General features: G+C 63.8%; 887 protein-coding genes, 7 tRNA genes, 1 other RNA gene, 3 pseudogenes and 2 riboswitches (2 of these 900 cut by a window edge). Of the genes and pseudogenes, 446 read left to right on the forward strand and 452 right to left on the reverse strand.

Annotated elements, in window-relative coordinates; translation table 11 throughout:
- A protein-coding gene (locus tag QFZ88_RS11810; protein ID WP_024922909.1) for an ABC transporter transmembrane domain-containing protein crosses the window boundary here: on the forward strand, positions 1–431 show its final stretch. The gene continues 1369 nt to the left of window position 1, outside the view; the window shows 431 of its 1800 coding nt (coding positions 1370–1800); the start codon falls outside the window, past its left edge; the stop codon is at positions 429–431.
- 26 nt (positions 432–457) lie between these two features.
- On the opposite strand, the gene QFZ88_RS11815 is transcribed toward QFZ88_RS11810, so the two are convergent.
- The 4 genes from QFZ88_RS11815 to QFZ88_RS11830 all read right to left on the reverse strand — a co-directional run bounded on the left by QFZ88_RS11815 (position 458) and on the right by QFZ88_RS11830 (position 4663).
- The gene (locus tag QFZ88_RS11815; protein WP_024922910.1) at positions 458–1606 is read right to left on the reverse strand and encodes an amidohydrolase; all 1149 of its coding nucleotides are present in this window, start codon (positions 1604–1606) and stop codon (positions 458–460) included.
- Positions 1607–1712: 106 nt separating this feature from the next.
- On the reverse strand, positions 1713–2396 hold the full coding sequence (locus QFZ88_RS11820; protein WP_024922911.1) for a nitroreductase family protein: 684 nt from the start codon (positions 2394–2396) through the stop codon (positions 1713–1715).
- A 76-nt stretch (positions 2397–2472) separates the two neighbouring features.
- Positions 2473–3135, reverse strand: a complete 663-nt coding sequence (locus QFZ88_RS11825) for a GntR family transcriptional regulator (protein ID WP_024922912.1) — start codon at positions 3133–3135, stop codon at positions 2473–2475.
- A 40-nt stretch (positions 3136–3175) separates the two neighbouring features.
- On the reverse strand, positions 3176–4663 hold the full coding sequence (locus tag QFZ88_RS11830; protein WP_024922913.1) for a carboxypeptidase M32: 1488 nt from the start codon (positions 4661–4663) through the stop codon (positions 3176–3178).
- 135 nt (positions 4664–4798) lie between these two features.
- Between QFZ88_RS11830 and QFZ88_RS11835 the strand changes: the two genes are divergently transcribed.
- The gene (locus tag QFZ88_RS11835; RefSeq protein ID WP_024922914.1) at positions 4799–5152 is read left to right on the forward strand and encodes a DUF1304 domain-containing protein; all 354 of its coding nucleotides are present in this window, start codon (positions 4799–4801) and stop codon (positions 5150–5152) included.
- Between the two features lie 56 nt (positions 5153–5208).
- Here the strand turns inward: QFZ88_RS11835 and QFZ88_RS11840 are convergent, their stop codons facing one another.
- From QFZ88_RS11840 to glmM, 3 genes are all read right to left on the reverse strand, one after another.
- On the reverse strand, positions 5209–5604 hold the full coding sequence (locus tag QFZ88_RS11840) for a hypothetical protein (protein ID WP_024922915.1): 396 nt from the start codon (positions 5602–5604) through the stop codon (positions 5209–5211).
- 299 nt (positions 5605–5903) lie between these two features.
- Positions 5904–6737, reverse strand: a complete 834-nt coding sequence (locus QFZ88_RS11845; protein ID WP_024922916.1) for an outer membrane protein — start codon at positions 6735–6737, stop codon at positions 5904–5906.
- A gap of 218 nt (positions 6738–6955) precedes the next feature.
- Complete coding sequence (gene glmM / locus QFZ88_RS11850; protein WP_024922917.1) at positions 6956–8308, reverse strand: phosphoglucosamine mutase; 1353 nt, start codon at positions 8306–8308, stop codon at positions 6956–6958.
- Between the two features lie 254 nt (positions 8309–8562).
- Between glmM and QFZ88_RS11855 the strand changes: the two genes are divergently transcribed.
- Positions 8563–9399 carry a hypothetical protein gene (locus QFZ88_RS11855; protein WP_024922918.1) on the forward strand — a complete coding sequence of 279 codons (837 nt, stop codon included), beginning with the start codon at positions 8563–8565 and terminating at the stop codon, positions 9397–9399.
- A gap of 79 nt (positions 9400–9478) precedes the next feature.
- On the opposite strand, the gene QFZ88_RS11860 is transcribed toward QFZ88_RS11855, so the two are convergent.
- From QFZ88_RS11860 to ybgC, 10 genes are all read right to left on the reverse strand, one after another.
- Complete coding sequence (locus QFZ88_RS11860; protein WP_024922919.1) at positions 9479–11050, reverse strand: cation:proton antiporter; 1572 nt, start codon at positions 11048–11050, stop codon at positions 9479–9481.
- Positions 11051–11298: 248 nt separating this feature from the next.
- On the reverse strand, positions 11299–13233 hold the full coding sequence (gene ftsH, locus QFZ88_RS11865; RefSeq protein ID WP_024922920.1) for an ATP-dependent zinc metalloprotease FtsH: 1935 nt from the start codon (positions 13231–13233) through the stop codon (positions 11299–11301).
- A 102-nt stretch (positions 13234–13335) separates the two neighbouring features.
- Entirely contained in the window at positions 13336–14637 is a 1302-nt protein-coding gene (gene tilS / locus QFZ88_RS11870) for a tRNA lysidine(34) synthetase TilS (RefSeq protein ID WP_307417441.1), read from the reverse strand.
- Between the two features lie 65 nt (positions 14638–14702).
- Entirely contained in the window at positions 14703–15794 is a 1092-nt protein-coding gene (gene ybgF, locus QFZ88_RS11875; protein ID WP_024922922.1) for a tol-pal system protein YbgF, read from the reverse strand.
- A 222-nt stretch (positions 15795–16016) separates the two neighbouring features.
- A complete protein-coding gene (gene pal, locus QFZ88_RS11880) occupies positions 16017–16520 on the reverse strand; it encodes a peptidoglycan-associated lipoprotein Pal (protein WP_024922923.1) in 504 nt (167 codons plus the stop codon).
- 322 nt (positions 16521–16842) lie between these two features.
- Complete coding sequence (gene tolB / locus QFZ88_RS11885; RefSeq protein WP_024922924.1) at positions 16843–18159, reverse strand: Tol-Pal system beta propeller repeat protein TolB; 1317 nt, start codon at positions 18157–18159, stop codon at positions 16843–16845.
- A 34-nt stretch (positions 18160–18193) separates the two neighbouring features.
- On the reverse strand, positions 18194–19345 hold the full coding sequence (locus QFZ88_RS11890; RefSeq protein WP_024922925.1) for a cell envelope integrity protein TolA: 1152 nt from the start codon (positions 19343–19345) through the stop codon (positions 18194–18196).
- 2 nt (positions 19346–19347) lie between these two features.
- Entirely contained in the window at positions 19348–19806 is a 459-nt protein-coding gene (tolR, locus tag QFZ88_RS11895) for a protein TolR (protein WP_024922926.1), read from the reverse strand.
- An 11-nt stretch (positions 19807–19817) separates the two neighbouring features.
- On the reverse strand, positions 19818–20531 hold the full coding sequence (gene tolQ / locus QFZ88_RS11900) for a protein TolQ (protein WP_024922927.1): 714 nt from the start codon (positions 20529–20531) through the stop codon (positions 19818–19820).
- 280 nt (positions 20532–20811) lie between these two features.
- Positions 20812–21279, reverse strand: a complete 468-nt coding sequence (ybgC, locus tag QFZ88_RS11905) for a tol-pal system-associated acyl-CoA thioesterase (RefSeq protein ID WP_024922928.1) — start codon at positions 21277–21279, stop codon at positions 20812–20814.
- Positions 21280–21482: 203 nt separating this feature from the next.
- Here ybgC and QFZ88_RS11910 point away from each other — a divergent pair, with 203 nt between their 5' ends.
- Entirely contained in the window at positions 21483–22547 is a 1065-nt protein-coding gene (locus QFZ88_RS11910) for a hypothetical protein (protein WP_137900875.1), read from the forward strand.
- Positions 22548–22630: 83 nt separating this feature from the next.
- Entirely contained in the window at positions 22631–23224 is a 594-nt protein-coding gene (locus QFZ88_RS11915; protein WP_137900874.1) for a hypothetical protein, read from the forward strand.
- Positions 23225–23235: 11 nt separating this feature from the next.
- Here QFZ88_RS11915 and ruvB read toward each other — a convergent pair whose 3' ends face one another.
- The 6 genes from ruvB to QFZ88_RS11945 all read right to left on the reverse strand — a co-directional run bounded on the left by ruvB (position 23236) and on the right by QFZ88_RS11945 (position 26822).
- A complete protein-coding gene (gene ruvB / locus QFZ88_RS11920; protein ID WP_024922932.1) occupies positions 23236–24276 on the reverse strand; it encodes a Holliday junction branch migration DNA helicase RuvB in 1041 nt (346 codons plus the stop codon).
- A 43-nt stretch (positions 24277–24319) separates the two neighbouring features.
- Positions 24320–24940 (reverse strand): Holliday junction branch migration protein RuvA, encoded by a 621-nt coding sequence (gene ruvA, locus QFZ88_RS11925; RefSeq protein WP_024922933.1) that lies wholly within the window; start codon positions 24938–24940, stop codon positions 24320–24322.
- Positions 24937–25365: a type II toxin-antitoxin system VapC family toxin gene (locus tag QFZ88_RS11930; RefSeq protein WP_024922934.1), complete on the reverse strand. Its 429-nt coding sequence runs from the start codon at positions 25363–25365 to the stop codon at positions 24937–24939. The genes ruvA and QFZ88_RS11930 overlap by 4 nt, the downstream gene beginning before the upstream one ends.
- Positions 25365–25607, reverse strand: a complete 243-nt coding sequence (locus QFZ88_RS11935) for an AbrB/MazE/SpoVT family DNA-binding domain-containing protein (protein ID WP_024922935.1) — start codon at positions 25605–25607, stop codon at positions 25365–25367. The genes QFZ88_RS11930 and QFZ88_RS11935 overlap by 1 nt, the downstream gene beginning before the upstream one ends.
- Before the next feature lie 78 nt (positions 25608–25685).
- A complete protein-coding gene (gene ruvC, locus QFZ88_RS11940; RefSeq protein WP_024922936.1) occupies positions 25686–26195 on the reverse strand; it encodes a crossover junction endodeoxyribonuclease RuvC in 510 nt (169 codons plus the stop codon).
- 96 nt (positions 26196–26291) lie between these two features.
- The gene (locus tag QFZ88_RS11945; RefSeq protein WP_024922937.1) at positions 26292–26822 is read right to left on the reverse strand and encodes a DUF1465 family protein; all 531 of its coding nucleotides are present in this window, start codon (positions 26820–26822) and stop codon (positions 26292–26294) included.
- 560 nt (positions 26823–27382) lie between these two features.
- On the opposite strand from QFZ88_RS11945, the gene QFZ88_RS11950 reads away from it, so the two are divergent.
- Both QFZ88_RS11950 and QFZ88_RS11955 read left to right on the forward strand, forming a co-directional pair.
- Positions 27383–27760 carry a hypothetical protein gene (locus QFZ88_RS11950; protein WP_024922938.1) on the forward strand — a complete coding sequence of 126 codons (378 nt, stop codon included), beginning with the start codon at positions 27383–27385 and terminating at the stop codon, positions 27758–27760.
- A 26-nt stretch (positions 27761–27786) separates the two neighbouring features.
- Positions 27787–28338 carry a DUF2269 family protein gene (locus QFZ88_RS11955; RefSeq protein WP_024922939.1) on the forward strand — a complete coding sequence of 184 codons (552 nt, stop codon included), beginning with the start codon at positions 27787–27789 and terminating at the stop codon, positions 28336–28338.
- A 25-nt stretch (positions 28339–28363) separates the two neighbouring features.
- On the opposite strand, the gene QFZ88_RS11960 is transcribed toward QFZ88_RS11955, so the two are convergent.
- The 3 genes from QFZ88_RS11960 to QFZ88_RS11970 form a co-directional block, all read right to left on the reverse strand.
- Positions 28364–30004 carry an acyl-CoA synthetase gene (locus QFZ88_RS11960; RefSeq protein ID WP_024922940.1) on the reverse strand — a complete coding sequence of 547 codons (1641 nt, stop codon included), beginning with the start codon at positions 30002–30004 and terminating at the stop codon, positions 28364–28366.
- 62 nt (positions 30005–30066) lie between these two features.
- Entirely contained in the window at positions 30067–30834 is a 768-nt protein-coding gene (locus QFZ88_RS11965) for a sulfite exporter TauE/SafE family protein (RefSeq protein WP_024922941.1), read from the reverse strand.
- Positions 30835–30941: 107 nt separating this feature from the next.
- The gene (locus tag QFZ88_RS11970; RefSeq protein WP_024922942.1) at positions 30942–31667 is read right to left on the reverse strand and encodes a class I SAM-dependent methyltransferase; all 726 of its coding nucleotides are present in this window, start codon (positions 31665–31667) and stop codon (positions 30942–30944) included.
- A gap of 139 nt (positions 31668–31806) precedes the next feature.
- Here QFZ88_RS11970 and QFZ88_RS11975 point away from each other — a divergent pair, with 139 nt between their 5' ends.
- The 11 genes from QFZ88_RS11975 to serA all read left to right on the forward strand — a co-directional run bounded on the left by QFZ88_RS11975 (position 31807) and on the right by serA (position 42847).
- Entirely contained in the window at positions 31807–32268 is a 462-nt protein-coding gene (locus tag QFZ88_RS11975) for a GNAT family N-acetyltransferase (protein ID WP_024922943.1), read from the forward strand.
- Positions 32269–32365: 97 nt separating this feature from the next.
- Positions 32366–33013, forward strand: a complete 648-nt coding sequence (locus tag QFZ88_RS11980) for a thiamine phosphate synthase (RefSeq protein WP_024922944.1) — start codon at positions 32366–32368, stop codon at positions 33011–33013.
- 344 nt (positions 33014–33357) lie between these two features.
- Complete coding sequence (locus tag QFZ88_RS11985; protein WP_051504826.1) at positions 33358–34326, forward strand: tetratricopeptide repeat protein; 969 nt, start codon at positions 33358–33360, stop codon at positions 34324–34326.
- Positions 34327–34433: 107 nt separating this feature from the next.
- Positions 34434–35000, forward strand: coding sequence for an elongation factor P (gene efp / locus QFZ88_RS11990; RefSeq protein ID WP_024922946.1), 567 nt, complete (start codon positions 34434–34436; stop codon positions 34998–35000).
- 53 nt (positions 35001–35053) lie between these two features.
- The gene (locus QFZ88_RS11995) at positions 35054–35854 is read left to right on the forward strand and encodes an inositol monophosphatase family protein (RefSeq protein WP_024922947.1); all 801 of its coding nucleotides are present in this window, start codon (positions 35054–35056) and stop codon (positions 35852–35854) included.
- Positions 35855–35956: 102 nt separating this feature from the next.
- Entirely contained in the window at positions 35957–36649 is a 693-nt protein-coding gene (locus tag QFZ88_RS12000) for a PAQR family membrane homeostasis protein TrhA (protein WP_024922948.1), read from the forward strand.
- 91 nt (positions 36650–36740) lie between these two features.
- Positions 36741–37760, forward strand: coding sequence for a MotA/TolQ/ExbB proton channel family protein (locus QFZ88_RS12005; RefSeq protein WP_024922949.1), 1020 nt, complete (start codon positions 36741–36743; stop codon positions 37758–37760).
- A 1-nt stretch (position 37761) separates the two neighbouring features.
- Positions 37762–38793 carry a peptidoglycan -binding protein gene (locus QFZ88_RS12010; RefSeq protein ID WP_024922950.1) on the forward strand — a complete coding sequence of 344 codons (1032 nt, stop codon included), beginning with the start codon at positions 37762–37764 and terminating at the stop codon, positions 38791–38793.
- A gap of 146 nt (positions 38794–38939) precedes the next feature.
- Entirely contained in the window at positions 38940–39803 is an 864-nt protein-coding gene (locus tag QFZ88_RS12015; RefSeq protein WP_024922951.1) for an outer membrane protein, read from the forward strand.
- A 198-nt stretch (positions 39804–40001) separates the two neighbouring features.
- Positions 40002–41177, forward strand: a complete 1176-nt coding sequence (locus QFZ88_RS12020) for a phosphoserine transaminase (RefSeq protein ID WP_024922952.1) — start codon at positions 40002–40004, stop codon at positions 41175–41177.
- Positions 41178–41245: 68 nt separating this feature from the next.
- Positions 41246–42847, forward strand: a complete 1602-nt coding sequence (gene serA / locus QFZ88_RS12025) for a phosphoglycerate dehydrogenase (protein WP_024922953.1) — start codon at positions 41246–41248, stop codon at positions 42845–42847.
- 82 nt (positions 42848–42929) lie between these two features.
- Here serA and QFZ88_RS12030 read toward each other — a convergent pair whose 3' ends face one another.
- The 3 genes from QFZ88_RS12030 to QFZ88_RS12040 form a co-directional block, all read right to left on the reverse strand.
- Entirely contained in the window at positions 42930–43547 is a 618-nt protein-coding gene (locus QFZ88_RS12030) for a ParB-like protein (protein ID WP_024922954.1), read from the reverse strand.
- 3 nt (positions 43548–43550) lie between these two features.
- A complete protein-coding gene (locus QFZ88_RS12035) occupies positions 43551–45266 on the reverse strand; it encodes a SulP family inorganic anion transporter (RefSeq protein WP_036254084.1) in 1716 nt (571 codons plus the stop codon).
- 137 nt (positions 45267–45403) lie between these two features.
- Complete coding sequence (locus QFZ88_RS12040) at positions 45404–46294, reverse strand: DMT family transporter (protein WP_024922956.1); 891 nt, start codon at positions 46292–46294, stop codon at positions 45404–45406.
- Positions 46295–46505: 211 nt separating this feature from the next.
- On the opposite strand from QFZ88_RS12040, the gene QFZ88_RS12045 reads away from it, so the two are divergent.
- Together QFZ88_RS12045 and QFZ88_RS12050 are read left to right on the forward strand one after the other, a co-directional pair.
- Complete coding sequence (locus tag QFZ88_RS12045; protein ID WP_024922957.1) at positions 46506–47795, forward strand: adenylosuccinate synthase; 1290 nt, start codon at positions 46506–46508, stop codon at positions 47793–47795.
- Positions 47796–47869: 74 nt separating this feature from the next.
- The gene (locus QFZ88_RS12050; protein WP_024922958.1) at positions 47870–49669 is read left to right on the forward strand and encodes a hypothetical protein; all 1800 of its coding nucleotides are present in this window, start codon (positions 47870–47872) and stop codon (positions 49667–49669) included.
- 49 nt (positions 49670–49718) lie between these two features.
- Here the strand turns inward: QFZ88_RS12050 and QFZ88_RS12055 are convergent, their stop codons facing one another.
- From QFZ88_RS12055 to QFZ88_RS12070, 4 genes are all read right to left on the reverse strand, one after another.
- Positions 49719–50684 (reverse strand): DUF2865 domain-containing protein, encoded by a 966-nt coding sequence (locus tag QFZ88_RS12055; RefSeq protein ID WP_081766826.1) that lies wholly within the window; start codon positions 50682–50684, stop codon positions 49719–49721.
- A 182-nt stretch (positions 50685–50866) separates the two neighbouring features.
- Complete coding sequence (locus tag QFZ88_RS12060) at positions 50867–51178, reverse strand: hypothetical protein (protein WP_024922960.1); 312 nt, start codon at positions 51176–51178, stop codon at positions 50867–50869.
- 146 nt (positions 51179–51324) lie between these two features.
- Complete coding sequence (locus QFZ88_RS12065; protein WP_024922961.1) at positions 51325–53139, reverse strand: ABC-F family ATP-binding cassette domain-containing protein; 1815 nt, start codon at positions 53137–53139, stop codon at positions 51325–51327.
- 15 nt (positions 53140–53154) lie between these two features.
- Positions 53155–53802 carry a thiamine diphosphokinase gene (locus QFZ88_RS12070; protein ID WP_024922962.1) on the reverse strand — a complete coding sequence of 216 codons (648 nt, stop codon included), beginning with the start codon at positions 53800–53802 and terminating at the stop codon, positions 53155–53157.
- A 120-nt stretch (positions 53803–53922) separates the two neighbouring features.
- Positions 53923–54037: riboswitch (TPP riboswitch) on the forward strand.
- A gap of 39 nt (positions 54038–54076) precedes the next feature.
- Between QFZ88_RS12070 and thiB the strand changes: the two genes are divergently transcribed.
- The 4 genes from thiB (at position 54077) to QFZ88_RS12090 (ending at position 59229) form a co-directional block, all read left to right on the forward strand.
- Complete coding sequence (thiB, locus tag QFZ88_RS12075; protein WP_024922963.1) at positions 54077–55078, forward strand: thiamine ABC transporter substrate binding subunit; 1002 nt, start codon at positions 54077–54079, stop codon at positions 55076–55078.
- Positions 55054–56727, forward strand: a complete 1674-nt coding sequence (gene thiP, locus QFZ88_RS12080) for a thiamine/thiamine pyrophosphate ABC transporter permease (RefSeq protein ID WP_051504817.1) — start codon at positions 55054–55056, stop codon at positions 56725–56727. Before thiB ends, thiP begins: the two co-directional genes overlap by 25 nt.
- Entirely contained in the window at positions 56724–57467 is a 744-nt protein-coding gene (thiQ, locus tag QFZ88_RS12085; RefSeq protein WP_036254056.1) for a thiamine ABC transporter ATP-binding protein, read from the forward strand. The genes thiP and thiQ overlap by 4 nt, the downstream gene beginning before the upstream one ends.
- A gap of 292 nt (positions 57468–57759) precedes the next feature.
- Positions 57760–59229: a M48 family metalloprotease gene (locus QFZ88_RS12090; RefSeq protein WP_024922966.1), complete on the forward strand. Its 1470-nt coding sequence runs from the start codon at positions 57760–57762 to the stop codon at positions 59227–59229.
- Positions 59230–59291: 62 nt separating this feature from the next.
- Here QFZ88_RS12090 and QFZ88_RS12095 read toward each other — a convergent pair whose 3' ends face one another.
- Entirely contained in the window at positions 59292–59678 is a 387-nt protein-coding gene (locus tag QFZ88_RS12095; protein WP_244431195.1) for a MarR family winged helix-turn-helix transcriptional regulator, read from the reverse strand.
- Between the two features lie 164 nt (positions 59679–59842).
- On the opposite strand from QFZ88_RS12095, the gene QFZ88_RS12100 reads away from it, so the two are divergent.
- Positions 59843–60250, forward strand: a complete 408-nt coding sequence (locus QFZ88_RS12100) for a hypothetical protein (RefSeq protein ID WP_024922968.1) — start codon at positions 59843–59845, stop codon at positions 60248–60250.
- A gap of 28 nt (positions 60251–60278) precedes the next feature.
- On the opposite strand, the gene QFZ88_RS12105 is transcribed toward QFZ88_RS12100, so the two are convergent.
- Positions 60279–61136, reverse strand: a complete 858-nt coding sequence (locus QFZ88_RS12105) for an RNA polymerase factor sigma-32 (RefSeq protein WP_024922969.1) — start codon at positions 61134–61136, stop codon at positions 60279–60281.
- 291 nt (positions 61137–61427) lie between these two features.
- Here QFZ88_RS12105 and QFZ88_RS12110 point away from each other — a divergent pair, with 291 nt between their 5' ends.
- The 4 genes from QFZ88_RS12110 (at position 61428) to msrB (QFZ88_RS12125) (ending at position 64348) form a co-directional block, all read left to right on the forward strand.
- The gene (locus tag QFZ88_RS12110; RefSeq protein ID WP_024922970.1) at positions 61428–62201 is read left to right on the forward strand and encodes an amino acid ABC transporter substrate-binding protein; all 774 of its coding nucleotides are present in this window, start codon (positions 61428–61430) and stop codon (positions 62199–62201) included.
- Positions 62202–62336: 135 nt separating this feature from the next.
- Positions 62337–63017 (forward strand): amino acid ABC transporter permease, encoded by a 681-nt coding sequence (locus tag QFZ88_RS12115; protein ID WP_024922971.1) that lies wholly within the window; start codon positions 62337–62339, stop codon positions 63015–63017.
- Entirely contained in the window at positions 63014–63784 is a 771-nt protein-coding gene (locus QFZ88_RS12120; protein WP_024922972.1) for an amino acid ABC transporter ATP-binding protein, read from the forward strand. The genes QFZ88_RS12115 and QFZ88_RS12120 overlap by 4 nt, the downstream gene beginning before the upstream one ends.
- 162 nt (positions 63785–63946) lie before the next feature.
- A complete protein-coding gene (gene msrB, locus QFZ88_RS12125; RefSeq protein WP_024922973.1) occupies positions 63947–64348 on the forward strand; it encodes a peptide-methionine (R)-S-oxide reductase MsrB in 402 nt (133 codons plus the stop codon).
- Between the two features lie 182 nt (positions 64349–64530).
- Here msrB (QFZ88_RS12125) and QFZ88_RS12130 read toward each other — a convergent pair whose 3' ends face one another.
- The 9 genes from QFZ88_RS12130 to QFZ88_RS12170 all read right to left on the reverse strand — a co-directional run bounded on the left by QFZ88_RS12130 (position 64531) and on the right by QFZ88_RS12170 (position 75273).
- Positions 64531–64974: a hypothetical protein gene (locus tag QFZ88_RS12130; RefSeq protein ID WP_024922974.1), complete on the reverse strand. Its 444-nt coding sequence runs from the start codon at positions 64972–64974 to the stop codon at positions 64531–64533.
- Positions 64975–65042: 68 nt separating this feature from the next.
- A complete protein-coding gene (locus QFZ88_RS12135) occupies positions 65043–65303 on the reverse strand; it encodes a DUF2312 domain-containing protein (protein WP_024922975.1) in 261 nt (86 codons plus the stop codon).
- A 124-nt stretch (positions 65304–65427) separates the two neighbouring features.
- Positions 65428–68886, reverse strand: a complete 3459-nt coding sequence (pyc, locus tag QFZ88_RS12140) for a pyruvate carboxylase (protein WP_024922976.1) — start codon at positions 68884–68886, stop codon at positions 65428–65430.
- A gap of 290 nt (positions 68887–69176) precedes the next feature.
- Positions 69177–70292: a branched-chain amino acid ABC transporter substrate-binding protein gene (locus QFZ88_RS12145; protein ID WP_024922977.1), complete on the reverse strand. Its 1116-nt coding sequence runs from the start codon at positions 70290–70292 to the stop codon at positions 69177–69179.
- Positions 70293–70429: 137 nt separating this feature from the next.
- Positions 70430–70777, reverse strand: coding sequence for a DUF6867 family protein (locus QFZ88_RS12150; RefSeq protein WP_024922978.1), 348 nt, complete (start codon positions 70775–70777; stop codon positions 70430–70432).
- An 18-nt stretch (positions 70778–70795) separates the two neighbouring features.
- Positions 70796–71524, reverse strand: coding sequence for an ABC transporter ATP-binding protein (locus tag QFZ88_RS12155; protein WP_024922979.1), 729 nt, complete (start codon positions 71522–71524; stop codon positions 70796–70798).
- Complete coding sequence (locus QFZ88_RS12160) at positions 71524–72975, reverse strand: ATP-binding cassette domain-containing protein (RefSeq protein ID WP_024922980.1); 1452 nt, start codon at positions 72973–72975, stop codon at positions 71524–71526. The genes QFZ88_RS12155 and QFZ88_RS12160 overlap by 1 nt, the downstream gene beginning before the upstream one ends.
- Positions 72975–74366 carry a high-affinity branched-chain amino acid ABC transporter permease LivM gene (gene livM / locus QFZ88_RS12165; RefSeq protein WP_024922981.1) on the reverse strand — a complete coding sequence of 464 codons (1392 nt, stop codon included), beginning with the start codon at positions 74364–74366 and terminating at the stop codon, positions 72975–72977. Before livM ends, QFZ88_RS12160 begins: the two co-directional genes overlap by 1 nt.
- 4 nt (positions 74367–74370) lie before the next feature.
- Complete coding sequence (locus QFZ88_RS12170; RefSeq protein WP_024922982.1) at positions 74371–75273, reverse strand: branched-chain amino acid ABC transporter permease; 903 nt, start codon at positions 75271–75273, stop codon at positions 74371–74373.
- Positions 75274–76088: 815 nt separating this feature from the next.
- On the opposite strand from QFZ88_RS12170, the gene QFZ88_RS12175 reads away from it, so the two are divergent.
- Positions 76089–76760: a GntR family transcriptional regulator gene (locus tag QFZ88_RS12175; protein ID WP_024922983.1), complete on the forward strand. Its 672-nt coding sequence runs from the start codon at positions 76089–76091 to the stop codon at positions 76758–76760.
- 23 nt (positions 76761–76783) lie between these two features.
- Here the strand turns inward: QFZ88_RS12175 and QFZ88_RS12180 are convergent, their stop codons facing one another.
- Both QFZ88_RS12180 and QFZ88_RS12185 read right to left on the reverse strand, forming a co-directional pair.
- Positions 76784–77101, reverse strand: a complete 318-nt coding sequence (locus tag QFZ88_RS12180) for a hypothetical protein (RefSeq protein WP_024922984.1) — start codon at positions 77099–77101, stop codon at positions 76784–76786.
- A gap of 208 nt (positions 77102–77309) precedes the next feature.
- A complete protein-coding gene (locus tag QFZ88_RS12185) occupies positions 77310–77900 on the reverse strand; it encodes a hypothetical protein (protein WP_024922985.1) in 591 nt (196 codons plus the stop codon).
- Positions 77901–77977: 77 nt separating this feature from the next.
- Between QFZ88_RS12185 and QFZ88_RS12190 the strand changes: the two genes are divergently transcribed.
- Both QFZ88_RS12190 and QFZ88_RS12195 read left to right on the forward strand, forming a co-directional pair.
- Positions 77978–78523: a DUF2975 domain-containing protein gene (locus QFZ88_RS12190; protein ID WP_024922986.1), complete on the forward strand. Its 546-nt coding sequence runs from the start codon at positions 77978–77980 to the stop codon at positions 78521–78523.
- Positions 78523–78750 carry a helix-turn-helix domain-containing protein gene (locus QFZ88_RS12195; RefSeq protein ID WP_024922987.1) on the forward strand — a complete coding sequence of 76 codons (228 nt, stop codon included), beginning with the start codon at positions 78523–78525 and terminating at the stop codon, positions 78748–78750. The genes QFZ88_RS12190 and QFZ88_RS12195 overlap by 1 nt, the downstream gene beginning before the upstream one ends.
- A gap of 47 nt (positions 78751–78797) precedes the next feature.
- On the opposite strand, the gene QFZ88_RS12200 is transcribed toward QFZ88_RS12195, so the two are convergent.
- Entirely contained in the window at positions 78798–80294 is a 1497-nt protein-coding gene (locus QFZ88_RS12200; RefSeq protein ID WP_024922988.1) for a CoA-acylating methylmalonate-semialdehyde dehydrogenase, read from the reverse strand.
- Between the two features lie 184 nt (positions 80295–80478).
- Here QFZ88_RS12200 and QFZ88_RS12205 point away from each other — a divergent pair, with 184 nt between their 5' ends.
- The 3 genes from QFZ88_RS12205 (at position 80479) to QFZ88_RS12215 (ending at position 82917) form a co-directional block, all read left to right on the forward strand.
- Entirely contained in the window at positions 80479–81360 is an 882-nt protein-coding gene (locus QFZ88_RS12205; protein ID WP_024922989.1) for a LysR family transcriptional regulator, read from the forward strand.
- 524 nt (positions 81361–81884) lie between these two features.
- Positions 81885–82517: a hypothetical protein gene (locus tag QFZ88_RS12210; RefSeq protein WP_036254053.1), complete on the forward strand. Its 633-nt coding sequence runs from the start codon at positions 81885–81887 to the stop codon at positions 82515–82517.
- Positions 82518–82524: 7 nt separating this feature from the next.
- Positions 82525–82917, forward strand: a complete 393-nt coding sequence (locus QFZ88_RS12215) for a VOC family protein (RefSeq protein ID WP_024922991.1) — start codon at positions 82525–82527, stop codon at positions 82915–82917.
- Between the two features lie 41 nt (positions 82918–82958).
- Here QFZ88_RS12215 and QFZ88_RS12220 read toward each other — a convergent pair whose 3' ends face one another.
- The 14 genes from QFZ88_RS12220 to obgE form a co-directional block, all read right to left on the reverse strand.
- The gene (locus QFZ88_RS12220) at positions 82959–84212 is read right to left on the reverse strand and encodes a D-amino acid dehydrogenase (protein ID WP_024922992.1); all 1254 of its coding nucleotides are present in this window, start codon (positions 84210–84212) and stop codon (positions 82959–82961) included.
- 22 nt (positions 84213–84234) lie between these two features.
- A complete protein-coding gene (locus QFZ88_RS12225; protein WP_244431196.1) occupies positions 84235–84762 on the reverse strand; it encodes a GreA/GreB family elongation factor in 528 nt (175 codons plus the stop codon).
- Between the two features lie 14 nt (positions 84763–84776).
- On the reverse strand, positions 84777–85193 hold the full coding sequence (gene rnk, locus QFZ88_RS12230) for a nucleoside diphosphate kinase regulator (protein ID WP_024922994.1): 417 nt from the start codon (positions 85191–85193) through the stop codon (positions 84777–84779).
- A gap of 282 nt (positions 85194–85475) precedes the next feature.
- A complete protein-coding gene (gene alr / locus QFZ88_RS12235; protein WP_307417460.1) occupies positions 85476–86639 on the reverse strand; it encodes an alanine racemase in 1164 nt (387 codons plus the stop codon).
- Between the two features lie 40 nt (positions 86640–86679).
- Entirely contained in the window at positions 86680–87201 is a 522-nt protein-coding gene (locus QFZ88_RS12240; RefSeq protein ID WP_024922996.1) for an RNA pyrophosphohydrolase, read from the reverse strand.
- Between the two features lie 2 nt (positions 87202–87203).
- Entirely contained in the window at positions 87204–88391 is a 1188-nt protein-coding gene (locus tag QFZ88_RS12245) for a divergent polysaccharide deacetylase family protein (protein WP_024922997.1), read from the reverse strand.
- A gap of 151 nt (positions 88392–88542) precedes the next feature.
- Positions 88543–89874 carry a S41 family peptidase gene (locus QFZ88_RS12250; protein ID WP_024922998.1) on the reverse strand — a complete coding sequence of 444 codons (1332 nt, stop codon included), beginning with the start codon at positions 89872–89874 and terminating at the stop codon, positions 88543–88545.
- Position 89875: 1 nt separating this feature from the next.
- Positions 89876–91189 carry a murein hydrolase activator EnvC family protein gene (locus tag QFZ88_RS12255; RefSeq protein ID WP_024922999.1) on the reverse strand — a complete coding sequence of 438 codons (1314 nt, stop codon included), beginning with the start codon at positions 91187–91189 and terminating at the stop codon, positions 89876–89878.
- 111 nt (positions 91190–91300) lie between these two features.
- Positions 91301–91783, reverse strand: a complete 483-nt coding sequence (gene rlmH / locus QFZ88_RS12260; RefSeq protein WP_024923000.1) for a 23S rRNA (pseudouridine(1915)-N(3))-methyltransferase RlmH — start codon at positions 91781–91783, stop codon at positions 91301–91303.
- Positions 91784–91807: 24 nt separating this feature from the next.
- Positions 91808–92185 (reverse strand): ribosome silencing factor, encoded by a 378-nt coding sequence (rsfS, locus tag QFZ88_RS12265; RefSeq protein ID WP_024923001.1) that lies wholly within the window; start codon positions 92183–92185, stop codon positions 91808–91810.
- A 187-nt stretch (positions 92186–92372) separates the two neighbouring features.
- On the reverse strand, positions 92373–92960 hold the full coding sequence (locus QFZ88_RS12270) for a nicotinate-nucleotide adenylyltransferase (protein WP_024923002.1): 588 nt from the start codon (positions 92958–92960) through the stop codon (positions 92373–92375).
- A 160-nt stretch (positions 92961–93120) separates the two neighbouring features.
- Positions 93121–94407, reverse strand: a complete 1287-nt coding sequence (locus QFZ88_RS12275; protein WP_024923003.1) for a glutamate-5-semialdehyde dehydrogenase — start codon at positions 94405–94407, stop codon at positions 93121–93123.
- Between the two features lie 3 nt (positions 94408–94410).
- The gene (gene proB / locus QFZ88_RS12280) at positions 94411–95550 is read right to left on the reverse strand and encodes a glutamate 5-kinase (protein WP_024923004.1); all 1140 of its coding nucleotides are present in this window, start codon (positions 95548–95550) and stop codon (positions 94411–94413) included.
- A 2-nt stretch (positions 95551–95552) separates the two neighbouring features.
- Positions 95553–96584, reverse strand: a complete 1032-nt coding sequence (gene obgE / locus QFZ88_RS12285) for a GTPase ObgE (RefSeq protein WP_024923005.1) — start codon at positions 96582–96584, stop codon at positions 95553–95555.
- Positions 96585–96703: 119 nt separating this feature from the next.
- Between obgE and QFZ88_RS12290 the strand changes: the two genes are divergently transcribed.
- Positions 96704–97573 carry an endonuclease/exonuclease/phosphatase family protein gene (locus QFZ88_RS12290; protein WP_024923006.1) on the forward strand — a complete coding sequence of 290 codons (870 nt, stop codon included), beginning with the start codon at positions 96704–96706 and terminating at the stop codon, positions 97571–97573.
- Between the two features lie 16 nt (positions 97574–97589).
- On the opposite strand, the gene QFZ88_RS12295 is transcribed toward QFZ88_RS12290, so the two are convergent.
- From QFZ88_RS12295 to rplU, 3 genes and pseudogenes are all read right to left on the reverse strand, one after another.
- Positions 97590–98177: a GNAT family N-acetyltransferase gene (locus QFZ88_RS12295; protein ID WP_024923007.1), complete on the reverse strand. Its 588-nt coding sequence runs from the start codon at positions 98175–98177 to the stop codon at positions 97590–97592.
- Positions 98178–98298: 121 nt separating this feature from the next.
- Positions 98299–98568: a 50S ribosomal protein L27 gene (gene rpmA / locus QFZ88_RS12300; protein WP_024923008.1), complete on the reverse strand. Its 270-nt coding sequence runs from the start codon at positions 98566–98568 to the stop codon at positions 98299–98301.
- A gap of 103 nt (positions 98569–98671) precedes the next feature.
- A pseudogene (gene rplU / locus QFZ88_RS12305) lies at positions 98672–99106 on the reverse strand (50S ribosomal protein L21); the annotation flags it as partial.
- 268 nt (positions 99107–99374) lie between these two features.
- Between rplU and QFZ88_RS12310 the strand changes: the two are divergent.
- Positions 99375–99464 (forward strand) — tRNA-Ser (locus QFZ88_RS12310).
- A 480-nt stretch (positions 99465–99944) separates the two neighbouring features.
- Positions 99945–101099: a GGDEF domain-containing protein gene (locus QFZ88_RS12315; protein WP_024923010.1), complete on the forward strand. Its 1155-nt coding sequence runs from the start codon at positions 99945–99947 to the stop codon at positions 101097–101099.
- A 116-nt stretch (positions 101100–101215) separates the two neighbouring features.
- On the opposite strand, the gene QFZ88_RS12320 is transcribed toward QFZ88_RS12315, so the two are convergent.
- Together QFZ88_RS12320 and QFZ88_RS12325 are read right to left on the reverse strand one after the other, a co-directional pair.
- Positions 101216–102061, reverse strand: coding sequence for a fumarylacetoacetate hydrolase family protein (locus tag QFZ88_RS12320; protein ID WP_024923011.1), 846 nt, complete (start codon positions 102059–102061; stop codon positions 101216–101218).
- Positions 102062–102087: 26 nt separating this feature from the next.
- Complete coding sequence (locus QFZ88_RS12325; RefSeq protein WP_024923012.1) at positions 102088–102819, reverse strand: SDR family oxidoreductase; 732 nt, start codon at positions 102817–102819, stop codon at positions 102088–102090.
- Between the two features lie 347 nt (positions 102820–103166).
- Here QFZ88_RS12325 and QFZ88_RS12330 point away from each other — a divergent pair, with 347 nt between their 5' ends.
- Entirely contained in the window at positions 103167–104003 is an 837-nt protein-coding gene (locus QFZ88_RS12330; protein WP_024923013.1) for an amidohydrolase family protein, read from the forward strand.
- 120 nt (positions 104004–104123) lie between these two features.
- Here QFZ88_RS12330 and QFZ88_RS12335 read toward each other — a convergent pair whose 3' ends face one another.
- From QFZ88_RS12335 to QFZ88_RS12360, 6 genes are all read right to left on the reverse strand, one after another.
- A complete protein-coding gene (locus QFZ88_RS12335; protein ID WP_024923014.1) occupies positions 104124–104531 on the reverse strand; it encodes a F0F1 ATP synthase subunit epsilon in 408 nt (135 codons plus the stop codon).
- 99 nt (positions 104532–104630) lie between these two features.
- The gene (atpD, locus tag QFZ88_RS12340) at positions 104631–106223 is read right to left on the reverse strand and encodes a F0F1 ATP synthase subunit beta (RefSeq protein WP_024923015.1); all 1593 of its coding nucleotides are present in this window, start codon (positions 106221–106223) and stop codon (positions 104631–104633) included.
- Positions 106224–106296: 73 nt separating this feature from the next.
- Positions 106297–107178 (reverse strand): F0F1 ATP synthase subunit gamma, encoded by an 882-nt coding sequence (locus QFZ88_RS12345; RefSeq protein WP_024923016.1) that lies wholly within the window; start codon positions 107176–107178, stop codon positions 106297–106299.
- Between the two features lie 30 nt (positions 107179–107208).
- The gene (gene atpA, locus QFZ88_RS12350; protein ID WP_024923017.1) at positions 107209–108738 is read right to left on the reverse strand and encodes a F0F1 ATP synthase subunit alpha; all 1530 of its coding nucleotides are present in this window, start codon (positions 108736–108738) and stop codon (positions 107209–107211) included.
- Entirely contained in the window at positions 108738–109298 is a 561-nt protein-coding gene (locus tag QFZ88_RS12355) for a F0F1 ATP synthase subunit delta (protein ID WP_024923018.1), read from the reverse strand. The genes atpA and QFZ88_RS12355 overlap by 1 nt, the downstream gene beginning before the upstream one ends.
- A gap of 246 nt (positions 109299–109544) precedes the next feature.
- Positions 109545–109940 (reverse strand): DUF4345 family protein, encoded by a 396-nt coding sequence (locus QFZ88_RS12360; RefSeq protein ID WP_024923019.1) that lies wholly within the window; start codon positions 109938–109940, stop codon positions 109545–109547.
- Between the two features lie 152 nt (positions 109941–110092).
- Here QFZ88_RS12360 and QFZ88_RS12365 point away from each other — a divergent pair, with 152 nt between their 5' ends.
- Genes QFZ88_RS12365 through QFZ88_RS12375 form a run of 3 tightly spaced genes read left to right on the forward strand, consistent with a single transcriptional unit; the run spans position 110093 to position 111859 of the window.
- Positions 110093–110827 carry an NAD-dependent epimerase/dehydratase family protein gene (locus QFZ88_RS12365; RefSeq protein ID WP_024923020.1) on the forward strand — a complete coding sequence of 245 codons (735 nt, stop codon included), beginning with the start codon at positions 110093–110095 and terminating at the stop codon, positions 110825–110827.
- Positions 110824–111366: a cupin domain-containing protein gene (locus QFZ88_RS12370; protein WP_024923021.1), complete on the forward strand. Its 543-nt coding sequence runs from the start codon at positions 110824–110826 to the stop codon at positions 111364–111366. Before QFZ88_RS12365 ends, QFZ88_RS12370 begins: the two co-directional genes overlap by 4 nt.
- A complete protein-coding gene (locus tag QFZ88_RS12375; protein WP_051504818.1) occupies positions 111350–111859 on the forward strand; it encodes a MarR family winged helix-turn-helix transcriptional regulator in 510 nt (169 codons plus the stop codon). Before QFZ88_RS12370 ends, QFZ88_RS12375 begins: the two co-directional genes overlap by 17 nt.
- A gap of 37 nt (positions 111860–111896) precedes the next feature.
- On the opposite strand, the gene QFZ88_RS12380 is transcribed toward QFZ88_RS12375, so the two are convergent.
- The 6 genes from QFZ88_RS12380 to QFZ88_RS12405 form a co-directional block, all read right to left on the reverse strand.
- The gene (locus QFZ88_RS12380) at positions 111897–112364 is read right to left on the reverse strand and encodes an SRPBCC family protein (protein ID WP_081766838.1); all 468 of its coding nucleotides are present in this window, start codon (positions 112362–112364) and stop codon (positions 111897–111899) included.
- A 2-nt stretch (positions 112365–112366) separates the two neighbouring features.
- Complete coding sequence (locus QFZ88_RS12385; protein WP_024923024.1) at positions 112367–112699, reverse strand: ArsR/SmtB family transcription factor; 333 nt, start codon at positions 112697–112699, stop codon at positions 112367–112369.
- 9 nt (positions 112700–112708) lie between these two features.
- Complete coding sequence (locus QFZ88_RS12390) at positions 112709–113401, reverse strand: glutathione S-transferase family protein (protein ID WP_024923025.1); 693 nt, start codon at positions 113399–113401, stop codon at positions 112709–112711.
- Positions 113402–113538: 137 nt separating this feature from the next.
- The gene (locus QFZ88_RS12395; RefSeq protein ID WP_024923026.1) at positions 113539–114045 is read right to left on the reverse strand and encodes a GNAT family N-acetyltransferase; all 507 of its coding nucleotides are present in this window, start codon (positions 114043–114045) and stop codon (positions 113539–113541) included.
- Positions 114046–114105: 60 nt separating this feature from the next.
- Positions 114106–114801 carry an aspartate/glutamate racemase family protein gene (locus tag QFZ88_RS12400; RefSeq protein WP_024923027.1) on the reverse strand — a complete coding sequence of 232 codons (696 nt, stop codon included), beginning with the start codon at positions 114799–114801 and terminating at the stop codon, positions 114106–114108.
- 11 nt (positions 114802–114812) lie between these two features.
- The gene (locus tag QFZ88_RS12405; RefSeq protein WP_024923028.1) at positions 114813–116996 is read right to left on the reverse strand and encodes a primosomal protein N'; all 2184 of its coding nucleotides are present in this window, start codon (positions 116994–116996) and stop codon (positions 114813–114815) included.
- 90 nt (positions 116997–117086) lie between these two features.
- On the opposite strand from QFZ88_RS12405, the gene fsa reads away from it, so the two are divergent.
- The gene (gene fsa / locus QFZ88_RS12410; protein ID WP_024923029.1) at positions 117087–117740 is read left to right on the forward strand and encodes a fructose-6-phosphate aldolase; all 654 of its coding nucleotides are present in this window, start codon (positions 117087–117089) and stop codon (positions 117738–117740) included.
- Between the two features lie 72 nt (positions 117741–117812).
- Here fsa and QFZ88_RS12415 read toward each other — a convergent pair whose 3' ends face one another.
- Positions 117813–118250: an Lrp/AsnC family transcriptional regulator gene (locus tag QFZ88_RS12415; RefSeq protein WP_024923030.1), complete on the reverse strand. Its 438-nt coding sequence runs from the start codon at positions 118248–118250 to the stop codon at positions 117813–117815.
- Between the two features lie 133 nt (positions 118251–118383).
- Here QFZ88_RS12415 and QFZ88_RS12420 point away from each other — a divergent pair, with 133 nt between their 5' ends.
- Positions 118384–119283, forward strand: a complete 900-nt coding sequence (locus QFZ88_RS12420; RefSeq protein ID WP_024923031.1) for a DMT family transporter — start codon at positions 118384–118386, stop codon at positions 119281–119283.
- Positions 119284–119288: 5 nt separating this feature from the next.
- Here QFZ88_RS12420 and QFZ88_RS12425 read toward each other — a convergent pair whose 3' ends face one another.
- From QFZ88_RS12425 to leuS, 3 genes are read right to left on the reverse strand one after another with little or no spacing between them, the layout of a single operon-like run.
- Complete coding sequence (locus QFZ88_RS12425; protein ID WP_024923032.1) at positions 119289–120416, reverse strand: AAA family ATPase; 1128 nt, start codon at positions 120414–120416, stop codon at positions 119289–119291.
- Between the two features lie 43 nt (positions 120417–120459).
- Entirely contained in the window at positions 120460–121035 is a 576-nt protein-coding gene (lptE, locus tag QFZ88_RS12430) for an LPS assembly lipoprotein LptE (RefSeq protein WP_024923033.1), read from the reverse strand.
- On the reverse strand, positions 121022–123661 hold the full coding sequence (leuS, locus tag QFZ88_RS12435) for a leucine--tRNA ligase (RefSeq protein ID WP_024923034.1): 2640 nt from the start codon (positions 123659–123661) through the stop codon (positions 121022–121024). The genes lptE and leuS overlap by 14 nt, the downstream gene beginning before the upstream one ends.
- 153 nt (positions 123662–123814) lie before the next feature.
- On the opposite strand from leuS, the gene QFZ88_RS12440 reads away from it, so the two are divergent.
- The 3 genes from QFZ88_RS12440 (at position 123815) to QFZ88_RS12450 (ending at position 125214) form a co-directional block, all read left to right on the forward strand.
- Positions 123815–124477 (forward strand): YggS family pyridoxal phosphate-dependent enzyme, encoded by a 663-nt coding sequence (locus tag QFZ88_RS12440; protein ID WP_024923035.1) that lies wholly within the window; start codon positions 123815–123817, stop codon positions 124475–124477.
- Between the two features lie 69 nt (positions 124478–124546).
- Positions 124547–124801 carry a type II toxin-antitoxin system Phd/YefM family antitoxin gene (locus tag QFZ88_RS12445; RefSeq protein ID WP_024923036.1) on the forward strand — a complete coding sequence of 85 codons (255 nt, stop codon included), beginning with the start codon at positions 124547–124549 and terminating at the stop codon, positions 124799–124801.
- 11 nt (positions 124802–124812) lie between these two features.
- Positions 124813–125214: a type II toxin-antitoxin system VapC family toxin gene (locus QFZ88_RS12450; protein WP_024923037.1), complete on the forward strand. Its 402-nt coding sequence runs from the start codon at positions 124813–124815 to the stop codon at positions 125212–125214.
- Between the two features lie 65 nt (positions 125215–125279).
- On the opposite strand, the gene QFZ88_RS12455 is transcribed toward QFZ88_RS12450, so the two are convergent.
- Positions 125280–126386 carry a branched-chain amino acid ABC transporter substrate-binding protein gene (locus tag QFZ88_RS12455; protein WP_024923038.1) on the reverse strand — a complete coding sequence of 369 codons (1107 nt, stop codon included), beginning with the start codon at positions 126384–126386 and terminating at the stop codon, positions 125280–125282.
- A gap of 128 nt (positions 126387–126514) precedes the next feature.
- Positions 126515–126787, reverse strand: a complete 273-nt coding sequence (locus tag QFZ88_RS12460) for an usg protein (protein ID WP_024923039.1) — start codon at positions 126785–126787, stop codon at positions 126515–126517.
- A gap of 291 nt (positions 126788–127078) precedes the next feature.
- Between QFZ88_RS12460 and acs the strand changes: the two genes are divergently transcribed.
- On the forward strand, positions 127079–129034 hold the full coding sequence (acs, locus tag QFZ88_RS12465) for an acetate--CoA ligase (RefSeq protein WP_024923040.1): 1956 nt from the start codon (positions 127079–127081) through the stop codon (positions 129032–129034).
- A gap of 10 nt (positions 129035–129044) precedes the next feature.
- On the opposite strand, the gene QFZ88_RS12470 is transcribed toward acs, so the two are convergent.
- The gene (locus QFZ88_RS12470) at positions 129045–129911 is read right to left on the reverse strand and encodes a LysR substrate-binding domain-containing protein (RefSeq protein WP_024923041.1); all 867 of its coding nucleotides are present in this window, start codon (positions 129909–129911) and stop codon (positions 129045–129047) included.
- A gap of 88 nt (positions 129912–129999) precedes the next feature.
- On the opposite strand from QFZ88_RS12470, the gene QFZ88_RS12475 reads away from it, so the two are divergent.
- A complete protein-coding gene (locus QFZ88_RS12475) occupies positions 130000–130575 on the forward strand; it encodes a DUF4865 family protein (RefSeq protein ID WP_024923042.1) in 576 nt (191 codons plus the stop codon).
- Positions 130576–130865: 290 nt separating this feature from the next.
- Here QFZ88_RS12475 and QFZ88_RS12480 read toward each other — a convergent pair whose 3' ends face one another.
- The gene (locus tag QFZ88_RS12480; RefSeq protein WP_307417479.1) at positions 130866–132182 is read right to left on the reverse strand and encodes a TadE/TadG family type IV pilus assembly protein; all 1317 of its coding nucleotides are present in this window, start codon (positions 132180–132182) and stop codon (positions 130866–130868) included.
- Between the two features lie 324 nt (positions 132183–132506).
- On the reverse strand, positions 132507–132728 hold the full coding sequence (locus QFZ88_RS12485) for a DUF1674 domain-containing protein (RefSeq protein ID WP_024923044.1): 222 nt from the start codon (positions 132726–132728) through the stop codon (positions 132507–132509).
- 96 nt (positions 132729–132824) lie between these two features.
- Between QFZ88_RS12485 and htpX the strand changes: the two genes are divergently transcribed.
- The 3 genes from htpX to QFZ88_RS12500 all read left to right on the forward strand — a co-directional run bounded on the left by htpX (position 132825) and on the right by QFZ88_RS12500 (position 137152).
- Positions 132825–133880: a zinc metalloprotease HtpX gene (gene htpX, locus QFZ88_RS12490; protein ID WP_024923045.1), complete on the forward strand. Its 1056-nt coding sequence runs from the start codon at positions 132825–132827 to the stop codon at positions 133878–133880.
- The gene (locus QFZ88_RS12495) at positions 133877–135265 is read left to right on the forward strand and encodes an RsmB/NOP family class I SAM-dependent RNA methyltransferase (protein WP_244431199.1); all 1389 of its coding nucleotides are present in this window, start codon (positions 133877–133879) and stop codon (positions 135263–135265) included. Before htpX ends, QFZ88_RS12495 begins: the two co-directional genes overlap by 4 nt.
- Positions 135266–135427: 162 nt before the next feature.
- A complete protein-coding gene (locus QFZ88_RS12500; RefSeq protein ID WP_024923047.1) occupies positions 135428–137152 on the forward strand; it encodes a heparinase II/III family protein in 1725 nt (574 codons plus the stop codon).
- 19 nt (positions 137153–137171) lie between these two features.
- On the opposite strand, the gene QFZ88_RS12505 is transcribed toward QFZ88_RS12500, so the two are convergent.
- On the reverse strand, positions 137172–137795 hold the full coding sequence (locus tag QFZ88_RS12505) for a DUF2239 family protein (protein WP_024923048.1): 624 nt from the start codon (positions 137793–137795) through the stop codon (positions 137172–137174).
- 120 nt (positions 137796–137915) lie between these two features.
- Between QFZ88_RS12505 and QFZ88_RS12510 the strand changes: the two genes are divergently transcribed.
- Together QFZ88_RS12510 and purH are read left to right on the forward strand one after the other, a co-directional pair.
- Positions 137916–138245: a GIY-YIG nuclease family protein gene (locus tag QFZ88_RS12510; RefSeq protein ID WP_024923049.1), complete on the forward strand. Its 330-nt coding sequence runs from the start codon at positions 137916–137918 to the stop codon at positions 138243–138245.
- 104 nt (positions 138246–138349) lie between these two features.
- Complete coding sequence (gene purH / locus QFZ88_RS12515; RefSeq protein WP_024923050.1) at positions 138350–139966, forward strand: bifunctional phosphoribosylaminoimidazolecarboxamide formyltransferase/IMP cyclohydrolase; 1617 nt, start codon at positions 138350–138352, stop codon at positions 139964–139966.
- A gap of 140 nt (positions 139967–140106) precedes the next feature.
- Here the strand turns inward: purH and QFZ88_RS12520 are convergent, their stop codons facing one another.
- Entirely contained in the window at positions 140107–141492 is a 1386-nt protein-coding gene (locus QFZ88_RS12520; protein ID WP_024923051.1) for an MFS transporter, read from the reverse strand.
- A gap of 200 nt (positions 141493–141692) precedes the next feature.
- On the opposite strand from QFZ88_RS12520, the gene QFZ88_RS12525 reads away from it, so the two are divergent.
- Both QFZ88_RS12525 and QFZ88_RS12530 read left to right on the forward strand, forming a co-directional pair.
- Positions 141693–142643 (forward strand): transglutaminase-like domain-containing protein, encoded by a 951-nt coding sequence (locus tag QFZ88_RS12525; protein WP_024923052.1) that lies wholly within the window; start codon positions 141693–141695, stop codon positions 142641–142643.
- 17 nt (positions 142644–142660) lie between these two features.
- Positions 142661–143497, forward strand: a complete 837-nt coding sequence (locus QFZ88_RS12530) for an AraC family transcriptional regulator (RefSeq protein WP_024923053.1) — start codon at positions 142661–142663, stop codon at positions 143495–143497.
- Here QFZ88_RS12530 and QFZ88_RS12535 read toward each other — a convergent pair.
- Both QFZ88_RS12535 and QFZ88_RS12540 read right to left on the reverse strand, forming a co-directional pair.
- On the reverse strand, positions 143490–144374 hold the full coding sequence (locus QFZ88_RS12535) for an NAD(P)-dependent oxidoreductase (RefSeq protein WP_024923054.1): 885 nt from the start codon (positions 144372–144374) through the stop codon (positions 143490–143492). The genes QFZ88_RS12530 and QFZ88_RS12535 overlap by 8 nt on opposite strands.
- Before the next feature lie 30 nt (positions 144375–144404).
- Entirely contained in the window at positions 144405–145001 is a 597-nt protein-coding gene (locus QFZ88_RS12540; RefSeq protein WP_024923055.1) for a LysE family translocator, read from the reverse strand.
- 98 nt (positions 145002–145099) lie between these two features.
- Between QFZ88_RS12540 and QFZ88_RS12545 the strand changes: the two genes are divergently transcribed.
- Positions 145100–145969 (forward strand): LysR family transcriptional regulator, encoded by an 870-nt coding sequence (locus tag QFZ88_RS12545; RefSeq protein ID WP_024923056.1) that lies wholly within the window; start codon positions 145100–145102, stop codon positions 145967–145969.
- Positions 145970–146049: 80 nt separating this feature from the next.
- Here QFZ88_RS12545 and QFZ88_RS12550 read toward each other — a convergent pair whose 3' ends face one another.
- Positions 146050–150846 (reverse strand): NAD-glutamate dehydrogenase, encoded by a 4797-nt coding sequence (locus QFZ88_RS12550; protein ID WP_024923057.1) that lies wholly within the window; start codon positions 150844–150846, stop codon positions 146050–146052.
- Positions 150847–150986: 140 nt separating this feature from the next.
- Here QFZ88_RS12550 and QFZ88_RS12555 point away from each other — a divergent pair, with 140 nt between their 5' ends.
- Entirely contained in the window at positions 150987–151550 is a 564-nt protein-coding gene (locus QFZ88_RS12555) for a peroxidase-related enzyme (protein WP_024923058.1), read from the forward strand.
- Between the two features lie 139 nt (positions 151551–151689).
- Here QFZ88_RS12555 and QFZ88_RS12560 read toward each other — a convergent pair whose 3' ends face one another.
- Positions 151690–152304 (reverse strand): LysE family translocator, encoded by a 615-nt coding sequence (locus QFZ88_RS12560; RefSeq protein ID WP_024923059.1) that lies wholly within the window; start codon positions 152302–152304, stop codon positions 151690–151692.
- 569 nt (positions 152305–152873) lie between these two features.
- Between QFZ88_RS12560 and QFZ88_RS12565 the strand changes: the two genes are divergently transcribed.
- The gene (locus tag QFZ88_RS12565) at positions 152874–153491 is read left to right on the forward strand and encodes a DUF1062 domain-containing protein (RefSeq protein WP_024923060.1); all 618 of its coding nucleotides are present in this window, start codon (positions 152874–152876) and stop codon (positions 153489–153491) included.
- 61 nt (positions 153492–153552) lie between these two features.
- Here the strand turns inward: QFZ88_RS12565 and typA are convergent, their stop codons facing one another.
- Positions 153553–155376, reverse strand: a complete 1824-nt coding sequence (gene typA / locus QFZ88_RS12570; protein ID WP_024923061.1) for a translational GTPase TypA — start codon at positions 155374–155376, stop codon at positions 153553–153555.
- A 211-nt stretch (positions 155377–155587) separates the two neighbouring features.
- Here typA and QFZ88_RS12575 point away from each other — a divergent pair, with 211 nt between their 5' ends.
- Positions 155588–155863 carry a hypothetical protein gene (locus tag QFZ88_RS12575; RefSeq protein WP_024923062.1) on the forward strand — a complete coding sequence of 92 codons (276 nt, stop codon included), beginning with the start codon at positions 155588–155590 and terminating at the stop codon, positions 155861–155863.
- 9 nt (positions 155864–155872) lie between these two features.
- Here QFZ88_RS12575 and QFZ88_RS12580 read toward each other — a convergent pair whose 3' ends face one another.
- A complete protein-coding gene (locus QFZ88_RS12580) occupies positions 155873–157450 on the reverse strand; it encodes an alkaline phosphatase D family protein (protein WP_024923063.1) in 1578 nt (525 codons plus the stop codon).
- 109 nt (positions 157451–157559) lie between these two features.
- Complete coding sequence (locus tag QFZ88_RS12585) at positions 157560–158843, reverse strand: MFS transporter (RefSeq protein WP_024923064.1); 1284 nt, start codon at positions 158841–158843, stop codon at positions 157560–157562.
- Positions 158844–158914: 71 nt separating this feature from the next.
- Between QFZ88_RS12585 and QFZ88_RS12590 the strand changes: the two genes are divergently transcribed.
- On the forward strand, positions 158915–159529 hold the full coding sequence (locus QFZ88_RS12590) for a TetR/AcrR family transcriptional regulator (protein WP_024923065.1): 615 nt from the start codon (positions 158915–158917) through the stop codon (positions 159527–159529).
- 34 nt (positions 159530–159563) lie between these two features.
- Here QFZ88_RS12590 and QFZ88_RS12595 read toward each other — a convergent pair whose 3' ends face one another.
- From QFZ88_RS12595 to QFZ88_RS12620, 6 genes are all read right to left on the reverse strand, one after another.
- Positions 159564–161618 carry a M3 family metallopeptidase gene (locus QFZ88_RS12595; protein WP_024923066.1) on the reverse strand — a complete coding sequence of 685 codons (2055 nt, stop codon included), beginning with the start codon at positions 161616–161618 and terminating at the stop codon, positions 159564–159566.
- Between the two features lie 116 nt (positions 161619–161734).
- Positions 161735–162151: a DUF4440 domain-containing protein gene (locus tag QFZ88_RS12600; RefSeq protein WP_024923067.1), complete on the reverse strand. Its 417-nt coding sequence runs from the start codon at positions 162149–162151 to the stop codon at positions 161735–161737.
- A 59-nt stretch (positions 162152–162210) separates the two neighbouring features.
- Entirely contained in the window at positions 162211–162855 is a 645-nt protein-coding gene (locus QFZ88_RS12605) for a carbonic anhydrase (protein ID WP_024923068.1), read from the reverse strand.
- Between the two features lie 151 nt (positions 162856–163006).
- Positions 163007–163783 (reverse strand): DUF429 domain-containing protein, encoded by a 777-nt coding sequence (locus QFZ88_RS12610; RefSeq protein WP_275040858.1) that lies wholly within the window; start codon positions 163781–163783, stop codon positions 163007–163009.
- Positions 163780–164664 (reverse strand): pyridoxal kinase PdxY, encoded by an 885-nt coding sequence (gene pdxY / locus QFZ88_RS12615; protein ID WP_024923070.1) that lies wholly within the window; start codon positions 164662–164664, stop codon positions 163780–163782. The genes QFZ88_RS12610 and pdxY overlap by 4 nt, the downstream gene beginning before the upstream one ends.
- Before the next feature lie 7 nt (positions 164665–164671).
- The gene (locus QFZ88_RS12620) at positions 164672–164902 is read right to left on the reverse strand and encodes a hypothetical protein (protein ID WP_024923071.1); all 231 of its coding nucleotides are present in this window, start codon (positions 164900–164902) and stop codon (positions 164672–164674) included.
- Positions 164903–165073: 171 nt separating this feature from the next.
- Between QFZ88_RS12620 and QFZ88_RS12625 the strand changes: the two genes are divergently transcribed.
- The 5 genes from QFZ88_RS12625 to ppa all read left to right on the forward strand — a co-directional run bounded on the left by QFZ88_RS12625 (position 165074) and on the right by ppa (position 168606).
- Positions 165074–165706: a LemA family protein gene (locus QFZ88_RS12625; protein ID WP_024923072.1), complete on the forward strand. Its 633-nt coding sequence runs from the start codon at positions 165074–165076 to the stop codon at positions 165704–165706.
- A 42-nt stretch (positions 165707–165748) separates the two neighbouring features.
- Positions 165749–166615, forward strand: a complete 867-nt coding sequence (locus QFZ88_RS12630) for a TPM domain-containing protein (protein ID WP_024923073.1) — start codon at positions 165749–165751, stop codon at positions 166613–166615.
- Between the two features lie 2 nt (positions 166616–166617).
- A complete protein-coding gene (locus tag QFZ88_RS12635) occupies positions 166618–167256 on the forward strand; it encodes a TPM domain-containing protein (RefSeq protein WP_024923074.1) in 639 nt (212 codons plus the stop codon).
- Between the two features lie 96 nt (positions 167257–167352).
- Positions 167353–167859 carry a GNAT family N-acetyltransferase gene (locus tag QFZ88_RS12640; protein ID WP_024923075.1) on the forward strand — a complete coding sequence of 169 codons (507 nt, stop codon included), beginning with the start codon at positions 167353–167355 and terminating at the stop codon, positions 167857–167859.
- Positions 167860–168066: 207 nt separating this feature from the next.
- Entirely contained in the window at positions 168067–168606 is a 540-nt protein-coding gene (ppa, locus tag QFZ88_RS12645) for an inorganic diphosphatase (RefSeq protein ID WP_024923076.1), read from the forward strand.
- A gap of 51 nt (positions 168607–168657) precedes the next feature.
- Here the strand turns inward: ppa and QFZ88_RS12650 are convergent, their stop codons facing one another.
- From QFZ88_RS12650 to QFZ88_RS12660, 3 genes are read right to left on the reverse strand one after another with little or no spacing between them, the layout of a single operon-like run.
- Positions 168658–169251, reverse strand: a complete 594-nt coding sequence (locus QFZ88_RS12650; RefSeq protein ID WP_024923077.1) for a hypothetical protein — start codon at positions 169249–169251, stop codon at positions 168658–168660.
- 52 nt (positions 169252–169303) lie between these two features.
- Positions 169304–169618: a DUF167 family protein gene (locus QFZ88_RS12655; protein WP_024923078.1), complete on the reverse strand. Its 315-nt coding sequence runs from the start codon at positions 169616–169618 to the stop codon at positions 169304–169306.
- An 8-nt stretch (positions 169619–169626) separates the two neighbouring features.
- Positions 169627–169917 (reverse strand): YggT family protein, encoded by a 291-nt coding sequence (locus QFZ88_RS12660; RefSeq protein WP_024923079.1) that lies wholly within the window; start codon positions 169915–169917, stop codon positions 169627–169629.
- A 250-nt stretch (positions 169918–170167) separates the two neighbouring features.
- Here QFZ88_RS12660 and QFZ88_RS12665 point away from each other — a divergent pair.
- A tRNA-Ala gene (locus QFZ88_RS12665) sits at positions 170168–170243 on the forward strand.
- Between the two features lie 28 nt (positions 170244–170271).
- Complete coding sequence (locus QFZ88_RS12670; RefSeq protein WP_307417494.1) at positions 170272–170904, forward strand: hypothetical protein; 633 nt, start codon at positions 170272–170274, stop codon at positions 170902–170904.
- Positions 170905–171192: 288 nt separating this feature from the next.
- Here the strand turns inward: QFZ88_RS12670 and QFZ88_RS12675 are convergent, their stop codons facing one another.
- Together QFZ88_RS12675 and QFZ88_RS12680 are read right to left on the reverse strand one after the other, a co-directional pair.
- Positions 171193–172353 (reverse strand): glycosyltransferase family 87 protein, encoded by a 1161-nt coding sequence (locus tag QFZ88_RS12675; protein ID WP_137900376.1) that lies wholly within the window; start codon positions 172351–172353, stop codon positions 171193–171195.
- Positions 172354–172562: 209 nt separating this feature from the next.
- On the reverse strand, positions 172563–172745 hold the full coding sequence (locus QFZ88_RS12680) for a hypothetical protein (protein WP_024923082.1): 183 nt from the start codon (positions 172743–172745) through the stop codon (positions 172563–172565).
- A gap of 80 nt (positions 172746–172825) precedes the next feature.
- Here QFZ88_RS12680 and QFZ88_RS12685 point away from each other — a divergent pair, with 80 nt between their 5' ends.
- Entirely contained in the window at positions 172826–173635 is an 810-nt protein-coding gene (locus tag QFZ88_RS12685; RefSeq protein WP_024923083.1) for an FkbM family methyltransferase, read from the forward strand.
- A gap of 484 nt (positions 173636–174119) precedes the next feature.
- Here the strand turns inward: QFZ88_RS12685 and QFZ88_RS12690 are convergent, their stop codons facing one another.
- Positions 174120–176189 carry a 3-hydroxyacyl-CoA dehydrogenase NAD-binding domain-containing protein gene (locus tag QFZ88_RS12690; protein ID WP_024923084.1) on the reverse strand — a complete coding sequence of 690 codons (2070 nt, stop codon included), beginning with the start codon at positions 176187–176189 and terminating at the stop codon, positions 174120–174122.
- Between the two features lie 160 nt (positions 176190–176349).
- Between QFZ88_RS12690 and QFZ88_RS12695 the strand changes: the two genes are divergently transcribed.
- From QFZ88_RS12695 to QFZ88_RS12705, 3 genes are all read left to right on the forward strand, one after another.
- Positions 176350–176925, forward strand: coding sequence for a TetR/AcrR family transcriptional regulator (locus QFZ88_RS12695; RefSeq protein WP_024923085.1), 576 nt, complete (start codon positions 176350–176352; stop codon positions 176923–176925).
- A 76-nt stretch (positions 176926–177001) separates the two neighbouring features.
- On the forward strand, positions 177002–178102 hold the full coding sequence (locus QFZ88_RS12700; protein WP_024923086.1) for an aminotransferase class I/II-fold pyridoxal phosphate-dependent enzyme: 1101 nt from the start codon (positions 177002–177004) through the stop codon (positions 178100–178102).
- 129 nt (positions 178103–178231) lie between these two features.
- Positions 178232–179473 carry an MFS transporter gene (locus QFZ88_RS12705; RefSeq protein WP_024923087.1) on the forward strand — a complete coding sequence of 414 codons (1242 nt, stop codon included), beginning with the start codon at positions 178232–178234 and terminating at the stop codon, positions 179471–179473.
- 13 nt (positions 179474–179486) lie between these two features.
- On the opposite strand, the gene QFZ88_RS12710 is transcribed toward QFZ88_RS12705, so the two are convergent.
- The 6 genes from QFZ88_RS12710 to hemC form a co-directional block, all read right to left on the reverse strand.
- Entirely contained in the window at positions 179487–180221 is a 735-nt protein-coding gene (locus QFZ88_RS12710) for a glutamine amidotransferase (protein WP_024923088.1), read from the reverse strand.
- Positions 180218–180700 (reverse strand): TerB family tellurite resistance protein, encoded by a 483-nt coding sequence (locus tag QFZ88_RS12715; RefSeq protein ID WP_024923089.1) that lies wholly within the window; start codon positions 180698–180700, stop codon positions 180218–180220. The genes QFZ88_RS12710 and QFZ88_RS12715 overlap by 4 nt, the downstream gene beginning before the upstream one ends.
- Before the next feature lie 45 nt (positions 180701–180745).
- Positions 180746–182299: a heme biosynthesis protein HemY gene (locus QFZ88_RS12720; protein WP_024923090.1), complete on the reverse strand. Its 1554-nt coding sequence runs from the start codon at positions 182297–182299 to the stop codon at positions 180746–180748.
- 4 nt (positions 182300–182303) lie between these two features.
- Positions 182304–183665, reverse strand: a complete 1362-nt coding sequence (locus QFZ88_RS12725) for a COG4223 family protein (protein ID WP_024923091.1) — start codon at positions 183663–183665, stop codon at positions 182304–182306.
- A 97-nt stretch (positions 183666–183762) separates the two neighbouring features.
- A complete protein-coding gene (locus QFZ88_RS12730; RefSeq protein ID WP_024923092.1) occupies positions 183763–184479 on the reverse strand; it encodes a uroporphyrinogen-III synthase in 717 nt (238 codons plus the stop codon).
- Between the two features lie 31 nt (positions 184480–184510).
- The gene (gene hemC, locus QFZ88_RS12735; protein ID WP_024923093.1) at positions 184511–185437 is read right to left on the reverse strand and encodes a hydroxymethylbilane synthase; all 927 of its coding nucleotides are present in this window, start codon (positions 185435–185437) and stop codon (positions 184511–184513) included.
- A 109-nt stretch (positions 185438–185546) separates the two neighbouring features.
- Between hemC and tsaD the strand changes: the two genes are divergently transcribed.
- Genes tsaD through QFZ88_RS12765 form a run of 6 tightly spaced genes read left to right on the forward strand, consistent with a single transcriptional unit; the run spans position 185547 to position 189500 of the window.
- A complete protein-coding gene (gene tsaD, locus QFZ88_RS12740) occupies positions 185547–186632 on the forward strand; it encodes a tRNA (adenosine(37)-N6)-threonylcarbamoyltransferase complex transferase subunit TsaD (protein WP_024923094.1) in 1086 nt (361 codons plus the stop codon).
- Complete coding sequence (locus tag QFZ88_RS12745; protein WP_024923095.1) at positions 186629–187627, forward strand: NAD(P)H-dependent glycerol-3-phosphate dehydrogenase; 999 nt, start codon at positions 186629–186631, stop codon at positions 187625–187627. The genes tsaD and QFZ88_RS12745 overlap by 4 nt, the downstream gene beginning before the upstream one ends.
- Before the next feature lie 15 nt (positions 187628–187642).
- Positions 187643–187939: a YciI-like protein gene (locus tag QFZ88_RS12750; protein WP_024923096.1), complete on the forward strand. Its 297-nt coding sequence runs from the start codon at positions 187643–187645 to the stop codon at positions 187937–187939.
- A gap of 20 nt (positions 187940–187959) precedes the next feature.
- Positions 187960–188385, forward strand: coding sequence for an EVE domain-containing protein (locus QFZ88_RS12755; protein ID WP_024923097.1), 426 nt, complete (start codon positions 187960–187962; stop codon positions 188383–188385).
- The gene (locus tag QFZ88_RS12760) at positions 188340–189035 is read left to right on the forward strand and encodes a class I SAM-dependent methyltransferase (RefSeq protein ID WP_171020914.1); all 696 of its coding nucleotides are present in this window, start codon (positions 188340–188342) and stop codon (positions 189033–189035) included. The genes QFZ88_RS12755 and QFZ88_RS12760 overlap by 46 nt, the downstream gene beginning before the upstream one ends.
- Positions 189036–189083: 48 nt before the next feature.
- Positions 189084–189500: a DUF1761 domain-containing protein gene (locus QFZ88_RS12765; protein WP_024923099.1), complete on the forward strand. Its 417-nt coding sequence runs from the start codon at positions 189084–189086 to the stop codon at positions 189498–189500.
- Between the two features lie 27 nt (positions 189501–189527).
- On the opposite strand, the gene QFZ88_RS12770 is transcribed toward QFZ88_RS12765, so the two are convergent.
- The gene (locus QFZ88_RS12770; RefSeq protein WP_024923100.1) at positions 189528–190478 is read right to left on the reverse strand and encodes a LysR substrate-binding domain-containing protein; all 951 of its coding nucleotides are present in this window, start codon (positions 190476–190478) and stop codon (positions 189528–189530) included.
- A 135-nt stretch (positions 190479–190613) separates the two neighbouring features.
- Between QFZ88_RS12770 and QFZ88_RS12775 the strand changes: the two genes are divergently transcribed.
- Positions 190614–190862: a hypothetical protein gene (locus tag QFZ88_RS12775; protein WP_024923101.1), complete on the forward strand. Its 249-nt coding sequence runs from the start codon at positions 190614–190616 to the stop codon at positions 190860–190862.
- A 67-nt stretch (positions 190863–190929) separates the two neighbouring features.
- Here QFZ88_RS12775 and QFZ88_RS12780 read toward each other — a convergent pair whose 3' ends face one another.
- Entirely contained in the window at positions 190930–191445 is a 516-nt protein-coding gene (locus QFZ88_RS12780) for a L,D-transpeptidase family protein (protein ID WP_024923102.1), read from the reverse strand.
- A 175-nt stretch (positions 191446–191620) separates the two neighbouring features.
- On the opposite strand from QFZ88_RS12780, the gene QFZ88_RS12785 reads away from it, so the two are divergent.
- From QFZ88_RS12785 to QFZ88_RS12795, 3 genes are all read left to right on the forward strand, one after another.
- Positions 191621–192304, forward strand: coding sequence for a response regulator transcription factor (locus tag QFZ88_RS12785; protein WP_024923103.1), 684 nt, complete (start codon positions 191621–191623; stop codon positions 192302–192304).
- 294 nt (positions 192305–192598) lie between these two features.
- On the forward strand, positions 192599–193054 hold the full coding sequence (locus tag QFZ88_RS12790; RefSeq protein ID WP_024923104.1) for a cyclic nucleotide-binding domain-containing protein: 456 nt from the start codon (positions 192599–192601) through the stop codon (positions 193052–193054).
- A gap of 11 nt (positions 193055–193065) precedes the next feature.
- Positions 193066–193590 (forward strand): GNAT family N-acetyltransferase, encoded by a 525-nt coding sequence (locus QFZ88_RS12795; protein ID WP_024923105.1) that lies wholly within the window; start codon positions 193066–193068, stop codon positions 193588–193590.
- On the opposite strand, the gene QFZ88_RS12800 is transcribed toward QFZ88_RS12795, so the two are convergent.
- The 6 genes from QFZ88_RS12800 to tesB all read right to left on the reverse strand — a co-directional run bounded on the left by QFZ88_RS12800 (position 193580) and on the right by tesB (position 201111).
- Positions 193580–194383, reverse strand: coding sequence for an exodeoxyribonuclease III (locus tag QFZ88_RS12800; protein ID WP_024923106.1), 804 nt, complete (start codon positions 194381–194383; stop codon positions 193580–193582). The two genes, QFZ88_RS12795 and QFZ88_RS12800, sit on opposite strands and share 11 nt — an antisense overlap.
- Positions 194384–194576: 193 nt before the next feature.
- On the reverse strand, positions 194577–195266 hold the full coding sequence (locus tag QFZ88_RS12805; protein WP_024923107.1) for an outer membrane lipoprotein carrier protein LolA: 690 nt from the start codon (positions 195264–195266) through the stop codon (positions 194577–194579).
- Between the two features lie 74 nt (positions 195267–195340).
- A complete protein-coding gene (locus tag QFZ88_RS12810) occupies positions 195341–198073 on the reverse strand; it encodes a DNA translocase FtsK (protein WP_024923108.1) in 2733 nt (910 codons plus the stop codon).
- Between the two features lie 234 nt (positions 198074–198307).
- Positions 198308–199648, reverse strand: a complete 1341-nt coding sequence (locus tag QFZ88_RS12815) for an ammonium transporter (protein WP_024923109.1) — start codon at positions 199646–199648, stop codon at positions 198308–198310.
- 29 nt (positions 199649–199677) lie between these two features.
- Positions 199678–200016, reverse strand: a complete 339-nt coding sequence (locus QFZ88_RS12820; RefSeq protein WP_024923110.1) for a P-II family nitrogen regulator — start codon at positions 200014–200016, stop codon at positions 199678–199680.
- A gap of 219 nt (positions 200017–200235) precedes the next feature.
- On the reverse strand, positions 200236–201111 hold the full coding sequence (tesB, locus tag QFZ88_RS12825) for an acyl-CoA thioesterase II (RefSeq protein WP_024923111.1): 876 nt from the start codon (positions 201109–201111) through the stop codon (positions 200236–200238).
- A gap of 108 nt (positions 201112–201219) precedes the next feature.
- Between tesB and QFZ88_RS12830 the strand changes: the two genes are divergently transcribed.
- Positions 201220–202485 carry a ubiquinone biosynthesis hydroxylase gene (locus tag QFZ88_RS12830; RefSeq protein WP_024923112.1) on the forward strand — a complete coding sequence of 422 codons (1266 nt, stop codon included), beginning with the start codon at positions 201220–201222 and terminating at the stop codon, positions 202483–202485.
- A gap of 129 nt (positions 202486–202614) precedes the next feature.
- Positions 202615–203097, forward strand: coding sequence for a YbaK/EbsC family protein (locus tag QFZ88_RS12835; RefSeq protein ID WP_024923113.1), 483 nt, complete (start codon positions 202615–202617; stop codon positions 203095–203097).
- Positions 203098–203106: 9 nt separating this feature from the next.
- Here the strand turns inward: QFZ88_RS12835 and QFZ88_RS12840 are convergent, their stop codons facing one another.
- Positions 203107–203463 (reverse strand): YciI family protein, encoded by a 357-nt coding sequence (locus QFZ88_RS12840; protein ID WP_024923114.1) that lies wholly within the window; start codon positions 203461–203463, stop codon positions 203107–203109.
- Between the two features lie 199 nt (positions 203464–203662).
- Between QFZ88_RS12840 and QFZ88_RS12845 the strand changes: the two genes are divergently transcribed.
- Positions 203663–204088 carry an OsmC family protein gene (locus tag QFZ88_RS12845; protein WP_024923115.1) on the forward strand — a complete coding sequence of 142 codons (426 nt, stop codon included), beginning with the start codon at positions 203663–203665 and terminating at the stop codon, positions 204086–204088.
- Positions 204089–204214: 126 nt separating this feature from the next.
- Here the strand turns inward: QFZ88_RS12845 and QFZ88_RS12850 are convergent, their stop codons facing one another.
- The 10 genes from QFZ88_RS12850 to QFZ88_RS12895 form a co-directional block, all read right to left on the reverse strand.
- Positions 204215–205318 carry an NAD(P)-binding domain-containing protein gene (locus QFZ88_RS12850; RefSeq protein ID WP_024923116.1) on the reverse strand — a complete coding sequence of 368 codons (1104 nt, stop codon included), beginning with the start codon at positions 205316–205318 and terminating at the stop codon, positions 204215–204217.
- A gap of 2 nt (positions 205319–205320) precedes the next feature.
- Entirely contained in the window at positions 205321–205965 is a 645-nt protein-coding gene (locus QFZ88_RS12855) for a YceH family protein (RefSeq protein ID WP_024923117.1), read from the reverse strand.
- A 7-nt stretch (positions 205966–205972) separates the two neighbouring features.
- Positions 205973–206464 (reverse strand): hypothetical protein, encoded by a 492-nt coding sequence (locus QFZ88_RS12860; RefSeq protein ID WP_137900369.1) that lies wholly within the window; start codon positions 206462–206464, stop codon positions 205973–205975.
- Between the two features lie 47 nt (positions 206465–206511).
- Complete coding sequence (locus QFZ88_RS12865) at positions 206512–207291, reverse strand: succinate dehydrogenase iron-sulfur subunit (RefSeq protein ID WP_024923119.1); 780 nt, start codon at positions 207289–207291, stop codon at positions 206512–206514.
- Positions 207291–207725 (reverse strand): DUF3052 family protein, encoded by a 435-nt coding sequence (locus tag QFZ88_RS12870; RefSeq protein WP_024923120.1) that lies wholly within the window; start codon positions 207723–207725, stop codon positions 207291–207293. Before QFZ88_RS12870 ends, QFZ88_RS12865 begins: the two co-directional genes overlap by 1 nt.
- Before the next feature lies 1 nt (position 207726).
- Positions 207727–208044: a hypothetical protein gene (locus tag QFZ88_RS12875; protein WP_024923121.1), complete on the reverse strand. Its 318-nt coding sequence runs from the start codon at positions 208042–208044 to the stop codon at positions 207727–207729.
- Between the two features lie 4 nt (positions 208045–208048).
- Positions 208049–209887 carry a succinate dehydrogenase flavoprotein subunit gene (gene sdhA, locus QFZ88_RS12880; protein WP_024923122.1) on the reverse strand — a complete coding sequence of 613 codons (1839 nt, stop codon included), beginning with the start codon at positions 209885–209887 and terminating at the stop codon, positions 208049–208051.
- Between the two features lie 4 nt (positions 209888–209891).
- Positions 209892–210287, reverse strand: a complete 396-nt coding sequence (sdhD, locus tag QFZ88_RS12885; protein ID WP_024923123.1) for a succinate dehydrogenase, hydrophobic membrane anchor protein — start codon at positions 210285–210287, stop codon at positions 209892–209894.
- Between the two features lie 3 nt (positions 210288–210290).
- Positions 210291–210695: a succinate dehydrogenase, cytochrome b556 subunit gene (gene sdhC, locus QFZ88_RS12890; protein ID WP_024923124.1), complete on the reverse strand. Its 405-nt coding sequence runs from the start codon at positions 210693–210695 to the stop codon at positions 210291–210293.
- Positions 210696–210930: 235 nt separating this feature from the next.
- Positions 210931–211335 (reverse strand): hypothetical protein, encoded by a 405-nt coding sequence (locus QFZ88_RS12895; RefSeq protein WP_024923125.1) that lies wholly within the window; start codon positions 211333–211335, stop codon positions 210931–210933.
- Between the two features lie 175 nt (positions 211336–211510).
- On the opposite strand from QFZ88_RS12895, the gene QFZ88_RS12900 reads away from it, so the two are divergent.
- On the forward strand, positions 211511–211873 hold the full coding sequence (locus QFZ88_RS12900) for a hypothetical protein (protein ID WP_024923126.1): 363 nt from the start codon (positions 211511–211513) through the stop codon (positions 211871–211873).
- Here QFZ88_RS12900 and QFZ88_RS12905 read toward each other — a convergent pair.
- From QFZ88_RS12905 to QFZ88_RS12915, 3 genes are all read right to left on the reverse strand, one after another.
- Positions 211857–213080 carry a GGDEF domain-containing protein gene (locus QFZ88_RS12905; protein WP_024923127.1) on the reverse strand — a complete coding sequence of 408 codons (1224 nt, stop codon included), beginning with the start codon at positions 213078–213080 and terminating at the stop codon, positions 211857–211859. The genes QFZ88_RS12900 and QFZ88_RS12905 overlap by 17 nt on opposite strands.
- A gap of 118 nt (positions 213081–213198) precedes the next feature.
- Positions 213199–214395: a GGDEF domain-containing protein gene (locus QFZ88_RS12910; RefSeq protein ID WP_024923128.1), complete on the reverse strand. Its 1197-nt coding sequence runs from the start codon at positions 214393–214395 to the stop codon at positions 213199–213201.
- A gap of 111 nt (positions 214396–214506) precedes the next feature.
- A complete protein-coding gene (locus QFZ88_RS12915; protein ID WP_024923129.1) occupies positions 214507–214908 on the reverse strand; it encodes an ACT domain-containing protein in 402 nt (133 codons plus the stop codon).
- A 202-nt stretch (positions 214909–215110) separates the two neighbouring features.
- Between QFZ88_RS12915 and QFZ88_RS12920 the strand changes: the two genes are divergently transcribed.
- From QFZ88_RS12920 to QFZ88_RS12930, 3 genes are all read left to right on the forward strand, one after another.
- Entirely contained in the window at positions 215111–215539 is a 429-nt protein-coding gene (locus QFZ88_RS12920) for a DoxX family protein (RefSeq protein ID WP_024923130.1), read from the forward strand.
- Between the two features lie 104 nt (positions 215540–215643).
- On the forward strand, positions 215644–215958 hold the full coding sequence (locus QFZ88_RS12925; RefSeq protein WP_024923131.1) for a YMGG-like glycine zipper-containing protein: 315 nt from the start codon (positions 215644–215646) through the stop codon (positions 215956–215958).
- A 164-nt stretch (positions 215959–216122) separates the two neighbouring features.
- Positions 216123–217025, forward strand: a complete 903-nt coding sequence (locus tag QFZ88_RS12930; RefSeq protein WP_024923132.1) for a bestrophin family protein — start codon at positions 216123–216125, stop codon at positions 217023–217025.
- A 27-nt stretch (positions 217026–217052) separates the two neighbouring features.
- Here QFZ88_RS12930 and QFZ88_RS12935 read toward each other — a convergent pair whose 3' ends face one another.
- The gene (locus QFZ88_RS12935; protein WP_024923133.1) at positions 217053–219581 is read right to left on the reverse strand and encodes a putative bifunctional diguanylate cyclase/phosphodiesterase; all 2529 of its coding nucleotides are present in this window, start codon (positions 219579–219581) and stop codon (positions 217053–217055) included.
- A gap of 270 nt (positions 219582–219851) precedes the next feature.
- The gene (locus QFZ88_RS12940) at positions 219852–220745 is read right to left on the reverse strand and encodes a LysR family transcriptional regulator (RefSeq protein ID WP_024923134.1); all 894 of its coding nucleotides are present in this window, start codon (positions 220743–220745) and stop codon (positions 219852–219854) included.
- A 99-nt stretch (positions 220746–220844) separates the two neighbouring features.
- Between QFZ88_RS12940 and QFZ88_RS12945 the strand changes: the two genes are divergently transcribed.
- Entirely contained in the window at positions 220845–221255 is a 411-nt protein-coding gene (locus tag QFZ88_RS12945) for a cupin domain-containing protein (protein WP_024927546.1), read from the forward strand.
- Positions 221256–221313: 58 nt separating this feature from the next.
- Here QFZ88_RS12945 and rpsP read toward each other — a convergent pair whose 3' ends face one another.
- From rpsP to ffh, 3 genes are read right to left on the reverse strand one after another with little or no spacing between them, the layout of a single operon-like run.
- On the reverse strand, positions 221314–221703 hold the full coding sequence (gene rpsP, locus QFZ88_RS12950) for a 30S ribosomal protein S16 (protein ID WP_024923136.1): 390 nt from the start codon (positions 221701–221703) through the stop codon (positions 221314–221316).
- A gap of 49 nt (positions 221704–221752) precedes the next feature.
- Positions 221753–222079, reverse strand: a complete 327-nt coding sequence (locus QFZ88_RS12955) for a chorismate mutase (RefSeq protein ID WP_024923137.1) — start codon at positions 222077–222079, stop codon at positions 221753–221755.
- A gap of 7 nt (positions 222080–222086) precedes the next feature.
- A complete protein-coding gene (gene ffh, locus QFZ88_RS12960) occupies positions 222087–223682 on the reverse strand; it encodes a signal recognition particle protein (RefSeq protein WP_024923138.1) in 1596 nt (531 codons plus the stop codon).
- Positions 223683–223999: 317 nt separating this feature from the next.
- On the opposite strand from ffh, the gene QFZ88_RS12965 reads away from it, so the two are divergent.
- Complete coding sequence (locus QFZ88_RS12965; protein ID WP_024923139.1) at positions 224000–224698, forward strand: DUF2270 domain-containing protein; 699 nt, start codon at positions 224000–224002, stop codon at positions 224696–224698.
- 8 nt (positions 224699–224706) lie between these two features.
- Here QFZ88_RS12965 and QFZ88_RS12970 read toward each other — a convergent pair whose 3' ends face one another.
- Positions 224707–225657 carry a CPBP family intramembrane glutamic endopeptidase gene (locus QFZ88_RS12970; RefSeq protein ID WP_024923140.1) on the reverse strand — a complete coding sequence of 317 codons (951 nt, stop codon included), beginning with the start codon at positions 225655–225657 and terminating at the stop codon, positions 224707–224709.
- 259 nt (positions 225658–225916) lie between these two features.
- Here QFZ88_RS12970 and QFZ88_RS12975 point away from each other — a divergent pair, with 259 nt between their 5' ends.
- On the forward strand, positions 225917–226732 hold the full coding sequence (locus QFZ88_RS12975; protein WP_024923141.1) for a lytic murein transglycosylase: 816 nt from the start codon (positions 225917–225919) through the stop codon (positions 226730–226732).
- A gap of 81 nt (positions 226733–226813) precedes the next feature.
- Here the strand turns inward: QFZ88_RS12975 and QFZ88_RS12980 are convergent, their stop codons facing one another.
- From QFZ88_RS12980 to QFZ88_RS12990, 3 genes are all read right to left on the reverse strand, one after another.
- Entirely contained in the window at positions 226814–227122 is a 309-nt protein-coding gene (locus tag QFZ88_RS12980; RefSeq protein WP_036255028.1) for a hypothetical protein, read from the reverse strand.
- A gap of 199 nt (positions 227123–227321) precedes the next feature.
- Positions 227322–227846 (reverse strand): hypothetical protein, encoded by a 525-nt coding sequence (locus tag QFZ88_RS12985; protein ID WP_024923143.1) that lies wholly within the window; start codon positions 227844–227846, stop codon positions 227322–227324.
- A gap of 2 nt (positions 227847–227848) precedes the next feature.
- Positions 227849–229069 carry an argininosuccinate synthase gene (locus tag QFZ88_RS12990; RefSeq protein ID WP_024923144.1) on the reverse strand — a complete coding sequence of 407 codons (1221 nt, stop codon included), beginning with the start codon at positions 229067–229069 and terminating at the stop codon, positions 227849–227851.
- 297 nt (positions 229070–229366) lie between these two features.
- Between QFZ88_RS12990 and QFZ88_RS12995 the strand changes: the two genes are divergently transcribed.
- Positions 229367–231451: a putative bifunctional diguanylate cyclase/phosphodiesterase gene (locus QFZ88_RS12995; protein ID WP_024923145.1), complete on the forward strand. Its 2085-nt coding sequence runs from the start codon at positions 229367–229369 to the stop codon at positions 231449–231451.
- Positions 231452–231526: 75 nt separating this feature from the next.
- Positions 231527–232168, forward strand: a complete 642-nt coding sequence (locus QFZ88_RS13000; protein WP_024923146.1) for a LysE family translocator — start codon at positions 231527–231529, stop codon at positions 232166–232168.
- Here the strand turns inward: QFZ88_RS13000 and QFZ88_RS13005 are convergent.
- The 5 genes from QFZ88_RS13005 to QFZ88_RS13025 all read right to left on the reverse strand — a co-directional run bounded on the left by QFZ88_RS13005 (position 232140) and on the right by QFZ88_RS13025 (position 235597).
- Positions 232140–232622, reverse strand: a complete 483-nt coding sequence (locus tag QFZ88_RS13005; RefSeq protein WP_024923147.1) for a hypothetical protein — start codon at positions 232620–232622, stop codon at positions 232140–232142. The two genes, QFZ88_RS13000 and QFZ88_RS13005, sit on opposite strands and share 29 nt — an antisense overlap.
- Positions 232619–233851, reverse strand: a complete 1233-nt coding sequence (gene rlmN, locus QFZ88_RS13010; protein WP_024923148.1) for a 23S rRNA (adenine(2503)-C(2))-methyltransferase RlmN — start codon at positions 233849–233851, stop codon at positions 232619–232621. The genes QFZ88_RS13005 and rlmN overlap by 4 nt, the downstream gene beginning before the upstream one ends.
- A gap of 210 nt (positions 233852–234061) precedes the next feature.
- The gene (locus tag QFZ88_RS13015; RefSeq protein ID WP_024923149.1) at positions 234062–234565 is read right to left on the reverse strand and encodes an invasion associated locus B family protein; all 504 of its coding nucleotides are present in this window, start codon (positions 234563–234565) and stop codon (positions 234062–234064) included.
- A 265-nt stretch (positions 234566–234830) separates the two neighbouring features.
- Positions 234831–235193 (reverse strand): YkvA family protein, encoded by a 363-nt coding sequence (locus tag QFZ88_RS13020; protein ID WP_024923150.1) that lies wholly within the window; start codon positions 235191–235193, stop codon positions 234831–234833.
- 107 nt (positions 235194–235300) lie between these two features.
- Entirely contained in the window at positions 235301–235597 is a 297-nt protein-coding gene (locus QFZ88_RS13025; RefSeq protein WP_024923151.1) for a 4a-hydroxytetrahydrobiopterin dehydratase, read from the reverse strand.
- Positions 235598–235652: 55 nt separating this feature from the next.
- Between QFZ88_RS13025 and QFZ88_RS13030 the strand changes: the two genes are divergently transcribed.
- A complete protein-coding gene (locus QFZ88_RS13030) occupies positions 235653–236171 on the forward strand; it encodes a low molecular weight protein-tyrosine-phosphatase (protein ID WP_024923152.1) in 519 nt (172 codons plus the stop codon).
- On the opposite strand, the gene thpR is transcribed toward QFZ88_RS13030, so the two are convergent.
- Positions 236075–236671 carry an RNA 2',3'-cyclic phosphodiesterase gene (gene thpR / locus QFZ88_RS13035; RefSeq protein WP_024923153.1) on the reverse strand — a complete coding sequence of 199 codons (597 nt, stop codon included), beginning with the start codon at positions 236669–236671 and terminating at the stop codon, positions 236075–236077. The genes QFZ88_RS13030 and thpR overlap by 97 nt on opposite strands.
- Before the next feature lie 116 nt (positions 236672–236787).
- Positions 236788–237426, reverse strand: a complete 639-nt coding sequence (locus QFZ88_RS13040; protein WP_024923154.1) for an arylesterase — start codon at positions 237424–237426, stop codon at positions 236788–236790.
- A gap of 63 nt (positions 237427–237489) precedes the next feature.
- Between QFZ88_RS13040 and QFZ88_RS13045 the strand changes: the two genes are divergently transcribed.
- The 4 genes from QFZ88_RS13045 (at position 237490) to QFZ88_RS13060 (ending at position 242466) form a co-directional block, all read left to right on the forward strand.
- The gene (locus QFZ88_RS13045; RefSeq protein WP_065998129.1) at positions 237490–238188 is read left to right on the forward strand and encodes an ABC transporter ATP-binding protein; all 699 of its coding nucleotides are present in this window, start codon (positions 237490–237492) and stop codon (positions 238186–238188) included.
- Between the two features lie 10 nt (positions 238189–238198).
- Positions 238199–240769, forward strand: a complete 2571-nt coding sequence (locus tag QFZ88_RS13050) for an ABC transporter permease (RefSeq protein WP_036254987.1) — start codon at positions 238199–238201, stop codon at positions 240767–240769.
- Between the two features lie 239 nt (positions 240770–241008).
- The gene (locus tag QFZ88_RS13055; RefSeq protein WP_024923157.1) at positions 241009–241788 is read left to right on the forward strand and encodes a Bax inhibitor-1/YccA family protein; all 780 of its coding nucleotides are present in this window, start codon (positions 241009–241011) and stop codon (positions 241786–241788) included.
- Positions 241789–241896: 108 nt separating this feature from the next.
- Positions 241897–242466 carry a GNAT family N-acetyltransferase gene (locus QFZ88_RS13060; protein ID WP_024923158.1) on the forward strand — a complete coding sequence of 190 codons (570 nt, stop codon included), beginning with the start codon at positions 241897–241899 and terminating at the stop codon, positions 242464–242466.
- Between the two features lie 34 nt (positions 242467–242500).
- Here the strand turns inward: QFZ88_RS13060 and QFZ88_RS13065 are convergent, their stop codons facing one another.
- The 3 genes from QFZ88_RS13065 to acnA form a co-directional block, all read right to left on the reverse strand.
- Entirely contained in the window at positions 242501–242887 is a 387-nt protein-coding gene (locus tag QFZ88_RS13065; protein ID WP_024923159.1) for a DUF2794 domain-containing protein, read from the reverse strand.
- A gap of 436 nt (positions 242888–243323) precedes the next feature.
- Positions 243324–244091, reverse strand: coding sequence for a DUF1223 domain-containing protein (locus QFZ88_RS13070; protein ID WP_024923160.1), 768 nt, complete (start codon positions 244089–244091; stop codon positions 243324–243326).
- Between the two features lie 184 nt (positions 244092–244275).
- Positions 244276–246966 (reverse strand): aconitate hydratase AcnA, encoded by a 2691-nt coding sequence (gene acnA / locus QFZ88_RS13075; RefSeq protein ID WP_024923161.1) that lies wholly within the window; start codon positions 246964–246966, stop codon positions 244276–244278.
- 288 nt (positions 246967–247254) lie between these two features.
- Between acnA and ccmA the strand changes: the two genes are divergently transcribed.
- From ccmA to QFZ88_RS13100, 5 genes are all read left to right on the forward strand, one after another.
- Positions 247255–247863: a heme ABC exporter ATP-binding protein CcmA gene (ccmA, locus tag QFZ88_RS13080; RefSeq protein WP_024923162.1), complete on the forward strand. Its 609-nt coding sequence runs from the start codon at positions 247255–247257 to the stop codon at positions 247861–247863.
- On the forward strand, positions 247863–248528 hold the full coding sequence (ccmB, locus tag QFZ88_RS13085; RefSeq protein ID WP_024923163.1) for a heme exporter protein CcmB: 666 nt from the start codon (positions 247863–247865) through the stop codon (positions 248526–248528). Before ccmA ends, ccmB begins: the two co-directional genes overlap by 1 nt.
- 119 nt (positions 248529–248647) lie before the next feature.
- Positions 248648–248815, forward strand: coding sequence for a heme exporter protein CcmD (gene ccmD / locus QFZ88_RS13090; protein WP_024923164.1), 168 nt, complete (start codon positions 248648–248650; stop codon positions 248813–248815).
- A 58-nt stretch (positions 248816–248873) separates the two neighbouring features.
- Positions 248874–249407 (forward strand): DsbE family thiol:disulfide interchange protein, encoded by a 534-nt coding sequence (locus QFZ88_RS13095; RefSeq protein ID WP_137900400.1) that lies wholly within the window; start codon positions 248874–248876, stop codon positions 249405–249407.
- A gap of 246 nt (positions 249408–249653) precedes the next feature.
- Positions 249654–250544, forward strand: a complete 891-nt coding sequence (locus tag QFZ88_RS13100) for a bile acid:sodium symporter family protein (protein ID WP_024923166.1) — start codon at positions 249654–249656, stop codon at positions 250542–250544.
- 97 nt (positions 250545–250641) lie between these two features.
- Here the strand turns inward: QFZ88_RS13100 and QFZ88_RS13105 are convergent, their stop codons facing one another.
- The 5 genes from QFZ88_RS13105 to dapF all read right to left on the reverse strand — a co-directional run bounded on the left by QFZ88_RS13105 (position 250642) and on the right by dapF (position 255729).
- The gene (locus tag QFZ88_RS13105; protein ID WP_162835307.1) at positions 250642–250806 is read right to left on the reverse strand and encodes a hypothetical protein; all 165 of its coding nucleotides are present in this window, start codon (positions 250804–250806) and stop codon (positions 250642–250644) included.
- A gap of 162 nt (positions 250807–250968) precedes the next feature.
- On the reverse strand, positions 250969–251622 hold the full coding sequence (locus QFZ88_RS13110) for a septation protein A (protein WP_024923167.1): 654 nt from the start codon (positions 251620–251622) through the stop codon (positions 250969–250971).
- Between the two features lie 30 nt (positions 251623–251652).
- A complete protein-coding gene (ftsY, locus tag QFZ88_RS13115; protein WP_024923168.1) occupies positions 251653–253533 on the reverse strand; it encodes a signal recognition particle-docking protein FtsY in 1881 nt (626 codons plus the stop codon).
- Positions 253534–253546: 13 nt separating this feature from the next.
- On the reverse strand, positions 253547–254848 hold the full coding sequence (gene mtaB / locus QFZ88_RS13120) for a tRNA (N(6)-L-threonylcarbamoyladenosine(37)-C(2))-methylthiotransferase MtaB (RefSeq protein ID WP_024923169.1): 1302 nt from the start codon (positions 254846–254848) through the stop codon (positions 253547–253549).
- Positions 254848–255729 (reverse strand): diaminopimelate epimerase, encoded by an 882-nt coding sequence (gene dapF / locus QFZ88_RS13125; protein ID WP_024923170.1) that lies wholly within the window; start codon positions 255727–255729, stop codon positions 254848–254850. Before dapF ends, mtaB begins: the two co-directional genes overlap by 1 nt.
- Positions 255730–256009: 280 nt before the next feature.
- Between dapF and QFZ88_RS13130 the strand changes: the two genes are divergently transcribed.
- Positions 256010–256549: an AprI/Inh family metalloprotease inhibitor gene (locus QFZ88_RS13130; RefSeq protein WP_024923171.1), complete on the forward strand. Its 540-nt coding sequence runs from the start codon at positions 256010–256012 to the stop codon at positions 256547–256549.
- A 40-nt stretch (positions 256550–256589) separates the two neighbouring features.
- Complete coding sequence (gene zapE, locus QFZ88_RS13135) at positions 256590–257783, forward strand: cell division protein ZapE (RefSeq protein ID WP_024923172.1); 1194 nt, start codon at positions 256590–256592, stop codon at positions 257781–257783.
- Between the two features lie 29 nt (positions 257784–257812).
- Here the strand turns inward: zapE and QFZ88_RS13140 are convergent, their stop codons facing one another.
- Positions 257813–259228, reverse strand: coding sequence for a phospholipase D-like domain-containing protein (locus tag QFZ88_RS13140; RefSeq protein ID WP_024923173.1), 1416 nt, complete (start codon positions 259226–259228; stop codon positions 257813–257815).
- Between the two features lie 444 nt (positions 259229–259672).
- On the opposite strand from QFZ88_RS13140, the gene mdh reads away from it, so the two are divergent.
- The 12 genes from mdh to lpdA (QFZ88_RS13200) all read left to right on the forward strand — a co-directional run bounded on the left by mdh (position 259673) and on the right by lpdA (QFZ88_RS13200) (position 271982).
- On the forward strand, positions 259673–260641 hold the full coding sequence (mdh, locus tag QFZ88_RS13145) for a malate dehydrogenase (RefSeq protein ID WP_024923174.1): 969 nt from the start codon (positions 259673–259675) through the stop codon (positions 260639–260641).
- A gap of 15 nt (positions 260642–260656) precedes the next feature.
- Positions 260657–261853 (forward strand): ADP-forming succinate--CoA ligase subunit beta, encoded by a 1197-nt coding sequence (sucC, locus tag QFZ88_RS13150; RefSeq protein ID WP_024923175.1) that lies wholly within the window; start codon positions 260657–260659, stop codon positions 261851–261853.
- 25 nt (positions 261854–261878) lie between these two features.
- Positions 261879–262376 (forward strand): DUF1579 family protein, encoded by a 498-nt coding sequence (locus QFZ88_RS13155; protein WP_024923176.1) that lies wholly within the window; start codon positions 261879–261881, stop codon positions 262374–262376.
- 11 nt (positions 262377–262387) lie between these two features.
- Positions 262388–263290 (forward strand): succinate--CoA ligase subunit alpha, encoded by a 903-nt coding sequence (sucD, locus tag QFZ88_RS13160; protein WP_024923177.1) that lies wholly within the window; start codon positions 262388–262390, stop codon positions 263288–263290.
- Between the two features lie 104 nt (positions 263291–263394).
- Positions 263395–266382, forward strand: coding sequence for a 2-oxoglutarate dehydrogenase E1 component (locus tag QFZ88_RS13165; protein WP_024923178.1), 2988 nt, complete (start codon positions 263395–263397; stop codon positions 266380–266382).
- A 45-nt stretch (positions 266383–266427) separates the two neighbouring features.
- A complete protein-coding gene (gene odhB / locus QFZ88_RS13170; protein WP_024923179.1) occupies positions 266428–267654 on the forward strand; it encodes a 2-oxoglutarate dehydrogenase complex dihydrolipoyllysine-residue succinyltransferase in 1227 nt (408 codons plus the stop codon).
- A 133-nt stretch (positions 267655–267787) separates the two neighbouring features.
- Entirely contained in the window at positions 267788–268192 is a 405-nt protein-coding gene (locus tag QFZ88_RS13175) for an MAPEG family protein (protein WP_024923180.1), read from the forward strand.
- Between the two features lie 28 nt (positions 268193–268220).
- Complete coding sequence (locus tag QFZ88_RS13180) at positions 268221–268634, forward strand: MAPEG family protein (RefSeq protein ID WP_024923181.1); 414 nt, start codon at positions 268221–268223, stop codon at positions 268632–268634.
- A gap of 36 nt (positions 268635–268670) precedes the next feature.
- Positions 268671–269306: a LysE family translocator gene (locus tag QFZ88_RS13185; RefSeq protein WP_024923182.1), complete on the forward strand. Its 636-nt coding sequence runs from the start codon at positions 268671–268673 to the stop codon at positions 269304–269306.
- Between the two features lie 7 nt (positions 269307–269313).
- Positions 269314–269799, forward strand: a complete 486-nt coding sequence (locus QFZ88_RS13190; RefSeq protein ID WP_024923183.1) for a hypothetical protein — start codon at positions 269314–269316, stop codon at positions 269797–269799.
- The gene (locus tag QFZ88_RS13195) at positions 269796–270551 is read left to right on the forward strand and encodes an SDR family oxidoreductase (protein WP_024923184.1); all 756 of its coding nucleotides are present in this window, start codon (positions 269796–269798) and stop codon (positions 270549–270551) included. Before QFZ88_RS13190 ends, QFZ88_RS13195 begins: the two co-directional genes overlap by 4 nt.
- A gap of 24 nt (positions 270552–270575) precedes the next feature.
- Entirely contained in the window at positions 270576–271982 is a 1407-nt protein-coding gene (gene lpdA / locus QFZ88_RS13200) for a dihydrolipoyl dehydrogenase (RefSeq protein ID WP_024923185.1), read from the forward strand.
- A gap of 84 nt (positions 271983–272066) precedes the next feature.
- On the opposite strand, the gene QFZ88_RS13205 is transcribed toward lpdA (QFZ88_RS13200), so the two are convergent.
- The gene (locus QFZ88_RS13205) at positions 272067–272354 is read right to left on the reverse strand and encodes a hypothetical protein (protein WP_024923186.1); all 288 of its coding nucleotides are present in this window, start codon (positions 272352–272354) and stop codon (positions 272067–272069) included.
- A 315-nt stretch (positions 272355–272669) separates the two neighbouring features.
- Here QFZ88_RS13205 and QFZ88_RS13210 point away from each other — a divergent pair, with 315 nt between their 5' ends.
- A complete protein-coding gene (locus tag QFZ88_RS13210; RefSeq protein WP_024923187.1) occupies positions 272670–273137 on the forward strand; it encodes a DUF2867 domain-containing protein in 468 nt (155 codons plus the stop codon).
- A 7-nt stretch (positions 273138–273144) separates the two neighbouring features.
- Here QFZ88_RS13210 and QFZ88_RS13215 read toward each other — a convergent pair whose 3' ends face one another.
- Both QFZ88_RS13215 and QFZ88_RS13220 read right to left on the reverse strand, forming a co-directional pair.
- Positions 273145–274212, reverse strand: a complete 1068-nt coding sequence (locus QFZ88_RS13215; RefSeq protein ID WP_024923188.1) for a TraB/GumN family protein — start codon at positions 274210–274212, stop codon at positions 273145–273147.
- Positions 274213–274293: 81 nt separating this feature from the next.
- Positions 274294–275232, reverse strand: coding sequence for a tyrosine recombinase XerC (locus QFZ88_RS13220; RefSeq protein ID WP_024923189.1), 939 nt, complete (start codon positions 275230–275232; stop codon positions 274294–274296).
- 69 nt (positions 275233–275301) lie between these two features.
- Here QFZ88_RS13220 and rimM point away from each other — a divergent pair, with 69 nt between their 5' ends.
- Together rimM and trmD are read left to right on the forward strand one after the other, a co-directional pair.
- A complete protein-coding gene (rimM, locus tag QFZ88_RS13225) occupies positions 275302–275922 on the forward strand; it encodes a ribosome maturation factor RimM (protein WP_024923190.1) in 621 nt (206 codons plus the stop codon).
- Entirely contained in the window at positions 275919–276608 is a 690-nt protein-coding gene (gene trmD / locus QFZ88_RS13230) for a tRNA (guanosine(37)-N1)-methyltransferase TrmD (RefSeq protein ID WP_024923191.1), read from the forward strand. The genes rimM and trmD overlap by 4 nt, the downstream gene beginning before the upstream one ends.
- A gap of 6 nt (positions 276609–276614) precedes the next feature.
- On the opposite strand, the gene QFZ88_RS13235 is transcribed toward trmD, so the two are convergent.
- Positions 276615–277367, reverse strand: a complete 753-nt coding sequence (locus QFZ88_RS13235) for a sulfite exporter TauE/SafE family protein (RefSeq protein WP_024923192.1) — start codon at positions 277365–277367, stop codon at positions 276615–276617.
- Positions 277368–277583: 216 nt separating this feature from the next.
- Positions 277584–278483 (reverse strand): alpha/beta fold hydrolase, encoded by a 900-nt coding sequence (locus tag QFZ88_RS13240; RefSeq protein WP_024923193.1) that lies wholly within the window; start codon positions 278481–278483, stop codon positions 277584–277586.
- 289 nt (positions 278484–278772) lie between these two features.
- On the opposite strand from QFZ88_RS13240, the gene rplS reads away from it, so the two are divergent.
- The 5 genes from rplS to QFZ88_RS13265 all read left to right on the forward strand — a co-directional run bounded on the left by rplS (position 278773) and on the right by QFZ88_RS13265 (position 282586).
- Positions 278773–279300, forward strand: a complete 528-nt coding sequence (gene rplS, locus QFZ88_RS13245; protein WP_024923194.1) for a 50S ribosomal protein L19 — start codon at positions 278773–278775, stop codon at positions 279298–279300.
- Between the two features lie 123 nt (positions 279301–279423).
- Entirely contained in the window at positions 279424–280290 is an 867-nt protein-coding gene (locus QFZ88_RS13250) for a DUF3800 domain-containing protein (RefSeq protein WP_081766829.1), read from the forward strand.
- A 409-nt stretch (positions 280291–280699) separates the two neighbouring features.
- Positions 280700–281119, forward strand: coding sequence for an organic hydroperoxide resistance protein (locus tag QFZ88_RS13255; RefSeq protein WP_024923195.1), 420 nt, complete (start codon positions 280700–280702; stop codon positions 281117–281119).
- 2 nt (positions 281120–281121) lie between these two features.
- Positions 281122–281613, forward strand: coding sequence for a MarR family winged helix-turn-helix transcriptional regulator (locus QFZ88_RS13260; RefSeq protein ID WP_024923196.1), 492 nt, complete (start codon positions 281122–281124; stop codon positions 281611–281613).
- 175 nt (positions 281614–281788) lie between these two features.
- Positions 281789–282586 carry a transporter substrate-binding domain-containing protein gene (locus tag QFZ88_RS13265; RefSeq protein WP_024923197.1) on the forward strand — a complete coding sequence of 266 codons (798 nt, stop codon included), beginning with the start codon at positions 281789–281791 and terminating at the stop codon, positions 282584–282586.
- Positions 282587–282625: 39 nt separating this feature from the next.
- Here the strand turns inward: QFZ88_RS13265 and QFZ88_RS13270 are convergent, their stop codons facing one another.
- Positions 282626–283018: a YybH family protein gene (locus QFZ88_RS13270; RefSeq protein ID WP_036254985.1), complete on the reverse strand. Its 393-nt coding sequence runs from the start codon at positions 283016–283018 to the stop codon at positions 282626–282628.
- A gap of 64 nt (positions 283019–283082) precedes the next feature.
- On the opposite strand from QFZ88_RS13270, the gene QFZ88_RS13275 reads away from it, so the two are divergent.
- From QFZ88_RS13275 to QFZ88_RS13285, 3 genes are all read left to right on the forward strand, one after another.
- Complete coding sequence (locus tag QFZ88_RS13275; RefSeq protein WP_024923199.1) at positions 283083–283445, forward strand: winged helix-turn-helix transcriptional regulator; 363 nt, start codon at positions 283083–283085, stop codon at positions 283443–283445.
- Positions 283442–284263 carry an amino acid ABC transporter permease gene (locus QFZ88_RS13280; protein WP_161773062.1) on the forward strand — a complete coding sequence of 274 codons (822 nt, stop codon included), beginning with the start codon at positions 283442–283444 and terminating at the stop codon, positions 284261–284263. Before QFZ88_RS13275 ends, QFZ88_RS13280 begins: the two co-directional genes overlap by 4 nt.
- A gap of 119 nt (positions 284264–284382) precedes the next feature.
- A complete protein-coding gene (locus QFZ88_RS13285; protein ID WP_024923201.1) occupies positions 284383–285018 on the forward strand; it encodes a class I SAM-dependent DNA methyltransferase in 636 nt (211 codons plus the stop codon).
- A 22-nt stretch (positions 285019–285040) separates the two neighbouring features.
- Here the strand turns inward: QFZ88_RS13285 and QFZ88_RS13290 are convergent, their stop codons facing one another.
- Positions 285041–285658: a DUF1287 domain-containing protein gene (locus QFZ88_RS13290; RefSeq protein ID WP_024923202.1), complete on the reverse strand. Its 618-nt coding sequence runs from the start codon at positions 285656–285658 to the stop codon at positions 285041–285043.
- Between the two features lie 294 nt (positions 285659–285952).
- On the opposite strand from QFZ88_RS13290, the gene leuC reads away from it, so the two are divergent.
- Positions 285953–287362, forward strand: coding sequence for a 3-isopropylmalate dehydratase large subunit (leuC, locus tag QFZ88_RS13295; RefSeq protein ID WP_024923203.1), 1410 nt, complete (start codon positions 285953–285955; stop codon positions 287360–287362).
- 1257 nt (positions 287363–288619) lie between these two features.
- Here leuC and QFZ88_RS13300 read toward each other — a convergent pair.
- The 3 genes from QFZ88_RS13300 to QFZ88_RS13310 all read right to left on the reverse strand — a co-directional run bounded on the left by QFZ88_RS13300 (position 288620) and on the right by QFZ88_RS13310 (position 290025).
- Positions 288620–288847: a hypothetical protein gene (locus QFZ88_RS13300; RefSeq protein ID WP_137900344.1), complete on the reverse strand. Its 228-nt coding sequence runs from the start codon at positions 288845–288847 to the stop codon at positions 288620–288622.
- On the reverse strand, positions 288844–289101 hold the full coding sequence (locus QFZ88_RS13305; protein ID WP_024923205.1) for a hypothetical protein: 258 nt from the start codon (positions 289099–289101) through the stop codon (positions 288844–288846). The genes QFZ88_RS13300 and QFZ88_RS13305 overlap by 4 nt, the downstream gene beginning before the upstream one ends.
- 108 nt (positions 289102–289209) lie before the next feature.
- Positions 289210–290025 (reverse strand): S24 family peptidase, encoded by an 816-nt coding sequence (locus QFZ88_RS13310; RefSeq protein ID WP_137900345.1) that lies wholly within the window; start codon positions 290023–290025, stop codon positions 289210–289212.
- Positions 290026–290129: 104 nt separating this feature from the next.
- Here QFZ88_RS13310 and QFZ88_RS13315 point away from each other — a divergent pair, with 104 nt between their 5' ends.
- The 17 genes from QFZ88_RS13315 to QFZ88_RS13395 all read left to right on the forward strand — a co-directional run bounded on the left by QFZ88_RS13315 (position 290130) and on the right by QFZ88_RS13395 (position 299292).
- Positions 290130–290420 carry a helix-turn-helix domain-containing protein gene (locus QFZ88_RS13315; protein WP_036254983.1) on the forward strand — a complete coding sequence of 97 codons (291 nt, stop codon included), beginning with the start codon at positions 290130–290132 and terminating at the stop codon, positions 290418–290420.
- Positions 290421–290422: 2 nt separating this feature from the next.
- Positions 290423–290584, forward strand: coding sequence for a hypothetical protein (locus QFZ88_RS13320; RefSeq protein ID WP_161773061.1), 162 nt, complete (start codon positions 290423–290425; stop codon positions 290582–290584).
- Entirely contained in the window at positions 290581–290895 is a 315-nt protein-coding gene (locus tag QFZ88_RS13325) for a helix-turn-helix domain-containing protein (RefSeq protein WP_161773060.1), read from the forward strand. The genes QFZ88_RS13320 and QFZ88_RS13325 overlap by 4 nt, the downstream gene beginning before the upstream one ends.
- Positions 290892–291302 carry a helix-turn-helix domain-containing protein gene (locus QFZ88_RS13330; RefSeq protein ID WP_024923208.1) on the forward strand — a complete coding sequence of 137 codons (411 nt, stop codon included), beginning with the start codon at positions 290892–290894 and terminating at the stop codon, positions 291300–291302. Before QFZ88_RS13325 ends, QFZ88_RS13330 begins: the two co-directional genes overlap by 4 nt.
- Complete coding sequence (locus tag QFZ88_RS13335) at positions 291295–292155, forward strand: ParB/RepB/Spo0J family partition protein (protein ID WP_024923209.1); 861 nt, start codon at positions 291295–291297, stop codon at positions 292153–292155. Before QFZ88_RS13330 ends, QFZ88_RS13335 begins: the two co-directional genes overlap by 8 nt.
- Before the next feature lie 7 nt (positions 292156–292162).
- A complete protein-coding gene (locus QFZ88_RS13340) occupies positions 292163–292402 on the forward strand; it encodes a hypothetical protein (protein ID WP_024923210.1) in 240 nt (79 codons plus the stop codon).
- On the forward strand, positions 292392–292859 hold the full coding sequence (locus QFZ88_RS13345; RefSeq protein WP_024923211.1) for a hypothetical protein: 468 nt from the start codon (positions 292392–292394) through the stop codon (positions 292857–292859). The genes QFZ88_RS13340 and QFZ88_RS13345 overlap by 11 nt, the downstream gene beginning before the upstream one ends.
- On the forward strand, positions 292856–294820 hold the full coding sequence (locus QFZ88_RS13350) for a transposase domain-containing protein (protein WP_024923212.1): 1965 nt from the start codon (positions 292856–292858) through the stop codon (positions 294818–294820). The genes QFZ88_RS13345 and QFZ88_RS13350 overlap by 4 nt, the downstream gene beginning before the upstream one ends.
- Positions 294821–294887: 67 nt before the next feature.
- Positions 294888–295904: an AAA family ATPase gene (locus QFZ88_RS13355; protein WP_024923213.1), complete on the forward strand. Its 1017-nt coding sequence runs from the start codon at positions 294888–294890 to the stop codon at positions 295902–295904.
- A 2-nt stretch (positions 295905–295906) separates the two neighbouring features.
- On the forward strand, positions 295907–296230 hold the full coding sequence (locus QFZ88_RS13360; RefSeq protein ID WP_036254981.1) for a hypothetical protein: 324 nt from the start codon (positions 295907–295909) through the stop codon (positions 296228–296230).
- Entirely contained in the window at positions 296227–296553 is a 327-nt protein-coding gene (locus QFZ88_RS13365) for a hypothetical protein (protein ID WP_024923215.1), read from the forward strand. The genes QFZ88_RS13360 and QFZ88_RS13365 overlap by 4 nt, the downstream gene beginning before the upstream one ends.
- Entirely contained in the window at positions 296534–297187 is a 654-nt protein-coding gene (locus QFZ88_RS13370) for a DUF3164 family protein (protein ID WP_024923216.1), read from the forward strand. The genes QFZ88_RS13365 and QFZ88_RS13370 overlap by 20 nt, the downstream gene beginning before the upstream one ends.
- 11 nt (positions 297188–297198) lie before the next feature.
- Positions 297199–297540: a hypothetical protein gene (locus QFZ88_RS13375; RefSeq protein WP_024923217.1), complete on the forward strand. Its 342-nt coding sequence runs from the start codon at positions 297199–297201 to the stop codon at positions 297538–297540.
- A 3-nt stretch (positions 297541–297543) separates the two neighbouring features.
- Positions 297544–298224 carry a DUF7168 domain-containing protein gene (locus tag QFZ88_RS13380; protein ID WP_024923218.1) on the forward strand — a complete coding sequence of 227 codons (681 nt, stop codon included), beginning with the start codon at positions 297544–297546 and terminating at the stop codon, positions 298222–298224.
- Positions 298221–298430: a hypothetical protein gene (locus QFZ88_RS13385; RefSeq protein ID WP_024923219.1), complete on the forward strand. Its 210-nt coding sequence runs from the start codon at positions 298221–298223 to the stop codon at positions 298428–298430. Before QFZ88_RS13380 ends, QFZ88_RS13385 begins: the two co-directional genes overlap by 4 nt.
- Positions 298427–299056: a regulatory protein GemA gene (locus QFZ88_RS13390; protein WP_024923220.1), complete on the forward strand. Its 630-nt coding sequence runs from the start codon at positions 298427–298429 to the stop codon at positions 299054–299056. The genes QFZ88_RS13385 and QFZ88_RS13390 overlap by 4 nt, the downstream gene beginning before the upstream one ends.
- Positions 299053–299292 carry a hypothetical protein gene (locus QFZ88_RS13395; RefSeq protein WP_024927833.1) on the forward strand — a complete coding sequence of 80 codons (240 nt, stop codon included), beginning with the start codon at positions 299053–299055 and terminating at the stop codon, positions 299290–299292. The genes QFZ88_RS13390 and QFZ88_RS13395 overlap by 4 nt, the downstream gene beginning before the upstream one ends.
- 15 nt (positions 299293–299307) lie before the next feature.
- On the opposite strand, the gene QFZ88_RS13400 is transcribed toward QFZ88_RS13395, so the two are convergent.
- A complete protein-coding gene (locus QFZ88_RS13400; protein ID WP_024923222.1) occupies positions 299308–299625 on the reverse strand; it encodes a hypothetical protein in 318 nt (105 codons plus the stop codon).
- 74 nt (positions 299626–299699) lie between these two features.
- Between QFZ88_RS13400 and QFZ88_RS13405 the strand changes: the two genes are divergently transcribed.
- The 34 genes from QFZ88_RS13405 to QFZ88_RS13570 all read left to right on the forward strand — a co-directional run bounded on the left by QFZ88_RS13405 (position 299700) and on the right by QFZ88_RS13570 (position 325176).
- Positions 299700–300071 (forward strand): hypothetical protein, encoded by a 372-nt coding sequence (locus tag QFZ88_RS13405; protein WP_024923223.1) that lies wholly within the window; start codon positions 299700–299702, stop codon positions 300069–300071.
- 105 nt (positions 300072–300176) lie between these two features.
- Positions 300177–300929, forward strand: a complete 753-nt coding sequence (locus QFZ88_RS13410; RefSeq protein WP_024923224.1) for a glycoside hydrolase family 108 protein — start codon at positions 300177–300179, stop codon at positions 300927–300929.
- A complete protein-coding gene (locus QFZ88_RS13415) occupies positions 300929–301459 on the forward strand; it encodes a hypothetical protein (RefSeq protein ID WP_024923225.1) in 531 nt (176 codons plus the stop codon). Before QFZ88_RS13410 ends, QFZ88_RS13415 begins: the two co-directional genes overlap by 1 nt.
- Complete coding sequence (locus tag QFZ88_RS13420) at positions 301456–301680, forward strand: TraR/DksA C4-type zinc finger protein (protein ID WP_024923226.1); 225 nt, start codon at positions 301456–301458, stop codon at positions 301678–301680. Before QFZ88_RS13415 ends, QFZ88_RS13420 begins: the two co-directional genes overlap by 4 nt.
- Positions 301677–302039 carry a DUF2730 family protein gene (locus tag QFZ88_RS13425; RefSeq protein WP_024923227.1) on the forward strand — a complete coding sequence of 121 codons (363 nt, stop codon included), beginning with the start codon at positions 301677–301679 and terminating at the stop codon, positions 302037–302039. The genes QFZ88_RS13420 and QFZ88_RS13425 overlap by 4 nt, the downstream gene beginning before the upstream one ends.
- The gene (locus tag QFZ88_RS13430) at positions 302036–302350 is read left to right on the forward strand and encodes a hypothetical protein (protein WP_024923228.1); all 315 of its coding nucleotides are present in this window, start codon (positions 302036–302038) and stop codon (positions 302348–302350) included. The genes QFZ88_RS13425 and QFZ88_RS13430 overlap by 4 nt, the downstream gene beginning before the upstream one ends.
- A complete protein-coding gene (locus tag QFZ88_RS13435) occupies positions 302350–302940 on the forward strand; it encodes a phage protein Gp27 family protein (protein WP_024923229.1) in 591 nt (196 codons plus the stop codon). Before QFZ88_RS13430 ends, QFZ88_RS13435 begins: the two co-directional genes overlap by 1 nt.
- Positions 302937–304595, forward strand: a complete 1659-nt coding sequence (locus QFZ88_RS13440) for a hypothetical protein (RefSeq protein WP_024923230.1) — start codon at positions 302937–302939, stop codon at positions 304593–304595. Before QFZ88_RS13435 ends, QFZ88_RS13440 begins: the two co-directional genes overlap by 4 nt.
- Positions 304592–306184 carry a DUF935 domain-containing protein gene (locus QFZ88_RS13445; protein WP_244431186.1) on the forward strand — a complete coding sequence of 531 codons (1593 nt, stop codon included), beginning with the start codon at positions 304592–304594 and terminating at the stop codon, positions 306182–306184. The genes QFZ88_RS13440 and QFZ88_RS13445 overlap by 4 nt, the downstream gene beginning before the upstream one ends.
- 122 nt (positions 306185–306306) lie before the next feature.
- On the forward strand, positions 306307–307437 hold the full coding sequence (locus tag QFZ88_RS13450; protein WP_024923232.1) for a phage minor head protein: 1131 nt from the start codon (positions 306307–306309) through the stop codon (positions 307435–307437).
- A 100-nt stretch (positions 307438–307537) separates the two neighbouring features.
- A complete protein-coding gene (locus QFZ88_RS13455) occupies positions 307538–308035 on the forward strand; it encodes a phage virion morphogenesis protein (RefSeq protein ID WP_024923233.1) in 498 nt (165 codons plus the stop codon).
- Between the two features lie 68 nt (positions 308036–308103).
- A complete protein-coding gene (locus QFZ88_RS13460) occupies positions 308104–309159 on the forward strand; it encodes a phage protease (RefSeq protein ID WP_036254980.1) in 1056 nt (351 codons plus the stop codon).
- A complete protein-coding gene (locus QFZ88_RS13465; RefSeq protein ID WP_024923235.1) occupies positions 309159–309569 on the forward strand; it encodes a hypothetical protein in 411 nt (136 codons plus the stop codon). Before QFZ88_RS13460 ends, QFZ88_RS13465 begins: the two co-directional genes overlap by 1 nt.
- Positions 309570–309578: 9 nt before the next feature.
- Positions 309579–310475, forward strand: a complete 897-nt coding sequence (locus tag QFZ88_RS13470; protein ID WP_024923236.1) for a Mu-like prophage major head subunit gpT family protein — start codon at positions 309579–309581, stop codon at positions 310473–310475.
- A 135-nt stretch (positions 310476–310610) separates the two neighbouring features.
- Positions 310611–311072 (forward strand): HI1506-related protein, encoded by a 462-nt coding sequence (locus QFZ88_RS13475; protein ID WP_024923237.1) that lies wholly within the window; start codon positions 310611–310613, stop codon positions 311070–311072.
- Positions 311069–311206, forward strand: coding sequence for a hypothetical protein (locus QFZ88_RS13480; RefSeq protein WP_161773059.1), 138 nt, complete (start codon positions 311069–311071; stop codon positions 311204–311206). Before QFZ88_RS13475 ends, QFZ88_RS13480 begins: the two co-directional genes overlap by 4 nt.
- Positions 311191–311634: a gp436 family protein gene (locus tag QFZ88_RS13485; RefSeq protein WP_244431185.1), complete on the forward strand. Its 444-nt coding sequence runs from the start codon at positions 311191–311193 to the stop codon at positions 311632–311634. The genes QFZ88_RS13480 and QFZ88_RS13485 overlap by 16 nt, the downstream gene beginning before the upstream one ends.
- Positions 311635–311636: 2 nt before the next feature.
- Positions 311637–312221 carry a hypothetical protein gene (locus tag QFZ88_RS13490; RefSeq protein ID WP_024923239.1) on the forward strand — a complete coding sequence of 195 codons (585 nt, stop codon included), beginning with the start codon at positions 311637–311639 and terminating at the stop codon, positions 312219–312221.
- A gap of 11 nt (positions 312222–312232) precedes the next feature.
- Positions 312233–312472, forward strand: coding sequence for a DUF2635 domain-containing protein (locus QFZ88_RS13495; RefSeq protein ID WP_024923240.1), 240 nt, complete (start codon positions 312233–312235; stop codon positions 312470–312472).
- The gene (locus QFZ88_RS13500) at positions 312469–313971 is read left to right on the forward strand and encodes a phage tail protein (RefSeq protein WP_244431184.1); all 1503 of its coding nucleotides are present in this window, start codon (positions 312469–312471) and stop codon (positions 313969–313971) included. Before QFZ88_RS13495 ends, QFZ88_RS13500 begins: the two co-directional genes overlap by 4 nt.
- 13 nt (positions 313972–313984) lie before the next feature.
- The gene (locus QFZ88_RS13505) at positions 313985–314344 is read left to right on the forward strand and encodes a phage tail tube protein (protein ID WP_024923242.1); all 360 of its coding nucleotides are present in this window, start codon (positions 313985–313987) and stop codon (positions 314342–314344) included.
- Entirely contained in the window at positions 314341–314823 is a 483-nt protein-coding gene (locus QFZ88_RS13510) for a hypothetical protein (RefSeq protein ID WP_024923243.1), read from the forward strand. The genes QFZ88_RS13505 and QFZ88_RS13510 overlap by 4 nt, the downstream gene beginning before the upstream one ends.
- Positions 314820–314951 (forward strand): hypothetical protein, encoded by a 132-nt coding sequence (locus QFZ88_RS13515; protein ID WP_275040856.1) that lies wholly within the window; start codon positions 314820–314822, stop codon positions 314949–314951. Before QFZ88_RS13510 ends, QFZ88_RS13515 begins: the two co-directional genes overlap by 4 nt.
- A gap of 3 nt (positions 314952–314954) precedes the next feature.
- Positions 314955–317381, forward strand: a complete 2427-nt coding sequence (locus QFZ88_RS13520; protein WP_137900348.1) for a phage tail tape measure protein — start codon at positions 314955–314957, stop codon at positions 317379–317381.
- Positions 317378–318628, forward strand: a complete 1251-nt coding sequence (locus tag QFZ88_RS13525; RefSeq protein ID WP_024923245.1) for a DNA circularization N-terminal domain-containing protein — start codon at positions 317378–317380, stop codon at positions 318626–318628. Before QFZ88_RS13520 ends, QFZ88_RS13525 begins: the two co-directional genes overlap by 4 nt.
- The gene (locus QFZ88_RS13530) at positions 318625–319821 is read left to right on the forward strand and encodes a phage baseplate assembly protein (protein ID WP_024923246.1); all 1197 of its coding nucleotides are present in this window, start codon (positions 318625–318627) and stop codon (positions 319819–319821) included. The genes QFZ88_RS13525 and QFZ88_RS13530 overlap by 4 nt, the downstream gene beginning before the upstream one ends.
- On the forward strand, positions 319821–320213 hold the full coding sequence (locus tag QFZ88_RS13535) for a phage baseplate assembly protein (protein ID WP_024923247.1): 393 nt from the start codon (positions 319821–319823) through the stop codon (positions 320211–320213). The genes QFZ88_RS13530 and QFZ88_RS13535 overlap by 1 nt, the downstream gene beginning before the upstream one ends.
- A gap of 20 nt (positions 320214–320233) precedes the next feature.
- Positions 320234–320479 (forward strand): PAAR domain-containing protein, encoded by a 246-nt coding sequence (locus tag QFZ88_RS13540; RefSeq protein ID WP_244431183.1) that lies wholly within the window; start codon positions 320234–320236, stop codon positions 320477–320479.
- Positions 320480–320547: 68 nt separating this feature from the next.
- A complete protein-coding gene (locus QFZ88_RS13545; RefSeq protein WP_024923249.1) occupies positions 320548–321000 on the forward strand; it encodes a phage GP46 family protein in 453 nt (150 codons plus the stop codon).
- A 131-nt stretch (positions 321001–321131) separates the two neighbouring features.
- On the forward strand, positions 321132–322142 hold the full coding sequence (locus tag QFZ88_RS13550; protein ID WP_244431182.1) for a baseplate J/gp47 family protein: 1011 nt from the start codon (positions 321132–321134) through the stop codon (positions 322140–322142).
- Positions 322139–322726: a YmfQ family protein gene (locus tag QFZ88_RS13555; RefSeq protein ID WP_024923251.1), complete on the forward strand. Its 588-nt coding sequence runs from the start codon at positions 322139–322141 to the stop codon at positions 322724–322726. The genes QFZ88_RS13550 and QFZ88_RS13555 overlap by 4 nt, the downstream gene beginning before the upstream one ends.
- 9 nt (positions 322727–322735) lie before the next feature.
- Complete coding sequence (locus tag QFZ88_RS13560) at positions 322736–323722, forward strand: hypothetical protein (protein ID WP_024923252.1); 987 nt, start codon at positions 322736–322738, stop codon at positions 323720–323722.
- Positions 323723–323733: 11 nt separating this feature from the next.
- Positions 323734–324228, forward strand: a complete 495-nt coding sequence (locus QFZ88_RS13565) for a DUF4376 domain-containing protein (protein ID WP_024923253.1) — start codon at positions 323734–323736, stop codon at positions 324226–324228.
- Between the two features lie 141 nt (positions 324229–324369).
- Positions 324370–325176 carry a DNA adenine methylase gene (locus QFZ88_RS13570; protein WP_024923254.1) on the forward strand — a complete coding sequence of 269 codons (807 nt, stop codon included), beginning with the start codon at positions 324370–324372 and terminating at the stop codon, positions 325174–325176.
- Between the two features lie 1243 nt (positions 325177–326419).
- On the opposite strand, the gene QFZ88_RS13575 is transcribed toward QFZ88_RS13570, so the two are convergent.
- The 3 genes from QFZ88_RS13575 to QFZ88_RS13585 all read right to left on the reverse strand — a co-directional run bounded on the left by QFZ88_RS13575 (position 326420) and on the right by QFZ88_RS13585 (position 328969).
- Positions 326420–327454: an aspartate-semialdehyde dehydrogenase gene (locus tag QFZ88_RS13575; RefSeq protein WP_024923255.1), complete on the reverse strand. Its 1035-nt coding sequence runs from the start codon at positions 327452–327454 to the stop codon at positions 326420–326422.
- 114 nt (positions 327455–327568) lie between these two features.
- Entirely contained in the window at positions 327569–327703 is a 135-nt protein-coding gene (locus QFZ88_RS13580; RefSeq protein WP_275040855.1) for a hypothetical protein, read from the reverse strand.
- Positions 327704–327799: 96 nt separating this feature from the next.
- A complete protein-coding gene (locus tag QFZ88_RS13585; protein ID WP_024923256.1) occupies positions 327800–328969 on the reverse strand; it encodes an NAD(P)/FAD-dependent oxidoreductase in 1170 nt (389 codons plus the stop codon).
- A gap of 97 nt (positions 328970–329066) precedes the next feature.
- Here QFZ88_RS13585 and QFZ88_RS13590 point away from each other — a divergent pair, with 97 nt between their 5' ends.
- Entirely contained in the window at positions 329067–329948 is an 882-nt protein-coding gene (locus tag QFZ88_RS13590) for an HpcH/HpaI aldolase/citrate lyase family protein (RefSeq protein ID WP_024923257.1), read from the forward strand.
- 33 nt (positions 329949–329981) lie between these two features.
- Positions 329982–330191 carry a DUF1737 domain-containing protein gene (locus QFZ88_RS13595; RefSeq protein WP_024923258.1) on the forward strand — a complete coding sequence of 70 codons (210 nt, stop codon included), beginning with the start codon at positions 329982–329984 and terminating at the stop codon, positions 330189–330191.
- Positions 330192–330223: 32 nt separating this feature from the next.
- Here the strand turns inward: QFZ88_RS13595 and QFZ88_RS13600 are convergent, their stop codons facing one another.
- The gene (locus QFZ88_RS13600; RefSeq protein WP_024923259.1) at positions 330224–330646 is read right to left on the reverse strand and encodes a metallopeptidase family protein; all 423 of its coding nucleotides are present in this window, start codon (positions 330644–330646) and stop codon (positions 330224–330226) included.
- 180 nt (positions 330647–330826) lie between these two features.
- Here QFZ88_RS13600 and QFZ88_RS13605 point away from each other — a divergent pair, with 180 nt between their 5' ends.
- From QFZ88_RS13605 to QFZ88_RS13615, 3 genes are read left to right on the forward strand one after another with little or no spacing between them, the layout of a single operon-like run.
- Complete coding sequence (locus tag QFZ88_RS13605; RefSeq protein ID WP_024923260.1) at positions 330827–331846, forward strand: ImuA family protein; 1020 nt, start codon at positions 330827–330829, stop codon at positions 331844–331846.
- Positions 331797–333266 carry a DNA polymerase Y family protein gene (locus tag QFZ88_RS13610; protein ID WP_024923261.1) on the forward strand — a complete coding sequence of 490 codons (1470 nt, stop codon included), beginning with the start codon at positions 331797–331799 and terminating at the stop codon, positions 333264–333266. The genes QFZ88_RS13605 and QFZ88_RS13610 overlap by 50 nt, the downstream gene beginning before the upstream one ends.
- Complete coding sequence (locus tag QFZ88_RS13615; RefSeq protein WP_024923262.1) at positions 333263–336661, forward strand: error-prone DNA polymerase; 3399 nt, start codon at positions 333263–333265, stop codon at positions 336659–336661. Before QFZ88_RS13610 ends, QFZ88_RS13615 begins: the two co-directional genes overlap by 4 nt.
- A 66-nt stretch (positions 336662–336727) precedes the next feature.
- On the opposite strand, the gene QFZ88_RS13620 is transcribed toward QFZ88_RS13615, so the two are convergent.
- From QFZ88_RS13620 to QFZ88_RS13635, 4 genes are all read right to left on the reverse strand, one after another.
- Positions 336728–336934, reverse strand: coding sequence for a Trm112 family protein (locus QFZ88_RS13620; RefSeq protein ID WP_024923263.1), 207 nt, complete (start codon positions 336932–336934; stop codon positions 336728–336730).
- Between the two features lie 22 nt (positions 336935–336956).
- Positions 336957–337628 carry an LON peptidase substrate-binding domain-containing protein gene (locus QFZ88_RS13625; protein WP_024923264.1) on the reverse strand — a complete coding sequence of 224 codons (672 nt, stop codon included), beginning with the start codon at positions 337626–337628 and terminating at the stop codon, positions 336957–336959.
- 92 nt (positions 337629–337720) lie between these two features.
- Complete coding sequence (gene trxA, locus QFZ88_RS13630) at positions 337721–338695, reverse strand: thioredoxin (protein WP_024923265.1); 975 nt, start codon at positions 338693–338695, stop codon at positions 337721–337723.
- A 71-nt stretch (positions 338696–338766) separates the two neighbouring features.
- Positions 338767–339264 (reverse strand): prolyl-tRNA synthetase associated domain-containing protein, encoded by a 498-nt coding sequence (locus QFZ88_RS13635; protein WP_024923266.1) that lies wholly within the window; start codon positions 339262–339264, stop codon positions 338767–338769.
- 226 nt (positions 339265–339490) lie between these two features.
- Between QFZ88_RS13635 and QFZ88_RS13640 the strand changes: the two genes are divergently transcribed.
- Positions 339491–339565, forward strand: a tRNA-Gly gene (locus QFZ88_RS13640).
- Between the two features lie 63 nt (positions 339566–339628).
- On the opposite strand, the gene QFZ88_RS13645 is transcribed toward QFZ88_RS13640, so the two are convergent.
- Positions 339629–340057: an Lrp/AsnC family transcriptional regulator gene (locus QFZ88_RS13645; protein WP_024923267.1), complete on the reverse strand. Its 429-nt coding sequence runs from the start codon at positions 340055–340057 to the stop codon at positions 339629–339631.
- A 124-nt stretch (positions 340058–340181) separates the two neighbouring features.
- Between QFZ88_RS13645 and QFZ88_RS13650 the strand changes: the two genes are divergently transcribed.
- On the forward strand, positions 340182–341285 hold the full coding sequence (locus QFZ88_RS13650) for a saccharopine dehydrogenase family protein (RefSeq protein WP_024923268.1): 1104 nt from the start codon (positions 340182–340184) through the stop codon (positions 341283–341285).
- A 106-nt stretch (positions 341286–341391) separates the two neighbouring features.
- Here the strand turns inward: QFZ88_RS13650 and lpdA (QFZ88_RS13655) are convergent, their stop codons facing one another.
- The 4 genes from lpdA (QFZ88_RS13655) to QFZ88_RS13670 all read right to left on the reverse strand — a co-directional run bounded on the left by lpdA (QFZ88_RS13655) (position 341392) and on the right by QFZ88_RS13670 (position 346418).
- Complete coding sequence (lpdA, locus tag QFZ88_RS13655; protein ID WP_024923269.1) at positions 341392–342789, reverse strand: dihydrolipoyl dehydrogenase; 1398 nt, start codon at positions 342787–342789, stop codon at positions 341392–341394.
- 64 nt (positions 342790–342853) lie between these two features.
- Complete coding sequence (locus QFZ88_RS13660; protein ID WP_024923270.1) at positions 342854–344167, reverse strand: dihydrolipoamide acetyltransferase family protein; 1314 nt, start codon at positions 344165–344167, stop codon at positions 342854–342856.
- Between the two features lies 1 nt (position 344168).
- The gene (locus QFZ88_RS13665) at positions 344169–345182 is read right to left on the reverse strand and encodes an alpha-ketoacid dehydrogenase subunit beta (RefSeq protein WP_024923271.1); all 1014 of its coding nucleotides are present in this window, start codon (positions 345180–345182) and stop codon (positions 344169–344171) included.
- 3 nt (positions 345183–345185) lie between these two features.
- Positions 345186–346418, reverse strand: coding sequence for a 3-methyl-2-oxobutanoate dehydrogenase (2-methylpropanoyl-transferring) subunit alpha (locus tag QFZ88_RS13670; RefSeq protein ID WP_024923272.1), 1233 nt, complete (start codon positions 346416–346418; stop codon positions 345186–345188).
- A 253-nt stretch (positions 346419–346671) separates the two neighbouring features.
- Between QFZ88_RS13670 and holA the strand changes: the two genes are divergently transcribed.
- Positions 346672–347724: a DNA polymerase III subunit delta gene (holA, locus tag QFZ88_RS13675; RefSeq protein WP_024923273.1), complete on the forward strand. Its 1053-nt coding sequence runs from the start codon at positions 346672–346674 to the stop codon at positions 347722–347724.
- Positions 347725–347835: 111 nt separating this feature from the next.
- Here holA and QFZ88_RS13680 read toward each other — a convergent pair whose 3' ends face one another.
- The 5 genes from QFZ88_RS13680 to mnmE form a co-directional block, all read right to left on the reverse strand.
- Entirely contained in the window at positions 347836–348720 is an 885-nt protein-coding gene (locus QFZ88_RS13680) for a ParB/RepB/Spo0J family partition protein (RefSeq protein WP_024923274.1), read from the reverse strand.
- 37 nt (positions 348721–348757) lie between these two features.
- Positions 348758–349546, reverse strand: coding sequence for a ParA family protein (locus tag QFZ88_RS13685; RefSeq protein ID WP_024923275.1), 789 nt, complete (start codon positions 349544–349546; stop codon positions 348758–348760).
- A 44-nt stretch (positions 349547–349590) separates the two neighbouring features.
- Complete coding sequence (gene rsmG / locus QFZ88_RS13690) at positions 349591–350220, reverse strand: 16S rRNA (guanine(527)-N(7))-methyltransferase RsmG (RefSeq protein ID WP_024923276.1); 630 nt, start codon at positions 350218–350220, stop codon at positions 349591–349593.
- Positions 350217–352088, reverse strand: coding sequence for a tRNA uridine-5-carboxymethylaminomethyl(34) synthesis enzyme MnmG (mnmG, locus tag QFZ88_RS13695; protein WP_024923277.1), 1872 nt, complete (start codon positions 352086–352088; stop codon positions 350217–350219). Before mnmG ends, rsmG begins: the two co-directional genes overlap by 4 nt.
- Before the next feature lie 159 nt (positions 352089–352247).
- Positions 352248–353576 (reverse strand): tRNA uridine-5-carboxymethylaminomethyl(34) synthesis GTPase MnmE, encoded by a 1329-nt coding sequence (gene mnmE, locus QFZ88_RS13700; protein ID WP_024923278.1) that lies wholly within the window; start codon positions 353574–353576, stop codon positions 352248–352250.
- Between the two features lie 76 nt (positions 353577–353652).
- On the opposite strand from mnmE, the gene QFZ88_RS13705 reads away from it, so the two are divergent.
- Complete coding sequence (locus tag QFZ88_RS13705) at positions 353653–355650, forward strand: thioredoxin domain-containing protein (RefSeq protein WP_210270986.1); 1998 nt, start codon at positions 353653–353655, stop codon at positions 355648–355650.
- 184 nt (positions 355651–355834) lie between these two features.
- On the opposite strand, the gene rho is transcribed toward QFZ88_RS13705, so the two are convergent.
- From rho to hemE, 3 genes are all read right to left on the reverse strand, one after another.
- On the reverse strand, positions 355835–357100 hold the full coding sequence (rho, locus tag QFZ88_RS13710) for a transcription termination factor Rho (RefSeq protein ID WP_024923280.1): 1266 nt from the start codon (positions 357098–357100) through the stop codon (positions 355835–355837).
- Positions 357101–357464: 364 nt separating this feature from the next.
- Positions 357465–358001 (reverse strand): protoporphyrinogen oxidase HemJ, encoded by a 537-nt coding sequence (hemJ, locus tag QFZ88_RS13715; protein WP_024923281.1) that lies wholly within the window; start codon positions 357999–358001, stop codon positions 357465–357467.
- Positions 357998–359026 (reverse strand): uroporphyrinogen decarboxylase, encoded by a 1029-nt coding sequence (hemE, locus tag QFZ88_RS13720; protein ID WP_024923282.1) that lies wholly within the window; start codon positions 359024–359026, stop codon positions 357998–358000. Before hemE ends, hemJ begins: the two co-directional genes overlap by 4 nt.
- Positions 359027–359424: 398 nt before the next feature.
- On the opposite strand from hemE, the gene QFZ88_RS13725 reads away from it, so the two are divergent.
- The 5 genes from QFZ88_RS13725 (at position 359425) to dnaQ (ending at position 363174) form a co-directional block, all read left to right on the forward strand.
- Entirely contained in the window at positions 359425–360249 is an 825-nt protein-coding gene (locus tag QFZ88_RS13725; protein ID WP_024923283.1) for a pyruvate, water dikinase regulatory protein, read from the forward strand.
- Between the two features lie 84 nt (positions 360250–360333).
- Entirely contained in the window at positions 360334–360933 is a 600-nt protein-coding gene (locus QFZ88_RS13730; RefSeq protein ID WP_024923284.1) for a Maf-like protein, read from the forward strand.
- The gene (locus tag QFZ88_RS13735) at positions 360926–361765 is read left to right on the forward strand and encodes a shikimate dehydrogenase (RefSeq protein ID WP_024923285.1); all 840 of its coding nucleotides are present in this window, start codon (positions 360926–360928) and stop codon (positions 361763–361765) included. The genes QFZ88_RS13730 and QFZ88_RS13735 overlap by 8 nt, the downstream gene beginning before the upstream one ends.
- The gene (gene coaE / locus QFZ88_RS13740) at positions 361762–362367 is read left to right on the forward strand and encodes a dephospho-CoA kinase (protein WP_024923286.1); all 606 of its coding nucleotides are present in this window, start codon (positions 361762–361764) and stop codon (positions 362365–362367) included. Before QFZ88_RS13735 ends, coaE begins: the two co-directional genes overlap by 4 nt.
- Before the next feature lie 96 nt (positions 362368–362463).
- Entirely contained in the window at positions 362464–363174 is a 711-nt protein-coding gene (gene dnaQ, locus QFZ88_RS13745) for a DNA polymerase III subunit epsilon (RefSeq protein WP_024923287.1), read from the forward strand.
- Positions 363175–363252: 78 nt separating this feature from the next.
- Here the strand turns inward: dnaQ and secB are convergent, their stop codons facing one another.
- The gene (gene secB, locus QFZ88_RS13750) at positions 363253–363741 is read right to left on the reverse strand and encodes a protein-export chaperone SecB (RefSeq protein WP_024923288.1); all 489 of its coding nucleotides are present in this window, start codon (positions 363739–363741) and stop codon (positions 363253–363255) included.
- A gap of 107 nt (positions 363742–363848) precedes the next feature.
- A complete protein-coding gene (locus QFZ88_RS13755) occupies positions 363849–364331 on the reverse strand; it encodes an FxsA family protein (protein WP_024923289.1) in 483 nt (160 codons plus the stop codon).
- A 199-nt stretch (positions 364332–364530) separates the two neighbouring features.
- Between QFZ88_RS13755 and QFZ88_RS13760 the strand changes: the two genes are divergently transcribed.
- Genes QFZ88_RS13760 through QFZ88_RS13775 form a run of 4 tightly spaced genes read left to right on the forward strand, consistent with a single transcriptional unit; the run spans position 364531 to position 367252 of the window.
- Positions 364531–365241 carry a Tim44/TimA family putative adaptor protein gene (locus QFZ88_RS13760; protein WP_024923290.1) on the forward strand — a complete coding sequence of 237 codons (711 nt, stop codon included), beginning with the start codon at positions 364531–364533 and terminating at the stop codon, positions 365239–365241.
- 15 nt (positions 365242–365256) lie between these two features.
- Positions 365257–366363 (forward strand): murein transglycosylase A, encoded by a 1107-nt coding sequence (locus QFZ88_RS13765; protein WP_024923291.1) that lies wholly within the window; start codon positions 365257–365259, stop codon positions 366361–366363.
- Positions 366360–366890 carry a Smr/MutS family protein gene (locus QFZ88_RS13770; protein ID WP_024923292.1) on the forward strand — a complete coding sequence of 177 codons (531 nt, stop codon included), beginning with the start codon at positions 366360–366362 and terminating at the stop codon, positions 366888–366890. Before QFZ88_RS13765 ends, QFZ88_RS13770 begins: the two co-directional genes overlap by 4 nt.
- Positions 366887–367252 carry a helix-turn-helix domain-containing protein gene (locus QFZ88_RS13775; protein ID WP_024923293.1) on the forward strand — a complete coding sequence of 122 codons (366 nt, stop codon included), beginning with the start codon at positions 366887–366889 and terminating at the stop codon, positions 367250–367252. The genes QFZ88_RS13770 and QFZ88_RS13775 overlap by 4 nt, the downstream gene beginning before the upstream one ends.
- A gap of 34 nt (positions 367253–367286) precedes the next feature.
- Here QFZ88_RS13775 and QFZ88_RS13780 read toward each other — a convergent pair whose 3' ends face one another.
- The 4 genes from QFZ88_RS13780 to QFZ88_RS13795 all read right to left on the reverse strand — a co-directional run bounded on the left by QFZ88_RS13780 (position 367287) and on the right by QFZ88_RS13795 (position 371954).
- Positions 367287–368879 carry a peptide chain release factor 3 gene (locus QFZ88_RS13780; RefSeq protein ID WP_024923294.1) on the reverse strand — a complete coding sequence of 531 codons (1593 nt, stop codon included), beginning with the start codon at positions 368877–368879 and terminating at the stop codon, positions 367287–367289.
- Between the two features lie 174 nt (positions 368880–369053).
- Positions 369054–369968 (reverse strand): hypothetical protein, encoded by a 915-nt coding sequence (locus QFZ88_RS13785; protein WP_024923295.1) that lies wholly within the window; start codon positions 369966–369968, stop codon positions 369054–369056.
- 13 nt (positions 369969–369981) lie between these two features.
- A complete protein-coding gene (locus tag QFZ88_RS13790; RefSeq protein ID WP_024923296.1) occupies positions 369982–370779 on the reverse strand; it encodes a MerR family transcriptional regulator in 798 nt (265 codons plus the stop codon).
- A 68-nt stretch (positions 370780–370847) separates the two neighbouring features.
- Complete coding sequence (locus tag QFZ88_RS13795; protein ID WP_024923297.1) at positions 370848–371954, reverse strand: DNA alkylation repair protein; 1107 nt, start codon at positions 371952–371954, stop codon at positions 370848–370850.
- A 169-nt stretch (positions 371955–372123) separates the two neighbouring features.
- Here QFZ88_RS13795 and QFZ88_RS13800 point away from each other — a divergent pair, with 169 nt between their 5' ends.
- From QFZ88_RS13800 to QFZ88_RS13810, 3 genes are all read left to right on the forward strand, one after another.
- Positions 372124–372435 carry an ArsR/SmtB family transcription factor gene (locus QFZ88_RS13800; protein WP_024923298.1) on the forward strand — a complete coding sequence of 104 codons (312 nt, stop codon included), beginning with the start codon at positions 372124–372126 and terminating at the stop codon, positions 372433–372435.
- The gene (locus tag QFZ88_RS13805) at positions 372432–372911 is read left to right on the forward strand and encodes an SRPBCC family protein (protein WP_024923299.1); all 480 of its coding nucleotides are present in this window, start codon (positions 372432–372434) and stop codon (positions 372909–372911) included. Before QFZ88_RS13800 ends, QFZ88_RS13805 begins: the two co-directional genes overlap by 4 nt.
- Positions 372912–373152: 241 nt before the next feature.
- Positions 373153–373542: an SRPBCC domain-containing protein gene (locus QFZ88_RS13810; RefSeq protein ID WP_024923300.1), complete on the forward strand. Its 390-nt coding sequence runs from the start codon at positions 373153–373155 to the stop codon at positions 373540–373542.
- An 85-nt stretch (positions 373543–373627) separates the two neighbouring features.
- Here the strand turns inward: QFZ88_RS13810 and QFZ88_RS13815 are convergent, their stop codons facing one another.
- Together QFZ88_RS13815 and QFZ88_RS13820 are read right to left on the reverse strand one after the other, a co-directional pair.
- A complete protein-coding gene (locus tag QFZ88_RS13815) occupies positions 373628–374431 on the reverse strand; it encodes a class II glutamine amidotransferase (RefSeq protein WP_024923301.1) in 804 nt (267 codons plus the stop codon).
- Between the two features lie 55 nt (positions 374432–374486).
- Complete coding sequence (locus QFZ88_RS13820; protein ID WP_024923302.1) at positions 374487–374708, reverse strand: DUF6356 family protein; 222 nt, start codon at positions 374706–374708, stop codon at positions 374487–374489.
- A 100-nt stretch (positions 374709–374808) separates the two neighbouring features.
- Here QFZ88_RS13820 and QFZ88_RS13825 point away from each other — a divergent pair, with 100 nt between their 5' ends.
- From QFZ88_RS13825 to QFZ88_RS13870, 10 genes are all read left to right on the forward strand, one after another.
- The gene (locus tag QFZ88_RS13825; protein ID WP_024923303.1) at positions 374809–375279 is read left to right on the forward strand and encodes an Lrp/AsnC family transcriptional regulator; all 471 of its coding nucleotides are present in this window, start codon (positions 374809–374811) and stop codon (positions 375277–375279) included.
- An 87-nt stretch (positions 375280–375366) separates the two neighbouring features.
- Complete coding sequence (locus QFZ88_RS13830; protein ID WP_024923304.1) at positions 375367–375909, forward strand: Chromate resistance protein ChrB; 543 nt, start codon at positions 375367–375369, stop codon at positions 375907–375909.
- 1 nt (position 375910) lies between these two features.
- Positions 375911–377137 carry an MFS transporter gene (locus QFZ88_RS13835; protein WP_024923305.1) on the forward strand — a complete coding sequence of 409 codons (1227 nt, stop codon included), beginning with the start codon at positions 375911–375913 and terminating at the stop codon, positions 377135–377137.
- A gap of 107 nt (positions 377138–377244) precedes the next feature.
- The gene (gene dut, locus QFZ88_RS13840; RefSeq protein WP_024923306.1) at positions 377245–377730 is read left to right on the forward strand and encodes a dUTP diphosphatase; all 486 of its coding nucleotides are present in this window, start codon (positions 377245–377247) and stop codon (positions 377728–377730) included.
- A complete protein-coding gene (locus QFZ88_RS13845; protein WP_024923307.1) occupies positions 377730–378389 on the forward strand; it encodes an HAD family hydrolase in 660 nt (219 codons plus the stop codon). Before dut ends, QFZ88_RS13845 begins: the two co-directional genes overlap by 1 nt.
- 153 nt (positions 378390–378542) lie before the next feature.
- Positions 378543–379349, forward strand: a complete 807-nt coding sequence (locus QFZ88_RS13850) for an isocitrate lyase/PEP mutase family protein (protein ID WP_024923308.1) — start codon at positions 378543–378545, stop codon at positions 379347–379349.
- Between the two features lie 155 nt (positions 379350–379504).
- Entirely contained in the window at positions 379505–379882 is a 378-nt protein-coding gene (locus tag QFZ88_RS13855; RefSeq protein ID WP_024923309.1) for a hypothetical protein, read from the forward strand.
- 190 nt (positions 379883–380072) lie between these two features.
- Positions 380073–380390, forward strand: a complete 318-nt coding sequence (locus tag QFZ88_RS13860) for a hypothetical protein (RefSeq protein WP_139116523.1) — start codon at positions 380073–380075, stop codon at positions 380388–380390.
- A 103-nt stretch (positions 380391–380493) separates the two neighbouring features.
- Positions 380494–381486: an adenosine kinase gene (locus tag QFZ88_RS13865; RefSeq protein ID WP_024923311.1), complete on the forward strand. Its 993-nt coding sequence runs from the start codon at positions 380494–380496 to the stop codon at positions 381484–381486.
- Between the two features lie 89 nt (positions 381487–381575).
- Positions 381576–382157 (forward strand): histidine phosphatase family protein, encoded by a 582-nt coding sequence (locus QFZ88_RS13870; protein WP_024923312.1) that lies wholly within the window; start codon positions 381576–381578, stop codon positions 382155–382157.
- Here the strand turns inward: QFZ88_RS13870 and QFZ88_RS13875 are convergent.
- A complete protein-coding gene (locus QFZ88_RS13875) occupies positions 382148–383122 on the reverse strand; it encodes a LysR family transcriptional regulator (RefSeq protein WP_024923313.1) in 975 nt (324 codons plus the stop codon). The two genes, QFZ88_RS13870 and QFZ88_RS13875, sit on opposite strands and share 10 nt — an antisense overlap.
- Before the next feature lie 146 nt (positions 383123–383268).
- Between QFZ88_RS13875 and QFZ88_RS13880 the strand changes: the two genes are divergently transcribed.
- The gene (locus tag QFZ88_RS13880) at positions 383269–384822 is read left to right on the forward strand and encodes an MFS transporter (RefSeq protein ID WP_036255012.1); all 1554 of its coding nucleotides are present in this window, start codon (positions 383269–383271) and stop codon (positions 384820–384822) included.
- A gap of 21 nt (positions 384823–384843) precedes the next feature.
- On the opposite strand, the gene QFZ88_RS13885 is transcribed toward QFZ88_RS13880, so the two are convergent.
- Entirely contained in the window at positions 384844–386073 is a 1230-nt protein-coding gene (locus QFZ88_RS13885; RefSeq protein ID WP_051504810.1) for a cytochrome-c peroxidase, read from the reverse strand.
- Between the two features lie 275 nt (positions 386074–386348).
- Between QFZ88_RS13885 and QFZ88_RS13890 the strand changes: the two genes are divergently transcribed.
- Positions 386349–387893 carry an acid phosphatase gene (locus QFZ88_RS13890; protein WP_024923316.1) on the forward strand — a complete coding sequence of 515 codons (1545 nt, stop codon included), beginning with the start codon at positions 386349–386351 and terminating at the stop codon, positions 387891–387893.
- A gap of 144 nt (positions 387894–388037) precedes the next feature.
- On the opposite strand, the gene QFZ88_RS13895 is transcribed toward QFZ88_RS13890, so the two are convergent.
- Positions 388038–390323, reverse strand: a complete 2286-nt coding sequence (locus QFZ88_RS13895; protein WP_024923317.1) for an NADP-dependent malic enzyme — start codon at positions 390321–390323, stop codon at positions 388038–388040.
- 154 nt (positions 390324–390477) lie between these two features.
- Between QFZ88_RS13895 and mutS the strand changes: the two genes are divergently transcribed.
- A complete protein-coding gene (mutS, locus tag QFZ88_RS13900; protein WP_051504809.1) occupies positions 390478–393189 on the forward strand; it encodes a DNA mismatch repair protein MutS in 2712 nt (903 codons plus the stop codon).
- A 45-nt stretch (positions 393190–393234) separates the two neighbouring features.
- On the opposite strand, the gene QFZ88_RS13905 is transcribed toward mutS, so the two are convergent.
- A complete protein-coding gene (locus tag QFZ88_RS13905) occupies positions 393235–393702 on the reverse strand; it encodes an Lrp/AsnC family transcriptional regulator (RefSeq protein WP_204367404.1) in 468 nt (155 codons plus the stop codon).
- Positions 393703–393815: 113 nt separating this feature from the next.
- Between QFZ88_RS13905 and QFZ88_RS13910 the strand changes: the two genes are divergently transcribed.
- Positions 393816–394418, forward strand: coding sequence for a LysE family translocator (locus QFZ88_RS13910; RefSeq protein WP_244431181.1), 603 nt, complete (start codon positions 393816–393818; stop codon positions 394416–394418).
- Here the strand turns inward: QFZ88_RS13910 and QFZ88_RS13915 are convergent.
- Positions 394402–395352 carry a LysR family transcriptional regulator gene (locus QFZ88_RS13915; RefSeq protein WP_024923321.1) on the reverse strand — a complete coding sequence of 317 codons (951 nt, stop codon included), beginning with the start codon at positions 395350–395352 and terminating at the stop codon, positions 394402–394404. The genes QFZ88_RS13910 and QFZ88_RS13915 overlap by 17 nt on opposite strands.
- A gap of 108 nt (positions 395353–395460) precedes the next feature.
- On the opposite strand from QFZ88_RS13915, the gene QFZ88_RS13920 reads away from it, so the two are divergent.
- The 6 genes from QFZ88_RS13920 (at position 395461) to QFZ88_RS13945 (ending at position 402551) form a co-directional block, all read left to right on the forward strand.
- Positions 395461–396402: an aldo/keto reductase gene (locus tag QFZ88_RS13920; RefSeq protein WP_036254975.1), complete on the forward strand. Its 942-nt coding sequence runs from the start codon at positions 395461–395463 to the stop codon at positions 396400–396402.
- A 92-nt stretch (positions 396403–396494) separates the two neighbouring features.
- Complete coding sequence (locus QFZ88_RS13925; protein WP_024923322.1) at positions 396495–397532, forward strand: MerR family transcriptional regulator; 1038 nt, start codon at positions 396495–396497, stop codon at positions 397530–397532.
- A gap of 112 nt (positions 397533–397644) precedes the next feature.
- A complete protein-coding gene (locus QFZ88_RS13930) occupies positions 397645–398790 on the forward strand; it encodes an alpha-hydroxy acid oxidase (RefSeq protein WP_024923323.1) in 1146 nt (381 codons plus the stop codon).
- A 168-nt stretch (positions 398791–398958) separates the two neighbouring features.
- On the forward strand, positions 398959–401430 hold the full coding sequence (locus QFZ88_RS13935; protein ID WP_024923324.1) for an EAL domain-containing protein: 2472 nt from the start codon (positions 398959–398961) through the stop codon (positions 401428–401430).
- A gap of 98 nt (positions 401431–401528) precedes the next feature.
- On the forward strand, positions 401529–401993 hold the full coding sequence (locus QFZ88_RS13940; protein WP_024923325.1) for a DUF1348 family protein: 465 nt from the start codon (positions 401529–401531) through the stop codon (positions 401991–401993).
- Positions 401994–402551, forward strand: a complete 558-nt coding sequence (locus QFZ88_RS13945; protein ID WP_024923326.1) for a TetR/AcrR family transcriptional regulator — start codon at positions 401994–401996, stop codon at positions 402549–402551. It abuts the gene before it with no gap.
- Positions 402552–402570: 19 nt separating this feature from the next.
- Here the strand turns inward: QFZ88_RS13945 and QFZ88_RS13950 are convergent, their stop codons facing one another.
- From QFZ88_RS13950 to cueR, 4 genes are all read right to left on the reverse strand, one after another.
- On the reverse strand, positions 402571–403518 hold the full coding sequence (locus QFZ88_RS13950; RefSeq protein ID WP_024923327.1) for an NAD(P)/FAD-dependent oxidoreductase: 948 nt from the start codon (positions 403516–403518) through the stop codon (positions 402571–402573).
- Entirely contained in the window at positions 403508–403966 is a 459-nt protein-coding gene (locus QFZ88_RS13955; RefSeq protein WP_024923328.1) for an Rrf2 family transcriptional regulator, read from the reverse strand. The genes QFZ88_RS13950 and QFZ88_RS13955 overlap by 11 nt, the downstream gene beginning before the upstream one ends.
- A 142-nt stretch (positions 403967–404108) precedes the next feature.
- The gene (locus tag QFZ88_RS13960) at positions 404109–404609 is read right to left on the reverse strand and encodes an MmcB family DNA repair protein (RefSeq protein WP_024923329.1); all 501 of its coding nucleotides are present in this window, start codon (positions 404607–404609) and stop codon (positions 404109–404111) included.
- 40 nt (positions 404610–404649) lie between these two features.
- Positions 404650–405051 carry a Cu(I)-responsive transcriptional regulator gene (gene cueR, locus QFZ88_RS13965; RefSeq protein WP_024923330.1) on the reverse strand — a complete coding sequence of 134 codons (402 nt, stop codon included), beginning with the start codon at positions 405049–405051 and terminating at the stop codon, positions 404650–404652.
- Positions 405052–405286: 235 nt separating this feature from the next.
- On the opposite strand from cueR, the gene QFZ88_RS13970 reads away from it, so the two are divergent.
- Positions 405287–405901, forward strand: coding sequence for a L,D-transpeptidase (locus tag QFZ88_RS13970; protein ID WP_024923331.1), 615 nt, complete (start codon positions 405287–405289; stop codon positions 405899–405901).
- Positions 405902–406096: 195 nt separating this feature from the next.
- On the opposite strand, the gene QFZ88_RS13975 is transcribed toward QFZ88_RS13970, so the two are convergent.
- The 4 genes from QFZ88_RS13975 to QFZ88_RS13990 form a co-directional block, all read right to left on the reverse strand.
- Positions 406097–406672, reverse strand: coding sequence for a NifU family protein (locus tag QFZ88_RS13975; RefSeq protein ID WP_024923332.1), 576 nt, complete (start codon positions 406670–406672; stop codon positions 406097–406099).
- Between the two features lie 110 nt (positions 406673–406782).
- Positions 406783–407274 (reverse strand): universal stress protein, encoded by a 492-nt coding sequence (locus QFZ88_RS13980; RefSeq protein WP_024923333.1) that lies wholly within the window; start codon positions 407272–407274, stop codon positions 406783–406785.
- 179 nt (positions 407275–407453) lie between these two features.
- Positions 407454–408527: a tryptophan--tRNA ligase gene (trpS, locus tag QFZ88_RS13985; RefSeq protein WP_024923334.1), complete on the reverse strand. Its 1074-nt coding sequence runs from the start codon at positions 408525–408527 to the stop codon at positions 407454–407456.
- A 155-nt stretch (positions 408528–408682) separates the two neighbouring features.
- Positions 408683–409882 carry an acyltransferase family protein gene (locus QFZ88_RS13990; RefSeq protein ID WP_024923335.1) on the reverse strand — a complete coding sequence of 400 codons (1200 nt, stop codon included), beginning with the start codon at positions 409880–409882 and terminating at the stop codon, positions 408683–408685.
- Between the two features lie 218 nt (positions 409883–410100).
- Between QFZ88_RS13990 and QFZ88_RS13995 the strand changes: the two genes are divergently transcribed.
- From QFZ88_RS13995 to QFZ88_RS14005, 3 genes are all read left to right on the forward strand, one after another.
- Complete coding sequence (locus tag QFZ88_RS13995) at positions 410101–410793, forward strand: RNA polymerase sigma factor (RefSeq protein ID WP_024923336.1); 693 nt, start codon at positions 410101–410103, stop codon at positions 410791–410793.
- 104 nt (positions 410794–410897) lie between these two features.
- Positions 410898–411422 (forward strand): DUF4142 domain-containing protein, encoded by a 525-nt coding sequence (locus QFZ88_RS14000; RefSeq protein ID WP_024923337.1) that lies wholly within the window; start codon positions 410898–410900, stop codon positions 411420–411422.
- An 8-nt stretch (positions 411423–411430) separates the two neighbouring features.
- On the forward strand, positions 411431–411751 hold the full coding sequence (locus QFZ88_RS14005) for a cupredoxin domain-containing protein (protein WP_024923338.1): 321 nt from the start codon (positions 411431–411433) through the stop codon (positions 411749–411751).
- Between the two features lie 66 nt (positions 411752–411817).
- Here QFZ88_RS14005 and murJ read toward each other — a convergent pair whose 3' ends face one another.
- Together murJ and QFZ88_RS14015 are read right to left on the reverse strand one after the other, a co-directional pair.
- Positions 411818–413416 (reverse strand): murein biosynthesis integral membrane protein MurJ, encoded by a 1599-nt coding sequence (gene murJ, locus QFZ88_RS14010; protein WP_024923339.1) that lies wholly within the window; start codon positions 413414–413416, stop codon positions 411818–411820.
- 57 nt (positions 413417–413473) lie between these two features.
- Complete coding sequence (locus QFZ88_RS14015; RefSeq protein WP_024923340.1) at positions 413474–416272, reverse strand: [protein-PII] uridylyltransferase; 2799 nt, start codon at positions 416270–416272, stop codon at positions 413474–413476.
- Between the two features lie 161 nt (positions 416273–416433).
- Between QFZ88_RS14015 and QFZ88_RS14020 the strand changes: the two genes are divergently transcribed.
- On the forward strand, positions 416434–418953 hold the full coding sequence (locus QFZ88_RS14020; protein ID WP_024923341.1) for a heavy metal translocating P-type ATPase: 2520 nt from the start codon (positions 416434–416436) through the stop codon (positions 418951–418953).
- Positions 418954–419237: 284 nt separating this feature from the next.
- Here the strand turns inward: QFZ88_RS14020 and nhaA are convergent, their stop codons facing one another.
- From nhaA to QFZ88_RS14070, 10 genes are all read right to left on the reverse strand, one after another.
- The gene (gene nhaA / locus QFZ88_RS14025; protein ID WP_024923342.1) at positions 419238–420431 is read right to left on the reverse strand and encodes a Na+/H+ antiporter NhaA; all 1194 of its coding nucleotides are present in this window, start codon (positions 420429–420431) and stop codon (positions 419238–419240) included.
- A gap of 119 nt (positions 420432–420550) precedes the next feature.
- Positions 420551–421114 carry an ActR/PrrA/RegA family redox response regulator transcription factor gene (locus QFZ88_RS14030; protein ID WP_024923343.1) on the reverse strand — a complete coding sequence of 188 codons (564 nt, stop codon included), beginning with the start codon at positions 421112–421114 and terminating at the stop codon, positions 420551–420553.
- A gap of 104 nt (positions 421115–421218) precedes the next feature.
- Positions 421219–422547 (reverse strand): ActS/PrrB/RegB family redox-sensitive histidine kinase, encoded by a 1329-nt coding sequence (locus QFZ88_RS14035; protein WP_024923344.1) that lies wholly within the window; start codon positions 422545–422547, stop codon positions 421219–421221.
- 49 nt (positions 422548–422596) lie between these two features.
- The gene (gene hrpB, locus QFZ88_RS14040; RefSeq protein WP_024923345.1) at positions 422597–425053 is read right to left on the reverse strand and encodes an ATP-dependent helicase HrpB; all 2457 of its coding nucleotides are present in this window, start codon (positions 425051–425053) and stop codon (positions 422597–422599) included.
- Positions 425054–425139: 86 nt separating this feature from the next.
- Complete coding sequence (locus tag QFZ88_RS14045) at positions 425140–425967, reverse strand: dipeptide ABC transporter ATP-binding protein (protein WP_024923346.1); 828 nt, start codon at positions 425965–425967, stop codon at positions 425140–425142.
- Positions 425964–426815, reverse strand: coding sequence for an ABC transporter ATP-binding protein (locus QFZ88_RS14050; protein WP_024923347.1), 852 nt, complete (start codon positions 426813–426815; stop codon positions 425964–425966). Before QFZ88_RS14050 ends, QFZ88_RS14045 begins: the two co-directional genes overlap by 4 nt.
- A gap of 1 nt (position 426816) precedes the next feature.
- Positions 426817–427734 carry an ABC transporter permease subunit gene (locus QFZ88_RS14055; RefSeq protein ID WP_024923348.1) on the reverse strand — a complete coding sequence of 306 codons (918 nt, stop codon included), beginning with the start codon at positions 427732–427734 and terminating at the stop codon, positions 426817–426819.
- A gap of 1 nt (position 427735) precedes the next feature.
- Positions 427736–428743, reverse strand: coding sequence for an ABC transporter permease subunit (locus tag QFZ88_RS14060; RefSeq protein ID WP_024923349.1), 1008 nt, complete (start codon positions 428741–428743; stop codon positions 427736–427738).
- 65 nt (positions 428744–428808) lie between these two features.
- The gene (locus QFZ88_RS14065) at positions 428809–430401 is read right to left on the reverse strand and encodes an ABC transporter substrate-binding protein (protein ID WP_024923350.1); all 1593 of its coding nucleotides are present in this window, start codon (positions 430399–430401) and stop codon (positions 428809–428811) included.
- Between the two features lie 155 nt (positions 430402–430556).
- Positions 430557–431516: a hypothetical protein gene (locus QFZ88_RS14070; protein WP_024923351.1), complete on the reverse strand. Its 960-nt coding sequence runs from the start codon at positions 431514–431516 to the stop codon at positions 430557–430559.
- Between the two features lie 61 nt (positions 431517–431577).
- Between QFZ88_RS14070 and QFZ88_RS14075 the strand changes: the two genes are divergently transcribed.
- Complete coding sequence (locus QFZ88_RS14075) at positions 431578–433281, forward strand: long-chain fatty acid--CoA ligase (protein ID WP_024923352.1); 1704 nt, start codon at positions 431578–431580, stop codon at positions 433279–433281.
- 134 nt (positions 433282–433415) lie between these two features.
- Positions 433416–433760 carry a hypothetical protein gene (locus QFZ88_RS14080; protein WP_024923353.1) on the forward strand — a complete coding sequence of 115 codons (345 nt, stop codon included), beginning with the start codon at positions 433416–433418 and terminating at the stop codon, positions 433758–433760.
- Positions 433761–433831: 71 nt separating this feature from the next.
- Here QFZ88_RS14080 and QFZ88_RS14085 read toward each other — a convergent pair whose 3' ends face one another.
- From QFZ88_RS14085 to QFZ88_RS14115, 7 genes are all read right to left on the reverse strand, one after another.
- On the reverse strand, positions 433832–434773 hold the full coding sequence (locus tag QFZ88_RS14085; RefSeq protein ID WP_024923354.1) for a 2-hydroxyacid dehydrogenase: 942 nt from the start codon (positions 434771–434773) through the stop codon (positions 433832–433834).
- 48 nt (positions 434774–434821) lie between these two features.
- A complete protein-coding gene (locus QFZ88_RS14090) occupies positions 434822–436453 on the reverse strand; it encodes an ABC transporter ATP-binding protein (protein ID WP_024923355.1) in 1632 nt (543 codons plus the stop codon).
- A complete protein-coding gene (locus QFZ88_RS14095; protein WP_024923356.1) occupies positions 436450–437598 on the reverse strand; it encodes an ABC transporter permease in 1149 nt (382 codons plus the stop codon). The genes QFZ88_RS14090 and QFZ88_RS14095 overlap by 4 nt, the downstream gene beginning before the upstream one ends.
- Positions 437595–438698, reverse strand: coding sequence for a microcin C ABC transporter permease YejB (locus QFZ88_RS14100; protein WP_024923357.1), 1104 nt, complete (start codon positions 438696–438698; stop codon positions 437595–437597). The genes QFZ88_RS14095 and QFZ88_RS14100 overlap by 4 nt, the downstream gene beginning before the upstream one ends.
- Before the next feature lie 45 nt (positions 438699–438743).
- A complete protein-coding gene (locus tag QFZ88_RS14105; RefSeq protein ID WP_024923358.1) occupies positions 438744–440609 on the reverse strand; it encodes an extracellular solute-binding protein in 1866 nt (621 codons plus the stop codon).
- Positions 440609–442495, reverse strand: a complete 1887-nt coding sequence (locus QFZ88_RS14110) for an extracellular solute-binding protein (protein ID WP_024923359.1) — start codon at positions 442493–442495, stop codon at positions 440609–440611. The genes QFZ88_RS14105 and QFZ88_RS14110 overlap by 1 nt, the downstream gene beginning before the upstream one ends.
- 153 nt (positions 442496–442648) lie before the next feature.
- Positions 442649–443275 (reverse strand): c-type cytochrome, encoded by a 627-nt coding sequence (locus QFZ88_RS14115; protein WP_024923360.1) that lies wholly within the window; start codon positions 443273–443275, stop codon positions 442649–442651.
- Between the two features lie 189 nt (positions 443276–443464).
- Between QFZ88_RS14115 and QFZ88_RS14120 the strand changes: the two genes are divergently transcribed.
- A complete protein-coding gene (locus QFZ88_RS14120; protein ID WP_024923361.1) occupies positions 443465–444193 on the forward strand; it encodes a 3-deoxy-manno-octulosonate cytidylyltransferase in 729 nt (242 codons plus the stop codon).
- 10 nt (positions 444194–444203) lie between these two features.
- Positions 444204–445070, forward strand: coding sequence for a prephenate dehydratase (locus QFZ88_RS14125; RefSeq protein ID WP_024923362.1), 867 nt, complete (start codon positions 444204–444206; stop codon positions 445068–445070).
- A 10-nt stretch (positions 445071–445080) separates the two neighbouring features.
- On the opposite strand, the gene QFZ88_RS14130 is transcribed toward QFZ88_RS14125, so the two are convergent.
- From QFZ88_RS14130 to QFZ88_RS14140, 3 genes are all read right to left on the reverse strand, one after another.
- Positions 445081–445482 carry a RidA family protein gene (locus tag QFZ88_RS14130; RefSeq protein ID WP_024923363.1) on the reverse strand — a complete coding sequence of 134 codons (402 nt, stop codon included), beginning with the start codon at positions 445480–445482 and terminating at the stop codon, positions 445081–445083.
- Between the two features lie 170 nt (positions 445483–445652).
- On the reverse strand, positions 445653–446597 hold the full coding sequence (gene nudC / locus QFZ88_RS14135) for an NAD(+) diphosphatase (protein WP_024923364.1): 945 nt from the start codon (positions 446595–446597) through the stop codon (positions 445653–445655).
- A 45-nt stretch (positions 446598–446642) separates the two neighbouring features.
- Positions 446643–447062, reverse strand: coding sequence for an HIT domain-containing protein (locus tag QFZ88_RS14140; RefSeq protein ID WP_024923365.1), 420 nt, complete (start codon positions 447060–447062; stop codon positions 446643–446645).
- Between the two features lie 135 nt (positions 447063–447197).
- On the opposite strand from QFZ88_RS14140, the gene ffs reads away from it, so the two are divergent.
- The 6 genes from ffs (at position 447198) to QFZ88_RS14170 (ending at position 452685) form a co-directional block, all read left to right on the forward strand.
- Positions 447198–447294: signal recognition particle sRNA small type (ffs, locus tag QFZ88_RS14145), an RNA gene on the forward strand.
- A 107-nt stretch (positions 447295–447401) separates the two neighbouring features.
- Positions 447402–449216, forward strand: coding sequence for a DNA polymerase III subunit gamma/tau (locus QFZ88_RS14150; protein ID WP_024923366.1), 1815 nt, complete (start codon positions 447402–447404; stop codon positions 449214–449216).
- Between the two features lie 13 nt (positions 449217–449229).
- On the forward strand, positions 449230–449553 hold the full coding sequence (locus tag QFZ88_RS14155; RefSeq protein ID WP_024923367.1) for a YbaB/EbfC family nucleoid-associated protein: 324 nt from the start codon (positions 449230–449232) through the stop codon (positions 449551–449553).
- A 266-nt stretch (positions 449554–449819) separates the two neighbouring features.
- A complete protein-coding gene (locus QFZ88_RS14160; RefSeq protein ID WP_036255001.1) occupies positions 449820–450677 on the forward strand; it encodes a cell wall hydrolase in 858 nt (285 codons plus the stop codon).
- Between the two features lie 114 nt (positions 450678–450791).
- A complete protein-coding gene (gene recR / locus QFZ88_RS14165; RefSeq protein WP_036254971.1) occupies positions 450792–451397 on the forward strand; it encodes a recombination mediator RecR in 606 nt (201 codons plus the stop codon).
- A 25-nt stretch (positions 451398–451422) separates the two neighbouring features.
- Positions 451423–452685 (forward strand): lytic murein transglycosylase, encoded by a 1263-nt coding sequence (locus QFZ88_RS14170; RefSeq protein WP_024923368.1) that lies wholly within the window; start codon positions 451423–451425, stop codon positions 452683–452685.
- A gap of 16 nt (positions 452686–452701) precedes the next feature.
- On the opposite strand, the gene QFZ88_RS14175 is transcribed toward QFZ88_RS14170, so the two are convergent.
- Entirely contained in the window at positions 452702–453703 is a 1002-nt protein-coding gene (locus QFZ88_RS14175; RefSeq protein WP_024923369.1) for an LLM class flavin-dependent oxidoreductase, read from the reverse strand.
- 301 nt (positions 453704–454004) lie between these two features.
- Between QFZ88_RS14175 and QFZ88_RS14180 the strand changes: the two genes are divergently transcribed.
- A complete protein-coding gene (locus QFZ88_RS14180) occupies positions 454005–454433 on the forward strand; it encodes a DUF6481 family protein (RefSeq protein ID WP_024923370.1) in 429 nt (142 codons plus the stop codon).
- Positions 454434–454530: 97 nt separating this feature from the next.
- Here the strand turns inward: QFZ88_RS14180 and QFZ88_RS14185 are convergent, their stop codons facing one another.
- Both QFZ88_RS14185 and QFZ88_RS14190 read right to left on the reverse strand, forming a co-directional pair.
- Positions 454531–455694 carry an NAD(P)/FAD-dependent oxidoreductase gene (locus QFZ88_RS14185; RefSeq protein WP_024923371.1) on the reverse strand — a complete coding sequence of 388 codons (1164 nt, stop codon included), beginning with the start codon at positions 455692–455694 and terminating at the stop codon, positions 454531–454533.
- 190 nt (positions 455695–455884) lie between these two features.
- Positions 455885–456493, reverse strand: coding sequence for a helix-turn-helix domain-containing protein (locus QFZ88_RS14190; RefSeq protein ID WP_024923372.1), 609 nt, complete (start codon positions 456491–456493; stop codon positions 455885–455887).
- Positions 456494–456697: 204 nt separating this feature from the next.
- Here QFZ88_RS14190 and QFZ88_RS14195 point away from each other — a divergent pair, with 204 nt between their 5' ends.
- The 4 genes from QFZ88_RS14195 (at position 456698) to QFZ88_RS14210 (ending at position 465773) form a co-directional block, all read left to right on the forward strand.
- Positions 456698–457522 (forward strand): creatininase family protein, encoded by an 825-nt coding sequence (locus QFZ88_RS14195; protein WP_024923373.1) that lies wholly within the window; start codon positions 456698–456700, stop codon positions 457520–457522.
- Positions 457523–457609: 87 nt separating this feature from the next.
- Entirely contained in the window at positions 457610–459232 is a 1623-nt protein-coding gene (locus QFZ88_RS14200; protein ID WP_024923374.1) for an ABC transporter substrate-binding protein, read from the forward strand.
- Between the two features lie 308 nt (positions 459233–459540).
- Positions 459541–461316 (forward strand): adenylate/guanylate cyclase domain-containing protein, encoded by a 1776-nt coding sequence (locus tag QFZ88_RS14205; RefSeq protein WP_024923375.1) that lies wholly within the window; start codon positions 459541–459543, stop codon positions 461314–461316.
- Between the two features lie 131 nt (positions 461317–461447).
- Complete coding sequence (locus tag QFZ88_RS14210; RefSeq protein WP_024923376.1) at positions 461448–465773, forward strand: cytochrome P450; 4326 nt, start codon at positions 461448–461450, stop codon at positions 465771–465773.
- A 50-nt stretch (positions 465774–465823) separates the two neighbouring features.
- Here QFZ88_RS14210 and QFZ88_RS14215 read toward each other — a convergent pair whose 3' ends face one another.
- The 4 genes from QFZ88_RS14215 to QFZ88_RS14230 all read right to left on the reverse strand — a co-directional run bounded on the left by QFZ88_RS14215 (position 465824) and on the right by QFZ88_RS14230 (position 467658).
- The gene (locus QFZ88_RS14215; protein WP_024923377.1) at positions 465824–466504 is read right to left on the reverse strand and encodes a Crp/Fnr family transcriptional regulator; all 681 of its coding nucleotides are present in this window, start codon (positions 466502–466504) and stop codon (positions 465824–465826) included.
- 163 nt (positions 466505–466667) lie between these two features.
- A complete protein-coding gene (locus QFZ88_RS14220) occupies positions 466668–466934 on the reverse strand; it encodes a response regulator transcription factor (protein ID WP_024923378.1) in 267 nt (88 codons plus the stop codon).
- Between the two features lie 150 nt (positions 466935–467084).
- The gene (gene sugE / locus QFZ88_RS14225) at positions 467085–467399 is read right to left on the reverse strand and encodes a quaternary ammonium compound efflux SMR transporter SugE (protein WP_024923379.1); all 315 of its coding nucleotides are present in this window, start codon (positions 467397–467399) and stop codon (positions 467085–467087) included.
- A 133-nt stretch (positions 467400–467532) separates the two neighbouring features.
- The gene (locus QFZ88_RS14230) at positions 467533–467658 is read right to left on the reverse strand and encodes a hypothetical protein (protein ID WP_137900324.1); all 126 of its coding nucleotides are present in this window, start codon (positions 467656–467658) and stop codon (positions 467533–467535) included.
- A gap of 150 nt (positions 467659–467808) precedes the next feature.
- Here QFZ88_RS14230 and QFZ88_RS14235 point away from each other — a divergent pair, with 150 nt between their 5' ends.
- A complete protein-coding gene (locus QFZ88_RS14235; protein WP_024923380.1) occupies positions 467809–468219 on the forward strand; it encodes a GFA family protein in 411 nt (136 codons plus the stop codon).
- A gap of 12 nt (positions 468220–468231) precedes the next feature.
- On the opposite strand, the gene QFZ88_RS14240 is transcribed toward QFZ88_RS14235, so the two are convergent.
- Entirely contained in the window at positions 468232–469497 is a 1266-nt protein-coding gene (locus QFZ88_RS14240) for a DNA recombination protein RmuC (protein WP_024923381.1), read from the reverse strand.
- A gap of 102 nt (positions 469498–469599) precedes the next feature.
- On the opposite strand from QFZ88_RS14240, the gene def reads away from it, so the two are divergent.
- Genes def through truA form a run of 4 tightly spaced genes read left to right on the forward strand, consistent with a single transcriptional unit; the run spans position 469600 to position 472345 of the window.
- Positions 469600–470130 carry a peptide deformylase gene (gene def / locus QFZ88_RS14245; protein WP_024923382.1) on the forward strand — a complete coding sequence of 177 codons (531 nt, stop codon included), beginning with the start codon at positions 469600–469602 and terminating at the stop codon, positions 470128–470130.
- Between the two features lie 8 nt (positions 470131–470138).
- On the forward strand, positions 470139–471074 hold the full coding sequence (gene fmt, locus QFZ88_RS14250) for a methionyl-tRNA formyltransferase (RefSeq protein WP_024923383.1): 936 nt from the start codon (positions 470139–470141) through the stop codon (positions 471072–471074).
- On the forward strand, positions 471071–471580 hold the full coding sequence (locus QFZ88_RS14255) for a GNAT family N-acetyltransferase (RefSeq protein ID WP_024923384.1): 510 nt from the start codon (positions 471071–471073) through the stop codon (positions 471578–471580). Before fmt ends, QFZ88_RS14255 begins: the two co-directional genes overlap by 4 nt.
- Positions 471581–471589: 9 nt before the next feature.
- Complete coding sequence (truA, locus tag QFZ88_RS14260; RefSeq protein ID WP_024923385.1) at positions 471590–472345, forward strand: tRNA pseudouridine(38-40) synthase TruA; 756 nt, start codon at positions 471590–471592, stop codon at positions 472343–472345.
- A gap of 26 nt (positions 472346–472371) precedes the next feature.
- Here truA and QFZ88_RS14265 read toward each other — a convergent pair whose 3' ends face one another.
- Positions 472372–472953 carry an Lrp/AsnC family transcriptional regulator gene (locus tag QFZ88_RS14265; RefSeq protein WP_024923386.1) on the reverse strand — a complete coding sequence of 194 codons (582 nt, stop codon included), beginning with the start codon at positions 472951–472953 and terminating at the stop codon, positions 472372–472374.
- Positions 472954–473001: 48 nt separating this feature from the next.
- Between QFZ88_RS14265 and QFZ88_RS14270 the strand changes: the two genes are divergently transcribed.
- Complete coding sequence (locus tag QFZ88_RS14270; protein ID WP_024923387.1) at positions 473002–474198, forward strand: MFS transporter; 1197 nt, start codon at positions 473002–473004, stop codon at positions 474196–474198.
- Here QFZ88_RS14270 and QFZ88_RS14275 read toward each other — a convergent pair.
- Entirely contained in the window at positions 474195–474791 is a 597-nt protein-coding gene (locus QFZ88_RS14275) for a hypothetical protein (RefSeq protein WP_024923388.1), read from the reverse strand. The two genes, QFZ88_RS14270 and QFZ88_RS14275, sit on opposite strands and share 4 nt — an antisense overlap.
- Before the next feature lie 12 nt (positions 474792–474803).
- The gene (gene dapE / locus QFZ88_RS14280) at positions 474804–475991 is read right to left on the reverse strand and encodes a succinyl-diaminopimelate desuccinylase (RefSeq protein ID WP_024923389.1); all 1188 of its coding nucleotides are present in this window, start codon (positions 475989–475991) and stop codon (positions 474804–474806) included.
- A gap of 140 nt (positions 475992–476131) precedes the next feature.
- Between dapE and QFZ88_RS14285 the strand changes: the two genes are divergently transcribed.
- Positions 476132–477151, forward strand: coding sequence for a 2-dehydropantoate 2-reductase (locus tag QFZ88_RS14285; RefSeq protein ID WP_024923390.1), 1020 nt, complete (start codon positions 476132–476134; stop codon positions 477149–477151).
- A gap of 30 nt (positions 477152–477181) precedes the next feature.
- Here the strand turns inward: QFZ88_RS14285 and QFZ88_RS14290 are convergent, their stop codons facing one another.
- The 3 genes from QFZ88_RS14290 to dapD all read right to left on the reverse strand — a co-directional run bounded on the left by QFZ88_RS14290 (position 477182) and on the right by dapD (position 479804).
- Positions 477182–478351: a GGDEF domain-containing protein gene (locus tag QFZ88_RS14290; protein WP_024923391.1), complete on the reverse strand. Its 1170-nt coding sequence runs from the start codon at positions 478349–478351 to the stop codon at positions 477182–477184.
- A 121-nt stretch (positions 478352–478472) separates the two neighbouring features.
- Positions 478473–478844: a DUF805 domain-containing protein gene (locus tag QFZ88_RS14295; protein ID WP_024923392.1), complete on the reverse strand. Its 372-nt coding sequence runs from the start codon at positions 478842–478844 to the stop codon at positions 478473–478475.
- A gap of 105 nt (positions 478845–478949) precedes the next feature.
- Positions 478950–479804, reverse strand: a complete 855-nt coding sequence (dapD, locus tag QFZ88_RS14300; RefSeq protein WP_024923393.1) for a 2,3,4,5-tetrahydropyridine-2,6-dicarboxylate N-succinyltransferase — start codon at positions 479802–479804, stop codon at positions 478950–478952.
- 138 nt (positions 479805–479942) lie between these two features.
- Here dapD and QFZ88_RS14305 point away from each other — a divergent pair, with 138 nt between their 5' ends.
- On the forward strand, positions 479943–480782 hold the full coding sequence (locus QFZ88_RS14305; protein WP_024923394.1) for an LOG family protein: 840 nt from the start codon (positions 479943–479945) through the stop codon (positions 480780–480782).
- Here the strand turns inward: QFZ88_RS14305 and QFZ88_RS14310 are convergent.
- A complete protein-coding gene (locus QFZ88_RS14310) occupies positions 480770–481651 on the reverse strand; it encodes a DUF817 domain-containing protein (RefSeq protein ID WP_024923395.1) in 882 nt (293 codons plus the stop codon). The genes QFZ88_RS14305 and QFZ88_RS14310 overlap by 13 nt on opposite strands.
- Complete coding sequence (locus QFZ88_RS14315; protein ID WP_024923396.1) at positions 481648–482355, reverse strand: pyrimidine 5'-nucleotidase; 708 nt, start codon at positions 482353–482355, stop codon at positions 481648–481650. The genes QFZ88_RS14310 and QFZ88_RS14315 overlap by 4 nt, the downstream gene beginning before the upstream one ends.
- A 163-nt stretch (positions 482356–482518) precedes the next feature.
- Here QFZ88_RS14315 and QFZ88_RS14320 point away from each other — a divergent pair, with 163 nt between their 5' ends.
- Positions 482519–483274 carry a GGDEF domain-containing protein gene (locus tag QFZ88_RS14320; protein ID WP_024923397.1) on the forward strand — a complete coding sequence of 252 codons (756 nt, stop codon included), beginning with the start codon at positions 482519–482521 and terminating at the stop codon, positions 483272–483274.
- 41 nt (positions 483275–483315) lie between these two features.
- Here the strand turns inward: QFZ88_RS14320 and QFZ88_RS14325 are convergent, their stop codons facing one another.
- On the reverse strand, positions 483316–483477 hold the full coding sequence (locus tag QFZ88_RS14325) for a hypothetical protein (protein WP_162835305.1): 162 nt from the start codon (positions 483475–483477) through the stop codon (positions 483316–483318).
- Between the two features lie 128 nt (positions 483478–483605).
- On the opposite strand from QFZ88_RS14325, the gene QFZ88_RS14330 reads away from it, so the two are divergent.
- Positions 483606–484070 carry a MarR family winged helix-turn-helix transcriptional regulator gene (locus QFZ88_RS14330; RefSeq protein WP_210270989.1) on the forward strand — a complete coding sequence of 155 codons (465 nt, stop codon included), beginning with the start codon at positions 483606–483608 and terminating at the stop codon, positions 484068–484070.
- A 53-nt stretch (positions 484071–484123) separates the two neighbouring features.
- Here the strand turns inward: QFZ88_RS14330 and phhA are convergent, their stop codons facing one another.
- Positions 484124–484957 carry a phenylalanine 4-monooxygenase gene (gene phhA / locus QFZ88_RS14335; RefSeq protein ID WP_024923399.1) on the reverse strand — a complete coding sequence of 278 codons (834 nt, stop codon included), beginning with the start codon at positions 484955–484957 and terminating at the stop codon, positions 484124–484126.
- A 135-nt stretch (positions 484958–485092) separates the two neighbouring features.
- Here phhA and QFZ88_RS14340 point away from each other — a divergent pair, with 135 nt between their 5' ends.
- Positions 485093–485569, forward strand: a complete 477-nt coding sequence (locus QFZ88_RS14340; RefSeq protein ID WP_024923400.1) for an Lrp/AsnC family transcriptional regulator — start codon at positions 485093–485095, stop codon at positions 485567–485569.
- A gap of 14 nt (positions 485570–485583) precedes the next feature.
- On the opposite strand, the gene argB is transcribed toward QFZ88_RS14340, so the two are convergent.
- Positions 485584–486477, reverse strand: a complete 894-nt coding sequence (argB, locus tag QFZ88_RS14345) for an acetylglutamate kinase (RefSeq protein WP_024923401.1) — start codon at positions 486475–486477, stop codon at positions 485584–485586.
- Positions 486478–486629: 152 nt separating this feature from the next.
- On the opposite strand from argB, the gene QFZ88_RS14350 reads away from it, so the two are divergent.
- Entirely contained in the window at positions 486630–487253 is a 624-nt protein-coding gene (locus QFZ88_RS14350; RefSeq protein WP_024923402.1) for a methyltransferase domain-containing protein, read from the forward strand.
- 3 nt (positions 487254–487256) lie between these two features.
- Here QFZ88_RS14350 and QFZ88_RS14355 read toward each other — a convergent pair whose 3' ends face one another.
- A complete protein-coding gene (locus QFZ88_RS14355) occupies positions 487257–488753 on the reverse strand; it encodes an amidase (protein ID WP_024923403.1) in 1497 nt (498 codons plus the stop codon).
- 118 nt (positions 488754–488871) lie between these two features.
- Here QFZ88_RS14355 and QFZ88_RS14360 point away from each other — a divergent pair, with 118 nt between their 5' ends.
- From QFZ88_RS14360 to msrB (QFZ88_RS14375), 4 genes are all read left to right on the forward strand, one after another.
- Positions 488872–489411, forward strand: coding sequence for a sigma-70 family RNA polymerase sigma factor (locus QFZ88_RS14360; protein WP_024923404.1), 540 nt, complete (start codon positions 488872–488874; stop codon positions 489409–489411).
- Positions 489408–490127 (forward strand): anti-sigma factor, encoded by a 720-nt coding sequence (locus QFZ88_RS14365; protein ID WP_024923405.1) that lies wholly within the window; start codon positions 489408–489410, stop codon positions 490125–490127. The genes QFZ88_RS14360 and QFZ88_RS14365 overlap by 4 nt, the downstream gene beginning before the upstream one ends.
- 111 nt (positions 490128–490238) lie before the next feature.
- Positions 490239–490796, forward strand: a complete 558-nt coding sequence (locus QFZ88_RS14370; RefSeq protein WP_065998127.1) for a fasciclin domain-containing protein — start codon at positions 490239–490241, stop codon at positions 490794–490796.
- A 167-nt stretch (positions 490797–490963) separates the two neighbouring features.
- A complete protein-coding gene (msrB, locus tag QFZ88_RS14375) occupies positions 490964–491464 on the forward strand; it encodes a peptide-methionine (R)-S-oxide reductase MsrB (RefSeq protein WP_024923407.1) in 501 nt (166 codons plus the stop codon).
- A 21-nt stretch (positions 491465–491485) separates the two neighbouring features.
- On the opposite strand, the gene QFZ88_RS14380 is transcribed toward msrB (QFZ88_RS14375), so the two are convergent.
- Both QFZ88_RS14380 and QFZ88_RS14385 read right to left on the reverse strand, forming a co-directional pair.
- Entirely contained in the window at positions 491486–493066 is a 1581-nt protein-coding gene (locus QFZ88_RS14380; RefSeq protein WP_024923408.1) for a DHA2 family efflux MFS transporter permease subunit, read from the reverse strand.
- A gap of 14 nt (positions 493067–493080) precedes the next feature.
- Positions 493081–494259 carry an HlyD family secretion protein gene (locus tag QFZ88_RS14385; protein ID WP_024923409.1) on the reverse strand — a complete coding sequence of 393 codons (1179 nt, stop codon included), beginning with the start codon at positions 494257–494259 and terminating at the stop codon, positions 493081–493083.
- Between the two features lie 119 nt (positions 494260–494378).
- On the opposite strand from QFZ88_RS14385, the gene QFZ88_RS14390 reads away from it, so the two are divergent.
- Complete coding sequence (locus QFZ88_RS14390) at positions 494379–495095, forward strand: TetR/AcrR family transcriptional regulator (RefSeq protein WP_024923410.1); 717 nt, start codon at positions 494379–494381, stop codon at positions 495093–495095.
- Between the two features lie 4 nt (positions 495096–495099).
- On the opposite strand, the gene yihA is transcribed toward QFZ88_RS14390, so the two are convergent.
- The 5 genes from yihA to rpmH all read right to left on the reverse strand — a co-directional run bounded on the left by yihA (position 495100) and on the right by rpmH (position 498839).
- A complete protein-coding gene (gene yihA, locus QFZ88_RS14395) occupies positions 495100–495759 on the reverse strand; it encodes a ribosome biogenesis GTP-binding protein YihA/YsxC (RefSeq protein WP_081766834.1) in 660 nt (219 codons plus the stop codon).
- Positions 495756–496394: a CatB-related O-acetyltransferase gene (locus QFZ88_RS14400; protein ID WP_024923412.1), complete on the reverse strand. Its 639-nt coding sequence runs from the start codon at positions 496392–496394 to the stop codon at positions 495756–495758. Before QFZ88_RS14400 ends, yihA begins: the two co-directional genes overlap by 4 nt.
- Before the next feature lie 113 nt (positions 496395–496507).
- Complete coding sequence (yidC, locus tag QFZ88_RS14405; RefSeq protein ID WP_024923413.1) at positions 496508–498316, reverse strand: membrane protein insertase YidC; 1809 nt, start codon at positions 498314–498316, stop codon at positions 496508–496510.
- Positions 498317–498337: 21 nt separating this feature from the next.
- Positions 498338–498670, reverse strand: coding sequence for a ribonuclease P protein component (gene rnpA / locus QFZ88_RS14410; protein ID WP_036254965.1), 333 nt, complete (start codon positions 498668–498670; stop codon positions 498338–498340).
- A 34-nt stretch (positions 498671–498704) separates the two neighbouring features.
- Positions 498705–498839: a 50S ribosomal protein L34 gene (rpmH, locus tag QFZ88_RS14415; RefSeq protein ID WP_008833937.1), complete on the reverse strand. Its 135-nt coding sequence runs from the start codon at positions 498837–498839 to the stop codon at positions 498705–498707.
- 262 nt (positions 498840–499101) lie between these two features.
- Between rpmH and QFZ88_RS14420 the strand changes: the two genes are divergently transcribed.
- Together QFZ88_RS14420 and QFZ88_RS14425 are read left to right on the forward strand one after the other, a co-directional pair.
- Positions 499102–500601: a sensor histidine kinase gene (locus QFZ88_RS14420; protein ID WP_024923415.1), complete on the forward strand. Its 1500-nt coding sequence runs from the start codon at positions 499102–499104 to the stop codon at positions 500599–500601.
- A gap of 145 nt (positions 500602–500746) precedes the next feature.
- Positions 500747–500823, forward strand: a tRNA-Arg gene (locus QFZ88_RS14425).
- A gap of 355 nt (positions 500824–501178) precedes the next feature.
- On the opposite strand, the gene QFZ88_RS14430 is transcribed toward QFZ88_RS14425, so the two are convergent.
- From QFZ88_RS14430 to QFZ88_RS14465, 8 genes are all read right to left on the reverse strand, one after another.
- The gene (locus tag QFZ88_RS14430; RefSeq protein ID WP_024923416.1) at positions 501179–502438 is read right to left on the reverse strand and encodes an NAD(P)/FAD-dependent oxidoreductase; all 1260 of its coding nucleotides are present in this window, start codon (positions 502436–502438) and stop codon (positions 501179–501181) included.
- Positions 502439–502542: 104 nt separating this feature from the next.
- Positions 502543–504033 carry a M81 family metallopeptidase gene (locus QFZ88_RS14435; protein WP_024923417.1) on the reverse strand — a complete coding sequence of 497 codons (1491 nt, stop codon included), beginning with the start codon at positions 504031–504033 and terminating at the stop codon, positions 502543–502545.
- Between the two features lie 148 nt (positions 504034–504181).
- Positions 504182–505543: a serine hydrolase domain-containing protein gene (locus QFZ88_RS14440; protein WP_024923418.1), complete on the reverse strand. Its 1362-nt coding sequence runs from the start codon at positions 505541–505543 to the stop codon at positions 504182–504184.
- Positions 505544–505554: 11 nt separating this feature from the next.
- Positions 505555–506544, reverse strand: a complete 990-nt coding sequence (locus QFZ88_RS14445; protein WP_024923419.1) for an ABC transporter ATP-binding protein — start codon at positions 506542–506544, stop codon at positions 505555–505557.
- Positions 506541–507494: an ABC transporter ATP-binding protein gene (locus QFZ88_RS14450; protein ID WP_024923420.1), complete on the reverse strand. Its 954-nt coding sequence runs from the start codon at positions 507492–507494 to the stop codon at positions 506541–506543. Before QFZ88_RS14450 ends, QFZ88_RS14445 begins: the two co-directional genes overlap by 4 nt.
- A gap of 2 nt (positions 507495–507496) precedes the next feature.
- Positions 507497–508348, reverse strand: a complete 852-nt coding sequence (locus QFZ88_RS14455) for an ABC transporter permease (RefSeq protein WP_036254962.1) — start codon at positions 508346–508348, stop codon at positions 507497–507499.
- The gene (locus QFZ88_RS14460) at positions 508345–509271 is read right to left on the reverse strand and encodes an ABC transporter permease (protein WP_024923422.1); all 927 of its coding nucleotides are present in this window, start codon (positions 509269–509271) and stop codon (positions 508345–508347) included. The genes QFZ88_RS14455 and QFZ88_RS14460 overlap by 4 nt, the downstream gene beginning before the upstream one ends.
- A gap of 22 nt (positions 509272–509293) precedes the next feature.
- Complete coding sequence (locus QFZ88_RS14465; RefSeq protein WP_024927544.1) at positions 509294–510883, reverse strand: ABC transporter substrate-binding protein; 1590 nt, start codon at positions 510881–510883, stop codon at positions 509294–509296.
- Between the two features lie 323 nt (positions 510884–511206).
- Between QFZ88_RS14465 and QFZ88_RS14470 the strand changes: the two genes are divergently transcribed.
- The 9 genes from QFZ88_RS14470 (at position 511207) to QFZ88_RS14510 (ending at position 522060) form a co-directional block, all read left to right on the forward strand.
- Entirely contained in the window at positions 511207–512028 is an 822-nt protein-coding gene (locus QFZ88_RS14470; RefSeq protein WP_244437901.1) for a MurR/RpiR family transcriptional regulator, read from the forward strand.
- A gap of 366 nt (positions 512029–512394) precedes the next feature.
- Positions 512395–513264, forward strand: coding sequence for a MurR/RpiR family transcriptional regulator (locus tag QFZ88_RS14475; RefSeq protein WP_024927188.1), 870 nt, complete (start codon positions 512395–512397; stop codon positions 513262–513264).
- Positions 513265–513321: 57 nt separating this feature from the next.
- Positions 513322–514893, forward strand: a complete 1572-nt coding sequence (locus QFZ88_RS14480; protein WP_024927259.1) for an ABC transporter substrate-binding protein — start codon at positions 513322–513324, stop codon at positions 514891–514893.
- A 65-nt stretch (positions 514894–514958) separates the two neighbouring features.
- The gene (locus tag QFZ88_RS14485) at positions 514959–516329 is read left to right on the forward strand and encodes a serine hydrolase domain-containing protein (RefSeq protein ID WP_024924413.1); all 1371 of its coding nucleotides are present in this window, start codon (positions 514959–514961) and stop codon (positions 516327–516329) included.
- A gap of 572 nt (positions 516330–516901) precedes the next feature.
- On the forward strand, positions 516902–518428 hold the full coding sequence (locus QFZ88_RS14490) for an ABC transporter substrate-binding protein (protein WP_024924412.1): 1527 nt from the start codon (positions 516902–516904) through the stop codon (positions 518426–518428).
- A 77-nt stretch (positions 518429–518505) separates the two neighbouring features.
- Positions 518506–519447, forward strand: coding sequence for an ABC transporter permease (locus tag QFZ88_RS14495; RefSeq protein ID WP_024924411.1), 942 nt, complete (start codon positions 518506–518508; stop codon positions 519445–519447).
- On the forward strand, positions 519447–520325 hold the full coding sequence (locus QFZ88_RS14500; protein ID WP_024924410.1) for an ABC transporter permease: 879 nt from the start codon (positions 519447–519449) through the stop codon (positions 520323–520325). The genes QFZ88_RS14495 and QFZ88_RS14500 overlap by 1 nt, the downstream gene beginning before the upstream one ends.
- Before the next feature lies 1 nt (position 520326).
- Complete coding sequence (locus QFZ88_RS14505; RefSeq protein ID WP_024924409.1) at positions 520327–521535, forward strand: amidohydrolase/deacetylase family metallohydrolase; 1209 nt, start codon at positions 520327–520329, stop codon at positions 521533–521535.
- An 87-nt stretch (positions 521536–521622) separates the two neighbouring features.
- Entirely contained in the window at positions 521623–522060 is a 438-nt protein-coding gene (locus QFZ88_RS14510; RefSeq protein WP_051504808.1) for a RidA family protein, read from the forward strand.
- A 6-nt stretch (positions 522061–522066) separates the two neighbouring features.
- Here QFZ88_RS14510 and QFZ88_RS14515 read toward each other — a convergent pair whose 3' ends face one another.
- Positions 522067–522891: an IclR family transcriptional regulator gene (locus QFZ88_RS14515; protein WP_024924407.1), complete on the reverse strand. Its 825-nt coding sequence runs from the start codon at positions 522889–522891 to the stop codon at positions 522067–522069.
- Between the two features lie 98 nt (positions 522892–522989).
- Here QFZ88_RS14515 and QFZ88_RS14520 point away from each other — a divergent pair, with 98 nt between their 5' ends.
- Both QFZ88_RS14520 and QFZ88_RS14525 read left to right on the forward strand, forming a co-directional pair.
- Positions 522990–524186: an aminotransferase class V-fold PLP-dependent enzyme gene (locus tag QFZ88_RS14520; RefSeq protein WP_024924406.1), complete on the forward strand. Its 1197-nt coding sequence runs from the start codon at positions 522990–522992 to the stop codon at positions 524184–524186.
- Between the two features lie 32 nt (positions 524187–524218).
- Positions 524219–526051, forward strand: coding sequence for an ABC transporter ATP-binding protein (locus tag QFZ88_RS14525; RefSeq protein WP_024924405.1), 1833 nt, complete (start codon positions 524219–524221; stop codon positions 526049–526051).
- Positions 526052–526293: 242 nt separating this feature from the next.
- Here the strand turns inward: QFZ88_RS14525 and QFZ88_RS14530 are convergent, their stop codons facing one another.
- Positions 526294–526953, reverse strand: a complete 660-nt coding sequence (locus QFZ88_RS14530; protein WP_024924404.1) for a response regulator — start codon at positions 526951–526953, stop codon at positions 526294–526296.
- Positions 526954–527073: 120 nt separating this feature from the next.
- Between QFZ88_RS14530 and QFZ88_RS14535 the strand changes: the two genes are divergently transcribed.
- Positions 527074–528846 carry a hybrid sensor histidine kinase/response regulator gene (locus tag QFZ88_RS14535; protein ID WP_024924403.1) on the forward strand — a complete coding sequence of 591 codons (1773 nt, stop codon included), beginning with the start codon at positions 527074–527076 and terminating at the stop codon, positions 528844–528846.
- Positions 528847–529025: 179 nt separating this feature from the next.
- Positions 529026–529517, forward strand: coding sequence for a GNAT family N-acetyltransferase (locus QFZ88_RS14540; protein ID WP_024924402.1), 492 nt, complete (start codon positions 529026–529028; stop codon positions 529515–529517).
- Between the two features lie 100 nt (positions 529518–529617).
- Here QFZ88_RS14540 and QFZ88_RS14545 read toward each other — a convergent pair whose 3' ends face one another.
- The gene (locus tag QFZ88_RS14545) at positions 529618–530907 is read right to left on the reverse strand and encodes an NCS2 family permease (protein WP_024924401.1); all 1290 of its coding nucleotides are present in this window, start codon (positions 530905–530907) and stop codon (positions 529618–529620) included.
- Positions 530908–531378: 471 nt separating this feature from the next.
- Positions 531379–531804, reverse strand: coding sequence for a MerR family transcriptional regulator (locus QFZ88_RS14550; RefSeq protein WP_024924400.1), 426 nt, complete (start codon positions 531802–531804; stop codon positions 531379–531381).
- 67 nt (positions 531805–531871) lie between these two features.
- On the opposite strand from QFZ88_RS14550, the gene QFZ88_RS14555 reads away from it, so the two are divergent.
- A complete protein-coding gene (locus tag QFZ88_RS14555) occupies positions 531872–534211 on the forward strand; it encodes a heavy metal translocating P-type ATPase (protein WP_024924399.1) in 2340 nt (779 codons plus the stop codon).
- A 60-nt stretch (positions 534212–534271) separates the two neighbouring features.
- Here the strand turns inward: QFZ88_RS14555 and QFZ88_RS14560 are convergent, their stop codons facing one another.
- Both QFZ88_RS14560 and gstA read right to left on the reverse strand, forming a co-directional pair.
- Positions 534272–534946 (reverse strand): glutathione S-transferase family protein, encoded by a 675-nt coding sequence (locus tag QFZ88_RS14560; RefSeq protein ID WP_024924398.1) that lies wholly within the window; start codon positions 534944–534946, stop codon positions 534272–534274.
- Between the two features lie 11 nt (positions 534947–534957).
- The gene (gene gstA, locus QFZ88_RS14565) at positions 534958–535584 is read right to left on the reverse strand and encodes a glutathione transferase GstA (RefSeq protein WP_024924397.1); all 627 of its coding nucleotides are present in this window, start codon (positions 535582–535584) and stop codon (positions 534958–534960) included.
- A 145-nt stretch (positions 535585–535729) separates the two neighbouring features.
- Here gstA and QFZ88_RS14570 point away from each other — a divergent pair, with 145 nt between their 5' ends.
- Positions 535730–536644, forward strand: coding sequence for a LysR family transcriptional regulator (locus QFZ88_RS14570; protein WP_024924396.1), 915 nt, complete (start codon positions 535730–535732; stop codon positions 536642–536644).
- Here the strand turns inward: QFZ88_RS14570 and QFZ88_RS14575 are convergent.
- Positions 536641–537996 (reverse strand): glutamine synthetase family protein, encoded by a 1356-nt coding sequence (locus tag QFZ88_RS14575; RefSeq protein WP_024924395.1) that lies wholly within the window; start codon positions 537994–537996, stop codon positions 536641–536643. The genes QFZ88_RS14570 and QFZ88_RS14575 overlap by 4 nt on opposite strands.
- Before the next feature lie 158 nt (positions 537997–538154).
- On the opposite strand from QFZ88_RS14575, the gene rpe reads away from it, so the two are divergent.
- A complete protein-coding gene (rpe, locus tag QFZ88_RS14580) occupies positions 538155–538832 on the forward strand; it encodes a ribulose-phosphate 3-epimerase (protein ID WP_024924394.1) in 678 nt (225 codons plus the stop codon).
- A gap of 29 nt (positions 538833–538861) precedes the next feature.
- Here rpe and nagA read toward each other — a convergent pair whose 3' ends face one another.
- Genes nagA through QFZ88_RS14600 form a run of 4 tightly spaced genes read right to left on the reverse strand, consistent with a single transcriptional unit; the run spans position 538862 to position 542710 of the window.
- On the reverse strand, positions 538862–540019 hold the full coding sequence (nagA, locus tag QFZ88_RS14585) for an N-acetylglucosamine-6-phosphate deacetylase (protein ID WP_024924393.1): 1158 nt from the start codon (positions 540017–540019) through the stop codon (positions 538862–538864).
- Positions 540016–541047, reverse strand: coding sequence for an SIS domain-containing protein (locus tag QFZ88_RS14590; RefSeq protein ID WP_024924392.1), 1032 nt, complete (start codon positions 541045–541047; stop codon positions 540016–540018). Before QFZ88_RS14590 ends, nagA begins: the two co-directional genes overlap by 4 nt.
- Complete coding sequence (locus tag QFZ88_RS14595) at positions 541044–541832, reverse strand: GntR family transcriptional regulator (RefSeq protein ID WP_024924391.1); 789 nt, start codon at positions 541830–541832, stop codon at positions 541044–541046. The genes QFZ88_RS14590 and QFZ88_RS14595 overlap by 4 nt, the downstream gene beginning before the upstream one ends.
- A complete protein-coding gene (locus QFZ88_RS14600) occupies positions 541829–542710 on the reverse strand; it encodes an N-acetylglucosamine kinase (RefSeq protein ID WP_024924390.1) in 882 nt (293 codons plus the stop codon). Before QFZ88_RS14600 ends, QFZ88_RS14595 begins: the two co-directional genes overlap by 4 nt.
- 199 nt (positions 542711–542909) lie before the next feature.
- Between QFZ88_RS14600 and QFZ88_RS14605 the strand changes: the two genes are divergently transcribed.
- The 6 genes from QFZ88_RS14605 (at position 542910) to QFZ88_RS14630 (ending at position 549266) form a co-directional block, all read left to right on the forward strand.
- Positions 542910–543848, forward strand: coding sequence for an N-acetylmuramic acid 6-phosphate etherase (locus QFZ88_RS14605; RefSeq protein ID WP_024924389.1), 939 nt, complete (start codon positions 542910–542912; stop codon positions 543846–543848).
- Positions 543849–543872: 24 nt separating this feature from the next.
- On the forward strand, positions 543873–545132 hold the full coding sequence (locus QFZ88_RS14610) for an ABC transporter substrate-binding protein (protein WP_024924388.1): 1260 nt from the start codon (positions 543873–543875) through the stop codon (positions 545130–545132).
- A 231-nt stretch (positions 545133–545363) separates the two neighbouring features.
- Positions 545364–546287 (forward strand): carbohydrate ABC transporter permease, encoded by a 924-nt coding sequence (locus tag QFZ88_RS14615; protein WP_024924387.1) that lies wholly within the window; start codon positions 545364–545366, stop codon positions 546285–546287.
- Between the two features lie 10 nt (positions 546288–546297).
- Complete coding sequence (locus QFZ88_RS14620) at positions 546298–547137, forward strand: carbohydrate ABC transporter permease (protein WP_024924386.1); 840 nt, start codon at positions 546298–546300, stop codon at positions 547135–547137.
- Positions 547138–547185: 48 nt separating this feature from the next.
- Complete coding sequence (locus QFZ88_RS14625; RefSeq protein ID WP_024924385.1) at positions 547186–548247, forward strand: Gfo/Idh/MocA family protein; 1062 nt, start codon at positions 547186–547188, stop codon at positions 548245–548247.
- A gap of 20 nt (positions 548248–548267) precedes the next feature.
- The gene (locus QFZ88_RS14630; RefSeq protein WP_024924384.1) at positions 548268–549266 is read left to right on the forward strand and encodes an ABC transporter ATP-binding protein; all 999 of its coding nucleotides are present in this window, start codon (positions 548268–548270) and stop codon (positions 549264–549266) included.
- A 56-nt stretch (positions 549267–549322) separates the two neighbouring features.
- Here QFZ88_RS14630 and QFZ88_RS14635 read toward each other — a convergent pair whose 3' ends face one another.
- On the reverse strand, positions 549323–550150 hold the full coding sequence (locus QFZ88_RS14635; RefSeq protein WP_024924383.1) for a ferredoxin--NADP reductase: 828 nt from the start codon (positions 550148–550150) through the stop codon (positions 549323–549325).
- Between the two features lie 199 nt (positions 550151–550349).
- Between QFZ88_RS14635 and QFZ88_RS14640 the strand changes: the two genes are divergently transcribed.
- Together QFZ88_RS14640 and QFZ88_RS14645 are read left to right on the forward strand one after the other, a co-directional pair.
- Positions 550350–552422 (forward strand): hydantoinase/oxoprolinase family protein, encoded by a 2073-nt coding sequence (locus tag QFZ88_RS14640; protein WP_024924382.1) that lies wholly within the window; start codon positions 550350–550352, stop codon positions 552420–552422.
- Positions 552419–554113 carry a hydantoinase B/oxoprolinase family protein gene (locus tag QFZ88_RS14645; RefSeq protein ID WP_036255305.1) on the forward strand — a complete coding sequence of 565 codons (1695 nt, stop codon included), beginning with the start codon at positions 552419–552421 and terminating at the stop codon, positions 554111–554113. The genes QFZ88_RS14640 and QFZ88_RS14645 overlap by 4 nt, the downstream gene beginning before the upstream one ends.
- 69 nt (positions 554114–554182) lie before the next feature.
- Here the strand turns inward: QFZ88_RS14645 and QFZ88_RS14650 are convergent, their stop codons facing one another.
- From QFZ88_RS14650 to QFZ88_RS14675, 6 genes are read right to left on the reverse strand one after another with little or no spacing between them, the layout of a single operon-like run.
- Complete coding sequence (locus tag QFZ88_RS14650) at positions 554183–554641, reverse strand: MarR family winged helix-turn-helix transcriptional regulator (protein WP_024924380.1); 459 nt, start codon at positions 554639–554641, stop codon at positions 554183–554185.
- Positions 554638–555222 carry an amino acid synthesis family protein gene (locus QFZ88_RS14655; RefSeq protein WP_024924379.1) on the reverse strand — a complete coding sequence of 195 codons (585 nt, stop codon included), beginning with the start codon at positions 555220–555222 and terminating at the stop codon, positions 554638–554640. The genes QFZ88_RS14650 and QFZ88_RS14655 overlap by 4 nt, the downstream gene beginning before the upstream one ends.
- Complete coding sequence (locus QFZ88_RS14660; RefSeq protein WP_024924378.1) at positions 555215–556123, reverse strand: UPF0280 family protein; 909 nt, start codon at positions 556121–556123, stop codon at positions 555215–555217. The genes QFZ88_RS14655 and QFZ88_RS14660 overlap by 8 nt, the downstream gene beginning before the upstream one ends.
- Positions 556120–557655, reverse strand: coding sequence for a 6-hydroxynicotinate reductase (locus QFZ88_RS14665; protein ID WP_024924377.1), 1536 nt, complete (start codon positions 557653–557655; stop codon positions 556120–556122). Before QFZ88_RS14665 ends, QFZ88_RS14660 begins: the two co-directional genes overlap by 4 nt.
- Complete coding sequence (locus QFZ88_RS14670) at positions 557652–560426, reverse strand: molybdopterin-dependent oxidoreductase (protein WP_024924376.1); 2775 nt, start codon at positions 560424–560426, stop codon at positions 557652–557654. Before QFZ88_RS14670 ends, QFZ88_RS14665 begins: the two co-directional genes overlap by 4 nt.
- Complete coding sequence (locus QFZ88_RS14675) at positions 560423–561283, reverse strand: FAD binding domain-containing protein (RefSeq protein WP_024924375.1); 861 nt, start codon at positions 561281–561283, stop codon at positions 560423–560425. Before QFZ88_RS14675 ends, QFZ88_RS14670 begins: the two co-directional genes overlap by 4 nt.
- A 238-nt stretch (positions 561284–561521) precedes the next feature.
- On the opposite strand from QFZ88_RS14675, the gene pncA reads away from it, so the two are divergent.
- From pncA to QFZ88_RS14690, 3 genes are all read left to right on the forward strand, one after another.
- Positions 561522–562121 carry a bifunctional nicotinamidase/pyrazinamidase gene (gene pncA, locus QFZ88_RS14680; protein ID WP_024924373.1) on the forward strand — a complete coding sequence of 200 codons (600 nt, stop codon included), beginning with the start codon at positions 561522–561524 and terminating at the stop codon, positions 562119–562121.
- A gap of 70 nt (positions 562122–562191) precedes the next feature.
- Complete coding sequence (locus tag QFZ88_RS14685) at positions 562192–563592, forward strand: sodium:proton antiporter (RefSeq protein ID WP_036255310.1); 1401 nt, start codon at positions 562192–562194, stop codon at positions 563590–563592.
- Positions 563593–563677: 85 nt separating this feature from the next.
- On the forward strand, positions 563678–564310 hold the full coding sequence (locus tag QFZ88_RS14690) for an HAD family hydrolase (RefSeq protein WP_024924371.1): 633 nt from the start codon (positions 563678–563680) through the stop codon (positions 564308–564310).
- Positions 564311–564319: 9 nt separating this feature from the next.
- Here the strand turns inward: QFZ88_RS14690 and QFZ88_RS14695 are convergent, their stop codons facing one another.
- From QFZ88_RS14695 to QFZ88_RS14720, 6 genes are all read right to left on the reverse strand, one after another.
- Entirely contained in the window at positions 564320–565087 is a 768-nt protein-coding gene (locus tag QFZ88_RS14695) for a class II aldolase and adducin N-terminal domain-containing protein (protein WP_024924370.1), read from the reverse strand.
- Positions 565088–565169: 82 nt separating this feature from the next.
- The gene (locus QFZ88_RS14700; RefSeq protein ID WP_024924369.1) at positions 565170–565610 is read right to left on the reverse strand and encodes a DUF3995 domain-containing protein; all 441 of its coding nucleotides are present in this window, start codon (positions 565608–565610) and stop codon (positions 565170–565172) included.
- Positions 565611–565666: 56 nt separating this feature from the next.
- Positions 565667–566269 carry a glutathione S-transferase family protein gene (locus QFZ88_RS14705; RefSeq protein WP_024924368.1) on the reverse strand — a complete coding sequence of 201 codons (603 nt, stop codon included), beginning with the start codon at positions 566267–566269 and terminating at the stop codon, positions 565667–565669.
- A 59-nt stretch (positions 566270–566328) separates the two neighbouring features.
- The gene (locus QFZ88_RS14710; RefSeq protein WP_024924367.1) at positions 566329–566922 is read right to left on the reverse strand and encodes a hypothetical protein; all 594 of its coding nucleotides are present in this window, start codon (positions 566920–566922) and stop codon (positions 566329–566331) included.
- 41 nt (positions 566923–566963) lie between these two features.
- Entirely contained in the window at positions 566964–567320 is a 357-nt protein-coding gene (locus QFZ88_RS14715; RefSeq protein WP_024924366.1) for a GFA family protein, read from the reverse strand.
- Positions 567321–567362: 42 nt separating this feature from the next.
- Complete coding sequence (locus QFZ88_RS14720) at positions 567363–567620, reverse strand: DUF1272 domain-containing protein (RefSeq protein ID WP_024924365.1); 258 nt, start codon at positions 567618–567620, stop codon at positions 567363–567365.
- A gap of 254 nt (positions 567621–567874) precedes the next feature.
- Between QFZ88_RS14720 and QFZ88_RS14725 the strand changes: the two genes are divergently transcribed.
- The 3 genes from QFZ88_RS14725 (at position 567875) to QFZ88_RS14735 (ending at position 570146) form a co-directional block, all read left to right on the forward strand.
- Positions 567875–568129, forward strand: coding sequence for an acyl carrier protein (locus QFZ88_RS14725; protein WP_024924364.1), 255 nt, complete (start codon positions 567875–567877; stop codon positions 568127–568129).
- A gap of 11 nt (positions 568130–568140) precedes the next feature.
- Complete coding sequence (locus QFZ88_RS14730) at positions 568141–569349, forward strand: beta-ketoacyl-[acyl-carrier-protein] synthase family protein (protein WP_024924363.1); 1209 nt, start codon at positions 568141–568143, stop codon at positions 569347–569349.
- Between the two features lie 92 nt (positions 569350–569441).
- A complete protein-coding gene (locus tag QFZ88_RS14735; protein ID WP_024924362.1) occupies positions 569442–570146 on the forward strand; it encodes a glutathione S-transferase N-terminal domain-containing protein in 705 nt (234 codons plus the stop codon).
- A gap of 23 nt (positions 570147–570169) precedes the next feature.
- Here QFZ88_RS14735 and QFZ88_RS14740 read toward each other — a convergent pair whose 3' ends face one another.
- The 4 genes from QFZ88_RS14740 to QFZ88_RS14755 all read right to left on the reverse strand — a co-directional run bounded on the left by QFZ88_RS14740 (position 570170) and on the right by QFZ88_RS14755 (position 572764).
- The gene (locus QFZ88_RS14740) at positions 570170–570787 is read right to left on the reverse strand and encodes a nucleoside triphosphate hydrolase (protein WP_024924361.1); all 618 of its coding nucleotides are present in this window, start codon (positions 570785–570787) and stop codon (positions 570170–570172) included.
- A 76-nt stretch (positions 570788–570863) separates the two neighbouring features.
- Positions 570864–571964 carry a hypothetical protein gene (locus tag QFZ88_RS14745; protein WP_024924360.1) on the reverse strand — a complete coding sequence of 367 codons (1101 nt, stop codon included), beginning with the start codon at positions 571962–571964 and terminating at the stop codon, positions 570864–570866.
- 165 nt (positions 571965–572129) lie between these two features.
- Positions 572130–572205: transfer RNA gene (locus tag QFZ88_RS14750), tRNA-Ala, on the reverse strand.
- A 175-nt stretch (positions 572206–572380) separates the two neighbouring features.
- On the reverse strand, positions 572381–572764 hold the full coding sequence (locus QFZ88_RS14755) for a TIGR02300 family protein (protein WP_024924359.1): 384 nt from the start codon (positions 572762–572764) through the stop codon (positions 572381–572383).
- 202 nt (positions 572765–572966) lie between these two features.
- Here QFZ88_RS14755 and aroA point away from each other — a divergent pair, with 202 nt between their 5' ends.
- Both aroA and QFZ88_RS14765 read left to right on the forward strand, forming a co-directional pair.
- The gene (gene aroA / locus QFZ88_RS14760; RefSeq protein ID WP_024924358.1) at positions 572967–574319 is read left to right on the forward strand and encodes a 3-phosphoshikimate 1-carboxyvinyltransferase; all 1353 of its coding nucleotides are present in this window, start codon (positions 572967–572969) and stop codon (positions 574317–574319) included.
- Between the two features lie 1180 nt (positions 574320–575499).
- Positions 575500–575715, forward strand: a complete 216-nt coding sequence (locus tag QFZ88_RS14765) for a hypothetical protein (protein ID WP_024927534.1) — start codon at positions 575500–575502, stop codon at positions 575713–575715.
- 148 nt (positions 575716–575863) lie between these two features.
- Here QFZ88_RS14765 and QFZ88_RS14770 read toward each other — a convergent pair whose 3' ends face one another.
- Positions 575864–576349, reverse strand: coding sequence for a hypothetical protein (locus QFZ88_RS14770; RefSeq protein WP_307418136.1), 486 nt, complete (start codon positions 576347–576349; stop codon positions 575864–575866).
- On the opposite strand from QFZ88_RS14770, the gene cmk reads away from it, so the two are divergent.
- The 3 genes from cmk to QFZ88_RS14785 all read left to right on the forward strand — a co-directional run bounded on the left by cmk (position 576348) and on the right by QFZ88_RS14785 (position 579455).
- Complete coding sequence (gene cmk / locus QFZ88_RS14775) at positions 576348–576998, forward strand: (d)CMP kinase (RefSeq protein WP_024924356.1); 651 nt, start codon at positions 576348–576350, stop codon at positions 576996–576998. The genes QFZ88_RS14770 and cmk overlap by 2 nt on opposite strands.
- Positions 576999–577191: 193 nt before the next feature.
- Positions 577192–578892 carry a 30S ribosomal protein S1 gene (gene rpsA, locus QFZ88_RS14780; RefSeq protein ID WP_024924355.1) on the forward strand — a complete coding sequence of 567 codons (1701 nt, stop codon included), beginning with the start codon at positions 577192–577194 and terminating at the stop codon, positions 578890–578892.
- 182 nt (positions 578893–579074) lie between these two features.
- The gene (locus tag QFZ88_RS14785; protein WP_024924354.1) at positions 579075–579455 is read left to right on the forward strand and encodes a VOC family protein; all 381 of its coding nucleotides are present in this window, start codon (positions 579075–579077) and stop codon (positions 579453–579455) included.
- A 38-nt stretch (positions 579456–579493) separates the two neighbouring features.
- Here the strand turns inward: QFZ88_RS14785 and QFZ88_RS14790 are convergent, their stop codons facing one another.
- The 4 genes from QFZ88_RS14790 to QFZ88_RS14805 are packed head-to-tail and all read right to left on the reverse strand — an operon-like array spanning position 579494 to position 583355.
- The gene (locus tag QFZ88_RS14790; RefSeq protein ID WP_024924353.1) at positions 579494–580201 is read right to left on the reverse strand and encodes an SDR family NAD(P)-dependent oxidoreductase; all 708 of its coding nucleotides are present in this window, start codon (positions 580199–580201) and stop codon (positions 579494–579496) included.
- Positions 580202–580258: 57 nt separating this feature from the next.
- Positions 580259–581842: a 5-guanidino-2-oxopentanoate decarboxylase gene (locus QFZ88_RS14795; RefSeq protein WP_024924352.1), complete on the reverse strand. Its 1584-nt coding sequence runs from the start codon at positions 581840–581842 to the stop codon at positions 580259–580261.
- Positions 581839–582486 carry a TetR family transcriptional regulator C-terminal domain-containing protein gene (locus tag QFZ88_RS14800; RefSeq protein WP_024924351.1) on the reverse strand — a complete coding sequence of 216 codons (648 nt, stop codon included), beginning with the start codon at positions 582484–582486 and terminating at the stop codon, positions 581839–581841. The genes QFZ88_RS14795 and QFZ88_RS14800 overlap by 4 nt, the downstream gene beginning before the upstream one ends.
- The gene (locus QFZ88_RS14805) at positions 582483–583355 is read right to left on the reverse strand and encodes a dimethylarginine dimethylaminohydrolase family protein (RefSeq protein ID WP_024924350.1); all 873 of its coding nucleotides are present in this window, start codon (positions 583353–583355) and stop codon (positions 582483–582485) included. Before QFZ88_RS14805 ends, QFZ88_RS14800 begins: the two co-directional genes overlap by 4 nt.
- 190 nt (positions 583356–583545) lie before the next feature.
- Between QFZ88_RS14805 and QFZ88_RS14810 the strand changes: the two genes are divergently transcribed.
- From QFZ88_RS14810 to QFZ88_RS14840, 7 genes are all read left to right on the forward strand, one after another.
- On the forward strand, positions 583546–584382 hold the full coding sequence (locus QFZ88_RS14810) for an ABC transporter ATP-binding protein (RefSeq protein WP_051504871.1): 837 nt from the start codon (positions 583546–583548) through the stop codon (positions 584380–584382).
- Positions 584383–584459: 77 nt separating this feature from the next.
- Entirely contained in the window at positions 584460–585257 is a 798-nt protein-coding gene (locus tag QFZ88_RS14815; protein ID WP_024924348.1) for a transporter substrate-binding domain-containing protein, read from the forward strand.
- Between the two features lie 173 nt (positions 585258–585430).
- Complete coding sequence (locus QFZ88_RS14820; protein WP_081766876.1) at positions 585431–586180, forward strand: ABC transporter permease; 750 nt, start codon at positions 585431–585433, stop codon at positions 586178–586180.
- Positions 586180–586983, forward strand: coding sequence for an ABC transporter permease (locus QFZ88_RS14825; protein WP_024924346.1), 804 nt, complete (start codon positions 586180–586182; stop codon positions 586981–586983). The genes QFZ88_RS14820 and QFZ88_RS14825 overlap by 1 nt, the downstream gene beginning before the upstream one ends.
- Positions 586984–587107: 124 nt before the next feature.
- On the forward strand, positions 587108–588109 hold the full coding sequence (locus tag QFZ88_RS14830) for an Ldh family oxidoreductase (protein WP_024924345.1): 1002 nt from the start codon (positions 587108–587110) through the stop codon (positions 588107–588109).
- 130 nt (positions 588110–588239) lie between these two features.
- Positions 588240–589214 (forward strand): complex I NDUFA9 subunit family protein, encoded by a 975-nt coding sequence (locus QFZ88_RS14835; RefSeq protein ID WP_024924344.1) that lies wholly within the window; start codon positions 588240–588242, stop codon positions 589212–589214.
- A 100-nt stretch (positions 589215–589314) separates the two neighbouring features.
- Positions 589315–590010, forward strand: coding sequence for an alpha/beta fold hydrolase (locus tag QFZ88_RS14840; protein ID WP_024924343.1), 696 nt, complete (start codon positions 589315–589317; stop codon positions 590008–590010).
- Positions 590011–590075: 65 nt separating this feature from the next.
- On the opposite strand, the gene QFZ88_RS14845 is transcribed toward QFZ88_RS14840, so the two are convergent.
- Positions 590076–591101, reverse strand: a complete 1026-nt coding sequence (locus QFZ88_RS14845; protein ID WP_307418142.1) for an undecaprenyl-diphosphate phosphatase — start codon at positions 591099–591101, stop codon at positions 590076–590078.
- 162 nt (positions 591102–591263) lie between these two features.
- Between QFZ88_RS14845 and QFZ88_RS14850 the strand changes: the two genes are divergently transcribed.
- The 12 genes from QFZ88_RS14850 to QFZ88_RS14905 all read left to right on the forward strand — a co-directional run bounded on the left by QFZ88_RS14850 (position 591264) and on the right by QFZ88_RS14905 (position 603311).
- Positions 591264–591956: a glutathione S-transferase family protein gene (locus tag QFZ88_RS14850; protein ID WP_024924341.1), complete on the forward strand. Its 693-nt coding sequence runs from the start codon at positions 591264–591266 to the stop codon at positions 591954–591956.
- Positions 591937–593103, forward strand: coding sequence for a tRNA epoxyqueuosine(34) reductase QueG (gene queG / locus QFZ88_RS14855; protein WP_024924340.1), 1167 nt, complete (start codon positions 591937–591939; stop codon positions 593101–593103). Before QFZ88_RS14850 ends, queG begins: the two co-directional genes overlap by 20 nt.
- A complete protein-coding gene (locus tag QFZ88_RS14860; RefSeq protein WP_024924339.1) occupies positions 593100–594005 on the forward strand; it encodes an SDR family oxidoreductase in 906 nt (301 codons plus the stop codon). The genes queG and QFZ88_RS14860 overlap by 4 nt, the downstream gene beginning before the upstream one ends.
- Positions 594006–594094: 89 nt before the next feature.
- Positions 594095–595186 (forward strand): penicillin-insensitive murein endopeptidase, encoded by a 1092-nt coding sequence (mepA, locus tag QFZ88_RS14865; protein WP_051504870.1) that lies wholly within the window; start codon positions 594095–594097, stop codon positions 595184–595186.
- A 179-nt stretch (positions 595187–595365) separates the two neighbouring features.
- Positions 595366–596382, forward strand: a complete 1017-nt coding sequence (locus QFZ88_RS14870) for a glucokinase (RefSeq protein WP_036253363.1) — start codon at positions 595366–595368, stop codon at positions 596380–596382.
- A gap of 119 nt (positions 596383–596501) precedes the next feature.
- Positions 596502–598355 (forward strand): ABC transporter ATP-binding protein, encoded by a 1854-nt coding sequence (locus QFZ88_RS14875; RefSeq protein ID WP_024924336.1) that lies wholly within the window; start codon positions 596502–596504, stop codon positions 598353–598355.
- Positions 598352–599173, forward strand: a complete 822-nt coding sequence (gene dapB / locus QFZ88_RS14880; protein ID WP_024924335.1) for a 4-hydroxy-tetrahydrodipicolinate reductase — start codon at positions 598352–598354, stop codon at positions 599171–599173. Before QFZ88_RS14875 ends, dapB begins: the two co-directional genes overlap by 4 nt.
- Positions 599174–599197: 24 nt before the next feature.
- On the forward strand, positions 599198–599818 hold the full coding sequence (locus QFZ88_RS14885; protein WP_024924334.1) for a 2,3-bisphosphoglycerate-dependent phosphoglycerate mutase: 621 nt from the start codon (positions 599198–599200) through the stop codon (positions 599816–599818).
- A gap of 105 nt (positions 599819–599923) precedes the next feature.
- Positions 599924–600008, forward strand: a tRNA-Leu gene (locus QFZ88_RS14890).
- A gap of 475 nt (positions 600009–600483) precedes the next feature.
- The gene (locus tag QFZ88_RS14895) at positions 600484–600846 is read left to right on the forward strand and encodes a septal ring lytic transglycosylase RlpA family protein (protein WP_036253366.1); all 363 of its coding nucleotides are present in this window, start codon (positions 600484–600486) and stop codon (positions 600844–600846) included.
- A 314-nt stretch (positions 600847–601160) separates the two neighbouring features.
- Positions 601161–602438: a polyhydroxyalkanoate depolymerase gene (locus QFZ88_RS14900; protein WP_024924332.1), complete on the forward strand. Its 1278-nt coding sequence runs from the start codon at positions 601161–601163 to the stop codon at positions 602436–602438.
- Between the two features lie 249 nt (positions 602439–602687).
- The gene (locus QFZ88_RS14905) at positions 602688–603311 is read left to right on the forward strand and encodes a transglutaminase-like cysteine peptidase (protein ID WP_024924331.1); all 624 of its coding nucleotides are present in this window, start codon (positions 602688–602690) and stop codon (positions 603309–603311) included.
- Positions 603312–603498: 187 nt separating this feature from the next.
- Here QFZ88_RS14905 and QFZ88_RS14910 read toward each other — a convergent pair whose 3' ends face one another.
- The 3 genes from QFZ88_RS14910 to gshB all read right to left on the reverse strand — a co-directional run bounded on the left by QFZ88_RS14910 (position 603499) and on the right by gshB (position 606549).
- Positions 603499–605031: a YifB family Mg chelatase-like AAA ATPase gene (locus QFZ88_RS14910; RefSeq protein ID WP_024924330.1), complete on the reverse strand. Its 1533-nt coding sequence runs from the start codon at positions 605029–605031 to the stop codon at positions 603499–603501.
- 172 nt (positions 605032–605203) lie between these two features.
- Positions 605204–605614: a GFA family protein gene (locus tag QFZ88_RS14915; protein WP_024924329.1), complete on the reverse strand. Its 411-nt coding sequence runs from the start codon at positions 605612–605614 to the stop codon at positions 605204–605206.
- The gene (gene gshB, locus QFZ88_RS14920) at positions 605611–606549 is read right to left on the reverse strand and encodes a glutathione synthase (protein WP_024924328.1); all 939 of its coding nucleotides are present in this window, start codon (positions 606547–606549) and stop codon (positions 605611–605613) included. The genes QFZ88_RS14915 and gshB overlap by 4 nt, the downstream gene beginning before the upstream one ends.
- 101 nt (positions 606550–606650) lie before the next feature.
- On the opposite strand from gshB, the gene QFZ88_RS14925 reads away from it, so the two are divergent.
- Together QFZ88_RS14925 and QFZ88_RS14930 are read left to right on the forward strand one after the other, a co-directional pair.
- Complete coding sequence (locus QFZ88_RS14925) at positions 606651–607973, forward strand: glycosyltransferase family 2 protein (protein WP_244440140.1); 1323 nt, start codon at positions 606651–606653, stop codon at positions 607971–607973.
- A gap of 3 nt (positions 607974–607976) precedes the next feature.
- Complete coding sequence (locus tag QFZ88_RS14930; protein ID WP_024927533.1) at positions 607977–608381, forward strand: GtrA family protein; 405 nt, start codon at positions 607977–607979, stop codon at positions 608379–608381.
- Here the strand turns inward: QFZ88_RS14930 and QFZ88_RS14935 are convergent.
- On the reverse strand, positions 608333–609019 hold the full coding sequence (locus QFZ88_RS14935; protein ID WP_024924326.1) for a class I SAM-dependent methyltransferase: 687 nt from the start codon (positions 609017–609019) through the stop codon (positions 608333–608335). The two genes, QFZ88_RS14930 and QFZ88_RS14935, sit on opposite strands and share 49 nt — an antisense overlap.
- 99 nt (positions 609020–609118) lie before the next feature.
- Between QFZ88_RS14935 and QFZ88_RS14940 the strand changes: the two genes are divergently transcribed.
- The 13 genes from QFZ88_RS14940 (at position 609119) to QFZ88_RS15000 (ending at position 623731) form a co-directional block, all read left to right on the forward strand.
- A complete protein-coding gene (locus tag QFZ88_RS14940) occupies positions 609119–611014 on the forward strand; it encodes a hypothetical protein (protein WP_024927809.1) in 1896 nt (631 codons plus the stop codon).
- Between the two features lie 122 nt (positions 611015–611136).
- Positions 611137–612486, forward strand: a complete 1350-nt coding sequence (locus QFZ88_RS14945; protein WP_065998124.1) for a putative bifunctional diguanylate cyclase/phosphodiesterase — start codon at positions 611137–611139, stop codon at positions 612484–612486.
- A 206-nt stretch (positions 612487–612692) separates the two neighbouring features.
- Positions 612693–613460, forward strand: coding sequence for an SDR family NAD(P)-dependent oxidoreductase (locus QFZ88_RS14950; RefSeq protein ID WP_024924323.1), 768 nt, complete (start codon positions 612693–612695; stop codon positions 613458–613460).
- On the forward strand, positions 613457–614401 hold the full coding sequence (locus QFZ88_RS14955) for a 2-dehydro-3-deoxygalactonokinase (protein ID WP_024924322.1): 945 nt from the start codon (positions 613457–613459) through the stop codon (positions 614399–614401). The genes QFZ88_RS14950 and QFZ88_RS14955 overlap by 4 nt, the downstream gene beginning before the upstream one ends.
- Complete coding sequence (locus QFZ88_RS14960; protein WP_024924321.1) at positions 614398–615036, forward strand: 2-dehydro-3-deoxy-6-phosphogalactonate aldolase; 639 nt, start codon at positions 614398–614400, stop codon at positions 615034–615036. The genes QFZ88_RS14955 and QFZ88_RS14960 overlap by 4 nt, the downstream gene beginning before the upstream one ends.
- Positions 615036–615908 (forward strand): SMP-30/gluconolactonase/LRE family protein, encoded by an 873-nt coding sequence (locus QFZ88_RS14965; RefSeq protein ID WP_024924320.1) that lies wholly within the window; start codon positions 615036–615038, stop codon positions 615906–615908. The genes QFZ88_RS14960 and QFZ88_RS14965 overlap by 1 nt, the downstream gene beginning before the upstream one ends.
- Positions 615909–616006: 98 nt before the next feature.
- A complete protein-coding gene (locus QFZ88_RS14970; RefSeq protein WP_024924319.1) occupies positions 616007–617059 on the forward strand; it encodes a hypothetical protein in 1053 nt (350 codons plus the stop codon).
- 71 nt (positions 617060–617130) lie between these two features.
- Positions 617131–618339: a 3-oxoadipyl-CoA thiolase gene (gene pcaF / locus QFZ88_RS14975; RefSeq protein WP_024924318.1), complete on the forward strand. Its 1209-nt coding sequence runs from the start codon at positions 617131–617133 to the stop codon at positions 618337–618339.
- Positions 618340–618508: 169 nt separating this feature from the next.
- Positions 618509–620152 (forward strand): ABC transporter substrate-binding protein, encoded by a 1644-nt coding sequence (locus tag QFZ88_RS14980; protein ID WP_024924317.1) that lies wholly within the window; start codon positions 618509–618511, stop codon positions 620150–620152.
- Positions 620153–620230: 78 nt separating this feature from the next.
- The gene (locus tag QFZ88_RS14985) at positions 620231–621235 is read left to right on the forward strand and encodes an ABC transporter permease (protein ID WP_373426406.1); all 1005 of its coding nucleotides are present in this window, start codon (positions 620231–620233) and stop codon (positions 621233–621235) included.
- On the forward strand, positions 621232–622155 hold the full coding sequence (nikC, locus tag QFZ88_RS14990; RefSeq protein WP_024924315.1) for a nickel transporter permease: 924 nt from the start codon (positions 621232–621234) through the stop codon (positions 622153–622155). Before QFZ88_RS14985 ends, nikC begins: the two co-directional genes overlap by 4 nt.
- Entirely contained in the window at positions 622152–622985 is an 834-nt protein-coding gene (locus tag QFZ88_RS14995) for an ABC transporter ATP-binding protein (RefSeq protein ID WP_024924314.1), read from the forward strand. Before nikC ends, QFZ88_RS14995 begins: the two co-directional genes overlap by 4 nt.
- Positions 622982–623731 carry an ABC transporter ATP-binding protein gene (locus QFZ88_RS15000; protein ID WP_024924313.1) on the forward strand — a complete coding sequence of 250 codons (750 nt, stop codon included), beginning with the start codon at positions 622982–622984 and terminating at the stop codon, positions 623729–623731. The genes QFZ88_RS14995 and QFZ88_RS15000 overlap by 4 nt, the downstream gene beginning before the upstream one ends.
- A 36-nt stretch (positions 623732–623767) precedes the next feature.
- Here QFZ88_RS15000 and QFZ88_RS15005 read toward each other — a convergent pair whose 3' ends face one another.
- The 3 genes from QFZ88_RS15005 to QFZ88_RS15015 are packed head-to-tail and all read right to left on the reverse strand — an operon-like array spanning position 623768 to position 629047.
- The gene (locus QFZ88_RS15005; RefSeq protein ID WP_024924312.1) at positions 623768–626830 is read right to left on the reverse strand and encodes an efflux RND transporter permease subunit; all 3063 of its coding nucleotides are present in this window, start codon (positions 626828–626830) and stop codon (positions 623768–623770) included.
- Between the two features lie 10 nt (positions 626831–626840).
- Entirely contained in the window at positions 626841–627905 is a 1065-nt protein-coding gene (locus tag QFZ88_RS15010; protein ID WP_024924311.1) for an efflux RND transporter periplasmic adaptor subunit, read from the reverse strand.
- On the reverse strand, positions 627902–629047 hold the full coding sequence (locus tag QFZ88_RS15015) for an efflux RND transporter periplasmic adaptor subunit (protein WP_081766880.1): 1146 nt from the start codon (positions 629045–629047) through the stop codon (positions 627902–627904). Before QFZ88_RS15015 ends, QFZ88_RS15010 begins: the two co-directional genes overlap by 4 nt.
- A 255-nt stretch (positions 629048–629302) precedes the next feature.
- Between QFZ88_RS15015 and QFZ88_RS15020 the strand changes: the two genes are divergently transcribed.
- The gene (locus tag QFZ88_RS15020) at positions 629303–630577 is read left to right on the forward strand and encodes a 4-aminobutyrate--2-oxoglutarate transaminase (protein ID WP_024924309.1); all 1275 of its coding nucleotides are present in this window, start codon (positions 629303–629305) and stop codon (positions 630575–630577) included.
- A gap of 97 nt (positions 630578–630674) precedes the next feature.
- Here QFZ88_RS15020 and QFZ88_RS15025 read toward each other — a convergent pair whose 3' ends face one another.
- Complete coding sequence (locus tag QFZ88_RS15025) at positions 630675–631301, reverse strand: TetR/AcrR family transcriptional regulator (RefSeq protein ID WP_307418159.1); 627 nt, start codon at positions 631299–631301, stop codon at positions 630675–630677.
- 67 nt (positions 631302–631368) lie between these two features.
- On the opposite strand from QFZ88_RS15025, the gene QFZ88_RS15030 reads away from it, so the two are divergent.
- Positions 631369–631899: a DinB family protein gene (locus QFZ88_RS15030; protein ID WP_024924307.1), complete on the forward strand. Its 531-nt coding sequence runs from the start codon at positions 631369–631371 to the stop codon at positions 631897–631899.
- A 51-nt stretch (positions 631900–631950) separates the two neighbouring features.
- On the opposite strand, the gene QFZ88_RS15035 is transcribed toward QFZ88_RS15030, so the two are convergent.
- Complete coding sequence (locus tag QFZ88_RS15035) at positions 631951–633195, reverse strand: NAD(P)/FAD-dependent oxidoreductase (RefSeq protein WP_024924306.1); 1245 nt, start codon at positions 633193–633195, stop codon at positions 631951–631953.
- A gap of 471 nt (positions 633196–633666) precedes the next feature.
- Here QFZ88_RS15035 and QFZ88_RS15040 point away from each other — a divergent pair, with 471 nt between their 5' ends.
- The 6 genes from QFZ88_RS15040 (at position 633667) to QFZ88_RS15065 (ending at position 639642) form a co-directional block, all read left to right on the forward strand.
- Positions 633667–634971, forward strand: coding sequence for an imelysin family protein (locus tag QFZ88_RS15040; RefSeq protein ID WP_162835304.1), 1305 nt, complete (start codon positions 633667–633669; stop codon positions 634969–634971).
- An 88-nt stretch (positions 634972–635059) separates the two neighbouring features.
- Positions 635060–635371, forward strand: coding sequence for a (2Fe-2S)-binding protein (locus QFZ88_RS15045; protein WP_081766875.1), 312 nt, complete (start codon positions 635060–635062; stop codon positions 635369–635371).
- Positions 635337–635822: a bacterioferritin gene (gene bfr, locus QFZ88_RS15050; RefSeq protein WP_024924303.1), complete on the forward strand. Its 486-nt coding sequence runs from the start codon at positions 635337–635339 to the stop codon at positions 635820–635822. Before QFZ88_RS15045 ends, bfr begins: the two co-directional genes overlap by 35 nt.
- Positions 635823–635833: 11 nt before the next feature.
- Positions 635834–637453, forward strand: a complete 1620-nt coding sequence (locus QFZ88_RS15055; protein WP_024924302.1) for a di-heme oxidoredictase family protein — start codon at positions 635834–635836, stop codon at positions 637451–637453.
- Positions 637453–638532 carry an imelysin family protein gene (locus QFZ88_RS15060; RefSeq protein ID WP_024924301.1) on the forward strand — a complete coding sequence of 360 codons (1080 nt, stop codon included), beginning with the start codon at positions 637453–637455 and terminating at the stop codon, positions 638530–638532. The genes QFZ88_RS15055 and QFZ88_RS15060 overlap by 1 nt, the downstream gene beginning before the upstream one ends.
- Before the next feature lie 9 nt (positions 638533–638541).
- Positions 638542–639642: a DUF1513 domain-containing protein gene (locus QFZ88_RS15065; RefSeq protein WP_024924300.1), complete on the forward strand. Its 1101-nt coding sequence runs from the start codon at positions 638542–638544 to the stop codon at positions 639640–639642.
- A 111-nt stretch (positions 639643–639753) separates the two neighbouring features.
- Here the strand turns inward: QFZ88_RS15065 and iolB are convergent, their stop codons facing one another.
- From iolB to QFZ88_RS15095, 6 genes are all read right to left on the reverse strand, one after another.
- Positions 639754–640566 carry a 5-deoxy-glucuronate isomerase gene (gene iolB, locus QFZ88_RS15070; protein WP_024924299.1) on the reverse strand — a complete coding sequence of 271 codons (813 nt, stop codon included), beginning with the start codon at positions 640564–640566 and terminating at the stop codon, positions 639754–639756.
- A gap of 14 nt (positions 640567–640580) precedes the next feature.
- Positions 640581–640796, reverse strand: a complete 216-nt coding sequence (locus QFZ88_RS15075; protein WP_024924298.1) for a hypothetical protein — start codon at positions 640794–640796, stop codon at positions 640581–640583.
- Positions 640797–640917: 121 nt separating this feature from the next.
- Positions 640918–641835 carry a myo-inosose-2 dehydratase gene (gene iolE, locus QFZ88_RS15080; RefSeq protein WP_024924297.1) on the reverse strand — a complete coding sequence of 306 codons (918 nt, stop codon included), beginning with the start codon at positions 641833–641835 and terminating at the stop codon, positions 640918–640920.
- Between the two features lie 37 nt (positions 641836–641872).
- On the reverse strand, positions 641873–643723 hold the full coding sequence (iolD, locus tag QFZ88_RS15085) for a 3D-(3,5/4)-trihydroxycyclohexane-1,2-dione acylhydrolase (decyclizing) (protein WP_024924296.1): 1851 nt from the start codon (positions 643721–643723) through the stop codon (positions 641873–641875).
- Between the two features lie 21 nt (positions 643724–643744).
- Complete coding sequence (iolC, locus tag QFZ88_RS15090) at positions 643745–645676, reverse strand: bifunctional 5-dehydro-2-deoxygluconokinase/5-dehydro-2-deoxyphosphogluconate aldolase (protein ID WP_024924295.1); 1932 nt, start codon at positions 645674–645676, stop codon at positions 643745–643747.
- A gap of 127 nt (positions 645677–645803) precedes the next feature.
- Positions 645804–646619, reverse strand: a complete 816-nt coding sequence (locus tag QFZ88_RS15095; RefSeq protein ID WP_036253373.1) for a MurR/RpiR family transcriptional regulator — start codon at positions 646617–646619, stop codon at positions 645804–645806.
- A 144-nt stretch (positions 646620–646763) separates the two neighbouring features.
- On the opposite strand from QFZ88_RS15095, the gene QFZ88_RS15100 reads away from it, so the two are divergent.
- Complete coding sequence (locus QFZ88_RS15100; RefSeq protein ID WP_024924294.1) at positions 646764–647873, forward strand: Gfo/Idh/MocA family protein; 1110 nt, start codon at positions 646764–646766, stop codon at positions 647871–647873.
- Between the two features lie 60 nt (positions 647874–647933).
- Here the strand turns inward: QFZ88_RS15100 and QFZ88_RS15105 are convergent, their stop codons facing one another.
- From QFZ88_RS15105 to hslV, 10 genes are all read right to left on the reverse strand, one after another.
- Positions 647934–649025, reverse strand: coding sequence for a 3-deoxy-7-phosphoheptulonate synthase (locus QFZ88_RS15105; RefSeq protein WP_024924293.1), 1092 nt, complete (start codon positions 649023–649025; stop codon positions 647934–647936).
- A gap of 319 nt (positions 649026–649344) precedes the next feature.
- On the reverse strand, positions 649345–650175 hold the full coding sequence (locus QFZ88_RS15110) for a TIM barrel protein (RefSeq protein WP_024924292.1): 831 nt from the start codon (positions 650173–650175) through the stop codon (positions 649345–649347).
- 10 nt (positions 650176–650185) lie between these two features.
- Positions 650186–651184 (reverse strand): inositol 2-dehydrogenase, encoded by a 999-nt coding sequence (iolG, locus tag QFZ88_RS15115; protein WP_024924291.1) that lies wholly within the window; start codon positions 651182–651184, stop codon positions 650186–650188.
- Positions 651185–651352: 168 nt separating this feature from the next.
- The gene (locus QFZ88_RS15120; protein WP_024924290.1) at positions 651353–652264 is read right to left on the reverse strand and encodes an arginase family protein; all 912 of its coding nucleotides are present in this window, start codon (positions 652262–652264) and stop codon (positions 651353–651355) included.
- A 132-nt stretch (positions 652265–652396) separates the two neighbouring features.
- On the reverse strand, positions 652397–653359 hold the full coding sequence (locus tag QFZ88_RS15125; RefSeq protein ID WP_024924289.1) for a DUF1402 family protein: 963 nt from the start codon (positions 653357–653359) through the stop codon (positions 652397–652399).
- A 227-nt stretch (positions 653360–653586) separates the two neighbouring features.
- Positions 653587–654894: an ATP-dependent protease ATPase subunit HslU gene (hslU, locus tag QFZ88_RS15130; protein ID WP_024924288.1), complete on the reverse strand. Its 1308-nt coding sequence runs from the start codon at positions 654892–654894 to the stop codon at positions 653587–653589.
- A gap of 13 nt (positions 654895–654907) precedes the next feature.
- The gene (locus QFZ88_RS15135) at positions 654908–656062 is read right to left on the reverse strand and encodes a hypothetical protein (RefSeq protein ID WP_024924287.1); all 1155 of its coding nucleotides are present in this window, start codon (positions 656060–656062) and stop codon (positions 654908–654910) included.
- Positions 656063–656078: 16 nt separating this feature from the next.
- A complete protein-coding gene (locus tag QFZ88_RS15140; RefSeq protein ID WP_024924286.1) occupies positions 656079–656678 on the reverse strand; it encodes a DUF2585 domain-containing protein in 600 nt (199 codons plus the stop codon).
- On the reverse strand, positions 656675–657205 hold the full coding sequence (locus tag QFZ88_RS15145; RefSeq protein WP_024924285.1) for a GNAT family N-acetyltransferase: 531 nt from the start codon (positions 657203–657205) through the stop codon (positions 656675–656677). The genes QFZ88_RS15140 and QFZ88_RS15145 overlap by 4 nt, the downstream gene beginning before the upstream one ends.
- A gap of 15 nt (positions 657206–657220) precedes the next feature.
- A complete protein-coding gene (gene hslV / locus QFZ88_RS15150) occupies positions 657221–657772 on the reverse strand; it encodes an ATP-dependent protease subunit HslV (RefSeq protein WP_024924284.1) in 552 nt (183 codons plus the stop codon).
- A gap of 203 nt (positions 657773–657975) precedes the next feature.
- On the opposite strand from hslV, the gene hisB reads away from it, so the two are divergent.
- Genes hisB through coaA form a run of 9 tightly spaced genes read left to right on the forward strand, consistent with a single transcriptional unit; the run spans position 657976 to position 663709 of the window.
- Positions 657976–658575 carry an imidazoleglycerol-phosphate dehydratase HisB gene (gene hisB, locus QFZ88_RS15155; protein WP_024924283.1) on the forward strand — a complete coding sequence of 200 codons (600 nt, stop codon included), beginning with the start codon at positions 657976–657978 and terminating at the stop codon, positions 658573–658575.
- Between the two features lie 2 nt (positions 658576–658577).
- The gene (locus tag QFZ88_RS15160) at positions 658578–659066 is read left to right on the forward strand and encodes a DUF2628 domain-containing protein (RefSeq protein ID WP_024924282.1); all 489 of its coding nucleotides are present in this window, start codon (positions 658578–658580) and stop codon (positions 659064–659066) included.
- A 1-nt stretch (position 659067) separates the two neighbouring features.
- Entirely contained in the window at positions 659068–659718 is a 651-nt protein-coding gene (gene hisH / locus QFZ88_RS15165; RefSeq protein WP_024924281.1) for an imidazole glycerol phosphate synthase subunit HisH, read from the forward strand.
- Between the two features lie 10 nt (positions 659719–659728).
- Complete coding sequence (locus tag QFZ88_RS15170; protein WP_024924280.1) at positions 659729–660019, forward strand: DUF1330 domain-containing protein; 291 nt, start codon at positions 659729–659731, stop codon at positions 660017–660019.
- Positions 660020–660766, forward strand: coding sequence for a 1-(5-phosphoribosyl)-5-[(5-phosphoribosylamino)methylideneamino]imidazole-4-carboxamide isomerase (hisA, locus tag QFZ88_RS15175; protein WP_024924279.1), 747 nt, complete (start codon positions 660020–660022; stop codon positions 660764–660766). It abuts the gene before it with no gap.
- Complete coding sequence (locus QFZ88_RS15180; protein ID WP_024924278.1) at positions 660763–661599, forward strand: arginase family protein; 837 nt, start codon at positions 660763–660765, stop codon at positions 661597–661599. Before hisA ends, QFZ88_RS15180 begins: the two co-directional genes overlap by 4 nt.
- Positions 661596–662390 carry an imidazole glycerol phosphate synthase subunit HisF gene (gene hisF, locus QFZ88_RS15185; RefSeq protein WP_024924277.1) on the forward strand — a complete coding sequence of 265 codons (795 nt, stop codon included), beginning with the start codon at positions 661596–661598 and terminating at the stop codon, positions 662388–662390. Before QFZ88_RS15180 ends, hisF begins: the two co-directional genes overlap by 4 nt.
- A 9-nt stretch (positions 662391–662399) precedes the next feature.
- Positions 662400–662726: a phosphoribosyl-ATP diphosphatase gene (locus QFZ88_RS15190; RefSeq protein WP_024924276.1), complete on the forward strand. Its 327-nt coding sequence runs from the start codon at positions 662400–662402 to the stop codon at positions 662724–662726.
- 23 nt (positions 662727–662749) lie between these two features.
- The gene (gene coaA / locus QFZ88_RS15195; protein WP_036253378.1) at positions 662750–663709 is read left to right on the forward strand and encodes a type I pantothenate kinase; all 960 of its coding nucleotides are present in this window, start codon (positions 662750–662752) and stop codon (positions 663707–663709) included.
- A gap of 29 nt (positions 663710–663738) precedes the next feature.
- Here coaA and QFZ88_RS15200 read toward each other — a convergent pair whose 3' ends face one another.
- The 5 genes from QFZ88_RS15200 to QFZ88_RS15220 form a co-directional block, all read right to left on the reverse strand.
- Complete coding sequence (locus QFZ88_RS15200) at positions 663739–664887, reverse strand: glycosyltransferase family 87 protein (protein WP_024924274.1); 1149 nt, start codon at positions 664885–664887, stop codon at positions 663739–663741.
- Between the two features lie 84 nt (positions 664888–664971).
- Positions 664972–665586 (reverse strand): alpha-ketoglutarate-dependent dioxygenase AlkB family protein, encoded by a 615-nt coding sequence (locus QFZ88_RS15205; protein ID WP_024924273.1) that lies wholly within the window; start codon positions 665584–665586, stop codon positions 664972–664974.
- A gap of 110 nt (positions 665587–665696) precedes the next feature.
- Entirely contained in the window at positions 665697–666167 is a 471-nt protein-coding gene (lysM, locus tag QFZ88_RS15210) for a peptidoglycan-binding protein LysM (protein ID WP_024924272.1), read from the reverse strand.
- Positions 666168–666251: 84 nt separating this feature from the next.
- A complete protein-coding gene (gene arfB / locus QFZ88_RS15215) occupies positions 666252–666689 on the reverse strand; it encodes an alternative ribosome rescue aminoacyl-tRNA hydrolase ArfB (RefSeq protein ID WP_024924271.1) in 438 nt (145 codons plus the stop codon).
- Between the two features lie 82 nt (positions 666690–666771).
- Positions 666772–668382, reverse strand: coding sequence for a phosphoenolpyruvate carboxykinase (locus QFZ88_RS15220; protein WP_024924270.1), 1611 nt, complete (start codon positions 668380–668382; stop codon positions 666772–666774).
- A 358-nt stretch (positions 668383–668740) separates the two neighbouring features.
- Here QFZ88_RS15220 and QFZ88_RS15225 point away from each other — a divergent pair, with 358 nt between their 5' ends.
- The 15 genes from QFZ88_RS15225 (at position 668741) to QFZ88_RS15295 (ending at position 688338) form a co-directional block, all read left to right on the forward strand.
- On the forward strand, positions 668741–669442 hold the full coding sequence (locus tag QFZ88_RS15225) for a response regulator transcription factor (RefSeq protein WP_137900309.1): 702 nt from the start codon (positions 668741–668743) through the stop codon (positions 669440–669442).
- A 16-nt stretch (positions 669443–669458) separates the two neighbouring features.
- Positions 669459–671243: a sensor histidine kinase gene (locus QFZ88_RS15230; protein ID WP_024924268.1), complete on the forward strand. Its 1785-nt coding sequence runs from the start codon at positions 669459–669461 to the stop codon at positions 671241–671243.
- A gap of 23 nt (positions 671244–671266) precedes the next feature.
- Positions 671267–671722 (forward strand): HPr kinase/phosphorylase, encoded by a 456-nt coding sequence (locus tag QFZ88_RS15235; protein ID WP_036253415.1) that lies wholly within the window; start codon positions 671267–671269, stop codon positions 671720–671722.
- Between the two features lie 164 nt (positions 671723–671886).
- Positions 671887–672288, forward strand: coding sequence for a PTS sugar transporter subunit IIA (locus QFZ88_RS15240; RefSeq protein WP_024924266.1), 402 nt, complete (start codon positions 671887–671889; stop codon positions 672286–672288).
- Positions 672285–672581 carry an HPr family phosphocarrier protein gene (locus tag QFZ88_RS15245; protein WP_024924265.1) on the forward strand — a complete coding sequence of 99 codons (297 nt, stop codon included), beginning with the start codon at positions 672285–672287 and terminating at the stop codon, positions 672579–672581. Before QFZ88_RS15240 ends, QFZ88_RS15245 begins: the two co-directional genes overlap by 4 nt.
- 5 nt (positions 672582–672586) lie before the next feature.
- The gene (locus QFZ88_RS15250; protein ID WP_244431253.1) at positions 672587–673411 is read left to right on the forward strand and encodes a glutamate racemase; all 825 of its coding nucleotides are present in this window, start codon (positions 672587–672589) and stop codon (positions 673409–673411) included.
- A gap of 147 nt (positions 673412–673558) precedes the next feature.
- The gene (gene ahcY, locus QFZ88_RS15255) at positions 673559–674959 is read left to right on the forward strand and encodes an adenosylhomocysteinase (RefSeq protein ID WP_024924263.1); all 1401 of its coding nucleotides are present in this window, start codon (positions 673559–673561) and stop codon (positions 674957–674959) included.
- 295 nt (positions 674960–675254) lie between these two features.
- Positions 675255–677816: a sensor histidine kinase gene (locus tag QFZ88_RS15260; RefSeq protein ID WP_024924262.1), complete on the forward strand. Its 2562-nt coding sequence runs from the start codon at positions 675255–675257 to the stop codon at positions 677814–677816.
- Positions 677813–679321: a tRNA (adenosine(37)-N6)-threonylcarbamoyltransferase complex ATPase subunit type 1 TsaE gene (gene tsaE, locus QFZ88_RS15265; RefSeq protein ID WP_024924261.1), complete on the forward strand. Its 1509-nt coding sequence runs from the start codon at positions 677813–677815 to the stop codon at positions 679319–679321. Before QFZ88_RS15260 ends, tsaE begins: the two co-directional genes overlap by 4 nt.
- A complete protein-coding gene (locus QFZ88_RS15270; RefSeq protein ID WP_024924260.1) occupies positions 679318–680052 on the forward strand; it encodes a nucleotidyltransferase family protein in 735 nt (244 codons plus the stop codon). The genes tsaE and QFZ88_RS15270 overlap by 4 nt, the downstream gene beginning before the upstream one ends.
- A complete protein-coding gene (gene addB, locus QFZ88_RS15275) occupies positions 680049–683177 on the forward strand; it encodes a double-strand break repair protein AddB (protein WP_024924259.1) in 3129 nt (1042 codons plus the stop codon). The genes QFZ88_RS15270 and addB overlap by 4 nt, the downstream gene beginning before the upstream one ends.
- Complete coding sequence (addA, locus tag QFZ88_RS15280; protein WP_024924258.1) at positions 683174–686692, forward strand: double-strand break repair helicase AddA; 3519 nt, start codon at positions 683174–683176, stop codon at positions 686690–686692. The genes addB and addA overlap by 4 nt, the downstream gene beginning before the upstream one ends.
- 74 nt (positions 686693–686766) lie before the next feature.
- Positions 686767–687090, forward strand: coding sequence for a thioredoxin (gene trxA / locus QFZ88_RS15285; RefSeq protein WP_024924257.1), 324 nt, complete (start codon positions 686767–686769; stop codon positions 687088–687090).
- 130 nt (positions 687091–687220) lie between these two features.
- Entirely contained in the window at positions 687221–687502 is a 282-nt protein-coding gene (locus tag QFZ88_RS15290) for a cupin domain-containing protein (protein WP_024924256.1), read from the forward strand.
- Between the two features lie 59 nt (positions 687503–687561).
- Positions 687562–688338 (forward strand): sulfite exporter TauE/SafE family protein, encoded by a 777-nt coding sequence (locus tag QFZ88_RS15295; protein WP_024924255.1) that lies wholly within the window; start codon positions 687562–687564, stop codon positions 688336–688338.
- A gap of 12 nt (positions 688339–688350) precedes the next feature.
- On the opposite strand, the gene QFZ88_RS15300 is transcribed toward QFZ88_RS15295, so the two are convergent.
- From QFZ88_RS15300 to QFZ88_RS15330, 7 genes are all read right to left on the reverse strand, one after another.
- A complete protein-coding gene (locus QFZ88_RS15300) occupies positions 688351–689682 on the reverse strand; it encodes a bifunctional folylpolyglutamate synthase/dihydrofolate synthase (RefSeq protein ID WP_024924254.1) in 1332 nt (443 codons plus the stop codon).
- A 41-nt stretch (positions 689683–689723) separates the two neighbouring features.
- Entirely contained in the window at positions 689724–690647 is a 924-nt protein-coding gene (gene accD, locus QFZ88_RS15305; RefSeq protein ID WP_024924253.1) for an acetyl-CoA carboxylase, carboxyltransferase subunit beta, read from the reverse strand.
- Positions 690648–690694: 47 nt separating this feature from the next.
- The gene (gene trpA / locus QFZ88_RS15310; RefSeq protein WP_024924252.1) at positions 690695–691534 is read right to left on the reverse strand and encodes a tryptophan synthase subunit alpha; all 840 of its coding nucleotides are present in this window, start codon (positions 691532–691534) and stop codon (positions 690695–690697) included.
- Positions 691535–691628: 94 nt separating this feature from the next.
- Positions 691629–691874: a hypothetical protein gene (locus tag QFZ88_RS15315; protein ID WP_024924251.1), complete on the reverse strand. Its 246-nt coding sequence runs from the start codon at positions 691872–691874 to the stop codon at positions 691629–691631.
- On the reverse strand, positions 691871–692710 hold the full coding sequence (locus QFZ88_RS15320; RefSeq protein WP_024924250.1) for a glycosyltransferase family 2 protein: 840 nt from the start codon (positions 692708–692710) through the stop codon (positions 691871–691873). Before QFZ88_RS15320 ends, QFZ88_RS15315 begins: the two co-directional genes overlap by 4 nt.
- 1 nt (position 692711) lies before the next feature.
- The gene (gene trpB / locus QFZ88_RS15325; protein WP_024924249.1) at positions 692712–693962 is read right to left on the reverse strand and encodes a tryptophan synthase subunit beta; all 1251 of its coding nucleotides are present in this window, start codon (positions 693960–693962) and stop codon (positions 692712–692714) included.
- Between the two features lie 27 nt (positions 693963–693989).
- A complete protein-coding gene (locus QFZ88_RS15330) occupies positions 693990–694649 on the reverse strand; it encodes a phosphoribosylanthranilate isomerase (protein WP_024924248.1) in 660 nt (219 codons plus the stop codon).
- Positions 694650–694753: 104 nt separating this feature from the next.
- On the opposite strand from QFZ88_RS15330, the gene QFZ88_RS15335 reads away from it, so the two are divergent.
- Entirely contained in the window at positions 694754–694972 is a 219-nt protein-coding gene (locus tag QFZ88_RS15335) for a hypothetical protein (RefSeq protein WP_024924247.1), read from the forward strand.
- Between the two features lie 136 nt (positions 694973–695108).
- Here the strand turns inward: QFZ88_RS15335 and QFZ88_RS15340 are convergent, their stop codons facing one another.
- The 6 genes from QFZ88_RS15340 to QFZ88_RS15365 form a co-directional block, all read right to left on the reverse strand.
- On the reverse strand, positions 695109–695384 hold the full coding sequence (locus QFZ88_RS15340) for a GCG_CRPN prefix-to-repeats domain-containing protein (protein ID WP_081766879.1): 276 nt from the start codon (positions 695382–695384) through the stop codon (positions 695109–695111).
- Positions 695385–695502: 118 nt separating this feature from the next.
- Positions 695503–695679: a hypothetical protein gene (locus tag QFZ88_RS15345; protein ID WP_161773087.1), complete on the reverse strand. Its 177-nt coding sequence runs from the start codon at positions 695677–695679 to the stop codon at positions 695503–695505.
- Between the two features lie 171 nt (positions 695680–695850).
- A complete protein-coding gene (locus tag QFZ88_RS15350) occupies positions 695851–696609 on the reverse strand; it encodes a M48 family metallopeptidase (RefSeq protein WP_024924245.1) in 759 nt (252 codons plus the stop codon).
- 94 nt (positions 696610–696703) lie between these two features.
- Positions 696704–697168 carry a DUF2852 domain-containing protein gene (locus tag QFZ88_RS15355; RefSeq protein WP_024924244.1) on the reverse strand — a complete coding sequence of 155 codons (465 nt, stop codon included), beginning with the start codon at positions 697166–697168 and terminating at the stop codon, positions 696704–696706.
- A gap of 190 nt (positions 697169–697358) precedes the next feature.
- The gene (locus QFZ88_RS15360; protein WP_024924243.1) at positions 697359–698522 is read right to left on the reverse strand and encodes a benzoate/H(+) symporter BenE family transporter; all 1164 of its coding nucleotides are present in this window, start codon (positions 698520–698522) and stop codon (positions 697359–697361) included.
- On the reverse strand, positions 698522–699292 hold the full coding sequence (locus QFZ88_RS15365) for an alpha/beta hydrolase (protein WP_024924242.1): 771 nt from the start codon (positions 699290–699292) through the stop codon (positions 698522–698524). The genes QFZ88_RS15360 and QFZ88_RS15365 overlap by 1 nt, the downstream gene beginning before the upstream one ends.
- 229 nt (positions 699293–699521) lie before the next feature.
- Here QFZ88_RS15365 and infC point away from each other — a divergent pair, with 229 nt between their 5' ends.
- The 10 genes from infC (at position 699522) to QFZ88_RS15415 (ending at position 708537) form a co-directional block, all read left to right on the forward strand.
- Entirely contained in the window at positions 699522–700058 is a 537-nt protein-coding gene (gene infC, locus QFZ88_RS15370; RefSeq protein ID WP_081766874.1) for a translation initiation factor IF-3, read from the forward strand.
- Positions 700059–700187: 129 nt separating this feature from the next.
- Positions 700188–700829 (forward strand): methyltransferase family protein, encoded by a 642-nt coding sequence (locus tag QFZ88_RS15375; RefSeq protein ID WP_024924240.1) that lies wholly within the window; start codon positions 700188–700190, stop codon positions 700827–700829.
- Positions 700830–700999: 170 nt separating this feature from the next.
- Complete coding sequence (gene rpmI, locus QFZ88_RS15380) at positions 701000–701203, forward strand: 50S ribosomal protein L35 (protein ID WP_024924239.1); 204 nt, start codon at positions 701000–701002, stop codon at positions 701201–701203.
- 33 nt (positions 701204–701236) lie between these two features.
- Positions 701237–701638 carry a 50S ribosomal protein L20 gene (gene rplT, locus QFZ88_RS15385; protein ID WP_024924238.1) on the forward strand — a complete coding sequence of 134 codons (402 nt, stop codon included), beginning with the start codon at positions 701237–701239 and terminating at the stop codon, positions 701636–701638.
- Positions 701639–701749: 111 nt separating this feature from the next.
- Positions 701750–702889 carry a phenylalanine--tRNA ligase subunit alpha gene (gene pheS / locus QFZ88_RS15390; RefSeq protein ID WP_081766873.1) on the forward strand — a complete coding sequence of 380 codons (1140 nt, stop codon included), beginning with the start codon at positions 701750–701752 and terminating at the stop codon, positions 702887–702889.
- The gene (locus QFZ88_RS15395; RefSeq protein WP_024924236.1) at positions 702886–703317 is read left to right on the forward strand and encodes an ASCH domain-containing protein; all 432 of its coding nucleotides are present in this window, start codon (positions 702886–702888) and stop codon (positions 703315–703317) included. Before pheS ends, QFZ88_RS15395 begins: the two co-directional genes overlap by 4 nt.
- Positions 703314–705719: a phenylalanine--tRNA ligase subunit beta gene (gene pheT, locus QFZ88_RS15400; protein WP_024924235.1), complete on the forward strand. Its 2406-nt coding sequence runs from the start codon at positions 703314–703316 to the stop codon at positions 705717–705719. The genes QFZ88_RS15395 and pheT overlap by 4 nt, the downstream gene beginning before the upstream one ends.
- A 14-nt stretch (positions 705720–705733) precedes the next feature.
- Positions 705734–706576, forward strand: coding sequence for an aldo/keto reductase (locus tag QFZ88_RS15405; protein WP_024924234.1), 843 nt, complete (start codon positions 705734–705736; stop codon positions 706574–706576).
- Positions 706577–706820: 244 nt separating this feature from the next.
- Entirely contained in the window at positions 706821–707828 is a 1008-nt protein-coding gene (locus tag QFZ88_RS15410; protein ID WP_024924233.1) for a Tim44 domain-containing protein, read from the forward strand.
- 106 nt (positions 707829–707934) lie between these two features.
- On the forward strand, positions 707935–708537 hold the full coding sequence (locus QFZ88_RS15415; RefSeq protein WP_024924232.1) for a nucleotidyltransferase family protein: 603 nt from the start codon (positions 707935–707937) through the stop codon (positions 708535–708537).
- A 68-nt stretch (positions 708538–708605) separates the two neighbouring features.
- On the opposite strand, the gene QFZ88_RS15420 is transcribed toward QFZ88_RS15415, so the two are convergent.
- Positions 708606–709601, reverse strand: coding sequence for an aldo/keto reductase (locus QFZ88_RS15420; RefSeq protein ID WP_024924231.1), 996 nt, complete (start codon positions 709599–709601; stop codon positions 708606–708608).
- Between the two features lie 96 nt (positions 709602–709697).
- Between QFZ88_RS15420 and QFZ88_RS15425 the strand changes: the two genes are divergently transcribed.
- The 5 genes from QFZ88_RS15425 to QFZ88_RS15445 all read left to right on the forward strand — a co-directional run bounded on the left by QFZ88_RS15425 (position 709698) and on the right by QFZ88_RS15445 (position 714688).
- Positions 709698–710588 (forward strand): LysR family transcriptional regulator, encoded by an 891-nt coding sequence (locus tag QFZ88_RS15425; RefSeq protein ID WP_024924230.1) that lies wholly within the window; start codon positions 709698–709700, stop codon positions 710586–710588.
- Between the two features lie 44 nt (positions 710589–710632).
- Complete coding sequence (locus tag QFZ88_RS15430; RefSeq protein ID WP_024924229.1) at positions 710633–711220, forward strand: cytochrome b; 588 nt, start codon at positions 710633–710635, stop codon at positions 711218–711220.
- Positions 711221–711292: 72 nt separating this feature from the next.
- Positions 711293–711874, forward strand: a complete 582-nt coding sequence (locus tag QFZ88_RS15435) for a YceI family protein (RefSeq protein WP_024924228.1) — start codon at positions 711293–711295, stop codon at positions 711872–711874.
- Positions 711875–711974: 100 nt separating this feature from the next.
- Positions 711975–712961 carry a Gfo/Idh/MocA family protein gene (locus QFZ88_RS15440; protein ID WP_024924227.1) on the forward strand — a complete coding sequence of 329 codons (987 nt, stop codon included), beginning with the start codon at positions 711975–711977 and terminating at the stop codon, positions 712959–712961.
- A gap of 68 nt (positions 712962–713029) precedes the next feature.
- Positions 713030–714688, forward strand: coding sequence for an FAD-binding dehydrogenase (locus QFZ88_RS15445; RefSeq protein WP_024924226.1), 1659 nt, complete (start codon positions 713030–713032; stop codon positions 714686–714688).
- A 33-nt stretch (positions 714689–714721) separates the two neighbouring features.
- Here the strand turns inward: QFZ88_RS15445 and QFZ88_RS15450 are convergent, their stop codons facing one another.
- On the reverse strand, positions 714722–715156 hold the full coding sequence (locus QFZ88_RS15450; protein ID WP_024924225.1) for an Lrp/AsnC family transcriptional regulator: 435 nt from the start codon (positions 715154–715156) through the stop codon (positions 714722–714724).
- A gap of 127 nt (positions 715157–715283) precedes the next feature.
- Between QFZ88_RS15450 and QFZ88_RS15455 the strand changes: the two genes are divergently transcribed.
- The 3 genes from QFZ88_RS15455 (at position 715284) to QFZ88_RS15465 (ending at position 721135) form a co-directional block, all read left to right on the forward strand.
- Positions 715284–718343: an aminotransferase class III-fold pyridoxal phosphate-dependent enzyme gene (locus QFZ88_RS15455; RefSeq protein ID WP_307418188.1), complete on the forward strand. Its 3060-nt coding sequence runs from the start codon at positions 715284–715286 to the stop codon at positions 718341–718343.
- Between the two features lie 132 nt (positions 718344–718475).
- On the forward strand, positions 718476–719492 hold the full coding sequence (locus QFZ88_RS15460; RefSeq protein WP_024924223.1) for an amino acid ABC transporter substrate-binding protein: 1017 nt from the start codon (positions 718476–718478) through the stop codon (positions 719490–719492).
- A gap of 233 nt (positions 719493–719725) precedes the next feature.
- Positions 719726–721135: an MATE family efflux transporter gene (locus QFZ88_RS15465; protein WP_024924222.1), complete on the forward strand. Its 1410-nt coding sequence runs from the start codon at positions 719726–719728 to the stop codon at positions 721133–721135.
- 16 nt (positions 721136–721151) lie between these two features.
- Here QFZ88_RS15465 and QFZ88_RS15470 read toward each other — a convergent pair whose 3' ends face one another.
- From QFZ88_RS15470 to speB, 5 genes are all read right to left on the reverse strand, one after another.
- The gene (locus tag QFZ88_RS15470) at positions 721152–721946 is read right to left on the reverse strand and encodes an ABC transporter permease (protein ID WP_024924221.1); all 795 of its coding nucleotides are present in this window, start codon (positions 721944–721946) and stop codon (positions 721152–721154) included.
- Complete coding sequence (locus tag QFZ88_RS15475; protein ID WP_024924220.1) at positions 721943–722797, reverse strand: ABC transporter permease; 855 nt, start codon at positions 722795–722797, stop codon at positions 721943–721945. The genes QFZ88_RS15470 and QFZ88_RS15475 overlap by 4 nt, the downstream gene beginning before the upstream one ends.
- On the reverse strand, positions 722794–723831 hold the full coding sequence (locus tag QFZ88_RS15480; RefSeq protein WP_024924219.1) for an ABC transporter ATP-binding protein: 1038 nt from the start codon (positions 723829–723831) through the stop codon (positions 722794–722796). Before QFZ88_RS15480 ends, QFZ88_RS15475 begins: the two co-directional genes overlap by 4 nt.
- A 185-nt stretch (positions 723832–724016) precedes the next feature.
- The gene (locus QFZ88_RS15485) at positions 724017–725105 is read right to left on the reverse strand and encodes an ABC transporter substrate-binding protein (RefSeq protein WP_036253386.1); all 1089 of its coding nucleotides are present in this window, start codon (positions 725103–725105) and stop codon (positions 724017–724019) included.
- A gap of 77 nt (positions 725106–725182) precedes the next feature.
- Positions 725183–726235, reverse strand: coding sequence for an agmatinase (speB, locus tag QFZ88_RS15490; RefSeq protein ID WP_024924217.1), 1053 nt, complete (start codon positions 726233–726235; stop codon positions 725183–725185).
- 177 nt (positions 726236–726412) lie between these two features.
- Between speB and gcvA (QFZ88_RS15495) the strand changes: the two genes are divergently transcribed.
- The 8 genes from gcvA (QFZ88_RS15495) (at position 726413) to QFZ88_RS15530 (ending at position 735017) form a co-directional block, all read left to right on the forward strand.
- Entirely contained in the window at positions 726413–727393 is a 981-nt protein-coding gene (gcvA, locus tag QFZ88_RS15495; protein WP_024924216.1) for a transcriptional regulator GcvA, read from the forward strand.
- Positions 727394–727541: 148 nt separating this feature from the next.
- Complete coding sequence (gene pncB / locus QFZ88_RS15500; RefSeq protein WP_024924215.1) at positions 727542–728846, forward strand: nicotinate phosphoribosyltransferase; 1305 nt, start codon at positions 727542–727544, stop codon at positions 728844–728846.
- Between the two features lie 30 nt (positions 728847–728876).
- A complete protein-coding gene (locus tag QFZ88_RS15505; RefSeq protein WP_024924214.1) occupies positions 728877–730271 on the forward strand; it encodes a hypothetical protein in 1395 nt (464 codons plus the stop codon).
- A gap of 131 nt (positions 730272–730402) precedes the next feature.
- Complete coding sequence (locus tag QFZ88_RS15510; protein ID WP_024924213.1) at positions 730403–731707, forward strand: ABC transporter substrate-binding protein; 1305 nt, start codon at positions 730403–730405, stop codon at positions 731705–731707.
- A 44-nt stretch (positions 731708–731751) separates the two neighbouring features.
- Positions 731752–732633 carry a branched-chain amino acid ABC transporter permease gene (locus QFZ88_RS15515; RefSeq protein ID WP_024924212.1) on the forward strand — a complete coding sequence of 294 codons (882 nt, stop codon included), beginning with the start codon at positions 731752–731754 and terminating at the stop codon, positions 732631–732633.
- Positions 732630–733592: a branched-chain amino acid ABC transporter permease gene (locus QFZ88_RS15520; protein WP_024924211.1), complete on the forward strand. Its 963-nt coding sequence runs from the start codon at positions 732630–732632 to the stop codon at positions 733590–733592. Before QFZ88_RS15515 ends, QFZ88_RS15520 begins: the two co-directional genes overlap by 4 nt.
- Positions 733589–734317 (forward strand): ABC transporter ATP-binding protein, encoded by a 729-nt coding sequence (locus QFZ88_RS15525; RefSeq protein ID WP_024924210.1) that lies wholly within the window; start codon positions 733589–733591, stop codon positions 734315–734317. Before QFZ88_RS15520 ends, QFZ88_RS15525 begins: the two co-directional genes overlap by 4 nt.
- Positions 734310–735017 carry an ABC transporter ATP-binding protein gene (locus tag QFZ88_RS15530; RefSeq protein WP_024924209.1) on the forward strand — a complete coding sequence of 236 codons (708 nt, stop codon included), beginning with the start codon at positions 734310–734312 and terminating at the stop codon, positions 735015–735017. Before QFZ88_RS15525 ends, QFZ88_RS15530 begins: the two co-directional genes overlap by 8 nt.
- A gap of 12 nt (positions 735018–735029) precedes the next feature.
- Here the strand turns inward: QFZ88_RS15530 and QFZ88_RS15535 are convergent, their stop codons facing one another.
- On the reverse strand, positions 735030–735212 hold the full coding sequence (locus tag QFZ88_RS15535) for a hypothetical protein (protein WP_024924208.1): 183 nt from the start codon (positions 735210–735212) through the stop codon (positions 735030–735032).
- Between the two features lie 118 nt (positions 735213–735330).
- Here QFZ88_RS15535 and gcvA (QFZ88_RS15540) point away from each other — a divergent pair, with 118 nt between their 5' ends.
- Positions 735331–736242 (forward strand): transcriptional regulator GcvA, encoded by a 912-nt coding sequence (gcvA, locus tag QFZ88_RS15540; protein ID WP_024924207.1) that lies wholly within the window; start codon positions 735331–735333, stop codon positions 736240–736242.
- A gap of 36 nt (positions 736243–736278) precedes the next feature.
- On the opposite strand, the gene QFZ88_RS15545 is transcribed toward gcvA (QFZ88_RS15540), so the two are convergent.
- The 7 genes from QFZ88_RS15545 to QFZ88_RS15570 form a co-directional block, all read right to left on the reverse strand.
- On the reverse strand, positions 736279–736971 hold the full coding sequence (locus tag QFZ88_RS15545) for a response regulator (protein ID WP_024924206.1): 693 nt from the start codon (positions 736969–736971) through the stop codon (positions 736279–736281).
- Positions 736968–739664, reverse strand: a complete 2697-nt coding sequence (locus tag QFZ88_RS15550) for a sensor histidine kinase (RefSeq protein ID WP_179654214.1) — start codon at positions 739662–739664, stop codon at positions 736968–736970. Before QFZ88_RS15550 ends, QFZ88_RS15545 begins: the two co-directional genes overlap by 4 nt.
- 9 nt (positions 739665–739673) lie before the next feature.
- Positions 739674–740243 (reverse strand): potassium-transporting ATPase subunit KdpC, encoded by a 570-nt coding sequence (gene kdpC, locus QFZ88_RS15555; RefSeq protein ID WP_024924204.1) that lies wholly within the window; start codon positions 740241–740243, stop codon positions 739674–739676.
- Positions 740244–740245: 2 nt separating this feature from the next.
- The gene (gene kdpB / locus QFZ88_RS15560; RefSeq protein WP_024924203.1) at positions 740246–742285 is read right to left on the reverse strand and encodes a potassium-transporting ATPase subunit KdpB; all 2040 of its coding nucleotides are present in this window, start codon (positions 742283–742285) and stop codon (positions 740246–740248) included.
- A 12-nt stretch (positions 742286–742297) separates the two neighbouring features.
- Positions 742298–744007 carry a potassium-transporting ATPase subunit KdpA gene (gene kdpA, locus QFZ88_RS15565; protein ID WP_024924202.1) on the reverse strand — a complete coding sequence of 570 codons (1710 nt, stop codon included), beginning with the start codon at positions 744005–744007 and terminating at the stop codon, positions 742298–742300.
- A 24-nt stretch (positions 744008–744031) separates the two neighbouring features.
- Positions 744032–744118, reverse strand: coding sequence for a K(+)-transporting ATPase subunit F (gene kdpF, locus QFZ88_RS29530; RefSeq protein WP_065998122.1), 87 nt, complete (start codon positions 744116–744118; stop codon positions 744032–744034).
- Positions 744119–744314: 196 nt separating this feature from the next.
- On the reverse strand, positions 744315–745097 hold the full coding sequence (locus QFZ88_RS15570) for a DeoR/GlpR family DNA-binding transcription regulator (RefSeq protein ID WP_024924201.1): 783 nt from the start codon (positions 745095–745097) through the stop codon (positions 744315–744317).
- 227 nt (positions 745098–745324) lie between these two features.
- Here QFZ88_RS15570 and QFZ88_RS15575 point away from each other — a divergent pair, with 227 nt between their 5' ends.
- The 3 genes from QFZ88_RS15575 (at position 745325) to QFZ88_RS15585 (ending at position 749428) form a co-directional block, all read left to right on the forward strand.
- Entirely contained in the window at positions 745325–746215 is an 891-nt protein-coding gene (locus tag QFZ88_RS15575) for a choline kinase family protein (protein WP_024924200.1), read from the forward strand.
- Positions 746212–748665 carry a GcvT family protein gene (locus QFZ88_RS15580; protein WP_024924199.1) on the forward strand — a complete coding sequence of 818 codons (2454 nt, stop codon included), beginning with the start codon at positions 746212–746214 and terminating at the stop codon, positions 748663–748665. Before QFZ88_RS15575 ends, QFZ88_RS15580 begins: the two co-directional genes overlap by 4 nt.
- A gap of 133 nt (positions 748666–748798) precedes the next feature.
- On the forward strand, positions 748799–749428 hold the full coding sequence (locus QFZ88_RS15585; protein ID WP_024924198.1) for a CDGSH iron-sulfur domain-containing protein: 630 nt from the start codon (positions 748799–748801) through the stop codon (positions 749426–749428).
- A gap of 12 nt (positions 749429–749440) precedes the next feature.
- Here QFZ88_RS15585 and QFZ88_RS15590 read toward each other — a convergent pair whose 3' ends face one another.
- Complete coding sequence (locus tag QFZ88_RS15590; RefSeq protein ID WP_024924197.1) at positions 749441–750361, reverse strand: DMT family transporter; 921 nt, start codon at positions 750359–750361, stop codon at positions 749441–749443.
- A gap of 144 nt (positions 750362–750505) precedes the next feature.
- Positions 750506–751141, reverse strand: coding sequence for a methyltransferase family protein (locus tag QFZ88_RS15595; protein ID WP_024924196.1), 636 nt, complete (start codon positions 751139–751141; stop codon positions 750506–750508).
- Between the two features lie 212 nt (positions 751142–751353).
- Here QFZ88_RS15595 and QFZ88_RS15600 point away from each other — a divergent pair, with 212 nt between their 5' ends.
- Complete coding sequence (locus QFZ88_RS15600; RefSeq protein WP_024924195.1) at positions 751354–752046, forward strand: response regulator; 693 nt, start codon at positions 751354–751356, stop codon at positions 752044–752046.
- Entirely contained in the window at positions 752043–753206 is a 1164-nt protein-coding gene (locus QFZ88_RS15605) for a sensor histidine kinase (protein WP_024924194.1), read from the forward strand. The genes QFZ88_RS15600 and QFZ88_RS15605 overlap by 4 nt, the downstream gene beginning before the upstream one ends.
- Positions 753207–753253: 47 nt before the next feature.
- On the opposite strand, the gene QFZ88_RS15610 is transcribed toward QFZ88_RS15605, so the two are convergent.
- The 3 genes from QFZ88_RS15610 to ilvD form a co-directional block, all read right to left on the reverse strand.
- On the reverse strand, positions 753254–753523 hold the full coding sequence (locus tag QFZ88_RS15610) for a hypothetical protein (protein ID WP_024924193.1): 270 nt from the start codon (positions 753521–753523) through the stop codon (positions 753254–753256).
- Between the two features lie 91 nt (positions 753524–753614).
- The gene (locus QFZ88_RS15615) at positions 753615–754907 is read right to left on the reverse strand and encodes an amidohydrolase family protein (protein WP_024924192.1); all 1293 of its coding nucleotides are present in this window, start codon (positions 754905–754907) and stop codon (positions 753615–753617) included.
- A 9-nt stretch (positions 754908–754916) separates the two neighbouring features.
- Positions 754917–756752 (reverse strand): dihydroxy-acid dehydratase, encoded by a 1836-nt coding sequence (ilvD, locus tag QFZ88_RS15620; protein ID WP_024924191.1) that lies wholly within the window; start codon positions 756750–756752, stop codon positions 754917–754919.
- On the opposite strand from ilvD, the gene QFZ88_RS15625 reads away from it, so the two are divergent.
- Positions 756751–757491 (forward strand): VOC family protein, encoded by a 741-nt coding sequence (locus QFZ88_RS15625; RefSeq protein WP_307418194.1) that lies wholly within the window; start codon positions 756751–756753, stop codon positions 757489–757491. The two genes, ilvD and QFZ88_RS15625, sit on opposite strands and share 2 nt — an antisense overlap.
- A 79-nt stretch (positions 757492–757570) precedes the next feature.
- Here the strand turns inward: QFZ88_RS15625 and QFZ88_RS15630 are convergent, their stop codons facing one another.
- Positions 757571–760642 carry an efflux RND transporter permease subunit gene (locus QFZ88_RS15630; RefSeq protein WP_024924189.1) on the reverse strand — a complete coding sequence of 1024 codons (3072 nt, stop codon included), beginning with the start codon at positions 760640–760642 and terminating at the stop codon, positions 757571–757573.
- Entirely contained in the window at positions 760639–761856 is a 1218-nt protein-coding gene (locus QFZ88_RS15635) for an efflux RND transporter periplasmic adaptor subunit (protein ID WP_024924188.1), read from the reverse strand. The genes QFZ88_RS15630 and QFZ88_RS15635 overlap by 4 nt, the downstream gene beginning before the upstream one ends.
- Positions 761857–762008: 152 nt before the next feature.
- On the opposite strand from QFZ88_RS15635, the gene QFZ88_RS15640 reads away from it, so the two are divergent.
- On the forward strand, positions 762009–762578 hold the full coding sequence (locus tag QFZ88_RS15640; protein ID WP_024924187.1) for a TetR/AcrR family transcriptional regulator: 570 nt from the start codon (positions 762009–762011) through the stop codon (positions 762576–762578).
- A 20-nt stretch (positions 762579–762598) separates the two neighbouring features.
- Here the strand turns inward: QFZ88_RS15640 and QFZ88_RS15645 are convergent, their stop codons facing one another.
- Positions 762599–763987 (reverse strand): sensor histidine kinase, encoded by a 1389-nt coding sequence (locus tag QFZ88_RS15645; protein WP_024924186.1) that lies wholly within the window; start codon positions 763985–763987, stop codon positions 762599–762601.
- Positions 763984–764658 (reverse strand): response regulator transcription factor, encoded by a 675-nt coding sequence (locus QFZ88_RS15650; RefSeq protein WP_024924185.1) that lies wholly within the window; start codon positions 764656–764658, stop codon positions 763984–763986. Before QFZ88_RS15650 ends, QFZ88_RS15645 begins: the two co-directional genes overlap by 4 nt.
- 24 nt (positions 764659–764682) lie before the next feature.
- Between QFZ88_RS15650 and QFZ88_RS15655 the strand changes: the two genes are divergently transcribed.
- Genes QFZ88_RS15655 through QFZ88_RS15665 form a run of 3 tightly spaced genes read left to right on the forward strand, consistent with a single transcriptional unit; the run spans position 764683 to position 767048 of the window.
- Complete coding sequence (locus QFZ88_RS15655) at positions 764683–765462, forward strand: class I SAM-dependent methyltransferase (protein WP_244431248.1); 780 nt, start codon at positions 764683–764685, stop codon at positions 765460–765462.
- A complete protein-coding gene (locus QFZ88_RS15660; protein WP_024924183.1) occupies positions 765459–766076 on the forward strand; it encodes a DedA family protein in 618 nt (205 codons plus the stop codon). The genes QFZ88_RS15655 and QFZ88_RS15660 overlap by 4 nt, the downstream gene beginning before the upstream one ends.
- 60 nt (positions 766077–766136) lie before the next feature.
- Positions 766137–767048 carry a LysR substrate-binding domain-containing protein gene (locus QFZ88_RS15665; RefSeq protein WP_024924182.1) on the forward strand — a complete coding sequence of 304 codons (912 nt, stop codon included), beginning with the start codon at positions 766137–766139 and terminating at the stop codon, positions 767046–767048.
- A 48-nt stretch (positions 767049–767096) separates the two neighbouring features.
- On the opposite strand, the gene QFZ88_RS15670 is transcribed toward QFZ88_RS15665, so the two are convergent.
- Positions 767097–767561, reverse strand: a complete 465-nt coding sequence (locus tag QFZ88_RS15670; RefSeq protein WP_024924181.1) for a helix-turn-helix domain-containing protein — start codon at positions 767559–767561, stop codon at positions 767097–767099.
- Between the two features lie 74 nt (positions 767562–767635).
- Between QFZ88_RS15670 and QFZ88_RS15675 the strand changes: the two genes are divergently transcribed.
- The 6 genes from QFZ88_RS15675 to QFZ88_RS15700 all read left to right on the forward strand — a co-directional run bounded on the left by QFZ88_RS15675 (position 767636) and on the right by QFZ88_RS15700 (position 774198).
- Positions 767636–768481: a class I SAM-dependent methyltransferase gene (locus QFZ88_RS15675; RefSeq protein ID WP_024924180.1), complete on the forward strand. Its 846-nt coding sequence runs from the start codon at positions 767636–767638 to the stop codon at positions 768479–768481.
- Positions 768482–768630: 149 nt separating this feature from the next.
- Positions 768631–769791 carry an ABC transporter substrate-binding protein gene (locus QFZ88_RS15680; RefSeq protein WP_024924179.1) on the forward strand — a complete coding sequence of 387 codons (1161 nt, stop codon included), beginning with the start codon at positions 768631–768633 and terminating at the stop codon, positions 769789–769791.
- A gap of 181 nt (positions 769792–769972) precedes the next feature.
- Complete coding sequence (locus tag QFZ88_RS15685) at positions 769973–770971, forward strand: ABC transporter ATP-binding protein (RefSeq protein WP_024924178.1); 999 nt, start codon at positions 769973–769975, stop codon at positions 770969–770971.
- A complete protein-coding gene (locus QFZ88_RS15690) occupies positions 770968–771942 on the forward strand; it encodes an ABC transporter permease (protein ID WP_024924177.1) in 975 nt (324 codons plus the stop codon). The genes QFZ88_RS15685 and QFZ88_RS15690 overlap by 4 nt, the downstream gene beginning before the upstream one ends.
- Positions 771932–772747 (forward strand): ABC transporter permease, encoded by an 816-nt coding sequence (locus QFZ88_RS15695; RefSeq protein ID WP_024924176.1) that lies wholly within the window; start codon positions 771932–771934, stop codon positions 772745–772747. The genes QFZ88_RS15690 and QFZ88_RS15695 overlap by 11 nt, the downstream gene beginning before the upstream one ends.
- Before the next feature lie 23 nt (positions 772748–772770).
- Entirely contained in the window at positions 772771–774198 is a 1428-nt protein-coding gene (locus tag QFZ88_RS15700) for a gamma-aminobutyraldehyde dehydrogenase (RefSeq protein ID WP_024924175.1), read from the forward strand.
- A 40-nt stretch (positions 774199–774238) separates the two neighbouring features.
- Here the strand turns inward: QFZ88_RS15700 and QFZ88_RS15705 are convergent, their stop codons facing one another.
- The 15 genes from QFZ88_RS15705 to QFZ88_RS15775 all read right to left on the reverse strand — a co-directional run bounded on the left by QFZ88_RS15705 (position 774239) and on the right by QFZ88_RS15775 (position 787067).
- Positions 774239–774553 (reverse strand): hypothetical protein, encoded by a 315-nt coding sequence (locus QFZ88_RS15705; protein ID WP_024924174.1) that lies wholly within the window; start codon positions 774551–774553, stop codon positions 774239–774241.
- A 99-nt stretch (positions 774554–774652) separates the two neighbouring features.
- Positions 774653–775015: a nuclear transport factor 2 family protein gene (locus QFZ88_RS15710; RefSeq protein ID WP_024924173.1), complete on the reverse strand. Its 363-nt coding sequence runs from the start codon at positions 775013–775015 to the stop codon at positions 774653–774655.
- 80 nt (positions 775016–775095) lie between these two features.
- Positions 775096–775569 (reverse strand): carboxymuconolactone decarboxylase family protein, encoded by a 474-nt coding sequence (locus tag QFZ88_RS15715; RefSeq protein WP_024924172.1) that lies wholly within the window; start codon positions 775567–775569, stop codon positions 775096–775098.
- A 106-nt stretch (positions 775570–775675) separates the two neighbouring features.
- Entirely contained in the window at positions 775676–777229 is a 1554-nt protein-coding gene (locus QFZ88_RS15720) for an alpha/beta fold hydrolase (RefSeq protein WP_024924171.1), read from the reverse strand.
- Positions 777230–777445: 216 nt separating this feature from the next.
- Positions 777446–777949, reverse strand: coding sequence for a hypothetical protein (locus QFZ88_RS15725; RefSeq protein ID WP_024924170.1), 504 nt, complete (start codon positions 777947–777949; stop codon positions 777446–777448).
- Positions 777950–777964: 15 nt separating this feature from the next.
- Positions 777965–778489, reverse strand: a complete 525-nt coding sequence (locus tag QFZ88_RS15730; RefSeq protein ID WP_024924169.1) for a hypothetical protein — start codon at positions 778487–778489, stop codon at positions 777965–777967.
- On the reverse strand, positions 778456–778851 hold the full coding sequence (locus QFZ88_RS15735) for a hypothetical protein (protein WP_024924168.1): 396 nt from the start codon (positions 778849–778851) through the stop codon (positions 778456–778458). Before QFZ88_RS15735 ends, QFZ88_RS15730 begins: the two co-directional genes overlap by 34 nt.
- A gap of 22 nt (positions 778852–778873) precedes the next feature.
- Positions 778874–779347 carry a hypothetical protein gene (locus tag QFZ88_RS15740; RefSeq protein ID WP_024924167.1) on the reverse strand — a complete coding sequence of 158 codons (474 nt, stop codon included), beginning with the start codon at positions 779345–779347 and terminating at the stop codon, positions 778874–778876.
- Positions 779348–779746: 399 nt separating this feature from the next.
- Positions 779747–780010 (reverse strand): formate dehydrogenase subunit delta, encoded by a 264-nt coding sequence (locus QFZ88_RS15745; RefSeq protein WP_024924166.1) that lies wholly within the window; start codon positions 780008–780010, stop codon positions 779747–779749.
- A complete protein-coding gene (gene fdhD / locus QFZ88_RS15750) occupies positions 780000–780827 on the reverse strand; it encodes a formate dehydrogenase accessory sulfurtransferase FdhD (RefSeq protein WP_024924165.1) in 828 nt (275 codons plus the stop codon). The genes QFZ88_RS15745 and fdhD overlap by 11 nt, the downstream gene beginning before the upstream one ends.
- A complete protein-coding gene (locus QFZ88_RS15755; protein WP_024924164.1) occupies positions 780824–781069 on the reverse strand; it encodes a hypothetical protein in 246 nt (81 codons plus the stop codon). The genes fdhD and QFZ88_RS15755 overlap by 4 nt, the downstream gene beginning before the upstream one ends.
- An 8-nt stretch (positions 781070–781077) precedes the next feature.
- Entirely contained in the window at positions 781078–783990 is a 2913-nt protein-coding gene (gene fdhF, locus QFZ88_RS15760) for a formate dehydrogenase subunit alpha (RefSeq protein ID WP_024924163.1), read from the reverse strand.
- A 10-nt stretch (positions 783991–784000) separates the two neighbouring features.
- Entirely contained in the window at positions 784001–785557 is a 1557-nt protein-coding gene (locus tag QFZ88_RS15765; protein WP_024924162.1) for a formate dehydrogenase beta subunit, read from the reverse strand.
- Positions 785554–786033 carry a formate dehydrogenase subunit gamma gene (locus QFZ88_RS15770; protein ID WP_024924161.1) on the reverse strand — a complete coding sequence of 160 codons (480 nt, stop codon included), beginning with the start codon at positions 786031–786033 and terminating at the stop codon, positions 785554–785556. The genes QFZ88_RS15765 and QFZ88_RS15770 overlap by 4 nt, the downstream gene beginning before the upstream one ends.
- A 104-nt stretch (positions 786034–786137) precedes the next feature.
- A complete protein-coding gene (locus QFZ88_RS15775; protein ID WP_024924160.1) occupies positions 786138–787067 on the reverse strand; it encodes a LysR family transcriptional regulator in 930 nt (309 codons plus the stop codon).
- A gap of 113 nt (positions 787068–787180) precedes the next feature.
- On the opposite strand from QFZ88_RS15775, the gene QFZ88_RS15780 reads away from it, so the two are divergent.
- Entirely contained in the window at positions 787181–788359 is a 1179-nt protein-coding gene (locus QFZ88_RS15780) for an Mrp/NBP35 family ATP-binding protein (RefSeq protein ID WP_024924159.1), read from the forward strand.
- A 269-nt stretch (positions 788360–788628) separates the two neighbouring features.
- Here the strand turns inward: QFZ88_RS15780 and QFZ88_RS15785 are convergent, their stop codons facing one another.
- Positions 788629–789195 carry an NADPH-dependent FMN reductase gene (locus QFZ88_RS15785; protein ID WP_024924158.1) on the reverse strand — a complete coding sequence of 189 codons (567 nt, stop codon included), beginning with the start codon at positions 789193–789195 and terminating at the stop codon, positions 788629–788631.
- 124 nt (positions 789196–789319) lie between these two features.
- Complete coding sequence (betI, locus tag QFZ88_RS15790) at positions 789320–789994, reverse strand: transcriptional regulator BetI (RefSeq protein WP_024924157.1); 675 nt, start codon at positions 789992–789994, stop codon at positions 789320–789322.
- Between the two features lie 116 nt (positions 789995–790110).
- Here betI and choX point away from each other — a divergent pair, with 116 nt between their 5' ends.
- From choX to QFZ88_RS15805, 3 genes are all read left to right on the forward strand, one after another.
- The gene (choX, locus tag QFZ88_RS15795) at positions 790111–791040 is read left to right on the forward strand and encodes a choline ABC transporter substrate-binding protein (protein WP_024924156.1); all 930 of its coding nucleotides are present in this window, start codon (positions 790111–790113) and stop codon (positions 791038–791040) included.
- 3 nt (positions 791041–791043) lie between these two features.
- Entirely contained in the window at positions 791044–792069 is a 1026-nt protein-coding gene (locus tag QFZ88_RS15800; protein WP_051504867.1) for an alcohol dehydrogenase catalytic domain-containing protein, read from the forward strand.
- Positions 792070–792303: 234 nt separating this feature from the next.
- Complete coding sequence (locus QFZ88_RS15805) at positions 792304–793926, forward strand: ABC-F family ATP-binding cassette domain-containing protein (RefSeq protein ID WP_024924154.1); 1623 nt, start codon at positions 792304–792306, stop codon at positions 793924–793926.
- 60 nt (positions 793927–793986) lie between these two features.
- Here QFZ88_RS15805 and QFZ88_RS15810 read toward each other — a convergent pair whose 3' ends face one another.
- The gene (locus tag QFZ88_RS15810; RefSeq protein ID WP_024924153.1) at positions 793987–794379 is read right to left on the reverse strand and encodes an MAPEG family protein; all 393 of its coding nucleotides are present in this window, start codon (positions 794377–794379) and stop codon (positions 793987–793989) included.
- A 101-nt stretch (positions 794380–794480) separates the two neighbouring features.
- Here QFZ88_RS15810 and QFZ88_RS15815 point away from each other — a divergent pair, with 101 nt between their 5' ends.
- Complete coding sequence (locus tag QFZ88_RS15815) at positions 794481–794897, forward strand: winged helix-turn-helix transcriptional regulator (protein ID WP_244431245.1); 417 nt, start codon at positions 794481–794483, stop codon at positions 794895–794897.
- Positions 794898–794919: 22 nt separating this feature from the next.
- Here the strand turns inward: QFZ88_RS15815 and QFZ88_RS15820 are convergent, their stop codons facing one another.
- Positions 794920–796386, reverse strand: a complete 1467-nt coding sequence (locus tag QFZ88_RS15820) for an MFS transporter (protein WP_024924152.1) — start codon at positions 796384–796386, stop codon at positions 794920–794922.
- Between the two features lie 128 nt (positions 796387–796514).
- On the opposite strand from QFZ88_RS15820, the gene QFZ88_RS15825 reads away from it, so the two are divergent.
- Entirely contained in the window at positions 796515–797129 is a 615-nt protein-coding gene (locus QFZ88_RS15825) for a TetR/AcrR family transcriptional regulator (RefSeq protein WP_024924151.1), read from the forward strand.
- A gap of 182 nt (positions 797130–797311) precedes the next feature.
- Complete coding sequence (locus tag QFZ88_RS15830) at positions 797312–798103, forward strand: DUF899 domain-containing protein (RefSeq protein WP_036253396.1); 792 nt, start codon at positions 797312–797314, stop codon at positions 798101–798103.
- Positions 798104–798231: 128 nt separating this feature from the next.
- Here QFZ88_RS15830 and QFZ88_RS15835 read toward each other — a convergent pair whose 3' ends face one another.
- Positions 798232–799248, reverse strand: a complete 1017-nt coding sequence (locus QFZ88_RS15835) for a helix-turn-helix domain-containing protein (protein WP_065998151.1) — start codon at positions 799246–799248, stop codon at positions 798232–798234.
- Positions 799249–799398: 150 nt separating this feature from the next.
- Here QFZ88_RS15835 and QFZ88_RS15840 point away from each other — a divergent pair, with 150 nt between their 5' ends.
- Positions 799399–800460: an alpha/beta hydrolase family protein gene (locus QFZ88_RS15840; RefSeq protein WP_024924148.1), complete on the forward strand. Its 1062-nt coding sequence runs from the start codon at positions 799399–799401 to the stop codon at positions 800458–800460.
- A gap of 222 nt (positions 800461–800682) precedes the next feature.
- Here QFZ88_RS15840 and QFZ88_RS15845 read toward each other — a convergent pair whose 3' ends face one another.
- Together QFZ88_RS15845 and QFZ88_RS15850 are read right to left on the reverse strand one after the other, a co-directional pair.
- Positions 800683–801150 (reverse strand): hypothetical protein, encoded by a 468-nt coding sequence (locus tag QFZ88_RS15845; protein WP_139116521.1) that lies wholly within the window; start codon positions 801148–801150, stop codon positions 800683–800685.
- A gap of 271 nt (positions 801151–801421) precedes the next feature.
- A complete protein-coding gene (locus tag QFZ88_RS15850; RefSeq protein ID WP_161773086.1) occupies positions 801422–804223 on the reverse strand; it encodes an autotransporter serine protease in 2802 nt (933 codons plus the stop codon).
- Here QFZ88_RS15850 and QFZ88_RS15855 point away from each other — a divergent pair.
- Positions 804213–804533: a hypothetical protein gene (locus QFZ88_RS15855; protein WP_161773085.1), complete on the forward strand. Its 321-nt coding sequence runs from the start codon at positions 804213–804215 to the stop codon at positions 804531–804533. The two genes, QFZ88_RS15850 and QFZ88_RS15855, sit on opposite strands and share 11 nt — an antisense overlap.
- Here the strand turns inward: QFZ88_RS15855 and QFZ88_RS15860 are convergent.
- The 3 genes from QFZ88_RS15860 to QFZ88_RS15870 form a co-directional block, all read right to left on the reverse strand.
- On the reverse strand, positions 804508–804999 hold the full coding sequence (locus tag QFZ88_RS15860; protein ID WP_024924145.1) for an SRPBCC family protein: 492 nt from the start codon (positions 804997–804999) through the stop codon (positions 804508–804510). The genes QFZ88_RS15855 and QFZ88_RS15860 overlap by 26 nt on opposite strands.
- A complete protein-coding gene (locus tag QFZ88_RS15865) occupies positions 804996–805370 on the reverse strand; it encodes an ArsR/SmtB family transcription factor (protein ID WP_244431243.1) in 375 nt (124 codons plus the stop codon). The genes QFZ88_RS15860 and QFZ88_RS15865 overlap by 4 nt, the downstream gene beginning before the upstream one ends.
- A 154-nt stretch (positions 805371–805524) precedes the next feature.
- Entirely contained in the window at positions 805525–806091 is a 567-nt protein-coding gene (locus QFZ88_RS15870) for a manganese efflux pump MntP family protein (protein WP_024924143.1), read from the reverse strand.
- A gap of 80 nt (positions 806092–806171) precedes the next feature.
- A riboswitch (yybP-ykoY riboswitch) is annotated at positions 806172–806260 on the reverse strand.
- A 333-nt stretch (positions 806261–806593) separates the two neighbouring features.
- Between QFZ88_RS15870 and QFZ88_RS15875 the strand changes: the two genes are divergently transcribed.
- Positions 806594–807550, forward strand: coding sequence for a DUF535 family protein (locus QFZ88_RS15875; protein WP_024924142.1), 957 nt, complete (start codon positions 806594–806596; stop codon positions 807548–807550).
- 118 nt (positions 807551–807668) lie between these two features.
- Positions 807669–808277: a nucleotidyltransferase domain-containing protein gene (locus QFZ88_RS15880; RefSeq protein WP_024924141.1), complete on the forward strand. Its 609-nt coding sequence runs from the start codon at positions 807669–807671 to the stop codon at positions 808275–808277.
- Between the two features lie 2 nt (positions 808278–808279).
- Here QFZ88_RS15880 and QFZ88_RS15885 read toward each other — a convergent pair whose 3' ends face one another.
- Positions 808280–808735: an SRPBCC family protein gene (locus QFZ88_RS15885; protein ID WP_024924140.1), complete on the reverse strand. Its 456-nt coding sequence runs from the start codon at positions 808733–808735 to the stop codon at positions 808280–808282.
- 177 nt (positions 808736–808912) lie between these two features.
- Between QFZ88_RS15885 and QFZ88_RS15890 the strand changes: the two genes are divergently transcribed.
- On the forward strand, positions 808913–810718 hold the full coding sequence (locus QFZ88_RS15890) for an IlvD/Edd family dehydratase (protein WP_024924139.1): 1806 nt from the start codon (positions 808913–808915) through the stop codon (positions 810716–810718).
- A gap of 90 nt (positions 810719–810808) precedes the next feature.
- Here QFZ88_RS15890 and QFZ88_RS15895 read toward each other — a convergent pair whose 3' ends face one another.
- Positions 810809–812665, reverse strand: a complete 1857-nt coding sequence (locus QFZ88_RS15895) for a sensor domain-containing diguanylate cyclase (protein WP_024927531.1) — start codon at positions 812663–812665, stop codon at positions 810809–810811.
- Positions 812666–813165: 500 nt separating this feature from the next.
- On the reverse strand, positions 813166–813585 hold the full coding sequence (locus QFZ88_RS15900) for a GFA family protein (RefSeq protein WP_024924137.1): 420 nt from the start codon (positions 813583–813585) through the stop codon (positions 813166–813168).
- 285 nt (positions 813586–813870) lie between these two features.
- Between QFZ88_RS15900 and QFZ88_RS15905 the strand changes: the two genes are divergently transcribed.
- Positions 813871–815340, forward strand: a complete 1470-nt coding sequence (locus QFZ88_RS15905; protein WP_024924136.1) for an MATE family efflux transporter — start codon at positions 813871–813873, stop codon at positions 815338–815340.
- Positions 815341–815685: 345 nt separating this feature from the next.
- A complete protein-coding gene (chrA, locus tag QFZ88_RS15910; RefSeq protein WP_024924135.1) occupies positions 815686–816891 on the forward strand; it encodes a chromate efflux transporter in 1206 nt (401 codons plus the stop codon).
- A 243-nt stretch (positions 816892–817134) separates the two neighbouring features.
- Here chrA and QFZ88_RS15915 read toward each other — a convergent pair whose 3' ends face one another.
- Entirely contained in the window at positions 817135–817737 is a 603-nt protein-coding gene (locus QFZ88_RS15915; protein WP_024924134.1) for a dimethylsulfonioproprionate lyase family protein, read from the reverse strand.
- A gap of 396 nt (positions 817738–818133) precedes the next feature.
- Complete coding sequence (locus QFZ88_RS15920; RefSeq protein WP_024924133.1) at positions 818134–819723, reverse strand: trimethylamine methyltransferase family protein; 1590 nt, start codon at positions 819721–819723, stop codon at positions 818134–818136.
- A 255-nt stretch (positions 819724–819978) separates the two neighbouring features.
- On the opposite strand from QFZ88_RS15920, the gene QFZ88_RS15925 reads away from it, so the two are divergent.
- Entirely contained in the window at positions 819979–821079 is a 1101-nt protein-coding gene (locus tag QFZ88_RS15925; RefSeq protein WP_024924132.1) for a DUF3471 domain-containing protein, read from the forward strand.
- Positions 821080–821608: 529 nt separating this feature from the next.
- Here the strand turns inward: QFZ88_RS15925 and QFZ88_RS15930 are convergent.
- Positions 821609–823099, reverse strand: coding sequence for a PLP-dependent aminotransferase family protein (locus QFZ88_RS15930; RefSeq protein ID WP_024924131.1), 1491 nt, complete (start codon positions 823097–823099; stop codon positions 821609–821611).
- Positions 823100–823739: 640 nt separating this feature from the next.
- Here QFZ88_RS15930 and pgi point away from each other — a divergent pair.
- A complete protein-coding gene (gene pgi, locus QFZ88_RS15935) occupies positions 823740–825383 on the forward strand; it encodes a glucose-6-phosphate isomerase (protein WP_024922347.1) in 1644 nt (547 codons plus the stop codon).
- 6 nt (positions 825384–825389) lie between these two features.
- On the forward strand, positions 825390–826100 hold the full coding sequence (locus QFZ88_RS15940; RefSeq protein ID WP_024922348.1) for an HAD family hydrolase: 711 nt from the start codon (positions 825390–825392) through the stop codon (positions 826098–826100).
- A gap of 149 nt (positions 826101–826249) precedes the next feature.
- On the opposite strand, the gene QFZ88_RS15945 is transcribed toward QFZ88_RS15940, so the two are convergent.
- A complete protein-coding gene (locus QFZ88_RS15945; RefSeq protein ID WP_036257056.1) occupies positions 826250–827095 on the reverse strand; it encodes a hypothetical protein in 846 nt (281 codons plus the stop codon).
- A gap of 747 nt (positions 827096–827842) precedes the next feature.
- On the opposite strand from QFZ88_RS15945, the gene QFZ88_RS15950 reads away from it, so the two are divergent.
- The 3 genes from QFZ88_RS15950 (at position 827843) to zwf (ending at position 830740) form a co-directional block, all read left to right on the forward strand.
- Entirely contained in the window at positions 827843–828133 is a 291-nt protein-coding gene (locus QFZ88_RS15950) for a hypothetical protein (RefSeq protein WP_024922350.1), read from the forward strand.
- A 194-nt stretch (positions 828134–828327) separates the two neighbouring features.
- Positions 828328–829341 (forward strand): phosphogluconate dehydrogenase (NAD(+)-dependent, decarboxylating), encoded by a 1014-nt coding sequence (gnd, locus tag QFZ88_RS15955; RefSeq protein WP_024922351.1) that lies wholly within the window; start codon positions 828328–828330, stop codon positions 829339–829341.
- 13 nt (positions 829342–829354) lie between these two features.
- The gene (gene zwf / locus QFZ88_RS15960; RefSeq protein ID WP_024922352.1) at positions 829355–830740 is read left to right on the forward strand and encodes a glucose-6-phosphate dehydrogenase; all 1386 of its coding nucleotides are present in this window, start codon (positions 829355–829357) and stop codon (positions 830738–830740) included.
- Positions 830741–831257: 517 nt separating this feature from the next.
- Here zwf and QFZ88_RS15965 read toward each other — a convergent pair.
- Positions 831258–832004 carry a class I SAM-dependent methyltransferase gene (locus QFZ88_RS15965; RefSeq protein ID WP_024922353.1) on the reverse strand — a complete coding sequence of 249 codons (747 nt, stop codon included), beginning with the start codon at positions 832002–832004 and terminating at the stop codon, positions 831258–831260.
- A 24-nt stretch (positions 832005–832028) separates the two neighbouring features.
- Entirely contained in the window at positions 832029–832922 is an 894-nt protein-coding gene (locus QFZ88_RS15970; RefSeq protein WP_024922354.1) for a DMT family transporter, read from the reverse strand.
- 265 nt (positions 832923–833187) lie between these two features.
- On the opposite strand from QFZ88_RS15970, the gene QFZ88_RS15975 reads away from it, so the two are divergent.
- Together QFZ88_RS15975 and QFZ88_RS15980 are read left to right on the forward strand one after the other, a co-directional pair.
- Positions 833188–834390, forward strand: coding sequence for a GGDEF domain-containing protein (locus QFZ88_RS15975; protein WP_024922355.1), 1203 nt, complete (start codon positions 833188–833190; stop codon positions 834388–834390).
- Positions 834391–834994: 604 nt separating this feature from the next.
- Positions 834995–835071: transfer RNA gene (locus QFZ88_RS15980), tRNA-Arg, on the forward strand.
- 146 nt (positions 835072–835217) lie between these two features.
- On the opposite strand, the gene hisI is transcribed toward QFZ88_RS15980, so the two are convergent.
- The 4 genes from hisI to QFZ88_RS16000 form a co-directional block, all read right to left on the reverse strand.
- Positions 835218–835676: a phosphoribosyl-AMP cyclohydrolase gene (gene hisI / locus QFZ88_RS15985; RefSeq protein WP_024922509.1), complete on the reverse strand. Its 459-nt coding sequence runs from the start codon at positions 835674–835676 to the stop codon at positions 835218–835220.
- Positions 835677–835771: 95 nt separating this feature from the next.
- On the reverse strand, positions 835772–836125 hold the full coding sequence (locus QFZ88_RS15990) for a hypothetical protein (protein WP_036257115.1): 354 nt from the start codon (positions 836123–836125) through the stop codon (positions 835772–835774).
- 268 nt (positions 836126–836393) lie between these two features.
- Entirely contained in the window at positions 836394–837740 is a 1347-nt protein-coding gene (locus tag QFZ88_RS15995; RefSeq protein WP_024922511.1) for a dihydrolipoyl dehydrogenase family protein, read from the reverse strand.
- Positions 837741–837840: 100 nt separating this feature from the next.
- The gene (locus QFZ88_RS16000) at positions 837841–838284 is read right to left on the reverse strand and encodes a MerR family transcriptional regulator (protein ID WP_024922512.1); all 444 of its coding nucleotides are present in this window, start codon (positions 838282–838284) and stop codon (positions 837841–837843) included.
- Positions 838285–838362: 78 nt separating this feature from the next.
- On the opposite strand from QFZ88_RS16000, the gene QFZ88_RS16005 reads away from it, so the two are divergent.
- The 7 genes and pseudogenes from QFZ88_RS16005 (at position 838363) to QFZ88_RS16035 (ending at position 842569) form a co-directional block, all read left to right on the forward strand.
- Complete coding sequence (locus tag QFZ88_RS16005; RefSeq protein WP_024922513.1) at positions 838363–838755, forward strand: mercuric transporter MerT family protein; 393 nt, start codon at positions 838363–838365, stop codon at positions 838753–838755.
- 29 nt (positions 838756–838784) lie between these two features.
- Positions 838785–839084 carry a heavy-metal-associated domain-containing protein gene (locus QFZ88_RS16010; RefSeq protein WP_024922514.1) on the forward strand — a complete coding sequence of 100 codons (300 nt, stop codon included), beginning with the start codon at positions 838785–838787 and terminating at the stop codon, positions 839082–839084.
- Positions 839050–839349, forward strand: a complete 300-nt coding sequence (merF, locus tag QFZ88_RS16015) for a mercury resistance system transport protein MerF (protein ID WP_051512209.1) — start codon at positions 839050–839052, stop codon at positions 839347–839349. Before QFZ88_RS16010 ends, merF begins: the two co-directional genes overlap by 35 nt.
- Positions 839346–840779, forward strand: a complete 1434-nt coding sequence (merA, locus tag QFZ88_RS16020) for a mercury(II) reductase (RefSeq protein ID WP_024922515.1) — start codon at positions 839346–839348, stop codon at positions 840777–840779. The genes merF and merA overlap by 4 nt, the downstream gene beginning before the upstream one ends.
- A 33-nt stretch (positions 840780–840812) precedes the next feature.
- On the forward strand, positions 840813–841631 hold the full coding sequence (locus QFZ88_RS16025) for an alkylmercury lyase family protein (RefSeq protein WP_024922516.1): 819 nt from the start codon (positions 840813–840815) through the stop codon (positions 841629–841631).
- Positions 841632–841639: 8 nt separating this feature from the next.
- Positions 841640–841807, forward strand: a pseudogene (locus QFZ88_RS16030) (LysR family transcriptional regulator); the annotation flags it as partial.
- Between the two features lie 63 nt (positions 841808–841870).
- Positions 841871–842569, forward strand: coding sequence for a LysR family substrate-binding domain-containing protein (locus QFZ88_RS16035; RefSeq protein ID WP_244431161.1), 699 nt, complete (start codon positions 841871–841873; stop codon positions 842567–842569).
- Here QFZ88_RS16035 and QFZ88_RS16040 read toward each other — a convergent pair.
- Genes QFZ88_RS16040 through trbB form a run of 11 tightly spaced genes read right to left on the reverse strand, consistent with a single transcriptional unit; the run spans position 842541 to position 852391 of the window.
- Positions 842541–842804: a DUF2274 domain-containing protein gene (locus QFZ88_RS16040; RefSeq protein WP_024922518.1), complete on the reverse strand. Its 264-nt coding sequence runs from the start codon at positions 842802–842804 to the stop codon at positions 842541–842543. The two genes, QFZ88_RS16035 and QFZ88_RS16040, sit on opposite strands and share 29 nt — an antisense overlap.
- Position 842805: 1 nt before the next feature.
- Positions 842806–844062 carry a TrbI/VirB10 family protein gene (locus tag QFZ88_RS16045; protein ID WP_024922519.1) on the reverse strand — a complete coding sequence of 419 codons (1257 nt, stop codon included), beginning with the start codon at positions 844060–844062 and terminating at the stop codon, positions 842806–842808.
- A complete protein-coding gene (gene trbG, locus QFZ88_RS16050; RefSeq protein WP_024922520.1) occupies positions 844059–845126 on the reverse strand; it encodes a P-type conjugative transfer protein TrbG in 1068 nt (355 codons plus the stop codon). The genes QFZ88_RS16045 and trbG overlap by 4 nt, the downstream gene beginning before the upstream one ends.
- The gene (gene trbF, locus QFZ88_RS16055; protein ID WP_024922521.1) at positions 845123–845806 is read right to left on the reverse strand and encodes a conjugal transfer protein TrbF; all 684 of its coding nucleotides are present in this window, start codon (positions 845804–845806) and stop codon (positions 845123–845125) included. Before trbF ends, trbG begins: the two co-directional genes overlap by 4 nt.
- Before the next feature lie 2 nt (positions 845807–845808).
- Positions 845809–847155, reverse strand: a complete 1347-nt coding sequence (gene trbL, locus QFZ88_RS16060) for a P-type conjugative transfer protein TrbL (protein WP_307418219.1) — start codon at positions 847153–847155, stop codon at positions 845809–845811.
- A gap of 1 nt (position 847156) precedes the next feature.
- Positions 847157–847576: a putative entry exclusion protein TrbK-alt gene (gene trbK-alt, locus QFZ88_RS16065; protein WP_024922523.1), complete on the reverse strand. Its 420-nt coding sequence runs from the start codon at positions 847574–847576 to the stop codon at positions 847157–847159.
- 10 nt (positions 847577–847586) lie between these two features.
- Positions 847587–848345: a P-type conjugative transfer protein TrbJ gene (gene trbJ / locus QFZ88_RS16070; protein WP_024922524.1), complete on the reverse strand. Its 759-nt coding sequence runs from the start codon at positions 848343–848345 to the stop codon at positions 847587–847589.
- Positions 848342–850780, reverse strand: coding sequence for a conjugal transfer protein TrbE (gene trbE / locus QFZ88_RS16075; protein WP_024922525.1), 2439 nt, complete (start codon positions 850778–850780; stop codon positions 848342–848344). The genes trbJ and trbE overlap by 4 nt, the downstream gene beginning before the upstream one ends.
- A gap of 14 nt (positions 850781–850794) precedes the next feature.
- On the reverse strand, positions 850795–851076 hold the full coding sequence (locus QFZ88_RS16080) for a VirB3 family type IV secretion system protein (RefSeq protein ID WP_024922526.1): 282 nt from the start codon (positions 851074–851076) through the stop codon (positions 850795–850797).
- On the reverse strand, positions 851076–851408 hold the full coding sequence (locus QFZ88_RS16085) for a TrbC/VirB2 family protein (RefSeq protein WP_024922527.1): 333 nt from the start codon (positions 851406–851408) through the stop codon (positions 851076–851078). The genes QFZ88_RS16080 and QFZ88_RS16085 overlap by 1 nt, the downstream gene beginning before the upstream one ends.
- Positions 851405–852391: a P-type conjugative transfer ATPase TrbB gene (gene trbB / locus QFZ88_RS16090; protein WP_024922528.1), complete on the reverse strand. Its 987-nt coding sequence runs from the start codon at positions 852389–852391 to the stop codon at positions 851405–851407. The genes QFZ88_RS16085 and trbB overlap by 4 nt, the downstream gene beginning before the upstream one ends.
- A gap of 283 nt (positions 852392–852674) precedes the next feature.
- Here trbB and QFZ88_RS16095 point away from each other — a divergent pair.
- The 6 genes and pseudogenes from QFZ88_RS16095 to arsH all read left to right on the forward strand — a co-directional run.
- Positions 852675–853034, forward strand: a pseudogene (locus QFZ88_RS16095) (SRPBCC domain-containing protein); the annotation flags it as partial.
- Between the two features lie 330 nt (positions 853035–853364).
- Positions 853365–853727, forward strand: coding sequence for an ArsR/SmtB family transcription factor (locus tag QFZ88_RS16100; protein WP_024922529.1), 363 nt, complete (start codon positions 853365–853367; stop codon positions 853725–853727).
- On the forward strand, positions 853720–854262 hold the full coding sequence (locus QFZ88_RS16105; RefSeq protein ID WP_024922530.1) for an arsenate reductase ArsC: 543 nt from the start codon (positions 853720–853722) through the stop codon (positions 854260–854262). The genes QFZ88_RS16100 and QFZ88_RS16105 overlap by 8 nt, the downstream gene beginning before the upstream one ends.
- Positions 854263–854270: 8 nt before the next feature.
- Positions 854271–854696, forward strand: a complete 426-nt coding sequence (gene arsC / locus QFZ88_RS16110) for an arsenate reductase (glutaredoxin) (protein ID WP_024922531.1) — start codon at positions 854271–854273, stop codon at positions 854694–854696.
- Positions 854697–854704: 8 nt separating this feature from the next.
- Entirely contained in the window at positions 854705–855760 is a 1056-nt protein-coding gene (arsB, locus tag QFZ88_RS16115) for an ACR3 family arsenite efflux transporter (protein ID WP_024922532.1), read from the forward strand.
- Positions 855757–856473, forward strand: a complete 717-nt coding sequence (arsH, locus tag QFZ88_RS16120; protein ID WP_024922533.1) for an arsenical resistance protein ArsH — start codon at positions 855757–855759, stop codon at positions 856471–856473. Before arsB ends, arsH begins: the two co-directional genes overlap by 4 nt.
- Positions 856474–856558: 85 nt before the next feature.
- On the opposite strand, the gene QFZ88_RS16125 is transcribed toward arsH, so the two are convergent.
- The 15 genes from QFZ88_RS16125 to QFZ88_RS16195 all read right to left on the reverse strand — a co-directional run bounded on the left by QFZ88_RS16125 (position 856559) and on the right by QFZ88_RS16195 (position 867235).
- A complete protein-coding gene (locus QFZ88_RS16125) occupies positions 856559–856987 on the reverse strand; it encodes a ribbon-helix-helix protein, CopG family (RefSeq protein WP_024922534.1) in 429 nt (142 codons plus the stop codon).
- A gap of 7 nt (positions 856988–856994) precedes the next feature.
- Positions 856995–858980 (reverse strand): conjugal transfer protein TraG, encoded by a 1986-nt coding sequence (locus QFZ88_RS16130; RefSeq protein ID WP_024922535.1) that lies wholly within the window; start codon positions 858978–858980, stop codon positions 856995–856997.
- A 24-nt stretch (positions 858981–859004) separates the two neighbouring features.
- Positions 859005–860744 (reverse strand): relaxase/mobilization nuclease domain-containing protein, encoded by a 1740-nt coding sequence (locus QFZ88_RS16135; protein ID WP_024922536.1) that lies wholly within the window; start codon positions 860742–860744, stop codon positions 859005–859007.
- Positions 860745–860988: 244 nt separating this feature from the next.
- Positions 860989–861696, reverse strand: coding sequence for a lytic transglycosylase domain-containing protein (locus tag QFZ88_RS16140; RefSeq protein WP_204367397.1), 708 nt, complete (start codon positions 861694–861696; stop codon positions 860989–860991).
- A 69-nt stretch (positions 861697–861765) separates the two neighbouring features.
- Positions 861766–862113 (reverse strand): DUF736 domain-containing protein, encoded by a 348-nt coding sequence (locus QFZ88_RS16145; protein ID WP_024922538.1) that lies wholly within the window; start codon positions 862111–862113, stop codon positions 861766–861768.
- Positions 862114–862181: 68 nt separating this feature from the next.
- A complete protein-coding gene (locus QFZ88_RS16150) occupies positions 862182–862727 on the reverse strand; it encodes a S26 family signal peptidase (RefSeq protein WP_024922539.1) in 546 nt (181 codons plus the stop codon).
- Positions 862724–863245 (reverse strand): DUF2840 domain-containing protein, encoded by a 522-nt coding sequence (locus tag QFZ88_RS16155; RefSeq protein WP_024922540.1) that lies wholly within the window; start codon positions 863243–863245, stop codon positions 862724–862726. Before QFZ88_RS16155 ends, QFZ88_RS16150 begins: the two co-directional genes overlap by 4 nt.
- Complete coding sequence (locus QFZ88_RS16160; RefSeq protein ID WP_024922541.1) at positions 863242–863496, reverse strand: hypothetical protein; 255 nt, start codon at positions 863494–863496, stop codon at positions 863242–863244. Before QFZ88_RS16160 ends, QFZ88_RS16155 begins: the two co-directional genes overlap by 4 nt.
- Positions 863493–864131: a ParA family partition ATPase gene (gene parA, locus QFZ88_RS16165; protein ID WP_024922542.1), complete on the reverse strand. Its 639-nt coding sequence runs from the start codon at positions 864129–864131 to the stop codon at positions 863493–863495. Before parA ends, QFZ88_RS16160 begins: the two co-directional genes overlap by 4 nt.
- On the reverse strand, positions 864128–865285 hold the full coding sequence (locus tag QFZ88_RS16170; RefSeq protein ID WP_024922543.1) for a replication initiator protein A: 1158 nt from the start codon (positions 865283–865285) through the stop codon (positions 864128–864130). The genes parA and QFZ88_RS16170 overlap by 4 nt, the downstream gene beginning before the upstream one ends.
- An 18-nt stretch (positions 865286–865303) precedes the next feature.
- Positions 865304–865585, reverse strand: a complete 282-nt coding sequence (locus QFZ88_RS16175; RefSeq protein WP_006022608.1) for a helix-turn-helix transcriptional regulator — start codon at positions 865583–865585, stop codon at positions 865304–865306.
- A gap of 139 nt (positions 865586–865724) precedes the next feature.
- On the reverse strand, positions 865725–866300 hold the full coding sequence (locus QFZ88_RS16180; RefSeq protein WP_024922544.1) for a DUF2285 domain-containing protein: 576 nt from the start codon (positions 866298–866300) through the stop codon (positions 865725–865727).
- Positions 866191–866499: a transcriptional regulator domain-containing protein gene (locus QFZ88_RS16185; protein WP_081766815.1), complete on the reverse strand. Its 309-nt coding sequence runs from the start codon at positions 866497–866499 to the stop codon at positions 866191–866193. Before QFZ88_RS16185 ends, QFZ88_RS16180 begins: the two co-directional genes overlap by 110 nt.
- 113 nt (positions 866500–866612) lie before the next feature.
- Positions 866613–866879, reverse strand: coding sequence for a DNA -binding domain-containing protein (locus QFZ88_RS16190; protein WP_024922545.1), 267 nt, complete (start codon positions 866877–866879; stop codon positions 866613–866615).
- A gap of 101 nt (positions 866880–866980) precedes the next feature.
- Positions 866981–867235 carry an XRE family transcriptional regulator gene (locus tag QFZ88_RS16195; RefSeq protein WP_024922546.1) on the reverse strand — a complete coding sequence of 85 codons (255 nt, stop codon included), beginning with the start codon at positions 867233–867235 and terminating at the stop codon, positions 866981–866983.
- A gap of 155 nt (positions 867236–867390) precedes the next feature.
- On the opposite strand from QFZ88_RS16195, the gene QFZ88_RS16200 reads away from it, so the two are divergent.
- Positions 867391–867609 (forward strand): helix-turn-helix domain-containing protein, encoded by a 219-nt coding sequence (locus QFZ88_RS16200; protein WP_024343470.1) that lies wholly within the window; start codon positions 867391–867393, stop codon positions 867607–867609.
- A gap of 199 nt (positions 867610–867808) precedes the next feature.
- Here the strand turns inward: QFZ88_RS16200 and QFZ88_RS16205 are convergent, their stop codons facing one another.
- From QFZ88_RS16205 to QFZ88_RS16235, 7 genes are all read right to left on the reverse strand, one after another.
- Positions 867809–868855 carry an IS110 family transposase gene (locus QFZ88_RS16205; RefSeq protein ID WP_024922547.1) on the reverse strand — a complete coding sequence of 349 codons (1047 nt, stop codon included), beginning with the start codon at positions 868853–868855 and terminating at the stop codon, positions 867809–867811.
- Positions 868856–868929: 74 nt separating this feature from the next.
- A complete protein-coding gene (locus QFZ88_RS16210; RefSeq protein WP_024922548.1) occupies positions 868930–869586 on the reverse strand; it encodes a cation transporter in 657 nt (218 codons plus the stop codon).
- A gap of 23 nt (positions 869587–869609) precedes the next feature.
- Positions 869610–870482 (reverse strand): undecaprenyl-diphosphatase UppP, encoded by an 873-nt coding sequence (gene uppP / locus QFZ88_RS16215; protein WP_024343496.1) that lies wholly within the window; start codon positions 870480–870482, stop codon positions 869610–869612.
- Positions 870483–870600: 118 nt separating this feature from the next.
- Entirely contained in the window at positions 870601–871335 is a 735-nt protein-coding gene (locus QFZ88_RS16220) for a cytochrome c biogenesis CcdA family protein (RefSeq protein ID WP_024343497.1), read from the reverse strand.
- Positions 871336–871337: 2 nt separating this feature from the next.
- On the reverse strand, positions 871338–871862 hold the full coding sequence (lspA, locus tag QFZ88_RS16225; protein WP_044411231.1) for a signal peptidase II: 525 nt from the start codon (positions 871860–871862) through the stop codon (positions 871338–871340).
- Positions 871863–871943: 81 nt separating this feature from the next.
- Positions 871944–874997: a heavy metal translocating P-type ATPase gene (locus QFZ88_RS16230; protein ID WP_097142796.1), complete on the reverse strand. Its 3054-nt coding sequence runs from the start codon at positions 874995–874997 to the stop codon at positions 871944–871946.
- 129 nt (positions 874998–875126) lie between these two features.
- Positions 875127–875675 carry an MAPEG family protein gene (locus QFZ88_RS16235; protein WP_024338471.1) on the reverse strand — a complete coding sequence of 183 codons (549 nt, stop codon included), beginning with the start codon at positions 875673–875675 and terminating at the stop codon, positions 875127–875129.
- A gap of 236 nt (positions 875676–875911) precedes the next feature.
- Between QFZ88_RS16235 and QFZ88_RS16240 the strand changes: the two genes are divergently transcribed.
- Positions 875912–877957, forward strand: a complete 2046-nt coding sequence (locus tag QFZ88_RS16240) for an NAD(+) synthase (RefSeq protein ID WP_024922550.1) — start codon at positions 875912–875914, stop codon at positions 877955–877957.
- A 114-nt stretch (positions 877958–878071) separates the two neighbouring features.
- A complete protein-coding gene (locus tag QFZ88_RS16245; RefSeq protein ID WP_024338473.1) occupies positions 878072–878485 on the forward strand; it encodes a MerR family transcriptional regulator in 414 nt (137 codons plus the stop codon).
- Positions 878486–878707: 222 nt separating this feature from the next.
- Here QFZ88_RS16245 and QFZ88_RS16250 read toward each other — a convergent pair whose 3' ends face one another.
- The 6 genes from QFZ88_RS16250 to QFZ88_RS16275 form a co-directional block, all read right to left on the reverse strand.
- The gene (locus QFZ88_RS16250; RefSeq protein ID WP_024922551.1) at positions 878708–879037 is read right to left on the reverse strand and encodes a DUF736 domain-containing protein; all 330 of its coding nucleotides are present in this window, start codon (positions 879035–879037) and stop codon (positions 878708–878710) included.
- A 597-nt stretch (positions 879038–879634) separates the two neighbouring features.
- Positions 879635–880072: a hypothetical protein gene (locus QFZ88_RS16255; RefSeq protein WP_024922552.1), complete on the reverse strand. Its 438-nt coding sequence runs from the start codon at positions 880070–880072 to the stop codon at positions 879635–879637.
- Positions 880073–880214: 142 nt separating this feature from the next.
- Positions 880215–880382, reverse strand: coding sequence for a hypothetical protein (locus tag QFZ88_RS16260; RefSeq protein ID WP_162835316.1), 168 nt, complete (start codon positions 880380–880382; stop codon positions 880215–880217).
- 719 nt (positions 880383–881101) lie between these two features.
- Positions 881102–882025, reverse strand: a complete 924-nt coding sequence (locus QFZ88_RS16265) for a DUF2493 domain-containing protein (protein WP_024922554.1) — start codon at positions 882023–882025, stop codon at positions 881102–881104.
- Positions 882026–882336: 311 nt separating this feature from the next.
- A complete protein-coding gene (locus QFZ88_RS16270; protein WP_024922555.1) occupies positions 882337–883374 on the reverse strand; it encodes a DUF7146 domain-containing protein in 1038 nt (345 codons plus the stop codon).
- Positions 883374–887687 (reverse strand): strawberry notch family protein, encoded by a 4314-nt coding sequence (locus QFZ88_RS16275; protein WP_024922556.1) that lies wholly within the window; start codon positions 887685–887687, stop codon positions 883374–883376. The genes QFZ88_RS16270 and QFZ88_RS16275 overlap by 1 nt, the downstream gene beginning before the upstream one ends.
- Positions 887688–887928: 241 nt before the next feature.
- Between QFZ88_RS16275 and QFZ88_RS16280 the strand changes: the two genes are divergently transcribed.
- A complete protein-coding gene (locus tag QFZ88_RS16280; protein WP_024922557.1) occupies positions 887929–888288 on the forward strand; it encodes a hypothetical protein in 360 nt (119 codons plus the stop codon).
- Between the two features lie 3 nt (positions 888289–888291).
- On the opposite strand, the gene QFZ88_RS16285 is transcribed toward QFZ88_RS16280, so the two are convergent.
- Together QFZ88_RS16285 and QFZ88_RS16290 are read right to left on the reverse strand one after the other, a co-directional pair.
- Positions 888292–888522 (reverse strand): DUF6117 family protein, encoded by a 231-nt coding sequence (locus QFZ88_RS16285; protein ID WP_024922558.1) that lies wholly within the window; start codon positions 888520–888522, stop codon positions 888292–888294.
- Positions 888519–888851: the 3' portion of a hypothetical protein gene (locus tag QFZ88_RS16290; protein ID WP_024922559.1), read on the reverse strand. It continues 81 nt past the right edge of the window; the window shows 333 of its 414 coding nt (coding positions 82–414); the start codon falls outside the window, past its right edge; the stop codon is at positions 888519–888521. The genes QFZ88_RS16285 and QFZ88_RS16290 overlap by 4 nt, the downstream gene beginning before the upstream one ends.

Here is an 888851-nt window from a genome sequence, read left to right on the forward strand (position 1 = left end):
TCGAGGCGGCGGCCAAGGCGGCACTCGCCGATGAATTCATCCTCAAATTACAGAATGGCTACGACACGCCTGTCGGCGAACGCGGCGTCACCCTTTCCGGCGGGCAACGCCAGCGCATGGCGATCGCCCGCGCCATCCTACGCGACGCGCCGATCCTGCTGCTGGACGAGGCGACCTCGGCACTCGACGCCGAAAGCGAGACCCTGGTGCAGGAGGCGCTCGAACACCTGATGCGCGGCCGTACCACGCTGGTCATCGCCCACCGGCTGGCGACGGTGCTGAAGGCCGATCGCATCCTCGTCATGGACAATGGCCGCATCGTCGAGGAAGGCACCCACAAGAGCCTTGTCGCCAAGGGCGGCATCTACGCCAAGCTCGCCAAGCTGCAATTCGAGACGGGCGCCAGCGCTTTTATGGGTGCGGCGGAGTAACGTATAAGCCGCAGCCACGCATCCGCCTATCCCAGCAGATTGCGCGCGGTGCGCATGAAAACCCTGGTGCCGATCGGAATAAGATCGTCGGGGAAATCGTAATCGGGATTGTGCAGTGCCGGATGCCGTTCGCCGGCGCCCAGGAAAAGCATCGCCGAAGGGGCGCTGCGCCCGAAGATGCCGAAATCCTCCGAAGCCCGCATCGGCAGGCTCTCCTCGCTGTGTTTGACGCCCTCCTGGTCGAGCGCGGTACGCAGATGCTCGACCGCCGAAGGCGCATTCATGCTGGCGACGAAGATCTCGTGATAATCGACCTTGAACGTCAGCCCCTGCTCGCCGGCAATACGACCAGCAAGCGCCTCGGCCGCGGCGCATAGCCCCGCCATGCGCTCGTCGAGCCGCGTACGCAAGGTCGCCCACACTTCCGCACGGCCCGGCGCGACACCGAACACAGCCTCGCCCATCGCGGCATGGGTAACGGTGACCATGCCGAAATCGTCGTCGGTGAAAGCGCCGCCGCCGAGCTTCGCCAGCGCCGGCATCAGTTGGCTCACCGCCAGCATCGGCGAAGTCCCGGTTTCCGGCATGGACGAGTGCGCCGTCTTGCCTTCCAGCACGATGCGCATGCCGCGCGAGGCGCAATTGACGACGCCCGCTTTCAGCCTGACCTCGCCAAACGGGATGCCTGGCAAATTGTGCAGCGAGAACGAGAAATCCGGCGCGATCTCGCCGAAACGCCGATCGGCCACCACGCCGGCGGCACCATCGCCAGTCTCCTCCGCCGGCTGGAACATCAGCACCGCACGCCCCTTTGCCGGGCGCTTGCGCCCGAACTGCCGGCCAAGTGCGGCCAGAATGGTGGTGTGCCCGTCATGGCCGCACATATGCGACTTGCCTGGAACCAGCGAGGAATGCGGCACGCCCGACAATTCCTCGATCGGCAGCGCGTCGAGTTCGGACCGGAACAGCACGGTCGGGCCGGGTCTGCCACTGTCGTAGATCACGGCGACACCGTGACCGCCAAGACCGGTCAGCACCTCGTCCGGCTTGGTGTCGTCGAGGAAGGTCACCACCGCGCGAGCGGTCGCTTCCTCCTCGTTGGAGATTTCCGGATATTGATGCAGCCGGCGCCGCCAGGCCGTGAGTTCGATGAGGTCCTGGTTGGTCAGGGACAATGCGGCCTCCACATCCGGTTGATGGGCCGCAAGCATGCAGCCCAAAACCGCCGGCGGGAAGATGCAGCGGCCGGAAAACGACCTTCCAGCCGCGAAGCGCCGAGGCTCAGATGAATGTCGCGATTTCCGACAGCGGCTTCTTCTCGATCGCGTGGGTCGGGATGGTGGCTCCCTCTTTCGGGTAGCCGACGACCATCAGGATATAGGGCTTGTCGTGCGGGTCGCGGCCACAGATCTCGTTCAGGAAGCTCATCGGGTTCGGCGTATGGGTCAGCGCGACAAGTCCGGCGCGATGAATGGCAGTGATCAGGAAACCGGTGGCGATCGAGACCGATTCCGGCACGTAGTAGTTCTTGCGCATGACACCGTCGGCGGAGCGGCTGCGACGCTCGCCGAAGATGCAGATCAGCCAGGGCGCCTCTTCCAGGAACGGCTTGTCGGCATCGGTGCCGAGCGGCGCCAGCGCAGCCAGCCACTCCTCGCCGGCCCTGCCCTCGTAGAAAGCCTTCTCCTCTATCTCGGCTGCTTCGCGAATGCGCTTCTTGATCGAAGCGTCGCTGATGACCGCGAAATGCCAGGGCTGGTGGTTGGCGCCGTTGGGCGCGGTACCCGCCGCCAGGATGCAGGTTTCGATGATGTCGCGCGGCACCGGCCGGGTCGAAAACTCCCGCACCGTGTGGCGGGCGCGCAGTTCCGCGTAGAAGGCTTCGGCGTTGGCGCGCATGGTTTCGAGCGGAAGCTCGCGATAGTCAGGCAAGGGGATCGGCTGGTAGCTGGCGGTCGGCTTCATCGAACGGGCTCCTCACATTGTCCAACAATATTGTCCAACAATCATGAAAAGTGCAAGCTGCCTTGCGGAGAACCGCTCAGGCCGGCGCGAAATGATCGTCGGACAGTCTCTGGATCAATGTCCGCGAGGCGGCGACATGGTCCCGCATCGCGGCTTCGGCCGCCCGCATGTCTTCGGCAAGTATCGCTTCGACGATGCGGCGGTGCTCGACATTGCTGGCGAAGACATCCTGCCGGTCGACCAGCATGCGGAACTGCAGCCAGTAGAGCGAATTGGACAGCCTGGTCAGGGTCTCGGCCAGCACGGGATTGTCCGCAGTCTCCGAGAACAATCCGTGGAAACGGTTGTTGGCATCGGAGAAGGCGGCCATGTCGTTGCCGTCGACGGCGTGGTTCATCTCTTCCTGCAGCACAAGCAGCTTGCCCGGGTCGGCACGCAGAGCCGGCAAGGCGAGGCCGACAGCCAGCACCTCCAGCGCGCCGCGCACGGCGAACAGATTGTTGACCTCCTTGCGTGACAACCGGCGGACCGTGACGCCGCGATGCGGCTCGAAAGCAAGCAATCCATCCGCCGTCAACCGCTGGAAAGCCTCGCGCACCGAGGTGCGCGACACGCCATACCGAGAGGCAAGCTCGACCTCGGTCAGCCGCTGCCCCGGCACGAGATGGCCTCCCCGCACCGCCTGCGCGATGGCGGAGGCAACCTGCTGTGCTGTCGAGGATGTGTCGCGATCGGTCACGAAAGACGGCCCGGTCCTGTCCCTGTCGGTCGAGACCCTATCACGACTTGCCGTAGCGCTGCTTCAGATGCGCGATGAAATGCGCAGCGTTGAGTTTTTCGCCGGTGGCGCGCTCCAAAAGTTCAGGCGTCGAATAGCGCGAGCCTTGCGACCAGATACGGTCGCGGCGCCAGCCGTTGACGGCACCAAAATCGCCACGGGCGATCTCTTCGTTGGCCGCCGGATGCTCCCCGGTCAGCGCCGCCCATTGCTGGGCGGCCATCATGGCGCCGAGCGTATAGGACGGGAAATAGCCAAACGCGGCAGACGGCCAGTGCACGTCCTGCATCGGCCCGTCGGCCGCGTTGTCGATGGTGGAAAGGCCGAGATAGTCGCGCATCTTGGCGTCCCAGGCTTCCGGCAGGTCGGCGACTTCGAGCCGGCCGGAGACCAAGTCCTGCTCCAGTTCGAAGCGCAAGATGACATGCAGCGGATAGGTGACTTCGTCGGCGTCGACACGGATCAGGCCGCGCTCGACCTTGTGCACATGCGGCAGAAGATCATCCAGCGTCCAGGCCTCGCCCAGATGCTTCTCGACCACTGGCAGCGCCCAGCGCCAGAACGCCGGATTGCGGCCAAGCTGCTTTTCGACGAACAGGCTCTGGCTTTCGTGCACGGCCATGCCGCGCGCCTTGCCGAGCGGCCAATGCGGCCATTGCTTGGGCAGGTTCTGCTCGTAAAGCGCATGACCGGTCTCGTGCAGGACGCCCATCAGCGCCGACAGGAAATCGGACGTCTTGTAGCGCGTGGTGATGCGCACGTCGGTCGGCACGCCACCGCAGAACGGGTGATGCGAGACCGAAAGCGAGCCGTGGTCGAGATCGAAGCCGACCGCCGCCATCATCGCTAGACCCAGTTCGCGCTGTCTGTCGACCGGGTAGACACCGCCAAGCGGCTTCAGCGGCCGCTTGGCCAGCCGTTCGGCCTGCACCGCCAGCGCTTCCGGCACGAAGTCCTTCAGGAAGGTCTTGAGCTCGGCGAAGACGGGAGCGATGTCCGCGGCGCGATTGCCGGGATCGTATTGTTCCATCAGCGCATCATAGGGTGAAAGCCCCAGCACGCCGGCGCGCAAGCCCGCTTCCTCGCGCACCAGCGAAACGATGTTCTCGAGCGCCGGCCGGAACCCGGCCCAGTCATTTTTCGCGCGCAGTTCGCGCCACAGCTGTTCCGAACGCAGCCGCGCGGCCGTCTGCCGCTCGACGAATTCCGTCGGCAGGCAGGTGAGATTGACGTATTGGCGCTCGAACTCGCGCAGGGCCGCCTGCTGGTCGGCATCCAGCGCCTCCGCCTTGGCCGCCGCAATCCAGTCCGCCGCTTCCGGCGCCGTCGCCTGGCGATGATAGAGCCCGGCTAGAGTAGCCATCGCCTCGGCCCGTTTCTCGCCACCGCCAACAGCCATGTGGGTGGCCTCGTCGGCGCCCAGAATAGCTTGCGCGTGTTCCAGCGCTTCCAGTTTGTGGCCGAGTTCGTCAAGCTTCTTGAAGGACATTGCTTTCACCAGGGATCGGTTCGGGGTTGGCGCGAACAGACATCAAGGAGCAGGCCGTTGCAAGCCTGCGCGGCCCCTTGCGCAACGCTTTCGCCTGCGGGAACATGAAAGCGCTTTGGACCCGAGGGGGAGACAATGATTGCCAACGTGCTTGTCGGCCTGGTCGCGCTGATTCACGCCTATATCGTCTACCTGGAGATGGTGTTGTGGGACACGCCGCGAGGCCACAAGGCCTTTGGCCTGACCCCGGAATTCGCCACTGCGTCGAAGGTGCTTGCCGCCAACCAGGGCCTCTACAACGGGTTCCTTGCCGCCGGTCTGGTCTGGGGGCTTTATCTCGGCGGCGCCGGCTTCCAGGTCAAAACCTTCTTTCTCATCTGTATTGTCGTCGCGGGTCTCTATGGCGCGGCAACAGCGAATCGGAAAATCCTCTACATCCAGGCCCTTCCAGCCGCGTTGGCGCTCGCTGCGCTCTGGCTGGGCTGGTGAACGCAAACGCCTCCGGGCGGACTCGGAGGCGTAGACAATTGCCATGAAAGCCGGCGCTAGCCGTTCGGATAGCTGCCGCCGTCCGAGCCGTCGCCCATATTGATGTTCTGGCCAGTATCGTTCAGCAGGCTGGTGTTGAGATCGTCGACTTGCTGCAGCACCTGCCGATAACCGGTGCGCGAAGCGCCATGGCGAATCTGGTTGGCCCAGGCCGTCAGCTTGTGAGCTTCGGCCGATGAGATCAAATTGCCTTGCTTGGCGTCGGCGATGCCCTGCTCGACACCTTGGAGCTGGTTGAGAGCGGCGCGCAGATGCGAGCCGTCGAACGAAGTGTCCATGGCTACCGGCTCATCCAGTGCGCCCTTGTGATGCTTGGCCGCATAGGCGCCGGTCAAAGGCACCGCGGCGAGCACGGTGGCGAAGATGATGGTCCTGGACTTGATACGACGCATGGTCGCTTCTCCCTGGTATCGGGAAGCGGCTCAATCCTCCCGCTTCCTGTTGATCGGCCGTCCGGTGTCGTCGTGTCGCGCTGCACCCCGAGCGCCGGCGGTACCCGGCCCGCATCAGGGAAATGAAGGCGGAGCGCAGGCGTTCCAGCGCCTGTCGCGAACGTGACCAACCGTGAAGTAAAGCGAGCTTGGCGTGATCGAAGCGTGATCGGTTCGTGATCGAGCGGCATTGATTTGGTGCTCCAAAAATGAAACCGCCCGGCAATGCCGGGCGGTTCCTGAACGTCTCGAGCAGGGATTTATTTGGTGTAGACCGGCTCCGGCTCCGGCACATAGACCGGCGGAGGCGGCGCGCAATCCGACCTGCCGAACTGGTAGCGCAGACCGGCGCGCACTTCGTGCGAGTTGATGCCGGTGTCGAAGCCCGGGCCGCCACCGACCTTGTAGCCGAACATCGGGCCGCCATTGATGTGGCTGAAACGGTAGCCGACATCGAGCTTGGCATTGTCGGTCAGGCAGTAGGAGGCACCTGCCATGAGGGCGTAAGCGAAGCGCCAGCTGCTTTTCCCTTCATGCTCGAACTCGCCGTCCGGATCCTTGTTGATCAGGCTGTTCCACTTGAGGTTCGCGCCGCCGATACCGGCGCCGACATAAGGGGTGATGCCGTGCCAGGTGCCGATGTCGACATAGGCGTTGGCCAACAGCAACAGCGCCGAATAAGAGCTGGTGTCGCTCGATGTACAGGGCAGGCCGGTGCCGCAGAAGCCAGAGGTGCTGCCGTTGAACTTGGTCTTCGACCAGTAATCGAGCGTCACGTCGGTGCGGAAGTATTTGGTCACCTGGTAGCCGACGCCGCCGCCGATCGAGAAGCCGCCCTTCAATTCGTGGCTGTCGAAATGGCCAACAATGCCGGGTGCGCCATAGAGGATGTAGTCGGCGCCGCGCATGGTGGACTTGCGATAGCCGAGGTCGCCGCGGATATACCAGCCGCCATAATCGGCTTCTTCATAAACGGGCGCGGCAGGCTGCGGAGCCTCCACCACCGGCGGCTCCGGCAAATCCGCCGCCAACGCCGGCATGGCGAGACCGGACAGCAGGCCTGCGAGGACTGCCCCTCTTCCGAAATTGAACATCCTTGTCACCCTTGAGACGTCGGAGCACGGAACGTGCCCGAATGCGATTGACCTCGGGTGTGGATAATGAATTGCAAAGGTTAAGACGCGTTTAACCGTGCTGATTAACTATGAATCTCTAAGATTGCTTGCGCTTAGACATCGAGCTCTTAGGCACACAACAAAAAGCCCGCCAGAGGCGGGCGTTTCAAAGGAGCGTCTGAAGTTGCGGTGAAGATTTACGCGGCGCTGCGTGCTTGCGAGATCACGCCAACGATGTCGTTGACGACGTCTTCGACCAGCTTGGGGTCGTCGCCTTCGGCCATGACGCGGATGAGCGGCTCGGTGCCGGAGGGGCGAATGACCAGTCGGCCCTTCTTGCCGAGCCGGTTCTGCGCTTCCTCGATCGCGGCCTTGACCGGTGCTTCCTCGAGCGGCTTGCCGCCGGAGAAGCGCACATTCTTGAGCAATTGCGGCACCGGCTCGAATTTCTTGAGCAGTTCGCTGACCGGGCGGTTCTGACGCTTGACGCAAGCCAGCACTTGCAGGGCCGAGACCAGGCCGTCGCCCGTGGTCGAAAAATCGGAAAGGACGATGTGGCCGGACTGTTCGCCGCCGACATTGAGGCCATGCGCGCGCATATGTTCGACCACGTGACGGTCGCCCACCTTGGTACGGTGCAGCTGCAGCTTCATACCGGTCAGGAAGCGTTCGAGGCCGAGGTTGGACATCACCGTGGAAACCACGCCGCCGCCTGCCAGGCGGCCATTCTGGTGCCAGGACTCCGCGATCAGCGCCATGATCTGGTCGCCATCCACGACCACGCCGTTCTCGTCGACGATCACGACCCGGTCGGCGTCGCCGTCCAGCGCGATACCGATGTCGGCGCGTACTTCGTGCACCTTCTTCTGCAGGTCGGCCGGATGGGTGGAACCGCAGTCCTTGTTGATGTTGAAGCCATTCGGATCGACATTGATGGCGACGACGTCGGCGCCAAGTTCCCAAAGCGCGGCCGGCGCCACCTTGTAGGCGGCACCGTTGGCGCAGTCGACAACGATGCGCAGACCCGACAGCGACATGGCGCGCGGCAGCGTCCGTTTGGCGAATTCGATGTAGCGGTCATGCACGCCATCGACACGCTTGGCGCGACCGAGGCTGTCGGAATCCGCCAGCGCCATCTCGACATCCTCGTCGAGCATCGCCTCGATGCGCTCCTCGATCTCGTCGGAAAGCTTGTAGCCGTCCGGGCCGAACAGCTTGATGCCGTTGTCATAGTAAGGGTTGTGCGAGGCCGAGATCATGACGCCGATGTCGGCGCGCAACGAGCGGACCAGCATGGCGACCGCCGGTGTCGGGATCGGGCCGAGCAGGAAGACGTCCATGCCGGCGGCGCAAAGGCCGGCGACCAGGGCGTTCTCGATCATGTAGCCGGAGAGACGTGTATCCTTGCCCAGCACGACGCGATGGCGGTGACTGCCACGTTGGAACGAGAGACCGGCGGCCATGCCGACTTTCATCGCGATTTCGGCCGTCATGGGAAACTTGTTGGCGCGACCGCGAATACCATCAGTCCCGAAATAACGTCCCGACATTTACTTTTGATCCCTGCCTGCCTGTCTGCCCGAAGGCAGCTAATGCCACATCTGCCCCACGCCAGGCCATCACATTGTGTTATCTTGTGTCACGATTGTTAGAAATTCGTTGTCCCGCCAAAAATGTGACATACTGGTCACAATGCTCGCCGATAGTGCGGGAGGAAATGCGGCTGCCGACACTGGCGTAACCATCGGTTGCGCGCTATTGCTCGCATGGGATTGATTGTGAGTGGCACAACGGAGAGAACGCTATGCTCATCGATCGTATTGCAACTTTGACGGGCCTTGCCGTCGTGACGTTGTTCCTGGCTCAGCCAGCCAGCGCCCTCACGATGGCCGAATGTAGCACCAAGTATAACGCCGCCAAGGATGCCGGCACGCTGTCGGGCCAGACGTGGAACCAGTTCCGCAAGGCTCAGTGCGGCACCGACGCCAGCGCGACGGCGACGCCTGCGGCCACGCAGGACACCACCAAGCCGGCGAAGAAAGCCAAGACAGCCGCCGCCGACTCGGCCGGCCAGGGCCTGACGGCCAAGGAATGCTCGGCTAAGTATCAGGCTGCCAAGGCTGCCGGTACCCTCAACGGCATGAAGTGGAACGACTTCCGCAAGACCCAGTGCGCCGCTGGCGCCGCTGCGGCAGCGACCGACACCATGAAGCCGGCTGCGAAGACCACCGCGAAGCCTGCCGATACCGCCGCTGCTGGCGGCAAGGGCCTCAGCATGGCCGAATGCTCGACCAAGTACCAGGCAGCCAAGAGCGGCGGTACGCTGGGCAGCCAGAAGTGGAACGACTTCCGCAAGGCCAATTGCGGCGCCGGCGCTGCCGACGACGAATCCGTGCCGAACCCGCAGGAAGCCAACTACACCAACGAGCCGGAAACCCCGACCGCGAAGGCTCCGAGCGGCGTGAAGTTCCCGACCGCCGTCTCGCCGAAATATTCGTCGGAGACTGCCGGCAAGGCTCGCATGCACACCTGCCTTGACCAGTATTATGCCGCCAAGGACGCCAATGCGCTCGGCGGCTTGAAGTGGATCCAGAAGGGCGGCGGCTATTACAGCCTCTGCAATGCCAAGCTGAAGGGCTGATCGCCCCAAAGCGAGGCTGGCAAAGCCCGACAAATCGAACCCGCGGATTCCGGTCCGCGGGTTTTTCTTTTGACCGAGCTCAGGCCGGTTCGCTTCGCCCGACGGCACTGAGTTCCGCCCAATCGAATTCTTCCTCCAGGACATGGTAAGCATCGTCGCCGATAACGAAGCTTCGCCTCAGTTCGATTGCACGGGCGCGGGCAGCCGAGATCGCCTGTAGCCGCAAGGCACCGCCCGGCAGACCGACGGTCTGGCGCGGCTGCATACCAACCTCGCAAAGTTCTATGACGGCGCCGTACTCCTTGCGCAACAATTTGGCTGCGAGGCTGTCTTCTTCTCCGATCGAGGCGACCGCTGCCCGGTAGGCCTCGATGCGCCCATGCAGCACTTCCTGGCCGACGGGATCGTTGTCGGACAGGCCGAGCCATAGGATCAGCGGCTTCAACGTCAGCCCCTGCAGCACCAGCGTTCCGAAGACGACGGCAAACGCGGTGAAGAGAATGAGATCGCGATGCGGAAAAGGCGAACTGTCGCGCAGCACCTCAGGAATGGAGAACGCCGCAGCGAGCGTGACGATGCCGCGCATGCCCGCCCAGGAAACGACAATGCCACCCTCGCGCGTCGGTCGCGCCATTGGCCTTGGCGGGTTGAAGCCGTAGCGTTCGATACGCCAGCGGATCAGTTTGTTGTAGCTCATCACCCAGGCAAAACGCGTCAGGATGACGACGGCAAGAATGGTCGCGGCGAACAACACATAGTTGCTGCGCATGTCAGGTGTCAGCTGCTTCCAGATCGGGCCGAGCTGCATGCCGATCAACACGAAAGCCATTGCATTGAGAATGAAGACGGCTGCTTCCCAGACAGCATAGACCGGCACGCGCAGCCTCGCCGGCATGTGCGGCCCACGCGAATTGGCGATGGTCATGGCATACACGACGATGGTCAGAATGCCGGACAGGCCAATCGCCTCGGCGGCAATCCAGACGCCGAAGGTGGTGGCGAACTGAACGATGATCGAGGTCGGAAAATCGCGGGTACTTGTGAACGGCATCAGCACACGCGCCAGGAGATATCCGGCCACCACACTTCCGAAGACTGTCAGCAGAAAAACCGGCGTGCCACTCGACACCGAAAGCCCGCCCGCCAGCACCGCCATGATGGCGAGCTTGTAGAGAAGCAGGGCGCTGGCATCGTTGAGCAGGCTCTCGCCCTCGAGGATCTTCAGGAGGCGATGCGGCAGCTTGACCTGCCGCATGACGGCGGTTGCCGCGGCCGCATCGGGTGGCGCCACGATGGCGCCGAGCGCAACGGCGACAGGCCAGGACATTCCGGGTACCAGCCAGCGCGCGGCGAGAGCGACGGTGAGCGTCGTCAAGCCCACCGCCACGAGTACGAGACCGGCGACCGGCAACCAGTTGTCGCGCAAGTCCCGCAACGACGTGTCGTAGGCGGAATCGACCAGCACCGGCGCGACGAAAAGGGTCAGCGCCAGATGGGGATCAAGCGTCCATTGTGGGCTGTTCGGCAGAAACGGGATCAGAACGCCGCCGATGGCCAGGAACGTGGGATAGGGCGCACCAACGCGCCGCGCCAGCGTCGAGAGCAATGCCGCTCCGAGCAGGAGAACGATGATCCACTGGAATGTCTGCATGGAGTTGCCACGCCGGATAGAGTTCGTTCGTGCGAATTTCCGACAATCACGGCCGGCGCACGCGCGGGTTCGCCAGCGACAATAACGACGATGTCAGGACCCGTCTCCTGCCTTCGACGCCCGACGATTTTCGGCGTTTCTTCTCTGGCCACGTTTCCCCTGGTCACCACAAACCATCGGGAACCTACAAAAAGAAAACGCCGCGAACAGGTCGCGGCGTTTTCATGTTGGATAGGGACCGGTGCCGATTAGCTCGAAGGCTGCGGCTCCATGCCACCTTCAGCCTCGGGGCCCTTCTTGCGGCGACCACCCGTACCGGCCTTCGGCACGGCGGAGCCACGCGAAGTCGGGGTATCGTCGCCGAGATCGCGCGACGGCTTCTGGCCGGCGATCAGCTGCTTGATCTCCTCGCCCGACAGCGTCTCGTATTCGAGCAGGCCTTCGGCCAGCGCGATCCAGTCCTTCTTCTTCTTGGTCAGGATCGTTCTGGCGGTCGAATAGGCCTCGTCGATCAGGCGGCGCACTTCGGCGTCGATGATCTGCGCGGTCTCTTCCGAGACGTTCTGCGTGCGCGCCACCGAATGGCCGAGGAAGACCTCTTCCTGGTTTTCGCCGTAGGCGACGTGGCCGAGCTTGTCGGAGAAGCCCCAGCGCGTCACCATGGCGCGCGCCAGCTTGGTCGCCTGCTCGATGTCCGAAGAGGCGCCGGAGGTGATGTTCTCCTTGCCGAACTTGAACTCTTCCGCCACGCGGCCACCCATCATGATGGCCAGGCGCGAGATCATGTATTTGTAGCTCATCGAGTAGCGGTCGCCTTCCGGCAGCTGCATGACCATGCCGAGCGCGCGTCCGCGCGGAATGATGGTCGCCTTGTGCAGCGGGTCGGCGGCCGGCACGTTGAGCGCCAAGATGGCATGGCCGGACTCGTGATAGGCGGTCAGCTCCTTCTCGGCCTGGGTCATAGCCGAGGAGCGGCGCTCGGCGCCCATCATGATCTTGTCCTTGGCATCCTCGAACTCCTGCATGGTGACGAGACGCTTGTTGCGCCGCGCCGCCATCAAGGCGGATTCGTTGACGAGGTTCATCAGGTCGGCGCCCGAGAAGCCGGGGGTGCCGCGCGCGACCGTCTTCAGGTCGACATTCGGCGCCAGCGGTACGTTGCGGACATGGACCTTGAGGATCTTCTCGCGGCCGACGATATCCGGGTTCGGAACCACGACCTGACGGTCGAAGCGGCCCGGACGCAGCAGCGCCGGGTCGAGAACGTCGGGACGGTTGGTGGCGGCGATCAGGATGATCGACTCGTTGGCCTCGAAGCCGTCCATCTCGACCAGCAGCTGGTTCAGCGTTTGCTCGCGCTCGTCATTGCCGCCGCCGAGACCGGCGCCGCGGTGACGACCGACGGCATCGATTTCGTCGATGAAGATGATGCAGGGCGCATTCTTCTTGGCCTGCTCGAACATGTCGCGGACACGGCTCGCGCCGACGCCGACGAACATTTCGACGAAGTCGGAACCCGAAATGGTGAAGAACGGCACATTGGCTTCACCAGCGACCGAGCGGGCCAGAAGCGTCTTGCCAGTGCCGGGAGGGCCGACGAGCAGCACGCCGCGCGGGATCTTGCCGCCCAGGCGCTGGAACTTCTGCGGATCGCGCAGGAACTCCACGATCTCCTCGAGGTCCTGCTTGGCCTCGTCCACGCCGGCGACATCCTGGAAGGTGACGCGGCCATGCGCTTCGGTGAGAAGCTTGGCTTTGGACTTGCCGAAGCCCATGGCACGGCCAGAGCCGGACTGCATCTGGCGCATGAAGAAAATCCACACGCCGAGGATCAGGATCATCGGCAGCCACGAGATCAGGTAACCGAACAAGGTGTTGGAACCGTCGGTCTCGGGACGAGCGTTGATGACGACGTTCTTTTCCTCAAGCCGCGAGACCAGAGACTGGTCGCCGGGTGAGTAGGTCTGGAAGCCTGCTGCGCTGTCGGCATAGGTGCCGCTGATACGGTCGCCGGCGATCGTCACCGTCTTGACGCGGCCGGACGCTACATCCTGCAGGAACTGCGAATAGGGAACGTCGGTCGACGCGCCACGCGTCTGCGGCGTCTGGAAGAGATTGAAAAGAGCGATGAGCAGGACCGCTATGATCGCCCAGAGCGCCAGGTTGCGATAGTTCGGATTCATCGATTGTCCCGTTGGCGCCCGATCATGGGCGCTGATCTTTGAAGTGTTGCGCTTAACATAGGGAGAGCGCACCCCCTTGCCAAGCATAACAACATGGCTCGGTTAAGCATTCGCCGTCGCTTTCGCGCCACGACGGACGACCAATGGTGGCTCTCCAACGACCGCCCCGCCGATGAGCTTCGCCACCGCCCGAGCAAGGCCAAGATCGAAGCCCGGCAGGAAACGGGCGAAAGGTGAGGCAATGGGCAACGCTGCTCCAACCGTTGGTTTTCCGGCCTCCCCGACAAGTCCAAGGCACGTGCCGTCCCGCCAAAGTGCGGGTTCTGTAGCCAACGCCGCGTAAAACAAGCTTGAAGGCGTCCCCGACACCGTTTCATCGGCGAAGGTTTTTGCAGCCATTTGGCCGAATGGCGCGATCACGCAATCCCTTGCGGCGTCGTTGAAAGTGATGCGGTATCGGCCATCCCAAACCGTGTCGGACACGGCGGGCATGTCAGTGGGCAGGCCTCGCGTTTCGCGGCGCAGAAAGATGCCCGAGCGGCGACTGTCGGCTACCGTCCGCGACAATGTAGCGCGATGTCCCAAACCCTTGAGACGATGGAAAAGCACGGTCGCGCGCTCCTCGTCCGGCAGGAACGAGATGCCTCCGACGACGGCCAACAAAACCCGCAGCGCGTAGATGGAGGCCGCTGGATCATCTGTGTTCGCGAAGACCGGGTCTAGGCGGATCAGGCCACGGGTCGGGCGGCTCGCGTGGACATCGATCAATCTGGCCGCGCGGCGGCCGAGATATTCCCGCTCAGCCGCGGCCTTTCCGGCGATTGCGAAGAGTTCGTCGAAGCGCCGGCCGTCGCTACCGAGAGCGGTGCGCAGGCGAGGACGCTCGAACCGGCCGTCGACATTGGTCGGATCGTCGATCCAGCCAAGGCCGCGCGCGCGCAACAGGGTGCGCAGCGCATCGCGCCGCTCTGCCAGAAGCGGGCGAAGGATCCAAATATCTCCGTCGAAAAGCGTTGCCGGGGCCATGCCGGCAAGGCCACGCCCCTGATCCCGCGCCTGCCTCATCAGGACGGTTTCAGCCTGGTCGTCCGCGGTATGGCCGGTCAACACCATCCCAAGGCCGGCATGCCGCGCGGCGTCGGCAAGCAGCCGATAGCGGGCCTCGCGCGCCGCCGCGGGCAATCCGGTCGAGGGTTTGGCTCCCTCCCAGACGACGATGCGATGAGCAATACCGAGCCTGGCACACAAACGGGCGACCTCTTGCGCTTCCGCGATGGAATCCGGGCGCAGCCCATGATCCACCGTGACGGCGAGCAGCCGGGCCGACGGGACGGAACGGTCGAGGTGATCTTTCAGGAGAACCAGAAGCGCGGTCGAATCACTGCCGCCCGAAACGGCGGCCACGGCGCCCTGGCCGAAGTCGATATGCGAGAAAAGCGGATGTTCAGAAAGCGGCCCGATATGCGCCATCAGCACGAGGCGAGCGCCCGCTCCTGCTTGACGCGTTCCTTGAGCGCGCTGGTGGCATCGGGATAACGCTTGCCGATTTCGGCGAAGGTGGCGCAAGCGACGTCGCGCTGCTTGAGACCCATCAGGGAGATGCCGAGCTTCAGCATCATGTCAGGCGCCTTCTTGGACTTCGAATAGTCCTTGCTCGCGCCAAGGAAAACTTCGGCGGCGTCGCGATATTTCTGCTGGCCGAGCAGAGCCTCGCCCAGCCAATAGTGGGCGTCGGCAGCTTTCGCATCGGTCGGGAAACGTTCGATATGCTGGCGAAACCCCTGTTCGGCGGTGTTGTAGTCCCCGGACAGGATGAACTGATAGGAGTTGCGGTAGAGCTCCTCCGGGCTGTTGGTGCTCGGCAAGGATGCGACAACTGCACCGCCCGAAGGCGCCTGGGATGTCGCCGGAGCGCTCGGGATGTCGGCCGGCGGCTGTGCGGTCACCACATTGCCGTTCTTGTCGACGGTAATGGTCCCGAACGACTTGGACTGCTGACCCGGGACGAGCTTCCCCGGATCGCCATTTCCCGAATCGATGATCAGGTCGCCGACCTGATCCCCGGAAGAAGCCTGGTCGGCCGGCTGCGGTTGGGCAGCGGTCTGTGACGTTCCTGCGGCATGGGTGCCGGCGGTCGCCGGCACCTTGGGTGTTGTTGCAGCGGGCGCCTGCGCCACGCTGCTGTTGCCGGTAGCGGCATCGGACTTCTTGTGCGAGGCGCCGCCACCCTGCTCGATCTGCTGAAAGCGGAACTCGTTGTCTTCCTGTGATTTGCGCAGTTGCTCCTGCAGCTGCAGGATTTGGAAGTTCAGCTCCTCGATCTTGCCGTTCATCTGCCGGATCTGGTCTTCCAGCCCTACGGTGCCGCCAGCCTGCGCAAGCTGGACGTCGTCGGACTTCTTCGACTGTCCGCCAAAGACACCCGGCAGATTGATGCTGGGCAGTTTGAACGAAAAGCCGTCCTCGGTGGTGCGCACCGGTCCGGCCGCCCAGGCGGGTGCGACGACACTCGCTGTGAGAAGAACGGCAAGCGTCCCGCTCAGGATTGTTCTGAAATGCATTGGTCTCTCGCCATCAAGGTCAAACGGTTCAATGCCCGGAAGCCGATCATCGCCTTGGAGACGGTAGACCGACCCGAACGCATCCGCTTTTAGCAGGGCGCGAGACTTCGGCCAAATTTTGTTTCGGCCAGATGTCCAAGAAACAAAAGGTTGCAAAAAAGGCGGCCGAAGCCGCCTTTTCGATGATCTGCAATTGGCTGGCCGGCCGAAGCCGACGGCCTATCAGGAGCCGGCGCCCGACAGGGTGGTGACGGCGCGGCGGTTCTGCGACCAGCAGGAGATGTCGTCGCAGACGGCGACCGGACGTTCCTTGCCGTAGGAAATGGTCTTCAGGCGCTTGGCTGCGACACCCTTGCCGATCAGGAAGTCGCGGGCGGCAGCGGCACGGCGGGCGCCGAGCGCCAGATTGTATTCGCGGGTACCGCGCTCGTCGGCATGGCCTTCGACGACGATCGCGTACTGACCATACTTGTTCAGCCACTGCGCCTGGCGGCCAAGTGTCTGCTGGGCGTCGGCGCGGATCGACGAGGAGTCGGTGTCGAAGAAGATGCGGTCGCCGATATTGACGGTGAAGTCCTGTGCGGAGCCGGGGGTCGCGGCGCCACCACCGAGACCGAGATCGGCAGCGCTGTTCGGGGTCTTCTTCGAGGCGCAGCCTGCAATCGCCAGCGAGGCGACCAGCGCGATCATGACCGGGTTCGTGGTAAGCTTTGCGATACGGCGCATGCCGCCTCTCCTTCGCATTCGAGTGATTTCATTGATCTGCCAGTAACCACGTTTGGGTTAACCGGCGCTCAAGAAACACGGTTAAAATTCGGTTGCGGTCGCCGTCCGCGACCGTTGCCAAGGCGATAGGCCAGAATGACCAGCACGCCGGGGCACGCTCGACGCTACACTTGCACTCCGTATGCCAACCTCCCGGAAGCCCCGGGATTGGCCGGCTTCGGCCACTAGCGGGGAGGCTCTAGTCCGAAATGCGGCCAAAACGCGGCCAAGTCATGAAAAAGGGGCCGTGAGGCCCCTTTCTACGGCATTTCGAGAATGCGTGCTACTCGAGCAGCGGCGACCAGGCCGGATCGGAAGCGAAGCCTGCCGTCGGGATCGGCTGCTCGTTGCGGCCGGTCAGGTCAATCGAATAGAGCTTCGGCCCACCACCACCGGCGCTGTCGCGGAAGAACATCAGGACACGGCCGTTCGGCGCCCAGGTCGGGCCTTCCTGCTGGAAGCCGGAGGACAGGATACGTTCGCCCGAGCCGTCTGTCTTCATCACGCCGATCTGGAATTCGCCGCCCGCCTGCTTGGTGAAGGCGATCAGGTCGCCGCGCGGCGACCATACCGGCGTCGAATAGGTGCCGTCGCCGAACGAGATACGGGTCTGGCCGGAGCCATCCGCGCCCATGACATAAATCTGGGCCCGACCGCCACGGTCGGAGGTGAAGACGACCTTCGATCCGTCGGGCGAATAGGAAGGCGACGTGTCGATGGAGGTCGAGTTGGTCAGTCTGGTCGTCGAACGGCTGCGCAGGTCCATCGCGTAGATGTTGGAATTGCCGTCGTCGCGCAGAAGGCTCATCACCACCTTCTGGCCATCCGGCGAAAAGCGCGGCGCAAAGGTCATGCCGGGGAAATTGCCGACCAGTTCGCGCTGCCCGGTCTCAAGCTGCAGCAGATAGACCTTAGGCTGCCCGCTCTCATAGGACATGTAGGTGATTTCCTGCCGGTTCGGCGAGAAACGCGGCGTCAGCACGATCGAGGAACCGTTGGACAGGTAGCGTGCATTGGCGCCGTCCTGATCCATGATCGCAAGCCGCTTCTTGCGTGCGTTCTTGGCGCCGGTTTCGTCGATATAGACGACACGGGTGTCGAAATAGCCCTTCTCGCCGGTCAGGCGCTCATAGATGGCATCGGCAATGATGTGGGCGACGCGACGCTGGTTGGCATCGTTGGCGAAGAACTGCTCGCCCGACAGCTGCTGGCCGGCAAAGGTATCCCAAAGGCGGTATTCGGCGCGGACGCGGCCGTCGGCTTCCTTGCTGACGCGGCCGGTGACGAGGGCCTGCGCGTTGATGACCTTCCAGTCTTCGAAGCGCGGCGTCTGGTCCGGACTGGAGACCTTCTCGATGAAAGCACCCTTGTCGATCGGCGCGAACAGGCCCGAGCGCTTCAGATCCGCCGAGATGATGTTCGAAATCTCGGTGCCCAAACCGCTGGTCGACTGGAAGTCGGTGATGGCGATCGGCAAAGGCTCAACATTGCCCTTGTTGACGTCGATCTCCACCCGCGCGTGGGCGGGCAGCATCGCCAGTCCACCCATGCCGGTGGCCATGGCGCCGATCAGAAAAAGAGTCTTGAGAAGATGCTTCATCGAGAATTCCTGTTTCATATCCGGGCGTTAGACGTTACATGCCCATGTCGCCTGGGTTGAAAGTGACTTGAATTTCGGACCAAATGTCCTGCTTGCCTGCTGGAAGTGTCAGCCCCGCCTGATCGCATTTCTGGATCGCGCGCACCGCGCTTTCATCGTACGAACGATTGCCGCTGGAAGTCTGGATCGTCGGGCGGCCATCCAGCTTGCCCGATTGATCCACATTGAACCGAATGATTGCGACCAGGTTCCCGGCGTCTTGTGCGCCGACAGGAATGGTCCAGCAGCCGCTAAGCTGCTCGCGCAGAGCGCCCATCTCGCTGTTGCTCAGCTTTTGGCCATTGTTCCTGTCGCCGCCGAGCGATGACTGCTGAGTGGACCGTTTTGCGCCGCCACCGGAAGGTTTTTGCTTGTTGAGAAGAGCGGAAACCTTATCGTTGAAGGCCTCATCCTCCGATTTTTGACGCGACGATGCTTCCTTGACCGACTTGTCCGATTTCTTGCGATCCGGCGCCTTGGCGGTCTCGGCCTGAGCTGGTTCGGGGCGCGGCTTCGCTTCAGGCGCCGGCGCCGAATTGGGCAAGGCAACCGCTTCGGTCGGCTGCGTAGCGATCGCTTCGGCCACAGCATCCGGCTTTGCCGGCTCGGGTTTGGCCTCCGCCGGCTTCTGTTCGGCTGGCTTTGGCGCAGGCTCAGGCTCCTTCACCGGCAGCGGCTTGGGATCAGGCTGCTTGACGGGATCAGGCTTCACATCCTGTTTCGGCTGCTCCGCCGGCGCGACCTCCGTTGCAGGCGTCGGCTTAGGCTCTTCCTTCGGCTTCGGTGCGTCTTCCGGTTTCGGCTTTTCCGTCGGCGTAGGCGCCTTGGGTGCCGACTCCGTATTCTCGACCGGCTTTGGCTTTGGCGCGGGCGTCGCCGGATTGTCGGTATCGACCGTGTTCTCGCCAATCTTCTGGGCATTGGCGACGATATCGGGCCGCTCAGTCGGCTTCGGTGCCGGCTTGTCGCGTGGCGTCGCTTTCTTGTCGCCCTGTAGCGACTGCGCGACATCCTCCACGGGAACGATATCGACGGGGAACGACTCCACATCCAATGGCTGGAAGCCAGGCGGAGCCCGCAGCGTGAACAGGCCGAAACCGATCACGACGGCATGCAAAATCGCCGATGTGGTGAGGCCGGCCTTCAAGGCTACTTTTCCTGTTCCTGCAACGTGACCAGGCCGAGGTTCTTGTAGCCGGCCGCCGAGATGCGGGCCATGACCTTCATGACCGTGCCATAGTCGGCAGCCTTGTCGCCGCGGATGAAGATGCGTTCCTCGTAACCCGTCTTGGCGATCGCCTCGAGCTTCGGCACCACTTCTTCGAGCGGAATCTCGGTTTCCTGCAGATGGATCTGGCCGGCCTGATTGACCGAAACGGTGATCGGCTGGGTTTCGGCATTCATCGGCTTGGCCTGCGTTTCCGGCAGGTCGATCGGCACGCCGACGGTCAGAAGCGGCGCCGCCACCATGAAGATGATGAGCAGCACCAGCATGACGTCGACGAACGGCGTCACGTTGATTTCCGACATCAGGCCGTGATGGCGGCCGCGCCGTCTGTGGCCTCGACCGCCGCGTCCTGAACCGCCTGAGCTGACTGACATTCCCATCGTGTTGTTCCTCAGGCGGCCTTCTGGGCCACTTTCTCATCGATTTGGCGCGACAGTATGGCGGAGAACTCGTCCGCGAAGCCCTCCATGCGCACGCCGATCTTGCCGGCATCGGATGACAGCTTGTTATAGGCGATGACCGCGGGAATGGCCGCCAGCAGGCCGATGGCGGTGGCGAGAAGCGCCTCGGCGATACCGGGCGCAACCACGGCGAGATTGGTCGATTTCGAGCCGGCGATGGCCTGGAACGAGGTCATGATGCCGACCACCGTGCCGAACAGGCCGATGAAGGGAGCCGCCGAGCCGATCGTGGCGAGGAAGCCGAGCCGACCTTCGAGGCGCTCCATCTCCCGGGTCAGCGCCAGATCCATCGCCTTATCGATGCGCGTCTGCAGCGCCAGCGGCGACTTCGCACCCTTTTCGAAGCTCTTCTTCCACTCGCGCATCGCGGCCACGAAGATGGCGCCCATTCCAACCGTCTTGCGGTCGGCAAGGTTGCGGTAGAGTTCCTCAAGCGATTGCCCAGACCAGAACACCTGCTCGAAGCGGTTCAACGCAACGCGGATGCGCGCGTAGGAAATCAGCTTGTCGATGACGATGGCCCAGGTCCAGACCGAGGCGCCGAGCAGGCCAAGCATGACCAGCTTGACCACCCAGCCGGCCTGCATGAACAGGCCCCAGATCGACAAATGCGCGCCCGGATCGGCGAGTGCGATGTTTTCCATGGTTCGTTCCTTAAGAATTCCGGGCCCGGCTCGCCGCTAGCCCCTGGCGCTCTACCTCTTGTGGTCCGTTCGCGCGAAGCTTCCGGAAATGCCCAAAAGGCGCCTTTCGCGGCCTTTTCACGACAAATATTGGTGAAACGAAGGCATGGGCGCCTCCAATGCTCACCAATGTCTTCATGAACCGTTATGGTTAAGGAGAGGTTAGGAATCGCGGCGTTGTGCGCTGCAACAAGCAGGCTGCCGCTCAACGCGCATCACAATTGCTTGAAGCTGGCGTCTATCAGCCCTTGGGCATGAATGCCGCGACCCATTCCTTGGGAAACCGGCGCGGGCGGCCATTCTCGCCGATGATCGCGGCCTCTACCCTGGCATCGACCAGAACCTCGTCGCCGCGCTTCAATTGCTGCACCATGAAGATGCGCGCGCCGGAAATCTCGTCGGCGCGGGTGTCGACGGTCAAAATGTCGTCGATGCGGGCCGGCGAGCGGAAGTCGATCTCCATGCGGCGCACCACCCAGACGATTTTCTCGCCATGCTTGCCTTCGGCGAGCTCTGTATGGTGCACACCCGCCAGCCTGAGGAAATCCGAACGCCCACGCTCCAGGAACTCCAGGTAGCGGGCGTGATAGACGACGCCGGAAAAATCGGTGTCGGCATAATAGACCCGCGCCATCAGGCGATGGCCGAATTCCGTCAACGCGCCTGAAATGCCGCTGAGCAGGGCATTTTGGTTGTCATCGACAGACATGGCGTCTCCGTTTCGGGCTTGAGAATTGCTCGCCGCATTCCGATGGCAGCAATGGTCAGAGCATTCAAGGCCTGGAGGCCGACAGCACTCGCCTTCGGCATCTCCCAGAAATGGCCGCGTCTCCGAGAATTCGACACCCGTCAGTTGATTTTAGGAATATTATCCTATATCATCATTTCCCGATATTTGACGGCGAGGACCCGATGACCAACATTCCCAATGAAGAGGCCGAAATCCGAAAAATCAAATCCAGCCTTACCGACATCGATGTCGACATCAAGCTCCTGAGGCTTCGCCGAAAGGCCGGGTTTAATCCTAACCAGCCGCGCGTCCCCAGTGGAAATCCGGATGGCGGACAATGGTCGGATGACGGTTTTTCGGGCGGCGGCCAATCAGGATCCGACACACCAAGAGGGATTGCAAAAAATCCGGCAACGGTCGCGCCGCAGGGTCGCGACGTAGCGACCGCTCGCGTTGCAACGCGCGTCGGCCCACGTCATTCCCCGGACCGTCCTCAAGTTCGCTACACCGTTACGTTGCCTGGGCAGAGAAGATTTGGCTTCCAGACAGACGGCAAGATACAGACCGTCTTCAACGGCTCCAATCGTCCGATCAGCAGAACGATCTGGACACCGAATGGTCCAATGCCTCTCCCGACCGTGCAACGCGTCAGCGCAATCGGAACGCGAGACACCGCCAATCTCCAAACCAGCCTCAAAACCGCACAAGAAACCTTTGAGGCCGCGCGGCAGCTTTACAATTATCTCTCCGCTACCGCCTCGGAAGGCTTGCGAGCCTGCCTTGCCTTCACGGCCAAGGAATTCCGCCCAGGCGGAGAGATTGTCCCGCATTTGAACTATGTCGGCACATTGACGCGCGCAGAAACCGCAACTGTTTGCACCAAACTCGACCTTGTTCAACGGCTTTCAAATGAAGCATTTGCCGAAGCCAAGCGTGCTGGACCGTATCCTAACGCTGCGGTTTTCGGCACAGCCGTTCATGCCCGGTTGCGCCAGAAGATTCTCACCCATGGAGGGCCCACTCTTAAAGCAGAGTTCTCTCTCTTGAAGAAGGTTGAGGAGGAACCATTGGATTTCAGCGCGATTCGCGTAGATGTCATCGAGAATCGGGGGGAAGGCCCAATATGCGTTTATGATCTGAAAACTGGAAAAAGAGGTTTGAGTGGCCCGCGCACAGCAGAATTCGCAATAAGATTACTGAAGCATGGCCGCCCAATTATCGTCATTGAAGTGAGGCCCAACGAATGACCGCCTCCCAAATGATTAGGCGTCACCTTGTGCCGCTCCTCAAGCGACATTCCGACGTAGAGTTGATTGGACGCTGGCTTGTGATGAAACCCATCAGACATCTGCTTCGCGGCATTGTTATTTTAAGTTGGGATCATGACAGCTACTTTGTCCCGCAATGGGCTGTGACCCACTTCTGCGAGCCGATAGGGCGCTTTCCATTGAATTGGGGAGATCGCATAGACCGGGACACGCCCGGGCTATTCAGGTGGGCCGACCCGGAAACCCCTGCCCAATTCATGGCGCAGATCGAACGGGATATTCTCCCCCTCTTTCGCAGTATGGAAACCCTCGATGACATGGTCGCATATCTGGCGACGAAGCCGCTAAAGTATAGGGACTTCGAAATCGACGAATTGCGCGGTGTCTCGCTCCATGCCGCGCGTGGTGACCTTGAGGCGGCTCGCGCCAAACTGGACGATCTTCGAAACGGCCGCTCGCTTTGGTGTATCCCGGGCTTCGCCGAAGCGGAAATAGCCTCGGTTGTCGAACCACTTGGCCCCTTGCTGGACAGAGGCGACCGGGCCGGCATTGCGCGCCAACTCGCGGCCTGGGAAACAATGCGCATCGCCAAGTTGCCGAAAGGGTTTGCCCGCATCTGGGAGCCAACGCCGTTCCCGGTGGAACAGGTTACATAGGCGCGGACGCCTTAATCCTCTTCCTGGAAGAGATTGATCTGCTGCTGGTTCAATTCGCGCGGCACTTCTAGGCCGAGATGTTTCCAGGCATTGGCTGTCAGCACGCGCCCACGTGGTGTGCGCATGATGAAGCCCTGCTGGATCAGGTAAGGCTCGATGATGTCCTCGATGGCATCGCGCGGCTCGGAAAGCCCGGCCGCGATCGTCTCGATGCCGACCGGCCCGCCGCCGAAATTCATGGCGATCATGGACAGATAGCGCCGGTCGAGCTGATCGAGGCCGAGTGCATCCACCTCCAGCCTGGACAGCGCATCGTCGGCGACCTTGCGCGACACGGTCTCAGCGCCGGCAACGGAAGCGAAATCGCGCACACGACGCAAAAGGCGTCCCGCGATGCGCGGCGTGCCACGAGCGCGCCGCGCAATCTCCACGGCCCCGTCATCGCCAATCGGCATGCCGAGAATGCGCGCGCCGCGCCGCACGATCAGCTCCAGTTCATCGACCGTGTAGAAATTCAGCCGCACCGGAATGCCGAAACGGTCGCGCAGCGGGTTGGTAATGAGTCCAAGCCGCGTGGTGGCGGCCACCAGCGTGAAGCGGGCAAGGTCGATCTTGACCGAGCGCGCCGCCGGCCCCTCGCCAATGATCAGGTCGAGCTGGAAATCCTCCATCGCCGGGTAGAGGATTTCTTCCACGGCCGGGCTCAGCCGATGGATTTCGTCGATGAAGAGAACGTCGCGGTCTTCCAGATTGGTGAGCAGCGCGGCGAGATCTCCAGCCTTCGCAATGACCGGGCCCGAGGTCGAGCGGAAATTGACCCCCATCTCGCGCGCCATGATTTGCGCCAGCGTCGTCTTGCCCAACCCCGGCGGACCGACGAACAGGACGTGATCGAGCGCGTCGCCGCGCCCCTTGGCCGCTTCAATGAAGACCTTCAGGTTGGCGCGTGCCGCTGCCTGGCCGACAAAATCGTCCAGCACCTGAGGACGCAACGTCTGGTCGGCATCCTCGCCGCGCTTTTCGGAAGAGATGAGACGGGGGGCGGTGGTCATGCCCCTCTCCTCGCATAGCGTCCGGGCCTGAACAAGCGGTGCGTCACCGCGCCAGCTCCTTCAGCCCAAACCGGATCAGCTTGGCGGAATCGGCACCATCGCCGGCGCTCTTCAGAGCCGCGGCCACAGCATTGGCGGCAACGTCGCGCGAATAGCCGAGATTGGTCAGCGCCGAGACAGCATCGGCGACCGGAGCGGCCGCCACGCCTTCGCCCAACTCCTGCTTCAGCCCGATCGTGCCGGAAGCTTCACCGGCAAAGGCCGGCGCCTTGGTCTTCAATTCGGTGACGATGCGCTCGGCCACCTTCTTGCCGACCCCCGGTGCCCGCGACACCATGGCGATGTCGCGCAGCGTGATCGCATTGGCGAGATCGGATGGCGACAGCGTCGACAGGATGGCCAGCGCAACCTTGGCGCCGACACCCTGGACATTGCTCATCAGCAGACGGAACCATTCGCGCTCCAGCGCGGTCTGGAAACCATAGAGGCGGATCATGTCCTCGCGCACATAGGTTTCGATATGAAGCACGACCGCTTCGCCAGGCCCCGGCAGCGCCGACAGCGTGCGTGCCGAACAATAGGCGACGTAACCCACGCCATGCACGTCGACGAGGCAATGATCCTCCTCGATCTCGTCCAGCGTGCCTTTCAACTTGCCGATCATCTGTTGCTCCCCATTGGATGGGTTTCTGGAGAGACGATCCGCAGCAGCGGGAAGTAGGCCCGATAGCGGTCCTGGTCGCGGGTTAGAAGCGAATACCCGCGTATGGCTGCATGCGCGCCGATATAGAAATCCGGCAAGGGCGAGCGTTTCGCCCCACCGCCGCGGCGATAAGCCAGAAATGCATGACCAGCAGCGAATGCAGCCTCCCAGGGCAAATCTTCCCTGAGGAAGCGCGACGGCGACAGCGCCGTTTCCAGCGCTGCTTCGCTCGCAAAGCCGGCTGCCATCTCGGCATAGACGACCTGGTTGACGATGATGGGACCCTCCGACCGAAGCCGCTCAATCGTATGGATCGACCAGTCCTCCCATGAACTGCCCGCGTCGAAGAGATCGATCAGGACGTTGGTATCGACGAGCGTCGCCATCAATCTCTCAGGAGTTTGAAGAATTCGTCCCCGGTCATCCCCCCGAGATCCATCGTCCCCTTGTGACGACGGATATGAGCCATGAACTCGGCAACCTCTCGCTCGACGTCGGTCGCCGAAACAGGGCGCATAAGCGCGCTACCGTCCTGCAGATTGAACTCGACCTCGGTCCCCGCGACAATGCCGAGTTTCCGGCGAATGTTCTTCGGGATCGTGACCTGGCCCTTTTCCGTAACGCGCATTGTAATACCTCTACAGTATTACCTAGCGACAGAATGAGAACAAGTCAAGAACAAAGTCGTTCGGGTGACTGTTGTGGCCTATCCGGCCATAGCCATGCGATAGGCCATGCTCTGCCGGTGATGCGCATGGCAGATGGCGATTGCCAGAGCGTCGGCGGCATCGTCCGTGTCGAAGGCCGCCTTGGGCAAAAGCACCTTCACCATCATGTGGATCTGCTTCTTGTCGCCATGGCCGACGCCGATCACCGCCTTCTTGACGGCGTTGGGCGCATATTCGGCCACCACCAGCCCGGCGCGGGCCGGCACCAGCATGGCGATGCCGCGCGCCTGGCCGAGCTTCAGCGTCGCCGACGCATCCTTGTTGACGAAGGTCTGTTCGACAGCTGCCTCATGCGGCATCGCCCGATGCAGCACCTCGGCCAGCCCGTCATGCAGCTGGCACAGCCGTGCCGCCAAAGCTGCCTTGTCGTCGGAGCGCACGGTTCCTGCAGCGACGAAGCGCAGCGAATTGCCAAGGCTTTCCACGATGCCCCAGCCGGTGCGCCGAAGCCCCGGGTCGATGCCGATGATGCGAATCGTTTCCCCCATGCGCGAAGTCTACCTTTCGCGCAGAGCGATGCCAGCAAAATGTGAACAAACCAGAAACGCAAGTGCGACAGGACGACGACCTGGGGAAGTCCCGGCTCAGCCGCCCGCAAAAGCCGTCTTGAGCAGAGTGATCTGGTCGGAAACCGGGTTGGAACGGCGGTTGGCCGGCTGCGGCGGCAACGTGGCGCCGCCATAGATCTCTTCGTCCATGCGGCGCACCAGCGACTGCAGGCGCAGCGAGCGGTTGACGAGATCGAGGAAGTCGTCGGGCAGTTCGCTCCAGCCCGCGGCTTCGCTATGGGCGGACGCTGTATCCAGCCGAACCTTGGATTTTTCCGACGCAACCTGGTCACGCGTCATCTCGCCGGAATTGGCCGCGCGCTGCAGGAGGAGCCACGAAGCGATCTGCATCAGCCTTGTCGTCAGCCGCATCGATTCAGCTGCGTAAAGCGTCGCGCCGAGCCGCGAAAGCTTCTTCGCTTCAAGCCGGCCCTTGCCGTCGAGATACTCGGCCGTGCGCTCGACCAGCCCCATGCCCTCGTCATAGAGCGGCTTGAACGACTGCGAGAAAACCCTTCGCTCGGCCAGCTTGATCGTGTTCGCGCTTTCCTTAGAAGGCTCGCTCATTTCCTGGTTCCGTATTCGCATTCTTCCGGCCGAATCGGCGTCATGCCGCCGGTTTCCAAGCCTATATGACAGTGGCTAAGAAAATGCGCCCGGACTTCGCGCAAGGCAAGCACATGTTTAACAAACGGTTAACGACAGCTTCTCGTCTATCGACCCACCTGTTTGCCAGATAAAAAAAGAGCCGCGATGAGGCGGCTCTCAGGAGTTTAACAGGGAGGCGTCAAACAAAGTGGCTCCAACCACTCGGTAAGAATCCAGATCACTGGATATGCATAGTAAACGCTCGTAAAGCTTAATGAACCCTTAACAAGGGGTGAAATTTTTTAAGGGACGACTGCCGAGTGTGCCGTATCAGCACAGCATCGAGGTGCTTGAGATGCCTGGCGCCACCTGAAAAAGTCGCGAGACCTTGTTCTCATCTTCGAACCGGTTCACCGCTTTCAAGTCGGCCTTGGAGACTGGCCACAACTCGATCCGGGATGAAAGCTGGCATCTCGCGCGTTTACTCACTCGATCGTGACCGCAACGACGGTCGCGCTGAACCGGAAGTGGGAACTTCAATGCAAGGCGTGGCCAGGAACTTCTTCGTGCTTGCCATCATCTATGCGCTGTGCGGCATGGCATTGGGCCTGCAGATGGCGATCAGCCAGGATCACACCGAGATGCCCGTCCATGCGCATGCGCTGGTGGCGGGATGGCTGACATCGGCGGTCTTCGCGTTTTTCTACCACCTGTTCCCCGCCGCCGGGCAAACGAGGCTGGCCAATATCCATTTCTGGCTGACAGCGGTGAGCGGAGCGGGCCTGATGGTGACGCTCTATCTCCTGCTGGCGGGAAAAACCGCGATCGAGCCGCTGGTCGGCATGTTCTCGATCCTCTTTTATGCCGGCATGCTTCTGTTCGCCGTCATTGCCTGGCCCGTCATCCGCAAAACCTGATCCGCCATGCCTGGAGACAGAGACCGATGGACTGGTACCCGATCGTAAAACTGTTGCATGTCGTTGCCGCCACGATCTGGGTCGGCGGCGGCTTCACCATGATCCTTGTGGGGACGCTCGCCGATCGCGCCAACGATCAGGAAACGTTGATGGCCCTGCTCAAGGCCACGGCGAAGCTCGGCAAGCTGTTGTTCATGCCGTCATCGCTGGCGACATTGGTCTCCGGCTTGATCATGACGTCGGTGTGGACCGGCTTTTCGGAGCTGTGGGTGATCATCGGGTTATGCGGCTACGCCGCTGCCTTCGTCACCGGCACCTTCGTCCTCAAGCCTTGGACCCAGAAAATCGCCGCTATGCTCGCCCGCGACGGGATCACCCCCGCGGCGGTCGCGCTCGGGCGACGCACCCTGCGCTTTGGCAAGTTCGACTACATCGTCATGGCCATCGTGGTGGCCGACATGGTCCTCAAGCCAACCCTTCACAACACCGGGGAACTGACCGCCATGGCGGTGCTGATGATCGGCGGCGCTGTCGTGATCTTCGCAAGGCGGGAAACCGCTGGCACGGCCGCCGCCTGACCAGCTTCCGACGACGGGGCCGGCCTCAGCCGGCTTTGGCCATTTCCCGCAGCCGGAATTTCTGGATCTTGCCGGTCGAGGTCTTGGGAATCTCGTCGAAGATGATGGCTTTCGGCACCTTGAAGCGGGCAAGCAGGCCCCGGCAGTGTTCGATGATCTCGGCTTCCGTCGCGGTTCTGCCTGGCTTCAGCTCGACATAGGCCACCGGCACCTCGCCCCATTTGTCGTCGGCACGGGCAACCACACCGCAGGAAGCCACGGCGGGATGCTTGTAGAGCGCGTCCTCGACCTCGATCGATGAAATGTTCTCGCCGCCGGAAATGATGATGTCCTTGGAGCGGTCCTTCAACTGGATGTAGCCGTCGGGATGCATGACCCCAAGGTCACCGGAGTGAAACCAGCCACCGGCGAAAGCTTCATCAGTCGCCTTCCGGTTTTTCAGATAGCCCTTCATGACGATGTTGCCGCGAAACATCACCTCGCCGATGGTTTCGCCGTCGGCGGGTGTCTTTTCCATGGTGGCGGGGTCCATTACGGTCAGGCCCTCCAGCGCCGCGTAACGCACGCCCTGGCGCGCCTTCCTGGCGGTGCGGTTCGCCTTGTCCAGCATGTCCCATTCGCCGTGCCATTCGTTGACGACGGCCGGACCATAAGTCTCGGTCAGGCCATAGAGATGGGTGACCGCGAAACCGGCATCGGCCATGCCGGACAACACCGCTTCCGGAGGCGGCGCGGCCGCCGTATTGAAGGTGACGGTCTGCGGAAAATCGCGCTTGTCCTCGTCCCTGGCATTGATCAGCGACGCCATGACGATGGGCGCGCCGCACAGATGAGTCACGCCATGGTCGGCGATGGCATCATACATCGCCTTGGCGCGCACCCAGCGCAGACAGACATGCGTTCCGGCCTGCACCGCCAGTGTCCAGGGAAAGCACCAGCCATTGCAGTGGAACATCGGCAGCGTCCACAGGTAAACCGCGTGCTTGCCCATGCCGGCATGGATCGTATTGGCATAGGCCATCAGGGCCGCACCCCGGTGATGGTAGACGACGCCCTTGGGATTGCCGGTGGTGCCGGACGTATAGTTCAGCGAAATCGCGTCCCATTCGTCGTCAGGCATCGACCAGGAAAAATCCTCGTCGCCGCTTGCGACGAAATCCTCGTAATCGAGCGAACCGATGCGCTCGCCCTTGGGATATGGCGCATCGTCCGCGTAATCGGGATCGTCATAGTCGATGACCAGCGGCTTCACCTTGGCCAGCGCCAGTGCTTCCTTCACCACGCCGGAAAACTCGCGGTCGACGATCAGCACCTTGGTCTCGGCATGGTCGAGCTGGAAGGCGACGATCGCCGCATCGAGGCGGGTGTTGAGCGAATGCAGCACCGCCTTCACCATCGGCACGCCGAAATGCGCCTCCAGCATGGGCGGGGTGTTCGACAGCATCACCGTCACCGTGTCGCTCTTGCCGATGCCGTGCTTCGCCAGCGCCCATGCCAGTTTCAGCGAGCGGCGCCAGAAATCCCGATAGGTGATGCGCTGATTGCCATGGATGATTGCTAGATGGTCGGGATAGGTCTTTGCCGCCCGTTCCAGGAACGACAGCGGGGTCAACGGCTGGTGATTGGCGGGATTTTTGTCGAGATCCAGCGCGTAGGGGTTTGTCATCCCGCCCTCCGAAACGAGTTATTTCCAGCACTTCAAGCACAGCTGGCGAACGGCGTCATCCTCTACAGAAGGCTGACCACGCCGTCCCACAACAGCTTGACCGCAACCAGCGCGATAGTCCCGTAGGTGAAGGGGTAGAACACCTCGGGCCGCATGCGCTTGACCAGCCATGCGCCGGCCAGCGTCGACAGCGGCGCCAGCGGCATCAGCACCCCTGCGGCGGCAAGATTGGCGGCGTCGAACTGGCCGAGCGCGAAATAAGGAATGAGCTTGATCGCGTTGATGATGGCGAAAAACACCACGCCTGTGGCGGTCAGCACTTTCGGGTCCATGCGAAGCGGCATCGTATAGACCTGGAAGGGCGGCCCGCCGACATGGGCGACGAAGCTGGTGAAGCCGGCAATGGTGCCCCAGAATGCTGCCTGGATCTTGTTGGGTTGCGTGGCGTGCGTGCTGCCGTGCCGATAGGTGAGATAGAGCCATCGCCCGACGAAGACGATGGTGACGGCGCCGACGATGAAACGCACCATATCGGCGGTCACGAACGCTGCTGTCGCCCAGCCTATGCCGATGCCGACCAGAGCGCCCGGCAGCATGTCGACGAGCGTCGTCTTGTTCTGCTGGCCACGCCAGGTCCACAAAGAGACGATGTCCATCACGACCAGGATCGGCAGCAGGATCGCCGCCGCCTGCACGGGAGACATCGCCAGCGCCATCAGCGGAACGCCGATCAGGCCAAAGCCGCCCACCCCACCCTTGGTGAGACCCACCAGGATGACCGCAGGCACGGCAACGGCGTAGAACCAGGGATCGGTGAGCAGAGCGGACATGCCGGGAGGGACTTGAGGAGGCGACAGCCCTTACCTAGAGCATTTCGCGGTTTGGTTGAACCGATATTCGCGCGACCGGCCTGGCCTCACCAGAATGGACCACCATTTCAGCGGCTGGCCGAAACAAGCAGGAACATCGGCCGTTCCAGTTCCTCCGCGAGTTCCGGTTTCGCCGCGATCTGCTCGGGCGTCGGACAGAATTCCTCGACATGGTTCAGGGTGAAGCCGGCGGCGATGAGCGCGTTCAAGGTGGTGCCGATCGTGCGGTGATATTTGACGACCCCCTCGGACAGCCAATCGGTGGTACGCGGCCCCTCGATGAAATAGCAGTCGATGGGCCAGGTCCTTTTTCCCTCGGCATCGATAGACCAGCCGGGCTTGGATGGCGCCATGAGGACGGGATGCTCCGTCGAAAAGACGAGCCGCCCGCCAGGTGCCAACGCCTGATGGATCGCAGAAAACAGCCTCCCGACGTCGTTGACGTAGTGGAGCGCCAATGACGAATAGGCGAGGTCATAGGCCGCGGCTGGCAGGTTCAGTTCCTCCAGATCCGCGCGGCGGTATTCGATCGCCATGTCCGAACTCGCGACGGCGCGTTCCAGCATCTTCTGCGAAACATCGAACCCCAGCACGCTCGCGGCGCCCTGCTCCCACGCCCAACGGCAGAACCAGCCGAAACCGCAGCCCAGATCGACGATCCGGCGACCTTTGACCTCGGGCAGCATCGCCCGCAACGCCGGCCATTCGGGAGCGCCGGCCAGCCCTTCGACCGAGCGGACGAGACTGCTGTATCCGGCGAAAAACTCCGGCCGGTCGTAGATGTTCTGTGCCATGGTGATTGCCTTTCACCGCAACCATAAAGCCGCCACGCCGGCCTGCCAACACCGGACGGGAACTGCCCCATTCCTCACCAGACTTGCAGGCATGCAATCACCCGCCTATTGCGGACTCGAAAGACAGTGGAGACACCGCATGACTGGCGAGATTGCCTTCCGCCGGGCGAAACAGGCCGATGTCTCCACGATCGTCGCCATGCTTGCGGACGATCCGTTGGGCAGCGGCAGGGAAAACATCAGCGAGCCGCTGGCCGAGGGCTATTTCAAGGCATTCGCGGCGATCGATGCCGATCCGAACCAGTTGCTGGCCGTCATGACCGAGGACGGGCGCACCGTCGGCACGCTGCAACTCACCTTCATCGCCGGCCTGTCCCGGCAAGGCGCACTACGCGGCCAGATCGAGGCAGTGCGGGTGATCTGGGATCGTCAGGGCCAGCGGCTTGGCCAGAAGCTGATCGAATGGGCGGTTGAGCAATGTAGAAAGCGCGGATGCCGCGTCGTGCAACTGACCACGGACCGCAGCCGGCACGACGCCCACCGCTTCTACGAACGTCTCGGCTTCAAGCAATCCCATCTGGGTTACAAGATCGATCTCTGATCGACGGCTTGCGCGCCTGTTCAACAACGCCGCATTCGTCTATGCCGCAATGCAACCATCTTCGCCTCGCATAGGCGGAACCGGAACCGATATCGCCATGACCGAAACAACGCCACCCAACCGCTGCCGCATCGTGCTCATTCCACCGGCGGGCACAGCCGCCGAACGTGTCGTTGCCGCGTTCGCAAGCGGTGACATCGCCTCGCTGATCCTGCCGCAGGACGACAGGGACGAGGCAACGTTCCAGGCTTATGCGGAAAAGATCGTCCCTGCTGCACAGGCAGTCGGCATCGCCGTGGTGATTGCCGGCGACAGCCGCATCGCCGGACGGGTCAAGGCCGATGGCCTGCATGTCGAAGCCAGCAAGGCGGAACTGGCGGACGCCGTGGAACGCTTGCAAGAGCGGATGATGGTGGGCACCGGTGGCGCCAAGACACGTGACGACGCGCTGGAACTGGGCGAGGTGCGCCCCGACTACATCTTCTTCGGCCGCTTCGGCTACGACAACAAGCCCGAGCCGCACCCCCGCAATCTCTCGCTCGGCCAATGGTGGGCGGAAATGATCGAGATCCCCTGCATCGTCATGGCCGGGTCCGACATTGGTTCGGTGGAAGCCGTGGCGGCCACCGGTGCGGAATTCGTTGCCTTGTCCGCGGCGATCTTCGCCGACGGTGTCGAGCCGGCCACGGCTGTGGCCGAAGCCAACACGTTGCTCGACAAGACCGCACCGCATTTCGAGGGTTGAAGATGCAGCCGCGCCGCCTCTTCGCAGCCGCCTTTGTGGCGCTCGGTGTAGCGGTCCCCGCGGCCGTAGCGGCCGAAACCGCACAGCCGCCGAAGCCGGACGCCGTGACGCCTACCCCCCAGACGCAGGCAACGGAACCGGCGTCCGCCGCAACCACTCCAGCGCAGGGGTCACCAGCGGAAACGAGCCTGCAGCCGAACCAGCCAAATGCCTCGGTCTCTGAGCCATCGACGCCCACGCCGGTAGCGCCCGGCCAGCCTGCGCCCGGCGAAAAGCCGGAGGCGCAACCGTCCGAACCGTCAAAGCCGGCGGGCATCGCACCGGGGCAACCCGCTCCGCCCGCCGTGCGGCCGGAACTACCTAAGCCCGATCAATCAACGACGGCGGCAAAGAAGGGCGACCGTCCCATCGCCAACACCTTGCCTCAACCGGCAACGACCGCCGAACCGAAGCCGCTCGACATCGACCCGATGCGTTTCGGTGGCAAGAAGCCGGACCTCGCCTACGGCGCCTACCAGCGTGGGCTCTACAAGACCGCCTACAATCTGGCGATCGAACGCGCCAACCAGGGCGATGCCGCCGCGGAAACGCTGGTCGCGGAAATCCTTTCGCGTGGGCTTGGCATGCCGGTCAACGGTGCGGAAGCCGCGAAATGGTATCAGCGCGCCGCCGAACAAGGCGTCTCGGAAGCTCAGTTCCAATACGCGTTGATCCTTCTCGATGGTCGCTTTGCCAAGAAGGACGACAAGGAGGCGCAGGCGCTGCTGCAAGCGTCGGCGGAAACCGGCAACCCGCTGGCGCAGTTCAACCTCGCGCAGCTTCTCGTCCAGCGCGAACCCGGCGAAAACGGGCTTGCCAAGGCTGTGCCTTATTATGAGAAGGCTTCGGACAGCGGCCTTGCCGACGCGCAATACGCCATGGCCCAGATCTACGCCAATGGCGCCGCTGGCAAGAAGCAGGACGATGCCGAAGCAAGACGGCTTCTGGTCTTGGCGGCCCGGCAGAACTACGACACCGCGCAGCTCGACCTCGGCCAGTGGCTGGTCGACGGGCGCGGCGGCAAGCGTGACCTCAAATCGGGCTTCAACTGGATGAAGCGCGCTGCCGAAGGCGGCAACGTCGCCGCGCAAAACCGGCTGGCGAAACTCTATGAAGGCGGCATTGGTGTCGACCCGGACCTGGTCACCGCCGCCGCTTGGTACATCGTCGCGCGCCGCGCCGGGCTGATCGACCAGCAAATGGAAGACTTCATGCAGGGCCTGGACGACGATCAGACCAAGCAGGCGTTGCAGAAAGCCAATCGGCTGCGCTAGCGAACGAAAACCCGGCTTTCGCCGCGTCTCTTGCCTCTTTCGGCAAATTATGGTCTTGGAGGCGCCGAAATCGCCCATCGGCGAACCTCTTTTCCGGATCAACCATAATGGCCAAGATCAACGGCAACGAAATCCGTCCCGGCTACGTCATTGAGCATGACGGCGGCCTCTGGGTGGCAGTGAAGACCAACACGGTGAAGCCCGGCAAGGGCGGCGCCTACAACCAGGTCGAGCTGAAAAACCTCATCAATGGCACCAAGCTCAACGAGCGTTTCCGCGCGGCGGAAACCGTGGAGCGCATTCGCCTCGACCTGAAGGATTTTTCCTTCCTCTACGAGCAGGGCGAGGCGCTGGTGTTCATGGACACCGAGAGCTACGAGCAACTCGAATTGCCGAAGGATTTCGTCGGCGACCGTGCCGCCTTCCTGCAGGACGGGATGATGGTCACCGTCCAGCTCTACGAGGACAGGCCTATCGGCATCGAACTGCCCGACCAGGTGACCCTGACCATCACCGAGGCTGATCCCGTAGTAAAAGGCCAGACGGCGGCGTCTTCCTACAAGCCGGCGGTGCTCGAGAATGGCGTCCGCGTTCTGGTGCCGCCGTTCATAGCTTCAGGCGAACGCATTATCGTCGACACCAACGAGATCACCTACGTCCGCCGCGCGGACTGATATCGGGTCCGACGTCTTCTACGTCGCCCTTCTACTTTCAAGGACCATCCAGCATGGCGCGTTCCGCACTTCTCAACGTCATGGTTCAGGCCGCGATGAAAGCTGGCCGCTCGCTGTCGCGCGACTTCGGCGAAGTGCAGAACCTGCAGGTCTCGATGAAGGGGCCGGGCGACTATGTCAGCCAGGCCGACCGCAAGGCGGAAGACATCATCTTCACCGAACTGTCCAAGGCGAGACCCGGCTACGCCTTTCTCATGGAAGAGCGCGGCACTGTCGGCGGTGACGACGATCAGCATCGCTGGCTCGTCGATCCGCTGGACGGCACCACCAACTTCCTGCACGGCATTCCGATCTTTTCGGTCTCCATTGCTCTCGAGCGTCAGGGCCAGATCGTCGCCGGCGTCATCTACAACCCGGCCATGGACGAGCTCTACACGGCCGAACGCGGCGGCGGCGCCTTCATGAACGATCGCCGCTTGCGTGTCGCCGCGCGCACCAAGCTGTCGGACACCGTGATCGGCTGCGGCGTCCCGCATCTCGGCCGCGGCCACCACGGCAATTTCCTCGTCGAACTGCGTAACGTCATGGCCGAAGTGTCGGGCATCCGCAGGCTCGGCTCCGCCGCGCTCGACCTCGCCTATGTCGCGGCCGGCCGCATGGACGGCTTCTGGGAAGGCGGCCTTTCGCCCTGGGACATTGCTGCCGGCCTCCTGATGGTCCGCGAGGCGGGTGGCTACGTGTCCGACGCGAAAGGCGGCCAGGACATGCTGGAGCAAGGCACGGTCGTGGCCGGCAACGAAACGATCCATCGCGCGCTGCTGGCAACCGTCAAGAAGCCGCTGCAAACGCGCTGAAGCCGTGCGACGGCGCGCTGAAGCGCCGCAGCCACGAAACCGTTACACGAACTTGAAATACTGGCTGGCGACCGCCCAGATAGGGCGGATGCAGGTTCGATGATGAGCGATAGACAGCCAGAAACCGCTTTCAACATTCCGTTCGTCGGACGGTGGCACTATTCACGTGCCGAGATGATCGCGGACGGCATCGTTCATGCCGTTGGCATCGTTCTGGCCATCGCTGCCGGTTCGGCGATGCTGACGCTCGCCGCCTCGCGCGCCGCGCCCGGCGAATATGTCGCCGCGGCTTTTTATGTTGTGGCGTTGCTGACGGTGCTTTCCGTGTCGATGGCCTATAATCTGTGGCCGGTCACCTCGCGCGTCAAATGGGTGCTGCGCCGCTTCGACCATTCCGCGATCTATCTGCTGATCGCTGCAAGCTATACGCCCTTCCTAGCCCAGCTTCAGAACGCAACCCTTGCCGGCTCGATGCTGGTCCTTATCTGGACGGCCGCGCTCGCCGGAATGGCCATCAAGGTTTTCCTCCCCGGCCGCTATGACAGGCTGGCCATTGTCTTTTATCTCGCCATCGGCTGGAGCGGCGTGGTTCTCATGCAACCGCTGATCGAGGCATTGCCGTCGACTACCATCGCGCTGCTGCTGGCGGGTGGTATCGTCTATTCGCTCGGCGTGGTTTTCTTCGCCTGGAAGGGGCTGCGTTTTCACAACGCGCTCTGGCACGGTTTCGTCGTGACGGGCGCCGGCCTGCATTTCGCGGCCATGCTGGACAGCCTTGTCATCAACCGACTTTGACATCCGACGTGTCGCGCCTTCCAATTTCGTCACATTTCCGTTTAGAGTCGCCACGATCCAATTCCACGGCGACATCGGAAACGGGGCCGGAATGACCTTTCTTAAATCCATCACCTCGGGGCGGCGCTCGGACGTCTTGAGCTACGACCCGCACAAGCTTTCCAGCCCACAGGTGTTCGTGCTGACTATGGTGGTGTTTCTTGCCATCGTCGCCTTCATCGCCATCGTCCTGTCACGGCAGATTTCGACCGCCTTCACCACCAATCCCGGCCTTAACGGGCTGATCGTCGGCGTGCTTGTGGTCGGTATCCTGCTTGCCTTCGCGCAGGTCGGCAGGCTGTTTCGCGAAGTACGCTGGGTCAATTCCTTCCGCGCGGGCTCGGAGACCACGGAGCCTGTCCTGCTCGCCCCGATGAAGGCCATGCTCGGCCGTTCGTCGTCGCTCGCCTTTTCGACCAGTTCGATGCGCACCATGCTCGATTCGATCGGCACCCGCCTCGACGAAAGCCGCGATACGTCCCGCTATCTGGTTGGACTGCTGGTCTTTCTCGGCCTGCTCGGCACATTCTGGGGCCTCCTGCACACAATCGGCTCGATCAGCGAGACGATCCAGTCGCTGGATCCCGGTTCGGGCGACGCAGCAGCCGTGCTCGACGCATTGAAGCAGGGACTGTCGGCGCCGCTTGCCGGCATGGGCACCGCGTTTTCATCTTCCCTGTTCGGCCTGTCGGGCTCCCTGGTGCTGGGTTTCCTCGACCTCCAGGCCGGACGCGCGCAAAACCGCTTCTACACGGAGCTGGAAAACTGGCTGTCGACGGTGACCGACCTTTCCTCCGACATCGTCGGTCCGGATGCGCGCGCCGAGTCCACCGACGAACTCCGCGTGCTGTCGGAGCGCCTGCGCAGCCTGCAGGAGAGCGATGGCTCCAACCCGCGCGTCGCCACCGCCATGGCCAATCTTGCCGACGGCATCTCTGGTCTCGTCAAGAACATGCGTTCCGAACAGCAGATCATGCGGGACTGGGTCGAAGCGCAATCGGACGAACAAAAGGCCATGCGCGCCACGCTGGACAAGATCGCCCAGGCGCTGAAGAGCCGGGAGCCGAGCTAAAGTGGCGCTGGCAAGGGGGCGACGCAGCTATCGCCATATCGACTACTGGCCAGGGTTCGTTGACGCGCTGTCGACGCTGCTGCTCGCCATCATGTTCCTGCTCTCGGTTTTCGTGCTGGCGCAGTTTCTGCTCAGTCGCGAGATTTCCGGCAAGGACGCGGTGCTGAACCGCCTCAACTCGCAGATCAACGAACTGACGCAGCTTCTGGCCCTGGAAAAGGGCAATACCCAGGACGCGCAGGATTCGCTTGCCAATCTGCAGGCCTCGCTGACAGCCGCCGAAGCGGAAAAAAGCCGGCTGCAGCAGCTTTTGGCCACCGGCTCCGGCGCGGGTGACGCCGCCAACCAGCGAGCCAGCCAGCTGGCAGGTGAACTTGATACGGAAAAGCAGGTCAGCCAGCGCGCGCTGAGCCAGGTGGAACTGCTCAACCAGCAGATCGCCGCCCTGCGCAAACAGATCGCTGCGCTTGAGGATGCGCTCAATGCATCCGAGCAGCGCGACCGCGAATCCAACACCAAGATCGCCGACCTCGGTCGCCGCCTCAACGTGGCGCTGGCGCAGCGGGTGCAGGAACTCAATCGCTATCGTTCGGATTTCTTCGGCCGTTTGCGCGAGATTCTGTCCGACCGCGACAATATCCGCATCGTTGGCGACCGGTTCGTCTTCCAGTCGGAAGTGCTGTTCCCAACGGGCTCCGAAGAGATCAACGATGCCGGCAAGGTAGAGATGAAGAAGCTGGCCGACGCGATCATCGAGCTGCAGAAGGAGATCCCGCCGGAAATCAATTGGGTACTCCGGGTTGACGGGCACACCGACAACAAGCCGCTTTCCGGAACGGGCCGCTTCAAGGACAATTGGGAATTGTCGTCGGCGCGTTCGACGGCGGTGGTCAAGTTCCTGATTGCCAATGGCGTCCCGGCCAACCGACTGGTTGCGGCGGGCTTCGGCGAATACCAGCCACTCGATACCGGCGACAGCGACGATGCGCGCAGCAAAAACCGCCGCATCGAACTGAAACTCACCGAACGCTGACGTTAAGGCTTTCCGCAGGCCAGCAAAATCAATGCGGTAACGCTTCGTTATCCTTAACCGCGACTTAACCACTATGGTTAAGAATGCTCCCAGATGGCGACCGCCCTCGCATTTGCGGCCGGCGACAGTTTCGGGAGCTTGGGTCCATGCAATTCAAACTACGCATCGTGCTGGCGCTGGCCGCCGCCGTGCTTCTGCCGCAGGCTTCGGCTCTCGCCGCCGACTACGATCCGCCGATCTATGTCGACCAGGCGCCGGAATATCAGCCCGTCGAAGTGGGCTCCGGCTGGTATCTGCGCGGCGACATTGGTTACGCCTTCTCCGACCCGTTCAAGCGGGAACAGGGTTTCACCGATACGTCGAACTACGAATACAGCTCGCACGAATTCACCGGCACGGTCGGCGTCGGCTATCATTTGACGGACTATCTGCGCACCGAACTCAACTTCGGCATCCTGCCGGGCAACAAGTTCAGCGACACCGTCCTCGTCGCCAATGCGTGCCGCGGCCACACCAATGTCATCGTCGGAACCAATCCCATCGTCATCCAGCCAGTTGCCGCCACCCAGGATTGCAACGTCGGTAACTTCGGCTCCAACAAAGCCTACACCGCGATGGCGAACGCCTATGTCGATCTCGGCACCTATGTCGGCTTGACCCCCTATATCGGCGGCGGCCTTGGCATCGCCTATACCAAATATTCCAAGTCGATCGGCAAGAAGGATTGCAAGGAAGTCTCTCCCAATTCCAGTGGCGCTGGCGGTTTTGCCTGCGATGACCCGGCCGGGTACGATGGCCAGGTTGAATCAGAGGCGAAATTCAACTTCGCCTATTCGCTCGGCGCCGGTCTCTCCTACCAGATGACCAAGAACGTATCGCTCGATCTCGGCTACGAATATTTCGCCATACCGGGCGCCACCTACGTCGCTTATGACCGCGGCCAGTTCAACACCCACAAGGGCCTCGACTACCATCAGGTCAAGCTCGGCTTCCGCTACGATCTCTGGTAGAGACAACAGCGACGGCAAGATTTGGACGGCGGGCCTTGTGCTCGCCGTTTTCGTTTGCGGCCCGCCGCATCGGCGCCAACGAATGTTCCCGTAGCGACTTTAACTTTCCTCTTGACGCCGCAGGCGCCGAGGAATATCGCCATCCGTGGGCCACCCCTCCCCAACGAGGGGCCAGCTATCTGGAAGGATAGAACCACGATGACGATCGTCACCAAGCCCGGACTCCGTCCGGCAAACCCCAATTTCTCTTCAGGTCCCTGCGCAAAACGTCCCGGCTGGTCGGTCGAGACGTTGAAGAATGCTGCCCTTGGTCGCTCGCACCGCGCCAAGATTGGCAAGACCAAGCTCGAACAGGCCATCGCGCTGACCCGCGAAATTCTCCAGGTTCCGGCCGACTACCGCATCGGCATCGTTCCGGCTTCCGATACTGGCGCCGTCGAAATGGCGCTATGGTCGCTGCTCGGCGAACGCGGTGTCGACATGGTCGCCTGGGAATCGTTCGGCACCGGCTGGATCACCGACGTGGTCAAGCAGCTCAGGCTCGAAGACGTGCGCAGGTTCGAAGCTCCCTATGGCGAGCTCCCCGACCTCGCCAAGGTCGATTTCGACCGCGACGTCGTCTTCACCTGGAACGGCACGACCTCAGGCGTGCGCGTCGCCAATGGCGATTTCATCCCGGCCGACCGCAAGGGCCTGACCATCTGCGACGCCACCTCGGCCGCTTTCGCGCAGCGTCTCGACTTCCAAAAGCTCGATGTCGTTACCTTCTCCTGGCAGAAGGCGCTGGGCGGCGAAGGCGCGCACGGCATGCTGATCTTGAGCCCCCGCGCCGTCGAACGCCTGGAGACCTATAAGCCGGCCTGGCCGTTGCCCAAGATCTTCCGCCTGACTTCCGGCGGCAAGCTGATCGAAGGCATCTTCAAGGGTGAGACAATCAACACACCGTCGATGCTGTGCGTGGAAGATTATCTCGATGCGCTGAACTGGGCGAAGGCTCTCGGCGGCCTCGATGCGCTCATTGCCCGCGCCGACGCCAACTTCGCGGCTATCGACACCTTCGTGAACAGGTCCGGTTGGCTCGGCCATCTGGCCATCGCGCCGGAAACGCGTTCCAACACCTCGGTCTGCCTGTCGATCGTCGACCCTGAGGTGGCAAGCCTCGACAAGGACGGCCAGGCAGCATTCGCCAAGGGCATCGCGTCGGCGCTCGACAACGAAGGGGTGGCCTTCGACATCGGCCATTATCGCGATGCCCCTCCCGGACTTCGCATCTGGGCTGGAGCCACGGTCGAAACGGCCGATCTGGTTGCGCTGATGCCGTGGCTCGACTGGGCCTTCGCCAATCAGAAAGCCGCGCTCAAGGCCGCTGCCTGACCAGACCCGCGGCGGCCTCCGGGCCGCCCTTTCCCCGAACAGTTTGATCACTCTTCAAGGAGGCAGCAATGGCGCCCCGCGTTCTCGTTTCCGACAAACTCTCCACCACCGCCGTCCAGATCTTCAAGGATCGTGGCGTCGAGGTCGACTACCTACCCGACCTCGGCAAGGACAAGGAAAAACTCCTCGAGGTCATCGGCCAGTATGATGGCCTCGCCATCCGTTCGGCCACCAAGGTCACCGAGAAGCTGATCAATGCAGCGACCAATCTGAAGGTCGTCGGCCGCGCCGGCATCGGCGTCGACAATGTCGATATTCCCGCCGCCTCGCGGCGCGGTATCATCGTCATGAACACGCCTTTCGGCAACTCGATCACCACCGCCGAACACGCCATCGCGCTGATGTTCGCGGTCGCCCGCCAGATCCCCGAAGCCAACGCCTCGACCCATGCCGGCAAATGGGAAAAGAACCGCTTCATGGGCGTCGAGATTACCGGCAAGACGCTCGGCCTGATCGGCTGCGGCAATATCGGCTCGATCGTCGCCACCCGCGCCGTCGGCCTCAAGATGCATGTCGTCGCCTTCGACCCGTTCCTGTCCGAACACCGCGCCGAGGAACTGGGCGTCGAGAAGGTCGAACTGGATGAGCTGCTCACCCGTGCCGACTTCATCACGCTGCACACGCCGCTGACCGACAAGACCCGCAACATCATCAATGCCGAGGCCATCGCCAAGATGAAGACCGGCGTGCGCATCATCAACTGCGCGCGCGGCGGTCTGGTCGTGGAAAAGGACCTGATCGCCGCGCTGAAGAGCGGCAAGGTGGCCGGTGCCGGGATCGATGTGTTCGAGGTCGAGCCAGCTGAAAGCAATGAACTCTTCGACATGGAGAACGTCGTCTGCACCCCGCATCTCGGCGCATCGACCTCGGAAGCGCAGGAGAACGTCGCCTTGCAGGTCGCCGAACAGATGGCCGACTATCTGGTCAAGGGCGCGGTTACCAACGCCATCAACATGCCTTCAATCACGGCCGAGGAAGCGCCGCGCCTGAAGCCCTTCGTCAAGCTGGCGGAAGTGCTCGGCGCCTTTGTCGGACAGGTCACCGAAGACCCGATCACCGAGGTTGAAATCCTCTTCGACGGCTCGACCGCGCAGATGAACACCAAGGCGCTGATCAGCGCTGCCCTGGCCGGGCTGATCCGGCCGCAGGTTGCCGACGTCAACATGGTGTCGGCTCCGATCATGGTGAAGGAACGCGGCATCATCGTCGCCGAGGTCAAGCGCGACAAATCGGGCGTCTTCGACGGCTATATCAAGCTCACGGTGAGGACCGAGCACATGACACGCTCGATCGCCGGCACCTGCTTCTCCGACGGCAAGCCGCGCTTCATCCAGATCAAGGGCATCAATCTCGACGCGGAAGTCGGCCAGCACATGCTCTACACCACCAATGCCGACGCGCCGGGCATCATCGGCCTGCTGGGCACCCTCTGCGGCGAGAACGGCGTCAACATCGCCAACTTCCAGCTCGGCCGCAACCGGCCGGGCGGCGATGCCATCGCCCTGCTCTATCTCGACGCGCCGTTCCCCGAACCCGTGCTGGCCAAATTGCGCGCCCACCAGTCGATCGACTCGGCCAAGCGCCTGCAGTTCGACGTCAATCCGGCCTGATGGCATTCGCGCAGCAACTGAAAGGGCGCAGGCAAAATCCCGCGCCCTTTCAGTTTGCGGTGCTTTTGCTGGCGTCAAACACTCAATCGTCGGGGCCGCTCCAGCCTGGCAGGTGGCTCGCGGATTTGTCCTGCGACAACGTGGTGGCCTTCTTGGCCGCCTTGTCGAAGCTGTCGGCCAGTTGGCCGGCATCGATGCGCCGGCGGAAGAAATCCGCCCAGAGGAATTCCGCGAAGGGCGTTGTATCCTTGGCATAACCACCGGCTCGGCGCACCGCACCGGCCAGGCTGCGGTAAGGATCGTCGACCAGCTTGTCGACGGATTTCGGCAGATCTTCGTACGTGCGCCGCCGTCCCGACGCATCGAATGGATGCATCCAGGCGCGGTTGTCCAGGAAGGTCAGGAATTCTTCCTTGGTGAGTTGCGACAAGTCAGCCAGCACGCTGATCAGCACCTTTTCCATGCCCTCCTCGTGCAAGGCGCGGGCGAGATGGTGATGGTCGACGACGAAGGGCCGTCCCTTGGGGCCGATCACCGCCGGGATGAAATGCGCCCCGAGGAAATCGTCCTTCTTGTTCGCCGGCAATGCGCGCAGTTCCTTGCGTTTGAGCGCGACCTCACGCAGGCCGACCGTCATTTGCGTGGGGCGCAATTCATCGACGGAAACCGGATGCAAAACAGGTACGATGTTCCGTGGCATGGTTCATCCTTTCGAGGTTGAAGCGGGCGGCATAGGGTCCCGCCGGGTCGTCTCGCTGGTGGCGATGGCTGTTATGGCATTGTCGACACTGCGGAAAATGGCATTCGGCCCCAGCATCTCAACGATGCCGAAACGCTCCAGCGCCTTCTGGGCCCGCACAGTTTCCAGCCGGGCGATCCGGAAAGAGATGCCGGCATTCCGGCAATGCTCGATCACCCCGCGAAGGGCTTGCGCGGCCGTGAAGTCGATGTCGATGACGCTGCTTGCCTCGAAGACGACATGCTTCAGGGTGCCGGTGCTGGCATCGATCATGGCCCGGAATTCCTGGCCGAACCCTGCCGCGTTGACGAAGGAAAGCGGCGCCTGGAACGCAACCACCAGCACGCCCGGCACACGTTCGCCTCGTGGATCCCCGCTTGGCGGCCACCAGATGGAGGTGCCGGGCACCTTTTCGAACTCGATGGCGGCCGCCTGGGTCATGCCCCAAAGGCCGTGCAGCAGCGAAAGCCCGATGCCGATCGCCACGCCAACTTCGATCGGGAGGGCGACGATGGCAATGGCAGTGATCATGATCAGCGCGAATTCCAGCGGCGCTTGCCGCAACGTACCGAAGAACGTCTGCCAGCGCAGGATGCGCATCGCCACGAAGAACAGGATGCCGGCAAGCGCGGCTTGCGGCACACTGGCAAGCAGGCTTTTCCCGAACAGCACGAGCAAGAGGACGATTGCCGCCGCGAACAGACAGGTGAGCTGCGAACGCCCGCCCGTTTCGCTGACGATGGCCGTGCGCGGCGGGCTGGAATTGACCGGAAAGGCACCGGCCAACCCGGACAGCAGGCTTGCCGCCCCGACGCCGACGAAATCGCGGTTCACGTCCGGAGGCGTGCCGGACTCCCCGGCAAACGACCGCGTGGTAGCGGCCGTCTGCACCATGACGATGATCGCCACCAGCAAAGCCAGCGGCACCAGCGTGCGCATGTCGTCGAACGTCACCTGCGGCAGGCCGAGACCCGGCAGGCCGGCCGGCAAGTTGCCCAGAACTGCGACGCCGCGACCGGTCAGGCCGAGCGCCGTCACGGCGAGCGTAGCCACCGCCAGCGCAATCAACGCGCCGGGAATGCGCGGGCTTATGCGCTCGCATCCCGTGACGATCGCGAACACCCCAACGCCGAGCGCCAGGCTCCAGAAATTGACCTGGCCGAGATCGGCCCTGACAGCGGCGAGGCGCTGAAAAACGTTGCCGCTGCCCGACGGCAGACCGAGCAACTCCGGCAGCTGCGAGACCAGGATGTGGATGGCAATGCCGGCAAGAAAGCCGGCCATGACCGGCACCGACAGGAGATCCGCGATCCATCCCAATCTAAGCAGCCCGCCGGCCAGCACGATCGCGCCCACCATCAGCGCAAGCAGCGCGGCCATCGCCACATAATGGGGTGAGCCGGATGTGGCGATCAGCGCAAGGCCGCCGGCGAGGATTGGCGTGATGGTGGAATCCGCCCCCACCGACAAATGCCGGCTCGCGCCGAACACGGCAAAGGCAAACACGGCGGCGATGAAGGCGAAGAACCCGACTTCGGGAGAGAAATCGCCGAGCCGCGCCGTCGCCATCTGCTCGGGGATGGCAATGGCGGCGAGCGTCAGTCCGGCGAACAGGTCGCCGCTGAGGTCGCGGCCGCTCCAGCCCTGCAGACCACGAAGAAACAGAGCCGGTCTCGCCATCGGCTTCCCGACCCGATCTCCGGTTCCCTCCAGCATGTCCGGCATCCCTTGTCGGGAGGTTTCTCAGCGCATCAACCTAGGCCATATCCCGCAAAGGACAAGCGGCAAGATGGCCTCGACTGCTTCGCCGGCGTCGTTCAGGCGATCGAGCGGCGGCTGCCATGCTCGGCAAGCCATATGCCGCCGAAAACCAGTGCCAGGGCGATTGCGTGATAGATGTGGAAATCCTCGCCAAGAAGCACGATCGACAGGAGCGTGCCGAAGATGGGCACGAGGTTGATGAACAGGCCCGCACGATTGGCGCCGATCATCTCGATGCCGCGGATATAGGCCACTTGCGACACCACTGAGGCACCAATGGCCGTGTAGAGCGTGATTGCCCAACCGCGAGAATCCGGAAAAACCGCGACGCTGCTGGCCACCTCCCAAACGAAGAAGGGTACAGAGGTGACCAAAGCGGCGATTGATAGTGCAAGCATCAGGCTTTGCCACTGGAGAGCAGGCTTCAACCGAAGCCCGACCGAATAGCCGCTGTAGAGAATGACGGCGACCAGCATGATCGCGTCGCCAAAGTTGAGATTGAGGCGCATGAGCCCAGCCAGGTCGCCATGGCTGGCGGTGATGACGACGCCGACAACCGTCAGAGCTACGCCCAATGCCTGCGCCCACCCCACCCAGAGCCTAAAGAAGATGAAATTGGCCACGATGATGAGGATCGGCATGCTGGCCTGTTCGATCGAGACATTGATGGCGGTGGTGTAGTTGAGCGCCGCGTAGAAGATGACGTTGAACAGCGAGAACCCGCAGGCACCAAGCAGCAGGATCAGGAGCAGGTGGCGACGGATCACCGGCCAATCCTCGACAAATGCCCGCCCGCCGATTGGCAACAGCACAGCCACGGCGATCGCCCAGCGAAAAAACACCAGCGTCATCGGCGTGACATGGCCGACCGCCAGCTTGCCCGCCACGGCATTGCCGCCCCACAACAGCGTGGTCATCAGAAGCAGGGCATAGGCTTTTCGATGCAATCGGCGATCCCCCGGAACAATGCCGAAAAGCGACGACTTCCGACCTATGGCGCGCGGTGGCCCAAGTAAATGATGCAAATGCCCAAAATCTTGTGCCTACGAACGGCTTTCGCGGCAAAGAAAGGGTCGCGCAACGAAAGGCATGAGGCTATATGGGCCTGTCGTGGCGGGCTTTGCAGCCCGCTTTTGGTGTGCAGCAAGGGATAGTGATATGGCCAATGTGGTGGTCGTCGGCTCACAGTGGGGCGACGAAGGCAAAGGCAAGATCGTCGACTGGCTGGCGGATCGCGCCGATGTGGTCGTGCGCTTCCATGGCGGCCATAATGCGGGCCACACACTGGTCATCGACGGTGTCAGCTACAAGCTGGCGTTGCTGCCCTCCGGCCTCGTCCAGGGAAAATTCTCGGTCATCGGCAACGGCGTCGTTGTCGACCCTCATCACTTTGTCCAGGAAATGGAAAAGCTGCGGGCCCAGGGCGTGACCGTCACCCCGGAAATCCTGCGCATCGCCGACAACGCACCGCTGATTCTGTCGCTGCATCGCGAACTGGACGGTATCCGCGAAGATGCGAATTCGGCGCTGAAGATCGGCACGACCCGCCGCGGCATCGGCCCGGCCTATGAAGACAAGGTTGGCCGCCGCGCCATCCGCCTCGTCGACCTCGCCGAGCCGGAAACGCTGATGCTCAAGATCGAGCGGCTTCTGGCGCACCACAATGCGCTGCGTCGCGGCCTTGGGCTGAACGAGATCGAGGCGACGACGATCCATGAGGAACTCACCTCCATCGCCGACCAGATCCTGCCTTTCATGGACCAGGTCTGGCGGGTGCTTGAGGAAAAGCGCAAGGCCGGCGCCCGCATCCTGTTCGAAGGCGCGCAGGGCGCGCTGCTCGACAACGACCACGGCACCTATCCCTTCGTCACCTCGTCCAACACGGTGGCCGGCCAGGCCGCCGCAGGTTCCGGCCTCGGCCCGACGGCGATCGGCTATGTGCTGGGCATCACCAAGGCTTATACGACGCGCGTCGGCGAGGGACCGTTCCCCTGCGAGCTCGACGACGAAGTCGGTCGGCATCTGGCCACGGTGGGACGCGAAGTCGGCGTCAACACCGGTCGTCCGCGCCGCTGTGGCTGGTTCGACGCGGTACTGGTGCGCCAGACCGTCAAGACTTCCGGAATCACCGGCATCGCTCTGACGAAGCTCGATGTACTTGACGGACTGAAGGAATTGAAAGTCTGCGTCGGCTATGAGCTGGACGGCAAACGAATTGACTACTTGCCCGCCTCAATGCGGGCACAAGCAGCAGTTAAGCCCATCTATGAAACACTTGAAGGATGGTCGCAAACAACGGCCGGGGCGCGCAGCTGGGCCGAATTGCCGGCACAAGCAGTGAAATATGTGCGGTATATCGAGGAATTGATCGGCGCGCCGGTGGCGCTCCTCTCCACCAGTCCGGAACGGGACGACACCATACTTGTGACCGATCCGTTTCAAGATTAATTGTCAAAGGCCTAGCGGGCCGGCTGATTTGCTCAAGGCCCGCTCTGGAAGCGAACGACAGGTTCGATTGAAGCATGGCAGATTTCGTTGCGGTTCTGAAAAAAACGCTCGACGGCCTCGGCGAGACGACGCCGGAGGTACGCGCGAAAGTCTATGACAAGGCGCGCGCCACCATCGAGAGTAAGCTGGCCGCAATCAATCCGCCGCCGCCGGCTGCCGTGGCCGATCGCCAGCGGCGCGCGCTGGAAGATGCGATAGCCTCCATCGAGAAGGAGTATGCAAGGCCGCCGGCCGCGCCAGCCCCCGCTCTCGATCCCCTGGCCGAGCTTGAGAACATCTTCTCCTCGATCGACCGCAACCGGAACCAGCCGACGCATGCCCGGCCGGCGACCAAGACCGAATCCGGTTGGCCGCCGTCGCAAACCGAGGCGAAGCCCCAGCCTGCCGCACCCGCCCGCGCCGAAGAGCGCCCGACACAGCCTTCCTGGCAGAGGCCTACGGCGGAAACACGCGCCCCGGAATCCAGGCCTCAGCAAAACACTGTGCCGCCGGCACCGCCCGCGAGACAAGAACCCTCCGCGCCCGGCCCCAAGCCGGCCCTCGAACCCGTTTGGCCCAAGCCGAAGACGGAGACCAAGCCGGTCTTCGATTTCGGCAAGACATCGTCGGCCACGCCACCGCCAGCCTTCGCCCCGGAAACACCCCGCAATGTCGGGCGCGACGATAGGGGTTCGGATTTCGCGGCATCGTCGGGCGAAGACGAGACTACAGACGAAACCTTCGGCGAGATCGACGAACCGGAACGCAAGCGCAGCTTCGGACGCATCATCGCGGCCGTCGTCGCGCTCGCTGTCCTGGGCGGCGGCGGTTACGGCGTCTGGCTGAACAAGGACGCCTTCAAGGGCATGTTTGGTCTGAACAAGACCGAGACTGCGGCCGACAAGCCCGCCCCTGCGGCGCCGGCGAAACCAAACGCACCCGCGCAACCAGCCACGGCAGCCAACACCCCAGCGCCAGCTCCAGCGCCGGAAAGCAGCGAGCCGCAGAAATTCACGCAGCGACTGCAGGCCGACGGCAAGGAAACCGATCCTGGCCGGGCCGGCGGAGCAGCCACCGTTGGCGAAGGTACGTCCGTCGTCGCGCTGACCACGCCGTCGCCGACCACACCGCCGGTCAGCACGCAACCACAGCCGGCCCAGGCGCAACAGCCGACGCCTCCGGCCGCGACGCCGGGTGCCAATCCCGCGGCCCCCGCTACAACGACGCCGGCCGCGCAAGGCACCGCGGCGCCAAGCACGCCACCCGCGCCGCAAGCCATTCCGGTTGGCCAGAAGGCTATCTACTACGAAGAACGCACCAGCGCGGCCGAAGGCTCGGCCCAGCCGGGCAATATCGTCTGGTCGCTCGTGCAGGAATCGCCTGGCGGCGATGCGCCGCCCGAGCCGGCGATCCGTGCCGAGGTGACCATCCCCGGCAAGGACGTGCAGCTGCGCATGACCATCCGCCGCAATGCCGACCAGACCTTGCCGGCCAGCCATATCATCGAGATGATCTTCCTGACCCCGCAGGGTTTCGAAGGCGGCGGCATCGAAAATGTTCTGCGCATCGCGATGAAAACGTCCGAGCAGGAGGCCGGCAGCCCGCTGATCGGCGTTCCCGCCAAGATCGCCGACGGCTATTTCCTGGTCGCGCTCAACGATACCAAGGCCGACCAGGACGCCAATTTGACCCTCCTGCGTAATCAGGAATGGATCGACATCCCCGTCGTCTACAAATCCGGCCGCCGTGCCTTGCTGACGATGGAAAAGGGGCTGCCGGGCGAAAAGATCTTCGACGAGGCGATGAAGGCCTGGCAGGCGAAGACCTCGGGATAATCGAAACAGCGTGCCGACGGCCGCTGCGCCGGCCCAAAGGCGAGGTCCGTCACGGGTCCGGCAAAAAAGCCGGACCGACGCTGCGGACCGATTTGCCGGCGGGTGCCGGCTGTTCCATCAAAGCCATGGGCTCAAGCGTCTTGATGGGCTCCACCGAAGCGGTGATCGGCAGCTGCCGCTCCGGCTTCTCCGTCGGCAGCGGAATGATCGCGTTGGCCATATTGGCGGGCGTAACCGTCCGCGCCCGCATCTCGTTGACCCTGCTGTAGTAGCGGCGGAGATCGCAACTCTTGAAGGCCGGATCGTCCCGATAACGGAACGCTGTCTGCAAATCCTTGTAGGGCTTGCGCTCGGCGACAGAGATCATCTCCTCCGTTTCCAGTCTGGGGTCGGTCAACGCAAAAACCTCCATGCCCTGGTCGTCGCAAATAAAGCGGCACTGGTCGACGGTTTCCTGAAGTTCCACATCCTTGGCGAATTGCGATTTCGGGGCAGGGAAGAAATAGCCGTCTGAAGGCCGCACGCAGTAGAGCATGGAGGCACCACCGATCGACATCGGACCAGACGCTTCACGCACGCGTTCGCGCCGTTCGGGCGCGCAGCCAAGTGCCGCGTACCGCGCTTGCAGGACGGAGACGCTACGCCGGCCGCCGCTCGCCACCATTTGCCTCAGCACGTCTTCGCGCATGCGCGCGAGATCGGCGCAGGGGTTGAAAAATCCGCCGGTGCTCTTGGACGAGCATTGCCGCCGCCGTTCCAACGCCTGGATGGCCACAAGCTGCCGCCGAAGTTGCGCCGACTCCGGGCTGGAGCCGCCTACACCGCTGCTGCGGATCTGGCGTGCCAGCGACGCGCACTCATCTGCCAATGCCACGGAAGTCGGCACGGTGACGAATGCGAGGAGCGCGACCACAATGGATGCAAACCACCGTCCTCTGGCAGATCTATTGGAGTTGGAAAAAAGCAAGCGGCCAGATCGCGTACCGCTGTTCACGCCAGTTTCAAGAATTCGCATTCGTGATTACGCCTTGATACAAGCTGCTCTTCCAACTTGTATCAGGCTATACCGACGTCACAGGATTATGAAAGAGCTTCATAATATACTGAAAAACGTGGTTACACGTCAGACCGGATACGAACACCAATCGTTAAGCATGAGCAGCGGCTGGTGCTGGAACCCAAGGCGGGAAAGTCGGCCTAGATACCAGAACCATGGAGTTCTTCTTCGCTGCCTTCCCAGGGCGTGGGCATGTCGGCCACGGTGCTGGCGGCGGCATTGGCGCTTGGCAGGGCCATCCAGCATTTGAGCTCCGGATCGGCATATTCGATCATATGGCCCGGATAGGAATCATTGGCGCGCCAGCCTTCCATTCCGTACTGGTCCGCCCGCGCCCAAAAGGCGACATCCACTTCAGCAGGGCCCTGCTCCGATGACCTGACCGTGACGAGGATGCGGCTGCCATCCCTGGGCGCGCTCGACATATGACGCCATCCGGTCGATTCCTTCATGAGCCATTTCCTCCATCGATCGAACGCAGTGCATCGGCAACCCGACACGCCAAGCGTAGCACGATCAGCCCCATAGAAATCAATGCCGGATTGGATGAAAAGAACGGGAGACCGACCGTAGTCCCACCGCCGGGCCTAGCGACGGCTCAGCCTTCCAGCTCCTCGCGCAGCATCTCCAGCTCGAGCCATTCTTCCTCGAGCGCAGCCAGCGTCACACGCTCCTTGTCGAGAGCGGCGATGGTTTTCTGGAACCCGGTCGGGTCGCGCTCATAATAGGCTGGATCGGCGATGTTGTTCTCGAGCCTCGCGATCGAAGCCGTCACCGCCTCGATCTTCTTCGGCAGGCTTTCCAGGGCGAACTTCTGCTTGAAGGAGAGTTTTTTCGCCGGCTCTTTCGAGACCTCGGCGCGCGGCTTTTCGGCAGCCGGGTCGGCAGCAGACTTGTTGCGCGCCTTGCGGTCCTCCAGCTTGGTGCCGCCGCGCTGGGCCAGCATGTCCGAATAACCACCAGCATATTCGACCCAGCGGCCGCCACCGTCCGGCGCGATGATGCTGGTCACGGTACGATCGAGGAAATCGCGATCGTGGCTGACCAGGATGACAGTGCCGGCGAAACCCGCCACCAGCTCCTGCAGCAGCTCCAGCGTCTCCATGTCGAGATCGTTGGTCGGCTCGTCCAGCACCAGAAGATTGGCGGGCCGCGCCAACACGCGGGCGAGAAGCAGCCGCGCCCGTTCGCCGCCGGAAAGCTCGCGCACCGGCGTGCGCGCCTGTTCCGGCTTGAACAGAAAGTCCTTCATATAGGACACGACATGGCGCTGTTCGCCGTTGATGACGAGGTTCTCGCCGCGCCCGTCGGTCAGGTAATGCGCCAATGTTTCATCCGGGCTGACGGCCTCGCGCTTCTGGTCGAGCGTGGCGATCTCCAGATTGACACCCAGCCGCACCGAACCGGCATCGGGCGCGAGTTCTCCGGTCAGCATTTTCAGGAGCGTGGTCTTGCCCGCGCCATTGGGGCCGACGAGACCGACGCGATCACCGCGCTGGATGCGGGTCGAGAACCCTTTCACGACGGTAAGGTCGCCGAAGCTCTTGTCGATATTCTTGGCCTCGATCACCAGCTTGCCGGATTCGGCGGCGTCGCTCGCCACCAGTGTCGCCGTGCCTTCGGCGCCGCGATGGCTGCGGAAGCGCTGGCGCATCGTTTGCAACTCGCCAAGGCGCCGCATATTGCGCTTGCGGCGCGCCGTCACGCCATAACGCAGCCAGTGTTCCTCGCGCACGATTTGTCGGCCGAGCTTATGTTGGTCGCGCTCTTCCTCCTCGAGCACTTGGTCGCGCCATTCCTCGAAGTGCGCAAAGCCTTTGTCCAGGCGGCGTGTCTGGCCGCGATCGAGCCAGACTGTCGCGCGCGATACGCGCTGCAGGAAACGCCGGTCGTGGGAAATGACGATCAGCGCCGACGACGTGCGCGCCAGCTCTTCTTCCAGCCATTCGATGACGGCGAGGTCGAGATGGTTGGTGGGTTCATCGAGCAAAAGGATATCCGGCTCCGGCGCCATTACGCGGGCCAATGCCGCGCGGCGCGCCTCGCCGCCGGAGAGATCGGCGGGCCGTTCCTCGCCGGTGAGACCCAGATGCTCCATCAGATAGGTGGCGCGATGCGGGTCGTCGGCCGGGCCGAGCCCTGCTTCGACATAAGCGCGCACGGTAGCAAAACCGTCCATGTCGGGCATTTGCGGTAGGTAGCGTATGGTGGCGCTCGGCTGCCGGAACAGCTCGCCGTCCTGCGGTTCGATCATGCCGGCGGCGATCTTGAGCAGCGTCGACTTGCCCGAACCATTGCGGCCAACCAGCGCGATCTTGTCGCCGGGGGCGGCGACGAGTTCCGCACCGTCGAGCAGCGGCGTACCGCCAAACGTCAGTTTGATGCCGGTAAGATTAAGAAGCGGCGGGGCCATGTCTGCTTTCGGCTCTCAGGTTTCAGGCAAGGGGAACGGATGGGCAAGCAACAACGCCCGGCCACTGCCAAACGAGATTTCGAGCTCGCCTTTCACCGCGTTGGAGATGGTCAGGGACGAACCGAAGGCCATTTCGATATCGTTCAGCGGCCATTTCGCACCCTTGATGGTAAGGCCGGTGAGTTCCGAAAAGCCGAGCACCGAAAACAGCGTATCGTCGGCATAGTCGAACCTGGCGGCATGGCCAGGCAGCAACGGAACGCCTTCCTGTGCGCCGCTGGTCAAAAGCACGTCGATGCCTTCCTCGGCCAGCCTTACCGCCAGCGCCAGATGGAGAAAGGCGTGGTCGGCCCGGGCGCCGCCGAATGCGCCGACCAGGATCAGTTTCGTGGCACCGCTTTGCCGGGCAATCGCCACGGCGAGCTCGCCGTCGGTCTTGTCCTTCTCGGCCGGAAATCGTTCCTGCGGCACCTTGGCCAGATGCGGCGGCAGGTTGGCCGGTGCGGAATCGAAATCCCCCACCCAAAGTTCCGGCAGCAACCCCAGCATATCCGCATGACGAATACCGGAATCCGCAGCGATCACGCGCGTACCGGCAGTCTGGATATCGAGCCGTGGCGTACGAACGAGCTCGCCGCCGAGCAAAAGGGTGAAAGTGCTCATGGGCGTCGCCCTTACCAGCCCCCATGCGGAAACGGAAGTCCATGCCAGCGCCCGCGCGACGTTCGATCCGCCCCGGCAAACTAAGGCTTGCACCCCGCGCAGGCCCGCTCTATGTCTTTTGCCGCTCTAACGGGGTGCCGGGTCGCGGTTTTCGCGGAACGGCTGAGAGGCGCTAAGCCAACCCGCTGAACCTGATCCGGCTTGTACCGGCGGAGGGATTAGACGCTTAGCCAAAGGCGCCAACTCTCCTGTCACACGAATGAAGGAGGCGTCGATGCGCAAAATTCTGTCAGTCCTGATCCCGGCTCTCACCCTTGCTGCCGCCACACTGCCGGCCGCGGCCAAGGACAAGCTGACTATCTACACCTATGAGAGCTTCACCGCCGAATGGGGGCCAGGCCCGCAGGTGAAGAAGGCTTTCGAGGAAGAGTGTGGCTGCGAAGTCGATTTCGTCTCGGTTGCCGACGGCGTCGCCCTGCTCAACCGCGTCAAGCTGGAAGGTGCCGCGACCAAGGCCGACATCGTGCTTGGTCTCGACACCAATCTGACGGCCGACGCCAAGGCGAGCGGGCTGTTCGTCCCACACGGCACGATCGCAACGGTCGACGTGCCGGGCGGCTGGGCCGACGATACATTCGCGCCTTACGACTACGGCTATTTCGCCGTCGTCTATGACACCGAGAAGTTGAAGACGCCGCCGGCCAGCCTCAAGGAATTGGTCGAGGGCGATGCTTCGCAGAAAATCGCCATCCAGGACCCGCGCACCTCGACGCCGGGCCTCGGCTTGCTGTTGTGGGTAAAGGCCGTCTATGGCGACAAGGCGCCGGAGGCCTGGGCCAAGTTGAAGGGTCGCGTGCTCACGGTCACGCCGGGATGGAGCGAAGCCTACGGCCTGTTCACCAAGGGCGAAGCGCCGATGGTGCTTTCCTACACCACCTCGCCGGCCTACCACATGGTTGCCGAAAAGACCGACCGCTATCAGGCCGCTTCCTTCTCCGAAGGCCACTATCTGCAGATCGAAGTCGCCGGCATCACCACCACTGGCGCCAAGAACCCGCTGTCCCAGAAATTCATGGCCTTCATGACCGGCCCGAAGTTCCAGGACGTCGTTCCCGAAACCAATTGGATGTTCCCGGCCGGCAAGATGGACAAGCCTCTCAACCCGGCCTTCGACAAGCTGGTGAAGCCGGCCAAGACCTTGATCTTCAGCCCAGAAGAGGTTGCCAAGAACCGCAAGGCCTGGGTGGATGAATGGCTGTCCGTGATGAGCAAGTGAGGGCCACCATCATCCAGCCTCGCCAGGACGGAAGGCCTGCTGCCTTGCGCGATACGCGCGTTGTTGCCGGTGTCGTGGCACTCACCTTCATCACGCTGCTGATTGGAGGCGCCTTCTTAGGCCTCGTTGCCGAGGGCGCCGGCAATCTCTCCGGTGCCGCTTCGGCGTTCGATTCCTATCTTTTCCGCGTCGTGCGCTTCACAATATGGCAAGCGCTTTTGTCGACGCTTTTGTCGGTGGTTCCAGCGCTTTTCGTTGCAAGAGCGCTGTCGCGCCACCCGGCCTTTTTCGGACGCGGCCTCATCCTGCAGCTGTTTGCCGTACCGCTGGCCTTGCCGGCCATTGTCGCGGCGCTCGGCGTGCTGGCCCTCTATGGCCGCGCGGGCTATTTCGCTGGTCCGCTGACGGAAATGGGCGGGCAAGACTGGCCCGGCATCTACGGTCTTTCCGGCATTCTTGTCGCGCATGTCTTCTTCAACCTGCCATTGGCGACGCGCCTCTTCGTGGAGGCGCTGCAGACCATACCCACCGACCAGTGGCGGTTGGCCAGCCAGCTCGGTATGGGTGCGCGACCGGCCTTCCGGCTGATCGAATGGCCCGCGCTGAGCCGGGCCATGCCGGCCGTCGCCGGCCTGGTCTTCATGCTTTGCATCACATCTTTCACCATCGTCCTGCTGCTCGGCGGCGGCCCGCGCGCCACCACGCTGGAAGTGGCGATCTATCAGGCGCTGCGTTTCGACTTCGATCCGGCACGAGCGGTCGCGCTGACACTCTTGCAGATCGTCCTGACCTTCGTGGTGATGACATTGCTGGCCCGACTGGGAGCCAACACCGTCGGCGACGCCAATCTCTCGGTAGCGCCGCGGCGTTATCTGTCGATCGGCCTCGGAGAGGCCACGCTGAATTTTGTGATGATTGCAGCGGCATTGCTGTTCGTGGCCGGCCCGATGGCGGCGATCGTCGCCGCCGGTCTGGCGGCCGACCTTTCGCGCCTAGTTGGCGAAAACACCGTCCAACAGGCAGCGTTGACCAGCATCGTGCTGGCTTTCCTCTCGGCCCTGCTTTCGGTGGTTTTGTCCTTCTCGCTGGTTGCCGCGCGACGGGCCCTGGCCGGTCGCCGCAAGACCGGGCGCAGCTCCTTGCTTGAATACGCCGCCGATACCGGCGCCGGCTTCGTCCTGGTGGTCCCGCCCATCGTCATCGGCGCCGGCTGGTTTCTTCTCCTACGCCACGTCGGTGATTCCCTGGCTGTGGCGCCGCTCATGGTCGTCACCGTCAACGCGATCATGGCGATGCCTTTCGCTATTCGCGCGCTTCGTCCAGCCTATGATGCGACGAGCGAACGGCATGAGCGTCTTTGCGCGCAGCTGGGCATAACCGGTTGGAACCGGCTGCGACTGATCGACGGACCGGTGCTCAGGCGCCCGCTGGCCACCGCCTTCGCTTTTGCCATGGCGCTGTCGCTGGGCGATCTTGGCGTGATTGCCCTGTTCGGCTCGGATTCGCTCCAGACGCTGCCTTATCTTCTGCTTGCCCGCATGGGCAGCTACCGTACCGCCGACGCGGCAGGACTGGCGCTGCTGCTCGGCCTGGTCTGCTTCGTCCTGGTGCTCCTGGCCCACCGGCTCGGAAAGGAACGTGCCATATGATTGCCGAGGTTCTGGCTCGCAGCGGCGTTTCCGTGCGTCTGGATGAGACGACATTCGACTATGACGGGATGAAGCTCGACTTCGACCTCACCTTCGCTGCCGGTGAGATCACCGCCGTGATGGGCCCCAGCGGCTCGGGAAAATCGACATTGCTCAATCTCGTCGCCGGCTTCGAGGTGCCACTCACCGGTCGTGTGCTGATTGGAGGAGACGATTACACCAACGCATCTCCGTCGGAACGGCCGGTTTCGATGGTGTTCCAGGAAAACAATCTCTTCGCGCATCTCGACGTCGCTCAGAATGTCGGGCTTGGGCGATCGCCTTCGCTCACCCTCGACAAGGCTGACCATTCGACCGTCGCCGACGCGCTTGCCCGCACCGGTCTCGGCGGCAAGGAAAGGCGCCTGCCGCGCGAATTGTCGGGCGGCGAACGCCAGCGTGTCGCGCTGGCGCGCGCACTGGTGCGCGATCGCCCGGTTCTTCTGCTCGACGAGCCTTTCGCTTCTCTCGGACCAGCCCTGCGCGAGGAAATGCTGGATCTGGTTGCCGCCGTGCATGCCGAGCGGCCCATGACCATCCTGTTCGTCACCCATCAGCCGGAAGACGCGCGTCGCATCGCCAGGAACGTCGTTTTTCTGGAGGACGGCAGCGTCACGGCTTCCGGCACCGCCGCCGACTTCTTTTCCGCCGACGGACCGGCCGCCTTCCAACGTTATGCCGGCTCCAATGCCGGCAGATGAGCCGGCTTGGGAACGCGGTGGCCAATCCGAACAAGTCGTATTACACTCAAGATAGGAAAATTGTCGGGTGTTCTGTCGCGGAAATCTGGAACGCTTTTCGCGACTCGGGCATTTGTCTTGCCTGGAAGCCGACATAATTTGCGGTCAAACCGATTTGGGGGCGCGGCCGTCCTTGCTTGCCAATGTTTCTTGTGTGTGGCTAGGTTCACATACAACTGGTCAGGCTTAGATACCGATTGCCCCTGCGAGACGAGAGGAAGCCGACCTGCCGACCGGCCTGAAAATGATTGGCATGAAGAACCCGGCGCGCCTGTTCGCGCTGGCGGGGCTTGTGTTTGCGCTCGCCTCTTGCCAGTCGATCATGCCGAATTCCGTCGAGGAATCCGGCTTCCAACCGTCTAACAAGCCCGTCACCGTCGACAATGCCCAGGCCAACAGCCGCCTGGCGGATCTGGCCAAGGCGCAACACCCGCGCATCCTGGCCACCTATGGCGGCGAGTACTCCGACCCGAAGCTTGAGCGCATGGTGGCAAAAATCGTCGGCAGGCTGACTGTGGTCTCCGCCAACCCGACGCAGACCTATCGCATCACCATCCTCAACTCGCCCAACGTTAATGCCTTCGCACTGCCGGGCGGCTACCTCTACATCACGCGCGGCCTGCTTGCGCTTGCCAACGATTCCTCCGAACTTGCCGCGGTGATCGCGCACGAGATGGGACACGTGACGGCCAACCACGGCCTGCAACGGCAGCAGCTCGAGGCCGAGGAAGGTCTCGCCACCAAGGTTGTCTCCGACGTGCTCGGAGACAATGCGACGGCCAAGGCGGCGCTGATCCGCGGCAAGCTTAGGCTCGCCCAGTTCTCGCGCAACCAGGAGCTGGAAGCCGATGCCATCGGCATCAAGTCGGTGGGCGAAGCCGGCTACGACCCCTATGCGGCCGGCCGCTTCCTGCAGTCGATGTCCTCCTATGCCGGCTTCCGCTCCGTCAGCGGCGCCACCGACGCCAGCCTCGACTTCCTTGCCACTCACCCCAATACGCCGCAGCGCATCGATCTGGCGCAGCGTCACGCGCGCATGTTCGGTCCGCCCGGTTTCGGCACGCGCGATCGCGATTCCTATCTCGCCGGCATCGACGGGTTGCTCTACGGCGACACGCCGGAAGAAGGATATGTGCGTGGCAGCACCTTCCTGCACCCGAAACTCGGCGTCTCCTTCGCCGTGCCGGAAGGTTTCGTCATCGATAATTCCGCTGCGGCCGTTACCGCAACCGGGCCCGGCGACATAGCCGTTCGTTTCGACGGCGTGACGATCGACAAGGGTCTGTCCCTGCCTGACTACATCCGCAGCGGCTGGGTAGCGGGCCTCGACAGTGCCAGCGTCAGTCAACAGACGATCAACGGCAACGAGGCGGCCGTCGCCAAGGCGCACGCCGACGGCTGGCAGTTCGATATCGTGGTGATCCGCGCCAACGGCCAGGTTTACCGGCTGCTCACCGCCGCTCCGGCGGCCAGCGGCTCCCTCGAAACGGTCGCGCGCTCGGTGAGCGGCAGCTTCCGTGTCCTGAGCGCCGCGGAAAAGGCGGCGCTGAAGCCCCTGCGTATCCGCATTGTCACCGTGCAGGCGGGTCAGACCCTCGGCACCCTGTCGGCCCAGATGGTCGGCGTCGACCGCAAGCTCGACCTGTTCCGTGTGCTGAATGCCATGGGGCCCGGCGCCACTGTTTCGGCCGGCGACAAGGTCAAGATCGTCACCGACAGATAGGCCGGTCGCACTGCTTCTCCGGCCGGTGCCGACGCATCAAGGGTGCGCCCGGCAATCCGCGATCATCCGCCGTCCGGTTTGCCCTCGACATTGGAACGCAGCCGCGAAAAGACCGACCGCACCTTGTCGAGATCGTCCTGATCGAGCCCGGCGCGCAGTTGTCGGTCGAACGCCATCGCTGTTTCCCTAAGCTTGAGGAACAACGCCTCGCCGCTCGGCGTCAACTCGACCAGATGTATGCGGCGGTTTGCGGGATCGCGTCGACGAACCAGCAGCCCGTTCGCTTCCATGGCATTGAGGTGGTGGGTCAGCGTCGCATCCTGGATACCGACCGACTGCGCCAGCTCGCGCTGGTTTCCCGCTCCGCGCAACTTCACCGAGATCAGCACCGACCACACCGGCAAGGATCCGCCGCCGGCGATCAGCGCGTCATCGAAGGCGCGGCGCACGATCTTTGCGGTTTGGGCGAGGTCGAGGCCGATTGGCTGAACGGATGGATCGAACATTCATCGAGACTAGCACGGAAACCGATCACGTCTAATATATTGACATCTAATCATTAGATATCTACCTATAAACGCAACTTGGTGATTATCGTCGAAGAGGTGTCGAAATGCAGATCGTCTTCATGCTCGCGCTCGCCCTGCATGTGATGTCCGGCGTGTTCTGGGCCGGCTCCACCTTCGTGCTGTCGCGCATTGGCGACGGGCGCACGGCGATCGCCCTATTCGGACCGCAAATGGGGGCCGCCACTGCCGCCGTCCTGTCGGGCGCGGTTCTCTGGCACCTCTTTCATGGCAGCTATTTTGGCGCGCAGGAAAAGGTTCTTGCCGTCGGTGCTGTCGCGGCACTGATCGCGGCCGGGGTCCAGGGTGCATTGGTGGGCCGCGCCCGCCGTAACCTGGCCGCTGGCCGCGAGGCCGAGGCCGCGATCGCCGGACAGGCCATACGCGGCGAACGCCTCGCAGCAGGCCTGCTAGCGATCACCGTCATCGCCATGGCGATCGCGCGGGTGGTCTGAAATCTGGAAATCCAGTCTTGCCGACGTCTTAGGCCGCCAGGAACTCAGGGTTCTGCTTTACGAGAGCGACCTTGAGTTTCTCCATCGCACGGACCTCGATTTGCCGGACCCGCTCCTTGGAAATACCAAGCGTCGTGCCGAGCTCTTCCAGCGTCGCGCTGTCGTCGCCCAGCCGACGTTCCTCTATGATGCGCAACTCGCGGGCATTGAGCGCCCCAAGCGCCTGCTTGAGCCAGGCTGAACGGCGCTCGACATCGATCGCGTCGCTGACCACTTCGTCGGGCAACGGTTCGTCGGAAACCAGGAAATCCATACGCTCCGCGCCATTGCCATCGTCGGCCAACGGCATGTTGAGCGAACTGTCGGGTGCCGACAGCCGCGCATCCATCACGGCAACGTCGTTCTCCGACACACCAAGCGCCGTCGAAACCTGCAGATATAGCGCGCGATTGGACAGCGGCTCGGCCCCTGTCGCGAGCCGAGCGCGCAGACGCCGTAGATTGAAGAACAGTGCCTTCTGCGCCGAACTTGTGCCGCCGCGCACAATCGACCAATTGCGCAGGATGTAATCCTGCATCGAGGCGCGAACCCACCAGGTCGCATAGGTGGAGAAACGCACATCACGCTCGGGATCGAAGCGCGCCGCTGCTTCCAAGAGGCCGATATGGCCTTCCTGGATAAGGTCCGACACCGGCAACCCGAAATAGCGGAACTTGGCGGCCATCGCGATGACCAGCCGCATATGGGCGATGACGATCTGGTTCAGCGCATATTGGTCGTGAGCATCTTTCCAGCGCAGCGCCAGTTCATGCTCCGTATCCCGTTCCAGATAGGGAGCGGCCATCGCCGCCCGGACCATGATACGCCCTGCCCTGTCTTCAATCATTGTGATTTCCCCGTCTGCCCGTTGTGAGCCTGGCCGGGCGGACCGGTCGGCTTTGCGTCTGGAAGCGTGCACCAACGTGCCATGCCAGCAATGGTTCCCGAGAGCCTATGCCGCGACGAAACCGGCGCTCCTGCACGTCATCGGCATCCTCGGCTATGCTGGAAAAAAATTCTACACCATACCATACTTTGAAATTTCATTCCTTATTTCGGGACTAAGCTTCTGCCAAATTCCTCCACCTCTCGACAGGCCAGCCCGTGTCGCTGGCCGGAACTACAGGATCACAAAAAGATGAAATGGCTGAAATCGCTGCTCCTGGCTGGAACCCTGCAAGTTCTGGCCGTCACCGCTGGCCACGCCGGGGCTGACCTTGACCACATCAAGCAGACGGGCGTCTTCAAGATCGGCACCGAAGGCACCTACGCGCCTTTCACCTATCACGACGCCTCGGGCGCACTCGTCGGCTTCGACGTCGAGATCGGCCGCGAGATCGCGAAGCGCCTGGGCGTGAAGGCCGAATTCCTCGAAGGCAAATGGGACGGCCTGATCGCCGGCATCGACGCCAAGCGTTATGACGCCGTCATCAACCAGGTTGGCATCACCGAGGCACGCAAGGCGAAGTACGATTTCTCCGATCCCTACATCGCCTCGAAGGCGGTGCTCATCGTTCGCGATGACAATGCCGACATCAAGGACTTTGCCGACCTGAAGGGCAAGAAGTCTGCGCAGTCGCTCACCTCGAATTTCGGCAAGCTCGCCGAGAAGAACGGCGCCGAGCTCGTCGGCACCGACGGCTTCGATCAGTCGATCCAGCTCGTGCTGAACGGTCGTGCCGCAGCCACCATCAACGACAGCCTGTCCTTCTATGATTTCAAGAAGCACAAGCCGGACGCCAAGGTGAAGATCGTGGCGCAGGAAGCCAATGCCGACTATTCCGGCGTCATCGTGCGCAAGGGCGACGCCGATCTGGTGGCGGCGATCAACAAGGCGCTGACCGAGATCAAGGCGGACGGCACCTACAAGAAGATCTCCGAAACCTATTTCGGGCAGGACGTTTCCAAGTAAGACATCCTCCGCGCCGGACAGGCAGTCCGGTTCGTTCAGACATGGCGGCGTGCCGATGATGCGGCACGCCGCTTTTGTGTTTTCCGCGACCGTCTATGATGGCGGCACAAAGATCAGCCGAAGGGAGACCCGTTCGTGCCGTACTGGCTGCAATTGATGCTGGATTCGCTTGGTCCCCTTCTGTGGGCGGGGCTTATCTTCACCATACCGCTCACCCTCCTGTCCTTCGTCCTGGGATTGGCTGTCGGCCTCGGCGCCGCCCTCGCGCGCCTTTTCGGACCGTGGCCGCTGGTGGCGATCGTTCGTTTTTATGTCTGGATCATTCGCGGCACGCCGCTGCTGGTTCAGCTCTTCCTCATTTTCTACGGCCTGCCCAGTCTGGGCATCGTGCTCGATGCCTTCCCGGCGGCCTTGATCGGCTTCACGCTCAACATCGGCGCCTATTCCTCCGAGATCATCCGCGCCGTCATCGGCTCGGTACCGCGCGGGCAATGGGAGGCGGCCTATTCCATCGGCATGAGCTGGAGCCAGGCAATGCGCCGCACCATCCTGCCCCAGGCCGGACGGGTGGCCGTGCCGCCGCTGTCGAACACCTTCATCTCGCTGGTCAAGGACACCTCGCTTGCCGCGGCAATCACCGTGCCGGAACTGTTTCAGTCGGCGCAGCGCATCGTTGCCGTCACCTATGAGCCGCTGATCCTTTATGTCGAGGCGGCCCTTATCTATCTCGCGATGAGTTCGGTCCTGTCGGCGCTGCAGGTGCGGCTCGAAGCGCGGCTCGGCCGCTATGGCGGTTTCCTGGAGGCACGGTCGTGATCGAACTTTCCAACCTCGAAAAGCGCTTCGGCGACAATGTCGTCCTGAAGGACATCAACGTCGCCATGTCCGAAGGCAGCGTCACCGCTCTGGTTGGCCCTTCGGGCGGCGGCAAGTCGACACTGCTGCGCTGCATCAACCTGCTTGAAATCCCGACCTCCGGGACCGTGCGCATCGGTGACGAGGCGCTCTCCTTCCGCCCGGGCGTCAAAGTGGCAACCCGGGATATCCAGAGGCTCCGGCGTCAGACCGGAATGGTGTTCCAGAACTTCCAGCTGTTTCCGCATTGCACGGCGATCGGCAATGTCATGGAAGGGCTGGTCACCGTGCTGAAATGGCCCGCCGACAAGGCACGGGCACGGGCGCTTTCGCTGCTGGAGAAAGTCGGCATGGCGCACAAGGCCGACGCCTGGCCAGCGACGCTTTCCGGCGGCCAGCAGCAGCGTGTCGCCATCGCCCGTGCCCTGGCGCCGTCGCCGCGCGTGCTTCTGTGCGACGAGCCGACGTCGGCGCTCGATCCGGAACTTGCCCAGGAAGTCGTCGACGTCCTTGGCCAGCTGGCCGTCGAGGGCACCACCATGGTCATGGCGACGCACGATCTGCGCCTCGCCTCGAAAGTAGCGCGCGAAGTGGTTTTCCTGGAGGCGGGCGTAGTCGTCGAGAAGGGGCCGGTCGATACGGTATTCCGCAACCCGCAGCATCAGCGCACAAAACGCTTCATCGCGACGCTGAGACAGGAACAGGAAGAGGCCGGCAGCGGGATCTGACCGTTTGGAGCCGTATCAGCGGTATCCGCCTGTCTCGCCAGCACCTGTCCGTATCGAGATATACGTCGAGGCTGTCGGCTGTGCAGACGCGTAACAAATGCCTATGTTTGGACGAACACCCGTTGCGACGAAAAACAAGCCGCAAAGGCAAGGAGATCATCCATGGACACCCGAACATTCCCGGTCACCCGCACTGACGCCGAATGGCGCGCGAAGCTGACGCCCGAGCAATATCAGGTCATGCGCCATCACGGCACGGAGCGGCCAGGCAGCTGCGCCCTGCTCTATGAGAAGCGCGCCGGCGCTTTCCACTGCGTCGGCTGCGACAGCCCGCTCTTCGAAGCCAAACTGAAATTCGAAAGCGGCACCGGCTGGCCGAGCTTCAACGACCCCGTTCCCGGTTCCGTCGAAACCACCGTCGACCGCAGCTACGGCATGGTGCGCACCGAGGTCCATTGCGCCACCTGCGGCAGTCATCTCGGTCATGTCTTCGAGGACGGTCCACCGCCGACGGGCCTGCGCTACTGCATCAACGGTGTCGCGCTGAATTTCAAACCGGCCTGACGAAGGAAGCGATCCGCTTTCAGCAGACCGCCATCACACGGCAAACCAGGACAGACAGATCTGTGGCCGGTTCAAGCCACCGTAACAAGAACAAGCCAGATGGCTGCGGCAAATTGATGAGCCACGGCGGCGAGACCGGAAGAACCCCATGGGAGGCCTGTCTTCAGCCGGGCGCGACATCCTCAAGCATCTTCGTTCAGCGCCTCCGCCACCGCCTGCTCGAAACGGCCGGCCTCGGTAACCAGCCAGTCAGCCATGGCCGGCCAATTGTCTTCGGCAAAGCAGTTCACCCGCCAGATGGCGTTGATGCCGAAGCCTTGCGCTGTTTGCTCCGGCCGCTGCTTGAGCCGCTCTTCGATCGTCGCGCGGTGGGGAGCGAGCCTGGTTTCGGTGTCGACCGCACCCAGCTTCTCGTTGCGCCCGAAGAAGACGCCGACGAGGTTCTGCTCGGGCGCGACATACATGGTGATGACAAGACTGACCGGCGGTAGGCCCCGCTGCCAGAACCAGGGCCCGTGTCGAGATCGCCTCGGGCGCTCTTCGGGATGTCGTTCCTCGAACAGCGCCCAGAAGGCGCGATGGCGGAATTCTCTCGCCCTGCGCGCACCGAAGTCGAATTCGCTCATCGAATTGACCCGCCGAACCTGGTGCGTCCCTCGGCCCTATGGCGAGGGACGCGCCTTAGAAAATGACGTCACACCATGCCGAGCGCGGCTTTGTAGAGATCGAGGATCGTTTCCTCTTCCTGCCGCTCCGCCTGATCCTGCTTGCGCAGGCGCACCAGCGCACGGATCGCCTTGGTGTCGAAGCCTGTGCCCTTGGCTTCCGCGTAGACGTCCTTGATATCGTCCGCGATCGTCTTCTTCTCTTCCTCGAGCCGCTCGATGCGCTCGATGAGTGCCCGCAACTGGCCGGCGGCTACAGTCTGGCTGGTTTCGGTGATTTCATCGGCCATCTTGGTCTCCATTGGTTACCGCGGCCACGACTCGCAGAGCCGTGACCGGTTTTTCGCCGGGTTCGATGCCCGACCGGCCTTGGCAGGTCAAGGTCTGATTGTCAGCAATGCTCCTGGCGCAGCGTCAGCCGAACACCACCAGGAGATCCTTGGCATCGATCTGGTCTCCGGTTCTGACCAGCACTTCCGCGATCACCCCGTCGCGCTCGGCATGCAGCGCCGTCTCCATCTTCATCGCCTCGATGGAAAGCAGCACGTCGCCGGCCTTGACCGCCTGCCCGCCGGAAACGGCGAGTGTCGAGACCACGCCCGGCATTGGCGCCCCGACATGAGCCTCGTTGCCAGGCTCCGCCTTGCGGCGTGCCTTGCCGTTCGAGGCGCCATGGGCGCGGTCCGGAACCTTGACGCGACGCGGCTGGCCGTTGAGTTCGAAGAACACGGTGACCATGCCCTTCTCGTCGACCTCGCCGACAGCCAGGCAGCGGATGACCAGCGTCTTGCCCTTTTCGATGTCGACGAAAACCTCGTCTTCCGGCTTCATGCCGTAGAAATAGGTTGGCGTCGGCAACACGCTGACGGGACCATAGGTTTCCTGGGCGGCGGCGAAATCGGAGAACACCTTCGGATACATCAGCCAGGAAGCGAACTCGCTTTCCGATAGTTTGCGGCCGAGCTTGTCCTCGATCTCCTTGCGGTTTTTCTTCAGGTCCGCCGCCTTGAGCAACGAACCCGGTCGCACGGTGATCGGTTGGTCGCCCTTCAGCGCCTTCTTCTGGAGAGCCTGCGGCCAGCCGCCGGGCGACTGGCCGAGATCGCCGCGCAGCATCGACACGACCGAATCCGGGAAGGCGATATCCTTGGCCGGGTTCTCGACATCGGCAACCGTCAGATCCTGGCTCACCATCATCAGCGCCATGTCGCCGACGACCTTGGACGACGGCGTCACCTTGACGATGTCGCCGAACATCAGGTTCACGTCGTGATAGGCCTGCGCGACCTCGTGCCAGCGTGTCTCCAGGCCGAGCGAGCGGGCCTGTTCCTTGAGATTGGTGAACTGGCCGCCTGGCATCTCGTGCAGATAGACTTCCGACGCCGGCCCCTTCAGGTCGCTTTCAAAGGCGGCATATTGATTGCGCACCGCCTCCCAGTAGAACGAAATCTTGCGGATCCACTTCGGATCGAGACCAGGTTCGCGATCGGTGCCCTTCAACGCTTCGACGATGGAACCGAGACAAGGCTGCGAGGTGTTGCCGGAGAAGGCGTCCATGGCCGCGTCGATGGCATCGACACCGGCCCCCACCGCCGCCAGAACCGTCGCGGCCGAGAGGCCGGATGTGTCATGCGTGTGGAAATGGATCGGCAGATCGGTCGCCTCGCGCAGTGCCTTGAACAGCACCTGCGCCGCGGCGGGCTTCAAGAGGCCGGCCATGTCCTTGACCGCGATGATATGGGCGCCCGCCGCTTCCAGCTCCTTGGCCAGCCCGACATAGTAGTTGAGGCTGTATTTGGCCCGGTTCGGGTCGAGGATGTCGCCCGTGTAGCACATCGCCGCTTCGATCAGCTTGCCTTCGGCGCCGACCGCGTCCATGGCGACACGCATGTTCTCGACCCAGTTCAGGCAGTCGAAAACACGGAAAAGGTCGATACCGCCTTCCGCGGCCTGCTTGACGAAGTGCTGCACGACATTGTCGGGATAGTTGGTGTAGCCGACGCCGTTGGCGCCGCGCAGCAACATCTGCAGCAGGATGTTCGGCGCTCTCTCGCGCACCAGGGACAGCCGCTCCCAGGGATCTTCGGTCAGGAAGCGCATGGCCACGTCGAAAGTGGCGCCGCCCCAGCACTCCAGCGACAGCAGTTGCGGCAATGCGCGCGCATAGGTGCCGGCGACGCGGGTGATGTCATGCGTGCGCATGCGCGTGGCGAGAAGCGACTGATGTCCGTCGCGCATCGTCGTGTCGGTGACGAGCACTTCCTTCTGCGCGCGCATCCACTTGGCGAAGCCTTCGGGGCCGAGCTTGTCGAGCTTCTGCTTCGAACCGTCGGGGATCGGCGCCGTGAACCAGGGAATGACCGGCGCGGCGGCATCCGGATTGGGCTTTGGCCGGCCGCGCGTCTCGGGATGGCCGTTCACGGTGACGTCGGCCAGATAGTTGAGCAGCTTGGTGGCTCGGTCCTGACGCTTGACCTGTGCGAACAGCTCCGGCGTCGAGTCGATGAACTTGGTCGTGTAGGAATTGTCGGCGAAGCTCGGATGATTGATGATCGCTTCGAGGAAGGTGAGATTGGTCGCCACGCCGCGGATGCGGAACTCGCGCAACGCGCGGTTCATGCGCGAGATCGCCTCGCCTGACGTAGGCGCCCAGGCGGTCACCTTCTCGAGCAGCGGATCGTAGAAACGGGTGATGACGGCGCCCGAATAGGCGGTGCCGCCATCGAGGCGAATACCGAAGCCGGTGGCGCCGCGATATGCGGTGATGCGGCCATAGTCCGGAATGAAGTTCTGCTCGGGATCTTCCGTGGTGATACGGCATTGCAGCGCGTGGCCGTTGAGCCTGATGTCTTTTTGCGCCGGAACACCCGAGCCCAGCGTGCCGATGGCGAAGCCGTCGAGGATGTGGATCTGCGCCTTGACGATGTCGATGCCGGTCACCTGTTCGGTGACGGTGTGCTCAACCTGGATGCGCGGATTGACCTCGATGAAGTAGAACTTGCCGGTATCGGCGTCCTGCAGGAATTCGACCGTACCCGCGCCGACATAACTGGTCTCGCCGGCGATCTTCAGCGCATAGCCGCAGAGTTCCTGCCGTAGCTCGCTGCTGAGATAAGGCGCCGGTGCACGCTCCACGACCTTCTGGTTGCGGCGCTGGATGGAACAGTCGCGTTCGAACAGATGAACCGCGTTGCCATGTGTATCGCCCAGCACCTGCACCTCGACATGGCGGGCGCGCTCGATAAGCTTTTCGAGATAGACTTCATCCTTGCCGAAAGCCGCCTTGGCCTCGCGCTTGCCTTCCATCACCTCGCGGGCCAGATCAGCCTCCGAACGGATGGCGCGCATGCCGCGCCCGCCGCCGCCCCAGGATGCCTTCAGCATCACGGGATAGCCGACCTGCGCGGCGAGCTTCTTCACCGTCTCCATGTCGTCGGGCAGGGGATCGGTAGCCGGCACCACGGGCACGCCGACCTCGACGGCAAGATTGCGGGCTGCCACCTTGTTGCCGAGCCGTCGCATCGTTTCCGGCTTCGGGCCGATGAAGGTGATGCCGTTTTCCGCGCAGGCATCGGCGAATTCCGGGCTTTCCGAGAGCAGGCCGTAGCCGGGGTGGATGGCATCAGCGCCGGACAGTTTGGCGACGCGGATCACTTCGTCGATCGACAGATAGCTTTCGATCGGTCCCATATCTTTCGTCAGCCATGGGCCGCGCCCGACCTGATAGCTCTCGTCGGCCTTGAAACGGTGCAGCGAATATTTGTCCTCCTCGGCCCAGATCGCCACCGTTTTGAGGCCCAGCTCGTTGGCCGCGCGAAACACGCGGATGGCGATCTCGGAACGATTGGCGACAAGGATCTTCGTGATTGCCAAGGGGGAATGCTCCAGCCAACGAGGGAAGAAAGGCGGGCGCATGATTAGCGTGAAAATGCTGCGGTGCAACCAAAATAAGCAGCCGATATCGACTGAACACGGATCAGGCAGTTGGGGTGCCGGGATTCACTAAGCCCACCGGAAATTCCGCGACGGCATGCGGCAAGGAACGGCGAAATAATCATCCGCCGGCAGCCAGCCGTCGGACGCCTTTATCGATGAACCCGAACCGGAAAAAGAAAATGCCCGGCGCATGGCGCCGGGCATCGTTGTAGCAAGTGGTCAGCTGTTTACTGCTGGAACCAGGAATACTTGCCGTCGTCCTTCTTCTTCCACTCGTACATGACGTAGCCGGGAAGCTTGGGATCGCCCTTTTCGTCATAGGAGAGCTCGCCGAGAACGGTCTTGAACGGACCCTTCTCGTGCATCGCCTTGGCGACTTCCTTGGGATCGTTCGACTTTGCGGCGGCGGCAGCCTGCGCGATCACCTGGGTGGCCGCATAGGAGTAGAGCGTATAGGCTTCCGGCTCGAAGCCCTGGGCGCGGAACTTGGCAACCAGTTCCTTGTTGCCCGGGTTGAGGCGCGGGTCCGGACCGAAGGTGTTGAGCGTGCCGGCAACCGCGTCGCCTGCGATGGCGGCGAGTTCGTCGGTGACGATGCCGTCGCCCGACATCAGCTTGGCCTTCAGGCCCTGGTCAGCCGACTGACGAATGATCAGGCCGGCTTCCGTGTGCAGGCCGCCCCAGTAGATCAGGGTCACACCGGCTTCCTTCATCTTGGCGATGAGAGCGGAGAAGTCCTTGTCGCCGACATTCACGCCTTCATACATGACATCCTTGACGCCAGCGGCATTCATGGCCTTCTTGGTTTCGTCAGCGAGGCCCTGACCATAGGGCGTCTTGTCATGGATGACGGCAACCTTGGCGTCCTTGAAGTTCTTGGCGATGTAATTGCCGGCAATGCTGCCCTGCTGGTCATCGCGGCCGCAGGTGCGGAACACGTTCCACAGACCGCGTTCGGTGAACTTCGGGTTGGTGGCCGCAGGCGTTACTTCAACGATACCGTTTTCGGCATAGACTTCGGAAGCCGGGATCGAGACGCCCGAGTTGAAGTGACCGACCACGAACTTGACGCCGTCGGCGACAAACTTGTTGGCCACGGAGATGCCCTGCTTCGGATCGGAGACGTCGTCGCCGACCGACAGCTTGATCTGTTCGCCATTGACGCCACCGGCGGCATTGATGTCGGCAACAGCCGCCTCGGCACCCTTCTGCAACTGCGCGCCAAAGGCGGCGTTGGGGCCGGTGATGGGGCCAGCGACGCCGATCAGCAAGTCAGCCCACGCGTTACCGCTGAACGCGACCAGCGCGGTCAGGGCAACGGCGGACAAAAGTGATTTTTTCATTGAAACGCTCCCATTTACCGGGTGGGCGATGATGATGTTTTCATGCGATGCCCACCCCGATCGCAGAAAACGTACTTTGCCCCTTTTTGGGGCCTTGTCACGCCGATTCTTCCCCGAAACGGCGTTAATCATGAACATCAACCTTTAGGCTTCCAACTCAACGGAGAAGCTCTTTCGTAGAGCCAGTTGTACTGTGTAACCATTTGGTTGGTGCGTGTGTATTGATAGCCGAGGAAGGCCAGAACCATCAGCACGATCGTGTCGACGATGTAATATTGCAGCGTGAACATCGTGCCCTCGAACAGCGCGTGATGGATGAAGCGCACGCCGATCCCAAGGCCCAGGATGTAGAAAAAGAGCATGAGCTTGGTGCGCCATGTCTGGGCGCAGGCCTTGCCGGTCATCCAGGCAGCCCAGCCGCCGAGGAGACAAGTGACGAAGAAGAACTGCCAGATGGAGGCTTCTTCATAAATAATACCTTGCATGATGAAGACCCCTTGAGCTCAGTGATGTCCGCCTTCGAGATAGGCGGCGCGCACTTCCGGATTGGCGAGAAGCTCCTTGCCGGTGCCGCTCATCGTGACATTGCCGTTGACCATGACGTAGCCGCGCGTGGCGAGCTTCAGCGCGCCGAAAGCGTTCTGTTCGACAAGGAACACGGTGAGACCCTGCGTGCGGTTGAGCTCGCGGATGGCGTCGAAGATCTGCTTGACGATCAGCGGCGCGAGGCCCAGCGACGGCTCGTCGAGCAGGAGCAGTTTCGGCCGCGCCATCAGCGCGCGCCCGATCGACAGCATCTGCTGTTCGCCACCGGAAAGCGTACCGCCACGCTGGCTGATGCGTTCCTTGAGCCGCGGGAACAACTGGAACACCTTCTCGACATCCTCGGCGTAGTGTTTGAGGTTGTCGAGGCCGGCGCCCATCTGCAGGTTTTCCATCACGGTCATGCGCGGGAAGATACGGCGTCCTTCCGGCGACTGCGCGATGCGAAGTCTGGCGATCTCGTGCGTCGGCATTTCAGTGATGTCGGTGCCGGCGAAAGTGATGGACCCCGTGCGCGCACGCGGCGCGCCGAAAATGGTCATCATCAGCGTCGACTTGCCGGCGCCGTTGGCGCCGATCAGCGCAACGATCTCGCCTTGGTTGACACTGACATTGACGCCGTTGAGCGCCCGAATGTTCCCATAATAAGTGTGGACGCCCTTGATATCGAGCAGCGGTGCACCAGCCATTATTTACGCCCTCCGCGCTTGCCTGCCGCGGGCTTTGCCGGCGCCGACGTGTGGCTTGTCGCAACCTTGCCAGCGTCGACGCGACGCGAGAACTCGGTTTCCTTCCCCTTTGCAAGCAGCTTGGCCTGACTGATCCACTCTTCGCGCGCAATGCGCCCGTCGAAGGCCAGATAGGCCTCGGCGGCTACGACATCCGCCTTCTTCCACGCCGCGATCTGATCGAAGTGGTAGATACCGTGATCGTTCAGCTTCTTCTCGTTGACCGAGCCGATGCCCTTGATGCGGGTGAGATTGTCCGCCTTGCCGCCACGCGGGGCGTCCAGTCGATTGGAAATGCCGGCTGTCGCTTTGGCCGCGCCGCCGGCTGTCTTGCTCGCCGCCGGCTTCGTCGAAGCCGCTTTTCGCGTGGCAGGTTTCCGCGCCGCGGCACTTGCTATCTGTGCCTCGACCAGCGCTGCCTTGGAAGCCCCCTTCGAAACGGTCACCCTCTCGCCGTCGTTGTGGTCGATCGTGTCGCTGATCGGGCCGGCGAGCATCGAGGCAGAGGTGCTGGGGCCGTGCGCAACATCCGGATGGCCATCCAGTCGCTCGAGGACGTTCTCGTCACCGACGTCGGTGAGCACTGTTTCCACTTCCTCGTCGTCGACGCCGAGATAGGCGGCGATGACCCTGGGATCGGACCGGACATGGGCCGGATCGCCATCGGAAATCTTGCGGCCGTATTCCAGGACGACGATGTGGTCGGAAATCTGCATGACCACCGACATGTCGTGCTCGATCAGCAGGATCGAGGTGCCCGTATTGTTCTTGATGTCCATCAGGAGTTCGTTGAGCGCCAGCGATTCCTTCGGATTGAGACCGGCTGCCGGCTCATCGAGACAGAGCAATTCCGGGCCCGTGCACATCGCTCGCGCGATCTCGAGCCGGCGCTGCGCGCCATAAGGAAGGTCGCCGGCCGGATCGTCGGCGCGATCCATCAGGTCGGCCTTCTCCAGCCAATGTTTGGCCAGTTCGACGGATTCAGCTGATGCCTTGCGATAACCGCCGAGCCCCACCAGGCCCATGATCGTGTAGCCGGAGGCCTTCATCAGCTTGTTGTGCTGCGCCACCAGGAGATTTTCCAGAAGCGTCATGCCCGAGAACAGGCGGATGTTCTGGAAGGTACGAGCCACCTTGGCCTTGGCGGTGATCTGGAAGTCGGGCATCCGCTCCAAGAGGAACTCCGAACCGCTCTCGCCGGTGAAGCGGATCATGCCTTCGGACGGCTTGTAGAAGCCGGTGATGCAATTGAACACCGTGGTCTTGCCGGCCCCGTTCGGGCCGATCAGCGCGGTAATCTCGCCGCGCCTGGCCTCGAAGGACAGGTCGCCGATGGCGACAAGTCCGCCGAACTTCATCGACAGGTGTTCGACTTGGAGAAGTGTCTTGTTCATGGGAGGGCTCGCGTTCATCAGCCGTGTCCTTCCTTGGTGAAGGAGCCTGAAACCGCTTTTCGTTCTCTCAGGAACGCTGTCGGTTCTCGACTGCCGACGAAGCCGCGTGGCTTCCACAACATGACGATGACCATGGCCATGCCGAACAGGAGCATACGGTAGAGCTCAGGCGTGAAGTCCGGCCCGAACAAAACCTTGAGGAAGTCCAGTTCACGCAGGATTTCGGTGCCGCCGATCATGACCGCCGCGGCGACCGCAATGCCGCTCAGCGAGCCCATGCCGCCCAGAACGACGATCGCCAGGATGATCGCCGATTCGATGAAGACGAAGGATTCCGGCGAGACGAATCCCTGGCGCGCCGCGAAGAACGCGCCGGCAAAGCCGCCGAACATGGCGCCCGTTGCAAAGGCGGTCAGCTTGGTGGTGGTGGTGTTGATGCCGAGCGAGCGGCAGGCGATCTCATCTTCGCGCAGGGCTTCCCAGGCGCGCCCCACCGGCATGCGCCTGAGCCGGATGGTGACGAAGGCGGTGAACAGCGCCAGTGCCAGGATGAGGTAGTAGAGGAAGATTTTGTAGTAGGCACCCGACTGGGCAATGCCCAGCACCTTGGAGATGTAGTTCGGGTCCGAGACGTTGAAGGTAAACAGGCCGAAGAACGACACTTTCGGAATGCCGGAAACGCCGGCGGAGCCGTTGGTGATGTCACGCCAGTTGATCAGCACCAGACGAATGATCTCACCGAAGGCAAGCGTCACGATGGCCAGATAGTCGCCGCGCAGACGCAGCACCGGGAAACCCAACAGCACACCCCAGAAGGCCGCCATGATCCCGGCTGCGGGCAGCAGGATCCAGAAAGACAGGCCGAAATGCGTGCCGAGCAGCGCGTAGGCGTAAGCGCCGACCGCGTAGAAGGCGACATAACCGAGGTCGAGCAGGCCGGCCAGGCCGACGACGATGTTCAGGCCCCAGGCCAGCATCACATAGATCAGGATCTGGATGCCGAAATTGTCCACCCATTTCAGCGATCCCTGGAAACCGACCAGCAGAACCACCACGACGGGATAGATCAGCAGAACGCCGATGCCGATGGAGTTGAAATTACGGCGAATGAAGCCCGGCTCGGCAACGGCCGCCGGCGCCTTGGCCTTTTCGGCCTTGGCGCGCTCCATGGCCGGCTGGACAAAGCCGACATAGAGGAAGCGCCCTAGTGCGGTGGCGAAGACCACGGCGGCGAGCAGCCCCCAACGCTGCAGCAGCACCAGTTCGTTGCGGATGTTCTGGTCGGTCCTCAGACCGATGAACAAAACGAACAGGCCAAACGCGACGAGGCCGGCATAGATCGCCTCGCGGAAGGCGCGAGCGAGCGGGTTCGCGACTTCGTCGCGAGTGTTGGACACGGTAACGGCCATGGACTCAGACCTTTTCGACTTCAGGCCGGCCGAGGATGCCGGAAGGCAGGAAGATCAGCACGATCGCCAGGATGGAGAAGGCGGCGACGTCCTTGTAATCGATGGAGAAATAGGCGGACCACATACTCTCGATGAAGCCGATGAGCAGGCCGCCGAGCACGGCACCGGGAAGCGAGCCGATGCCGCCGAGAACCGCAGCCGTGAAGGCTTTCACGCCCGGCACGAAGCCGTCGGAGAAGGACACGACGCCGTAATACATCAGGAACAGCGTGCCTGCGACAGCAGCCAGCGAGGCGCCCATGATGAAGGTGATCGAGATGGTGCGGTCGACGTCGACGCCGAGCAGCGCGGCCATCTTCCGATCTTGCTCGCAGGCGCGCTGAGCGCGGCCAAGTGCGGTGCGATTGACCAGATACCAGAACAGCGCCAGCAGCGCCGCGGTAACCACAACGATGATGATCTGCTTCAGCGAGATCGAGATGCCGGCAACGTTGTAGACTTCCGACACCATCGGCGGGATCGGCTTGTTGCGCGGGCCCTGGGTGACCTGCACGAAATTCGACAGGCCGATCGACATGCCGATGGCGGTGATCAGCGGAGCGAGGCGGAACGAGCCGCGCAGCGGGCGATAGGCGACCTTTTCGATCGTCCAGTTGTAGAGGCTGGTGAGCAGCATCGCCACGACCATCATCACCAGAAGGGCGATGACGACCGGCACGGAGCCGAAGGCCGCGCCCAGGATCAGAAAGACGATCAGGGCGGTGAACGCACCGACCATGAAAATGTCACCATGGGCGAAGTTGATCATGCCGATGATGCCGTAGACCATCGTGTAGCCGATCGCGATGAGCCCATAGATGGACCCGAGTGTCAGCCCGTTTACAAGCTGCTGGACGAAGTACTGCATATTACGGAGGCTCCCCTGAAACGTCGCCGGCCCGGACGCGTTTCTTCTCGTATTTCCCCTGGTCCCAAGACTTCAAACCTGGATTGCAATGGCGAATTATTCATCGCCCGGCGCGTGTTTTCAACGTGCCTTGCGATTGCCATTTTATCGTTGCCCGGTTCGTGGACTACTGCGGACCGTATCATTGGCACAAAGCAATGTCTTTGACGATTCCGAATTATTTTGCACCCCTTTTCGAAACTTTCGTCTTCAAAATCGGTTGATTAGACAGATTGTTGCACATTGGCGCCTAATCGTTTTTCCTCCTTCTTCACCGGCGAAACTGTTCCGGCCCCATACTTAACGATCAAACCGTTGCACGCGGTCTGTATATCGGCCCGGCGCGGATTCGCCGGCATGCGACACGTCCCTTGCCGCAACGCCGACCAGCCACGACTGGACGCGCCCGGTGCCATTGAACCGGCTTGCCTGTAGAAATTTAGAAGAAAAGACGGAGCTCTACCGGAGCTGCGCTTGCACAGCGTGGCATCGCCGATCGGACGCCCGGACATGACGCCCGTCGTCCTCAACATGCGCCCGCCGTCGCAAGAGGAGCGTTGTGCGGCCCCAGGCACATCGACCCGCCAGCGATACCGCATCGCCCAGCCGTCACCGCACAAACCAGTCGCGACGATCCTGCCCCAAGCACTGGCGATAACCCCTCCCACAAGGTTTTCCCCATCTGATATATCACTGATATATCTTGACGAAATTCCTTCTGTCAATTGGTTTGTCGGCTTGATATATCAAAAATATATCAATCGGATGATGCAGCCTTGAACACCGTCGAGCTTGAAACCGAGCGCGCTGAAACCGCTGAATCGGTCAGCGCGAAAGCCTATCACGCGCTCGAAAAAATGATCGTCACGCTCGAATTGGCACCCAGCAGTCTCACCACCGAACGGGCGCTCATCGAAAAATTGTCGCTCGGTCGCACCCCTGTCCGAGAGGCGATCCAGCGCCTTGCCTGGGAGGGGCTCATTTCTGTTCGCCCCCGCGCTGGTCTCGAAATCGCCCCCCTCCATGCGGGCGACTGGCTGAAAGTACTCGACGCGCGACGTGGCATCGAAATCATCCTCGCGCGCTCGGTCGCGCGTTTCGCCACGCCGGACATCGCCGCCCGTCTGCAAGCGACGGCGTTGGCCATGCATGACGCGGTCGTCACCAACGACGTCATCGGCTACCTCGAAGCAGACAAATCGCTCGATGAGGTGATGGCGGCGGCTACCGACAATCAATATGCTGCCAGGCTCGTCGCCCCCCTGCAGACGCACAGCCGTCGCTTCTGGTTCCGCTTCCAGAGCGGCACCGGCCTTGCCGAAGCCGCCGGCAATCATGTCACCTTGATCCGCGCCATCCTGGAACGAGACGAAGACGCCGCCGCCGCCGAAGCGGACCGGCTCATGGCGCTGCTTCGCCTGCACGCTCAGGCCGCCGCGATGCGGTGAATTCGTTCCGCCGCAGTGGCGGATCAGGCAGCGCGCCCTTTGCTGGCGACCGGAACCGTATTCTCCCAGCCATCGCCAGCCGCCACGATGCAGCTTCGGCCAGCAACATCGGTCACCAGCATCGTCCAGGTGCCGCTCGTCGACACATAGATCTCGACAATGACCGCTTGTCCGGCAAGACCATAGCCAGTCTGCCGCTCCTGGAAGAGCTGGCCAAGCCGGGTCACGACAAGATCGTGCGGTCCGCAGGCAACCTGAGCCTGCGCCGGAGCACTCGGCAGCGCCAGCAAGACGCCAACCAAGCCCATTCTGATCCATCGAAACGTGAAATAGCGTGCCATAAGGCACCTCCTTTGCCTGCGCATGCCGGCAAGGAGAGGCATATGGGCCGCCTCAGTGTGCCGGTACGCTCCAGGCCTGGTTCGACGACTTCATCGCGTCGCTCCTTCTGGTTTCCGGTTCATGCCCCGAGCTATCGCTGGGGCTCTATGAATCGATATGGGTAGGCGCCGTTGCGGAAACAAGCATCGGCCTAAGAAAGCGCCGAGATCATCCGCCCCGACACGCCGGCAACATTGCAATGGCCGCATCGCCCAGCAGTTTGCGCAGATCGATCGACGTCGTCAGGGGAAAGAACTTTTCGCCGGGCTTGCTGCGCATGTGAATGGCGGCAATCAGCGGCCCGTTGCCGACGGCACCGGCCCGGCAGCCGCCCTTGATTGTCACTGTAATGCTACCTTTGCCGTCACTGCGCCCGGTCGCGCGGAAGGCGCGCGCCTTTGCCAGGCCCGCCGAAAGCCTCTCGACATCGGCCCTGGCGATACGTGCCTGCTGGATATGTTCGAAGGTTGGGCTGGCGACGACACCTGGCGTTGCGTCGCCATCGACGATCTCAAGCGGCACCACCTCGTGCACCGGTCCATAAGGCGCCGGCGCTTCCAGCGAAAAGTCCAGCACGACATCGGCGTTGCGCAGTTTCAGGGCGGCCGGCATCACCGCGGCAACGCTGAGCACCGCGGGATCGGCCGCAAGTGGGTCCATGGTAGCCAGTCTGACCAGTGCCGATGGCGTGATGGATGCGCAGCCGGCCGCCAAAAGCGCGGCAACCAATGCGCTGACACGAAATACATGTTTGATCATGAGGGGAATCCATATTTGACAGCCAATAATTATTGTTTTACGATAATAAATGCAACCGATAAAAGAAGGACCATGAAATGGCGGAACGAGAACGGGCCCGCCGGCTGAGCCGGCAGCTGGAATATCTGGTCGCGGCGATCGTCGTGATCGTCCTCGGCGTCGTGGCCGTTGGGCTGGGATGGGCGCTTATGGAACCGGAACGGATTGGCCCGTTCGCCGCGCAGCAATACGGCTTTGCCACTCCTGCCCACAGCTCCGACATCTCGACATGGCTGCTGGTGGCGATCTTCCTGGTTCAGACCGTTCCGATGGTCGCGGGCCTGCTGGGACTATGGGCAGCCCTCCGCGATATCGGCCGCCGCGAGACGATTGGCATTGAAGCCGCGCGCTGGCTACGGCGGGCCGGCATCGCCTTTTTCATCAATGCACTCGTCATGCTGGTCTCGCGTCCGGTCGTCTCGCTCGTTTTGTCGATCGACATGCCGCCCGGCCAGCGCTTCCTCTCCATCGGCTTCGGGACGCCCGAATTGTTCACCTTGCTGGTATCCGGCGTGCTGGTGATGTGCGGGCATCTGATGACGGTCGCCGCCGAAATCGAAGACGAGAACAGGCGGTTCGTCTGATGCCGATCATCGTCAATCTCGACGTCATGCTGGCGCGCCGCAAGGTGCGCTCCAAGGAACTCGCCGCCAAGATCGGCATCACCGAGCAGAACCTGTCGCTGCTGAAATCCGGCAAGGTGAAGGGCGTGCGCTTCCCGACACTGGCGCGCATCTGCGCCGAACTCGACTGCCAGCCGGGGGATTTGCTCGAATATCGGCCAGGGGCCGAGGAAGAGGATGATGCATAAAAAACGGGCGCCGATGGCGCCCGTTTCATTTTCGAGATTGGCTGTCGTCAATTCATCGTGGGAATGACGAACTCGGCACCATCCTTGACGCCCGACGGCCAGCGCGAGGTGACCGTCTTGGTCTTGGTGTAGAAGCGGAACGCGTCCGGGCCGTGCTGGTTGAGATCGCCGAAGGACGACGCCTTCCAACCACCGAAGGTGTAATAGGCGATCGGCACCGGGATCGGCACGTTGATGCCGATCATGCCGACCTGCACGCGGCTGGCGAAATCGCGCGCCGCATCGCCGTCGCGGGTGAAGATGGCGACGCCATTGCCCATCTCATGGTCGTTGGCGAGCTTGATCGCGTCCTCGTAGCGCGGGGCGCGCACCACCGAAAGCACCGGCCCGAAGATCTCTTCCTGATAGATGCGCATGTCCGGCGTCACATTGTCGAACAGGCAGCCACCCATATAGTAGCCGTTCTCGTAGCCCTGCATCTTGAAGCCGCGACCGTCGACGACGAGCTTGGCGCCTTCCTTGACGCCGATGTCGACGTAACCCTTGATGCGCTCCAGCGCCTGCGCGGTCACCACCGGGCCGAAATCGGCCGACGAATCGGTCGACGGACCGACCTTGAGGCTCTCGACGCGCGGGATCAGCTTTTCCATCAGCCGGTTCGCGGTATCGTTGCCGACCGGAACCGCAACCGAGATCGCCATGCAGCGCTCGCCAGCCGAACCGTAGCCGGCGCCGATCAGCGCATCGACCGTCTGGTCCATGTCGGCATCGGGCATGATGATCATGTGGTTCTTGGCGCCGCCGAAGCACTGCACGCGCTTTCCGGCCGCGCAGCCGCGCGAGTAGATGTATTGCGCGATCGGCGTCGAGCCGACGAAGCCGATGGCCTTGATGTCCGGATCGTCGAGGATGGCGTCGACCACTTCCTTATCGCCGTTGACGACGTTGAGAACGCCCTCCGGCAGGCCGGCCTCGATGAACAGCTCGGCGATGCGCAGCGGCACGCCCGGATCGCGCTCGGAAGGCTTCAGGATGAAAGCGTTGCCGCAGGCGATCGCGGGGGCGATCTTCCAGAGCGGGATCATCGCCGGGAAATTGAACGGGGTGATGCCGGCGACGACACCGAGCGGCTGCCGCATCGAATAGACGTCGATGCCGGGGCCGGCGCCGTCGGTGAACTCGCCCTTCATCATATGCGGCGCGCCGATGCAGACCTCGACCACTTCGAGGCCGCGCTGGATGTCGCCCTTGGCGTCGGCGATGGTCTTGCCGTGCTCACGCGCCAGGATTTCGGCCAGCGAGTCATATTCGCGGTTGGCGAGTTCCAGGAACTTCATCAGCACGCGCACGCGGCGCTGCGGATTGACCGCCGCCCACTTTATCTGTGCCGCCTTGGCGTTTTCGACAGCGGCGCGCAGCTCCGACTTGGAGGCCAGCGCGACCGTGCCGCGCACCGAGCCGTCCATCGGCTGCATCACGTCCTGCTTGCGTCCGCTCGTACCGGCGACGCGCTTGCCACCGACGAAATGACCGTATTCGATCATGGTTCTCTCCCTGGATTTTGATGAGGCCATTGTCTGCCTTTGAGGATCGGAACGCAACGCGAGGGAAATCGCAGCCGTTGTGCAAGGATTAAATACCGAACTGGACAGAAGCATCAAACAGCGCAAAGATGCCGATGGTTCGTTTCGTCCGGAATACAGGCAAGCCCACCCGCCCGGAGGCATCATGAATTGGGATGACGTGCGTATCTTCCTGGCCGTGGCCCGCTCGGGCCAGATCCTGGGCGCCGCAAAACGCCTCGAGTTGAACCATGCCACGGTCTCGCGGCGCATCGCCGCGCTCGAAGAGGCCTTGCGGACCAAACTGTTTCGCCGGCTTACCACCGGTTCCGAGCTGACGCCGGCCGGAGAACGCTTCCTCGACATTGCCGAGCGCATGGAAGCGGAGATGATCGCCGCGCGCTCGACGGTGGCCGGCGAAGGCGACGACATTTCCGGCACCGTGCGCATCGGCGCGCCCGACGGCTTCGGCGTCGCCTATCTCGCGCCGCGGCTTGGCGCGCTGACCGCACTGCATCGCGAACTCACGATCCAACTCGTGCCGGTGCCGCGCTCCTTCTCGCTGTCGCGCCGAGAGGCCGACATCGCGATCACCGTCGAACGGCCGACCGAGGGGCGACTGGTTGCCGGCAAGCTGGTCGATTACACGCTCGGCCTCTATGCCTCGCGCGCCTATGCCGAAAAGCACGGCCTGCCGGCGAGCAAGGCCGAACTGCAGCAACATCCGTTGATCGGCTATGTGCCTGACCTCATCGTCAGCCAGTCGCTCGACTACGCGGCCGAGTTCAGTCCGGACTGGCATTCCACTTTCGCCATCTCCTCGGCGCTCGGCCAGGCGGAGGCGGTACGGTCCGGTGCTGGCGTCGGCATCCTGCATACTTTCGTCGCCCGCTCAATGCCGGAACTGGTCCCCGTGGAAGCAGCCACCCCGATCCGCCGCGCCTACTGGCTGGTCTATCATGAAAGTGTCCGCCAGCTGCGGCGCATTCAGGTCGTCGCCGCCTTCATTGCCGGGCTCGTTGAAAAGGACCGCGCCCTGTTTTTGTAAGCCACACTTCTTCATCGCCACGCTGCGGAAAATCCGCCCTGGCCATTGTCAAAGAACACTCCCGTTGCGGGAGAAGTCGGGAAGCGGGGCGCCGGGTCGGTGCCTCACACTATTCTAATGCTGGCGCCTTCCGGGCGCCCCGCCGGTGTTCTTGCCCCGGACCGACCTCGCACGTCATTCGCGACGGCAGACTTCGGGCCTCAAAGCCGCCATTCGCGGCGGCCGGGTTTTTCCAGGGCCCGGACTTAGGGCTCGTCACCAGACAACGCCACCGTTAGCGCTGCCAGTCCGGCACCGACGTCCTCCCTGATACCCGGTGCGCACCAGGTTCCCGTTGAGGACGGCTTTCAGGCGCAAGGATGCCGCAGGCCAGGAAGGGTGTGGAAAGAATTGCCGGGAAATTTAATGCGCGATCGGATAGTCAATTGAAATAAAAGGATGATTTCTTTCCTCAAGGGCTTGTCGAAGAAGACCGCCCCCTGTTTCTTTAGCTTGGCCGCACATTTCGTGCTTGGGGAAACAAAGTGTTGTCACGACCCTATGTCGAATTGCTGCGCCAGGCCCGCCGCGCTGCGCGACGGCCTGACGAGGCGGAGGATCTCCTGCAGACGGTGCTGCTTTCGGCGATCGAAGCCGGTCGTGCCGATCTTTCCTGCCCCGACAACCGCAAATGGCTGCAAGGCGCGCTGCGCAAGCGCGCGGCATTCGATGCCCGCGCCGCCGTCCGCCGGCGCCATCGCGAAACCCGCTGGCAGGCCGAGCCCATGGCATCGGTCGCGCGCGAGGACATGCCGAGGGCTTTCGTCGTCGCACTGCCCTCGGCGCTCAAAACCACCGCGCTCCTGGCGCTCACCGGCCATACACGGCAGGAAATCGCCTGGCTGCTGCGCCTGTCGGACCCTGCCTTGCGGCAGCGCATCGCCGAGATCAGGCGGCGCTGGCGCGACGCCGGTGGAAATCAGCTCGAAGAATTATCCGGTCTCGACGGCACGCTTCATTTCGGCCGCATCCGCCGCGCGCTGCTCGGGCCGGCGCGCCGCGATGGCGTGCTGCTCGCCAGCCACGATCCCGACGGTCATCTTTTTTTGGTGAGCCTTCCCTCACAAATCGGGATGGCGCGGCAACAGTGCGAACGCAAACCCTCAAACCAGGAGTAGACATCCCGTGTTTCGCAACAGAAAACTTGGCACCATCTGCTATTTCGTTTCCGACATCGGCCGCACCGAAGCGTTCTATCGCGACGTTCTCGGCCTCGAAGTCCAGAACATGGGCGACGACGGCGACGGCCACGATTGGCTGACGGCGCAGACCGCCAACGGCATCGAGCTGATCTTCTTCCAGAAGGAATCGCGACCCGGCAATTCGCCGATCATCGTCTTCGAAATCGCCGAAGGCGGCATCGACGACGTCGTCGCCGGACTGGCAGCCAAAGGCGCCACCATCGTCACGCCAGTGAGCCACGCCCCCGGGGGATGGTCGGCCGAAATCGCCGACCCGGACGGCCACCAGATCTCGATGTATCAGTCGGAAGAGCAGCCGCGTTCGCTGAAGAAATAGCGACGGAGGGGCGGTGCGCCGAAACTGCTTCGGCGCACGCCTCAGGCGTAGCGCGACATATTGAGTTCGCTGACGTCGATGTCAGGCTTCTTGCCTGAAATGACGTCGGCGAGCACCCGTCCCGAGCCGCAGGCCATGGTCCAGCCCAGCGTGCCGTGGCCGGTGGACAGGAAGAGATTGTCGAAACGGGTCTTGCCGATGATCGGCGGACCGTCCGGCGTCATTGGCCTGAGCCCGCACCAGAAGCTCGCCTTCGAGACATCGCCGCCGCGCGGGAACAGATCGGTGACGGAATGTTCCAGCGTTGCCCGCCGGGCGGGCCGCAGCGCCAGATCGTAGCCGGAAATCTCGGCGGTGCCGCCGACGCGGATACGGTCGCCGAGGCGGGTGATCGCCACCTTGTAGGTCTCGTCCATGACGGTCGATTCCGGTGCGCCGGCAGCGTCGCTGATCGGCACGGTGATCGAATAGCCCTTGATCGGAAAGACGGGAATCGAAAGGCCAAGCGGCTTCAGCATGATCGGCGAATAGCTGCCCAGCGCGCAGACATAGGCGTCCGCCGTCAAAAGCCCCTCGCTGGTATCGACGCCGGCGATTCGGCCGCCCTCGGTGGCGATGCCCTTGATCGTGGTGTTGAAGCGGAAGCGCACACCGCGCTTGGCGGCATGTTCGGCCAGCCGTTCGGTGAACATCTTGCAGTCGCCTGTTTCGTCACCGGGCAGGCGCAGACCGCCGACGAACTTGCCCTTGACGTTGCCCAATGCCGGCTCGGCGCCGATGCAGCCGGCCGGATCGAGCACTTCATAAGGCACGCCGAACTGCTTCAGCACCTCGATGTCGCCGGCGGTGCCGTCGAGCTGCTTCTGGGTGCGGAACAATTGCAAGGTGCCCTGGGCGCGGTCGTCATACTGGATGCCGATTTCGGCGCGCAGGGCCTTGAGACAATCGCGGCTGTATTCGGCGATCGGCACCATGCGCGCCTTGTTCACGGCGTAGCGCGCCTCGGTGCAGTTGCGCAGCATCTTGAGCACCCAGGAAATCATCGCCGGATCGACCTTCGGCCGGATCACCAGCGGCCCGAAATGCATCAGCAGCCACTTGATCGCCTTGATCGGTACGCCGGGACCGGCCCAGGGCGACGAATAACCCGGCGACACTTCGCCCGCATTGCCGAAGCTGGTTTCCAGCGCCGGCCCGCTTTGGCGGTCCACCACCGTCACCTCATGGCCGGCTTCCGCCAGATAATGGGCGGCCGTCACACCGATGACGCCGCTGCCAAGCACCAGAATTCTCATAGTCCCGCTCCTAGTCGCCCTGTCACGCCGCCGTTGGGCCATCCGGGTCGTCCTTGCCCTCTGTCTGCCGCATTTCCGCAACCGCGCCAAGAGGTGGCACAACGCTATTGGCACTGTAGACCAGCCGCAGTCGCGGTCGGCTGGGCCGGGCAACACTCGCACGAAGCGCCGCTTCCGGCTGGAACAGCACCTTCACCACCCGGATCTGCTCGGTTTCGCCTTCCGCCCGCTCGACCAGGGTAGTTTCGCCTTCCGTCATGCCAAGCAGCGACAGGCCCCATGGCGTCGTCATCGACAGGCTGCCGCCGACAACGCCGCGCGCCTCGTTCTGGATCACCGTGCGCGTCTCGGCCGCCTTGCCGTCGACGCGGAAAGTGACGCGGCTGTTGATCGTCACCACATCCGGATCGACGGAACCGATGAGCACCACGCTGGCGTTGGCGAGCTTCTTTTCCAGCACGGCGGCCAGCGGATCGCCCAGCGCGCGTTTCCGCTCCAGCAGCGTTTCCAGTATGGCGAAATCCTTGGTGGTCAGGCGGCAAGTTGTCATGGCCATCTCCCGCATCACAACCGCTCCGCCGGCGGCGGCTCGACGGCGACGATGTCGAGCGCCATTTCGCGGCCATCGCGGGTCGCCCAGTGCACGCGGTGGCCAACCTGCGCGCCGATCAGCGCCGTACCGAGCGGGGTGAGTATCGAGATGCGTTGCGCGGCGATGTCGGCTTCGGCGGGATAGACCAGTGTCATGTGTTGCTCGGCGCCGTCGCCGTTCCGCGCTCTGACGGTGGAGCCCATACGCACCACATTGTCGGGCATCGCGCCGGCGGCGGCCACCGTTGCGCGATCCATTTCGGAAAGCAGTTCTTCCGCGGTGTCGGGCAAACGGTCGAGCGATGCCCGCGCCAGTCCGGTCAGGCGACCGTGGTCGGTCGCGGTCACCAGGATGGTGTCAGGTGGACGAACCTTGATTGATCTTTGCATGGTAAACCTCTCATGTTGGATGGGCGCATCGAGGCGATGCGCGGCTGACCGCACGCATATGGCGGCCTCAAATCGAACCGACGCGCACTTTCACGCCTTCGGCTCGAAACTCAGATGTCGTGTTGAAATGCGCCCCGGTACGGACGGACGCGCAAAGGCGTCCGCGCCGGGGCTACGCTCCCGCGATGGGGCAGATCCTGAAACAGGTCCGGTTATGGGCAACGGTGCTCATGCGGCGAGCCTTGCCGACACAGGCTGGCTTGTCAAGCATGGCAAAGCCGCTCAGCCGCCGATGTAGCGCCGGTGGAAGCGATGGCCGAGGCTGGTCAGCACCTCGTAGCCGATCGTACCGGCGACATCGGCCACCGTGTCGAGCGGATGCGACGGACCGATCAGCTCGACCAGATCGCCCTCCTTCAGGCGTCCGTCCGGCAGCGCCGAAATATCGAGGATGATCGAATCCATCGAGACCCGGCCGATGAAGGGCAGTTCGACACCGTCGAAGAAGGCGGCGGCAGACGTGCGGCGATGCCAGCCATAGCCGAGCGCGATCGTCGCCATCGCGAGCGGGCCGGTTGCGTGAAAAGTGTGGCCATAACCGACGCCGGTTCCTGCATCGATTTGCCGGGTCTGGATCACCTTGGCTTCCAGTGTCACCACCGGCAGCATCGGGTTCTTGTGCCCCGGCGTCGGATTGATGCCGTAGAGCGCGGCGCCCGGCCTGGCCAGATCGTGATGATAGGGCTTGCCGAGGAAAATGCCGGAAGAGTTGGCGAAGGAGACCGGGGCCGGCGGCAGCATCTTGCGCAGCCGCTCGAACTCCAGCCGCTCGGCTTCGTTGGCGTCGCGTTCCGGCTCGTCGGCACAGGCGAGATGGCTCATCACCAGCCTGACATCGATGCCGTCGAAACGCGATGGGTCGGCCGCAAGCGCCTCCACCTCGACCGGCGCCATGCCGAGCCGCGACATGCCGCTATCCACCTGGACGGCAGCGAGCAATGTCAGGCCTTTTCGCTGCGCCAGCTTCCGCCACGCGGCAAGCTGCCCGCTGCTGTTGATGACGGGGATCAGCGCCGCATCGAGCGCCTCTTCCTCCGATCCGGGCAGCAGGCCGTGCAGCACGAAGATCGTCGGCTCGGACCCGAGGCCGGCGCGCAGCACGATGCCTTCCCAAAGATGCGCGACGAAGAAGGTGTCGCAGTCTTCCTTGCGAAGGGCTTTCGCCACCTCCACCGCGCCCAGGCCATAGCCGTCGGCCTTGACGACGCCGGCACAGGCGACGCCGTCGAGCCGCGCCTTGAGGCGCCGGTAGTTTTCGCGAATGGCGGAAAGATCGATGGTGAGGATAGCGCCGGCCGCCGCTTCATCGGGCTGGGCGGGCGCATGGATTGTCGATTTGGTCAATTCGGGTGGTCTGGCTCCGGCAATGCTGGCGGCATCGATCATCTTCGACCCCGTGCGGCAATACGATTGGCTTCCTGAACGCTTATGCCACCAGATGCCGGAAGGCCGCAACGACCTCTTCATAGACCTTGCGCTTGAACGGCACGATCAGGCCAGGCAGGTCCTGCATCGGGCGCCAGCCCCATTCGTCGAACTCGGCCTCATGCCCGCCGGGCGGCGGATTGATCTTGATCTCGCTTTCCTCGCCACGGAAGCGAAATGCGAACCATCTCTGCGTCTGGCCGCGATAGCGCCCTTTGAAGGCGATGCCGACCAGGTCGCGCGGCAGATCGTAATTGATCCAGTCTGGCGCTTCGGCGAGGAGATCGAGGTTTTTCATGCCCGTCTCCTCATAGATCTCGCGTTTCGCGGCCGCGAGCGGCTCCTCGCCCTTGTCGATACCGCCTTGCGGCATCTGCCAGAGCTGCGTGGTACCCGCGAATTCGCTGTCCGGCTCGGCGATACGATGGCCGACCCAGACCAGGCCCTGCGCGTTCAGCACCATCACGCCGACGCAGGGGCGATAGGGCAGCGTTTCGGGATCGACCGGTTTCTTGTTTGCCATGCTCATTTCCGCTCGGGATCGTTCGCCACGGCCGAGATCGGTACGATCTCGATGCCACGTTTCTTGGCCTCGTTGACCCAGGACGCGACCGCGTCGATCGTCACATTGAAGGCGGACCCGGTGCCGATGGCGTAACCCTTCGAGCGTGCCGTCGCTTCAAGCTGGTCGAGTTTTTTCAGGATCGCGCCACGGTCCTGTATCGCATCGATGGCGGTATCGGCGACCGCGAGCGGCACCCCGTCCTTCAGCGCCAGATCGGGCGCGACGCTGCGCGCCGACGAGCCGTCGTCGAGATAGCCGATGCCGCGTTTGCCCAGTTCCGCCATGATCGGGCCGAAGGCCTCGGTGTCGGTGGCGAAACGCGCGCCCATATAGTTCATGACCGCCGTGTAGTTCGTGGTTCGCGACAGAACCCAGCGCAGGTTTTTGAGGTTCTCGTCCGGCGTGGCGTCGACGGTCAGCGTGTTGCGACCGGGGTTCACATTCGGATAGTCGAACGGCTCCAACGGCACCTGCATGACGACTTCATGTCCGCGCCGGCGCGCCTCCTGCATCCAGCGACCGATACTGTTGCCCTGCGAGGCGAAGGCCAGGGTCACTTCTCCAGGCAATTTGGCGATCGCCGACTGCGTGCCGGTCTGCGACACGGCAAGCCCGCCGATGACGATGGCGACACGGGCGCCGCGAGCCCCGGACCATGGCCGCGCGTAGACGTCGAACGGGCGCCGGCCATCGGCCGAGCGGATCGGCAGCGGCCCGGTCTCGCTGTCTTCGATCAATGCCTTGTCCGGCAGATGTGCGACCGAAAGGTTCTGGCCGACGGCGGAGGCATCCTGAATGACGATGCCGGCCTGGCCGCCGGATTCGACCGGCTGCACGCGAATGATCTTGGGGCCTTCGGCGGAAGTGGCCGGACGGGACGAGGCAGGCTTGGCCGGATTGGCGGGCGTTGCCTGCGCTACTTTCCCGGTCTCGGCCGGCGCGTCCGGTTTCGGCGCGGGCGTGGCGACAACCTCCGGCTTGCGGAACGGCTTCTCGCCAAAAGCAATCATCGCCGAAGCCCCGAGCACCGCCAGGACAGCCAGGGCAGCGGCGATCTGGCCGCCACTGAACCGGCTTGCCGCACGCGGCGCGCGCGGCCCGGCCGATTGGCCAAGCGGTCGTTCGATCTCCTTGGTGAATTCAGCCAAGCCGCCAACCCCTGCGCGCCTGCACAGGCCCCCGAATCAAACTGCCGGAACCTTGCGGTTCCGGCAGCATCGCATTGCTTCAATCGGTCGACCAGCGCTGTGTTGCGCCAGCCGGACGGTGACAGCCCGAGCCTTCGCTCCGGGCCGGTCCTTACTGGTTCATCACCGCCTTGTCCGGGTTCGGCGGGAAGGACGGATCGGTCTTCTCGCCACGCAGCAGCTGCTCGGCGAAGATGAGCTGCAGATCGTTCTTCGGATCCGGCGGCACATAGGCTGCCGAGCCCGAGCCCTGCGAGCTTTCCTCGGCGCCCTTGATGTGGCCCTTCAGGTCCGATTCGCCACGGGTCAGGTCGCGGCCCTGCAATTCCGCCGGCACCGGCTGATCGACCTTGACATCGGGCGTGATGCCCTTGCCCTGGATCGACTTGCCCGACGGCGTGTAATAGAGCGCCGTCGTCAAGCGCAGCGCGCCATTTTCGCCAAGCGGAATGATGGTCTGCACCGAGCCCTTGCCGAAGGACTGCGTGCCCACCACCGTGGCGCGCTTCAGATCCTGCAAGGCACCGGCGACGATCTCCGAGGCGCTCGCCGAACCGCCATTGACGAGGACCACCAGCGGCTTGCCGTCGATCTCGTCGTTCGACTTGGTCTTGGCGTCGAAGCGGGTCACGTCCTTCGGATCGCGGCCGCGCGTCGAGACGATTTCGCCACGCTTCAGGAAGGCGTCGGAAACCGAAACCGCCTGATCGAGCAGACCGCCCGGATTGAGCCGCAGGTCGAGCACATAGCCTTTCAGCTTGTCCTTCGGAATCTGCTTCTTGATCTCGGCGATGGCGTTCTCGAGATCGTCATAGGTCTTCTCGGTGAACGAGGTGATCTTCATGTAGCCGACATCGTTCTCGACCCGGAACTTCACCGCCTTGACCTTGATGATGTCGCGCACCACCGTGATGTCGAGCGGCTTGTCGGCGCCCTGGCGCAGGATCGTCAGCTTGATCGGCGTGTTGACCGCGCCGCGCATCTTCTCGACCGCGTCGTTCAGCGTCAGGCCGCGCACCTCTTGGCCGTCGATCTTAGCGATATAGTCGCCGGCAAGCACGCCGGCCTTGGCGGCCGGTGTGTCGTCGATCGGAGTGATCACCTTGACGAGATCGTTCTCCATCGTCACTTCGATGCCGAGACCGCCGAACTCGCCCTTGGTCTGCACGCGCATGTCCTGCGCCTGATCGGCGTTCATGTAGGACGAGTGCGGATCGAGCGACGACAGCATGCCGTTGATGGCGTTCTCCACCAGCGACTTGTCATCCGGAGGCGTCACATACTGGGCGCGCACACGCTCGAAGATATCGCCGAAGATGGCGAGCTGCTTGTAGGTCTCCGAGCCCGCCGCGTTCGCCGCTGTGCTGGGTACGCCATAAACCAGGCTCATGGCTGACGCGCCCATCAGCGCGCCGGCGAACAAGAGCGACACTTTCCGCATCATTTCACGTCCTTCCAGAGAATCGATCCGCCCACCATGGGTTAGGATCGACAGGTTTTCCATCCTTGCGGAACTCGATGTAGAGTTCCGGCGTGGCATTTCCATTCTGCGCTGCAGACGTGCTCGCCACCCGGGCTTCGCCCATGGTGCCAATCGGTTCGCCCGAGAGCACGGCCTGGCCAGCCGCTACGTTCAATTTGCTCATTCCCGCCAACACGACATGATAGCCGTCGCCGGCGTTCAGGATCAAGAGTTGGCCATACGAGCGAAACGGCCCCGCATAAAGAACGCTTCCATCCGCCGGTGCGGTGACGATGGCTCCCGATTGTGTCGCAACCATGTCGCCTTGCATGATGCCGCCGCTGCCGTCCTCGCCTCCGAACCGGCGTCGCATTTTGCCGGTAACCGGCAGGGCAACCTGCCCTTGCATCGCCGAAAACGGCGATACCGATGCCAGGCGATTGGCTTCCGGAACCGGGGTTGCGGCAGCGACTGCATCGGCGTTCGCCTTGTCGATCGCATCCTGCTTTGCCTTTTCCGCGGCTTTGCGTGTCTTGTCCGCCTCGGCGTCGAGCGAGGCGATCAGGTCCTTGAGGCTGGAGGCCTTGGCCGCCAGTTCCCGCGCCCGCTTCTGCTCGTCCGCCTGAGCCGTTTCGGTATCGGCCTGAAGCTTCTCCTTGGTCTGCAGCAACAGGTTGAGTCGCTGCTTCTCGGCGAGCTGATCCGTGACCGCGGCGGCGAGGCGCGCCCGCTCGGCCTCGATCGAAGCCGTCACCTTGGAAAGTTCCGCCAGTTCGGCCATCACCACGTCGGCGCGGTGCCGCAGTTCCGGCACGACGGCGCCAAGCAGGATGGCGCTGCGCACCGAGGACAGCGCATCCTCCGGCTGGACCAGGATCGCCGGCGGCGGATTGAGGCCCATGCGTTGCAGCGCGCCCAGCACCTCGGCCAGCACGTCGCGGCGCGAAGCCAGCGATTCGCGCAGCTTTTTTTCCTGGTCCTTGAAGCCACCCAGCCTGGTGCCGATCTCCTCGATGTCCTGGCTGAGCTTCTGCTCGGTCTTGGCCGACTGGATAAGGGCCGCGGTAATCGACGCGGAATCCTTCTTCACCGTGGCGATATCGGCGGCGAGCTTGCCAAGCCGCTCGCCCGACAGGGTGATCTCCTTGGATACCCGCTCATATTCCGCCCGGTTCTGGTCCGCGTCGGGCGGCGTTTCGGGGGTGTTTTGTGCGTGAGCCGAAGACGACATGACGAACGCAGCTGCAATGAAGCAACCGCGCATGATGCCCGATCTCGACTTTTCACGCTCTACCATGGAAGCCCGACTGTATTCGCGGCTTCGTTAACGAACCATCAACCATAATTATTCGCTCACCCACCTTCTGGGCTTCTCGAACCGCAATGGGGCGAAAATCGGATCAGCGCTCTAGGAGCGATGGTAAGGATGGCCGGCAAGGATCGTGGCGGCGCGGTAGAGCTGTTCGCCCAGCATGACCCGCACGAGCTGGTGCGGCCAGGTCATGGCGCTCAACGACACGACAAGATCGGCCTGATCGCGCAGCGACTGGTCGTGGCCGTCGGCGCCGCCGATCGCAATCACCAGCGCGCGACGCCCGCCGTCGCGGAACAGGCCGAGACGGCCGGCGAATTCCTCGGACGAAAAGGTGCGGCCCCGCTCATCCAGCAACACCAGCGCGCCGCCGGGCTGAAGCTGCGTCTGCAGGCGCTGGCCTTCCTCGCGCCGGCGCTCGCTGGCCGTCTGGCCGCGGCTTTCGGCGATTTCGGTGACGCCGGAAAACTCGAGGCCGATCGCGGCTCCGCTTTTGGCAAAACGGTCGAAATAGCGAGCGGCCAATTCTCTTTCGGGGCCGGCTTTCATCCGGCCCACGGCATGTACGATGATCTTCATCCCTGCCTCGCGGAGCCTAACGGCTCAGTGGAGGGTCTCTTCCTCGAGATCGGGTGCCAACCACATCTTTTCAAGATTGTAGAAGTCACGAACCTCTGGACGGAAGACGTGCACGATCACATCGCCGGAATCGATCAGCACCCAATCGGCGCTGGCCAGACCCTCGACGCGCGCGTCGCCCAAGCCGGCGTCCTTCAGCGCTTTGAGGAGATGGTCGGCAACCGCCGTCACATGACGGTTCGAGCGGCCCGACGCGATGACCATATAGTCGCCGAGGCTCGATTTTCCCTGGATGTCGATGGGGACGATGTTTTCGGCCTTGGAGTCTTCCAGACTGGCAAGGACTGTCTTGATGGCGCGGGCCGAGGCGTCGATGCCGCCTATCCCGGCCGCCGAAGGCACGATGTCGGCCTTCTTCCGCAGTGCTGTTCTCAGTGTCTTTCCTTTCACGAGAAGAACAACCAAATCACCGGCAACGCAGGTGACACCACTTAGATAGGCAGAGTCGCATTGCACTTTCAAGACAAACGCTTCGCGTTAACGCGGACACGCCCGCAGGGCGTCATCAACCCGCAGGCAAAGCGGAGGACTATTTCTTTGCCGCCTGCCTGATCTCGGTCGAAGACAAGAGCGAACGCGGGCCATGGATGAAGGTCCAGGCCGGCGCCCTCATGCGCGCCAGGATCGGCGCATCGCCCTCGTCGACGCGGGCGTAGTCGAAGGTCTTGGCGACGACCGAGGACAGGAAGGACAGCGTCGAACCCGGCCTGTCGATGACGGCGATCGGAAAGGTCATCACGATCTGGCGCCAGCGTTGCCAGCGATGGAAATCGCGCAACGAATCCGCTCCCATGATCCAGACGAAGTCGATGCCCGGGTTCTTGGCCCGCACCAGCGCCAGCGTGTCGGCCGTATAGCGGATATGGTGGCTTGCCTCGAAGGCAGTCACCTTGATGCGGGGGTTCTGCGCAATCTTTTCCGAAAGCCTGATGCGTTCGGCAAGCGGCGCCAGTTCGCGCGTGCTTTTCAGGGGATTGCCGGGCGTGACGATCCACCAGAGCTGGTCGAGCGCCAGGCGCCTGAGAGCGATCTCTGCCACCAGCGCATGCCCGGCATGGGCGGGATTGAACGAGCCGCCGAACAGACCGATCTGCATGCCTTTCTCGGCATAGGGCATCCGCAGATATCGGGAGGCGACCGCCTCGCCCTTACCCACATGGGAAGCGTCGATCCGTGAAGCGGAGCCGGCCTGAGGCGCGTCGGAAATCAGTTTTACCCCCAAACCAAGCTCGCGGCACCCGCCACTCTCCCCAAACAAGGGAGAGCAACAATCTCCTTCACGGCCGCACCTGCCCGTTGCCGCGCACCCGGTACTTGAACGATGTCAGCTGTTCGACGCCAACCGGCCCGCGCGCATGCATCTTGCCGGTCGCGATGCCGATCTCGGCGCCCATGCCGAATTCGCCGCCATCGGCGAACTGGGTCGAGGCGTTGTGCAGGAGGATCGCCGAGTCGATCTCGTTGAAGAACCGTTCGACGACGGCCACGTCCTCGGCGACGATCGCCTCGGTGTGATGCGAGGAGAAGGTTTCGATATGCTCGATGGCGCCATCGACACCGTCGACCAGCTTCACCGCGATGATGGCGTCGAGATATTCCGTCACCCAGTCGGCATCCGTGGCGGGTTTGGCATCGCCAAAGGCCTTCAGCACATCGGCTTCGGCATGGATTTCGCAGCCGGCTACGCGCAGGGCCTCCAAAATGGGAATGAGATGCGTACCAGCGACCGCCCTGTCGACCAGCAGCGTCTCGGCGGCGCCGCAGATGCCGGTGCGGCGCATCTTGGCGTTGACGGCGATGGCCACCGCCATGTCGAGCTTTGCCGACTTGTCGATGTAGAGATGGCAGATGCCTTCCAGATGCGCGAACACCGGGACGCGCGCTTCCGTCTGCACACGCTCGACCAGGCTGCGGCCGCCGCGCGGGATGATGACGTCGAGATTGCCGGAAAGCCCCTTCAGCATCTCGCCGACGGCGGCGCGATCCGTGGTCGGCACCAGCTGGATCGCATCCTCGGGCAGATTGGCGGCCTTCAGCCCTTCCACCAGGCAGGCATGAATGGCGGAAGAGGAATTGATGGAATCCGAGCCGCCGCGCAGGATGACCGGATTGCCGGCCTTCAGGCACAAGGCGCCGGCATCGGCGGTGACATTCGGGCGGCTTTCGTAGATCACGCCGATGACGCCGAGCGGCGTACGCACGCGTTCGATGTGCAGGCCGTTCGGCCTGTCCCATTCCGCGATCACGTCGCCAACCGGGTCTTTGAGTGCCGCGATCTCGCGGATGCCGTCGCTGATCGCCTTGATGCGCGCCGAAGTGAGTTTCAGCCTGTCCATCAGCGAAGGCGAAAGGCCTGCTTCTTCGCCGTTCTTCATATCAATTGCGTTGGCGGCGACGATCGCCGCCTCGTTGCGCATAATCGCATCGGCCATCGCAAGCAGCGCGGCATTCTTGCGGTCGCTGGAAGCGATGGCGAGTGGTCGGGCCGCCGCGCGCGCCTTGCGGCCGAGTTCGGCCATCAGCGTGACCGTATTGGCTACCGACCCTTCATGCAGCTTCAGCATGGCTCATTCTCCGCTGTCGGCACCGGCATGGCTCACCACGAGATCGTCGCGATGGATCATCGCCGAACGCGCCTCGTAGCCCAGCACCGCCTCGATCTCGGCTGTCTTGAGGCCGGCGATTCTTACGGCATCGGCCGCATCATAGGCAACCAGCCCGCGGGCAATCTCGCGCCCCTCGGGCGAGAGGATAGCGACGGTGTCGCCGCGCGCGAAATTGCCGCTGACCAGCTTCACACCCGCCGGCAGCAACGATTTGCCGGATATCAGCGCCCCGACGGCGCCGGCATCGACGGTGAGCCGGCCGGCCGGCTCGAGCTGGCCGGCGATCCAGGTCTTGTAGCCTTTCACCGGCGTCGGGCTCGGCTTGAAGAAAGTCGCCCGTTCGCCACGTTCGATCGCCATCAGCGGCGACAGCCTGGTACCCGCCGTGATGATCATCGCCGTGCCGGCGGCATTGGCGATCTTGCCGGCGTCCAGCTTGGTGCGCATTCCGCCGCGCGACAATTCGGAGGCGGCGGCACCGGCCATCGCCTCGATGTCGGGCGTGATGCGCTCGACCACTGGAATGAAGGCGGCATTGGGATCGCGCGCCGGAGGCGCCGTATAGAGCCCGTCAATGTCGGAGAGCAGCACGAGGAGATCGGCGCCCATCATCGTCGCCACCCGCGCCGCCAGCCGGTCATTGTCGCCGTAGCGGATTTCGGACGTCGCCACCGTATCGTTCTCGTTGATGACCGGCACCGCCTTCATCTTCAGCAGCGTCGAGATGGTCGCCCGCGCATTGAGATAACGACGGCGCTCTTCCGTATCGCCGAGCGTCAGCAGGATCTGGCCGGACTTCAGGCCGTGGCCGCCAAGCGCGTCCGACCATGCGCCGGCAAGCGCGATCTGCCCGACGGCGGCGGCGGCCTGGCTTTCCTCCAGCTTGAGCGCCCGCTTGCCCAGTCCCAGAATGGTGCGGCCGAGCGCGATCGCACCCGAGGACACGACGAGAACCTCCGCTCCGCCGGCGGCCAGCGTGCCGACATCCTGCGCCAATGAGGCCAGCCACTCGCGTTTCAAACCGGTCGTGCGGTCGACCAGCAACGCCGAGCCGATCTTCACCGTGATGCGGCGATATTTCTTCAGGGACTGCGCGGACATGACTAGCGTTCCCAGCGCGTATCGACCTTTGCCGGCACGGCGTCGCGTGCCTCGGCCACCACGGCCATCAGTGCGCGCAGCACTGCTTCCACGCCTTCGCCGGTCACCGCCGACAACAAGAGCGGCGCGCGGCCGGCGGCACGTTTCAGCGAGGCCGTCTTCTTCTTGCGTTCGTCGGCGTCGAGAATATCGATCTGCGACAGCGCGACGATCTCGGTCTTTTCCGCGAGCCCGTGGCCATAGGCCACCAACTCGCCCCGCACGGTCTTGTAGGCCTTGCCGGGGTTTTCCTCCTGCGCGGAGACGAGATGCAGCAGCACACGCGTGCGCTCGACATGGCCGAGGAAGCGGTCGCCGATGCCGACGCCTTCATGGGCGCCTTCGATGAGGCCCGGAATGTCGGCGATGACGAATTCACGCGCATCGACGCGGGCAACGCCGAGGCCCGGATGCAGCGTGGTGAAAGGATAGTCGGCGATCTTCGGCTTGGCCGCGGTCACCGCAGCCAGGAAAGTCGACTTGCCGGCATTGGGCAACCCCACCAGCCCGGCATCGGCGATCAATTTGAGCCGCAACCAGATCCACATTTCCTCGCCCGGCAGGCCGGGATTGGCGCGACGCGGCGCCTGGTTGGTCGATGTCTTGAAATGCTGGTTGCCGAAACCGCCATTGCCGCCAGCTGCCAGCCGGAAGCGCTGGCCGATCTGGGTCAGGTCGCAGATCAGCGTCTCGTTGTCCTCGGCATAGACCTGGGTGCCCACCGGCACTTTCAGCACTATGTCGGCGCCCTTGGCCCCGGTCATGTTGCGGCCCATGCCGTGCGTGCCGGTCTTGGCCTTGAAATGCTGCTGGTAGCGATAGTCGATCAGCGTGTTCAGCCCATCGACCACTTCCAGCCAGACATCGCCGCCGCGGCCGCCGTCGCCGCCATCCGGCCCGCCGAACTCGATGAACTTCTCGCGCCGGAAAGACACGGAACCAGCGCCACCGTCACCGGAGCGAATGTAGACCTTGGCTTGATCGAGGAATTTCATCGGACGACGCGATTTCTGCTGCTATGGAACTTCATGAACCTGTCTGCTCTAAACTATGGCGAAGCCTAGAGCGAGAGCGGAGCGGGTCGTTTTTGCGGCCCGGCGCGGGAGAGTTTGTCATGCGGGTAGTGACCTACAACATTCAATACGGCATCGGCCTCGACGGCCGCTATGACCTCGCCCGCATCGTCGATGCGGTTCGTGGCGCCGATGTCATCGCGCTGCAGGAGGTCACGCGCAACAATCCCAAGAATGGCGGACACGACATGGTGGCCGCGATCATGGAAGCGCTGCCCGACTATTTCGCCGTCTACGGTTCCAACTTCGAGGCCAATGCCGGCTCCGCCGTCATCGGCGGGCGTGCCCGCACCGTCACGTTCCAGCTTGGCAACATGGTGTTGTCCAAGACGCCGATCCATCTGTCGCGCAACCTGCTTCTGCCGCGCGGCCGCTCCATCGGCGCGATGAACTTCCAGCGCGGCGCGCTGGAAGCGCTGATCGAAACGCCACTCGGCTTCGTGCGTTTTTATTCCACCCATCTCGATCATCGCAATCCGCTCGAACGCGCCCGGCAGGTTCGCTTCCTGCGCGAACGTTTGTTGAACCATGCGCTCGAAGGCGGCGCCCTCAGCGGTCTCGGCGAAATCGGCCTGCCGGAGCCGCCCTGTCCCGAGGCCTACGTGGTTATGGGCGACTTCAACATGCTTCCCGGTTCGCCCGAATATGTCGAACTTGCCGGCCTGCCCGATCACGAATTCGGCCTGCCCTTGAGCGTCGACCTCGCCGTCGACGCCGCCGCCCGGCTCGGCTCCAGCGGCGCCGACCTCGTCACCTGGGTCGATCCGGACAGACCAAAGGACGAAAGCCGGCACAAGCGCATCGACTACATCTTCACCAGTGCGTCGCTGGCCGGTTCCCTGAAGCGGCTTTGGGTCGACCGCGAAGCCGAAGGCTCCGACCATCTGCCGGTCTGGCTCGAAGTGAACTGACCTATGCCGACCGAGGTTACAGCCGCACCCAGGTCCTCAGGCTCGTCCAGGTCTTGCGGTCGAGCCGGTAGCGCTCGACGGGCACCTGGCCGGCAACGATGGAATTCAGCATGCCCTGCCCGGCATACTGGAAACCGCACTTGTGGATGACCCTGCGCGACGCCGGATTGATGACCCTGGTCGACGCATGCAGAACCTGGATGGTGGTGCGGGTGAAGGCGAGATCGACCAGCGCATGCGCGGCTTCCGTCGCATAGCCGCGCTTCCAGTAGGGCTCGCCGATCCAGTAACCCAGCTCCAGGCCGCGGTCGGTGCCGTTCAATCCGGCGCAGCCGATGAAGGCCCCGGTCTCGGCCAAAGTCAGCGCGAAAACGATGCCGCCGCGCGGTGCGCGCGCCATGGCGAGGAAGGCGCGGGCCTCGTCGATGCCATAGGGATGCGGCATGCGGGCCAGCATTTCGGCGACGTGGCGATTGTCGGCAAGCGTGACCAGCTGCTCGATGTCCGCCTCGCACGGCGCCCGCATCGCCAGGTGCTCGGTGCGCAGCACCGGGCAGTCGATCGTGAAGCCTCCGTCGTCCGTGTAGTCCGCTTCGGCAACCATAGAAAAGTCCTCCAGGCATAAGAAAAAGGGGAGATGGTCACCCATCTCCCCTGATCCATTTCCTGGCTTGGCCAGACACCGGTTCCCGAGATGGGGCGCCGGTGTCGTGGTGCGGAACCGGCTACTCCGCTGCTTTAAGGGTCGGGTTCACCGACACGTAGGTTCGGCCATTGGCTTTTTTGGCGAAGGCGACGGAGCCCTGTTCCAGCGCAAAGAGGGTATGGTCCTTGCCCATGCCTACATTGACGCCGGCATGCCACTTGGTGCCACGTTGACGAATAATAATGTTGCCGGCGAGCACGGCTTCGCCGCCGAACTTCTTCACGCCAAGGCGCTTGGATTCCGAATCGCGACCGTTGCGCGACGAACCGCCAGCTTTCTTGTGTGCCATTTCATTGCTCCTTTGCGCCGCGAAGGCGCCTCAAAATCCTTATGAACGCGTTCGCGTTCCGTTTCAAGCCTGCTTGGGCGACACCAGCCGCCCGGCAGTCTTACTCGGCGGCGGCCTCGGCCTTGGCCTTCTTCGGCGCAGCCTTCTCCTTCTTGGGAGCGGCTTCCGCTGCGACTTCAGCCTTCACCTCGGCCTTGGCGGCCGCCTTCTTCGAAGGCTTGGCGCCACCGACCAGAATCTCGGAGATGCGCACGGTGGTCTGAAGCTGGCGGTGGCCGATCTTGCGGCGCGAATTCTGCCGGCGGCGCTTCTTGAAAGCGATGACGGTGCGGTTCTTGCCCTGCTCGACGACTTCGGCGGTAACCACCGCGCCGTCGACGAACGGAGCGCCGATCACGACATTCTCGCCTTCGCCATGCGCCAGAACCTGGCCGATTTCGACGACGTCGCCGACATTGGCCTCGAGCTTCTCGATCTTGAGCACATCGTTGGCGGCAACGCGATACTGCTTGCCGCCCGTTTTGATGACTGCGAACATTTTTTGCCTTTCGCTGTTCGGTCGGCCTTTATGAACCAAACGATCCTCTCGGGATCAGGCGGTTCGGCCGTCTTTTTGTCAGTCTGCGGGTTTAAAAAACAAGCGGCGCGGAGAATCCCCCACGCCGAATGCGCGTCGTCCCTAACCGAAGGTTCGGCGTGAGTCAAGCAAAGGCCGGAAAAGCCGGCATAAAAGCCTGAGAAGGGCCTTGTGTCCCGGCCAAGCAGCCGTTATCTAGTGCGCCGCGCCGACAGGCCGACCACGCTGCGGAGAAGTGGCTGAGTGGTTGAAAGCACCGCACTCGAAATGCGGCATACTCGCAAGGGTATCGGGGGTTCGAATCCCTCCTTCTCCGCCATCTGGTTCTTTTGGACCGATCCGCTCCCCACAGCACGATATTGCCGCCGATCACCACGGCGCCATCAAATGGCCTGACACCGCCCAGGGCTTTGAAGTCCGGCCACACAGCAGGGTTGTCGAGCGCGCCTTCGGGTGGGCGACCCGACGGCGGCGCCTCGTGCGTGGCTGTGAGGAGCGCATGGACTGCTCCGACGCCATTATCCACGTCGCTCACGGGAGCCTCCTCCTCAGACGGGTCGCTCACCAACAGGCGTTCTCAAACGAACTCCGGGCGGTTGAAGCCGATTCAAGTCACGAAATCTCCAAACGGAATGTAACCGGGCGTTCAGCATGTCGCTAAATCCACTTTCAATGCTTCTCGCCTAGAACGACAGCAGTTTGCATGAAGAGCATGGTTTAGACAGAGGAATATTGAAATTCCACTTGCTCAAAACCTGCCGGGGCCGCCAGAAGGCGAAGGCAATGGTTAAGTACAGCTATGAGTTATGAAGGCGTCGTCGCGCTGCTGAATCCTGCGATGTCGGCAATATATTGCGCATCTTTAGTCGTGCTTTGGCGACATCAACGCCACCTCACCTATATCGTAATCTTCGCTCTTTCATATGCGATCAGGGGCCTCTGCTTCGGCGTCCTCTATTTCGCGTTTACCCAGGAAGCGCTGGTGCTCCGGCTCGTCGCCAACTCGTTTGTCCTTTTGGCTATGATGTTGCTGTACGTCGCGCTGTCCCGCCGAGATAAACAGCGGCCTCGATATGGCATCCTGTTCGCCATCGGCGCGATGTCGCTGGCGGCACTCTATTTCTACATGTTCGTGGAACCGAACTTGCCGGCGCGAGCTTTCATTCTCAATTGGGGGCTGGCGGCGGTCTGCCTGCTGATGCTGGGCGATGTCGGGAGACGTCCCCGCCGCACGCCGGTTGAACAATTGTTTTTCGGGCTCGTCGCCCTTGCTTGCCTGGGTTTCCTGCTTCGTCCCTTCACCTTCCACATTCCCGGTATCGCCGCCGATGAAATCGAAGCCACATACTGGCTGATCGTGTCGATCTCGGATGCTCTCATCTGTGCGACCTTGGGAGTGGGGATTTTCGCGATCATCGCCGTCGACATAATGGACGGTATGAAGACCGAGGCACAGACTGATGCCTTGTCAGGATTGCTCAATCGCAGGGGTTTTGATGCGCGCGCACACGATGCGCTTGCGCGGCAACCGGCCGACGCACGGGCAGCCCTGATCCTGAGCGATCTCGATAATTTCAAGGCGATCAACGATCGCTTCGGGCATAGCGGTGGCGACAGGATCATCCAGACCTTCTCCAGAATCCTCAAGGAGAAAGCCCCGGATGACGCCATCATCGCCCGTCATGGCGGGGAGGAATTCGTGGTCTTGCTTCCATCGGGACAGGCGGCCAATGCCCACAACTTCGCCGAGACTGTTCGGTCCATCTTCAAGGAAGGAACGCTGAATATGCTCTCGGGCGAATTTAGCCCAACAGCGAGCTTCGGGATCGCAGTTGCAAGCGAGGGCGAGAACCTCTCAGGATTGATGATCCGTGCCGACCGCGCACTTTACCAGGCAAAGAGCGAAGGGCGCGATTGCGTCCGGGAAAGCCGGCCAGGCGGCACGACGAGGTAAGGGCTAACGACCGACGCATCCGCCCCGAGACGCCTATCGGATCGCTTCAGTAATGCCGTGAGCCGGCGGGCGGTACTGCGCCGCCTGCCCAGCCCATGGCATTTCAGGCGTCGATGTCAGGCGTCTGCCCTGAAGGTCTGGCGCTGGCTGCCAAGGCCTTCGATGCCGAGTTCGACCACGTCGCCGGCCTTGAGGTAGCGCGGCGGCTTCATGCCCATGCCGACGCCGGGCGGCGTGCCGGTGGAGATGATGTCGCCGGGATGCAGGCTCATGAACTGCGACAGATAGGAGACCAGGAAGGCGACGCCATAGACCATCGTCCGGGTCGAGCCGTTCTGCATGGTTTCGCCATTGACCTTCAGCCACATTTTGAGGTCCTGCGGGTCCTTGACCTCGTCCTTGGTCACCAGCCAGGGCCCGGTCGGGCCGAACGTGTCGCAGCTCTTGCCCTTGGTCCATTGGCCGGACCGCTCGGTCTGGAAAGCGCGCTCCGAAACGTCGTGCGCCACGCAGTAGCCGGCGACATGGTCGAGCGCCTCGGCCTCCGTGACATATTTGGCGGTCTTGCCGATGACGACGGCCAGTTCCACCTCCCAATCGGTCTTTAGCGAACCGCGCGGGATCAGAACATCGTCATCCGGGCCGACGATGGCCGAGCTCGCCTTCATGAAGACCACCGGCTCGGGCGGCACCTGCAGGCCGGACTCGGCCGCATGGTCGGCATAGTTGAGGCCGATGCAGATGAACTTGCCGGTGCCGGCGACGCAGGGGCCGAGGCGCGGTTTGCCGGACACCGCCGGCAATGCCTTCGGGTCGAGCCTGGCCAGCGCCGTGAGCGATGCCGGGTCCAGCACCTTGCCGGCGATGTCGGCGACATGGCCCGACAGGTCGCGGAGCGTGCCGTCTCCATCGACAAGGCCGGGCTTCTCGGCGCCGACGGCGCCATAGCGAACGAGTTTCATGCAAATCCTCCAGTTCGTTCCAGTCGTCAGATCGACCAGCCGCCGTCGATGGCGTAGGCTTGGCCGGTCGTGTAGGTGGCGCCGGCCAGATGCACGGCGAGCGCGGCGATCTCCTCCGGCGTGCCGAGCCGGCCCATCGGCTGGCGGGCGATGAAGGCGGCCCGCGCGGCCTCATAGTCGCCCTGCGCGCGCATGCGGCTCTCCAGCGAAGGGCTTTCCACGGTGCCCGGACAGATGGCGTTGCAGCGAATGCCCCTGGAGACGAAGTCAGCGGCGATCGATTTGGTCAGCCCGATCACCGCCGCCTTGGTCACGCCATAGGCGAAGCGGTTGGGCACGCCCTTGATGCTGGACGCCACCGACGACATGTTGATGATCGAACCGTCGCCGCGTTCCAACATGCCCGGCAGCACCGCCTGGATGGTGCGCACCATGGCCTTCACATTGAGATTGAAGGCGAAGTCGAGATCGCCATCCTTCATCTCCAGCACCGAGCCGGAATGGACGAAGCCGGCGCAGTTGAACAAAACGTCGACACGGCCGATTTCGGCGAAAGCGCTGGCCACCGCGCCGTCGTCGAGCACATCGAGCCGGCGGGCGGTAATGCCCTTGGTCTTGGCCAGTTCGGCAAGCAGGGCCTCGTTGATATCCGTCGCAACCACGCGTGCGCCAGCTTCAACCAAGGCGAGCGCACTTGCCCGCCCGATGCCTTGCGCGGCCGCCGTCACCACCGCGACCTTGCCGTCGAGAGTACCCATGAACCGTCTTCCTCCTCCACGCCGGCGCCTTTGGCGCTTCGGCCGCCTCACTCACCGTCCCGGCGCCACCATCCGCGATCCGCAAGATGGACGCCGCGGCCGCCTCCTGGCCGTTCCGTCCGCATCCCTCGCCATGATGATCGCACGCACGGATAGTGCAGCCGATAGGGCCGGTCCTTGAGGGCCGACCGGCCGTACCTTACGGAAAGGCCATTGTCTTGGCCACCTCGTCTTGACGCCGGCATTGCAAAAAAGCTTCCCGGCAAGAAGCATTTCCTTCCCGTCCGATTGATGCTCTCATGGACAAAATGGGAGGCATGCCTTCCGCCGTTTCGAGGGAAGCAGCCATGATCGTCGACACCCATCTGCATCTGATCGACAGGCGGGCGCTGCGCTATCCCTGGCTGACCGGTGCACCAGCACTCAACCGGGATTTTTCGCATGCGGACTATGCGGTCGAAGCGCGCCGCGCCGGCATCGAGACGGCCATGCATATGGAGGTCGATGTCGATCCCGCCGACATCGAAGCCGAGACGGCCTATGTGAAGGCACTGGCGTCGGACAGGGAAAGCCTGGTCAGCGGCGCCATCGTTTCCTGTCGGCCGGAACTGGCGAGCTTTCCTGCCTATCTGGAGCGTGTGCGCGCCGATCCCTTCGTGAAGGGCTTTCGCCGTGTCCTGCATGTCGTGCCGGACGATGTCTCGGAAGGCGCGCTGTTTCGCGAGAATATCCGCAAGATCGGCGGCAGCGGTCTTACTTTCGACCTCTGCGTACAGCCGCATCAGATCCCGAAAGCGATCGCGCTCGCCGACCTCGCCCCGGATGTCCGCTTCGTGCTCGACCATTGCGGCGTGCCGGACATCAGGGGCAAGGCCGATCATCCCTGGCGCGCGCATGTCGCCGAGATCGCCCGCCGGCCGAATGTGATCGCCAAGATCTCCGGCATCGTCGCCTATGCCGATCCGTCGAGCTGGACGGTCGCCACCTTGCGCCCCTATGTCGAACACGTCATCGCCAGTTTCGGCTGGGATCGCGTGGTCTGGGGCAGCGACTGGCCGGTCTGCACCCTTGGCGGCGGCCTTTCGACATGGGTAGCAGCAACGCACGCTTTGCTCGAAGGCTGTAGCGAGGACGAACGCAGCCGGCTTCTGTCGGCGAATGCGAGACGGTTCTGGAATCTGTAGCGGCCGGGTATTTCCCACCCTGGCGGGAGACACTCCAACCCGCCCGAAACTGCGAAACACGGGCCAAAAAACAAAAAAGCCGGGCTGAGACCCGGCTTTTCGTTCTTTGATGCAGGCCGCTCAGGCCGGCAGGATGGCGCCTTCCAGCGTGGTCAGCTGGTGCAGGAACTGCTCTGCCTTGGTGCGCGATGCATCGTCCTTGGCGTCGTTCATGTCCTCGCGCGCTTCCTGGATGCGGCGAGCGATGTCGGCGCGGTCGATGTCCTTCACGGCCACCGCCGATTCGGCCAGCAGCGTGCAGCCCGAGGGCAGGATGTCGGCGAAACCGCCGAATACCACGTAGCGCTGTTCCTGGCCGCCGGCGGTCTTCACCGTCACGACACCCGGCTTGATGGTGGTCATGACCGGCGCGTGCTGCGCCATCACGGTCATCTCGCCTTCCGCACCCGGAATGACGACGGACTCGACCTGTTCCGAGACCAGCAGGCGCTCGGGCGAGACCAGTTCGAATTTGAAAGCTTCAGCCATGTCGTTCTAGCGAACAGCGAATAGTGATTAGCGAATAGATTTCGCCACTGGCCATCACATCTTCCTTATTCGCTACTCCCTATTCGCTTTTCGCTCCGATCAAGCCGCTTCGGCGGCCAGACGCTGGGCCTTCTCGACCGCCTCGTCGATGTTGCCGACCATGTAGAAGGCGGCTTCCGGCAGGTGGTCGTAGTCGCCGTTGCAAAGGCCCTTGAAGCCCTTGATGGTGTCGGCGAGGTCGACCAGCTTGCCCGGCGCACCGGTGAACACTTCGGCGACGAAGAACGGCTGCGACAAGAAGCGCTCGATCTTGCGGGCGCGCGCCACCGTCTGCTTGTCCTCTTCCGAAAGCTCGTCCATGCCCAGGATGGCGATGATGTCCTGCAGCGACTTGTAGCGCTGGAGGATCGACTGCACCTGGCGGGCGACCTGGTAGTGCTCGTCGCCGACGATCAGCGGGTCGAGCATGCGCGAGGTCGAGTCGAGCGGATCGACGGCCGGGTAGATACCCTTTTCCGAGATGGCGCGGTTCAACACGGTCGTCGCGTCAAGGTGGGCGAACGAGGTTGCCGGCGCCGGGTCGGTCAAGTCGTCGGCGGGCACGTAGATGGCCTGCACCGAGGTGATCGAACCCTTGGTCGTGGTGGTGATGCGTTCCTGCAGCGCGCCCATGTCGGTGGCGAGCGTCGGCTGATAACCCACGGCCGAAGGAATACGGCCGAGCAGAGCCGACACTTCCGAACCCGCCTGGGTGAAGCGGAAGATGTTGTCGACGAAGAACAGCACGTCCTGGCCCTGGTCGCGGAAATATTCAGCGACCGTCAGACCGGTCAGAGCGACGCGGGCGCGGGCTCCCGGCGGCTCGTTCATCTGGCCGTAAACCAGCGCTGCCTTCGAGCCCTGGCCGCCGCCCTTCTTGTTGACGCCCGACTCGATGAACTCGTGATAGAGATCGTTGCCTTCGCGGGTGCGCTCGCCGACGCCGGCGAACACCGAATAACCGCCATGCGCCTTGGCGACGTTGTTGATCAGTTCCTGGATCAGAACGGTCTTGCCGACGCCAGCGCCGCCGAACAGGCCGATCTTGCCGCCGCGGGCGTAAGGTGCCAGCAGGTCGAGAACCTTGATGCCGGTGACGAGGATCTGTGCCTCGGTCGACTGATCGACATAGGCCGGGGCCGGCTGGTGGATGGCGCGGATTTCAACGCCGTCGACCGGACCGGCTTCGTCAACCGGCTCGCCGATGACGTTGATGATGCGGCCGAGCATGCCCGGACCGACCGGAACCGAAATCGGCGCGCCGGTGTCGTAGACGGCCTGTCCGCGAACCAGACCTTCCGAGGTGTCCATGGCGATGCAGCGCACGGTGTTTTCGCCGAGGTGCTGGGCGACTTCGAGAACCAGGCGGTTGCCGACGTTCTCGGTCTCCAGCGCGTTCAGGATCGCCGGCAGGTGATCTTCGAACTGCACGTCGACGACGGCGCCGATGACCTGACGGACCTTGCCGGCGGCACCGACCGGCTTCTTGACCGGAGCCGGCGCCTTGACGCTTGCCACGGCCTTGGCCGGAGCTGCCGCCTTGGCGGGAGCCGCTGCCTTCTTAGCCGGAGCGGCCTTTGCCGCCGCCGGCGCCTTGGGAGCGGCCGCGGCCTTGGCCGGTGCTTCCTTCTTCGGGGTCGCTGCTTTCGCCATCGTCTTTACCCTTTTTCGTCCGTTTGGTTACCGCGTGATCCGTGCGAAGGCGGCGTGCCTTCGCGGTTCACGCTTAGAGCGCTTCGGCGCCCGAAATGATTTCGATCAGTTCCTTGGTGATCTGCGCCTGGCGCTGGCGGTTATACGTGATCGACAGCCTGTTGATCATGTCGCCTGCGTTGCGCGTCGCACTGTCCATTGCGCTCATCTTGGCGCCCATCTCGCCGGCCGCGTTTTCAAGCAGCGCCCGGAAGATCTGCACCGCGATGTTGCGCGGGATGAGGTCGGAGAGGATTTCGCCCGGCTCCGGCTCGTATTCATAGACGGCGGCGCCGTTCGCGGCCTCGCCCGAAGACTGAGCGGAAGCGGCGGGAATGATCTGCTGCGCGGTCGGAACCTGGCTGATCACCGACTTGAACTGCGAATAGAACAGCGTGCAGACGTCGAACTGGCCGTCATTGAACAGGCCGATCACCTTCTTGGCGATCCCGTCGGCGTTGACGAAGCCCAGCGTGCGCACTTCGCGCAGGTCGACGCGGTCGAGGATTTGCCCGGCGAAGTCGCGACGCAGGATATCGTAGCCCTTCTTGCCGACGCAGATGATCTTCACCTGCTTGCCATTGGCGAGCAGCCGGCGGATGTGGTCGCGCGCCAGTCGGGCGATCTGCGAGTTGAAGCCGCCGCACAGGCCGCGCTCGGCCGTGCAGACGACGAGCAGATGCACGTCGTCCTTGCCGGTGCCGGTCATCAGCGCAGGAGCGTCGCCGCCACCGCCGACCGCCTGGGTGATGTTGGCCAGCACCGCGCCCATCCGCTCGGAATAGGGACGCGCCGCTTCCGCGGCCTCCTGGGCACGACGCAGCTTCGCCGCGGCGACCATCTGCATCGCCTTGGTGATTTTCTGCGTCGCCTTGACGGAGGCGATGCGGTTACGAAGGTCTTTTAGTGAAGCCATGCTCCGAACCCGGTCCCGTCTTCCGCCGCTTTACGCGAAGGTCTTGGCGAAGTTGTCGATTTCGGCCTTGAGCTTGCCGCGCAGATCGTCCGACAGCGCCTTCTCCTTGCGGATCGCATCGAGAATGGCCTTGCCGGCCGTGCGCATATGGGTGAGCAGGCCCTGCTCGAACTTGCTGACCTGGTTCAGCGCCAGCTTGTCGAGATAGCCGTTCACGCCGGCGAAGATCACCGCGACCTGCTCTTCGGTCTTGAGCGGCGAGAACTGCGGCTGCTTGAGGAGTTCCGTCAGACGCGAACCGCGGTTCAACAGGCGCTGCGTGGCGGCGTCGAGATCCGAGCCGAACTGAGCGAAGGCCGCCATTTCACGATACTGGGCGAGCTCGCCCTTGATCGAGCCGGCAACCTGCTTCATCGCCTTGATCTGCGCCGACGAACCGACGCGCGACACCGACAGACCGACGTTCACGGCCGGACGGATGCCCTGGAAGAACAGATTGGTCTCGAGGAAGATCTGGCCGTCGGTGATCGAGATCACGTTGGTCGGGATGTAGGCCGAGACGTCGTTGGCCTGCGTCTCGATGACCGGCAGCGCGGTCAGCGAACCGTTGCCCATGTCGTCGTTGAGCTTGGCGGCGCGCTCGAGCAGGCGCGAGTGCAGGTAGAAGACGTCGCCCGGATAGGCTTCGCGGCCCGGAGGACGGCGCAGCAGCAGCGACATCTGGCGGTAGGCGACGGCCTGCTTGGACAGATCGTCATAACCGATCAGCGCGTGCTGGCCGTTGTCGCGGAAATATTCGCCCATGGTGCAGGCGGTGAACGGCGCCAGGAACTGCATCGGAGCCGGGTCCGAAGCGGTGGCGGCGACGATGATCGAGTAGTCGAGCGCGCCGCGCTCTTCCAGAACCTTGACGAACTGCGCGACGGTCGAGCGCTTCTGGCCGACAGCGACGTAGACGCAGAACAGCTTCTCCGATTCAGGGCCGGTCTCGTGCACCGACTTCTGGTTCAGCATGGTGTCGAGAATGATGGCTGTCTTGCCGGTCTGACGGTCACCGATGACCAGCTCGCGCTGGCCGCGACCGACCGGGATGAGCGCGTCGATGGCCTTGAGGCCGGTCGACATCGGCTCGTGCACCGACTTGCGCGGAATGATGCCGGGGGCCTTGACGTCGACGCGCATACGCTTGTCGGCCTTGATCGGGCCCTTGCCGTCGATCGGGTTGCCGAGGGCGTCGACGACGCGGCCGAGCAGGCCCGGACCGACCGGAACGTCCACGATGGCGCCGGTGCGCTTGACGGTGTCGCCTTCCTTGATGTCGCGGTCGGCACCGAAGATGACGACGCCGACATTGTCGGCTTCGAGGTTGAGCGCCATGCCGCGGATGCCGCCGGGGAACTCGACCATTTCGCCCGCCTGGACGTTGTCGAGACCGTAGACGCGGGCGATACCGTCACCCACCGACAGAACCTGACCGACTTCGGAAACTTCGGCTTCCTTGCCGAAATTCTTGATCTGGTCTTTCAGAATTGCGGAAATTTCCGCGGCGCGGATGTCCATCAGCCGACCTCTTTCAGTGCAAGCTTGAGCGAATTGAGTTTGGTTTTGAGCGACGTATCGATCTGGCGCGAGCCCATCTTCACGACCATGCCGCCGAGCAGCGAGGGATCGACCGTAACGGCGATCGTCACATCCTTGCCCGCGACGCTTTTCAGCGCGGCCTTGAGTTCGGTTTCCTGGGCGGAAGTCAGCGCATGCGCCGACGTAACCTCGGCCGCCACTTCGCCGCGGTGTTCGGCGGCGATACGGCGGAACGCCTTGATCATGCCAGGCACTGCGAACAGGCGGCGGTTGCCGGCCACGACACGCAGGAAGTCACCGGCGAGACCGCCGATCTTGGCCTTGTCGACGATGGCGGAAATGGCACGGACCTGCTCCTCGGTCGAGAAGACCGGGCTGCCGATGAGGCGCGTCAGGTCGGCACTGCCGGCAAGCATCGCGTCGAAGCTGTTAAGGTCGGCCTCGACCTTGGCAACGGATTTCGCTTCGAGCGCGAGCTCGAAAAGCGATGACGCGTAGCGTTCAGCGACAGCGGAGATTGGCGAGGACGTTTGGGCCACGGACCGTCTTTTCTCTTGTCTGACAGGCCGCAGATTGTTGGCGCGAGCGAAAACTCTGGCTAAATCTTTGACCTTACTAAATTTTTCCAAGCCAAGGGACGTGGCTTCCGCTGTTCCCCGGCCGAAAGTCGGTTGCCGTCTAGCACAGGCTTTTCAGGACCGCAATGCGTCCACGGACACGCTTTCAAGGCACTTTTGTCGCATCCAGCGGTCGAGTTCAATGGGCGCGGCCGGATTCGGCGCGATTCAGGGCAAAAAGCCGAAGGCGAAGGCGAGCGGCATTGCCGCCAGCACGATCTCCACCACGACCGCCGCCCAGTTGTAGGGCGTGTTGGCTCCGTCGGACATCATGGCGAGGATTCTTCCGAAGGCGGTGAACAGCCAGGAGAAGCCGAGCGCCATGTAGAGCAGCGGCTGGGCAAGCAGGATCGCGCACAGCCCGACGCCCAGGTAGAAACCGGCCATGCGGGCGCGCCCCTCGGCGATCGCCTCGGGTTTCTCCGGCTTGGGCTGGAGCCGCAGGAGCTTGAAGCAGAGGCCGGGCGCGAAGAACAGCGCCAGACCCAGGACGAGCGTGACGGCCGCGCTCGACCAGGCGAGCCATTCACCGTGGCTGGTCGGCCATGGAAACGAAAATGCCATTTGCTCGGATCCCCTCGAAAGCGTGCGCCGCATTGAAGATCATCGCCTTGGGAAGTCAAGCACGGCCGGCGCCTGGCCGGCAGCGCACGGTGCCCGATTGACTTATTATCAGCACACTGATATCAGTGCTTTGATACATGAAGGAGAGCGAGATGGCTCATCGGATTTTCGTCGCTGGCGCCACCGGGGCGATTGGACGCCGCCTCGTGCCGCTTTTGATCGAGGCAGGCCATACGGTCTGGGGCACGACCCGCTCCGCTTCCAAGGCGACGGAACTGCAGAGCGCCGGCGCCAATCCGGTGATCGTCGACGTGTTCGATGCAGCGGCCCTGTCGGCGGCGATGCTTGCCGCCCGCCCGACCATCGTCGTCCACCAGTTGACCGACCTGCCGCAAGGCCTCGACCCGGCGCGGATGGCCACCGCGATCGCCGGCAACGCCCGCATCCGCGACGAGGGCACCCGCAATCTGATCGAGGCGGCGAGAAAAGCCGACGTGAAGCGGCTGATCGCGCAGAGCATCGCCTGGGCCTATGCGCCCGGGCCACTGCCGCACGGCGAACAGGACCCGCTCGACGCCGGCGCTGAAGGTCCACGCGCCATAAGCGTGAACGGCGTCATCGCGCTGGAACGCCAGGTTCTTGGCGCACCCGGCATGGACGGCATCGTGCTGCGATACGGCCAGCTCTACGGCCCCGGCACCGGGGCGGACGCGCCGAAACCAGGCGCGTCGGTGCATGTCGACGCCGCAGCCCATGCCGCCCTGCTTGCCGTCGAGCGCGGCACGGCCGGCGCCTACAACATCGCCGAACCGAACGAGCAGGTGTCCACCGACAAGGCCGTCGCCGAGCTCGGCTGGCGTGCCGGTTTCAGGAGGGCCCGGGCATGAGCAGCCAGGGTTTCGAAGCCGAGATCTTCAGCGGCCGGCGCAAGCGGTACTATCTCGGCGGCCTGACCGCCGCCGCGGCGATCGGCGCCAGCATCGCCGGTTTCCATGCGCTGGCGACATCGCCGCGCCCGGCAACAATCCATATGGCCGAAAGCGCCTCGCCTGTCAGCGCGTCCGGCCGGCCGGTCACCGAGATCAAGCCGATTTCCTGCACGCCGCTGCCCGACATTACCGGCAAGGCCGTCACCATGGCGATCGTCAACTTCCCGCCCGACGCCTACACGCCGCGCCATCGCCATCCCGGCAATGTCACTGCCTTCGTGCTCAAGGGCACGCTCAAGTCACAGCTCGCCGGCGAGCCGCCAATGACCTACACCGAGGGGCAGAGCTGGTTCGAGCCGACCGGGGCGATCCACCTCTATGCCGAGAACGCCAGCAAGACCGAGCCGGCATCGCTGCTCGCCATGTTCATCGCCGACGAGAATTGCGGCCCCTTGACGATCCCGATGCCCGACGGACACGATGGCCACGCCAGTTAAGCAGGGGGACGGCATCATAACCAGGACAAAGCCCGAGAAACCGATACCGCGTGCCGGCGAGGGCAAGCGTGGCGAGGATGGCTATTTCGGCTATCTGCTGCGCCAGGCCGCGGGTGCCTATCGCTACCGCATGGAGGCAGCCCTGGTCGATCTCGGCATCACCCAGCCGCAATTCGCGGTGATGGCGATGCTGGGCGCCTATCCCGGCCTCTCCAATGCCGATCTGGCGCGCACCGCGCTTTTGACGCCGCAGACGCTCAGCGTCATCATCGCCAATCTCGAAAAGGCCGGATTGATCGTCAAGCGCCGCCACGCCGCCAACGAACGCATCCGCCAGCTCGAATTGAGCGAAAAGGGCAAAACCATCTATGCCGAGGCGCGCGACCGCGTGCGTCTCCTGGAAGCCGACCTCGCCGCCGGCTATTCGCAGGACGAGCAGAAGATCGTCCGCCGCTGGCTCGCCGCCGTCACCGCCGGCACCCGGGACGGCTAGCCGTCATCGGCGGTCGATTTCGGCGACGCCGTGCTGTTCAATGCACGCTGGCGACATCCATGGCGATGATATCGACCAGCCGGTCCAGACCGTCGCCGGTACCGGCAATGCGCTGGCGCATCGAGGCCGCATCGCCGAGATAGGCCATCTGCTCGGTGAACACCATGCGGGTGCCGGCGCCCTCCGCCATCAGCTCGACGGTGGCCAGCGAGGCCGAGACGCGCTCGCCCGCGGACGTCATGTCGAAGGCATAGATGATGCGCCGGGCCGGCACGATATCGAGATAATGGGCGAGGAAGGTTTGTTCCTGTCCGTTGGTCATGCGCCAGCGTTTGGCCTCGACGCCGCCGATCTGGAAATCGAAGCGCTCCTCCAGCACCGTCCAGTCGGGGTGACAGCCGGTCCAGCGCTCCTTCAGCGCCGGCTCGGAAAAGAAGCGGAAGGCGTGTTTCGGACTTGCCGCCAACATGCGCTCGACGACGAAGGTCTTGTGTTCGATAGCCATGATCATTCCTCTTCGGGCATATCGGCGATGGCTTGGACGAGCCGGTCGAAGGCCGCATTAAGCGCGGTCTCGCGCGCCTGCACCCAGTCGTTGACGGCCAGGAACGCATCCCGCCGCATGCTATAGGTGCGGGTGCGGCCGGCCTTGCGCGACGCCACGATGCCGCCCTCCTCCAGCACTTTCAGGTGTTTCACCGCCGACGGCAGGCGCATGTTGGTTGGTCGCGCCAGTTCTTTCACCGTGGCCGGCCCGCGCGCCAGCTGTTCGATCATGCCGCGCCGGCCGGGATCGGCGAGCGCCAGGAAGATGCGGTCGAGAGTTTGGGCTTGCTGCATCGCACCACCTCAGGCGAAAGCGGAGCCGTTCGCGAAACGCTCCGGCATCACTTCGCGATAGGGGAACATCGAGAAGAACGGCCGCGCTTCCTCGAGCGTTCTCTTGATCGAAGGCCGTGCCAGCAGGCGCTCGAAATAGGCGCGCAGATGATGCTGGTCGGGCGCGAATGGATGGACCATCGAGCCGAAGAACAGGCCGGGCGTCGCGGCGCAATCGGCAATGGTGAAATCGTCGCCGGTCGCCCATGTCTTGTCGGCCATCTGGCCGTCGATCATCGCATAGGCGGTGTCGAGCGCGCGATGCGCGTCGGCAACGCCGATGGCATCGTTGCCGCCGGCTGGGCGCAGCCGGTCGGTGACGATCTTCTGCATCGGCACGCCGACATAAAGGTCGAAGAAGCGATCCCACAGGCGGGCGTCCAGCCGCTGCTCCTCGTTGCGGGGCAGCATCGGCAGCGAACCGGGGTAATGCTGCTGGACATATTCGATGATGATGCTGGTTTCCGGCACCACGCGGTTGCGGGCGCCATCGTGCAGCACCGGGATCTTGCCCACCGGCCAGCGAGCCAGATGGTCCGCCGTCGAGCCGGCTTCCATCAGGTCAACCGTCTCGGAACGGAAGTCGACAGCGTTCTCATAGAAGGCGATCAGCACCTTGTGGCAGAACGAGGCGAGCGGATGGATGTAGAGCGTCAGCGACATGAGCAAATCCAGATAGTTTCCTTCCAAAGAAACTATCTGGATGACCTTCCAGTCGCAATCAAAAGTTTCCATGCAAGGAAACTGTCCTGACAAACCTTGCCACTAGGCGTTGTGGACAGAACCGATGAGGAACGGGTTCACAAGGCTCTGGTCAGCCGGTGTAACACGTGGACTTTGGAACCGATCTGTCGTGGTTCAAAACTCTTCTCGATCACAAATCCCTCGCGTTCCCAGAAGGCCCGACCGCGCGCATTTTCATCCAGCACCGCGACCGGCATCCGCTTGCACTTCCGCAACCGCGCCTCGTTGACGAGGCACTCCAGGAACTGCCGACCAACACCTTGCGAACGGACGCCGGGATCGATGAGCAGGAGCCCGATATAGGCATCGGGTTTTTCCGGATAGCCGAAAGACATGTCGGCAATGCCAATGATTCCGCCGTCCGCCCTGGCGCACGCGGATTTCAACGAATCGCCGGGATCGCAGCCGGGCGCACGGTCTTCGAAGAAGGCGCCGGCTGTCGACGCATCGGCAAGCTGCCCGCTCTCGAACATCACATAGTCGGCCGCCCGCTCGAAAAATGCCGCCACCGCATCGACGTGCCGTTCACGCGAGAGTGGATGAAAGTCGAGTTCGGTTTTCATGGACAATGGCGGCTCGCGAAATCAGCCCAATGATCGAAAAACGGGCAGGTCAAAGCTTTTTCAACCCAGCGCGAACTCCACCGCCGCTTCGGCGTGGATCCTGGTCGTGTCGAACACCGGTAGGTCAAAATCGTCCTGGCCGATCAGCATGGTGATTTCGGTGCAACCCATGATGACGCTGTCGATCTCGTTGGCCTGCCGCATCTTCGCGACCTCGGCGATATAGGCCGTCTTCGATGCCTTGCTCACCACGCCACGGCACAGTTCCTCATAGATGACGCGGTGGACCATGGCGCGGCCTTCCGCGTCGGGAACGACCGGGGCCATGCCGTGCCTGCGCGCCAGCCTGCCCTTGTAGAAATCCTGTTCCATGGTGAAGGCGGTGGCGAGCAGCGCCGGCTTCGTCGCCCCGGCCCGCTTCATCGTACCGGCCGTGGCATCCGCGATATGGATGAGCGGGATGGAAACGGCGGCCTGCACCTCGTCCGCCATGCGGTGCATGGTGTTGGTGCAGATCAGAAGGCCTTCCGCTCCGGCGCCCTCCAGTCGGCGCGCGACATCGGCAAGCAGCCTGGCGGCGGCATCCCAATCGCCGGCGCTCTGATGCGCCGCGATGGCGGCGAAATCGAATGAGTAGAGCAAAAGCTCGGCCGAATGCAGCCCACCAAGCCGTTCCCGCACGATCTCGTTGAGCAGGCGATAGTAGATCGCCGTCGATTCCCAGCTCATGCCGCCGATCAGGCCAAGCGTCTTCATGGACGTCCTCCTCAAAGGAAACTCTGCGGGTCGATGTCGACGCTCACCCGCACCGAGCCGCGCAGCTTTGGCCCGTCGGCCAGCATGCGGCGCACGAAGCCCTGAATGTCCGAACGCTTCTCGCCATGGATCAAAAGACGGAACCGGTGGCGGCCGCCGACCAGCGCCAGCGGCGCTTCGGCGGGACCCAGCACGAAGATATCCGACGCCTCGGGCACCGCGCGACGCAGGCCGCGCGCATGCGCCTCCGCTTCCTGCCGGGTCTCCGCGCTGACGATGATGCCGGCCAGCCGGCCGAAGGGCGGCAGCGCGGCACGTTCGCGCTCGGCGATCTCGCGCTCGTAGAAGGCAGCGGCATCGCCCGAAACGATCGCCTTCATCACCGGGTGGTCCGGTTGATAGGTCTGCAAAAGGCCGAGGCTCTTCTTGCCGGTGCGCCCGGCGCGGCCGGTGACCTGCGACAAGAGCTGGAACGTGCGCTCGGCGGCGCGCGGGTCGCCATTGGCGAGGCCGAGATCGGCATCGACGACGCCGACCAGCGTCATGTTCGGGAAATTGTGACCCTTGGCGACGAGTTGCGTGCCGATGACGATATCGGCGTCGCCGTTGGCGATCGCCTCAAGTTCGAGCCGCAGCCGCCGCACGCCCCCGACGAGGTCGGAGGAGAGCACGATGGTCCGCGCTTCCGGAAAGGTTGCCACCACCTCTTCGGCGATGCGCTCCACGCCCGGCCCGCATGCCACCAGATGGTCGAACGTGCCGCATTCCGGGCAGGCGTCAGGCCGTTTCTCGTTGTGCCCGCAATGATGACAGACGAGCTGTCCGCGGAACCGGTGTTCGACCAGCCAGGACGAGCAGACCGGACAGCCGAAACGGTGACCGCAGACCCGGCACAGCGTCAGCGGCGCATAACCGCGCCGGTTGAGGAACAGCAGCGACTGCTCGCCCTTTTCCAGGGTCTTGCCCATCTCCGCCACGAGCAGCGGCGACAGGAAGCCGCCGCGCGGCGGCGGCGCGCGGCGCATGTCGATCGAGCGCAAGGTGGGCAGCGCCGCCTCCGCGAAGCGCGTCGGCAGGTCGACCCGGCCATAACGGCCCTGATTGGCATTGACCTGGCTTTCCACCGAAGGCGTGGCGGAAGCCAGCACGACCGGGAACGCGCCGATATGGCCGCGCACCACCGCCATGTCGCGCGCATTGTAGAAGACACGGTCCTCCTGCTTGTAGGCCGGGTCGTGTTCTTCGTCGACGACGATCAGGCCAAGCTCCTTGAACGGCAGGAACAATGCCGAGCGCGCGCCGGCCACCACCCGCACCGTACCTTCCGCCACCTGCCGCCACACCCGTTCGCGGGTCTTTGGCGCGAGGTCGGAATGCCATTCCGCCGGCTTGGCGCCGAAGCGCGACTGGAAGCGTTCCAGGAAGGCATGGGTGAGCGCGATTTCCGGCAGCAGGATGAGCACCTGCCTGCCCTTGTCGAGCGCCGCCGCCACCGCCTCGAAATAGACCTCCGTCTTGCCCGAGCCGGTGACGCCGTCCAGCAGGGTGACGCCGAAGGCCCCGGCCGATGCGCTGGCGTGCAGCGTTTCCGCCGCCGCGGCCTGGTCCGGCGTCAGTTCCGACCGGGCATAGGTCGGGTCCGGCGGCGCCACGACGGGCCGTGGCGGGATCATCACCGTCTCGAACGCGCCTTGTGCCTTCAGCCCGTCGATGACGGTCGAGGAAACGCCGGCCGCGTGCGCGAGGCCCGACCGGGTCCAGGCCAGCCCGCCATCGGCGGTTTCCAGCACCCGCGCCCGCGCCGCCGTCATCCGGTCGGGCGCGATCGCGGTGCGCTGCAGCCCTTCGATCCACGGCTCGGGGTCGAAAGCTTCCGGCGCACGCAACAGCATGCGCGCGACAAGGCCCGGCGGCGTCAGCGTGTATTGCGCGATCCAGTCGACGAAGCGTCGCATGTCGTGGTCGATCGGCGGGCAATCGAAGACGTGGTCGATGGGTCTCAGCTTCTTCGCCTCGACCCGTTCGACCGCCCCGTCCCAGACGACACCCGCCACCAGCCTCGGTCCCAGCGGCACGCGCACGATGGAACCCGGCACCACCAGCATGCCTTCGGGCACGGCATAGGTATAGGCGCGTTCGGCGGGCATCGGCACCAGCACCGGTGCGGCCGTCATGAAGGGCGAATCTTCTTTCATCAGGCGTGACCTTGCCCCGACTTTGGTCTAGAGCAAAGGGCGGCGCCAAACCCCGGGCGAACTGCCTTATTCCTTCCCAAGGAGATCACCATGAAATTCTTCGTCGACACTGCTGATGTAAAAGAGATCCAGGAACTCAACGCGCTTGGTTTGCTGGACGGCGTCACCACCAACCCGTCGCTGATCCTGAAATCCGGCGGCAAGATCGACGAAGTCACCAAGCAGATCTGCGACATCGTCGAAGGCCCGGTTTCGGCCGAAGTCACCGCCACCGACTACGACGGAATGATGAAGGAAGCCAAGGTGCTCGCCAAGATCGCCGACAATGTCTGCATCAAGGTGCCGCTGACGCTTGACGGCCTCAAGGCCTGCCGCGCCATCCGCGCCGAGGGCCGCATGGTCAATGTCACGCTCTGCTTCTCGGCCAACCAGGCGCTGCTCGCCGCCAAGGCCGGCGCCACCTTCATCTCGCCCTTCATCGGCCGTCTCGACGACATGGGCTTTGACGGCATGGAGGTGATCGCCGAGATCCGCCAGGTCTATGACAATTACGGCTTCGACACCGAGATCCTGGCCGCGTCGATCCGCACGCCCGACCACGTCAAGCGCGCCGCATTGATCGGCGCCGACGTCGCCACCATCCCGCCGGCGACGCTGAAGGCATTGGTCAAGCATCCGCTCACCGACAAGGGCCTCGAGCAGTTCCTCGCCGACTGGGCAAAGACCGGCCAGAAGATCAGCTGATTTCGACAAGCCGTCGAATGAAGACCGAAACCGGCGCCCTCGCGGCGCCGGTTTTTTCATGCCCGAAAATGCTCAGGAAAATGGCGGCAGCCGTCGCTTCACCGGCTGCGCCTTGACGATGGCGCTGCTGGTCTCGGCCTTGTCGGTGATCTTGTCGAGGATCTGGTCAAGGTCGCTGATCGAACGGATAAGCAGCCGCGCGACGAAACAGTCGTCGCCCGTCACCTTGTCGCATTCGGTGAACTCGGGAATCTCCTCGATCAGCTTCTGCACCGCGTGCAGCCTGCCAGGCAGCGGCTTGATGCGCACGATCGCCTGCAGCGTATAGCCGAGCGCGGCGGGATCGATATCCACCGTGAAAGCGCGGATGACACCGCGCTCCTCCAGCCGCCGCAACCGTTCCGACGCACTCGGCGAAGACAGGTTCACGCGGCTCGCCAGTTCCTTCAGCGAAATGCGCGCATCGTCGACCAGGATTTCGACAATGCGTCGGTCAAGATCGTCCAGCATCACACATCCTTAGGATTCTGTGTTTGAGCACCTTACAGAATTAGGCATCGCTCCGCAAACACCTTATCCAAAGCATGGTTTTCGATCCGACCCGGGCTTACAAAAGCGGCCTGTCGGGAAGAAGGGTCGCGAGATGTCAGAGAAGACGCGTGGTACGGTCGAAATGACCGCCGCAATGATGATTTCGGGAACGATAGGACTGTTCGTGGTCCTGTCGGGCCAGCCGGTCATGGACGTGGTCTTCTGGCGCTGCGCCTTCGGCGCCGTCACGCTGCTGATCGTCTGCGCCGCGCTCGGCCTGTTCAGGCCGGATGTGATCTCGCGCCGCCAGTTCGCCTATGCGGTCGTCGGCGGCGTCGCCATCGTTTCCAACTGGCTGCTGCTCTTCGCCGCATTCCCGCGCGCCTCGATTTCGATCGCCACCGCGGTCTACAACACGCAGCCCTTCATGCTGGTGGCTTTGGGCGCATTTTTGTTCGGCGAACGGCTCACCATCGCCAAGCTGACCTGGCTGGCCATTGCCTTTGCCGGAATGCTGCTGATCGTCCAGGCAAAATCGAATGCCGGCCATGTCGGCTCGAACTATCTGGCCGGCATCCTTTTGGCGCTGGGCGCAGCGTTCTTTTATGCGATTGCCGCGATCGTCGCCAAGAAGCTGAAGGGCGTGCCTCCGCATCTCATCGCGCTGATCCAGGTCACGGTCGGCATTCTCATGCTCGCCCCCTTCGCCAATTTGACGGCATTGCCGACGGATTGGCGCAGCTGGGCGCTGCTCGCCGCCATCGGCGTCATCCACACAGGGCTGATGTACATCCTGCTCTACGGCGCCATCCAGAAGCTGCCGACCAACCTCGTCGGGGCATTGTCCTTCATCTACCCGGTCGTCGCCATCGCCGCCGATTTCCTGGCCTTCGGTCAGCGCCTGCAGCCGCTGCAGCTGGTCGGCGCCGCCGCCATCCTCATCGCCGCCGCCGGCATGACGCTGGGATGGAACCTTGTAAGGCCCCGCGTCGCGGTGCCCAGCGCGCGGTAAGGCTGTCAGTCCTCGTCCGACAGCCGGCCGGTGATGCCGAGGCCCTCGATCGCGGTTGCGCCGTCGATCCGCACCATGGCGAGCGCCTGGGCTCCGGTGCGATCCGTGATCAGCGCGGCCAGTTCCTGCGAATGGGTCACCACCCACAGCTGGGTGCGCTCCGCCGCCTTGGCGATCATATCGGCCAGCGCCGGCAGCATGCGCGGATGCAGGCTCGCTTCCGGCTCATTGAGCGCGATCAGCCCCGGCAGGCGATAGGACATCAGCGCACCGGCCAGCGCCAGGAAGCGCATCTGCCCGTCGGACAGTTCTTCCGGCCGAAACAGGCGCTGCGGAAACTCCGGCAACTTCAGGCCGAAGGTTGCCGCCTCTCCCGGTTCGGGAACATCCAGTTCCGCGCCGAGCGCATCGGCCACGGCCCGATCGAGATCGACCGTGTCCTGCCGGATATGGGCCAGCGTCGCGAACACCGCGGCCAGGTTGCCGCCATCCTCATCGAGCATCGTCGAGGTAATCGCGAGAGACGGTTTCCTGGCCGGAGAATCGCGGTCGGTGCGGAAACCATGATAAAAACGCCAGCCGGCAACAGCGGCGCGCAGATCGCCGGCTTCCGGATAACGGCCCGAGGCACCCAGCATCGCCAGCGCTGTCTCCGAGTTGAGCAGACGCACCGGATATTCGACACGCCGTCCGTCGCCGTCGCGGGCAAAGGCGGCCGGGCCTTTGCGTGTCATCATCTCGACCGGTCGACGACCGGCTTCCACGGACAATTTTTCTTCCTTGACCTGCGGCTCGAAGGCAAAGCCGGCTGAAACAGGCGGCGGCAGGCCGATCTCAACCTGATAGGAGAACTTCGCGGCCGTCTCGTCATTCTCGAGCTCGGCGCCGAGGATCACGCGCGCCGGTTGCGCCAGGCGGCGCCCGCCCGACCAAAGCGCCGATTGCATGCCGCCTTCGCGTGCGATCTCGTAGGCAAGCGAGCCCTGGCCCGCGGCTTTGATCAATTGCAGCGCACGATAGAGATTGGATTTGCCAACGCCGTTTTCACCGACGAACAGCCCGACCTGGCCGAATTCCAGCCGGATCGACTTCAACGAACGATAACCCTCGGCGACCAGTCCGGTCAGGCGCATGATGCGACGCTCCGGCGACCCCCTGGCATCGCGGCCCGCAGCTCTATTTGGCGCCTTGTTTTGCCAGATCCTGCGCCAGCGCCAGATGCAGCAGCTCGGCCAGTTCGCGGGCCGCGCGATTCTCGGCATCAATCTGCGCGCGATAGGACGCGAATTCCTGGCTCGGCTTGTCGAAAGATGACGAAATCGAGCGCGAACCCGTCGATACGGACTTGCCGGTCTTGGCGTCGGTGAGCGTATAGGATGCGCTCATAATGACGGTACCGGCAGTCGGCTGATCCTGGTCGGTGGCGACCTGAACGCTCGCCGACGCGATCACCGATTCGGTCACGTTGAGCGTCAGCGAATAGGCGGGCGCGGCCGTCCGTTCGGAACCGCCGGTGAGCCCGAAGATCAGGTTGTTGCGCACCTGCTGCGCGTAGCGCGAAGACACGGGCTTGACCGCGATCGAGGCCAGTTCCTCGCGCGCGCCGACCGTCGAACCCGGCGACAGCGGCGCCTTCGAATAAAGCGGCCGCACCTGGCAGGCCGAAACCAGAGCCATGCCGGCAAGCAGGCCGAACAGAGCAAAGCGGCGCAGAAGCGCCGCGCCTGTCTTGTGATTGTCAGGCAACGACATTGACGATCCTCTGGGGCACGACGATCACCTTGCGCGGCGCCTTGCCCTCGAGCGCCTTCTGAACGAAGTCCAAGGCCATGGTGGCCTGTTCGACGGCAGCTTGGTCCGCGTCGCGGGCGATTGTCAAATCACCGCGTTTCTTGCCGTTGATCTGCACCGGATAGACGACTTCATTGTCGACCACCAGCGCCGGATCAAAGGTTGGCCAAGGCTGATTCGCAATGAACCCCTTGCCGCCGAGCGCCGACCAGCACTCTTCCGCCAGGTGCGGCATCATCGGCGCGATCATCACCACCAGCATCTCGATCGACTGGCGCAGCGCCTGCGCGCTCGCCGCATCGGCCTTGCCCTCTGCAAGCGCCGCCGCCGGCGTCTGGATCGCATTGACCAGTTCGTAGAGCCGGGCGACAGCCTTGTTGAAGGACAGGCGCTCGATGTCCTCGCCAACGGCCTTGACGATCTTGTGGGCGGCCTTCGAGATAGCGCCAGCTTCGCCGTCGACCGCGGTCCTGGGTTCGACGCCAGCCAGTTGCGGCGCGGTTTCGGAAACCAGTCTCCACACACGCTGCACGAAACGATGCGCGCCCTCGACGCCGGCTTCCGTCCAGATCACATCGCGTTCGGGCGGCGAATCCGACAGCACGAACCAGCGTGCCGTATCGGCGCCATAGCTCGCCAGAATATCGTCGGGATCGACGACGTTCTTCTTGGACTTCGACATCTTCTCGATCGGGCCGATCTCGACCGGGCTGCCATCCGACAGCAGCGAAGCGCGGCGCGCGCCATCGATGTCCTCGATCTTGACCTCGACCGGCTGCACCCAGCGAGCGCTGGGGCCGCTGCCGGCGCGGTAGGTCTCGTGCACCACCATGCCCTGGGTGAACATGCCCTCGAACGGCTCCTTCACCTCGTTGAGATGGCCGGTGACGGTCATGGCGCGGGTGAAGAAGCGCGAATAGAGCAGATGCAGGATCGCGTGCTCGATGCCGCCGATATACTGGTTGACCGGCAGCCAGCCTTGCCTGCCGTCGACATGGGCGAGCGTCGTCGGCGCCTTCTCGTTCCACGGGTCGGTGAAACGGGCGAAATACCACGACGAATCGACAAATGTGTCCATCGTGTCGGTATCGCGCCTGGCCGGCTTGCCGCATTGCGGGCAATTGGCGTGCTTCCAGGTCGGATGATGGTCGAGCGGATTGCCCGGCTTGTCGAAGGTGACGTCCGTCGGCAATTCCACCGGCAGGTCCTTGGCCGGCACCGGCACGGCGCCGCAGGCCTCGCAGTGGATGACCGGGATCGGGCAGCCCCAGTAGCGCTGGCGCGAGATCAGCCAGTCGCGCAGGCGGAACTGCACCTTGCGCTCGCCCTGCGGGCGATTGCCGATGGTGACGCCGGACAGCCTTGTCGCGACTTCGTCGAAGGCCTCCTTGAACCGCATGCCGTTGAGGAAGCGCGAATTGATCATCGCGCCATCGTCGACAAAGGCCTCTTCGGTGACCTGGAAACCCTGCGGATCGGCGCCGTCCGGCAGCACCACCGGGACAACCGGCAGACCGTATTTGTTAGCGAAGTCGAGGTCGCGCTGATCGTGCCCCGGGCAGCCGAAAATGGCGCCGGTGCCATAGTCCATCAGAACGAAATTGGCGACATAGACCGGCAGCGTCCAGTTCTCGTCGAACGGGTGGACGACGCGCAGGCCGGTGTCGAAACCTCTCTTCTCGGCTGTCTCAAGCGCGGCCGCCGAAGTGCCCATGTGGCGCACCTCCTCGATGAAGGCGGCGAGGTCGGGATTGTCGGCGGCGGCCTTCTTTGCCAGGGGATGATCGGCGGCGATCGCCACGAAGGAGGCGCCGAAGATGGTATCGGGCCGCGTCGTGTAGACCTCGAGTTCGCTCTCGCCGGCTGGCGGATTGGCCAGTGCCCAGCGAATCAGCATGCCTTCGGAGCGGCCGATCCAGTTGGCCTGCATGACGCGGACTTTCTCCGGCCACTTGTCCAGCGTGTCCAGGCTGTCCAGCAGGTCCTGGCTCATCGAGGTGATCTTGAAGAACCACTGCGTCAGGTCGCGCTGCTCGACCGGCGCGCCCGAGCGCCAGCCACGGCCGTCGATGACCTGCTCGTTGGCGAGCACGGTCATGTCTTCCGGATCCCAGTTGACCTTGGCCGACTTGCGCTCGACCAGGCCGGCGCGCCAGAAGTCCAGGAACATCTTCTGCTGGTGCTTGTAGTAGCTCGGGTCGCAGGTCGCGAGTTCGCGCGCCCAGTCGAGCGACAGGCCCATCGTCTTCAGCTGGGCCTTCATGGTGGCGATGTTGGCGTAGGTCCAGTCGCGCGGGTTGACCTTGTTGTCGCGCGCGGCGTTCTCGGCCGGCAGGCCGAAGGCGTCCCAGCCCATCGGATGCAGCACGTTGTAGCCCATGGCGCGGCGCCAGCGCGCCACCACGTCGCCCATCGTGTAGTTGCGCACATGGCCCATATGGATGCGTCCCGACGGATAGGGGAACATCTCGAGCACATAGTATTTCGGCCGCGGATCGTCGTTCTTCGTCTCGAAGAGCTTGGCCTCGTCCCATGCCGTCTGCCACTTGGGCTCTGCAGCGCGGGGGTTGTATCGTTCGGTTGCCATGGCCGGTTTTTCACTTACAAAGCATGCGGGAAACCGCCGGCTGATCCGGTGGTTCAAGGACATGGTCCGGGTCTTCACCATGCTTTCGGGAACCCGTCAACCATATGGGCCGCAACGCCCGGCAAAAACAGCAGGATCAGGACGGGATGCCACATGAGTGACGCGGTTCAGCAACTCGAGGCGGTCAACGCCAGGATCGCGACAGCCGAGCGCGAAGCGAACCGGACGGCCACGACGGTGACACTGGTCGCCGTCTCCAAGACCTTCGAGGCCGACGCCATCCGCCCGGTGCTTGCCGCCGGCCAGCGCGTCTTCGGCGAAAACCGCGTCCAGGAAGCGCAAGGCAAATGGCCGGCGTTGCGCGAGCAATTCCCCGGCGTCGAGCTCCACCTGATCGGCCCGCTGCAATCGAACAAGGCCAAGGAGGCGGTTGCCCTCTTCGACTGTATCGAAACCGTCGACCGCGAAAAGATCGCCGCGGAACTGGCGAAGGAAATTGCCCGCCAGGGCAAGGCGCCAAAACTCTATGTGCAGGTCAACACCGGCTCGGAACCGCAGAAGGCCGGCATCGAGCCCAAGGACGCCGTCGCCTTCGTCGAACGCTGCCGCGGCGTGCACGGCCTCGCCATCGAGGGGCTGATGTGCATTCCGCCGGCCGATGAGAACCCCGGCCCGCATTTCGCGCTGCTGGAAAAGCTCGCCCGCCAGGCCGGCGTCGAAAAACTGTCGATGGGCATGTCCGGCGACTACGAGCTGGCCGTGGCCTTTGGCGCCACCTCGGTGCGTGTCGGCTCGGCCATTTTCGGGACACGCTAGTCGCGACCCTTGATTGGATTTGGGGCAAGGCGCATATTACAAGCTAGCCAAGCTAGCTAGGTGATGTTTATGAACTGGCATCTTCAGGACGCGAAGAACAATCTATCGAAACTGGTGCAGCGGGCTCGCGAAGAGGGTCCGCAGACTATCACCCTGCGCGGCAAGCCCGCGGCGGTCGTTCTCTCTGCTGAAGAATATGAAGCGCTTTCCGCGAAGAAGCCATCGCTTGCGGAATTCCTGCTCACCGGCCCGGTGTGGGACGACGATTTCGTCGAGGAGGTCAATCGGCGCGACAAAACGCCATCGCGCGACATCGATTTCTGATCGGCAGCCATATGTTTCTTCTCGACACTAATGTGGTTTCGGCCGCTCGCAAGCGCCAACCGGCAGTGACGAAATGGCTAGCCGATCGGGAGCGCGGAGATCTGTCTCTGAGCGTCGTCACACTTGGCGAAATTGCGCGCGGCATTCACATGAAGCAGCGCCACGATCCGACGACGGCTAACCACCTCGCCGTATGGCTGCAAATGCTCAGACACGACTATGGCAATCGAATTCTTGGTATTGACGAACGTATCGCCATCGAATGGGGAAGGATCGCCGCACTACGCACGCGAGGAGTTCCCGACGGCCTGATCGCGGCGACAGCGGCAGTCCACGGATTGACGATCGTGACCCGCAATGTCGCCGACTTCGAAGATACCGGCCTCGCCATAGTCAATCCTTGGGCGGATTGAGTGGCCATCGGATCAAAAGAAAAGGCCGGGAAACTCCCGGCCTTCTTGTTTTTATGCCGCGAACCTTACTCGGCCGCGACGATCTTGCCGTTGTCCCACTTGAACAGCGAGAAGCTCGGGCTGGTCAGGTCGCCGGTCTCGCCATAGGTCAATTTGCCGATGGCGGTCGGGATCGCCTCGCCGCCCTTCAGCGCCTTTGCCACGGCAGCCGCATCGTCGGCCTTGCCGGCCTTTTCGATGCCGGCCTTCAGCACCTGGACGGCGGCATAGGCGTTGAGCGTGAAGGCTTCCGCCGGAATGTTCTTTTCCTTCAGAACGGCGACGGCTTCGGCCGAATCCGGGTTCTTCAGCGCGTCGGTGGCGTTGGTGAAGAGCGTGCCGGCGGCGGCCTGGTTGCCGATCGCCCAGTATTCGGTGTTGGACAGGCCTTCGCCGCCGATGATCAGCGCCTTGACGCCGGCGTCGGCGAGCTGACGGGCGAGCAGGCCGCCTTCAGGGTGATAGCCGCCGAAATAGATCACCTCGGCGCCGTCGGACTTCAGGCGCGTGACCAGCGCCGAAAGATCCTTCTCGCCCGGTGTCAGCGAATTGTGGCTGACTTCCTTGACGCCGCCGGCATTGATCGCCTTCTTGAAGGCGTCGGCCAGACCCTTGCCGTAGGTGCCCTTGTCATCGACGATGGCGACCTTCTTGTCCTTCAGGTTCTTCACCACATAGGCAGCGGCCACTTCCGCCTGCTGGTCGTCGCGGCCGCAGGTGCGCAGCACGTTGGTCAGGCCGCGGGCGGTCAGGCCGGGCGCGGTGGCGGTCGGCGTCACCATCAGAACGCCGTTCTCGGCGAACACGTCCGAGGCCGGAATGGCCACGCCCGACGTGACCGGACCGACAACGAACTTCACGCTTTCACCAACCAGCTGGTTGGCGGCGGAAACGCCCTGCTTCGGATCGCCGGCATCGTCGGCCAGCTTCAGCACGACCTTTTCGCCGAGGATGCCGCCGTTCTTGTTGATGGTGTCGACGGCCGCCTGGGCGCCGTTCTTGACCTGGTCGCCATAGGCGGCGACCGGGCCGGTCAGCGGCGCAACGAGGCCGAACACGATATCTGCCCGGGCGGTCGACGCGAAAGCCATAAGGGCGGCAAAGGCAACGCCCGCGAACATCTTGGTTTTCATAAGCTCTTCCTCGAAAAATGGAGTAGGAGCCCGCACATGAAACGTTCGCGGCCGCAAGGCCAATCAGCCAGTCACGGAATTCGATTGACCGGCGCCGACCTCGGTTTCAATTGGTCCGGTCCCGTCGGCTAGTGCAGAACGATCTCGCCGTCGACCTTGCGCCATTCATTGGCCGAAATCAGCGTCTTGTGCGTGAAGCAGATCGAATGCAGCGGCCCTTCCAGCTTCTGTTTCCAGAACTCGATGAAGCCGAACAGCGCCGGGAATTTCGGCGCGATGTCGTAGTCTTGCCAGACATAGGTCTGCAGCAAATGCGGATGATCGGGGAAATGATAGAGGATGCGGGCGGTCGTCAGACCGTAGCCTTTGAGGAGAAGTTCCAGTTCGGGATGGTCGCGCATGGTTGTGCTCGCAAGCTGGTCTTGCAGTTCCTCCTGTAAAGACTGTGCGCTTCGAATGTTAACCACGTCTTTATAACGTTCGGCGCGGCATTTCGGTTCACCGCACTTGGCGCAGTATGAGCATTTTCACGCAAATTTGCTCCAGATGCCCGGCCGTTCGGGGCAGGTATCGCACAAACCCAATGTCTAATATTGCCGCAGCCCCCGAACTGGTAATAAATGCCGGCGATTTCGCGGCTGCCAGCCGTGTTGCCGCCATCGCGCGGCCGATCTCAGGAGGAAGACCAAGACATGTCCGAGGCGAAGGTCCATCGCGTTCAGCCGGCGTGGAAGAAGAATGCGCTGATCGACAACGACACCTATCTCAAATGGTATGCCGACAGCGTGAAGAACCCGGACAAGTTCTGGGGCAAGCACGGCAAGCGCATCGACTGGTTCAAGCCCTACACCAAGGTCAAGAACACCTCGTTCGACGGCAAGGTCTCGATCAAATGGTTCGAGGACGGTCTGACCAACGTCTCCTACAACTGCATCGACCGCCACCTGAAGAAGCGCGGCGACCAGGTGGCGATCATCTGGGAGGGCGACAATCCTTACGACGACAAGAAGATCACCTATAGCGAGCTGCACGAGCATGTCTGCCGGCTCGCCAATGTGATGAAGAAGCACGGCGTCAAGAAGGGCGACCGTGTCACCATCTACATGCCGATGATCCCGGAAGCGGCCTATGCGATGCTGGCCTGCACCCGGCTGGGCGCCGTCCACTCGGTCGTCTTCGGCGGCTTCTCGCCGGACGCACTGGCCGGCCGCATCGTCGACGCCGCCTCGACCTTCGTCATCACCGCCGACGAAGGCCTGCGCGGCGGCAAGACCATTCCGCTGAAGGAGAACACCGACAAGGCGGTGGAGATCGCCGCCAAGCAGAAGATGACCGTGAAGTCGGTGGTCGTGGTGCGTCGCACCGGCGGCAAGATCGGCTGGGTCGAGGGCCGCGACCTCTGGTATCATGACGAAGTCCGGACCGTTAAGGCCGAGTGCAAGCCCGAGAAGATGAAGGCGGAAGACCCGCTGTTCATCCTCTACACCTCGGGCTCGACCGGCAAGCCCAAGGGTGTGCTGCACACCACCGGCGGCTATCTCGTCTACGCCTCGATGACCCACCAATATGTCTTCGACTATCACGACGGCGATATTTACTGGTGCACGGCCGATGTCGGCTGGGTGACTGGCCACAGCTACATTCTCTACGGTCCGCTCGCCAACGGCGCCACCACGCTGATGTTCGAGGGCGTGCCCAACTACCCGAGCGTCTCGCGCTTCTGGGAAGTGGTCGACAAGCACCAGGTCAACATCTTCTACACCGCCCCAACCGCCATCCGCGCGCTGATGGGTGCCGGCGAGGCGCCGGTGAAGAAGACCTCGCGCAAGAGCCTGCGCGTGCTGGGCTCGGTCGGCGAGCCGATCAACCCAGAAGCCTGGGAATGGTATTTCAACGTCGTCGGCGAGAAGAAGGTGCCGATCGTCGACACCTGGTGGCAGACCGAAACCGGCGGCATCCTGATCACGCCGCTGCCCGGCGCCACCGATCTCAAGGCCGGCTCGGCGACGCGTCCCTTCTTCGGCGTGAAGCCTGAACTGGTCGACAATGACGGCAAGGTGCTGGAAGGGGCTGCCGACGGCAATCTCTGCATCACCGACTCTTGGCCGGGCCAGATGCGCACCGTCTATGGCGACCATGAGCGCTTCATCCAGACCTACTTCTCTACCTACAAGGGCAAGTACTTCACCGGTGACGGCTGCCGCCGCGATGCCGATGGCTATTACTGGATCACCGGCCGCGTCGACGACGTCATCAATGTGTCGGGCCACCGCATGGGCACGGCCGAAGTGGAATCCGCGCTCGTCGCCCACGACAAGGTCTCCGAGGCCGCCGTCGTCGGCTACCCGCACGACATCAAGGGCCAGGGCATCTACTCCTATGTCACGCTGATGGCCGGCGTGGTGCCGACGGAGGATCTGCGCAAGGAACTTGTCGCGCATGTGCGCAAGGAGATCGGTGCCATCGCCTCGCCCGACAAGATCCAGTTCGCGCCCGGCCTGCCGAAGACGCGGTCCGGCAAGATCATGCGCCGCATCCTGCGCAAGATCGCCGAGGACGATTTCGGCGCGCTCGGCGACACCTCGACGCTGGCCGACCCGGCCGTGGTCGACGACCTCGTCGCGAACCGCCAGAACAAGAAGGCCTGAGCGGAAATCCCTATCTCGCCGCCGCGCCCCTGAAGGCGGCGGCGAGGACTTTCAGCACGTCGCGGGCTTCGCGCCGCGCCGGTCGCGCCATCAGCACCACATCCTGCGCCGGTAGCCGCGGCAGGCCGAACGCTTCGCCGACCTCGATGGCGCCGGTCGGCGCCACGCGATGCGCCAGCGTGGCCACGGCAAGCCCGGCGCTAACCGCCGCGCCGAGCGCCAGAACCCCGCCGCCGACAAACGCTTCCGTCCACGGCAGGCCGGCCTCGTCCAGCGCGTCGATGGCCAATGTACGGATACCACAGGGTGCGGCCAGCGTTGCGAGCCGAAGCGGCTCGCCCGGGCGATACGCGAAGGACGGGGCCGCGAACCAGCCAAACGGCTCGCGAAACAGCGTCTCGCCGTCGGCGCCTTCCTCGCCGCGCCGTGCAATCGCCGCGTCCAGTTCGCCCTGGCCATAGCGGGCGATCACATCGCGCGATGACGACACCCTCACCTCCACCACCAGCGTCGGATCGTAGGCGTTCAGCCTTGCAAGCAATGTCGGCAGCTCCGCTCCGGCGACATGATCGCTGATGCCAAGCGTCAGCCGGCTGGGCGGCGCGGTTCGGACACCGGCCAGCGCGCGCTGATGGGCATCGAGCAGGTTGCGGGCGGCGGGAAGGAAGCGCTCGCCGTCTCCGGACAAGGCGACATGGCGCGGCGTTCGTTCCAAAAGGCGATGGCCGAGCAGGCCCTCCAGCCGCTTCAGCTTCAGGCTGACCGTCGCCTGCGCGGTATCCAGCGCTTCGGCCGCCCGGGTGAAACTGCCGAGATCGGCGACAAGCACGAACGCCCGCACCGTGTCGATATCGAGGATCTTCGCCGGATTATTCATTTCCAATTCTTATGGCAGATATATGTATACATACATTTTCACAATGACTCAGTGATGGCAAGTTGCTGCCGAGACAAGGAGCACCGCCATGCTGATGAAACAATACATCCACCGTCTGCCGGCCGATTACGACATGGGCAGGATTGTCGAGCGCGCGACGAAGCTCGGACCCGACTGGGACGACACACCCGGCCTCGGCTTCAAGGCCTTCATTGCGCAGCGGCGTGGCGAAAACGGCGCGCTCAACAACGCCTATTCCTCGCTCTATCTGTGGCTGGACGACGAAGCGGCGGTGGATTTCATCACCGGCGAGCGTTTCCGCAAGGTGATCGACGGCTTCGGCCGCCCCGCCATCGAGACGTGGCTGCCGCTGGATATCCATATCGGCTCTTCCGGCATTGCGCGCTCGGTCTACCGCGAGGATATCCTGCTCGACGCCGATACCGATTTTTCGGCGCTGCGCCGCCGCGAGGGCGAACGCAACACGGCGGCCGTCAAGCAGCCGGGCAGCTTCGCCGCCATCACCGCGATCGATCTGGCCAGCTGGCGGCTGTCGCGTTTCCTGCTTTCGGCGGAGGCAGCGCGCCAGCCGGAACGTGGCGCGGCCTATGACGTCCTGCATTTCGCCAAGCCCGGTATGCCGGCGCTTGTCGCGGCGGCCTAAAAACTGTTGCAGCCGTGCACTTGCGCTTCGCCGCGAAACACCCCACCTTGGCGAAGTGTTCAACGAACTGAAAGGAGGTGATCCGATGTCGAGTGATTTCGTTTTCCAGAGCGTGATCCCGGCGGATCGCCTTCACGGAGAGCAGCCTCTCCGCTGAAGCGCGTGACGCGCGGCGCACGGTCCGAAGGGATCGTGGCCACGAGCCGCGCCTGGACGAAAGCCACGGAAGGCCGCCCATCGAAAGATGTGGCGGCCTTTTCCGTTTCGGGCGAAGTGGCTTGGCCGGCCGGCTATTTCGTCAGCGCCAGCCTCTGCATGTTGGAGGCGATCGTCGTGAAGGCCTTTTCCAGCTCCGTCCCCGTCGATGCCTGATAGAAATGCCTCAGCCCGCCGGTATCGGGACTGGCGCAGCTTTGCAGCGTCCCCTTCGCGTTCACCTCTGTCAGGTCGAAGCCGATCGTGAAGATCTCGATGCCTTGCGCCTTCATCTTCGTGCACAGCGTCGTCGCGGCATTCCGCGTCGCAGGTTTGCCGTAGTCGTTGTAGACGGCGTCGGGAGAGTCAACGTCGAAATAGGAGAGGTTGAACTCGCCGTCGGTCATCAGGATCGCATATTTGGAAACCTTGGTGGTGTCGAAAGGCTCCGGCTGCTGCGACTGAGCCAAGGCGCCGGCCCATTTCGGCGACAGCATGTACCAGCCCCATTGGATGCCGATATGGCCCGCCGTGCCGCCGGATGCGGCAAAGGAAGCAATCCTTGACTTCAGTGCCGCCGCGTCCGCCGTCAGCGGCATCATCGCTGCTTCCGGACAATCCCTGGTGCCATAGCCGCGATTGCCTTGCGAGACGAACTCGGCCAGCAGATAATCACGATTGACCATGGACGCCTGCGGCCCGTCGTCGGTATATTGGTAGGCACCCTTGCGTTCGGTGGCGCAACCGTTCGGGTTGTACGAGCTCCCGGGAGGCCGGGGCTCGTTGCTGCCGGGCGCTTGTCCACGATCGTTCGCCGTCGGTTCCACGAAAACGGAACTTGCCGCCAGCGTGCTGCCGACATTGACCGAATTCGCATAAGGCACGACCGCCACCCGCACACGCGGGCGATTGGGATTCTGATCCTTGAAGATGATGTCGACGGCCTTCGCGGCCGCGGTCCTCAGCGCGCCGATCTTGTCGTTTTCTTTCATCGAGCCGGTCACGTCGAGGATCATCGCCACCTCGATCTGCCTGAACGAATAGGCCGCCGCACTTGTCTGTGAAACCCGGCGCGTCTTCTCGAGACCGAACACCGGGAAGAACAGCGGCACGTCGACATGCGCGGCGACCTCGACCGTATAGGCCGAGCGGTTCAGCGTCACCCTGTCGAGCACGATCTTGCCAGATGGCAGAGCACCGCCGCCGCCGCTGTTGGCATCAAGGAACGCCTTCACCGATGCGCTCGCTTGCTGCTCGGTGACGTTTCCAAGGGTGAGATCGCGTGTCGTCGAAGTAACCGCCGCATCGACGGCGGCGCCGAGCGCGGATTTGGCATTCATCAATTGCGCGGTGCCGACGCCGAAGCCCACCGCCAGCACCAAGACCGCGATGACGACCCCGGCCACAACCATGAAATTGCCGCTTCGGTTGTCACCGAAACGGCGGACCAATTGTCTGAACTCGATGAAACGCAACATTGCCCTTCCCGTCCCGCCGGCGGATCGCCCGATCCGTCCGCGCAGGATTCCCGCTTGATCGTCGGCATTTGCCAGAGGACCGGTGGCGGCTTGGTAAATTTCGGACTTTTCGCGACGCCAAAAATGGAAGAGGGGTGAATGCCGGGTAAAGTTTTTCGCGCAACCCGTAACTATCGACCGGTCGCCTGGCGCATTCGCGCCGACAACACCCTGTCCGGGCGCCATCGCGGATCGGGGAACCGGGACGCGAGAGGCCGTTCAGAAATCGCTGGTCAGGCCTTTCACTTCCCAATCGCCGTAGCGGTTGGGATCGTTGCCGCCACGGCCGCCGAATTCCTTGGGCAAGGCCGCCTCGGCCTGCCGGTAGGCCGAGCGCCGCGCTTCCGCCTCGGCCAGCGCCCGCCGCGCTGCCGGCGTCAGCGCCTTGTCCTGGTCGGTTTGCCCCGAAGTCTCGTTCGGCTTGCGGTTTTCGTCCGGCATGCGATCTTTCCGATGGATTGAAACGGGTTGGCCTTCTTCCCATCATATAGTGGAACCAGGGCAAGGGATCGACCCTTCCAGGCGATGGAGAAACATTTGAACACGATGCGCACAGCCATGCTTCTCGCCGCGATGACGGCGCTGTTCATGGGTGTCGGCTATCTGATCGGCGGTTCCGGCGGCATGATGATCGCGCTGATCATCGCCGCGGGCACCAATCTGTTCAGCTATTGGAATGCCGACAAGATGGTGCTGTCGATGAACCACGCCGTCGAGGTCGACGAGCGCAGCGCTCCGGAATTCTACGCCATCGTGAAGAGCCTCGCCGCCAATGCCGGCCTGCCGATGCCGCGCGTCTATCTGATCGACACAGATCAACCCAACGCGTTTGCCACCGGCCGCAATCCGCAGAATGCCGCCGTCGCCGCCTCGACGGGGCTGTTGCAGCGCCTGTCGCATGAAGAGGTCGCCGCCGTCATGGCGCACGAGCTTGCCCATGTGCAGCACCGCGACACGCTGACCATGACCATCGTTGCAACCTTTGCCGGCGCCATTTCCATGCTCGGCAACTTCGCCTTCTTCTTCGGCGGCAGCCGGGAGAACAACAACCCGCTTGGTTTCGTCGGCGTGCTGGTGGCGATGATCGTCGCGCCCTTCGCCGCCATGATCGTGCAGATGGCGGTCAGCCGCACCCGCGAATACGAGGCCGACCGGCGCGGCGCCGAAATCTGCGGCCACCCGCTGTGGCTCGCTTCTGCCCTTGACAAGATCGCTCGCGGAGCCGAACGCATCCGCAACGACGATGCCGAACGCAATCCGGCGACCGCGCATCTGTTCATCATCAACCCGCTTTCCGGCGAGCGCATGGATAATCTTTTCTCCACCCACCCGAATACGGAAAACCGCATTGCCGCGCTGCAGGCGATGGCGGCTCAGATGGGCCCGGCCGGAAACGCGCAGACGAACGGCCGCGACTACGGCCGCGAAGCAACACAGCAGGCAGCACCGCCGTCTCCCCGGCATCCGCAGGCCGATACGACTGGCCCATGGGGCAGCGCTGACGGCGCCGGCCCGCGTGCTGACGAGCCCGAGCAGCCGCAACCCAATCCGTGGGGTCGCAACCCGACCGGGCCGAAGGGCCCGTGGTCGTGAGGCAGGACGGCAGGGCTGCCCGCAAGCCGACGTCGCACCGCCAGGACGACACGCCCGAAGCACCCGGCCTTACCGCGCGCAAGGCGGCGGCGCGGCTGCTGGCTGCCGTGATCGACGCGCATACGCCGCTCGACGGGCTGACCGACAACGAACATGGCCACCCGCAATACCGCGCGCTCGACGGGCGCGACCGCGCGCTGGTGCGCGCCATTCTGGTGACGGCGCTGCGCCATCGCATGACCATTGCGGGCCTGCTCGCGCGCCGGCTGGAAAAACCCTTGCCCGCCAACGCCACCACGCTGTCGCACATCCTGCATGTGGCAGCCGCACAGGTGCTGTTCCTCGATGTGCCCGACAGCGCCGCCGTCGATCTCGCCGTCACCCACGCCAAGGCCGATCCGCGCACCGCGCGTTTTTCCGGCCTCGTCAACGGCGTGCTGAGAACACTGGTACGCGCCAAGAATGCCGAGCTTCCAAAGGTGCTTGCCGCCACCGACGACGCCCCGGCCTGGTTCGCGGAACGCTTGCGCGCCGCCTATGGCTCCGAAGCCGCGCGGACGATCCTCGCCGCGCACCGGCTCGAGGCGCCGGTCGATTTCACGGTGAAAGCCGATCCGACGCTCTGGGCTGAACGGCTCGGCGGCATCGTCCTGCCGACCGGAACGGTGCGCGTGGAAAAGCTGCCCGCGCCGGTGCCCGAACTGCCCGGCTTCGCTGAAGGCGCCTGGTGGGTGCAGGACGCCGCCGCTGCCCTGCCGGCCAGGCTTTTCGGCGATATTGCCGGCAAACGCGTTGCCGACCTATGTGCTGCCCCCGGCGGCAAGACCGCGCAGCTCGTGTTGGCGGGCGCCAGGGTGACGGCAGTCGACGCGTCGAAAAACAGGCTGGTCCGGCTCGGCCAGAATCTCGACCGGCTCGGCATGAAGGCCGAGATCGTCCAATCCGACTTGCTCGCCTTCGCGCCGGCAGAGCTTTTCGATGCCGTTCTGCTCGACGCGCCCTGCTCGTCGACCGGCACCGTGCGCCGTCATCCCGACGTGCCCTGGACCAAGACGCCGGCCGATATCCAGAAGCTGGCCGACCTGCAGCGCCGGCTGCTCGAACGCGCGGTGACGCTGGTGCGTCCCGGCGGCCGCATTGTCTTTTCCAACTGTTCGCTCGACCCCATCGAGGGCGAGGATCTTCATCGCGCCTTCCTGGCGGAAGTGGCGGATGTCGACGACGACCCGATTCGGGCCGACGAGGCCGACGACGCCGAGGGCATCGCCGCCTTCGTCACGCCGCAAGGCACGCTGCGCACCACGCCGGCGGGCTTCGACCTTGGCAATCCAGCTCTTTCCGGTCTCGACGGCTTTTTTGCCGCACGGCTGCGCCGGAAGCCCTGAAAGCCCGCATCCGCACCGTTCCCGGTGCGGAAAAACGGCCCGATACCTCCAAAAAAGGTATGGCCCAGCCCTGATCTGTGGGCTTCCGGTGGAATTCGCTTTCAAGGATATTGCTGAATCCTATAATTCAGCCGGGCGGACGGGACAAATCGAGGAGGTTTTTTGGCACTCGCTGCCGACGACACGACGCGTCTGTGGACGCTCGTCGCGAAGGAGGTTTGGCGCAAGGCGCGCCGACGCCTGCGCGCCGGGCCTGTCTATCGCTGGCGTTATTCGGGACGTACGCCCGAACGCGTGCTGATCGCGCCGCCTGACTTGAGGCTGGCCGACCCGCAGATCGCGCTCGAGATCTATTATGGACGTTTCCCGCTCTCCGGCCATCTGGTCGAGACCGGCGGCCAGTCGCCGTTCCAGCTCGACGTCGCCCACAATGGCTGGCAGCGATCGCTGCACGGCTTCCGCTGGCTGCGCCATATGCGCGCCGCCGGCACGGAGCTTGCCGCCGCCAATGCCCGCGCGCTTGCTTCCGACTGGATCGCCGCGCATGGCAACCGCATTGCCGGCATCGCCTGGGAGCCGGGCACCACGGCCAAGCGCATCATCGCCTGGCAGCAGCATTCTTCCGTAGTGCTGCAGGGCGCCGAGTTCCCCTTCTACCGCGCTTTCTTGAAATCGCTCGCCGTCCAGATCCGCTACCTGCGTTCGGTGACACGCGAGATGCCGGACGGCAAGGACAGGCTGCGCGCCCGCGTCGCGCTCGCCTTCGCGGCGCTGTCGCTGCCGGCGCCGGCCTCGGCGCTGCGCGCGGCGACACGCAATCTCGGCGAGGAACTCGACCGGCAGATCCTGCCCGACGGCGGCCATATCTCGCGCAATCCGTTGGCCGTGCTGGAGCTGCTTGCCGACCTTCTGCCGCTGCGCCAGACTTATGCCAACCAGGCCGAGACACCGCCCGCGGCCTTGATCGGCGCCATCGACCGCATGCTGCCGGCGCTGCGTTTCTTCCGCCACCATGACGGCAGCCTCGCCCGTTTCAACGGCATGGGCGCCACCATCCAGGACCGCATCGCCGCCATCCTGCGCCATGACGACACCGCCGGCCAGCCGCTGCTGCATGCACCCTATTCCGGCTATGAGCGGCTGGCCATGGGCGACGTCACCGTCATCGCCGACACCGGCGCCCCGCCACCGCTCGACGTTTCCAATTCCGCCCATGCCGGCTGCCTGTCCTTCGAACTGTCGTCCGGCCGCCAGCACTACATCGTCAATGCCGGCGTCGACACCTATGGCGCCGCCGAATTCCGGCCGCTGGCGCGCGCCACCGCCGCCCATTCCACGGCAACCCTCAACGACACATCGTCGGCGCGCTTTGCCCTGTCGCTGCGTGTCGGCGGCCTGCCGGGTTCGCCTTTGCTCGGCGGTCCACGCAACGTTTCCAGCCAGCGCCTCGACGACGGTGGCCGGCAAGGCTTCGTCGCCCGCCACGATGGCTACGCGCAGCGTTTCGGCATTGTACACGAGCGCGAGCTGATCCTGTCGGCGAATGGCAATGTGCTGACCGGCCGTGACCGCTTCCTGCGCTCCAGCGGCGGGGCGATCCGCAATGACGGCCGCGACGACGTCGCCATCCGCTTCCACATCCACCCCGACACTAGCCTGTTCCGCGATGAACACGACCGGCTGGTGCTGGCCGCCGAGGGCGGCGACATCTGGGTGTTCACCTCACCGGAAATCCAGCCCGAGGTCGAGGAATCGATCTTCTTCGCCGGTATCGCCGGTCCGCGCCGCAGCCGCCAGATCGTCCTGCATTTCAACGCGTCGGCCTTGGCCGAAGCGCATTGGCAGTTCGTCCGCACCGGCCCGGCCGGTTTCGCCGCCCGAAGCTGACGGCTCCGCCGGCAGCCTTTCACAGACCCCGCGCGAAGCCGGCGAGTTTCAGCGCATGGGTCCTGATATCGACCGGCCAGCCCGCTGTTTTCGCCTCGAAACCTTCGCCGTCTCCGGCAAACAACGCCCGCATGGCTTCCTCGAAACCCGGCAGGTTTCCGGCCATTGCTGAGAGGAACCGGTAGGCAACCTCCTGGCGGGAGCGTCGGACGCTCTCGCCGCCATCGGCGCGGCGCGCGGCGTCGACCAGCCGGCGCAGCACCTGCGAGGCGCCGCCCGGCTGCGCTGCCAACCATTCCCATTGCCGCGGCAGCAGCGTCACCTCGCGCGCCACCACGCCGAGTTTCGGCCGACCCCGGCCACGCGTGCCGGCCTCGCTCGCTTGCGTCGTGGATGGCGGCTCGGTTCCGGTCGGTGGGGTTGGCGGAAACCGTTCGGCCAACCGGGACATAATTTCGGCATCCGAACCGCGCAGATCGAGATCGACGACGGACCCGGTCGAATCGTCGAACACGAGCACCGGCACATCCGCTGGCGCATTGCCAAACGCCCTGATCGCCAGGGCCACCTCGACAAGCGGTCCACTGGCGACGATGCGGTCGCCCTGGAAGGCGGTGCTGGCTCCGGTCAAGGACAGGGACATGAAGAGGCTCCTTTGCAGTCGCCTTCTTGCCCTGTCGCGGACGCCCTGTCAATTATTACCCGGGTATAATTGACAAAACCGTTTATGGCTCCTACATGCCGGCCGGGAAAGGTTCGGATCATGACGAGCATCGACAGGAAAGCCGCCATCGCGGCCTACAAGAAACGCGCGGCCCCGGCGGGCATCTATGCATTGACCTGCGCGAAGGCGGGCAGGCGCTGGGTCGGCCATGCGCCGGACCTCGACGCCATGCCGAACCGGCTGTGGTTCACGCTGCGGCTGGGCAGTCACCGCTCGGCAGACCTTCAGGCTACCTACAACCAGTTCGGCCAGGACGTTATCGCCATCGAAATCGTCGAACGCTTCGAGGACGACGCCCGACCGGAAGGTGCTGCGCTGAAGGAGCGCCTCGCCTTCTGGCGCGACAGGATCGGCGCGCAGCCGGCCTGAGTTTTCCGCCACGAACATTTTGCGGCGCCGACTGCGTTTGATTTTGGCCCCCCTTGTGCTACGGCCCGGACGATCCTCATCAGCCCGCAGAAAGGCCGCCCGCCATGGCCGTCGCCGCCAAGAACATTCCCGCGCCGGACCTCGTCCCCGTCCGCCGCGCGCTGCTCTCCGTTTCCGACAAGACCGGCCTCATTGATTTCGCGGCGGCCCTTGCCAAGGCGGGTGTCGAACTGATCTCCACCGGCGGCACCGCCAAGTCGATCGCCGCAGCCGGCATTGCCGTGCGCGATGTCTCCGAACTCACCGGCTTTCCCGAGATCATGGACGGCCGCGTCAAGACCCTGCACCCCTCGGTGCACGGCGCCTTGCTCGGCGTGCGCGACGATCCCGAACATGCGGCCGCCATGCGCGAGCACGGCATCGAACCTATCGACCTCGTCGTGGTTAATCTCTACCCGTTCGAGGAAGTGCGCGCTTCCGGCGCCGCTTATACGGCGGTGGTCGAGAACATCGATATCGGCGGCCCGGCCATGGTACGCGCCTCGGCCAAGAACCACGCTTATGTCGCCATCGTCACCGAACCGGAAGACTATGCCGCCGTGCTGGAAACGCTCGCCGCCAATGGCGGCGCGCTGCCGCTCGATTTCCGCAAGCGGCTGGCGGCCAAGGCCTTCGCCCGCACCGCCGCCTATGATGCGGCGATTTCCGGTTGGTTCGCCGAGGAGCTGAAGATCGAGCAGCCGAGCTGGCGCGCCTTCGGCGGCCGGCTGCACTCGGTCATGCGTTATGGCGAGAACCCGCACCAGTCGGCCGGTTTCTACGTCAACGGCGACAAACGCCCCGGTGTCGCCACCGCGCGCCAGCTACAGGGCAAGCAGCTCTCCTACAACAACATCAACGACACCGACGCGGCCTATGAACTGGTCGGCGAGTTCGACCCGGCGCGCACGGCGGCGGTTGCCATCATCAAGCACGCCAATCCGTGCGGCGTTGCCGAAGGCGCGTCGCTGAGGGAAGCCTATCTCAAGGCACTGGCCTGCGATCCGGTCTCGGCCTTCGGCGGCATCGTGGCACTGAACCGCCTGCTCGACGCCGAGGCGGCGGAAGAGATCGTCAAGACCTTCACCGAGGTCATCATCGCTCCAGAAGCCTCCGAGGCGGCCGCCGCCATCGTCGCCGCCAAGAAGAACCTGCGTCTGCTGGTCACCGGCGGCCTGCCAGACCCGCGCCAGGCGGGCATCATGGTGAAGTCCGTCGCCGGCGGCCTGCTGGTGCAGGGCCGCGACAATGCCGTGGTCGACGACCTCGACCTCAAGGTGGTGACAAGGCGCGCGCCGACCGAAGCCGAAATGGCCGACCTGAAATTCGCCTTCCGCATCGCCAAGCATGTGAAGTCGAATGCCATCGTCTATGCCAAGGACCGCGCCACCGTCGGCGTCGGCGCCGGCCAGATGAGCCGCGTCGATTCCTCGCGCATCGCCGCCCGCAAGGCGCTCGATGCCGCTGAAGCCGCGGGTCATGCCGAGCCGCTGACCAGGGGTTCGGTCGTTGCCTCCGACGCTTTCTTCCCCTTCGCCGACGGCCTGCTCGCCGCCGTCGAGGCTGGCGCGACGGCCGTCATCCAGCCGGGCGGCTCGATGCGCGACGAGGATGTCATCAAGGCAGCCGACGAGCACGGCATCGCCATGGTCTTCACCGGGATCAGGCACTTCAGGCATTAGTGCCTTTCCTTCTCCCCGTTGACGGGGAGAAGGTGGCCCGAAGGGCCGGATGAGGGGCGGCACTCAATCTCGCGAGTTGCCTCTCGCCTGTCGGCCTGCGCCGATATCCTCGTCCTGCAAACGGGGGAGGAAGAAGACGGCTACTCGTGTTCCGTCTTGTCCGCCGGGTAGGGCGTGCCGGCCAGGATCGCCATGCCGCCGACCAGGAACAGGATGATCATCGCCATGCCGAGGCGCGGCGAGCCGGTCGTCGCCGTTACGGTTGCGATCAGGAATGGCGCCAGGAAGCTGGTTGCCCGGCCGGCCAGCGCATAGATGCCGAAATAACGGCCGGATTCTTCGGCCGTGACGCTGCGCGCCATATAGGAGCGTGACGACGCCTGCACTGGGCCGAAGGCCAGGCCGATCAGCAGGCCGTAGGCGATATAGGCCTTCTCGGCCGGCGTGCCGAACAGCTTGTGCGGGTCGGCCTCGGCCGCCGTGAACTGCAGCCAGCCGAACAGCGTGTAGCCCGGCCCCGTCGAGATGATGCCGATGGTGGCGATGCACAAAAGCACCAGCGCGATCATCACCACCACTTTCGAGCCGAGCGCGGTGTCGAGACGTGCCGCCACCCAGCAGCCGAGGATGGCGACGACGTTCAGGATGATGCCGAAGATGCCGATCTCGGTGATCGACCAGCCGAACATCGCGGCCGCGAAGGCACCGCCGAGCGAAAGCAGCGCGTTGACGCCGTCCTGGTAGATCATGCGGGCGACGAGGAAACGGAAGATGCCGGCGCGCTTGCGCACCTCGGCGAGCGTCGACTTCAGTTCCGTCAGCCCGCGCCGCACCGCCGGCCCCACCGGCACGCCCTTCACCGCGTCCGGCGTGAAGAAGAACATCGGCAGGATGAAGATAAGATACCACAGCGCCGAAAGCGGCCCGGTGGCGCGCGCGTCCTCGCCGAGCTTCGGATCGAGGCCGAACAGCGGGTCGAGACCGGCGATGGTCTTGCCGGTTTCCGGCGACCCGGCCAGCATCGTCACCACGAAGATCAGCGCCACCATGCCGCCGAGATAGCCGAGCCCCCAGGCGACGTTGGAGATCTTGCCGATCTCGCTCTTCGGCACCAGGCGCGGCATCATGGAATCGTTGAACACCGTCGAGAACTCCGCCGCCACCGAGGCGAGCGAGAAGAACAGCACGATCAGGAACAGGTTCGAGCCCGGCGCGGCGAACCACAGCATCGACAGGCTGATGATCTTGATCGTCGCGAAGAAGGCGATCCACGGTTTGCGCGGGCCCGTCTGGTCGGCGATCGAGCCGAGGATCGGCGACAGGATGGCGATCACCAAGCCGGCCGCGGCGAGGCCGTAGCCCCACACCGCCTGGCCCATGGCGGGGTCGGCCGACAGGCGCGAGACGAAATAGGGGCCGAAGATGAAGGTGGTGACCACGGTGAAGAAGGGCTGCGCCGCCCAGTCGAAGAACATCCAGCCCCAGATGCCGCGCCCGGAGGCGCGCTGCATGGTCACGTCGCTCATCTGTCCTCCAGCCGCTCGGTCCCGTTCGCGGTGTGCCCATGTCTGCACGTTTTTGCCGGCACTGCAAAGGCCCGATGCCGGTTCGCGGCCATGACCCTGCGCGAGGTCGTCGCGTGCCGGCTGCTGCAAACGCGATCAAGCGCGGCGGCGAGTCCTGCGGCAGAACAGAGCGATAGCCGTTTCGAACTCGGGAGACCGCCATGGACACCCTCAATGCCGCACGCACGCACCCCGCTCACGCCCGCCTTGCCCACAAATGCCCCGAAGCCGTCCTCGACTATTATGCGCGGCAATCCGCCTTCAGCACGCCCGGCCGCCACGCCGCACTGTTCGACGCCTTGCCGTCCGACCCCGCCGACATAGCGCGCATCGTCCAGGGCCTGCTGATCTACGAACACGTCACCGAGCCGTTCTACGGCTGCCCGATCACCACCGAGCGCCGCGCCGAGAGCCATATCCGCCCGGTCGAGGCCATTGTCGACCGGCTGTTGGCGCTTGATGGCCAGCCCCTGTCGGTCGCCCGTCCGCCCGAGCGGCGGCTGGTCGGCATCTGTCGGCATTTCATGCTGCTCGCCGTCGCCATCTTCCGCCACCACGGCATCCCAGCACGCGGCAGGGGCGGTTTCGGCGCTTATTTCAACCCCGGGAAATATGAAGACCATTGGGTCTGCGAATACTGGAAGGCGGATGAAGGCCGCTGGGCACTGCTGGACGCCCAGTTCGACGCCATCTTCATACGCAACCTCGCCATCGGCCATGGCATCCATGACGTGCCGCGCGACCGCTTCCTGACGGCGCCCGACGCCTGGCGGTTATGCCGCGCCGGCGCGCTGGACCCGGAGCTGTTCGGCATCGAGTTCTCGCAGATGCGCGGCCTCTGGTTCATCGCCGGCAACATGACGCGCGATCTCGCCACCCTGAACGGCTGCGAAATCCTGCCATGGGACGTATGGGGCGCGCAGCCGGCCATCGATGCCCGGCTTTCGAACGATCAACTCGTCTTCTTCGACGAGGTCGCCCGGCTGACCGCCAATCCGGACGCGAATTTTGATGCGATGCGCCGCCGTTTCGCCGATGATGCCGGGCTCGCGCTGCCGCGATCCGTCTTCAACGCCTTGCGCCAGCGACAGGAGCAGGTTTTCGAGGTCTGAAAGGCGGACCGTCGCGGATGCGGACACCGGTCGAAAAGGCGATCTGGTTCATCGAAAGCCACTTCGCCGAAGATGTCACGCTCGATGCCGTGGCCAGGGTCTGCGGCCTTTCGCGGTTCCAGATGTCGCGCCTGTTCTCTCACGCCACCGGGAAAAGCGTCAGCGCCTATCTGCGCGGACGGCGGCTGAGCGAAGCCGCCCGCGCGCTGGCCGCCGGCGCTCCTGACATCCTCGCCGTCGCGCTGCAGGCCGGTTACGGTTCGCATGAAGCCTTCTCACGCGCCTTTCGCGATCAATTCGGCCTGACGCCGGCCGAAATCCGCACGCGCGGCGATCTCAATGGCATCGCCCTGGTCGAGCCCTTGCGCGAGGACCCCAAGGTCAGCGTCAGCCTGCCGCCGCCGCGCATCGAGACGCCCGGCCCGTTGCTGATAGCCGGCCTCGGTCGCCGTTTCGCGAGTGATGATTTCGCCGGCATACCGGCGCTGTGGCAGGAATTCACGCCGCATCTCGGCGCGATCCCGGGCCAGAAGGGCAAGGCCACTTACGGGCTGGTCACCGGTGTCGGCGCCGGCGACGGCTATTTTTATCTGGCCGGTGTCGAAATGCGGACCCTCGCCGATCTCGATGGCACCTTCACCGGCATCAGGCTGCCGGCGCAGCGTTGGGCCGCCTTTCGGCATGCCGGGCACGTCACCACCATCGCCGCCACCATTCACGCGGTCTTTACGCAGGCCCTGCCGGCGGCCGGACTGATACCGGGAGACATGCCCGACCTGATCGAACGTTATGGCGAAGGTTTCGACCCCGTCACCGGCGCCGGCGGCTTCGAAATCTGGGTTCCGGTCAGGTAGCCCGCGCCGCCGCCGTGCGCTGTTCAAGCGCGCGGATAACGGCGGCCATGTCTTCCTGGCCCAGTCCCATCGCTTCCGTTTCGCCATAGAGCGCGTGGCAAACATCGAGCAGCGGCGAAGCCACCTTGGCCGTGCGCGCCGCTTCAGTGATCAGCCGGTTGTTCTTGAACACGTCGGTGATCGCCGCCTGCACGGAGAAATCTCCGCTAAGGAGCTTGGCCGCCTTGATGCGGGAGACGTCGCTCGCCATCGGCCCGGCATTAAGCACGGCGACCAGCCGTTCGAGATCCAGCCCGTGCCGCTCGGCGAAATGCACGGACTCGGCAAGGCCCGTCACCATGGTGATCAGGAATATATTAACCGCGAGCTTCATCAAGAGCGCATTGGGCACCACCCCGCATGGCACCATGTCGCGACACATCGGCTGGAGCAGCGGCCGGACAGTCTCGACCACCTCCGGCGCGCCGGCCAGCATCGCCACCAGTTGCCCGGCCTCCGCCGGCTTGCGCGAGCCGGAAACCGGCGCTTCGACATAGGTACCGCCGGCGGCCTCGATGTCGGCGCCGAGCCGGCGCGAATAGTCGGCCGAGGTCGTGCCCATATGCACGATGGTGCGGCCGCCGACATGCGTTGTGAAATCCGCTGAGCCGCGCCCCAGCACGGCATCCATGGCCGCTTCCGTCGCCAGCATCAGGATAACGATGCGTGTAACCGCGAAAACCTCGGCGGCATCGGCCGCCACTTTTGCGCCCGCCGCGCGCAGCGGCTCGCAACGCTCGGCCGAGCGGTTCCAGACCGTCAGCGGCTTTCCCGCGCGCGCCAGATTGAGCGCCATCGGCTGGCCCATGACGCCGAGACCGATAAAGCCGATGTCCATAACCTCTCCCCGGTTGCGCATGGTCCGGACTCAAAGCCACATCGGCAGGATCGACAGCGCAAGCAGAACGCCCAGCGCCATGTTGACGACACGCCATTGGCGCTCGGTCCTCAGCACCCGGGCCATCAGCAAACCGGCCGCGCACCACACCGACAGTGAAAGCGCCGCCGCCAGACCAAAGGCCAGTGCCAGCAGCACGCCGAGCGCGGCTGGGCTGCTCGCCAGCGCCGCAAAGGAGGCGGCGGCGCCCAGCGTCATCGCCCAGGCTTTCGGATTGCACCACAACAGCCAGGCGCCACCCAGAAGGCTGGTCGGTTTTGCTAGGTCTTTGTCGAGGCGCGGCGCACCCGAAGTCGCCACTTTGCCAGCAAGCCACAAAAGATAGGCCGAGCCGATCGCCTTCATGGCCAGTTGCAGCGACGGCATTGCTTCCAGAACACCGGCAAGTCCGGCAGCGGCGGCCGCCGCCATGCTGGCCAGCCCGGCGGCGATGCCCACCATCAGCGGCATCGAACGGCGGAAACCGAAATGGGCGCCGGACGCCGTCGCCAGCGTCGTAGCGCCGCCCGGCGACCCGGTCGAAATCAGGGCGAAGACGGCGAGCGGCAGAATGGTCTCGGGCGACATGCGGTTTGTCCGTTGAAACGGCACCATTGCTACCGTGCCGCCTGCCATTAGAAAATCGCATGTTGATTATAATTGGCATTAGCAATCATAATGCTGCGATGACCCGTAACCTCGACATCGCCCTGCTCAGAACCTTCCTCGCCGTTGCCGACCGCGCCTCGATGACCGCCGCCGGCAATGCCCTGCATCTGACGCAGAGCGCGGTCAGCCAGCAGGTCGCCCGTCTGGAACAGGCCTTCGGCAAGCCGCTGTTTTTCCGCGACCGGCGCGGGCTGCGCCTCACCCCGGCGGGAGAGCGCCTGTTGGGCAAGGCACGGCGCCTGCTCAGCCTCAACGACGAGATATGGGCGGATATGACGACGCGCCGCGTCGAGGGCCCGGTGCGGCTCGGCGTGCCGTTCGACCTCGCCGGCGCCTTCATCGCGCCCATCCTGAAATCCTATGCGCAGGCCTTTCCGCAGGTCGAGATATCGCTGGTCTGCGCCTCTTCGCCCGATCTCGCTCGCGCGCTCGCCAATGGCGAGATCGACCTTGCCCTCGTCGAGGAGCCGGTCGGCGCTTCCACGGGCGAATGCCTTGTTGTCGAGCGGCTGGTCTGGGTCGGCGCCAAGGGCGGCCAGGCGTATCTGAAGACGCCGCTGCCGGTATCGATGGTCGCGGAAACCTGCGCCTTCCGGCCGGCCGTGCTGGCCGCGCTGCGCGACCAGGGCCGGGAATGGCGCACCGTGTTCGAGAACGGCAGCATCGATGCCACCACGGCCACCGTAACCACCGATCTGGCGGTGACCACCTGGCTCGCCTTCACCGTGCCGCAGCATCTCGACATCCTGCCGGTCGAGGCCGGCCTGCCGCCGCTGCCTTCCTTCGCCATCAATTTGCGCATGCCCGAGCGCGACGCCGCCCCGGCAACGGCAGAGCTTGCTCGCCACATCCGCGAAGGGCTCGCCCGCACCCGGCTGGCGGCGTAGGCGCAACCGCTAGCCCGGAATGAAGATTGCGTGCGGCGGTGACATTCAGCTCACCGCCGCCACAGAATCGACGTTGCTACCTACGCCCCGATCAGGTCGCTCATCAGCCCGGACGCCACCGACAGCCTGGACACCGTGATCTCGCCGCCCTCGGTCAGCGCCTGCAGCCGCTCGCGCACGCGGCTGATGCGTTCGCCGCCGGCTTCCAGCCAGGTCGCGACGGGATCGGCCGCCGTGCCATGCTGGGTCAGCGCCGTCACCGCGATGCCGCGCCTGGCCGCGCCGATCGTGTCGGTGGCCCGCGAAAGCGCCAGCTGGTCGTAATAGTCCGGCGGTGTCACCGAACGCGCCGCTTCCTCAATGCGCGGAATGCGGAACGCCTCGCTGACGGCGAAGAACGCCTTGGCGGCCGCGACGATGTCGGCATTGGCCAGCCGCGCGGTGAGCGCGATGTCGGGGATCAGTTCGGCGACATCGGCCAGCGCCAACCGATCCGCCAGACGGTCCGGCGTGCCAACCTTGAACAGCCCGTGCCGCTTCTCCTCCAGCCGCTCGCGCGAGAAATCCGACAGCAGCGAGGCAAGCTTCGGCTCCAGTGCCTTGCGCGCTTCCTGCAGTTCGGCGATGCGCTGACCAAGCGGCGCCGACCCGGTATCGTTCTTCAGATACCAGCCGGCGGTCACGTAAATAAGCCGGCTTACGACCTGGTAGAGATCGATCTGCACCTGGCCGTCGATCTTGTTGTCCAGCGCGTCGATCTCGCGATAGAGCGCCGACAATCCGAAGCCGGCGCGGATCACCGCGAAGGTGCGCACCACGTCGGCGGCGCTGCGGCCGGTTGCCTCCATCAGCCGGTTGGTGAAGGAAGGCCCGCCGCGATTGACCAGATCGTTTGCGACGACGCGGGCGATGATTTCGCGGCGCAGCCTGTGGCCATGGATTTCGGCCGCGAACTTCCTGGCCATGCGGTCCGGGAAATATCCCATCAGATCGGCGTCGAACTGCTGATCGTCCGGCACGTCGGAAGCAACGATATCGGAGAACAGCACGATCTTGGCATAGGCGAGCAGCACGCCGAGCTCGGCCCTGGTCAGCGGTTCGCCGCGCGCCTCGCGGTCGGCCAGCGCGGCCGGCGAAGGCAGCGTCTCGACCGCGCGGTCGAGCAGGCCGCGCGCCTCGAGCGCCGCCATGAAGCGGCCTTGATGGGCGATGTCAGCCAGGCCGCGCTTGCGGGCCAGCGAAAGCGCCAGCGTCTGCTCGTAATTGTTGGCCAGCACCAGCCCGCTGACCTCGTCGGTCATCTCGGCCAAGAGCTTGTTGCGCGCCGGCCGCGCCAGCGAACCCTTGCGCATGGCCGAGGCCAGCGCGATCTTGATGTTGACCTCGACGTCCGAGCAATTGACGCCGCCGGAATTGTCGATGGCGTCGGAATTGTTGCGGCCGCCGGCGAGACCAAACTCGATGCGGGCGCGCTGGGTGACGCCGAGATTGGCGCCCTCGCCGATCACCTTGGCGCGCACGTCGATCGCGTTGACGCGGATCGGATCGTTGGCGCGGTCGCCCGCGTCCTGGTTGGTCTCGCTCGACGCCTTCACATAGGTGCCGATGCCGCCGAACCACAGAAGATCGACCGGCGCCTTGAGGATGGCGGTCATGATCTCGGCCGGCGTCGCGGTCGTCTTGGCGAGCCCGATCGCGGCGGCGGCGTCCGCCGGCAGCGTGATCGATTTCTGGTTGCGCGAGACGACGATGCCGCCCGCCGACAGCTTCGACTTGTCATAATCCTGCCAACTCGAGCGCGGCAGGTCGAACATGCGCTTGCGCTCAGCGAAGGAGGCGGCCATGTCCGGTTCCGGATCGATGAAGATGTCGCGATGATCGAAGGCGGCGATCAGCTTGGTCTGCTCCGACAAAAGCATGCCGTTGCCGAACACGTCGCCCGACATGTCGCCGACGCCCACCACGGTGAAAGGCGAGGTCTGGATGTCGCGGTTGATCTCGCGGAAATGCCGCTTCACCGCTTCCCAGGCGCCCTTGGCGGTGATGCCCATCTTCTTGTGGTCATAACCGGCCGAGCCGCCGGAAGCGAAGGCATCGTCCAGCCAGAAGCCATGCTTTTCCGAAATCGCGTTGGCGGTGTCGGAGAAGGTCGCCGTGCCCTTGTCGGCGGCGACGACGAAATAAGGATCGTCCTTGTCGTGCCGGATCACGTCGACCGGCGGGATGACACTGTCGACGCCGATATTGTCGGTGATCGACAGCAGGCTGGAGACGAAGTTGATATAGGCCTGCCGGCCCGCCTCGAACCACAGGTCGCGCTGGCTGGCCGGCGGCAGGCGCTTCGGGAAGAAGCCGCCCTTGGCGCCCACCGGCACGATGACGGCGTTCTTCACCTGCTGCGCCTTGACCAGGCCGAGCACCTCGGTGCGATAGTCCTGCGCCCGGTCCGACCAGCGCAGGCCGCCGCGCGCCACCGGGCCGAAGCGCAGGTGCACGCCTTCCACCTCGGAACCGTAGACGAAGATTTCGCGCCATGGCCGCGGCTCCGGCAGACCTTCGACGGCGCGCGACTCGAGCTTGATCGCCAGCGACTGGCCGCGCTCCTTCTTAGCCGGGACGAAGTGGTTGGTCCGCAGCGAGGATTCGATCAGGTTGAGATAGCGGCGGATGATGGTGTCGTCGTCGATGTTGGGAACGTCTTCCAGCGCATCCTTGATCTTGGCCTTGAGGTGTTTCGCCGTCGTTACGCCCTCGCCGGTAGCGGCCGGCCCCAGCCGGGCGACGAACAGCGCATGCAGGCCGCGCGCGATGTCGGGATAGCGGTTGAGCGCGGCCGCGATGAAATCCTGGCTCTGCGGAATGCCCGCCTGCTGCAGGTAGCGGCCATAGGCGCGCAGCACCAGAACCTCGTGCGACCACAGGCCGGCGGTCTGGGCGAGCCCGTTATAGCCGTCATTGTCGATGTCGCCGCGCCACACCGCCAGGAACGCGTCCTCGAACAGGCCGCCGCCATCGGCAAGATCGATCGGCCGGCCATAGGCATTTTCCAGTTCCATGTCGTGGATGAAGACGCGGTCGCCATTCTCGCCCACCTCGAAGGTGCGTTCGCTGATGACGCGGAAGCCGATGTTCTCCAGAACCGGCACGCGCCTGGACAGCGCCACCGGGCTGCCGTGATGATAGATCTTCAGCGAAGCCTGTTCCGGCGCCTGGCCGGCGTCGCGGTAATAGTCGATGGCGATCGGGTTTTCGGCGTTGATCCTGGCGATGCGCGCCGCGTCCACCAGCGCCACGGCGGGCGAGAACGAATCGCGATAGCTTTCCGGGAAGCGCGCGGCGATCGCCTTCAATGCCGGATCGTTGCCGCCGGCCTCGGCGGCTTCGGCCAGCGCATCTTCCCAGGTCCGCACGATGTCGCGGATCGCCGCCTCGACCGTCTCCTGCTCGACCTTCGGCGTCTTGCCGCCGGACCGGCCGATGATGAAATGGACACGCGCCAGCCCGCCTTCAGGGAAAGCCGGATAGTAAGCCGACAAACGACCGTCGAAAACCGTCTTCAGATAGGCGCCCACCTTCTCGCGTACAACGCTGTCGTAACGATCGCGTGGCACGAAAACGAGGATGGAGACGAAGCGGTCGAATTGATCGGCGCGCACCAGCGCACGCACGCGCGGCCGCTCGATCAGGCCGAGGATCGCCTCGGCATGCTTGCGCAGGATCGGCACCGGCACCTGGAACAGCTCGTCGCGCGGATAACTCTCCAGCACATTGATCAGGGCCTTGCCGGAATGGTCGTCCGGATTGAGGCCGGATTTGGCGATCACCGTTTCCGCCTTGGAGCGCAGATAGGGGATCTTCATCACCGAGCGCGTATAGGCGGTGGAAGTGAACAGGCCCACGATGCGCAGTTCGCCCGCCAGCTTGCCGTTCTTGTCGTAGGTCTTGACCCCGACATAGTCGAGATAGATGCGCCGGTGCACCACCGACTTGGCGTTGGCCTTGGTGACGATCAGCGGCTCCGGCCCGTGCAGGAAGGCACGGATTTCCGGCGTCGTCGTCACCGCTTCGGTGCCGCGCCGCAGCACCAGCACGTCGGGATCGGCAAGGATGCCCAGCCCCGGCTTGTCGGCGCGCTCCAGCGTGCCGCTCTTCTCGCCGCCGGAATAGGTGAACTCGCGCATACCGAGGAAGGTGAAATTGTCGTCGCGCAGCCATTCGAGGAAGGCGATGCCTTCGGCCACGTGTTTCTTGTCGAGCGGCACCGGCGCATAGCGGAATTCCGAGATCGCCTGGTCGAGCCTGGCCAGCATCGGTTTCCAGTCGGTAACGGCGGCGCGCACTTGCGCCAGCATCTTCGTCAACCGCGCGCCAAGTGCCGCGGCGGTCTCTTCGCCGAGCCGACCAATATGGACATGCACGACGCTGACCTTGTCGAGCCCGGCGTCTTCCTTGACCAGGCTGCCGTCGCCGACGATCTCGGCGACGCCGGTCTTGGAATGCCTGACCGCGATGACCGGATGGGTGACCAGCGTCGGCTCGCCGGCCGTCTCGGTGATCTCGCCAAGGATCGAATCGAACAGGAACGGCATGTTGTCGTTGACGACGGTGATGACCGTCACCGGCCGGCCCTGCCGCGACACGCCGGAAGCCGCATCGACGGCAACGATGCTCTCGCCCTTCTTGTGGCGGGCAACCGCTTTTTCTGCGAGTTCGGCGGCTCGGGCGAGGTCGGCCGCCTCATAGGCGGCAACGTCTTCGGAGGGCGCTCTTGCCAGGAGAAAATCCGCGAGCCGTCCCGGCTTTTGACCTTCCTTCGTCGCACCTCCCTTCGCCATTGTCGATTTTTTCGGCTTGGACGCGGACTTCAGGCTGGCCATGATGCGATTTTCCTCCGCCATAGGCTGCATTGCTACTATCGTAGCAGATGAACGCCTTTTGGCGACAAAGGTTTGACGGCTGCCTAAGAAAAATGCCGTCTGCACAATAAATTTGCAGCTCGCATCCGGGAGAGAATGCCATGGCCGAAAAGATCACCGCGCTGGATTTGCCGCAAGCCGAACTCAGCGAAGCCACGCAGGCCTATTTCGCCAAATGCGAGGAAAAACTCGGCCTCGTGCCCAATGTGCTGAAGGCCTACGCCTTCGACGAGAAGAAGCTGCGCGCCTTCACCGACACCTATAACGATCTGATGCTGGGCGATTCCGGCCTCACCAAGCTCGAACGCGAGATGATCGCGGTCGTCGTCTCATCGATCAACCACTGCTATTATTGCCTGACCGCGCATGGCGCGGCGGTGCGGCAATTGTCGGGCGATCCGGCCTTCGGCGAGATGATGGTGATGAATTTCCGCGCCGCCGATCTGTCGGACAAGCAGCGCGCCATGCTGGAATTCGCGGTCAAGCTGACCGAGCAGCCGGCAAAGATCGTCGAGGCCGACCGCGAAACATTGCGCAAGGCCGGCTTCTCGAACCGCGACATCTGGGACATCGCCTCGACCGCCGCCTTCTTCAACATGTCGAACCGCGTCGCCGCTGCCATCGATATGCGCCCGAACGACGAATATCACGCGATGGCGCGGTAGCGCTCTTCACCCCGTGAACAGGAAAAGATGCCGGCGGGCAGATGAGGGGCGGAGCTAACTTTCGAAAGGCAGGCGCAGCCCCTCATCCGACCCTTCGGGCCACCTTCTCCCCGTGAACGGGGAGAAGGTAGAAAGAAATTCAGCTGCGCGCCGCGATCGCCGCCGCCGCCCCGGCCATGGTGCCGGCCGAGATACGGTTGGCGATCTTCATGGCGCGCTGGCTTTTCAGGAGCCTACGTGCCTGCGCGGCCGCCAGCACCCAGGCGAGATCGATGGCGATCAGCACCACCGCCATGGTTGCGGTCAGCTCCATCCAGCCGACGACGCTCACCGAGGCGAGATCGATGATAGTCGGCAGGAGCGCCAGGTAGAACATCATGATCTTGGGGTTGCCGAGCGTCACCGCCATGCCGGCCATGAAGAGTTTCGCCGGCGAATCATCCTTCGGCAGCGAACCGCCGGTGGTGTCGACCGGCGCCGTCCACATCTTCCAGGCAAGATAGGCGAGATAGGCGACACCAAGCCATTTCACCGCAACGAAGGCGAGGTGGAAGGTCTGCGCCACCATGGCCAGGCCGAAGACGGCGAAGGAAAGCCAGATCGCCTCGCCGATCCACATGGCGGCCAGGAACGGGAACACATCGCGAAAGCCCTTCGAGATCACCCTTGCCACCAATGCCGCGATCGACGGCCCCGGCGAACCGGCCGCAACCAGCAAAGCACCGGCGAAGATGAGAAGCGAGGTAAAGGTCATGACGGGCTCCAAACCGACCATTGTCGTCTGGAGAATAGGCGGATCGACACCGGACGCAAGCAAACGACGTTCCGCTGTCGATTGAAAACCGGCCTGGCGGGTCCGGCCGCCAGAATCCCGCACCGCGACGGCGTGTCGGCGTTCCGGCATGGTTTCCCGACTTCCCCCCAAAAAAGGGGGCGTTCTTTGACAATGAGCCAGATTGCGAAAGCAGGCGTGGCAACGAATAGATTTGGCTACACGACAGCTGGCGGCGTCAAACGTGCGCTTGATCTCGCCCATGCCACCCGCTAGGAACGCGCATCTTCATCAGCCTCAGGCTACCGACTTTGCCATCGTAATCACCGGTCTCGTCAGCTCTCCCTGAACTCGCATGGCAGCGCGCGAGCGTTGCCGTTTTTGATTGCGTTCGTTCCTGTGGCGGTTCGAGACCGGTTTGGCCAGCGCCCCGGCGCCAGAGCCGCAGGCACGTCGCCTGATCTCCACACGAACGCCATTCCGCGCCTCCGCTCGAGGCACCTCGCTCATCGTCGCTCGGACGGACTTCCCAACGGGAAGGACCAACCGGCATGTCGTTCACGCTCCGCGTTCGATGGACCCTTATTGCAGATCGTTTCCCCGAGCCCTGGCGCGCCTGCGCACGCTGTGGTGCCCAGCGGCCGTTCCGTTGCAGCGGCAAATTCCGGCTGAATGCCAATGGCAGGCGCCTCGACGCCTGGCTCGTCTACAAATGCTCGGCCTGCGACGACACCTGGAACCACACGTTGTTCGAGCGCCGCAACGCGCACGACATCGACGTCGATCTGCTTTCGGCACTGGAAAGCAACGATCCCAAGCTGGCGCGGCGTTGTGCATTCGATGTCATCGCCCTGCGCCGCAACACGTCGCGGGTCGAGGAGTTCGCGAACGTCGCCGTCCGCAAGGAGCGCCTTGACGGATCGGGGCATGCGCCGACGCGGCTGGAGATTGTGCTGGCCGCCCCCGATCCCGTCTCCCTGCGGCTGGATCGCCTGTTGGCGACGGAACTCGGCCTGTCGCGCAGCCGCATGGCCGCCTTGGCCGACCGGGCAAGGATCAGGACGACCGGCAAGCTCAACCGGGCGGTGCGCGACGGGTTGCTTGTCGAGATCGAGTTGGATGGAGACAGCGCGGCGGAGGCGATCCTGCGCAATGCGCTACCGGAATGATGACGTCGATCCGGCGGTGAAAATGAAAAGGGCGGGGAAATCCCCGCCCTTTCTGAAAGCATCAGGCCGCGCTGACCTTCGACTTCTCGAAGCGCTTGCGCTCGTTCGGGTCGAGATAGAGCTTGCGCAGGCGAATGGTCTTCGGCGTCACCTCGACCAGCTCGTCGTCCTGGATCCAGGCCAGCGCGCGCTCCAGCGTCATGCGGATCGGCGGCGTCAGCTTGACCGCTTCATCCTTGCCGGCGGCGCGGATGTTGGTCAGCTTCTTGCCCTTCAGCACATTGACCTCGAGGTCGTTGTCTCTGGAGTGGATGCCGATGATCATGCCCTGATAGACCTTGACGCCGGCGTCGATGACCATCGGGCCGCGGTCTTCCAGGTTCCACATCGCATAGGCCACGGCTTCGCCCTGCTCGTTGGAGATCAGAACGCCGTTGGTGCGGCCGGGCAGTTCGCCCTTGTAGGGCTGGTAGGAGTGGAACAGACGGTTCATCACCGCAGTGCCGCGCGTGTCGGTCAGAAGTTCGGACTGGTAGCCGATCAGGCCGCGCGTCGGCGCATGGAACACCAGGCGCTGGCGGTTGCCGCCCGAAGGACGCAGTTCGACCATTTCGGCCTTACGCTCCGACATCTTCTGCACAACGACGCCGGCATGCTCCTCATCGACGTCGATGACGACCTCTTCGACCGGCTCCAGCAACTCGCCGTTCTCGTCCTTCTGCATAACGACGCGCGGACGCGACACGGCAAGCTCGAAACCTTCGCGGCGCATCGTCTCGATCAGCACGGCAAGCTGCAATTCGCCGCGGCCCGACACGTAGAACGAATCCTTGTCGGCCGATTCCTCGATCTTGAGCGCGACGTTGCCTTCCGCTTCCTTCATCAGGCGGTCGCGGATGACGCGGCTGGTGACCTTGTCGCCCTCGGTGCCGGCCAGCGGCGAATCGTTGACGATGAAGGACATGGTGACGGTCGGCGGATCGATCGGCTGGGCGTGCAGCGGCTCGGTCACGGCCGGGTCGCAGAAAGTGTCGGCGACGGTGCCCTTCGACAGGCCGGCGATGGCGACGATGTCGCCTGCCTGCGCTTCTTCGATCGGCTGGCGCTCGAGGCCCCGGAAGGCCAGGATCTTGGAGACGCGGCCGTTTTCCAGAAGCGAGCCGTCATGGTGCAGCACCTTGACTGCCTGATTCGGCTTCAGCGTGCCGGAGTGGATGCGGCCGGTGATGATGCGGCCGAGGAACGGGTTGGCCTCGAGGATGGTGCCGATCATGCGGAACGGGCCGGGGTGAACCGTCGGCGCCGGCACATGCTTGAGCACGAGGTCGAACAGCGGCGCCAGGCCCTGGTCCTTCGGGCCTTCCGGGTTCTCGGAGACCCAGCCATCGCGGCCCGAACCGTAGAGGATCGGGAAATCGAGCTGTTCGTCGGTGGCGTCGAGCGCCGCGAACAGGTCGAACACCTCGTTGATGACTTCCTGGTGGCGGCCATCCGGGCGGTCGATCTTGTTGATGACGACGATCGGCTTCAACCCGACCTTGAGCGCCTTGCCGACGACGAACTTGGTCTGCGGCATCGGGCCTTCGGCGGCGTCGACCAGAACGATGGCCGAATCCACCATCGACAGGATGCGCTCGACCTCACCGCCGAAGTCGGCGTGGCCGGGAGTGTCGACGATGTTGATGCGGGTGTCCTTCCAGTCGACCGAAGTCGCCTTGGCCAGGATGGTGATGCCGCGTTCCTTTTCGAGATCGTTCGAATCCATCGCGCGTTCGGCGACGCGCTGGTTCTCGCGGAACGAGCCGGATTGCTTGAGAAGCTGGTCGACCAGCGTGGTCTTGCCATGGTCGACGTGCGCGATGATCGCGATATTGCGGATGTTCATGCTGGGTCTCGGAGGTTGCACAGGCAGCATGCCCGGATAATCAAATCGAGACGCCGCCTTTTTCGGTTGCGCGGCTCATACAGGTTTTTTCGCATTTGCGAAAGGGGCGGCGTGCGGGCAATTCGTTGGTCACCTTTTGTTAAGTGGCGCGGGCGTAGAATTTCATTAACCAAAGGCGGAACCTTTTCCGCAGTCGAGCATTCGGGCGTCCATGATACGTGCACTCAACCGCTTCGGCATGATCTTCGCATCGGCAACGACGGTAGCGCTTCTGGCGCTGGGCGTCGCTTGGTCGGCCGCCACGCCGGCCGACAAGCCGATCGCGGCGGTTGTCACCCAGGCTGAGCGGATGTTCCCCGATGCGCCGGATGGCGTCGACCCGGTCGTCACCGGGCCGGTCAGCGCGGCTTTCAAGCAGCGCCAGGCCGATGTGGGTTGCGACAAGGCAGCCTGGCCGAACGTGCCCGCCGCCTGTTTCGAACATTAAACCCCGCGACTACACCGCGCGCACTGGATCGAGCGTCGTCTTGTAGAGCTCGTTGTCGTCGCGATCCATCAGCCTGACGGTGAGCTGCTCCGTGCCGCCGTCGATATCGACCAGTCCGAAGAATTGCAGGCCGGCCGAGGGCGGCAGGTTCTGGCCCTGCTCGACACTTGGCGCCTTCACGAACTTCACTTCGGGGCCGAAGGTCATGTCGAGATCGTTGGGACCGAATGTGCCGGAATGGATCGGCCCCGAGACGAATTCCCAGAACGGATTGAAATCCTGGAATTGCGCCTTGTCGGGGTTGTAGAGATGGGCGGCCGTGTAGTGCACGTCGGCCGTCAACCAGACCGTGTTGGTGATGCCAGCATTCTTGATGAAGCGCAAAAGGTCGGCAAATTCCAGCTCGCGGCCCTTGGCCGAACCGTTGTCGCCATTGGCGACCGCCTCCGAGCCCTTCTTGTTGGCCGCGTCGTCCCACACCACCAGACCGATCGGCATGTCGGCGGCGATCACTTTCCAGGTCGCCTTCGAATTGGCCAGCTCGCGCTTCAGCCACCTTGTCTGCTGCTCGCCCAGCATGCGCGCCAGCGGGGTGAGTTCCGTCTCCATATTGGGACCGTTGGCGCCACGATAGGAGCGCATGTCGAGGAAAAACACGTCGAGCAGCGGGCCATAGGCGATCTTGCGGTAGACGCGGCCGGGCTCGGCTGGGGTGAAGCGGATCGGCGTCATCTCGTGGAAGGCGCGCCCGGCGCGGGCGGAAAGCACGGAGACGGACTTTTCCTTGTAGCGGTCATCGGCGGTCAGGTTCTTGGAGCTCGACCAGTTGTTGACCACCTCATGGTCATCCCATTGGAAAAAGGTGGGCAGCGCGGCGTTCATCGCCAACAGGTTCTTGTCGAGCAGGTTGTACTTCCACTGCGCGCGGTATTCTTCCAGTGTTTCGGCCACCTTGCGCTTTTCGTCAACGAGAACGACGTTCTTCCACTTGGTACCGTCCTTGAGGCCGACCTCGTCCTTCATAACGCCGTCGGCATAGATGGTGTCGCCCGAATGCAGGAAGAAGTCGGGCATGTGCTTGGCAATCGTGGCATAGGTCTTCATGCCGACCTCATCGATGCCCCAGCCCTGGCCGGCGGTATCGCCGGACCAGGCGAAGCGCACCGAGCGGCGCGACATCGGCGCGGTGCGGAAGCGGCCGACCACCGGCTCGGAGACGGCGTTGACGTCGTTCAGATCGGCAATCGTCATGCGGTAGAAGATGTCCTGATCGGAGGCGAGATCGGTGAGCAGGCGCTTCACCGCATAATCGCTGTCGGGCAGTGCGGTGAGCGGCGCCAGCCTTTCCGCGTTGGCGAAGCTCTCCGTCGTCGCCACTTCGAACATCACGCGTGAGGGCCGGTCGGCGCGGGTCCAGACCATGCCCGAGGCGGAATCGACATCGCCGGACTGGACGCCATGCGTGACGACGGGCCGCGTATTCGCCCGCGAATAATAGGGCATCGCCAAACCGGAGAAGCCGACCAGACCCGCTGCCCCCGTCGAGGCGAGGAAGACACGACGGCTGATTTGGACGGGCGAGTTCATGGCTGTCTCCTTGGCTGTGAACGCAAGCCAAGGTCGGCGGCCAATGTTTCAGCAGCATTTCGGAGACGTGAAACTTTCTTGACGGCCCACAGCCAGCGGGCCGCCTCGATCAGGCCGGTTGTTCTTCCGGCTGGGATATCGGGCGATTGGTGTTGATCAGCAGCGACAGGCAGGCGGCGATGATGCCGGTCATGCCGGCGATGACGAAGGCGAGCTCGTAGCTGCCCTGAAATTCGCGCATCGCTCCGCCGAAGAAAGCGGCCGTCGCGGCACCGACCTGATGGCCGGCGACGATCCAGCCGAACACCAGCGGCCCCTTGCCATCGCCAAAGGCCTCGTTCGAGAGACGCAGCGTCGGCGGCACGGTGGCGATCCAGTCCAGCCCATAGAAGATGGCGAAGATGATCAGGGCCGTTGCCGAGAAGCCCGAATAGGGCAGGTAGATCAGCGACAGGCCGCGAATGGCGTAATAGACGCCGAGCAGCTTGCGCGGGTCGAAACGGTCGGTCAGCCAACCCGACAATGTCGTGCCGATCAGGTCGAAGATGCCCATCATCGACAAAAGGCCGGCGGCCTGGATCTCGTTGATGCCCATGTCGGCGCAAAATGCGATCAGATGCGTGCCGACCAGGCCGTTGGTGGTGAAGCCGCAGATGAAGAAGGTGGCGAACAGATACCAGAACACACGCGTTCTGGCTGCCTCACGCAGCGTTCCCAGTGTATGGGAGATGAAGTTGCCGGCAGCGGCGGGTGGCGTCGGCGGCACATCGTCGGGCTCGGCGCCGAAGCGCACCTGGCCGATCGTCGACGGCCGTTCCGGCACCAGCAGCCAGACCAGCGGCACGAGTGCCGCGGTGGCAATGGCAATGACAAGCGCCACCGGCTTCCAGCCGCCGGATTGCGCAAGCCAAGCCAGGAAAGGCAGGAACACCAAAAGGCCGGTGGCGCTGGAGGCCGACATCAGGCCCATGACCAGGCCGCGATTGGTCTTGAACCAGCGGTTGACGATGGTGGCACCAAGCACCGTGGCAACGGCACCGGACCCGACACCGGAAAAGACGCCCCAGGTGGCGATGAGTTGCCACGACTGCGTCATGAACAGGGAAAGTCCGGTCGAGGCGGACATCACCACCAGCGAGGCGATCACCGTCTTGCGCAGGCCGATGCGCTCCATCAAGGCGGCGGCGAAGGGACCGGTAAGCCCGTAGAGGAAGATGCCGATGGCGGCGGCCAGCGACACCACGTCGCGGCGCCAGCCGAAGTCCTTTTCGAGCGGCAGCATCATCACCGAAGGCGCGGAACGCAGGCCTGCCGCGATCAGCAAGGACAGGAAGATGACGGCAACGACAACGAAGGCGTAGCGCTGGCCAAACGGGCGGGACTGAGCTATCATGTTACTGACCGGTACGTTGCAATTGGTTTCTGTGTACGTACCGGTCGGTAACATGTCAATCGGAATGCATCATGCCTGCTGACAAAAATTTTGATCCAAGCGTTTCACAGGAGACCGTTGCGCTGCCGCCGGCGGCCGAGAAGATCCTCGACGTGGCGCGCGACCTGTTCTATCGCGAGGGTATCCGGGCGATCGGCGTCGACGAGATCGTGAAGAAGGCGGGCGTCACCAAGCCGAGCCTCTACCGCTCCTTTTCATCCAAGGATGAATTGGCTGCATCTTATCTCAGGAAGTACGATCTTGAATTCTGGAAACGGTTCGACGAGGCCGTCGCCGCCCATCCCGGCGACCCGCGCGCACAGATCATCGCCTTTCTGACACGTGTCGGCAAACGGTCGCAGAAGCTTGGTTATCGCGGTTGCGGCATGACCAACGCCGCCGTCGAATATCCGGAGCCCGGCCACCCGGCGCGCGTGGTCAGCGAGGAAAACAAGCGCGAACTGCGCCGCCGCTTGCGCGAAATGGCCCAAGGCATGGGCGCGGCCGACCCCGATATGCTGGGCGACGGCCTGCTGCTCCTGATCGAGGGCGCCTATATCTCCAGCCAGATCTTCGGTCCCGGCGGGCCTTCGCAGTCGGTGGCCAAACACGCAGACTGGCTGATCGGCGCCAGCCTGAAGGGCTAGCACCTTGTTCTCTCCGCGGGAGATGGCAGCGGAATTACACCAGGCCGCGCTTGGCCATCATCGCATCTGCCGTCGGCATCTTGCCGCGAAAAGCGGTGTAGAGCTCTTCCGGATCTTTTGAGCCGCCAGCCGCATAGATGTTCTCGCGCAGTTTCTTCGCCAGCGCCGGGTTGAACGGATCGCCGGTTTCCTCGAAAGCTGAAAAGGCGTCAGCGTCCAGCACCTCGGACCACATGTAGGAATAGTAGCCGGCGGAATAACCATCGCCGGCGAAGACATGGCTGAAATGCGGGGTGCGATGGCGCATGGCGATCGTCTCCGGCATGGTGAGCTTCTCCAGCGTTTCCGCCTCGAAACGCAGCGGCTCGGCCGGCGCCTCGGAGCGCGCGTGATAGGCCATGTCGATCAGCGCCGAGGCGGTGAATTCCACCGTGGCGAAGCCCGCGCCGAAAGTGCGCGCCGCGAGCATCTTGTCCAGGAGTTCCTTGGGCATCGGCTTGCCGGTTTTCACGTGCAGTGCGTGTTTTTCCAGAACGGCCGGAACCGTCAGCCAATGCTCGTAGAGCTGCGACGGCAGTTCGACGAAATCGCGGCTGACCGAGGTGCCCGCCACCGACGGCCAGGTGACATTGGTCAGCATGCCGTGCAGCGCGTGGCCGAATTCATGGAAAAGCGTCTTCGCCTCGTCCACTGAAAGCAGCGCCGCCTCGCCGGCCGGCGGCTTGGCGAAATTCATGATGTTATAGATGATCGGCGTGGAACCCTTGCCCAGGCTGTAGCCCGACTGCAGCGCGCTCATCCAGGCGCCGGAACGCTTGGAAGGCCGCGCGAAATAATCCGCCAGGAACAGCGCCCGCTCGGATCCATCGGCATTCTTCACCACGAAGACGCGCGCGTCGGGATGCCAGCCGGCGATGCCCTTCTTCTCTTCAAAAGTGATACCGAACAGTCTGGTCGCCACGTCGAAACAAGCGGCAATGATGCGCTCGAGCTGCAGATAGGGTTTCAGCTCGGCCTCGTCGAAGGCAAATTTTTCGGCACGCAGCTTCTCCTGATAGAAGCGCCAGTCCCATGCTGCGAGCTGTTCGTTGCTGCCGGCGGCCGTCGCCAGCCGCTGCAGCTCCTTCTGGTCGGCCGCTGCCTTCTCCAGTGCCTTCTCCCAGACCGGGTCGAGCAGATCGTGCACGGCCTTCGGCGTCTTGGCCATGGTTTCGTCGAGCTTCAGCGCCGCATAGGACGCATAGCCGAGCAGCCTGGCTTTTTCGGTACGCAGCCTCAGCGTGTCGCGCACGACGGCGGTGTTGTCGCTGGCGCCGCCATTCTGGCCGCGCTGGGTGAACGCGCGCCAGGCCGCCTCGCGCAGGTCGCGACGCTCGGAGAAGGTGGTGAAGGGTTCGTAGATCGACCGCGACAGCGTCACCGCATAGCGGCCCTTCTGGCCGCGCGTCTCGGCGGCTTCCGCCATCGCGCTTTTCAGGAATTCCGGAACGCCGGTCAGATCGGCTTCGTCAAGGAACAGCGCCCAATCGCGTTCGTCGGCCAGCACGTTCTGCCCAAAGCTGGTGCCGAGCGAGGAAAGCTCCTCATTGATAGCGGCGAGCCGCTTCTTGCCGGCAGCATCGAGCTTGGCGCCGGACCGCACGAACCCCTTCCAAGTCTTCTCCAGCACGCGCAGCGTCTCGGCATCGAGCTTGAGGGTGGCGCGCCGCTGATAAAGATCGTCAATCCGCGCGAACAGCTTCTCGTTCATCGAGATGGCCGAGAAATGCCGCGACATCTTCGGCGCGACCGCGCGTTCCAGGGCCTGGATCGCGTCGTTTGTATGCGCGCCTGCCCGGCACCAGAAGATCGACGAGACGCGATCAAGTGCTTCGCCGCCGAGCTCCAGCGCCTGCAGCGTGTTTTCGATAGTTGCCGGCGCCGGATTGGCGGCGATCGCCTCGATCTCCGCTTCATGCGCCTTCAGCGCCGCATCGAAAACGGCATCGAAATCTCCGTCGCGAATCCTGGCGAAATCGGGAAGACCGAGCGGCCCGTTCCAGGAAGTCAGCGGATGCAGGGCGAGGTCGAGGCTTGGGACTGCGGTCATGGAGAGGCTTTCGCTGGATTGCGGAGGCGGGTGTTGTCTTCCGATGTAGGCCGCCGGTGCCGCCCATGCAACGGCAGGCCGCAACTGCACCGCATCGCAGGCAGGCGACGCCCCTCTCAATAACCGCTGCAACTTTCCGCGATGGTTTCCTGCGACGACGCGGTGATGCGGCTGCCGGACAAGGCGAAACTTTCGCGTGTCAGAAGATCGTTGCCGGGAAAATCGTAGCAGACGATGACCGTCACCAAACCGGTCTCGGCTTTTTCGATGCGGTGGCGAATGGTGGCACCAGCCACCGCGCCGCGCCATTCGTCCATCGAAGCGATGAATTCGGGCTTCGTCTGCTCGACGCCGATATCGTGCAGGCGGATGCGCGCGTCGTCGGAGAGCAGTTCGGCAAGGCTGGTACGATCGGCGGTAAGCAGCGCCGAATACCAGCGGTCGATAAGCGCCGCCTCGTCGGCACGCGCCGAGACGAGCATCAGGCCCAAAAGCGTCGCAGTGGAGAATTCCCGCCAGCCAACGACAGACATCGCGCGGCCCTCCCACATGCAACCTAGGCCTGCAAGGCAAGGATGGGAAGTGCGATTGGTCAGCCGATATCGGGCTTCTCGAAGTCGCCGGTCTCCTTGTTCATCACCCACAACTCGCCCGTGGAGATGTCGAACCAGGCGCCATGCAGCGCAATTCGGCCCTTGCCTTCGAGAATGCTGACACAAGGAAAAGTGCGCAGATTGGCGATCGAGTAGCGGATCGAGATACGCTCCAATGCCGTCTGGCGCTCGGTGGTCGTCATCATGGTCGAGGCCGATACCGCCTCGGCCGCGGGTGCGATCAGGCTCATCCATTTGCCAATGAAATCACCCGGCGACAGCGGCGCCGACGTGGTGTCCAGCGCCGAGCGGATGCCGCCGCAGCGCCCGTGGCCCATCACGACGATGTTCTTCACCTTGAGGCTCTGCACGGCGAATTCCAGCGCGGCGGACGTCGAATGATATTCGCCGTCTGGCGCATAGGGCGGCACGAGATTGGCGACGTTGCGCAGGACGAACAGCTCGCCGGGGCCGGCGTTGAAGATCACTTCCGGCGCCGCGCGCGAATCGCAGCAGGCCACGATCATCGTTTCCGGCGCCTGCCCTTCGCGCGCCAGCGATTTGTAATGACCGCTTTCGGCGACGTAGCGACCATTGATGAAGCTGCGATAACCGGCGAGGAGATGTTCTGGGAGATGCGGCATCTGGCGGCGGGGACCTTTCCAGGCTGAACGGCAGCGGCTCTGTTCCACTGTGCAACGCACTAACGGCAAAACCACGCCACGATCAATGCGAAATCGTTCATGGCTGAATGGCGCGAGCCATGCGCGCGCATGGCTCGCCGTGCCGCATCGCTCAGACGCGGATCGCCACCGGAATGCCCTTGCCGTCGACCAGCGGCGGATTGGGATAGCAGGCCGCCTCGCCCCGCGCGATTCGCCCGGCAATCGCCAACATCGCGGCGGCATCAAGGAAATCGTCGGCGGCAGCGCCCTTCGGCGGCGGCTGATCGAGGAAGGCTCGATCATAACCGTGACGGGCAAGCAGCGTGCGGCGCTCGTCCATGCCGGCTGCGTTGACTGCGCCTTTTATCTTCTTCGGCAGCGCCATCGCCTTTCCGCCATTGAGGCGCCAGAACGCCACTTCGGGATGCGATTCGAACACCCGGCCGCGCAGTTGCGGCCGGGACGCCAGCAGCGTGTCGATTTCGCGGATCTTGGCGAAGATGCCAAAGGCCTGGATTGAAACGCCGCGTGGCGGATCGGACGTTGCCATTGCCACCGCGCTGGCCCGCCGATGCGCCTCGTGCCAGGCCTCCACCGTGGTGAAAGCGGCGGTATCGGCATAGACCGCTGCCCGCGATGGAATGGAAAAGACGCTGGACTGCCGCTCTCCGAGCAGAGGCCGCACCAGCATTTCCGGCCCGCGACCGCCCTTTCCGGAGACATCCGGCAGGCCGATCGGCATGTCGACCGCGACGATCGCATCGGCGGGCAAGGCCGCGAGCAGATCGACGAAACTGGTGTGGACGCTGACGGCTGGCGCCCCGGCTGGCGTGCGTCGCACCATGATCCAGCCGGCCTTGCAGCCATCGACCCCGGCCAGCGTCAGCGTGGCCGTGCCGCCTGTCACGCGCGGCGATCCCGCCCCGGATGGGTCAGGTGGCGCATCTGCACCATGGCCATCGGATGCGACAGGCTCTGCGCATCGGTTTCGAGTTGCAATTCGTCGCCACCACGCTTGGCGGTGCGCGCCAGGATCTCGTAGACAGCGGCGGTGGTCGACTGCAACGCCTTGGCCGGCGGCTGGCCGGCGAGCGTGCGCGCCAGATAGATGGCGCCGGTCAAATCGCCGAGGCCATTGGGCGGCCGGTCGATCAGCCGATGCTCGGCCAGCAGTACCTGACTGGCGTCGAGCAGCAGATTGCCGGTGCTGCCGGCCATCATCGCCGGCGCCGACGTCACCAGCATGGTCGCCGGTCCCGCGTGCAGTGCCGCGGCCACGGTCGATTTGAGGTCGGGCAGTTCGGCGCCGGCCATCCAAGCCAGCTCAAAGCGATTGGGCGTGGCGATGTCGGCCAGCGGCATCAGCCGGTCGCGCAAGGCTGCAGCCGTGGCCTCCGGCACATAGAGCCCGCCGGAATCGCCCATCACCGGGTCGCAGACATAAAGCGCCGACGGGTTCCTGGCCTTGACCGCACCGACCAGCTCGGCCACGGCATCGGCCTGGCTCGCCTCGCCCAGATAGCCCGACAGCACCGCGCCGACCTCGCCGAGCCATGGCGCGCGCGCCAGATCGGCCATCAGTGCCGCGAACTGTTCCGCAGGCGGAACGATCCTTGTGGCGCGGCCATGACCGGGATGCCAGGGCAGGATCACCGTAGGCACGGCCCAAACCGGAAAGCCAAGAGTTTCCAGCGCAAAGACGGCGGCGCGATTGCCCACCGAGCCGCGCGCGACATGGCTGGACACGACGATGACGGCGCGGGGCGCCTCGGCCTGATTGGTGTTCATGCTGATCCTATATGTGGCGGGCCAGGTAATAGACGACGGCGATCATCATGGCGACAGCCAGGATGAGCCCAAGCGTGCGGCCGATGCGTGTGCCCCAATATTCGATCGGGTCATCGACATCGGGGCGCTCACCGGAGTGCCGATCGGAAGGCAGGCCGCCCGGCTCCGTCTCGCGCGCGATGCGGTCGAGGATGCGGCGCGATTCATGCTCGCTGTCCCTGTCGGCAGTCCCTGCCATGTCGATCCCTCGTTTGAGACGATTCTAGACCGATCCGTGCGCCGGTTACAGGGCCTCCTTCACGGCTGGGCTAAGCCAACGGACTTCAGTGGCGCCACATCGACCAAGAGGCGTTTTCTTGGCCGATCTTTATGGTATTGCTTGACTATTCGAGCCAATGAGGGACCGCTCATGCACGCCCAGCGCCTGTCCACCCTTCCCCGCAGCCTTCCCGCCTTCCTTTTGATGGCGGTTCTGCTGCCCTTCCTGTCCGCCTGTGGCTACAACACCATCCCGACGGCGGAAGAAAATGCCAAGGCCGCCTGGAGCGAGGTGCTGAACCAGTATCAGCGCCGCGCCGACCTGATCCCCAATCTGGTCGAGACGGTCAAGGGTTATGCCGCGCATGAGAAGGACACGCTCGACGCCGTCGTCGAGGCGCGCTCCAAGGCCACGCAAGTGACGGTGACGCCGGAAACGCTGAAGGACCCGGAAGCCTTCAAGAAATTCCAGGACAGCCAGTCGGGCCTGACCAGCGCGCTGTCGCGCCTGCTTGCCATCACCGAAAACTATCCCGACCTGAAGGCCAATCAGAACTTCATCGCCCTGCAGGCCCAGCTCGAAGGCACGGAAAACCGCATCGCCGTCGCCCGCCGCGACTACATCCAGGCGGTCAAGGACTACAATCTGACGCTGAAGACCTTCCCTTCGGTTCTGTGGGCCACCTTCTGGTTCCGCGGCAACGAGCCGTTCCAGAACTTCACCATCAGCGACGACAAGATGCAGACGCCGAAGGTGGACTTCGGCACCAAGCAGGGCGGCTAGGCGCCGCCCTCATCCAGGATCGGCCGCGCCGTGCCCTCGATCATGACCTCCAGCCGCCAGCCGGTGCCGTTCCGGACCCGGTATCGCGTCGCGTTGACCGCGGTTGTTGCCGCCATCCTGGGCTTGTTCCTCGCCTTCGGAGCTTTCGCCGATGACCTGCCGGCGCTGACGGGGCGCGTTGTCGACAATGCCGGCATGATCGATGCGGCGACGAAGGCAGCGCTGACCCAGAAACTGGCGGATTTCGAGAAGAAGGGCTCCGACCAGATCGTCGTCGTCACCGTCGACAGCCTCGGCGGCGAAGAAATCGAACCCTACGCCAACCGGCTTTTCAGGACCTGGAAACTCGGCCAGGCCAGCGACAACAATGGCGCACTGCTGCTCGTCGCCAAGAATGACCGCAAGATGCGCATCGAAGTCGGCTATGGGCTCGAAGGCACGCTGACCGACCTGCACACCAAGCTGATCATCGAGAACGACATGGTTCCGGCCTTCCGCGCCGGCGATTTCTCGGGCGGCATCTCGAAGGCTGTCGACGACATGATCATGGTTCTGGAGGGCAACCCGGAGGAACTGGAAGCGCGCGGCAAACGCCACCAGCAATCCACCCTCGACGGCATCGATCCCGATCAGATCATCTTCTTCCTATTCGTCACCATCTGGGTGGTACTGTTCTTCGGCGGCTTCGCCATGGCGATCCTGCCGCCGATCTTCGGCACCAAGATCGGCCCCGGCCGCTATCGCTGGCTGGGCATGACCTTCGACACCAACAGGTCGTCATCCGGCGGCGGTGGCGGCGGCGGTTGGTCCTCCGGTGGCGGTGGTGGTGGGGGCTGGTCGTCGGGTGGTGGCGGGTTTTCGGGCGGCGGCGGCTCATCCGGCGGCGGCGGTTCTTCGGGGAGCTGGTGACCATGGCGACACGACCGCTCACCCATGCCGACCATGAACGCATCGCCGATGCGATCCGCGACGCCGAGACGAAGACCGGCGGCGAAATCTACTGCGTCGTGGCGCGCTCGAGCGAGGGCTATTTCTTCCAGGCGGCCTTCACCGCCACGCTGGCCCTGTTCGCCGTCAGCATCGCCTTCGCCTATGTTCTCGAAGCCTTGTGGGTCAGCATACGCCTGCCGCATTTCCTCATCGCGCAGGCGGTGGCGGCGATCAGCCTGTCCATCGTTTTGTGGCTGGCGCCACGCCTGCGCATCCATTTCGTGCCACGCCGGCAGCGCTACAAGGCGGCCCATGCCAATGCTGTGAAGCAGTTCCTGGCACGCAACGTCCATCGCACCGCCACCCGCACCGGCGTTCTGATCTTCGTCTCGATCGCCGAACGCTACGCGGAAGTGGTGGCCGACAGCGGCATCGACGCCCGTGTCGGGCAGCACGTGTGGGACGGTGTCGTGCGTGACCTGACCGCGCATGCCGGCGACGACCGCCTCGCCGACGGGTTCGTTCACGCGACCGGCGTGGTCGGCGCCGTGCTGGCCGAGCATTTCCCGGTCACGCCGGACGACGTCAACGAGCTCGACGACCACCTCGTCGAAATCTAACCGACCCTACCCATATCGGCCGACGAAGCTTTCGTATGTGCGAAAGCAGCAAGGAGTCTTTGCAAGCCTTGCGCCTCGGTCTATGGTTAACAAATCATGAACACGTTGACCATCGACATCCGCAGGGCCGAGCCGCAAGACGCAGCGGCGATAGCCGATGTGCATCTCGAAGCGTGGCGCGGTGCCTATAGCGGCATCATCCCGCACAAGACGCTGACGGGCATGATCAACCGCCGCGGCACAGACTGGTGGGCGAACGCGATTCGCCGCGCCGCGACCGTTCTGGTGGTCGAGATCGGCGGCGTTATCGCCGGCTACGCGACGGTCGGCCGCAACCGCGCCCGCGAACTGCATCAGCAGGGCGAAATCTACGAGCTCTACCTGCGGCCTGAATATCAGGGCATCGGCATCGGCCGGCGGCTGTTTTCCGCCGCCCGCCGCAAGCTTGCCGACCACGGCCTCAAGGGCATGGTCGTATGGGCACTGGAAGACAACCAGAACGCGCTGGCCTTTTACGCCGGCGAAGGCGGACGCGACGTCGCCGAGGGCGTCGAAGTGTTCGAGCAGAAGGCGCTGAAGAAGGTCGCTTTCGTCTGGGATTGAGATGCGGGGCCCGCAAACCGCGGCTTCGACTTCTTCTCCCGTCATTCCCGCATTGCACAAAACCGCTTCGCCCGCTATCGGTGCGCGCGATTGCGGCGACCCGTGCCTTCGAGGTGCGTGACAGACGTCGCAAGCCGTTTCATTCTGCGTGTCGCAGCCCGGAACCGCTTCGGCTTTCGGGCTCATGCGCCAAAGAGAGGATAGCCCATGCGCATCGAAGCCATATCGATCGGCAAGAACCCGCCGGAAGACGTCAACGTCATCATCGAAGTGGCGGTCGGCGGCGAGCCGATCAAATACGAAATGGACAAGGAAGCCGGCACGCTGTTCGTCGACCGCTTCCTGTATACGCCGATGCGCTATCCCGGCAATTACGGCTTCGTGCCGCACACCCTGTCGGGCGACGGTGACCCGATCGACGTGCTGGTCTGCAACACGCGCGAACTGGTGCCGGGCTGCGTCATCAATGTGCGCCCGATCGGCGTCCTGATCATGGAAGACAATGCCGGCCAGGACGAGAAGGTGATCGCGGTGCCGTCGCCGCACATTACCAAGCGCTACGAAAACGTCTTCAACCACACGGACCTGCCTGAGATCACGCTCAAGCAGATCGAGCACTTCTTCGAACACTACAAGGATCTCGAGCCCGGCAAATGGGTGAAGATCGGCGGCTGGCACGACTCAGCCTATGCCAAGAAGATGATCGTCGAGGCGATTGAACGCGCCAAGACGCACAAGGCTGGCTAACAAGTCCGACTAAGCGGAAAGATCACGGGCGGTCGTTGCGGCCGCCCGTTTTCAATTGTCCACCCGCCCGAACGGCGGCACCTCTCCGATCGCGATGCGCTTGTCTTTCCCGCACACGAAAGCGCGCGCCTTTTCGTCGGCAATCTTGCGGGCGTCGTCATTGGCGCCGGCATTGCCTGTCGCCAGCACCAGGCCGACGGTACAGCCTTCGCGCCCCTCTATCTGGGCCACCTTGGCCACCACCAGCACATCCACCTGCTTGGCAGCATCCTCGCCGCTGGTATTGACCGAACGGCGATGGATGGCGGCGAAGGGGATGGAAACATTGCCGGTCGTTTCGACCCGCCATTCCACCTTCGATCCGGAGCTGTTGAAACCGGCGAAACTCTCCCAGGTAGAGGTCATGTCTTCAGGAGGAAAACCGAAGAAGACGGATTCGCGCGCATCACCGTATGAAAGCAGGACCGGGTAGCCGAGATAACCCGAGCAGGAGAGATCGGCCCAATCGCCGTCATTCTCGCCGGCCTGTGCGTAGGTCAGGCAATCCTTTTCAGGAACGAGGTCGGTATAGACGCTGGTGACCTGCCCCGCCGAGGCACAGCTGCAGAAACCGGCAAGGACAAGCATCGCAAAAACAATCCGCATGACGGCCTCCGGCTAATGGATTGCGGACAATAACGCCAAACGCCGCCAGCGACTATGGCGCGCCGAGGTCCGACGCACGCCGTGCGAGTTCAGCCGGATCGCCTGTTATGCGCAGCGTCTTCAGTCGAGCGGTGCCGCCGGCGACGACCGTCACCGACGACGACGGAACGCCGAGAGCCTTGGCCACGAGCTTCTCCAGGGCACTGTTGGCCGCGCCCTTTTCCGGCACGGCGCGTACGCGCGCCTTGACATGGCAACGACCGTCCGCCGCCATTTCCACGCCTTCCAGCGCATCCGCCGCCGATTTCGGCGTCAGCCGCACGATGAGATCGATGCCGTCGGCGCGCCGCCGGAAGGGCTCCGCCATCGCAGCGCTCAGACGAGCGCGGGATAGATGGTGGTGAGAATGAATTGGCGCAGGAAGAACAGGATCAAAAGCAGGATGATCGGCGAAATGTCGATGCCGCCGAGATCGGGCATAACGCGGCGGATGGGCCGCAGCGCCGGTTCCGTCAGCCGGTAAAGCGCGTTGCCGATAGTGCCAACGAACTGATTGCGCGGGTTGACGACGTTGAACGCGTAAAGCCACGAGAAGATGGCCGAGGCGATGATGATCCACCAATAGAGGTCAAGCGCCAGAATGACGGTTTGAATGAGGGCGGTCATGCAGGTCTCCGAGTGTTGCCGACATGTAGCCATTACACGCGGATGCGGCAAGAGCCGGGCGAACCGAGAGCGAAACCCGACATCAGACGGAGGCTTATTCGGCTCGGGGTCGGAATGACAGGACCGGAATGAACCAACGCCGGAGCATCTGGCGTTCGCAAACTGGCAACGCCGGCTGGACCGGCTCCGCCATCCAAAAGCTCGCTTGACAGTGAAGCGCCTCGCCTCATAAATGCGCCATCCGCTGGACGGGGCTGTAGCTCAGCTGGGAGAGCGCGTCGTTCGCAATGACGAGGTCAGGGGTTCGATCCCCCTCAGCTCCACCAACGGCGGATAATTTGACTTTGATTCCCCTTGATCTTTTGGACCGCGCTCAAAGCGGCAGATGAATTTTCGCATTCGCTCAGAATGAGGAATCGTCCGCTCGCGATGACGCTTCTGAGAATTCTGGCCGGCGGATATTTTTTCGCGCGTTGTGATCGCGGAAAAATCTTGGCGTATTGCGCAGAAAAGCATAGCCCCGGCTCCGGCTGGGGTTTTCGTTTGAGCTTTAGCACCTCCGGTCGGGCCAATCAGATCTCGGCTTGCTTGCGTACAATTCAGAAACAAAATTCTACACGCTGGAAAAACTGGAGAAATGAGCTCGTGTCACAACGTTTGTGGCCTAGTCCTCAAATCAAAGGAATTTCCATGAAGACCGTGACATTTGTTGCCTCTGTCGTTTTCGCCGGCTTCCTCTCGACTGCCGCGTTTGCAGCGAGCAAGCCCGCAGCAAGCACGACAACCGCTCCCGCCGCAGCAAGCACGGCAACGGCTCCCGCCGCAGCGAGCACGACCGTCAAGAAGACGACCCCGACGAAGTCTCCGGAGAAGACGGCCATTTCCAAGCAGTGCTCGGTACTCGCCGACGCCAAGGGCCTTCACGGCAAGGACCGCGAGAAATTCCGGGCGGAATGCAAGAAGAATGGTGGCAAGGCGCCAAAGTAAGCTGAACATGGTTCGATCCGATAGCCCCCGCGTCAGCGGGGGTTTTCATTTCGACTAACATTCCGAAGTTTTTTGACTCGCTCGCACCAACACGAACGAGCATGAAGCAAAAAACTATTCGCGACGAATAGCGAGCGAGGCCAGCATGCGGGCCTTGGCGTCAGTCGGGCCTGGCTTCACGATCATAACGGCCTGATGGGCCGCAAAGTTAACCGTGACTGGCTCGCATAGCGAGATCAATGAAATCGGGAGTGAGGGGAGGCTTCCGGGCCTCCCTCCCATCCCCGTCTAAATACGCTTTCCAATGGACAATTTGAGCGTCGCGACTTTCTGCAAAAGGCAAAATAGCAATGGTACGGAAATGAGGGTGACCATCATGGGTTTGAACCATGGGTTCAGCGCCGCATGCAGGTCTGCGTCAATTCCGGTCCACCCGCAGAGGAACAGCATCGAGCCGAGGGCAGTGGGGACATATGACGTTGGCTCGCGGGTTTTGAGATAGGCAACCGCAAGGCCCAGCGGAACAGCCACCATCACATATGTGTTGGACTCAACGCGCGGGTTGAAAACCGTCATGTAGTAGGCTGCGATCAGGAAGATCACAAAGCGGTGCAACGGTTCATTTTCGCGGTCAAGTCGAAATACGGCGCCAAGCACAATCGCCGCCACCGATAGCCTGACTATCATTGCGGCCGGACCGGTGATCGAAATGCCGGCAGCAGCCAATATCCCCGTAAAATCGGCGGCCTCGAACGCCTCCCGCGCGCTGTTGGAACTCATCGAAGTGAGGAGCTGGAAGAACTCCAGATGCTGAGCATTGACGTACTCTGCAGGCGCGAAGGCATAGGGTACTGCGAGCATCAACGCGACCGCACCAACAATCCACGGAATAAGGCGCGGTCTCAGTGCGGCGATAAGGAGGATGACGACAATCGCGGTTGGTTTGGCGGTTAGCGCGGCGAATGACCAAAGCAGCGTCTGCCATCGTTTGTTGTCCAGCGCCGACATGGTTAGAAACCAGCAGGCAGCAGTGAGCAGAATTGTCGATTGCCCGTTGCGAACAGCTCCCAGGGAAAGCGGCAGAGCCAGGAACAAGCCGAGCGAGACAATCCAGCCGTCCTTTTCCGGGTCGAGCTTTTTTGCCTGCGTAAAGACAGCTGCCGTCAACAAGCCAACGCCAAGCACACGCCAGAGCAGGCCACCAACAGTTGGACCAAGTTCGTAAAACGGCAGGTAGAGGGCAGCAAAGGCCGGGGCATAGAGATACCCCATGGCTCGTTTCAAATCGTAGAGAGGCTGATGTTCAAAGAACATCTGCGATCCAAAATCGTAAGCGACAAGAACTGAGCGAACCTGCGGCTTCAGCGCACACAAAACCAGCACCGTCGCAATAGCGAGCGCGCAAAGAATGAGGCCGCTGCGCTCATAGAGCGACTTCAGAAAACGCACGACTTCCCCCTCGAGAAGACCACAAACCCGGTCCTCCCTTAGCACATACCGGGTTAAATGAATGGCAAACAATCTTGCCTCGGCAATTCTCAATGCGTCCAGGCAGCTCGGAATTGGCCCGGTAAGAAGGGCCCTTGGGAAGGGGACCACAACGCGCGAGGAACTCAGCGGTTCAGGTCGTTAGGAGCGTCCACGGCGCTTGTCTCAATCTACGTAAACAGTCGCTCCTGTGACGGCGTCCGCCAAAAGCGGCACCCCATCATCGACATGAAATTTCGCTGTCCCTCGCTTTTCAGCAAGACTTCCCGGGTGGCTTTCACGGCGCCGTGCCGGTCCCGTTTAGGATCGATATCATCCAGATGCCGCCCAGCGCCCGCGAAGATGCGGCTCATCGTGGCTTCCTTCCGATATTCTTGCAGTTCGCGAAATCGCGCTCTATCCAAGGAGCAGCGATTGCTTGGGGAGCACGGGCATGCGGCTCACGGAGTTCTTCTACCTGCTGGGCCTGAAGCCGAGCGCGCGGGTCTACGGCCATTCGACCGAGACCGTTCATCTCGAAAAGGACGGCGAGGTCAAATTCGCGTTGTGGCGAAATCCCCGATTCAACGGATTTGAAATTCTACAATCGGAAATCGACGAGCTGCGCACCTTCATTTCCGACGGTGACGTGGCCATCGATATCGGCGCCCATTGTGGGGACACCGCGCTTCCCATGGCACTCGCCTGCGGTCCGAACGGATTTGTTCTTGCCTTCGAGCCAAACCCGTTCGTGTTCTCGATCCTTGCCAGCAACGCCATCCTGAACCCGGGCAAATACAACATCGTCGCCTTCCCTTATGCCGTCACGAACCAGGACGAAGCCTTGGTGTTCAAATACAACGGCCCGGACTTCCCCAATGGCGGCGACAAGCACGGTTCGTCCGTCTGGAAGCACGGCAGCACCTACTCCCTACCTGTCGAAGGCAGGAGGATCGGCCCGATGATACGTGCTCGCTTGGGCGAAAAGGTCTCGAAACTCCGCTACATCAAGACGGATATCGAAGGTCACGACCTTTCCGCGCTCAAATCGATCGAGGATCTGGTCGATGAAGCGCGCCCCCGCGTCAAATCCGAGGTCAATGTTCACAACACCCCGGAGGAGCGCCGTGCTTTGTACCGCTTCTTCGCGGAAAAGGGCTACGCCGTACACCTAGTGGAGCAGAGCACGCTGTTCGGGCGCAAACTTGCCGAGAACGATATGGCGAGCATCCGGCACTTTGATATCTTCGCGGTGCCAGAATAGCTTCGAGCCTTCCGAAGCTGCCTGCTCGGGCTTTGCGAGGGTATCGGGTTGGCTAAGCCTGCGGAAACATCCGCGCTCGGTTCGGGCACTGATAGTCAAGCCATTCCGAAACATCACCGCCTGCTAATAAGTACAATAGCGAGCCCAGCGCCAGGCGCTATTGTCGGGCCGCTCTATCCATGCGGAGCTATTTCGTACGAGGAGCGGCCCGCCTGCAGGCATCAGCCTACAAAAGTAGCAGGCGGGCTTCCATTTTCCGGACGCTGCGTAGAAACGCCATCGGTCCACGGCTGTCCTTTTGGTTGAATTGCTGGGTGTCTTGCGTGAGGTTACGCTAATTCTGCCGGCGTCCTACAACCGGCCTGTCCCGACCGCCGGACCATCCTACCCCCAACCCCGCGGGTGTTCGGCGGCCGGGCTGTGAGCCATCGCCAATAGCGAACCGTCGTTGGCAGGCCTCAGTCCACCAACGGAAATCCTTCCATCACGCTTCAGCGGCCATCGCCTTCAACCGTTCGGACGGCTTGAAGACATCCTTGCCGGTATGGTCGTGCCAATAGCTCAGGCGTCCGGCGATCGTCGCCAGACCCTTCTGCCGGGCCCAGAACATCGGCCCGCCCTTGCCGAGCGGAAAGCCGTAGCCGTTCACCCAGACGAGATCGATATCGGATTCGCGCGCGGCAATGCCTTCCTCGAGAATGCGCATGCCCTCATTGATCAGCGGGTAGAGCGTGCGCTCTATGATTTCTTCGGCCGTAATCGCGCGCGGCGCGACGCCAATGCGTTTGGCCTCTTCGGCGATATGCGCCGCGAGTTCCGGATCGGGCTGCGCGGTGCGGCCATCGGCGTAGAGATAGAAGCCCCGACCGGTCTTCTGGCCGAAACGGCCCTGCTCGCAGAGCCAGTCGGCGATCAAGGCCGTCTTGCCCAGGGCCTTGCGGTTGCGCCAGCCTATGTCCAGTCCGGCAAGATCGACCATCTGGAACGGTCCCATCGGCCAGCCGAAATCGGTGAAGGCCTTGTCGACCTCCGCTGGGCTGGCACCTTCGAGGAGCAGGGCCTCGATCTCCGTGCCGCGTGCCGCCAGCATGCGGTTGCCGACGAAGCCGTGACAGACGCCGACCACGACCGGCACCTTGCCGATCGAACGGGCGAGCGACAGCAGCGTGACCAGCACGTCCGGCGCCGTTTCCGCGCCCCGCACGATCTCCAAGAGCTTCATGACATTGGCCGGCGAGAAGAAATGCATGCCGGCAAAATCCTGTGGCTTTGAGACGGCGCCGGCCAGCGCGTTGACGTCGAGATAGGAGGTGTTGGTGGCGATGATGGTGCCCGGCTTCACGGACTTGTCGATGGCCGCCAACACCTCTTTCTTGACCGTCATCTCCTCGAACACCGCCTCGATCACCAGATCGCAATCCGCCAGCGCCGCATAGTCGGTCGTGCCCGAAAGCAGTGCCAGACGCGCCGTCTTGTCGGTCTCGCTGAGCGAACCGCGCGAGACGGAGATCGCGTAATTCTTCGCCATCCGCTCCAGACCGCGTTGCAGTGCCTCGGTTGCCGCTTCGACCAAGGTCACGGCGATGCCGCCATTGGCAAACGCCATCGCGATGCCACCGCCCATTGTGCCGGCGCCGATGATGCCGACACGGCGGATCGGCCGCGGCTTGATCGTCTTGTCGATGCCAACCACCTTGGCGGCCTCGCGTTCGGCGAAGAACAGATGCCGTTGCGCGCGCGACTGTTCGGATCCCACCAGTTCGATGAAAAGGGCGCGCTCGCGCGCCAGCGCCTCGTCAAAAGGCAAAAGCACGGCGTTGCGCACCGCCTGCGCGCAAGCGACCGGCGCCTGCAATCCCCTGGCCTTTGCCGTCACGCCCTTGATGCGCGCCTCAAGCTCATCCCGATCGACACTTTCGAGCTTGTCGCGCCGGTTGCGCACGGCGATGAACGGGCCGCCCTCCGCCGCCTTGACCGCCGCGAAGGCGGCGGCATCGGCAACCAGGTCGACACCGGCAAGGCTGTCGACAAGACCAGCCTCCAGGGCCTCCGCGGCGACAATCGGCATGCCGGAGGTGATCATATCCAATGCCTTGAACGGTCCAACCAGCGCCGGCAGGCGAACGGTGCCGCCAGCCCCGGGCAACAGGCCGAGCTTCACTTCGGGCAGGCCGAGCCGGGCCGTCTCGTCGGCGACCCGAAAATGGCAGCCGAGCGCCAGTTCCAGCCCACCACCCAATGCCGTGCCATGAATGGCGGCGACGGTCGGCTTTTCGATCGTCTCCAGCAGCGCGATCAACGCTCCCAGGTCCGGATCCTGCATCGGCTTGCCGAATTCGGCGATGTCGGCGCCGGCAACGAAAGTGCGTCCTGCGCAAGCGATCACGATGGCGGCCGTCGCCTGGTCGTCGCGCAACCGGGTGAGCGCATCATGGAGAGGACTGCGCACGGAAAACGACAGCGCATTCACCGGCGGATTGTCGATGGTGACGATGGCGACGCCGCCGCGATGCGCGACGCTGACCTTGGCCTCGGGTGTCTTGATGTCGGTCATCGGTTGGCCTCTTCGAACAAGGCGCTCAAGCCAGACGTCGCGGCCTCGGGCGCCGATCATATTTACAAACCAGCTGGCCGGTAATAAAACACGGTGCATGCCTCGTCAACGACCAGACACCGTCCACGCAGGGAAGGCCCCGGTCGGTCGGCCGCCAACCATGCCGGCGCCACGTGCCACCATTCTCGGCGCCGCCGCGAAACTGTTCGCCGCCAATGGCTTCGATGGCACCTCGTTGAACGACGTCGCCCAAGCCGTTGGCGTCACCAAGGCGGCCGTCTACCACTACTTCCCCACCAAGAAGGACATCTTCGACGAGATGGTCGTCGACCTGCTGGAGCGGCAATATCTCGCCGTCGGCGCGGCGATTACGGCAGCTCCGGAACCGGACGAAAAGCTCAAGGCCTTCATGCAGACGCAGGCGATTTTCTTCGAAACCAACTACGCCGCCTTCGTCGTCATGCTGCACGGTTTCGGCGGCGTCGAGAGAAATCACTGGACCGACGAGCAACTGGCTTTGCGGGATCGCTTCGAGAAATTGCTGCGTTCCCTGTTGGCCGACGGCAAGGCTGCGGGAACCTTTGCGATTGACGATGTCGCCATCGCGGCACGTGCCGTGCTTTCGCTGATGAACTGGATGGTGCGCTGGTTCCGGCCTGAAGGCGAGGTTCGCGCCGAAGACTTCGCCCTGCAATATCATTCGCTTATCGTCTCGGGCCTGCAGCCGAGAAAGTAGGCTGGATCGACCTGTCGGGATTGTCTGGCCTCATCCTTGTCCCTTACGCTGCACGACAAAGGGTGGAGGCTTGCCGATGAACTACGCACGCATGGTGATCGAGAAGGAAGCGCCGGAGGAATACGGCTACGACCGCATCCGCTACAATCTTTCGGAAAGTTCGATTGCCGACCAGAAGCTTTCCGACATCGGGATCGCCTTGCTGGACCTCACTCTGTTCTACGGCGAACATCGCGGCGACCGTGCGCTGAGGGAACTGATCGCGGCCCAGGACCGGGGCCTGTCGCCTGACGACGTGCTGGTTACAGCCGGTGCCGCCGGCGCGCTTTTCATCATCGCCACGTCGCTTCTGTCGGAACGCGATCATCTGGTCGTGGTGCGGCCGAACTACGCGACCAACATCGAAACGCCAAAGGCGATCGGCTGCGCCATCACCTATATCGATCTCGCCTTCGATACCGGCTTCGCCATCGATGTCGACCGTATCGCGGTGGCGATGACGCCACGGACGCGCTACATCAGCATCACCTGCCCGCATAACCCGACCGGCACGATGATGAGCCGCGCGGACCTCGACCGGCTGATCGCATTGGCGGAAGAGAAAGGCTGCTATCTTCTGGTCGACGAGACCTATCGCGATCTCAGCTACGGCACCAAATTGCCGACGGCCGCCTCGCTCAGCAAGCGGGCGATCAGCGTCTCGTCGCTGTCGAAGGCCTTCGGTATTCCCGGAATCCGCATCGGCTGGCTGATCACCCGCGATGTTGCCTTGCAGGAGAAATTCCTGTCGGCCAAGGAGCAGATCGGCATCTGCGGCAGTGTCATCGACGAGGCGATCGCCCGCGCGATGCTGGAACGGCGCGATAGTTTCCTGGCCGGGCTGCTGCCGGAAATGGCGGCCCGTCGCGGCATCGTGCAGAACTGGATCGACAAGGAACCGCTGGTCGACTGGGTGCCGCCTTCCGGCGGTGTCGTCGGCTTTCCGCGCATCGACGTCGCGCCCAATTTCGACCTCGACGGCTTCTACACCCGGCTTCTGGAGAAACATGGCACCTATGTGGGGCCTGGCCATTGGTTCGAAATGCCGAAAACCTTTTTCCGCGTCGGGTTCGGCTGGCCGACCGCCGAACAATTGCGTGGCGGTCTTGCCGCCATATCTGCGGCGCTGCGCGACTGACGCGCGGCGAAGACAGGGCGAAATTCCACACCCGCGGTGCGGAAATCTGCGCTATAGCTCGGCGACCGGACCAGCGCCCATCGTGGAAGAGCCCCGCCGGCCTGTGCAACTGCTATGGGGCCGACATCCATGAAGACCGACAGATCACCGTCTCCGGAACGACGTTACGCAGCGTTCCGGCACGCGCCGTTCCGCAACTATTGGGCCGCGCGCTTCCTCACCACCTTCGCCGCCCAGATCGTTTCGGTGGCGGTCGGCTGGCAGATCTATGACCTGACACGCGACCCGTTCGACCTTGGCTTGGTCGGCATCGTGCAGTTCTTGCCCTCGCTGCTCCTGGTGCTGGTCACCGGTGTCGTCGCCGACCGCTTCGGGCGGCGCAGGATCATGGCGCTGGCGATCGTGATGGAAGCGGCCTGCGCGGCGACACTACTTTTGTTGACCTGGCACGGCCTGGGTTCGCCGCTGCCGATCTTTTCCGTGCTCGTCCCGTTCGGCATTGCCCGCGCCTTTTTCGGCCCGGCCTCGGCCTCGCTCTTCGCCAATCTGGTGCCGCCGCAGGACTTCGCCAACGCGATTGCCTGGAATTCATCGGCCTGGCAGACCGCCACCATCGTCGGTCCCGTCGCCGGCGGCCTGCTCTATGGGCTGTCGGCAGAGGCCGCTTATGGCTGCGCCGCATTGTTGATGCTGCTGGCAGTCGTATTGATTCTCGCCATTCCAAAACCGGCGCAGCGCGGCGAGACGGACAAGCCCAGCCTCGAAACCCTGTTTGCCGGCTTCCGCTACATCTGGGGCGAAAAGGTCGTCCTGGGAGCGATATCGCTTGACCTGTTCGCCGTGCTTCTTTCAGGCGCATCGGCTTTGCTGCCGGTCTATGCGCGCGACATCCTCGATCTCGGCCCATGGGGCCTTGGCCTGTTGCGCTCGGCGCCGGGCGTCGGCGCCATCTGCGTTGCCGTGTGGTTGGCCGGCCATCCGATCCGCGACCATGCCGGTGCCGTCATGCTCATCTTCGTGGCGCTGTTTGGCGCCGTTACCGCTCTGTTCGGCCTGTCGGTCACCACATGGCTGTCGATCGTCGCGCTTGCTCTTTTGGGCGCTACCGACATGGTCAGCGTCTATATCCGTGAAACCCTGATCCAGTTGTGGACTCCGGACGACGTCCGTGGGCGGGTCAATGCCGTCAACCAGGTATTTGTCGGCGCCTCCAACGAAGTGGGCGAATTCCGCGCCGGCACCATGGCGGCGATCGTCGGTACGGTCCCGGCGGTGGTTGTTGGCGGCATCGGCGCGATCGCCGTCGCCGGCCTATGGGCGCTGATCTTTCCCAATCTGCGCAAGGTCCGCCGGCTGGATGCCCGGGAGTAACCGGCCCGCCGCGTCAGCCCGCAGCCGGTCGGCCAAAGATCGTGGCCAGGAATTCGGCAAGCCAGCGTTTCAGATGCATGTCCCAGACCAACCGGCCGCCGAGATGATCGCGGCCGGGCTGCGCGCCGGGTAGCTCGAAACGATGCGCGCCATGCACCACCCAGCGCTGCATCATCATCCGGGTCAGTTCGCCGTGGAACTGGATGCCCCAGGCATTGTCGCCATAACGGAAGGCCTGGTTCGGATAGGTATCCGCGGTCGCCAGCAGCGTGGCGTCCTTCGGCAGTGAAAACCCCTCGCGGTGGAATTGATAGACCATGTCAGGCCAATGCATCAGCTTGCGGCCCTCTTCCGTGGCGCGAAGCGGGTACCAGCCGATCTCGACCAGCCCTTCGCCATGACCTTCGACATGACCGCCGAGATGATTGACCAGCATCTGCGCGCCGAGACAGATGCCGAGCAGCGGCTTGCCCTCCTTGAGCGGCACCGCCAGCCAGTCCGTCTCGCGCCGCACGAACTCCTCGTGATGGTCGTTCGCGCTCATTGGCCCGCCAAAAACCACCACGCCAGCGTGATGGGCGAGCGTTTCGGGAAGCTGGTCGCCAAGCGGCGGCCGGCGTATGTCGAGATCGTAACCCGCTTCGATCAGCATATGCCCGACACGGCCGGAACTGGACGTCTCCTGATGCAGGACGATCAGGATCCGGGGACGTTTTCCAGCTGCCGTGAACGGATGGACCCGGTTCATTCGTCGCCGGTCTTGCTCTCACTGCCAGGAGCCTTGGCCGCGGCTGCGCGCTTCGCCGCCACCCGGTCCACGCGCTCGACATCGAGGAGCTCGGCAACGCGCCAGACGGTGTTGTCCTCCAGCTCGTGAAGCTCGCCATCGGCGTAAACGATATCCCACATCAACCCGATGAAGGCTTTGCGCGCTTCAGGATCGAGATGACGCTTCAGCACGCTGGTGAAGGCGTAGAGGTCGATCGCTTCGTTGTCGGCCTTCTCGCCGGCATCGGCGAGGTCCTCCAGTTCCCGACCGCGAACCGCATAGGTTTCGCCGAGAATTGTCTTGAAGCGCTCCCACTCGACATCCTGCCTGACGCCGTCGGCGTTCATGACATGGTAGAGCAGGGCCGCGGCCGCGATATGCGGGTCATCTTCCCCAGCATGGGCACGGCTGCCGCCGGAGGGCAGGTCTTTCAGGAATGACAGAACGCGTTCGAACATCGGGACTAATTTGGCTCCTTCGCGGTCGCGATCAAGACACTGCCTTCAAAACAACCGGAAGCGGCGCGGCGTGTCCGTCCCGTCCTCGGGCTCGACACCGGGATCGTCCGGCAAGCGGGGAGGGTCCGTTTCACCCTTGGCCGTCTTGACCGGGCGGTCGCCCGCACCATCGACCTTCTCAGTCGCTGCCGTGGAGACCGTGACCGCCTCCGCATCGACCACGATGGCATCGTCGTCCTCGCGTTCCGGGGCGGCCAGAACGGGCGCCGCAATCTCTGGCGCGGGACGGTGCGCCTCGATCAAGCGGCCGGCGCGTTCCACCGGACCGCGCCATTCGAACGCATCCAGTCGCCCGGTAACAGGCGAGACCGGAGCCCAGCGATCGGTGCTGACGCCGTCGGCCACCCATGCCGCGTCGTGCGGCGCGCGAACGGCCTGGGACAGCAATTGCCGCACCTTGCCCTGGTTGCCGGTATCGGCCTCCTCGATGTCGGCAAGCAGCAGATAAGCGCCTTCACTGGGCTGCATCCGGGTCGCGGCTTCCGCTTCCTGGCGGGCAAGCGCGAAATCCTGAGCGTCGAGCGCGGCACGCGCGACCGCCAGCGACGATTCGACGTGATTCTTCCTCATCTCCTGCAGCTTGCGGGCCCTGCCCAGACGATCGAGCACTGCATCGCCGGGCCGCGCGCGAACATAAAGGTCCGCCACGTCGGGATGCGGCTCGGCGCGCCATGCCGCCTCCAGGACCTTCGAGCCCTTGCGCAGGTCGTTCTGCTTGAACAGCACCTTGGCCGCAACGAGCGCAGCCGGCGCGAAGTCCGGCAACAGGCGATTGGCGTCCAGCGCGGCCGCCTTAGCGCCGGTCGGGTCGCTGTCCATCAACGCCCCGGCCTTTGCCGTCAGAAGCACGCCACGCCGGCGGTTGGCGGCATCGCGCTCGATCTGCCGGGTCGATTTCTGGGCGTCGGCTAGCTTCAAGGCGCCATCCCAATCGCCGCGCGCGGCCAGTTCTTCCATCGTTGCCTCGGCGGCCCAGGCAAGCTGGGGCGCCGTGGAAGCAGCACGGCCGGCATAGTGCCGGGCTGCATTGCGATCGCCCAGCCGCTCTGCCTCCAGATACAGTCCGCGCAGGCCAAGCAGCCGCATCTCGGGATCGTCGAGCATGGCCTCGAATTTCTGACGGGCACCCTCGTGATCGCCTTCCAGCAGCGAAGCCTGTGCATCGAGCAGGTTGACCAGCGGTTCCTGATCGGAGCGGATCAGCTTGGCCGCCTCCTTGGTCTTGCGCCGCGCCAACGCGCCGTCACCCGCGCCAGCCGCGATCATGCCGGTCGACAGCGCCTGATAACCCCGGTCGCGACGGCGGACCCGGAAGTGCCGGGCGATCGCATAGGGACTGTTCCAGATCGACTTCAGCAGCCACCAAACGATCATCACCGCGGCAACGACCGCCACGACGGCAACCGCGGCCACCATCAGGCTGACCTTGTATTGATAGCCGCTGAAGGTGACGACCATCTCGCCAGGGCGATCGGCTAGCCAAGCGAAGCCCAATCCAAGCGCGAAGACGATGGCAAGATAGAAGAGGATGCGGATCATCGGATCATCCCTTCATCGCGCCGGACACCAGGGCATCGACCGCCGCCTCGGCATCAAGCCGCGACTTGAGCTTGCCGGCAAAGTCGGCGCCGGCGGCCTTGGCCGGCTCGGGCAGCGTGTCATATTCGGCGAGCGCCTTGGCGTAGTCGCCCTGGGTTACCGCCACTTCCAGACGCGCGACGGTTTCCGGTGCGCCCTTGCCTTCGACGGCACCGATCGGGCGTACCTTGACCAGCGATTCGGCACTGCTGACAAGCCGCTGGAAGATGCCCTGATTGGGATCGACCGGCGTGGCCGCGGCAATCATCGCATTGGCGGCATCGCTCATGCCGGCGGCGAGATCGACCCGCGTCGAGACGCCTTTTTCGGCATAGGGCCGCAACACCGCTATTTGCGGTGCATCCGGGCGGACAGCGGCGAAGGTATCGAGCTCGGCCGTGAACGGCGCCCCCCTGTCGAGCGCCGCCTTCAACGCGGAAGCAGCGATCGCCAGCGCGATCTTGGGTTGCGAGGCCTGCGCGTCCACCTTGCCTGACAACTGCGATGCAAGCTGCTCCAGCGCAACCACGCGACCGTCCAGCGTTCCGGCCGCCTGATCGGCCGATTTGATCAGACTATCGAGAGCATCGAGCTTTTCGGTTACCGGTCCAAGATCGACGGTTGTAGTTGGGGCCTTGCTCAGCCCGGCCAATGCGGTTTCCAGTTGCGCGATCTTGTCCGAAAGCGCCGCAACCTTGCTGTCGTCGCCATTGCCGGCCTGCGGAACAGCCTTCAGCGCGGCGACGTCAGCCTTGACCTGATCGAGCGCGGCCGAAAGCCGCGCCACCACGTCGCCATCGGCATTGGATTTGAGGCCGGCGACCTCGCTTTTCAGGGTCGCGATATCGCCGGCGCTGGCGCCGGACGATCCCGGCGCCCCGAGCAGGCCGGCGAATTGCAGGCCGCCTGCGCCAACCAGAGCTATGGCACCGCCGATCAGGCCGGCAGCGAGAAGCCCGATACCGCCGCGCTTGGTTTCCGCCGGCTGGCTATTCGACCTCGAGCCGTCGGAGTTGGCCTCTTTCACCTGGGCCGCGGCAGCCGGTTCCGGCTGCGGGCGGGCCGATTGTTCGGCGAAATCGTAGTCGAAGCTCTTATGCTGCTGCGCGGCACTTTCAGGCGCGGACGTCTCGGCGGACGAATCGCTCCGGCCTGCCTGGACGCTTTCCCGCGATTCGGCGCCCACCGGTTCCGATATCGTCGCCCGGTCCTTTGCCTTGTCGCCGCCATCCGCCGCGGTCACGCGCGAGACGTCAGCGGGATCGAGATCGATCGTCACCGGCTCATGCCGGCTTCTCGAATGTCGCGTCTTCGGCGTCTTGACCATACTTGGGCTCCGCAGGGTTATCGGGACGGCAAGGAAGGCTCAAAAAAGGTCTACCACACCTCCAAGCTGTGAAAAGGGGCGGCGTGATGGCGCAGTATCAATCTGCGGGATCGAGCAGCGCCAGCAAGGCGTCCTCATTTGGCTCGCCAGCCACCACCAGCCGTCCGGGCGCAACGGGACCGAACGAGCTCGCGACGCGCTCCGACAGCACAAGGATCCGCGTTTCGTCGAAATACCGTGCCAGTTCGGGCCGCCGCGCCAGTTCCGAAAAAGCCTGCGCGGCCTTGGCCGAATAAAGCAGCACCGCGTCCGCCGGCCGCCCGGCCAGCCGTTTCATGACGACGACGCCGGCTTGGTGGATGGCAAGCGTGTCATAGATCTCAAGCGGCACCACATTGACGTTTTTCGCCGACAGCCCTGTCTCGAAGGCCGAGAACCGCACATGACCGCACAGATAGACGACCGTTTTGCCGGCCAGCGAGGGAGCGATCCTGTCAGCCAACGCTTCGGCATCGCCTTGCCCAATCTCCGCAACCGACAGCCCGGCTGAACGCGCCGCATCGGCGGTTTTCGGCCCGACGACGTGGCAGGGAAGGCCGGCCAGCCGCTGGATCAGTTCGGCGGACGCATGACGGATGGCGTTGGAGCTGGTCACTGCCGCCGCCGCTATATCGGCCGGGAGAGACTGGATATCGATATCGAGCGCCTTCGTCTCCGACAGCGGGATCAGGATTGGCTCCAGACCCAGTTTTCGAAGACGGGCCGCTGTCCGGCTGGCGCCGGGCTGCGGTCGCGTGACCACGACGCGAACCATTCAATGGGTTCCTGAGCCGGCGCGCATCGGATCAGCTCCAGCCCTCGAAGAACTCGGCGCCGGCCCGCGCCCTGACGTCGGCGCCGGCCTCCGCTCCGATCAGGGCCGCGTCAGCGGCAAGACCTTCGCGTGCGACCTCGCATATGTCGGTGCCGTCGGGCGTCAGGATCAGGCCTGAGAAGACCAACCTCTCCCCATCGACAGTCGCATAGCCGGCGATCGGCGTTCGGCAGGAACCGTCAAGCGCCGCCAGGAAAGCCCGTTCGCAGGCCAGCGCCTGACCGGTCGGCACATCGTGAATGGGGGCGAGCAAGGCACCGGTTTGTTGATCGCCGATACGGCTTTCGATGCAGATCGCGCCTTGCCCGGGCGCCGGCGGAAATGCCTCCAGCGACATGAGATCGGTGACCAGATGCTCCAGGCCGAGTCGCTTGAGCCCGGCTAGGGCAAGGATGGTTCCGTCGGCGACGCCCTCGTCCAGCTTGCGGAGCCTGGTCTGCACATTGCCCCGGAACAGCACGACGTCGAGATCGGGGCGCATGCGGCGGATCAGTGCCTGGCGGCGCAGCGACGACGAGCCGACCTTCGCTCCTGCGGGCAGGTCGGCGATCCGCGCCGCCTTGCGGCTGATGAAGGCCTCGCGTGCATCCTCGCGCGGCAGAAACGCCGAAAGCTCAAGCCCATCCGGCAGCGCCGTCGGCATGTCCTTGGAGGAATGCACGGCGATGTCGATGCGGCCGTCGAGCAGCGCCTCCTCGATCTCCTTCGTGAAAAGGCCCTTGCCGCCGGCTTCCGAAAGCGGTCGGTCTTGGACGCGGTCGCCACTGGTCGTGATGACGACAATCTCGAACGCCGCCTCCGGCAGGCCATGGGCAGCCACGAGCCGCGCCCGTGTTTCATGTGCCTGCGCCAGCGCCAGAAGGCTGCCTCGCGTTCCGATCTTCAAGGTTGTTTGCATCAAGCGCGGTCCGTGATAACCCCGGCTCGGAGCCCAAAGCTCCAGATATCCGGCTCTCTCCTAACGGGGAAGTCGCGCATGGGCAATCATCGAGGTTTGCGGCGAATTGATCCGCGTTCTGGGCATAGAGACGAGCTGCGACGAAACAGCGGCCAGCGTCGTGGCGCTGGACGGCGCTTCCGCGCCCGATATCCTGTCCAATGTCGTGCTCAGCCAGATCGCCGAACATGCGGCTTTCGGTGGTGTCGTACCCGAGATCGCGGCGCGCGCCCATGTCGAGGCGCTGGACGGCATTGTTGCCGCGGCACTTGCCGATTCGGGCGTGAAGCTCGATGAGATCGACGCGATTGCCGCAACCGCCGGTCCCGGCCTCGTCGGCGGGCTGATCGTCGGCCTGATGACGGCCAAGGCGATCGCCGCCGCCGCCGACAAACCTTTGCTGGCCATCAATCATCTGGAAGGCCACGCCCTGACCGCGCGGCTCACCGACGGGCTGGCCTTCCCCTATCTGCTGCTGCTGGTCTCCGGCGGTCACACCCAGATCGTGCGCGTGGCCGGCGTCGGCGACTATCAGCGCTGGGCCACCACCATCGACGATGCGCTGGGCGAAGCTTTCGACAAGACCGCGAAAATGCTCGGCCTGCCCTATCCCGGCGGTCCCAATGTCGAAAAGGCGGCCGCGAAGGGAGACCCGACGCGTTTCGCCTTTCCAAGGCCGATGAAGGGCGCCGCCCAGCCCGACTTTTCGTTCTCCGGGCTCAAGACCGCGGTGCGCCAGGCCGCACAGGCGATCGCGCCGCTGACCGACCAGGATGTCGCCGACATCTGCGCCTCTTTCCAGACGGCCGTCGCCGATGCCCTGGCCGACCGCGTCTCGCGCGCCCTTGGCCGCTTCCGGACCGAGTTTCCGGATCAGCACGAGCCGGCCCTGGTTGTCGCGGGTGGCGTGGCAGCCAACCGCGTCATCAAGGCGACGCTCGAGCGGCTTTGCACCACGGCCGGCTTCCGTTTCGTGGCACCACCGCTGAAACTCTGCACTGACAACGCCGCGATGATCGCCTGGGCCGGCATAGAGCGCCTGCGCGCCGGGCTCGATGAGGAAAACGCTTTCGATTTCGTGCCACGTTCACGCTGGCCGCTCGATACGGTCTCGGTGCCCGTGGTGGGCTCGGGCAGACGGGGAGCCAAGGCATGAGCGAGGCATTGCCAGGCGGCCGGCGCATAGCGGTGCTGGGCGGCGGTGCCTGGGGCACGGCATTGGCGCAGGCCATGCTGCGAGCCTGCCATAGCGTGACGCTTTGGGCGCGCGACGCCGAGATGGCCGACGCCATTCGCAAACGCGCGAACCCGCGCTATCTGCCGGGCATCGTCCTCGACGCCGGCATCGAGGCGACTTCCTCTCTGGCAGAGGCTCTTAAGGGAGCAGACTGCGTTCTGGCGGTGACACCGGCACAGTCCCTGCGCCAGGTTCTCAACGAGGCGAAACCATATCTCGCCCCCGCCATACCCGTCGTGTTGTGCGCCAAGGGCATCGAACGCAACAGCGGTGCCCTGCTCTCCACGATCGCAGGCGAAATCCTGCCCGGCACGCCAATCGCCGCCCTGTCCGGACCGAGCTTCGCCACCGACGTCGCCAAGGGTCTGCCCACCGCCGTCGTGGTCGCGGCGCGGGAGGAGAGCCTGGCAGCGGAGCTTGCCGCCCTCTTCTCGGCCCGCAACCTGCGCTGTTATTCCAGTGACGACCTCGTCGGCGTCGAGATCGGCGGCGCGTTGAAGAACGTCTTCGCGCTCGCCGCTGGCGCCGTTGCCGGCGCCGGACTGGGCGCCAGTGCGCAGGCGGCGATGGTCACGCGCGGCTTCGTCGAATTGCGGCGTATCGGCGCTGCCTTCGGAGCAAAGCCGGAGACGCTGATGGGGCTGTCGGGCCTGGGCGACCTGATGCTGACCTGTTCCTCGGCCCAGTCACGCAATTTCGCCTATGGGCTGGCATTGGGTCGTGGTGAGGCGCTTGCCGGCCGGCCGCTGGCCGAAGGCGTGCCGACGGCGGCGATTGCCGCCAGGCTGGCCGCCGAGCAGGGCATCGATGCTCCAATCATTTCCGCCGTGGCCGCCATCCTGGAGGGCGCGATCACCATCGGTGAAGCGGTCTCCATGCTGATGACGCGGCCCCTGAAAACCGAAAACGACTGAGGAAGCGAGCCAAACATGCTGTTTGCACTGATCTGCAAGGACAAACCCGGCCACCTCCAGGTGCGCCTCGATGCGCGGCCGGACCATGTCGCCTTTCTCAACGGGCTGAATGCCGACAAGAAACTGGCCTTTGCCGGTCCGTTCCTCGATGCCGACGGCAAGCCCAATGGCAGCATGGTCGTGATCGAGGCCACCGATCTTGCCGGTGCCGAGGCGCTGGCGGCGGCAGACCCCTATGCCAAGGCGGGCCTGTTCGAGAAAGTCGAGATCAAACCCTGGACCTGGGTGTTCAACAAACCCGCCGAAGCCTGATACCGCCGCAGAGGATCACCATGAACTACTGGCTCTTCAAATCCGAACCGTTCAAGTTCTCCTTCGACATGCTGAAGGAAAAGGGCAAGGCCGGCACCCAGTGGGACGGCGTGCGCAATTATGCCGCGCGCAACAACATGAAGGCCATGCAGATCGGCGACCTCGGCTTCTTCTATCACTCCAATGACGGGCTCAACATCGTCGGCATCGCGGAAGTCTGTGCGCTGGCGCATCACGACACCACCACCGACGATCCACGCTGGGAGTGTGTCGACATCCGCGCCGTCCGCGATGTGCCCACGCCGCCGACGCTGGCAGACATCAAGGCCAACCCGAAGCTGTCGGAAATGGCGCTGGTCAGGCTCGGCCGCCTGTCGGTGCAGCCGGTCACGCCCGAGGAGTGGAAGGAAGTCTGTCGCATGGGCGGTCTCAACCCCGCGCCGTGACACTGACGCCCGAAACCGCCGAACGCTTCATCCTCGACAACACGGCGTTGATGACGCCGCCGCATGTGCCGGAAATCCGGCTTCATCTCGCCGATGAGGCGCATGATCTGTGGCGACGTACCGAAGAGGAATTGGCCGAGATCGGCCTGCCGCCACCCTTCTGGGCCTTTGCCTGGGCCGGCGGGCAGGGGCTGGCTCGTTACATCCTGGATCATCCAGAAAGCGTGCGCGGCCGCCGCGTATTTGATTTCGCCTCCGGCTCCGGTCTGGTGGCGATAGCGGCGATGAAGGCCGGCGCGTCGGCCGTCGAAGCGGCCGACATCGACCCGTTCTGCGATACCGCTATCCGCCTGAATGCCGCCGCCAATGGTGTCGACGTCACATTCACCGCCTCCGATCGCGTCGGATCGGATGAAGGATGGGACGTCATCCTTGCCGGCGACGTCTTTTACGAAAAACCCTTTGCCGGCCGCCTGCTACCCTGGTTTTCCGCGCTGAAATCGCGTGGCGCCGACATCCTGATCGGCGACCCCGGCCGCGCCTATCTGCCGAAGACCGGCCTGGAGCGGCTGGCAGCCTACGAAGTGCCGGTCACCCGGGCTCTGGAAGATGCCGAGGTCAAGCGCACCACGGTCTGGCGCTTCGCTTGACGCGACCTCCGAACAAGCGTTCCATGCGGGTCAATGGAGGGGGACACCATGGATTTTTCTGCCGTAAACTGGCTTGCAATCATCGCGGCCGCCGTTCTGGGCTGGCTGTTCGGCGCGGTATGGTACACCGCGCTGAGCAAACCGTGGCTCAAGGCAGTGCGGATTGACCCCACGACGATGCGCAATTCGGTGATGCCGTTCGTGATCGGCTTTGTCGGCCTGGTCGTCATGGCCTTCGTCCTGTCCTTGGTCATTCCCGGCATGACCGGAGGAGAACCGAGTGTCGTTGCCGGGATCGTGCTGGGGTTCGTGCTGTGGCTCGGCTTCGTTGCCACCACGCTTACCGTCAACCACCGCTATCAGGGTTTCGGCTGGGCGCTGACGGCCATCGATTCAGGCCATTGGCTGGGCGCGATGCTGATCATGGGCGCTGTCATAGGCTGGTTCGGCGCGCCCGCTTCGTAGCACCTGTCCGGCTGCCGACACTTCCGATCAGAAATCGTCCCAGCTTCGCTGCGTGACATCCATCTGCGGCGCATGTGCCTCCGCGAGCAGCCAGTTCTTGAAGGCGATGATGCGCGCATCCTGCGCCGAACCCTCGGGATAGATCAGGAAGTAGGCAAATTCGGGCGGCACCTTGATGCTGAGCTCGAACGGCCTGACCAGCCGCCCTTCCGACAGGTCGTTGGCGACCATGGCAAAATCGGCGAGCGCCACCACATTGCCGCCCGCCGCGGCTGCGATGGCGTCGGTCGACGTCGTCATCACCACCGTACGACTGTCATCGAAATCCTCGATGCCGGCCGCCGCCATCCACATGCGCCAGTTCGGCCAGGTGATGCCCTGGCGGGACCACTCGATGTGAACCAGCGTATGTTTGAGCAGGTCGCGGGGTTCGTCGAGCGGCGGTCCGGAACGCAGCAGTCCCGGGCTGCAAACTGGAATGATGACGTTTTCGAACAATCTGTCGGCGCACAAGCCCGGATATTTGCCGGTGCCGAAACGGATGCCGATATCGACGTCGTCGCGGTCGAAATCGCGCGGCTCGTAGGTGATATCGAAACGCAGTTCGATGTCGGGATGGAGCTTGCGGAAGCCGTCGACACGGCGCAACAGCCAGCGTGTTGCGAATTCCGCGCTGGCGGTCACCTTCAATAGCGCCCCGCCGCGCGCAAGCTTCTTGGCCCGGGTCACCGCGCGGTTGAGTGTCTCTAGCGCGTCCGCGGACGCGTCCACCAGCGCCATCCCCGCCTCGGTCAGGCGTATGGTGCGGCTGGTGCGGGTGAACAGCACCAGACCAAGCTGGTCCTCGATTTCCTTGATCTGGTAGCTGACCGCCGCCGGCGTCAGGCCAAGTTCGTCGGCGGCGCGGGTAAAATTGAGATGCCGGCCGGCCGCTTCCAGCGTCCGCAGCGCACGGGTCCCAGGCAGCAGACGGGACATGGCTATCTTCAAGCGCTCCTTGATGATCAGCCAAGAACTACTCGTTTCCCCCTTTCATTTCAATGCGAGATACTGACCCCAATCGAAAATCTCCAAGCTTGGCTTGAAGCCAGGCCGCCTTGAAAGAACTCCCTCATGTCCGCCATTGTTTTGAAATCCGAAGTCGCGCGCCCAAACCGCATCCGCCCGCTGCTCGACTGGCTGCGCCATGCCCGTATTGCCATCAACCTGCCGCCGCAGGATTCCGGATATCTGTCGGATGCGCATTTGCGTGACATCGGCCTGCGACGCACCGACATTGCCCGCAGCGTATCGGACGCGCCGCAGCGGCTCGGCCTGCTCGATCTCGGCTGGCAGCCACCCCGTTCCAACAAGCACCGGTAATCCAGCCGACTCGTCGCTCTATTCCGCTTCCGCCGGGATCATCGCCCGGCAGAAGCAGAATCCTGACCTAGCGCACCACCTTCATCACCGTGCGAGCTGACAACAGCGGCAACAGCCGCGCCATGGTTTGCGCGGAGACGGCGACGCAGCCTTGCGTCGGCGTATAGCCCGGACGCGCCAGATGGAAGAAGATGGCGCTGCCGCGCCCGCGCCGGCGTGGCGCGATGTTCCAGTCGAGCACCAGGCACGCGTCGTAGAGCCGGTCGTCGCGCTTCATGCGCTCGTGGCTGGCGCCGTAGGGGATCGTCACCGGCCGGTTGTAGTTGCGGTCATCCGGCACCTCGCACCAGCCGAGATCCGGTCCGATCGTCGCCATTGCAAGGCGCGTGCGTCGCGCCTTGGCGAAATGGTCGTTACGGAAATAACCGGAGCGGATGCGCATCGAAGCAAGCGGCGTGGCGCCGTCGCCCTCCCGCTTGTTCGACGAAATCCCGCCACTACCCAGAGCACAGGGAAACACCAGGCTGCCGGCCTGCAGCAGGCCCTTGGTTCCGTCGCCAGGCCGCGCACGCACGACCAATATGCGAAGACCTGTTGGTTGCGCCTTGTTCGCCCCATTGCGCACAAGGTTTTTCGGATATGATAGAACCATGGAACAAATTACCGTGATCGGCTGTTGTAGCCGACAGCTTCCGCATAAACGGTCGTCGGTCAACGGCGTCCTAACATTTTGTGATTTTGAAACAACGGATTGATCCATGACTTCACGCACCATCCTGGTTGTCGACGATGACGAAGACCTGCGCGGCACGCTGGCCGAGCAATTGTCGCTCTACGAGGAATTCGACGTGCTTCAGGAGACGACCGCGGCCAAGGGCATCGCCACCGCCCGCGCCGGCATGATCGACCTGCTCATCATGGACGTCGGTTTGCCGGATATGGACGGTCGCGAGGCGGTGAAGTTGCTGCGCAAGGGCGGCTATAAGGCGCCGATCATCATGCTGACCGGCCATGACACCGATTCCGACACGATCCTGGGGTTGGAAGCCGGCGCCAACGATTATGTGACCAAGCCTTTCCGCTTCGCCGTGCTGCTTGCCCGCATCCGCGCCCAGCTGCGCCAGCACGAGCAGAGCGAAGACGCCACCTTCTCGGTCGGCCCCTACACATTCAAGCCCAGCCAGAAGCTTTTGATCGACCAGCGCGGCAGCAAGGTGCGGCTCACCGAAAAAGAGGCATCGATCATCAAATACCTCTATCGGGCCGAGCAGAAGGTGGTGACCCGCGACGTGCTTCTGGAAGAAGTGTGGGGCTACAATTCTGGCGTCACCACGCACACACTGGAAACCCACGTCTATCGCCTGCGCCAGAAGATCGAGCACGATCCGTCGAACGCGGCGATCCTCGTCACCGAAAGCGGCGGCTACAAGCTGGTGCCCTGAACAGCTTCCGCGCGCCCGCGCGGACTTAACTTCGCTGTTTCCCGGATTCGATTTCTTCAGCGCCGCACCGCGGCGCCGTGCTTTGGCCGCAAAAGCGGAGCGTGCCAGCCTCGTGGCTCGGCGCGGTGACGGTTGCCGCGCGCTTGACCACTCTTTTCGTCGCCCGCTGCCCTCACCGATGAGATTCTGTTAAAGGCTCTATATTATTGGTCAATTAATTGTATTTGGCCGAAGGCGATTCAGGGCGGGGTCGCAAAACGGAGGGAACGACCTGTCGGTCCGGGGACATAGCTGATGGCGCTGGATGACGACATACGCATCCTCTCCACCGTGCGGCTCTTCGAGGGCTTCACGGCGGAACAGTTGCGCCTGCTCGCTTTCGGCGCGGAGACGACTTCGTTGCCGGCGGAGAGAAAGCTCTATCGCGAGGATGACGAGGCCGATTCGGCCTATGTCGTCATCAGCGGCTCCATCGCCCTCTACCGCGAAGCCGAGGGCACCCGCATCATCATCGGCACGGCTGGCCCCGGTGCGATCCTGGGCGAACTGGCACTGATTGCCGACACCCGGCGGCTGACCAGCGCATCGGCAGCGGCCGATTCGCAGGTTCTTCGCCTCAACCGCAAGATGTTTCGACGCATCCTCGAAGAATACCCCGATATCGCCGTTCACCTGCATCAACGCATCACCGACGAACTTCAGGCGCTGATCGAACGCATCGAAGCGCTGGCACCGCGCTTCGCTGGCTGAGGCATTCCGACATGGACGCGACCTTCACACTCGTCCGTGCCAGGGAGGATGACCTCCCTTTCATCATGGCGACGGAACGGCTTGACGGTTACGACAGGCTGGTCGGCCGTTGGGACGAGCGGCGCCATCGAGAGGCGATGGTAGATGGCAGCCACGCCTATTTCGTCGGCTACGAAGGCGAGGCGCCCGCCGGCTTTTCCATTTTGCGCTTCTGGAACGCGATCGAACGCGTAACCCTGGTTCGCCGCCTGGCGGTCGTCAGTCCGGGACAAGGCCAGGGACGACGCTTGCTGAATGCCGTTGTTTCACGCGCCTTCATGGAAACCGAACTCCATCGCCTCGTCATCAGTCTGTTCCCGGAAAACCTGCGCGCCCGCCGCATGTACGAAGCGGTCGGTTTCCAGGCCGAAGGGGTCGCGCGCGGCAACGCCTTCTTCGGCGGGCAATTTCACGATGAACTGGTGATGGCGTTGCTGAGACCCGAATGGGAAGCCCGGCAGGCACTGGCCGCGTCGGCTGACACGATCAGAGGCTGAACCGCGCGATCACCGGGACATGATCCGACGGCCGCTCCCAGCCGCGAGCGGTACGCAGGATCTCATAACCTTCGAACGCCGGCACCAGGTTGTTCGACGACCAGATATGGTCGAGCCGGCGGCCGCGATTGGAGATTTCCCAATCGGCCGCCCGATAGCTCCACCAGGTATAGAGCTTCTCATCGACCGGCACATTGAGACGCATCAGGTCGGCCCAGGCACCTGCCTTGCGCATGGCCTCGAAACTCTCCGTCTCGACTGGCGTGTGACTGACCACATTGAGCAGTTGCTTGTGCGACCAGACGTCGTGTTCGAGCGGCGCGATGTTGAGGTCGCCGACCAGGATTGAGCCTGCCCCGTCGGGCTGGTCGGCGCGCACGTCGTGCATTTCCTGGACGAAACCGAGCTTGTGCTTGAACTTCGGATTGATCGCGGGATCGGGTTCGTCGCCGCCGGCCGGCACGTAAAAATTATGAAGCAGGATCGCCTTGTCGCCGGCCTTGAAACGCACCGAGATGTGCCGGCTGTCCTCGATCTCGCAGAAGCGGCGCTTTTCCACGATTTCGATCGGCCGCCGCGATACGGTGGCAACGCCGTGATAGCCTTTCTGCCCATGGATGGCGATGTGCTCGTAGCCGAGCTTGCGGAAGGCCGCCGCCGGGAAAAGATCATCCGGACATTTGGTTTCCTGAAGGCACAGAATGTCGGGATTCCGTTCAGCGATCAGCTGCTCGACCAGCGGCATGCGCAGCCGCACCGAGTTGATGTTCCAGGTTGCCAGCGTAAAGGCCATTCGCGTGTTCCGAACCCGTGCCCGTTAAGCCGGCGGGCTCAAGCGAAGGCATCATCGACAGAAAGATTGGGGCGGAACCTGCCAGCCTCAGGCTGCAAAGACAAGCCGGAGGGTAGCGCAACACGACTGCGTTGCACATTTCCACAGAAGTCGTCGAGGAACCGGCAACTGCGGAAGCGTTGCCTAAACTGCCTCAGCGCATACCCTTGTTGACGTTGAGTTCGCGATTGGCGGTGTAGTCGATCTTGAACGTGTCGGGCGCGAAGCTGACGCCCTCCTTGGTGTTGAATATCATCACCGTGGTGTCCTTGCCCTGCGCGTCGGTGATCGTCCATTGGCGCAGTTCATAGGTCTTCGGATCGAACATCATGGTGATGGTCGAATTGCCGAACACCTGCTTGTCCGACAACTTGATGGTGATGAGGTCTTCCTCTTCCTTGACGCTCTTCACGCGGTCGCCCGACAGGTCGATCCTGTCTTCAAGCAAAAGCTTCAGCGGCGTCTTCGACAGAGGATAGAGATCGGAAGTCTGGAGCTTCTTGTTGAGCAGCACGACCGACTGACCGTCGGAGATCACCTTGAAATTGTTGGCGCCGTCATAGTTGAAACGGATCTTGCCCGGACGCTCGAGGAAGAACTTGCCGCCGGTCTGCTCGCCTTTCGGCCCGAACTGCACGAACTCACCCGTCATCGACTTTACCGACGAGAAATGATCGGCGATCTTCTGCGCCGCAGGCGGCACGCTGGCCTGGGCAGCCGCGACGGGCAGGAAGCCCGGCACGACGTTGACGGCAGCGGCACCGGTCACCATCAGGCCGAGCCCAAGCAGGCGCCGCCGCGTCATGGTCAGGCCGATGGTCGCTCCGAAAAGGTCGTCTTTCATGCAGCTCGCTCTTGTCTGGTTGTTCCGGACAGGTGGTGAACCCTCAGTTGGGCTTTAGTTTGACCGTCCCCGCCTCAGAGCTTGTCGTCTTCCGTCGGCACCAGAATCTCGCGCTTGCCGGCGTGGTTGGCCGCACCGACGATGCCTTCCTTCTCCATCCGCTCGATGATCGAGGCAGCGCGGTTGTAGCCGATGCCGAGGCGCCGCTGGATGTAGCTGGTCGAGGCCTTGCCGTCGCGCAGCACCACCGCGACCGCCTGGTCGTAAGGGTCGTCGGACTCGTCGAAATTGCCACCGCCGCCGCCTGAGCCGCCGCGGCCTGACGGTTCATCACCATCCTCCTCGTCGTCCTCGGTGATCGCGTCGAGATATTCAGGCACGCCCTGCAATTTCAGGTGCTGCACCACCTTCTCGACCTCGTCGTCGGCGACGAACGGGCCGTGCACGCGCTGGATGCGGCCGCCGCCGGCCATGTAGAGCATGTCGCCCATGCCGAGCAGTTGTTCGGCGCCCTGCTCGCCAAGGATGGTGCGGCTGTCGATCTTCGACGTCACCTGGAAGGAGATACGGGTCGGGAAGTTGGCCTTGATCGTGCCGGTGATGACGTCGACCGACGGGCGCTGCGTCGCCATGATGACGTGGATGCCGGCCGCGCGCGCCATCTGGGCGAGGCGCTGGACGGCGCCCTCGATATCCTTGCCGGCCACCATCATCAGGTCGGCCATCTCGTCGATGATGACGACGATGTAAGGCATCGGCTCGAGGTCGAGATTCTCGGTTTCGTAGATCGCCTCGCCGGTCTGGCGATCGAAGCCGGTCTGCACCGTACGCGAGATCTTCTCGCCCTTCTTCTCGGCCTGCGCCACGCGCTGATTGAAGCCGTCGATGTTGCGCACGCCGACCTTGGACATCTTGCGGTAGCGGTCTTCCATCTCCCGCACCGTCCATTTCAGCGCCACCACTGCCTTCTTCGGGTCGGTGACGACGGGCGTGAGGAGATGCGGAATGCCGTCATAGACCGACAATTCGAGCATCTTCGGATCGATCATGATGAGGCGGCATTCTTCCGGCCTCAGCCGGTAGAGCAGCGACAGGATCATGGTGTTGATGGCGACCGACTTGCCGGAACCGGTGGTACCGGCCACCAGCACGTGCGGCATCTTGGCGATGTCGACGATGACCGGCTCGCCATTGATCGTCTTGCCGAGCGCCAGCGCCAGCTTGGCCTTGCTCTCCTCGAAATCGCGGCTGGCCAGGATTTCGCGCAGGTAGACCATTTCGCGCTTGGCGTTGGGCAGTTCGATGCCGATGGCGTTGCGGCCGGGCACGACGGCGACACGGGCGGCGATCGCGCTCATCGAGCGGGCGATGTCGTCGGCCAAGCCGATGACCCGGCTGGATTTGATGCCGGGCGCCGGCTCCAGTTCGTAGAGGGTGACGACGGGGCCGGGCCGCACATGGATGATCTCGCCCTTGACGCCGAAATCCTCGAGAACGCCTTCGAGCAGTCGCGCATTCTGTTCCAGCGCATCCTTGGACAGGCTGGCGTCGCGCACCACGCTCTTTGGTTCCGACAGGAAATGCAGCGACGGCATTTCGAAACTGTTGGCGGCAATCAGCGAAGTCTGTGCCTCGCGCTGCACGCGCGCGCCCTGGGTGGGCCGGGGCGCCGGCGCCTCGACACGGGTCGCGGCATCGGAACGGAAGTTGCGGACCTGCGTGCTGGCCCCGGCCGGCGCCGCGGCGCGCGGGGCGGCCACGGGCAGGCTCTGCGGATAATCGTCCTCGTCGCGCTCGAAATCGGCGCCGTCGAAACCGTCATTGTCGTAATCGTCCGCATGGGCGGAGCCGCCGGCCACGGGATCGACCGCGACATGGCGATCGTTGACCATCGCCGCGAAGAACTTCGGCTCGACACGGGCGCGGCCGGTCGTGCTCATATGGGCTTCGGCGAGTTCCGCCGATTCGACACGGTCGGCGGCGCGGCGCCACGCGCTTTCGCGCGCCGGCATTTCCGCGAAATCGAATTCCTCTTCCTCCTGGCGCCGCTTGGCGGCGGCGCGGCGATGCATCCAGGCGCGGAACGACAGCCACCAATGGGTGATGGCGCCGAGCGCCAGCAATCCGCCATTGTCGTCGTCGTCCTCCTCGTTCTCGAAAAGGATCGAGTCGCGATCTTCCTCCGCCTTGCGGCGCTTCGGCTCCTGCTCCTCAATGACCGCAAAGCCGTTGCTGCGCGCGATCAGCCCCGAACCATAAGCAAACAGCCAAAGCGTCGGCGCGACCAGCAGGATGGCAATGACGCTGGCGGCGACACCGGTCGGATAACCGCCCAGGAAAAGACCGGGCACCTTCAGCACCATGTCGCCGAAGACGCCACCGAGACCGCTCGGCAGCGGCCAGGTCTTGGGCGGCACCACGCAACCCGCCATGCCGGCGGCAAGCAGCGAGAAACCGAACCAGGACACGCCGCGGCGCGGCAGCTTGTCGACGCCGCGGGCCGAAAACAGCAGGAAACCCCAGATGATCGCCGGCACCACCGCGGCAACCGCCGACAGGCCGAAGAACTGGGTCGCCAGATCCGAGAACACCGCGCCAGGATAGCCCATCGCATTGGTGACGTGATTGTCGGTGGCATGCGAGAACGAAGGATCGGCAACGTTCCAGGTAGCCAGCGCGGCCACGCCGAAAGCGACGAAGGCGAACAGCGCCCCACCGACGAGCCGGCCGGCCTGCCGCCGCAGGAACGCCTGGAACCCGTGCCCGGTATTGGTCAGCGCGAGCGGTGCCGATGCCCCTGAACGCATGCATTTCCCCGTCAGTCATTGCCTGGGCCGGAAGCAGCGCGCACTCCGGCAGATTCGAAGACCAGACTATCGGGGGGAAGGTTAAGGCAGCATTAACCATGGCGATTTTGCGTGCCAGTCGGCGCGCAAAAAAGGGCCCGGATTGCTCCGGGCCCAAGCGCGTGAGTGCGTTCGCAGCGGCTCACGACGGGATCTTTTCTTCTTCGTAGTGCGTATCCCGCAGGCGGGCGCCGGCTACTGCACGACTTCGCCGTGCAGGGTCACGTCCAGCCCCTCGACCTCCTCCTGCTTGCTCGGACGCAGTCCGACCAGAGCCTTGACCACATGGAGGATCACGAAGCTGACGACCGCGGTCCAGAGAATGGTGAAACCGATGCCGTAGAGCTGCTTGGCAACCGAAGCATCCTTGCCGAGCGCGTTGATGGCCGGGTCGGCGAAGACACCGGTCAGCAGCGCACCGATGATGCCGCCGATGCCGTGCACGCCGAAAGCATCGAGCGAATCGTCGTAGCCGAGCGCATGCTTGAGCTTCACCGCGGCGAAGTAGCAGACGATGCCCGCCACGATGCCGATGATGAAGGCGCCCGTGGGATTGACGAAGCCCGATGCCGGCGTCACCGCGACAAGACCGGCGACGGCGCCCGAGATGATACCCAGCACCGAGGGCTTCTTGGCGACAAGCCATTCCGTGAACATCCAGGCAAGGCCGGCGGCGGCGGTGGCAACCTGCGTGTTCATCATCGCAGCGCCGGCCAGGCCGTCGGCCGCGAGTTCGGAACCCGCATTGAAGCCGAACCAGCCGACCCACAGCAGCGAGGCGCCGATCACCGCGTAGACGAGATTATAGGGCGCCATGTTGACGGTTCCGTAGCCCTCGCGCTTGCCGAGCACCAGGGCGCAGACCAGGCCGGCGACGCCGGCATTGATGTGGACGACCGTACCGCCCGCGAAGTCCAGCACGCCGGCCGAACCGAGGAACCCACCGCCCCAGACCCAATGGGCGATCGGCGCATAAACGAAGATCAGCCACAGACCGCTGAACAGAAGCAGCGCCGAGAACTTCATGCGCTCGGCGAAGGCGCCGGCGATCAGCGCTGGCGTGATGATGGCAAACGTCATCTGGAACATCGAGAAGACGAATTCCGGGATGTTGGAGACACCCGGCAGCCACAGCGTCGAGACCGTGATGCCCTTGTGCATCACCTTCGAAAAGCCGCCGATGAAGCTGTTCCACGAACCGCCGTCGGAAAAGGCCAGCGAATAGCCGACGACGAACCACAACACCGTGACAAGGCAGCAGATCGCGAAGCTTTGCATGATGGTGGCAAGCACGTTCTTCTTGCGCACCATGCCGCCATAGAACAGGGCGAGGCCTGGAATGGTCATCATCAGGACCAGGGCCGTCGAGGTCAGCATCCACGCCGTGTTGCCGGTGTCCAGGGTTGGCGTCGGCGCGGCCGCAGCCGGTGCCGGGGTGGCGGTTTGGGCATAGGCGGCGAGGGTGCCCAGCAGCCCGACGAGAGCAGTCAGCGGCGCGACGCGCCCTGCCGTCTTCAGCTTGGGAAGAATATTCATCGATATCTCCATGGAGGTGCGTGACCCGCTCACAGCGCGTCGGTGTCTGTTTCGCCGGTGCGGATGCGCACGGCCTGGTCGATGCCGAAGACGAAGACCTTGCCGTCGCCGATCTGGCCGGTTTTGGCGGCGCTTGTTATCGCCTCGACCGCCCTGTCGACGAGGTCGGTCGCAACGGCGACCTCGACCTTGATCTTTGGAAGGAAGGAGACGGCATATTCCGCCCCGCGATAGATTTCCGTGTGCCCCTTCTGACGCCCGTAGCCTTTGACTTCGGTGACGGTCAGGCCCTGGATGCCGACGGCGGTGAGCGCCTCGCGCACCTCGTCCAGCTTGAACGGCTTGATGATAGCCATCACGATCTTCATCAGGATTCGCCCTTTGTTCGTTGCGGTCCCCGCGTTCCACGCGACATCGCCGGCCTCGACATGGGTCGGCGATGCCCATGGCAATTCAAGCTCCGTGCCAAATGCCGAAACGACAAGCTAAGCCATTGAAGATAAAAGATTGTCGAGCGGAGGGGCGCCGGCCGCTGTACAGAGGCCACCCATCAATTGCCCATCAATTGAGCAAATTGATAAAAATGCCTATTCTGTAGGCGACCGCTTGAGGCGGATCAGGCCTTCCTGCGCCACCGAGGCGATCAGCGTGCCGTCCCGGGCAAACAGCGAGCCGCGCGTGAAGCCGCGCGCACCCTGGGTCGAGGGACTGTCCTGTGTGTAGAGGATCCAGTCGTCGAGCGGATGGCTGCGATGGAACCACATCGAATGATCGAGGCTGGCTGCCTGGATATCACGGTCGAAGATGGCCCGGCCATGGGCAAAGGTGGATGTGTCGAGAAGCGTCATGTCCGACAGATAGGCGAGCACCGCGGCCTGCATCGCGCGGTCGTTCGGCACCGGCCCGGTCGTGCGGATCCAGATATTCTGCTTTGGCTCCAGCCGTTCCCGGCTGGTGTAGTGCTTGAGCATGATCGGCCGCATTTCGATCGGCCGTTCGCGTTGCCAGTAGCGCTTGATCCCCTCGGGCACCGCTTCGCCGAACTTCTCCAACAGGTCGCGCTGCGTCATCAGCGTGTCGGGCTCGGGAATGCCATGCGGCATTGGAACCTGGTGCTCGAGCCCGCCTTCGTCGAGCTGGAACGACGCTTCGAGCGAAAAGATGGCATGGCCATGCTGGACGGCGACGACGCGCCGCGTGGTGAAGGAGGAACCGTCGCGAATGCGGTCAACCTCGTAGACGATCGGCAGTTTTGTGTCGCCAGGCCGCATGAAATAGCCGTGCAGGGAGTGGACGTGCCGATCGGCGTCGACGGTGCGCTGCGCGGCAACCAGCGCCTGCGCGATCGTCTGGCCGCCGAACACGCGCTGCCAGTCGGTTTGCGGGCTGCGACCACGGAACAGATTGTCTTCCAGCTTTTCCAGGTCGAGAATGCCGAGAAGCTCATTCATGGCTTGCGTCATGCGTTCGATCCTTGCCACGACTATAGGGCGGTTTCGGACAGCAACGGCGGCCAGTCAAGGCTTATGCGGGTGCGGCCCGATACCGGCGGGCAGGAAAGGTGGCAGGACATGGCGTCGAAACGCGAATCGGAAGCGTCTCAGAACACGCGGCTCGACGTACTGATCGCCGGCGCCGGTTATGTCGGATTGGCCGCGGCCGTCTCGCTGAAACAGGCGCGCCCGGCTCTGCGGGTCGCGATCGTCGATGCGGCGCCTGCTGGCGTATGGCAGAAGGACGGCCGCGCCTCGGCGATCGCCGCCGCCGCCTCGCGCATGCTCGACCAACTCGGCGTCTGGGCCGAGATCGCGCCAGGAGCCCAAGCAATCACCGAGATGATCGTGACGGATTCGCGCACCGCCGATCCCGTGCGGCCGGTCTTCCTGACGTTCGACGGCGAGATCGCCCCGGGCGAGCCGTTCGCCCATATGGTCGCCAATCGCGACCTTAATGGCGCGCTGCGTCGCCAGGCGGACAAGCTGGGCATCGACCTGATCGAGGGCGTGGCCGTGCAATCCTTCGATGCCGGCGGGGGCGGCCTTACCGTCCACTTGGCCGATGGCGCGGCGCTGCGCGCCCGCTTGCTGGTTGCCGCCGACGGCGTCAACTCGAAGCTGCGCGACATGGCCGGCATCAAGACGGTGAAGTGGGAGTACGGCCAGTCCGGCATTGTCTGCACGGTGGCGCATGAACGACCCCACAACGGCCGCGCCGAAGAGCATTTCCTGCCGGCCGGGCCTTTCGCCACCTTGCCGCTGAAACCGGACAAGGATGGCACCAACCGTTCGTCCATCGTCTGGACCGAGCGCACCGACGATGCCCGCAAACTGGTCGAGGGCGACGATCTGGTCTTCGAGATGGAGCTGGAGCAACGCTTCGGCCTGAAGCTCGGCGAAATCCGCGCTGTCGACAAGCCGCGCGCCTGGCCACTCGGCCTGACGCTTGCCCGCGACTTCGTGGCGCCGCGCATAGCGCTGGCGGGCGATGCGGCGCATGGCATCCACCCGATCGCCGGGCAGGGTTTGAACCTCGGCTTCAAGGATGTCGCCGCGCTTGCGGAGGTCATCGTCGAGGCGGATCGGCTCGGCCAGGACATCGGCGCGCTTGATGTGCTCGAACGCTACCAGCAGTGGCGCCGCTTCGACACCATGCAGATGGGCGTCACCACCGATGTTCTGAACCGGCTGTTCTCCAACGACATCGCGCCGCTGCGCGCCGTGCGCGACATCGGGCTCGGTATCGTCGAGCGCATGCCGAGGCTGAAGGAGTTCTTCATCCGCCAGGCATCGGGTCTTGGCGGCGATACGCCCCGACTGCTCAAGGGCGAGGCAATATAACTACGCTTCCTCGCGCCATTGGCGCCGGTCCCGGGCCGGTCGAAAGAGGACCAATCGATAGTACACCGGCTGTCCGGCAGGGTTGCCAACTTGGTTGCCTGCCAGGTCTGGCAACCTTATGGTCGCGCCATGAGCCTTGAATCCGTTCGCGCCTTCTTCGCCGCCAAAGCCCCGGACATCGAAGTCATCGTCACCGAGGCAAGCTCGGCGACTGTAGCCCTTGCCGCTCAAGCACATGGCGTCGAACCGGACCAGATCGCCAAAACGATCTGCCTCAGGGTCGGCGATACGGCCATGCTGGTCGTTGCCGCCGGCACGGCGCGGCTCGACAACCGCAAGTTCAAGGACCGGTTCGGCGGCAAGGCACGCATGCTGGAGGCCGAAGAGGTCGTCGCCCTCACCAGCCATCCGGTCGGCGGCGTCTGCGCCTTCGGCCTGCCGACACCGCTGCCGGTCTATTGCGATGTCTCGCTGAAAGCCTTCGACGAGGTGGTGCCGGCCGCCGGCGCCACCAATGCCGCGGTACGGCTCAATCCCGACCGCATGGCGGCGCTCGTCGGTGCCGAATGGGTCGATGTTTGCCAGGCACCGGCACCCGCGATCCAGGGCTGACCGCGCCGGTCAGGGCACCGGAATGTCGTAGATCGCACGCACCTCCACCATGCCCATCGCCGCCAGCGGGATGTCGGCTGCAATGGCGAGTGCCTCGTCGAGATCGCGCGCCTCGATCATCACGAAGCCGAGCAGCTGTTCCTTGGTTTCGGCGAACGGACCGTCGGTCACCAGCGTCTTGCCCTTGCGCTTGCGCACCACCTTGGCCGTCTTCACCGATTGCAGCGCCTGCGCCATGACCAGATGGCCGCTCTTTTCCAGTGCCACGTCATAAGCGAGCGAGTCGGCGTCGAGCGTTCTGCCCGCCTCGGCTGAAAGCGCATGCAACGCCGATTCCTCGTGATAGACTAGACAGATATATTGCATCGTTGTCTCCCTGTTGCAGCCCGCATGGCCCGCGCCTGCGTAGCGCCGTCCGCAGGACGGTTTGGCGGCAACAAAGCCGACATTTTTGCACGGCGATTTTTTCGTCCACCGATCCCATCGCCCCGCGAAGGATGTTGTGGCCTTGTCAGGCTGCGGCGCTATAGTCGGCCTCTTGCAACCACCCAGCCAGGAGAAAACCATGGACCGCACTGCAAAAGCCGTCTGGAAAGGCAATCTGAAGGAGGGTGGCGGCACCATCGACACCCAGAGCGGCGCGCTCAAGGCCACGCCCTATTCGTTCAAGACGCGTTTCGAGGATGAAAGCGGCAGGTCCGGCACCAATCCCGAGGAACTGATCGCGGCTGCCCATGCCGGCTGTTACGCCATGCAGCTTTCGCATTTCCTCGCCGAAAACGGCACGCCGGCGGCGAAGCTGGAAGCCAGCGCCGCGGTTAAGCTCACCCCCGGCACCGGCATCACCGAGAGCAACATCACGCTTGTCGGCGACGTTCCCGGCATCGATGCCGCAAAATTCCAGGAGCTGGCCGCCAAGGCCAAGGCCGAATGCCCGGTCTCGCGCGCGCTTGGCGCGATCAAGATTTCGTTGGACGCCAAACTGGCCTGATCGCGGGGACCAGGCCGCGTCGCCATCCAGGCTGCGCGGCCTTCTGCACCGCAGCCGATTGCGGCCTGCCGGTACCGGTCTTGCGGAACATCAGGACCATCACCGCCGCCGCCAGTATGATCTCGCTCAGATCAAACCGAGATGGGCTGCAAGCTCTCGGGCCGCGGCACCGCCGGCCCTGTTCGCTCCGATGGTGGAGGCCGACGGGCCGTAGCCGACCAGATGGATGCGAGGGTCCTTCTTCACCTCTGTCGCCAGCCGTCCGGTCATGACGATACCGCCATTGTCCTCGCGCAGCTGCAGCGGCGCCAGATGATCGAGCGAGCTGCGGAACCCCGTCGCCCACAAGATGACGTCGGCCTTCTGCATCGAACCGTCCGGCCACAGCACGCCATCTTCGGTGATCTCGCTGAACATCGGCAAGCGTTTCAACACACCGCGCTCCCTGGCGGCACGCAAAGCCGGCGTGAGCGGGATGCCGGTGACGGAAACCACCGACCCCGGAACCAGTCCGCGCCTGACCCTGTCCTCGACCATGGCGACGGCCGCGCGGCCGTCTTCCTGCACGAAGGGCGTGTCCCGGAAGCGCGGTTCGTGGCGGGTCACCCATGTCGTGCCCGCCACCTTGGAAATCTCGTCCAGATGCTGCAGCGCCGAAATCCCACCGCCCACGACGATCACATGCTGTCCCGCGAATTCGTCCGGGGTGCGATAGTCGTGTGAGTGAAGTTGCCGGCCCGTGAACTGCGCCGCGCCGGGATAATCGGGAATGACGGGCGTCTCCCAGGTTCCCGTGGCATTGATGATACCGCGCGCCGAGAACATCTCGCGGTCCGTCTCGATCCGCAGCCGTCCGGACCGCTCGCAGACGACCTTGACGGTGACGGGGCGATAGACCGGCAGCTCGAACTTGCGTTCATAGGCGGCAAAATATTCGGGCACCGCCACGGATGCCCTGGCTTCGCCGCTGGAGGTGTCGACGGCTTCGGAAAACTGCATGCCGGGCAGATCGTGCAGGCGATTGACGGTGCTGAGCGTCAGAGACGGCCAGCGGTGCTGCCAGGCACCACCTGGTGTCGGATTCCTGTCCAGCACGAGGAACTGCCGCCCGACGGCGAGGCCCAGCCTGCCGAGATGATAGGCCGACGACAGGCCCGCCTGGCCCGCGCCGATGACGACGATGTCGACCTTGAAGATTGTGTTTGTCGAAGCGGCCTGCTGCTCGGCCACGCTTATGCGCCTACGGCATCGAGCCGCGCCTTGAGCGCCGCCACGTCCTCTTCAAGCGTACGCACGCGTTCTTCCAGTTCACTCAGGGCCGAACCGGCAGGCGCGGCGGCACGCGCGGCCGGAGCCGGAATCGACGACACATCGACATCGCCCGAAAGCAGATGCGCGAAACGATCCTCGCGCTGACCCGGCGCACGGCCGATCTCCTTCACCAGCGGTGGGCGCCGGCCGACCAGCATGTCGAGTTCGGTTTGTACCGCTTCGGCCGAACCGAAATTGGCCATGCGATCAGTGCGGGTCTGCAATTCGTTGAGCGTCTGCGGCCCGCGCAGAAGCAGCATGGCGACCAGCGCGCTTTGCGGGGTCGTCAGGCTGAATTTTCGTGAAGCCATCTGCTCGTAGCGGTCGGCGCGCGATGCCATCATCCGCCGCGCCAGCCCCTTCTCCTCAAGCGACTTCAAGGTTCGGCTGATGTCGACCGGCTCCAATGCCATCACCGGTTCGCGCGAGGTCTTCTGGTTGGTCGCGGATTGCAGCGCGTTCAACGTCAGCGGATAGACGTCTGGCGTCAGAAGCTGCTTTTCCATCAGGCATCCGAGTACGCGGACTTCGAGAGCGTTGAGGTGAGGGAAGTCTTCACTGGACATTGGCGATTTACTCTATCGTGCAGACTATTTCTTCAACCCGCTCGTTCAAACGGTCAAGCTTGACGGGAGCGATCAGTTTCTCGGCAGCACGCACGCCAATCGTCTTCACATCCGGAAGGTTTCGGCTTGCGATCACATAGAACTGCCATTGCAGGGGGTCTCGATGATCCGCGTTTTCATCCGCAATGGTATGTAGTGACAACACATACATATGTGCGTTGCGGCCAGGTGAAGGGACCCATGTGTCGCCATCGACCCAAAACCCTGTGCGTGGTGCAATATCCCAGGACGCCTTTGAAAGCCGTGACTTCGACCAAGTCTGCAAAAGCGCGCTCTGCTTGACCTCCAGCTTTATGCTACCGCGCTCGAAATCATGTCCCGCATAGTCCGACGAACACCATTTCCAAGTGGGAAGTGCTGCGGCTACGATCGCTTCAACGATGACGGATCGGTAGACATTTGTAACAAGTGGTTTGCCAAAAATGGCTTCCGAGGCCAAAGCGACGACTTCGGCACTCGTTGACGGTCTGGGTTTTGCGCTCCCCGTCAGACCCTTCTCTCCACCATCATCTTCTTGATCTCGGCGATCGCCTTGGCCGGGTTAAGACCCTTCGGGCAAGTCTGCGCGCAGTTCATGATGGTGTGGCAGCGGTACAGACGGAACGGATCCTCGAGATTGTCGAGGCGTTCACCCTTGGCTTCGTCCCGGGAATCGATCAGCCAGCGATAGGCCTGCAGCAGCGTCGCGGGACCGAGATAGCGGTCGCCGTTCCACCAATAGCTCGGGCACGAGGTCGAGCAGCAGGCGCACAGGATGCACTCATAAAGCCCGTCAAGCTTCTGGCGGTCCTCATGGCTCTGCAGCCATTCCTTCGCCGGCTCCGGCGACACGGTCTTCAGCCAGGGCTCGATCGAGCGGTGCTGCGCGTAGAAATTGGTGAGGTCGGGCACGAGGTCCTTCACCACCGGCATGTGCGGCAGCGGGTAGACTTTCACGGCGCCGGAAATGTCGTCGCAGCCCTTGGTGCAAGCCAGCGTGTTGGATCCGTCGATGTTCATAGCGCAGGAGCCGCAGATGCCTTCGCGGCAGGAACGGCGCAAAGTCAGCGTCGGGTCGATCTTGTTCTTGATGTAGAGCAGCGCATCCAGAACCATCGGCCCGCAATCGTCCATGTCGACGAAATAGGTGTCGATGCTGGGGTTCTCGCCATCGTCCGGTGACCAGCGGTAGATGCGGTATTCGCGCAGGTTCGTGGCGCCTTCCGGCTTCGGCCAGGTCTTGCCCTCTTTGACCTGCGAATTCTTGGGGAGTGCGAGTTCGACCATTACCTGCGGTCCTTTCGGATGACGAGCTTCAGCCCGGACCAGATTTCATCGATTGCCGCGACCTTGACGTCGACCAGGTCGAGCTTGAGCGCCTCAGTGCGCACCACGTCCTCGGTCACGTCGGTCGGCACTTTGGATGCCTTTTTCGGCCATGACACCCAGATCATGCCGTCGCGCTTGATCGCGGCCTGCAGACGAACGAGACCGTCCTCGATCTCGCCGCGCTGCCTGGTGAAAGCGTGGACGACATCATGGCCGGTATCGGCCTCGATCTCCGCCCAGGCCGCGAAGCGCTTCACCGAGGCGAAGCGGACCGCATCGGCAAGCCACGCCAACTGCTCCGGCAAGGCCAGGAAGGCGGCATTCATGCCGTCCTTCAAGCCCAGCTTCGCCGCAAGCGGCGTGCCGGAGTATCCTGCGGCCGCCAGCGCCATTCTATTTCTCCGCGTGAACGTAGACGGCGTTCACAAAGCCCGTGCAACGACCATGCACGCGCACTTCAAATGCTTTGCCAACTTTTTGCTTCAGCTCGCCACCGACTGGGGGCTTTGCTAGGCATCTGATGTGCCCGACGTTCTTCGAGTAAAAATCTCTACTTGACGATTGGGCAGTCGCGGCATCTTTCCAAACGGGTATGTCGTTCACCATCTTCGCGGTTTTGCTGGAATTGTCATAGATATAGACCGTCTCAGCTGACGCCACTTGCGTCGCCAAGCCAACCAAAACCACCGAAGCGATCAGACCCTTTATCATCCTCTCAGTACACCCTGGCCTTCGGCGCGATCTTCGCCGGGTCGATGCCGCCCTTGTCGACCGGCAACTGGGTTTCGGTGTGCACGCCGCGATAGGTCAGCGTCACCTTGCCGTCCTCGCTCACCTTGGCCAGCGTGTGCTTGCGCCAGTTGGCGTCGTCGCGCGCCGAGAAGTCCTCGCGGGCGTGGGCGCCACGGCTCTCCTTGCGCGCCTCGGCGCCATAGACGGTGGCGATGGCGTTGGCCATCAGGTTTTCCAGCTCCAGCGTTTCCACCAGATCCGAATTCCAGATCATCGAGCGGTCGAAGACCTTGATGTCCTTCAGTTCGCCCCAGATCGCGGAGATGCGCTTGCAGCCCTGTTCCAGCGATTCTTGGGTGCGGAACACGGCTGCGTCTTCCTGCATGGCGCGCTGCATCTTGTCGCGCAGCACCGCCGTCGGCGTGCTGCCATTGGCATGACGCAGACGGTCGAAACGGTCCATGATCTTTTCGAGCGAACGCGGATTGGCCGACGGCACGGACGAGGTGCGGTCCACCACCTGGCCGGCACGGATCGCCGCGGCGCGGCCGAACACGACCAGGTCGATCAGCGAGTTGGAGCCGAGGCGGTTGGCGCCGTGCACCGAGGCGCAGCCGGCCTCGCCGACGGCCATCAGGCCGGGCGAAACGCGGTCCGGGCTCTTGGCGGTCGGGTTCAGAACCTCGCCCCAATAATTGGTCGGCACGCCGCCCATATTGTAGTGCACGGTGGGCAAAACCGGGATCGGCTCGCGCGTCACGTCGACGCCGGCGAAGATTTTCGCCGATTCCGAAATGCCGGGCAGGCGTTCATGCAGCACGGCCGGGTCGAGATGGTCGAGATGCAGGAAGATGTGGTCCTTCAGCTTGCCGACGCCGCGGCCCTCGCGGATTTCCATCGTCATGCAGCGCGAGACGACGTCACGCGAGGCCAGATCCTTGGCCGACGGTGCGTAGCGCTCCATGAAGCGCTCGCCTTCCGAATTGACCAGATAACCGCCCTCGCCGCGCGCGCCTTCGGTGATCAGGCAGCCGGCGCCATAGATGCCGGTCGGATGGAACTGCACGAACTCCATGTCCTGCAGCGGCAGCCCGGCGCGGGCGGCCATGCCGCCGCCGTCACCCGTGCAGGTATGCGCCGAGGTGGCCGACAGATAGGCGCGGCCGTAACCGCCGGTCGCCAGCACCACCATCTTGGCCGAGAAACGGTGAATGGTGCCGTCGTCGAGGTTCCAGGCAACGACGCCCGTGCAGGTGCCGTCGTCGTCCATGATCAGGTCGAGCGCGAAATACTCGATGAAGAACTGCGCGTTGTTCTTCAGCGACTGGCCGTAGAGCGTGTGCAGGATGGCGTGGCCGGTACGGTCGGCCGCGGCACAGGTGCGCTGCACGGGCGGACCGTCGCCGAAATTCATCATGTGGCCGCCGAACGGGCGCTGGTAGATCTTGCCTTCCTCGGTGCGCGAGAACGGCACGCCATAGTGCTCGAGCTCGTAGACCGCGGCCGGCGCTTCGCGCACCATATATTCCATGGCGTCGACGTCGCCGAGCCAGTCGGAGCCCTTGACGGTGTCGTAGAGGTGCCACTGCCAGCTGTCGGGACCCATGTTCTGCAGCGATGCGGCAATGCCGCCCTGCGCCGCCACGGTGTGCGAACGGGTCGGGAAGACCTTGGTGATGCAGGCGGTGCGCAGCCCCTGCTCGGCCATGCCGAGCGTGGCGCGCAGGCCAGCGCCGCCGGCGCCGACGATCACCACGTCGAACTTGTGGTCCACATAGGTATAGGCGGAAGCTGCGCTGCCGCTTTTTGCGTCCTTGGCCAAAACGTCAGCCTCCGAATGCCAGCTTGAGCAGGGCGAAGATCGAGGCCACGCCGACCGCTATGGTGAAGAATGTGTTGAGGATCAAAAGCACCAGCTTGCCGCCCTCGCCGTGGACGTAGTCCTCGATGATGACCTGCATGCCGAGCCGCATGTGATAGAGCCCCGAAACCAGGACCAGGATCATCGCCAGCGCAACCAGCGGATGGGCCAGCGCGGCGCGGACCTCGGCGTATCCCGCGCCATTGATGGCGATGAGAAACCCGACGAAGAACAGAAGCAGCGGAATGTTGGCGATGGCCGTCAGCCGCTGGCGCCAGAAATGCATCGTGCCTTCGCGGGCTGAGCCCAGGCCGCGCACCTTGCCGAGCGGCGTGCGCATGTCGGAACGGTTGGCGCTCATCGTTCAGCCTCCCCGGACCATAAGGCCGACGACCCAGACGAGGATCGTCAGCACGACCGAAACGGCCAGCGTCGCCCAGGCGATCTTGGAGGCGGTGTGCTTCTCCAGCCCGACCCCGGTGTCCCAGATCAGGTGGCGGATGCCGCCCGCCATGTGGTGCATCAGCGCCCAGGTGTATCCAAACAACACCAGACGGCCGAACCAGGAGCCGAAGATTCCATTGACGAAATCGAAATAGGACTGCGGGCCGGCGGCCGCGGTCAGCCACCATGCGACCAGAAGCGTACCGAAATACAGCGCGCCACCGGTGATGCGGTGCACGATCGACATCGTCATGGTGATCGCCGGCCGATAGATGGTCAGATGCGGCGAAAGCGGTCTGTCTCGGGTGGCTGGTGAGTGGCTCATGGCTCCCCCGTTCGGCACTCTTTTCGGCAATGCAAACGCGGCATCGACGATGCGGAATGCGACTATGGACTGCCGGGTTCTAAAACGCTTTTTGCACCGCGTCAAAGCCAGAAAATCGTTTCGGAAAAGTCATTTAGTATGACGAATAAGCGCACCCGAGCCTTCAACCGATTGAACTTCTCGGCCCAGGGAAACCCTTCCCTTCGGCTGGCCCATCGGAAGTGAGCGCCAAGGATCAGCGCGTGCAGGGGATCGGCGTTGCATTGCCTTTCATGACCAGCACCTCGCGGCCGTCGATCACGATTGCGTCATGGGCAGCGCCGAATCGGCTGTTCTGCCCCGCCGGCGAAGCCGGCAGCTCCTCGCTGATGCCGTCCGGGCCGAGCACACGGATCGCCGTACCGACATTCTCGATCGTCATCATGCCGCCGTCGGCGCAATTGTAGGTGGCCGTGCGCGGCTGCGGCGTATCCTTCGCCACCAGTGTCGCCTTGGGCTGGCTGACTGCCGCAGAGGATGACGACTGCACCTTCGGGGTACCGCTGTTCATGCCGGGATGACCCGGTTCCGAGACACAGGCCGAGAGCGCGAAAAGCGCGATGAAAGCGGGCACAATTCGGGAAATCTGGCCTAGCGCCATGCGAATCCTCCAGGCGGCCAAACTAGTCGCGGTGGTCTCGATAGATCAAGCCATGACATTAACCATGTTAAGCAATGCCGCGCTTCGAAGCGCGGCAGCCTCTTAACAAAGGTTAAGAAAAGGTTAATTGTGCGATTCGTTGAAGCTCAGCTCGCCTCTCGAAGGAGGATGCATCATGCGTTCGAATTCCGCCGGATGGCGCATTGTCGGCCTTATGCTTGCCGCAACGGTGCTCGGCCAAGCGACGCCGGCATCGGCCTGGTCCAGCAACCGCGATCATGTCTATGCCGACTCGTTCGGCAACCTCGTCATCGACGGTGCTGCCGGCTACAAGCGGATTCTCGTCGGCGAAGGCGCGATGGCCAGGAAGATGGCCGACTATACGTCTGCCGGCCAGCCCAAGGTCAGATATCTCGATCGCTCCGGCTATTCCTCGGACGAACGCGACTGTTATCGGCCGCCGGCCTTCGTCAAGGGCCGCACCTATATGTACGGCCTGGCCGACGGCGAAATGCCGGAGATCAGTCCCTGCCGTTGAAGCCGTTGCCGGCTGGCTTGCCATTGGGCTTCGGCACCATGGCGATCGGCCCTGCCGCAACCCTAACCTGGTCGCGCCCGCTCTTCTTGGCGCCGTAGAGCGCTTCGTCGGCCCGGTTCATCAGATCGGCGAATGCCTCGCCGGGCCGAAGCTCGGCAACGCCGAAGCTTGCCGTGCAGCGATAGGTCTGCGGCAATCCCTTGATGCTCAGGGCGCTGAAAGCGCTGCGGGCTCCCTCCGCGAACAGGCGCGCCGTCGCCAGATTGGTGCCGGGGAGCATCACCGCGAATTCCTCACCGCCCAACCGCGCGGCAAGGTGGCTCTGTCCGGCCGCGTCGCGCAGGAATGAGGCGAAGATCTCGATGACGCGATCGCCATAGGCATGGCCGAAATTGTCGTTGACCAGCTTGAAATGATCGAGATCGGCGATCACGAGCGACACCGGCAACCCCTGCCGCGCCGCCTCGCGCAGCGCCACTTCGGCATGACGCTTGAAACCGCCGCGGTTGAGCAGTCCCGACAGCGTATCGGTCTCCGACTTCGATGTTGCCTCGGCAAGCACGTCCCGCACCAGGATGACCAGCAGCAACAGCGCGATGGCCATGGCAAAGACCGTGCCCAGCGACTGCGAGACCATGGCGTAGTTGGTTTGCAGATAGGCCTGGGGATCGGCGCCCCAGCCACCCAGCGCATGAGCGATCAGCGGCTTCGATGCAAACTGCAACGCACTGGCCGCGAGCACCGCCATCAGGAAAATATCGAGCTTGTCGCGCCGCTGCTTGGATGACCAGACGATCCAGAGGCCAATCAGCTGCATGGCGGCATAAGGAAACTGGTAGGCCATCATGCGGGGGAAGGATTGCCTGGGCAGGTCCTGCACGAAATAGACGATGACCGAGGTTGCCACCAGAAAGACGGTCATGAACCGCCATGGCGGATCGATGCCATATTTGTGCGCGAGCCCGATGTTAAAGATCAGCGTCGCGGCAAGGAAGACGGCAAAGGCGGCGACGACCGGCGGCGTTGCATAGTTGAACGCCGGAATGGAAAACTCCACCACGAAATAGGCCATGCCGACGGCATAGCCGAGTGCCAGCCAGCGAGCGGCGACGCGGCGCGTGTCGTAGGCGGCAATGGTCATGAAGGCCGCGGCCAGCAGGCCGGCCACGAACAGGTTGATCGCGAGGATAAAATTCGCACCGCTCATCGTGACAAATCTATCCGCAGCCTCAGGTCCGGTCGCAACGGTTACGTCAATTTAGCAAGAGCTGAATGTAGGGCTCCGAAGCGAACAACAGGTTAATCCAGCACTTGTCGCGCCATCGTCAGCCCGCGGCGGGCAAATCCCCCAACGGGGTTGGCGACGGTCTCTGGAAGGAGAGCCGGACGCTGTTGCGGCCATTCTGCTTGGCTTTGTACAGCGCTTCGTCGGCGCGCTCCGTCAGGGGAGCGAGTTCCTCGTCGCCAAAGCGCCCCGCCACGCCGAAACTGGCGGTCAACATGGTGCCGGTGGGCACCCCTTCCGGCACTTCCGAAGAGAAGGCGGTGCGCACCGTTTCGGCGAACAAGCGCCCGGCGACAAGATCGGCGGAAGGCAACAGCACGGCGAACTCCTCACCGCCGACGCGGCCGACGGCAGCGCGTGGCCCGGCCACCGCCTGCAGGCGCGCGGCGAAATTTGCAATCACGCGGTCGCCGACGGCATGGCCGAAGCGGTCATTGACGGCCTTGAAGTGATCGAGGTCGGCCAGCACCAGCGTCGCCGGCTCATTCAAGCGGGCGCAGCGCTCCAGCATCAAGGCGGCCCTCTGCTCGAAACCCCGACGGTTGAGCAGCTTCGAAAGCGGATCGGTCTCGGACTCAGCCTCCAGCTCCTTGATCGTATCCAAGGCAACGGCCGTGAGCAGCGTCAGCGCGATCAGCAGCGAGAACACCATTACCGAAAGGCTGGTGGTGAGCCAGTAGGACGAGGTTATCGGCGGCGATTGACCCGCATTGACGCTGTCGAACATGGCCACCGCGAGAGGGCGAACGAAAAAATCCGCCGCCCGCAGACCGGCGACCAGGACGATCATCCGGTCGATCACCGAACGCCGTTTGGCCTGGCGCAAACGCATCAAGGCGACCACGCACATGGCGCCGAGCCCGTAATTCACCGCGAAGACCCGCGCCGGGAAACTGGGCTGCGCGAAGAAGAACCACAGCAGGCAGCCCATGCCTGCCGCGACGCAAAGCAGGAGTTGCACGACGGGAACCTTGAGCCCCTGCCGCAGGATGATCGCCGCCGCCAGAAGAAACAGGGCGCCGAAGAACAGCGTGTTGGCGACGATCTTGGATGCAATCGGCCCAAGACCGAAGTCGAAGGATTGCAGCGTGAAACCGATGGCAACGGCGAGATAGCAGAGGCAAAGCTGCAGAACATAGGTGTTCTCGCGCCGGAATGACCACAGCACGAAGAAGGCCGTCGACAGCACCATCGACAGCACGGGATTGAGAAGAGAAATGAAAAGGCTCTGATTCACCGCCCGGTGCCCGACATCCCAGCCCTGCAAGGCTAGAACGAAGCGGCAAACAACGGGTTAAGCGACGGACCACAAAGGCGGCTTAATGACGGAAGAGGCGGCTTGGCGCCGTCAGCCGGTCGCCGCCAGCTCCTCCAGGATGCGCATTGCATCGTCGGCGCGATCGGCGGGCACGAAAAGATGGTCGTGATGGAATGCCGAAACCGGGTTCACGCCCATGCCGGCCGCCGCCAGGCGCGGCAGGATCGCGGCCAGGAAGCCGACCGCCCCCAGCGACGAATGAATGGACAAGGTGATCATCCGGCATGGGAATGTGCCAGCCAGGCCGGCGCCCCGCGCCGCGTCCTCTGAAAGGATGCAGGTCCAGCCTTCGTCTTCCCGAAACACCATGAGGGGCTGCACGCCGCCAGGCAATTCGTCGGCCAGGGGAATGGTCACGAAAACAAAACTATCGGGTTGCAGGATCGGCCGCATCGACCTCAGTAATGTCGTCAGATCCGTTTCGCCTGTCATGGCTGCGGCCCGCCGCTGGTCATCGGTTTTCTCCAAAGGTGAACCTATCGTTGGCCTGATGCGCAAACTCACCAGGTCACAAGCGGTTTTGCCCAGTATGAGCGGCGACCCTCGGCAAAAACGCAAGGGGCTTGTAGGATCGCCCGCCCGCCGACCGTCCTAGGAGCACTCTTTGTAAGTTTCAACAACCGGAGGGATTTCCATGGCTAACATTTCGCACACCGCAAACCCGCACATCGGCACCACGTCGCCCCGCATGGTTTGGGCCGGCCGCATCCTGAGCGGCCTCGTGATCTTGTTCATGATCTTCGATGGCGTCATCAAGCTGCCGCCGCTGGATGTCGTTCCGCAGTCGATGGCCCAGCTTGGCTGGCCGACCGACGTCGGCACGGCACGGCTTCTCGGCATCATCAGCCTTGCCGCCGCCGCCCTGTATGCCTGGCCGCGCACCGCCTTTCTCGGCGCCATCCTGCTGACCGCCTATTTCGGCGGCGCCATCGCAACCCATGTCAGGATCGGCAACCCGCTGTTCTCGCACACTTTCTTTGGCGTCTATCTGGGCATCATCATGTGGGGCGGCCTATGGTTTCGCGATGCCCGGCTGCGCGCTTTGCTGCCGTTTTCTCGTTGACGTCGGATATACAAACCCTGCCCGACTGCTCGATTTCGGATCGAATCGAATGCCAGCGCGTTAGGATCAGGCGGGGCGGCATACCGCGCCCGAGAGGAACGATCATGAAGAACGTCCTGATCCTGATGGCGATGCTCGTGCCGCTCGCCGCATGTTCGCAAACGGAGCGCGGCGCTGCGATCGGTGGCCTTGGCGGCGCTGCTGTTGGCGCTGCCGTCGCCGGCAATCCGGTCAAGGGCGCGGTCGTCGGCGGTGCCGTCGGCGCGGTTGCCGGCGCGCTGATCGGCAATGCGAACGAGCCGGGCAAGTGCCGCTATCGCGACCGCGACGGCCGCGTCTATGTCGCCAGCTGTCCCGACCGCGGCGGCTATTACAGTCAGGGCGACCCGGACTATCGCGACCGGCCCGGCGGCTACTAGCAGAAAGGCCGCCGCGCTGGACCCGCCGAGCCGGCGAAAACCCGTATACGCAAATAGGTCGGTCGCGACGCAATGTGTCGTGACCGACTGTTGTCTCCGGCGCCGAGGCGCTCTATGCCCGATCCGCCGGCTTGGCCGGTCGCGTTCGAGTAGCGGGGGCCATTATGATCGTGCGGCCGAAACCAGGGCTGTTGCAGCTCTTCTTCATCATGCGCGGTTCGATCGTACCGCGCATCCTGCCGCAGATTCTCGGCTTCGCCGCCTTTGCCGCCGCGGTGGTCGCGCTGGTGCGGCATTTCAACATCGAGCTCAGCGGCTTCACCATCGCGCCTTTCGGTCTGCTCGGCGTGACGCTGTCGATCTATCTGGGCTTCCGCAACAACGCCGCCTATGACCGCTGGTGGGAGGCCCGCAAATTATGGGGCCAGCTGGTCTACGACATCCGCAATCTTTCGCGCGCGGCAACCGGACTGATTGCGAACCGATCGGACCATCGCGCCCTGCTGATGGACTCCCTGGCCTTCTGCCACCTGCTGCGCGGACAGCTGCGCAAGGTGGACAGCCTGAACGAAGCGCGCGCGTTCATCGGCGATGCTGTCGACGACGTCGCTTTCACCAATCGCGCCGACGAAATGGTTAGGCGCATGGGCAAGCGCGCCGCCACGCTGCGCGAAAACGGCACGTTGGACAGCATCGGTTACCGCATTCTCGACGAGCGGCTATCGGCGATCGCCGCCATGCAGGCCGGTTGCGAGCGCATCGCCGGCACGCCCTTGCCCTTCGCCTATACGCTCCTGCTGCACAGGACAGCCTATGTCGTCTGCCTGCTGCTGCCTTTCGGCCTGGCCACCAGCGCCGGTTGGGTGACGCCGCTTTTCACCGCGCTCATCGCCTACACTTTCTTCGGGCTCGACGCGCTTTCGGAAGAACTGGAGGATCCGTTCGGCACGGAGGCCAACGACCTGGCGCTCGACGCTCTCTGTCGAGTTTGCGAGATCTCGGTGTATGAGGCGCTCGGCGAACCGCCACCGGCAATGCTGGCGGCGGAGAACTTCTTCTATTCGTAGGCCGTCGCGGCGACCGAGCCGCCTTTGCTACGCGACCTTGCTCTCGCCGTTGCGGTAGGTTTCGATGATCCGCGCCGCGCCAACGCTGTCGACGGGCGGGCTGAACAGGAAGCCCTGGATCTCGCCGCAGCGTTCTTGCCGCAGCAGTTCGAGTTGTGCGCCGGTCTCGACGCCTTCGGCTGTCGTGTCGATGCCGAGATTGGCGCCAAGGCCGATGATGGCGCGCACGATCGCCATGGATTCGCGACTGGAGCCGATGTCGCGCACGAATGAGCGGTCGATCTTCAGCCGGCTGAACGGGAAGCGCCTGAGATAGCTCATGCTGGAATAGCCGGTGCCGAAATCGTCGAGCGCCACGCGCACGCCGATTTCCCTCAGTTGCTGCAGCAAAGCGAGATTGGCGCCGGTATCGGCAAGCAGGACCGATTCCGTGATCTCGATTTCCAGCCGGGACGGATCCAGACCCGACATATCGATCGCGACGCGGATCGTCTCGGCGAACTGCCCCTGGCGGAATTGGACCGCGGAGGCATTGACGGCGATGATGAGGTCGTCAGGCCAGGAAGCCGCGCGCCGGCAGGCCTCGTCCAGCACCCAGCGACCGATCGCTTCGATCATGCCGGTTTCCTCGGCAAGCGGAATGAACTCCGCCGGCGACACCATGCCCCGCCTTGGATTGCGCCAGCGCACCAGCGCCTCGAAGCCGCGCAAGCCACCGCTGCGCAGCGATATGATCGGCTGGTAATGCAGCTCAAGTTCACGGTCGAAATCGGCGGAGCGCAGCTCGAGCTCCAGCGCGCGACGTTCGCGCATTTCGACATCCATCTCCGGCTCAAAGAAATGGAACGCGCCCTTGCCGTCGCGCTTGGACCGATAAAGCGCCAGATCGGCACATTTGAGCAAGGCTCCGGCTTCGCGCGCGTCGACAGGCGCCATCGCCGCGCCGAGGCTCGCACCGATCGAAAGCCTGTGTCCCTCGTAACCATGCGGTTCGGAGATTGTTTGGATGATGCGCCTGGCCAGCGTTTCGACATCGTTGCGGCCCAGCGCACCGCGCAGCAGCACGGCGAATTCGTCGCCCCCCAGCCGCGCGACCAGATCGGTCCGGCGCAACAGCCTGCGGATGCGCGCGGCCGTCTCGATCAGCAGCGAATCGCCCGCGGCGTGGCCAAGTGTGTCGTTCACGGCCTTGAAGTCGTCGAGGTCGATCAGGACGAGTGTGAATGGCTGGTGGCCCGCGACGGCGGTCGCCACCGCATCCTCGATCTCCTGCGAGAATGTCGTGCGATTGCCGACGCCGGTCAGCGGATCGTGGTGGGCCAGGAACGAGACGCGTTCCTCGGCGCGTTTGCGTTCGGTGATGTCGACGATGGTCGACAGCATCGCCGGCTGTCCACCGACGGTAATGGCGCGAGCATATTCGACGACGTCGAGATCGGCGCCGGTGGCGGTGCGATGGCGGACAAACCGCTCGCCGGAAACCGCCGGCCGATCGGCTGTGCCGGGCACCAGTTTGCCGATGCTCAGCGCCAGGAACTCGGCCCGGCTGCGGCCGTAGAGATTGAGCGCCGCGGCATTGACGTTGAGAAAGGCGCCGCCGTCGGCGCGCCGCACATACATCGGCACCGGGTTGTCGTCGAACAGCGAGCGGAACAGCATCTCGCGATTGCGGATTTCGCGGATGTCGGTCAGCGTTACCGCCAGAAGTCCTTCGGTCTCCGCCACACCGACCTGCAGCGAAATAGCCTCTCCGTCGAGCTCATATTCGAGTTCGAGCGAAGGCGCGGCGACGCCATGCGCACGCGCCTCGCCACATCGATCGAGCAAGTCCGTCAGCCTCTGGGCGGCACACGTTTCCGACAAAAGATGGTAGCGCATGGCTTCCGCGGAAACACCGAGCAGCCGCGCGGCGGCATCGTTCATGCTGAGGATCTGATAGTCGCGCGCTTCGCCGCTGGCCGTTTCCAGCGCGCTCAGCGCCATGATGCCTTCGTCGGTGGAGTTGATCAGCAATCTGGCAAGGTCGACCTGCGCTTTGCGCGGCCGTGCGAAGATAAGGAAATATTCGCCCGGCCAGCGGCAGGACAGCGGCAGCGCCAGCACCTCGACCGTCGACACCATGCCGTCGACGATCGAACGGCAAAGCGTCAACCGTGGCTTCGCCGCCAGACGCGAGAGATCGATGGCACCGGCAACGGCCCGCTGCAGGGCAAACGGCAGCGCGGAAAGCGAGACGGCGGGTTCGGCAAGCCCGGCAAGAGCGCCGAAGCGCGGCCCGGCGCGCAGAATGAACCCTTCGCGATCCGCCGCAATCCGCACCACCGCCATCTCGTCGGCGAAACGACCGACGCTGCCCAAGGCCAGTTCTTCGTAGGGCGGCAGGGCGCCGTCGACACAGGCCGCCTGCCAGCGCCGCAGCACCAGCCTGACGTCGTCGAATTCCGTTTCGACCCTGGTCGATGCCCGCGTTGGCGAGAACCCGTCGGGCTCGACCGGGTCACGCAGCGATCCTGCTCCCCCATTCAGCCCGTTTGCCCGCACCACCGTCAGCATCATTTGAGCCCGCCACCATCGCAACGACCAAAGGTCCGGCGGTGCCGGACTCCCAGTCGATGTCGGATCGATCTTTCAGCACATGCCGAACCGGATTCGGCGCAATGGCCCGGCATCATGCCCGCGCGAACGGTCGTGGTCCGCGCGCCATCGAAACCACGTTAGCGGCGACTAACTTACTCGTTGCTTAAGCCGAATGTCATATAGCCGTCATAGTCTGGTGGAGACGAAGCCTCGGCCAGCGCTGAGCCTTTCGACGCGACCGGACGGACCTCAACCCATGAGGATCGGCCGTACGAGATTGAGATGGCGGAAGGTGAAATCGAAGAAACTGCCGATGCGCGGTGTCTGGCGCAGATCGGCTCGCGTGAGAAGATACCAGCCGCGCGTGAGGTCCTGCACGGGTGGAAGAACCTGAACGAGCTCCTCTTCCATGTCTGCAATGGCGGTGGGTAGCGGCGCGACGCCGACGCCCGATTTCACTGCGTGCAGCACCCCAAGCACGCTGTTGTTGCGCGCAATGACCTTGGCGCCGGGTGCGACAGCCGATAGCCATTTCGCCGCGCGATGGTTGACGAGCATCCCATCGAAACCGACAAGCGCGTGATGGCCGAGGTCGTCAACCCGTTCCGGCCGGCCGTGATGTTGAAGATAGCTTTTGCTGGCATAGACCGCCCATATCGAATCGGCGATCTTTCGGCCGACCAGCGTTTCGTCATCCGGCTCACCTGAGCGAAGCGCCACATCGGCTTCACCCTTTCCGAGATCGAGATAGCGGTCGCTCATCACGAATTCGATCTTCAATCCCGGGTGCTTCTCGTGAAAAAGATCGAGATATGGCGACCCAACGAGGCGCGATACCAGCGGCTCGGGACAGGTCAGGCGAATGACCCCGACAAGTTCGTTCCCGTGAGCGTGGATCTGGTTCTGGAGAACCGCGACTTCAGCCTCGACGCGCTCGGCTGTGGGAAGCAGCGCCTCGCCAAGGGCGGTCAACCTGTAGCCCGTCGGATGCCGAACGACGAGCGCAAAGCCGGCCCGACGTTCGAGCTCGACGAGCCGCCGATGAACCGTGGACTGGTTGACGCTGAGCGTCCGTGCCGCCGCCAGCGTGCTGCCCTCGCGCGCGACGGCAAGCAGATAGCGCAGGTCGTTCCAGTCGAACATCCTCAACTTATGCGCTTCTGCACGGCCGCTCTGCAAGCTTGCGGCTGCCGGAGCGGCCGGTCCCGCGTTAGCCTTCATTCAGCAACGATGGAGGAGGCGATGCACAAGACAATGGCCACCAGGGATGCCATCGCGGGCATGACCGTCGGTATCACCACCTCGGCGCAACTGTCGGGCGCCGCGAAGCTCTCGGTCGTACACCGCGAGAAAACGACCGGTATGCCGATGGAGGAAATGCAGGAAATACGGGTCCTGCTGGCCAGGCTCGATCCAGGCGATTGCACACCCCGTCACAGCCACCGGCACCCCGTGACGGTCTACATGCTGGAAGGCACGTTCACGCTGGAGCTCGATGGACGGACGCCAGTGGAGGTGAAGGCTGGCGAAGTCTTTGTCGAGCCACCGCACATAGCCATGACCGGCCGCAATCTAAGCGCGGGTACGCCGGCGCGGATGGCGATTTTCTATGTCAGCAAGCCTGATACCCCGTTCGCCGACCCCGTGGCTTGATAAATGCAAAACGGCGGGCCTCTCGACCCGCCGTTTGCCTGCGCCAGATTGGCGAAATTTACTCGGCGCTCGTCTCGGCCGGAGCAGCGGCGCTGGCCGCGGCAGCAGCAGCCGCTTCCTGGGCCTTCTGCAGAAGAGCGGCGCGTTCCTGCGCCTTCTTGCCCGGCTCCGCCTTGTTCGGGTTCGAGCGAGCTTCGCGCTTGGCGATGCCAGCCTCGTCGAAGAAGCGCAGCACGCGGTCGGTCGGCTGCGCGCCGTTGCTCAGCCAATGCTTGGCGCGGTCGGCGTCGACCTTGACGCGCTCGCCGTCCTTCGGCAGCAGCGGGTTCCAGGCGCCGATCGCTTCGATGAAGCGGCCGTCACGCGGCGAGCGCGCATCGGCAACGACGATGTGGTAGTAAGGACGCTTCTTCGAGCCCGCACGGGCCAGTCTGATTTTCAGTGACATTTTATTTCTCCTAAAGCTCTGTTTCTCGTTGGTCGGGTTACGGCCGGGTTCAGCCGGTTTTGCTTGCGCCGTTTTCCGCTGCGATCTGCTCGTGATGGCGGATCACTTCGCGGATGACGAAGTTCAGGAATTTTTCTGCGAAATCGGGGTCGAGATGCGCTTCCTTGGCGAGGCGACGCAGCCGCTCGATCTGCTCGGTCTCGCGCTTGGGGTCTGCCGGCGGCAGGCCGTGCGTGGCCTTCAGCACGCCGACCGCCTTGGTGCAGCGGAAACGTTCGGCCAGCATATGGACCAACGCCGCATCGATATTATCGATCGAGGCGCGGTAGCCGGCGAGCTGGGTCCGGGCGTCGTCCATGGTCACGTCGTCGCTCATCCCTGCCTCACTTCTTCTTGGCCGAACCGGGCAATCCGCCCGGACCGCCCAGACCCGGCAGCTTCAGCCCGCCCGGCAGGCCGGGCAATCCGCCGCCGCCGAGGCCCGGCAAACCACCGGGAAGGCCCTTGGGCAGCCCGCCGCCGAGGCCGGCCGCCTCCGCCTGCTTCTTCAGCGCTTCGAGCTGCTTGGGATCCATCTTGGACAGGTCCGGCATACCGCCCATGCCGGGCATCATGCCGCCAAGGCCCATCTTGTTGGCAAGGCCGCCCATCAGGCCGCGCATCATGCCACCGCCTTTGCCCTTGCCGCCCATCGCCTTCATCATGTCGGCCATGCCGCGATGCATCTTGAGCAGCTTGTTGATTTCGGCGGCATCGGTACCGGAGCCGGCGGCGATGCGCTTCTTGCGCGAGTGTTTCAGAACGTCGGGATTGGCGCGCTCGGCCTTGGTCATCGACGAGATGATGGCGAGCTGGCGGCCGAACATCTTGTCGTCCATGCCGGCCGCGGCCATCTGGTCCTTCATCTTGCCCATGCCGGGCATCATGCCCATGATGCCGCCCATGCCGCCCATCTTCTGCATCTGGCCAAGCTGGTCGGCGAGATCGTTCAGGTCGAACTTGCCCGACTGCATCTTCTTGGCCATCGCCGCGGCTTTTTCCGCGTCGATGTTCTCGGCGGCCTTTTCGACCAGCGAAACGATGTCGCCCATGCCGAGGATGCGGTCGGCGATGCGCTTGGGATGGAATTCCTCCAGCCCGTCCATCTTTTCGCCGGTGCCGATGAGCTTGATCGGCTTGCCGGTGACGGCGCGCATGGAGAGTGCCGCACCGCCACGGCCGTCGCCGTCCATACGGGTCAGCACCAAACCGGTGATGCCGACGCGATCGTCGAAATTCTTGGCGAGATTGACGGCGTCCTGGCCGGTCAGCGAGTCGGCGACGAGCAGGATTTCGTGAGGGGTCGACGCCTTCTTGATGTCGGCCATTTCGACCATCAGCGGCTCGTCGATATGCGTGCGGCCGGCGGTGTCGAGGATGACGATGTCATGGCCGCCAAGCTTGGCCGCCTGCACGGCGCGTTTGGCGATGTCGACCGGCGTCTGGCCAGCGATGATCGGCAGCGTCGCCACCTTGGTCTGCTCGCCGAGCTGGCGCAGCTGTTCCTGCGCGGCCGGGCGGCGCGTGTCGAGCGAAGCCATGAGCACTTTTTTGCCCTGGCGCTCGGTCAGCCGCTTGGCGATCTTGGCCGAAGTGGTCGTCTTGCCCGAACCCTGCAGGCCGACCATCATGATGACGACCGGCGCCGGCGCATTGAGGTCGACGGCAACGCCCTCGGCGCCCAGCATCTCGACCAGCTCGTCATGGACGATCTTGACGACCATCTGGCCGGGCTTGATCGACTTCAGCACCGCCGCGCCAACGGCCTTTTCGCGCACCTTGTCGGTGAACGAGCGCACCACTTCAAGCGCGACGTCGGCTTCGAGCAGCGCACGGCGCACTTCGCGCAGCGCTGCCGAGACGTCGGCCTCCGACAGCGCGCCGCGGCCGGTGAGGCCGTTCAGAATTGAGCCAAGTCGCTCTTGCAGCGATTCGAACATGCTACTTCCTTCGATCCCGAGTGGTCAGACCCGAGAAGTAATGCGCCCGCCCCGATCATCCAAGCAAAGCCGGAGCGCGATGGCCCAAAACCAAAAAGCACCCGGGGGCGCGCTGCGCTGCCGGGTGTTGGCCTCCGGGATCGGTCTGGAGCGCATCTTGCGGCGCTCGCCACGTCCCGGTCGGCTTTCGCGAAGATGGTCGTCGCGGAAGTTGTGGGCCTTTGACAGCAAAAACCGCCGGGAGTCAAGGCAAACGGGGATGTTCGGCGGCTACGGCGCTCTATCTTTCTACCCTGAGGAGCGAGGAGGAGACCGCCATGACCCACGATACAACCCCGATACCGGTACCGTCGTTGCCGGAAACCCGCTCGGAAGCGGTCACCGCCGCCGTCCACTATTATCGCGCCGAGATCGCCCGCATGGCGGGATGGCGCGAGCGCATCGATCACACCACCAATTGGGCGATCACCGTCGTTGCCGCGCTGTTGTCGGTCTCGCTGTCGACCGCCACGGCCCATCACGGCGTGCTGCTGTTCGCCATGCTTCTGGTCTATCTTCTTTTGATGATCGAAGCGCGTCGCTATCGCTTCTTCGACGTCTATCGGTACCGGGTGCGGCAGTTCGAACGCCACTATTTCGCCCAGGCCTTCTCGCCGGTGCCCGATGCTTCCGCGAACTGGCAGCAGATTCTCGGCCAGAACCTGCGCGAGCCGCGCTTCTTCATCTCGACCGGCGATGCGTTGTCGCGACGCCTGCGCCGCAACTACATCTGGATGTTCCTGATCCTGCTCGCGGCATGGGTGCTGAAGATTTCGACGCCGAAACTGCAGCATGAGGGAAACAGCCTCGGCATTTCCCAATCGTTCCAGGACGTGGTGACCAACGCCAATCTCGGCCCGATCCCGGGCCTGTTCGTGCTTGCGGCGGTGACCGCGTTCTTCCTCTGGCTGCTTTACGCCTGCCTGCGAACGCAGGACGACACCGGCGAAAGCGGCTTCGGCGAAGTGCACGTCTAGGCCAGAACCTATTTTCCGATGCCGTGGTCGGGCCCAACCCTGAGCGGCGAACGTGGATGGAGCAGCAGCACCGCGGTGAGCAGGCTAGAGACGATGCCGATGCCGGCGATCAGCACGGCATCGAGCCCGGCCCAGCTCGCATCCTCCAGCGATCTTGCCTCCAACAGGGCAAACCCGCCCAGGCTCTTCTGGTGCGAAATCAGCAGGAAGCCGAACAGATTGTTGCCGAGATGCGCGCCAAAGGCGGCACCGAGATTGCCCGTCACATAAACCAGCATCATCAGAACAGCGGCGAAGGCACCGATCGAAATGAGGCCGGCGGCATTCATCGCCGGCGTCGCGCCGGCACCCCAGTGCAGGGCGGTGAAAACGAGCGTCGGCAGCAGCGCCCAAATCAACGGGCTGCGGAACCTCTTGGCCAGTCCGCGCGGCAGGTAGGCGCGAAACAGCAGTTCTTCCGAGGATGTCTGGATGAATGCCAACAGCGCAATGGGCACCAGCGCCAGCAGCCAGGAAACCAACGCGATCGACCCACGCCAGATACCGGGGTTGATCAGATAGAGCAGGATCTCGGACAGGAGGGAGGTCACGACGACGGCGGCGAGCCCTTTCAAGAAACCAGACCGCGAAATGCGGCGGCTGGTGCCGAAGAGAGCGGAGAGCGGTTCGCCATGGACCCATCGCATAACCAGCCACGCGCCGGCCCAGATGCCGGAGAACGTGCCAAGCGAAATGAGTATTCCGGCGGGCGATGCCAAGAACGCCGCCGGGTCCTCCCCCTCGGGCAGCACGGAAAGCGGCGGCATTTCGAGCAGGTGCATGCCGAGATAGATCGCGACGAAGGTCGAAAGCCCCCAGAACAAAAGGATGATGACCGTGCCGAGCACGAGCCGCGGCAGCGTCGTCTTTCCGTTCGGGCCCGAGCGGTAGGCTTCGAAGGCAGCGGGATCGATGGCCATAAGGCCTCCTTTTGGTGTGTCCGAAAGCTAGGCGCAGGAGCTTAGGATTAGGTTTCGAAGGTTCGCGCGCGCCCTGAAATCCGTTTCCCAATGAACACAACCGCCGGCGAAATATGCCGGAGGGTCAAAAAACGCTTGATCGACGGCGGGTTCTAGCCTCTTAGCCGGATATGGCGGAGTTGCGCGAATAGCGGTGACAAGCCGGTTTTTCGCTGTAAATTCGCGCAGACGAGGTGATTCAGGCAACCAGGAGACGAGAATGGCATTGCTTGCCAAGGGGAAGGTTTTTGCGGCCACGGTTCTGGCTGTTGTAGCAGCGGCGACCGGAGCCCAGGCTGCCGGCAAATGCGGCAAGGATGGCAGCGGCTTCGCGGCCTGGGTCGAAGCCTACAAGTCCGACGCGGCGCGCCGCGGCATCGATACCGGCCCGCTGGCCGGCATAAAATACGACACCGGCGTCATCCGCATCGACCGCAGCCAGCACAAAGCGTTCTCCGGTTCGGTCGAACAATTCCTGGCGCGCCGGGCGCCCGCTTCCTACGTCTCCAAGGCCAAGGGCTACATGAAGTCGCAGGCGGGCCTGCTCAAGCGCATCGAAGACCGTTACGGCGTCCAGCCGGAAGTCGTGCTCGCCATCTGGGGCATGGAAACCGGCTTTGGCGCCAATTCGGGCAACAAGAGCGTGTTCGGCCCGCTGGCGACGCTGGCCTATGACTGCCGCCGCTCGGCCTTCTTCACCAACGAACTCGATTCGGCGCTGGAAATTGCCCAGAAGGGCTATATCGCCGCCAGCCAGATGAAGGGCGCCGGTTTCGGCGAACTCGGCCAGACGCAGTTCCTGCCATCCAAATATCTGCAATACGCCGTCGACTTCGATGGCGACGGCCGCCGCGACCTGATCCATTCGCGCGCTGACGTGCTGGCCTCGACCGCCAACTTCCTGAAAGGCCATGGCTGGGTCGCCGGCGGCGGCTATGGCCCCGGCGAGGTGAATTTCCGTGTCTGGAACGACTGGAACCGCGCGTCCGTCTACCAGAAAGGCCTGGCGGAATTCGCAAGGCGGATCGCCAACTAAGTAGCCACGCGATTCAAGCGAGGGCCTTGTTTCCAAGCAGGCCCTTGCTTGAACCTCTACATTTTCGGGGCGGTGCCGACCTTAGCGCCCCTTTATGACCTTCCAGACCTCGCTATGCCGGTTTTCCTGAAGGCGGTTGATGTCGGAATAGGTGATACGTCCGCTCGCCATGGCTTTGACCAGGCGTTGGCAGAAAACCGCGGGCGCGCGCTCCTTCGACACGCCCATGAAGGTTCTGAATTCTTCCTTCGCGGACAGCGGAAAGACAGCATAACTCTTCATACACTGGTCCATGCCGGCCTTGATGTCCGGTTTGTCGCCCGCAAGAGAAATCTGGCAGGCTGACAGAACAGCGATTGCCGCCAACAATGGGCGAAACTTCTTTCGCAATGGATAGTCCCCCTCGTCTGAATAATAGTCCAATCTGGAAAAGCGTAGAAACGCCGGGTCAAAAGGAATGTCCCCATTGCGTTTGTCAATGCGAAGAATCCGGCGATCCAGAAGCCGAAGCGCCCGTGTATTGCACTACATACCCAAACGAGTTGTTGAGTTTACCCCTCACGGACAATCCGGTGCGCGAAAGCAGTTCCTACTGGACTTCGATCTTGTAGGAGCATCCCGCCAGCACCTTGCCGGGATGCGTCTCGACGGTTGAGACATTGAGGCTGATACGCGTGGCGAAGGTGACGCCTTCGGCGCTCTCGGTTTTGTCCGATACCACTTTCTCGCCAAGGAATTTCTGCGGGCTGGAAATCAGCGGCTGAATGCCGAGCTTCTTTGCAACGTCCGCAGCCACCACGCCGTCCAGCACGGCCATCGGCCCGCTGGACGTAAAGACGATGCTTTTCGCCTGCGCGCCAAAGACCGCGACCGGTTTTTCCAGTTCGTATTGCGCCAGGAAGGGATTGTTGCTGTCGACCTTGCGCCAGCCGAGCTTTTCGGCGGCACCTGCTTCTCCGGTCAGCCAGAAAGCGAAACCATTATAGGCCGGCACATCGGCCCGGCATTCAATCAGGGCCGGAAGATCGAGGCTGCCGGGGTCGAATTCCTGTGCGACGGCTGGCTCCGCGGCAAGCAGAGCCAGACCGGTCAGGCACAGAGCGGTGCCGCGCACGTTCAGCGGCGGTTTCTGGCCGCCAATGTACGCAGGCGCAGCGCGTTGAGCTTGATGAAGCCGGCGGCGTCCTTCTGGTCGTAAGCGCCCTGGTCGTCCTCGAAGGTGACCAGCTTGTCCGAATAGAGCGACTTCGCGCTCTCGCGGCCGATGACCATGACGTTGCCTTTGTAGAGCTTGAGCGTCACTTCGCCCTCGACGTCCTTCTGGCTGAGGTCGATTGCCGCCTGCAGCATCTGGCGCTCGGGCGAGAACCAGAAGCCGTAATAGATCAGCTCGGCATAGCGCGGCATCAGCTCGTCCTTGAGGTGCGCGGCACCCCGGTCGAGCGTGATCGACTCGATGGCGCGGTGCGCCTGAAGCAGGATCGTGCCACCGGGGGTCTCGTAGACGCCGCGGCTCTTCATGCCGACGAAGCGGTTCTCGACCAGGTCGAGACGGCCGATGCCGTTGTCGCGGCCGTAGTCGTTGAGCTTGGCAAGCAGGGTCGCCGGCGACAGGCGCTCGCCATTGATCGAGACGGCATCGCCCTTTTCGAAGCCGATCTTGATGACGGTAGCCTTGTCGGGCGCGGCCTCGGGCGAAATGGTGCGCATGTGCACGTATTCGGGCGCCTCGACCGCCGGATCTTCCAGCACCTTGCCCTCGGAGGACGAGTGCAGAAGGTTGGCGTCGACCGAGAACGGCGCCTCGCCCTTCTTGTCCTTGGCGACCGGGATCTGGTGCTTCTCGGCGAAGTCGAGCAGATCGGTGCGGCTCTTGAACGACCAGTCGCGCCACGGTGCGATGATCTTGATGTCGGGATTCAGCGCATAGGCCGACAGTTCGAAGCGGACCTGGTCGTTGCCCTTGCCGGTGGCGCCGTGGGCAATCGCGTCGGCGCCGGTCTTCTTGGCGATCTCGACGAGATGCTTGGAGATCAGCGGACGGGCGATCGAGGTGCCGAGCAGGTAGACGCCTTCATAGACGGCGTTGGCGCGGAACATCGGGAAGACGAAGTCGCGGACGAACTCCTCGCGCACGTCCTCGATGAAGATCTCCTTGATGCCGAGCATCTCGGCCTTCTTGCGCGCCGGTTCCAGCTCCTCGCCCTGGCCGAGGTCGGCGGTGAAGGTGACGACCTCTGCATTGAGCTCGGTCTGCAGCCACTTCAGGATGATCGATGTGTCGAGGCCGCCGGAATAGGCGAGCACAACCTTCTTGACGTCTTTCCACTTGGTCATCTTGGAGGGTAACCTTCTTGCGCTTGGCCAGAACCGCATTTTTGCGGCAGCACTATTAGTGCGGTTCCGATCCGGGGGGAAGCGGCCAGGCACGCCAAAATGCATGGCGTTGGCGACGTTCAGCCCAGGCACCCGCCACCCGGTCGAAAGGTTTCATTGACTGTACTTGCGCAAGTGCGAGGCCGATTCAGTCGCGCGGCGCCGCAAACTCCACCGGGTTAAGTCTGCCTTCACGATTCAACCGGTAATTGACCCGGGCTTTCCTGATCGCCTCCCATCCAAGGTCCTCTGATCCAGATGCGCGTCATCTCCTGCATCGCCACGGAACATAATCTGTGGCTCGTCCTGCTCGCCGCTTTCCTGTGCGTCACCGGCTGTTGGGTCACCTCCGGCCTTTTCCAGCGCACCAGGAAAACCGATGGCATCCAGGCCAAGGGTTGGCTGGTTTTGACGGCGGTTGCCGCCGGCTCGTCGATCTGGTGCACGCATTTTGTCGCCATGCTGGCCTATGATCCCGGCGCGCCGATCTTCTTCGAACCGCTTCTGACTATGGCCTCGCTGATCATCGCCATCATCGGCACCGGGCTCGGCTTCGCCTGCGCAACCAGTGGTGGCCGCTACATGGCGCCTGTCGGCGGCGCCATCGTCGGCCTGGCGATCTCTGCGATGCACTATACCGGCATGGCCGCCTATCACGTTGCCGGTATCGTCGAGTGGGACAGCGCCTATGTCACCGCTTCCGTTCTGATCGCAATCGCCTTCGGCGCAGTGGCGCTGGCACAGTGGGTGCGCGGACAAAGCCGCAATGCACTCTTCATTGGAACCGGCGTTCTGGTTCTGGCGATCGTCGGCCTGCACTTCACCGGCATGGCCGCGGTTTCGGTGACACCGATGTCCTTCGTCACCGGTGGCACCAATCCCAGCGTCCTCGAAGCGATGGCCGTTTCCGTGGCGATCGTCGGCTTGCTGATCGCCGGCACCGGCGCCGTCAGCTACCTCATCGACGAGCGCATGCGCTTCGAGAATTACGAGCGCTTGCAGCAGCTCGCTCTCAACGATGCGCTGACCGGCCTGCCCAACCGCACCAGCTTCACCGACTATCTGGTCAACGAAATCGAGCGGGCCGCCGAAACCGACGACACCAAGGTCGCGGTGATCGGCATCGATCTCGACCGCTTCAAGGAAATCAACGATCTGCGTGGCCACGCAGCCGGCGACCATGCGCTGAAGACGGTGGCGCGCCGCCTGGCGCGCCTGTTGAAGGACGGCGAATTCACGGCGCGCCTCGGTGGCGACGAATTCGCGGCCATCAAGCGTTTCACCGAGCAAAGCGACCTGCTCGACTTCGTGGCGCGACTGGAAAAGGCGCTGTTTCAGCCGCTGCGTTTCGACGATTTCGAGATCGTTACCGGCGCCAGCATCGGCGTCGCCGTCTACCCGCTCGATGGCGAAGACAGCGAACGACTGGTGAGCAATGCCGACCTTGCCATGTACCGCGCCAAGGCGGACGTGCAGCAGGCGGTCTGCTTCTACGAATCGGCCATGGACGAGGCGGCCCGCGACCGGCGCGCGCTCGCCAACGATCTGCGCCATGCCATCGACCGCGGCGATCTGGCGCTCCACTACCAGTTGCAGGCTTCCGTGCTGACCGGCGAAGTGACCGGCTACGAAGCGCTTCTGCGTTGGCGCCATCCCGAGCGTGGCATGATCCCTCCGTCGGAATTCATCCCGATCGCCGAGGAAAACGGCTCGATCCAGGCCATCGGCGAGTGGGTCTTGCGCACCGCATGCCGGCAGGCAGCGGGCTGGCACAACGGACACAAGGTCGCCGTCAACCTGTCGCCCAAGCAGCTGTCGCACAGCAACCTGCCGAAGCTGATCCACGAAATCCTGCTGGAGACCGGCCTGCCGGCGCGCCGGCTTGAGCTGGAACTGACGGAATCCGCCATCATCGCCGACAAGGCGCGAACCCTGCATGCGCTGCGCCAGATCAGGGCACTGGGGGTTACGATTGCCATCGACGATTTCGGCACCGGCTATTCCTCGCTCGACACGCTGCGTTCCTTCCCGTTCGACAAGATCAAGCTCGACCGCTCCTTCATGGGCGACATCGAACAAAGCCCGCAGGCGAAGGCCATCGTGCGCGCCGTGCTGGCTCTCGGGCGCAGCCTCGAGATCCCGGTGCTCGCCGAAGGCGTCGAGACAAAAATCCAGCTTTCCATCCTGCAACAGGAAGGCTGCAACGAAGCGCAAGGTTTTCTGCTTGGCCGGCCTCAGCCGCTCGGCAAGATCATCGAAGCCAACTTTGGCCCGGAAATCGTCGAGGACGCTATGGAAACCACCGTCTCCGTGCGCCCGCCTTTGAAACGCCTGGGTCGATAGCCCCAGGCAACTGTCTCTGGAGCGGTACAAGCTTATCGGCTATGGCTCGGCTTGCCTGCTGCTGGGAGCCTTTCCATGTCCTTTGTTCCGGACAACACCACGCTGATCCAATTCGCCATCGCCACCTTCATCCTGGCGATTACGCCCGGACCGGACATGACCCTGTTCGTCAGCCGTACGCTGAGCCAGGGCCGCGCCGCCGGCTTCGCCTCGATGGCCGGCGCATTGTCGGGCACATTGATCCACACATCGCTGGTTGTGGTCGGCGTTTCGGCGCTGATCGTCGCCTCGCCGATGGCCTTCTTCGTTTTGAAGATCTTCGGCGCCGGCTATCTGGTCTTTCTCGCCTGGCAGGCGGTCACCAGGGGCTCGGCCTTTTCGCCGGAAAAGAAGGCTGGGCCGCAGATTTCACTTGCCCGCGCCTGGGCGGCGGGACTTGGCGTCAACCTGCTCAACCCGAAGATCATCCTGTTCTTCATGACCTTCCTGCCGCAATTCGTCTCAGCGCACGATCCCAACGCGCCGGGCAAGCTGTTCTTCCTCGGCGCGATGTTCGTGGTGCTGTCCATTCCGGTGACCGCGCCGATGGTGTTCGCGGCGGAGAAATTCTCGGCGGCGATGAAGGCCAGCCCGCGCGTCACGCGCGTGGTGGACTATCTGTTTGCCGGGGTATTTTCGGCCTTCGCGCTCAAGATCCTGACGGCCCAGGCGAAGTAGGCGGATTGTCGTCCCGCCACCAGCTTGCCGCCCACCGTCCCGCGCAAAACCAGTAGACAATGCCGCCGACCATTCCGGCGCCAATCAGCGCCAGAATGACGCGCGTACCGGTGATCATGAAATCCGGATCGCCGGACTGGCGCGAAAAGCCGATAATGGCCGCGGCAACCACGCCGCCGCCCAGCGCATAAAACAGCCAGTCACGGCGGGCGAGCACTTCCGACAACAGGATGAGCAGCGCCGACGGCGCAAAGGCGAAATAGCCTATGAACAAGGAAAGCAGCGGTATGGTCACCACCAATGGGCCGTTCGCCATCAAACGGGTTTCCTCAGCCGTGAAGCCGGCCGAGCCGAGAAACAGCACATTGATGAAGGCACTCGCCGCCAGCGCGGCAATCGCATAGCCGAACAGGATGACGAGGCAACGGACGAAATAGGCCGCGAAGCGGCTCACTCGCCGTGCCCTGCGATCATCATCGCCTCAAGCGCCAGGCGCTCGGATTTCTTCATCCGCTCCGATTCCGACTTCAGCTGGCCGCAAGCGGCCAGGATATCGCGCCCGCGCGGCGTGCGGATCGGCGAGGCATAGCCGGCATTGTTGATGAAGTCGGCGAACTTCTCGATCGTCTCCCAGTCCGAGCACTGGTAGTTGGTGCCGGGCCAGGGATTGAACGGGATCAGGTTGATCTTGGCCGGGATGCCCTTGAGCAGCTGCACCAGCGCCTTGGCATCTTCCGGACTGTCGTTGACGTCCTTCAGCATCACATATTCGAAGGTGATGCGGCGCGCATTGGAAAGACCCGGATATTTGCGGCAGGCGTCGATCAGCTCTTTCAGCGGGTACTTCTTATTGATCGGCACCAGGAGATCGCGCAAATCGTCGTTGGAGGCATGTAGCGAAATGGCCAGCATCACGCCAATCTCCTCGCCGGTGCGGAAGATTTCGGGCACGACGCCGGAGGTGGACAGCGTGATGCGGCGCTTGGACAAAGCCAGCCCATCGCCATCGGATGCAATGAGCAGCGCCTGCTTCACCGCCTCGAAATTGTAGAGCGGCTCGCCCATGCCCATCATGACGATGTTCGAGACCTTGCGGCCCTCGGCCGGCACGATGGCGCCGGCCGGCGTGTCGCGGTCGGGGAAGTCGCCCAGCCGGTCACGAGCGGTCATCAGCTGCGTCAGGATTTCTTCCGCCGTCAGGTTGCGCACCAGCTTCTGCGTGCCGGTATGGCAGAACGAGCAGGTCAGCGTGCAGCCAACCTGACTGGAAATGCACAGCGTGCCGCGCCCTTCCTCGGGGATATAGACCGTCTCGATTTCCACCGGACGGCCGGCGCCGCGCGGTGGGAAACGGAACAGCCATTTGCGGGTGCCGTCGGAAGAAATCTGCTCCTCGACGATCTCGGGCCGCGTGATGGCGAAATGCTGGTCGAGAGCGGTGCGCAGATCCTTCGAGATGTTGAACATCTGCGAGAATTCGGAAACGCCGCGCACATAAAGCCAATGCCAGAGCTGCTGCACGCGCATCTTGGCCTGCTTTTCCGGCACGATGCCGGCGGCGACCAGCGCCTCGGCCATTTCGGCGCGGCCAAGGCCGATCAGCGACGCCTTCTGGGTCGTGCCGGCGCGGGCGGCGAGAGCGGCACGCGTGTTGCCATCGGTGATGTCGAGCGAAAGGGTCATAGCGATCTGGCGTGGACTGTTACGATTTCGGCTAGATAGGGTTCAGGCCGCACATATCACAGCTGCGACATGGCGTCACGATGGTGTCGCATCCAGCATGGCGACAGCCCGTCGAAAACGACCTGTCAGGCCGATCGTTCCCGTTTTTGTCGAAAAACAAAAGCCGGGCGCGTGGCCCGGCCTGTCGTCGGCATGTCTGGAAAGCCGCGCCTACTTGCAGGTGGCGATCGACTGCAGCGCCGCCGAAATGCCCTTCAGCGAAAAGACGTAGGACGTCGGATTGCCGCGACCGGATTTGGCGGTGACCTTCATGTCCTTGCCGGTCTTCATGGCTGCGATCAGCACCGGTTCCTCGGCAGCGTTCTCCACCCAGGCCGACTTGCCCTTGGTGAACATCGAGAACGACTTGTTGTCGATGGTGACGACAGCCTTCGAATTCTGCTGGAACGCATAGCCGGCGATGAACTGCGGCTCGTAGGAAACCTGCTGACCCGGACGCTGGCTGACGAAGAAGAACATGTCGCCGTGGTCGAGCGTCGGCGGCTGCTTGTCGGTCGGCACGGTCAGGACGTAGCAGACCTTGCCGCTCGCAGCCTTGTAGCTGTAGGTGCCCCAGGCATTGTGCTGGCCAATCTTGGTCGCCTGCTGGGCGAGCGCCGGCACCGCCGTGGCAAACAGGGCCAGACCGGTGGCAATAGCAATCAATCCGCGCATTTTCTTTCCTGTATTCCAAACTATGCGGGTGCCAGGCAGGACCCCGCCCGCCGTTTCGCTTTAGTTTGATTTAATCTGGGTTACCAAAGGGTGAACTTTCCGAGGAAAAGAACGCCGCCTTCAGAAACCGTTGCCTATTCCGGGCCCTAGCCGCCTTGCGACAGGGGCCCGCACCCCATGGCAGACATGGAGAGCACGAAAACGGCAAGAATTTGACTGGAGGAAATGGCGCCCGTCATGTCGGGCGCCAGGCGCGACGGTGTCGTCAGTCGTGCTCAGCGATGGCGTCGCGCGCGGCCTGGCGATGCGCCGGCGTGATGTGGGAGCTCACGGCCGTGATCGCCGCCGTCAAAACGGCGATGTCGTCGGTGAAGCCGATACCGGCGACAAAATCGGGAATGGCGTCGATCGGCAGCACGAAATAGGCCAGTGCGCCAAACAGGATCGCCTTGACCTTGACCGGCGTTTCCTTGTCGAGCGCGCAATAATAGGCAGCGACCACGTCCTCCATGAACGGGATCTGTCGTGCCGCCTTCTTGGCCGTGCGCCAGAATTTCGCGCGAACGCTCCTTTCCTGGGCTGGGCCATCGCCCGGGCCGAAGAATTCGTAGCTGCCGTCGCGCACCATCCTGGAGCCCCCGAAACAACGAGGCACCGACTTGGCCTCGGCCGAGATGTGGGAAGTACCGAACCCGCCTGCAAGATGCCGCCCCGCCAAGCGGTACGACCGCCCAATCAGTTGCCGGCGATGCGGTCCATCTTCTTGGCCAGTTCGAAGTCGAGCGCGGTCAGCCCGTCGGCGTCATGCGTGTTCAGCGTGACGTTCACGGTCTTGTAGACATTCGACCAGTCGGGGTGATGGTCCATTTTCTCGGCGGCCAGCGCCGTCCGCATCATGAAGGCGAAGGCTTCCGAAAAGTTCTTGAAATCGAAGGTGCGGGAAATCGACTTGCCGTCAGCGGCAAGAGCCCAGCCGTCCAGTCCGGCCAGCAACGCGGCAACGGCCTCCCGGCTCAATTTTTCTCTCGTCATGTCCTGCTTCCGTGCTATCGCGATTGGGATTGTTGGCAAGATAGCGTGGCAGCCGATGCGCGTGGAACCCCCAAAATCGATCCTGTTTGTTTGCCTCGGCAACATCTGCCGTTCTCCGCTGGCCGAAGGCGTCTTCGGGCACGTCCTGGCGACGCGCGGCATGGACCAGGCCTTCCGGCTCGATTCGGCGGGAACAGGCGGCTGGCATGCCGGCTCGGCGCCGGACCCGCGCTCGGTCGACATTGCCGCGCATCATGGCATCGACATTTCCGGCCAGAAGGCGCGCAAGGTGACGCCTGACGATTTCGACCGCTTCGATCTGATCTTCGGCATGGACCGGTCGAATGTCGCCGACCTGAAGGCCGCGGCTCCATCGTCCGCACAGGACCGCATCCACCTTTTCCTGGAATTCGCCGGCAACCGCGGCAGCGAGGTGCCGGATCCCTATTATGGCGGGTCCGAAGGCTTCGCCTCGGTCTACCGCATGATTCGCGAGGCGTCGGAAACCATCGCGACCCGGTTGGAGGGACGGGCGTCCGCATCCAGCAGCGGCCAGGCCTCTTCCACGACATAGGGGCCGCCGCCGACCGAATCGCGCGACGACATCAGCACGAAACGGCCGACACGGAAGGGCATGGCGGCGAAGTTACCGCGCGCCGAGAGATAGTGGGCGACCTCCAGCGGGCTGGAATTGCGCAGCCGCGCGAGCGTGACATGCGGCGTGAACTTGCGCGGATCGGTCGGCACGCCGAGACGCTGGCAGATGCGTTCGATCTCCGCCTGCAGCGCATTGAGGTCGGGCGAGGGCGCGACGCCGGCCCATACCGCATGCGGCTTCTTCTGTCCGAAAGCGCCGACACCCGACAGCGTCAGCGAAAACGAGGGGCGGTGGACACGGTCCAGCGCATTGGCGACCTCGTCGGCGACATGGCCTTCGACATCGCCGATGAAGCGCAACGTCAGATGGTAATTCTCGACATCGATCCAGCGGGCGCCGGGCAGGCCGCCCCTGAGCAGGGAGAGTGAGAGAGCAGCATCACGCGGAATTTCGAGGGCGGTGAAAAGACGCGGCATGGTAAGCCTCCTGTCCTCGAATCGATCTCTCACCTACAGCGAATCACTGAAAAGCGGCGGGAGCAAGAGGTTTATTTTGGGCGCCGCGCCCATTTCCGTCGATCCGCGCAGCCGGCTCAGGATTTTCCGGCCGTGGCCTGAATGGCCTTTTCGACCGTCGGCAGGATACGCTCGACGATGACATCGATGCCTTTGGCATTGGGGTGCATGCCGTCGGGAAGCTGCAAGGCAGGGTTGCCGGCAACGCCGTCGAGAAAGAACGGATAGAGCGGCACTTCGTATTTCTGGGCGAGCCTCGGATAGAGCGTACCGAACGCCTCGCCATAGGCGTGGCCGAGATTGGGAGCAGCAACCATGCCGGCGAGCAGCACCGGGATTTTGCGCTCCTTCAGTCGCGTCAGCATCTTGTCCAGATTGTCCTCGACCAGCTGCGGGTCGATGCCGCGCAGCATGTCGTTGGCGCCGAGTTCAAGAATGACCAGCCTGGTCCCGTCCGGCACCGACCAGTCGAGCCGCGCCAGTCCGCCGCTCGACGTGTCGCCGGAAACGCCGGCATTGGCGACGGCGACATCATATCCCTTGGCGCGCAAGGCGGCCTGGAGCCTGTCGGTGAACCCTTCGCCGGGCGCCAGGCCGAAGCCCGCGGTCAGGCTGTCGCCGAAGCCGACGATCTGGACTTGTTCGGCCCGGGCGGCTGAAATCGGCATAAGCGCCATGAAAAATGCGACAAAGACGGCGAGATGTTTGAAAGCCATGCGGCAAGCCCCATATCACCGGGACAGTCCCGCCCCGTTTTCTCCATATAGGACAGTTTCGCTTTGACTGAAGCCGTCATCCAGCTGAAGGACGTTTCACTGACCCTTGGCGAGGGCGCCTCGTCGGTGCATGTGCTGAAGGGGATCAGCCTCGATGTCGCGGCGGGAGAAGCCACCGGCATAGTCGGACCGTCCGGCTCGGGCAAGTCCACTTTGCTGATGGTGCTGGCCGGTCTGGAGCGGGTCGACGCCGGCAGCGTGCGCATAGCCGGCGAATTGCTGAACGGCAAAAGCGAGGATCAGATTGCTTCGTTTCGGGGCCGGAACATTGGCATCGTCTTCCAGTCCTTCCACCTCATTCCCAACATGACGGCGCTGGAAAATGTCGCCGTGCCGCTGGAACTTGCCGGCGCCGCCGATCCATTTGGCGTTGCCGCGCGCGAACTGGCGGCGGTCGGTCTTGCGGATCGCGTTACTCACTATCCCGGCGAGCTTTCGGGCGGCGAACAGCAGCGCGTGGCGATCGCCCGTGCGCTGGCGCCGTCGCCGCGCATCCTCATCGCCGATGAGCCGACCGGCAATCTCGATCAGGCGACGGGAAAACAGGTTGCCGACCTGCTTTTCGCCAAGGCTGTGGAACGCGCCATGACGCTGGTGCTGGTCACGCACGATCCCGCGCTCGCGGCCCGCTGCACGCGCCAGATCGCGATGCGCTCGGGCCGGATCGAGGCAGGCGCGATCCTCGCCAGGATCCCGGCTTGAGACCGCGCGGATGAACGGCGCCTCGGTTCCCAATCCTCTGGCACGAACGCTTGCCCTGGCGGTTCGTTTTTCCTTGCGCGAAATGCGCGGCGGCCTGTCCGGCTTCCTGATTTTCATCGCCTGCATCGCCCTCGGCGTCGCGGCGATCGGCGGTGTCAATTCAGTGGCGCGATCGATTTCAGACGGCGTCGCCACCCAGGGCCAGACGCTGCTTGGCGGCGATATCCGTTTCCAGCTCAACCAGCGCGACGCGACCGCGGCCGAGCGCAGCTTCCTGGACGGGCTTGGCACTGTTTCGGAAAGCTCCGGCATGCGCTCCATGGCGCGCCTGATGGACGGCTCCGACCAGGCTCTTGTCGAGGCCAAGGCTGTCGACCAGACCTATCCGCTCTATGGCACGCTCCAGACCGAACCGGCGCTGCCGCGCGAGGCTCTATTTTCGGAGAATTCGGGCGCATTCGGCGCTGTCGCGCCGGACATCCTGTTCGAACGGCTGCATCTGAAGCCCGGCGACCGCCTGAAGCTCGGCAACGCCACGTTCGAACTGCGGGCGATGCTGACCAGCGAGCCGGATGCGGTGTCCGATGGCTTCGGTTTCGCGCCGCGCCTGCTGATTTCCAAGGAAGGACTGGCAGCCTCCGGCCTCGTGCAGCCGGGCAGTCTGGTCGAGAACGCCTACAAAATCCGTTTGCCCGCTCGGGCCAGCGAGGCCGACATCGAGGCCATCCGCCAGCAGGCGACCGACAAGTTCCCCGAGGCGGGCTGGTCGATCCGCAATCGAACCAACGCCGCACCGGCTTTGTCGTCCAACATCGAACGTTTCTCGCAGTTCCTGACGCTGGTCGGGCTCACCGCGCTGGTGGTCGGCGGCGTCGGCGTCGCCAACGCCGTGCGCGCCTATCTCGACGGCAAGCGTTCGGTGATCGCCACCTTCAAGAGCCTCGGAGCCTCGGGCGGCTTCGTCTTCACGGTCTATCTCGTGCAGATCCTGATGATTTCCGGGCTGGGCATTCTGCTCGGCCTGCTGCTCGGCGCGGCCATGCCGTTCGCGGCGAGCGCCGCGCTGCAATCGCTCATTCCCGTACCGGCCGAAGGCGGGTTTTATCCCGGCGCGCTGACCCTTGCCGCGCTGTTTGGCGTCATGGTGACGCTCGTCTTCGCATTGCTGCCGCTCGGTCGCGCCCGCGACATTCCAGCCACCGCGCTGTTTCGCGAGATGGGGTTTGAAAGCCGCGGCTTGCCGCGCTTGCCTTATGTCGCGGCTGCACTGCTCATTGCCGCGGTGCTTGCCGGTCTGGCGGTGCTGCTGGCCCACGATCGTCGCATCGCCGCCATCTTCGTCGGCGCGACCATATTTTCATTTCTCGTGCTGAGGCTGGTGAGCGCGCTCGTCCAGCTTGTCGCCAGGAGAAGCCCGCGCGTCCGCTCCACCGCGCTGCGGCTGGCGGTCGGCAACATTCACCGTCCCGGCGCCCTGACGCCATCCGTCGTGTTGTCGCTGGGACTTGGCCTGACGCTACTGGTCACGCTCGCGCTGATCGATGGAAATCTCAGGCGGCAGATCGGCGGCAGCCTGCCCGAGCGCGCGCCGAATTTCTTCTTCGTCGATATCCAGGCGGCCGATGTCGACGCCTTCTCCGCTCTGGTCGCCAGGGAAGCGCCGCAGGGAACGCTGGCCAGGGTGCCGATGCTGCGCGGCCGCGTGATGGCGCTGAACGGCGTCGCCGTCGACAAGATCGCCGTACGGCCTGAAGGCGCCTGGGTGCTGCGCGGCGACCGCGGCATCACCTATGCAACGACCATGCCCGAAAACGCCACGCTGTCGGCCGGAAACTGGTGGCCGGCCGACTATCAGGGCGAACCGCTGGTGTCCTTCTCGGCCGAGGAAGCGCATGCGCTCGACCTGAAGATCGGCGATACCGTCACCGTCAATGTGCTGGGCCGCAACATCACCGCCAGGATCGCCAATTTCCGCCAGGTGCAGTGGGAGACCATGGGCATTAATTTCGTCATGGTGTTTACGCCCAACACCTTCGCCGGCGCGCCACATTCCTGGCTGGCGACGCTGACGGAAAAGACCGCGACCACGGCCGACGACGCCCGGGTGCTCAACGCGGTAACCCGCGCTTACCCGGCGGTGACGAGCGTGCGGGTCAAGGATGCGCTCGAGATCGTCAATCGGCTGGTCGGCCAGATCGGCACCGCTATCCGTGCCGCCGCCGGTGTGGCACTCGTCTCGTCCGTGCTCGTGCTGGCCGGCGCACTGGCCGCCGGCAACCGGGCACGCATCCACGACGCGGTCGTGTTGAAGACGCTGGGCGCCACGCGCCGCACCCTGATTGCCGCCTTCTCGCTCGAATACATGCTGATCGGCCTCGCCACCGCTGTCTTTGCCTTGTTCGCGGGCGGTATTGCTGCCTGGTTCGTGGTGTCGCGGGTCATGACATTGCCGTGGCAGTTTCAGCCCGAAGTGGCCATCGGCACCATTCTGCTTTCACTCGTCGTCACCGTCGGCATCGGGCTCCTGGGCACCTGGCGGGTGCTGGGCCACAAAGCCGCACCTGTACTGCGTACGTTATGAGCCATGCAAAAATCACGCTGTTTCGGACGATTTTCGGTTAATTCACGGTAAGAAATCGCCAGAAACGGCGCATTTTTCGCCTCTTGGCCCCTTCACGAAGCGTTGCAGGCCGTCACGGTCTTGTTCTTGCCTTCAAGAACCCTCATATTTCGGGCAGGCATGCTGGAGCCCCGCCAGCGGCGCCTGGGCTCCGTTTCGGGAGCCTGACACCCGACGGGGCAGAGCAACAGAGGAATCCCATGTCTGACTTCCGCAACTATCAAACGCGTAGCGTGCCGGCTGGAACCCGTGCCGACGCCGGCATTGATGAAGGCCTGCGCGCTTACATGCTCAAGGTCTATAATTTGATGGGCCTTGGCCTGCTGATCACCGGCATTGCCGCGGTCGGCACCGTCATGCTGGCCACCACCAACAATCCGGCCGCAGCCGTCGCCACGCTGCCGAATGGCGATATGCTGACCTCGTTCGGTTACGCGATCTTCGCCTCGCCGCTGCGCTGGGTGGTCATGCTTGCCCCGCTCGCCGCCGTGTTCTTCCTGTCGTTCCGCGTCCAGTCGATGAGCGTCTCGGCCGCGCAGACCACCTTCTGGGTCTATGCCGGCCTGGTTGGCCTGTCGCTGTCGTCGATCTTCCTCGTCTACACGTCGGCGTCGATCTCGCAGACCTTCTTCGCCACCGCAGCCGCCTTCGGCGCGCTGTCGCTGTACGGCTACACCACCAAGCGTGACCTGACCGCGATGGGCTCGTTCCTGATCATGGGCGTGTTCGGCATCCTGATCGCCATGGTCATCAACATCTTCCTGCAGTCGTCGGCGCTGTCCTTCGCCATCTCGGCGATCGGCGTGCTGGTGTTCGCCGGCCTCACCGCCTACGACACCCAGAAGATCAAGGAGATGTATTACGAGAACGACGATACGCTCGTCGCTGGTCGCAAGGCGATCATGGGCGCGCTGACGCTGTATCTCGACTTCATCAACATGTTCATGTTCCTGCTGCAGTTCATGGGCGACCGCCGCTAAGGCGACACCCTGGACCAGCGAAATCGAGGGGGCGGCCCAACGGCCGCCCCTTTTCTTTTGCGCCTGTTTTTGCTCTCATCTGAGGCAGCAATGATTGGTGCATAAAAAATGAGCAGTTTGACAATACGCGATGCGGAACCCGCCGATCTCGACCGAATCACAGAGATTTATGCGGACGCCGTCGCCAACGGCACGGCCTCCTATGAGCTTTCGCCACCCGGTCGGGACGAGATGGGAGACCGGTATGCGGCATTGAAGGCCAGTGGCTTTCCCTATCTGGTCGCCACTGATTCGGATGGAATCGTGCTCGGTTATGCCTATGCAGGCGCCTTCCGCGCGCGGCCGGCCTACCGTTTCATCGTCGAGGATTCGGTCTATGTCGCTCCCGAAGCCAAAGGCCAGGGCGTCGGGCGGCAGTTGATGGAACAGCTGATCGAAGCGACGCGGGCGCTGGGTTTCCGCCAGATCGTCGCGGTGATCGGCGACGGCAGTCCCGACAGCGCTTCGGTGAAGCTGCACGAGAGGCTCGGCTTCACCCATTCGGGACGCCTCGTCGGCTCGGGCTACAAGCACGGCCGCTGGCTGGACACCGTGTTCATGCAGCTGGAACTGAATGGCGGCGCTTCAATCCCGCCGGACCCGGCCTCCTGGCCGGAGCGCAAGTTCGGGCAAGGCTAAAGCAGCGGTCCCGACCGCTCAAAATCGAGGCTTCTCAAGCCTTTACCAGCTTCAGCCCGGTGTCGAAGATGCCGAGAACGCGGGCCAGTTCATGGCCGCGCTTGAGGATACGCCCGCCGGCGGCGATGACCGCGAAAGCGCCCTGCCGGCGCGCCAGTTTCGGGTCCTTGACGATCTGGAACAGCGGCACTTCCGAGGCCCGGCGATAGACGGAAAACACCGCCCGGTCGGTGAGATGGTCGATGGCATAGTCGCGCCATTCGTTGGCGGCGACCATTCGCCCATAGAGTCGAAGAATAAGATCGAGCTCACGCCGCTCGAAGGCAACCGGCAGGTCGAGACGCTCGCGTCGTGCCTCATGCAGCGGGATCAGTATTGCGGATGCGTCCCCATCCTCCGTCCCGCCACCGCGTTCCATCATGCCTTTATCCTCAGGCGGAATCGTTTGCTGGCAACAGGGTCGCGCTTTCGGCCGTCAATTGCAAGGGTGCAGGCGAATCCCTACCCACGCTGTTGATCGAGGACGCGTCCACTCACGTTTGCAAACGACGTGTTGGAAATGGTGATTCACCGCCACATTCTCGCCGTCTTTTATCCGCGTTGTCGCCCCAATATCCGACGAACCTGCGATCGTTGCCTGAGACGGTTCGGTCCGGCACCGGCTCGTAAACCCCAAGCCCCCCGCCCACGGGTCAGCGTCGGATCGAACCAACCTCTGCCTGCAGGCGAAACAAGAGCGACAATTTTTGAAAAGAGCCACCGGCGTCGGACACAGCCTGACGTCGGTTTTTTGTTGTCCTCGCACGGTCGACAACCCCGGCAACCCGCCGGCGGCTCATCCGGGATGATTTAAGAGATCAAAGCGACGGCCGGCGGATAAAAGCCGCGCCGATGATCGGGCCGAGCAGGCCGTCGCGGCTGACCGCCTGCAAAAGCACCGCGGAACCGGCAGCCTTGCTGATTTCGCTGGCCGGCAGGTCATAGCGTTGCGACTTGCCATACCACATGCCGGCTGTCTGCACGTCGGACACCGCATTCCAATAGATCATCCGGCGGCCGTCATTCTCGCCCTTGCCGACATTCACCACCTGCGGTGGATTGAAATAGACGATGACGACATGCGCCTTGCCGGGAACCCCGCCTGCATCGCTCGGAGCGTCGCCCGCCTCGATGGCGACGCCGTCCGGGGTGCTGGAAACCTTGATGTCGACCTGCATGCCCCTGCCCGCCTTGCTGAGGCGGTTGAGCGTGCCGCTGATCGCCTCGCGGCTGGCCCCGTTGACGTCGGCACGGCCGTTGATGACGGCCTGCGGCGTGTAGACGGAGCGGCCGTTGAAGGCGCGCATATAGCCATATTGGCGCTCGGTGTTCTCCTTGCGCGCAAAGGAATCCTGCCAGCCGAGATAATCCCAGTAGTCGACATGATAGGCGAGCGCGATCACGTCGCCTTTCGCAGCGATTTCAGCAAGATAGCGGTCGGCCGGCGGGCAGGATTTGTTGCCCTGGCTGGTAAACAGTTCGATGACGCCGAGTGGACGCGCCGAATCGGCCGCCAGGGCCGCGCCAGCAAACATCGAAACCGCCAGCCCGGCCGCAGCCAGCAGCAGTGGTTTTCGAGAAGACATCGTCTGGGTCCCGCCGGCATGGCCGGCATCTATTCATCGTTGCCAGAACATCTGCCAGAAGCGGCAGTCAACGGGAAGTCACGTTGCGGTGAAATTTTGTCACCAGCAGAACGTCGATACCTCAAAAGAAAGAGCCGCCGGAACTTTCGTCCCGGCGGCTCGTCATTCATCGCTCCAACAGCGTTTATGCCGCCAGATCGCGCAGCACATATTGCAGGATGCCGCCGTTCTTGAAGTAGTCCAGCTCATCCAGCGTATCGATGCGGCACAGGATCGGAACGTTCTTCACCGTGCCGTCGCCATAGGTGACCTTGGCCACCATCTTCTGGCGCGGCTTGATCGCTTCCAGACCGTCGATCTCGACCAGTTCGTCGCCCTTCAGGTTGAGCGAGGCCCAGGACGTGCCTTCCTCGAAGGTGAAGGGGATGACGCCCATGCCGACCAGGTTCGAGCGATGGATGCGCTCGAACGACTGAGCGATGACCGCGCGGACACCCAGGAGATTGGTGCCCTTGGCCGCCCAGTCGCGCGACGAGCCGTTGCCGTATTCGACGCCGGCGAAGATGACCAGCGGCACGTTTTCCCTGCGATATTCCATAGCGGCGTCGTAGATCGACATCTCTTCCTTCGACGGATAGTGGATGGTGTAGCCACCTTCCTTGCCGTTCTCGCCCAGCATGTGGTTGCGGATGCGGATGTTGGCGAAGGTGCCGCGCATCATCACCTCATGGTTGCCACGGCGCGTGCCGTACTGGTTGAAGTCGGCAACGCCCACCCCATGGTCGGTCAGGTACTTGCCGGCCGGCGAAGCGGCCTTGATCGAACCCGCCGGCGAGATGTGGTCGGTGGTGATCTTGTCGCCGAACAGGCCGAGCACCCGCGCGCCCTTGATATCGCGGATCTGGCCGGGCTTGGCACCCATGCCGGCGAAGTAGGGCGGGTTCTGCACATAGGTCGAATCGTCGTCCCAGGCGTAGGTCTGGCCGCTCGGCGCCTGCACCTTCTGCCAGTTCTCGTCGCCCTTGAACACGTCGGCATATTTGCGGGCGAACAGCTCGCGGGTGACGTTCTTCTCGATGAACTCCTGGATCTCGGCCGAGGTCGGCCAGATGTCCTTGAGATAGACCGGCTTGCCGTTCTTGTCCTCGCCGAGCGGCTCCTTGGTAAGATCCTTGGTCACCGTGCCGGCCAGCGCGTGCGCAACCACCAGCGGCGGCGAAGCGAGATAGTTCGCCTGCACGTCGGGCGACACACGACCTTCGAAATTGCGGTTGCCGGAAAGCACGGCGGCCGCGATCAGGCCCTTGTCGTTGATGGTCTTGGAGATCGGACCCGGCAGCGGGCCGGAATTGCCGATGCAGGTGGTGCAGCCGAAGCCGACCAGGTTGAAGCCGATCTGGTCGAGTTCCTTCTGCAGGCCGGACTTCTCCAGATACTCGGCCACAACCTGCGAGCCGGGCGCCAGCGAGGTCTTGACCCACGGCTTCTGCTTGAGGCCGAGCCGGTTGGCGTTGCGGGCGAGCAGGCCCGCGCCGATCAGCACCGACGGGTTGGAGGTGTTGGTGCACGACGTGATGGCCGCGATGACGACATCGCCATGGCCGAGATCGTGCGACGTGCCCTCGACGGCATAACGCTTGGAAATCTCGACGGCCTTCTTGTACTCGGTCTCCATCGCCTTGGCGAAGCCGGCCGGGATATCCTCCAGCGCGACACGGCCTTCGGGGCGCTTCGGGCCGGCCATGGACGGCACGACGGAGCCAAGATCGAGCTCCAGCGTGTCGGTGAACACCGGATCGGCCGAAGAATTGTCGCGCCACATGCCCTGCGCCTTCGAATAGGCCTCGACCAGTGCAATGCGGTTTTCGGCGCGGCCGGACATGGTGAGGTAGCGCAGCGTTTCCGAATCGACCGGGAAGAAGCCGCAGGTCGCGCCATATTCCGGCGCCATGTTGCCGATCGTCGCGCGGTCGGCCAGCGTCATGTTGGACAGGCCGGGGCCGAAGAACTCGACGAACTTGCCGACCACGCCCTTCTTGCGCAGCATCTGGGTGACGGTCAGCACCAGGTCGGTGGCGGTGACGCCTTCCTTGAGCTTGCCGGTGAGCTTGAAGCCGATGACTTCCGGCAGAAGCATGGAGACCGGCTGGCCGAGCATGGCGGCTTCAGCCTCGATGCCGCCGACGCCCCAGCCCAGAACGCCGAGACCGTTGATCATGGTCGTGTGCGAATCGGTGCCGACGCAGGTGTCCGGATAAGCCGTCGTCTCGCCGTCCTCGTCATTGGTCCAAACGACCTGGCCGAGATATTCGAGGTTGACCTGGTGGCAGATGCCGGTGCCGGGCGGCACGACGCGGAAGTTGCGGAATGCCTGCTGGCCCCATTTCAGGAACTTGTAGCGCTCTTCGTTGCGCTCATATTCGAGCTCGACATTGCGGGCAAAGGCCATCGGCGTGCCGAACTCGTCGACGATCACCGAGTGGTCGATGACGAGGTCGACCGGCACCAGCGGGTTGATCTTCTGCGGATCGCCGCCGAGCGAGGCGAGGCCGTCACGCATGGCGGCGAGGTCGACCACGGCCGGAACGCCGGTGAAATCCTGCATCAGCACGCGGGCCGGACGGTAGGCGATCTCGACGCCGGCGGTGCCCTTGTCGGCCAGCCAGGCGGCTACGGCCTGGATGGCTTCCTTGGTGACGGAGCGACCGTCTTCGTTGCGCAACAGGTTCTCAAGCAGAACCTTCATCGAATAGGGCAGGCGGGAAACGCCGGCGAGGCCGTTCTTCTCGGCCTCGGTCAGGTCGTAATAGACATAGTCGGCCCCACCCGCGGTCAGGGTGCGGCGGCAATTGAAACTGTCGATTGATTTGGACACGTGCGTTCCATCCTTGTCTGTTCAGCCTGAAAGGGAACGGACTCCGATGGGCATGCTTATCACGCGCAAAGGTGCGGGTACGGCCATTTCCGCTGTCCGCTCCCAAGCAACCCGAGCCGTTCAAGGCGGCGCGTGCGCTGGTTCGGCGCAAATTCATTTGCCTTCCCCGACCGCTGGGGTTGGTAAGGGTGCATATAGAGAAATTCCTGGAATAGTTCTAGAGACGGAATTGGCATTTTTGCTGCGGCGCAATGCGCCAGCGCTCAGACTTTCGGCGAAGGGAAAATGATGCGGCTGATCGCCGAGAATCTCAGCGGGGAGCGCGGCGGCGAGCCAGTTTTCGAAGGTATCGGCTTCTCGGTGACGGACGGCGAGAGCCTGGTCGTGACGGGGCCGAACGGATCGGGCAAATCGACGTTGCTGCGCGTTGTCGCCGGTTTCCTGCCCGCCGCGGAGGGCCAGGTGCGAATCGCCGAAGGCGGCGAGGAATTTCCGACCGTCGCTTCCGCCTGCCACTATCTCGGCCACCAGAACGCGATGAAGACGGCGCTGACGGTGACGGAGAACCTCGTCTTCTGGCGGCAATTCTCGGGCGAGGGCCGGTTCGACGTCTCCGGCGCTCTCGACGAAGTCGGGCTCGGTGGCATCGGCCACCTGCCGTTCGGCTATCTCTCCACCGGCCAGCGCCGGCGCGCCGCCATCGCCAAGCTTCTGGTCTCGCATCGTCCGGTCTGGCTGCTGGACGAGCCGACCGCTGGCCTCGACAAGGCTTCCGAGGAACGCTTCGCCGCCCTGATGCGGCGGCATTGCGCGACAGGCGGCATCGTCGTCGCGGCGACGCATCTGCCGCTCGGACTTGGAAATGCGAAGACGCTGGAGATGGGGGCGCAAATCTGATGCTCGCCTTTTATCTGCGCGACCTCAAACTTGGCGTCCGTGCCGGCGGCGGCGCGCTCACCGGCGTCATCTTCTTCCTGGCCGTCATTGCCACCATTCCCTTCGGCGTCGGGCCGGATCTCAACCTGCTCGCCCGCATCGGCCCGGCGATCCTGTGGATCGGCGCGCTGCTCGCCTCGCTGCTCGGCCTCGACCGCCTGTTCCAGGCCGAGCGCGAGGACGGTTCGCTCGACCTGCTTGTTCTTAATGGCGACCGCCAGATGCTGGCGCTCACCGTGTTCGTCAAATGCCTGGCCCACTGGACGGTCAGCGTGTTGCCGCTGGTGGTCGCTGCCCCCTTGCTCGGCCTGTTCATGAACATGTCGCCCGCCGGCATCGGCGCCACCGCGCTGACACTGCTGGTCGGCACGCCGGCCATCACATTCATCGGCGCGGCCGGCGCGGCGGTGGCGGTGGCTCTGCCGCGCGGCGGGCTGCTGATTTCAGTACTGGTGTTGCCGCTGACCATCCCCGTGCTGATCTTCGGCGTCTCGGCCAGCTACGGCGCGGTCAACGATCCGGCACCTTTTTTTCAACCTTTCCTCATTCTCGCCGCGCTGACGTTGTTTCTGGCAGTCGTCGGGCCTTTGGCTGCAGCACTGGCGCTGCGCCACAGCGGCGACTGAACGGCCTGCGGGTGCGGCGCGACGGCAGATTGTGCATCCGATGGGCGAGGGTTAAGGGTAGGCATGGTCACGAACGGCTATAAAAGCGGGCTTGCCAGCCATTGTACGCGAGGCAAGGCATGAGTGCGCACGCGCTTTATGTTGCCGCCGCCTATGGCATCACCGCCATCGCCCTGGCCGGGCTGATCGGCTGGATCCTGCTCGACCAGCAGGCGCGCAAGCGCGAATTGGCCGAACTGGAAGCGGCCGGCGTCCGCCGCCGCTCCGACAAGATGGCCAAACCATGAGGGTGGTACCGCTGTGAGCGACCAGATCCAGGCGCCGGCGCGTCGTTTCCGTCCGATAATGCTTCTTCCGTTGGCCATTTTCCTGGCCCTGGCCGGACTGTTCCTGTCCCAGCTGCTTTCCGGCCGCGACGTTGCCGCGATCCCTTCCGCGCTGATTGGTCAGGACGCGCCGGAAACCAAGCTGCCGCCACTGGAGGGCAGCAACCTGCCGGGGCTGGATTCGGACCAGTTCGAAGGCAAGGTGACAGTGCTCAACGTTTTCGCTTCGTGGTGCGTGCCATGCCGTGAAGAGCACCCGGTGCTGATGGGCCTCGCCCAGGACAAACGCTACGCGATGGCGGCGCTCAACTACAAGGACAAGCCGGAGAACGCCCGCCGCTTCTTCGGCGAACTGGGCAACCCGTTCCAGGCCATTGGCATTGACCCGGCCGGCCGTGCGGCCATCAACTGGGGCGTCTACGGCGTGCCGGAAACCTTCCTGATCGACAAGAGCGGCAAGATCACCTTCAAATATGTCGGCCCGCTGACACCGCAAACCGCGAAGGCGCTGCTTTTGCCAGAAATCGAAAAAGCACTGGCCGCCGACGAATAGTCGCCTGGACTTGGCTTGACCTTTGGTAAGCCGCACCCGGCCCGCGTCGGATAGGCAAATACCCCCGTTTTCGACTACCTTTCCTCCAAGGCTGCCCGGAGGACGCCACAACGGCGCGCGCGGCCTGGCGCATGACCCCGAAAATCGGATCGGTTTTCGGAAAACAGCGTGCGCCGACACTAGGGGTTGGAGCGTCCCTGACGCGTCCAAGAAGGACGCGCGGCGCTCTAAAGAGGGGGGACTTCGATGCAGGACAACTCCGCGCTGATTATCTTTCTGCCGCTGGCGCTCGGCATCATCATGCTGGGCCTCGGCCTGTCGCTGACGATCCAGGATTTCCGCAACGTATTGCAAAAACCGAAAGCGGTGGTTGTCGCTCTGATCTGCCAGACGCTGATCCTGCCGCTCGCCTGCCTCGGTCTCGTTTATGTGTTCAAGCTGGAACCGGCTCTGGCGGTGGGCATGATGCTCCTGGCCGCCAGCCCCGGTGGCACCTCGGCCAACCTCTACAGTCACCTCGCCGACGGCGACGTGGCGCTCAACATCACCCTGACCGCGATCAACTCGGCCCTGTCGATCCTCACGCTGCCGCTGATCGTCAATTGGTCGCTCGGCCATTTCATGTCCGGCGATCAGGCGATCCCGCTGCAATTCGCGAAGGTCGTGCAGGTGTTCGTCATCGTGCTCGGACCGGTGCTGATCGGCATGTGGCTGCGCAGCCGTTTCCCGGCTTTCGCCGCCCGCATGGCGCAGCCGGTGAAGATCCTGTCGATGCTGTTCCTGTTCGCCGTGGTCGTGGTGGCGCTGGTCCAGGAGTGGGAGACGGCGCTGATTTGGGCCCCGATTGTCGGCATGGCGGCACTCGCCTTCAACCTGGTCAGCCTGGCGGTCGGCTATTGCGTGCCGCGCGCCGCAGGCATCGACCGGCGGCAGGCGACCGCCATCGGCATGGAGATCGGCATCCACAATGGCACGCTGGCGATCGCCATCGCGCTCAGCCCGCTCCTGCTCAACAACGCAACGATGGCGGTGCCGGCGGCGATCTACGGGGTCATCGCCTTCATCACCGCGGCGATTTTCGGCTACTGGCTGAAACGGACACACGCAGCGCCCGTTGCGCAAAAGGCGTCCCGATAAGCAAAGAACCCGAAAGCCGGCCGGCTTTCGGGCTCCAATAGTTTCCGCTGCCGAACGCGCCTGGAGTTCATCCTCGGCGCGGCTGGCGATGGACGGCTTAGCCGTAGATCTGCTTGCGGACGTTGTAGAGCATCTCGGCGCGGTTGCCGTTGAAGTCGGCGAGGTCGCGGTCGGTCAGGCCCTGGATTTCGCTGACGAGCAGGTTGTAGCGCTTGCGCTTGGCCATGCTGTCGCGGGCACGGGAAACGAGGTCGAGGATCATGGCGAAATTCCTTCGCTTAAGGCCGCATTGGCGCGGCGGTTAGTCCTCCCTTTATTCGATACGCAACATGACATAGTTGGTGTGCATTGCAAAACAAGATGTTGCAATGCAGCATTGCGCCTCGCGCATGGCCGGTTAATGCCGAATTAATCGGTTGAAAGGCTATTTTTCGGCCCGTTCCTCGACCGAATGCCGCATGATCAGCGGCATCTGAACGGCAGTGAACAGGACCGTTATGGGCAGCGTCGCCCACACCTTGAAGGCCACCCAGAAGTCGGTCGAGAAGTTGCGCCAGACCACTTCGTTGACCACGGCGAGGAACAGGAAGAACACACCCCAGCGCAGGGTGAGCTTGCGCCAGCCTTCGGCATCGAGGCGGAAGGCGGAATCGAAGACATAGCCGAGCAGGGATTTGCCGAAGGCGAGCCCACCCAGAAGCACGACGCCGAACAGCGCATTGACGATGGTCGGCTTCATCTTGATGAAGACGTCGTCCTGCAGATAGAGCGTCAAGGCGCCGAAGACCAACACCACGCCGCCGGAAACCAGCGGCATGATCGGCAATGTGCGCACCAGTGCCCAGGAAACCACAAGCGCGATGACCGTCGTGATCATGAACAGGCCGGTGGCGATGAAGATCGGGCCGCCGAAATCGGTCAGGATGGGGAATTTCTGCGCCAGCCATTCGCCGCGTGTGTTGGCGAAGAAGAACACCATCAAAGGCCCAAGTTCCAACACCAGCTTGAGAACCGGATTGATGGCTTCCTTGCGCTTTTGCGGGTCGGCGGGATCGCGTTCGAGAATTGGGTTGCTCATGGCTTCCTGATTGTGCAGCAGCCGGGGTGGTTATGCCACCCCGGCGATCGCCTTGGCGAAATCGCCGGCGGAGAAAGGTTCGAGGTCGTCGACCTGTTCGCCGACGCCGATGAAATAGACCGGCAGCTTATGTTTGGCCGCGATTGCGACCAAAATACCGCCGCGCGCCGTGCCGTCCAGCTTCGTCATCACCAGACCGTTGACGCCGGCGACATTGCGGAAGATCTCGACCTGATTGAGCGCGTTCTGGCCGGTGGTGGCATCCACCGTCTGCAACACGGTGTGCGGCGCTTCCGGATCCAGCTTGCCGAGCACGCGCACGATCTTTTCCAGTTCCGCCATCAGTTCGGTCTTGTTCTGCAAGCGGCCGGCAGTGTCGATGATCAGAACGTCGGAGCCGGCCTCCTTGGCCTTCTCGAACGCATCATAGGCAAGGCCGGCGGCATCGGCACCGAGCTTGGTGGCGATGACCGGCGATTTGGTACGTTCACCCCAGATTTTGAGCTGTTCGATTGCAGCGGCACGGAAGGTATCGCCAGCGGCCAGCATCACCGAAAGCCCGCCATCGGTGAGCTTGGCGGCGAGCTTGCCGATGGTGGTGGTCTTGCCGGTGCCATTGACGCCGACCACCAGGATGACATGCGGCTTGTGCGACAGGTCGAGTTCCAGCGGCTTCGCCACCGGCCCGAGCACCTTTTCCACCTCGGCCGCCATCACCGCGCGCACTTCCGTGTCGGACACATCCTTGCCGTAGCGGCTGGCGGCGAGCGAATCGGTGACGCGCAACGCCGTCTCGACGCCGAGATCGGCGCGGATCAGCACGTCTTCCAAATCCTGCAGCGTTTCGTCGTCCAGCTTCCGCTTGGTGAAGACACCGGCGATGTTGCCGGTGAGTTCGCGCGACGAGCGTGAGAGCCCTTCGCGCATACGCTGGAACCATGAGCGCTTCGGCGCCGGTTCGGGTGCCTTTTCGGCCTCGGCCTTCTGCTCGACCTTCTTCGCGACGGTAACCTTGCCGGTGGCGGAACGCGCCGCCGGTTCTGTTTGGGCAACCGGCGAAGCGACAGCTTCCTTCTCCCCGCTCGCGGGGAGAAGGTCCGGCAGGGGATGAGGGGCGGTGCCAGCATCCGAAGTGCTTGGCTCTATTGGCGCTTCAGCCTCGGGCAGCAGATGCTGCCCCTCACCCTTACCCTCTCCCCGTTCACGGGGAGAGGGGGGCGCCAAAGTTGGCTCTAGCTGTTCGACTTCCCGCGCGGACGCTTCCTCGACCTGCAGTGCCTCGGGCTGCTTTTCCGGCGCCGGTTGTTCAGGCTCCGCGACAAATTGCTCTTCCGCCTCAGCCGAGGCCGTTTCCGCCTCGGCAACGGCCTCAACTTCCGGCTCAGCCTTCAGCTCAACCTTAAGCTCCGGTTCCACGGCCTCGACAGCTACCGGTTCCGGCTCGGCGATCGCCTCGACCTGTTCAGGCTCCACTTGCGCGGCGACGCTTTCTTCAGGCGCCGGTTCGGGTTCAGGCTCGACGGGCCTTGCCGCAACAATTTCCTCGACGGGCGCAGGTTCGACGACGACCGGCCGATCGATCTCGACATGTGGCTCTGCCGCCTGATCCTCGACGGGCGCTTCCGGTTCGGCGACAACCTCGGCTTGTTCCGCTTCCGGGGCCTTGGCTTCGGCCGGCGCGGCCGGTTCCGCCTTTTCAGCCTCGGGCGCCTGCTCCAACTCGGCGGCTGGCGCGGCCTCAACCTGCTCTTCGCGCTTCAGGAAATCAGGAACTTCCTGCTCGGCGGCCGGCTTCAACGCCTCCAGCGCGTCGAAATTCAATGGCGGCAGCGGCGCGGTCTCGTCGACCTTCTCCTCCACCACTTCCTTCTTGCCGAAGGAAAAGACTTTCTTGATGAACCCGAATGCCATGCGTTCGCTCGTTTCAGGCCGCGCGCGCGGTCAGTGGCGCGGCTTCCAGCCTGGCGCCGTCATGGCCGGTGACCATGGCCTCGATGATCTCGCCGGGTTGGCCGGCGGCAATCGCCGCCAGGGTGAACCCTTCGGTGCGGCCAAGGCCCTCGCGCTCGATGAGGATGGATTGCGTCGTCCCGGAAAGCCCGGCCAGATGCCGGGTATAGGCAGCCTCGCCGGCCGCCCGCAGCCTGGCCGCTCGGCTCTTCACCACCTCGCGCCGCACTGGCGGCATGCGTGCCGCCGGCGTGCCTTCGCGCGGGCTGAACGGGAAGACGTGCAGATGGGTGAGGCCGCATTCCTCGACGATCTTCAGCGAGTTTTCGAACATCTCGTCCGTCTCGGTCGGAAAACCGGCGATGATGTCGGCGCCGAAAACGATGCCGGGCCTGAGTTTGCGCACATCCTCGCAGAACCGGATCGACTGGTCGCGCAGATGCCGCCGCTTCATGCGCTTCAGGATCATGTCGTCGCCCGACTGCAGCGACAAATGCAGGTGCGGCATCAACCGGTGTTCGGTGGCGACGGCTTCCAGAAGGTCCTCGTCGGCCTCGATCGAATCGATAGACGACAACCTCAGCCGCTTCACGTCCGGCACCTGACGTAGGATGGTTTTCACCAGCTTGCCCAATCGCGGCGCGCCCGGCAGGTCGGCGCCGTAGCTGGTCATGTCGACGCCGGAAAGCACGATCTCGGCATAGCCGTTGCCGGCCAGGCGCTTGATCTGCTCGACCACGGCGCCCATTGGCACCGAGCGCGAATTGCCGCGACCGTAGGGGATGATGCAGAAGGTGCAGCGGTGGTCGCAGCCGTTCTGCACCTGCACGAAGGCGCGCGCGCGGCCCTCGATGGCATCGACCATATGCGAGGCCGTTTCCTTCACCGACATGATGTCGTTGACGCGCGCCTTCTCGAAATCGTTGACGCCGAAATCCGGCAGGGCGCGGTAATTATGCGCCTTGAGCTTTTCCTCGTTGCCGAGCACGAGGTCGACCTCGCTCATCGCCGAGAAATCCTGCGGCTTGGTCTGGGCGGCGCAGCCGGTAACGATGATACGGGCTTCCGGGTGCTCACGGCGCGCCTTGCGGATCGACTGCTTGGCCTGCCGTACTGCCTCGCCGGTGACGGCGCAGGTATTGAAGATGATGGCGCCGCCCTTCAGCGCGCCGAGGCCGGCGCTTTCGGCTTCGCGGCGCATCACCTCGGATTCATAGGTGTTGAGCCGGCAGCCGAAGGTGACGACCTCGATCCCACTGGCAGACGTTGCGGACATCAGGCGGCGCTCTCGGTGTCGCGCGCCCAGGTGCCGGTGGCCGGGTCGAAGCTGCCGGAAAATTCCCATTCGGCCGGACCGGTCAGGATGACGTGATCGTCGTCGCGCCACTCGACAGTGAGCTTGCCGCCGGGAGCTGTCAGTTCGACGCTGCGGCCGGTGCGCTTGGTGCGCGCGCCAGCGACCGCAGCCGCGCAGGCGGCCGAACCGCAAGCCCTGGTCAGGCCGGCGCCGCGTTCCCAGGTGCGGATGATCATGCTGTCCGGCGACGTCACCTGGGCAATGGTGATGTTGGCGCGCTCCGGAAACATCGGATGGTTTTCCAGCATCGGGCCGAATCGCTCGAGCTCATAGCTCCAGACGTCACGGTCGACCCAGAAGATGGCATGCGGATTGCCCATCGAGACCACAGAAGGCGAATGCAGCACCGGCGCGTCGATCGGGCCGATCTGCAACTCGATCATGCGGGTGTCGCGAAATTCTTCCGCCAGCGGGATTTCCTGCCAGCCGAAACGCGGCATGCCCATGTCGACGGAAATCGACCCGTCCTGATGCTGCTTGGCGTTCAGGATGCCGGCGACCGTCTCGAAGGTGAAGACCGTCTCGCCGGTTTCGGCGGCCAGTGCCTGCACCACGCAGCGCATGCCGTTGCCGCAGGCCTGCGCTGACGACCCGTCGGAATTCAGAATGTCGACGAAATAGGCGGTGCCCGGCGTCCTGGCGTCGTGGATGGCCATGATCTGGTCGAAACGCGTCGCCGGATCGGCGTTCAGCGCAAGCGCTGCGGCAGCGCTCACCCGCTCTGCACGGCCACGCATATCGGCAACGATGATCTCGTTGCCGATGCCGTTCATCTTGGCGAAGGGGGCCGCGCCAGCCATTGCGTTCCGCGTTTCCGTGTCTGTTTGGCGCTATATGGCGGAAACAGCCGGAAATTACCAGTGCGGCAAAGGATTGGCGCTGTCAGGCGATGCGAAGATGCGAGGCCGGACAGGCGCCTGTCGCACCGCCGCCCCACCACATCCACCTGCGATAAAATTGCAACAGACGCCGGCGCAAACCCTATTTTAACCATATCGGGTTGAAATTCTGCCGTCTTCGCCGTTTTGGTGGGGCGTGCATTTCGTTGGACGGCGCCCGTAGCGGGCCGCGGAGGTTGCCATGATTCTTTCGAGATCCGGTCTCGTAGCCGTATCCCTTGCCGCGCTCCTTGCCAGCGGCTGTACCAGCACGCGTTTTGGCTCGGAAGATTCAAAGCCCGCACCGCTCGAGCCGCAGCCTTCGGGCACCGTGTCCTCCAGCCAGTTGCCGCCTCCGGCCGCTCCGGCTGCGACGGACGCCTCCAAGTTCCCGACCGCGCCGGGTGGCACCCAGGTCGCTTCGCTGCCGCCAGGCGGCGGCCAGCCTCCGGCCAACGCGCCTGACCTCACCGCCTCGGCCATCGCCGGCGTGTGGAGCGCCTCGGTCGCCGGCCAGAGCTGCAAGGTGGCGACACCGCAGACCAAATTCGGCCAGGGTTATCGCGCCGGCCCGCTGCGCTGCCCGCCGCCCATCGACAACGTCAAGTCGTGGAACGTCGCCGGCAAGCAGTTGACCCTCTTCGATCAGGACGGCGGCACGCTGGCCAGGCTCTATTCCTCCAGCCCGACCAAGTTCGACGGCCAGACCTCGAATGGCCAGCCGATCTCGCTTTCCAGATAGGATAGGCGTTCTTCCAATCCCTATCCGGTGACCAGACCCCATGCATGTGCGTGACGGCCTCCAGACCCATGTGACCGTCAGGCAGCGCTACGATCATCTGGTCGAAACCGGCGCCGTGTCGCGCGACCCGGCGCAGGAGCGCATCGTCGGGCGGCTCGACCGCCTCGTCGACGAGATCGCCGACAAGCGGCTGGCGCAAAAATCCAGTGCGCTGGGCTGGCTGTTCGCCAAGCGGCCCCGCGCACCGACGGCCGTGAAAGGCCTTTACGTCCACGGCGGCGTCGGCCGTGGCAAGACGATGCTGATGGACATCTTCTTTGAGCTTCTGCCGGTCAGGCGCAAGCGGCGCGTCCATTTCAACGACTTCATGGCGGACGTGCAGGACCGCATCCAGAAGCACCGGCAGGCCCGCAAGGAAGGCACCGTCAAGGAAGACGACCCGATCCCGCCGGTGGCCAAAGCGCTGGCCGAAGAATCGTGGGTGCTGTGCTTTGACGAGTTCAGCGTCACCGACATCGCCGACGCCATGATCCTGTCCAGGCTGTTTTCGGCGCTGTTCGCCAACGGCGTCGTGCTGATCGCCACCTCCAATGTCGCGCCGCGAGACCTCTACCGCGATGGCTTGAACCGCCAGCTTTTCCTGCCCTTCATCGCGATCCTCGAACGGCATGCCGATGTGGTGACGCTGGATTCCGATACGGACTACCGGCTGGAAAAGCTTTCGCGCATGCCGGTCTATATGACCCCGCTGGAAGCCGACACCGACCGTCGGATGGATGATACCTGGCATGCCGTCACCCACGGCCATGTCGCGGCACCCCTGGACATTCCGATCAAGGGCCGGCACGTCGCGGTTCCCCGCGCGGTGGGCGCCAATGCCCGCTTCACCTTCGCGGAACTGTGCGACGCGCCGCTCGGCGCACGCGACTATCTGGCGATCGCGCAACGGTTCGACACGATCTTCATCGACCATGTGCCGATGCTCGACCAGACCCGCCGCAACCCGACCAAGCGTTTCATCCTCCTGGTGGACACGCTTTACGATACGAAAAAGCGCGTGGTGATGAGCGCGGAGGCCTCGCCGGAAAAGCTTTATGCCGGTCGTGCCGGCGTCACCGAAGCCTTCGAATTCGACCGCACCGCCTCGCGGCTGATCGAGATGCAGAGCAAGGATTGGCTGGACGACTGGAAGGACCGGCACGCCTTGCAGCCCGCACCGTCCGCTCTCTCCTAGCGCGCCAACCCGGGGCAGATAGGCGGATTTTACAAGATCGGTCCGACGATCGCGAAGGCGTTGAACCAGATGCGCCGCGGGATCGACCACGCCTTTACCCCGGCCGGATCGACCGGTGTCGAGTCCGCCAGATAGGCCATCTGCCGTTCGCGGATTTTGCCGGTCAGCACCCTGTCGGTGAACAGGATGTCGTTTTCGAAATTCAGGTCGAAGCTGCGGATATCCATGTTGGACGAGCCGAGAAAGGCCGTCTCGCCGTCGATGGTCAGCGTCTTGGAATGCAGCAGGCCGCCATTATATTCCGCGATCCTGACGCCGGCGGCGACCAGACGTGGATAGTACGAACGGCTGGCATTCCGGACAAAACCGGAATCGTTGCGACGCGGCAGGATCAGCGTCACCGCCACGCCGGATTGCGCGGCACTCGTCAGCGCCTCGCACACCGTTTCGCCCGGCACGAAATAGGGCGTCGAGACGATCAGTTCGCTGCGGGCCTCGTAGATGAGGCGCGAAAACAATTGCGCGGTGACGCCATGTTTGACGTTCGGCCCGGTGCCCACCGTTTGGGCGACGAAGCCGCCGGGCATGGGTTTGACGACCCTGTCGAAATGCATCAGCTCGTTGGGGCGGTCGCTCAGCCAGTCTTGCGCGAACAGAAGGTGCATCTGGTGCACGACCGGTCCTTCGAAGCGGACCATGACATCCACCCATGGCGCGAAGTTCGGCTTCACGCGAAATTCAGCGTCGGCGCAGTTCTGGCTTCCGCAATGCAGGATCCTGTCGTCGATCACGGTGATCTTGCGGTGATTGCGCAGATCGAGGCGACGCTGGAACATGGTCTTCAGCGGATTGCCGAGCGGCAACGCGACCGTGGTTTCGACGCCGGCGGCCTGCAGCCAGGCGCAGGTCTCGCTCTCGATGAAGGCGCGCGATCCGACCGCATCGACCATGGCCTTGCAGCGCACGCCGCGTTTGGCTGCCCTGATCAGCGCGTCCGCTACCGCGCGTCCCGTGCCGTCATCGAGCCAGATGTAATAAAGGACGCAGATGTTTTCCCTGGCATTGTCGAAGTCCTCGATCATGCGCGCCCTGGCACCGGCAGGACTGTCCAGGAGTTCGCCCTTGTTGCCCTCGGTCGCACCGAAACCGTTGATTGAAGTGGCAAAGCCGCTGGCGACGCCGAAGCGGCCAAGGTCCGGCCTCTCTCCGCTGGCAATCACGAACGACCGGGTTGCCGTTTCGGCGGCGGTGTGGGCGGCGCGGGCGGGACCGCGGAAATTGACCTCGCCGACGAAGAAATAGAGCAACAGGCCGAAAGCGGGCACGACCAGCAAAACCAGGATCCACGCCACTCGTGTCGTCGGCAGCATGTCCGAGCGCGCCAACACGCGCAATGTCACGGCCAAAAAGAGCAAAAGATGCAGTGCGGTGAGGAACATCGCCATGGCGCATTCATGGCAGGAAGCGCGATACCCCGCCAGTAGAGGCAAGCGACCCGGCCCGCGATCCTATGTTGGTGTCGGATCGGGCGCGCCACGATCCCGCAAAACGCTTCATTTTCTCGCAAAGCCCTCGAGCCGCGACGCGTCGACCGGCTCGTCGAACACCTCCTCGGCAACCTCAGCGAACAGGGCGTCATCACCCGGCAACATTCTTCTGATTTCTATGCCTATCTCGTGGCGATCCTTCGAACCGGGTTCGTAAACTTTGACGTTTACGTAAATCCCAGACAATCTAACCGATTGAAATATTTAGCTCCAAAATAATCGTTTGAACTTTTCCCACGGCGGGTCTATTGGGTGCGGCGAAATTTCGCGGGTTCCCGACCCTAACGGCCTCTCCTCCGACGCCGCAATGGCGCCGTCCAAGACAAGGGAATTGATCCTCACATGGCACGCAACAAGATAGCGCTCATCGGCTCTGGCATGATCGGCGGCACGCTCGCCCATCTGATCGGCCTCAAGGAACTCGGCGACGTCGTCCTGTTCGATATCGCCGAGGGCATCCCGCAGGGCAAGGGCCTGGATATCGCCGAATCCTCGCCCGTCGACGGCTTCGACGCCCGTTATGTCGGCGTCAACGACTATGCCGGCATCGAAGGCGCTGACGTCTGCATCGTCACCGCCGGCGTGCCGCGCAAGCCCGGCATGAGCCGTGACGATCTGCTCGGCATCAACCTCAAGGTGATGGAACAGGTCGGCGCCGGCATCAAGAAATATGCCCCCAACGCTTTCGTCATCTGCATCACCAACCCGCTCGACGCCATGGTCTGGGCGCTGCAGAAGTTCTCGGGCCTGCCGAAGAGCCACGTGGTCGGCATGGCCGGCGTGCTCGACTCGGCCCGCTTCCGCTACTTCCTCGCCGAGGAATTCAAGGTTTCCGTCGAGGACGTCAGCGCCATGACGCTCGGCGGCCACGGCGACGACATGGTGCCGATGGTGCGTTATTCCACCGTTGCCGGCGTGCCGCTGCCCGACCTCATCAAGATGGGCTGGACCAGCCAGGAGAAGCTCGACGCCATCGTCGAGCGCACCCGCAAGGGTGGCGGCGAGATCGTCGGCCTGCTCAAGACCGGCTCGGCCTATTATGCGCCGGCCGCCTCGGCGGTCGCCATGGCCGAGAGCTACCTGAAGGACAAGAAGCGCGTCCTGCCCTGCGCCGCCCACCTCAACGGCCAGTACGGCATCAAGGACACCTATGTCGGCGTGCCGGTGGTGATCGGTGCCGGCGGCGTCGAGCGCATCCTCGAGCTCGACTTCAACAAGACCGAAGAGAAGATGTTCGAGAGGTCGGTCGAGGCCGTGAAGGGCCTGTGCGAAGCCTGCGTGGCGATCGCGCCGCAACTTGGCCAGAAGTAAGCGAGGAACGTTCCGATGAACATCCACGAATATCAGGCCAAGCAGGTTCTGAAGGGTTTCGGAGCGCCGGTCGCCGAGGGCGTGCCGGTGTTCCAGGCGGCGGATGCCGAGGCTGCCGCCAAGCGCCTGCCCGGGCCGCTTTATGTGGTGAAGAGCCAGATCCATGCCGGCGGTCGCGGCAAGGGCAAGTTCAAGGAACTGTCCGCCGACGCCAAGGGCGGCGTGCGTCTCGCCAAGTCGATCGCCGAGGTTGTCACCAACGTCAACGAGATGCTCGGCCACACTCTGGTGACCAAGCAGACCGGCCCCGCCGGCAAGCAGGTCAACCGCCTCTATATCGAGGACGGCGCCGACATCGACCGCGAGCTCTATCTGTCGATCCTGGTCGACCGCTCGGTCGGCCGCGTCGCCTTCGTCGTTTCGACCGAAGGCGGCATGGACATCGAGACCGTTGCCCACGACACGCCGGAGAAGATCATCACGGTTGCGATCGATCCGGAGGCCGGCGTTACCGCTGCCGACGTCGCCAAGCTCAACGCTGCGCTGAAGCTTTCGGGCGACGCGGCCAAGGACGGCGAAACGCTGTTCCCGATCCTCTACAAGGCCTTCGTCGAGAAGGACATGAGCCTGCTCGAGGTCAACCCGCTGATCGTCATGAAAAGCGGCCGCCTGCGCGTGCTCGACGCCAAGGTGTCGTTCGACAACAACGCTTTGTTCCGCCACGCCGACATCGTCGAGCTGCGCGACACCAGCGAAGAGGACGAGAAGGAAATCGAGGCGTCGAAATACGACCTCGCCTATGTTGCGCTCGACGGCAATATCGGCTGCATGGTCAACGGCGCCGGCCTCGCCATGGCCACGATGGACATCATCAAGCTCTACGGTGCCGAGCCCGCCAACTTCCTCGACGTCGGCGGCGGCGCTTCGAAGGAAAAGGTCACGGCCGCCTTCAAGATCATCACCAAGGACCCGGCGGTCGAGGGCATCCTCATCAACATCTTCGGCGGCATCATGAAATGCGATGTCATCGCCGAGGGCGTCATCGCCGCGGTCAAGGAAGTCGGCCTGAAAGTGCCGCTGGTGGTGCGCCTGGAAGGCACCAATGCCGAGCTGGGCAAGAAGATCATCAACGAGAGCGGCCTGAACGTCACCTCGGCCGACGATCTCGACGATGCGGCAAAGAAGATCGTCGCCGCGGTCAAGAAGGGCTGAGCGCGGCGTTAAAGCGGCTTTGACCATGAACACGGCGTCTTCCCCAACCCTGTCACCCGACCACCAGCGCCTCCAGGCGCTGGTTGGCGCGTGGCATGGCGAGGAGGAGATTTCGGCCACGCAATGGGCGCCAGCCGGTTCGGCAACCGCCGAGGTTACCGCGCAAGCCGAGTTCGGCGGCCTGTTCGTGATGCAGCGCTATCGCCAGGCTCGCGACGGCAAGACGTCCTTCGCTTCGCACAACATCTTCGGCGTCGACCAGCCGAACGCCACCTGCACCATGCACCAGTTCGATACGATGGGCTTCGTGCCGGCTGAGCCGGCAACCGGAACCTGGGGCGACACCGGACTGGCTTTGGTGAAAAGCTCGCCGCGCGGCGCCGCGCGGACAACCTATCGCTTCGATACTCCCGACAGCTACCGCATGCGCCTCGAATTCAAGGCCGCCGGCAGCGACATCTGGCAAGACATGGTGAACGGCGTCTACCGGCGCGTTTCGCCTTCCTCCATCACCCTCTCGTAAAAAGGTTGGGCATGTCCATTCTCGTCGACAAGAACACCAAAGTCCTGGTCCAGGGCCTGACCGGCAAGACCGGCACCTTCCACACCGAGCAGGCGCTGGCCTATTACGGCACGCAGATGGTCGGCGGCATCCACCCCAAGAAGGGTGGCGAGACCTGGACCGGCGCCAAGGGCGAGGCCTTGCCGATCTTCGCGTCGGTCGCCGAAGGCAAGGAGAGGACCGGCGCCACCGCCTCGGTCGTCTATGTGCCGCCGGCGGGCGCGGCCGAAGCCATCATCGAGGCCATCGAGGCCGAGATCCCGTTCATCGTCTGCATCACCGAGGGCATCCCGGTGATGGACATGGTGCGCGTCAAGGCGCGCCTGGAAAAGTCGAAGTCGCGGCTGCTCGGCCCGAACTGCCCCGGCATCCTGACGCCTGAGCAGTGCAAGATCGGCATCATGCCCGGCAACATCTTCAAGAAGGGTTCGGTGGGCGTTGTTTCGCGCTCGGGAACGCTTACCTATGAGGCGGTGTTCCAGACCACCAATGTCGGCCTCGGCCAGACCACCGCGGTCGGCATCGGCGGCGACCCGGTCAAGGGCACCGAGTTCATCGACGTGCTGGAGATGTTCCTCGCCGACGACGAGACCAAGTCGATCATCATGATCGGCGAGATCGGCGGCTCGGCCGAGGAAGACGCCGCGCAGTTCCTCAAGGACGAGGCCAAGCGCGGCCGCAAGAAGCCGATGGCCGGTTTCATCGCCGGCCGCACGGCGCCCGCTGGCCGCACCATGGGTCACGCCGGCGCGGTGATCTCGGGCGGCAAGGGCGGCGCGGAAGACAAGATCGCCGCGATGGAATCCGCGGGCATCCGCGTATCGCCATCGCCGGCGCGTCTCGGCACGACGCTGGTCGAGGCGATCAAGGGTTAGGCAATGGGCAGTCGGCAATAGGCAGTCGGTTCATTTTCCGATTGCCGACTGCCGAAGACCGACTACCGAAATCAGGAGACGGAGCCGACGCTCCGAGACAACAGATGGCACGACAAGATCAGGCCAACGACCAGTTTTCCCTCACCTCGTTCCTTTATGGCGGCAACGCCGACTATATCGACGCGCTTTATGCCGCCTATGAGGACAATCCCGCCTCGGTCGATCCGCAGTGGCAGGAATTCTTCGCCGCGCTGAAGGACGATGCGTCCGATGTGCGCAGGAACGCCAAGGGCGCATCCTGGGCGCGGCCGTCCTGGCCGCTGACCGCCAATGGCGAACTGGTTTCGGCGCTCGACGGCAATTGGGGCCTGGTCGAAAAGACGATCGAGAAGAAGGTCAAGGAAAAGGCCGTCGCCAACGGCGTCGCCATCTCCGAGGCCGATGTCCATCAGCAGACGCGCGATTCCGTGCGCGCCATCATGATGATCCGCGCCTTCCGCATGCGCGGCCATCTGCACGCCAATCTCGATCCGCTCGGCATCGCCAACCCGCTCGAGGACTACAACGAGCTGTCGCCGCAGAATTACGGCTTCACCGAAGCCGACTACGACCGGCCGATCTTCCTCGACAATGTTCTGGGCCTCGAATTCGGCACCATCCGGCAGATGCTGGAAATCCTCACCCGCACCTATTGTTCGACGCTCGGCGTCGAGTTCATGCATATCTCCGATCCCGAGGAGAAGGCGTGGATCCAGGAGCGCATCGAGGGCACCGACAAGGAAATCTCCTTCACCGCCGAAGGCAAGAAGGCCATTCTGCAGAAGTTGATCGAGGCCGAAGGCTTCGAGCAGTTCCTCGACGTGAAGTACAAGGGCACCAAGCGTTTCGGTCTCGATGGCGGCGAATCGCTGATCCCGGCGCTGGAGCAGATCTTGAAGCGCGGCGGCGCGCTTGGCCTCAAGGAGGTCGTGCTCGGCATGGCCCATCGCGGCCGCCTCAACGTGCTCTCCCAGGTGATGGCCAAGCCGCATCGCGCCATCTTCCATGAGTTCAAGGGCGGCTCCTACGCACCCGACGACGTCGAGGGCTCGGGCGACGTGAAGTACCATCTCGGCGCTTCGTCGGACCGCGAGTTCGACGGCAACAAGGTGCACCTGTCGCTGACCGCCAACCCCTCGCATCTGGAAATCGTCGACCCGGTGGTGATGGGCAAGGCCCGCGCCAAGCAGGACCAGATGGCTGGCCGCGAGCGCGGCGAGATCGTCTCGCTGTCGGAGCGCGCCAAGGTGATGCCGCTGCTGCTGCATGGCGACGCCGCTTTCGCCGGCCAGGGCGTGATCGCTGAAATCCTCGGCCTGTCGGGCCTGCGCGGCCACCGCGTCGCCGGTACGCTGCACTTCATCATCAACAACCAGATCGGCTTCACCACGAACCCGCGCTTCTCGCGCTCGTCGCCTTACCCGTCCGACGTCGCCAAGATGATCGAGGCGCCGATCTTCCACGTCAACGGCGACGATCCGGAAGCGGTGGTGTTCGCCGCCAAGGTGGCGACCGAATTCCGCATGAAGTTCCACAAGCCGGTGGTCGTGGACATGTTCTGCTATCGCCGCTTCGGCCACAACGAAGGCGACGAACCGGCCTTCACGCAGCCGATCATGTACCGCAAGATCCGCACGCAGAAGACCGCCGTGCAGCTTTATGCCGACCGCCTGATCGCCGAAGGCCATATGTCTCAGGCCGATTTCGACAAGATGAAGGCCGACTGGCGCGCGCATCTGGAAACCGAATGGGAAGTCGGCCAGGCCTACAAGCCGAACAAGGCCGACTGGCTCGACGGCGCCTGGTCCGGCCTGCGCTCGGCCGACCAGCAGGACGAGCTGCGCCGCGGCAAGACCGCGGTGCCGGTGAAGACCCTGAAGGAAATCGGCAAGAAGCTGACCGAAGTGCCGAAGGACTTCGAGGCGCACAAGACCATCGCGCGCTTCCTGGAAAACCGCCGCCAGGCGATCGAAACCGGCGAAGGCATCGACTGGTCGACGGCCGAGGCGCTGGCTTTCGGCGCGATCCTGCTCGACGGCAACCCGATCCGCCTGTCCGGCCAGGATTCCGAACGCGGCACCTTCTCGCAGCGCCACTCGGTGCTCTACGACCAGCGCGACGAGACCCGCTACATTCCGCTGAACAATCTGTCGGCCGCGCAGGCCGGCTACGAGGTCATCAACTCGATGCTCTCGGAAGAGGCGGTGCTGGGCTTCGAATATGGCTATTCGCTGGCCGAGCCCAAGGCGCTGACCTTGTGGGAAGCGCAGTTCGGCGACTTCGCCAACGGCGCCCAGGTGGTGTTCGACCAGTTCATCTCGTCGGGCGAGCGCAAGTGGCTGCGCATGTCGGGCCTCGTCTGCCTCCTGCCGCACGGCTATGAAGGCCAGGGCCCCGAGCATTCCTCGGCGCGCCTCGAGCGCTTCCTGCAGCTCTGCGCCGAAGACAACATGCAGGTCGCCAACTGCACCACGCCGGCCAACTACTTCCACATCCTGCGCCGGCAGCTGAAGCGTGACTTCCGCAAGCCGCTGATCCTGATGACGCCGAAGTCGCTGCTGCGCCACAAGCGCGCCGTATCGACCATCGCCGATCTGTCGGGCGAAAGCTCGTTCCATCGCCTGTTGTGGGACGATGCGCAGCTTTTGCCCAACCAGACGATCAAGCTGGTCAAGGATTCCAAGATCCGCCGCGTGGTGCTGTGCACCGGCAAGGTCTATTACGACCTCTACGAGGAACGCGAGAAGCGCGGCATCGACGACATCTACCTGTTGCGCGTCGAGCAGCTCTATCCGTTCCCGGCCAAGGCACTGATCACCGAGCTTTCGCGCTTCCGCAACGCCGAGATGGTGTGGTGCCAGGAAGAGCCCAAGAACATGGGCGCCTGGTCGTTCATCGACCCGTATCTGGAATGGGTGCTCGCCCATATCGACGCCAAGCATCAGCGCGTTCGCTACACCGGCCGCCCGGCCGCCGCTTCGCCGGCCACCGGCCTGATGTCGAAGCATCTGGCGCAGCTCGCCGCATTCCTCGAAGACGCGCTCGGCGGCTGAGCCGGGCTTGATAACTGAACCGAACCGAAAACAACGGACAGGCACATGGCTACCGAAATCAAAGTCCCGACACTCGGCGAGTCCGTCACCGAAGCCACGATCGGCAAGTGGTTCAAGAAGGTTGGCGACGCCATCGCCGCCGACGAACCGCTGGTCGAGCTGGAAACCGACAAGGTGACGGTGGAAGTGCCGGCTCCGGCCGCGGGCACGCTGGCCGAGATCATCGTCAAGGAAGGTGAGACCGTCGGCGTCGGCGCCCTGCTCGGCTCGATTTCGGCCGGTGCGGGTGCCCCCGCCGCCAAGCCGGCAGCCGTCGCCCAGGCGTCCGCGCCGACCGCCGCTTCGACTGTCAAGGAAGCCGTTGCCCAGACCGCCATGCCGCCGGCACCGAGCGCCGCCAAATTGCTCGCCGAAAGCAACATCGCGGTCGACCAGGTTGCGGGTTCCGGCAAGCGCGGCCAGGTGCTGAAGGGCGACGTGCTTGACGCCATTGCCAAGGGCGTTTCCGCCCCGGCCGCGGCGCCCGCCGCCGCCCCGGTTGCCGTGCGCGCACCGTCCAATGCCGACGACGCCTCGCGCGAAGAGCGCGTGCGCATGACCAAGCTGCGCCAGACCATTGCGCGCCGCCTGAAGGAAGCGCAGTCGACCGCCGCCATGCTCACCACCTTCAACGAGGTGGACATGAAGGCGGTGATGGACCTGCGCAGCAAATACAAGGACGTCTTCGAGAAGAAGCACGGCGTGAAGCTCGGCTTCATGGGCTTCTTCACCAAGGCGGTGACCCATGCGCTGAAGGAAATCCCGGCCGTCAACGCCGAGATCGACGGCACCGACATCATCTACAAGAACTTCGCCCATGTCGGCGTCGCCGTCGGCACCGAGAAGGGCCTGGTGGTTCCGGTCGTCCGCAATGCCGACCAGATGTCGATCGCCGAGATCGAAAAGGAAATCGGCCGCCTTGGCCTCGCCGCGCGCGATGGCAAGCTGTCGGTCGCCGACATGCAGGGCGGCACCTTCACCATCTCCAATGGCGGCGTCTACGGGTCGCTGATGTCGACCCCGATCCTCAACGCGCCGCAGTCGGGCATTCTCGGCATGCACAAGATCCAGGACCGTCCGGTCGTGGTCGGCGGACAGATCGTCATCCGCCCGATGATGTATCTGGCGCTCTCCTACGACCACCGCATCGTCGACGGCAAGGAAGCCGTCACCTTCCTGGTACGGGTCAAGGAAAGCCTCGAGGATCCGGAGCGGCTCGTTCTGGATCTCTAAGGCCCCGCTTCCATTTGCTGCGCGGAGAAGATTATTCTCCCTGGCCGGTCGAAACGACCGGCCGGCAAACGACTTTCGCTTGTAACTGATCATGGCGAGGCGCTCCGCGTCTCGCATCAGGGGGACAAGGAATATGGAAGCTGTTGCAGCATCGACTGAAGTCTGGGTTCTTGGCTGGAGCGCCGCGCTCCTGCTCGTACAGGTCATCGCCCAGGCTTCCACCATCGGCGATCTCGGCCCGAAATACCTGTTCAGCGCCCGCGACGAAAACCGCGTCTCGAAAAACGTTTTGGCCGGGCGCCTTCTGCGTGCCTTGCGCAACCTGCTCGAGACCTATCCGGCCTTCATCGCCCTGGTGCTGGCGCTTGCCCTCACCGGCAAGACCGGCGGCATCGCCGCCACCGGCGCGGTGGTGTGGATCGTGGCGCGCGTGCTCTACCTCATTGCTTATGCGGCGGGCATACCTGTCGTTCGCACAGTGATCTGGACCGCCTCCATCGTCGGCCTGGCGATGATGCTGGTCAGGCTGCTCGGCTGACACGGCAAGGGAATTGATCGGGGAAATAATGGAAGCAGCGGCGGCGTCGGTTGAGATTTTGGTCCTGGGCCTGAGCGTTGCGTTCCTGATCGCCCATATCCTGGCACAGGCGCTGGCGCTCGATCTTTCCGGCGATATCAGCGTCAGATATCTGCTCGGCCCGCGCGATCAGGGGCGCCAGACCAACAGCGTGCTGGCGGGACGGCTGACGCGCGCGCTCGGCAACCTGCTCGAAACCTATCCCGCCTTCATCGCGCTGGCGCTGGCGCTAGCCGTCACCGGCAAGACCGGCGGGCTTGGCGCCACCGGCGCATGGCTGTGGTTTGCCGCCAGGATCGTGTATCTCGGTCTCTATGCGGCGGGCGTTCCGGTCCTGCGCACCATCGTATGGTTCGTCTCCCTCCTCGGTCTCGTCTTGATGCTGGTCAGGTTGATGGCTTAGGACTGGGCAGGGCTGCGACGGGCAGGATATCGATCGATGCACTACGTCTATGAATTCCTCGGCCTGATGGCCGTCTTCTCGGTCCTGGTGGTCTCGCCCGGCGCCGATTTCCTGCTCGTCGTGCGGCAAAGCCTGGTGCACGGCCGGCGCACGGCCATTGTCACCAGCTTCGGCATCGGCGCCTCGCTGCTGTTCCACATCGGCTACACCATCCTCGGCATCGGCATCATCGTCGCCAAATCGCTGTTCCTGTTCGGTCTGCTGAAATGGGCGGGTGCGGCCTATCTCGTCTATCTCGGCTGGAAGTCGCTGCGCGCCGACACCTTCGAAATGCCGGACACGGCCGAGGCGACGACGCCGGCCGCGCCGCCTTCGGCATTGCGCTGCTTCCTGCTCGGCTTCGCCACCAATGCGTTGAACCCGAAGCCGGTGCTGTTCTTCCTGTCGCTGTTCACCGCGCTCGTCAGCCACGACACGCCGGCCACGGTGCAGGCGGTCTACGGTCTCTTGATGGCGGCAACGCTGATCCTGTGGTTCGTCGCGGTCTCGTCCTTTTTCACGGTTGCCTCCGTCAGGGCGCGTTTCCTTGCCTGGGGCCGCTGGTTCAACCGCGTCACCGGCGTCATCTTCATTGGCCTTGGCATACGCCTGGCCACGCAGCAGGCGAGCTGAGCGCCGCATGTCGAGGCTGTCGGTCCTGATCCAATCCCTGGCTCTGCTCGGCGCCTCGCCAGCACTGGCGGCGTGCCCGATCGAACTCGCCGTCTATGGCGAGCGCGAGCAGGCGGCGGAGATCGATTTCAGGCCGACCATGGGCTCGGCCACGACCACCAACACCTTCAAGATGGTGGTCGGCAAGGATGTGATGCTGGATGGCGTCGTCTTGTGGAGCGGCGATGCCGCCCGCCCACATGGCTCACTCATGCACCAATGCCCCGAAGGCGACGTCACCGGCGGGGAACTCGCGGCCTGCACCGTCTGGGAAGGCGTGATCTATACGGCCGACGCCAAGGGCGCGGTCGACCTTCTGCCCAATGAGCGCAAGGACGCGCCGGCCACGCTGATCTTCCCCGATCTCGCCGGACAGCTCGGCCGCTCAGCCATCCACGATAAATTGCCCAAACTGCCTTGGGATGTCTTTGCGCTGAAAGGCTGCCAGGAATGACCGCGCCCGGAAAAACCCTGCTCGTCACCGGCGGCAGCCGTGGCATCGGCGCCGCAGTGTGCCGGCTGGCGGCCGGAGCGGGCTACCGCGTCGCGATAAACTACGCCTCCAACCAGGAGGCAGCCGAAACGCTGGTCGCCGAGATCAAGGCCGGAGGCGGCGAAGCCTTCGCCGTCAAGGGCGATGTCGGCGACGAGGCCAACGTGCTCTCCATGTTCGAAACCGTCGACAAGCGCTTTGGATCGCTCGACGCCTTCGTCAACAATGCCGGCGTGGTCGATGCCAAGGCGCGTGTCGACGAACTGAGCGCCGCGCGCCTGGAACGCATGATGCGCATCAACGTCATCGGCTCGATCCTCTGTGCCCGCGAGGCGGTCAGACGCATGTCGACGCTGCGCGGCGGCAAGGGCGGCTCCATCGTCAACCTCTCGTCCGCCGCCGCGTTGCTGGGCTCGCCCGGCGAATATGTCGACTATGCCGCCTCCAAGGGCGCCATCGACACCTTCACCCTCGGCCTGGCCCGCGAGGTCGCCAATGAAGGCGTGCGCGTCAACGCCGTCCGGCCGGGCATCATCGACACCGAAATCCATGCCTCCGGCGGTCAGCCGGGACGCGTCGCGGCAATCCGCGACAGCGTACCGATGAAACGCGAGGGCAAGGCGGAAGAAGTCGCCCATGCCGTGCTCTGGCTTTTGTCGGACGAGGCATCATATACGACGGGCTCGATTGTGAACGTAAGCGGCGGCCGCTGACCGCCCAGCAGGAAGGACAGGACCATGGCTTATGACGTCGTCGTTATCGGATCTGGCCCGGGCGGCTATGTGTGCGCCATCAAGGCGGCGCAGCTTGGCCTGAAGGTGGCCGTGGTCGAGAAGCGCGAGACTTATGGCGGCACCTGCCTCAACATCGGCTGCATCCCGTCCAAGGCACTGCTGCACGCTTCCGAAATGCTGGCCGAGGCGCAGCATTCCTTCGACACGCTGGGCGTCGAGGTCGGCACGCCGAAGCTCAATCTGAAGAAGATGATGGCGCATAAGGACGCGACCGTGGCGTCCAACGTCACTGGCGTCGCCTTCCTGTTCAAGAAGAACAAGATCGACGCCTTCCGCGGCACCGGCAAGGTGGTCTCCGCCGGCAAGGTTTCCGTCACCGGCGAGGACGGCAAGGTCCAGGAGATCGAGGCGAAGAACATCGTCATCGCCACCGGGTCCGACGTCGCCGGCATTCCGGGCGTCAAGGTCGACATCGACGAGAAGGTCATCGTCTCGTCCACCGGCGCGCTGTCGCTGGAGAAGGTGCCCGGTCATCTCGTCGTGGTCGGCGGCGGCGTCATCGGCCTCGAGCTCGGCTCGGTCTGGTCCCGCCTCGGCGCCAAGGTCACCGTCGTCGAATATCTGGATTCCATTCTCGGCGGCATGGATGGCGAAGTGTCCAAGCAGTTCCAGCGCATGCTGGCCAAGCAGGGCTTCGAGTTCAAGCTGGGCGCCAAGGTCACCGGCGTCGCCAAGGCCAAGAAGGGCGCGACGGTCACGTTCGAACCGGTCAAGGGCGGCGCGGCCGAGACCATCGAGGCCGACGCTGTGCTGATCGCCACCGGCCGCCGGCCCTACACCGACGCGCTCGGTCTCAAGGAGGCCGGCGTTGAACTGGACGAGCGCGGCCGCGTCAAGACCGACAACCATTGGCGCACCAACGTGCCCGGCATCTATGCCATCGGCGACGTCATCGCCGGGCCGATGCTGGCGCACAAGGCCGAGGACGAAGGCGTTGCCGTGGCCGAAAGCATCGCCGGCCAGGCCGGTCATGTGAACTACGACGTCATCCCGAGCGTGGTCTACACCAGCCCCGAAGTCGCCTCGGTCGGCAAGACCGAAGAGGAACTGAAGAAGGCCGGCATCGACTACAAGGTCGGCAAGTTCCCCTTTACCGCTAATGGCCGCGCGCGCGCCATGCTGCACACCGACGGTTTCGTGAAGATCCTGGCCGACAAGGCCAGCGACCGCGTGCTCGGCGTGCACATCCTCGGTTTCGGCGCCGGCGAGATGATCCACGAGGCGGTGGTGCTGATGGAGTTCGGCGGTTCTTCGGAAGACCTCGCCCGCAGCTGTCACGCCCACCCAACCATGTCGGAGGCGGTCAAGGAAGCGGCGCTCGCCACCTTCTTCAAGCCAATTCACCTGTGAGGTCGCGGCGCGCGCCGCATCCTCGCTTCGCCCAAAAAGAAACGGCCCGCTTTTTAGCGGGCCGTTCTGTTTTCTGGTGTCCGGTTATTGAGCCGGAGCAGCCGGAGCCGGGTTTGCAGGCGCCGGCGCGGTCGTAGCGGGTGCCGGAGTTGCCGGAGCGGGAGCAGCCGGCTTGGCCGGTTCGGCGGCGGGCGCCGCCGGTGCCGGAGCAGGCGTGCTGGCTGCCGGAGCCTCGGCCGGTGCCGTGTGCTCGCCACCGCTGCGGCCGAAGACGAAATACGCGACGACGGCCAGAACGACGATTACGAGCGCGATCAGCCAGCTGCTGCCGCCACCACCGGAGCCGGAAGAGCTGTTGGATGAATCCGCCATGGGAAGTCCTCCTGGGAGAAAGTTTTCAATCAATGCCAATCAACGCGTCGCGCGTGATTGTGTGTAAAATTTAGAAGGTGCATGGGACCAAAACAACGACGGGACCATGAAAATCACCGTATCACCCAGCTTTTTCAGCTGCGGATCGGCGAAAACGCGCTTTTTTCAGCCCACGGCGGGTTTTTCTGCTGCGGAAAATCATGACGCGCCGAACAATCGAATCAAATGGCCAGCGACGTTTCGTCAGCTCGTTCTGGCACCGAAACGATACTATTTTCGGCTGGTTACAAGCTGGCTTCAGCCGGAGCGACCAATATGGCAACAGTGCAGGGTCTTTCGGACTATGCCGGGATATTGCCCGGTGCCAATTTCTTCGACAGCTTCGCGATCGAAATCGCCGGTGAGCAGCTCGACGCGCGAACGGCGGCGGAGCGCGTGATGTCGCGCAGGCCGGCCTGGGTCGACTGGTTGCTGGCGCTGCGCAACATCCTGGTCGGCCCCTTCGGCCTGAAGACCGGGCCCGTCGACATGCCGGCCGACCAGGAGGTGATCGGCCTGTTTCCGCTGATCAGCGAAAGCCCGTCCACCGTGGTGCTCGGTCTCGACGATCGGCATCTCGATTTCAGGCTGGTGGTGAAAGTCGACGCGTTGAGCGGCAGCAGGCAGTCGATCAGCGCTTCGACGCTCGTCGCCACGCACAACCTACTCGGTCGCGCCTATCTGGCCACCATCATGCCGTTCCACCGCGTCATCGTGCCGGCGATGCTGGCGCGGGTCGCCTGAAGGGCGATCAGTTCGCCGCCGTGACGGTGTAGCCGGCCTTGCGGAAATCCTCGACCAGTCCTTCCGCGCCGGGCAGATGCAGCGCGCCGACGGCCATGAACACATTGCCCTTGGCCAGGATCGGCAAGGCGCGCTCGGCCATCACCGTATTGCGCTTGTTCACGATGGCTTCCTCGAAGGCCGAATAACCTTCCTCGTCGCCCGCCACATCCGGCAGCGTTGCCCGAAACAGCGGCCAGATCATGCCGATGTCGCCGCGCTGGTAGAGCACGATCATCGTCTCCGACACGTCGTTGATCTTGTCGCCGAGCTTCAGCGTCTCCACCAGCCCCTTGATGTGCTGCTGCATCGGCAGCGAGGCCATGGCGCGCAGCTGGTCGGTGGCCGTCTCCAGCCCCTCCAAGCCCTTGCCGGACGCCTTGGCCTGTTCCGCCAGCTTGACGTCGAGCACCGGGGCACCGGCGCTCTTGCGGGCCATCTCGCAGGCCGGCAGCGAGACCATCGCCGACAGCATCCATGGTTTCATCTTGGCGACGCTCGCCGCCGGAATGCCGCGCGCATCGAGGCCGCTCTCCAAGATCTTGGCATCCTCCGGCGGCAGCAGCGACGTCAACGTCGTGCCGTCGGTGAACATCATCAAATCAGGCTCCCTGGCCAGGGCCCCCATCATCTTGCCCTGGTCGAGCACGTCGGTCGTCTCGATGATGACCGTATTGGCGCCGTCGAAAGCCTTCTGCGCCGCCTCCGGCAGGGTCACCACGCGCGGGTCGGTCATATGCATGGTGCCGAACAGCCAGGATGGCTTCTCGCCGGGCTTTTCCAGCCTCCACAACCGGCCCTTGCCGTTGGGCACGGCGGCCGCCTCCTTTTCGATCTTCGCATAGGTGGCGGGATCGCTCTTCTGCAGCGCGGCGACCATATCGGCGCCGCTGCACGACACCATCTCGGCATGCGCGCGGCCGGCGGCCAGCAGCGCCACGATCAGGAAGGACAGGAACAGAAGCACGTTGACCGCCGCGAGCAGCTTCAACGACAGATGCGCGACACGGTCGGTCTTGGTCGGAACGAGATGCATGCCAATCGTTCTAGGCGCCAAAGGCGGCAAAACGGTTAACCGCGCGATGAAAATTGTCACCGCCCGCTGGCAAGCCGGGGCTCAGGCGCGGGGATGCGCGGCTTCGTAGATATCGAGCAGGCGGGCGGTGTCGACGCCGGTATAGATTTGCGTCGTCGACAGCGAGGCATGACCGAGCAGTTCCTGGATGGTGCGCAGGTCGCCGCCGCGGCCGAGCAGATGCGTGGCGAAGGAATGCCTGAGCGCATGCGGCGTCGCCGTCTCCGGCAGGTTCAGCGCCGAACGCAGCTTCACCATCTCGCGCTGGATGATCGCCGGATTGAGCGGGCCGCCGCGCGCGCCGCGAAACAGCGGCCCGTCCGCGCCCAGACGATAGGGGCAGAGCTTGCGGTATTCGGCGATCGCCTGGAAGGCCACCGGCAGCACCGGCACCAGCCTGGTCTTGCCGCCCTTGCCGGTGACACGCAGCACCGTCTCCGAACTATGCGCGAGATCGGCCCCGGTGAGGCCGAGCGCCTCGGAAATGCGCAGGCCCGAACCGTAGAGAAGCGTCAAGACGGCGGCGTTGCGGGCTGCGATCCACGGTTCTTCGGCAAGCTGTTCGCCGGCCGAAACCACGCGCCGCGCATCCGCCGCGGTCAGCGGCTTGGGCAGCGATTTCGGCTGTTTCGGCGCGCGCAGTGCCACCGCGCCCGCCGCATTCACCAACCCGCGCCGTTCCAGGAAACGCAGCAGCGAGCGCACACCGGCCAGCCCGCGCCCCAAAGTGCGGGCGCCGGCGCCTTCATTGCGGCGCAGGGCGAGGAAACCGCGAAAATCGGCCGGGCGCAGCGCCGCGACATCGGCGATGCCCGGCGGACCGCCGCAATGGCCGGTCAAAAATTGCAGGAACTGGCGGGTGTCGCGCTCATAGGCTTCCACCGTCAGCGCCGACAGCCGGCGCTCGCCGGCCAGTGCCTTCAGCCAGCTTTCGCGAGCGGCCTGGAGGTCCGGTTTGGCGGCGATGAGGAATTCCTGCATTGGCAGAACAGGCCCGATTGAATAAGGCAGTATTTGCCGATCAGGTTAGCAAGCGATGAAGCGCAGGCGATGAGCAAACCGAAAAATCCGATCCAGATGGCCGTCATCGGTGCCGCGCACGGCATCAAGGGCGAGCTGCGCGTGAAGACCTTCACCGGCGACCCGCTGGCGCTCGCCGACTACGGACCGCTCTACGCCAGGGACGGCCGCGCCTTCGAGATCACCGATATCCGACCCGCCAACGAGGTGGTTGTGGTGCGCTTCAAGGGCGTCAGTGACCGCAACGCCGCCGAGGCGCTGACCGGAACGGAACTGTTCGTCGACCGCTCGGCGCTGCCCGACGATGGCGACGAGGACGAATTCTACCATGCCGACCTGGTCGGCCTCGCGGTCAGGGACGATACGGGTGCCGTCATCGGCAAGGTGGCGGCGGTGCAGAATTTCGGCGGCGGCGATATTCTCGACATTACGCTCGGCTCCCGCAAGGGCGTGCTGGTCCCGTTCACCCACGCCGCCGTGCCGGAAGTTTCGATTGCAGATGGCTTCGTGCGCCTCGACCCGGTCGCGGCCGGTCTTGTCGAGGATGAGGACGGCGACGGCGAACCGAACATCGGCCCGGCGCCCGGCGACGACGGTTTCGATGCGAAGCGCCGCCCACGCGGTCCGAAAGGTGCCGGGGGCAACCGGTGAGCTTCGCCGCTTCGGTTCTCACCCTCTATCCGGAGATGTTTCCGGGCGCGCTTGGCCTTTCGCTGGCCGGCCGCGCGCTGGAGCGGGGCGACTGGTCGCTCGACGCCGTCCAGATCCGCGACTTCGCCACCGACAAGCACCGCACGGTGGACGACAGCCCGGCCGGCGGCGGCGCCGGCATGGTGATGCGCGCCGACGTGCTGGCCCGTGCCATCGATCGCACCGGCCCGCAGGGCGACCCGCGCCCGAAGCTTTTGATGAGCCCGCGCGGAAAACCGCTGACCCAGGCGCGCGTGCGCGAACTGGCGGCCGGGCCGGGCGTCATCATCCTGTGCGGCCGTTTCGAAGGCGTCGACCAGCGGGTCATCGAGGCGCGCAACCTGGAAGAAGTCTCCGTCGGCGATTTCATCCTGTCCGGCGGCGAGCCGGCGGCGCTGGTTCTGCTCGATGCAGTCGTGCGGCTCCTGCCCGGCGTCATGGGCAACGAGCGCTCCGGCGAGGAGGAGAGCTTCGAGAACGGCCTGCTCGAACACCCGCACTACACCCGCCCGCAGGAATTCGAGGGCCGGCAAATCCCCGACGTGCTGATCTCGGGCAATCACGGCAAGATTGCCCAATGGCGGCACGAGCAAGCGGAAAAGCTGACGGCCGAACGCCGGCCGGATTTGCTGGCAGGCAAATCCTGAAGGCGCCTACGCCTTCAGGAAATAATACGCCGCCAAAAACAGCCCGACGGCGATGACGAAGATACGCACCGCGTTCTGCGGCACGCGCTTGGCGATCCACACGCCAAGGTAACCGCCGAGCGCCACGGCCGGGATCATCACCAGCGCCTGCGGCCATGACACCACGCCGCCCGACACGAAGATCAGGATGGCGACGGCGGCAATGACGATGGAGAACATGTTCTTCAGGGCATTGAGGCGGTGGTAGTCGCCGCTTTGAGTGAGGCCCAGCGTCGCCAGCATCATCACCCCCATGCCGGCGCCGAAGAAGCCGCCATAGACGGCGGTGGCGAACTGCATCGCGGCACCCGCGACGGACCCGACGGCGGCCGGTTGGCCGGGTTTCGGTTTCGGCTTCAGCCATGGCCCGGCGGCGAACAGCGCGGTGGCGGCGATCAAGAGCCACGGCACCATGGCGCGGAACGACGGATTGTCGAGCGCCAGAAGCAAAAGCGCGCCACCCAGCGCGCCGATAGCCGAAACGATGCAAAGCAGCACGGCGCTGCGCCAGATCGCCCTAATGTCGCTCCAATAGGCCAGCGTCGAGGTGATGTAGCCGGGAAACTGCGTGATCGACGACGTCGCATTGGCCGCGATCGGCGGAATGCCAAGCACGCTCATCGCCCCGAAAGTGAGAAAGGTGCCGCCGCCAGCGACGGCATTGACGATGCCGGAAAGCAGCCCGGCGACGAAGAGGATGGCTGCGTCGATGAACGTCAAGGCGTCGGTAAGCCCCTGTCGCAAGCAATGATGCGAGGTTTAGTGTCTGAATCAAAAAACCGCTAGGCCGAGGCGAAAATGGTGGTTTTCGAGCATCGGAGCGGAGCGTACATAAAGTACGCGAGCACCGAAGCGCAGAAAAGCGCCGTTTGCAGCCCGGCATCGCGACTTTTGGATCAGACACTTACGGGCCGCATCGCCTTTGCGCAAGCAAACTCAGCCCTTGCCGAGCAGCTCCAGCAATGCCTGCGCCGTCGCCCGGGGTGCCTCCTGCGGAATGTTGTGCCCGACGCCCGGCAGAATGCGCCGTTCGAACGGGCCGGAAAACTGGTGGCCGTCTTCCTCGTCCGGCGGGCCGACGCCGTCGTCGGCACCGCACAGCGATATGGTCGGCACCGAAATCAGCGGTTGTTCGGCCAGCCGGTCCTCGACGGGCTGCAGGATGGGATCTCCCGGTGCGTAGCCGTAGCGGTGCCGGTAGGAATGGATGACGATGTCGACGAAATCGGGATTCTGGAAGGAAGCGGCCGACAGCGCGAAGGCATCGTCCGTGAACGCCCAGGTGGGCGACCACAATTTCCACAACAGCCGGGCCAGCGCGTCGCGGTTTTCGGTCAGACCGCGCACGCCGCGCGCCGAATGGAAATAATACTGATACCAGTAGCGGTGCTCGGTCTCGGGCGAGGCCGGGTTCACGGAAGCGGGGATGTTCTGGATGTTGTAGCCGTCGCCGGTGACCAGGCAGCGCGCCCGCTGCGGCCAGAGTGCCGCAACGATGCAGGCGGCGCGCCCACCCCAGTCGTAACCGGCCAGCGACGCCTTTTCGATCGACAGCGCATCCATCAGGTCGACGAGGTCCAGCCCCAGCGCCGCCTGCTGGCCAGAGCGCATCGTCTCGGAAGACAGGAACCGCGTCGCCCCGTAGCCGCGCAGATAAGGCACGATGACACGATGCCCCTGCGCCACAAGGAGCGGCCAGACCTCGTCATAGCAGCGCGGATCGTAGGGAAAGCCATGCAAGAGGACGATTGCGTCGCCGCCGGGCTCGCCATGCTCCTCATAGGCGATGTCGAGCATGGTGGCGCGGGCGAAGCGGATAGGGTAGGGTCCGGTCATAGGCGAGCTCCCCATAAGACCGCCTTTTTTGGCATTCTGGTGCTATTTGACCAACCGGCCACGCTAAAAAATAGCGTTGGACAGGTGACAAGAGCGCGAAATAGCGCTATGTGCCGCGCCGAACCGGACAAGCATCGTCCGGACCCGTCAACTATGGCGGTGTAGTCGCCCCTGCCTGACATCCTCGGATGAAGGGCATAACCGAGCGGTCCCGGAAGTCGATTTCAGGAACTGCAAGGCGAGCGTAGGGCGCTCTGACTGTCGGAAGAACAAGAAGTGGATTGTTAAGATGGATATCCTCCGTCAGCTCGAGGCCGAACAGGTCGCCAAGATCGAAGCCAAGCGCAAGCTTCCCGAATTCCAGCCCGGCGATACCGTGCGCGTCCAGGTGCGCGTCACCGAAGGCAGCCGCACCCGCGTGCAGGCCTATGAGGGCGTCGTCATCGCCCGCTCCGGCTCCGGCTTCCAGGAGAATTTCACCGTCCGCAAGATTTCCTACGGCGAAGGCGTGGAGCGCGTGTTCCCGGTCTACTCGCCGATGATCGAAGCGGTCGAGATCGTCCGCCGCGGCAAGGTGCGCCGCGCCAAGCTCTATTACCTGCGCGACCGTCGCGGCAAGTCGGCTCGCATTACCGAGAACACCGGCGTGCGCGCCCGCAAGCTGAACGACGAGGAGCGCGAGGCGCTCGCCGCCGAGAAGGCCAAGATCGAGGCCGAGAAGGTCGCCGCCGCCGAGGCTCTGGCTGCCGAGAAGGCCGCACAGGAAGCCGCCGAGAAGAAGGCCGCCGCCGCTGCTGAAGCCACGGCCGCCGAATAAGATCTTCGGACAAATACAGGTTTGGAAAAGGCGGCTTCGGCCGCCTTTTTCGTTTTGGCGACGAGTAACCTCACGCGCCGTATCCACTTGACTCTTTTCGTTATCGGTCGTCTTTCATAAAAGATGAGCTCTGGGGGGAGTGTACCGGACCCATACTTCGTTGCCTATTTCGATGAAGCTGGTGATCCTGGAATCAAAACTGTTGCACCAATAGATCCGAACGGGGCGAGCGAATGGTTCACGGTCGGCTGTACGGTTGTGCGTGCTACTAATGAACCCGGATTGGTGCCTCTCGTACAGTCGATTAAGAAGTCAGTTTTTTCCACGCAAAGCCCCGACTTGCATTTTCGAAATCTGGTCGAACATAAGAAGCTACCCGTCTGCCAAGCTTTAGCCGCAGCGAATTTGCGCTTTTTCGTCATCGCTTCAAACAAGAAGAACATGCGAGGATATCGCAACCCTCAAGCAGAGGCGGTTTCACTGCATAAGCATAACTACTTCTACAACTACTGCATCCGCGTTTTGCTCGAACGAGTTAGCCAATGGTGTGCGCGGCGTTCGATCTACGAAACTGGCGAACCCAAACACGTCAAACTAGTATTTTCGAAGCGTGGCGGGCACTCCTACCGTCACGTCGAAACGTACATACACCTTCTCGCTAACCAGGCGGAAAATGGTCGAATATATCAGTCGGCCAATGTTCCCGATTTTAGAGTCCTCGATCATCGTTTGATCGAGGTGATCGAGCACAACAAAAACGCAGGTTGTCAGATTGCTGACGTTGTTGCGAGCGCCTTCTATCAAGCAGCAAACGCTGGAACGAAAAAGTGGAATACCGAATACGCGGAAGCTCTTAAAGACCGAGTGGCGTCGAGAGCGGACGGCCGACATGCAGGATTCGGCATTACATTGTTGCCGTGGAAGAACTGGACGCTACGCCTCACAGATGCGCAAAAGAAAATCTTTCGATTTTACGGCTACGAAATATGAAAGCGGCGGGCCCTGGCTTCGTTACCATCGGCGGCGTGTAGGCCCCCATCCCGAGGGGGACCGTCCGTCCAACTGCCGCATCTAGGATCCGGCCCGAAGTTCTCCCAGCGTTTCCCGCCACGGGCATAAGTGGTACATTTTCATCAAAAAGTCAAGTGAATCAACGCCTTAATCGACTAAGCCCTTGATTGGGATTCATTATTTCACTTGCGTGATGATACCCTCGGGGTGGAACCGCCAATTGAACGGCCTCGGTAATGTGTGCCCTCGGACCTCGATAAGTCTCCGATTGACAAGCTGCGTACCGCTTCCTGCGACCGCTTTCACGCGGTCTGGAATTACGAAAGAGCGGTTGACTCGCATTATTTTGTACACTAATGATTTGTACACAAATTAATTGGAGATGACGATGTCCGCATTGTATTCCACCGAAGCCCGCGCCGTCGGCGGCCGCGCCGGCCATGTTAAGTCCTCGGACGGCCTGATCAGCCTCGACCTTGCCATGCCGAAGGAACTGGGCGGCAAGGGCGGCGCCACCAATCCCGAGCAGCTTTTCGCCGCCGGCTATTCCGCCTGTTTCGAAAGCGCCATGCGCTTCATCGCCGGCAAGCAGAAGCTTTCGCTCACCGACGCCGCGGTGACGGCGAAGATCGATCTTCTCCCGAACGGCGAGGGCGGTTTCCGGCTGGGCGCCGCGCTCACCGCTGAAACCAAGGGCCTCGACCAGGCCGCTGCCGAGGCGCTTGTCGCCGCCGCCCACAAGGTCTGCCCCTATTCCAATGCGCTGAAGGGCAATGTCGACGTCGCCCTGTCGGTCCAGGCCGGTTGAACGTGACGGGCACGATCGAGCATGGAGCTGCGCCGGGCCGGGCCGAAACGCCCCGGCTCGACCGGCAGCTTTGTTTTGCGCTCTATTCGGCCAGCGGCCTGATGACCAAGCTCTACAGGCCGCTGCTGGCGCCGCTCGGTCTCACCTATCCGCAATACCTCACTATGCTGGCGCTGTGGGAAAAGGCGCCGCGCACGGTGGGCGAACTGGGCGATACGCTCGGCCTCGATCCGGCCACGCTGACGCCGCTGCTGAAGCGCATGGAGGCGGGCGGGCTGATCAGCCGCCGCCGCGACCCCGCCGACGAACGCCGCGTGCTGGTGGAGCCGACCGCGCAGGGCGAGGCGCTGCGTACCGCCGCCAGCGGCGTGCAAGCCGCACTCGCCTGCCGCGTGCCGCTCGCCCCGGCCGAGCTCGCCGGCCTGCGCGAAACGCTGAATGCCCTGATCGGCCAATTGCGCGTTGCGGAAGCCGAGACCGTCGAGACGGAGTAAGGCTGCGGGATCGGGAGATAAATCGTCCCCGATTCCGCCATTCCTGGGTATCGATTTCCAGTTTCCTCCTGCCGGGCGCAGCGCGGCGGCTTGCAAGGCCGCGCCAGAAGGCTAATGTCGGCGCGATCCTTTTCGACCGCCGAACCCGCGCGGTCCATTTCCCGGGGGAAGTACCATGATCCGATCGAAACTCGTGCTGGCCGCGATTGCCGCCTGCCTTCTCGCGCCGTTCGCGGCCAACGCCCAGACCTTGCCCGATCTCGCCGGCAAGAAGGTCGTGGTGGTGACGGAAAACGCCTACCCGCCGCTGCAGTTCGTCGATCCCAAGTCCGGCAAGCAGATCGGCTGGGAATATGATTTCATGAACGAAATCGCCAAGCGGCTGAACTTCAAGGTCGAATACCAGAACACCTCCTGGGACGCGATGATCCAGGCCGTCGCCGACAAGCAGTACGACATCGGCATGACCGGCATCACCATCAATGACGAGCGCAAGGCCAAGGTCGATTTCTCCGACCCCTATATGCGCAACGAGCAGTTCATGCTGGTGCGCGGCGACGAAAGCCGCTTCACCGAGGCCAAGAGTTTCGCCGCGTTGAAGGACGGCCTGATCGGCGCGCAGCCGGGCACTTCGCCCTTCTACACCGCCGTCTATTCCGTACTCGACGGCAATGAACACAACCCGCGCATCAAGCTGTTCGAGACCTTCGGCGCCACCGTGCAGGCGCTCAAGGCCGGCGACGTTGACGTGGTGCTGACCGACGGCACCGCCGGCAAGGGTTATGTCGAGGCTTCCGAAGGCAAGCTGAAGCTCATCGGCGGGCCGCTCGGCACCGAGGATTTCGGCTTTATCCTGGCCAAGGGCTCGGATCTGGTGAAGCCGGTCAACGCGGCGATCGCCGCGCTCAAGGCCGACGGCACGATCGACGCGCTGAACAAGAAGTGGTTCCTCGACTACAAGATCGGCCAGTAACAGGCCGCAGCCGGCTCCGTCGTCTGGCGGGGCCGGCGCTTAACCGCCCGCGGCGCCGTAGCGACTGGCGCCGGCGTGATCGACCGCGTAGAGCCAGCTGCCGTCAGCCTGCCTGCGCACGATTTCGGCGGTGAAGCCGGAATGGATGACCGCACCATTTTCATCGGCCAACGAAAAATCGGCGCGCAGCAGTGCCAGATCGCCATGCTCGACGCAGAAGGTGTTGTTCGACGCCATCGTGCCCGGCAATTCGATGAGTTTCCGCAATTCCGTCGCGATCGCCGCCTTGCCGGTGAGACTGGCGCCGCTGGCATCGACCAGCAACCGCGCGTCGTCCTCGTAGAGCGAAAGCAGCTCTTCCAGCCTGCCGGCATTGCGCAGAGCCGCAAAAGTGCCGTTCATTTGCGCGGGTCGATAGACTTTCCTTGACATTGGCTTTCTCCTGTTTCGAGAACAGAACCATGTCGTTTCAGAACTATCCAAACGGGAACCCAACATGACCGAACCGGCGATTGCCTCAGCCAGCCCTGAGACGCCCATGCCGCGCCGGCCGGACCTGTGCCCGGTCGAGGATTGGCTGGCCTTCCTCGGGCACCGCTGGAACGCGCTGCTGCTGTGGCATCTCTCGGCCGGCGCCAGGCGGCACGGCGAGCTGATGGCCTGCCTGCCCAATATCACCGCGAAAGTGCTGTCGGAGCGGCTGGACGGGTTGTTGCGGCGTGGATTGGTCGAACGCGATCAAGTCTCCGCCTTCCCGCGCGGCGTCGTCTATTCGTTGTCCGAGGGCGGCCGCCAGGTCGTTGCCATCCTCGATCGCTTCGAGACGCTGCCGTCCTCGTTCGGCGAGCCGCGACATTGATCCCGCCCGCATCCGGCAAGCAGGCCAAGGAATTTCCCTGGTGGCTCGCGGCGGCGGCCACCATCGCGGTCGTCGCGGCAATCGCGATCTTCACCAGCGACATCTATGCCCAGGTCTTCGGCACCGTCGTGCAGGGCATCGGCATCACCATCTTGGTCGCGCTCATCGCCTTCCTGCTGGCGGCGACGATCGGCCTCGGCATCGCCCTGATGGGTCTGTCGGGCTCGATCTGGCTCAGGCAGATCGCCCGCTTCTATGTCGAGATCATGCGCGGCATCCCGGTGCTGGTGCTGTTGTTCTGGATCGCCTTCGCCGGCGTCCCGGCCTTCGTCGCTGGCTGGAATTTCGTCACCCTGCCGCTGCAGCAGGCCGGCTACATCGACGCGCTCCTGGTGCGCGAGGTATCGCTTTTGTGGCGCGCCATCATCGCGCTCGCCTTCGGCTACTCGCCCTTCATCGCCGAGATCTTCCGCGCCGGCATCCAGTCGGTCGACATCGGCCAGATCGAAGCCGCCAAGGCGCTCGGCCTCAGCCGTGGCCAGCGCTTCCGGCTGATCGTCATGCCGCAGGCGGTGCGTGTCATCCTGCCGCCGCTCGGCAACGACTTCATCGCCATCACCAAGGATTCCTCGCTGGTCTCGGTGCTCGGCGTCGCCGACATCACCCAGATGGGCAAGATCTACGCGTCCGGCTCGTTCCGCTTTTTCGAGACCTATTCGATCGTCGCTTATATCTATCTCACCCTCACCGTTAGCCTGTCGCTTGCCCTGAGGGCTCTCGAACAACGCATGCGACGCAGCCAGCGCCCGGCGTCGTGATCTTGGGGTTTGCCCGCTGCTCGCTGTGAAGCGCCGAGCAAATTTCAGAGCGAAGGCTCCGGGTTGACGCCGACGCCGTTCCCTCCCACGCTGGCCCGACCAGGGGAGGAGACATGGCGATGGATACCGACAAGGCGCATGTGGCGCTGGACTCCGTTTACGGCGCCGGCTCGCCTGAAGCGCTCGGCGACGCCTATGCGGCCTGGGCGGCGAGCTATGACAGCGAAACCGCCTCGCTGGGTTATCTGCTGCCGTTCCTGATCGCCGCCTGGGTCACACGTTACGTGCCGGCGGGCGAGGGGCCATTGCTCGACGCCGGCTGTGGCACCGGCTTGACCGGCCCGCAGCTCAGGGCGCTCGGCTATCACGACCTCGTCGGGCTCGACCTCTCGGATGACATGCTGAAGGTCGCCGCCGGCCGGCAGGCCTATGGCGAGCTCAAAAAGGCGATGCTCGGCGGCCCGCTGCCTTGGCCCGACAGGCATTTCCGCGCCTTCTTCTCCACCGGCGTCTTCACCATCGGCCACGCGCCGGCGTCCGGCCTGCACGAATTGGTGCGCATCACCAAAAGCGGCGGCCACGCCATCTTCACCGTGCGCGACCAGGTGTTGGACAAAGGCGGCTTTCGCAACGTCTTCGCCGAGCTGGAACGGGCCGGCAAATGGCGGCCGCTCGAGGAAAGCCCGTGGTTCCGCTGCTATGCGATCGCCGACCCGGACGCGCTGGTGAAAACCTTCGTCTTCGAGGTGCTTTAGCGAAGCGGCCGGCTAAAGCCGTTCAGGCATTGGGCGGAAAGCGGAAATGACCGTTGAGGCGGAAGGCGAACAGCGTGTCCTCCACCCTGGCGCCCGCGCCGATATTGTGGACGACCAGCGGCCGCTGGCCGTCCGGCGTCATCCGGTCGGTGACGATGGCGATATGCGGCAGGTTGCCGGGCAGGCGCTGGGTCACCAGATCGCCCGGACGATAGGCCTTCGGGTCGTCGACGACATCCAGAGCCGCACCTTTTCGCCTGAAGAAGGTCTCCAGATTGGGAACGCGGCGATGGTCGATGTTGCGGTCCGGCTGCTTGCGGCCCCAGATTTTCGGATAGGCGGAGAAGCCGGCGCGCATGTCCTCGTTGACCAGCCGCTGCAGGTCGATGCCGAAGGCGTGGCGATAGGCCCGCACCACGACGTCGGTGCACACGCCGCGCTCGACCGGAACGTCGCCGCCCGGATAGTCGAGCCGCACATAGGCCGGATCGTAGAGAACGGTCACGCCGACCTGGGCGAGCCCCGCGTCGACCAGTTTCATGCCCCAGGATTGCGCCGGCGAAGCCGCCGCCGGCCGCGCCAACAGTGCCGGACAAGCGGTCAGCACCATCGATTTCAGGACAGTGCGACGATCGACCATGTGACACCCCTCGATACGACGGTCAGGGCAATCGAGCTTTCGGGCTTATTTTTGACCGGAGCAGGCGCAATTGCCGACCGGATGGATTCTTGATATGAGCCTTGGGCGATGGAAGAGCTTTTCGGCGATCCGGCCTATAAGGGCTTCGTGCTGCAGGACAAGAAGCGCCTGCCCGCGCGTTTTTTCGCCCGCATTTCCGGTACGCCGACCAGCCGACTTAGCTAGTAGCCGGCCGCGCCCGTTTGCCGGCGCGCATTTCGCATCTTCCTGCTTCACATCGACGGATTTACGCACATGAGCGCACCGCGCACCCTCTACGACAAGATTTTCGACGAACACGTGGTCGACCGCCAGGACGACGGCACCTGCCTGCTCTGGATCGACCGCCACCTCGTGCACGAAGTGACCAGCCCGCAGGCCTTCGAGGGCCTGCGCATGGCCGGCCGCAAGGTCCGTCACCCGGAAAAGACGCTGGCCGTGGTCGACCACAACGTGCCGACCTCGCCCGACCGCGTGAACGGCATCAAGAACGAGGAAAGCCGCATCCAGGTCGAGGCGCTGGCGAAAAACGCCGCCGATTTCGGCGTCGAATATTATTCCGAGAAGGATCGCCGCCAGGGCATCGTCCACATCATCGGCCCCGAGCAGGGTTTCACCCTGCCCGGCATGACCATCGTCTGCGGCGATTCGCACACCTCCACCCACGGTGCCTTCGGCGCGCTGGCGCATGGCATCGGCACTTCGGAAGTCGAGCATGTGCTGGCCACCCAGACGCTGATCCAGAACAAGGCCAAGAACATGCTGGTGCGTGTCGACGGCCAGCTGCCGGAAGGCGTCACCGCCAAGGACATTATCCTGGCCATCATCGGCGAGATCGGCACCGCCGGCGGCACCGGCTATGTCATCGAATATGCCGGCGAGGCGATCCGCGCGCTGTCGATGGAAGGCCGCATGACCATCTGCAACATGTCGATCGAAGGCGGCGCCCGCGCCGGCCTGATCGCGCCGGACGAGACCACCTTCGCTTATGTCAAAGGCAAGCCGCGCGCGCCGCAGGGCGAGGCCTGGGACATGGCGCTCGACTACTGGAAGACGCTCTATACCGACGAAGGCGCCCATTACGACAAGGTGGTGGTGCTCGACGCGGCCAAGCTGCCGCCGATCGTCACCTGGGGCTCCTCGCCGGAGGACGTCACCTCGGTGCTCGGCGTCGTGCCGAACCCCGACGAGATCGAGGACGAGAACAAGCGCAACTCCAAGAAGCGCGCGCTCGATTACATGGGCCTCACCGCCGGCACGAAGATCACCGACATCAAGCTCGACCGCGTCTTCATCGGCTCCTGCACCAATGGCCGCATCGAGGACCTGCGGGCCGTTGCCGCCGTTGCCAAGGGCAAGAAGGTGGCGGCGACGGTCAACGCCATGATCGTTCCGGGCTCGGGCCTGGTGAAGGCGCAGGCCGAGGCCGAGGGACTGGACAAGATCTTCATCGAGGCCGGTTTCGACTGGCGCGAGCCGGGCTGCTCGATGTGCCTGGCCATGAACGACGATCGCCTCAAGCCGCATGAACGCTGCGCCTCGACCTCGAACCGCAATTTCGAGGGCCGCCAGGGCTTCAAGGGCCGCACCCATCTGGTGTCGCCGGCCATGGCCGCGGCTGCCGCGATCGCCGGTCACTTCGTCGACATCCGCGACTGGCACTGATCCGGTCCGACCTCTTCCCGCTCCGGCGGGAAAAGACCCGATACCATTTCAAGGCCTCCGGCATCCCCGCCGGGGGCCTTTTTGCATGCGGGCTGGCCCGTCGCGGTGGGAAACTATCTCTTGCATTCAACCGCTTGCCGAAGGCAGGAACGCCTCGTCATTCCCGACATGCCCCGCTCCTCGGGGTCGCTCACGCGCAACCGTTCGCCGCGCCGCCCTATTGCGTGTCGCGCATCTCCAACACATCCGAACCGCCGCTGTCTTCATCACCGTTCCGCCGGCCTCAGGCCCGCGTTCCGCTTTTTGCCCGTTCTGAGCCGTCGCTGTTTTCACCGGCGTTCCGGCATGGATTCCCGACACGCTCCGCTCCCTGCGGTCGCTCACGCGGCCGGGAATGACGAGACGCGTGGATGGTCTCGCCGATTGTCCATGCCCGGCTTTGCATCAGGGGCGCTGCGAATGACAGCGATCCCTAAAACCGTTGGTGTGAACAACGGGGGTCATCGAAACCGACGCGAACGACAGCTACTCTCAAAGCCGCTGGCGATTGGCGAAAGCGTTTCAGAACATTCGTCATTCCCGATGTAGTTTGACACCGGGTCTTAGAAATCCGGGAATAAGTGGGAATGGCCGGGAACTGGCGAAAAGTGCTGCAATCTCAAGCGATTGAGCGACGGTGGCAGAGACGTTCAGTTTGACGTGTGGTTTTAGACGAACTGACCAGAACTGCAAAGCGAGCGAGGCGGCGGCAACACAGAGCCGGATTTGTTAACGGCCTTTGAGAAACCTTCGACCCGCCTTCAAACCCGCAGAAAACTGGCCTTGAGGCGCGAGGCGCCGATCCGGCGAGATACCCGCGCGACGCTCGCCACTACGGAAAAAACCAAAATAAACTTGGATGATGCGTCCAACTTAGGCGAAAACGGCAGAATATTACGCAATATCAAAGGGATCACGACCGATGACGTTGGTCGCCGAACTTGGATGTTTGCTGTCGCCGATCAGCGGCGCATTTTGGCGATCTTGAAGTCATTGTCATAACGGTTGTCGCATGACGTGCAGCGCAGCAAGGGTTCCATCGTCACCACAAAGCGGTTCTTGCCGAACCGCCTTTCGATCCGCTGCCGATCGAGCCAGCCCAGGTGCCGGCATCGAGAACACATCGCACCCAGACGGTACCATTCGGGGAGATCGCCCAGGCGGATCGAATGTGCGCGCCTGACACCATCGGCCGGGTGCGGCGCCCGCCCGGCCGCCTCACTGTTGTGAGGATTTTGACGGGTTCAGCTCGCCGGCTCTGCGCCGCTGCATGACGAACCGATTGTTGTAGTGAACGAGTAGTACTCCGGGAAACCGCTCACAGGCCTCATTCCAGGCAGCCTGGCTTAGAAAATTGTCGGACGATTGGGCGAGCACCTCCAAGCGCTCGCCCTCGTCGGCAGACCAGATTTCGACCCGGTAATTGTCAACGGGTGTCGGCATCAAGCCGCAGCCTCCATAGCCTCGTCGAGATCAGGAACCGAGCCGAACGCCGCAAGCAGACGAGGCGCATGCATATCGCCGCTCTCTTCTTCGACATGAACCTCGAATGCAGCCGCCCCGGCCCAGTTTTGAGACATCATCTCTGCCAAGCGGATTGCGCTCGCCTCTCCCCCGCGCGCCTCACGCATTTCAGCGATCAACAGACGTCCTTTGATCAAACGGAACGCAATGACGACGAACTTCTGCACTCGCTTCATAGAAACACCTCCAGCCCAAGAATGTTCCTATTTTGTTCTTGCGATCTGTCAGGAGTCAAGCAGGCGAGGAAAATGTTCCTCGCTTGATTAACAGGCGGTCTCTTCTGGCTAGTAGCTCCTCGGCTTGCCGCCAGCGAAAAACACCTGGCCGTGCACCCGCACACGATGCTCGATGTCGCCGAACGGCACCAGGTCCGGTTCGTATGCTTTGTTGTCCGAAATGATGCGCAGGTCGCCGTTGTTCAGCACCTGCAGGCGTTTCAACAGCAAACGATCATGGTCAAGGGAGAAGACGAAGATACCGCCGCGCTCGACGACACGCCAGTCCACGTTCTGTACGACCATTACCAGGTCGCCATCGCGAATGGTGGGCTCCATTGAATCGCCGGCGCCTTCCAAAACTCCGACGACGGCATTCGGCGGCGCCCAAGGTGGGAGATTTCTGCTAAGCCAGTTCCTTCCGACCGAGAAGTACTCGCTGACATCTTCGGAGACCACCAGCGCGCCGGCCCCTGCCGATGCGCGCACATCATAGCGCGGCATCTGGATCATCCGTTCGCTGAGTTGCGTCGCCGGTAGGTCAGATCTCTCTTCCTCATCGTTCTGCGGTGAAAGGAGGGTCCAAAAGCCGGTGCCTGCGAGCAGGTACTCCACGTTGTGATTTGCCGCAGCTGCAAGTTTCAAAAGCTCCAAAAATCTGGGCTGCGTTGCTCCTGACCGGTAATTGTCCAGGGTCGTTACGGAGACGCCCATCGCCTTAGCCGCCACCTTTCGGCCGCCCGCATACTCCGCAAGCATCTCAATCTTTTCAGCAAGTTGCCTCTCGATATCGGGGAGTTCGCCACGAGCTCTCGCCATCGCCTCAGCTGGCGCATCACCATCATTCTCGGGGGTAGAATTTTTTGGAGCTTTTTGCGTAATCACACTTTACAACGTCCAATTTTTTGGACATTCTCCGCTAGCTAACGAAAACAAACCTCGAAGAAAGGGAGGCCGGTCAGGGCCTCCCTTTCAACACCGGAGCCACTATGGACCCGATTGCACGCTCGGCCAAGATCAAAGCCGATCTCTTTACAGCCGGTTACGTCCTGCTTGACGTCGACCGCCGGCACAAGCTCCCACTCGGTACGGCTTCCCGAACTCTCTGGGAGCCGAACTCGCTTGGCGAGGTGGCGATAGCTGCTGCTCTCGCTTGTGAACCGCATGAACTGTGGCCCGAGCGCTACGACGCCAGCGGCCAGCGGCTATCGCCTCAACCTCCCAAAAACTATCTCCGCCCCCAGCCGCGCTGGCAACGTCGAAACGACAAGGCGGCTTAGACATGTTCGACGTCAAATCGCTGTCCTCAAATCAACAGCGCGCCACCCCCTTTCAACCGCACCTCTCAGACGATCCGGGCTTCCTGCTCGGCTCGGTTCTGACCGCGCTGTTGCTCGCTGGTTTCGTTCTGATCGGCCTCGCATGGCTTGGAGTTTTTCAATGAATGCCTGTTGTCCCACCTGCGGCCGTGGCCTTGCTGGTGTATCTCGCCTCGTCTTCGAACGGCGGTCGGGGACTATTACCACGCCATGCGGCCATGCCCGGCTACGCCCGTCCGAGTTTGCCCTGGTCGAAATCCTCCACGACGATGCACCCAGCATCCACTCCGTTGGCGAGTTGCAGGCGGCCGTCAACCTTCACGGCACGACCATTCGTCGCTTGGTTCACGATATCCGCCTGAAGGTCAAACCGCTCGGCGTCGACATCGCGAATGTGCGCGGCGTCGGCTATCACCTTGTGGGGGCGGTGCGATGAACGCGGTCCCCTTCATCATCGACCGGCCCCAGATCGTGCACCGTGTCGTGCGCAATGTCGTCGCGTCGATCGTGCCAACGGCATCCGAGGCCATGCTGTTCGACAAGAACAGCTATCGCGGCCCGCAGGTCACCGCCTGGATGCGCCAGGTGGCGATGTACGTCATGCACCGTCGGTTCGGCGCGGGCCTCAACAAGGTCGCGAAACTGTTCGCCCGCGACCGGTCATCGGTCCTCCACGGCGTGTACCAGGTGGAGGACGCTTGTCAGGACAGCTATCTCACCTCGGCCTTCGTGGCTTTCGTCGAGCACCAAGCCCGAACGCTTCTCGACGACATCCAGGCGACCGAGACCGAGACAGGCGTCCTTCCCTCCGAATACGCATCAGTCGGAGGGCGCCGTGGTTGAGTTCAAACGACTTCCGCTCTCCGACATCTTCGTGCCCGCCGACCGCCTCCGCAAGGTTGACGACAACAAGGCCTTTCTCATTGGCCAATCCGTTGTCTCGGGCGAACTTATCCACCCCGTTAACGTGTACCGCACGCCCAACGGCGAACGCCCATACACCCTCGCTGCGGGCGCGACGAGGTATCGCGGACACGAACTCCACGGCCTCACCGAGGTCGATGCCTTGGTGCGCAAGCTCGACAAGGCTGGCGCACGACGCATCGAGATTGAGGAGAACCTGTTCCGCGACGAGCTGTCTAAGCTGGACCGCGCCCTGCATGTGATTGAATACCGCAGGCTGTGGGAGGAAGAACACGGCAAGCTCGCTCGTGGGAACCCTCAGTTTTCCAATTCCGCCAACTTGGCGGAATTGGCCGAAACGGCTCAAGGTCACTTCTTCGCGCAAGCTCTTGACGATCTCGGGTTGTCGCGACGTGCCATCGAGCGCGCGCAGTTCATTGGCTCCAAGCTGCGGCCGGAATTGCTCGACGTGCTTCGTGACAAGCCCGAGGCGGACAATCAACGCGTCCTTGAACAGCTGGCCGGCCTAGAGCCGGATCGCCAACGCAAGGTTGCTCTTGCCTATGCCGATCAGCCCGACATTGGCCGGGCGTTGCACCTGACCGATCCGAACGCCAAGGCCAAGGCCGACCTGTCTCCTGGCCAAAAGCGCAAAGGCACCGTCACCGCCAATTTCAGCCAGCTCAGTCCGACCGACCGCCGCAAGGCCTTCCAGGAATTGATCTCCCGGTGGCCCGACGATGCCGCTTGGGCGTTCGCCAATCCTCTCCCGACCACAAAATCCGAAAGGTGACCTAGCCGTGAGCACGAAGGTTTGCCCGACCAGGAATTGCATCAATCCGGTGCCGAAGGGTCCGCAAGCCGTCTTCTGCGCTGACTGCCATTTCCGCCTCCCATACCGCGCCACCAACCAGATTTTCGCGCTGCAGTTCGCCTGCCAGCGCGCCGACGATCCCGACATCAAGCAACACCTGCGGGAACAGATCGACGCTCACATCCGCAGCGCCGCCCGCAGCCTGGAGAATGCGAATGCCGCGTAAAGCCAGCCCCGACCAGGGCGACCTCTTCTTCAGCCCGGTCTATCCCAGCCGCGTAGCCGACCAGAGCATCGACCTCACCGGTTTTCGCGGCAAGCTCAAGCGCGGCATGAGCCGGGCATTGAAAGACTGCGCTCACGAACGCCCGGAAGTCGCCATGCGGATCGCCACGGCGCTTGGCCAAGACAGTTTCTCGCTGGCGACGCTCAACGCCTACACCGCCGAGAGCAACGAAACCCACGATATCAGCCTCGTCCGCTTCAAAGCCTTCGTTCGGGCGACCCGCGCGACATGGTTGTGGGATCTCGTGGTGGCCGACGATGGCTTGACCATGCTGATCGGCGATGAGGCACGCCTCGCCGAGATAGCCCGTGTCCAGCAAGAACGCGCGGCCCTCGATGACAAGCTGAAAGAACTCAAGGCCAAGCCGGTCCACATCCTTCGGAGGGACCGCGCGTGAAGGAGTGGTTCTCTTTGGCCGAGATCGTCGAGGCACGTTCGCCCGAGCTGCCCGGCACGGTTCGTAATCTCAATGCCCTGGCTGTCGCCAGCAACTGGCGTGCGGACCCGGCCAGGGCGCGCCGAGCCGGTGGCAAGGGCGGCGGATGGGAGTACCATCTGTCGGCCTTGCCGCCGGGCGCGCAGGCACGACTTGCGCTCTTGTCCCGCGCGGGCAACGCGCCCGACCTGGCGCCGACCGTTGACGACACTTCGGCCGGGGTTTGGGCGCGCTTCGAAGCAATCTCGGACAAACAGAAAGCAGAATGCCGCCGCCGTCTCGCCTGCCTCCATGCGGTCGAGCAGCTGGCCGCGACCGGTGTTGGCGCGACCAACGCCGTGCTCCAGGCCGCAGCCATGAACGGGACATCGCCCGCGTCGATCTACAACTGGCAAAAGCTGGTGAAGGGTGTCGCGCGCGCCGACTGGCTGGCCGTGCTAGCGCCAAGCTATCAAGCAACTGCCAGTTTCAGCGACTGCCGCGAGGAAGTGTGGGAAGCGCTGACATCCGACTGGCTCCGGGCGGAGAAGCCCACGTTCTCCTCCTGCTACCGGCGTGTCCGCAAAGCGGCATCGAAACAAGGATGGTTGCCGATCCCCTCGGAACGGGCGCTGCGTCGCCGTGTGGAGGCCGAGATACCGGCCGGTGTCATCGCCCTGGCGCGCGAAGGGAAGGACAAGGCCAAGACCCTCTATCCGGCCCAAACCCGTATCCGCACCCACTTCCATGCCATGCAGGCCGTCAACATGGACGGCCACAAGCTCGACGTGTTCGTGCGCCTGCACGACGGCCGCATCACCCGCGTCCAGTTACTCGGCCTGCAGGACCTCTACTCTGGAACGATCCTCGCCTGGCGCATCTCGGAAACCGAGAACAAGGAAACCGTCCGCCTCGTCATCGGCGACATGGTGGAACGCCACGGCATCCCCGAAAAAATCTGGCTCGACAACGGGCGCGCCTTCGCCTCGAAGTGGATTTCCGGTCGCATTCCGAACCGCTACCGGTTCACCATCCGCGACGAGGACCCGCAGGGCATCCTCGTTTCGCTCGGCATCCAGCCGATGTGGACAAAACCTTATAGCGGTCAGTCGAAACCGATCGAACGCGCCTGGCGCGATCTCGCCGACAACATCGCCAAGCACCCGTTCTGCGCAGGTGCCTATACCGGTAACAGCCCAGAGGCGAAGCCCGAGAATTACGGCAATGCCGCTATCCCCATCGACGAGTTTCGCGGCCACGTCGCGCGCGAGATCGAAGAGCACAATACCCGCTCCGGTCGCCAGTCCGCAGCCTGCTCGGGGCGCTCGTTCCTGGAGACCTTCAAGGCCAGCCTAGCCGAACCGGCATCCATCGTGCGTTGGCCAACCGAGGCGCAGCGTTACCTTTGGCTGCTCGCCGCCGAAAAAGTCACCGCCCAGCGAGGCTCGGGAGAAATCCACTTCTATGAAAATCGGTACTGGTCCGTCGAACTGAACGCCCATGCTGGCCAGAAGGTCATCGTTCGTTTCGACCCCGACCGCCTGCAGGACAACATCAAGGTCTACACGCTCGATGACCGGTTGATCTGCACTGCAGCCTGTATCGCGGCCACCGGTTTCGACGATGTCGACGCCGCGCGCACTCATGCCCGCGACCGTGGCGCCTACCAGCGCACGCTCCGCGAACAGGCTCGCCTGCACCAGAAGATGACGGCTGCCGAGCTGGCGCGCCTCTATGGCAGCGAACAGCCCGCCTCGAAACCCGAACCCACCAAGCCCGCGATTAAGCGGCTCGCTATCGCCAATGGCGGCGCGGCGCCCGCGCCGATCCCTGCCGACGATTTCGAAGAGAGTTTCGCCGCTGGCCTCGCTCTGCTGCGCAATCAGCGCCAGGGCGACGCCGAGATCATCCCTTTCACGCCGAGAAGTGCCGAGGACGGCTGAAAAAAGAAGGCCGGGATGAACCCGGCCATGTCCGGCCCAAAGGGCCAATTGCACGAGGACTTGATACATGAACATCGATACGAACTCAATCTGGCAGCCGCCCGCACAAGAGCCCGACGTTTCGGAGGGCCGCGAGGGCCGCACCCCAGCGGACCTCAACCGCTGGCGCGAACTCACCCACAGCACGCGCGAACTGGCGCAACGCTCTGGCCTGTCCAAGGCCGAGGTGGCTCGCCGCGCAGGCATGCCCGACGGCACGTTTTCACAATGGTACTCCGGCAAATATGTCGGTCGCCTCGACCGCACCAACCTGACCATGGCGCAGTGGCTGGAAAGCGCGGCCAGCGCGGCAACGATCGAACGCGCCATCCCTGCCGGCCCCGGTTTTGTCATGACGAAAACAGCGGCCGAGATTTTCGCCGCGCTCGAACTGGCGCAGATCGCGCCCGATATGGTCATCATCACCCAGGCCGCTGGCATGGGGAAGTCGCACGCCTGTAAGCAATATGCGGCGACAAGGCCGCACGCGTTCCGCGTCACTATGCGACCGCAGACTAAGACCTGCTTTGCCATGCTGGTCGAACTCGGTCGTGCACTCAGCGTCATGGAAAACAACCCTGCCAAGCTGGACAGCGCCATTGGCGCGCGCCTGCAGCGCAACGGCCGACAAACGCTCCTGATCGTTGACGAGGCCCAGAACCTGGAAGACCGCGCGATCGACCAGCTGCGCTACTTCCTTGACGAATATGGCTGCGGCATCGCCTTGACCGGCAACACCAGCATTTACGGGCGTTTCAAGGACCGTTCGAGCGGGCCGGATTACACCCAGATCAAGCGGCGTTTTGGCAAACGGCTCTACAAGATGCAGCCCTACCCCGAAGACATCGCCATGATCATCGACGCATGGTGCATCCAGGACACCGACCAACGCACATTGCTTACCGGTATCGGTCGCAAGCCAGGCCACCTCGGTCAAATCGACAAGACCCTGCGCATCGCTCACCTGCTCGCTGCGGGCGAACAGGCTGATCTCGCCCTCAAGCACATCCAGGCCGCCTATCAAAACCGTCAGTGGGAGGAATGACCATGGGACAGACCCTGTCGCTCGAATTGTCGGATGGGTTGCACCAGTTGCTGCACCAATTCGACGACTACACCCACGAAGCGCGTGTTCTCTCACCCGAGGACGCCCGGCTCCTGCAAGTCTGTATCGACCAACTGCGTGCTCAAGCTCGCACCCTCGAAAATGAGGTCTCCAAGAAACGGTGGAATGAGGACGCCGCGCGGGATCGTCTCGCCGAGACCGACAACATCCTTGCCGAATTGCAGCGGCCCGGCAGCAATGTCCGGCTTTTTCCGGTGGCTCCGCGGCCGTTTTCGGACGGCCGTCCGAAAGGCGGCGCGGCATGAGCAAGACCCTGCTCGAAGCTGCCGCCGAGGTCGATGTGATCGACGCGGCCGGGCGCATCATCGCCAATCCGGCACGCAACGCGATAGCAGCGCCCGCCGCGACCGTGTTCGCACTGGCCATGGCCACCGAGCGCTTCTGGGCAGTGTGTGTTGAGGCCGAACTGCTGGCCCGGGCCGTGCGGCTTCCCATGACCGGCAACGTCCATGACGAGGATGTCCGGGACGACGCCATCCAACAGCAGACCCAACGCGTTCACGAATTGATGGCCGCCCTGCGCGGCGAAACCCCAAAGGATGAAGAACATGCAACTCAGCGTACTTGAAAACTCTATCGCGAACGGCACCGTCCTGGTTGGCGACAAGCAGTATCTCCACGATGCCAAGGGCAACCTGGTGCCCCTCGAAAACGTCAAGCCCGCCGACAAACTGCAGGATGAAACCGTGCGCAAGGTGATCGGCTACGCGCGGGATTTGTCCGCCCAGGTCGCCCGTTTCAAGCAGCACACCTTTGACGATCTGCAATCCTATGAAGGATTGCTCGCCCAGGAATACGGCGGCAAGGTTGGCGGCGCGAAGGGAAACAAGACCTTCATGACCTTTGACGGGCTCATGAAGATCATCGTCCAGGTGCAGGACTACATCGACTTCGGGCCGCAGCTGCAGGTCGCCAAAGGCCTAATCGACGAGTGTCTGCTGGAATGGACGGCCGAGAGCCGTTCCGAAATCCGTGCCATCGTCACCCGAGCCTTCAACGTCGACAAGAGCGGCCAGATAAACCGCTCCGAGATCTTCGCTCTCCTTCGGCACGACATCGAGGACGAGCGCTGGGTCAGGGCAATGACCGCGATCCGCGATGCGATGCGTGTCGTCAGTTCCAAGACCTATGTGCGCTGCTACGAGCGCGACGCCCATGACGACGACTGGCGCGCCGTCACCATCGATCTCGCCAAAGCGTGAGGGCAACGACCATGACCCTCTGGCACGAAAACCTTCACCGCATCATCGCCAGGATCGACGCGCTGATGCCGAAAACTGGCGGCCTGCGCATGGAGTACGAGGAGTTGCGTGCCTACTACGTCGACGTCCTTAAACTAGTCGAGCAGCTCGTCGCCGAAGAAGGTGGCCGTTTCTCCTGGGATGGCGATACCAGCCGGCTAAGGTTGGCAGGTATCGAAGCGACCTACACCCAGGAGCCTCAAGGCCTTCTGCGCAACTGGCAGGCCGCCGCCAGGCGACGGCTCGCCGCCTCTGACGATCCCATCAATCTCCAGGGCTCCGGCCCGGCGCCGGTCGTAGCCAGGGAGGTTTGAGCAATGACCAGCCAAAAAATCCGCGACCGTATCCGGGCCCTTCGCGACAAGACGGCCGCGCGCGGCTGCACTGAAGCTGAGGCGCTCGCCGCTGCCGAGAAAGCCGCGCAGCTCATGCGCGACCATGGTGTTTCCGAGGCCGACATCGTTATGGATGAACAGTCTTCGGTCAGCGACCGTGGCCGCTCGATCAAGGCAAAGCTTTGGCCGGTGATCGCCTATTGCACCAATACGGCGCACGTCATCGTGAGCGTCAACGGTCGTTCCGAGGTCCAGTTTCTCGGTCATGCCCCTGGGCCGGAGATTGCCGTCTACCTGCGCCAAGTAGCAGAAGGTGCCGTCAATCGTGCGGTGCGCGAGTTCAAGACGACGACTTTTTACCGCCGTCGACGTGGCCTGAAGTCCAGGCGTGATGCCGTGGCCGACTTCACCGACGGCATGGTCATTCGCCTGCGATATCGGCTGTTCGAGATATTCGCCACCGTTGTTGACGGCGAAGCTAGAGAGCAGGCCGAAATCGCGCTCATGGAACGCCACCCCGAAACGCAAACGGTCAATCAGAGATCCGCGCCGCTGCGGCACCATGCTGCCCGATCGGCAGGATGGCGAGCTGGAGAGAGTGTCACGCTCGCACATGGCGTCAGCGGTTCAGAGGCGCCCTTGCAGATCGGCGGTGTGCGATGAGCACGATGATCCGCAAAATCGAAACCGCGCTTGCGGAGGCGATTAAGTACCGCCTGGCCGGTTCTGACATCATCACCGAGCCCGGTGGCGAACGCGTCGCCTGTGTTTACCACCATGGTTGCCCAAGCGAACACGGGGGCAGCGCCATCGCGGCGAAGGTCAATCTGACGGGCCTCGCGATCGACATCGAGAGGGCGCTGTCATGAGCGCCACCGCAGCAATCCACGTTGCCAAGAAACAGCTTGGTCTCGATGACGATACGATCCGCGACGTCTATGAACGCGTGACGGGCAAACGCTCGTTGCGGGACATGTCGTCGGTCGAGCAGAACAACGTTGTTCAGGAGCTGCGGCGCGGCGGCTTCAAACCCGCTTCGGTGGGTTCTCGAAAGCGCCTTGAAGGCAAGTATGCGGCCAAACTGCAGGCGCTGTGGATCGCGGCCTGGAACCTCGGCATCGTGACGAACAACGACGATCGGGCATTGATCGCCTTTGTCGAGCGGCAAACGGGCCTGTCGCATGTGCGTTTCCTCCACGATGCCGGCGATGCCGCCAAGGCTATCGAAGCCCTGAAAGCCTGGATGACGCGTGAGGCCGGCGTCGATTGGGCCGTCACCTTCGAGGCGGCGCATTGGCAGCGACTGCCGGGCGCGCAGGTCGCGCTCGCACAATGGCAGATCCTGTTCAAGGCCGGCCCCATGAGAGAGCGCGGCAGGGACTTCCGCAGCATCGTCGCACAGCTTGCGAAGCCTCTCGACCAGATGGTGAGTGAGGATTGGCCCGTCGTGATGAACGCGCTTGGCAAGCAGATCCGCGAGGTGAAGGCGCAATGAGCGATCGCCGTAGCCGCAGGATCCCAGTGTCGTTCGAAGTCATCGAGCAGTTTGCCGCCGTCGAGCTGGCCGCGCTGGTCGATGCTGGCGAGGCCAGCGGTACCTGGCGCCTGACAGAACACTGCACCGTGCAACGCCGTCGCGACGGCACCCTGACCGTCTGCCTCACATGGCATGGCGAAAACGGGCTGTCGCTGACCAAGGTGGTGCGTGGCGTTCAGCTGGAGGCCAACTGAATGGCCCTGGCGCGCCTACTTCGTGAAGCCGTAGCTCTTCGCGACGCGGGCAATCTGCGTGCAGTGTGCCGTTTTTTGCGAGGCGGACATCTCTTTCTGAAAGGCTTTAACGCCAATGACCTGCATGTTCAGGCTGGAGGCAAAGGTCATATCGTCAGCGGGCACATTCTTCTCGATGTACGCGGCGATTGCCGGTTGGTCGTAGTTCAAGCCACAGAATTCTTCTGCAGCCAGAACCGATCCAACATTGCTGACCACTTCGTAGCTGGCGGCAGCGCGCGCTTCGGTGACCACCAGGGTCAATACGCAGCAACCGAAATACCTGAGCTTCATACTACACACCCCCACAGAGGTGCGGACGCTAACACAACGCTGGACTCGGGTCACTATCCCCTGGCGAGGCCGGCATGAGTGACGACCGTCTCTCGGCCGAGTTGCAGAACTTGCTAGGCGAGCCAGCCTTCCTGGCGCTGGCCGAGGCGTTCGGCGGTACGCGGTTGTTCATCCCCTCGACCGACCGCGAAAACCAGCTGCTCCCCATCCTCGGCCGTGTCGCGGTCGACCAGCTCGCCGGCCGCTATGGCCGGTCCTATCTGCGGGTGCCTCTTGCGCGAGAGGCTCGGGCGCGCCACTATCGCGCCGCTGGAATGTCGAATGCCGAAATCGCCCGCAAGCTCGGGCTGACCGAAACGGGCATCGACAAGATGTTCCGCAGGATGGGTTTCCGCCCCATCAAAGGATCAGCGGATCCGCGCCAGCTTTTCCTGTTCGACGACTGATCCCGCCCGCCGATGCGGGCATGATACGCGCGCGCGACCACACGCATTCTGCAGGCATCTTGGCCGGCTGATCGCCCGGCCTTTCCTGCAGCCGGAGCGGTGTCGATGCGCGAGAATTTCCAAGCGAGCTTGAAGGTGACGCTCGCCTATGAGGGCGGCTGGTCGGATCATCCGAAGGATCCGGGCGGCGCCACCATGAAGGGGATAACGCTCGCCACCTACCGGCGCTACTTCCCCAGCGCCAACAAGACGCAGCTGCGCAACATCTCCACCGAGAACGTCGCCAAGATCTACCGCCAGGATTTTTGGCAGGCGGTCAATGGTGACACGCTGGAGGCGGGCGTGGATCTCGCCACCTTCGACGCGGCTGTAAACTCGGGGCCGGGCCGCGCAAAATCCTGGCTTAGGGCATCGGTCGGCGGACCCGCACATCAGACCGTGAAGCGGTTGTGTGCGAAGCGGCTGGGTTTCGTTCAGTCGCTCAAGATCTGGAGCACGTTCGGGCGCGGTTGGGGTGCTCGCATCGCCGCCATTGAAGCCAAGGGCGTGGCCTGGGCGCTCGCCCATGCGGCGCCGGCCACGACCGTCAAAGCCAAGCTCGCCGATGAACAGCAGGCGGCAACCAGGATCGCGAAGACGGCCCGGACCAGCGGCGGAACCGCAGGGGCTGCCACCGCCGGTGGCGGTGGCGACGTGCTGGTCAATCCGCACCATGCCGAGCAGCTGGCGGGCTGGGTGATTGGCGGCCTGCTGGTGGCTGGCGCGATCGTAGCGATTGTCCTCATCAGCCGTAGTGTGATCCATCGCCAGCGCGCCGCCGCCTATGCCGCCGAGGCCGACGCCATGGGGGTGCTGTGATGGACCCCGTCATCGGCACCATCCTGATCGAGGCGGCAACGCGGGTCGGCGCGCCGCTCGTCAAGTCGCTGCTGGAACGCTTCCTGGGCGATGGCGCGGCCGAGGTCGGCGGCATCGTCATCGACACGGTCGCCGAGAAGCTCGGCGTTCCCCCAGCGCAGATCCCGGACCAGCCGGCCGAGAAGATCGACGCGGCCGTCAAGGAGGTCGAAGGTCAGGCGCCGGACATCCTCGTGCAATGGAACGTCCAGCAGGCGCAGGCGATCGCCCTGCAGAAGGCCGAGATGGACAAGGTCGGTGAGCCGACCTGGATGTGGGCATGGCGGCCGGCCTGGATGTGGTTTCTCGGCTTTCTCTGGTTGTTCCGTTTCGTGGTGGTGCCGACCGTCGACGCTGGCGCCGGCTCCACGATGGCGACACAGCTGCCGTTCGACACGCTCTTCTGGCTGACCGCCACCTTCGCCGGCTTCTACATGGGCGGGCACACGCTGAAGGACACCATGACCAAGTGGCTGGGGCGTCCGCAGTGAAGCTCGGAAACTTCGCCTTTGAACTGGCCGATCTGCGCACCGAGCAGGAACGCGAAACCGGCATCCGCGCGGCCCAGGCTGCTCTTGCCGGTCATGGCTCGTCAACGTGCGTGGTGTGCCACGAAGAGATCGAGCCCGAGCGCCGCCAGGCACTTCCATCAGCAAAGCGCTGCTTGGCCTGCCAGCAGCGTCTCGAACGTTTCAAGCGGAGGCGCAATTGACGCCGGAAGTACTTGCCCCGTGGATCTCGTTGACCCTCAGCGTCATCGCGCTCCTGAGCATTGTCTATGGCTGGTTTACGTCTGGTGAGAAGGCAGTTGCCGCCGACCTTACCGCGCACAAGGAAGCCGTCAGCAAGGGCGTGAAAGAAGTGGGAGAGACCGTCTCCGATCTGGAGCGGCGCGTCCAGGCGTTAGAGGGCGAACTCAGGCACCTGCCTGATCGCGAACAAGCGCACCGAATGGAGATCGCCCTGGAGAAGCTCAACGGTCGTATCGACAACCTGGCTACTAAACTCGACCCGGTCTCCGCCATCGCCGATCGTTGGCAGGAACTCATTTTGGAGCAGGCAAAGAAATGACCTTCGATCGAGAAGCTGCCGACCGGATTTTTCGCGAGAGCGCTCGGCTCGCGATGCTGAAAATGCTGGCCGAGGAAACGGACGAAACACTCCCTTCAGACGTCATCGAAGTGCGCCTGGTACCCTTCGGCATTCGCCGGCCACGCGCTTGGGTACACGGCGAGCTGAAGTATCTCGAGGAGTTGGGCGCGGTCATCGCGACTGCTGCCGGAACGGTGATGGGCGCGACCCTGACCGAACTCGGGCGGCGTCACTTGCGCCGTGAGATCGCGATCGAAGGTGTGAAGCGCCCACTCAAGCCGGAGATCTGATGATGGCACGCGGTCGCGGACGCCTGTCGAATATTCAGCTTCTGCCTCGCGAGTGCGAGGGCGTTGTCGCATGGGCCGCCCAGGAACTTCAGAACAGCGATCGCACCCAAACCGACATCTACCAGGAGTTTTACACCAAGCTCGAAGCTCTGCAGGCCGAGTATCATGGCGAACTGGAGTTCAGCATTCCGTCGTTCCAGGCCTTCAATCGCTATTCGATGCGTCTTGCCGTGTTCGCCGCCGAGATCGAGCAGGCTCGGGAAATGACCAAAGCGATCGCGTCGCGCTTCGATGCCGAGGGTGAGGACGATCTTGCCCGAATGGGTGCGATGGCGATCAAATCCCTGGTGACGAACATCATTGCCAGCCGAGGCTCCAAGAACATCCTGCCGAAGGAGGCAATGAGCCTCGCCAACGCGTTGCGAGCTGCCGCCCAGGCGGAAGGCATTTCCACCGCCCGTCGCCTCAAGGTGGAAAAAGAATTCGCCGACAAGGTCGAAGAGACGGTCGAAACCGTCGCCAAGGTGGCGGGCCTGTCGCAGGAGCGTGCCGCCGAGATCCGAAAACAGGTTCTGGGGTTGCGATCATGACGGTGGCGGCAGCCAGAGACTTCGTGAGAGGAGAGGACGCGGCCAAGCCCGTCCTCTCTCGCGATCCCGAGCAGCTTCCCGTCGAGTTGCCACGCGGGTCCGAGCTGCCGGCCGACCACGATCCGCTGGCCGATGGCATCCTGATGCTGCATCAGAAGGAGTGGTTGGAAGATCGCTCCGACCTGAAAGTTGCGGAGAAGGGCCGCCGCACGGGCATCACCTATGCCGAGGCGCTCGACGACACCATCATCTCTGCCAGCAAGCGCGGTGAAGGTGGCGACAACGTCTTTTACATCGGCGACACCAAAGACAAGGGCCGCGAGTTCATCGGCTATGTCGCCCACTTCGCCAAGATCGTCGCGAAGGAACTGGTCGCCATCGAGGACTTCATGTTCGAGGACGAGCAGGCAGACGGCTCGACCAAATACATTTCCGCGTATCGCGTGCGCTTCGCCTCGGGCTACCGTGTCGAGGCGCTGTCGTCGAACCCTGCCAACATTCGCGGCTTGCAGGGCATCGTCGTGATCGACGAGGCGGCCTATCACCGCGACGTGCGGGCCGTCATCGATGCCGTCAACGCACTGCTGATCTGGGGCGGCAAGGTTCGCGTGATCTCGACGCACAACGGTGTGCTGAACGCCTTCAACGAGCTGATCCGGGAAGCGCGAGCCGGCAAGAACCCGTTCAAGATCCATCACATCCCGTTCCAGGCCGCCGTCGACAACGGCCTCTATCAACGTGTCTGCCTGACACGCGGCTGGACCTTCAGCATCGAAGCCCAGGCGAAATGGGAGCAGCTGATCCGAGGTTCCTACGGTGCGCGCGAAGCCCAGATGCAACAGGAGCTGGACGCGATACCTGCCGATGCCCAGGGCGCTGCGCTGACCCGTGTCGTCATCGAGCGGGTGAAGGATCCGACCGTTCCCGTGGTGCGGGTTCAGCTGCCAGACAGCTTCAAGTCGCTCGACAAGAGTATGCGCGAAGCCGTGATCCGCGACCTCTGCCGGGAGAAACTTAAGCCGATCCTGGACAAACTCGATCCTGACCGCGCCCATGTCTTCGGCATGGACTTCGCCCGCAGTGGCGACGTCTCGGCACTGAAGGCCGATGAGATCGGCCAGGACACGGTGCGCCGCTGCCGCCTCGTCCTGGAGCTGCGCAACGTTCCCTACGAAGCGCAACGCGATATCCTCTTTTATGTCGGCGATAACCTGCCGCGCCTTTCTGGCGGTGCGCTCGATGCGACCGGCAATGGCGGCTACCTGGCTGAAGTTGCGGCGCAGCGCTGGGGCGAGTGCATCGTCGAGGTGAAGCTCTCGGCCGAATGGTATCGTGAAAACTCACCGCGTTATGTCGAGGCCTTCGGCGACCTCACCGTGACGATCCCGGCTGACGAGGATGTCATCCGCGATCACCAGGCGCTGCAGTACGTGAATGGCATCATCAAGGTGCCGGATGATCATCGCCACAAGGGTGAGGACGGGCTCGATCGACACGGCGACACGGCGATCGCCGGTATCCTCGCCTGGTTCGCCTCACTGCAGATGACACTCTCCTACGGCTACGAAAGCGCACGTCCCGGCGCGAGTGACAGCCGTGGTGGCGATGATCGGCGCGAACGTTCCATCGATGTTGAAATGCGAGGCCGGCTATGAACCTCAAATCCCTGATGCGCGCCGTTGGCCAGCGCCTGGTCGACGCCAGCGGCAACAAGCTGACCGATGCCGAAGTGACAGAAGAGCGCGCAGGCCCGACGACAGTCGGTGTTCGCGATCCGATCTCCGGTCATCCGGCCGACGGCCTGACCCCGGCGCGGCTGGCCGCAATCCACCGCGAAGCGGCGATGGGGGAGCCGCTGCGGTATCTGGAGCTGGCCGAGGACATCGAGGAGCGAGATCTGCACTATGCCGGTGTGATGGCAACGCGGAAGCGCTCGGTTTCGCAGCTGCCCATCACAGTGACTGCCGCCTCGGACGCTACCGAACACAAGAAGCATGCCGAATACGTCCAGTCATGGATCAACGACGGCGTGTTGCAGGCCAGCCTATTCGACATGCTTGATGCGATCGGCAAGGGCTTTTCGGTTCTTGAGGCGGACTGGCAGTCTCACATGGGGCATACCTGCCCGCGCGAGTTTATTTATCGACCGCAGCGTTGGTTCACGTTCGACCGCACTGACGGGGAAACGGTGTTGTTGCGGGAGGCGACCGGCGACCAGCCGCTGGCGCCACACAAGTTCGTGGTGCACCGGCACAAGTCCAAATCTGGCCTGACCATCCGCTCGGGCATCGCCCGCGTCGCCAGCTGGGCATGGATGTACAAAGCGTTCACGGCGAAGGATTGGGCGATCTTCGTGCAGAACTATGGCGCACCGATCCGCATCGGTCGCTACGGGCGCAACGCCTCGAACGACGAGAAGGACATATTGTGGCGCGCGGTGTCGCAGATCGCCGGTGATTGCGCTGCGATCATCCCGCAGGACATGTCGATCGAATTCCAGGAAGTCGCGGCCAAGAGCGCGAGCACCGACCTGTTCGAGCGCCGAGCCGACTGGATGGACCGCCAGATATCGAAAGCGGTGCTCGGCCAAACCACCACCACGGACGCAGTCTCGGGCGGCCATGCGGTTTCCAGGGAGCACCGGCTTGTCCAGGAAGACATCGAGCGTTCCGACGCCATCGCGTCCTCGACCACGACCAACCGGCAGATTGTGCCCAACCTGGTTGCATTCGAGTTCGGCCCGCAGGACCACTATCCCACAGTCTCGATTGGACGGCCCGATGAAGTGCCCTTGAAGGAGTTTTCCGAAGCCTTCGACAAGCTCGGCAAGCACGGCCTGACCGCACCCATCACCTGGGTGTGGTCCCGCCTTGGCATTCCCGCACCGAAGGCGGGCGAAGAAGTGATCGGCGGCCGCCAGCCCGTACCGGCGAAAACAAGCGAACCGCAGACGAATTCGGTCTCCGACTTGCTGCGCACCCGCCACGCACGGGAGCAGACGGACACGATCGTCGAGCAGCTCACCCAGCGCATCGAGAACGACGCGGCCGGCGCCATGGCTGGATTGACCGATGAGATCCGCGCGATCCTGGAGAACGCCACCGACCTGGCCGACGCTGCCGAAAAACTGGCCCAGCTCGACCTGAAGCCGGAAGCCCTGGCTGTTGCCATGGCGCGGGGCATGGCGCTTTCGCATCTCGCCGGCCAGGCTGCCCTGGTCGACGAGTTGACAGGCCGCAAATGACCAGCCGCAGAAACGGCCCAGGAACGCGCTCGGCGCTGTGGACGGCCCGAGATAGCGACCGAGCCCTCAAAGCGCGTTCACGGGCTTTGAACAGCCCCTTATTTCGAGGCTAAGAACCGGTCATGGCCGACGCGAACACCAGTGCGCTCGATCTGCCGTTCGACGCGGCCATTCGGTTCTTCCGCGACAAGGCGTCGCTGACGACCAGGTCGTGGACGGATGTCTATGCGGCGGCTCATTCTCGCGCCTTCGTGGTGGCGGGTGCCGCGACCGACGCGCTGGTGGCCGACTTCCGCCAGGAGATCGCCAAGGCTCTCGAAAAAGGAACCACGCTGGCCGAGTTCCGCGGCGCCTTCGACGATATTGTTAAGCGCAACGGTTGGGACCACACCGGAAGTCGCAATTGGCGATCTCGGATCATCTTCGACACCAATCTGCGCACCGCCTATGCGGCCGGCCGCTACGCCCAGCTGACCGAGCCCGACACGCTGGAGGCTTTCCCTTACTGGCAATACAACCACTCCGGCGCGCTTCATCCGCGCAAGGAACACCTCTCCTGGGATGGCAAGGTGCTGCGGGCCGACGATCCATTCTGGGCGACGAACTATCCGCCGAACGGTTGGCATTGCGGCTGTTTCCCAACGGCGGTCTCCGACCGTGACCTGAAGCGCCAGGGCAAGCGCGGCCCCGATCCTTCGCCGGACCTGCTGTTTCGCGCCGAGGAAGTCGGCGGCAAGCGCGTCATGGTGCCGTTCGGCGTCGACCCCGGCTTTGAATACAATCCGGGTCAAGCATGGCTGTCGCGGACTTTGCCCGGATCCGAAACCGTAGCAGCCGCTCCAGGCATGATCGAGCGGTTCGCAAAGATGGCGGTCGGTGGGCAGTGGCCTGGCAACAGCTGGGTGCCTGCCGCGCTGACGCCGCGCCGGCTGGCCGGTCCCCTGGGCGTCGATGTGGCCAGCGAGGTCAGGCTGTCGGCCGACACCATCCGCTCCCACGTCAAGCACCGCCACGCGACGCCCGAGTTTTACGGGACCGCGCCCGAACATCTTGTCGAAAAGGGCGAACTGATCGAACGCGACGACGGGCGATTGTTGCTGCATGCCACGATCGACGGCGAGCCTTACGCGGCCGCGCTCAAGGTTGTGCGCCGCCAGAATGGCGACGAGGTCTATCTGCTTTCGCTAAGGCGCACCAACGCCCGCCAGATCGCGCGGTTGCGCGACGAGGGAAAGGTGCTGACCGGAAAATGAAAAATGCGCCGGAGTGGCCGGAAATACCACCCAAGTCCCGAAGGACCGCTTCCTGCTCGGCGCACCGCCAATATAGGCCCGGTGCCGGATTGAGGCAAGCATGAGCGGCGTGACGCTGGAAACCCGGATTACCGACCACGGCGTTGGCCAGGCCTTCACCAGCCTGATCGGGCTGATGGGCAACACCACGCCGATCATGTCGGCGATCGGCACCGGCATGGTCTCGTCGACGCATCGCCGGTTCATTTCGCAAACCAGCCCCGACGGCGAGGCTTGGGCCTCCCTCAACACCGAATACAAAAAGATGAAACGCAATGCGCGGATCCTGACCGAGAGCGGCAGGCTTCGCGACAGCATCTCCAGCCAGCCAGGCCGTGACCATGTGCGCGTCGGCACCAACGTGATCTATGGAGCCATCCACCAGTTCGGCGGCACCATCGTGCCGAAGAACGCTTCGCACCTGGTTTTCCGTTTGGCCACTGGCGTGGTGTTGGCCAAGTCTGTTACGCTTCGCGCACGACCCTATCTGGGCATCTCCGACGACGACGAGGAGATGATCGCCGACATCGTCTTCCGGTTCCTTCGCCGCTTCCAGTAGAGAAAAGCCATTCCTGCCCGCCTTGGCGGGCATGATACCAGCGCACGCGCCGGGCCATTGTCGGTCCGATGAAAACGGTCCTCAACTCCATCACCCACAGCATGCTGGCCGGCACCGCCGCTGGCGGCGTTCCCGAGTTCATTCATCTGCTGCCGGCCGGCACGTTCTCCGGCGTCGATGGTCGCGGTCCCTACGAGCTTGGCGATGTCGCAAAGCTGATAGCGACCTCGCTGCCGGCAGGCCGCAAGCTGCCGATCGACATCAACCATTCCATCGATCTGCTCAACAAGACCGGCAAGGAGACGCCCGCCGTTGGCTGGATCGTAGCCCTGGAAGGTCGCGATGACGGCATCTGGGGCAAGGTCGAGTGGACTGCCAAGGGGCAGCAGGCGCTTGCCGACAAGGAATACGGGTTTGTCTCACCCGTGTTCAATGCATATGCCGCGAAGCCGCACCGTGTCGTGCAGCTGCTGCGCGCCAGCCTGACGAACGACCCCAATCTGCAGCTGGCCGCCCTTCACACCCGAGATCATTCACAAACCGACGGAGATCCAGCAATGGACGAAGATCTGAGGAAGGCGCTTGGCCTTCCCGAGACGGCCGACGAGGCGGCGATCCTTGCCGCCCTTGAAGCCGCAATAGCCGCATCCACCGGCGCGGTGGCGACCATGTCGCGCATTGCGACGGCGGCCGGCCTCCAGGCGGGGGCAACCGCCGACGAAGTGGTCACCGCCCTGCAGGCGCGCGCCGGTGCCGGCGACGATGCCGAAAACGCCCAGCTCCGCGACCAGGTCAAGGAGCTGAACACGCGGCTGACCACCGAGGTCAACGCCCGCGCCAACGAACGCGCGGTCACCGCCATCGACAAGGCCATCGAGGACGGCAAGCTCGTGCCGGCCCTGCGTGATCGCTTCATCACCCGCCACATGAAGGATCCGGCCGATGTCGAGGCCGAGATCAAGCTGATGCCGTCGCTGAACAGTGGCGGCCTCGGCAATCGCCGCATGGTCGAGGAAGGCGGCGCCTCGCTCTCCGACGCCGACGACACGGTCTGCAACCTCATGGGCCTCGATCCCGTGAAGTACGCCGAGGCCGCAAAGCAGTTGCAGAAGGAGACGCACTGATGCCTGCGCTGGGTTCCGATCGCGATACTAAGCAGCGCAGCGGCGAGATCCGCGAACTGCCGGTCAAAGGTGCCACCGTCCTCTATGCCGGGGCGATGGCGGCCGTGAATGCGGCCGGCCTGGTCGTGCCGATGGCGACTGCCCTTGGCCTGCGCGGGCTTGGCCGCGTTGAGCGCCGCGCCGACAATTCGGCGGGCGCGGACGGCGCGCTCCGGGCACGGGTCGGCGCGGGTGTCTACCGTTTCGCCAACTCCGCCGCCGCCGACCAAATCACCGCTGCCGATATCGGCAACGATTGCTACGGCGTGGATGACCAGACGGTCGCAAAGACCAATGGCGCCAACACCCGTTCGGTCGCCGGCAAAATCTACGACGTGGACGCCCAGGGCGTCTGGGTCAAGTTTTCCTAGGAGCCCTCGATGCTGATCAATTCGACTTCTCTGCGCTCGCTCTACACCGGCTATTCGACGGCGTTCCAGGGCGGCTTTACGGGCGTTGCGCCCATGTACCAGCGCGTCGCCACGACGGTGAATTCGACGACGCGCGAAAACGAGTATGGCTGGCTTGGCCAGATGCCGCGCTTCCGTGAGTGGATCGGCGATCGCCAGGTCAATTCTCTGAAGACCCACGGCTACACGATCAAGAACAAGCCGTTCGAAAACACCGTCGGCGTGGATCGCGACGACATCGAAGACGACAACATCGGCATCTACACGCCGCTGTTTACGGAACTTGGCCGCGCGTCGGCGAGCTTCCCGGACGAACTGGTGTTTCCGTTCCTGAAGGCTGGCTTCAACACCACCTGCTACGACGGCCAGTATTTCTTCGACACCGACCATCCTGTTGTCGACGAGAACGGCGGCGAGACGTCCGTGTCCAATTCGGGCGGCGGCAATGGCACGCCCTGGTTCCTGCTCGACGTGTCGCGTGCCCTCAAGCCCGTGATCTACCAGAGCCGCAAGAAGTTCGACCGCCTGGTTCGCAAGGACCAGGAGACCGATGACAACGTCTTCAGCCGCAAAGAATTCGTCTACGGCACCGATGGCCGTTGCAATGTCGGCTTCGGCTTCTGGCAGATGGGCTACGGCTCGAAACAGACACTTGACCCGGCTGCCTACGAAGCTGCCCGCGTCGCAATGGGTGGGTTCAAGGGTGACAACGGTCGGCCACTCGGCATCGTACCGAACCTCCTGGTCGTGCCGCCGTCTCTCGAAGGTGCCGGCAAGCGCATCTTGCAGTCGGCCCTCATCAATGGCGGCGAGAGCAACCCGTGGGCCAACACCGCCGAACTGCTGGTGGTCCCCTGGCTTGCATGACGAAATAGGCAGCGGCCGCGAGGACCGTCCGCAGCCTACGACCCGACGCCTGGGCGGGATGCCCATCGGCGTCGGGTCTCTCAAAAAGGGCCGACCATCGACCCCTTTTGCGAGACCCGAAGCAAGGAACCGGACATGACCAGGAAAACCGACGCGGCCGATGACGCCAACAAGGCGAAAGACCAGGCCTCGACCAATTCGACGCATACCCCCGGAGAGAGCGACCAAAGCGGGGCCGGCAATACGGCCGGTCCCGCAGGTGCTCAAAGCACGGAAGAGTTGATGGCGGCCGGCGCCGAGGCCTCGCGTCGCCAGATGGCCGAGGTGCGTGAACGGCTGCGCGAGGACAGGGACGCATTCCGGGCTACGTTTCCGAAGTTTTCCGCCGCGATCGACGCCTGGGAGGAAAGCGATATGCCCAACCCGACGGCGCTGCGCATCATCTCCAAGGTCAACGGCTTTCGCAGGGCTGGTGTCGTTCATTCGATGGACGGCGTGGACCATGGGCTCGACGTGTTCACGTCGCCGGCACAGCTCGAACAGCTCTTCTCCGAGCCGAACCTGGTCGTGTCATTTGTCATTGGATCACAGGAATGATCAGCGACCACCCCAAAGTATTTTGGTTCGTGATGTTCGCGCTGTCGAGCGCCGCCGTGACGATCATCGCGGGCGAAATCTGGCTCACCTACTACCTGGTCAAGGAACTCGCGCTACCGTGCGGGGCCAACTGACCATGACCTACGCCACCGTCCAGGACATGGTCGACCGCTTCGGCGAAACCGAGATGATCCGGCTTTCGCGGCCGGAAGATCGCGACGCCACGACGGTGCTTGCCGCCAAGGTCGAGCTAGCGATTGCCGATGCGTGCGGGCAGATCGACGACTATCTGCGCGGCCGCTACCGCGTCCCGGTCGCCACCCCGGAAAAGAGCATCGTGCGCGCCACCTGCGTCCTGGCGCGCTACGACCTGGCCAAAGGCGAGCGGACCGATCCGACCGAGCCGATGCGCCTGGACCGCAAGGAGGTGATAGCCTGGCTTGATGGTATCGCGGCAGGCCGCATCAACATCGACGCGCCGCCAGCCGGCGAACTCGGTTCGACCGGCGCCCGCATCTCCGACCGCACCAATGTCTTCGATCACCAGAGATTGCGGGGCTGATCGTGGACCTGGCACTCGCTCCCATCCGCACCGTCGAGCCAGCAATCGAAGCCCGGTTGCGGCTGGCGTTTCCGTCGAAGACTTTTCAGATCAAGCGGGTGCCGCCCGTGCTCACGGTCAAGGAATTCGAGCGTGTGGTGCGACTGACGCCGTTCATTGGGCTCGCCTGGCTCGGCATCAAGCCGGATCCGGCATCCGGCCGGTTGCTGGCAGCCGCCATGCGTTGGCGCCTGACCATGATCGTGAAGGCGTCATCCAGTCTCGAAGCCCGTTTCAAGGGCGATCGAATGGATATCGGCATGGATGCCATGATCGACGTGGCGGCAGCCCTCCTGCAGGGCGCGGTCTTCGACGGTATCGGCGCCAGCGCGGTCACGGGAGCCGAGGCGGTCTATGCCGACGGCTGGAGCGATGACGCCACGGTCGTTGCGAACCTCGATTTCGAAGTCCGCTACCAATTCTCGCCGGCCGCCCTGCAGCTGAAGACCATCGACGATTTCACAGCGCTAGGGGTGACCTGGCTGAACGCGGACAGCCCGGCAGCCGGTGGCGTGGATGCTCCGCAAACCGTGCAGCCCAACAGCTAGGAGCAACAGACGTGCCCGAACAGAAACTGAAACTCGCGGAAGGCCGAACGGTGGCGATGGAAGACGGCCGCGCCTGGCCGGCCGAAGGCGCTACCGTCGAGGTCACCCTCTACATCCGCCGTCGCCTTGCCGACGGCGACCTGGTCGCGGCCGAGGACGAGGTGCCCGCCAAGCCGGCCGGCGCTGAACCCCTGGACCCGCCCGAGGATCCCGACAATTCCGGCCGCAAGGCCCGCAACGGAGGTAAATGAGCATGGAACCGATGATCTTCGACGAGATCCCGTATGACTGGCTGGAGCCGGGCACCTATATCGAGGTGAAGCCGAACTACCGGACGATGGGCATCTTGCCTTATCCGGTTCGCAATCTGATCGCCGGTCAGAAGCTTGCCGCAGGCACGCTCGCCCCCGGCCAGTTCGTGGAAGTGGTGCGCCCGGAACAGGCCATTGCGCTGTTCGGCCAGGGATCGATCGGCGCCGAGCAGGTGATCGCCTTCCGCAAGGCCAACAAGACGCAGCCTCTGTTCGTCACGGCGGTTGTCGACGATCCGGGCGCGGTAAAAGCCTCGGGCACGCTCACCTTTACCGGTGCCGTCGCTGCGGCCGTCGTCCTGCGCTTCAAGATTGCCGGCAAGGCGGTGCGGATCACGGCGCAGGCAGGTGCCACGGTCGCCACCATGGCGACCGCCCTGAAGGACGCCATCAACGCGGATCCGTCGCTGGTGGTAACCGCCGCGTCGAACGCAGGTGTCGTCACCGTCACCGCCCGCAATGGCGGCGAGGTCGGCAACGACATCGATCTGCGCGTCGACACTAAGGCGCAGCCGCTCCCATCAGGCCTGGCGGTCGCAATCGCGCCCATGGCTGGCGGCGCTGGCAACCCCAACCTGCAGCCGGTGCTCGATGCGATCGCCAACACCTGGTACACGGCGGTCCAGCATCCTTGGTCCGACGCCACCAATATGGGGGTGTTCGCGGCGTGGCTGGCTGAACGCTACAAGGCCATGTCGAAGCTCGATGTGCATGGCTACGTTGCCAAGCGCGGAAGCTTTGCCGCGCTCGGCGCCTTCGGCGATCTGACGAACTCGCCTTTCCTGACCGCTGCCGGCCTGAACAAGCCGCCGACCAGCTCGTGGATCCTGTCGGCGACACTGATGGGTTTGTGTTCGTTCCATCTCGCCAACGATCCGGCCCGCCAGTTGCGGTCTCTGGTCCTGCCCGGCGTCGAGGCGCCCGATCCGGTCGACCAGTTTGTCGAGGTCGAGCAGGATCTGCTCCTGCGCAAGGGCATTTCCACCTTCGACTGCCTGGCGGACGGCACGGTCACAGTCTCGCGCGTCGCCACCACCTACAAGGTCTCCAATCTCGGAGTGCCCGACCGCGCCTGGCTGGACATCATGGTCCCGGCGACCATGAGCCGGATCCGCTACGATTGGGCAGGTTACGTCACGCTGCTCTACCCGCGTTCCAAGCTGGTCGACGACGACAACGGTGCGGCCTTCACCAGCCGCAGCGACGGTGACGAAGATCCGGGCAATGGCGTGGTGACACCGCGCCGCATGCACGGCTCCTGGGCGGCTCGCTGTCGGCTCTACAACGACCGTGCCTGGATCGAGGACATCGCGCGGACGGTCAAGGAAAGCGTCTTCCAGCGCAACGTCGACGACAAGAACCGTCTGGAGAGCCGCCAGCAGGTCCGCATCGTCGGCAACCTGATGACGCTCGCCGGCTCGCTCGAATTCCAGGTTTAACAAGGAGGTTTAAATGCAGACGCTCGGCATCGTCGACATCGTCTGGCGCGGTCGGAACATTCCGGTCGAAAAAGGCGCCAAGATCAAGGTCGGCGGCATCAAGAACAATGTCGTCAACTACGGCAACAAGGCCGCTCGTGCTCAGGAGTTCGAGCCGTCGGAGGTGACGGCCACGACCAACCTGGAGCGCGGCCAGCGCTTCGGAAACCTCTGGGGTCCCGGCGAAGGGGAACTGCAGGTGCTGTGCGACACCGGCCAGACCTTCGTCATCGGGGACGCGTTCCTCACTGATCGCCCGGACGTGACGGGCGGCGAAGGCGGCAAGATCGAACTCAAATGGGCGGGCTCGGCGCCTGAAGAGGTGCTGGCATGAGCCGCCTGGTCAAGGAAGTCGCGATCGACTTGGACGAAGACCAGGCCGACAGCGCAGCGGCAGCGGAAACCGTTGTCGACGAAGACGGCCCGGTCCCGGCTGACGCGGAAACGGATGCCGACGTTGTCGACGAGGACATCGACCCGCTCGACCGCCTGCCTCCGCACGCGAAGAAGAACCAGGACGGCTCGGTTACCTTGCCGCTCAAGTTCCCGCGCGATCTCCAGATCCGCAAGAACGGCAAGGTCCGCACCGATCGTTATGAGCGTCTCGTCTTCCATCGGCTGAACGGCGCCGACCAGCGCGCGATTGCTGCCGCGAAAGAGGATGACATGAGCGTTGTTGCATTCGCCCGTTCCACTCGCATCAGCCAGGCGATCATGAACGCGCTGTTTGACAAGATGGACGGCGCCGACATCGCCGCCGGTGGCCAGGTGCTGAACAGTTTTTTCGCGACTGGCCGGACAACTGGCAGGTGATCCTGGGCGGGCTGGTCGACGGGACCGGCCTGTCGGCAGCCGAGGTCGACCAATTCACCGCCCGTGACGCCACCTTCTGGTGGAACGCGATCATGGCCTACCGCGAGGAGGTCTCAAAAAAGGAGTGAGGCGTGTCCGGCAGGTCGATGGCATTGGATGTGTTGGTGCGGCTCCGGGATCATCTCTCGGGGCCGCTCCGTTCGCTCAAGAACAACCTGTCCAGCCTGGTCGGTTTCGCGCGCAAGATCGGCGTCCTGGGCGCCGCTGTTGCCGGCATTTCCTTCATGGGACCGATCCAGGAAGCGGCGGCTTTCCAGCAGAAGCTGCTCGATATCGCCGGCACCGCGGAACTGACCGGCAAGGCGGCGTTTGCCTTCGTCGATCAGGCCGAGATCCGCTATGATGCACTTGCCTTCAAGATCGGCCAGCATTCCGACACCATCGCCGACGGCGTCGGGCAGATGATCGCAGCCGGCGTCAACCCGAAGCTGATTGACGCGACGATCGGCGACATCGGCCGCGCGACGACGGCCGCGAACGCCAGCTTCGCCGACATGTCCGGTGTCGGCATATCCATGCTGAACAATTTGAAGCTTCCGGCCGACCAGATGCGCGACAGCCTCGGCGCCCTGGTCGTCGCCGGCAAGCTCGGCTCCTTCGAGCTTAAGGATATGGCCGCCAGCTTCCCGAACCTCACCAGCGGTGTCGCGAAATTCGGCGTCAAAGGCCGCGAGGCGGTGAACTTCCTGGCGTCCGCCCTGCAGATTGCCCGCAAGGGCACAGCAGATCCGGCCACGGCCGCCAACAATCTGGCCAACTTCCTGGACAAGGCGCTGGCGCCGCTGACGAAGAAGAACTTCGAAAAGCATGGCGTCGACATCGAGGCCGTCATGATGGACGCCGCCGCCAAGGGCATGAACCCGATCGAGGCGGTGATCCAGAAGATCGGCAAGCTGACCGGCGTCAACGAAACCCAGATCGCGGGCTTCATGAAGAAGGCCAAGCAGAACGGGCTCGAAGGCGCGGAGGCGCTCGGCTATGTGCGCCAGCAGCTGGAGGCGATCGGCGCGGCCGGCAAGGTCGGCGAGCTGTTCCAGGACAAACAGGTTCTCGACTTCCTGGTCCCGTTCCTCGCCAATATCGACGAGTACAAGGACATCAAGTCCAAGGTGGCCGCCGCCACCGGCGCGATCACCGACGCGGACTTCGACACCCAGATGGCCGGCATCAACCGCCAGCTGACTATTTTCCGCGAGGTTGGCACCCAGGCCGTTCGTTTCGTCGGCATGGCCTTTGCGCAATGGCTGCCGACCTTGAACGAATGGGCTATCGCTGCCTTGGGCTGGCTTCGCGAATTCGATGCTTCGTCCGGTGGTATGGCAACCAAGATGCTCGTGTTCGCCGGCGCCGGCCTCGGCGTGGCCGCAGCACTCGGCGTGCTCGGCTTCGTCTTGCCGATCGTCGGCGCCGGCCTGGCCGCGATCGGCGCGCTGATCGGCATCATTCTGTCGCCGATCGGGTTGCTCATTGCGGCGCTCGCAGGCGGTGCGGCGTTCATCTGGAAGAACTGGGATCGGTTCGGCCCGCGCCTGATGCGGCTGTGGGATCGGGCCAAGCAGGGCTTCCGGTCATTGGCCGGCGATGTCGTCGATCGCGGTCGACGCATCATTGACGCCGGGCGCGATATGGTCAGCCAATATGGCCCGATGATCCAGCGCGGTTTCGAGCGCGCCTGGGCGGGTGCTGAGTTCGCCGGATCGAAATTCCTCGGCGGGTTCCAAAAGAACATCGCCGGCATCGGTGACAGCTTCTCGCGGTATGTCTCGGCCGTGGTCGAGGATTTCCGAATTCTGCGCGACATCGGCTCGAACATCGGCCAGATCGTCAGCAATGTCTTCGCCGGCAGCGGCATCGACTGGGGCAAGGTGTTCGGCGATATCGGTGGCTTCGTCGGCGGCCAGCTGAAGCAGACTGCCGATGACTTCGTCGAACTGGCAAGGTCGGTCGGGGATGTGCTGAAGGCGATCCGCGAGATCACCAACGCCCTGGCAACCGGTGAGCCAATCCCGTGGAGCAAGATCATGCCGGACGGCGTCGTCGCTGCGTATGAGAAGGTTGTAATAGTGATTAGCCAGGTGAAGGCGGCTCTCACTGACTTCGCGGCCTGGCTGTCCAAATTCTCCTTGCCCACGATCAACCTCAATCCGTTCGGTGCTGGTAGCAGTGCCAAGACTGGCGACGTCCTGCCGAACGGCACGCCGGCCGGAGATCCGAACAAGGTCGGCCCGAGCGGCATGCCGGAAGATCGCGAACGGGCCCTGCAAGACTTCACCGTGCCGCCGGTCCGCCCGCCTGCCAACAACAACAAGCAATCCTCGCTGCAGCCGGCCGCCAGCAGCCGTTTCGCCGCGATCGCGGCGCCGGTGCGCCAGGACGTCAATGTCGGCGGCGCCGTCCGCATCGTGGTCGACGGGCCTGCCAAGGTTGCGAGCGTGGCTTCGGACAATGCCGCCGTGCCCGTCCAGGCCGGCAGCGGACGCATGGTGGGCCGGGTATGATCTTCGACAGCGTCGCTCACGTTCTTCCGGGCTGCTTGCCCGCGTCCTTTCGCGGCATCGGCTTCTTCGTGCCGGACACTTCGACCGAAGCCGGTCGCAGGGTGGCGGAGCACTTGTTCCCAGGCACCGACCGTGCAGCCTATGACGATCTCGGCTTGCATCCAGCCGCCACCTCGATCGACGGCGTGCTGGTCGGCGATGACTATGTCGCCCAGGCGCGCACCCTGCGGGCCGCTTTCGAGCGTCCAGGTCCAGGCACGCTGATCCACCCCTGGTGGGGCGTCATGACCGTCATCCTGGGCGAGCCGGCCGAGATCTCGTTCTCATCGAGCGAGTTGCGGGTTGCGCGCTTCACCGCTTCCTTCAAACTGGCTCGAACCGGCTTCAACGGGTTCTTGAATTCCACTGCCGCCACTCTCCTCGGCGCGGCGTTGAACTTCGCGTCGACCCTCACAGCGTTGGGCAGCTCGCCGGCCAGCCGAACGATCTCGCGCGTTCAGGATCTCGCGACGCAGCGCTCAACCAGGCTGCTCAAGAGCGAGTGGCTCACCCTGCCGGCAGGAAGTGCCGCTGCCGTCGTTCGATCCGCCTTGCCGGGGTCGATGCCGGCCGGGCCGGCTGCGTTCACCAATGCGGCTATGGCGGTGACCGATACCGTTGTGCAGCAGCTGCAGGGCAATGACGATGCCGCCGTTTCGCCAGCAGCGGAGGCCCCAGTGCCGATTGCACCCGTGACGCCGGCACAGATCGTCGACCTGTTCATCGGCGCGTCACAGCGGTTCACTGTCCAGCACGCCGAGGCGCCTTCGACCACGGATAGCGTGCTGTTGCTCACCGCTGCAGGCGACCCACTGGGGAAAGCGGTCGGTCTCTCGGTCCAGATCGAGCATGCCAGCCGGGAGGATGCCCTGGCTTTGCGCGGCAGGCTGGTCGGCGCGATCGACGGCTTTACCGACGCGCTGGCCGGCATCGAGGACATGCAGTTTACGGCTGTCACGACCGCCGCCAGTCGCGCAGCCGGCGACCTGCGGGCCGCCGTGATCGCGGATATCAACGAGGCGATCGGCCGGCTGCCGTCCCTGATCGTGCGCACATACGATACCGAGACGGATGCCTTCGCGGTGGCCAACGATCTCTATGGCGACCGACCGGAGACGATCGAGGCCGGCTATCGCTCCCTGGTCGAGCGCAACCGACCGAGGCATCCGGCGATGTTGCAAGCCGGACGCGTCGAGGCGCTCAAATGAGCCTCACGTTGCAGATTAACGGCGTCCTCTATGAGGAATGGACCAGGGCCGAGGTCACCCGGAACCTGAAGGATTTTTCGGGGTCGTTTTCCTTCACACTCCGCGATGGCGTGCGCTCGATCTCGACTTTCGATTATGCATCGCCTCGGGCGATCTTCAGGGTACGGCCTGGAATGGAAGTGAAGTGTCTCGCTGACGGCGCCCTCGTCCTGCACGGCTACATCAAGAAGGTCGAGCCCAATATCGACGAGGAGCATGCGGAGGTCAGCATATCCGGGGAGGACAAGGCCGGCGACTTGATCGATTGCGCTGCCGTGCCCGAGGGGCCAGGCGAGTTCACCAACATAAAGCTGGAAGATGCCGTCAAGCGCATCGTCGCGCCATTCGGTTTGAACGTGCGGACCGAGATCGACACAGGCAAGCCCTTTCCCCGCTACGCGCTGGATCTCGGTGAGACGGGACACTCCGCAATCGAGAAAGGCGCGCGCCAGCGGCACGCCCTGGTGATGAGCGATGGCGTCGGCGGTGTTGTCATCACACGCACAGGTGCCAAGCGAGCGCCGGCCGATCTCACTCTGCCGGGCAATGTGAAGGGGTCACGCGCGACCTTCAGCCACGAGGGCCGTCACTCTAAGACGATCGTGCGCGGTCAGAGCGAGAAAGCCAGCGGTGATCGCGATAGTCGCTCGGCAGCGCTGACGCCAGGGACCGAGCCGGCCGATCCGGGAAATCGTCAACCCAGCGACGGATCCGCGTACGAGCGCGAGCGGCGTGGGACAGCCACCACAGGACGAGCGACGGACCCGGAGATCGAGCGCTACCGCCCGATCGTTCACTTGGCCCGTACACAGGCCGACGAACAGTCCGCCAATGACGAGGCTGACTGGCGCATGCGGACCGCCCGAGCAAATGCCGAAGAGGCCAACTATCGCGTTCACGGCTATTCGGTCGGTGGCCGCGTCTGGCGTGTCAATGAGATGACGTTCGTCTCCGACGCATTCCAGGGCATCGAGCGCGACATGCTGATTTCGACGGTGACGTTTCGGAAGGACGAAAGCGGTGAGGAAACCGAACTGACCGTCACGTCGCCGGAGGCCTACGACAAGAAGGCGTCGGGCTCGCGCCGCAAGAACCTCAAGGGCAAGAAGAGCGTCGGTACCGGCAAGCTCGACGGAACTGCGGAGAAACTGTGATGGACAAGGAAACCGCCGACAAGATGCGCGGCATGATCCGCCGATCGGTGCTGAAGAATGTTCGCGACGACGGCGAGACCCAGCGCTGCTCGGTTGAAGTCGCCGACGGCATCTGGCGCGACGATGTCGAGATCCTGCAACCGTTCGGCTTTGCCTCGTCGGTGCCGGAGGATGGCGCGCTGGCGATCGTGCTGTCGGTCGGCAGCGATGAAGGCGACCTGGTCGTCTTGCCTGTCGCCAACCCTTCGAAGCGCATGGGCGGCCTGAAGCCTGGCGAGGTCGGCATGTACAATGGGCATGGCGACAAGATGGTCATGAAAGCGGGCGGCGCGATCGAGATGGGCAGCGGCGCCAGCATCACGCTCAAGTCGGCTGCGGGGCACCTCGAATAATGGCGCAACTGATCGTTCGCTTGGGTGACACCTCAGATCATGGTGGCGCGGTTGTCTCCTCCAACACAAAATGGCCCTGCGAAGGAGCGCTGATCGCCCGCAAGGGTGACATGTTCAGCTGCCCGATACCTGGCCATGGGGTCAACCCGATCGTCACCGGCTCGGGCAAATGGAAATGCGAAGGCATGCCGATCGCGCGCCAGGGCGACAAGACGGCATGCGGCGCCAGCCTGATATCCGGCGCCAGCAAATGGGATTGCGCGTAAGAAAATCCCACGGCCCGCCCGCCTTGGCGGGCATGATCCGGGACACGCGCGCGCGGTAAATCCGCACCATGTTCTTCGATCTCGCGCTGACCTACAATCCGTCGACGCGCCGCTGCGATCTCGCGGTCGGCGACGATGGCGATCTGGTCATCGACGAAACCTCCATCACGCCAGTACTGCTGTCGATAGGCCTGGATCGCCGCGCGTCGCCGGACGATCCGCTACCCCAGGCTCGTTCCGAATTCCTGACCTCGGCATTCGCGGAGCGTCGCGGCTGGGCCGGTGATGCGCTGGATCCACGGGGCGAGCGTGTTGGCTCGCGTCTCTGGCTGCTCGACAGGGCAAAGGAGACCGAAACCACGCGGCTCTTGTTTCAGTTTTGGCTGGAAGAGGCGCTGGCCTGGGCTGAACCGGAGACTGGCAATCCGGCCGAGCTGGATGTTTCGTGGGTGCGCCCGCAAACGCTCGGCTATCGCATCCTGGTAGCCGACGCCGCGCTCTCGATTTCGGGAGGCCGCTGATGGCTTGGCAAATCCCTAGAACCAGCGCCATTGCCGAACGGATTGCAGGCGCACTGGAGACCCTGATCCTCGCTGTCCGACCCAACATCGACCCAATCGCGCTGTCGCGGGCCGTTCGCTCGCCACGCGGCATGTTCGCGATCCTCGGCAGGGCTGTCGCCATGGAAATGCGCGGTATTCACGATCACATCGCATGGTGGAGCCGCCAGTATTTTCCCGACACCGCAGAAGACGAGTTCGCTGATCGACACGCCTCAATCTGGGGTGTCGAAAAGCGGCTGGCGACCTTTGCTGTCGGCAGCGTGCTTGTGGAAGGTGTTGCCGGCACGCCCTTACCCGCAGACCTGGAATTTGCCGCCTCCGATGGCGTCACGGTTAAATCCACGGCCGTGACCGCCATAGGTGCTGGTGGCACCGTCTCGATCCCCGTCGTCGCCTTGGTTCGTGGGCCGGCAGGCAACATCGCTGCTGGCATCCGGCTACGAACGGCTGCTCCATTTCCCGAGATCAGCCGTGCGACGGTGGGCGCTGCCGGTTTGGCGGGCGGCTCGCCCGAGGAAACGGCGCGCGAACTGAGCGCCGCAACGATCAACCGTATCCGACAGCCGCCTCATGGTGGTGCCGGTTTCGACTATCCCGAATGGCTGCGCGAAGCGTTCGACGTGCGCGCCGTCGCGGTTGTTACCGACTGGATCGGCCGTGGGTCGGTCGGTGTTGTGGTGGCAATGAAGGACGGTCTTTTCGGCAAGGCACCGACAGCTGGTGAGCAAACCGCGATGCTCGCCCATCTCGGCGCTCCCGGCTCGTCAACAGGCGTGCGTCCGGTAACCGCCAATGTGGTGGTGGTCCCGGCCGTTACCCATTCGCTCCCGATCACCGTACGCACCCGACCCGACACGGTAGCCATTCGAGCCGCCGTCAGCGAAGCCTATCAGCGCTTCGTCGCGACGATCGGTGACGCGGAGGATACTCAGAACGCCGGGCCGATCGGGGCACGGATCGAGCCGTCGCGGATCTCGGAAGCTCTTTCGGCCGCTGCGGGCGAATACGCGCATGACCTGCTCGTGCCGGCTGCACCCTTCACGCTTGCCCGCGATCACTATCCGGTGCCTGGCGAAATCACATTCGTGGCGCCGCTGTGAGCAGAACCGTTCCCACCATCCTTGGCAGTTTGATTGGCAAGCTACCGATCGGTTGGGTGCTTGCCTTCCGGGGCGGCGTGCTGGACGCGCTGCTTGACGCGTTGGCGCATCCGCTCGCGGATGCCGAGGCCGAGGCCGAAGCGCTGATGCGGGAGATCGACCCGCGCACTGCCGTTCGGCTGCTGCCGGACTTCGAACGCGTGCTCGGCCCGGATCCGTGCGGCCGCGATCTTGGCAACCGGACTGTGGAACAGCGCCAGCGCCAGGCGCACCAACGTTGGACCGCGCGTGGAGGGCAGAGTGTCTCCTATTTTGTCGAGACTGCTGCCCGCCTCGGGGCCGCGATCGAGGTCGAAGAGTTCTGGCCGTCGAAGGCCGGCGTCTTGCGAGCGGGCCAGCCGTTGGTCGCTGAAGGCGAGCAATTTACCTGGCGCGTGAAGCTCGCCCTGATTTCCCAATGGTGGTTCCGCGCTGGCCAGAACGTCGCTGGAGATCCGCTCGGCGGATACGCACCCAGCGACATCGAATGCGAACTGCGCAGGCTCAAGCCAGCCCACACCCAGCTTGTCTTTATCTATCTCTAGGAGCCCGGAATGGAACGCGTTAACGGCCAAGATTGGGTGGACATTGGTGCAGGCAAGAGAGGCTTTCGCAGTCAAAACGCCGGTGCCGGCGTGCCCGGCACAGAAGTCACGGCCGCTTTTCTAAACAGCCTCCAGGAGGAGCTGGCGGCGATCATTGAGTTCAATGGTGGCGTTCTGAACGAAGCCGACCGTGCGCAGATCTCGAAGATGTTGTGGTGGATGCGCCGGAAGGGCGATTATGTGTCTGCCAATGGCACCGCCAATGCCATCACCGTGACGCTAGACCCTGCTCCGGCCGGTTATGTTCTGGGCATGACGATCGACGTCGAGATCGCCATTGCCAATACCGGCCCTGTGACGATCAAGGTCAACGACCTCGGTGCCAAGAGCGTCAGGCCGATCAGCAGCGCGGCGCTCCTGACGGGTGGTGAATTTCAACCGTTCATGGTCGTTCGATTGACCTATAACGGTGCTGTCTTTGTCGCCAGCAACATAGCGGCCGCCGATACCGTTCGCGGCACCGTTTCGCTTGCGCAGATCAAGAAGACCAGCGGCGATGCCTTCAAACAGGCCTCGACCGTCATCGATTGTACCCGCCGCCCGCTGGCGCCGACACCCGTCAACAATGTGCTGACAGTTATCACTCCCGTGTCGTTGACGGATGACGGGCAGGCCGATTGGCAGATCGTGGGCTCAAAGATTGTCTGCCAGAAAGCAGGCCGGTTTGCTTTCTTCGCGTCCTTCGGCCTCAACCTCATCAGTGCGAATTTCGCCCTGGCAATGAACGCGGGGGTCTATTTCAATGGGGCCGAATTCCTGAACACCTCAAACCGGGTACAGAGCGCATCCCTGAACACAACGTACGGCGGCGGAGCCGACGTGAAAGATGCCGTTGTCGGCGACTACCTTGAATTCAGGTGCTTCATCGACGGCATGCCGGCTGGCGCCGTCGTCAACTATGGAGCACGCATCTCCGTCCTGCGTCTCGCGGTCTAAGGGAGCTGAAGATGGCCACGATTGAAATCACCCGAGACGACCTTGTCGTCATAGCGCCACAACTGCCGGCTGGCGTCGTCTATGACGGCAGTCATCTGGAGATCGCAGATGCCGACGCCGAAAACGTCGAGGCGCTGATCGATGACATCGCCAATCTCCGATCGGCTGCTCTGAAAAGCTCGCTGCTGGTTTATGCGGCCGACAAACGCTGGCGTGTGGAAACGGGCGGCATCGTTGTCGGTGGGATGTCGGTGGCGACCGACGACAGGTCCAAGCTCATGATCACCGGAGCCCGCGTGAAGGCGGACAAGGATGCGGCCTTCACGACGAATTGGAAGACGCCGGCGGGATTTGTCGAGATCGACGCAGCCACCATCATTGCCATCAGCAATGCGGTCCTCGATCACGTCGACGCCTCCTTTGCCATCGAGGGCGCAGTTCTAGCTGGCATCGAGGCTGGCACCATCACCACGCAGGCACAGATCGATGCGGCCGACTGGCCTTAGCAGCGCAGACGCCCGGAGCCAGGCTCCGGGAAGGCGGGCCTCTGTCGGCAAACTTCGACCCGCCTGACGACACCAGAGATAACGTCACGCCTGCGGCCCTTTCGGGCGGCGAGACGGTGACTGATTCTCAGAGGCTCGGATATGGGCATTCACGATGAGTTCGCAGCGGTCACACCAGTTCATCCGCCAGCACCTTACATCGGTGGCAAACGGAAGCTGGCAGCGCGTCTAGTCCAACAGATCGGCGCTGTTCCTCATCGCACCTATGCCGAGGTCTTTGTCGGCATGGGCGGCGTCTTCTTCAGGCGGCAGAAGCAGCCGAGAGCCGAAGTCATCAATGATCGCAACGGAGAGGTCGCCAACCTCTTTCGGATCCTCCAACGGCACTATCCGCAGTTCATGGACACGCTGCGATGGCAATTGACCGGCCGACGCGAGTTTGAGCGTCTGCAGGCGAGCAACGCCGCCTCGTTGACCGACCTGGAGCGCGCCGGCCGGTTCCTTTACCTTCAAAAGACGGCATTCGGCGGCAAGGTCGCTGGCCAAAGTTTCGGCGTCGATCCCAGTTCGTCGGCAAGCTTCAACCTCACACGCCTGGAGCCCCTGCTTGCGGAGGTTCATGAACGGCTTGCTGGTGTCACCATTGAGTGCCTGGATTGGCTTCCCTTCATTGATCGCTACGATCGCGCTGAGACCCTCTTCTATCTCGATCCGCCGTATTTCGGATCGGAACGTGACTATGGCGCAACCCTGTTTGGCCGGGAGCAGTTCGAGGTGATGGCCGAGCGCCTTTCACGCCTGAAGGGTCGCTTCATCCTCTCCATCAACGACGTGCCTGCTATCCGCAAGATCTTCGCGGCGTTCGACCAGGATGAGGTTCAGCTGAACTATACGGTAGGCGGGGGAAAGGGTCGGCCTGCGCGGGAGTTGATCATAACCCCGCGATGAAGGCTCAAAGCAGGTTCGAGGGCGCATTGAAGCTCCTTTTAAGCCATAGCTCGTGCTCTAAAACCGCGTGTCAAAAACTCAAAACCGCGCGGCGCGCTACACCCGACCGCGTGAGCGAGGAACGAGCGGAGCGTGTCGGGAATCCATGCCGGAACGCTGGCGCGCCGGCGCCGTGCAGGATGTGGATAGAAAGCGCGGCGGTAGGCACGAGGCGAAAGAAAGAACGCTGTCCCTTCAATCCCTTGCCGCAAACCACGCGAAAATCGCGCCCGGATTTGTCCACACGTTCGGGGCACACGCCACAATCAGCCCATCGCCCTCACGGGAACCTGGTGCGCACCGGGTATCAGGGAGGGCGCCGGTGCCGGACTGGCAGCGCTAACGGTGGCGGTGTCTGGTGACGAGCCCTAAGTCCGGGCCCTGGAAAAACCCGGCCGCCGCGAATGGCGGCTTTGAGGCCCGAAGTCTGCCGTCAACAGTGACGTGCGAGGTCGGTCCGGGGCAAGAACACTGGCGGGGCGCCCGGAAGGCGCCACGTACTTGCTATTGAGAGGCACCGACCCGGCGCCCCGCTTCCCACCTCCCTCAAGGGAGTGCTCTTTGACAATGGCCAGACTGCGAAAAGCAGGGCGTGGCGATGAATAAGTGTATTCAAGCCCGCCACGCCGCCGTCATTCCGGCCGAGCGCAGCGAGAGCCGGAACCCATTGGCCGCACCGTTGTCGGGCACGGCCCGGTCCTCGTTCTGAACCGTTCACGCAGCCGAACCGACGCCGCATGTTTCACGGCGATCCGTGCGAACTCAGGTCCGGGCCGTGCTCAATGCGCTGGGACCAATGGGTTCCGGGTCGGCGCTCGGCTTCGCCTCGCTTGCCCGGAATGACGAACGCGCGGGACGGGCTAGCTACCCAGCCCGCGACTGCGGGCCGCCGGTCGTCCGGCGCACCCACGTAGGTGAAGAGAGTTCCGCGAAGCGGACGAAAAGCCAACTGCTTGGCTTTTCGAACGACGAACGCCGCCGCAGGCAGCGCTGCGGCCTGTGAGCAAACCATCGGTCGAAGACCGCAAGCGCGACCGCGCGTCGCGCCTCGTGGCGCGCCCCGTCCGGAGCGAACCGCTAAGCGGAGACAGCGTGGGAGGAACTATCGGCCGAAGGCCGAGCCCGCGACTGCGGGCCGCCGGTCGGTCCGGCGCACCCGCGTAGGGTCAGCCGCCAGAGGCGGCGGTGCGACCCGTGAGCGGAATTAAGCCGCCTTCTTCTTCGGCTGGATCAGGCCGCGTTCGACCAGCAGCTCGGCGATCTGCACGGCGTTGAGCGCCGCACCCTTGCGCAGATTGTCGGAGACGATCCACATGTTGAGGGCGTTATCGAGCGTGGAGTCTTCGCGGATGCGCGAGATGTAGGTGGCGTCCTCGCCGGCGGACTCGATCGGCGTGATGTAGCCGCCGTCCTCGCGCTTGTCGATGACCAGGCAGCCCGGCGCCTCGCGCAGGATATCGCGCGCCTCGTCGGCGGTGATCGGCTTTTCGAACTCGACATTCACCGCTTCCGAATGGCCGATGAACACCGGCACGCGCACGCAGGTCGCGGTCAGCTTGATCTTGGGGTCGAGCATCTTCTTGGTCTCGGCCACCATCTTCCACTCTTCCTTGGTGGAACCGTCTTCCATGAAGACGTCGATATGCGGGATGACGTTGAAGGCGATGCGCTTGGTGAACTTCTTGGCCTCGACCGGGTCGGCGACGAAGACGGCGCGGGTCTGCGTGAACAGTTCGTCCATGCCTTCCTTGCCGGCGCCCGACACCGACTGGTAGGTCGCCACCACGATGCGCTTGATGGTGGCCGCGTCATGCAGCGGCTTCAGCGCCACCACCAGCTGGGCGGTCGAGCAGTTCGGGTTGGCGATGATGTTCTTCCTGGTGAAACCGGAAATCGCGTCCGGGTTCACTTCCGGCACGATCAGCGGCACTTCCGGATCGTAGCGGAACGCCGAGGAATTATCGATGACGACGCAGCCCTGCTTGCCGATCTTGGGCGACCATTCCTTCGAGATGTTGCCGCCGGCCGACATGATGGCGATGTCGGTGTCGGAGAAGTCGTAACCTTCCAGCGCCTTCACCTTCAGCGTCTTGTCGCCGAAGGACACTTCGGTGCCCTGGCTGCGCCGCGAGGCGATCGCTACCACTTCGCTCACCGGAAAGCCGCGCTCTTCCAGGATGTTCAGCATTTCACGACCCACATTGCCCGTGGCGCCGATTACCGCAACCTTGAAACCCATAGAAAAATTCTCCTGTCGCTCTCCGCTCGCTTTGCTTGGAGAAACCCGCCGGCCACTGCGGGTCTCGCCTCCCTCGGGCCAGACCCGGGGAGAGGGCGAGAAGGCCAAGGGAGATCAGACCGTGGTGACGGTGGTTTTTTTGGCCGTAGTTTTGGTCGAGGACAGGCGCGCGCGTTGCCGCTCTCCCGCAACCATGTTGCCATGGCCGGGGAAGTCGAATGCGAAAAGAGCCATGATGAGGCCGCGCATCGGGACGTTCCTGTTCGGGACGGGCTTTTACGCTGATTGCGAAAGGAGTCAATCGCAACGAAAGCCCGACGGCAAAGTTCGGCGCGCCTGTGGCGGTCAGATCACGTTGAGCTCGCGGAACGGCCGCCCTTGCGCCACGCGCGCATAGCCGAAGGCCGAACAGTCGATGCTGCGGTAGCCGCCATGCATGATGAGTTCGGCCAGCGCCTTGCCCACCGCCGGCGCCTGCTGCAGGCCATGGCCGGAAAAACCGTTGGCGAAGATGAAGTTCGACACTTCAGGGTGCGGGCCGATCACCGCGTTCTGGTCGAGCGTGTTGTAGTCGTAATGGCCAGCCCAGGCGCGTGTCATCTTGATCGCCTCGAAAGCCGGGATGCGGGTAGCGAGCACCGGCCAGATCGTCTCCTCGAACAGCGACCAGTCCGGCTCGAAATCGGTCGGGTCGGCGGCGGTTTCGCCCTCCTCCGGCTCGGCGCCGCCGGTGATGTAGACCGAACCTTCCGGCCGTACATAGATGCCGCTCGGGTCGACCAGCAGCGGCAGATCCTCGTAGCGCTCGCGGGCCTCGAACACGAAGACCGAACGCTTGCGCGGCTCCACCGGCAGTTCGAGCCCGGCCATGGCCGAGACCTTGCCGGCATTCGGACCTGCGGCGTTGACGACGATACCGGCCTGCAGCGTCTCGCCATTGTCGAGCGTCACCGACTGGACGCGGCCGTTGTCGCGAGCAATGGCGGTGACCGAGGCCGTGATCAGGTCGACCGACTTGGTCCGCAACGCCTTGCGGAACAGCTGCAGATAGGCGTGCGCGTCGAACCAGCCCTCGCCGGAGCGGCCATAGGCGCCGGCGGTGATGCCCTCCGCCGACAACCAGGCGAAACGACGCGTCAGCGCCTCGACGTCCTCCAGGACGATGTCGGCGCCTTCCGCCACCTGCACGTCGTGGTTGGCCTTCAGGATCGGCAGGCCGTTCTCGCCGGCCAGGATCAGATAGCCGCCTTCGCGGAAGCCGATATCGGCATCGGTGCCGAATTCTTCCTTGAGCCGCCGGAACAGCTTCAGCGTGAACTGCGACAGGCGGATGTTTTCAGGGATCGAGAACTGCTGGCGGATGGAGGCGCAGGACAGCGTCGTCGCCGCATGGGCAAATTGCGGATCGCGCTCGATCAGCGCGATGGAGCCGGTGAACCCTTCCTCGCGGAGGTAATAGGCAACCGAGGCGCCGACGATGGCCCCGCCGATGATCACGATGTCGTATTGCGCCATGAACTGAAGTCCCGAATTGCCGCGCTGAAGGAAAGCAGGTTCAGCCACCCTCCCGCAAGAGCTTGCAAGGGCCAGCTTTGCCGGGCAAGAAGACCAGATGGTTGAGATTTCCTATCGTCCGCGCCGCTCCGTGCTCTACATTCCCGCCGCGAACGAGCGGGCACTGGCCAAGATCCCGGCCCTTACCTGCGATGCGGTCATCATCGATCTGGAGGACGCCGTCGCTTCCGGCGAGAAGGCTTCGGCGCGTGACAGGCTGGGCGCGATCTTCGCCGACCGCCCAAAGCGACGCTGCGAAATGGTGGTGCGCATCAACCGCCTTGGCGGCGAAAGCGGCCCGGATGATCTGGCCGCGGCCCTTGCTTGCCGGCCCGACGGCATTCTCCTGCCCAAGATCGATACGCCGCGCGACATCCTGGAAGCCGGCGATGCCCTCGACGAGGCCGACATGCCCGACGAGGTCAAGTTGTGGGCGATGATCGAGACGCCCAAGGCGCTGATCAACATCGCCGCCATCGCCGAGCTTGGCCGCGATCCCGCCTCGCGGCTCGCCTGCCTGGTCGCCGGCACCAACGACCTGATCAAGGAGACCGGCATCCAGGCGACGCCGGACCGACGCTATCTGATGCCATGGCTGATGCAGATGGTGCTGGCCGCGCGCGCCGGCGGCATCGCGCTGCTCGACGGCGTCTACAATGATTTCCACGATTCGGCCGGCTTCCTGCGCGAATGCGCCGACGCTGCGGCCATGGGCTTCGACGGCAAGACGCTGATCCATCCTACGCAGATCGAGGCCGCCAATGCCGCCTTCTCGCCGTCGCCGCGGGCGCTGGCCGAGGCCCGCGCCGTTGTCGAGGCCTTCGGCAGGCCGGAGAACGCCGGAAAAAGCGTGATCGCGCTGGAAGGCCGGATGGTCGAGCGGCTGCACCTCGCCCAGGCCGAAAAATTGCTGGCGAAAGCCACAAGCATCGGCGCATGATCGCCGCTACCCTATACAGGACAGGACCCGCTCATGCGACTTTACCGTTTTCTCACCGCCGTCGACGACGCCACCTTCTGCCATAAGGTGACAGCGGCGCTGAACAAGGGCTGGCACCTCTATGGCTCGCCGACCTATGCCTACGACAAAAAAGAAAAGGCGATGCGCTGCGGCCAGGCCGTGGTGAAGGACATAGACGGCCAGGACTATGTTCCCGGCGAGACCAAGCTGAGCGACTGGTGACGGGCGGCCGCTGAGGCCACGCATCGAAAAGTCTATTCGACGGCCGCCTCGATCCGCTCCATGTCGTCGTCGGAGAGGCCAAAATGATGGCCGATCTCGTGGATCAGCACATGGGTGACGATGTCGCCCAGTGTCTCCTCGTTCTCGGCCCAGTAGTCGAGGACGGCGCGGCGATAGAGCGTGATGCGGTTCGGCCCTTCGCCGGTCGCCGGGTTCCAGCGTTCGGCGATGCCGCGCCCCTCGAACAGGCCAAGCAGGTCGAACGGCGTCTCCAGCGACAGGTCGTCCATGATCTCGTCGGTCGGGAACTCGGCCATCTGGATGACGATCTCGCCGGTCAGCTTGCGGAATTCTTCCGGCAGATGCGCATAGGCTTCCAGCGCCAGGAGCTCCATTTCCTCCAGGGAGGGTGAAAGCTCCCCATGCCAGGTGCGGGTCTTGTAGATGCGGGCCATTCTTTGTCCTTTGACATTCGGCATATAGGCCGTTGCGGCACAATCGGCAAATGCCGGACGCTCCGGAGACGAGTGCCCGCCTGGAAGAGGAATAAATTCTTCACGACTCCGCTTGACTCTCGTTCCGCCCTCTGGAATCTATAAGAACATAACAGGAACATATCGACGGAACGGAACACCATGGCGACAAGCGCTGTGGTGCGGGACACTGTTTTTGCCCTGCGCCGCCAGATCGCGAAAATCGAAGGAACACTGGCCGAGCGCCTCGACGCGCCTGCCGGCGATGCCTTCGACGCGGATCGCATGCTGGTTCGCCGTGGCGGCGTGGCCGAAAGCCATGGGCTGCTCGCGACGGGTGCCGGCCGCCTCGACGCCGCCCTGGGCGGCGGCCTGCCGAAAGCCGCCCTCACCGAATTCCATGGCGCCGAGACGCGCGACGCCGGCACCGTCGCCGGTTTCGCGCTCTCCCTTGCCGGCCTGGCCTTGAAAGCGGCGGGCTCGCCTGCCCCCATCCTCTGGGTCGGCACCGCCGAGATCTTCCGCGAGGCCGGCTTTCCTTACGCGCGGGGTCTTCAGGCCGGTTTCGGCATCGCGCCCGAGATGTTGCTTTATGCCGAGGCGCCAAAGCTCGTCGACGCCTTGTGGATCGCCGAGGAAGCGGCCGGGCTGACGGCGCTCTCGGCCGTCGTTCTGGAGCTGCGCGGCAATTCCGAACGGCTCGACCTCACGGCGACGCGGCGGCTGCATCGGCGCGCGCAGATGGCTGGCCGGCCCGTATTCCTGCTGCGCCAGGCAGCCTTCGCCGAACCGACGGCCGCCCCTGTCCGTCTTGTCGTCGCCCCCGCACCCGCCGCACCTCGCCTCACCGTCGCCGGACCGCTGGACGGCTCGATCGGCCGCCCGGCCTTCACCGTCACCATCGACAAGAGCCGCGCGGCACAGCCTGGACAATTCACACTGGAGTGGAACCCCGATGAACGCACATTCCTGGACAGAAAGCGCGTGGGCGGAACCGGCAAATGGCGAAGGGACGCGCAAGAAGGAGCAAAGGATCCTGTCGCTCTGGTTTCCGCATCTTCCGGCGGAGCGGATACTGCGGCAGCGCCTGGGGCGGTCGTGGCGTTCCCGCCCTTCCAGTCATCACCCACTGGTGATCAGCCATCGCGACCGCAACGCGCAACGCATCGCCGCGCTCGATGAACGAGCCGAGGCATTGCGCCTGAAACCCGGCATGGGCATCGCCGACGCCCGCGCCATGCATCCGGCGATCGACATCATCGAAGCCGATCCACAGGCGGATTTGCGCCTGCTCGAAAGCCTGGCCGACTGGTGCGACCGCTACACACCGCTGGTCGCCCTGGACGGTACCGACGGCCTGTTCCTCGACATCACCGGCTGCGCGCATCTTTTCGGCGGCGAACGCGCCATGCTGGATGAGATCCTGGCCCGGTTTTTCCATCAGGGTTTCGACGTGCGCGCCGGCATCGCCTCGACAGCCGGGGCTGCCTGGGCTGCCGCGCGATTTTCCAGGCAATGCATCGTCGAACGTGGTGATGAGGAGAGGCTCCTGGCACCCCTACCGCTGACCGCGCTGCGCCTCGATCCGCAGGTGCGCGGCAGCCTGGAAAGCGTCGGTCTTCGCACGGCAGGCGCCGTCATGGCGGCGCCACGCGCGCCGCTGGTGCGCCGTTTCGGCGCGACCCTGCTCCTGCGGCTCGACCAGGCGCTCGGCCGGCAGGATGAGGCGGTGTCGCCGCGCCTGCCCGTCGCGCCTCTTTCGGTCGAGCGGCATCTTGCCGAGCCGATCACCCTGACCGACGACATCGAGCGTCTGGTGTTCTTGCTCGCGACGGCGCTGAAAACCGATCTCGAACGGCGAGGCGAAGGCGCCAGGGCGCTCGCACTCCTGCTTTTCAGGGTCGATGGCGTGGTCAGCCGGCTTGTCGTCGGCACGTCGCGGCCGATGCGTGAGCCGCGGCTCGTCCAGAAACTGTTCCATGAAAGGCTGGCCGCGATCGCTGAGGATTTCGATGCCGGCTACGGTTTCGATCTCGTTCGCCTCGCCGTCCTGACCACCGCGCCTTTCGATATACGACAAGCCGACCTCGCCGGCGATGTCGAGGAAGACGAGGAAGGTCTCGCTCTCTTCGTTGACCGTATCCGTGCCCGCCTGGGCGATGGTGCCGTGATGAAACCGGTCGCCATCGAAAGCCATCTGCCGGAACGGGCCGTCACGACCATCCCCTACTGGGAGAACCCGCCGCAGCGTGTATCGCCGCCGAAGAAACCCGCCGCCCCCAGGAACCTGCCCACCACAACGCCTTTCCAGCCGGAACGCCCGATCCGGCTGTTCCGGGTGCCGGAACCGATCGAGGTTCCGGCCACGGAAATCCCGGATGGCCCGCCGCCGCAGTTCCGCTGGCGGCGCGCGCTGCACCGTGTCGCCAGCGTCGAGGGCCCTGAACGCATCGCGGCGGAGTGGTGGCGCAAGCAGGAGCCGACACGCGACTATTATCGCGTCGAGGATACGGACGGCCGCCGCTACTGGCTCTATCGCCAGGGCTTTTACAGCGATTCCGAACCGCCGCCGCGCTGGTTCATGCATGGGGTGTTCGCATGAAGACGGCCAACCTGCGCGCGCCATCTGCCCTGCCGGCCTATGCCGAGTTCGGCGTGCAGTCGAATTTTTCCTTCCTGCGCGGCGCCTCGCGCCCGGAGGAGTTGGTCGTGATGTCATGCGCGCTGGGCTACACCGCCATGGGACTTGCAGATCGTAATACCGTTGCCGGTGTGGTGCGTGCTTGGAGCCAATCGCGGCATATTCAGCTTTCCAACGAGACCGAGGCGGTTTGGCTGCCTTATCATCCCGGTTGCAGGTTGGTGTTCTGCGACGGTGTCCCGGATATCTTGGCCTATCCTCAGGACCGAACCGGTTGGGGGCATCTGTGCCGGCTCTTAACCGAAGCGAATCTTCGCGGAGAAAAGGGGGCTCCTCTACTTTATCTCGACGACCTCCTCAAAGGGGGTGACCATATATCTCTCGCCATACTGCCCCGTCTTTCCCCCGGCCAAGATGAACTACCGCTGTTATGCCGGTTGAAGGAACGTTTCGGTCGAAATCTGTGGCTCGCTGCCGCGCCCAAATATCAAGGCGACGACCTCTTTCGCATCGAGCAGGCTCAAGGTCTGGCACAAGCCGCTGGTCTGCCTTTCATGGCCACTAACGACATACTCTATCATTGCGCAGAACGGCGACCGCTGCAGGATGTGGTGACTGCGATCCGGCTCAACGTCCCTGTAGCCGAGGCTGGAATGGAACTCGCTGCAAATGCTGAGCGCCATATGAAGCCGACGCAAGAAATGGCTCGTCTTTTCCGTCGCCATCCACAGGCGCTTACCGAAACGCTGCGCTTCGCCGAGACCCTCAGCTTTTCACTACAGGAATTACGTCACAATTATCCCGACGAACCGACGCGCGATGGCGCAACGCCGCAGCAGGAACTGGAACGACTTGCCTGGGAAGGAGCAGTGGAGCGCTACCCTGACGGAGTACCGCAGCCCGTGTCCTCGCGTATCAGGGAAGAATTGGCCCTGGTCGGGCGAATGGGGTATGCGCGCTATTTCTTGACCGTACATGACATCGTTCGCTTCGCACGCAGCCGAGGCATATTGTGTCAAGGCCGTGGCTCTGCCGCCAATTCCGTCGTCTGTTACTGCATCGGTATAACGCCGGTCGGGCCTAATCAAATCCATGCACTTTTCGAGCGCTTCATCTCTGAAGAGCGTAACGAACCGCCCGACATAGATGTCGATTTCGAGCATGAACGCCGCGAGGAGGTTATCGCTTATATTTATGAGAAATATAAGGAAAAGCATACTGCACTTGCCGCGGCGGTGATCACCTATCGCGGCCGCTCCGCTTTGCGTGAGGTCGCCAAGGCAATGGGTCTATCCGAGGATGTCCGAAGCGCTTTGTCGAGTTCGATCTGGGGCTGGTATTCATCCGAACTTGGCGAGCGAGAGACCCAGGCCGGCGGTCTTGCCCATACGGACCCGTTGACCAGATATGTCCTCGATCTCGCCAACGAAATCATGGGCTTCCCGCGCCATCTCACGCAGCATGTCGGCGGTTTCGTCATCACCAAGGATCGCCTCGACGAGATCGTACCTATCGTCAAGACGGCAATGGACCAACGCAAGATGGTCGAATGGGACAAGGATGATCTCGACGCCGTTGGATTGCTTAAAGTCGACGTCCTGGCGCTCGGCATGTTGTCGTGCCTGAAACGCACATTCAGTTTGTTGAAAAGCCATTATCCCGCCGTCCGCGATCAATTCGATCGGCCGTATGAGCTAGCGACACTGCCGGAAGAGGATAAGCGTGTTTACGATATGATCTGCCGCGCGGATACGCTCGGTGTTTTCCAGATTGAATCACGCGCGCAGATGTCGATGCTGCCGCGACTGCGGCCGCGAGAGTTCTATGACCTCGTCATCGAAGTGGCTATCGTGCGGCCCGGTCCCATACAGGGCAATATGGTCCACCCCTACCTGCGCCGGCGGCAAGGAAGGGAAGAGGTCGAGTATTACAAGGACGAATTGAAGGAGATCCTGGGCAGGACCTATGGCGTACCGCTGTTCCAAGAACAGGCGATGAAGATCGCTATAGTTGCCGGCGGCTTCAAACCCGGAGAAGCGGACGAGCTGCGCCGCGCCATGGCAACGTTTAGACGCATGGGAACCATCGGCAATTACAAGGAGAAGATGATCGAAGGCATGGTCCGCAAGGATTACCCCCGTGAATTCGCCGAGCGCTGCTTCAAGCAGATCGAAGGGTTCGGCGAATATGGCTTCCCGGAAAGCCACGCCGCCTCCTTCGCCCTGCTCGTTTATGCCTCCTGCTGGTTCAAGACCTTTTATCCCGACGTCTTCTGCGCAGCGATCCTTAACTCGCAGCCCATGGGTTTCTACCAACCGGCCCAATTGGTGCGCGATGCGCGCGATCATGGTGTCGAAATCCGCGATGTCGACATCAATGCCTCGATCTGGGACTGCGCGCTCGAAAAAGCCTCGTTCGATCCCCAGCGCATCACATCTCGCCATGCCGAGATGCGCGGCGTCATTAAAACCGACCACGCCGTCCGGCTGGGATTTCGCCAGATCAAGGGGCTATCGGAGGATCGGATGCTGATGTTCGCGGCCCGGCGCGGCGACGGTTACGAATCCGTGCGCGATGTCTGGCTACGCTCCGGCCTCGATACTGACGAGATCGAGAAACTGGCCGAGGCCGACGCTTTCCGCTCGCTCGGCATCAGCCGGCGCGATGCGCTCTGGGCGGTGCGTGCGCTCGATGGCCGCAAGGCCACGGAAAGACTGCCTCTGTTCGATCAGCCGCAGATCAGGTTGCCCGAATTGGAGCCAGAGACGAAGCTGCCGATGATGCGACCGGGCGAGCACGTCATCCACGATTACCGGTCGCTCGGCCTGTCCTTGAAGGCGCATCCCGTCTCGTTCCTGCGCGACCGGCTCGCCCGCAGCGGCGTCACGCCGAATGCGCTGCTGTCTTCGGTGCCGGACGGCAGACGTGTCACGGTCGCCGGGCTTGTCCTCGTGCGCCAGCGGCCGGGCAACGGCAAAGCCATTTTTCTGACACTGGAGGACGAGAAAACCGTCGCGAATATCATCTTCTGGGCACGGACATTCGATCGATATCGCCCGGTTATCATGGGCGCGCGCTTCGTTCGCGTCACCGGCAAGCTGCAATGCGAGTCCGATGTCATCCACATCGTCGCCGACAAGATCGAAGATTTGACGCCCTGGCTCTCGTCGCTGCTGGAGACCGGGCAGCCGGATGCAGCGAATTCACCGGCAACTGGAAACAGGCTCTTGCCCGGGCCGTCGGACCAAAGCCGTACCGCCGACCGAGTGGATCGGAAAACAGTCCCCGAACAGGATTTCCCGACACATGCCGAAGACGCGCAGCGCGTCATGCCGAAGGGGCGTAATTTTCATTAGCGCGGCCTATCGCCAACCGCTGCGATCGACCTGCGTCATCTGGTCGCCACGGGGTTTGGAATGCATTCAGCCCTTGCCGGGTGCAATCGCCCGCGCCTCCGAAGGCAGCATGATCGGAATTCCGTCCCGCACCGGATAGGCCAATTTGGCGACACGCGAGACCAGCTCGCCGTGCTCGGCATCCCAGCTTAGCGGTCCTTTGGTCAGAGGACATACCAGCAGTTCCAGCAGCTTCGGATCGACGTCGATCTTTTTGCCTTCGCGATCGCCCATCCCTCGTCTCCCGTTCACGATCCTATTGCAGGCCGGAGCCGAAATCCTCGTTGTCGCGGGCCAGCGTCAGCTCCGTGATCGCGATCAACGTTTCGGCCCTGCTTTTCAGATCCTGTGCTTCCAGCAGCGCCTGCTTTTCGGCCGGCCCGTAAGGCGCCATCATCGACAGCGCATTGACCAGCATGGCGTTGTCGGCGCGGCTTACGCTTTCCCAGTCCGCTTCCAGTTCGTTGGCCTGCAGATAGGCGCGAAATGCCTTGAGCAAGGCGGTCCGGTCCACGCTGGCAGCCGAGGGGTCTTCGTCGAGATCGGCCAAGAAGGGCGCGATGCGGCATTGCCTGAACGGCGTGCGCACCGTGAGTTCCTGCGTGACGCGAAACCGGCATATGCCTTGCAAGGAAACGACGTAGCGGCCGTCGCCCGTTTCCATATAGGAGATAACCCTGCCGATACAGCCAACGCCGCTCAGTTCGGGTTCTCCGTCCTTGCGCAGAACGCCTTCCAGGTCCGGCTGGATCATGCCGATCAGGCGCGATCCGGCCAGCACCTCGTCCACCATTTGCAGATAACGCGGCTCGAAGATGTTGAGCGGCAATCGCCCGCCTGGCAGCAACAACGCTCCGCTCAGCGGGAAGACCGCGATCGAGGCCGGAAAATCCGCTTCAAGCCGATATCGCGCGTTTCCCGCTCGCATCCCTTCCTCTTCGTATGACCGTCTCGAAAGCCAAACACAGGTGTTGGCCCAATCGCGACGCCCAATCCGGGCGTCAGTGCGCGCAGGCCGCTTTAAGCGAAGAGCAGCGACGACAGCTTCCGGCGTGCCGAAAGTGTTGCCTCGTCGGCCATGCCCCAGGCTTCGAACAGCTGCAGCAACTGTGACCGCGCGCCATCGTCCTTCCAGCTGCGATCCGCCTTGATGATCGCCAGCAAATTGTCGGCAGCTTTTTCGCGCTCACCCAACGCATTCTGGATCATCGCCAGGTCAAAACGCGCCTCGTGGTCCTTCGGGTTTTCGGCGAGGCGTCGCTCAAATTCGGCCGGATTGCCGAGCGATGCCGCCTGGGCGGCAAGCGCCATGCGTGCGCGCAATGCGCTGATGGTCGGCGCGTCCGCCTTGGCTTCCGGCAATTGCGCGAGCACGGCCTCGGCGCCCGCGGTATCGCCCGAATCGAACAGAATTTCCGCCAACCCCGCGACTGCCTCGACAGTGTCGGGCGCCTGCTCCAGCACAGCCTGATAGATATCCGCCGCCGTCTGCACGTCGCCGGCCGTGCGTGCTTCGCCAGCCGCCGTCAGGGCCTCGGCCAGCTGCGCCAGGCCGTCGCCCTTGCCGCCGACACGATCGATGAATTCACGAATCTGGCTTTCGGGGACAGCGCCCATGAAACCGTCGACCGGTTGTCCGTTCTTGAAAGCGATCACCGCGGGGATGGACTGAATGCCGAGCTGACCGGCGATTGCCGGATGATCGTCGATGTTCATCTTGACCAGTTTGACCTTGCCACCGCCAGCATTGACCGCTTTTTCGAGCAGCGGGGTCAATTGTTTGCACGGGCCGCACCACGGCGCCCAGAAATCGACCAGCACGGGCTGGCGCCGCGATTCCTGAATGACGTCCGCGGTGAACGCCGCCGTCGTCGTGTCCTTGATCAGATTCTGGCCCGCGCCGTTCGCCGGTTCCGTCGAGCCACCCTGCCCGCCATACTGCACGGTCGTGGCATAGGCGTTGCTCATGCCGCCAAACGGATTTTGGTCGCTCATCATTCTGTCCTTTCGGCCGCGCATGCAGTGGCAGCCCGATCACGGATGCCGGTTGCCACCCAATGTGGCGATCACGCCGAGACTTTCAAGATAACAGGCTCATGGCCGGTTGCCTCGATGAATTTGATCAGGTCGGTCGCGGCGATCGATGTCGTTGCCTCATTGGTCAGCGGGTGGGCATTGATGACGGAATTTTCCATCAAAGCCTCATCCAGCACGATCTTCACCCGGTTTTCGCCGTCGTTGATCAGCCCGAAGACGGTCACCGCGCCCGGAACGACGCCGAGCAGTTCCATCAGCATCTCCGGCTTGCCGAAGGAGACGCGGCTTGAGGCACCGATCAGTTGGTGGATCTGCTTCAGGTCGACCTCGGCCTCTTCGTCGACGGTCACCAGAAAGAAATTGTCCTTCTTGTCCTTGAGGAACAGGTTCTTGGTATGCCCGCCGGCAATTTCGCCGCGCAACGCCTGGGAATCCGCCACCGTAAAGAGCGGAGCATGGCGCTGCGTCGACACTTCTATGCCCAATCCGGTCAGGAAGGCGAAAAGCTGATCTTCGGTTTTGGCCATCGCTGCCTCGTTATCTTTGTTCCGCTTCCCGCCCACCGGGCTTCGAGGCCGCAGTTTGCCTGCCTCCGTACCGATAGCGAACCTCAGACCCAATAATGTAAGGCGGGTCGGCCGCAAAGCCGATTTCGCCTGTTTTGGCGACGATGCGAATATGTGCATTTTTCCCTGTTGCAATCGTCACGCTCTTCGGCCATATAGGCCCGGCTTGCGGCCCAAAGCCGCGCGAGCGGGTGTAGCTCAGGGGTAGAGCACAACCTTGCCAAGGTTGGGGTCGAGCGTTCGAATCGCTTCACCCGCTCCAATTATCTTAACGGTTAAACGACATGGCCGCCTTCGGGCGGCCGTTTCGTTTTTGGCCGTAGGCCTATCGGTCGATCCGGGTTGAGAGGATGATCGAGGAGAGCGTGCGTTCCACGCCCTCCATTGCGCCGATGCGGTCTATGAGCGAATCAAGATCGCTGATCGACGCCGATTCCACCGTCACGATCATGTCGAAGCTGCCGCTGACCGAATGCAGCGTCCGCACCTGCGCGAGCGCCCGCAGTTCCTTGACCACGCGATCCGCGGCTTTTGGCGCCACCGTCAAAAGCACATGCGCCCTGACCAGTCCCTGTTCGTAGTCGGGCGCCAGCCTGACGCCGTAGCCGACGATGATGCCGCGTGCCTCCAGGCGCTCGATGCGGCTTTGCACCGTGGTTCTGGACACGCCCAGCCGGCGCGCCAGTTCGGCGGTCGACGCGCGGGCGTTCTCGCGCAGCAGGGCGATCAGGTCTCTATCGGCTTGACTAAGCATAATGACGACTTGGCTCGGCGAATTATTCGAAAAGGATCGGCGTTTCGCTCAATCGCACACTTCCATTCGTCCGGCAAACTGCGATTCCTCCGGTAAAGTTCAAATCGAAAAACTGGAGCAACCCATGAAGGAAATCGTCGTCGTTGGCGCCGGCAAGATCGGCTCGACCATTGCCGGCATGCTGGCCGAAACCGGTGACTATCGCGTCACCATCGTCGACCGCTCCGCCGCCCAGCTGGCGGCGCTGGAAGTACCGGCCGGTGTGGCTGCGGTCGAAACCGACATCGAAGCGGTCGGCGCCCTGGAAACCGTGCTCGCCGGCAAGTTCGCCGTCATGAGCGCCGCGCCTTTCCACCTCACCACCCGCATCGCCGAGGCCGCTGCCGCCGCCGGCGTTCATTATCTCGACCTCACCGAGGACGTCGCCTCCACCCGCCGCGTCAAGGAACTGGCAAAGACGGTCAAGACCGCCTTCATCCCGCAATGCGGCCTGGCTCCGGGCTTCATCTCGATTGTCGCCAACGATCTGGCCAGCCGCTTCGACAGCCTGGAGAGCGTGCGCATGCGCGTCGGCGCGCTGCCGCAATATCCGTCCAACGCGCTGAACTACAACCTGACCTGGAGCACCGACGGCGTCATCAACGAATATTGCGAGCCTTGCGAGGCGATCGTCGAGGGCGAGCTGATCGAAGTGCCGCCGCTCGAGGAACGCGAGGAGTTCTCGCTCGACGGCGTCACCTACGAGGCGTTCAACACTTCCGGCGGGCTTGGAACGCTGGCTGAGACTTTGAAGGGCAAGGTCCGTACGCTGAACTACCGCACAATCCGCTATCCCGGCCATGCCGCGATCATGAAGGCGCTGCTCAACGACCTTGGCTTGCGTCATCGCCGCGAGGTCCTGAAGGACATCCTCGAGAATGCCTTGCCGGCCACCATGCAGGACGTGGTCATCGTTTTCGTCACCGTGTCGGGTCGTAAGAACGGCCGGCTGCTGCAGGAAACCTACGCCAACAAGATCTACAGCCAGCGCTCTGGCCAGACCGTGCGCAGCGCGATCCAGATCACCACGGCGTCCGGCATCTGCGCCGTGCTCGACATGCTGGCCGACGGCAGCCTGCCGGCGCGCGGTTTTGTGCGGCAGGAAGACATCGCGCTCGACACCTTCCTCGCCAACCGCTTCGGCCGCGCCTATGCGCAGCACGAACGCGCCGGCCGCTTGGCAAGCTGATCATCACGCCGGGTTCGACGAGAACCCGACCAACGACTTCGAATAACAAAAGGGCTCGCCAACCATGTGTTGGCGGGCCCTTTTGTTATGCCGGTACCTATCTGGCCTAGATGTGCAAAGCGTGGCCGAGCGCCTTGAGCGCGGCCTCCGGGAAAGCCTCGCCCTGGGTCGGGTGCGCATGGATCGTGCCGGAGATGTCTTCCAGCCGAGCGCCCATCTCCAGCGCCAGCCCGAAGGCCGCCGCCAATTCCGACACGCCGTGCCCAACCGCCTGGATGCCCAGAACCAGATGGTTGTCGGCGCGCGCAACGACGCGCACGAAACCGGCCTCGCCGAGTTTGGTCATGGCGCGGCCATTGGCTGAAAACGGAAACTGTCCGATCTTCACTTCGCCGGCCTGCGCTTTCGCCTCGTCGGGAGCGAGCCCAACGCTGACCACTTCGGGATCGGTGAAACACACCGCCGGTATGGCGCGCTTGTCCCAGCTGCGTTTGTGGCCAGCCAGGATTTCGGCCACCATCTCGCCCTGAGCCATTGCCCGGTGCGCCAGCATCGGCTCGCCGGTCACGTCGCCAATGGCAAAGACGCCGCGCATGGAGGTGCGGCATTGGTCATCGATGCGGATGAACCTGCCAGCCATGTCGAGCTCGATCTGATCGAGCCCCCAGCCCTCGGTCACCGGCTTGCGCCCGACGGTGACGAGAACCTTGTCGGCAGCGATCTTCACTTCCTTGCCGGCAGCGGTTTCCACCAGCAGCGCGTCGCCCTTGGCCGAAAGACCCTTGGCCTTGGCTTCGGTCAGCACGTCGACGTCGAGTTCTCCGAGCCGCTTCGCGATCGGTCTGGTCAGCTCGGCGTCATATTGCGCGAGCAGGCGCGGCAGTGCCTCCACGACCGTCACCTTGGAGCCGAGCTTGGCGAAAGCCATGCCGAGTTCGAGGCCGATATAGCCGCCCCCGACGACGGCCAATCTGGCGGGAACCTCGGCTAACGACAGTGCCTCAGTCGAGGAGATCACCGACCCGCCGAACGGCATGAAGGGCAATTCGACGGGCGCCGAGCCAGTGGCGATGACGATGGTTTCAGCGCGGATCACCTGCAGTCCGGTTTCGGTCTCGACCTCGACCGTCTTGCCGTCATGGAATTTGGCCCAGCCCGAAACATGCTTGACCTTCGCCTTCTTCAGCAGGCCTGAAACACCATTCGTAAGCCGGCTTACTATACCGTCTTTCCAGGCAATCGTTTTGCCGAAATCGATCGAATGGCCGCTTGCGGTTATCCCGAGAGGGCTTGTGCCGGCCGTCATATGGGCCACCTTCTCGAACTCCTCGGCGGCGTGGATAAGCGCCTTGGATGGAATGCAGCCAATGGTCAGACAGGTGCCGCCGGGCCTTGCGGCTTCGACAATAACGGTATCGATGCCGAGTTGTCCGGCGCGAATGGCGCAGACATAACCGCCCGGGCCCGCGCCGATGACAAGCAGCTTGCAGGAGATATCCTTCATTGCCGTTTTCCCCGGTCAGACGCGCCGCCCTCGGCCGCGCGATGTATGGCAGGTTTCGCCATGGTCAGCCGTCCACGAAAATAAGCGCCGGCGTCTCGAGCAGCGCCTTGATGCGCTGGACAAACACCGCCGCGTCCCAGCCGTCGATGATCCGATGATCAAAGGAGGAGGAAAGGTTCATCATCTTGCGAGGCACGAACTGCGTTCCGTCCCACATCGGCCGGATCATCATCTTGTTGACGCCGATGATCGCCACCTCGGGGTGGTTGATGACCGGCGTGGTGACCACGCCGCCCATCGCGCCCAGCGAAGTGATGGTGATGGTGGAGCCCGACAGATCCTCGCGGGTCGCGGTGCCCGTCTTCGCGGCTTCCGCCAGACGATTGACCTCGGCGCCACAATCCCAAAGGTCGCGCGCTTCGGCATGTTTCACCACCGGCACGACCAGGCCGTTCGCCGTTTGCGCGGCAATGCCGATATGGATGCCGCCATGCTGATGGATGACCCCCGCCTCGTCGTCGAACAGTGAATTCAACTGCGGCTGCTCAGCGATCGCCTTGACCATCGCCCGCATCAGGAACGGCAGAAGCGTCAGCTTCGGCCGGTCGGCGCGCTTCTCCTTGTTCAGCGCCGCACGCAGATCCTCCAGCGCCGTCACGTCCACCTCCTCGACATAGGTGATGTGAGGGATGCGCGACTTGGAGAGTTTCATCTTCTCGGCGATCTTGCGCCGAAGCCCGATGACCTTGATCTCCTCGACCGCCTCATTGCGAGCGAGACCGGCGGCAGGCCGGCTGGTCTGCTGGCCGCGCGCCAGGAAAGCCTCGATGTCTTCGTGGCGAATGCGGCCGGCGGGACCGGTGCCTGCCACCTGCCTCAGATCGATGCCAGCTTCCCTCGCACGCAGGCGCACGGCCGGCGATGCAAGCGGCTTCTCTCCCTCGGCGCGCGGCGCGCCGATATTGGCGACGCGCTGCGCACTTTCCGCTAACGCCCTTTGCGGTTGCCGGCTGGTTTCGACCGGCTTCGCCGGCTCGGCCTTGGTTGGCGTTTCCTTTTCGGAAGATGCGGTCGCGGCCGGCGGTTTCGCCTCGGTTACTGGTGCCGACTGGTTGCCGGCAGTGACATTGCCTTCGCCCGCCACCTTCAGGCGCACGATGGGCGAGCCAATCGCCACGGTGTCGCCGATCTCGGCACCCAGCCACAGGATCTCTCCGTCCACGGGTGACGGAATCTCCACCGTCGCCTTGTCGGTCATCACCGCGGCAAGCACGGCATCCTCGCGCACGAGATCGCCAACCTTGACGTTCCATTCGACCAATTCGGCCTCGGCGACACCTTCGCCGACATCGGGAAGCTTGATGAGATATTCGCCCATGTCAGCTCTCCATCGTCGCAACGAGTGCGCGCCCCACGCGCGCCGGCCCGGGGAAATACTCCCATTCCTGCGCATGCGGATAAGGTGTGTCCCATCCAGCCACGCGCATGACCGGCGCCTCGAGGTGATAAAAACAGTTTTCCTGGACCAGCGCCGACAGCTCCGCGCCGAAGCCTGAGGTCAAGGTCGCCTCGTGCACGACAAGGCAGCGGCCGGTCTTCTTCACCGAATCGACGATGGTGTCGAGGTCGAGCGGCAGCAGGGTCCTGAGGTCGATCACCTCGGCGTCGATGCCGGTTTCCTCGGCGGCTGCCTGCGCGACATAGACCATCGTGCCATAGGCAAGCACCGTAACCGCCGAGCCTGGTCGCCGGATGACGGCCTTGCCGAGCGGCACGGTATAGTGGCCCTCGGCCACTTCGCCGAGATCATGTTTGGACCATGGCGTGACTGGCCTGTCGTGATGGCCGTCGAACGGTCCGTTGTAGAGGCGCTTCGGCTCCAGGAAGATCACCGGGTCGGGATCTTCGATCGCCGCGATCAACAGGCCCTTGGCGTCATAGGGATTGGACGGAACCACCGTCTTCAGGCCCGAGACATGTGTGAACAACGCCTCGGGGCTCTGGCTGTGCGTCTGGCCGCCGAAAATGCCGCCGCCGGTAGGCATGCGTATGACGATCGGACAGGTGAAGTCGCCGTTCGAGCGATAGCGCAGCCGCGCCGCTTCCTGTGTCAGTTGGTCGTAGGCAGGGTACATGTAGTCGGCAAACTGTATCTCCACACATGGCCGCAGACCATAAGCGGCCATGCCGATCGCCGAACCGACAATGCCCGATTCATTGATCGGCGCGTCGAAACAACGGTTCTTGCCATACTTGGCCTGCAGGCCCTGCGTGCAACGGAAAACGCCGCCGAAAAAGCCGACATCCTCGCCGAACACGACGACACGTTCGTCCAGCCCCATGGCGACATCCATGGCGTCGCGGATCGCCTCGATCATGGTCTTGCGTGCCATGGTTCAGACCCCTGCCTGCTGGCGCTGGCGCCTGAGATGCGGTGGCATCTCGGCGTATAGCCCTTCGAACATATCGCGGGTCGACGGCTTGCCGCCGGCATGCAGCGTGCCGTGCGTCTCGGCCTCTTTTTGCGCTGCGATCACCGTGTCCAGGATTTCGGTTTCCGCTTGCGCATGGCGCTCGTCGGACCAGACCCCGCGATGGATGAGATGGTTCTTCAGCCGCACCACGGGATCGCCCAGCGGCCAGGCTTCCGATTCCGCCTTCGGCCGATAGGCTGATGGATCGTCGGATGAAGAATGCGCGCCAGCGCGATAGGTGACATATTCAATCAGTGTCGGCCCGAGATTGGCGCGCGCACGCTCCGCCGCCCATTTCGCCACCGCATGCACGGCCAGATAATCATTACCGTCGACACGCAAGGCCGGAATGCCGAAGCCCAAGCCGCGCGCCGCGAAGGTGCCGACACCGCCGCGTGCGATGCCCTGGAAGGTCGAAATCGCCCACTGGTTGTTGACGATGTTCAAGATCACTGGCGCCTTGTAGGTCGAGGCAAACACCAGCGCCGAATGGAAATCCGATTCCGCCGTCGAGCCGTCACCGATCCAGGCAGCGGCAATGCGCGTGTCACCGCTGATCGCCGAAGCCATCGCCCAGCCCACGGCCTGGATATATTGCGTGGCGAGATTGCCGGAAATCGAGAAGAAGCCATGCTCCTTCGACGAATACATGATCGGCAATTGCCGACCCTTCAGCGGATCGGCCTCGTTGGAGTAGATCTGGTTCATCATGGTGACCATCGGATAGCCGTCCGCGATCAGCAGGCCGGCCTGTCGGTAGGTCGGAAAATTCATATCGCCCTTGTCGAGCGCCTTGCGAAAGGCGCAGCTCACCGCTTCTTCGCCCAGGTGCTGCATGTAGAAAGAGGTCTTGCCTTGGCGCTGCGCCATCTGCATGCGCGCATCGAAGGTCCGCAGCGTCATCATGTGGCGCAGGCCTTCGAGCAGCTCCTTGTCGGAGAGCATCCCCGACCATGGCCCGACCGCATCGCCGGCGCGGTCCAGGACGCGGATGATGGAGAAGGCGAGATCGCGGATGTCGCGCGGATCGACGTCGATCGGCGGCCTCGGAACCGAGCCCGCCTTGGGAATGGGAACATTGGAGAAATCGGGCGTTCCGCCCGGTCGCACCTCCGGTTCCGGAACGTGAAAACGTAACTTCCCAGCTTCGGCCATGGCTCCCGTCCTCCACTGTCACCTGGCGATGTTCGCACATCTTCGCCGCCGAAGCAGCGTCAAAGTACCTCCTTCGAACACCCCTGTTCTATCGCGCAGGGGCGGCCGACGGCGGCGCAATGTGGCAGGAATTCCACGTAATATCCCGTCTCTTCCTGGTCTTTGCCGGCAACAAACTGCATGGCGGATCGCCCGTTTGGGTTCGATAGCTGCAGCCGTTCGCCTTGCCGCAACATCGTGCTAAGGGACATTCATGGCACAGAAGAAAGCCTCGGAAGTCGATTCGTGGCTCGCACGGCCGGACGCGCGCGTTTGGCTGGTCCTCATCTATGGACCGGATCGCGGCCTGGTGGCTGAGCGTGCCCGCGCTTTTGCGGTGCGCACCGGTCTGCCGCTCGACGATCCCTTTTCCGTGGTGAAGCTGGACGCCGGTGAGGCCGACCGCGACGAGGGCCGGCTGCTGGACGAGGCACGCACCGTGCCGATGTTCTCCGACCGGCGGCTGCTTTGGCTTCGCAATGCCGGTGCCCAAAAAGGTCTCGCCGAAGACGTCAAGGCGCTATTGGCCGAACCGCCGCGCGACGCCATCGTCTTGATCGAGGCAGGCGATCTCAAGAAAGGTGTCGGGCTGCGCAACATCGTCGAAGCTGGCGACGGCGCCATGGCGTTGCCTTGCTATTCCGACGAGGCTCGCGACATCGACAGCGTCATCGACGATGAGCTCGGCAAGGCCGGCATGTCGATGACGCTGGAAGCGCGCCAGATGCTGCGTCGCAATCTTGGCGGCGACCGGCTGGCCTCACGCGGCGAGGTCGCCAAACTGACGCTTTATGCGCTTGGTCGCGGCGAAATCACGCTGGACGATGTGCAGGCCCTGACCGGTGACGTTTCGGGACAATCCTTCGACGATGCCGTGGATGCCGTTCTGGCCGGACAATTGGACGCGTTCGACACTGCATTTACCCGTCAATGCCAGGCAGGTGGCCAGCCTTTTCTTGCGTTGTCGGGCGCCATGCGCCAGCTCCAGGCCTTGCATGCGATGCGCGGAACGATGGATGCGGATGGCCGCAACGCCGCAGCGATTGTCGCTGCGCACAAGCCGCCGGTGTTTTTCACGCGACGCAGACTGGTGGAAACCGCGCTGCAGCGCTGGACCACCGACGCCCTGGCCAGAGCTTTGACCCGCCTGCAGGCCGCAATCCTGCAGACACGGCGACGGTCGGATCTGGCTGCTTCCATCGCCCGTCAGGCTCTGCTTGGTATCGCGGTGGAAAGCGCCAGGCTCAGCAACCGGCGCGCCGGATGACCGGAGCACCGCGGCGATCCAAAACAGAAAACCTTTTTGAAACAATATGTTAAAGCCATCCCCGGCGAACAGATCGGCGCAAACAGACCTCTCAGGGATGACCGGCCAGGATCAGCTCTGTTTCAGGCGCCGGCAGAGGTCGTCGAGCTGGTCGAGAGAACGGTAGGACACGCGCAATTCGCCACCACCGCTCTTATGCGCGATGACCACTTTCATGCCGGTGACATCCGATAGCAATCTCTCCAGCGCCAAAGTGTCCGGGTCCTTCTCGGCGGCGCCGGAAGGCTTGGCCTCGCGTTGCGCCTGAGCCGGCATCTGCGCCAGCGCTTCGGCCTGCCGCACGGAAAGCCCCTCTTCGACGATCCGCTTGGCCAGCGCCGCCGGATCCTGGGCGGTTACCAGCGTTCTGGCATGACCGGCGGACAACGAACCGTCGACCAGCATATCGCGGATGACATCCGGCAGTTTCAGCAGCCGCAGCGTGTTCGCGACATGGCTGCGGCTCTTGCCGATGACCTGGCCGAGATCGGCCTGGCTGTAGTCATGCTCATCGATCAGCTGCTGATAACCAAGCGCTTCCTCGACCGGATTGAGGTCCGCGCGCTGCACGTTCTCGATGATCGCCAGTTCCAGCGCAGTGCGGTCGTTCACATCGCGCACGATAACCGGAAGCTCGATCAAGCCGGCGCGCTGGGCTGCCCGCCAACGGCGCTCGCCGGCGATGATCTCATAGCGGCCCTGCTGGGTCGGCGACGGACGCACCACCACCGGCTGCACGACACCGTGCTCACGGATGGACTGCGACAGATCCGTCAGTTCCGCTTCCCCGAAATGACGGCGCGGGTTGCGTGGATTGGGGGTGACGAATTCGATCGGCACCTTGCCGTCCGCCGCCAGGCGCGGCTTCTCCGTCTCGACGGCCGCAGGACGGTCGATTTCGCCGATCAGTGCCGCCAGCCCACGGCCCAGCCGCTTTCTTGAGGGATCGTCGTTCATATTTGGTCTTCCGGATCGTTTCGGTATCGAATCGGTTTCAGGCGGCACGCAACTGACGTTCGCGGCGGATCACTTCAGACGCCAGTTGCAGATAGGCCTGGCTGCCTGAACATTTCAGATCGTAAAGGATGGCCGGCTTGCCGTAGGACGGCGCTTCCGACACCCGGACATTGCGTGGGATTATGGTCTCATAGACCTTGTCGCCCATATAGGCACGCACGTCCTGCACGACCTGATTGGCGAGATTGTTGCGCCCATCGAACATGGTGAGCACGATGCCCTGGATGCTGAGGGCCGGATTGATCGAGCCACGTACCTGCTCGACCGTTTCGAGCAGCTGGCTGAGGCCTTCCAGCGCGAAGAATTCGCATTGCAGCGGCACCAGCACAGAATCCGCGGCTGCCATCGAATTGAGCGTCAGCAGATTGAGCGACGGCGGGCAGTCGATCAGCACATAGCTGAACTTGTCCGAGGCGTGGATCGCATTGCGCAGCCGCAACACACGATCCGGCGCCGAGGCAATCTCCATCTCGATGCCGAGCAGATCGAGCGTCGACGGCACGATCGACAGGCCGGGCACGGCCGTCGGCATCGCCGCCGCTTCCAGGTCGAGCTGACCGGTGAGCACGTCATAAGAAGAAACCGCGCGGTCGCGACGATCGATGCCGAGACCGGTGCTTGCGTTGCCCTGCGGATCGAGATCGACGATCAGCACGCGCTCGCCGATCGCCGCAAGGGCGGTCGCCAGGTTGATGGCGGTGGTCGTCTTGCCGACCCCGCCTTTTTGGTTGGCGACCGTGATGATCCTTGGTCCGGTGCTGGTCATGGTTTCCCGCCAGAAGTTCATTTCGCGAGCGATAAGCTTTCCAATCAAGCCCTGCGCACATTGCGCAGATCAAGCACAACCCCTTGTGGGTCGATCAAGCTGCCATGTTTTAGCAGATCGAACCGCCAGCGGTGAGCGCTTTCTTCGATCTCCCGCTCATAATCCCGACCTTTATGGAACAGGGCGCGCGCGCCGGCAGCCAGCCACGGCTCGGCCAGCCCCAACAGGTCCGTCAAAGGTGCCAAGGCGCGAGCTGTCACCACCTCCGGCGCTTTCACGAACGGATAGGAATCCTCGATCCGCTTTGCCACGATCCGGGCGGGCAACCGAAACTCGCCTACCGTGGCCTGCAGGAATCCGGTTTTCTTGCGATTGCTCTCGACCAGATCGATCGTACCGCCGCACTCGCCAAGCAGGAACGCCATGACGAGGCCCGGAAATCCGCCACCGGAACCGATATCGACCCATTTCGTGGCAAGCGGTTCGAGGGCCGCCAACTGGGCGCTGTCAAGAATATGACGCTGCCATATCTCGGCTTCCGTCGATGCCGCAATGAGATTGATGCGGTTGTTCCATTTCAGGAAATGCGTCTCGAACGCACGCAGGCGCTCGAATGTTTCACGTGAAACGTGTCCCGCCACATCCTGTAGACTCTCAAAGGATGCAGTGCTCAAGCGGCACCCTTTTGTGCCAGCTCCGCGTTGCGGATATGGGCGACGATAACCGCCAATGCGGCGGGCGTCATGCCTTCCATGCGTTGCGCATCCGCCACCGAACGCGGCCTGCGGTTGCTCATTTTCTGCTTGAGTTCGTTCGACAGACCCGACACCGCCGCGAAGTCCAGATCTTGCGGGATCAACCGGCTTTCCTCATGACGCATCTGTTCGACATCGGCTTTCTGCCGACCTAGGTAGACGGCATATTTCGCTTCAATTTCAAGAGCTTCCGCTGTCTTGACATCGACAGCGCCAAACCTGTCGTCGATTTGGCCGAGCAGCGCAACATCAACATCCGGATAAGCCAGCAGTTCGTAAAGCGAGCGCCTCACCCCGTCGCGATTGATTTCGATGCCAAACCTGGCCGCCTCATTCGGCGTCAGCTGGATCTCTTGCGCCAGCGCCCGCGCCCCGTCCACGCGATCCCGAACTTCCTTGAATCGCTGCGCGCGATCCGCCGACACGATGCCCAGTTCGATTGCCTTCGGCGTCAACCTTTCATCGGCATTATCGGCACGCAACGACAACCGAAACTCCGCCCGGGAGGTGAACATCCGGTATGGTTCGGCGATGCCGCGGCTAGTCAGGTCGTCAATCATCACGCCGATATAGGCTTCGGTGCGGCTCAGCACGACCTCCTCGCCACCAGAAGCGCGGCGAGCGGCGTTCAGCCCGGCGACCAGACCCTGGGCGCCCGCCTCCTCATAACCGGTCGTCCCATTGATCTGACCGGCCAGGAACAACCCTTTGACCCGTCGGGTTTCCAGCGTCGGCAACAGTTCGCGCGGATCGACATGATCATATTCAATAGCGTAGCCCGGCTGCAGCATATGCGCCCGCTCCAGGCCCGGAATGGTCTTCAGTAAATCCAGCTGCGCGTCTTCCGGCAACGAGGTCGAAATGCCGTTTGGGTAGACGGTCGAATCGTCAAGCCCTTCGGGTTCCAGGAATATCTGGTGCCCCTCGCGATCACCGAACTTGACAATCTTGTCTTCGATCGACGGGCAATAACGCGGGCCGACACCTTCGATCTCGCCGGAATACATAGCCGAGCGACTGAGATTGGCCCTGATCACCGCATGCGATGCCGGCGTCGTTCGCGTTATGCCGCAATCGATCTGCGGGTTGCGAATTCGATCCGTCATCAGAGAAAAAGGCACAGGGTCGTTATCCGCTGCCTGGCTCTCCAGCGACTTCCAGTCGATGGTACGCCCATCGAGCCGTGGCGGCGTACCCGTCTTCAAGCGCCCGAGATTGAAGCCGATGCGCTCCATCGTCGCTGACAGGCCCATCGACGCCTGTTCGTTCATCCGCCCGGCCACGATCTTGCGATCGCCGATATGAATGAGGCCACGAAGGAAGGTGCCGGTGGTTAATACCACCGCGCCGCAAGGCAACCTGCGTCCGTCCGCCAGAAGCACCGCTTCAACGGAGCCATTCTTCACTTCGAAATCAAGCACTTCGCCCTCGACGACGTCGAGGTTGGCCTGAGCGCGAATGGCATCCTGCATGGCCAGCCGGTAGAGCTTGCGATCAGCCTGCGTGCGCGGCCCGCGCACGGCCGGGCCCTTCCTGCGGTTGAGCAGGCGGAACTGGATGCCGGCCGCATCAGCGACGCGGCCCATCAGGCCGTCCATCGCATCGATCTCGCGAACCAGATGCCCCTTGCCAAGGCCGCCAATCGCGGGATTGCAGGACATCACGCCGATGGTGTCGAAACGCAGCGTAACCAGAGCCGTACGCGCGCCAGCGCGCGCCGCCGCACTGGCTGCCTCGCATCCGGCATGGCCGCCGCCAACCACGACTACGTCGTAGCTGTTGCTCATCGTCTTGGCTCCTGGAGTTTCGTTGTCGATTTCATGTTCCTAGAAACGAGTCGTGTCAAGGAAAAGCAATTTGGTTTCACGTGAAACATCATGAGACGGTCACCTGCCCAGGTGTTTCACGTGAATCACCTTCTTTGACACGGAAATGTTTCACGTGAGTCACTTGCCGATACAGAACTGCGAGAAGATGACGTCGAGCAGATCTTCGACACCCGCCGTGCCGACGATCCGCCCGAGCCTATCCCCCGCGAGCCGCAGATCCTCCGCGCGAAGTTCCTGAAATGCGTCGCTTTGCCCAGCCGCGTGATCGATAAAACTCCGGCTCGCCTCCAACAGTTCCACATGGCGCAGGCGCGACGGCAACAGCTCTCCCGTCGTCCCAGCAGCCTCATTTGCCAACCTGCCCAGTTCATCGAGGAGGCCTGCCAACCCGAGCCCCGAAACCGTGGAGACAGCGAGATCATACCTCCGTTCTCCGTCCTTAGGCGCAGCTTCAATCAGGTCGGCCTTTGTCCCAACGCGAAGAACCGGCACACTCGCAGGTACCTCCAGCGATGTAATCGGTCCTGTCATATCCTCAAGCACGATCAGCAGGTCGGCTTCGTTCGCGCGTTCCCTGGCGCGTCCGATCCCGATCGTCTCGACCTTTCCTGCCTGCTCCCGCAAGCCTGCCGTATCCGTCAACCGCACCCTCAAGCCACCAAGATCAAGCGCAACTTCCAGAAGATCGCGTGTCGTGCCTGCTTCATCGCTGACAATCGCCACATCACGTTTGGCCAAAGCATTGAAGAGGCTGGACTTACCTGCGTTCGGCGCACCTAGAATGACGACATCGAAACCTTCACGAAGGATTTCTCCGGCATGGAACCCCTTAACGTGTTCGCCGATCTCGCTAGAAAGCTTGTGCATATCAGCCCAGACGCTCGCCGAAACCGAACCGGGCACATCATCTTCGTCCGCGAAATCGATCTCGGCCTCGATCATCGCCCGGGCGTGGATAAGCCGCTTGCGCCAGTCTTCGTAAAGCTTGCTTTGCGCTCCGCTCGCGCTCAGCACGGCAAAACGACGCTGCGCTTCCGTCTCGGCATTGATCAGGTCGGCCAACGCTTCCGTCTCGATCAAATCGACCTTGCCATTGAGAAAGGCCCTGCGGGTGAACTCGCCGGGCTCCGCATGCCTGATGCCGTCGATGGTCGTGAGCCTCTTCAGCAATGCTGCCACCACGGCGCGCCCGCCGTGCACCTGGAATTCCGCGACATCCTCCCCCGTAAAGGACGCCGGGCCTTCGAAGAAAACCACCAAACTTGTGTCGATTACGGTGCCGTCGGATTGCTTCAGTTTCCGCAGGTGAGCCGTGTGCGAGAGCGGCACTGAACCAGATATCGTTTCGAGTGCGAATCGAACCTGTGGGCCGGACAGGCGAACCACGGCGACGCCGGCAGGTAGTTTACCGCTCGAGAGTGCGACGATCGAATCCGAAAATCTCATTTGTCCGCTCGTGGAAATCCCCTAACGTCAGCGCCATCGCAACAGGGCGCTTGCCGTGACGCTACCGCAAAGAAACATGCTGGCCGATGAGGCGAGCCCCTATCTTCGCCAACATGCCGAAAACCCCGTCCATTGGCGTGCCTGGTCCCAGGCCGCGCTCGACGAAGCCAGGGCGTCCGATCGACCAATCCTGCTCTCGATCGGTTATGCCGCCTGCCACTGGTGCCATGTGATGGCGCATGAAAGTTTCGAGAACGCCGAAATCGCAGGCGTCATGAACCGTCTGTTCGTCAATATCAAGGTCGATCGCGAGGAGCGGCCCGATATCGATCAGATCTATATGGCGTCGCTCTCGGCCATGGGCGAGCAAGGTGGCTGGCCGCTCACCATGTTCCTGACGCCAGACGGCAAGCCGTTCTGGGGCGGAACCTACTTCCCACCAACGTCGCGATACGGTCGGCCAGGCTTCGTGCAGGTACTGGAGGCCGTCGATAAAGCCTGGCGCGAAAAGAGGAGCAGCATCGCCCAAAGCGCGGACGGCCTGGTCGCCCATGTCGCGGCACGCTTGTCGTCGGCTGAACCAAGGACCGCACTGACAAAGGATACCCTGGATGGCCTCGCTGCGGGCATCCAGGGCATGATCGACTGGCGTGGAGGTGGCCTGTCCGGCGCGCCGAAGTTCCCCAATGCGCCCTTCACGACCACGCTCTGGCTGTCCTGGCTGCAGACGGGCAATACGACCCGCCGCGATGCCGTCCTTCTCGGCTTGCGCAAGATGCTGGCTGGCGGCATCTACGACCATGTCGGCGGCGGCCTCTGTCGTTATTCCACGGACGCCGAATGGACGGTGCCGCATTTCGAGAAGATGCTGTACGACAATGCTCAGCTCCTGCGCCTGGCCAACTGGGCCTATGCCGAGACGGGCGATGAACTGTTTCGGCACCGAATCGAGGAGACTGTCGCCTGGCTTCTGCGTGACATGCGCGTCGACGGCGGTGCATTTGCGTCGAGCTATGACGCCGACAGCGAAGGCGAGGAAGGCCTTTATTACTGCTGGACAGACGGAGAAATCGCCGACGCTCTCGGCAGCGATTCTGGCTTGTTTTCCAGATACTTCTCGCTGGTCAGTCCCTCGGCCTGGGAAGGCAAACCGATCCTGCGCCAGACTGGCGAGCAACGCGACGCTAGTGTAACCGATCACGCTGTTGTTGCTGGCCTCAAGGCCAAGCTGCTGGCCAGCCGCTCATCACGCATCGCGCCCGGGCGCGACGACAAGGTGCTGGCCGACTGGAACGGACTTGCCATCACCGCACTGGCCGAATGCGGGCGTTCATTTGGCCGAACCGACTGGATCGAAGCCGCTGCCCAAGCCTTCTCGACCATTCTTTCAGCGACTGAGAACGGCCGTATCCCCCACTCCATTCTCGGATCGAAGAAGCTGTTTCCCGCGCTTTCCGGCGATTATGCCGCTCTCATCAATGCCGCGGTTGCCCTATTTGAAGCAACACACGACCAAAAATATATCAATATTGCCAAAGGGTTGGCTGAACAACTCGACCGCTGGCATGACGACAGCGCCGGAACCGGGCACTTCCTGTCCGCGTCCGACAGCGCCGATGTTCCGATCCGCATCCGTGGCGATGTCGATGAAGCCATTCCCTCCGCCACCGGACAGATCGTTGAAGCCTTGGCGCGGCTGGCGACCGCCACTGGCGATCTGGCCTTGCAGGACAAGGCCTATATCGTCGCCGAGCACGCTATGGGCCGCGCGTCCAAACAGGCCTACGGCCAGGCCGGCATCGTCAATTCCTGCGTGCTGGTGCTCGAGCCCTTGAAGCTTGTCATCATCGAAAGCTCCGACAATCCAAGCCTTGTTCCGGTAGCGAATCGAAATCCGGACCCGCGCCGCGTCGATCTTATCGTGCCGCTGGGGGACGCCGCACCGGGTCTGCCCGGGGGTTTGGTCCCGACCACCGAGAGGCCGGGGGCTTATTACTGCACCGGCCAGGTCTGCCTGGCGGTTGTCACCGAACCGGAGGAACTCGAGCGTCTCCTGCGCCGCAAAAGTGGGTAGGATCGGATGTCACAAACCAGAGTCAAATAATTTTCTATAATTTATACAATAGGTTACGCGGAAGCATCCGCAACCTGGCACCGGTTTTGATACACAACAGGGTCCAGAAATACAAAACGCGCCCGTTTGGGCGCGCCTTGCCTTGAAAATCGTCCATTACCGTTCGCCGGTAATAGAAACCTGATCAGGTGTTCATCGAATCGAAGAAGTCGCCATTGGTCTTCGTCTGCTTCAGCTTGTCGATGAGGAACTCGATCGCGTCGGTCGTGCCCATCGGTGCCAGGATACGGCGCAGCACGAAGATCTTCTGCAGGTCCGCGCGCGGCACCAGGAGGTCCTCCTTGCGCGTACCGGATTTCAGGATATCCATCGCCGGGTAGATGCGCTTGTCGGCCACCTTGCGGTCGAGCACGATTTCCGAGTTGCCGGTACCCTTGAACTCTTCGAAGATCACTTCGTCCATGCGGCTGCCGGTATCGATCAGCGCGGTGGCGATGATGGTCAGCGAACCGCCTTCCTCGATGTTACGGGCGGCGCCGAAGAAACGCTTCGGCCGCTGCAACGCGTTGGCGTCGACACCGCCGGTCAGCACCTTGCCGGACGACGGCACCACGGTGTTGTAGGCGCGGCCGAGGCGGGTGATCGAATCAAGCAGGATGACGACGTCGCGGCCATGCTCGACCAGGCGCTTGGCCTTTTCGATGACCATTTCGGCGACCTGAACGTGGCGGGCAGCCGGCTCGTCGAAGGTCGAGGACACAACCTCGCCCTTCACCGAACGCTGCATGTCGGTGACTTCTTCCGGACGCTCGTCGATCAGAAGCACGATCAGATAGCATTCGGGATGGTTGGTGGTGATCGAGTGGGCGATGTTCTGCAGCAGCACCGTCTTACCCGTGCGCGGCTGCGCCACGATCAGCGCACGCTGGCCCTTGCCGAGCGGTGCCACCAGGTCGATGACGCGCGGCGAGATATCCTTAGTGGTCGGGTTCTCGACCTCCATCTTCAGCCGCGAGGTCGGATAGAGCGGCGTCAGATTGTCGAAATGGATCTTGTGCCGGATCTTCTCCGGGTCGTCGAAATTGATGGTGTTGACCTTGAGCAGCGCGAAATAGCGTTCGCCTTCCTTCGGGCTGCGGATCGGTCCTTCCACGGTGTCGCCGGTCTTCAGCGAGAAGCGGCGGATCTGGGAGGGTGAAATATAGATATCGTCCGGACCCGGAAGATAATTGGCGTTGGCGGAGCGAAGGAAGCCGAAGCCGTCCTGCAACACCTCGACGACGCCGTCGCCGATGATCTCGACGTCCTGCGCGGCCAGCTTCTTGAGGATCGCGAACATCAGCTCCTGCTTGCGCATGACGCTGGCGTTCTCGACCTCGAGCGATTCCGCGTAAGCGATCAGCTCCGGCGGCTTCTTGTTTTTGAATTCGGTAAGTTTCATTTCCTGCATGAGAGGAGCCTGAATGTAAAAATGGGAAAATGGGTCGGCGGGTGAAAAAGTGCCGAACGCAACCGGAAGGCGGGAATTGAATGCGGTGCGTGACGAGGAGAGACCCGTCTTGTACCGTCACACTATCCAAAGAGCAAGGCGCGAAATTATGCCTCGGCTCAAGCTTTTTGCCGCTTCTGGCGTGCCTGGGTTGAGAAAGACAAACCCGCGGACAAGAATTTCCTCGAAACCGGCCTGCCAAGCCAAGATTTCGAACCCCTACTGCGTCGACCAGAAAATCGGAATCGATTTTCGGCAGGCACAATGCAGCGGATTCAAAAAGTTCAGGGCGCCCTTTATGCGCCCGCTTGGACGCGCCGATGCCTCAGAACGGCTTCACGATCACCAACACGACGATGACGATCATCAGCAATGTGGGGATCTCGTTGACGATCCGCCAGTGCCTCGCTGGTTTTTCATTGCGGTCCTCGGCGAATTTGCGCACCGCGCCGACCAGATAGCCGTGCACGGCCGAAAGCAGCACCACGGCACCGATCTTGGCGTGCAGCCAGCCGCCGTGGAAGCCGAAGCCCTTCCATGCCAGCCACAGGCCAAAGGCCCAGCTGATCACCATGGCGGGGTTGATGATGCCGCGCAGCAGGCGCCGCTCCATCACTTTGAAGGTCTCGGACTGTTCGGAGCCGCGTTCAGTCTCGGCATGATAGACGAAGAGCCGCGGCAGATAGAGCATGCCGGCCATCCACGAGATGACCGCGATCACATGCACGGCCTTGGCCCAGGGATAGAAATCGGCCGGCGCCAACAGATAGAGCAGCGCGGTGAGGAACAGGAAGATGGCGATGGCGATGGCTGCCCGCCGCAGTGCCTGACCACCGCTGCCCGTATTTTCGGTTGCGCTCATCGACGGCTCCTCACCTGTTTCACCATCGCCTCGACATGGGCAATCGGCGTCTCCGGCGTGATGCCGTGGCCGAGGTTGAAAATCAGCGGCCCGTCGCCCAGCGTGTCGAGGATCGCCGCCACACCCTCCTCCAGCGCCCGTCCGCCGGCCACCAGCCGCAGCGGATCGAGATTGCCTTGTACGGCGCCGCCCTTCTGCAGCGCCTTCGCTGCGGTCAGCGGCACGGTCCAGTCGAGGCCGAGGCCCGTTATACCCGTCAGCGAGCGATAGGACGCATAGTTGAAACCGGCACCCTTCGGAAAACCGATGATCGGCACTTCGGGATAGACCGCACGCACCCGCCGCACGATCTCGGCTACCGGCTCCACGCAGAAGGCCTGGAAGGACGCCTCGTCCAGAACCCCGGACCAGGAATCGAAGATCTGCACCACATCCGCGCCCGCCTCGATCTGGCGGATGAGATAGGCGGCGGACTGCTCGGCCAGCACCGCCAACAGGCGTCGCATCGCCTGCGACTCGCGATAGGAAAACAGCCTGGCCGGCGCCTGGTCGGGCGTGCCATGGCCGGCGATCATATAGGTGGCCACCGTCCACGGCGCTCCGCAGAAGCCGATCAGCGTCGTCTCCTCAGGCAATTTACGGCGCAGTTGGCGCACGGTTTCGTAAACCGGGGCCAGATTCACGTGAAACAATTCGGTGTCGAGTTCGTCGATCTCATCGGCCCGGATCGGCGTCAGAAGCGGCCCACGGCCCTCCTCGAAGCGCAAATCGCGGCCGAGCGCATGCGGCACGACAAGAATATCCGAGAACAGGATCGACGCGTCGAAGCCGAAGCGTTCGATCGGCTGCAGCGTCACTTCCACGGCAAGGTCTGGATTGTAGCAGAGGTCGAGAAAGCTGCCGGCGCGTTTCCGGGTCTCCCGGTACTCCGGCAGATAGCGGCCTGCCTGGCGCATCATCCAGAGCGGAGGTGGCGACACCGTCTCGCCCTTCAGTACCTCAAGAACGGTCCGTTTGGCTGCCATGCGCTCGCTTTCGAAAGCCTCTTATAAATCTAATAGGATTTTTAAAGAGTCTTCTAATTCTATGAGTCTGTTTGAATCGGGAATGCCGAGCTGTCCAGCATCGGCGCCTGAAATGCCAGCCCGCATAATGTCGCGTGTTGTTCTCCGCGCCCTTGGGAACAGTGTGGAAAAGTCGATTCTTCGTTCGGATTCAAGGTACTGGCCACCTCTTGCCGCGCGATCGCCTGTGGAAGGCTGACAGCCAGATTCCATCGTCCCCAGACTTCTCCCCAGACGCCCGAAAAAGCTGACAACGCCATCAATTGTGGACAAACAGGCATCTGATACAGTCGGCCGGACCAGACCGGTGCGTTTGCCCCCACTTGTCCACATTCACCCACAGCACCCCGCGAGCCCCTGTGAACAAACCCCAGAGCTTCTTCCACCTCCACCTGATTTCCGACGCCACCGGCGAGACGCTGCTGGCCGCCGGCCGGGCGGCATCGGCGCAATACAAGGATGCGCGCGCCATCGAGCACATCTATCCGCTGATCCGTACCGAGAAACAGCTGATGAAGGTGTTCGACGATATCGAGGAAGAACCGGGTATCGTGCTTTATACAGTGGTGGATCAGGCGCTTGCCCGCCGTATCGACGAACGCTGCGCCGCCATGGGCCTGCCCTGTGTTTCGGTGCTGGAACCGGTGCTGACCGTTTTCCAGTCCTATCTCGGCACCCCGGCCGGGCGGCGGGTGGGTGCCCAGCATGTGCTGGACGCCGAATATTTCCGTCGCATCGACGCGCTGAACTTCACCATGGAGCATGACGACGGCCAGTTGCCGATCGACATGGAACAGGCCGACATCGTGCTGATCGGCATTTCGCGCACCTCGAAGACGCCGACCTCCATCTATCTCGCCAATCGCGGCATCAAGACCGCCAACATCCCGATCGTGCTCGGCGTGCCGGTGCCGCAGGCACTGGTCGAGGCCAAGACGCCGCTGGTCGTCGGCCTGGTGGCCACCGCCGAACGCATCTCGCATGTCAGGCAGAACCGCCTGCTGGGTTCCACGCCCGGTTTCGATTCCAACGGCTATGTCGACCGCGCCGTCATCAACGAGGAACTGGCCTATGCCCGCCAGATATGCACCCGCCACGGCTGGCCGACCATCGATGTCAGCCGCCGCTCCATCGAAGAGACTGCCGCGGCCATTGTCGGGCTGATGCGCGAAAAGGCGCGCTAGCGCGCCTGAAAGGGCCGCGCGGGTTTTTCCTTCCAGTCTCGTCGGGCATGCTATAGCCGGGACGAAACAGCGCGCGGAGCAAACATGGCCGAGAAACTCATCCTCGCATCGGGCAGCCCGTTCAGGTTGACGATGCTGAAGAATGCCGGGCTCGATGTCGAAGCGGTGCCGGCTAAGGTCGACGAGCGCGCGCTCGAGGCACCGCTTCAAGGCAGCGGTGTGTCGCCCGAGGACGTTGCCGCCATCCTGGCGGAAGCCAAGGCGGTCGAGGTAAGCGAACGCCGGCCGGGCGCGCTGGTGCTGGGCTGCGACCAGACGCTGTCGCTGGGCGACGAGGTGTTCCACAAGCCGGCCGACATGGAAGGCGCGCGGCGCCATCTTCTGGCGTTGTCCGGCAGGACGCATCAGCTGAACAGCGCCGCGGTGCTGGTGCGCGACGGTGCGGTGCTGTGGCGGCATGTCGGCATCGCCAACCTCACCATGCGCAACCTCACCCCGGCTTTCATCGGCCGACATCTGGCGCGGGTCGGCCAGAAGGCACTCGCCAGCGTCGGCGCCTACCAGATCGAGGGCGAAGGCATCCAGCTGTTCGAAAAGGTCGAAGGCGATCATTTCACCATCGTCGGCCTGCCGCTGCTGCCGCTGCTTTCCGAACTGCGCAACCTGGGTGCCATCGATGGCTGATCGGAAGAAAGCTTTCGTGGTCGGTCATCCGGTCGCCCATTCGCGGTCGCCGAAGATCCACGGCCACTGGCTGAACAGCTACGGCATCGCCGGCAGCTACGAAGCGATCGATGTCGCGCCCGGCGATATATCAGCGTTCCTGTCGTCACTTGCCGGCAATGGCTTCAGTGGCGGCAACGTCACCATTCCGCACAAGGAAGTGGTGTTCGCGGCACTCGGGCGACGCGACGAGGCGGCCGAGCAGATCGGCGCGGTCAACACGCTGTGGTTCGAGGATGGCTTCTTGTGTGGCGGCAACACCGACGCGCATGGCTTCGCCGCCAATCTCGACGAACATGCCCCCGGCTGGGCGGGGAACGGGCCGGCGGTCGTGCTCGGCGCCGGCGGAGCCGCCCGCGCCGTCATCCATGCGCTGAAGGAGCGTGGGCTCAAGGACATCCGCATCGTCAACCGCACCGTGGCGCGGGCGCGGGAGCTGGGCGACCAGTTCGGCGCCGGTGTCTCGGCGCATGGTGCGGATGCGACCGCCGCGCTGCTCGGCGATGCCGGCCTGCTCATCAACACCACGGCGCTTGGCATGCATGGCAATGAAGGCCTGCCTGCCGATCCCGCCGGCTTGCCGGCGCATGCGATCGTCACCGACATTGTTTATGTGCCGCTGGAAACGCCGCTGCTCGCCGCCGCCAGGCAGCGCGGACTGAAGACCGTCGACGGGCTGGGCATGTTGCTGCACCAGGCGGTACCCGGTTTCGAGCGCTGGTTCGGCCGCCGGCCCGAGGTGACGCCGGAACTGCGCGCCATGATCGTCGCCGACCTGGAGACCAGCCATTGATCGTTCTCGGCCTCACTGGCTCCATCGGCATGGGCAAGTCGACCGCGGCAAAAATGTTCGCGGAGGCCGGCGTGCCGGTGCACGATTCGGACGAGGCGGTGCATCGTCTTTATGCCGGCAAGGCAGCACCTCTGGTCGAGGCCGCCTTTCCCGGCGTCACCCGGGATGGCACGGTCGACCGGGCACTGCTTGGCCAGCGTGTGCTGGGCGATGCCGCCGCGCTGAAGACGCTGGAAGCCATCATCCATCCGCTGGTGCGCGCCGACGCCGACGCCTTCCTGGCGCGCCATCGCGCCGCGGGTGCCCAACTCGCTGTGCTCGACATCCCGCTTCTGTTCGAGACCGGCGGCAGAAACCGCGTCGACAAGGTGGTGGTGGTGAGTGCGGCGGCGGCGGCGCAGCGTGAGCGCGTTCTGTCCCGCCCCGGCATGGCCGAGGAAAAGTTCGCCGCCATCCTGGCGAAGCAGGTGCCGGACGCCGAAAAGCGCCGCATGGCCGACTATGTCGTCGACACCGGCAGCAGTTTCGAGGAGACGCGGGCGGCCCTTGCGGCGATCATAGCCGAGCTAACGGGGGAAAATGGCGGCAATGACGCCGGCTGACCTTGCGGGGCGGCCAGGCGGGCTCCATTTTCGGGTCAAACGAAATGCGCCGGCATCCCTCCCCGGAGAGATGATATGGGCCGCGGAGCGTCTGTGATGCGCGAGATCATCTTCGATACAGAAACCACCGGCCTCGACGCCCGCGAGGATCGCATCATCGAGCTTGGCGGCGTCGAGCTGGTCAACCGGTTCCCGACCGGCCGCACCTTCCATAAATTCATCAACCCGCAGGGCCGCGCCATCAATCCCGAAGCCGAGGCGGTGCACGGCATCAGCGCCGCCCAGCTGGTCGGGCAGCCGAACTTCGCCGAAATCTGCGCCGAGTTCCTGGAATTCGTCGAGGACGCCAAGCTGGTCGCGCACAATGCCGGCTTCGACATGGGTTTCATCAACGCCGAATTCGGCCGTCTCGGCTACCCGGCGATCGGGCCCGAGCGCGTGGTCGACACGCTGGCGCTGGCGCGCCGCAAGCATCCCATGGGCCCCAATTCGCTCGATGCGCTGTGCCGTCGCTACGGCATCGACAACAGCCACCGCACCAAGCACGGGGCGCTGCTCGATTCCGAACTTCTGGCCGAAGTCTATGTCGAACTGATCGGCGGCAAGCAGGCCGCACTTGGCCTGGATGCCGCTTCGCAGGCCAGTCGTCGCGGTGCCGGACGGGCGGCGGTGGCGCCGCGACCGGTCCCGCTGCCGCCGCGCCTGACCGAGGCCGAACGCGAGACGCACCAGCGCATGGTCAAGACGCTGGGCGAGAAGGCGCCGTGGCTGAAATTCGACGGCGGCAAGGCCGAGGCCGCCGAGTAAACCTTGGGCAGCCTGCCTGAGGGCACAAAAAACCCGGCGCGAGGCCGGGTTTTTCAATTCTGCTTTGGCGACAGCTGATTAGCTGACCAGCACCTTGGAAGCGGCCTGATCCTCGGCCAGCTTCTGCTGGAACATCTGCGCGAAGTCGATCGGGTCGAGCATCAGCGGCGGGAAGCCGCCATTACGCGTGGCGTCCGAGATGATCTGGCGCGCGAACGGGAACAGGAGCCGCGGGCATTCGATGAACAGGATCGGCAGCATGTGCTCCTGCGGGAAGCCGGCGATGTTGAAGACGCCGCCATAGACCAGCTCGACGTTGAACAGCACTTCCTTGTCGAAGGAGGCCTTGGCGTTGAGCGTCAGATGCACGTCGAACTGCGCGTCCGAGAGCGGATTGGCGTTGACGTTGACGCTGATGGCGATGCCCGGAGCCTTGTCGCGGCCGCGCAGCGAGTTCGGCGCGCCGGGGCTTTCGAACGAAAGGTCCTTCACATACTGGGCCAGAACGTTCAGCGTCGGCTGCGCTCCGTTGCCGTTGCCAGCCTGCGCTTCATTGTTGTCGGCCATGAGCCATATCCCCTTGCTGGGCCGCTCGGCCCCAATTGAAATCGGGGCGTTGGCTATCACGGCAGGCGCGCCAAGACAAGATTTGCCGCCTGTTCAATCAGCCCCGCTCATTCGTCCTTGAGGCGGCGCCAGGGCGAATCGGCATTGGGGCCGCGCGAAAAGTCCTCGGCGTCGAGATCGATGGTCTTGTCGCGACGACGCTGGCCGAAGCCGCCCTGACCGAAGGACGAGACCACGGTGACGCGGCTCTTGAGCAGGCGCCAGGCAAGGTCGCGCACCGGCGGCAGCAGGAAAACCAGCCCGATGATGGACGTGATGAAGCCCGGCACCATTAAAAGCAGCGCCGAAAACACGGTCATGGCGCCATGCGCCAGCGGCCGGCTCGGGTCACGGCCGGCGTCGATCTCGGCGCGCGCCGTGGCCATGGTGCTGAAACCCTGGCGTCTAAGCAGCATGCCGCCTAGCATGGTCGAGGCCAGCACCAGCGCCACCGTGGCCAGCGCGCCGACCTGCTTGCCGACGATGACGAAGCCGGCGATCTCCATCAACGGCAGCGCCAGCAGGAGGAAAGGAACAAAGGAAAGACGCACAATTCGCCCGTTTGTTGTATGTTTAGCCATGGCGACCAATCGCCGCTGGCGTTCACTATATCAAATAGGTATGCGCCGCTTGCGTTTGAATGATGGCGCGCCACGTTCTATATGGTTTTATAGTTTGACGATCAGTCGCGAAATGGAGGCGCGGCCGGTTGAGTAGATTGGCCGCTTCGAGGATTGATTGGCGCAAGACATGGCATTTTTCGACTTCGGCACGATTTTCTTCCTGGTTGCGGCGATCGTGATCTTTTTCCAGCTGCGTAACGTGCTGGGCCGCCGCACCGGCAGCGAGCGGCCGCCCTTCGATCCCTATACGGCCGGGCGTTCGCGCGACAAGGATTCGGCCCAGGCGCAGGAGAACGTCGTTTCGCTGCCGCGCAAGCGCGCGCCGGGCGATGCCCCCGCGCCCGACGTCTATGCGGCGATCGATGCTTTCGCCAAGCCGGACACCGACCTCAACAAGGGCCTGCGCGCCATCAAGGACAACGACACCAGCTTCGAGCCGAAGGGTTTCGTCGACGGCGCCAAGATGGCCTACGAGATGATCGTCATGGCCTATGCCGACGGCGACCGCAAAACGCTGAAGAACCTGTTGTCGCGCGAGGTCTATGACGGCTTCGTTGCCGCCATTTCCGACCGCGAGGCCAAGTCGGAAAAGATCCAGTCCTCCTTCGTCGGCATCGACAAGGCCGACATCGTCTCGGCCGAGATGAAGGGTTCGGAAGCGCACATCACGCTGCGCATCGTCAGCGAGCTGATTTCGGCGACCCGCGACAAGGCCGGCACCGTCATCGACGGCGACCCGGAGACGGTTGCCGAGGTCAAGGACGTCTGGACGTTCGCCCGCGACAGCCGCTCGCGCGATCCGAACTGGAAGCTCGTCGCCACCGAGGAAGAAGACTGAGCCGGAGCCGCGCCGGTGCCGTTGTCGCCCCTCCTTTCGGCGCGCTCCTATGACGATCTGCCCGGCTGGGCAGACGACGACCACCTCGCCGCCTTCGAAGCCTTCCGCCGTTCGGCATTCCATGTACCGGTGAAACCCTACCGCACGGGCGCGCTCGGCATCGATTTCACCGCTTTCCATCAGGCCTATGAGGTGGCGCGCGCGAAGCCGCCGACGGACCGGGCCGCGGCCCGCGCTTTCTTCGAAAACCATTTCGCGCCTGTCCATGTTGCCGCCGAAGGCGATGGCGGCGGTCTCGTCACCGGCTTCTACGAGCCGGTGGTGGAAGCCTCGCCGGTGCGCACCGAAACCCATCGCTGGCCGCTTTTGGCGCGCCCAGTCGACCTGATCGACATCGACGACACCAACAGGCCTGCCGGCATGGACCCTTATCTGGCCTTTGCCCGGCAAACGGCGGCCGGGCCGGTGGAATATCACGACCGGGGCACGATCGAGCGCGGTGCGCTGGCCGGCCAGGGGTTGGAAATCGCCTGGTTCGCCGACAAGGTCGATGTCTTCTTCATCCATGTGCAGGGCGCCGCCCGCCTCAACATGACCGACGGGCGGCAATTGCGTGTCACCTATGCCGCGAAATCCGGCCAGCGTTTCACCGGGCCGGGCCGCGTGCTGATCGATGCCGGCGAAATTCCCTTCGAAAAAGTGACGATGCAGTCGATCCGCGCCTGGTTCAAGGCGCATCCGGAGCGCGTCGACGAAATCCTGTGGCAGAACCGCTCCTTCATCTTCTTCCGCATCGCGGCCGTCGACGATGCCGGGCTTGGTCCGGTCGCCGCGGCCAAGGTGCCGCTTTCCGCCGGCCGCTCGGTGGCGGTGGACCGGCTGTTGCACACATTCGGCACGCCTTTTTATATTGATGCGCCGACGCTGACGGCATTCGGCGACGGACCGTTCCGCCGGTTGATGATCGCGCAGGACACCGGCTCCGCCATCACCGGCCCGGCGCGCGGCGACCTGTTCGCAGGTTCCGGCGACGCCGCCGGCGAGATCGCCGGCGTGGTGCGCAACCAGGCCGATTTCTATGCGCTGGTGCCGCGCGCCCTGCTCGACGGGGCGGCGGGATGAGCCGGCGCGCCGAAAAACCCCTGTCGGAAGAGGATCGGGTTCTGTGGAACCTGGTGGCGCGCTCGGCCAAGCCGCTCAAAGGCAAGGCCACGCCCGAATTGCCGGAACTGATCGCGCCACAGGCACCGCAGCCCGGACCGGTTCCCGCTGCAACGACCATTGCCACGCCGGCCAAGCCGAAGGTTCAGGCGGTGCGGCATGTGCTGGACGAGCCGACGCTGGACAAGCTGTCCAAGGGCCGCTTGCCGATCGAGGGTCGTGTCGACCTGCACGGCATGACGCAGGACGAAGCCTACGCGCTGCTGTTCTCCTTCCTGCACCGCGCCCATGCCGGCGGCGTGCGTTATGTGCTGGTCATCACCGGCAAGGGTTCTTCGTCCGGCGGCGACGGCGTGTTGCGCCGTTCCGTGCCGGCCTGGCTGTCGACACCCGCCTTTCGGCCGCTGGTTTCCAGCCATGATCATGCCGCCCGCCATCACGGCGGCGGCGGCGCGCTTTACGTGCGCCTGCGGCGGGCGCGGGCATGACCCCGCTCGGCGAGCGCATTCGCGTGCTGCGCGAGGAACGCGGCGTCAGCCAGAAGAACATGGCGGCGGCGATCGGGGTGAGCGCTGCCTATCTGTCGGCGCTCGAACACGGCAAGCGCGGCGTGCCGAGCTGGACGCTGATCCAGAAGATCATCGGCTATTTCAACATCATCTGGGACGATGCCGAGGATTTGCAGCGGCTGGCCGAAAGCTCGCACCCCAAGGTCAGGATCGACACGTCGGGCCTTTCCCCCGCCGCCACCGAGCTCGCCAATCTGCTGGCTGACCGTATCGGTAAGATGAACGACGCCGATATCGGGCGCGTCACCGCGCTGGTGCGGGACATGGCGGGAAAAAGATGATCACTTACCCTTCCCCACATGGGGAAGGTAAACGCTACGCCGCCTTGTCGCGCACCTGATAGTCCTTGATCGCGGCGAAGCGGATCGCTTTCCAGCGCTCGGCCTCGTAGTTCAGCGAGAATTCGTGCTGGGCGAGGAACACCGGGTCGTTGTCGAGATCGCGGGCAATGTCGCCGCGATGCGCTTCGACGAAGCGCGTCAGGTCGAGCTTGTCGTCGGCGTCGATCCAGCGGCAGATCGAGAAACGCGACATCTCGAAATCGACCGGCAGCGAATATTCGACGTTGAGACGTTCCTTCAGAACGTCGATCTGCAGCGCGCCGACCACGCCGACGATGGCCGGTGAGCCGTCTTCGGGCTGGAACAGCTGCACGACGCCTTCCTCGGCCATCTGCTGCAGCGCTTCTTTCAGCTTCTTCGCCTTCATGGCGTCGCCGAGGCGAACGCGACGCAGGATTTCCGGCGCGAAGTTCGGCACGCCGCGGAACAATATGTCCTCGCCCTCGGTCAGCGTGTCGCCGATGCGCAGCGTGCCGTGGTTGGGGATGCCGACGACGTCGCCGGCATAGGCCTCGTCGGCGGTTATGCGCGAGCGGGCGAAGAAGAACTGCGGCGCCGACAGCGACATCGGCTTGCCGGTGCGCACGAGCTTGGCCTTCATGCCGCGCTTGAGCTCGCCCGAGCAGACGCGCACGAAAGCGATACGGTCGCGGTGGTTGGGGTCCATGTTGGCCTGGATCTTGAAGACGAAGGAGGTCATCTTCTCTTCCGTCGCCTCGACCTTGCGGGTGTCGGCCTCCTGCGCGCGCGGCGCCGGGCCGAAAGCGCCGAGCGCCTCGATCAGGTCGCGTACGCCGAAATTGCGCAGCGCCGAGCCGAAATAGACCGGGGTCAGGTGGCCCTGGCGGAAGGCTTCCAGGTCGAACGGCCGGCAGGCCTCGCGCGCCAGCTCCAGCTCCTCGATGAAGGCCGGGCGGTCATTGTCGGGCAACAGGCCGGCGGCGCGGTTGGAATCCGGGCCGTGCACGGGCGTGCGCTCTTCTTCCTCGTCGTTGCGGCGCACCGCGTTCTCGGCCAGGTGATAGGTGCCGGCGAAGGTCTTGCCCTGGCCGATGGGCCAGGTGATGGGCGCGGTGTCGAGCGCCAGCTTCTGCTCGATCTCGTCCAGGATCTCGAACGTGTCGCGCGCTTCGCGGTCCATCTTGTTGACGAAGGTGATGATCGGGATGTCGCGCAGGCGGCACACCTCGAACAGCTTCAGCGTGCGCGGCTCGATACCCTTGGCGGCGTCGATCACCATGACCGCCGAATCCACCGCCGAAAGCGTACGGTAGGTGTCGTCGGCGAAGTCCTCGTGGCCGGGCGTGTCGAGCAGGTTGAAGACGTTGTCGCCATATTCGAAGGTCATCACCGAGGTGACGACGGAGATGCCGCGCTCGCGCTCGATCTTCATCCAGTCCGAGCGGGTCTGGATACGGTCCTTCTTCGCCTTGACCTCACCGGCCAGCTGGATGGCGCCGCCGAACAAAAGCAGCTTTTCAGTCAGCGTGGTCTTGCCGGCGTCCGGGTGCGCGATGATCGCGAAGGTGCGGCGGCGGGCCACCGCCTTTTCGATGGTTTCGGTCATTTTTTCAGGAATTCCGTTCGTTGCGCCGGCTTCTACCAGCGACAAACCCGCCTGTCGAACGGAAACGGCGGCCAGCGCATGACCCAGAAAATCGGAATCGATCTTCGGAAAGGGTCATGCGCCGACTCAAAATGTCAGAGCGTCCTTTGCGCGTCCAAAAGGACGCGCGGCGTTCTAGAGGACCGCGCGCAGCCGCTCATAGGTCGGCGCCAGCTTCAGCAATTGCGTGGCCGCCGTCTTGTCGTCGCCGACCACCAGCGGGTGCTGCAGCGAGCCGATGAGGCGGGCTTGCCCGGCGGCGATCGCTGCCGCCTCCGTGCGGCCGATACGCGCAAGGCAAGTCGCGGCATCGTTGGCGCGGCGGGCGCCGACGCGGATGGCGAAGTGGATCATGTGGCCGCGCAGGCCGTCGTCGCAGCCCGCTTCGATCATGCCGGCCAGCCGTTCCGCCGCCGCGCCGTTGCCGAGGCTGCCCTCGGGCATGCCGGACACGCCTTCCATGGCAAGCCAGCGTCTTGCGGCCGGCAGCGACGCCTCGATCATCTCGGCCTCGTTGCGTTCGGCGACGCGCCGGAACGCCGTCCGCATCGCATAGGGCGTGCCATAACTCAGCGTCTTCGCAGCCCAGGCGGTCATGAAGTCGGCCAGCGGCAGGGTCGCATAAGGATAGCCCTGCGGATCGTGCATCAGCACGCGCTCCCCATCGACCTCCAGCACCACGACATAATGGTCTGCCTCGATCGGGCCGCGCATGCCCGGCTGGTGGTGCAGATGCCCCATTTCGAGCGGACCGACCCAGGCCGGACCGTTGGCCAGCGCCGCCTTCAACCGGGCAAGCGCGTCGTCGGCCGTGCCGCGGCCGGAGACCTCGGATGTCCAGCCCAGCGCGTTGAGCGTGTCGTCGAAACCTTGTTCGGGGTCCCAGCCATAGGGGTCGAACAGGGGCAGCTTGCCGCCGATCAATTGCATGCCGAACGGGCTCGACGTGGCGAATTCGATCACGGCGACGGAGGGCGCCGCATCGCCGAACATCATGGCGAAGGAGTTGGCGTAGCAATACGGGCCGGAGCCGACATAGTTGACATGCATGCGTTGGGTTTCCTCAGGAACTGATTGGATAGGCGATGTCGAAGCGCGCGCCATCGCTGCCGGGATAGGTCTCGGACGGGCTGTCGGTAGCGGCGAGACCGTTGCGTTCGATCCACGCTTCGAGCGCGTCGTAGACTGCAAGTACCAGCGGAAAATCCTCGTGGCCCGCCGGCACCGGCACGAAGGCCTCGCGCCGTGCCGGCAGCAGCCGGACATGCAGGTCGCCGACCGGTTCGACCGGCCCCTCGCAGGCGATCGCGACCTCCACCCAGCCTTCGCTGTCGCGGGTGGTGAGATCGTGATGGTGCACGCTCATCGACCCGTCATGGGCGAAGCCTGAAGCGGCAAGATGTGCGCGGATGTCGGTCTGCGCCTGTGCCATATAGGCGTCGAGATCAATGGTCGTCGCTAGCCGCCGGCGGCCGACGATCTTGGTGGCGGGAACGTCACGCAGCGCGATCGACAGTGCCGGTCCGCCGAAATCGGCCTGGCGCACCATCGCCTCGACCAGGTCGGCGTGACCGGCAAGGCGTTCGCCCTGTGCCTCCAGCCAGGTCCGCAATTCCACTGCGCGCGCCTGTGGTGAAAGGTCGAGCAGGGCCGCGATGCGCGCCACCGGCAGGCCGAGCTGGCGCAGGCGGGCGATCAACCTAGCGCGCGGCGCCTGCTCCGGCGCGTAGTAGCGATAGCCGGTCTGCGGGTCGACATGGGCAGGCACCAAAAGGCCCTGCTCGGCATAGAGCCTGAGCGCCTTGGGCGAAAGCCGGGTGGCCGCGCCGAAGCGGCCGGCAAGCAGATGGGGACGGGTCATGGCGCCTGTCTAAGGCTTGCCCCAAGGGCGAGGTCAAGCGCTCATCGCGGGCGTTTTTCGACCGTCGGTCAGAGTGCGAGATCGAAGCCGCCGGTCGCCAGCGTCTCGCCATTGACGATCAGCTCGACGCGGTGATGACCGGCATGGTGCTTGCGCGTGGTGAAATCGCGCACGGTCTGGCCGATCGAAAATTCGGCGCCAGCGCCGGGCGCCAAGGCGATCTCCTTCAGCTTGAACACTTTCTTCGATGCCGTGCCGGCCTTCTTCACATAATGGACGGCATAGTCGACCACGAGTTTCTGTTCGGTCGCTGCGCTGGAGACGAGGCGCGCGTCGAGCTGGATGCGCTCGCCGAGACGGATCGCCGCCGGCGTCACCGAAAAATGGCCGATACGCACCTCCGGCTTGCCGGTGGTGCCGATCAGCGCCAGCGCACGCGGCTCGCCCTTCTTGATCATGGTGCGCAGCGCGTGCCTGACGATCCAGGCGGTGTGGGCATTGCCCATGTCCCAGGCCGAGACCTGCGCGATCACCCGGTCTGGATTGTCCTTGGTGATGTCGTTGAGGTGGTTGGCCACCGATTTTCGCACATAGAGGCTGGGGTCGCTGTTCAGCGCCTCCAGGATCGGCGCGGTCGGCGCCGGGTCGGCGATCAGGTTCTTGAGGTTGAACGACCATGGCAGGCGCGGCCGCGAACCTTCGCTGGCCAGGCGCCGCACATGCTCGTTGTCGTCCTCGGCCCAGCCAACCATGACGGCAAGCGTGCGTTCGAAATCGCGGGCGAGGAAATGGCGGATGGCGAATTCGGCCGAGCCATAGCGGGTGAACAGATGCAGCGCCCGCATCGACAGGTCGAAATGGTCCTGCCCGTAGAGTGCGACGAATTCCGGCAGCACGATCGAGGCGAAGCCGTGGTTGATGCGCGGCGCCAGCGCGGTCAGCACCTCAAGCGCTTCGCCATAGGAGCCGGGCAAGGTGACATGGAAACTCACCGCCGTCTGCCGCAGCCGTTGCATGATGCCAAGCGCGTCGAGATTGTCGGTGGCGAGTGCCAGGAAACGTTCGGCGTCGAAACCGGGAGAAATGGCCGCTGTCTCGGCGGCGAAATGGCCAAGCCGCGCGCGGTCGAAAATCTCTTTCAGCGCTGGCGCGGCCTGGGTGGCGGTGTTGTCCATATGCTCGTCCTGTTCTGTCCCGTCAGCCCTGACGAATCGTGGCGGCACGCTACACCAGCCTGCTGTCAACGGACTGTCAGGAGCTTTGACCGGCGCGCGGCTCTACAGCACAAAATGGCGAGACCTGCATCATTCTTGACTAATCATCAGTTTACACTTATGATTAGTTATGACTTATGATTACGCGCAGATAGCCGCTCTGGCCGACCCTACCCGGCGGACCATCTTCGAAAGGGTGGCGCAGCGGCCCTGCTCGGTGGCCGAGATCACGCGCACGCTGCCGGTGTCGCAATCGGCGGTGTCGCAGCATCTCAAGGTGCTCAAGGAGGCGCAGCTGGTACGCATGCAGCCCCGGGGCGCGCGCAACATCTATCACATCGACCCGGCCGGTCTCGGCCGCATGCGGGCCTGGCTCGACCGGCTCTGGGGAGACGCGCTCGACGAATTCAAGCTCAAGGCGGAAATGGAGGACCAGACATGACAGCCACGATTTCACCGTCGCCGGTGCGCCGTTCGGTCACCGTCAAGGCAAGCCCGGCGCGGGCTTTCGAGGTCTTCACATCGGGCTTTTCGAGCTGGTGGCCAAAGACCCACAGCATCGGCACCGTCCCGCTCAAAACGGCGACCATCGAGCCCCGTGCCGGCGGGCGCTGGTACGAGACCGGCGAAGACGGCAGCGAATGCCCATGGGGCGATGTGATTGCCTGGGAGCCGCCGCAGCGCATCGTCCTGGCATGGCGTATCGGCACGGACTGGAAATTCGATCCCGATCTCCTCACCGAAGTCGAGGTCAGGTTCGTTCCCCTCGCCAGCGGCGGAACCCGCGTCGATCTCGAACACCGGCTGCTTGAAAACATGGGTCCGAAGGCCGAGGAAACGGCCGTGATGCTCGATTCCGAAGGCGGTTGGGGCGGCATCCTCCTGGGCTTCGGCGCCGTGCTCGACGCTACGGCTTGACGCGATCCGAACTTTGCGAACAAACGGCCCGCCATCGTTTGCGGGCCGTTTGTTGTCGTTGACCGCCATAACCGACAGGCGGATAATATCCGCAAAGGCGTCGATCATTCGACGCCGCTCCACAGCGCCGCGCGTCCCTTCGGACGCCCAAAGCACACTGTGGACGTCGAGTTGTGCATGACCCGTTCGGAGAACCGATCCCGGTTTTTTGGGTCATGCACCAGCGATCCAGGAGGTCGCTATGACCATCCATCAGGAAGTTCATTTCAAAGGCACGCCGAAGGACATCTACGACCTGCTGCTCAACTCCGCCCGCTTCCAGGCAATGACGGGCGGACGCTCGGCTCACATCTCGACGCATGAGGGCGGCGAGGTGTCGATGTTCGGCGGCGACATCGAAGCCCGAAACGTCGAGCTGGTGCCCAACCGCCGCATCGTCCAGACCTGGCGCTCGCGCGCCTGGCCCGAAGGCATCTTTTCGATCGTCCGCTTCGAGTTGCAGGCCGATGGCACCGGCACCAGGCTTGTCTTCGACCAGAACGGCTATCCCCAGGCTACCCATCATATGCTCGAAGACGGTTGGCAGAAGATGTACTGGGGGCCGATGAACCACGCGCTGAAGCATCACTAAACGAAAGTGTCGGCTTCCATCTCGTTGGGTTCCTGTAAGTCCATGCGCCGGTAGCCCAGGCGAGCGGAAGGCAGGCGGTCGCCGCTTATTCGGCCGCGACAGGACGTCTTTCCGAGACCGGCGCGAAAGGCCGGATGACGATGTCGGCCCTGGTCATGACGACGAAGCTGGATGGCGGCACCGGCTGCCATTCGGCGTTTTCGCGGTCAAAGGGTTCGGAGACGATGCAACGGCCCGTGCCGTCGCGAAACGACGAGGTGTAGAGCGTCGGCGCCGTCGCGTCGGTGGCGTAACGCACCGCAAACAGCGTCTCGCCGTCGGAAAAAGCGGCGGTGAGTTTCAGCGCCGGATCGATGCCGGCACGCCGCGCCGCCGAGACCACCCGGGCGGTCGCGCGTTCGAGCGCGCCTTGCGGGTCGTCGTCCAGCCCCTCGTCGATCATCAGGTGAAAGAACAGCTCGGAATCGGTGGTGCCTTCGAGCTGGTCGTAGAGCGCGTCGGGCAGCGTCGCTTCCAGGGCGCGGCGGATGCGTTCGAAGCCGCCGATCTGGCCGTTGTGCATGAACGCCCAGCGGCCTGACACGAAAGGATGGCAGTTGGCGCGGCTGGTGGCGCCGCCGGTCGAGGCCCGCACATGCGCCAGGAACAGGCCGGAACGGATCTGCCGGCACAGGCTTTTCAGGTTCGGGTCCGACCAGGCCGGCAGGATGTCGCGATAGAGGCCGGGCTCGGCGCGGCCGCCATACCAGGCAAGGCCGAAACCGTCGCCATTGGTCGGCGACTTGGCCTCCTGCGCGCAATGGCTCTGGGCGATCAGCGAATGGCATGGCGCGGTGACGATGTCTTCCAGAAAGACTTCCTCACCGAGATAGGCCGCCCATCGGCACATTCTGCTCAGCGTCCTTCAGGCGCCAGGTTCGGGAGGCTCGAAGCCTCCGGCAGGGTTACGCCTGCGGTCGCCGGTTGTGGGTGCGCTCGTAGAGCTGGCGGATGGTCCTGCTCGCCGTAGTCTCGAACAGGAAGGGTAAGAAAGCGTGAATGAGCGCGGCCGAGCCGGCCAGGAACAGCTTGCCGGCGAACCAGCCGGCAAAGCGCATATGCTCGAAATAGGTTTCGTCGACCGAGTGTGGATGGTCGGTGAACAGGCGGGCGATGCGCGCGGTCATGTGATTCTCCCATTTCTGCCGCCATGGTTCCACGCTTCGACGGAACGGGAGTCCCAAATTGTCCTTGTTTCGTGGTCGCAGTTGGGACAAACATCCCAAGATGGAGCATGAACTCGATACGCTAGACCGGCGAATCCTCGCCGAGCTGCAACGCGACGGCACCTTGTCGGTGGACCAGCTTTCCGAGCGGGTCGGCCTGTCGCGCAACGCCTGCTGGCGCCGGGTGAAACGGCTGGACGACGAGCGTTTCATTATCGGCCGCGTCGCCCTGGTCGATGCCGACAAGCTCGGCCTCGGCTTGTCAGTGTTCATCATCGTGCGCACCTCCAGCCACGACCCGGACTGGCTGGCGAAGTTTCGTGCCGCGGTCACCTCCTTTCCCGAGATCACCGGGGTCTATCGCATGTCGGGCGATCTCGATTACGTGTTGCGTGCCCGCGTCGCCGATGTGAAGGCCTATGACCGGCTCTACCAGCGCCTGATCGCCAAGGTGCCGCTGTCCGACGTCTCGGCCTCCTTCGTCATGGAGGAAATCAAGGAGACGACGGTGGTGCCGGTGGAGGTTCGATAGGCAATCGCCGGACAGCGGTGCCCGATGACATTCTGGACAACGGTGGTTTGAGCTCATATGTTACAACCGTAACATTGAGGCACAACCATGGTATCATTGTCCTGGCTTCTCCTCACCTACAAGGTACCGCCGGAACCCGCCGCCAAACGCATCGCGCTGTGGCGGCGCCTCAAGGGCATGGGTGCGGTCTATCTGCAGAACGGTGTCTGCCTTCTGCCCAAGACCGACGACCATGTGCGCCGGCTGAAGATGATCGAGAACGACATTCTCGAAATGGCGGGCGAATCCGTCATCCTGGAAACCGTCGCGCTCGATCGCGCTCAGGAAGAGCGGGTGGTGCAGCGCTTCCGCGCCGACCGCGACGACCAGTATCGCGAGTTCCTCGGCCGCTGCGCCGATTTCGAAGCCGAGATCGCCAAGGAGATCGCGATCAACAAGTTCACCTATGCCGAGCTTGAGGAGGAGGACACCGACCTCAAGAAATTGCAGGGCTGGCTTGAGAAGATCAGGAAGCTCGATTTTTACCAGGCGACGCTCGCCGGGGAGGCAGAACAGCGCTTGCGCGCCTGCGAGGCCCTGCTGGACGGATATGCCCGGCGCGTCTTCGATGCGCATGACGAGAACCGCTGAGATGGGCGGCCAACAGGGCACTGGCAAAGATCGGGCGGACGGGGCTCGCCGCGGGCTCCCGGCGGGCGTCTGGGCGCTCGGTTTCGTCTCCATGTTCATGGACATCTCCTCGGAGATGATCCACGCCTTGCTACCGGTCTATATGGTGGCGGTGCTCGGCACCTCGACGCTCGCCGTCGGCATCATCGAAGGCATCGCCGAGGCGACGGCGTCGATCACCAAGATCTTCTCCGGCGCGCTCAGCGACTGGCTCGGCAAGCGCAAGCTGCTGGCGGCGCTGGGTTATGGTCTTGCGGCGATAACCAAGCCCATCTTCCCGCTGGCGCCGTCGATCGGCTGGCTGGTAACCGCGCGTTTCATCGACCGCGTCGGCAAGGGCATTCGCGGCGCGCCGCGCGATGCGCTGATCGCCGACATCACGCCGCCCGAACAGCGCGGCGCCGGCTTCGGGCTGCGCCAGTCGCTCGACACTGTCGGCGCCTTTGTCGGGCCGTTGCTGGCGATCGTTTTGATGTGGCTGACCGCCAATCATTTCCAGGCGGTGTTCTGGATCGCCGTCATCCCGGCCTTCGTCGCCGTTGCCCTCATCATTGTCGCCGTCAAGGAGCCGAAGCGCGTCGAGGGGCAGCGCCGGGTGCGCATGCCGTTGCGGCGCGACGAACTCAAGCGCCTCGGTCCGGCCTTCTGGTGGGTGGTGGCAGTGGCCGCGATCTTCACCCTCGCCCGCTTCAGCGAGGCGTTCCTGATCCTGCGGGCCCAGTCGATCGGCCTGCCGCTGGCTCTGGTGCCGATCGTCCTGGTGGTCATGAACCTTGCTTATTCGCTTTCCGCCTATCCCGTCGGCGTGCTTGCCGATCGCATGGACCGCCCGACCCTGCTTGGCCTCGGCCTGGTATTGCTCATAGTGGCTGACCTCGCACTGGCGTTCCTGCCCAACGTGGCAGGGCTCGCGGCCGGCGTTCTTCTATGGGGGCTGCATATGGGTTTCACGCAAGGCCTGCTGGCGACCCTGGTCGCCGATGCCGCCCCGGCGGAATTGCGTGGAACAGCTTTCGGCATGTTCAACCTCGTCACCGGTCTCGCCTTGCTGGTCGCGAGTGTCGTCGCCGGCGCCCTATGGGATCAGTTCGGACCCCAGGCCACCTTCCTTGCCGGCGCGGCCTTTGCATTGCTCACCCTGATCGCGCTTTTATCCATGCGCCGCCGCCTGTCGGCGAAAGCCGGTTAGCTGGCTTTTCAACCGCCGTGGCAGACCGCTTCCCGCCACCAAAGAATCCCGTTGAAACCCCGGTGGGCGGTTGACTTGGCACGCGGTCGGGCCGATAGGATCGCGCCATGCACCCGACATCGAAAACTTCACCCGTCCTTGGCCCGACGGTCGGTTTCGTCCGCCTGCCGCATGGCGAGGGGCTGGAGCTTCCAGCCTATGAAAGCACCGGCGCCGCTGGCATGGACCTGCGCGCCGCCGTTCCCGAAGACCGGCCGCTGCTCATCCTGCCCGGCAGGCGCGTGCTGGTGCCGACCGGGCTGGTCATGGAAATCCCCGAGGGTCTGGAAGGCCAGGTGCGGCCCCGCTCCGGCCTCGCGCTGAAGCACGGCATCACCTGCCTCAACACACCGGGAACCGTCGACAGCGACTATCGCGGCGAGGTCAAGGTGCTGCTGATCAACCATGGCGACGAGGAATTTTATGTCGAGCGCGGCATGCGCGTCGCCCAGATCGTCTTCGCGCCCGTTGTCCAGGTGCGGGCCGAGGAACGCAGCCTCGCCGGCGGCACGACACGCGGCGGCGGCGGTTTCGGGTCGACCGGAACGGCTTGATGACGTTGCCGGAACTGGTCATCTTCGATTGCGACGGCATTCTGGTCGACACCGAGAACATGGCCAATGAGCGGCTGGCCGTCTGGCTGACCGAGGCCGGTTATCCCGCCGATTTCGACTATTGCCGCAAGCATTTTTCCGGCCGTTCGATGGTCTCGGTACGCAACGAGATCCTTGAAACGGCCGGTATCGACCTCGGCGAGGATTTCGCCGACCGCTGGAACATCGGCCTGCCGGAGCTGTTCGCCAAGGGCGTCGACGAGATCCCGCATGTGCGCGACGTCATCGACGCCGTGCGCGCCGCCGGCATTCCCTATTGCGTTGCCTCCTCGGCGCGCGTTTCCAAGATGCACATCACGCTCGGCGTAACCGGGCTTCTGCCTTTGTTCGAACACGCCATGTACAGCGCCACCATGGTCGGCCGCTCGAAACCCTTCCCCGACCTTTTCCTACATGCGGCGAGGGAAATGGGCGTCGCGCCCGAAAACTGCATCGTCATCGAGGATTCGGTGGCCGGAACCAAGGCCGGCATCGCCGCCGGCATGCGGGTGTTTTCCTATCACGGCGACCCCCATTCCGATCCCGAAGGCCTGCGGGAGGCCGGCGGCATCCTGTTCGCCGACATGCGCGAACTGCCGAGCATGGTCCCGCTGCGCTAGCGCCGCGCCTTCCATGACGGTTCGATCAAGCCTCGACGCCGACTTTTGGCAGGAGTGTTGAGCGGCCTGGGCCTGCGCCAACGGCATTCGTTTGCCCGGCCCCGAAGGGCTCGCTAGGATTAGCCCAATCGCACAATTGCCGGAGATATTTCAATGGACAAGGGCAAGACCTTCAGGGATTTGCACGCCGAGACGTTCGTCATTCCCAACCCGTGGGACGTCGGCTCGGCCAAGCTTCTTTCATCCATGGGCTTCAAGGCGCTGGCCACCACCAGCGCCGGCCACGCCTTCTCGCGCGGCCTGCCCGATGGCAGCATCACCTTCGAGGCGATGATCCAGCATTGCCGCGAGATCGTCGCGGCCACCGCGCTGCCGGTGTCGGCCGATCTCGAGAAGGGCAAGGGCGACAGCGCCGAAAGCGCCGCCGAGACCATCTTCGCGGCCGAGGCTGCCGGCCTTGCCGGTTGCTCGATCGAGGACCATACCGGCGACGCGGACAAGCCGATCTACGATTTCTCGCAAGCCGTGGAGCGGGTGGCGGCGGCGGCCGAGGCCGCGCGGGCCTTGAAACGCGACTTCGTCTTCACGGCGCGCGCCGAGAACTTTTTGCACGGCCGGGCCGACCTCGACGACACAATCCGCCGGCTGCAGGCCTATGAGAAGGCCGGCGCCGACGTGCTTTATGCGCCGGGTATCGCCGACGTTGCTTCGGTGCGCGCCGTCTGCCAGGCGGTCACGCGGCCGGTCAATGTGCTGGCGGTGCCCGACTTCACCGTGCCGGCATTGGCGCAAGCCGGCGCCAAGCGCATTTCGGTCGGCTCGCAGCTTGCCTGCGCCGCCTTCAGCGCATTGGAGCGGGCCGGCCGCGAACTGCTCGACGTCGGCTCCTTCACCTTCAACCGCGCCAACACCATGACCTTCCGCCGCCTGAACGAGCTGTTCTCGACGGAACAGGGTTGACGGCGACGCACGTCGTTCCAGCAACGTGTGCCGACGCGGCGTTGAACCAGGCCGGCCCGCTCTCATTGCGCGGGCTGGCGCTCGCGCCTACTATGATGCCCGCGCCAAATTCATCGCCGATGCGAATGACGCGCCCGGCCAGGGTTCCTGTTGAGATGAATGTTGCGATCCGCGTTCTTTTTATCGCCGCCTTGCTGGCGGGTTTCGGTTCGCCGGTGCGTGCCGACGAGAAGGGTGAGCTTGCCGCGCTGGTCGATGCGCTGCGCAACGAAATCGCCGCCTGCTGGATGCCGCCTGATATGACCGGCGCGAAACCCATCTCGGTGGTGGTTAAGGTCAGGCTGAAGCGCGACGGCTCGCTGGCCGCCAAGCCGGTGGCCGAGAACCCGCCCAAGGCCAAGGAGGCGAAGCTGCTCGCCGCCAGCGCCGTGCGCGCGGTGGAGCGCTGCGCGCCTTTTCACAGTATGGCCGGCACCCGCCTGCCCTACGAGCGCTGGCGCGAGCTGAAACTGAACTTCGCGCCGGTGTTTTGAGCCGGTTTGCCGGCACGCAAGGCGACCGTTGTGCCCAATCCCTGTTTCAATCTACGGTAGGACCCGCTGATGTGCAGGGGGAAGCCAAGGCATGCATTCACGGGCCCGGTGCGTTCTGGCCACTCTGTTGATGTGCGCTCCAACCGTGTCTGCGGAAGCCGGCGACAAGGCGGCTGCCGGGAAGATCAGTATGGCCGCCATGGTGGCCATGCGGGAGAAGATCGACAGCTGCTGGTCGATACCGGCGGGCGCGGTTTCAGGAGAAACCATCTTGTTTCAGGCGAAAATTCTCGTCCGCTTGAAGCCCGATGGCTCGTTAGCTGAAAAACCGACGGTCCGGGAGCCTCAAAAAGGGAAAGCATTTCGGCTCTACGCAGAGAGCGCCATACGCGCCATCGAAAAATGCGCTCCTTACACCATGCTGCGCCCTTACCCGCACGAGATATGGAGCGAGATCGTCGTCACTTTCGCACCTAGCGACCTCAACGCGCCCCGGCCGCAGCAATAACTTGCAAAATCCGGCCATTTCTGTAGACCCGCGCGCGGCCGGCATGGCAGAAAGCCAGGGTTTTGGGCCATTTGACTGGACCCAGCCCCGCGCGGAGACCTGAATGCCGGAATATGATGTGCTGAGCATCGGCAATGCCATTGTCGACATCATCGCCCAATGCGACGAGGCCTTCCTCGCCGACAACGGCATCATCAAGGGCGCGATGAACCTGATCGACGCCGAGCGCGCCGAACTGCTCTACCGTCGCATGGGACCCGCCGTGGAAGCGTCCGGCGGCAGCGCCGGCAACACCGCCGCCGGCATCGCCAGCTTCGGCGGTCGCTCCGCCTATTTCGGCAAGGTCAGCCAGGATCATCTGGGCGAAATCTTCACCCACGACATCCATGCCCAGGGCGTTGCCTTCGACACCAGGCCGCTGCAGGGCACGCCGCCCACCGCGCGCTCGATGATCTTCGTCACGCCCGACGGCGAGCGGTCGATGAACACCTATCTCGGCGCCTGCGTCGAGCTCGGCCCGGAAGATGTCGAGGCCGACAAGGCCCGTGGCGCGGCCGTCACCTATTTCGAGGGCTATCTGTGGGATCCGCCGCGCGCCAAAGAGGCGATCCGGCTGACGGCGCAGCATGCCCACGCCGCCGGCCGCAAGGTGTCGATGTCGCTGTCGGACAGTTTCTGCGTCGACCGTTACCGTGGCGAATTCCTCGACCTGATGCGTTCGCGCACGGTCGACATCGTTTTCGCCAACAGCCATGAGATCAAGTCGCTCTACCAGACCGCTTCCTTCGATGAGGCGCTGGCGCAGATCCGCAAGGATTGCCGCATCGCCGCCGTCACCCGCTCCGAGAAGGGGTCGGTCATCGTCCATGGCGACGAGACCTTCGTCATCGAGGCCACCAAGATCCATGAGCTGGTCGACACCACCGGCGCTGGCGACCTTTATGCCGCCGGCTTCCTGCACGGCTACACCAAGGGTCTCGACCTCAAGACCTGCGGCGATCTCGGCTCGCTGGCGGCCGGCCTGGTCATCCAGCAGATCGGCCCGCGTCCGCGCCAGAACCTCAAGCGCGAGGCCGAGCAGGCGGGGTTGCTGTAGCGTCTTTTTCCTTTTCCCATGCGGGAGAAGGATCATGGCGCCGCAAGACGAAATCCGTATAGTCCTCGCCGCGACAAACGAGGACGAGCATGGCGAGCCCCTATCCCGAAATCACCCTGGTGCGGCACGGCGAGACCGAGTGGAGCGCCACCGGCAAACACACCGGCCGCACCGATATTCCGCTGACCGGCACGGGCGAAGACGCCGCGCGCGGGCTGGGCGACCGCTTGAAGGGCAGGAGTTTCGCCGCCGTCTGGTCGAGCCCGTCTTCCCGCGCGCGCCGCACGGCGGAACTGGCCGGCTTCGGCACCGACGCCGTGATCGAACCCGACCTCGCCGAATGGGATTACGGCGCCTATGAGGGGCTGAAGACGAAGGAAATCCTGGTCGAGCGCCCCGGCTGGAACCTCTACCGCGACGGTTGCCCGGACGGCGAAAGCGTGGCCGAGGCCGGCGCCCGCGCCGACCGCGTGGTTCAGGCGTTGCGCGCGGTGAATGGCAACGTGCTGGTTTTCTCTTCTTCGCATTTCCTGCGCACGCTTGCCGCCCGTTGGCTCGGCCTGCCGGCCCCGCAAGGGGCGCTGTTCGTGCTCGATACGGCCAGCATCTCGGCGCTCGGCTACGAGCACGACATGACCGAGCCGGTGGTGCGCCGCTGGAATCAGGTCTGAGCTGTTTCCACCGCTCGCGATTGGGATGCCGCGCCGGTGCCCGGACCGGGCAAGGCCTCGCAGCGGGCGGCGAACAGCCGCTCGCAGATGAAATCCACGAACACCCGGACCTTCGGCGACAATTGCCGGTTCGACGGCCAGATCAGGCGGAACTGGCCCGGCGCGTCGAGATAGCGGTCGAGCAGCGTCACCAATTCGCCTTTGGCCACCGGCTCGCGCGCCAGGAAATCCGGCATGCAGCCGATGCCGAGGCCGGCAAGGGTGGCGCCGCGCAACGCCTCCATATTGTTGCAGGTGAGCACGATGTGCCGGCGCGGTTCCGGCTCGCCCTCCGGCAGGGTCAGCGGCCAGTCATGCAGCTTGCCGCTGTTGGGGAAGCGGAAGAGGATCGCCCGATGGCCGTCGAGGTCGCGCGGACAGGCGGGGCTGCCGTGGCGCTCGAGATAATCGGGGGAAGCACATAAGAGCATTTGGAAGGGCCTGAGCGCCCGCGCCATCAGCCGCGAATCGGGCAGGTCGCCGCTGCGCAGCGCCACGTCGACGCCCTCGTCGATCAGGTCGACGATGCGGTCGTTGAAATCGAGGTCGATCTCGACTTCCGGATAGAGCCGCGTGAATTCCGGCAGCACCGGCAGGAACAGATGATAGCTGACCACCGGCGCGCTGACCCTCAGCCGCCCGCGTGGCGTTTCCACCGCTTCCGCCAGCATCGCCTGGGCGTCGTCGAGGTCGTCCAGCACCCTGCGGCAGCGGTCGTGGAACAGGCGCCCTTCTTCGGTCAGCCTTAGACTGCGGGTCGAACGCTGCAGCAGGCGAACCCCCAGCTGCTCCTCCAGCCGGGTCACCGCCTTGCCGACCGCCGACGGCGATAGCCGAAGCACCCGCCCAGCGGCGACGAAACTGCCGAGATCGGCCGTGCGCACGAAGGCGGCGAGCCCGCTCAGCCGGTCGAGGGAGCGATCCATTCGAGCGTTTCCTTCCATGATAAGCGGAACGTGACCGGCATTTTGTCCTGATTACCGCAAAACTATCATGAAATGGTCATTCAACAAGCCCGGCGGCGTGTTTCGCGGAATGCGGACGTCGCGGGCGAAAAACCCCCGTGGGCATCATGGTTCAATCGAAAAAGGCTCCGGGCGCGGCCGAAAAAGCGCTCGTTCTCGTTGCGGTGTGTCTGGCCGCTCTCTCCATGCCGCTCACTTTCACAGGGCCGGCTGTCGCGCTGCCCGCCATCGGCCGGGCGCTCGGCGGCAGCCCGATCGCGCACAACTGGGTGACCAACGCTTTCATGCTGACCTTCGGCTCCTCGCTGATGGCGGCGGGCGCGCTGGCCGACGCCTATGGCCGCAAACGCATCTTCCTGATCGGCACCGCGGCCTTCGGCCTGTTTTCGCTGGTTGCCGCCATCTCGCCTTCGATCCTCTGGCTCGACCTTGCCCGCGCCGCGCAAGGCGTCGCCGCCGCCTTTGCCTTCGCCGGCGGTGCGGCGGCACTTGCCCAGGAATTCGACGATGGCGCCCGCATGCGCGCTTTTTCGCTGCTCGGTACCTCCTTCGGCATCGGCCTGTCCTTCGGGCCGATCGCGTCGGGCCTGATGATCGACGCCTTTGGCTGGCCTTCCATCTTCCTGCCGGTGGCGGGCGCCACCGCCGTCGCCTTCCTGATCGCGGCCCGTTTCATGCGCGACAGCCGCGATCCCGCCGCCGCCGGTCTCGACTGGCCGGGCGCGGCAAGCTTCACCGCGGCACTTGCGCTGCTCACCTACGGTTTCCTCAAGGCGCCGGAGGCCGGCTGGAGCGATCCGACGGTGGTCGGTCTCATCGCCGGCGCGGTCGTGCTTTTCCTCGCCTTCGGCCTGATCGAGCGCAAGGTGGCGCGGCCGATGCTGGACCTCTCGCTGTTTCGTTATCCGCGCTTCGTCGGCGTGCAGCTTCTGGCCGCCGCTCCCGCCTACGCCTTCGTCGTGCTTCTGATCCTGCTGCCGGTGCGTTTCGTCGGCGTCGAGGGCATGGGCGAGATCGGCGCCGGCCGCATGATGATCGCGCTGTCGGCGCCGTTGCTGGTGCTGCCGCTGGTGGCCGGCCTTTTGACGCGCTGGCTGCCGGCCTCGGTTCTGTGCGCGACGGGCCTGGCCATCTCGGCCGCCGGCCTGTTCTGGCTGTCGGGCGTGCCGGGCGGCGCGCCGCCGTCCGCGCTGCTTCTGCCGATGTTGACCATCGGCGTCGGCATCAGCCTGCCCTGGGGCCTGATGGACGGGCTCGCCGTCTCGGTGGTGCCGAAGGAGCGCGCCGGCATGGCGACCGGCATCTTCAACACCACACGCGTTGCCGGCGAAGGCCTGGCACTGGCCGTGGTCAGCGCCGTGCTGTCGGCGCTGACGGCCGGGCACCTGGCAACGGCAGCGACGCCGGCGCCCGCGGCGGAAACCGGCCGACTGGGTCAGGCCGCGCAAAGGCTGGTCACCGGCGACCTCGCCGCAGCACAAGCCCTGCTGCCCGGCACGGGCCGCGACCTCCTGGTGACGCAATACGGCCTGGCCTTCTCGACATTGCTCGTCCTGCTCACCGCGATCACCGTGGTCACCGCGATCGTGGTGTTCCTGTTCATGGGACGGAGGGCGGAAGAGGAGCAGCCGGAGACGGCGCAGGCCACCTTCTGCGCTTGAGCTCGCGAGAACCGCAAGCCGCTACTGCCCCGCCTGCTGCAACTGGTCGGCGTCGGTGAGCGTGTTGAGAAAGGCGACGATGTCGTCGATCTCGGCATCGTCCAGCGCCGGCTTGTCGCCGGGCTTGCGGCCGAAGGGCGGGTCCTGGTTGAGATTCGCCCAATAGCGTTGCGGCAGGTCGTCATAGCGGTGAACCGAGCCGTCGGCGTTCTTCGCATACCAGTGGCCGGGGTCGCTGTCGCGCGAGGCGTAGAACGCGACAGCATCGCGCAGCGTGTGGAAGAAGCCGTTGTGGAAGAAGTTTTTCTTCAACGCCACGTTGCGCAGCGTCGGCGTGCGGAACAGGCCGCAATATTCGTCCCGCCTTTTGAGGTCGGTGCGCAGCGGGCCGCACACGCCGAGATCGACATAGGCGGAGTCGGCATTGGCGGGAATGGCCGGATTGCGTGGCACCGCCACGGCGATCAGGCCGAAATCGGTGAATTGCGGCGGCTCGCCGTCATTGGCCGGCTCGCTGAGATGACAGGAAGCGCAATTGCCCTTGGCCGGGTCTTCGAACAGGGCGCGGCCATGGAGTTCCTGCGCGGTCAACGTGCCCTTGCCGGCCAAAAAGGCGTCGTAGCGGCTGGAATAGGGGTAGAAGGTGGCGGCGTCCTGCTCGAACGTGCCGAGCGCCTCGACGGCGCCGTCGAAAGCATCGGTGGGTCGCGAGAAGATGTCGTCGCCGAACGCCGCCTTGAACGCGTCGGCATAGGCGGTCCTGGCGAGCCGTGCCACCACAGCGTCTGGGCCGGCATTCGCCATCTCGAACGGCGACAGAAGCGGGATCCTGGCCTGCTCGGCGCCGCGGTCGACGCGGCCGTCCCAGGTCAGGCCGCCGGTCGGGCCGTTGTCGACGCTTTCGTCGCCCTCGTCCTCGGAATCGTAGAAATGCTCGCTGAAGGCGGGCACCGCCTGCAGATAGCGCAGCGTCGGCACCGCGCGCTGGCCTGGCCGGTCGAGCGCCGGACCGCCCATCTCGACCGGCGCGGCCGAGGCGGAGGAGAAACCATGCTTCGGGTCATGGCAGGAAGCGCATGCCTGCCGCCCCGACGCCGACAGCGCCGGGTCGAAGAACATCTGGCGGCCAAGTTCGGTCAGCGTGGCGGCACGGGCGAAGGCCTGCGCCCGCGACAGCGGGCCGGGATGGACGCCGTTGGCCTCGGCGGCGACCGTGTGTCGGATAGCGGGGGCTGAGAGCCCGAGCGCCATGGCCACCGCCAGCGCGGCGAGACCGTGTCGCAGGCGTCGCGGATCGATCTTGGGCACTTTCGGAGGCACCTTCGGGTTTTGTCGTATCGGAGCAAGCCGGCGCATGATTCCCGGCGCCTGCAACGAAATGATGACGCCCGCCGGCACTGCATCCCCATGTCACAAACCTGACAGAGAGCGGGCCTAGGCTTTTTGCGACTTGCAGGTGCGTGGCTTCGGCAGGACGGCCCGCAGGCGGCCCTCCAGCCAGTCCCTCAGCCACAAGGTCATCCCCCATGCCAAGGCTCAAACCCCTCAAATCCGCTTGTCTGGCCAGTTCCGCGCTGGCTCTGCTCACCGCCGCGCTGCCCGCGCATGCCGCTCCCGCCGGCTACGACAAGATCGATAACATTGTCGTGATTTATGCCGAGAACCGCTCCTTCGACAATCTCTACGGTGGTTTCCCCGGCGCCAACGGCCTCGCCAATGCCAGCGCCGACGAGGTCACCCAGCTCGACCGCGACGGCAAGCCGCTGTCCGAATTGCCGCCGTCCTGGGGCGGCCTGACCGCCAAGGGCGTGACGCCGGCTGTCACCGAGGCGCAGTCGGCGCACCTCGCCAATGCCGTTTTCGCCATCGACGATGCCAAGGGTTTCAACCAGGGGCTCAACGTCATCACGCGCGATTTGTGGCACCGCTTCTACCAGGAGCAGATGCAGATCAATGGCGGCAAGAACGACAAGTTCGTGGCCTGGGCCGATTCCGGCGGCCTCGTCATGGGCCACTATGACGGCTCGTCTTTGCCGATGTGGAAGGTGGCGCAGAAATACGTCCTGGCCGACAACTTCTTCCAGGGTGCGTTCGGCGGTTCCTTCATCAACCATTTCGCGCTGGTCTGCGCCTGCACGCCGTTTTATCCCGACGCCGACAAGAGCCCGGTGAAGGACATGATCGCTTCAGTGGAGCCGGACGGCGTCACGCTGAAGGTGGCCGACAATTCGCCTGTATCGGCGCTCGCCGGCGGGCCGAAATTCGTCAAGGACGGCGCCATCTCGCCCGACTTCTACGCCGTCAACACCATGCAACCGCCCTACCAGCCGTCCAACAACAAGCCGGCGGAAGGCGGCGATCCGGCTTTTGCCGACCCGAAGGCCGCCACCACGCTGCCGCCGCAGCATGACATCACCATCGGCGACCTCCTGTCGCTGAAGGGGATTAGCTGGGCCTGGTATGCCGGGGCCTGGCAGACCGCGCTCGACGGCAAGAACGCCACGCCGGTGCCGAACTTCCAGTTCCACCACCAGCCCTTCAACTATTTCGCCGCCTATGCGCCGGGCACGCCGGCCCGCGCCGAGCATCTGAAGGACGGTGGCCTCGAGGGCGCCGCCTTCATCAAGGATATCGACGACGGCAAGCTGCCGGCCGTCACCTTCTACAAGCCGCAGGGCAACCTCAACGAGCATGGCGGTTATGCCGACGTGTCGAGCGGCGACCAGCACCTGGCCGACGTCATCGCCCATCTGGAGAAGAGCCCGCAATGGGCGCATATGCTGGTGGTGGTGACCTATGACGAGAATGGCGGCTTCTGGGATCATGTCGCGCCGCCCAAGGCCGACCGCTGGGGGCCGGGCAACCGCATCCCGGCCATCATCGTCTCGCCCTTCGCCAAGATGGGCACGGTGGATCACAGCCAGTACGACACCACCTCGATCCTGCGTTTCGTCACCACGCGCTACGACCTGCCGGTGCTGCAGGGGCTGGTCGCGCGCGACAACGCGCTGCGTGCCAACAGCCTGCCGGTCATGGGCGACCTCACCGCCGCGCTCGATCTGACGCACTGAACCGGGTTAGCGCTGGAACAGACAAAAACCCCGGCGGGTGACCGCCGGGGTTTTGCTTTGGGTTTGGCGAGTGCCTGATCGGAGCAGCATCCGAGACATGTCTCTGACGCGACCCTCGCCCGCTTCGCGGGAAGGGATCAGCCCTCAGGCTCCGGCCGAATAGGCCGCGATGGCCGCCATGTTGACGATGTCCGAATCCTTGGCGTTCAGCGGCACGATCTGCACCGGCTTGTTGAGGCCGACCAGAAGCGGGCCGATCACGGTCGAGCCGCCAAGTTCCTGCAGCATCTTGGTCGAGATCGAGGCCGAGTGGAACGCCGGCATGATCAGCACATTGGCCGGCCCGGTCAGCCGGCAGAACGGGTATTGCGCCATCACGCGCGGGTTGAGCGCGACGTCGGCGGCCATTTCGCCGTCATACTCGAAATCGACCCGCCGCTTGTCGAGAATGCGCACCGCCTCCTGCACCCGCTCGGAGCGTTCGCCCTGCGGATGGCCGAAGGTGGAGTAGGCAAGCATAGCGACGCGGGGTTCATAGCCCATTCGCCGCGCGAAATTGGCCGCTTCCTCGGCGATGTCGGCGATCTGGTCGGCATTGGGCATGTCGTGGACCGCCGTGTCGGCCACCAGAACGGTGCGCCCGCGCGCCAGCACGATCGATACGCCGATGACACGATGGCCGGGCTTGGCGTCGATGACGCGGCGCACGTCGTCCAGCGCCGTTGAATAGTTGCGGGTGACGCCGGTGACGATGCCGTCGGCATCGCCCAGCGCCACCATGCAGGCGGCGAAATGGTTGCGGTCGTTGTTGATCAGGCGCTGGCAGTCGCGGAACAGGAAGCCCTTGCGCTGCATGCGCTCGTACAGGAAATCGGCATAGATCGCGTTCTTGCGCGACAGGCGCGCATTGATGATCTCCAGCCCCGGCTTGTCGAGGTCGATGCCGGCGTGGCGGGCATTCTCCTTGATGATGTCGTCGCGGCCGAGCAGGATGGCGGTGCCGAGCCGCTGGTTCACATAGGCGACCGCCGCGCGCATCACCTGTTCCTCCTCGCCCTCGGCGAAGACGATGCGCTTGGGCTGGCGCCGCACGCGGTCGTAAATGCGCTGCAGCGTCGAGGCGATCGGGTCGCGCCGCGCCGACAGTTCCTGCGCGTAGCGGTCGAGGTCGAGGATCGGCTTGCGCGCCACGCCGGTTTCCATCGCGGCCTTGGCCACCGCGATCGGGATGGCCGAAATCAGGCGCGGGTCGAACGGCACCGGGATGATGTATTGCGGGCCGAATTTCGGCCGGTTGCCCTGATAGGCGGCGGCCACGTCGTCGGGCACGTCCTTGCGGGCAAGCTCGGCCAGCGCCTGGGCGGCCGCCACCTTCATGGCGTCGTTGATGGTGGTCGCGCGGACGTCCAATGCACCCCGGAAGATATAGGGGAAGCCCAGCACATTGTTGACCTGGTTCGGATAGTCGGACCGGCCGGTGGCCATGATGGCGTCGGTGCGGATCTCGGCCACCTCCTCCGGCGTGATCTCCGGATCGGGATTGGCCATGGCGAAGATGATCGGGTTTTTCGCCATCGACTGGATCATGGCATTGGTGAAGGCGCCACGCGCCGAAAGCCCGAACACCACGTCGGCGCCGTCCATCGCCTCGGCCAACGTCCGCGCCTCGGTCTTCACCGCATGCGCCGACTTCCACTGGTTCATACCCTCGGTGCGGCTCTGGTAGACGACACCCTTGGTGTCGCACAGGGTGACGTTTTCCGGCGCGAAACCCATCGACTTGACCAGTTCGATGCAGGCGATGCCGGCAGCACCCGCGCCGTTGCAGACGAGCCTGGTCGTCTTCATGTCGCGGCCGGTGATCGCCAGCGCGTTGATCAGGCCGGCGGCGGCGATGATGGCGGTGCCGTGCTGGTCGTCATGGAAGACGGGAATGTCCATCAATTCGCGCAGCCGCTGCTCGATGATGAAGCATTCCGGCGCCTTGATGTCTTCCAGGTTGATGCCGCCGAAGGAGGGCCCGAGGAACTTGACGCAGTTGATGAATTCGTCGGCGTCTTCGGTGTCGACCTCGAGGTCGATGCTGTCGACGTCGGCAAAACGCTTGAACAGCACCGACTTGCCTTCCATCACCGGCTTGGAGGCCAGAGCGCCGAGATTGCCCAGCCCGAGGATGGCGGTGCCGTTGGAAATGACGGCAACCATATTGCCGCGCGTGGTGTAGTCGAAGGCGCGCGACGGGTCTTCGGCGATCGCCTTCACCGGCACGGCGACGCCCGGCGAATAGGCCAGCGAAAGGTCGCGCTGCGTGGCCATCGGTTTGGTCGGCACGATCTCCAGCTTGCCCGGCCGGCCCATGGCGTGGAATTCCAGCGCCTCCTCCGCGCTCACCGAAGGGCCTTGTCCATCCTGTGCGTTCTTACGGGCCATGCTGCGTTTCTTCCCCTTGGGTGGCGCTTTGCGCGCGCTCAATTTCTTTGTGGAGCGTTCGGGATTAAGGCTACACTTTGGAGGTGTAAACCGCCAAGCAATTGCCTTCGGGATTTTTGGAAACAGTTTCTTGAACGACGAAACCCCTATCGCGATGGAAGGTAGCGCGCCGCTGGCTGGCGCCTCGGCATCCATGCCCACTGCCGCCACCCCGATGATGGAGCAGTATCTCGAGATCAAGGCGGCGAACCCGGATTCGCTGCTGTTCTATCGCATGGGCGATTTCTACGAGCTGTTCTTCGACGATGCCGAGAAGGCTTCGCGGGCTTTGGGCATTGTGCTGACCAAGCGCGGCAAGCACCAGGGCGCCGAGATCCCGATGTGCGGCGTGCCGGTGCATGCGGCCGACGATTATCTGCAGAAACTGATCGCGCTCGGTTTCCGCGTTGCCGTCTGCGAACAGATAGAGGATCCGGCCGAGGCCAAGAAGCGCGGTTCGAAATCGGTGGTCAAGCGCGACGTCGTCCGTCTCGTCACGCCCGGCACCATCACCGAGGACAAATTGCTGGCGCCGTCGGAATCGAGCTTTCTGATGGCGCTGGGGCGGGTGAAGGGCGGCACTGACCAGAATTTCGCGCTGGCCTGGATCGAGATTTCCACCGGCGTCTTCCGTGTCGCCGAGACCAATGCCGAGCGGCTGTTGGCCGACATCTTCCGCGTCGATCCGCGCGAACTGATCGTCGCCGAGCCGGTCTTCTACGATCCCGAGCTGAAGCCGGTGTTCGATGTGCTTGGCCGCGTCGCCAATCCGCAGCCGGCCAGCCTGTTCGATTCCGCCTCGGCCACCGCCCGCATCGCCCGTTTCTTCAACGTGGCGACGCCGGATGCCTTCGGCACCTTCAGCCGCGCCGAACTCTCCGCCATCTCCGGCGCCATCGCCTATGTCGAGAAGACGCAGAAGGCGGAACGCCCGCCGCTGTCGCGACCCGAGCGCGAGGAGAACGGCGCCACCCTGTTTATCGACCCGGCGACGCGCGCCAATCTGGAACTGTTGCGCACGCTGTCCGGCAGCCGCGACGGCTCGCTGTTCAAGGCCATCGACCGCACCGTCACCGGCGGCGGCGCGCGCCTGTTGGCCGACCGGCTGATGGCGCCGCTGACCGATCCCGCGGCGATTACCGCTAGGCTCGATTCGGTCTCCTTCTTCCGCGACGAGGTTCGTCTGGCCGAGGCGCTGCGGCTTTCGTTGAAGGGCGTTGCCGACATGCCGCGCGCCTTGTCGCGGCTGGCGCTGAACCGCGGCGGCCCGCGCGACCTTGGCGCGCTGCGCGCGGGCTTCCTTGCCGCCGGCGAGATCGCACGGATCTTTGGCCGGGCCGCGCAGCCGGCGGAGGTGGCCGCAGCGCTCGCCGCCATCGGCGCGCTGCCGAAGCCGCTGGCCGAACACCTCGCCGGTGCGCTGGCCGACGAGCTGCCGCTGTTGAAACGCGATGGCGGCTTCCTGCGCGCTGGCTACGATGCCGAGCTGGACGAGATGCGGGCGCTGCGCGACGAGACGCGCAAGGTCATCGCCGGCATGGAGCGCGACCTGATCGAGGAAACCGGCATCCGCTCGCTGAAGATCCGGCATAACAATGTGCTGGGTTATTACATTGAGGTGACGGTCAACCACCAGGCCATCATGACCGGCACGGACGAGGCCAAGGCGCGCTTCATCCACCGCCAGACCATGGCCAACGCCATGCGCTTCACCACAACCGAACTGGCCGGGCTGGAAACGAAGATCGCCAATGCCGCCGACCGCGCGCTGGCCATCGAGCTTGCTGCCTTCGACAGGCTGCTGGCCGAAGCCGTCGGCGAGGCCGAGGCGATCCGCGCCGGCGCGGATGCACTGGCCGTGCTCGACATATCGGCCGCCCTGGCCGCGCTGTCGGTGAGCGAAAACTGGTGCCGGCCGGTCGTCGATGCCAGCCTGGCCTTTGCCATCGCCGGCGGCCGCCACCCGGTGGTGGAACAGGCGCTGCGCCGTTCCGGCGAGGGGCCGTTTGTCGCCAATAACAGCGACCTGTCGCCGGAGGGCGATGCGAAGAACGGCGCAATCTGGCTGCTCACCGGCCCCAATATGGGCGGTAAGTCGACCTTCCTGCGCCAGAACGCGCTGATCGCCATCCTGGCCCAGACCGGTTCCTTCGTGCCAGCGGCAAGCGCCCATATCGGCGTCGTCGACCGGCTGTTCTCCCGCGTCGGCGCTTCCGACGATCTGGCGCGCGGCCGTTCGACCTTCATGGTCGAGATGGTGGAGACCGCCGCCATCCTCAACCAGGCTGGCGAACGCGCGCTCGTCATCCTCGACGAGATCGGTCGTGGCACCGCCACGTTCGACGGTCTCTCCATCGCCTGGGCGGCGGTGGAATATCTGCACGAGAAGAACCGCTGCCGGGCGATCTTCGCCACCCACTTCCATGAAATGACGGCCTTGGCCGGCAAGCTCAACCGGCTTCACAACGTCACCATGCGCGTCAAGGAATGGGAGGGCGACGTCGTCTTCCTGCATGAGGTGGGCAAGGGTGCGGCCGACCGGTCCTATGGCGTGCAGGTCGCGCGCCTCGCCGGTCTGCCGGAAGCCGTGGTGGCGCGGGCCAGGGAAGTTCTGCATCAGCTCGAGGAAGGCGAGGTGTCGGGCAAGGCCGACCGCCTTGTCGACGACCTGCCGCTGTTTTCCGTTGCCGTGAAACGCGAGCCGCCGAAGACCGCCAAGCCCGATGTGCTGGGCACCGCTCTGTTAGAGCTGAGCCCCGACGAGATGACGCCGCGCGAGGCGCTGGAAGCGCTTTACAGATTGAAGGAACTGGCGGCGGGGAAATAGCCGTCTTGCGAACCTGCGGGCTTGGCGCGTGCGCCAGGCCCTCGTTCAGCCGATCGGCAGTGCGTAGGTCTGCTTGACGATCTGGCTCGGCACGTCGGTCTTGACGTTCTGGATGCCGTTGGCGCGCGTCAGGTGAGTGGCCTGGAACTGCCGGTATTCGGTGAGGTCGGCCACCGCCACCCGCAGCAGCGCGTCGCTCTCGCCCAGCATGATGTAGCATTCCATCACCTGCGGCAGCCTCTTCATCGCCGCCATGAAATGGTCGATGGTTTCCGCGTCCTGCGCCGTCAGCCACACCCTGGCGAACAACGACATGCCGACGCCGATACGGACGGGGTCGAGCACGGCGACATAGCGGTCGATGATGCCGGCTTCCTCCAGAAGCTTGACCCGGCGCAGGCAAGGCGACGGCGACAGGCCGACCTTTCTGGCCAGTTCGACATTCTGCAAGCGGCCGTCTTCCTGCAGGGCACGCAGGATACGGCGATCGATCTCGTCGAGTTTCATCGGCATTCCATGCCAGGATTTCGTTGAAATCAGCATATCATGCCAATTCTGAAAAGCAGCATGGCATCTTCGCAATCCGATTGCCGGCATCGTTGTCTAGCCTGTCTGTCATGCAAACGATGACCCTGATCCTTTTCGCCGCCACGGTATTGCCGCTGATCTTGACGCCGGGTCCCGACATGCTGTTCGTCGCCTCGCAGGCGCTGTCGGGCGGCGCGGGCGCTGGTCTGCGCGGCACCGCCGGCGTGTGCCTCGGCTATGTCGTGCATTCGGCCTTTGTCGCACTCGGCCTGGCTGCGGTCATCGCCGCCTCGCCGCTTTTGTTCGAGGCGCTGCGCTGGCTTGGCGTCGGCTATCTCGTCTATCTGGCGGTGAAGCTGCTGCAATCGGCGATGCGGCCGGGCGGCGTCGCGCTGGCCGCCGTCGCTGGTGGGGCTAGCCTGCGGCGCGGCTTCCTCACGGCCTTCCTCAACCCCAAGGGCATGATGATCTATTTCGCCATCCTGCCGCAATTCATGACGCATGACGCCAATGCCGCCCTGCAGGCGGTCCTGCTTTCAGCAATCTTCGTGGCGTTGTGCGGCCTGGTCTATACGGTGCTCAGTCTCACCATCGCCGGGCTTGGCCGGCGTGGCGGCATCAGCGACCGCAGCCGCCGCGTGGTCGAAGGTTCGGCCGGCGGGCTGCTGATCGTCGCGGCCGGTTTCATGGCCGCCCGCTGAGGGCGGGCTCGGAAGATGCGGCGCAGCCCGCCTGCAATTGGACAGACAGATCGCGCAATTCGCCCTTCAGCCAGTTGGTGGCGCCGTCGGCATCGCTGCGCGCATGCCAGGCCATGCCGATTTCAAACCCGTCCAGCGGCACCGGCGTTTCGAACCGCCTGAGCCCGTAGGCGCCGATGCAGCAGCGCGCCAGCTTGGCCGGCAGCGTGGCGACGAGGTCGGTCGAGCCTGCAACATTGGCCGCGACCAGGAAGTGCGGCACCGACATGGCGATGCGGCGGGCACGGCCGATGCCTGCCAGCGCCTTGTCGGCGACGGCGTTCATGCGGCCGACCCGCGAGACGATGACATGGTCCTCGTCGAGAAAGGCATCCAGCGTCACCGAGGCGCCGAGCCGTGGGTGGCCGTCGCGGCAAAGCGAGACATAGCGATCCTGGTAGAGCACCTCGCGCCGGCGCGCCGTCGAAAGCGTGCTTGCCTCGGAGATGACGAGGTCGCAGTCGTGGCTCGCCAGCCGCTCCTCGAAATCGGCCTCGAACGGCAGCACCTGCAGCACCATGCCGGCGGAGACGTCGCGAATGCGCTGCATCAGCGGGACCATCAGCACCGCCGCCGCATATTCATTGGCCAATATCCGGAAGCGGCGGGTCGAGGTCGCGGCCTCGAACCGCGCCTCGGTCTCGAGCGTCTGGACGATCTGGTCGAGCAGTGCCCGTACGCGCGGCCGCAACTGCTCGGCGCGCGGTGTCGCCACCATGCGGTTGCCGCGCCGGACAAGGATCGGGTCGTTGAGCAATTCACGCAGCCGGGCCAGCGTCGCGCTCATCGCCGGCTGGCTCAGCCCCTGCCGGCGCGCGGCGCCTGAGACGCTGGGTTCGGCCAGCAGCGCGTCCAGCGCTGTGAGCAGGTTGAGATCGATGCCGCGTATATCCATAGAGCCTATTCCGCAAATACACGAGATCGATTGGAATTATCGATCATCGCCGCATAAGTCCAGTTCGACCCGCCCGTTTGGGCATCGTCGAGACACTGGAGAGCGGAAATGCAGACCACCACATTGGGAAAGAACGGCAAGCGGGTTGGCCGCATTGGCCTCGGCGCCATGGGCATGACCTTCGGCTACGACCCGCATGGGCGCGACGACGATGCGTCGGCTGAAGTGATCCGCCGCGCCATCGATCTTGGCGTTACCCTGATCGACACCGCCGACGTCTATGGGCCGTGGACGAATGAGGAGCTCGTCGGCACGGCGTTGAAAGGGCGGCGTGACGAAGTGGTGTTGTCCACCAAGGGCGGCTTGCTGTTCGACGAAAACGGCTTCAGCAACAACGGTCGCCCCGACTATCTGGCGAAGGCCGTCGACGACAGCCTGATGCGGCTTGGCGTCGACCATATCGACCTCTATTTCCTGCATCGCATCGACCCGCAAGTGCCGGTCGAGGAGAGCTGGGGCGCGCTGGCCAAGGCCGTCGACGCCGGCAAGATCGGCGCGCTCGGCCTCTCGGCGTCGAGCCTTGACGAGATCCGCCGGGCGGAAAAGATCCACCCGGTTGCCGCCGTGCAATCGGAACTGTCACTGTTCGATCGCTCGGCGCTTGCCGAAGTGCTGCCCTACACGGTCGAGCATAGCATCGCCTTCCTGCCGTTTTCCCCCTTGGGTCGCGGCGTGCTGACCGGCGGCATCGCCAGGCACGAGGACCTGCCCAGGGACGACTGGCGCCGCAGGCTGCCGCAATTCAGCGACGAAGGTCTCGCCAGGCAGCGAGCGCTCGTCGCGGCGGTCGAGCGCATAGGCGCGCGGCACGGCGCCAAGCCCTCGCAAGTGGCGCTGGCCTGGCTGCTCGCCAAGGGCGATCATGTCATTCCGATCCCAGGCACCAAGCGCCTGCGTTATCTCGAGGAAAATGCCGCCGCCGCCGATCTCGCGCTGACACCGGCCGAGATCGCCGAACTCGACGCGCTGGAGCCGCCGGTGTTCGGCTGACGGCGGGCGGTCCGGAATGCGCTAAAAACACCTTGACCCGTCCCCTGGGACCGCCCCGATAAGAGGGCGGTCGGCAATCAGGAGATCGATTCGTGAGCATTTCCGGAGAAGTCCTCAATCCCGCCGAAGCCGCGCGGCGGCTCGGCGTATCCGCCAAGGCGCTGCGCCTTTATGAAAGGCGCGGTCTGATCAGGCCCTTGCGCACCGGCGCCGGCTGGCGCGCCTACGGACCGGTCGAAATGACGCGCGCCGGCGAAATCGTTGCCTTGCGCGGGCTGGGCCTCAGCCTGGTCGAGGTGGCGCGCATCCTGAATGGCGACCCCTCCGCTCTGGAGCCGGTGCTGGCAACCCATCAGGCCGTGCTTGAGGACGAGCTCAACCGGCTCGGCCGGACCGTCGAGACGGTGCGCGGCCTGCGCGGCGAGCTGGCCGGCGGCAAGGTCCCCAGCGCCGGTGAACTGACGAGGTTGTTGCGACCCGCCGGCGAGATCGTGGCCGCCTTCGACTTGCCCTGGCCCTGGGACGGCGAGCGGTTCGAACTTCGCGACGCGCGACCGCTGACTTTCATCGTCGGCCCGCTGGGCAGCGGCAAGACGCGCTTTGCAGAGGCGCTGGCCAAAGCGCTTCCCGACGCTGCTTTCCTCGGCCTGGAGCGATCGAGCGACGATGGAGCAGCCGCCGCGAAAGCGCTGCTGGAGAAGGATGCCGCGTTGGACGCGCGGGTGGAGGAAGCCATCGCCCGGCTGTGCGCGGATGGCGCGTCGCGTTCGCCGGCGCTGCTTACGCTGATGGTTGCGCTGGAGGCCGAGCGCCCGGCCGCGCTGGTTGTCGACATGGTCGAGCAGGGTCTGGATCAGGCCACCCAGGAGGCTCTGATCGCGCGCCTGCGCCGCCGTGGCCCGCAGGCGCGCCCGCTGTTCCTGATGACCCGCTCCGATGCGATCCTCGACCTTGCCGCCGTCGGTCCCGGCGAGGCGATCCTGTTTTGTCCGGCCAATCACAGTCCGCCGATGCGGGTGGCTGCCTTTTCGGGCGCTGCCGGCTTCGAAGCTGTCGCTTCGTGCCTGGCCTCGCCGCGGGTTCGGGCGCGCACGGAAGGCATGATCGCCTGGCGTCCGCAGGCGGCTTGAGCCCAACAGGGACGATTCGTGCGGCGGCCATTGCAAGGATTGCCGGGGGCGGATGGGCGCGTCGCGCGTCGATATGCTATCGAGCTGGGAAAGCCGAAGCCAAGGTTGCCCCATGCGTCTCGCCCAATGCCATAACTTCCACGACTTCCGCGCCATGGCCAGGCAGCGTCTGCCGGGCCCGATCTTCAACTATATCGACGGCGCGGCCGACGACGAGGTTACCTACCAGCGCAATACGGCGGCGTTCGAGCATTGCGATCTGGTGCCGAACGTGCTGCGCGGCGTCGGCGACGTCGACCTGTCGGTGACCGTGATGGGGCAGAAACTGGCGCTGCCGGTCTATTGTTCGCCGACGGCGCTGCAACGCCTGTTCCACCACCAGGGCGAGCGCGCCGTGGCTGCGGCGGCGGGCCGGTTCGGCACGATGTTTGGCGTGTCTTCGCTCGGCACCGTCAGTCTCGAGGAAGCACGCAAGATCAGCAGCGGACCGCAGGTCTATCAGTTCTACTTTCACAAGGACCGTGGGCTCAATCGCGAGATGATGGCCCGCGCCAAGCAGGCCGGCGTCGAGGTGATGATGCTGACGGTGGACAGCATCACCGGCGGCAATCGCGAGCGCGACAAGCGCACCGGCTTCGCCATCCCTTTCAAGCTCAACCTCGCCGGCATTGCCCAGTTCGCGGTCAAGCCCGCCTGGGCGATCAACTATCTCACCCATGAACGTTTCCGTCTGCCGCAGCTCGACAGCCATGTCGACATGGGCGGCGGCGTCATGTCGATCAGCCGCTATTTCACCGAGATGCTGGACCCGTCCATGTCGTGGGACGACGTCGCCGAAATGGTACGGCACTGGGGCGGGCAATTCTGCCTGAAGGGCATCATGTCGGTCGAGGATGCGCGACGGGCGGTCGACATAGGCTGCACCGGCATCGTGCTTTCCAACCATGGCGGCCGCCAGCTCGACGGTTCGCGCAGCGCCTTCGACCAGCTTGCCGAGATCGTCGACGCCGTCGGCGACAGGATAGACGTGATGATGGACGGCGGCGTGCAGCGCGGCACCCATGTGCTGAAGGCGTTGTCGCTCGGCGCGAAGGCGGTGGGGCTTGGCCGCTATTATCTGTTTCCGCTGGCGGCGGCCGGCCAACCCGGCGTCGAGCGGGCGCTGGACCTGATGCGTGTCGAGATCGAGCGCGCCATGAAACTGATGGGATGCGGCACCGTTGCCGAGCTGAGCCGGAGGAACCTGCGGTTCCGCTAGGATTGCGGTGCTTTCCAACGATCGTCCACCGGCCGTGGGCATGGTTGGAAACAGCCCCCTCTCATGAAGGGAATCTTAAAGCTTACTATTGTAGCACTTGCGAATATTCGCGTGGGCGGACGCGGAGAAGAACTGGCTAAAAGGGAGCGAGTTCGTTTCGCAGGGCATGTGAGGAAGCCAGGCAACATACGATCGAAATTTCAGCTTCTCGGGCTGCTCTGGCCTTTTATTGTCGTTGTACTGATCCAGACCATCATCGCCGGCGTCAGTCTTTACACGCTCTCGGCGGTACGCGCCTATGTGGCCGGCGAGAGTGCCTGGACGAAGGGTCAGAAAGACGCGATCTATTACCTGACGCTCTACGCCAACACTGCCGAACCGCATTATTTCGAACGTTTCCGCCACGCCATCGCCATCCCGCTCGCCGACCGCGAAGCGCGACGGCTGATGGAGCAGCCGGTTCTCGACTATGACGGCGCCGCGCGGGCGCTGCAGCTTGGCGGCAACAATCCCGACGATGTCGACGGCCTGATCTGGCTGTTCCGCAATTTCCGCAGCGTGCCTTATCTGGCCAATGCGGTGCAGCGCTGGACGGATGCCGATCCCAAGATCCTCGAACTGGCGGCGCTGGGCGAGGCCATGAATGTTGGCTTCACCACCGGCAGCGCCTCACCGGCGAAGCTTGACGTCTGGCGCCGTTCGATCGGCCGCATCAACGACCAGATCGCGCCGTTGGCTCAGGCTTTCTCGCAGTCGCTCGGGCGCGGCTCGCGCGACATCACCGCCCTGCTGCTCGCCCTCAACGTCGTCGTCGCCTTCGGCCTCATCCTGCTCGCCATCCGGCGCACCTCCAACCTGATCGGGCAGCGCCGCGCCGTCCAGGAAGCGTTGAACGCCGAACGCAAGCGCGCGCAGGTGACGCTGGCCTCGATCGGACAGGCCGTGGTGGCGACGGACGCCGATGGCCGGCTCGACTATATGAACGGCGCAGCGGAGCGGCTGCTCGGGCTGCAAAGCGCGGATGCCAAGGGCAAGCCGCTCGACGATCTGTTCCGGCTGGCCAGCGAGGAGACAGGCGAGGAGGATAGCGCCTATCTGGCGCGGCTTCTGGCCGGCGAAGCCTTCGACGGCAATGGCCTGACGCAGCGCCTTGTGCGCCAGGACCAGTCGCGCATCGCCGTCTCCCTGGTCGCCGCGCCGCTTTATGTCGACCAGCGGGTTGCCGGCGCGGTGCTGGTTTTCCACGACCGCACGACCGAGCAGGAATTCCTGGCGCAGCTGTCCTGGCACGCCACGCACGACACGCTGACCTCGCTCGCCAACCGGCGCGAGTTCGAGTCCCGGCTTGGCGCTTCGCTGGCGGGGCTCGCCAAGCGTCCGGCGACGCATGCGCTGATGTATCTCGACCTCGATCAGTTCAAGATCGTCAACGACACCTGCGGCCACGCTGCTGGCGACGAATTACTGCGCAAGGTTTCGACGGCGCTGCGCCAGCAATTGCGGCCGGGCGACGTGCTGGCCCGGCTGGGCGGCGACGAGTTCGGCATCCTGATGGAGAACTGCCCGGCGGAGCTTGCCGCGACCACGGCGGAAACCTTGCGCAAGGCGGTGGAGGAGCTGCATTTCGTGTGGAACGGCCGCGCCTTCAACATCAGCGTCAGCATTGGCGTTGTCGGGCTCACCGACGCCTCGATGACGATTGAGGAGACGCTGCGCAGCGTCGACGTCGCTTGCTACATGGCCAAGGAGAATGGCCGCAACCGCATCCAGCTGCAGCAGGTGGGCGATATCGAACTGGAGCAGCGCATGGGCGAGATGGCCTGGGTGCAGCGGCTGCGCGAGGCGCTGGAGCAGAACCGCTTCTGCATTCATGCGCAGGAGATCGTGCCATTGCAGGATGACACGCCGGCTGGCGCGCATGTCGAGCTCTTGGTGCGGCTAACCGACGCCGACGGCAACATGATCGCGCCCGGCGCCTTCATTCCGGCCGCCGAGCGTTATGGCCTGATGCCGCTGGTCGACCGCTGGATGGTGCGTTCCGCCTTCGAGATGCTGGCGCTGCGGGACCGGGCCGGCACCGACGGCGCGATCGCCACCTGCGCCATCAACCTGTCGGGCGCTTCCTTCGGCGACGACAGTTTTGTCGACTATGTGCTGGAGCAGTTCGAGCGCACCGACATTGCCCCCTCGCTGATCTGTTTCGAGGTTACGGAGACCAGCGCGATTGCCGACCTCGACCGCGCAACGCATTTCATGACGGCTCTGCGGGCGCATGGCTGCCGCTTCTCGCTGGACGATTTCGGCGCCGGCATGTCGTCGTTCAACTATCTGAAGACGCTGCCGGTCGACTATCTGAAGATCGACGGCGGTTTCGTGAAGGACATGCTGGCCGACCGCATCGATCGCGCCATGGTCGAGATGATCCAGCATATCGGCGAGGTGACCGGCAAGCGCACCATCGCCGAGTTCGTCGAGAGCCGCGAGATTGCAGTGGCGCTGCGCACCATCGGCGTCGACTATGCGCAGGGTTTCGGCATCGCGCGCCCCCGCCCCTTCGATGTTCATTTCCGCGCGACCGCCAGTCTCGACTTTGGCGTCGAAATCCCGGCTGCGACGCGGTCGCGGCGCGCGGCCGGATAAAGCGCCAGACAGGATGCGCGCAAGGCCGAAGGCGGGCGTCTTGACTCGATTGTACCGATCAGTACAATTTCTCCATCCCGATGCCGATGGAGATCAAAATGGCTCGTTCGCCACTGCCGCCCTTTACCGCCGAGACCGCCGCGCAGAAGGCGCGAATGGCCGAGGATGCCTGGAACAGCCGCGATCCCGAGAAGGTGTCGCTCGCCTATACCGAGGACAGCGTCTGGCGAAACCGCTCCGAGTTCATCCAGGGCCGTGGCGAGATCGCCGGCTTCCTCGCCCGCAAATGGGCCAGGGAACTGGACTATCGCCTGATCAAGGAAGTGTGGACCTGGAGTGGGAACCGCATCGCCGTGCGGTTCGCCTATGAATGGCGCGACGACAGCGGCCATTGGTTCCGCTCCTACGGCAACGAGAACTGGGAATTCGACGAGGCCGGGCTGATGCGCCGGCGTGTCGCCTCGATCAACGACATGCCGATCGCCGAGGCCGAGCGCAAGTTCCATTGGCCGCTCGGTCGCCGGCCGGACGACCATCCCGGTCTGTCCGACCTCGGTCTCTAGATGCGCAGGATCGCGCCCGGTCGCAACGATCTTGTCGTGGCGATCGCCGAGGTGTTTCGCGCACATGGTTATGCCGGCGCCAGCCTGTCGCTGATTACCGAGGCGACAGGCTTGGGCAAGGGCAGCCTCTACAACTTCTTTCCGGGCGGCAAGGATGAGATGGCGACAGCCGTTCTCGCCCATATCGACCGCTGGTTCGAAAACAATGTCTTTACGCCGCTGCGCGAAGCCGAACGGCCGCAGGAAGGCATCGATCGCATGCTTTCCGCGACGGATGCCTATTTCCACTCCGGCCGCCGCATCTGTCTGGTCGGCGCCTTCGCGCTGGATGATGCGCGTGATCGTTTCGCTACCGAAATAAAGTCTTATTTTGCCCGCTGGGTGGCGGATCTCGCCGGCGCGCTGCGCCGCGCCGAGCATGCGGAGGCGATGCTGCTGGCAGAAGAGGCCGTCGCGGCGATCCAGGGCGCGTTGACCCTGGCGCGCGCTTTCGACGATCCGGCGGTGTTTTCGCGCTCAATGATGCAGATCCGCCGGCGGCTCGGCGTCGCCGGCTAGGGAGGTGTCGCCTTCGGGCTCACGCCGCGTCGAGACCCTCGAAGATCAGGCTGCGATGCAGCGCGGCACCGGCGGTAACACCGTCGGCCGAGGCCCAGGTGGCGTTGTGCGTGGTGCGCGCGGCATCGCCCGCGGCAAAGACGCCGGCGATGCTCGTCGCCTTCATGGCATTCGTCGCGATGATGCGGCCGAAAGGACCATCCTCGAAAGCGCAGCCCAGCCGCTCGGCCAGCGGGCTCGCCATCGCCATGCGCGGTGTCAGATAGAGCGCGGTCAGGGCAAGGCGCCGGCCGTCCGCAAGCATCACCGCGTCGAGCGCCTGCCCTTCGCCTTCAAGGGCCTGCACGGGTGCCTGCTCCACGGTGACGCCGCGCCAGGCAAGCTTCGCCAGCATGCCTTCATGCGGCATCGGCTGGCCGTTGAGCAGCAGCGTGGTGGGGCCCCATTCGGAAATCATCAGCGCCTTTTCCACGCAATGCGGCGAGGTTGCCAACACGCCGAGCGGCGCGCCGCCGAATTCGTAGCCGTGACAATAGGGGCAATGCAGCACACTGACGCCCCAGCGCTCGGCCAGCCCTGGCATATCGGGCAGTGTGTCGGCCACGCCGGTCGCCAGCACCAGCTTGGAAGCCTTGAGCGTCGAGCCCGAGGCCAGTTCCACGGTGAAGGCGCCGTCCTGGCCGCTAGCATCGACCGTCTCGTCGGCGACCAGGCGGACATTGGGATAGGCGGCGAGTTTTTCGCGGGCGGCGGCGATCATCGCGGCTGGCGCGACCCCATCCTGGCCGAAGAAGCCGTGCGAGGCCGCGGCAAACCGGTTGCGCGGCCTGCCGGCGTCGATGACGGCGACCGCGCGGCGCCCGCGGGCAATCTGCATGGCGGCCGAAAGGCCGGCATAGGAGCCGCCGATAACGACGGCGTCGAGCTGTTTCGGGGCGAGGAGTGGCCTTGGGGCTTCAAGCTGCATGGGGATTGGCCTTTCTGGTCTTGTTCCGTTTCCAGCGTTCGTGGAAATCGGCGGCAAGGTCGGCCAGCGTCACTTCGCCGAGCCGCGTTATCAGCAGCGCCTGCGCCGCATCGAAGGCGTCGTCGAGCGCGGCGTTGACCGCCTGTTCCACCAGACAGTCGGGCGTCTCCATGCGGTTGCCGAGCGCAAACACCATCGGCTCGCCAAGTGCTGAATAGACGTCGCGCAGCGACACCGTGGCGAGGTCGCGGCTGATCGTCCAGCCGCCGCCATGACCACGCTCGGAGCGCACGATGCCCATGTCGCGCAGGCCGGCCATGATGCGCCGGATCACGACGGGGTTGGTGCTCAATGTCCTGGAAAGCTCTTCCGATGTCATCGGACGGGCTTCCTCGGCCATGTGCAAAAGGACGTGCAGGACGCCTGAAAGTCGACTGTCTCTTTTCATGCAACTTTATATGTTACGAAAGAGGCCGGACGTCAAGAGTTGGCCGATTGGGCCAGCTGCGGCTTCAGGAAACGTTGGAGATGATCGCCGGGACCGGAATGCCGCGTCGATCCACATGCCCTTGCGGGAGCGGGTCTCGCCGCTACTCGCTTTCGCCGTCCAGCGCCGGAACCGACACGCCGGCAAGTTCGGCGGCGAGCAAGCGCGCCGCGCCGGCGCGTGCGATTCTCAGCATCAGCGCCTTGCGGGTTGCGGCTGCCATGCGGTGCTCCGGCGCGTCGCGCAGCATCTCGGCGCCATAGCCGTCGGAGAGGATGAAGCCGCATTCCTCCGGAAAGATGTCGGCCGGCACGCCGGGATGGGTGGCAAAGAAAAAGCGGTCGCAATGCAGCCGGTAGTCCGGCCATTTGCGGTCGACGCGAAAGTCTTCGATCGAGGATTTGATCTCGATGATCCAGATGTCGCCCTGGCGGGTGAGCGCGACGAGATCGGCCCGCCGCCCGGTGGCCAGCGACAATTCCGGCAGCACATGCGCACCCATTTCCGACAACAGCCTTTGCACGCCGCGCCGCACCAGCATGGCGCGCTCCGACTGGCGACCGTCGATCAGGGGATTTTGCGATACCGGCGAGATGATGGGCATAACCCATCATGCCCGATTCTGTTCACGGTTTGAACCCTGCTCAGCCCACCGTCTCGGCTTCGCCTGCCATCTCTTCGAGGATCGGGCAGTTCGGGCGCTCGTCGCCATGGCAGGCGTGGATGAGCTTGTTCAGCGTCATGCGCATGGATTGCAGCTCGCGCACCTTTTCCTCGATCGCCGCGACATGGGCGGAGGCGATCGCCCGCACGTCCTGGCTGGCGCGGCCGCGATCCCTGTAGAGCGCCATCAGCTGGCGGCAGTCGTCGATGGAAAAGCCGAGATTGCGCGCCCGTTTCAGGAAGGCGAGGCGATGCACGTCGTCATTGGAATAGTCGCGATAGCTGTTGCCGGAGCGTTCAGGCGAAATCAGCCCGATCTCTTCATAATAGCGAATGGTCTTGGCCGGCAGGCCGGAACGGCGGGCGGCGTCGCCGATATTCATGGTCTTGCCCTCGTGCGGTCCGTCCCGAAGGGTTTTTCGGACTGCTTTTCTTGATTTTACTCAACAATCTCGCGGCATATGTTGCCGAAATGCCATAGCCGGCGCCTTACCGGCAAGCACTTGCTTTCATATAAGCATCGGCTGCTTGGCAAGCAAAAGAAATGCCAGCATGAATGCGTTAACGATTTGGTCGAATCGCACCGAAAAACACGGGACCGGGGGCTGGGAACGGTTCATGCGCTTGAAGTCTGCCATTATTGTCGCGGCACTTGCCGCCTCGCTCGCCGGTTGTAGCACCATCGGCCAGATGCGGCTGTTCACCAATGATTATGGCGGGGTCAGCGACGCTGGCTATCAGCTGCCGCGCATCCCGATCGAAAAGGTGCCGCGCCAGTTCCATCGCCAGATCGTCAGCTACGACACCAAGGAAAAGCCGGGCACGATCATCGTCGATACCGGCAACAAGTTCCTCTATTTCGTGCTGCCGGAAGGCGAGGCCGTGCGTTACGGCATCGGTGTTGGCCGCGAGGGCTTCGAATGGAGCGGTTCCGCCCATGTCGCGCTGAAGCGTGAATGGCCGACCTGGACGCCGCCGTCGCAGATGATCAAGCGCCAGCCGGAACTCGCGCAATACCGCAACGGCATGGACCCGGGCCTGAAGAACCCGCTCGGCGCCCGCGCTCTCTATCTGTTCAACAAGGGTGGCGATTCCGGCTACCGGCTGCACGGCACGCCGGAATGGTGGTCGATCGGCAAGGCGATGTCGTCGGGCTGCATCCGGCTGATGAACCAGGACATCATCGACCTCTACAGCCGCGCCGAAGTGGGCGCCAAGGTGATCGTGATGTGATTTGGCTCCTGTCCGAAGCCGGACAGGACCTCAAATGCGTTTCGTATGCGGACCGTCTAGGCAACACGGACGTCCCAAACAGAAAACCGGGCCTTGTCGCCCGGTTTTTTGTTTTCTAGCGAAGATCGCATCCCGCCCCAAAGAAAAACCCCGAGATGTTATCTCGGGGTTTTTGAACCAAAAGGATACGGGTGCTTAAGCGATCTGCTCGACATGCTCCACTTCCGGCACGAAGTGGCGCAGCAGGTTCTGGATGCCGTGCTTCAGCGTGGCGGTGGACGACGGGCAGCCGGCGCAGGCGCCCTTCATGTGCAGGAAGACGGTGCCCTTCTCGTAGCCACGGAAGGTGATGTCGCCGCCGTCCTGCGCCACGGCCGGGCGCACGCGCGTATCGAGCAATTCCTTGATGGTGACGACGATTTCCTCGTCGGCCTGGTCATAGAATTCCTTGCCGTCGTCGTGATGGGCACCGGCCCCCTTGCCTTCGGCCGCCATGACCGGCTGGCCGGACATGAAATGTTCCATGATGGCGCCGAGGATCGCCGGCTTCAGGTGCTGCCAGTCGGGGCCGTCCTTGGTGATGGTGATGAAGTCGTAGCCGAAGAACACGCCATTGACGCCGGGAATGTCGAACAGCCGGCCGGCCAGCGGCGAAGCCTCGCGCGCGGCGTCGGCGTCACGGAAATCGGCGGTGCCGTCCCTGAGCACTTCCTTGCCGGGCAGGAACTTCAGCGTCGCCGGATTGGGGGTCGACTCGGTCTGGATGAACATGGCCGTCTCCGTGCCCTTGGCGGGCATTAGTTTGGAATAATTCTAAATAGGCCCAATTCGCCGGCCGTTCAAGCAAAAGCGGCGGGACCGTTCCTAGAGATATAGGAAGCTCAGGCCAGGCTTTCGATGTCCTCGTCCGACAAGTTCTGCGGAACGACGGTGACGGGGATCGGAAAGGCGGCGCCCTTGCCGGCGATCGAGGCAACCAGCGGGCCTGGACCTTCCTTGCCGGCGCCGGCGGCCAGCACCAGGATGGCGATGTCCTGGTCTTCCTCGATCAGCTTGTGGATCTCGTCGGCGCGCTTGCCTTCGCGGATCACCAGCTCGGGTTCGATGCCGACCTTCTGGCGCACCTTGCCGGCCTGGACGTCGAGCGCCGAGCGCGCGGTAGCGTTGGCCTCCTCGCGCATGATCTTTTCAACGCCCAGCCAATGCTGAAAGTCGTCCGGCTCGATGACATAGAGCATTACCACCACGCCGCCCGTGCTTTGCGCGCGCTTCGAGGCATAGGCCACGGCACGCTCGCATTCGGGCGTGTCGTCGATGATCGCCAGGAACTTGCGGCGGTGGCCGGCTTCCCGGCTCAGGCGTTTGGAGACCATATGGATCCTGTTCGGTGGTTTCGGCCGCAATCTGCCATTCGGGTGGGGTGCCTTGCAAGCGCCCCCCGCCATCCGGCCAGGGTCGAAACTCCACAGGGCTGGCAGCCTGCTGATACGGCTTGTGCCAAAAAGGAAAAGCGGCCGCGAACGGCCGCCTCTGGGTTGGAATGACGACCGGCTCAGCCCTGCAGCAGGCCGATAATGTCGCGCACGGTCTTCATATTGGCCTCGGCCAGCACGCCGGCGCGCTCGCCGCCATTGCGCAGCACACCGTCAATATGGCCGGGATCGGCCATCAGGCGGCGCATTTCGCCGGCAATGGGCGCCATCTTCTCGACGGCGAGGTCGGCCAATGCCGGCTTGAACACCGAGAATTGCTGGCCGCCATATTCCTTCAGCACGGCTTCCTTGCTGGTGTCGGCGAGGCCGGCATAGATGCCGACGAGGTTTTCCGCTTCCGGCCGGCTGGCCAGGCCGGCGATCTCGGAGGGCAAAGCCTCCGGGTCGGTCTTCGCCTTCTTGATCTTCTTCGAGATCGTGTCGGCGTCGTCGGTCAGGTTGATGCGCGACAGGTCCGACGGATCGGATTTCGACATCTTCTTGGAGCCGTCGCGCAGGCTCATGATGCGCGCCGCCGGCCCGCCGATGACCGGTTCGGTCAACGGGAAGAAGCCGTTCACCGTCTCGTCGCCCATCTGGATTTCCACGCCGACGCCGAGTTCGGCGATGCGGTGGGAGAAGTCGTTGTTGAACTTCTGGGCGATGTCGCGGGTCAGTTCCAGATGCTGCTTCTGGTCGTCGCCCACCGGCACATGGGTGGCGCGGTAGACCAGGATGTCGGCCGCCATCAGGCTCGGATAGGCGAGCAGGCCGAGCGATGCATTCTCGCGGTCCTTGCCGGCCTTGTCCTTGAACTGCGTCATGCGGTTCATCCAGCCGATGCGCGCCACGCAGTTGAATATCCAGGCAAGCTCGGCGTGCTGCATCACCCGGCTCTGGTTGAAGACGATGTGTTTGTCGGGGTCGATGCCGGCGGCGAGGAAGGCGGCGGTGATCTGCCGGGTCTGGTCCTTGAGGTCTTCATGGACGAGCTGGGCGGTCAGCGAATGCAGGTCGACGACGCAATAGATGCAATCCATCGTTTCCTGCAGGGCGACGAATTTCCTGATCGCGCCGAGATAGTTGCCGAGGTGGAGATTGCCGGTCGGCTGGACGCCGGAAAAGATGAGCGGCTTGAAGGCGGAGGCGGTCATGTTGGTTTCCTTGGCTTGTGGAGGGCCGTTTCGCGCGCGGCGAAATTTCGGACGGCGCGTTATGGACGACGCCGGGGCGTCGATCAAGCCTCGCCGTGAAGGGCGGGGCCGAAACAACGGTTGCCGGGCGGTAAGAAGGTCGTGAACTGGACTGGTTAGCCGCCGGCGGCCGCCATGCTCTGGTCGGGGGCGCGAACCTTGCGACGATCGGGCAGGCCGACCAGCATGCGGAAGGGCGAAGGCAGAAGGTCGGCGATCACTGCGGTAAGCAGCGACCAGAAGGTGGTGATTGCCACCACCAGCGCAAGCTTACTCCACAGCGAGAGATCGAGCGGCAGAACATAATACAGCGCCATGATGACGAAGGTCTGGTGGACGATGTAGAGCGGGAAGATCTTGGCGTTCAGCCAACTCAGGACGGGGCTCTTGCGGTTGGCGTGCAGCGCCGCGAATCCGACTGCGGCCAGGATCACCGTCCAGGCCAGCGAGAAGGTCAGCGTCTTGTAGAGCGCCATCGACATGCCGCCGGTTTCGCCGCCGATGCTGGCCGCCTTGGTCACCCAGGAAAACCGGTAAAGCCAGATGGTCAAAGCCGCGGCGATGGCAAGGCTCCACCAACGCCGGGCGATGATGGCGGGCACCACCGCCTGATGATGTTTGGCGACGAGAAAGCCGAGGCCGAACCAGCTTGCCCACACCGCGAACCAGGCGCCGTCATTGTAGAGCACATTGGTTTCGCGCGGGAAGAACGGCAGGAAGATCAGGTGCAGCGCCAGCGGCAGAAGCACGAACAGGTAGATGGCCGGTGAGCGGGCCGTGCGTTCGAACCAGTCGGACAGCCGGCGCGTCGAGGGGAGGGTGAACAGTCGGAAGATCGGCGTGCAGATCACCGTCATCACCAGGAGATAGGCGACGAACCACATATGCGCCCAGGAGAAATTGCCGGTGGGATACTTGCCTTCGGTGAAGTAGCGCAGCACCCAGAACTCCAGCAGCGAGCCTTGGAAGCGGCCGTCGGACAGGCGCTCGTACCAGACCTGCGGCACGATGATCACGCACATGGCGAAGATCAGCGGCAGGAATAGCCTGAGGAAACGGCCCTTCAGGAAGTCGAACGTCGTCTGCGAGCGGAAGGCGAACCAAGTGCCCATGCCGGAGACGAAGAACAGCAGCGCCAGCCGCCAGGCGCGGGGAAACAGCGTGACCAGGGACAGGGTCTGGCTCTTTTCAGGACTGTTGAACAGCCAGTCCAGATCGTAGAGGAAGGCAGCCGACGAATGGTAGAGAATGAGCAGGCCGAAGGCCGAAACGCGCAGGGCGTCAACATAATAGAGGCGATGGCTGGTTGGCTGCATGGCGAAGGCTCCAGCGCAAAGGCCATCTGCCGAAAATGGTTTCGCGCGACTTTATCCTTGCTTCGTTAAGAAAGCAGCAAACCGGAACTCACATCGCGTCCACTGAAGAGTTCAACTCACCCGCCACCGATCAAAAGCCACGGGCATTGCAATTTTTTTCGCACGGCGGGAACCTTATCGTCGTTTCGCCATCTGACTTCCAAATGGAGGAGGTTTCGATGCAGCCGGTCAGATCAGCGTTGATACCTCTCAGCACTGCGAGCGACATCGATCTTGTGCGCGGGGCGCTGGCGCGTGAGGCTGCGGCCTTCCGCGCCATCATGACACGGTACAACCAGCGGCTCTATCGGCTTGCGCGTTCGATCCTGCGCAACGACGCGGAAGCCGAGGACGCCGTTCAGGAAGCCTATCTGCGTGCGTTTGCCAATCTCGCCGGTTTCCGGGGCGACTCCTCCCTGGCAACCTGGCTATCGCGGATCGTCATCAACGAGGCGCTTGGCCGCCTGCGTAAGACCCGGCGCGCCGAAACAGTGTCATTGCCTGTCGAGGATGCCGGGGCGGCCCGGATCATTCCCTTTCCCTTGAATGCAGGTTTAGGCGACCCGGAACGGAACATGGCTCAGCGAGAGATCCTGCGGTTTGTCGAACAGGCCACCGACAGTCTTCCCGAAACGTTTCGGATGGTTTTCGTCGCGCGCGTCATAGAAGGCCTGAGCGTGGAAGAGACGGCCGAATTGCTCGACATAAGGCCCCAAACCGTCAAAACCCGTCTGCACCGCGCTCGCAAGCTGTTGCGCGAGCGGCTCGACGCGCAGATTGGTCCGGTGCTGCTCGAGGCATTTCCCTTCGCCGGCACGCGTTGCGAGCGCATGACCGAAGCGGTGATGAAACGGCTCGGTTTTTCCGGCTGACGATTTTCGCAAGAGATCGCGGGAACGTTTCGCAACGTGGTTCATCCAATGGATGTCGAACCGAAGTGCTCGCTATTGCGAGCACGAAAACAGGAGTTCATCCGATGACCACGAGATTGCATATGGCGTTCGTCGCCGCCTTGATGCTTGGCACGGCTGGAGCTGCTCAGGCAGCGGACAAGCCAACCGACCCGCAGATCGCCCATATCGCGTATACCGCTGGGGCGCTTGACGTGGATATGGCCAAACTGGCCATTTCCAAATCCAAGAACAAGGATGTCGTGGGTTTTGCCAATGACATGGTACGTGATCACGAGGCCGTGAACGTACAGGCGCTCGACCTCGTCAAGAAGCTCAAGGTGACGCCGCAAGACAATGCAACGAGCAAGGCGCTGACCGAAGCGGCTGCTGCCGAGAAGACCAAGCTTGAAAAGCTCGACGGTGACGCTTTCGACAAGGCTTATGTTGCCAACGAAGTCGCCTATCACAAGCAGGTCAACGGCGCGCTGGAGACGCTGCTCATTCCGTCGGCACAAAATGCGGAACTCAAGAGCCTGCTGGAAACCGGGCTCAAGATATTCCAGGGCCATGAAAAACATGCCGAGATGGTTGCGTCCGAGCTGAAATAGGATCGGCCATGTGCGCGCAACGTCGCCTCCTGCCTCCTTTGGTGCTGGCGCTCGGCTTGGGCACATTGTCGGCTCACGCCAAGACGATAACGGTTACGGTCGAAAAGATGGCGTTCTCTCCCGCTGAAATCGGCGCCAGTGTCGGAGACACCGTCCAATGGGTGAACAAGGACGCGTTCGCTCATACCGCGACGGTGACGGGAGAATGGGAAGTGATGCTGCCCGTCGCGAAGTCGGGAAGCATCGTTCTGGAGAAGGCTGGCACCCTCGATTATTTCTGCCGTTTCCACCCGAATATGAAGGGTAGAATTGCCGTCTCTGCTCCGTGATCGGAGAGATTGGAACTGGAGAGCCGAAGCCGGTGGTCCGGCTTCGGCGCCAAGGCCGGTCGCTCGCTATTCCGTATCGACGGGCGCCGGCGAACCCTTGGCGTTGCCGCGCTTGATGTTGCGGCGGATCATGCCGAAATCGGCGCCGCCAATGGCGAAGGCGATCACGAAATAGATCACAGCGCCTGCTGCCGACAGGCCGACCAGAGTCACCGCCTTGGTCGTCAGATGTGCCGCCGACGACAATTGCACCGTGAACCAGTGCTCGCCGAAATAGAGCGCGGCTCCCATCAATGCCGCCGCCAGCACGAGACGCGGAATGCGTTTGAGCAGCGGCACGTCGCGGCCCCAATGGCCGCGCCGGACGAGCACGGCAAGCAGCATGATCGCATTCAGCCAGCCGGCGACGGCCGAAGCCACCGCGATGCCGGGCGCGCCCATGGACGGAAACAAAGTGAGCGCGATGGCGACATTGGCGACCACCGAGATCGCCGCGAAGATCATCGGCGTGCGCGTGTCCTCGCGCGCGAAATAACCTGGTGTGAAGGCCTTGATCAGCACGAAGGCCGGCAGGCCGAGACCGAAGATCGCCAGGATGGCGGCGACCGTCGGCGTCGAATTGTTGGCGGCGAAGGCGCCGCGCTCGTAGAGCAGTCGCACGATCGGTTCCGACATGACCAGCAGCGCCACCGCCGCCGGCAGCGTCATGAACAGCGTGAACTCGACCGAGCGGTTCTGCAGGTTGGCGGCCTCCACCATGTTGCCGGATTTCAGCGCGCGCGACAGTTCCGGCAAAAGCACGATCGCCACCGCCACGCCGACGACGCCGAGCGGCAATTGGTAGATGCGGTCGGCATAGGCGAGCGAGGAGACAGCGCTGTTCTGGCCCGACGCGATCGCCGTGCCGATCAGCTGGTTGATCTGGGTGATGCCGCCGGTGATTGCCGCCGGCAGTGCCAGCCACAGCAGCCGCTTGACGTTGGGTGTCATGTGCGGCCAGCGGAAACCGATCGAGATGCCGGCGTGGCGCACGGCAATCCACACGATGGCAAGCTGCACCAGGCCCGCCGCCAGCACGCCCCAGGCGAGCCCATAGCCGACATAATACGCGTCCTTGCCCTTGTACCAGGCATAGGCGAGCACCGCGATCAGGATGATGTTGAGGAACACCGGCGCGACGGCGGCGGCGAAGTAGCGGCGCAGCGAATTCAGCATGCCGGCCATCATGGCGCCGAGCGACATGCAGATGAGGTAGGGGAACATGACGGTTGCCAGCCGCACCGTCATGTCGAACTTGCCGGGGATGTCGGCGAAGCCGGGTGCCACCAGGTAACGCACGATCAGCGGCATCGCCAGTTCCATGGCGATGGTCAGCACCAGCAGCACTGAGAACAGCACGCCGAACACTTCCTCGGAAAAGCGCTTGGCGCCCTCGACGCCATTGGCCTCGATCTCCTTGGAGAACAGCGGCACGAAGGCAGCGTTGAACGCACCCTCGGCGAACAGCCGGCGGAAGGTGTTGGGCAACTGGAAGGCGGCGTTGAAGGCGTCGGCGATCGGACCGGTACCGAGGGCGGCGGCCATGAACATCTCGCGCGTGAAGCCGAGCGCGCGGCTCATCAGCGTGCCCGAAGCGACGGTGGCGAATTTCTTGACGAGGCTCATGCGGTATTCCTGTGCGGAGCACGGGTGAAGGGGCGATGGGGCATGGGATGCGTGGCGCTATTCCGCCGCGGCCTTGGTCTTGCCGCGGGCGGCCTGCGAGCCGTCCAGCGTTGCGATCAGCCGCTCGCGAATGGTTTTCAGGCGGCTCTGGTTTTCGATCTTCTGGTTGGTCAGGTCGGTGACGTAGAAAGTGTCGATCACCTTCTCGCCGAAGGTGGTGATGTGGGCCGAGGCGATATCGAGCGACAGGTCCGACAACGTGCCGGTGATTTCGGAAAGCAAGCCGGGCCGATCCAGCCCTTCCACCTCGATCACCGAGAAGCGATTGGACAGCGCGTTGCGGATCTCGGCGCGCGGCTGGATGCGGAAGGCCTTGGCGCCGCGCTTCGGCTTGGCGCGCTTCTCGATCATTTCGGGCAGCCAGGAGCGGCCGGACAGAACGTCCTCGATCAGCTTGCCGACGCGCTCGCCGCGCCGGCGCTCGTCCTCGTCGCGGTCGAACTCGCGTGCGATCAGGATCGTGTCCAGCGCGCGGCCGTCCGAGGTGGTGAAGATCTGCGCGTCGACGATGTTGCCGCCCGCTGCCGCGCAAGCGCCGGCAATGACCGAGAGCAGGCGCGGATGGTCCTGCGCCAGCACGGTAATCTCGGTCACCGCCTCGAATTCGTGCGTCTTGACCATGGTGGCGAGCTTTTTGCCGGCGGCATCGGCTTCGCGCACGAATTCGGCGTGGCGCAGCTGATCCTTGAGGTCGACGGCGAGCAGGTAGTTCTCATAATGCAGGCCGACGAGGCGCTTGCGCTCGTCCTGCGGCCAGCCTGCCAGCGCCTCTTCCAGCCGGTCCCGCGCCGCCGCCGTGCGGTCGGCACGCGAGACCTCGGAGAAGCCGCCGGTCAAAAGCAGCTCGGTCTCATAATAGAGCGTGCGCAGAAGCTGGCCCTTCCAGCCGTTCCAGACGCCTGGCCCGACGCCACGAATATCGCAGACGGTGAGGATGAGCAGCATTTTCAGCCGCTCCACCGACTGCACGACATCGGCGAAATCCTCGATCGTCTTGCGGTCGTTCAGGTCGCGCGTCTGCGCGGTCATCGACATGACCAGATGGTTCTCCACCAGCCAGGCGACGGTTTCGGTGTCGATGGCCGAAAGTCCCATATGCGGGCAGATGCGCCGGGCGATCTTGGCGCCGGCCTCGGAATGGTCCTCCGGCCGGCCCTTGGCGATGTCGTGCAAAAGCACGGCGACGTAAAGCGCCTCGCGCTGGTTCTTCAGTTCGCCGATCAGCTTGTGCGACAGCGGGTGGATCTTCTCGCCGCCGCCCTGCTCGATTTCCGACAGCACGTCGATGCAGCGCAGCAGATGCTCGTCCACCGTATAGTGGTGGTACATGTTGAACTGCATCATGGCGACGATCTTGCCGAAATCGGGGATCAGCCGCCCGAGCAGACCCGCCTCGTTCATGCGACGCAGATTGAGCTCGGGCTTGTTGTCCGAAGTCAGTATGTCCATGAACAGCCGGTTGGCCTCGCGGTCGCGGCGCAGATTGCGGTCGACCAGCTTGAGCGAGCGCGTCACCAGCTTCAGCGCATCTGGATGGTATTCCAGTCCGTGGCGGTCGGCGAACCAGAACAGGCGCAGAAGGTTGACCGGATCGCGGTCGAACACCTTGTTGTCGGCGATGTTGATGCGGTCGTTGTCGATGATGAAATCGGCGGTGCCGGCCAGCTTGCGGCGGCGGCGCGAGAAGGTGAGGAACAGCCGGTTGAAACCCGAGACGTGGCTGGCCTGCTCTTCCTCAAGCGCCGCGCAGAAGATACGGGTGAGGTCGCCGACATCCTTGGCGACCAGGAAATAGTGCTTCATGAAACGCTCGACCGCCGACAGGCCGGGATGGCTCTTGTAGCCGAGCCGGTCGGCGATATCGCGCTGGATGTCGAAATGCAGCCGCTCCTCGGCCTTGCCGGTCAGGAAATGCATGTGGCAGCGCACCGCCCACAGGAAATCCTCGGCCTTCTGGAACTGGTTGAACTCGTCGCGCGTGAACACACCCTGCGCGACCAGTTCTTCCACGGTACGCTCACGGTAGAAATATTTGCCGATCCAGAACAAGGTCTGCAGATCGCGCAGGCCGCCCTTGCCGTCCTTGATGTTGGGCTCGACCAGATAGCGGCTTTCACCACCCTTGCGATGCCGTTCGTCGCGCTCGGCAAGCTTGGCCTGTGCATATTCGGCGCCGGTATTGCGCACCACTTCGCGGTCGAAGCGGGTGATCAGCTCGTCGCAAAGCGCTTTTTCGCCCCAGACGAAGCGCGCTTCCAGAACGGCGGTGCGGATCGTCATGTCGGAGCGCGACAGCCGCAGGCATTCCTCGATGTTGCGGGTGGCGTGGCCGACCTTCAGCCCCATGTCCCACAGCATGTAGAGCATGTATTCGACGATCTGCTCGCCCCAGGGCGTCTGCTTGTAGGGCAGGAGGAACAGGAGATCGATGTCGGAGCCCGGCGCCAGCGTGCCGCGGCCATAACCGCCGACGGCGACGATCGCCATGCGCTCGGCCGCGGACGGGTTCTTGGCGCGATAGACATGGGTGACGGCGAAATCGTAGAGCGCGGCGATGATCTCATCCATCAGATGCGACAGCCGCTCGGCGCAGGCGATGCCGCCGCCATCCTGCATCAGCATCTTTTCGGCGATCTTGCGCCCGCTGGCGATGCGCTCCTTAAGGACAAGCAGCACGGCGGCGCGCGTCGACGCGCTGGAGCCGTCGCCATTGGTTTCGGCGGTCAGCGCCGACAATTCCTCGCGCAGCGTCTTGCCGTCGATGATCTCGTCGAGCTTGAGGGGAATCTTCGCCATTCGTCTCAGCTAGCGCCTTTCCGGCGGCGTCTATAGCCTGTTTTGACGGCTATGGGTATGGGGACGGCGCGACCTGGGCAGGCGCAGGAATAAGCGCTTGACCTTCCAGTTGCTGGAAGCCCTATCTGCGGTCAAAAGCTGGAAATACGAGGGATTCTTTGATGACGCAGACACACCACGATCATAGCCACCACGCGCACGCCAAGGATGGTTCCTGCTGTTCCGGCCATGGCGCCAAGCTGGCCGGTGCAGCTGTCGTGCGCGATCCGGTCTGCGGCATGGAGGTCAATCCCGTTGCCGGCAAGTCGACCTTCGAGCATGGCGGCCGCCTCTTCCATTTCTGTTCCGAGGGTTGTCGCGGCAAGTTCGAGGCGCATCCGGAGCTGTTCCTGACCGCCAAGGACCCGGTCTGCGGCATGGATGTGGATCGCGCCAGCGCCAAGCATTTCCTGCGCCACGAGGGCGAGAAATATTACTTCTGTTCGGAAAGCTGCCAGAAGAAATTCGAGGCTGATCCCAAGGCCTATCTGGGCGATCGCCCGGCGCCGGCACCCTTGCCCAAGGGCACGCAATACACCTGCCCGATGCATCCCGAGATCATCCGCGACAAGCCGGGCTCCTGCCCGATCTGCGGCATGGCGCTGGAACCGCTGGTGCCGACCGGCGAGGATGGACCGAACCCGGAGCTGATCGATTTCACCCGGCGGTTCTGGATCAGCGCCGTCCTGTCCGTACCGCTGCTTGTCATCACCATGGGACCGATGATCGGCCTGCCATTCCTGCGCGAATGGCTGGGCGAGCGCGCCGCCGTCTGGGTCGAGCTGGTGCTCGCCACGCCGGTCGTGCTGTGGGCGGCGCTGCCCTTCTTCGAGCGCGGCTGGGCTTCCGTCGTCAACCGCAGCCCCAACATGTGGACGCTGATTTCGCTCGGCGTCGGTGCCGCCTATCTCTTCAGCGTCTTCGCCACGCTGTTCCCCAACGTGTTCCCGCACGAGTTCCGCGGTCATGGTGACGCCGTGCCGGTCTATTTCGAGGCGGCGGCCGTCATCATCGCGCTGGTCTTCCTTGGCCAGGTGCTGGAACTGCGCGCCCGTGAAAAGACCGGCTCAGCGATCCGCGCCTTGCTTGACCTCGCGCCCAAGACCGCGCGATTGATCGGCGACGACGGTTCCGAGAACGACGTGCCGCTCGATCAGGTCAAGGCTGGCGACAAGCTGCGCGTGCGGCCGGGCGAAGCGGTGCCGGTGGACGGCATCGTGCTCGAAGGTCGCTCCTCCATCGACGAATCGATGATCACCGGCGAACCGGTGCCGGTCGAAAAGGTCGAGGGCGATGCGCTCACCGGCGGTACGCTCAACAAGAACGGTACGCTCATCATGTATGCCGAGAAGGTCGGCTCGGAGACGACGCTGGCGCGCATCGTCGACCTGGTCGCCAAGGCGCAGCGCAGCCGTGCTCCGATCCAGAGCCTTGCCGACCGCGTCTCTTTCTATTTCGTGCCGACGGTGGTGCTGATCGCCATCCTCGCCTTCATCGCCTGGGCGGTGTTCGGGCCGCAGCCCAGCCTGGTGTTCGCCACCGTCGCCGCAGTGTCGGTGCTGATCATCGCCTGTCCGTGTGCGCTGGGGCTGGCCACGCCGATGTCGATCATGACCGCCACCGGGCGCGGCGCGCATGCCGGCGTGCTGGTGAAGGACGCGGCGGCGCTCGAACGCTTCGCCGCCGTCAACACGCTGGTGGTCGACAAGACCGGCACGCTGACCGAGGGCAAGCCGAAGCTGACCGACGTGATCGCCACCGGCGGCATCGACGAAAACGAGCTGCTGGCGCTGGCTGCCGCCCTGGAGAAAGGGTCGGAGCATCCGTTGGCCGAAGCCATCGTTGATGGCGCCGAGGAGCGTGGGCTGAAAGTGGTGGATGCCGGCGACTTCGAGGCCGTCACCGGTAAGGGTGTCTCCGGCACGGTGGCCGGTCGCAAGGTGGCGCTCGGCAACCCCGCCATGATGGCTGGGCTCGGCCTTGATGCCGCCGCTCTCGCCGATCGTGCCGGCTCGCTCCAGAACGACGGCAAGACCGCGATGTATGTGGCGGTTGACGGCAAGCTGGCCGGTCTCGTCGCCGTCGCCGATCCGATCAAGGCCACGGCGGCCGAGGCGATCCGCGCTCTCCATGACGAAAACATCACCGTCGTCATGGCCACCGGCGACAATGAACGCACCGCCAAGGCCATTGCCAAGCGGCTCGGCATCGACCAGGTGCGGGCAAACCTTCTGCCGGAGCACAAGAGCGCGCTGATCGAGGAATTGCGCGGCCGTGGCGGCGTCGTCGCCATGGCCGGCGACGGCGTCAACGATGCTCCGGCGCTTGCCGTCGCCGATGTCGGCATCGCCATGGGCACCGGCGCCGACGTGGCGATGGAAAGCGCCGGCATCACGCTGGTGAAGGGCGATCTGACCGGCATCGTCAGGGCGCGGCGGCTGGCCAAGGCGACTTTGTCCAACATCCGCCAGAACCTGTTCTTCGCCTTCCTCTACAATGTCGCTGGCGTGCCGGTGGCGGCGGGCGTGCTCTATCCGGTGTTCGGTGCGCTGCTGTCGCCGATGCTGGCCGCCGCCGCCATGAGCCTTTCCTCGGTGTCGGTCATCGCCAACTCGCTCAGGCTGCGCGGCTTGAAACTTTAGGCTGAGTTGCTTGAAACTCTAGGCTGTGGCGCCGGTACCTCTGGACGAGCGGCGCCGCAGGCCCCACTTAGGGACGGCAAAAAGGAGATTCGCATGAACATGATGAAAAAGGTGATCCTGGCGCTGATGGCCGCCGGCATGCTGGTCGCCGTGCTTCTGGAGACCGCTCCAGCCTGAGGATCATGGCGGCCTGCCCGTGCGGGTGGTCGCCGCACGAACCGATTTCAAAACAAAAGGCCGGCGTTTCCAATAGGACACCCCGGCCTTTTTCATTCGGACCTGGTTTATTCGTCCTCGCCGTGATCGGCGACGCTGGGCGCGGCCATCAGCAGCGCCGCGCCGCCAAGTGCCGCGATCAGCGAGCCGGCCAGGATGCCGACCTTGACCGCATCCTGCAGCTCGGGACTGTTGGCGAAGGCGAGCAGGCCGATGAACAGGCTCATCGTGAAGCCGATGCCGCATAGCAGCGCAATGCCGGTCATGTGCATCCAGCCGGCGCGCATCGGCAGATCGGCGAGGCCGAGCTTGATGGCCAAGGCCGACGCGCCGAGCACCCCCACCAGCTTGCCGAGGACAAGCCCCGCCGCGACGCCGAGCGTCAGCGGTTCGACCAGCGCGGCCGGTGTCAGGCCAGCCAATGAGACGCCGGCATTGGCGAAGCCGAAAATGGGGATGATGATCAGCGGCACGAAGCGGTGCAGCGCGTGTTCCAGCTGGTGCAGCGGCGAATGCTCCAGATCGTGGGCAATGCCGGGTGTCGCCTTGAGCGGGATGGTCAGCGCCAGTGCCACGCCTGCCAGCGTCGCATGCACGCCCGATTTCAGCACCAGGACCCACAGCACGACGCCGAGCACCAGATAGGGTATCAGCGACAGCACGCCCATGCGGTTGAGCACGACAAGGACGACAATGACGGCCAGCGCCGCCGCGAGATAAATGAACGACAGGCCGCTCGTATAGAACAGCGCGATGATGACGACCGCGCCAAGGTCATCGATGATGGCGAGTGCGGTCAGGAATACCTTCAGCGACGCCGGCACGCGGTTGCCGAGTAGCGACAACACGCCGAGCGCGAAGGCGATGTCGGTGGCGGTCGGGATCGCCCAGCCGGGAAGGGCGGCGGCGTTGTCGCGGTTGATGGCGACATAGACCAGAGCCGGCACCGCCATGCCGCCGGCCGCCGCGATGCCCGGCAGCATGCGGCGCGGCCAGGTGGAGAGCTGCCCGTCAAGCACCTCGCGTTTGATCTCCAGCCCGACGAGTAGGAAGAAGACGGCCATCAGCGCATCGTTGATCCAGTGCAGCAGGCTGAGCGGACCGAGATAGGCGTGCAGCGCGGCGAAATAGGTTTCGGCCAGCGGCGAATTGGCGACGATCAACGCAAGCGCGGCAGCCGCGATGAGGATGATGCCGCCGGCGGCTTCGCCATCGAGAAACTCGCGGAAGACCGAAACCGATCGCCGGTTGTCATTCGCCATGTCTGCTCCTGCCATCGTTGCCGTTCAGGGGCGATCATGCCGAACGCGGCCGCGCCCGGCAAGCAAGGCCGGGCAGGCTGCGACCATAAAGTCCGGTTTTCGCGTGTTTTTCCGGCCGATCAGCGCGGCGCGCGCTTGGCCAGGATGCGCTGCAGCGTGCGGCGGTGCATGTTGAGCCGCCGGGCGGTTTCCGAGACGTTGCGCTCGCACATTTCATAGACACGCTGGATGTGTTCCCAGCGCACGCGATCCGCCGACATCGGGTTCTCGGGCGGGGCGGCGCGCTCGCTGCCGCTACGGGTCAGGGCCGCGAAGATGTCGTCGGCATCGGCGGGTTTCGACAGATAGTCGACTGCGCCGAGCTTCACCGCCGTCACCGCCGTGGCGATGTTGCCGTAGCCGGTCAGGATGATGGCGCGCGCGTCGGCCCGCTTTTCCCGGATGGCTGCGACTACGTCGAGCCCGCTGCCGTCGCCGAGCCGCATGTCCACCACCGCATAGGCCGGTGGATGCGCGCGTGCCTTGACGAGGGCTTCCTCGACGCTTTCGGCGGTATCGACCTGGAAACCGCGGCCTTCCATGGCGCGGGCGAGACGGGTGAGAAACGGCTTGTCGTCCTCGACGATCAGCAGGGATATGTCGTCGCCCGTCACCATGCCGCCATGGGCATCTTCAACGCTCATGATCTGTTTTGTCCTTCTTCTTGGCTTTTGGCCCAGATATAGCGATTGCGCCCGAATTGTCCAATTTTGAGCAGGTTTTCGCCACGATTTGTGGCGTTTCTGCGCTATTCCGCCGCATCGAAACCGATCGGAATCATGGTCTCGGCGTTGACGAACACCTCGCGCGGCCAGTCGATGCTGACCAGCGCGCCCTCGCCGGGACCACCCGAGTTGCGGAAATCGATGACCGCGCCCGAGCGTTCGATCAGCGTCTTGGCGATGAACAGGCCGAGACCCAGCCCGCCGCCGCGCTCCGCGCCCTGCCTGGTCGACATATAGGGCTCGCCGATCCGGTCGATGATCTCGGGCGGGAAGCCCGGCCCGTCGTCAGTGATCGACACCGCCACGCGCTGATCGTTCCAGGCCCAGCGCACGGTGATCGAAGAGCGGGCGAAATCGACGGCGTTCTCGACCAGATTGCCGAGCCCGTAGATCACGCCGGGATTGCGCCGGCCGACCGGTTCGGGGCCGATGCATTCGCCGGGGTGCAGCGTGATGGTGATGCCGAAGTCGCGATGCGGGGCAACCACTTCCTCGACCAGCGAGGTCAGCGGCAATTGCGCCAGCTGCGGTTCGCCCTCGGAGGAAAGGCTGGTCAGGCGTTTGAGAATCTCGCGGCAGCGTTCGCTCTGCGTGCGCAGCAGCGAGACGTCCTCACCGTATTTAGGATCCTTGCCCAGCGTCTTCTGCAGCTCGCGCGCGACCAGAGTGATGGTGGCGAGCGGCGTGCCGAGTTCGTGGGCGGCTGCGGCCGCCAGCCCATCCAGCGCCGAAAGGTGCTGTTCGCGCTGCAGCACCAGTTCAGTGGCGGCAAGCGCGTTGGCGAGCTGGCGGGCTTCTTTAGCGACGCGGAAAGCGTAGATGGCGGTGAAGGCGATGGAACACACCACCGCCACCCAGACGCCGGCGACATAGACGAAGGGCATGACCAGCGTGCTGTTTTCATGCCAGGGCAGCGGTTCGTGGATGAAGACCAGCAAGGTTGCCGCCGCCATCACCAGCACGCTGAGCAGGGCGGTGAGCTTGAGCGGCAGCGAGGTGGCGGAGATGACGACCGGGACGGTGAGCAGGAGCGCGAACGGGTTGGTCAGGCCGCCGGTGAGGTAGAGCAGGCCGGTGAGCTGGAACCCGTCGAAGACCAGGATGCCGAACGCGGCGGGCGGTGTCAGCCGGTGCGCCGCCGGGTAGCGGAAGGCCAGGAACAGGTTCATCCAGGCCGAGCAGGCGATCAGCGTGAAGCAATAGCTGACCGGCAGCGGAAAATTCAGCGCATAGGCGACGACCAGCACGGTGATGCTCTGGCCGACGATGGCCAGCCAGCGCAGCCTGATCAGCGTGTTGAGCCGCAGGCGTTCGGTGGGTTGGAAGTCGGGGGAGCGCTGGAAACTGATCATCATGCCTTCTATCGCGCGGGCGGGGACGGCGCCAGTTCGGAGCGGTCGTTCAGGTGCCGCGTGGCTTGGCGCGGCTGGTGGCGGCTGCCTCGAGCGGGTTTTCCGGCCAGACATGCCTGGGGTAGCGGCCGCGCATGTCCGAACGCACATCGGCCCAGGAACCGCGCCAGAAACCGGGCAGATCCCTGGTCGTCTGGATCGGCCGGTGTGCCGGCGACAACAGTTCCAGCGTCAACGGCACCGTGTCGTTGGCGATCGAAGGATGACGGCCGAGGCCGAAAAGTTCCTGCACGCGGATCGCCAGCACCGGCGCCTCGCCATCGTAGCGAATGGGAACACGGCTGCCGGAGGGCGCGTCGAAATGGGTCGGCGCCAGCGCATCGATCCGGCGCTGCAGGTCGTGCGGCACCAGGCTGGTCAATCCGTCGATCAGCGCCGCACCTGAAATCGCATCGAATGAAGCCTTGCCGGTGAGGAAGGGGGCCAGCCAGTCGTCCAGTCTTTCGATCAGCGCCGCCTCGCTCATCTCCGGCCAGGGCGCGCCAAGGCCGCGGTGCAGCCAGGCGAGGCGGTTGCGCATGGTCTCCGCTTCCTTGTTCCAGGGCAGCAGCGTCAACCCGTGTTCGCGCAGGGCATCGAGAATGGCGCGGTCGGCGTCGGCGCCGGACGGGGCCGGCAGCATCCGCTCCGCCAACACGATGGCGCCGAGCCGAACCGTCTCGCGCACGCGCACCACGCGCCTGTCGCGGTCGAAGCTGGTTTCGCGCCGGCTCTCGACGCGGTCGGCGAGCGCGTCGCGGATTTCCGTCTCGCTGGCTGCTGCCGCCGCGGTGATGCGTGCATTCTGCGCCTTGCCCTGCAGGTCGGCCACGACGAGGAAGGGTTCTCCGGCGAGCGGGTCGGCACCGTCGAGCATCGCGCCGGAACCATTGGCGAGCACGAAGCGGCCACGCTCGCCGCGCGCCTTGGCGACGCGGTCGGGCCAGGCGTTGATAAGCAGGGCGCCGGCCGTGCCGGCTTCGTGTCCGGCCGACGAGACCGTGCGCGCCAGTCGATCCGCCAGCTGGCGCGCCGCATTGGCGCGTGGCGAACGATCCGAGGCGAAGCGCATCAGCCGCCGTTCGAGATCGGCGCTGTCACCGCCCAGACCGCGTTCCGTGAGCAGGACGGCGAGCCGGGCCGCATCCTGCGCGCGGCCAGGACCCGCCTCGGCAACCATGTGGGCGAGTCGGACCGGCAGTGCCAGCTTGCGCATGGCGGCACCGGATTGCGTCAGCCGCCCGCTGTCATCGATGGCATGCAGTGCCTTGAGCAGCGCGCGCGCCTCGGCCAGTGCCGGGGCCGGCGGCGTGTCCAGAAAGGCGAGGCTGGCGGGATCGGCGACACCGAATGCGGCGCAGTCCAGCATCAGCCCCGAGAGGTCCGCTTCGAGGATTTCCGGCGGCGTGAAGGCTGGCAGCGCCGCGGTCTGCTCGGCCCGCCACAAGCGGATGGCGACGCCCGGCTGGGTACGGCCGGCGCGACCGGCGCGCTGGTCGGCCGAGGCGCGCGAGGCGCGCACCGTCTCCAGCCGGGTCAGGCCGCTGGCCGGTTCGTATTTCGGCAGTCGTGACAGGCCGGAATCGATGACGACGCGCACGCCGTCGATGGTGATCGAGGTTTCCGCGATAGCGGTGGCCAACACCACTTTGCGCCGCCCTTCTGCCGCCGGGCGAATAGCGGCGTCCTGTGCCTTGCCGTCGAGCTGGCCGTAAAGCGGCACGACGTCGGTGTCCGCGCCGACGCGGCCGGCGAGTTGCTCGGCCGTGCGTTCGATCTCGCGTTGTCCGGGCAGGAAGGCAAGCACGCTGCCGGTCTCGTCGGCGAGCGCCGCGCGGATGGCTTTAACCGTCGCCTCCTCGATGGGCACGCCGCCGGCGCGCTCCTGATAGCGGATATCGACCGGGAAACTGCGGCCCTCGCTTTCGATCACCGGGGCACCGGACAGGAGCCTGGCGACGCGCGCGCCGTCCAGCGTCGCCGACATCACCAGAAGGCGCAGGTCCGCCCGCAGCGCGCCCTGCACGTCGAGTGCCAGCGCCAGCCCGAAATCGCCGTCCAGCGAGCGCTCGTGGAATTCGTCGAAGATCACCGCCGAGACACCCGGCAGCTCCGGGTCGTCGAGGATCATGCGGGCCAGAACACCTTCCGTGACGACGAGGATGCGTGTCCTGGCCGAGGTACGGTTCTCCATGCGCATGGCATAGCCGACCGTGCCGCCGGGCTCTTCGCCAAGCAGGGCGGCCATGCGCCTGGCCGCAGCGCGCGCGGCGAGCCGCCGCGGCTCCAGAAGCACGATCTTGCCGGAACCGAGCCAGGGCGCGTCGAGCAGGGCAAGCGGCACCAGCGTCGTCTTGCCGGCGCCGGGCGGCGCCACCAGCACGGCACTGTTTTTGCCGGCGAGCGCGTCGGCCAGCGCCGGCAGCACCGCGGTGACGGGAAGATCAGGTAAGGTGGCTGCAATCATGGGGACGACGACCGCATGTCAGCCGCGACGGCGCGCAGGCCGACGCGGTTCACGGTGTCCGGTCGCGCAAGCACGAAGAGCGGCCCTCAGGCCGCCTTCTTGCGAGCCAACCTTGCCTTGATGCTTTCGACATCGGCACGCGGCGTCGCGGCGAACAGCGTCTTGGTGTAGCTGTGCTGAGGGTTGGCGAAGACCTCTTCGCGCGAGCCGTATTCGACCGCCTCGCCGAAATACATCACCATGACATCGTCGGCGATGTAGCGCACCACCGACAGATCGTGGCTGATGAAGACATAGGTCAGCTGGAATTCGTCCTGCAGGTCGGCGAGCAGATTGAGCACTTGCGCCTGCACCGAAAGATCGAGCGCGGAGACCGGCTCGTCCAGCACCAGCAGGCTCGGATTCAGCATCAGCGCGCGCGCGATCGCGATGCGCTGGCGCTGGCCGCCCGAGAACATGTGCGGGTAGCGGTTGTAGTGCTCGGGGCCGAGGCCGACCTTCTTCAGCATCGCCATGGCGCGGTCGCGCCGTTCGGAAGCCGGAACGTCGGTGTTGATGACCAGCGGTTCGCCCAGGATATCGCCGATCTTCTGGCGCGGGTTGAGCGACCCGTAGGGGTTCTGGAACACGATCTGCACCTTGCGGCGCATCTCCTTGGACAGGCCGTCCTTGGCGATGTCGACCTTGTTGCCGTCGATGAACAGCTCGCCGGCGGTCGGCGCGTCGATCAGCGTGATGATGCGTGCCAGCGTGGACTTGCCGCAGCCGGATTCGCCGACGATGGCCAGCGTCTTGCCCTTCTCGACCGAGAACGACACGCCCTTGACCGCATGCACGGTGCGGGCCGGCCGGAACATGCCGCCACCGACATGGTAGTCGCGCTTGATGGTCTTTCCTTCGACGACGACGGTCATGAGGCGGCTCCCGAAATAGCGGGCTCGAAGAGCATGTCGGAGACGGTCGGCAGCCGGTCGCCGGTGGCATTGTCCGGCAGCGCCGAAAGCAGCGCGCGCGTGTAGTTGCTCTTCGGGTTTTCGAACAGCGACAACACGTCGGCCTCTTCCATCTTCGTGCCCTTGTATTGCACGATGACGCGGTCCGCCGTTTCGGCGACCACGCCCATATTGTGGGTGATCATGATCAGCCCCATGCCGTATTCGGCCTGCAGGCGGACCAGAAGGTCGAGGATCTGCTTCTGGATGGTGACGTCTAGCGCGGTGGTCGGCTCGTCGGCGATCAAAAGCTTCGGATTGCAGGCGATCGCCATGGCGATCATGATGCGCTGGCACTGGCCGCCCGACATCTGGTGCGGGAAGGAATTGAGCCGCTCCTCCGGTTCGGGAATGCCGACCAGGGTCAGGAGTTCGATGGCGCGGGCGCGGCGCTGGACGCGGTCCATGCCCATATGCACGCGCAGCACTTCCTCGATCTGGTAGCCGGCCGTAAAGCACGGGTTCAGGCTGGCGATCGGCTCCTGGAAGATCATCGAGATGTCCTTGCCGACGATCTTGCGGCGCTCGGCCGCGTCGAGGCCGAGCAGGTCGACGCCGTTGAAGCTCATGCGGTCCGCCTTGACCGTAGCCGAGGGCGGCAACAGGCCCATCACCGCCAGCATCGAGACCGACTTGCCCGAGCCGGATTCGCCGACGATCGCCAGCACTTCGCGCGGTTCGATCGCAAGGTCGATGCCCTTCACCGCCATGAACGGTCCGCTCGATGTGTCGAACGAGACCGTCAGGTTCTTGATTTCCAGCAACGCCATCTCAAGACCTCTTCAGCTTGGGGTCGAGCGCGTCGCGCAGACCGTCGCCGATCAGATTGATGGCGAGCACGGTGATCAGGATTGCGAGGCCGGGGAAGGTGACGACCCATGGCGCGCGCAGGATGAACTCGCGTGCCGAGGCCAGCATCGTGCCCCATTCCGGCGTCGGCGGCTGCGCGCCCATGCCGAGGAAGCCGAGTGCCGCGGCTTCCAGAATGGCGTTGGAGAACGACATCGTCGCCTGCACGATCAGCGGCGCCACGCAGTTCGGCAGGATTGTCACCAGCATCATCCTGATATGGCTGGCGCCGGCGACCTTGGCCGAGACGACATATTCGCGGTTCTTTTCGGCCATGACGGCCGCGCGGGTGAGGCGGGCGAAGTGCGGTTGCAGCACCAGCGCGATGGCGAGCATGGCGTTGAACAGGCCGGGCCCGAGGATCGCCACCAGCACCAGCGCCAGAAGCAGCGACGGGAAGGCGAGGATGATGTCCATCACGCGCATGATCAGCGCGTCGACCCAGCCGCGGAAATAACCGGCCAGCACGCCGAGCACGATGCCAGACGACAGCGCGAAGACGACGACGATAAGGCCGATGAACAGCGAATAGCGCGCGCCATAGATCAGCCGCGAGAGGATGTCGCGGCCGACCGCGTCGGTGCCCAGCAGGAACGTTGACTTGCCACCTTCATACCAGGCCGGCGGGGTGAGCAGCGAATCGCGGAACTGTTCGTCCGGCAGATGTGGTGCCACCAAAGGCGCGAAGACAGCCATCAGGACAAGGAGGGTGAACACCACCAGGCCGATGACGGCGCCGGTGTTCATGGAATAGTAGTGCCAGAATTCGGCGAGTGCGCGCTGCCGGGGGCCGGTGGGCACCGTGGCGGCGGTGTTCTCGCCTGCGGTTTGATCAGTCATGTCATTGTACCCGGATACGGGGGTTGATGACGGCGTAGAGCACGTCAACGACGAGATTCACGGCCATGACGATGAGGGCTATGATGAGCAGCCCGCTCTGCACGACGACGTAGTCGCGCTTGCCGATGGCGTCGATCATCCACTTGCCGATACCTGGCCAGGAAAAGATCGTCTCGGTGAGGATGGCGCCGGCCATCAGCGTGCCGACCTGCAGGCCGATCGTGGTGACGACCGGGATCAGCGCGTTGCGGAAGGCATGCAGGCCGATGACGCGACGTGGCGCGAGGCCCTTGGCTCGCGCGGTGCGCACATAGTCTTCGCCCAGCACCTCGAGCATGGCTGATCGCGTTTGTCGTGCGATGACGGCAAGCGGGATCGTGGCGAGCACGATCGACGGCAGGATGAGGTGACTGACGGCCGAGGAAAATGCGCCGGGCCGGCCCGAAATCAGGCTGTCGATCAGCATGAAGCCGGTGACGGGCTTGAAGAAATATTGCAGGCCGATGCGGCCGGAAACCGGGGTCCAGCCAAGATAGCCGGAGAAGAAGATGATCAGCAGCAGGCCCCACCAGAAGATCGGCATCGAATAGCCGGTCAGCGCCACGCCCATGGTGGCCTGGTCGAACCAGGAACCGCGCTTGACGGCGGCGAAAATGCCGGCGGGAATACCGATCACGATGGCGATGATGAGGGCGACGGTGGCGAGTTCGAGCGTCGCCGGGAACAGCGTCATGAATTCGCCGAAAACCGGCCGCTTCGTGGAGAGCGAGATGCCGAAATCGCCGGACAGGACGTTCACGATGTAATCGAAATACTGAACGACATACGGGCGGTTGAAGCCGAAGCGTTCGATGAGTTCTGCATAGCGTTCGGGGCTTACGCCGCGCTCGCCTGCCATAGCGAGGATCGGGTCGCCGGGCAGAAGCCTTACGAAGGCAAAGGCCGCCAGCGAGATGCCGAAGATGGTTGGCACGATGAGCGCCAGTTTGTGGAGTAGATAGCGGAACATGGACCTTAATAAAACGGCGGCGCTGAAAGTCCAGCGCCGCCGTTCCCTATTTAGCGTTTGAAGCCTTATTCGGTGACGTCAACACCGTCGAAACGGTGGATGCCGAGCGGATCCATGGCGAAACCGACGACCTTCTTGTTCATCGGCATGAACACCTTGGAGTGCGCAATCGTCAGCCACGGGGCTTCCTTCTTGAACACTTCCTGGGCCTTCTCATAGATCTTGGTGCGTTCGGCGACGTCCGTGGTGGCCTTGCCCTTCTGCAGCAGGTCCTCGAACTCCTTGTTGCACCAGATCGCGTAGTTGGACTGGCCGATGGCCGAGCAGCCGAGCAGGAACAGGAAGTTGTCCGGGTCGCCGTTATCGCCGGTCCAGCCGAGCTGGAAGGCGCCGTCACGATCCTTGGCCTTGCCGCGTTCGCGGTATTCGGTCCACTCATAGGAGACGATCTCGGCCTTGACGCCGACCTTGGCATAGTCAGCCTGGATCAGCTCCGCGACGCGCTGGGCGTTCGGGTTGTACGGACGCGACACCGGCATCGCCCAGATCTTCATCTTGAGATCCTTGACGCCTGCTTCGGCCAGCATCTTCTTGGACGCTTCAGGATCGTACTGATCGTCCTTGATGTCCTTGTTGTAGGACCACATCGTCGGCGGGATCGGGTTGACGGCCACCTGGCCGGCGCCCTGATAGACCGCGTCGATGATCGCCTGCTTGTTGACGGCCATGTTGAGGGCCTTGCGGACCTCGACCTTGTCGAACGGCGCGACGGTCGTGTTGTAGGCCATGTAGCCGATGTTCAGGCCTTCCTGCTCGGCAACGTGGAGGTTGGTATCAGCCTTCAGGCCGGCGATGTCCGCCGGGGCCGGATAGGACATGATATCGCACTCGCCGGCCTTCAGCTTCTGTGCGCGGACCGCCGGGTCCGTGGTGATCGCGAAGATCAGGTCGTCGATCTTCTGGCGGCCGCCGAAATAGCCGTCCCAGGCCTGATAGCGGATGACCGCGTCAACCTGGTAGTCGACGAACTGGAACGGGCCGGTGCCGACGGGCTTCTGCGAGAACTGCTGCAGCGTGCCGGCCTTCTGGAGCTGGTCGGCATATTCCTTCGACACGATCGAGGCGAAGTCCATGCCGAGGTCGGGCAGGAAGGCGACTTCCGGCTTGTTCAGCACGAACTTGACGGTGTGGTCGTCGACCACGACGATTTCCTTGAGCAGGTCCGGGAAGCCCATGCCGGCGAAGTATTCCCAGCCGGTGCCGGCCAGGTAGCTGTACCACGGGCTGTCCTTCTTCCACTGGCGCTCGAAGGAGAACTTGACGTCTTCGGCGGTGAGTTCACGGGTCGGCTTGAACCAATCGGTGGTCTGGAACTTCACGCCCTTGCGCAGCTTGAAGGTGTATTCCTTGCCGTCGTCGGAAACGGTCCAGCTCTCGGCGAGGCCGGGCGAGATGGTGGTCTTGCCATGGTCGAATTCGACCAGACGCGAATAGATGGTGCGCGACGATGCGTCGAAGTCGTTGCCGCCGCTCCACGGCGACGGATCGAAGCCTGCCGGCGACGCTTCGGAGCAGTAAACCAACTGCTTGGCGTTCGCCACGCCACCAATGACGGTTGCGGCCAGCAACGCGGCCGCAAAAGTCAGTTTCGTTTTCATTGAGCACTCCCTGGTGTTCTGCCAAGCCCCTCTATAGGCTCGCGAAGCGCGCATATAAGCACCGTTTTTGTGGTATTGGAACTCCCTGTCTGCCTAGCAGGCCGGTTTGGGAATGAAATTCTATCAGACTTGAAAATTGCGATATAAATGTTTCGCTATTTGCTTATCACGGGAATGTGAAAGCCTGTATCTTTCGTTGAGGTGCAAAAACCTCCTACGACCCATTCGGGCAAAAAAGGACGCGCCCAGCGGGCTATAGGCATCGCGTCGCAGAATCCTGCCCGGGTGCCGTTGGGGCAAGACTTGCACGGCGATGAATTGTCGCAATACATAGTCGACAGAAGGGTTTTCAGCGCCAATCGGCGTCGGTCGCATCGCACAAGCCCCCACCCAAGAGGGGCCTGGCCGGCCCAGCTATCGTCCAGGGAGGAGCACGTGGTGAAGGCAGCGAAGACGACGGGTGCGACGAAGGCAGCGAGCAAGGCGCCAGCCGCCGCAGCGAAAGCGCCGGTGAAAGCGAAGGCCGCGGCGGGAAAACCCGCCGTCAAGGCAGCGCCGCCCAAGACGACTGCAGCCAAGGCGACCAGTGCAGGTAAGGCCGCGCCCGCCGCAAAGCCGGCATCGAAGCCCACGGCACCCAAGGCAGTGTCCGCAAAGTCCACCAAGACCGCTCCTGTGGCATCTTCGGCCCAGTCATCCAGGAAGGCGGCTTCGGCGAAAGCGCCAGCCAAGCCCACGGCCGCCAAAACCGTCTCCGCGAAACCTGTCGCTCCGGCCAAGCCGGTTACGGCCCCGACAAAAACCTCGACCGCGAAGGCACCGGCAAAGGCCGTCGTAGCCAAGGCCGAAACGGCTCCGGCAAAACCGGCCCCAGCGGTGAAGAAAGCGGCGGCGCCGGCGAAAAAACCGGCCAAGACCGCAGCCTCGAAACCAGTCCCTGCCAAGACCGCGCCGCCGGCGGTTGCCGCTGCCGCGAAACGGCCTGCGAAGAAGGCGGCAGCGAAGTCCAAACCGCAGCAGGCGAAGGCTGCTGCAAAGACCGATGCGGCGAAGGTTACAGCCGCGCCCAAGGCCCCGGTGAAGGCCGCCGGCAAGGCTCCGGCAAAGGCTGCCAAGACAGCGAAGCCTGCTGCCAAACCTGCGAAGACCACCGCTGCCGCGGCCAGCGCGAAGGAGCTGCCAAAGGCGATCGCGGCACTGGCCGCCGGCCAAGCGGCAAAACCCTGGCTCGCCAGCTACCCGAAAAACATCCCGGCCGAACTCGGACCGATGCCGGCGGCTTCGATCGGCGATTTCCTGGTCGACACCTGCCGGCAGTTCGCCAGCCGTCCTGCCTACACCTGCATGGGCAAGACGCTGACCTATGCCGAGCTCGAGCGGCTTTCGGCCGGGTTCGGCGCTTATCTGCAATCGCTCGGCCTCAAGCCGGGGGCCCGCGTCGCGTTGATGATGCCGAACGTTTTGCAGTATCCTGTGGCGATGATGGCGGTGCTGCGGGCCGGTTACATCGTCGTCAACGTCAACCCGCTCTACACGCCGCGCGAGCTTGAGCACCAGCTGAAGGATTCCGGCGCCGAGGCGATCGTCATCCTGGAGAATTTCGCCACCACCTTGCAGGCGGTCATCGCCCGCACCCAGGTCAAGCATGTCGTCGTCGCGTCGATGGGCGAATTGCTGGGCGGCCTCAAGGGCGCGATCGTCAATTTCGTCGTACGGCGGGTGAAGAAGATGGTGCCGGCCTGGTCGCTACCGGGGCATGTGCGCTTCGGCGCCGCGCTGCGCGCCGGCCAGGGCATGAGCCTGAAGCCGGTCAAGGTTGTGCTCTCCGACGTCGCCTTCCTGCAATATACCGGCGGCACCACCGGCGTCTCGAAAGGGGCGACGCTGCTGCACTCCAACATCCTGGCCAATGTCGCCCAGAACGCGCTGTGGACCGAGGACGCTTATGTTTTGAAGCCGAGGCCGGCACAGGTGATCAACATCTGCGCGCTGCCGCTCTATCACATCTTCGCGCTGACGGTGAACGCGATGATGGGCATGCAGATGGGCGCGCATTGCATCCTCATCCCCAACCCGCGCGACATTCCCGGCTTCGTCAAGGAACTGCAGAAATACCCGTTCAACATCTTCCCGGGCCTCAACACGCTGTTCAACGCGCTCCTCAACAACGAGGATTTCCGTAAGCTCGACTTCAAGCCGCTGATCCTGACGCTGGGCGGTGGCATGGCGGTGCAGAAGGCTGTGGCGGATCGCTGGAAGGCGTTGACCGGCGGCGCCATCACGGAAGGATACGGCCTGTCCGAGACATCGCCCGTGGCGACGGCCAACAAGTTCAGCGCCGGCGACTACACGGGAACCATTGGTCTGCCGTTGCCGTCGACGGAAATCGCGATCCGTGACGAGGATGGCAATACGCTGCCCTTCGGCGAGGTCGGCGAGATCTGCATCAGAGGCCCGCAGGTCATGGCCGGCTACTGGAACCGTCCCGACGAGACCGCGAAGGTGATGACGGCCGACGGCTTCTTCAAATCCGGCGACATGGGCTTCATGGACGACAAGGGCTACACCAAGATCGTCGACCGCAAGAAGGACATGATCCTGGTTTCCGGCTTCAACGTCTATCCGAACGAGCTGGAGGACGTGGTGGCGCAGCACCCTGGCGTGCTGGAAGTGGCCGCTATCGGCGTGCCGGACGAGCATTCGGGCGAAGTGCCGAAATTGTTCGTCGTCAAGAGGGACCCGGGGCTGACCGTCGAGACGCTGCTCGCCTATTGCCGCGAGAACCTGACCGGCTACAAGCGGCCGAAATATATCGAGTTCCGCACCGAGTTGCCGAAAACCAATGTCGGCAAGATCTTGAGGCGCGAACTGCGCGGATAGTTCCGGCTGAGATCGGGCTCGCGGCGCGGCTGTTCGCGCGGGGGCAGCGTGCCGTTTCGAGGCTGCGGTTGCCGTGGTTGCGGGCCATGGTGCCGGCATGCGAAGTTGCCGGCATTACCGATGGAGATTCGCCGATGGTGCCGAGAACGTCCGCTCTGGTCCTGCTGCTGCTTCTGGCTGGCTGCGCCGGCGATTACTCGCTGGTATCGCGGCAGGACGCCGACCTGCAGTCGTCGCTGCAATACGACAAGGTCGAATGCAAGCAACTGATCGCGCAGCGCGATGGCCTCGCCAAGGCGAATGGGCTGACGTCGAACGCCAAACCGGTCTTCGCTGAAACGCCGCTCGGCCTCGGCCCAGTGCTGCCGGACATCCGGTCGGCCAAGCGGCAATCATCCGACAAGGCCTCCGCCCAGATCGATGCGATGAACCGCTCGCTGATCCGGCGTCAGTGCATCCCGAAGCCGGCCACGACTTGATCGGGACGGCTTCTGCCCAAAAGTCCAGCGTCTGAAGCGGTGTGCTGCGGCTCGGACCGGGCTGGAAAAGCCTAGTAGCCGGCGGCGCGGTCGACCGTGTTTTGCAGAGCCTCGCCGCGCTCCACGGCTGCCATCTGAGCCAGCATGGTCGGCACCAGGTGATTGGGGTCCGACGTGGCGGCCGCATGCGGCGTCACATAGACCTTCGGGTGGCTCCATAGCGGGCTTGTCTTGGGCAGCGGCTCCACCTCGAACACGTCGAGGCTTGCCTCCTTCAGGGTGCCGTCGTCCAGCGCGCGCAGAATGTCGGCATCCTTCTGCAGGCGGCCGCGGCCGGCATTGATCAGCACGGCGCCGCCGAGCCCGTTGCGTCGCCGCAATTCCTTCAGCAGGCCGTAGTTGACGATGCCCTGGGTGGTCGGCGTCAAGGGCAGAAGCACGACCAGGATATCGGTGGCGTTGAGGAAGGGGATCAGCCCGTTGTCGCCAGCATAGGTGGTCACACCCTCCATCGGCCGCACGGAGCGCGACCAGCCATTGACACGAAAGCCCAGCGACAAAAGCACCGAGGCGGCCGCACGGCCGAGCGTGCCCAGCCCCATGATGCCGACCGAAATATCGTTGGCCGGCCGTTGTTGCGGCTCGTGCCAGGTCTTCTTCTGTTGCTGGTGGCGATAGAGCATGCCCTGGCGGTGATGGTCGAGAACGCGCCAGACCACATATTCGGTCATGTACTGGGTGAGGTTGTCGGCCACCACCTTGACGATCGGCACGTTGGGCAGGCCGGGATCGTTGAAGATATGGTCGACGCCGGCGCCGATCGAAAAGATGGCGCGCAGATTGGGCAGGCCGGCAAGCAGGTTCGGCTTGTGTTTCCACACCACCGCATAGGTGATCGACGGGTCGTCCTTGCCGGCCGGCTCGGTCACCACGTCGCGTTCGGCCGAAAGAAGCTCATGCCAGCGCTGCGGGTGGAACCCGGTGACGGAAAGCAGGATGCGGCCTTTGTCCAGAACAGGCATTCTTTCTTCTTCCCCCGAATATGTGCTGAGGCCCGACCGCTATTCGCTGACGGCGCCGAGCGGCGCGGTCTCGATGCGGAAGGCGGCCGAGATCAGGGCCTTAGTATACTCGGTCTGCGGCCGCTCGAAAATTTGTTCTGATGGTCCAGCCTCGACCACCTTGCCGTTGCGCATGACAATGACGTCGTTGGCGAGCGCCCGGATCACCTTCAAATCGTGGCTGATGAACAGATAAGCGAGGTTATGCTTGGCCTGCAGGCTGCGCAGCAGATCCACAACCTGCGCCTGCACGCTCATGTCGAGCGCCGAGGTCGGTTCGTCCAGCATGACGAAGCGCGGCTTCAGCACCATGGCACGCGCGATCGCCACGCGCTGGCGCTGGCCGCCGGAGAATTCGTGCGGATAGCGGAAGCGCGTCGTGGGATCGAGCCCGACCTCGGTCAACACGTCGACCACACGCGTGTCGCGTTCGTCGGGCGTCAGCTTCGGCTCGTGGATCTTCAGCCCTTCCTCGATGATCTCTGCTATCGACATGCGCGGGCTGAGCGAGCCGAATGGATCCTGGAAGACGATCTGCAATTCGCTGCGCAGCGGTCGCATGGCGCCGAACGAAAGCTTGTTGATGTCGCGGCCGTCGAACTGGATCGCGCCGGTGGACGAGATCATGCGCGACAGCGCCAGGCCGAGCGTCGTCTTGCCGGAGCCGGATTCGCCGACCACGCCCAGTGTCTGGCCGGCGCGCACGGTGACATCGATGCCGTCCACCGCCTTCACGTGATCGACCGTCTTGCGGAAGAAACCCTGCTTGATCGGGAACCAGACCTTGATGTCGTTGCCGCGCATGACCGCCTTGGCCGTCTCGTCGGCGACCGGCGGCCGGCCTTTCGGTTCGGCGGCAAGCAGATGCCGCGTATAGGCATGCTGCGGATTGGCGAAGATTTCCCTGGTCGGGCCGGTCTCCACGATCTTGCCCTTGGTCATGACGCAGACGCGGTCGGCGATCTTGCGCACGATGCCGAGATCGTGGGTGATGAACAGCATCGACATGCCGTTCTTCTGCTTGAGCCTGGCCAGCAATTCGAGGATCTGCGCCTGCACCGTCACGTCGAGCGCCGTGGTCGGCTCGTCGGCGATCAGGAGTTGCGGTTCGTTGCCGAGCGCCATGGCGATCATGACGCGCTGGCGCTGGCCGCCGGACAGCTGGTGCGGATAGGCGTCGAGCCGTTTTTCCGGCTCGCGGATACCGACCTCGTTGAGCAGTTCCACGGTGCGCTTGCGTGCCTGCGCCTCGCCCATGCCCTGGTGCGTTCTGAGGATCTCGCCGATCTGCCGCTCGATCGTGTGCAGCGGATTGAGCGAGGTCATCGGCTCCTGGAAGATCATGGTGATCTTGTTGCCGCGCACGCGCCGCAGCTGCCGCTCGTCCAGCGAAAGCAGATCCTCGCCGCCGAACAGGATCTGCCCCGACGGATGGCTGGCGGGCGGATAGGGCAGAAGCTTCAGCACCGACAGCGCCGAAACCGACTTGCCGGAGCCGGATTCGCCGACCAGCGCTACGGTTTCGCCCTTGGCGATGTCGAAGGAAATGTGGTCGACGGCGGTCGAGACCTTGCCGCCTTGCAGGAAGGCAACCGAAAGGTCGCGGACGGAAAGAAGAGGGGTCTCGCTCACTTGAACGTCTTCCTCGGATCGAAGGCGTCGCGGGTCGCTTCGCCGATGAAGATCAGCAGCGACAGCATCAGCGAAATGACGACAAAGCCGGACAGGCCGAGCCAGGGTGCGTTGAGGTTGCGCTGGCCTTGCTTCAGCAGTTCGCCGAGCGAGGCCGAGCCGGGCGGCAGGCCGAAACCGAGGAAATCGAGCGACGTCAGCGTCGAGATCGAGCCGTTGAGGATGAAAGGCAGGAAGGTCAGCGTCGCCACCATGGCGTTGGGCAAGAGGTGGCGGAAGATGATGGTGTGGTTCGGCACGCCGAGCGCGCGGGCCGCGTTGACATATTCGAAGTTGCGGGCGCGCAGGAATTCGGCGCGCACGACACCGACGAAGGCGACCCAGGAGAACAACAGCATCAGGCCGAGCAGGATGAAGAAGCCCGGCGGCAGCACCGCCGCCACGATGAGCAGCAGATAGAGCACCGGGATGGCCGACCAGATTTCGATGAAACGCTGGAACAGGAGGTCGACCCAGCCGCCGAAATAGCCCTGAATGGCGCCCGCCGAGACGCCGATCAACGCCGAGCCGATGGTCAGTATCAGGCCGAACAGCACCGAAATGCGGAAGCCGTAGATGACGCGCGCCAGCACGTCGCGGGCCTGGTCGTCGGTGCCGAGCCAGTTCCAGTTGCCGACGACGCAGTCCGGGTCGGCTGCCTTCTGCGGATATTGCACGCAGCGTTTGTCGGCGCTGTATTGCCAGGAAGGCTTGGCGGGCGCCGCCTCCGGCACGGCGTTGTTGACGGTGCGATAGGAGTAGCGGATCGGCGGCCAGATCATCCAGCCATTGGCGTTGATCTCGTCGCGGATGACCGGGTCGCGATAGTCGGTGACGGCATAGAAACCGCCGAACTTCTCTTCCGGATAGGCGACCAGCACCGGGAACAGGATCTCGCCCTTGTAGGAGGCGATGATCGGCTTGTCGTTGGCGATGAACTCGGCGAACAGCGACAGCACGAACAGGACGAGGAAAATCCACAACGACCAGTAGCCGCGCCGGTTGGCCTTGAAGTTGGCCCAGCGGCGCTGGTTGAGCGGGGAGACGCGCGGTCGCGCCACCGGTGCGACCTCGGCGACGGGATTGGCAGCACGTTCGGCTGTCATACGTCCCTCCGCTCGAAGTCGATGCGCGGATCGATCCAGGTGTAGGTCAGATCGGAGATCAGGCTGATGAACAGGCCGATCAGGGACATGATGTAGAGATTGGCGAAGACGACCGGATAGTCGCGGTCGACCACCGATTTGAAGCCGAGCAGGCCGAGCCCGTCGAGCGAGAAGATGTTTTCGATGAGCAGTGAGCCGGAGAAGAAGGCCGAGATGAAGGCGCCTGGAAATCCGGCGATGACGATCAGCATGGCGTTGCGGAAGACATGGCCATAAAGCACCTGTCGCTGCGACAGGCCTTTCGCCCGTGCGGTCACCACATACTGCTTGCGGATTTCCTCGAGAAACGAGTTCTTGGTCAAAAGCGTCGTCGTGGCGAAGGCCGACAGCACCATGGCCGTCAGCGGCAGAGCGAGGTGCCAGAAATAGTCCAGGATGCGGTGCGGCCAGCTCAGCTGGTCCCAATTGTCGGAGGTCAGCCCGCGCAGCGGGAACCAGTCCCAGAACGAGCCGCCGGCGAACAGGATCATCAACAGGATGCCGAACAGGAAGCCCGGAATGGCGTAGCCGATGATGACGATGGCGCTGGTCCAGGTGTCGAAGGGCGAGCCGTCCTTCACCGCCTTGCGGATGCCGAGCGGGATCGAGATCAGGTAGGAAAGCAGGGTGATCCACAGGCCGATCGAGATCGAAACCGGCATCTTTTCAAGGATCAGGTCGACCACCGAAATGTCGCGGAAATAGCTGTCGCCGAAATCGAAGCGGGCATAGTTCCACAACATCAGCCCGAACCGCTCCAGCGGCGGCTTGTCGAAGCCGAACTGCTTCTCCAGCTTGGCGATGAATTCGGGATCGAGGCCCTGCGCGCCGCGGTATTTCGAACTCACGTCGCCGGCAACGTCGAAATTGGTGCCGCCGAGATCGCCGCCACCCCCGCCACCCAGCCGGTCGCTGGCGCTGCCGCCCTGGTTGGTCAGCTTGGCGATGACCTGCTCGACCGGTCCGCCAGGCGCGAACTGCACCACGGCGAAGGAAATCGCCATGATGCCGAACAGCGTCGGGATCATCAGCAGCAGGCGGCGCAGGATATAGGCGCCCATCAGGCTCTGCCTCGCGGGTCGCTGTGTCGGATGCCGTTCAAACCGTCAGGCTTTGCCAATCTTCGCCGCCTTGTCCTTATCCAGCCACCAAAGCGTCTCCACCGGGAAGGCATAGTCCGGTTTCGGCTCCTTGAAGCCGAACATGTCCCAGAACGCCACCCAGTGATTCGCGTTGAGATAGTTTGGAATCCAGTCGTGCCGCGCGCGCAAGACCCGATCGAGCGCGTGCATGGCAACGACCAGGCTTTGCCGGTCCTTGGCAACACCAACCGCGTCGATCAGTGCGTCGACGGCCGGGTCCGCGACGCCGGCGTAGTTCCGGGTGCCTGGCATCGCGGCACTGCGCGAATGGAAGAACTGTTCCATGTCGTCCTTCGTCGGCGTCGGTGAAAACTGAAACGCGACCACGACCAGGTCGAAATCGAACGCCGAAAGGCGCCGCTGATATTGCGGCGTGTCGACGATGCGGAAGGTGGCGTCTATGCCGATGGCGCGCATATTTTCGACGAAAGGCGAGAGGACGCGCGAAAACACCTCCTCGTCGGTCAGCAATTCCAGGGTCAGCGTTTCGCCCTTGTCGTTCTGGACAAAGGCGCCATTACGCTTCCAGCCGGCTTCGGCGAGCAGCCTTGACGCGGTGCCGAGCATCTTGCGGTCTCGGCCCGAACCGTCGGAGACCGGCTGCATCACCGCCTCGCCGAATGCTTCTTCAGGAACCTTGCCACGCAACGGCTCCATCAAGGCGAGTTCGGCGGCGGTCGGCTTGCCTTCGGCGCGATAATCGGAAAGTTCGAACAGCGATTGCGAGCGCTGGTAGAGACCGTAGAAGAAGTTCCGCTGCGTCCACTCGAAGTCGAAGCAGAAGCCGATCGCCTCGCGCACCTTGATGTCGTGAAAACGGTCGCGACGCTGATTGAGCGCCATGGCCTGCATGCGCGGCCGTTTCTCGGTCGGGAACTCGCGCTTGACGACCCTGCCTTCCTTGACGGCCGGAAAATCATAGTCGATCGCCCAGCTGCGCGAGACGGATTCCTCGCGAAAGAAGACGTCGCCTTTCTTGAGAGCCTCGAAATTGGCGCGGCGTTCGAGATAAAAATCGATGCGGATACGGTCGAAATTGTTCTGGCCGCGATTTACCGGCAAGTCCTTGCCCCAATAATCGGCGACGCGCTCATATTCGATGGTCTGGCCGGCAGCCACCTTGCCGACCCTGTAGGCGCCGGAGCCAAGCAACGGACGCATGCCGCCCTTGAACCCATTGGCCTCGATATCGGCCTTGGACAGGATCGGAAAGCCAATCAGCGAGAGGATGAGACGTTCGGTCTGTTTGCCGTCGAAAACCAGGCGCAGCGTCTGCTTGTCGTCGGCGATGGCATCAGCGAGATGCGCGAGCGGAATGGAGAAATCCGGAGCGCCGTCCGTCTTCAGAAGCTTGTAGCTGAAAGCGGCATCTTCCGCGGTGAGCGGCGAACCGTCGTGGAAACGCGCTTCGGGCCTGAGCTTGAAGGTGAAGGAATTGCGGTCAGGTGCAATCGTCACCGTCTCGGCGACCAGACTGTACGATGAATCGGGCTCGTCCAGCGCCGATGCCATGAGCGAATCGAAGCACAGTTCCATCCGGGGCGGCGCGTCGCCCTTGAGAATGAACGAATTCAGCGTGTTGAAGGTCTGCGGGTTCTGGTTGAACACCCAGCTGGACGGCGCGAAGTTGAACGTGCCGCCCTTCGGAGCGTCCGGGTTCACATAGTCGAAGTTCTTGAAACTGACCGCATATTTGAGGTCGCCGAAGGCAGAGAGCCCGTAAAGGGGTGTTTGTGTCGGGCTGGCGGCGAAGACCCGGCTCGGCAGAAGTGTCGCTGCGGCGGTCGCTGCGCCAAGCGCCAGCACTTCGCGGCGGGAAGGGCCCGCCATCAATTGAGGCCCTTGTATTTGGCGGCCAGCGCCTTTTCCTTATCGACGTCGATCCACCAGGAATCGAGATCCGGCCCGACATAGGTCGGCTGCTTGTCGGGAATGCCGAATTTGTTCCAGTAGGCCAGCCATACATTCGGGCGCGAAAACTGTGGCACCACGTAGAAATTCCACAACAGCACGCGGTCGAGCGCCCGGGTCGCGGCAACCTGATCTTCCCGGTTGGAAGCGAAGATAACGCGATCGACCAGCGCATCGACGACCGGATCCTTGATGCCGGAATAATTGCGCGAACCGGGCGAGTCGGCTGCCTTTGACGACCAGTAATCGCGCTGCTCGTTGCCGGGGGAGTCCGATTGCGGCAGCACCACGGTCGTCATGTCAAAGTCGAAATTGCGGACGCGGTTGACGTACTGGCTGCTGTCGACGAAGCGCAGCGTGGCGACGATGCCGATCTTGCGCAGCATGGCGACATAGGGATTGAGCGTCGCCTCGGCGCCTTGCCGGAAGTCGAGAATCTCGAAGGCGAAGGGCTGGCCGGTCTTGGTGTTGACCATCTTGCCGTCCTTGATCGCCCATCCTGCCTGGGCGAACAGGTCCACGGCGGCCTTCAACACCTTGCGCTCGGCCTGCGGCGTATCGAAGGCGGGGATCTTGAATTCGTCAGTAAAGAGCTTCGGCGAAAGCTTGTCCTTGTATTGATTGAGGATTTCCAGCTCCTTGCCCTGTGGCAGGCCGCTGGAGGCCAGCTCCTCGCTGCCGATGAAGTAGCTGGTGATGCGGGTGTTCAGCCCGAAGGACTGGGTGCGATTGATGGTGTCGAAATCGTAGAGATAAGACAGCGCCTGGCGCACGTGCCGATCCTGGAACAGCGGCCGGCGTGTGTTGATTCCGAAACCCTGCATGCGTTGCAGCGAGGTGGCCTTGAACTCCTTCTTGATGACGTCGCCGGCTTTCAGTGCCGGGAAGTCGTATTTTGTCATCCAGCCTCGGGCGCTGTTTTCAGCGTTGATGTCTTCCAGCCCGCCCTTGGTGAAGGCAAGCCAGGCAGCGCTGTCATCGAGAAAATAGACATAGCGCTTGGTGTCGAAATTCTCGCGGCCGATCTTCACCGGCAGTTTGGCTCCCCAGTAATCGGGAACCCGTTCCCAGACGATTTCGGCGCCGGCCTTGAAGCTTTTCACCCTGTAGGCAGCGGAGCCGAGCGGAATTTCCAGCGTCGGCTTGGTCACGTCGCGCTTGTTGCCCTTGGCGTCCGTGCCTTCCCACCAATGCTTCGGCAGGATGGCAAGGTCGCCCATGATCTTGGGCAGTTCGCGGTTGCCCTTCTGGTTGAAGCGGAATTCCACCTCGCGGTCGCCGACCGCCACCGCCTCGGTGACGTTGTCGAAATAGCGGTTGTACATCGGGCTGTTCGCCTTCAGCACGTTGAACGACCAGATTACGTCGTCGACGGTGATCGGCTTGCCGTCGTGCCATTTCGCGCGCGGATCGAGGCGGTAGGTGGCTGACGAATAGTCCGCCGGGTATTTGTAGGCTTCCGCGACCAGCGGATGGCTGACGCTGCCTTCGTCGATCGCCTGTTCCATCAGCGTGTCATAAAGCAGGCCGCCGCCGAACGCCGCGAAGCCAGCTGCCGGCGAGCCTTGAACGATGTAGGGATTGAAGCTGTCGAAGCTGCCCACGACGGTCGAATTCAGCGTGCCGCCTTTGGGCGCGTCAGGATTGACGAAGTCGTAGCGCTGGAAATTCTCGCCGTATTTCGATTCGCCGAGCAGCGAGGATGTGGTGCGCCATTCGTCGGCCGATGCCGCCTGGATGCCGATGACAAGGGCGGCACCCGCCGCCAGGAACTTCAAGGGCATACCGAGCCGGAAACGCTGCATTCGTGATCCTTCTGCCTATGGCTGGCGGTTCGTGCCGGCACTTTAGCTTATTCGCGGTCAGCCGAAACCGGCGGAGACCAGCTTCTTGCCCGCGAACAACAAAAAAGCCGGGGTGAACCCGGCTTTTTCGTGATCATTGCTAGGATAAATCCGTCACTGCGCGGGCTTTGCCTCGGCCGGCTTGGCATCCGCCGGGGCGGAAGCAGGCGTGGCTGCCGGCGCGGCACCGGCTTCCGGCAGCGCTGCCGGGCTGTCGGAAAGCGTGCGCAGATAGGCAAGCAGGTTACCGCGGTCCTCGTCCTTGGGCAGGCCGGCGAAGCCCATGGCGGTGCCCTTCACGAAGCCCTTCGGCGAAGTCAGGAAATGGTTGAGGTTCTCGAAGCTCCACTTGGTATCGCCACCCTTGGCGAAATCCTTCATGCCGGCCGAATAGGCGAAGCCTTCATGATGGGCAACCGGGCGGTTGACGATGTCCCACAGGTCCGGACCGACCTTGTTGGGGCCGCCCTTTTCGCCGCTGTGGCAGGCCTGGCACTTCTTGAAAACGGCGGCACCGGCGTCGGCAGTGCCCGCGGCCAGAAGCTCGGCGACCGGCTTGGCGGCCTTGACTTCCTTGGCGCCACCACCGGCTGCTTCGGGCTCAGCCGCCTCGATCGTGAAGCCGGGCTTCGCGGGCTTGGGTGCGGCGAACAGCGAGTCGGAGACGATACCGACCGAGAAGACCACGAACACGGTTCCCAGCAGGCCGGCCAGTATCTTGTTGACTTCGTTGGAATCCATGCACCCCAGCTCCCTTTTCCGGCGGACCGTTCCGTCCTTCCGGCCGTCGGTATCGAGACCCTCCCCGTCGAGGGGGCCAAATCGGGCGGAAACTAGGTCTTTTGCTATTCGGTTGCAACACCTATAAGGGCGCTTCCAGTGAGACCTTTTGCCACTTTCCGCCTTACCCATCCCAGTTCCGCGTCATCCATGTCCACCTTGATCCTGATTCCGGCCCGCATGGCCTCCACCCGTCTGCCGGGCAAGCCGCTGGCCGACATAGCCGGCAAGCCGATGATCGTTCATGTCGCGGCCCGCGCCGCCGAGGCGGGGCTCGGCCGTGTCGCGGTGGCGACCGACACCGAGGCGGTGGCACAGGCCGTTCGCGCCCATGGCTTCGAGGCGGTGATGACCCGCGCCGACCACCAGTCCGGCTCGGACCGCATCTTCGAGGCGCTGACCGCGCTTGATCCGAAAGGCGAGGTCGAGACGGTCGTCAACGTGCAGGGCGACCTGCCGACCATCGAGCCGGGCATCATCGGCGCTGCGTTGAAGCCATTCGAGGACAGCGCGGTCGACATCGCCACGCTTGGCGTCGAGATCACGCGCGCGGAAGAAAAGACCAACCCGAATGTGGTCAAGATCGTCGGCTCGCCTCTGTCCGGAACCCGGCTCAGGGCGCTCTATTTCACCCGCGCCACCGCCCCATGGGGGGAAGGCCCGCTCTATCACCACGTGGGGCTCTATGCCTATCGCCGCGCCGCGCTGGAGCGCTTTGTTGCGCTGAAACCGTCGGCGCTCGAGCAGCGCGAGAGCCTCGAGCAACTGCGCGCGCTGGAGGCCGGCATGCGCATCGACGCCGAAATCGTCCGCTCGGTCCCGCTTGGCGTCGATACGCCCGAGGATCTGGAACGCGCGCGCGAAATACTGTCACACTGAAGGTTGAAGCATGTCTCCTGCCCCCACCAACCGCATCTCTTTCCAGGGCGAACCGGGCGCCAATTCCGACACCGCCTGCCGCAACATGTTCCCGACGATGGAACCGCTGCCCTGCCCGACCTTCGAGGATGCGTTCAACGCGGTGGAAAGCGGCAAGGCCGATCTCGCCATGATCCCGATCGAGAACACCATCGCCGGGCGCGTCGCCGACATTCATCACCTTCTGCCGGAATCGAAACTGCACATCATCGGCGAATATTTCCTGCCGATCCATTTCCATCTGATGGTGCTGCCCGGCGTCCAGCGCGCCGAGATCAAGACCGTGCATAGCCATATCCATGCGCTTGGCCAGTGCCGCAAATACATCCGCAAGAATGGCTGGAAGCCGGTGGTGGCCGGCGATACCGCCGGCTCCGCCAAGCAGGTGGCGGCCATAAAGGACCGCACCATGGCGGCGCTGGCGCCACGGCTCGCCGCCTCCCTCTATGGGCTCGATATCCTGGAAGAGAATGTCGAGGATACCGATTCCAACGTCACGCGCTTCGTCGTGCTGACCAAGTCGAAGCAATGGGTGGAACGCCCCTCGCCCGACGCCAAGATGATGACGACCTTCATCTTCCGCGTGCGCAACGTGCCGGCCGCGCTCTACAAGGCCATGGGCGGTTTCGCCACCAACGGCGTCAACATGACCAAGCTGGAGAGCTATCAGCTGGGCGCCTTCACCGCGACGCTGTTCTACGCCGACATCGAGGGACATCCGGAGGACCCGGGCGTGAAGAACGCGCTGGAGGAGCTGCGCTTCTTCTCCAAGGAAGTGCGCATCCTCGGTGTCTACCCGGCCAGCGATTCGCGCGAGCAGTGGAAAGTGGCGGACTGAGGTCCTGCCACTAGGGCAGCACGGCTTCCGCTTCGATCTCGATCAGCCATTCCGGCAAGGACAGTCCGGTGACGATGATCCAGGACGAGGGTGGCGGATTGCTTGGGAAAGCGCGGCGTAGTGCTTCTGTGATCGGCCTCTGATCGTCCCGCGCCGCCTCGGCGATGTAGATGCGCAGCATCACCACATGCGAAAGATCGCCACCCGCCTGCTTCAGCAGATAGTCGATATTGTCGAGCGCTTTAACGGTTTGCGCGCCGATGCCGCCCTCGACGGTCTTTTCGTTCTCGTCGACGCCCACCTGGCCCGAAAGCAGCAGCCTGCGGCCTCCCTCCACCATCATCGCCTGGCTGAAACCATATTGAAGGCTGTCGAACAGCCCGTCGGGATTGATCGTGTGGCGTTGCGTCAAGGCAGGCTCCGGCTGGCAGGTCGATCGAGCGGCCGCGCTCGCGTGGCGGCGGAACCGTCATATCGGAGTGGTGGATGTGGATTTCCAGCCCGGCGGCTCGGTTCGATCATCCAAAACGATACCTGTCACGGGCAGGGCTCGAACGTCAGCTTCGTTGCGCCAGCTGCAATTCAGCCTTCGCTGTCTACCCAGGCCTTGATCAGGTGATGCGCGATGGCGCCGGGCGGCGGCGTCATCAGCCCGTCCGGATGCCTTCGCTCCAGCATCTGCCGCGTCTCCTCGCGCGAGAACCAGCGGCAATCCTCCAATTCGTTGAGATCGGGCTGGATGTCCTCGTTCAGCGCCTCGCCGAAACAGCCGATCATCAACGAATAGGGGAACGGCCAGGGCTGGCTTGCGTGGTAGACAACGCGGCCAAGCCGGATGCCGGCCTCTTCCAGCGTTTCGCGGCGCACGGCGGCTTCGATCGTCTCGCCGGGCTCGATGAAGCCCGCGAGCGAAGAATACATGCCGGGCGAAAAATGCGGGCCGCGGCCGAGCAGGCATCGTTCACGCGACACGGTCAGCATGATCGCCACCGGATCGGTACGGGGAAAATGGTCGGTGCCGCAGGCCGGGCAGTGGCGCCGGTAGCCGCCGGCACGCATTTCGGACGGGTTGCCGCATTTCGAGCAGAAGCGGTGGCTGGCGTTCCATGACAGGAGTGCAGCGCCCTGGGCGAGGGCGCCGAGCGCGGCCTCGTCGATGAGCCCCTGGATGTAGACGGAGCGATGGTCGATCGCCTTGATCGTTTCAGGCAGAGCTTCCGGAACCATCGCCGCCGGCGCCGCCAAGATGGGCGTTCCATCGGAAAAACCGAGCAGAATCGCATCGGCGAGCTGAGTCTCGACGCCCTGGCTCTCGGCCTGGTCGAACCAGGGATCGAAGGCGCCGTCCTTGAGCTTGAGATACAGTCGGCCGTCCCGCATCGGCAGGATGCGGGCGCGGGGGTCGGCCAGCGCAACCGTCACGCAATCGTCGGAACGGTGTTCGGACTGGCGGTCGATATGGTTGCCGGCAAAACCGACGAACTGGCTGGGCTCGCGCAATGGTGCGTCGAACAGGCGGAAGCTCATTGGGGAAACTCGGAGGTCAGGAGGTCGGGGGACTTTGTCCGCGATTTATAGCGCTGCCTTCACCTGTTCGGCAAACCGGTGAAGGTCGGACCGTTTGTAAGGCTCACGCAAGCCGTGGCCCCAGACCGGGCCCGGCCAGCCAGGGTCGCCCTCGTTGCGGGCGATGACATGGAGATGGAGCTGCCGGACGATGTTGCCGAGGGCGCCGGTGTTGATCTTGGTGCAGCCGGTCGCCCGCTTCAGCGCTTGCCCCACCATATTGGCTTCGAAGGTCAGCATCGCCTGGTCGAGCGGCGTCAGGTCATGCAATTCCTCGATGCCGTGCCGTTGTGGCACCAGGATGAGCCAGGGCCAGCGGCAGTCGTTCATGATGCGCAGTTCGCACAGGCCGAGCCACAACAATTGTTCGCTGTCTGCCTCCAACCGGGCATCCAGCGAAAATCCGGCCTTCAGGCCAGGCAGCATCGGCATTCCCCCAGAGGTTTGGAGGAAGGCTAAAACGGCGCAGAGCCCGCCGCAAGCACTTCCTTGCCCTGCCCCAATGATCTGTCATGGCACTCCACCCTTGCATTCCGCCGCCAAATTGCCGATATGGGGGTGGGAGGTTGGTGGTGGACGATCCACTCGCCAACCGGGTCAGGTCCGGAAGGAAGCAGCCCTAACGAGCCCGGAACGGGTCATTGTTCCAGCCTCCCGCCTTCTTCGCCCTTCTCCCGCGGTCCTTCTGTCGCTAACAATGACGACGCGCAGTTCAGCGGGTGAAACTCTTTTGCGGGAACAGGCTCCAGGGAGCATTGAGGGCGGATGAGCGAAGCCGGAAACAAATCCGCACCGGAAAAAGCCCCCGGCGGCTACCGTGTCCTGGCGCGCAAATACCGCCCGTCCAATTTTTCGGAACTGATCGGCCAGGAGCCGATGGTGCGGACGCTGACCAATGCGTTCTCCACCGGCCGTATCGCGCAGGCCTGGATGCTGACCGGCGTACGCGGCGTGGGAAAGACAACCACCGCGCGTATTCTTGCGCGCGCCCTCAACTATAAAACGGCCGAAATAGACCGCCCCTCCGTCGATCTTTCCGTGCCGGGCGAACACTGCCACGCGATCATGGAAGGCCGCCATGTCGATGTCATCGAGATGGACGCCGCCTCCCACACCGGTATCGACGACATTCGCGACATCATCGACCGCGTGCGCTATGCGCCCGTCTCGGCCCGCTACAAGGTCTACATCATCGACGAGGTTCACATGTTGTCGACGCAGGCCTTCAATGGCCTGCTGAAGACGCTGGAAGAGCCGCCGCCGCATGTAAAATTCATCTTCGCCACCACCGAGATTCGCAAGGTGCCGATCACGGTTTTGTCGCGTTGCCAGCGTTTCGACCTGCGCCGCATCGATGCCGCCATGATCAAGGCCGACCTTCGGCGTATCGCCGGGCTCGAACAGATCGAGGTCGAGGACGACGCGCTCGCCATGGTCGCGCGCGCCGCCGAAGGCTCGATGCGCGATGCCCAGTCAATCTTCGATCAGGCGATTGCCCACAGCGCCGGCAATGTCACGGCGGAGGCGGTGCGCTCGATGCTCGGCCTTGCCGACAGGGCCCGTATCGTCGACCTGTTCGAACAGGTCATGAAGGGCGACGTCGCTTCGGCCCTGCAAGGCTTGCGGGCGCTCTACGATGTCGGCGCCGATCCGGCCGCCGTTCTCACCGATCTTGCGGAATTCAATCACCTGGTTACGCGCCTGCGCTTCGTGCCGGGCGCCGCGGACGATGCGGCGCTGAGCGAGGACGAGCGCGTGCGCGGCCTCGAGTTCTCGCAAACGCTCTCCGTGCGCGTGCTGTCGCGCAGCTGGCAGATGCTGCTCAAGGGCATTCCGGAGGTGCAGAACTCCAACCGCCCGGTGAGTGCCGCCGAAATGGTGCTGATCAGGCTTGCCCATGCCGCCGATCTGCCAACGCTCGACGAGGCCTTGAAATCGCTGGAAGCCGGCCTGCCGCTATCGTCCGCGACGGCGCGTGCCAATGGCAGCCCAACTCCCAACGGTGGCGGCAATACAGCCTCCGCTGCTGCAATGGCGTCGACGCGCATGCCGGTTACGTCCGGCGGTGGCCAGACCATGCGGCTCGTCGAGCCTGTCGCCGCGCCGGCCTTTGTGCCCGCACCGGAACCGGTGCAGGAACAGCAGACTGTGTCGGTCAAATCGCTGGCCGACATCGTCTCCCTCGCCGATCAAAACCGCGACATCGCTTTCAAGGTGCTGGTCAAGCGTTATGTCAGGCCGGTGCGATTCGAGCTGGGCCGTATCGACGTGACGCTGACGCCCGACGCTCCGAAGATGTTGCTGAACGACATGACCTCGAAGCTGCGGGCCTGGACCGGCCGCAGCTGGCTGGTGTCGCTGTCGAAGGAAGAGGGCGGCCCGACCATGGCCGAAGCCGAATCCGCGCGGCGTGAAAGCGCCATCTCCGATGCGCGCGCCGATCCGGCCGTGGCAGCGATCCTCGCCCGGTTCCCCGGCGCAAAGATCATCGACGTGCGCATTCCCGATGCCCCCGGTGGCGACGACGCGGACGAAAATCTGCCGTCGGAACCCGTGGCCGACGACGATACCGATATTTGAGAAGGACAAGACGATGAAAGATCTGCTCGGCCTGATGGGCAAGGCAAAGGAAATGCAGGCCAAGTTCCAGACCATGCAGGAGGAGATCGCTGGTCTCGAAGCCACCGGTCAATCCGGTGGCGGTCTGGTCAGCATCACGCTGACCGGCAAGTTCGAGATGAAGGTTTTGAAAATCGATCCGTCGTTGTTGAAGGAAGGCGAGGCCGAAATTCTGGAAGACCTCGTGCTGGCAGCACACAACGACGCCAAGACGAAGGTCGAGCAGGTGATGCAGGAAAAGACCAAGGCTTTGACTGCCGGCCTGCCGCTACCGCCCGGTATGAAACTGCCGTTTTAAGCGGCAAGACAATATACCATAATAATAGCGAGAGAATTGGAACAGAAAATCTTCATCAATTCTCTCGTTCTCGCTTTATTACAGAGTGTAACAATTAGTCATACATTGGTATTAACCCTTCAGTAACAGCTGTGGCACGCCGGTAAAATCCACGAATTGTTCACTCTGTTTGCCAAAGTAAGCCTTTGGCCATCTTTTTGCCCGAAAGTGTCTCATTCTTGCCGCATATCCTGGGGACAAGGCGGCGCGAAAATGAGGGACGTTTGTTGATCGCCAAGCGATGGAAAAGACCGTTCGTTCTGGGAACGGTGGTTCTGGCGCCCCTTTTGTTGGCCGCCTGCAGCCAGACAACCGGTAGCCACGGCATGTCGGTGACCAAATTCACCGATTCGGTCGCGCCGAGCTCCAAGGTTCGCCCCTACCGTTATTCCGCCCGCGATAAGGAATGCCTGTCGCGCGCGATGTTCTTCGAATCGAACCGTTCCAGCCGCGATGGCATGGTCGCCGTCGGCACCGTGGTGATGAACCGCCTGCGGTCCGGCAAGCATGGCAACGACGTCTGCACGGTTGTCGGCGAGCGTGGCCAGTTCGCGCCCGGCGTGATGACGCGCCGCATGAATTCCCGTGCCATGCCGGACGTGCAGGCGGCGGCCGAGGCCGTGCTCAACGGTGAGCGCTCCACCAAGCTGAAGAACTCGATGTACTTCCACACGGCGGGGCTGAAGTTCCCTTACAACAATATGCATTATGTGCTGGTTGCCGGCGGCAACGCCTTCTACGAAAAGCGCGGCCGCAACTGGCAGCCGCTGCCGGACGAGAACCCGGTTGCCATCGCCATGGCGACGCCGGCGGCACCGGTCGTGTCGAGCACGTCGACAGCCACCGCCTTCGCGACGACCAAGGCGACAAAAGCTGCCGTGACCGCGCCCGTGGTGATGGCTTCGGCCGAGCCGGCGCCGTTGCCGGTGATCACCGCTTCGGCTGTGCCGAGCGAACGACCGGCTCCGATCATGGCCTCCGCTTCGATGGCTGAACCGCAGCCGGTGATGTCGTTCCAGTCGACGCCGGACAATACCGACGCCATCGGCGCGCTCATCATGAGCGAGAGCCGTCCGCTGCAATGATCGGCGCGCCGGCCTGACCGGCGTCTCCGTTCGGATGGCGGTTTCCGTCCGCATCGTTGCGGACGCGCGCGGCTTTCAGTTTCAAACCGGCTGGAAAAATCCTACATCGGTGCGATGTCCAAGCGAATCGCCGGTCCCGAGATCGAACGCCTGATCCAGCTTCTGGCCAAGGTGCCGGGACTTGGCCCGCGTTCGGCACGCCGCGCCGCGTTGCACCTTATCAAGAAGAAGGATCAGCTGCTGTCGCCGCTCGCTGGTGCCATGAGCGAGGCAGCGGAAAAGGTGCGCATCTGCTCGAATTGCGGCAATGTCGATACCGCAGACCCCTGCATGATCTGCACCGATCCGCGCCGCGACGATGCGACGTTGATCGTGGTCGAGGACGTCTCCGACCTTTGGGCGCTGGAACGGGCTTCGGCCATGAACGTCCGCTATCACGTGCTCGGCGGCACGCTCTCGCCCCTGGACGGCATCGGGCCGGACCAGCTGAACATCCGTTCGCTGGTCGACCGCGTTGCCGCCGGCGCGATCAAGGAGATCATTCTGGCCGTCAACGCCACCGTCGAAGGCCAGACCACGGCGCATTATCTCACCGACCAGCTCTCCGGCTTCGAGGTGAAGGTGACGCGGCTGGCGCATGGCGTGCCGGTGGGCGGCGAGCTCGACTATCTCGACGAGGGCACGCTGGCAGCAGCGCTGAAGTCGCGCACGGCATTTTGATGCAGGGTTTTCGGGGAAGGGTCGGATGCACAGTTTGAACCCTCGCTACCTGCCCATCTTCCTGGCAAGGTTTTTGCTGTTGCTCGGGGTCGTTGCCGGTTTGACGGCCCCCGCCTCCGCCGCGTCCGTCGACGACCAATTCCGCGCTTGGCTGCAGAACGATCTCTGGCCCGAGGCCAAGGCAAAGGGCATTTCGCAGGCCACCTTCAAGGCCGCCTTCGACGGCGTGAGGCCCAACCTCAAGCTGCCCGATCTCGTCCTGCCGGGCGAGAAACCGAAGACGCCGAAGAAGCAGCATCAGGCCGAATTCGGTTCGCCGGGCGCCTATTTCGCCGAAAAGATCGTTGGCGCGGTCTCAAGCGGCGGCCGTGCGCGCGCCGGCAAATATACCGCCACGCTCAGCCAGATCGAAAAGCGCTACGGTGTTCCGGCGCCGATATTGCTGGCAATCTGGGGTCGTGAAAGCGGCTTCGGCACTGCCAAGATGCCGTACGATGCCTTCGAAGTGCTCGGCACCAAGGCCTTTCTGGCGACACGCAAGGACATGTTCCGCGAGGAGCTGCTGGCGGCGCTGGAGATCGTGCAACGCGGGCTGGCGCCGGTTGGCGCCATGAAATCCTCTTGGGCCGGCGCGCTCGGCCAGCCGCAATTCATGCCGACGTCTTTCCTGAAACACGCGGTCGATTTCGACGGCGACGGCAAGACCGATATCTGGAACTCGGTGCCGGACATCCTCGCGTCCATCGCCAACTATCTGACCCAGTATGGCTGGGTGAAGGGGCGCGGCTGGGGCTATGAGGTGACGGTGCCTGAAAGCGTGTCGTGTTCGCTGGAAGGACCGGACCGCGGCAAGCCGATCGCGGAATGGGCCAAGCTCGGCATCAAGCGTGTCGGCGGCAAGGCGTTCCCGGCAAGCGAGCAGAAAGCCGAGGGCTTCCTGATGATGCCGGCCGGCCGCAATGGTCCGGCGTTCCTCGCCACGCCCAATTTCTACGTGTTGAAGGAATACAATACGTCCGACCTTTACGCGCTGTTCATTGGCCTCGCCGCCGACCGTATCGCTCAAGGCGATCATCGATTTTCGGCGGACTGGGGCGCGGTCGGCGGGCTCTATCGCTCGGATATCGCAGCCCTGCAGCGCGCGTTGGAGAAGAAGGGCTACGACGTCGGCAGCGCGGATGGGCTGCCCGGCTTCAAGACCCGGCGCTCGATCGGCGAGTGGCAGGCCAAGAACGGCCGCGCGGCCACCTGTTACCCTGACACAGCACTGGTGCAGGCGGTGAAGTAACGGCGCGTTTGCGCCGTCATGCCGCCTTCGACAGTTCGCGGTGCACGTCTGCCAGAATCTCGAACGACCGCACGCGTGCCGCATGGTCGAAGACCTGCGCCGTCACCATCAGTTCGTCCGCCCCGGTACGCTGGATGAAGGTCTCGACACCTTGCCGCACCGTTTCCGGCGAGCCGACGACCGCGCAGGAGAGCGCCTGGTTGAGCATGGTGCGCGCGACGGGGTCGAGATCGCGGTCATAGTTCTCGACCGGCGGCGGCAGTTTGCCCGGTCGGCCGCTGCGCAGATTGACGAAAGCCTGCTGTAGCGATGTGAACAACAGCCGCGCCTCGGCGTCGGTCGGGGCGGCGATGACGTTGAGGCCCAGCATCACACGCGGCTTGTCGAGTTGTTTCGACGGTTCGAACCGCGTCCGGTAAACCTCCAGTGCCTGGTCGAGTTCGGCCGGCGCGAAATGCGATGCAAAGGCGTAGGGCAGGCCGAGCATGGCGGCGAGTTGCGCCCCGTATAGGCTGGAGCCGAGGATCCAGACGGGCACATCCTCGCCTTCACCCGGCACGGCGCGGATGCGCTGGCCTTCTTCCGCAGCTTCGAAATAGGCCATCAGTTCGACGACGTCGCGGGGGAAACTGTCCACGCCGGCGTCGAGATTGCGGCGCAGGGCGCGTGCGGTCAGCATGTCCGTGCCCGGCGCGCGGCCCAGTCCAAGATCGATGCGGCCGGGATGAAGGGCAGCCAGCGTGCCGAATTGTTCGGCGATCACCAGCGGTGCATGGTTGGGCAGCATGATGCCGCCGGCGCCAACGCGAATGGTGTTGGTGCCGCCAGCGACATGGGCGATCACCACGGCGGTGGCCGCGCTGGCGATGCCGGGCATGTTGTGGTGTTCGGCCAGCCAGTAGCGCTTGTAATCCAGCCGTTCGGCATGGCGGGCCAGATCCAGCGTGTTGGCCAGCGACTGCGCGGCGCTGCCGCCTTCGATGATCGGCGACAGGTCGAGAACGGAAAGATCGGTCATGGGCAGGCCCCGCTGGATGGTGAAACCGCATATAGGGTGGGGCCGATGAGGCAGCAAACCGACTGATTATGCCAGCGCTAACGCATCGGCCCGAAAATCGGGTTCAATTTTCGAAAGCACGACGCGCAAATTCAAAAGTGTTGGAGTACCCTTTGCTCGTCCGAATGGCCGCGCGGCGCTCTAATATGTCGTTGCATTGCAACATAAGCGTTCTATTCATGGCTGGCATACCGTTTTGGCGCTTGATCTCTGGCTTTGCGCGCGTATGTAAGCGGCGCACATAGACTTCAGGGAACTGGACTTGGCTATCTACAGGGAAAAAGACATTTTCGAGCGGCGTAATGCCGCGAACGAGGCAAAGAAGGCGCTTCTGGAGCGCTTCAAGGCGAAACCCGCAGCAGACGACCCCGCGGTGTTGGCCCGTCAGGCCGAACGCAAGGCGATTCTCGAGGCGCGCGCCGTGCGCGAGGCTGAGAAGGCTCGGCTGAAGCAGGAACGCCTGGCACGCGAAGCGGCCGAGAAGGCTGCGCGTGAAGCGGCTGCCGAGGCTGCAAGGCTGGAAGCCGAAGAGAAGGCACGCGAGGAAGCTGCCTTGCGCGATGCCGAAGAGAACGAGCGCATTGCCCGCGTTTTGGCCGACGAGGCCGAACGCAAGGCTAAGCGCGACGCACGTTATGCCGCGCGCAAGTCGCGCGTTGGCCGTACGCCCCCGGGCTTCTCGGCGCGCTGATTGCCTTCATGAACAAAAAAGACCCCGCTTCACCTCATGTGGAGCGGGGCTTTTGCATTTGCCGTCTAGCGGTAGCTGGGCCGGATTGACGCCGGTCTTACTGTCTGTCGAGCCGCGCCGGGCCGAGCATGCCCGTGTCGAGGCCGAAATCGACGATGCGCCCGGGCAGCGGCTGCCCGCGAACGAGCGCCGCACAGGCTTCGCCCATGGCGGCGGATGTCTGGATGCCGTAGCCGCCTTGTGCGACCAGCCAGAACAGGCTGGGCACGGAAGGGTCGAAACCGCCGACAAGGTCTCCGTCGCTGACGAAGGAGCGCAGGCCTGCCCAGACGCGGCTGGGGCGGCCCACGGGAAGCGTGGTCAACTCCTCGATACGGTGGATGCCGAGGGCGATATCCTCCATTTCCGGCTGCACGTCCTGCGGTGGCATCGGATCGGCATTGGCCGGCGAGCCCAGCAGCATGCCGGCATCGGGCTTGATGTAGCAGCTCTCGTCGGCGCTGATGAACATCGGCCAGCGGGTCACGTCCAGCCCGGCCGGCGGCGCGAACACGAAAGCGGTGCGCCGGCGCGGCTCCAGCCCGACCCGTTTGGCGCCGAGCAGGGCGCCGACTTCGTCGCCCCACGCACCGGCGGCATTGATCACGATCGGCGCGATATAGTCCTTGCCCGAGGCGGTGATGCGCCAGTCGGCACCGATCCGTTCGGCAGCGGTCACTTCGGCATTGTTGACGACGGTGCCCCCGGCACGCTTGAACCCGCGCAGATAGCCCTGGTGCAGGGCGTGCACGTCGATGTCTTCGGCCATTGAATTATAGACCGCACCGACCGTGCTTTCGGGGCGCAATACAGGAATCCAGGCTTTTGCGCCCTCGAAATCGAGCCGCTCGCCGGAGAGGCCGATCGAGCGGGCCGCCTCCTGATGTTCTTCCAGTAGATGCTCCTGCTCGGCGGACGCCACGACCAGCATGCCGCGCGGCGTCAGGATCGGATGCTCCGTAAAGCCGGCGGGCGGCGTTTCGAGGAAGGCCCGGCTCGCCTTGGTCAGCGCGCAGACCTGGCGCGTACCATAGGTTTCGCTGAACAGCGCGGCCGAGCGGCCCGTCGAATGGTAACCGGGCTGGCTCTCGCGCTCGAGCATGACCGTTTTCAGATGCGGCGCCAGCCAGTAGCCGACGGACGCGCCGGCAATGCCGCCGCCGATGATCAGGACGTCGGTCTTGACTGGCTCCTGCCGGTGGCCGGTTTCTTGTGTGGTCATCGGATGTTTCCTGGCGTCGGCTTCATCTCGACGCGACGTTTTCCTATGCGCTAAGCATTTTCAAAATTTGAAAACGACGTCAAGCGCCGGCTCGGCGCATGAACCCGAAAATCGGCATCGATTTTCGGGTTCATGCGCCATCTCAAAGTGCTAGAGCGTCCTTTGCGCGCCCGAACGGACGCGCGGCGCTCTAATGATCCAGCATCTCGATCAGCGCCGACTGGAAGTCCGGCTGCGCGCTGGAGCACACGGCAAGCACCAGCCCGTCGGCTTCGCTGACCGCGAGATAGGCATGTCCCATGGTGCTGTCGATGTAGATGCTTTCGCCCTTCTCCAGCCGCACCGGCGCATAATGCTCGGTGTGCACCTCAATGGTGCCTTCGAGCACATAGAGGAATTCCTCGCCGGAATGTTTGATGAGCGGGCCGAATTCATCCAGCGAGCGGGTGGTGATGCGCGTCAGCACCGGCACCATGCGCTTTTTGGTGATGTCGGTGCTGAGGTAAAGATAATCGTAGTTCTGGGTTTTTTGCCGCAGCCCGTCGCCCTGCAGATTGACTGATCGCCGGGTCAGCGGGTGGCCGGGGATTTCCGGTTCGGCCACCAGTTCCGCCATCGACAGGCCAAGCCCTTCGCTGATCTGCAGCAGCTTGTCGTAGGACAACGACATCTGGTCGTTCTCGACCTTGGACAGCGTCGACACCGCCACGCCCGTCTTGTGGCTGACATCGCTGAGCTTCCAGCCATGTCTCTGGCGCAGCGCCTTCAGGTTCGATCCGAGTTTCGGGTGCTTGGCCATCGATCCCCAATCATTGGTCCAGTTCGCCGATACGACGATAGCCGTTGACAATATCGGCAACAAGGAAAATCATTTGTCGTATCGGAAAATGGAATTCCCTTTCGCTGGATTGGGACACGAAAATCTGCCGGAGGCAGCTTCGGAGACGGTTGGCCGCGAAGTGGCCCGCCGTTGCCGGGGATTATCGTTTCGAGGAGGAAAGCAATGGCTCGGGAAGTGGAATGGGCGCGCATGACGGCGCCGGAGCTGCGCGCGATCGCCGAGCGCGGCAACGCACTGGCCATCCTGCCGGTCGGTTCGCTGGAGCAGCATGGGCCGCATTTGCCGGTCATCACCGATACAGCGAGCGCCGTTGCAGCGGCCGTGCGCGCGGCAAGGCTCGTCGCGGAAGACGTGCCGCTGGCGGTGCTGCCTGGCCTCTGGCTCGGCATGAGTGAACATCACCTGCCCTTCGGCGGCACCATCACGCTCGACTACGCCGCCTATCACGGCGTACTGCGGTCAGTCGCCCGCTCGCTGAAGGCACTCGGCTTCACCCGCCTGCTTATCGTCAACGGCCATGGCGGCAATGTCGATCCGCTGGCGGTCGCCATACGCGAACTGGCGGTCGAGTTCGACATGCCGATCGTGGCGACGACGCCGTGGTTCCTGGCGCAGGAGGAAACCTCCGCCCTGTTCGAAGCCGACGATGGCCCGAAGCATGCCTGCGAAGGCGAGGCTTCGGTCATGCTGGCAATCGCCGGAGACATCGTCAAAACCGACAAGTTCAAGGAGGCCGAAGCCTTGCAGGCCGGGCAGAACGAGGCACCGCATGGCGCTTCCCGCTTCTATTCCTTCTCCGAACGCGCGCCCAAGACCGGCACCTGGGGTTTTCCCAGCAAGGGCACGGCCGAGAAGGGCGAAAAGTTCCTGGCTCTGCACGCCCGCGAGGTCGCCAAACTGATCACCTCCGACATCCTGTGGACGCGGCCGGATCCGGTGTGGCGCCAGGGTCGCGGTCTGGAAACCACTGCCGGCCGCGTTGAATGAACCATCCATTGGGCGGCCCGCATATCAAGGAAGGCCGCCTTTCCACCCGCCGATGACACGACAATCAAGAAACGAAGGGGAAAGAACATGACAATTGTGCAGCGCGGCCGGTTGGTCACCAAGCTCGCTACCGGTGTCGCCATCACGGTCCTGTCCGGGCTGTTGGCCAGCCAGGCTTTCGCGAAGAGCCTCGTCTATTGTTCGGAAAGCGCGCCGGAGGGCTTTGATCCGGCGCTCTATTCCAGCAACTCGACCTGGGATGCCTCGTCCAAGCCTGTCTACAGCCGTCTCGTCGAATTCGAGAACGGCACCACCAATGTCGTTCCCGGCCTCGCGGAAAGCTGGTCGATCTCGGACGACAAGCTCGAATACACCTTCAAGCTGCACAAGGGCGTGAAGTTCCAGACCACGGACTATTTCACGCCGACCCGGGAGCTGACAGCCGACGACGTGCTGTTCTCGCTCAACCGCCAGCGTCTCAAGAACGATCCCTGGTACACCTACATCGCCGGCTCTAGCTATGAGATTTTCGAGAGCATGGAGATGCAGGCCCTCATCAAGGATATCGTCAAGGTCGACGACCAGACGGTGAAGATCGTGCTGAACCAGCCGTCCGGTTCGCTTCTGGCTATGCTTGCGATGGATTTCGGCTCCGTCATGTCGAAGGAATATGCCGACAAGCTTGCCGCCGCCGGCACCAAGGAAAAGTTGAACCAGCAGCCGATCGGCACCGGGCCGTTTCGCTTCGTCGACTATCAGCAGGACGCGGTCATCCGCTTCCAGGCCAATCCCGACTATTTCGGCCAGAAGCCGAAGCTCGACGAACTGGTCTTCGCGATCACCATAGACCCCACCGCGCGCATCCAGCGTTTGCGAGCCGGCGAATGCCAGGTCGCGCCCTACCCGGCACCGGCCGACATCGCCGACCTCAAGGTCGACCCCAACCTGACGGTCATGGAGAAGCCCGGCCTCAACGTGGCCTACCTCGCCTACAACACGCTGATGCCACCCTTCGACAAGGTGGAAGTGCGCCGCGCGCTTAACATGGCGATGAACAAGCAGGCGATCATCGATGCGATCTTCCAGGGCACCGGGCAGGTGGCCAAAAACCCGCTGCCGCCCGGCATGTGGGGCTACAACGACGCGGTCGTCGACGACAAATACGATCCCGAGGCAGCTAGGAAGATGCTGGATGGGGCCGGGGTCAAGGATCTCAAGATGAAGATCTGGGCGATGCCGGTGAGCAGGCCTTACATGCCCAACGCGCATCGCACGGCCGAACTGATCCAGGCCGACTTCGCCAAGGTCGGGGTCACCGCTGAAATCGTCTCCTACGACTGGGGCGAGTATGTGAAACGGGCCCGCGACAAGGACCGCGACGGCGCCATCATCCTCGGCGCCACCAGCGACAATGGCGATCCCGACAATCTGATCAGCTATTTCTTCGCCTGTTCAGGCGTCGGTGGAGCCAATTTCGCCAACTGGTGCTACAAGCCGGTCGAGGAGTTGATGCAGAAGGCGCGCGTCACCTCCGACCAGGCCGAGCGCACGAAAATGTACCATCAGCTGCAGGTCCTGTTCAAAGAACAGGCGCCGTGGGCGACGCTCGATCACTCGACCGTTTCGCTGCCGATGTCGAAGAAGGTGTCGGGTTATGTGATGGACCCGCTCGGGTCGCATCGCTTCGAGACCGTCGATATCGCCGAATAGGCGATGGAGGCGAACTCCGCGGGCTCGTTCCCGCGGAGTTTTCTGTTCTTTCACGCGATCGCCATCGCGCTCTCTAGGCCACGGAAAATATCCCCGGGGATGCCCGCCAAACCTCGGGCGTTCGCCGCGTATTGGTTTTGCAGGTCCCCTAAATCTGTGTTAGCCTTTCTGAGGCTTTGTCCATGTGGGGGACAATGGCGAAGTACTTCTAATCGTTACTCGATTCAAAGTATCTGCCATCGGCCTTGGGACGGCTGGCTCTGGCATGTGCTGCTCATCCGTATTTTGGGGGATCGGGGTCGCCACGCATGGTCGATCATCAGGCGACACGGCAGCTTTCAACGATCTGCGCCATTGACGCAGTCGGGTTCTCGCGTCTGATGAACGAGAACCAGGAAACCGCTGTCGCCATCTTCCAGGAACGTCGGTCCGCTATTTCCGAGACCGTTGCCGAATTCGGCGGCCGTGTGTTCGGAGCCGCCGGCGACAGCATGATGGCGGAGTTCGGCAGCCCGGTGGAGGCGCTGCGCGCCTCGCTCGAAACCCAGGCACGTGTCGAAAAGCTCAACGCTTCGGTCGCGGAACAACTCAGGATGCCGTTCCGCATCGGCATCGCCACGGGCGTCGTCATTTTCGACGAGGGCGGCATCTTCGGCGACTGCGTGAACGTCTCGGCGCGCTTGCAGGAGTTTTCACCACCGGGCGGTGTCGCCATCACCGAGACGACATTCGAACACGTCAATGGCAAGCTTTCGGCGGAGTTCACCGATCTCGGCCCGCTGCCGCTCAAGAACATCGCCTTGCCGGTGCGCATCCTGATCGCCAATCCGGCGGCCACACAGGCGCCGCCGGCGGCGTTCGCCCAGGCGCGCTCCTCGCATGTCCAGCAAATCCTCGCCAATGCCGGTCATCTTCAGCCGGCGATCGCCGTGCTGCCGTTCCAGAACGCCAGCCAGGACAGGTCGACGGACTACCTTGCCGACGGCATCGTCGACGACATCATCCATGGCCTGGCGGCAACGCGGTCCCTCCCCGTCATCGCGCGCGATTCGAGCTTCCAGTTCCGCGACCAGTGGCTGGGCATGGCGGCCATCGGCAAGCTGCTCGGCGCGCGCTATTTGGTGACCGGGTCGATCGCCAGTTCTGATCGCCGCATTCGCCTCAACTCCTCCCTGATCGACAGCAGCAACGGGCGGGTCGTCTGGTCCGGCCGCTTCGAGCGCGACCTGGAGCATGTGATCAAGCTGCAGGACGATCTCGGCGGCGAGATCGTCTCCACGCTCGAACGCGAGGTGGATCGCGTCGAGCAGGTGCGCACCTTCCAGATTCCGTGGGAACGGCTGGAAACCTGGCAACTGGTGCGCCGCGGCCGCTGGCACATGCAGCGCCGCACCAAGGAAGACATGGATGCGGCGCTGAAGCTGTTCCAGCAGGCTTTTGACGAAGACCCCAATTCCAGCGCCGTGCTCAACGAACTCGCCTGGTGGTATTTCTGGCGTGCCTGGCTCAATTTCGGAAATGTCGACGATCTTGAGAGGGTGAGCGATTTCGCCCAGCGCGCCTTGCTCGTCGACAGCCAGGATGCGCGACCCTACACCTTCCTCGGCTTCGTTGAGATCCTGCGCGGCCGTCCTTACCTTGCGCTGGATTTCCTGCAGCAGGCGCTGCACTACAATCCGAGTTTCGTGCCGGCCAATCTGGGAGCCGGCAGCGCGCAGCTTTTGCTGTCGCGCCCGGACGATGCGATCCCGATCCTGAAGCGTGCCGACCGGTTGTCGCCCTTCGACACCTACCGCTTCCACAGCCTGGGCGAACTCGCCGTCGCCTACACGCTGATCGAGGACTGGCCCGCCGTCATCGCCGTTGCCGAAAGATCCCTCGCCCTGGCGCAGGAGTATTTTTATCCACGGTTCCTGAAGATCGGTGCGCTCGCCCGCAGCGGGCAGATCGAGGCCGCCCGGGCCGAACTCGCCATTTTTGGCGTACGGCATCCCAAATTCCGGCGCGGCTGGATCGAATGGGTTCCGTTTGCCGACAAATCCGTCAACCGCCGGATGCTGGAAAACTTCGACGCGGCAGGCTGAGGGCCGATTGACCGCAGCCTGCAATTTACATCGCTCCGGCCGGAATGAATGTGAAGCGGATCACTTACCCGGCCCGAATCGGGCCGTAGCATCATCGGCGGGTTTTTCAGGGCGTCCGGGGGATCGAGAACATGGCCTTTGCCTTCAAATATTATGAAGGGGTTCTCAAAGGGCAGGCCGAGCTGTCGTTGAACGATGCGGCGCCGCCATTCGACATCGAGCGGATGCGCGGCAAGCCGGGTTTCGTTTCGCGCCTGATAAAGGGCGGTCTCGAAAAACCCGACTGGTGGCTGGGTCTCTTTCGGCGCTTCTGGCCGCGTGCGCGCCTCGGCAGGGTCGTGTTGCTCACGCGCTTCGAGGACGTGCGCGAGGTGCTCGAGCGCGAGGCGGATTTCGAGACGCCCTATGGCATGGAGATGCGCGAGTTCGGCGGCGGCGCCAATTTCATTCTCGGCATGAAGGACAGCGAAGCCTACCGCCGGCAGAAGTCGGCGGTTCTCACGGCTTTTCCGCCGAGGGAGATCGAGGAGCGCGTGCGGCCGATTGCCAGGGAGAACTCCCGGCAGATCGTCAAGCGTGCCGGAGAAAAGTTCGACGCCGCCGGCGAATTGATGCGCATCGTTCCCGTCCGCATCTGCCGCGACTATTACGGGCTGCATATCGAGGACGACCGGCAATTCGGTGACTGGGCGCTTGCGCTCTCCAACATCTTCTTTGCCGATGCGACCGCCGACCGCACGACGCGGGAACTGGCGGTGGCTGCCGCGCAGAACATGCTGGCTACGATCAATCGGTCGATCGACCTGATCATCGCCAAGGGCAAGCCGGACGACCGGCCGCTCGGCCGCCTAGTCCAGATGCTGAACAAGGGCGAGGTTTCCGGTCGGGACGAAATCTGCTCGATCATGATGGGCATGATCACCGGCTTCATGCCGACCAATCTGCTCGGCGGCATCAATTGCCTGGATGTCGTGCTGGACAAGCCGGAAGCGTTTGACTGCATCCGCAAGGCAGTGCTTGCGGAAGACAATACGCGCCTGGAAAAGGCGATCGTCGAAGCGATGCGCTTCAAGCCGATCTGGATTTGGCCCTGGCGTTATGCCGCCGAGGACAGGACCATCGGAGCTGGGCGCTCGCGCCCCTTTCGCATCCGCTCCGGAACGACCGTTCTCGCCGCCACCCGGTCGGCCATGTTCGACACGTCGAAGATTGCCGATCCCTGGACTTTCAATCCTGATCGCAACCCAAGCGAAAGCATGGTTTTCGGCCACGGCATCCACACCTGCATCGGTATTGCGATGGCCCGCGTCCAGATCGGCGAGGCTTTCAGGGCGCTGTTCGAAAAGCCCGGCTTCCGCAGGGCGCACGGCAAGGAAGGCAAGCTAGTAAGGATAGGCGCCTATCCCGACACGCTGATGGTGGAATTCGACCAGCCGGCCGAGAACCGGCAGACCGATCAGGCGCTCGTCACCGTCTGCGTGCCCGTCCGGCCGGGCGTCGATGCGTCGCGGCTTCAGCAGGAGATCGACACGCTTGGCAACCCGGCGACCGACGTCCTGAAAGCGAGCCTCGACAAGACGGCCGCGATACACTTCGCCAGCCTTTCGGCGGTTTCCACCGCCGATGGCGAGGCGCGGCAAGACGGCGGTCTCTATCTGATGTTGGAACTTTCCGGGGACGGAACAAGGCGCCAGGTGATCAAGACGTTCGCCGAGGCCACAGCCACCCAGTTCCAGCCGCTGTTCGAGCGTTTTTCCGCCGTCCCGCTCAAGGGCTCGTTCGAGGCTTTTCTCCAAAAGCACACGATCGATGTGTCGCCGCAATTCGGTAGCCTGTCGGGCCTCGTGTTTGCGGGCACGCCGGGACACTCGGTTTCCCGTATCCAGGCCGAAGCGGCGCTGGCCGACGAAGCCAGCAACATCGTCGAGGGGCTGACCGGCTTCCAGGGGCCGCCGGCAGCGGAGATCCTGAAGACCGTTCGGACCCAACTGGCTCAGGACAGCCGCTTCGATTGGGCATTTGCGCCGGCGCCAAGCCTGCTCGAAAAGCCGGGCGGTTCGCTGGGTTCGACATTCTTCCACAGCGTCTTCAATCTACGCACGGCCCTGCCGCTGGCGATCCTTGTCGCCATCCTCACTTTCCTGACCTATGCGATGATGTTCGATGCGAGCGGCGGCTGGTTTCGCATGGCGGCGCGGATCGGCTCGTCCCTCGTCGTCGCCGTTGGCGGGCTGGTTCTCACCACCCTGGCGCTGGCGACGGCGATAGCCGTCTGGTTGAGGCGCATCGAGCAGCGCGACGACGTCAGCGCAACCGGCATCAGCCTTGACGCGCTCAAGCAACTGCAGCAGCGCGAGGATGCGGACGGCTATACCCAGAACCACATGACGGCGGTCTCGATCATCAAACCGGGCATGCTTCGCGTCTTCCTGCTGGGCTTTTCGTTCTACATCATTTCGATCGCCGCCAGCCGGGCGTTCCGGCCGGGTTATCTCGGCGACATAAACACGATCCATTTCGCGCGCTGGGTCAGGATCCCCGGTACCAACCGGCTCGTCTTCTTCAGCAACTACGGCGGGAGCTGGGAAAGCTATCTCGAGGATTTTGTCACCAAGGCGTCCGCAGGTCTCACCGGCGTCTGGAGCAACACGAAGGGGTTTCCGCGCACACGCTTTCTGTTCCTGGACGGTAGCCGTGACGGTGACCGGTTCAAGCGCTGGGCGAGGGCGGAGCAAATACCGACATCGTTCTGGTATTCGGCCTATCCCAAGCTGAACACCACGCTGATCCGCAAGAATTCGCGCATCCGCCAGGGCTTGTGCGCGGCGCGCATGAGCGAGGCGCGCGACTGGGTGAGCCTGTTCACCTCACTGCCCCGGCAGGACGGGATCAAGCTGTCTTTGCCACAGAAGCTGCTCAATCAGGCCGAGGACACGGCCGTGGAAAGCCTGGAGAATGGCGAAATCCAGTCGCTCGTCTTCGGTCCGCTCGGCAATCTCGAACACGCAAAGATGTTTGCCTTCGCAGTCGGCGACAAGAGTTCGGTTGAGCAACGTGAAGGCCTGCTGGACTATCTCGTCTCGCATGTGAGTTTCGGCGATGCTAAGCCGGCCGCGCGCGCGATGTTCTGTGTCTTCGGGCCGGACGGCCTGAAGAAACTGGGCCTTGCGGGCAATGCAAACAGCGATCCGCTTGCCAGCTTCCCATTGGCCTTCCGGCAAGGCATGGCGGACCAATATCGCAGTCGCATTCTTGATGACCGGGGCGACAGCGCGCCCGAGCTTTGGCGCTGGGGCTCGGTCGCGACGCCGGTCGATCTGGCGATGGTCTGTTATGCCGCCACCAAGGAACTGCTCGATGAGATGGGGCTCGAGATGGGCAATCTCGCGGCGCGGTCGGGGCTGGTGCCGAGAGCGGTGATACCGCTGTCGATCGAACGCGGCGCCGCCAAATGTCCGGTCGGAGATCCGGCGCGGAAAGAGCGTGAAGACAGCCCGATGGCGAGGGAGCATTTCGGCTTCGTCGACGGCATATCCCAGCCGGTGATCAAAGGCACCAGGCGTAGGAGAACTCATAATTCGAGCCCGATTCACCAGATCGCCGCCGGCGAATTTCTGTTCGGCTATCGCGACGAACATGGCTTCTATCCACCAAGCCCGACGACGCCGGCCGAGTTCGATCGCGAAGGGCGTTTGCTGGCGATCGACGATGGTGGGCAGCCCGTTGCCGGCGCTGCTTCGATGCATGATTTCGGCCGCAACGGGTCGTTCGTCGTCATCCGCCAACTTGAACAGCATGTCGATGCATTCAACGACTACTGTCATCGAGAGGCGGCGGGCCTGCGCAGCTTCAAGGGTTTCGAAGGGGTCGATGCTGAATGGATCGGCGCCAGGATCGTCGGCCGCTGGAAGAACGGCTCGTCGCTCACCAGGAATCCGGACAGCCCCGGCCGTGAACTCGACAATCAGTTCACTTACGGAGCGGAGGACCCTCAGGGGCTGCATTGCCCGTTGGGTGCTCACATAAGGCGCTCCAACCCGCGAGACTCGCTGGGCACCGATATCGATACCCAGCTTCGCATCTCCAAGCGCCACCGTATCCTGCGCGCCGGCCGCAGCTACGTCCTGGACAAGGGCGAAGGCACCGCAGCCGAAAAGGGACTGCTGTTCATCTGCTTCAACGCGAGTTTCGAACGCCAATACGAATTCATCCAGCAGACCTGGATGTCCGCGCAAAACTTCCACGGCTTGCGCGGCGAAAAGGACCCGCTGATCGGCAGGCAGCGGGTTGAGGGAGAACCCAAGGAGGCGAAGGGGCGTTTTACGATCCCGCGCTGGGAAGGAGCGGTCGAGCTCACCAATCTGCCGTCGTTCATCACCATGCGCGGCGGCGGCTATTTCTTCATGCCGAGCCGCGCCGCTTTGCAATATCTGCGCTGGCGCATGCGTGGGGGCTGATTGCCGTTGAGGCCAATCGGAGGCGGCTCGTCCGCCCTGCCAAGCACGGCTCAGTCGGAACCGACATGCCGCAAGCGGCTTGGATCGTTCACTTTGACATGGCCGCGTTTAGTCGCGATCAGGGCGCGACCACGCCAATCGTTGAGCAGTTTGTTGACCGATTCCCGCGTCGCCCCGAGCGTCTGTGCAAGCTCGGATTGCGAGATCGCGATCCAGCCGGAAGCGTCGGAAAGCCGGTCGTTCAGATGCAACAGGCGTTTGGCGAGCCTCGCTTCGATCCCGAGGAAATTGTGGTCGCCCAGTTCCTCGCTGACCCACCTCAGCCGTTTGCACAACAATTCGATGATGGCGCGGCCGAGCAAAGGATCCTGCTCGATGCGGTCGAGAACCTGTTTGCGGGTGAGCGAGACGATCGAACAATCGGATCTGCAGATGGCCGTCGCCGTCCTGCGCCCACCGTCGAGCACGCCGATTTCGCCGATCAGGCTCGGTGGAAACTGGAGATTGGCGACCAGCTTGTCGCCGCCGGTCGAGTAGATCGAAATCTCGACCGAACCGCCAAGCAGGCCGTAGATGCGGTCGGAAGGATCGTCCTGGAGAAAAAGCAGCCGCCCGGCGGCGTATTTCTCGGGCTTGGCGTCGCCGAACATCCTGTCCAGCAAATCCCGGTCATAATGGGCGAAGCCGGCAAGCGCCTGCTTTGGTTCCTGATCCAGACTGGTCATCAACATCGGTGCCCCCAAAGCCCGATTTCAATTCAAACGAAAAGATTGCGCCTTCATTTCCTTGCGAATTCCAGCGAAGCCCTTGGGCGAGCGAAAGTATACGCGCAATAACGCGCCTTGAACAGCCGGTCGTCATGGCATGTCCGGTTCGCTTGGCCGGCTCCGCAGCCTAGGGCATTGCGGGCTCCAGCCTGCTCAAGGCGATATTGCCTCTCATTGTCGCCATCATCGCCGCCTGGGTATGGTTTGCCACCCCAAACTTGCTCATGATCTGACGGACACGCATCTTGATCGTCGATACCCGCGTGCCGAAATCGCGGGCGCGGATGGGGTCGCTGAAGGAGAGCTGGTCATGGACCATCGCCGCGATGCCGGCGCGCTTTAGCGCAAGCGCATCGACCACCAGCACAACAGCTCTTTTTGCGGCCCCAGCCATTTGTCGGTTCCTCCGGGCTCGCAGGTGCCTGTTCCTGCAATGCCGGAGTTCGCCTTTTCCATATCGGTAACCCATCCATGGCACGACGCAAACGTCTTGGATGTGAGGCCTTTCACACCGCGAAGATCCACGGCGGGTGTCCCGCTTCCGTCAGGCGGCCACCTTGAGGCCGATGATGCCGGCGACGATCAGTGCGATGCAGCTCAGTCGCACGGCGGTTGCCGGTTCGCCCAGAAGCCAGATGCCGAGCAGCGCTGTTCCGACCGTGCCGATGCCGGTCCAAACCGCATAGGCTGTGCCGACCGGCAATGCCTTCAGCGCCAGACCGAGCAAGGTCAGGCTGATGATCATCGAAACGACGGTGAGGATGGTCGGCGTAAGCTTGGTGAAACCTTCGGTATATTTCAGGCCGATTGCCCAGCCGATTTCGAAAAGCCCAGCGAAGAACAGGTAGGTCCATGCCATGATGAAACTCCGCGTCTGAACGCCACCAACCGCGTTCCGGGGAGAGAATGTTTCCCACCGGGCGGGGGATTGATTGGCAAGACGGCCGGCGCGGCGTCGCGCCGGCTGCCTGAGGTTGCCGCGGTCCGCGGCCTCACTTCTCCTTGATGCGGGTCGCCTGCACGGGCGGAGCCTTTATCGCCGGCGCTGCCGCGGGCTTCTTGGCATCCTTCTTCGGCTTTCTGGCTTCCTTGCCAGGTCTCATCGAACCTTTGGCCATGATTCGCTCCTCCATTGGGACAAACACAAGTGAAACAACAGATCGCGAAAAGAGCAAGGCACAGGCGTCTATCGATGGCGCCAGATTGCAACAGACGTTGTCCGGCTGTCTGGCCGCGCTAGATTGCTGGAAGAAACGAGGAGGACGACCATGAAGATCGACGGCGGCTGCCATTGCGGCGCGATTGCCTATGAAGCGGAGGTCGATCCCGACAAGACATCGATCTGCCACTGCACCGATTGCCAGCAGCTTACGGGCACGGCTTTCCGGGTGACGGTACCTGCCCCGGAGGCGCAGTACCGGATCACCCGGGGCGCGCCGAAAATCTACATCAAGACGACCGCGGATAGCGGAACGCCGCGCGCCCATGCTTTCTGTGCCGATTGCGGTTCGCATCTCTACGCCACATCGGTGGGAGACGGCCCGAAAGTTTATGGCATTCGCGCCGGCACGGCCAGGCAGCGGCAGGAGCTGCTGCCAAGGGCGGAGAAGTGGCACGCTTCGGCGCTGCACTGGCTGCCGCGATTTGAAAGTGTCGAGGTCACTTCCGAAGGAGCATAAGCTCGCAGCACTCTAGCTGTCGTCGCCTTCCACAACCCGCAGCCTCAGCTGACCGGTCTTGGAATCAGCGGTGCGCGAGACGGGCTCATGCTTGTGTTGCCCGTCCGCTTTGTTGGCCTCGTCTGCTCCTTCCGCTCCCCCGAACTCCAGCGCCTCGATCTTCTGGCCGCGTTTGGTGACCTTGGAGGAGGAGACGAGTATATCGTCGATGTCTTTTGAGGCCTGGCCGAAATGGGTTTGCAGCTTGCGCACCCGCTCGTCGAGCCGCACGACATCTTCCATCAGGCGGATGACCTCGCCCTGGATCAGATGCGCCTGTTCGCGCATCCGCGCATCCTTGAGGATCGCCTGGATGACCTGGATCGACAGCATCAGGAGCGATGGCGAGACGATGACGACACGGGCCCGATGGGCACGCTGCACCAGCGCCTCGAAATGCTCGTGGATTTCGGCGAACACCGATTCCGACGGCACGAACATGAAGGCGGTGTCCTGCGTCTCGCCCTGGATCAGGTATTTTTCGGCGATATCGCGGATATGGACCTCGATATCGCGCCGGAACGATTGCGCCGAGACCTTCTGCAGCTCGGGGCTCTCCGCCGCGCGGATGGCGTTCCAGGCTTCAAGCGGAAACTTGGCATCGATGGCGAGCGACGGCGCGCCGTTCGGCATCTTCACCACGCAATCCGGCCGGCTGCCGTTCGACAGCGTCGCCTGGAATTCATAGGAGCCGTGCGGCAGTCCGTCGGCGACGATCGCTTCCATGCGCGACTGGCCGAAGGCGCCGCGCGTTTGCTTGTTGGAGAGGATCGCCTGCAGCTGCACCACTTGCCCGGCAAGCGACTGGATGTTGCCTTGCGCGGTATCGATCACCGCAAGCCGCTCCTGCAATTTGGCCAGGCTTTCATGGGTCGATTTCGTCTGCTCGGTCATGGTCTGGCCGATGCGCCCGGTCATGGTGTCCAACCTCTGGCCGAGCGATTGCGTCAATTCGGCCTGGCGGGCGCCGAACACGTCGGCCAGCGCGCCCATGCGCCCTTGCATCTCGGCCTGCGATTGCAGGATGCCGGCCATGCGCGCTTCGGCATCGCGGGCATGATCTGCGGCTTCCGCCGCGGCGACGCTGCGCGCCTTGGCCGCGCGCCACAGCGCCACGATCAAGGCAACGAACAGGACAAAGACAAGCAGCACGACGAAGCCCAGCGCCTGGCCGAGCGAAATCGTGGTCGCGCCAAGCCGGGCGACGGGTTCGGAGAGGATGGAGCCGAGGTCGTTCATTGCGCCAGCATAGCCGATTCTCGAGGCTCGCAAAGATCAAAACGTGAACATGGCGACAGCAGCGCAGTTGACGCTTTCTTTGCAAGGTTTTAGGTGAGCGGTATGTCGATCAAGCCGCTCATCATTCTTCCCGATCCCGTCCTGCGTCAGGTTTCCAAGTCCGTCGAGCGCATCGACGAGCCGTTGCTCAAGCTGGCCGATGACATGCTGGAGACCATGTACGATGCACCGGGCATCGGCCTGGCCGCTATCCAGGTCGGCGAGCCGCTGCGCATGCTGGTGATCGATCTCGCCAAGGAAGGCGAACCGCCGGCACCGCATGTCTTCATCAACCCCGACGTCCTGGAAAGCGGCACTGAGCGCTCGGTCTACGAGGAAGGCTGCCTGTCGATCCCCGACTACTACGCCGAGGTCGAACGGCCGGCCACAGTCCGCGTCCGTTATCTCGACCGGGATGGGCGGCTCCAGGAAATCCAGGCCGAAGGGCTGATGGCAACCTGCCTGCAGCATGAAATCGACCATCTGAACGGCGTTCTGTTCATCGACCATATTTCGAAGCTGAAGCGCGATATGGTGGTCAAGAAGTTCAAGAAGCTCGCCCGCGACAAGGCGCCCAGCCGGCTGGCTGGCTGATCGGGTTCATGACGCTCCGCATCGTCTTCATGGGGACACCGGATTTTTCGGTCGCGACGCTGCGCGCGCTGGCCGAGGCCGGGCACGGCATTGCCGCGGTCTATACGCAGCCGCCGCGCGCCGCCGGCCGGCGTGGACTGGAATTGACGCCATCGCCGGTGCAGCGCGAGGCCGAGCGCCTCGGCATTGCCGTGAGTACGCCTGTTTCGCTGAAGAACGAGGCGGAACAGCAGGCATTCCATGCGTTGAACGCCGATGTCGCGGTGGTTGTCGCCTATGGATTGCTGCTGCCCAAGGCGATCCTCGATGCGCCGCGCCTGGGCTGTCTCAATGGTCACGCCTCGCTTTTGCCACGTTGGCGTGGTGCAGCACCGATCCAGCGCGCCATCATGGCCGGCGATGCCGAGACCGGCATGATGGTCATGAAAATGGAAGCTGGGCTGGACACCGGCCCAGTCGGATTGGTTGACAAACTGGTCATCGATCCCGACATGACGGCTGGCGACCTGCATGATCGCCTGATGGCGGCAGGGGCCAGATTGATGGTCGATGCGCTGGCCCGGCTTGAAACCGGAACATTGAGCTTTGTGGAACAGGCCGCCGATGGCGTGACCTATGCGACAAAGATCGATAAAACGGAAACCCGGATCGATTGGACCCGCCCGGCGGGCGAGGTTCACGACCATATCCGGGGCCTGTCGCCTTTTCCGGGTGGATGGTGCGAGGCCATGATCGGCGGCCGTGTCGAACGGCTGAAGTTGCTGCGTTCGACTGCCGCCGAAGGCGCGGGGGAACCGGGAGGAATTCTCGACGACCGGCTGACGGTCGCCTGCGGAGCAGGCGCGGTCAGGCTGGTCGAATTGCAGCGGGCGGGCGGTAAGCCCGTAACCGCGCAGGAGTTTCTGCGCGGGGCCAAGTTGGAAAAAGGAATGAAATTGTCATGAGCATGATGTCGATACGCGCGGCGACGCCGCGGGACCGCGAGGCAATCCGCCTCGTCGAAGAGCATGCCTTCGGCCAGCAGACCGAAGCAGGCCTGGTCGACGCCATCGTTTTGGAAGGCAACGCGGTGCTGGAGCTGGTCGCCGAGGAAGATGGCCAGGTGGTTGGCCACATCCTGTTCTCGCGCCTCTATGTCGAGAACGGCGGCAAGCAGTTCCCGGCCCTGGCGTTGGCGCCACTCGCCGTGGAGCCCGACTTCCACGGCACCGGCATTGGCGGTGCTCTGGTACGCGAGGCCCATATCCGGCTGAAGGATGCCGGCGAGAACCTGTCGATCGTCCTGGGCGATCCGGCCTATTACGGCCGCTTCGGCTACAGCCACGATCGTGCAGCCGGTTTTGCCTCGGAATACCAGGGCGAAGCGCTGCAGGCGCTGGCCTGGGGCGAGGCGCCCGAAAACGGCGAACTGGTCTACGCTTCGGCCTTCGGCACCGCGCTCGCGGCCTAAGCTCACTGCATGCCCCGCTATCGCCTCGACATCGAGTATGACGGCGGGCCTTATGCCGGCTGGCAGCGTCAGGCTGCCGGCCAGCACACCGTGCAGGCGGCGATCGAACAGGCGATCGCGCTGTTCTGCGGTGACGCGATTTCGCTGCGCGGTGCCGGGCGCACCGACGCCGGCGTGCATGCCACCGCCCAGGTGGCTCATGCCGACCTGTCCAAAGCCTGGCCGGACGACACGGTGCGCGATGCCGTCAACGCCTACCTTCAACGGGCGGGTGAGCGCGTCACCATCCTGAAGGCCGCTGTCGTGGCCGACGATTTCGACGCGCGGTTTTCGGCGACCGGCCGGCACTATCTCTACCGCATCGCCAACCGCCGCGCGCCGCCAGCATTGGACAAGGGCAAGGTGTGGTGGGTGCCCAAGCGCCTCGACGCCGAAGCCATGCATGAGGCGGCCAAGGTGCTCATCGGGCGGCATGACTTCACCACTTTCCGCTCGACGCAATGCCAGGCCAACAGCCCGCTGCGCACGCTTGCGCGGCTGGATGTGAGCCGCGACGACGAGACGATCGAGATTCGGGCCTCGGCGCAGTCTTTCCTGCATAATCAGGTGCGTTCGATGGTTGGTTCGCTGAAACGCGTCGGGGAAGGTGGCTGGTCCGCGACGGACCTCAAGGCGGCGCTGGAGGCGCGCGACCGGGCAGCCTGCGGCCAGGTGGCGCCACCCGACGGCTTGTTCCTGACCGGCGTCGACTATCCCAATTCGTAATTCCGCCGGTCGTCGGATGCTCGTGTTCAGTTGGTATCGACCTTGGAAATGGTATTGACGCTGCCGCGATGCTCTATCGGCCGCGCCATATGGCGCGGCATTGGCCAGACCTTGGTCGTACCCGGCTGCACCGGCCGTTCCAGATAGGTCGACAGCACCACATAGCTGCGCGTCGCGATGACACCCGGCGTGTCGTATAGTCTCGCCAACAGGCCTTCCAGCGCGTACGTGTCCCTGGCGCGAACCTTGAGCAGCATGCAGGCGTCGCCGGCGACGGAGTGGATCTCTTCCACCTCAGGATAGGCGGAGATCGCCATGAGCTCCGGCGTCTTGCCCCAGCCGCGTGTGTCGACATGGACGAAGGCAAGCAGCGGCTTGTTGACGGCCACAGGGTCGATCAGCACCGACGTGCTGCGAATGGCACGGCTGCGGCGCAACCGCTTCACCCGCTCATGTGCGGCCGGGGCGGAAAGACCGACCTTTTCACCGAGTTCGGCATAACTCACGGTGGCGTCCTCGCACAGCGCGCCTAATAGCTTTCGGTCCATATCATCGAGGTCGCGCTCCGGAATGATGTTTTGCCGAATGCCATCTGTTTCTTCATCCATCTTGAAGATTCCTCTTGAGGCTGAACATCGTTCAACCATCATGCGCCTATGACAAAGACAGATCAATCATCCGCCATCCCCTTGGACACGACCGCGCGGCTGCCCGCCGTGACCTATGTGCTGACCTTCTGCATCGCCGTCATCGGCTCCAATTCGCTGGTGCTGGGTCCGATCGCGCCGGAAGTGGCCCGTTCGCTCGGTACGAGCGTTGCGCTGGTGATGTCGGCATCGGCCGCTTTCGGGCTTGGTACGGCCGCCAGCGCACTTCTGATGGCGCGCCATGTCGACAGGCTCGGTGCCCGGCGCATGCTGCTTGGCGCGCTTCTCGGACTGGCGGCGGCGTTGGCGCTGAGTGCGCTTGCGCCGGCGGTGCCCGCTCTGGCCCTTACCCAGCTCGCTGCCGGCGTCGCATCGGGCATTGCGCTGCCGGCAATCTATGCCGGCGCGGCGGCGGTGGCGCCACCCGGTCGCGAAAGCCGCACCATCGGCGTGGTTCTGACAGGCTGGACGCTCAGCATGGTGGCCGGCGTCTCATTGTCGGCGCTGGTTGCCGACCTTGTCCACTGGCGGGCGGTCTATGCGGTGGTGGCGCTGCTGGCGTTCGGCGCCTTTGCCACACTGAAGACGAGCCGGTACCGCGATGCACCCGCCGCCGGCTCCGCGCCGTGGCCGTTGGCGGCGCTGCGCATCGGTGGCGTGAAGCCGCTGCTGGTTGCCTGCGCGGCCTTCATGAGCGCGTTCTACGGCATCTATGGCTATCTGGGCGATCATCTGCACAGCGCTCTCGGCGAGCCGGTCAGCGCCAATGGGATCGTCGCGCTGGTCTATGGCATCGGTTTTGGCGCCGCGGCTTTGCTGGACGGCGTCGTTGACCGGTTGGGCGCACGGCGTGTCATGCCCTTCGCTTTCCTTGCCGTCGCCGCCGTCTATCTCGGCTTCGCGCTGGCAGGTGGCAGCTTCGCCTTCGTCCTGGTCATTACTTTCCTGTGGGGCCTCAGCAACCACTTCGGCCTGAACGTGCTGATCATGCGGTTGGCGGCGATAGACCCGGCGCGGCGTGGCACGATCATGGGGCTGAACAGCGCCGTCACCTATCTCGCCGTTTTCGCTGGCACGACAGGCTTTGGTCCGCTCTATGCCTCGCAGGGTTTCGAGATGGCGGCGCTTGCCGCCCTGGTCCTGATGCTGGTTGCCGCCGCCGCCGGCAGCTGGCGTTTGCCTGCCTCGGCAACCCCGCGGAACTAGTCGCCCAGCGCGGGTATGTTCAAGAGTTGCGTCAATGCGAACAGGACGAGCAGCGATGTGACGAACATGCCCGCGAAGACAGCGGTGCCCATCGCCCCGCCCTTGCCGATCGCCGTGGTGGTCATGCGCCAGCTGAACACCTGCGAGAGAAAGAAGAGCGATAGCGAAATCAATTGGCTTGCCTGATCGGTAGCCGGAAGAAACATGTGAACGAGTGCTGCCGGCAGCGTCAGCCATGCGATGATGGCCGAAGCCCAGTTGCTGGCCACGACGTAGTGCACGAAGCGCCCGCTCAATCCGGCCCGAGGCGCGATCGCAGCCAGCGCCAGCAGTGGTAGCACCCAGATGCCGATATCGACCATGGCCAGCTTCAGCATCAAGATGAAGCGGCTTAGGGAAGGATCGGCGGTGGCGATGGCGTTGGCGGTGCCGACCCAACCCACGATCATGGCTGGCACGGCAACGACAATCGCGAAGAAGGAATTCCAGAAACCGTCGGCTGAAAGGTCGAGCAGGCGCAGCCCGTCGACCTTTCCCAGCATCAAGTGCCAGGCGCCGGTCAGCGACGATTGGATGTCATTCGCCGAAAGCATGATGCGGCTCGCCTATCCGAACCAGTCCTCGATGAACCGCTGGTAGATCGCCGTCAGCGTTTCGAGATCGGCCAGCGCCACCCGCTCATCCACCATATGCATGGTCTGGCCGACGAGGCCGAATTCGACGACCGGGCAATAGTCCTTGATGAAGCGTGCGTCGGAGGTGCCGCCGGACGTCGACAGCTGCGGCTTGCGGCCGACGACGGCGGCGACGGAACCGCTGAGTGTCTCGATCAGCTTGTCGTCGCGGGTCAGGAAGACGTGGCTCGGCCGGTCCTTCCAGCCCAATTCGAAGTCGATCGGTTCCTTGCGGCCCTTGCGGTACTTCTTGCGGCCGCTGGCGCTATCCAGCCGGTTGTGGATCTCCGCCTGCACGGTCTCGGCGTCCCAGGTGTCGTTGAAGCGGATATTGAAGGTGGCGGTCGCCCGGGCCGGGATGACATTGGTCGCGGCGTTGCCGACGTCGATCGAGGTGATTTCCAGATTGGTCGGCTGGAAGTCCTTGGTGCCCTTGTCGAAGACTGGATTGAGCAACGCGTCGACTATCGTCATCAGTCCCCGTACCGGGTTGTCGGCGAGGTGCGGATAGGCGACGTGGCCCTGGCGTCCGTTGACGGTGACGGTTCCGGACAACGAGCCGCGCCGGCCGATCTTGATCATGTCGCCGAGCGTGTCCGGATTGGTGGGTTCGCCGACGATCGAGGCATCCCACTTTTCGCCCTTGGCGGCGGCCCATTGCAAAAGCTTCACCGTGCCGTTGATCGACGGGCCTTCCTCGTCGCCGGTGATCAACAGCGAGACCGAGCCTTTCGGGCCGCCTTTCTGCACGACATGGCGGGCAAGTGCGGCGATGAAGCAGGCGATGCCGCCCTTCATGTCGACGGCGCCCCGGCCATACATCTCGCCATTGGCGATCGCCGCCGAGAAGGGCGGATGTGTCCAGGCTGCTTCGTCGCCCACGGGCACCACGTCGGTATGGCCCGCGAACATCAGGTGCGGCCCATTGCCGGAACGCCGCGCGTAGAGGTTTTCCACGTCGGGCGTGCCGTCTTCCTTGAACATCGGGCGCTCGACGGTGAAGCCGAGCGGTTTCAGCATGGCCTCGATCGCCGACAGCGCGCCGCCTTCAGCAGGCGTCACGGAAGGACAGCGGATGAGCGTGGCGAGGTTGGCGGCGGGGTCGGTCGGCAGGGTCATGAGCGCAGCGTTATTCGAAAGATGGGAACCTGTCACGGTCCTTGAGGGTGAGAGACTTGCGGTCCCTCGCGGAACCGCTTGAAATGGCCGGCAACGGCTGACGCGAGATAGTACTGCCTTCAGCTTGCTTGGAGATTGCGATGACAGTGCGCGATGCATCCATTGTTGTAGCGGGCGCCGGCAGCATCGGTTGCTATGTCGGAGGTTGCCTGGCCCTGGCGGGACGCAAGGTGACGTTGCTGGCGCGTCCGCGCGTCGAACAGGCTTTGCGGCGGGGCGGACTGCGCATCACCGATCTGGAGAAGCGAGACCGGCGCCTGAACCAGCCGGCATTTGCAGTCGAGACGGTCGCGGACATCGCGCTGAAAGGCGCCGATATCGTTCTGGTGACGACCAAGAGCGGGGCGACCGAGGAGATGGGGCGTCTCATCGCCGCGCATGCTCCCGGCCACGCGGTCGTCGTCAGTCTCCAGAATGGCGTCGACAATGCCGACCGGTTGGTTGCGACCGCCGGCGGCCGGCAAATCCTTGCCGGCATGGTGCCTTTCAATGTCGTGCAATGGGAAGACGAGGTTCCGTTCAGGGTGCATCGCGCCAGCGAGGGTGCGATGCTGATCGAGGCGGGGGCTCCTGGGCTTTCCAGCCTGCTCGATGTCGAGGGACTTGCCACCGCCACCCATGCCGACATGCGTTCGGTGCTCTGGGGCAAGCTCCTGTTCAATCTCAACAATGCGCTGGTGGCGCTTTCCGATCTGCCGCTTGCGACCGAGCTTTCGGACAGGCGCTGGCGCCTGTTGCTGGCAACGCAGATCGCCGAGGCTCTTAGCGTGATGAAGAAAACCGGGATCAGGCCGGGTCGTGTCGCCGGTCCGCCGCCGGCCTTGTTGCCGGCCATATTGAGGCTGCCGGATTTCCTGTTCACGCGGCTGGCCAAACGCATGCTGGCGATCGATCCGCAGGCGCGCTCGTCGATGTGGGAAGACCTGCAACGCGGCCGCACCACCGAAATCGACGAGTTGCAGGGCGCCATTCTTCGCCTCGCCGCCAGGGCCGACACGCGTGCGCCGCTGGTGGAGCGGATCACCGCCCTGGTGCGGGAAGCCGAGCGAAACGGGCGTGGGTCGCCGGGGTTGGCCGTCGAGGCGATTGGCCGGGTCTAACCCGCCCGTCACGTTGCTCGCCTGAGAGGCTCAACAGGCGTTTGACAGATGCGCGCGATGGCGGCCCTTGCCGGCGCGCTTGGCCTCGTAAAGCGCGAGGTCGGAACAGGTCAGCAGGCCCTCCGGCGTATCGCCATCGACCGGGGCGCGAGCGCTGCCGATGCTGAGGCCGACATAGACGGTTGTCACCACCTCGATGTCGAAAGGCTCGGCGATTGTCTCGATCGCGCGCCTTGCCAGATGGGCTGCCTCGATCTCCGATGTCGTGGGCAAAAGCACGATGAATTCGTCGCCGCCGATGCGGAACACCATGTCGGTTGCCCGGAACGTATTCGTCAGTCGCTCGCCGACACGGCGCAGCAAACGGTCGCCGGCGGCGTGGCCGTAGCTGTCGTTGATATGCTTGAAACCGTCGAGATCCATGCTGAGCACGACAAAGGACTGGCTGCTGCCGGCGGCGCGCGCAGCCAGCCGCTTGCACATGCGATGCAGTTCTTCCTGGAGCAGGATGCGGTTCGGTAGCCCCGTCAGCGCATCCCGCACCGCAAGGTCGCGATTGTCGAACTCGGCGCGGATCATGCGCACGCTGATGGCGTGATTGTGGACAAGGACGCCGATGATGCCGGCGACATAGAAGGGGAGCTGAAGCCCCACCACCATCATGCCGCGCGAGGGCGAGAAAAGCGCGCCGAACATGAAAGGCAGGACGACCGCCAGCATGACCAGGATTGCATAGCGTGGCGTCGCCGCATTGCGCGACGAGACGACGCCGATCACGCCGGCGACGTTCAGCGCGGCGAGTACGGAGAGGACGAGGTTCTCGCTCGCGACACAGCCGAAACAACCCAGCCCGAAGATGATGGACCACGTGCCGCCGGCCGCCATCAGTGCACCGAGCGGCGGATCTTCGCCACGCTGTCTTGCGGCCTCGCAGCGCCGGATCAGCGTGAAGCGATACGCCAGCAGTGCGAGATCGGCCGCGATCCACAACCAGGGCCACCAGGCGCCGGTGAGAATGATTGTCGTTCCCGCCAGGATGAGAACGCTCAGGCTGGCGAACAGGATCGCAAATTTGCGGTCGTAGGTCGTTTCGAGAAGGCGGGCCCGGATGGCGGCCGGCTGGTGTCTGAGCGGAGCGGAGAACCAGGCGAACAGACGAGCCGCCCGATTGTCGCGGTCATTCCGGGGAGCTTTCGCCAAGTCTGCCAGTCGGTTCACCCAACGCCATCATGACACCCGTTTTTTCTTGCACGGGTCGATTAAGAATCTCTTAGGATTCTAATTTAGCATGATGGAATGCGCGCCTGGGCGTCGACCACCCTTAGCCGCGGTCGTTGGTGCGCGCGCCGTAGCGGTTCGGGCCGGGCATGCCGGGAAACAGGCATAATACGACGAAGGCGATGATGGAAATCACCGGCACGAACAGCACCAGCGCGACCAGACCGGGCTTCTCGAGATCGTGCAGACGTTTGACGGCGAGCGCGATGTTCGACCAGAGCGAGCCGATGAAGGCGACGAAGAAGGTCAGCGCCCACATGTTGCTTTCCGGCGTGCCTTCAGGGACCAGCGTGAAACGATAGAGCGGGAAGGCCTGCACGATCGCCACCAGCAGACCGCCGAGAAAATAGGCCGCGCGGCTGACCCGTCCCGAGACGCTGAAGAAAAGCCAGACGAGTTGCGATTGGTCAGCCACTTGGGTGCAGTCCGTCCTGGTTATCGGTTCGGCGTTCGCCTTGCAGCGTCGCGGGCGCGACAAGGGTGCCGAGCCCGCGACAGGTAGGGTTGCTTGGCGTCGATATCAATCGCGAAGCAGCTCGTTGATCGAGGTCTTCGACCGGGTCTGGGCATCGACACGCTTGACGATGACGGCGCAATAGAGGCTCGGACCCGGCTCGCCGTTCGGCAGCGGCTTGCCCGGCAGCGAGCCCGCCACCACCACAGAGTTGGCCGGCACTTCGCCGTAGAACACTTCGCCGGTGGCGCGGTCGACGATCTTGGTCGACTTGCCGATAAACACGCCCATGCCAAGCACGGAGCCCTCGCGCACAACGCAGCCCTCGACCACTTCCGAACGCGCGCCGATGAAGCAGTTATCCTCGATGATCGTCGGTCCGGCCTGCATGGGTTCGAGCACGCCGCCGATGCCGACGCCGCCCGACAGGTGCACGTTCTTGCCGATCTGCGCGCAGGAGCCGACCGACGCCCAGGTGTCGACCATCGTGCCGCTGTCGACATAGGCGCCGACATTGACGAAGGACGGCATCAGGACGGCGCCTGGCGCCACATAGGCGGAGCGCCGCACCACCGCCGATGGCACGGCGCGGAAGCCGGCCTTCTCGAATTCGAGCGAGCCCCAGCCATCGAACTTGGACGGAACCTTGTCCCACCACGAGGCGCCGCCGGGCGCGCCAGAGATCAATTCCATCGGCCTCAGGCGGAAGGACAGAAGCACCGCCTTTTTCAGCCACTGGTTGACCTGCCACTGGCCGTCAGCCTGCCGTTCGGCGACGCGTGCCGTGCCTTTGTCGAGCAGTTCCAGCGCCGATTCGATGGCGTCGCGCACCGCGCCGCGGGTAGCAGTCGAAATGCCATCGCGCTCCTCGAATGCCTTGTCGATGGTCTTTTCAAGGCTCGCCAGATCGGGCTTCGACATCAAATGCTCCGTTACCATGCAGTGAAAGGCCGGCTCTTAACCTGTTTGAAAGCCGCGCGGACCCTATTTGATGGGATTGTGAGGGTCAATCGCAGCTGCGTCATGGGACGACGCTCGAAGGGATTTGGACGGGTGGATATGAACCCAATGGATAAGACTGGCTGGACGCCACTGCCGCATTCGGACGAGGATCTGGAGCGCGCCAGGAGCGTTCCCGACACGCCGCAGACACGCGCCTCCACTTACAGGCTGGCCTGGAACGACGAGGACTTCATGACGCGGCGCGAGCTGCGCCCGGTTCGCCTGCAGCTTGAGCTGCTGAAGCCGGAGATGATCCTGGCGGAACGCGGCATCCGTTCCACGGTGATCCTGTTCGGCGGCGCTCGCATCCCGGAACCGGGAGGAGAAGCGTGGGCCGCGAAGAACGAGACCCAGAAACGCAACCTGGAGAAGAACAGCAAATATTATGACGAGGCGCGCAAGTTCGCCCGTCTGTGCTCACAGCACTCCGCCGCTTCCTATTATCGCGAATTCGTCGTGGTCACCGGCGGTGGCCCGGGCGTGATGGAAGCCGGCAATCGCGGCGCCGACGATGTCGGTGCGCCGTCCATCGGCCTCAACATCGTTCTGCCGCACGAGCAGGCGCCGAACCCCTATGTGACGCCGGAACTGTGTTTCAACTTCCACTACTTCGCCATCCGCAAGATGCATTTCGTCATGCGGGCGAAGGCGGTGGCGGTATTCCCCGGCGGCTTCGGCACGATGGACGAGTTCTTCGAGACGCTGACGCTGATCCAGACCGGTCGCATGGAGCGGGTGCCGGTGATCCTGTTCGGCAAGGAATTCTGGCGGCGCGCCATCGATCTCGAATTCCTGGCCGAGCAAGGCACGATCACGCCCGGCGATCAGGACATCATCGATTTCGTGGATACTGCGGAAGAGGCCTGGGACATCATCCGACGCTTCTACAACCTCTGAGGAGCTGGGCCCGGTTCGATCTGGGCCATCGCTTGCGGCCGGTGCACCAGTGTCACCAGCACGAAGGAGATGATCATCAGCAGGTACCACGCGCCGAGCTTGTGGATCGAAACCGGTGTCCAGCCTTCGCTCTGGCTCGGGTAGATCCAGGCGCGCGACCAGGTGCCGATGTTCTCCGCGAACCAGATGAACAGCGACACCAACAGGAAGCCGAGCAGCAACGGCATCCTGTGGCGGAAACGGAAGACGCGATAGTGCACCGTCGTCCGGAGATAGATCAGCGCGGTCGCCGCAAACAGCCCGTAGCGAATGTCGACGGTGAAATGGTGCGCGAAGAAATTGACGTAGATGGCGGCGGCGAGCATCGCCGTCGCCCATAGCGGCGGATAGCGGGTGTAGCGCATGTCGAAGATGCGGCTGACACGCGCGAGATAGGAGCCGACGGCCGCATACATGAAGCCGGAAAACAGCGGCACGCCGCCAATGCGGAAGAAAGCGTCTTCGGGATAGATCCACGAACCGGCCGAGGTTTTGAACAGTTCCATCGCTGTGCCGACGATATGGAAGACGAGAATGACCTTCGCTTCGGAGATGGTTTCCAGCTTGAAGCCGAGCATGGCGAGCTGGATCGCAAGGGCCGCCAGGAACAGAAAGTCGTAGCGAGCGAGTATTGCCTGCTCCGGCCACCAGAATTTGGTGCCCAGGATCAGCACGAGCATGGCGCCGCCGAACAGGCAGGCCCAGCCCTGCTTCAGGCCAAACACCAGGAATTCAACCGCCGCGCCGTAAAAACCCCTGGCCGGCAGCCGGTCCAGTACGCCATGGGCAGCGGCATCGATGACCGCCTCGACGGAGGTGAAGCGTTTCAAGCGGCTTTGTCGATGATCGTTGAAAGGAAGCCGCCGAGATCGTCGGTGACGTAGTCGACGTCGTCGACATTGTCGGGATCGCGTTCCCAGATCTCGGAGAAGGTCGGCTCGAAGTTGCGCGGAACCACGAGCACCGTCATCATGCCGAGCGCCTTCGGCACGGCGAGGTTGCGGGCGAGATCCTCGAACATCACTGAATTCGGCCCGCTGACGGCATGCAGCGCCGCGAACTTCTCATAGGTCTGGCGCGCCGGTTTCGGCGTCAGTCCGGCGGCGACGATGTCGAAGATGTCGTCGAAATGGTCGAGGATGCCGAGCTGGCGGGCGGCGCGCTCGGCATGGCCGCGATCGCCGTTGGTGAAGATGAACTTGCGGCCGGGAAGCTGGCGGATGGCGGTACCGAGAACCGGGTCCGGCACCAGCCAGGAATAGTCGATGTCGTGCACCTTTTCGAGGAAATCGTCGGGGTCGATGTTGTGGCGTTCCATAAGCCCGTTCAGCGTGGTGCCATATTCGAGATAGAGTTCCTTCTGCAGCTTGCGCGCGTCCTCGCGTGAAAGCGTGAGCAACTCGGCAACATAGGTGGTCATCTTCGCATCGATCTGCGCGAACAGATTCGAATGATGTGGATAGAGCGTGTTGTCGAGGTCGAACACCCAATCGGTGACATGGGCGAAGCGGGCGGGATCGGGGGATTGGGTCATGGCGCTGTTATGGCACGAAACGGAGGCGACGGGAGACTTTATCCACCGCTCATGCGCGTCGAGTGCGGCCAAAGTGGCGCGGCGATTCAAATTTTAGCTGTCGCTTAAAGGAGACCTTCAAGTCTGGCGCGCCATAAGGCCGCCAGCCGGGGGAGAACAGTTGATGGCCAGCATTCTTATGCGTTCCGCATCTGTGGCCGGGGTCGCGGTTCTAACCTCTCTCCTGGTCGTTCTCGCCATCGGCCTCGTGCTCGGCGAGGCCGTCGATCTCAACGCCTGGATCATCGGCACGGTCTGTCCGCTGCTGATCGCTTGGCCGGCAAGCGCCTATGTGTTCGCCCAGGGGGATCGGCTGAAGAACGCGCATCGCGATCTCGCGCGCGCCCATGCCCAGCTGGCCGTTGCCCACCGGCGTCTGTCCGACAAGGCCAGCCGCGACGATATGACCGGCATGTTCAACCGCGAGAGTTTTTTCGCGGCGCTGGAAAGCGGCAAGCGCCAGGCCGGCGGCGCGCTGCTGATCATCGATGCCGATCATTTCAAGGCGATCAACGACAGCTACGGTCATCTGACCGGGGATGAAGCCCTTCTGCTCATCGCAAGCGCGATCAAGCGCGCCGTGCGAGGCGGCGATGTGCTTGGCCGCATTGGCGGAGAGGAATTCGCGGCTTTCCTGTTCGGCGCCGACGAGCGCGAAGCCACCCGCATCGCGGAACGGATCCGCACCGAGGTGGAGCTGATCCTGTTCCGCCCGGTCGAGCGCATCGTCCGATTGACCGTGTCGATCGGCGGCGCACTCTACCAGGAAGCGATGACGCTTTCGGAGTTGATGCGTAGCGCGGATTTGCGCCTCTACGAGGCGAAGCGCCGTGGCCGGAACCTGGTGATCGTCGAGGCCAGCGTTTCGCGCGCCGCCTGAACTACCGGCTTTCCGAAGGGGCGATCTGGCGACGCAGATCCTCAGAGGCCGAAGATTGCCAGCCTCAACAGCACTGCGGCGGCGGCGAGTGCGACGATCATCGCGCCCATTCCGATCGGCGATCCCCAGCCATACCATTCCATCGACCGTTCGGCGAAACGCATCTCGTCTTCGCGCGACAGCTGGTTGTGTGCATGAGCCATGGTGGTCTTCCTTTCCTTGTTGTCGGGGTTGTTGGGTTCACGCTTGCCCGCATTCCGATTTCCGCCTTATGATGCCTCATCGAAATGTTAGACAGATTGATATTTAGATTATCGAAGGAAACTCGTCAATGTCAAAAAGTGCTGAGCTGATCGCCGCCATCGGCGGCGCCGTCATGCGCTGGCAGGACGAGACGCAAAGCTACGACGAGGCGGTGCGCGAGAGACTGGGTATCAATGGTCCGGAAGGCCGGTGCCTCAGTCTGCTCCATCGCGGGCCGCAGTCGGCCGGCGCCATCGCGGTCGTCACCGGTTTGACGCCTGCGGCGGTAACGGCGCTGATCGACAGGCTAGAAGCGCGTGGCTATGTCACGCGTACCCGTAGCCTCGAAGACAGGCGCAAGGTGATGGTCGAGGCGACCGAGACAACACTCCGCCTCTCGCAGCGCTACTACGGCGAAATCGCGTACGAAGGCCAAAAACTGCTCGGCACCTTCAGCGATGCCGAGCTCGGTACGATCCTGGAATTCATGACGGCGGCGGCGGACCTGCAGCGCAATCAGCTGCAAAATCTGAAGGCGAGCGCGACCAGCTGAAGGTTCGTCAGCACGCGTTGCCGGGCTCTCTCTGGAGAACCCGGCTGGTGGCATCAGACCGTGGCTGGGTCCAGCGCGGTCTGGCCCTTGAAGCGGTTCACGATCGTGGCGAAGTCGGCGGTGGCGAAGGCATCGCGCAGACCGTCGAAGGACGGCAGCACGAAATAGGCGCGCTGGAATTTGTCGATCTCGTAGCTGGTCCGCATCACGGTTTCGAGATTGAACGGAACATGGTGCGCATCGGCGCTCTCGACCGCGAATTGCAGCTCGGTGAAGGACGACATCAGTCCCGCGCCGAATGCCTTCAGCGGTTTGCCTGGCTCTTGCATCAGTCCGTATTCGGCGGTGTACCAGTAGAGCCTGGTGATCATCTCGTCGCCGCCGAGCGCGATGATGTCCTCGGCCTTGCGCCCGTACATCTGCATGAAGTCGGCGAAAACCGGCTGCGTCAGGATCGGCACGTGGCCGAAGAAGTCGTGGAACATGTCCGGCTCGACGATGTAGTCGAGCTCCTTGTCGGTTCGCAGCCAGTTGGTCACCGGGAACCGACGGTTTGCAAGGTGGTCGAAGAACGGAGCGGCCGGGATGAGCCCGGGCACCGCGACGATCTCCCAGCCGGTCAGCTTGCGAAGTTTCTTGCTGATCTCGTCGAAGTCGGGGATGCGGTCAAGCAGGCCGAGCGTTGCGACGCCATCGAGATAGGAATGGTGCGCCAGCTTCTCGGTCAGTCTGGTCTGGCGGTCGCACAATTTGCGCCACACTGATTGTTCGGCTGCCGAGTAATTGTATTCCTGATGGACGGTGAAGTCCGAGCGGCAGATGGAATAGTCGCCACGCAAACCTTGCGCCGCGCATTCGCGGGCATAATCGGCAACGCTGACAGTCATGGGTCTCTCCTCCAGATAAGCATGGCTTCGTCCAGTGGATTCTAACTCCGACATACGAGCGGTTTCGATTTAATGGTGGGCTGAAAACGGATCTTTGAGTAGAATTCCCTCACAATGGCAATTGAAGGAGAGGAAATGCCTCAATTCGACGAGTTCGAAATCAAGATGCTCGACATATTGCAGCACGATGGGCGCAAGTCGGTGACCGAGTTGGCGCAGGAGATCGGCTTGTCGGCCACGCCCTGCGCCCGCCGTTTCGAGGGCTTGCAGCAGGCCGGCGTCATCACCGGCTTTTCAGCGGTGCTCAGCCGCCGTTCGCTGGGGCTGATGGTCGAGGTCTTCATGCAGGTCCGGCTGATCAGCCACAGCGACGGCTCGCCGGAAAAGTTCATCGCGGCGGTGGAACGCATGGATGAAGTGTCGTCCTGTTGGACGATGACGGGAGACTATGACTTCCTGCTGCATGTGATGGTGCCGTCGGTGGACGACCTCAACAACCTCGTCATGCACAAGCTGATGCGGTTTCCGGGTGTGCGCGACGTGCACACCCAGCTCGTCCTGCAGAACATCAAGGGACCGGGCCACCTGCCGCTCGGCCATCTGCGGGGATAGGTGTTGGTTTGCGCTTACGGCACGATCAACGTGCCGGCGCCATGCTCGGTGAACAGCTCGAGCAGAACCGAATGCGGTGTCTTGCCGTTGAGGATCACGACGCCCTCCACACCGCGCTCGATGGCCTCGATGCAGGTTTCCACCTTGGGGATCATGCCGCCCGACACCGTGCCGTCGGCGATCAAGGCCTTGGCTTCCGCTACCGTCAGCTCGTCGATCAGCTTCTTGTTCTTGTCGAGCACGCCGGGCACATCAGTGAGGAACAGCAGGCGCGAGGCCTTCAAGGCGCCGGCGATGGCGCCGGCGAAAGTGTCGGCGTTGATGTTGTAGGTATGGCCATCGCGGCCGGGCGCGACCGGCGCCAGAACCGGGATCATCTCCGAGCGTGCCAGGAGATCGAGCAGCCTGCGGTCTACCTCCACCGGCTCGCCGACGAAGCCGAGATCGAGCACCCGCTCGATATTGGAATCGGGGTCCTTGACGGTCTTGTGTGCCTTTTGGGCAAACACCATGTTGCCGTCCTTGCCGCACAGGCCGATCGCCCACTCGCCTTCGGCATTGATGAGGGCGACGATCTCTTTGTTGATCGAGCCGGCCAGCACCATCTCGACGATTTCGACCGTCTTTTCGTCGGTGACGCGCAGGCCGCCTTCGAAGCGCGATTCGATCCCCATCTTGGACAGCATCGCCGCAATCTGCGGACCGCCGCCATGCACCACGATCGGGTTGACGCCAGACTGCTTCAAAAGCGCGATGTCGCGGGCGAAGGCCTTGCCCAGTTCGATGTCGCCCATGGCGTGGCCGCCATACTTCACCACCACCGTCTTGTGCTCGTAACGCTGCATATAGGGCAGCGCCCGCGAGAGCAGCGCGGCCTGCATCTCGGCATTGGCGGGGATGTCCGTCATGGCAAATTTCCCGGCTGACTGGAAAAGACGGCGAGGTCTTAGCGGGAAACACCAGGAGGAGCAATCGATACGCGCCGACCCAACCTTGTTTTGACGCTTCGGTGACGTCATCTGTTCGTGAACAGCGGTGAAACAGTCAACAAGGTGTCATGATGGCGGAGTTCGACCCGGTAGCGCATTGGCAGGGCGTCTATTCCAGCAAGGCGACAACCGCGGTCAGCTGGTATCAGGAAACGCCGGCGCCTTCGCTGGACCTGTTGCACCTGGTCGGCGCCACACCTGACGCCGGCATCGTCGACATCGGCGGTGGGGCGTCGATCCTTACGGACAGCCTCCTCGCACTGGGCTACCGCGATCTTTCAGTGCTCGATATCTCGCTGGCCTCGCTCGCGGCAGCGCAGGCCCGCATTGGCGCGGCGGCTAGCGATGTCGACTGGATCGTTGCCGATGTTACGCAGTGGCGCCCGACGCGCTCCTACGACGTCTGGCACGATCGCGCGGCTTTTCATTTCCTCGTCGAGGAAAAGCAGCAGGCCGCCTATGCGGACCGGCTGCGTTTGGCGCTGCGTAAGGGTGGCCACGCGATCATTGGCACCTTCGCGCCGGATGGCCCGGAAAAGTGCAGCGGTCTGACCGTGCAGCGCTACGACGCGGCATCGCTCGGCGCGAAATTAGGGACCGGTTTTCAGCTCATCGACAGCCGTCGCTACGACCATGTCACGCCATGGGGCGCCGTGCAGCACTTTCACTTCGGAACATTCAGGCGCGACGGCTGACCCTCATTGCGGCACGCGCAACGGTGCGCGACGCTTGGTCCAGCCTGAAATCTTTTCCATCTGCGCCGCCAACGACAGCAATGTCCCCTCGTCGCCGGGGCGGCCGGCAGCCTGGATGCCGAGCGGCAGGCCACCTTCGGTGACATAAACCGGCAGTGCGATGGACGGCTGCCCGGTCACGTTCTGGATCGCCGGCCAGTGGGTGAACCACAGGCTCTTGTCCAGAAGCTGCGAAAAGAAGCCGGGATTTTTGAGCAGCCAGGTCAGGCGCAACTTGTCCAAGAGGTCCTCGATCAACGCGTCGACGCCTTTCGGGTTCATCGCCCCGCAAGCGAGTGGTGGGTGGGCGATGATCGGCATGAATACGGCATCGAAACCGGCGGTGGCCGAAATCAGCTGCCGCGAGGTGGCATGCAGACGTTCCAGGATCGCATAGGTCTCGCCGCCGGACATCAGTTCGCCGTACCGTCCGAGCACACGGGTGGCGCGCTCGACATCGGCGGCCACCGGTCGGCCGTGGCGTTTCGCTTCCATCCGCAATGTGCCGGCGACCGCCGAAGAGACGCATTTGGCGAAGCCGGCGACGAAATTCCTGTCGAGCATCGGCAGGTCGATGTCTTCGACGTCGTGGCCGCCTTCGCGGGCGATGGCGACGGCCGTGTCCAGCGCCCGCAGCGTTTCCGCCGAAATCGGCAGGCCGAGCGGCGATTGTCGGTAGACGGCAAGCTTGAGCTTGCCGGGATCGCGCGCCGCGGCGGCTGCGAATGGCCCGCGCGGCGAACGGGCCGCATAGGGCGCCAGCGTGTCCGGACCATGGGTGAGGTCGAGTAGCAGCGCGCTGTCACGCACCGAGCGGGTCACGGCATGGTCGACGACAAAACCGTACCAGCTTTCGGAGACCAGGGGCGACAGTGGTACCCGACCGCGCGAGGTCTTCAACCCGACCAGCCCGGTGCAGGCGGAAGGCACGCGGATCGAGCCGCCGCCGTCCGAGGCATGCGCCACCGGCACGACACCGCCCGACACCAGAGCCGAGGCGCCGCCGGACGAGCCGCCGGTCGTGTGGCCACTGTTCCACGGGCTGCGGGTGACGCCGAAGGCGGCCGATTCCGTCATGAGTCTTAAGCCGTATTCCGGCGTGGTGCTGGTGACGACCGGGTTGAGACCGGCCGCGAGATAGCGCTCGGTGAGCACCGAATTGAAATCGGGCACGAAGGCGGGGACCCTGCTGCCGCCATGCGTCGGCACACCTTTTTGGGCGATGCCGAGATCCTTGATGGCGAAAGGCACTCCTGCCAGCGGCAGCGTCCGGTCGACGGCCTTGGCTCTCAGGCGCGCCGCGTCGTAGAGCGGTTCGGCAATGGCGTTGAGCTCGGTGCGGGTTGCCTCGGCGCGGGCAATCGCGGCATCCGCCAATTCAAGCGGCGAGACGTCGCCTTTGTGGACCAGTTCCGCGACGCCTGTCGCGTCGTTCTCCCAAAGGATCCGTTCAACCGACATACCGCCCTCCCAGACTGATCTGAAAAGCTATCGGGCTACCAATGCCTTGGCAATCGAGGCTGGAATGGCGCGGTGGTGACGCTAGGCAAGGTGCGATCGCCGTCATAGTCTGGCAGCGATGACGCCAGAGGACATCGCCAAACTGATCGTCCGGACCTCGCTGAGGGATCGAACCGCGTTCGACCTGCTCTACCGGCAGACGAGCGCGAAACTTTTCGGCGTGTGTCTGCGTATTTTGACTGACCGGAGCGAGGCTGAGGAGGCGTTGCAGGAGGTGTTCGTCAAGATATGGACGAAGGCCGACCGTTTCGCCATTTCGGAACTCAGCCCGATCTCCTGGCTGGTTGCGGTGGCACGCAACCATGCGATCGATCGTATCAGGGCGCGTCGTCGGCCGGCGGCCGATATCGACGCAGCACTCGACGTGGCCGATCCGACGCCGGGGCCGGAGGCAATGGTAATCGCCGGCGGCGAGGCCGGCCGTATCCATCGTTGCCTCGACGAACTGGAACAGGACCGGGCGGCTGCTGTCCGCGGCGCCTACCTCAAGGGGGAGAGTTATGCCGAACTTGCGGAACGCCACGGCGTTCCGCTCAACACGATGCGCACCTGGCTGAGGCGCAGCTTGATCAGATTGCGGGAATGTCTGGAGAGATGACGGCAAGCGACCATACCGGACCCGAGCGCGACGATGACGCCATCGCCGCCGAATATGTGCTCGGCGTGCTTTCGTTGAACGAACGTGAGGCGGCGGCGCGCCGCGCCGACAGCGACCCGGCCTTTGCGCGGTTGATCGATGCCTGGGAGGCGCGCTTGTCGCCGCTGGCCGCGGACTACGCGGAGGCCGAGGTGCCGGCTTCGGTGAAGGTGGCGATCGACCGCCGGCTGTTCGAGACCGGAACAGCGCAAAAGTCCCAGAACAGGGCAGGCCTATGGTCGAACCTTGCCTTCTGGCGCGGTCTGGCTGCCGCAGCCGTGGTGGCGTTGGCGGTGGTCGTTGTCGCGCCATATGTCGGCGCACCCGTCACGACGCCGCAGGCCGGACTTGTCGCGTCGCTCGCCGCGGATGGCAGCAATATCAGGTATGTCGCTGTCTACGACAGCGCCCGCGACGAGGTGCGCCTGTCTCGCCTTGCCGGCGAAAAAGCCGAAGGCAAGGATTTCGAACTTTGGCTGATCGAGGGCAAGAACGCCCCCATATCGGTCGGTGTCATTCCCGCCGGCGCCACGGCGCGGCTGGTTCCTCCAGCGGCCGTGCGTGGGAAACTGGCGCTGGGCGCGGTGCTGGCCATCAGTCTCGAACCGGCCGGCGGCTCGCCGACCGGCCAGCCGACAGGCCCGGTCGTCGCGGCTGGCGATCTGAGAAACATCTGACCGCAGTTTGGAAGGTGCCGCGAAAAAAATCGTCGGCTGAAACTTCGCAAGCGCATGTCCCGTATCTCCTCACGTCCCAGAAACGGGAACGAAAATTGAGGAGACAGAGCAATGCGCAAGATCACCAAGCTTCTATTCGCCAGCACCGTTGCCATATCCGCCATGACCGGTATCGCTTACGCCAAGAACCCCATGGTCGGCGGCGCGCCGATGTATGCGGAGAAGAACATCATCGAGAATGCCGTGAATTCGAAGGACCACACGACCCTGGTTGCGGCCGTGAAAGCCGCCGGTCTGGTCGATACGCTGCAAGGCAAGGGACCGTTCACGGTCTTCGCGCCGACCAACGAAGCCTTCGCCGCATTGCCCAAGGGCACGGTCGAGACGCTGCTGAAACCCGAGAACAAGGACAAGCTCACCAAGATCCTGACCTGCCATGTGGTGGCAGCCAAGGCGATGTCGGCCGAAGTCGCCAAGATGGTCAAGGCGGACGGTGGCGCGCACAAGGTCAAGACCGTGGGCGGATGTGAGCTGACGTTGAAGGACAAGGGCGGCAAGGTCACGGTCACCGACGAGGGCGGCAATGTCGCGCATGTCACGATTGCTGACGTGAAGCAGTCGAATGGCGTCATTCACGTGATCGACAAGGTTCTCCTTCCCAAGATGTAACTACGCGCCGGTTTCCGGCGAATACACCTGAGAAAGGATGCAGCGGCCGTGCGTTGGTCCTCCCAGACTGACGCGCGGCCGCCTTGCATCGGCACTACGACATATCAAGCGCACGTGATTTCATCTCGAGTGCCGAACGGGGCACTATCCAGGAAAGGATGACGTTCATGGAACGGCGTGATTTTCTTCTCGGCACGGCCTGCGCGGCGGCACTCGGCGCCGGTGCCTGGGCGCTGGCGCGTCTTGGTGTCAGCCAGCCGGCAAGGGCCGAGACGTTCGAGGTCCAGAAGACCGATGCCGAGTGGAAAGCTGTACTGAACCCGGAGCAATACTCCGTGTTGCGCCAGGAGGGCACCGAATATCCAGGCACCAGCCCGTTGCTGGACGAACACCGCAAGGGGGTGTTCGCTTGTGCGGGCTGCGCGCTACCGCTTTACGCGTCCGACACCAAATTCGATTCCGGCACTGGCTGGCCGAGTTTCTGGGAAGCGATGCCCAATGCCATCGGCACGCGCGAGGACAAAACACTCGGCATGGTGCGGGTGGAATGCCATTGCCGCCGCTGCGGCGGCCATCTCGGCCATATCTTCGACGACGGTCCGCCGCCCACAGGCAAGCGCCATTGCATCAATGGGGTTGCCTTGACCTTCAAGCCGGCGACAGCCTGACGCGGCCACTTTTCGGGATGGTCAGTGGCCGCTGCCGCCGCCACCCGCTGCTGCTGGCGGGCGCTTGATGAACATGACGAAGACCGCAAGCGAAACGAACAGCACGGTCAGCATGTAGAACACGTCCATGAAGGACAGCAGCGCCGCTTGCTGATGCACCATGCCAGAAAGTTTGGAGAGCGCGGCGCTGTGCGCGTCGAGCCCATTCCGCGTCTGGAAGTTCAGCGTCATGTTGCGCAGCTTTTCCTGCGCGGCCTCGCTGCCCCACTGCACATGTTCCGACAGCCGCGCATAGTGGAAGGCGTTGCGGTCGATCAGCGTGGTGTTGATGATGGCGAGCCCGACGGCGCCGCCGAGATTGCGGGTCAGGTTGAACAGGCCGGAAGCGTTCTTGAGCCGCGACGGCGGCAAAGTGCCAAGCGCGATGTTGTTGATCGCCACCATGCACAGCATCATCGATGCGCCGCGCAGGATCTGGGGCACGAACAACTCCCAGAAATCCCAGTCGGCGGTGAGGTGGGTCATCTGCCAGGTGCCGGCGGCGAACCCGACGAAGCCGACCGCAATCATGACGCGTGGATCGATCTTGTTCGACAGGATGCCGGAGATCGGTGCCGTGAAGAACATGGCCAGGCCGGAGACGAACAGCGCTTCGCCGATCATCATGGAATCGTAGCCGCGGATACGGCCGAGATAGATCGGATAGAGATAGGTGAGCCCGTAGAGGCCGATGCCCATGACGAAGGAGAAGATAGAGCCGAAGGCGAAATTGATGTTGGTGAAGGCGCGCAGATCGACGATCGGCTCCTCCACCGTGAACACTCGCCAGAAAAACACGATCGCGCCGACCGTCATGATGATGGCGAAGATGAACACCGACTGTTCCTGCAGCCAGTCGTGGTTCGGTCCTTCCTCCAGCACATATTCGAGCGAGCCGAGGAAGGCGGCCATGCCGGCCAGTCCCCACCAGTCGAATTTCTTCAACAGGCTATGGTCGGGCTTGTCGAAGTCGATCAGCGTCCAGGCGGCCGTCGCAACCAGGATGCCGGGAACGACATTGATCAGGAACAGCCAATGCCAGGACATGGCGTGGCTGATATAGCCGCCAACGGTCGGGCCGATGGTCGGCGCCAGCGTGGCGACCAGGCCGATCATCGGCGAGACGATGGCGCGGCGCGACGGCGGGAAGATGGTGAAGGCGGCCGCGAAAACCGACGGGATCATCCCGCCGCCAATGAAGCCCTGGATCGCCCGATAGACGATCATCTGGTCGATATTGGTGGCGGTGGCTGCGAGCGCGCTGGCGGCGGTGAAACCAGCGGCTGAAACCGTGAACAGCACGCGCGTCGACAGCATGCGGCTCAGGAAACCCGACAGCGGGATCATGATGACCTCGGCGATCAGGTAAGAGGTCTGTACCCAGGGGATCTCGTCGGAACTCGCGGACAGGCCGGCCTGGATTTCCGCCAGCGATGCCGAGACGATCTGGATGTCCAGGATCGCCATGAACATGCCGAACACCATCGCCAGGAAGGCGATCATGCGCCGTGGATCGATGTGATCGACGGGCTTTGCCCCGGCGACTGCGTCGATGCTCGACATTTCGGCGCTCCCGCCTAGTTGGCCGCCGCGTTAGGCGCGGTGCGGCTGTCGACGTCGACGATGACGCTCAGGCCCGCACGCAGCTTGCCTGTAGCCAGCGCCTCGGAGGAGACGTCGATACGCACCGGGACGCGCTGTACCACCTTGGTGAAGTTGCCGGTGGCGTTTTCCGGGGGCAGCAGCGAGTAGACCGCGCCGGAGGCGGGCGCCAGCGAGGAAACGGTACCTTCGAGGGTCTCGTTGTGTATCGCGTCGACCGCAATACGCACCTTCTCCCCCGGAACCAGCCGCGCCAGCTGGGTTTCCTTGAAGTTGGCGACGACATAGAGCTTGTTCATCGGAACGATGACGGCAAGCTTCTGGCCGGGGCTGACGAGATCGCCCTGTTCCACCGAACGGTTGCCGACGACGCCGTCATAAGGCGCGCGCATCACGGTGAAGCCGAGGTCGCGTTCGGCCTTGTCCTTGGTCAGGTGTAGCGATGCCTGCGTACTGGCGGATTCCGCGCGCTGGGCTTCCAGTACGCCGATATTGGCCTGTGCTGCGGTGATCTGCGCCACCGCAGCGGCAAGCGCCGCGTTTGCCTGGTCGACCGCGGTCTGCGCGTCATCGAGCTGTGCCTGGGTGGCGACATGCGTCTTCAGAAGCTGCGCCGTGCGATCCTGGGTGCGCTGCGCATTTGTTGCCGTGGCCTGCGCCGAGGCTTTTTGCGCTTCGGCCTGCTGCAGGGCGGCGCGCGACGCGATGATCTGGGTGTCGATGCGCGCCAGCGTCTTGTCCAGCGTGGCGATCTGTGCCGCGGCCTGGTCGACCGCGATGCGATAGTCGCCGCCGTCGACGACGAACAGCGGATCGCCCGCCTTCACATGCTGGTTTTCAACGACCTTGACCGCGTCGATGTAGCCGGAGACCTTCGGCGAGATGAACGCCATGTCGGCCTGCACATAGGCGTCGTCGGTCGAGATCATGAAACGGCCTTCGGTCCAGTAGTCATAGCCGTACCAGGCGCCGCCGGCGAGCAGCGCCATTCCGATGATAGGCAAAAGCAGCGACCGTGCCGAACGCTTCTTCCTCGCGGGTGCTTCGACGGGTGTTTCCACCGGTGCGCTCGGCGCTTCCTTTGTCGGCGGAACCGCCTTGGCATTGGGAAACGGATGCACTTCCGCAGTGTTCGATTCGGTTGGCGACGTCATCGTACTGAACCTTGTATTGAACTGAACCGTTCGGTTCGATGTTGACATAGCCCAGCTTTGGAGGCATATCAAGAGGCAATCGAACCGACCGGTTCGAAATATTGACGAGACAGGGAATGATGACCGAGGCACTGATCGACGCCGAGGAAACAACGAGCGAGGCGCAGGAAAACCTGTTCCGCGGCCGGCCGGCCGCCGGGCAGGACCCGGCCAAGCGCGAACAGATCATGGAGGGTGCCCGGCACGTCTTCATGGACAAGGGTTTCGACGCCGCCTCGATGAATGACATCACCCGCGAGGCAGGCGTGTCCAAGGGCACGATCTACGTCTATTTCGCCAACAAGGAAGAGTTGTTCGAAGCGCTGGTCGAGGAAGAGCGCTGCAAGATCTTCCAGAACCTCTACGAAACACTCGATCATCACGACGACCTCAGGACGACGCTCGAACGCTTCGGCATGGCGATCTCGTTCAAGATCACTTCCGATAAGGTGGTGATGGCGCAGCGCACGGTCATCGGCGCCGCCGAACGCATCCCTGAGCTTGGCGCCCGCTTTTACGAGAACGGTCCCCTGCACGGCCACGCCAAGGTCAAGGCCTTTCTTGAAGGTGCCGTCGCCAGAGGCCTGCTCGACATCCCCGATCCCGATCTGGCGTCCTACCAGCTTTCTGAGCTTTGCCTTGCCGGTCTGCTGAGGCAGCGCCTTTTCGGCTATCGCCGCCAGTCACCCGCGCAAGCCGAGATCGAGCAGGTGGTGAAGTCGGGCGTCAACGTGTTCCTGAAGGCCTATGGCACTGAACTGTTCGCGATGCAGGAGCAAGCCAAGGCAGGCGGCTGATCCGTCAGCCGCCATTGGCGACGCGGATGATCGCTTCGCGCAGGTCGTCCAGTCCGGCCGCTTTTTCCGACGAAGTGGCCAGCACGCCCGGAAACGCCGCCGGCCGTTTCTTGATCTTCAGCAAGGTCTCCTCGATCAGGCGCGGCACGCCGGCCACCTTGATCTTGTCCGTCTTGGTCAGCACGATCTGGTAGGAGACCGCCGCCTTGTCGAGCAGGGTCAGAACCTCTTCGTCGTTCTTCTTGACGCCGTGCCGTGCATCGATCAGCACGTAGACGCGCTTCAGCGTCACCCGGCCCTTGAGATAATCGAACACCAGCTTCGTCCACTGGTCGACCTGTTCCTTCGGCGCCTGCGCATAGCCGTAGCCGGGCATGTCGACCAGCGCCAGCGGCGGCAGGTCCGTGCCCTCTCCCGAAAACCCGTCGGGCACGAAATAGTTGAGCTCCTGCGTGCGGCCCGGCGTGTTGGATGTCCGCGCCAGGCCTTTCTGTCCGACCAGCGCATTGATCAGCGACGATTTGCCGACATTGGAGCGGCCGGCGAAGGCGATCTCCGGCGGCCCTTCGGGCGGCAGGAACTTCATGGCCGGCACACCGCGGATGAATATCCACGGCCGGGTAAAGGCGTCGTCGCCGACCACGGTGATCGCTGCTTCCGTCACGCTGCGGCCTCGAGCCGGTTGATGTCGGCACCGCGGATGGCATCGAGATTGCGGCCGATCTTGTCGGCTGGCCAGTTCCACCAGGAGATCTTGAGCAGCCGCGCGATGGTGTCGTCGTCGAAGCGCATCTTCACCACCTTGGCGCTGTTGCCGGCAACGATCGCATAGGCGGGTACGTCCCGCGTCACCACCGACTTGGCCGCAATGATGGCGCCGTCGCCGATCTTCACGCCGGGCATGATGGCGGTGTTCATGCCGATCCACACATCGTTGCCGATCACAGTGTCGCCGCGCAGTTCCGCCTTCCAGGTGGAGACGTCGAAACCCTTCTCCCAGCCATTGCCGAAGATGTTGAACGGATAAGTCGAGAAGCCGGACATGACGTGATTGGCGCCGTTCATGATGAACCGCGCGCCCTCGGTGATGGCGCAGAAGCGGCCGATGATCAGCTTGTCGCCAATGAACGGGTAGTGATGCAGCACGCAGGTCTCGACGAATTTTTCCGGCCCGCCGGGATCGTCATAATAGGTGTAGTCGCCAATCTCGATATTCGGCGCGTTGACGATCGGCTTCAGGAAGCCGACCCGGTTGTGATGCAGCGTCGGATGCTTGGTATTTGGGTTGGGCCCGGTCATCGTTGACTCCGTCGGGATTGCGGCGGGGAATGCAAGGATAGCCCAATCTTTCGCCGAATGGCAAAAGGCCCCGGACGAACCGGGGCCTTTTCCAAAGGATGGTTGAGACGCCGTTATTCGGCGGGTGTCGGTTTCTTGCGGAACAGATTCACCAGATTGTCCCAAAGTTCGATCTTGGCGCCCTGCCGCTTCATGATCACGCCCTGCTGCAGGATCGACAGCGAATTGTTCCAGGCCCAGTAGATCACGAGACCGGCCGGGAAGCCCGCCATCATGAAGGTGAAGATCACCGGCATCCAGTTGAAGATGGCTGCCTGGGTCGGATCCGGCGGCGCCGGGTTCATCCGCATCTGCAGGAACATGGTCACGCCCATCAGCAGCGGCCACACGCCGATATGCAGCATGGCGGGCGTCGCGAAAGGCATCAGGCCGAACAGGTTGAGAAGCGAAGTCGGATCCGGCGCAGCCAGATCCTGGATCCAGCCGAAGAACGGCGCATGCCGCATCTCGATGGTGATGTAGAGCACCTTGTAGAGCGCGAAGAACACCGGGATCTGGATCAGCACCGGCCAGCAGCCGGCGATCGGGTTGATCTTCTCGGTCTTGTACAGCTCCATCATCGCCTGTTGCTGCTTCATCTTGTCGTCCGCGAATTTCTCGCGGATTTCCAGCATCTTGGGCTGCACGACCTTCATCTTCGCCATCGACTTGTAGGACTTGTTGGCGAGCGGGAAGAAGAAGGCCTTTACGATGATGGTGGTGGCCAGGATCGCCAGGCCGAAATTGCCGAAGAACTTGTAGAGCGTGTCGATCAGCCAGAACATCGGCTTGGTGATGAAGTGGAACCAGCCCCAGTCGATCAGCAAATCGAAGCGACGGATGTCGCGGTCCTTCTCGTAGGCGTTGATCGTGCCCACTTCCTTGGCACCGGCGAAAATCAGCGATTCCACGGTGGTCGACTGGCCGGGAGCAACGGTTATCGGATCGGACAGATAGTCGGTTTGATAGCGATGCCGGCCGCCATCTTCCAGGAAGGCGAAGCGCGGCTGGAACGGCTGCTTCTCGCTGGGCACCAGCGTTACCGCCCAATATTTGTCGGTGATGCCGAGCCAGCCATCGGTCGACTTGCTGGGCGTATACTGCTTGTCCTTCTCGATGGACGCGTATTTGTGCTCCTGCAGGCCCTCCGTGCCGGTCACGCCGATCAGCCCCTCATGCAACACGTAGACCGAGGCGGTGGTCGGCTTGTCGTAGCGGGTGACGCGGCCGTAATTCGACAGGGTGATCGGAGCCGAGCCGGTGTTCTGCACGCTGTCGGACAGCGTGAACATGTAATTGCCGTCGACCGAGACGGTGCGCTTGAAGGTCAGCCCCTTGTCGTTGGTATAGGTGAGCGTGACGGGGGTGGTCGGCGTCAGGGTCGCATTGCCATCGACCTTCCACTGCGTGTCGTAGCTCGGAACGGTACCGGTCTGAGCGTTGCCGACGAAACCCACCTCGGCGAAATAGCCAGTGGGCAGCGCCGACGGGTTGAGCAGTTCGATCTCGGGGGAATTCTTGTCGACGGTCAGGCGATAGTGCTTGAGCTTGAGGTCGTCCAGCCGTCCGCCGGTCAGGTTGATCGAGCCCTCGAGGCTCGGCGTGTCGATCTTCACGCGTTGGCTGGCGGCGAGCGCCTGGTCGCGCCCGGCGGGCGTCGTCGCATCGGCGCCAGACGCGTTAGGCACGGCACCTGGCTGTTGCGCCTGGGTGCTCGGCGTGGCGGTGCCGGCGGCGGGCTTGTTCTCGCTTTGGCGCTGCGCTTCGATGCGGGCGGTCTCGCGCTGCTGTTCGACGCGGGGGTTCATGTAGAACACCTGCCACAGCGTCAGTATCAACACCGAAGCCGCGATGGTGATGAAGAAGTTGCGGTTGTTTTCCATCGAGAGCCTTGGCCTATCGCGCTAGCGTTTTCCGTGGATGCGGTGGGAAAGCTCGACCTTCAATTGGTCGAACGGCGCGGCGAGAACATCCTCGCGCCCCACGATGACATAGTCATGGCCGCGTTCCATGTCAGCGGCGGCATAAGTGCGCACCGCTTCTCTCAGCCGTCGGCGAACCCGGTTGCGCACGACGGCATTGCCGACTTTCTTGGTGACCGTGTAGCCGACGCGCGGTGCCTCGCCGTCGCCGCGATTAAGCACTTCGACGAGGAAAAACCGCCCACGCCGCTTTTCGCCGCGCCGGACGGTGAGGAAATCCGAGCGTTTCAGTAGCCTTTTGGGCGCCTGTCCCATTGGGCTGTTTGCGGACAACGGTCGTGGTGTCCGCTCAGGCGGACAACCGCTTGCGGCCACGATTGCGGCGGGCTGCGACGACGCCGCGGCCGCCCTTGGTGGCCATGCGGGCACGGAAGCCGTGACGACGCTTGCGGACGAGCTTGGAGGGTTGGTAGGTGCGCTTCATTTGTTTTAATACCGCGGTGTGCGGCCCTTCTTGTGTCTGTCACTCTGTAACAGGAGCTTGGCCGGGCCTTGTTTGGCGCGGCCGAAACCGCGCCGGGTCGTAGGGCCCGAGCGTGAGCGGGGCTTATATGTACAAGGTTTTGCAGAGTCAATCCGGGGCGCCAGACTAAAGATTGCCAGTCATTTGGCTCCGCAGGTCATCAAACTGGAAATTATGCCGCAATTGCCTAGTTTGCATGCGAGGGCATATCGGCATTGGGCGTATGAGCGTCGAACCTTCCACCAATGAAAGCGGCGCGCGCTCCGGCCCGGCGCATGGCGGCGGCTCGCGCGCCGTACCGCTGTCGCGCGGACTTTCGGCCAAGCTCATCCTGCTCACGATCATCTTCGTGCTTCTGGCCGAAGTGCTGATTTTCCTGCCGTCGATCGCCGACTACCGAATGCGCTGGCTGCGCGAGCGCCTCAACACCGCGGCGGCGGTTTCAGTGGTGCTCATCGAAGGCGATCCGGCCTCGCTTTCGCGCACCGCCCAGGACGACCTGTTGATGGCAATCGGCGCGAAGGCGATCGCGGTGCGCGACGGCGACGTCTCGCGCCTGCTTGCCGTGGCCTCTATGCCGCCGCGTGTGGACGAGCACATCGATGTCGCCAATACCGGCATGGTCGCGCAGCTCACCGGCGCACTCAACACTTTGTTCTTCGGCGGCGATCGCACATTGCGCGTCTTCGGCCCGGTCGGCGAGAACAACCGCGAGTTCGAGCTGATCATGCGCGACTACCGCCTGCGCGCGGCCATGCTCTCCTTCTCGCGCAACATCGCCCTGATCGCGCTGCTGATCTCGGTGTTTTCCGCCATGCTGGTCTATGCCGCTGTCTACCGCATCATGATCCGCCCGGTGCGCGCCATGACGCGCTCGATGCTGTCCTTCTCGGAGGCTCCTGACGACCCGTCGCGCATCATCCATCCGGCCGCCCGCGCCGACGAGATCGGCGTCGCCGAGCGTGAACTGTCGCAGATGCAGGAACGGCTGCAAAAGATGCTGGCCGAGCAGAAACATCTGGCCGATCTCGGCCTCGCCGTGTCGAAGATCAACCACGACATGCGCAATGTTCTGGCTTCCGCGCAGCTCCTTTCCGACCGCCTGCGCCAGGTTAAGGACGCCAGCGTACAGGCCTTCGCGCCCAAGCTGCTCAGGGCGTTGGACCGCGCCGTCTCCTATACGGAGGGTGTGCTGGCCTATGGTCGCGCCCAAGAGGCGCCGCCGGCCCGCCGCGTATTGCGGCTGCATCAACTGGTGGAAGAAGTGCATGGCCTGCTCGACATCGGCGCCGGCATCGAGTTCGAAAACATGGTCGACACCGGTTTCGAGGTGGACGCCGATTCCGACCAGCTGTTCCGCGTGCTGACCAATCTGGCGCGCAACGCCGTCCAGGCCATGGCGACCGATGCCGACGGCGTCCTGGTGCGGCGGTTGGCCGTCTCGGCCGAGCGCATGGGCGGCGTCTGCCAGATCCTGGTCACCGATACCGGTCCGGGGCTACCGCCCAAGGCGCGCGAAAACCTGTTCGTCGCCTTCCGTGGCTCGGCGCGCAGCGGCGGTACCGGCCTCGGTCTGGCAATCGCGCAGGAACTCGTCCGCGCCCATGGCGGCAGGCTGGAGCTTCTTGAGAGCATCGGCGGCCGTACCGTCTTTTCGGTAACCATCCCCGACCAGCCGGTCAGTCTCGACCGTGCCCGTCGTGGCCTCAGGCGCCCGGCCTGACGCGCTTTCCAGCCAGGTGTCGTGACGACGGCAAAACTTTTCCATCGATTGGCTTGCATTTCGGAATTTGAGTCGTTAGGGAACTCCTCGCGTCGTGGCCGGCGGCAAAACCGGCAACGTAGCGACGTCAGGCAAGGCCTGTTGCGCGCCCGTAGCTCAGCTGGATAGAGCACCAGACTACGAATCTGGGGGTCAGGAGTTCGAATCTCTTCGGGCGCGCCATTCTTCAATAAACAGAGAAAACTGCAGGTAAGGTTTTAACCGGGCCTTTGGATGCCGCTTTGGCGAGCGTTGCCTTTGATCTCCTGACCCTGATTTCGTCATCCTTCAGGGGCACTTCACGCATCACCGTGTGAACGTATTCTGGATCAGTAAGCCCAGGTCTTGGACAAGGCGTGCGATTAGCTGCCAGAAATGGGGGCTACAGCCACGCGCAAATTTGCACGCTCGCGGCTTCCACTCGGTGAAACCACGCCGCGATCGCTGTCGATGGATGGCCCAAGCGGCCATCTTGCCGGTCGCCGGCTCTCCAGACGGGTCTCTTCATCAATCCGGCGAGGAAGCACCCCTGGCGCCGCTAGCCGAAGCGCTCCAGGGCGTAGGGGGACGGATTGGTGAATGTCGGCGTGCCGGTCATCATCTCGGCAAGCAGGCGTCCGGTGACCGGGCCGAGCGTCAGGCCGTGATGATTGTGGCCGAAGGCGAACCACAGCCCTTTGTGCCGAAAGCCGCGTCCGATCACTGGTCGCATGTCGGGCAGGCATGGTCGCGAGCCCATCCAGGGGGTCGGTTCAATGCGCTGGCCGAGCGGGAAGATCTCGCGTGCCAGCGGCTCGGTATTGTCGAGCTGGACCGGGTTCGGCCGCCGGTCGCGCGGCGCGAATTCGACGCCTGTGGTCAGCCTTATGCCCCGGGTCATCGGCGCCAGCAGGAAACCGGCATCGACGTCGACGACGGGATGATTGAGGGATGCGTCGGCGTCTGTTTTGAAATGAACGTGGTAGCCGCGCTTCATAGCAAGCGGGACGGTATAGCCGAGCGAACGGCAGACCGCGCCGGACCAGGGCCCGAGTGCCACCACCACCTCGCGCGCCTGGATAGGTCCATCCTCTGTGGCGATGCTCCATTTATTGTCGTCCCGCCGCAGCCGGCTGGCATCTCCGTGCAGGAACGCGCCGCCTTGGGCGACGAAGTGCTCGGCATAAGCCTTCACCAGCGCGCCGGGGTCAGCGACGGTGGCGGGATCGAGCCAGTGAACAGCGCCCATTAGGGTGTCGGAGAGATGTGGCTCGCGCCGGCTCAGTTCTGCCCGGTCGAGAAATGCGTAGTTGAGGCCGAATGGTTGCAGGGCTTCGGCGGCGGTTCGCGCTTGTTCGAAGGTGCGTTCGCTTCGGTAGCCTTCGATCCAGCCGGTCTTGCGCAATCGCGGCAATGCGCCTGCCGCTGTCATCAGTGCTTCGTGCTCGATCACCGATTGCTCGATCAGCGGGCGCATGTCGGCTGCGGCGCGCGCCAGGCGCTTCGGTGCCGACTCTCGCCAGAAACGCCACAGCCAGGGGGCGATGCGCGGCAGGTGAAGCCAGTCGAAATGTACGTCTGCCGAACGGTTGAATGCGTAGCGCAACAGCTTCGTCAGTTCGCGCGGCGCGCCGTAGGGAACGACGCTCGAGCGTTCGATCAGGCCGGCATTGCCGTAGCTCGTTTCCTCGCCGGCGCCGCGACGGTCAACAAGGATGACGGAGCGGCCGCGCTGCTGTAGGTGCAGCGCAACCGACACGCCGATGATGCCGGCGCCGAGCACGAGTACGTCGGCCCGACAGGTCTGCTGCTCCGTCATCGGCCGCTCGCTTGCTGGGGCGTCGTCAAGCGAAGGCACCATGGGTTCGAGACCGACTTTGCCGTGGTGTGTCATTGCCAAAAATCGCTGGTCATCGCCATGGTTCAAAGCGCCATGTCGCGGTCGAGTGGGAAGATCGGGCGCGAGACGTTGCGATAGGGCATCCTCGCATAGTCCATGGTGCAGAGCGCGCCGCTGTCGCAGACGATCACCTTGCCGGCGATGGGCTCGAAGGCAGCGCGGAAATGCTGCATCGACTTGAGCCCGACGACGCGATGCCGGGCGGGATCGATGCCGAAGGCTCGGAACTGCTGGAGGTCGCGCATCTGTGACGGTTCGGTGACGACAAGCACTGCAATGCCGTCGATCTGCACCACGGCCGTCGGGCCGAAGCTGAATTCGAGGCCACCCAGCTGTTCGCCGTCGCCGATGAGCTTGCCGTCGCTGATGACAAGCAGCTTGCCGGTGACTTCGAGCGGATCGCCGCCGAAACGCGGATCGGTCTTGCCGCCAAGTGTCAGCTGGACCGTGTCTCCGACGGTGGCGCGATGGAGTTGGTTGGCCGTCTCCGGATCGACGATCGGGCCGAAGCAGGCGTTGTCGATGCCGGCGTCCAGCAACGCACCGAGCAGGGCCGTCGCATCGCCATAACCACCGGCGCCGGGATTGTCGGCGTAGTCGGCGATGATCAGCGGATGGTCACCGCTGTAGCCGCGCGCGATCTCGGCAGCCTCCGTTACCGTGTGGAAGGTGTTGAGGACGTTGAAACGGTTGTCCCAGATTTCGTCGGCAATGCCTTCGGCGAAGACCTGATGGCGTGCCGGATCGCCGTCATAGGTGACAAGCACTGTCGGGCCGACTTCGGCGATGTCGGCATTGGGGAAGGCGCCGTTGATGCTGACGGCGAGCGCGCCGGATGTCTTCTCGTGGGCGCGTGCCCTGGCGATCCACTCAACCATCGGACCGATGTCGGTACGGCCGGCATTGGCCTCCTCCAGCATCGGTCGACGCGCGAGAAGCGTTTTTGGGCGAATCTCGCCGGCCATCGTGCGTTGCAACACCTCGCCGGCGTGGCGGGCGATGTCGCGCATGTCGATATGCGGATAGGTCTTGAACGAGATCAGGATGTCGGCGTGCTCGCACATTCTGGCGGTGACATTGGCATGCGGGTCGAGCGTGACGGCAATAGGTAGATTCGGGCCGACGACAGCGCGCAACCGCGCCAGCAATTCGCCTTCGCCGTCTGGCGAAAAGTCGGTGACCATCGCGCCGTGCAGGCCGAGCAGGATGCCGTCGAGCTCGCCCTTGCGCTCGACCGCCGCCTGGACGATGGCGCCGCCGATGCGGTCGAAGGCGTCGCGCGTCACCGGCCCCGCCGGCTCGGCGGCGGTGGAGAGGACGTGCTGGATCGTCCAGCCATATTTCCGTCCGATGTCGAGGAAGCCTCCGATCTCCGTGTTCGCCTCGCCCCGGGCGCGGATGGCGTCGTCGCCGAACAGCACGCCCTCGACCATGAAGGCTTCGTAATTGGTCTTTCGCACGCTGAACGTGTTGGTCTCATGTGCGAATTCTGCGGTTAGAACACGAAAGCTCATTGTCATGTCTCCGGACAGTTTCGGGCGTTTCGGATTGGTCGGGCGCGTGCGCTTCGGTGACACCGCGACGATGGCGCGCGCATTTGACGGTTGGGGTGAAGTGGGGCCTACCTTGCCGCACTGGCCAGGCAGCGGCCCCGGGTTCTGGCTACTCCATGTGGAACCGCATTTCGCCGATACGGCCGTCGCCGCCGCGTATGATCGACCAGTGCAGGAAGTAACCGCCCAGTCCCATGCGATAGCGCCTCAGATGGGATGCGGCGTCCCCTTCATGGTGGGTGAGTTCGAGCGGATTGCCGGCAACCACAATTCCCGTCGATGCGATCTGCTCGAACCAGCTATTGTTCCACAGGCGCCATGTCTCATCGGCAAAAGCCTGGCGCGGTGCGCGGCGTTCGACGATCGCCTGCAGCAGCTCGCGGTCTCGTTGCGTCTGCCCGGCATCGTCGTCCGGGATCGGTTCGTATGGAGAAAGCGCGGGATCGATGATGCCCGCGATCTTCTGGGCGATGCGTGCAACCTGGGCTTCATCGGTGTTGGCGAAAACACAGACCGACAATTTGCGCGAGGGGAAGCGCGCGATCTCGGCGCGGAAGCCATCCCATGTGCCGCCGTGCCGGATCTTGCGATGGCCGCGCAGTTCGGAGTTCTGCCAGCCCAGCCCGTAGCTGTTGAACGAAAACTGGCCATTGCGCATCGGCACGGGGTTGGACATCAGGTCAATGAGATCGTGGTTCAGCACCTTGGGATCGTCCAGCTCCAGCAGCCAACGGGCGATGTCCCGTGGCGAATAATAGAGCCCGCCGTCGCCGGTGCGCTGCAGGGTGGGTGCGGCCCAGTAGCGGTTTTCGAGGCGCCCGTCGCGAATGCAGTGGCCAGCGGCGCGGTTGGGCACGATGTCGTACCAAGATGCGTCGCGCGCCGTCGCCATGCCTATCGGTCCGAAAAGGCGTTCGCGTAACAGTTCGTAGTAGGGCTTGCCGGAGACGCGGGCGACGATGATGGCGGCAAGCATGTAGCCGGTGTTGCTGTAGCGATAGCCTTCGCCCGGGGCGTGGAGCAGCGGCGAACGCCGCGCCAGGTTGATCAGCTGCTGGTCGCTGTGGTCCTGCCAAAGATTGTAATGAACGATGCCGTCCCGATCCTCGGTTGGTTCGAAGGCGATCTCGAAATTGCCCAGCCCGGCCATCATCGAAAGCAGATGGCGGATAGTGATGCCCACCCAGCTTTGCGGCCCCTCGGGGATATAGGTCAGGATCTGGTCGTCCAGTCCGATGCGGCCATCCTGCAGCAGGAACAGAACCGATGTTGCGGTGAACATCTTGCCGGTCGAGCCGGAATGGAAAACCGTATCGGGGGAGACCGGGGTGTTGTTCTCGACATTGGCCAGGCCGTAGCCGGCAAGGTGGATGATCTCACCATTGCCGACGATGGCGACGCCGAGACCAGGCACCTGGCTGTTTTCGATCTCCGCCTGCAGGTAGCGGTCAAGCTCTTCAGTGTGGCTCATGGTTGTCTTCCTCACGCGACCGATCTGCGTTCGGCGGTCTCCGCGGTCGCACTGACGAGCGGATGATGGCAGGCCACCTGCTGCCCGTTCGCTTGCACCGAGAGCGGCGGCAGCGTCCGGCGGCAGAGGTCGGAGACGCGCGGGCAGCGATTGGCGAAGGCGCACCCGGCCGGCAGGTCGTAGCCGCTGGGGACTTCACCCGAGAGCCGCGTGATCGCGCGGCGCTGGCGGGGGTCGGGCTCGAACGTGCTGTCGAGAAGCGCGCGGGTGTAGGGATGCGCGGGCTCGGCATCGCTTGGCATCATTTCCACGACACGGCCAAGATACATGACCAGCACCTGGTCGCAGAAATAGCGCACCAGGCCGAGGTCGTGAGAGATGAACAGATATGTCAGCCCGAGGTCCTGGCGCAGCCGCTCCAGCAGCGAAACGATCTGGGCCTGCACGGAAACGTCGAGCGACGCCGTCGGCTCGTCGAGCACCACCAGCGACGGATTGAGCGCCAGCGCCCGGGCGATGCCGACGCGCTGCTTCTGACCGCCGGAAAGCTGGTGCGGATAGCTTTGCGCCAGTGAGGTGTTGAGGCCGACCATGTCGAGCAGCGAAGCGACGGTTTCGTCGGGCGCCTTCGCTTTCACCCCTTGTACCCGGAATGGCTCGAGCAACGCGTCCCTGACCGAATAGCGCGGGTCGATTGCCGAATAGGGATCCTGGAAAACCAGCTGCATGCGCTGGCGCAGGCTGCGCAGATCTGCGCGCGACAATGAGGCCATGTCGACCCCGTCGAAGGTGACCTGGCCGTCGCTTGGACTGATCAGGCGCAGCACAAGCCGGGCGAGGGTGGACTTGCCGCATCCGGACTCGCCGACGACGCCGAGGATCTGGCCGCGCTTCAGGTTGAAGGAAACGTCGCTGACCGCATGGAACACCTTGCGCTTGCGCAACAGCCCGCCATCGACGAAACGACGGCTCAGCCCGGAGACAGTGAGAAGGTCGCTCATGCTGCCTCCGCCAGATGGCAGGCAACGCCGTTGCCGCCTGCACCGACGCGAAGCTCGGGGATTTCCACACGACAGCGATCCGCGGCGCGCGTGCAACGCGGGTTGAACCGGCAGCCGCGCGGCTGCGTCATCGCTGTTGGCACGATGCCAGGGATGGCGGTCATCGTTCCCGGCGCCATGTCCCGCCGCGGAATGCAGCGGATCAGCGCCTGGGTGTAGGGGTGCCGGGGATGCTGGAACAGCGCGTCGACCTGCGCCAGCTCGACCACCCGGCCGCAATACATCACCGCGACGCGATCGCAGGCCTGAGCAACGACGCCCATGTCGTGGGTGATCAGGATCAGCCCCAGCCCTCGCTGCCGCACGAGGTCGACGAGGATCTGTACGATCTGTGCCTGGACGGTGACGTCGAGCGCAGTGGTTGGCTCGTCCGCGATCAACAGCTCGGGGTCGCCTGCAAGCGCCATGGCGATGACGATGCGCTGCTTCATGCCGCCGGAAAGCTGGTGCGGGAACAGGTTGTAGACCGAGGCGGGATCGGGGATGCGCAGGTCTGCCATCAGCTCGAGGCTCCTGGCGCGGGCAGCACTTCGGCCGAGACCGAGGTGCAGCCGAGCTGCCTGATCGATCTGCGGGCCGATCCGCATCATGGAATCGAGCGAGGTCATCGGGTTTTGCGTGATCAGCGCGATGCGTCCGCCGCGCAGCCGACGCAGCTGCCGTTCCGGCATGCCGACGAGCTCGGCGCCATCGAAGCGGATGCTGCCGGCCGCGACCTGGCCGCCAATGCGCGGCAGCAGACCCATGATCGCGGTTGCGGTCAGTGACTTGCCCGAACCGGATTCCCCCACGATCCCGAGGATCTCGCCGCGATCGACGCCCAGCGTGACTTCGTCGACTGGCGAAAAGGCACCGAACCTGATCCGTAGCATTTCCAAATTCAGCAGCATCTTCAGGCGTCCCTGAGCTTGGTGCGGACATCGAGCGCTGCGATCACCGCGTCGCCGAAGAGGTTCAGGAAGACCACTGTCAGCGCCACCGCCAGACCGGGCAGCAGGATCACCCAGGGTGCGATGAACAGTTGCGCCGTGCCGGAGCTCATCATGGCGCCCCAGCTCGGCGTCGGCGGCTGCGCGCCCAGGCCAAAGAAGCCAAGGGTCGCCTCGAGGATGATGGCGTCGCCGGTTGCCAGCATCGCCGCCACCAGCACCGGCGCCAGCGCATTCGGCAACAGATGCGAGAACAGGATGTGCGTGTGGCCGGCGCCGAGGCTGACGGTTGCCTCCACATAGGTCTCGCTCTTGAGCGACATGATCTGGGTGCGCGTCAGCCTGGTGAACTGCGCGAGGTAGGCGATGGCGATGGCGATCACCACGCCCTCCAGTCCCGGTCCGATGATCGCCACCAGCATCAGCGCGATCAGGATTTCGGGGAACGACCAGGTCAAGTCGACGACGGTCATCACGGCGCGGTCGAACGCGCCGCCGAAATAGCCGCAGGTCGCGCCGAGGACCAAGCCGAGCAACACCGAGATGCCGATCGCCGTGATGCTGACCGAAAGCGAGGTGCGCGCGCCGGTGATCATCCGCGACAGCACGTCGCGACCGAATTCGTCTGTGCCGAACAGATGCGTCAGCGACGGAGCCTGGTTCATGATCCCGAGGTCCTGCTGGTCGTATGGATATGGTGACAGCCATGGCGCAAACAGCGCGCCGACCACCAGCAGCAGGAGAAATGTGCCGGAGATCCCTCCCTTGAAGGTGGAGATCGCCTTGAGCAATGCCAGTGCGCGACGGCCCATCATGACCGTGCCTCGCGCTGGCGAGGATCCATGGCGGCCTGAACGATGTCACCGATCAGGGCGCCGATGATGACGGCCATGGCAAGCATGAGGAGGCAACCTTGCACGAGGGGATAATCGCGCTGGTTGAGCGCACGGATCAGCAGTGAGCCGAGGCCGGGACGGGCGAAGACATATTCGATGGTCACCGCGCCACCGAGCACCCAGCCGATGCGCAGGCCGAGGATGGTGACGACCGGAACCATGGCGTGGCGCAAGACGTGGCGCAGCTGGATCATGAATGGCGGCAAGCCCTTGGCGTGCAGCAGCATGACGAAATCCTGCCGCGACGTCTCGATCATGGCGATCCGCGTCACCCGGGCCACCAGCGCGATACCGCCTAAGCCCGCTGCGATGACGGGCAGGATGAGCGAGCTCCAGCCGCGGGCGCCGGAGACGGGAACCCAGCCGAGCCATACCGCAAAGACCAGGATCAGCAGCAGGCCGAGCCAGAAGCTCGGCACGGTCGAGCCGAGCAGGATGAAGCCGGTGATGGCGTCGTCGATGCGCGTGCCCTGGTAGCTGGCAGCGATGACGCCGGCGGCGATGCCGGTCAGCGTCGAGAACAGCAGTGCCGCTCCGCCCAGCTGGAGGCTGTAGGGTAGGTTCTGCGCGATCAATCCGCTGACCGGGCGACCCTGTACGATGGATGTGCCAAGGTCACCGGTCAGGAGCCGGCCCATCCAGGTGAAATATTGTTCCACCAGGCTGCGATCGAGGCCGTATTTGGCGGCGATCTGAAGGCGCTGCTCGGGAGACGAGCCGGCGCGCATCAGATTGTCGATGGGGTCGCCCGGCACCAGGTGAATGATGAAGAACACCACCAGCGAGACGACAAAGAACACCGGCAGCAGCAGCAGCAGCCGCCTCAACGTGAAGCCGATCATTTCGTACTGCAGCTCCGAACTGTTAGCCGACGACCTTGATGTCGACGACGGTCGCCTGCACGAGCTGCGTGCCGCGCAACTTTTCCGGCACATCGAGCAGCGTCTTGTTGAAGGCGTAGTTTTGCACCGGCTCATGGATCGGTGCGAACAGGAAGTTGCCGACCAGGTTCTCGTGATACTTCCTGAAGTTGACCACGCGCTCTTCCGGCGTCTTCGACTGCTGCATGGCGATGTCGTGAAGCTCTTGTGATTTTTCGTCCTGCCAACCCGAGGAGTTCGGATAGGGGATGTTCTTGGCGCTGTAGAACCAGTCGAGAATGTCGGCGTTGTTCCAGTCGTAATGACGCACCGCCAGCTGGTGCAGGCCCTTTTTGAGTTGGTCGACGACGGTGGTGCTGTCGAAGATGACAATCTCGACGTCCATGCCCACCGCCTTGAGCTGGGCCTGGACGATCTCGGCCGTGCGCTTGAATGCCGTTTCCGACTGGGCGGTCAACTTGATCTTCAGCGGCTTGCCATCCTTGGCCCGGATGCCGTCGCCTCCCCGCAGCCACCCTGCCTTGTCCAGCAGTTCGTTGGCCTTGCCGAGGTCATGGCGGATCTCCAACTTGGGATCGATTTTCGATTCCGGCAGCGAGCTGATCAGGAACTGATGCGCTTCCAGGCCGACGCCGTTGAAGACGCTCTTGTGGATGGCGCCCTGGTCGACCGCCAGGGCGGTTGCCTGGCGTACGGAAATGTCGCCGAACGGTTCGGTGCGGGTGTTGAAGGCGAGATACGTCACGCCCATGCCGGGCAGGGTGCGGAAGCCAACGTTCTGGTCCGCCTCGAGTTGCGGCACGAACTGGCTGGGCACGCCGAGAAGCATGCCGACGCCGCCGGTCTTCAGCTCCAGGAAGGCCGTGGACGCGTCGGGGATTTCGCGCATCGTAAGCCGCTTGATGTGCGGGGCCGCCTTGTTCTCGGAGAGGTCGCATCCCCAGGCATAGTCTTCGTTGGCGACCAGTATGGCCTCCTGGCCAACGGCAAAGCTCTCGAGCTTGTAGGGGCCGGTGCCGACCGCCACCGCCACGCCGTAGCTATCGCCGGCTTCGTCGTAGGCCTTCGGCGAGGGAATGCCCATGAAGGCGGACGCCAGATTGAAGATCAGGTTGGGGTCCGCCCGCTTCATGACGAACCGGGAGGAATGTTCGTCCACCGCCTCGACGCGATCGATCGCGTCGACCAGGTACTCGTTGGGGGTGCCTTTGAACTTGGGGATCCACCACGCTATGGTCGCCGCATTGAAGGGTTCGCCATCATGGAAGCGCACGCCTTGCCGCAGTTTGAAGGTCCAGCTCATGCCATCCGCGCTGGTTTCCCAGGATTCCGCAAGGTGGGGATGATAGGACTGGTCGACATCCTGCTCGATCAGCCGGTCGTAGATCAGCATCACGACCGTACTCAGCAAGGTGGCTCGGATGGGATCCTGCGACGCGGCGCCGATCTCGGAACTGGCGAGCGCAAATACGGCCTCGGTGTCTGCCGCAGCCGCCGCATCCCTGGCAGCCAGGCCGAGGCTTGCGGCCAAGGTGAGCACAGATGCCGATACAAGAAACCTACGTCGATTCATGGTTATCCTCCCCTTGGTAAAATACCAAAAGCCAGCCGTGCTGCCGAGGCAGCTTATTTTTTGGTACAGAAATAACTCACGACAATGGATGGTCAGATGACCTATCCATGCTGCGCTCTATTTGTCTTGGTTGCTGGTGGATCTGGCTCCTGCCGTAAATCAGGCAGTGTTTTTCTTCCCTCGCTCCTCAACGGGGTAGGGCAACGCTATTGTGAAAAAAAACAAACGTCAATCGTGTCTGTGATATAAATCTTGCAGAATGTCGAACCCCAGGCAGGGAAGCCAGAATGACTGAATCGGTCCGCCGCCGGCTCGTTGAACGCTTGAACACCGCCACCAATGCGGAGAAAGCGCTCGCCAACTACATGCTGGCAAATTTGAGCGGGGTGCCTTTCGAGACATCTGCGACCCTGGCCAGCAAGGTCGGCGTCAGCGAGCCGACTGTCGGGCGATTTTGCCGCGCGTTGGGCTATGCGCGTTTCAAGGACCTGAAGGAGGACCTCAGGGACAACATCGGAACCCAGCCCTGGCTGGCGGGTGACCGGCTGAAGGAATTTCGCGATCGCAGCCAGAACGGCGACGCTTTGGCGCGCAGCCTGGAACTGGAGATCGCAGCTCTCCTGAGGATCTACGAGATCGCGAACACGAAGGAGTGGCACCGCGCGGTCAAGCGCCTGGCAAGCACGCCCCAGATGTTTGTCGCGGGGTTCCAGACCGAGCGAGGCATCGCGCAGTATTTTGCCAACCAGATGCAGTACCTTCGGCCCGGTGTTCAGATGGCTGACGTTGCCGGCGGCAACTTCAGCGAAATCCTGCTGAGCCCGCCCAAATCCACCTGCCTGGTGATGTTCGAGGCTCGCCGCTACTCGCGGCTGACGTTGTTCCTGGCGCGGGAAGCGCAGAAGGCGAAGATCCCGATTACCCTGGTCACGGATGCTTTCTGCGATTGGGGACGTGACGTGGTCGACGAAATGTTCGTCGTGCCCACCGAGTTCGGCATGTTCTGGGAATCGACTGCCCAGATGGCCAGCCTTGGCAACCTGCTCATCAACGGGGTGTTCAATGAACTCGGCGTCACCGTCGAAGGGCGCATGAACAAGGTCTCCGAGCTTCACGGAAAGATCACAGGCTATGTCGGCGACTAGCCTCGCCGCGGATTGCGCCTGCAGTCGCTTGGATGTCTTCGCCCGATGTCGCGCAGGCGTGGTTGCCCGTTCTCATCGATGATGGTTGTTGAAGACGCTTCGACGTAGCCCGGCTTGATCGCGCGCCCTGTCGTGCGAGGCGCCGTGACATGCTCCCGTTCGACCGTCCAGGCGAGGTTCGGCACTAGGTCGACGTTGTTCCCGCTCGAGCCCTACTCCAGAGCACTCACCATCAGGTCGGAATTCGAGACGTGCTGCCTCAGTGCGTGGCTGGCTTGTCAGCCGGCTTTCGTAATGACGTAAAACTGTCATTCTTGCTATAACTTCAGAAAACTGTCATATCCAGATCCTGAGGAGGAGAAGACGATGCCGGGAACAGTGCGCCAGCGACTGACCGAAAGCCTGCAAAAGGGCTCGCGCGGCGGCCGTTCGATCGCGACCTACATGCTGGCCAATCTCAGCGAGCTGCCCTTCGAGACGGCGATGACCGTGGCCGAGAAAGTGGGCGTCAGCGAACTGACGGTCGGCCGCTTCTGCCGCTCGCTCGGCTACCAGCACTTCAAGGATCTCAAAGCCGACCTGAAGACGGACATTGCCGACAGCCCGTGGCTGATCGGCGACCGGCTGCGCGAATTCCAGGCGACCAGCAAGAAGGGCAGCAGTGACCTTGCCAGAAGCCTGGAGCTGGAGATGGCGGCGCTGGTCAAGGTCTATGAGCTGGCGAGGTCAGCGCAGTTCAAGGCGGCCGTCGACCGGCTTGCCGCCCGTGAGCGCATCTTCATCGTCGGTTTCCAGAGCGAGCGCGGCATCGCCGTCACCATGGCGCAGCTTCTGCAATATGTGCGCGAGGGTGTGCAGCTCATCGATCATTCCGCCGGCAATTTTTCCGAGGTGTTGCTGGCCGATCCGGCAAAGACGGCGCTCGTGATGTTCGATGCCCGGCGCTATTCGCGCCAGGCCGCCCTCCTGGCCCGTCGGGCGACGGACGCCGGGGTGCCGGTTACGCTCATCACCGACCAGTTCTGCGACTGGGCGCATGGCAGCACGTCCGAGGTCTTCGCGCTGCCTTCGGAAATCAATCTTTTCTGGGACACCAACGGACCGATGCTTTCGCTTGTCCACCTCATGCTGAACGGCGTCATCGGCGAGCTCGGCGCCGATGTCGAGGCACGGCTCGATCGCATGTCGGAGCTTTACGGCGACTTCGTCGGCCACGCCGGCCGACCGGAGCGCTGACGCGCGCATTTTCCAGGACAGCATCACCAACGCACATCAAATCAGGGAGGATTTGACATGAACCGCCGTGAATTCCTTGCTTCGGCATCGCTGTTTTCGCTTGTTGCAGTGGTGGGGTCGCTGACGCCTGCAGTGGCAACCGAAGCAGAGGCCGTCGTCGTGCTTGCCCGCCAGGAACAAGGAGCCGCCAGCTACGACCCGGTCCGCGCGGTGACCCTGAACATGGCCGCCGGCCTGATCTACGATCGCTTGGTCGAGCAGGCTGCCGACCAATCCTATCATCCCCATCTCGCCGAATCCTGGGAGGTCAGCCCGGATGGACTGAACTGGACCTTCAAGTTGCGCAAGGGTGTCAGCTTCACGGATGGCGAGCCGTTCAACGCCGCGACTATCGTCTGGTGGATCCCCAAATTCAGGGGCACCGAAAACGAGTACATGGTCGACGCCATCGACAAGGTCGAGGCCCTGGACGAGCACATGGTGCGTTTCGCGCTGAAACGGCCCGAGCCGAACCTGATCTTCAACCTGGCCATGATGAACATGGGCATCCCCAGCCCCAAGGCGTTCGACGCGGCAGGCACCGACTATGGTGTCATCCAGGCAGTGGGAACCGGTCCCTACAAGCTTGAGAGCTTCGTGGTCGGGCAGGAGACGGTGCTGGTCGCCAACGAGGACTATGCCTGGAGCAGCCCTCTGACCGAGAACAAGGTCGCACCGTACATCAAGCGCCTGACGGTTCGCGAGATCCCCGACGCGTCCACCGCCTTCCTCGAACTCAGGACGGGCGGGGTTGACATGTTGCTCGACGTGCCGACCGACTTCCTGCCGCAGTTTCGGTCCGAAGCCGATCTCGACATGCGCGACCTGCCCGGCTACGGCATCACCTTCGTCGCCATCAACACCCGGGCGGCTCCCTTCACCGACATCCGCGTGCGCCAGGCCATCGCGCTCGCCATCGACCAGGGCGCGATCCTCAAGAGCGTCTATGGCGGCGTCGGCAAGGAGGCACACCAGCTTTTGGTCAGCAGCCTTCCGGAATCGAAGGTCGATCCCGCCACGGAAATCCGCAACGACTCGACCCGGTCCGCAAAATTGCTTGACGAGGCCGGCTGGACGCTAGGCGCCGACAGCATCCGCAGCAAGGACGGCAAGCCGTTACAGGTCAAGCTGTGGGCCCGGGCCGACACCGAATATCGGCGCACCGCGGAGATCATCCAGGCACAGCTGAAGGCGGTCGGTATCGGCATCGAGATCACGGTCTTCGACGCCGGCACCTATCGCGACCAGTTCCGTAAGCCGGAGCGCGAACTCGTGCTGCAGCCCTATTCATGGACCAACGCCGACATTCTCGACTGGTTCTTCAGCGCCAAGCGGTTGGATTCATGGAACCTGTCGATGTGGGATGAGCCGAAGTCCGAGGAGCTGCACGACCTCGCCATGTATGGCTCGAAGACCTGGGACGAGCGGGTGGAGAACTTCCGCAAGTACCACGCCCACCTGCTCGCCAACTTCGTCGCTGCGCCCGTTCACGAACCGGCGCAGACAATGGCCTTCAACAAGACGCGCCTCATCGCGCCCGAGACGTTCCGGGCGCCCTATTCGATCGTTGACATCAGGCCCGCGCAGTAGCGGGAGGTGGCGGGGGCGAAAAGCCCCTGCGCTGCCTGCATGCCCTGCCACTGGAGAGATACTTTATGGACGTGATGAAGGAACCCGGCTCGGCCGCCGAGCTGGAACGATATCTCCATGCCGAAATCGAGGCGCATGAAATCCCCGGGCTAGGGGTAACAATCGTCCGGGACGGAGAGATCCTGCACCTCGGCGGCTACGGTCTCGCCAATATCGAACACAGGGTCGCGGCCACGGCCGACACCATTTTCCACTCGGGTTCGACCGGCAAGATGTTCACTGCCGCTGCCATCCTGATCCTGTTGCAGGACGGACTGCTCGATATCGACCACCCAGTGGACCGCTACCTGACCGAGGTGCCCAGGAGCTGGGCGGATATGACCATCCGTCACCTGCTGTCGATGACCAGCGGCTTCGGCAATTTCGCCGATGTCTTTGCACCGGCGCCAATCGAGAACAACGTCGTTCCGGTCAACCTCTGGCAGGACCACAGCGACGAGCAGTTGCTGGCGCTCGCCAGCATGTCGCCGCTCGCCTTCGCCCCTGGCGAGAGCTACCTCTATTCCAACATCAGCTACATCGTCGCGTCGCTGGTGGTCCGGCGCATCACGGGCAAGCCCTATTACGCCTCGCTCCGGGAAAGACTGTTTGCGCCCGCAGGCATGGCAAGCGCGCGCGAGGCCAGCAGTCACGACATCGTCCTGAACCGCGCCAGCGGCTACAGCCGCCATTCGGGCGCGCTGCGCAATAGCCACTGGACAGCACCGACCATGCTGCGCACCGGCGACGGCGGGCTTTATTTCTCGCCGCGCGACATCGCCCGCTGGTTCATCGAACTGGACAGGCCGCGAGTGTTCCGGTCCGAGACGATTGCCGCGATGTTCGAGCCGACGCTGACGTCGGATGGCCGCCCCGCCATCAACGGCTACGGCTTGGGCTGGCAGAATTCCGAGATACGCGGCCACCGCAAGATCAGGCATGGCGGCACCTGGGACGGGTTCCGCGCCGAACTCGCCCGCTTCCCCGATCAGCGGCTTTCGGTGGCGGTGCTGGCCAACATAGACTCCGCCCAGGTCGCGCGCATCGCCCACAAGGTCGCCGGGTTCTTCGATGGCGCGGTCGCCCCTCACGAGCCCGTCGCTGACAGCAAACCGGCGCTCACGAGCCGCGACGCGATGCTCATCAAGGCGATTGCAAGACGCAGCGCCACATCGGAGGCGTTCAGCGAGGAATGCTGGCGGTTGTGGTCCGACAAGTGGTTCGACCAGTTGATTGCCGAAAGCGAATCCGATCTCGGCGTGGCGAACATGGAGCTCATCGAAGACGCCGGCGACCGCCGCCACTATCGCCTCGCCACCGGCCGCTACCACATGCACTGGACCGTCGACCGGCAAGCCGACGGCCGCATCGCGGCGATGCGTTTTCACATGGAATAGTATCGTGCAGGACCCGCCCTGGCATCTCGGCTGGCGTCGCCACTGACATGCTGCGTCCAATCGCCAGCCGTCTACGAGACACCTTCAACGCACGTCTACCGGACGCGCTCGGCGGCCAGCTGACCGATTGTTAGCCGATCAGGCAGACCGCCTGGCCGCTGAAATCATTCGCTGTCAACAAGTACAGCAGCGCGTCACCCGTCCGCGCGCGCTTCATTGGCGATGCAAAATCTCGCGGCGGGGGCAGTGCTGAAGTTCAAAGACTATAGGGGCGCAAACTGCAATCATTGCGAGAATTTCTGACATGTTCAAGGACGAACAGATGTCTATCGACGTGTCGGTTTTTCTTGCAGTTTGATCGGAATCGCGGACGCCAGCAGGAATAGGTGCGTGCGAATGAGCGGTACTTGCGGCGCTACAAAATTGCGCGGGGCGGGATAGGAGAAGCTTCGGCAATTCTTGGTTGAAATTTCACCGTCTTCGCTGCGACCATTGACAGCACAAACTCGTCATGTACTCTCTAATAACAGCTTAAATTCCATTATTGTGGAATACGTGAGGGAGGACGTTCGATGAAGCTGAAACTTGTATCCTTGGCTGCCATGCTTTTGCTGGCCTCGCCAAGCTATCTCATGGCGCAGGAAAAGGGGGGCGTGATCAACGTCGCCACCATTGGTGAGCCGCCGACGCTCGATCCGATGACGTCCACCGCCGACCTGGTAGGCATCGTTACCCAGCACATATTCGAGACGCTCTATACATTCGACAAGAAGTGGGGCGTGACGCCGCTTCTGGCAGAGGCGCTGCCAGCGATCAGCGCTGACGGCAAGACCATGACCATCAAGCTGCGCCAGGGCATCAAGTTCCATGACGGTTCGGACATGGATTCGGCTGACGTCGTCGCCTCGCTGAACCGCTGGATCAAGCTCGCCTCGCGCGGCAAGCAGGCCGGCAACTTCATCGCCTCGATCACCGCGACCGATCCGTCGACCGTCACCATCGCGCTCAAGCAGCCCTACGCGCCGCTGACCTCGCTTCTCGCCTTCAACAACTCAGCCGCCATCATCATTCCGTCCGAGAAGCAGGCCGATACGATGACCGAATTCGTCGGCACCGGCCCCTACATGCTGAAGGAACGCAAGGCCGATCAGTACATCCAGTTGGTGCGCTTCGACGGCTACAAGGCGCGCTCCGAAGCCAGCGACGGTTACGGCGGCGCCCGCCATGCCTATCTCGACGAGATCCGTTTTGTGCCGGTGCCGGACGCCAACACCCGCGTCGAGTCCGCCGTCTCCGGCCAATATGATTATGTCGACTCCCTGCCGGTGGAATCATTCGACAAGTTGAAGGGGGCAACTGCGACGCACCCCATCCTGCTGAAGCCGTTCGGCTATCCGGTGTTCATCTTCAACACGGCCGAGGGTTCGGCGAAAAACATCGAGGTGCGCAAGGCGATCCGCCAGGCGCTCAGCATGGAAGACATGCTGGCGGCGGCCTTCGGCAGCACCGACTTCTATGCGCTCGAGGGCAGCATCTATCCGTCGAACTTTGCCTGGAGCACCGACGCCGGCGTTAAGGGCAACTACAACGTCGCTGACCCGGAGGGTGCCAAGGCAGCGGCCGCCGCCGCCGGCTACAAGGGCGAGCCGGTCCGCATCCTGACCAGCCGCCAATACGAGTTCCACTACAAGATGGCGCAGGTCGCCGCTGAGTATCTCAAGCAGGCCGGCTTCAATGTCGACCTGCAAGTAGTGGATTGGGCGACACTGACCCAGCGCCGCGCCGAGAAGGGCCTGTGGGACATCTACATCACCCACAGCCCGTTCCTGCCGGAGCCGGCGCTGATCGGTTCGCTGTCGACCACCGCTCCCGGCTGGTGGGACACGCCGGAACGCAAGGCTGCGGTCGATGCCTTCACCGCCGAGGTCGACCCGGCCAAGCGCGTGGCGCTCTGGGCCGACGTGCAGAAGGTCATTTACGGCGACGTGCCGTTCATCAAGATCGGCAATTTCAATGCCGTGGGTTCGATTTCCAACAAGCTTGAAGGCGTCGACCCGGCCCCGTGGCCGTACTTCTGGAACGCTTCGATCAAGAAGTAACAAGCTGACAATTGCGGGCGCCGGCACGGCTGGCGTCCGCTCATTGCCGCGAACGCCGCGCGGATACGGGAACTGCCATGATACGCTACATTCTCCAGCGCATCGCCGGAATGATCGTCGTGATGTTCATCGTCGTCACGGTCGTTTTCGTGATCGTGCGCGTCACGCCTGGCGACCCCGCCGCCGTCATGCTGGGCCCCGATGCCACGCCCCAGGATATAACCGACCTCAGGACGCGGCTTGGCCTCGATCAGTCGATCTTCGTTCAATACTTCTTCTACATCGGCCAGCTCTTGAAGGGCGATCTAGGTCACTCGATCTTCCTCAACATGCCGGTTTCGGCTGCCTTGATGGAGCGCGCCGAGCCGACCTTCTTCCTCACTGTCTTCTCGCTGCTTATCGCCTGCGTCATCGCGCTGCCCATCGGCATCTACGCCGCCTATCGGCGCGGATCCTTCATCGACCAGGCCTCGACGCTGCTTGCCATGCTGGCGGCCAGCATTCCGAGCTTCTGGTTGGGCCTGATCCTGATGCAGGTCTTTGCGGTCCGGCAACAATGGTTCCCGGTTTCAGGTTATGGCGGGCCCGATGCGGCGTTCCTCGACAGGATGTACCATCTCACCTTGCCTGCGGTTGCCCTTGGGCTGGTGTCCTCGGCGCTAATCCTGCGCTTCACCCGCGCCTCCATGCTGGACGTTCTCGGCGACGACTACATCCGCACGGCGCGCGCCAAGGGCGTGGTCGAGCGGCGCGTGGTGCTGAAGCATGCACTCAAGAACGCGCTGATCCCGATCCTGACCGTCATCGGCCTGACGGCCGCCGTGCTGATCTCCGGTGCGGTCGTCACCGAAACGGTCTTCGGCCTGCCCGGCGTCGGCAACCTCGTGGTCTCCGCAGTGCTGCGGCGCGACTACCCGGTCATCCAGGGCGCGCTGCTGGTCATTGCCGGGCTCTATGTCCTGATCAATTTCGCCATCGACATGCTTTATCTGCTGGTCGATCCAAGGGTGCGCTACTGATGACAGATCTGGTCAACGCGGCATCCCTGCCGGCGCCCGAGCCGCGGTTCCTGTTCTTGCGTCGGCTGCTGAAGCGCAAGACAGTCGCCTTCGGCGTCATCGTGCTTGTGGTCTTTGTCCTGCTGGCGCTGCTTGCGCCATGGATCGCGCCTTATTCGCCGTCAAAACTTTCCATCGTCAACCGGCTGAAGCCGCCGAGCGAACTGTTCTGGTTCGGCACCGACGAGTTTGGCCGCGACGTCTTCTCGCGCACCATCTATGCGGGACGGTTGTCGCTGCTGGTCGGTGCTGCGGTTGTTGCACTCTCCGCAGTCATCGGCGTGACGCTCGGGCTTTTGGCCGGCTTCTTCCGTTCACTGGATACGCCAATCGCGCGCCTGATCGATGCGATGATGGCATTTCCAGATATCCTGCTCGCCATCGCCTTGGTCGCAGCACTCGGCCCGTCGCTGGTCACCGTCATCGTGGCGCTGTCGATCGTCTACGCGCCGCGGCTGGCGCGCATCGTTCGCGCTTCCACGCTGGTCATCCGCGAGCTGCCCTATGTCGAGGCGGCGAAGTCGATGGGCATCTCGACCTTCCACATCATGACCAGGCACGTGTTGCGCAATCTGGTGTCGCCGATCCTGGTGCAGGGAACCTTCCTGTTTGCCAGCGCGATGCTGGCCGAAGCCGGGCTGTCGTTCCTGGGGCTGGGCGTCAGCCCGGAGATTCCAACCTGGGGGACGATGATTGCCGCCGGGCGCCAGTATATCGGCCAGGCCGACTGGATGACCTACTTCCCCGGCTTCGCCATCATTCTCTCGGTGCTGTCGCTGCAACTGGTAGGCGACGGCCTGCGGGACATGCTCGACCCGAGACTGCGAAAGGATATGTAGGATGGCAATCGCTGGAACGGGCAAGCCGCTGCTGATTTCCAATGTAAGGCCGATCGCACTTGGCGGCGGCGCTTCGACTGGGACCACCGACATTCTCGTCGGAGCGGATGGCACGATCGCCGCCGTCGGCTCCGCGCTTCAGGCGCCTGAGGGCACCGAGCGCATCGACGCCAAGGGTGCGTGGATATCGCCAGGCTGGGTCGATCTGCATGTGCATGTCTGGTACGGCGGCACCGACATCTCGATACGTCCGTCCGAATGCGGCGCCGAACGCGGTGTTACGACGCTTGTCGATGCCGGCTCGGCGGGTGAATCCAACTTCCACGGCTTTCGCGAATACATCATCGAACCCGCGCGCGAACGCGTCAAGGCGTTCCTCAATCTCGGCTCCATCGGCCTCGTCGCCTGCAACCGCGTGCCGGAACTGCGCGACATCAAGGACATCGACCTCGACCGCATCCTGCAATGTTATGCCGACAACAGTGAGCACATCGTCGGCATCAAGGTACGCGCCAGCCACGTCATAACCGGCTCGTGGGGCGTGACCCCGGTCAAGCTCGGCAAGAAGATCGCCAAGATCCTGAAAGTCCCGATGATGGTGCATGTTGGCGAGCCGCCGGCGCTTTACGACGAGGTGCTCGAGATCCTCGGCCCCGGCGACATCGTCACCCATTGCTTCAACGGCAAGGCCGGTTCGAGCATCATGGAAGACGAGGACCTCTTCAACCTCGCCGAACGCTGCGCCAGCGAAGGCGTGCGGCTCGACATCGGCCATGGCGGTGCGTCGTTCTCGTTCAAGGTCGCCGAGGCGGCGATCCAGCGCGGCCTGATGCCGTTTTCGATCTCGACGGATCTGCACGGCCATTCGATGAACTTCCCGGTCTGGGACCTCGCGACCACCATGTCCAAGCTGCTGTCGGTCGGCATGCCGTTCGACAAGGTCGTTGAGGCTGTCACCCATGCGCCGGCCTCGGCGATCAAGCTGGACATGCCGAAGTCGATCGCGGTCGGAGAGCGCGCCAATTTCACGATCTTCGATCTCGTCGACGGAGACCTGGAAGCTACCGACTCGAACGGCGACATCTCGCGGCTCAAGCGCCTGTTCGAACCGCGCTACGCAATCATTGGAGCGGAGGCTGTTACCGCCAGCCGATACGTGCCCCGCGCCCGCAAGCTGGTGCGCCATAGCCATGGCTATTCGTGGCGCTGAACCATGACCGCAGAGACTGGAACCGAATTGACCGCCTCCCAAGCAAAGACCGTACTCGCTGAAGCGAGCCCCGACGACCGCCTTGCCATGCTGGGTGTCGAGCTGCCGCCGCCACCGCCGCCGGTTGCCAACTTCGTTACCCATGTGCGCGAGGGCGACATGCTCTACCTCTCAGGGCAGGGGCCGCGCGAGGCGGATGGCAAGCTGTGGACCGGCAAGGTCGGCGACAACGTCGACGTCGGCCTGGCCTATCAGCACGCACGCTTGGTGGGCATCAACCTGCTGGCTGTCATGAAGGAGGCGCTCGGTGACCTCTCCCGGGTCAAGCGCGTCGTCAAGGTGTTGGGCATGGTCAATGCGGTGCCCGACTTCGAAAACCACCCACAGGTCATCAATGGGTGTTCGGACTTGTTCATCGAGGTCTTTGGCGAAGCCGGCCACCACGCACGCTCGGCCGTCGGCTTCGGTTCTCTGCCCGGCAACATCACGGTGGAGATCGAAGCTATCGTAGCACTTCGGAACTGAGCGATGTCAGCGGTCGCGCCAGCCCATCGACGTCTCGATCCGCGCCGCCGAAGCGCGCACGCGATCAGTGTAGTGGCTCTCGTCGGACAGCACCTTCTGTTCCGGCAGGACGATGGAAATAGTGGCGACACATTTGCCGTCGCGGTCGCAGACCGGCGAGGCGATGCAGGCGACCGCATAGTCGGATTCGGCAATCTGCGTCGACAGCCGCTGCTCGAACGCCTTGCCGGCTGCCACCGACAGGGCCGTGGCGTCGACCTCGGCGCGACCGGTCGGCGACATGCGGGCGCAGCGCTTGAACAGCTCGATGCGCTCGGCCTCCGGCAGATGCCCGACCAGCAGGCGCCCGGACGCCGTCCAGTTCAGCGGCACCCGCGTGCCGACGCGCGAGGCAACCTGGAAGGGACTGGGACCGTCGGCCATGGCGAGCACCAGCATGTAGTCGCCATCACGCCCGCAGAGCTGGACGGTCTCGCCAGCATCGCGGCACAGATCATGCATTTCCCGGGTGGCGACGCCCATGAAATCGAGCGAGCGTGCATAGGCCAGGCCATAGTGGTAGAGCCGCGCGCCGAGCCAGACGGCGCCGTCGGGGCTGCGGGTCAGCATGTTCTTTTCGACGAGATCGTCGATGATCACGTAGACCGTCGACAGCGGCGCCTTGATCGCCTTGGCAATGGCATAGGCGCCCGCCGGCTCGCCGGTCTCGTAGAGATAGTCGATCACCTGCAAGGCGCGGTCGATACCCGAAACCCGCGAGCGTCTGGCGCTGCTTCCCGCCGCCGATGCATCGGTTTCGGTCGCTTCTGCAGAGTGAGATATCGCGTCCAACGGCGTGCTCCCGGGAATTCTGGGAAGTCTATTACATTATTATGGCATAACTTGTCGACCTGAAAGCCGGCGCATTGCCACTGCATGGGAGAAGAAAAGTGACAGAAGATGTTCGCCGCAAACTCGGCTTACGACCGGTGATCAATGTGTCGGGAACCATGACCAGCCTTGGCGCGTCGATCGTCGTCCCGGAAGCCATTGCCGCGATGAGCGAAATCCTGCCGCAGTTCGTCGAGATCAACGACCTGCAGCGCAAGGCGAGCGCCGTGATCGCCCGGCTGACCGGTGCCGAAGCGGGTTACGTGACGGCGTCGTGCTCGGCCGGCATTTCGCTTGCGGTCGCGGGCGCGATGACCGGCGACAATCTGCTGACAATCGAACGTCTGCCGGACCAGACGCCGGTGAGGAACGAGGTGATCATCCAGATGGGCCACATCGTCAGCTATGGCGCCCCTGTCGACCAGGCGATCCGTCTGGCCGGGGCAGAGCCCGTCGTCATCGGGCAGGCGACGTCGACCCACCGCTTCCACATGGAAAACGCCATCACCGATAAGACGGCGGCCGCCGTCTATGTCGTGTCGCACCACGTGGTCGACTACGGCCTCCTCAACCTTATCGAGTTCGTCGAGATCGCGCATGCCAAAGGCGTGCCTGTCATCGTCGACGCGGCGTCCGAATACGATTTGCGCATCTTCCTGGCGCAGGGCGCCGACCTGGTTCTCTACTCCGGCCACAAATTCCTGGGTGGACCCACCTCCGGCATCGTCGCCGGCAGGAAGGAGCTGGTGCGCCACGCCTTCCTGCAGAACCTCGGCATCGGCCGCGGCATGAAGGTCGGCAAGGAAAGCGTCTATGGCGTCATGGCAGCTTTGGAAGCCTGGGAAAAGCGCGACCACGCCGGTATCCGGGAGCGCGAGAGCGGCTATCTCAGGCTGTGGAAGGAAACGCTCGACGGCCGCCCCGGCGTTCATGCGGTGATCGATCCGGACCCGACCAAGAACCCACTCGACCGGCTGCGCGTCGGCATCATCGCAGAGGAGGCGCACATCACTGCCTGGGACCTGGCCTCGGCACTGGCCAACGGTGACCAGCCGATCATCGTGCGCGATCATGAGGTCGAGCATCACTACTTCTATCTCGACCCGTGCAACCTCCACCCCGGGCAGGAAACAACAGTGGCCAGGCGCCTGGCCGAGGAACTCGACAAGGCGCGCGCCTCCAACGAGGTCATCGCCACGCCGTTCGAGAGCCGCAGCCGGCATCGGTTCGACGGCCTGCTGCGCTGGCCGGATTGAGCGGGCTGTCGACCATTCAAGGAGGAGCAAAGATGAGCGCTGAGACATCCAGGCCCGGCCAGGCAATCGACCCGGTTCTGTCGGTCCAGAACCTCACGACATCGTTTCTGGTCGAAGGCAAATGGAAACAGGTGGTGCGCGACATTTCCTTCGACGTCGCACCGGGCGAAACAGTCGCCATCGTCGGTGAATCCGGCTCTGGCAAGAGCGTGACTTCGTTGTCGATCATGCGCCTGCTGCCGCAGGACACCAGCCGCGTCGAGGGTAAGGTCATCCTCAACGGCCGGGACCTGATCGCTTTGCCCGAAGACAAGATGCGCCAGGTCAGGGGCAACGACGTCTCGATGATCTTCCAGGAGCCGATGACGAGCCTGAACCCGCTCTTCACCATCGGTGACCAGATCTCCGAGGCGCTTCTGTGCCACAACGACATGTCCTTTGCCGATGCCCGGGCCGAGACCATCAGGCTTCTGGAAAAGGTGCGCATTCCGTCCGCCGCCTCGCGCTTTGACGAGTATCCGCACCGCTTCTCGGGCGGCATGCGCCAACGCGTCATGATCGCCATGGCGCTCGCCTCGCGCCCGAAGCTGCTCATCGCCGACGAGCCGACGACAGCGCTCGACGTCACCATCCAGGGACAGATCCTCGACCTGATCAAGATGCTGCAAGAGGAGCAGGGCACCTCGGTGCTCTTCATTACCCACGACATGGGCGTGGTGGCCGAGATCGCCGACCGCACCGTCGTCATGTTCCGCGGCGACCAGGTGGAAACCGGCGCCACCGCCGACATCTTCCACCGCGGCAAGCACCATTACACCCGCGCACTGCTTTCCGCCGTGCCGGTGCTCGGCTCGATGAAGCAGCATGACCACCCTCTGCGCTTCCCCGTCGTCGACACTTCGACCGGTGAGGCTGTCCAGCCCGCCGAAACGCCCGACACGGTCATGCGCGACAAGCCGGTGCTGGAAGTGAGGAACCTGGTCAAGCGGTTCGACATCCCGACCGGCTGGCTCGGCCGCATCGGCGGGCGCGTCTACGCTGTCGAGAACGTTTCTTTCGACCTCTTTGCCGGCGAAACGCTGTCGCTGGTCGGCGAATCCGGCTGCGGCAAGTCCACGACCGGCAGGGCCATCATGCGCCTGATCGAGCCGACGTCGGGCGCGGTCACCATCGACGGCAAGGACATCCTTGCCATGAACAGGCACGAGATGCGCCAGATGCGCAAATCCGTGCAGATGATCTTCCAGGACCCGTTCGCTTCGCTCAATCCGCGCATGACGGTCGGCCAGGCGATTGCCGAACCCTATCTAGAGCACAAGATGGGCACTGCGAAGCAGGCCCGTGAGGTCGTCGCCGACCTGCTCGCCAAGGTTGGCCTCACGCCTGATATGGCAAGCCGGTACCCCCACGAATTCTCGGGCGGCCAACGGCAGCGCATTTGCATTGCCCGCGCGCTCGCGCTCGAACCCAAGGTCATCGTCGCCGACGAAAGCGTCTCGGCGCTCGACGTTTCGGTCAAGGCACAGGTCATCAACCTGATGCTCGACCTGCAGCAGAGCCTGAACCTCGCCTTCCTGTTCATCAGCCACGATATGGCCGTCGTCGAGCGCGTCAGTCATCGCGTGGCGGTGATGTATCTCGGCGAAATCGTCGAGATCGGTCCCCGCGCGGCGGTCTTCAATAATCCTCAGCACGACTACACCAAGCGCCTGATGGCTGCGGTCCCGGTTCCCGATCCCGACCGTCGCCACGAAAAGCGCCCGACCGCCACAGAAGAGCTGAAAAGCCCGATCCGCGCGCCGGACTACAATGCCCCGCAGCGCCAGTTCCGCGAGGTTTCGAGCGGGCATCTGGTGGCGGTTTAGCCGACCGCGCGCGGGCGAAGATATTGATCAGCGGCAGGTTGAGCAGCAGCAGGAGGTTGCCGACGAACGGCGAGCCGATGGGCCGCCGACAATCTCAGCCCGTTCCGATCACGAGAAGCATGCCGCCTTTGTGAACGCGCGTGGCTGCCCGGAATAATCGCCATGGGTTTTCCTTTGGATTGAACCTGAAAAACACGCGATCCTCCCGCCTCGTTCAGGTCCGCAGATGCGGGCCTTCGCTTTCAACCTGCGGGCAACCCCAATCTGACCGCATAGGCGGTTAGTTCAGCGGTGGTATGAAGATCGAGCTTCCGCATCAGGTTTTCGCGATGCTTGCGCGCGGTTGCCGGGCTGATGCCGAGCCGCTCGGCGGTCTCGCGCGCCGTCAGGCCTTGCGCCACCAGAAGCAGCGTCTGTCGTTCGCGCGGCGTCAGCGGCACCGGCGAAACGATTTCCGGCGCGACCGGCGGTTTGTTCCGATCGGCCGGGTCGGCAATGGCGAAGCGGACGGTTCGTGCCACATAGGTCTTGCCATGCCGCAGTGTTTCGATCGCGGCGCCCAGTTCTTCGGGGTCTCCGTCCTTGGTAAGATAGGCGTTGGCGCCGGCCTCCAGCGCCGCGCGCACCGTACGCGGTTCGGTATTGGCGGTCAGAACGACAATCTTCAGGCGTGGCGCGATGTCCCTGATCTCGGCGATGAATGGAACACCGGAGACGCCCGGCATGCCGAGATCGAGTACCAGAAGATCGGCCCTGGTCTCTTGCACGAGTTTGAGCAGCGACTGGCCGTCGGCGGCTTCGGCGATCACCGAAACGTCGTCCATGGCGGTGATGAGCAGTTTGAGCCCTTCGCGCACGATGGCATGGTCGTCGGCAAGAATGGTGGTCAGCTGGCGGATCATGCAACCTCAACACAATACCCCTCTAGCTATTCTACTGATCGCTAATTTATGGAAAACATCAGCAGAGGGATCGGGACCGTCCGGAAGAAGCAGGCACCCGGCAGGATATCGGAGGTCGCGGTGCAAGACGACAAAATCCAGGAAGCGCTGGTCGAGCATCTCTACCGTAACGCCTATGGTATCGTCATCTCCAACGTCACGATCTCGCTCGGCGTCATCTATGTGCTCCACGGCTCCATTCCAGCAAGCTGGCTCGCACCGTGGGCTATTGCGGTCTATGCGCTGACCGCAGCCCGTGTCCTTGCGGCGCGGCGTTTCTGGAAACGGCCTAGAACACCAGGTTCCTTGCGCAGATGGGCCTGGTTGGCGGCCGTCTTTTCGTGGGTGTCGGGGTTGCTCTGGGGCATGCTGACCTGGATCGGCTTCGTGCCCGACCAGCCGCATCTGTTTGCCTTTATCGTCGCGATCCTCGCGGGCCTTGTCAGTGGGACCATTCCGTCCCTGTCTGCCTTTCCACCGGCGCTCGTCGGCTCGATCCTGGCGACGACGATACCGGTTGCTGCGCGTTTCACGACCATGCCGGGGGTGGTCGGCGATGCCTATCTGTTCCTGCTCGTCTGCCTCATCGTCATCAACATCTACTATGGCCTCATCGCCTATCGCACGTTGCATGAATCGATCAGGCTGCGCCTGGAAAATGTCGGGCTGATCGGCCACTTGCAGGAAGAGCGCGATCGCGCCAAGGCCGCCGATCACGCCAAGACGCGGTTCCTGGCGGCCGCATCTCACGATTTGCGGCAACCGATCCACGCCCTTGGTTTGTTGGTGTCTACCCTTTCCGTGCTCGGCCAGCGCGGCGACGTGCCGGGAGAGCAAGCGCGCAGCCTGGCGGGATCGGCAAAATCCATCGTTGGCAATCTCAGCGGCCTGCTCAACGCACTTCTCGATATTTCGCGGCTGGATGCCGGTGTCGTCACCGTTGCGCGTGAAACCGTCGATCTCGGCGAGCTCTTCCGCAATCTTCGCGAGGAGTTTGCCGACGAAGCAACGGCAAGGGGCCTGCGTTGGCGCGTCGCGCAGACCACCGTTCTTGTCGACACCGACCCGATGATGCTGAAGCGCATTCTCGACAATCTGTTGTCGAATGCGTTCCGCTACACCAGACGCGGCGGCGTCTTGCTCGGCTGTCGCCGGCGCGGAGAGTTGGTTGAAATCCAGGTTTGGGATACCGGTTCGGGCATTCCCGAAGATCAACGGGAGGCTGTGTTCGAGGAATTCGTGCAACTGCAGAACCCGGCAAGGGATCGCACCCAGGGTTTGGGCCTGGGCCTTGCCATCGTTCGCCGCACGGCGGAATTGCTTGGCCACCCGCTGAAACTTGCCTCCGTCACCGGGCGCGGGTCGATGTTTTCAGTCGCCATGCCCGCCGTTCGTATGCGCCTGCTGCCCTCACCGGTCGAAAGCATGCCGCGCGAACATTCGGCGGCGAGCATCATGATTGTCGATGACGAGCGCGATGTTCTGGATGCGATGGTTCGCTTGCTCGAGCTCGAGGGCTACCGCGTCTATGCCGGACAATCCGCGATTGATGCGCAGATGGCCCATGCCGCCGCCGCCCGGATGGACGCTGCTCCGGTCGACCTCATCGTCGCGGATTATCGCTTGAAGGACGATACCACTGGCGTCGAGGCGATCCATGCGTTGAACGCCTATCTCGGCCGGTCCGTACCGGGAATCATCGTCACCGGCGACACCTCGCCGTCGCGCATCAAGGAAGCCACCGCCAGCGGTTTCCGCATCTTGCACAAGCCGGTCAGCGGCGAAGAACTGCGCGACGCGATCGCGGCGGTTCGTTCCAATAACCTACTGGCTGGCACCGATGGGCTGCGCTGATCTGGCCAAGAGCAGGAAGCCTGAAGCACATCGGCGTGGGGCCAACTAAACGGTCGCTCGCGAAGCTCTTCTTGCGCCTTGGTCCCGCCGCGGTTCGTGCGTAGGCGCATGCCGGTTCGCGACGCGAACGCGGCGGCCCGACAGGGCTGCCAAGCATACCCTGCAGGAATGGAAAGACCATGAGTGAAGATACCCTCGCGGCTGATGCCGAAGTTACGCTTCGGCGCGTCACCGTCCACACGGTCGGCGACGTCTGCGATCTCAGCGAAACGCTGAGCGAGGCGCAGCGCAACAAGGTTGCCGACAATGGCATTTCGATCGCCGAAGCGCATTTTTCGGAAAACGCCTGGTTTCGCGCCATCTATGCCGACGACACGCTGGTCGGTTTCATCATGCTGCACATCGGCGCCGACCACGACGACGGCATCGACTGTCCGGGCGTGTTCCTGTGGCGGCTGATGGTTGGCGGACCGTTTCAGGGCAAGGGTTTCGGCCAGAAGGCCATCGCGCTGGTCGTGCGAGACCTGAAGGCGCGCGGTATCGGCGAGCTCTACACCAGCTATGGTGTCGGTGAGGCTAGCCCGGAAGGTTTCTACAAGCGGCTGGGCTTCAAGGAGACCGGCGACATGTATGACGACGAGGTCGAAGCCGTCTTGGTTTTTGGTGGCTGAACGCATGCCCGAGGGGCCGAACGGACCTCCAGTCTCAGGGTAGAAAAACAACAGCCGCGGATCCGGACAAGCCAGATCCGCGGCTGCTCGTCGCCTGAGATTAGCCGACGAAGGCGAAGCGGATGACGAACAGGATCGCCACCAGCCAGGTCGCCAGATGCACTTCGCGGATGCGGCCGGTCAGTGTCTTCAGAACGGCGTAGCTGATGAAGCCGAAAGCGAGACCGTTGGCGATGGAATAGGTGAACGGCATCATCAGCGCCGTCAGCGCGGCCGGTGCTGCCTCGGTGATCTCGGCCCAGTCGACCTCGATCAGCTCGCGCATCATCAGACACGCGACATAGAGCAGTGCCGGCGCGGTCGCATAGACCGGCACGGAACCGGCGAGCGGCGAGATGAACAGGGCTGCGAGGAACAGCAGGCCGATCACCAGGGCGGTGAGGCCGCTGCGGCCGCCAGCCTGCACGCCGGACGCGCTTTCGACATAAGCGGTGGTCGAGGACGTGCCGAGCAGCGAGCCGGCGACGATCGCGGTGCTATCGGCCAAAAGCGCGCGGCCGAGCCGGTTCGGCTTGCTCTCTTCGATCAGCCGGGCCCGCTTGGCGACGCCGATCAGCGTGCCTGTAGCATCGAACACCTCGACCAGGACGAACACCAGAATGACATGGACCAGGCCGCTGTGCAGTGCGCCGACGATGTCGAGTTGCAGAAAGGTCGGTGCGATCGAGGGCGGCATCGAGAAGATGCCCTGGAAATGGCTCACGCCGAGCAACATCGACAGGACGGTGATGACCAGGATGCCGATCAGGATGGCGCCCGGTACCTTGAGCCCATCGAGCGAGGCGATGATGAAGAAGCCGAGGATGGCCAGCAGCGGCCCGGTCGTGTTGAGATGGCCGAGCTGGACGAAGGTGGCGTCGCTGGCGATGACGATGCCGGAGCTCTTCAGCGCGATGATAGCCAGAAACAAGCCGATGCCGGCGGCGATCGCACTGCGCATGGAATGCGGGATGCCGGCGATCAGCCAGCTGCGGATACCGGTCACGGTCAGGAGCAGGAAGATCAAGCCAGAGATGAACACCGCGCCAAGTGCCTGCTGCCAGGTGAAACCCATGGCGCCGACGACACCGAAGGCGAAGAAGGCGTTGAGGCCCATGCCAGGCGCCATGCCGATCGGCCATTTTGCCACCGTCGCCATGATCAGCGAACCGAGCGCCGCAGCCAGACAGGTGGCGACGAACACCGAACTCCTGTCCATGCCCGTCGAAGACAGGATCTCCGGATTGACGAAGATGATGTAAGACATCGTCAGGAAGGTGGTGATGCCGGCGATCACCTCGATGCGCACCGACGTTCCCAGTTCCTTCAGTTCAAAATACTTCTCGAGCATAGCTTTTCCTCCGCTGCCCGTTTCCTCCTCATCGGCTGCTCCCGGCCCCCTGCCGCGCACAACCAATGCCGCCCCGTGATGTCACGAACCGCGGTCTTGACCCTGGCTGAACCCTGTCGTCAACAAACACCAGTCTACCGGTGCTTGATGCCGATTTCCCGCAATGGAGAAATCGACAAACAGACATGAGGCACGCTCGCTGCCCAAGTTATCTGGAAGTACTTCCGGTTGTTTCCCCGGCGCAAGAGCTCACTCGGCCACCTTTGTCGCAAACACTTTCGCTATTTTCCTGAATATGGCGGGCGGGCGACATGGCTTGTTTGAGGTTGCCTACCGAGCTTCCAGCCGTCGGGCAAAATCTTTCGATGACGAACGCGCGAGTATTGCCTGTTGAAACAGCGGCGCATCGGTCTGTCAAACTCCGATCGCGGCTCAGCCGGCGGCCGTCGCTTGGCGGAACAACAGTCGGTCCTAGTGTTCTGGGTGCATGCATTTGCCGTGGTCGGCAAGCACCTCGATCACCCGGCATTCGGCGAGCCGTCCGTGCCGGCAGCCCTCCACCATCACTTCCAACTCGGACTTCAACGCCGTCAGGCTGGCGATGCGCTGCTCCACTTCAATCAGCCGGGCCTTGGCGATGGCGTCGGCGCTGGCGCAAGGCTGGTTCGGATCGTCTTGCAAGATAAGCAGCGTGCGGATCGCCGCGACGTCGAAGCCGAGCTCGCGGGCATGGCGTATGAAGGCCAGTCGGCGCAGGCCCTTGGCGTCATAGAAGCGCCGGTTGCCCTCGGTGCGCGGTGGCTCCGGCAGCAGTCCGATCTGCTCATAGTAGCGGATAGTAGGCACCTTCACGCCGCTCTGCGCCGCCACTTCGCCGATGGTCAGATCCGACTTCATTTTTCCTCTTGCTCCTCTAGTCGCTAGAGGATGTAGCGTCTGCCTGAACATAGTCAAGGGAATGATCATGGCACAGGCATCACAGCAGATGCGCTATCGCGTGGACGGCATGGATTGCGCCTCCTGCGCGGCAAAAATCGATACCGCCGTGCGGCGGCTGAAAGGCGTCGAGGACGTTTCCGTTTCGGTGACCGCTGGCACGATGACGGTGAAACACGATGGCAGCGGGGCGCTGGCCCCGGCTATCGAAAAGCGCGTCACCGGCCTCGGTTACAAGCTGGCGCTAGTGCCGGCATCCAGTCCGGCGCCGGTGGCTGCCGACAAGGATGATGCATGCGGCTGCGGTCACGATCATCACACGCATGGTGAAGGTGATCACGATCACGCGGGACACGACCATGATCATGCGGGTCATAATCACGCAGGCCACGATCATTCCGGCCATACCCACGGTGCTCGCAAGACGACTGCACCTGTTGCGGCGGCCAGCGTCGATGTCGAAGGCTTGCACGGCCATGATCATGGCCCGAGCACTGGTCCGTGGTGGAAGTCCGGCAAGGGCAAGCTGACAATTGCAGCGGGTGCCGCGCTGGTCGTCGCCTACGGCATCGGCAAGCTGGTGCCCGGTTACGAAACCTGGATCTTCACCGTCGCCATGCTGGTCGGCCTGCTGCCCATCGCGCGCCGCGCCTTCATGGCGGCTCGTGTCGGCACGCCCTTTTCCATCGAGATGCTGATGACCATCGCCGCGATCGGCGCTGTTATCATCGGCGCCACGGAAGAGGCGGCGGCCGTCGTCTTCCTGTTCCTGATCGGCGAATTGCTGGAAGGCGTTGCCGCCGGCAAGGCGCGCGCCTCGATCCAGTCGCTCACCAAGCTGGTGCCGAAGACGGCGCTGCTCGAGCGCGACGGCAAGGTGGCCGAAGTGCCGGCCGAAACCCTGGCGGTCGGCTCCATCATCATGGTGCGTCCCGGTGACCGCATCCCCGCCGATGGCATCGTCCTTTCGGGCGAAAGCGCGGTCGACGAGGCGCCGGTCACCGGCGAAAGCGTACCGGTGCGCAAGGGGCCGGATTCCACCGTCTGTGCCGGCACGGTCAACAGCGACGCGGTGCTGCGCGTGCGGGTGACGGCTGCTGCCGCCGACAACACCATTGCCCGCGTCGTGCGGTTGGTCGAGGAAGCGCAGGAGAAGAAAGCACCGACCGAGCGGTTCATCGACCGCTTCTCGAAATACTACACGCCTGGCGTTGTGGTCTTCGCCGCGCTCGTCGCCATCATCCCGCCGCTGGCGATGGGCGGCGCCTGGGATGAGTGGATCTACAAGGGTCTCGCCATCCTGCTGATCGGCTGCCCCTGCGCATTGGTCATCTCAACGCCAGCCGCCATCGCCGCCTCGTTGTCGTCCGGAGCACGGCGCGGCCTGCTCATGAAGGGCGGCGCGGTGCTGGAAAATCTCGGCAAGATGACTGCAGTCGCCTTCGACAAGACCGGCACGCTGACCGAAGGCAAGCCCAAGGTGACCGATATCGACGGTTTCGGCCTGCCTGCCGGCGAGGTGCTGCGGTTGGCCGCGGCGCTGGAGACCGGTTCCAGCCATCCGCTCGCCAAGGCCATATTGGGGCGGGCCGAGGCCGACGGCATCGTGGTCCCTGAGGCCACGGGCTCCAAGGCTATCGGCGGCAAGGGCGTATCGGGTACGGTTGATGGAACCGAGATCTTCCTCGGCTCTCCGCAGGCAGTCGGCGAACGCGTGCCGCTGAATGCCGAACAGTCGGCCCGCATCACCGCCCTGAACGACGAAGGCAAGACCGTCTCGCTGTTGCTCGCCGGCGGCAAGCTGGCCGGCGCATTGGCGATGCGTGACGAACCGCGCCCGGACGCCAGGGTCGGCCTGCAAGCGCTCGCCGATCGCGGCATCAAGACGGTGATGCTGACCGGCGACAATGCCCGCACCGCCGCTGCCATCGGCAAGCAACTCGGCATCGAGGTGCGCGCCGAACTGTTGCCTGAGGACAAGCAGCGCATCGTCGGCGAACTGAAAAGCCAGGGCTTCGCGGTTGCCAAGGTTGGCGACGGCATCAACGATGCCCCGGCGTTGGCCGCCGCCGATGTCGGCATCGCAATGGGCGGTGGTACCGATGTTGCGCTGGAGACGGCGGACGCCGCCGTGCTGCACGGACGTGTCGGCGACATCGCGGCGATGATCGCGCTTTCCAAACGCACCATGTCCAACATCGGCCAGAACATCACCATCGCGCTGGGGCTCAAGGCCGTGTTCCTGGTCACCACGGTGATCGGCATCACCGGCCTGTGGCCGGCGATCCTTGCCGATACCGGTGCAACCGTTCTGGTGACGATGAACGCTCTGCGCCTGCTCGGTGCTGCCAAGCCGGGTGCGGCCTGATTGATGGAAACGAAGGCGCCGCAACTTGCGTGGCGCCTTCGACGTATGCGTCTGGCGTTCTCAGGCAGCCTTGAGAAGATAGGCATCGTGCCGTTGGAGAAATGCGCGCAACCGGTCAGGGTAGTCAGTTCCGACCGCCATGCGTACGCTCGGCCTTTCCGCGAGCGCCGTCCGCCAGGCGCGGACCCGTGGCGCGTTCTTAAAGACCCGGGTCTCGGCGATCGTGTCGAACAGGTCGAAATAGCGGAAGACCGGCGCGAAAACCGCATCGACCAGGCTGAAGTTCGCGCCGGCAAAATAAGGTCCTTCGCCGAGCACGCTTTCGATGCGCTCGAACTTCTGCGCGATCGCCACGCGTTTCTGCTCATAGACCGCCGGGGCCGCCGTCGTCTCCAGCCCCCAGATGTCGGACAGGATGTTCGAGCCGAATTCCATCCAGGCGCGGTGCTCGGCACGCGTCAGCGGATCGACCGGGTGCAGCCGGAGCCTGCCCTGCGTCTCCTCGATATATTCGCAGATCACCGAGCTTTCGAAGAGCACGGTTTGCGAGCCATCGGGTTGCCGCACGATCAGCAGTGGTACCTTGCCGAGCGGCGATATAGCCGCGAACCATTCCGGCTTGTCGGCGAGATCGATCATGATCTTCTCGAACCCGATGCCTTTCTCGGAAAGCGCGATCGCCGCCCGCTGCACATAGGGGCACAGATGGTGGCTGACGAGAGTTAGGGTCTGCATGACGATGCTCCTCAGGCCGCAACCTTCATGCCTTCGGCCCGCATCGCCTCGCGCACTGCAGGCCGTGCGCCGACGCGGTCCATGAAGGCGCGCAGATGCGGGAAGGCGGAAAGGTCGACCTTGGCGAAGGCCGACCAGCCGACGATAGTGAAGAGATAGGCGTCGGCGGCACTGAAATATTCGCCCATCAGGAACGGCCCGGATTTCGCCAGATGGGTTTCGACGAAGACCAGCCGTTCGGCGATTTTCTTGCGGGCGACATCCTGCGCCTGCATGCCGTATTCGGGATGAAACAGCCACGGGCTGTACATCTTGTGCAGTTCGGTGGCGATGAAGTTCAGCCAGGACTGCTGCCGGTAGCGCTCCGCCGTGCCGGCGGCCGGCACGAGACCGGATTCCGGCTTCAGGTCGGCGAGATACTGCACTATGGCAGCGCCCTCGGTCAGCACCGAGCCGTTGTCCAGTTCGAGCGCGGGCACATAGCCGTTCGGGTTGACGGCGGTGTAGTCTGCTCCGGTCTCGGTCGGATGGGGAGTTCTGGCGAGATTGACCTTTTCAAAGTCGAGGGCAATGCCGGCTTCCAGTGCAACGATGTGCGGCGAGAGCGAGCAGGTGCCGGTGGCGTAGTAGAGTTTCATGGCAAATCCTTTCGGGATTGGCGCCGTCAACAGCGACGGCACCTTCCGCCATGAAGAATAAGGTTGGCGTTCACGCATTGCTCATTGGCATTTTGCTTATTGCACTTGCATGACTGCAAGCAGGATAGGTGCTATCTCTCTCGGCATGGATGACTGGAACGAATTGCGGCTGGTCCTGGCGGTTCAACGCGAAGGAAGCCTGACGGGTGCCGCGAAAGCCCTGAACGTCGATCATTCGACGGCTTTTCGCCGGCTCAATGCGTTGGAAAAGCGCGTTGGCGTGCATCTGTTCGAGCGTTTGCCGGGCGGCCTCTATCAGGCCACCGTCACCGGCGAACGTATGGCCGCCACCGCCGAGCGCATCGAGGACGAGACGCTGGCGCTCGACCGCGACATTGCCGGTTCCGACCATCGTCTTTCAGGGCGTTTGCGTGTCACTTCTTCGGAGACACTGGCGTACAGCCGATTGCCCAGCCATCTGGCTGCGTTCCGCCGCACGAACCCCGGCATCGTGGTCGAACTCCTCATCGACAATCGCGTGCTCAGCCTGTCACGACGCGAGGCTGACATCGCGCTGCGACCCGTTCGTCCCAAGGAAGGCGACCTGTGGGGGCGCAAGCTCTGTGCTGCAGCCTGGACCTTCTTCGCGACGCCTGCCTATCTGGAGGCACTTGATGGCTCGGTTGGGGATATCGGTGACAGGAAAGATCTGATCGGTTGGGAAGAAGGTGCGGCCGGCATCCAGGCAGCGGACTGGTTAAGCCGCACCGCGCCGGACAGCGCCTTCGTCTACCGAACCAACAGCCTGGTCAACCAATCGGTTGCAGCAAAGGCGGGTATCGGCCTCGCGCTCTTGCCTTGTTACCTTGGCGACAGCGATCCTGGCCTTGTGCGGGTGCGGCCGGAACCCTTGGCCGATCTTGAAGGGGAGTTCTGGATCGTCACCCATGCCGATTTGAAACGGACGGCACGGGTGCGAGCCTTCTTCGAACAGGTCGGCGAGGGGCTGGCCCGCGAGCGCGACCTGTTCGAAGGGCGCATGCCGAGCGCGGGTGTCTAGACAATCTCCAGATAGGCGCTGAACTCGTAGTCGGTCACCTGTTCGGCGAAACCGGCTATCTCCTGGCGCTTGCAGGCGACCAGCATTTGCCTGAGCACCGGCGCGAAGATTTCGGCCGCGATCGCACCGCTCTCGAAGGCGTCCACCGCCTGACCCCATTCGGCCGGGATCTTGCGTTGTTTCTTCGCGGAGTAGGCCCTGCCTGTCTGCGGTGCCGTCGGCTTCCAGCCGTTACGGATGCCGACCAGCGCCGCGCCCAGGATCGCGGTGAGCACGAGATAGGGATTGGAGTCGGCGCCGGCGACGCGGTGCTCGATGCGCCGTGCCTTCGGGTTGCCGCCGGGAATACGGATTGCCGCCGTGCGGTTCTCATAACCCCAGGAGATCGAGGTGGGCGCATGCGTGTCGGGCCGCAGGCGGCGATAGGAGTTGTAGTGCGGTGCAAACAGCAGCGTTGTTTCGGCCATGCCGCGCAGCAGGCCGGCGACCGCGCTCTTCAGCATCGGCGAGCCTTCGGCGGTGCCGTCGTCGAAGACATTCTCGCCCTTCTCGTTGAGCAGGCTGAAATGCACATGCATGCCGTTGCCAGACCGTGTGCCGTATGGCTTGGCCATGAAGGTCGCCGCCAGCCCGTGCTTGCGCGCCACACCCTTGACGATGCGCTTGAAGAAGACGCTGTCGTCCGCCGCCTTCAGCGGGTCGTCGGTATGCAGGAGATTGATTTCGAACTGGCCGATGCCGTTTTCGGCGATCGCCGCGTCGGCCGGCACATTCTGGCGCGCGCACTCCTTGTAGACGTCGGAGAAGAACTCGCCGAAATCGTCCAGCTCGTCGATCGACAGGATCGCGTCGGAATCGAGCCGCTTGCCCGTATAGGGCGAGATCGGCGGCATCGCGCTGTCAGGCTCGGGGTCGATCAGGTAAAATTCCATTTCGGTCGCCACGACGGGGCGCAGCCCCAATTCGCGATATTGCGCGACAACCGCCGCCAGCGCCTGGCGCGGATCGGCGAGAAAGGGGCGTCCGTCCTCCAGCGACAGCCACAGTGGGATCAGCGCACTGGGCCGCGACGTCCAGCTGACTGGCAGCGGGCCGCGTCCCGTTGCCTCGCAGATGCCGTCGCCGTCGCCGGTGGCGAAAACCTGCGTGCTGCCGATGATGTCCTCGCCCCACACGTCGACCCCGACGATGGAGAGCGGCATGCGTATGCCACCACCGAGAACCTTGGAAGCCTGCTCGACCGGGATGCGCTTGCCGCGCATGATGCCGTTCAGGTCGCAAACCACTGCCTGAACGCTTTCGATCGGACCGTTTTGTTCAATCCATGTCTTCAACTGTTCTGATTCGCTCAATTTGAGCACCCATGCCTTTCTTTGTTGGGAACCGCATCGCCCGGGAAGCTGGCATTGCGTCCGACGCCGGTCAAGCCGGACAGGTTGGGACAGCGATTCCTGTCGACAAGCGCCCAGCATGCGGTTAGGCGGAGACAAACAGAGCAACGGGAGCGGTCATGACCCGAAAAACCCTCATTGCGCCTTCGGTGCTGGCGTCGGATTTCTCCAAGCTTGGCGACGAGGTCGAGGCGATTGTCGCGGCAGGCGCCGACTGGATCCATCTCGATGTGATGGACGGGCATTTTGTGCCCAACATCACGTTCGGCGCGCCGGTCATCAAGGCGATCCGCAGCCGCACCAAGGCCTATTTCGACTGCCATCTGATGATCGCGCCGGCCGATCCCTATCTGGCGGCCTTTGCCGAAGCCGGCTGCGACGGCATCACCGTGCATGCCGAAGCCGGGCCGCATCTCGACCGCTCCCTGCAGACGATCCGAAATCTCGGCAAGAAGGCCGGCGTTTCGCTAAACCCCGGCACGCCGGAAAGTGTCATCGAATATGTGCTGGACCGGCTCGACCTCGTGTTGCTGATGACGGTCAACCCGGGTTTCGGCGGTCAGGCCTTTATCCCAGCCGTCGTCGAGAAGGTCAGGCGGGTCAAGGCGCTGATCGGCGATCGGCCGATCCATATCGAGATCGACGGCGGTGTCAGCCCGGAAACGGCGCCCCTGGTGACGGCTGCTGGCGCCAATGTGTTGGTCGCGGGCGCCGCCGTGTTCAAAGGCGGTACGGTCGATGCCTACCGCGCCAACATCGAGGCGATCAGGACGGCTGCCGACAAAGCGGCGGGCTAAGCTACCTCATCCCGGCGGCGACGGCGTAACTAACCGAACACCCTGTTGCCGCCGATCCAGACACCCTTCATGCCGAGATCGTCGGTAAGTGCGACGATGTCGGCCGCCGTGCCCTTGGCGAGTCGGCCGAGTCGGTGCGACTGTCCGACAGCCTCGGCCGCGTAGAGCGAGGCCATGCGCAGCGCTTCCGCCAGCTCGATGCCGACGACCTTGTGCATGAAGCGCACTGCCGAGATCATGTCGAGGTCGGCGCCGGCCAGTGTGCCGTCGGCCAGGCGCAGACTGCCATCCTTGCGGTAGATGGTGCGGCCGTTCAGCGTGAACGAGGTCATGTCGGTGCCGATCGTTGCCATAGCGTCGGTGACCAGGAAGATGCGCGCCGGACCCTGCTTGGCCTTCAGCGCGATCTCGATTGTCGCGGGGTGCACATGGATGCCGTCGGCGATCAGACCGGCGAAGACCTTGCCGCTGTCGACGGCGGCACCGGCCAGCCCCGGCTCGCGATTGCCGATCTGGCTCATGGCGTTGAACAGATGCGTGGCCATGGAAGCGCCGGCGTCGGCATAGGCGGTCGCTGTCGCATAGTCGGTGTCGGAATGGCCAAGGCTGACGACGATGCCGGCCTTGGCCAATGCCTCCACCTGCGCGGCCGTGACCGATTCCGGAGCGATCGTCGTTTGCAATACCGGCAGCTTCGCCCGGGCTGCGATCAGCGCCGCCTGGTCGGCGTCGTTCATCGGGCGGATCAGCTTCGGGTCGTGTGCACCCTTGCGCGCCAGCGACAGATGCGGCCCTTCCAGATGCAGGCCGAGGAAGCCAGGCAATTTACGTCTGGCTGCTTCCGCGCCGGCAGTGACCGCCGCAGCGGTGATCTCGGGCGTGTCGGTGATCAGCGTTGGTAAAAGCGCGGTGGTGCCGAAAGGCACGTGGGCCTGGCAGATCGTCTCTATGGAAGCGAAGTCCGGATGGTCGTTCAGCATGACGCCGCCGCCGCCGTTCACCTGAAGGTCGACGAAGCCCGGCGCCAGCAAGCCGCCGCCGAGATCGATAGTTTCGGCATTCGCCGGAACGGCATCGCGGCCGACGATCGCCTCCACCAGGCCGCCGGAGACGACCAGCGCGGCATCGTCATGCCAGTCGGCACCGTCGAAGATGCGGGCGCCGGTGAGTGCGAGAGTCTTGCTCATACCGTCTCCGTCACCTTGCGCAGGTTCGGCGGGGTGTCGGGATCGAGGCCGCGGTGGCGGGCGAAGGCCTCGACGAAGGCGTAGAAGGATACGATCAGCGTCAGCGGGTCGGTCAGCGGGTGCCCGGTCGCGGCATGCGGCAGCATGATGGCGTTCTTGGCCAGCTTCGACGTGATGAAGGCCGAGGCGCCCTTGTTGGCCAGCGTGTCCACCGCGGCGGCAAGCGAGGGTTCCGACGCGTCGCGAGCGGCCAGCGCCAGCACCGGGAATGTCGGGCCGACCAGCGCCATCGGCCCATGCATCACCTCGGCGCCGCTGTAGGCTTCGGCGTGCACGGCGCAGGTCTCCTTGAACTTCAGTGCCGCCTCCGAGGCGATCGCGAAAGACGGACCGCGACCGAGGATGAAGAACGAATTGTGCCCATCCAGCGCCGCAGTCAGCGGCGACCAATCGCAGGCGACCGCCTCACGGAACCGTTCCGGCAATTGCTTCAGCGCCGCGATCAGCGCTTCGTCGCTGGTGGCGTGCGCCATCAGCGCGAGGCCGGCCACTGCGGAATTGACGAAGGTCTTGGTGGCCGCGACGCTGAGTTCCGGCCCGGCCAGAATGTCGATCGCATAGTCGGCGGCCCGCGCCAGCGGCGAATCGGCGGTGTTGGTCAGCGCGATCGTCAGTGCACCGCGTGCCTTGGCGCTTTCGGCCATGGCGACAATGTCGGGACTTTTGCCCGACTGCGAGATCGCCAGGCAGGCGGAGCCGTTCAGCCTGAGCTTCGCACCATAGATCGAGGCGACCGACGGGCCGACCGAGGCGACTGCGAGGCCGGCGGTCAGCTCGACCGCGTATTTCATGAAGGTGGCGGCGTGGTCGGACGAGCCGCGCGCCACGGTGACGATGAAATTCGGGTCGCGCTCGCGGATGCCGCGCCCGGCCTCGCTCAGTACCTTGCCGGACTTGTCGAGCAAGCGAGCGGTAGCGTCCGGAATCTCCTCGACCTCGCGGCGCATATGGGTTTTTGTTGTTGTCATGGCCGTACTCCAGTGTCGTCGTTGGTTACGCCAAGCCTGAGCTCGGCGACAAAGTCATAGGCATCGCCGCGATAGACCGACCGGGTGAATTCGATCACCTTGCCACTGGCGAGATAGGATATGCGCTCGATGCGCAACGAGGCGGAGCCGGTCGGCGCTTCGAGCAGTCGCGCGTCGGCCTCGTTGAGATTGACGGCGGAAATTCGTTGCACGGCGCGCACCGGCCGGCTGCCCCGTTCCTCCAGCGCCGCATAGAGCGAGGAGCCGACCGCGGTCGGATCGGGCAAGGCGCTGGCCGAAAGCGAGGCGCGCTCGATCGCCAGCGGCGTATCGTTGGCAATGCGCAGGCGTGCCACCCGCGCTACCATCTCGCTGGCGGCCAGTCCCAGCACCATCATCTCTTCGGGCGAGGGCGCATAGAGCCCGCGATCGAGCCAGGTCGAGCGCACCGCCTTGCCGCGACGCGCCATGTCCTCGGTGAAGGAGGTGAGCCGCGACAGCGACTGCTCGACGCGCTCCATGCGGGGCGCCACGAAGGTGCCGGAACCATGACGTTGGACGAGAATGCCGCCCTTGACCAGATCCTGCACTGCCTTGCGCACGGTAACGCGAGAGATATCGGCCATGGAGGCGATGTCGCGCTCCGAAGGCAGTGCGTCGCCCGGGCCGATCGCGCCACGATTGACGGCATCCTCGATGCTGCGGCGAAGCTGCAGGTAAAGTGGCGCACCGCTTTGCGAAGCCTGTTTCAGCGAAGCAAAGATGGCGTCGCCGGCGTCGCTCATCGCGCAGCCTCGACCGGGGCGGCGAACATGCGCACCGCCATGCGCACCGCGCCGCCCAGCGCATCGTCGAGCGGCGTCTTCAACAAGGCGCGATGGCGCTCGGAAAGGCGCGGCGCATAGAGCGGAGCAAGGCCACCGAGCAGGCAGAGAGGATCGCCAGCTTCCAGACCGAGTACGCCGAGCGAGGCCTCCACGTCGGCGACCGCTTTGTCGACGATCCAGGTGGCGACGGCGTCTCCCTTGGCCGCATAGTCGAACACCTTCGGAGCGAAGCCGCCAAAGTCGCCGGGCTTGGCGTTGGTGGTGAACTCGACCACGTCTTGCGGGTTGTTGCGGAACACGCCCATCATTTCGGCGGTCAGCGGCGATGGCTCGCGGACGCCGTCATAGGCGAGCAGGGTCTGTTCGAGCAGGTCGCGCCCGATGCGTGCGCCGCTACCCTGGTCCCCCACTTGAAAACCCCAGCCACCGATCGGTCGCGACTTGCCGTTCTTGCGCACCATATAGGCGGTGCCGGTGCCGAGGATCGCCATGGCGCCGTCGCCGGAACCGACCGCGCCTTCCAGCGCGATCTCGGCATCCGTCTCCACGCTGGAACGGCTGAAGGGCAGGATCGCCTCGAGTTGCTGCTTGTAGGTGCCGACATTGGCGCCGGCCAATCCGAGCACGGCTGGTGTCTGCGGGATCAAATCGGGGTCTTCGCCGGCCGCGAGAAACGCTTGCCTGGCGGCTTCGACGATGTTGGTGCGGGCGCCGGTTAGATCACTACGGATGTTCGCGGCACCGGCCTTGGCGCGACCCAGGATCGCGCCGTCCGCCGTTGCCAGCGCCGCCCTGCAGCTGGTGCCGCCGCCATCGATGCCGAGCACGAAAGTCACGCTGAAATCTCCTCTCGGTTGATAATACCAATAAAATACCAATAGCCAAGAACAAATTTGTGGTTCGATTCAAAAAGCGGTAACTGTATGAAAAATAGGATGATTTAGTTTGGTCAGAAAGGAAATTGCTGCGAAATTGCTAATGCATGTGGACAAGTGGTATTTTTTTGGTATTGTCGAGAAAGGTGGAGGAATTGGAATGGCGCAGAAGCGCACCGAAGCGAAGCATCGCGACGCGGAAGGCCTGGATGTCCGGGCTCCGGAAGCTGTTTTGGCTTCGCTTGCGGAAGCCCAGATCGAGGCTGCGTCCGCTGTCCGTGAGGCCATCCCCGCCATTGCCTCCGCAGCTGCGTTGATCGCCGATCGTTTGAATGCGGGTGGCAAGCTCGTCTATGCCGCGGCCGGCAGTTCCGGCCTGATGGCTCTGGCCGACGCCCTCGAATTGCCGGGCACGTTCGGCATCGACCGCAGTCGCATCGCCATCCTGATTGCCGGTGGGCAGGAAGCATTCCAGACTCTCGCCGGTGGCCCCGAGGACGACGAGGGCGAGGCGGCCGAAGCCGTTGAAGGTGCTAATATCGGCAAGAACGATTGCTTGATAGCATTGTCGGCCAGCGGCTCGACCCCCTATGCCGTACGGGCATTGCTGGAAGCCAAGCGTCGCGGCGCGGCAACCATCGCCGTGGCCAACAATGGCGAGACGCCGCTGCTGCAGGCCGCCGATGTCGCGATCCTCTTGAAGACGCCGCCGGAAGTCATCGCCGGCTCCACCCGCATGGGTGCAGGCACCGCCCAGAAAATCGCGCTCAACATGCTGTCGACCCTGGCCGCCATCCATCTCGGCCATGTCCATGACGGCTATATGGTCAATCTTCTCGCCGACAACGCCAAACTGCGCGATCGCGCTGCCCGGATTGTCGCCGCCGTCACCGGGCGCGACCGCGGCGATGCCGAACGGTCGCTCGAAATGAGCGGCGGCGCCGTCAAGACCGCCATTCTGCTCGCTGCCGGCGCCACCAGCGTCGATGCTGCCGAGAAGATACTGGAGAAGACTGGCCAGAGGTTGAGGCCGGCCCTTTCCGCCATCAGAGGAGAGCAGGGAGGCGAAAGTCTCCCATCTCGTCAAAACCGAACCTGAAAAAGGTCAACAGGGAGACTGAGCATGAAGACGAAACTTCTTACGGCATTACTTTTGGGCTCCAGCGTACTCGGCTTGGCCGGGACCGCTTCCGCCGCTGATGTCACGCTCAATATCGAAAGCTGGCGCGGTGACGACCTCGCCATCTGGAAGGACAAGCTGATCCCGGCCTTTGAGGCGAAGAACCCCGGCATCAAGGTGGTGTTCGCGCCGTCGGCGCCGACCGAGTATGACGCCGCTCTCGGCGCCAAGCTCGCCGCTGGTTCGGCCGGCGATCTCATCACCTGCCGTCCGTTCGACAAGTCGCTCGAACTCTACAAGAAGGGCGATCTCGCCGACCTGACCAAGCTGTCCGGCATGGAGAATTTCTCCAGCGTGGCCAAGTCCGCATGGTCGACCGACGATGGTTCGGCCACCTTCTGCGTGCCGATGGCCTCGGTCATCCACGGCTTCATCTACAACAAGGACGCCTTCGACAAGCTCGGCCTCAAGGTGCCGCAGACCCGCGACGAATTCTTCGCCGCGCTCGACAAGATCAAGGCCGACGGCACCTACATCCCGATGGCGATGGGCACCAAGGACCTCTGGGAAGCCGCCACCATGGGCTACCAGAACATCGGTCCGAACTACTGGAAGGGTGAAGAGGGCCGTCTCGCTCTGATCGCCGGCAAGCAGAAGCTGACCGACAAGGACTGGGTCGAACCCTATGCCGAACTCGTCAAGTGGAAGCCTTATCTCGGCGACGGCTTCGAGGCGCAGACCTATCCGGACAGCCAGAACCTCTTCACGCTCGGCCGCGCCGCCATCTATCCGGCCGGCTCGTGGGAGATCGGCCTGTTCAACACCCAGGCGCAGTTCAAGATGGGCGCCTTCCCGCCGCCGGTCGGCAAGGCAGGCGACACCTGCTACATCTCCGACCACACCGACATCGGCATCGGCCTCAACGCCAAGAGCAAGAACGCCGACGCGGCAAAAACCTTCCTGACCTGGGTCGCCTCGCCGGAATTCGCCGGCATCTATGCCAACGCGCTGCCAGGCTTCTTCAGCCTGAACTCCGCGCCGGTGAAGATGGCGGATCCGCTGGCGCAGGAATTCGTCTCCTGGCGCGAGAAGTGCAAGCCGACGATCCGCTCGACCTATCAGGTTCTGTCGCGCGGCACGCCGAACCTCGAAAACGAGACCTGGGTTGAATCGGCCAACGTCATCAACGGCACCGACACCCCGGAAGTCGCAGCCGGTAAGCTGCAGAAGGGTCTCGACAGCTGGTACAAGCCGGCGAAGTAAGACTGTGAAACGACCGGGCCGCGTTTATCGCGGCCCGGCCTGTCCCGAACTGTAGATTCTGATTGTCGGCGCGGTTCCTCGCCCTTACGCTCTTCCTTTGAAGACTGGAGAAGGGGCGCCGGCTTCATGTCTGTCGTTTCCCCGGATGTTCGGGGAAAATCTCGGCGGGCAGGCGAGGGGCGGCATTCTCACAATTTGACGGCGACACCCGAGGCGGTAAGGACCGAACTCATGGCTGCAGCATCGAAAAAACCGTTCCGTTTGCACATCGGCGTCTTCCTGGCGCCGGCGGTGCTCGTCTACACGGCCGTTATGATCCTGCCGCTGTTCGGCACGCTGCAGCTCTCGCTGTTCCGTAGCATCGAGCAGGTGCAAACCTTTGTCGGCTTCGACAACTTCCGCACCTTGTTCGGCGACCCCAACTGGTCGTTCAATTTCTGGAACGCGCTGAAGAACAATGTCTGGTTCTTCATCATCCACATGCTGGTGCAGAACCCGATCGGTGTCATGCTGGCGGCGCTGCTCTCCAGCCCGAAGCTGCGTTTCACCGCCTTCTACCGTACCGCGATCTTCATCCCCACGATCCTGTCCTTCGTCATCGTCGGCTTCGCCTGGAAGCTGATCCTGTCGCCGATCTGGGGCGTGGCACCCGACCTGCTCGGCATGGTCGGCCTGAAAAGCCTGTTCACGCCGTGGCTCGGCAAGGAAGAATACGCGCTCACCGCACTCAGCCTGATCTCGGTCTGGCAGTTCGTCGGTATCCCGATGATGCTGATCTACGCAGCGCTTCTGTCCATCCCGGAAGAGGTGATCGAGGCGGCCGAATGCGACGGCGTCACCGGCTGGTCGCAGTTCTGGAAGATCAAGCTGCCGCTGATCCTGCCTGCCATCGGCATCATCTCGATCCTCACTTTCGTCGGCAATTTCAACGCCTTCGACCTGATCTACACCGCGCAGGGCGCCTTGGCCGGGCCGAACTACTCGACCGATATCTTGGGCACCTTCCTCTATCGCGCCTTCTTCGGTTTCCAGTTGCAGGTCGGCGATCCGAACATGGGCGCCACCATCGCCACCATGATGTTCCTGATCATCCTGATCGGCGTCTGCTTCTATCTCTTCCTCGTGCAGCGGCGCCTGCGCCGCTACCAGTTCTGAGGGCGTCACGATGAGTAAGGCCACCTCTTCCCTGCCGCGCACGATCGGCGCGCACGCGATCCTTTTGACCTACACCGTCATCGCGCTGTTCCCGGTCTTCGTCGTCGTCATCAACTCGTTCAAGTCGCGCCAGGCGATCTTTCAGCAGCCGCTGACGCCGCCGACGCCGAAGACCTTCGACCTGATCGGCTACACCACCGTGTTCGGCCAGGGCGATTTCTTCCTCTATTTCCAGAACAGCCTGATCGTCACCGTCGTCTCGCTGTTCTTCGTGCTGCTGTTCGGCGCCATGGCCGCCTTCGCCCTGTCGGAATACCGCTTCCGCGGCAACACGCTGATGGGCTTGTACCTGGCGCTCGGCATCATGATCCCGATCCGCCTCGGTACTGTCGCCATCCTGCAGCTGATGGTGGCTTCGGGGCTGGTCAACACGTTGACGGCACTGATCCTGGTCTACACCGCACAGGGCCTGCCGCTCGCTATCTTCATTCTTTCGGAATTCATGAAGGGCGTGTCGGACGATCTAAAAAATGCCGGCCGCATCGACGGGCTCTCCGAATACACGATCTTCTTCAGGCTGGTGTTGCCGCTGGTCCGCCCGGCCATGGCCACGGTCGCCGTGTTCACCATGATCCCGATCTGGAACGATCTGTGGTTCCCGCTGATCCTGGCGCCGTCGGAGGCCACCAAGACGGTGACGCTCGGCGCGCAGATCTTCCTTGGCCAGTTCGTTACCAACTGGAACGCTATCCTGGCGGCGCTGTCGCTGGCGATCCTGCCGGTGCTGGTCCTCTATCTGATCTTCTCGCGGCAGCTCATCCGCGGCATCACCTCAGGCGCGGTGAAGTAAGCGCCGTCCTCAAAGCAACAACAAAGAAACCCGACACAGGACATCAAAGTGACTTCGACCAAACCCCTCCGCGTTGTCGTTGCCGGCCTGGGCAATATGGGCCGCAGCCACGCGCTGGCCTACTACAACAATCCGGGCTTCGAGATTGCGGCCCTCGTCAACCGTTCGGACGTGCCGCTGCCCGGCGGGCTGGCGGGTCACGAGATCCGTCGTTCGTTCGAGGACGCACTGCGCGACGAGAAACCGGACCTTGCCTGCATCGCCACCTATTCGGACAGCCATGCCGACTATGCGGTGCACGCCTTCGAGGCTGGCTGCCATGTCTTCGTCGAGAAGCCGCTGGCCACCACGGTCGCCGATGCGCGCCGGGTGGTCGACGCCGCCAAGGCCAACGGCAAGAAGCTGGTGATCGGCTATATCCTGCGCCATCACCCGTCCTGGGTGCGGCTGATCGCCGAGGCCCGCAAGCTGGGCGGCCCTTATGTGTTCCGCATGAACCTCAACCAGCAGTCGTCCGGCCATACCTGGCAGACGCACAAGCAGTTGATGCAGACCACCTCGCCGATCGTCGATTGCGGCGTCCATTATCTCGACGTCATGCTGCAGATCACCGATTCCGCGCCCGTCGAAGTGCGTGGCATGGGCGTGCGCCTCTCCGATGAGGTGGCGCCCTCCATGTACAATTACGGTCACTTGCAGGTGCTGTTCGAGGACGGTTCGGTCGGCTGGTATGAGGCCGGTTGGGGCCCGATGATCTCGGAGACCGCCTTCTTCGTGAAGGACGTGATGTCGCCGAAGGGCTGCGTGTCGATCGTCATGGCCGAGGGTGTGAAGTCGGACGATATCGACACCCATACCAAGACCTCGACCATCCGCCTGCACCAGGCCGCGACCGGTGCCGACGGTAAGTTCCTGAAACCCGACGAACTGCTTTCCATGGAAGGCGAACCGGGCCACCAGGAATTGTGCGATTTCGAACAGGCTTTCGTGCTGAAAGCCATTCGCGAGAATGTCGACCTCACCCGCCACATGGACGATGCCGTGCGTTCGCTTGCCGTCTGCCTTGCCGCCGACGAAAGCGTGCGCACCGGCAATCCCGTCAAACTCTAGCAATCGAGCGAGGAACAGCCGTGGGCTCTCTGAAGATCGAGAATGTGAAGAAATCCTTCGGGCCGGTGGACGTGCTGAAGGGCATCGACCTCGACGTGAAGGATGGCGAATTCGTCGTCTTCGTCGGCCCGTCGGGCTGTGGCAAGTCGACCCTGCTGCGTGTCATCGCCGGCCTGGAGGACGCTTCCTCCGGCCGCGTCCTGATCGATAGCCAGGAGGTCACTTCGACGCCGCCGGCCAAGCGCGGTATCGCCATGGTGTTCCAGACCTATGCGCTCTATCCGCATCTCAGCGTGCGCGACAACATGGCGCTCGGCCTCAAGCAGGCTGGCGAGCCGGCTGCCGAGATCGACAAGCGTATCGGCGCCGCATCCGCCATGCTTTCGCTGGAACCCTACCTCAAGCGCCGCCCGGCCGAACTTTCCGGTGGCCAGCGCCAGCGCGTCGCCATCGGCCGCGCCGTGGTGCGCGAGCCGAAGCTGTTCCTGTTCGACGAGCCGCTGTCGAACCTGGATGCCGCGCTGCGCGTCAACACGCGTCTCGAGATCGCGCAGCTGCACCGCCGGCTCAAGGCGACGATGATCTACGTCACTCACGACCAGGTCGAGGCAATGACGCTGGCCGACAAGATCGTGGTGCTGAATGCCGGCCGCATCGAGCAGATCGGCGCGCCGATGGAGCTTTACCAGTCGCCGGCCAATGAATTCGTCGCCGGTTTCATCGGCTCGCCGAAGATGAACTTCGTTGACGGCGCGCGGCTGGGCGAAACCGTCAAGACCATCGGCGTGCGCCCGGAACATCTGACCGTCGATCCGAAGTCCGGTTCGTGGAAAGGCACGGTCGTGCACACCGAACATCTCGGTGCCGACACCAATGTCTATCTCGATTGCGAAAAAGCCGGCCTGATCACGGTGCGCATCTTCGGCGTCTACAACGCCGAGCCGGGGTCGACGCTTTATGCCACGCCGGATCCGGCCAAGACCTACCGTTTCGATGCGGACGGCAAGGCTGTGAAATGAAAATGGCGCCCTCGGGCGCCATTTCTTCGAGCGGTTGACGTCGCAACCACCATCGATCAGCCGACGAAGGCGCGTTCCACCACGAAGGTGGCTGGAGCACTCAGCGAGCCTTCGACGAAGCCAAGGCTTTCAGCCATTTCCTTGACGTCCTTCAGCATGTGCATCGAACCGCAGATCATGATGCGGTCGGTTTCCGGGTTCAGCGGCTCGATACCGAGGTCGGTATAGAACTTGCCGGAGCCGACCAGCGCCGTGATGCGGCCCATACGCTCGGAGGTTTCGCGCGTCGTCGAATTGTAGAGCGTCACGCGCCCGTTGGTGAATTCGCCGATCAGCGGGTCCTCCGCCAGCGCTGCCACCAGTTCCTGGCCATAGGCCAACTCGGCCACGTCGCGGCAGGTGTGGGTGAGATAGACGTGCTCGAACTTCTCGTAGGTATCGGGGTCGCGCAGCAGGCTGGCGAAGGGCGCGATGCCGGTGCCGGTCGAGATCATGAACAGGCGCTTGGCCGGGGTAAGTGCGTCCAGCACCAGCGTGCCGGTCGCCTTGTGGCGCATCAAAATGGTGTCGCCGGGCTGGATCTTCTGCAGGTGCTGGGTGAGCGGGCCGTCCGGCACCTTGATGGAGAAGAATTCGAGCTCTTCGTCCCATGCCGGGCTCGCCACGGAATAAGCGCGGTATACCGGCTTCTCCGCATTCGGCAGGCCGATCATGACGAACTCGCCGGAGCGGAAACGCAACGATTGCGGCCGGGTGATACGGAAGGAAAACAGCCGGTCGGTGTAGTGCTTCACCGAAACGACCTTTTCAGCAAAAACGTTCGCCGGAATAGGGAACTGCAACGGCGTGGCTGCATCCGTGCTCTGGGCGGAAGCGGTGCTCATAGAACCAACCTTTTCCTGCTGCCTGGGGCTCTCCTGCGCGCCGCTTTTGCGGGTCCCGATATGCCTCGGCATTGTCTAGGGGCAGGCTCTTGTAACGGAAATCTATTAGTATACAAATGATCTTAGCGTCAAGATCGTGCCGCGGAACGCCTTTCCAAACTGGCCTTCATCGGCAGTTCGGACTTTTCGGATTTCGGCGATGAATGAGAAAGTTCCGGCGCAATCGGACAATGTCGTCGCCGGCATCGACGTTGGCGGCACATTTACCGACCTGATCCTGATCGATGGCCGCGATGGCGGCAAGGTCCGCATCGCCAAGACGCCGACCACGCTCGACAATCAGGCCTTCGGCGTCGTCTCGGCGCTCGGCGCCACCGGCGTCAGCCCCGCCGACATTGACCTGATCGTCCACGGCACCACCACCACTACCAACGCCGTGCTGGAGCGCAGGCTGGCCCGGACCGGCATGATCACAACGGCTGGTTTCCGCGACATCATCGAACTCGGCCGGCGCACCCGGCCGCAGGCCTATGGTATGACCGGTACCTTCGAGCCGGTTATCCCGCGTCTCTTGCGTCTCGAAATCGACGAGCGCGTGGAAGCGTCGGGCCGGGTGCGTGTCCCGCTTGACGAGGAGGGTGTGCGGCATGCGGTACGTTGGTTGCTGGCGGCAGGCTGTGAATCGCTCGTCATCCATTTCCTGCATTCCTATGCCAACCCGCTGCACGAGCGCCGCGCCGCCGAGATCGCCGCCGAGCTCTGGCCGAACGGCCATATCACCGTCGGTCACACGCTTTTGTCCGAAGCGCGCGAATTCGAGCGCGGCGTGACGGCCTCCGTCAACGCCGCCGTGCAGCCGATCCTTGAGCGTTATGTCGCCCGGCTGCGCGATGAACTCGCCGGCCAGGGCTATAAGCGCGACTTCCTCATCATGAACGGCAATGGCGGCATGATCTCGGCGCGTTTCGTCGCCCACGAAGCCGCCAAGACGGTGATGTCTGGTCCGGCCTCCGGTGTGATCGCCGCCGCCTATACCGGTCGCCGTGCCGACCACCGTAACCTTGTCACCTATGACATGGGCGGCACCTCCACCGATGTGGCGCTGATCCGCGATGCCGAACCGGCTGTCTCCAACGAGATCGAGCTGGAATACGCCATGCCGATCCACGTGCCGATGGTGGCTGTGCACACGGTCGGCGCCGGCGGCGGCTCGATCGCGCGTGTCGACGCGGCCGGCCTGATCCGCGTCGGGCCGGAAAGCGCCGGTGCCAGTCCCGGCCCGATCTGCTACGGGCGCGGAGGCAAGCTGCCAACCATCACCGATGCCAATCTGGTGCTCGGTCGCCTGGCGCCGAAAAAACTGCTCGCCGTCGACAATCCTGTCAGCGTCGAAAGCGTGACCCGGATATTCGAGGACAAGATCGGCCTGTTCACCGGCCTCTCCGGCGTCGAGGCGGCCGGCGCGGTGCTGAGGCTGGCCAATATCAAGATGGCAGGCGCCATCCGTATGGTGTCGGTTGGCCGCGGCCACGACCCGCGCGACTTCACGCTGTTCGCCTTCGGCGGGGCCGGTCCGTTGCACGCCAGCGCGCTGGCGCGCGAGCTTGGCCTGCCGCGCGTGCTGGTGCCAGCACGGCCGGGCATCACCAATGCGCTAGGCTGCGTCGTCGCCGATATGAGGCACGACTTCGTCAACACGCTGAACCAGCCCGTCGCCAGCATCGACGAAAAGCGCGTGGAACAGATCCTCGAGGCGCATCGCGCCGAGGGTGAAAGCCTGATCGCCAAGGAAGCGGTGAAGCCACAGGCGGTCCGCGTCAGCCATTCCGCTGACATGCAGTTCGTCGGCCAGACCCACCTGATCAATGTGCCGCTGCCATCGGCGCGGGTCGACCGCGCCACCCTGCAGGGGCTTTTCGAAAAGGCCTATTTTGTCCGCTTCAAGGTCGAGCTGCCGGAAATCCGCGCCAATCTCGTCAATCTGAACACCTCGGTTACCGGTGTGCGGCCGCAGATCGATCTGTCGACGCTGATCGACCCCGCTGGCCGCGCCAGCAAGCTGGCCGAGGCCCGCGCCGAGGTTCGCCTGGTCTGGTATGACGGCGTCTGGCGCGACACGCCGGTTTATGCCCGCGAAAAACTGCCACTCGAGGCGGAGATCGAGGGCCCGGCGATCATCGAGCAGATGGATGCCACCACCGTGCTCGAGCCGGGCGACAGGGCAACCAGCGATGCCGACGGCAATCTGATCGTCGAGGTGGGCAGCCGATGACGCATATCAGCCTCGATGCCATTACACTTTCCGTCATACAGGCGGGTCTGCAGCAGGTCTGCGACGAGATGGACCTGACCTTTTCGCGCGCCGCTTTCTCGCCGGTCATCGCTGAAGCCAACGATCGTTCCGACGGCATCTATTCGGCCGTTGACGGCGCGTTGATCGCGCAAGGCTCGCAAGGCCTGCCGGTCTTCGTCGGCGTCATGCAGTACTCAACCCGGATCGTCATCGAGATGATCGCCGCTGGCCGCTGCCTGCCACCGGAACCGGGCGACATCTACATCGTCAACGATCCTTATCTCGGCGGCACGCATCTCATGGATGTGCGCTTCGCCATGCCCATCTATCGCGGCGGCGCGATCTTCTGCTGGCTCTCCAACACGGGCCATTGGCCGGATATTGGTGGCGCCGTGCCAGGCGGTTTTTCCGCCTCCGCCACCGCCGTCGAACAGGAAGGGCTGCGCCTGCCGCCAGTCAAGCTGTTCAAGAAAGGCGTGCTCGATCCCGAGATTTACGCCATCATCTGTTCCAACATCCGTGTCGCCGACCAGCGCATCGGCGATATCAAAGCGCAGGCCGCCGCCCTGCTTGTCGGGCAGGACAGGCTCAACGAAATCCTAGATCGTTACGGAGACGAAACCGTCTCTGCAGCGGTCGCGGAATTACGCCAGCGCGCCGCCGAGCAGATGCGTGCCAACATAGCGGCCATCGCCGATGGCATCTACCGCTCTAAGGCCTATGTCGATTCCGACGGCGTCGTCGACGAACCGCTGACCATCGCGCTTGCCGTGGAGAAGAAGGGCGACACGCTGACTTTCGATTTCGGAGGTTCATCGAAACCCTGCGCCGGGCCGATGAACAGCGTGCTCGCCACGACGCTGTCGTCGGTCTATCTCGCCATGCGCCATATCTTTCCGGATGTGCCGATCAGCGCCGGCGCTTTCGAGCCGTTGATCGTCAAGCGCCCGGAAGGCACTTTCCTCGATGCCAGCTATCCGCGCCCGGTTTCCGGTTGCGCGGCGGAAGTCTCGCAGCGCATCGCGGAAGCGGTTTTCGCGGCCATGGTGCAGGCACTCCCGGACAAGGTGACGGCGGCGCCTGCTGGGTCGAGCGGCAATTTCGCGCTCGGCGGCCACGATCCGGCTCGCGGCCGCGACTATGTCATGTACCAGATTTCCGGCGGCGGTTATGGCGGCAACGCCCGTCACGACGGGCTTGCCAACGGCTGCTCGACCATTGGCATTTCCAAGTCGCCGCCGGTCGAGATCATGGAACAGGCTTTCCCGGTGCTCTACCGTCACTACGCGTTGCGTGAAGGCTCCGGCGGCGCGGGGCGCCATCGTGGCGGCTTCGGGCTGGCCTATGAGGTCGAGTTGCTGCGTGGCGAGGCGCGTGCCTCTTTCGTCATGGATCACGGCCGCTTTGGTCCGCAAGGCGTGCTGGGCGGTCGCGACGGCGCCGTCAACACGGTGACGGTGATCCGCGATGGCAAGGAGCATGTGCCGCAGCATCTTTCCAAGGAACAGGACATCCCGCTGAAGGCGGGCGACCGCGTTCGCGTCGAGACACCCGGCGGCGGCGGTTATGGCGATCCGCGCAAGCGCGATCCCGAAGCGGTCCGCCACGATGTGGCGCAGGGCTACTACACGGCAAGCCAGGCGAAGAAGATGTTCGGCATCGAGCCGTAGCGCGAACAACCGTCAGCTTCGGGCTGACGTCCGTCGGATGCACCCGGGCGCAGCACACGAAGCGGTGGATTACGCGATCTTGGCCAGCAGGCGCAGGAACTGCGCCGCCTCCCTGGCCGACAGCGGCGCCAGGGTCTCGCCGGTGATGGCCTTCGCCAACGGTATGAGTTGTTCGATGGCCTTACGCCCGGCAGCCGTCAGCGACACCAAAAGCAGCCGCTTGTCAGTCTCGTGTTTCTTGAGATCGACATAGCCGCGCGATTTCAGCCGGTCGATGACCCCCTTCACGGTGGCGGCATCCATGGCAATCATCTGGCCGAGCTGATTCTGCGAGGTTTCGCCAACCTCGTGGAGCCTGGCCAGCGCCGCGAATTGCGGCGGCGTCAGGTCTGCGATACGCGAAGCGAAGATCGACAGGTGCCGCTGGTGCGCCTTGCGCAGCACGAAGCCGACCTGGTCTTGCAGATGATAGATTTCATCCGCCTCGTCGTGGTCGACGAGCGTCAGCGGCGCCTTGCTGGCCGTCATCTTTGGCCGTCCCACAACTTGATGTCCTTGGCCTCCAGGCCGCCCATGCGGTTGTGGATGCGCGGCCCGCAGGTCATGACAAGGCAGAACAGGATTTCGTCGGGGCGAGGCCCGTCGGCGATGCCGATCTCCATGGCGTCGAAATGCGAGCGCACATAGGCGGCGTTGATATGGCCGATCGGCACGTCGAGCCGCGCGCCGAAGCCTCCCACCTTCTTGGCCGAGGGCACGATCGCCTTGGCTTCGCCCAGCCGTTCGCGCATCGCATAGCCGCCCGGCGCGTGCCACAGCGCACCATGTTCCAATTCGCCGGCGCTGCCGACGATGGCGCCCTTGCCGTAGCCGTCAATGATATGCGCGTCGCCGCCGAGTGCGGCGATCAGTCGATCCGTCAACAGCAGCCCCAGAGGTTTCAGGTCGTCCATGGCGCCTTGCAGCTTCTCCTCATAGCGACCGGCAAAGGGGTTCTTGACCAAGGCCATGGCCGCAGCGCGGCGGCGCGGCATATTCGCCGCCGGCCCGCCGTCATGGATGATCTCCTCGCTCAGCACGGCGATTTTTCGAATGGGAAATTCAGGCATGGGCTGGGTCCTTGGCGGTCGATCTGTCGGTTGAAAGGAATGGCGAGTGGTCGCAGTGGGAGGTCGGTTCGATCTCTCCACTGACCGCGACCGCGCCGTTGAGAAACAAGGCCGCTGCTTCGATCAGCCCGCGCTGCCGAAAGTCTTCGGCGACGGCCAGGCCACTGTCCAGTGCCTTGGCGGTTTCTTGGCGCGAGAGCGTCCCGACGCCGGTCGTGACCAGCCGGTCGCCGAGATCGCTGTCGGGGGCCAGAGCAAGCGCTGGACGCCGGGAGATTGCTGGATGGCCGGGCAGGTCGACGGCATTGGCAATCAGCGTTGCCGCCGCGTCGGCCTCGGCGCCATTGCGTGCCAGAACCGTCACCGCGTCGGCAATGCCGAGCGAAAAGGAGCGGCCGCGCCAGCCGCTGGTCGCAATGCCACGCACGGCGTCTTCGGCGCGCACCAGGATGCGGTCGGAAAAGCCGTGTCCGGTTCCGGCAATGGCCAGTGTCATCGATTGGCCCGGCGCGAGGTGCAACGCGCTGTCGCCGCCATTGTTGACATAGGCGCGTTGGAGATTGCGGCCGCGCAGCATCGCTGCCAGTACCTCGTCGGCGACCGATCCGGCAACCGCGGCCATCGGCGTGATGAAGGTTCTTGCCAGCGGCGACACCGCCGCCTCCATACGCCGCGCGGTGGGGTCGGCGAAATCGCGAGGTTTTAACGCGGACGGTTGCCGTAGTGCCGGCAGTTCGGTCACCAGTTCGGGCAGGATCGTCTGGAAGCGTGCCGCCGCCTGTTCATATGCGACCCGCATTTCGGTCCCGTCACCAAAGGCTTCGATGATCAGGTCTATCGGCCCATGATGGAGATGAAGCCGGCGCCCATCGGCCAGCCAGTGCGCTTCGGGGGCGTTCATCGCGCGCTTCCGCCCTGTCGCAACTGCACCAGCGGTGGCCAGGGATTTTCGCCTGGCGCAGCGGCGCTGCGGCGCGCGTTAAGATATTCGCCGCCATGCGCGAAGACGTCGGCAAGGCTGCGGATTTCCGCCTCGTAGCCGCCGAGCCTCAGATAGTCGTCGCGGCGCAGCGTGAATTCGATCGGCGCCACCAGCGCCGGTGTCGGCACGTAGCCGAAGGCACCGTCCGGCACGCGGCTGACGTCGACCATCAGGGTGATACCGCCGCCCGGCCAGACATAGACCGGGGCGCCTCCGACGGTGACATAGGTTTCCAGACGTTGCACGGAGCGGGTCAAGTTGACCGGGTTTTCGGTCACGCCGGCTCTCAGGCTGCCGCCGGCGCCGCCGACGAACAGCACCGTACACAGCGCCGGTTCACAATTCTCCTCAATGAGCGAGACCGATTTGCCGAGCCGCTCCGGGAACGGTTTTTCAATCGGTCGCAATGCCTCGTCCAGTTCGTAATAGGCAAACTGCTCGCCGGTGGTGGAGACCATCAGCAGCGACAGGCCCGGCCGCGCGCCTTTCGCCGCGTTCCATGGACCCAGAATGGACAGCGGGTCGTCGATGGTCGTGCCGCCCCAGCCGAGCCCGGGTTCCGATACCTTGAAATAGCGGCCGGGCGTCGAGCGGCGCCCAATGATGCGGATGCCCGTGTCGGCCCAGCCCAGCACCTTGCCCGCCTGGTGTTCGGAAACGACGCCGGTGATGTGATCGTCGACGACGACGACCTCGTCGACCAGCCCGCGCCATTGCGCCGCGAACATGCCGATGGTGGCCGACCCGCAACCGACCCGCATGCGCTGTTCCAGTTGGCCGTCGATTACCGGCGCCTTGCCTGCCTGCACGACGATGCTGGCACCGCCGTCGATGGTAAGCTCGACCGGTTGCTTGTTGCACAATGCCAGAAGCGCGTCGCAAGTGGCACGGCCTTCCGCCTTGGACCCGCCGGTCAGATGATGCACGCCGCCGAGCGACAGCATCTGCGAACCGTATTCGCCGGTGGTGATATGGCCGATCGCTTCGCCCGCCGACCGCACGGTTGCCGTCTCGTCGCCGATATGGCGGTCGGTGTCGATCTTCACCTTGACGCCGCAGTAGGAGAAGATGCCTTCGGTCACTACCGTGACGAGATCGACGCCCTCGACCTCCTGGCTGACGATGAATGGCGCCGGCTTGTAGTCGGGATAGGTGGTGCCAGCACCGATCGCCGTCACAAAGCGCCGGCCGGTGTTGACGAGTTCGCCGGCCCAGGCTTCTCCCTCGGCGCCGAAGGGCACAACCGGCTGCCCGGTCTCTGCGGCATGGTCGAGGATCGTCAGCGGATCGAGCCGCACGATGCGGCCGTCGCGATTTCCATAGCGGTCGCAGGCGCCGCTGCGACCGTCGGCGATGTAGCACATAACCGGGCAGGCATCGCAGCGGATCTTCTCCGCAACCGACTTCTCGCCGGGGTCGTGGGTTTCGAAGCGTTCGGCCAGTTCGCTCATCGCGATGCCGCCTGGATTGCCGCGAGCACCCGCGACGGCGTCGCCGGCACCTTCGTCATCGTCACGCCGGTGGCGTGGCGGATGGCATTGAGGATGGCTGGCGCGGTCGGGATCAGCGAATGTTCGCCCAGCCCCTTGGCGCCAAACGGCCCCTCGGGATCGGGAACCTCGACCAGGATCGTCTCGATCGGCGGCACGTCGCCGATGGTCGGGATCAGATAGTCGTGCAGGTTCTCGGTGCGGCCGGGAATGTATTCTTCCATCAGCGCCATGCCGATACCTTGTGCGATACCGCCTTCGATCTGACCCTCGGCCAGGATCGGGTTGATCGCCTTGCCGACATCGTGGGCCGCGGTGATCTTCAGCAATTTCACCGTGCCCAGCGCGAGATCCACCTCGAGCTCGGCCATCTGCGCGCCGTAGCCATAAACGGCATAGGGACTGCCTTGTCCCTTGGCGTCGAGCGGCGAGGTGGGCGGGTCGTAGGTCCCCTCGGCCCGGAACACGAAACCGTCCGCGTCCGCCGGAAGGCCAACGAGATCGATGCGACGCCGTGCATCGCCCTCGCGGATGACAAGCGCGCCACCATCGAGGGAAAACGACGCGGCATCGGAGACATTGGCATAACGCAGCATGCTTTCGCGCAGCGTGCGGCCGGCCTTTTCGGCTGCCTTACCGGTGACGAAGGTCTGGCGCGAGGCGGATGTCTTGCCGGCGTCCGGCGAGATCGCGGTGTCCGCGCCCTTCAAGACAAACGCTTCCAGCGGCAACCCCAGCGCATCCGCGCAGATCTGGGCAATGACGGTGTTGGAGCCCTGGCCGATGTCGACAGCACCCTGATGCAGGATAACGGTTCCGGCCGGCGATATGCCAACCCTGATGGTGGACGGGTTGGGCAGCGAGGTGTTGCCGCAGCCATACCAGCAGGAGGCGATGCCGACGCCGCGCCGCCTCGAGAAATGTCTCGCCTCCTCGCCGGCATTGAAGGCCTCGGCCTCGCTCATGGCGCGCGCCCAATGCGGTTCGAGCGCTTCAAGGCAGGCCCCGATGCCCACACCCGCCTCCAGTTTCTGGCCGGTAACCGTTTCGGAGCCGTTCCGAAGACAGTTGCGGAGGCGGAAGGCCAGCCGGTCGATGCCGAGCCGGTCGGCCAGCTGATCGTAGAGCGCCTCCTGTATGATCGTTGCCTGCGGCACGCCGAAGCCACGGAAAGCGCCGGAAATTGGTCCGTTGGTGTGAATGGCACGGCCTTCGGCCCGGTAGTGCGGCGTCGCATAGGGGCCGCTCGCATGCACCGGCACGCGATTGGCGACCGTCGGTCCCCAGCTCGCATACGCGCCGGTGTTGAAGTCTGCGTCGAACACCATGGCGCTGATGATGCCGTCCGCGCTCGCGCCGGCCGTTGCCCGCATGATCGCCGGGTGGCGTTTGGTCGTCGCCATCATCGATTCGGTGCGCGTGAAGGCGAGTGCCGCCGGTCGGCCGGTCTTCAGCGTTACCAGGCCGATCAGCGGCTGTACGGAGATGTCGAGCTTGGAACCGAAGCCGCCGCCGGTCGCCGTCGGCACGATGCGCACCTTTTCGGCCGGCATGCCGAGGACGCGGGCAGTATCGTCGCGGTCCATATAGGGCGCCTGCGTGCAGGCCACGACGACCAGTGTGTCACCGTCCAGATAGGCAAAACCGGCCTCCGGTTCGATATAGGCGTGTTCGACGAAAGAGGTTTCGATGCGGCTCGATGCGGTGATGAAGGCCTGCGCGAGGGCTTCCTCCGGCGTGCCGCGCTCGACAAGCCCCTTGGTCAGCAGATTGGCGACGCGATCCTGATGGATCAAACTCGCCCCGTCGGCGAGGGCCTCTTCCATCGAAAGCGTGTGTGGTTCCTGCGCCCATTCGATGGGAAAATCGCCGAGGTCGAGATCGCCGGCGACCGCGCGTTCGGCCGCGATCAGCGCCACCGCTTCGCCACGGAACCGCGCCATGCCTTCCGCCAGCGCCGGTTGATCGGCAAAAGCCGGGATGACGCCGAACCGGTTCCTTCCCGGAATGTCGGCGGCGGTGAAAATGCCGGCCACGCCGGGATGTGCCTTTACCCAGGCATCAAGATCGCCAAAGGCGAAGCGGGCATGGTGGTGCGGCGAGCGCAGCACAAGCACTGCCAGCGCGTTTTCGGGAAAGGAATCGCCGCCGAACTTTTCGGCGCCTGTTACTTTCGGCACGCCATCCAGCCGAATGGGCGAGGCGCCAACGGCCTTTCCAGCCTCCGGCAGGCGGAAATCGAGATCGGTGTCGCGGTGGGCAAGTTCCATCGCCGCCACGTCCATGACGGCGGCGATGATCTTGCGGTAGCCGGTGCAGCGGCACAGGATTCCGCCCAGCGCATCCCGCACCTCCGCCTCGCTGGGGTGCGGATTTTTCTCCAGCAACGCCGTCGCGGTCACCAGCAGGCCGGGCGTGCAGATGCCGCATTGTGCCGCGCCGTGCCTGAGAAACGACGCTTGCAGCGCCGACAGGCGCCCATTCGCCAGCCCCTCGACCGTGGTCACCGCCGCCCCGGCGACGGCGGCGGCCGGCGTCAGGCAGGCGCAGACAGGTTGGCCGTCGACCAGCACGGTGCAGGCGCCGCAATCGCCGGCATCGCAGCCGACCTTGGTGCCGGTGAGCCGCAACTCGTCGCGCAGAACGCAAGACAGTCGGGAGACCGGCGGCACGCTGACGGTGACGGGCGCGGCGTTGACCAGGAAGGTGATGTCGGCGCGCTCCATACTCATGCCGCCACCTCCGTCTGGTGCGGCAGGCCAGCGGCGCTGTCGATCGCGCGGGCGACGATCCGGTGCGCCGCTTCCAGCCGGTAGCCGGCGGAGCCGCGGACATCGTCGATTGGCGACAGCTGCGGCATCGGGGCGATGTTGGCAATATCGGCGAGCTGCCGATCCGCGGGGCGGCCAACGAGCATCCGTTCCAGGTCCGGCAACCGTGTCGCCACGGCCGAACACGCCCCGACCGCGATCGCCGCCTGCTGGACGATGCCGTCGTCGATGATCAGCCTTGCCGCCGCCATGGCAATCGAGATCACCAGGTAGCGCCGTGCACCGAGCTTGACGAAGGCCGATGTCCCGGTCGCACTTGCCTTGGACACACGGATTGCAGTGACCAGTTCGTTGGGTTTACGCGCGGTGCGGCGGTTGCCAAGAACAAAGGCGGAGAGCGGCAGGTGACGACTAGATGCTTGCGATCGCAATTCCACCTCGGCGTCGAGCGTAAGCAAGGCCGGTACGCCGTCGGCTGCGGGCGAGGCGTTGCACAGATTGCCTGCTATCGTTGCGACGTTCTGGATCTGTGGCGAACCAACCTCGCGCGCCGCCTGCTTCAGTGCGTCAAAGGCTGCGGGAAGCGGCTGCTGGATGATATCGCTCCAGGTCGTGCGGGCGCCGATCAGCCAATGCGTGTCGGTCTCGGTCACGCCGCGCAGGGCGGCAATGCCGTTGATATCGAGAATGTTTTCGCGGATCGGGCGGTTGCCTTGCGCAGGGTAGAAATCAGTGCTGCCGGCAAGCACGCGCCACGAGGTTTCGCCGAGCAGCGTGAGCGCCTGGTCGAGTGTGGCGGGTTTCGCGTAACGGATCACGCCTGCCTTCCCGGTGCCTCTCGAAAGAGGCCTTTTCCCCTGAAGATCGGCCGGTGCATCGCCGGCAAATTCATTCGTATGCAAATGATATCAGCATGGTGGTCTTTGTCAAAGCACAGGTGGTGCATCGACTTCGATGACGGTCGCGGGCGTTGGAGGTTGACGCCGGCGGTCATCTGGTCGAGTTTCTGCACCCCGGTCGCCAAGGCGGCCTCCCAATTGGCTGAAAGGTGGCTCCATGGCTGATGAAGCGCTGATCGTCGTCGACCTGCAGAACGACTTTTGTCCCGGTGGCGCTCTTGCAGTGACGGGCGGCGACGAGATCGTCCCGTTGGTCAACGACCTGATCCGCAATGCCGAGCACGTGGTGATGACGCAGGACTGGCACCCGGCCGGCCATTCCAGCTTCGCTTCCAGCCATCCGGGCAAGCAGCCTTTCGAAATGATCGAAATGCCCTACGGGCCGCAAACCCTGTGGCCGGACCATTGCATCCAGGGCAGCATCGGCTCGGATTTCCATTCGGGCCTGGCCTGGAGCAAGGCCGAACTGATCATCCGCAAGGGATTTCGCCCGGGCATCGACAGCTATTCCGCCTTCTTCGAGAACGACCATGTCACGCCGACCGGCCTTGCCGGCTATTTGCGCGAGCGCAACATCGGCGCGATCACGCTGGTCGGTCTCGCCACGGATTTCTGCGTGGCCTTCTCCGCACTCGACGCCGCTAAACAGGGATTTGCCACGACGGTACGCCTCGACGCCTGCCGTGGCATCGACCTGAATGGTTCGGTCGACACCATGCTCGGGCGCATGCGAGCCGCTGGCGTCACCTTGGTCTGATGGTGTCCAGGCAACGGCACGCAGTCGGCTGAAGCAAGTGAAGGGCTGGGGGAGGGTGCATATTTCGAAGATTGTGGCGCTGGTCGCGTGCTGTGTTTTGGCAGCGGCGCCGGCCTCGGCTACCGAGGGTTTGCCGGGAACGACGATGTCGTTGTGGTGGGCCTTGCCGTTTGCCGGACTGCTTTTGTCGATCGCCACCGGACCATTGCTGTTCCACCATCTGTGGGAACATCACTACGGCAAGATCGCCGGGCTTTGGGCCGTGCTTGTGGTCGTGCCACTGGCGCTGGTCTTTGGACCGGGGCTGGCGGTGAATGCCGTTCTGCACACGCTCATCACCGAATATCTGTCGTTCATCGTGCTTTTGTTTGCGTTGTTCACCATTTCCGGCGGCATTCTGGTCGCCGGCAACATCCATGGCACGCCGCTCGTCAACGCCGGCCTCCTGCTGCTGGGCGCGCTGCTTGCTTCCGTGGTAGGCACCACCGGTGCGTCGATGATCATGATCCGCCCGGTCATCCGCGCCAACGACAACCGGCCGTTCAACGCCCATGTCGTCATCTTCTTCATTTTCCTGGTCTCCAACATCGGCGGCGCGCTGACGCCGCTCGGCGACCCGCCGCTGTTCGTCGGTTTCCTGCGCGGCGTCGACTTCTTCTGGACGACGACGCATATCTGGCAGCAGACCTTGCTTGCCGGCGTCATCGTTCTGGCGGCTTTTCTGGCGCTTGATCTGGTCTTGCATCGGCGCGAGGCCGGGCAGCCAAAAATCAAGGACCCGACGCCGGATTCCAGGGTGCGCATCCGTGGCCTGGCCAATCTGCCGCTGCTGGCCGGTGTCATCGGCGCGATCCTTTTGTCGGCCTATTGGAAGCCGGGCGTCGAGCTTTCCGTGCTGGGTGTCGCGGTCGAACTGCAGAACCTGGTGCGTGACGCACTGATAATGGCGCTGGCCTTGCTGTCGCTGGCGGTGTCGCGCAAGGAATACCGCCAGGCCAACGGCTTCGCCTGGGGGCCGATCGCCGAAGTGGCGAAACTGTTCGCCGCCATTTTCGTTTGTATCGTCCCGGTGATCGCCATCCTCAAGGCGGGCACCAACGGCGGGCTGGCGCCGCTCGTTGCCCTGGTGACCGGGGCGGATGGCGCGCCCGACAATCTCGCCTATTTCTGGCTGACCGGCGCCTTGTCCTCGTTCCTCGACAATGCGCCGACCTATCTCGTCTTCTTCGAACTGGCCGGCGGTGACGCGCAACACATGATGACGGGGCTGGCGAAGACCTTGGCCGCGATCTCGGCTGGCGCCGTCTTCATGGGCGCCAACACCTATATCGGCAACGCGCCGAATTTCATGGTCTATGCCATCGCGCGCCACCAGGGCGTCAAGATGCCCGGTTTTTTCGGCTATATGCTATGGTCCGGCGCGATACTCATTCCGGCCTTCGTCGTCATCGGCTTCGTTTTCTTCCGCTGAGGTTCGCGGAAATAGCCGCACTGGGCGCGTTAGCCGTTGTCACGCTGCGCAAATCCTCTATGAAGCAGCGTCGAAAGGATCGCCGATGACGCCGAAAGCCGTTTTCTGGGACATGGACGGAACGCTTGTCGACAGCGAGCCATTGCATGATGCGGCGCTGGTTTCCGCCATGCGCGGTGTCGGCCTGACCGCGCCCGCCGATCTGCACGAGCGGGTGCTCGGCAAGACCGCCGCCTTCGTCTACGACATGATGCGCGATGAATTCGGCCTCGCCTTGCCCTTCGACGAGTGGATCGCCCGCAAATACGATTATTATCTCGCCAATGTCTGCGGCCTGCAGCCGCGACCGGGCGCGATTGAGATCTACCGCGAGCTACAGGCGCGCGGGGTGCCACAGGCGGTGGTTTCGAATTCCGACCGCATGATCGTCGACGCCAATCTCGGCGCCGTCGGCCTGTCCCATGCCGGCATGAAGACGGTGAGTCGCAACGACGTGCGCGAAGGCAAGCCTCACCCGGAGCCGTTCCTGCGCGCTGCCTGGCTGTTCGGTGTCGATCCCAAGGACGCCGTGGCCATCGACGACAGCACGACCGGGGCGATGTCCGGCCTAGCCGCCGGCATGAAGACGATCTTCTGGCCGGAGAAGCCGATGCCCGGTCCGGCAGGCGCCGTTGCTATACTCACACCGGAAGAATTGCGCGCCGAACTCGGCCTCTGACGCAACGCGTCAGTTGCGGTAGACAGGTTCCTGCTCGTCGAGGATTGCCTTCAACTCCGCCAGATGCCGTTCGGCCTGGCCGGGATAGTCGTCCATTTCGGCGGCCGTCTTTTCGGCGATCGCGTCGGAAAGCACGCGCAGCGGCCGCCCGGTCCACAGGGCCTTGATGTAGGTTTCGGCCGCCCGTTCGAAATAGAACATGCGGTTGAAGGCATCCGCCACCGTATCGCCGATCACCAGCACGCCGTGATTGCCCATGATCATCACCTTGTGCTTGGGATCGGCCAGCAGCTGCGAACAGCGCTCGCCCTCTTCCTCGAAAGCCAGGCCGCCATAATGCCCGTCGACGACATAGCGGTTGAAGAAACCAGCCGTGTTCTGGTCGATCGGCGGCAATGTCGAGTCGGCCAGCGAGGCGAGTACGGTGGCATGGATCGAATGCACGTGCATCACGCAGCGCGCATGCGGCACCCGGCGGTGGATGGCGCCGTGCAGGCCCCAGGCGGTCGGATCGGGAGCGTTGGGGCCTTCCAGCGTTTCGGGATCGTTGGCGTCGATCAAAAGCAGATCGCTTGCCTTGACGCGCGAGAAATGCACCTGGTTGGGGTTCATCAGGAAGCGCGTGCCGTCATCGTTGACGGCCAGCGAGAAATGGTTCGCCACGGCTTCGTGCATGTTGAGCCGCGCCGTCCAGCGGAACGCGCAGGCAAGATCGACGCGCTCTTCATAGAAGGGCAAATTGGTTGGTGTTTCCTTCTGCAGGCGCGCGAGGCTCATCGTTGTTTTCTCCCTGAGACGCCGAGAATGCCGTGTCCAGGCCGCAGCGGCAACGGGAAAGCGCTGATCCAGCCCGATCTTCTCAAGCCGGGAACTGCGACACGCCGAGGATCGCGAACCCCGCGCCGATCAGCAGGCAGAGCGGCGAATAATACAACCGGTCGAGCCGGGCGAAGGGCTGTTCGGGGGTGAGGCGACGCCACCAGGGCGTGAAGGCGACCAGGCCGCGGCCGATGAAGACCATGGCAATCAGAACAGCGGCGCCAGCGAGGCCGCCTTGCGGGAACGGTGTCGCGAAGATGCCCATCAGCGCAAGCGGCCACAGTGTGACCAGCACCAGGCAGGCGGCGACGGCGAAACAGGCGAAAGGTGTTGGCATCTCCTGAACGCCTTTCGCGCCCACCACCGTCCGGGCGCAAGAGGCTGCGTCAGTGCCCGGCCAGATGCCGCCGATGCCCCAGTAGACATGGAGCGAGGTGATCGCGATCAGAACCGCGGAAAGGGCGAAGGCAAGGACAATCATCTGGTGCGCGAAGGATCTCTGGGCGTTGATGTTGGGCGGATGGTTTGGGCTGCGTCTTAGGCGGGCGCGCACTTGGCCTGCGCGCGTGTCCGCGCCGGGCGCGACAGCACGCGGTCCATATAGGCGTTGACGCGGTCGGACGCGATCTGGAACTTGCCCGCGCGGGCCCAGGCGCCCATCTCGCCAAGCAGCACGTCGATCGCGGAAAACCGATCGCCCAGCGCATAGGTCTTATCGCCCAGTCGGCGGTCGAGCGCGTCGACCTCGGAGGCGAAATCATGAGTGGCGGCGGGGCCGACATCGACCCGCAACTCGCTTGGCAGAATGAAGCGGTGGCGCAGCTTGTTCCACAGTGGCGCCTCGAATTCCGATTGTGCGAATTGCATCCAGGAATCCATCTCGGCGCGTCCGGTGAGGCCCGGATTGGCGCCCATGCCCTTGTCGGCATGTTTTTCGGCCAGATAAACGCAGATGGCCGCGGAATCGGTCAGCACGAAGTCGTCGTCGACCAGGATCGGCACCTTGCCGGAAGGGTTCAGCGCATAGGCTTCCGGAGAGCGCAATTTCACCGGGACGAATTCATAAGGTTCGCCGAGCTCCTCCAGCATCCACACGACGCGGGAAACCCGCGATCCACGCGATCCGACGGCCTTGTACATTCCAAAACTCCCTTGGACGGTAAGAACCTAGATCATTCCGACAGCCGGCCCAAGGCTGCTCAAACGATCGTGTCGAAGAGCCGCAGGATCCAGGACGCCTGATAAATCAGCGTGAAGACGATCAAGGCGAGATGAAAGCGCCGGTTGGTGGTGAGGATCGCTATGCCACACAGGATCACGAACAACGGCGTACGGATCAGATACTCGTGGCCGAAGCGTGCGAAGTGCGCCTCGCCCTTTAAGAGCGTGTCGACGACATCGAGCAGATAGGTCGCCCCCAGCAGGCCGAAGAACCACGCGCGTCGTGTGAAGAAATAGTCCTCGTAGCCCGCGTAATCCTGCATGGAATCGGGAAACAGCAGCGCGCACATCAGGTAGAGCGTTATCGCGTAGCCGATGATGAAAAGGTATTTGCCGAAGGTCCAGTCCGGGATCTGGTACAGGCTGAACTGCCACCACCAGAAATGCACCAGCATCAGTAGCAACGACGCCACCCAGGCCAGATGCACCGGATAGAGCCTGTAGAGCTTTGGATGCTGGATAATCCGGGCGACACCGGAAAGCAGGCGGGTGACGCCGAGGCCGATCACCATGCCCATGACGATACGCAGATGCGGGAATATGTCGTGCGCTTGCGGAAGAGGCTGATCCATCGAGACCTACAGTTGTCACATGCTCAGGGTTCGGTGGCGATCTAGAAGCTGCGGCCGTCTACCTTCTGCGGCGTCAGGGCGTCCGGATCGACTTCTTCCAGGCAGCGCGCATTGATGGCGATCATCGCCGTGCCGTCGGGCTTTGTTCCGCGGGCAAAGGATTCGATGCCGCAGACCCGGCAGAACAGGTGGTGGATGACGTGTTTGTTGAACAGATAATCGGTCAGCACGTCTTCGCCGGAAACGAGGGTGAAGTTCTCCGCCGGGGTGAAGATCAGGATGCTGCCCAACCTGCCGCATCGCGAACAGTTGCAGGATATGGTGTGGTCAAGGTCTACGCTGGCCTCGTACCGAACCGCGCCACAGTGGCAGCTACCCTGATAGAGCTTCGTTGCCATTAGGTAAGTCCCCCGTATTCCATGGTCGGCGCGGATAGGCGTTTATGCGGCGTCACTCTGCGGCAGACAGCCTGCGGCTTTCACGATCCGCTTGGTCGAAGCCGGATACTTTTCAAGCAGTGCCGCCGGGCGGATAGGCCGTGGCGAAAAATTGCCGCCGCAGTTGGGACATACGCCCTTCAGCACCGTCTCGGCGCAATCCGCGCAGAATGTGCATTCGAATGTGCAGATCATGGCGTTGGTGGCGCCGGGCGGCAGGTCCTTGTCGCAGCATTCGCATCCCGGGCGCAATTCGAGCATCTTTTCCTCCAGCGACGGTCGGCGGCTGCGGCGCCGCTCTTCCTGAAATGCCTGCCGTCCAAGTTAAGCACGCGCGCGGCTTTGTCGAGATCGCTTATTGCCTCATTTCGTTTCGGTTTCTATAGAGGAGGCGGCCTTGATGCCGCCATATCAGGCGGCTCTAGGAAATTGATGCTTCCGTCAGGAGCAGTGAAAGCAAGGGCGCCACGGCGCCACCCAGGCAAAGAAATGCGGTTTTGGGGGAAGGACTTCGAATGGCTGACGAATTGGCGACCGAGATCATCGCGAAGATCAAGGCTCACGCGGAGCCTGGCGGCGAGGAGATCACGACCAATACCGAGCTGACGGCGCTCGGCATCCATTCGCTCGAGCTCACCGAGATCATCTTCGATCTCGAGGAGGCCTATAACATCGAGATCGAGATGAACACGGTCGACGCCTGGAGCAATCTCAAGAATGTCGGCGACATGGTCGAGGCGGTTCGCGCGCTGATCGCGAAGAAAGCCTGACCGGGATTTTCATGCGCAAGCGCGTCGTCATTACCGGCATCGGTGGCATTTGCGGTCTTGGCACCGACGCCGCCTCGATCTGGAACGAGATGAAGGCAGGGCGCTCGGCCATCGGACAGGTGGTCGGCGCGGACCTGCACCAGCTCAAGGTACAGGTCGGTAGCGAAATCAGAACGCTGCCCGAGCATGGCCTCGAGCGCCGGCGCCTAGTCACCATGGACCGTTTCAGCCTGCTGGCCATCATTGCCGCCAAGGAGGCGATGCGCCAGTCCGGCCTCGTCGTCGGCCAGGACAACACCTACCGCTTCGGCGCCACGGTTGGCGTCGGCGTGTGCGGCTGGGAGGCGATCGAGGAAAATTATCGCGCGCTTCTGCTTAATGGCAAAAACCGCGCCGACATCTTTTCCGTGCCGAAGGTCATGCCCGGCGCTGCCGCCGGCCAGGTCAGCATGGAATTCGGCCTGCGCGGGCCTGTCTTCGGTGTGACCTCGGCCTGCTCTTCCGCTAACCACGCCATTGCCTCGGCCGTGGACCAGATCAGGCTCGGTCGTGCCGACGTGATGCTGACCGGCGGCACCGACGCGCCGCTCGTCTGGGGCATCATGAAGGCCTGGGAAGCGCTGCGTGTGCTGTCGCCGGACACCTGCCGGCCCTTTTCGGCTGACCGCCAGGGCCTGGTCATGGGCGAGGGCGCAGGCATGGCCGTGCTGGAAAGCTACGAACATGCCGTGGCGCGGGGCGCCACGATCCTTGGTGAAATCGCCGGCGTCGGCATCTCCGCCGATGCTTCCGACATCGTCGCGCCGACCGTCGAGGGACCCGAGGCGGCGATGCGTTTCTGTCTGGCCGACGCCGGGTTCAACCCCGAAGACGTCGATTATCTCAACGCGCACGGCACCGGCACCAAGGCCAACGACCAGATCGAAACCGCCGCCATCAAGCGGGCCTTCGGCGACCACGCCTATAAATTGTCGGTCTCGTCGACCAAGTCGATGCACGGCCATGCCCTTGGCGCTTCCGGCGCGCTGGAGATGATCGCCTGCATCATGGCCATTCGCGACGGCGTCGTGCCGCCGACGGCCAATTATCGCGAGCCGGACCCGGATTGCGACCTCGACGTCACGCCGAATGTCGCGCGCGAACGCCCAGTGCGCACTGCGCTGAGCAACGCCTTCGCGTTTGGCGGCACCAACGCGGTGCTGGCCTTCAAGGCGGTCTGATCGCGTGGCGTCTTGAATGCGGCGCCGGCGCGTCTAGATAGCTTGCACCCACCACGGCGGTGCATTCGCGCCGCCTCTTTCCGAGGCAACAGATGACCGATCTTTCTGCTTTCCCGATCAATGCGCGCTGGCCGGCCCAGCACCCCGATCGTCTCCAGCTCTATTCGACCGCCACGCCGAACGGCGTCAAGGTGTCGATCATGCTGGAGGAGCTCGGCCTGCCCTACGAGGCCCACTACATCAACATAGGACAGGACGAGAGCTGGACCCCGGAATTCCTTTCGCTGAACCCGAACGGCAAGATTCCGTCGATCATCGATCCGAACGGTCCGGGCGGCAAACCGCTGCCTTTGTTCGAATCCGGCGCCATCCTGCTCTATCTTGCCGAAAAGACAGGCAAGTTCCTGCCCGCGGATACGGCGCTGCGCTACGAGACCATCCAGTGGGTGTTCTTCCAGATGGCGGCGGTCGGCCCGATGTTCGGCCAGCTCGGTTTCTTCCACAAATTCGCCGGCCGCGAGATTTCCGACAAACGCCCGCTGGAGCGCTACCGCAATGAAACGCGCCGCCTGCTGGGCGTGCTCGACAAGCGCCTCGGAGGTCGAAGCTGGATCATGGGCGACGACTACACCATCGCCGATATTTCCATGCTCGGCTGGGTGCGTAATCTCATCGGCTTCTATGAAGCGGGCGAGCTGGTCGGCTTCGCCGATTTCAAGAATGTCGCTGCGTGGCTGGAGCGCGGTCTGGCGAGGCCCGCCGTGCAGCGCGGTCTCAACATTCCCGCCAAGCCCTGAGCGTTACCCGCTAGCTTGCCTGCTCAGCCCTGGCGGATGATCAAATCCGCCGGGCGGCGGCGCGCCAGCACGCGCTCGATATTGGGCATGTCGTTGGACGTGATCCAGGCGATCGCGTCTTCGTCGCTGCGGCCGTGCTCGTGCCAGCGCTGGCGCAGACGCTTTTCGAGTTCTCCGCGCGTCACGTCCACGAAGATGGTGAGGTCGAACAGCGGCGCCAGCCGGTTCCAAGGCTCTTCGTCCAGCAGAAGGTAATTGCCTTCGGCTAGGATGAAGCGCGTGTCGGTGGCGATGATGGATGCCGCCGCCCGTGACAATTCGATGCTGCGGTCGAAGACCGGAATGGCGATGTCCGGCTCGCCGGCGCGGATGCGTTTCAGCAAAACCTCGAAACCGGCGAAATCGAAGGTTTCCGGCGCGCCCTTGCGGGGCCGCAGGCCCCGTTTCTCCAGCACGCTGTCGTCAAAGTGGAACCCGTCCATTGGCACCACCTCCGCCGTACCGGCGGGCAGCACATCGTGCAGGGCCGCCGACAAGGTCGATTTTCCGGCGCCGGGCGGCCCCGCGATGGCAACGATGAAGCGCTGGGCCTTGCCGGCGCGCTTGAAGATGGTGGCGGCGATGGTCGCGATCTCGGACATCAAGTGCTCCCTGCGGGGCCGTCGGTAAGGCGATTGTGCCCGTCGCCGTCGAAACTTTCAAACGCCTTTCGGCGGCTCAGCCGGCGCGGCCGATCCGCAGGAAGTCGCCGTCATACGGAACCTCCAGCACGGAGCCGTCGGCGGTGGCAACGCGCAACCTGTCGGGTGCCGCCGAAACGTCGCGCGGCGCCTGCGCGGTCGCCGCCGGCAGGGCGCCGATGACGTGCCGGAACGAGACGCGCCGGTCGGCTCCGAGTTCGAAGGCGGTCGCCACGCCCTCCCGTTTCAGCCAGTTGTCGCCGAGCGAGGTCGAGTGGCCGACGGCTGTGCGCCCGTCCTCGATGCCGAGCACGCCGCGGTGACGGCCGTTCCACGGCGCGTAGTCGCGCCCGCCATTCGAAACCCACAACATGGTCACCGGCAGTTCGGCGGGGTTCTTCAGAACGAGCACGATATCCTGTTCGGCCGTGCGCGAAACCGCGGTCCAGCCGGGGCCGCCATGATCGGCCTCCACCAGGGTGAGGAAATCCTCGTGACGCCGGTCCATCCGGTATTCGCTCAGATCCACCGTCCCGCCATCCTTGGCGGGGAAGCGGGCAAGGTCCGTGCTGCGCGCCGGATAGGCGAGCAGGTAACGGCCACGCGCAGGGTCCGGCTCCAGCGGATCGCCTTCAGTGACGGCCGCGCGCTTCGGCGAAAAGGCAAGGTGCCCGCCGTCGCGCATGACGGTCATCGGGTGATGGGCGACGGGGACTGCGCCCGCGCCGCCGACGAAGGCATGTTCCTGGTAGAGAAACGGGTGGCCGTCGCGCAGGGTGAATGTCTTTTCCACCGTCGCGCCCATCACCGGGCGCCGCAGGCGGAACACCGCGCGCCAGCCATCGGCGGTTGCGGCACTTTCCACCAGGTCCCAGGGGCTGTTGGCGGTCCAGCCATGCAGCGGCGCTTCCTCCACGTCGCTGCGCGAGAACGGCGCGCACAGAAAATCGCCGGACAGCCGGGTCACGCCGTCGGGCAGGCCCTGCGGCATGTCCTGCTGCGGCTCGTCGATCCACGGGGCGCGATGCAGGGGCTTCAGCTGGCGACCGCCGGCCTCGATGGTCAGGTCGGCGATATGGCCGACCGCCAGGTCGACCGAGACCGAAATGCCCTTTGCCTTGATTGTGATCGTTTCCATTTCGCACTCCGATTCGCCCGACGCCAGCAAAGCGCCGTGGCGAGGGTTTGCGCAAGATGGGCGCCGGGTGCCCGCGCTATTTGCCAGACAAAATGATGGGAGCGAGATTGGACGGCGCGGCCGCAGCGGAGCCCGGCGTAAAATACCAGCCTATCGGGGAAGATTTGGTGGAGCCAAGCGGGATCGAACCGCTGACCTCCTGCATGCCATGCAGGCGCTCTCCCAGCTGAGCTATGGCCCCACTCCGGCCTGCGCCGGTCGCCGTTGCCGGCGAGAAATTCTGGCAGGGTTGGGACCCCGCCAAGTCAGTGCAGGCGGCTTCTAGCGCCGCCTTGCCCTGATAGCAAGCCTCTCGAAACAGCTTTTTTCGGAAAGCCGGCTCGAAAGTTGGCGGACGCGTCGCGCCCGCCCGGACATCAGATGTCCTCTTCGTCGTCGCCGACGCCGATCATGTCGGAAACGTCGTCATCTTCTTCTTCCTCGTCCTCGAGGAAGGTGTCGTCGTCATCGTCGTCGAGTTCGACGTCGTCATCGTCGCCGAGATCCGGCAGGTCGTCGCCCTTCGCCTCGCCATCGGCGTCCTCGAGCGACACCAGTTCGGCGCCCTCTTCCTCGGTGTCGACTTCCTTGTCCTCGACCTCTTCCTCTTCCACAGCCGCGGCGGCCTTGCCGTCGTCGAAATAGGAACGGGGATAGCTCTTGCCCGTATAGGGAGAGACGATCGGATCCTTGTTCAGATCGTAGAATTTGCGACCCGTCTCGGGGTCGATGCGTTTGATGCCAAGTTCTGCTTTTGCCACGGCAAGCCTCGTACAAAAAGATTGGTCCCCTTAATCGCAGTTTGCGGCGCTGTCAAAGCCAAAAGCCACGGGCGCGGAGAGCGGTTTTGCCGCCTTTTTCGGGATGACGGCCAGATGCGGGCATGTTAGGAACGTCCCTGCAAAAACGACCACCCCACGGCTTTGAGCAAAGCTCGGCCGCACAAATCCAGGACAATCGAAAATGGCGCACGACGCCAAGCCACAACCTGCGACCGCGCGGCGGTCGTCGTCGCTTTCGGGCACCGCCCGCGTGCCGGGCGATAAATCGATCTCGCACCGCTCCTTCATGTTCGGCGGTCTCGCTTCCGGCGAGACCCGCATCACCGGCCTGCTCGAGGGCGAGGACGTGATGCGCACCGGCGCCGCCATGAAGGCGATGGGCGCCCATATCGAGAAACATGGCGAGGAATGGGTAATCCGCGGCACCGGCAACGGCGCGCTGCTGCAGCCCGAGGCGCCGCTCGATTTCGGCAATGCCGGCACCGGCTCGCGCCTGACCATGGGCCTCGTCGGCACCTATTACATGGAAACCACCTTCGTCGGCGACGCCTCGCTGTCCAGCCGGCCGATGGGCCGGGTGCTCGACCCGCTGCGGCAGATGGGCGTGCAGGTGCTGCAGGCGGCGCCCGGCGACCGCATGCCGATCACGCTGCGTGGTCCGAGGCACGCGGCGCCCATCACCTATCGTGTGCCGATGGCCTCGGCGCAGGTGAAGTCCGCCGTGCTGCTCGCCGGCCTCAACACGCCGGGCATCACCACGGTGATCGAGCCGGTGATGACGCGCGACCACACCGAGAAGATGCTGAAGGGTTTTGGCGCCAACCTCTCCGTCGAGACCGACGAGCGCGGCGTGCGCCACATCTTCATCGAGGGCCAGGGCAGGTTGTCCGGCCAGGTCATCGCCGTGCCGGGCGACCCGTCCTCGGCCGGTTTCCCGCTGGTCGCCGGCCTGATCGTGCCCGGTTCCGACATCCTCATCGAGAACGTGCTGATGAACCCGACCCGTACCGGCCTGCTGCTGACGCTGCAGGAAATGGGCGGCCGCATCGATATCCTCAACCCGCGCAACGCCGGCGGCGAGGATGTCGCCGACCTGCGCGTCCGCGCGTCCGACCTGAAGGGCGTCGTCGTGCCGGCCGAGCGCGCGCCGTCGATGATCGACGAATATCCGGTACTGGCGGTCGCGGCCTGCTTCGCCGAGGGCGAGACGCTGATGCAGGGCCTGGAGGAATTGCGGGTCAAGGAAAGCGACCGCCTGGCGGCCGTCGCCAACGGGCTGAAGCTCAACGGCGTCGACTGCACCGAAGGCGAGGCCACGCTTGCCGTGCGCGGCGTTCCCGGCGGCAGGGGGCTGGGTGGCCAGGCCAGGGGCGAGGCGGTGAAAACCCATCTCGACCACCGCATCGCCATGAGCTTCCTGATCATGGGTCTGGCGGCCGAAAAGCCGGTGACGGTCGACGACGCCAACATGATCGCCACCAGCTTCCCCGAATTCATGGGGCTGATGAAGGGGCTGGGCGCCGAGATCGAATAGCGGGGCGGGCATCGTTCGTCCCGCATCAGTCCGCCGGACGACCGGCGGCTCGTCCCATCCCACGCCTTCGTCATTCCGGGCAAGCGAGGCGAAGCCGAGCGCCGACCCGGAACCCATTGAGCAGCACGGCCGGGTCCTGGGTTCGCGTCGACAGCTATGAAACATGCAGCGCCGGTCCGGCTGCGTGCACGGTTCCAGACGAGGACCGGGCCGGGCTCGACGATGTTGCGGCCAATGGGTTCCGGCTCTCGCTGCGCTCGGCCGGAATGACGGTGGCGTGGCGGGCTTGAATACACTTCTTCATCGCCACGCTGCGGAAATCCGCCCTGGCCATTGTCAAAAAACACTCCCTTGCAGGAGGTGGGAAGCGGGGCGCCGGGTCGGTGCCTCTTAGCAAATAGCACGTGGCGCCTTCCGGGCGCCCCGCCAGTGTTCTTGCCCCGGACCGACCTCGCCGTCCTTCGCGACGGCAGACTTCGGACCTCGAAGCCGCCATTTTCGGCGGCCGGGTTTTTCCAGGGCCCGGACTTAGGGCTCGTCACCAGACAGCGCCACCGTTAGCGCTGCCAGTCCGGCACCGGCGCCCTCCCTGATACCCGGTGCGCACCAGGTTCCCGTGAGGGCGATGGGCCGATTGTCGTGCAAACCCCGAACGTGTGGGCAAATCCGGGCGTGGTTTTCGTGCGGTTTTCGATAAGGGATTGAAGGGACACGGTTCTTTCTTTGAGCTTGCGCCTACCGCAGCGCTTTCTATCCACATCCTGCACCGCGCCGGTGCATCGGCGTTCCGGTATGGATTCCCGACACGCTCCGCTCGTTCCTCGCTCACGCGGTCGGGAATGACGAACCCTTCCTGCTTTCGCCAAGCCGTTGAGGCGGCGAGGGGATTATTACCGGCGCGGACGGGGCCGCAGTCGGCAATCCACATCGCGTTGCAGGCATCGCGCAGGCCGGTGGAACTCCATGTCCAACGCTCGGCCGATTCGGGAAAATTTGACAAATCCCGGGAAAGGGAAAAAAGATAAGGCGCTCAGATGTACGTGGGCCTCATCCCGATGAGGCAGTTCATCCGGCCTGGGCCTGGACGCAAATGGCGACATTTGTGCGGGCCTCTGGGTGCGGATAATGGGCACTACCCCTCGTCCAGTTACACCGGTTCGATGCGACAGGGGTATTTGCCATGAACATAAAAGTCAGGCCGGCAAAGCGGCTCGGGGTCGAGAAGATAATCCTTAGTCAGCCGCTCGAACTCGTTGAGATGGACGTCGACGGTGACGACATAAAGCTGCGTTTCTGTGCCGGCGGCCTCTACGACGACAAATCCCAATATCGCTACACCATGCAGTTTTCGCGCAGCGAGATGCTGGAACTGCTCACCGGCGCGGGCGCGCATTGATCGCAGCGGCGACCGGCCCAGTCGAACGGTTCGATCGGCCGCCTCTTATGTTGCACATGGCCGAAATCGGCGCCGCCGATGCCGATGGGCCTGGGGGCCTGCCCCGCCCCGGCTGAGCCGGGGCGGGGTAGTGTCGTAGGGTTGCCGGCTATTTGTGGCCGGCGAACTGCATCACGTCGGCGCAGAATTCGGCATGGGGCTTGCTCATGGCCGCATCCTGGCACTCCTTCGTCATCCGGCCCTGATCGTCCTTGGACATAGCCTGCCAGGCTTTCATCATGTCGTCCTTGGGCTTCATGGTCTTCATGCCGCTATCGGTGAAAAACGGCGTCATCACAGCCGGTTCATCGAGGGCTCCGGCAAAGGCCGGGCCGGCGAGGATCGAGGCCGCCAACGCACAAAGGCAAAGAATTTTCTTCGTCACGCTAAGTCCTCCCGTAGGGTTGAAGAGGCCGGCTTGTGCAGGCCTCATTTGTGAGTACGGGGACAAACAAACGAATGTTTCTGGCCTGCCGTTCACGAAATAGTGCGCCGCCGGGCGAAGCGGCCTCCCATGCGCCTGTGACGCGAATGCGTGACGGCAAGTGAAGACACCCTTGCCTTCCGTCTCCGTCTCGGCTTCAAGCAGGACCATGCCAAACCCTCTCACCATCGCCATCGACGGCCCGGCAGGCGCGGGCAAGGGCACGTTGGCCCGCCGGCTGGCCGACTATTACCACCTGCCGCATCTCGACACCGGCCTCACCTATCGCGCCGTCGCGCATATGCTTCTGACGAAAGGCTGGCCGCTGGGCGATGAGCCGCATGCCATCGAGGCGGCGCGGCTGGTCGAACTGTCGGGGCTCGACAAGCGCATCCTGTCGGCGCACGCCGTCGGCGAGGCCGCGTCCAGGGTCGCGGTCATTCCCGAGGTGCGCAGGATCCTCGTCGACAAGCAGCGCGCCTTCGCAACCCAGTCTTCCGGGGCGGTGCTCGACGGCCGCGACATCGGCACCGTGGTGTGCCCCGACGCCGCCGTGAAGCTCTATGTGACGGCCAGCGCCGAGGTTCGTGCCGGGCGGCGCCTGGCCGAAATCGAGGAAAATGGCGGATCGGCCGATTTCGCCGCGATCCTTGCCGATATCCAACGCCGCGACGAGCGCGACATGGGCCGCGCCGACTCGCCTTTGAAGCCTGCCGCCGACGCGCACTTGCTTGATACCTCGCAAATGGATATAGAAGCCGCGTTTCTGGCGGCCAAGGCGATCGTTGACGACGTCCTGGCCAAGAGAGACGAGGCCTGATCAGGGTTTTTCGCCGATCGCTGTTGTCTGCGGCGCGAAGATACCCATATCGGACCAAAACCGGCCTGCCAGCATTCTTCTGCGCCGAACCGCCGCTTCATCGCGGCCAAGGGTCTTGACCCGGAATGTCGGCAGGTCATCGCAACGCTAACCCACGGCGCCAGCCTCCAGGAGAGGCTTTTCAGGAGAAAATATGTCTCAAGCTATTCCCACTCGCGACGATTTCGCGAGCATGCTCGAAGAATCGTTCTCGGACGGTCACTCGGGCGAAGGCCAGGTCGTGCGCGGTACCGTTACCGCCATTGAAAAGGACATGGCCATCATCGACGTCGGCCTCAAGGTCGAAGGCCGCGTGGCACTGAAGGAATTCGGCGCCAAGGGCAAGGAAGGCGGCCTCAAGGTCGGCGATACCGTCGAAGTTTATGTCGAGCGCATCGAAAACGCGCTGGGCGAAGCCATGCTCTCGCGCGACAAGGCGCGCCGCGAGGAAAGCTGGGTCAAGCTGGAAGAGAAGTTCGCCAAGGGCGAGCGCGTCGAAGGCGTCATCTTCAACCAGGTCAAGGGTGGCTTCACCGTCGATCTGGACGGCGCCGTTGCCTTCCTGCCGCGTTCGCAGGTCGACATCCGTCCGATCCGCGACGTCACCCCGCTCATGCACAACCCGCAGCCCTTCGAGATCCTCAAGATGGATCGCCGTCGCGGCAACATCGTCGTGTCGCGCCGCACAGTTCTCGAAGAGAGCCGTGCAGAACAGCGCTCCGAGATCGTCCAGAACCTCGAAGAGGGTCAGGTTGTCGAGGGCGTGGTCAAGAACATCACCGACTACGGTGCGTTCGTTGACCTCGGCGGCATCGACGGCCTGCTGCACGTCACCGACATGGCCTGGCGCCGCGTCAACCATCCGACCGAGATCCTCAACATCGGCCAGACTGTCAAGGTGCAGATCATCCGCATCAACCAGGAAACCCACCGTATCTCGCTCGGCATGAAGCAGCTCGAGTCGGATCCGTGGTCGGATATCGGCACCAAGTTCCCGATCGGCAAGAAGATCACCGGCACCGTCACCAACATCACCGACTATGGCGCGTTCGTCGAGCTGGAGCCGGGCATCGAAGGCCTCATCCACGTTTCGGAAATGTCGTGGACCAAGAAGAACGTGCACCCCGGCAAGATCCTGTCGACCACTCAGCAGGTCGACGTGGTCGTGCTCGAGGTCGATCCGGCCAAGCGCCGCATCTCGCTCGGTCTCAAGCAGACGCTGGAGAACCCGTGGCACGCCTTCGCCGCCAACCACCCGGTCGGCTCGACCGTGGAAGGCGAAGTCAAGAACAAGACCGAGTTCGGTCTGTTCATCGGCCTCGACGGCGACGTGGACGGCATGGTCCACCTGTCGGATCTCGACTGGAACCGTCCGGGCGAGCAGGTCATCGAAGAGTACAATCGCGGCGACATGGTCAAGGCGCAGGTTCTCGACGTCGACATCGACAAGGAGCGCATCTCGCTCGGCGTCAAGCAGCTGCAGCGCGACACGGCCGGCGAAGCCGCCACGTCGGGCGAACTGCGCAAGAACGCCGTCGTCACCTGCGAGGTCACCGGCGTGAAGGATGGCGGTCTGGAAGTGCGGCTTGTTGAAAGCGGCATCGACACCTTCATCAAGCGTTCCGACCTGTCGCGTGACCGTGACGAGCAGCGCCCCGAGCGCTTCACCGTCGGTCAGAAGGTCGACGCCCGCGTCATCGCCTTCGACAAGAAGACCCGCAAGCTGCAGGTCTCGATCAAGGCGCTGGAAATCGCCGAGGAGAAGGAAGCGGTCGCTCAGTACGGCTCGACCGACTCCGGCGCTTCGCTGGGCGACATCCTGGGTGCCGCGCTGAAGAAGCAGGGCGGCAACTAAGCCGACCGCACCATTGCCGCGCCGCTCTCGGCGGCGCGACACAGAGACAAAAGAACCCGCTGGAGCGATCCGGCGGGTTTTTTGTTGTCTTGTCCCGAACGGGCCGTCTTGAAAGTCGTCAACCGTCCGGGGACATTGCCGCCGCCGGCGTCATGCTGGTGTTTGTCCCGGGGTGGTTCTCAATGATCGATCATGTCACCGTCGCCGTCAGCGACCTCGCCGCGAGCAAGCTGTTTTACGAGAAGGCTTTCGTGCCACTCGGCTACCAGCTTTCCTTCGGAGAGGAGGGTGTCTTCTGGGCCTTCAACATCGGCGACGGCCTGTTCGAGATCATGCAGGCAGCCAGCCCCGGACCATTGACCCGCGTGCATGTCGCTTTCCGCGCCAAAAGCCATGCGCAAGTGGACGCTTTTTATCAGGCGGCACTGGCAGCCGGAGCGGCTGACAACGGCGCGCCGGGACCGCGCCCCGCTTATACGCCGAACTATTACGCGGCCTTCGTGATCGATCCGAATGGCTACAACATCGAGGCCATGATCGACGAGGCCGCCGACGCCGGTTGACCGGCGGCCTGCAGCGAACTGTCGGGAGAGACCCCGATCTAGGCCTTGCCGTAAAGCGGCACCAGCGTGCCGTTCATCGCCTCGTTGCTGGGCGAGGCGAGATAGACGATCGTTTCGGCCGCCGCGTCCAGGCTCACCCATTTCGAAAAATCGGCGTCGGGCATGTCGGCGCGGTTGGTCGGCGTGTCGAGCGTGGAAGGGGCGATCGCGTTGACGAGGATACCCTTGCCCTTCAGCTCCTCAGCCAGCGCCACCGTCATCGCCGCCACCGCGGCCTTGCTTGCCGCATAGGCGACCATGCCGGCGCCGCGCCTCGGGTCAAGCCCGGGCCGCGCCGAGACATTGACGATGCGCCCGGCCGTGCCGGAGGCAAGCATGGCGCGCACCGCCGCCCGGCTGCACAGGAAGGCGGTGCGGGCATTGGTGTCCATCATCTCGTTGTAGGCGGCCGATTCGGTCTTCTCCACCGGCGCCATGGCGAAACCGCCGGCAAGATGGATCGACGCCCACAGGTCCGGCACGCCGGCATAGAAGGCGGTGACGGCCTCGGTGTCCTCCAGATAGACATTGTTCACCAGCCGCACGCGCTCGTGCTTGGTGAAGGGGAAATGGGCGGGTGCCGCGGCATGGCTGTTCGGCACGTGACAGATCGCGCCTTCCTGCAACAGCCGCGTCACCACGGCACTGCCGAGCGCGCCCGTGCCGCCGGTCACCACCACATGTTTTTGTTCCAGCGTAGCCGCCATTCGCGACAACTCCTGCTCGTGGAAAGAAGATTATGGAAAGTCGCGCCTTTCGGGCGATCACTCAACCGAAATCTCGATGAGGAAAGGCTTTTTTGTCGCGCGTGCCTTACCCAAAGCTTGCGCCAGGCCCGCCGGGCCGTCGAGCCGGTGCGAGCCGATGCCGTAGGCTTCGGCCAGCTTGCAGAAATCCGGCGGCGCCGGCGAGACGCCGACCGGTTCGACACCGACATCGCGCATCGAGGTCTCGATCTCGCGGTAGCCGCGATTGTTCCAGACCACGAAGATCACCGGGGTTCCGGCGTCGAGCGCCGCGCCGACCTCGGGCAGGGTGAACTGGAAGCCGCCGTCGCCGGTGAGGCAGACGACCGTGGCGTCCGCTACGGCCAGCGCCGCGCCGATCGCAGCCGGCGGGCCGAAGCCCAGCGCGCCGAAGCCGGTCGCGGCATTGAACCAGCCGGACGGCCGGTCGTGGTCGTAATAGAGGTTGGCCGCATAGACGGGCTGGGTGGAATCGCCGACGATGATGGCGTTTGGCAGCGCGTTGCGGATCGTCTCCACGGCCGCGACCTGCGCCTGCATGGCCGGGCCGATCTCGGCGAAGGCGGCGGCCCGAGCCGAGGCGGCGCGCGGCGCCCCTTGCTTGGTGGCCGCGCCGGCATCCTGTGCCACTGCCTTCAGCAATGCCGCGAGCGCCTCCGCGCAATCGGCCTCGATGGCGATTGTCGCCGGGTGGCGGGCGAGCTGGTCCGCGTCGATGTCGATGCGCACCAGTTGGGCCGGTGCCGCGAAGCCGCCATCGCCGTACATGTCATAGTCGGTCGGGCCGAATTCGGTGCCGACCGCCAGCACGAAATCGGCGTCGGCCATCAGCGCGCGCACCGCCTTCAGGCTCGGGCTGGCGGGAACGGTGAGCGCGTGGCCGTGCATGAGGCCGCGCGCATTGGCAGTCTGGATCACCGGCGCGTCGAGGCGCTCGGCAAGATGCCGAAGCAGGGTGCCGGCACCCCTGGCGCCGCCGCCGGCCAGGATCAGCGGGCGCGCGGCGGCCGTTGCCAACGCCGCCGCCTTTTCGATCGCCGCCATATCGAGCGCCTTGGTGCGTGGCGGCTGCCCGGTCGCTTTCAGCCCGTCGGCCGGCTGGCCCATCACGTCGAGGGGAATTTCGATGTGAACCGGGCCGGGCCGCGCCGTCTTGAACAGGTCGAAGGCGCGCGCCAGCACACTTGGCAATTGCGCGGGCTCCGTGACGCGTTCGGAAAACAGTGCCACCTTCGCCATCATGCCGCGCTGGTCGGGCAGTTCATGCAGGTAGCCGAGGCCGCGTCCGAGCGTCGGCGTGGCGTTGACGCCGGAAATGACCAGCATCGGCACTGAATCGGCCCGTGCCTGACCCATGGCGGTGATGGTGTTGGTGAGGCCCGGCCCTGTGATGACGAAAGCGACGCCCGGCCTGCCGGAGGCGCGTGCATAACCGTCGGCCATGAAGCCGGCGCCTTGCTCGTGGCGCGGCGTGATGTGGCGAATGCCAGATCGGGCAAGGCCGCGATAAAGCTCGACCGTGTGCACGCCCGGAATGCCGAACACGGTGTCGACGCCATGGGCTTCGAGCAGCGCGATGAGCGCTTCGCCAACGGTGGTCATGTCTTGGTCTCCTCCTCCGGGCCGAGTTCCAGTTCGGCCTCGACGGTCCTGATGCCGATGGCGGCGAGTTCGCCGGCCGAAAACATCTCGCCGGCAAGGCAGCCTTCGAGCCACAGGCCGTCGATGACGGCATTGACGGCGATGGCGTGGCCGCGCAAGCGGGCCTTGTCGGGCGCGCGACCCTTCGCCGCCAGCACTTCGGCCACGAGCGCCTCGACCTCGTTGCGGAAGCCGAGATAACCCTCGCGATGCGCGCTGGCCAACGCCGGGTCGGAATTGGCGCGGCCGATGAAGGTCGCCCACAGCGAAAACACCCGCTGGTCGACGATCGGCGCCTCGAGATTGGCGGCGACGAAGGCTGCAAGCCGCTGGCGCGGCGTGGCGCCATCCATGGCAAGTGCCGCCTTGGCCTGCTCGGTCATGCGGCCGACCAATGTCGCGTAGGCTGCCTGCAACAAGTCTTCCTTGCTGGGGAAATAATGCCGGATCAGCCCGGCGGTGACGCCGGCGCGCAGCGCGATGGCGCGCAAGGTGGCCCCTTGCAGTCCGCGTTCGGCCACGCAATCCAGGGTCGCCTCGACAAGATCCTGCCGCCGCCGCTCCTCGCCTTCGCGGCGGAACTTGCGGCGGACCGGCGCATTCATTGCCGCAGGATCGGCCGGGTCAGGCAGGTCGGTCCGCCCTCGCAGGCGATGCACAGCGCGTCGGCCTCGAAGGTCGCCACCGTGCAGCCCGCCGCTTCCATCGCGGCCTTGGTCTTGGGGAAGCCGGCGACGGCGATCACCTGTCCGGGGCTGGTCGGCAGGACATTGAGGCTGAGGCCGTTGGAGGCGGCGAATTCGCCGGCATCGCCTTCGACCAGCCGAATGCCGCGCTCCCTGAGCATCTGGTAGAACGGCGCCGGCAGCAGCGGCGAATAGACCAGCGCAAGATCGTCGGCCAGCGGGCTGATCACCGACATCAGATGCAGGCAGGCCTCCTCGCCATGCCACAGCGGCAGGTCGAAGCCGTAAACGGCGATACCCAGCGGCGACAACAGGTTCGAGACCTGCTGGATACCGGCCTGGTTGGTGCGCACGCCGCGGCCGATGGCCAGGGTGCGGGCATCTACCCACACGCAGTCGCCACCCTCGACCTGGCCGGGCGCCTCGACGCGGCCGAGGATCGGAATGCCCAGCTTCGTATAGGTCTCTTCGTGCAGCGCTGGTTCTCCGGCGCGCAACGCCTTGCCCATCGACAGGATCAGGGCGCCACGGTCGGTCATCAGTGATGGATCATGGGTGAACACCGAGTCCGAAAGCCCGTCGGCCCGGTCCTCGACCCATTCGATTTCGGCGCCGGACGCCGCGACCAGATCGGCAAGCGCGGCGTGCTGCACGGCCGCTTTCGCCGGGTCGAAGCCCGGCCCGTAATGCCAGGCTGCCCTGTCGGCGCCGCGCATGGCGTTGGCCGCCGACCGCATCAGCACGCGCCGCAGCGGCGCCGCCATGGACTGAGATCCGAAAGCGCTCATCGATGCCCTTTTAGGTTGAAAAAAATCGAAGAAATTTCATGAAAGGCTATTTATACACTTGCGTAACAAGGCCGCAAGTGCCGTAATGGCGAGGATTGACGGGCCGGCGCTGCCGGGTCCATGCTGAAGTCTGGAGCGGGACAGTACAGCGTATGTTGATTAGCCGGATAGCTGTTCGACGAGAGGTCGAATGTCGCGCAGAGGGTCGCCGGTGAGCGTCGCGAGCGCCGCATCCGCTCCGTCCGGCAAGGTGCTGAACAGCGCCGCCGAAGCCATTCATGTCGAGGACCTGCACAAGAAATTCGGCGAGCTTCACGTGCTGAAAGGCGTGTCCTTGTCGGCGCGCGACGGCGAGGTGGTGGCCATCATCGGCGGCAGCGGCTCGGGCAAATCCACCCTCTTGCGCTGCATCAACTGCCTGGAAAACCCGACAAGCGGCATCATCCGTGTCAATGGCGAGGAGATCAAGCTCAAGGCCGACAGCCATGGCCATACCGTGCCCGCCGACCGCCGGCAGATCGAGCGCATTCGCTCCAAGCTCGGCATGGTGTTCCAGAGCTTCAATCTGTGGAGCCACATGACGCTCTTGCAGAACGTCATCGAGGTTCCGGTGCATGTTCTGGGCGTCAGGCGCGACGAGGCGATCGCCACGGCCGAAAAGCTGCTGGCCCGCGTCGGCCTCGCCGAGAAGCGCGACGTCTACCCGGCCTTCCTGTCCGGCGGCCAGCAGCAGCGCGCCGCCATCGCCAGGGCGCTCGCCATCCAGCCCAGGGTCATGCTGTTCGACGAGCCGACCTCGGCGCTGGACCCCGAACTGGTCGGCGAGGTCTTGAAGGTGATCGGCGACCTGGCGCGCGAGGGGCGCACCATGGTGCTCGTCACCCATGAAATGAAGTTTGCCCGCGAGGTGGCGACGCATGTCATCTACCTGCACAACGGGCTGGTCGAGGAAGAGGGGCCGCCCGAGCAGGTGTTCGGCGCGCCGAAATCCGAGCGGCTGAAACAGTTTCTGCGCAATGTTGGATGACCCTTCGGGGTCTCGGCATGCCGGAAAGAGAAGACGAAAAAAATACTGGGAACATGAAAAACAACGGGAGAACTGGAATGAAAACATTTCTCAAGACCGCAGTCGCCGCCGCCGCGCTCGCGCTGGCGGGAACCTTCGCGGCCAGCGCCGAGCAGGTGAAGGTCGGCTTCTCGCCTGAAGCCTATCCGCCCTTCTACTCGCAGGATGCGTCCGGCAAGTGGGGTGGCTGGGAGGTCGACATCGCCATGGCGATCTGCGCCGAGGCCAAGCTCGATTGCGTGCTGACGCCGATTCCGTGGGATGGGCTGATCCCCGGCCTCAAGACCAAGAAGATCGACACCATTATGAACTCGATGTCGATCACCGACGAGCGCAAGAAGGAGATCGACTTCTCCGACAAATATTACAACACCCCGACCTCGATCGCCGGCGCCAAGGGCCAGAAGTTCGACGCGACGCCGGAAGGGCTGAAGGGCAAGGTGATCGGCGTTCAGGTGTCCACCATCCACGCCGCCTACGCCAAGAAGCATTTCGGCTCGACCGCGGCCGAGATCAAGGAATACCAGACCCAGGACGAGGCCAATCAGGACCTCGCCGCCGGCCGCATCGACGCCACCCAGGCCGACCAGATCGCGCTCGATGCTTTCCTGCAGTCGGACCAGGGCAAGGCCTGCTGCGACATGAAGGGCAATGTCGCGCCCGATCTCGAAGTGCTCGGCCCGGGCGTCGGCGCCGGCGTGCGCAAGGGCGACGACGAGCTGAAGGGCAAGATCAACACGGCCATCAAGGCCATCCGCACCAACGGCAAATATGCCGAGATCACCAAGAAGTACTTCACCTTCGATGTCTATGGCGACGAGGTCCAGTCCAACTAGGGTCGCGGACTGAAACCGCTCCGCGTGGCGCCGTCACCGGCGACGCGCGCATCCGGCGGGCGCTCTGCGCCGACGCCGGGTCATGAGCCGGCACGTCGGGGGGCGGGCCGGCTCATTCGAAGCAATTCTGCAGCGGCGGTCCGTGGTGCCGCCGTCCAGTCGGGGTAACGACGCTGACAGACATCTTCCTTTCGGCCTCGGCGGCCGGCCTCGCCGACCTCCTGGCATTCAGTCCGCCTGGCTGGGGTGGCAATCTTTTGCGTGGCCTGCTCGCTTCGGTCGGCATCGCCTGCGGTTCGTTCGGCCTTGGCCTTCTGATCGGCATCTGCGGCGCCTATGGCAAGCTTTACGGCAGCCCGATGGTGCGCGACCTGTTCGGCCTCTACACCACCGTGGTGCGCGCGGTGCCGGAACTGGTGCTGATCCTTTTGCTCTATTTCGCGGGGACCGACCTGGTGAACCGCCTGCTCACCTTGATGGGCTATGCGCCGGTCGACATCAACGGCCTGATCGCCGGCATCTGCGTGCTCGGCGTCGTCCAGGGCGCCTATTCCACCGAAGTGCTGCGCGGCGCCATCCTCGCCATTCCGCAGGGCCAGATCGAGGCGGCACGGGCCTATGGTATGTCGCCGGCGCTGCAATTGCGGCGCATCACCCTGCCGGCGATGGCGCCCTTCGCCATTCCGGGCCTCGCCAATCTGTGGCTGATCGCCACCAAGGACACCGCCCTGCTGGCCGTCGTCGGCTTCAATGAGCTGACGCAGACGACGCGGCTCGCTGCTGGCGCCACCAAGGCCTATTTCACCTTCTTCATTGCCGCCGGCGTGCTCTATCTGGCGCTGACCCTGGTCTCCAACCTGATCATTTCGCGTTTCGAACGCTATTCGCGGCGCGGCATGCCGCCTTTGGCGGAGACACGCTGATGGCTATGGCAACGACATCGGTTCCCCAGCGAAGGTCGGAATGGCTGCAGCCGCACCGCATCGTGCTGATGATCATCGCGGCGGCGATCGTGCTCGCCTCGATCTTCTTCATGCGCTGGGACTGGCTGCCCGCCTATCTGCCGCTTGCCCTGCAAGGCATCTGGCGCACCATCTGGCTTCTGGCGGTGACGTCGGTTCTGGGCATTTCGCTGGCGATCCCGATCGGCTTCGCCCAGGTCGCCGGTCCGGCATTCCTGGCGGTGCCGGCGCGGCTGTTCTGCACGGTCATCCGCGGCACGCCGCTGCTGTTGCAATTGTGGCTGCTCTATTACGGACTGGGCTCCCTGTTCCCGCAATTCCCGTGGATCCGCGACTCCTTCCTCTGGCCGTATCTCCGGCAGGCCTGGCCCTATGCCGTCCTGGCGCTGACCTTGTCCTATGCCGGCTACGAGGGCGAGGTGATGCGCGGCGCCTTCGCCGGCGTGCCGAGAGGACAGCTCGAAGCAGCGCGCGCCTTCGGCATGCGCCGCTGGACCGCCTTCCGGCGCATCTGGCTGCCACAGGCCTTGCGGCGCGCCTTGCCGACGCTGGCCGGCGAGACGGTTCTGCAGCTCAAGGCAACGCCGCTGGTGGCGACCATCACCATGGTCGACATCTATTCCGTGGCGTCGCGGGTCCGGCAGGAGACCTTCGTCACCTATGAGCCCTTGCTGCTGCTGGCGGTGGTCTATATGGCCATTACCGGCGTCCTCGTTTTCGGCTTCCGCAAGCTCGAACAGCGGATCCCGGCGAGACTGGGTTGACCCGCTTCGCGCTCTTGCGGCAGAGATCGTGCGACAGGCTGGCCCAGGGGGTGGGCGCGGAATTTTTGGCGGCGTCGACACCAGGCTGCGCGTGGCGCCGCCGGGTCCGGTTCAGGGGGATGGGATGCAGCTCAGTCTCGAACAGGCCAGTGCCCTATGCCGCATGGCGGCGCTCGGGGCCGGCGCCAGCGATGAAACCGCCCGCTCGATCGCTACCGCGGCGATCGCTGCCGAGGCGGAAGGCAACAAGGCCGTCGGCCTGTCGCACTATATCGACTATCTGGAAGCGCTCGAGGCCGGCCGCATCAACGGCAAGGCCGAACCGGCCATCTCCCGCCCGGCGCTCGCCATCTATCTTTCGGACGCACGGGGCGGTGCCGCCCATACCGGCTTCGACCGCATCGCCGAGGATCTTGCCAAGACGGCGCGGCTGTTCGGCGTCGCCATCTTCTCGCAGAAGAACGCCTATACGGCCGGCGCGCTCGGCTATTTCACCGGCCGTCTCGCCGAACAGGGCCTGGTCGCTTTCGGCGCCACCAACGGCCCGGCGGTGCTTGCCGGCTCCGGCTCGACCAAGCCGGTCTATTGCACCAATCCGATGTCGTTTGCCTGCCCGGCCGCCGACGGCCCGCCGCTGATCATCGACCAGTCTTCGAGCGCGACCGCCTTCGTCAACATCCGCAAGGCGGCCGCCGACGGCAAGGCGATCCCCGAGGGTTGGGCCCTCGACAATGCGGGTAACCCGACCACCGACCCCGCAGCCGCCATGAAGGGCGCGCTGCTGGCTTTCGGCGGCCAGCGCGGCGCCAACATCGCGCTGATGGTGGAGGTGCTGGCGGCCGGCCTGTCGGGCGCCAACTGGTCGCTCGACGCGCCCTGGTTCACCGGCGGGCCGGACAACCCCGGCACCGGCCTGTTCATCCTGGCGATCGAACCCAAGCTGCTCGATCCCGATTTCGAAAAGCGCATGAAGGATCAGCTGGCGCGGCTCAATCGCCGCTACGGCGTCCACATACCCGGGGTCTCGAAGGCGACGGCCACCGAAAAAGCGGCCGCGCGCGGCATCACCGTCTCCAAGGACATCGTCGAGCGCATCGCCGATTTCGCCGAGCGGCACAAGCGCTAGCCGTCCGCTTTCGCGGGCGGACTGGCTGCCCCAAAGATGAAGCCGCGGCGACCTCCTGTCGCCCTTTGCCTTTGGCGCGAAACCGACTATGAAACGGCTTCAGCCAAGCTTTCGAGCGCCGGAGCCAGCCATGACCGAAATCCTGCAAACCCCCAAGCTCGTCGTCGTTTTCGGCGGCTCAGGCTTTGTCGGGCGGCATGTCGTGCGCGCGCTGGCCAAGCGCGGCTATCGCGTCAGGGTCGCCTGCCGCCGTCCCGATCTCGCCGGCCATCTGCAGCCGCTCGGCAATGTCGGCCAGATCCAGGCGGTCCAGGCCAATATCCGCGTGCGCTGGTCGGTCGACAACGCCGTCCAGGGCGCCGATCACGTCATCAATCTCGTCGGCATCCTCCATGAAAGCGGCCGCCAGCGCTTCGGCGTGGTGCATGATTTCGGCGCTCGCGCCGTCGCCGAGGCCGCCCGCTCGGTCGGCGCAGGCCTCACCCATGTCTCGGCACTCGGCGCCAGCGCCGATTCCCAATCCGACTACGCCCGCACCAAGGCGCTGGGCGAGAAGGCCGTTTTCGACACCAAGCAAGACGCGGTGATCTATCGCCCGTCGATCAATTTCGGCCCCGAGGACGGTTTCTTCAACCGCTTCGCCGCGATGGCGCGCTTTTCGCCCGTGCTGCCGCTGATCGGCGGCGGCGAGACCCGTTTCCAGCCGGTCTATGTCGGCGACGTCGCCGAGGCGATCGCGCGTTCGGTCGAGGGTAAGGTCGAAGGCGGCCGCGTCTATGAACTCGGCGGGCCGAACGTGCTGACCTTCAAGCAATGCCTGCAGGAAATGCTGACGGTGATCGAGCGCAAGCGCCTGCTGGTGGCGATGCCGTGGTGGGTGGCGCGGCTTCAGGCGTCGATCCTCGGCCTGCTGCCAAATCCGCTTTTGACCGGCGACCAGGTTACGCTGCTGCAGTCGGACAATGTGGTTTCCGATGCCGCCGCCAAGGAAGGCCGCACACTCGCCGCGCTCGGCATCACCGCGAAATCGGTCGGCACCATCCTGCCCAGCTATCTGTGGCGTTTCCGCGCCGCCGGTCAGTTCCAGCGCAAGCCCGCTGCCTGATCTTTCTGATATCTCGCGTGCTAGAAAAAGGCTGGAGCAATCCGGCCTTTTTGGTCGTATGCGGGGCGTCGTTAACGCGCTGGGCCGGATGACGTAGACGATGGAGAGCCAACTGGAACTCGTGCTTTTGCATGCGCTGCCGTTCGACGCAGCAATGTGGACAGAACAACAGAATGTCCTGCCCGGCCACACGCATGCCCCTACGATGTACGGTCTTGGTGAAACCCTGCCCCAATGGGCTTCGGAAATCCTTGGCAGCCTCAGGGGCGACCGGTTGATCGTCGTCGGTAATTCGGTAGGCGGCTCCTGCGCTTTGGAGATGGCCGTCCTGGCACCTGAGCGCATTGCGGCCGTTGTGCTGATTGGTGCCAACGCTGGACACCGTCGCGATTCCGCACTGCGGACCGAGGCTGCTGAGCTACTCGGCAATAGCGGTGTGGGGGCGGCGTGGGATCTATACTGGGATCCGTTGATCTCCTCATTTGCGCCTTCTGCTTTGCGGGCTCGAGCAAAGTCCTGGGCAACGAACTTAGACTGGCGAGCAATCGCAAAAGGCGTGGAGGCATTTCATACCAGGCCTGACAGAAACGATTTTCTACCGCGCCTCGAATGTCCGGTCGTCTGCATCTCAGGGGAGAATGACGTGGCACCCGGTCCTGTCGTTACGATCAGACAGGCGCGCTCGGCAAAGGACGGACGCCTGACTATCGTCCCGCAGTGCGGGCACTATGTTCCCTTCGAGAAGCCGGCCGTACTTAACGGTATCCTGCATTCACTGATCGACGAGCTGTCCTGATCGGTACAGACTTGTGATCGAGGCGATCGTAGGATTTCGCCCGTTCCGCCCCGCCTTCTTCGCGCTCAACCCCAGATGAACAGGGCGGCCAGGCCGACGCCGCCGACGATCAGCCGCCACCAGCCGAACAGCGAATAGCCGTGCCGGGAGACGTAGCCGAGCAGGCTGCGCACCACGATGACGGCGACGATGAAGGCCGCCACGAAGCCGACGGCGATGATCGGGAAGTCTCCGCTCGTCAGGGCGTGCCGGTTCTTGATCAGATCGAGCGTGAAGGCGCCCAGCATGGTGGGGATGGCGAGGAAGAACGAAAATTCGGCGGCGGCGCGCTTGTCGACCCCCATCAGCAGCGAGCCGACGATGGTGGCGCCGGAGCGCGAGGTGCCGGGGATCATTGCCAGGCACTGGAACAGGCCGATCTTGAGGCACATCGACAGCGGCAGTTCCGAGGCGTTGTGATATTTCGGCTTCAGGTCCAGCCTGTCGATCCACAACAGCACGATGCCGCCCAGGATCAGCATGATGCAGATCAGCTTCGGCGTTTCGAACAGCACCGTCTTGATGAAATCATGCGCCAGCGCGCCGATCACGGCGGCCGGCAGGAAGGCCAGGAACACGCCGACCAGCAGGCGCACGCTCGGGTCCTTCGGCAATTCGGGCGGCAGGAACATGTTGACACGCCGGCGTTTCACCTTCGCCGCGACGAATTCGAAGGCGCAGCCAACCAGCCACACTAACGAGGCGATGGAGCCGATCGCCGCCTCGACCAGCAGGCCGAAGGCGCCGGGCTGGCGCAGGAATGCCCAGATCCGGCCCGCATAGAGGCTGAGAATCGCGAGGATGGCGCCGAGCTGGATCAGCACCTCGAACACCTTGCCGGTCGATTCGAAGCCGAGAAAATGGCCGGCCAAAAGGATGTGGCCCGTCGAGGACACCGGAAGGAATTCCGTCAGCCCTTCGAGCAGGCCGAGCAGCAGCGCTTCCACCAAAGTCCAGAATTCCATAGCAACCTCGCGGAGGGCGCGATCGGCAAAAGCGGGTCCGGTCTTGCCCTTGCTCGCGCTCGAACTGTCGAACCGACGCACCGGCATTCGGCCAAAGTCGCAAACTGTGGCGAATCCCGCGTCGGGGCTTGCTTGTCAGCGTGCTCAACTGCTCCTATAGCTCGCAGCACCCTGACAGCCCGTGGAATCGGGCGACCAAGACTTATCGGCGCGGCCAACGATTCGCCAGCGCATATATCATTCGAGACTATGCTGACGCTTTTCCACCACCCCATGTTCGCCAGTTGCCGCTTCGTACGCCTCGCCTTCGGCGAGTATGGCGAGGAGCTGGCGCTGATCGAAGAGAAGCCGTGGACCCGCCGCAAGGAGTTCCTGGCGCTCAATCCCGCCGGCACCTTGCCCATCCTGCTGGCCGAAGGCGACGTGCCGATCATCGGCGCCGGCGTCATCGCCGAATATCTGGACGAGACGCGCGGCGTGTTGAAGCGCGACAAGCGCCTGTTCGTCGAAGGGCCGATGGAGCGCGCCGAGATTCGCCGCCTCACCGACTGGTATCTGGCCAAGACTGAGACCGAGGTGACCCGCCATCTCGTGCGCGAACGCGTCCTGAAGCCGCACATGCCGGCGGAAGCCGGTGGCGGCTCGCCCGATTCGACCGCGATCCGCGCCGCCCGCGCCAACATCCGCCAGCATATGAAATACACCAACTGGCTGGCCGGCACGCGCCACTGGCTGGCCGGCAGCCGCATCACCTATGCGGATCTTGCCGCCGCCGCCGCCCTTTCGGTGCTCGATTATCTGGGCGAGATCGACTGGCGCGAATACGGCGCCGCCCGCGAATGGTACACCCGCGTGAAATCGCGCCCCTCCTTCCGCCCGCTGCTGGCCGACCGGGTGCGGGGCCTGTCGCCGGTATCGCATTATGCGGACCTCGATTTCTGATCCGGCAAAGCTGCGTCAACTGATCGACCGGGAGGCGCGGCGCGCCGGTTTCGATGCCGTCGCCGTCACCACGCCAAATGCCATTCCGCAGGCGCCGGCGCGGCTCGCCGAATTCGTCGCCGCCGGTTTTCACGGTTCGATGGGCTGGATGGCCGAGACGCTGCAGCGCCGAGCCGATCCGTCGGTGCTGTGGCCGGATGTGCGTTCCATCATCGTTTTGGCGATGAACTATGGTCCGGATCGCGATCCGCGCCTGCTCCAGCAAAGGCCGGACCGCGGCGCCATCTCGGTCTATGCCCGGAACCGCGACTACCACGACATCATCAAGGGCCGGCTGAAGGAGCTGGCCGGCAAGCTGGTCGCCGTGGCTGGCGGCGACGTCAAGGTTTTTGTCGACACCGCGCCGGTGATGGAAAAACCGCTGGCGGAAGCCGCCGGACTGGGCTGGCAGGGCAAGCACACCAATCTGGTCAGCCGCCCGCACGGCTCCTGGCTGTTCCTCGGCACCATCTTCACCACCGCCGAACTTACGCCGGACGCTGCCGAGGAGGACCATTGCGGGTCCTGTCGCGCCTGTCTCGACGCTTGCCCGACCGCGGCCTTTCCCGCCCCTTACCGGCTCGATGCGCGCCGCTGCATCTCCTATCTCACCATCGAGAACAAGGGGCCGATCCCACACGAATTCCGCGCCGCCATCGGCAACCGCATCTATGGCTGCGACGATTGCCTGGCCGCGTGCCCGTGGAACAAATTCGCGCAGGCCGCGTCGGAGGCAAAACTCGTCGCGCGCGCCGAATTGCGCGAGCCGCGGCTGGCCGATTTGCTTGCGCTTGACGATGCCGCCTTCCGTACCTTCTTTTCCGGTTCGCCGGTCAAGCGTATCGGCCGTGACCGCTTCATCCGCAACGTCTTGATCGCCGCCGGAAATTCGGGCGAGGGAAGCCTCGTCGCATCCGTGCGCGCGCTTCTGGCCGACGCTTCGCCGCTGGTGCGGGGTGCGGCGGTGTGGGCACTGTCGCGACTGATGGCGCGCGCTACATTCGGCGATCTGGCCGAGGCGGCGCTGCCGGGCGAGGACGACGCGGTCGTCTGCGACGAGTGGCGGTCGGCGCTGGATGAGGCGACGAGCAAGGGAACGACGGCATGACCGGCAACAGCATATTCATTTTCGGCGCCGGTTATTCCGCGCAGGGCTTTGCCCGCCTGAACGGCGATTTCGGTGGCTTTGCCGGCACCACGCGTTCGCCGGACAAGTTCGACGCGCTCCGGCAGGCGGGGATTGAACCCTTGGGCTTTGACGGGACGTTGACGGACGAGATCGCGGCGGCACTCAAAAGGACCACGCATCTGGTGATTTCCATCGCTCCCGAGGCGGACGGCGACCTGGTGCTGAAAGCCGCGCGGGAAACGCTTGCCGAACGCATGCCGGCCTTGCGCTGGATCGGCTATCTGTCGACGGTCGGCGTCTATGGCGACCATGGCGGCGACTGGGTGGACGAGAACAGCGAATGCCGCCCGGTTTCCGGTCGCTCCGTCGCCCGATTGGCGGCGGAACGGGCCTGGCTGGACCTTGGCCGCGACATTAACCGACCGGTCGCGGTGCTGCGCCTTTCCGGCATCTACGGTCCCGGCCGCAACGCCTTGGTCAATCTCACCGACGGCAGCGCCAAGCGCCTGATCAAGCCGGGGCAGGTGTTCAACCGCATCCATCGCGACGACATTGCCGGCGCCTTGCGCCATCTGGCCGGACAGGAGCTGGGCGGCGTCTTCAACGTCACCGACGATCTGCCGGCGCCGCCGCAGGACGTGGTGACTTATGCGGCGTCGCTGATGGGTGTTGAGCCGCCGCCGGAGACGGATTTCGAGACCGCTCGGCTATCGCCGATGGCCCGGTCCTTCTATGGCGAGAACAAACGTGTCTCGAACGCGGCGATCAAGGCCAGCGGTTATGCATTCCGCTTCCCCGACTACCATTCGGCCTTCGACCATATGTGGGCGAGTGGCGACTGGGGCAAAGGCGTCGCGCGCAGCCCGATGAAGCGCTCGTGATCGCGTCGCATGGCCGTGGCGTGATATGATTCGCGCGGGCTGGGGTGGAACCGAAGGGACTGCGCGAGCAGGGAGAGGCTAAGGTGAGGATGAGGCTGCGAACCATCGCCCGCAAGGCGGCCTGCGCACTGGTGGGCCTGGCCGCGCTTGTTGGCGCCGTCGAATTCGAGGCGCGCCCGGCGATGGCGGAGGAACTGGCGAAGGACCTGTTCGGCGCCGAGAAGCTGCCGGCGGCAACCACGCCGCAATCCTTCGGGTTCTACTCGAAAGGCTGTTTCACTGGCGGCGTCGCTATTCCCTTCGAAGGCGATACCTGGACGGTCATGCGGCCTTCCCGCAACCGCCGCTGGGGCCACCCGGCGATGATCGCGCTGCTCGAGAAATTCTCCCGCGACGCCGCCTCCGATGGCTGGCCGGGCCTGCTTCTGGGCGACATCTCGCAGCCGCGCGGCGGCCCGATGCTGACTGGCCATGCCTCGCACCAGATCGGCCTCGACGCCGACATCTGGCTGACGCCGATGCCGAAACGCGAACTGACCTCGGCCGAGCGCGAGAACAAGAGCGCGACCCTGATGGTCGACCCCAAGACCCACCGCGTCTACGACAAATTGTGGACACCGGCGCACACCCAGCTTCTCAAGCGCGCGGCGAGCTATCCGGAAATCGAGCGCATCCTGGTCAATCCCGGCATCAAGAAGAAACTTTGCGATACCGTCACCGGCGATCGTTCCTGGCTGCGCAAGATCAGGCCGTTCTGGGGCCATGACTATCATTTCCACATCCGCATCGGCTGCCAGCCCGGCTCGCATGGCTGCAAGGAGCAGGCGGCGACGTCACCGGGCGACGGCTGCGACAAGTCGCTGGCCTGGTGGTTCACCGAGGAGCCGTGGCGCCCCAACAAGAACCCCGATGCGCCGAAGGCGCGCGACATCATGACGATGGCCAACCTGCCGAAGGAATGCCGGATGGTGCTGCAGGCGCCGTCGCCGGCCTCCGCCGAGGCGGCAACCTATCATGGCGACGGCCGCGCGCCCGTTGCGGTCGCCGCCTCGCCCGAACCCGCCGAGGCGCCTGCCGCGACGGCCGTCGGCGAGACGCCGCCCGAACCTGTCAGCGCCAATGCCTTTGCGCCGACGCCCGCCATCGGCATTCCGTTGCCGCGCCCCCGCCCGGGCGGCTGAAACGGCGCAAGCGGTGGGAAGACCAGAAAAAGCGCCCTTTCGGGGGCGCTTTTGTTTGTTTATAGCATTCAATCGATTGAGATATTGCATCCGGTCGAATCGCTCCGGCCCGCGGCCGCGAACGATCCGGCCGGAACCAGAGAACGGCGAGACCGCGCCGCATCGAACCGGGGATGGGAATGACTGAAGGAAGCGGTACGCTGAGATTCCCGATCCTCATCGGCGACATCGGCGGCACCAATGCGCGGTTCTCCATCGTCCTCGACGCCAATGCCGAAGCCGGTGAGCCGCATATCGTCCAGACCGCCGATTACGAGACCATCGACGCCGCCATCCAGGCCGCCGTGCTCGACCGCTCGTCCGTGCGGCCGAACTCCGCCGTGCTTGCCATCGCCGGTCCGGTCGACGGCGACGAGATCCCGCTCACCAACTGTCCCTGGGTGATCCGCCCGAAGGTGATGCTGCGCGATCTCGGTTTCAGCGACGTCGTCGTGCTCAACGATTTCGAGGCGCAGGCGCTCGCCGTGGTCGCGCTGGGCGAAGAGCATATGGAAAAGATCGGCGGCGGCGCAGCGGTGCCGAATGCCAGCCGCGTCGTGCTCGGCCCGGGCACCGGCCTCGGCGTCGCCGGGCTGATCCATGCGCTCGGTCACTGGATTCCGGTACCGGGCGAGGGCGGCCACATGGACATCGGCCCGCGCTCGCCGCGTGACTTCCAGGTGTTTCCGCATATCGAAAAGATCGAGGGCCGCATTTCCGGCGAACAGATCCTGTGCGGCCGCGGGCTGGTCAATGCTTATCGCGCCGTCGCCATGGCAGACGGCAAGGCGGCTCCCTTCACCAAGCCGGCCGAAATCACCGCCGCGGCGCTGGCGAAGTCCGACGCCGTCGCCGAGGAAGCGGTTTCGCTCTTCGTCACCTGCCTTGGCCGCACCGCCGGCGATCTGGCGCTGGTGTTCAAGAGCCGTGGTGGCGTCTTCCTCACCGGCGGCATCGCCCAGAAGATCGTGCCGGCGCTGAAGGCTGGCAATTTCCGCGCCGCCTTCGAGGACAAAGCACCTCACAGCGAATTGATGCGGTCTATCCCGGTCTATGTCATCACCCACCCACTCGCCGCGCTGGCCGGCCTCGCCGCCTATGCGCGGGCGCCGTCGCTGTTTGGCGTGGAGACCGAAGGCCGCCGCTGGAGGGCTTGAAGCGGCCAAGCAATTTCGGCGCGTTGCCCATTGGCCATAGGCAATGGGCGGCGATGCGGCTATTAGGAGCCGGACGCCAATGGGCGAGCCGACGAATGCAGCGCGCAGCGGACTGAAATTTGACCTTTAACGACCCCAATCGAAAGGCGGCCCCCGGCGAAGTCGTCGCCGTGTTGCGACGTATCTTCGACGAAGCTGGCCGCGGACATGTGAAGTCCTACTGGATCGCGGCTGCCTGTTTGATCGCGATGGCCGCGACGACGGGTGGGGCGGCCTACATCATGCAGCCGCTGGTCGACTATCTCTACTATGGCCGTCGCTATGACCTGATACCCTGGATCTGCGGTGGTATCATCGGCATTTTCCTGGTTCGCGGCCTTTCGACCTATGGTGCCGCGGTCACGCTGGCCAAGATCGGCAACAGCATCGTTGCCTACTACCAGAAGCGCGTCTTCGGGCACCTGATGAAGCTGGGCGTCGATTTCTACAGCGAAACGCGTTCCGGCCAGCTCGCCGCGCGCATCAACGAAAACGTCGCCGGCATCCGCGACCTGTTCTCGATGACGCTGAAGTCGGTGGCCGGCGACCTTGTCGCCCTGATCGGCCTGGTCACCGTGATGATCTACCAGGCGCCATTTTTGGCTGCCAGCATCTTCCTGATCGGCCCGCCGCTGGTGTGGGCGGTCAACTACATCATGCGGCGTTTGCGGCGGGTGACGCGCGAATCGGTCGAGATCAACTCGCATCTGATCGGCGCCATGCAGGAATCCGTGCAAGGCATCGCCGTGGTGAAGGCCTTCACCATGGAGGAGCAACTGACCGGCAAGATCGGCGATCTCGTCGACAGGGCGGAGGGCCGCTACAACAAGATCGCCCGCGTTTCGGAACGGCTGGCGCCGATCACCGAAATACTGGCCGGTTTCGCGGTTGCCGGCGTCGTCGCCTATTCGATGTACAAATCGGCGATCGACAATGAGCCGCCCGGCAACATCATGGCCTTCATCACCGCGCTGCTCCTGGCATACGACCCGGTGCGCCGGCTTGCCCGCACCCAGGTCAATGTCGAGCGCGCCATGGTCAATGCGCGCATGATCTACGAATTGCTCGACATCGAGCCGCAGCAGGGCGATGCGCCGGACGCCAAGGAAGCCAAGGTCAAGGGCGGCGAGATCCGCTTCGAAAACGTGACGTTCGGCTACCTGCCCGACGCGCCGGTGATCCGAAACCTCACCTTCACCGCCGCCGCGGGCAAGACCACGGCGATCGTCGGCGCATCGGGCGCCGGCAAGTCGACGCTGGTGGCGCTCCTGCAGCGTTTCTACGATGTGAACGGCGGCTCGATTGAGATCGACGGTCAGGACATCTCCAAGGTCACCAAGCGCTCGCTTCGGCAGTCGATCGCTTTCGTGTCGCAGCAGCCCTATCTGTTCGAAGGCACGATCCGCGACAACATCCGTTACGGCCGGCCGGATGCCGGCGACGCCGCCATCGAACTGGCGGCGGAACAGGCCGCGGCCGACGACTTCATTCGCCAGCAACCGCAGGGCTACGACACGCCCGTCGGCGAGAATGGCGTGACCCTGTCCGGCGGCCAGCGGCAGCGCGTTTCGATCGCGCGCGCCATCGTGCGCCAGGCGCCGATCCTGCTGCTCGACGAGGCGACGTCCGCCCTCGACAATGAATCGGAAGCGCGGGTGCAGCAGGCTTTGACCGGCATCATGCAGGGCCGCACCACCATCGTCATCGCCCACCGGCTGTCGACAGTGGTCAATGCCGACCATATCGTCGTCCTGGAGCAGGGCCGCCTGGTCGAGGAAGGCACGCATGCCGAGCTGATCGCCAGGCCGCGCGGCGCCTATGCCCGTTTCCACAAACTGCAGGGTGGCCAGGGTCTTGGTCTGGTCGACAGCCTTCCCGAAGCGGAGGGCGTGCCGGCAGGCAAGACCAGACGCAAGACGGGGAGCAACGGATGAGCGACATGAAGCTGGTGGTTGTTGGCGCCGCGGGCCGCATGGGGCAGGCGCTGGTGCGCACCATCGCCACGATACCGGGCGCGACCGTTTCCGCCGCCATCGAACGGCAGGGTTCGCCCCATATCGGCAAGGATATCGGACAATTGGCCGGCGTCGGCCCGATCGGTGTCCTGATCGGCGACGACCCGCTGGTCGCTTTCGCCAAGGCCGACGGCGTGCTCGACTTCACCTCGCCGGCGGCGACCGTCGAATTCGCCGGCTATGCCGCCCAGGCGCGCATCATCCACGTCATCGGCACCACCGGCTGTTCGGCCGAGGACGACACGGCCATCGCCGCCGCCGCCCGCCACGCCACCATCGTCAAGTCCGGCAATATGAGCCTCGGCGTCAACCTGCTCGCGGTTCTGGTCGAACAGGCCGCCAAGGCGCTGCCGCCCGAGGATTTCGACATCGAGATCCTCGAAATGCACCATCGCAACAAGGTCGACGCGCCGTCGGGCACAGCACTGCTTCTGGGTGAGGCGGCGGCGGCAGGACGCAGCATCGCGCTTGCCGAAAACAGCGTGCGCACGCGGGACGGCCACACCGGCGCCCGCAAAGCGCAGGCCATCGGTTTCGCCACGCTGCGCGGCGGCTCGGTGGTCGGCGAGCATTCGGTCTTCTTGGCCGGCCCCGGCGAGCGCATTGCGCTCAGCCATCATGCCGAGGACCGGACCATCTTTGCCCGTGGCGCCGTCAAGGCGGCGCTGTGGGCGCATGGGCGCAAGCCCGGCCTCTATTCGATGCGGGACGTGCTTGGCCTCGGCCAGGGCGCCTGATCCACACTCGTGAAGGGATAAAATATGTCGCGAACCCTCGTGCTCGTGCGCCACGGCCAGAGCGAATGGAACCTGAAGAACCTGTTCACCGGCTGGCGCGATGTCGACCTGACCGAACAGGGGCACGCGGAAGCCAAGGCCGCCGGCGCCAAGCTCAAGGCGCGCGGGTTGAAATTCGATATCGCCTTCACCTCGGTGCTGAAGCGTGCGCAGAAGACCTGCCAGCACATTCTCGACGCCGTCGGCCAGAGCGATCTGGAGACGGTGCGCGACCAGGCGCTGAACGAACGCGATTACGGCGAACTGTCCGGCCTCAACAAGGACGATGCCCGTCAGAAATGGGGCGAGGACCAGGTCCATGTCTGGCGCCGTTCCTATGACGTGCCGCCGCCCGGCGGCGAAAGCCTGAAGGACACCGGCGCGCGCGTCTGGCCCTATTACCTGCACACGCTGCAGCCGCATGTGCTGTCCGGCGGCACTGTGCTGGTGGCGGCCCACGGCAATTCGCTGCGCGCGCTGATCATGGCGCTGGACGGCCTGACGGGCGATGAAATCGTCAAGCTGGAGCTCGGCACCGGCGTGCCGGTCATCTACACGCTGAACGCCGATTCGACGGTCGCCTCGAAGGAAGTTCTCGCCGGTTGAAGCATTTTGCCGGCGCTCGCCCGCGGCTTTTGCGCCCGCCCGTCGCCTTGCTTGAAAAAAGCGCGTTGACAGGGTCGGTTCGCCCGCTTACATGAGCGCCCACCAGCCCAGATGGCGGAATTGGTAGACGCGCACGGTTCAGGTCCGTGTGCCGCGAGGCGTGGAGGTTCGAGTCCTCTTCTGGGCACCAGTTTTCCGCAGCCGACCCGGTAACGGATCGGCGAGCACCAAAAAGCCCGGCATTGCCGGGCTTTTTTGTTTTTGGACGTCACGCCCGCCGGTTCTCCCCGCAATGCAGGTTCGGTGACGCCTTGCGGCCGCGCCAGATCAATTTTCCAGGGCATGGAATATCGTTGGCCACCGGGTGATGGCAGCCGATCCGTTTGCAATCTCACCGACGGGTGCTGCGTGGCTGGATGAGATCATTTGAATATTTCCATCTATTCTACTTGGAGATCAGATCATCGCGGGCTAGGACGATCCTGTCCTGGAGCTCGTTGATTCGTTCGATGATCCTGCGAATTTGTCGGACAATATTCTGACAGACTGTTTCCAGGTGAATCAAAACGTGTGCCGTTGCCACGCTTTCGCCAGAAACTGGCCGGATTTGCCGCCGCATTTGTCCTTAACGCCCCGTTATCTGTTAACGGAGCCGTTCCCTCGGAATGACAATCAACAAGAAGAAGGCCGCGTTTGTTGCGGTCACCGTCGCAGTCGGCCTTGCCGCCGGCGCGTCCGCCTCCTCCGCCGCCACCCAGTGCGGCCGTGCTTCCTGGTATGCCCTTCACTCCAAGACCGCATCCGGCGAGCGCATGAACCCCTCCGCCCTGACCGCTGCGCATCGCAGCCTGCCCTTCGGCACGCGGATCAAGGTCACCAACAAAAACAACGGCAAAAGCGTCGTGGTGCGCATCAACGACCGTGGCCCCTTCATCAAGGGCCGCATGCTCGACCTGTCGCGCGGCGCCGCGAGCCAGCTCGGTTTCGTCAGCTCGGGCCAGGCCCCGGTCTGCGTGGCCAGGGTATAGTCGGCCACAAACCGGACCTGGAACCTGAGAAAGCGCCGCGCGAGCGGCGCTTTTTCTTTGTCTGGCCTGTTCGGCCTTGAGCGCGACCGGCTCTGGCAGCTGGCCGCCGAGGGCGCCGTCTTCGCGCTTGCACCCATAGCCGGCTGGCGCGCTAGCCCTACCTTTTCCAAGGCTTTGGCCTAAAGTATGGGGATAACTCACGTTACGTGATCTATTGCGTCGCAACAATTTGTTGTTAACTTCGTTGCGACACAGTGAAAGCTCGACGCCGCTCGTCGTCCTTTTTTCGGTTTCTGGGGCAGCGGAGATCCTGGATGTTTTATCAGCTCTACGAGATGAACCATGCGGCCTTGCAGCCGGCGCGCGCCTATGCCGAGGCGGTGCGGGTTCTCTACAGCAATCCGCTGAACCCGTTCTCGCACACGCCGTGGGGCCGTTCGGTCGCCGCGACGGCGGAATTGTTCGAGCGCACCACGCGTCGTTATGGCAAACCGGCCTTCGGTCTCGACAAGACCGTGGTCGATTGGAAACCGGTCGCAGTCACCGAGCGGACCGTCTGGTCGAAGCCGTTCTGCAATCTCATCCAGTTCAAGCGCGAGGTTCCGGCCGGACGCCGGGCCGACCCGAAGCTTTTGATCGTGGCGCCGATGTCGGGCCACTACGCGACGCTGCTGCGCGGCACGGTCGAGGCGATGCTGCCTTACGCGGACGTGCACATCACCGACTGGGTCGATGCCCGCATGGTGCCGGTTTCGGCCGGCCGCTTCGATCTCGACGACTATATCGACTACATCGTCGAGATGCTGCACGCGCTGGGGCCAGACACGCATGTGATGGCGGTTTGCCAGCCTTCCGTGCCGGTATTGGCGGCGGTGGCGCTGATGGAGGCGCGCGGCGACAGCTTCGTGCCGGCCACCATGACGCTGATGGGCGGGCCGATCGACACGCGCCGCAACCCGACCGCGGTCAACCTCCTGGCCGAGGAAAAGGGCATCGACTGGTTCCGCGACAACGTCGTCATGCAGGCGCCCTGGCCGGTTCCGGGCTTCGGTCGCGACGTCTATCCGGGGTTCCTGCAGCTGTCCGGCTTCATGAGCATGAACCTTGACCGGCACATCATCGCCCACAAGGACTTCTTCATGCATCTGGTGAAGAACGACGGCGACAATGCCGAGAAGCACCGCGACTTCTACGACGAATATCTGGCGGTGATGGACCTGACCGCCGAATTCTACCTGCAGACGGTGGAAACGGTGTTCGTGCGCCACGCTCTGCCCAAGGGCGAGATGAAGCATCGCGGCACGCGGGTCGATCCCGCGGCCATCCGCAATGTCGCGCTGTTCACGGTCGAGGGCGAGAACGACGACATTTCCGGCATCGGCCAGACCGAGGCCGCGCAGGGCCTGTGCGTCAACATTCCAGCCGACATGAAAGTGCATTACATGCAGCCGGCGGTCGGCCATTACGGCGTCTTCAACGGCTCGCGCTTCCGCGCCGAGATCGTGCCGCGCATCGTCGACTTCATCACCAGCTATGGCCGCACCAACAAGGTGGCGGTGAAGCGCAAGACCGTTCGCGCCGCCCAGGCCTAGAACTGGCGCGGCGCCATCGGCGCGATGGTGCCGTGAGCGGCGGCCGTCGGCGGGGCGCGTCAGCCCCTTCAATCGCATGGTCCGTATCGCCGGCCCGACGGGATGTCGCGGCTGTGGACGGGTGTTGCACAATCACCGCTGTCGCCTGGATGCAATTAACCCTCGACGTGAATCCGTCCTTCGGGTGAATTGACACGCCATGTAAATCGCCTTTAACGTTTTGTTAAGAACAGGGGCGAGCGGGGGACAATGAACTCCTCACCGGCGGCACACGGCTTGCGTTTCTTCGCGGCGGCGGCGATTGGGCTGACCGTGGCGACGTGGTTCACGCTGCCGGCGGCGGCGGCCAGCGTCATGGCGACGGGCGGACCGACCTCGCAGCCGATCGGCCACTACGATTTCTGCAAGACCCGCCCCGCCGAATGTTCGGTGCGCCCGAAAGACCTTGCGCCGGCGCGCCTCACCGCGGGACTGTGGGGCAAGCTCACCAGCGTCACCGCTTCGGTCAACGCGGCGGTCAAGCCGATGAGCGATCTCGAAATCTACGGCAAGGACGAAGTCTGGGCCTATCCCGACAAGGGTGTCGGCGACTGCGAGGACTATGTGCTGGAAAAGCGCCGCCGGCTGGCGAGGCTCGGCGTTTCCCTGTCGGACCTGCTCATCACCGTGGTGCGCAAGCCCGACGGCGAGGGCCATGCCGTACTGACGGTGCGCACCGACAAGGGCGATTTCGTGCTCGACAACCTGACCGACAAGGTCAAGTCATGGGACCAGACCGGCTATCGCTATCTGAAACGCCAGGCCATCGACAACACCGGCCGCTGGGTTTCCATCCGCGATGGCCAACAGGTTCTGGTCGGCGCGGTCCAGTAAATTTCGAGTTTCCCAGAATGAAGGCGATCGCGGCAGCGACCTTGGGTGCTGCTGCGCGCTGGCCTTCGCGCAGGCTGCACAGCGGCTCTGGCGCGCGATGGGTGGCTCTCATGGGCCTATTCGATTTGCTGCCGGCCGATTCGTCTGAAATCGCCCAAACATCGTCCTGGCTGGCCCGGTTTCCAGCCTACGCCGCCTGCGACAGCCGCTCCGACGCCATGCGATAGGAGATCGCCTCGGCCAGATGAATGCGGCTGACCGTCTCGCAGTCGTCGAGATCGGCCAGCGTGCGGGCAACCTTCAGCACACGATGATAGGCGCGCGCCGAAAAGCCGAGCTTCTCGCTGGCCTCGCCAAGCAGCGCCATGCCATTGGCATCGGGCCTAGCGATGTCCTCGATGACGCCGGGCGCGCAATGGGCATTGAGTGTCTCGCCGGCGAGACCGCGCGCCTCGAAGCGCAGCCGCTGGATCTGGCGGGCACGGCTGACCCGCCCGGCGACGATCGCGCTCGGTTCCGTCCGCGCCGGTTTGATCAGGTCGCTGGCCGAAACCGCCGGCACGTCGACCTTGAGATCGATACGGTCGAGCAGCGGCCCGGAGATGCGGGCCTGGTAGTCGATGCGGCAACGGTCGCCGCGCAGGCAACGATAGCCGGGCTCGCCGGCCATGCCGCATCGGCACGGATTCATCGCGGCAACCAACTGGATGCGCGCCGGATAGGTAACCCGATGGTTGGCGCGCGCGATCATGCAGTCTCCGCTTTCCAGCGGCTGGCGCAGCGCATCCAGCGTCTGCGGCGAGAATTCGGGAAACTCATCGAGGAACAGCACACCGTGATGGGCAAGCGAGACCTCGCCCGGACGGGCCCGCAGCCCGCCGCCGACCATGGCAGCCATGGAGGCGGAATGATGCGGCGCCCGGAACGGCCGCCTGTCGGTCAATTTGCCTTCGGCCAGCTCGCCGGCGACCGAGGCGATCATCGACACTTCCAGAAGTTCCTTCGGCGCCAGCGGCGGCAGGATGGACGGCAGGCGCTGGGCCAGCATGGATTTGCCGGATCCGGGCGGTCCAACCATCAAGAGATTGTGCCCGCCGGCGGCGGCAACCTCCAGCGCCCGCTTGGCGCTTTCCTGCCCCTTGATGTCGGCGAGATCGGGCAGGTCGCGGGCGCCGTGGTGCACGCCGGGTTCCGGCCGCGACAGAACCTGCGTGCCGCGGAAATGATTGGCCATGGCGATCAGGCTGCGCGGCGCCAAAATGTCGATATCGGGCCCGGCCCACGCCGCCTCCGGGCCGCAGGCATGGGGGCAGATCAGCCCGCGCCCTTCGGCATTGGCGCCGATCGCCGCCGGCAGCGCGCCGGCCACCGCCGCGATCGTGCCGTCCAGCGAAAGCTCGCCCAGTACGACATAGGCCGCCAGCATATCGCCGGGGATGGCGCCAAGCGCCGCCATCAGGCCAAGCGCGATCGGCAAATCGTAATGGCTGCCTTCCTTGGGCAGGTCCGCCGGTGCGAGATTGACCGTCACCTTGCGCGCCGGCATCGACAGTCCGGAGGCGTGAAGGGCCGCCTGCACCCGCTCGCGGCTTTCGGCGACCGCCTTGTCCGGCAGGCCGACGATCTGCATGCCGACCTTGCCGGGCGCGACCATCACCTGCACATCGACAGGCACGGCCTCGATGCCCTGGAATGCAACCGTACGGACCCGCGAAACCATGCTGCCCCCGAAGCAGTGGCCGCCCATGTCCGGGCGATCAAGTCTGGCTAACGGCCGAAGACAAGCATGGATTATCGATCAAAGCAAGAACAATAAGGGAACATCGTCGCGCCCAGGCTGTAGGCCGGGTTGTATGCGGTTGAATCGGGCGGAACATCGCCAACTCCACCGCTTAGAGGTGCCGGGTCTCCGCGGGCGTCGAACCCCAGTCGTCGTTGCGGCCGTCGCGATAGGTCACGGGGGCAGCCATCAGTTCGTCGATGTCGACGCCATCCAGGCAGGCGACATTGATATTGAAATAGGTGGCGCCGGTCATGTTGGGTGTGTCCACCCGCTCGAAGCCCCGCACGCCGCAATGTTTGCAGAAGAAGTGGTGCGCGACGTCGTTCTTGCCCTGGTAGTCGGTCAGCTCGCTTTCGCCGGCGACAAGGCGGAATGTTTCCGCGCGCGCCTCCACGGACCACAGCCGCATCTTGGTGCAGATCGTGCAGTTGCATTTCCCCGTACCGGCAGCGATGTCGACATCCGCCTCGAAGCGGACGGCGCCGCAATGGCAACTGCCGGTATAGGTCTTCAGGGTCACCGCTTCGCCTCCACCGCGTCCCAGAACAGGGCGGCGATGTCGGCGCCGCCAAAACGCTTCACCTCGCGGATGCCGGTCGGCGAGGTGACGTTGATCTCAGTCATGTAGTCGCCGATCACGTCGATGCCGACAAGGATAAAACCGCGTTCCCTCAGCGCCGGGCCGATGCGGGCGCAGATCTCGCGTTCGCGTGCCGTCAGTTCGGTCTTCTCGGCGCGGCCTCCGACATGCATGTTGGAGCGCGATTCCGTGTCCGACGGCACCCGGTTGATGGCGCCGACAGGCTCGCCATCGATCAGGATGATACGCTTGTCGCCCTTGCGCACGTCCTTCAGGTAGCGCTGGACGATATAGGGTTCGCGGAACAGCTGGCCGAACATTTCCAACAGCGAGCCGAGATTGCGGTCGGCCTCGTGCAGGTGGAAGATGCCGGCGCCGCCATTGCCGTAGAGCGGCTTGACGATGATGTCGCCGAACTCCTTGCGGAAGGCGGCAACCTCCTGCGGATCCTTGGTGATCAGCGTTTCCGGCATCAGGTCGGCGAATTCGGTGACGAAGATCTTCTCCGGGCTGTTGCGCACCCAGGCCGGGTCGTTGACCACCAGCGTCTTCGGATGGATGCGCTCCAGAATGTGCGTGGTGGTGATGTAGTTCATGTCGAAGGGCGGGTCCTGGCGCAGCAGGATCACGTCCATTTCCGACAGGTCGGTGCGCACTGGCGCGCCAAGGGTGAAATGGTCGCCCTTCACATCGCGCACCTGCATTTCCTCGATGCGGGCGAACACCTTGCCGTCGCGCATGGAAAGCCGGTCCGGCGTGTAGTGGAAGAGCTGGTGGCCGCGCCGCTGCGCTTCCAGCGACAGCGCGAACGACGTGTCGCCGGCGATGTTCACGGTCGAGACATGGTCCATCTGGACGGCGACTTTGAGGGGCATGGAGGGTCTCCGGTGAGCGCGATATTTCCAGGTGGCGATGATGTAGCGCCTGGCATTCGTGCTGCCAATCCACCAGTCGAATCTTCTAGCGACCGGGAGTTGTGTTTCAGCGAAATCTTAAGGCTTTGCTGCCCATAGTCCCCGCTGCTTGGGTTGATGGGAGGGATGCGTTGGGCGCGCTCGCTAAGAAGTTCGACAAGGCGGTTACAGCTCCTACCATCGAGCCGACGCCGGACGTCCTGGAACTGACTATCCTCATGCCTTGCCTCAACGAGGCCGAGACCATCGCAACTTGTATCTTGAAGGCAAAGAGCTTTCTGGGCCGCTCAGGAATATCGGGCGAAGTGTTGATCGCAGACAATGGCAGCACGGACGGTTCCCAGCATATTGCTACGACCTTTGGGGCACGTGTCGTGCCAGTCACCGAAAAAGGGTATGGCGCGGCTTTGCAAGGCGGCATCGCCGCTGCTCGAGGCCGCTTCATCATCATGGGTGATGCCGACGATTCCTACGACTTCGAGCAGCTCGACGCGTTCATCGAGCGCTTGCGCGGTGGCGCTGACCTTGTCATGGGCAACCGTTTTAAGGGTGGCATCGAGCCTGGAGCGATGCCAATGCTGCATCGATATCTGGGCAATCCCGTCCTGTCGTTCTTGGGCAGGCTGTTTTTTAGCATCAGGACGAACGATTTTCATTGCGGCCTGCGTGGTTTCAAAGCCGAGCGAATCCGCACATTGAACCTGCAGACTACAGGTATGGAATTCGCCTCCGAGATGGTGGTGCGCAGCGCGCTCGCCGGATTTGTTATCGACGAAGTGCCCACGACCTTGAAACCGGACGGTCGCAGCCGCCCCCCACACCTCAAGACGTGGCGCGACGGTTGGCGCCATCTGAAATTCCTCCTGATGTACAATCCGCGCTGGCTGTTCTTCATACCGGGTGCGGCGTTGTGCGGCATCGGCACGCTATTTGGAGCATTGCTGGTGTTCGGGCCGCTAAGGGTAATCGACAATCTCTCTCTCGACCTCAACACCTTCGTCGCGGCTTGCTTCATGGTCGTTGCCGGCATGCAGCTCATCACCTTCGGAGCGATCTCGCGCACCTACGCCGAAAACATGGGCATCCTGCCATCCAATCGCCGCTCCGGCTGGCTTAGCCACACCATTACCGTCGACCGGCTCGCGGCCAATGCAGGCATTTGCTTTGCGGCAGGCCTGGGCTTCTTAGGCTACGCGGTATTTCGCTGGGCAAGCCTCGATTTCGGGCCACTGAACGATTCCGAACTTCCCCGCATCGTCGTCCTCGGCCTTACCCTCATCGTTATTTCGTTTCAGGCGTTTTTCTCGGCATTTCTGCTCGGCGTGCTGGAGATTCCGCTGAAACAGCGAAAGGCTGACGGCGACATCTCCGTCGGCAGCCCGTAGACGATGGTCATAACGGCGCAGAACTTCCTTCGCAGTCGCCTGACGCGCTTCGTCATCGTCGGCGCAGGTGCCAATCTCCTGCTATTCGCGCTGACCTATATTCTGCTGCGGTGCGGCGTGCCTGCGCTTCTCGCAGGCGCAGCGGGATATGCGGCAGCCTTCGGAGCAGCCTATCTCGCGCAGCGGGACTGGACCTTCGGAGGCATGCATCGCGACAATTCGCCGTTGCCGCGCTATGCTATGGCACAACTCGCTTGCGCTGCTACATCGAGCCTGGTCGGGCATATCTGCACCAGCCGCCTGGCCATGGCGCCATCGGCAGCGTCGCTGACCGTTACGATCACCGCAGCCTTCATGAGTTACGTCGTGACCTCGCGATGGGTCTTCGTGTCTGAAGACAGACACTGAGCGCCTCGCTTTCGCAGCCCAGCAATAAAGTGCAGATTCCGGTCGCAGACGAGGCTGGCCGGCAAGGGATAGAGCGAGAGGTTCTCGCGCCAGTTTCGAACTTCGATGCCCGCACCGCGGAATGCCACGCCCCATTCGGCCCGGCTCAGATAATTGTAAGGCAGGCGAACATCGTGCCCCTTATTGCCGACCCAATCCATGACGCGCAGGGTCGTGTATGCGGCGAAGCCTTCGCGCAGGTGATCCTTGATCACCACTCCCTCGCGCGCCACCCGGACAGCTTCGGCGAGGAGCCGGGCTGGATGGTCGGTATGATGCAGCACGTCGACAATGGTGACCCAGTCGAAGGAACCGTCGCCCGCCGGGATCGTCTCGCCGTCAAAGCGTTCGACCGGGATATGCGTGTGTGGCCGCAGCATGACGTCGATGCCGCGAAAGGTCAGTCCCGGCTTGATGTCCATGATCGCACGCGCGATCGACCCGTCGCCGCAGCCGAGGTCGAGAACGCTGCCCGTGGCGCTCATTTCTTCCGCCAGACACGTTGAGAGGACCCGAACGCGGCGCCGGAACACCGCCCGGTCATGGATTGTGTTGAGAACCCTCTTCTCCGCCGTCTTCAAAAAGCTCACCTGGGACATCTGACCTTCCGTGACGATGCCCGCGCCTCTCGATCGCGCGGTCGTCCCAAGCTATCCTCAATGGGTTAAGACGAGGTTCGTCCGAATCCGCGCCGCCCAATGCAGGGCTGGAACGCTGTTTTACAGTTTGTTGAAGGCTGCCTGCTTAGACTGCCGCTTCTGGCTGCTGCATCGATCGCGAACATGAAAACACAGGCTAATCCCGCCAACGAGTTCCTGAAGCCTTGGCCGTTACACGGCTGGCGAAGCGACCTCGCCTTCGCGGCAGGTGCCGCGATGTTGCTTGTGGCGATCGAGGCGTGCATCGGATTTCCAACCCTCACCAATGCCGGGGGAGACAACGACAGCCAGATGCGGTTGGTCGAAGTGCGGGATCTCCTCAGCGGACAAGGCTGGTTCGACCTGCACCAGTACCGTATGGGGCCGCAGGGTGGTTTTATCATGCACTGGTCGCGGTTGGTGGATGCACCCTTGGCCGCGCTGATCACGACAGCCCACGCGCTCGGCCTATCCATGCCTGCGGCGGAGACTTTTGCGAAAATCGTCTGGCCAACGTTGATGTGCTGGTGGACGGTCTTCTTCATTGTTCAGGCGGCGCGCCAGTACGGTGGAAATGCGGCGGGCGTGCCGGCACTCGTCATCGCGGCGGCAGGGCCTTTCTTTATCGGCCTCTATCAACCCGGCAACATCGATCACCACAACGTACAGCTTATGCTCGTCGCGGCGAGCCTTTACTTCTTGCTGAACGCACCACATTGGCGGCCGGCGGCCACCCTGTCAGGAGTATGCGCGGGCCTAACACTCGCCGTCGGCATGGAGACCGCCCCGCTGGTCGTGGTGACCGGCCTCGGCGTGGCGGCGCTGTTCTTCATGCATGGTGAGCGGGAGGCGCGCACCGCCTTTGGCTTTGGGCTAGGCTTCGCCGGCGTCTCGTCCGTTATCTTTGTCACCACCATCGCGCCATCCAACTGGAACGTTGCGACCTGCGACGGCTTTTCTGTCATACAGTTCGTGCTCGCAGCCCTTGCCGGCTTCGGTCTTGCGGCCACCGCTTCCGTCGGCAGCGTTCGCGCCAGCCGGTCATACAGATTGGTCGCGCTTCTCCTGCTGGGGATCGTGGTAGTCACGGTTGTCGCTGTCTTTTTCCCGCAATGCCTGCGCAGCCCCTATGCCGGTCTCGATCCCCGCCTGCATACATTGTGGCTGGATAAAATATCCGAGGTGCAGTCGCTGTTCCAACTCGCGACCGACAACCGCGCGATGTTGTTCGGTGCCTATGCTACGCCGCTGATTGCGCTCGCGCTTGTGCTGCGTCGCCTGTTGCGCGGCGACCGGCGACGAGAGGTCTTCGTCGTCGGCGTGCTTCTCCTGACCGCCTTGACGATCAGCGTCTGGCAGGTGCGGGGTACAAATTTCACGATCGCGCTTGCCGCCATCCCGCTGGCAGCCTGGGTGGCAAGCTGGCGCGAATACGCGACGAACTTCCCTTCGGCAAAAACAACGCTGGCGTCCGTCGCGGTCTGGCTGGTTTCACTGAACGCCGTCTGGAGCGTCAGCGCCTCGACGATTTCGGTAATCGCCGAAAGCGAAACGAGCCCGGTCGCCGGTCAAAGCTGCGAGACGCCCGGCGATTATCTCGCTCTGGCGGCGCAACCGGCCACGACTGTTATGGCCATATCCAATCTCGGCTCTCTGATACTTGCCAATACAGGGCAGCGCGTGCTGGCCGGCCCCTATCATCGCAATGGCGAGGGCAACCTCCTCGTTCTGGACGCATTCACCGGCACATCGACGGCCGCTGAAGCGGTCGTACGCGGCCAGCATATCGGGCTGGTTGCCTTGTGTCGTGGCAATTCCGAGACTCGTTTTCTCGCGGGTCAAAGCCCCGACGGGTTCCTCGCAGCGCTCATCAAGGGCCAGGTACCGTCCTGGCTGGAGCCTGTTGCCGGCACCGAGGGCAAGGCCCTTGAACTGTATCGCGTCAGAACCGGCTAACGGTTTATCGCGCCGGATAATTTTTCATCGCTCGGGAAGCGCCGGCTTATATTCGAGATACCTTTCTTAAACGGTTTGATGTCAGTCTCATAAGAAATACCAGAATAAGAACAGGGACGCCGATGCAAACCTCGTTTGGCACCGGGCAGACGAACAGGGAGAATACGGATCTGGCTTTCACAGATCCGTTGACTGGCCTCGGCAATCACCGCCGCTTCTTCGACAAGGTCGAACGCCTCATTTCCGATCGCTCGGACGACCCGGCACCCTTTGCCGTCGGCATTCTGGACCTCGATGGCTTCAAGCCGATCAACGATCTGTTCGGCCACAAGGCCGGCGACGACATCCTGATCCAGGTGGCGATGCGCCTGCGCGCCTCGATGGACAGCTATTCCACCGTCTGCCGCATCGGCGCCGACGAGTTCGCCTTCCTTTATCCGATGGTGTTCAGCGAGGAGGCGGCGACCGAAAAGGCGCGCATGCTGATCGAAATCCTGTCGGCGCCCTATGACGTCGGCGAACGCACCGCCAGGCTGTCGGCATCGACCGGCTGCTCGCTGTTTTATTCCGGCGACGAGACCACCGAGATCCTGCTCAACAAGGCGGAGACGGCGCTTTATCACGCCAAGCGCTCTGGCCGTGGCCAGGTCGTCGTCTACACACGCGAGATGGAAGAAGCGGCCAAGCGCGTCACCCGCATCGAACAGGCGCTGCGCCGGGCGGTTTCGGCCGGCGAGGTCGAGCCGCATTTCCAGCCGATCGTCGATCTGGCCACCCGTCGCACCATCGGCTTCGAGGCACTGGCGCGCTGGTCGGACCCGGATTTGGGCCCGGTATCGCCGGCCGTCTTCATTCCGATCGCCGAGGAGCGCGGCATCATCGGGCCGCTGTCCCAGCTTGTTCTGCGCAAGGCCACGGAAGCGGCGCGCGGCTGGCCGGCGGATTTGTTCCTGTCCTTCAACCTGTCGCCGTCCCAGCTGGTCGACCAGAACACCGGGCTGCACATCCTGTCGATCCTCGAGCGCACCGGCTTCGACCCGCGCCGACTGGAAATCGAGATCACCGAAACCGGCCTGATGAACGACCCGGTCTCGGCCGAAAAGATCGTCGAGGATTTGCGGCGGGTCGGCATCCGCGTTTCGCTGGACGATTTCGGCACCGGCCAGTCTTCGCTCGGCCGCTTGCGCGAGTTCAACTTCGACAAGCTGAAGATCGACCGGGCCTTCGTGTCGTCTATCCTCGACGACCGTCCGTCGGAACATATCATCCGCGCCATTCTCGCCATGTGCGAGGGCCTTGGCATGGATGTCGTGGCCGAAGGCATCGAGGAGGAGGCGCAGGCCGACCGTCTCGCGCAGTTCGGTTGCGCTGGTGGCCAGGGATATCTGTTCGGCAAACCGGCCAATGCCGATGCTACGCTGGGCTATCTGCGCGATTCCTTCCGCGGCGCGCTGCGCGCCAAGGCGGTCTAACCCGCTCCAGGGGCAAACCCGCCGCCGCGTTTCGGCCCAATTCCTTCCCCGTTTCTCCTTTTGTCAGACAAAATGAAGCGGCGCGCATTTTCACGCTTGCCCGTGGCAGGCCGCTGGCTAGGATGCGGCGCCGTCAGGCCAGAGCGCCGCGTGTCCATTCCGACACGAAGGACGCTCCAGCACTATGCGTTGCGGAGGAAGTCGTCATGATGCCATCGGCGCGGTTTGCCGATCTGGAAGGTGCGTCGGTGCTGATCACCGGCGGCGGTACAGGCATCGGTGCCAGGCTGACGGAGGGTTTCGCACGCCAGGGTGCCAGGGTTGCCTTCATCGACATCGCCGAAGCGCCGAGCCGGCTGCTTTGCGAGGCGCTTGCCCGGGAAGCCGCTCATGCGCCGCTTTTCCTCAAGGCGGACCTGCGCGACATCGAAGCCTTGCGCGGCGCCGTTCAAGCGGCGGCTCAGGCGCATGGGCCGATCACCGTTCTGGTCAACAACGCCGCCAACGATATCCGCCACGATGCGGAGACGGTGACACCGAGCGAATGGGACGACAATCTGTCGATCAACCTTCGCCCGCATTTCTTCACCGCCCAGGCGGTGGTGCCCGGCATGCAGAAGGCCGGACGTGGCGCCATCGTCAATTTCACCTCGACGTCCTTCATGCTGAACATGGGCGACATGCCGGCCTATACGGCCGCCAAGGCCGGCATCATCGGCCTCACCAAGGGGCTCGCCGGCCGCTACGGCAAGGACGGCATTCGCGTCAACGCCATCGCGCCGGGCTGGGTCATCACCGAGCGCCAGCGTCAGCTTTGGGTCAGCGGCGATAAGCTGGAAGCCCACATCGCCCGCCAGGCGATCCCGCGCGAAATGGGGCCGGACGACATGGTCGGGCCATGCCTCTTCCTTGCTTCCGACGCATCGGCGATGCTGACCGCCCAGACGCTAATCGTCGACGGAGGTCTGCTATGAACGCGTCGCCTGCGATTGCCGCAATCGACTGGGGTACGACCAGGCTGCGTGCCTGGCTGCTCGACGGCGCCGGCCGGGTTTTGGCCGAACAGCGCGGCGACGACGGGCTGATCACCGCGCGTGAGGCCGGCTTCTCGGCCGTTCTCGAACGGCATCTGGCGGCCATGCGGGCCCCGGCGACCTTGCCCGTCGTCATTTGCGGCATGGCGGGTTCGCGCCAGGGCTGGATCGAGGCGCCCTATGTCGATGTGCCGGCCCCGATCGACGCCATCCTGCGGGGCGCCATCCGCGTGCCGGGAACGACGCGCGACATCCGCATCGTGCCGGGTCTCGCGCAGCGACTGGCCGACGCGCCGGACGTGATGCGCGGCGAAGAAACGCAATTGGCCGGAGCCGGCCTGCCGGCGACCGGCAGGCATGTCGTCTGCATGCCCGGCACCCATTCGAAATGGGTGGTCGTCGACAATGGCGCGGTCGCCGGTTTCGGTACCTGGCCGACGGGCGAATTGTTCTCCGTTCTGGCGACGCATTCCATCCTGCGCCATTCGCTGGGCGAACAACCTGCTCCGGTCATCCCGGACAACGCACAGTTCCACCGCTGGTGCAGGCAGGCGCTGGAGGAAGGTGGCGATGTCTCGTCGCGGCTGTTTGCCGTTCGCGCCGCCGGGCTGCTGCAGGACCTCAAGGCCGACGATGCCGCCGCCCGTCTGTCCGGTCTGCTGATCGGCGGCGAGATCGCTTCGGCCTTGCGCCGCTATCCGGTCGGCGACGCGCCGGTTGTGCTGGTCGGTTCGGGGGCGCTTGCCGCGCTCTACGGCGCGGCATTGGAGATGGCGGGGCTTGTCGTCAGACAGGTCGATGCCGACGTTGCCGTGCGTGCGGGCCTGTTCGCGGCGGCGCGCCAGAACGGCATGATTGCCGGCAAGGAACAGAGCGCATGAGCCAGACAGCCCCATTTCCGCAGTTGAAGCGCGGCCTTGTCGCCATATTGCGCGGCTTGAAGCCCAGCGAGGCGGTGGCCGTCGCCGGCGCGGTTTATCAGGCCGGCATCGAGGCGATCGAAGTGCCGCTGAATTCGCCGGACCCGTTCACCTCCATCGCTGCCATCGTCCAGGCATTGCCGAAAACCGCGCTGATCGGCGCCGGCACGGTGCTTACCTCTGCCGACGTCGATGCGTTGCAGGGCGCGGGCGGGCGGCTGCTGGTCAGCCCCAACATCGATGCCGAGGTGATGAAACGCGCCGCTCATCACCGCCTGGTCACCATGCCCGGCGTGCTCACCCCGACGGAGGCGTTCCTGGCCATTCGGCTCGGTGCGTCCGCGCTCAAGTTTTTCCCCGCGAGTGTCATTGGCCCCGGTGGCATCGCCGCCATGCGCGCCGTCCTGCCGGCCAGCACGCCGGTGGGCGCCGTCGGCGGTGTCTCGGAAAAGGATTTCGCCGGCTACAAGACGGCCGGCGTCACCGTCTTTGGCCTGGGGTCGAGCCTGTTCAAGCCGGGCATGACAGTGGCCGAGGTCGCGGCGCGGGCCGAGGCGGCGGTCGCTGCCTGGGATGCGGTTTTCGGAGAGAAATAATGGCTGGTATCGTCTCGGTTCTTTCGGAAACCATCTGCGAACTTGGCGAAGGGCCGAGCTACGACCCGGCGACGGGCTCGCTGTTCTGGTTCAACATCGTCCACGGCCAGTTGCTCGAGCGCGGCCGCAGCGGCGTCACCAAGGTGCATGAACTCGGCCAGATGGCGAGCGCCATCGCCATCATCGACGACAAGCGGCAATTGGTTTTCACCGAAACCGGGCTGCATGTGCGTGACGTTGCCACCGGCAAACTCACCCTGCACACGCCGGTCGAGGCCGACAATGCCGGCACCCGTTCCAACGACGCGCGGGTGCATCCGTGCGGGGCGTTCTGGGTGGGCACGATGAGCAAGACGCACGCGAAGAATGCGGGTGCCATCTACTGGTTCTTCAAGGGCGAGCTGCGCCGGCTTTTTGACGGCATCACCATACCGAATTCTATCGCCTTCAGCGAGGACGGCGCCGTTGCCTATTATGTCGACAGCGATGTCAAACTGTTGATGCGCGTCGATTGCGATCCGGCCACCGGCCTGCCGGTCGGCGAGCCGAAGCTGTTCGGCGATCATCGGCAGAGCCCGGGCGATGTCGACGGCTCGGTGGTCGACCGCGACGGCATCCTGTGGAATGCCTGCTGGGGCGCCAGCGCCGTCAATGCCTATGCGCCGGACGGCAAGCTGGTGCGCTCCATCCCGATGCCGGTGCTGCAGCCGTCCTGCCCGGCTTTTTTCGGCGCGGAAGCCGACCGGCTGGCTATCACCTCTGCCTGGGCCGACCAGGACGAGGCGACCCGCGCGGCCGACCCTCAGGGCGGCAAGACGTTCCTGATCGATTTTCCGGTGCGCGGCCGCTTCGAGCCACGCGTGGCGATCTGATGGGCCTGTCGCCGGCGTTGCGGCAAAGGTCGATTTCCTAGGAACCCACCGGGTTCGCGGCGGCGAGACTGACGCCGTTTCCCATCGGACCCGCCGCCATGCCGCATCCACGCCTCCTGCTTGTCTACGAACCGGAAAAGGCCTGTTTCGATCGCCTCGTCGCGGACGGCCACGCGCCGGAGCGGGCGGCGGAAATTTCCTCCTATCTCGCCCAGTCGACCGATCTGGCGCCGGAGTTCGCCGCGATCGAACGCGCGGCTGCCGATCGCGGCCTCGGCTTCTCGGCCGTGGAGTTGGATGAAGCTGCCGCTGTGCTCGGCAAGGCGGACCGGGATACCACGCTGGTCTGGACGCTGACCGACGGCATCGCCTATTTCCGCGGTGGCGCGGCACCTGCGCTCGCGCGGCTTGCCGGCCTGAGAACAATTGGTGCCGACGATTCGCTGTTCGCGCTGTGCCAGGACAAATTCCGCTCGGGCGCGGTGCTCGGCGCGCTCGGCCTGCCGGTGCCGCAGGCGGGTCTCGCGCGTGACGGACGCTGGCTGGTCGAGCCGCCGGCCTCGGCCAAGGGCTGGTTCGTCAAGCCGAACCGGCTCGGCGCCAAGATCGGCATCTGGCCGGATTCGCATTGCCACGATCTCGGCCAGGCGCTGGAACTCAGCCGCCGGGTATTCCGACACTATGGCGACGACGTGGTGGTGCAGCCCTATGTCGCCGGTCGCAACGTGCGGGCCTCCTTCCTGGATGTCACCGCAAACGGCGATATGTCGGCGCTCGGCGTCTTCCTGGTCGAATCCGGCGGTGACTTCCAGACCATGGCCGACAGCCTCGCGCTTTACGGCGATACGGGCACCGCGGCGAAGGCGACGGGTGCCTATGTCGAACCCGAACTTGTTGCGCTTGCCGACAGCCAGCCGGCGGCCGATGCCGGGATCCGCCGCATCGCGCAGCGGCTGGTGAGCGGACTTGGTCTGCGCGACGTCTTTTCCATCGACCTGCGTGTCGAGGCCGACGATACGATCCATCTCATCGAATTCGAAGTCTGTCCCGGCTTGCCCTGTTTCGACTTCCGCGCCTATTGTCGCGCCCGTTGGTCCATGAGCCTTGCCGAGGCCATGGCCGAAACCGCGGCCCGTCGCCTGGCGGGCTGATTTATAAGATTATCCGATCCGCTTGGGTTGGTGCCGCGCCGACCGGCGCAGGCGAGGGAGGACCGCACGACATGACCGAAGCTTTCATCTGCGACTATATCCGCACGCCGATCGGACGCTTTGGGGGTGTGCTGGCTTCGGTGCGTACGGATGATCTCGGTGCCGTGCCGCTCAGGGCCCTGATGGCGCGCAATCCCGGTGTCGATTGGGCGGCCGTCGACGACGTGGTCTATGGCTGCGCCAACCAGGCCGGCGAGGACAACCGCAACGTCGCGCGCATGGCGCTGCTGCTTGCCGGCCTGCCCGTCGCGGTACCGGGTTCGACGGTCAACAGGCTGTGCGGGTCGGGCATGGACGCGGTCGGTATCGCCGCACGCGCCATCAAGGCCGGCGAGGCCGAACTGATGATCGCCGGCGGTGTCGAATCGATGAGCCGTGCCCCCTTCGTCATGCCCAAGGCCGAGACCGCCTTTTCGCGCCACGCCGAAATCCACGACACCACCATCGGCTGGCGCTTCGTCAACCCGCTGATGAAGAAGCAGTACGGTATCGATTCCATGCCGGAGACCGGCGAGAACGTCGCCGAGCAGTTTTCCGTCAGCCGCGCCGATCAGGATGCCTTCGCCGTGCGCAGTCAGGACAAGGCCGTGGCCGCGCAGGCCAATGGCCGATTGGGCAAGGAGATTGTCGCGGTGACGATCCCGCAGAAGAAAGGCGAGGCGACCGTCGTCGACAAGGACGAGCATCCGCGCGCCGGCACCACGGTCGAAACGCTGGCCAGGCTGGCGACGCCGTTCCGCAAGGAAGGCGGCACGGTGACGGCGGGCAACGCGTCGGGCGTCAATGACGGTGCTGCTGCACTGATCGTTGCCTCGGAAGCGGCGGCCCGCAAGCATGGCCTGACCCCCATCGCCCGCATTCTCGGCAGCGCCACGGCCGGCGTCGAGCCGCGCATCATGGGCATCGGTCCGGTGCCGGCGACGCAGAAGCTCTGTGCGCGCCTCGGCCTCACGCCGTCGCAATTCGACGTCGTCGAACTCAACGAGGCTTTCGCCGCGCAGGGCATTGCCGTGTTGCGCCAACTCGGCCTGGCCGAGGATGCCGCACATATCAATCCGAATGGCGGCGCCATCGCGCTCGGCCATCCCCTCGGCATGTCGGGTGCCCGCATCACCGGCACGGCGGCGCTGGAATTGCGCGAACGCGGCGCTCGTTTCGCGCTCGCCACCATGTGCATCGGCGTCGGTCAGGGCATCGCCATTGCGCTTGAGCGCGTCTGAACGAAAACCTGTTTTAACCCAATCCACTTCTGTCCATCAAATGCTCGTTGCCGGGCAGGGTGGTGGCGGATATGGTTGTTCGAGGCTTCAACAAATAACGAGCCTTTCCGGCGCAACGACGTCGCGTCCCGAACGGGGAACCAGGGGCGACGAAAACAAGGATATTCCGATGATGATGCAAACCATTGCTCTGCGTTCGCGCGGCCTGCTGGCTGGCGCCGCCCTTTCCGCACTCGTCTTCGCCGGAGCGCCCGCATGGGCAGACACGCCGCCCGACACGCTGGTCCAGGCCTGGGCGATCGACGACATCATCTCGCTTGATCCCGCCGAAGCCTTCGAGCTTTCCACAGGCGAAATCACCGGCAACACCTACGACATGCTGGTCCGGCTCGACGTCAACGACACCACCAAGGTGGTCGGCGGCATCGCCGAAAGCTGGACCGTTTCGGATGACGGCCTCACCTACACCTTCAAGCTGAAGCCGGGCCTGAAATTCGCTTCCGGCAACCCGATCTCGGCCGCAGACGTCGCCTGGTCGTTCGAGCGCGCCGTCAAGCTGAACAAGAGCCCGGCCTTCATCATCCAGCAGTTCGGCCTCACCGGCGACAACGTCGCTGAAAAGGCCAAGGCGACCGACGCCTCGACCTTTGTCTTCACCGTCGACAAGGGCTATGCGCCGAGCTTCGTGCTCAACTGCCTGACCGCCACGGTGGCGGCGGTGGTCGACAGCAAGCTGGTCAAGGAACATGTGGCTGCCGCGACGCCGACCGCCGAATACAAGTTCGACAACGATTTCGGCAATGCCTGGATGAAGACCGGCTATGCCGGTTCCGGCCCGTTCAAGACGCGCGAATGGCGCGCCAACGAGGTCGTGGTGCTGGAGCGCAACGACAATTATTACGGCACCAAGGCCCATATGGCGCGTGTCATCTATCGCCACGTGAAGGAGAGCGCCGCCCAGCGCCTGCTGCTGGAGAAAGGCGACATTGACGTGGCGCGCAATTTGCAGCCGGGCGACTACAGCTCGGTCGGCAAGAATGCCGATCTCGCCACCATCTCGAAGCCGAAGAGCACGGTCTACTACGTCAGCCTCAACCAGAAGAACCCGAACCTCTCCAAGCCCGAGGTGCGCGAGGCCTTCAAATATCTGATCGACTACGATGCGCTCGGCGACACGCTGCTCAACGGCATCGGCGTCGTCCACCAGGACTTCCTGCCCAAGGGTATCCTGGGTGCCGTGGACGAGAAGCATTATAAGCTGGACGTTGCCAAGGCGAAGGAGCTGTTGGCCAAGGCCGGGCTGAAGGACGGTTTCACCATCACTCTGGACACGCGCAGCGGCCAGCCGGAATCCGGTGTCGCCGAATCGATTCAGCAGACGGCGGCCCAGGCCGGCATCAAGATCGAGCTCGTACCGGAAGACTTCAAGCAGCTGTTGACCCGCTATCGCGCGCGCCAGCACGACATGGCCATCCTGCAGTGGGGCGTCGACTATTGGGATCCGAATTCCAACTCGGAAACCTTCGCCACCAATCCCAACAACGCCGACGATTCGAAGAACAAGACGCTGGCCTGGCGCAATGCCTGGAACGTGCCAGCGGAAATCCAGAAGGAATCGGCGGCCGCGCTCCTGGAACGCGACACCGACAAGCGTATCAAGATGTACGAGGATCTGCAGACCAAGATCCGCGAACAGGGCCCGTTCAACTTCATCTGGCAGCAGACCGAGGTTGCCGGACTGCGCAAGAACGTCCAGGGCCTGAAGCTGGGGCCGACCTTCGACACCAACTTCCTGGCCCCGGTCACCAAGTAACACCCCGGAGCACCCGGTTCCTTGTCGCTCGTCCAGTCTCATGAGCCGGCGCGGAGGCGTAAAAACGCCTCCGCGCTTCTGCTCGCGCTCCTGCGCTTCGTCTTCGTCGCCGCGGTCACCTTCCTCGGGCTGATCGCGGTTACCTTCTTCATCGGCCGCGTCATGCCCATCGATCCCGTCCTGGCGATCGTCGGCGATCGCGCGCCGGCCAGCGTCGTCGCCGCGGCGCGCCAGCAATATGGTTTCGACCTGCCGGTCTGGCAGCAGTTTCTCCTCTATCTGAAGAAGGCGCTGACCGGCGATTTCGGCACTTCCATCCTGTCGACCTATCCGGTCATGCAGGACATCCGCCGCGTTTTCCCGGCCACGCTGGAACTGGCGACGGTCGGCACGGTGATCGGCGTGGCGTTCGGCATTCCGCTCGGCGTGCTCGCCGCCGTCAAGCGCGGCTCCTTCATCGACCAGGCGGTGCGGGTCGTCGGCCTCATCGGCTATTCGATGCCGATTTTCTGGTTGGGCCTGCTCGGTCTGCTGGTCTTCTATGCCCGGCTCGGCTGGGTCGAAGGGCCGGGCCGCATCGGCATCGCCTATGAATACACCTTCACGCCCGTCACCGGGCTCTATCTGCTCGACGCCATAATCCAGCGCGACTGGTCGGCATTCAAGGACATCTTCTCCCACATCATCCTGCCGGCTTCGCTGCTCGGCTATGTTTCCATGGCCTATATCAGCCGCATGACGCGGTCGTTCATGCTGAACGAGCTCTCGCAGGAATATGTCGTCGCCGCCCGCGCCAAGGGCCTGTCGGAAGCGCGCATCATCTGGGGGCATGCCTTGCGCAATTCCGCGGTGCCGCTGGTCACCGTCATCGCCTTGTCCTACGCCACATTGCTCGAGGGCTCGGTGCTGACCGAGACGGTGTTCTCCTGGCCCGGCATCGGCCTTTATTTGACCAATTCGCTGCAGAACGCCGACATGAACGCTGTGCTGGGCGCCACCATCATGATCGGCGCGGTCTTCATCGGCCTCAATCTTCTTTCCGATCTGCTCTACCAGCTGCTCGACCCGAGGACGCGGACATGAATGTGTCGGACACTGCGGCAATGAGCTGGCGCGAATGGCTGCAATCGGAGCGGCCGGCCTCGCGTTCACAGGCGCGGCTCGGCCGCGCCTACATGACCTGGCGGCGTTTTTCCGGCAACGGCCTGGCGATGATCGGACTGCTGATCATCCTGGCGCTGGTGCTGGTCGCGATCCTCGCCGGCGTGCTTGCGCCTTATTCGCCGGTCATCGGTGACCTGCGCTCAGCACTGCAGCCGCCCGGCGCCGCCCATTGGATGGGCACGGACGAACAGGGCCGCGACATCCTCTCGCGCATCATCTACGGCTCGCGGGTGACACTCTACGTCATCGTGCTCGTCGCGCTGATCGCCGCACCCATCGGCCTCCTGGTCGGTACGGTGGCCGGTTATGCCGGCGGCTGGACCGATGCCATCCTGATGCGCATCACCGACATCTTCCTGGCCTTCCCGAAGCTGATCCTGGCGCTGGCTTTCGTGGCGGCACTCGGGCCAGGCATCGAACACGCGATCATCGCGATCGCCATCACCTCCTGGCCGCCTTATGCACGCATTGCCCGCGCCGAGACGCTCACCGTGCGCAACTCCGATTACATCAAGGCGGTCGAGATCATGGGCGCCTCGCCCTTCCGCATCGTGCTGCGCCATGTCATGCCGATGTGCATCTCCTCGCTGATCGTGCGTGTCACGCTCGACATGGCCGGCATCATCATCATCGCTGCCGGCCTTGGCTTCCTCGGCCTCGGTGCACAGCCGCCCTTGCCGGAATGGGGTTCGATGATCGCGTCGGGACGTCGTTTCATTCTCGACCAGTGGTGGGTGGCGGCGATGCCCGGCATGGCCATCCTCATCGTCAGCCTCGGCTTCAATCTCCTGGGTGACGGCCTGCGCGATGCGCTCGATCCAAGGAGTTCGGGCCAATGAGCGCGCTTCTTCACGTCGAGGACCTGAAGGTCCGTTTTCCCACCCGCACCGGCGTCATCGAGGCGGTGCGCGGCGTTTCGTTCTCGCTGGGGCGCGAGCGGCTGGGCATTGTCGGCGAATCCGGCTCGGGCAAGTCGCAGACCGGCCGCGCCATCATGGGGCTGACCGATCCCCGCGCCGAGGTGACGGCCGGCAGGATGGAGTTCGACGGCATCGATCTTCTGTCGTTGCCCCAGCGCGAGCGGCGGGCGTTGCGTGGCCGGCGCGTCGCCATGATCCTGCAGGACCCCAAATATTCGCTCGACCCGGTGATGACCATCGGCCGGCAGATCGTCGAGACGCTGCGCACGCATGAGAAGGTCTCCAAGGCCGAGGCGCGCGAACGCGCGCTCGACATGCTGGCGGCCGTGCAGATCCGCGATCCCAAACGCGTCTTCGACCTGCACCCGCACGAAGTGTCGGGCGGCATGGGCCAGCGCGCCATGATCGCCATGATGCTGGTCGCCGGGCCGGAGCTGATGATCGCCGACGAGCCGACTTCGGCCCTGGACGTCACCGTGCAGCTCGAAGTGCTCGGCATCCTCGACCGGCTGGTGGCGGAGCGCGGCATGGGACTGATCTTCATCTCGCACGATCTGCGCCTGGTCTCCTCCTTCTGCGACCGCGTCGTGGTCATGTATGCCGGCAAGGTGGTCGAGCAATTGCCGGCCTCGGAACTGGCCCGCGCGCAGCATCCCTATACACGTGGCCTGCTCGACTGCATGCCCAAGATCGGCGCTGATCGGCACCCGCTGCCGGTGCTGGCGCGCAAGGCGGAGTGGGCGGCATGACGGCGGCACTCTCCATCGACAAGGTCGAGGTCGTGTTCGACCATTTCCGCGCGCTGAAAGGTGTCAGCGTCGAGGTTCAGCCCGGCGAATCCTTCGGGCTGGTCGGCGAATCCGGTTCGGGCAAGTCGACGCTGCTGCGTGCCATCGCCGGCCTGGCGCCGGTGGCTTCCGGCCGCATCACCGTCAACGGCAAGACGCTCGGCCGCCGCCGCGACCGTGATTTCTATCGCCAGGTGCAGATGGTGTTCCAGGACCCCTACGGCTCGCTGCACCCGCGCCAGACCGTCGATCGCCTTTTGCAGGAGCCGCTTGCCATCCATGGCATCGGCGACGGCGAAAGGCGCATCCAGCGCGCGCTCGACGAGGTCGGCCTCGGTTCCGGTTTCCGCTTCCGTTATTCGCACCAGCTGTCCGGCGGCCAGCGCCAGCGCGTGGCGATCGCCCGCGCCCTGATCCTCGAACCCTCGATCCTGTTGCTCGACGAACCGACCTCGGCGCTCGACGCCTCGGTGCAGGCCGAGGTGTTGAACCTGCTGGAACAGGTGCGCAAGGACCGCAAGCTGACCTTCCTCATGGTTTCGCACGACCTCGCCGTCATCAACCACATGTGCCAGCGCCTCATGGTCATGCAGAATGGCGAGGCGGTCGAACAGCTCACCGCCGCCGACCTCGTCTCGGCCCAGGTCACCCAGGACTACACGCGCCGCCTGCTCAAGGCCTCGGAAGGCTTCGTCAGGGCGGGCTGAGACGGACCCTTACCCTCCCCGACAAGGGGAGGGTAACTAGCTTGCCGCCGCCTCCGCTGCCTTCGGTTCCTTCAGCCGGAACCAGGCGACGTAGAGCGCCGGCAGGAACAGGAGCGTGATCGCCGTGCCGGCGATGATGCCGCCCATCATGGCATAGGCCATCGGCCCCCAGAACACTTCGCGCGCGATCGGGATCAGCGCCAGCGAGGCGGCCGCCGCCGTCAGCGCGATCGGCCGCATTCGGTGCTCGCTGGCCTCGATCACCGCCAGCCAGCGATCCTTGCCCCCGGCGACGAGGTCCTCGATCTGCACGATCAGGATCACCGAATTGCGGATCAGGATGCCGATCAGGGCCAAGACGCCGAGCAACGCGACGAAGCCCATCGGCGAGTTAGACGACAGCAGCGCCACCACCACGCCGATCAGGCCCAGCGGCGCCACCGCCACCACCAGGAACAAGCGCTGGAAGCTCTGCAGCTGGATCATCAGGATCGTGGCCATGACGAACAGCATCAGCGGCACGACGGCGGCGATCGGTCCCTGGCTCTTGGCGCTTTCCTCGACCGAGCCGCCGGTGGCGACGCTATATCCTTGCGGCAGCTTGGCGATGAAGGCATCGACCGTCGGCTTGAGCTCGTTGACGACGGTATCGGGCAGCGCACTGCCGACCAGCCCGGCCCGCACGGTCAGGGTCGGGATGCGATGCCGGCGCCAGATCGTCGGCTGCTCCAGCGCGGTGTCAAAATTGGCGACCGCCGCGAGCGGGATGGATTCGCCGGTGCCCGTCGGCAACTGCATGTTCTTCAGTGTCTCCAGCGAACTCCTCTCCGCCTCGCGCGAGCGCACCACCACATTGACCAGATAGGTGGAATCGCGGACCTGCGTGATGGTGACGCCGCCGACGACGCTGTTGAGTGCCGAGGCGATGTCCTGCGAGGTGATGCCGAGCTGGCGCGCCTTGTCCTGCAGCACGTCCACCTTCAGCACACGCTCCGGCTCGTTCCAGTCGAAGGTCGGCGCGGCAAGCTTCGGATTGGTCGAAATGCGGCCGGCCAGATCCTGCGCCAGGTCGCGCACCTTCTGCACGTCTGGGCCGCTCACCCGGTATTGCACCGGCCGTCCGACCGGAGGCCCGAGCTCCAGCGTCTTGACGAAAGTGTCGGTGCCGACGAACTGCTCGCGCAGCAGCTTGTCGATGGCAGCGTGCACGCGGTTGCGCTCCTCGACACCCTTGGTGACGATGACGGTCTGACCGAAATACGGGTTGGACGGCTGCACGTCATAGGCCAGCACGAAGCGCACCGCGCTCTGCCCGACATAGGAGCTCCAATGGGCGATGTCGGGATTGCCGACCAATGCCAGCTTCTCGAACCGCTCCATCTGTTCGCGCGTCTCGGCGATCGAGCTGTTCTGCGGCAGGTTCCAGTCGACGATCAGCTCCGGCCGGTCGGAGGCCGGGAAGAATTGCTGCTGCACCAAGGTGAGCCCGGCGAGCGAGGTCAGGAAGAGCAGTACGGTCGCGATGATGGTCAGCCAGTAGCGCCGCACCGAAAGCACCAGGGTGCGCCGGAACAGCGCCGTGAAGCGACCGGGCTGGTCGTGGTGTTTCTTCATCGTCGCCGGCAGGAAGGTGACGCCGAGCAGCGGCGCGAACAGCACCGCCACGACCCACGACACCAGCAGCGAAACCGCGATGACCACGAACAGCGTGAAGGTGTACTCACCGGCCGCGCTCGAATTGAGGCCGATGGGGATGAAGCCGGCCACCGTCACCAGCGTGCCGGTGAGCATGGGGAAGGCGGTTGATGTGTAGACATAGGTGGCCGCTTTCTTGAGCGGGTCGCCCACCTCCAGCCGCGCCACCATCATCTCCACCGCGATCATGGCGTCGTCCACCAAAAGGCCGAGCGCGATGATCAGCGCGCCCAGCGACACGCGCTGCAGCGAGATGCCGAGATAGGTCATGAACAGGAAGGTGATGGCCAGCACCAGCGGGATCGACAGCGCCACGACGAAACCGGCACGCAGGCCAAGGCTGATGAAGGAAACCGCAAGCACGATGGCCACCGCCTCGAACAGCGCCCGCGTGAAACCGGATACCGCTTCCTCAACGATGAGCGGCTGGTCGGCGACAAGATGCACGCCGACGCCAACCGGCAGTTCGCCCTTCACCTCCTCCATCTTGTGGTCCAGCGCCTTGCCGAATTCCAACAGGTTGGCGTTGGGTTTCATGCCGACGGCAAGTCCGATGGCGTCCTGGCCGTTAAAGCGGAACAGCGAGGCGGGCGGATCGGTGTAGCCGCGCGTGATGGTGGCGACGTCGCTCAACCTGAAGAAACGGTTGTTGACCCTGAGATTGATGGCGCGAAGGCTGTCTTCGGAGGCGAACTGGCCGGTGACGCGCACGCTGACCTGCTCCGGTCCCGACTGGATGACGCCGGAGGGCGCGATGGCATTCTGCGCCTGCAGCGAGGCGATGATCTGCTGCTGGTTGAGGCCGAGCGCGGCGATCTGGCGCGTCGAGAATTCGAGATAGATCGCCTCGTCGCGCGCGCCGATCAAGTCGACCTTGCCGGCATTGGGCACGGTCAGCACTTCGGCGCGCACGTTCTCGACATAGTCGCGCAGCTGGCGGGGCGTCAGGCCGTCGGCGGTGAAGGCGTAGATGTTGCCGTACACGTCACCGAACCGGTCGTTGTAGAACGGGCCCTGTACGCCTTGCGGGAATTGCGGCTTGATGTCCTCGATCATGTTGCGGACCTGCAGCCAGGTCGGCACCACGTCGCGCGCCTTGGTGTTGTCTTTCAAATTGACGAAGACGATGGTGCGGCCCGCCGTTGTCACCGAGCGGGTAAAATCGAGCTTGTCGAGTTCCTCGAGCTTCTTCTCGATGCGGTCGGTGACCTGCTTGGCCTGCTCGTCCACGGAGGCGCCCGGCCAGTTGGCCTGGATCAGCATCGTCTTGATGGTGAAGGAGGGGTCTTCCTCGCGGCCGAGATTGATATAGGCGTAGACGCCGGCCACGATGAAGACCAGCATGAAATACCAGACCAGCGAGCGGTGCTCGAGTGCCCAGTCGGACAGGTTGAAACCCTTCACGCGGCCGCTCCTACGGTAGCTTGATCTTCTGGCCGGGCGTCAGGCTGTGGACGCCGGCCGTGACGACGCGGGCACCGGCATCCAGCCCGCTCGCCACGGTGAAAGTGGTGCCGCTGCGGGCGGCGACCTGCACGTCATGCGTGGCGACCGTCGCTGTCTTTTCGTCGACGATCCAGACCTGCGTCTTGCCGTCCTGTTCCAGCAGCGCCGAAAGCGGCAACTCGATTGCCGGCTTGACCGAGGTCGAACGGGTCACTGTCACCGTAGAACCGAGGCGGAAGGCGGAAGGCGGATCGATCAGTGATAGCCGCACGCGGCGCGTACGTGTGGTTTCGTCGGATTGCGGTGCCATCTCGCGCAGCCGGCCCTCAGTCTTGATCGAGGGCAGCGATTGCAGCGACACCGCGAACGGCGCCTGTTCCGTCAGGTCGCCGGTCAGCCAGTCGGGGATGTCCACCACGGCTTCGCGGGTGTCGGCGCGCGCCACCGTCACCACCATCTGCCCGGGCGAAACGGTCTGGCCGACCTCGGCGCCGACCGCCGTCACCACGCCGTCGAAATCGGAAAACAGACGAGCATAGCCGAGCTGTTCCTCGGATTTGGCGAGCGCGGCCTTGGCGCGCTCCAGATTGGCGCCGGCCGATTGCTGCGCCTGACGGGCGCTGTCATAGACGGCCTGCGAGACGTTCTTCGAGGCCAGCAACTGGCCGATGCGTTGCTCGCTGGCGTCGGCGTTGGCGGCCTGCGCCTCGGCGTTGGACAATTCGGCTTTCGCCGCCTGAACGGCGAGATCGAGCGCCGTCGGGTCGAGCGCGGCCAGCGTCGTGCCCTTGGTCACCGTGTCGCCGACATTGACGTCGCGGGCGACGATGCGGCCGAGCAGGCGGAAGGAGAGGGCGGCGCTGTAACGCGGCTCGACCGTGCCGGCGAAGCCATAGGTTTCGGTAGCGCGCGGCTGCACCGTCACCGACAGCACCGGCCGCACGATTTCGGCGGCCTTGTCGCCACTTTCCTGCGAACAGCCGGAAAGCAGGGCAGCAATCGGCATGGCGGCAATCAGCAGGGCACGGGTCATGGCTTGGCCTCCGTGGTCTCGACCACAAGGCCTGGGCTGAGCAGCTGCCCGCCGGAGGTGACGACCGTCTGGCCGGCCGTCAGCCCGTCGGCGATGGCGACCGACGCGGTGTCGTAGCCCATCACGGCGACCGGCGCGATCGCGACAGCCTTGCTGGCCGGGTCGACGACCCACACCGCGGGCTTGCCGTTGGCGGAGGTAAGCGCCTGCCAGGGCAGCACCACGGCCTTGCCGTGCTTGCCGGTGACGCTGCCGACGACCGCTGCCCCCAGCGGCATGGCCGCCGGAGTGGCGGGAAGGGCCACCTTGACGCGCACCGAGCCGGAGGCCGGGTCGACCACCGGCGCGATCTCGCGCACCGTGCCTTGCGCCGTCACCTTGGGGTCGGCCAGCAGCGCCACCGCGACCGGCGGCGGCGTCGAGCCATGCACGCCGGCGACCAGCGTTTCCTGAACGTTGAAGACCGCGTCGCGGTCGCCGTCCTCGGCCACGGTGAAGACGGTCTGCGCCGCCTGCACCACCTGTCCGGCCTCGACCTGTCTGGCCGTGATGATGCCGGGCGCACCGGCGCGCAGTTCGGTGAAGGAGAGATTTTCCTTGGCGTTGGCCAGCGCGCTGCCGGCCGCCTCGACGCTGCCCTGCGCCACCTTCAGCGCCTGGTCGGCCTGGTCATAGTCGCGCCGGGTCGTGAAGCCTTGCGAAAGTAGGGCCTTCTGGCGGTCGAACGCGGCGGCGGCCTGGGTGGACTGTGCCTGCGCGGCATCAAGGTTGGCCTGTGCGGTCCTGAGGTCCGATTCCTGCTCCTGCGGGTCGATGCGGGCCAGCACCTGGTCCGTGTCGACATGCTGGCCGACCTCGACCAGCCGCTCGGCCACGCGGCCGCCGACGCGGAAGGAAAGGTTGTTCAGCGTGCGCGCGGTGATCACGCCGGTCAGCGAGACGCTGTCGGCATAATCGGTGATTTCGGCCTGCTGGGTACCGACCAGCACCGGCAGCTTCGGCGCCGCCGCCGCGTCCTTGCGCTGGCAGCCGGAAACGAGAGCGGCGAGCGTGGCTATGGCGAGGACGGCGGTGACGGGACGCAATTGGAACGAGAGGCGTGCCGCCTTGAATCTCGACGGGACCGATCGTCGTGTTTTCATGGTCAAGGCACCCCCGGGACCGGTCGTCACCTTGATGTGACGCAATACCACTATCAGGCAGGATATCGTGCTGCTCGGAATTTGAAATAGGTCATTGATTCCGTACCGATCGGCGAGGTCGAATCGTGCGGTTGCGGCTTGCGCAGGCCCAACGGCTTGGGCCAAGCTGTCGGCTTGAGCTGGGCACGAAATAAAGCCAGAAGGCTAGGCGACAGAACCGGTTGTGAGGGCAAGGCCCTTGAGGAGAAAAGCACGATGAGCAACGCGACCATTTCCGCCCGCAAGAACGCCGCCATTTCGCGCGGCGTCGGCATGACCACGCAGATCTATGCCGAGCGTGCCGAGAATTCCGAAATCTGGGACGTCGAGGGCCGCCGCTACATCGATTTCGCCTCCGGCATCGCCGTGGTCAACACCGGCCACCGTCACCCCAAGGTGATCGAGGCGGTGAAGGCGCAGCTCGACCATTTCACCCACACCTGCCACCAGGTCGTGCCCTATGAGAACTATGTGCGGCTGGCCGAGCGCCTGAACGGCCTGCTGCCGGGCAAGTTCGACAAGAAGACGATCTTCGCCACCACCGGCGCCGAAGCCGTCGAGAACGCCGTCAAGATCGCCCGCCACGCCACCGGCCGCCAGGCCGTGATCGCCTTCACCGGCGCCTTCCACGGTCGTACCTTCATGGGCATGGCACTGACCGGCAAGGTGCAGCCCTACAAGGCCGGCTTCGGCGCGATGCCTGGCGACGTCTTCCACGTGCCGTTCCCGGTCGCGCTGCATGGCGTAACGGTGGCCGATTCGCTGGCCGCGCTCGACAAGCTGTTCAAGGCCGATGTCGACCCGGCCCGCGTCGCCGCCATTATCGTCGAACCCGTGCAGGGCGAGGGCGGTTTCTACGAGGCGCCGCGCGACTTCGTCTCGGCGCTGCGCAAGATCTGCGACCAGCACGGCATCCTGCTCATCGCCGACGAGGTGCAGACTGGCTTTGCCCGCACCGGCAAGATGTTCGCCATGGAGCATCATGACGCTGCCCCCGACCTCACCACCATGGCCAAGAGCCTGGCCGGCGGCTTCCCGCTTTCGGCCGTCACCGGCCGCGCCGAACTGATGGATTCGCCGAACCCCGGCGGTCTCGGCGGTACCTATGCCGGCAATCCGCTCGGCGTCGCCGCCGCCAATGCGGTGCTGGACGTGATCGAGGAAGAGAAGCTGAACGATCGCGCCAATGCACTGGGTTCGCGCCTGAAGCAGCGGCTGGAAGCACTGCGCGACGACGTGCCGGAGATCATCGACATTCGTGGCCCCGGCTTCATGAACGCCGTCGAGTTCAACGACGTGAGGACCAAGATGCCGTCGGCGGAGTTCGCCAACAATGTCCGGCTGAAGGCGCTGGACAAGGGCCTGATCCTGCTCACCTGCGGTGTCTATGGCAACGTCATCCGCTTCCTGGCGCCAATCACCATCCAGGACAATGTGATGACCGAGGCGCTCGACATCCTCGAAAGCTCGATCCGCGCCGCCAGGGCCTGATTTCCTCGCCGGATCGAGGACAGGATTGCTCCCCGGCATCGCGCGCGATGCCGGGGAGATTGCGTTTCAAGAACCGTTTCCGGCTTGCCGGCCGGTTTCAGCGGTCCGAAGCAGCCAGATAGGTGCACAGCAGCCGCACCAGCTCCTGCTTCAGCTCCACCGAGCCCAGCATGCCGCGTCGCGCCGCATTGTGGATCACGCCGTCCATGACATCCGAAAGGATCATGGCCATGACCCGGTTGCTCGCGCCTTCAGCGCTCGCCCGGTAGGCCTCCACCGCCGCGGCGTAGTGGCCGATATACTCCGCCTCGAATGCACTGTGCGGATCGCGGGTCGCGTCGAAACTCGGCGCTTCGTCGAGCAGCACCCGGTGCAGCCCGGGATTGAGGCTGTGCGCCGCAAACATGTCACGCACGAGATCGTCGACGAAACGCTCGACCGATTTTTGGCCCTCGCCCGAGCGCCGCATGATTGCGAGGCAGTCATCGAGATGCCGCCGCCTTATGGCCTCGATCAGCGAAAGCTTGTCCGGAAAATACTGGTACAGCGAACCGACGCTGACGCCGGCCGCCTCGGCAACCTTGTTGGTCGTGAACTCGGCCCAGCCATGTTCGCTCAGAATGCGAGCACCGGCTTCGACGATCGCCTCGACCGTCACCCGTGAGCGTGCCTGCCGTGGCGCCTTGCGCATGACCGCGCGCGATTTGGCAATGCGAGTAGACAAAAACGCGGCTCCCGGCGGAATATGAACACGTTACTCACATTCCACTGCAAGCGAAAGGAACCTCGTCATGAGCGGGTTGCTGCGGACTCTGTTCGGCTATCAGGCCTGGGCGAATGAAGACTTGTTCGACAAGCTCGGTGAACTCGATCCGGAACGGTATCGGACCGAATTGGCGAAAGCGGCGAAACTGATCGACCATTCACATGTCGTGGCCCGCATCTTCGCCGCCCATCTCACCGATGCCCGTCATGGCTATATGTCGGATGCGAGCGAGGAGACGCCGACGCTGCAGGAACTGCGCGCAGCCGTCGCGGCTTCGGACCACTGGTATGTCGATTATGTCGCGGGCGTCTCGCCGGCGTCGCTGGACGAGCGGCTAGCCTTCGTCTTCACCGACGGCGACAAGGGCTGCATGTCGCGCGAAGAGATGCTTGGTCATGTGATCTTGCATGGCGGTTATCACCGCGGTGAGGTCGGACGCATCCTTTCCCAACTTTCCATCACGCCGCCGTGGGACACGCTCGCCGTCCATCTCCATCGTTCCGAGCCGTCGCGCCGGCGGCAGGCCGGGCGACCGGTGCTGGCCGGTGCCGACTGATTATGGATAGCATCGAGACAAGCGAGGCCTTTGGCCCGGCAATGAAGTGACTTAGGCGGCCGGCTCGCTTTGCTGGAAGGCCGCCAGCGCCGCTTTCATCGCGTCGGGGCCGCCTGCCACTTCGTCCGGTGTTGGCGAGAAACCGGCGCCCAGCATCTTGCGGCCGAGCATGTGGTCGCCCGGGCGATTGACCGACTCGATCGCGATCAGCCGGCCATTCGCATAGTGGTAGACGGAGAACTTGTTTTCGGCGGCGTCGCCCAGCACGACGCACTGGTCGGAGCCGCCGGTCAGACCGACCATCTGCAGCTTCATGTCACCGATGTCGGACCAGAACCACGGCACCGCCGCATAGGCATCCGCGTGGCCGAGGATGGTACGCGCAGCGAGCTTGGCCTGGTCGGTGGCGTTCTGCACCGATTCCAGCCGGACGTCGCCGCCGGTCGCCCAATGGCGGTAGTTGGCGACGTCGCCGATGGCCAGCACCTCGGGCACCGAGCTGCGCATATGCTGGTCGATGCGAATACCGTTGCCGGTCACAATACCTGCAGCCTCCGCCAGCTCGACATTGGGCACCACGCCGACGCCGATGATGACGAGCTGCGCCGGCAGCCGTTCGCCGGTCGAAGTGACGGCGGCGGCGACGCGGCCGTTGTCGCCCTCCAGTCTGGAAACCGTCGTCCCGGTCAGGATGCGAACGCCGCCACCGACCAGCCTGTCATGGACATGGCCGGCGATGACCGGGGCGATGGCGCGGCCGAGCACGCGGTCGGCGGCCTCCATCACGGTCACCTTGCGCCCGCCGGCGGCAAGGGTCGCGGCGATCTCCAGCCCGATGAAGCCACCGCCGAGGATGACGACGTCGCTGGCCGAAGCGCTGAGGTCGCGGATGGCGCGCGCATCGTCCAGCGAGCGCAGCGAAACGACGCCGGCAAGGTCGGCGCCGGGCAAGGGCAATGGCCGCGGCCGCGAGCCGGTGGCCAGGATCAGCCGGTCGAAGGGCAGCGCATCACCGCCGGCAATGTCGAGCCGGCGCTGGCTAAGATCGATGCGCTCGACGCGGATGCCGGGGCGGAAATCGATGTTATGGCCGGAAAAGAAGGTGTCGCCGCGCAGCGGCTGCGGCTTGGCCTCGCCGTCCTTGATGAAGGTCTTCGACAGCGGCGGCTTGTGATAAGGCCAGTCCTTCTCGTCGCCGACCAGCACGACCGGGCCTTCGTAGCCCTCCTCGCGCAGGCTGGCCGCGGCCTGCACGCCGGCATGGCCCGCCCCGACAATGACCACTCCATTCTTCATCGCAACCCGCCTTCGCTCCGATCCTATGGCTTGCCGGCAGGTGGCGATTGTCCACTTCCGCCGCAAGAGGCCATGCCGGGGTCGCACCCTGGACAGCGGCTTGTCAATGTGGGCGCCGCCGCGGTCGTCAGGACGTAAACTTGATCGTTCTAGTTTAGAATAATTCTAAACTATTGTTTTGATTGGATTTATTGTCGATTTGCATTGACTTTTGCCAGTTCCGTCGGTTTATGGAGGCTCGCGCGTCGAGCGCATTCCTTTGATGTCTGGGCCTTGAACCCGTTCGATTGGAGGCATTCCGGTGGTTTTTCAGCGCGCGCCGCGCCTTTCGGCGATCTTTCGGTCGGTTTCCTGCGACAGGCGTCGCAGCGTCCGCGCGACCTTCTCACACAGTTTGCATCGTCTGTCGGCTGGGCTTTCCTGCTCGCGCCGGGCGGTTATTCGTTGATAGTCCCGAGGGAGACGATTGAAATGAAGAATACGAAGCTGACGGTGCGCTATGGCGGCAAGCTGGCCGCGGTCGCCGCCACGCTGGCGCTGACCACGGCTATTTTTGCGTTGCCAGCCAAGGCCGAGACCGACCCGAAGGCGGTGCTCAAGACCTATTCCGACATCGCGCTGGCCAAATACGAGGACTCGCTGACCACGGCCAAGACGCTCGATACCGCCGTCGAAGCGCTGATCGCGAAGCCCTCGCAGGAAACGCTGAATGCCGCGCGCGACGCCTGGAAGGCCGCTCGCGTGCCCTATCAGCAGACCGAGGTCTACCGCTTCGGCAACCCGATCGTCGATGCCTGGGAAGGCCGCGTCAATTCCTGGCCGCTGGACGAAGGCCTGATCGACTATGTCGCAGCAAGCTACGGCACGCAGTCGGACACCAACGCGCTCTACACGGCCAATGTCATCGCCAACAAGTCGATCGAGATCAACGGCAAGAAGGTCGATGCTTCCAAGCTGTCGCCCGAGTTCCTGTCCAGCACGCTGCAGGAAGCCGGCGGCATCGAGGCCAACGTCGCCACCGGCTATCATGCCGTCGAATTCCTGCTCTGGGGTCAGGACTTGAATGGCACCGGCCCCGGTGCCGGCAACCGCCCGTTCACTGATTACGACATCAAGAACTGCACCGGTGGAAACTGCGACCGCCGCGCCGAATATCTGAAGTCGGCTTCCGGCCTTATCGTCTCGGATCTGGAAGAGATGGTCGGCAACTGGAAGGAAGGCGGCGCGGCGCGCAAGACCCTCGTCGAAGGCGATCCCAAGGCCGGCGTTTCGGCGATCCTGACCGGAATGGGTTCGCTGTCCTACGGTGAAATGGCCGGGCAGCGCATGAAGCTCGGCCTGTTGCTGCACGATCCGGAAGAAGAACACGACTGCTTCTCGGACAACACCCACAACTCGCATCTCTATGACGCGATCGGTATCCGCGACGCCTATCGGGCGCAGTACAAGCGCCTCGACGGTTCGACCGTCTCCGGCCCGTCGGTCTCCGACATGGTCAAGGCAGCCGACCCGGCGCTCGACAAGGAACTCGCCGGCAAGCTCGACACCAGTGTCGCCAAGATGGAAGCCATCAAGGCGCGCGCCGAGGCAGGCGAGGCCTACGACCAGCAGATCGGCGAAGGCAACACCGAAGGCAACGCCACCGTGCAAGCGGCGATCGACGCGCTGGTCGACCAGACCAAGTCGATCGAACGCGTGGTGGCGACGTTGAAGCTCGATGCCATCGCCTTCGAAGGCTCCGCCAGCCTCGATTCGCCCGACAAGGTGTTCAAGTAGGAAGACGGCGCCCGCCGTCGCGGACGCCAAACAAAACCCAGAAAGCCACGCGGCGCCGGAGGGCGCAGCCAGCCATCCAGAACCGGACATGTTGATCTGTCACTGCAACATAATCACCGAGAAGGAGATCGAGCAGGCCATCATCGAGCTGCTGGATCAGGACCCGTGGCAACTCATTGTCCCGGCCAAGGTCTATCATTCCATGCGCATGCGCGGTCGCTGTTGCGGCTGCTTCCCAAATGTGGTGGAAACGATCATTCGGGTAACCGAAAACTACCACGCTCGTTCGGAGGCGGGCGGCGTGGACATCGTTTCACATCTGGATCGCGTCAGAGATCTGCGCGTCCAATACGGGAGCAGAACCCATGAAAGGCGAAAAACAGGTCATCGAGCGGCTTAACGAGGCTCTTTTCCTCGAGCTCGGCGCCGTCAACCAGTACTGGGTCCATTATCGCCTGCTGGAGGACTGGGGCTACACCAAGCTCGCCAAGAAGGAGCGGGCGGAATCGATCGAGGAAATGCAACATGCCGACCGCCTGGTTGCGCGCATCATCTTCCTGGAGGGACATCCAAACCTTCAGTCGGTGGCGCCGCTGCGCATCGGCCAGAACGTCAAGGAAGTGCTGGAATCGGACCTTGCCGGTGAGTATGACGCCCGCGCTTCCTACAAGCAGTCGCGCGAGATCTGCTCCGAGGCCGGCGACTATGTCAGCATGAAGCTGTTCGAGGAACTGCTGGCCGACGAGGAAGGTCATATCGACTTCCTCGAAACCCAGCTCGACCTGCTCGCCTCGATCGGTGAAGAGAAATACGGCCTGCTCAACGCAGACGCGGCCAACGAAGCGGAATAGGACATGCGCATATGCGGCGCACCATAGATTTGTTGCGCCGCGTGCGTTTCCTGCTCGCCTCCTCCGCCGCTGTCGCGGCGGGGCATGGCTGTCGCCTCGGCGGCAGGATCGCCGCGCCGGCGGTTCTCGGCGCGGTTGTTTTTCTTACCCTGCCGGCCGCTGCCGGCTCGCCGGAAACGCCGGACCTTCCCACCAGCCGCGCCGACCTGACGGCTGCCGACCGCGCGCGCGTCGAGGCCATCACCAAACCCACCACCGACTTTTCCAAGCCGGAAGCGTTCGAGCTGATGCAGGGCGGCGCCGGCACCACGAAGAAACGCGTCACCGCCGATTCCTTCTCGCAATCTTCGGCCAACCTCACCTTCGAGGAAGAGGGCACCTTCAAGATCGGCAATGGCTTCTTCACCAAGGTCTGGGTGTCGTCGCCGTCTTCAACCCAGGCATCCGATGGGCTCGGGCCGCTGTTCAACGAACGCGCCTGCCAGAACTGCCATCTCAAAGACGGTCGTGGTCATCCGCCGATGGGCGACGAGGGCACGACGTCGATGTTCCTGCGCCTGGCGCGCGAGGCCGGCACCGACGAGGAAAAGGCGCTGCGCGCCGACCGCAAGGTGCTGAACTTCCCCGACCCGGTCTATGGCAAGCAATTGCAGGAACTCGCCGTCCCGGGTCTCGTCGGCGAAGGCCGCATGCGTGTCACCTATACCGAACAGCCGGTCACGCTCGGCGACGGCACGGTGGTGTCGCTGCGCAAGCCGAGCTACGCGGTAGACAGTCTCGGCTACGGTCCCATGGACCCGCACACGACGTTGTCGCCGCGCATGACGCCGGCGATGATAGGCCTTGGCCTGGTCGAGCAGATCCATCCCGCCGACATCCTCGCCAATGCCGATCCCGACGACCGCAACGGCGACGGCATAGCCGGCCGCCCGAACATCGTGCGCGACGAGTTGAGCGGCAAGCTGGCGCTCGGCCGTTTCGGCTGGAAGGCGCAGACGCCGTCGATCCGCCAGCAATCGGCGGACGCGTTTGCCGGCGACATCGGCATTTCGACGCCGGAAGTGCCGCAGCATTGGGGCGATTGCACTCCGGCGCAAAAGGCCTGCCTGGCCATGCCGAACGGCGTGCAGGAGCGGCTGGGCCCGGTCGAGGCACCGGATCCCATTATGGACCTCGTCACCTTCTATTCGCAGAACCTCGCGGTTCCGGCGCGCCGCGACGTCGCCGCGCCCGAGGTGTTGGCCGGCAAGAAGGCCTTCTACGACATGGGTTGCGCCTCCTGCCACACGCCGAAATTCGTCACCCGGCGCGACGCGCCGAACAAGGCGCAGTCTTTCCAGCTCATCTGGCCTTACTCTGATTTCCTGCTGCACGACATGGGCGAGGGCCTGGCCGATGGCCAGGCCGTAGGCGATGCCAGCGGTAGCGATTGGCGCACGCCGCCATTGTGGGGCATCGGGCTCGCCCAGCGCGTCAACGGCTACACCTTCTTCCTGCATGACGGCCGCGCCCGCAATCTGGCCGAGGCCATCCTGTGGCATGGCGGCGAAGGCAAGAAGGCGCGCGACCGCTTTGCCGTGGCGGGTGTCGACGAGCGCACCGCGCTAATCAAATTCCTGGAGTCGCTATGATGCTGAAGCGCCTTGCCGTTGCCCTTGTCCTGCCGCTGGCGCTGGTCGGCGTAAAACCGGCCGCCGCGGCGGTGCAGGCCGCCGACGTCATCAACCGCGCCGTCGATGGTTTCGTGCGCCCGGCCTACGCCTCGCTGGCAGAACACACCGCCGCCGCCACCAAGGCGATGAAGGCGCTGTGCGCGGCGCCTTCGCAGCAAGGGCTCGATGCGGCCCGCGCCGAATTCGCCGGTGTCGTCGGCGCCTGGTCGACGGTGGAAATCATCCGCTTCGGTCCGATCGCCGAGAACAACCGGCTGGAACGCATGTTGTATTGGCCCGACCGCAAGGGACTTGGCCTGAAGCAGGTGCAGGCGGCGATCGCATCCAAGGATGCCACGCTTGCCGACCCGGTGGCGATCGCCGGCAAGAGCGTCGCTATGCAGGGGTTGGGTGCATTGGAGTTCGTGCTCCATGGCACCGACGCCGAGAAGCTGGCCGGCAAGGACGGCGCCTCTCGTTGCGCCTTCGGCGCGGCCGTCGCCGGCAACATCGAGACGATCGCGGCCGATGTCAGCGCCGCCTGGGCAAAGCCCGACGGCTTCGCCGCGCAATGGGCTAACACCGGGCCGAACAACCCGCTCTACCGTGATGGCGGCGAGGCGGTGACCGAATTGCTGGGTGTCTTCATCAACGGGCTGGAATTGCTGCGCGACCAGCGCCTCAAGGGATTTTACGGCGACACGCCAGATGCCGACAAGCCGAAGCAGGCGATCTTCTGGCGCTCCGAGCTGACCGGGGCCTCGCTGGCCGCCAATCTCGACGGCATGGATCGGCTGTTCGAGGCCTCGAAGCTCGGCGATGCGCTGCCGCAGGACACGCGCTGGATCGCCGAGTCGATCCATATCCAGTTGCGCAACGCCGTTGGCGAGGCGAAAGAGGTCAAGGGGCCGATCGCCGAGGTGCTGGCCGATCCCAAACGACGCGCGCTTCTGGAACGCTTCGCGTTGATCACCAGCAGCCTGACCAACCTTTTCGGCACCCGGCTGACCGCCGAGTTCGGCCTGACCGCCGGTTTTTCCTCGCTGGACGGGGACTGAGCGGCCGCCATGCGCACGCCGCTCATCGACCGCCGCGACTTCCTGAGGGCTGCCGGCGCCGGCTTCGCTGCAGTCATGGCCCCGAAGGCCTGGGCAGCGACGCTGGAGACCGATGCCGTCTTCGCCACGGCTTTCGTCAAGCGCGACGGTTCCTTCGGCGCGGCGGTGCTTTCGGAAGCCGGCAAGGTTCTGCATTCAGTGGCGCTGCCAGAGCGCGGCCATGACGTCACCTTCGATCCGGTCTCCGGCCGCTCCGTGGTGTTTGCCCGCCAGCCGGGCACCTTCGCCATGGTGTTCGACCACAAGGGCCGCAACGAGCCGCTGACGATTGCCAGTGTGACCGGCCGGCATTTCTTCGGCCATGGCGTCTTTTCGGCCGATGGCGCGTTGCTTTATGCCACCGAGAACGACTTCGACAATGCCGCCGGCGTTGTCGGCGTCTACGACGCCAAAGGCGGGTTCAAGCGCGTCGGCGAATTCCCGACCTATGGCGTCGGTCCGCACGAGTTGCTGCTGCTCGGCGACGGGCGCACCATCGCGGTCGCCAATGGCGGCATCGAAACGCATCCCGATTTCGGCCGCTCGGAGCTCAACATCGCCACGATGAAGCCGTCCTTCGTGCTGGTCGACCGTGTCACCGGTGACTTGATCGAGAAGCACGAATTGCCGCCGGCCCTGCACCAGCTTTCCATCCGCCACATGGACATCGATGCCGGGGGCACGATCTGGTTCGGCTGCCAGCACCGCGGCCCGGCGACGGAACAACCGCTGCTGGTTGGCCGCGCCGAGCGCGGCAAGGAACTGGCGCTGCTCGACATGCCGAAGGAGGTGTTGACCGGCTTCCGCAACTATATCGGCTCGGTGGCCGCCAATCCCGTCACCGGCACGGTGGCGGTGTCGTCACCGCAGGGCAATTCCTACGTTGTCATCGAGGCGGCGAGCGGCAAGGTGACCAAGACCAGCAACCTGACCGAGGTCTGCGGCCTGGCACCCGACCATGCCGGCTTCCTCGCCACCACCGGCGCCGGCGCCATCGTCAAGCCGGACGGCGAAACCGTCAGCGAGCCGGACTATGTCTGGGACAATCACATGCTCAGGATTGTTGGTTAGGCAGTCGGGAATAGGCAGTCGGCAGTCGTGGAACGACGACGCTATGGCGGGTATTCCGATCATCAGTTGCTGTCGCTGAATACGAGAGAACAGTTTCGACTGCCGACTGCCTCACTTCCCCACCAGCCACTCATGCTCGACAGCATTGTGGAACTTCCAGGTCCGTTTCGGCCCGGCCATCACGTTGAGATAATAGAGATCGTAGCCATGGCAGGCGGCGCAGGGGTGATAGCCCTTGGGCACCAGCACCACGTCGCCGTCCTCCACGGCCATCGCCTCGTCGAGCGCCCGCACGCCTTTGTCGTCGGCGTCCGTGTAGACGCGCTGGAAAGCAAAACCCTGGGGCGGGTTGAGCCGGTGGTAATAGGTCTCTTCCAGATAGGATTCCGCCGGCAGATTGTCCTGGTCGTGTTTGTGCGGCGGGTAGCTCGACGTGTGTCCGCCGGGTGTGATCACCTCGACCACCAGCAGCGAATCCGCCGGCTGGCCTTCCGGCAGGATGTTGGTGACGTAGCGGGTGTTGGTGCCCTTGCCGCGCACCTCCTGGCCGAGCTCGTCGGGGTTGATCACCCGCGCCGGCAAGCCGCCGCCGAGACCCGGCGCCGTGCACACTGCGAGCTCCAGTTCGGTTTCCGCCGTCACCGACCAGTTCGAGCCCTGCGGCACGTAGACCGACCACGGCTTGCCCTCGAAGGGCGACATGCGCTGGCCGAGCAGGCCGAGATCGTCGCCGCCCGCCGTCGCCTTGCCCTTGCCGGTTACGAGCACAAGGCAGGCCTCGCGGTCGCCGGTGGCGCCCGACGCGCTCTGTCCCGGTGCCAGCCGGTGCAGGTCGAAGCCGACATAGGTCCAGCCGGCCGTCTCAGGCGTGACGTGGGCAACGCGGCCGTGGCCTTTCTTGGCCTTCACCAGAAGCTTGGACATGGTCGTCTCCTCACTCAGTCCTTGTCGTCGCCGGGTGGCGGTGCGGGCTCGTCCACCGGCTTGTAGTTAATCAGGAAGGTCCAAACGCCATAGGCGGTCATGCCGGCGGCGAGCGTGGCCCAGAACGGCGTGCCGGCGGCGAACTCGATGGCCGCCCAGATGGCACAGACGGCGATCACGACAAGGCGTCGCCAGAGCGGCCGGAAGAAGGGATGCTGGTTGTCTTTGATCATCGCGGCTCCCGCTTGACCCGCACTTTACGCGCCGGGCTTCCTTCCAGTCTCTATAGCAGGCGAACCGGGCCGGGCCAGCGTCACGACCGTGGCCATGCGGCTGGGCGCGTCGCCAGCTTCAGGCTACCGGAAAACCTTGCGTCTCGACCGTATAGCCGGCTGCCGTCATCACCCGCATCAATTCCTTGTGGCCGACCTGCGCCATCTTCAGCGGCGGGTTCTTCTTCGGGTCCTGTTCAGCCTCGACGACGAACCAACCCTCATATCCATGGTCGGCGAACTTCTGCACGATCGCGCCGAAATCCAGCGACCCGTCGCCAGGCACGGTGAAGGCACCGAGCGCCACCGCATCGAGGAAGGACTGCTTCGTCCAGTCGAGCCCCTTGATGACATCCATGCGCACATCCTTCACATGCACATGGCTGATGCGCTTGTGGTGCCTGTCGATGGCGCGCAGCACATCGCCGCCGGCGAAAGCCAGATGGCCGGCGTCGAGCAGCAGCGGAATGCCTTCGCCCGAATGGTTCATGAAGGCATCGAGCTCATGCTCGAACTGCACCACCGCCGCCATGTGATGATGGTAGGCGAGCGGCATGCCCTGGCCGGCGCACCATTCGCCGAATTCGGTCAGCTTGCGGGCATAGGCCTTCATCTCGTCGCCGGAAAGCACGGCCTTGGTTGCAAGCGGCTTGGAGCGGTCGCCCTGGATCGAGCGGCCGACCTCGCCATAGACGATGCAGGGCGCGTCGACCGCCTTGAACAGGTCGATCATCGGCTGGATGCGGCGCTTGTTGGCGGCAAGGTCTTCGTTGACCAGCGTGCCGGAGAACCAGCCGCCGCACAGCGTCACGTCGGCCGCCTTCAGGATCGGCAGCATTTCCTGCGGCGTGGTCGGGAAGCGACGGCCCTGCTCCATGCCGGTGAAACCGGCTGAACGCGACTGGCGCAGGCATTCCTCCAGCGAAACGTCGTCGCTCAGTTCGGCAAGGTCGTCGTTCCACCATGCGATGGGGGACATGCCCAGTTTGGCTTTCACGTCGTCGGTCTCCAGGTCTCGAATTCGTATTGCGGCCTCAGTCGCCGACACGCTGCAGCTTGAGCTTTTCCTCATAGCTTTTGCGGGCGGCGTTGACTTCCTTGCGCGTGCTGACTTCCGGCACCGCGACATCCCACCAGTGGCCGCCGGCCTCGGTGGAAATGAGCGGGTCGGTGTCGATCACGATGACCGTGGTGCGGCTGTTTTTCTTCGCCTTCTCAAGCGCGTTCTCCAGATCGGCAATCGAGGAGACCTTCTCGGCGATTGCGCCGAGGCTGGTGGCATGGGCGGCGAAGTCGATGTCCGGCAGCGTCTCGTGGCGCGAGTCTTTCAGCAGATTGTTGAAGTTGGCGCCGCCGGTCGCCATCTGCAGCCGGTTGATGCAGCCATAGCCGCGGTTGTCGAGCAAAACGATGGTGAGCTTGAGCCCGAGCATCACCGAGGTGGCAATCTCGGAATTGAGCATCAGATACGAGCCGTCGCCCAGCATGACGACGACTTCCTGTTCGGGCCGCGCCATCTTGGCGCCGAGTGCACCGGCGATCTCGTAGCCCATGGTCGAGAAGCCGTATTCGGCATGATAGGAGCCCGGCGCGCCGGCCTGCCACAATTTGTGCAGTTCGCCCGGCAGGCCTCCGGCCGCATGCAGCACGGTGACGCTGGAGCCCATGGCGCGCTGCACAGCGCCAATCACCTGCGCGTCCGAAGGGTAGGCTGCATTGGTGGGTGCGGTCGCCCTGGCGGCCTCGGCCTGCCAGGCCTTCTTGCCGGCTGCGGCATTGGCCGTCCAGTCGGCCGGCGCTTTCCAGCCTTGCAGTCCGGCCGCCAGTTCGGCCAGCCCTTCGGCGGCATCGGCCACCAGCGGCAGTGCATGGTGCTTGCCAGCGTCGAAAGGCTGGACGTTGAGGCCGATGATGGTCTTGGACGAATTCTGGAACAGCGCCCAGGAGCCGGTGGTGAAATCCTGCAGCCGGGTGCCGACCGCCAACACCACGTCGGCCTCCTCGGCCAGCCGGTTGGCGGCCGAAGTACCGGTGACGCCGACGGCCGCCATGTTGAGCGGATGGGTGTCGGCGAGCGACGACTTGCCGCCCTGCGTTTCGCAGGCCGGGATGCCCGCCGCTTCGACAAGCATGGCCAGTTCGCCGGAGGCGCCTGAATAGAGCACGCCGCCGCCGGCGACCACCAGCGGCTTCCGGGCAGCTTTCAGCGCCTTGACCGCCGCCGCCAGTTCGGCGCGGTCCGGTCGCGGCCTGCGCAGATGCCAGACGCGCTCGGCGAAGAAGTTTTCGGGATAGTCATAGGCTTCGGCCTGCACGTCCTGGCACAGCGCCAGCGTCACCGGTCCGCACTCGGCCGGATCGGTCAGCACCTGCATGGCGCGGGCCAGCGCCGGAATGATCTGCTCGGGCCGGGTGATGCGGTCGAAATAGCGCGAGACCGGGCGGAAGCAGTCATTGACCGAAACCGTGCCGTCGGAAAAGTCCTCGGCCTGCTGCAGCACCGGGTCGGGCACGCGGTTGGCGAAGACGTCGCCGGGCAAAAGCAATACGGGCAGCCGGTTGACATGGGCGAGTGCCGCAGCCGTCACCATATTGACGGCACCGGGCCCGATCGAGCTGGTTGCGGCCATAAAGCGACGGCGGAAGTTCGCCTTGGCGTAGGCGATCGCCGCATGCGTCATCGCCTGTTCGTTGTGGGCGCGAAAGGTCGGCAGATCGTCGCGATGCTGGTAGAGCGCCTCGCCGATACCGGCGACATTGCCGTGCCCGAAGATCGCCCACACCCCGCCGAAGATCGGCAGTTTTTCGCCATCGATCACGGTCATCTGGGCGGCGAGGAAGCGGGTCAACGCCTGCGCCATCGTCAGGCGAACGGTCTTGCTCATGTCGTCTCTCCTCCCGGCCTTCTATGCTGCCTTGCGGCCGCGCGCGGCAAGCCACGCCGTGGTCAGTTCCTCGAAACGCCCGGCCATGTCGTCGACAGCCTGCGCGTCGTTCATCTTGCCGGCCAGCCATTGCTCGGCGGCATGCATGAAGATGGTGCGGCCGACGGCGAAACCCTTGACGATCTGGGCATTGGCGGTAGCAGCGAAGGCTGCCTCCAGTTCGGGGAGCGGCGCCTCCAGACCGAGCAGCACGACGCCGCGGCAGAACGGGTCGTTGCCGACGATGGTCTCCTCGATCCGGGCCCAGGCGCCGGCCGAAGCCTGCGGCTCCAGCTTCCACCAGTCAGGCTTGATGCCGAGTGTATAGAGCTCCTGCAGCGCGCGCGGAATGGTGGTGTCGTCGACCTTGCCGTGCTTGCCGGCGATGATCTCGACCAGCAATTCCCTGCCGACCTTCCGCGCGGCCTCGAACAGGGTGCGAAGCTTCTCCTGCTGTTCCTTCTTCAGCGCTTCCGGGTCGTCCGGATGATAGAAGCACAGGCACTTGATGCAGTGGTCGACGGGCCAGTCGACCAGCTGCGAGCCGATGTCCTGGCTGAACTCGAAACGCAGTGGTCGCGAGCCTGGCAGCTCGACCGGGCGGCCGAGCCAGGCGAAGGGGTGGTGGGCGAATTCGAACATCGCCTCGCGGCCGTGTTTTTCGTCGATCAGCATGCCGTAGCCGTCGCGCCCGGCGGCCACCTGTGCCGCGGCCTTCACCGCCAGCACCTTGAAGGCGTTGATGCGCGCAGGATCCGCGCCGGTCTTGGCGGCGATGTCTTCCAGCTGCACGCGGTGGTCGCAGGCGAGTGCCATCAAAAGCGGGATGTCGCGTCGCCGGGTGGTTGCCCAGTGCACATGGTTCAGCGCTTCGTCCTTGCGCAGCGCCAGATGTTTCGAGCCGTTCTTCAGGAAGAATTGCAGCTCGGTAAAGGTCGGATATTCCGGCGCGCACAACAGGCGCGACACTGCGAAGGCGCCGCAGGCGTTGGCCCAGGTCGCGGCGGTGGCGAAGCTTTCGCCGCCCAGCCAGCCGCGCAGGAAACCCGACATGAATGCATCGCCGGCGCCGAGCACGTTGTAGACCTCGATCGGAAAACCGTCGCCGACGACGCCGTCCTCGAGATCGTCGGTGATCTGCCCGTCATAGACGATGCAGCCCTTGGCGCCGCGCTTCAGCACGATGGTGGCCGCCGACAGCTTGCGAATGGTCTTCAGCGCCGTGAGCAGGTCGCTTTCGCCGGAGGCGATCAACACTTCCTCCTCGGTGCCGACAATCAGGTCGCAATCGGGCAGCACGAGCTTCAATTGCGCCGAGACACGATCGGATTTGACATAACGACCGAAACCCTCGGCGTGGCCGGCCAGGCCCCACAGGTTCGGCCGGTAATCGATGTCGAACACCACCTTGCCGCCATGGGCCTTGGCGATGCGGATCGCCTTGCGCTGGGCGGCGTCGCTGTTCGGCCGCGAGAAATGCGTGCCGGTGACGACGATGGCGCGCGCCGAGGCCACGAAAGCTTCATCGACGTCGTCTTCCGCCAGCGCCATGTCGGCGCAGTCGGAACGATAGAAGATCATCGGCGAGACACCCTCGTCCTCGACCGAAAGCAGCACCAGCGCGGTTAGCCGTTCAGCGTCGGTGTGGACGCCCGCGACATCGACCTTCTCGCGCTGCAGCTGTTCGCGGATGAAGCGGCCCATCTGCTCGTCGCCGACACGCGTCAACAGCGCCGACTTCAAGCCGAGCCGCGCCGTACCGACGGCGATGTTGGCGGGGCAGCCACCGACCGACTTGGCGAAGGAGGCGATGTCTTCCAGCCTGGAACCGATCTGCTGGCCGTAGAGGTCCACCGAAGCGCGGCCGATGGTGATGACGTCCAGCGCCTTGCCGGCACCGCGGGGGCTCGCCATGCTTTTCTCCCTCACACGAAAGGCTGTCGGCGCGCAAAGGCGCCATCATTGTCCCTAATATGAAATGTTAATTCCATTCCATAGTCAATATGGAATACGCATTCCCATTCTGATTTTGCAGCCTGCGTCAGCTGCGCCGTTCGGCGACGGCGACCGCCAATGTCATGGCCAGCGCCATGGTGGCCGAGAGCGAGCGGAAGCCCGCGCAGTCAGCTTCCGCCACTTCGAACCAGACCTTGGCGGACTGGGCAAGCGGCGAAAAGGCGCTGTCGGTGATGGCCACCACAGGCACGCCCTGCTCGGCCAGTATGCGTGCATGATCGACCGTCGCCGAGGCGTAGGGCGAGAAGCTGATCGCCACCAGCGCATCCTTCGGCGAGGCGAAGGACATGATCTCGGGGTCGAAGCCGGCGGCGGATTCGACCTGCATGTAGCGGATCTTCAGCTTGCCCAGCGCATAGGCCATATAGGAAGTGATCGGATAGGAGCGGCGGCGGGCCAGAAGATAAATGGTCTCGGCTCCGGCGAGGATATCCACGGCGCGGTCGAGCATGCCGTCATCGAACGAGCGCGATACCGCTTCCAGGGAGCGGGTGGCGGATTCCACGAAGCCGTCGAAGATGGCGCGGTTCTGGGTGGCACCGCCGCCGCGCAGCGCCTTCAGCCGGTCCTCATACGACACCGTCCGTTCTCGCATCCGCTCTCGGAACACCGATTGCAGGCTGGTGAAGCCGTCGAAGCCGAGGAACTGGGCGAAGCGGATCAGCGTCGAGGGCTGCACGCCGGCAGAGGCCGCGATGCTCGCCGCCGTGCCGAAGGCAATCTCGTCGGGGTTGTCGAGCGCGTAGGCGGCGATCTGGGCGATGCGCTTGGGTAGCGCCGAGCGCTTCTCAAGAACGAGGTTGCGAAGCGATTCGTAGTCTTGCGGCAGGCGAGGGTTCATGGTGCCGAGAATCCCCTGTTCCGTCCCTGATCGCAAGAGCATAGCGCTCCCGTTGTGAATTGCCACAAGAAATGGATCATACATTCCATTTTTGAATTAAATGGACTAATAGGTTCACATCATCATCGTCTGGGAGGAAATCGCATGGTTGGCGTCGGTTTGATCGGAACCGGTTTCATGGGCAAGTGTCACGCCATGGCCTGGACATCCGTGCGCACCGTGTTTGGAGATGTCGGGCCGGTGCGGCTGGTCCATCTTGCCGAAACTAGCGCCGAGCTGGCGAAGCAGCGCGCCGACGAATTCAGTTTCGACAAGGGGTCGGGCGATTGGCGTGCGGTGATCGAGGACCCTTCTGTCGACGTCGTCTCCATCACAACGCCGAACCAGTTCCATCCCGAGATGGCAATCGCCGCACTCGAAGCCGGCAAGCATATCTGGTGCGAGAAGCCGATGGCGCCGGCTTTCGCTGAGGCCGAGGCGATGCTGGCGGCGGCCCGCCGCTCCGGCAAGGCAGCAGTGCTTGGCTACAACTACATCCAGAGCCCGGCGATCCGGCACATCGCGACGCTGCTGGGCGAAGGCGTCATCGGCAAGGTCAACCATCTGCGCGTCGAGATGGACGAAGACTTCATGGCCGACCCGGAAGCGCCGTTCAACTGGAAGCATGCGGCGACGTCCGGCTACGGCGCGCTCGACGACTTCGCCGTGCATCCGCTGTCGCTGGTCAAGGCGCTGTTCGGCCGCGTCGCCAGCGTCATGTGCGACATGTCTAGACCTTATGCCGACCGTGCCGTGGCCGATGGTGGCCGCCGCCCCGTCGAGACCCATGACATAGCGAGCGTGCTGATCCATCTCGACAACGGCGTCTCGGGCACGCTCCTGGTCAACCGTTCGGCCTGGGGGCGCAAGGGCCGTATCGCCGTGCAGATCTTTGGCTCGAAAGGTTCGATCCTGTTCGACCAGGAACGATTCAACGAATTCCAACTCTACGTCACCTCCGACCGGCCGACCGAGCAGGGCTACCGCACCATCCTGGCCGCGCCCGTGCACAAGCCCTATGACCGCTTCATTCCGGCGCCCGGCCATGGCCTGGGCTTCAACGATCTCAAGACGATCGAGTGTCGCGAACTGATCCGACGCATCGAGGGCAAGCCGGCCAACCTCATCGAATTCGACGAAGGGCTGGAGATCGAGCGCACCGTGCATGCCATGGCACGCTCGTTCGAGGAAAAGCGCTGGGTGAACGTGCGTTAGGGCCGTTCCCATTTGCGGGGAGTGGCAAAACCCGCTCCCCGCATGTGGTTGTCGCCACGGTTACGCCGCTCCCGGGCGCTTGGCGATCATCGCGCGCCGCGTCGCCCGGCGTTGTTCGACCGCCTCGGCCAGACCCTGCAGCACGGTCTCGGTGGTTGCCCAGTCGATGCAACCGTCGGTGATGCTCTGCCCGTAGACGAGCGGCTTGCCGGGCACCACGTCCTGGCGGCCAGCGACCAGATTGCTCTCGATCATGACGCCGATGATGCGTCCGTCGCCCGTCGCAACCTGGTTGGCCACATCGGCCGCGATCTTCGGCTGGTTTTCCGGCTTCTTGTTGCTGTTGGCATGGCTGACATCGATCATCAGCCGCGGCGCAACGCCGATGCGGCCAAGTTCCAGGCAGGCGGCCTCGACGCTCGCCGCGTCGTGGTTGGGGGTTTGCCCGCCGCGCAGGATGACATGGCAGTCCTCATTGCCGGTGGTCGCCGCGATCGCACTGCGCCCGCCTTTCGTCACCGCCATGAAATGGTGCGGCTGCGCAGCCGACTTCACCGCTTCGGCGGCGATGCGCAGATTGCCGTCGGTGCCGTTCTTGAAGCCGACCGGGCAGGACAGACCGGATGCCAGTTCGCGATGGATCTGGCTCTCGGTGGTGCGCGCGCCGATCGCGCCCCAGGAGACGAGGTCGGCGATGTATTGCGGCGTCGTCATGTCGAGGAACTCGGTCGCCGCCGGCAGGCCGAGATTGTTGACCGCGGCCAGTACGTTGCGCGCCAACCTCAGCCCCTTGTCGATGTTGAAGGAACCGTCGAGGTCGGGATCGTTGATCAGGCCCTTCCAGCCGACCGTGGTGCGCGGTTTTTCGAAATAGACACGCATGACGATCTCGAGCCGGTCCGACAGACTGTCGCGCAGCGCCGCCAGACGGCTGGCATAGTCCACCGCGGCCGCGGGGTCGTGGATCGAACAGGGGCCGACCACGACGACCAGTCGGTCGTCGGCACCGGTGAGGGCGGCATGGATGGCGTTACGCGCCGCCGTGACGGTTCGTGTCGCCGTCAGCGTGCGCGGTATCTCCTGCATCACCTGGTCAGGCGTGCTCAGTTCCTTGAGTTCCTTGACCCGAAGGTCGTCTGTGGTGGTCAACACGGCATTCTGCTCCTGGTTGGGGACCTGCCGGCTGAAACAAAAAAGCCGCCAGGTCTGGCGGCTGTTCGGATGTTGATGCTGCAATCTTCAGATCGAGCGCAATCCTCCCGCCGCCAGCGAGCTGCAGTAGCTAAAGTACCAAAACGAGGCGGACAGGTGGATCATGCCGCGCTTTATAGTGAAAGTAGGGGCGCATGTCACGCCCCATAATCGGCTCCAAAAATCGGCCCCAAAAATCGGCAAGCCGTCGCCGACGGTATTTCCAGGTGCGCGGGCAAGCGGGCGTTAAATCCCATCCAGCTATTCAGACGATCGCTTCTCACACCCGCGTGGCGATGAATGCCATGCTGGCGGCGAGTGCCGGCTCCGGATCGGCCAGTGCGTGCACTTCGGCGGCGAAAGGCTCGTAGGAGAACGCGCCGTCATACCCAGCATCAAGCAGCGCCCTTATCTGGCCGACATTGCCGAGCCGGTCGCGGTCGTCGACCAGGATGCGGTGTCCGTCCTGCATCTGCTCGACTTTGAGCGTTGGATCGACGACGCCGGAGATATGGGCGATGCCGGTATAGGCGGGGAAGAACTCGCTTTCGCCGGCAAGGTGATGGTGGAAGGTATCGTGCACAAGTTTGTAGCGCTCGCTGCCGCCGACCGCCTCGATGGCGGCGATGGCGTCGGCCTTGTGGCGCAGCGACGAGGTGACGAAACCCAGCGGCTCAATGAACGCGATCATATTCGCCCGGTCCAGCATCGGCAGGATTTCGCCGAGCGAGCTGCGCAGCGCGTCGTCGCGCTCGCCTTCGGCATAGCGCGGGGCATCGTTGCGCGGGATGAGGCTGATCGATTCCGCGCCGGCTTCGACAGCCTGATCGATCAGCAACTGCACTTTCGCGCGCATCGCCTCGGACCACGCGTTGAACCCATATGCTTCCGACAGACCGAGAAGGCGCAGGCCCCTGGACCGGGCATAGTCACCCACCGTCGCCGGCGCGTCGCCGTCGAAGAAGGCGGCATCGGTCAGCTTTTTGTCCGCCAGGTCGTTGCGCAGTTCAACGCCGACAGCACCGAGGGAGGCTGCGAGATCGAGAAACCGCCGGCAGTCGATCCGAGGCGCTGCCATATGGTTCAACGCGAATTTCAACTGCGTGGCCATGGCGTCGTCCTCAATCGAGCTTGACCTGGACCGCCTTGCCGGTTTTCGCGGATTTGAGCGCCGCATCGGCCAGCCTCAGCGCGGCGAGGCCGTCGGTGCCGGACGGCGAAGCCTTGGCGCCCTTGGTGACGGTGGCGATGAAGGCGGCGATCTCGTTGGCGTAGGCGTCGATGTAGCGGGTCATGAAGAAGTCGTGCAGCGGCGGCCGCGTATAACCCTTCTCGCTGGCCACTTCGATCGACACGGGCCGCTGGTTCTCGGCGGCCACCATGCCCTTCGAGCCGTGCACTTCGATGCGCTGGTCGTAGCCATAGGTGGCACGGCGCGAATTGGAGATGATCGCCTGCCTGCCGGACGCCGTTTCCAGGATGACGCTGACGGAATCGAAGTCTCCGGCCTCGCCGATCTTCTTGTCGACCAGCACGGAAGCGTGCGCCGACACCGCCACTGGCTCCTCGCCGAGCAGGAAGCGCGCCATGTCGAAGTCGTGGATGGTCATGTCGCGGAAGATGCCGCCCGAGCGCTTGATGTAGTCGACCGGCGGCGCACCGGGGTCGCGCGAGGTGATCACCACCTGCTCGACCTTGCCGATGGCGCCGTCGTCGATCGCCTTGCGCACGGCGGCGAAGTGCGGATCGAAGCGGCGGTTGAAGCCGACCATCAGCACGGCCTTGGTCTTGTCGACCACGGCCAGGCACTTCTCGACGCGCTTGGCGTCGAGGTCGACAGGCTTCTCGCAAAAGATCGCCTTGCCGGCTTTGGCGAAACGCTCGATCAGATCGGCATGGGTATCGGTCGGCGTGCAGATGATGACGGCGTCGATGTCGGCGGCCTTCTCGATCGCCTCGATGGAGCGGACTTCCGCGCCATAGGCGGCGGAGATTTCCTTCGCGGCCTTCTCGAAGGCGTCGGCCACCGCCACCAGCTTTGCCTGCGGGTTCGCGGCCACCGCCCGTGCATGCACCTTGCCGATGCGGCCGGCGCCAAGAAGACCAAAACGCACTGTCATGACAACCTCGTCGGTAGGTGCGCCGGAGGTCGTATGCGGCCGCACCAGTTTCGGAACGAAAGAACCAGAAAAGAGAAGTATGAAATATTTATTCCATATTTCGCGACGCAGTCAAGCGGTGTCGCGCGGACGGATGTCAGTGGGCGCGTCACGCGCCAACATACCCGTTCAAGTCTGCCTGACGATACGGCCGATCGCATTCACGACAAGACGCGCGGCGGTGAGCGCCGTGATGCCGTCGACATCGGCGGGCGTGTAGAACTCGACAAGGTCGAAGCCGGCAAGGCGTCCGCGCTGGCTCACCCCCTCGATCAGCCCGATCGCCTGTTGGTAGGTCAGCCCGCCCGGTGCACGGCCGGCGACGCCCGGTGTCACGCTGGGATCGAGCCCATCGCAGTCGAGGGTCACGACCACGCTGGCACCTGCCGGTATGTGCTTGAGGGCGGCTTCTATGCCTTCGGCATGGATCTCCCTGGCCGTGACGAGGTAGGCGCCCCAGCGCCTGGCGGTCTCGACCTCGCGCGGCCTGGCGCTGCCGACGCCCCGGATGCCCGCCTGCACGATGCCGGCGACATGCGGCATCTCGCTCGCCCGGCGCATCGTGCTGGAATAACCTAGGGGTTCGCCAAAACGCTCGTCGCGCCAGTCGATATGGGCGTCGATCTGCAGGATCCAGATCGGGCCATGATCAGCGAAGCCGGCGAAGAAGGGGATGGGCACTGAATCATCGCCCCCGATCATCAGCGGCGTGGCGCCGCTAGCCAGGATGGCGCGCGTCTTGTCTTCGATCAGCTTGCGGTTGCCAGCATTGTCGGCGACGGATGTTGGCAGGTCGCCCGTATCGACGCAGCAGGGTTCATGGCCCGCGAAGAGGGGGCCGCCGAAGTCGAAGTCAAAGCTGTCGAGGAATTGCACGTCGCCCTGGCTGGCGGCACGGATAGCGGCCGCCGCGCCAGCGAAACCCGAAGGGTCGGCGCCGGGATAGGTGCTGCCATGCGGCGCGCCGAACAGCACCATGCGCGGCTGTGCGCCGTCGGGCAGATGCGCGGGAAAATCAAGAAAACCAGGATGCGGAGGCATGACAGGGAGCTTTGTCGCAGAACCCGTTCGGCCGCACAAGCACCGGTCGCGCCAGTGCCCGATCGAAGTGGGCAAGCCAATCAGCGCGATACGAGCCGCCCCGCACCGATGTCGGCGCGGATGCAGTTGAGCTTAGAACAACGCCTTGAGTTCGGCGAGCTTGTCGTTGACCAGCCAGCCGTAGTAATTTTCTTCCGGCAGCTTTTCCGGCTCGCCGGCGGCGCGGCGGCGCTCGTTCTCGACCTTCAGCGCATGAGCACGGGCTTCCGGATTGCCGACATTGTAGAGCGTGGCGGTCACCCCGGGATTCTGCGAAATGTCGAAGCCGGCGATGTTTTTGTAGGCCTGGATCGAGGTCTTCACGATCGCGGCGACGTAAGGCAGCGTCAGGTCCGGGTCCATGATCGTCTTGTAGATCTGGTTCGGGTCGCTGACGTCGAGTTTGGGCAGGCCCGACACCTTGTTGACCATGTCGCTCATCTCAAGCGCGGTCAGCGGGTTGAGTTGGCCGAGGCCAAAGGTCTGGCCGGCATAATAGGGCTGGAAGAAAGTGGCGCCGAAACGGTCGTCGGGGAAACTGGTGCCGCCCACGGTCTTGCCGCGGAAGGCGCTGTTCCATACCCCTTCCCGGCATTCCCACAGCGCGTTGGAACCGCTTTCGCTGGCGCATTTGGCGAATTCCGGCCGCTTGATGAAGTCCGAAATATCCTCGCCCTGATAGGCAAAGGTCAGCCTGCTGGACAGATACGACATCGCCTTGACGTAGTAGGTCTGCAGCCGGTCGTAGGCGCCGACATTGTAGGTGTGCTCGCCCACCAGCGCGCCGACCATGTGCATCGGGTCGATACCGTAGACAGCGGCGACCTTCTTGATCTTGCCGCGCAGCTCGGTGTCGTTCTGCAGCAGGGCGTAGACCTTGCGGTATTTGGCGTCGAAGGACGTGTTGGTCGCCTTGGTGCGCTTGGCCGAGGAGCCTGGGATCGGCGGCTGCTCGGCATTGCGGTTGCCGGCCGGCACCAATGTGGCGGCCGCACCACTTGCCACCGCTGCTACGGTCACTGCCGAAGCGAGGAAAAGAGAGATCAGTTTTTTCATCAGCCGCTGCCCGAAATCAGTCGCCGCGCCATCCAGTCGTGAACCTCCCGGGCCATGCCGGGCGCGGGGTTCAATCTGCTCTAGGAAAAGCCGGATGACGAGTCGAGCCTTTCGTGACCCCTTGCGGCGAAAGGTACCGCCCTGCTTCCATTTGGCCACACTGGCCGCCACAAAAGGCAGCGGGCACCCGGTTGCCGGGTGCCCGCGATAACGCATGTCGATCGGGATCAGAGGATGAAGCGCGACAGGTCGGTGTTCTTCGACAGATCGCCGACATGCTTCTGCACATAGGCGGCGTCGATGGTCACCTTGGCGCCGTTGCGGTCCGGCGCTTCGTAGGAAATGTCGTCCAGCACGCGCTCCATCACCGTCTGCAACCGCCTTGCGCCGATGTTTTCCACCGTCGCGTTGAGATCTACGGCGATACCGGCCAATGAATCGATGGCGTCGTCGGTGAACTCCAGGTCGACGCCTTCCGTCTTCATCAGCGCGATATACTGCTTGATGAGGCTGGCTTCGGTCTCGGTCAGGATGCGGACGAAATCGGCCTTCTCCAGCGCTCTCAATTCGACGCGGATCGGCAGGCGGCCCTGCAGTTCCGGCAACAGGTCGGACGGCTTCGAGACATGGAATGCGCCTGACGCGATGAACAGGATGTGGTCCGTCTTCACCGGTCCGTATTTGGTCGCCACCGTGGTGCCTTCGACCAGCGGCAGAAGATCCCGCTGCACGCCTTCGCGCGAGGGGCCGCCGGAAATGTCGGAACGGGCTGCAATCTTGTCGATCTCGTCGAGGAAGACGATGCCGTCGTTCTCGGCCGCTTCCAGGGCGCGGCGCACCACCTCGTCCTGGTCGAGCAGCTTGTCGGACTCGTCCTGGATCAGGAGGTTGTAGGATTCCTTGACCGTGGTCTTGCGCGTCTTGGTGCGCTTGCCGCCCATGGCCTTCGACAACATGTCGTTGATGTTGAGCACGCCGACGCCACCCGGCATGCCGGGGATATCGAAGCCGGGCATGCCGCCGGTGCCGGTATCGGCCACCTCGACCTCGATCTCCTTGTCGTCGAGTTCGCCGTCGCGCAGCTTTTTCTTGAAGCTGTCGCGCGTGGCGGGCGACGCGGTCTTGCCGACCAGAGCCTCAAGCACGCGCTCCTCGGCGTTGACATGGGCACGCGCCTTCACGTCCTCGCGCATCTTCTCGCGGATCAGCCCGATGCCGACCTCGACCAGGTCGCGCACGATCTGCTCGACATCGCGGCCGACATAGCCGACCTCGGTGAACTTGGTTGCCTCGACCTTGACGAAGGGGGCGCCTGCGAGCTTGGCCAGACGGCGCGAGATCTCGGTCTTGCCGACACCGGTCGGGCCGATCATCAGGATGTTCTTCGGCATCACCTCTTCGCGCATCTGGCCTTCCAGCTGCTGGCGGCGCCAGCGGTTGCGCAGCGCGATCGCTACGGCGCGCTTGGCGTCTTTCTGGCCGATGATGAAACGATCGAGTTCGGAAACGATTTCGCGGGGGGAGAAATTGCTCATGAATATGACACGTCTACGCTTGTTTGATGGGAGGGAGCTTGTTGAGCACGGATGTGGGGAGGGTAGGGCTTACGATCAAGCGCCTGATATGCTGCCAGCCGGCACCGAAGGTGATGATCAGCGCGCCGACGACCAACAGGATCAGGGCAAAGGGCGGTATGCCCGTGCTGTTTGCCGTGGAATTGACGAGGTAGTAGATGCCGAGCGAGCCGAAATAGGCAAGCGTCGGCACCAGCAGCGAGCGCCTGTCGATGGCGAGCGCGACATAGACGAATGCGATGATGAGGATGGCCAGCATGATCGTGGCATTCGCATCGGGTTCGATGCGGCCCATCACGACATCCTGACCCGTGGCCATGATGAAGAGCGGGTGCACCAGCATCGGCGCCGACACGACATGCAGCCAGAACGCGCAATCGGACCAGATCTTGCGCCGCTCTCGGTCGAACACGTCCAGCGCGACCGCCGTGCCGAACACGATCAGGCCGCAGATCAGCGGCATGTAGAGCGCGGCCCGCATCAGTTGCGGCATGTCCTCCAGCCTTGGCGGGGCCACGGCTCCGGTGGTCACGCCGTCGTAAAGCAGCAGCGCGGTCTGCAGGAAAGCGAGCAGCGTCGCCGCGATCGCGAATACACCGGCCAGAATCGGCACCTTGAAGCGCCAGAAATAGACCGCGACCGCCGCCATGACGCCGCCGAGAAAGAGATAGCCGGCGCTGGAGGCCTGCTGGCGCAGAGCCAATAGCTGCCAGATCGATTCCGGTTTCTGGATCGGATAGCGCGCGAGGATTTCCAGCGCGAGCGCGGTGGTGAACGACACGACGAAAAACAGGCTGAGCACCGTCGACGACAGTTTCATGCGGTGCTGGCGCGTCACCACTTCGGCGAGCAGCCAGGAAAACGCCGCGATGAGCACCGCGACCGACAAGCGCTGGCCTGGAAGCAGGGTGTGGAGCACGAAATAGAAACCGGCCGTCAGCAAGACCGTGCCGACGGTGACGAAAAGATCGTTTCCGCCGCCGATCAGCCGCAGATTTTCTTCGTCGGACTCAGCGTCACCTTCGGTGGTGAACGGGTTGCCGCGCTCCAGCGCATAGAGCCGGTCACGCTGCTGTGCCGTGATCACCCCCTCGGTGACCGCGCTGTCGAGTGTTTCCGCGCTGATCACAACAGGCTTCCAGTCATCATGCTCCACCCTGCCAGGCCTTCACCGCCTCCAGCGGATAGACCAGCATCAGCACGTTGAGCGTCAGGTTGTCGCGGATCATGTAACCGGTGCCCAGCTCGAACAGAATGGCGATAGACACAACCAGCCAGACCGGCAGGAAGCGTGCCATCACAAAACCCACCACCATGGCGAGCGTATCCGACACCGAATTGACGATGGAATCGCCGTAATAGTCGAGCGAAATCGTGCCGGCGCGGTAGCGGTCGATGATGATCGGGCTGTTTTCCAGGATCTCCCAGCCGCCCTCGATCAGCAGCGCGAAGGCGAGCCTCGTCCAGATCGATGAACGCGGGAACAGGAACCTGGCCAGCGCATAGAACAGGAAGCCGTGGATGATGTGCGAGGGCGTGTACCAGTCGGTGATGTGCTGGGAGTTCTCCGAGCTCACCACCACGCCGTGCCAGAGCTTGACATAGCCGCAGGTGCAGATCGCGGGGTGACCCTGGAAATGCAACGTCAGCGCCTGGATGGCGATCAGTGCGGCAGCAATTGCCAGACCCGCCGGCCAGGCCAATCGCTGATGAAGCGGCGGCTCTCCGGCGCGCGATGCCGTCATTCGGCATCCATTTCTTCGGGATTGTCGAGCGCCATCAAAAGCGCTTCGCCGGTGGCGGTCTTGAAACGGCGGATCGTCCGGAAACCGACCTTCTCATAGACCCTGATTGCAACCGCATTGGCCGCGTCCGGGTCGAGAATGACGCGTGGCGCCCCTTCCTCGAACAGCATCTCCACGAATTCGCCGATCAGCCGAGTGCCGTGTCCCTTGCCGACGAGTTCAGGCTCGCCGATGAACTGATCGATGCCCAGCGTGCCCGTCGGCTGGTCCTGAAAGGGGTTCTCACCGTCGTCGAGATACGGGTCGTAGCTCTGGATGAAGCCGATAGGCCGCCCGTCGAGCTCGATGATGAAGGGTTCGACCGCGATGCTGTCGATGGTCTCGGCGATGCCCGTCAGCTCCGTCTCCTTGTCGCCCCACCACGCCGCGACATGCGGTTCGGCGAGCCAGCGGGCAAGGAGCGGCATGTCCTTGTCCGTCAGCGGGCGGAATTCGTAGCTGGGGGCCACATCGGATCGTGAACTCATCTGGGAGTTCACGATCTAGGCTGCGTCCAGCGTTTCGACGACGAAATTATGGTTGGTGTAGACGCAGATGTCGGCGGCGATCTGCATGGCCTTGCGGGCGATCTCCTCGGCGTCCTTGTCGGTGTCGATCAGCGCGCGCGCCGCGGCCAGTGCGTAATTGCCGCCCGAGCCGATCGCCATCACACCCTGTTCCGGCTCCAGCACGTCGCCATTGCCGGTCAGCGCCAGCGAAACGTTCTTGTCGGCCACCAGCATCATCGCCTCCAGCCGGCGCAGATAGCGGTCGGTGCGCCAATCCTTGGCGAGCTCGACGCTGGCGCGCATCAGCTGGTCCGGATATTGCTCCAGCTTGGCTTCCAGTCGCTCCAAAAGCGTGAAAGCGTCGGCGGTGGCGCCAGCAAAGCCAGCGATCACATTGCCGCCCTTGCCGATGCGGCGCACCTTGCGTGCATTGCCCTTCATGATGGTCTGGCCGAGGCTCACCTGGCCGTCGCCGGCAATCACCACTTTGCCGCCCTTGCGCACGGTGATGATGGTGGTGGCGTGCATGGAAAGTTCATTCGACATCGATTGCTCCGATCCCGCGCGATCCCTTTCAAGGCGACTGGCGCGTCACGAGTTGAGTTGCGGCATATGTATGAAGCGGCATCCCGTTTGCAAACCCAGACCGGCACTCGACAGGCATATGTTCCGGCGGTTGGTTTTGGCAACTGGCAATCGCCGGATCATGCTGTTAGAACGCACTCGTTTTCCTGAAAAGAGGAAGAGATATGGCGCCCCGTTCAGCCGAAGTCAGCCGCAAGACCAAGGAAACCGACATCGCCGTGTCGGTCCATGTCGACGGGACCGGCAAGTCGGATATTTCGACGGGCGTCGGTTTTTTCGACCATATGCTCGACCAGCTGTCGCGCCACTCGCTGATCGACATGACGGTCAGGGCCAAGGGCGACCTGCATATCGACGACCACCACACGGTCGAGGACACCGGCATCGCCATCGGCCAGGCGCTGGCCAAGGCGCTCGGCGAGCGCCGGGGCATCATGCGTTATGCCTCGATCGACCTCGCCATGGACGAGACGCTCACCCGCGCCGCCATCGACGTTTCGGGGCGGCCGTTCTTGGTCTGGAACGTCGCCTTTTCGGCGCCGAAGATCGGCACATTCGATACCGAACTGGTGCGCGAGTTCTTCCAGGCGCTGTCGCAGCATGCCGGCATCACGCTGCATGTGACCAATCATTACGGCGCCAACAACCATCATATCGCGGAAACCTGCTTCAAGGCGGTGGCGCGTGCCCTGCGGGCGGCGCTGGAAAGCGATCCGCGCCAGCCTGACACGGTTCCTTCCACCAAGGGTTCGCTGAAGGGGTAGCCATGGCCAGCTATGTCGTTCTGGAGCCGCCTTCCGACGGCCTCGGCGCGAGGCCGGAAGGGGCGCGGCTGATCCGCGACGGGTTCTCCTGGTTCGCGTTCATCGTGCCGCCGCTATGGCTGTTGTGGCATCGGCTGTGGTTCGCCGCTGTCGCTGCCATCATTGTGCTCGGCGTGCTCTCGGCGCTTGGCGAAAGCCGAGGACTTGGCCTTACCGGCGCATTGCTGACATTGCTCGTCTCGCTTTATTTCGGACTGGAAGGCCAGGCGCTTCGGATCGCCGGGCTGCGTCGCGCCGGCTGGACGGAATGGGGCATCGTCGAGGCCGAAGACCTGACCGATGCCGAGACGCGTTATGCTTTCGGGCTCGGACGCGACGAGGGTATCGCAGCCGCCACCGAGCCGTTGCCGACGATCGTGCCGGCTGCCAATCCCGCCCGTACGGTGCAGACCGGCATGGCGCTTGGACTTTCTCATCCCGGACGACACTGACATGCGCGTTGCCATCATCGACTACGGCTCGGGCAATCTGCGCTCGGCCACCAAGGCCTTCGAGCGTGCCGCGCGCGAAGCCGGCATAACGGCTGAAATCGAGCTGACGGCCGATGCCGAACGCGTGCGCGGCGCCGACCGCATCGTGCTGCCCGGCGTCGGCGCCTATGCCGACTGCGCCGCCGGCCTGCATGCCGTCGACGGCATGTGGGAAGCCGTGCAGGAGGTCGCCATCGCCAGAGGCCGGCCCTTCCTCGGCATCTGCGTCGGCATGCAGTTGATGTCGGAGCGCGGGCTGGAAAAGACGGTGACGCCGGGCTTCGGCTGGATCGGCGGCGACGTCAAGGAAATCACGCCGTCGGACCCGTCCTTGAAGATCCCGCAAATCGGCTGGAACACCATCGAGCTGAAGCGCGAGCACCCGCTGTTTGCCGGCATACCAACCGGGCAGGACGGGCTGCATGCCTATTTCGTCCATTCCTACCATCTCGATGCCAGCAAAGCCGGCGAAGTGCTGGCAGTGGCCGACTATGGCGGGCCGGTGACGGCGGCGGTGACACGCGACAACATCGCCGGCACGCAGTTCCATCCCGAAAAGAGCCAGGCACTGGGTCTTGCACTCATCGCCAATTTCCTGCGCTGGAAGCCGTGAGGAGAGCGTCGTGACCAAGAAAGGCTACTGGATGGCGATGGTCGATGTTCGCGACCCGGATGTCTACAGGAAGTACATCGAGACCAATGGTATGGCCTTCGCCAAATATGGCGCGAAGTTCCTGGTTCGCGCCGGTCGCAACACCGACCCCGAAGGACCGACCGGCAACCGGCATGTGATCATTGAGTTCGAGACCTACGAGACGGCGCTGGCCTGCTACAATTCGCCGGAATACCAGGAAGCGCTGAAGCATCGGCTGGCCGGGTCGGTCGGCAAAGTCGTCATCGTCGAGGGCGTGTAAGTGATCCTTTTCCCAGCTATCGACCTCAAGGACGGCAAGTGCGTTCGCCTGAAGCTCGGCGATATGGACACCGCTACCGTCTACAATGAAGACCCCGCCGACCAGGCCCGCGCTTTCGAACACCAAGGCTTCGAGTGGCTGCACGTCGTCGACCTGAACGGCGCTTTCAAGGGCCAGAGCGTCAACAGCGCCGCTGTCGGCGCTATCCTCAAGGCAACGAAGAATCCGGTACAGCTTGGCGGCGGCATCCGCACCTTGCCGCAGATCGAGGACTGGCTGGACCGTGGACTGGCTCGCGTCATCCTCGGCACGGTCGCCGTCCGCGATCCCGAACTGGTCAAGGAAGCCTGCCGGGCGTTTCCGGGCAAGGTGGCCGTCGGCATCGACGCGAGGGGGGGCAAGGTGGCTGTGGAAGGCTGGGCGGAGGCCTCAAGCCTCGGCGTCGTCGAACTGGCAAAGAAGTTCGAGGGCGCCGGCGTGGCCGCAATCATCTACACCGACATCGACCGCGACGGCGTTTTGACCGGCATCAACTGGGGCTCGACCATCGATCTTGCCGAAGCGGTGTCGATCCCGGTTATCGCCTCGGGCGGCCTGGCGTCCATCGCCGACATCGTGCGCATGACGATGCCCGACGCCAGCAAGCTCGAAGGTGCCATTTCGGGCCGCGCGCTCTATGATGGCCGCATCGATCCTGCCGAGGCGCTGGCGATCCTCAAGGGCAAGACCAGGGAGGCCAACTGGTGAAGCTGACCATCGTTCTCGCCCCTTACGACAGCGGCCTCTACCATGTCGGCTTCGGTCAGGGCCCGGATGCGCTGATAGCCGGCGGTCTGGTCGAGGCGCTGACTTTGGCCGGTCACGATGTCGAGGTCGAGGATATCGACAAGGTCGGGCCGGAGCCGGGCCGCGAGATCGCCACCGGTTTTGCCGTCTGCAACACAGTGGCTGAAAAAGTTCGTAATGCGCGTGACGAGGGGCGCTTCCCGGTCGTGCTTACCGGAAACTGCCTGACGGCCTGTGGTGCCGTGGCCGGCGAAGACGCGGATTCCATCGTCTGGGCCGACCAGCATGGCGATCTCAACACGCCGGAAACCTCGATCTACGGTTTTCTCGACGGCATGGCGTTCTCGACCGCGCTCGGCCTCTGCTGGAAGCCGATGGCGGCGGCCGTTCCGGGGTTCAAGCCGATCGATCCGTCGCGTTCCGTGCTGATCAATGCGCGCGACCTCGACCCGGATGAAAAGGCGCTGCTTGAGACCCTGCCGGTCATCCGCACCGAATGCGGCGCGGCCGCCTCCGCAGCTGCCAAGCTGAAGGCGACTGGTGCTGCGCGCACGCATTTGCATATCGACCTCGACGTGCACGATCCGAACGAATTGCAGGTCAACCGCTATGCGACCGCCGGCGGGCCCAACCCCGTGCAGTTGCGCAGTGCCGCCTGCATCATGGCCAAGGAGATGTCGGTGGTGGGCATCACCATTTCGGCTTACGATCCGGCCTTCGACGCCAAGGCGGAAGCGCCGCCGCTGGTCGGCCAACTGCTCAACGATCTGCTGGCCACGATGGAAGGCAAATGACCCTCAAAGCCCGTGTCATTCCCTGCCTGGACGTCAAGGACGGCCGCGTCGTCAAGGGCGTGAATTTCGTCGATCTCATTGATGCCGGCGACCCGGTCGAGGCAGCCAAGGCCTATGACGCGGCCGGCGCCGACGAGCTTTGCTTCCTCGACATCACCGCATCTTCCGACAATCGCGAAACCATCTTCGACGTCATTGCTCGCACTGCCGAGCAATGTTTCATGCCGCTCACCGTTGGTGGCGGTGTGCGGCAGGTGGCCGATATCCGCAAGCTTTTGCTGGCCGGCGCCGACAAGGTGTCGATCAACACCGCCGCGGTGAAGAACCCGGCCTTTGTTGCCGAGGCCGCCGACAAGTTCGGCAATCAGTGCATCGTCGTTGCCATCGACGCCAAGAAGGTGTCGGCGCATGGCGAGACTGATCGCTGGGAAATCTTCACCCATGGTGGACGCGAGAAGACCGGCATCGACGCGGTCGAGTTCGCCGCCAAAATGGTCGATCTCGGCGCTGGCGAAATCCTTCTTACCTCGATGGATCGCGACGGCACCAAGGCCGGTTACGATATCGCGCTGACGCGCGCCGTGGCCGATGCCGTGCGCGCGCCGGTGATCGCTTCGGGTGGCGTCGGCAATCTCGATCACATGGTCGCCGGCATTCGCGACGGCCATGCCACGGCGGTGCTGGCCGCCTCGATCTTCCACTTCGGCACCTACACCATTGCCGAGGCCAAGCGGCACATGGCGGCGGCCGGCCTGGCGGTACGACTCGACTCGGACGCCAAAGGGTCCTAAACGGCGATTATGACTGGCTTTTCGCTGTCCGACCTTGAAGCGACCATCCGCGAACGCGCGCGATCCGGCGATCCGGATTCGTGGACGGCGAAGCTTTATGCGCGCGGCATGGACAAGGCGGCGCAGAAGCTCGGCGAGGAGGCGGTCGAAACGGTCATCGCCGCGATCAAGGGCGATCGTCAGGCCCTCGTTTCGGAAAGCGCCGATCTCCTCTATCATTGGCTGGTGGTGCTCGGCTTAGCGGACGTTCCGCTAAGCGAGGTGCTGGCGGAACTCGAACGCCGGACGGGGCGTTCAGGCGTTGCCGAGAAGGCCTCGCGGCAAGAGCGGGGCTGATGCTGGAGGGAGTGGGACACGCGATGGATCAGCTCGCGCCTACCGAAAAATATTCCCCCTACCTTTTCTTTTCGGCCGCCGATTGGGCGAAATTCCGCGCCGACACACCGATGACCCTGGGCGAGGACGAAATCCGCCGCCTGCGTTCGCTGAACGACCCGGTCGATCTGGAGGAGGTGACGCGCATCTATCTTTCGATGTCGCGCCTGCTTTCGGCGCATGTCGAATCCAGCCAGATGCTGTTTCGCCAGCGCCAAGCTTTCTTCAACAAGGAAAGCGTGGTCAAGACGCCCTACATTATTGGCATCGCCGGTTCGGTGGCGGTGGGCAAGTCGACCACGGCACGTGTGCTGAAGGAACTGCTTGCGCGCTGGCCGTCGAGCCCGAAAGTCGACCTGGTGACCACGGACGGCTTTCTGTTGCCCAACGAGGTGCTGCGCCGCGACCGGTTGATGGAACGCAAGGGTTTTCCCGACAGCTATGATGTCGGCGCCCTGCTGCGTTTCCTGTCCTCGATCAAGTCGGGCGAGCGCGACGTGCGCGCGCCGCTCTATTCGCATCTCACCTATGACGTTTTGCCGGGCGCGTATGTCACCATTGATCGGCCCGATATCCTGATCTTCGAAGGCATCAACGTGCTGCAACCCGGCAGGCTGCCGATGGACGGCAAGTTCGTGCCGTTCCTGTCGGATTTCTTCGATTTCTCAATCTATATCGATGCCGACGAGGCGCTGATCCATGAATGGTACATCGCCCGTTTCATGCGATTGCGCGAAACCGCGTTCCGCAATCCGGAATCCTTCTTCCACCGCTATTCGCAACTGTCCGAGCCGGCGGCGCGCGCGATCGCGGAAGGGCTGTGGGCCAACATCAACCTGAAGAACCTGCGCGAGAACATCCTGCCGACGCGCCCCCGCGCCGACCTCATCCTGCGCAAGGGCGCCAACCATCTGGTCGAAGAAGTGGCGCTGCGGAAGTTGTGATCCTGGTCGCCGGCTCGCCGGACTTCGCATCAAGCCAGGAAAAGAAGCGGGAGAACCAGCAGCGAGGAGATCGGCAGGCCGGCTATGTTGAGAACAAGCACGAGCTGCGGCAACATCCATGCAAGGATGATCGGCAGTTCCGCTCTTAGCGGCCCGCTGGCGATCACCCACGGCCGCCGCGCCACGATGAGCGCGCCGCTCAACAATAGGGCCAGATCGTAGTTGTGGATGTAGGGGGTGATCAGAACCGTCGCCAGCAACAGGAGTGCGGCGCGGCGTTCCGGGTCGTGGACACGCCAGATGCGCCACGCGAAAACGAGGCCGACACCGCAGGCGAAGGCGGCGTGGATCGCCAGGGCGAGGACGGAGTTTCCGGTCACGATGCGCAAGCCCATGAATATGGAGGGGATCATGGCCATGAACGGCCCGCTGCCGTTCCGTTCGAGATCGCTCAAGACCGGCAAGGTGTCGCCGAGATAGTCGCGCCATGGCCCCGTGCCGAACATGAGTACCGAAAAGCCCGCGAACAGGACCGTTCCCAGCGCCGTCCAAAGGATCATCCGCCAGCGTCGTTCGACGGCCCACAGCAGGGGGAGCAGGAAACCGCCCTGCGGTTTGATCGTCAGGATTGTGGCGGCCGCCGAAGGAACGGCATCGCGCTTGGTTCGCGCCGACAGCGCCAGCAAGACGAGCCCTGCGACGGCGCTGCCGCTCTGGCCATAATAGAGGTTCACGACCGTGGCCGGCGATGTGAGCAGAACCGCGGTTTCGAGGCGATCGAAGCCGAACCGCCGCGCGCCGACGAACAGCAATATCAGGCCGAACACGGACCAGACGGCAAGGGCCGGGTAGTAGCCGATCAGGCCGAACGGCCAGATCAGAAGCAGGGAATGTGGGGGATAGGCCCACAGACGCAGTCCCAGATCGGCGCCGCCAACGAACGTGGCCTGATAAGCCTTGAAGCCGCTGACGGCGTAGATCTCGTTCGCGTGTCCGGACAGCACCATGCGGGCTGCCGCCCACAGATTGATGAAATCGCCGCCGACGGGCGTGCCGTCGGCATAGAGCAGTCCGCTGATGCCGGTGAGGCTGCTGTATTTGTAGATACAAGCGCCGATGAGATGAGCCACACCCAATATGAGGAGGGCCAGTTTGAGGTTGCGCCCAGTCTTGCCCATGCCCACCACAGCAACGAATCGACCGCCGCAGCATCCTCGAACTGGGTTGAGCCTGTCCAGAGAGAACTGGCGCTGACATCTCGGCTACGGCACTGTCACCCGCCTCAGCGTCAGATTGATCCTGCCGCCATTCTTCAACAGCGCCGAAGTCATGGGATAAATCCTGTCGACGCCGTGGAAGGCCAGGCGGCCTTCGCCGCCAAGCACCACGACGTCGCCGGACTTAAGCCTGAATGAAACGGTCTTGCCGTCGCGCTTGGGTTGGCCGACGCGAAACAGGCAATCGTCGCCGAGCGAGATCGAGACGACGGGCGCGTCGAATTCCTGTTCGTCGCGGTCTTGGTGCAGGCCCATCTTGGCATCCGCCGTGTAGAAATTGACGAGACAGGCCTCCGGCGGGTGCGGATAGCCCGAAACCTCGCGCCACAAGGCAAGCAGGCTTTCCGGGATCGGTGGCCAGGGCATTCCTGTCACCGGATGCGTCGCTTGATAACGATAGCCGCGCTCCTTGTCGGTGACCCAGCCGAGTGTTCCGCAATTGGTCATGCGCACGCTCATCTCCTTGCCGGTGCGCGGCATCGCCGGCACGTAGAGCGGCGCTTCCTGCACCACGGTGCGCACCGCCTCGACCAGTGCCTCCTGGGCGGGTCGCGGCAGGAAGCCGGGCATATGGCGGACGCCTTTGGGCAGGACGAGCATGGTCGGGCTCCGGTTGCTGGTAGCGCTCATAGAATAGCAATGCGTCCGGAAACGAAAAACGGCGACCCGAAAGCCGCCGTCTCGTCGATGATCGCCGAGCGATCCCCTGATCAGGAAAGTTCGGGAATACGCAGAACCTGGCCGGGATAGATCTTGTCGGGATGGGTCAGCATCGGCTTGTTGGCCTCGAAGATCAGCGGGTTCTTGGCGCCATTGCCCTTGCCATATTGCGCCTCGGCGATCTTCCAGAGGTTGTCGCCCTTCTTGACCGTATAGAAGACGGGCGCCTTGGCGGGTGCGGCGCTGGCGGCGTCGGTGCCGACCTTCAACTCGTCGGCCTGCACCTTCGACACACCCAGCGTGTTGCCAACCGCGATCACCGCCTTTTCGAAGATCGACTGGTCCTTGACCTCGCCCTTCAGTACGGCGGTGTCGCCCTTGACCTCGATCTGGACGCCGTCGGTGCCGAGCTTGTGTGAATCCAGCTCCTTTTTCAGGGCGTCGGCTTCAGGCGCTGCTTCCTCGTCGCCGCCGATGCCAAGCTTCTTGCCGACGCCTTTGACGAAATCGAAAATTCCCATTGAGGCCTCTCCTTGCCTGTTTGCGGGAGTGCCAACCTCGCATCCGAAGACGACGATGTGAAGTCACGTTGCGGAACGTGCCTGTTACTCGTCGCCAACCCGGCCGCGCAGCTTCTTGACGGTCGCGCGTCCCGCCTTGCTTTTCAGCCGCCGCTCGATCGCGCCCTTGCTCGGCTTCGTCTTCTTGCGCGGTGGTGGTGGCGGTTCGGCGGCCTTGGCCACCAGTGCCGTCAGCCGGGTCCTAGCGTCGGCGCGGTTCTGTTCCTGCGTGCGGAAACGGCCGGCCTCGATGACGATGACGCCATCCTTGGTCGCGCGCTGGCCAGCCATCCGGATCACCCTGTCGCGCACGCGCTCGGAAAGGCCAGTGGCGCCTGCTGCGTCGAAGCGCAGCTGCACGGCGGTGGCCACCTTGTTGACGTTCTGCCCACCGGGACCCGAGGAGCGGATAAAGCTCTCCTCGAGGTCGTCCGGATGGATGACCGCCTCGCGGCTGATGGTGATTGTATCTTCGTTGCCCATTGACCAGTGATGGCGCGGCGGCGCCAAAAAGAAAAGGCCCGATCGCAATCGGGCCCTGGAGGAGAAATGCGTCGGAATGCTGTTATTCGGCAGCTACCTGAACGCGTGGCGCAGCACCACGCACCGATGCATCGACATGGTCCTCGAACTTGCCGAAATTGTCGATGAACATGCCAACCAGCTTGGCGGCCTGACGGTCATAGGCGGGCTTGTCGGCCCACGTCGAGCGCGGATCGAGGATGGCGCCGTCGACGCCGTCCACGGTCACAGGAACCTCGAAGCCGAAATTCGGGTCGGTGCGGAAGCTGGCCATGTTCAGCGAGCCGTTGAGGGCGGCGGCCAGAAGCGCGCGCGTCGCCTTGATCGGCATGCGGCGACCGGTGCCATAGGCGCCGCCGGTCCAGCCGGTGTTGACGAGCCAGCAGGTGACGCCGTGCCGGGCGATCAGCTCGCGCAGCAGATTGCCGTATTCCGAAGGATGGCGCGGCATGAAGGGTGCGCCGAAGCAGGTCGAGAAGGTCGCTTCCGGCTCGGTCACGCCCTTTTCGGTGCCGGCCACCTTCGCGGTATAGCCGGACAGGAAATGATACATCGCCTGCGCCGGCGTCAGCCGGGCGATCGGCGGCATCACGCCGAAGGCGTCGGCCGTCAGCATGATGATGTTCTTGGGGTGGCTTGCGCGGCCGCTGGCGCTGGCATTGGGAATGAAGTTCAGCGGATAGGCGCAACGCGTGTTCTCGGTGAGCCGCCCGTCGTCGAAATCCGGCACGCGGTTGTCGTCGAGGATCACGTTCTCCAGCACCGTGCCGAAGCGGCGCGTGGTGGCGAAGATTTCAGGCTCCGCTTCGGCCGAGAGCTTGATGGTCTTGGCATAGCAGCCGCCCTCGAAATTGAAGATGCCGTGCGGGCCCCAGCCATGTTCGTCGTCACCGATCAGCGTGCGCGCCGGATCGGCCGACAGCGTGGTCTTGCCGGTTCCGGAGAGACCGAAGAACACGGCGGCGTCGCCGTCGGGCCCTTCATTAGCGGAGCAGTGCATCGGCATCACGCTTTGCTCGGGCAGCAGGTAGTTGAGGGCGGTGAACACCGACTTCTTCATCTCTCCGGCATAGGAGGTGCCACCGATCAGCACGATCATGCGCGTCAGGTCGAGCGCGATCACCGTCTCGGTACGGGTGCCATGGCGGGCTGGGTCGGCGCGGAAGGATGGCAGATCGATGATCGTCATCTTCGGCAGGAAGCGGGCAAGCGCTTCCATTTCCGGACGGATCAGAAGATTGCGGATGAACAGCGAGTGCCAGGCGAACTCGGTCACCACGCGGGTCGGCAGGCAAAGCTCGGCGTCGGCGCCGCCGACCAGGTCCTGCACGTAGAGATCCTTGTCGGCCGCATGCGCCAGGAAGTCAGCGAAGAGCGTCTCGAACTGTGCCGGCGTGATCGCCTTGTTGTTGCCCCACCAGACGCTGTCTTCGGTCTTGGCGTCGCGAACCACGAACTTGTCCTTGGGCGAACGACCGGTGTGTTGGCCGGTCTCGGCCAACAGTGCGCCATGCGCGGTCAGCTTCGCCTCGCCGCGGCGCAGCGCTTCCTCATAGAGCTCGGCGGCACCGAAATTGTACCGCACCATGCCCGTCGTTTTCAGGCCGATGGTGTCGAGCCCGCATGCGGGATTACGCTTGCCGCGTTCCGACATCGATAATTCTCCCTGTTGAATGCCGCCTTGGATGGCTGTCCGCCGAAAGGATGAGTAAAGCCCTGGAAAAAGGCCAAAATCAGAAAAAGCAAACGATATCAAATCATTAATCGATTTAAAAAATTTGAAAGTTGTTTAAATCGTTTAAATATGAAAAAAGCCGGGGTCACGCCCAAAGCATTACGGCGCGGGTGTCGTCCTATCGCGGCGAGAGCACGGCGAAGGGCGCGATTGTGGACATAGGCGCCCAGCCGATGTAGGAGGGCTGGCGGCGTGCCACATTTTGTACCTAATTTGTCCTGCAAAAGCTCGTTCCGACGGAACGAAGGGACGCCCGCCCATGAGGGAGCCGCTTGAAATGGCAACAATCGCCCTGGTCGACGACGACCGCAACATCCTGACATCGGTTTCGATCGCACTGGAATCGGAAGGATATCGGGTCGAGACCTACACCGACGGTGCCTCGGCGCTGGAAGGCCTGGCGGCGCGTCCGCCAAACCTCGCCATCCTCGACATCAAGATGCCGCGCATGGACGGCATGGAGCTTCTGCGCCGGTTGCGCCAGAAGACCGACCTGCCGGTGATCTTCCTGACCTCCAAGGACGACGAGATCGACGAGCTGTTCGGCCTGAAGATGGGTGCCGACGACTTCATCAAGAAGCCGTTCTCGCAGCGTCTGCTGGTCGAGCGCGTGCGCGCCGTCTTGCGCCGCACCAGCGCCCGCGAGGCCGCGGCCAAAGCCCCGACGCAGCAGTCCCGCTCGCTCGAGCGCGGCCAGCTCGTGATGGATCAGGAACGCCACACCTGCACCTGGAAGGGCGAGCCGGTGATATTGACCGTCACCGAGTTCCTCATCCTGCATTCGCTGGCACAGCGGCCGGGCGTGGTGAAAAGCCGTGATGCGCTGATGGATTCGGCTTATGATGAGCAGGTCTATGTCGACGACCGCACCATCGACAGCCACATCAAGCGGTTGCGCAAGAAGTTCAAGGTCGTCGACGACGACTTCGAGATGATCGAGACGCTTTATGGAGTCGGCTACCGATTCCGCGAAGCGTGAGGCTGATCGGGATACGATGGCGGTAGAGGTGGAGCGGAACAGGCCGACAGCGGCCGCGCGGCGGCCGCCGCGCATTCTGCCTGCCATGTTCTCGAAGGTGACGGTGCCGATGCGCCGTTTCCTCGGCCATCACATCTTCTCCAGCCTCACCCGCCGCATTCTCTTCCTCAACCTGGCCGGTCTGGCGGTGCTGGTCACCGGCATCCTCTATCTCAACACTTTCCGCGACGGCCTCATCGACGCGCGTGTCGAGAGCCTGATGACGCAGGGCGAGATCATCGCCGGCGCCATCGCCGCCTCGGCAACCGTCGAGACCGACGCCATCCGCATCGATCCCGAGAAATTGCTGGAATTGCAGGCCGGCGAGAGCATCGGCCCTTCCGCCGACCAACTCGACAATCTTGATTTCCCGATCAATCCCGAGCGCGTGGCGCCGGTGCTGCGACGGCTGATCTCGCCAACGCGCACGCGCGCCCGCATCTACGACCGCGATGCAAACCTTCTGCTCGATTCCAGGCACCTCTATTCCAAGGGCCAGATCCTGCGCTACGACCTGCCGCCGGTCGACGAGGAGGAACCGAGCGTCGCCGAACGGGCGCAGAAGTTCATCTTCGACATTTTCTCCAACCACTCGCTGCCGGTCTACAAGGAACAGCCCGGCGGCAATGGCGGCGCCTTTCCGGAGGTGGTGAAGGCACTGACCGGCAGCCCTTCCACCATCGTCCGGGTGAGCGAAAAGGGTGAGCAGATCGTCTCCGTCGCGGTCCCCATTCAGCGTTTCCGCGCGGTGCTTGGCGTGCTGATGCTGTCCACCGAAGGCGGCGACATCGATAAGATCGTGGCGGCGGAACGCAAGGCGATCCTGCGCGTGTTCGGCGTGGCGGCGCTGGTCACGGCGATCCTGTCGATGCTGCTTGCGTCGACCATCGCCAACCCGCTGCGCCGGCTTTCCGCGGCGGCGGTGCGGGTGCGCCGGTCGATGCGCAACCGCGAGGAAATCCCGGATTTTTCCGAGCGCCAGGACGAGATCGGCAATCTGTCGATTGCCGTGCGTGACATGACCAACGCCCTCTATGCCCGCATCGAGGCGATCGAGAGTTTCGCGGCCGATGTTTCGCACGAACTGAAGAACCCGCTGACCTCGCTGCGCAGCGCCGTCGAAACCTTGCCGCTGGCCAAGAACGAGGTCTCGCGCTCTCGGCTCATGGAGGTCATCCAGCACGATGTGCGGCGGCTCGACCGGCTCATCACCGATATTTCCGACGCTTCGCGGCTCGATGCCGAACTGGCGCGCGACGACGCCGCGCGCGTCGATTTCAAGCAATTCGTCTCCGATCTCGTCAGCATCTCGCGCGAGGCGTCGCACCACAAGAAAGCGGTGGAGCTGGAGCTCAAGGTGGCCAAGCTGCCGCAGGGCGTGAAGGGCTATTATGTGCAGGGCCACGACCTGCGGCTCGGCCAGGTCATCACCAACCTGATCGAGAATGCCCGCTCCTTCGTGCCGGACGAGCACGGCCATATCTCGATGTCGCTGTCGCGTTCCGGCAAGTTCAACATCCTGACCGTGGAAGACAACGGTCCCGGTATCCGCGCCGAGAACATCGAGCGCATCTTCGAGCGCTTCTACACTGACCGTCCGGCCGGCGAAGCCTTCGGCCAGAATTCCGGCCTTGGCCTGTCGATCAGCCGTCAGATCGTCGAGGCGCATGGCGGCACGCTGACCGCCGAGAACATCCTCGGCACCAAGCCCGGCGATATCAAGGGTGCCCGCTTCATCGTCGCGCTGCCGGCCGAAGGGTGAGGCGCCTTGGCCAGGGACCGAACGTGCCGGTAGAGCCTCCGCGCAACATCCACGCCACCGCGCTACTGGCCGGCGACTGCGGTCTGCTGATCACCGGCGCCTCGGGCGCAGGCAAATCGACCCTGGCGCTGGCCCTGATCGGCCACTTCCGTAGCCTCGGCCTGTTTTCGCGCCTGGTCGCGGACGACCAGCTTTTCATTTCCGGCCACGGCGGTCGTCTGGTCTGCCAGGCACCCCCCACTATCGCCGGCCTCGCCGAGGTTGCCGGCATCGGCCCGCAGCCGCTCGCCTTCGAGAAGGAAGCGGTCATCGACCTCTGCGTGCGCCTGGTTGCCGAGGCGGAAATGCAGCGTTTCCAAAAGGATGCGACCATAGAAATAGCCGGCTGCACGATCGCCGCGCTTGACGTTGCGGCACGCAACGTCACCGCAGCGGTGGCGGCCGTCTCGGCGCGGCTGTCGATCGCGTCTTTTCGATGACGTTGCGGCACTTTCATGCTGCAATGCGTCAAAATGGCTCGGAATGGTGCAAATTGGGGCTTGTCAACGCGCCGTGCGTCGACAAGATAGCGCTCCCGCCGCCTGGACAGGCTGGCGAGCATAAAATGCGCCTGTGAAGGGGCCATGACGGGAGCCGCCAAAGAATGATCGGACTCGTGCTCGTGACGCACGGTCGACTGGCCGACGAGTTTCGCCTAGCGGTGGAACACGTCGTGGGACCGCAGGAGAATTTCGAGACCGTTGCCATTGGGGCTGACGACGACATGGAGCAGCGCCGGCGCGATATCGTCGAGGCGGTGCGGCGTGTCGATGGTGGCACGGGCGTCATCCTGCTCACCGACATGTTCGGCGGCACGCCTTCTAATCTCGCCATTTCGGTGATGGAGGCAGGCCGGATCGAGGTGATCGCCGGCATGAACCTGCCGATGCTGATCAAGCTCTCCAGCGTGCGCAAGAGCGACAACATGGTCGCCGCGCTCGACGAAGCCCAGGCCGCCGGCCGCAAATACATCAACGTCGCCAGCCAACTGCTGACCAGCAAATGAGCACCATGTCCACCGAAGTTGGCCACGTCGCCCGTGACATGCGGATCATCAACCAGCGTGGCTTGCATGCTCGCGCCTCGGCAAAGTTCGTGCAGGTCGCCGGCAGCTTCGACGCGTGCGTCCATGTCGAGAAGGACGGCACCAAGGTCGGCGGCACCTCGATCATGGGCCTGATGATGCTGGCCGCCAGCCCCGGCTGCTCGATCCGTGTCACGGCGTCCGGCAAGGAAGCCGCCGAGGTGATCGCCGCACTCGACGATCTCGTCGCCTCGAAGTTCGGCGAGGAAATCTGAGTTTGGTGGCCCATTTGGGCTCTCCAGATCCCCTAGCGCTGTCAACACCAATTGCTGTATTCGACGCCGGCATCGGCAGCTACGCGATCGTCGAGTTGATCCGGCGCCGGCAGCCACGGCGGGATATCCTCTACTTCGCCGATAGGGCTCGTTTCCCCTATGGGGGCAAAGGCAGGGACGAGCTCCTGTCGATCATCCAAGGTACCATCCGCTTTCTATTGGAATACGCGCCGCAGGCGATTGTGGTGGCTTCGAATGCACCGTCGATCATGGTTCTCGATGCATTGAGAGATAGCTGCCCGTTGCCCGTCTACGGCGTAGCGCCTCCGCTCGAGGAGGCTTTGGCACGCAGCCGAAGCGGCCAGGTCGGTATCATGGGCGTCCGCTCACTGATCGAAAGTGCCGAGCTTTCCCGTTTTGTTCGTGAGCGCGCGGTTGATCCCGCCAGTGTGGCGCTCATCAATGCTTCCCCGATGGTCGAACTGGTTGAGAGCGGGGCTTTCCTGTCTGAACCGGAACGAACGCTCCTGGCTGTAACCGAATTTGCAGCCGAAATAGCCGCGCGACATCCTTCAATCGATGTTTTGACCCTTTCCAGCACGCATTTGCCCTGGTTGCGTTCCTTCTTCGAACAGGCACAGCCGACGTGGCTGCTTCTCGACCCGGCGGAGAATGTCGTGGCTGCCTTGCCAGACGCGGCCGAGGGCTCCGGCCGCACCGTCGCGCTCGTCACGGAAGGTGGTGGCTATGACATTGCCGGCTTTCGAAAGATGCTGGACAAGATCGGTGTCGACTTGCCCTTGACGGTCGTTAATCCCGACATCGCCTAGCCTTTGCGATATGCGCAGATAAAGATTTCTTTATATCCCATTGTCGCTTTCGGCGTGATCTGCTAGGCAGGCGCCAACGCCGCGTTCATTTTCCTGCGCCAAACGGCCTGAACGCGTCCGCACGCAAAACCAGATCGGAGCACCACAATGACGGGTAGCAAAGACTATGTGATCGCCGATATTTCGCTTGCCGGCTGGGGCCGCAAGGAAATCGAGATCGCCGAAACGGAAATGCCGGGCCTGATGGCCTGCCGCGAGGAATTCGGCGAGAAGAAGCCGCTGCAGGGCGCTCGCATCACCGGATCGCTGCACATGACCATCCAGACCGCCGTGCTGATCGAGACGCTGAAGGCCCTGGGTGCCGATATCCGCTGGGCTTCCTGCAACATCTTCTCGACCCAGGATCACGCCGCCGCGGCGATTGCCGAGAGCGGCATCCCGGTCTTCGCGGTCAAGGGCGAGTCGCTCGAAGAATACTGGGACTACACCGACAAGATCTTCCAGTGGGCCGACGGCGGCCTCTCCAACATGATCCTCGACGATGGCGGCGACGCCACCATGTACATCCTGATCGGCGCCCGTGCCGAGGCTGGCGAGGACGTGCTGTCCAAGCCGGGTAGCGAGGAAGAAGAAATCCTGTTCGCGCAGATCAAGAAGCGCCTGAAGGCTTCGCCCGGTTTCTTCACCAAACAGCGCGAGGCGATCCGTGGCGTCACCGAGGAAACCACCACCGGCGTCAATCGGCTTTATCAGCTGCAGAAGAAGAGCCTGCTGCCCTTCCCGGCGATCAACGTCAACGACTCGGTCACCAAGTCGAAGTTCGACAACAAGTACGGTTGCAAGGAATCACTGGTCGACGGCATCCGCCGCGGCACCGACGTGATGATGGCCGGCAAGGTCGCCGTCGTTTGCGGCTACGGTGACGTCGGCAAGGGCTCGGCCGCTTCGCTGTCCGGCGCCGGTGCTCGCGTGAAGGTCACCGAGGTCGACCCGATCTGCGCGTTGCAGGCCGCTATGGACGGCTTCGAAGTGGTCACGCTGGAGGATGCGGCGCCGACCGCCGACATCGTCATCACCACCACCGGCAACAAGGACGTCATCACCCTCGACCATATGCGGGCGATGAAGGACATGGTCATCGTCGGCAACATCGGCCACTTCGACAACGAGATCCAGGTCGCTGCCCTGCGCAATCTCAAATGGACCAATGTCAAGCCGCAGGTCGACATGATCTCCTTCCCGGATGGCAAGCGTCTGCTGCTTTTGTCGGAAGGCCGCCTGCTCAACCTCGGCAACGCCACTGGTCATCCGAGCTTCGTCATGTCGGCGTCCTTCACCAACCAGGTGCTGGCGCAGATGGAGCTGTGGACGCAGCCCGGCAAATACGAGAACAAGGTCTACACGCTGCCCAAGCATCTCGACGAGAAGGTGGCCCGGCTGCATCTCGGCAAGCTTGGCGCCAAGCTCACCGACCTCTCCAATGAACAGGCTGCCTATATCGGTGTGACTACCCAGGGTCCGTTCAAGCCGGAACACTACCGTTATTAATCGCAGTTAGTTCTGCTACAATATATTGAAGCCGGGCGATTGACATTTCGCCCGGCTTTATTTTTGCGCAGCCGCTGCCTTCACGCCGATTCTGCGAGGGGGTATGGTGAGGTGATTCGCGAAGCTTCCGGCTTGCGCGCGGCCGCGGCCCGTCCGGCACTCGGCACGAGGCGCGGGTTTCCAGGTAAAGGAGCGTTCTTTGCGTGTCCGTGACAGGGCCGCGCGGCGTTCTGGATTCCGGGCGAGCGACGCGGGATCGGGGGCGGTCTTGCATTCAGGCGGAGAGGACCAGGACATGCCGGGGGAAGACCCGCTCAAGGCGGGACAGGCCGTAGCCGGCGGCCATCAGGATAGGGCGATCGCGGCTCGCCCTTCAGCTTTCCGCCAGCGGCTTTCGCCGCGCGGCCGGTTTGCGCGCCTGCTTTGCGGTACCGCGCTTGTCCTTCCGTTCCATGCGTTGGCCGCTCGCGCCGAAGATGCGCTGGTCAAGGGCACCAGCGTGCCGATCAGCACCATGGAAGTCATCCAGCTTGCTCTCACCGTCGGCGTCGTCGGTGCCGCCTTCGTGTCCGCCATAGCGCTCATCCGCGAGCGCCAGCGCACCGCCGCCGAAAATCTCGACCTGCGCGGGCGCCTCGCCGACGCCAATGCCGCGCTGCAGCGTTCTGAAGCCTTGCTCAACCTGCGCGACCAGCGCGTGGTTGTATGGCCAGCCGAGAACAAGAAACCCGAAATCGTCGGCTCGTTGCCGATGGAGACCGGCGCGCCGGACGACCGCGCCGCCTTCCTAGCCTTCGGCCGCTGGTTGATGCCGCGTTCGGCCGCCGCGCTTGAGAATGCCGTCGCTGCATTGCGCGAAAAGGGCATTGCCTTCGATCTCGTCGCTGAAACGCAAGCCGGCGCTCCGCTCGAAATCCAGGGGCGCAAGGGCGCCGCGCATGGCATCGTCCGCTTCGTGTCCCTGTCCGAGGCGCAGCGCAACCTGGCCCGGCTGAAGCTCGAGCACCAGCGTGTCAGCGCCGAGCACGATACCGTGCTGGGCCTGTTCGATGTGCTGAAGATGCCGCTGTGGATGCGTGGTGCCGACGGTCGCTTGAAATGGGTCAACCGCGCTTACTGGACCGCGGTTGAAGCCGCCGACCGCGACGCCGCACTGCGCGACGGCCGCGAGTTCCTGGGTAGCCAGGCGCGGGACGCTATCGCCAGTGAACACAAGTCGAGGCCGGTGTTCGAGCAAACGCTGTCGACCGTCATCGCTGGCGACCGCCATGTCTTCGCCGTCACCGATTTTGCCGGCACCGATGGCTCGGCCGGCCTTGCCCATGACATCAGCGCCGCCGATGCCATGCGCGAGGAATATGAGCGCACCGTGCGCAGCCATGCCGACACGCTGGATAAGCTCAACACGGCGGTTGCCATCTTCAACGCCGACGAGAAACTGCGCTTCTACAACCAGGCCTTCCAGAAGCTGTGGGGTCTGGATACGGCCTTCCTCTCCAGCACGCCCGACAATGTGCTGCTGCTCGACCGCCTGCGCAGCGCAGGCAAGATCGCTGAGCAGCCGGAATGGCGCCGCTGGAAGGAGAACCTGCTTTCGGCCTATCGCTCAGTCGAGCCGGTGGAGCACTGGTGGCACCTGCCGGACGGCAAGACCATTCGCGTCGTCGGCAATCCGCAGCCTAAGGGGGGCGTCACCTGGGTTTTCGAGAACCTGACCGAGAAGATCGATCTCGAGAGCCGCTACCAGACGGCAGTGCGCGTGCAGGGTGAAACGCTCGACAACCTCACCGAGGGCGTCGCCGTGTTCGGGCCGGATGGCCGGCTGCGCCTGTCCAACCCCGCATTCGCCCAGATGTGGGAATTGCCGGCGGAGGCCGTGCTGCCTGCCGTTCACGTCACCACCATCCGCGATCTTTGCGCCGGTCGCGCCAAGGACGGGCCGTGGGCGGGCTTCGTCGCGGCCGTCACAGGCTTTGACGACGAACGCCGCGACCACCACGGCCAGACCACGCTGGAGAACGGCAATACGCTGCGCTACGCCGTCATCCATCTGCCGAACGGCCAGGTGATGTTCACCTTTGTCGACGTGACGGACAGCGTCAATGTCGAGCGGGCGCTGAAGGATAAGAACGACGCACTCTTGAAGTCGGATCAGCTCAAGAACGATTTCGTCCAGCATGTGTCCTACGAACTGCGCTCGCCGCTGACCAACATCATCGGCTTCACCGAATTGCTGTCGTTGCCGGGGACGGGGCCGCTCACCACCAAGCAGCAGGAATATCTGGACCATATCGGTTCCTCCTCGTCGGTGCTGCTCACCATCGTCAACGACATCCTCGATCTCGCCACCGTCGACGCCGGCATCATGCAGCTCGATATTTCCGAGGTTAAGGTGGAAGGCACGGTCAAGGCCGCCGCCGAACTGGTGGCCGACCGGCTGGAGGAGCATGCGATCCGGCTCGGCATCGACATCGCGGCCGCGCCGAAGAGCTTCCACGGCGACGAAACGCGCGTGCGGCAAATCCTCTACAATCTGCTGAGCAACGCCGCCAACTACGCGCCGGAAGGCAGCACCATCAGGTTGGCCTGTCGCGAAACGGCAGAAGGTGTCGAATTTTCGGTGCAGGACGATGGGCCGGGTATGCCGCCGGACGTGCTGGATTCGGTGTTCCGCCGTTTCGAGCCGCGGGTTAATGGCGGTCGTCGGCGCGGCGCCGGACTCGGGCTCTCCATCGTCAAGAGCTTCGTCGAATTGCACGGCGGTTCGGTGCGCATCGAGACGGGCGAGAACCGGGGCACGACGGTGATCTGCACCTTCCCGGCGGCACCGGCCGGCATTCGCGCGGCGGCTGAATAGCCTCGGCGATGGTGGAGCGGTTTCTCGCTGACGAAGCGGCGACGATGCGCCTCGGCGAAGACATCGCCATGGCGCTGCGCCCCGGCGACGTGGTGGCGCTGCGCGGCGACCTTGGCGCCGGCAAGTCGACGCTGGCGCGGGCGCTGATCCGCGCGTTGGCCGACGATGTCGGGCTCGAAGTGCCGAGCCCCACCTTCACGCTGGTGCAGAGCTACGACACGCGCGTCCCGGTGCATCATTTCGATCTCTACCGTCTGTCTTCTGCCGACGAACTGGACGAGCTTGGCTTTCCCGAGGTGCTGGCGGATGGCGCCGCGCTGATCGAATGGCCCGAGCGGGCTGAGGACCGGCTGCCGGACACCGCTGTCACTATTGAACTCGTCCACCGGGATGACGGCCGCCTGGCGCAAATTACCGGCGTAGGGCCGGCACTCGAACGCATTGCGCGCTCGCTCGCAATGCGAGCTTTTCTGGAAGCATCCGGCTGGGGCGCGGCCAGCCGCCGGCACTTCGTCGGCGATGCCTCGGCGCGCTCCTACGAGATCGTCTCGCAGCCGGAAGAAGCGCCGCGCGTGCTGATGAATTCGCCACGCCTTGTGCTCGGGCCGCCAGTCCGGGACGGCAAGGCCTATGCCGAAATCGCCCATACCGCGCAGACTGTGGCAGCCTTCGTCGGTGTCGACAAGCTGCTTCGCGATGCCGGCATCGCCGCTCCGCAGATATTCGAACAGGATCTGGATCGGGGCTTTGTGCTGATCGAACATCTCGGTGTCGATGGTTTGCTGACCCCGGAGGGTGCGCCAATCGTCGAACGATATCAGGCGGTCGCCGAACTGCTCGCCTTCATGCATGGCAGGCACTGGCCGGACCGGGTGACTGTCGCGCCGCGCCACATCCACCACATGCCGCCTTTCGACCGGCCGGCGATGCTCATCGAGGCCGAGCTTCTCATCGACTGGTACCTGCCTTTCTTTCGCGGAAACCCGGCGAGCGATGAGGAGCGGAACGCCTTTCGCGCCGCTTGGAACGCCGCGCTCGACCGCCTGGATGGAACGGAGCTGACGCTGATGTTGCGCGACGTGCAATCGCCCAACTTCATCTGGCGTGGTGAACGGCAGGGGCTGGATCGGCTCGGCGTCGTCGACTTCCAGGATGCGCTGATCGGTCCCCCGGCCTATGATGTCGCGTCGCTCGCGCTGGATCCTCGGGTCACCATTGAACCAGCGGTCGAGCGCAAGATTGTCGAGGCCTATGTCGCGTCCCGCGCGGTGGCGGGCCATTTCGACCGCGCCGCCTTCGAGGAAGCCTATGCGATCATGGGTGCGCAAAGGCATTCGAAGATCCTGGGCATCTTCGTCCGCCTCGATCGTCGCGATGGAAAGCCCTATTACCTGAAGCATCTGCCACGCATCCGGGATTATCTTCGCCGGTTGCTGGTCCATCCGGCGCTTGCCGAAGTGCGCGCCGTCTACGATCGCCTTGGCGTCCTTTTGGAGACGGAATGACCGGCACGACACGTCCCACCGTTGCGATGGTGCTGGCCGCCGGGCTTGGCAAGCGCATGCGGCCGATCACCGACACCATCCCGAAGCCTCTGGTGCCGATCGCCGGCAAGACGCTGCTCGACTGGGGTTTGGACAGCCTCGACCAGGCTGGCGTCCAAAAGGCAGTGGTCAATGTGCACTACCTGCCTGACCAGATCGTCCGCCACCTGGCGGCGCGCCATCACCCGAAAATCGTCATCTCCGATGAAAGCGACCGTCTGCTGGATTCCGCCGGCGGCATCGTCAAGGCGCTGCCGGAACTGGGCGACAAGCCGTTCTACATCCTCAACGCCGATACCTTCTGGCTCGATGCCGGTAGCCCAAATCTGGAGCGTCTCGCCCTTGCCTGGGATGCGACGGCGATGGATATTCTCATCATGCTCGCGGACCTTTCATCGACGACCGGCCATTCGGGCGGCACCGATTTCCTGATCGCGCCGGACGGACGCCTTGCACGCGCGAAGGGCGATCCTACAGGGCTGATCTATGCAGGCGCGGCAATCGTCGCGCCTTCTATCTTCGCCGGCGCGTCCGCCGAACCGCATTCGCTCAACGCCTATTTCGACCGCGCCATCGCCGCCGGCCGCCTCTTCGGCATGACGATGCAGGGTCATTGGATCACCGTCGGCACGCCGGATGCCATCGCGCCGGCCGAAGCGGCGGTCAGAAGGGCGCTGACGGACGCGCAATGAGCGGCTTGCCTCGCGTCTACTCCATTGCGCCCGGTTCTCCCTTCCTGTCGACGCTGGCCGATGCCTTGCTCAGCTGCCGATTGATCCCGGGCTTTCGCTATGACGGCGACCCACTGGCGCTGGCCGGCGTCACCATCTACGTGCCGACCCGCCGCGCCGCCCGCGCGCTGCGCGGCGTTTTCGCGGAACGTCTGGGTGGTGCTTCCACCATTCTGCCGGTGATCAAGCCGCTCGGCGAATTCGACGAAGACGAGGCGGCGTTCGAACAGGATGCCGAGGACGCGAATGCCATCGACCTTGCGCCGCCGATAGCTTCCCTCGAACGCCTTCTCCTTCTGGCGCCGTTGGTGCGGGCCTGGAAGCGGCGCTTGCCGGCCCATGTCGCGGCGCTGTTCGAAGAGGAGGTCGTCATTCCTGCCTCGGCCGCCGACGCCGTCTGGCTGGCGCGCGATCTCGCCCGGCTGATGGACGAAATCGAGACGGAGGGTTCCGACTGGACCAAGCTTGCCGGCCTGGTCGAAGGCAATCTCGCCGGCTGGTGGCGAGTGACGCTGGATTTCCTCAAGATCATCACCGAAGCCTGGCCGCAGCTGTTGATCGAGCGTGACCGTTCCAATCCGGCCGCGCATCGCGGCACGCTGATCCGCCTGGAGGCGGAACGCCTGAAGCGCAATCCGCCCGCCGGGCCGGTGATCGCCGCGGGCTCGACCGGCTCCATTCCCGCCACCGCCGACCTTCTGGCTGTGATTGCCGGCTTGCCCAATGGCGCCGTCGTGCTGCCAGGCCTCGACATAGCGATGGATCAGCCGTCCTTCGACGCGATCACGGCGCCCGACGCGCGACCGGCGCTGCTCGGCCATCCGCAATACGGTCTCGCCAGGCTGATCGGCAGGATAGGCATCCTGCGCGGCGATATTGAGGAACTCGCCACCGTGGACGACGCGGGACGCCGCCGCGCGGTTCTGGTGGCGGAAGCCCTGCGCCCTGCCGAAACCACCGAACTGTGGACCGAGACGCGCGCGCGCTTCGACGATGCCGGCATTTCCGCGGCGTTGCAGGGCGTGACCTTGGTGGAGGCCGCCAATGAACGCGACGAGGCGGCCAGCATCGCGCTCGCTTTGCGCCGCGCGGTTGCGCAGCCGGGCCATCGCGCGGCGCTGGTCACTGGCGATCGTGCCCTGGCGCGGCGCGTCTCCGCTGAATTGCTCAGGCTTGGCATCGTTGCCGACGATTCCGGCGGCAAGCCGCTGGCCGACACGCCGCCGGCCAGCCTGTTGCGGCTTCTGTTGGACACGGTGCTGCGGCCCGGCGACCCGGTCGCCATCCTGGCGCTGCTCAAGCACCCTCTGCTTGGCCTGGGTTTGCCGCGTGCGTCGGTGCGGCGGGCGGCGGAAACCGTCGAACTCGTCGCGTTGCGCGGAGGCACCGGCCGGCCGGATATCGTGTCGCTCAACACCTTGTTCGAAACGCGACTGGTGCAGGCACAGGAAGCCGACCGGCGGCCGTTCTGGCTGTCGCGGCTGTCAGCCAGCCGCATCGAAGGAGCGCGGGCCATGCTCGCCCGGCTGGACGAGGCGGTCGCGCCACTCGCCGCCTGCCTGCCCGAGCCGGAAAGCGACGTCGTCCCATTGGTGCGCGCCAGCGTGGCGGCGTTGGAAAACCTCGGCCGTGCCGAGGATGGTGGACTTGCCGCGCTTTACGATGGCGACGCCGGCGAGAAACTGGCGGAACTGCTGCGTGGGCTGGTCGGGGCGCAGGCGGCTTTCACGCTGTCGCCGCGGGAATGGCCGGATGTAGCGATGGCGCTGATCGCACCGGAAATGGTCAAGCCCGCGCGTGGCGCCGATGCGGCGATTGCCATCTGGGGCACGCTGGAAGCTCGCCTGCAACATGTCGACACGCTGGTCGTTGGTGGCCTCAACGAGGGTGTGTGGCCGCGCAAGCCGGAGGGCGACCGGTTCATGTCGCGACTGATGAAGACCGGCATCGACCTGGAGCCGCCGGAGCGCCGCATTGGCCTCGCCGCGCATGATTTCCAGATGGCGATGGGTGCGCCAAACGTCGTTCTCACCCGCTCGGCGCGGGCCGGCGATGCACCGGCGGTCGCCTCGCGCTGGCTGCAGCGCCTACTCACCTTTATCGGCAAGGCGCAGGCCGAACCGTTGCGCCGCCGCGGCAATGAACTGCTTGCCTGGGCGCGGGGCCTCGATGCCGGGCCGAAGGTGGATTTCGCGCCGCGACCGCAACCGAAGCCGCCGCTGGAGCGCCGTCCGCGCCATTTCTCGATCACCGAGATCGAGACGCTGCGGCGCGACCCCTATGCCGTCTATGCGCGCCGCGTGCTCGGCCTGATGCCGCTGGAACCGGTGATCCGCGATCCCGGCGCCGCCGAACGCGGCACGCTGTTCCACGCCATCCTGCACCGTTTTTCGAAGGCGGTGGACGATCCGCGCGCGCCGGAAGCGCTGGCCGTTCTTCTGGACGCCGGCAGAGCCTGTTTCGCCGAGGCGGCTTTGCCGCCGGATGTCGAAGCGGTGTGGTGGCCACGCTTCGAGAAACTCGCCGTGGCTATTGTCGCCTGGGAGCGGTCGCGCGCCGCCAATGTCGCCCGCCGCCATTCGGAGGAGCGTGCGGAAAAGACGATCGTCGGCCAGTCCGGCGTCACCGTGTCCGGCTATGCCGACCGCGTCGATCTGCTGGCTGGCGGCATGGCCGATATTCTCGATTTCAAGACCGGATCGTCGCCCTCCAAGGCGCAGGCGCACACGCTGTTGTCGCCGCAACTGGCGCTGGAGGCCGCGCTGCTGCGGCGCGGCGCCTTCAAGGACCTGGGCGCACGTGAACCCGCCGAACTCGCCTTCGTACGGTTGAAGGCGAATGGCGAGGTCGAGCAGGAATCGATCCTCGATTACAACCGCAAGCCGCGCACCGCGACCGACCTCGGCGAGGATGCCTGGACACGCCTTGAACAGCTGCTTGCCCATTACGCGAAACTGGACACGGGCTATCTTTCGCGCGCGCTGCCGTTCCGCGAGGGCGAGACCGACGGCGATTACGACCATCTCGCCCGCGTGCTGGAATGGTCGGCCGGCGGCGATGGCGCGGACGAGGGAGGGGAGGCTTGAAAAAGCAATATCCCATCCCGGCGGGCACGGCCGAAAGCCAGGCGCGCGCCTCCGACCCGCGCACCTCCGCCTGGGTCTCGGCCAATGCCGGCTCCGGCAAGACGCATGTGTTGGCACAGCGTGTCATCCGGCTCCTGCTGCGCGGCATCGACCCGTCGAAGATCCTGTGCCTCACCTATACGCGCGCCGCCGCCGCCAACATGTCGAATCGTGTCTTCTCGACATTGTCGGAATGGACCGTTCTGCCGGATGCCGAACTGTCGAAGAGGATCGCGGCGCTCGATGAGCGCGCGCCTGATGGTGAGACCATGCGCCGGGCGCGCCGGCTGTTCGCCGAGGCGTTGGAAACGCCGGGCGGGTTGAAGATCCAGACCATCCACGCCTTCTGCGAATCCGTGCTGCACCAGTTCCCGCTCGAAGCCAACATCGCGGCGCATTTCGAAATGCTCGACCCGCAGATGGAGCAGGCTCTGTTGGCTGAGGCCCGCCGCGACATGATCACCGGCGCCGGCGCGCCGGGCGGTGCCGAATTGGCCGAGGCCTTCGCCACCGTGCTGGAACGCGGCGGCGAGAAGGGGCTGGACGATCTCCTGTCCGAGATCATGCGCAAGCGCGACGGCCTGCGTGGCTTCATCGACGCGATCGGCGGTGATGGCGAGGGCTTTGCCGATCTGTTCGCGGAATTTGGTTTCGTACCGAGCGAAACCGCCACAAGCATCGCCGCTTCCCTGTGGCCGCTGCCGGGTTTCGAGCCGGATTTCCTGGTCGAGTTGCAGGCAAGTTGTTCGCGGCTGGGTGCCAACCGCGCGCAGGAGTACCTGGTCGGGAAAGCAATTTCCGCTTTCGCGGAAACGGCTCCAATGCTGCGGCTTTCTTTGCTCAGGAAGGCGTTTCTCAGCGAAAAAGGCGAGCCGTACAATCCATCCTGGCTGTTCAGCAAGGCGCTGATAGCCAGCCTGCCCGATTTGCCCGAACGCTACGAAGCTGCTGCCTCGGCCATTGCCAGGATCGCCGACCGTCTGGCGCTGCTGCGCATGGTGGAAGGTACGCGCGCCGCGCTCACCGTCGCCGACTGGCTGATCGCCCGCTACGAGCAGTTGAAGCGCGGGCGCGGCTTCCTCGACTTCAACGATCTGATCACTCGCACCGTCAACTTGCTGGCCCGCACCGACGCCGGCCCGTGGGTTCAGTACAAGCTCGACCAAGGCATCGACCACATCCTGCTCGATGAGGCGCAGGACACCAGTCCCGACCAGTGGCAGGTGGTGAGGCGGCTGGCCGAGGAGTTCTTCGCCGGCGAGGGCGCGCGGGGTGTTCGCCGCACGGTCTTCGCGGTCGGCGACGAGAAACAGTCGATCTACTCCTTCCAAGGTGCGGCACCGGACTCTTTCCATGAAAGCCGGCAATTGTTCGCGCGCCGGGTGCGCGAGGCCGAGGCGGGCTTCGCCGACCTGAAACTCACCTGGTCGTTCCGCTCGACCGGTGATGTGCTCGCCGCCGTCGACCGCGTCTTCGCCACGCCGGAAGTGCGCCGCGGCATCAGCCACGATCCCGACCCGCTCGACCACAAGGCGATCCGCAACGACGCGCCGGGTTATGTCGAGGTCTGGCCGTCGATCGGCGCGGACGTGGTCGAGGAACCGGATGACTGGACGCTGCCGGTCAACCATGTCAGCGCGCCGGCGGTGCGGTTGGCCGAGCAGATCGCCGAGACGGTCATGCGCTGGATCGAAGCCGGCGACGTCATCGAAGGTAAGGGCCGCAAGCTGAAGGCCGGCGATGTCGTGGTGCTGGTGCGCAAGCGCGATCGTTTCGTGCACGCGCTGTCGCGTAGCCTGAAGGAAAAGGGCATCCCTGTCGCCGGCGCGGATCGTCTCAGCCTGCCCGGCCATATCGCGGTGAAGGACCTCGTCGCGCTCGGCCGTTTCCTGATCCAGTCGCAGGACGATCTCTCGCTGGCGGCATTGCTGCGCAGCCCGATCTTCGATGTCTCGGAACAGATGCTGTTCGACCTCGGCGCCGCTCGAGCCGGTGGCGCGTCTCTCCATGCGGCGCTGCGTACCAGCGCGGACAATGACGAGACATTGGCCAAGGTGGTTGCCCAGCTCGATGCCTGGACCAACGAGGTTGCCTTCAAGCCGGTGTTCGAGTTCTACGCTGGGTTGCTCGCGCGCGATGGCGTGCGCCGCAAGATGATCGCCCGGCTCGGCCCGGAAGCCGGTGACATCCTCGATGAATTCCTCAATTTCTGCCTGGCCGAGGAACGCGCCGGCCTGCCGGGGCTGGAGGCGTTTCTCTCGACGCTGGAAAATGCCGGCCCGGAGGTCAAGCGCGAGATGGACCAGACTCGCGACGAGGTGCGGGTGATGACGGTTCATGCTGCTAAGGGCCTCGAAGCACCGGTCGTCTTCCTGGTAGATGGCGGTGCAGCGCCGTTCAGCGACCAGCATCTGCCCCGACTGATGCCGTTCGACGGCTCCGGCCAATATTGGACTGGCAAGGGGTATCTGTGGCGGTCGGGCACCGAGGTGGCCAACGGCTTTTCGCAATCGGTCTCGGCGCGGGCCCGCGATCTGGCCGACGATGAATACCGCCGCCTGCTTTATGTCGGCATGACCCGCGCCGAGGACAGGCTGATCGTCTGCGGCTATCATGGCAAGCGCACACCGAACCCCGGCACATGGCATTCGCTGGTGACGCGCGCACTGGCGGGTGCGGAAGAGATCGAACTTCGCCTGCATCCGGTCGGCGAGGGCGAGGTGCTTCGCTTCGTCTGGACGAAGTTCCCGCCGCTTGCCGCAGCCGAGGCCGGCGAGCAGGCCGAGGCGGAAACATTCGGCTCGCCTCCCGCCTATCTCTTCGAGGCGTTGCCCGTGGTTGAGGACCTGCCGCGACCGCTCTCGCCGTCCGGCGCTTCGGCTCTGATCGACGAGGCGACCGAGCCGGTCATTGATCGCCGATCGCCGGTCTTGGACGCGGATGCGGAGCCGGGAATGGCGGTGCGGCGTGGCCTTGCCATGCACAAGCTCTTGCAGATGCTGCCCGATCTCGCCTGGGAACAGCGCCTCGGTGCCGCCGAGCGTTATCTGGCGCGCACTGGTGCCGACTGGCCGCAGGCGGAGCGCGCCCAGGCGCTGGCGTCCGTTGCCGCCATCCTCGACGATCCGCTTTTTGCGGCGCTGTTCGCGCCTGGCTCCCGCGCCGAAGTGGCGGTGATGGGCAGTCTTTTGGTCAAGGGGAAGCAGCGCACCATATCGGGCAAGATCGACCGGCTGGCGGTCGGCCCCGACAAGGTCTTCATCGTCGACTACAAGACCAACCGGCCGGCGCCGACGACGTTGGCCGAGGTGCCGCCGGCCTATATCCTGCAACTCGCGCTCTACCGCGCCCTGCTCAAGCCGCTTTATCCCGGCCGTGAGGTCGCCGCCGGCTTGCTCTTCACCGAGGCGCCGCAACTGATCGAGTTGCCAGCGACGAGCTTGGACGACGCCCTTGCTCGACTCACCGAGGCGTGACACAAGACCTGCTTGAACATCGCAGCTTGCAGCACCACATCTGGTGCAACGAAACCTCCGAAAGGAACTTGGCTATGGCCACCGTCAAGGTCGACAACAACAATTTCCGCGCAGACGTGCTTGAGGCCAATGTGCCCGTCGTGGTCGATTTCTGGGCTGAGTGGTGTGGTCCCTGCAAGATGATCGCCCCGGCGCTTGAGGATATCGCTTCCGAGCTCGGCGCGAAGGTGAAGGTCGCCAAGCTCAACATCGACGAGAATCCTGAACTGGCCGCGCAATTCGGCGTGCGCTCGATCCCGACGCTGATGATCTTCAAGGGTGGCGAAGTGGCCGATATCAAGGTTGGCGCAGCCCCCAAGACCGCGCTGTCGCACTGGATCAACGGCGCCGTCGCCTGATCTTTCGATACATTTTGGATAACAGGAGCCCGGCCTTGCGCCGGGCTTTTTGTTTGCCCTCACCGAACCTTGCTGCTGGCCCTCGCGCATCGGCGGCGCATGGCTTTCCCTTCTGTTGGAGGAGAAAATCATGACCGGAACCGCCAAGGCCACTGTCTTCATCGACAACGACCGCGTCGTCGTCACGGAATACCGTTTCGCGCCCGGCGCCAATACGGGTTGGCACCGCCACGGCCACGACTATGTTGTAGTGCCGCTGATGGATGGGCGCGTGAAACTGTTGACCAAGGATGGCGAAGGATTTGCGGAGATGAAGAAGGGTGTGCCCTATTTCCGCAACGAGGGCGTCGAGCATGACGTCGTCAACGCCAATGACGGCGAATACGCCTTCATCGAGATCGAGCTGAAATAGACAATGCCCCCGATTTGCATTGAGATCGAGCCGGCCTCGCCGGCGGGCGGTTGAGCGGCATGGGCTTCGAGCAGCTCGCGGCCTTTGCCGGCATCGCCGCCGTTGCGGCCTATGTCCAGACGTTGACCGGCTTCGCCTTCGGTCTGGTGATGATGGGCGTGATCGCACTCGCCGGTCTGCTGCCGCTGCCGGACGCCGCAGCCATGGTAGGCATGCTGACCCTCGTCAACGCCGTGCAGATGCTGGCCCATGGCGGCTGGCGCGAGGTCGCGCGCCGCGAATTGCGGCTCATCCTGATGGCCAGCCTGCCGTCGCTTCTGGTCGGATATGTCCTGCTGGAATGGCTGGCGGACACGCGGGTCGACGCATTGAAGCTCGGCCTTGGCGCGGTCATCATGCTGTCCAGCCTGCAGCTCGCCATGCGGCCCGCCGGTCTGGCGCGACGGTCGTCGGATGCGAGCTTTGTCGGTTTCGGCATCGTCTCCGGGCTGATGGGCGGGCTATTTTCCACCGGCGGCCCACCGCTGGTCTACCATCTCTTTCGCCAGCCATTGCCGCCTGAACGGGTGCGCGAGACACTGGTGGCCGCCTTCGGCGCCGCGCAGATCGTGCGGCTCGGCATGGTCGCCGCAAGCGGCAACCTGCCATCTGCCTCGGCCGTCGCCCTCGTTTGTGCCGTGCCGGCAGTGATGATCATGACCTATGCGGCGCGGCGTTGGCCGCCACCGCTGTCGCGGCAGACCATGCGCCGGCTCGTCTTCGTCCTGCTGTTTCTGTCAGGCCTGTCGCTGGCACTGCCGGCCGCCGCGCACCTTCTTGTCGCGGCGCAGCTTTAACCCGCGGCGGGTTCAGATCGGCGGCGTGCCGTTCTCGGCCAGCACCGCGCCGGCAAGATAGAGTGAGCCGCCGATCAGGATGCGTGGCGGCGCCTCCCTCTCGTCCCAGGTATCGCGCAGTAGCATCAGCGCATTGGCGACGGAACTGACGGGCTCGGCCGACAATCCGGCCTCCGCCGCCCGTGCCGCCAGCTCGTCGTTCGGCACGCCGGAATCGCTCATCGAGACCGGCACCGTGTAGACATGCCTGGTCAGGCCCTTGAACGCACTGAAATAACCGCTCTGGTCCTTGGTGTTGATCATGCCGGAGATCATGAACAGTGGTCGCGGGTTTTTCTCTTCCTGTTCGGCCAGGGCCTCGGCGATCACCGTGCCGGCACCGGGATTGTGCCCGCCATCCAGCCAGATTTCGGCACCGCGCGGCGCCAGTTCCATCAGGCGGCCCTGGGTCAGCTTCTGCATGCGGCCGGGCCAGGACACATTGGTCATCGCCTTGTCGGCATCGCGCTCGCTAATGTCGAAGCCGGCGGCCTTGACGGCGGCGATGGCGGCCGCGGCATTGGCGAACTGGTGACGGCCGGGCAGGCGTGGCGGCGATAGATCCATGAGACCATCGCTGTCCTGGTAGACCATGCGGCCGTTCTCGGCGAAGGCGAGGAAATCCTGGCCGTAGACGGTGAGTGGTGCGCGCAGCCGTTCCGCCGTCTCGATCAGAACCAGCTGGGCGGCTTCGAATTCCTGCGCACCGACCACGACCGGGCAGCCGCGCTTGATGATGCCGGCCTTTTCCGCCGCGATCAGCTCGACCCGGTCGCCGAGATAGGCTTCGTGGTCGAGCGACACCGGCATGATCACCGAAACCGCCGGCCGCTTGATGACATTGGTGGCGTCGAAACGTCCGCCGAGCCCAACCTCGAGGATCACCGCATCGGCCGGATGTTCGGCAAACAGGAGGAAGCCAACGGCGGTCAGGATCTCGAAGACGGTGATCGTCTCGCCGCCATTGGCCTCGGCGACGCGGGCGATGGTCTCGGCGAAGACCTTGTCGTCGACCAGTCTGCCACCGCCTTCGGCGCCGAGCCGGTAACGCTCATGCCAGTTCACCAGATGCGGCGAGGTGTGGACATGCACGCGATAGCCTGCGGCTTCGAGCAGCGCGCGCGAGAAGGCCGCGCAGGAGCCCTTGCCGTTGGTGCCGGCAATATGGATGACCGGCGGCAGCTTGTCCTGCGGATTGCCCAACCTTTCCAGAAGGCGCGTGACGCGGTCCAGCGAAAGGTCAAAACCTTTCGGATGCAGCGACATCAGATGCTCGATCTCGCGTTCGGCGGAAAGCGTGGTCATGCGGGAAGGCTCCGCTCTGCGCGTGGATCTGTCGGCGACGGCTATGCCTGAGGGCGTGCTTCCGGCTTGGCCACCACCGGTGGCAGGATTTCCGGCTCGGCCGCCTTTTGCTCGGCCGGCAGTTTGAGCAGCAGCCTGATCAGATTGGCGATGGTCTTCTTCATCTCCAGCCGCGAGACGACCATGTCGACCATGCCGTGCTGCATCAGATATTCGGAGCGCTGGAAACCCTCCGGCAGCTTCTCGCGGATGGTCTGTTCGATGACGCGCGGCCCGGCGAAACCGATCAGTGCGCCGGGTTCGGCGATATGCACGTCGCCCAGCATCGCATAGGAGGCGGTGACGCCGCCGGTGGTCGGATTGGTCAGCACGACGAAATAGGGCAGGCCGGCTTCCTTCAGCCGGTCCACGGCGACCGTGGTGCGCGGCAACTGCATCAGCGACAGGATGCCTTCCTGCATGCGCGCACCGCCGGAGGCCGCGAACAGGATCAGCGGCCGCTTGCGCTGCAACGCTATTTCGAAGGCGCGAATGATCGCCTCGCCGGCGGCCATGCCGAGCGATCCGCCCATGAAGGCGAAGTCCTGCACGGTGACGACCACCGGCAGGCCCTCGATGGTGCCCACGGCGTTGAGGATGGCATCCTCCATCCCCGTCTTGGTCTTCGCCTCCTTGAGGCGGTCGGTGTAGCGCTTCTCATCGCGGAACTTCAGCGGGTCGACGCCGACCTTGGGATTCTCGATGACCTCGTATTTGCCGTCGTCGAAGAAATACTTCAGCCGTTCCTTAGCCGAGATCTTCATGTGGTGGCCGGAGGACGGGATGACGAACTGATTGCCTTCCAGATCCTTGTGGAAGACCATCTCGCCGGTCTCCGGGTCTTTCACCCACAGGTTCTCCGGCACTTCCCGGCGGCCCAGCATCGAGTTGATCTTCGGGCGAACGAAGTTGGTGATCCAGTTCATCGCTTCGGCTCCTGTCCGCGCATCATGATCGGATTGAAATAGGAAAACTATTCGGCGGCAGCAAGGCGGGCGCGGCGCACGCCATGTGCCAGGCCTTCGACAAGCGTGGCCACGGCTTCGGCCGGGTCAGCGGTCTTTTCGCCCTTTGGCCCCAGCACATTGGCCACGGCGTTGACGATCGCCGTACCGACGACGACGCCGTCGGCGGAACCGCCGATGACCCGTGCCTGTTCGGCGGTCTTGACGCCGAAGCCGACGCAGACCGGCAGGTCGGTGTGGCCCTTGATCCGCCTCACGGCGGCCGCCACCTTGCCGGTATCGGCCAATGCCGAGCCGGTGATGCCGGTCATCGAGACGTAGTAGACGAAGCCGGAGGTGTTCTCGAGCACCTTGGGCAGCCGCTTGTCGTCGGTTGTCGGGGTGGCGAGGCGAATGAAATTGATGCCGGCCTTTAGCGCCGGAATGCACAGTTCCTCGTCCATCTCCGGCGGCAGGTCGACCACGATCAGCCCGTCGATGCCGGAGGCCTTGGCCTCGGCGAGGAAACGATCGACGCCATAGATGTAGATCGGGTTGTAGTAGCCCATCAAAACGATCGGCGTCTCATCGTCGCCCTTGCGGAACTCGGCCGCCATGCGCAGGGTCTTCGCCAGCGTCTGCCCGCCTTTCAGCGCGCGTAGCCCGGCCGCCTGGATGGCCGGACCATCGGCCATCGGATCAGAGAACGGCATGCCCAGTTCGATGACATCGCTGCCGGCCTTGGGCAGTGCCTTCATGATCGACAGGGAGGTCTCGTAGTCCGGGTCGCCGCCCATGAAATAGGTGACGAGTGCCGGCCGGCCCTCTTCCTTCAGTTTCGCCATGCGGCGGTCGATGCGGGTGGTCATGCCATGCCCTTCATTGTCCGATAAAGGTGTCTTGCGGTGCCGGCTGCTGCTGGATCGCGCCGCACTTCGTTTTTCAGCCGTCGAAACATCCACCTCATTCCGGATGTTCGCGGATTTCGATGGTCACATTGAAGGCGTAGAAGCCGTCGCGTGCGATGCGGCTGCGCGCCTGGTTCGGATCGAAGGCGATGCGCGGTTCACCATCGTCGGCCACGTTGGTGAGGAACTTGAGATTCTGGCTTTCACGCACGCCATTGGCGTTGTCGCGCAAGTCACCGGCTTCAACCGCGACATAGTGATGGCGGTTTTGCCTGGAATGATAGATCTCGAAGGTGCTCATATCGCCACCATACCCATCACTATGCCCATTATCTTGGTGATCGTGCGCCCATCCCTGTCGCCACGGCCATGTGCCTGGCGGGCGTGCTCATATTTCAGATAGGTGTAACGCGCCGCATAACGCGCGCAATGAAAACCGGCGCGTCCGTCGAGCACGAGGCGTTTCATGAAATACCATTTGCAGAAGGCGGAAACAGCGCGGACGGCGGCATTTGTGCGGGATGGTACCGGCTTGTTCCAGCCGAGCACTGTGTCGGCGTGAAGCGAGGAGTAGAAGGCCAGCTTCTTGTTGAATTCCGCCTTGGTTGGAAAGGTGAAATGGCTGAGTGGCCTGTCGAGCACCACCGGATCGTCGGAATTGGACGGCGATTCATGCACGATGGAAGAGTTGCAGAAATCGCTTTTGCGGCGGTCAAGCAGGCGAATTGGGTAGTCAGGACTGTTGACGGGATAGAGCCCACGCACCTTGCGCCCCATCACATACCATTCCCGACGGAAGGCATAGACGTGACCGGGAAAACCTTGTCGCTTCACCTGGAGCACAGCATCGACCAGTGCATCGCTCATGACTTCGTCGCTGTCGACGAACAGAACGTGGTCATGACTGCACAGGTCTTGCGCGGCCTGTCTCTGCGCCGCGAAGTTATCGAACGCCCTGCGCTCGACACGGCAGCCATAGACGCGGGCGATCTCCAGCGTGGCGTCGCTGCTGCCCGAATCGAGCACGACGATCTCGTCGGCAACACGGTAAACCGGCGCCAGCACCTCGGCCAGCATGCGGCCGCTATTCCTGGTCAGCACATAGGCCGATAGTTTCGGAGCCGAAGACGAACTCACCTCAAATCTCCATGCCCATCATGTTTGCGACGGTGTGCACGTCCTTGTCGCCGCGTCCGGAGAGGTTGACGATGACGATCTTGTCCTTGGCCATATTGGGCGCGATCTTGACCGCGTGGGCGATGGCATGGGCCGATTCCAGCGCCGGGATGATGCCCTCGACCTTGGTGGTCAGCTGGAATGCCGCAAGCGCCTCGTCGTCGAGGATCGGCTCGTATTCGACGCGGCCGCTGTCGCGCAGCCAGCTGTGTTCCGGGCCGACGCCCGGATAATCGAGACCGGCCGAGATCGAATGACCGTCGAGGATCTGCCCGTCCTCGTTCTGCAGCAGATAGGTGCGGTTGCCGTGCAGCACGCCCGGTCTGCCGGCGTTCATCGAGGCGCAGTGCTCGACACCGTCCAGCCCACGTCCGCCGGCCTCGATGCCGATGATGCGTACCTCTTTGTCGTCGAGGAAGGGGTGGAACAGGCCGATGGCGTTGGAACCGCCGCCGACGGCGGCGATGATGACATCGGGAAGCCGGCCTTCCTGCTCCAGCATCTGCGCGCGCGCTTCCGTGCCGATCACCGACTGGAAGTCGCGGACCAGCTCAGGATAGGGATGCGGGCCGGCCGCCGTGCCGATCAAATAATAGGTGTCCTCGACATTGGTCACCCAGTCGCGCAGCGCCTCATTCATGGCGTCCTTCAGCGTGCCATGGCCGGAATGCACCGGCCGCACCTCGGCGCCCAGCAGCTTCATGCGAAACACGTTCGGCTTCTGCCGCTCGACGTCGGTGGCGCCCATATAGACCACGCAAGGATAGCCGAAGCGCGCCGCCACCGTGGCGGACGCCACGCCATGCTGGCCGGCGCCGGTTTCGGCGATGATGCGCTTCTTGCCCATGCGCTTGGCGAGCAGGATCTGGCCGAGACAGTTGTTGATCTTGTGCGAGCCGGTGTGGTTCAGGTCCTCGCGCTTGAAATAGATCTTGGCGCCGCCCCCGAGGCCCTTTGCCGCGGAAATGTCGCGAAGATGCCGGGTCAGGCCTTCGGCGAAATAGAGCTTGGACGGCCGCCCGGCATAGAAGGTCGACAGCGCCGAGAGCTCCGCCTTGAACGCCGGATCGTTCTTGGCGTGGTTCCAGTGCTGCTCGAGGTCGAGGATCAGCGGCATCAGCGTCTCGGCAACGAAACGGCCGCCGAAAATGCCGAACATGCCCTGCTCATCAGGGCCGGTACGGAAGGAATTTGGCATCGCCGGCTTGTTCATTGCCGCTCTCCCGGATTTGTGTCGGCGTCAGGCTGCGCGGTTCTTGCGCGCTGCCCGCACGGCCGCAAAAAATTCTGCGATCAGCCGGACATCCTTGACGCCCGGAGCACTTTCAACGCCGGATGAAATGTCCAGTCCGGGCGGGTTGGCAATCGCCATCGCCTCGCCGACATTGCCAGCGTTGAGCCCTCCCGAAAGCATGTAATCCAGACCGGCGTCAAGGCCGCTCAGGATACGCCAGTCGAAGGTCACGCCATTGCCGCCCGGCAGATCGGATCCCTTGGGCGGCTTGGCGTCGAGCAGGAAGCGGTCGGCGATGCCGCGATAGGGCGCCATTGCCGTGAGATCGTCGGCGGCGCGCAGCGACAAGGCCTTCATCACCGGCAGTTGGTAGCGTGCCTTCACCTCGGTCACGCGCTCGGGGCTTTCCGCGCCGTGCAGTTGCAGCATATCGGGCGCCATCGCCGTCACGATCTCATCGAGGAATGCGTCGTCTGCATCGACCGTCACCGCCACGGCCGCGGCGCGGCCGCGGGCCGCCGCGCGCAGGCGTCCGGCGTCATTTGGGTGTATGTAGCGCGGGCTCTTGGCAAAGAAGATGAAGCCGACATGGCTGGCGCCGTTGTCGAGCGCGGCGGCCAGCGCCTCGTCGGTCTTCAGACCGCATATCTTGATGTCGAGTGCCATGGCCGGCAAGTGACACGAAAAGCCGGCAAAGTCGAGGAAAAGCGGAGATTTGCCGTGGCGAAGAAAGGGGATACCCTAGCCGGCGGACAGAGAGGAGCTTCGTCATGGCCGAGCAAGACGTTGCGGAACTGAAGCAGAAGATTGCGCAGGCGCGTGAGGTCATAGCGCACCTGATCGAAAAGGCGGCCTTCAATGGCGCCGAGGCGCACCGCGCGCTCGATTATTTCGGCAGCAATGCTTTCGAGAGGAACTTCCTGCCCTGGCCGCGCCATGACGACGAGGGACTGCGGCCTGACCAACTGAATGCCGCCAACGACGATTGAACGCCTTTGTCCCGTTGCTGCCGCAGCTTCGCTTGATTTTGTTCCGCCTGGCGACGGTTTCGACGAGCTCCGAGGTTTTCAAGGCACCGAGGCCGGGTCACAACCCGGCCTAAGTACGTTCTGCGGGGTTCTCGCTTCAGCGGCGATACCAGCCCATCCGGGGATGATACCAACCCCAGCCCGGCCGATACCAGCCATAGGGGTAGACGATCACCGGCCGGTTGTAGACGTAAGCGGGACGGTTGGGCACGCAGCGGCCCCATGGGTTGGGATGCCATCCCATCCCGCAACCCCATGCAACACTCTGGACGAGCGGGGCGGGCGCTTGCGGCGCGATCGGCGTTGCGGAAGCCGTACCGGCAACAAACAGCGTTGCGCCGGCGAGCATTGCAGGCAGAAGTCTGGTGGACATGTCGATCTCCATCACATCCACCCCCGGAGCCTGACGATGCGCTTTGCTGCATTAACGCAGCATGAACAGCTTACGTTGGGGAAAGTGAGGCTGTTGCTGTCCGCCGGTCATCAAGCAGCTAGCGGCTGGCGTAGCGCGTGACGGTGCTCAGGAAGAACCCGATGGTGAGGAAGAGCAGCACCAGATGGATCCATGACAGCTGCCCCGAGACGATGTCGATCCCCACCGCGACCAGCAGCAGCACCAGAGCGATGCAGCTTGCGACGAGAGCGATTTCCAAGCGATTGATCTTCATGGACTTCACACCGGCAAGGGCCATATCGGCTGGATAGCACCGACGATATGAAGCTGAAGATGTGACCGCGGCGGAGCAATGGCGGACATCATCACATTTTCGGCATTGCCGCTCGGGCCGGCTGCGCCGGCCGAGCCTGTGGTTTGGCTCGTCATCGAGCCGTGACCGTACCTAGTCGAACTGGATCGCCTGCAAAGCGGCGCCGTTCTTCTTCAGCCAGGCCTTGCAGCGCTCCGTGTCCGGGCAGAGTTCCTCGCACAGCTTCCAGAATTTCGGGCCGTGGTTCATCTCCTTGAGATGCGCCACCTCGTGCGCCACCAGGTAATTGATCACCGGTGCCGGCGCCATCATGATGCGCCATGAAAAGGAAAGGCTGCCGTCGGCCGTGCATGATCCCCACCGGCTCGACGTATCCTTGAAGCGGATGTTCTTGGCCCGACGACCGATTGCGCCGGTGTGCTTGATCACCAGCGCTTCGATGTCGCGCTTGGCCTCGCGCTTCAGGAAGTCGGCGATACGCCGCGGCAGATGCAGCCGGTCGCCATGCACCACCAGCGTAGGGCCGGTCTCGTCCGCGCCCAACACCACCGTGCCGCGTTTGCCGGGCTCGTGCACGATCAGGTGCGGGACGCCGTGCAATGGAATCTTGATGCCGGGCCTGACCTGTGGCCGTTCCGGCACCTTGGACAGCCTCTGTTCCAGCCAACCCTGGTGGCGGTCGAGGAATTTCTCCACCTCGCCACGGCGCAGGCCTGGCGGCACGGTGATGCGCAGGCTCTGCCCGCCGGCATCGATCCTGAGCGTCAGGCGCCGCGCCCGCTCATTCTCGACGATGCGCAAAGGCAGCGTGCGGCCGGCCACATGATGTTCGCGCTCCTCTATCGGAGACGGCGTCGGCTTGGTCAGATTGCGGAAGAAGGCGAAAGACATGGCCGGAAGATAATTGATTCGAGCGCTCGCAGAACAAAAAAGAAACGGCGTCGCTCGGGGCGACGCCGCTTGGTTTTCCAGGCGATGGGCCGGCTCAGTCGTCGAGCAGGTTGGTACCCTTGCCCTTGGCGGGCTTCGTGGTGGTGGTCGGCGTGGTCGGCTTGTTGCGGGCGGCCATGAAGCGGTCGAACTCTTCCTGGTCCTTGGCGCGGCGAAGCTCTCGCGCATAGTCGTCGAACTCGGCCAAAGCCTCATCGAGCTTGCGGCGCTCTTCGGCCAAGCGTTCCAGTTCCTTGTCGCGCCAGTCGTCAAAGGCGACGTTGCCGGTGCGGGCGGAGCTGTGACCCCAGCGATGGGCCTTGTCGGCACCACGGCGGCAGCCGGCGAAGATGCCGTCAGTAGCCTTGTTGACATCGCGTTTGAAGCCGTCGAGCCGGTCGCCCCAGATGATGTAGGCGAGCATGGCGAGGCCCAGCGGCCAGAACACCACGAAGCCCAGAACCATCAGTGCGATGGTTGCCGGCGTCCAGGCCGGGCGGATCAGTGCAGTCGTGTTCATTTCTCCCGTTCCTTCGGTTGGAGGCAGCCGCATCCGGCTGCTGCATTTCGAAATGGGAGTGGCGGGCAGTCCGTTCAAGAATGGGTGGGTGGGAACCGGACAAGTATCTGTAAAGCCTCAAGCCTTTCTGCGTTGCGGCCAAGCCGGCAATGCCGAAACGCGGCTTTTGTTTGGCTTTTAGCCGCGTTTATTATCGAACCGTTCGTCCCGCCGCCGCACGTTTGAGATAGTCGAGCGTGACAACGACGAGCCCGGCCACCAGTCCCCAGAATGCCGCTCCTATCCCGAACAGGGTCAGCCCCGAGGCGGTAACGACGAAGGCCGTGGTGGCGGCCATGCGGTCGTGTTCGTCCTTCAGCGAAATGGTCAGCGCGTTGGTCAGCGGCCCCATCAGCGCAAGTCCGGCCACCAGCACGATTAGGCTTTGCGGCAGCACGGCGAAGATGGCGACCAGCGAAGCCCCGAAAATGGCGAAGACGACATATGCGAGCGCATAGAAAGGTCCGGTTTTCCAGCGTTCCGCCGGGTCGGGATGAACGTCCGGTCCAGTACAGATGGCCGCCGAGATCGCAGCCAGGTTGGAGGTCGAGGCGCCGAATGGCGCCAGGATCACCGAGACCAGACCGGTGAATGAGATCAGCGGGCCGGGTTCCGGATCGTAGCCGGCGGCGCGCAGCACGGCGAGGCCGGAAAGGTTCTGTGAGGCCATGGTGACAAGGTAGAGCGGCAAGGCGAGCCCGATCGCCGCCTGAGCGGTGAAGACGGGCGCAATCAACGTCAAGGTCGATAGTTCCGGCGTCGGCAGGCCGCCGACGCGACCGGTGAGGAAGGCGGCAAGTCCGCCGCCGATCAGCACGGCCAACACCGACAGAGCCGGGTTCCACAGGCGGATCAAGAAGAAAGCGGCGATTAGCGGCAACACCAGCCACGGGTCGACGGGAATGGTCTTGACCGCATTGAGCGCGAAGCTGACCAGAATGCCGGCCAGCATGCCCGAAGCCACCGAAGCGGGGATTTTCGAGATCAGCCGGGTCAGCGGCTTGAACAGGCCGGTCAGCACCAGCAACGCACCGGCGATGAGGAATGCACCGACCGCCTCGCCCATCGAGAAGCCGTTGGAGGCGGCGATCAGCGCTGCGCCCGGCGTCGACCAGGCGCTGATGATGGGCATCTTCGTGCGCCACGACAGCCACAGGCTCTCCACCGCCATGGCAATGCAAAGAGCTGTAACCCAGCTGGCTGTCTGCAATTGCGTGGCGCCAACCGCATTGGCCGCCGCGATGATGATGGCCAGCGTCCCGCCGAAACCGACAATGGCTGCGACGAAAGCCGAAATGGGGATGGAGATACGCATCAGGCGGCTCGTTCGATCAGCGCTTCGACCGCGCGCACCAAAAGGTCCAGGTCCTGCGGCCGCGACAGCCGGTGATCGCCCTCGGGCACCAGCGACAGGGTCACATCGTCGGCGGGCAGTTGGCTGACCAGCTTCAGCGCATGGGCATGGGGAACATCAGGATCGGCCAGCCCCTGGATGATATGGACCGGGCAGTGCGTGTCGATCGGGCCGGTCATGACGAGATTGTAGCGGCCGTCCTCGATCAGCGCGCGCGTGTAGATATAGGGCTGGTCGGAATAGTCCGACGGTTCGGCGAAGAAACCCTTTTCGATCAGGTCGCGGCGCTGCCCGTCGGTCAGTGCCGGTTCGATCAGTTCGGCGGTGAAGTCTGGCGCCGGCGCCAGAAGCACCAATCCGGCAATGCGATCTTCGCCGGCCTTGCGCAGTTCCTGCACCATGCGCAGCGCGATCCACGCCCCCATCGACGAACCGACCAGGATTTGCTTGCCCTCGGTGAAGCGCCTGAACACGGCCAGGCTCTGGCTAAGCCATGTCGAGATGGTGCCGTCGGCGAAATCGCCGCCGGACTCGCCATGGCCGGAATAGTCGTGGCGCAGAAAGGCGTGACCGCTGCCGGAGGCCCAATTGGCCAGCGCCTCCGCCTTCGTGCCCAGCATGTCCGACTTGTAGCCACCGAGCCAAACCACGCCCGGCGCCTTGCCCGACTGATGGCGCACGGCAATGCGTACGCCGTCGACGTCGAGGAATTCGGGAGCGGACGGCTGCATGGCTGGGTTCCTGTGGGCTGCGTTTTTTGGCATGGCTGAAGCGATGCGAAAAGGGCCCGCTTTGTTCTTCGCTTGGATCAGAAAGCAACAGCAGCGCAGAATTGCCTGAACAGGTGATTTGTTGTCGCGCCTATGCTATTGACTCGCGCCGCGCGCTCACCACATTGACGCGCCACAGCAAAACCGGACTGAATTTTTAGAACGCTAACGGCTCGAGGAGACCACGACCATTCGCAGACCTTTCAAAGCAGCGGCGCCGACGAAGGATGGCCCGCGCGCAAATCGGGACATCCGCGTCCCCCGCGTCCAGCTTATCGACGCAGAAGGCAAGAACCGCGGCGACGTTTCCATCAACGAGGCATTGCAGCTGGCTGAGGAGGCTGGGCTGGATCTGGTCGAGATCTCGCCGAACGCTATCCCGCCCGTCACCAAGATCCTCGACCTCGGCAAGTTGAAATACGCCAACCAGAAGAAGGCGGCCGAAGCTCGCAAGAACCAGCGCGTCATCGAGATCAAGGAGATCAAGATGCGCCCCAACATCGACAGCCACGACTACGACGTGAAGATGCGCGCGGTGCGCCGCTTCTTCGAGGAAGGCGACAAGGTCAAGCTGACGCTGCGCTTCCGTGGTCGCGAAATGGCCCATATGGAACTCGGCATGCAGCTTCTCAACAAGGTACGCGAGGAAGTCGCCACCATTGCCAAGGTCGAAGCCGAGCCGAAGCTCGAAGGCCGCCAGATGATGATGGTGCTGGCGCCGCGCTGATGGCGTAGCGGCCAGGTTCAAGTATATTAGCTAATCAGGGCGCTCCGGTCGGCGGAGCGCCTTTTTCCTGCCGTAACTGGGTGGTTTGTCGCCTCGGATCTCGGCACGCAGGGACGATCGGACCCTCACATGGACAATGAAATCCCGGACGCGGAAGCTAGGCGTGCGCTTGGCGTCTATCAGTCCATGCGCCGCCTCGTGCTTGCGGTCGTCATTGTCCTGATGTTCGTCACGCTTTTGTTCGGGCAGGCGACTTTCCCGCCCGCAACCTTCGTGCACGAATTTCTCGAGATGATCGGCGTGCTTCTCATCTTCCTTGGTATCGTCGGCCGGTTATGGGCGACGCTCTACATCGGCGGGCGCAAGTCGGACAGTGTCGTCACCGGCGGCCCCTATTCGATCACCCGCAACCCGCTCTATGTCTTTTCGACCATGGCTGCGGTCGGTGTCGGCGCGCAGATGGGTTCGATCGTCGTCACGGTCGCCTTCGGCGTTGTCTGTGCGGCGGCGTTTCATCTCGTCATCCTGCGTGAGGAGAAATTCCTCAAGAAAGCGCTTGGCGAGCCCTACAAGGCCTATCTGGACCGCGTGCCGCGTTTCATCCCGAACTTCTCGCTCTACCAGGAGGGGGACACCGGTTCGTTCAAGCCGCGCCTGCTGCTCAACACCCTTTTGGATGGATTGGTCTTCCTAGTTGCGTTGCCGTTCTTCGAGGTCATCGATTCCGCGCAGGCCTCGGGAACCGTGCCGGTTCTCTTCCATTTGCCTTGATGTCGCGGCTTGGCGGGGATTGCGCGACCGGCGTCTTTGCAGTATAGGGCCGCGTTCCAGAAAAACCGCCCGGCAGGGCATGCCGTGGCGGTTTCATTTGCTTTCCAGGCTTTGGTCGGCCCGGGAACAACAACAAGAGGTGCTTCAAGCCCTCGCAAAGGAGTAGCAAAATGCCCAAGATGAAGACCAAATCCGCTGCCAAGAAGCGGTTCAAGATCACGGCGACCGGCAAGGTCAAGTCGGCTGCGGCCGGCAAGCGCCATGGCATGATCAAGCGCAGCAACAAGTTCATTCGCGATGCCCGCGGCACGATGGTTCTGGCTGAACCGGATGGCAAGAAGGTCATCAAGAATTTTCTGCCGAACGGCCTCTGAGCCCGGCTGCGCCCCAATTAAGGAGATCATGACATGGCACGCGTAAAAAGAGGCGTCACCGCTCACGCCAAGCACAAGAAGGTCCTGAAAGCCGCCAAGGGTTTCTACGGCCGTCGCAAGAACACCATCCGTATCGCCAAGCAGGCGGTCGAGAAGTCGCTGCAGTACGCCTATCGCGACCGCAAGGCTCGCAAGCGCAATTTCCGCGCTCTCTGGGTGCAGCGTATCAACGCCGCTGTCCGCGAGCACGGCCTGACCTATGGCCGCTTCATCGACGGCCTCAACAAGGCTGGCATCGAGATCGACCGCAAGGTCCTGTCCGACATGGCCATCCACGAGCCGCAGGCTTTCGCCGTACTCGTCGGCAAGGCCAAGGTTGCTCTTGAGTACCTCAAGAACACCACCCCGAATGCTTTTGAAAGCGCTGTTGCTTAACCAGCGCCTTCCCAAGCATCACTGACTTGATTTGGGAAACCCGCGCTGGCACGGCTGGCGCGGGTTTTTCTTTTGTCGCGCTCAAAGCAACAACTATGGCTATCCGGTAGCATGAAATCGCTACCGCCTGGTCCCGATCGAAAGAGTCTCATTGTGAACGCCACCGCTGGAAATCTTGAAGTTCTGGAGAGCGCGCTGCTGGCCGAGATCGCCGCCGCCGACGACGAGCAGGCGATCGAGGCCGTGCGCGTCGCCGCGCTCGGCAAGAAGGGTTCCGTCTCGGAGCTTCTGAAGACGCTGGGCGCCATGACTGCCGAGGAGCGGCAGACGAAGGGTCCGGCGATCAACGGCCTGAAGAACCGGGTCTCCGAGGCGCTCGGCGAGCGCAAGGCCGAGCTGAAGAACGCGGCCGTGGCCGCCCGCCTCGTCGCCGAGACGGTCGACGTTACACTGCCCGTGCGCCAGTCGCCGGCCGAGCGCGGCCGCATCCATCCCATCAGCCAGGTTATCGACGAGATTGCCGCCATCTTCGGCGACATGGGCTTTTCCATCGCCGAAGGTCCGGACATCGAGACCGACCACTATAATTTCACCGCGCTCAATTTCCCGGCCGGCCATCCGGCGCGCGAAATGCACGACACCTTTTTCCTGCAGGCGGCCGAGGGCAACGAGGCCAAGCTCCTGCGCACGCACACTTCCCCGGTGCAGATCCACACCATGGAGGCGCAGAAGCCGCCGATCCGCATCGTCATCCCGGGCAAGACCTACCGTATGGATTCGGACGCCACCCACACGCCGATGTTCCATCAGCTCGAAGGGCTGGTCATTGATCGCACGGCCAATGTCGCCAACATGCGCTGGGTGCTGGAAGAGTTCTGCAAGGCCTTCTTCGAAGTGCCGAGCCTGAAGATGCGCTTCCGCCCATCCTTCTTCCCGTTCACCGAGCCGAGCCTCGAGGTCGACATTCAGTGCGACCGCTCCAGGCCGGGCGAAGTGCGCTTCGGCGAAGGCAACGACTGGATGGAGATCCTCGGCTGCGGCATGGTCCATCCCAATGTGTTGCGCGCCGGCGGGCTCGATCCCGACGAATATCAGGGCTTTGCCTGGGGCATGGGCATCGATCGCATCGCCATGCTGAAATATGGCATGCCGGACCTGCGCGCCTTCTTCGATGCGGATGTGCGCTGGCTGTCGCATTACGGCTTCCGCCCGCTCGACATGCCGACGCTGTTCGGTGGCCTCAGCGCATGATTGCGGTCGCCGATGCTTATGCCAATGCCGTGACCTTCGCCTTCGGCGACAGTCCGGAACTGAAGGACGAGCTGCTGGCGCTGGTGCTGGCGGGCCGCAAGACCGCGACCTGCGGCGCGCTGCGCGACTTCGGCGATCACGAACCGGTGCCTGAGGTCGGGCGCCGCGACGTCGTGCTGGACGGCCAGGGCCGCCGGGCGGCCGTCATCGAGACCGTGTCGGTGGAGTTCAGGCGCTTCGACGAAGTTGACGCCGCCTTCGCAGCGGCCGAGGGCGAAGGCGATCTGTCCTATGATTATTGGCGGCAGGCCCACGAGGCTTATTTCGCCCGCAATGGCGGCTTTTCGCCCGACATGATTTTGGTTTGCGAGCGGTTCCGGCTGGTGGAAACGCTCGACCGCAACGACACGAAACGAGTGAACTCATGAAATTCACCCTCTCCTGGCTCAAGGATCATCTCGAAACCGACGCCACGCTGGCCGACATCGTCGAGCGGCTGACCTCGATCGGCCTCGAGGTCGAGGCGGTCGACGACAAGGCGGGATTGAAGCCCTTTGTCATCGCCAAGGTGCTGACGGCCGCGAAACACCCCGATGCCGACAAGCTGCAGGTACTGACCGTCGACACCGGCGCCGGCGCCCCCGTTCAGGTCGTATGCGGTGCGCCCAATGCGCGTGCCGGCCTGATCGGTGCCTTTGCCGCGCCCGGCACCTATGTGCCCGGCATCGATGTCACCTTGTCGGTCGGCAAGATCCGCGGCGTCGAGAGCCACGGCATGATGTGTTCCGAGCGCGAGCTCGAACTGTCGGACGAGCACAACGGCATCATCGACCTGCCGGCCGATGCGCCGGTCGGCACGTCCTTCGCCGCCTACGCGCATCTCGACGATCCGGTCATCGAGATCAACCTGACGCCGAACCATCCCGAAGCGACTGGCGTCTACGGAATCGCGCGCGATCTGGCCGCCTCCGGCCTGGGCAAGTTGAAAACCGCGCCGGTCGAACCGGTTGCCGGCAAGGGCGAAACTCCCGTCACGGTCAGGATCGAAGCGCCAGAGCTTTGCCCTGGCTTCGCGCTGCGTCTGGTGCGCGGCGTCAAGAACGGCCCGTCGCCAAAATGGCTCCAGCAGCGGCTGATCGCTATCGGTCTGAGGCCGATCAACGCGCTGGTCGATGTCACGAACTACATTACTTTCGACCGCGGTCGGCCGCTCCATGTGTACGACCTGAAGAAAGTCACCGGCGATCTGGTGGTGCGAAGGGCGAGGGACGGCGAGAAAGTATTAGCGCTCAACGAGCGCGAATACACGCTGACGCCGGACATGTGCGTCATTGCCGATGACAAGGGCGCCGATTCCATTGCCGGGGTCATGGGCGGCGAGCATACAGGCAGCGACGAGAGCACCACCGACGTGCTGATCGAATCGGCGCTGTGGGACCCCATCGCCACCGCCCGCACCGGCCGCGAACTCGGCATCATAACCGACGCGCGCTACCGTTTCGAGCGCGGCGTCGACCCTGAATTCATGGTGCCTGGCCTCGATCTCGCGACGAGAATGGTGCTCGATCTTTGCGACGGTGAGCCGGCAGCGACCGAGGTGGTCGGTTATGCGGGACATCAGCCGAAGGTCGTCTCCTTCCCGATCTCCGAGGTGAAGCGCCTGACCGGCATCGACGTGCCGAAGGCCGAAAGCCTCGATATCCTCACCCGTCTCGGCTTTGGCGTGAAGGGTGATGGCGATGTGGTTGACGTCACCGTGCCGTCCTGGCGTCCGGATGTCGACGGCAAGGCCGACCTGGTCGAGGAGGTCATGCGCATCCATGGTGTCGACGAGATCTTGCCGCAGCCGCTTTCCAGCCATGGTGTCGTCAACGGCAAGATATTGACCACGCTGCAGATCCGCACCCGCGCCGCCAAGCGTGCGCTGGCGGTGCGCGGCATGATGGAGGCCGTCACCTGGTCGTTCATCCCGGCCAGGCATGCCGAATTGTTCGGCGGCGGTCAGCCCAGCCTCAAACTGGCGAACCCTATCGCCGCCGACATGTCCGACATGCGGCCCTCGCTGCTGCCGGGTCTTGTAGCGGCAGCGCAGCGCAATGCCGACCGCGGCTTTGGCGACGTGGCGCTGTTCGAAGTCTCCGGCACCTATGAGGGCGACACCGCTGAAACCCAGCGCCGCGTTGCCGCCGGCGTGCGCCGCGGCACGGCGAAGCTTGATGGTTCAGGCCGCCACTGGGCCGGTAACGCTCAGGGCGTCGGCGTGTTCGACGCCAAGGCAGACGCCATCGCGGTGCTGGAAGCCTGCGGTGCACCAGTCGACCGGCTGCAGATCGAGACGGGTGCGCCGTCCTGGTATCATCCGGGTCGCTCCGGCGTCATCAAGCTCGGCCCCAAGGTGGTGCTCGGCCATTTCGGCGAGTTCCATCCAGGCACGTTGGAAGTGCTCGACGCCTCCGGCCCGCTCTGCGGCTTCGAAGTGTTCGTCGACGCCATCCCGGAGCCTAAGGCCAAGCCGACCCGCACCAAGCCGAAGCTGGAGCTTTCTGCCTTCCAGGCGGTAAAGCGCGACTTCGCCTTCGTCGTCGACAAGACGGTCGAGGCCGGCACGCTGACGCGCGCAGCACTGGCCGCCGACAAGAAGCTGATCACCGGCGTGTCCGTCTTCGACGTGTTCGAAGGGGCGGCGCTGGGCGCCGGCAAGAAGTCGATCGCCATCGAGGTCTCGATCCAGCCGGTGGAAAAGACGCTGACCGACGAGGATTTCGAAGCGCTCGCCAAGCGCGTCGTCGAAAACGTCGCCAAGCAGACCGGGGGCGTGCTGCGCACCTAAGCAAGGAGAAAAAGATGCCGGCGATCCGCACCACGCGCCTTCCCGCCGGCATCGATGTTCCAGTGCTGGGGCAAGGCACCTGGCATATGGGCGAGGATAAGCGCCGCCCTGCCGACGAAGTGGCGGCGCTACGGCTCGGCCTCGATCTCGGCCTGAGCCTGATCGACACGGCGGAAATGTATGCTTCGGGCGGTGCCGAAGAGGTGGTGCGCGAAGCGATCGCCGGCCGTCGCGATGAAGTCTTCCTGGTCTCCAAGGTGCTGCCGTCGAATGCCTCGCGCCAGCGCACCATTGCTGCCTGCGAGGCCAGCCTGAAGCGGCTCGGCACCGACCGTATCGATCTTTACCTGCTGCATTGGCGCGGCGGCGTGCCGCTGGCCGAAACGGTCGAGGCTTTCGAGACCCTCCAGGCTGCCGGCAAGATCGGCCATTGGGGCGTCAGCAATTTTGACACCGACGATATGCGCGAACTGGCCGGCGTGCCTAGCGGCGCCGGCGTGCAGACCAACCAGGTGCTCTACAATCTGGAAAGTCGCGGTATCGAGTTCGACCTTTTGTCGGCCTCGCAACGCGCGGGTATCCCAGTGATGGCCTATTCGCCGATCGGCCAGGGTGGGTTCGTGAGCGACGACAGGCTTGCCGCGATCGCAAGACGTCACGGCGTCAGCACCACGCAGGTGGCGCTGGCCTGGGTCCTGCGCCACGAGGGCGTCATCGCCATCCCGAAGGCGGTACGGCCGGAACATATCCGCGCCAATCGTGCCGCAGCCGACTTGCGATTGACCGCCGCCGACCTAGCGGAACTCGACGCCGTCTTCCCGCCGCCGCGCCGCAAGACGCCGCTGGAGATGATCTGAGGTCGAGTGCGTTTCTGGTGCTTGCCGGACAATCGCCGCTCTCGCGAATGGCTGGCTTCTGCCAAGGCGAGATTGTCGCGGCGATTTCTTCGCACGAGCTCTTGCAAACCGCATCGGCGGCTCCCACATCCCGAGCGCGGACCGGGCCCCTCTGACGTTTGCGCTATGCGCGATCGTGATGTCGGACCGCTTAACTGGGCCCGCTTAGCAAGTCACCGGAGCGGGTTGGTGGGAGAAGGACCCGATGATCTCTGGAAAGACCCGTGCCTTTGCACTCTTGGCCACGTTCGTGATGGCCTTCACCCTGGTATCCACTGATTTTGCCGATGCACGGCGCGGCGGCAGTTTTGGCAGCCGCGGCACGCGTACGTTCCAGTCGGCACCGGCCACGCGCACTGCGCCGAACCCGACCGCTCCGGTCGAGCGCAGCATGACGCCCAATACCGGGCCGACCGCGACCACCCGGCAGCCGCAGCCAGGAATGGTCCAGCAACAGCGCCCCGGCCTCTTCGGTGGTCTTGGCGGTTCGTTGATGCGCGGCATTCTGATCGGCGGCCTGTTCGGCGCGCTGCTGGGTTATGGTTTCGGCGGCATGGCCGGCGCGCTTGGCTTCATCGTGCAGCTTCTGCTGGTCGGCCTCTTGGTGATGCTGGCTCTGCGCTTCTTCCGTTCGCGTGCCGCGCCGGCAACGGCCGCGGGACCAGCCATCGGCGGCTCCGACCCGCGCGACGCGTTCGGACGCACCGCAAATCGCGACGCGCATGACGAGGCTCCGGCGGGCAACGGCCGGGCTGGCTCGTTCAGCATTCCAGGTTTTGGAACGCAGCCCGCAGCGCAGCCGCAGGACATCGAGCTGACCAAGGACGACCTCGACGTGTTCGAGCGCATGCTGGGTGAAGTCCAGACCGCCTTCGCAAAGGAGGACCATGCAGGATTGCGCCGGCTGACCACGCCGGAGATGGTCTCCTACTTCTCGGAGGAACTGGCCGAGAATGCCCAGCACGGGCAGCGCAACGATGTTACCGACGTGCATCTGGTTCAGGCCGACGTCGCCGAAGCTTGGCGCGAGGATGGTCAGGATTACGCCACGGCCGCCTTCCGTTATGAGTCCATCGACGTGATGCGTGATCGGACGACCGGCAAGGTGGTGAAGGGCGACGAGAAGCCAACCGAAACGACGGAGCTGTGGACCTTCACCCGCCCGCGCAACGGCGACTGGAAATTGTCCGCGATCCAGGAAGCATCCGCCTAGACCCCAATCCCGATAGTCCCTGCGGCCCGCGAAATCTCGCGGGCCGCAGCCTTTTCGATAGGGTAGCGCGTTGCCCGAAGCATCGAATCGCCGTCATGTCGGGCGCATGAACCATCTGCGTCATTCCGGCCTGCCCTTTGCCGAGCAGGTGGCCGCGCTGGACTTGATCTTGCGGGCCGATCCGATCGTGTGGGAAGCGCTTGAACGCGCACGCGATCTCGACCTGCCGGACGGGATGATCGTCTCCGGCGCCATCTACAATACGGTGTGGAACAGCTTGACCGGCCGGCCGGCCGGCTATGGCATCAAGGACATCGACCTCTTCTATTGCGATGGCTCCGATCTTTCCTATGACGCCGAGGATGTCATCATCCGCCGTGCGACTCGGCACTTCGCGGGCTTGCCGCTTCCGGTCGAGGTCCGCAATCAGGCCCGCGTGCATCTTTGGTATCCGGATCGTTTCGGCCGGACCTGCCCTGCTTATCGTTCGAGCGCTGAACCCCTCGACCATTTTGCGTCGCGAACACACTCGGTCGGCGTGCGGCTGACCTCGACCGCCACGCTCGCGGTAACGGCGCCCTTCGGTCTCGACGATATCTTTTCCTTCCGCATTGTGCCGAACCGCGTCACGGACAATCGCGAAACCCATGAGGCGAAGGGCAGGCGCGCCGTGGCATTGTGGCCCGAGCTCAGTGTCATGCCCTGGTGACGTCTTTGCACCCGGCATGAGAAAAAGGGCGCCGAAGCGCCCCTCTCATTTCCAAATTTCAGTTCTGCCTAGCCGTTGACCAGCGCGAAGCCCGCTTCCGTATAACGCTTGCCAATCACCTTGTCGGGCGACAGCGCATTGCCGATCTCGGCGACTTCGGTCTCGCTAAGCGCGATGCCCGCCGCAGCGGTATTCTGTTCCAGGTGACCGATTTTGCGCGCACCGGGGATCGGCACGATGAAGTCATCCTGGTGCAGCACCCATGCGAGTGCCAGCTGCGCGGCGGTGACGCCCTTTTCCGCCGCGAAACGCTCCAGCGTCGCCACCACCTTCGCGTTGGCATCCATGGCCTCCGGCTGGAAGCGCGGCAAGGTCAGGCGCCAGTCGTCATTGCCCAGTTCATCCGGCTTGCGGATCGCGCCGGTCAGCAGGCCGCGCCCGAGCGGGCTGTAGGGTACGAAGCCGATGCCGAGTTCGCGGCAGACATCGAGGACACCCTGCTCCGGATCGCGGCTCCACAGCGAATACTCGCTTTGCACGGCGGCGATCGGGTGCACGGCGTGCGCGCGCCGCAAGGTGGCGGCGCTCACTTCCGAAAGACCGAGCGCTCGCACCTTGCCTTCCTTCACCAGTTCCGCCATCGCGCCGACCGTGTCTTCGATCGGTACGTTGGGATCGACACGATGCTGGTAATAAAGGTCGATCACGTCGGTATCCAGCCGGCGCAGCGAAGCCTCGGCCACCGCCTTGGCATGTTCGGGACGGCTGTCAACGCCGGCGATGCGTTCGGCGCCCTTGCCGGTCTCGGAGATCTTGAAGCCGAACTTCGTGGCGATCTTCACCCTGTCGCGGACCGGCTTCAGCGCCTTGCCGAGCAGGATTTCATTTTCGTAGGGACCGTAGACCTCCGCCGTGTCGAAGAAGTCGACGCCGATGTCGACGGCACGGTGCAGTGTCGCGATGGCATCGGCTTCTTCCTGCCCGCCATAGGCAAAGCTCATGCCCATGCAGCCGAGGCCGACGGGAAAGACAGTCAATTCAGTTCCGAGTTTGCGCTTTTGCATCGCGGTTCTCCTTGTTGCGATGCGATGGAAATAGCGCCTTGCTAGGTGTTCGATAACGAGTGCATAATCGCACGATCTATTCTAAAGTTTAGAACAATGGATCGAACGCATTTCGCCCAGCTGGCCGTTCTGGCCGCCGTTGCCGACAAGGGCAGCTTTCGTGGCGCCGCCAGGGATCTGGCCATCGCGCCGTCAGCGGTGAGCCATGCGGTTTCCAGCCTGGAGGCCCGTCTCGGCGTGCGGCTGCTCGCGCGCAGCACACGCTCGGTCGCGCCTACCGAGGAAGGAGCCCGGTTGCTAGAGCGCCTGCGGCCGGCCCTTTCCGAAATCGATCTGGCGCTGGAGGCGGCCGTCGAGGTACGCGACCGGCCGGCCGGCAATTTGAGACTGACCGTGCCTCGAACCGCCTTGAAGCTGGTGCTGTCTCCCAAGCTTGCCGCCTTTACGCTGGCCTATCCCGATATCGTTCTCGACATTGCCATCGAGGACCGTTTCACCGACGTGGTCGAGGGTGGCTTCGATGCCGGCGTGCGTCTTGGCGAAAGCCTGCAGCAGGACATGGTCGCCGTGCGTATCGGTCCGCAAATCCGCAGTGCGGTCGTTGGCGCACCTTCCTATTTCGCGACGATGCCCAAACCGCGACACCCTCGCGACCTTTTGGAGCATCGTTGCATCCGCTTCCGGTTTTCCAGCGGCGTGCTCTATCGCTGGGAATTCGCCAGAGGCGGCGAGGAGATCGAACTGCCTGTGCAAGGGCCGTTGATCCTCGGTATCGACGATTCGATTGTCCAGGCGGCCGTCGACGGCGCCGGCCTTGCCTTCGTCTTCGAGGACTATGTCGAGGACACACTGGCATCCGGCGCGCTCGTGCGCGTCCTGGAAGACTGGTGCCCACCCTTCGACGGTTTCTACGTCTACTATCCAAGCCGCCGTCAGATGCGTCCGGCGCTCCGCGCTTTCGTCGACTTTTTTCGCTGGCGGGAGTAGCCTGCCTGGTGGAAGAACGGCGATGCGACGGTCGTTTGCAAGCCATGACGTCCTTAATCCGAAACACACCGACCCGTTACGGCTGGATCACGATCCTGCTGCACTGGACCGTTGGCGTGCTGTTCATCGCTCAGTTGGCGCTTGGGATCGTCATGACGAAATTGTCGAGCCAGCGTACCGCCTTCGAACTGATCCAGTTGCACAAATCGCTCGGGTTCCTGCTCCTCGGCGTTGTGGTGTTGCGGCTGGGTTGGCGGCTGACGAGTATGATGCCTGAACTGCCCGCCGGCACGGGGCGGCTCGAACGGCTAGTGGCACCGATCGCTCACTTCGCGCTTTACGCGCTGCAACTCGCCTTGCCCCTCACTGGCTGGGCGCTGGTCTCGGTCTCGGTGCTGGAAATTCCCAGCATGCCCTTCGGTCTGTTCGTCATGCCAAACCTGCCGTTCGGCTCCTCTGAGGCCGCCGAGAATTTCTGGACGGCGACGCATGCCTATCTCGCTTACGTCGGCATGGCGCTGATTGGGGTGCATGTCCTGGCCGCGCTGCATCACCATTTCTGGCGGCGGGATAGTGTTCTGGTCCGCATGATTTCGCCTTCACGCCGGTGTGATGGCCGCAAGTCGGAATAGGCGCCGGCGACGAGGCGTTGACATGTCGAATGCCGCCGGCCTGCTGGTCGGGCGGCCATGGAGGAAACTCTCATGCGAACCCGCAGTCTGGCTATCGCGGCGATCGCCACGGCTGCGGTCGCCATATCCGCCGCCCATGCTGCCATATCGCTCGGTGAAGCCGCCGGCCGCTACACCATCAGCCAGGCCGGTTCGAACATCCGCTTTTCGATCGGCAAGGCCGGCGGCGGCAGCCTCGCCGGCGCTTTCGCCCACTTTTCCGGTAACATCAGGATCGACCGTGGCGATGCCGGCCACTCGGAAGTCGATATCACCATCTTCCCGGCCAGCGTCACCACTGGCGAGCAGCGCATCGATGCTTTCCTGCGTTCTGACGCCGTCTTCGACGCGGCCAATTCACCGGAAATCCGCTTCCGTTCGGATAGCGTAAGGCGGACCGGCGACACCTCCGCATTGATCACCGGCAGCTTGACGGCGCGGGGTCGGACAATGCCGGAAAAGTTCGTTGCCGAACTCAAATCATCGGGCGCCGGCGGTATCCAGTTCCATGTCACCGGCAAAGTGCTGCGCTCGCGCTATGGTATGGATGTCGGCACGCCGCTCTATTCCAACGTCGTCGATTTCGACATGATGCTTGCCGGCCGGCGCGGTTAGATTCTGCTCCTGGCCTGTTGCGACCCACCCCAACGGCACTGGCTTTTCGCTGCGTTTCGGGCAAATCTCGCCACCGTCGAATCTTGTAAGGCGAGGCCCGATGTTCCGGTGGGGAGTGTTGTCGACGGCGAAGATCGGGCGCGAGCAGGTGCTGCCGGCCATTGCCGATTCCGAAAATGGCGTGCTGACGGCAGTTGCCAGCCGCGACGTCGCCAAGGCGAGGGCCCTGGCTGACCGGTTCGGCGCGCCGCATGCCTTCGGCTCTTATGACGAGTTGCTGGCTTCGCCGCATATCGACGGCGTCTACATTCCGTTGCCGACCTCGCAGCATGTCGAATGGACCGCCAAGACGATCAAGGCCAAGAAGCATGTCCTGGTGGAAAAGCCCTTGGCCCTCGATGCAAAAGACATCCTGCCGCTGATCCAATTGCGCAACCAGCACAATGTGCTGGTGTGCGAGGCGTTCATGGTGATCTACCACCCGCAGTGGATCAAGGTGCGCGATCTGATCGCCAACGGTGCGATCGGCCGCTTGCGCCATGTCCAGGGCGCGTTCACCTATTTCAACGTCGACCCGACCAACATGCGCAACCAGCTTGCGCTGGGTGGCGGCGGCCTGCTGGATATCGGCGTCTACCCGACGGTGGCGACACGGTTCACGACCGACAAGGAACCGCTGCGCGTCCAGGCCAGCATCGAGCGCGACAAGGCGTTCGGCACGGACGTCTATTCCTCGGTACGCGCCGATTTCGGCGACTTCGAACTGTCCTTCTACGTCTCGACGCAGATGGCCGGGCGCCAGTCGATGGTGTTCCACGGCGACGCGGGTTTCATCGAAGTGGCCGCGCCTTTCAATGCTGGCGCTTACGATCATCATCGTATCGAGCTGCACAACCACAACCATACCGAGGCCCAGATATTCCGCTTTCCGGGCACGCAGCAGTATCGGCTCGAAGCGGAGGCTTTCGCGCGCGCGGCGCGCGGCGGCAAGGATCGCGTGTTCACGCTGGAAGAATCCGTGTCGAACCAGAAGGTCATCGACGCAATCTTCCGCGCTGGCGACAAAGACGGCTGGGAGACGGTCTGACGACGACACGCGACGGCCGGCCGGGATGGAGAACGGGCTGGGCGTAGGCGCTGGATGGGAGGGGAACGATGGCCTACGACGCAGATGTCATCATCGTCGGTGCCGGCCTTGCCGGGCTGGTTGCCGCTGCCGAACTCGCTGAGGCGGGCAAGAAGGTCATCATCGTCGACCAGGAGCCGCGGCAATCGCTCGGTGGGCAGGCCTTCTGGTCGTTTGGTGGCCTGTTCCTGGTCGATTCGCCCGAACAGCGGCGCATGCGCATCCGCGATTCCCACGATCTCGCACTCGAGGACTGGCTGGGGACGGCCGCCTTCGATCGTCCCGAGGATCATTGGCCGCGCGAATGGGCCAAGGCCTATGTCGGCTTCGCCGCCGGCGAGAAACGCGCCTGGCTTTCCGAACGCGGCATCAAGTTCTTTCCCGTCGTCGGCTGGGCCGAGCGCGGCGGCGGCAATGCGGTGGGGCACGGCAATTCGGTGCCGCGCTTCCACGTCACCTGGGGCACGGGCCCGGGCGTGCTGGAACCTTTCGTCCTGAGGGTGCGCGAGGCCGAGAAGCAGGGGCTGATTACCTTCAAATTCCGTCATCGCGTCAGCGAGCTGACGAAAAGCGGCACGGCGATCGATGGCGTACGCGGCGAGGTTCTGGAGGAAAGCAGCGTCGAGCGCGGTCATAAGAGCGCGCGCACTGTCGCCGGCGATTTCGCCTTCAAGGCGCAAGCCGTCATCGTGGCTTCCGGCGGCATCGGCGGCAATCACGATCTGGTCCGTAGGAATTGGCCGGAGCGGCTCGGCAAGGCGCCGAAACGCATGATCACCGGCGTGCCCGACTATGTCGACGGGCGCATGCTGGCAATCACCGAAAGCGCCGGCGGCTCGATCATCAACCGCGACCGCATGTGGCACTATGTCGAAGGTATCAGGAACTGGGCGCCGATCTGGACCGATCACGCCATCCGCATCCTGCCCGGCCCGTCGTCGATCTGGCTGGACGCGCGCGGCAAGCGGCTGCCGGTGCCGCTCTATCCCGGTTTCGATACGCTGGGCACGCTCGCCCATATCATGAAGACCGGCTTCGACTATTCATGGTTCATCCTGACCGAGAAGATCATCCGCAAGGAGTTCGCGCTTTCAGGCTCCGAGCAGAACCCCGATCTGACCAACAAGAGCTGGCGCCAGGTGATCGGGCGCGCCACCTCCGGCATTCCGGGGCCGGTAAAAGCCTTCCTCGACAAGGGCGAGGACTTCATTGTCGAGCGCGAATTGCCGGCATTGGTTGCGCGCATGAACGGGCTGGCCGGCGGCGAACCCTTGCTTGATATCGGCCAGGTGGAGCGCGAAATCCGGGCGCGCGACATGCAGCTCGACAATCCGTTCTCCAAGGACATGCAGGTGATGGCACTGCGCGGCGCGCGCAATTATCTCGGCGACAAGCTGATCCGTACCGCCAAGCCGCACAAGATACTCGATCCCGCCAACGGACCGCTGATCGCGGTGCGGCTGAACATCCTCACCCGCAAGACATTGGGCGGCTTGCAGACCGATCTCGACAGCCGTGTGCTGGGTGCGGACGGCCAACCGGTCGAGGGCCTTTATGCCGTTGGCGAGGTGGCCGGTTTCGGCGGCGGCGGTGTGCATGGCTATGCCGCGCTCGAAGGCACCTTCCTCGGCGGCTGCATCTTCTCGGGCCGCGGCGCCGGCCGCGCTACCGCCAAGGGCGTGCGTTGACAAATCACCGTCGCGACGGGGCTGGCCAGGTGGTCAGATACGATCGATATCGCGCCTGAGCACGATCAGCGAAGTCAGGTCCTCGACGCTCTGGTGCGAGGCGATCAGATCGCGCAGCGTGTTCAGCCGGTCGATGGACGGCACTTCCACCTCGACGACGAGGTCGACCTGGCCGGAGATGGAGGATACGCGCCTGACCTCGGGATGACGCGCCAGTTGGTCGAGCATACCGATGGACGGTGTGCGCACCAGCGTCACCATCAGGAAGGCGAAAACCTGGTTTTGCTCCAGTTGCCCGATATCGGCGCGATAGCCGCGGATGACACCGCTTTTTTCAAGCAGCGCCACGCGTTCGCTGGTGGCGCTGCGCGAGAGCCCGATCCTTGCAGCCAGCGTCTTGAGCGGAATGCGCGCCTCCTTCGAGAGGATCGCGAGGATGTCCCGGTCCTTGGCGTCGAGTTCCTTCATGGCCGATTTCCATGCGCCGTTAATGTGCCGGTCGAAGCAGGCATAGTGCCGGTCCAACCGACGTTTTGCCAGATGCCCGGTTTTTCGGCGCGTGCCAAGCTCCATCAAGATCAAATCCGGACCTGCGATGACCAACATTACCCACCCGGCACCCAATTTCTCCCTGGTCGAGGCGAGGGCGCTCGCGGCGAGTCATTTCGGTGTGACCGGTTCGGTTGGTAACCTCGACAGCGAGCGCGACCAGAACTTCAGGCTGGCCTCCGAAGAGGGCGACTGGATCCTGAAGGTCGTCAACGCCAGCGAACCGCGCAGCGAAAGCGAGTTCCAGACCGCGCTGCTCGATCATCTTGCGCGTACCGGCGCCAATCTCGCTGTCCCGACGCTCAGGAAGACGCTGGACAACACCACGCTGGCTTTTGCCGCGGATAGCAATGGCGCAAAGCACGCGTTGCGGCTGGTTTCGTGGCTGCCTGGCAAGCCGCTGGCCGAAGCGGAACGCACGCCTGAAACTCTCGACAGCCTTGGCCGCGCGCTCGGCCGGCTCGATCGTGCCTTGCAGGGCTTCATTCACCCGGGCGCGTTGCGCAGCTTCGACTGGGACATCCGCCGTGCCGGTGCCTCGCGCCGTCGCCTGGAGCATGTGCTCGATGCGAATGACCGCGCGCTGCTCGAGCGTTTCCTCGACCGCTTCGACGCCGAAGTTGCACCGCGCCTGCCGGCATTGCGCGCGCAGGTCATCCACAACGACGCCAACGACTGGAACGTGCTGGTCGATGCCGACGATCAGGCCCACGTCGTCGGCCTCATCGATTTCGGCGATGCCCTGCATGCGCCGCTGATCGCGGAAGTCGCGGTTGCCTGCGCCTATGCCATTCTCGATACCGAGGACCCGATCGGCGCCGCGGCCAAACTCGCTGCCGGCTTCCACGCCGAATATCCGCTGCGCGAGGAAGAGGTGGACCTCCTCTTCGACCTGATCGCGATGCGGCTGGTTACCAGCGTCACATTGTCGGCGCTGCGCCGGCAGCAGACCGGCGACAATCCCTATCTGGCGATCAGCGAGGCGCCGGCCTGGCGCATGCTGCGCCGGCTCGATGCGATGAACCCGCGTTTCGCAACGGCGATCCTGCGCCACGCCTGCGGCTTCGATGCGGCACCCGGCGCTCGCTCGCTCGCTGCCTGGATTTCCACCAACCGCAAGCAACTTGTCCCGATCCTCGATCGCCATCCGGCGACGCTGGTCAAGGCGCTGGTTCCTTATGGCGACCCGCAGCACCCGATGACGGTCGCCTCGGCGGCCGAGCAGCCGGCGAAAGCTAGTGCCTGGTGGGATGCTTATAGCGCCGAAAACAACATCGAGCTCGGGATTGGTCCGTGGGGCGAGGCGCGCACGGTCTATGCCAGCGACATGTTCCGCTCGCGTTTCATCGAAGGCGTGCGTCGCATCCATCATCTCGGCCTCGACCTGTTCATGCCGGCCGGAACCAGGGTCCGCACGCCGCTCGCCGCCACGGTGAATAGCGTCGAGATCGAAGAAGACCGGCTGGGTTACGGCTGCCTGGTGGCGCTGGAACATCGGCCGGAAGGCTGTCCGCCCTTCGTGACGCTGTGGGGGCATCTCGCGCATGAGGCGATGTCGCGGCTGAAGCCGGGTCAGCGCCTGGAAGCCGGCGCTATCGTCGGCGAGATGGGCGTTGCCGCCGAGAACGGCGGCTGGGCGCCGCATCTGCATTTCCAGATATCGGCGGACCCGCAGCTTGCCGCGCGTGACATTCTGGGCGTCGGCGAGGCGCGCTATCTCGAGGTTTGGCGCGAGCTCTTCCCTGATGCCGCCGAACTCGCCGGTATCCCGCCGGAGACATTCGTGCAGACCGGCCGCACTCGCCCCGAGATCGTGGCTGCGCGCAAGACCGCGCTGTTGCCGAACCTGTCGATCTCCTACTCGCAACCGATCAAGTTTGTGCGCGGCGAGGGTCCTTGGCTGATCGACGACCGTGGTCGCGCCTATCTCGACTATCTCGACTGCTTCAACAATGTCTGTCATCTCGGCCACGCCCATCCCGACGTGGTTGAGGCGATTGCCCGGCAGGCGGCGAAGCTCAACACCAACACGCGCTATCTGCACGATGCGATCGTCACCTACGCGGAACGCCTCACAGCGACGCTGCCCGAGGGGCTTTCGGTGGCGTCCTTCGCCTGCTCCGGCAGCGAGGCCAACAGCCTGATGCTGCGCATGGCGCGCACCCATACCGGCCGCTCCGACGCCATCGTGCTCGACTGGGCTTATCATGGCACGACGCAGGAGCTGATCGACCTCAGCCCGTACAAATACAAGCGCAAGGGCGGAAAGGGTCGGCCGGCGCATGTCTTCGAAGCGGTCATTCCCGACAGCTATCGCGCGCCGGGCGACTGGCCGGCCGAAGAACACGCCAGACGCTTCGCCGAAAGCATCGCCGAGCAGATCGCGGCAATGGCCAGCCAGGGTCGCGCCCCGGCACTGTTCATGGCGGAATCGATCCCCAGCGTCGCTGGTCAGGTATTCCTGCCGGAAGGTTACCTGAAGGAAGTCTACGCCTTGGTCCGCGCCGCCGGCGGCGTCTGCGTGGCCGACGAGGTGCAGGTCGGTTTCGGCCGTGTCGGCACGCATTGGTGGGCGTTCGAGACGCAAGGGGTGGTGCCCGACATCGTCACCATGGGCAAGCCGATCGGCAACGGCCATCCGATGGCGGCTCTGGTCACCACCAAGGAGATCGCCACCTCCTTCAACAACGGCATGGAGTATTTCAACACCTTCGGCGGCAACCCGGTGTCCTGCGCAGCAGGGCTGGCGGTGTTGGACGTGATCGAGCGAGACGGTCTGCGCCAGAACGCGGCCGAGGTCGGCACCTATCTCATGGACCGTTTCCGTGAATTGCAGGCGCGCTACGACATCATCGGCGACGTTCGCGGCATGGGCCTTTTCCTCGGCATCGAGCTGGTCGAGGACCGCAAGACCAAGGCTCCAGCAACCGCACTCGCCCGCCGCATCAATGACGGTGTCCGGGCGCGCGGCGTGCTGATCGGCACGGAGGGGCCACACGACAATGTGCTCAAGATGCGTCCTCCGATGATCTTCAGCCGTGCCAATGCCGATCATCTGGTGAGCGCTCTGGACGAGACCTTCGCAGCGGTGCTGGCCGAACGTTAGCCGGTTCGCGACGACAGTTTCGCCTGGCGGCATCGGCCGGCAGGTGAATTCACAGCAGGACAATCGATCAACGCCGGCGCTGCCGTGCCGGCGTCAGGAGAGGCTTTGCCTCGAACAACCAGGGAGGAGAACATGAAGAAACATCTATTCGCAGCGACACTGCTCGCCGGCTCGGCGACAATGGCCGTCCCGGCGGTCGCCGACACGCTGGACATCGTCAAGCAGCGCGGCACTGTCACCTGTGGCGTCAGCCAGGGCGTCGCCGGCTTCTCGGCACCGGATGACGCCGGCAAATGGCACGGCTTTGATATCGATTTCTGTCGTGCCGTTGCCGCCGCTGTTCTGGGCGACCCGGACAAGGTCAGCTTCGTGCCGTTGTCGACCAAGGAGCGCTTCACGGCGCTGCAGTCGGGCACCGTCGATCTGTTGTCGCGCCAGACCACCTGGACCCTGTCGCGCGATGCCGGCATCGGCATCCACTTCGTCGGTACCATCTATTATGACGGCCAGGGTTTCATGGTGCGCAAGGATATCGGCGTGGACAGCGCGCTGAAGCTTTCCGGCGCGACCGTCTGCGCCGAGCAGGGCACCACGACCGAGCAGAACACCGCCGACTATTTCAGCGCCAACAAGCTGAAATACGAACCGGTGGTGATCGATTCCGCCGACGGCATCATCAAGGCCTTCGATACCGGCCGCTGCGACGTCTACACTACCGATGCTTCCGCGCTCTATGCGCAGCGTCTCAAGCTGACCAATCCCGAAGCCTATACCGTGCTGCCGGAGATCATCTCCAAGGAGCCGCTTGGTCCTGCCGTGCGCCAGGCCGACGACAAGTGGTTCAACATCGTGCGTTGGACCCTCTTCGCTCTGCTTGAGGCCGAGGAACTCGGCGTGACGCAGAAGAACGCAGAAGCCGGGCTGGCTTCGCAAAACCCGGCCATCAAGCGCTTCCTCGGTGTCGAGGGCGACAATGGCCAGCAACTGGGGCTCGATCCGCGCTTCGCCTACAACATCGTCTCCAAGGTCGGCAATTACGGCGAGATGTTCGAACGCAATCTCGGCCAGTCGAGCGCGTTGAAGATCGATCGCGGCATCAACAAGCTCTGGAACGCGGGCGGGTTGATGTACGCGCCGCCGCTGCGCTGATCGCGGTTTCTGCCGATATCAATTCCTAAGACCCGCGCAGGATGCCACCTGCGCGGGTTTCTTTTTGGAAGCGCGGTCTTGAACGGTCGCTCTGGATCAATTTTTCGTAGCCACGGGCCCTTGCCAAGGTTCCGGCATTCAACGAAAACCGCAATTCAGCCGGCAACCATCCCGTTTCCGGCCAGACGCGGTTTCCGGCTGATGCCGACGCACCGCAATGGGACGTAGAGACAATGTCCGCGATCGAAGCCGGCGTGAGAGCGCCGGGAAGCCTCTGGCGCTCCGAAATCAAGGCGACGCTGTCGCTTGCTTGGCCGATGGTGCTGACAAATCTCGGCCAGACGGCGATGACGGCCACCGACGTGATGATGATGGGCAGGCTGGGGTCCGACACGCTCGCCGCCGGCGCGCTCGGCTCAAACCTCTATTTCATGCCGTTGATCTTTGGCCTCGGCCTGATGCTGGCCACCTCGCCGATGATGGCGACGGAACTCGGGCGTTTCCGCCATTCAGTGCGCGATGTGCGCCGCACGGTGCGCCAGGGCCTGTGGCTGGCCGTCCTTATCGCCATCCCGGTCTGGATATTCCTTTGGAACGGCGAAAAGATCCTGCTTGCCATGGGGCAGGAGCCGGCGCTCGCCCACCAGGCGGGCATCTATCTGCGCTGGCTGCAGTGGGCTGTGTTGCCCTTCTATGGCTACATCGTGCTGCGCTCCTTCATCTCCGCGCTTGAGCGCCCAGGCTGGGCGCTAGTCATCGTCTTCGTCGCCGTGGCAACCAACGTGCTGCTGAACTGGATGTTCATGTTCGGCAATCTCGGCGCGCCCCGTCTTGGCATTGCCGGTTCCGGACTGGCCACGACCATCTCGTCGGTGCTGATGTTCGTCGGCATGGTGCTCGTGGTGACGCTGGAGAAGAAGTTCCGTCGCTATCACCTGTTTGGCCGTTTCTGGCGACCCGACTGGCCGCGCTTCAAGGCGCTGCTCAAGCTTGGCTTGCCGATTGCCGGTATTCTGGCCTTCGAGGTGACGATCTTCAATGCCGCTGCCTTCCTGATGGGCTTGATCAACGCGCCGTCGCTGGCGGCGCATGCCATCGCCCTGCAGATCGCCTCGATCAGCTTCATGGTGCCGCTCGGTCTCAACCAAGCAGTCACCGTGCGGGTGGGGCTGGCCCATGGCGCCGGTGACCCGGAGGGTGTTACCCGTGCCGGCTGGACCTCCTATGCGATGGGTGTCGGCTTCATGTCGCTGACAGCGCTCACCATGCTGCTTTGGCCGCGCGTATTGATCAGCGGTTTCATCGACGTGGCCGACCCGGTGAACGGTCATGTGGTCGACCTCGCCGTCTCGTTCCTGGCGTTTGCCGCGCTTTTCCAGATCGTCGACGGCGCGCAGGCCGTGGGTGCCGGCATGTTGCGCGGCCTGCACGACACCACCGTGCCGATGATCTACGCGGCGTTCGGCTATTGGGGCGTCGGGCTGCCGCTTGGTGCGCTGCTTGCGTTCCATTTTGGCTTTGCCGGGGTCGGCATCTGGATGGGTCTGTCGACAGGGCTGGCTGTGGTGGCCGTTTTGCTGCTGACCCGCTGGTTGCGTCGCGACCGGCTGCCGGCAAGAACCGGCCCGATCGTGATGCACTGATCCCGGCTTCCCGGGATCAGGTATCCGACGACATCGCTCCAAGCAGCCGGCGGATGTCGCCGAAATAGGCGATCGAGCCGAACACGAACGCCGCGACCGTGACGAAGAAGATCGACACCGCCGCCATGGTCGGCGTGTAGCCGTAGCGCAGCGCGTTGAAAATCTTGATCGGCAATGTCTCGGTGGTGAAGCCGATAGTCATGTAGGCAACGATATATTCGTTGAGCGACAAGACAAAGGCAAAAGCGAAGCCCGAGACCAGATAGGGCAGGATCAGTGGCAACACCACGGTCTTCAGCACGGTACGGTCGTCGGCGCCCATGGTGGAGGCGGCTTCCACCAGCGAACGGTCGATGGACGCGAAGCCGAGCGAAAGCGTGACCAGCGGCAGCGTCACGAAGAAGATCGCATGGCTGATGATGGCCGTATAGAACTGCCCGAACAGGCCGACCGTTGCCCAGAAGCTCAGGAAACCGAGCGCGGTGATGACTGGCGGCAGGATGAAAGGTGCGAGACCAAGCACCTGGAAGATGTTCGCCCAGGGCGCGATGCGCCGCCACAGGAACCAGGCAAGCGGCAGCGCGATGGCAACGGCGATCGCGGCCGAGCAGATAGCCAGCGTGACCGAATGGATCAGCGCCAGCCGCCATTCCGGATCGTTGAAGATCTGCCCGTACCAGGAGAGCGAAAAGCCCTTTGGCGGGAAGGTCAGTTCCTGCTTCTGGTTGACCGAGACGCCAGCGACGACGATCAGCGGCGCGGCCAGGAACAGCGCGACAAGCACGAAATAGAGCCGGCGAAGCACGATCATAGCGCGTTCTCCTTGCGGCCGACGAGCAGCGTGAGGCCGACCAGCGCCAGCGAGATCAGAACCAGGAACACGGCCATGGCGGCGGCGAACGGCATGTTGGACTGGTAGATCGCCTGGTCGGTGATCAGCACCGACAGCGTCCAGTTCGACGGCCTGCCGAGGATCTGCGGCAACAGGTAGGAGCCGAGCGCAAAGACGAAGACCATGATCAGTGTCGCCACGATGGTGTTGCGCAGCGCCGGCGTCACCACGTTGAAGAAGGCACGCACCGGCGAGGCGCCGAGCGTGCGTGCGGCCTCCAGCAAGGTCGGGTCCAACCGCACCAGAGCCGGATAGAGCACCAGGATCGTGTAGGGCAGAGCCTGGTAGACCATACCGGTCAGCACGGCCCAGAAACTCGGCAGCAGCGCCACCGGCTCTTTCATCAGCCCGATGGCGACAAAAAGATTGGTGATGCCGGCCGTGCGGGAAAACAGCGTCGACCAGGCGAAACCGATGATGACTTCCGACAGCGACAGCACCGAAAGCAGTGCGACCAGCCACACTGTCTGCACGGCGCGCGGGCGCTTGGTCAGGAGGTAAGTGAAGGGAAAGGCGATGACCACGCAGCAAACCGCGACCAGGATCGCCAGCATCAGCGAGAAGCCGAGCACCGAACCGAAGAAGGTGGTGAGGAAGCGCGCGTAATTGTCGAACACAAAATCCGGCGTGTAGAAGCCGGACGGATTGCGCTTGAAGAAGCTCACCGCGATCATGATCGAGAACGGCACGACGAAGAAGACGACAAGCATCAGTGCCGGGAAGAACAGCGGTGCGTAGTCGGCGAGCGTTTTCGGGCGTTCGCGCCTCATGGCTGCAGCACCACGCAGCTTTCCGGAGGCAGCACCACGCCGATGGCCTGGCCGACGCTGACATTGGGCCGCTCGCGTGGCGTCGCCACCGCCACGATGGTGGTTCCGCTGGCTTCCACGAAGGTTTCGATGGTGCCGCCGAGATCGCGCACGAAGCTCACCGTTCCGGCAATCGAACCGGCGCCGGGGGCCGAGAAATGAATGTCTTCGGGGCGGATGGAGATGGTGGCTTTGGCCGAGCCGGAGGGCAGGGCGATGCCGGGCACTGCGGAACCCAACACCGTGGTGCGGCCGGCGCTGTCGGTCTCGGCCGGCAACAGATTGGTGATGCCGATAAAATCGGCGACAAACGCATCGGCCGGCTTGCGGTAGATCTCGATGGGCGATGCAGCCTGCAGGATCTTGCCCTTGCCCATGACAACGACGAGGTCGGCCATGGTCATCGCCTCGCGCTGGTCGTGGGTTACGACGACGGTGGTGATGCCAAGGCGTTGCTGCAATTGCCGCAATTCCACCTGCATGGCCTCGCGCAGCTTGGCGTCCAAAGCGGAGAGCGGTTCGTCGAGCAGGAACAGCTTGGGCGACAGCGCCAACGCACGGGCGATCGCCACGCGCTGGCGCTGGCCGCCTGAAAGTTTCGCCACCGGCCGGTCGGCGAAGCCGTTCAGGTGGATCATGGCGAGAAGGTCGTTGACCCGCTTGCGCTGGTCTTCCTTGGAGGCGCCACGGATACGCAAGGCATAGGCGATGTTTTCGCCGACCGTCAGGTGTGGAAACAGCGCCAGCGACTGGAACACCATGCCGAGATTGCGCTTGTGCGTCGGTATGCTGGTAATCTCCTCGCCATCGAGCACGATGGCGCCGCTGGTCGGCTCCTCCAGCCCGGCGATCATCCTGAGCAATGTGGTCTTGCCACAGCCGGACGGGCCGAGCAGGCAGACGAATTTTCCGTGCGGCACGGACAGGCTGACATCGTCGACGGCGGCAAAATCGCCGAACTGCTTGGTGATCGCGTTTATGGACAATCCGGACATGGCGTTATCCTGCTTGGCTGGTCGTGCATGCGGATGTTTCGGTTATCTGGCGTCGGCCGCCTCTTCTGGAGACCGACCGGGCGCCGATAGCAGTCGGGGAGCGAACCCGCCTTGCAGCATAGTATTCGCTCCCCGCCCGAAGGCTATATCCCTTGTTCCCTGCGCTCAGGGAGAGGATGGGAAAATCAGCCGACGATCAACTCGGTCCACTTCTGGTTGATCGCGTCGGCCTTCGACACATAAAGGTCATAGCGCGGAATGATCGGCTCGATGTCGGAAGAGACCGCGGCAAATTCCGCTGCCGTGAGGTCGAGCACCTCGCGCTTCAGCGTCGGCGCAGTGCCGACGTTGCGCGACATCAGCCCCTGGACTTTGGGCTGGCTCATATAGTCGATGAAGAGATGGGCTTCGTCGACCTTCTTCGAGGCGCGCGACAGAACCCAGTTGCCGGAATCCTGGATGCCGCCTTCCTTTGGGAAGGTCGAGCGTACCGGCTGGCCGTCCTTGGCTGCCAGGCCGGTCACATCGTGGTAATACTGGCCCATCGGGATTTCGCCCGACTTCAGCGCCTGCTCGAACTGTGCTTCGTCGCGATACCACAAGCGCACATTCGGCTTCACTTCGGCGAGCTTCGCGAATGCCTTGTCGAGGCCCTCGTCGGTGTCGAGCGCATTGGTGCCGCCCATGAAGGTCTTGGCCGTCACTTCAAGCAGGAAGGAGTTGGAAGCCAGCGCCAGAAGGCCGAGCTTGTCGGCATTGGCCTTGTCCCACAGCGCGTCCCAGGACTTGGGAGCCTCCTTGTAAACATTGGTGTTGGTGACCAGCGTGATATACCAGGCCACCGCGCCGATGCCGGCGACACGGCCATCCGGATATTTGTTGATGAAGCGCGGCAGAAGATCGCCGTAATGTTTGAACTTGGAGGTATCGAGCGGCTGCCAGAGCTCGGTCGACTGGCCTTTCAGCGTCGAGGTCTGCGACATCATTGACAGGTCAGCCGGGGCCTGGCCAGCCTTGGCCGCCTGCTCGAGCTGCACCAGCCACGCCTCGCCGGTCGGTTCGGCCACCGATTCCACGGTGATGCCGGTTGCCTTGGTGAACTCGGGGAAGATGTGCTGGTCGAAAGACTTCTTGAAGTAGCCGCCATAGACGCCGACCTTCAGCGATTTTTCCTGGGCACGCAGGACTGCCGGCATGGCCAGCACGCTCGCAGCAGCAACGCCGGCGCCGAGGACGGTGCGTCGGCTGAGCTTGGTCTTCATGATCTCGGTCATCGATGTTCTCCGTTGTTCCGGTCTTTGCCGGGTTCCCTTATCGTTTTCTTATGCGATAGCGCCATCGTCTGGCGCCATTATCCTTTCAGTGCCGGGCTGAACACCATCAACGACAGGATTTCGAATAGCACCTGTGCGCCGGCGTGCGCCGTATTGGTGGTGGAATCATATTGCGGCGCGACCTCGACGACGTCGCCACCGACGATGTTGAGGCCCTTCAATCCACGCAGGATTTCCAACACTTCGCGCGTGGTCAGTCCGCCAACTTCCGGCGTGCCGGTACCCGGGGCGAAGGCCGGGTCGAGGCTGTCGACATCGAAGGAGACGTAGGTCGGGCCGTCGCCGACGATCTTCCTTGCCTTCTCGATGATGGCCGGGATGCCGAGGCCGGTCACCTCTTCGGCGTGCACGACGGTCATGCCGGATTCGTAGGTGAATTCCCAAAGATATTCGGCCGAGCCGCGAATACCGATCTGGATGGTGCGCGACGGGTCGAGCACCCCGTCCAGCACGGCGTTGCGGAACGGTCCACCGTGATGGAATTTGGTCAGGTCATAGGCGCCGCCCGTGTCGCAATGGGCGTCGATATGGATCATGCCGACCGGGCGGTCCTTGCCGACAGCCTTGAGGATCGGATGGCTGATCGAGTGATCGCCGCCGACGGAAAGCGGGATGACGCCGGCGTCGACGATCTGGCCGACGCGTTTTTCGATGTCGTCATGGCTGAGCTCCAGCCGGTAGCGGCTGCGAAACGGCACGTCGCCGATATCGGCCACCCTGATCTCATGCGTCGGCGCGCATTCGAGCACGTGGTTGTAGGGGCCGATGCGCTCGATCGCGCGCAGGGCGCGCGGGCCGAAACGGGAACCTGGACGATTGGTGACGCCGAGATCCATCGGCACGCCAATCATCGCCACCTGAAGGTCGCCGAAGTCCGGGCTGTCGACGGAAATCTCGCGATAGGGCGCGGAGAGGAACGTAGGTATGCCCGAATAGGGGGCAAGCCGCGTGCCGCTCTTGGAGAATATCTTGTCGGCGACGCGGCGGAATTTCGGATCGAACAACTCGCCGCCATGACTCTCGCCATATTTGCGGCGCAACGCGTCGAGCTTGCCTCGGTCGAAACCCATTCCTGCAACTCCTCCTGGCAGGATGCCGATGTGCCCCAAAGCGGTGCACGAAAGCGTTTCGGCTGCCTGCAATACCGTCTTTTTATGCGTGATTGGCGCGGATTGTCGGAGCGTGTGGATGGAAAATCAATTGATATTGTTATAGCGCTCGCTGTGAGGAAAGCTCACATAAAGCGTATGAACAGCTCTCGACGCCTGCCACCGCTCAATCCCCTGCGCGCTTTCGAGGCGACGGCCAGGCACGCCTCGCTCAGCAAGGCGGCTGCCGAGCTCCATGTCACCCATGGCGCGGTCAGCCACCAGATCAAGGCGCTCGAGCAATCGCTCGGCGTCAAGTTGTTCGAGCGTGTGGGTTCCCGCCTCAAGCTCACCCCGCATGGTGCTGAACTGCTGCCTGCGGTATCCGGCGCCTTCGAGGGTATTGCGGCGGCGGCGGCCCGGTTGACGCGTCCGGCGAGCAGCGGTGCGCTGGTTGTCTCCTGCGTGCCGGCGCTGCTGTCTTTGTGGATGATCCCGCGTCTCGGCGCCTTCACATCGCGTTACCCCGACATCAGGCTGAAGCTCGTGGCCTCCAACGACCCGCGTGACATCCGCTCGTCGGACATCGATGTCTGCGTTCATTATGGCGACGGTAGCTGGACCGATTGCTGGATTCGCAAGTGGTCGGGCCTCGAGCTCTTTCCGGTGGTCAGTCCGACGCTGGCCAACAACAGGCCGATCCGGTCGATCCGGGACCTCGCCGACCATGTGCTGCTGCATGGTGACGACGGCCGCGAATGGCACACCTGGCTCGCCGCCGCCGACGCGCTCGACCTCGAGCGCAATTGCCGGCGCCACCATTTCAACGATGCCCGGCTGTCCATCGAAGCGGCTCTGCATGGCCATGGCGTGGCGCTGGGCGACACGATGACGGCCAGCGGCTTGCTGGCCAGGGGTCAACTCATCGTGCCGTTCGGCCTCTCGGTGCCAGCGGTGGACGATTTTTACGTGGTGTGCCGCAACGAGATGCGGTCCGCGCCCATCGTGCAGGTGTTCGTGGATTGGCTGTTTGCCGAAAAGGCCGAGGCCGACAGCCGCCCTGACACGGCCGCGGCGGCTCAGATTGTCACCCGTCGCAAACGCCCGGTGCTCAAGGTCGTCGCGCGGTCGGACGATTGAGGTGACGGCTTGTGAGGTCTTGATGCCTGTTACTGCCGCGCCCGTTTTCCTCTGTGCCAGGCATATTGCGGGGCAGCGCGTTCATGATTTCAATGCTATGAGGCCGGTCTGGTAGTCGTAAGGGCGGAAGCGGAAGCAGGTTTCGGACATGGCCAGGACTGATATCGCACGGCGCGTCTACAATCACACCTGGAAGCTCGACCCCATCGTGCGGTCGCTGCTCGACACCGATTTCTACAAGCTGCTGATGCTGCAGATGATCTGGGGCATGTATCCCAAGGTCGACGCCACGTTCTCGCTGATCAACCGCACGACGTCCGTGCGCCTTGCCGACGAGATCGACGAAGGCGAGCTGCGCGAGCAGCTCGATCATGCCAGGACATTGCGTTTCAGCAAGAAGGAAATGATCTGGCTGGGCGGTAACAATTTTTATGGCCGCAAGCAGATATTCGAGCCGGAGTTCCTGGCCTGGCTGGAGAATTTCCGCCTGCCGGAATACGAGCTTTCAAGGCGCGACGGTCAGTACGAACTCTCCTTCTCCGGCCCATGGATGTACACGACGCTTTGGGAAATCCCGGCGCTTGCTATCATCAACGAGCTGCGTTCGCGTGCTGCGCTGAAGGCATTCGGCCCCTTCGCGCTGGACGTGCTTTATGCACGCGCCAAGGCCAAGATGTGGGCCAAGACCGAGCGACTGAAACAGCTCCCTGAAATCCGCATTTCCGACTTCGGCACGCGGCGCCGTCACTCGTTCCTGTGGCAGCGCTGGTGCGTGGAGGCCTTGAAGGAAGGCATCGGCGGTGCCTTCACCGGCACGTCGAACGTGCTGCTCGCCATGGATACCGATCTTGAGGCGCTCGGCACCAACGCGCACGAACTGCCGATGGTGCTCGCCGCTTTGGCGAATTCCGAGGCGGAGCTTCGCCAGGCGCCGTACAAGGTCCTGCAGGATTGGCAGCGTTATTATGGCGGCAACCTGCTGATCGTGCTTCCCGATGCTTTCGGCACCGCTGCCTTCTTGCGAGACGCGCCCGATTGGGTGGCCGATTGGACCGGTTTCCGCCCGGACAGCGCTCCGCCGGTCGAAGGCGGTGAGCGCATCATCTCCTGGTGGCGCGATAAGGGCAGGGACCCGAGGCAGAAACTCCTGATCTTCTCCGATGGCCTCGACGTCGATACCATCATCGAGACCTATCGTCATTTCGAGGGCAAGGTTCGCATGTCCTTCGGCTGGGGCACCAACCTGACCAATGATTTCGAGGATTGCGCGCCGATCTCCACCGACAGGCTCAACGCCATCTCGCTGGTCTGCAAGGTGACGGACGCCAATGGTCGCCCGGCGGTGAAGCTCTCCGACAATCCGGCCAAGGCGACAGGCGACACGAAGGAAATCGCCCGCTATCTGCGCATCTTCGGCGAGGAAGCGCGCGTCAGGCAGTTGGTGAAAGTCTAAAATCAGGATGACTTCCGGCGGAAGGCAGCTGTGAGGTTCCTGCGGTTTCTCAGCCTCACACTTGCCGGTGCGTTGTGGCCGTGCCTTGCCCTTGCCCACGCTTCGGACCGCGGCCATGTCCTGTTGTTGTCGACAGGGTATTACATTGCCGGCGGTGCCTTTGCGGTTGGTGCATCCTTTCTCGTGCTGGCATTGCTGCCATCGGGTTTCCTCGAACGGGCCTGGCAGTGGCGCTTGCCGCTCTTCACCTTTGGCGATCGGGCAAAAACGGTAGTCGGGCTCTTGTCTTTCGCTGGCTTTGCACTGCTGCTGGCTGCCGGTTCCTGGGGCAGTCGCGATCCTCTTTCCAATCCGCTTCCGCTGACGGTCTGGACGCTTCTGTGGGCCGGGTTTGTGTTGCTGCAGGGAATGGTGGGTGACCTTTGGTCCTGGCTCAATCCATGGCAGGGGCCATACCGTCTGGTGATGCGGCTGGGGTTTGTCCGCAACGAACCGTCGAAAGGGGGCGCTGGTTGTTGGCCCGCCTTCGCGTTGTTCCTCGCCTTTGCCTGGTTCGAACTTGTCGATCCGGCGCCGGACGATCCCGCGCGGCTTGCCGTTGCGGCCGGCCTCTACTGGCTGGTCGGCTTCATCGCCATGCTGGCGTTCGGTTATGAGAACTGGGCCCGCCGCGGCGAGTTCCTGTCGGTCTTTTTCTCGATGCTGGCGCGCTTTTCCATGGTCGGCCGTGGCGCGGACGGCAGGTTCTATCTCAACCTGCCTGGTGCAAGACTGCTCGACACGCCATCACTGCCGTTGAGTGGCGTCGCCTTCCTGCTGCTCGCACTGTCGTCGGTTTCCTTCGACGGGCTTGGCAAGACGTTCTTGTGGCTCGGCTCGATCGGCGTCAATCCTCTCGAATACCCCGGGCGCACGGCGCTGATCGGTTCGGCTACGCTGGGTCTCGTGCTGACCTTTCTGCTCCTGGCGTTGCTGTTTGCCGTAGCCGTCTTCTTCGGCCTGCGCCTGGCCGGCAGGGCACATGGTTTCGCCAATGCCGCCGGCTTGCTCGTCTGGTCGATCGTGCCGATCGCTCTCGCCTATCATGTCGCGCACTATCTGACGGCGCTGCTTGTCGACGGTCAGTATGCGCTCGTGGCGCTGTCCGATCCCTTCGCGCGAGGGTGGGATATTTTCGGCACGGCGAACATGCAGGTCGAGGCGGGAATCGTTGCCGGCGCGACTGCTGCCTGGTGGATATGGAACATCCAGGCCGCCACCATCGTCTGCGGGCATGTGCTCGCCGTCCTTGTCGCGCATGTGTTCGCCGCGAGGCTGGATCCGTCCCCGGTTCGTGCCGTTCTCACGCAGATACCGCTCACGATCCTGATGATCGCCTATACCGTCTTCGGGCTCTGGCTTCTAGCCACGCCGGCCGTTGGCTGAGCCGACCATGGCGTGTCGGTTGACGCCACGGAATGCTCGCTTGCCATGACCGAGGTTTGGTGATTGGTTTGCGCCGCGATTTTCACCCAGCCTTTCGCCGGCTGCAGGTCAATGCCCATGAGGGGATCTCGATGACTGAGAAAAGCCGCTTCTTCGATCTTGCAAACACCGCAGTGTCCCGTCGTGGCGTGCTGAAAGGCCTGGCTGCCGGTACTGGTCTCGCCGTTGCCCCCGGCTTCGTGCGTTATGCCCAGGCGCAGAGCTCGGCGCCGATCAAGATCGGCTTCCAGGCACATCGCACCGGCATCGGCGCCGCCTATGGCCGCTGGTATGAAAGAACGACGGCGGCCGCCGTGAAAGCAATCAATGCCGCCGGCGGCATCAATGGCCGTCAGGTCGAAATCGTCATCGAAGACGACGGCACCGACGCCGCCCGTGGCGCCGAAGTGGTGGCGAAGCTCGCCAACCAGCACAAGGTCGATATCGTCTACGGCACGCTGTTCTCGAATGTGGTGGTGGGTTCGGCGCCGACCGCCGGCGAATTGAAAATTCCATATTATGTCGTGTCGGAGGGCTATCACGTCGCGTCCGGCAAGCTGAACCGCTACGTGTTCCAGCCGGGCATTACGGACGTTCGCGCCCAGGTCACTTCGGTGGCGCCATGGATCGCCGCCAATGCCGGCAAGAAGATCACCATGATCTTCCCCGATTACGCCTTCGGCTACGACCATCGCGACTACCTGCCGCCGGCCCTGCAGAAGGCGGGCGCGGAGGTGATCGCCAAGATCGCCATTCCGCCGACGGAATCCTCCTTCACCAAGTATTTTCCGCAGATCCCCTCCGACACCGATGCGATCTATCACGTCATGGTCGGTCCGGCGGTGCTGACCTTCGTCAAGGAATTGGGCGATTTCTACGGTTCGAGCGGGCCGAAACTGTTCGGCTTCATCGATTCGCTGGAGGCGGTCGACATCAACAGCCCGGGCCTCGAATATCTGAACGGCAGCCACTTCTGGGAGGGTTCGCCACGCTACGCCCAGGCCGACGACACGGAAGCGCAGAAAGCCTACCGTGCCGCCGTCGGCATAGACGACAATGGTGCCGCCGTCGGCGATCCGAAGGACGTCTCGACCGCCGCCCATATGTTCGGCTGCTGGGAGACGCTCTACGTCATCAAGAAGGCGATGGAGGATGCCGGCTACAAGGGACCGGAAGATCGTGCCAAGCTGGTTGAAGCTACTGAGGCGCTGACCGAGTTCAAGGAAGGACCGGAGCATCCGCAGGGCCGCAAGCTGTTCAACGGCAAGATCCACCAGTGTTTCGGCAGTCAGAACATTTCCAAGCTGGAAGGCGGCAAGCTGATGGTCGTGCACAAGACCGCCATCGAAGACGGCATGTACGAGCCGCAGGCCGATTATACCAAGCAGCCTTTGTGAACCAGCTTGTGAAATCCGCATCGGAGAAAGAGGGCCGCGGCTGAATGGCTTTCGGCCCTCATCTCCTTCTCGCAACGCTCGAAGGCCTGGTTACCGCGGCGGTGCTGGCGCTTACCGCACTCGGCCTGTCGCTCGTCTTCGGCGTCATGCGCATAGTCAACGTCGCCCATGGCGAGTTCTTCATGCTGGGGGCGGTGCTTGCCTGGGCGGTTTCGACGGCATTCGACGGACACCCGGCCGTTGGCTTCGTCGCAGCGCTCATCGCGGCGCCGCTCGTGGTCGGGGCGGTCGCCTGTCTTTCGGAGCGGCTGGTGTTGCGCCGGTTGAATTATGACCCCGAAGCCACCATCGTTGCCACTATCGGTCTGCTCTACATCATCCAGCAACTTGCGCTGAGCTTCTACGGACCGGAGGCGCGCCCGGTGGCGCCGCCCTTCAGCTATCGTGTGCTTCTGCCCTGGTTCGGCTATTCCGGCTATAAGCTCTTTGTCATCGTCGCCTCAGCGTTGCTGCTGGTTTCGACCTGGCTTGTGCTCACCCGAACCAGGATCGGCCTCGTCATGCGCGCCACGCAGTATGACCGCGAGATGGCGCAGGCTTTCGCCATTCCCGTCGACCGCGTCTATGCCGGCGTCTTCGCGCTCGGCGCCATGTTGGCCGCGACGGCGGCCGTGCTGATCGTGCCGATCAGTCAGGCACATTACCTGATGGGGCAGGACCCGCTGCTCCTGTCCTTCATCGTCATCATCATCGGCGGGCTCGGCTCTCTGCGCGGCACGATCATCGCAGCCCTTTTGATCGGTCTGTCGGATGGCATCGTCTCGATGTTCTTCTCGCCGACGCTTGCCAAGATGATCGCAACCCTGGCGGTGGCGATGGTGCTGGTGTTTCGCCCGCAAGGCCTGTTCGGAACGACCGCCCGATGACGGAAGCGCCGGCCGCCAGGGTTTATGCGTTGCATGTCGCCGTGGTGGTCGTGCTGTTCGCGCTGAACTTTCTGCTGCCCGATTATCACCAGGGCTTGTTCGCCCGCATCATGGTGCTGGCGGTTTTCGCCATGGGCTACAATCTGCTGTTTGGTTATGGCGGTTTGCTCAGCCTTGGCCATGCCATGTTCTTTGCCGCCGGCCTCTATGGCAGCGGCCTCGCGATCTATCATTTCGGCTGGAATGTGCCGGCGGCCTTCCTCGCCGGTCTCGGCTGCGGTGCGTTGCTCTCCCTGGTGGTCGGTGCACTTGCGCTTCGCACTTCCGGCGTTGCCTTCATGATCGTCACCATGATGTTCGCGCAGGTGTTCCTGCTCGCCATCGTCTATTTTTCGGCATGGACCGGCGGTGATCAGGGTCTGGTTGTCCAGCAGGCCGACCGCATCGTCCACATCGGCGGCACGGCCCTCGATCTGACCGACCCGACCGTGCGCTATATGACGGCGCTGGCCCTGTTCTCGATCGTGCTTTTCACCACGGTTGCGGTCGTGCGCTCGCGCTTCGGTCGTGTCCTGGTGGCGATCCGCGAAAATGAGGAGCGCACGCGGCTCCTGGGTTACAACACCTTCGCCAACAAGCTCTCGGCAATGGTGCTTTCAGGCGTCATCTGCGCCGCGGCGGGTGGCGCCTATGCGCTGTTGTTCGGCTATGTCGGCGCCAATTTCGCCTCGGTGCAGTATTCCATCCTGCCGCTTCTATGGGCTTTGGCTGGCGGCGTCGCGACCACGCTCGGCCCGTTGGTCGGCACGCTGTTCATCTACTATGTCACCGACATCGCCAGCAGCCACACCACGGCCTGGCTGCTGATTGTCGGACTGGCGCTCATCCTGCTCGTGCTGTTCGCGCCCAAGGGCATTCTCGGCGCGGTGCGTCGCCGCTGGATCGGGTGGCTGCCATGACGCCGTTGCTGACGACGACCGGTCTGTCGCGTGACTTCGGTGGCTTGCGTGCCGTCGACGGTGCCAATTTCAGCCTGATGCCGGGAGAGATCCGGGCGGTGATCGGCCCGAACGGCGCCGGTAAGACCACCTTCGTCAGCCTTGTCTGCGGCCGCATTCAGCCTTCGGCGGGCACCATCATGTTTGCCGGCGCGGATATCACCGACCTGCCGGCATACAAGCGGGTCAGGCTTGGCATCGCCTATACATTCCAAGTCACCAGCGTGTTTGCCAACCTCTCCGCCTACGACAACGTTACCTTGTCGGTGCAGCGTACGTTGACGGACGGGCGTTCCAGGGGCGCTGTCCATGCCGGGGTCATGGAGGCACTGTCGCGGACCGGTCTCGCCGACCGCGCCGGGATGCTGGCTGGGCAATTGTCTTATGGCCATCAGCGGTTGCTGGAAATTGCCATGGGCCTGGCGCTCGCGCCGCGCCTGCTGATCCTCGACGAACCGACGCAAGGTCTGTCGGACGGCGAGATAGAGGGGTTCGTCGCCTTGGTACGCGAAATCGCCCGCGATGCCACGGTGCTGATCATCGAACACAACATGCCGGTGGTCATGCAACTTGCCCATCGCATCACCGTCTTCGACGCCGGCAAGATCATTGCCGAAGGCAGCCCGGCCGAAATCCGCGCCAATGAACAGGTGCAGGAAGCCTATCTGGGAGCCGCGCATGTCTGAGCTGCTCGCGATCGCCGGGCTCGACTGTTCTTACGGTGAAGTGCAAGTGCTTCACGGCATTGGCCTGGCCCTCGCCAAGGGCGAAGTTTTGTGCCTGCTCGGCCGCAACGGTGCCGGCAAGACCACCACGCTGAAGGCGATCATGGGGTTGATCCCGGCGACGGCTGGCTCGATCAGGCTGAACGGGCGGGAATTGACCGGACTGCCGGCACACGAGGTGCCAAAGGCCGGTGTCGCTTATGTCCCGCAGGGTCGACGCCTGTTCGCCGAAATGACGGTGGCGGAGAACATCGAAATCGGGCTGATGGCGCGCGGCAAGGGCAAGGCGACCCGCGATATGGTGCTCGGCCTGTTCCCTCGCCTGGCGGAGCGCTTGAACCAGCGTTCGGGCACATTGTCTGGCGGAGAGCAGCAGATGCTCGCGATGGCGCGCGCGCTCTGCCTGGAGCCTGAGGTGCTGCTGCTGGACGAACCCACCGAAGGGCTGATGCCGTCGATGATCGAGAAGATTCGCGAGACGGTTTCCAAATTGCGCGGCCTCGGCGTTTCCACCATTCTGGTCGAGCAGCGTGTCGAGGCAGTTCTGGCCGTCGCCGACCGCGTCGCCTTCATCGAGAACGGCCGCAACCGCGAGACCATGACGGCGGCGGCGCTGCGTGCCGATCCCGCCGCGGTCAAACGTTATGTCGGCGTAGGTTGATGCAGACAGGTTTCACTGGCGCCGGCCGACAGGATCCGTACCGTCGGTGATGCCGAGGTCCCGGCGCAGATGCGGCGAGAGTTCGCGGATGTCGAGATAGGTGCGGGCGTGCCGCTTCCAGCCAAAACCATCAGCCAGCCACGACAACCAGCTCCGACTGGAATGCGACAGGAGAAAGTCGTGCAACGTGGTCATGGCGAACAATCTCCGATATGCCTAAATGCATCTGATGTGTTGGAAGGAAATATCGGGCTGTTTCGGCTTTGATTCCAATTGAACGTCGAGAGGAGCCTATAAAGAGGGCTTATGGCAAATGTTGCAGCAGCTTCCCCCGCTCACCGCCGTGCGCGCCTTTGAGGCGGTTGCCCGTCACCTGAGTTTCACCAAGGCGGCAGGTGAACTCGGCATGACCCAGGCGGCCGTCAGCTATCAGATCAAGCTGCTTGAAGAGCGGGTCGGCGCGGCCCTGTTCCTGCGTCACCCACGTCACATCGAATTGACCGAGGTCGGTCAGCGGCTGGCGCCAGCAATCAGCGACGCGTTCGAGACGATCAGCGATGCCTATTCGGCAGCGCGTTCTGGCGCGGAGGGGGTGCTGTGTGTGAGCACCATCCTGACTTTCGCATCCAACTGGCTGGCGCGGCGGCTTGGCGCGTTCCAGATGACACATCCTTCGCTCGCAGTCCGTCTGAATACGTCGTCGAGGCTCGTCGACTTTGCGCGCGAGGATGTCGACGTCGCCATTCGCTCCGGCGGAGGCAAATGGCCTGGCACGGATACGCACAAATTGTTCGCGGCCGATTTTACACCGATGCTCAGTCCGGCTCTCGCCGCGAGCATCGGCCTGAGGGAGCCGGCGGATCTCCTGCGCCTGCCGATCCTCGACCCGAGTGACATCTGGTGGAAGGAATGGTTCCAGTTGGCTGGCGTCGACGCGACGGGGCTTGCTTCACGGCCTGCCAGCAGCATGGGCGCGCAGATGTATGAGGCAAGTGCCGCTGTCGCTGGCCACGGTGTCGCTATTTTGACTCGTGAACTCTTCGAGGCAGAGCTTGCCGACGGACGTTTGATCCAGCCTTTCGATCTGGTCGGCAACGACGGCCATGCCTTCTGGCTCGCCTATCCGACCTCGCGCCGCAACGTGCCCAAGATCAAGGCTTTTCGCGAATGGCTGTTGGCGGAAGTCGCGGCAACCCGGAGCAGTTGCAGGCACGAGACGGATTGACTTCGTGTTGAACCGCGATAGGGGCGCGTCGCAGGCTCAGGCGTCCTCCCCGACAAAACGATAACCGACGCCTGGCTCTGTCCGGATGATCGCGGGAGAAGACGGGTCACGTTCTATCTTGCCGCGCACCTGGCCGACGAAGACCCGCAGATAATGCAGGTCGTCGGCATGGGCAGGCCCCCAGACGGATGTCAGCAAAGCCTTGTGGGTAACGACACGCCCGGCATGGCGCGCCAGCATCAGTACCAGGTCGTATTCCTTCGGGGTCAGGTGGATCGGCGTGTCGTCACGTGTGATGAGCCGCCGCACGGTATCGATATGCAGCCCGTCCACTGAAATCTCGGTCACGCCACCGTCTTCGCGGGTACGGTGGCGCAGCGCCGTGCGGATGCGCGCCGTAAGCTCGCCGATGCCGAACGGTTTTTCGATATAGTCGTCGGCGCCGAGATCGAGCGCGGCTATCTTTTCGCTCTCGCGGTCTCGTGCCGACAGGATGATGATCGGCAATTCGGACCAGCCGCGCACATTCTGCACCACCTCCTTGCCGTCCATGTCGGGCAGGCCGAGGTCGAGAATGATGAGATCCGGCGCCATGGTGGCGATCGCTTTCAGCGCCTGCGCTCCGGTTCCGGCCTCGATGACCTCGTAGCCGGCTGCGGTCAGCGCGGGGCGCAGGAAACGCTGGATCTGCGGTTCGTCGTCGACGACCAGCACCCGGAAACCGCTCACGAGGCGACCTCGGTTTCGGCGGGTACGGCCTCGACGGGGAAGCGCAGGATCATGCGCGTACCCTTCCGTTTCTGCGCCGGGCTTTCGGCCTTGATCGTGCCGCCCATGGCCTCGACAAAACCACGCGCGATCGGCAGGCCGAGGCCGGTGCCGGGGGCACGGCCGTCCGGTTTGCCGCGCCGGAAGAATTTTTCGAAGATTTGATCAAGGTCGTTTTCTGGAATGCCCTTACCCATGTCCACCACCGAGAGCGTGACCTCGTCCTTTTCCTGCCGCGCATAGATACGAATCGGATCGGCGCCGCCATATTTGTCGGCATTGTCGATCAGGTTGAACAGCACCTGGCCAAGCAGCACGCTGTCGCCGCGGATCAGCGGCAGTTCGGGCGCCAGCTGCACCTCGATCGCCCGACCGGGGAATGCTTTTTGCGACCGTTCGACTGCGGAACGGACGACGTCCACCACATCGACCCAGTCGCGCTTGGCTTCGACCGAACCGGATTCGATGCGCGTCATGTCGAGCAGGTTGGCAAGGAAGCGCGCCAATCTTGCGCTTTCCTCGTCGATCGAAACCAGAAGGTCGTCGCGGCTTCCCTTGTCCATCTTGTCGCCGAATTCGCGCAGGCTGGTGATCGCGCCGGTTATGGTCGCCAGTGGCGTCTTCAGATCGTGCGAGACTGAGACGAGCAGGGCCGAGCGGAAGCGTTCGCCTTCGAGGGCTGCTGCCTGCTGCAGCCTTTCCTTGGACAACCGCGCACGGTCGATGGCAACCGCCGACTGATCGAGAATGGCGATCAGCATCCTTTCTTCGCTGCCGTCGAGAATTTCTCCATTCTGCTGGATGCCGCAGACGCCGACGACGCCGTGGGGGCTGGTCAGCGGGATGAAGCGGAAGACGCTGTTCGGCAAGGTGCCGGTGCCGCTACCGGCTTCCTCGCGCTTCTCGAAGGCCCAACGCGCGGCGGCCATGTCGGAAACGCCGAGTTCGGTGTCGGGTGGCCAGGATGCCTGTAGGCGCAACTCACCCTGATCCGGCAGAAGCAGGGCTACGGTGCGCGACAGCGCGCCTTGCAACTGCGTCACCGTTGCCCAGACGACGTCGTCCTGCTTGGAGGTGCCGGAAAGCTTGCGCGAATAGTCGTAGAGCGCTTGCGTGGTGATGGCCCTTTCGCCGGACACTTTCGCCTGCTCGCGCAGGCGCGAGGTCAGCCCGCCGGTCAGCATGGCCGCGGCTAGGAACACGAACAGCGCGAAGACCTCGTGCGGTTCGGCGATCGTCAGTGTGTAGATCGGCGGAATGAAAAAGAAATTATAGGCGAGCGCCGAAAACAGCGCGGCGGCGATCGCCGCTGCGTAGCCGGCGCTGATTGCGGAGGCGAGCACCGCCAGGAGGTAGATGATGGAGATGTTTGGCAGGCGCACGACTTCGTCGAGCGCCAGCCCGAGGATCGTGACCGCCGCGGTCATCGCTGCCGCGAGCCCAACATCCTTCAGGATGCGGAAGATCAGCGCGCGCGGCTTGGCGGGAGCAGCCGGCGGCGGCATCTCCTCTTCGCCGGTGACGACATAGACGCCGAGGCCCGAGGCCCGCTCCATCAGCGCGTCGGGTAGCGAACGGCGGAACAGCCTGAACGGGAACGATTGCTTGCGTCCGCCGATGACGATCTGCGTTGCGTGTTCGCGGCGGGCCAGCCGCAGGATCTCGTCGACGAAGTCGGCGCCCTTGACCCGGCGCGTCTCCGCACCCAGCCTTTCGGCGAGGCGGAAAGTCTCGTCTAGCCGGCGTTCCCCGGCCTGGTCGGAAACGGCGCGGTCGACGGGTTCGATCGAGGCCACCAGCCAGTGCGCGTTGAGGCCGGATGCTAGCCGGCTGGCGGTGCGCACCACCTTTTCGGAGAGCGCGTCGGGGCCGATACAGACCAGAAGACGCTCCGCCGAGGGCCACGGCCCTTCGATGGCGTTTTGCTTGAGATAGTCGACCATCTGGTCGTCGACGCGGTCGGCGGTGCGCCTGAGCGCCAGGTCGCGCAATGCAGTCAGGTTGCCAAGGCGGAAGAAGGAGTCGGCGGCGCGCACCGCATTGGCCGGCAGGTAGACTTTGCCTTCCTTCAATCTCTCGAGCAGTTCGGCCGGCGGCAGGTCCACCAGCAGCACTTCGTCGGCTTTTTTCAGGACCGTGTCGGGTATCTGTTCGCGCACCGGCACGCCGGTGATCTGCGCAACGACGTCGGACAGGCTTTCGAGGTGCTGGATGTTCAGAGCCGTCCAGACATTGATGCCGGCGGCGAGCAGTTCGTCGATGTCCTGGTAGCGCTTGGGATGGCGGCTGTCCGGCGCGTTGGTATGCGCCAGTTCGTCGACGACGATGGTTTGCGGATGACGGGCGAGTGCAGCGTCGAGGTCGAATTCCTCGATCGTGTGGCCGCGATAGGCGATCTTGCGCCGCGGCAGGATCTCAACCCCTTCCAGGAGCGCGGCGGTCTCGCCGCGCCCATGCGTCTCCACCAGGCCGATCAGGATGTCGCCACCATCCTCCTTCACGCGGCGTGCGCGTGACAACATGGCATAGGTCTTGCCGACGCCTGGCGCGGCGCCGAGGAACACGGTCAGCCGGCCACGTTCCTGCTTGTCCGCCAGCGCCAGCAGTGCGTCGGGGTCAGCTCTATTCTCTCTGTGTCGGTCGCTATCGGCCATTCAGTAGATTTAAGACTTTAGCCGATCCAGCGCGAGATTTAGTTTCAGCACGTTGACGCGAGGCTCACCGATCAGGCCGAGCAGCCGGCCCTCGGCGGTGTCGTCGACGAGCTTGGCCACTTCGGTTTCCGGCAGTCCGCGCGCCTTGGCAACGCGTGCGATCTGGTCGCGTGCGAAGTCGGGCGAAATGTGCGGATCGAGGCCGGACCCCGAGGTGGTTGCGGCATCGGTCGGCACTGGCCCGGCGATGCCGGCAGCATGCAGGCGCTGGATGTCGCCCGTAACGCGGTCCTTCAGCTTCTGCGAAGTGGTGCCGAGATTGGAACCGCTGGAGTTGCCGGCGTCGTAGGGCGTGCTGCCGATCGCCGAAGGGCGTGGCCAGAAATAGCGATCGTTGGCGAAGTTCTGGCCGATCAGTTCGGAGCCGATGACGGTTCCGTTCTGCTTGATGAGGCTGCCATTGGCCTGGGCAGGCAGGGCTATCTGTCCGATGCCGGTGATGGCGAGCGGATAGCCGATGCCGAGCAGGGCCGTGAACAGCACGATGAGGACAAAGGCGGGGCGCAAATAAGTTGTCATGATTACACCAGATGAAGAGCCGACACGGCGATATCGACCAGCTTGATGCCCGCGAAGGGCAGGATCAGGCCGCCGACGCCGTAGACGATGAGGTTGCGGCGCAGCAGTGCGGCGGCACCGACCGGACGGTAGGCGACGCCTTTGAGCGCCAGCGGGATCAGCGCCACGATGATGAGGGCGTTGAAGATCACCGCCGACAGGATCGCCGATTCCGGCGACGACAGCCGCATGATGTTGAGATAGTCCAGCGCCGGATAGGTCGCCACGAACAGCGCCGGGATGATGGCGAAGTATTTGGCGACGTCATTGGCGATCGAGAAAGTGGTCAGTGAACCACGCGTCATCAGCAATTGCTTGCCGATCTCGACGATCTCGATGAGCTTGGTCGGGCTGGAATCGAGGTCGACCATGTTGGCGGCCTCGCGCGCCGCCTGCGTGCCGGTCTGCATGGCCACGCCGACGTCTGCCTGGGCAAGTGCCGGGGCGTCGTTCGTGCCGTCGCCGCACATGGCGATCAACCTGCCACCTTCCTGTTCCTTGCGGATATAGCCAAGCTTCTGCTCAGGCGTTGCTTCGGCGAGATAATCGTCGACGCCGGCCTCGGAAGCGATTGCCGCCGCCGTAACCGGGTTGTCGCCGGTGACCATGACCGTGCGGATGCCCATGGCGCGCAGCGCCGCGAAACGCTCCTTGATGCCGGGCTTCACTACGTCCTTCAGGTGGATGACGCCAAGCAGCTTGTTGCCTTCGGCGACCGCCAGCGGCGTACCGCCGGTGCGTGCGACAACCTCCACCGCCTGCCGGAAGGCTGAAGGCACGTGTGCTTCGTCGAGGCCGGTGAATTTCAGCACCGAATCGACGGCGCCCTTGCGCAGATGGCGGTTGCCGAGATCGACGCCCGACAGCCGGGTCTCGGCCGCGAACGGCACGATGTTGTCGGGTTGCTTCGTCGGCGCAGTCGAACCGTATTCGCCAGTGGCCAGCGCCACGATCGAACGGCCTTCCGGCGTCTCGTCGCCGAGACTGGCCAGCATGGCGGCTTCCGCCAGTTCTTCGGCGCGAACGCCAGGTACCGGCAGGAACTCGGTCGCCATGCGGTTGCCGAAGGTGATGGTGCCGGTCTTGTCGAGCAGCAGCGTGTCGACGTCGCCCGCCGCCTCGACAGCGCGGCCGGAGGTGGCGATGACGTTGAAGCGCACCAGGCGGTCCATGCCGGCGATGCCGATGGCCGAAAGCAGGCCGCCGATCGTGGTCGGGATCAGCGTCACCAGCAGTGCGGCAAGCACAGTGATCGAGAGCACCGTACCGGAATAACCGGCCAGGCCCCAAAGCGTCGTCACGGCAATGAGGAACACCAAAGTGAGGCCGGAAAGCAGGATCGACAGCGCGATCTCGTTCGGCGTCTTCTGGCGTTCGGCGCCTTCGATCAGCGCGATCATGCGGTCGACGAAGGAGGAGCCGGGTGCGGCGGTGATGCGCACTTTGATCCAGTCGGACAGCACCTGCGTGCCGCCGGTGACGGCCGAGCGGTCGCCGCCGGATTCGCGGATGACAGGCGCGGACTCGCCGGTGATGGCGCTTTCGTTGACCGAGGCGATGCCCTCGACCACTTCGCCGTCGCCGGGGATCAGTTCGCCGGCTTCGACCAGAACCAGGTCGCCGACCTTGAGGTCGGTTGCCGGGATGCTGGCAACGTCAAAGCCACCGTCGGAGAGGAGCTTGCGGGCGGTCAGTTGCGACTTGGTGCGGCGCAGGCTGTCGGCCTGTGCCTTGCCGCGGCCTTCGGCCACGGCTTCGGCGAAGTTGGCGAACAACACGGTGAACCAGAGCCAGATCGCGATCTGGCCGGAGAAGAGCGGCTTGCCGCCTGCGGCGACGAGATCGCGCAGGAACATCAGCGTCACCAGCGCCGCCACGACTTCGGTGACGAAGATGACGGGATTGCGCATCAGCTTGTGCGGCGCTAGCTTGACAAAGGCCTGCCCGAGGGCCGGCCACAGAATGGCCGGTTCGAAGAGCTTGTGGTGTACTGCGGTCGACATGAATGATGTCCTTTAGAAAGTCTGGCCGGCCAGCATTGCGAAATGCTCGACGATGGGGCCGAGGGCGAGAGCGGGGAAATACTGCAGACCGCCCATGATGAGGATGATGCCGACGAGCAGGCCAACGAAGAGCGGCGTGTGGGTCGGGAAGGTGCCGGCGGAGGCCGTCGTCCTGGTCTTGCCGACCAGCGAGCCGGCGATGGCAAGGACAGGGATCGCGTAGCCGAAGCGGCCGAGCAGCATCGCGATGCCGAGCGTGGTGTTGTACCAGGGCGAGTTCGCCGAGAGGCCGCCGAAGGCTGAACCGTTGTTCCCGGTCGCCGACGTATAGGCATAGAGGATCTCGGACAGGCCGTGCGGTCCGTTGGTGCCGATGGCGGAGACCGCGAAAGGCAACATGGCGGAAAACGCGGTGAAGACCAGGATCGACAGCGGCAGGATGAGCACGGCCAGCATGGCGTATTTCATCTCGCGGCTTTCAATCTTCTTACCGAGCAGTTCCGGCGTGCGGCCGACCATCAGTCCGGCGACGAACACGGCGAGAATGGCGAAGACCAGCATGCCGTAGAGGCCCGAGCCGACACCGCCCGGCAGCACTTCTCCGAGTTGCATCAGGAACATCGGTATCATGCCGCCCAGACCGGTGAACGAGCCGTGCATGGCATTGACACCGCCGTCGGAAAGACCGGTGGTAACGGCGGCATAGGCAGCGGTCATCGCTTGGCCGAAGCGGACTTCCTTGCCCTCCATATTGCCGAGCGCATTGTCGAGGCCAAGCGCGGTCAGGATCGGATTGCCTTGCGCTTCTGCCCAGTAGATAACGCCGACGCCGGCGATCAGCAGGATCGCCATCGCGGCTATGAAGGCCCAGCCTTGGCGGCGGTCACCGACCATCTGGCCGAAGGTGTAGACCAGTGCCGCCGAGATCGTGAGCATCGAGACGATGTTGAGATAGTTGGACAGCGCCGTCGGGTTTTCGAACGGATGCGCGGCATTGACGTTGAAGAAGCCGCCACCATTGGTGCCGAGCTGCTTGATCGCTTCCTGGCTGGCGACTGGTCCGAGCGCGATGGTCTGCTTGGCGCCTTCGAGCGTCGTCGCGGTCACCGAGGCGTCAAGCGTCTGCGGCAGGCCCATGGCCACGAAGGCGATGGCGACGATGATGGCAAGCGGCAAAAGCACATAGAGCGTCGAGCGGGTGAGGTCGACCCAGAAATTGCCGACCGTCGTTGCGTGCGAGCGCATGAAGGCGCGGGTAAGCGCAAGCGCCATGGCAATGCCCGTCGCGGCCGAGACGAAGTTGTGCACGGTGAGGCCAGCCATCTGGCTGAAATGGCTCATCGTGGTTTCGCCGCCATAGGACTGCCAGTTGGTGTTGGTCACGAAGCTGACGGCGGTGTTGAAGGCAAGGTCGGGCGCAACGCCGGGAAAACCTTGCGGATTGTAGGGCAGATATGCCTGCAGGCGCAGGATCGCGTAGAGCGAGACAAGGCCCATCACGCTGAAGGCGATGACGGAGAAGGCATAGGCAAGCCAGCCCTGCTCCTTCTTGGGGTCCACGCCCGCCAAGGAATAGAAGCCGCGTTCGACGGGGCCGAGCACGGGCGAAAGAAAGGTTCGTTCACCGGAAAAGACCTTTGCCATGAACAGGCCAAGCGGCTTGATCAGCAATAGGACGATGAGAAAGAGTAGGCCGATCTGCAGCCATCCGATTAAAGACATGGCGGAACTCTCAAGGATTGATTTTTAGAATTTTTCGGGCCGCAGCAGCGTCACGACGAGATAAACGCCGAGCGCGATGGCGACGACGAGGCCGAGTAAGGCTTCCATCATGATTGCCTCCCTCAGAGCCTGGTCAGCGCGCGTGCGTAAAGCGCGAAAATCACGAAGGATCCTATGCCGAGGGCTAGGTAGGCGAGGTCGAGCACGATGCTTCTCCGAATTTCAGGAGTGCGCACAATGCTCCCGCTTCCGGTCAAATATCGATTGGGATTTGGCCGGGCGGACATCAAGAAAAGATAAGGGCCGTTCAGGCCGGGTTTTGCCCGCCATTGGCTGCTACGCGCAACCGCGTGCCCGCGGCCTCCAATGCGGCGGCGATATCGGCGGGCGGTGCCTGATTGGTCGCCAGTTCGGAGAAACCAGAAAAGCCGCATACCCTGACAAGGCCCTGGCGGCCGAACTTGGTATGGTCGGTGATGACCACGGAGCGCTGGCCGCGCGACAGCACCATGGCCGCGAATTCGGCTTCCTCCAGGTCGTGGTCCATGACCCCGCCCGTGGCATCCACGGCGCCTGCCGAGATCACCGCGTGATCGACGCCGAAGCGTCGGACGAAGTCGATGGCCGAGACGCCGAATGCGGCGCCGGAATCGGGTCGCAGTTCGCCGCCGGCCATGTAGACTTTGTTGCCATTGGTGGTGGCCAGCGTTCGGGCAATGTCGGACGAGTTGGTGACAACCGTCAGCCGCCGGTGCCCGGCCAGTTCGCGGGCCAGGAAGCTGGTGGTGGTGCCGCAGTCCAGCATGATCGATTCGCCGTCGCGGATGGTTGCCGCAACCATGCGGGCGATGGCCCGCTTGGCCTCGGCGTTCTCGCGCATGCGCCGTTCGAACGGCGCTTCGCCGACAATGCCTGGAAGGCTGATGGCGCCATGCATTTTGAACACCGACCCATCGTCGGTCAGTGGCTTGACGTCGCGCCGCACCGTTTCGAGCGAAACGCCGAGCCTCTCGGCGAGATCGGCAATGGTTACAGTGCCTTCCTCCTTGAGGAGGCGCAGGATTTCGCCATGCCGCTTCGAATGGTTCACCGGTCGAACTCATCTGCCATGGTTGATGTGACCGATTTGTACGGCTTCGCGCGGCAGAAAACAACAAGAACGGTCATAAAAACAGAAAAAGCCACAGATTTGCGTTGACAACCTGGCCTATGTCATCCGAATTTGACGACGAAGAAGGATGGCTCCGCCCTGGGAACGGCGGCGTCAGGGTGTCGAGAAGTCTCCGGCAAGGAGACCGTTGGCCGAATGGAGAGGACGTGACGACGAGCGAGGATCGCATTCGCGGGTTGCCATGCTGGAAGGGCGGCATTCAGGTCGCGCCGCTGTCGGGCGGGCTCAGCAACGAGAATTTGCTGGTCACCGACGCCGCCGGCAAGCATGTCGTCCGTTTGGGGCGCGACTATCCGTTCCATCATGTCTTGCGCGAGCGCGAGCTGATGACAGCGCGGGCGGCGGAGGCCGCCGGTTTCGGGCCGGCCGTCGAATATGCCGAGCCTGGTGTGATGGTCACGGAGTTTCTCGGTGCCAAAACCTATGGTGCTGAGGACGTGCGCGCCAATGGCGAGCGCATTGCCAGGCTGATGCGCGACTTTCACCGGCAAATGCCCAACCACGTCTCCGGCGCCGGCTTCATCTTCTGGGTGTTTCACGTCATTCGCGATTATGCGCGCACGCTGCGTGCCGGAAACAGCCGCATGACGCCGGCCTTGCCGCGCTATCTCGCCTTGGCGGACCAGCTGGAGAGCGTGCAGGCGCCGCTGCCGATCGTCTTCGGTCACAACGATCTGCTGCCGGCCAATTTTCTCGACGATGGCGAAAAGCTCTGGCTGATCGACTTTGAGTATGCCGGTTTTGGCACCGCCATGTTCGACCTCGCCGGGATCGCATCGAACGCCGGCATGCCCCAGGCCGAGGCAGACGCGCTGCTGGGCGCCTATCTCGGCCACAGACCAGACGAGGCCGTGCGCCGGTCCTTCGCCGCCATGCAATGCGCCTCGCTTCTGCGCGAAGCGATGTGGAGCATGGTTTCGGAACTTTATCTCGACGCACCGGGCGCCGACTACGTCGCCTACACCGGCGAAAACCTCGCCCGCCTTGATGCGGCGCTCGAAAGCTACAGCTCTAAATACGGAAAAGTCCTGCCATGACCCTGCCAAGCCATGCCCAGATCGTCGTCATTGGCGGCGGCATTATCGGCTGTTCGACGGCCTATCATCTGGCCCGCGACCACAAGGCCGATGTGGTGCTACTCGAACAGGGTTCCATCACCTCGGGCTCCACCTGGCACGCTGCCGGACTGGTCGGGCAATTGCGCTCCTCGGCCTCGATCACCCGCGTGCTCAAATATTCGGTCGATCTCTACAAGGGCCTCGAGGCCGAAACCGGCCTCGCCACCGGCTGGAAGATGACCGGTTGCCTGCGTCTCGCCACCAACCAGGACCGCTGGACCGAATTCAAACGGCTGGCCACCACCGCGCGCAGCTTCGGCATGGACATGCATCTTCTGTCGCCGGCCGAGGTCAAGGCGATGTGGCCTTTGATGGAAACCGGCGACCTTGTCGGCGCCAGCTGGCTGCCGACCGATGGTCAGGCGAGCCCGTCGGACATCACGCAGTCGCTGGCCAAGGGCGCGCGCATGCACGGCGCCCGGCTGATCGAGAAGATCAAGGTGACCGGCTTCGACATGAATGACGGCCGCATCGTTGCGGTCAAAACCGACCAGGGCGATATCGCCTGCGAAAAGGTGGTCAACTGCGCCGGCCAGTGGGCCAGGCAGGTTGGCGCCATGGTCGGCATCAACGTGCCGCTGCAGCCGGTCAAGCACCAGTACATCATCACCGAGAAGATTCCAGGTCTGGCGACAGACGCGCCCACCATTCGCGATCCCGACCGCCGCACCTACTTCAAGGAAGAGGTAGGCGGCCTCGTCATGGGCGGCTATGAGCCGAACCCCCAGGCCTGGGAGACCGGCCTGCCGGGTGGCGACGTGCCGGATGAATGGGCCTTCCGCCTGTTCGACGACGACTACGATCATTTCGAACAGCATATGACGCAGGCCATCGCGCGCGTGCCGGCGCTGGAGACCGTTGGCGTCAAGCAGATGATTAATGGCCCGGAGAGTTTTACGCCGGACGGCAACTTCATTCTCGGCGTCGCGCCGGAATGCGCCAACATGTTCGTTGGTGCCGGCTTCAACGCCTTCGGCATCGCATCGGGCGGCGGTGCTGGCTGGGTGCTGGCGAAATGGGTGGTGGATGGCGAGGCGCCGCTCGATCTGTGGGTGGTCGATATCCGCCGCTTCTCCGACCTGCACCGCGACCGCCAATGGGTTTGCGACCGCACGCTCGAAGCCTATGGCAAGCATTATACGATCGGCTTCCCGCACGAGGAGTATGACAGCGGCCGGCCGCGTATCGTCTCTCCGCTCTACCAGCGCCTGCAGAAGCACGGTGCAGTCTTCGGCTCCAAGCTCGGTTGGGAACGGCCGAACTGGTTCGCCCCTGAGGGTACCGAGGCGAAGGATGTCTACTCCACGGGTCGCCAAAATTGGTTCGGCCCGGTTGGCGACGAGCATCGCCATGTCCGCGACAAGGTGGGCATCTTCGACCAGTCGTCTTTCGCCAAATATGAGCTGACGGGGACCGATGCCGGTCGGGCGCTCGATTGGGTCTGCGCCAACGATGTCGCCAAGCCGGTCGGCAGGCTCACCTATACGCAGCTTCTCAACACGCGCGGCGGTATCGAGGCGGACCTCACGGTGGCACGCCTGGCCGACGACCGGTTTTACATCGTCACCGGCACTGGCTTCCGCACCCATGATCTGGCCTGGATCCGCGACCATATCGGCGCGGACTTCGACGTTAGTCTGGTCGATGTCACCGAAGCCTTCGGCACGTTGTCCCTGATGGGGCCGGATGCGCGCAAGGTGCTGGAGAAGGTGACGGAGGCGGATGTCTCCAACATAGCTTTCCCCTTCGGCCACGTGCGCGAGATCGCCATCGCCGGGCACACGGTGCGGGCGCTGCGCGTCACCTATGTCGGCGAGCTCGGCTGGGAACTGCATGTGCCCATCGCGGCTACCGGCGAGGTGTTCGATGCGCTGATGCAGGCCGGCAAGGAGCACGACATTCGCCCGGTCGGCTATCGCGCTTTGGAATCGCTGCGGCTCGAAAAGGGCTATCGCGCCTGGGGCTCCGACATTACGCCGAACGACACACCGTTCGAGGCGGGTCTCGGTTGGGCGGTGAAGCTGAAGACCGACATGGATTTCCTCGGTCGTATGGCACTTGAAAAGGTCGCCAGGCAGCCTTTGGTCAAACGCTTTGCCGGCTTTACGGTGGATGATCAGGATATTGTCTTGCTTGGCCGCGAGACGATCCTGCGCAATGGCGAGCCGGTCGGCTATCTGACCTCCGGCGGCTACGGCTACACGGTGGCTAAGAACATCGGCTACGGTTATGTCCGCAACGCGGCCGGCGTGGACGACAAATTCCTGCGCGAGGGCAGCTACGAACTGGTCGTCGCCACGCAAAAAGTGCCGGCACATCTGCATCTTGAGCCGCTCTATGATCCGGGCATGAGCCGCATCAAGGCATAGCCGGCACGGGCAGGCGAAAGGCCTGCCCTGATGGCCAGTTCGGCACCAAATCGGGTCGCCTGCCGCAGTCCGCGCTTGCCGCCGCCATTCGCCTTGCATTAGGTTTCTCGCAGGCAAGCCGAGGAGCTACCCAATGGTGCGGAAATTCGTCGAAGGCGAGAACATCGACATCGGTTTCGACAGCAAACTGTGCATCCATTCGCGCAATTGTGTGCTCGGCCATCCCGAGGTTTTCGTTCCCAATGCGCCGGGTCAGTGGATCCATCCCGAGGCCGGCTCGGTCGAGGCGGTCGTCGGCGTCGCCCATTCCTGCCCGTCCGGCGCGATCACCTACCGCCGCAAGGATGGTGGACCGGACGAGCCGGCACCGGTGGTCAATCTGGTCCGGGTGCGCGAGAACGGACCGCTCGCCTTCAATGCCGAGATGGACATCAATGGCGAACTCATGCTGCGCGCGACGTTGTGCCGTTGCGGCGCCTCGGAGAACAAGCCGTTTTGCGATGGCAGCCATACCAAGGCCGGTTTCGCCGCCACCGGCGAGCCGGCGTCGAAAGACTCGGTTGCGCTGGAAGCGCGCAATGGCCCCATCAAGGTCACGCCCCAGCCCAACGGTTCTCTCAAGGTGGAAGGCAATCTCGAGATCGTCAGCGGCACCGGCCGCACGGTCGACCGCGTCACCAAGGTCTTCCTGTGCCGCTGCGGCCATTCGCGGAACAAACCCTTCTGCGACGGCAGCCACAAGACGGCCGGGTTCGTCGGCTGATCCGATTGGAGTCTAGTTGACGCCTTTCGGCACGTTCTCCGGCGGCACCGTGTCCACCACCTTCTGACGATGGAAAATGAACAGTCCGGCCAGGACGACGATGGCTGCGCCAACGAGCACGCGTGGCCCGGGCACATCGCCGAAGAACACCATGCCGAACACGGCGGCCCACAACAGCAGGCTGTAGTGCAGCGGCGCCAGCGTCGAGGCCGGCGCCAGCTTCAGCGCCCGTGTGATCATCAGATGCGCCGCGCAGGAGACGACACCGAGCAACAGCATGGCGCCGATGTCGAAGACGCCGGGGGCGCGCCAGTCGCCGACGGCGAAGACGAGACCTGCCACCAGGGCGGCAATTGTTTGCCAGGTCACCAATGTGGTGTCGGGAGTTCCCCGTAACTGTCGGCTGTAGACGATCGACAGCGCGAAGGCTACCGAGCCGATGAAGGCGAAAATGGCCGAGAGCGAAAAGGCGGCGGTCGATGGGTTCAGGATGACGAGCACGCCGCAGAAGCCGACCAGGATGGCGGCCCATCGGCGCCAGCCGATCCGCTCGCCAAGCATGAAATGCGACAGCGCCGCCACATAGATGGGCCCGGCCATGTAGAAGCTCATCACATCGGCCAGCGGCAAATGCACCACAGCGGCATAGAACAATCCGGTATCGACCGTCGTCATGATGGCGCGTAGCAACTGGATGCCGGGTCGCTCCACGCGGACGAGTTTCTCCGCGCCCTGTCTGGCGATCATCGGCCCCAGGATGATGAAGGCGCCGATCGAGCGAACAGCCACGACGAGACCGACCGAGAAGTTGGTGACCAGCCATTTGCCCATGGCGTCGTTGAGGGCGAACATGAAGTCGCCGGCCAGCATGAGCAGGATGCCGGCTACCACGACGTTCTTGGGGGCGAGGGCCCGAAGGAGGGACGGCGCCATGGGTTCGACAATCCTTCACGCCAATCGTTCGGCCGACGGCCAACTACCTGTTGGCCGGGCTTTTGGCGAGAGGAAAAGGAAACTTTTGGTTGCGCCAACGACGCTCAATCGGGCCGATCGGGGATTGGTTTCCGGCGCGATGCCTCAATAGAGGGTGAACAGTACCGGCAGGTAGCCTTCGTCCTGCAGATATTCGACCAGCAGCATTGCCGGCGCCGCGACAAGGAAGACGAGGCTGTCGGCCAGCGTGCCATAAAGGCGTCGTGGCGCGATCTCGACAACATCAAGGTCGACGAACAGCCGCCTGTCGGCGAGAAACGCCGGCACGCGCAACCGGTAGTCGTCATAGGATTTTCCGAAATTCGCCCGCAGCAGATTTTCCTCGCGCATCGCGGTCCTGAACAGGATGGCTTGAACCACGATGGCGCAGAGCAATGCCGGGGCGAGACTGCCGGTCTGCGCGCCCACGCCAGCTGCCCCGATGATCGAAAACACGTAGAGCGGGTTGCGGCACATCGAATAGGGGCCGACATCGACCAGCTCCATCGACTTGCGCCCGCCGATATAGAGCGTGCACCACAGCCGACCCAGGATCGCCGTACCGATCAAACATATGCCGGCGATCCTGATGGTCAGCTGAAGGTCGACGCCCCCTGGCGGGTACAGTTTCCAGGCGGACTGGAACAACAGCGCAAAGGCGATGAGGATCAGGGTTACGATCCACAAGGCGGTGATGCGCGGCCGCTGGGTTTGTCCGAAGGCCTTGGATGGAGTTTGCATGGCTTCCCCGTCAATGTGATGTCGGCGCGCCGCGCATTCCCGCCCATGCAGCAACGGCGCGTTGACGGATTGACCCTCGTTGAGAATTATCAAGAAACGGCGGAGAGCGTGCCAACGCTTGTCGGGGAAGCCCGCAAGGCACGCGCTTTGCGGTTGCCTGCCGTGATGCGTTGCTGAATAACGCCCTTCTGAAACCACCACGGGGCTGGGGCATGGACAAGGGGCTCATCCTTATCGTCGAGGACGAACCGCGCATCGCCGAAATTCTCGAAGCCTATCTGGCACGGGAAGGTTTTCGCACGGTGACAGCCGCCAATGGTGATATCGCGCTTTCCCATCACGCAATGCTGTCGCCCGATCTGGTACTGCTCGACGTTCGCATCCCGCGCGTCGATGGCTTCGAGGTTCTGGCGCGCATCCGCCAGGATGCGGCCACGCCAGTGATCATGGTGACGGCGCTGGCGGAAGATATCGACCGCCTTTCCGGCTTGCGGCTTGGCGCCGACGACTACGTCGTCAAACCATTCAACCCGCATGAGGTCGTCGCGCGCGTCAATGCCGTTCTGCGCCGCTCGCGGGCCGCCGGTGCTTCGAGGATGTTGCGGTTTGCTCCGGTTGAGGTCGATGTCGACGCGCATGCCGCCTTTGTCGCGGTGGAGGCGGGTCGGCAATCTCTCCCTTTGACGCTGAGCGAATTCCGCATCGTTGCCTACATGATCCGCCGGCCGACCCACGCCTTCGGCCGCGCCGATATCCTGGATGCCTGCCTGCCTGAAAACGATGCCCTGGCCAAGACCGTCGACACCCACATCGCCAATCTGCGCCGCAAGTTCGAGAATGCCGGAGCATGGGGCTTTTTCCAGGCTGTGCGCGGCATTGGCTATCGCTTTGCGGCGCCGAAATGAGGATACGCCGGCTCTCCCTGTCCACGGTCACGGCGATAACCATCGCGGCGATGCTGATGCTCAGCATGATCATCGCCTATTCCACCTTCTTCTGGATCATGAAGCAGTTGACCGAGGTGAAGTTGCGGGAGTTGCCCGCCGACATCGCCCAGGCCTACCGCGATATCCAGGACGGGGTGATGCCGTCGGTCGACGGCTTCCGGAAACTCATGGCCGTCGTGCCGGAATTCGAGAAAACGCTCGACTACCAGATGAACCTGGCATTCATGGGGCATATTCTCTTGGCGGCGCTCATCTGCGGCGCGATCGGTTATTGGCTTGCCCGGCGCATCGCGCGCCCGTTGGAGCGGCTGGCATCGGCGGCTGAAACGCTGCGCGAAGGCGATTTCGCGGTCGGTCTCGGCAATTTTCGAGGCGGCACCTCCGAAGTGCAGCGTCTCGGCAAGACCATCGATGCGCTGGCGACCGATCTCGACCATATGGAAAAGCGCCTGCGCTTCAACACAATGGCGGTTGCGCACGAATTGCGTACGCCGCTCACTATTTTGCAGGGCAACCTGCAAGGCATGATCGACGGCGTATTTTCGGTTCGTCAGCAGGGGCTGCAGGATCTGCTGACGCAGGTGCAGGGCTTGTCGCGTCTGGTCGAGGACCTGCGCACGCTGTCACTGGCGGCCGGCCACAAGCTGATCGGCGATCGGGCTGTCACCGACCTCGCCGACGAGGCGGCTACCGTTCTCGCCGCGGCCCGTCCGATGCTTGACGAAGCCGGCATGCGTATCGAGACGGACTTCGCGCCCGCCCGCACCAGCGTCGATCCGGAACGGCTGCGCCAGGCGATGCTGGCAATCGTCGACAATGCCAGTCGCTACGCCGCCGCCGGTGGCGTGCTGCGTTGCGAGACCGGCATCGATGGCGACCGCATGGCCTTTGTCCGGTTCCTGGATCGAGGTCCGGGCTTGCCCGAGGAAATCCGCTCGATTTCATTCGACATTTTCTGGCGCGGCGAAATCTCGCGGTCGCGTGAGACCGGTGGGACCGGGCTGGGGCTCTCCATTGTCGAGGCGATAGCCAGGGCGCATCAGGGCCGGCTGGAGGCACGCGCGAGGAACGGCGGCGGTTCGGTCATTGCGATAACGGTGCCGGCTGATGCGGGTTGAGCGCCAGCGCGCCTTCTTGACCTGAACCAGCGCCTCCTTTGGGCAGTTTATTGGGGTTTCGGTGCGACGACGATCGGGCGGTAGATGACCATCGGTCTGTTGGCAAAGCGGTTGAATTCCGCATCCTGCGCACGCATTGCGGCGGCTCTGTCGAGGTCGATGCGCTGCAGGCATTCGGCGAAAGCGTCGGTGTTCTTCTTGAAACCGTAGGTCTGGCATTTCGCTTCGTCGGCCGCGCGCCTTTCCTGGGGCGTCATCGTGGTACAGCCGGCCAGCGCCGCCATGCCAAATATTGCCGCTACGATCCTGGGCGACATAGCCCTCTCCCGATTCAAAGATGAGGCATATTGTAGACTTTATAAACGGCGAAGGAAATGTACGAACGGCGGCCCGTTCAACGCGCATTGATCAGTGCGTCCGCGTCGGCTTTTCGTGCCAGGGATCGGCGGTATCGGGCCTTCCGGACAAGGCCAGCTTCGTTCGGCTGCGCTCTCTTTGCGCGACGATCTTGCCACGCGCTATCACGCAGAGCCGGTCCGCTCTCAGCCTTATCGCCTCGATCGGGTCGGCGGCGTCGAGCACGACGAGGCTCGCTCGCTTGCCGACCGCCAATCCGAGATGGTCGAGGCCCATGATGGCGGCGTTTACATGGGTCACCATGTCGAAGCAGCGCGCCATGTCGGCGGGGCTCGACATCTGCGCCACATGAAGCCCCATGAAGGCGACGTCCAGCATGTCCGCCATGCCCAGCGAATACCAGGGGTCGAGCACGCAATCCTGGCCCCAGCCGACGCGAATGCCAGCCTTCAGCATCTCCGGCACGCGGGTCAGGCCACGCCGCTTCGGATAGCTGTCGTGGCGACCTTGCAGCATGATGTTGATGAGCGGATTGGGGATGGCCGAAACGCCGGCTTCCGCGATCAGCGGCAGCAGTTTGGACACGTAGTAGTTGTCCATCGAATGCATGGAGGTGAGATGCGAGCCCGTCACGCGCCCCTGTAGGCCGAGCCGCTGCGTCTCACAGGCCAGTTGCTCGATGTGGCGCGACAGCGGGTCGTCCGTCTCGTCGCAATGCATGTCGACCATCAATCCGCGTTCGGCGGCGATCTCGCACAGTTCCGTCACCGAGCGCGTGCCGTCGGCCATGGTGCGCTCGAAATGCGGAATGCCGCCGACGATATCGACGCCGAGGTCGAGCGCGCGGATCGTGTTCGTGCGCGCATTGGGCGAACGGTAAAAACCGTCCTGCGGGAAGGCGACAAGTTGCAGATCGATATAGGGCGCGACGGTCTTCTTCACGTCGAGCAGCGCCTCGACCGCCAGAAGCCGGTCGTCGCAGGTGTCGACATGGGTGCGGATGGCAAGCAGGCCCTTGGCCACCGCCCAATCGCAATAGGCGAGTGCCCGCTCCCTGACCGCTTCGTGAGTGAGAAGCGGCTTCAGTTCACCCCACAGCGCAATGCCTTCCAGCAGCGTGCCCGAGGCATTGATGCGCGGAATGCCGAGGCTCAGCGTCGCGTCCATATGGAAATGCGGATCGATGAAGGGTGGCGAGACGAGATCGCCAGCCGCGTCGATGACCGTTGGTGCCTCGGCCTCAAGCTTGGGTTCGATCGCAGCGATGGTTTCGCCGCGAACGCCGATATCGGCCACCCTGCCGTCGGTCAGGGTGCCACCCCGAACAATGAGGTCGAACGCCATTGGCGGCGTTTATTCCGGAACCTTGCGCACCGCACCCTTGTCGGCGCTGGTCGCGAAGGCGGCATAGGCGCGAAGCGCCGTAGTCACGTTGCGCTTGCGCGTTTCCACCGGCTGCCAGCCCTTGGCGTCCTGCTCCTTGCGGCGGGCCGCAAGTTCCTCGTCGCTGACCAGGAGATTGACGGTGCGGCCGGGAATGTCGATGGCGATCCGATCGCCGTCGCGTACCAGGCCGATCGCACCGCCGGTCGCGGCCTCGGGCGAGGCATGGCCGATCGACAGGCCGGAAGTGCCGCCGGAGAAGCGGCCGTCGGTCAACAGCGCGCAGGCCTTGCCCAGTCCTTTCGACTTCAGATAGCTGGTCGGGTAGAGCATTTCCTGCATGCCCGGGCCGCCCTTCGGACCCTCGTAGCGGATGACGACGACATCGCCGGCGACGACCTCGTTGCTGAGAATGGCCTTCACCGCCGCATCCTGGCTCTCATAGACCTTGGCCGGGCCGGTGAAGGTCAGGATCGACTCGTCCACGCCGGCGGTCTTCACCACGCAACCATCGAGCGCGATGTTGCCCTTGAGCACGGCCAGGCCGCCATCTTTCGAGAACGGATGCTCGGCCGAGCGGATGACGCCCTTTTCACGATCGAGGTCGAGATCGTCCCAGCGACGGTCCTGACTGAAGGCAACTTGTGTCGGCACGCCGCCCGGCGCGGCCATATAGAATTTGCGGACATTCTCCGCCGTGGAGCGCGAGACGTCCCAGCGGTCCAGTGCTTCGCCCATCGTCGCGCTGTGCACGGTCGGCAACTCGTTGTGGATCAGCCCGGCTTTATCGAGCTGGCCGAGGATCGCCATGATGCCACCGGCGCGATGCACGTCTTCCATGTGCACGTCGGCCTTGGCGGGCGCGACCTTGCTCAGCACCGGCACCTTGCGCGACAGGCGGTCGATATCGTCCATGGTGAAGTCGATACCGCCTTCCTGAGCGGCGGCGAGGATGTGCAGCACTGTGTTGGTCGAACCGCCCATGGCGATATCCAGTGCCATTGCGTTCTCGAAGGCCTGCTTGGAGGCGATGTTGCGCGGCAACACGCTTTCATCTTCCTGTTCGTAATAGCGCTGGGCGAGGTCGACGACGAGATGGCCGGCTTCGACGAACAGCCGCTTGCGGTCGGCATGGGTGGCAAGTGTCGAGCCGTTGCCGGGCAGTGACAGCCCGAGCGCCTCGGTCAGGCAGTTCATCGAATTGGCGGTGAACATGCCCGAGCACGAGCCGCAGGTCGGGCAGGCCGAACGCTCGATGACCTTTACCTCTTCGTCGGAAACCTTGTCGTCGGCAGCGGCGACCATCGCGTCGATCAGGTCGATCGCGGTCACCTTGTCCTTCCAGACGACCTTGCCAGCTTCCATCGGGCCGCCGGAAACGAAGACGGCCGGAATGTTGAGCCGCATCGCAGCCATCAGCATGCCGGGGGTGATCTTGTCGCAGTTGGAAATGCAAACCATGGCGTCGGCACAGTGCGCGTTGACCATGTATTCGACGCTGTCGGCGATGATCTCGCGGCTCGGCAGCGAATAAAGCATGCCGTCATGGCCCATGGCGATGCCATCGTCGACGGCGATGGTGTTGAACTCCTTGGCGACGCCGCCGGCGGCTTCGATCTCGCGCGCGACAAGCTGGCCGAGATCCTTAAGATGGACGTGGCCCGGTACGAATTGCGTGAAGGAATTGACCACCGCGATAATCGGCTTGCCGAAATCCGAGTCCTTCATGCCGGTGGCGCGCCATAGGCCGCGGGCGCCAGCCATGTTGCGGCCATGAGTGGTGGTTCGGGAGCGATAGGGAGGCATGGGTACTGTCCTTGACGCCTGTGCGGCACGTTCCTGTGCGATAAAGGTAGATAGGAAGCTGGCGTTATATACGCCATGGTCCAGTCTGGCCACGGTTTTGCAATGCGCCAGTTTTATGCTCTCTCAAGGGCACGGCCGATTTATTTCACGGCCGTTGTCGGATTGCCGCGTCAAGGGCCGTCCTTTGAGCAACGGCAAGGCAAAGGAAGCCGTTCTGCCGACGGGAGAGGCCGCGGCCAACGCCAATCGCATCAAGGAGAAGGTCATGCAGAAAATCAGCCCATGCCTGTGGTTCCGCAACGAGGCCGAAGAGGCCGTCGACTTCTACGTCTCGATCTTTCCGAACGCGAAGAAGGGAGAAGTGCTGCGGAGTGGCGAAAGCGGCCCCGGACCGGCTGGCAGCGTCGTGCTGGTGAACTTCGAGCTGTTTGGCCAGTCGTTTCAGGCCCTGAACGGCAACTCGGATGAGACCTTCAACAATTCAGTATCGCTCTCCGTTGACTGCAAGGACCAGGCTGAGGTCGACCACTACTGGGAAAAGCTGATTGATGGTCGCGGCAAGGGGCTCGCCTGCAGCTGGCTCAAGGACCGCTATGGCGTCGCCTGGCAAATCGTGCCGGAACTGCTGCCGAGACTGCTCATTGATCCCGACAAGGCCAAGGCCGCGCGCGTCATGGCTGCAATGATGAAGATGGTCAAGATCGATGTTGCCACGATCGAGGAAGCTGCGCGGGGTTAATTTTCAACTCCAGCTTGCTCAAACAAACAGGGCGCCGGATTGCTCCGGCGCCCTGTTTTCATTCGCATCGTCCGGCGGATTATTCAGCCGCGACCGGCGCCGGAGTCGCCTGCTGCTCTTGAGCGTGGCCCCGGTGCGCCAGGAAGGTATAGAACATCGGCACCACGAACAGCGTGAAGCAAGTGCCCACCAGGATGCCGGTGAAGATCACCAGGCCCATCGAGTAACGCGCGGCGGCGCCGGCGCCCTGGGCGATGATCAGCGGCACGACGCCCAGCGCCATGGCTGCGGTGGTCATCAGGATCGGGCGCAGGCGAACCTTGGCCGAAGCGATGATCGCCTGGGGGATCGACAGGCCATGCTCCTCGCGCTGCTGGTTGGCGAATTCGACCAGCAGAATGCCGTGCTTGGTGATCAGGCCGATCAGCGTGATCAGACCGACCTGCGTGTAGATGTTCAGCGTACCGAGCCCGAGGTTGAGCGGCACAATCGCGCCGAAGATCGACAGCGGCACCGACATCATGATGATGAGCGGATCGCGGAAGCTTTCGAACTGCGCCGCCAGCACCAGATAAATCACGATGATGGCCGCGATGAAGGCGATGATGATCGTGTTGCCCTGTTCCTTCTCCTGCCGCGATTGGCCAGAGTAGTCGAGGAAGAAGCTGTCAGGCATGGTCTGCTTGGCGATGGTTTCGATCGTCTGCAAGCCGTCGCCGGTGGTTACGCCGGGCATCGGCAGAGCGGTGATCGTCGCCGAGTTCAACTGGTTGAACTGCTCGATCGCCGCCGGCGCCGCATTGGTCGTGATTTTGACCACCGAAGTCAGCGGCACCATGTCGCCCGTCACGCTGCGCACGAAATAGTCGCCGAGCTTTTCGGGGTTGTCGCGATAGATCTGCGGCACCTGCGGGATGATCTTGTAGGCGTTGGAGTCACGGTCGAACTTCGCCACTTCGTTGCCGCCCACCAGCAGCGTCAGCGTCCGGCCGATGTCGCTGATCGGAATGTTGAGTGCTGCCGCGCGGTCGCGATCGATGGTGATCGAGGTCTGCGGCGAGTTGTACGACATCGAATTCTGCACGACGATGAAGCGACCGGAGGCCTGGGCCTTCTGCTTGATCTCCTCGGCAACCTCGAACACCTTCGCGGATTCTCCGGTCGAGCGAACCACGACGGCGATCGGCAGGCCGCCGCCGGAGCCCGGCAATGTCGGCGGGGCGAAAACGAAGGCTTCCACACCGGCGACCTTCTTCAGGCGCTCGGTGATGTCGGCCTGGATCTGCTTGGACGAGCGTGCCCGTTCGGCCCAGTCCTTGAAGGCGAAGCCGACGAAGGCGCTGTTGGTTGCGCTGCCGAAGGCAACGGCGGAGAACAAGGCGCGCGTTTCGGGAATGTCCTTCACCAGGCCGAGCATCTGGTTGACATACGCTTCGGTGTAATCCGAGGTGGCGTATTGCGGCCCCGTCACGATCGAAAGCAGGAAGCCCTGATCTTCTTCGGGTGCCAACTCGGTCGAGGTCTTGGTGAACATGAAGCCGGTCACCCCGACCAGGGCGATGACGATGAGCAACGTCACCCACCGGGCCTGCAGTGATCTGGTGACCAGACGCTCATAGACGTTCTCGATCCGCGTGAACGTGCCGTCGACGATCTTCTGGAAACGGCTGTGCGAGCCTGCCTTGAGAAGGCGCGCCGACATCATCGGGGTGATGGTCACGGCGATGATGCCGGAAATGACCACAGCGCCTGCCAGCGTCACCGCGAATTCACGGAACAGCGAGCCGGTCAGGCCGCCGGTGAAGGCGAGTGGCGCGAACACCGCGGCCAGCGTGATCGTCATGGCCACGACCGGCGAGAAGATTTCGCGCATGCCGGCGAAGGCGGCCTGCATGGGCGTCATGCCTTCTTCGATGTGGCGGTGGACGTTCTCCACCACAACGATCGCGTCGTCGACGACCAGACCGATGGCCAGAACCATGGCCAGCAGCGAAAGCAGGTTGATCGAGTAGCCCATGAAATAGAGGATGAAGCAGACGCCGATCAACGACAGCGGGATCGTGATGATCGGCATCAGCACCGAACGGAACGAGCCGAGGAACAAGAGGATGACGACCACGACGATGGCGACGGCCTCGGCGATGGTCTTGTAAACCTCGTCGATGGAGGCGCTGATCTGTTCCGTCGAATCGTAGACGACCTGGATCGTCATGCCCTTCGGCAGCGTTTCCTGAATGACCGGCACCAGCTTTTGGACCGCGCTCGCCGTCGTCAGCGGGTTGGCTGCCGGCGTCGGGAAGATGGCCAGGAAGGTACCCGGCTTGGCGTTGAAGGTCACGCGTGTGTCGGTGTTCTCGGCACCGAGCTCGACACGGGCCACGTCGCGCAGGCGCACGACATTGCCGCCGACCGAGCGAATGGGCAGCGCCGAAAAAGCTTCCGGCGTCTGCAGCGTCGAACGCACGGTGATCGACGAGATCACATACTCGTTCTCGGTTTTTCCGGGGGCGGAGAGGAAGTTCGAGTTGTTGATGGCACTGACTACTTCCGCGGCGGTGACGCCGCGGGAAGCCAGCTTGACCGGATCGATCCATACCCGCATCGAATATTGCTGGGCACCGAAGATCTTGACGTCGGCGACGCCTTCGACCGTGGTGATGCGCGGGCGCACGACACGTTCGATGTACTCGGTCAGCTGCTCCTTGGTCATGTTCGGATTCTGCATCGAGATGTACATCATCGCGAAGGAATCGCCCGTGCCCTTGACGATGACCGGGTCCTTGGCTTCCGAAGGCAGGTCGCCGCGCACGCCCTGTACCTTCGACAGCACTTCGGCCAGTGCGACATCCGGGTTGGCGCCGAGCTTCATCTTAACCGTCACCGTGCTGGCCGAAGGCGCGCTCGATGAGGTGACGTAGTCGATGTTTTCCGTCGAGGCGACGGCGCGCGCGATCGGGGCCGAGATGAAGCCCTGGATCAGGTCGGCGCTGGCGCCCGGATAGGCGGTCGTCACCGTGATCGCGGTTTCTTCGACCTTCGGATACTGCCGGATCGCGAGGTTGAAGATGCCCTGAAGCCCGACGAGCAGGATCATGGCACCCAGCACCGTCGACAGGACGGGCCGTTTGATGAACAGATCGGAGAAACTCATTGGGCGGAAGCCTTCTTCTCGACCGGCTTGCTGGGGTCGATCGTGTTGTCGACCTTGACGTGGGTGCCGTTGCTCAACCGGTTCTGACCGGCGGTGACGACATCGTCGCCCGCCTTGACGCCCTCGACGATTTCGGCGACGCCGCCGAAGCGACGGCCAACCTTGACGAAGACCTGATTGGCGACGAGGGCAGGGCCTTCAGCGGCCGGCTTCTGCTCGGATGCCGCCGCAGCGCCCGTGGCGGGCTTGGCTTCAGCGGCCTTGTCGGCGGGCTGTGCCGCTGCGTCTTTGGGCTTGGCCGGAACGACGACATAGATGTAGTCGCCATAGAGGCTGGTGGTCAGCGCCGTCTGCGGAACGGTCAGGACATTGTCCTCCTTCGGCAGTTCGACGCGCACCTGCACGAACTGGCCGGGGCTCAGCCGTCCTTCCGGATTGTCGATGCGCGCGCGCACCGAAACCAGTCGGCTCGCCGGGTCGATCTTGGGATCGATACCGGTGACCACGCCCTTGAACGACAAGGCGTCCGACGTCGGGCCAAAGCTGACCGGCTGGCCGACCTTCAGCTTCTCACGCTGCTGTTCGGGAACAGTGAAGTCGACGCGCATCGTATCCATATCCTGCAGGGTGACGATGGCGTTGCCGGGCTGCACGAACTGGCCGAGGTCGATCTTCGGGATACCGGCAATGCCGGCGAACGGTGCCTTCAGCAGCTTGAGGTCGGCCGTTGCCTGCGCCTTCGCAACCTGCGCGATCGAGGTCTCGGCATTGGCATTAGCGGTGTCGAGCGCGGATTCGGTACCGACGCCGGTCTTGCGCAGTGCTTGGGCACGAACCAGCGCCTGCTGGTCGAGCGTTGCCTTGGTCTTGGCTGCGGCAAGGTCCGCCTGTTCGACGGCGTCGTCGAGCCGAACCAGAAGCTGGCCGCTCTCGATGCGGTCATTGGCCTTGAACATGATTTCCTTGACCACGCCCGACGTTTCCATCGTCAGGTCGACGCCCATCGAGGCGCCAACCGTGCCGATCGCCTCGACGCCGGGCGTCCAGGTGGTCGGCTCGACTTTGTTGGCCGAAACCGTCAGCACATTGACCGGCATGTTGGCGAAGAACTGGGCGATCATCTTGTCGCGGAAGAAATTGAACCAAACAATGCCGCCGGCCACCAAGGCCACCAGGACAAGCAGGATGAAACGGAGGATGTAGCGCTTGATCATGGGATCCCTCGAGCGGCGCGTGGCAATTACAATCGAATCAAAAATAGCCAGGCGCGCATCGTGCGAAAACCCGGCCGACATTTTTCGACGCCTTACTGTACCGTCTGGACGGTCTTGTCAATTGCGCCTAGCATGCCTTATAGGCGGGATAGATGAAGAAACAGCGAGCAAATTCACGCGAAAAGATACTCGCGGCGGCAGCCGACGTGGCTCGGGAATCGGGGCCAGGCAATTTGTCGCTGGACGCCGTGGCCCAACGCGCCGGCGTCTCCAAAGGCGGTCTTCTCTATAATTTCCCGACCAAGGCCAAGCTGATGCAGGCGTTGGTCGAGCACTATCTCCAGGAGTTCCAGGAAGCGCTGGAAACGACCCGGAAAGCCTGTGGCCAGGGCAATCTTCTGGCCGCTTACGTGAAGCTCTCGGCAAAGAAGTTCGAAGAAGATCAGCCGCCATCCTCATGGATATTCTCGGCGATTGCCGAGGATCCCGATTTTCTGGCGCCCATGCGCATCTTCCAGCGCCAGCTCTTCGACCGGCTGAAAGCGGAAACGCCCGATTTCGAAGCACTGCTGCTCACCTACTTTGCCGTCGAGGGGATGCGCAGCGCTAACCTCTTCGACTTCCAGGTCCTGTCCGAACAGGAGCGCCGCTCCTTGGTCACGTCGTTGTTGTCGGTCGCCAAGGGCAACCTCGCCCCTGTCCCCGCGCAAGCGCTCAACTGATCGGCGATTGGCCAGCGGCGTCAGTGCGTCGGGGCGTCCTTCGGTGGCAGCGGAAAACTCATCCTGAACAACGCGCCGGGACGGCCGTCGAGCACTTCGATGCGGCCGCCATGCAACTGCATGATCTCCTGCACGAGATTGAGGCCAAGCCCGGCGCCATGGTCATGCGGGCGTAGGCGGTAGAAGGGCTGGAAGATCTTCTCGCGCTCGCCTACCGGCACGCCTTCGCCTTCGTCGAGAATCTCGATGACCGCCGGCCGGGTGACGCCGATGGTGATCCTGCCCCGATTGCCGCCATGCTCGATGGCGTTCTGCACCAGGCTGGTGACGGCGCGTTCGATCGAGGCGCGGTCGCCTGTCGCAGGCAGTGTTTCGACCATCGGTTCGAACGCCATTTCATAGCCCGACGAAAAGGCCATTGGCGCAAGGTCGACGACGACGCTGCGGGCAATCTCGACCAGGTCGAGCGGGCCGAAGCGTTCGACCTGCCGGCCGAGCCGCTGCAGGTCGAGGAGCTGGTCGGTCAGCGTCGACAGCCGGGCGGCATCGCGCAGCACCCTGGCCCGTTCCGGTGTCGGCGGCAGCGAAGCGACGCGCGTGTTGAGGATGGCAACCGGCGTGCGCAGTTCATGTGCCGCGTCGGTCAGGAAGCGGCGGTGGCGTTCGTAACCGGTGTCGAGGCGCACCAGAGCGTCGTTCACCGCATTCACCAGCGGCGTGACCTCGGTCGGAACATCCTTCAGCGGCAGCTGCACGCCGCGCTTGTCGATGTCGATCTGTCCGGCTTCGCTGGCCGCAGCGCCAAGACCCCTCAGCGCACCGCGCACCACCCACGGCGTCACGAAAAGAGTGGCAAGAGCCATCACGCCAACCACCGGTAGGATCACGACCAGGAAAAAGTCCCATCCGGCCAGCGCCATCCGGGTCCAGGAAAGCTTGCCATCCGTGCCGGCCAGGATCTGCACCGTGCCGGCCCCGGTGTCGTCTTCCCAAGCGACGATGCCGGCTGGTCGGTCGGCCTTGCCCATCGTCCAGGAAAAGCGTGCGTCGCTGATGTTGTCGAGCTGGTTGGCGAACGGTGCCATTGCCGGCGGGATCGTGCCTTCCCTCAGCATGTTGCCCTGTTTGTCGCGCACCACGTACCAGAGGTTCTTCTCGGTCTTGCGCAGCTCGGCAAGCTCGCGGGTCGGTTTCAGTATCAGCTTGCCGCCGGCGTCTCTGCTCAGCGCATCCTTGATCACGTCGGCCGTGCCGCCCTCATAGTCATTCATGTTGGCGGCGCCGAACATGACCAGCGCCACCAGAAGCAGCGGAATGAGCAGCGTGATCAGGATGCCCTGCAGCACGGCGATGCGCAGGACAAGGCTCCATTTCAGCGAGCGCGGACGGCGGGGCTTGCGCAAGATCATGACGTTTCGCGCAACAGGTAGCCGACGCCGCGCACACCGTTGATGGTGACGCCGACGCCGGCCTCGGCCAGCTTGCGGCGCAGGCGCGAGACATGGGTGTCGAGCGCGTTGGACTGGATTTCGTCATCCAGACCGAACACGGCCTCCATGAGCGTCTCCCGCTGCACCATGCGGCCCATGCGCCGCATCAGTGCCTCCAGAACCAGGAGTTCGCGGCGCGGCAGGGCCAGCGGTTCGCCGCGGATGGTGGCCTCGCGGTGGCCGACGTCGAAGGCAAGATCGCCGGCGCGGATCACTTGCGAATGCACGGCGGCCGGCCGGCGCAACAGTGCGCGCAGCCTGGCCATCAGTTCCTCGAAGGCGAACGGCTTGGCCAGATAATCGTCGGCGCCGACATTCAACCCGTCGACCTTGTCGGCGGTGTCGCCACGCGCCGTCAAAACCAGAACCGGCGTGGCACTGCCGCCAACACGCAGTTTGGTCACCAGCGAAAGCCCATCGCCGTCCGGCAACTGGCGGTCGAGCAAGACCGCGTCGTAGTTGTCGAGCGCGATGAAATCCTCGGCCTCGATCAGCGAAGCGGCATGATCCACGACCATGTCATGCCGCTTCAGCGCCACGCGCAGTGCTGCTGCCATTTCCGGTTCGTCTTCGACCAAAAGGATACGCATCGCCGTCTCTTTTACTGAAGTCAGATGCGGCCCGCTACGATCTCTACATTGCGTCAGCATGGCAAAAAATTTCGGGTTCGAAGCATCGAAATTCGTTGCGACCCGCAGATTTTCGCAATGTTTGCGCAATCCAGCGGCCGCAAACAGCGCCCCATCGGCTGGCGTTCGATTCGCCGGCAGTTCGATTTCGGATCGAGGATGGATATGCAAACCAACGATGCTTTCTCTTTTCTGATGGCCTGGGCGGCGGCGCCATTCAGAATTGGATCGGTAACCCCTTCCAGTGCCACTTTGTCGGCGCTGATGACCAAGGAAGTCGGTCCGGACACCGGTCCGGTCCTGGAACTTGGACCCGGCACAGGGCCTTTCACGCGTGCCTTGATCGAAAAAGGCGTCAGGGAAAACGACCTGACCCTGATCGAGGCCGACAGCGACTTCGCCGCCATGCTCACCAAGCGTTTTCCGGCGGCGCGCATTTTCGAAATGGATGCGACGGGGCTGCGCCATATGGCGCTGTACAACGGCCCAGTGCTGGGCGCCGCGATCAGCGGCTTGCCGTTCCGGTTGATTTCGCCGCGCCGTACGCGGCTGATCCTGGAAGGCGTCTTCGCCAACCTGCGCCCCGGTGCCTCGCTTTACCAGTTCACGCTCGGTCTGCGTTGTCCGATCGACCAGACATTGCTCGACCAGCTCGACCTTCGTGCTACGCGGATTGGCCATACCTTGCTCAATTTCCCACCGGCCACCGTCTATCGCATCAGCCGCATTCCGGTCACCAAGTCCTACGATTGGCGCTACGCGTGACCGGGCCGGTTCCAGCCATCCTGAGCTTTGGTCTTCTGGGCGTGTTCTGTATCGCGTCCGTCGAGAAGATCTTCCCGGCGCCGCCGTCCCATATCGTCCTGCTGTTTCTCGGCATGACGGCGGCGCCGGATATGGGCTGGCTGGCGCTGTTGCTCGCCGTCACCGTTACCGGTTCCATCCTCGGGTCGCTGTTCTGGTACCTGTTGGGGCGTCGGCTCGGTGAAGCGCGCGCCGAAGCGCTGGTCGGGCGTTTTGGCAAATATGTCTTCCTGCCGCCGACGGCCTACCGCAAGCTGGCGGAGGCCTATCGCCGCAATGCCTTTCGGGCCTCGCTGGTGGCGCAGCTGGTGCCGACCGTGCGCAACTATCTCGGCATTGGCGCCGGCGCGCTGCGTCTGGCGGTGCTCCCTTTCGCTGCCGCAACTTTACTCGGCGCTGTGCTCTGGAATTCCGCGTTCCTCAGTCTCGGCTATCTGATGCGCGGGGGCGACCACAATCTGGTCTCCGTCGGGTTCCGCATCATCGTCATGGTCGTTGTCGTCGAAGTGCTTTTCTTCCTAGGATTGCGTTACCGGGCGGTGCGTCGGCGCAGCGAGGAAGCAGTCCACGGTTGAGCGCTGACGATCGCGCTTGACCGCTTTCCTTCGCGCTCCCGCCAGTGTTTATTCGGCGGCATGGCATTCACTCTCCGGCAGCTTCAGTTCTTTGTCGCCGTTGCGGATCAGGGTTCGGTTTCCCGCGCGGCGCAGAAACTCTCCATATCGCAATCCTCCGTCACCGAAGCGGTCAAGGAACTGGAGACCGATCTTGGCGTCGAGCTTTTCGAGCGCCATTCGCGTGGCCTCAACATCACGCATAAGGGACACCAGTTCCTGCGCCACGCCACCAAGATCCTGTCCGACGTGTCGGATGCACGGCGCACCTTCCTGGGTGAACAGGCTGCAACCAAAGGCCGGCTCCAGCTCGGCGTCACCTCGATGGTCGCCGGCTATGTGCTGTCCGATATCCTGGCGCGATACCGCCGTGCCTACCCCGGCGTCGAGATTTCGGCGATCGAGGACAATGGCGACTATCTCGAACACCTCCTGGTCGGCGGCAAGCTGGACGTCGCGGTCATGGTGATCTCGAACCTGCGCGATCGCACCGCGCTTCAGTCGGAAATCCTCGAAGTTTCGGCCTATCGCTTGTGGATGCCGCTTGGCCACAAGCTGAACGGCGCCGACATCATCGGCGTCGACGACATTGTCAGCGAACCGCTGATCATGCTGACCATCGACGAGATCGAGGAGAATACAGGCAAGCTGCTGGCCGCCATCGGCGCCAAGCCGCATGTCGCCTTCCGCACGCGATCGGTGGAGGCGGTCCGCAGCCTCGTCGCGACCGGAGCCGGCGTCGCGCTGCTGCCGGACCTGATCTACAGGCCGTGGTCCTTGGAAGGCGACCGCATTGAATCGCGGGATGTCTCGGGTTCGCTGCCGGTGGTGCAGGTAGGCATGGTCTGGCGGCGCGGATCCGGCCTGCCGCAGCCGGCGCGCGACTTCATCGGCATCGCGCAGTCACAGCGCACCATACGCCAGCGAACATAGTCGCGCGGGCTGCTTGCAGACCATCGCCTCAGGCAAGCAGTGCCCGCCTCAAAGCCGATTTCCCCGGTCGGCGACGCCGATGGCTTCCGCCCTGAACGGGCCGCTCGGCGCGGCCTCGAAGCGACCTGCTCCAGCAAGCCTGACGGCACGCCGGAAGGTGGGGCACTCCATGGGGTGAGGGGCGGGGCACCGTGCCGCGTGGCGCAGCCCGTCGCGCATCGCGATCAGACGCTGGATGGTGCGGTCCAGTTCGTCCGCCTTGGCGACAAGCCTCGCGCGGTCGAACGCTGGCAGGCCATTGGGCTTCAGCATCTTGCCGATTTCGTCGAGCGCGAAACCGCCGGCGCGACCAAGCGCGATCAGGGCGAGCCGCTCCAGCACGGACGGGTCGAACAGGCGGCGCAGGCCCTTGCGGCCGATCGAGGCGATGAGGCCTCTTTCCTCGTAGTAGCGGAGTGTCGAGGCCGGCAGACCGGCACGGCGCGAGACCTCGACGATATCCATGTCTTTCATGCTTGACCTCAAGTCGACTTGAATTCGTAAAGTGCCCCCGACGACAAATTTGCGCAACGCGAAGCGAGATACCGATGTCCGAATCCAAGCAGTCGAACGCGCAGCAGGCCGATCTCTGGAATGACGCCAGCGGCAAGGCCTGGGTCGAACTGCAGCCGGTGCTCGACCAGGTGCTGGAGCCGTTCGAGCGTTTGCTGGCGGACATCGCCGATCCTGGCGTGGGAGACACTGTTCTCGACGTCGGCTGCGGCGCCGGCGCCACCACCATGGCGATGGCCCGCAGGATCGGCGTCTCCGGGCACTGCACTGGTCTCGACATCTCGCAGCCGCTGGTCGCCCTGGCGACTGCGCGCGCGAAGGCGCAAGGTCTGGCGAATGCCTCGTTCGTCCGGGGTGATGCACAGATCTACGCGCTCGACGCCGCCCGCTTCGACGCGGTCATCTCGCGGTTCGGCGTCATGTTCTTCGATGACCCGATTGCCGCCTTCGCAAACGTCAGGAAAGCAACGCGATCCGGCGGAAAACTGGCGTTCGTTGCGTGGCGCAGCCCCGCGGACAACGATTTTATGACGGCCGCCGCGCGGGCGGCGATGCCGCTCCTGCCGCCCAGGCCGGCATTCGATCCGGATGCTCCCGGACAGTTCGCCTTTGCGGACGCTGGCAGGGTCGAGAGCATCCTGCGGGCGAGTGGCTGGTCGGCGATTGGAATCGAGCGGGTGGACATGGCCTGCCAGATGGCCGAAGGCGACCTTTTGACCTACGTAACACGGATGGGGCCGGTCGGCGCTGCCCTGCGCGAGGTGGACGAGGCAACCGCCGCAAGGGTCAAGGCTGTCCTGATCCCGGCATTCGCTCCCTATCTGAAGGACGGCACCGCGCGCTTCACCGCCGCCAGCTGGCTGGTCACCGCACAGTCCTGAAACGGGTATCGTGGCGGCGAGGCGGTATCGGAAAAACCGATATCGCCTTTCTGATAAATGAATTTGCGAAAGCTTCGATTTCACGACACCTTCCTCATCAGGGAGCAAAGCCGCCGTCAGAGCGCGGCCCCTGCAGATGGGAGACGACGATGAATTCATTCCTGAAATCATGCACTGCCCTGACGATTGCGCTGACCTTCGCTGGCCAGGCCGTCGCGCAGGAAGCCCTCAAGGAAGTGGGCAAGGGGGAAGGCAAGCTCAACATCGTTGCCTGGCCCGGCTATATCGAGCGCGGCGAGACCGACAAGGGCTATGACTGGGTCACGGATTTCGAGAAGAAGACGGGCTGCAAGGTCAACGTCAAGACCGCCAACACCTCCGACGAGATGGTGTCGCTGATGAATGAAGGCGGCTTCGACCTCGTCACCGCCTCGGGCGACGCGTCGTTGCGCCTGGTTGCCGGCAAGCGCGTGCAGCCCATCAACACCGATCTGATCCCGAGCTGGAAGACCGTCGACGACCGCATCAAGGATGCGCCATGGTTCACGGTCGACAGCAAGCACTATGGCGTGCCCTATCAATGGGGTCCCAACGTGCTGATGTACAACACCAAGGTTTTCAAGGACGCACCGAAGAGCTGGAACATCGTCTTCGAGGAGCAGACCCTGCCGGACGGCAAGTCCAACAAGGGGCGTGTCCAGGCCTATGACGGCCCGATCCACATCGCCGATGCTGCCAACTATCTGATGTTCCACAAGCCGAACCTTGGCATCAAGAGCCCCTACGAGCTCAACGAGGACCAGTACAAGGCTGCGCTCGACCTGCTGCGCGTGCAGCGCACTTTGGTCGGCCGCTATTGGCACGATGCCGCCATCCAGGTCGATGACTTCCGCAACGAAGGCGTCGTCGCCTCGGGCTCCTGGCCGTTCCAGGTGAACACGCTGGTTGCCGCCAAGCAGCCGGTCGCCTCGACCATTCCGGAAGAAGGCGCCACCGGCTGGGCCGACACCACCATGATGGAGGCTGACGCTGCCAACCCGAACTGCGCCTATATGTGGCTCGAGCATTCGCTGTCGCCGAAGGTGCAGGGTGATGTCTCCGCCTGGTTCGGCTCGCTTCCCGTCGTGCCGGCCGCCTGCAAGGGCAACGAGCTCCTGACCGACGAAGGCTGCAAGACCAACGGCTTCGACCAGTTCGACAAGATCAAGTTCTGGCGCACCCCGGTCTCGAAATGTGCGAGCCAGAACGACCAGTGCGTGCCCTATTATCGCTGGGTCTCGGACTATATCGGCGTCATCGGCGGGCGCTAACCTCCCAACCCTCCCCTGCCGGGGAGGGTCGCCCCGCAGGGGCGGGTCGGGAGCCTCGGCGGACCTGAGCTTTCACCCGCCCTTCGGCGCAGCCTCTCTGGATAGAGAGGCAGTCGCGTCGGCCCTCAGCCTTTGAACAGGCGGGCAGGCATGATCTTATTACTCAATGATCGAAACCACGATGACCCCAGCAGTTTCCTTTCAGAAAGTGGCTCGTCATTTCGGCGCGGTGAAGGCTGTCGACGCGCTTGATCTCGACATCGTGGCAGGCGAATTCTTCGCCATGCTCGGTCCGTCCGGCTCGGGCAAGACCACCTGCCTGCGCCTGATCGCCGGGTTCGAACAGCCGACCGCCGGCACCATCTCCATCTTCGGAGAGCGGGCCGAGGGTGTTCCGCCCTATCGACGCAATGTGAACACCGTCTTCCAGGATTACGCTCTGTTCCCGCACCTCAACGTGCTCGACAACGTCGCCTACGGGCTGATGGTCAAGGGCATCGGCAAGACCGAGCGGCACAAGGCGGCGGAAGAGGCGCTGGCGCTCGTGCAATTGCCGGGCTACGGCGCCAGGCGCCCCGGCCAGCTTTCCGGCGGTCAACGCCAGCGCGTTGCGCTCGCTCGTGCCCTCGTCAACCAACCCAAGGTGCTGCTGCTTGACGAACCGCTCGGCGCGCTCGACCTCAAGCTGCGCGAGAACATGCAGGAAGAGCTGAAATCGCTGCAGAAAGCGCTCGGCATCACCTTCGTCTTCGTCACCCATGACCAGGGCGAGGCGCTGTCGATGGCCGACCGAGTCGCCGTCTTCAACGACGGCAAGATCATGCAGGTCGGCTCACCGCAGGAAATCTATCAGCGGCCGAAGACCCGTTTCGTCGCCGATTTCGTCGGCTCCTCCAACATGTTGCCGCCCGATTTCGTGCAGCGCTATTGCGGCCAGCGGCGCTGGGGCAGCCTGCGCCCGGAGGCGATCCGTGTCGCCCGCGCGGCCACCGGCGAAGCGGTTCAAGCGCGGGTTTCCGGCGTCAGCTATCTGGGTGCCGCAACCCGGCTGGCGCTCGACACCGAAGGCCTGCGCCTGCATGCCAGCGTGCCGTCCGGCACGACGGTCCCGGAGCAGGGCGATGCAGTGGTGCTCACCTTCAACCGCGACGCCATCCATCTGATGGACGAAGCGACATGAGTATCGCCGCCGTCACCGCCACCCGCGATGCGCCGGCCTCGGCCATCCTGCCCGCCCGCGGCGGCATATTGGGGGCGCTGTCCGATCTGTTCTGGCGCCGGCCGCGCTTCCTTTTGGTGCTGATGCTGATGCCGCCGCTGCTTTGGCTCGGCGTCGTCTATATCGGTTCGCTGTTCGCGCTGCTGTTGCAGAGCTTCTTTTCGATCGATGAGTTCTCCGGTCTGGTCAATCGTCAGTTCACGTTGAAGACCTATGCCGACCTGTTCCAGGCGGCCAATTTCGACATCATCGTCCGCACGGTCACGATGGCGACGCTGGTGACGCTGGCCTCCATCGCCGTTGCTTTCCCGATTGCCTACTACGCCGCCCGCTACGCCCAGGGCCGCTGGAAGGCGCTGTTCTATCTCGCGGTGATGCTGCCGCTGTGGTCCAGCTATCTCGTCAAGATCTATGCCTGGAAGCTGATCCTCGCCAAGGAAGGCATTCTCACCTGGTTCCTGGCCAAGCTGCACTTGATGTGGGTTCTCGACGGTTGGCTGGCGCTGCCCTATGTCGGCGGCAACTCGCTGTCGGTGTCGGCCACCGGCACCTTCATCGCCTTTGTCTATGTTTGGCTGCCGTTCATGATCCTGCCGATGCAGGCCGCACTTGAGCGCGTGCCCGGCAATCTGGTCGAGGCTTCGTCCGATCTCGGCGCCTCGCCCGGCCAGACCTTCCGCAACGTGCTGTTCCCGCTGGCGCTGCCGGGCATCGTCGCCGGTTCGATCTTCACTTTCTCCTTGACGCTCGGCGACTACATCATCCCGCAGATCATCGGCACCTCGCGCCTGTTCATCGGCCAGGCCGTCTATTCGCAGCAAGGCACCGCTGGCAACATTCCGCTGGCCGCCGCCTTTGCCGTCGTGCCCATCGTCATCATGGGTGTCTATCTATGGGGTGCCAAGCGAATGGGGGCCTTCGATGCGCTCTGATCGTGGCCAGTCGGCACCCCTTGGCCTGAAGATAGCCGCCGCCTGCGGCCTGCTCTTCCTGCACGTGCCCATCCTGCTCATCTTCGTCTATGCCTTCACGACGGAGGAAAAGAGCTATCAGTGGCCACCGCCCGGCCTGACCACCGAGTGGTTCGCCGTCACCTGGAACCGGCCGGATGTGTGGGCGGCGCTGTCGCTGTCCGTCAGGGTCGCGGCGATCTCGACATTGGTCGCGCTGATCCTCGGCACGCTGTGCGCGGCGGCCGTCTCACGCTCCCGCTTCTTCGGCCGCGAGGCGGTGTCGTTGCTCGTCATCCTGCCGATTGCCTTGCCCGGCATCATCACCGGCATCGCACTGCGCTCGGCCTTCGCGCTCACCGACATCCCGTTCTCGTTCTGGACGATCGTGCTTGGCCACGCCACTTTCTGCGTGGTCGTAGTCTATAACAACGCCGTCGCCCGCTTCCGCCGCACCTCCGGCTCGCTCATCGAGGCCTCCTACGATCTTGGCGCCGACGGGTTCCAGACCTTCCGGCACGTCGTGTTGCCCAACATCGCAACGGCGCTGCTTGCCGGCGGCATGCTGGCCTTTGCCCTGTCCTTCGACGAGGTCATCGTCACCACCTTCACCGCCGGCCAGCAGCAGACGCTACCGATCTGGATGCTGGAGGAACTGATCCGGCCGCGCCAGCGCCCGGTCACCAATGTCGTGGCCATGGTGGTCGTGCTGGTGACGCTGCTGCCCATCCTCTTTGCCTATTACCTCACCCGCGACGGCGACCAGGTCGCCGGGTCGGGCAAATAACGACCTTCGAAAGGGAGACTGTCATGGACACTGAGATGCTGATCGGCGCCACCTTCGAAAAAGGCGCGGAGGCGGAGGAAGCCGTGTTGAACCCGCGCACCGGCGCCACCATCCTCAGCCTGCCGGAGGCAAGCGAAGCGCAGATCGAGCGCGCCGTGGCGGCCGCCGAAAAGGCCTTCGCAACCTGGTCGCGCACCACGCCCGCACAGCGCTCCGCCTATCTTCTCAGGATCGCCGACCGCATCGAGGCCGAGGCCAAGGAATTCGCGGCGCTCGAAGCCCTGAATTGCGGCAAGCCGATCAACGCCGTGCTCAATGACGAGATCCCGGCGATCGTCGACTGCTATCGTTTCTTCGCCGGCGCGGTGCGTTCCATGCCCGGTCAGGTCGCCGGCGAATATCTGCCTGGCCACACCTCGATGGTCCGCCGCGATCCGATCGGCATCGTTGCGTCCATCGCACCGTGGAACTACCCGCTGATGATGGCCGCTTGGAAATTGGCGCCGGCCATTGCTGGCGGTAACACCGTGGTGTTCAAGCCATCGGAGCAGACGCCGCTCACTGCGCTCAAGCTTGCGCGCATTCTGGCTGACATTCTGCCCGAAGGCGTGGTCAACGTCGTGCTCGGTCGCGGCGAAAGCGTCGGCAGCCCGCTGATCAACCACCCCAAGGTCAACATGATCTCGATCACCGGCGACATCGCCACAGGCAAGAAGGTGCTGCAGGCGGCCGCGAAATCGGTCAAGCGCACGCATCTCGAGCTCGGCGGCAAGGCGCCGGTCATCGTCTTCGACGATGCCGACCTCGATGCCGTCGTCACCGGCCTGCGCGCCTTCGGCTACTACAATGCCGGCCAGGATTGCACGGCTGCCTGCCGCGTCTATGCCGGCAAGAAGATCTACGACAAGCTGGTTTCCAAATTGTCGTCGGCGGTCTCGACCATCCGGTACGATCGCCCGGACGATACCGAAAACGAGATCGGCCCGCTGATCTCCAGGCGCCAGCGCGACCGCGTCGCATCCTTCGTCGAACGCGCTTCCGAACTGAAACATATCGAGATCACCACGGGTGGCAAACCCGGAGACAGTTCGGGCTTCTACTTCCAGCCGACCGTCATTGCCGGTGCCTTGCAGGACGATGAGATCGTGCGCCGCGAGGTGTTCGGCCCGGTCGTTTCCGTCACCCGCTTCTCCGATGTCGACGAAGCGGTCGGCTGGGCCAATGACAGCGACTACGGCCTTGCCTCGTCGGTCTGGACCAAGGACGTCTCGCGTGCCATGGCCACCGCCGCCCGCCTGCAATATGGCTGCACCTGGATCAACACCCACTTCATGCTGACCAACGAGATGCCGCATGGCGGCCTGAAGCAGTCCGGCTACGGCAAGGACATGTCACTCTACGCGCTGGAAGACTATACGGCCGTGCGCCACGTCATGGTGGCGCATGGATAAGGTTCTTCTCCCCGTCTACGGGGAGAAGGACGAGGGAGCGCTACTCCACCACGCGGAAGATTTGCCAGAGACTGGAGCCTGACACGACATAGGGCTCCATCTCCTTGCCCCATTTGGTATGCGCGTCGATTTTGCCGATCTTGGCGAAAAACTCCTCCAGCCGGGCGAGACTCTCGACCTGGTGATGGGTCTCGATCGTCGCTTCTCGTGCGCCGATCGATCCGGTCATGATCTGGAATTTGAGATCGGCGATGTTGACCTGTGAGCCGATCTCGCGCTCCCATTTCCGCATCAGCTCGAGCACGGTCTGCTTTTGTCCGAACTTGGCGTCGATCTGCCATCTGGCGCTGAACATGCTGGGGCTCCTCCCGTGATTTGCGGCTCGAAGATCATCCCCGGCCGCTGAAACAGAGCCCATCCCGTTTCGATCGGGATGGGCAGGCTCGTTGTCGATCTATTCGTCCCAGGCTTGCACGACTGTCTGCCGGGCGATGAGACCGTTCTTCAGCTCAAGCATCGCCGCGCAAAAAACCTTGGTGCCGTCCGGGTAGGCGCAGGCTTGCGTGAAGGCGAGGCTGTCGCCCTCGGCGATGGTGGTGTCGACCTTGTGCGTCATCGCACGGCTGCAGATGTCGTCCCAGAAAGTGCTGATTGCCGCGCGGCCGCGGACTTCGCGCGGCTTGCTCGGCGGATTGTTGCGGTCGATCACCCGCACCAGCGCATCGTCGGCGTAGAAGCTCGACAGCAGCTTGCCGTCGCGGCCCTCGATCGCCTTCTTGATCGCTGCGCCATCCACTGCTTTTGTCTTGGTCAGCATTTTGATCTCCATGGCCCGTTTGATCCGGGCGTTCGTGTTGATCGGATGCTGCCCGGCGCGCCTCGCCGGGCAGCTTTTCGTCACTGCGACTTCGCCTTGACGGCGGCGAACAGGTCATCCGTCTGCTTCTTGAAGGTGGCCAGGTCGACCTGGCTGCCGTTGAGCATCGTCGACCAGTGGCGCACGATCGCTGCCATGGCCACGGCCTCCTTGATCTCCTCGTCGCTCGCGCCATTGGCCTTGGCCGCCAACGTGTGGAAGTAGATGCAGTACTGGCAGGGGATCTGCGAAGCCACGGCCAGCCCCATCAGTTCCTTGGTCTTGCCGTCGAGCGCGGTCTTGGGATTGAGCTGAACCCCTTTGATTTCGGCCCAGGCGCCGGCAACGGCAACGTCCGGCAATGTCTTGAACATGTCGGGCACCGAGCCGAACGTGGCCTGGATGTCCTTGTAGGCGGCGGTTGCCGAAGCATCTTCGGCCCGCGCCGGCGTGACGACCAGCAATGCGCCTGCCGCCAATGCAAGCAATCCGGTCTTGCTAATCGATTTCAGCATTTCATCCTCCATTCGCAGCGCCGCAACGGCGACATCGCCTGGCCTGCATGGAGCAAACCGTAGTCCTCAAGGAGCCTGGCCGCTTCGCTCGAAAGCGCCATGGCTGTCATGGCCCGTCCGGGCCAGTGTGCCTGGCCGAAAAAGCCGCCGCAGCCGCCCGCGATGGCAGGTCGAGCTTGAGCAATATGTTGGCGACATGCCGCTTCACGGTATGCTCGCTGAGCTTCAGTTCGGCGGCGATCGCCGCGTTGCTCTTGCCGTCGGCGATAAGGCTCACCACCTCGCTTTCCCGCGCCGTCAGGGTTGCCGGCTCCAAGGGGTGGGTTTTGGGACGGCAGGCCGGTTCCAGATGCTGTTCGGAGGTTGCCTGGACCACCGGCAACGGCTCGCCCAATTCGTCGAGGCTGACGCGGCCCGCGTCGACGAAGTGGAGGCCGGAGCCCACCGCAAGTTCGGCGACCAGCCGCGAAGCGATTATGTCGCCGCGCCCGGCATGGCTGGCGAGTTGCATCGTTACCCTTGCTGTCAGGCCGGTCGGCTGGCCGCGCAATTCGATCTCTCCGACATGCGCGCCCTGCGCGCTCGCCACCCCGATCTGCTGCGCCGCTTCGCGCAACGCCGCCGCGCAGCGTATGGCGCGTGCCGGTCCGTCGAAGCGCGCCATCATCATCTCGCCATGCGTGCCTGCGACGCGCCCGCCATAGCGACCGACCAGCAACCGCCACGTCACGTGGAAGCGCTGGCTCCGCTCACTCCACATGCGGTCGCCAAGCCCGGCCGTGTCGTAGATCCGCGTCGCCAGCAGCGCGGAGAGCACGCGCTCGGTGTCGGCTACCGCCGGTTGGCCGGTTAGGAATTCCTCGACGAGGTCGGCCACCCGGTCGACGTCCCCGGTCCACACCGGATGATCGCGCCCGGGTATCTCGACGAGCCTGGCGCCCGGAATCTTCCTGGCGAGGAAGCGGCTGGCCTCCAGGTCGACGCGCACGTCGTTGCGGCGATGGATCAGCAGCGTCGATGCGCGGATCATCGGGAGGATGCCACGCACGTCGATCCCTGCATTCATGCGGGCGAGTGTAGCTGCGGCAGTCGGGCTGGCCGACAGCCGCTCGAACCGTGCCCACCATTGGATAAAATGCGCATCGTCCACGCGCCCTGGCGCGAAATTCGGCAAGGTTGCGCCAGTGCCCCACGAGGTCTCGGCCGTTTCGATGAAGGCTTCCAGATGCTCTGGCGGCATCACCCATTTGTGGAAATGCGCGTAGCCGCCATAGAGAACCAGCGCCCGCGTTCGCTCCGGATAGGTGGCGGCGAACAGCATCGCCATCGGCGCGCCTTCCGAGGCGCCGAGCAGCGCCGCTCTGCCGCTGCCGGCGGCGTCCATCACCGCGCGTACATCGTCCATGCGGGTTTCGAGGCTGGGCAGGTGACGGCTGTCAACGCGGTCGGAAAGCCCGGTGCCGCGTTTGTCGAACAAGATCAGTCGCGAGAAGGCGGAGAGCCGTTTCAACAGGCGGCTGTAGCCCTCGTCTTCCCAATGCAGGTCGAGATTGGAGATGTAGCCCGGCACGAAGACGAGATCGAACGAACCCTGACCGACCACCTGATAGGCGATCCGCACATCCCCGCTGCGCGCGTATCTGGTCTCGATCGGCCTCACGCGACTGCCTCGCCCGGCCAGACAACATTTTTGGTCCCAGCAGACCCTGCCTGCTGGGGTAGACACATTTTAGAGACCGAAAATACACCCATTCCGCCATCGGTGCATCGTAGCTTTTGTTGGTAGGGGATGGGTCGTTGGTTTCCTTCCGCCTGATGTCGCCATCCGGCATTTGGAACAGTTGCCCGTACGCAGGTAAGTGCTGACGGAACCACCCTACTCGCAGCGGAGTGTGACCGTTCCTTGATAGCTGCCGGCGGCGTAGATGCCCGAGCTCTTGGTGGCGATCAGGTCGATTTGAACGCTGTGTGGGCCGTTCAGAATCTTGACCGGAGTGTTTTGCGGCTGGTCGGTGCTGCTGCCGTCGATGCGGAACACCGTACTGAAGCTGACATTGGTGCCGCCACCGGAGGGCGCGCTGGAAAAGCTGGCCGGCGGCACCACGGACAGGGCGAAGCAGTTGAGCAGCTGGACGAGGCTGCACAACACGCCGAGCAGACCTGGCTGGATGGTGATCGACGCCGCGGCATAGCCGTTGCTGGCCGTCTTGGAACTCAACACGGACGCGTTGGCATTGGTCGTCATGGTTCCGGTCTTCGTCACCATGATGGTGCACGTGCCGTCCACGGCGGCTGACGCGGAGTTGCTGACCAGTGCCGATATGACGAGCAGCGCCATCAGGCGCAGCAAGGCGATGCGGAGGAAGTCGCAAGCCATCATTGGCACTCCGTCCGGCTATTTGCCGCTGTCACCACGGGCGCTCCAGCCCTCCGATACCCAGTTCTTGCGCTGTGCCTTGACCTGATGTTTCACGGCGGCGGTGGCGGGGGCTGCCTGCTTCGTCGAGCCGGTGGACATGCCGGCGTCGGGGCCGACGCCCATTTTCATCAGATCGAGCTCTATCTGCAGGCGCTCGACCTCAAGATTGTAGAGCCTGGAGCAATCCAGCCGTTTCGGCCTGCTGCCCAGCGGTATCACCACCCTGCCGTATGCGGCCATGTCCTGCGTTGTGACCGCCGCGCTGTTCCTGATGACGCCCATGTCGAGATAGGCGCCGGAGCCGGAAATCGACGAACTGCAGGTCGTGCCGTCCGCAGCGCGTACCTCATCCTGCCCTTGCGGGAGCGTAACCCCGGGCAGGTCGAAGCCGTTCTGGTTCTGGACGAGCTTGTAAACGTCTTCCGCATGGGCCTGCCATCCGCTGGTCCCCGTCACCAGAAGCGTGGTCAGGAGCGCCTTTGTCCAAGAAATTTTCCGCATATCTGTGCCCTTATCTGGGTTTGATCATTTGGAAACGGGATGCTTTCAGTGCAGATCCGAACCTTGCGTTCGCTCGTGCCGTTGAAGGGAACGACGACGAGAACCGGACGCGAGGCATCGCCTCCAAGCATGAACTCGGAAGGGCTGACGCGGGCGTCCTTGACCGGATAAAAATCCTGGTCATAGACGCGCACCGAGATTTTGATGCGTTGCTTGTAGGGGTTGGCCGGGTAGACGCGCACCGCGAAGACATTGGAGAAGCTCATGATTTCGCCGCGCATCGGCGACATCGACTGGGCTGAAACCGCTCCCGGAAGCGCGCACAACAGGGCCAAGGGCCCGTACAGGCACTTGCTGATCATCAATTGTCCCTTTCGAACTGGATTAGGGTTCGCAGCGAACCGTAACCGTCGCCTGGTAGTTGCCTGCCACGAATGTGTCCGTGCCGGTCTTGGCTCCGGCCAGATTGACGGTCACCAATGATGTCCCCGGTGCCGTCAACGCGTGGGAAGCGGTGCCCTCGGGGAAGTTATGCGCGCCGGAAACCGCGTAGGTCGGTGTCCAGGCGATGGTGCCGCTGTCGGCGGCCGGCGTGGTTACGCCCGTCGGGGCTGCGTCGACGCTGACCGTGACGCCGCCCGTGGTCGCGAGATTTGCCGTGCCTGCCGTGCCGCCGCTGTTGTGCGAACTGAGGGACTGAAGATTTGGGCTGACGGTCATCGTGCCGTTGGCGCCGACAGTCAGCACGCAAACAGAAGTCACTGATCCATTGAAGATCACACCTTGCGTAGCGGCAAAGGAAGTAAAGGAAGATGCCGCAAGCCCAAGAAGCGCAAATCCAGGTAAAAAACCTTTCATGCGGAGAGCCCTCTCCTTACTGGATATTTGAAACGCTTAAACACAAGCAATCTCAAGTCAAGGCGTAAATGTCCACCTTCGCCTAGATGTACAATGTACGCCTATTTTATACTTTTTATTGAAAGGAGTTATTGTTTCGATTGTCTGTTTGTGGAATATATGTCTAATAGTTGTTATGCTAATTTAGGCATTGGAAAATAAAGCGTAGGAAGCCGTGCGGTTTATGCATGTGCCGCTACTGCGCAGGCCCCATGGCCGGGTGCCTAAAATTTTGACAGGTGGATTGTTTTCTGATCGCGGCGTGGGTGTCGATACTCGGCGACTCGCAAAGGACTCCGGCGTTTTTACTGTGTCAGACGGAGTAATGGCGGGCTGGTGAACAGCAATTCGCCGTCAAAATCAGGCCGCGGGCTTCTCTTCTGGCGCCGGGCGGCGAATCAGTGGTGACGCGGCAAGAACCAGTTCGTCGAAACCCTTGCCGCCAGCGTCGATCATCTCGAACATCTGCCGGCGCATGCGCGGTTCCCAGAACTTGTTGATGTGTTCAGCGACGCCGGCCACACCCTCCTCGCGGGGCTTGGAATGAAAGAAGGTCGCGATCTGGTTGGCCATGCGCACCAGCTTCTCCTTGGTGTTGGCGACATGGCTCTCATCATGCGACATGTTTGGAAACTCCACTGCTGACCCGCTCCGGGCGGGTGAAGATGTCGAACTCGTCGCCACGCACCAATGCAACCAGCGTCATGCCGGCTGCCTCGGCGGTGCGGATGGCGAGCGCGGTCGGCGCCGAAACGGCGATGATGAAGGGCGCGCCGATGGCCGCCGTCTTCTGCACCATCTCCACCGAAACGCGTGAGGTGACCACGACTGCGCCGACATTGCCTTCGATCCCGGCTTTCGCCAGCGCGCCGGCCAGCTTGTCCAGCGCGTTGTGGCGGCCGACATCCTCGCGTGCCGCCACGACGCCCTTGCCCGGCATGTAAAATCCGGCCGCGTGCACGGCGCCGGTCTCGGCGTGCAGGGGTTGCTGCTTCGACAATGCCTTGACCGCGCCGGTGATCTCGTCGGCCGTCAGCGTCAGCCTGGAGGCGTCGACCGCGTCAACGGAGCGCATCGCCTCCTCGATCGATTCAATGCCGCACAGACCGCAGCCGACCGGACCTGCCAGCCGGCGCCGCCGCGCTTCGAACCGCGTATTGGCTCTGTCTTTCAGCCGGATCTGGATGTCGATGCCGGCCTCGACGTCCTGCACTTCAATGGACTCGATTTCTTCAGGCGAGGCGATGATGCCTTCGGTCAGCGAAAAGCCCAGCGCGAAATCCTCGAAATCCGCCGGCGAGGCCATCATCACCGCGTGTGTCGTGCCGGCATAGGAAAGTGCGATCGGCGTTTCCTCGGGCACCATGCGGGCGGCAGCAGCGGTGCCGCCGGCGCGGCGGGCGATGCGGATGGTCGAACTGGTGGCCGGGCGGATGGTCATCGAGTCGATACAATCCAAGTTGGCTTCAACTCTGGAAGCTCCTGCGAAATGGCTACGAACGTATCGTAGTGACCATTTCCCATCAGATTGGCGACCATCTCACGCAACTTAGCAAAGTCGTCGTCCGCAATTCTGCCTTCGACCTCGCTCAGAAACCGATTCAGCTCTGCTCCTTGCCGTTCGCAAATAGCGAGGAGTTGCGAGTAGGCCTCTTTTTTCGAAATCTCCGCCAACGACGTCATTTCGCCTTCTATTCCGCGGCCTCGAGATGCCCCTTGATGCGCCGGCTCTGGCGCGCCTGCTCGTTGTAATCCTTCTGCCACTCGGTCGGACCGTTGGAAGGCGCCACCTGCACGGCGGTGACCTTGTATTCGGGGCAGTTGGTCGCCCAGTCCGAGTAGTCGGTGGTGATCACATTGGCCTGCGTGTCGGGGTGGTGGAAGGTCGTGTAGACGACACCCGGCGAGACCCGGTCGGTGATCTGCGCGCGCAGCGTCGTTTCGCCGGCGCGGCTTTGCAGCCGTACCCAGTCGCCATCACGAATGCCGCGGTTTTCGGCATCGTGCGGGTGGATTTCCAGCCGGTCCTCCGAATGCCACATGACGTTGTCGGTGCGCCGCGTCTGCGCGCCAACATTGTATTGCGACAGGATGCGGCCGGTGGTGAGCAGCAGCGGGAAACGCGGCCCGGTCCTTTCGTCAGTGGCTACATATTCGGTGCGGATGAATTTGCCCTTGCCGCGCACGAAGCTGTCGACATGCATGATCGGGGTGCCGAGCGGTGCCTTTTCGTTGCAGGGCCACTGCACCGAGCCGACCCGGTCGAGCAGTTCGAAGGTGACACCGGCAAAGCTCGGCGTCGTCTGGGCGATCTCGTCCATGATCTGCGACGGATGCGTATAGTTCCAGTCGAGCCCGATCGCGCGGGCAAGCTCCTGCGTGGCCTCCCAGTCGGCGTAGCGCGCCTTCGGCTCCAGCACCCTGCGCACCATGTTGATGCGGCGCTCGGCATTGGTGAAAGTGCCGTCCTTTTCCAGGAAGGTCGAGCCCGGCAGGAAGACATGCGCGTAGTTGGCGGTCTCGTTGAGGAAGAGGTCGTGCACGACCACGCATTCCATGGCGGCGAGGCCGGCGGCGACATGCCTGGTGTCGGGGTCGGACTGCAAAATGTCCTCGCCCTGGATGTAGATGCCCTTGAACGACCCGTCGACGGCGGCGTCCAGCATGTTGGGAATGCGCAGGCCGGGTTCCTCGTCCAGCTTCACGCCCCACAGGCTCTCATAGATGTCGCGCACGGCTTCGCCGGAGATATGGCGATAGCCCGGCAGTTCGTGCGGGAACGAGCCCATGTCGCACGAGCCCTGCACGTTGTTCTGGCCGCGCAGCGGGTTCACGCCGACGCCCCGCCGGCCGATATTGCCGGTGGCCATGGCGAGGTTGGCGATCGCCATCACGGTCGTCGAGCCCTGGCTGTGTTCGGTGACGCCGAGGCCATAATAGATCGCGCCATTGCCGCCGGTGGCATAGAGCCTGGCCGCGCCACGGATCAGTTCCGGATCGACGCCGGACAGCTTGCCGACCGTTTCGGGGCTGTTTTCCGGCAAGGCGACGAAGGAAGCCCAATCCTGGAATTCCGCCCAGTCGCAGCGCTCGCGGATGAACGCTTCGTCGAACAGACCTTCGGTGACGATGACATGCGCCAGAGCTGTCAGCACCGCGACATTGGTGCCGGGCTTCAATGGCAGATGATAGGCGGCTTCAATATGCGCCGACTTGACCATCTCCGTGCGGCGTGGATCCAGCACGATCAGCTTCGCGCCCTCGCGTAGCCGCTTCTTCAACCGCGAGGCGAAGACCGGATGGGCGGAAGCGGGATTGGCGCCGATGACGACGGCGACGTCGGTCTCCTCGACCGAATCGAAGTCCTGCGTACCGGCCGACGTGCCAAAAGTCTGGCCGAGCCCGTAACCGGTCGGCGAGTGGCAGACGCGGGCGCAGGTGTCGACATTGTTGTTGCGGAAGCCCTGTCGCACCAGCTTCTGGACGAGATAGGTTTCCTCATTCGTGCAGCGTGAAGAGGTAATGCCGCCAACGGCGCCGCGTCCATACTGGTATTGGATGCGGCGGAATTCCTTGGCGGTGTGGGCGATCGCCTCTTCCCAACTCACCTCCCGCCAGGGATCGCTGATCTTCTCGCGGATCATTGGCGAGAGAATGCGGTCCTTGTGCGTGGCATAGCCATAGGCGAAGCGGCCCTTCACGCAGGAATGGCCATGGTTCGCCTTGCCGTCCTTGTAAGGCATCATGCGGATGACTTCGTCACCCTTCACCTCGGCCTTGAACGAACAGCCGACGCCGCAATAGGCGCAGGTGGTGACCGCCGAGCGCTCCGGCATGCCTTTTTCCAGCACCGTTTTCTCGCGCAACGCGTCCGTCGGGCAGGCCTGCACGCAGGCGCCGCAGGAAACGCATTCGGAGGCGATGAAATCCTCGTGCATGCCGGCGACCATGCGCGATTCAAAGCCGCGGCCTTCGATGGTCAGCGCGAACGTGCCTTGCACTTCCTCGCAGGCCCGCACGCAGCGCGAGCAGACGATGCATTGCGCGGGATCGTAGGTGAAATAGGGATTGGTTTCATCGCGGGCGATGTAGTCGACCGCCAGCGAACCATGGCCGGGCGCCACGCCGTTTTCCTTGACGTGGTTCCGTCCCTCGACGCCATAGCGGTTTTCGCTAAGGCCGACCGATTTCGCCACCGCGTCGAACTCGCTGGCGCCAGTTCCGGCCTCCTCGTTCCAGCCGGTCGGGTGGTCGGACACGTAGAGTTCCATCACGCCGCGGCGAATGGCATCCAGCCGGTCGGACTGGGTGCGTACGATCATGCCATCGCCAACCGGCGTCGTGCAGGAAGCTGGTGTGCCGCCGCGGCCCTCGATCTCGACGAGACAGACGCGGCAGGAACCGAAGGAGTCCAGCATGTCGGTGGCGCAGAGCTTCGGGATCTCGACGCCGCCTTCCATTGCGGCCCGCATGATCGAGGTGCCTTCCGGTACGGTGATGCTGCGGCCGTCGACGGTCAGCGTAACCTGCTTTTCCGCCCTCGATTCCGGGGTTCCGTAGTCGGTTTCTTCGATGAGCGTCGGGAAGTCGGCTTTGATGTTCATCTGCCAGTTCCTATTCCGCTGCCACGCGCGCCGGCGCCGGCTTGAAATCTTCGCCAAAATGCTTGATCGCGCTCATCACCGGGTAAGGCGTGAAGCCGCCCAGCGCGCATAGCGATCCGAACTTCATCGTGTTGCAGAGGTCGGCGACCAGTTCGAGGTTCTTCTCCGGCTCGATGCCGGCCGAAATCTTGTCGATGGTCTCGACACCGCGCGTCGAGCCGATGCGGCAGGGCGTGCACTTGCCACAGCTTTCGATGGCGCAGAATTCCATCGCGAAACGCGCCATTTTCAGCATGTCGGCGCTGTCGTCGAACACGGTGATGCCGGCATGGCCGATCAGGCCGTCGCGCTTGGCGAATTCCTCATAGTCGAACGGCGTGTCAAACAGCTCCCGCGGGAAATAAGCGCCGAGCGGTCCGCCCACCTGCACCGCCTTCACCGGCCGTCCGGACCGGGTGCCGCCGCCGATACCGTCGACGATCTCGCCGAGCGACAGGCCGAACGCCGCCTCGAACAGGCCGCCATGCTTGACGTTGCCGGCGATCTGGATAGGGATGGTGCCACGCGAACGGCCCATGCCGAAATTCTTGTAGTGCTCGGCACCCTTGTCCATGATTACCGGCACCGAGGCCAGGCTGATCACGTTGTTGATGACGGTGGGCTTGCCGAACAGGCCCTGGATGGCCGGCAGCGGCGGCTTGGCGCGCACCACGCCGCGTTTGCCTTCGAGCGAGTTCAGCAGCGAGGTTTCCTCGCCGCAGACATAAGCGCCGGCGCCAACGCGAATTTCCATATCGAAGGCGTTCGGCGAACCGAGCACCGTGGCTCCAAGCACGCCGGCCTTGCGGGCGATCGAGACGGCCCTGTTCATGGCCGCCACCGCATGCGGGTATTCCGAGCGGATATAGACGAAACCCTTGGTCGCGCCGGTTGCGATGCCGGCAATCGCCATGCCTTCGATCAGCACGAAGGGGTCGCCTTCCATGATCATGCGGTCGGCGAAAGTGGCGCTGTCGCCTTCGTCGGCATTGCAGACGATGTATTTGCGCTCGGCCGTCGTATCCAGCACCGTCTTCCATTTGATGCCGGTGGGGAAGCCGGCGCCGCCACGGCCGCGCAGGCCGGACTCCGTCACCTGCTTGACGATGTCGGCGGGCGTCATCGCCACGGCCTTGCGCAGGCCGACGAGACCGCCAAGCTTTTCATAGTCTTCCAGCGACAGCGGGTCGGTGATGCCGCAGCGCGCAAAAGTCAGTCGTGTCTGCTTGGCGAAGAACGGGATCTCTTCCGGGTTGCCCAGCGCCAGCCTGTGCTGGCCGCCGGTCAGCAAGCCGGCATCGAACAGGCCCTTCACGTCGGCTGCCTTCACCGGCCCATAGGCCTGGCGACCGCCAGCGGTTTCGACCTCGACCATCGGTTCGAGGAAATAGGCGCCGCGCGAGCCGTTGCGCACGATCCTGGCGTCGAGACCGCGCTCGGCCAGTTCCTTAGCGATTGCCTTGGCAACTTTTTCGGCGCCAAGCGCCAGCGCGCCCGAGTCGCCGGGGATGTAGATAGTCGCGCTCATCGACGCACCTCCGCGACGATGTCGTCGATCGCCTCGTCGTCCAGCCTGCCGATGACTTGGCCATCCAGCATCGCCGACGGCGCGCAGGCGCACAGCCCGAGGCAATAGACTGGTTCCAGTGTAACAGAATTGTCCTTCGCCGTCTCGTGAAAGCCGATGCCAAGCGCCTGTTTGAGCTTCGCGGCCACCGCGTCCGAACCCATCGACTGGCAGGCTTCCGCCTGGCACAGCTTCAGCACGTGGCGACCGGCCGGATGCTTGCGGTAGTCATGATAGAAGCTGGCCACGCCATGCACCTCGGCACGGGAAATGTTCAGCGCTTCGGCGATCACCGGCAGCGCTTCCTGCGGCACATAGCCGAATTCTTCCTGGACGCTGTGCAGGATCGGCAGCAGCGGGCCCTCAAGGCCTTGCAGCTCGCGCACGACGGCCGCGGTCCGCGAAACGATCTCGGTACTTGCAGGCTGCACGGACATGCAGCGCCCTCCCTGACACTGCGCCATTGGGCGCTATTGGTCTATTAAATGCGATCCAAGCCCTTGGAATCAATAAAGCTGTTTCGTCGTATGATAAAAATTTTCTATCGATTGGAGCTTTGACGAAGCTTAGCTTCGGCCTCGAGGCGCAGATTGCCTGCCAGCGCCACTGCCTCGTCCAGCAGCGCCTGCACCAGCGGGGTATGCGGGTCGCGCGGCGCCGTCACCAGCCCGACGGCGTGCCGGGCGTCCGGCTCGACGATCGGGATGGCCCGGATCGGTTCGGAAAAACCGAATGTTTCCGCGAGGTTGAGCGGCATGATCGACGACCATTTGCCGGTGCGGATATGCGAGAAAAGCACGATCATGGAGTTCGATTCCAGCGTCGGGCGCACCTGCACGCCGGCATCCGCCAGGTGCTGGTCGATGATGCGGCGGTTCTGCATGTCGGGTGTGAGCAGACAGAGCGGCAGGCTCGACACCTCCTCCCATGTCACGTGTTCCCGATCGGAATATTCGTTTCCGGCGGCGGTGATCAGTTGATAGCGCTCGTCGTAGAGCGGCACGCTGGTCACTCGTCCCAGCGGTTCGTTGTCGAGATAGGTGATGCCGGCATCGATATCGAGATTGCCGAGCAGCGACAAAACCTCGATCGAGGTTCGCGACAGCACGGAAAAGGTGACGCCGGGGTGCTTTTCGCGAAATGGCGTCGTCAGCCTGGCAACCATGGCCAATGCGGTCGGGATCGCCGCGATGCGGATGCGGCCGGAAAGCCCGTGCTTGGCCGCCCGCATTTCTTCCCGCATCGACCGCGTGTCGCCGACGATGCGCCGTGCCCAGGTCAACACCTGCACGCCTTCCGGCGTAAGCCCTTGAAAACGCGAGCCGCGCTTGACCAGCATGACGCCGAGCTGGTCTTCCAGCTGCTTGATGCCGGCCGACAGCGTCGGCTGCGTCACCCCGCACATTTCGGCGGCGCGCCCGAAATGCTCTTCGCGGGCCAGGGCTATGAAGAATTCCAGCTTGTCGATCATGGTTTTGACCCTGCCATAGCGGCTGGCACCTGTCAGCCCATCCGGTGGCCCGCTTGGTCTTGGTCACAAACTGCATTATCTGGTCGGCAGAGGCCCAGTCTAGGAAAGCACCCATGACCGTCACCAAGGAAACCGTGATCGATCGCCTGAAGACGGTCAGTGGCCCGGATTTTTCCGGCAACATCGTCGATCTGGGCATGGTGTCGGAGATATTCATCGCTGATTCCAAAGTGTTTTTCTCCATCACGGTGCCAGCTGCTCGCGCGCAGGAGATGGAACCGCTGCGCGCCGCAGCCGAGCGCGTCGTCAAGGCCATTCCCGGTGTCGCCGGCGCTGTCGTGGCGCTGACCGCCGAGAAGAAGGGCGGCGGCATGGAAGCGCCGGTGCCGCAGCGTCCGGCCACGCCCGCCGCCATTCCGCAGCCTTCCGCGCCGCGTCCGGCGCCGGCGCCGCGCCAGGCGCCGCCGTCGCAAAGCTCGGGCAAGCGCGGCGTTCCGGGCATCGAGGCGATCATCGCGGTCGCCTCCGGCAAGGGCGGCGTCGGCAAGTCGACCACCGCCGCCAACCTCGCGCTCGGCCTCGCCGCCAACGGTTTGAAGGTCGGCGTGCTCGATGCCGACATCTACGGACCGTCGATGCCGAAGCTGCTCGGCATCCATGGAAAGCCCGAGACGGTGGACGGCAAGATATTGAAACCGAAGGAGAATTACGGCCTCAAGGTGATGTCGATGGGCTTCCTCGTCGACGAGGAAACGCCGATGATCTGGCGTGGTCCGATGGTGATGTCGGCACTCACCCAGATGTTGCGTGAAGTCGAATGGGGGCCGCTAGATGTATTGGTGGTCGACATGCCTCCGGGCACCGGCGATGCCCAATTGACCATGGCCCAGCAGGTGCCGCTGGCGGGCGCGGTGATCGTGTCGACACCACAGGACCTCGCCCTGATCGATGCGCGTAAAGGCTTGAACATGTTCAGGAAAGTCGACGTGCCGCTGCTCGGCATCGTCGAAAACATGAGCTATTTCATCGCCCCCGACACCGGCAAGCGCTACGATATTTTCGGCCATGGCGGCGCGCAGAAGGAAGCCGAGCGGCTGGGCGTGCCTTTCCTCGGCGCGGTGCCGCTGGAAATGGGCATCCGCGAAAGCTCGGATGCCGGCACGCCGGTGGTCGCCACCCGGCCGGACAGCGAAGAGGCAAGGATTTACAAGGAGATAGCCGCCAAGGTCTGGCAGCAGATCGAGACCGGCAAGGGCGCCGCCGAGGCCGCTCCGGCAATTATCTTCGAGTAAAGGGGCAGCCGGCGGCGGCCGTCCGATGTGGACAGAGACGGCCCGTCCGCCCGAGAGTCAAAAAATTTTGGCAAGCACCATCAAGGGCTTATCCGGAAAGCCATGCTGGCACGGCGCGAATTGATACACAGGCGCTGTTTTGGCGCCAAAATCGGCCGTTCTCTTCGCAAACGGTCGCTTTTTCTTTCAAAAATCTCGAAGACCGGCACGCGCGGCGTCGGCCGGACGGAGTTGCTGCCGCCCCGAGGCGAAAATCGCCCGCCAACCCCTCACGGATCGATCGGCCAGGCACCCGACTCCGGGTCGCGACACTGCCGGCAGAAGGTCGCGACGTCGCGCAGATAGGTTTCAGCGACGTACCGGTTCGGCGGGTCGGCAACGAAGGCCGCGATTGCATCCGGCGATGACTTCATCAGTGGGAAACGCAGGAACAGTTCGGCGTTGAAATTGCCGGACACCGTCGACAGCACGGTGCGCAGCGTCGCCAGCATGTCGTCGCCGCGATGGGAAGCGTGGGCGAGCGCGATCGGCTTGCCGACGATGGCATCGCCCGAGACCAGCCAGTCGATGGCATTCTTCAGCCCGCCGGGCAGGGTGCGCACATATTCCGGACTGGAGACGATCAACCCGTCGCTGGTCGCGATCAGGTCCATGAAGGCCCGCACGGAGGGCGGCGTGCGTTCGCCCTCGAGGTCCGGCGAGAACACCGGCAGGTCGCCGATGCGGTCAAAGACGGTGACGGCGATGCCGTCCGGCGCCACCGCTGCCAGCGCGCGCAGCAGCGCCGTGTTGGTGGATTGAAGCCGCGCGCTGCCGGAAATCGCCAGGAGATTCATGGCGCGATGGTGTTGGCGGGAAGAGGGCAAGTCAACGGCACAAGGTGAAGCGATGGGGCTGACGTTGTGCTACGCCAATCCGTCCGCTCCCAAATCCCTGGAACGGCGATGGGGCCGGTCGGCTTCACTTGTCCGAGGGCGGCGTTGCCACACCCGGATTCGCTCCTGCTGGTTTCGCCTGCCACTTTGAGCGGCGCAGATGCTCCTCCTCACCGGGCGTTATCAGTGAGCGAATTCCGCGAAACACCAGGCCAACAGCCTCGTCGCGTCCGATATCGTCCGTCACCGCCTTGCGCAGCCACAATCCGTCTACCAGGGCAGCGATGATCGCACTCGCCTCACGCAATTGAGCCATGTCGAACGTCGCCCCGAATACCGAGGCCAGATTTGAGCGCAGTCGCTGATGGAACAGTTTCTGAAGCCGCGCATATTGCGGGTTCGTGCCCGCTTCCGAACAGACCGACAGCCAGGCGTTGGCGATGGTGCGGGTGAAAGCCGCGGCGGGAAAGTTTCCCTCCACGATCGCCTCCAACCTCGCCCAGCTCGTCTGGGCGGCACGCATCCGCGCTATGATGTCTTCCATCAGCAGGCGGTTGTTATAGCGCACCATGCCGAACAGGACCTCGTCCTTGCCTTTGAAGTAGTAGGCAAGGATGCCGGGCGACATGCCGGCTTCACGGCATATCCGCGCCGATGTCATGCCTTGCAGGCCATGTTCGAGGAACACCCGGTGCGCGGCGGCTATCAACTCCACGCGCCTGATGTCTTCAATTTTTGTGCGCTTGCCTTGATTGGTCATTCCCTGCCTTAGCAGCAAATTCTTTGTACGATCATACAATTTTTTATATTGACATAAAATAAGCGCCCCCTAGGGTCTGGCGGACGGTCACAAGAACAACAATGGGAACACATAAAATGCGCACAACAATCGTTTTCGCCCTGCTTTCGGGGCTGTTGACCTCGTCTGCTATGGCCGCCGATGCGGCTCGATGCCAAAAAGTCCGGATCGCGGATCTCGGATGGACCGACATCGCGCTCACCAACACGACCGCCCAATTGATCCTCAACGGTCTGGGCTACGATGCCTCGCAGACCCTGCTCGGCCTCGGCGTGACCTATTCCGCCCTGAAAGAGGGTGACATGGATGTCTTCCTCGGCAATTGGCGGCCTGTCCAGGACGAGGAATACAAGTCCTTTTTCGACGAGGGCTCCGTCGAGGTGCTGGGCGTGAATTTGGAGGGCGCGAAATACACGCTGGCCGTTCCGAAAAATGTTTCGGACCAGGGGATAAAAAGCTTCGATGATCTTGCCGCCCACGCCGACAAATTCGGGCGCAAGATCTACGGGATCGAAGCTGGCTCGAACAAGCCGCTGCTCGACATGGTGGCAGCCAACCGACACGGGCTCGGCGACTGGGAGATTGTGGAGTCCAGCGAAGCCGCGATGCTGACCCAGGTCTCGAACGCCGTGGCGGACAAGAATTGGGTTGTGTTCCTCGGCTGGGAGCCACATCCGATGAACCTCGATTACAACATGACCTACCTGTCTGGTGGCGATGTCGAGTTCGGACCGAACTTTGGCGGTGCAACTGTCCGCACAATCGCTCGTCATGGCTTTTCGGCAGACTGCCCGAACGCGGCCAAGTTGTTTGCCAATCTCGCTTTCGACCTCGACTATGAAAACTATGGCATGCAGATGATCCTGCGCCAGGGAAAGTCCGCCGATGTCGCCGCTCGCGAGATGATCAAGCGCAACCCCGACAAGCTCGCCAAATGGCTGGACGGTGTCTCGACCTATGACGGTCAGCCAGGCTTGCAGGCCGTGAAGAGCGCCTTGGGCCAATAGACGATGGGCAACACGATGCTTGCAGCCTTATTCGAGCACGCGGGCCAACCGCTGCGTGTCATGAACGTAGCTCGGCCTGTACCGGGGCCGGGAGAAATCCTTGTTCGCCTGGAGGCGAGCGGCATTTGCCATACGGATGTGCATATCTGGCAGGGACATTTGCGGCCCGCATCGGGACAACCGACCCGGATTCTTGGCCACGAGGGTGTCGGCAGGGTGGAAGAAGTGGGGGCCGGCGTTGCAGACTGGCACCCTGGCGATCGTGCCGGCGTCGCGTGGCTTCACGATACATGCGGCCACTGCGATGAATGCCACTCCGACATGGAATCGTTCTGCCAGCACCAGCGGGCTCACGGTTTCGATGTCGCGGGCACTTTTGCCGAATATGTCGTCGCCGATGCCCGTTTCGCCGTGCCCATGCCGGATGAGGGCGATGCCGCACTGCTTGCGCCTTTGATGTGCGCGGGCCTGACCGCCTTTGGCGCCGTGAAACGGGCGGGACTGGGCGCCGGGGAAATCTGCGCCGTCTTCGGCTGCGGCGGCCTGGGTCTCTATGCTGTCCAGATCGCCCAGCGGCTCGGGGCGACAGTCGTTGCCGTCGACACGGACGAGGCCAAGCTGCAGATCGCTGCTTCGCTTGGTGCGCGGCACACGCTCCTTGCGTCGCCGGGCCTGGCCGCTGGCTGGCCCGCCGGCCTGCGAGCGCATGTCTGTATCAACTTCGCGCCAACGCCAGCCATCTGGGATGCCATGGTTGCAGCCATCCGGCCGCGCGGCAGGATCATTGCAGCCGCGATGGTTTCGCAACCGGTGCCGCTTAACCAGGAGTGGCTTACGGCCAGCGGTGTGTGGATAACAGGGACCAGCGTCGGCACACGGGCACAGATACGCGAACTGATCCAGCTGCATGAAGCACAGCCGTTCGAGGCACAGGTGCAGCGCGTTACGCTCGCCGAGGCGACCAGTGCATTGGAGCGCCTGAAGGCAGGGACTGCCAAAGGACGGCAGGCAATTGTCTTTGGGTCGTAGCTGCTACCAGGCAAAACGTGCGCCTGCTTCTCGCGCGCTGGAGTGATGCGGCGCGCGATCCGCGCGGATTGCTTTTGCGGAAAGCGAGACCACTCGACCGTCGCCTAGCGCGATAATCGGTCGCAAATCCGGTCACGGCCCTTGCGCCGGGCCGGAGGGGATGATTAACGACCCACTCCTTCGCGGCCGTCTTCGATGGCGCGGCAGCCCGCACCTTTCCCCAGGCCCGAAATCATGATCCGTCTCGAAAACATCGGCAAGCAGAACGGCAAGCAGATCGTCTTCATCGAAGCCTCCGCCACCATCCAGCGCGGCGAGAAGGTCGGGCTGGTCGGCCCGAACGGCGCCGGCAAGACCACGCTGTTCCGCATGATCACCGGCGAGGAGCTGCCCGACGAAGGCCAGGTCTCCACCGATCGTGGCGTCAGGATCGGCTATTTCAGCCAGGATGTCGGCGACATGTCCGGCCGCAGCGCCGTGGCCGAAGTGATGGACGGCGTCGGCCCGGTCAGCACGCTGGCGGCCGAGATGGCCGAGCTGGAAGCCGCCATGGGCGATCCCGATCGCGCCGACGATATGGACGATATCATCGCCCGTTATGGCGAGGTGCAGCACAAATTCGACGAACTGGACGGCTATGCGCTGGACGGCCGCGCCCGCGAGGTGCTCGACGGTCTCGGCTTCAGCCAGGAGATGATGAACGGCGATGTCGGCAAGCTGTCGGGCGGCTGGAAGATGCGCGTGGCGCTGGCCAAGATCCTGTTGATGCGGCCCGACGTGATGCTGCTCGACGAACCGAGCAACCATCTCGACCTCGAAAGCCTGATCTGGCTGGAGAACTTCCTGAAGGGGTTCGACGGCGCCATCCTGATGACCTCGCACGACCGCGAGTTCATGAACCGCATCGTCGGCAAGATCGTCGAGATCGACGGCGGCGCGCTGACGTCCTATTCCGGCGACTATGAATTCTACCGCCAGCAGCGCGCCATCGCCGAGGTGCAGCAGCAGGCGCAGTTCGAGCGCCAGCAGGCGATGCTGGCCAAGGAAATCGCCTTCATCGAGCGGTTCAAGGCACGCGCCAGCCACGCCGCGCAGGTGCAGAGCCGGGTCAAGAAGCTGGAGAAGATCGACAAGGTCGAGCCGCCCAAGCGCCAGCAGACGGTGCGTTTCGAATTCCAGCCGGCGCCGCGTTCGGGCGAGGATGTCGCGACGTTGAAGAATGTCTCCAAGAGCTATGGCAGCCGCACCATCTATGACGGGCTGGATTTCCAGGTGCGCCGGCGCGAGCGCTGGTGCGTCATGGGCGTCAACGGCGCCGGCAAGTCGACGCTGCTGAAGCTGGTGGCCGGCGCTTCCGAGCCCGACGACGGCAGCGTCTCGCGCGGCCCCTCGGTCAAGATGGGCTATTTCGCCCAGCACGCGATGGAGCTGCTCGACGGCGAGCGCACCGTGCTGGAAACGCTTGAGGATTCGTTCCCGCAGGCAGGCCAGGCGCCGCTGCGCGCGCTGGCTGGCTGTTTCGGTTTCACCGGCGACGAGGTCGAGAAGAAGTGCCGCGTGCTTTCCGGCGGCGAGAAGGCACGGCTGGTGATGGCCAAGATGCTGTTCGATCCGCCGAATTTCCTGGTGCTCGACGAGCCGACCAACCACCTCGACATCGCCACCAAGCAGATGCTGATCGAGGCACTGTCGCGTTATGAAGGCGCGATGCTGTTCGTCAGCCACGACCGCCATTTCCTGGCGGCTCTGTCCAACCGCGTGCTGGAGCTGACGACCGACGGCATGCACGCCTATGGCGGCGGCTACACCGAATATGTCGAGCGCACCGGACAGGAAGCCCCCGGCCTGCGCGGGTAAAGGCGGCGCGGTTGGCTGGCCGCATGAGGTTGGCCGGGCCTGAAACCGGCCGGCTTCCGCTCACACCAGCGCCGGCCACAACACCATGCCGATGCCGGCGATGCTCACGGCGAACAAAAGCGTGCGCCACACGGTGATGCCGATGGCGTAGACCGGCAGATAGGCGGCGCGCGCGGCGAGCCAGACGATTGCACCTAGCTCGGTCCAGCGGCTGCCCAGTCCGGCGAACTCGACGATCAGGATCGCGGCCGCGGCGATCGGGAAGGTTTCGAGAAAATTCGCCTGCGCGCGCATCACCCTGCCGACGAATGGCGCCGGTCGCGGCATTGCCGCCTCCCGCGACGACAGCCCCCATTTCACGCCGTAGTGCCTGGTCGCCAATTGCGAGGCGACGAAGATCTGGACGATGCCGAACAAGGAGGCCCAGGCCAGTACGGTCAGTTCGATGCTCATTCATTTCCTCCGGGCCGGCGCCTTGGACAGGCTGTTCATGCGTCGCCAGACCGGTGTATTTGCCGTAGTACGTTTCTGTAAATACGGACAAAAAGGGTAGCATGGAGAAAAACATTGGCGAGCCGGCGACAGCGACGGGGCCGGCCTTTTCGACCCTGACCGGGCTGGACATGAGCCATATCAGGCTGTGCCCGGCCATCGCCTTCAACCAGATCCTCGGCGGCCGCTACAAGCTGCACATATTGTGCGTTCTCTTTGACGGGCCGCATCGCTACGGGCAGATCGGCCGCTCCTTGCTGCATGGCGGCCTTGGCGGGCCGATCACGCCGCGCATCCTGAGCCGCGAACTGAGGCAGCTGGAGGAGCGCAGGCTGGTCGACCGCAAGGCCTATCCGGTGGTGCCGCGCAAGGTCGAGTACAGCCTGACCGGGCGTGGTCGGGCGCTGGTGCCGATCCTGGCCGAGATCATTCGCTGGGGCGCCAGCGGGGCGCATGAGGAAATTCTCGGCATCGCCTAGGCTCTGCCGCGCCCCGGCGCCCTCATTGCGGCAGCTTCTTCGGCAGCCAGAGCCAGGTGACGATGCCGAGGATAAGCATGAGCAACCCGCCGACGCCGACCACCACGTGCAGGCCGGTGAGAAACGCCGTCTTGGCGTGAAGCACGGTGTCGGCGGCCAGTTCCGGCTGAGTGAGCGTCTCGTCCAGCGTGCCCGCCACATCGGGGCCAAGCAGCCGGAAGGAGAGCGCCGCCAGTGAACCGAGCAGCGAAATGCCGAGCGCATTGCCGAGCTCGTTGCTGGTTTCGGCGATCGAGCCGGCCGCGCCGGCGCGCTCGGCCGGAACCGCCGAGACGGCGATCTCCGCGACGAGGCTGAAGGAGAGGCCGTAGCCGATGCCGGCGATCACCGTCGAGGCGATGAAGACGGCGACGCCCGCCTCCACGGTGGTGAACATGAGGAGAAGGACGCCTGCGCCGATCAGGACATGCGTGGCCACCAGCGCCGGCTTGCGGCCGATGCGCTCGACGATGCCGGCCGTGCCGACGCAGGTCGCCGTCAACACGATGGCGCCGGGCAATGTCAGCAGCGCTGCGGTGAAAACGTCGAAGCCGAGCACCGATTGCAGATAGATGCCCGACAGATAAGCCGCCGCCGACCACACGACCAGCGAGAGCAGCCCGGTCAGGATGGCGATGGAGAAGATGCGGTCGCTGAACAGGCTAAGATCGAGAAGCGGATAATCGATCCTCACCTGCCTGCGCAGGAACAACGCCAGCGCGACGATGCCAACGATGCCGGCGGCGACCGGAACCGCGCCGAGGCCATGGGTGGCGGCGGCCTTGACCGCATAGGTGAACAACAGGATGCCGGCGAAGGAGAACAGCAGGCTCAAGCCGTCGATGCGGCCATAGCTTGTCGCCCGCACTTCCCGCAACAGCATCGGCGCGGCAATCAGGAAGGCGAGAACGACCGGGACATTGATCAGGAAGACGGCGCTCCATTCGAAATGGCGCAACAGCATGCCGCCGAGAATGGGGCCGACGGCGAAGCCGGCAGCGAAGGTGGCGGCAAAGATGCCGATGGCGCGCGCACGTTGCCTGGCGTCGGGGAACAGCGCGCTGACGATGGCGAGGCCCGAGGGCAAAAGCGTCGCGCCGCCGAGACCCATGAGCGCGCGGAAGGCGATCAGGCTTTCGGCGCTCTGCGCATAGGCGGCACCAAGCGACCCGGCCCCGAACACCGTGGCGCCGACCATGATCAGCTTCAGCCGGCCGTAGCGGTCGCCGATATTGCCGAAGGTGATCAGCAGCGATCCGACGATGAAGCCATAGATGTCGAGGATCCACAGCGCCTGGTCGGCGCTCGGCAGCAGCGCCGAGGTGACGCGCGGCATGGCGAGATAAAGGATCGAGCCGTCCATGGCCACGATCAGCACCAGTGGCAGCACCGCCATCAGGCCGAGCCATGCGCTGCGGTCGGGTACATCGGCAATTGCTGCGTCGGTCATCGGGCAAAGTCCTCTCTGCGCGACACGCATGGCGTGCCGCTGCGATCGCCGGCGGGCGTGACCGACGGTGGTTGCGATGGAAGGGCGTGTTCTATATACTTCAGGTAACTTACTTTTGGTATATAGTGATGTCAAGCATGCCGGAAAGCCGCAATGACGCCCCGAAGCGCCTTCGCCTCAGCCGCGAGGCGCGGCTCAGCCAGCTTCTGGAGGTGTCATGGCAGCTGGCGCGGGAAGAGGGCACGGACGCGCTGACGCTGCCGAGGCTGTCGGAAGCGGCCGAGGTCGCCAAGCCGGTCGTCTACGACCATTTCGGCACCCGCAACGGCCTGCTGATCGCGCTCTACAAGGATTTCGACGCCCGCCAGACGGCGATCATCGACGCCGCGCTCGCCGCCTGCGAGCCGACGCTGGAAGCGACGGCCGGCGTGATCGCGACGAGCTATGTCGACTGCGTGCTGGCGCAGGGGCGCGAGATGCCCGGCGTGCTGGCCGCGCTCGCCGGTTCGCCCGAGCTGGAAACCGTCAAGCGCGACTACCAGCTCGCCTTCATCGCCAAATGCCGCAAAGCGCTGGCGACTTTCACCGGGCCGCGCGGCATCGCACAGGCCGCCTTCTGGGCCATGCTCGGCGCCGCCAACGCGCTTTCGGGCGCTGCCGCGACCGGCGAGATCACCGCGCGGCAGGCGAGCGACGAGCTGTTCGAGACGATCCTCGCCATGGTGGCCAGAAGCGGCCGCTGACCTCCCACGGACCTGTGGGGTGCCGTGGCCGCCCACGACACGTCACGGAATAGCGCCACACTTGTTACTCCCACCTTCCGGCAGCCGGTGACAGACTGGCTCCATCGACAACGAGCGATGAGCAGCGAATGCAGTGTCCCGGCAACGGGGCGCGCCTTCGCCAAACCGGAGGTATCGAAGTCATGGTTACATCAACTGGAAAACAGGCGGAAAACGGCCAAGCCGCCATGCACAGGCCGGCGGTGGTGACGGCCGAGGCCTGGGAAGCGGCGCGCCGGGAATTGCTGGTGAAGGAAAAGGTGCAGAGCCGCGCCCGCGACGCGCTGGCGGCCGAGCGCCGGCGCATGCCGTGGATGCCGGTCTATAAAAGCTATGCCTTCGAAGGGCCGAACGGCAAGGTCTCGTTGCTCGACCTGTTCGAGGGCCGTCACCAGCTGATCGTCTACCGCGCCTTCTACGAGCCGGGTGTCTATGGCTGGCCCGAACACGCCTGCCGGGGCTGCTCGATGGTGGCCGACCAGGTTGCGCATGTCGCCCATCTCAACGCCCGCGACACCACGCTGGTCTTCGCCTCGCGGGCGCCGCAAGGCCATATCGCCACGCTCAAGCAGCGCATGGGCTGGAACATTCCCTGGGTCACCATCACCGACGGCTTCGACTTCGATTTCGGGGTCGACGAATGGCACGGCACCAATGTGTTCTTCCGCGACGGCGACCAGGTCTTCCGCACCTATTTCCTCAACAATCGCGGCGACGAGCAGATGGGCGGCACCTGGAACTATCTCGACATCACGCCGCTCGGCCGGCAGGAGGCGTGGGAGGATTCGCCCGCCGGCTATCCGCAGACCCCGACCTATAAATGGTGGAACTGGAACGACAGCTACGTCGCCGGCGCCGAGCCCGACCTGAAATGGGTCGAGGTGTCGGATGCGGGCGAGGCGGCGTTCCGCGAACAGAGCGCCAGGGGCGGCTGAGCACGCCGCATCCTCCCGGGACCGGCCGCCGGCGCACCGGGCCCGGACATCGGTTTCGATGTTCGGGCCGACGCCCGGTCTCGGGATGCTGGAGCGTCCTGCGCGCGTCTGTTCGGACGCGCGGGGCTTCAGGTCGCCCGGTTCTGGTCGCGCCAGGTCGCCGGGCTCAACGTCGTCACCCGCCGGAATTCGCGATTGAAGTTCGACTTGGTCTGGAAGCCGGATTCCAGCATGGCCGCGGTGACCGACCCGTCGGTCTGCCGCAGCAGCCGGCAGGCCTCGGCGATGCGGTATTCGTTGATGTATTGCGAGACATTCTTGCCTGCCAGCCGGTTGATGGCGCCCGATATCTGCCGGGCGGGCACGCCCGCGCGCCGGGCCAGCCGCGACAGCGTCAGGTTCTCGTCGAGGAACAGCCGCTGCTCCTTGAGCAGGCGGTCGACGCGGTCGATGACGTCGCGGTCCTGCGCCGCCGTCGATGCCGCCTCTTCGGCCTGCGCGAGCGGTTCGGGCAGCGCCCGCGCGCGGGCGGCGACAAGCGCCGTCAGGCCGATCAAAAGCAGGCCGAGCAGGTTGGCGTTGCCGACGAGGAAGGCGATGCCTGCCCCGTTGCGCCATTCCACATCCAGCACCACCAGCAGGTCGAACGAGGCCGACAGGCACAGCGAGAACGCCGCGATGATCATCGCCCGGTGCGCGGCGACGGCGCCGTCGAAACGCGCCCCGTCGAGCGCGTCGGGTCCGGTCCGGCCGAGCCGCAACAGGGCCACGGCATAGCCGACGAACAGGCTCATCAGTGCGACGTCGATCAGTGCGGGCGCCACGAACAGCAGCACGGTCATGATGACGGGCGGCAGCGCCTGCAACCAGACGGCATCGTCCCTGGCTTCGTCGCGGTCGATCAGGCTGCGGAAGCTCGCCAGCACCAGCGGCGGCACGCAGGCCGCGATAATGGGCAGCACGAAGCGCAGTTCCGCCATCCCATAACCCCAGCGCAGCCCGAGGATGATCGACTGCAGGACGCAGAGCGCGATCAGCGCCAGGAAGGGCCGATTGCCTTTTGTCTGCTCCGCATTGCGCAGCAACACGACAAGCAGGATCAGCAGCAGCAGGGCGACGACGAAGGGGAGCGGAACGAAGATCACGGGGTCTGCGGAGCGTTGGTGGGTTAAGCCGATGATGGCCCAGATTGCGATCAAGGACGACCTGAATCGCGATCGAGGAAGCGCGAAAGGCAAGGAACCGGCGATGTTTTCCCCGTCCTTTCCAACCGCGTCCAATCTCAGGAGATCATCATGTCCGGTTTCAGAACTCTTTGCGCCGTCGTTTTCGGCCTTGCCTTGGCCACGCCTTGCCTGGCGGCCGATGTCGGCGTGCGCCAGCTCACCATTCCCGCCACCGAACACGGCCGCGCCCTTCAGGTGACGGTGTGGTACCCCGCCGGCCCCGGCGGCGAGCCGGTGATGGTCGGCGACAACAGGGTTTTCAAGGGTGTGCCGGCCTCGCTCGACGCGCCGCCGGCGAAGGGGCGCTTTCCGCTGGTGCTCTTGTCGCACGGCTCCGGCAGCCGCGTTCAGGGCATGGCCTGGCTGGCGACGGAACTGGCCAAGGCGGGTTTCATCGTTGCTGGGCCGAACCATCCCGGCACCACCAGCGGCGATTCCACGCCGGCCGAGACACCGAAACTATGGCAACGCACCCGCGATCTTTCCGCCGTGATCGACGGGCTGACGGCGGACCCTGAATGGCGCGACCATGTCGATGCCGACAAGGTCGGCGTCGTCGGCTTCTCGCTGGGCGGCGCCGCCGCCATGGAGATTGCCGGAGCCCGGGCCAGACTGGAGGCCTATGCCAGCTATTGCGACAGCTACAGGAAATGGGACTGCGCCTGGTATGCCGGTGGCGTCGGCTATGTGAACGACGAAAAGGTCAAGGTCGACAAGGTCGACCTGCGTTCGGTCGACAAGGCGCTGTTCGAACAGTCGAATCTCGATCGGCGCGTCAAGTCGGCGGTGCTGGTCGATCCTGGCCTGGCACAGGCCTATGACGCACAGAGCCTGAAGGACATCGCGATCCCGATGACCTTCATCAATCTCGGCGACCCGGCCACCATTCCGCTCGCGGTCGCGGCCGAAAAACTGGCTTCGCTCACCCCGCACGGCACCTATGCGACGGTCAGTGACGCCAACCATTTCGCCTTCTTGCCCGAATGCAAGGAAGGTGGGGCTCAGCTGCTGATCGCCTTCGGCGAGATCGATCCCATCTGCACGGATGCCGGCAAGCGGCCGCGCGCCGACATCCACGCCGAAGCGACGCGGCTCATCTCGGCGGCATTGCAGCGAACGCTGAAGAACTGACCGGCTTGATGGCGACGATCGGGGTCCGGTGTGCCGGCTCGGGTCGTCGTCCGCGAATCTTTGCCGGCCATGGCGAACCGGCGGGCTATGGCCAAGGCGGAAGTGAAAACGACCGGCAAATGGGAGGCCTTGCCCTCTTGTCCGGCGGCGCGGCCGGCTTCGCGCTGGTCGCGCCGGGGCGGACCGCGGCCAGCGCGAGGAGCAGCTGGCGCATGATCCGGCTCATGGCGCCTTGCGATCCTTCGGCTTGCGGCCTTTCGGCGGCAATTCCTCGTTTTCCGCCACCTCGGCGATGCCATGGCGCCGGTAGAATTCCTGGTTGTCCTTCTCCACCTGCGCCTGCATCCGCTTTTCGGCTCGCACCATCATGGCGTTGCGCGCCGCCATGCCCACCTGTCCGGCGACAAGGCTGCCGATGCCGGTGCGGTCGAAGGAGGCGGCGATGCCGACCGCGCCCTGCGCCACGCCGAGCGCGGTGGCCTCGGCGGCAAGCTCCTTCTCCATCTGCCGTGTCTCGTCGGAATATTGCGGTCCCTCGAAGGTCGAGGGGGTGGAGGTGCAGGCAGCCACCACGCCGCCTGCCAGCAGGACCGGGATGAAAGCGGCGGCCGGCCACCTTCGTCCATAACCTGCTGGCCGGGTGGCCACCCGCACCGGGACGCGTGCGCCCTGGACAGTTTTGTGTTTCAAAGTCCGTCCCCCAAAAGACAACACGCGCCATTTGTGGCGGCGCACCCTCGAGGCCAAGCCTCTGCACCGCCGGCCGATGCTCTACGCCGGACGGGCGGGCATCGTCTTGGGCGACAGCGAACGATCCATGCTGGAAACGAACAAGATTGGCCGTACAGGCGGGACAGATGCACGCCGGCGCGGTTTCGCCGGCGCGTTTCAGGATGGTGGAGGATGCTCGCGCCGGTGAAGCGAAGCGGGCGTTTTGTCGTCGGAGGTCGTTAGCCTCGTTCTAGAACTTCACGGTCAAATCGGCCCTGACGCCATGGTCGCGGGCGTTGGAGGCGAGCTGCCCCTGGTAGGAGATGCCGAGCGTGGCGGTGGGCGCAACGGCGAAATCGAGCCCGGCTTCGAGTGCGGCGCTGTCGCGTGCGATCGGCGCACCGGCGACGGTGAAGGCATTGCTGCCAGTAAAGGCCTGGGTGACGGTCGGCGCGACATCGCCGAAGGCATGGCGCCAGCCGATCATGCCGCGCGCGGTGGCCTTGATCGTACCGAGATCGAAATCGGTCGAGGCGCGCAGGCCAAGCGTCGTGAAGGTGATGTCGTTGGAGCCGCCGTAAACGGTCAGCGCCGTGACGCCGCCTTTCTCGGTGAAACCGTTGGTGCGGGTGTTCACATAAGCCAGATTGGCGAAAGGCTCGAAGGCAACAGCGCCTGCCTTCATGCCGTAGCCGAATTCGCCGAACACCTGCGTGGTGCCGGCGCGATAGCTGGAGGAAAGGCCGTCGGCAACGTTCTGGAAAGCGAACCGGCGGTTGCTGTCGATCTTGCTCCAAGTGTAGGCGAGGCCGGAGCGGAACGCCAGGGCGCCCCACTCAGTGCCGCCATAGAGGCCGAGGTGATAATTGTCGCTGGCGGCGGAAGACTTGCTCTCATCCACCTTGAACGAAGAATGGCTGTAGCCGGCAAGGAAGCCCAGCCGCCAGTCGTCGGTGACAAGGCCGTCGATGCCGGTGACGAAGCCGCCGGTCGAGCGCGACAGCTTTGCGGCATTGCCGTCGCTGTCGGTCGAGCCCCACGAGCCGAAAGCAGAACCCCAGGCGCCGTAACGCTCAGTGGTGCGGATCGAGGCGGTCGTGATGTCCCTCGCGTCGTCGCCATAGGCCATGACGGGCAGCGGCGCGGCGCCCACCGTCTCGAAGGCCGAACGCAGGCGGTCGTTCATCTGGCTGCCGACCAGCTGGCTGTTCTCGATCAGCCCGCTGACGGTCGAGCCATAAACCTCGCCGGGCAGTTGGGCGAACAGGTCGGCCGCGTCGGTGCCGTTCAGCGTGACGGCGAGATCGTAGAACGGCTTGCCGATGCCGAGGCCTTCGATCGCCGCGGCTGCCGCCGCGCCGTTACGCGTAGCGGCAATATCGGCGAAGGCGACCGTGTTACGGGTCACGTCGAGATAGACGGTGTTCGGGTCGTAGGAGAGAGCGAGGTCGAGGAAGGCGTAGCAGCCGCAATCGCTATCGAAACGGCCGGTGATGCCGCCGGCGGCCGTCAGCACGGTGTAGCGTGCGTCGCCGCGCCAGGCGCCGACCGGCACCAGCGCGTCGACCCAGCCGCTGACGGTCGCGCTGCCGGTCACGTCGACGCGGCTGGTGCCCTTCGGCGCGCCGACTATGACCATCAGGCCCGCGTCGGCGGACTGGGTGTAGTTGCCGTCGATGGTGAGCGTGCCGCCCTGGCTGCCGAAACCGCCATAGACGGCGCCGTCGTTTCGCACATCGCCATGGACGGTGCCGCCGCCGGAGAGCATGCCTCCGGCTTCGACGAAGGTGTTCGACCGGATGCTGCCGTCGACGGCGAGAACGCCCTGGGCGATGCGGGTGTCGCCGAGATAGGTGCTGTTGCCGGTCAAAATGAGCGCGCCGTCACCGGCTTTGACAAGCCCGCCATTGCCGGTGATGTCGTTTTCCCAGGTGCTCCGGCCCAAGGGCACATTGGCGACGAAATCGCCCCAGTCGAACTTGCCGGGCCCGCGCACCGCCATGCCGACATCGAGCAGGCCATAGCCGAAGACGGGGTCGACGCCGGGGGCGCCGATATCCCATGCGGTGCCGAGCAGAACCTGCCGCACCTGATCCATGGTCATATAGGGAAACGCCTGTGCCACCAGGGCTGCGGCACCCGCGACATGCGGGGCGGCAAGTGAAGTGCCGTAAACCCAGGAATAGCCTCCGCCGGGGATTGCGACGTTGATATCCCGGCTGTCGGGCCATTCCCATGCGCCGGTCTGTGGATTCCAGCGCCAGTCGCTGCCGCCCGGCGCCGCCAGGCACCAGTTCATGGCCACGCCGCACTGGTTCGCCCAGGTGGCCCGGTAGCCGGGGCCGATGGCGGTGACGGCGAGCCAGCCGGACTCCAGCTCAGGATAGAGATAAGGAAGGCCGGATTGACCTGCCGGCTGGTGCGAGGAGTCGTTGCCCGTTGCCCAGACCATCAGGGCGCCGGCCTTGATCGCCTCGCGATAGACATCGAGAGACGAAGCCCCGCCCAATACAGGGAACTCCCAGGAATCGCCCCACTGGCCGTCATTGATCGGGTAGGGCAAGCCGTAGCTGTTGTTGATGATCCGCACGCCTTGATTGACGAAGGCACGGATCCCGTAGAGCGAAGCCACGCTACTGATACCATAGCCGCCCGAGAAGGCATTGGCCATGACGATCGTCGCGCCGGGCGCCACGCCGTGCATGCCGACGCCGTCGCGATTGGCGGCGATGATCGACGACACCATGGTTCCATGTCCAATCGTGTCGACATTCCAGGGCCTGTCCGGGTTGTAGGTAAAGCCCGGAACATAGCGTCCGGCAAATTCCGGGTGATGGATGTCGAGGCCGCTATCGACGACGCCGACCTTGACGCCGCTGCCGTCAAAGCCACGGGCATAGGCGAATTCGGCGTTGATCCAGTAAAGCCCCCACTGCGCCATGAATTCCGGCGTGCGCCAGCTCGCCGGATCGCCGATGCTCTGCGCGAAGGCCATGGTCGGCAGGGCCGTCGAGACCAAGAGGGCGGCAAGGCGGGTGACGGTGCGGCGCATCTTCCAGAATTCCCCCGTGCCCGACGCGGCGGCGCTTCCGAGGCGCAGGACATTGAAAGAAAGCGGAAATTCACGGCGCGGGCGCGCGAAACCTATCGCTGCGCCGCTTCCGGAAAAATACGGCAAATGCCGTATTTCGACCCTGCCGTTCCAAATAAATTCGATCATCGCCGCCGGTCAGTCGGGGAGCGATGAGCATCCGGGATTTGTCGTGACCGGGCCTGTAGCTGCGCGCAAAAACGCCGCCGCTTGGGGTGCGGCGGCGCTGAAAAGCGGCGTGGGCGTCAGCCCTGCAGGCGGCCGGCCTTGATGTATTCCACCATCTGGCCCACCACCGTGCCCCAGCCGTCGTGGAAGCCCATCTCCTCGTGTTTCTGGCGGCTCGCCTCCTCGCCATGGATCGCGATGGCCCGGTATTGCGTGCCGCTTCCCTTCGGCGCGAAGTCGAGGACGGCGGTGAAGAAGGGATTGGGCGACGGCCGGTAGCCGCCGAGCAGCGTGTCGGTGGTGACCAGGCGCTCGAACGGCTTCACTTCGAGATAACAGCCGGTGTTGGGATATTCCTGGCCTTCCGGCGAGCGCATGGTGAAGTTCATGGCGCCGCCCGGGCGCACGTCGAGGTCGCAGGCGGTGATCGTCCACGGTTTCGGCACGAACCAGTGGCGCAGGTGCTCGGCGGTGGTCCAGGCGCGCCAGACGAGTTCGACCGGCACGTCGAGTTCGCGTTCGAGCACGAGGTCGAGCTTGGGATTGGTGGTGATTTTGGGCAAGGTCATTTGGCTTCCTCTTCCTTGAGTTTGAGCAGATAGCTGTCGAGCTGGTCGAGGCGGCGTTCCCAGATGTTGCGCTGACGTCCGAGCCAGTCCTCGGCAAGCTTGAGTTGTTCCGCGGCCAGTTCGTAGGTCCTGACGCGGCCGGCCTTGTGCGAGCGCACCAGGCCGCTTCCCTCCAGCACCTTCAGGTGTTCGACGAAGGAGGGCAGCGCCATGTCGTAGGGGGCGGCGAGCTCGCTGGCCGAGGCGGGGCGCAGCGACAGCCGTTCCAGCACATTGCGCCGTGTCGGGTCGGACAGGGCGCGAAAGACGCGGTCGACGACCGCGGCGTTCGTCGGCGGAGGGGAGTGCTGCAGGCCTGCCCGTGGTGTCACGATGGCTCCTTGTCGATAGAGCACAGCCATTCTGTGCACGGGCGCTGTCATAGATCGAAAAGATACTTAGGTCAAATCCTAAGTGTTTCGAGATGCCGCTTTAACTGAGGGGGCAGGCCTCAGTTCGGGAGACGATGGGGCGGAAGCTGCTTGCTCAGCCGGCGCCGAGATGATCGATGAGGATCTTGCCGCCAAGGCCGATCAGCGCGATGCCGCCGACGATCTCGGCATAGCGGCCAAAACGCGCGCCGAGATATTTGCCGGCCAGAACGCCGGTGATGGTCATGACCATGGTGGCAAAGCCGATCGCCGCCGCCACGACAAAAATGTTCACATCGAGAAAGGCCAGCGAAACGCCGACGGCCATGGCGTCGATGCTGGTGCCGACCGCCGTGGCCAGAAGGCCGAGCGTCGGACGTGCGGTCGGCACGTCGGAAGGCTCTGCCTGAGGCCACAACGCCTGCAGGATCATCCTGCCGCCGACGCCGGCCAGCAGCGCGAAGGCGACCCAGTGGTCGACGCTCTGGATCCACTGGCTGGCGGCGATTCCGAGTGCCCAGCCGATCAAAGGCGTCAGCATTTCGATGACGCCGAAGACGAGGCCGGTCTTGACGGCTTCCGACAGCGAAGGGTGCCTGGTGGTGGCGCCGCGGCCGATGGCCGCAATCAAGGCATCGAGCGACATGCTGACGGCCAGCACGCCAATGGCGATGGGCGACATTGGAAAATTCCGGAACAGGGACGTTGCCAGACGAATGGTGCCGTCATGTCCTGATGACGGTTTTCGCCACGGTCTTGCCAAACGGTCATGCCCGCCGGACGCACCACGCATTGACGCGAGTATGTTGATGCGCCCCCGTTTCCGGTGGCTACTCCCCGATGACTTTGAAATAAGGCGGCCTGCCCGACATGTCAATCGCGTGATCTTGAAAAAATCAATTATTACAGTGAGTTAGCCTATGCTAAGTTTGCGCGAAGACGGTAAGGAACCTCGCCTTGGCAACAGGCTGAACGGCATCGTGGCCGGGCGGGCGGCGATGGCGGCGGCGTCATCGCTGCGGCGGGCGCTCGGGCCCGGTTCCGTCACGGCTATGGCCACGATGGCGGTCGTGGCGGCTAAAAAGCCGGTCCGGCAAGCGGTTTGCCCGGCCCGTATGGCTTGCCGTGCTGCCTTGTCGGCGGTAGGAAGCCGCAACCCAAGGCAGTCTCCTGCGAGGAATGCGATGCAGTCGCCGACTGCCAACGTTGACAGTTTGCCGCCCGAACCGATCAAGATCCCGAAACCGCGTCCGCCGCGCTCCGCGCTGCGGCGCAAGCTGGATCATTGGTGGGCTACGACGAAATGGGCGGCGCTCAGGTGGATATACCGCCGCGAGATCGCCAAGCTGAGCGATGTCTTCGGTGCAGAACCGTTCGCCGCGATCCTCGACCGCTATCCGGGTATCCTGGACAAGCCCGTCCGGCCTTATCTGCTGTACGGCCTGAAGTGGCAGAACCGGGCGCCGGCGGTGATCGATCACTATCAGGCGGCGGCGCGCCTTTTGACCAACGAGGCCTTCGTCGAAAGCCACATCGATGGCGTGCGGCTTCTGACGCTGCCGACCGACGCTGGCGAAGTCTCGGTGGACCTCGCCGGCCAGGGCGGATTGTATCGCGAGGCGGAATGGCGCCTTGTCCTTTGCGTCGACGCGCGCCCGGTGATGGAGATGGGCCTTGCCATCGTCAATGAGCGCAACCTTAAGCTCGACGGCAGCGCGGACGTTCTGTGGATCGGCGTGCTCAAGACCGCTCTTGCCGGCACGCATGGCCTGGACGATGCGCGCGCCCTGACCAAGGCGATGGAGGGGCTGAGGCCGAAATCGCTGCTGCTTCTGGTGGCGCAGGCGTTGGCCAAGGCCCTCAATCTCGGCGGCCTGTTCGGCGTATCCAACAAGGGCCATGTCTTTGCCGGCGACTACAGCCTGCGTCGCCGCATCAAGGCCGACTATGACAGCTTCTGGCTCGAATGCAGCGGCGAGAATGTCAGGCCGACCTTGTTCGCCCTGCCGCTGGTCAAGGCGCAGCGCGACCCCAGCGAATACAAGCCGAACAAGCGGGCGCAGGTCCGCCGGCGTCAGCAGCTGGAACTCGATATCGAGAAGCTGGTTCGCGAAGCCATCGAGCCGCTGCTGCGCCGGTAAGAGGGCGGCGGTGGAAACGCCCAAGACCCCGTGAGCCAGCGGGCATGCGCGGCGGTCGCTTATTGACCGGCAGGACGTTTTGAAGAGGCGGGTCCGTGACGGGTGTTGTTGGTTGGCGATGAACGAACAGGCCGAGATTCCCGATCAGGAACGATGGGTGGCGTGGCAGCCCGCTGAGTTGGCGCAGCGCCTGCGCGATGTCGCACGGCCGTGGTGCATCGTCGGTGGCTGGGCTCTCGATCTGTGGCATGGAGCCGAGACCCGCGACCACGGCGATCTGGAATTCACGATCCTGCGCGAGGATCTCGGCGCCTTTCGGCGGGCATTGGGCGATCTGGAATTCTACACCGTGCATGACGGCGTTCTCGAACGTCTCGCGGTGGACCGGGAACCGGCGGCCGAGATCTTTCAAATCTGGGGCTTCGACCGCGCCGCCGGGCGCTGGCGGGTGGACATGATGATCGAGCCTGGAACGGATGACGGCTGGGTCTACAAGCGGGCAACGGAAATCCGGCGGCCGCGCTCCGAAATGGTGATGCGGACGGCTGGCGGTATTCCTTACCTCAACCCGTCCGCCGTGCTGTTGTTCAAGGCAAAATACCAACGCCCCAAGGACGAGGCGGATTTCGCGGCGGCACTGCCGAAACTAGCCGCGCCCGAGCGTACCTGGCTGAGGGATTGCCTCGAACTGCTGCACCCCGGCCATGGCTGGACAAAGGCACTGTGAAATCAGCCGGCGTCGCCCACCTTCTTGCCGAAGGTTGAGAAAAACTCGCCGGCCAGCTTCTTGGACGTCGACATGATCAGGCGGCTGCCGAGCTGGGCGATCTTGCCGCCGACATCGGCCTTGGCGGCGTATTTCAACACGGTGGCGTCGCCGCCGTCGGCGGTCAGCGTCACGTCGGCGCCACCCTTGGCGAAGCCGGCGATGCCGCCCTTGCCTTCGCCCTGGATGGTATAGGAATGCGGCGGGTTGAGGTTCTTCAGCGTCACCTCGCCGTTGAAGGTCGCCTTGATCGGCCCGATCTTCAGCACCACGGTGGCGGCCATGTCGGTGGGCGATTTCATCTCCAGGCTCTGGCAGCCGGGAATGCTTTCCTTGAGCACCGCCGGATCATTCAGCGCCGCCCAGACCTTGTCGACGGGGGCCGCGATGCGTTCTTCGCCTTCGATCACCAGAGCCATCAAAACCTCCCGGGAAAACGGTCCGGCCCGCGCCGTTGCGTGCAAAGTCCATAACAGGCCTAGCCAAAGCCGTAGCGGAGTGCATCAATGCTGTCCATCGCACCAAAGTCCGGGGTGTGGCCTTGCCCGGACGCGCGCGATGACATATCCAATTGTCGGACAAATGCGGAGACAGCCATGGCAGGCGCGCCTAGCGATAAGAAAAGATTCCGGTCGCAGGAGTGGTTCGACAATCCCGGCAATCCGGGCATGACCGCTCTCTATCTGGAGCGCTATCTGAACTATGGCCTGACCCGCGAAGAGCTGCAGTCCGGCAAGCCGCTGATCGGCATCGCCCAGACCGGGTCGGACCTTTCGCCCTGCAACCGCCACCATATCGAGCTGGCCAAGCGCGTGCGCGAGGGCATCGTGGCGGCCGGCGGCATTCCCTTCGAGTTCCCCTGCCACCCGATCCAGGAGACCGGCAAGCGCCCGACCGCTTCGCTCGACCGCAACCTTGCCTATCTGTCGCTGGTCGAGGTGCTCTACGGCTATCCGCTCGACGGCGTCGTGCTGACCATCGGTTGCGACAAGACCACGCCGGCCATGCTGATGGCGGCGGCCACCGTCAACATCCCGGCGATCGCGCTCTCCGTCGGGCCGATGCTGAATGGCTGGCACAAGGGCAAGCGCACCGGCTCCGGCACCATCGTGTGGGAATCGCGCCAGCGCCTCTCGGCGGGCGAGATCGACTATGACGAGTTCATGGAGATCGTGGCATCCTCGGCGCCGTCGGTCGGCTATTGCAACACCATGGGCACGGCGACGACCATGAACTCGCTGGCCGAGGCACTCGGCATGCAATTGCCGGGCTCCGCCGCGATTCCAGCGCCCTATCGCGAGCGCGGCCAGATTTCCTACGAGACCGGCAAACGCATCGTCGGCATGGTGCATGAGGATTTGAAGCCGTCCGACATCATGACGCGCGAAGCCTTCGAGAACGCCATCGTCATCAACTCGGCCATCGGCGGCTCGACCAACGCGCCGATCCATCTGAACGCGATTGCCCGCCATCTCGGCGTGCGCCTCGACAACAATGACTGGCAGACGATCGGCCACAAGATCCCGCTGCTGGTGAACCTGCAGCCGGCCGGCGAATATCTCGGCGAGGATTATCACCATGCCGGCGGCGTGCCGGCGGTGGTCGCCGAACTGATGAAGGCCAGCCTGCTGCCGCATCCCGGCGCCTTGACCGTCAACGGCAAGACCATGGGCGACAATTGCGGCAAGGCCGAAAACCTCGACACGAAGGTGATCTTGCCGGTGTCGGACCCGCTGAAGAAGGAAGCCGGCTTCATCAACCTGAGCGGCAATCTTTTCGACAGCGCCATCATGAAGACCAGCGTGATCTCCAAGGAGTTCCGCGACCGCTATCTGTCGAACCCGGCCGACCCCGAGGCTTTCGAGGGCAAGGCGGCGGTGTTCGACGGGCCGGAGGATTATCACGCCCGCATCGACGATCCGGCCGAGGCGATAGACGAGCACACCATCCTGTTCATGCGCGGCGCCGGCCCGGTCGGCTATCCGGGTGGCGCGGAGGTGGTGAACATGCAGCCGCCGGCCTATCTGATCAAACGCGGCATCCATTCGCTGCCTTGCGTCGGCGACGGCCGCCAGTCCGGCACGTCCGGCACGCCGTCCATCCTCAACGCCTCGCCCGAGGCAGCCGCCGGCGGCGGCCTGGCGCTGCTGCGGAAGGGTGACCGCGTGCGCATCGATCTCAGGAAAGGCACCGCCGATATGCTGGTGCCGGAGGACGAGCTGGCCCGCCGCCGCGCCGCGCTTTCCGGCAATGGCGGCTACCACTATCCGAAACACCAGACGCCCTGGCAGGAAATCCAGCGGGGCATGGTCGACCAGTTCTCGGAAGGCATGGTGCTGAAGCCCGCGGTCAAATACCAGGATGTCGCCCACACCGCCGGCCTGCCGCGCGACAATCACTGAAGCAGTCGCGATAAAGTTTTACGGGCGTGGCGCCGGCCGCGCCCGTTTTGTTTGAGATGCTGGCTATGATTGCGGCTTCCCGTCCGTCGCTCAGCGCCTGCGCTTGGTCGGCAGCTGGATGACGTGGGGGATGTCGATCACCTTGTGCAGATTGCTCGCCGCGACCATGTTCCGGCCTTGCCGCTTGGCCTGGTAAAGCGCGGCGTCGGCTGCCTCGAACAGCGAGCCGTCGTCATCGGTGAAGATCGGCCTGAGCGTCGCGCAGCCGATGCTGACGGTGACCACGCCATGGTCGCTGGCCTCGTGGCGCAGGCCAAGTTCGCGCACGGCCGCGCAGATCGTCTCGCCCAGCATCAGCGCGTCCTCCGGTTCGGTGTCGGGCAGAAGCACCGTGAATTCCTCGCCGCCATAGCGGGCGCAGAAATCCTCCGGCCGCTTCAACGCGTTGCGGATGGCTGTCGCCACCTTGCGCAGGCAATCGTCGCCCTTGGCATGGCCATAGACATCGTTGAAGTCCTTGAAGCGGTCGACGTCGATGACGTGCAGTGAAAGATAGGACCCCAGCCGCGAGGCCTGCCGCCATTTCAACCGGCTCTGCTCGTTGAACTCGCGCCGGTTGGGCAGGCCGGTCAGCGCATCGATGGCCGCCATCGTCTCCAATTGCTGTTCGCGTAGGATGCGCGCCGTCACCTCGCGCGTCGAACCGACGATGAAACGCGGCGCGTCCTTGTTGGACGTCGACAACCGCACCCGGTTTTCGAACCACAGCAGATTGCGGTTCACGTCGTAGGCGCGGAAAACATAGGCGACGTCGGCGTCGCCGGCGCGCACCCTCTGCATGCCGTCGGTGATGATGCCCATGTCGTCCGGGTGGACATGGGCGCGCCAGTCGAAGTCGCCAAGCGCGCCTTCGGCGAGGCCGAGCACCTGGGTGGCCACCGGCGAAATGAAGATGATGCGCCCATCGAGGTCGCTGACGAAGGCCATGTCGCCGGACTGGCGCGCCACCATTTCGTAGATGTCGCGGTCGGCCTGCCTGAGATGCAGGAGCCGCTCGCGTTCGTGCAGCAGCGCCGCCACCAGCACCACGATGCCGAAGGTCAGGATCAGGAAGACCCTGCACAACAAAAGCGCATTGTGCACGTCCTCCAAGGCCATGGTGTGGAACGGCCCATAGTCGGCGCCGGTGAACAGGATGGCGATGGGCACCAGCAGCCCGATGGAGGCGACGATGCCGACAAAACCGTAGCGGAACAGGATGCCGATGAGCGGCGGCAACAGGAGAAACAGCGGCAGCACGGTGGGCTGTTCGAAGATCAGCGCCGCGAACAGGCCGAACCCGGCCAGCGAGACGATCGCTTCCAGGGAGCGGCCGCTGCGATGAAGCTCGATGAGCTGGCGCGGCTGCAGGCGCAGGATCAGCGGGGTGAGCACCACATAGGTCAGGGCCGTGTTGGTGAACACGTAGAACCCGTAATGCACGGCGCTGTGTCCATGCGGCGGCGTGCGCACTGCGGCATGGACGAAAGCGGAGACCAGCGGAATGAGAATGATGACGACCACACCGAAGCGCGCCCAGGCCCTCAGCGTGTCGGAGCGGCCTTCGATCCAGTCGCGGTCGCGACCCAGAACCACCGCGGCGGCATAGGTGAGCAGGATCGACGACCCTGTGAAGATCAGTGTCGTCGGTGAGACGATCTCGGCGACCGGGCCGATCGCCAGTCCCCGGGTGAGCGCCAGCAGCGGAAAGGCGGTCACCGCGTAGCGCGGCCACCGCTGGCGTGGCGTCAAAAGCAGGACCCCCAGCAGCAGGCCGCCAGCGAGCGGGAAGGAAATCAGCCCCTCGACGCGCAGCAGCGAGTTGGACAGATAGTTGGCGAGCGTGAGCAGCGCCATCCACAACAGGAACGGAGCGGCGGTCCGCACTGCCTGCCTGGACGGAACCATCTGGTGTCGCCACATCGCCCGAGCACCCCGGACACTGTCTTCCGCCCAAATCTTATTTAGCTTTGCCTCCTTTAGGAAGCGTATTCCGGCGGTGACCATAACGCGACGGGTAACGGTTCGTCGCGTAGCCGATATTCGGCCGCGTTCCGATCGAAAAGGGGTTGGAACAGGATTTGAATGGATTCAATTGGTGTCGTCCTGTTGCGGCGAAGTCACAGGTCGAATCGCGGTTCCGTGCTATTCAACAAGCAGCAGTCCATGGGGCGATGCCGGATCGACCAAAGATCGGCATCGGGACGGTTGCCGGGTTCGCGTGGCGTTGGTTTCAGTCGCCTTGCCGATGTCCAGATCGGCCACGGAAACGAGAATTCGATCGGACCTTGAAAGCTTTTCCAGGTGTCGGTCGCTGGTCCTGCGGGGGACGGGCCCCGGCAAGGTCGGTCACTCCCACCGGCCTTGCCGGCGCGCCAAACACCGGTGCGCCCACCCTGATTTAGCCTCTACAGATATCTGGTGATCGCCGGCGCCTGCATCTGCTGGTCGCGCTTGCCGTCTTCATAGACGATCGGCGCGGCGGCCAGTTCTTCCTCTGTGGCATCGTCCAGGCAGGCGACGTTCACCGCCCAGAAATTGCCGCCCATGAAATCGAGATAGCCGCGCGAGAAGGTGTGCACGCCGCAGGCCGGGCACATGTAGTGGTTGATGTCGCCTTCCGGCCAGTTGGAAGGCCGCGCCTTGTAATCGAGCATGCGCTCCTTGCCGCCGGTGATCTCGACCGCCTCGTAGGCGGCGAAGGACTTTTTGTAGCCGACCTTGAGGCAAAAGCTGCAATTGCAGCGCCGGATGCCGTCGTCGAAATCGAGCTCGGCTAAGAAGCGGATGAGACCGCAATGGCAACTGCCGTGATAGGTTTTTTTCATGCTCCCTCCTCCTTGCCCTGCCGGTGCGGCCTATATGGCTGCCGACGCACGGGACAGCATGCACATTGCGCGCTGTCCCGACACTGCTTGCGGCGCAACGCATGTCGGTAGTCGCCACTTCTTGCCACCAACCTGGCCAGGCGTTCCGCGGTCGAAGTTGAATATTTTTACCCGGGTAATATTGACGGGAATTCGGAAAAGGCGCATAGGCGGCGGCCTCGCCGGTGTGAATCGGCGAAAGCCTTCGATAAGACAGCGATACGCCGCGACCATGGATGACATGCAATGACCGACAAGCCAGCCGCCCGCCCGTCGCGCGACCTCACCAGCGGGCCGATCGCCAGCACGCTGCTGGTCTTCGCGCTGCCGGTGCTCGGCTCCAACGTGCTGCAATCGCTGAACGGTTCCATCAACGCGGTCTGGGTCGGCCGTTATCTCGGCGAGACCGCGCTGGCGGCGACATCCAATGCCAATCTGGTGCTGTTCCTGCTGCTCGGCACCATGTTCGGCATCGGCATGGCGGCCACCATCCTGGTGGCGCAGTCGGTCGGTGCGCGCAACCTGGACGAAGCCAAGCGCATCGTCGGCACCAGCGCCACCTTCTATTTCATCGTCTCGCTTGTTTTCGCGCTGGGTGGCTGGCTGTGGGTGGACAAGATCCTGTCCCTGTTGGCGACGCCGCCCGACGCCATGCCGCTGGCGCGTGCCTATCTGCTCGTCATCTTCGCGGCGGTGCCGGCCGCCAATCTGCTCGGCTTCGTCATGACCATCCTGCGCGGCGCCGGCGATTCGCGCACGCCGTTCTTCTTCATGGCTTTCGCCGTGCTGCTCGACATCGTGTTGAACCCGCTGCTCATCGCCGGCATCGGCCCGTTTCCCAAAATGGGCATCGCCGGTTCGGCAATGGCGACGCTGATCGGCCAGACGGTGAGCGTCATCGCCATCCTTGTGCTGCTCTACCGGCGCAAGCACCCGCTGCGGCTGGCAGGCCCCGACCTTGCTTTGCTCAAGCCCGACCCGAGGCTGCTGCGCATCATCGTCGCCAAGGGCGTGCCGATGGGCCTGCAGATGATCGTCATCTCGATGGCAGCCCTGGTGGTGATGGGGCTGGTCAACGGCTACGGTTCGCGGGTCACCGCCGCCTACGGCATCACCGCGCAATTGTGGACCTACATCCAGATGCCGGCATTGGCGATCGGCGCCGCCGTCTCGTCCATGGCGGCGCAGAATGTCGGCGCCCGCCGCTGGGACCGCATCGGCCGCATCGCCGCCGCCGGCGTCGGCTTCAACCTGTTGCTGACCGGCTCGCTGGTGGTGTTGCTCCATCTGTTCGACCGCCCGATCCTCGGCCTGTTCCTGGCCAATGACAGCACCGCGGTCGACATCGCGGAGCACATCAACAACGCCGCCTCGTGGTCGTTCATCCTGTTCGGCGTCACCATCGTGCTGTTTGCCACGGTGCGCGCCACAGGCGCGGTGCTGCCGCCGCTGATCATCCTGATCGTCTCGGTGCTCCTCATCCGCACCGGCTTTGCCTATTCGCTGCGCGATTGGCTTGGCCAGGAGGCGCTGTGGTGGAGTTTTCCCGCCGGTTCGATCGCCTCGCTGGCGCTGGCCGCCGCCTACTACCGCTTCGGCGGATGGCGCACCATGCACATGATCGAGGAGGAACGGCCCGCCGCCGGCGAACCCCCGGACACCGGCCTCGGCGTGCCGCGTGGGCGCGCACGGCTGGGGGAACAGGCGGAGGGGTGAGAGCCCGGTTCGCCGCAGGCGAATTGAAAGGTCCGGTGGACCTTTCAAAGGGCTCGAACGCCCGAGGCCGTAGCCGAGGGCCGGGAAGCGGTTCGTCTCAAAGATCGGTTCCGACCCCCTCTCCGTCGCCACTGCGCGGCGCCACCTCTCCCCCATTTCATGGGGGCGAGGAACCCAAGCTGGAAAGGCGCTCGCATCGCTGCATTGGTTCCTCGCCCCTGCCGAAGGCGGGGGCAGAGGTGGCGAGCCCGAAGGGTGAACCGGAGAGCGAGAATTCCATGTCGAGACGCTTGCCCGTTTGAGACGAGCAGCTAGGATCGCCGCGCAAACGGGGCGACGGGCAAGGTGACGGAAAAGATCGATACGGAAACCGCCGCCGGATCGCGCCTTGCCGAGGTGTTCGGCGCGTTCCTGCGCCTCGGCCTCACCTCCTTCGGCGGCCCGATCGCCCATCTCGGTTATTTTCGCGACGCCTTCGTGGTGCGGCGCAAGTGGATCGACGAGGCGAGCTACGCCGATCTGGTGGCGCTCTGCCAGTTCCTGCCGGGGCCGGCCTCCAGCCAGGTCGGCTTTTCGCTCGGCGTGCTGCGCGGCGGGCTGGCCGGCGGCATCGTCGCCTGGGCGGGTTTTACGCTCCCGTCGGCGCTGCTGCTCACGGCTTTCGCGCTGGGCGCCGGCGTGCTCGACAATCCGGTGGGAGAGGGCGTGCTGCACGGCCTCAAGCTGGTCGCCGCCGCCGTGGTGGCGCAGGCGTTGTGGGGCATGGTGAGAGCGTTGACCCCGGACCGCCAGCGCATCGCCATCGCGCTTATGGCACTTGCTCTGGCAAGCCTCGTCGCCGGCTGGCTGGGCCAGGTCGCCGCCATCGCCGTCGGCGCGGTCGCCGGGCTGCTGTTCTGCGGCGGCGAGGCCGGTGCCACGCCACGGCATCCGGCTTTTCCGGTCGGGCGCCGCGCGGCCATTGCCGCCCTTGTCCTGTCCGTCGTCCTGCTTGTACTGCCGCCGCTACTCGGCGCCTGGACCGGCAGCCATCTGCTCGCCTTCTTCGACGCCTTCTACCGCTCCGGCGCGCTGGTGTTCGGCGGCGGCCATGTCGTGCTGCCATTGCTGCAGAACGCGGTGGCCGAACCCGGCTGGGTGCCGGTGCAGCAGTTCCTCGCCGGCTATGGCGCCGCCCAGGCCGTGCCCGGCCCGCTTTTCACCTTCGCGGCCTATTTAGGCGCCGTCTCCGGCGTCGTGCCCAACGGGCCGCTGGGTGCAATGCTGGCGCTGGTGGCGATCTTCCTGCCCGGCCTGCTGCTCGTCTATGGCGCCCTGCCGTTCTGGGACGGCTTGCGGGCCTTGCCGAGGGCGCAGGCGGCGATGCGCGGCGCCAATGCCGCGGTGGCCGGCATCCTCGCCGCCGCCTTCTACGACCCGGTCCTGATCAGCGCCATCGCCGGGCCGCTCGACATTGTTTTCGCCGTCGGCGGCTTCCTGCTGCTGGTCTTCGCCAAGGCGCCGCCGTGGCTGGTGGTGGTGCTGCTGGGGGCAGCGGGCGCGGTGGGGTGAGGCTGATTTGTTTTTCCCTTCTCCCCTTGTGGGAGAAGGTGCCTGAGCTCGGCGGCGAAGCCGCCGGAAGCGAGGGCGGATGAGGGGTGTTGGACGGAGCGCTGCGTCGCAAACTGCGTTGGTGTTGATGCGGGGATTGGTTCTGAAACGCCTCGTTTCTTCCAACACCCCTCATCCGTCTCGTCGCTGCGCGCCGATCCACCTTCTCCCGCAAGGGGAGAAGGGAAGTCAGTACTTCGCCGGCTAAGGAAGCGGCAGGCACCAGATGGCCAGGAAGGCTTTGTCGCCCGAGCGCATCGCATGCACGATATGGGCGGGATTGTAGATGAGGCCGCCGATGCCGGGTTCGTTCCAGGGACCGTCATTCTGCCGCCATGCGCCGGCCGACAGCGCGATATAGACCTCTTCCGGCGGATGCCGGTGATCGGGATAGATCGTGTCGGGCGCCATTACCGAGACGCCGATCTCGACATGCGTGCTTGGCACCGGGCCGTCGCGGCCGACGATCATCGCGTCGGCGTAGCGGTCGGCCAGCCCGTCGGCTGCGCGCCGTTCGGCCCGGTTGCTCCACGCCAGAACGGGTTCGATCGCCTGGAACGCCTTGCCGAGCCCGCGCATGGGCAGTTCGGCGTCCCGCAAGCCATCGTAGCAGGCCTCAAGATGGGCGCATGCCGGCGGGAGCGTTGGCCGCCGCACGTCCCGGGTTTCGCCAGGGCCGTGGGAAAGACCGTCCACCACGCGGCGCCATGCGCGCGAAAGCGGCGTCTCGCACGTCGCCTTCAGCCCGACCGCCTCCTTGAGATTGTCGAGGAAGGTGGTCAGGTTTTCCTGGGGGGATGCTGCCATGGTGCTGCTCCGGCGTTGCGACCGCACTGTTCCACGAGGAACAAGGCGGGGGCAATGGTGGGATATCTTCCTTCTCCCCCTGTGGGAGAAGGTGGATCGGCGCGCAGCGCCGAGACGGATGAGGGGGTGAGAACCCGGTTCGCCGGAGGCGAATTGAAAGGTCCAGTGGACCTTTCAAAGGGTTCGAACGCCCGAGGCTATGCCGAGGGCTGGGACAAAACTGCGACCTGACCCTCGCAAACTCGCTGCCCTTCGGGCGTTCAAACCCTTCAAAACGTCCACCGGGCGTTTTGATCTGCCCGAAGGCGAACCGCCTCCCGGCCCCTCGCAGGCTCGGGGCGTTCGAAGCTCGAAAAGCCAAGCAGTTGGCTTTTCGTCCGCTGCGCGGACCGCTTCTCACCCACCCATATTCGCACGGGTCAGGTGGATGAGGCCGTCGAAGCGCTGGCGCAGGCGGTCGTCGATGGCGCGCGGCACGTGGTGCGGGAAACGTTCGGCCAGGATGCGCTTCTTTTCGGCAATCGCACGCTGCAGGATGTCGGGCTTGCCCCTCTCGTTCCATTCCTTCGGCGAGAAACGGTCGCCGATGGCCGGATAGAAATACTCCGTCTGCATCAGCTTCAGCGTCTGGTCGTTGCCGAGATAGTGGCCCGGGCCATTGAGGCAGACCTCGGTGATCGTATCGATGGACAGCGCCTCGTCGGTCACCTCGATGCCGCGCACGCAGCGCAGGCACTGGCCGATCATGTCGTTGTCGATGATCAGGCTTTCCAGGCAGAAGCCGAGCAGCGAGGCGTGCATGCCGGCCGATTCATAAATCAGGTTCAGCCCCGACAGGCCGGCCATCACGTCGGTAATGCCCTTTTCGAAACCGGACTGGATGTCCGGCAGCTTGGAATCGGCCATGCCCGCCGCCGAACCACCCGGCAAATCGTAGAATTGCGCCATCTGCGCGCAGGCCGCCGTCAACAGTGCCTGCTCGGCCGAACCGCCCGACATGGCGCCGGTGCGCAGGTCGGAAACGAAGGGCCAGGTGCCGAAGATGGCGGGATGGCCGGGCTTCAGCGCGTTGACATAGACGAGACCCGCCAGCACTTCGGCCACCGCCTGCACCACGGCCCCGGCAATCGCCGCCGGCGCGGTGGCGCCGGCCTGGCCGGCCGAAAGCAGCAGGATCGGAATGCCGCCTTCCACGCAGGCCTCCAGCACGCCGCAGGCATCCTCGGCGAACTTCATCGGCGGCACGACGAAGCAGTTGGAGTTGGAAACGAAGGGCCGGGCACGGAAATTCTCCTCGCCGCCGGCGATCGCGTAAAGCATCTCCAGCGCCGGCTTCACATTCTCGCGCACCGTGAACGAGGTGCCGACATGTTTGGAGGTTCCCATCACGCAGGCATAAAGCGTGTTGAAATCCATCTCGAGCGGGTCGGGAATGTCGCGCGGCACCATCGGCCGCTGGAAGAAATGGATGTTGTCCAGCCCGTCGACGATGCGGGCGGCGTCATAGATGTCCTGCAGCAGGCTCTCGCGATATTCCCGCTTCTCGACATCGACCAGATGCACGGCGGCGCCCGCCGTGCCGTAATGCACGCGTTTGCCCTGGATCAGCATGTCATGCTTGGGATCCTGGCCGTGCAGGGTGAAATTGCGCGCCGCCTTCTTGATCGTGTCGAGCACTAGCGCGCGCGGAAAACGGATGCGGCCATCGTCGCTGTAGCTGGCGCCGACGCCGATCAAGGCCTCGATGCAGGAGGGAATGGCGTTGGCGAAACCGACGGTCTCGAGCAGCGTCAACACCGCTTCGTGGATGCGTTCTCGGTCGTTCTGGCTCAGCGGGCCGTAGCGTCCGCCTTCGAGCCCGGCGCGCACTGGCCTAATATCATCGGCCAGAGGTGCTGCGCGCATGGCGCGTCGCGCCTCGCGTCCGCCGGACCGGCGTGACCGGCTGTCGCCTTGCAAATCCTGCTTTTCCGCGGCCATCGACATGGAAAACCTCCACTGCTTCTTGCTGAAGCCGGACACGTGGCGGTTGGTCCACCATCGCGCGGCTCTTTCCCCTTGTTTTGCGAACTATGCCAAGCCCATTGGTGCAGCCTATGGGCCAGCCCATTCCGGCAGATGGACCAGAGAGGGCTCGGCCGACGGAAAAATCGCTTGCTGCGGCGTTGCCAAAAAAAGTGCCCAAAAAACAGCTTGAGCCGAACCTATGGTCATACCTTACAGCGGTCTTCAGGAGGGTTCATGGACGACCGGACAACAGACAATCACATCGCCGTGACCGAATGGCTGAGTGCCGCCGAATGCGCCGATCGCATCGGGCTGACGGTGCGGGCGTTGCGACTCTACGAACGCTACGGGCTGATCAGGCCGCGCCGCACCCAAAAGGACTGGCGGCTCTACGGCACCGCCGACATCGCCCGCCTGACCGAGGTGCTGGCGCTGAAGCGGCTCGGCCTCTCGCTTTCCACCATCGCCGGCCTGCTGGCCGGCCGTGAAACCGACCTCGAGCGCATGCTGGCCATGCAGCATTCCGTGCTGCGCGAAACGCGCGAACGGGCCGAGCACGGCCTGTCCATCGTCGAGGCGATGCGCGCAAAACTCGCCGGCGGCGGCCATGTCTCGATCGACGATCTCGTCAACCTGACCAAGGAGACCAAGATGACCGACACCTCATCGGACGCCATCGCCTGGCGTCGCTACGAACAGGCAAGACCGCGCACCGAGGTCGAGATCGACCGGGCCGTCTACGCCGATTATGCCGGCCATTATCGGCTGGAAGACGGGCCGGGCCTCGCCGTCATCCATCGTGGCGACCATCTCTTCATCCAGGTGACCGGCCAGCCGGAGGTGGAAGCCTTTCCCGAAAGCGATCGCTCCTTCTTCCTCAAGCTGGTGCCGGCGCAGATCACTTTTCAACGCTCGGCCGATGGCGCCGTCGACAGGCTGGTGCTGCACCAGGGCGGTCTGGATATGACCGCGCAGCGCATCGACGAGACCGCCAGCCGCGAGATGGATGCGGCCCTGGCCAAGCGTATCCGCGACAGGACGCCGGTACCGGGCAGCGAAGCGTTGTTGCGCGCGACCATCAGCGACCATATGCGCGGCGAGCCCGACTACGAGCGGATGAGCCCGGCATTGGCGGCGGCGGCGCGCGCGCAGAAGGACGTTATCGCCAACGACCTGGCGCGTCTGGGTGCGCTGGTCGATGTGACATTCCGGGGTGTCAGCCAGGAAGGTTGGGACGTCTACGACGTGCGGTTCGAGCATGGCGAAGTGGAATGGAGTTTCGACCTGACGCCCGAGGGCAAATTCGGCGGCATGTTCCTGCGCCCAAGGCCCTAGAACCCGCGGAAGGGCATTTCGTCCCCGGTCGCGTCACAGCGACAACCAGCACCGTCGAATGCATCGTTAGGGAGCCCGCCCGAAGGTGTTTGGCTGGACTATACGCGCGTGCGCGCATTCGCGCCGTTGGGTGATGGCTTGGCCTATCGTCACCGGATTTGGTGCGTCTCTGGCCCAATGGGTTCCAGCGCGGGATTTTGGCCGCCGGTCCAAGGAGGGGCATTTGGCAAACCTACTGGTATGGACCGGCGTGCTTGCCGCGCTCAGTCTGCTGACCGCAGGCGTTTGGTGGCTGCTGCCAATGTGCCTGCCCGTCTCTTTCGCCTTGCGGCTGCAGTGACGCGAGGCGGCGCTGCCCGACCACTGTCGACTGGACGATTGGATTGACCATCGACAACGCCCTTGCAGGGCACGATCGGCACAAAAGTTGCGCCGGCTAACATGTTTGCCGGCTCCGACCGTCCTGTCCCCGAAAAGAAAATCGCCCGGCGCGAGGCCGGGCGAAGATGAGCCGTTTGGGAGGATGCGGCTAAGCGGCTGCCGGGCGGCGGCCGGCCGCAGTGGCCAGCTCGCGGATGCCGGGTTCGATATGTTGCAGCGAAATGGACGAGATGCCCAAGCGCATGAAACGCGACGGCTTGTCGGTACGGTCGAAGAAGCGGTCGCCCGGCTCGATGATGACGCTGCGGCTGGCCGCTGCGCCGGCGAGGTCACGCGAATCCGTTCCGCGCGGGCCCTCCAGCCAGAGCGACGTGCCGCCGGCCGAATCGGTGGCGCGCCATTCCGGCAGGAAGGCCGAGATCGCGTGCACCAGCCGCTTGCGCCGCTCGTCGAAGGCCGACGACAGACGCCGCACGAGCGCCTCGTGATGGCCGAGCGAGAGGAACAGCGCCACCGCGCGCTGGTTGTTGGCCGGCGGATGGCGCAGCATGAAGCGGCGCAGCGCGCGCAGTTCCGCGATCAGTCCGGCCGAGGCCACGATGTAGCCAAGCCGCAGGCCCGGAGCCAGCGTCTTCGACATCGAACCGACATAGACGACGCGGCCGGAGCGATCGATGCTCTTCAGCGCCTGCTGCGGCGCCTCGTCCAGCAACTGGCTGTCATAGCCGTCCTCGATGATGATCTGGTTGTGGCGGTTGGCCCGCGCCAGAAGGTCCTGCCGGCGCTCCTGCGACAGCGGCACCATGGTCGGGCACTGGTGGCTCGGCGTGACAAAGACAAAACCGGAATCCGACGGGATCGCCGAGGTGACGATGCCGGACTGGTCGACAGGCACTGGCTGGATATCGGCGCCGGCCAGCCGGAAGATCGAGCGGGCGTCGGGATAGCCCGGGTCTTCCATCGCCACCTTCGAACCCTTGGTCATCAGCAGCGTGGCCAGCATGTAAAGTGCGTTCTGGGCGCCCAGCGTGACGATGATCTCGTCCGGATTGGCGAAGATGCCGCGCCGCGGCAACAGCCGCGCCTGGATCTGTTCGATCAGCAGCGGGTCGTCGCGGTCGACCATGTCGGAGGCCCAGTTGCGGATCTCCAGCACGGCCAGCGCCATGCGGTTGCACTCGCGCCACTCGGCGGTGGGGAACAGCGCCGGGTCGAACTGGCCGTATACGAACGGATATGACGACTTGATCCAGTTGTCGTGCTTGGCCGGCGGCGGCATGTCGCTGGCGGCGATCTGGCGGCGTGCTTTCCAGTCGATCTCGTTGGACTGTTCCGGCGTCTTCTGCGGCTTGGCCGGCGTCGCCAGCACTTCCGGATTGACGAAGTGGCCGCGCCGCTCGCGCGCCACCAGGAAGCCCTGGTCGACGAGCTGCTGGAAGGCCAGCACCACCGTGCCGCGCGCGACGCCGAGTTTTTCGGCCAGGATGCGGCACGAAGGAAGCGGCATGGAAGCGGCGATCTGACGGTCGAGGATGGCTGCCACGATCGCCTGGCGGATCTGTGCCTGCAGGGTTTGGCCGGACTCGGCGGAAATCCTGAACAGGCCCGACCATATCGCGGTGTCGTTTCTCTGTGGCATATCCTAGCGCTCCTCGGTGGACAGTCTTTTTTGTTTTGTGGACCAGTGAACTGTATGATTGGTACAAGGGGTTGCGCCAATCAATTTTTCTGATCGCTGGGATTTATGCCAGTGATCCTTCATTCCCCGCCGTGAACAACGGAGGGTAGAAATTTCTCGCTTTGGTTGATGTTGGTCACCGCTAGTGTCGTGACACGGGCATCGCGCGACAATTTCCCGTTCCGGCATGGATTCCCGACACTCTCCGCTCCCTACGGTCGCTCACGAGGTCGGGAATGACGAGCTTTCCTTGCCTCGTGCAAATCGAGAACGCTGGCCTATCCCCAGCGCTGGAGATCGGCCGAGACGTCCCTTGCCTTCCGTTATTCCCGACCTCGTGAGGGAGCGAAGCGACCGGAGAGTGTCGGGAATCCATGCCGGAACGGTGGTATTTGGCACAGGGGCGTGGAACCAGACCGACAGTGGCGACGAATTTCGATCGTCATATGTCGTGCAAGGATGAGCAAAGCCCCGTGGTGCTCCGACGAGGCGCTTGAACCGATTGAAACTCCGCGAGATAAGTTCGTCACCAGCCTCTCGCTTGCCGCATTCGCTCTGCTAGACTGCGGCCGAACCACCCCCGCTACCTCCGGAGATCGCCGTGGACCGCACCGCTTTCGACAAACAGCTCGCCGCCCTTCGCGCCCATCGCGCCGCCACATCGATGAACATGCGCGCGGTCTTCGCCGCCGATCCGGACCGCTTCAAGCGCTTCTCGGCGCTGGACGGCGACCTTCTGCTCGACTGGTCGAAATGCGCGGTCGACGCCCGGACCATGGAGTTGCTCGAGGGCCTAGCCAAGGCCGCCGATGTCGAAGGCAGGCGCGCTGCGATGTTTGCCGGCAAACATATCAACATTACCGAGGACCGCGCCGTATTGCACACGGCGCTGCGCAATCTCTCCGGCAAGGGGCTTACCGTCGACGGCCAGGACGTGCAGAAGGACGTCCGCTCGGTGCTCGACGCGATGAGCGTCTTCGCCGACGCGATCCGCTCGGGCAAGGCGGCCGGCCATACCGGCAAGAAGATCACCGACATCGTCAACATCGGCATCGGCGGCTCCGACCTTGGCCCTGTCATGGCGACGCTGGCGCTCGCTCCCTATCACGACGGGCCGCGCGCGCACTACGTCTCCAACATCGACGGCGCCCATATGCATGACACGCTGAAGGGCCTGTCGGCGGAGACGACCTTGTTCATCGTCGCCTCCAAGACCTTCACCACCGTCGAGACCATGACCAACGCCGAAACGGCGCGCAAATGGGTGGAGGCCAAGCTCGGCAAGGAAGCGGTCGGCAAGCATTTCGCCGCCGTCTCCACCGCGCTCGACCTCGTCGCCAAGTTCGGCATCGAGAAGGACCGTGTGTTCGGCTTCTGGGACTGGGTTGGCGGGCGTTATTCGGTGTGGGGCGCCATCGGCCTGCCGGTGATGATCGCCGTCGGGCCGGAAAACTTCCGCGCCATGCTTTCCGGCGCGCATGAGATGGACGAGCATTTCGTCGCCGCGCCGCTGACCAGGAACCTGCCGGTGCTGCTCGGCCTGGTCGGGTTCTGGCATCGCGTCGTCTGCGGCTACCCGGCCCGCGCGGTCATTCCCTACGACCAGCGCCTGTCGCGCCTGCCGGCCTATCTCCAGCAGCTCGATATGGAATCGAACGGCAAGAGCGTCATGCTGGACAGCGCCGGCGCGGTGACGCCGACCGGCCCGCTGGTGTGGGGCGAGCCCGGCACCAATGGCCAGCACGCCTTCTTCCAGTTGCTGCACCAGGGCACCGACATCATCCCGGTCGAGTTCATCGCCGCCGCTGTCGGCCACGAGCCGGACCTGAAGCACCATCACGATCTCCTGCTCGCCAATGTCGTGGCGCAGTCGGAAGCGTTGATGAAAGGCCGCACGCTGGAAGAGGCGCGCGCCCAGATGCTGGCCAAGGGCATGAAGCCCGAGCAGGTCGACAAGATCGCCCCGCACCGGGTCTTCTCGGGCAATCGGCCGTCGCTCACCATTCTCTACCGCAAGCTCGACCCGCGCACTTTCGGCCGGCTGATCGCGCTTTACGAACACCGCGTCTTCGTCGAGGGCACGCTCTATGACATCAATTCCTTCGACCAGTGGGGCGTCGAACTCGGCAAGGAACTGGCGACAAGCCTGCTTCCTGTCGTTGAGGGCAAGGAGAATGCCGCCAGGAGGGATGCCTCGACCGCCGGGCTGGTGGGACATATTCACCGGCTAAGCGGACGGGAGTAAGAAATTTTGGCGGGCATCAAGGGCATCCTTTTCGACAAGGACGGGACACTGATCGATTTTCACGCCACCTGGTCGGGGGTGGCGGACCGCATGGCGCTGGAGGCGGCGGCTGGCGACCGCGCCAAGGCCGACGAATTGCTGGCCAAGGCCGGTTATGATTTCGAGACCAAGGGTTTCAAGGCCGATTCCATCTTCGCAGCCGGCACCAATGCCGACATCATCGCGCTGTGGTTCCCGGAATTGTCGGCGGCCGAACAGCGCGAGGCGCTGGACCATTTCAACGAAATCAGCACCGAACAGGGCTCGGCAATGGCCGTGCCGCTGCCGGGCATCGCCGGAGCGCTGGCGGCGTTGCATGCGAAATCCTACCGGCTGGGGGTCGCCACCAACGATTCGACCGCCGGCTGCGAGCGCACACTTTCCGCGATCGGCATGGCGCAGCTGTTCGACGCCGCCTATGGCTATGACGCGGTCGCCAACCCGAAGCCGGCGCCGGACGCGGTGCTGGCCTTCTGCGACCTCACCGGTCTGAAGCCGTCCGAGGTTGCCATGGTCGGCGACAATCGTCACGACCTCGACATGGCCCGCGCCGGCGGCTGCGGCCTGGCGGTCGGTGTCCTGTCCGGCACCGGCACGCGCGAATCGCTGGCCCCGCTCGCCGACGTCGTGCTGGCCTCGGTCGCCGACCTGCCGGCGTTTCTGGCCGGGCGGGGGTGAGGAGGCGATAGCGATACAAGGCAAAGGACCTGGTACTCAGCTCTCTGAATTTAGACGACCCAAGCTACCTCGGGAGTTGGTCTATGTTGGAGCGATGATCGCGTCAGCGATATCGACTGTTAATCGTCGATTTACCAAAAAACCTTCTACTATCTACGACTTTCCTTCGCCAAATCTTCATAATATTGGGCGCGCCTGAAATCCTCGATTTTGGCCGTGATGCCAGAGCTGCACTCAGGACAACAAGTTGCCGGCAAATCATAACGCTCAATCAGTGTCATTCGACCTTCATCATAATCCCACTCAAGGAAGCTGTCCGTTTCTATCACATCACAAGCAAACACCATTTGCCCGCACGATTCACAGTCTGATACAAGTTCTCTCCGCTGGCAGAAGCAACATTGCTCCTCGGCAACGATAAACGTGTCTTCATTGCATTCTGGGCAAAGCCAGACTTCCCCTTCATTGCTCTTTGCGTAGATGCGCGCCTTTTGGAGCATTTCGGCGCGAGCCTTAACACGTTGTAGAATTTTCTGGAGGTCATCCTCGTCTATGAAATCTGGAGGGGTGAGATCCAAATGCTCGCGATAAAAGAAAATCACGAAAGCGAATATCTCCGAGAACTTCGCCTCAGTTGCCTCTATTCCATGATCGAATTCATAATGGACCAGTTCATTTCGTAAATTTATCGCAGATCGAATCTTTAAATGATCGACATCGCTGATCGAAATGTTTCCTATTGTTGGATCTTTTATTCGAGAAAGCGCTAAATTTATCCCAACGGTCTTGCCGGGTTTGTCTATGGATTCTAAAACGAATGCTGGATGGATAAGCCTCAAATATTCCTTGAAGGCTAACTCCATTGCCTGAACAACATTAACAATCGCAAATTTCCATTTATCAGCGCTGTGCTCTTCTCGGTGAGCATAGCGTACGGCCTCTCTAAAATAAGAGATGCTGTTCTCTAGAAGTGCAAGTTTGTGATCGTTGGCCATCTATCTGAGATAATGCGCTTAGTTAATAACTAACAGTCATTGCTAACATAATCTCATAATAAATCGTGGAGGACGCGAGATATCGGGCCCGCGATCCGGAAGGCCATCTGTGGACCTTCGCCGAGACGGTGAGGCACGTTCCCGTCAACGTCGCCGAACAGCTGAGCGGCTGCACCATCGAAGGCTGGCATCGGGGTAGAGAGTGACGCCCACAAACCCGACGCTATGAGCGTTGAGGGGTAGCGCTGTCGTCATTCCGGAAGCCGAAGCGCAGCGAAGGCTATCCGGAACCCATTGGTCGCAACATCGTAAGGCACGGCCCGGTCCTCGTTCTGAACCGTTCATGCAGCCGAACCGGCGCTGCGTGCTTCATTCCCATCGGCACGATCTTCGTTCCCGGCCGCGCTTCTCAATGGGTTCCGGGTCGGCACTCGGCTTCGCCTCGCTTGCCCGGAATGACGGGCGCAGAGTGGTTCGCCGCTTCTTCAGCCTGCCGTGCTGGTCGACCAGGGCGCCGGCAAGGGAGGCCACCCGGTTCGAAATCCCCTCCACATTCTTCTGGCTTGATGACGGCAGGCCGATCGCCAATGGCTCGCCCGCCACAGCTCCTTATCTTTTCTTGATCTTTTGCGCCTCGATCCCGTCTCGAATTCTTATCCGCGCACGCGGTAATCCAATGGGGTTCCCATGCAGACGGTCCGGCCATTGGCGGCTGTGGCCGGCTGGAAGTGCCGCGATCCCCGTTCCATGCAAAGACCCGTCTCCCAGTTCCGCTTCCTGACCAGGACCAACTCCATACCGACGGAGTATTTTGTCCTGGCCAATTTGAAGGCGGTCGGCCCCGTGGTCGGGCACCTCGCCGGCGAGCCGATCCGCGACGCGGTCCTCGACGAGGGCGGCCGCCGTTACCGTTTCGCCGGCGTCATGCCGCGCACCGCGACCGGACGCTTCGCCGTCGAAGCGCTTCGTCCCGGCGAATGGATCGTGCAACCGGGCCTGATCTACCGGCTCGAGGAACCGGCGCCGATGTGCGCCTGAGGCAAATGGCGCGGCGCCGTGTGTGCCATTCCCGATCGCGAAGAACGGGCCCGGCGCCGTTCCTTTGAAATCCCCTTCACATTCTTCTGGCTTGATGGCGACGGATCGGAGATTGTCGGCGTCTCGGTTGCGTCGGCCCGAAGCCGGCGGGCAGGGCGATCGGGCAGGCCAATTTCAGCGAGCAGGAAGCGAACATGCAGATCGGAATGATGGGACTGGGCAGGATGGGCGCCAACATGGTCAGGCGCCTGCAGCGCGACGGCCATGAATGCGTCGTCTACGATATCAACCCGGCCAGCGTCGAAGCCCTGGTCAAGGAAGGTGCCACTGGCGCCGGCTCGCTGGAGGAGTTCGTCGGCAAGCTGGCCAAGCCGCGCGCGGTCTGGCTGATGCTGCCGGCCGCCATCACCGGCAAGGTCGCCGACCAGGTGGCGGCGTTCATGGACAAGGGCGACATCATCATCGATGGCGGCAATTCCAACTATCGCGACGCGGTCGACCAGGCGGCGAAGTTCGCGACCAAGGGCCTGGCTTTCGTCGATGTCGGCACCAGCGGCGGCGTCTGGGGGCTGGAACGCGGCTACTGCCTGATGATCGGCGGTCCCGACGATGCGGTGAAACATCTCGACCCGATCCTCGCTTCGCTGGCGCCCGGCGCCGACCATGGCGCCAATCCCGACAAGGCGGCGGGCACCGCGCCTTTCGGCTACCTGCACTGCGGCCCGAGCGGCGCCGGCCACTTCGTCAAGATGGTGCATAACGGCATCGAATATGGCGTCATGGCCGCCTATGCCGAGGGCGTGAATATCCTGAAGGCCGCCAATTCCGGCAAGGCCGACCGCAGCGCCGACGCCGAGACCTCGCCGCTCAGCGAGCCGCAATATTACCAGTTCGACATCGACCTGCCCGCGGTCACCGAAGTGTGGCGCCACGGTTCGGTGATCGGCTCATGGCTGCTCGATCTCACCGCCAGCGCGCTCAAGGCCGACCCTGCGCTGGCGCAGTTCGGCGGCCGCGTCTCCGATTCCGGCGAAGGCCGCTGGACGCTCAAGGCCGCCATCGACACCGGCGTGCCGGCGCCGGTGTTGTCGTCGGCTCTGTTCGACCGCTTCTCCTCGCAGGGCGAGTCCGCCTTCGCCGACAAGCTCCTGTCTGCGATGCGTTATGCCTTCGGCGGCCATCTCGAAAAGCCGAAAAACGGCGCGTGAGGGGATAACGACCATGGCTGTTGCGGCTGAACCCCGATCCGACGTGCTTGTGCTGTTCGGCGCCACCGGCGACCTGGCGCACAAGAAGATCTTTCCCGCGCTCTATTCCATGGTGGCGCGCGGCCACCTGACCGAGCCGATCATCGGCATCGCCTTCGACAGTTGGACGGTCGAGCAACTGGCGGCGCGCGCCCGCGACGGCATCCAGGCCGCGATCGGCACGGTGGACGAGGCGGTGTTCGCCAAGCTCGCCGGCCTGCTGCGTTATGTCAGCGGCGATTATCGCAGCCAGGAAACCTTCGACAAATTGAAGGACGCGCTGACCGGCTTCCGCCACCCGCTCTATTATCTGGCCGTGCCGCCGTCGATGTTCGAGCCGGTGGTGCAGGGGCTGGAGCAGTCGGGCGGCGCCGCCGGCGCCAGGCTGATGGTGGAAAAGCCGTTCGGCCGCGACCTGCAGTCGGCGCGCTGGTTGAACCGGGTGCTGCACATCGTCTTCGACGAGAACTCGATCTTCCGCATCGACCATTATCTCGGCAAGGAGGCGATCCAGAACCTGCTCTATTTCCGCTTCGCCAACTCCTTCCTCGAACCGATCTGGAACCGCAACTATGTCGAGAGCGTGCAGATCACCATGGCCGAGGATTTCGGCGTGCAGGGGCGCGGCAAGTTCTACGACGAGGTCGGCTGTATCCGCGACGTCATCGAGAACCATCTGCTCAACATCCTGCTCTTGCTGGCCATGGAGCCGCCATCGGGCCGCTCGGCCGAAGACCTGATCGACGAGAAGGTGCAGGTCCTGAAGGCCGTTCGCACGCTGGCCAAGGACGATGTGGTGCGCGGACAGTTTGCCGGCTATCTGCAGGAGCCGGGCGTGGCGCCGGGCTCCACGGTGGAGACTTTCGCCGCGGTGCGCTTCCTCGTCGACACCTGGCGCTGGCAGGACGTTCCGTTCTTCATTCGCGCCGGCAAGAACCTGCCGGTGCGCGCCACCGAAGTGGTGGTCAAGCTGAAGCGGCCGCCGCTCGACGTGTTCGACGCCATCGCGCCGGACGAGGCCAACTATCTGCGCTTCCGCATCAACCCGGAAATCTCCATCAGCATCGGCGCCCGCCGCAAGCTGGCCGGCGACGAGATGGTGGGCGAGCAGGTGGAGCTTTCGGCCGTGGACGATTCGGCCGGCGACATGGAGCCGTATGAGCGCCTGATCGGCGACGCCATGAACGGCGACATACGCCTGTTCACCCGCCAGGACGCCTCCGAGGCTGCCTGGCGCATCGTCGGGCCCGTGCTGGACGACAAGAGCCAGCCGGCGATCTACGAGCCGGGCACCTGGGGTCCGGCCGAGGCGATGGCGAAGTTCGGGCCGCCGAACGGCTGGGTCGATCCGGCGAAGTGAGCGCCTACTGCATCGGCCAGAAAATCGGAATCGATTTTCGGTAGGCACGATGCAGCAGATTCAAAATGTTAGAGCGTCCTTTGCGCGTCCAATCGGACGCGCGGCGCTCTAGCGACTGCATAGAAAAAGACCGGGACGCTTCGAGCGTCCCGGCCGAAGCTGAGGCGCCAGCGCCTCTCGGGAGGGAAGAACACAACCGGTGGAACGGGAGGAATCACCGGAAGCTTTTTTCAGCTTGCGCCCGGAAACGCCCATTGGCGAAGCATGGAATTCTGTTTTTTCCGCCATTCGCGCAAAATCCGGGGTTATCCACCGGGCAATCACAGGCTGCGTGGAAAGGCGTTCTGTAGCGAGGGTTGATGCTGTGGGGTGGAGTCTCCTTCTCCCCTTGCGGGAGAAGGTGGCCGAGCCGAAGGCGAGGTCGGATGAGGGGTGCTGGAAGAAACGAGGCGCTTCAGAATGAGCGTTCGGTAAACTCACCGCACAACTTGCACGGTAGCACTCCGTCCAACACCCCTCATCCGCCCTCGCCTTCGGCTAGGGCACCTTCTCCCGCAAGGGGAGAAGGGAAGGCGCTGTGCTCAGCGCTAAACGCAAACACGGTCGCCGGCGTCCCGGCACCCGCTTCACCGAAATCCGATACCTGATATTCGGCGATCGCCGCCAGCCTCTGACGGGGCAGATGGGCACGGCCCGGATCGCCGACCAGAACGGTGATGCCCATGGCGAGGCAACGATCAAGGAAGGCGGTGACGCGCCGCGCAAGGCTTCGGTCATAAAACAGGTCGCCGACCGTTATCAGGTCGACGGATGGCGGTTCTCCGGCGGTCAGGTCGGCCTGCAGGGTTTCAAACGTCACATCGTTCAACGCTGCATTGAGGCGTGCTGCAATGATCGCATGCGCGTCGATGTCCACGCCCGTCACACTGCTGGCGCCGGCCCTGGCGGCGGCGATGGCGACAAGGCCGGAGCCGGTGCCAAGGTCCAGCACAGCCCGCCCGCGAACTGTTTCAGGATGGTCGAGCAGATAACGCGCCAGCACGGTGCCGCCGGCCCAATGATAGGCCCAGTAAGGCGAGCGCCCCGCGCCGGTCGACCCGCCGGCCATTTCCGCGAGACGCCGCAACCCGCTCGACGGCTGTGCGCCATGCAGCCGGATTTCGGCAATGCCGGGAACTGGCGCCAGCGGCAGATTGGCCAGGATGAAGGCTGTTGCATCGGCTTCGGGCGTTTCGGCCGGCTTGGCTGGCAAGGGCAGGGTCATGGCTCTCAGCCTAGCGCGGCCGCGTCACTTCATGAAGATCAGCGCCATGCCGGCCACCACCAGTGCCGCACCCGCCCACGCGCCTGCTGCCGGCCGTTCGCCGGTGCGCAGCCACAGCAGCGGCAGGATGATGACGGGCGAGGTCGCCGACAGCGTCGAGACGATGCCGACCTTGCCGCCGGACAGCGCGAACAACAGCAAGGTCATGCCGATGGCCAGCGCCAGAATGCCGGTCAGCGCCGTCAGGGCCGCCACTTTCCACGTCAGCGGGCCTTTCGGCTTCAGCGCCGGGATGGGCAATTGAATGAGAATGCTGAGGAACGCGGCCGCGATGCCGACCCTGAGCATGGAGGCGAGGAACGGATCGATGCCCGTCGCCATGACAGGCCGGGCGATGATGGAGCCGATGGCCTGGCCGGTTGCGGCGCCGAGGCCGAGCGCGACGCCGATCCAGAGCGGGCCCTTGACCGTTTCCCATTGATGCAATTGCGAGCGGCGCTTGCCGAACAGGATGGCGAGCAGCACGCCGCCAACGATCAAGGCGATGCCGAACACCGCCTTCGTGCTCAGCGTTTCGCCAAGCAGCAGCCAGCCGAGCATCGCCGCGATGGGCGCGTTGAGCGCGAACAATATGCCCGAGCGCCGCGGGCCGACCCGGTTCAGCGTGGCGAACAGCAGCGTGTCGCCGATGAAGATGCCGATCAGGCCCGACGCCAAAAGCGGCCACACATTGGCTGCGTCGAGTTCGCGCCAGGCGCCGGTGGCAAGCACGTAAAGCGCCAGCATGGCGGTGACGAAGATCTGCCGGACGCGGTTGAAGGCGGGCGCGCCGAGATGACCGGCCGGCCCCGCCGAGATGATGCCGGTGAGCGCCCAGCAGACGGCGGCGCCGAGCGCCGCGAGTTCGTGGATGGGCATTTCGCCTCGCCGGGTTCTGCGACGGCCGCCGTACCGTCATGGTGGTTGCGGCGTTCGGCCGTTTGCCTATCGATACTCCGCTTCGCGGCGCCGCGGCGCGCCGATTGTGTGGAATTCCGGTTCGTCCACAGGCGCGTGGGCGCAACGAAGCGACATTCGAAGCCGCAACGGCCGGCATTGTCGCGGATTTGAAACAAGATGGAGACATCATCTTAACAGGCGGGCAAGCCGCGGTCCTTAGGAGGAGGGTCGAGGGGCCGCTCTTATGAAACTCGACTTTCTGACACTCTACATCGTCATCCTGCTCAACTCGCTGACGGTTGCGATCATCTGGGGCGCGATTGCCTATCGCTATCGCAATTTCGCGGCAGCGCGCGTCTGGCTGGGCGCCTGCGTTCTTTCCACAATCGGCGGCTCCGTGCTCGCCCTCCAGGGCAATGAGGGCAGCTATGTGCCGGCCGTGGTCGGCAACGGCTTCGTCATCTACGGCTTCTGCCTGTTCTGGGTCGGCGTGCGTGTGTTCTACGGCCTCTCGGGTGGTTGGAAGGCAAGTGCCGCCATCACCGCCGGCAGCCTGTTCCTGCTCGTGCTTTTGTTTGGAAGCCTGCAGGGCCGCAACCTCGTCTATGCAGGCGGCCAGTCGGTTCCGCTGGTCATCGCCGCCTATTATCTGATCAGCCAGCAGCGCCGCGATCTCGGTGCCATGATCGCCGCCACCGCCATGATCGTCGGCGTGCTCGGCCATGTCATCGAGAGTGGCCTGAACATCGGCCTGATGCTGGGCAACGTCGACCAGGATTTCTATTCCACGATCGAATCCTACGCGCTGTTGTGCGTCATCTTCTCGGGCGTGGTCTGGAATTTCGGCTTCACCGTCATGTCGATCGGCCGCCTGCGCGAGGAACTGGCCGAGATGGCGATGACCGACGACCTCACCGGCGTGCCCAACCGCCGGCAATTCCTCGCCACCTTGCAGGGCGAGGATCAGCGCTCGCGCCGCACTGGCCGCCATTTCTCGCTGATGCTGATCGACATCGATCATTTCAAGCGTTTCAACGACACCCACGGCCATGCTTTCGGCGACCGCATCCTGCGCCAGTTCGGCGCCATCGCCACCGCCACCGTGCGCTCGAGCGACACGGTTTTCCGGCTTGGCGGCGACGAGTTCGCCATCCTGTTGCCGGAGACGACCGCCCGCCAGGCGGAAAAGGTGGCCGCGGCACTCGTCGCCACCGTGCGCGAAGGCAGCGGCAAGGCCGAGGACGACGAGCGTTTCACCATCAGCGTCGGTGTCGCCGAATGGTCGCCCGACATCTATGTCGCCGCCGTCGACCTCACCGCCAAGGCGGACGAGGCGCTCTACCGCGCCAAGGCCGCTGGGCGCGACGACTACGCAATTTCGGGGCTGAAGAACCGCAAGGCGGCGATGCAAAGCCACCTCAAGCTGGTGGCGTCGAACGCTTCGTGAAGGCTACCTGTCTCGGCGGTTGCGGTTCGCCTAGCCGGCAGCCTGCTTCAACGCAGGCAGGAAATGACTGAGCCAAAGCGCCGGCGCCAGTCGCAGAGCGTGCCCCCAGCGCCCTCCGGAAGGTATGGCGTAGAGTCTGCTGGTCGTCTGGCTCGCCAGGTGCCGCCGCTCTTCATCAGCACACTGCTATCTCTCAGCATGCGCTTCACTACCATTCCATTTCTGCGTTGAAGCTTCGGGCGGCTTCCGCTAAGAAGCCGTTGCTGGCGGCATTCGCCGGCCGGTTTTCCAGGCCATCCTTCGGCTTCGAAAGCACCCGTAGCTCAGCTGGATAGAGCGCTGCCCTCCGAAGGCAAACGCAAGCTCTTTCTGCCGATCGAGGGTGTCGTAAAAATCGAGCGAAACCAAGCGATTGGCAAAACTCGAAGGGTGGACGAATATCGCGTTCGAGGTCGCGGAAGCACCACGGAAGCAAACCGAAAGGAGGTTGTGGAGTACGAACGGCGACAATCGGCCCGGCTCAAGCCCCGCTCTGATTGAGTCGATTCGATCGTTGAATTCGAGATTGACCCTGCTCGATCTCGGGCACTATCTGAACACCGATGCACCCGTAGCTCAGCTGGATAGAGCGCCACCCTCCGAAGGTGGAGGCCACACGTTCGAATCGTGTCGGGTGCGCCATCTCTCTTGATGGCCATAGAACCAATCGCTCGCTTCGCTCCCACTTCGCGCGTGTAAACACACGGCGGCAATGGTTGCGGCTAGTGGCAGCAGGGTCGTCGTTGCCCGTCGGGTGCTGCCGCAACGGGCATGTACAGCTTATTATCTCATTTCCGAGGCGGCCTCTCAGCGCGACAATGCCCGAGCGTGGGACGGCGGAGCGTCGGGCCCTCCGGCCCGGCCACGATTCGGCGATAGAAACAACTGGTTCGGCCGGTGTGGCAACAGCCGCCGTCGCCCGCGACGCGCACCCTGAGCCAGACCGCGTCCTGATCACAGTCGATGCGCAGTTCCTCGACCTGCTGGATCTGCCCGCTGGTCGCGCCCTTATGCCAGAGTTGCTGGCGGGACCGGCTCCAGTACCAGGCCTGGCCGGTCTCGATCGTCTTGTTCAACGCCTCCGCATTCATCCACGCCAGCATCAGCACCACTCCACTCGCGACATCTGTCGCGACAGCGGGAATGAGCCCGTCCTCATTGAACCCTGGCAACAGGGGCGAGCATTCTTCGATCATCTCCGCGGGGTCCGCTCTTAATGGGTCAGGTTGCTGATCTTCCAGTGGCATGTGGCATTTCTTGAATGGGACGTACCAGTTCTATGGATGATCGTCCGGCCTGAGCGATCGCCACCGTGCGCTGCGGACCGCCCGGATTGTTGCGATTAGCGGGTCCGCCGTTCGTTCGCAGGCTTGACGACATCAAGCTCGACGTCCTGCCGCGCCTCAGATACATCGCATGCGCAAGTCGAGCCGGCGTCCACTCGAATGGATGAAGCCCTGCGCCAACGCATCACGGCGTAGCCGATGGCTGCGGCCAAGAACGCGAGCACGGCGATCAATGCAAGACCCTGTCCGCTAAGCCAGCCCACGACACCACCTACTGCCGAGCCGATAAAAAGCGGCCCAAGGCAGCAAAGCGCGACCAATGGCGCGACGACAATTGCGGTCATTAGCCCGGCTGCTGGCTTTTCATTCACGACACCCCACTTTCCGCGCTGGTGGCGCTGCCAAGCCATCAGTGCGGCGCTGCTCGTTGGTTCACATTTACGATCGTCACATCAGAAACTGCTACACCCTGTACTAAATACAGGGTCAATACGGAAGTTTGATCCGATCGGCTGGCCCCCGGGCTTCACCATGTCTGCGCCCGCGCTCCTGGGTTGGTGCATCGCCGATGAAGCGCATAGCTACGTCGAGGCTCCGCGCGTGCCAGTTCGGCGTCCTTTAGCGAGTAATAGAGCCAGATGAATTCGTCCGCGGTGATTCCAGAAAACGCGAAGGCATTCAGAGCATGTAGCCGATATCCGAGGCGCCGGTGGGATACGCGAACATCGTCGTCTTCAGATTGTCGGCCGTTAGGTCGTGGCGGATCGCAAGGGCAAACAGATTGATCACTTCATCAGCGTGCGGTCCGACAAGATGTGCGCCTAGGATACGCCCGGTGTCGTCCTCCACCATCACCTTGAAGCCATAGGTCTTCTCTGCGGCCTGGCGGGCAGTAAACCACTCGGACGCCTTCTGGGACTTAGTTTGGAATTTCAGGCCCTGCTGACGTGCTTCGTCTTCGCTCAGTCCGACCGCAGCGATCGGCGGGATCGTGAAGGCCACGCTCGGCACACCGCGATAGTCGGGTGTATGCCGATTGCCCTCTAGAAGGTTAGCGGCGACCACCTTGGCGTCGTGGCTAGAGACAGGAGTGAGCGGCGGCCCCTTCTGTGCCGCATCGCCGGCGGCGTACACGGCTGGGTTGGAGACACTCTGCAGGTGCTCATTCAGCTTGAGCCGGCCGTTTTCCACGGCGATGCCGCCGACCTCAAGATCAAGCCCGTCCAGCGAGGGTGCCCGGCCGGCCGCATGAACAACGAGGTCGGCCTCAAAGGTTGAGCCTCCACCTTCTGATGTGGTGTGGACGACAAAGCCCGCTCCCTTCTTCTCAATCGCCTCTACAGTGGTCCGCAGGCGCACATCGACCCCGATCTCGGCGAATTTGTCCATGAGCCAGCCGACAAGGTCAGGATCAAAGTGCGTGAGCATCCGCTGGCCACGTTGAAGAATGGTCACTTGCGCGCCTGCGCGAGCGGCGATGTGGGAGAATTCTGACGCTATATAGCCGCCGCCGACCAACACGATGCGTTGGGGCAGCCGCTGCATTGCCAGAAAGTCCTCATTGGTGACGAAATACTCTTCACCGGGAATGTGCAGCTTTATCGGCTCGGCGCCCGCAGCAATCAAAACGTGACGGGCTTCAAGGCTCTCGCCACCCACTGTCAGACTGTTCGGGCCTACGAAGCGCGCATGACCGTGATAGCTATGGATGCCCTTTTCTTCGTAACGGTGTTCGTGCTTTTCGGGGACCGGGTCGGTGAAGGTGCGCTTGAAGGCGATCAATTCGGACCAGGCGATATGGACGTCGCCGGCAACGCCATTGCCGCTCATGCGCCGGACATGGTCGACAGCCGAGGCGCCGCCGACAAGCATCTTTTTCGGGTCGCAGCCCCGCAGGGCGCAGGTGCCTCCGAAAGGCCGGTGGTCGATAACAGCCACGCTCCAGCTCTTTGCGCGCACGCGCATCGCGACGGCCATGGCTGCCGTGCCGGTCCCTATGACTACAAGGTCGAATTGGTTCGCCATTCGTCTCTCTCCTACTTATTCGTCGTGGGCGCATTACCGAGCTGACTTTCGCAGCCGCAACCAGGTTTCAACGGCGAAACGGCAGACAATTTCCGCGGCCTCAACGGTGCCCCGCGTCGCCGACGTCTGGATATGACGAAAGCGCATCGAGGATCGGGCATTCCGGAATGGCGTCACCCGAACACTGTGCAGCGGTTTGGGCTAGAATTTTTTCGATCCGCCTGAGGTCTGCGATCTTTGCGCGAACATCACTGAGGTGGTGCTCGGTACGCTCTTTGACCTCCGCGCACGTCTGTTTGCCGCCGTCGACCAACTCTAAAAGGCCGCGGATTTCCTCGATGCTGAAACCGAGTTCGCGGCCACGCATGACGAAGCGGAGGCGCCGGACATGGGCTTCGTTATAAACGCGGTAGTCGTTAGCGCTGCGCGGCGGCTCGGGAAGAAGCCCAATTTTTTCGTAGTAGCGGACTGTCTCTAAATTAGAGCCCGTCTGACGCGCCAACTCACTTCGTTTGAAACCCCGTCCGATAGCGCGATCCGTCATGGCCCAAAAAAACCTCTTGAGTCTGTAGTCACTACAGACCTTATCGTGTGTCCGACTCGAATTGAAGGGCTTTTTTTAATGAGCGATATCAGTACCAAACTGGTCGACTCGCCGGATGCGGGAAAGGTTAAGACGCAGGGGTGGCTTGCAGCGGGTGGGATCATCGGCGCGATCCTTGCGTCTAGCTGCTGCGTTGTACCTTTCGCCCTGTTCACGTTGGGAATCAGCGGCGCCTGGATTAGTAACCTGACGGCCCTCGAGCCCTATCAGCCCATCTTTGCCGCCGTGACGATTAGTTTCCTAGGCTACGGGTTCTATCTCGTTTACCGGAAGCCCAAAGTCGCCTGCGCCGAAGGCTCCTACTGCGCCAAACCCAGCTCGGGTCGCATCGCAAAGATCGGGCTTTGGACGGCTACTGTGCTCGTTATCGTCGCACTCGGCTTCCCGAAACTGGCGCCCTTGTTCCTCTGATCGACCGCTTAACCTGAAGGAGAAAATCTATGTTCCGACGTATCCTCGCAGCGACTGCGCTTATTGCCATGCTTTCGCCTTTTGCGGCCCAAGCCGCCGAAAGAACCGTTGTCCTAAACGTCGATAACGCGACGTGCGAACTCTGCGCCCCGATTGTCAAGAAAACGCTCTCCCGGGTCTCGGGCGTAAAGGCAGTAGTGGTCCAGGAGGCAAACGGAACGTCGGGCGCAGTGGCAACGGTCACTTTCGACGATGCGGTCACCAATGTCGCGACCCTCATTGCGGCGTCGACCAATGCCGGATATCCGGCGCGCGCGACAAAAGGCTGATTACGTGAATAGTCGCACCCTTTTTCGAACCGGCAGCATTGGGGCGGTCGTGGCGGCGCTCTGCTGCGCGACTCCAATCCTTGGGATTGTGCTGGGAGCGATCGGGCTCTCGGCGCTCGCGGGCAAGGCCGATTATGTCCTGATTCCGGTTCTTATCGTCTCGCTCGGGCTGGTGGGGATCGGGCTCTATCGACGCAACACATCTGCCTCAGCTGGCCCTGACTGCTGCGAGACGGGTAAGAACGCAGGAAAGTTCAAGTCATGAGTGATTGCTGCGCTCCTAGCGCAAAGAACGGGAACGGCCGCTACGATCTCATCGTCGTCGGCGCCGGCTCCGCCGGGTTCTCGGCCGCGATTACGGCAGCAGAACAAGGGGCGCAAGTTGCGTTGATCGGCCACGGCACGATCGGAGGGACGTGCGTCAATGTCGGCTGCGTCCCGTCGAAGGCCCTTATCCGGGCCGCAGAAGCGGTGCACCACGCGAACGCCGCACCCAGGTTCGCCGGTATCGCCGCGCAGGCGCGGGTGGCAGACTGGGGCGCGCAGGTCGCTCAAAAGGATGCACTGGTCGCGGGTCTGCGTCAGGCGAAGTACGCCGATCTCCTGCCATCTTACAACAACATCGCATATAATGAAGGCCGTGCCCGCCTCGTCGATGGCGTCGTCGAAGCCGGTGGCAAGCGTTTCGCGGCGGATCGTATCATCATTGCCACCGGGACCCGGCCGGCGTTGCCGGCGATCCCGGGCATAACGGACATCTCAATCCTCGATAGCACCACGGCGCTGGAGCTGACCGCGCTGCCACGCTCGATGATCGTGCTCGGCGGTGGCTACATCGGCGCTGAGCTCGCGCAAACCTTTGCTCGAGTGGGAGTCGAGGTGACGCTTGTCTTCCGCAGCCGCCTCCTGCCGGAAGCAGAGCCTGAGATCGGGGCGGCGCTCGCCGGTTATCTCGCCGACGAGGGTATCAAGGTCGTCGGCGGTCTGACCTATGAGTCGATCCGTCGGACGGAGGATGGCGTCGCGCTCACGGTTGTTCGGGACGGACACCTAGAGACGCTAGCCGCCGAGCGGGTTCTCGTTGCGACCGGTCGCGCCCCGAACACCGAAAGCCTTGGCCTTGAACAAGCTGGTATCGCCCGGACGCCCGTGGGCGCCATCGTGGTCGACGACCGGATGCGCACGTCCAAAGCGGGCGTCTACGCGGCCGGCGATGTGACGGGCAAGGACCAATTCGTCTACATGGCGGCCTATGGCGCGAAGCTCGCGGCGAAGAACGCGCTCAACGGCAACAGCCTCCGCTACGACAACTCGGCGATGCCTGCGGTAGTCTTCACCGATCCGCAGGTGGGAAGCGTCGGTCTCACGGAAACGCAGGCGCGTGCCGCCGGGCACAACGTCCGCACTTCCGTGCTTTCGCTCGACAACGTGCCCCGCGCGCTCGCGGCCCGGGATACACGCGGACTGATCAAGCTTGTGGCGGACGGCGACACCCGCAAGCTGCTTGGGGCACACATCCTTGCGCCTGAAGGCGCGGACAGTATCCAGACGGCGACGATGGCGATTCGTGGCGGTCTGACAATCGATGACCTCGCGGAGACGATCTTCCCGTATTTGACCACAGTCGAAGGGCTCAAGCTTGCGGCGCAGACATTCGACCGGGATGTCAAGAAGCTGTCCTGCTGCGCGGGCTGACGATTGGCCAAACGATCAGTCGAGGAAGAAGTAATGGCGATCGACGCGACAACATCGGAAGAGTTCAGTGTCGAGATCAGGCCGGGCGTATGCCGCCCGGACTGGTCGGCCGTTACCACGCCGGCCGCGCGGCATGCGCTTAGCGGGCGCATGGCGGCGCGGGCGGGACTTCTGGACAAGTGGTCGCAGGCGCTCGAACCGAATGAGGATCTGGTGTGGCGGATGGTCCTCGACCTCTACGCCGAAACCGGTCGGCCGCCTCGCGCTAGCGAGATTGCCGCCTGCTCGGACATCCCAGAGGAGCGCATGCGCGTCATTCTGCACAAGCTGCAACTGCGCGATCTCGTGGGCCTTGAACCCGGCACGGACGCGATCCTCTATGCCTACCCTTTTACGGAGACACAGACAGGTCACCACGTCGCACTGAAGAGCCACACCTTGCACAGCCTCTGCGCCATCGACGCACTCGGGGTTGGTAGAATGTATCGCAGCGACGTCACGGTCGAGTCCCGCTGTCGGCTAACTGGTAGAAGCGTCCGGGTGACGATAGGCGATGAGGGTCGTACCTTGTGTAACGTGTCGCCCGATGGCGCCGTAGTCTGGTACGATTTTGCCTATGAAGGAGGTGCGGCGGCAAACTCTTGTTGCCCGTTGATCGCCTTCTTTTGTTCGGAAGAGCAATTGCGGCGTTGGCTTGATCAGCAGACGCCATCCCGGCACGGCGTCATGTTGGTGATGGAAGAGGCCCTGGAAGTCGGCAGCGCAATCTTTGGTCCAGTTCTGACAGTGCCTGGCGCAGTTTCGGAGGAAGAGTCGCTAGCATCTTCCAAGTCGAGGAAGGCGCTTCGCTGACAATCGAGCTGCGCCATCTTCGCTACTTTATCGCAGCGGCAGAGCGCGGTAGCTTTCGACGCGCAGCAAAGGCGCTTAAGATTCAGGAGTCCGCCATCAGCCGGCGGATTCGGGATCTGGAAGATGAACTAGGAGCGGCTCTATTCATTCGCCACCATGGTGGTGTCGATCTCACTCAAGCCGGCCAGAGATTTCTCGTCCGCGCTCGTAAGGCCATCACTCAGATCGGCCATGCCGCCATGGACGTTGGTTCAGTTGGGCGTGGTGAAGCGGGCACCGTGCGCATCGGGATATTTTCCTCGCTTGCATCTGGCTTTCTCGCCGATCTCCTCCGCGCCTATGCTGCGGCAAACCCAGCCATCCGACCCGATCTGATTGAAGGCGGGCCCTCCGGCCACATCGCCGCGATTCAACGACATCACCTGGATGTCGCCTTCCTGACCGGTGAGCCGATCGCGGACGGATGCGATCTGGCGCATCTTTGGAATGAGCGTGTCTTCGTAGCATTGCCAGACGACGACGACCTGTCTCGAAATCGCGAGATTTCTTGGACGGACCTGCGAGACCGACACTTTATCGTCAGTGAGACCGACCCGGGTCCGGAGATCCACGACTACCTGGTGAAGCACCTCGCTGACCTTGGGCACCACCCCAACGTCGAACGTTGCCGTGTCGGTCGAGACAATTTGATGAATCTCGTCGCCATGGCTCAGGGCCTCACGCTGACCAGCGAAGCGACTATCGCGGCGCGCTTTCCCGGCGTCGCCTACCGCCCACTCAGCCAGGAGATTCTGCCGTTCTGCGCGATTTGGTCGCCGCACAATGACAATCCGGCTTTACGGCGGTTGCTGAGCCTAGCCAGAACAATGTCGCGACGATCGAACGCCGTCACAGTGCCGGGACTGATCGCTAATTCTGCGACGACGAGCCCGAGCTAGCAGGTGGGTGCCCGTGTTCGCCGTCGCGTCGCGCCTTCAAGAATCCTCGGTCGGTCGCCATGAATCGCTCGATCATCGGCGGAATCAGCTTCACCGGATCGCCCACGGATCTTCCTGTCTCGCGGGCTAGTATTTGGGCATAGGCCACGAGATCGCGGTGAACCGTGGCCGGCAGTTCGAACGAGACCTTGACCGGCTTGTCATCCGTAATCGAGCCAAGCTTCAATTTCACCATATCAGCCTCCGTAGGGTTCGAGCACGAGATCGCGCGTGACGATGACGCGGACGGGAAAGCCCGGCCGGATGGTGAGCGTCGGGGCGATGTTGAGCTGACGCTGGACGATTTGCTGGCCGGTTTGGCTGACGCTGTTGTACGCACCCTGTCGTAGCGCCCGCACGATGTCGCTTTCCTGGCCAGACGAGCCGGCCTCCGCACCGATGCTCAGGATCGTGGAGAGCGCAGCGGCCTTGAACAGTTCGCCCCAGTGATAGTCGACACCATCCTCGAGGCCGGCATAGCCCTCGGCGTCCGCACCAGGCTGGCGCTCCAGAACGATGGAGCGACCATTGGGAAAGATCAGCCGATTCCAGACGAGGAGTATGCGCCGCTGACCGAAGCCGACGCCGCTGTCATACTGCCCGATGACGCGCGTGCCCTGAGGCACGAGGAGGATCTTGCCGGTCGGGCTGTCATAGATGTTCTCCGTCACCTGCGCGGTGATCTGGCCCGGCAGGTCGGAGCGGATGCCGGTGATGAGCGCGGCAGCGATGACAGCGCCGGCCTGCAGAACGTTCTTCGACGCCGGCGCCGCAACGCGATCCGGCGAGACGGTGCGCTTGTCCGGCGCCTGGTTGAGGAATGCGAGCTGGCGATCCTGCGCCGAGGGCGTCGCCGGCTGCGGCGCGAGGCCGAGGCTGGCGAGGTCGGCCGGCGGCGTGGCGATCGCGGTGGGTTGCGTCGAGGCCCCAGCACTGGCGGGCCGAGTCTCGGTCGAGGCGAACAGCCGCGCGGTCCGTGCCGACTCCAGCTCCTGCGCCCGACGCTGTTCCTCCGGGCTCGGCCCCACGGGGCCTGATGCAGGCGCGCCGATCGGCGGCACCGTGCCACCGTTCTGCGCGTTCAGGATCGGGCGACCGAGATCGCCCGGGAGCGGCGGGCCGAGCTTCGGGACGCCGGAATAATCTTTCGGCAATCCAGCCAGTCCGTCCGGTGTCGAGCGGTTGTCTGTCGAGTACAGTTCCTGGCCCTGGCCACCGTGACGGGTCTGAAGCGCATAGATCAGCGCCCCGCCGACACCGAGGCTTGCGGCGAGACCCAGACCGGCCAGCACCTTGCGGGACAGGCGGGTCACGCGCGGCGGCTCGGCGCGCAGCCGCATCGTCGCGGCCGGCCCGCCGGTCAGCGGCCGAGCGTCATCGTCGATCGGCTGAGGCTGGGGCGTCGAACCTTGCGCCCGGCCTTCCTCCTTTTCGGGATCGCGTTCATCGCTCACGATGCCGGCCTCCCGTCGGTGCGGGAGATGCGGACGCGCTTCTGGTTCTTGCCCGCACCAAACCGCAACTCGGCGGCGGCGAACAGCCGATCGACAATCATGTAGTTGCCGCGCACGCGATAGTTCACCAGCTCGGATGTGTCGCCCTCCGGCCCGACCACGAACAGCGGCGGCATCTCGCCCTGACCGATGCCGCGCGGGAATTCGATGAACACCTGCTTGCCGTCATCGAAGGCGCGAAGCGGCCGCCACGGCGCGCGGTCACCCGTCACCTCGTAGCGAAAATTGACGCGGGCGAGATCGATGCCGCTGGAGACGGGCTGCGCGGCCTCGGCTTGCTGGTTCTGGCGGCGCAGCGCGATGAGCTGGTCTTGCGGATATTGCCAGGACACCGACGCCATGTAGGTCGAGGGCGTTGCGCGCAGCTCCATGTGATAGGTGCGCCTGTCGGTGTTGATGACGAGATTGGTCATCAGCTCGGCGCGGGTTGGCTTTACGAGGATATGAATCTGCTTGGCCGCGCCGATGCCGCTCTCGGTATCGCCGATGATCCAGCGCACGGTGTCGCCGGCGGCGACGGGACCGGAGCCGACGAGCTGTTCGCCGGGCTGGAGCGCGATGTCGGTGATCTGCCCCGGCGATGCATAGACCTGATAGAGCGCGCCATCGACGAAGGGATAGACCTGCATGGAGTTGATGAAGCCGTTGCGAACGGGCTGAACGCGCGCGGCGGCGTTGGCCTGGTTGACGCGTGCGGCGGGGTCGGCCGGTTCCGGCTCGGGCTTCCCGTCCTTGCCGAGCGGCTTCAACTGACCGGGCAGCGGGAGCGGCTTGGGCAATTCCACCACCCTGACGGGCGCTGGCGGATCGGTCGTCTGCACGGCCGGGGCCGCATTGTCGTAGGAAATTTCCGGGGGCGGCGTGTGGGTGGCGCACCCTGCCAACGCCGAACCGGCGAGCAGGATCGCCGGCAAAGCGGATTTGCGCAAAGCCGGCATTACGTGGATGCGGAAAGCCGGACGCCCTGCACTCCAGGGGGCGGCTTTGCGGAGTGCGGGCGTCATTGTCCAAGCTCCTTCGACCAGTTGATGGCGTTGATGTAGATGCCGAGCGGATTCTTCCGCAGCGTGTCGGCGTCGCGCGGCGGCTGTACAATGACGGTGAGGATGGCTGACCAGCGTTCGGTGGAGGCCAGCGAGCCGTCCTGATAGCGGCGCTCGATCCAGGCGATGCGGAAGCTGGATGGCGAGGCCCGGATGACCGACGACACCTCGATTGCGATTTGCTGCTTGCCGACCTTCGTGAAGGGGTCGTTGGCGCGGGCGTAGTCGTTGAGCGCGAGCGCGCCGCCTTGTGTGGTGAAGTCATAGGCGCGCAGCCAGTTCTGCCGCACGATGATGGCGTCGGCCGGGATCGAGCGGACCTGCTCGATGAAGCGCGCCAGGTAGAAGGCGATCTGCGGATCGTTCGGCTGGTAGTCGGCGGTCGCCGGCGCCACGGCCTGCGCCTGGCCGAGCCGGTCGACCTGCACCACCCAGGGCACGATCGAGCCGTTGGCGGACTGCCAGACAAGCGCGGCGGAGAGGCCAGCGGCAAGCCCCAATGAGCCGAACGCCATGTAGCGCCAGTTGCGGGCCTGCACGCGGGCCGATCCGATCCGATCGTCCCAGATCTGCGCCGCGCGCTGGTAGGGCGTCTCTGGTTGCGGGGATTTGCCGTAGTGGGTGGATGGTCGTTTGAACATGGTCAGTCGCTTTCGGAGAGGTTGACGGAGGAGCCACCGCCATGGCTGTCACCGCTACGCACGGCGTGAGCGGCGGCCTGAACGCCATGGGTGAGCTGCTGCGAGCGCTTCATGCGCTTCGCCCAGGCCCGCGGACTTTCGGCGGCGGAAGAGGATGCAGCCTCGGCGGTGATTTCGCCCGCCGCTGAGCCCGATGACCCTGTGGCGATCTCCGTCGCGGCCTGGCCGCCGGCCTGATAGCTCTGCTTCAGGCTTTCGGTGGCATGTCCGGCAGCGCGCCTGAGTGGCGAGACGGCGGCCTTCGCGCCGGTGCTTGCGACATTGCCGAGACCGGATGCGACGCCCGATGCGCCAGACTGACCAGCGGCGCCAAGGCTGTAGGCCGTGGATGCGCCGCCAGCGAGGGCGGCTCCACCACGAGCGGCGGCGGCTGCGCCGCCGGCAAGCGCGGCACCGCCGGAAGCGACCGCGCCTACCGTAGCTGCGCCCGCCGCGACCATGCCGCCGGCGGCGAGACCCGTGCCGACCGCCGCGCCCGCGCCGAGCTGCGGTCCACCGGAGATGAGACCATTGGCGATGCCGGGGCCGAAGATGCCGAGACCAAGCAGCGAAAGCGCGGCGAGCACGATCGCCATCGCGTCGTCGATCGACGGCGTCGCGCCGGCAAAGCCAGAGGTGAATTCTGAGAACAGCGTCGAGCCGATGCCGATGATGACCGCGAGGACCAGCACTTTGATGCCGGAGGAGATGACGTTGCCCAGCACGCGCTCGGCCATGAAGGCGGATTTGCCGAACAGACCGAAGGGAATGAGGACAAAGCCGGGGAGTGTAGTCAGCTTGAATTCGATCAGGGTGACGAAGAGCTGGATCGCGAGGATGAAGAAGGCGAGCAGGATCAGCGCCCAGGCGAAGAGCAGGCAGGCAATCTGAATGAAGTTCTCGAAGAACGACCAGTAGCCCATCAGGCCGGAGATGGAGTCGAGCAGCGGCCGTCCCGCGTCGAGCCCGGTCTGCGCCACCTTGCCGGGGCGCAAAAGGTCGCTGACGGCAAAGCTGGTGCCTGACGCCTTCAGGCCGAGGCCCGCGAAGCTCTCGAAGATGATGCGGGCGAGATTATTCCAGTTGGAGATGAGGTAGGCGAAGACGCCGACGAACAGCGTCTTCTTGACGAGGCGCGCCATGATGTCGTCGTCGGCGCCCCACGACCAAAAGAGCGCGGCCAGCGTCACGTCGATGACGATGAGCGTGGTGGCGATGAAGCCGACCTCGCCACCGAGCAGGCCGAAGCCGCCGTCGATGTAGCGCGTGAAGACTTCGAGGAAATGGTCGATGACGCCGGTGCCGCCCATGTCAGCGAGCTCCCTGGTCGGCAGAGATGGCCGGCCGGGCCGGCTCGGCCTGCACCGCAGGCCCGGTCAAATCCGCTGGCGCACTGTCTTTGCGGATGGGGTCGGCCGACGCGGGCGCGCTTGGAAACAGCGTGGTCGGCGCAGACGGGACCGACGACACCGCTGGCGCCGGTTGACCGAGGAACCGGCGCCGGTTCTCGGCCCACGCTATCAGGCAGGCGGGATCGCGCGGGCCTGCCTCACCGATCTCCGAACAGCGCAGCAATTCGGCCGCGAGAGGATCTTGCGATGCGACGGGACGCACCCGTGTCGCGAAGTCGATTGGCCGATCATCCTTGCGGTTCATCTCGATCGCGGTCGCCGTGATGGCGACCGCGACGAAGACGATGGCGCCGATGCGAGCGAGGGTCTTGCCGTCCATCGCGCCGCCCTCAGTGATTGCCGTAGAACATCTGCGCGTTGCCGGGCTGGTAGCCCGAACCCGGCGTCAGAAAGCGACGGCGCTGCTCGCGGCCCTGTTCGGCGGCGGCGGACTGCTCCGCCGATTGCAAGGCCTGCGCCCGACCGTTGGCCGCGACGACGGCGGTGAGATCCGCGAGTTGCTGGGCCTGGAGCGCGAGAAGCTGGTTGCCGGCTTGCGTTGCCTGCAGCGCACCGGTCGCGCCCTGGCTCTGGCCGACCAGCGCCGACATCTGCGCGCGGTTGGTGTCGATGTTGCCGACGACGCCGGCTTGCACGCGCATGGCGTCCTGCAGGCCGCCGACCGTGTTCTGCCAGCGCGAGCGCGCATCGGCGACAAGCTGCTGATCGGACGCCGACATCGAGACGTTTCCGTATTTCTGCTGGAACACGCGATCGATCTGCTGGACGTCGTAGGCGATGTTCTGGGCTTGCTGCAGGAGTTGCTGCGTCCGCTGAACCGATTGCTGAAGCTGTTGCAGCGACGAGTACGGCAGGCTCGCGAGATTGCGAGCCTGGTTGATCAACATCTGCGCTTCGTTCTGAAGCGAGGTGATCTGGTTGGTGATCTGCTGGAGCGAACGCGCCGCCGTCAGGACGTTTTGTGCATAGTTCGAGGGATCGAACACGATGATGGCGTGGGCCGGCGTCGCCAGCATGGGCGCGAGCGCCACGGGAGCGATCAGCAGCGCGGCAGCGAACCGCGCTGCGCGGGATTGGCGCAGTTTCATGAGGACTTCTCCTTGTTGGTGAGCGTGGGGATGAGATCAGCGGCCCAGCCGACCTCACGGTGATCGAGCCAGGCGGCGAGGAATCCGTCGCGGCCATGTTCGGCGACGATCCGGGCGATGGCGGCCTGGTCGGTTTTTGACGAGGCGGCGCAGAGCGCGAGCGCGACGTCGGAAAGGCCCAGCTCGAACAGCCGATTGCCGCGCCGGGACTGGCAGTAGTAGTCACGCTTGGGCATGGCCCGGGCGATGATCTCGATCTGGCGATCGTTGAGGCCGAAACGCCGATAGATCGCCGTGATCTGCGGCTCAATCGCGCGCTCGTTCGGCAGCAGAAGCCGGGTCTGACAGCTCTCGATGATGGCGGGCGCGATCGCCGAGCCGTCGATGTCCGATAGGCTTTGCGTGGCGAAGATAACGCTGGCGTTCTTTTTGCGCAGCGTCTTCAGCCATTCGCGGAGCTGGCCGGCGAAGCCGTCGTCATCCAGCGCCAGCCAGCCCTCGTCGATGATGAGAAGCGTCGGCGAACCATCGAGCCGGTCTTCGATCCTGTGAAACAGATAGGAGAGGACCGCGGGCGCCGCGCCTGTCCCGATCAGACCTTCTGTCTCGAACGCTTGAACGAAGGCCGATCCGAGATGCTCGCGCTCGGCGTCGAGCAACCGGCCGTAGGGTCCGCCGACACAATAGGGTCTGAGCGCCTGCTTGAGGTCGTTCGACTGGAGCAGCACGACCAGGCCGGTGATCGAGCGCTCCTCGACGGGCGCCGATGCCAGCGAGGTCAGCGCCGTCCAGATATGCTCCTTCACCTCGGGCGTGATCGGCACGCCTTCGCGCGTCAAGATCGACACGATCCAATCGCCCGCCCAGGCGCGCTCGGGAACGTCGTGGATGCGGGCCAGCGGCTGAAGGCTGACGCTGTCGATGGCACCGTCGCTGAGATCGCCGCCGAGATCGTGCCAATCGCCGCCCATGCCGAGCGCCGCCGCGCGGATCGAGCCGCCGAAGTCGAAGGCGAAGACCTGGGCGCGCTCATAGCGTCTGAACTGAAGCGCCATCAGCGCCAGCAGCACGGACTTGCCCGCGCCGGTCGGGCCGACGATCAGCGTGTGGCCGACGTCGCCGACGTGAAGCGAAAGCCGGAACGGGGTCGAGCCTTCGGTCTTGCCGAAGAGCAGTGGGGGCGCTGCAAAATGCTCGTCCCGTTCCGGCCCCGCCCACACCGCCGAAAGCGGGATCATGTGGGCGAGATTGAGCGTGGAAATCGGAGGCTGGCGGACATTCGCGTAGACATGGCCGGGCAATGACCCGAGCCAGGCGTCCACCGCATTGATGGTCTCGGCCATGGCGGTGAAGTCGCGGCCCTGGATGACCTTCTCGACCAACCGCAGCTTCTCGTCGGCGACGCGCGGATCGTCGTCCCACACCGTCACCGTCGCGGTGACATAGGCCATGCCGGCATAGTCGGCGCCGAGTTCCTGCAGCGCCATGTCGGCGTCGGCAGCCTTGTTGGAGGCGTCGGTGTCCACGAGGACGGACGCCTCGTTGGTCATCACCTCCTTGAGGATCGCGGCGATCGACTTGCGCTTGGCGAACCATTGCCGCCGGATCTTGGTCAAGAGCTTGGTCGCGTCGGTCTTGTCGAGCAGGATCGCGCGCGTCGACCAGCGATAGGGGAAGGCCAAGCGGTTCAGCTCGTCGAGCAGGCCCGGCGTCGTCGCCGTTGGAAAGCCCGTGACGGTGAGGATGCGCAGATGCGATGCGCCAAGGCGCGGTTCGAGCCCGCCGGTGAGCGGCTGGTCGGCGAGCAGCGCGTCGAGATAGATCGGCGTCTCGGGAACACGGACGCGGTGACGCTTGGTCGAGACGCAGCCGTGGAGGTAGGTGAGCGTCTCCGCGTCATCGAGCCAGCGGCACTCCGGCATGAAGGCTTCGACCAGACGCAGGATGCGATCGGTGCGATCGGCGAAGCCAGTCATCGCCTCGCGCGGGTCGATGCCTGACTTCTCGCGGCCTTCGTAGAGCCAGGTTTCCGCGCGCGCGGCGTCTTCGGCCGGGGGCAGATAGGTGAAGGTCAGGAAGTAGCACGACTCGAAATGCGCACCGGCCTCCTCGAAGTCCGCCTTCCGCTCGGCATCAACCAGCGCCGAGGCGGGATCGGGAAAGCGGCTGTCGGGATAGAGGTTCGCGGCGTGGCGCTGCGCCTCGACGAAGATCGCCCAGCCGCTGCCGAGACGGCGGAAGGCGTTGTTGAGGCGGCCGGCGACCGCGACCAGCTCGGCCGGGACGGCGCTGTCGAGATCGGGGCCGCGAAACCGGGCGGTGCGCTGAAAGCTGCCGTCCTTGTTGAGGACGATTCCTTCGCCCACCAGCGCGACCCAGGGCAGGAAGTCGGCGAGCCGGCTGTTGCGATTGCGATATTCGGTGAGGTTCATCATCGGCGCGCTCCCCGTCAGACCGAAAGGTGCGCGGGGACGCGCAGATGGCGGCGCACCACGTCGACGAAGAGCGGATCGCGCTTCGCCGCCCACACCGCCGCGACATGGCCGATCGCCCAGATGGCGATGCCGACCAGCCAGAGGCGAAGGCCAAGACCCACGGCGCCAGCGAGTGTCCCGTTCATGATGGCGATGGCGCGCGGCGCGCCACCGAGCAGGATCGGCTCGGTCAGCGCGCGGTGAACCGCGACCGTGAAGCCCGGCACCTCGCCGGCTTGATCCACGACGCCCGCCATCAGACGAGCGCTCCGCCGCCGAAGGAGAAGAAGCTGAGGAAGAACGAGCTGGCCGCGAACGCGATCGAGAGGCCGAACACGATCTGGATCAGCCGCCGGAAGCCGCCGGACGTGTCGCCGAAGGCGAGCGTCAGGCCGGTGACGATGATGATGATTACCGCGATGATCTTCGCGACCGGACCTTCGATCGACTGGAGGATCTGCTGGAGCGGCTGCTCCCACGGCATGGAGGAGCCGGAGGCGTGGGCGGCGGGCGCCATCGCGACGGTAATTACGAGGGCCGACGCCATCATCATCAGGCGGCGAGGCAATCTGCGGGCATGCGAGATCATGCGGATTCTCCTTCGTTGGGCTTCGGGGTGATGGGGGTGACGCGGTAATCGCCGTCCGGGCCGAGGCCCTCGACGCGTGCGAGTTCGGAGAGCCGACGGGCAGAGCCGCGGCCGGAGAGGACGGCAACGATGTCGATCGTCTCGGCGATCAGCGCGCGCGGGACCGTAACGACGGCTTCCTGGATGAGTTGTTCCATCCGGCGCAGCGCGCCGATCGCGCTGCCGGCATGGATCGTGCCGATGCCGCCGGGGTGGCCGGTGCCCCATGCCTTGAGGAGTTCCAGTGCCTCGGCTCCACGCACCTCGCCGACCGGAATGCGGTCAGGGCGCAGGCGCAGGGATGAGCGGACGAGATCGGAAAGCGAGGCGACGCCGTCTTTTGTGCGCATTGCCACGAGGTTCGGCGCCGCGCATTGCAGCTCGCGCGTGTCCTCGATGATGACGACGCGGTCGTCAGTCTTCGCGACCTCTGCCAGCAGCGCGTTGGTGAGCGTGGTCTTGCCGGTCGATGTGCCGCCGGTGACCAAAATGTTGGCGCGTGCGGCGACCCCTTGGCGCAGCGTCTCGGCCTGCACCGCCGACATGATGCCGGCCGCGACATAGTCGTCGAGCGTGAACACCGCGACAGCGGGCTTGCGGATCGCGAAGGCGGGCGCGGCGACGACGGGAGGCAACAGCCCCTCGAACCGCTCCCCGGTCTCGGGCAGCTCGGCTGAGACACGCGGGGCGCCGGCATGGATTTCGGCGCCGACATGGTGTGCGACGAGGCGGACGATGCGCTCGCCGTCCGCTGCCGACAGCCGCTCGCCCGTATCGGACAGCCCCTCGGAGAGGCGGTCGATCCAGAGCCGACCATCGGGATTCAGCATCACCTCGACGATGCTGGCGTCGTCGAGATAGCGCGCGATGGCGGGGCCAAGCGCGGTGCGCAGCATCCGCGCGCCGCGCGCAAAGCCTTCTGAATTTTGATGAGACGCCATCATACAACCCCGATTCCATCGGGGCTGAGACAGACCTTCCCCGGACGGGGATGATTAAAAGGGCCTGATTTTGGGCCGATTCAACAAAGATTCATCGGCGTAGTAGTGTAGCGTGCAAATACAGGAAAACGGCGGGGTCAGGATTCAGAAGGCGCGAGGCAAGTGATCGATGACGGCAAATCTTCAACATGGAAGATCCGATACGGCGAGCCGATTCATCGCCGCGCCCGCCGACGTGATCTATCGCGCATTTGTCGACCCGGCCGTCTGACTACAATGGCTTCAGCCGGATGGTATGACCGGCCAGATCTACGAGTTCGATGCCCGGCCAGGCGGCACCTACAGGATGGCACTGACCTATCGCCGCGATCATCCGAACGCGGGCAAGACATCCGAGGACACGGATGTCGTCGAGGGCAGATTCGTCGACTTAGTTCCGAATGAGCGCGTGGTTCAGGTCGTTACGTTCGAGTCAGACGATCCACGATTTGCAGGCGAAATGCCGATGACGTGGAGCATTTCACCGATGGAAGGCGGCGCCGAAGTCTCGATCATCGGCGAGAACGTGCCGAGCGGAATAAGCAAAGTCGACCACGGTGTTGGACTTCGCTCGACCCTGGAAAATCTCGCGCGCTTTGTCGAATAGAGACGTATGTGCGTCGGTGCCGCCTCCGGTCATCCTCGAACGACTGGAACACGGCTGCTTACTCCGATCTTCCGCTTGCGCATTGAAATACAAGCGTCATCGATGAGTTTAGGCAGATCGCGGCGCGCCACACTCCGGTTCGTACTTTCAAACTACCCACACCGTTAGCCATTCCGCGGACTAATTGCGCCGCAGCGCCCCTTTCGGTGGGAAACCCGTCAAGCAACCAGCGAATCCGGCCGACCGCTAGAAATTCGCTGCATGGGCTGGCGTGGCGCCAACTCTTGGTATATCTGATATCTCAATAACTCTTGGAATGTTGAGATGACAATGCACGAAAAGCAGGCCCTCGACGCCTTCGCCGCGCTTTCGCAGGAAACAAGGCTCCGCATCGTCCGTCGTCTGGTGACAGCCGGCCCCGAAGGGATGTCCGCTGGCGCCATCGGAGAGGCGATGGACAGCGCGTCCTCCTCGCGCATGTCCTTTCACCTTAGCCATCTCGAACAGGCGGGGCTTGTCGAGTCCCGGCGCGAAGGGCGGTCGATCATGTACAGCGCGGCTCTGGTGACGCTCTCCAACCTTGTCGCATTTCTCATGCGCGACTGCTGCCAGGGCCATCCCGAGGTGTGCAATCCGGCTGTCGCCGCGCTGTCCTCCTGTTGCGAACCCACGAAAGGCGCTTCCCATGTCTGATGCAGATCAGCCTGACCGCATCTTCAATGTCCTTTTCCTTTGCACCGGCAATTCGGCCCGATCGATCCTCGCCGAGAGCATTCTGACCAAGGACAGTGCCGGCCGGTTTCGCGCGTTTTCCGCTGGCAGCCAGCCCAAGGGGGACGTCAATCCCTTCGCGTTGAAGGTGCTGAAGAGCTTCGACTATCCCGTCGGGGGCTTCCGCTCAAAGAGCTGGGAGGAGTTCGCGGGGTCCGACGCTCCCGTCATGGATTTCGTGTTCACGGTTTGCGACAACGCCGCCGGCGAAACCTGCCCGGTCTGGCCGGGCCAGCCGATGACCGCGCATTGGGGCATCGAAGACCCCGCTGCTGTGAAAGGTTCCGACATTCAGAAGGAAGCAGCCTTCGTCGCCGCGTTTCGTTACATGAAGAACCGGATCTCCGCTTTTTCAGCATTGCCGGTGTCGAGCCTCGACAAGGCTTCGTTGCGCGCGAAGCTCCTGGAAATCGGGCAATCGGACGGCACGTCCTCGCCTCGCAACAGCGCAGCGTGAGATCGGCCATGGACGTTATCATCTATCACAACCCCGAGTGCGGCACCTCGCGCAACACTCTGGCGATGATCCGGAACGCCGGCATCGAGCCGCATGTCATCGAATATCTGAAGACGCCGCCGTCGCGCGCGCTAGTGATGCAACTCATTGTGCGCATGGAGATCTCCGCTCGGGCGCTTCTGCGCGAAAAGGGCACACCCTACGCGGAGCTGGGCCTTGCCGATCCGGCGCTGACCGACGATCAGCTTCTCGATGCTATGATGGCGCATCCGATCCTTATCAATCGGCCGATCGTCGTCAGCCCCAGGGGCGTCAAACTCTGCCGGCCTTCCGAAGAAGTGCTCGATCTGCTGCCGCCGCAGCAAGGCGAGTTCACGAAGGAAGACGGTGAGCGCGTTATCGACCAGCAAGGCCGCCGCATCGCGACGGCTTGAGGAAAACCATGTCTACCTTTGAACGCTACCTCACCCTCTGGGTCGCGCTCTGCATCGTCGTCGGCATCGCGTTCGGCCATATGATGCCGGGCGTGTTTCAAGCAATCGGCGTGGCAGAAATCGCCAACGTCAATCTGCCGGTAGCGGTGCTGATCTGGCTGATGGTCATTCCGATGCTCCTGAAAATCGACTTCGCCGCGCTCGGCGAGGTCGGCCGCCACTGGCGCGGCATCGGCGTGACGCTGTTCGTCAATTGGGCGGTGAAGCCTTTTTCCATGGCTTTGCTCGGCTGGCTCTTTATCGGCTGGCTGTTCCGGCCCCTGCTGCCCGCCGACCAGATCGACAGCTATATCGCCGGCCTCATCATCCTCGCCGCCGCGCCTTGCACAGCGATGGTATTCGTCTGGTCGAACCTGACCAAGGGCGAACCGCATTTCACGCTGAGCCAGGTGGCGCTTAATGACGCGATCATGGTGGTGGCCTTCGCGCCCATCGTGGGGCTCCTGCTCGGCCTGTCCGCGATCACGGTGCCATGGGGCACGCTGATATTGTCGGTGGTGCTCTATATCGTGATCCCGGTGATCGTCGCGCAGATCGTGCGCCGCCACCTCCTGGCGAACGGCGGGCAAGCCGCGCTCGACCGGTTGCTCGCGAAGCTCGGGCCGGTTTCGCTAGTCGCGCTGCTGGCGACGCTGGTGCTGCTGTTCGGTTTCCAGGGCGAGCAAATCATCGCGCAGCCGATGGTGATCGCGCTGCTCGCCGTGCCGATCCTGATCCAGGTCTATTTCAATTCCGGTCTCGCCTATCTGCTCAATCGAATATCAGGGGAACAGCACTGCGTCGCTGGCCCTTCGGCTCTGATCGGCGCGTCCAATTTCTTCGAGCTGGCCGTAGCGGCCGCCATCAGCTTGTTCGGCTTTCACTCCGGCGCGGCGCTCGCGACCGTCGTCGGCGTGCTGATCGAGGTGCCGGTCATGCTCTCCGTCGTGTGGATCGTGAACCGCTCCAAGGGTTGGTACGAGCGCGACGGGAAGGCCGCGGCTGTTGTGGAGGCAAACCGTTGACCTTGCCAAACCTCCCTAATGTCGATGCCGATTGTATCGCTGTGCCGCGCATTGATCGACTGCGGGCAACACCCTCGACCCATCCGCCTCGCATTCTGTTGCTCTACGGTTCGCTTCGCGAGCGGTCCTACAGCCGGTTTCTGACCCAGGAGGCCGAGCGACTGTTGAAGAACTTCGGCGCGGAAACCCGTATCTTCGATCCGCATGGTCTGCCGCTGCCAGATGGAGCGGAAGTCGATCATCCGAAAGTGCGCGAGTTGCGAGAGCTATCGCTCTGGTCGGAAGGCCAGGTCTGGACAAGTCCGGAGCGTCACGGCGCCATGAGCGGAGTGATGAAGGCACAAATCGACTGGATACCCCTGTCGGTCGGCGCGGTTCGTCCAACGCAGGGCCGCACCCTTGCCGTCATGCAGGTTTCCGGTGGTTCGCAGAGCTTCAACGCCGTCAACCAGATGCGCGTGCTCGGCCGCTGGATGCGGATGGTGACGATTCCAAATCAGTCATCCGTTGCCAAGGCGTACCAGGAGTTTGATGAAGCGGGCCGAATGAAGCCGTCCTCCTACTATGACCGGGTGGTCGATGTGATGGAGGAACTGGTCAAGTTCACGCTGCTGACGCGCGATGTCTCCTCGTATCTCACCGACCGCTACTCCGAGCGCAAGGAAAGCGGTGAGGCCCTGATGCGGCGAGTGAATTTGGTAGCAGCGACCTGAGCTTCTAGGTTGCTACCAACTGGTCGGCATGTCGCAACATAGCGCGTTGTCGGCGGTGAGCAGAACCAGCTTCAACGCCAGTCGGCTATTCGGCCTGCCCACCGACATCCTCCGAAATCTCCTGGCTCAGCTTCGGTCCCTTGGCCAGCCGACGGCCGAGCGCGACGACGAATTGATCATAGCGTTCGCCGGCTTTGGCGCGGGCGGCCTGCGCGGCAGGTTCCGGCAAAGCCGGCGTGGTTGCGACCCAGAAGCGCACGAACACGGCGAGCATCTCGACGGAGATGCCGACATCGCGCTCCATCCGCGTCATACGGCGATCGAGCTGGTCGAGCCGCTTGGTGATCGCCGCCTCCTGTCGCTCGGCCGCATCCGGCGAGAGGAAGGATTCAATGGCAGCCTCCGCCACGAGCGATCGGGAATGGTCGCGCCGCGCGGCATGTTCGGCGAGACGACGCATCACGGCCGGATCAAGATAGACCGACAGCCGCTGTTTCCTGGGAGGTTTCGTCATGGCGACCTCACAGCTCCATGCCGTCGCCGGGATCGAGCGAGACCTGTCGCGCGACGCCCTGCATCATCCGGTTCATCCGGCTATTGCGGACCGCATCATCCTCGGCGTCGTCGGCAAGGCCGATCTCAAACTCGTTCTCGATCGGCGCCTTCTTCTCGACGGGCTTCACGCGGTTCAGCTCGGGTTGCTGACGACGTTCGGATTCGGTCGGATCTTCATCGCCGATTTCCGCCGCCGGCTTCGCCTCGGTCACCTCCGGCTGGGCCGGGAGCGGCAGCGCCGTCCAGTCGTCGGGCCGAGCCTGTCTTGGTGGCACGATCGTCGGCGGCATCAGGATGCGTTCCTTGAAGCGCGCATCGTCGTAGTAGCGCGCCTTCTTCGCCCGGATCGGCGGCGTGCCCGCGACCATGACGATCTCGTCGGTCGGCGGGAGCTGCATGATCTCGCCGGGGGTGAGCAACTGCCTGGCCGTCTCGGATCGAGAGACCATCAGATGCCCAAGCCAAGGCGACAGCCGATGCCCGGCATAGTTCCGCATTGCCTTCATCTCGGTCGCGGTGCCGAGCGCATCGGATACGCGCTTGGCGGTGCGCTCGTCGTTGGTCGCGAAGCTCACCCGCACGTGGCAGTTGTCGAGGATCGAGTTGTTCGCGCCATAAGCCTTCTCGATCTGGTTCAGCGACTGCGCGATCAGGAAGCTCTTGAGGCCATAGCCCGCCATGAAGGCCAACGCGGACTCGAAGAAGTCGAGTCTGCCGAGCGCCGGAAACTCGTCCAGCATCAGCAGGAGCCGATGGCGGTCGGCCTTCGCCTGCAGGTCCTCGGTCAGGCGTCGGCCGACCTGGTTGAGGATCAGCCGGATCAGCGGCTTGGTGCGGTTGATATCGGACGGCGGCACAACGAGGTAGAGCGTCGTCGGGTGCTTCCCACCCACGATGTCGGTGATCCGCCAGTCGCAGCGCCGCGTCACCTCGGCCACCACGGGATCGCGATAAAGGCCGAGAAACGACATCGCGGTGGAGAGCACGCCAGAGCGCTCATTGTCGCTCTTGTTGAGCAGCTCGCGCGCGGCGCTGGCGATGACGGGATGCGGTCCCGCCTCGCCCAGATGCGCCGTCTTCATCATCGCCGCCAGCGTCGACTCGATCGGCCGCTTCGGATCGGAGAGGAACGCAGCAACGCCGGCGAGCGTCTTGTCCTCCTCCGCATAGAGAACATGGAGGATGGCGCCGACCAGCAGTGCATGGCTGGTCTTTTCCCAGTGGTTTCGCTTCTCCAGCGATCCTTCGGGATCGACGAGGATGTCGGCGATGTTCTGAACGTCGCGGACTTCCCACTCGCCGCGGCGCACCTCGAGCAGCGGATTGTAGGCCGACGATTTTGCGTTGGTTGGATCGAACAGCAGCACGCGGCCGTGCTTGGCGCGGAAGCCCGCCGTGAGCTGCCAGTTCTCGCCCTTGATGTCGTGAACGATGGCCGAGCCCGGCCAGGTCAGCAGCGAGGGCACCACCAAACCGACACCCTTGCCCGATCGCGTCGGCGCGAAGCACAGCACGTGCTCCGGCCCGTCGTGGCGAAGATACTCGCGCTCGTATCGGCCGAGCACGACCCCATCGGCGCCGAGCAGGCCGGCGGCATCCACCTCCTTCTTCTCGGCCCATCGCGCTGAGCCATAGGTTTCGACCTTCTTGGCCTCGCGCGCGCGCCAAACCGACATGCCGATCGCGACGGCGATCGAGATGAAGCCGCCCGATGCGGCGATGTAGGCGCCTTCGACAAAGATCGCGGGGGCGTAGGCGTCGAAGCCGTACCACCACCAGAAAAACGAAGGCGGCAAGTAGAAGGGAAAGCCGAACAGCGTGAACCACGGATGCCCAAGTTCTGGCTGGAAGGCGAGACGCCAGGCCACCCATTCGGTCGCGCCCCAGGTCGTGACCAGCACGATGGCGAAGACGGTGAGAATCTGGCCCCAGAGAATTTTCGTAGCGGACATGGCGGAGATTCTTTCTGCGAGGGTTCAGAGGCCGAGGCCGCGCTTGCGGCCGAAACTCCAGTCGATGCCGCCGTCATCGCGGGCAACGCCGGAGACGTGGCGGCCGAGTTGCTTTTCGAGGGAGGGCGTCCAGGGCACGAGCTGGAAGCCGAGACCGTCGTCCAGCATGGCGAAGCGGCCCGAGGCGAGCGTGAAGCGCTGACGGTAGGAGCCGGCGATATATTCGCCGCTGGCCGCCCGATTGAACGGCTGGCCGGTCTCACCGGAGAGTTTCTCGCCGAGCGCCTCCAGCTCGCGGCGGCGCAGGGTGTCGATCAGATTGCGGGTGAAGGTGACGCGCTGGCCGTGCCGCTCGCCGAAGCCCTGTCCGACCAGGTGATTGGCGCGGCGCTCCAAAGCGTGTCGAACCTCGGCGCCGAACCCGCCCTCGGACAACGCAGCCGGCTCGCGGGCGATATTCTGCCGGTCGAGCCAGGTCGCGCCCGACGCGGTGATCTGGCGGTCGATGTCGAGGTCGGAGCGGACGGCGATCGCGACGCGGCGCTGGCCCTGGGCGTCGTCGAACCGTCGAAGCTCCACGATCGAACCGGGCGAGCTGTCGCCGGCCGCGTCGAGGTCGGGCAGCTTGATGTGATGGGTGCGCCCGTCGACCCCATCGACCACGGCATAGGCCGTGCCCTTCAACTCGTCGTCGAGGCCGCGATCCACCAGCCTGCCGATAATAGGCGTGTCCAGACTCTCGGCCGCCAGCACATAGCTGGCCGAGCCGCGTTCGATGCCGCGATCGGTCAATGCCCGGTGCATGCGTTTGATGATGTCGCCGCGCTGGCCGAGCTCGCGCAGCGTCGCCTCGGCCCTGCCGTCGATCATCCACTGGCCGGGGCCAACCTGTTCGGCGAGACCAAGCGTTTCGAGCTTGCGCAGCCGCCCGACCTTCAGCGCATGATATTCATCGGGCCTGGCGCTTTGGTCGGGCGCCATGTCGATGACGCCTCCGTCGCGGCTATCGCGAACGAGCTGGCGGTCGAGCTGGGTCCAGCGTTCGGTGTCGACCTGGCGCTCAAGGCTGCGGCGGATGTCGAGATCGGTGCGCGGCCCAAGTTCCTGGGTGATGAGATCACGCGCTCGATCGCGCATCCCTTCCTTGATGTAGTCGCGTGAGATGACGAGATCCTGCCCGTCGTCGCGCAGGCCGCGCACGATCAGATGGACATGGGGATGCTCCGTGTTCCAGTGATCGACGGCGACCCAATCGAGCTGAGTGCCGAGGTCCTTTTCCATCTGCCCGGCGAGATCGCTGGTGAAGCTGCGGAGATCCGCCATGTCCATCGCGTCGTCGGGCGAGACGATGAAACGGAAGTGATGGCGGTCTTCCTGACACCGCTCGGCGAAAGCCTTGGGATCAGCGTCATCGCCGCCGGGACCGAACAGGTGAGCCTTCTCCCCATCACGGGTCACGCCCTCGCGGCGGAGATAGTTGAGATGTGTCGCGAGCGGCGCAGAGCGGGACGTCTGGCGCACGACGCGCGACTTGATCACAGCGCCGCGCGAGCGGGAGTTGATCAGCCTATTCGCCTGGATGCTCGCGCGCTGGCCGCGGCCGAAGCGGGAGCGGTTGCCAGGCACGATGCGGCCCGAGCGGGAGATGCCGGCGCCCGCTTTCTTAGCGGCGGCGAGCGCTTGCGCGATGAAGGGCCTGGCGCGCTGCGCGCTCGATGAGCGGATGCGGCCGGGCCGGATGCGAAAATCGTCCTCGCCGCTCATGGCCGAGACCCTGCACATCGTATCAAGGTTCGGAAATCATAAGAAAAGTGGCTTTGCCGCGAGGTGCGCGGAAATCTCGCACCTCGCGAAAGCGGGGCATAACCTCTTGAAAAACCACAACCAACCGAAGCCGCACCTCGCGGCCTTTTATCCTGCCATCGTCCGGTTGTATTGCCTGCCTCCACCTCTAACGCACCCCATGACACGCCGGAGCCCGCTATCGTGCGATCGGGAACCTGGTCGCTCACGGCGCATTCCTCCTGCCCGAGCGCGGGACGAACAGCCCGTCCGACTGCGGCTCGATGGCGGAGACATCGCGCACAGATGATGTCATCGTCGCAGCACCTGGCGCGCGCTCGGCCGGCACGGGATCAGCGGCCGGTCTGCGGTCTGGCAGCGCGATGAACAACGGCGCGCGTGTCCAGGCCAAGGGATCGGCTGCGGCGACTACGATCGGGCCGGCCGCATCGCCGCCGCCCACGGCCGGCGCGACGATGGCGACATAGGCGCGCGTTTCCGCAGGCAGTACGCGGCCCTTCAGCGAGTACTCGTAGCGGCCAGGACCGGCATTGTAGGCGGCGATCCAACCGGGAGATCCGTATCGGTCGAACAGCTCGCGGATGTAGCCGGCGCCGGCGATGATGTTGTCATGCGGATCATAGGGATCGGCGCCGAGACGGTGGCGAAGGCGCAAGCCCGCCCATGTCTCCGGCATGATCTGCATCAGCCCCATCGCGCCCTTCGACGAGATGGCGCGCGGATCGCCGGCGCTTTCGGCACGCATCACGGCCCTGATCCATGCGATCGGAACGCTGAAGCGCCGCGACGCCTCGGCGATGTGATCGGCATAGGAATCGCGCGGCGACGGACGGGCGATCGGTACACCCTGCGCCATCGTGACCGCCGGCATAGCGCTCACGAAGGTAAGGCCGGAAAGGAGAAGGAGAGCCATGCGCCGGGCAGCGCGAAGCGGCCAGGACGCAGTCGAACGGCTCGTCGATTGGCGGCGAGCACGCATCGCTCAATCCTTCTCGCCGCGATCGCGCGGGCGCGACCAGTGCAGCGACCAGGCGTTGCCGGCATCGTCGTCGCGGAACAGGTTGGCCCGGATCGGATGTGGCAAGGCCGGATCGTCGATCAGCAGCGCGACATATTCGCCGGCCTTCTCGCCGGAGCGTTTCCATCCGGCGCCGATCTCCCCGCCCGGCTCGTTGTTCATGCCGTCGAAGACGTGGACGCGATACTGAGGTGCATTCTCGACGTCGGACGGTTCGGCAGCGATGATGATGACGTCCTGGTTCAGGACCAGCGTTGTCAGATGTCCGATGAAGCCTGCTTCGTCGCGGGTAAATGTGCCGATCTGTGGCATGATGGTCTCCTTGGCGGTGCGGTTGGGAAAACCCTCGGCGAGCACCGCTCCCGCCGATGGGCAAGCGGTCAGCGTGTCGGCGCGCGCCATGCGAAGCGGCCACCTCCGTCCTCGTCGGTCCACAGCGGGACCGCTCGGCCGATGATCTGGTCGGTCGAGATCAGGCCGAAGTAGCGGCCGTCGAGGCTGTCGTGGACCTGCCAATTCATCAGGAAGACTTCGCCGGTATGGACACGGCGGCAGCCCTGCCACACGGGCAGTTCGCGGCCGGCGCGATCGCGCTCGAGCGCCGCGCCGACCTCGACCCCATCCACCGTGATGGTGAGGTTCGAGCGGCAAACGGTCTGTCCGGATACCGCGAGGATGCGCTTCATCAGCGGCACGCCCTTGGGCAGGTAGCCGCGTTCCGCGAGAAAGGTCGCGAGCGGCTCGGGCGCATCGACGGCGACAAGATCGGTGACTTCAAATGGCCCGTCGAAGTCGATTGTGTAGAAGCCGATCGGCGCGCTCGCCGATGCGTTCCAGATCAGCTTGATCGGCATCGGCGTTAGGCCGGGATAGCCGACGCCAAGCGCCGCGAGCGTTGTCGCGAGGAGAAGTCCGGCGCGGCTCACGGCTCGGCCCTCCGACGCAGAAGGAACGCGCGGTGATGTTCGAGCGTGTAGGCGCGCGGCTCATCTCCGGCGGTCAGCCGGTTGTGGACGTGCCGCCAGTGATCGGGCGAGACGGCCTCGGGATCGCTGCCGGCGCGCTCGATGGCGTCGATCGCCTGCAGCACCCGCTCGACTTTCGGCCAGCTCTCGACCTTGAGCAGGATGTCGCCGCCGGGACGCACGAAGGGCAGCGTCTGGTAGGCTTCGCCACGCGCGACGGCGCGCACGATGTCGATGCGCGAGATGATCGTGCCGAAGTCGTTTGACGCCCAGCGCACGAAGGCGAAGACCGCGCCGGAGCGAAACGACAGGGTACGCCGGCGTCGATCGAGGATCTGTTCGTGGGCGTGCGAACCGAAGCGAATCCAGTTCTCGATTTTCTTCTCGACCCAGGTCAGCTCGACATGGGTAAGATTGTTTTGCGGGAGCGCAGTCGGCGTCGGGCCGCCGCGCACGCGGGGGGCCGCGGCGTCGGTCATGAAGGTTCTCCTTCGATGGGTGGGAATTCGCGCGCGAGCAGTTCGCGCAGCATGTCGGCGACAGTGACTCCGCGCTGGAACGCGATGATCTTGATGCGCCCCCGCAACTTCGGCGTGATGTCGATGGTTAGGCGGGCGGTGAAGCCCGCCGCATCGGCCATGCGAGCCGGTTCAGTCTCAGCGGCCTTGATCCAGGCGTCGGGATTGGTCGGGCGCGATGCGAAGCCGCGCCGTTCGGATCGCTCGTTCATGGCGCGATCCTTTCGATCTCGGTGACGAGCGCCGCGATCTCGCGCGCGGCAGGACCGTCATCGTCGATCTCGAAAGCAAGGCGACCGGACTGCGCAGCGTCGGCGTAGATGACGCGCTGCCCAACTGTCGTGCGCAGCACTGGCGGATCGTGGTCGGCCAGCGTCTCGGCCGTTTCGCGGGCGATGACGGTGCGCGCGCCGCAGCGGTTGAGAACGAATCGGGCGCGCAGCTCCGGCCGGTAGATGCGCGCTTCCGATAGGAGCGCCAGCATCTCGGCCGATGCCCAACCGTCGAGCGGCGACGGCTGCACTGGGATCAGTACAAGGTCGGCGGCAAGCAGCGCCGAACGCATCAGTCCGGCGACGCGCGGCGGCCCGTCGATGACGACGTGATCGACGGGCCGCGCCAACTCCGGCGCCTCACGATGGAGCGTATCGCGCGCCAGGCCGACGACGCCGAAGAGGCGCGGCGCCTGCTCGCGGGCGCGTTGCTGAGACCAGTCGAGGGCCGAGCCCTGCGGGTCCGCATCGACCAGCGTGACCCGCTTTCCCTTGCCGGCCCATTCGCCAGCGAGGTGCAGCGCAAGCGTCGTCTTGCCGACACCGCCCTTCTGATTGAGCAAGGCCACGATCATCGCCGTCCTCCCGATCGACGATCGAGGGGGAGTTGCGGCGTCGCGGCCGTCTCGCGTTTACCCGCGTCAGCGCCGGCGACGGTAGGTCGGGATGCACGCCCTTTGCCGGTCGCGCTGAGCGCAATTGCAGCGCGCCGAACGAGGTTTTCCACCTCGCGCGCGCGCTCTTCAAAGTTAGATTCTATGTTAGATTCTAAGTTAAGGGCGCGAATTTCGCTTTCCGTGCGGTGGGTTAGGCCCTGTTTGGGTTCCCGTTGGCACGAGGGGGCGGTTCCTGATGGCACGTGCTTTCGGGTTCCCGATAGCACGAAGCCCTTCACAGCTTTTCCACAGGGCGTCGGTTCGAAAGCGAGCAGTGTCCGGCCGTCAGTCTCGATCTCCAGAAACAGCGTGTAGCCTGGAAGCGGCTGGCGGCGGATGATGTCGCGAAGTTCGAAGGCGAAGCGTTTGAATGGCGACAGCGCGCCGGATTTCTGGTGGAGGTGGCGGAAGTCGAACCGCCAGCCATTGCGCTGGCGCCCGCCGTGCTTGCGCACCAGTCGATAGAGCCAGCGATCGAGCCCGCCCGTGAGATCGAAATAGGCCCGGTCGATCGTGAGCACGAGCGCGTCGTCGAGAACGGCCTGATAGAACCAGTCCGGCACGATCATCTCGATACCGTCCGGCTTGCCGTTGCGGTTGGTGCGTTCCTTCCACTCGTTGATCCACGAGAAGCGGTGACGCCGGCCTTCGGCGGCTTGGCGGATCGAGGTGCTGACCGTCGTCGATTGGAGGCGGTCCAGCGCGGCCTTCAGGCGCTGATAGTCACGCAAGGACGTGCCGCGTCCGATGAACTTCAGGATTTCATAGGGGGTGGCGACCATCAGGCGCGAGGTACGCAAGCCTGTATCGCGCGCCTCGACGATCTGGCTCGCAGCCCAGATGAGGATGTCGGCGTCCCAGATGGTCGCCATGCCGTGATCGGGCACGGCCTCGACGCGGATCGACACATCGCCGGCAGCGAAGTCGATCGGCGCGACGCGGTGAGATTTGGAGAGTGAGAAAAACGGATAGGCCATGAGATCCTGCGCGTCTCGGGCTGCGAACTCGCCGGGGAGCGCACGGAACAGATCGAGCTGCCCGCGCTCCGAGGGGGACTGGTGTCGCGCCGCCATTCGGGAATCCGGGGGCGGTCAGCGCGCGTATCGTCCGGCATGTGCCGGCGGCGCAGGCGTATGGCGCTTGGCCGGAAGCACGCTGCCGCGCGGATCGGAGGTGGAGGTCACGGCGCCGCGCTCGGCCCAGGCTTCGAGATCGTCGACGGCATAGACGACGCGGCCGCCGAGCTTGCGGTAAGCCGGGCCGGTGCCGTAGGTCCGATGCTTTTCGAGGGTACGGGCCGATAGGCTGAGGAATTCGGCGGCTTCCTTGGTGCGCAGGTAGCGCGGCGGGAGAACGGCGAGATCAGGTCGCATGAGAGGGCCTCCGTGGGTTCGTTGGGGCCGCCGGGAAGCGGCGGGTAACGAAGGCCACGTTGGCGAAGCAGGACCGGCGAGATGCAGGGCGAATTCGGGGGGTATCAAATTCGCCCACCATGGATTGTGGGCCGATCGGCTAGGTCTGCCTGCGATGACGAAGCAGCGAACGATAGCCGCCCGCGATCATCGCGCGGGCGTCACGCAGCAACGATTTGATGGCGTGGCGCGCGGAGGATGCCTGCCAGTCGTCGCGATCGAGAGGGCCGAGCCGAAATATGACCTGCGCGATCTCTTGCTGGGTCGTGCCCGCGCGGTAGCCATCGAAGGCTTGCAGCATCCTTCGCAATCGTGCCCGCTGCTGGAGGGTCAGGCGTGTGTCCGGTGGAATGGCGCGGCGATGGAGGGCGGCGAGCAGGCGGCCGATGGATTCAATCTGGTCAAACCCATCAAGACCGAGGGACACAAATGCGCCGAGAGGCTTGTCCGGCGACGCGTTGTTGGCATGAACGAGCTGGACATGCTGGCCGTTGCCGAGGTCGTAGAGCAGGTTGGTCTCGCCGTCAGCGGTAACGGTAATGGCGGCGTCGATCGTCGGCTGTTGTTCAGTGCTTGCGGAAAGGACATCGGGCGGCTCGCCAAGAACGATGGCGCTTGTATCCTCGCGGGGGAGCCAGAACACCGGCGCTTCGGGCGGGGCCTGCAGTGGGTCCACCGGGAAATCGTAACCCCCAACGTTGCCGGATCTTCTCGGTCAGCGGACGTGGATCGACCTTGTGATCGTTGAATGCCCGGAAATCCCTGTCGTAGGAATCGTTGCGGCGGAGCCATTCCCACGCGAGGTCGGATGCGGTCATGTCATCGACATGATCGTAGCCCTTGGGCGAACGCCAGCCCGATGCATCTGGTGTCATCGCGATCCTCCCGTAGTCTTTTGAACTTGTGGGAGAGTCAGGATTCCCGGCTGGGTTGTTCTACGGAAGTCAGGCAGACGGCAAAGGGTGATGCCGAAACGGCATCGCGGCGATCACTGCGCCGAGCGGACCAATTCGCGATAGCCGTGTTCGGTCATCCAGCGCGCACGTTCCAGATGCGTGTCGTGGATTTGGCGGCAGCGCTGCGGTTCGCGGGCTGGGTCGAGACCAAAGAGGATCTGGACGGCCTCCCGCCAGTCGGCGCCATCGCGCGCCGAGTCGAGCAGGCGCAGATAGAGAGCCATATGCTCGCGATCGTAGGTCGTGAGCGTTTGGCTGATCGGTGGCGCGTCAAGAAACGGCGGCATCGTTTGTCCCATGGAGCGACTATATTCGCGTGGAAAGCATTCGTTAACACATGCGCCTGGTTATCTTGTGACAAAGGGCGACGGACGATGCCCGCGACGTGACAGGAGGATCGCTAGCGCTTTGCTGGTCGATCATCCCGCTCATGGAGCAACAGCACCCCTTCACCCTTGTCGGTGGAGAGCAGGACGATGCCGGCTGCCTCGAATGCCCTGCGAACCTGATCGCGCGTCGTCTCATACACCTCCAATCCATTCTCGGATTCGAGGCGCTTGAGCGCGGTCAGCGATGTCCGGGCCTTGTCAGCGAGCGTCTCCTGTGTCCACCCCAGCAACGCGCGCGCGGCCCGTGATTGTCGGGCGGTGATCATGCATGATCACCTCCCACCGACGCGAACGCACCTGCCAGAACTACGACTTCTCTATTCGGGCCAATCGGATAGCGAGGCTTCCCGCGCGCTCCGCTGGCTCATTTACATACTATAGTTGATAAACTCAAAGTATGTAAATCACGATCCTCCTGCGCATGGATATGCGCAAATTGGTCGGCCGGAACTTCGCCCGCCTGCGTCGGGAGAAAGGCCTGACCCAGGAAGAGGTCGAAGCGCGCTCCGGTTTCAGTCAACAGTATCTCAGCAGCCTTGAACGCGGCCGGAGGAACCCGACCGTGATCACGCTTTATGAATTGGCTCAGGCCCTCGGCGTCAGCCACATGGAATTGGTCCGGCCCGACGATCAGCTTTGAGCCGTATTCCCGCGAGGATCATGCTTCTCTTCGTGGTCGGCACGAGGCCGCCACAGGATGGGATCAGAAGAGCCGGCGGAGCAATCTATAATGCGGCTTCGCGTTGGACATGCCGACGCTGCCAAGTCGTATTTGCGAACTCACCGTCCCTCGTCCCCTCGCAGGGAGACGCCTCAGTCAGACTTGCGCCTGACCGAACCTATGTCAGAGGAGCGGCGGCCTCTGGCCGCTTACCCCAGTCGAACTCAGTTCCATCCACCCACATGCGATGCAGTATGACACCGATGCGGCGAGCGAGGGCGACGATCGCCTTCTTGTGGCCTCGACGTCGCGAGACCTGAGCAGCCCAAGCCTTTAGGGTGGACCAGCGTTTTACGCGAGTCAGTAGCACCTGTGCTGCCTCGTAGAGCGCGCTGCGCGTCATGGCGTCACCCCATCTCGAAATGCGGCCGGTGCGATCCACTTCGCCGGATTGGTGCTTGCGCGGCGTCAGACCAAAATGGGCACCAACGGTTCGCGACCGAGTGAAGCGAGATGGGACATCGACCGTTGCCCGGAAGATGAGCGCTACGAGCGGGCCGACCCCCGGCACCGTCATAAACCGGCGCGAAACAGTGTCGTCCCGCGCGAGACGGACAAGCAAATCGTCCAACCGACCGAACTGCTCCCGCAGCGATCGCCGCGCCAACAGGACCGTATCAGCGACTATGTGTAGGTCGCTTCCTGCGATCAGTTCCCGTACTCGCGGCTCGAAATCGCGCGCCGTGACTTTGCCGAGGTGATATCCGAAGTTTCGGATGAGACCACGGATTTCATTTTCAACATCCTGGAGCTTGTTTCGCAGGAGTTGGCGGGCCGTCAGGACGGTCCGAAGGCGCTGGCTTGTCGGCGTCTTGACGTGGACGGGTTTGAAGAGGCCGACGCGCATCATCTGCGCGATTCCGCGCGCATCATGCCGGTCGGTCTTGTTGAGTTGCGCGGAGAGAGCCGCCTTCATGTGCCGGGTCTCTACACACACGATGGGAATGCCGGCTTCGGCTAAATGCCCATAAATGTGCTGAGACAGCATCCCTGCTTCGAGACCGACGCGGACGACTGGAAGCGGGAGCGACAGGATATGCTGCGCAATCTCTTCCGGATTGGATGAAAGCTTTCGTTCATGCGCTACCTGCCCATCGGCGTTGACAACGCAGAGATTGATTGTTCGGGCGGAAACATCCAGCCCAATATAATAGCTTTGAGACATGCCGAACTCCTCCGAATCAAGAGTCGACACGTCTCATAACCAATCTACAGACCATTTTGTAAACTACGACTATTTCAGTCGTTCTCGGGACTAGACTGGCCCTTGGGCCGCGACGAGCCATCACCTATTGCATCGTGCGCCTCCTTCAGGATATTCCAGCCACCCTTGAGCACGATGCCGCCAACCAGCAACCCGATGATTAGGTCAGGCACCGGGGACGCGAAGAACATGACCGCGGCACCCGACGCGACAATGCCGGCGTTCGCCAGCATATCGTTCGTCGTAAAGATCCAGGACGCTTTGAGATGCACACCTCGATCCCGATGCGACCGCAGCAGTTTTAAGCAAACTACATTCAGCGCGGCATTGGCGAGAGCCGTGACGATCATGGCGAGGCCGATTGGCTCGGCACCCACGAAGAAACGGCGAAGCACCTCCACGAACAATGCAAGTCCAAAGGCGATCAGAAGCAAACCCGAAAGACGCGCCACTCGCACCTTTGCCACGATCGTCCGGCCGACGGCATAAAGGCTGACGGCATAAACGCCGGCATCTCCCAAATTATCCAGGGCGGCACCCAAGAGACCTGTCGAGTCTGCGATAACGCCGACGACACCGGCCACGATCACCTGCAAGAAGTTTATGGCAAGAACCCAGATAAGAGTCCTGCGTTCGGCGGCATTGCTCGCGTCAAGCTCGATTTCACCTTCTTCTTGTTGTTTTTCACTCATACACGTTTCCGATATTTTGCATCTCAAGTGAAATAGCCCAAAGCAACCGCCCAGATGAGTACGATACCGAGAACACCTCGGTAAATAACAAACGGCCAGGCGGAAAAACGCTCGAGAACGCGCATCAGCCCCCAAATCGCACAGAACGCGGAAATAGAAGCCACGACGAGCCCGACAAGAAGTAGTGACCAGCCGTCGGCGGAAAGCTGCACTTTGTGGAGTTCCCAGAGCTCCTTGAAGCCAGCCAGGGCGATTGCCGGCAGGCCAAGAAGGAATGAGAACCGCGCCGCCTCATCTCGCTTCAGGCCGAGGGCGAGCGCCGCAGTCAAAGTCGAGCCTGAACGCGAAACGCCAGGAATCAGCGCTCCGATTTGAGCAATTCCCACGATCATTGCATCGATGGCCGATGTGTTCTCAAGCGTTCGTCGGTGCCGGGCAAAAATCTCCGCGAGCGCCAGGAGGACAGCCATGACGATGCACGCCCAGCCGATGACTTCGAGAGTACGAAGCGGCGAGCCGCACGCGTTCAACGCTCCAGACAAGGAAAGGCCGGCAATACCGATCGGGATCGTGGCAAGGAGAATTCCGACCGAGAAGCGGAAGTGTCGATCTCGGAAATCCCGATTTGCGACGGCACGCAGCGAATTGGTGGCTAGTTGGCTCACGTCGCTCCAGAAATAACTGACGACTGCAGTAAGCGCTGCAAGCTGCATGGCGGCTGAAAAGGCTGAGCCAGGATCCTGCCAACCGAGCAGCGCAGGCACGATCCGCATATGGGCGGTCGAAGAGATCGGTAGCAACTCGGTGATGCCTTGGACAAGTCCGAGCAGGGCGACCTTGCCATAGCCTAGCGCCACGAATCCGGTGTCGACGCCTTGAGTACACGCTCCCGTCATTCTGGCTCCCGGTTGTTGCGCGGCGCGGGCGCGCCCCGATGAATCACGCGCCAAAGTTCGGCGGGGGTTCTGAAGCCGACTGACGAGTCGCAGCAATTCGCGGCAGCCAGCGAGTCCCTCAACCGATCGCTCCCAGCATCGGAAACGTCATCAGCATCCAAATGGCGATCTCCTGCAACCTCCCGGTCATCATCAAAACGCCGACGCCGATCATGACCGCACCACCGCCGATGTTCAGCGCGGCACCGACGCGGCGCATGCGCTTCAATGCGGCTGCCGCGTTTCCCATGAAGAGGGCCGTGAGTAGAAACGGCACACCGAGGCCGAGGCCGTAAGTTCCGAGAAGAATCGCGCCGTTGCCTGATGACGTCGCGGTTACCGTGAGGATGGAGCCCAATACCGGGCCAATGCAGGGCGTCCAGCCGAAGGCAAAGGCGACACCCAGCAGGAAGGCGCCGACCGGTCCATTGACCTGGCGCGGTCCGTTCCATCGGCGGTCGGTCATGAGTATCGGGAGGCGAAGGAGCCCCGTCATCGCCAAACCGAAGACAATGACCAGAGCTCCGCCGATCAGGTTGGTTTCCATCTGGAAGCGTTGGAGAAGGCCGCCGAGGGCCATCGCGCTGACTCCAAGCAGCACGAATATGGTCGTGAACCCGAGCACGAACAGCAGCGCAGGGCGGAAGATGTGAAGCCGGGATACCGCATCACTGCTGCCGGTCGTGCCGGCGCCACCAGCGACATAGGACAGGTAGCCCGGCACGAGCGGCAGGACGCAGGGTGAAAGGAAGGAGATAGCGCCGGCAGCGGCCGCTGTCGCCAGCCCGAGCAACGATATTTCCAGCGCCGCCATGCTCAGCGCTTCCCGTTGCTAAGCGGCTCCTGCGTGCGAAGCACCGGTTGGGTCGAAAAAAGCGATCCAGCCAGGAGCAGCGCGACGCCAATGCTGATTGCAACATCCGCCATGTTGAAGGTCGGCCAATGCCAGTTGCCTATGTGAAAATCGAGAAAGTCTGTCACCGCGCCTTGATGCACGCGGTCAACGATGTTGCCGGCGGCGCCGCCGGCGATCAAACCGAGAGCCGTTGCTTCAATGGTCCTGCGGGTCCGCATTGCCCAAACGAGAAGACCGACCGTGATCGCCACTTTGATCCCGGCCAACACCAACGGATGCTCGAGGAAGACATCTTGGAACATCCCGAAGCTGACTCCGGTGTTGAAGCCGAGCGTCAGGTTGAAAAAGGGCACAACCTCGATCACGCGTGGCGGGACCATGACGGCATTTATGATCAACCACTTCGTAGCAACGTCGAAAAGAAGCGCGGCCACAAATGCGCCGCCAACCCATATCGCGATATTTCTAGCGGGACGTTCGGCCACGATGATTCCTTGTGTTCTTCGGGTTCTGATCGGCATTTCTGTCGTCAGCGGCCGCCCCAATACAGGGCGGCCGCTATTGGCTCAATGCGCAGTTGCAGGGCGAGCCACAGTGGAATGCTGGCGCTCCTGTGCTCGAACCTTTGCGCCGCCGACTGGGCCACCATCTCTCTGGCGCTGTTCCCGATTGAGGAGCCGCAAACCGTTGAGAACGACCAGCAGGGAGGCCCCAACATCGGCGGCGATCGCGCCCCAAAGGGATGCGAGACCGATCACCGTCAGCACTGTGAACAACAGCTTCACGGCGATCGAGAAGGCGATATTCTGCCGAATGACGGCGAGCGTGGCTCGTGAATGGCGCACGAGCCAGGGAAGTCTGGAGAGGTCGTCCGACATCAGGGCGACGTCTGCCGTTTCGATGGCTGCGTCGCTCCCCATTGCGCCCATGGCAATGCCGAGATTGGCGCGGCCCATGGCAGGGGCGTCATTGACCCCGTCACCCACCATGGCGACGACGCCATAGCGCCGAACCAGGTCCTCGACGGCCGTGACCTTGTCGCCGGGCAGAAGTTCCGCGCGAACTTCATCAATGCCGGTCTGCTTGGCAATCGCCTCGGCGGTGGCCCGATTGTCGCCTGTCAGCATCACCACTTTTTCCACGCCCGCCCGATGCAGCGCGGTGACGATATCCTTGGCTTCAGCCCTCACAGCATCGGCAACAGCGATCAGTCCCCAGACTTCCTGGCCGTCGCCAACGGCGACAATGGTCCGGCCAGCGCCGGAAAGTGTGTCGGCGCGTTCCAGGATGGCCGGTGAGCCGACCGCGCGTTCATCGAGGTAGCGGCGTGACCCAAGCCAGACTTCGCGACCGGAGACGCGGCCGGTCATGCCGCGACCCGTGATGGCCTGGACGGCCTCGGCCGGTTGTGCGGCAATGCCGTTTTCTGTTGCCCTCGCCAAAATAGCGCGGGCGATGGGGTGCTCGCTGCGCGCCTCGAGGGCTGCTGCTAACCGAAGAAGGTCATCCTCGTTTCGGCTGCCGAGCGCCAAGATCTCCACGACCTGAGGACGTCCTTCGGTGAGCGTCCCCGTCTTGTCCATGGCGATTGCTTTCAAGCGCGCCGGCGTCTCGAGATGGACGCCGCCTTTCACCAACACGCCCTGCTTCGCAGCTCCCGCAAGGGCAGCCACAATGGTCACGGGCGTCGAGATGACAAGGGCGCAGGGGCAGGCGATCACGAGCAATACGAGGGCGCGATAGAACCAAACCTCCCAGCCACCACCGAGCAACAGCGGCGGCACCAAAAAAACGGCTATCGCGAGCGCCATAACGACGGGCGTATAGACGCGTGCAAATTTCTCGACCCACTGCTCGCTGGGAGCCCGCCGGCCCTGCGCGGAGCCGACCATGCGGATGATCTGCGCGAGCGTGGTATCGCTTGACGCCTTGGTGGTCACGACGTCCAGCGCGCCTTCGCCGTTGATGGTGCCTGCAAAAACGTCGTCTCCTTCCGATTTGAAGACCGGGACGCTTTCGCCGGTGATCGGTGCCTGGTTGACCTCACTCTCTCCGGCGGCCACACGGCCGTCGAGCGGTACTTTATCGCCAGGTCGAATAATGATGTGCGAACCGACACGGACTTCGGCTGCCGGCACGTCTCTCTCCGTGCCGTCTTCAAGCATGATGCGCGCGGTCGGCGGCGCGAGCTCCATCAGGGCCGCCACGGCCCGCCGCGCTCGGCCGAGGCTCCAGGCCTCGAGAGCAAGGGCGAGCGCGAAGAAGAACGAAACCGTTGCGGCTTCGAACCAAGCGCCAATTCCGATCGCACCCACGACGGCGATCACCATCAGGAGGTTCATGTCGGGACGCAGGCGCCTGGCCGCGAGCCAAGCCTTCGGGGCCACGTAACGCACAGCACAAAGCGCGGCGAGCGTATAGAGAATGACGCTTAGCAGCGGCGTTGCACCTGCACCATGTTCGCCTGCCTCGAAGGCCGCGATGATTCCACCTCCGACCCAGGCGTGAACCGCAAATCCGATCGCGACGAACAGGCCGCTCGCAGCAGTCAGCCATGATTGAATGCGTCTGCGCCGCTCTTCTGCCCGTGCCCCTTCGCTGGTGGCGCCCTCGGTCCAGGGCTCCGCCTGCAGGCCGGCGCGTACAACGGCCTTCTCGATCTTGGCCTCCAAGGCGGCGTCAGGCGCCATGTCGATCGACATGCGGCCGTTAAGAAGGTCGAAAGCGAGCTTGTCCTCACCAACGAGCGGGCCGACTTCGCGCTTCAGGGCGGCGATCTCGTCGGCACAATCCATGCCATGGATTCGATAGACAACGCCGCCAGGCAGATTGATCGGCGGCGGGCTGAGGGCTTCCTTCACGTTGGTCGCGCAACCGCACGCGGATCCTGCGGCATCGCAGGTTGCCTGCTCAGCAACGGCCGGCGCTGTCCACAGCTCAGCCCGCATCCCGGTTCGCGCGACCGCCTGTTCGATCTCTTGGAGGGTTGTCCCGCTCTGAGGTGCAATGGTCATCGCACCCTGCGAAGTGTCGAAGGCGAGCTTATCCTCGCCAACGAGCGGTCCCAGTTCCCTGGTCAGAGCAGCCACCTCATTCTTGCAGTCGAGGCCGCGCACACGCAGGAGCATGGTTTCGGCCGAACCATCCTGGATGAGAGAGCCTGACATCCCGGTTCTTGAGATGCCGCTCACGAGTTCGTCGATCGAGGCACGGTGCTGAGGCGCGACCGTCATCAACCCCTTTGCTGTGTCGAAGGCGAGCCAGTCCTCACCGCCAACCAGAGGGCCGATTTCGCGCTTGAGCATCGCGACCTCGTTTTTGCAATCGAGGCCCTCGACCTTGAACAGCCACGCCGACGCGGAGGACTTATCCAGCTCAGCCAGCAATTGTGCCCTCATTCCAGTGGTAGCGACCGCCTGCTCAATGGTATCGAGTGCCGGAGCGGTCAGGCCCGCGACCTCCATGACACCGCCCTTGGTGTCGAACGACAACTTGTCCTCGCCACCGACGACGGGACCGACCGCGGCACGAAGCATCCGAACTTCGTTCTGACAATCCAAGCCCTCAACCTTGAAGCGTAACGTGCCTAAGGTGCTTCTAGCCTCGGCTTCAATAGTCATTGCGGTCTCCTAAATTTGCTTATTCTCTCGAGCCCGGCTCGAATCCTTTCACGCACCATACATTCTGTAGTGGCTACAGGAGCAAGAGGCCTTTCAATCGTTTTTTGCCGTCCAAGCGAGCGACAGACGTCAGCGTCCGGCGGCTATCAGCCCGACCACAATTCCATAGCTCGCGATTATTGAGGCGCCGGTGAGCGCCATGCCAAAAGCCCGGCCTGAGACTCGTTTGGCGTAGCCGAATGCAAAGGTGATGCGGCCAACCAGAAACAGAGCAACCAGCAGCGGTATGAGCACCAGTTCGGTTTCTCGCAGAAGCGCTGCTAGGGTCAGATGTGCGCCAAAAGCCAGTACTGTCTGCTCCAATGAATTCTGCAGCACCGCGGCACGCACGGCGATTGCCGGGCTGGGTTTGCCGAACGCCGAGCCCCGTATATCCGCCGGCGAATAGAACCTGCCTCTGCTCACCGCGCCGACGCAGCCGGCCAGCCAGAGAAACATGAGAATACTCGCCTTCAACGTGAACGCGATCCGCTCACCGAAGTCCATCTCTGGGCTGAGGCCGAACAATTCAGGAGGCAGCCAGGCATAGCCAACCACAAGGACGACCGCCGCGAAGGCGAGCGCGACGGCTGAGGCTCGGACAATGCCCACCTGGTCAGAACTGAGCCTCTTGAACACTGTCCTTGCTCCTTGTCGTCCTCCGCCGCCTGCCTGTGGTGATGAAAGACCGGGGGCGACCACTCATCGCGCGTGGGTTCACACGCCCCGATCATAGGTATATAAATCCTGTAGTAACTACAGAATCAACCCTTGCGAGGGGTCGAGGCCGTGACTGAACCCGGTCGCCGTAACAGCGGTCACGGCCACTTGGTGCCGAGATCGGGCACCGCAAGAACACGAGATGAGACCGGCGGATGAGCTTCTATTCGATTTATCAGCAGGGTTTCGTTCGCGTGGCTGCCTGTACACCGAAATGCGAAGTCGCCGATCCCAGCTACAATGTCGCTGAGACGCTCGCGCTCGCCCGCGACGGTGCGCGCCAGGGTGTTGCGCTGATGGTGTTCCCGGAATTGGGCCTCTGCGGTTACGCGATTGACGATCTTCTCGGCCAAGCCGCGTTGCTGCAGCGGGTGGAACAAGCGATCGAGGAAGTCGCGGCCGCGAGCCGCGAGCTTTCGCCGGTTCTGCTCATCGGCGCGCCGCTGGTGCGGGAAGGACGACTCTACAATTGCGCTGTCGCCGTCCATCGTGGGCGCATTTTGGGTGTTGTTCCCAAAGGACATCTGCCGAATTATCGGGAATTCTACGAAAAGCGTTGGTTCGCTTCGGGCCGAAACTTGAAAGGCGCTACCATCGAGATCGCTGGTCAGTCCGTCCCCTTCGGAATGGATATGATTTTCGCGGCCGAGGATTTGCCAGGCTTCGTCTTCCACGTCGAGCTGTGCGAGGACGTATGGGGACCGGCTCCGCCCAGCGACTTTGCCGCGCTCGCTGGCGCTCTCATCCTTACCAACCTCTCGGCCAGCAACATCACTGTCGGCAAGGCCGAAACCCGCCGGCTGCTCTGCGCAACCCAATCGGCGCGGTGCTGGGCTGCATACATCTATTCCGCGGCCGGTCCGGGCGAGTCGACGACGGACCTCGCTTGGGACGGTCAAGCCTGCATTTATGAACTCGGGCAGCTGCTGGCAGAGACCGAACGGTTCCCGCAGGACTCGCAAATGGCCATCGCCGATGTCGACGTTGATAGGCTCAGACTGGAGCGCCTGCGCACCGGCACCTTCAACGAGGCGGCCATCGCACAAGCTATGCCTGAAGACAGGTTCCGGCGTATCGGCTTCCGGTTCGAGCCGTCGATGACGGACCTCGGGCTGCGCAGGGCCGTCGCGCGCTTCCCCTATGCTCCAGCCGATCCGGCACGCCTCGACCAGGACTGTTATGAGGCCTACAGCATCCAGGTCCAGGGGTTGATGAAGCGCCTTCAGGCGACGGGCATCCGCCGCGTCTGCATCGGGGTCTCCGGTGGTCTGGACTCCACTCACGCGCTGATCGTGGCGGCGAAAGCGTTCGACCGGCTAGGCTGGCCCCGGTCCGACATTCTCGGCTTCACGATGCCGGGCTTCGCGACGGGGGAGGCCACCAAGGCAAATGCCTGGACGCTGATGCGTAGTCTCGGCGTCACCGCCGAGGAGATCGACATCAAGCCGTTGGCGCAGCAGATGCTGGCGTCACTTCAGCATCCGTTCGCGCAAGGCGAGCCGGTTTACGACGTGACGTTCGAGAACGTGCAGGCGGGCCTGCGCACGGACATCTTGTTCCGTGCAGCCAACCAGCGAGGCGCCATGGTGCTTGGCACTGGCGATCTGTCCGAAATCGCGCTCGGCTGGTCGACCTACGGTGTCGGCGACCATATGAGCCACTACAACGTCAACGCGTCGGTGCCGAAAACACTCATCCAGCATTTGATCCGCTGGGTGGCACAGTCAGCCGCCTTCGATGAGGCAACGAACGGCACGTTGCTCTCCATTCTTGACACTGTGATTTCGCCAGAACTCGTGCCGGCCGGCGAAGGCGGCGCCTTACAAAGTACGGAGGAGAAGATTGGGCCTTATGAACTGCAGGATTTTACCCTGTTTTATTTGACGCGCTATGGCCTGAAGCCATCGAAGATCGCTTTCCTGGCCTTCCATGCCTGGCGTGACGCCACCGCCGGAGCTTGGCCTCCACAGTATCCGGAAGAGCGCCGTCGCGCATATGATCTGCCCACAATCAGATCGTGGATGGAGGTGTTCCTCTATCGCTTCTTCACGATCAGCCAGTTCAAGCGCTCGGCGTCGCCGAACGGCCCCAAAGTCACTGCTGGCGGCTCGCTGTCGCCGCGCGGCGATTGGCGCGCTCCGTCGGATGGCAACGCCCGCCTCTGGTTGGAGGAGTTGCGCGCTCACACGCCGTCGGAATGAACGTGCCCTGAGGGTTGGCGCTCAGCGGCCAACGGCAATCGGCGCACGGATGCCGATGACGCTTCCGCCCAGTTGTTATCCCTACTCGAACCACCGTTACGGAATGAATTCGCCATGATCACCATCGGAGCCTTGTCACAACGGACAGGCGTCAATATCGAGACAATCCGCTACTACGAGCGGATCAATCTCATCCCGCCGCCGCCCCGCACAGAGAGCAGGCGGCGCCTCTATGAAGCAGAGGATGTTCGGCGACTGACGTTCATACGCCATTCCAGGGATCTCGGCTTCGACATCCCGGCTATTAAGACGATGCTCGCTCTGCAGGAAAGGCCAGAGTCCTCTTGTGAGCAGGTGAGCCGAATTGCCACCGATCAGCTCGAAGCCGTCGAGGTGCGGATCCGACGCCTTCTCGGACTTAAGAGCGAGCTCACTCGGATGATCAAATCGTGCGACAATGGGAAAGTCGCATCGTGCCGGATCATAGAAGTTTTAGCTGACTCACCCAACTCGCATGATGCCCCCTGAATCGCTGAGGAATTCAGGAACATCCACGACTTTGTTGGCTAGGGAGTGCCCGAATACCCCATCTATAATAGTCGTTCTTGGCAACGTGCGCGAGGAAAATCGAGGCTGAGCGTCGATTCGCACCGCGCCTCACGGGCGACTGATTCGGTCGCCCGCTGGCGCGCCGCCAGCGACGCGGGAAGGCCCCACCCGGTTCGACCGGGCGGGGCCTTGGCCCGGGGATCACTCCCCGCTGCGGCGGCCGTTGGGGCGGGACCAGATGAGGCTGTAGCCTTCGCCTTCCTCGTCGTCGAAGAGGTTGGCATAGATCGGAGCGGTGAAGCTCGGATCGTCCAGCTTCAGGCCGAGATAATCGCGACCCTCGTTGGAGCGCTTGGCCCAGGCGGCGCCGATCTCGACCCGGCCGACGAAGACGCGGTGGCTGGGGGCGTTGTCGCCGGAGCGGTTGGCCTCGGGCACGACGCGGACGTTCTTGGTCTGGAGCGAGAGGGTGACGATTTCGCCGGTGAACTCGTTGTTGCCGGTTTTCTTGAAGGTGCCGATGGTCGCCATGATAGTTCTCCTTGAACTCTGTTCCGAGCCCGCACCATTGCGGCCTCGATGGCGATCGGTGGGCCGGAGGCGATCGACGCGGCATCGCTTGCGACCGGAGCAACGCGGAGGACGGCGTGGACACGACTTTCTTGTCTCGCGAGGAATGACGGCGCAGCCGTCAGGGGAAGAAAGTCGAGACGCGCCGTTGCGGCATAGGCGATCGAGGCGCAGCCGACCTTCGGCCAGATCAGCCCATTGAAGAGGCCGTTTTGGAGCGGTCGACCTGACAGAGATGCATCAACGGAGAACCTGGCGACATCGTCATAACCGCCAGGACCCGGCAACGACGTCGCCGACGGCGATCTTTCCTTCGTGCAGGCCTCATGAAAGTCCGAACGCCGTTGCCGACCACATTGCTCAAAGACACGAACGGCGACACCCTGATGTTGGCCGAGTTTCGTGCGCCGCCTGACTTCACAGCATTCTCTAACGCGGTTGCGCGTGTCCGGCTCCACTGCTGGTCAGTGTCATCAAGACGTTTGCCGACACCCCCGATGATGAGGGAAGCGCAAGGTCACAATCAGCTCCGCGTCTGCCTCGGCCGCATCGTGGGGCTCAACCTTGCGCCAGGCCCTGTCCGGTCGAACCGGGTGTGGCCATTGCAACCATCCGTGTAAGGGCGGTGACACCGACAGCGATGGCCCCAACAACGGAAAAGGCGAGCTGCCAGCCCTCCGACGGCATGGTGTGTTTCACGATACCATGCGTGGCGTGATAGCCGGCGATCGCCGCCGGCGCGACGAAGGCCAGCGCGATGGCGATACGTGCCCAGAGCGGTCGCACGAAGACGAGCAGAAGTTGGCCGATGCCGAAGGTCAGGCCGGCTGCAAGTGCGCCAACGATGATCGCGCCGAGCCAGCCGGCGCCGGTGTAGGCCCACGTTCCCGCGGTTACGCCCGCGAAGAAGGGCAATGCGAAGACGGCGAGTGTGAACAGCAGCCAGCAGAAGAAGCCGATCGCCGCAATGGAAAGAAGGATGCCGATAAAGATCATGGTGGTGTCTCCGTAAGCAATGCTCGAACGGTTGCGCCTCCACCACCACCACGGCGCGGTGCCGAGCATAGCAAAAGATGATCACTGGCGGGAGCGGAAACCGGCAAGGTTTCCGCTGCGGCTGTGGCGATCTTCGCCCCAGTCATGGGGCGAAGGGATCGATTTCGTGGACGATTTCCGAGTCGTCGCCGTCGAATTCGGTGGCAGGGGTGACCGAGAGGGTGCCGTCACCGGCGCGGAAGATTACGATGGCGACCATCAGGCTGGTGGCGAGGCTGAAGGCGAAGGCGTGTGCGTCGGGGAAGGACATCGATCCGGCTCCTGTTTGGAGCGGGGGACCATCCCCCGCTGACAGGTGCCCGATGTGTTCGGCCGAGGGCTGCAATCACCGCGCAGGCAGAGCCGAAGCGGCGGCACGCGTAAGCGTAGTCCGACCCTTCACGGGTTGATGGCGTTAGGCCATCGGCTGGACCAAGGATTAGCGCCATTCAGCGGGAGGTGGTCGTCTCCGAGCGAGGAGCCGGAACGATTCAAGCGTGAAGAACGTGAAGCCGTATTGCTTGGACAAGCTGACGCCCGACCTCACATGCGTCGTATGCAAGACCTGGTGGCCATGGTGTCGACGACTCTCGCTGAAACCCGCCACCTTGAAAGTGCGGATGGAGGTAACCGATAACCCATTCGACACGTGAAGGTGGGGCCAAGCCGGCTTGGGTCGAATAATAGAGTGCCCTGGCGAGATCGTGCCCGATATTCGCGCGGTTCCAATCGTCATTGGTCGCGACATTGAGAAGATACGATTTCAGGAGCAGCTCGATGGCGATGGCCATCGCATGCAGGGCCTCATTGTCCAATCCGCGACTCGCCGCCCACTCAGCGGCTTCAACTTTTACGGCGGCATTTTCCAAGAGAACCTGGGCGAGTACGGCGTCCGAACGTGCGGGGACCGGAAGTGGCGTCAATCGTGGCGTGGATTACGCTATGCCATGCGCTCGGTTTATTGCGGATAGCGAATTGATGAGGCGGCGCTTACGCGCCGCCGAACTTCCAGACCGGGATGCCGAGCTTCTTGGCCTTGTCGGCGAGGTTGTCGTTGATGCCGGTGCCCGGGAAGTGCAGCACGCCCTTCGGCACGATCTGCAGCATCTCATCGTTGCGCTTGAAGGGCGCAGCCCGGCCGTGCTTCGTCCAGTCGGGTGCGAAGCCGATTTGCGGGACATTGCGATTCTTGGCCCAGAGAGACGCGATCTTTTCGGCGCCCTTCGGCGATTTGCCGTGGATCAGCACCATGTCGGGGTGCTTCTCGTGGACCTGGTCGAGCTTCGCCCAGATCAGACGATGGTTGTCGAAATCGAGCCCGCCGGTGACGGCGATCTTCGGGCCAGGCGGCAGGAGCACCTCCTGCTCGGCGCGCTTCTTCGCCATGAGGAAGTCGCGGCTGTCGATCATCGCCGAGGTGAGGTTGCGGTGGTTGACCTTCGATCCCGAGCGCGGAAGCCAGGGTTTGCCGATCTGGCGTTCATAGTGCTCGGCGGCCTGGTCGCGCATTAGTTCGAAGGCGGTCTGGCGCTCGACCAGTGTCATGCCCTCGGCGGTGAGGCGCTCGAGATCGACTGACTTCACCTCGCTGCCGTCCTGTTCGCGCTGGGAGCGCTTTTGCGCCTGCTCGTTATCGTCGAGTTCGCGGTTGATCCGCTCGGCGGCGCGATGGAAGACGTTAACGGTCGACCAGAGGAGATCGTCGAGGTCGGGTTCGAGGCGTGAGTCCTCCAAGGTCACGATCAGCGCGTCGAAGATATCGGCGATCGCGCCCGCTACCGCGTTGCCGTCTGGCAGAAGCCGCTGGTCTGGTTCATCGGCGAAGGGCCGGTAGCCGTGGAGCTGCAGTTCGTTGAGGACATGGTCGGTTGCTGAGGATTCGTGGTGCGGTTCGTAGTCGTCGTGCTCGTGCATGGGATGCTCCGTCGGTTGGACCGCGACCGTCGCGGCCTTCATGGCGACGAAGCCCACCGGCGGGACGGCGCTGCACCCGGAGCGCAAGCGAGGGGCCGGAGCGTCAGCGGAGGATGGCGCAGGCCGGCTATTTTGCCTCGCGATGGAAAGCGGCCCCTTAGGGCCGCGCCGGAAAATAGTCGGCCGCAGCCATTGCCGGGCCGGCCCGCCTGTGGGCCGATCGCCCTCTCGAAGGCCGAGGCGCGGTCCTCTCCGATCCCCTGCATCTGCGTGAACACGGCGTCGATGCCGTCCCACAGCTTCTTTGCCGGCTATGCCGCCGGCGCCATGAAGCGTGCGACGTCCTGCGGCCCGAGCTGCACCCGCGTCTGGCTGCGCAGCGTCGCGAGGCCGAGGGCGCGGAGATCCTCGTTGAAGTCGCCGAGCTGTGGCGAGATCACGATCGCCTCGATCCCGGCCGCGTTCGCCCGTTCGACCAGGCTGTCACGCGCTCCGTCACCGGCCGGATCGTCATCGCGCAAGATGTAGAGCCGCCGTAGCGTGTCGGGGAAGAGGATGGCGGCGAGATGTGCTGCGGAGAGCGCCGCCACCATCGGCATGTTGGGGACGACTTGTCGGACCGAGAGGACCGTCTCGATGCCTTCGCCGGCCGCCATCACGTCGCCGCCGACGCCAAAGCGAACCACGTTGCCGAGGAGATCGCCCATCGCCCGGCGCGGGGTGTCGAGGGGCGCCTTGTCCAGGCGTTGAGGGTCGAGCCAGGTGCGATGCGCCCCGGTGATCCTGCCCGCAAGATCGGTGACGGCGGCGATCATCGCCGGCCATGTCTCGGTCGGCGCGTGTTCGTCAGACCGATAATAGCAGCGTGGGTGGAAATGCAGATTTCCGGTTCCACGGAGATCCGTAATGCCGCGTTTCCGGAGATACGCCGCGACGATTGTGCCCGCAATCGGCTGTGACATGCGGATGAGACGCCGTGCGGCTTCGGGCGATCCATGCGGTGCAGGCGCCAGAGGCTGGAACGCGGACGGTTCCGGCTCGGGTGGTGGCATACTGAGGAACAGCCGCGCCTCTTCAGCGACATCCTTGAAGTCGATGAGGCCGCAGCTTTCGCGGATCACGTCGAGGAGGTCGCCATGTTCGCCCGTCGCGGCATCGGTCCATTTCCCGGCGGGGCCTTTGGGCGAGTCCTTGAGGCGGACATACATCGAGCGACCCTTGGTGTTGCGGGCGTCTCCGACCTGCCAGTAATTGCCCTGGCGATGGCCGTTGCCGAGATAGTGGCGGCACACCGCCTCGGCCTGTCGGCCGAGACGCTGCGCGAGATCGGATGCGTCGAGACGAACCATCACGCAGCCTCCCGTTCGCCGACGCGCTGGATCGGATAGGTGCCGATCAGCTTGCCGATGATAGCCGCACCATCCGCGCCCACGGGCACGAAGAAGCGGAGCTTCCACGAGATGATCTCGCTGAAGAGACCATAGGCGCGCAGGCGCTCACGCATCGCGTCGATGAAACCTGAGAGTTCGATGCGATCGGCGCCCATGACGCGCACGCGGCGGAGCTGGAGGCCTTCGGCCAGGTCGAGGATCGTCTTGCCCTCGACCAGCGCGGCATAGGCATGGCCTGCCGACAGGCTCGTCGTTCCGACCGTGGTGGCGTTGGCGACCCAGGCGGGCGACACGCGGCGGCCGATGATCCGTTCCCCGTCGTCGGTCTGGAGCCGATAGACGCGGCTCGATTCGTTGGGCAGCCGCTTCCAGATCGGCAGCAGCAGGCCGGCGACGATGTGGATGGTGGAGTCGGAATAGGCCGGCACCTCCGCGACCTCGGCGTTCCAGGCGGCGGTGAACTCGGCCCGGCTGGCGGCGATCCAATGGCTCTCGTCCATCATGCGGAGCGATGCATGATGATGCTCCATCGGCCGGATCAGCCGCACGCGGCGTTCGATCTCGCCATCGTCGAGCATCAGCGATGGCGCTGGAAGCTGAACGGCGGCGCGGTGGGAACGCTCGTTGACCAGCAGCATGGCGGCCGGATCATCGAGCCACGCCATCGCCTCCTCGGCGGTCATCGGCCGGTTGCGTTCGCGTTGCTGGATGGTGAGCAGGCTGGTTTCCGCGCCGGTGCCGGGATGGGTGTAGATGGTCTGGCGCTCGGTGACGACGAAGCTCTCCGCGCGTAGCGTTTCCAGCCCGACGTCGTAGATGCCGGCGGCGATCGCGCCCTCGACCTTAGCGGTCAGGAGCTGCTCGAAGGCGGCGAACAAGATGTCCTGCAGGTCGATGGTCAGCGCGAGAAGGCGATTGAGGAAGGTCGTGATCGGCGGCAGCTCGTCCTTGATGCCGTTGTCGTCCATCAGCTTCAGGCCGGTCGTTTCCTCGAACCGCTGGAGCGAGCATCCCTCGACCTTGCCGCGGACGATCAGGATGTAGAGCTGGCGCAGTGCATCGCGCGCATAGTGGCTCTCCAGATTGTCCTCGGGCCGGAACAGGCCTTGGCCGCCGGTCTGGCGCTGGCCGCGCGTGATTGCGCCCAGCGTGTCGAGCCGGCGCGCGATGGTCGAAAGGAAGCGCTTCTCCGCCTTCACGTTGGTCGCGATCGGACGGAACAGCGGGGGCTGCGCCTGATTGGTGCGGTGGGTGCGGCCGAGGCCCTGGATCGCGGCGTCAGCCTTCCAGCCCGGTTCGAGGAGATAGTGGACGCGCAGCCGCGTGTTCCGCGCCGACAGCTCGGCATGGTAGCTGCGGCCGGTGCCGCCGGCATCGCTGAAGACGAGCACGCGCTTCATGTCATCCATGAAGGCCTGCGTCTCGGCGAGGTTAGCGGAGGCCGCGCGGGTCTCGACCGCAAGGCGCTGCCCCTTGCGCACGATGCGGCGCGAGCGGCCGGTGACCTCGGCCACCATGTCCGCGCCGAAATGCTGGACGATCTGGTCGAGCGCGCCGGGGACCGGTGGGAGGCTGGCGAGCTTCTCGATCAGCTCGGTGCGGCGTGCGACCGCCTCGCGGCTCTCGACGGGCTGGCCATCGCGATAGACCGGACGGGAGGACATGTTGCCCTCGCCGTCGGCGAAGGGCTCATAGAGCTGCACCGGGAAGCCGGTTTCGAGGTAGGACAGAACGTACTCACGCGGCGTGATGTCGACGCGAATGTCGTTCCATTCCTCGGTCGGGACTTCGGCTAGGCGCCGTTCCATCAGGGCCTCGCCGGTCGAGACGATCTGGATGACGGCGGAATGGCCGGCCTCCAGATCCTGCCCGATCGAGCGGATCAGCGTCGGCGTCTTCATTGAGGTCAGCAGGTGACCGAAGAAGCGTTGCTTGCAGCTTTCGAAGGCCGAGCGTGCGGCGGATTTGGCCTGGCGGTTCAACGTCCCGGTCGAGCCGGTGATGTTTGCCGCCTGCATGGCCGCGTCGAGATGGTTATGGATGATGGCGAAGGCGCCGGCATAGGCATCGTAGATGCGCCGCTGCTCGGGCGTCAGCTCGTGCTCGACCAGCTCATATTCCACGCCGTCGAAGGAGAGCGACCGGGCGGTGTAGAGACCGAGCGCGCGCAGGTCGCGGGCCAGCACCTCCATCGCCGCGACGCCGCCGGCCTCGATCGCCTCGACGAACTCCGCCCGGGTCGGAAAGGGGAAATCGTCGCCACCCCACAGGCCCAGCCGCTGCGCATAGGCAAGGTTCTGGACCGTGGTGGCGCCGGTCGCCGAGACATAGACGACACGCGCATTGGGCAAGGCGTGCTGCAGGCGCAGTCCCGCGCGCCCTTGCTGCGAGGGCGTGACGTCGCCGCGTTCTCCCTTGCCGCCGCCGGCGTTCTGCATCGCGTGCGCCTCGTCGAAAATGATCACTCCGTCGAAATCGGAGCCCAACCATTCGACGATCTGCTTGACCCGCGAAACCTTCTCGCCGCGGTCGTCGGAGCGCAGCGTGGCATAGGTTGTAAATAGGACGCCTTCCGGCAGCGTGATCGACTTGCCCTGCGGGAAGCGCGAGAGCGGCGTGACCAAGAGGCGCTCCATGCCGAGGGCGGACCAGTCGCGCTGCGCGTCCTCGATCAGCTTGTCGGATTTGGAGATCCAGACCGCCTTGCGCCGGCCCTGCATCCAGTTGTCGAGCACGATGCTGGCGGACTCGCGCCCCTTTCCAACGCCCGTGCCGTCGCCGATGAAGAAGCCGCGACGGAAGCGGACGACACCGCTGGCATCATCGGCGGCGGCCGCCACGACGTCGAACGTGTCGTCGACCGTCCAGGAGCCCGCGAGAAAATCGGAATGGGCTTCGCCCGCGAAGATCAGGGTTTCGAGCTGGGCATCGGAAAGCGAGTTCAGGATGGTCGCAGGAAGCGTCGGCCGATAGCTCGGCTTCGGCGGAGCGACCGAAGCCATGGCGGCGGACTGCACGAGCTTGGTGGGATGGGCCTTAGAGCCGGGAATGCGGATCGTCTGCAATCCGTATTGCTCGTAGATCGCATCGCTGAGCCGCGCGCCCTCGGCCGGGGTCCAGTCGACGGTCTCATAGGCGAGTGGTGCGCCTTGAGGATCGGCGAGGCTCGCGCGGGTCGATGATGTCGCCGCGGTGCGCGCGAGATAGCCGCGAACGGTGCGCGGTGCAGCGCTGATCGGCATGACCTGAACAGCGGGCGCAAGGGCCAAGCGCGGCGGCACATGCTCGGCGATCCACGTCATCAGCGTGGCGATGTCCGGCGCCGTGCCGGGGGATGCCGGAAAGGAGAGCGGATCGTCGGCCGGGATCTTGTCGATCACGGTCAGCCGGGTTTCGACGGTCGTGCCGTGCTTGGCGTAGACCGAGCCGTGGACGGCAGCGGTGAACACGACGCGGCCTCGCTCCTGCAGGCGAACGAAGGCGTCGCGCCAGGCCGGCATGTCCGGGCCGAAGTTCGCGCCGGTGATCGCGACCAGGCGCCCGCCATCGGCGAGCCGGGCGAGCGCGGATGCGAGATGGCGATAGGCCGCGTCGGCGATGCGTCCCTCGACATTGGCGAGCACCGAGAATGGCGGGTTCATCACCACGACGGTCGGGACGGTCGCCGGATCGAGATGATCGTCGATCTGCGCGGCGTCGAAGCGGGTGACGGGGATGGCCGGAAAGAGGGAGGAGAGAATCTCAGCCCGGGTCTCGGCGAGTTCGTTGAGGACGAGCGTGCCGCCCGCGATCTCGGCGAGGATGGCGAGAAGGCCGGTGCCGGCCGATGGTTCGAGCACGCGATCGACGGGGGTGATGGCCGCCGCCGTGATCGCGGCCAAGCCGAGCGGGATCGGCGTCGAGAATTGCTGGAAAGCCTGGGCCTCTTCGGAGCGTCGCGTGTGGGTGGGCAGCAAACCCGCGATCTTGCTGAGCTGGGGAATGGCCGCGGCCGGAGAACCGGCTTTGCGCAAAAGCGCCTTTCCGTATTTGCGGAGCATGAGGACGGTGGCGGCCTCGCAGGCTTCGTAGGCGGCCTTCCAGTCCCAGGCGCCAGACGTGTCGGACGCGCCGAAGGTGATCTCCATGGCGGTGCGCAGGATCGCGGCGTCGATGCGCTCGCCGCGCTCAATGTGAGGAAGAAGGAGGTGTGCCGCGGCATGGATGGCGGCGGCATCAGTCGGCTGATCGGCACCGATCGGCAGCGCCGACGCTAGCGTGTGAGCGTTCATGGAAGAGGTCCTCGGGAGAGCGGAAACGGGGATGCCCGCCGGCGCTCTCTCTCGGACCGGACGGGCTCAAACCCGTCCCGGCCTTCCTCTCACTCTGCCGCGACCGTATCCCGGCTCATCGCTTGGCCTTCCACCGCGCGAGGCGCCCCGCTAGACTCCGGCATCCAACGCAAAGGCAGGATGCCGCCGCGCCTCGGATGATTTCCGCCGCGCTGCGGCGGGAGAGGAAGGAAGCAGCGGCATGAAGGGAAGCGTGGTCGGCATCGTCGCGGCGGGATGCCTGGTGGTGGGATTTGGAGCCGGGTTCGCCCTGCGGCCCGCATTGTTACCGGTAGCGGCGTCGCCGGCAGCGGCGGCCGGCGTAGCGCAGCCGACTGAGGCAGAGGCGACCGACGCGGTTCGGCGCCACCGGCTGTTCACGGGAACGTCGCTCGCCAACGCAACGCTGAAGCTCGGCGACTGCTCCCCTGGTGGGGTCGGCCCTGGTGTCACCTGCATGACGCAGCTCGTCATGGATTCGACCAAGCCGAACGCGACGCCGCAAAACCGGCCGATCGGCTTCGCGCGCGTCAACGGGCAATGGGAAGTGGCCGTCTGGTAGCCGCTATCGGGATGCCGGCTCGCTGCCGGGCGGAACATAGGCCTCATAGGGATTGCCGTCGGCGAGGTGTCCGAATGGCGTGAACAGATAATCGCCATCGCGGCTTACGGCGCAAATGACGTAGCGGGGTTCGCCTGTCACGGCATCAGCGCATTCCATCAGAGCTAGATGACCGTTCTCGGCGGCGCGCAGCAACGTCTGGAAATTGGCGCGGGCATGATCGGGAATGCTCATGATGCAGCTCCCTCGGCGAGCATGGTCGCAAGCCAGCCATCGGTATAGGTCCACGCCACAGTCGCGCCGGTTGCGAGATCAAGGACATGCGCGCCGCCGCCGAAACCGTCGAGACGCGGCCGCGAGCATGTGTTGGCGTACTGGAATCCCCAGCGCCCGGTGAGCTGGAATTCGGCGGCGCAGCGTTTGACGAACTGGATCAGCCGCTCTGGATCGCCGGTGACGTCGTCGCGCATCCATAGCTTCGTGCCGCCATGTTCGGGCTGAATGGAAAGGAGAAAGTTATCGGAGGGTGGATCCTCGGATGCTCCGTCCTCGGACAGTTGGTT

Source organism: Mesorhizobium sp. YL-MeA3-2017, from assembly GCF_030814575.1.
Lineage (GTDB): Bacteria > Pseudomonadota > Alphaproteobacteria > Rhizobiales > Rhizobiaceae > Mesorhizobium > Mesorhizobium terrae.

What these genes read in the sequence shown, in the direction of transcription:
- QFZ88_RS15615 (WP_024924192.1), bottom strand. Translation starts at nt 754,907, where the DNA reads ATGGCGTTCGACCTCATTGTTCGGGGTGGCACCCTGACCGACGGCAGG.
- betI (WP_024924157.1), bottom strand. Translation starts at nt 789,994, where the DNA reads ATGACCAATCAAGGCAAGCGCACAAAAATTGAAGACATCAGGCGCGTG.
- QFZ88_RS15015 (WP_081766880.1), bottom strand. Translation starts at nt 629,047, where the DNA reads ATGAAAACACGACGATCGGTCCCGTCGAGATTCAAGGCGGCACGCCTC.
- efp (WP_024922946.1), top strand. Translation starts at nt 34,434, where the DNA reads ATGGCCAAGATCAACGGCAACGAAATCCGTCCCGGCTACGTCATTGAG.
- QFZ88_RS14140 (WP_024923365.1), bottom strand. Translation starts at nt 447,062, where the DNA reads ATGCTGCCTGGCCTGAAGGCCGGATTTTCGCTGGATGCCCGGTTGGAG.
- QFZ88_RS12785 (WP_024923103.1), top strand. Translation starts at nt 191,621, where the DNA reads ATGACTTCACGCACCATCCTGGTTGTCGACGATGACGAAGACCTGCGC.
- QFZ88_RS15270 (WP_024924260.1), top strand. Translation starts at nt 679,318, where the DNA reads ATGACCGGCACGACACGTCCCACCGTTGCGATGGTGCTGGCCGCCGGG.
- QFZ88_RS15040 (WP_162835304.1), top strand. Translation starts at nt 633,667, where the DNA reads ATGAAGAATACGAAGCTGACGGTGCGCTATGGCGGCAAGCTGGCCGCG.
- QFZ88_RS13460 (WP_036254980.1), top strand. Translation starts at nt 308,104, where the DNA reads ATGAAAACGGTCCTCAACTCCATCACCCACAGCATGCTGGCCGGCACC.
- QFZ88_RS15885 (WP_024924140.1), bottom strand. Translation starts at nt 808,735, where the DNA reads ATGGCTCTGGTGATCGAAGGCGAAGAACGCATCGCGGCCCCCGTCGAC.
- QFZ88_RS16135 (WP_024922536.1), bottom strand. Translation starts at nt 860,744, where the DNA reads ATGAGCGGCGAGGACGATTTTCGCATCCGGCCCGGCCGCATCCGCTCA.
- QFZ88_RS15240 (WP_024924266.1), top strand. Translation starts at nt 671,887, where the DNA reads ATGATCGGACTCGTGCTCGTGACGCACGGTCGACTGGCCGACGAGTTT.
- QFZ88_RS14950 (WP_024924323.1), top strand. Translation starts at nt 612,693, where the DNA reads ATGATGCCATCGGCGCGGTTTGCCGATCTGGAAGGTGCGTCGGTGCTG.
- QFZ88_RS13405 (WP_024923223.1), top strand. Translation starts at nt 299,700, where the DNA reads ATGAGTGACGACCGTCTCTCGGCCGAGTTGCAGAACTTGCTAGGCGAG.
- QFZ88_RS16005 (WP_024922513.1), top strand. Translation starts at nt 838,363, where the DNA reads ATGAGCGATATCAGTACCAAACTGGTCGACTCGCCGGATGCGGGAAAG.
- QFZ88_RS11995 (WP_024922947.1), top strand. Translation starts at nt 35,054, where the DNA reads ATGGCGCGTTCCGCACTTCTCAACGTCATGGTTCAGGCCGCGATGAAA.
- QFZ88_RS14885 (WP_024924334.1), top strand. Translation starts at nt 599,198, where the DNA reads ATGTCGCGAACCCTCGTGCTCGTGCGCCACGGCCAGAGCGAATGGAAC.
- QFZ88_RS12380 (WP_081766838.1), bottom strand. Translation starts at nt 112,364, where the DNA reads ATGGCTATCGAACACAAGACCTTCGTCGTCGAGCGCATGTTGGCGGCA.
- QFZ88_RS15890 (WP_024924139.1), top strand. Translation starts at nt 808,913, where the DNA reads ATGGCAGGCGCGCCTAGCGATAAGAAAAGATTCCGGTCGCAGGAGTGG.
- rpe (WP_024924394.1), top strand. Translation starts at nt 538,155, where the DNA reads ATGACCCGAAAAACCCTCATTGCGCCTTCGGTGCTGGCGTCGGATTTC.
- QFZ88_RS16275 (WP_024922556.1), bottom strand. Translation starts at nt 887,687, where the DNA reads ATGAACGCTCACACGCTAGCGTCGGCGCTGCCGATCGGTGCCGATCAG.
- QFZ88_RS15945 (WP_036257056.1), bottom strand. Translation starts at nt 827,095, where the DNA reads ATGGCCAACGATCACAAACTTGCACTTCTAGAGAACAGCATCTCTTAT.
- QFZ88_RS12185 (WP_024922985.1), bottom strand. Translation starts at nt 77,900, where the DNA reads ATGATCAAACATGTATTTCGTGTCAGCGCATTGGTTGCCGCGCTTTTG.
- QFZ88_RS14765 (WP_024927534.1), top strand. Translation starts at nt 575,500, where the DNA reads ATGAACATAAAAGTCAGGCCGGCAAAGCGGCTCGGGGTCGAGAAGATA.
- QFZ88_RS15055 (WP_024924302.1), top strand. Translation starts at nt 635,834, where the DNA reads ATGCGGCGCACCATAGATTTGTTGCGCCGCGTGCGTTTCCTGCTCGCC.
- QFZ88_RS12155 (WP_024922979.1), bottom strand. Translation starts at nt 71,524, where the DNA reads ATGGCTGGTGCACCGCTGCTCGATATCAAGGGCGTCCACACTTATTAT.
- QFZ88_RS15930 (WP_024924131.1), bottom strand. Translation starts at nt 823,099, where the DNA reads ATGCCACAGAGAAACGACACCGCGATATGGTCGGGCCTGTTCAGGATT.
- QFZ88_RS12415 (WP_024923030.1), bottom strand. Translation starts at nt 118,250, where the DNA reads ATGCTGGACGATCTTGACCGACGCATTGTCGAAATCCTGGTCGACGAT.
- QFZ88_RS15825 (WP_024924151.1), top strand. Translation starts at nt 796,515, where the DNA reads ATGTCAAGCATGCCGGAAAGCCGCAATGACGCCCCGAAGCGCCTTCGC.
- dapD (WP_024923393.1), bottom strand. Translation starts at nt 479,804, where the DNA reads ATGTCGAAGCCCGATCTGGCGAGCCTTGAAAAGACCATCGACAAGGCA.
- QFZ88_RS15455 (WP_307418188.1), top strand. Translation starts at nt 715,284, where the DNA reads ATGACCAACATTACCCACCCGGCACCCAATTTCTCCCTGGTCGAGGCG.
- QFZ88_RS15880 (WP_024924141.1), top strand. Translation starts at nt 807,669, where the DNA reads ATGAACGAACAGGCCGAGATTCCCGATCAGGAACGATGGGTGGCGTGG.
- QFZ88_RS12925 (WP_024923131.1), top strand. Translation starts at nt 215,644, where the DNA reads ATGAAGAACGTCCTGATCCTGATGGCGATGCTCGTGCCGCTCGCCGCA.
- QFZ88_RS13070 (WP_024923160.1), bottom strand. Translation starts at nt 244,091, where the DNA reads ATGTCTTCTCGAAAACCACTGCTGCTGGCTGCGGCCGGGCTGGCGGTT.
- QFZ88_RS13635 (WP_024923266.1), bottom strand. Translation starts at nt 339,264, where the DNA reads ATGGCCAAAACCGAAGATCAGCTTTTCGCCTTCCTGACCGGATTGGGC.
- QFZ88_RS13410 (WP_024923224.1), top strand. Translation starts at nt 300,177, where the DNA reads ATGCGCGAGAATTTCCAAGCGAGCTTGAAGGTGACGCTCGCCTATGAG.
- QFZ88_RS12105 (WP_024922969.1), bottom strand. Translation starts at nt 61,136, where the DNA reads ATGATTGAAGACAGGGCAGGGCGTATCATGGTCCGGGCGGCGATGGCC.
- QFZ88_RS14065 (WP_024923350.1), bottom strand. Translation starts at nt 430,401, where the DNA reads ATGAAAACGAAACTGACTTTTGCGGCCGCGTTGCTGGCCGCAACCGTC.
- QFZ88_RS12710 (WP_024923088.1), bottom strand. Translation starts at nt 180,221, where the DNA reads ATGAACCGGGTCCATCCGTTCACGGCAGCTGGAAAACGTCCCCGGATC.
- choX (WP_024924156.1), top strand. Translation starts at nt 790,111, where the DNA reads ATGCGCACAACAATCGTTTTCGCCCTGCTTTCGGGGCTGTTGACCTCG.
- tolB (WP_024922924.1), bottom strand. Translation starts at nt 18,159, where the DNA reads ATGAAGCATCTTCTCAAGACTCTTTTTCTGATCGGCGCCATGGCCACC.
- QFZ88_RS15485 (WP_036253386.1), bottom strand. Translation starts at nt 725,105, where the DNA reads ATGACCGAGATCATGAAGACCAAGCTCAGCCGACGCACCGTCCTCGGC.
- QFZ88_RS15375 (WP_024924240.1), top strand. Translation starts at nt 700,188, where the DNA reads ATGGACAATGAAATCCCGGACGCGGAAGCTAGGCGTGCGCTTGGCGTC.
- QFZ88_RS15315 (WP_024924251.1), bottom strand. Translation starts at nt 691,874, where the DNA reads ATGAGCACCTTCGAGATCTATCATTCCAGGCAAAACCGCCATCACTAT.
- QFZ88_RS13895 (WP_024923317.1), bottom strand. Translation starts at nt 390,323, where the DNA reads ATGGCCCGTAAGAACGCACAGGATGGACAAGGCCCTTCGGTGAGCGCG.
- QFZ88_RS14560 (WP_024924398.1), bottom strand. Translation starts at nt 534,946, where the DNA reads ATGCAGACCCTAACTCTCGTCAGCCACCATCTGTGCCCCTATGTGCAG.
- QFZ88_RS12680 (WP_024923082.1), bottom strand. Translation starts at nt 172,745, where the DNA reads ATGAGCCGCATCTTCGCGGGCGCTGGGCGGCATCTGGATGATATCGAT.
- QFZ88_RS12400 (WP_024923027.1), bottom strand. Translation starts at nt 114,801, where the DNA reads ATGAAGACGCTTGGCCTGATCGGCGGCATGAGCTGGGAATCGACGGCG.
- QFZ88_RS13940 (WP_024923325.1), top strand. Translation starts at nt 401,529, where the DNA reads ATGGCTCGTTCGCCACTGCCGCCCTTTACCGCCGAGACCGCCGCGCAG.
- QFZ88_RS12395 (WP_024923026.1), bottom strand. Translation starts at nt 114,045, where the DNA reads ATGAAAACCGAACTCGACTTTCATCCACTCTCGCGTGAACGGCACGTC.
- QFZ88_RS15440 (WP_024924227.1), top strand. Translation starts at nt 711,975, where the DNA reads ATGTTCCGGTGGGGAGTGTTGTCGACGGCGAAGATCGGGCGCGAGCAG.
- QFZ88_RS12375 (WP_051504818.1), top strand. Translation starts at nt 111,350, where the DNA reads ATGGCCACGCCAGTTAAGCAGGGGGACGGCATCATAACCAGGACAAAG.
- QFZ88_RS15475 (WP_024924220.1), bottom strand. Translation starts at nt 722,797, where the DNA reads ATGAGGCGCGAACGCCCGAAAACGCTCGCCGACTACGCACCGCTGTTC.
- QFZ88_RS12575 (WP_024923062.1), top strand. Translation starts at nt 155,588, where the DNA reads ATGATACGTGCACTCAACCGCTTCGGCATGATCTTCGCATCGGCAACG.
- QFZ88_RS12220 (WP_024922992.1), bottom strand. Translation starts at nt 84,212, where the DNA reads ATGAGAATTCTGGTGCTTGGCAGCGGCGTCATCGGTGTGACGGCCGCC.
- QFZ88_RS15895 (WP_024927531.1), bottom strand. Translation starts at nt 812,665, where the DNA reads ATGGTTCCGTCCAGGCAGGCAGTGCGGACCGCCGCTCCGTTCCTGTTG.
- QFZ88_RS12790 (WP_024923104.1), top strand. Translation starts at nt 192,599, where the DNA reads ATGGCGCTGGATGACGACATACGCATCCTCTCCACCGTGCGGCTCTTC.
- QFZ88_RS13760 (WP_024923290.1), top strand. Translation starts at nt 364,531, where the DNA reads ATGGCATTTTTCGACTTCGGCACGATTTTCTTCCTGGTTGCGGCGATC.
- ilvD (WP_024924191.1), bottom strand. Translation starts at nt 756,752, where the DNA reads ATGCCTCCCTATCGCTCCCGAACCACCACTCATGGCCGCAACATGGCT.
- cmk (WP_024924356.1), top strand. Translation starts at nt 576,348, where the DNA reads ATGCCAAACCCTCTCACCATCGCCATCGACGGCCCGGCAGGCGCGGGC.
- leuS (WP_024923034.1), bottom strand. Translation starts at nt 123,661, where the DNA reads ATGGCAACCGAACGATACAACCCCCGCGCTGCAGAGCCCAAGTGGCAG.
- QFZ88_RS16190 (WP_024922545.1), bottom strand. Translation starts at nt 866,879, where the DNA reads ATGGGACAAACGATGCCGCCGTTTCTTGACGCGCCACCGATCAGCCAA.
- coaA (WP_036253378.1), top strand. Translation starts at nt 662,750, where the DNA reads ATGGATCAGCTCGCGCCTACCGAAAAATATTCCCCCTACCTTTTCTTT.
- QFZ88_RS15225 (WP_137900309.1), top strand. Translation starts at nt 668,741, where the DNA reads ATGGCAACAATCGCCCTGGTCGACGACGACCGCAACATCCTGACATCG.
- QFZ88_RS13110 (WP_024923167.1), bottom strand. Translation starts at nt 251,622, where the DNA reads ATGAGCAACCCAATTCTCGAACGCGATCCCGCCGACCCGCAAAAGCGC.
- QFZ88_RS11980 (WP_024922944.1), top strand. Translation starts at nt 32,366, where the DNA reads ATGACCGAAACAACGCCACCCAACCGCTGCCGCATCGTGCTCATTCCA.
- trbK-alt (WP_024922523.1), bottom strand. Translation starts at nt 847,576, where the DNA reads ATGGACGGCAAGACCCTCGCTCGCATCGGCGCCATCGTCTTCGTCGCG.
- sucD (WP_024923177.1), top strand. Translation starts at nt 262,388, where the DNA reads ATGTCCATTCTCGTCGACAAGAACACCAAAGTCCTGGTCCAGGGCCTG.
- trbE (WP_024922525.1), bottom strand. Translation starts at nt 850,780, where the DNA reads ATGATGAACCTCACCGAATATCGCAATCGCAACAGCCGGCTCGCCGAC.
- QFZ88_RS13805 (WP_024923299.1), top strand. Translation starts at nt 372,432, where the DNA reads ATGACAGCCACGATTTCACCGTCGCCGGTGCGCCGTTCGGTCACCGTC.
- QFZ88_RS12715 (WP_024923089.1), bottom strand. Translation starts at nt 180,700, where the DNA reads ATGTTCGAACGCGTTCTGTCATTCCTGAAAGACCTGCCCTCCGGCGGC.
- QFZ88_RS14465 (WP_024927544.1), bottom strand. Translation starts at nt 510,883, where the DNA reads ATGAATCGACGTAGGTTTCTTGTATCGGCATCTGTGCTCACCTTGGCC.
- QFZ88_RS14030 (WP_024923343.1), bottom strand. Translation starts at nt 421,114, where the DNA reads ATGAGCGTTGAAGATGCCCATGGCGGCATGGTGACGGGCGACGACATA.
- QFZ88_RS14550 (WP_024924400.1), bottom strand. Translation starts at nt 531,804, where the DNA reads ATGAAGTCGGATCTGACCATCGGCGAAGTGGCGGCGCAGAGCGGCGTG.
- QFZ88_RS15125 (WP_024924289.1), bottom strand. Translation starts at nt 653,359, where the DNA reads ATGAAAAAACTGATCTCTCTTTTCCTCGCTTCGGCAGTGACCGTAGCA.
- QFZ88_RS13190 (WP_024923183.1), top strand. Translation starts at nt 269,314, where the DNA reads ATGTCGAGGCTGTCGGTCCTGATCCAATCCCTGGCTCTGCTCGGCGCC.
- QFZ88_RS15875 (WP_024924142.1), top strand. Translation starts at nt 806,594, where the DNA reads ATGCAGTCGCCGACTGCCAACGTTGACAGTTTGCCGCCCGAACCGATC.
- dapF (WP_024923170.1), bottom strand. Translation starts at nt 255,729, where the DNA reads ATGGCTGGCGCGGCCCCCTTCGCCAAGATGAACGGCATCGGCAACGAG.
- rpsP (WP_024923136.1), bottom strand. Translation starts at nt 221,703, where the DNA reads ATGTCACTGAAAATCAGACTGGCCCGTGCGGGCTCGAAGAAGCGTCCT.
- QFZ88_RS13810 (WP_024923300.1), top strand. Translation starts at nt 373,153, where the DNA reads ATGACCATCCATCAGGAAGTTCATTTCAAAGGCACGCCGAAGGACATC.
- QFZ88_RS15680 (WP_024924179.1), top strand. Translation starts at nt 768,631, where the DNA reads ATGAATTCATTCCTGAAATCATGCACTGCCCTGACGATTGCGCTGACC.
- QFZ88_RS16155 (WP_024922540.1), bottom strand. Translation starts at nt 863,245, where the DNA reads ATGACCGACGCCGCGGCCCCCCGCGTGCGCGGCGGCCCGACGCCGACT.
- rlmH (WP_024923000.1), bottom strand. Translation starts at nt 91,783, where the DNA reads ATGAAGATCATCGTACATGCCGTGGGCCGGATGAAAGCCGGCCCCGAA.
- rlmN (WP_024923148.1), bottom strand. Translation starts at nt 233,851, where the DNA reads ATGACCCTTTCGCTCGACATCACCGATGGCAACACGCGTGCCGCTCTC.
- QFZ88_RS14210 (WP_024923376.1), top strand. Translation starts at nt 461,448, where the DNA reads ATGGCCTTTGCCTTCAAATATTATGAAGGGGTTCTCAAAGGGCAGGCC.
- nudC (WP_024923364.1), bottom strand. Translation starts at nt 446,597, where the DNA reads ATGAGCTTCCGCCTGTTCGACGCACCATTGCGCGAGCCCAGCCAGTTC.
- QFZ88_RS14960 (WP_024924321.1), top strand. Translation starts at nt 614,398, where the DNA reads ATGAGCCAGACAGCCCCATTTCCGCAGTTGAAGCGCGGCCTTGTCGCC.
- hslU (WP_024924288.1), bottom strand. Translation starts at nt 654,894, where the DNA reads ATGAGCAATTTCTCCCCCCGCGAAATCGTTTCCGAACTCGATCGTTTC.
- QFZ88_RS16230 (WP_097142796.1), bottom strand. Translation starts at nt 874,997, where the DNA reads ATGACTATTGAAGCCGAGGCTAGAAGCACCTTAGGCACGTTACGCTTC.
- QFZ88_RS12755 (WP_024923097.1), top strand. Translation starts at nt 187,960, where the DNA reads ATGAACTACTGGCTCTTCAAATCCGAACCGTTCAAGTTCTCCTTCGAC.
- QFZ88_RS14475 (WP_024927188.1), top strand. Translation starts at nt 512,395, where the DNA reads ATGCCGGGAACAGTGCGCCAGCGACTGACCGAAAGCCTGCAAAAGGGC.
- QFZ88_RS11935 (WP_024922935.1), bottom strand. Translation starts at nt 25,607, where the DNA reads ATGCGCGTTACGGAAAAGGGCCAGGTCACGATCCCGAAGAACATTCGC.
- QFZ88_RS12270 (WP_024923002.1), bottom strand. Translation starts at nt 92,960, where the DNA reads ATGCCCTATGCCGAGAAAGGCATGCAGATCGGTCTGTTCGGCGGCTCG.
- sucC (WP_024923175.1), top strand. Translation starts at nt 260,657, where the DNA reads ATGAACATCCACGAATATCAGGCCAAGCAGGTTCTGAAGGGTTTCGGA.
- QFZ88_RS12835 (WP_024923113.1), top strand. Translation starts at nt 202,615, where the DNA reads ATGAGCCTTGAATCCGTTCGCGCCTTCTTCGCCGCCAAAGCCCCGGAC.
- QFZ88_RS12190 (WP_024922986.1), top strand. Translation starts at nt 77,978, where the DNA reads ATGGCGGAACGAGAACGGGCCCGCCGGCTGAGCCGGCAGCTGGAATAT.
- QFZ88_RS13040 (WP_024923154.1), bottom strand. Translation starts at nt 237,426, where the DNA reads ATGGCTTTCAAACATCTCGCCGTCTTTGTCGCATTTTTCATGGCGCTT.
- QFZ88_RS13605 (WP_024923260.1), top strand. Translation starts at nt 330,827, where the DNA reads ATGGCGACAAGCGCTGTGGTGCGGGACACTGTTTTTGCCCTGCGCCGC.
- mdh (WP_024923174.1), top strand. Translation starts at nt 259,673, where the DNA reads ATGGCACGCAACAAGATAGCGCTCATCGGCTCTGGCATGATCGGCGGC.
- QFZ88_RS13370 (WP_024923216.1), top strand. Translation starts at nt 296,534, where the DNA reads ATGCAACTCAGCGTACTTGAAAACTCTATCGCGAACGGCACCGTCCTG.
- QFZ88_RS15260 (WP_024924262.1), top strand. Translation starts at nt 675,255, where the DNA reads ATGCCGGGGGAAGACCCGCTCAAGGCGGGACAGGCCGTAGCCGGCGGC.
- lptE (WP_024923033.1), bottom strand. Translation starts at nt 121,035, where the DNA reads ATGTCGTTGCCTGACAATCACAAGACAGGCGCGGCGCTTCTGCGCCGC.
- QFZ88_RS11930 (WP_024922934.1), bottom strand. Translation starts at nt 25,365, where the DNA reads ATGGCGACGCTCGTCGATACCAACGTCCTGATCGATCTCTTCGACGCG.
- QFZ88_RS13185 (WP_024923182.1), top strand. Translation starts at nt 268,671, where the DNA reads ATGCACTACGTCTATGAATTCCTCGGCCTGATGGCCGTCTTCTCGGTC.
- pheT (WP_024924235.1), top strand. Translation starts at nt 703,314, where the DNA reads ATGAAATTCACCCTCTCCTGGCTCAAGGATCATCTCGAAACCGACGCC.
- msrB (WP_024922973.1), top strand. Translation starts at nt 63,947, where the DNA reads ATGGACACCCGAACATTCCCGGTCACCCGCACTGACGCCGAATGGCGC.
- QFZ88_RS12975 (WP_024923141.1), top strand. Translation starts at nt 225,917, where the DNA reads ATGGCATTGCTTGCCAAGGGGAAGGTTTTTGCGGCCACGGTTCTGGCT.
- QFZ88_RS14485 (WP_024924413.1), top strand. Translation starts at nt 514,959, where the DNA reads ATGGACGTGATGAAGGAACCCGGCTCGGCCGCCGAGCTGGAACGATAT.
- QFZ88_RS13625 (WP_024923264.1), bottom strand. Translation starts at nt 337,628, where the DNA reads ATGCGAGCGGGAAACGCGCGATATCGGCTTGAAGCGGATTTTCCGGCC.
- QFZ88_RS13240 (WP_024923193.1), bottom strand. Translation starts at nt 278,483, where the DNA reads ATGACCGGACCCTACCCTATCCGCTTCGCCCGCGCCACCATGCTCGAC.
- QFZ88_RS15600 (WP_024924195.1), top strand. Translation starts at nt 751,354, where the DNA reads ATGGACAAGGGGCTCATCCTTATCGTCGAGGACGAACCGCGCATCGCC.
- yidC (WP_024923413.1), bottom strand. Translation starts at nt 498,316, where the DNA reads ATGGAAAACAACCGCAACTTCTTCATCACCATCGCGGCTTCGGTGTTG.
- QFZ88_RS13100 (WP_024923166.1), top strand. Translation starts at nt 249,654, where the DNA reads ATGCAGGACAACTCCGCGCTGATTATCTTTCTGCCGCTGGCGCTCGGC.
- QFZ88_RS13385 (WP_024923219.1), top strand. Translation starts at nt 298,221, where the DNA reads ATGAGCACGATGATCCGCAAAATCGAAACCGCGCTTGCGGAGGCGATT.
- QFZ88_RS13305 (WP_024923205.1), bottom strand. Translation starts at nt 289,101, where the DNA reads ATGAAGCGAGTGCAGAAGTTCGTCGTCATTGCGTTCCGTTTGATCAAA.
- QFZ88_RS15705 (WP_024924174.1), bottom strand. Translation starts at nt 774,553, where the DNA reads ATGTTCAGCGCCAGATGGCAGATCGACGCCAAGTTCGGACAAAAGCAG.
- QFZ88_RS15920 (WP_024924133.1), bottom strand. Translation starts at nt 819,723, where the DNA reads ATGTCGATGGCCGCGGAAAAGCAGGATTTGCAAGGCGACAGCCGGTCA.
- QFZ88_RS12240 (WP_024922996.1), bottom strand. Translation starts at nt 87,201, where the DNA reads ATGGCAAACAAGAAACCGGTCGATCCCGAAACGCTGCCCTATCGCCCC.
- QFZ88_RS13205 (WP_024923186.1), bottom strand. Translation starts at nt 272,354, where the DNA reads ATGGCGGATTCATCCAACAGCTCTTCCGGCTCCGGTGGTGGCGGCAGC.
- QFZ88_RS13375 (WP_024923217.1), top strand. Translation starts at nt 297,199, where the DNA reads ATGACCCTCTGGCACGAAAACCTTCACCGCATCATCGCCAGGATCGAC.
- QFZ88_RS14840 (WP_024924343.1), top strand. Translation starts at nt 589,315, where the DNA reads ATGGAGAGCCAACTGGAACTCGTGCTTTTGCATGCGCTGCCGTTCGAC.
- serA (WP_024922953.1), top strand. Translation starts at nt 41,246, where the DNA reads ATGGCGCCCCGCGTTCTCGTTTCCGACAAACTCTCCACCACCGCCGTC.
- QFZ88_RS16185 (WP_081766815.1), bottom strand. Translation starts at nt 866,499, where the DNA reads ATGACACCAGATGCATCGGGCTGGCGTTCGCCCAAGGGCTACGATCAT.
- QFZ88_RS12100 (WP_024922968.1), top strand. Translation starts at nt 59,843, where the DNA reads ATGCAGATCGTCTTCATGCTCGCGCTCGCCCTGCATGTGATGTCCGGC.
- QFZ88_RS12805 (WP_024923107.1), bottom strand. Translation starts at nt 195,266, where the DNA reads ATGAAAGACGACCTTTTCGGAGCGACCATCGGCCTGACCATGACGCGG.
- QFZ88_RS14095 (WP_024923356.1), bottom strand. Translation starts at nt 437,598, where the DNA reads ATGACAGCCGAACGTGCTGCCAATCCCGTCGCCGAGGTCGCACCGGTG.
- QFZ88_RS11970 (WP_024922942.1), bottom strand. Translation starts at nt 31,667, where the DNA reads ATGGCACAGAACATCTACGACCGGCCGGAGTTTTTCGCCGGATACAGC.
- QFZ88_RS13030 (WP_024923152.1), top strand. Translation starts at nt 235,653, where the DNA reads ATGCGCGTGGAACCCCCAAAATCGATCCTGTTTGTTTGCCTCGGCAAC.
- QFZ88_RS12940 (WP_024923134.1), bottom strand. Translation starts at nt 220,745, where the DNA reads ATGTTCGACTGGAACGACCTGCGCTATCTGCTTGCCGTCGCGCGCGAG.
- QFZ88_RS13440 (WP_024923230.1), top strand. Translation starts at nt 302,937, where the DNA reads ATGACGGTGGCGGCAGCCAGAGACTTCGTGAGAGGAGAGGACGCGGCC.
- leuC (WP_024923203.1), top strand. Translation starts at nt 285,953, where the DNA reads ATGAGCGCACCGCGCACCCTCTACGACAAGATTTTCGACGAACACGTG.
- QFZ88_RS12820 (WP_024923110.1), bottom strand. Translation starts at nt 200,016, where the DNA reads ATGAAGATCGTGATGGCTATCATCAAGCCGTTCAAGCTGGACGAGGTG.
- obgE (WP_024923005.1), bottom strand. Translation starts at nt 96,584, where the DNA reads ATGAAATTCCTCGATCAAGCCAAGGTCTACATTCGCTCCGGTGACGGT.
- QFZ88_RS15460 (WP_024924223.1), top strand. Translation starts at nt 718,476, where the DNA reads ATGAAGAAACATCTATTCGCAGCGACACTGCTCGCCGGCTCGGCGACA.
- ruvA (WP_024922933.1), bottom strand. Translation starts at nt 24,940, where the DNA reads ATGATCGGCAAGTTGAAAGGCACGCTGGACGAGATCGAGGAGGATCAT.
- dapB (WP_024924335.1), top strand. Translation starts at nt 598,352, where the DNA reads ATGAGCGACATGAAGCTGGTGGTTGTTGGCGCCGCGGGCCGCATGGGG.
- QFZ88_RS12920 (WP_024923130.1), top strand. Translation starts at nt 215,111, where the DNA reads ATGGCTAACATTTCGCACACCGCAAACCCGCACATCGGCACCACGTCG.
- QFZ88_RS12955 (WP_024923137.1), bottom strand. Translation starts at nt 222,079, where the DNA reads ATGAGCGACGACGTGACCATGGACGACGCCCGGACCCAGCTCGCCGGC.
- QFZ88_RS16085 (WP_024922527.1), bottom strand. Translation starts at nt 851,408, where the DNA reads ATGATCTCGCATGCCCGCAGATTGCCTCGCCGCCTGATGATGATGGCG.
- QFZ88_RS14540 (WP_024924402.1), top strand. Translation starts at nt 529,026, where the DNA reads ATGAGTGAAGATACCCTCGCGGCTGATGCCGAAGTTACGCTTCGGCGC.
- QFZ88_RS12020 (WP_024922952.1), top strand. Translation starts at nt 40,002, where the DNA reads ATGACGATCGTCACCAAGCCCGGACTCCGTCCGGCAAACCCCAATTTC.
- QFZ88_RS12135 (WP_024922975.1), bottom strand. Translation starts at nt 65,303, where the DNA reads ATGGCCGATGAAATCACCGAAACCAGCCAGACTGTAGCCGCCGGCCAG.
- QFZ88_RS14510 (WP_051504808.1), top strand. Translation starts at nt 521,623, where the DNA reads ATGCTGGGTGTCGAGCTGCCGCCGCCACCGCCGCCGGTTGCCAACTTC.
- iolG (WP_024924291.1), bottom strand. Translation starts at nt 651,184, where the DNA reads ATGACAGTGCGTTTTGGTCTTCTTGGCGCCGGCCGCATCGGCAAGGTG.
- QFZ88_RS12550 (WP_024923057.1), bottom strand. Translation starts at nt 150,846, where the DNA reads ATGGCCAGCCTGAAGTCCGCGTCCAAGCCGAAAAAATCGACAATGGCG.
- QFZ88_RS13645 (WP_024923267.1), bottom strand. Translation starts at nt 340,057, where the DNA reads ATGCTTAGTCAAGCCGATAGAGACCTGATCGCCCTGCTGCGCGAGAAC.
- QFZ88_RS15405 (WP_024924234.1), top strand. Translation starts at nt 705,734, where the DNA reads ATGCCGGCGATCCGCACCACGCGCCTTCCCGCCGGCATCGATGTTCCA.
- thiQ (WP_036254056.1), top strand. Translation starts at nt 56,724, where the DNA reads ATGATTGCCGAGGTTCTGGCTCGCAGCGGCGTTTCCGTGCGTCTGGAT.
- QFZ88_RS14810 (WP_051504871.1), top strand. Translation starts at nt 583,546, where the DNA reads ATGTCGCGCAGAGGGTCGCCGGTGAGCGTCGCGAGCGCCGCATCCGCT.
- nikC (WP_024924315.1), top strand. Translation starts at nt 621,232, where the DNA reads ATGAATGTGTCGGACACTGCGGCAATGAGCTGGCGCGAATGGCTGCAA.
- QFZ88_RS15585 (WP_024924198.1), top strand. Translation starts at nt 748,799, where the DNA reads ATGGTGCGGAAATTCGTCGAAGGCGAGAACATCGACATCGGTTTCGAC.
- typA (WP_024923061.1), bottom strand. Translation starts at nt 155,376, where the DNA reads ATGAACATCCGCAATATCGCGATCATCGCGCACGTCGACCATGGCAAG.
- QFZ88_RS14120 (WP_024923361.1), top strand. Translation starts at nt 443,465, where the DNA reads ATGTCCACCTTGATCCTGATTCCGGCCCGCATGGCCTCCACCCGTCTG.
- QFZ88_RS14970 (WP_024924319.1), top strand. Translation starts at nt 616,007, where the DNA reads ATGCCGCATCCACGCCTCCTGCTTGTCTACGAACCGGAAAAGGCCTGT.
- QFZ88_RS12455 (WP_024923038.1), bottom strand. Translation starts at nt 126,386, where the DNA reads ATGAAAACCAAGATGTTCGCGGGCGTTGCCTTTGCCGCCCTTATGGCT.
- QFZ88_RS13315 (WP_036254983.1), top strand. Translation starts at nt 290,130, where the DNA reads ATGGACCCGATTGCACGCTCGGCCAAGATCAAAGCCGATCTCTTTACA.
- pdxY (WP_024923070.1), bottom strand. Translation starts at nt 164,664, where the DNA reads ATGAACACCAATCAGGCCGAGGCGCCCCGCGCCGTCATCGTCGTGTCC.
- QFZ88_RS13390 (WP_024923220.1), top strand. Translation starts at nt 298,427, where the DNA reads ATGAGCGCCACCGCAGCAATCCACGTTGCCAAGAAACAGCTTGGTCTC.
- QFZ88_RS14655 (WP_024924379.1), bottom strand. Translation starts at nt 555,222, where the DNA reads ATGCCTGAATTTCCCATTCGAAAAATCGCCGTGCTGAGCGAGGAGATC.
- hemJ (WP_024923281.1), bottom strand. Translation starts at nt 358,001, where the DNA reads ATGAGCGCAACCGAAAATACGGGCAGCGGTGGTCAGGCACTGCGGCGG.
- gstA (WP_024924397.1), bottom strand. Translation starts at nt 535,584, where the DNA reads ATGAAACTCTACTACGCCACCGGCACCTGCTCGCTCTCGCCGCACATC.
- QFZ88_RS12055 (WP_081766826.1), bottom strand. Translation starts at nt 50,684, where the DNA reads ATGCGAATTCTTGAAACTGGCGTGAACAGCGGTACGCGATCTGGCCGC.
- QFZ88_RS14155 (WP_024923367.1), top strand. Translation starts at nt 449,230, where the DNA reads ATGAAAGATCTGCTCGGCCTGATGGGCAAGGCAAAGGAAATGCAGGCC.
- QFZ88_RS15020 (WP_024924309.1), top strand. Translation starts at nt 629,303, where the DNA reads ATGAGCAACGCGACCATTTCCGCCCGCAAGAACGCCGCCATTTCGCGC.
- QFZ88_RS11820 (WP_024922911.1), bottom strand. Translation starts at nt 2,396, where the DNA reads ATGAAGCCGACCGCCAGCTACCAGCCGATCCCCTTGCCTGACTATCGC.
- QFZ88_RS15035 (WP_024924306.1), bottom strand. Translation starts at nt 633,195, where the DNA reads ATGAAGAATGGAGTGGTCATTGTCGGGGCGGGCCATGCCGGCGTGCAG.
- QFZ88_RS15450 (WP_024924225.1), bottom strand. Translation starts at nt 715,156, where the DNA reads ATGAAGGAACTCGACGCCAAGGACCGGGACATCCTCGCGATCCTCTCG.
- QFZ88_RS14690 (WP_024924371.1), top strand. Translation starts at nt 563,678, where the DNA reads ATGACGCCGAAAGCCGTTTTCTGGGACATGGACGGAACGCTTGTCGAC.
- QFZ88_RS14445 (WP_024923419.1), bottom strand. Translation starts at nt 506,544, where the DNA reads ATGAGCGACCTTCTCACTGTCTCCGGGCTGAGCCGTCGTTTCGTCGAT.
- fsa (WP_024923029.1), top strand. Translation starts at nt 117,087, where the DNA reads ATGAAATTCTTCGTCGACACTGCTGATGTAAAAGAGATCCAGGAACTC.
- QFZ88_RS13455 (WP_024923233.1), top strand. Translation starts at nt 307,538, where the DNA reads ATGAGCGGCGTGACGCTGGAAACCCGGATTACCGACCACGGCGTTGGC.
- QFZ88_RS11950 (WP_024922938.1), top strand. Translation starts at nt 27,383, where the DNA reads ATGCAAGGCGTGGCCAGGAACTTCTTCGTGCTTGCCATCATCTATGCG.
- QFZ88_RS15665 (WP_024924182.1), top strand. Translation starts at nt 766,137, where the DNA reads ATGGCATTCACTCTCCGGCAGCTTCAGTTCTTTGTCGCCGTTGCGGAT.
- QFZ88_RS14910 (WP_024924330.1), bottom strand. Translation starts at nt 605,031, where the DNA reads ATGGTTTCGCGGGTCCGTACGGTTGCATTCCAGGGCATCGAGGCCGTG.
- QFZ88_RS13685 (WP_024923275.1), bottom strand. Translation starts at nt 349,546, where the DNA reads ATGACCAGCACCGGACCAAGGATCATCACGGTCGCCAACCAAAAAGGC.
- QFZ88_RS14215 (WP_024923377.1), bottom strand. Translation starts at nt 466,504, where the DNA reads ATGTTGATGACCAGTCTGGATCAGGAACCAAAGCAGGCGCTTGCCGGC.
- QFZ88_RS15525 (WP_024924210.1), top strand. Translation starts at nt 733,589, where the DNA reads ATGACGCCGTTGCTGACGACGACCGGTCTGTCGCGTGACTTCGGTGGC.
- QFZ88_RS15445 (WP_024924226.1), top strand. Translation starts at nt 713,030, where the DNA reads ATGGCCTACGACGCAGATGTCATCATCGTCGGTGCCGGCCTTGCCGGG.
- QFZ88_RS13910 (WP_244431181.1), top strand. Translation starts at nt 393,816, where the DNA reads ATGACCCTGATCCTTTTCGCCGCCACGGTATTGCCGCTGATCTTGACG.
- QFZ88_RS15610 (WP_024924193.1), bottom strand. Translation starts at nt 753,523, where the DNA reads ATGTCGCCCAGGATCGTAGCGGCAATATTTGGCATGGCGGCGCTGGCC.
- QFZ88_RS15700 (WP_024924175.1), top strand. Translation starts at nt 772,771, where the DNA reads ATGGACACTGAGATGCTGATCGGCGCCACCTTCGAAAAAGGCGCGGAG.
- QFZ88_RS14730 (WP_024924363.1), top strand. Translation starts at nt 568,141, where the DNA reads ATGCGCAAGCGCGTCGTCATTACCGGCATCGGTGGCATTTGCGGTCTT.
- QFZ88_RS15860 (WP_024924145.1), bottom strand. Translation starts at nt 804,999, where the DNA reads ATGACCTTGCCCAAAATCACCACCAATCCCAAGCTCGACCTCGTGCTC.
- QFZ88_RS14480 (WP_024927259.1), top strand. Translation starts at nt 513,322, where the DNA reads ATGAACCGCCGTGAATTCCTTGCTTCGGCATCGCTGTTTTCGCTTGTT.
- QFZ88_RS14545 (WP_024924401.1), bottom strand. Translation starts at nt 530,907, where the DNA reads ATGCTCGAGAAGTATTTTGAACTGAAGGAACTGGGAACGTCGGTGCGC.
- QFZ88_RS16040 (WP_024922518.1), bottom strand. Translation starts at nt 842,804, where the DNA reads ATGGTGAAATTGAAGCTTGGCTCGATTACGGATGACAAGCCGGTCAAG.
- arsC (WP_024922531.1), top strand. Translation starts at nt 854,271, where the DNA reads ATGGACGTTATCATCTATCACAACCCCGAGTGCGGCACCTCGCGCAAC.
- QFZ88_RS12900 (WP_024923126.1), top strand. Translation starts at nt 211,511, where the DNA reads ATGCGTTCGAATTCCGCCGGATGGCGCATTGTCGGCCTTATGCTTGCC.
- QFZ88_RS15425 (WP_024924230.1), top strand. Translation starts at nt 709,698, where the DNA reads ATGGATCGAACGCATTTCGCCCAGCTGGCCGTTCTGGCCGCCGTTGCC.
- QFZ88_RS15580 (WP_024924199.1), top strand. Translation starts at nt 746,212, where the DNA reads ATGACCCTGCCAAGCCATGCCCAGATCGTCGTCATTGGCGGCGGCATT.
- QFZ88_RS13285 (WP_024923201.1), top strand. Translation starts at nt 284,383, where the DNA reads ATGGATACCGACAAGGCGCATGTGGCGCTGGACTCCGTTTACGGCGCC.
- QFZ88_RS14305 (WP_024923394.1), top strand. Translation starts at nt 479,943, where the DNA reads ATGAACCCAATGGATAAGACTGGCTGGACGCCACTGCCGCATTCGGAC.
- QFZ88_RS13015 (WP_024923149.1), bottom strand. Translation starts at nt 234,565, where the DNA reads ATGCGCGGATTGATTGCTATTGCCACCGGTCTGGCCCTGTTTGCCACG.
- QFZ88_RS14100 (WP_024923357.1), bottom strand. Translation starts at nt 438,698, where the DNA reads ATGGGCGCCTATATCCTGCGCCGCCTGCTGCTGATGATCCCGACGCTG.
- QFZ88_RS13265 (WP_024923197.1), top strand. Translation starts at nt 281,789, where the DNA reads ATGATCCGATCGAAACTCGTGCTGGCCGCGATTGCCGCCTGCCTTCTC.
- QFZ88_RS13215 (WP_024923188.1), bottom strand. Translation starts at nt 274,212, where the DNA reads ATGCATCTCGTTCCGACCAAGACCGACCGTGTCGCGCATCTGTCGTTG.
- QFZ88_RS13255 (WP_024923195.1), top strand. Translation starts at nt 280,700, where the DNA reads ATGTCCGCATTGTATTCCACCGAAGCCCGCGCCGTCGGCGGCCGCGCC.
- QFZ88_RS15410 (WP_024924233.1), top strand. Translation starts at nt 706,821, where the DNA reads ATGATCTCTGGAAAGACCCGTGCCTTTGCACTCTTGGCCACGTTCGTG.
- QFZ88_RS13400 (WP_024923222.1), bottom strand. Translation starts at nt 299,625, where the DNA reads ATGAAGCTCAGGTATTTCGGTTGCTGCGTATTGACCCTGGTGGTCACC.
- QFZ88_RS11915 (WP_137900874.1), top strand. Translation starts at nt 22,631, where the DNA reads ATGAAACCCATCAGACATCTGCTTCGCGGCATTGTTATTTTAAGTTGG.
- QFZ88_RS11830 (WP_024922913.1), bottom strand. Translation starts at nt 4,663, where the DNA reads ATGTCCTTCAAGAAGCTTGACGAACTCGGCCACAAACTGGAAGCGCTG.
- QFZ88_RS12005 (WP_024922949.1), top strand. Translation starts at nt 36,741, where the DNA reads ATGACCTTTCTTAAATCCATCACCTCGGGGCGGCGCTCGGACGTCTTG.
- QFZ88_RS13990 (WP_024923335.1), bottom strand. Translation starts at nt 409,882, where the DNA reads ATGCAGCCAACCAGCCATCGCCTCTATTATGTTGACGCCCTGCGCGTT.
- QFZ88_RS15900 (WP_024924137.1), bottom strand. Translation starts at nt 813,585, where the DNA reads ATGAAAAAAACCTATCACGGCAGTTGCCATTGCGGTCTCATCCGCTTC.
- queG (WP_024924340.1), top strand. Translation starts at nt 591,937, where the DNA reads ATGCGGACCTCGATTTCTGATCCGGCAAAGCTGCGTCAACTGATCGAC.
- QFZ88_RS14195 (WP_024923373.1), top strand. Translation starts at nt 456,698, where the DNA reads ATGGCTCGGGAAGTGGAATGGGCGCGCATGACGGCGCCGGAGCTGCGC.
- QFZ88_RS13705 (WP_210270986.1), top strand. Translation starts at nt 353,653, where the DNA reads ATGCTGGCCGATGAGGCGAGCCCCTATCTTCGCCAACATGCCGAAAAC.
- QFZ88_RS13660 (WP_024923270.1), bottom strand. Translation starts at nt 344,167, where the DNA reads ATGGGCGAATATCTCATCAAGCTTCCCGATGTCGGCGAAGGTGTCGCC.
- dut (WP_024923306.1), top strand. Translation starts at nt 377,245, where the DNA reads ATGCACCCGACATCGAAAACTTCACCCGTCCTTGGCCCGACGGTCGGT.
- sugE (WP_024923379.1), bottom strand. Translation starts at nt 467,399, where the DNA reads ATGGCATGGACCTACCTGTTCTTCGCTGGGCTTTTCGAAATCGGCTGG.
- holA (WP_024923273.1), top strand. Translation starts at nt 346,672, where the DNA reads ATGGCACAGAAGAAAGCCTCGGAAGTCGATTCGTGGCTCGCACGGCCG.
- QFZ88_RS16220 (WP_024343497.1), bottom strand. Translation starts at nt 871,335, where the DNA reads ATGGCGGCGCTGGAAATATCGTTGCTCGGGCTGGCGACAGCGGCCGCT.
- hrpB (WP_024923345.1), bottom strand. Translation starts at nt 425,053, where the DNA reads ATGATTGCAGCCACCTTACCTGATCTTCCCGTCACCGCGGTGCTGCCG.
- rho (WP_024923280.1), bottom strand. Translation starts at nt 357,100, where the DNA reads ATGCAGGAAATGAAACTTACCGAATTCAAAAACAAGAAGCCGCCGGAG.
- QFZ88_RS16130 (WP_024922535.1), bottom strand. Translation starts at nt 858,980, where the DNA reads ATGTCCGCTACGAAAATTCTCTGGGGCCAGATTCTCACCGTCTTCGCC.
- QFZ88_RS11955 (WP_024922939.1), top strand. Translation starts at nt 27,787, where the DNA reads ATGGACTGGTACCCGATCGTAAAACTGTTGCATGTCGTTGCCGCCACG.
- QFZ88_RS12935 (WP_024923133.1), bottom strand. Translation starts at nt 219,581, where the DNA reads ATGATGCTGACGGTGGTGCGGGCAAACGGGCTGAATGGGGGAGCAGGA.
- kdpC (WP_024924204.1), bottom strand. Translation starts at nt 740,243, where the DNA reads ATGACAACTTATTTGCGCCCCGCCTTTGTCCTCATCGTGCTGTTCACG.
- QFZ88_RS13065 (WP_024923159.1), bottom strand. Translation starts at nt 242,887, where the DNA reads ATGATGGAACGCGGTGGCGGGACGGAGGATGGGGACGCATCCGCAATA.
- QFZ88_RS12250 (WP_024922998.1), bottom strand. Translation starts at nt 89,874, where the DNA reads ATGATGCGGAAAGTGTCGCTCTTGTTCGCCGGCGCGCTGATGGGCGCG.
- hisB (WP_024924283.1), top strand. Translation starts at nt 657,976, where the DNA reads ATGGCGCCCCGTTCAGCCGAAGTCAGCCGCAAGACCAAGGAAACCGAC.
- rpmI (WP_024924239.1), top strand. Translation starts at nt 701,000, where the DNA reads ATGCCCAAGATGAAGACCAAATCCGCTGCCAAGAAGCGGTTCAAGATC.
- QFZ88_RS14955 (WP_024924322.1), top strand. Translation starts at nt 613,457, where the DNA reads ATGAACGCGTCGCCTGCGATTGCCGCAATCGACTGGGGTACGACCAGG.
- QFZ88_RS14845 (WP_307418142.1), bottom strand. Translation starts at nt 591,101, where the DNA reads ATGCCGGTGCGTCGGTTCGACAGTTCGAGCGCGAGCAAGGGCAAGACC.
- QFZ88_RS16100 (WP_024922529.1), top strand. Translation starts at nt 853,365, where the DNA reads ATGCACGAAAAGCAGGCCCTCGACGCCTTCGCCGCGCTTTCGCAGGAA.
- pheS (WP_081766873.1), top strand. Translation starts at nt 701,750, where the DNA reads ATGAAATCGCTACCGCCTGGTCCCGATCGAAAGAGTCTCATTGTGAAC.
- trpB (WP_024924249.1), bottom strand. Translation starts at nt 693,962, where the DNA reads ATGAACAAGCCGGCGATGCCAAATTCCTTCCGTACCGGCCCTGATGAG.
- QFZ88_RS14995 (WP_024924314.1), top strand. Translation starts at nt 622,152, where the DNA reads ATGAGCGCGCTTCTTCACGTCGAGGACCTGAAGGTCCGTTTTCCCACC.
- QFZ88_RS13155 (WP_024923176.1), top strand. Translation starts at nt 261,879, where the DNA reads ATGAACACGGCGTCTTCCCCAACCCTGTCACCCGACCACCAGCGCCTC.
- trbB (WP_024922528.1), bottom strand. Translation starts at nt 852,391, where the DNA reads ATGATGGCGTCTCATCAAAATTCAGAAGGCTTTGCGCGCGGCGCGCGG.
- nhaA (WP_024923342.1), bottom strand. Translation starts at nt 420,431, where the DNA reads ATGGCGAATGACAACCGGCGATCGGTTTCGGTCTTCCGCGAGTTTCTC.
- QFZ88_RS15810 (WP_024924153.1), bottom strand. Translation starts at nt 794,379, where the DNA reads ATGAGCATCGAACTGACCGTACTGGCCTGGGCCTCCTTGTTCGGCATC.
- argB (WP_024923401.1), bottom strand. Translation starts at nt 486,477, where the DNA reads ATGACGGACATCCCCGCCAATGCCGAGATGCAGGCCGCGCTGCTCTCG.
- addB (WP_024924259.1), top strand. Translation starts at nt 680,049, where the DNA reads ATGAGCGGCTTGCCTCGCGTCTACTCCATTGCGCCCGGTTCTCCCTTC.
- QFZ88_RS13450 (WP_024923232.1), top strand. Translation starts at nt 306,307, where the DNA reads ATGGCCGACGCGAACACCAGTGCGCTCGATCTGCCGTTCGACGCGGCC.
- QFZ88_RS14105 (WP_024923358.1), bottom strand. Translation starts at nt 440,609, where the DNA reads ATGGCGGGCCCTTCCCGCCGCGAAGTGCTGGCGCTTGGCGCAGCGACC.
- QFZ88_RS14870 (WP_036253363.1), top strand. Translation starts at nt 595,366, where the DNA reads ATGACTGAAGGAAGCGGTACGCTGAGATTCCCGATCCTCATCGGCGAC.
- QFZ88_RS13365 (WP_024923215.1), top strand. Translation starts at nt 296,227, where the DNA reads ATGAGCAAGACCCTGCTCGAAGCTGCCGCCGAGGTCGATGTGATCGAC.
- QFZ88_RS12110 (WP_024922970.1), top strand. Translation starts at nt 61,428, where the DNA reads ATGAAATGGCTGAAATCGCTGCTCCTGGCTGGAACCCTGCAAGTTCTG.
- QFZ88_RS13855 (WP_024923309.1), top strand. Translation starts at nt 379,505, where the DNA reads ATGAATGTTGCGATCCGCGTTCTTTTTATCGCCGCCTTGCTGGCGGGT.
- QFZ88_RS16210 (WP_024922548.1), bottom strand. Translation starts at nt 869,586, where the DNA reads ATGAGTGAAAAACAACAAGAAGAAGGTGAAATCGAGCTTGACGCGAGC.
- QFZ88_RS12475 (WP_024923042.1), top strand. Translation starts at nt 130,000, where the DNA reads ATGCTGATGAAACAATACATCCACCGTCTGCCGGCCGATTACGACATG.
- def (WP_024923382.1), top strand. Translation starts at nt 469,600, where the DNA reads ATGTCGATCAAGCCGCTCATCATTCTTCCCGATCCCGTCCTGCGTCAG.
- QFZ88_RS13545 (WP_024923249.1), top strand. Translation starts at nt 320,548, where the DNA reads ATGTTCTTCGATCTCGCGCTGACCTACAATCCGTCGACGCGCCGCTGC.
- mnmE (WP_024923278.1), bottom strand. Translation starts at nt 353,576, where the DNA reads ATGAGATTTTCGGATTCGATCGTCGCACTCTCGAGCGGTAAACTACCT.
- QFZ88_RS12405 (WP_024923028.1), bottom strand. Translation starts at nt 116,996, where the DNA reads ATGAAAGAAGATTCGCCCTTCATGACGGCCGCACCGGTGCTGGTGCCG.
- QFZ88_RS12045 (WP_024922957.1), top strand. Translation starts at nt 46,506, where the DNA reads ATGGCCAATGTGGTGGTCGTCGGCTCACAGTGGGGCGACGAAGGCAAA.
- QFZ88_RS13560 (WP_024923252.1), top strand. Translation starts at nt 322,736, where the DNA reads ATGGAACGCGTTAACGGCCAAGATTGGGTGGACATTGGTGCAGGCAAG.
- QFZ88_RS15640 (WP_024924187.1), top strand. Translation starts at nt 762,009, where the DNA reads ATGAAGAAACAGCGAGCAAATTCACGCGAAAAGATACTCGCGGCGGCA.
- QFZ88_RS13905 (WP_204367404.1), bottom strand. Translation starts at nt 393,702, where the DNA reads ATGCCGATGAAACTCGACGAGATCGATCGCCGTATCCTGCGTGCCCTG.
- QFZ88_RS15735 (WP_024924168.1), bottom strand. Translation starts at nt 778,851, where the DNA reads ATGATCAGCAAGTGCCTGTACGGGCCCTTGGCCCTGTTGTGCGCGCTT.
- pal (WP_024922923.1), bottom strand. Translation starts at nt 16,520, where the DNA reads ATGCGCCGTATCGCAAAGCTTACCACGAACCCGGTCATGATCGCGCTG.
- rnpA (WP_036254965.1), bottom strand. Translation starts at nt 498,670, where the DNA reads ATGGGACAGGCGCCCAAAAGGCTACTGAAACGCTCGGATTTCCTCACC.
- QFZ88_RS14350 (WP_024923402.1), top strand. Translation starts at nt 486,630, where the DNA reads ATGGCGGAGTTCGACCCGGTAGCGCATTGGCAGGGCGTCTATTCCAGC.
- QFZ88_RS16255 (WP_024922552.1), bottom strand. Translation starts at nt 880,072, where the DNA reads ATGATCTTTATCGGCATCCTTCTTTCCATTGCGGCGATCGGCTTCTTC.
- QFZ88_RS15000 (WP_024924313.1), top strand. Translation starts at nt 622,982, where the DNA reads ATGACGGCGGCACTCTCCATCGACAAGGTCGAGGTCGTGTTCGACCAT.
- QFZ88_RS13920 (WP_036254975.1), top strand. Translation starts at nt 395,461, where the DNA reads ATGCAGACCACCACATTGGGAAAGAACGGCAAGCGGGTTGGCCGCATT.
- QFZ88_RS14045 (WP_024923346.1), bottom strand. Translation starts at nt 425,967, where the DNA reads ATGACCGTCGTCGTCGAAGGAAAGACCATCAAGCGCGACTACCATGTC.
- QFZ88_RS14060 (WP_024923349.1), bottom strand. Translation starts at nt 428,743, where the DNA reads ATGTTCCGCTATCTACTCCACAAACTGGCGCTCATCGTGCCAACCATC.
- truA (WP_024923385.1), top strand. Translation starts at nt 471,590, where the DNA reads ATGCCCCGCTATCGCCTCGACATCGAGTATGACGGCGGGCCTTATGCC.
- QFZ88_RS13680 (WP_024923274.1), bottom strand. Translation starts at nt 348,720, where the DNA reads ATGAACGACGATCCCTCAAGAAAGCGGCTGGGCCGTGGGCTGGCGGCA.
- QFZ88_RS12145 (WP_024922977.1), bottom strand. Translation starts at nt 70,292, where the DNA reads ATGAAAAAATCACTTTTGTCCGCCGTTGCCCTGACCGCGCTGGTCGCG.
- QFZ88_RS14715 (WP_024924366.1), bottom strand. Translation starts at nt 567,320, where the DNA reads ATGGCAACGAAGCTCTATCAGGGTAGCTGCCACTGTGGCGCGGTTCGG.
- rimM (WP_024923190.1), top strand. Translation starts at nt 275,302, where the DNA reads ATGAGCAAACCGAAAAATCCGATCCAGATGGCCGTCATCGGTGCCGCG.
- QFZ88_RS15840 (WP_024924148.1), top strand. Translation starts at nt 799,399, where the DNA reads ATGTCCGGTTTCAGAACTCTTTGCGCCGTCGTTTTCGGCCTTGCCTTG.
- cueR (WP_024923330.1), bottom strand. Translation starts at nt 405,051, where the DNA reads ATGAATATCGGCGACGCCGCCCGCCGTTCCGGCCTGCCGGCCAAGACC.
- QFZ88_RS14790 (WP_024924353.1), bottom strand. Translation starts at nt 580,201, where the DNA reads ATGGCGGCTACGCTGGAACAAAAACATGTGGTGGTGACCGGCGGCACG.
- QFZ88_RS13000 (WP_024923146.1), top strand. Translation starts at nt 231,527, where the DNA reads ATGTCCTTTGTTCCGGACAACACCACGCTGATCCAATTCGCCATCGCC.
- QFZ88_RS15060 (WP_024924301.1), top strand. Translation starts at nt 637,453, where the DNA reads ATGCTGAAGCGCCTTGCCGTTGCCCTTGTCCTGCCGCTGGCGCTGGTC.
- QFZ88_RS15520 (WP_024924211.1), top strand. Translation starts at nt 732,630, where the DNA reads ATGACGGAAGCGCCGGCCGCCAGGGTTTATGCGTTGCATGTCGCCGTG.
- QFZ88_RS13380 (WP_024923218.1), top strand. Translation starts at nt 297,544, where the DNA reads ATGACCAGCCAAAAAATCCGCGACCGTATCCGGGCCCTTCGCGACAAG.
- QFZ88_RS14720 (WP_024924365.1), bottom strand. Translation starts at nt 567,620, where the DNA reads ATGCTCGAATTGCGCCCGGGATGCGAATGCTGCGACAAGGACCTGCCG.
- QFZ88_RS14605 (WP_024924389.1), top strand. Translation starts at nt 542,910, where the DNA reads ATGGCGCAGAAGCGCACCGAAGCGAAGCATCGCGACGCGGAAGGCCTG.
- QFZ88_RS12330 (WP_024923013.1), top strand. Translation starts at nt 103,167, where the DNA reads ATGATCGTCGACACCCATCTGCATCTGATCGACAGGCGGGCGCTGCGC.
- QFZ88_RS14400 (WP_024923412.1), bottom strand. Translation starts at nt 496,394, where the DNA reads ATGACCGGGCCCAACCCAAATACCAAGCATCCGACGCTGCATCACAAC.
- QFZ88_RS12705 (WP_024923087.1), top strand. Translation starts at nt 178,232, where the DNA reads ATGAAGACCGACAGATCACCGTCTCCGGAACGACGTTACGCAGCGTTC.
- QFZ88_RS13770 (WP_024923292.1), top strand. Translation starts at nt 366,360, where the DNA reads ATGAGCCGGCGCGCCGAAAAACCCCTGTCGGAAGAGGATCGGGTTCTG.
- QFZ88_RS14270 (WP_024923387.1), top strand. Translation starts at nt 473,002, where the DNA reads ATGACAAAGACAGATCAATCATCCGCCATCCCCTTGGACACGACCGCG.
- QFZ88_RS15590 (WP_024924197.1), bottom strand. Translation starts at nt 750,361, where the DNA reads ATGGCGCCGTCCCTCCTTCGGGCCCTCGCCCCCAAGAACGTCGTGGTA.
- QFZ88_RS13795 (WP_024923297.1), bottom strand. Translation starts at nt 371,954, where the DNA reads ATGGACAACACCGCCACCCAGGCCGCGCCAGCGCTGAAAGAGATTTTC.
- QFZ88_RS12875 (WP_024923121.1), bottom strand. Translation starts at nt 208,044, where the DNA reads ATGATAAAGGGTCTGATCGCTTCGGTGGTTTTGGTTGGCTTGGCGACG.
- QFZ88_RS12915 (WP_024923129.1), bottom strand. Translation starts at nt 214,908, where the DNA reads ATGACAGGCGAAACGGATCTGACGACATTACTGAGGTCGATGCGGCCG.
- trpA (WP_024924252.1), bottom strand. Translation starts at nt 691,534, where the DNA reads ATGACCACCCGCATCGACCGCCGCATGGCGAAACTGAAGGAAGAGGGC.
- QFZ88_RS15140 (WP_024924286.1), bottom strand. Translation starts at nt 656,678, where the DNA reads ATGACGGCATCGCGCGCCGGAGAGCCGCCGCTTCATCAGCGATTGGCC.
- QFZ88_RS15950 (WP_024922350.1), top strand. Translation starts at nt 827,843, where the DNA reads ATGCAAAGACCCGTCTCCCAGTTCCGCTTCCTGACCAGGACCAACTCC.
- QFZ88_RS14980 (WP_024924317.1), top strand. Translation starts at nt 618,509, where the DNA reads ATGATGATGCAAACCATTGCTCTGCGTTCGCGCGGCCTGCTGGCTGGC.
- QFZ88_RS14360 (WP_024923404.1), top strand. Translation starts at nt 488,872, where the DNA reads ATGACGCCAGAGGACATCGCCAAACTGATCGTCCGGACCTCGCTGAGG.
- QFZ88_RS15745 (WP_024924166.1), bottom strand. Translation starts at nt 780,010, where the DNA reads ATGTCGCATGATGAGAGCCATGTCGCCAACACCAAGGAGAAGCTGGTG.
- QFZ88_RS13480 (WP_161773059.1), top strand. Translation starts at nt 311,069, where the DNA reads ATGATCAGCGACCACCCCAAAGTATTTTGGTTCGTGATGTTCGCGCTG.
- QFZ88_RS12035 (WP_036254084.1), bottom strand. Translation starts at nt 45,266, where the DNA reads ATGGCGAGACCGGCTCTGTTTCTTCGTGGTCTGCAGGGCTGGAGCGGC.
- QFZ88_RS12745 (WP_024923095.1), top strand. Translation starts at nt 186,629, where the DNA reads ATGAGCGAGGCATTGCCAGGCGGCCGGCGCATAGCGGTGCTGGGCGGC.
- QFZ88_RS14175 (WP_024923369.1), bottom strand. Translation starts at nt 453,703, where the DNA reads ATGACCGATCTTTCCGTTCTCGACCTGTCGCCGATCATCGAAGGCGGC.
- QFZ88_RS13530 (WP_024923246.1), top strand. Translation starts at nt 318,625, where the DNA reads ATGAGCCTCACGTTGCAGATTAACGGCGTCCTCTATGAGGAATGGACC.
- QFZ88_RS15030 (WP_024924307.1), top strand. Translation starts at nt 631,369, where the DNA reads ATGAGCGGGTTGCTGCGGACTCTGTTCGGCTATCAGGCCTGGGCGAAT.
- rpsA (WP_024924355.1), top strand. Translation starts at nt 577,192, where the DNA reads ATGTCTCAAGCTATTCCCACTCGCGACGATTTCGCGAGCATGCTCGAA.
- QFZ88_RS12620 (WP_024923071.1), bottom strand. Translation starts at nt 164,902, where the DNA reads ATGGCAGGGACTGCCGACAGGGACAGCGAGCATGAATCGCGCCGCATC.
- QFZ88_RS13860 (WP_139116523.1), top strand. Translation starts at nt 380,073, where the DNA reads ATGGCCGCCATGGTGGCCATGCGGGAGAAGATCGACAGCTGCTGGTCG.
- QFZ88_RS14945 (WP_065998124.1), top strand. Translation starts at nt 611,137, where the DNA reads ATGCAAACCTCGTTTGGCACCGGGCAGACGAACAGGGAGAATACGGAT.
- QFZ88_RS14170 (WP_024923368.1), top strand. Translation starts at nt 451,423, where the DNA reads ATGCACAGTTTGAACCCTCGCTACCTGCCCATCTTCCTGGCAAGGTTT.
- QFZ88_RS15765 (WP_024924162.1), bottom strand. Translation starts at nt 785,557, where the DNA reads ATGAGCGCGACTATCTACATCCCCGGCGACTCGGGCGCGCTGGCGCTT.
- QFZ88_RS13270 (WP_036254985.1), bottom strand. Translation starts at nt 283,018, where the DNA reads ATGTCAAGGAAAGTCTATCGACCCGCGCAAATGAACGGCACTTTTGCG.
- trxA (WP_024924257.1), top strand. Translation starts at nt 686,767, where the DNA reads ATGGCCACCGTCAAGGTCGACAACAACAATTTCCGCGCAGACGTGCTT.
- QFZ88_RS15345 (WP_161773087.1), bottom strand. Translation starts at nt 695,679, where the DNA reads ATGAAGATCAATCGCTTGGAAATCGCTCTCGTCGCAAGCTGCATCGCT.
- tesB (WP_024923111.1), bottom strand. Translation starts at nt 201,111, where the DNA reads ATGACGCAAGCCATGAATGAGCTTCTCGGCATTCTCGACCTGGAAAAG.
- QFZ88_RS13535 (WP_024923247.1), top strand. Translation starts at nt 319,821, where the DNA reads ATGGACAAGGAAACCGCCGACAAGATGCGCGGCATGATCCGCCGATCG.
- QFZ88_RS13430 (WP_024923228.1), top strand. Translation starts at nt 302,036, where the DNA reads ATGACCTTCGATCGAGAAGCTGCCGACCGGATTTTTCGCGAGAGCGCT.
- ybgC (WP_024922928.1), bottom strand. Translation starts at nt 21,279, where the DNA reads ATGTCTGTCGATGACAACCAAAATGCCCTGCTCAGCGGCATTTCAGGC.
- QFZ88_RS12965 (WP_024923139.1), top strand. Translation starts at nt 224,000, where the DNA reads ATGACCCACGATACAACCCCGATACCGGTACCGTCGTTGCCGGAAACC.
- QFZ88_RS15670 (WP_024924181.1), bottom strand. Translation starts at nt 767,561, where the DNA reads ATGAAAGACATGGATATCGTCGAGGTCTCGCGCCGTGCCGGTCTGCCG.
- msrB (WP_024923407.1), top strand. Translation starts at nt 490,964, where the DNA reads ATGGAACGGCGTGATTTTCTTCTCGGCACGGCCTGCGCGGCGGCACTC.
- QFZ88_RS12445 (WP_024923036.1), top strand. Translation starts at nt 124,547, where the DNA reads ATGAACTGGCATCTTCAGGACGCGAAGAACAATCTATCGAAACTGGTG.
- QFZ88_RS12995 (WP_024923145.1), top strand. Translation starts at nt 229,367, where the DNA reads ATGCGCGTCATCTCCTGCATCGCCACGGAACATAATCTGTGGCTCGTC.
- hisI (WP_024922509.1), bottom strand. Translation starts at nt 835,676, where the DNA reads ATGCCACTGGAAGATCAGCAACCTGACCCATTAAGAGCGGACCCCGCG.
- QFZ88_RS14420 (WP_024923415.1), top strand. Translation starts at nt 499,102, where the DNA reads ATGAGCGTCGAACCTTCCACCAATGAAAGCGGCGCGCGCTCCGGCCCG.
- QFZ88_RS13975 (WP_024923332.1), bottom strand. Translation starts at nt 406,672, where the DNA reads ATGTTCATCCAGACCGAGTCGACCCCCAATCCGGCGACGCTGAAGTTC.
- QFZ88_RS13345 (WP_024923211.1), top strand. Translation starts at nt 292,392, where the DNA reads ATGCCGCGTAAAGCCAGCCCCGACCAGGGCGACCTCTTCTTCAGCCCG.
- QFZ88_RS14635 (WP_024924383.1), bottom strand. Translation starts at nt 550,150, where the DNA reads ATGAGCACCGCTTCCGCCCAGAGCACGGATGCAGCCACGCCGTTGCAG.
- QFZ88_RS14315 (WP_024923396.1), bottom strand. Translation starts at nt 482,355, where the DNA reads ATGACCCAATCCCCCGATCCCGCCCGCTTCGCCCATGTCACCGATTGG.
- mnmG (WP_024923277.1), bottom strand. Translation starts at nt 352,088, where the DNA reads ATGAGCAACAGCTACGACGTAGTCGTGGTTGGCGGCGGCCATGCCGGA.
- gshB (WP_024924328.1), bottom strand. Translation starts at nt 606,549, where the DNA reads ATGCCCCTCAAAGTCGCCGTCCAGATGGACCATGTCTCGACCGTGAAC.
- odhB (WP_024923179.1), top strand. Translation starts at nt 266,428, where the DNA reads ATGGCTACCGAAATCAAAGTCCCGACACTCGGCGAGTCCGTCACCGAA.
- QFZ88_RS15360 (WP_024924243.1), bottom strand. Translation starts at nt 698,522, where the DNA reads ATGCGTATCTCCATCCCCATTTCGGCTTTCGTCGCAGCCATTGTCGGT.
- QFZ88_RS16265 (WP_024922554.1), bottom strand. Translation starts at nt 882,025, where the DNA reads ATGCACGAGCACGACGACTACGAACCGCACCACGAATCCTCAGCAACC.
- QFZ88_RS13250 (WP_081766829.1), top strand. Translation starts at nt 279,424, where the DNA reads ATGAGCTCTGGGGGGAGTGTACCGGACCCATACTTCGTTGCCTATTTC.
- dapE (WP_024923389.1), bottom strand. Translation starts at nt 475,991, where the DNA reads ATGACCCTGCCGACCGACCCCGCCGCCAACCTCGCCACGCTCATCCGC.
- QFZ88_RS14530 (WP_024924404.1), bottom strand. Translation starts at nt 526,953, where the DNA reads ATGATCCGCCAGCTGACCACCATTCTTGCCGACGACCATGCCATCGTG.
- QFZ88_RS12725 (WP_024923091.1), bottom strand. Translation starts at nt 183,665, where the DNA reads ATGGTCAAGACGCCGAAGACGCGACATTCGAGAAGCCGGCATGAGCCG.
- QFZ88_RS14340 (WP_024923400.1), top strand. Translation starts at nt 485,093, where the DNA reads ATGCCTCAATTCGACGAGTTCGAAATCAAGATGCTCGACATATTGCAG.
- QFZ88_RS13325 (WP_161773060.1), top strand. Translation starts at nt 290,581, where the DNA reads ATGAATGCCTGTTGTCCCACCTGCGGCCGTGGCCTTGCTGGTGTATCT.
- QFZ88_RS15655 (WP_244431248.1), top strand. Translation starts at nt 764,683, where the DNA reads ATGCGGCCCGCTACGATCTCTACATTGCGTCAGCATGGCAAAAAATTT.
- QFZ88_RS15205 (WP_024924273.1), bottom strand. Translation starts at nt 665,586, where the DNA reads ATGCTCGTCCTGCCCAAAGGCGTCCGCCATATGCCCGGCTTCCTGCCG.
- QFZ88_RS12440 (WP_024923035.1), top strand. Translation starts at nt 123,815, where the DNA reads ATGAGTGACGCGGTTCAGCAACTCGAGGCGGTCAACGCCAGGATCGCG.
- QFZ88_RS13500 (WP_244431184.1), top strand. Translation starts at nt 312,469, where the DNA reads ATGAGCATGGAACCGATGATCTTCGACGAGATCCCGTATGACTGGCTG.
- QFZ88_RS14205 (WP_024923375.1), top strand. Translation starts at nt 459,541, where the DNA reads ATGGTCGATCATCAGGCGACACGGCAGCTTTCAACGATCTGCGCCATT.
- secB (WP_024923288.1), bottom strand. Translation starts at nt 363,741, where the DNA reads ATGGCCGACAACAATGAAGCGCAGGCTGGCAACGGCAACGGAGCGCAG.
- lpdA (WP_024923269.1), bottom strand. Translation starts at nt 342,789, where the DNA reads ATGAAGGATATCTCCTGCAAGCTGCTTGTCATCGGCGCGGGCCCGGGC.
- QFZ88_RS15430 (WP_024924229.1), top strand. Translation starts at nt 710,633, where the DNA reads ATGACGTCCTTAATCCGAAACACACCGACCCGTTACGGCTGGATCACG.
- QFZ88_RS14005 (WP_024923338.1), top strand. Translation starts at nt 411,431, where the DNA reads ATGTGCGCGCAACGTCGCCTCCTGCCTCCTTTGGTGCTGGCGCTCGGC.
- QFZ88_RS12535 (WP_024923054.1), bottom strand. Translation starts at nt 144,374, where the DNA reads ATGGACATCGGCTTTATCGGTCTCGGCGTCATGGGCCAGCCGATGGCG.
- QFZ88_RS13140 (WP_024923173.1), bottom strand. Translation starts at nt 259,228, where the DNA reads ATGGCGATGTTCCTCACCGCACTGCATCTTTTGCTCTTTTTGGCCGTG.
- rplS (WP_024923194.1), top strand. Translation starts at nt 278,773, where the DNA reads ATGGATATCCTCCGTCAGCTCGAGGCCGAACAGGTCGCCAAGATCGAA.
- QFZ88_RS16080 (WP_024922526.1), bottom strand. Translation starts at nt 851,076, where the DNA reads ATGGCGGGCGTCGTGGATCAAGCCGGCGAGGTGCCGGGCTTCACGGTC.
- QFZ88_RS14500 (WP_024924410.1), top strand. Translation starts at nt 519,447, where the DNA reads ATGACAGATCTGGTCAACGCGGCATCCCTGCCGGCGCCCGAGCCGCGG.
- QFZ88_RS14930 (WP_024927533.1), top strand. Translation starts at nt 607,977, where the DNA reads ATGGTCATAACGGCGCAGAACTTCCTTCGCAGTCGCCTGACGCGCTTC.
- QFZ88_RS16260 (WP_162835316.1), bottom strand. Translation starts at nt 880,382, where the DNA reads ATGTCCTTCCCCGACGCACACGCCTTCGCCTTCAGCCTCGCCACCAGC.
- QFZ88_RS12625 (WP_024923072.1), top strand. Translation starts at nt 165,074, where the DNA reads ATGCACGCCCAGCGCCTGTCCACCCTTCCCCGCAGCCTTCCCGCCTTC.
- QFZ88_RS12290 (WP_024923006.1), top strand. Translation starts at nt 96,704, where the DNA reads ATGCGGGTAGTGACCTACAACATTCAATACGGCATCGGCCTCGACGGC.
- QFZ88_RS13435 (WP_024923229.1), top strand. Translation starts at nt 302,350, where the DNA reads ATGATGGCACGCGGTCGCGGACGCCTGTCGAATATTCAGCTTCTGCCT.
- QFZ88_RS12315 (WP_024923010.1), top strand. Translation starts at nt 99,945, where the DNA reads ATGAGTTATGAAGGCGTCGTCGCGCTGCTGAATCCTGCGATGTCGGCA.
- QFZ88_RS15925 (WP_024924132.1), top strand. Translation starts at nt 819,979, where the DNA reads ATGGACGACCGGACAACAGACAATCACATCGCCGTGACCGAATGGCTG.
- QFZ88_RS12295 (WP_024923007.1), bottom strand. Translation starts at nt 98,177, where the DNA reads ATGGTTGCCGAAGCGGACTACACGGACGACGGAGGCTTCACGATCGAC.
- kdpA (WP_024924202.1), bottom strand. Translation starts at nt 744,007, where the DNA reads ATGTCTTTAATCGGATGGCTGCAGATCGGCCTACTCTTTCTCATCGTC.
- lpdA (WP_024923185.1), top strand. Translation starts at nt 270,576, where the DNA reads ATGGCTTATGACGTCGTCGTTATCGGATCTGGCCCGGGCGGCTATGTG.
- QFZ88_RS15535 (WP_024924208.1), bottom strand. Translation starts at nt 735,212, where the DNA reads ATGACCACGTTGCACGACTTTCTCCTGTCGCATTCCAGTCGGAGCTGG.
- QFZ88_RS14725 (WP_024924364.1), top strand. Translation starts at nt 567,875, where the DNA reads ATGGCTGACGAATTGGCGACCGAGATCATCGCGAAGATCAAGGCTCAC.
- QFZ88_RS13060 (WP_024923158.1), top strand. Translation starts at nt 241,897, where the DNA reads ATGAGCAGTTTGACAATACGCGATGCGGAACCCGCCGATCTCGACCGA.
- QFZ88_RS15045 (WP_081766875.1), top strand. Translation starts at nt 635,060, where the DNA reads ATGTTGATCTGTCACTGCAACATAATCACCGAGAAGGAGATCGAGCAG.
- QFZ88_RS14620 (WP_024924386.1), top strand. Translation starts at nt 546,298, where the DNA reads ATGAGTAAGGCCACCTCTTCCCTGCCGCGCACGATCGGCGCGCACGCG.
- merF (WP_051512209.1), top strand. Translation starts at nt 839,050, where the DNA reads ATGCCGGATATCCGGCGCGCGCGACAAAAGGCTGATTACGTGAATAGT.
- trbF (WP_024922521.1), bottom strand. Translation starts at nt 845,806, where the DNA reads ATGTTCAAACGACCATCCACCCACTACGGCAAATCCCCGCAACCAGAG.
- arfB (WP_024924271.1), bottom strand. Translation starts at nt 666,689, where the DNA reads ATGGGCAACGAAGATACAATCACCATCAGCCGCGAGGCGGTCATCCAT.
- QFZ88_RS14495 (WP_024924411.1), top strand. Translation starts at nt 518,506, where the DNA reads ATGATACGCTACATTCTCCAGCGCATCGCCGGAATGATCGTCGTGATG.
- QFZ88_RS12360 (WP_024923019.1), bottom strand. Translation starts at nt 109,940, where the DNA reads ATGGCATTTTCGTTTCCATGGCCGACCAGCCACGGTGAATGGCTCGCC.
- QFZ88_RS15630 (WP_024924189.1), bottom strand. Translation starts at nt 760,642, where the DNA reads ATGAGTTTCTCCGATCTGTTCATCAAACGGCCCGTCCTGTCGACGGTG.
- QFZ88_RS14355 (WP_024923403.1), bottom strand. Translation starts at nt 488,753, where the DNA reads ATGTCGGTTGAACGGATCCTTTGGGAGAACGACGCGACAGGCGTCGCG.
- QFZ88_RS15965 (WP_024922353.1), bottom strand. Translation starts at nt 832,004, where the DNA reads ATGACCCTGCCCTTGCCAGCCAAGCCGGCCGAAACGCCCGAAGCCGAT.
- QFZ88_RS12650 (WP_024923077.1), bottom strand. Translation starts at nt 169,251, where the DNA reads ATGCGGATTGTTTTTGCGATGCTTGTCCTTGCCGGTTTCTGCAGCTGT.
- QFZ88_RS14455 (WP_036254962.1), bottom strand. Translation starts at nt 508,348, where the DNA reads ATGATGGGCCGTCGCGCACTGGCATTGCTCAAGGCGATCTCCACCTTC.
- QFZ88_RS12525 (WP_024923052.1), top strand. Translation starts at nt 141,693, where the DNA reads ATGGACACCCTCAATGCCGCACGCACGCACCCCGCTCACGCCCGCCTT.
- gcvA (WP_024924207.1), top strand. Translation starts at nt 735,331, where the DNA reads ATGTTGCAGCAGCTTCCCCCGCTCACCGCCGTGCGCGCCTTTGAGGCG.
- QFZ88_RS13130 (WP_024923171.1), top strand. Translation starts at nt 256,010, where the DNA reads ATGATTCTTTCGAGATCCGGTCTCGTAGCCGTATCCCTTGCCGCGCTC.
- trpS (WP_024923334.1), bottom strand. Translation starts at nt 408,527, where the DNA reads ATGACCGCCTCCGCCTTCAAGCCGCTCATCTTTTCCGGCGTCCAGCCG.
- QFZ88_RS13835 (WP_024923305.1), top strand. Translation starts at nt 375,911, where the DNA reads ATGGGCGGCCAACAGGGCACTGGCAAAGATCGGGCGGACGGGGCTCGC.
- QFZ88_RS15830 (WP_036253396.1), top strand. Translation starts at nt 797,312, where the DNA reads ATGGTTACATCAACTGGAAAACAGGCGGAAAACGGCCAAGCCGCCATG.
- mepA (WP_051504870.1), top strand. Translation starts at nt 594,095, where the DNA reads ATGAGGCTGCGAACCATCGCCCGCAAGGCGGCCTGCGCACTGGTGGGC.
- QFZ88_RS15990 (WP_036257115.1), bottom strand. Translation starts at nt 836,125, where the DNA reads ATGGCTTGGCAGCGCCACCAGCGCGGAAAGTGGGGTGTCGTGAATGAA.
- QFZ88_RS15100 (WP_024924294.1), top strand. Translation starts at nt 646,764, where the DNA reads ATGGTTGGCGTCGGTTTGATCGGAACCGGTTTCATGGGCAAGTGTCAC.
- QFZ88_RS13890 (WP_024923316.1), top strand. Translation starts at nt 386,349, where the DNA reads ATGCCAAGGCTCAAACCCCTCAAATCCGCTTGTCTGGCCAGTTCCGCG.
- QFZ88_RS12050 (WP_024922958.1), top strand. Translation starts at nt 47,870, where the DNA reads ATGGCAGATTTCGTTGCGGTTCTGAAAAAAACGCTCGACGGCCTCGGC.
- QFZ88_RS12870 (WP_024923120.1), bottom strand. Translation starts at nt 207,725, where the DNA reads ATGGCGCTGGCGGCCGCAGGATACTCCGGCACGCCGCTTGCGGCGAAG.
- QFZ88_RS14110 (WP_024923359.1), bottom strand. Translation starts at nt 442,495, where the DNA reads ATGCAGCGTTTCCGGCTCGGTATGCCCTTGAAGTTCCTGGCGGCGGGT.
- QFZ88_RS14385 (WP_024923409.1), bottom strand. Translation starts at nt 494,259, where the DNA reads ATGACGTCGCCAACCGAATCGAACACTGCGGAAGTGCATCCGTTTCCC.
- QFZ88_RS12810 (WP_024923108.1), bottom strand. Translation starts at nt 198,073, where the DNA reads ATGCGTTCAGGGGCATCGGCACCGCTCGCGCTGACCAATACCGGGCAC.
- QFZ88_RS12560 (WP_024923059.1), bottom strand. Translation starts at nt 152,304, where the DNA reads ATGACCTTTACCTCGCTTCTCATCTTCGCCGGTGCTTTGCTGGTTGCG.
- QFZ88_RS12015 (WP_024922951.1), top strand. Translation starts at nt 38,940, where the DNA reads ATGCAATTCAAACTACGCATCGTGCTGGCGCTGGCCGCCGCCGTGCTT.
- kdpF (WP_065998122.1), bottom strand. Translation starts at nt 744,118, where the DNA reads ATGATGGAAGCCTTACTCGGCCTCGTCGTCGCCATCGCGCTCGGCGTT.
- QFZ88_RS15110 (WP_024924292.1), bottom strand. Translation starts at nt 650,175, where the DNA reads ATGGCCACGCAGTTGAAATTCGCGTTGAACCATATGGCAGCGCCTCGG.
- QFZ88_RS12545 (WP_024923056.1), top strand. Translation starts at nt 145,100, where the DNA reads ATGACCCGTAACCTCGACATCGCCCTGCTCAGAACCTTCCTCGCCGTT.
- QFZ88_RS13175 (WP_024923180.1), top strand. Translation starts at nt 267,788, where the DNA reads ATGGAAGCTGTTGCAGCATCGACTGAAGTCTGGGTTCTTGGCTGGAGC.
- rnk (WP_024922994.1), bottom strand. Translation starts at nt 85,193, where the DNA reads ATGCAAAGATCAATCAAGGTTCGTCCACCTGACACCATCCTGGTGACC.
- QFZ88_RS12370 (WP_024923021.1), top strand. Translation starts at nt 110,824, where the DNA reads ATGAGCAGCCAGGGTTTCGAAGCCGAGATCTTCAGCGGCCGGCGCAAG.
- QFZ88_RS12065 (WP_024922961.1), bottom strand. Translation starts at nt 53,139, where the DNA reads ATGGCCCCGCCGCTTCTTAATCTTACCGGCATCAAACTGACGTTTGGC.
- atpA (WP_024923017.1), bottom strand. Translation starts at nt 108,738, where the DNA reads ATGGACATCCGCGCCGCGGAAATTTCCGCAATTCTGAAAGACCAGATC.
- QFZ88_RS14935 (WP_024924326.1), bottom strand. Translation starts at nt 609,019, where the DNA reads ATGTCCCAGGTGAGCTTTTTGAAGACGGCGGAGAAGAGGGTTCTCAAC.
- QFZ88_RS15995 (WP_024922511.1), bottom strand. Translation starts at nt 837,740, where the DNA reads ATGGCGAACCAATTCGACCTTGTAGTCATAGGGACCGGCACGGCAGCC.
- QFZ88_RS13620 (WP_024923263.1), bottom strand. Translation starts at nt 336,934, where the DNA reads ATGGGCGATCGCGAAGGCAAAAAGATCGACGTCGATCCGAAGCTGCTG.
- QFZ88_RS12635 (WP_024923074.1), top strand. Translation starts at nt 166,618, where the DNA reads ATGGCGACACGACCGCTCACCCATGCCGACCATGAACGCATCGCCGAT.
- QFZ88_RS13020 (WP_024923150.1), bottom strand. Translation starts at nt 235,193, where the DNA reads ATGGTGCGCGACGGCAGCTACGAATTCTTCGGCCCGGGCGATGGCCCA.
- hslV (WP_024924284.1), bottom strand. Translation starts at nt 657,772, where the DNA reads ATGTCGAATGAACTTTCCATGCACGCCACCACCATCATCACCGTGCGC.
- QFZ88_RS14615 (WP_024924387.1), top strand. Translation starts at nt 545,364, where the DNA reads ATGGCTGCAGCATCGAAAAAACCGTTCCGTTTGCACATCGGCGTCTTC.
- QFZ88_RS12700 (WP_024923086.1), top strand. Translation starts at nt 177,002, where the DNA reads ATGAACTACGCACGCATGGTGATCGAGAAGGAAGCGCCGGAGGAATAC.
- QFZ88_RS13275 (WP_024923199.1), top strand. Translation starts at nt 283,083, where the DNA reads ATGACCGAACCGGCGATTGCCTCAGCCAGCCCTGAGACGCCCATGCCG.
- QFZ88_RS13915 (WP_024923321.1), bottom strand. Translation starts at nt 395,352, where the DNA reads ATGGATATACGCGGCATCGATCTCAACCTGCTCACAGCGCTGGACGCG.
- tolR (WP_024922926.1), bottom strand. Translation starts at nt 19,806, where the DNA reads ATGGGAATGTCAGTCAGCTCAGGCGGTTCAGGACGCGGCGGTCGAGGC.
- QFZ88_RS13330 (WP_024923208.1), top strand. Translation starts at nt 290,892, where the DNA reads ATGAACGCGGTCCCCTTCATCATCGACCGGCCCCAGATCGTGCACCGT.
- QFZ88_RS15740 (WP_024924167.1), bottom strand. Translation starts at nt 779,347, where the DNA reads ATGAAAGGTTTTTTACCTGGATTTGCGCTTCTTGGGCTTGCGGCATCT.
- ruvB (WP_024922932.1), bottom strand. Translation starts at nt 24,276, where the DNA reads ATGACCACCGCCCCCCGTCTCATCTCTTCCGAAAAGCGCGGCGAGGAT.
- QFZ88_RS15800 (WP_051504867.1), top strand. Translation starts at nt 791,044, where the DNA reads ATGGGCAACACGATGCTTGCAGCCTTATTCGAGCACGCGGGCCAACCG.
- ccmA (WP_024923162.1), top strand. Translation starts at nt 247,255, where the DNA reads ATGCGGCTGATCGCCGAGAATCTCAGCGGGGAGCGCGGCGGCGAGCCA.
- QFZ88_RS14390 (WP_024923410.1), top strand. Translation starts at nt 494,379, where the DNA reads ATGACCGAGGCACTGATCGACGCCGAGGAAACAACGAGCGAGGCGCAG.
- QFZ88_RS15435 (WP_024924228.1), top strand. Translation starts at nt 711,293, where the DNA reads ATGCGAACCCGCAGTCTGGCTATCGCGGCGATCGCCACGGCTGCGGTC.
- sdhD (WP_024923123.1), bottom strand. Translation starts at nt 210,287, where the DNA reads ATGAGCGCCAACCGTTCCGACATGCGCACGCCGCTCGGCAAGGTGCGC.
- QFZ88_RS13510 (WP_024923243.1), top strand. Translation starts at nt 314,341, where the DNA reads ATGAGCCGCCTGGTCAAGGAAGTCGCGATCGACTTGGACGAAGACCAG.
- QFZ88_RS12425 (WP_024923032.1), bottom strand. Translation starts at nt 120,416, where the DNA reads ATGCGCCTGACCGGACTGGTCGCCGAGGGTTATCGTTCGTTGAAGTCG.
- QFZ88_RS12590 (WP_024923065.1), top strand. Translation starts at nt 158,915, where the DNA reads ATGCCTGCTGACAAAAATTTTGATCCAAGCGTTTCACAGGAGACCGTT.
- hisF (WP_024924277.1), top strand. Translation starts at nt 661,596, where the DNA reads ATGACCCTCAAAGCCCGTGTCATTCCCTGCCTGGACGTCAAGGACGGC.
- QFZ88_RS13615 (WP_024923262.1), top strand. Translation starts at nt 333,263, where the DNA reads ATGAAGACGGCCAACCTGCGCGCGCCATCTGCCCTGCCGGCCTATGCC.
- QFZ88_RS14435 (WP_024923417.1), bottom strand. Translation starts at nt 504,033, where the DNA reads ATGAGCTTTCGTGTTCTAACCGCAGAATTCGCACATGAGACCAACACG.
- nagA (WP_024924393.1), bottom strand. Translation starts at nt 540,019, where the DNA reads ATGAGCAAGACTCTCGCACTCACCGGCGCCCGCATCTTCGACGGTGCC.
- QFZ88_RS11960 (WP_024922940.1), bottom strand. Translation starts at nt 30,004, where the DNA reads ATGACAAACCCCTACGCGCTGGATCTCGACAAAAATCCCGCCAATCAC.
- QFZ88_RS15730 (WP_024924169.1), bottom strand. Translation starts at nt 778,489, where the DNA reads ATGCGGAAAATTTCTTGGACAAAGGCGCTCCTGACCACGCTTCTGGTG.
- QFZ88_RS12060 (WP_024922960.1), bottom strand. Translation starts at nt 51,178, where the DNA reads ATGAAGGAATCGACCGGATGGCGTCATATGTCGAGCGCGCCCAGGGAT.
- QFZ88_RS12655 (WP_024923078.1), bottom strand. Translation starts at nt 169,618, where the DNA reads ATGGCGGAGCCCTTCCGGCGGCGCGCCGACGGCATCGATCTCATCGTG.
- QFZ88_RS16170 (WP_024922543.1), bottom strand. Translation starts at nt 865,285, where the DNA reads ATGGCGGCGCGACACCAGTCCCCCTCGGAGCGCGGGCAGCTCGATCTG.
- QFZ88_RS13470 (WP_024923236.1), top strand. Translation starts at nt 309,579, where the DNA reads ATGCTGATCAATTCGACTTCTCTGCGCTCGCTCTACACCGGCTATTCG.
- QFZ88_RS15220 (WP_024924270.1), bottom strand. Translation starts at nt 668,382, where the DNA reads ATGTCGGAACGCGGCAAGCGTAATCCCGCATGCGGGCTCGACACCATC.
- QFZ88_RS14940 (WP_024927809.1), top strand. Translation starts at nt 609,119, where the DNA reads ATGCAGGGCTGGAACGCTGTTTTACAGTTTGTTGAAGGCTGCCTGCTT.
- QFZ88_RS13475 (WP_024923237.1), top strand. Translation starts at nt 310,611, where the DNA reads ATGACCAGGAAAACCGACGCGGCCGATGACGCCAACAAGGCGAAAGAC.
- QFZ88_RS14525 (WP_024924405.1), top strand. Translation starts at nt 524,219, where the DNA reads ATGAGCGCTGAGACATCCAGGCCCGGCCAGGCAATCGACCCGGTTCTG.
- QFZ88_RS13650 (WP_024923268.1), top strand. Translation starts at nt 340,182, where the DNA reads ATGAAGGAAATCGTCGTCGTTGGCGCCGGCAAGATCGGCTCGACCATT.
- QFZ88_RS12070 (WP_024922962.1), bottom strand. Translation starts at nt 53,802, where the DNA reads ATGAGCACTTTCACCCTTTTGCTCGGCGGCGAGCTCGTTCGTACGCCA.
- QFZ88_RS11975 (WP_024922943.1), top strand. Translation starts at nt 31,807, where the DNA reads ATGACTGGCGAGATTGCCTTCCGCCGGGCGAAACAGGCCGATGTCTCC.
- iolD (WP_024924296.1), bottom strand. Translation starts at nt 643,723, where the DNA reads ATGAGCAAGACCGTTCGCCTGACGATGGCGCAGGCGTTGACCCGCTTC.
- QFZ88_RS15350 (WP_024924245.1), bottom strand. Translation starts at nt 696,609, where the DNA reads ATGTCTTTCGCCTTCTTCCGCAATCTGACCAAGCCGACGCCGTCTCCG.
- QFZ88_RS12865 (WP_024923119.1), bottom strand. Translation starts at nt 207,291, where the DNA reads ATGGTCGAACTCGCACTCCCCAAGAATTCGCAGGTCAAAGAGGGCAAG.
- QFZ88_RS13930 (WP_024923323.1), top strand. Translation starts at nt 397,645, where the DNA reads ATGCGTCTCGCCCAATGCCATAACTTCCACGACTTCCGCGCCATGGCC.
- ccmB (WP_024923163.1), top strand. Translation starts at nt 247,863, where the DNA reads ATGCTCGCCTTTTATCTGCGCGACCTCAAACTTGGCGTCCGTGCCGGC.
- iolB (WP_024924299.1), bottom strand. Translation starts at nt 640,566, where the DNA reads ATGTCCAAGCTTCTGGTGAAGGCCAAGAAAGGCCACGGCCGCGTTGCC.
- QFZ88_RS16035 (WP_244431161.1), top strand. Translation starts at nt 841,871, where the DNA reads ATGGACGTTGGTTCAGTTGGGCGTGGTGAAGCGGGCACCGTGCGCATC.
- QFZ88_RS11945 (WP_024922937.1), bottom strand. Translation starts at nt 26,822, where the DNA reads ATGAGCGAGCCTTCTAAGGAAAGCGCGAACACGATCAAGCTGGCCGAG.
- QFZ88_RS15780 (WP_024924159.1), top strand. Translation starts at nt 787,181, where the DNA reads ATGACCGTCACCAAGGAAACCGTGATCGATCGCCTGAAGACGGTCAGT.
- purH (WP_024923050.1), top strand. Translation starts at nt 138,350, where the DNA reads ATGGCCGTCGCCGCCAAGAACATTCCCGCGCCGGACCTCGTCCCCGTC.
- QFZ88_RS15300 (WP_024924254.1), bottom strand. Translation starts at nt 689,682, where the DNA reads ATGACCACGCTTTCCGCCGAACGCGAGATCGAGCATCTGATGTCGCTG.
- QFZ88_RS12685 (WP_024923083.1), top strand. Translation starts at nt 172,826, where the DNA reads ATGCGGCTCACGGAGTTCTTCTACCTGCTGGGCCTGAAGCCGAGCGCG.
- gcvA (WP_024924216.1), top strand. Translation starts at nt 726,413, where the DNA reads ATGAACAGCTCTCGACGCCTGCCACCGCTCAATCCCCTGCGCGCTTTC.
- QFZ88_RS12460 (WP_024923039.1), bottom strand. Translation starts at nt 126,787, where the DNA reads ATGCGCGACCATCCCGAACTGGAACTTCTCCTCAAAGGCTACGGTCTG.
- QFZ88_RS13570 (WP_024923254.1), top strand. Translation starts at nt 324,370, where the DNA reads ATGGGCATTCACGATGAGTTCGCAGCGGTCACACCAGTTCATCCGCCA.
- fdhD (WP_024924165.1), bottom strand. Translation starts at nt 780,827, where the DNA reads ATGACCATCCGCCCGGCCACCAGTTCGACCATCCGCATCGCCCGCCGC.
- QFZ88_RS15465 (WP_024924222.1), top strand. Translation starts at nt 719,726, where the DNA reads ATGTCCGCGATCGAAGCCGGCGTGAGAGCGCCGGGAAGCCTCTGGCGC.
- parA (WP_024922542.1), bottom strand. Translation starts at nt 864,131, where the DNA reads ATGATCGTGGCCTTGCTCAATCAGAAGGGCGGTGTCGGCAAGACGACG.
- QFZ88_RS14285 (WP_024923390.1), top strand. Translation starts at nt 476,132, where the DNA reads ATGACAGTGCGCGATGCATCCATTGTTGTAGCGGGCGCCGGCAGCATC.
- QFZ88_RS13575 (WP_024923255.1), bottom strand. Translation starts at nt 327,454, where the DNA reads ATGGGTTTCAAGGTTGCGGTAATCGGCGCCACGGGCAATGTGGGTCGT.
- QFZ88_RS15010 (WP_024924311.1), bottom strand. Translation starts at nt 627,905, where the DNA reads ATGACCCGTGCCCTGCTGATTGCCGCCATGCCGATTGCTGCCCTGCTT.
- QFZ88_RS13865 (WP_024923311.1), top strand. Translation starts at nt 380,494, where the DNA reads ATGCCGGAATATGATGTGCTGAGCATCGGCAATGCCATTGTCGACATC.
- QFZ88_RS12385 (WP_024923024.1), bottom strand. Translation starts at nt 112,699, where the DNA reads ATGCAGCAAGCCCAAACTCTCGACCGCATCTTCCTGGCGCTCGCCGAT.
- QFZ88_RS13210 (WP_024923187.1), top strand. Translation starts at nt 272,670, where the DNA reads ATGGCAACAGTGCAGGGTCTTTCGGACTATGCCGGGATATTGCCCGGT.
- QFZ88_RS13995 (WP_024923336.1), top strand. Translation starts at nt 410,101, where the DNA reads ATGCAGCCGGTCAGATCAGCGTTGATACCTCTCAGCACTGCGAGCGAC.
- QFZ88_RS15355 (WP_024924244.1), bottom strand. Translation starts at nt 697,168, where the DNA reads ATGAACACGACTGCACTGATCCGCCCGGCCTGGACGCCGGCAACCATC.
- QFZ88_RS15905 (WP_024924136.1), top strand. Translation starts at nt 813,871, where the DNA reads ATGACCGACAAGCCAGCCGCCCGCCCGTCGCGCGACCTCACCAGCGGG.
- QFZ88_RS13355 (WP_024923213.1), top strand. Translation starts at nt 294,888, where the DNA reads ATGAACATCGATACGAACTCAATCTGGCAGCCGCCCGCACAAGAGCCC.
- pncB (WP_024924215.1), top strand. Translation starts at nt 727,542, where the DNA reads ATGGCCAGGACTGATATCGCACGGCGCGTCTACAATCACACCTGGAAG.
- accD (WP_024924253.1), bottom strand. Translation starts at nt 690,647, where the DNA reads ATGAACTGGATCACCAACTTCGTTCGCCCGAAGATCAACTCGATGCTG.
- QFZ88_RS12510 (WP_024923049.1), top strand. Translation starts at nt 137,916, where the DNA reads ATGACGAGCATCGACAGGAAAGCCGCCATCGCGGCCTACAAGAAACGC.
- hemE (WP_024923282.1), bottom strand. Translation starts at nt 359,026, where the DNA reads ATGGCAGCCAAACGGACCGTTCTTGAGGTACTGAAGGGCGAGACGGTG.
- QFZ88_RS14895 (WP_036253366.1), top strand. Translation starts at nt 600,484, where the DNA reads ATGACAATCAACAAGAAGAAGGCCGCGTTTGTTGCGGTCACCGTCGCA.
- trbL (WP_307418219.1), bottom strand. Translation starts at nt 847,155, where the DNA reads ATGGGCGGCACCGGCGTCATCGACCATTTCCTCGAAGTCTTCACGCGC.
- QFZ88_RS13820 (WP_024923302.1), bottom strand. Translation starts at nt 374,708, where the DNA reads ATGACCGCGCGCATCGCCCGCCTGTTCACCGACCATCCACACTCGGTC.
- QFZ88_RS12255 (WP_024922999.1), bottom strand. Translation starts at nt 91,189, where the DNA reads ATGGTAGAGCGTGAAAAGTCGAGATCGGGCATCATGCGCGGTTGCTTC.
- QFZ88_RS13050 (WP_036254987.1), top strand. Translation starts at nt 238,199, where the DNA reads ATGAACGGCGCCTCGGTTCCCAATCCTCTGGCACGAACGCTTGCCCTG.
- QFZ88_RS13775 (WP_024923293.1), top strand. Translation starts at nt 366,887, where the DNA reads ATGACCCCGCTCGGCGAGCGCATTCGCGTGCTGCGCGAGGAACGCGGC.
- QFZ88_RS15595 (WP_024924196.1), bottom strand. Translation starts at nt 751,141, where the DNA reads ATGCAAACTCCATCCAAGGCCTTCGGACAAACCCAGCGGCCGCGCATC.
- QFZ88_RS11835 (WP_024922914.1), top strand. Translation starts at nt 4,799, where the DNA reads ATGATTGCCAACGTGCTTGTCGGCCTGGTCGCGCTGATTCACGCCTAT.
- QFZ88_RS12195 (WP_024922987.1), top strand. Translation starts at nt 78,523, where the DNA reads ATGCCGATCATCGTCAATCTCGACGTCATGCTGGCGCGCCGCAAGGTG.
- QFZ88_RS16200 (WP_024343470.1), top strand. Translation starts at nt 867,391, where the DNA reads ATGGATATGCGCAAATTGGTCGGCCGGAACTTCGCCCGCCTGCGTCGG.
- QFZ88_RS12180 (WP_024922984.1), bottom strand. Translation starts at nt 77,101, where the DNA reads ATGGCACGCTATTTCACGTTTCGATGGATCAGAATGGGCTTGGTTGGC.
- QFZ88_RS14650 (WP_024924380.1), bottom strand. Translation starts at nt 554,641, where the DNA reads ATGACGGCCAGCAAGGCGCCGCTGACGCTCGTCGACCACGACGAGGCG.
- QFZ88_RS12640 (WP_024923075.1), top strand. Translation starts at nt 167,353, where the DNA reads ATGAACACGTTGACCATCGACATCCGCAGGGCCGAGCCGCAAGACGCA.
- QFZ88_RS15725 (WP_024924170.1), bottom strand. Translation starts at nt 777,949, where the DNA reads ATGATGGCTTGCGACTTCCTCCGCATCGCCTTGCTGCGCCTGATGGCG.
- QFZ88_RS15770 (WP_024924161.1), bottom strand. Translation starts at nt 786,033, where the DNA reads ATGTCCGTGCAGCCTGCAAGTACCGAGATCGTTTCGCGGACCGCGGCC.
- QFZ88_RS16160 (WP_024922541.1), bottom strand. Translation starts at nt 863,496, where the DNA reads ATGAACGAGCGATCCGAACGGCGCGGCTTCGCATCGCGCCCGACCAAT.
- rpmH (WP_008833937.1), bottom strand. Translation starts at nt 498,839, where the DNA reads ATGAAGCGCACCTACCAACCCTCCAAGCTCGTCCGCAAGCGTCGTCAC.
- QFZ88_RS13025 (WP_024923151.1), bottom strand. Translation starts at nt 235,597, where the DNA reads ATGACGAGAGAAAAATTGAGCCGGGAGGCCGTTGCCGCGTTGCTGGCC.
- arsB (WP_024922532.1), top strand. Translation starts at nt 854,705, where the DNA reads ATGTCTACCTTTGAACGCTACCTCACCCTCTGGGTCGCGCTCTGCATC.
- ybgF (WP_024922922.1), bottom strand. Translation starts at nt 15,794, where the DNA reads ATGCATTTCAGAACAATCCTGAGCGGGACGCTTGCCGTTCTTCTCACA.
- QFZ88_RS13290 (WP_024923202.1), bottom strand. Translation starts at nt 285,658, where the DNA reads ATGGTCGATCGTCGCACTGTCCTGAAATCGATGGTGCTGACCGCTTGT.
- trbJ (WP_024922524.1), bottom strand. Translation starts at nt 848,345, where the DNA reads ATGAAACTGCGCCAATCCCGCGCAGCGCGGTTCGCTGCCGCGCTGCTG.
- QFZ88_RS14660 (WP_024924378.1), bottom strand. Translation starts at nt 556,123, where the DNA reads ATGAACGCCCCCGAAGCGCACTGGCTGGCCGATGGGCGCCGGCTTCAT.
- QFZ88_RS16000 (WP_024922512.1), bottom strand. Translation starts at nt 838,284, where the DNA reads ATGACGGATCGCGCTATCGGACGGGGTTTCAAACGAAGTGAGTTGGCG.
- QFZ88_RS12565 (WP_024923060.1), top strand. Translation starts at nt 152,874, where the DNA reads ATGTCGTTCACGCTCCGCGTTCGATGGACCCTTATTGCAGATCGTTTC.
- QFZ88_RS15120 (WP_024924290.1), bottom strand. Translation starts at nt 652,264, where the DNA reads ATGCCTCCGCATCCTGGTTTTCTTGATTTTCCCGCGCATCTGCCCGAC.
- QFZ88_RS14380 (WP_024923408.1), bottom strand. Translation starts at nt 493,066, where the DNA reads ATGTCGAGCATCGACGCAGTCGCCGGGGCAAAGCCCGTCGATCACATC.
- QFZ88_RS12660 (WP_024923079.1), bottom strand. Translation starts at nt 169,917, where the DNA reads ATGACCGCCCTCATTCAAACCGTCATTCTGGCGCTTGACCTCTATTGG.
- QFZ88_RS12600 (WP_024923067.1), bottom strand. Translation starts at nt 162,151, where the DNA reads ATGTCTGTCGTTGGCTGGCGGGAATTCTCCACTGCGACGCTTTTGGGC.
- QFZ88_RS14705 (WP_024924368.1), bottom strand. Translation starts at nt 566,269, where the DNA reads ATGTACAAGGCCGTCGGATCGCGTGGATCGCGGGTTTCCCGCGTCGTG.
- QFZ88_RS14595 (WP_024924391.1), bottom strand. Translation starts at nt 541,832, where the DNA reads ATGAGCGACGCCGGCGACGCCATCTTTGCTTCGCTGAAACAGGCTTCG.
- thpR (WP_024923153.1), bottom strand. Translation starts at nt 236,671, where the DNA reads ATGCCGCGTCTTTTCACCGCCCTCGAAATTCCGCGTGATGCTGCTCTC.
- QFZ88_RS14265 (WP_024923386.1), bottom strand. Translation starts at nt 472,953, where the DNA reads ATGGATGAAGAAACAGATGGCATTCGGCAAAACATCATTCCGGAGCGC.
- QFZ88_RS14745 (WP_024924360.1), bottom strand. Translation starts at nt 571,964, where the DNA reads ATGGAAACGATCACAATCAAGGCAAAGGGCATTTCGGTCTCGGTCGAC.
- QFZ88_RS11965 (WP_024922941.1), bottom strand. Translation starts at nt 30,834, where the DNA reads ATGTCCGCTCTGCTCACCGATCCCTGGTTCTACGCCGTTGCCGTGCCT.
- QFZ88_RS12770 (WP_024923100.1), bottom strand. Translation starts at nt 190,478, where the DNA reads ATGTCCCGTCTGCTGCCTGGGACCCGTGCGCTGCGGACGCTGGAAGCG.
- fmt (WP_024923383.1), top strand. Translation starts at nt 470,139, where the DNA reads ATGACGCTCCGCATCGTCTTCATGGGGACACCGGATTTTTCGGTCGCG.
- QFZ88_RS12765 (WP_024923099.1), top strand. Translation starts at nt 189,084, where the DNA reads ATGGATTTTTCTGCCGTAAACTGGCTTGCAATCATCGCGGCCGCCGTT.
- hisH (WP_024924281.1), top strand. Translation starts at nt 659,068, where the DNA reads ATGCGCGTTGCCATCATCGACTACGGCTCGGGCAATCTGCGCTCGGCC.
- QFZ88_RS12030 (WP_024922954.1), bottom strand. Translation starts at nt 43,547, where the DNA reads ATGCCACGGAACATCGTACCTGTTTTGCATCCGGTTTCCGTCGATGAA.
- QFZ88_RS12580 (WP_024923063.1), bottom strand. Translation starts at nt 157,450, where the DNA reads ATGAACTCGCCCGTCCAAATCAGCCGTCGTGTCTTCCTCGCCTCGACG.
- QFZ88_RS12830 (WP_024923112.1), top strand. Translation starts at nt 201,220, where the DNA reads ATGGCGTCGAAACGCGAATCGGAAGCGTCTCAGAACACGCGGCTCGAC.
- QFZ88_RS15190 (WP_024924276.1), top strand. Translation starts at nt 662,400, where the DNA reads ATGACTGGCTTTTCGCTGTCCGACCTTGAAGCGACCATCCGCGAACGC.
- QFZ88_RS14325 (WP_162835305.1), bottom strand. Translation starts at nt 483,477, where the DNA reads ATGGCTCATGCACACAACCAGCTGTCGCGCGAAGACGAGATGCGTTTC.
- QFZ88_RS14035 (WP_024923344.1), bottom strand. Translation starts at nt 422,547, where the DNA reads ATGATCAGTTTCCAGCGCTCCCCCGACTTCCAACCCACCGAACGCCTG.
- QFZ88_RS15805 (WP_024924154.1), top strand. Translation starts at nt 792,304, where the DNA reads ATGATCCGTCTCGAAAACATCGGCAAGCAGAACGGCAAGCAGATCGTC.
- QFZ88_RS13095 (WP_137900400.1), top strand. Translation starts at nt 248,874, where the DNA reads ATGCTTCTTCCGTTGGCCATTTTCCTGGCCCTGGCCGGACTGTTCCTG.
- QFZ88_RS14740 (WP_024924361.1), bottom strand. Translation starts at nt 570,787, where the DNA reads ATGTCCGAGATCGCGACCATCGCCGCCACCATCTTCAAGCGCGCCGGC.
- QFZ88_RS12170 (WP_024922982.1), bottom strand. Translation starts at nt 75,273, where the DNA reads ATGCAGTACTTCGTCCAGCAGCTTGTAAACGGGCTGACACTCGGGTCC.
- QFZ88_RS15625 (WP_307418194.1), top strand. Translation starts at nt 756,751, where the DNA reads ATGGGTACTGTCCTTGACGCCTGTGCGGCACGTTCCTGTGCGATAAAG.
- ruvC (WP_024922936.1), bottom strand. Translation starts at nt 26,195, where the DNA reads ATGGGGGAAACGATTCGCATCATCGGCATCGACCCGGGGCTTCGGCGC.
- QFZ88_RS14785 (WP_024924354.1), top strand. Translation starts at nt 579,075, where the DNA reads ATGATCGATCATGTCACCGTCGCCGTCAGCGACCTCGCCGCGAGCAAG.
- QFZ88_RS13105 (WP_162835307.1), bottom strand. Translation starts at nt 250,806, where the DNA reads ATGATCCTCGACCTCGTTTCCCGTGCCCGCGACAGCATGGCCAAGCGC.
- QFZ88_RS12815 (WP_024923109.1), bottom strand. Translation starts at nt 199,648, where the DNA reads ATGAATATTCTTCCCAAGCTGAAGACGGCAGGGCGCGTCGCGCCGCTG.
- QFZ88_RS16270 (WP_024922555.1), bottom strand. Translation starts at nt 883,374, where the DNA reads ATGGTTCGTCTCGACGCATCCGATCTCGCGCAGCGTCTCGGCCGACAG.
- QFZ88_RS14450 (WP_024923420.1), bottom strand. Translation starts at nt 507,494, where the DNA reads ATGCTGCTGAATTTGGAAATGCTACGGATCAGGTTCGGTGCCTTTTCG.
- QFZ88_RS13785 (WP_024923295.1), bottom strand. Translation starts at nt 369,968, where the DNA reads ATGCATGTCAACTATGTCGGCTCCGGCCCGTATTGCTACGCCAACTCC.
- QFZ88_RS16245 (WP_024338473.1), top strand. Translation starts at nt 878,072, where the DNA reads ATGATCACCATCGGAGCCTTGTCACAACGGACAGGCGTCAATATCGAG.
- QFZ88_RS13565 (WP_024923253.1), top strand. Translation starts at nt 323,734, where the DNA reads ATGGCCACGATTGAAATCACCCGAGACGACCTTGTCGTCATAGCGCCA.
- ffh (WP_024923138.1), bottom strand. Translation starts at nt 223,682, where the DNA reads ATGTTCGAATCGCTGCAAGAGCGACTTGGCTCAATTCTGAACGGCCTC.
- QFZ88_RS16205 (WP_024922547.1), bottom strand. Translation starts at nt 868,855, where the DNA reads ATGTCTCAAAGCTATTATATTGGGCTGGATGTTTCCGCCCGAACAATC.
- QFZ88_RS15415 (WP_024924232.1), top strand. Translation starts at nt 707,935, where the DNA reads ATGAACCATCTGCGTCATTCCGGCCTGCCCTTTGCCGAGCAGGTGGCC.
- QFZ88_RS14150 (WP_024923366.1), top strand. Translation starts at nt 447,402, where the DNA reads ATGAGCGAAGCCGGAAACAAATCCGCACCGGAAAAAGCCCCCGGCGGC.
- thiP (WP_051504817.1), top strand. Translation starts at nt 55,054, where the DNA reads ATGGCTGTCCGTGATGAGCAAGTGAGGGCCACCATCATCCAGCCTCGC.
- QFZ88_RS12855 (WP_024923117.1), bottom strand. Translation starts at nt 205,965, where the DNA reads ATGTCCAGTGAAGACTTCCCTCACCTCAACGCTCTCGAAGTCCGCGTA.
- QFZ88_RS16125 (WP_024922534.1), bottom strand. Translation starts at nt 856,987, where the DNA reads ATGACGAAACCTCCCAGGAAACAGCGGCTGTCGGTCTATCTTGATCCG.
- hemC (WP_024923093.1), bottom strand. Translation starts at nt 185,437, where the DNA reads ATGCAAACAACCTTGAAGATCGGAACGCGAGGCAGCCTTCTGGCGCTG.
- QFZ88_RS13195 (WP_024923184.1), top strand. Translation starts at nt 269,796, where the DNA reads ATGACCGCGCCCGGAAAAACCCTGCTCGTCACCGGCGGCAGCCGTGGC.
- QFZ88_RS14050 (WP_024923347.1), bottom strand. Translation starts at nt 426,815, where the DNA reads ATGGCGTTGCTGGAAATCAAGAACCTGACGGTCTCGTTCGACACATCG.
- zwf (WP_024922352.1), top strand. Translation starts at nt 829,355, where the DNA reads ATGGCTGTTGCGGCTGAACCCCGATCCGACGTGCTTGTGCTGTTCGGC.
- QFZ88_RS15975 (WP_024922355.1), top strand. Translation starts at nt 833,188, where the DNA reads ATGAAACTCGACTTTCTGACACTCTACATCGTCATCCTGCTCAACTCG.
- QFZ88_RS12845 (WP_024923115.1), top strand. Translation starts at nt 203,663, where the DNA reads ATGGACCGCACTGCAAAAGCCGTCTGGAAAGGCAATCTGAAGGAGGGT.
- QFZ88_RS15470 (WP_024924221.1), bottom strand. Translation starts at nt 721,946, where the DNA reads ATGATCGTGCTTCGCCGGCTCTATTTCGTGCTTGTCGCGCTGTTCCTG.
- QFZ88_RS12585 (WP_024923064.1), bottom strand. Translation starts at nt 158,843, where the DNA reads ATGATAGCTCAGTCCCGCCCGTTTGGCCAGCGCTACGCCTTCGTTGTC.
- QFZ88_RS14665 (WP_024924377.1), bottom strand. Translation starts at nt 557,655, where the DNA reads ATGAGCGAACTGGCCGAACGCTTCGAAACCCACGACCCCGGCGAGAAG.
- QFZ88_RS14610 (WP_024924388.1), top strand. Translation starts at nt 543,873, where the DNA reads ATGAAGACGAAACTTCTTACGGCATTACTTTTGGGCTCCAGCGTACTC.
- QFZ88_RS15065 (WP_024924300.1), top strand. Translation starts at nt 638,542, where the DNA reads ATGCGCACGCCGCTCATCGACCGCCGCGACTTCCTGAGGGCTGCCGGC.
- QFZ88_RS13825 (WP_024923303.1), top strand. Translation starts at nt 374,809, where the DNA reads ATGGAGCATGAACTCGATACGCTAGACCGGCGAATCCTCGCCGAGCTG.
- QFZ88_RS15095 (WP_036253373.1), bottom strand. Translation starts at nt 646,619, where the DNA reads ATGAACCCTCGCCTGCCGCAAGACTACGAATCGCTTCGCAACCTCGTT.
- QFZ88_RS15685 (WP_024924178.1), top strand. Translation starts at nt 769,973, where the DNA reads ATGACCCCAGCAGTTTCCTTTCAGAAAGTGGCTCGTCATTTCGGCGCG.
- QFZ88_RS13970 (WP_024923331.1), top strand. Translation starts at nt 405,287, where the DNA reads ATGCGCTTGAAGTCTGCCATTATTGTCGCGGCACTTGCCGCCTCGCTC.
- QFZ88_RS13465 (WP_024923235.1), top strand. Translation starts at nt 309,159, where the DNA reads ATGCCTGCGCTGGGTTCCGATCGCGATACTAAGCAGCGCAGCGGCGAG.
- QFZ88_RS12325 (WP_024923012.1), bottom strand. Translation starts at nt 102,819, where the DNA reads ATGGGTACTCTCGACGGCAAGGTCGCGGTGGTGACGGCGGCCGCGCAA.
- zapE (WP_024923172.1), top strand. Translation starts at nt 256,590, where the DNA reads ATGCATGTGCGTGACGGCCTCCAGACCCATGTGACCGTCAGGCAGCGC.
- QFZ88_RS16240 (WP_024922550.1), top strand. Translation starts at nt 875,912, where the DNA reads ATGAGCTTCTATTCGATTTATCAGCAGGGTTTCGTTCGCGTGGCTGCC.
- QFZ88_RS14695 (WP_024924370.1), bottom strand. Translation starts at nt 565,087, where the DNA reads ATGAGCCTCGCGCGCCTGCAGAAGGAAACACCAACCAATTTGCCCTTC.
- trbG (WP_024922520.1), bottom strand. Translation starts at nt 845,126, where the DNA reads ATGACGCCCGCACTCCGCAAAGCCGCCCCCTGGAGTGCAGGGCGTCCG.
- QFZ88_RS12390 (WP_024923025.1), bottom strand. Translation starts at nt 113,401, where the DNA reads ATGTCGCTGACGCTCTACATCCATCCGCTCGCCTCGTTCTGCCACAAG.
- QFZ88_RS12775 (WP_024923101.1), top strand. Translation starts at nt 190,614, where the DNA reads ATGTCCGCCATTGTTTTGAAATCCGAAGTCGCGCGCCCAAACCGCATC.
- QFZ88_RS13395 (WP_024927833.1), top strand. Translation starts at nt 299,053, where the DNA reads ATGAGCGATCGCCGTAGCCGCAGGATCCCAGTGTCGTTCGAAGTCATC.
- QFZ88_RS14440 (WP_024923418.1), bottom strand. Translation starts at nt 505,543, where the DNA reads ATGAGCCACACTGAAGAGCTTGACCGCTACCTGCAGGCGGAGATCGAA.
- mutS (WP_051504809.1), top strand. Translation starts at nt 390,478, where the DNA reads ATGGAAGGTAGCGCGCCGCTGGCTGGCGCCTCGGCATCCATGCCCACT.
- QFZ88_RS14735 (WP_024924362.1), top strand. Translation starts at nt 569,442, where the DNA reads ATGACCGATCTTTCTGCTTTCCCGATCAATGCGCGCTGGCCGGCCCAG.
- QFZ88_RS13960 (WP_024923329.1), bottom strand. Translation starts at nt 404,609, where the DNA reads ATGCCCATCATCTCGCCGGTATCGCAAAATCCCCTGATCGACGGTCGC.
- sdhC (WP_024923124.1), bottom strand. Translation starts at nt 210,695, where the DNA reads ATGAGCCACTCACCAGCCACCCGAGACAGACCGCTTTCGCCGCATCTG.
- QFZ88_RS13665 (WP_024923271.1), bottom strand. Translation starts at nt 345,182, where the DNA reads ATGGCACGCAAGACCATGATCGAGGCGATCCGCGACGCCATGGATGTC.
- QFZ88_RS12605 (WP_024923068.1), bottom strand. Translation starts at nt 162,855, where the DNA reads ATGCCGCATCTCCCAGAACATCTCCTCGCCGGTTATCGCAGCTTCATC.
- QFZ88_RS12130 (WP_024922974.1), bottom strand. Translation starts at nt 64,974, where the DNA reads ATGAGCGAATTCGACTTCGGTGCGCGCAGGGCGAGAGAATTCCGCCAT.
- QFZ88_RS13415 (WP_024923225.1), top strand. Translation starts at nt 300,929, where the DNA reads ATGGACCCCGTCATCGGCACCATCCTGATCGAGGCGGCAACGCGGGTC.
- QFZ88_RS12540 (WP_024923055.1), bottom strand. Translation starts at nt 145,001, where the DNA reads ATGTCGCCCGAGACCATTCTGCCGCTCGCCGTCTTCGCCCTGATTTCG.
- QFZ88_RS15675 (WP_024924180.1), top strand. Translation starts at nt 767,636, where the DNA reads ATGTCCGAATCCAAGCAGTCGAACGCGCAGCAGGCCGATCTCTGGAAT.
- QFZ88_RS13845 (WP_024923307.1), top strand. Translation starts at nt 377,730, where the DNA reads ATGACGTTGCCGGAACTGGTCATCTTCGATTGCGACGGCATTCTGGTC.
- QFZ88_RS12090 (WP_024922966.1), top strand. Translation starts at nt 57,760, where the DNA reads ATGAAGAACCCGGCGCGCCTGTTCGCGCTGGCGGGGCTTGTGTTTGCG.
- QFZ88_RS12275 (WP_024923003.1), bottom strand. Translation starts at nt 94,407, where the DNA reads ATGCTGAAGCTGCATGAAGGGTCGGTAGCCAATACGGTCACGCTGATG.
- QFZ88_RS12530 (WP_024923053.1), top strand. Translation starts at nt 142,661, where the DNA reads ATGCGGACACCGGTCGAAAAGGCGATCTGGTTCATCGAAAGCCACTTC.
- livM (WP_024922981.1), bottom strand. Translation starts at nt 74,366, where the DNA reads ATGGCCGTTACCGTGTCCAACACTCGCGACGAAGTCGCGAACCCGCTC.
- ahcY (WP_024924263.1), top strand. Translation starts at nt 673,559, where the DNA reads ATGACGGGTAGCAAAGACTATGTGATCGCCGATATTTCGCTTGCCGGC.
- QFZ88_RS15290 (WP_024924256.1), top strand. Translation starts at nt 687,221, where the DNA reads ATGACCGGAACCGCCAAGGCCACTGTCTTCATCGACAACGACCGCGTC.
- QFZ88_RS14020 (WP_024923341.1), top strand. Translation starts at nt 416,434, where the DNA reads ATGACGCAGACACACCACGATCATAGCCACCACGCGCACGCCAAGGAT.
- QFZ88_RS15605 (WP_024924194.1), top strand. Translation starts at nt 752,043, where the DNA reads ATGAGGATACGCCGGCTCTCCCTGTCCACGGTCACGGCGATAACCATC.
- bfr (WP_024924303.1), top strand. Translation starts at nt 635,337, where the DNA reads ATGAAAGGCGAAAAACAGGTCATCGAGCGGCTTAACGAGGCTCTTTTC.
- tolQ (WP_024922927.1), bottom strand. Translation starts at nt 20,531, where the DNA reads ATGGAAAACATCGCACTCGCCGATCCGGGCGCGCATTTGTCGATCTGG.
- QFZ88_RS15295 (WP_024924255.1), top strand. Translation starts at nt 687,562, where the DNA reads ATGGGCTTCGAGCAGCTCGCGGCCTTTGCCGGCATCGCCGCCGTTGCG.
- QFZ88_RS12630 (WP_024923073.1), top strand. Translation starts at nt 165,749, where the DNA reads ATGACCTCCAGCCGCCAGCCGGTGCCGTTCCGGACCCGGTATCGCGTC.
- QFZ88_RS16145 (WP_024922538.1), bottom strand. Translation starts at nt 862,113, where the DNA reads ATGCCACAGATCGGCACATTTACCCGCGACGAAGCAGGCTTCATCGGA.
- QFZ88_RS13955 (WP_024923328.1), bottom strand. Translation starts at nt 403,966, where the DNA reads ATGAAAAGAGACAGTCGACTTTCAGGCGTCCTGCACGTCCTTTTGCAC.
- QFZ88_RS15335 (WP_024924247.1), top strand. Translation starts at nt 694,754, where the DNA reads ATGGCCGAGCAAGACGTTGCGGAACTGAAGCAGAAGATTGCGCAGGCG.
- QFZ88_RS12595 (WP_024923066.1), bottom strand. Translation starts at nt 161,618, where the DNA reads ATGACCGCAGTCCCAAGCCTCGACCTCGCCCTGCATCCGCTGACTTCC.
- QFZ88_RS13885 (WP_051504810.1), bottom strand. Translation starts at nt 386,073, where the DNA reads ATGGCGCTCGGGCTCTCAGCCCCCGCTATCCGACACACGGTCGCCGCC.
- QFZ88_RS13870 (WP_024923312.1), top strand. Translation starts at nt 381,576, where the DNA reads ATGGCGAGCCCCTATCCCGAAATCACCCTGGTGCGGCACGGCGAGACC.
- recR (WP_036254971.1), top strand. Translation starts at nt 450,792, where the DNA reads ATGTCCAAGCGAATCGCCGGTCCCGAGATCGAACGCCTGATCCAGCTT.
- QFZ88_RS16105 (WP_024922530.1), top strand. Translation starts at nt 853,720, where the DNA reads ATGTCTGATGCAGATCAGCCTGACCGCATCTTCAATGTCCTTTTCCTT.
- QFZ88_RS15695 (WP_024924176.1), top strand. Translation starts at nt 771,932, where the DNA reads ATGCGCTCTGATCGTGGCCAGTCGGCACCCCTTGGCCTGAAGATAGCC.
- QFZ88_RS13950 (WP_024923327.1), bottom strand. Translation starts at nt 403,518, where the DNA reads ATGCAGCTTGAAGCCCCAAGGCCACTCCTCGCCCCGAAACAGCTCGAC.
- QFZ88_RS15650 (WP_024924185.1), bottom strand. Translation starts at nt 764,658, where the DNA reads ATGCGTATCCTTTTGGTCGAAGACGAACCGGAAATGGCAGCAGCACTG.
- QFZ88_RS13180 (WP_024923181.1), top strand. Translation starts at nt 268,221, where the DNA reads ATGGAAGCAGCGGCGGCGTCGGTTGAGATTTTGGTCCTGGGCCTGAGC.
- QFZ88_RS14770 (WP_307418136.1), bottom strand. Translation starts at nt 576,349, where the DNA reads ATGGTCCTGCTTGAAGCCGAGACGGAGACGGAAGGCAAGGGTGTCTTC.
- QFZ88_RS14850 (WP_024924341.1), top strand. Translation starts at nt 591,264, where the DNA reads ATGCTGACGCTTTTCCACCACCCCATGTTCGCCAGTTGCCGCTTCGTA.
- QFZ88_RS14805 (WP_024924350.1), bottom strand. Translation starts at nt 583,355, where the DNA reads ATGAGCGCTTTCGGATCTCAGTCCATGGCGGCGCCGCTGCGGCGCGTG.
- QFZ88_RS14200 (WP_024923374.1), top strand. Translation starts at nt 457,610, where the DNA reads ATGACAATTGTGCAGCGCGGCCGGTTGGTCACCAAGCTCGCTACCGGT.
- QFZ88_RS13800 (WP_024923298.1), top strand. Translation starts at nt 372,124, where the DNA reads ATGACTTATGATTACGCGCAGATAGCCGCTCTGGCCGACCCTACCCGG.
- QFZ88_RS11910 (WP_137900875.1), top strand. Translation starts at nt 21,483, where the DNA reads ATGACCAACATTCCCAATGAAGAGGCCGAAATCCGAAAAATCAAATCC.
- QFZ88_RS15340 (WP_081766879.1), bottom strand. Translation starts at nt 695,384, where the DNA reads ATGTCCACCAGACTTCTGCCTGCAATGCTCGCCGGCGCAACGCTGTTT.
- QFZ88_RS13880 (WP_036255012.1), top strand. Translation starts at nt 383,269, where the DNA reads ATGGTTCAATCGAAAAAGGCTCCGGGCGCGGCCGAAAAAGCGCTCGTT.
- QFZ88_RS15645 (WP_024924186.1), bottom strand. Translation starts at nt 763,987, where the DNA reads ATGATCTTGCGCAAGCCCCGCCGTCCGCGCTCGCTGAAATGGAGCCTT.
- QFZ88_RS15510 (WP_024924213.1), top strand. Translation starts at nt 730,403, where the DNA reads ATGACTGAGAAAAGCCGCTTCTTCGATCTTGCAAACACCGCAGTGTCC.
- rpmA (WP_024923008.1), bottom strand. Translation starts at nt 98,568, where the DNA reads ATGGCACACAAGAAAGCTGGCGGTTCGTCGCGCAACGGTCGCGATTCG.
- QFZ88_RS13505 (WP_024923242.1), top strand. Translation starts at nt 313,985, where the DNA reads ATGCAGACGCTCGGCATCGTCGACATCGTCTGGCGCGGTCGGAACATT.
- pcaF (WP_024924318.1), top strand. Translation starts at nt 617,131, where the DNA reads ATGACCGAAGCTTTCATCTGCGACTATATCCGCACGCCGATCGGACGC.
- QFZ88_RS12365 (WP_024923020.1), top strand. Translation starts at nt 110,093, where the DNA reads ATGGCTCATCGGATTTTCGTCGCTGGCGCCACCGGGGCGATTGGACGC.
- QFZ88_RS15480 (WP_024924219.1), bottom strand. Translation starts at nt 723,831, where the DNA reads ATGTCCGGATTGTCCATAAACGCGATCACCAAGCAGTTCGGCGATTTT.
- QFZ88_RS14330 (WP_210270989.1), top strand. Translation starts at nt 483,606, where the DNA reads ATGTCAAAAAGTGCTGAGCTGATCGCCGCCATCGGCGGCGCCGTCATG.
- QFZ88_RS12470 (WP_024923041.1), bottom strand. Translation starts at nt 129,911, where the DNA reads ATGAATAATCCGGCGAAGATCCTCGATATCGACACGGTGCGGGCGTTC.
- QFZ88_RS11855 (WP_024922918.1), top strand. Translation starts at nt 8,563, where the DNA reads ATGCTCATCGATCGTATTGCAACTTTGACGGGCCTTGCCGTCGTGACG.
- QFZ88_RS12335 (WP_024923014.1), bottom strand. Translation starts at nt 104,531, where the DNA reads ATGGCTGAAGCTTTCAAATTCGAACTGGTCTCGCCCGAGCGCCTGCTG.
- mtaB (WP_024923169.1), bottom strand. Translation starts at nt 254,848, where the DNA reads ATGTCCGCAACGTCTGCCAGTGGGATCGAGGTCGTCACCTTCGGCTGC.
- QFZ88_RS13600 (WP_024923259.1), bottom strand. Translation starts at nt 330,646, where the DNA reads ATGGCCCGCATCTACAAGACCCGCACCTGGCATGGGGAGCTTTCACCC.
- rplT (WP_024924238.1), top strand. Translation starts at nt 701,237, where the DNA reads ATGGCACGCGTAAAAAGAGGCGTCACCGCTCACGCCAAGCACAAGAAG.
- QFZ88_RS15530 (WP_024924209.1), top strand. Translation starts at nt 734,310, where the DNA reads ATGTCTGAGCTGCTCGCGATCGCCGGGCTCGACTGTTCTTACGGTGAA.
- proB (WP_024923004.1), bottom strand. Translation starts at nt 95,550, where the DNA reads ATGTCCGCGCAGTCCCTGAAGAAATATCGCCGCATCACGGTGAAGATC.
- QFZ88_RS12000 (WP_024922948.1), top strand. Translation starts at nt 35,957, where the DNA reads ATGAGCGATAGACAGCCAGAAACCGCTTTCAACATTCCGTTCGTCGGA.
- QFZ88_RS14320 (WP_024923397.1), top strand. Translation starts at nt 482,519, where the DNA reads ATGGCCAGCATTCTTATGCGTTCCGCATCTGTGGCCGGGGTCGCGGTT.
- QFZ88_RS12480 (WP_307417479.1), bottom strand. Translation starts at nt 132,182, where the DNA reads ATGGTTGTGGCCGGGGTCGTCATCGCGGTCTTGGTGCTGGCGGTGGGC.
- QFZ88_RS12160 (WP_024922980.1), bottom strand. Translation starts at nt 72,975, where the DNA reads ATGAACGCGAGCCCTCCCATGAACAAGACACTTCTCCAAGTCGAACAC.
- QFZ88_RS16195 (WP_024922546.1), bottom strand. Translation starts at nt 867,235, where the DNA reads ATGATCACCGCCCGACAATCACGGGCCGCGCGCGCGTTGCTGGGGTGG.
- QFZ88_RS15710 (WP_024924173.1), bottom strand. Translation starts at nt 775,015, where the DNA reads ATGCTGACCAAGACAAAAGCAGTGGATGGCGCAGCGATCAAGAAGGCG.
- QFZ88_RS15515 (WP_024924212.1), top strand. Translation starts at nt 731,752, where the DNA reads ATGGCTTTCGGCCCTCATCTCCTTCTCGCAACGCTCGAAGGCCTGGTT.
- QFZ88_RS14460 (WP_024923422.1), bottom strand. Translation starts at nt 509,271, where the DNA reads ATGATCGGCTTCACGTTGAGGCGGCTGCTGCTGCTGCTGCCGGTGTTC.
- QFZ88_RS16025 (WP_024922516.1), top strand. Translation starts at nt 840,813, where the DNA reads ATGGCGATCGACGCGACAACATCGGAAGAGTTCAGTGTCGAGATCAGG.
- QFZ88_RS15755 (WP_024924164.1), bottom strand. Translation starts at nt 781,069, where the DNA reads ATGACGTCGTTGGCGGAGATTTCGAAAAAAGAGGCCTACTCGCAACTC.
- QFZ88_RS14235 (WP_024923380.1), top strand. Translation starts at nt 467,809, where the DNA reads ATGAAGATCGACGGCGGCTGCCATTGCGGCGCGATTGCCTATGAAGCG.
- QFZ88_RS15815 (WP_244431245.1), top strand. Translation starts at nt 794,481, where the DNA reads ATGGAGAAAAACATTGGCGAGCCGGCGACAGCGACGGGGCCGGCCTTT.
- QFZ88_RS14185 (WP_024923371.1), bottom strand. Translation starts at nt 455,694, where the DNA reads ATGACCACACAAGAAACCGGCCACCGGCAGGAGCCAGTCAAGACCGAC.
- QFZ88_RS13055 (WP_024923157.1), top strand. Translation starts at nt 241,009, where the DNA reads ATGTCTGACTTCCGCAACTATCAAACGCGTAGCGTGCCGGCTGGAACC.
- QFZ88_RS14115 (WP_024923360.1), bottom strand. Translation starts at nt 443,275, where the DNA reads ATGGATTCCAACGAAGTCAACAAGATACTGGCCGGCCTGCTGGGAACC.
- QFZ88_RS14570 (WP_024924396.1), top strand. Translation starts at nt 535,730, where the DNA reads ATGGATGACTGGAACGAATTGCGGCTGGTCCTGGCGGTTCAACGCGAA.
- QFZ88_RS12750 (WP_024923096.1), top strand. Translation starts at nt 187,643, where the DNA reads ATGCTGTTTGCACTGATCTGCAAGGACAAACCCGGCCACCTCCAGGTG.
- merA (WP_024922515.1), top strand. Translation starts at nt 839,346, where the DNA reads ATGAGTGATTGCTGCGCTCCTAGCGCAAAGAACGGGAACGGCCGCTAC.
- QFZ88_RS14640 (WP_024924382.1), top strand. Translation starts at nt 550,350, where the DNA reads ATGAATGAGAAAGTTCCGGCGCAATCGGACAATGTCGTCGCCGGCATC.
- QFZ88_RS12450 (WP_024923037.1), top strand. Translation starts at nt 124,813, where the DNA reads ATGTTTCTTCTCGACACTAATGTGGTTTCGGCCGCTCGCAAGCGCCAA.
- QFZ88_RS13780 (WP_024923294.1), bottom strand. Translation starts at nt 368,879, where the DNA reads ATGACCGAAACCATCGAAAAGGCGGTGGCCCGCCGCCGCACCTTCGCG.
- QFZ88_RS13590 (WP_024923257.1), top strand. Translation starts at nt 329,067, where the DNA reads ATGGTTGAGATTTCCTATCGTCCGCGCCGCTCCGTGCTCTACATTCCC.
- QFZ88_RS13730 (WP_024923284.1), top strand. Translation starts at nt 360,334, where the DNA reads ATGGCCGAGAAACTCATCCTCGCATCGGGCAGCCCGTTCAGGTTGACG.
- QFZ88_RS15550 (WP_179654214.1), bottom strand. Translation starts at nt 739,664, where the DNA reads ATGGCCGATAGCGACCGACACAGAGAGAATAGAGCTGACCCCGACGCA.
- QFZ88_RS14700 (WP_024924369.1), bottom strand. Translation starts at nt 565,610, where the DNA reads ATGATTGTCCTTGCCTTCGCCCTTTCCGCGGTTCTGATCGCGATCACC.
- QFZ88_RS14800 (WP_024924351.1), bottom strand. Translation starts at nt 582,486, where the DNA reads ATGAATGCGCCGGTCCGCCGCAAGTTCCGCCGCGAAGGCGAGGAGCGG.
- QFZ88_RS13815 (WP_024923301.1), bottom strand. Translation starts at nt 374,431, where the DNA reads ATGTGCCGATGGGCGGCCTATCTCGGTGAGGAAGTCTTTCTGGAAGAC.
- QFZ88_RS12840 (WP_024923114.1), bottom strand. Translation starts at nt 203,463, where the DNA reads ATGCAATATATCTGTCTAGTCTATCACGAGGAATCGGCGTTGCATGCG.
- QFZ88_RS13830 (WP_024923304.1), top strand. Translation starts at nt 375,367, where the DNA reads ATGGTATCATTGTCCTGGCTTCTCCTCACCTACAAGGTACCGCCGGAA.
- QFZ88_RS11860 (WP_024922919.1), bottom strand. Translation starts at nt 11,050, where the DNA reads ATGCAGACATTCCAGTGGATCATCGTTCTCCTGCTCGGAGCGGCATTG.
- trxA (WP_024923265.1), bottom strand. Translation starts at nt 338,695, where the DNA reads ATGAGCGACCAAAATCCGTTTGGCGGCATGAGCAACGCCTATGCCACG.
- QFZ88_RS13525 (WP_024923245.1), top strand. Translation starts at nt 317,378, where the DNA reads ATGATCTTCGACAGCGTCGCTCACGTTCTTCCGGGCTGCTTGCCCGCG.
- QFZ88_RS14015 (WP_024923340.1), bottom strand. Translation starts at nt 416,272, where the DNA reads ATGGCGAAGATTCCCCTCAAGCTCGACGAGATCATCGACGGCAAGACG.
- thiB (WP_024922963.1), top strand. Translation starts at nt 54,077, where the DNA reads ATGCGCAAAATTCTGTCAGTCCTGATCCCGGCTCTCACCCTTGCTGCC.
- QFZ88_RS13360 (WP_036254981.1), top strand. Translation starts at nt 295,907, where the DNA reads ATGGGACAGACCCTGTCGCTCGAATTGTCGGATGGGTTGCACCAGTTG.
- QFZ88_RS14825 (WP_024924346.1), top strand. Translation starts at nt 586,180, where the DNA reads ATGGCTATGGCAACGACATCGGTTCCCCAGCGAAGGTCGGAATGGCTG.
- QFZ88_RS13790 (WP_024923296.1), bottom strand. Translation starts at nt 370,779, where the DNA reads ATGACCCGTCCCCATCTGCTTGCCGGCCGCTTCGGCGCGGCCACCCGG.
- QFZ88_RS14490 (WP_024924412.1), top strand. Translation starts at nt 516,902, where the DNA reads ATGAAGCTGAAACTTGTATCCTTGGCTGCCATGCTTTTGCTGGCCTCG.
- QFZ88_RS11840 (WP_024922915.1), bottom strand. Translation starts at nt 5,604, where the DNA reads ATGCGTCGTATCAAGTCCAGGACCATCATCTTCGCCACCGTGCTCGCC.
- QFZ88_RS13585 (WP_024923256.1), bottom strand. Translation starts at nt 328,969, where the DNA reads ATGGCGCAATACGACATCGTGATCATCGGCGGGGCCATCGTCGGCGCC.
- QFZ88_RS15775 (WP_024924160.1), bottom strand. Translation starts at nt 787,067, where the DNA reads ATGATCGACAAGCTGGAATTCTTCATAGCCCTGGCCCGCGAAGAGCAT.
- QFZ88_RS14670 (WP_024924376.1), bottom strand. Translation starts at nt 560,426, where the DNA reads ATGAGTATGGAGCGCGCCGACATCACCTTCCTGGTCAACGCCGCGCCC.
- QFZ88_RS15635 (WP_024924188.1), bottom strand. Translation starts at nt 761,856, where the DNA reads ATGATCAAGCGCTACATCCTCCGTTTCATCCTGCTTGTCCTGGTGGCC.
- QFZ88_RS13445 (WP_244431186.1), top strand. Translation starts at nt 304,592, where the DNA reads ATGAACCTCAAATCCCTGATGCGCGCCGTTGGCCAGCGCCTGGTCGAC.
- QFZ88_RS13220 (WP_024923189.1), bottom strand. Translation starts at nt 275,232, where the DNA reads ATGCAGGAATTCCTCATCGCCGCCAAACCGGACCTCCAGGCCGCTCGC.
- QFZ88_RS14835 (WP_024924344.1), top strand. Translation starts at nt 588,240, where the DNA reads ATGACCGAAATCCTGCAAACCCCCAAGCTCGTCGTCGTTTTCGGCGGC.
- QFZ88_RS16010 (WP_024922514.1), top strand. Translation starts at nt 838,785, where the DNA reads ATGTTCCGACGTATCCTCGCAGCGACTGCGCTTATTGCCATGCTTTCG.
- lysM (WP_024924272.1), bottom strand. Translation starts at nt 666,167, where the DNA reads ATGGGAATTTTCGATTTCGTCAAAGGCGTCGGCAAGAAGCTTGGCATC.
- QFZ88_RS12720 (WP_024923090.1), bottom strand. Translation starts at nt 182,299, where the DNA reads ATGATCCGCATCCTCTTCTATCTTGCCATCGTCTTCGCGCTTGGATTG.
- QFZ88_RS16250 (WP_024922551.1), bottom strand. Translation starts at nt 879,037, where the DNA reads ATGGCGACCATCGGCACCTTCAAGAAAACCGGCAACAACGAGTTCACC.
- speB (WP_024924217.1), bottom strand. Translation starts at nt 726,235, where the DNA reads ATGGGTTTCGACCGAGGCAAGCTCGACGCGTTGCGCCGCAAATATGGC.
- ppa (WP_024923076.1), top strand. Translation starts at nt 168,067, where the DNA reads ATGCGCATCGAAGCCATATCGATCGGCAAGAACCCGCCGGAAGACGTC.
- pncA (WP_024924373.1), top strand. Translation starts at nt 561,522, where the DNA reads ATGGCTGATGAAGCGCTGATCGTCGTCGACCTGCAGAACGACTTTTGT.
- QFZ88_RS14125 (WP_024923362.1), top strand. Translation starts at nt 444,204, where the DNA reads ATGTCTCCTGCCCCCACCAACCGCATCTCTTTCCAGGGCGAACCGGGC.
- QFZ88_RS12895 (WP_024923125.1), bottom strand. Translation starts at nt 211,335, where the DNA reads ATGGCGCTAGGCCAGATTTCCCGAATTGTGCCCGCTTTCATCGCGCTT.
- QFZ88_RS13550 (WP_244431182.1), top strand. Translation starts at nt 321,132, where the DNA reads ATGTTCGCGATCCTCGGCAGGGCTGTCGCCATGGAAATGCGCGGTATT.
- QFZ88_RS15870 (WP_024924143.1), bottom strand. Translation starts at nt 806,091, where the DNA reads ATGTCGCCCATCGCCATTGGCGTGCTGGCCGTCAGCATGTCGCTCGAT.
- QFZ88_RS14965 (WP_024924320.1), top strand. Translation starts at nt 615,036, where the DNA reads ATGGCTGGTATCGTCTCGGTTCTTTCGGAAACCATCTGCGAACTTGGC.
- QFZ88_RS14190 (WP_024923372.1), bottom strand. Translation starts at nt 456,493, where the DNA reads ATGGCCAAGCACCCGAAACTCGGATCGAACCTGAAGGCGCTGCGCCAG.
- QFZ88_RS15420 (WP_024924231.1), bottom strand. Translation starts at nt 709,601, where the DNA reads ATGCAAAAGCGCAAACTCGGAACTGAATTGACTGTCTTTCCCGTCGGC.
- QFZ88_RS12905 (WP_024923127.1), bottom strand. Translation starts at nt 213,080, where the DNA reads ATGAGCGGTGCGAATTTTATCCTCGCGATCAACCTGTTCGTGGCCGGC.
- QFZ88_RS14000 (WP_024923337.1), top strand. Translation starts at nt 410,898, where the DNA reads ATGACCACGAGATTGCATATGGCGTTCGTCGCCGCCTTGATGCTTGGC.
- QFZ88_RS13165 (WP_024923178.1), top strand. Translation starts at nt 263,395, where the DNA reads ATGGCACGACAAGATCAGGCCAACGACCAGTTTTCCCTCACCTCGTTC.
- QFZ88_RS12970 (WP_024923140.1), bottom strand. Translation starts at nt 225,657, where the DNA reads ATGGCCATCGATCCCGCTGCCTTCGAAGCCTACCGCTCGGGCCCGAAC.
- QFZ88_RS16140 (WP_204367397.1), bottom strand. Translation starts at nt 861,696, where the DNA reads ATGGCTCTCCTTCTCCTTTCCGGCCTTACCTTCGTGAGCGCTATGCCG.
- QFZ88_RS15915 (WP_024924134.1), bottom strand. Translation starts at nt 817,737, where the DNA reads ATGGCAGCATCCCCCCAGGAAAACCTGACCACCTTCCTCGACAATCTC.
- QFZ88_RS12795 (WP_024923105.1), top strand. Translation starts at nt 193,066, where the DNA reads ATGGACGCGACCTTCACACTCGTCCGTGCCAGGGAGGATGACCTCCCT.
- gnd (WP_024922351.1), top strand. Translation starts at nt 828,328, where the DNA reads ATGCAGATCGGAATGATGGGACTGGGCAGGATGGGCGCCAACATGGTC.
- QFZ88_RS12150 (WP_024922978.1), bottom strand. Translation starts at nt 70,777, where the DNA reads ATGCAAGGTATTATTTATGAAGAAGCCTCCATCTGGCAGTTCTTCTTC.
- QFZ88_RS16280 (WP_024922557.1), top strand. Translation starts at nt 887,929, where the DNA reads ATGAAGGGAAGCGTGGTCGGCATCGTCGCGGCGGGATGCCTGGTGGTG.
- QFZ88_RS14900 (WP_024924332.1), top strand. Translation starts at nt 601,161, where the DNA reads ATGTTTTATCAGCTCTACGAGATGAACCATGCGGCCTTGCAGCCGGCG.
- kdpB (WP_024924203.1), bottom strand. Translation starts at nt 742,285, where the DNA reads ATGTCGACCGCAGTACACCACAAGCTCTTCGAACCGGCCATTCTGTGG.
- QFZ88_RS12320 (WP_024923011.1), bottom strand. Translation starts at nt 102,061, where the DNA reads ATGAAACTCGTTCGCTATGGCGCCGTCGGCGCCGAGAAGCCCGGCCTT.
- QFZ88_RS13595 (WP_024923258.1), top strand. Translation starts at nt 329,982, where the DNA reads ATGCGACTTTACCGTTTTCTCACCGCCGTCGACGACGCCACCTTCTGC.
- QFZ88_RS13850 (WP_024923308.1), top strand. Translation starts at nt 378,543, where the DNA reads ATGGACAAGGGCAAGACCTTCAGGGATTTGCACGCCGAGACGTTCGTC.
- QFZ88_RS14555 (WP_024924399.1), top strand. Translation starts at nt 531,872, where the DNA reads ATGGCACAGGCATCACAGCAGATGCGCTATCGCGTGGACGGCATGGAT.
- alr (WP_307417460.1), bottom strand. Translation starts at nt 86,639, where the DNA reads ATGATCGATGCCGCCAGCATTGCCGGAGCCAGACCACCCGAATTGACC.
- QFZ88_RS15160 (WP_024924282.1), top strand. Translation starts at nt 658,578, where the DNA reads ATGGCCAGCTATGTCGTTCTGGAGCCGCCTTCCGACGGCCTCGGCGCG.
- QFZ88_RS12225 (WP_244431196.1), bottom strand. Translation starts at nt 84,762, where the DNA reads ATGACAACTTGCCGCCTGACCACCAAGGATTTCGCCATACTGGAAACG.
- QFZ88_RS14830 (WP_024924345.1), top strand. Translation starts at nt 587,108, where the DNA reads ATGCAGCTCAGTCTCGAACAGGCCAGTGCCCTATGCCGCATGGCGGCG.
- QFZ88_RS13320 (WP_161773061.1), top strand. Translation starts at nt 290,423, where the DNA reads ATGTTCGACGTCAAATCGCTGTCCTCAAATCAACAGCGCGCCACCCCC.
- QFZ88_RS14255 (WP_024923384.1), top strand. Translation starts at nt 471,071, where the DNA reads ATGAGCATGATGTCGATACGCGCGGCGACGCCGCGGGACCGCGAGGCA.
- QFZ88_RS15970 (WP_024922354.1), bottom strand. Translation starts at nt 832,922, where the DNA reads ATGCCCATCCACGAACTCGCGGCGCTCGGCGCCGCCGTCTGCTGGGCG.
- QFZ88_RS13980 (WP_024923333.1), bottom strand. Translation starts at nt 407,274, where the DNA reads ATGGTCTCCAAACGCCTGAGCCGGGAAGCCGGCCACCGCCGCAAGTTC.
- QFZ88_RS14710 (WP_024924367.1), bottom strand. Translation starts at nt 566,922, where the DNA reads ATGGATCAGCCTCTTCCGCAAGCGCACGACATATTCCCGCATCTGCGT.
- acs (WP_024923040.1), top strand. Translation starts at nt 127,079, where the DNA reads ATGTCCGAGGCGAAGGTCCATCGCGTTCAGCCGGCGTGGAAGAAGAAT.
- QFZ88_RS13735 (WP_024923285.1), top strand. Translation starts at nt 360,926, where the DNA reads ATGGCTGATCGGAAGAAAGCTTTCGTGGTCGGTCATCCGGTCGCCCAT.
- QFZ88_RS14365 (WP_024923405.1), top strand. Translation starts at nt 489,408, where the DNA reads ATGACGGCAAGCGACCATACCGGACCCGAGCGCGACGATGACGCCATC.
- QFZ88_RS13670 (WP_024923272.1), bottom strand. Translation starts at nt 346,418, where the DNA reads ATGGCCGAAGCTGGGAAGTTACGTTTTCACGTTCCGGAACCGGAGGTG.
- QFZ88_RS14905 (WP_024924331.1), top strand. Translation starts at nt 602,688, where the DNA reads ATGAACTCCTCACCGGCGGCACACGGCTTGCGTTTCTTCGCGGCGGCG.
- glmM (WP_024922917.1), bottom strand. Translation starts at nt 8,308, where the DNA reads ATGTCGGGACGTTATTTCGGGACTGATGGTATTCGCGGTCGCGCCAAC.
- phhA (WP_024923399.1), bottom strand. Translation starts at nt 484,957, where the DNA reads ATGACTGTCAGCGTTGCCGATTATGCCCGCGAATGCGCGGCGCAAGGT.
- QFZ88_RS14275 (WP_024923388.1), bottom strand. Translation starts at nt 474,791, where the DNA reads ATGCTTTCGGCGAATGACATCCAATCGTCGCTGACCGGCGCCTGGCAC.
- QFZ88_RS12420 (WP_024923031.1), top strand. Translation starts at nt 118,384, where the DNA reads ATGTCAGAGAAGACGCGTGGTACGGTCGAAATGACCGCCGCAATGATG.
- QFZ88_RS11845 (WP_024922916.1), bottom strand. Translation starts at nt 6,737, where the DNA reads ATGTTCAATTTCGGAAGAGGGGCAGTCCTCGCAGGCCTGCTGTCCGGT.
- QFZ88_RS14230 (WP_137900324.1), bottom strand. Translation starts at nt 467,658, where the DNA reads ATGGCCAAAGGTTCGATGAGACCTGGCAAGGAAGCCAGAAAGCCGAAG.
- QFZ88_RS12200 (WP_024922988.1), bottom strand. Translation starts at nt 80,294, where the DNA reads ATGATCGAATACGGTCATTTCGTCGGTGGCAAGCGCGTCGCCGGTACG.
- QFZ88_RS14430 (WP_024923416.1), bottom strand. Translation starts at nt 502,438, where the DNA reads ATGACGGAGCAGCAGACCTGTCGGGCCGACGTACTCGTGCTCGGCGCC.
- QFZ88_RS13875 (WP_024923313.1), bottom strand. Translation starts at nt 383,122, where the DNA reads ATGGATCGCTCCCTCGACCGGCTGAGCGGGCTCGCCGCCTTCGTGCGC.
- QFZ88_RS14080 (WP_024923353.1), top strand. Translation starts at nt 433,416, where the DNA reads ATGGTGCCGAGAACGTCCGCTCTGGTCCTGCTGCTGCTTCTGGCTGGC.
- QFZ88_RS14860 (WP_024924339.1), top strand. Translation starts at nt 593,100, where the DNA reads ATGACCGGCAACAGCATATTCATTTTCGGCGCCGGTTATTCCGCGCAG.
- QFZ88_RS15715 (WP_024924172.1), bottom strand. Translation starts at nt 775,569, where the DNA reads ATGCTGAAATCGATTAGCAAGACCGGATTGCTTGCATTGGCGGCAGGC.
- QFZ88_RS16175 (WP_006022608.1), bottom strand. Translation starts at nt 865,585, where the DNA reads ATGCGACCTGATCTCGCCGTTCTCCCGCCGCGCTACCTGCGCACCAAG.
- QFZ88_RS12695 (WP_024923085.1), top strand. Translation starts at nt 176,350, where the DNA reads ATGCCGGCGCCACGTGCCACCATTCTCGGCGCCGCCGCGAAACTGTTC.
- QFZ88_RS13580 (WP_275040855.1), bottom strand. Translation starts at nt 327,703, where the DNA reads ATGCGCGGCCTCATCATGGCTCTTTTCGCATTCGACTTCCCCGGCCAT.
- QFZ88_RS12990 (WP_024923144.1), bottom strand. Translation starts at nt 229,069, where the DNA reads ATGACCAAGTGGAAAGACGTCAAGAAGGTTGTGCTCGCCTATTCCGGC.
- QFZ88_RS12930 (WP_024923132.1), top strand. Translation starts at nt 216,123, where the DNA reads ATGATCGTGCGGCCGAAACCAGGGCTGTTGCAGCTCTTCTTCATCATG.
- murJ (WP_024923339.1), bottom strand. Translation starts at nt 413,416, where the DNA reads ATGAGCCTCGTCAAGAAATTCGCCACCGTCGCTTCGGGCACGCTGATG.
- QFZ88_RS15395 (WP_024924236.1), top strand. Translation starts at nt 702,886, where the DNA reads ATGATTGCGGTCGCCGATGCTTATGCCAATGCCGTGACCTTCGCCTTC.
- QFZ88_RS14240 (WP_024923381.1), bottom strand. Translation starts at nt 469,497, where the DNA reads ATGAACGACCTCGGCTCCATCCTCTCCGAACCCGTCGCCCGGCTTGGC.
- aroA (WP_024924358.1), top strand. Translation starts at nt 572,967, where the DNA reads ATGGCGCACGACGCCAAGCCACAACCTGCGACCGCGCGGCGGTCGTCG.
- QFZ88_RS15200 (WP_024924274.1), bottom strand. Translation starts at nt 664,887, where the DNA reads ATGGGCAAGACTGGGCGCAACCTCAAACTGGCCCTCCTCATATTGGGT.
- fdhF (WP_024924163.1), bottom strand. Translation starts at nt 783,990, where the DNA reads ATGAACATCAAAGCCGACTTCCCGACGCTCATCGAAGAAACCGACTAC.
- QFZ88_RS14505 (WP_024924409.1), top strand. Translation starts at nt 520,327, where the DNA reads ATGGCAATCGCTGGAACGGGCAAGCCGCTGCTGATTTCCAATGTAAGG.
- QFZ88_RS15145 (WP_024924285.1), bottom strand. Translation starts at nt 657,205, where the DNA reads ATGAGTTCACGATCCGATGTGGCCCCCAGCTACGAATTCCGCCCGCTG.
- iolC (WP_024924295.1), bottom strand. Translation starts at nt 645,676, where the DNA reads ATGGCGAGCCCCCGCGGTGCCGGCAAGGCGCTGGACGTCATCACCATC.
- QFZ88_RS16285 (WP_024922558.1), bottom strand. Translation starts at nt 888,522, where the DNA reads ATGAGCATTCCCGATCATGCCCGCGCCAATTTCCAGACGTTGCTGCGC.
- QFZ88_RS12520 (WP_024923051.1), bottom strand. Translation starts at nt 141,492, where the DNA reads ATGAGCGACGTGACCATGCAGCGCGCCTCCGGGCGCGGCATCTGGGGC.
- QFZ88_RS15785 (WP_024924158.1), bottom strand. Translation starts at nt 789,195, where the DNA reads ATGAATCTCCTGGCGATTTCCGGCAGCGCGCGGCTTCAATCCACCAAC.
- QFZ88_RS15820 (WP_024924152.1), bottom strand. Translation starts at nt 796,386, where the DNA reads ATGACCGACGCAGCAATTGCCGATGTACCCGACCGCAGCGCATGGCTC.
- QFZ88_RS14220 (WP_024923378.1), bottom strand. Translation starts at nt 466,934, where the DNA reads ATGGCTGGGGCCGCAAAAAGAGCTGTTGTGCTGGTGGTCGATGCGCTT.
- QFZ88_RS12730 (WP_024923092.1), bottom strand. Translation starts at nt 184,479, where the DNA reads ATGGTTCGCGTCGTGGTCACGCGACCGCAGCCCGGCGCCAGCCGGACA.
- QFZ88_RS12690 (WP_024923084.1), bottom strand. Translation starts at nt 176,189, where the DNA reads ATGACCGACATCAAGACACCCGAGGCCAAGGTCAGCGTCGCGCATCGC.
- ftsY (WP_024923168.1), bottom strand. Translation starts at nt 253,533, where the DNA reads ATGGCATTCGGGTTCATCAAGAAAGTCTTTTCCTTCGGCAAGAAGGAA.
- QFZ88_RS12555 (WP_024923058.1), top strand. Translation starts at nt 150,987, where the DNA reads ATGGCCGAAAAGATCACCGCGCTGGATTTGCCGCAAGCCGAACTCAGC.
- QFZ88_RS12205 (WP_024922989.1), top strand. Translation starts at nt 80,479, where the DNA reads ATGAATTGGGATGACGTGCGTATCTTCCTGGCCGTGGCCCGCTCGGGC.
- QFZ88_RS15230 (WP_024924268.1), top strand. Translation starts at nt 669,459, where the DNA reads ATGGCGGTAGAGGTGGAGCGGAACAGGCCGACAGCGGCCGCGCGGCGG.
- QFZ88_RS14370 (WP_065998127.1), top strand. Translation starts at nt 490,239, where the DNA reads ATGCGCAAGATCACCAAGCTTCTATTCGCCAGCACCGTTGCCATATCC.
- QFZ88_RS12945 (WP_024927546.1), top strand. Translation starts at nt 220,845, where the DNA reads ATGCACAAGACAATGGCCACCAGGGATGCCATCGCGGGCATGACCGTC.
- QFZ88_RS15330 (WP_024924248.1), bottom strand. Translation starts at nt 694,649, where the DNA reads ATGGCACTCGACATCAAGATATGCGGTCTGAAGACCGACGAGGCGCTG.
- ftsH (WP_024922920.1), bottom strand. Translation starts at nt 13,233, where the DNA reads ATGAATCCGAACTATCGCAACCTGGCGCTCTGGGCGATCATAGCGGTC.
- QFZ88_RS14055 (WP_024923348.1), bottom strand. Translation starts at nt 427,734, where the DNA reads ATGACTGATCAAACCGCAGGCGAGAACACCGCCGCCACGGTGCCCACC.
- QFZ88_RS15245 (WP_024924265.1), top strand. Translation starts at nt 672,285, where the DNA reads ATGAGCACCATGTCCACCGAAGTTGGCCACGTCGCCCGTGACATGCGG.
- QFZ88_RS15690 (WP_024924177.1), top strand. Translation starts at nt 770,968, where the DNA reads ATGAGTATCGCCGCCGTCACCGCCACCCGCGATGCGCCGGCCTCGGCC.
- QFZ88_RS12345 (WP_024923016.1), bottom strand. Translation starts at nt 107,178, where the DNA reads ATGGCTTCACTAAAAGACCTTCGTAACCGCATCGCCTCCGTCAAGGCG.
- uppP (WP_024343496.1), bottom strand. Translation starts at nt 870,482, where the DNA reads ATGACGGGAGCGTGTACTCAAGGCGTCGACACCGGATTCGTGGCGCTA.
- QFZ88_RS12505 (WP_024923048.1), bottom strand. Translation starts at nt 137,795, where the DNA reads ATGTCCCTGTCCTTGACCGGAGCCAGCACCGCCTTCCAGGGCGACCGC.
- QFZ88_RS14795 (WP_024924352.1), bottom strand. Translation starts at nt 581,842, where the DNA reads ATGACCACCGTTGGCGAAGCGCTCATCGCGCTGCTCGAAGCCCATGGC.
- QFZ88_RS14815 (WP_024924348.1), top strand. Translation starts at nt 584,460, where the DNA reads ATGAAAACATTTCTCAAGACCGCAGTCGCCGCCGCCGCGCTCGCGCTG.
- QFZ88_RS14590 (WP_024924392.1), bottom strand. Translation starts at nt 541,047, where the DNA reads ATGACAACAACAAAAACCCATATGCGCCGCGAGGTCGAGGAGATTCCG.
- atpD (WP_024923015.1), bottom strand. Translation starts at nt 106,223, where the DNA reads ATGGCGAAAGCAGCGACCCCGAAGAAGGAAGCACCGGCCAAGGCCGCG.
- ccmD (WP_024923164.1), top strand. Translation starts at nt 248,648, where the DNA reads ATGAGTGCGCACGCGCTTTATGTTGCCGCCGCCTATGGCATCACCGCC.
- QFZ88_RS12800 (WP_024923106.1), bottom strand. Translation starts at nt 194,383, where the DNA reads ATGGCCTTTACGCTGGCAACCTGGAACATCAACTCGGTGCGGCTGCGC.
- QFZ88_RS14645 (WP_036255305.1), top strand. Translation starts at nt 552,419, where the DNA reads ATGACGCATATCAGCCTCGATGCCATTACACTTTCCGTCATACAGGCG.
- QFZ88_RS15850 (WP_161773086.1), bottom strand. Translation starts at nt 804,223, where the DNA reads ATGCGCCGCACCGTCACCCGCCTTGCCGCCCTCTTGGTCTCGACGGCC.
- QFZ88_RS12485 (WP_024923044.1), bottom strand. Translation starts at nt 132,728, where the DNA reads ATGCCGGACGAAAACCGCAAGCCGAACGAGACTTCGGGGCAAACCGAC.
- QFZ88_RS13945 (WP_024923326.1), top strand. Translation starts at nt 401,994, where the DNA reads ATGCGCAGGATCGCGCCCGGTCGCAACGATCTTGTCGTGGCGATCGCC.
- QFZ88_RS15365 (WP_024924242.1), bottom strand. Translation starts at nt 699,292, where the DNA reads ATGCAGCCGTCCGCTCCCGAATTCCTCGACGTCGACGGCGTACGCATT.
- dnaQ (WP_024923287.1), top strand. Translation starts at nt 362,464, where the DNA reads ATGCGCGAGATCATCTTCGATACAGAAACCACCGGCCTCGACGCCCGC.